Raw genomic sequence first — 893,052 nt, 5'->3', positions numbered from 1 at the left:
CGGTGATGGCGAGCCTTGCCGAACGCGAAGGCCTCCGCGGGCAGGTGCAATGCATCTATTTCGATCCGCCCTATGGCATCAAGTTCAACTCGAATTTCCAGTGGAGCACGACCTCGCGCGACGTGAAGGACGGCGCGAAGGACCAGATCACCCGAGAACCCGAACAGGTGCGCGCCTTTCGCGATACGTGGCGTGATGGCATCCACTCCTACCTTACCTATCTGCGCGACCGGCTGACGGTTGCGCGCGATCTTCTCCATGAGAGCGGCAGTATTTTTGTTCAGATCGGCGACGAGAACGTTCACCGCGTCCGGAGCGTCTTGGACGAGATTTTTGGGGAAGCAAATATCGTAAGTGAGATCGTTATTCAAAAGACGTATGGATTTTCCGCCGACGCAATCTCGAACGTTTCAGATTTCGTTCTTTGGTATTCGAAAAACCGAGAAAAGCTAAAGAGCCGACCACTTTACAGAGAAAAACCATATGAACTTGGAAAAGGTAACGCGACTTGGTTGATGAACTCGGATTTCACATATCGCGGAGTGAATGCCACGGAGAAGGATGGTCGGTCTGATATCCCGACCGGGGCAAAACCTTACAATCCTGACAACCTCATTTCGCAAGGTCGATCAACCGAACCGCAACCGTTCGAATATAGGGGAGTTCGCCAAGACCCTTTTGCAAAGAATTCGCATTGGAAGCCAAATTTCCCAGTTGGACTGGGGCGGCTTCTGAAATCAGAGCGGGTTCACGTTGCTGAGAATAGCTTCCGCTATCGCCGATATCATACTGATTTTGCGGCTTTGCCATATGCAAACATTTGGACCGATACGGGCACCGGAAACTTTACTGACGAGAAAATATATGTCGTTCAGACGGGATCGAAGACGGTCGAGCGCTGCGTGCTTATGGCGACTGATCCTGGCGATCTCGTGCTTGATCCGACCTGCGGCTCCGGCACAACCGCCTATGTAGCCGAGCAATGGGGACGCCGCTGGATTACCATCGACACCAGTCGTGTCGCTATTGCACTTGCCCGCTCACGATTGATGGGCGCGCGCTATCCATACTTCCTTTTGGCGGACAGCCCCGAAGGCCAGCGCAAGGAAGCCGAGTTGACGCGCCGTTCTCCGAAAACCACGCCAACACGTGGCGATTTGCGCCACGGCTTCGTCTACGACCGCGTGCCACACATCACACTCAAGGCCATCGCGAACAATAAGGAGATCGATACGATCTGGGACACTTGGCACGCATCTCTGGAGCCTTTGCGGGCTAAGCTCAATGTTGCGCTCGGCAAAGCATGGGAAGAATGGGAGATGCCGCGAGAGGTCGCGGCGGGATGGTCCGCCGACGCAAGATCTACTCATGCCAACTGGTGGGAGGCACGAATCGCGCGTCAGAAAGAGATCGACGCTTCCATCGCGGCCAAGGCGGAGTCCGAATTTCTTTACGACAAGCCCTATCCGGACAATAGCCGCGTCCGCGTAGCCGGTCCCTTTACGGTCGAAAGCCTCTCGCCTCATCGGACACTGGTGGTCGATTGGAACGACGAACTAGTCGATGTGCTCGAAGCGGCCGAAGGCAAGCGCAAGGCGGCGGAGCGTGGCGATGCAGTCACCGACTTTGCCCATATGATCCTCGAAAACCTGAAAGCCGCCGGGGTTCAACAGGCGCACAAGGAAGACCGGATCACCTTCACTGCGCTGACCGGGTGGCCGGGCCGCTTTATCTGCGCCGAGGGCGCCTTCATGGAAGGCGAGCACCAAAAGCGCGCAGGCATCTTTATCGGCCCGGAATTCGGCACGGTCTCGCGGCCCGATCTCGTCGCCGCCGCGCGCGAGGCGGGCGATGCAGGCTTCGACGTGCTGATAGCCTGCGCTTTCAACTATGACGCCCATTCCGCCGAATTCGACAAGCTCGGCCGCGTGCCGGTGCTCAAAGCCCGCATGAACCCCGATCTGCACATGGGCGCGGACCTCAAGGCGACCGGTGCCGGCAATCTGTTTGTGATCTTCGGCGAGCCCGACATCAAGATCGAGGACGCCGGAGGCGACCTGATCCGTGTGAAGGTCTTCGGCGTCGATGTGTTTAAGCCGCAAACCGGCGAAGTGATTTCCGAAGGCACCGACGGCATAGCGCTCTGGATGCTCGACACGGACTACAACGAGGAGAGCTTCTTCGTCCGCCACGCCTATTTTCTTGGCGCGAACGATCCCTACAAGGCGCTCAAGACGACACTGAAGGCTGAGATCGATAAGGAGGCCTGGGACAGCCTCTATTCCGATACATCGCGCCCGTTCCCAAAACCGGAATCCGGCCGCATCGCGGTGAAGGTCATCAACCACCTTGGTGATGAGGTGATGAAGGTGTTTGCGGTGGAGTGAGGGGCAACATGAAGCGGGACCATTTCAGGCACGGTTTTTCAGAGACCAATTGGGAAAAGGCGAAGGCGGAAGCAAAGCAGGCGATGATTTCGCGGGCGCGGATTCCGAAGACAATTTCCTATTCCGAACTCGTGTCGGCTATTCGCGCAATCAGCCTTGAACCTCACGATCCCCGGCTTTCTCATTTTCTCGGCGAGATCGCGGCGGAAGAGGACGCGGCCGGTCGCGGAATGTTGACGGTCGTTGTTGTTCACAAACATGGCGACCAGAAGCCTGGCCCAGGCTTTTACGAAATGGCGCGGGGGCTTGGTCGCGAAACGTCAGACCAAGAGGCATTCTGGGTTTCCGAGTTGGATTTCGTCCATCGCGCTTGGTCGAAACGCGTTGCGAAATAACGAAACTTGTTGGGGGACTAGAATGAAAATCGAGGATGCCGCGAAGATTCTGGCACAAATGTATTCAACCGCACCCGATAAAGAGAAGGCGGTTCATGTGCATCTTTTCGGGATCAGATATGCTGATGAACTCGATGGAATGCCATTGCAGGAAATTGCGGTGCGCGCGGGCATTTCGAAAAATTATGGTACAGAAATCCGCAAGGGGATCAATCTAGCTCGATATGTCGCCTTGAAATCATGATGTCCGCAGGAGACAACTGCGCACCGTAAAATGGCTGGTGTCATCGATCACATTCCTAAGATGACCATGCGCGAAACGGTAGCCCTTTGGCGCAATGCGATCCGCGCCCTCAGTGACCCGAAGCACGGCCGGATCTCGTCGGCATTTCAACCTCGGGCAGCAGCCCCAACATTCACCCCATCCAGCAATGCCAGCAGCCCTTTCAAAATCTCCACCGGTGGCGGCGGGCAGCCTGGGATGTGCAGGTCGACCGGCAGCACTTCCGAGACGCCGCCCGTGACGGCGTAGCTGCCGGCGAAACAGCCGCCGTCCCTGGCGCAGTCGCCGAGGGCGACCACCCATTTGGGGTTGGGTGTCGCGTCCCAGGTTCGCTTCAGCGCCTCGCGCATGTTCTTGGTGACCGGCCCGGTGACGAGCAGCACGTCGGCATGGCGCGGCGAGGCGACGAAGCGGATGCCGAAACGCTCGATGTCATAGAAGGCGTTGCCCAGCGCATGCATCTCGAGCTCGCAGCCGTTGCAGGAACCGGCGTCGACCGCCCGGATCGACAGGCTTCGGCCCAGCCGTTTGCGGGCCGCGCCGTCGACGGCGCGGGCGAGCTCGTCGACCGCACTTCCGCTCACCGCCGGCGGACGCTCGGTGAGCGGGGGGCGTATCAGGCTTTCGAAGAGAAGCTTGCGCATGGCTGCGTGCCTTCTTGTTTGACCATGATTCTTTTTGCTTTCGCCGACCTTCGGTTCGGGATCATGGTCTAGAGATCGTGGCCGGAATAGGAGCAGTTGAACGACTTGTTGCAGAGCGGAAAGTCGGCGACGATGTTGCCCTCGATCGTCGCTTCAAGCAACGGCCATTGAAACCATGACGGGTCGCGCAGGTGGCAGCGCTCGACCATGCCGCCGGCGCCGATGCGCAGCCAGGCCAGGATGTCGCCGCGGAAGCCCTCGACCAGCGCCATACCCTCTAGCGCCATGCCTCCACGTGGCCCATCCGGCTCGGGGATGCCGACGCGGATCGGGCCGCCGGGCAGTTTTTGCAGGATCTGTTCGACCAGCGACAGGCTCTGCTCGACCTCGCGGATGCGGATCCAGACGCGCGCATTCACGTCGCCCTCCTGGAGGACAGGGACGTCGAAGGCGAGTTCGTCATAGGGCGCATAGCCCGGGCTGCGGCGCGCATCGAAGGCCCGGCCGGAGGCGCGGCCGACATAGCCGCCCGCTGCGTATTGCCGGGCGAGTTCCGGCTTGAGCCGGCCGGTGGCGACGGTGCGGTCCTGCAGCGATGCCGTGTTGTCGTAGAGTTCGACCAGATGCGGAAAGCGCTGCCTGATCTCGGTGATCGCGGACAGAATCGCGGCCGTCCCCGCTTCGCCCAGGTCGCTTGCCACCCCGCCGGGCACGATGCGGTCGCGCATCAGGCGGTGGCCGAAGGCCGCATCGCCGGCGCGCAAGACGCGTTCGCGCAGTACGCCGCAATGGGCAAGCATGAGCGCGAAGGCAGCGTCGTTGCAGATGGCGCCGATATCGCCGAGGTGGTTGGCAAGGCGCTCCAGCTCGGCCATCAGCGCCCGCAGCCAGACCGCGCGCGGCGGAGCCTCGACACCGAGTGCCGCCTCGGCCGCGCGGGCAAAGGCAAGCGAATAGGCGACGGTGCTGTCGCCGGACGTCCGGCCCGCCAGTTGGGCCGCGCGCTCGACAGGCGAACCCGCCATCAGGCCTTCGATGCCCTTGTGCACGTAGCCGAGACGCTCTTCCAGCCGGACAACCGTTTCGCCGCTTGCCGTGAAGCGAAAATGCCCGGGCTCGATGATGCCGGCATGCACCGGCCCGACCGGGATCTGGTGCAGGCTGTCGCCTTCGGCGGGAAGGAAGCGGTAGGAGGATGCCGTGGCCGGCGCCTGAGCCGGCATTCCCAGCGGATTGCCGATGCCCCATTGGCCGTGATCGAGCCAGCGGCGTGTATCGGGAAGTCCTTGCGGCGAGAGCCCGAACAGGTCCGCGGCGGCGCGCTCGAGGCGCAGGGCCGGCGGATGAAGCTGGCCGACCGACGGGTAGCGGCCGCCGGGGCATTTCAGGCTGATGACGCCGATATCGGCCGCGTCGAGAAGCGCCATGTGGACGGTGTCCGGCTCGCCCCAAAGACCGAGCAGGCTCCAGCGGCCCTCGGCAAGCTGCTCGACGGCAAGGTTCCAGGCTTTCGGCGCCACCATGGCGCGCCGCCACGGGGCGTGGTGCTCGACAGGGCGGCCGGCCTCGATGAGGCCGGTCAGCGCGGGCATCTTTCTCTTGCTCATCCGCTTCATCCCAGGATGGTCGCGACGTGCTGGAACCAGGTGACCAGAGGTGCCGGCAGGTAGATGCCGGCGCCAGCCACCAGCGCCAGGTGGGAATACATCGGCACGTAGGATGCCTCGACGGGTGCTGTGCTGCCGCGCGGCTCGCCGAAGGCGACGCCGGTCAGCCGCAGCAGCAGCGCGCCGAAGGCGATGAGAAGCCCGAACACCAAAGGGATCGCCAGCAGCGGCTGTCTTGCGAAGGTCGAGCTCACGACCAGGAATTCGCTCATGAAGATGCCGAGCGGCGGCAGGCCGGCAATGGCAACGACGCCGATGACCAGCGCCCAGCCAAGCCCGGGATGGGTTTCCGTCAGCCCCCTTATGTCGGCGATCTTTTGCGTTCCCTTGACCTGCGCGATGTGGCCGACGGCGAAGAAGATCGCCGACTTGGTCAGGCTGTGCATGACCATGTGCAGCAGGCCGGCGAAGTTCGCCAGCGGGCCGCCCATGCCGAACGCGAAGACGATGATGCCCATGTGCTCGATCGAGGAGTAGGCGAACAGGCGTTTGATGTCGCGCCGGCGGTAGAGCATGAAGGCCGCGAAGATGAGCGAGGTGAGCCCCATCGCAACCATCAGTGGTCCAGGCGCTATCGCCTCCGGGCTCGCGGCGAGCAGCAGCTTGAAGCGCAGCACGGCATAGAGCGCGACATTCAGCAGCAGGCCCGACAGCACCGCCGAGATCGGCGTCGGGCCTTCGGCATGCGCATCGGGCAGCCAGGCGTGCAAGGGGGCAAGACCGACCTTGGTGCCGTAGCCGAGCAGCAGGAAGACGAAGGCGACGTTGAGCAAGGCCGGGTCGAAACGCGCCGCCTGTTCGATAAGCACCGTCCAGACCATGGCATCGGTGCCCTCGCCGACGACCGGCTGCGCGGCCATGTAGACGAGGATGGTGCCGAACAGCGCAAGCGCGATGCCGACGCTTCCCAGGATGAAGTATTTCCAGGCGGCCTCCAGCGCCTCATGCGTGCGGTAGATGCCGACCATGAGCACGGTGGTCAGCGTGGCAAGCTCCACCGCCACCCACATCAGACCGATATTGTTCGACACGAAGGCGAGGTTCATGCCGAACATCATGATCTGGTACATCGCATGATAGAAGCGCAGGTTCGGCGCGGTCAGCCGGCCGGTCTCCAGCTCGTGCGCAATGTAGGAGGCGCTGAACACGCTGGTGGTGAAGCCGACGAATGTGTTGAGCACGATGAAAACGATGTTGAGATCGTCGACAAGCAGGTACTGGCCGGGTTGCGGCCGGTCGGTGACGAACAGTGACAGCGCGGCGAGCAAGGTCAGGAAGCTCGCCGCGACGTTCAGGCCCGCCGACATCTTGTAGTTCGGCAGCGCCGCCAGAAGCGCTGCCGCGCCGACGGGGATCAGCAGGATGGCGGCCACCGCATCGAAGGGAGCGGTCAACGGCGTTCTCCCCTGTAGTCGTCGAGTGCACCGACATCGACCGAATCGAACCTTTCGCGGATGCGGAACAGGAAGACGCCGATGACGATGAAGGCGATCAGGATCGAGAAGGCGACGCTGATCTCGACGACCAGCGGCATGCCCTTGGCGCCGGTGGCGGCCAGCACCAGGCCGTTCTCCAGCGACATGAAGCCGACAACCTGGCTGACGGCGTTGCGGCGGGTGACCATCACCAGCAGGCCTAGCAATATTATCGACAGCGCGAAGGCCAGATCCTCGCGCGCCAGCGGATCGGCTTCAGGCGTGACCCGCAGCATCAGCACCATCGACAGGGCCACCAGGCCGATGCCGGCCAGCATGGTCGGACCGATGCCGACGGCGGTCTCGATGTCGCGATGGATGCCGAGCCGCTGGATGATGCGATGAAGCCCGACGGGAATGACGATCGCCTTGAAGATGAGGGCGATCGCCGCGGTGACATAAAGGTGATGGGCGTCCTGGACGTAGGCCTGCCAGGCCACCGACAAAGCCAGCACGATCGCATGAAGCGCAAAGACGTTGATCAGCGCAAACAGGCGATCCTGGTACAGCATCATGAAACTGACCAGAACCAGGCCGCCGGCGAGCAGATGAGCGATATCGAAGGTGAGACCGTTCATCAAAGGCTCCGTGAGACGAACAGCAAGAGCGTGCCGAGCAGCGCCAGCATGAGGGCGGCGCCGAGGAAATCCGGGACGCGGAAAACGCGCATCTTGGCGATGGCGGTCTCGAACACCGCAAGCAGAATGCCGCTCACGGCAAGCTTGCCGATGTAGACAGCGACGCCCAGGGCATAAGCTCCCAGCCCGGACCGGGCGGTCACCAGCCCCCACGGAATGAAGACGCAGGAAATCAGCGACACGTAGAGCAGCAGCTTGAGGAAGGCGGCGAACTCGATCATCGCCAGGTGGCGGCCGGAATATTCCAGCACCATCGCCTCGTGAACCATGGTGAGTTCCAGGTGGGTGGATGGATTGTCCACGGGTATGCGGGCGTTTTCGGCGAGCGCCACCATGACGAGAGCGATCAGCGACATGCCGAGCGATACCCGCAGGCCGACCTCCGGCGAGCCCATGACGGCGGCAACGGTGGAGAGTTGCGTCGCGCCGGCGACGAGCGCCAGGCTGAACACGATCAAAAGCATGGCGGGCTCGGCCAATGAAGCGATCATCACCTCGCGGCTTGCGCCGATGCCGCCAAAGCTCGTGCCGGCATCCATGCCCGCCAGAGCCAGGAAGAAACGCGCGCTGCCAAGCAGCGCGACGATGGCGATGAGATCGGCGGTCCAGCTGAAGGTGAGGCCGGTGGCGAATGTCGGGATGAGCGCGGCGGCGACCCATGTGGCGGCAAAGATCAGATAGGGTATGACGCGAAACAGCCAGGATGCGTTGTCGGCCAGGACGACCTCCTTGCGCATCAGCCGCAGGAGATCGCGGTAGGGCTGGATCAGCGAAGGTCCCCGGCGACGCAGCAGTCTCGCCTTCACCTTGCGCACGAAGCCGGTCAGCAGCGGCGCCAGCAAAAGCACCAGCACCATTTGCGCGCCCTGGACGGCCAGTTCAAGGATCAGGGCCATAGCGCGAGCACCAGAAGCAAGGTGACGAGGTAGAGGAAGACCAGGGTCAGATAGCGCCGGATGGTCAGGAATTGCAGATGGTTCAGCTTTTCGGTCGCATAGCCGACAGCGCCGGCGATCGGCTGGTAGAAAGTCTCCCAGACCACATCGTGGATTTCCACCGTGAGACGTGCCGGAGCGGTGGCGCCCGGCGGCGGCATTTCCACCTTTTCCCGGGCACGGAATGCGAATGTGCCGAAGACGCGGCGAATGGGCTGCGCGAAACTGACGGCCGTGTATTGCGCGGCCGGCGTGACGTCGGGAAAGCCGCAACCCCAAGCGGGACCGCGCCGCAGCGCATGGGAGGCGAAGCGGTGGATGACGAACGCCGCAAGCGATGCGGAGATTGCAATGAACACAAACACCAGCAGGCCGTTGTAGGAGCTGCGGCTCTCGGCGATCGGCACGATCGACAGCCAGGGCTGCGCCATCTGCACCGGCATGCGGTTGCCGATGAGCGAAAGCGTCACCGGTGAAAGACCGTCTATGACCAAGCCCGGCAGAATGCCGGCAAGCAGACAAAGGGCAGCGAGAACGAACATCGCCGCCAGCGCGTAGCGATCGACCTCTTGCGCCTGCTCCACCGCCGCGGAGCGCGGCCGGCCGAGAAACGTGATGCCGAACGCCTTGACGAAACAGGCGGCGGCCAGCGCCGCCGACAGCGCCAGCAGGCCACCGACAGCGGGCACCATCACCTTCAGTCCCCATTGCGGCAGATCGGGGCTCTGCAATATGGCCTGGAAGGCCAGCCATTCGGAGACGAAGCCGTTGAAGGGCGGAAGTGCCGAGATCGAAACGCAGCCGACGAGAAAGACAAAGCTGGTCAGCGGCATGCGATGGATAAGACCGCCCAGCTTCTCCATATTGCGCTCGCCGGTCACCGTGAGTACGGCGCCCGCGCCGAAAAACAGCAGGCTCTTGAAAAGGGAATGGTTGAGAACGTGGAAGAGTGCTGCGGTGAGCGCCAGTGCCGCGGCCGACGGCATCGCGTTGGCCTTGAAGGCGAGCGCGAGACCGAGGCTGACGAAGATGACGCCGATGTTTTCGATGGTGCTGTAGGCAAGGAGCCGCTTGAGGTCCTTTTCCATCAAGGCGTAGAGGATGCCGAGGACCGCCGTCAGGCCGCCGAGGAAAAGCACGACGACGCCGGACCACCATGCCGGCTGACCGAGCAGGTCGAAAATGACGCGTATGAAGCCATAGACAGCGACCTTCGTCATGACGCCGCTCATCAGGGCCGAGACATGGCTTGGCGCCGCCGGATGAGCGAGCGGCAGCCAGACGTGGAGCGGGACAAGGCCTGCCTTGGAGCCGGCGCCGAGCAGCATGAGAACCAGGACGGCGGCGGCGGCGAACCGGCTTGGCTCGGCGGCTCGCATCGCGTCGAATGTGTAGGTTCCGTCCGGTCCGGCCAGCAGGCCGAAAGCGAGCAGCAGCGCCAGTGTGCCGAAGCTCGCCATCACCAGATAGATGTAGCCCGCCCGTGTATTGTCCTGTTCGCGATGATGCGCCATGACGAGCGCCCACGAAGCGAGCGACATGAATTCCCAGGACAGCAGGAAGGCGAAGGCGTCGTCGGCCAGCACGACAAGATTCATGCCGGCAAGGAAGGCCGGGAAGAACGGCAGCACCCGGTGCGGCGCAGGTTCGTGATGGCCGTAGCCAAGCCCATAGAGGCTGGCCACGGCGCCGCCCAGATCGACGACGACCAGAAAGAATGCCGACAGCGCGTCGAGACGGAAATGAGCGCCGATCCACGGCAGCCCGAGCGGCAGCGTAACAGTGGACACGCCGGCAGGGTTGCCTGTCAGCCCCGCTGCGGCGATCGCGAACATGACGGCCGAGACGCCGAGGGTTGCGCCATAGACCAGATGTGTTGCCGAACCGCGCCGACTGACGGCGACAGCCAATATGGCGGTTCCCAAGAATGCGGCGACACCCCACAAGAGAAGAGCAACGATCGACGTCACGGCAGGCTCCCGCCGACCTCGGCTTCCGCATCGTCGGCGCCGGAAATCCTGGCTGGATTGAGGCCCGCCTTCAGCCGCACGCCACGTCCGCCAGCCTGGCTGGTCGCGCCTTCCCCGATCAACTCGATGCCGGCAGCCTCAAGTGCCGCAATCAGTTTCATCAAGGAATCGACATTGCCCCGGATCATCGCCTCGCTGGCTTCCATGCGCTGAATTGTCGGAACCGAAAGGCCGGACAACTCGGCAAGCCTGCGCTGGTCTATACCGAGAAGCGCCCTGGCGGCGCGCAATTGTGGAGCAGTTATCACCGGAGACCCTACGGCTCAGCTTTGAGATATGATGTCTCAGTGCTGCAGCATACATTGAAATGTTCTAACGTCAATTACTGATGTGTGAGACATCGATGCAGATGGCGAGCACGCGGCGGCGGTGACCGGGATGGTTGACGGGCGAACATCCGGGCAATCCCGGGATTTCCTGCGTGCCGGCCAGCATCGCTACGACGCGATTGTGTTCGATGGCCTATTCCGGAAGGCGTATCCCGGGTTGTTTGCAATATTGTGCAACGGCTAAAGGAATAATCCCCCAAATGGAGAGAATATCTTAGCTTGTTAGAAATTTCTAATTTAAAGTTTAATCATCTGTATGAATCTAAACTTGCCTTATGTTCCACTTCCGTGCAATCTTCCAGCACGCTGTGCCTTTGGTCAGCAACAAAACCGGATCATGAAGGACTTTACGCGGCCGACAGGAGCGGGATGGTCGCCTGTAACAGCCTTCGGATGGAGGGACAGATATGCCGGATCTGGCAGCTATCGCCGTTGGCATTGTCGCCGTCGTGGCGATCCTGTCCGCTCTCCTCCCACGGCTCTGGAACATCACCATCCCGGACGGTTCCGGCCTGGTGACCATAAGGTTCGGGCAGACCCTAAAGCGGCCCTTTATCGCCGGGATCTGGTTCGGATCACCATCGGCTATCGACTATCGATCTGACGAACGAGCGGTCGCCGCCAGCCAGCCAGGGGTATAATCATGAAATACATACTCTATGCGACCCTGATCACCGCGTTGCTGGCCTTCGCGGGCTGTACAACCGATGATGGCTATGATGGCTGTCGCGGGACAGGTTGCCTGGTGGATAGGCCCCAAAAACAGGATCGAAGGATTGACGACCGGCCGCAGTTCGACCGGAACGGCAATCCCAACTTCGATACGCGAGGCCGCTACATCGGATGCCGTGGGCTCGGGTGCAAGGTCGACGATCCCGACGACGGGGATCAAAGCATCGACGACAGACCGCAGTACGACAAAGAGGGCAATCCCAACTTCGATACGCACGGCAATTATCAAGGTTGCAGGGGCATCGGCTGCCAGGTCGATACGCCGGACGACGACAGCTCATCGGACGACGATGATGACGATTAGTGGACCTCATAGCAAAGAAGAAGGACGCCATTCATGTCTGAATTCAGCGACCGGATCCGACGACATGCAAAGATCGTCATGATCGGCCTCACGGGGCTGGGAATGACGCTGACGTCCGCTTTCGCCGCGATCAACGCCTGCGACGGCGTAAAGGTCGAAGCGACGAAGGCGCGCAAGCAGGAATATGCCCATCTCGTCGTCTCGGCGATGGACAACAAGTTCAAGCCCGCTCAGGCGAAGTTCATCACGATCATGGAGAGCGGCAACTGGAGCGCCGCCTACGTCTCCACGCCCGTCAGCGATGACGGCGTGATGTTCTTCCAGGCAGTCAACGGAAACAAGCAGTTTCGCGACGTATGGGGCGGCTATGCCGAGCCGTCGGAAAAGCCTGAACTGGTATCCTGGGCGAAGAAGCTCGGAGCCCCGCAAGATCTGGCAAAGTGTTTTGCCGAGACGGTTACGGAATGACGGTGGTGACGACGAAGCAGCACCGACACTGAAGACGACAGCACCGACGACGACGCGTCGGATGACAAGTACCGACGATGCTGATGGATCGGACGACGACGACTCCCATTAACGGCCGACCGTGCCGGACACCGTTGGCGTGAGAACGCGCCCCCGTCAACAAGATGGATTTCTAAACGGAGACGACCGATGAAAACCGCGATACTGACCGCTGCCATGGTTCTGGCCATGCCGGCTTTGGCATTTGCCCAGGACAAGTGCTACGATGCCGCCCAGGATCAGGCCGCCCTGAACGCGTGCGCCGACGCCGCGTTCAAGAAATCCGACAAGAAGCTCAATGAGCTTTACAAGCAGATCGAAGCTCGCCTGAAGGACGACGCGGATAGCAAGAAGCTTCTCATTCAAGCACAGCGGGATTGGGTCAAATTTCGCGACGCGGAGTGCAGCTTCCAGGCTGCGGGAGCGGCCGGAGGAAGCATGATGCCAATGCTCGTCGCGCAGTGCATGGACGGCCTGGCGCAATCCCGTGTCAAGGACTTCGAGGGTTACCTGAAATGCGAGGAAGGGGACATGAGCTGCCCTGTTCCAACCGCGAATTGACATAATCGCAATCAAGCGGCGGCGAGCACGATGTCGGCGCCAGGCATGAAAGGGCGCGTGGCATCATCATCGCGCGAGGAGTTGAAGGAGGGCGGATTGTGAAACGCCATGGATCGTCGCTCGCAATGACGATTGCGGCATCTGCGCTGTTGGCATGTGCCGTGCCGGCAACGGCCCAGGGCGACATGAGCTTCGACGTTAACGTCACGCTTTCCAAAAAGGCAGCTGCCAAGCTCGCGGCCGAAAAGGAGGGGATCGTTGTCTTTGTCGACTATTACGGCGATCCGAAGCGGAGCGCCGAGAGGCACGCCAACGAGATCGGCCAAATCGATCTTGAGCAGCAAAACGACGAGGTGGCGATACCGGGCACAGGTGGCCACGCCCATATCAGCGGCGCAAAGATCGATACCAAGCGTCTCGACTGGCTCGCCGGCCCTCCCAAGGTCAACGTCAACGTTGCATCGGCCCGCAAGAGCAGTTCGGACAATCTGCTCGGCTGCGATTTCATCGACGGTCAACTCAGCGCTGTCCAAAGGAAGCCCGTGACGCTTCATTGCGCATTGATCGAAGAAAATTACGACACGGAGTTGAAGCCATAAGACCCACAAGGGAGGAGACGGTTTTTCATGCGCCTGCCGTTCGCCATCTGTTTCTGCCTGGCCATGGCTCTACCCGCGGCCTCCTATGCCGAGCGCCGTTGTGGCTGGTACTCCAGCCCGACACCCGGCAACCTCATCCTGACAGACAGAGACGGGGGTTGGTGGATCCAGATGCAGGGGCGACAGGATCCCAAAGGCATCGACAATGTGCCGGCTTTTGACGACCGGCAATTCGTCGAGACCAATGTGCCTGGGTCGGGCTACGGCTACGGATGTGCATGCATGACCGTGGTGACCAACGCCAGCCAACAAAGGATCACCAGAGTGATCTCGGGCGAAATCCTGCCCCTGGCGCAATGTCGTAACGACAAATCGCTGCAAAAACCGGGCTGATGGACCATTGTCCGACTTAAGCTGACAACACCCGAAAAATGCCGGGAGCGCGCACTACGACGGCCGCTCCGACCGCGCTTTCACATCGTCGCTCAGCTGCCGCACGATCTCGGTGGTCTTGCGGATATCCGCTTCGCCGAGAGCAACGCCCATGGTCGAGGCGGTCGCCATGAGCTGGGCGTTCAGCTCGCCGTAGCGCGCGTCGCCCTTGCGCGTCAGCTGCACAAGCTTAGAGCGCCGGTGCTTCGGATTGTCGATGAATTCGACGAGCCCCTCGGCCGCAAGCTCATCAGCAAGCCGCTGCATGCGCTGACGGCTGGTGGGCCGCATCTGGGCGATCTGCGGCACGGTGAGCGGGCCAAGCAGCGCGAGGCTTCGCATGAAGCCGAAGGCACCACCGCCCCAACTGGTGATCAGCCCTGTCTTCTGGCCGAGAGCCCGTATTCTGAAGAAGCACTGGGCCACTTCGAGCATCAGCTCGGCGATCGCCTCGGCCTTGCCGTCACCGATCAGGCCCGCCCCCGCCCCGGTCCTTTGTCGTGCCGACGCCATCGCTTCGTTCCCTCTGTCTGTGTCAATTTCTGCGATTGACACCATTGTTGTCAAGTTCTAGAATGACACCTTAGTTGTCGTTTCTAGGCGACGTCGTTGCAGGCGTCTGTGGGCTTCGTAGCCTCCAGCATCTGCGGGAGCAGACATGGAAAAGGACCCTGCTGCTGGGCAACAAGTGACCGACACCGGAACGGCAGGCGTCGTTGGGCGACCGATCCTTTTCTTTCCTGCCGCTGTTCTGGTCGGTCTCGTCTTGGATCGCCTGCTGCCTTTGCCGTTCGCAATTCCGGAGGCCGACGGGGTGCCCTGGATCGTCGCCGGGTCCCTGATCCTCATCGGTCTTGCGCTTTTTGCCGCGGGAGTCCGCAACTTCTCCCGCGCTGCGACGCCTTTGCCCACGAACCAGCCCGCCCGTGTGCTCGTGACCACCGGCATTTACCGCTGGACCCGCAATCCCATCTATCTCGGCTTTTTTCTCATCTACGGCGGCATCGGCGTAGCCGCGCAAAGTCCGTGGGTCCTGATCCTTACGCTGCCGCTCGCCATCACGGTCCGCTACGGTGTCGTCGCCCGCGAGGAGGCCTACCTCGAGCGGCGTTTCGGCGATGCGTATCTCGACTACAAGCAACGCGTGCGAAGGTGGCTCTGAACGTCGCGACATGCCTGACGTGTGATGCCTGATCCCAAAGTCTCGCCGAGCTGGTACTATTTGTCGGCTGACGACGATCCAGAACCAACGCTACAGGACATCCAATGAAACTCGGCTTCATCGGCACAGGCGCGCTGACATCCGCGATTGTCACCGGACTTAAATCCGCCGCGGACAATTCCGTGTCGGTTCTCCTATCGCCTCGTAATGAGGAAATCGCTGCTGGCTTGGCTCTTCGCTATCCGGATGTCCGCGTTGCACCCGATAATCAGGCAGTCCTCGACAGTTGCGATACGATCATGCTCGCGGTTCGGCCGCAGATTGCGCATGACGTGCTTGCAGAATTGCAGTTTCGTCGGGACCATCGCGTCGTCAGCTTGATCGCCACCCTATCCCGCAAGGAGGTAGCCGCCTTGATCGCGCCTGTGGAGCACGTGACGAAAGCACTTCCTATGCCGATGATCGCTCACAGGCAGGGAACGACAATCATTTGCCCGCCCGATCGACACATGGCGGCATTGTTCGGCAGGTTGGGAAAGGTGATCGAGGTCGAGGATTCGAGCGAGTTCGACGCGCTGAGCGTCGTTACCGCGACATTTGCCACCTATTTCAAATATCTCGATACAATCCATGGATGGCTGAAAGGGCATGGCGTCGCGGACGCGCGGGCGCGCGACTATATCGTCACCCTGTACAAGGCGCTGGCAAACGCACCGGAAACAACGCCGGATACGGGCTTCATGCATCTGGCCGAAGACTATGCAACACGCGGCGGGATCAACGAACAGATTTTCCGCGAGCTCACGGCCCGGAACGTGTTTGATATCTTCGCAGAAAGTCTGGACGGCGTGTATCGGCGTATCTCGCCAGGAGCAGCGCCGCGCATTGGCCCTTTATCGTGACGACGACAGTTGGCCCTGGCGTAATCCTCCACACCAACGCGCCGGCTGTGGCGATGAGGGTTTTGCGGGAAACGCATCCAGGGTTGCCGGTTTATCCTTGTGACAGCTACGCTGGTCTGGAAGCCTTGATAGAAGCGACAAAAGCCGAGATCGTCTACTCGGTGCGTTTCGATGGCACAGCGCGCTTTCCGCGAGCCGCTCTCCTCGAAAGCCCGACGGTGAAATGGGTGTCGGTCGGCGGGTCGGGAACGGATCATCTGGGTTCCTGGAATCCCGAAGAGGTGACGGTGACGAACGCCGCCGGTGTCGCGGCCGACATGATGGCCGAATACGCGCTGGGAGCGATGCTGTCCTTCTCGCTGGGTCTTCGAAATTTCGCCAGGCATCAGCGCACCCGGACATGGATCGCCGGCACGGTCGAGCCGATCCAGGGCAAGACGCTGCTGCTGCTCGGCCTCGGCAGGACCGGGCAAGCGTTGGCCCGGCGCGCGAAGGCCATGGGGCTGACGACGCTCGGCGTGCGTGCGCGTCCCAGGCCAACCGCCGATATCGACGAGGTTCACGGCATCGAGGCATTGCCGGGGCTTTGGGGTCGGGCCGACTTCATCGCCTGTTGCGTGCCGTTGCTGGAGGCGACGCGCGGGTTGATCGGCCCTGCGGCGTTTGCCGCGATGAAGCCGTCGGCGGTGGTCATCGACGTATCGCGCGGCGGCGTCGTCGATGAGGCAGCGCTGCTGTCGGCGCTCGACGGCTGCCGCATCAAAGGCGCCGCGCTCGACGTCTTTTCGACCGAGCCACTGCCAACGGATCACCCGATCTGGAGCTATGAGAACGTGATCGTCACACCGCATTGTTCGTCGGTTTATGACGGCTGGGAGAAGGAAGCCCTGCGCATGTTTGCCGACAATCTCAGCCGTTTTCTGCGGGGTGAACCGCTCGAAAACGTTGTCGATCCCGTTCGCGGATACTGACGATGAAATCTCCCGACGGCGCCTCGATACAAGAAGCCGATATCGCGATCATCGGCGGCGGCATTGCCGGAGCGAGCGCGGCCTATGAACTGGCGGCCGTCTCCTCGGTCATCCTGCTCGAGCGGGAGACCCATTGCGGCTACCACTCCACCGGCCGGTCGGCCGCGAGCTTTACGGAGAATTACGGCAACGCCATCATCCGACGGCTGGCGATCGCCAGCCGGTCTTTTCTCGAAGCGCCGCCAGAGGGTTTTTGCGAACATCCCTTGATGCTTCCGCGTGGCATGCTGACTATCGCGCGCCAGGATCAGCTTAGCCGGCTTGAAGAGGAACTCGAAAAAGCCCGCCAACTTGTTCCGTCGATCCATCGGATCAGCCCCGAGGAGGCGTTGGCGCGCGTGCCCGCGCTGCGATCCGATTATGTCGCCGGTGCGTTTGTCGAACCGAACTCTCGCGAGATCGACGTCAACGAGCTTCATCAGGGTTTCCTGCGCAATACGCGCAGGCGTGGCGGCCGGATCGTCACTGATGCAGGCGTCGATGCGGTCGAGCGGCATAAGGATCGCTGGATCCTGCGGACGAGCCAGGGACTGTTCGCCGCGCCGATCCTCGTCAACGCGGCCGGCGCGTGGGCGGACAGGATCGCCGCTTTGGCCGGCGTTGCTCCGGTCGGGCTGGTGCCGAAGCGGCGTACCGCGTTCCATGTCGCAGCGCCAGATGGCGTCTCCATCGCCGGCTGGCCGCTCGTCAACGATGTCGGCGAGGAGTTCTACTTCAAGCCGGACGCCGGCCGGATTTTCGTCTCGCCGGCCGATGCGACCCCGAGCGAGCCGATGGACGCCTATCCAGATGATTTCGACGTCGCCGTCGGGATCGATCGCCTGCAGCGCGCGACGATAATCGACGTGCGCCGGATAGAACATCGATGGGCGGGCCTGCGCAGTTTTGTCGGCGACGCCTCGCCAGTGGTGGGCTTCGACGCCAAGGCCGAAGGCTTCTTCTGGCTGGCGGGCCAGGGCGGCTACGGCATCAAGACGTCGCCGGCGCTGGCCAGGGCATGCCGTGACCTGATCCGCACCGGACGATTGCCGGATGATCTGTTGCGTCAAGGCATCGAGCCGGGCGATCTTGCGCCTAGCCGGATCAGGGCGACATCCACGCCGGCACCAAAAGCACAGTGATAGGGATAACCGCATGACAATCGAACGCTTCGAGAATGGACCCCGCTTCTGCCGCGTGCTCAGCCACAATGGAATTATCTATCTGGCCGGCATGACGGCCGACGATCTGTCGGGCGATACGACGCAGCAGACGCGTGACGTGCTCGCCAAGATCGATACCTATCTGGCGAAGGCCGGCAGCGACAAGACCAGGATCCTGAGTGCCACGGTATGGCTGCGCGACGTTGCCGACTTCGACAAGATGAACACCGCCTGGGACGCCTGGATCGACAAAAGCGCCATGCCGGTGCGGGCCACGGTCGAGGCCCGGCTCGCCGGCGACGGCTATCGCGTCGAGATCATGGTGACCGCTGCAGCCTGAGGAGACGACGATGGCTCGAGACCTGACCATCGCGGTCTGCCAGACCGGCCCGATACAGAAAAGCGCGCAACGGGCCGAAACGGTGGACCGGCTCGTCGCTCTTCTGGAAAGAGCGGCCGCCGCCGGCGCTGAAATCGCGGTGTTTCCCGAACTCGCGCTCACGACCTTCTTTCCGCGTTGGCGGATCGACGACCAGGCCGAGATCGAGGCGTTCTTCGAGCCGGCTATGCCAGGCCCGCAGACGCAGCGCCTTTACGACGCCGCGGCGCGCCTCAAGATAGGCTTCGCGCTCGGATATGCCGAGCTGACGCACGCGAACGGGGTAACGCGCCGCTTCAACACGATGGATCTGGTCGGGCAGGACGGCACGCTTGCCGGGCGCTACCGCAAGATCCATGTGCCCGGATCGAGCGAGCCGGAACCGGGCACGACCGTACATCTCGAACGCCGTTATTTCGAGCCCGGCAATCTCGGCTTTCCGGTCTTCGCCTATCGCGGCGTGCGCGTCGGCATGGCGATCTGCAACGACCGGCGCTGGCCGGAGACCTACCGCATGCTCTGTCTCAACGGCGCCGAAATTGTCCTTATCGGCTACAACACGCCGCTGCTGCTCGATGAGGCACCGGCGCTGGCGCATCTGCGCATGTTCCACAACCATCTGCCAATGCAGGCCGGCGCCTATCAGAACACGGTCTGGGTCGCGGCAGCGGCCAAGGCCGGCGTCGAGGACGGCCAGGCCTTGATCGGCGGCTCCTGCATCATCGCCCCGACCGGCGAAATCGCGGCGCAGGCAATGTCGCTCGACGATGAGGTGATCGTCCATCGTGCCGATCTCGACCTCATTGCCGTTTGCCGCAAGGTGAATTTCGACTTCGCCAGATATCGCCGGCCCGACCAATATCGACTGATCGCGGATCAGGTTTGAGGCGACGGCTTCGCTGGCGTCAGGAAACAGCAACGAGATGACCGTTGCCAAGATCCTTCAGGGCCAGTTTCGGCGGGTCGTCGCCGATTTTTCGAGTCGGGCTCGGGATCTCCTGATCGAGACGCGCGAAACGCGGCCGCCGCTTTGCCGGATCGGGCACCGGCACGGCCTCGATCAAGCGCTTCGTGTAGGGGTGGCGCGGGTTTGAAAAGACCTGGTCGCGGGTGCCCATTTCGACGATCTGGCCGAGATACATCACGGCGACACGATCGGAAATGTTCTCGACCACCGCCATGTCGTGCGAGATGAACAGATAGGCGATGCCGAACTCGCGCTGCAGTTCCTTCAACAGGTCGAGCACGCGGGCCTGCACCGACACGTCGAGCGCTGAAACGCTTTCGTCAGCGATGATGAGTTTGGGCCTGAGCGCCAGAGCGCGCGCGATGCAGATGCGCTGGCGCTGGCCACCCGAGAATTCGTGCGGATAAAGCTCCATTTGGTCGGCCGACAGGCCGACGCGTTCGAACAGCGCCGCCACACGCTGGCTGCGCTCTTCCTTCGAGGCGATGCCATGGATCAACAACGGCTCGGCGACGAGGTCGCCAACGCGCATGCGCGGGTCGAGCGAGGCATAGGGATCCTGGAAAATCATCTGCACGTCGCGGCGAACCGCCTTGCGCTCGTCACGGCCAAGGCCCGCCAGATTGCGTCCGCCGATCGCGATATCGCCCTGGTAAGGCACAAGCCCGGCCAGCGCCTTGGCGGTGGTCGACTTGCCGCAGCCGGATTCGCCGACCAGCGCCAGCGTCTCGCGCGGCGCGATCGAAAAGCTGATGCCTTCGACGGCGTGGACACGGCGGTTCACCCTGCCGAAGAAGCCGCCGTGCAGGTCGAAGCGGACATGCAGATCGTTGACGACAGCGACGCTCCCGCGCATTTCCGCTTCGACGGATTTCCGGCGGCCGACGCCGGTTCCGATGCGCGGCACGGCAGCGAGCAGCTCACGCGTATAGTCGGCTTGCGGGCGGGCAAAAATGTCGGCGGCTGTCCCCTGCTCGACCATGCGGCCGTGCCGCATGATGATGACGCGATCGGCCATTTCGGCGACCACGCCCATGTCGTGGGTGATGAGGATGATGCTGGTGCCGTGTTCGCGCTGCAGATCGCGCAGGAGTTCCAGCACCTCGCCTTGCACGGTGACGTCGAGCGCCGTCGTCGGCTCGTCGGCGATCAGCACATCCGGTTTCAGCGCCAGCGCCATGGCGATCATCACGCGCTGGCGCATGCCGCCGGACAGCTCGTGCGGATACTGTTTCAGCCGGCTTTCGGCTTCCGGGATGCGGACGGCCTTCAGCGCCTCGATGGCGCGCCGGCGCGCCTCGGCGCGGTTGAGGCCGGTATGGGCCTCGATGGACTCGGTGAGTTGCCGGCCGATCGACAGCACGGGATTGAGCGAGGTCATCGGCTCCTGGAAGATCATCGCGATGCGGTCGCCGCGAATGCGGCGCATCCGGCGTTCATCGAGCACGGCCAAATCGATGTCACCCCGATCGATATCGCGAAGCCGGATAGTGCCGGAGTCTATGCGTGCGGCCGGCTGCGGCAGCAACTGCATGATCGCCAGTGCGGTCATCGATTTGCCGGAACCGGATTCACCGGCAATGCAGAGCGTCTCGCCGCGCGCAAGCGTCAGCGACAAGTCTGATACCACCGGCCGTTCGCCATCTTCGCCACGTACGCTGACGGTCAGGCCGGAGATTTCCAGCACCGGTCCGGCCGTGGTCGAAACGGCCGGGGCAAAAACCCCGGTCCGCTTGCTGGTTACGCCTTTGCTCATTCGAAGACGCAGCGCGGGAAGTAGAACGACACCACCCAGTTCGGCATGTCGACGATCTCGCTGATCCGGAGATCGCCGCAGACCGAAACCAGCATGTAGGCCTCGACCGGGTCCATTCCGTAGCGGCCGGCAAGCAGGTCGACCATCTGGGAGACCGCTTCCCTGGCGCCTGTCATCAGGTCCGGTCCGATGCCGGTCGTCACCTCATAGCCCTTGGCGTCGAGATGGCGCGCCACCGGGCCCGGCGTGGTGAAGCGCGGCGTCTTCAACCTGATATCCTTGACCAGGTCGAGCGTGAGCACGACGTCCATCGGGCTCTCGATCGCCGTGCCGCACACTTCCCCGTCGCCCTGCGCGGCATGCGTATCGCCGACCGAAAACAGCGCACCGGCCACCTCCACCGGCAGATAGAGCGTGGTGCCGGCCGCGAGATCGCGGATGTCGAGATTGCCGCCGACGCGCCTTGGCGGCACCACCGAGTGGAGGCCCATTTCAGCCGGCGCATTGCCGATAGTGCCGGCAAAGGGTTTCAGCGGCACGCGGGCCTGTCTGCCGAACAACGCCGGCTCGAGCGAGGCGGCGTCGTATGTCCAGATGTTCAGCGCCGGCTGCGGAAAATCGTCGGCGAGCAGGCCGAACCCCGGAATGTTCGCCGTCCAGCCGAAGCCGGACGGCTTGAACATCTCGATCGTCACCTTCAGCGCGTCGCCCGGCTCGGCACCTTCGACGAAGATCGGCCCGGTTACCGGGTTGATCCTGCTGAAGTCGAGCTTGGCGATATCGGCAACGGTGCTGTCAGCTTGCAGCTGACCGCCCGACGAATCGAGGCATTGAAACTCGATCGTCGAACCGGGCGCCACCCGCTCGGCCGGGGCAAAGGAATTGTCCCAGCCGAAATGATGGTGGCGCCCGTGGATGGTGTAGTCGCAGTTATTGCACATCGGTCACATACACATTGTCATAGTTGATCGGGATATGGACGGGGTCGACATAGAGGTTGTCGGCGCCGCTCATCCGGGCCGATTTCATGGTGAAGCGCTGCTCGTTGAAGACCGGCGCCCAGGGCGCGTCTTCCATGATCTTGCCGTAGATCGCGCTCCACATCTTGGCACGTTCGCCTGACTTGGCCGGGTCGACGACCGAGTCGGCCTCCGCCGCCTTGGCGTCGAGATCCTTGTTGCAGTACCACGACCAGTTCCAGCCGCCCGGAACCGCGCCGGCGCAGCCGAGGATCGGCCCGTAGAAGTTCGACGGATCGGGGAAATCGGCGATCCAGGCCATGCCGCCGGACCAGATCATCGGCGCGCCGGCCTTGTCGCCGCCGGCTGCTATGACGTTGGCTTGCGCCAGCGACTGGATGCTGGCCTTGATGCCGACCGCCGCCAGATCCTGCTGGATCGCCTGCGCGATGCGCGGGTTGGGATCGGTGTTCATGGCAAACAACTGCGTCTCGAAGCCGTCGGGATGACCGGCCTCGGCAAGCAAAGCCTTGGCCCTGGCCACGTCATAGGGATAGCCCTTGAATTCCTTGTCGTAGCCGGGCATCGACGGCGGCAGCGGCTGGTTGGCCGGCACCGCACGGTTGTTGATCAGCTGGACGATACGGCCCTTGTTGATCGACATGTTGACCGCCTGCCGCACCTTCACGTTGTCGAAGGGCGCCATGGTGGTGTTCATGGTGATGTAGCCGGTGTGCAGCTGGCCGCCCTCGACGACGCGGGCCTTCTGCTCGGGATCGGCCATCACCTCCTGGAACTTGGCCGGCGGAATGCCGTCGCCGGGAACGTCGATCTCGCCCTTCTGCAGGCGCAGCAAGGCCACGATCGGCTCCTGGCCGATCTCGAAGGTGATCCTGTCGAGATGCGGCAGGCCCTTGTGCCAGTAATCCGGGTTGCGCTCGAAGACGACGCGCTGGCCGAGCGTCCATTCGGCGAGCTTGAAAGCCCCGGTGCCGACCGGGTGCTTGCCGAAATCCGCGCCATATTTCTCGACCTCCTCCTTCGGCACGACATGCGAGAAGTTGATGGCCATGACATGCAGGAAGGTGGCGTCGGGCCGGGTCAGTTCGAACTTGATCGTGTAGGGATCGACGACGGTGACGCCCGCCAGGCTTTCCGCCTTGCCGGCAGTGACATCGTCAAACCCCTTGATCGAGCCGAAGAAGCCGGCGCCCGGGCTCTGCGTCTTCGGATTGGTGACGCGGTCGAGCGAATATTTCACATCGTCGGCGGTCATCTCGCGGCCATTGTGGAACTTCACCCCTTGGCGCAGCTTGAAGGTGAAGGTCTTGCCGTCAGGCGCGATCTCGTAGCTCTCGGCGAGGTCGGGCCGCAGGTTGGTGGTGCCCGGCTCGTAGTCCATCAGCCCGTCGAACAGGCTCTTGATCATCGACCAGTTTTGCCAGTCGTAGCCGATGGCCGGATCGAGTGTGGCGACGTCGTCCTTGTAGGTGATGGTGATCGCGCCGCCCTGCTTGGCGTTCGGATCGACGGCGTCCTCGGTGCGGGCGCTTGTCATGCCGAGCATCAGCGCGAGCGCCGACGCCGCTACGGTGGAGGTCAAGAATTTCTTCATCTCGTGTTCCCTTTCTCTGGTTGTTATCGGTCTCTTTTTTGGTTTTCATCTGAGCTTGATGCGCGGGTCGATGAACGGTGCGACGGTGTCGGCCAGGAGGTTGCCGAGCACGATGGCGAAGGCCGAAACCAGGGTGACGCCCATGATGATGGGAATGTCGACGCGCTGGATGGCCTGCCAGGCGAGCTGGCCGATGCCGGGCCAGCCGAACACGCTTTCGACCACGACGATGCCGCCCATGAAGATGCCGATGTCGATGCCGATCATGGCGATGACCGGCAGGATGGCGTTGGGGAGTGCGTGGCGGAAGATGATGGCGCCGCGCGCAAGGCCCTTGGCGCGGGCGGTCCGCATATAGTCCTGGCGCAGCACGTCGATCATCGACGAGCGCATCATGCGGGCGTACCAGCCGGCGCCGAGTATCCCCATGGTCAGCGAGGGCAGCACCAAATGGCGCCAGGTGCCGTAGCCGCCGATCGGAAACCAGCCGAGCCGCACGGCGAATACATAGAGGAGCAGCAGGCCGACGACGAATTGCGGTGCCGAGACGCCGACAAAGGACGCGACCATCAGCGTCTGGTCGGTGGCGGTGCCGCGCCTGACGGCGGCAAGCAGGCCCATCGTCAGGCCGATCGCCAGCTCGCAAAGGATGGCGCCGACCATCAAAAGCAGGCTTGCCGGCAGCCGCGAGACGATGAGCTCCGTGACTTCGGAACGCTGGATGTAGGAGCGTCCGAGATCGCCGCTGAGCAGGCTGGCCAGATAGTGCCAGTACTGGATGACAAAGGGCTGATCGAGGCCGAGCTGCCGGCGGATGTTCTCGACCGTCTCGGGCGTGGCGCTGCGGCCGGCGATCTGGCGAACGGGATCGGCGGGCAGAAGATAGAGCAGTGCAAAGGTGATCAGCGAGACGCCGAGCAGGATGAGCGCGGACTGGATGACGCGACGGCCGAGATAGGCGATCATGCCCGGCCCCTTTGCGTCGGATCGAGGATGTCGCGCAGCGCATCGCCGACCAGGTTGAAGGCCAGCGCCAGCGCCAGGATCGCCGCACCCGGAAAGAAGACCAGCCAGGGCGCCGCCTGGAAATAGGTCTGGTTCTCGAAAATGATGTTGCCCCAGGAGGCGGTCGGCGGCTGCACGCCGATGCCGAGATAGCTGAGCGTTGCTTCGAGCAGCACCGTGGTCGAGATGCCGAGCGTGCCCCAGACGATGATCGTCGGCAGCAGATGCGGCAGGATATGCCGAGACAGGATGCGTGGCGCGCTTGCGCCGATGGTGCGCTCGGCGTCGATGAACTCGCGCTCGGCGAGCGAGCTGGTCTCGGTGTAGATGACCCGGGCGGTCTGCACCCAGTTGACCAGCGCGATCACCATGGCGACGATCCACAGGCTCGGCTGGAGCACCGCCGCCAGGCAGATGGCAAGCAGCAGCGCCGGAAAGGCCATCATCAGATCGGTGAAGCGCATCAGCGCGCTGCCGATCCAGCCGCGGAAATAGCCCGCGGTGACGCCGACCAGCGTGCCGATCAAAAGCGCCACGCCGTTGGCGACGATGCCGATGATCAGCGAGGTGCGCGCGCCGAAAAGAATGCGGGTCAAGAGATCGCGGCCGAGCAGATCCGTGCCCAGCCAGAAGCTGGCATTCGGCGGCAAGGGGGCGCCTTCAAGCGTCAGCCCGTCGAACATCTGCTCGTTCGGATCGTAGCCCGTCAGCCACGGTGCCAGGACGGCGCTGGCCACGACGACGGCAACGATCACCAGGCCGAGCAGAGCCAGAGGGCGTTTTACCAACCGCCGCCAGACACCGGCGCGTGGCTTGACCGGCATGCGCCCTGCTGCCGGAAGGTCAGGCGCGATGGGATTGGTCATCGCCGCCTTCTTCCGTCATCGCCACGATCCGGCGCGCGGCCTCCTCGACGCTGATCTGCCAGCTCATCGCCAGCGACCGGAGCTGCGCATAGGCGCGGCCGTCCCCGGCGCCTTTCGACAAGGCCTCCACCGCGCGCACGATGGTCTGGCGCTCCGCGACGCGCAGGCGAAGCGACGATATCTCGCTTGCCAAGAGCTTGCGCGCCTCGAAACTCTGCCGCGCGATCAACAGGGCGCTGTAGACGCCGGCGTTGCCGACCGGCTTCAGCAACTGGGCGTCGGCCTTGTGCGACAGCGCCCACTCGATGCGGCCTGGCGCTTCGGAGCCGATCAGCGCCACCAGCGGCATCGGCGCCTCACCTGGCGCCCATGGGAATTGTTCGTCGAAGCCGAGATCGGCATCGAAGAAGACGAAGTCCGCCGCCAGCGCCTTGGCCGGCAGTTCCGGCCAGCAGCCGACCGTCTCGAGGCCGATGGCCGACAATTGCCGGGTGATCGCCTGCACCGTCGGATGCGGACGATGTAGGACAAAGGCCCTGGCGCCGCCGAGATTCGGGATGCGCGGGACCTTGCTCACGACACCACCCTCAAGCGTGAGCGGCCGAACGTCTCGGTCCGATCATAGCGTGACAGATAGGGATCGGGCACGACGCCCTTCGTCAGCGTGACGGTCTTGAACGCGGTGCCCTCGATGCGCCCGATCTGCACCGGCAAGGTGGCGTGCTGGGTCTGCGGATCGATGGAGATGTCGCCGAGCGGGGTTCGAAACGAGGTTCCAGCAAAAGCCTGGGGAAGGTCCGGCCATTGTGCGCGGGGATTGCGGGCGAGAATTTCGGCAAGCGTCCGCACCGAGGCATAGGCCGCCGCCTCGAAGGACGAGGCAGGCATGATGGAGGGCGCGGAATCGCCCTGGCGATCCGCTGCCGAGACATCGTGAAAGTACGGCCCGACGGAAAGATGGCCATTACCCGCATCATTGAGCGCCGGCAACTCGCATTCGGTGAGATTGCAGGACAGGATCGGGCAGCGCTCCGGCCTGAAATGCGGGTCGCGTACGGCGAGTTCGGCATAGGCCGCGATGAAGGCATAGGACGACGAGCCGATCAGATTGTTCAGGATGAAATCCGGCCGGGTCGCCTGGATCTCGGCGATCAGCCTCGAGACATCGACCTCGCCGAGCGGCAGATAGCGCTCGCCCAAAACCTTGCCGCCGGCGTCGGCGATCAGGTCGCGGGCAACACGGTTGGTCTCCCAGCCCCAGATATAGTTCGAGCCGAGCAGGAAGCCGTCGGCGCCGAAGCGCGGCACGACATGGGCCAGCAGCGGGACGAGATGCTGGTTTGGGCAAGCGTGCATATAGACGACATGCTCGTTGGCTTCGAAACCCTCATAGGGACAGGCGTACCAGAGCGTGCCGCCGGCGCGCTCAAGGATCGGAATGACCTCCTTGCGGCTCCACGACGTGATGCAGCCAATGATGTGGCGTGCGCCGCTGTTGGCGAGAATGTCGGCGCAGCCCGCGGCGTAGCCGTCGATGTTGCCTTGCGGGTCGCGCTCCACCGGAACGAATTCGATCGGGATGGCGGGATCGGCGTTGACATCGGCGATAGCCGTCATCGCACCCGAACGGCAGGATTCGGACAGCAAGCGGTAGTTGCCCGACCGCGAGTAAAGGATGCCGATTTCGATACGCCGTCCCAAGCAAATCCCCAAAATAACAATGCCCCGCAGCCGCCGCCGCGGAAGGCGAGGCATACGAGGCATTTTTGCCGCCCGGCGGTCAGAGCCGGTATTTTCCCCATTAGCGTATTCGGTACGCCTGATCAGTCAAGCGGGAAAAGCGAGGGCCGGGAAAGTGACCGCGTCGCGCCTAGTTGCGCGAGGGGTCTCGCACGGAACTATCTCAGGGTGGTCCGGCGGCACGCTTCTTGTCTGTCGCCGCGCGGTCGATCGCCAGCCCATCCGCCGACAGGGTGACACCAAATTCTCTGCCGGCGTCCTCGGGCGTGTAGTAGCCCAGGGCGACATCCCTCAGCACCAGTTCCGGATCGCGCTGCAACGGATCGCCATAGCCGCCGCCGCCAGGCGTGCCGACGCGCACGCGGTCGCCGGCCTTCAGCGCGATGTCCTGCTCCTTGGAGAGGTGCGGCGGCACGTGTTCCTTGCCGTCGCGGAACACGGTCACCGTGTTGACCGCGCCGTCCTTGCCGCCGAGCGCGCCCTGCGGGCCGAAACGGCCATGGTCCATGACGAAGGAGGCGCGAGCGTCACCGCGCAGGATCTCGACCTCATAGGCGAGGCCGAAACCGCCGCGATGCTTGCCGGCGCCGCCCGAGCCTTCGCGCAGGGCGTAGTGGCGGTAGAGCACCGGGAAGGCCTGTTCCATGATCTCGACCGGCGGCGACTTGGAAATGCCGATGGTCGAGCAGCCATTGGTGAGGCCGTCGTGGGCCGCATTGCCGCCATAGCCACCGCCGGAGATCTGGTACATGACATAGTCGCGGCCGCGCGCCGGATCGTTGCCGCCGAGCGCGAAATTGCCGCTGGAGCCGGCGGGAGCCGCCGTCACTCTGTCCGGCAGCGCCTGCACCATCGCTGCGAATACCGCTTCGGCGATGCGCTGCGAAACCTCGGCGGCGCAGCCCGATACCGGGCGTGGATATTTTGCGTCGAGGAAGGTGCCTTCCGGCCGCTTGACGTCAAGCGGCTCGAAGGCGCCGGCGCTGATCGGCACGTCCGGGAAAATGTGGCGCATGGCGAGATAGACCGAGGACAAGGTCGTCGCCAGCACGCTGTTCATCGGCCCGGCGCAGGGCTTCGACGAGCCGGCGAAATCGAAGCTGAGCGTATCGCCCCGTTTCTCGACCGCAAGCGCGATGGTCAGCGGCTCGTTCACCACCCCGTCGGAATCGACGAAGGCCTGCGAGCGGTAAATGCCGTCGGGAATTGCTGATATATCGGCGCGCATCTGCTCGGCTGCGCGGCGGCGCAATTCGGCGATCGCCTCGACAACTGTTTCGTCTCCGTAACGATCCAGGATTCCGTTGAGTCGATCCTGACCGATCAGCAGTGCCGCCGCCTGCGCGCGGATATCGCCGATACGCTGGTCGGCAACCCTGATGTTCGAGCAGATGATGGCGTATATCTCGGGATCGAGCACGCCCTTCTTGAACAGTTTCACCGGCGGCAGCCGCAAGCCCTCCTGTTCGACCGCGGTCGCGGAAGCCGAGAAGCCGCCGGGCACCGAGCCGCCAATGTCCGGCCAATGGCCGGTGTTCGACAGCCAGCAGAAGATTTTTTCTCCCCGGTAGACCGGCATGGCGAAGCGCACGTCCATAAGATGCGTACCGCCGAGATAGGGATCGTTGACGATGTAGATGTCGCCAGGCTCAGGCGGCAGGCAGCGGCCGTCGGCGATCATCTCGATCACGGTCCTAGTCGAATATTGCATGACGCCGACGAACACCGGCAGGCCCTGGCTGCCTTGCGCAATCAGCGAACCGTCGACCGCCGAATAGATGCCGTCTGAGCGGTCATTGGCCTCGGCGATCACAGGCGAGAAGGCGGCGCGCGAGAAGGTCAGGTCCATCTCGTCGCAGACCTGCTGCAGCGCCGCTTGGAGGACCGAAAGCGTAATGGTGTCGAGCTTTTCCATGTCAGGCCCCACTAACCCACTCAATGCCGATGTCGATGATGATGTTGCCGTCGGCGTCCGAGCGTGCCCGGTCGCCGGGCTCGAGCACAGTGGTGGCATCCATCTGTTCGAGGATCGCCGGGCCTTCGATGACGGCGTCGAGCGGTAGCTTTTCCCTGCTGTAGACCGGCGTGTCGTGCCAGCCTCCGCCATACCAGACGGGCCGGATCTCGCGCCGCGCCTCATCGAGCGTTTTGGCGCGCCCTGCCGGATCGATCAGCCGGGAAAGATCGATCGCCGGCCTGACACCAGTCACCGAAGTGTTGAGGTTGACCAGATTGGCGCGGATCTCCGGCAGCTCAACCTTGAAGCGGGCGAAATAGGCCTTTTCGAAGAGCTGCTGCAACACCTCGCGCGTCACCGATGACGACGGCAGCGGCACGTTGATGATGTGGGTCTGGCCGACGAACTGCATGTCGGCGGAATGCGTGACGCGGATCGTCTCCGGCTTCACCGCTTCCTTGCCGATCAGCTCTTCACCTTCGTTTCGGTGCCGTTCTAATACCGAGTGAAGCTGGGCTTCATCGAGCCCCATCACCGGCTGGTTGACCGTGTTGACGAAGTCGTGGCGCAGATCGGCGACGACGCAGCCGAGCGCATTGGTGATGCCCGGCCGCGCCGGCACCAGCACCCGGGGCAGGCCGAGCTCGCGCGCCAGTGCGGTCGCATGCAGCGGCCCGGCGCCGCCAAAGGCGAACAGCGCGAAATCGCGCGGGTCGTGGCCGCGTGACACCGACACCATGCGGATGGCGCCGGCCATTTTCATGTTGCCCAGCCGCAGCACTGCTCCCGCCGCCTCTACGCCGGACAGGCCGGTGGCACGGCCGATCCTGTCCTCGAAAATGCCGGTGACGCGTTCGACGGTGACCGGATTTTCGACCGCCAGCAGCTTCTTCGGCGCCAGTCGCCCAAGCACCAGATTGGCGTCGGTGACGGTCGGCTCGCTGCCGCCGCGCCCGTAGCAGATCGGGCCGGGATTGGCGCCGGCACTTTCCGGGCCGATCTGGATCAGCCCGGCCGCATCGACGCGGGCGATCGAACCGCCGCCGGCGCCGACCGTGTGCACCGCCACCATCGGCACATGGATCGGCATGGCATATTCGATCTCGATCTCGTTCGATACCGCTGGTTCCGCGTTGCGGATCAGCGCCACGTCGGTCGAGGTGCCGCCCATATCGTAGGTGACGAGGTTTTCGTAGCCGGCGCGTTTTCCCGTATAGGCTGCCGCAATGACGCCAGAAGCCGGCCCCGACATGACGGTCTTGGCCGACTCGCGCGTGACGAAGCGCGCCGAGATCATGCCGCCATTGCCGTTCATGATCAGGAAATCGCGGGCGTAGCCTTGCGATCCCAATTCCTTGCGCAGCCGTTCGACGTAGCGCTCGAGGATTGGTTGCACCGAGGCGTTGACCGAAGCGGTGACGCCGCGCTCGAATTCGCGCGCTTCCGACAGCAGCGTGTGGCCTGACGTGATGTAGCCGTTCGGCCAAAGCTCCGCGGCGATCTCGGCCGCACGCCGCTCATGCGCCGGATTGGCGTAAGAGTGCAGGAAATGGATGACGAGGGATTCGCAGCCGGCTTTGATCAATTGTGAAACCGCTGCCCGCATCTCAGCCTCGTCGAGCGGAATGCGCACCGCGCCTGAAGCCTCGACCCTCTCCGACACTTCGAGCCGCAGATTGCGCGGAATGATCGGCACGAAGACGCCCGTCATGCCATAGGGCTGCGGCCGTGTCCGCCGGCCGAGCTCGATCACGTCGCGAAAGCCGCGCGTGGTGATCATGCCGGTTTTCGCCAGCCGGCGTTCCAGAACGGCGTTGGTGGTGGTGGTCGTGCCGTGGACGATGAGGTCGATGCCGCCGACCGGAAAGCCGGTGGCACTGAGCGCTGAAACGACGCCGAAGGCCTGGTTGTCGACAGTGGTCGGGGTCTTGGCGATATGCACCTTGCCACCGCTGCGGCCGTCGATCAGAATGAGGTCGGTAAAGGTTCCGCCGACATCGATGCCGGCGACGACGCGGCCCAGGGAATCCAGCGCCTGCGCCGAAAAATTCTCTTTCATTGTCGAAACCCGAAATGCCCGGACTACTTATATGTCGCAGTTTGGAAAGGCGTTTTACGCTTGCGTCTTGACGCAAATATCATTTGTATACTAATAAATTCCGGACACAAGAGCTTACCGCTTCGCAGTGTGCAAACGGCACGCCGGAACCTGACCGGTTCGGGCGCGCAGGAAAGGGCTTGGCGTCAGCACCTCGGGGTTGGGCCAGAAGGTTAGGTTTGATGAACACCACATCCGCGCTCAACACCGCCGGCGCCCGGCCTTTGCAGTTCCCCATTCCGGCCAATGTGTATGCCGAAACCGTCGTCTCGGTGAAGCATTATACCGACCGGCTGTTTTCGTTCCGCATCACCCGGCCACAGTCGCTGCGTTTCCGCTCCGGCGAGTTCATCATGATCGGCCTGCCCAACGCCGAGAAGCCGGTGTTCCGAGCCTATTCGATCGCCAGCCCGTCCTGGGACGACGAACTGGAATTCTTCTCGATCAAGGTGCCGGACGGCCCGCTGACCTCGGAACTGCAGAAGATCCAGGTCGGCGATACCATCATCATGCGGCAGAAGTCGACCGGCACGCTGGTGCTCGATGCACTGACGCCGGCCAAGCGCCTGTTCATGATCTCGACCGGCACCGGCATCGCGCCCTTCGCCAGCCTGCTGCGCGATCCTGACACCTATGGGAAGTTTGAGCAGGTGATCCTGACCCACACCTGCCGCGACAAGGCCGAACTCATTTACGGCCAGGAACTGGTGGCTGAACTCGAGAACGATCCGCTGATCGGCGAACTGACCGGTGGCCGTGTCACCCTCTACAATTCGACGACGCGCGAGACTTCCGAGCGTATGGGCCGCATCACCGCGCTGATCGCCTCGGGAAAATTCTATGCCGATCTCGGCATCGAAAAGCTCAATCCGGAAACCGACCGCATCATGATCTGCGGCTCGATGCATATGCTCAAGGACGTCAAGGAACTCGCCGAAAGCCTTGGCTTCCAGGAAGGCTCGCTGTCCCACCCGGCAAGCTTCGTCGTCGAGCGCGCCTTCGTCGGCTGAGGGCCGGGACGCTTCGGCATCCCGCCTCGTTGAAACCGGCTTTTGACCATACGGTCAAAATCGGGTGCGTTCACGGCCTTTTTCGTCTATGACCGCCTGAAAGACTCGTGAAGCGCTGCTTCACGGGCTATCTTCGGCACAGGTTGCCGAACGAAAGGGCAGGAGATGAGCAGCACAATCCGCGAAGCCGATCTCGGTGCCGGGACTTCCAAGATCACGCCGCTGCCGGCGCGCACCGCCGCCAACGCGCCAGCGTCGCAAGCGCACGGCATTGCCCGCAATCCAGGCATGAAGCTCGATCTCGGCTTCATGGAATCGGTGCGCAGCGTTAACCGCTCGGCGCTGGAACGCCGCGTCGCCAGCCTGACCAAGCGACGCTCGATCAAGGCCGATAACCAGGCGGCCTGGCTGCTGCGCGCCGTCGCTTGCATGGACCTGACCACGCTGAACTCCAACGATACCGACGAGCGCGTGCGCCGGCTCTGCGCCAAGGCGATCAATCCTTTCCGCCGCGACATCGTCGAAGGCCTCGGCATTGCAGGCGAAAAGATCCGCCCGGCGGCGGTCTGCGTCTATCATCCCTTCGTTGCCACCGCTGTCGATGCGCTGCGCGGTACCGGCATCCATGTCGCCGCCGTATCCACCGCTTTCCCACACGGCCTCACCCCGCTTTCGACGCGTCTGCAGGAGATCGAAGCGTCGGTAAGTGACGGCGCCGACGAGATCGACGTCGTCATTCCGCGCGGGCTGGTTTTCGCTGCGAAATGGCAGGAACTCTATAACGAGATCGTCTCAATGCGCGCCGCCTGCGGCGAAGCGCATCTCAAGGTCATCCTCGGCACCGGCGATCTCGCCACGCTGCGCAACGTCATGCTGGCGTCGATGGTGGCAATGATGGCGGGCGCGGACTTCATCAAGACCTCAACCGGCAAGGAAAGCGTCAATGCGACGCTGCCGGTCGGCCTCGCCATGGTGCGCGCCATCCGCGCCTATTTCGAGGAGACCGGCTATCTCATCGGCTTCAAGCCGGCCGGCGGCATTTCGACCGCCAAGGCGTCGCTCGACTGGCTGGTGCTGATGAAGGAGGAGCTTGGCCGGCGGTGGCTGGAGCCAGATTTGTTCCGCTTCGGCGCGTCGAGCCTGTTGACCGACATCGAGCGCCAGCTCGAACATCATCTGACCGGCCATTATTCGGCCAATCATCGCCACGCGATGGCGTAAGGCTGGGCAAAGCTTTGAACGTGGAGTTCCGTCACGCCCCCCTCTGTCCTGCCGGACATCTCCCCCACTTGTGGGGAGATTGGCTGTCATCGACGATTTCGCCAATCGCCAACGTTGTAGGACTGCCGCAGACGAACGCGAAGTCCGATCTCCCCCCTCGTGGGGGAGATGTCCGGCAGGACAGAGGGGGCGTGACGGAGCGCCTTCCAGACGAAAATTCTCCTTCCAAAGGAGCGCCCCATGAACATTCTCGAACGCTATCACGCCATGGACTACGGCCCGGCGCCGGAAGCCCGCAACGAGGCCGATGCCTGGCTTGCCGCGCGCGATTTTTCCAAAGCCCTGTTCATCGGCGGCGACTGGAAGGCAGCCGCAGGCGGCAAGACCTTCGACACCAGCGAACCGTCTTCGGGAAAATTGCTGGCCAAGGTCTCGGATGCCGGGGCTGCCGATATCGACGCAGCGGTTTCGGCCGCCGCCAAGGCGCTGCCGAAATGGTCCGCGTCCTCCGGCTATCAACGCGCGAAAGTGCTCTACGCCATCGGCCGCGCCATGCAGCGCCACCAGCGTCTGTTCGCGGTGCTGGAATCGATCGACAACGGCAAGCCGATCCGCGAAAGCCGCGACATCGACGTGCCGCTGGCCATCCGCCATTTCATCCACCATGCCGGCTGGGCGCAGGTGCTGGACAAGGATTTTCCTGATCACAAGGGCGTCGGCGTCGTCGGCCAGATCATCCCGTGGAACTTCCCGCTCCTGATGCTGGCCTGGAAGATCGCGCCGGCGCTGGCCGCCGGCTGCACGGTCGTGCTGAAACCGGCCGAGTTCACGCCGCTCACCGCCATTCTGTTCGCCGATATCTGCGAACGCGCCGGCCTGCCGAAGGGGGTCGTGAACATCGTCCAGGGCGGGCCGGAGGCGGGTGCGGCCATCGTCAACCATCCCGGCGTCCAGAAGATCGCCTTCACCGGTTCGTCCGAAGTCGGCAAGATCATCCGCAAAGCCACTGCTGGGTCGGGCAAGAAACTGTCGCTGGAGCTTGGCGGCAAATCGGCCTTCGTCGTCTTCGAGGACGCCGATCTCGACAGCGCCGTCGAAGGCCTCGTCGACGGCATCTGGTTCAACCAGGGCCAGGTCTGCTGCGCCGGTTCGCGCCTGCTGGTGCAGGAAGGCATCGCCGAAGCCTTCATCGCCAAGGTCAAGACGCGCATGAGCCGGCTTCGCGTCGGCAGCCCGCTCGACAAGAACACCGATATCGGCCCGCTGGTCGACGTGACCCAGCTCGATCGCGTCAAGGGTCTGGTCGCTGAAGGCGCCAGGCAGGGCGCCGTCTGCTGGCAGCCGGATGTGGCGCTGCCCTCCTCCGGCTATTACCATCTGCCGACGCTGGCGACGGGTGTTTCCCCGGCTAACATCCTGGCGCAGGAAGAGGTGTTCGGGCCGGTGCTGGCGACCATGACCTTCCGCAACACCGACGAGGCAATCGAGCTCGCCAACAACACACGCTATGGGCTGGCCGCCTCGGTGTGGAGCGAGAACGTCAACCTTGCGCTGCACGTCGCGCCGCAATTGAAGGCCGGCATCGTCTGGGTCAACGGTACCAACATGTTCGACGCCGCCTGCGGCTTCGGCGGCTATCGCGAGAGCGGCTTCGGCCGCGAAGGCGGGCGCGAGGGCATGTTCGAATATCTCTCGGCAAAACTGCCGCTCGGCCCCGTCATCAAGCCGGCAACGGCTACGGCCCAGCCTGTCGAGCAGACGGAAGGCGACGCCATCGATCGCACGGCAAAGCTGTTCATCGGCGGCAAGCAGGTCAGACCGGACGGCAATTATTCGATTGCCGTCGCCACCGCCAAAGGCAAGCTCGCCGGCGAGGTCGGTCTCGGCAACCGCAAGGATATTCGCGACGCCGTCGCCGCTGCCCGTGCCTGCAAGGGCTGGCCGGCGGCGACCGCCTACAACCGCAGCCAGGTGCTCTACTATTTGGCCGAAAACCTTTCTGGCCGTGCCGATGAATTTGCGGCGCGTCTCACCCAGCTTACCGGCGCCACCGCCAAGGCGGCGCAGGAGGAGGTCGAGCTGTCGATCGAGCGGCTGTTCCTCTATGCCGGGCTGGCCGACAAGTTCGAAGGCCGCGTCCACCAGCCGCCGGCCCGCGCAGTCACGCTGGCGCTGCATGAGCCGGTCGGCGTCGTCGGCATCGTGGCATCCGACAATGCCCCCTTGCTCGGGCTGATCTCGCTGGTGGCGCCGGCGCTCGCCATGGGCAACACAGTGGTCGCGGTGCCTTCGGAAAAATATCCGCTGCTTGCCACCGACCTCTACCAGGTCATCGAATATTCCGACGTTCCGGCCGGCGCCATCAACATCGTCACCGGCCGCACCGCCGAACTCGCCGGCGTCTTGGCCAAGCATGACGACGTCGATGGGCTCTGGGTGTTCGCCGATGCCGAGACCTGCGCTAAGGCGGAAGCCGAGTCCATCGGCAATCTCAAGCGCGTCTGGACCGGCGATGGTTGCAGCCTTGACTGGGCGTCGGCCGAGGCCGCCGGCGATGCCTTCCTGCGCCGTGCCGTTGAGGTCAAGAACGTCTGGGTGCCCTACGGCGACTGAGCTTCAGCCGGACGCTCGCGGAGGACGTCCGGGCTTGACGGCAGGAAGGATGCTCTTTACCGAGAAAAAACATTTGCCCCAGAGCGAACGGCGACGCAGGCGGCACAAGAGTGCCTGTCTGGCACATTGCGCCTTGGTCGCGTGCCGGTAAAAACCGGGCGGCCACAGAGGAGAAAAGAATGGCGGATCTGACAGGCAAGGTCGTTGTCGTCACGGCAGCGGCGCAAGGCATCGGCCGGGCGAGCGCGCTGGCTTTCGCCAAGGCGGGCGCCGTCATCCATGCCACCGACATCAACGAGGTGATGCTCGCCGAACTCGGCAAGACGCCCGGGATCAAGACGCGCAAGCTCGATGTGCTGAACGACGAGGCGGTGACGTCGGCCTTCGCCGAGATCGGTCCCGTCGACGTGCTGTTCAACTGCGCCGGCTTCGTCCATTCGGGCTCGATCCTCGAGATGAAGGAAGGCGATCTCGACTTCGCCTATGACCTCAATGTCCGCTCGATGATCCGCACCATCCGCGCAGTGCTGCCCGGCATGCTGGAACGCGGCGACGGCTCGATCATCAACATGTCGTCACTGGCCGGCTCGACCAAGGGCGTACCCAACCGCTTCGTCTATGGACTGACCAAGGCGGCCGTCATCGGCCTGACCAAATCGATCGCCGCCGACTATGTCGGCAAGGGCATACGCTGCAACGCCATCTGCCCGGGCACGGTCGAAAGCCCGTCGCTGGAGGACCGCATGCATGCGCAGGGCGACTACGAGGCGGCCCGCGCCGCCTTCATCGCCCGCCAGCCCATGGGCCGGCTTGGCACGCCGGAGGAAATCGCCGATCTCGCCGTCTATCTGGCCGGCGCCACCTATACGTCGGGACAGGCTTATAATATCGACGGTGGCTGGTCGATCTGAGCTTATCTGAATCAAGGAGAGGAATTCTATGAAACTGCTGCGCTATGGCGAGGCCGGGAGCGAACGCCCCGGCCTGCTCGATGCGGATGGGACAATCCGCGACCTCTCCGCCCATGTCACCGACATTGCCGGCAAGGCGCTCGACCCGGTATCCCTCGAGACATTATCGAAGCTCGATCCGAAATCGCTGCCGGCGGTTTCCGGCAAGCCCCGCATCGGCGCCTGCGTCGCCGGCACCGGCAAATTCATCTGCATCGGCCTCAACTATTCCGACCATGCCGCCGAAACCGGCGCCACCGTGCCGCCGGAACCGATCATCTTCATGAAGGCAAGCTCGGCCATCGTCGGGCCTGATGACGACGTGCTGATCCCGCGCGGCTCGGTGAAGACCGACTGGGAAGTTGAGCTTGGCGTGGTCATCGGCAGGACCGCCAAATACGTCACAGAGGCCGAGGCGTTGGACTATGTCGCCGGCTACTGCGTCGCGCATGACGTTTCCGAACGTGCCTTTCAGGCCGAGCGGCAGGGCCAGTGGACCAAGGGCAAGAGCTGCGACACGTTCGGGCCGATCGGCCCGTGGCTGGTGACCAAGGACGAGGTGAAGGACCCGCAGAACATTCCGATGTGGCTGAAGGTCAACGGCAAGACGATGCAGAACGGCTCGACCAAGACCATGGTCTATGGCGTTGCCTACCTGGTGTCCTATCTCAGCCAGTTCATGTCGCTGCATCCGGGCGACATCATCTCAACCGGCACGCCGCCCGGCGTCGGGCTGGGTATGAAGCCGCCGGTGTTCCTCAAGGCGGGCGACGTGGTCGAGCTTGGCATTGAAGGGCTTGGCATGCAGAAGCAGACGTTTAGGGCGGACGTGTAGGCGCTCCACCTTCTCCCACAGGGGGAGAAGGAAGAGGGCGCTACTTCAGCACCTTCCCATCAGTCCCGAACCGATAGGTCTTTGCCGGATCCGGCGTCGCATAAAGCGTCGCGCCCGGTTCGGCATTGTAGACGCCGAAGATGCGCACGGTGATCAGCCCGGCCTTCTCGCAGTCGAGATAGAGGTTGGTGTCGGCGCCGAGGTGCTCGGCATGGACCACCGTGCCCTTCCACGCGCCGGATTTCGCATCGACCGTCAGATGTTCGGGACGCACGCCGATCGTCTTGGCCGTCTCACCGAGCCTGGCGCCGTCGACGAAGTTCATCTTCGGTGAGCCGATGAAGCCTGCGACGAATTCGTTAGCCGGCGAATTGTAAAGCTCCATCGGGCCGCCGATCTGCTCGATCTTTCCCGCGTTGAGCACGACGATCTTGTCGGCCAGCGTCATCGCCTCGACCTGGTCGTGGGTGACATAGATCATGGTCGCCTTCAGCCGGCGATGCAGCTGCGCAATCTCCAGCCGCGTGTTGACGCGCAATGCCGCATCGAGGTTCGACAGCGGTTCGTCGAAGAGAAAAAGCTGGGGCTCACGCACCACGGCGCGGCCGATGGCGACGCGCTGCCGCTGGCCTCCGGAGAGCTCGGCCGGCCGCCTCGAGAGATAAGGTTCCAGCGACAGCATCGACGAGGCGATGCCGATGCGGCGGTCGATCTCGGCCGCCGGCGTGCCCGCCTGCTTGAGGCCGAGGCCCATATTGTTCCTCACCGTCAGATGCGGGTAGAGCGCGTAGGTCTGGAACACCATGGCGATGCCGCGTTTGGCCGGCGGGGTGGCGGAGACATCCGCGCCGTCGATGACGACGCGGCCCGAGGTCGAATCCTCCAGCCCGGCGATGACCCTGAGCAGCGTCGACTTGCCGCAGCCGGAGGGCCCGACGAAGACGACGAACTCGCCGTCGGCCACTTCGAGATTGATGCCCTTCAGCACCTCGACCGGCCCAAAGGCCTTTTTCACATTCTCGATGTTCAGCGAGCCCACGGCTTCGTCCCTGTTCTAGAGTTTGACGGCGACGCCGCTGCGCACGCTCTCGTCGGCGGCTAGGCAGACGGCGAGCGATTTCACCGCGTCGTCCATGTGGCGGGTGAGATCGAGACCCTCGCGGATCGCCTTCAGCACGAACGCCTGTTCGAGATCGCACAGATCCTGATGGCCGGGTTCGCCTTCCATCGACAGCATCTCGTCCACTTTGACGAACTTGCCGTCCGCCCCGGTCGCCGCGCTGTGCAGGCGGATGGTCGACGTCTTGGTATGGGTGTCGATGTCGTCGGATTTGACACCTTCCTTCATGACGATCGACACGCAGCCATTCGGCGAGATCACGTCCTTCACGAAAAAGGCCGTCTCCGAGATCATCGGGCCCCAGCCCGCCTCGTACCAGCCGACCGAACCGTCGTCGAACAGCACTTGCAGGTGGCCGTAATTGTACATCGAGGGCGCGATCTGGTTGGTCAGCCGCAATCCCATGCCGCGCACCTCGACCGGCCTGGCGTCGGTGATCTGCAGCATCACGTCGAGATAGTGCACGCCGCAATCGACGATCGGCGAGGTCGTCTGCATCAGCTGCTTGTGTGTCTCCCAGCTATGGCCTGAGGATTGCTGGTTGAGGTTCATGCGGAACACGTAAGGGCCGCCCAGCTTGCGCGCCTCGGCGATCAGCCTGATCCAGGACGGGTGATGGCGCAGGATATAGCCGATCACCAGCTTTTTGCCGTTAGTCTTGGCGGCGGCGACGACGCGTTTGGCTTCCGCCACCGTCGTTGCCAGCGGCTTTTCGACGAAGACATGGCAGCCGGCCTCGAACGCCTTGACTGCATAGTCGGCATGGCTGTCGGAATAGGTAGCGATGCAGGCGACATCGGGTTTCTCGTCGCGCAAAGCTTCCTCGAAGGAGCGCCTGATGCCATAACCGGAAAGCCCGGCCGGCAGCGGCACATCCGAACGGTTGACCAGCGCCGCGATCTCGAAGCCTGGATTGGTGTGATAGGCCAGCGCGTGGCTGCGGCCCATATTGCCCAAACCGGCGACGACGACGCGAAGGGGTTTTTGCGAACTCACTTGACCGCTCCGGAAGTGATGCCGCGGATCAGCTGCCGCGAGAAGATGACATAGAGGATCAGCACCGGCATGATCGCCAGCGACAATGCGGCTAGGATCGCGTTCCAATTGGTGACGAACTGGCCGAGGAATAGCTGCGCGCCCAGCGTCACCGTCTTGGTCTCTTCCGACGGCGCCAGGATCAGCGGGAACCACAGATCGTTCCAGATTGGGATCATGGTGAAGACGGCAACCGTCGCCATGGATGGCCTGACCAGCGGCAGCACCAGGCGGAAGAAGATGGTGTATTCGGACAGGCCGTCGATCCTGCCGGCATTCTTCAAATCGTCGGACACCTGCTTCATGAATTCCGACAGGATGAAGACGGCAAGCGGCAGGCCTTGTGCCGTGTAGACGAGGATCAGCGCCGTCAGTGTGTTGACCAGCCCGCTTGCCACCATCAGCTGCAGGATGGCGACAGTGGCGAGGCGGATCGGGATCATGATGCCGAGCGCGAGATAAAGCCCCATCAGCGAATTGCCGCGGAAGCGGTATTCCGACAGCGCGAAGGCGGCCATGGCGCCAAACAAAAGCACGAAGAACAGCGAGGCCACGGTGACGACGAGGCTGTTCTGGAAATAGTGGATGAAGTCGCCCTGGCCGATCACCGTGGTGTAGCCGATCAGGTCGAAAGTCGCAGGCGTCGGCGGCGTCAGCGGCGCACCGAAGATGCCCGCGCGGGATTTAAACGAATTCATCACCACGAGGATCACCGGGAACAGTGCGATCGCCGTGTAGGTCAACAGGATCGCATGGGCGCCGATGGTGCGGGGCAGGGAGCGGGTTGCTGTGCTCATCTCGGGCCTCAGAACTGATACCGACGCAAGCGCGTCTGGATGAGGAACAGATAGACGCAGACGCCGCCAAGGATGATCAGGAACATCATCGTGGCGATCGCCGAGCCCATGTTGGGATCGCCAACCTGCAGCTGGAAGCCGAAGAAGGCGCGGTAGAGAAAGGTGCCGAGGATGTCGGTCGAATAGTTCGGGCCGGCCAGCGCGCCTTGCGCGGTGTAGATCAGGTCGAAGGCGTTGAAATTGCCGACGAAGGTGAGGATTGAGATGATGCCTATCGACGGCAGGATCAGCGGCAGCTTGATCTTCCAGAACTGCGACATGCCGGTGATGCCGTCGCATTCGGCCGCTTCGATCACCTCGTCGGGGATCGACAGCAGCGCAGCATAGATCAGCATCATCGGGATGCCGACGAACTGCCACACCGAGATCAGGCTGAGCGCGGTCAGCGCATATTGCTCCTTGCCCAACCATGGCGTGAACAGGCTTTTGAGGCCGACGAGATCCATTAGGTTCGGCGCCACACCCCACAGCGGCGACAGGATCAACTTCCAGGCGAAGCCGACGATGACGAACGACAGGATCGTCGGAACGAAGATCGCCGTGCGGTAGAAAGCCGAGAATCTCAGCCTCGGGCTGGACAGCAGCGCCGCCAAAAGCACGCCGATCGGGTTCTGCACCAGCATGTGGATGATGAAGAACCAGACATTGTTCCGGAGAGCGTTCCAGAAACCCACGGACCAGTTGGGATCGCCGAACAGCGTGCGGAAGTTTGCCAGTCCCACGAAGACCTGGGACTGGTCTATGTTGCGGAACAAGGAGAGCTGCAGCGTGCCGGCCAGCGGCAGAATCATGATTGCCGTATAGACCAGCACCGCCGGCGCCAGGAAGACGCCGATATGCCAGCGGAACGGTCGTTTCGGTGCTGCGGCCATGAGTTCGGTCCCCGACGTCTCTCGGTTCCAAATGGTGTGATGCTAGATGATGCCTCGATGCATTGCCCGAATGTCCTCCCTATGCGGGAAGGACCAAGGCTTGCGACAGGTCAGCCAGCCTTTCCCCACAAAGGGAGGGTAAGGCCGAGAGGCAGTGCCGACAATCGCAATCTCAAAACCGGTGCAATCTGAATACCGGCCGGGCATGTGCCCGGCCGGTCCGTTGCCTGAGCTCTTACTTCGCCGGCTTGTACCAGCTGTCGAGACCGTCCTGCAGTTTCTTGGCGGCAGCTTCCGGCGTATCGGTGCCGTTGATGACGTTGGCCGATTCAACCCATGTCTCGTTTTCGAGGTTCGGCGTACCGCGGCCCAGGATCTGGTAAGTCGAGCGGATCGTCGACTTGCACTTGTCGCGCCAGGAGACGAATTCCTGGGCCAGCGGGTCTTCCATCTTCACCGGCGTGTTGTTCAGGCTGAAGAAGCCCGGCAGCGCGTTGGCATAGATGGTGGCAAAATCAGGCGAGGCGACCCAGGACAGGAAGGTCTTGGCCGCGTCGGCGTTCTTGGACGCCGCATTGAGGCCCATGCCGATGTCGGTGTGGTCGGAGATGTAGCAGGTGTCGCCGGCCTTCTGCACCGGCGGCGGGAACGCGCCCATCTTGAACTGCGCCTGGGTTTTGAACAGCGCGATCTCCCACGATCCGGCCGGGTAGATGGCGGCGCGACCAAGCGTGAACAGGTTCTGGCTGTCCGGATAGGTCTGTGCCTCGAAGCCGTCGCCGAGATAGGGCTTCCACTTGGCCAGCTCTTCATACGGCGCGACCCAGTCCTTGTCGGTCAGCTTCTGCTCGCCCTTGATCAGGGCTGCGCGGCCTTCCTCGCCTTTCCAGTAGTTCGGGCCGATGTTCTGGTAGCCCATGGTCGCGGCTTCCCAGAGATCCTTGGTGCCCATCGCCATCGGGATGTAGGTGCCGTCGGCCTTGATCTTGTCGAGCGCGGCGAAGAACTCGTCGCGAGTCTCCGGCACCTTAATGCCGAGCTGGTCGAAGGCGTCCTTGTTGTAGATGAAGCCGTGGATGACCGAGGCCATCGGCACGCAGAAGCTCGCCTTGCCGTCGTCGGTCTGCCAGGCGGCCTTGGCGACATCGGAGAAGTTCTCCATGCCGGGCAGCGCCGAGAGGTCGGCGAGGTTGCCCTTCTTGTAGAGTTCGAGCGACTTGTCGAAGGGGCGGCAAGTGATCAGGTCGCCGGCCGAGCCGGCGGCGAGCTTGGCGCCGAGCGCGGCGTCGTACTCCGTCGGCGCCGACGGCGCGAACACCACTTTGATGCCCGGGTTCTTGGCTTCGAAGGCCGGGATCAGCTTGTCTTTCCAGATGGCAAGGTCGTCGCCGCGCCAGCTTTCGATGTTGAGCGTTACGTCGGCGGCACAGGCCATTCCGGCGGAGCCGAGAATGCTGGTGCCGAGAAGCAGTGCCGTCAGTAGTTTCGTTGTCATGCTCAGTCTCCCTGTTGACCTTTTTCAGGTTCGGTTTTGAGAACAGGGGCTTTCTGCCCCATGCTCCCCTCGATCGCGGAAAGGGCCGGGCGCAGCTTCTGGCCGGTCCCCTCCAGTATCTTCTCGGCTGCATCGGCGCTGGCAGCACCTGCGGCGAGCAGAATGGCGGCCTTGACGGCGCCGCCGCTCTTTTCGAGCAGGCGCGCCGCATCGTGCTTGTCGCGCCCGCTTATGGCGGCGACGATGCGCGCCGCGCGGTCGCGCAGCTTGATGTTGTCGGCCATGAGGTTGACCATGTAGCCGTCGTGCACATGGCCAAGATGAATGGCGGTCAGCGTCGACAGCATGTTGAGCGCGATCTTCTGGGCAGTGCCGGCGCCCATGCGCGTCGAGCCGGCGATCAGTTCCGGCGGCGTTTCGAGCAGGATGGCGACGTCGGCCAACCGAAGCAGCGACGCATCCTTGTTGTTGGCGATGGCGATGGTTGCCGCACCCCGGCGCCTGGCATCCTCGATCGCCCTGACAGCATAGGGTGTCGAGCCGCTGGCCGAGATCGCAATCAGGCAGTCGCCCTCGCCGATGCCGGCAGCGGCAACCGATGCCGAGGCTTCGTCGGTGTCGTCCTCCGGCCCGCCGGCCAGTGTCCTGAGGGCGTCGTCGCCGCCGGCGATCAGGATGGCGATGCGGTCGCGCTGAATGCCAAAGGTGCCCGGCAGCTCCAGCGCATCGGCCAGTGCCATCAAGCCCGAGCTGCCGGCGGCAGCATAGGCGAGCTTGCCCCCGCTCTTCAGTTGGCTGGCGATGATTTCGGCTGCTTTGGCGATGGCAGGAATGGCGCCGCGCACGGCCTGGGCGGCCTCGATCTGGGCATTAGCCAAAAAGGAAAGGATGGCGTCGGGGGCCTGGATGTCCAGCCCCTCGGCATTCTGGTGAAGCGCTTCGGTGCGCGTTTCGGCCATCCGCTTTCCTCCAATCCAGAAAACAATACCAAAAAAATACCACTTGTCCACACGCATTAACGAATTCGTTGTGTCGGAAGCGACCGATTGGCAAAATGCGCAGGTTTTTCAATAAAATACGGCTTAATCTTTTTGAAACTGAAATTAACCCTTGGCTATTGGTATTTTATTGGTATTATCCGCCCGGAGGAGAAATCGCGTGAATTTCGTGCTTGGCATCGATGGCGGCGGCACCAGTTGCAGGGCAGCCCTTGCAGCAGCGGACGGCACCATTGTCGGCCGCGCCAAGAGCGGCGCCGCCAACATCCGCACCGATCTCACCGGCGCCAGGGCCAACATCGTCGATGCAGCGCGACAGGCCTTTGTCGCCGCCGCGCAGGATCCCGAACTGATCCCGCAGACGCCCGCCATCCTTGGCCTTGCCGGCGCCAATGTCGGCACCTACAGGCAGCAGCTCGAAGCGATCCTGCCGTTCAGCCAAAGCCGCGTCGAAACCGACGCCGAGATCGCGCTGGAAGGCGCGGTCGGCTCCGGCGACGGCGCCATGGTCATTCTCGGCACCGGCACCGCCTATATGGCGCGCAGGAACGGCAAATCGCGCGCCATCGGAGGCTGGGGCTTCCAGGTCGGAGACCAAGGCAGCGGCGCCCGCATCGGCCGCGACCTGCTGGAGCAGACGCTGCTTGCCTATGACGGCATCCGCGAAGCTTCGCCGCTGACTGAGGCCATGCTGGCCATCTTCCGCAACAATCCCGAGGATTTGGTCGAATTCACCACCAGCGCCAAGCCCGGCGATTTCGGCGGCTTCGCGCCAAAAGTCTTCGAGCATGCCGAGAAGGGCGACGTTGTCGCCAACTGGATACTGGACAGGGCGGTCGCCGATGTCGAGGCAGCGCTTGGCGTGCTCGATCCTCGCGACGGCGATCCGCTGTGCCTGCTCGGCGGGCTGGCGCCGCTCTACGCGCCGCGCCTGTCGGCGCGCTACCGGGCGCTGCTGAAACCGCCGCTCGACGACGCGCTGGGCGGCGCGGTGCAGATGGCGGTTCGCATTTTTGCCAGATCGGCGGAGGCGGCGCGATGAGCGAGGACGCCGACCAGATCTTCGCCACGCTGAAACAGTCGTCGCAAAGCGGCGCGCCGCTCTATTTGCAGCTGAGGAAGAGCATCGAGGACGCGGTCAATCGCGGCCTGATCGGACCGGGCGATGCACTGCCTTCCGAGCGTGACATCGCCATCAAGGCCGACATTTCGCGCGTCACCGTGCGCAAGGCGGTGCAGGATCTGGTCAAGGGCGGCATCCTCGTCCAGCGCCACGGCTCCGGCACCTTCGTCGCGCCGCGCATGGAGCGTGTCGAGCAGTCGCTGTCGCGGCTCACATCCTTCACCGAGGACATGGCGCGGCGCGGCATGGTCGTGCGTTCGGCCTGGCTCGACCGCGGCCTCTATGCACCCTCGCCCGACGAGATGATGGTGCTCGGCCTGTCGTCGAACGAATTGGTGGCGCGCGTGGCGCGCCTGCGCATCGCCAACGACACGCCGCTGGCGATCGAGCGCGCGGCGCTGTCGGCAAGCGTGCTGCCCGATCCGGCAGGAATAGGATCCTCGCTCTACGCTGCGCTGGAAACCACTGGCCTGCGGCCGGTTCGGGCGGTGCAGCGCATCTCCGCAGCCAATCTCGGCGACAGCGATGCGCGCCTGCTCGAAGTGCCGCCCGGCATTGCCGGACTTCACATCGAGCGTATTTCCTATCTGGCGAGCGGCAAGGTGATCGAGTTCACCCGCTCCATCTACAGGGGCGACGCCTATGATTTCGTTGCCGAACTCCGGCTGAGCGGGCCGGGTGAAGAGGGCCGGCCATGAGCGCGACCAAAACCCATATGCGGCGCGAGATCGAGGAGATCCCGGAAGCCACCGCCCGCCTGCTCGACGGCTCGGCGGCGGTGCTGACCGAAGCTGGGCGCGGTATTCGCGAGCGCGATCCGCATTTCATCGTAACCGTAGCGCGCGGGTCCTCCGACCATGCCGCCACCTTCATGAAATATGCCGTGGAACTAACCGCCGGCCTCGCCGTCGCTTCGGTCGGTCCGTCGATCGCTTCGATCTATGGCGCCAGGCTCAGGCTCGACGGTTCCGCCTGCCTGGCCATCTCGCAGTCGGGCAAGAGCCCGGACATCGTCGCCATGGCACAAGCGGCAAGGGCCGGCGGTTCGCTGACCGTCGCCATCACCAACACCGCCGATTCGCCGCTGGCGCGGGCTTCGGACTATGCGATCGACATTCTGGCCGGGCCGGAGCGCAGCGTCGCGGCGACAAAAACCTTCGTCAATTCGGCGGTCGCCGGCCTCGCCTTGATGGCGCATTGCACAGGGGACGACAAGCTTTTGGCAGCGCTTGCCCGCTTGCCGGAGCATTTTCGCAAGGCGATCGGCTGCGACTGGATGGCGCTGGCCGGCACGCTGGAGACGCAGAAATCGCTGTTCATCCTCGGCCGCGGCCCGTCCGCGGCGATCGCCAATGAGGCGGCGCTTAAGTTCAAGGAAACCTGCGCCATGCACGCCGAGGCCTATAGTGCCGCCGAAGTCATGCATGGCCCGCTGGCGCTGGTCGGGCCGGGCTTCCCGGTGCTGGCGCTTGCCGCCCGCGATGCTTCCGAGCCGTCGGTTGCCGAGGCTGCCGACAGCCTGGCGGCCAAGGGCGCGGCGGTCTTTGTGACCTCGGACAAGGCAAAAAGTGCTGCGCGCCTGCCGCATGTCGCCACCGGCCATCCGCTGACCGACCCGCTGGCGCTGATCGTGTCCTTCTATGGCTTCGTCGAGGTCTTTGCCCGCCATCGCGGCCTCGACCCCGACGCGCCGCCTAATCTTCGCAAGGTGACGGAAACCACATGAGCGACCGTTTTGCCCTGACTGGCGCCCGGATATTCGACGGCGACGACTGGCACGACGATGCCGCCCTTGTCGTGCACAACGGTCTCGTCGAGGCCATCGTTGCCGCCAGCGCCGTTCCGTCCGGTGCCGCGCGTATCGAGACCGGCGGCGGCATGCTCGTGCCGGGCTTTGTCGACCTGCAAGTCAATGGCGGCGGCGGCGTCATGCTCAACGACCATCCCGATGTCGCTTCGATCGAAACCATCTGCCGGGCGCACGCGCCTTTCGGTACGACAGCGCTGCTGCCGACGCTGATCACCGACACGCCCGAGATTACCGCTGCTGCGGTTGCGGCGGGGACTGAGGCCGCGCGGCAAAAGGTGCCTGGCTTTTTGGGCCTGCATCTCGAAGGCCCGCATCTGTCGGTCGCCCGCAAGGGCGCGCATGATCCGGCATTGATCCGGCCGATGCTGGATGCCGACCAGGCGATGCTGATTGCGACGCGGAAAACCCTGCCGGTGCTGCTGACCACCATCGCGCCTGAATCCGTCGAACTCTCCCGGGTTTCGGCGCTGGTCGAGGCCGGCGTCGTTGTCAGCCTCGGTCATTCCGACACCGGCTACGCCAGGGCGCGCGCGTTCGCCGATGCGGGTGCCACGGTGGTCACCCATCTGTTCAACGCCATGAGCCAGATCGGCAATCGTGAGCCGGGATTGGCGGGTGCCGCCATCGATACGGGCAGATTGTTTGCCGGCATCATCGCAGACGGCATCCATGTCGATCCCGCCACCATGGGCATCGCTTTGCGCGCCAAGCAGGGGCCGGGAAGAATCGTCCTGGTCACCGACGCCATGGCGACGATCGGCACCGACATGACCTCGTTCACACTGAACGGCCGCACCATCCACCGCAAGGACGGCAGCCTGAGGCTGGCCGACGGGACGCTGGCGGGCGCCGATCTCGACATGATCTCCGCCGTGCGCTTCGTCCACCGTATTGTCGGACTGGACCTGTCGGAAGCGCTGCGCATGGCTTCGCTCTATCCGGCGCAGGCGCTCTGCCAGTCGCACCGGCTCGGGCGCTTCGCCAACGGCACCGTCGCCAATATCGTTTCGCTGTCGGACGATATGGACGTCAAAAGCGTCTGGATCGGCGGCGACAGGGTTTTTGGAGCTGGTGTCGCAAAGGGCGCCTGAGGTGCCAGCCGTTCGGCCCACGGCCTGAAGCGGGTGGTTGCTCATATGTCCCTTTTGTCCTCATCCCCTGAGCTTGGGCGGGGCACCGGAAGCCGCGGCGCGGTCGGTCTCGCCGCTTTCGGCAGCAGGCGGCGCACGGCGGGTGCGGCCGCCACATCGTTCCTGGCGGCGAACAGCTCGTGGTTCTTCTCGATATCGTCGAGCTTGTAGCGATAATTAACCATCAGGCCATGCGCCTGACGCAAGGCGCGCGGCGACAGGTCGCCGAGATGGTCGATGCGCTCCAGCCGCGCGCCATTGCCGAGATGGAACCGCGCGACGGGGTCGATCACCTTGCCGGAGGCAGTGCGGGCTTCGAGGAAATATTGTGCAGCAAGAGGAAGCAGAGCCTGACCCGCGCGGTCGCGCACGGCGGCGTCCGCATGCCAGCCCTCGTCGGCGACGAGGTCCAGCACTTCGGCGGCGGAGGGGCCGGCCCGCTCGGCCAGCCAGCGAGCAAAGCCCGGCACCGGGGACAGTGTGACGAAATCGGTCAGGCCTGGAAGGTCGCGGCGCAGATCCTCGACCACCTGCTTGATCAGGAAATTGCCGAAGGAGATGCCGCGCAAACCCTCCTGGCAGTTGGAGATGGAATAGAACACCGCCGTCGTGGCCTGCCGTGGCTGCACAAGCGGCCGCTCATCGGCAAGCAGCTCGGCGATCGTAGTCGGCATCGCCCGGGTGAGCGCGACTTCGACGAAGATCAGCGGCTCGTCGCCGAGCTGCGGATGAAAGAACGCATAGCAAAGCCGGTCGTCGGGCTCGATCCGGCGGCGCAGATCATCCCAGGTGTGGATGGCGTGCACTGCCTCGTAGCGGATGATTTTTTCCAGAATGTTGGCCGGCGTCGACCAGTCGATCCGCCGCAGCACCAGGAAGCCGCGGTTGAACCACGACGAAAGCAAATGGGTGAAGTCGGCATCGACAATGGCGAGATCAGGCGATGTAGTCAGCCGGCTAAGCAGATCCTCACGCATGCGCACCAGGGTCTCGATGCCGCCGGGCGCCAGGTTCAGGCGGCGCAAAAGCTCCTGCCTGGCCGGCTCGGCGGCGTCGTGCAGGGCAAGCGCCGTGCGATCGTCGGGCGCGGCACGATAGGCATCCACCGCTATGGCAAGTCTGGCGTGATCGGTGCCGAAACGATCGCGCAGCACATGCAGGAACGCCAACCTTCCGTCGGCGTCGAGGGTGCGCCAGCGATCGAGTATTTCCCTTGCATAGGCGACACCCGATGCCTCGCCCTGGCTGGAAAGCAGACGGGCGCACAGACGAGCCAGGCTGTCGACTGAAACCGGCTCGTCACCGCGAACGAGGTTCAGCATCATCCGGCCGCGATCGGCTATGGTGTTCAGGAGGTCAGCGAAGAAAGGGCTGCGGTTCATCGATCCCGACCGTCGAAGAGGAGCCTGCGGGAGGGTCCGGAGAGGCATAAGGGTGAGACAGAGAATATGGGACCGCATGTCATGAGCACAAGCGCACCGGCGCTGGCCGACGAATTCCTGACCGACTGAAGAGACAGCGAGTGCTGGTGACATCGCGCCAGCAGCCGCAGCGTCAGCCGGCCACCCGGTCGGCCGCTGTCCTGATCGCCTCGATGTTCGCCCGATAGGCTTCGACGCTGCCGCCCTTGAAGATGGCCGCACCCGCCACCAGCACGCTGGCGCCGGCGGCGGTAACCAAAGGTGCTGTTTGCGGCGAGATGCCGCCGTCGATCTCGATCCGGATCGGCCGGCTGCCGATCAGCGCCTTCACACGCTTCACCTTGTCGACGACCTCCGGAATGAAGGCCTGGCCGCCGAATCCCGGATTGACGGTCATGATCAGGATCAGATCGAGCCGGTCGAGCACATATTCGATTGCCGTTTCCGGCGTCGCCGGATTGAGCGACACGCCGGCCTTCTTGCCGAGATTCCTGATCGTCTGCAGCGAACGGTCGAGATGCGGCCCGGCCTCGGCATGCACCGTCATGCCGTCGCAGCCGGCATCGGCGAAGGCCGTCAGATAGGGATCGGCCGGCGCGATCATCAGATGGCAGTCGAAGAAGGCCTTGGTGCGGTTGCGGATCGCCTTGATCACCGGCGGGCCGAAGGTGATGTTGGGTACGAAATGGCCGTCCATGACATCGAGATGGATCCAATCGGCGCCGGCCGCCGCCACCGCCTCGACCTCGTCGCCGAGCTTCGAGAAATCCGACGCCAGCACCGATGGCGCGATCAGGGTCTTGTGAGCCATGTCCGCTTCCCGTTCTTGAGCCCGCTCCCGCCCTAATCGCCCCGACGCTGCTTGTCGACAGGAATCCGGCGTCAGCGTCTCGTCTGCGCAAAGGAGAGAGGCGGCTCAGGCCGCCTCTCTTTCGAAACAAGCATCGGATTCAGTTCACCGGATGTCGCGGCCTGGCCAGTCGTGGCAGAAAGACCTTGCCTTGCTTCATTTTCTGCACCTTGAGCTCCTTCACGGGTGGCTTGGGCACGCAATGTCCGCGCACCAGTTTTTCGGTTGCCCGACAGGCGGTGATGATCACCGGGTTCTTCACGCATGCCTTGCCGACCAGATGGTAGCCGCGCTTGCAGTCGATAATGATGGGAGGCTTGCGCACACATCTCCCGTTGATGCGCTGTTCGTTGCGCTTGCACCTGTCGGCGATCACCGCATTGCGGACGCATTTCAGGCCCACTTGATGGTAACCGGGCAGGCAGTGGATGCTGACGCCAATGCACCTGCCGTTGACGAGTTTTTCGGTGCTGCGGCAGGCAGCCACGAGCGGCCTGTCGACGCATTTGCCGTGGATCAGCCTCTGGCTCGGCAGGCATGTGCGGCCGGCATCGATGACGACCGGTGGAGGTTGCGGTTTACCGGGATTGGGTCGCGTATCGACCACTAGATCGTCGGCTTTCGGGTCGAAATTGCGCTTGATGCAGGTGAAATCCTCGCCGTCGTTGTCAATGGTGGCGATCGCGCCATTCTGCTTGATCTCCTGCAGGGTGCACTGGATCGAGCGGGTCCTGACGATGTTGAGTTCATGTGCAGCGCTCGCCTTGAACACCCCGCCATTGTTGAAGGCGGCCGTGGTTCCCGTGAAGAACGCGCCGTTCGAGCAGCTGATGCGGTAGTGAAACGCACCCGGCGCATCGCGCTCGACCTCGAACGCCACCTGGCCCTTGCGCGGGCAGAGTTTTTTGAACCCAGCGCTGTCGGACACAGTGACCTCGCCCTGCCAGTCCGAATGTGCCGGCGGGATGTCGGGGTTGTCCTGAGGGCGTCGGTGAAGCCGCCACCGCCTGCACCGGTGCAGTGGACAGTGATGTCCTTCCAGCCGTCAAAGGGCTCGAACGGACCATTGCCGATGATCCCGGTCTTGTACTGGAAATAGGCGGTGGCGCCGACATCCTCCCATTTATCGTAGGTGGCGAAATAGCCATTCTTGGTCGCGTCGTATGACGCCCACGCCTGCTGCACCTCGGACGTGATCGGCCCAGCGTTCTTCTGCCGCCAGATGCGCATCGAAACCGGTCCGGCCTGGTTGGCTTGCGCCCGGCTCGTGACCTTCAACGAAGGGCAGACAGTGCCGGGCGTCGAGCCGGCCTGGTTCGACTGGTAGGTGGTCAGGAACAGCTTGACGTTCTCCACGTCGAATTCGCCGAAATCGTTGGCGATGTCCTGAACCTTCGGCTTGATCACCGGGTCGCAGACGACCTGGACGTCGAACGAACCGTGTTCGGCATAGTGCGAGTCGTAAAGCGGATGGGGCCAGCTGCCGCCCTGTGCCTCGCTGACAGCATTGTCCATGTCGAGCGCTGTGTCGGTAAGGGCCGAGAAGCTCGCATGGAAGGTATGCGTGAACGAATAAGACTTCGTCGGTCCATCGGCCTGGAGGTGCTGGTTGCACTTGCTGATGATCTGGTCGCCATAAGGCACGACGGCGATGCCGGTGTCCGACGACTGCGGTATGATGGAAGGATCGAAGGAGAAATTCTCCTGGTGATCGTAGTCGCGGCTGACAGGTGACGCGCTCCAGATCGGCGGGAACACGCCGCACTGGCCTGGCCCGCAAACGCCGAGCGATACGCCGACGTCCTGAACATAGCCTGGCCACCGCGTGTTGAGCTTCATGTGGCCCCAGAACTGGACATTGCCGCTTTTCAGCGTGTCCCATTTTTGCTTGTCGCTCGAGCCGACATGGATCGTCGTGTTGGCGCTTTCGGTGTGGAACGACATTGACTTGATGTTGGCCTGCTTGGCGACGGCCGGCGTGGTGGCGAGCGCCGCTGCGATCAGGGCAACAGTCGCCGCCGTGTTGCGGAAAACATGCTTGGCTGAAGACATTTTCTCTCTCCTGAAATGTTCCTTCAGGAGTTTGTCGCCGCTCGCCGCTGTAAGGTTCACGCAGCCGCCGAAACACGTTCCGGCCAATGAAAGACCCCGCCGGATTGCTCCGGCGAGGTCCTGGACGTTGCGGTGCAAAAGATCACGGCTTGTTTCGCGCCGAATCCTCCTACTGGGGAACTCGAGGCCTGCGCCTCGGCATAGGCCTCTGCAAGATGTCCGGGTTCAGCAACAGATTCGGGTTGATCTGCAGCGTCGGCGTCCTGCGGATCGGAATGCAGTCCGGATACTGTCCGACTGTCCCGGCCGGGCAGCGCCGTTTGATGATCGGCTGGCACTGGCCGTTGATCAGCCGTGAGCCGGGCGCGCACGCCACCGGCGGCCGGCGGCATGCGCCTCTGATCACCTCGGTCCCGCGCGGGCACACACAGGCGCCGCGCTTGTTGTGGACCTGGCCGCGAATGGTGCACTGTTCCACATCAGGCTTCTTGGCGGTCGGCACGCAGGCCCTGCCCTTCAGTTCCGTCCCTCTCGGGCAGACGCAGTCGCCGTTCCTGGTGCGGATCTGACCGCGCAGCAGCTTGCACTGCTCCACTACGGGCGGCTTTTTCCGGATCGGCCGGCAGGCGTCGCCCCTCAGCTCCGTTCCTCTCGGGCAGATGCAATCGCCGTCCTGGGTACGGATCTGGCCCTTGAGCAGCACGCAGCGCTGTGGGTCCTTCGGTCTCGGTATGATGACCGTGCCGCCGCCGGACGAGCACTGGCCATTGCGGAAATTTGTGCCTGGCGGGCAGACGCAATTGCCGGCGTCGTTCATGACAAAGCCCCGCGAGCATTCCTTCTCCATCTCACGCTTGATGGTGAAGGGATGGCAGGCGTAGGCCTTGCCGCGATCGCCCTGCACGTCGGTCAGGTCGCGGGAGAGCACGTCGCCCGCGCCTCGCACCGGCGTGTCGGGAGACAGCACGCCGACGCAGTTCTGGCCACTGACGGTGTCCTGCAGATTGGCCAGGTGGCCGTCGTCGGGAATGATCACGGTCACACGGTGAACGCGGCTTTCCCCGGCGGCGAGCGTCAGGCTGGCGATGCAGGACGCAGGCAGGGTCGCCGGCTCCGGCGCGCAGCCGAAGGGCGGCTCGATCGAGGTGATCGCAACGCCTTCCAGCCGGCCGAGGCCTTCGACGCCGATCGCATCACCGATGCGAACCGGACCGGAGAAGGCGCTCGTCCCATCGTTCGCGACGGTGATCTCGAACGAGCAGGGTTGGCCGATCCGGCACTCCGCATCGCCGGTCTTCTCGACACGGATGATCGAGGTGCCGCCACCCTTGGCGCAAGCCCGGCCGATCGGATAGACGATATCGTCTCCAGGCGCCGGGCCGTAAGAACCGCGTGCGCAGTTCTCGAACGCGCCATTGGCGGCAACCGTCACGTCGAAGTGGCGGCTGGTTCCAGGTGTCATGACGGCGCCGGGAATCTGGCACGACAGCGTATTGGCCGGAACCGGTCCGCAAGCCCATTCCGCGCCGTCAGGGGTGACGGTCTGGATCTGGACAGGCGCGCCGCCGGCCACCAGCGTGGCGGCATCGTTGACCCGCACCGGACCGGTGGGAGCAGTGGTGCCGGTGCTGATGACGGTGATGCGGCAGGTAACGGCCGCAGCACCGGCCAGCGAACCGCTGCACACTTTGGTGATGCGCATGGCCGGCTTGCCGCCATCGGGATGACGGATGCGTTGCTTGGCGCAGGCCCGATTGTTGGTGAGGTCGCCCTCACCGGGGATGGCCTTCAGCTCGGCGCAGTTCTCGACCGTGTCCGGCCGGTAGCCGGCCGGCATCACCGCCTTGACGAAGATCGGTGTGGAGGCGCCCGGCAACAGCACGATACCGGCATTGTCGCAGCGGAACTGGCCGGGGCCGTTCGGTCCGCATGTCCAGGGCGGGGTCGGACCGAAGGTCGAGGACGCCGGCGCGCCGCCCGGATAGGTGTCGATGACCGTCAGCGGCCCGTCATGGGGGACGCTGCCGTTGTTGATGATGTCGATCACGAAGGTGCAGACACCATCGGCCGTGCATGCCTCGGTGCGGGCACGCTTCTTCAGGATCAGATCGACCTTCCTTTCCACCGGCGGCCGACAGTCGCGGTCGCCACGACGGCAGATCGGGATCGAGGCGCAGCCGCGGTCGTTTTGCTGGCTGCCGAACAGTGGCTTGCCGCTGGCTCCATAATTATAGGCGACGCAGTTGCGCAAGACGCGGCCTTGCCAGCCTACGGCCGGCTTGAAGCCGAGCTCGAGATCGACGGAGGCACCCGGGTTGAGCGTGGTCACCGGATGGGTGCATGTCATCGGGGTGGCCGCCGGCGCACAGGCCCAGGGCGCATTCGGTCCTGAATCGAGGGTGGAGCCGGCCGGCAAGGTGACTTCGTCAAGAACGATCTTGCCGTGATACGGCCCGTCGCCGACATTGGTGACCCTGATGGTGAAGTCGCAGCCGCCGCCCATCGTGCAACGCCGAACCTCGGCGCGTTTTTCAACCTTGAGATCTGGCTCCCTGTCCCTGGGCGGGCACCTCTGGTCGCGCGGAATGACGATTTCGATCGTCTGCGTGCAGCACAAGCCCCAGCCCTCCTCCGGGCCGGCATAGGTTTCGATGCCGGTGACGACGAGGCGGATGACGTCTCCGGGTGAGGCACCGACGATCTTCCAGTCGAGCACGCCGCCGCCCTCCGGCACCAACTGCGTGTCGGGGATGATGGTGATGCCGGGTGTCGTCGTCGAAAGCTGCACCCACTTGCCGGCCATCTCGGCGCCGACCGGCATGTGGTAGATGAAAGCGCCGCCGCCGGGCACGCAGTCGACCGTGCCGCGTTCCACCTTGAAGCATTCCTTGCCGGGAGGTGGGGGCGGCGGGTCGCATTTGGTGACGTCGATCTTGATCGAGGTCTTTTCGCCGGTGTGGAAATTGTCGTCGTCCGGCTTACCCGGGTCCTGCGACGGGATGATGGTCCCGGTGCCGGGTCCGACTCTGATCTTGATCATGCCCTGATTGTCGACGATCGTCGGCGAGGCGAACGCCGCATGGTCGATCTTGGCCGTGATCTGGAAGGTGATGACGCGCTCGTTGGGAGCGCCGACGCCGTCGAGATCACTGGCGGAAATCCGGAAATCGGAAACCGTCGCCGTATCGTTCGGATTTGCCGACGTGCTGATCGAGGCCCCGGGCAGCGGTCCGCCGGATGCATCCGTGCCGTCGCCGGACACATGCACGCCGACGATCCGCAGGCCATGCGGAAGCTGGTCCTTGAAATCGATCCTGGCTTTTTCCAGCGCGGCCGCGAGGCCCGGGCTGGCAAAAGCTTGCGGGCTGCCGCGCAGGCCGAAGCTCAGGGAATATACGACATAGTCGCAGCCTCGTTGCCTGCCTTTCTTGGTGAAGAAAGGCACGACCCGGCCAGGCCGCGGATTGATGATACGGGGGTTGTCGAGGTCGAGCCTGAAATCCGGATTGACGGTTTCGAGCGAACCGGAATCGGCGGGCTTGTCGAGGTCGGTCTGGCTGGCCTGAGCCGGAACAATATCCTGGGCGAAGCCCGGCACCGGGTTCAGCATGGCGACCGCGATACCGGCCGCCATCAGCCAGCGCGCCCCGCGCCTGGCGAGTGACAGGTGCTTCAGGATCGTCTCCCGGACCGTTGCCTGAATCCGGACCCTTGCCTGAACGTTGACGAATGGCCGATCGCCGGTTGTTTGGTTGCTGGTTGATTGATTGCTCGGGGCGAGCGGGGAACGTGCTGAAATGCTCATCTTCCCGCTCCTCAACGTTCGCAGCTGACGGCTGGGGTTCTGAGCGGCACGGTCATCTTGCAGCAAGGGAAGTAGCCGCCCTTGTCGCGGTCGGACTGCCTGTAGAAGCAGAGCCCGACATCGACCGTCTCGCCAGGATAATGACCGGTGATGCCGATCGTGTGGGGGGAGCCTGGAGCATGCGACAGGGGTGAAGTCACCGCGACGCCTGATGTCCTGGACAGAGCCTTGATCGAATCGCCGCCGAAGCCGGCAGGGTCGTGGAGATAGAGTTCGGCCTCAAGGCCGGAAGGCGTGCAGAAATACCTGACATCCTCGATATCGAGGCAAGGAGGCACGCCACCGGGGGCGGAAAGTAGGGCGGATAGAAAGGTGGCAGGTAACCGCCGCCCGGTATCTGCTCATAGTAGCCGGCACGACCTTCGCAGGGGCGCCAGACCTCGACGTCGCCGACATGGCCTTCAACCTCGGGGTCTTCGAAATAGCCGTCGAAGTCGACGAACCACGAGCCGAAGGGCGGCACGTTGGCCGGCTTGACCAGCGCCGTCGGCGTGATCTGCACACCGTGCACGGCCAGCGGCCCGCCACCGGCGAGCTGTTCGGCAAGTGCTGGATTGTCACGCAATTTGTCGCCTGACTTGACCAGCGTGTCGGTGCAGACACTCGCGTCGAGATTGCCCTCAGCGTCATAGCCATACTGCAGGTCGAGGCCGCCGGCCGACTGCCGGTTGTCCTGGAGGAAGCCGACGGCATATTCCTGCGGCATTTCCACCCAGACCGTGACCGTCGCCGGATCGTCCGGGTTTTCGCGCCAGTAGCGGATGACCTCGCCCTTGCCGGAATCGGCGAACTGGTTGTAGTCATAGCGGTTTTCCACTGAGCCGCGCTGGGCCAGATACATGAAGCCGCTGATATCGAAAGCGATGTCGGTGACGGCGTGGTCCTTGTCGGCCTTGACCGTCAGCTCCCAGCGCGGCTCGCCGGCAAAGCTGCCGTCGCGGGCAACGCCAACCGACCAGATCTCGGCCTTTTCACCGACCGAATAATAGAGGCGGCCGCCATGATAGGCGACGGACCAGACTCGGCGCTCGTCCTGCGTGTAGCCCCAGCTGTCTGGATCTTCGCTGTCGAAGGCCTCGCCCTCTATGTCCATCACCGAGCCATCGTCGGCAAGCGGGGCGAGCCCATGCGCCGGCCGCCCGGCAACGCCGTGGTCGAACGTGTCGACCGGCGCGCCATTGGCGTCGATGCGGTGGATGAGACCGGTGTCGAGGTCACTGGCAAAGAACTGGCGGTGAATATTGTCGAAAGAGATGTCGCCGACGCCGGGACCGCTGTTGGTGTCGATGTCGGCGAACTTGCTCACCTGGCCGGTGATGCCGTCGATCTTCCAGATCGTGCCCGGCCCGCCGCCGTTCTCGGTGCCGAACTGACCGTTCATGAAGGTAGCGCCGGCAGCACCGCGACGCTGGCGCTCTGGGCGACCGTCCGCATCTTCGTCCGATGTGACGATACGGATGCCGTGCAGCGAGGTGGCGCCGGCATAGAGGTTCGGAATGCCTGAGGGAACGCCGTCGCGGACGCCGTCGTCATAGGTGATGCCGAACACCTGGCCGATCTGCCCGGCCGTCACTTCGAAGGGCGGCGGCGTGAAGACGAGCTGGCCGGAGGCCGGCCCACCGAGCCTTGAAATGTCGAAAACGCGCAAGGTTGCGCGCGTCGTGTCGATAAAGGTTTCGTCGACCGGATCGACGCCGGGCGGCAGGCCCTCTTCGAAATTTGGAATGATGGTGCCGGAAAATCCGGTCACCGCCATCGAACCTGGATAGATGATCTGCGTTTCCTGCGCCTGGGCGGCACCACCCAGCCACAGGGTAGTGGCGAGCGCCAGCGTCAGGGAGCCGCCGGTTGCCAGGAAACCACTGGTTAATTGGATCGTACGGCGCAAGCGGTCAGCACGAGAGCGCACGAACGAGCCGTGGTCGCAAGACATGGAATTCCCCCCGTGGCCGACGGGAGAAACATCCGGCGTTGCCGCGCAAATCAGGGCAAGGCGCGACGTACCGGCACGTTTTTCCCTGATCGAATTGTCTGCTTTCCTCATAATCACGATACGCCGGCTCTTACGCAGGGTCAACGGAAGCAGCGGAACGCCTGGCGTATCGACCCCGTCCCGAAAGCGGTAGTCGCGCTGAGCTCCCGCTGTTCCCGGCGACCGTGGAATCTCTGGGTTTCCAGTCATGGGGCTTTCCTTTCCGGGCCGCACCATGCGGCACACCTGGATGTCAGTCGCGAACGGACGCGGAAAGGTTCATGGAAAGAGCCGGACGGCCTGGGCTCACCGTGTCATGGACGGAGAACGCGGCCGGCCAGAGCAAACGTTGTTAGACGCGTTGCGCAGAATGCTTGCGCCCGATGCTGCCTGTTCTTATATACGCGCCAAGCCGTTCGGCGCCGGAATGCCGGTTGCCGGAACGGGATTTCTTGTGAACAGGGGCTTTCGTCGGAACGCCTGTACGGGTCCTGAGAGCCTGCTTAGCGGAGAGACTAGAAAAATGGCAAAAGTAATCGGTATCGATCTGGGGACCACCAACTCCTGCGTCGCCATCATGGACGGCAAGGAGTCGAAGGTCATCGAAAATGCGGAAGGCGCGCGCACGACCCCTTCCATCGTCGCCATCAACAGCGATGGCGAGCGCCTTGTCGGCCAGCCGGCCAAGCGCCAGGCGGTCACCAATCCCGAAAACACCATCTTCGCGGTCAAGCGCCTGATCGGCCGCCGCTATGACGATCCGGTGACGGACAAGGACAAGAAGCTTGTCCCCTACAAGATCGTCAAGGGCGACAATGGCGATGCCTGGGTCGAGGCCGGCGGCAAGAAGCAGTCGCCCAGCCAGATCTCGGCGATGATCCTGCAGAAGATGAAGGAAACGGCGGAAGCCTATCTCGGCGAGAAGGTCGAGAAGGCGGTCATCACCGTTCCGGCCTATTTCAACGACGCCCAGCGTCAGGCCACCAAGGATGCCGGCAAGATCGCCGGCCTCGAAGTGCTGCGCATCATCAACGAGCCGACCGCAGCCGCACTTGCCTACGGCCTCGACAAGAAGGAAGGCAAGACTATTGCCGTCTATGACCTTGGCGGCGGCACGTTCGACATTTCGGTGCTCGAAATCGGCGACGGCGTCTTCGAGGTGAAGTCGACCAATGGCGACACCTTCCTCGGCGGCGAGGATTTCGACATGCGTCTGGTCGAATATCTGGCGGCCGAGTTCAAGAAGGAACAGGGCATCGACCTGAGGAGCGACAAGCTAGCCCTGCAGCGCCTCAAGGAAGCGGCCGAAAAGGCCAAGATCGAACTGTCGTCCACCACGCAGACCGAGATCAACCTGCCCTTCATCACCGCCGATGCCACCGGCCCCAAGCACCTGACGCTGAAGCTGACGCGGGCAAAGTTCGAGAGCCTGGTCGAGGATCTCGTCCAGCGCACCATCGAGCCCTGCAAGGCGGCGCTCAAGGATGCCAGCTTGAAGGCCGGCGAAATCGACGAGGTCGTCCTGGTCGGCGGCATGACCCGCATGCCCAAGATCCAGGAGATCGTAAAGCAGTTCTTCGGCAAGGAGCCGCACAAGGGCGTCAATCCGGATGAGGTCGTCGCATTGGGCGCCGCAATCCAGGCCGGCGTGCTGCAGGGCGACGTCAAGGACGTGCTCTTGCTCGACGTGACGCCGCTGTCGCTCGGCATCGAGACGCTGGGTGGCGTGTTCACGCGCCTGATCGAGCGCAACACGACGATCCCGACCAAGAAGAGCCAGGTGTTCTCGACGGCCGAGGATTCGCAGTCGGCCGTGACCATCCGCGTCTTCCAGGGCGAGCGTGAGATGGCCGCCGACAACAAGGCGCTCGGCCAGTTCGACCTGGTCGGCATTCCGCCGGCGCCGCGTGGCGTGCCGCAGATCGAGGTCACTTTCGACATCGACGCCAACGGCATCGTCAACGTCTCGGCCAAGGACAAGGGCACCGGCAAGGAGCACCAGATCCGCATTCAGGCGTCCGGCGGCCTTTCTGACGCCGATATCGAGAAGATGGTGAAGGATGCCGAGGCCAATGCCGAGACCGACAAGAAGCGGCGCGCGCTGGTCGAGGCCCGCAACCAGGCCGAGGCGCTGGTGCATTCCTCAGAGAAGTCGCTGAAGGAATATGGCGACAAGGTTTCCGAGGCCGACCGCACGGCGATCGCCGATGCGATCGCGGCGCTGAAGACCGCTGCCGAAGGCGATGACGCGACCGAGATCGAGGCCAAGACGCAGGCGCTCGCCGAAACTTCGATGAAGCTCGGCCAGGCCATGTACGAGGCTTCGCAGAAGGAAGCCGCGGAAGCCGACGCCAAGGCGGACGCCGCCAAGGACTCGGACGTGGTCGATGCCGACTTCGAGGAAATCGACGAGGACGACGACAAGAAGAAGTCGGCCTGAGCGGCCTGACGGCAGATAAAGTGGAAAAGCCCGGCGCAAGGCCGGGCTTTTTTGCAACTCTGGACGAAAAAGTGCGGCCTTAGCCGAAAAAATGCGGGCAACCCCGCGTCGACACTGGCATCCCGACCCCATCGCACCTAAATCGGAACTGCGTGCCGGCGAACGACGCAACAGGGCTTCAAGACGTTGAATATCCGGACTGCGGGAAAAAATGAAAGCTGATTTCTACGAAACGCTGGGCGTGCAAAAGGGGGCCGACGAGAAGGAGCTCAAGAGCGCGTTCCGCAAGCTCGCCATGCAATTCCATCCCGACCGCAATCCCGGCGATCATTCCTGCGAGCACAAGTTCAAGGAAATCAACGAAGCCTACGAGACGCTGAAGGACCCGCAGAAGCGCGCGGCCTACGACCGCTTCGGCCACGCTGCCTTCGAACAGGGCGGCATGAATGGCGGTGCGCAAGGTTTCGGCGCCGGCGGTTTCGCCGACATCTTCGAGGATATTTTCGGCGACATGATGGGCGGGCGCCAGCGCCGCTCGTCCAGCGGCCGCGAGCGCGGCGCCGACCTGCGCTACAATATGGAAATCACGTTGGAGGAGGCATTCACCGGCAAGACCGCGCAGATTCGCGTCCCGGCCTCGATCTCTTGCACGGAGTGCTCCGGCAGCGGCGCCAAGCCTGGCACCCAGCCCGTCACCTGCTCGATGTGCAACGGCCACGGCAAGGTGCGCGCCACGCAAGGATTCTTTTCGATAGAGCGCACCTGTCCGCAATGCCAGGGGCGTGGCCAGACCATCAAGGAGCCGTGCCCGAAATGCGCCGGCCAGGGCCGCGTCACCGAGGAGCGCTCGCTGTCGGTCAACATCCCGGCCGGCATCGAGGACGGCACCCGCATCCGCCTTGCCAATGAGGGCGAGGCCGGCCTGCGCGGCGGCCCGTCGGGTGACCTCTATATCTTCCTGGCGGTCAAGCCGCACGAATTCTTCCAGCGTGACGGTGCCGATCTTTACTGCAAGGTGCCGATCTCGATGACGACCGCCGCCCTTGGCGGCTCCTTCGAGGTGACGACGCTGGACGGCACCCAGACGAAAGTGAAGGTGCCGGAAGGCACCCAGAACGGCCGCCAGTTCCGCCTCAAGGGCAAGGGCATGCCGGTGCTGCGCCAGCACAACGTCGGCGACCTCTATATCCAGACCGCGGTCGAGACGCCGCAAAACCTTTCCCGCCGCCAGCGCGAGCTGCTGGAGGAGTTCGAGCAGCTTTCCTCGAAGGATAATTCGCCTCAGTCGAGCGGATTCTTCGCCCGCATGAAGGACTTTTTCGAAACCTTCGGCGAGCGCTGATGCCTATTCTTGCCAATCGGGTATAGAGTACAATTAGCGAAAGCTTCCCAAGCGTCATCAACATCTTATACCGGCTTCCGCCTTGCCTTGGACCCCGTAGCTGCTAAGTAGCCTCTCGGGGGAGCGTTCAGGAGAACTTGCATGGCACATGGTCCCGGATTGCGAAAAGCGCTGGCGGAAAAGTTCGACGACGAACTGAAGTTCTTCAAAGGCTGGATCGACAAGCCGAAGGCGGTCGGTTCGATCGTGCCGACCAGTTCCATCACCGCCCGCAAGATGGCCTCCGTCGTCAACCCGAAATCGGGCCTGCCGGTGCTGGAAGTCGGACCCGGTACCGGCGTCATCACGCGAGCCATCCTCGCCCAGGGCGTAAAGCCTGAAAATCTCTATGCGGTTGAATATTCCACCGATTTCGTGCGCCATCTGCGCCAACTCTATCCTGATATCAACCTCATTGAGGGCGACGCCTTCAATCTCGATGCGACGCTCGGCGACAAGAGCGGCCTGAAGTTCGATTCAGTCGTCTCCGGCGTGCCGCTGCTCAATTTTCCGGTCGCCCAGCGCATCGCCTATATCGAAAGCCTTCTCGACCGCATCCCGACAGGCCGCCCGGTCGTGCAGCTGACCTACGGTCCGCTGTCGCCGATCCCGCCCGGCCGCGGCGACTACACGGTCGAGCATTTCCATTTCGTGATTCGCAACATCCCGCCGACGCAGCTTTGGATCTACCGGCGCGGGGCGCATTGATCAGTATTTGGGATTTGAGGCGTGCCTGGCCTATACCTGTCCGTTGACAAAGGTGGCCCATGGCGGTGATGCCGAAAATTCTCGTCTTCGCGGGCTCGATTCGCACAGGCGCCTACAGCGGCAGGACCGCCGATGTGGCGCAGAAGGAACTTGCCATGCAAGGTGCCGAGGTGACCCGCATCTCGCTTGCCGACTATCCGCTGCCGATCCTGGACGAGGATCTGGAGAAGGAAAACGGCATTCCCGAAAACGCCATCAACCTTGCCCGGCAGATCGCCGCCCATGACGGGCTGCTGATTGCGACGCCCGAATATAACGGCTCCATCCCACCGCTGCTCAAGAACACCATCGACTGGGTGAGCCGGGTGCGCAAGGATGGCGGCCGGTCGCTCAGGCCTTTCACCGGCAAGCCCGCCGGCCTTTGTTCGTCTTCCAAGGGACACTTCGCCGGAGTACGCTGCATCAACCATCTGCGCGCCGTGCTGGTGCGCTGCCAGATGGAGGTGGTGACGCCGGAGTGCTCGGTGCCGGAAGGCGGCAACGCCTTCGACGAGGACGGGAATTTCAGGGACGAGAGACTGCACAGATCGATGGAGAACCTATGCCGCACGCTGATGGAAACCTCGCGCATGCTGTCCACGCGGATCGAGACTTGATCCACGCCGAAGACACTATGCGAGACAGGCTGATCGTCGGCCTCGACGTGCCGACGCTGAAGGAAGCCGAGAAGGCGGTGCGCGAGCTCGACGGGGTCGTCTCCTTCTACAAGATCGGTTATCAGCTCGCCTTCGCCGGCGGCCTCGATTTCGCCCGCGAGCTCGCCAGCGGCGGCACCAGGATCTTCCTCGACATGAAGCTGCTCGACATCGACAACACGGTGGCCAAGGGCGTCGAGGCCATCGTCAGGATGGGCATGACCATGCTGACGCTGCACGCCTATCCGAAGACGATGAAGGCAGCGGTCGAGGCCGCCAGGGGCAGCGATCTCTGCCTGCTTGGCGTCACCGTGCTGACCTCGATGGACGAACAGGACGTGATCGACGCCGGCTATGAATATGACCCGCATACGCTGGTGCTGAGGCGCTCCGAACAGGCCCTGCATGCCGGCATGGGCGGTATCGTCTGCTCGGCCGAGGAGGCCGAAGCGGTGCGCCGGATCGTCGGGCCCAACATGGCAGTCGTCACGCCGGGAATACGGCCCAAGGGCAGCGACCATGGCGACCAGAAACGCGTGGTGACGCCGGCGCAGGCGATCCGCAACGGCTCCAGCCATCTCGTCGTCGGCCGGCCGATCGTCGGCGCCGCCGACAGGCGGGCGGTCGCGGAAGCCATACTTGAGGAAATGCGCTCGGCGTAACGTCCACTTGGACGCACAAAGTACGCTCTAATACTTTTGATCTACGCATCGTGCTTTCCGAAAATCGACCCCGATTTTCGGGCCGATGCTTGGGAGCAATTTCGGAGAAAAAAACATGCCCAAGGGATATTGGATCGCCCGCGTCGATGTACGCGACGCCGAAGGCTACAAGGACTATGTCGCTGCCGCCAAACTGGCCTTCGACCGTTTCGATGTGAAATTCCTGGCGCGTGGCGGCGCGCATGAAAAGGCCGAGGGGCCGGGCCGCGACCGCAACGTGATCATCGAGTTTCCGTCATTGGCTGCGGCGCACGATTGCTACCACTCGCCCGAATACCAGCGCGCCGCCGCGATCCGCCAGAAGGTGGCCGACGGCGAGATCGTGTTGGTCGAGGGGTTTTAGTTCAGCGGCAACCGCCGCTGCGGTCAGACCGAATGCAGGATATAAAGCTTGCGCGTTTTCTCGTGGATGGTCCACTCGCCCTCCCAGCCAAGCGGCAGGACAAGCAATTCGCCGGGTCCGACATCCTTGGCCGCGCCGTCGGGGCCGTGCAGCGTCACGCGGCCGGAGACGATGTGGCAAATTTCGGAATTCGTGTCCCGGCGCGCGGTGAACCGGCCCTGCGAACATTCCCAGACACCGATTTCGATCTTGCCATCATCCGAAGTCCAGAGAGTGTTGGCCGCTTCCCGCTGATCGCCCTCCACCGAGGTGGGTTTCGGCTGGGGCTCACCGAGGTCGATATGCGCAAGGTGCGCGAAGGTCTTGAAGTCGATCATGCTGAAGTCCTCGAGGTGGTGCGGTTCAATGCCCGGTGATGCGATCGGCCAGGGCCGCCAGCCGCGATGTGCGCGGCAGCCCCTTTGCTTCCCGCTCGTCGGCAATTCGATAGAGCTGGTACATGGAATGGACGCCGAGCCAGCGCAGCGGCTCCGGCTCCCATTTGCGCACGGTTCGATTGACCCAGGGAAGCCGCGTCAGGTCGGTGTCGTTGCCCAGCAGCAGATCCCTCAATGTGCGTCCCGAGAGGTTCGAAGTGGAGACGCCCAGGCCCACATAGCCGCCTGCCCACCCTATTCCGGTCTGCCTGTCAAAGCCCACCGTCGTGCACCAGTCGCGCGGCACGCCCAGCGTTCCGCACCACGCATGATCGAGCCTGAGCCCCTTGGTCTGCGGCAGAAGCGTCGTCAGGATCTTGTGCAGCTTGTCGATCGTCGCCTGCTGGGTGACGCCTCGAACGTCGGTCTTCGAGCCGAAACGATACGGCACCCCGCGCCCGCCCATGGCAATGCGTCCTTCCCGGGTGCGCTGCGCGTAGCAGTATGCGTGCGCGGCGTCGCCGAGAATCTCGTAGCCATCCCAGCCGATTTCGCTCCACAGTTTTTCGGACAACGGCTCGGTCACCACGATGGCGCTGTTTAGCGCCAGCCAAAGTCTTTCGTGGCCGGCAATTCCCGCGGTGAAGCCCTCGGTCGCCCGCACGATCTTTTCGGCGCGCACCACGCCTCGGTTGGTTGCGACCTTGCCTTTTTCGATCGATAGCACGGTCGTCTGTTCGTAGATCGGAACATCGAGGCGCTCCACCGCTCTGGCGAGCCCCTGCACCAGCTTTGCCGGCTGAACCCGCGCAACTTTCTTGATGACGAAGGCGCCGCGCGCATTGTGCACCGCTATGCGCCGGCGCATCTCCGCTGCATCGATGTAGCCCACGCGTTCGTCGGTCAGCTCCCAGGATCTGGCATGGGCATACATCGCCCTCGCGCGCTGCTCCTGCGCCTCGTTGGTTGCGACCAGCAGTTCGTCGGTACGGCGAATGTCGGCGTCGATGCCTTCGGTTTCCGTGACCGATATGACCTCGTCGACCGTACCCATCATCGCCGCCTGCATGGCGACGACTCCAGCGCGCGACGATGCCTGCTCATATTTTTCGCGCGACCATGAGAATCCGCCGGACAACCAGCCGCCATTGCGTCCCGAAGCGCCGAACCCGGCGAACTCCTTCTCGACGACGACAATGTTGAGGTGCGGGGCTGCCTGCTTCAGGTAGTAGGCGGTCCAAAGGCCGGTATAGCCGGCCCCGACGATGCAAACGTCGGCCACGATATCGCCCTGCAGCGGCGGCCGATAGCCGGGCACGCCGCCGATATCGGCATACCAGAATGACACGTCGCCGTTCCTCTTCACGTCCATTGTCGCGATTTTCCCAGATAAGATTCAGGTCAGCGTGAAATCGGCGTTTTCGTCGTCCGCCAACAGCTTCGCGTCGCTGGCCGCGAATACGAGGTCGACCTCGTCGCCGATGGCGAAGGTTTCGGCGTCCAGCGTCGAGCGCACGATCGCCTTGGAGGCGTCGGCCAGCACGACCTCGTATTTGGAGCCCGATCCGAGATAGATGGCCTCGCCGATGCGCCCGGGCAGGGTGTTTCGATCCTGTCCGCCCTTCCCCCGTCTGGCAAGGCTCAGCTTCTCCGGCCGCAGCAGCATCACGGGTTTGGCGCCGTCGGCAAGGCGTTTGGCCGTGGCCACTTTCCGTCCGGCTATATCGATGGCGGTATCGTCGCCGGAAGTGGAGGCTGCGCCACGCAGTATCGTCGAGTCGCCGACGAACTTTCCGACGAACAAGGTCTCGGGCTCGTCGTAGAGTTGGCGACCGGTGCCGATCTGCTCGATGCGTCCCTGGTTGAATACGGCGATGCGGTCCGAGAGAACCAGGGCCTCCTCCTGGTCGTGCGTGACGTAAACGAAGGTGGTGCCCAGTTCCCGGTGGATCCGTTTGATCTCGAGCTGCAGCCATTCACGCAACTTCTTGTCGAGCGCGCCGAGCGGCTCGTCCATCAGGAGCAGCGGCGGGTCGAAGACGATGGCGCGGGCCAGCGCGACGCGCTGCTGCTGCCCGCCGGAGAGCTCACTGGGGAAGCGGTGGCCGAAATCCGCCATCTTCACCATGTCCAGGGCCTTGCGGACCCGGGCCTCGCGATCGGGAATGGCGATGCCGCGCAAGGTCAGCGGATATGCGACGTTCCTGCTCACCGTCATATGCGGAAACAGCGCGTAGTGCTGGAAGACCACGCCGATGTTGCGTTTGTGCGCCGGCACGCCGATGACGCTCTTGCCGGCGACGTCAAGCGAACCCGAGCTGACCTCGGTGAAGCCGGCGATGACGTTGAGCGTGGTCGTCTTGCCCGAACCGCTGGGTCCGAGCAGCGTCATGAACTCCCCCGGCTCGATGCGCAGCGAGACCTTGTCGAGAGCAACGAAGCTGCCATAGTGCTTGGCGACGGATCTGAGATCGATGGCTGCGCCGCGTGTCGATGGTGAAGCCATGTCAACGTTTTCCCTGTCTCGAACCGATCAGCAGCCCCGCCCCGATCACCAGCGACGTCGCGATAAAGAGCAGCGTGCCCACCGCCGCAACGGTCGGGTCGGCGTCCCGGGTAATGCTGGAGAAGATCTGGACCGGCAATGTCTTCAGGTAAGGGCTGGTGATGAACAGCGCGACGATGATCTCGTCGAATGAGGTTACGAAAGCAAACAGCAAGCCCGAGAGGATGCCCGGCGCGATCAGCGGCAACGTCACCGTCCTGAACGCCGTCAGCCGGGTCGCGCCGAGGCTCGCCGCAGCAGTCTCCAGCCGTTTGTCGAAGACTTCGAGGCTGGCGGAGACGGCGATGATGACGAAAGGGACGGCGAGCATCGTGTGGGCCAGCACGAAGCCGGTCATGGTGCCGACCAACTGCGTATCGAGATAGACCGCGTAGATTCCGACGGCGAGCACCACTCCCGGCACGACCATTGGTGTGATCAGCAGTGCGCGGAGCACGCCGCTGACGCGGCTTTTCATGCGATCGAGGCCGAATGCCGCCAGCGTGCCGATGACGGTGGCGAACACCGCCGTGACGATGGCAACCTTGAGCGAACCGACCAGGCTCGCCGACCATTCGGGGTTGGTGAAAAAGTTCTGGTACCACTGCCAGGAAAAGCCGGATGGCGGAAAGGCCAGCGACTTCTTGTCGTTGAAAGACATCGGCACGACGACGATTGTCGGTGCGACCAGCCAGACCGCGACGAGCAGGCAGAACAGACCGAGCAGGATTCGACCGGGCTGTTTCATCAGCGTCTCGAGCCCGTCTTGTGCGGTTGGCGCGTCAGCGGCGCCGCCAGCGCGAGCAGGACGAAGGTCGCTATCAACAACACCACACCCATCGCACCGCCGCGCCCCCAGTTGAGCAGGCTGAGCACCTGGTTCTGGATCAGGGTCGAAAGCATGGTCGAACGCGGACCGCCGAGCAGCGCGGGGGTGATGTAGAACCCGAGCGCAAGAATGAACACGATGATGGCGCCCGCGTACACGCCCGGAAGCGAGAGCGGCAGATAGACTTGGGCAAAGGCGCGCGCCGGGCTCGCGCCGAGGCTTCGTGCCGCCTGCATGAGCCGCAGATCTATCGTCTTCATCACCGAATAGAGCGGCAGGATCATGAACGGCAACAGTACCTGCGCCATGCCGATCACCACGCCTGTCTGTGTGCGGATCAGCTTGACCGGACCGAGGCCGGCGGCGCGGATGACGGAGTTGATCACGCCGGAGTCCTGCAAAAGGATGACCCATGCCAGGGTACGCACCACGCCGCTCACCCAGAACGGCACCAGCACGCAGAGGATGAGGATGAGCCGCATCTTGGGTCCGACCGCAGTCATCAGATAGGCATAGGGATAGCCCGCAACGAGACATACCAACGTCACCCAGGCGGAGATCGCGAAGGTCCGCTGAAGTACGGTCAGGTTGACCGGTGTGCCGAAAAACCAGGCATAGTTCTGCAATCCCCATTGCGGCTCGGAAAAGCTGCGCAAGGTCACGATGGCGAGCGGCAGGCCCAAGGAGACAACGAGCAGCAGCAGCGCCGGCGCGACAAGCCAGAAGGCCTGCCCCCGAAACCAGCGCCGCCGGTCGTCTGCCGCGACAGCCGGAACAGCGGTCCGGCTGTCGGTTGCTCTCGCTGTCACGGCGGTGAACCTAGTTGCCCGCCATCAACGCGTTCCATTTTTCGTTCGCCACCTCGAAATTCTCCACCCAGAACTTGATGTTCTGCTGATAGCCAAGCTTCAGTTTGTCCGGCGTGTTGGTCATGAACGCTGCGGTGACCTCGTCCACTTCGGGCTTCGCGTCCTTGTGGATCGGGGTATACGAGGTGGTTTTTGCAAGTGTCTCCTGTGCACTCTTGCCGACATAGGCGTTGATCAGCGCATGCGCCGCGTCGGGGTCCTTGACGCCCATCGGAATGGTCATCTGGTCCATCACGACCAGCCAATCCTGCCACACCGGCGTGTACGTCGCGCCGTTCTTCACCGCGGTCATGGCACGTCCGGTCCACATCGCGATCATGTCGGCTTCGCCGGATTCGGCGAGCTGCTGGGAATCGGCACCGGTCTTCCAGAAGATCGTGTCCGGACCGAGCGACTTCACCTTCTCGATAGCCTTGTCGATATCGGCAATCGTCATCTTTTCCACCGACCCGCCGGCCGCGAGCAGCGCCTGCTCGACCATGCCGCCCGACAGATCGCCGCTGCCCTCCAGGGCGCGCGAGCCCGGGAATTTCTCGATGTCGAAGAAATCCTTCCAGCTCTTGGGCGGGTTATCCTTGTACTTTTCGGTGTTGTACATCAGCACAACGCCATAGTTCATGGCCGGCACACTGCACTCGCTGATCTGGCCCTCTGGAATGTTGGACGTATCGATCTTCGAGAAGTCCAGCTTCTGGAACAGCTTGCCGCAATAGACGTAGGGCGGGAAGTCGCCGGTATCGACAACGTCCCAGGTCACATTCCCGGATTCAACCTGCGCCTGCAGTTTCGAGATTTCGGTCGGCCCGTCGCTGAGCAGCGTCACACCGGACTTGTCGACGAATTCTTTCAGCGCAGCGATCTGACCATCCTGATAAATGCCTCCATACGAGACGAAGGTAAGCGTCTTGTCCTTCAGCGAGCCCTCGGTCACCTCGCCCGCCACGGGCTTGCTCTGTGCTAGCGCTGCGGTCGTGATCATCAGCAGCCCGAGCGCGGTCACCTGTCCGATCTTCTTCATTCTTTATCTCCCATTTACGTGCACCCGCATTACTTCGGTCCACCCGGCTGCGAGCCTTGTCCAGGCGTGTATTGATTGAGTTCCGCCGCGCCGCTGGTCGGGGGCGCGATGATCCAGAGCACCTGCGCCGGCGTCTTGCCGATGTTCACCGTGCGATGCGGCGTCGAGGTTGCATACTCGATGCTGTCGCCCTCGTTCATGACGAAGCGCTCGTCTGCCAGCGTCAGCTCGACCGTTCCCTTCAGGACGACGAACATTTCGTGCTTGCCGCCATGCGTGTAAGCGTCGTTGCCGGTCGAGCCGCCGACGTCGAAATCCCCCGAATAAACCTCGAATTCATGGATCGGCCGCCGCGACAGCAACGTCTTTCGACAACCATGGCTGATCGGCAGCAGGGGACGGTCGGCTCTGGTGAGCACCTTGTGGAACCCACCTTCGGTCTGGTCAAACAAGTCGTTGATGCCGATATCCAACGCAGCCGCGATCCGCATAAGGGTGCTGGCGCTGGCTCCGCTCAGATTGCGCTCGAGCTGGCTGATGAAGCTCGCCGTCGTGCCGATCATGTCGGCCAGCTGGCGAAGCGAAATGCGTCGGGCCGTGCGTATGGCCTTGATCCGCTCGCCGACATGCTTCGCCTTGTCTGCTTCCGTAGGCGCCAGCGTTGTCATTTTCGGGTATATCGCAGGGTCGTGTTCCTCTCTTACTTAACACCCTATTAAGTGAGGCGCCGGAACGCAAGCCATTTGTCGAGACACGGTCCTGGGTCGCCGGCACAGCTGCGTACGCGGGCGCTGCTCATCTCGCTGGCGGACTTGGCTGCATGGCTCCGGGCAGCGTTACGCCGGATTTCTGCTTAAGACGCGGCCATTCGACTAAAACGGCTTGCGGCGGTCTCCGCCATCGCATCGGCGAGGCCCATCTCCCACTGCGTGCGGCAATAGGCGCGGAAATCGAAACAGGGCAGGCCGGTGCAGACCTCGAACTCGATAAGATGGATGCTGTCATCGACCTCGACGCGAAGATCGATGGAAAACACATCCCGCAGGCCAAGCCCGGCCGTCAGGCCTTCTGCGATCCGCCGGATCCTTGCATCGGCTCGCGGCTGGCTGGCGACGACCGGCAGCAGTTCAGGCTCGGCATATGTTCCCGTCGCCTTGGCAGCCGCGCCAGTGTCGCCGTAGAGCGCCAAGCTGTCCTCCATGGTCTGGAAATCACCACCCGAATCGACAAAGGCGATGCCGAGCGCCTCGACGCCGGTGTCCGGCCTCAGGCCCAGAAAACTGGCGCGCGCATTGCGCCCGGTGACATAGGGTCGCACGACGACGTCGTCGCGATAGGCGGCGAAGACACGCCGGCTGAGTTCCAGCGCGTGACCAAGATCACTGCTGCGCGAATCCGGCCAGATGCCGATCTTGGCACCGAGCCGGTTCGGCTTGACGAACCAGCCAGTTGGCGAAGGCGGTGGCTCGACCAGCCAATGACCGTCGCGAGCCAGACCGGCTTGCGGCACCGGCAGGCCGAGCGCACCGAGCACAGCGCCGGCGCGGAACTTGTCCTGGCAGAGCGCAAACAGCGCATCATCGGCGCCGAGCACCTTCAGCCCGTTCAGCCTTGCCAGAGCCGGTGCTGCACCACCGCGGAAATAAGCGACGCCGTCGGTCAGCGTCCAGACAAGCGTGGTCAGCGGGTCTTCGCCGGCAAGCGCGCCTGCGGCATCGTCGAGCGCCACCGGCGCGAAGGACAGGTCCCGCGCCTGGCAGGCTGCGGCAAGCGCGTCGAACTCAGGCGCGATGTCGGTCGACTGCGCCAGATACGAGGCGATTTCGGCAGCACGCTCCGGCACGTGACCATTGGCGACCAGCCGCTCGAAGCAGGCCTTTTGCTGCTCGTAGACAAGGATCAGCTTCGGCTTGCGGCTTGACATGGGATGAACGGGTCCTGGGGATGAACGGTCCTGGCAGTGCGATTGCCCACCATCGCATGTCGAATGTATCAGGCTTTCGCGAAAAACCGACGTCGGCCGGACGCCCGCACGACAGTTGGATATGCTCAGGCAATCAGCACGCGCGGCTCGAAGCGGCCGTTGACCGGAATGTCGAGCAGAAACGTCATGCCGGCTTGCGGGTCCAGCAGGCGCTGTTTCTCGTCCTTGCCCGACCAGGCGGAGGTGACCGCCAGCCGGTCGGCATTCCTGCCGACAAAGGCCGGGCAGGACGGTTGCGTCACCGGCATCGCAACTGACCGGACGAGCTTGCCGTCGGGTCCGTAGGCTTCGATCACGCTGCCGCCCCAGCAGGCGTTCCAAAGAATACCGTCGCGGTCGAGCACCGAACCGTCGACATAGCCCTTGGCCGAGCGGTGATCGACGAAGATCTTCGGCTCTCCGGCAGGCAGGCCGGTCGCCGGATCGCAGCCGACACGCATCAGCAGCCCGGTGCTGGTATCGGTGTAATAGGCGAGCGTTCCATCCTCGGAAAAGCAGATCGAGTTCGACACGGTGATGTCCGAATAGAGCCGGCGCAATTCCCCCCGAAAGAACCAGTAGATCGAGCCGGCGGCCTTTTCCTCGCCCTTGCCCATCGTGCCGACCCAGAAGGCACCACAGGGATGGACGCGCGAATCGTTCGAGCGCGTCACCGGATTGTCGGCCTCGATTGCGGTGTGCAGCGTCATCTTGCCGGTCGCCACGTCGCGAACATGCAGGCCGGTTTCGGTGGCGATCAGCTGTCTGTTATCGTCGATGATGGCGACGGCGCTGGCCATCTGGCCAAGTTTATGGATTCTGGCCGCACCGCCGGAAAGGCATTTTTCCAGAAGCTGGCCGTTGACGATATCGAACCAGTAGAGCGTATCGGTGGCGGGGTCGTAGCTCGGCCCTTCGCCGAGCTGGCAGACATCGTCGGAAAAGACCGAAACGTTGGCTTCACTCATCCTGCCGCTCCAAATGCCGCATCCCAGGCTACTGCGGCAGCACGGGCCCGCGCGGCCACCTCATCGGCGCTCATGCCTGGCTTGAACAGGCTGGAGCCAAGGCCGAAGACGCTGACGCCGGCTGCTTTGTAGCCGGCAAAGTCCTTTTCCGAAACGCCGCCGACCGCGCCGACCAGCGTCTCAGCGGGCAAAACGGCACGCATCGCAGCGATGCCAGCCGCGCCAAGCACGCTGGCCGGGAAGAATTTCAGGGCCGAAGCGCCGAGCCGGATCGCCTGGAACGCCTCGGTTGGCGTGAACACGCCGGGCATCGTCACCATGCCGTAATTCATCGCGCGACCCATGACCTCGGCATCGATGTTGGGGCTGACCAGCAGCCGTCCGCCAGCCTTGTGCAAGCGATCGACATCGGCTGCGGTCAGCACAGTTCCTGCGCCGACCAGTGCCGTCGCCGGAAGCGTCTCCACGATCTTTGCGATCGAGGCAAACGGGTCCGGCGAATTGAGCGGCACTTCGATGGCTTCGATGCCGGCTTCGAAGATCGCCTGGCCGACGGCCACCGCCTCGTCGGGCTTGAGGCCGCGCAAGATGGCAACAAGCCCGCGCCCGAGCTTGGGAAACGGTGCGGTCTCGGTCATGCGGCAACTCCGCTTCCGGCAATCATGCCATTTTCGCGCGCGGCCTCGATCAAGCCGGCACGCACTGCCTCGTCGGCGTCGACGGTCCGGACCGCAAGTCCGGCAAGGCCAAGAGCTTCAGCGTAGAGAGCACCGAGCGCGCCGGAAGCAATCAGCACGACGGACGCCGTGCCTTTCCCGTGGCGGCGACTGGCCGAGGCGATCTCGCCGCCGATCAGCAGGCCGGACAGGCATGCAGCGGCATCGTCGGGCTTCAGGTCCTGCAGCAGGCCCGCGGCGCGAATCGAGAACAGCCTCGACGTGACATCGCCGCCGTCGGCCAGCGCTTGTTCGCACCAGCGCCGGAAAAACGGATTTCCCGATGCAACTGGCTTGGGCTGCTCGCCCAGCGAATGGCGCAGGATCGAGTGCGCGGCCAGCACCGAAAACAGCTCGCCGGTCGGCCAGGTGCCAAAACCGGCAACGGTGCCGTCCTCGACCAAAACCCATTTGGAATGAGTGCCGGGCATGCAGACGAGATGGCGGCCCTTTGCCGGCAAACCAGCGCCGGCAAGTTGCGTTTCCTCGCCGCGCATCACGTCGGGTGCATCGGCCTGGCGCTGGGCAAGGCCCGGCACGATGCGGATGTCGCGGCGCTGGCCGGGAATGCGCGCAGCACCCGCCAGGATGGCGCCAATCGGCGCCGGCACGGTAACATAGGGCGCCTCCAGCCAGCCCTGGCGGGAGCCGGCCATGCCGCAGATGATGACGGGCATCGCCTCCGGCGCACCCATCGCCGTCAGATGTCCTTCGAGGATGGTCGAAAAGCCTGCGGCTTGCGCGGTGATCAGCCCATCGTCCCCGCGACGTTCGGCAAGAACGTTTCCAGCATCATCGATCAGCCAGACCCTGAGACGGGTGGTGCCCCAATCGACGGCCGCGACGGCCGGCGCCTTGCCCGGAAATCCCAAGCTCACAGGAAGCCCCCATCGACGATCAGCATCTGAGCCGTCAGCATGCGCGAAGCGTCCGACGCCAGGAACAGCACCGTACCGACAATGTCTTCCGGCTGCATCACCTGCTTGATGCATTGTTTGGCAACGTGGGCGGCGAGCGCCTGTTCGGTGGCCCAGAGCTCCTTCTGCCGCTCGGTGATCACCCAGCCGGGTGCGATCGCATTGACGCGAATGCCGTCGACGCCAAGCTTGCCGGCAAGCCCCTTGGTCAGGCCGACGATACCGGCCTTGGCCGCGGTATAGGCCGGCATGTCGGGGTGGTTGATCAGAAACGACGTCGAGGTGAAGTTGATGATCGAGCCGCCGCCGGCGCGCTTCATGCCCGGCGCCACCGCCTGTGCGGAGAAGAAATGCGGACGCAGATTGATTGCCTGGTTGTTGTCCCAGAACTCCACCGTGACGTCCTCCACCGCGTGACGGTCGTCAAGTGCAGCATTGTTGACCAGCACGGTTATGTCGCCATGCGCCTCGGCGGCGCTGGCGACTGATGCACGCAGCGCCTCGATGTCGCGTATGTCTGTCTTGAGATAGAGGGGTCGCCGGCCGAGATCCTTCTGGATGCGGTCGGCAAGTGCCGCGCTCGGGCGATCGGCGATGTCGATGAAGGCGACCTTCGCTCCCTGGCGGGAAAAACCTTCCGTCAGCGCCGCGCCGATGCCGGAGCCGCCGCCGGTGATCAGCACCGAAGCGCCTTCAAGGTCGGCAAAGCGCGCCGATGGCATCATTTTTTTCTCCCGATCCGGCCCCTATCTGGCCGGCGCGCATCCTATCCAGCTAGGTCGGAGGAGCAAGGGAGAAAAGCAAGTTCGTGGACTATGTCTGACAAAATGCGACGGCGCGGCGGCCGCGCACCGGTCGTCAGATCGCCTTGCGCGCGAGGCGAGCCTGGTCAACGGATCGGTAAAGGCCAGATCCGCGCTTTCCGTGCTTGCCTACCCGGTGCCAAACGTCGTTTGCATCGGTGTCCCTGTCTTGACGTCGGATCCATGCCGAGACTGGCAGCAAACCGCTTAGAGTCTTTCACGATTTGACGGAAGCGTAGCCTGCGTTTGCGAAGTAGTTGCTGCATTCGTTCGGCTCGATGGTGGTGACGAGGTGGCCGATATGCCGCCAGGTTTCCTCGATCGATCGTTTCTGGGCCTTCCGCATCCAGTGCTTGATCTTGGCGAAGGCTTGCTCGATCGGGTTGAGGTCGGGCGAGTAGGGCGGCAGGTACCAGAGCCTGGCGCCGGCTGCCTGGATCATCTGCCGGACAGCCGTCGACTTGTGGGAGCCGAGATTGTCCATGATGACTATGTCGCCCGGCTCCAGGACCGGCACGAGCTGCTGTTCGACATAGGCGCGGAAGCACTCGCCGTTGATCGGCCCGTCGAAGACGCAAGGTGCGGTGAGCCGGTCGCAGCGCAGTGCGCCGAGGAAGGTCAGCGTGCGCCAGTGACCGTGCGGGGCGAAGCCGCGCAGAGGCTTGCCCCTCAGTCCCCAGCCGCGCAACGGGGTCATGTTGGTCTTGATCCAGGTCTCGTCGATGAAGACCAGCCGGCGTGGATCCAGGCCGGCCTGCCAGGAGCGCCAGCGCTGTCGTCGCCGCGCGATGTCGGCGCGGGCCTGTTCAAGGGCGAACAGCGTTTTTTTTGAACCGCAGCCCTTCGCGCCGCAGGAACAGCCATACCGCGTTGTGCGATACCTTAACCCCGCGCGCCGCCAGTTCCTCCTTCAGCCCATGCAGCGTCAGGTGCGAGGTCTGGTTGATCCGCTCCACGATGAAGGCGCGATGCGGCTCCAGAAGCCGTTTGCGATGCCCGCCCATCTTGGCCGGCGCACCGAACCTGTCGCACGATAGCGCTGCGACCATTTCACCACCGACGAAACCGCAACACCGAACCGTTCGGCAACCGATCGGCAGCTCTCCCCGGCCGCCACCGCCGCCACAACGCGCCCTCGAAGATCATTGGAAAGAGGTCGGGTCATCAGATGCTGGCCTCCAATCCAGCCAGCATCTTGAATCACAATTCCGACCGAACGGGAATCCGTTCCGATTCAGTCAAGCTGTGAACCGCTCTAGGAAACGGATCCCAAATTCGATTTCTTTCACAGGTGAAGAATTGCTTCAGCGATCGAGCCGGACGCGGTACAATTCGAGGGGACCTCTGCTGATTTGCGTGACCGGTTCGAGCCAGTCCGGCACGCTGCCGCGCATCAGCCCGGCAAGAAAACCTTCCGGCGCCTTGGCGGCGAGAAGCTTGCTTTCCACACTGCCCCGACAAAGGACGACGAGGCCGACGTGATGTGTTTGCACGATCGCCCTGGCATCGACAGCCGACCCCAGAAATGCGTCGAGCGCAAGCAGATCTCCGGCGATGTTGCGATGATAGGGCCCAGCGAAGACGCGATGGCCGGAATAGGCGAGGATCGGCGATCCGAGATTGGAAATTGCCAGCACCGTGGTGTCCGGCAAACGGCCAAGCGCTGCAAAGGAGGCCTGGCCGTGGCAACCCATGTCGGCACCGCCGTCATCGACCGGCGTCTTGTCGGCTTCGAACACCACCGAGGTTGCCGCCGCGGCGCCTGTCCAGACGGCATTCACCGAGGCGAGCCAGACAGCGGCCATGCGCAGCGCCACGCTGCGCGAAGGGCTGGCCTCGGCCCGCTGACGCCAGCTGGCGATCCAGGCGGAAAGCGGGATGACCGCCAACGCGACCGAGAATGTCGAGCCGCGCACCTGCCAGGCGCTGACGACGAACGCCATGACAAGCAGCGCACCGACAAGGCTGTCCTGCCGCCGCCAGCCGCCACGGCCAAGGCGAAGCGCCATCAGGGCGAGCGCGACCGCCGGCGTGACATAACGCGCCACCACGCTGGCCGGATCGTGGACGACAAGCTCGAACAGCGACTGGGCTTCGTCGATATGATCTAGCCACAGCTCCTTGAGGCGCGGATCGAGGTTCGCGTAGGGGGTCGCCAGGCATTGCGGGAACAGCACCACGATGACCGTGCCCAGCGCGAGCGCGAGGACGCCAAGCGACACCAGCCGACGCGTCCGCCCGTCGGTGTCGATCAAGGCTATCGCGGCAAGGCCGGTTCCGGCCAGTACCGCGACGACGAACTGCACGGTCGAGAAGGCGTCGCATTGTGCCTGGCCCCAGGCGGAGACGGGAACAGTGGCGACGAAGACGAGAGCGGAAACGCCAGCGAAACCCAGGCCGAAATCCCTGGCAATCCGTCTTTCGCCATCTGCGTCAAAGGCGAACAGGATCGCGACGCAGGCACCGATGGTGGCGACATAGGGGGCTGTTTCCATGCCGACGGCCAGCATCAGCGCGGCGCAAACGCCGGAAAGCAGCGCCGCCGGCCCCCGCCGGGGGGCTTCAAGCAGAAGGCTGAGGCTGGCCATAGTCAGCATGAGCTGGACATTGTGATGATCGAGCGCGCCTGGCGAAAAGATGCCTATGAAATGCAGCGCCGCCGCGCCGACGACGGCGGCGGGCAGCACGGCGCTCTCACCGGCGAAACTGCGTGCCGCGCGGGTGATGAAAAACACCGCCAGGCAGAAGAGCAGCGCCGGCCACAGCACCTGCGCGACGTTCTCGGCCAGACCCATGTCGCCGGTCAGGGCCGACGCGGCAAGGATGATGGCGGCGATCGGCGCATCGACCAGCCGCGACCAATGCATGACGAAGCCGCCTTCGAGCCCCATCCTGTACTGATGCAGATCGAACCAGCCCTGGCCGACCAGCAAGTCGCGCACCTCGACCAGACGCAGCAGACTGTCGTTGTCGCCGTGGGCGTTGGTCAGTTCCGGAAACCCGACCGAGGCATTGATGGCGAGCGCCACCAGCGTGGCAAGCAGCGCCAGGATGAGGTCCGTTCGCCAGGAAATACGAGCAGTCCCTTTGGAAGGCATTACAGCATCGGGCATGGGATGGCTTTCAGCCTGTGTTCAACGGCGTAGGCTAGCGCCGGTCAGTTCAACAAAGCGTAAAACCGGATGCAAAACGTGCCAAAGCGCGTCGCGTCTGAAAGGATTCGTGCGACCCGCTTTAAGCCCTTGTTCTTTATCCATGTCGTTATCCCGAAATCGCCGCGCACCCTCGGGTCAAGTCCGCGGACTTGCTTTCGGGCGACATGCATTAGCCACGCGCCGGAAACACCCATAGGGAGGACAGGACGAAGCTTACAGCGCTCGCTGCGATCGTCATCAACGCGGACATGGAAAGAGGCGACATGCCGAAACGTGTTACCGCCACATGCGACACAAGGCCCGAAAACCCCGCGCACCCAGCCTGCAGCGCAAGATAACGCGGCATGGCGCGGGCATGGTCGTGCTTTCCACCAAATGTCCAGCCGCGCTGCGCCGAATACGCAACAAGGACCGTGATCGCATAGGCGACGACACTGCCGATGAAGGGCGAAAGGCCGAGTGAAACCAGGAGCCACGAAAGAACGAACAGCAGCAGGGCGGCGCCGAGGCCGACCGTCAGGAAGCGGAACAGGCGCGTCTGGACGAAAACTGGCGGCGCTTGGCTCATGCGTCTTCGCGCACCGACGAATTGTCGGATTGGCCGGCGGAGCCAGCTTTCAGCCGCGTAACCGGTATTTCAAGGACCCCGAGCAGAAATGCCGAGAAGAAGGCCTGGAACGAAACGACGATCAGGCTCAATCCCAACACGACGATGCGGGGGATTTCGGAATCATCCAGAGCACCGAAACCGAGATGTGCCCAGCGCAGAACGGCATAGCCGAAGAACAGCACGCCGCCGGCAAAGCAGATGCCGGCGTTGGCGGCGAGACGGTCGGTGCTGATGGTTCTGGTCAACCAGCCGGAATGCCGACTGCGCGGCAGGATGCCGGTTATCTCGGCATAGTAGCGCGAAATGGCGCCGAAGGTGACGAGCTGGACGCCGGTCACCACCATGAAACAGGCGGCGACGAAGGTGTTCAGGTCGAGCGACAGATTGTCGATCACTCTAAGCGGCCCGAACACAAGCAGCGCCGCAAACAGCGTGCCAAGACCGCACAGAACCGTGCCCGGAATGAAGAACATCCAGCGTGGATTGTACACCAGCAGAAACTTCAGGTGCCGCCAGCCGTCGCGCCAGGTCCTGAGATGCGGCGGCCGGCTGCGACCGTCAGGCTTGAGTGTGGTCGGCACTTCCTCGATGCGCAGGCCGGCAAGAGCGCCGCGCACCACCATCTCGCTCGCGAATTCCATGCCAGTCGTCTGCAGGTCGAGCTTCCTGATGCTCTCGGTGTTGAACCCACGCAGGCCACAGTGGAAATCACCTGTCTTGATGCGGAAGAACAGGCGACCGACGAAACTGAGCACCGGATTGCCGAGATAGCGGTGCAGCGGCGGCATGGCGCCGGCCTCGATGCCGCCCTGGAAACGATTGCCCATGACCAGATCGGCGCCGTCGCGCAGGCGCGAGACGAACGCTTCCAGGGCGCCGAAATCATAGCTGTCGTCGGCATCGCCCATGATGATGAAGCGGCCCCTGGCGGCGGCGATACCGCCCAGGATCGCGGCGCCATAACCCTTCCGCGCCACCTGCACGACGCGGGCACCCTTTGCGGCTGCGATCTGCTGCGAGCCGTCGGTGCTGCCGTTGTCGGCGATCAGCACCTCGCCCGAGATCTGCGCCTTGTCGAGAAAGGCCTTGGCCTTGCCGATGCAGATGGCTAGCGTCTCGGCCTCGTTGAGGCATGGCATGAGGATGGTGAGCTCGAGCGGTCTGGTCGAGGCGGCGCGGATGGTGGTGACGGCGTTCATCGTTGTTCCATCGGGAGCTCCCGGTATGGGCGTTAGTCCGGCCGGAGAGCATTTGGTGCCTATCCTTGCACGACAAGGCTTAAGAAAACGATGACGCACAGCCTCGCTTTGTCTCCAACCGACCGACCGGCGCCCGGCCTGCAGCTGGCAATCCTCAAAATGTCGCGATTGGCAGATGACCGGCAAGCCTGTACAGGCAAGCACAGCTGCCCATCCGATCCGCCGGAGATCCGCCATGCCTCTGAAAATCGCCGTCCAGATGGACCACATCTCCACCGTCTCGATTGCCGGCGACACGTCCTTCGCGCTGTCGCTGGAAGCACAGCGTCGTGGCCATCAGCTCTTCCACTACACGCCCGACCGGCTGTCGCTGCGCGACGGCAAGGTGTTTGTCCGCATCGAGGAAATGCAGGTCCGCGACGAGAAGGGCAATCACTATTCGCTGGGCGAACAAGTGCGCACCGACCTGTCGGAGATGGATGTCGTCCTGCTCAGGCAGGATCCGCCGTTCGACATGAACTACATCACCACCACGCACATCCTCGAGCGCATCCATCCCAGGACACTGGTGGTCAACGACCCGGCCTGGGTGCGCAACAGCCCGGAAAAGATCTTCGTCACCGAGTTTTCCGACCTGATGCCGGAAACGCTGATCACCAAGGACAGCCAAGAGGTCGCCGCCTTCCGCAAGGAGTTCGGCGACATCATCGTCAAGCCGCTCTACGGCAATGGCGGCGCTGGCATCTTCCACCTGCACGAGGCCGACCGCAACCTTGCCTCGCTGCTCGAGATGTTCGGCCAGATGTTCCGCGAGCCCTATATCGTGCAGCGCTACCTGATGGACGTGCGCAAGGGCGACAAGCGCATCATCCTGATCGACGGCGAGCCGGTCGGCGCCATCAACCGGGTGCCGGCCGAGCATGATTCACGCTCCAACATGCATGTCGGCGGCCGCGCCGAAAAAACCGAACTGACGAAGCGCGAGCGCGAGATCTGCGCCCGCATCGGCCCGTCGCTGAAAGAGCGCGGTTTTATCCTCGTCGGCATCGACGTGATCGGTGACTACATGACCGAGATCAACGTGACGTCGCCGACCGGCATTCGCGAGGTGCAGCGCTTCGGCGGCGCCGACATCGCCAGCCTGTTCTGGGACGCGGTCGAGGACAAACGCAAGTAACTCCATCGCTCTCGGAACCAGCGTTCCCGACCAACAACGCAACGCAGCCCCGTTGCAGCCGCGGGCTCCCACCTGTTCCCGTAATGTTCTTGCCTTCGCCTGAAATCTGTGGTTGTCTTCTCCTGCCGCCGTTCACGGCATGATCGCACAGGCTTAGGCAAGCCTGCATCCGGGGTGAAAAAATGGTTGCGCGGGTCCGCACGGTCGCTTTCCAGGGCATCGAAGCCGTGCCGGTCGACGTGCAGGTGATGATCGCGCCGGGCAAGGTCAACATGCACATCGTCGGCCTGGCCGACAAGGCGGTGGCCGAAAGCCGCGAGCGGGTGCAGGCGGCACTGCATGCGTCGGGCCTGTCGATGCCGTCGAAGAAGGTCACGGTCAATCTGGCGCCGGCCGACCTGCCCAAGGAAGGCAGCCATTACGACCTGCCGATCGCGCTCGGCCTGATGGCGGCGCTTGGCGCCATTCCGGGCGACATGCTGGCCGGCTATGTCGTGCTTGGCGAATTGTCGCTCGACGGCACCATCGCCGCGGTGGCCGGCGCGCTGCCGGCGGCGATCGGCGCCAATGCCGAAGGCAAGGGGCTGATCTGCCCTTTCGCCTGCGGGCCGGAAGCGGCCTGGGCCGGCAAGGATTTCGACATATTGGCGCCACGCAGCCTGATCGCCATCGCCAATCATTTTCGCGGCACGCAGGTCCTGTCGCGGCCGGAAGCCGGCATCCGTGCCTCGGCGCGCGACCTGCCTGATCTCGCCGACATCAAGGGTCAGGAGACCGCCAAGCGGGCCCTCGAAGTGGCGGCGGCCGGCGGCCACAACCTGCTGATGATCGGACCGCCGGGATCCGGCAAATCGATGCTGGCGCAGCGGCTGCCGTCGATCCTGCCGCCGCTGGCGCCGAAGGAATTGCTCGAAGTCTCGATGATCGCGTCGGTGGCCGGCGAACTGGGCGAAGGAAAACTCACCGACCGGCGGCCGTTCCGCGCCCCGCACCATTCGGCCTCGATGGCGGCGATGGTCGGCGGCGGCCTGCGCGTGCGGCCGGGCGAGGCGTCGCTTGCCCATCACGGCGTGCTGTTCCTCGATGAATTCCCAGAATTCTCGCCGCAGGCGCTCGACGCGCTGCGCCAGCCGCTGGAGACCGGCGACTGCATGATCGCCCGAGCCAACCATCGCGTCACCTATCCGGCGCGCATCCAGCTGGTCGCGGCGATGAACCCGTGCCGCTGCGGCATGGCCGGCGAGCCGGGCTATCGCTGCCTGCGCGGCGAGCGTTGCCGCACCGACTACCAGGCGCGGATATCAGGCCCGCTGCTCGACCGCATCGATCTCCGGATCGAAGTGCCGGCGGTCTCGGCCAGCGATCTGATCCGGCCTGATAGGGCGGAGAAGAGTGCCGATGTCGCGCTGCGTGTGGCACGCGCCCGGACGATCCAGCGCGAACGTTTCGAACGGCTCGGCGCCACCTCCGCTACCACCAACGCGCATTGCTCGCCCTCCGTCATCGAGGAGGTCGCCATGCCGGATGAATCAGGCCTGTCGCTGCTCAAGGATGCCAGCGAAAAACTCGGCTTTTCCGCGCGAGCCTACCACCGGGTGCTGAAGGTGGCACGCACGCTGGCCGATCTCGAAGCCAGCGAGACGGTCGGCCGCATCCATCTGGCCGAGGCGATATCCTACCGCATGAGCTCGGAACGGATGGCGCAGGCAGCGTGACAGGGATCCGCTCCCTCGCCGGCGGGCTGGAAGCGGCCCGGGCCGGCAAGGAACTCGACAGTCTGACGCCACGCCTGATCGCTATCGCCATCCATTTCGCGGCAGCTACTTAACCGGGATCATGAGATGTGCGTAGGGAGTGCCCGCCCACATCACATAGGGACTCGACGTGTCCGGCTTGGGGTCCGTCGGATAGCCCTGCATCATATCCGTTGCATTGACGATCATCACGTGCGGGCCAGTCTCCACCCAATTGTTGCCTTCCTCGGGCTTCGTCGCATAAGGATCGGTGTTGCTCCCGTCGGTGCCGCCGGACAGCATATACATGAAGCCGACCTTGCCCTTGGGCGGTTCCTTTTTTCCGATCCACGCCACCGCCCATTCCATCGCGTTGGCATCGCCACACATTGGATCCGGGCCCGGCGAGGCCGGGTTGTCCGGCATGCACCAGAAGCCGTTTGTGCCCTCGCGCAATGTGCGCATCGCGCCCTTCTCATCCATGGCGTGGATCGTGGCGCCGCTTGCCACAGCGGGGGGCGCGGCGGATTCAGCGCTCTTGATCATCGCAGCGTCATCGGCGGCTGCGCCTTGCATCGCAAACAAACTACCCGCCGCCAAAAGGGCAGCGACCGTCAGAAGCCGTTTCATGGCCGTTCTCCGGTTTGAGTTGATCTTGTGCATGATGTCGGACGCACGGCCTCCCAGAGCCGTTTGTCGGTAATCAAATCCTAGCAGATCGCATGCATCGGGACAATGATGCTTTAGCGATCTCTAATGTCTGTCGGATGATTCAGGCTGCGCATGTCTGCAACGCGCCTTCGGCCTGAGCGCACGGATAGGCGCACAATTTCTACCTCACTGGAAACATCCAGAGCGAGGTCAGGCGTCAGCGACGCATCTCAAACATGCGTCGGACGATTTTCTATTTCGCGCCTCGTATCTTGAGACCGCGCCTTGGCAACGGCGGGCTGCTATCCAGCCCTTTCCTTCGCCTTCAGCTCCAGCCGCCGCGCGTGCAGGACCGGCTCGGTGTAGCCGTTGGGCTGGACCCGGCCCTTGAAGACGAGATCGCAGGCGGCGAGGAAGGCGATGGAACCGTCGAAGTCGGGCGCCATCGGCCGGTAGAGCGGATCGCCTGTGTTCTGGCGGTCGACGATCGCCGCCATGCGCTTCATCGTCTCCATCACCTGGTCTGAGGCGCAGACGCCATGGTGCAGCCAGTTGGCGATGTGCTGCGAGGAGATGCGCAGCGTGGCGCGGTCCTCCATCAGGCCGACGTCATTGATGTCAGGCACTTTCGAGCAGCCGACGCCCTGGTCGATCCAGCGCACGACATAACCCAGAATGCCTTGCGCGTTGTTGTCGAGCTCCTTCTGGATATCCGCCTGCGACCAGTTCGGCCGCACGGCGACCGGCACCGACAGGATGTCGTCGAGCTTGGCCTTGGGCCGGCTCTTCAGCGCTTGCTGCACGGCGTGGACATCGACCTTGTGATAGTGGGTGGCGTGCAGCGTCGCTGCCGTCGGCGACGGCACCCAGGCGGTGTTGGCGCCGGCCTTGGGGTGGGCGATCTTTTCCGCCAGCATCGCCGCCATAAGGTCGGGCATCGCCCACATGCCCTTGCCGATCTGGGCGTGGCCGGCCAGCCCGCATTCCAGCCCGGTGTCGACGTTCCAGGCCTCGTAGGCGGCAATCCAGGCGGCCTGCTTCATGTCGCCCTTGCGGATCATCGGGCCGGCTTCCATCGAGGTGTGAATCTCGTCGCCGGTGCGGTCGAGGAAGCCGGTGTTGATGAAGACGACGCGGTCCTTGGCGGCGCGGATCGCCTCCTTGAGGTTAACGGTGGTGCGCCGCTCCTCGTCCATGATGCCCATCTTGATGGTATTTTTTGCCATCCCCAGCAGCGCCTCGACACGATCGAATATCTCGACGGCGAAGGCGACCTCTTCCGGCCCATGCATCTTGGGTTTGACGACATACATAGAGCCGGCGCGGGAGTTTTGCCGGCGTCCGCCCGGCCCGACGTCATGCAGCGCGATCAGCGCCGTCATCGCCGCATCCATGATGCCTTCCGGCACATCGTTGCCGTCGCGGTCCGCTATCGCCGGATTGGTCATGAGGTGACCGACATTCCTGACCAGCATTAGCGAGCGGCCGGGCAGCGACAGCGCGCCGCCATCGGGCGCGGTATACGACCGGTCTGGATTGAGCTTGCGGGTAAAAGTCTTGCCGCCCTTGGTGATCTCCTCGGCAAGGTCGCCCTTCATCAGCCCGAGCCAGTTGCGGTAGACCACGACCTTGTCCTCAGCATCGACCGCGGCGACCGAATCCTCGCAATCCTGGATGGTGGTCAGCGCCGATTCCAGGATGACATCGGCGATGCCGGCGGGATCGGTCTTGCCGATCTGGTTGCTGCGATCGATTGATATCTCGATGTGCAGGCCGTTCCTGGTGAGCAGGACGGCTTCGGGATTGGCGGCGTCGCCGCGATAGCCGGCAAACTGTCCGGGATCGGCAAGCGTCGTTGCGCCGGCGCCCTCGCCCAGCCGCAACATGCCGTTGGCAACCGAAAGCCCGTTCACCCCTGCCCATTTGCCCGAGGTCAGCGGCACCGACTCGTCGAGAAAACTCTTCGCCCAGGCGATCACCCTGGCGCCGCGCTCGGGATTGAACCTCCCGCCCTTTTCGGCGCCGCCGGTCTCGGGAATGGCGTCGGTGCCGTAGAGCGCGTCGTAGAGCGAGCCCCAGCGCGCATTGGCGGCGTTCAGCGCATAGCGCGCGTTCATCACCGGCACCACCAGCTGCGGCCCGGCGACCACCGAGATCTCCGGGTCGACATTGCCGGTCGCGACCGAGAAGGCCGGCCCTTCCGGCACGAGATAGCCGATCTCCTTCAGGAACCCTTTGTAGGCTTCCATGTCGACCGGCGCGCCATTATCGCGGTACCAGCGGTCGAGCTTGTCCTGCATGGCGTCGCGCTTTTCGAGCAGCGCCCGGTTCTTGGGCGCCAGATCGCTAACGATGGCCGAGAAGCCGGTCCAGAAGGCGTCGGCTGCAATGCCCGTGCCCGGCAGCGCCTCGTTCACGATGAAATCATGAAGCTCGCGGGCAATCTGCAATCCGGCGATCTCGACGCGATCGGTCATCAGGGCTTCTCCAAGATGAAAGGCTTTGGCCGGGCCTTTGGCATGTCAGGGTGGCAGGGTCAATTCAGCTTAGGGTGTAGGGATCATTTCGTCATCCTAGGGCGGAGCGAACGCGAAGCGGAGCGCAGACCCTAGGATCCATGCCGTGACGGGAGTGAGAGTCGCTGCGATCCAGAATGAGGTGACCATCAGTGCCTCACAAGCTTCAGTTCTGCAGGCGTGGCGAAGCTCGAAGGTATCGGCATGGATCCTAGGGTCTCCGCGACGTCGCTTCGCTCCTGCTTCGCCCTAGGATGACGAAGGCGCAGGGTACTCACACCGCAATCCTTGGCCTGCCGGACGCCACCGCCACCACATGCGCCTCGATGAACATGCGCTGGCCTTCTACGGTGGAGACGCGGAATTCGCTGGCGACCTCGATCTCGGCGCTGTCGGTGCCGGCGTCCTTCGCCCGTCCGGCGGCAATGGCGCGGACATCGGTTTGCGCCGCCTCGATCGCCGCCGCCTCGCTAAGGAAATCGCGCACATTCTCGCCCGAGGCGACGCGAAACAGCCCCTCCTTGGGTTGGCTGACTCGCGCCTCCGCCGAGACCCTGACCTGGCCGACGACGGCGCCGAGCGCGTTGGCGACATCGGTATCCTCCGGCACGACGCAGCCATTGCCGACTAGCGGCGGCAGCCCCGCATAGTGCAGCGGTGCCGAGGCGCCGAGGCCGATGACCGGACGGTCGAGCGCGACGCTGAGCCGGGCGATGCCGGGGTGCGCGTCAACGGCGCGCTGCACCAGCGCATGGGCGACAGTCGCCGCGCCATCGAGCCCATCCTCGGCGAAGGCGGTTTCAAGGATGCATTCGGCCGACCAGCGGGTCAGCGTCAGCAGCACGCGTTCCGACAGCGCCTCCGGCGTGGCGGCGATGAACTGGCCGCGGCCGTCGCGCTTGCGGGCGAACAATTCGGCGCCGAGGCGGGCCGTCGCCGCATCCCAGTTGGCCTGCTTGCCCAGCACATGGGCGGCATCGGACGGGGTGAAGCCGCAGATGTGCACCAGCCCGCGCGCGACCAGCCGGTTCAAGGTGGCGTTCTGGGCGTTCGAGGTGAGCAGCCTGTCGAGGGCGAGCGGCACAGCACCTATCAACTCGTAGAGTTTTGCTTCGGCGCCGGTCAAGCCGGCGGCGAGCCGCTCCGGCACGCCGGTGCGGACGGCGAAGCGGCCGTCCATGCGGCCGGGATTTGGCGCGCGCAGCTGACGTTCCAGCTCTGATGTGACGGCCTCGCCATGCACCATGCCGGCCAGCGCCAGCGGCACCAGGCGGCGCGGCCCGAGCAGGATTCTTGGATTGAGCGCGCCATCCTCCAGCGCCACTTCGGAATCGCCGCCGAGGCCGAAGGTGCGCATGGCGACGGCCTCGACCATGGTGCGGAAGCCGCCGACGGTGGCGCCTTCCGGATCGAGCCTGGGACGGCCCCCGTCGAGCACGGCGACGTCGGTGGTGGTGCCGCCGATGTCGGAGACCACCGCATCGTCGAGGCCGGTCATGTGGCGGGCGCCGACGAGGCTGGCGGCCGGGCCTGAAAGAATCGTCTCGATCGGCCGCTGGCGGGCAAACGCCGCCGAGACCAGCGCGCCATCGCCGCGCACCACCATCAGCGGTGCGGCAATGCCGCGCTGGCCAAGAAAGCCTTCGGTCGCCGCCACCAGCCGGTCGATCATCGAGATCAGCCGGGCGTTGAGCAGCGTCGTCAGCGCCCGGCGCGGACCGCCGAGCTTGGCCGACAGCTCGTGGCTGGCGGTGACCGGCAGGCCGGTCCTTTCGCGGATCAGGTCACGAGCCGCGATCTCATGCGCCGGGTTGCGAGTAGCAAAGTAGGCGCAGACGGCAAAGCCGGACACCGAGGCGCCGAGTTCCGGCATCGCCGCCTCCAGTCCGGACAGGTCGAGCTTGGCCGCATTGCCGTGGACATCGTGGCCGCCGGGGCAGAACACCACCGGGTCGGTGCCGAGCGCGGCCTTCAGCCCGTCGCGCGCCAGATCACCTTCGGAAAAGCCGATCATCACCAGCGCCACGCGCCCGCCCTGGCCCTCGACCAGCGCGTTGGTGGCGAGCGTCGTCGACATCGAGACAAGTTTTATCGCCGCAGGATCGGTGCCGGCTTTTTGCAGCACCGCATCGACCGCGCCCGAGATGCCGACCGCAAGGTCATGGCGGGTGGTGAGCGCCTTGGCCTTGGCCAGCACTTTGCCTTGGGGGCCACCGGCTTCCGACCACAGCACGGCGTCGGTGTAGGTGCCGCCGGTGTCGATGCCGAGGAAGAGAGGTTTTGGCTTGGCGGTCATTTCTTGGCGCGGTCCGGAGATTTTGTTCTCCGCCCTTAGCCGATACGGACCGGCCGATAAAGCCGCGAGCGTCTGTCGCGCGCTATTTCGCCGTGACAGTGCCCTTCATTGACGCGTGGATCGAGCATTTGAAGGGGTGAGCGCCAGCGGCTGATATCTTGACCTTGGCGCTCTTGCCCTTGGCGAGCTGGCCGGTGTCGAAGGAACCGTCCAGCGCGGTGGCGGTGTGCGTCTTGGGACCGGCATTGGTGAAGGTGATGGTGTCGCCGACGGCGACACTGATTTTCGCCGGGTTGAATTTCATGCCCTTGATCTGGACCGCATGGTTGGCGGCGTAGGCGGGCATGGCGAAAACAAGCAAAGCAAGGACGAGTGCGGTACGCATGGTGGATTTCCTCCTAAGCGCGAGAAGGCTCATGCTACACTAACGTCGGCACACGGCCGTTCATGCCACGAACCCCACCCTTTTATGCGAGCCATCGCAGAACGGCTTGTTGGCCGAATGGCCGCAGCGGCAGAGGAAGGTTCGCGTCGTCCGGTCGACCGTATGCCCGGTGCCGGTGACGATCTCGAGATTGCCCTCGAGCTTGAGCGGGCCGTTGGTCGTCGGGGTTACCTTCAACGGCCCGTCCCGCGTCTCCAGCGCCGGCGTGTCCTTCAGCGGCGGCTCGCCGGTGGCGGCAAAACCTGATTTAGCGTGACTGCCGTCGCAGAACGGCTTGTTCTCCGAAGCGCCGCAGCGGCAGAGCGTGGCGCGGAAGAACGTCTCGCCGTCCAGCACGATTTCGGCGTGCAGCGCCAGCGGGCCGTTTTCCCGCAGGCGCACGGTGTTGACCACCGGCGGCTGTTCCTGCGGGCCGCCATCCTTCCTGACATAGGTGATGGCGCCCGACGGGCAGCTTTCGGCGATCGCCACGATCTTCTCGACGCTGGCCGCCTCGGGATGGATCCACTGGCCGGGCGCGTTGGGCTCAAAGACATGCGGATCGCCCAGCACGCAATTGCGCGAATGGATGCAGCGCCGGCCGGAAAAGCCAACATCGATTTTCTCGCCTTGGACCATGCCTGCCATGCTGTGCTCCTTGCTCAAGCCTCACGCTATGGCGGTGGCCGGGACGGCGTCAAGCCGGCGTCCGCGATACCCTTCTCCCCTTGTTTGTGGGAAAAGGCTGGGCGCTCAGCCGTCGACCGCCACATGCGGCGCGAGCCGCCGGATCGCCGCGATCATGTCGGCGCCGGTGATGTCGAGCGAGGAGATCTCCATGTGGACGATGTTCTTGCCGAAGGGCAGCAAGAGGGCAAGCGCGTTGGCCGGCGCGTATTTGATCGCATCGGGAGGCGGCTCGGTCAGCTCGAAGCTGATCATCGCCGCGCCCTTGCCGGAGGTGAGGCGCACGCTGCGCACCCTCTGCCACGGCACCAGCACGTCGCCGCCGCGCCGGTCGCGAAAACCGCTGGCGTCGAGCACCACCTGGACGCCGGTGTCGAACGCCCCGCGCGCCAGGAACAGACCAAGCCCCAGGCAGCCAAGCGCAAGCACCGCCACCACGAACAGCCCTTGGCCCGCAGCACCTGACGCAAGCCCCTTCAGCGCGAAGAAGCCGAAGATCGCCGCGATCAGCAACGGCCCGATCGCGGGAAAGAGCTTTCCGGTGGGGCTGTTGCGGATTTCGACGCGCGAAGACACGGGCGGAAGTGAAGCGGAAAGAGAGGCGCAAGTCGAGGGGGCCTGCTGCCTCGGGTGCTGCGTGGCGGCGCCTCAGACAAGAGTCAGGGCGCAGTCTCCCAGAGTCATTGACTCGGTCGCTCCACGCGCCACAAGATGCGTGGTCTTAGGATGGGGGAGAGGCGATGTTTCGCGTAGCTGTTATTGCTTTCTTAGTTTCAATCATTTCTGCTTCAATTGTTAGAGCGCAGGAAAACGGCCCGATCGTTATTCCAGAGCGCCTTCAGAGGATAGCTTCTAGCTCCCAGCTGGCAGAACGATTGGGGGTGAACTGGGGATCTGTCTCGCCCGAAGAAATTGGGCGTTACATGGGCCTTCTGGCGGCCGCGAACGAAGTAGCCCGTGTCGTTGCGCTTAAGAATGGTCGCGAGACTCCTTCTGACGAGGACTATGAGGCGGGACTCGCTGCATGGTGCCTGTGGCCAAATAAGCCGCCGATCGCAGAGCCATACTGGCCGAAAGCATATGCTGCTTTCGGCAACGAAAGCGTCCGAGACGAAATTCGCGCTGCTGTTGGACCTTTGGTGACGCAGTTCCCCGCCTTTATCGAAGACGGCCAAGCCCAACAGGTGATTGAAACCCAGTGGCCGAAAGACCCAAAAACCTATTTCAGTAATGTTCTAAATCTTGAAAGTTTGAGCGATGTCAAATGACCTCCCAGTGCCTGACATCGGTATTGCTGCTATTTGGCTGCTTATTTCTCTCAATTATTGGGTAGGCTACAAGCTAGAAAACAAACTGGAAGCACCCGACGAGCGAGCTTTAGGAGCATCTGTGATTATGGGGCAACTGAGCTCGGTTATCACCGGCTCGTCAGTTATCCTGGCTGGCATCGGGGCATTTGTTGCACTAGAAAATAGACCTATCGATGGCCCCGAAAAATATCACATACTCTATGCTGCTGTTTGGGCGGTTGTGGCGCTAGGACTGGCTATTTTTACGATGGGCATTCTTCCTCCCCATGCTCCCAAGACAAATTTCGTTAGGCTTCGAAGCATTGGGATTCTGTGCTCGATATCATTGTTTTTCTGCCTGGCGGCGGGCGTTCGGTTTCTCTTCGCCGTAGCGTCAATATTATTTTCCTAACCTTTTACGCCAGCTCATGAGGGGTCGCCTTTTGCAGCAATTGACACGTCAAGGCAGAATGAAAGAATTTGCCTCCCAAATTTACCAAGCTGTGCGCTCGGGCCGTCTCTCTGAGCCCTTCAACGCTGCCGATGTGAAAAGGGCCTGTCCTGGCTGGGCAGATCGCACCTATTCAAATTTCCTGTCCAAGCACAGGGTTGGCAATCCGAGCGGAACCACGGAACTTTTTGAACAGGTCGCTTCCGGAAGATTCCGCACTACCCAATTGCACGGACCGCCGAACCCTTCATAAGTGGAGATGAGCGCGAGGCGCTTTTCTATCCCCAGTCTTCACATTTCAGACGCCCAAGACGTTGGGACATAAAAGCTACAAACGAATCCTTGACGGGCGAAAACGAGTCGCCCTTTATAGGCTATGCGTTTCTGTTGAGAGCGCGACCGGAGTTCTGAGCCCGGTCTTTTTCCCGGATTATGTGCGTTTTGCCCCGCATTTCCGCCACTTGGGCGGTGGCGGAAGCGCGCGTGGATTGTTGGAGTCTGGCAGGAAAGGGAAAATTGTCGGACTGGGAATAAATTGTCTGTTAACGCTATATTTAGTGTTTGCAGGTATGATTAGCGCTAAATAAGGTTGCCATCCAGAGCAACCGAGGCGTCTACAGGATTTACAAGGTCGTTTGAAAGAATCGTCTGGCAATTCGTTTGAAGAGCCCGACGGTCGGAATGTGGACCGTGGTCTTGATCTCGCCTTGATAGCGAGCCCAGCCCAAGGATTTGATGCGCTCTTTAGCCTCTTCCGGCGAACGGGCGACTATCTCGACACCCCATTCCGCTCCACCGTGCCGGTACTCGAACAGGTACCGGTTAAACTCAACGTCTGAACCCGAGAAGGAAACATCAGACATGCACTTCCACCTCTATACGGATATTGCAGGTTATTGGCGCTGGACGCTGTACGCCGCCAATTCCAAAAAGATCGCCAATTCCGGCGAAGGCTACTTCAACAGGACTGATTGCATCTCCGCAATCACTCTTGTGAAGGGTTCAGGGTCAGCTCCCATCAAAGAGTAAGCTGACCCTGATTTGGTTAACAGCGAGTAAACCAACTTGGCCCCGTTAGCGCGGGGCCATTTTTCATAACAGATTGATTCACAACATGGAATCGGCATGTGAATCACGAATTGTTGCAGTACGGGAAAGCTCATCTCTTGTTTCGAACGACCGGTTTTGGGCGCGGCCTTCTTAGGCTTTCGTCCTTTAGATGGGTCGCCCCTGCCACCCTTTTTCAAGATGCGGCCATTGTGGCCTCATATATCGGATGTATCTGGATGAAGTAGGCGCCTCCTGGAGAGTAATCTCCACCGTGCAGTGTCAGCGCCGCGCTGGCGAGGGCCCGCTGCCTCCGGCAGTTCCCCCGCTTTCGAAGCCTGACATCGATCCACCGGATCGATGTCTCGGCTCCGCGCTGCGCGCGAACGCCGACCGGCTTCTCAATCCCCCATCTTCAGCGCCTGGATAAACGCCTCCTGCGGGATATCCACTTTGCCGAACTGCCTCATCCGCTTCTTGCCCTCTTTCTGCTTGTCGAGCAGCTTGCGCTTGCGCCAGACGTCGCCGCCGTGACGTCCTTGCGCAGGGCCGAGATGGTTTCGCGGGCGATGACCTTGCCGCAAATCGCGGCCTGGATCGGGATCTTGAACAGATGATGCGGGATCAGCTTCTTCAGCTTTTCGCACATCTGGCGGCCGCGCTTTTCCGCCGCGGTGCGGTGGACCAGCATCGACAGCGCGAAGTGCCGGCAAAGCCCAAGGCGCCGCCGATGGCGAGGCGCCTGTTTGACTTGCCGACGCGGCTCCGGCGTCAGCTCGAAATTGACAAGGGAGTGAAGGAGAAAAAAAGCGAGGACTATCGAGAGAACGGTCCGCAACGCCCACAGTCGACCAAGTTAGCCTTGCCCGAGAACCGATATCGGCGCATCGCGGCGACAGTAAGTACCTTTACGCTTGCCTCGAAGGCATCCTATTTTGGAGGGCAGTAGCCGCTCGTGGGCATAGAATGTCGGTACTACCTTTAAGAATTTACGCGCCGCTCAACACGCTGCTGGCTGCCATTGGGCTTGTGGCGGTGGCTACGCTCACGATGCCGAACATGTCCGGACGAAGCAGACTGGCTCTGACTGCCGTGCTCGCTGTCATTTGGGGCGCCTATCTTCTGCAGATGGCCGAGACGCTGCTCAAGCGCCGGGCGGGAGACCTTCGGGACAGGACGCCGGCAATCGCCATTGATGTGCTCGCGGTTTTGGTTCCACTCGCCGCATTTCTGCTCGACGGCACGCCCGACCGGAGCCTCTACTGTGCTGTCTGGCTGCTGAAGCCGCTGCGCGACTCGACCTTCTTCCCGGTGCTGGGCAGGGTGCTGGCCAACGAAGCGCGCAACCTGATCGGCGTCACCACGCTCTTCGGCGTCGTTCTGTTCGGTGTCGCGCTCGCGGCCTATGTCATCGAGCGCGACATCCAACCGGAAAAGTTCGGCAGCATCCCCCAGGCAATGTGGTGGGCGGTGGTCACGCTGTCCACCACCGGCTATGGCGACGCTATTCCGCAAAGCTTCGACGGCCGCGTCCTTGCCGGGGCGGTCATGATGTGTGGCATCGGCATCTTCGCGCTCTGGGCTGGCATTCTTGCCTCCGGCTTCTATCAAGAAATCCGTCGCGAGGATTTCGTCCGCAATTGGCAATTGGTTGCCGGCGTGCCGTTGTTTCAGAAGCTTGGCCCGGCTGCGCTGGTCGAGATCGTGCGAGCGTTAAGACCTCGTAATTTGCCGGCGGGCGCCGTGATCTGCCGCAGTGGCGAGACCGGTGATCGGATGTTCTTCGTCGTGGAGGGGCGCGTCAGCGTCGTGATGCCGAACCCGGTGGAGCTTGGCCCTGGCGCCTTCTTCGGTGAGATGGCGCTGATCAGCGGCGAACCGCGTATGGCGACCGTCAGCGCCGCAACAGCGGTCTCACTCCTGTCGCTGCACGCGGCGGATTTCCAGATGCTGTGCAGCAGCAGCCCGGAGATCGCGGAAATCATCCGCAAGACCGCGCTTGAGCGGCGTGGCGCGGCACCGACGGCTTGATCGTGCAGCTTCAGCGTCGCGGTGGTGGGGCCGGCTGCCTCCGGCAGCTCCCCCGCTTTCGAAGGCTGCCATCGATCCACCGGATCGATGTCTCGGCGCCGCGCTGCGCGCGGACGCCCGACCGGCTTCTCAATCGCCCATCTTCAGCGCCTGGATAAACGCCTCCTGCGGGATATCCACCTTGCCGAACTGGCGCATCCGCTTCTTGCCCTCTTTCTGCTTGTCGAGCAGCTTGCGCTTGCGCGAGACGTCGCCGCCGTAGCATTTGGCGGTGACGTCCTTGCGCAGCGCCGAGATGGTCTCGCGGGCGATGACCTTGCCGCCGATGGCGGCCTGGATGGGGATCTTGAACAGATGGTGGGGTATCAGCTCCTTCAGCTTCTCGCACATCTGGCGGCCGCGCTTTTCCGCAGCCGTGCGGTGGACCAGCATCGACAGCGCGTCGACCGGCTCCTCATTGACCAGGATCGACATCTTGACCAGGTCGCCCTCGCGATAGTCGGTCAAATGATAGTCGAAGGAGGCGTAGCCCTTGGAGATCGATTTTAGGCGGTCATAAAAATCGAAGACGACTTCGTTGAGCGGCAAATCGTAGGTCAGCATGGCGCGCTTGCCGACATAGGAGAGATCGGCCTGGATGCCGCGCCGGTCCTGGCAGAGTTTGAGGATGCCGCCGAGATAATCGTCGGGGGTGAGGATGGTGGCGCGGATCCATGGCTCCTCGATGGCCGCGATCTTGACCACGTCGGGCATGTCGGCCGGGTTGTGCAATTCCTTGACCGTGCCGTCGGTCAGAGCCAGGCGGTAGACGACGCTGGGTGCGGTGGCGATGAGGTCGAGGTTGAACTCGCGCTCCAGCCGCTCCTGGATGATTTCCAGATGCAGCAGGCCAAGGAAGCCGCAGCGATAGCCGAAGCCGAGCGCGGCGCTGGTTTCCATTTCGAAGGAGAAGGAAGCGTCGTTGAGGCGCAGCTTGCCGACTGCGGCGCGCAGATCCTCGAAATCGGCGGCATCGACCGGGAACAGGCCGCAGAACACCACCGGCTGCGCCGGCTTGAAGCCGGGCAGCGCGTGTGCCGTCTGGCGCTTGTCCTCGGTGATGGTGTCGCCGACGCGGGTGTCGGCGACTTCCTTGATCGAGCCGGTGAAGAAGCCGAACTCGCCGGGGCCGAGCTCGTCGACATTGATGCGGGCAGGCGTGAAGACGCCGGTGCGCTCGACCAGGTATTTTGCGCCGGTGCCCATCATGCGGATGGTCTGGCCCTTCTTCAGCACGCCGTCGATGATGCGGACCAGCACGATGACGCCGAGATAGGCGTCGTACCAGCTGTCGACCAGCATCGCCTTCAGCGGGGCCGTGATGTCGCCCTCGCGCGGCGGCGGCAGGTCGTTGACGATGGCCTCCAGCACGTCGGGAATGCCGAGGCCCGTCTTGGCCGAGATCAGCACGGCGTTGGAGGCGTCAATGCCGATCACCTCCTCGACCTGCTCGCGGATGCGCTCGGGCTCGGCCGCCGGCAGGTCGACCTTGTTCAGCACCACGACAATCTCATGGTTGTTGTCGATGGCCTGATAGACATTGGCCAGCGTCTGCGCCTCGACGCCTTGCGAGGCGTCGACGACCAGCAGCGAGCCCTCGCAGGCGGCCAGCGAACGCGACACTTCATAGGCGAAGTCGACATGGCCGGGCGTGTCGATCAGGTTGAGGATATAGTCCTCGCCATTTTTAGCGCGGTATTTCAGCCTGACGGTCTGCGCCTTGATGGTGATGCCGCGCTCGCGCTCGATGTCCATCGAGTCCAGCACCTGCTCCTTCATGTCGCGCAGCTCCAGCCCGCCGGTCAGCTGGATCAGCCGGTCGGCAAGCGTGGATTTGCCATGGTCGATATGGGCGACGATGGAGAAATTGCGGATGTTCTTGATCGGCGTGGTCATGCCGCGCGCTTTAGCAGGGGCAGCTTGCCCGGGCAAGCGGCGGGCGGCTGGGCAACCGCTTGAGGTTTGCGCTGCCCAGCCAGCTGTGTTCCGGCGTTGGTGATTGGCGAAAGCCGAAGCGACATCCGATCTCCCTCCATGCGGGGAGATCGGCAGTTTCGCCGACGGCGCCTGCTTGCGGGGGCTCGAACGTCGTTAAACTTTAATCCATCAGATTAGAGCATAATTCGCGCCCTGCGTGATAGGCCGCACCTGTCACCGTTTGGGGGTTTCAAGGAATGTCACTGTCTGGAGGCCATTTCCTCAGTTCCGAGGACGGCTCGCTTGCGCCGATACTCGCCATCATGCTTATCCCGATGTGTGCCGCTCTGGGCATTTCGGTCGACTATAACGCGGCTATCGAGACTAGGGCATCGATGCAGAATGCGCTCGATGCCGCGGCTCTGTCGATCACGACGCTGCCAACCAGCACGTCGTTGGCGGACCGTCAGGTGAAGCTGCAGGAGTCGTTTGCGGCCAATAGCGGGCAAGGCACCGCCAAGCTCGACAGCTTCGTCGTCGCCGCCGACGGCACCGCCAGCATCGATGCCTCAGCCAGGTTTGCCATGCCGACGAACTTCTTGCAGATCGCTCGCATCGACACGGTGAAGATCGGCGTGAAGTCGGCGGCGCGCAAGAGGCCGGCGCTGGTGCAGACCACGTTCAAGGTCGACCTGGTTTCGGGCCATTGGGACAAGACGATGACGCTCTACGGCACGAAGTTCGGCGAAACGGCGGTCAACCCGCTGATGAAGATCACCTATGCGTACAACGATTTCGGTGACCCGAAAGGCTACGGCACGTCGACAGTGTATACGGTCAATGGATCGACGAACACCAAGGTCCAGGAACAAAAATGCACAACCAAGACTGTGAAGAATTTCAACAGCCTGCCTACCGGGGCGATTACACAGGTTAGCGGCAGCAAGAGATACCTGACCACCTGCACCAACACCATGTACCCCGCGAACGGCGCCGGCGCGGTGGTCGACGTCAGCCTGATGGACACGCTGTATTTGCAGATGGACGTGCCATCGGCCCAGCTGACCAGACTCAAGTCGAATGACCCGAACACATCGAACCGGCTGTACATCGACGACGTTGAAGTCGCGAACGGCGAAAAGGTGGACATCTTCACCGCGGTGCCGTGCGGCCAACCCAGCCAGCAGGCCTGGGAAGACGGCGGAAACGCCGTACCGGCTCCGGTGTCCAACGCCGATTTCTTCTATACCGTGACCGGCAGGTGCGATTTCAATCAGCGGCCTTCGGAAACTGTGCTTACACAGTAAGGGCAGGCGCCTGAGCTGCCAACCTCCTCCCTCGTGGGGAGATGGCCGGCAGGCCAGAGGGTGGCATTGTCCCGCCGGCTTTGCCAGGATCCATGATCTCCGCCTCCGATACCCGGAGGCCCTGATTATCTGAGCATCATTCCAGCGTTGCACGACGAAACTCGTGGAGCCGGGGCTCTGTTGGTGCTCTACGACGCCCCCTCTGTCCTGCCGGACATCTCCCCCTCGTGGGGGAGATCGGCTGTCGTGACGGCCTTCGCCAATCTCCAACCTCGCAAAGATAGCCAGCCTTCCGATCACGAAGCGGTGAAGGCTGTAACGAAGCCCGTGGCGGCGGCGAATTGTGGACATGGCCGGCAACCGGCCGCCGCAACGGAGACCCTAGATGACCGGATCGAAAGCAAAACCCGGCAAGGCGTGGCTGGCCGGCGCCGGCGCCGCCCTGATCGCTCTCGCCGCGACCGGTGCTGCCTTGGCCCAGCCGCTCACCGTGGTCGAGCTGTTCACCAGCCAGGGCTGCTCGTCGTGCCCGCCGGCCAACGCCAATCTGATCAAGGTCAAGGACCGGCCTGACGTGCTGGCGCTCTCCTTCAACGTCACCTACTGGGACTATCTCGGCTGGAAGGACACTTTCGGCAGGGAGGAATTCACCCAGCGCCAGGTCCGCTACGAGCCGTCGCTCGGACGTTCGGGTCCGTTCACGCCGCAAGTGGTGGTCAATGGCAATGCCGACGCGGTCGGCGCCCGGCCCGGTGAGATCGAGCAGCTGATTTCGAGCAGCAGCCATGCAAAAGGGCCGTCGCTGTCGCTCGACGGCGGCAAGATCGCCATCGGCGCCGGCGCGGTGCCGGGCGGCAAGGCCGATGTGTGGCTGGTGCGTTACCACCGGGGCGTCGTCGAGGTGCCGGTGGCGCGCGGCGAAAACACCGGCCGCACGCTGCCGCACGCCAATGTCGTGCGCTCGCTGAAAAAACTCGGCAGCTGGACCGGCGACGCCACGACACTGCGGCTGCCCGCCGCGTCCGGCGGTCTGAGCACCGCGGTGCTGGTGCAGGTGCCGGATGGCGGGCCGATCCTGGCCGCCGCCACCAACTAGACTCTCGAGATTTGCGCAACGCCGCATGAGCGGCGCCGCACATGCCGGCCGCATCAGCGCGCCATCAACCCCAGAGGAGACCACCATGACCAACCGCCTAACGCTGCCGGCGCTTGCCTTCGCGCTTTGCTCGACGGCGCTTTTTGCCGGCGGCATCGCCCGCGCCGAGGATGCGATGAAGCCCGCGGACCCGATGGCCACGGATGCCATGAAGCCCGCCGATGCGATGGCCACCGAGGCGATGAAGCCGGCCGACCCGATGGCCGCCGAAAAGGTGAAGGACTGCATGGACAAGGCAGCCATGGAGACCGACGCGATGAAGAAGGACGAGGCGACAAAGGCCTGCGACGCGATGGCCAAGTAGGTCTGGTCCGGCTCCGGCAGTCCCTGTCCAGGCCAAGGACCCTTGTGGCACCGGCGCGGCGGCTCAACCCTGCGCCGGAGCACCGTTCCGGCCTGAGCGGCGCACGGCAATGTGAGACGCTGGCGGACCTATATGTTCTATAGTCACAACACCTTCATGGGAGATCAGACATGACCGGTATACGAGTATCCATTGCAAGGCCGTCGACGAGCTTCGCCAGGGGCGTGCTTGCGGCGCTGATCCTCGCGGCGGCCGGCGCCGCCTTGTGGCAGACGCCGGCGGTCTCGGCCGAGGACGCGGTGGTGATCCCGCCGCCGGCGATGGACGAGAAAGCCGCCGGCGGCACCGCGAAGGCGGTCTTCGCCGGCGGCTGCTTCTGGGGCGTGCAAGGCGTGTTCCAGCACGTCAAGGGCGTGACCAGCGCCGTCTCCGGCTATGCCGGCGGGACCGAGGACACGGCTGTCTACGAGACGGTCGGCACCGGCCGGACCGGGCACGCCGAAGCCGTCGAGATCACCTATGAACCGTCAGAGGTGACCTACGGCCAGCTGCTGCAGGTGTATTTCTCGGTCGCGCACAACCCGACGCAGCTGAACTATCAGGGCCCGGACCGCGGCCCGCAGTACCGTTCGACGATCTTTGCCGAAAGCGACGCCCAGAAGAAGATCGCCGAGAGCTACATCGCCCAACTCGACAAGGCCAAGGTCTTTCCGGAGCCGATCGTGACCACGCTGGAGACCGAAAAACCCTTCTATCGCGCCGAGGACTATCACCAGGATTTCCTGACGCTGAACCCGACCTATCCCTATATCGTCTACAACGACCTGCCCAAGGTCGAGAATCTAAAGACGCTATTCCCCAGCCTTTACAGCGACAAGCCGGTGCTGGTGCTGGCCGCCAACAAGAGCTGATTTTTCGCTGGGCCAGGCGGGCGGCGACGCCCGCCTATTGCACGCCAAGAAACTGCCTGAGCTCCGGCGTCCTGGGGTTGGCGAAGACGTCCTCGGGGGCGCCGATCTCGTGGACGCGGCCCTGATGCATGAAGACGACGCGCGAGCAGACGTCACGGGCGAAGCGCATCTCGTGCGTGACCATCACCAGCGTCATGCCTTCCGCGGCCAGCTCCTTGACGACAGCCAGCACTTCGGCGACGAGTTCGGGATCGAGCGCCGAGGTGATCTCGTCGCATAGGAGCGCGATAGGCTGCATGGCGAGCGCCCGCGCGATCGCCACGCGCTGCTGCTGGCCGCCGGACAGTTCATCCGGCAATGCGTCGAACTTGTGGGCGAGACCGACCCGGTCGAGCATTTTTCGCGCCACCGCTTCGGCGTCCTTTTTCGGCGTCTTCTTCACCACCATCTGCGACAGCATGACATTGCCGCCAGCCGTGAGATGCGGGAACAGGTTGAATTGCTGGAAGATCATGCCGACCTTCAGCCGCAAGGCCTTGAGATGAACCTCGTCGGGCAGGAACTGGGCGCCGGCGACGACGATCGAGCCTTCATCGATGGTCTCCAGCCCGTTGATGCAGCGCAGCAGCGTCGACTTGCCCGAACCGCTCTTGCCGATGATGGCGACGACCTCGCCCGGCGCGACGTCGATGGAAATTCCCTTCAGCACCTCGTTGTCGCCGAAGCGCTTCTTCACCTCAGTGATTGCGATGAGCGACATTGAGCTTCCTTTCCAGGAGCTGGCTCGATTTCGACAGCGGCCAGCACAAAGCAAAGTAGATGAGCGCGACCAGGCCATAGACGGTGAACGGCTGGAACGTCGCGTTGGTGACGATCGAACCGGCCTTCGACAGTTCGACGAAGCCGATGATGGAGGTGAGCGCGGTGCCCTTCACCACCTGCACCGAGAAGCCGACCGTCGGCGGCACCGCCACTTTCAGCGCCTGCGGCAGGATGACGTAACGCATCTGCTGGAGATAACCCATTCCAAGGCTGGCGGACGCTTCCCATTGCCCCTTGGCGATGCTCTCGACGCAGCCGCGCCAGATCTCGGCGAGGAAGGCGGCGGTCCACAGGATGAGGGCGACACAAGCGGCAAGCCAGGCGGGAACGTCGATGCCGAACAGGCCAAGGCCGAAGAAAGCGAGAAAGAGCTGCATCAAGAGCGGCGTGCCCTGGAACAGTTGGATGTAGCCGCGCGACAGAAGCCGCATCCAACGCCGGCCGCCGATGCGCAGGAAAAGCAGCGCCGCGCCGACGACGCCGCCACCGACAAAGGAGACAAGCGAGAGCAGGACGGTCCAGCGCGCGGCCAAGAGCAGGTTGCGCAGGATGTCCCAGAAGCTGAACTCGGTCATGGCGCGTGCCTCATCGCGACGCCTTCCTTGGAAACAGCATCCAGCCCAGGCCGGCCAGCAGCTGGCGCAGGAGGATCGCGAGGGCCAGATAGATCAAGGTGGAGACGATGTAGGTCTCGAAGGCCCTGAAATTGCGCGACTGGATAAAGTTGGCGGCGAAGGTCAGGTCCTCGGCGGCAATCTGCGAAACGACGGCCGACCCCAGCATGACGATGACGATCTGCGACGACAGAGCAGGCCAGATGCGCTGGAGCGCCGGGACCAGAACCACGTACCAGAAGGCCTGGAACGGGGTCATGGCGAGGCTCGCGCCGGCCTCGAACTGGCCGCGTGGCGTGGCCTGGATGCCGGCGCGGATGATCTCGCAGCTGTAGGCGCCGAGGTTCACGATCATGGCGAGGTTGGCGGCGGTCAATTCCGACATCTTGATGCCAAGCGACGGCAGGCCGAAGAAGATGAAGAACAGCTGGATGAGAAAGGGCGTGTTGCGGATCAGCTCGACATAGGTCGCGACGACGGGCTTCAGCCATCTCGGACCGAGCGCGCGCACCCAGGCGCAGGCAATGCCCAATGCCACGCCGAACACCGCGCCGATCAGGCTGAGCTGCATGGTGATGCGGATGCCCTTGAGCAGCACCGGCACATAGTCGATCAGCCAACCGAAATCGAAATGATAGGTCACAGTCTGCTACCCGGCGTGCTGCACGCGACGGGCGCTCACAAATCCGCCGGCAGGTCCACCTTCAGCCATTTTTGCGAAATCGCGTTGAGGGCGCCGTCGGACCTGGCAGCGGCGATAATCCCGTTGATCTTGGCCATCAACGCCGGCTCCTCCTTGTTCATGCCGATGTAGCAGGGCGAGTTCTTGATCAGGAATTTGAGCTCGGGCCGCTTAGGCGGGTTCTTTTCGAGGATGGCGGCGGCGACGACATTCCCGGTCGCGATCACTTCGACCTGGCCCGAAAGGAAAGCGGAGATAGTGCCGTTGTTGTCCTCGTAGCGCTTGATCTCGACGCTCGCGGGCGCGACTTTGGTCAGTTCGAGGTCTTCGATCGCGCCGCGGGTGACGCCAACGGTCTTGCCGGCGAGGTCTTCCGCCTTCGCGACCGCAATGTCGGCCGGAGCGAACACGCCGTTGTAGAAGGGGGCGTAGGCTTCGGAAAAGTCGATGACCTTCTCGCGATCGGGGTTCTTGCCGAGGCTCGATATGACCAGGTCGACCTTGTTGGTCTGAAGATAGGGAATGCGGTTGGCGCTGGTGACCGGGACGATCTCAACCTTGGCGCCCAGCTTTTCGCCAATGAGGTTGGCCATGTCGATGTCGTAGCCCTGCGGCGTCATGTCGGCGCCGACACTGCCGAAGGGTGGGAAATCCTGTGGAACGGCGATGCGGACGGTGCCTCGCGCCCCGATGTCGCTCAGGGCGTCAGCCCGCGCCTGCGGAGACGGAGCCATGGCCATTCCAGCCACGGCGGCGAAGGCCAGCATGCACGCATTGCGACGATTCATCATTTTCCCCTTTGACTGAACAAAACCGATTGGTCGTCAGGGCAAAGCAACAGACATGCCAAACCATCGAAACCATGCTGAATCGAAGCCTTATGGCGCAGCCCGAAAGCCGCCGTAACGACCTTGATGCCGCCCATATGGCAGATGTGCCTAAAATATATGCAGATAATTGATGTGCTGGAATCGCTGTGAGCGAAGCCACAACCCCAGCGCGTTGCAGCGCTTGTCGGTCAGTCGTAGGTCAGATCCGTCGCCTTGCCGCCGAAGACGCGGTAGGCGTAGAACGAATAGAAGATGATGATCGGCAGCACGACCACTGTGCCGGCCAGGATGATGGCGAGGCTTTCGGGTGCGGACGCCGCCTGCCAGATGGTCAGCCTGTCGGGCACCACGAAGGGATAGAACGACCAGGCCAAGCCGGCAAAGCCCAGCGTGAAGATGGCGGCCAGTGTCAGGAACGGCGTCAGCGCATGGCGGTCGTCCGCCGTGGGCAGATGGAATGTTTGCCGCCACAGCCACAGGAACAGCACCGCCGACAGGATCGGCAGCGGCGACAGATAGAGCATGGCGGGCCAGACGAACCATTTGTCGAAAATGCGCGGACTGGCGAGCGGCGTGGCCAGCGAGACGGCGACCATGCCGAGCGCGGTCAGCACCAGCGCCCGGCGCAGCCAGAGCACCGCCTTCCTCTGCAATTCGCCTTCCGTCTTGTAGATGACCCAGGCTGCGCCCATCGCCGCATAGGCGGCGGCAAGGCAGAGTGCCACCAGCGCGCCGAAGGTGATACCGCCGAAGCCGACATCCAGGCCGAGCACATAAATCCCCAGCATGTAGCCCTGCGCCAGCGAGGCGATGACCGAGCCCAGGAAGAAGATACGGTTCCAGCGATGCTTCCTGCCGGCCGGCACCTTGGCACGAAAATCGAAGGCGACGCCGCGCAAGATCAGACCGACAAGGAGCAGGAAGACCGGAATGTAGAGCGCGGTGAGGATGGTGCCGTGTGCCAGCGGGAAGGCGACCAGCAGCAGGCCGACGGCCAGCACCAGCCAGGTCTCGTTGGCGTCCCAGAATGGGCCTATTGCCGCGATCATCGTGTCCTGCTCGGCGTCTTCGGCGACCGCGAACAGGATGCCGATGCCGAGATCGAAGCCGTCGAGGATGACGTAGATCAGGATGGCAAGGCCCATCAGGCCGGCGAAGATGAGGGGGAGCAATGTCGGCCAGGGAAGCGTCATCACCGTTCTCCTACTTCGCCGCCGGCTGCGACAGCGCCGCGTTCATGACGCCCGGCAGCGGCGAGGCATCGCCGTCCTTCGCCGCCTTCAGCGCCAGATGCACCAGCACGCCGAGATAGGCGATCAAGAGCAGCGCGTAGAGGATGAGATAGACCGCAAGCGACAGCGCGACCTGGCTGCCGGCGACCGGGCCGACTGCGTCGGCGGTCTTGAGCACGCCGGTGACCAGCCAGGGCTGGCGGCCGATCTCGGTGGTGTACCAGCCGGCCAGCGTCGCCAGCCAGCCGGACAGCGCCATCGGCACCATCACCAGCGCCAGCGGCTTCGGCAGGCTGTGACGGCGCTTCAAGAAAAAGGCGGCCGACCAGGAGACGACGAGCATAAGAACCCCGACACCAACCATGATGCGAAAACCCCAGAACACCGGAAAGACCGGCGGGTGGTCGCCGGCATAGTCGTTCAGCCCCGGCACGACGCCGCTGGCGCTGTGCCTGAGGATGAGGCTGGCGCCGTCGGGGATGGTGACTTCGAATCTGTTCTCCCTTGCCGCTTCGTCCGGGAGCGCGAAAAGGATCAGCGGCACGTTGGGACCGGTGTTCCAGTTGGCCTCCATGGCGGCGATCTTCTGCGGCTGATGCTCCAGCGTGTTGAGGCCATGCTGGTCACCGGCGAAGATCTGGATGGGGATCAGGATTGCCGCGGTGAAGACACCGGTGCGTAATGCCTTCCACATCGATTCCGAGCGGTCGCCATAGAGATAGCGCAGCGCCGACAGGCCGCCGACCAGGAACGAAACCGTCAAGCCCGAGGCAAGCAGCATGTGGACGAGCCGGTAGGGCATGGACGGGTTGAAGACGATCGCCCACCAGTCGGTGGCGTGCGCTACGCCATCGCGCATCTCGAAGCCGACCGGCGTCTGCATCCACGAATTGAGCGCGATGATCCAGAAGGCGGACAAAGTGGTGCCGCCAGCCACCAGCACGGTTGCCAGCGTGTGGATGCGATTGGAGACGCGGCGAAAGCCGAACAGCATGATTCCAAGGAACGCTGCCTCGAGGAAGAAGGCGGTGAGGACCTCATAGGCGAGCAGTGGGCCGGCGATGTTGCCGACAGTCTCCATGTAACCGGGCCAGTTGGTGCCGAACTGGAAGCTCATGGTGACGCCCGAAACCACGCCCATGGCGAATGACAACGCGAACACCTTCACCCAGGTGAAATAGGCGCGCATCCAGGCGGAATCGCCGGTGGCGTTGTAGCGAAGCTTGAAGAACAGCAGCACCCAGCCAAGCGCGATGGTGATGGCCGGAAACAGGATGTGGAACGAGATGTTCGCGCCGAACTGAATGCGCGACAACATGAGCGGGTCCATGGCGGGCTCCGGCTGCGGTTATATCAAGGAAGATATGCCGGATGCGTCAAACGTCAAAGCGGCGTGGCGTCACGCGAGGCGGAACGCCGCAGGGTCATGGGGATCTTGGGGTCAAAGGATATGGAAATGCAAATTTACATCTTCCGATCAGTCTCTTGCGCCGCCAATGTCCAGAACTGTCAGGAGTGCCATTGACTTCCGGCTGCGCGCACCGACATTCAGCGGACCAAAATCAACAGTTCTTCTTTCAAGCAGCCGTTTTTCAGTCATGCCATCCATCATTTCCATTTCCGGGGTCACCAAGACCTACGCGACCGGTTTCAAGGCGCTGAAGGAGATCAACCTCGATATCGAGCGCGGCGAGATCTTTGCGCTGCTCGGGCCGAACGGCGCCGGCAAGACGACGCTGATCTCGATCGTCTGCGGTATCGTCAACCGCTCGTCGGGCACGGTCACCGTGGACGGCAGCGACATCAGCCGGGATTATCGCACCGCGCGCAGCCTGATCGGGCTGGTGCCGCAGGAACTGACCATCGACGCATTCGAGAGCGTGTGGGCGACGGTCAACTACAGCCGCGGCCTGTTCGGCAAGCCGGCTGACCATGCCTTCGTCGAGAAAGTGCTGCGCGACCTGTCGTTGTGGGACAAGAAGGACGCCAAGGCGATCACGCTGTCCGGCGGCATGAAGCGGCGGCTGATGATCGCCAAGGCGCTGTCGCACGAACCGAGGGTGCTGTTCCTCGACGAGCCGACGGCCGGCGTCGACGTCGAGCTGCGCCAGGATATGTGGGCGATGGTGCGCCGGCTGCGCGAGGATGGCGTCACCATCATTCTGACCACGCACTATATCGAGGAGGCCGAGGCGATGGCCGACCGGGTCGGCGTCATCAATCGCGGCGAGATCGTGTTGGTCGAGGACAAGGCCGAACTGATGCGCACGCTCGGCCGCAAGCGGCTGTTGCTGGAACTGCGGAGCCCGCTCGCCACCATACCCGAGACGTTTTCGCGCTATGCGCTGGAGCTTTCGCCGGACGGTGATCGGCTGACATACACCTATGACAACCAGAGCGAACGGCCGGGCGTCGCCTCGCTGCTCCGCGACATCGAAGCGGCCGGCATCCAGTTCCGCGATATCGACACGCAAAACAGCTCGCTCGAGGAGATCTTCGTCAACCTGGTGAGGAAGGACGCATGAACCTGCGAGCAGTCTGGGCGATCTACAAGATGGAGATGGCGCGCGCCTTTCGGACCGTGCTGCAGAGCATCGTCTCGCCCGTCATCTCGACATCGCTCTATTTCGTCGTCTTCGGCTCGGCCATCGGCTCGCGTATTACCGAGATCGACGGCGTCAGCTACGGCGCCTTCATCGTGCCGGGGCTGATCATGCTGTCGCTGCTGACGCAGTCGATCTCCAATGCGTCCTTCGCCATCTATTTCCCGAAATTCGTCGGCTCGATCTACGAGCTGCTGTCGGCGCCGGTGTCCTATCTGGAGATCATCCTTGCCTATGTCGGGGGTGCGGCGACCAAGTCGATCATACTCGGCCTGATCATCCTGGCGACCGCAGGGTTGTTCGTGCCGCTGACCATCGAGCATCCGGTCTGGATGCTCGCCTTCCTGGTGCTGACGGCGGTGACCTTCAGCCTGTTCGGTTTCATCATCGGCATCTGGGCGAAGAGCTTCGAGCAGCTGCAGCTAGTGCCGCTGTTGATCATCACGCCGCTGACCTTCCTTGGCGGCAGCTTCTATTCGATCGACATGCTGCCCGGCATCTGGCGCACGGTGACGTTGTTCAACCCTGTCCTCTATCTGGTCAGCGGCTTTCGCTGGAGTTTCTACGGCAAGTCCGACGTCTCGATCGGCATCAGCCTCGGCATGACGGTCGTCTTCCTGCTGGCCTGCATAGCGATCGTCGCGTGGATCTTCAGGACCGGCTACCGGTTGCGGAACTAAAAACGTTCAAATTGCCTTGACCAGGCGGAGCAATCCCAGCATCTCGATGGGGGTCCCCTTGCGGAAGGCGACGTAGGTCGGCTCCTCGATGCCGTGGAAGCGGCGCTTGAAGGCAGCCTGCCCCTGCAGGTTGAACTTGCGGCGATTGATCCATGGCGAGTCATAGGCGCGCCGGAAGGTGGCGCGCCAGAAGTCGCTTTCGGTAAATCCGCTGGGTCCGATGTCGACAAGCGGCGACAGGCCGAGCGTGACGATGGAGACGCCTTGCTCGCGGAAGCGGTCGACCGCGAATTTGGTCAAGCCGATCTCGGCATGCGACGTGGCATCGACATGCTTGCGCTTGAACGAGGTGGTGTAGCCGATCACCTTGCCGCCGCTGAACAGGGGATCGAAGTCGAGCAAGGCAACGAGCTCGCCATCCGGGCCATGCAGGACGAAGCGGCGCATATCGACGCCAAAATGATCGTCAAAGGGGCGGTTGAGGAAGGCCATCTCCCATCGTTTGACGATGCGGTCGGCCCGCCAATTCTGCGAGAGCCGCCGGATCTCGTCGGGAAAGATGGTGCGCTTGTCCTCGGCAAAGGAAAACCCTTTCTTCAAGAGCCAGCGCTCGGAGTAGCGCACGGTTTCGTTGCGCTTTCCGGAAAAGTCGTGGGCGGGCAGGAGCAGCCGCGTATCGACACCGAGACGATTGACCCGGTATCCGAGTCCAGCCAGAACGCGCGCCGTCTGCTCGCCGATCTGCACGAACCAGGGGTTGCCGGCACTTTCGACGAAACGCCTGATGTAGCCGGGCCTGTCGGGCGGGCGAACCACCGGATCGCCGAGCGCGAAATGCTGCTTCATCTTGGTGCCGAAGGCGATGTAGCCATCGGCATCGCCGAAATAGGATAGGCTGCGCTGGACGGCGGTCGAATAGGCGAGCGAAAAATCGCCGTGCCGGCGGACCAGCGCCAAGCGCTCGATATGCGTCAGCTCCTGCCGGGGGACCTTGGGCGCGGCGCCTTCGAGCAGGCGATCGAAATGGATGCGCAAGGAGGGCATGATCGAGATTCCGCGTGCCGCGCTTCGGTATTAAGAATACCCGCCAGCCCGCGGGCTCCGAATCAATCGCTTTGGGCGGTCTGATTGTCGATCATATCGCGCATGTGCCCAACAGAACGCAACCGGCGCGGTGAACACCGATGAATTGGCGGCAGCGATACTTGAGCGGGAGCATAAAACCTGACAATTGGGCATAAAAAAGGAGGGGCTTCGGTCGAGCCGAACCCCTCCTTCACGATTATCGGCGTGCGCCTTAGAGCGACATGGACTCTAGACCGCGATCTTGCCGCCGCCCTGTTTGGTGATGGCGACGACCGACGGCCGCACCGGCATATCGGGTTTGAAGTCGGGCCAGCGGGTCGACAAGTCCTCATAATAGGAGGGACGGCCAAAAGCCTCCCAGTCTTCGCCGCCGTCGGCCGGATGCTGGACGGCGACGAAGGCGGTCTGGTCGTCCGGCGCGAACAGCGGACCGCACATTTCGGCGCCGATCGGTACGCGGAAGAACAGCTTCGAGGTGGCTCGCGCCGGTCCTTCCGTATCGACCGCCCACAGGCCGTCGGTGCGGCCGGTGGCTTTCGGACCCTGGCCGTCGGTGGCGACCCAGAGACGGCCGGCCGAATCGACGGCGCAATTGTCCGGCATGCCGAACCAGCCGTTGGCGCTGGTTGCCGTCGAGAAGGTGGCGCCGACCTCAGCCACCGAAGGATCGCCGCATTTCAGGAGCACTTCCCACTTGCCCTTGGTGGCGGTGAAATCGCCACCGTCCTCAACGATCTCGATGATGTGGCCGAAGGCGTTTTCGGCGCGCGGGTTGGCGGCGTCGACCTGGTCGGCCTTGCGCTTCGAATTGTTGGTCAGCATGACATAGACCTTGCCATTGGCGGCATTGGGCTGGATGTCCTCGGGGCGGTCCATCTTGGTGGCGCCAAGCAGATCGGCGGCACGGCGCGTTTCGATCAACACGTCGGCTTGGCTGGCAAAGCCGTTTTCGGCGGTCAACGGGCCCTGGCCGTGAGCCAGCGGTAGCCATTCAAGCGTACCGTCCTCGGCGAATTTGGCGACGTAGAGCGTGCCGTCGTCGAGAAGATCCATGTTGGCGGTGCGATCATCGGGGTTGAACGTGCCTGTAGTGACGAACTTGTAGACATAGTCGAAGCGCTCGTCGTCGCCGAGATAGAAGACGACCCGGCCATCCCCGGCGACGATCGATTCGGCGCCCTCGTGCTTGAAGCGGCCCATAGCGGTGCGCTTCTTTGGCATCGAGGTCGGATCGTCGACGTCGACCTCGACGATCCAGCCGAAGCGGTTGGGCTCGTTCGGTTCTTTGCCGATGTCGAAACGGTCGTAATGCGCCGCCCATTCATAGGAGCCTTCAGGAATGCCCAGGCGCTTGTTATTGGCCGCTTCCTTGTGGCCTTCCGGCAGCTCGCCCGAGAAATAGCCATGGATGTTTTCCTCGGCCATGACATAGGTGCCCCACGGCGTGACGCCGCCGGCGCAATTATTGACGGTGCCGATGACTTTCGTCCCTGTCGGGTCCGCACTGGTCTTGACGCGGTCGTGGCCGGCGACCGGGCCGGACAGCGCCATCTCGGTATTGGAGGTGATGCGGCGGTTGAGCTTGCCGTCGCGCACCACTTGCCATTTGCCTGATACCTTGCGGATCTCGACGATGGTGCCGCCATGCGCGGCCATCTCGACATCGACCTGTTCCTTGCTCAGCGGCGCCTGCTTGGCCTCGCCCTCGACGATGGTGACGAGGCCCGGGAACATCAGATGCGGGTTGGTGTATTCGTGGTTGACCACCAGCAGGCCATGCTCGGCCGATCCGTCGAGCGGAATATAGCCGACATAGTCGTTGTTGTAGCCGAATTGTTTGGCCTGGGCGTCCGACGACTGTTTTGTCGGATCGAATTCCGGCGAATCGGCAAACAGCGGATCGCCCCAGCGCAACAGCACGTCGGCGTCGTACCCGGCGGCGACATGGTGCTTGTCATCGATGCCCGCCTCGACCTCGTCGAAGGTGAAGGCCGAGCCGCCGCCGGCGCGGGCATCGTCGGCGAGGATCAGCGCGAGCGGGCTGACGGTAACGGCGATGGCGGTTGCCGCGAGCGATCCCTGCAGGAAGCCACGGCGCGAGAAACGCGCGGCGATGATCTCACCCATCGTGCGGTTGTCGGTACGATTGGCTCCTGGCCCATCGTTTTCCTCAAGCAGGCTGGTGCGGAAATGGGCGTTTGGGGAAAGATGTCCGGTCATGGGCTTGCCTCTGGCTTCTTCGGGATGGCTGGAGCGTGCTGCCTATCCGACCGCGTATCGCCAGCAGATCACAGTTTGATGACGTTGCCGGCCAATTTCCACCTCCGATTCGTGTCCTTGATCAGCCCGCTTGACCGCGACCGACGCTTCGGAAACAAGATCTGCGGCAGGCGCGGCAAAGGCCGCATCAGGAGGGGTGAAAAGTGAGTTTCTGGGGACTGTGCAGCTCGGCATTTCGACAGTGATCTTCCTGCTGGCGGCGACGGCGGCGAAGCAATGGGGACTGGCGCCAAGCTTCGGCAAGATCGCGCTCACGCTGGTGCTCTATTCGCTGGGCAATCTGGTCATGCTGAGGCTGATCCGGGAATTCGGCATGTCGGTGTCGTTCAGCCTGTCGGCGGTGATTCAGCTGGTGTCGGTGAACGCGGTGGCACTGGCTTTCTTCGGCGAGCGCGTCAACGCCTTGCAGGCGACCGGCATTGTGCTCGCTGTCGCGGCAGTAGCGCTGATCACGCTCGGTCCCTATCTGCAAAGACTGTAGTTGCGCATGATCCCAAGATCGAAATCGATTTTCTTGGGGTCATGGCACAAGAATCAAAGCGCTACAGCGTCCTTTTGCATGTCCAAAAAGGATGCGCGGCGTTAGGGGACGATCGGCTCGATGAAGAACCCGCTGCTCAACTGGATCGAATTCCCGGTGTTGCTGGCCGGGCTGGTCATTGCCGGCGGGTTGTGGGGGTTCGAGGAGCTGATGGAGGCGGCGCTAGCCACCACCCCGCACGCCTTCGATACCGAAATCCTGCTCGCCTTCCGCGAAGCCGGCCAGCCCGACAATCCGGTCGGCCCGGCGTGGCTGGAAGGGGCGATGCGCGACATCACCAGTCTCGGCAGCGTCAGCGTGCTCGGGCTAATCACAGTGGCAGTGACCGTCTATCTGCTCCTGATCCGCAGGCAGGGAACAGCGCTTCTCATCTTCGTGGCGGTGGCGGGTGGTCAGGCTCTGTCGAGCCTGCTGAAAGCCGGTATCGACCGGCCGCGCCCGGAGCTCGTCTCGCATCTCGCCGACGTGGCGTCGCTCTCCTTCCCGAGCGGCCATGCCATGCTGTCGGCGGTGACCTATCTCACGCTGGGCAGCATGGCGGCGCGCTTCCTGCCTGGGCGGACGACGAAGATCTATGTGCTGGCACTTGCCGTGCTTACGACAGTGCTGGTCGGCATCAGCCGCATCTATCTCGGCGTTCATTGGCCGTCCGACGTGCTGGCCGGGTGGTGCGCCGGCTTCGCCTGGGCGATGCTGTGCTGGCTCGCCGCACGGACGCTACAGCGACGGCGCGGGCAGGGAGATGACGCCTGAACCGACGGGAGAGCTTCGGCTCAGAACAGCGATCCGTCCGCGATCTGATCGCCGGCCGTGGGGCAGGCTAGCGATCAGGCATTTCTCAGTCGAGCGTCAGCGCCGCCACCTCGCCCTCGCTCATCAACGGCACGAAGATCCTTTCGCCGTCGGTGCCGATGTCGGCGCTGCCCGGCTTGAGATGCGCAACCACCTCGGGCGTGCCGCCGTCCTTGTAGCGATAGAGCGTGCCGGTCATGTAGGCGGTGGCGTAGATGCTGTCGCCGTTGGCGATGACGCCGTCGAGGTCGGCAAATTTTTGCGCGCCGGGCAGCGGCGTGACCGCCTTCGTGGCGAGATCGACTGCAAGCAGGCCGCCCGGCTCGGCGGTGCTGAAGTCTGATTTGATGCCCTTGCCCCAGGACGCGACGATCAACCGGCCGCCATCGGCGAAAATGCCATTGGGCGAAGCAAGTGTCGCATCTCTGACGAACAGTTCCGGCTTGTCGCCATCGATGCGGTAGATCGCATCGGCCAGCATGTCGGTGACATAGACTTTGCCGGAAGCGTCTGCGGTCACGTCGTTGAGGAAGACGGCATTCGGTACGTCGATGGTCGAGACGAGCTTGCCGCTGGCGAGATCGACGACGCGGATTTTCGTGATGTCTGCGACATAAAGCTTGCCGCCGGAGATCGCCATGCCTTTGGGCGCATCCATACGCCCGGTCCAGTGCCGGGTGATCGTCTTGCCATCCGGGGACAGCACCGACAAATAGCCGTTGCCGTCGGCCTCGAGAGGATTGCCGATGATGTTGGAGACGATGATGCGGTTGTTGGCTGCGTCGAAGAGCGCCGATTCAGGCTGTTCGAGACCGGAGGCGCGCCAGATTTCGCCGGCCTGGGCAGCGGGCAGCGACACGGCACCGACGATGGCGAGGAATGTCGAGGTGATGAAAGTCTTCATGGCTATAGTCTCCTGCGTGGTGGCGAAGAGCTAGGCAATTCGATACTTTTCTGGAAGGTCGATTGCATCTAGTATCGAATATCGATACCAAATCGCGCGAACGAGGTGCATCCCATGAACGGCCTGATCTTCGAGGCGCTGAAGCGGACGCTGAAGGCCAAAGGCGTCAGCTATCGTGTGCTTGCCGAGCGCATGGGCGTTTCCGAGCCGACGGTGAAGCGTATGTTTCACGAACGCAACTGCAAACTCGACCGGCTGATGGAGATCTGCACCGCTGCCGGCGTCGAGCTGGAAAACGTGCTCGGCTCGATGAACAGGGGGCCTGGCCCCGTCAATCACATCGCGCCGGAGATCGAACGCAAGCTCGCCGGTCGGCCGGCGCTGCTCTTCATCTTCGTCATGCTTTCCGAAAAATTCACGCCCGAAGGCATCATGCGCTCACAAGGGTTGAGCGAGGCTTCGATGTTCCTCTATCTGCGTGACCTGGAGGAACTGGGCCTAGTCGCGCTCGGCCGTGGCCTGTCGGCCCGGCTACTGGTCGAGACGCCCATCCAGTGGAATTTCGAAGGGCCGCTCAGGCCGCTTTTCGAGATGACCAACAAGAATTTCGTCGGCTGGGCGATCACGCATCTGGAGCGTGAGGCGACGTTCGTCAGCTTCTCCAGGCGGATGCGGCCGGAGACGGCGGAAATGGTGAGGCGCGAGGCGGAGGAACTGGCGGACCGCGCCAAGCTGCTTGCCCATCACGACCAGCACACGACGCCCGAAGACGGGCTGGTCGGTTACAAATGGACTTTTGCTTTTGGTGCAACGCCGTTCCCAGTGATCATGCCGATCGGGCCGCATCCACGCGATGCCGGCGCGCAAGCGAATGACCGGTCCGCTGCCGCCGCGAAGGGACGACACCCGCTGCTAGCATAGACGAGCTACTATTCGGTGACCTTGGTCTCCGCACCGGCAGCCTTGTCGCCCCAAATCATCTGCCGGTAGTCGAACCCGTATTCCAGCGTCGGCTTGACGATGCGGAAGTAGGGCGACAGGTCGAAATCGCGCGGCGTGTAGAGCGAGTGGTGGCGGATGTGCAGGATTTCCTTGCGCGAATAGTTCGACTGGGCCGAGGCGCGGCCGGGCGCCTGGGTGATCTCGGGCAGGATGGGATAGCGGATCTGGCCATAGGCCTCGGCAATCAGTGACGAGCAGATGGCCCGTGTCGGATCGCCGGAGCCGAAAGCCAGCATGCGGCGGCGCCAGCGCACCGGTACCGGCGGCGTTGGCAAGAAATAACGCAGCATGTCGAAGATGTTCTTGAGGTCGTATCTGAGGCCAAGCTTGCCGATCATGAAGGCAACGACCTTGTCGCGATCTTCCGGCGCCAGGCCGCTCGCCCGGCAGATGCGCGTGTTGTAGGTGCGGTAGCGCGACAGCGGCACAGCGATGCAGCCCTCGCCAAGCGTGACCTCGATCAGGCGCCGTCGTTCCGATCCGTCCGCCGGTTCGGGCAAGGCATCGCCGACATAGAAGGCCGCATGCGACCAGGTCGACTGGGTCAGGTATTTGATCGCCGCCGAGATCTTCTGGTTGCCCTCGATGAGCAGGATGTCGCCGGGCTCGAGCGTTCGGCGCAGCGTTTCGGCATCGGACGGCGTGTAAGGCTCGTAGCCGGACGATTCCTCCTGCAGCCGGCCGGCAAGCCAGCGCCCAAGTCGGTCCAGAAGCGTGTCACCGGTCTCGATCATGCCAGACGGCGATTACCACAAGCCGGCGGTCTAGACCATGATCCCGAACCGGAGGAACGCGTCAGCCAGCGGTGCCGGGCGCGCTGGCGTCTTCGCACGGCGCGGCGGCCAGATCGTCGCGCGCCTTGCGCGCAAGTTTCCTTGTCGAGCGCTTGGGGCTGTCGCCGAACAGATCAGCTGCCGCGGCGAGACAGGCCTTTTTCAGGCTTTTCTCCGAACGTTTCAAAAGCTTGCCCAGGAGCCGCGTTTCTTGAGGAGAGCCGAGCGGCCGGTCGTCGGCATCGAGAAGTGCACGCATGACGAACACATCATGCAGTTCGCCCAGTTTTTCGCCGAGTTCGTCAACCGCCTTGCGCCGCGCCTTGATCGGCGTCGGCCATAGCCTTCCGAGCAGCGACAGGTGCATGCCGTGGGTCTTTGCCGCCTTACGCAGATCGTGGAAATCGTCGGCCTCGCCGCGGGAGCCGGCCTTGTCCAGCGCCTTTTTGGCACGACGCAAGGTGATGCGGGCGCCTTCGGCAAGCACATCGGCGGCCTGTTCGGGCTGGTCGGGCAAGGCCAACCTGTCGGTCCGGCTGATGCCCTCCTCGCAAGCGGCGATCGCGGCGTTTATCGCAGCGTCGAGGCCGGCACCGCTATGCAATTCGTGCTGGCGCGCGACGACCGTCTCGCGAACGGCATCGAGACCGCCGCCGGCGCTCTGTTCGGGAAAGCTTGCCGCCAGCCGGTCGATTGTTTCAACCAGCGCAGTCGCCTCGCGCGGACCGGCAAGCAGAGCCGCCACCTGTCGGTAGCACTGGTTTTCGGTCACGCAGAATGTTTCGTCTCCGGAACGGACCAGGCGCAGCAGGGCGCGGACGTTCTTCAGCCGCTTACGGCACTTGTGCAGCCCTTGTTCCGGCCTGTCGCGCGCCGCGTCCAGATGAACAAGCGCCTTGCCGATCTCCTCGGCGAGAATGCGCCTGACTTCCCCGGTCAACGGCAGGCGTGGATCGATGCGATAGCTCATGCGGCGATCTCCGGAATCCCCCCAAGGGCGAGCGACGCGTTGTAGAATCTCTGCTCGCCGGTGACTTCGCGGCCGAGCCAATCTGGCAGCAGTTCGTCCGGCACGTCCTCGGACGTCTCGAGCTCGGCGACCACCAGACCGCTAAGCATCCCGCCGAAAACATCGACTTCATAGAGATAGCCGCGATGCCTAACATGGTGGCGTGTCTTCTCGATGACACGCCCGATCGCGAAGGCCAGCATCTCTTGCGCCTCCGCCAGAGGGATCGGATATTCGAATTCGTCGCGTTCGCGGGGTCCGCTGCCGAATTTGAGCGTCAGCTTGGCCAAGGCGCCGTCGCTGATGCGCACGCGCACCGAGCGGCCGGGCGCGGCAGCGAGATAGAACTGGCGAATGCGGATGTCCGCCTCGACCAGATCCCGCCACTCATTGCCGGAGACCAGGAACTTGCGCTCTATTTCCTTGACCATGGCCAGCACTAAAGCGCGTGCGGCTGGAGATGGCAAGGTGGAGATAGGCTAGGGTTGACGTTAATCATTCGATTGATTAAATTGCTCACCATGAGCAAGTCAACAAACGCCAAAATTCCGCGTCGCGAGGTATCTCCCGCCGACAAGACGCGCGCGGCACTTGTCCGCGCGGCGCTGAAGCTGTTCGGACGGCAAGGGTTCGACGGCACCTCGACGCGCGAGATCGCGGCTGAGGCCAAGGCCAATATCGGCTCGATTGCCTATCACTTCGGCAGCAAGGAAGGACTTCGCGCTGCAGCGGCCGATTATATCGTCGACACCATCCAGACCATTGCCGGCCAGGCGATCGGCAATCTGCAGGCGCCAAGCGACCCCGAAGCGGCGCGGGCACAACTCTTCACCGCGCTGGAGCGGATGGTGATGTTTGTCGTGGCAAGGCCGGAGGCCGGCGAGATCGTGCAATTCGTCCTGCGCGAGCTTTCGCATCCTACGGCGGCCCTCGACCGCATCTATGACGGCGTGTTCGAGCCAACGCATCGCCGGCTCTGCCTGATCTGGGAACAGGCTACGGGCGAAGCGGCAGAAAGCGAGGCTACCCGGCTCACCGTGTTCACGCTGATCGGCCAGGTCATCTATTTCCGCATCGGCCGCGAAGCGGTGATGCGCCGCATGGGCTGGCGCGGGATCGGCAATGACGAGGCCGCCAAGGTGGTGACTGTGGTGACGGATAACCTTGGGGCCATATTGGCCGCCCGGAAGGATCGTAGATCATGAGTTTTCTTTGCTCCCTACCGCTCGCCGCCCTGCTTTTCAGCGCCTGCGCACCGGCGGCGCCGCTCGCCGTCGGCTATGTCGAGGGCGACTATGTGCTGCTCGCGCCGATCGAGGTGGCGCAGGTCGAGACGGTCGCGGTCAAGCGCGGCGACCGCGTCGAACCAGGCACGCCGGTGGTGACGCTGGAAAGCGCCGACGCAAGAATAGCTGTCGCGCAAGCCGAGGCGGCCCTTGCCCAGGCGCAGGCGCAACTCGCCGATCTGCAGGTCGGCAAGCGGCCGGAAGAGATCGAGGTGCTCAAGGCGCAGGTCGACATGGCCAAGGCGCAGGCCGCCGATGCCAAACGCAGATACAGCCGCGCCAGCGACCTGTTCAAACGGGGCACCGGCACGCAGGCCGATTACGACACGGCTTCCGCCACGCTGGAAACGGCCAACGCGCAGGTCGGCCAGGCGGAGGCCAATCTCGCCGTCGGCGGCCTGCCGGCACGGCCGGAGACGATCAAGGCCGCCGAGAATCAGGTCAATCAAGCGCAATCGGCGCTGGAGCAAGCGCGATGGCGGCTGTCGAAGCGCGTACTGGCGGCGCCGTCGCCCGGCCGTGTCAACGACGTGATCCGCAATCCGGGCGACACGGCCGGCCCGACCGCGCCGGTCATTTCGATGTTGCCGGACGGTGCCATGAAGCTCAGCGTCTATGTGCCGGAAAATGCGTTCTCGTCGATAAGGGTCGGAGCGCTGCTTAATGTCCGTTGCGACGGCTGCGGACCTGACGTGAAGGCACGGGTCAGCTACGTGTCGCCGGACCCGGAATTCACGCCGCCGGTGATTTACTCGCTCGAGACCCGGCAGAAGCTGGTCTATCTCGTCGAGGCGCGGCCGGAAGGCGAGGCCAGCGTGCTGCAGCCGGGGCAGATCGTCGATGTCGATCTTGCGGATACCAGCAAATGAACGCCATCGATGTCCATGGCCTGGTCAAGCGCTTTGGCGACAAGACCGTCGTCGACCATGTGACGATGACGGTGGCCGAAGGCGAGATCGTCGGCTTCCTCGGCCCGAACGGTTCGGGCAAGACGACGACCATCCGCATCATGTGTGGCCTGCTGACGCCGGATGAGGGCGAGGGCACGGTGCTCGGCTTCAACATCCGCACCGACAGTTTGAAGATCAAGCGCGAAGTCGGCTACATGACGCAGAAGTTCTCGTTCTACGAGGATCTGACCATCGCCGAGAATCTCGAATTCGTGGCGCGGCTCTACGGGTTGAAGCCGCTCGACGGACACGTCGGCAGGACGCTGGAGGAGCTCGGCCTCGCCTCGCGCAAGGACCAGCTGGCCGGCACGCTGTCCGGCGGATGGAAGCAGCGGCTGGCGCTGGCCGCCTGCATCATGCACCAGCCGAAATTGCTGCTGCTCGATGAGCCGACGGCGGGCGTCGATCCGAAGGCGCGGCGCGAATTCTGGGATGAGATCCATCGGCTGGCCAGCGGCGGACTGACCGTGCTGGTCTCCACCCATTACATGGACGAGGCCGAGCGCTGCCACCGCATCAGCTATATCTCCTATGGCAAGCTGCTGGCCACCGGCACGGTCGACGAGGTGGTCAGGAATGCCGGTCTGACGACATTCGTCGTGCAAGGCCCGCGCCTCGATAAGGTTGCGGCCGCGCTCGAAGGCCGCCCCGGCGTCGACCAGGTAGCGCCGTTCGGCGCCACTCTGCATGTCGTCGGCTCCGACAAGGAGGCGCTTCAGGCCGCGCTTGCCGATGTTGAAAAACAGCACAAGAGCGTGACGGTGACGCCGGGCGAGACCAGTCTGGAGGATGTGTTCATCCAGTTCATGTCCGGCTCGAAGGACAACATGGGATGAAAAACGGGATAAACAGCGTCTTCTCCTTCGCTCGGCTCGGCGCGCTGCTGATCAAGGAGTTCATCCAGATGCGGCGCGACCGCATCACCTTCGCCATGATGCTGGGCGTGCCGCTGATGCAGCTGGTGCTGTTCGGATTTGCCATCAACAGCGATCCCAAGAGCCTGCCGACAGCGCTCGTGGCGATGAGCAACGACCAGTATACGCGCGCCATGGCCTCCGCCCTGCAGATGACAGGCTACTACCGTTTCGACCATGTGGCGCAGAGCGCCGCCGAGGCCGAAGCGCTGATGGCCAAGGGCGCCGTCTCTTTCGTCGTCACCATCCCCGCCGACTTCGCCCGACGGGTCGAGCGCGGCGACAGCCCGCAAATCCTGATCGAGGCCGATGCAACCGATCCATCGGCGGCGAGCGGCGCCGTTTCGACACTGAGCAAGGTGGCGAGCCAGGCACTGCTGCGTGCGCAGGGCATGCAAGCGACCGCCGCTGAAAACGCCAAGGAGCAGCTGCAGGTGGTGGTGCACCAGCGTTACAATCCGGAAGGCATCTCGCAATACAACATCGTGCCCGGCCTGCTCGGCGTCATCTTGCAGATGACCATGGTGATGATGACGGCAATAGCGCTTACCCGTGAAACCGAACGCGGCACGATGGAGAATCTTCTGGCGATGCCGTCCAGCCCAGCCGAAATCATGTTGGGCAAGGTGCTGCCTTTCCTTGTCGTCGGCGCGGTGCAAGTCGCGGTGGTGCTGGTGGCGGCGAAGCTGCTGTTCAGCATTCCGTTCGTCGGCTCCCTGACGCTTCTTCTGTCGACCGTGCTTGTTTTCGTGCTTTCGCTGGTGCTGCTCGGCTACACGATCTCGACCATGGCGCGTTCGCAAATGCAGGCGATGCAGCTTACGTTTTTCTTCTTCCTGCCATCGTTGCTGCTGTCCGGCTTTATGTTTCCCTATCGCGGCATGCCGGGCTGGGCACAGGTCCTGGGCGAGATTTTCCCGCTGACGCATTTCCTGCGCATTACCCGGGCAGTGATGCTGAAAGGCGCCGACTTCAGTGCGATAGGGGCCGAGGTTGGCTGGCTGCTGTTGTTCGTGGTGGTATTTGCGGGCACGGCACTGCTGCGGTTCCGACGGACGCTGGACTAGGATCAAAAAATCAAACAGCTAGCGCAGATGGGCGGATGTCCAACGCGAACGCGCGGAACAGCGGCTTGTGGACGAAGCGGACATCGCCATTGGCGCGACTTCCGCGTGGCAGGTCGTGCTTGCGGTATCCGCGACAGGCAGATCCAATGTTTCGCATGATCATTCGGATCGAGATTCATGCGGGCTTCCCGGGACCGGCGGCAATTCAGGCGCATCCAGTCCTTTGAAGGGATCGCGCCAGGCGTCGATTTCTTCAAGCTGGCGATACCAGCGACTGACGGAAGGATAATCTTCGAGCGGCAATCTGGCGACATCGTTGAAGGGCAGAAACGTCGCCATTCGAAAGTCGGCATAGGAAACCGAATTTTCAACCAGCCATTCTCGCTCGGAAAGCGCGGCCTCAAGTGTTGCAGCGGCAGTGCGGAAGTCTCTCAGCCCCTCCTCAACGCGGTCCTGATCAATCGGGCCGAGCCCATACCGCTGTTTGGTCCCGCGTTCGAAATGCACGACGTCGCAAGCTCTTGCGAAGTTCTCTTTGCCCCAACTGAGCCATCGGATCATCTCGGGTTCGTCCTCGCCGGTGCGCCAGAGATCCGAATGCGCGTCGCGCGAAAGCCGGCACGCTATGGCGTCGGCCTCCCAGAGGCTCTTTCCCGAGCCTACAAGTATGGGCAATGAAAGATTTGGATTTAGCGGGCGAAATCGCTCAGCCTGCCCCGAAGCGAAGGGGGAGGCGAATTCAAACTCGACCTTCGCGTTGAGATAACGCGCCACCGCGACCGCGAGGCGAGGATTGGGATTACGGCTGAAGAACAGTTTCATTCCATGTCAGCCTTTGAATGGTACCGGTGTCGACTGGGCGCTGGGCGCGCTTTGACACTTTTGAATCGGCGCGTGACCCGGAACTGATCGCCACCTAAGCCGCCGCCATGATCGCGGCATAGGTGTTGAAATCGACATTGCCGCCGGAGAGCACCACGGCGACGCACTTGCCTGATAGCTCGATCTCGCCTGATGACAGCGCAGCCAGCCCGACGCAGCCGCCGGGCTCGACCACCAGCTTGAGATGGGCCATGGCGTCGCGCATCGCCTGTGCCGCGGCGCTGTCGGAGACGGCAATGCCGCCGGCGAGGTTCCGGCGGTTGATCTCGAAGGTGATCGCGCCCGGTTCGGCGGTGAGGAGCGCGTCGCAGATCGAAGTGTGGCCGGGTTCGATCGAAACCCGGGTGCCGTTGGCCAGGGAACGACAAGTGTCGTCGAAATGCTCGGGTTCCACCGCCCAGACGGCCGTGCCTGGCGAGGCATCCTTGACGGCGATGGAAATGCCGCTGCTCAAGCCGCCGCCGCCGCAGGGGATGACGACCGCATCGAGCGTCGCGCCGAGCGCTTTCGCCTGCACCATCAGTTCGAGGCCGATCGTGCCCTGGCCGGCGATGATGGCCGGATCGTCGAAAGGCGGAACCAGAACCATGCCCCTTTCGATGTAAGGGCGAACGACCGTCATGCGGTCATCGCGGAAACGGTCGAACGGAACCACTTCCGCTCCCATTTTCCTGACATTGCCTACCTTCATCGCCGGCGCGTCAGTCGGCATGGCGATGACCGCCTTGACGCCGAACATCGCCGCCGACGCGGCGACACCTTGCGCATGGTTGCCCGACGAAAAGGCGACGACACCGCGGCTGCGCTCCTCGGCGCTGAGCGAAGACAGCTTGTTGTAGGCGCCGCGGAACTTGAACGAGCCGGTGCGCTGCAGCGTTTCCGGCTTGAACAGGATCCTGGCGCCGAAGCGCTTGTTCAACTCCGGCGATTCGATCAGCGGCGTTTCGACGATCAGGCCGGAAAGCCGCGTTGCAGCGTGGCGGATATCGGCGATGCCGGGAGGCGTGGTCATGGCGAGGCCCTGCAGAAATGAGATCGCCCATGGTGCACGGAAAATCGGGCCGCGCACCACTGGAAAAATGTGACCGTTACAAATTCGCCTTTTGAGCAGGAGACGGGCGTGCCTGTCACCTGCCCGTCCCGGGCCGGGGCCTGCTGCCTGCGGCCAGCCGTTCAGCCGAGCAATGTCCGTTGCCGTTTGGCGCCGCCCATCTTGCGCCAGGTGTTGAAGCGATGGGTGGCGGCGGCGAAGGAAATCTTCATCTGCTGGGCAACCGAATAGCGCGATTTGCCCTCGTCGAACATACGGTAGCAGCATTCGACGCCCTCCTGCGTCAGCTTGCCGTCGGGGGCCTTATTGTGCGGATTGGCCGGATCGAATTTCTCGACCTGCTGCTCGACCAGGCCTTTGAGGCGCTGCAGATCGGCCTCGATGCTGGCGATGAGGTCGAGAACGGGCTTCGGGTCAAATGCATGTGTGGGCTGTTTTGCCGGCATTTACGGATTCCTTTCTCTTCACTTAGGTTCAGTTATATAGGCGAACATTCACCAATAATGAAGAGTGGAAGGAGGATTCCCGGAGCCAATAAATTTCGACGTCCGGCGACGGGCGCGATTGACCAATGGCACACCAAACCCTAGTTTAGAACTATTCTAAACTAGGGTGATTTTCTCATGCTTTCCCGTGTTTTCGGTTTCGGCCGCCGTCCCTTCGAATCGCTCTCGGAGCAAGAGATCCTGGCGCTCGCCATCTCGTCCGAGGAAGATGACGGGCGTATCTACCGTGCCTATGCCGACGGGCTGGCGGATAGCTTTCCGCATTCGGCCAAGGTGTTCGAGAAGATGGCAGAGGAGGAGGACGGCCATCGCGACTCGCTGATCGAGCTTCACCGCAAGCGTTTCGGCGAACGCATTCCGCTGATCCGGCGCGAGCACGTGAAAGGCTACTACGAGCGCAAGCCAGACTGGCTGGTCAGACCGCTCGGCATCGAGCATGTGCGCAGCCAAGCCGAGGCGATGGAGCGGCAGGCCTATCTGTTCTACGTCGAGGCGGCGAAACGCACCAGCGATGCCTCGACACGAAAGCTGCTCGACGATCTGGCGGTGGCCGAACAGGGCCACGAGACGCTGGCGCAGCGGCTGGAGCAAAAGCATGTGCCGGGCACCGTGAAGGACGAGGAAGCCGCGGCCGAGCAGCGCCAGTTCATCCTGACCTATGTGCAACCGGGGCTGGCCGGGCTGATGGACGGATCGGTGTCGACGCTGGCGCCGATCTTTGCCGCAGCCTTTGCCACGCACGACACTTTCCAGACCTTTCTGGTTGGACTTGCCGCCTCGATCGGCGCCGGCATCTCGATGGGCTTCACCGAAGTCGCCTCCGACGACGGCAAGCTGTCAGGCCGCGGCTCACCGGTGAAACGCGGCATCACCACAGGCGTCATGACGGCGCTGGGCGGCCTCGGCCATGCGCTGCCTTACCTCATCCCGTATTTCTGGACGGCGACGATTATCGCCGCGGTGGTGGTGTTCTTCGAACTGTGGGCAATCGCCTTCGTGCAGAACCGCTACATGCAGACGCCATTCTGGCGCGCCGCCTTCCAGGTGGTGCTGGGCGGTGCGCTGGTGTTTGCGGCGGGGGTGCTGATCGGCAACGCTTAGCTGTTTTATCCATTCACCGCCCGGCTGTCCGCCGGTGCCTCAACGCGTTCGGTGAGGCCATAGTCGCGTATGACATGGGCGATGCGCAAACGGTAGCCGGCAAAGATGCCGCGGCGACCGGCCTTCTGCGCCTGCCGGTGTTCCTCCGTGTTGCGCCAGACTTGCACCGCTTCCTCGTCGCGCCAGAACGACAGCGACAAGATGCGGTTCGGGTCGGCGAGGCTCTGAAAGCGCTCGATTGAGAGAAACCCATCGATGCCGTCGAGCAACGGGCGGAGGTCGGCGGCGATGCCGAGATAGGCATCGCGCCTGCCTGCCGCCGGCTCGACCTCGAAGATGACGGCGATCATGGCTTAACCAACTTCGCGTGTGGCCCGGAGGCCCGTTTCAGGAACATGCGATCCTCCTTAAGGATGAATTTTTCGCGCCGGGCGAATTCGTAGTTCGCCTTGCCGGCCGGATCGGCGGCGAGCCTGATACGGTAGGCTTCGTAGGCCGCAAGGCTGTCGATGTTGTAGGCGGCATAGGCAGTGGTCGCCGAGCCTTCATGCGGCGCGAAATAGCCGATTAGATCGGCGCCACAGCGCGGGATGGCCTGGCCCCAGTTGCGGGCATATTCCTCGAACGCCGCCTTGCCGAACGGATCGATCTCGTAGCGGATGAAACATGTGATGGTCATTCTTTTCTCCTGACAATTGAATATTTCCCTGACGTCGAAGCTTCGATCAAGGTCGAAGCGTCGCGTCGATCGATCTGCTAAGCAGTTGCCGGAATGGTCATGCTTGCCAGAACGATTTCGCGCACTCCCGGCGCACGTCTTCGGGCGTCAAGCCAAGATCGCGCAAGAGATGATCGTCGATCGCGGCGAGGTCGAGGCGCTGCAGATGGCGGTCGTACCACCGCGCCAGGAGCCGCGGATGGAGCCGGCGCAGGATCACGAACGGGAAGGGCAGGCGGCCAGCGGGACCGACAGGCACGGCGTTGGAAGCGGTTCTTGAGGTCATCGTCATCTCCTTGATCCGATCGGAGAATAGTGGTTATCTGACAAGAATGCTTCGATGAGGAACGAACTATGCGTGAAGGACCCGACATAGCCCGCATCGCCAGTCTTGTCGGCGATCCGGCGCGGGCAAACATGCTGAGCGCGCTGATGGGCGGTACCGCGCTGACCGCGAGCGAACTGGCGCTGGAAGCCGGCGTGTCGCTGCCGACCGCCAGTTCGCATCTATCGAAACTAATGGAGGGCGGATTGCTGACGCTGGCAAGCCAGGGGCGGCACCGCTATTACGGTCTCGCCGGGCCGCAGGTGGCCGGCATGATCGAGGCCATCACCGGCGTCGCCGCTTCGGTCGGGCCGCAGCGGGTGCGGCCAGGCCCCCGCGACGCGGCGATGCGCGTGGCGCGGGTCTGCTACGACCACCTCGCCGGCGAACAGGCGGTGGCGATGCTGGATCGCCTTGTCGACAAAAAAGTCCTTTTGCGCGACGACAAGGAGATCCGGCTTGGGCAGTCGGCCGCCTCGCACTTTGCCGCGCTCGGCATCGACATCGACAGCAAGGCGCGGCGACCGGTGTGCCGGGCCTGCCTCGACTGGAGCGTGCGGCGCTCGCATCTTGCCGGCACGCTGGGGGCCGCCATCCTCGACAAGATCCTTCTGGAGAAATGGGCGCGACGCGACAAGGACAGCCGCGCGGTGATCTTTTCGCCACCAGGCAGGCAGGAATTCGAGAAGGTGTTTCTGGCGTGATGGTTTGCCGGTGACTTCGTAGCTAGCCGTGCTTGAGCGGCTTGCCTTGCTTGAAGAAGTCTTTCCAAGGATCGGCCTCGGCCAGGCGCTTCAGCGTCGTCCTGTCGCCGATCGGAAAGGCGTTCGGCGCCAGCCCGCCCTCGATCTCCGCCCAGGTCACCGGCATCGAGACGGTCGCGCCCTTCTTGGCCCGTGACGAGTACGGCGCGACCGTGGTCGAGCCGCGGCCATTGCGCAGATAGTCGACGAAAATCTTGCCGGTGCGCGCTTTCTTCGACAGCGTCGCAGTGTAGCGCTCGGGTGCCGCCTGTTCGAGGGCACGGGCGAAATCATGGGCGAAGCCTTTCACCTCATCCCAATCCGCCGACGGCTTCAGCGGCACGACGACATGATAGCCCTTGCCGCCTGACGTCTTGACGAAATTCGGCAAGGACAGCTCATCGAGCTGGCCGCGAATTTCGAGCGCCGCCGCGCGCACCGCTTTCACATCGACACCCTCATCGGGATCGAGATCGAAGATGATCTGGTCGGGTTTCTCCAGTTCGTCTGCGGTGCAGCCCCAGATGTGGATCTCGACCACACCGAGCTGCACCAACGCAGCGATGCCGTCGAAATCGCGAACGAACAAAATCTCCTCGCCGTCGGTCGGATCTTTCATCATGGCGATTTTGTAATGCATGCCTGCCGAGGCATGCTTCTGGAAGAAGCGCTGGCCGCCGATGCCGTCCGGCGCCCGCACAAGGCTGAGCGGCCGGTTGACGACGAACTGCTTCATGCGTGGCCAGACGAGCGCATAGTGATCGAGCAGATCCTGCTTCGATATCTTCTCCTGAGGCCACAGAAGCTTGTCGTGGTTGGAGAGCTTTACGTCGGTTTTTGCCACGCCCATGGATTTGACAGAGGTGGATTTCTCCCCCTTGCCGTCGGCAGGCTTTGCCTTGCCTGCGGGTGCCTTCGGCTTTTCCTGCATGACCTCCTCCGCCGGCTTGTCCTCGCGCAATCCCTGGAACGAGGCGTGACGTATTATACGGTCGGACGTCCAGCTGCGGAACTCCACCTCGCCGACAAGTTCGGGCTTCACCCAGACCAGCCCCTTGCCCCTCGGCACCGCCCTGTCGAAGGGCGAGGTTTTCGCCTTCAGCGCATCGAGCTTTTTCTTCAGCTCGTTGGTGCTCTTGGTCGTGAACCCGGTTCCGACGCGGCCGGCATAACGCAGCTTGCCGCCCTCGTAATAGCCGACCAGCAGCGAGCGCAGCCCACGCCCGGTTTTGTCCGACGGCATATAGCCGCCAATGACGAATTCCTGGCGCAGCGTGCATTTCGACTTCACCCAAGACAAGCCGCGGCCGCTGCGATAGGGCGCGTCGGCGCGCTTGGAGACGAGGCCTTCCAGCCCCATGCGGCAGGCGTGCTCCAGCATGACCTTGCCGGGTTCGGCAAAATGGTCGCTGAAGCGGACTGCCGGGTTGCCCGGCTGTTTGCCAAGCAAGTCCTGCAAAGCCTGCTTGCGCTCGACCAGCGGCTCTGTGCGCAGGTCTTCGCCGTCGAGTCGCATCAGGTCAAAGACGTAATAGAGAAAACGGTCCGTTCGGCCCGCCGACAGGTCAGCCTGCAGCAGTGCGAAGGACGAGACGCCGCTATCCGCCAGCACGACGATCTCACCGTCGATGATGGCATCGGTGCATTTCAGACGCCTGAGCTCTGCAACAATCTCGCCGCCGAATTTCTCGGTCCAGTCGAGACCGGTGCGCGTCAACAGCCGCACTTCGGTGCCGGCAAGCTGCGCCTGCATGCGATAGCCGTCGAACTTCACCTCGTGCAGCCATTCCTTGCCGGGAGGGGCATCTCTCTGCAGGGTGGCGAGACACGGTTCGATGAATTCAAGCCGTTTCCCCGTCCTGGCCTTCGCCTTGCCGGCGGCCGGTCTGTTGGAATGCCAGACCTTCGCCTTCTTGCCATCGGCGGTCTTACCTTCGCCGACCTCCTCGATCGTCAGGCCGGACTTCACCGATTCCGGCGCTTCCTGCAATATATCCTCGCCGGGCCGGGCGGCAGCATCGTCGGACTTGATCAGCAGCCAGTTGTCGCGCTTTTCGCGGGGACGCGGCTTCAGCCGGACTAGATGCCAAAGGCCGTGCAATTTGTGGCCGTTGAGCTCGAAGCTGATATGGCCTTTCTTCATCGCCTTGGCCGGATCGGTCGCCGGTGTCCATGTCCCCTCGTCCCAGACGATGACCGAGCCGCCGCCATATTCGCCCTTGGGAATGATGCCTTCGAACGGAGCATAGTCGATCGGATGGTCCTCGACGTGGACGGCAAGCCGCTTCTCGTGCGGGTCGAGGCTAGGACCTCGCGTCACCGCCCAGCTCCAGAGCACGCCGCCATGCTCAAGGCGGAGGTCATAATGCAGCCTTGTGGCGGCATGCTTGTGGATGACGAAGATGCCGCCGGCATGGCCCTTCTTGCCACGTGAAACCTTGCCAACCGGCTCGTCGGTCTTCTTGAAATCTCGCTTTGCGTGATATTGTTCGAGACTGGCCATCGCACGCGATCCTATGCCGATTGATATGGCGTCGAGGACTCCGCGGCGCCGGCGCACTTGAACGGATAGAAACAGTTTCAGTTCCGGGCACCGCAAAGCACGGCAAAGCCGGATTTGTCCGACGTTGCCCTGATCGAGAGTCTTTTATTCGGCGGCCTGGAGGTTGACCTTGGCTTCCGCGATCTCGGTAAGCTTGCGATCGGTCGCCTGCTCTTCCTTGATGTTGTTGGCCAGGACATTGGCGCAGTCGCTGCGGCCAAGCTGCTTGGCCCAGGCGATCAACGTGCCGTAACGGGTTATCTCATAGTGCTCGACCGCTTGCGCGGATGCGATCAGGGCGGCGTCGAGAACGTCCTTGTCGTCGATGTCGCCGCTGACTTCATCGGCCTCCTCGAGAATGCCGTCGATGGCCGGACAGTTGACCGTTTTGGCCTTCACGCCATGCAGTTCGAACACCTTCTCGACGCGCTCGATATGGCCCTTGGTCTGACCGAGATGCTTCTCCAGGCCGGCTTTCAATTGCGGATCGGTCGCCTTGTCGATCATCTTCGGCAGCGACTTCTCGATCTGTTTTTCGGCGTAATAGATGTCGCGCAGCGTGTGGACGAAGAGGTCGTCCAGCGTCTTGATGTCTTTCGAAAAGAAACCCATGGCTTTTGCCTTTCCATTGTTCTTGCTGTGTCGGGGTTGCGGCGGCGGTTCCCACGGAAGCCGCCTGCCTGCTGGGCGGGGTTGGTCCCGGCTCCTGCGGTCAACGTGCTTGTGCCGGGAGGGGTTCCTGACTTTCCCGCGGCAAGTACGGAAATTTCGCGGCGCCGGCCAAGGCTGAAACAGAAGCGCGCCGCAGCGACATCCAAACGAAACATATGTGATGCAAAAGTCACATCGACCGATATGTCGACGAACTGCATGGAAAGACCCCGAATCAGCCGCATTGCGGCCACGAACCAAGGCATTTTCGACCAGATATTAACATCGTGTTCACCGACTATTCACGCCTCGACGCTATGATCCTCGCAATTCGGAAGGGACATCCGAAATCGGGACAGGGACAGGTAAAATGCACTTCTGGAATCACATCGCCGGCTATGCTGCCGCCATCCGCGAATTCGTCGCGCCGACCTATCGGCCGGAGCGCTATTACATGCGCGGCCCGGGTCCCGCTTGCGCCCGCCGCGGCAACACGCTCGGCATCAGCGCACACTGATGACGGCCATGGAAAGCCGTCACGACAGCCGGATCTGCAGGCCGGCCACAAATCATCGCGCAACCACCTACCGTGCGGAGCGTCCTGCGCTGGCCGACAGGCGGCGTACGACAACACTGGGACTTTGATCCCGCCGCCGGCAGGCTTAGTGTCCCAGGACATAAGCTGCCGGGCGCCACGTGACCATCAAGCTGAACCATCCTCCTGAAAAGCCCGCCTTCGACGGCGCCTTCACCCGCCTGGACAGTTTCGTTGCCGTCATGGCCGAGCTGGGCTGGCCGTGGCGGGCGGCGAGATTGCTGCTGCTCTTGCCGCGGCCTGTTCGCGACTGGCTCTACGACCGCTTCGCGAAGAACCGCTACGCCTTGTTCGGCAGGAAGGAGAGCTGCGAGATCCCTTCCGCCGAATTGAAGGCGAGGCTGATTGGCTAGACGCCGGCCGCTGGAAAACTTCTCTTCTGTCCGATATCGCGGGCGCGTCGGCACCACCTTGCCGATCGTCCGCTACCGCGGCTGGCTCGAACCTTCCGGCCCGCACGGCTCCAGCAAGATCGTGTCGCCTGCCGCCTTGCCCAATTCGCGGCAGCCCTGAACCGTGCATAGCGTCCACCCTTCACCCGTCGCGCCAGAGGCCGCGAGCACAAGGTGCGGCTGAGGGCCGATCCGGGGTGTATAGGCCCACCAGCCGTCTCTCAGCACTGAGCCTTCCGGCGGCTCCATGCCGGCGCCCGAACCCTTGATCCGTGCCTCGACGACTTGCAAGCCAGAGGGCATCACCTTCCAGTCTTCCTGCCAATGCATCTTTTCCACCGAATGGGTCCAGGAAAGTGTGAAAGCGGTGACTGCGATCGTCACCGTCTTGCCGGCGGCAAGGATGCAAAGGCTCATGCGGTAGCGGACGCCTGCCGCGCGCGCCAGCAGTGCCAGCCGATCCAGGCGACAGAGAGCGCCCAGCCGGCTTCGTCGGTGACAGGCAGCGCGGCAACCAGCAGCACGCCGGCGGCGAAGGCGCCGACACGTTCCCACCAGGCCATGCGCCGGGCGAGGAAACCGACAGCGGCCGCGCCCCACAGGACTATGGCCATGCAAGCCTTGCCGACGATATAGGCGACCTCGACGGGATAGCCGAACTGGGCGGCGATCGGACCGGCGTCCTGCAACATCAGTGCCGGCGTGTAGACCGCCATGAACGGCACGACGAAGCCGGCGACGGCAAGCTTGGTGGCCTGGATACCGATCTTGAGGCCGCTCTCCTTGGCCATGGGCGCGGCGGCGAAGGCGGCCAGCGCCACCGGCGGTGTGAGATCGGCCATGATGCCGAAATAGAAGACGAACATATGGCTGACCACCAGCGGCACGCCGAGCGACAGCAGTGCGGGCCCGGCCAACGACGAGGTGATGATGTAATTGGGGATCGTCGGTATGCCCATGCCAAGCACCAGGCAGGTGAGCATCGTCAGCACCAGCGACAGGAACAGATTGTTCTCGCCGATGGAGATGATCCAGCCGATGAAGGTGGAGGCGATGCCGGTGAGCGTCAACGTGCCGATGACGATGCCGACGATGGCGCAGGCGATGCCGACCGGCAGCGCGTTCTTTGCTCCCTCGGCAAGCGAGTCCACGCATATACGCAGCGTCTCCCGGCCGCCCTTGAAGGCGACGCAGGCGACAATTAGCCCAGCGATCACAAGGCCGAGGATGTTGACGCCGAACTCTAGGAAAGAGGCGGCGGCAAGTCCCAGCGCCAGCCAGAAGACGATGCGGAAGGCAAGCGGCCCGATCAACGCCGCCAGCGGCGTGCCGAGGATGAGCACAATGGTCAGCGCCAGGCCCATGGTGCCGGCGAAGATCGGCGTATAGCCGGCAAACAGCAGATAGATGAGAGCGGCCAGCGGCAGCACCAGCGGCCAATGTCTTCTCACCGCCTCCCACGGATTGGGCAGGTCCGCCTTGGCCATTCCCCGCAGGCCGGCCTTGCCGGCTTCCAGGTAGACCTGCCAGAAGCAGGCGCCGAAATAGAGCAGCGCCGGGATGATCGCCGCCTTGACCACCTCGGCATAGGGGATGTTCAGCGTCTCGGCCATAATGAAGGCGACCGCGCCCATCACCGGCGGCATGATCTGGCCGCCCATCGAAGAGGTCGCCTCGACGGCGCCGGCGAAGGCCGAACGGAAGCCGAAGCGCTTCATCAGCGGAATGGTGAACTGGCCGGAGGCCACCACATTGGCGACGCCGGAGCCGGAAATGGTACCCATCAGCGCCGAGGACAGAACGCAGACCTGGGCCGGGCCACCGCGCCATGTGCCGACCAGGCCAAGGGCGAAATCGTTGAACAGCGCGATCATGCCGGCGCGTTCGAGAAAGGCGGCGAAGACGACAAAGATGAAGATGTAAGCGGCCGAGACGTAGACCGGTGTGCCGTATATGCCTTCAGTGCCAAAGGCGAAGGTCTCGACGAGCTGGGCGAAATCATAGCCGCGATGGATGAAGGGCGGCGGCAGGCGATTGCCGAAGAATGCGTAGGCGAGGAAGATCAAGGCGATCAGGGCAAGCGGCAGCCCCATCAGCCGTCTAGCGGCCTCGAAGACCAGCACGACCAGCACCGCGCCGATGATCAGGTCCGGCGTGGTGAGGAAGCCGGACCGGCGGATGAGGTCGGCATAAAACACCCAATTGTAGAGGCCGGTGGCGAAGCCGAGCACACCGAGCGTCCAGAACACTGCTTTCGCCGGGACGCTTTTGGCGTGCAGATTGGCGATCAGGGCAAAGCCGAGCAGCAGCAAGAAACCGACATGCATGGCACGCACCACCTGGCTCGGCAGGCTGCCATAAGCGGCGATGTAGATCTGGAAAATGGAGAAGGCGATGGCGATGAGAAAGGCGGCCTTGCCGGCGAGCCCTTCGCCGAAACCCGGCGGCAGGCCTTCGACCGGGGCTTCGGCGGTGGGGGAAAGAATGGTCGGGGTTTCGCGATGGGCGTCGGTCATTGGCGGTTCCTGGCGGGCGCCCCTTCCCCTCGAGGGGAGGGTGCCGAGCGAAGCGAGGCGGGTGGGGTCGGTTCAGGCCGCGCACTGCCGCAGCGACCCCACCCGTCCATCCACCTCCGGCGGCTGTCCACCCTCCCCTCAAGAGGGAGGGAGCGGCCCTACTTCACCAGCCCCTTCTCCTTGTAATACCGCTCGGCGCCTGGATGCAGCGGCACCGGCATGCCGTCGAGCGCCTTGGCCGGATCGATCGCCTTGGCGGCGGCGTGGGCAGCAGTGAGCTGGTCGAGATTTTCGAACAGTAGCTTGGTCATCTGATAGGCGGCCTCGTCGGAGACATCGGCGCTGGTGATGAGGAAATTGCCGACGGCGGCGGTAGCGACATCCTCGGCCTGGCCCTCATAGGTGCCCTTGGGAATGGTCACCGAAAGATAGGGCGAGCCGATCTTCGCGACGTCCTGCGCCGGCACGGCAACGACGTTGATGGGCACCGATGTGGCGAGATCGCGGATCGAGGCGACGCCGAGGCCGGCCGATTGCAGCGTGGCGTCGAGCTGGCGGTTCTTGATCAACTCGACCGATTCGGCGAAGGGCAGGTACTCGACCCGTCCGAGATCCTCGTATTTCAGCCCGGCGGCGGCGAAGATGGCGCGGGCGTTGATCTCAGTGCCGGAGGCCGGCGCGCCGACCGACAGGCTCTTGCCCTTGAGGTCTGCGAGCGTCTTGATGCCGGACTCCTTGCTGGCAACGATCTGGATGTAGTTGGGATAGATGGCGGCGATGCCGCGCAGCTTGTCGAGCTTGCCTGGGTAGCCGGCTTCGGTGTTGCCCTCGGCGGCCAGCTTGACGGAATCGCCGAGCGCGAAGGCGATCTCGCCCTTGCCCTGCTGAAGCAAATTGAGGTTCTCGACCGAAGCTTTCGTCGCCTGCACCTGGGTGCGGGCGCCTTCGATGCCCTTACCGTAGATTTCCGACAGCGCGACGCCGAGCGGATAATAGACGCCCGAAGTGCCGCCGGTCAGCACGTTGATGAATTCCTGCGCCTTGGCCGACACCGCGCCAAGGCCAAGCGACAGCGCGAGCGCGCCGGCAACAAACTTCGTCCTGAAATTAAACATGTGATTTCCTCCCTGAAATGTCAGCGCCCGTACCGCCCTCCCCAGCACGAGCCAAGGCGAGTTTAGACAGCGGGCGGGAAATGCCAACCCGCAATTGCCGCCATTAGACGAACGGTTGAGTGGGTGCGAAACATATGCCCGCTTGCACAAGACGCCACCGCAGACGAAAGATTTTCACAACGCCTGTCGAAATCGAACGAGGCCGCACGACATACGTCCGGCTCGCAACGATGCGGCCTTCGAAAATATGGGAGAAGACCATGCGATACATGCTTTTGATCTACGGAAACGAAGCCGGGATGGCGGCAGCGCCGGCGGACGCGGTGACACAAATGTCGAGCGCCTACGTCGCCTATACGGAAGCGTTGAAGAAATCCGGCGCCTGGCTCGCAGGCGACCGGTTGAAGCCGACGCAATCCGCCACCTCGGTGCGGATAACCGATGGCAAGACCAACGTGCTCGACGGCCCTTATGCCGACACCAAGGAACAGCTTGCCGGTTTCTATATGATCGAGGCGGAGGATGTCGACGCTGCGATTGCCTGGGCAGCGCGCTGCCCGGGTGCCAGCACCGGCACGGTCGAGGTTCGGCCGATTTGGGAATTGACCATGTGACGGGGCAAGAGCCCGACAACGCGCGGGCGGCGGCGGAAGCGGCTGCCCGGCAAAGCTACGGCAAGCTGGTCGCTTATCTCGCGGCCCGCACGCGCGACGTCGCCGGCGCCGAGGATGCGCTGGCCGATGCCTTTGCGGCAGCGCTGGAGCGTTGGCCGCAGGCCGGCGTGCCGCACAAGCCGGAAGCCTGGCTGCTTGCGGTGGCGCGCAGACGCCGCGTCGACGCGATCCGGCGGCGGCTGACCAGCGAGGCCAGCCGCGACCATCTCAGGCTGATCGCCGAGGAGATGGAGGCACGCATGACCGACGAAGACCTGCCCGACGAGCGGCTCAGGCTGATGTTTGCCTGCGCCCATCCGGCAATCGAAGCCGGCGTGCGCGCGCCGCTGATTCTGCAGACCATCCTCGGCTTCGACGCGGCAACGATCGCCTCCGCCTTCCTGGTGTCGCCGACAACGATGGGCCAGCGCCTGGTGCGCGCCAAGGCCCGTATCCGCGAGACCGGCATCCCGTTCCGCGTGTCTGAAAGAGCCGAGCTCGGCGAGCGGTTGGACGCGGTGCTGGAAGCGATCTACGCCGCATTCGCCGAGGGTTGGTCCGACCCGGCCGGCACCGAAACCCGACGCCGCAATCTCGCGACCGAAGGCATCTGGCTCGGCCGGCTCGTGGCCTCGCTGATGCCGGACGAGCCGGAAGCGCTTGGTCTGCTGGCGCTGATGCTGTTTGCCGAGGCGCGGCGAGCGGCGCGGCGCAATGCCGCAGGAGACTATGTGCCCTTGGCCGAGCAGGAGCTTGCGCTGTGGGACGGCGCCTTGATCGACGAAGCGGAGACGCTGCTGAGGCGCGCCGCGACCAAGGGCGTTGTCGGCCGCTATCAGCTCGAGGCAGCCGTGCAATCCGCCCATACGACAAGGCGGCTGACCGGCCGGACCGACTGGGTTGCGATCAAACATCTCTACGACGCGCTGTCGGTGATTGCCGGCTCGCCGGTGGTGTCGATCAATCGCGCGGTGGCCATTGCCGAGGCCGAGAGTGCTGCGGCGGGATTGAGCGCACTTGATGAGCTTGGCGACGACAAGCGGCTTGCAGACTACCAGCCCTATTGGGCGGCGCGCGCCGATCTTCTGGCCAAGCTCGGCAAAACCCGGGAAGCAACTGAGGCCTATGACCGGGCGATCGGCCTTGAACGCGACCCGACCGTGCGCCGGTTCCTGCAGGAACGACGGGCGGGGCTCGGCCGCACGAAAAATGCCTGAGACGAGGCGATCGATTCAGGCCGGCCACATGGCGTGGGAAGTGTTCAGCTTCCTCATCACCTGATGCTCCCGTAACTTGGCCCACAGGCGTTCGATGTTCGGCCAGGCGCTGGGGACCTTTTCAATCTCGGGATGCCAGGCCACCAGCATGACGAGATAGATGTCGGCCAGCGAGAGCCGGTCGCCGACCAGCCAGTCTCGGCTTTCGAGGGCAGCATCGAGAATGGCGAAGCCGCGGTCCATTTCGGCAACCGCGGCCTCCTTCACCGCGTCCATGCCGCTGGGATCGGCGGTGTAGCGATGGGCGTAATAGAACCGCAGGTCGGCCGGATAGACGACCGACGACATGAAGGTCATCCAGCGCAGGAAATCGGCACGGGCGGGCGAACCCACCGCCGGCGCCAGAGCTGCTTCCGGGTGGCGTTCGGCAAGCAGGATGCAGATCGCCGCCGATTCGGTCATCGAGCTTCCGTCCGGCAAGACCAGGACCGGCACCTGGTTCAAGGGGCTGATGTCGAGGAAGGCCGGGGCGGGTGAGGTCGACTTCGGAACGTCGATCTGGTCGAAAGGCACGCCCGCCAAAGCGAGCGCCGCCTCGACGACAAAGCCGCCGGTGTTGGGACGCGTATAGAGCTTGTACATGAAATCCTCCGCCAGCCTGCATAGGGCCGGTGGCGATTTGAACCAGAAGCACCGCCCTGCTCAAGCGGGCGTCCGCTGTCACAGGACTTTTTCCAGCGGTCCAGGCCGTCGATGCTTTTGATGCCGGGCGACAGCCCCCTTGCCGATCGCAATACCTGTGTCGAGGACCTAAGCCCCCAGCCCCTCGAACAGGATCGTAGACAGATAGCGCTCGGCGAAGGACGGGATGATCACGACGAGGTTCTTGCCCTTGTTCTCCGGCCGCGAGCCGACGACGATCGCCGCCTGCAGGGCAGCGCCCGACGAGATTCCGACCGGCACGCCTTCGAGGCGGGCGACGAGCCGCGCATTGGCGACCGAATCCTCGTTGGAGACCTTGACGATCTCGTCATAGATCGTCGTGTCTAGGATTTTCGGCGCGAAGCCGGCGCCAATGCCCTGGATCTTGTGCGGACCGGGCTGGCCGCCCGACAGGACCGGCGAGGCTTCCGGCTCGACGGCGACGACATGCACGGAGGGTTTGCGCTGCTTCAGCACCTGGCCGACGCCGGTGATGGTGCCACCGGTGCCGATGCCGGCGACGAAGATGTCGACTTCGCCATGGGTGTCGTTCCAGATTTCCTCGGCGGTGGTGCGGCGGTGGATTTCCGGATTGGCGGGATTCTCGAACTGTTGCGGAATGATGGCATCGGGCAGCGTCGCGGCCAGCTCGTCGGCCTTGGCGATGGCGCCCTTCATGCCTTTCGGCCCTTCGGTCAGCACCAGTTCGGCGCCGAGCAGCGCCAGCATTTTCCTGCGTTCGACAGACATGGTTTCGGGCATGGTCAGGATCAGCTTGTAACCCTTGGCGGCGGCTGCGAAAGCGAGCGCGATGCCGGTATTGCCCGAGGTCGGCTCGATCAGCGTGGTCCTGCCGGGTGCAATCCTGCCCGATGCCTCCAGTGCCTCGATCATCGAGACGCCGATGCGATCCTTGACCGAGGCGATCGGGTTGAAGAATTCGAGCTTGGCCAGGAGATTGGCAACGACGCCCTTTTCCCCGGCGAACTTGTCGAGCCGCACCAGCGGCGTGTCGCCGATCGTCTCGGTGATCGAATTGTAGATTCGGCCGCGGCCGGGCGTGTGCGCGGTGGTGGCGGGCTTGTTCATTGGTTTCGCTCCCCAGAATGAGATGGGCCAGAGTCAGTCAAGCAAGAGTCAGTCAAGCAAGAGTCAGCCGGGCAAAGTCAGGCGGGCATAAGATAGGGCCATCCGCCGCGCAAGATAGTCTGTCGATTGAAATTATCGAGTGGGGCGCATGCTGAAAACATGCTTCGCCCCGGAAAAGCATTTCAGGCCTGTCTTAGGAACGGCTTGGCTGCGAAATGCCTATTGCCGGGCGGCGATGGCAGCTGCCGCTCCGACCATGAAACCGGCGGCGGTGCGGTTCAGCGCCCTCAGCGCGCGCGGCGACTTCAGGAGCCCGCGCGCCTTGGCCGCCAGCGCCAGATAGGGCACCAGCACGACCAGGAGCACGACGAGCGTGAGCGCGACGAGGATGCCATAGTCGGCGAGCGTTATGGTCTTCAGATCGACGATGGTCGGCGTGATGGCGAGATAGAAGAGCATCGTCTTCGGATTGCCGAGCGTGACGGCGAGGCCGGCAATAAAGCTCGAAATCAGCCCGCCCTTGCCTTTCTTCGCCTCGACCGTTTCCGGCGTGATGCCGCTGGTCCAGAAACGCCAGCCAAGGAAGGCGAGATAGGCGACGCCCAGCCATTTGATGGCTAGGAAGGCCATGCCGAAGGTCTGCGCGACGAAGGCGAGGCCGAGCACCACGGCTGTGAGATAGGTGAGATCGCCGAGCATCAGCCCGAAGGACATCGCGAGCGCCGAGCGAAAGCCGGACCCAAGTGCGCGAGCAATAAGCGCGGTGAGCCCTGGGCCAGGGATCGCCGCGGCGATGGCGAGGGCCGCGCTATAGGCGAGGAATCCGGTGAGAGTCATGGTTTCGGCCTCAGCGCATGACCCCGAAAATCGGAATCGACTTTTTAAGACTGCGCCTTGTCGCACGAGGGCGGGCAGGCGTGTACCCCCTGAGGCCGGATTCGATTGCACCAGCGCCGCCGGCCGGGCGAACCCGCCGGTCGGCACGGGCTGCCACCGCAGGTGACGCGCCAGATGATGCCGTCCTCGGTGACGATCAGCGCGCCGTCCTTGGCCACCGCAGATTTGAAGGGATCTCGGCTCCGTTTCGAAGCTCAGTTCCCGGCCGCGTAAAAATCGTCGTCGAGGCGCTTTTCCAGTTCGACGAGATCGGCCGGCAGCGGCAGGCCCATGGCGCGCATTTCCCTCAGCTTTTCGCGCAGCTGTTCCTGCACTTCATGCTGATCCTCGGGCTGGTTGATCATCTGCTCGAGCAACAGGCTGATCTGGGCTTTGAATGATTCCAGCGCCATTTCTTTCTCCTTGAGGTCCGCCCTGAGCGCTTCGCGTTCGAAGGGAACCTGCGACGCGCTTTAGTTCCTTGTTTTATGCATATCGTTATCGCAGCATGCGGGAAATAAGCTGCGCGGTATAGTCGACCATCGGCACGATGCGAGCGTAGTTCAGCCGGGTCGGGCCGATGACGCCGAGCGCGCCGATGACCCGGGCATCCTTATCGCGATAAGGCGCCACGACCAGCGACGAGCCCGACAGCGAAAACAGCTTGTTTTCCGAGCCGATGAAGATGCGCACGCCGGACCCTTCCTCGGCAAGGTCGAGAAGCTGGATCAGCCCGTCCTGCGTCTCCAGATCCTCGAACAAATGCCGTAACAGCTCGATGTCGGCCTGGGCGGTGACGTTTTCCAGCAGATTGGCGCGGCCGCGCACGATGAGACGCGCCGGCAGGCCGCTTTCGGCGCCGGCCCAGACCGCAAGGCCCTTCTCGACCAGGTCCTGCGACAGCGTGTCGAGGGCGGCCCTGGTCTCTTCCTTGATGCGGGCGATCTCGATCCGCGCCTCGGCCAGCGTGCGGCCGCGGATGTGGGCATTGAGGAAGTTCGAGGCTTCGTGCAATTGCGAGATGGTGATGCCGGCGGGCAGGTCGACGACGCGATTTTCGACGTCGCCGTTCTGCGACACCAGCACGGCCAGCGCCTTGGTCGGCTCAAGCTGGATGAATTCGATGTGCTTGAGCGCCACCTCGTTCTTGGCGGCAAGCACGAGACCGGCACCGCGCGACATGCCGGATAGCATCTGGCTGGCTTCGGTGAGCATATGCTCCAGCGTCGCGCCAGAGCCGGAGGCGCGCACCTGCGCCTCGATGATGCGGCGCTCGTCGTCGGAGAGGTCGCCAAGCTCCATGAAGGCATCGACGAAGAAGCGCAGGCCGGCCTGGGTCGGCAGCCGGCCGGCCGAGATATGCGGTGCATAGATCAGGCCGAGATGCTCGAGATCGCTCATCACGTTGCGGATGGTGGCCGGCGACAGCGACGACGGCAGGATCCGCGACAGGCTGCGAGAGCCGACCGGCTCGCCGTCCTTCAGATAGGAATCGACGATGCGCCGAAAGATGTCGCGCGAACGCATGTCAAGCGATTGAAGTGCGGGCGACTGGAGCACGGGCGACTGCGAACCGGGATCGACTGCTTTGGTCATTCGGGCCAAAAACCTCCGGCCCAAGGATATAGACTTCGGCCGCGCCCGCGCAACCGGCCATTTTCCTTTGCGCCATGCGCCCCATGCGGCTACAAGCCGGCCACGATTCCGAAAAATGACAAGAAAGAAGCCTGAATGCGCCCTTCCAAACGCCAATTCGACGAAATGCGCGCCATCTCCTTCGAGCGTGGCGTCTCCAAGCACGCGGAAGGCTCGTGCCTGGTGAAGTTCGGCGACACGCATGTGCTGTGCACGGCCAGCCTGGAAGAGAAAGTGCCGGGCTGGATGCGCAATTCCGGCAAGGGCTGGGTGACGGCGGAATACGGCATGCTGCCGCGCTCGACCGGCGAGCGCATGCGCCGCGAGGCTTCGGCAGGCAAGCAAGGCGGCCGCACGCTGGAAATCCAGCGGCTGATCGGCCGCTCCCTGCGTGCCGTGGTCGATCTGCAGGCGCTCGGCGAGCAGCAGATCACCGTCGACTGCGACGTGATCCAGGCCGATGGCGGCACGCGCACCGCCTCGATCACCGGCGGCTGGGTGGCGCTTTACGATTGCCTGCGCTGGATGGAGGCCCGGCAGATGGCCAGCGTCGCCAAGGTGCTGAAGGATCATGTCGCAGCGATTTCCTGCGGCATCCATGACGGCCAGCCGGTCATCGACCTCGACTACATCGAGGATTCCTCGGCCGGCACCGACGCCAATTTCGTCATGACAGGCAAGGGCGGCATCGTCGAGATCCAGGGCACGGCCGAGGGCGAGCCTTTCTCGGAAGAGCAGTTCACGGCGCTGATGGAATTGGCCAAGAAAGGCATTCAGCGACTGGTCAGCCTGCAGCAGATGGCTGTAGGTTAGCCTGCGGTTCGCCATGACACCCTCAGCCATCCTCGAATCAGCCCTCTACGTGACCGACCTCGATGCTGCGGAAGACTTCTATTCCGGCGTGCTTGGGCTCGATCTGCTGGGCAAGGTCGGCGGCAGGCACCTTTTCTTCCGCTGCGGCGACGGCGTGCTGCTCATCTTCAACGCCGAGGCAACCAAAGTGCCGCCGGCACCCGATGCCAGGCTGAAAGTGCCGCCGCACGGCGCTGTCGGCGACGGCCATCTCTGCTTTGCGGCAAGCACCGACGAGATCGTGCGCTGGAAAGCGCATCTGGAAGCGAAGAAGATCGCCATCGAAAGCGAGTTCGAATGGCCGCAAGGCGGCCGCTCGATCTATATTCGCGATCCCTCCGGCAATTCGATCGAATTCGCCGAACCAAGAATCTGGGGCATCTGATGCATTCGCTTGATGGGCACAGAATTGTCGTCGCCAGCCACAATGCCGGCAAATTGCGTGAATTCGCCGACCTGATGGCGCCATTCGGCATCGAAGCGAAGTCGGCCAGGGAATACGGGCTGCCGGAGCCGGACGAGACCGGCACAACCTTCGAGGAGAACGCCTATATCAAGGCTGTTGCCGCCGCCAAGGCGACAGGCCTGCCGGCATTGTCGGACGATTCCGGCCTCTGTGTCGATGCGCTGGGCGGAGCGCCCGGCGTCTACACCGCCAATTGGGCCGAGGCGCTGGACGGTTCCCGCGACTTCGGCATGGCGATGCAGCGAGCGGAAATGGCGTTGCAGGATGTCGGCGCGGTCGCGCCTGCCCAGCGCAAGGGCCGTTTCGTCGCCGTCATCTGCCTTGCCTTTCCCGACGGCGCGGCCGAATACTTTCGTGGCGAGGTCGAGGGCACGCTGGTGTGGCCGCCGCGCGGCGAACTGGGCTTCGGCTACGACCCGGTGTTCGTGCCGGGCGGTTTCGAAAAGACCTTCGGCGAGATGACCGCAGAGGAAAAACATGGCTGGAAGCCCGGCCAGCCGACGGCATTGTCGCACCGCGCCCGCGCCTTCCAGAAGTTCGCGCAGGCCAGACTGGATTTGGCACGATCGGGCTCGGCATGACCATGCTGCTCGACCGCAGCCCCGGCTTCGGCGTCTACATCCACTGGCCGTTCTGCGCGGCCAAATGCCCCTATTGCGACTTCAACAGCCATGTCCGCCACCAGCCGGTCGACCAGGAGCGTTTCGCGCGCGCCTTCGAGACCGAGCTTGCGACGATGCGCGACCGCACCGGGCCGCGCGAGGTGACCAGCATTTTTCTCGGCGGCGGCACACCGTCGCTGATGAAGCCGCAAACCGTGGCGACGGTGCTGGACGCGGTGGCGAAGAACTGGGCAGTGCCCGCGGGCATCGAGGTGACGTTGGAAGCCAACCCCTCCTCGGTCGAGGCCGAGCGCTTTCGCGGCTACCGGGCAGCGGGCGTCAACCGGGTGTCGCTCGGCGTGCAGGCGCTGAACGACAAGGATCTGCGCTTCCTCGGCCGCTTGCATAATGTCGATGAAGCACTGCATGCGATTGGCCTGGCGCGCGAGATCTTTCCGCGGCTGTCCTTCGACCTGATCTACGCGCGGCCCGGCCAGACACTGGACGCCTGGCAGGCCGAGCTCGTGCAGGCGATTGGCCACGCCGCCGACCATCTGTCGCTCTATCAGCTCACCATCGAGGAAGGCACGCCGTTCCATGCACTGCATGCGGCCAAGAAATTCGCCATTCCCGACAACGACCATGCCGCCGATCTCTACGCGCTGACGCAGGAGATCACCGCCGCCCATGGGCTTCCGGCCTACGAGATTTCCAACCACGCGAAGCCTGGCGCCGAAAGCCGGCACAATCTGACCTACTGGCGCTATGGCGAATATGTCGGCGTCGGTCCCGGCGCGCATGGCCGTTTCGTCGAGAATGGCCGCCGCGTGGTAACGATCGCGGAGAAAATGCCGGAAACCTGGGCCAATCTGGTCGAGGCAAAGGGCCATGGCATCACCGGCGGCGAAACCCTGACGCGCTCGGAAGAGGCCGACGAGTTTCTGCTGATGGGGCTGAGGCTGGCCGAAGGCATCGACCTCTCACGCTACGAAGCGTTTTCCGGGCGCGGCCTGTCCAGCGTCAGGCTGTCGATGCTGCAGGGCGAGGGGCTGGTGGCGCCGATCGGCAATGCCCGCCTGCGCGCCACGCCGGCCGGCATGATCGTGCTCGACGCCGTGGTGGCGGATCTGGCGCGGTAGCCGGTGAAGAACGTCCTCTTCGTCTGCAGCCAGAACCGCTTGCGGAGCCCTACGGCCGAGCAAGTATTTTCCGGCCGCAGGAACATCGAAGTCGCATCGGCCGGCACCAATCATGATGCCGACAATCCGCTGACGCAAGAACTCGTAGCCTGGGCCGACATCATCTTCGTGATGGAGAAGGCGCACCGCGCCAAGCTGCAGAAGAAATTCAAGGCCAGCCTGAAGAGGGCTCGCGTGATCTGCCTCGATATTTCGGACGATTATGAATTCATGGACCCGGAGCTGGTTCGGCTTCTGGAAACACGCGTTCCGAAGTATCTGGCTTGAACGATGTGGCCGAGCGTTCGCAACCGCGCCTTCGGGAGAAGCACCTCTGCCAATCGCGTAGATTGCGGTAGTTAGGCGTCGTGCTTGTGGCGGCGCTTGGAGTGGTCTTTCTCGGCGATCGCCCCATCGGAGCGAGCCGGCTTGGCATCGCCCTTGGCGCGGCGGACGCGGTGCTGATCGCTTGTAGGATATGATGGTACGCCATTGCGGGCACTTTTCGTTTCGAGACGGGTGATGAAAATATCGAAGCGATTGGGCATCGTCTGGTCAGTGCTCCATCGTGCTGCCGGTGTCGGTCGAGGGGTCGATTTCCAGGTTGGTCGCCTTTGAAGGGTGACGCTTTCGCGGCTTCTTAGCCGAGCTGACGTCGGCCCTTGCAGGCAGGCTCTTGTCCTTCCGCGCGGCGAAGCGCTTGCGGCCGGCATAGTACGGTTCGAAAACGTCCTGGATCTTAAGGCTGTCCATCCTGCTCCTCCCGAGATCAGGGATAAAACCCGCCGGGCATGGTTTCGTTCCGTACTGTGGCAAAGGCATGGCGGCCGCCTCACTTCGGCTGGGTTTTGCAACCCGGCGTGAGCCGTGCCAAACAGGGCTGAATGGAGGGGCACCTGTGACCGGCGAGTTGGCAAAACGCAGCTATCTGATCGGCCAGACCGAGGTATCGGCGCGGCCGCTCGAGCCGGCGCTCTATCTGGTGGCGACGCCGATCGGCAATCTCGCCGACATCACGTTACGCGCGCTGGAAACGCTGGCCGCCGCCGACATCGTCGCCTGCGAGGACACGCGTGTCAGCCGCGTGCTGCTCGACCGCTATGGCATCCGCCGGCGCACCACGGCCTATCATGAGCACAATGCCGGCGACGCCGGGCCGAAACTGATCGCAGCCTTGCTGGCCGGGCAGAGCGTGGCGCTGATCTCGGACGCCGGCACGCCGCTGATCTCAGATCCCGGCTACCGATTGGTCGGCGAGGCGCTCGATCAGGGCATTCGCGTCGTGCCGATCCCCGGCCCATCGGCGCCGCTTGCAGCGCTGACGGCGTCCGGCCTGCCTTCCGACGCCTTCCTATTCGCCGGCTTCCTGCCAGTGAAGACCGGGCAGCGGCTGGCGCGGCTGGAAGCGCTAAAAGCCGTGCCAGCGACGCTGATCTTCTTCGAATCGCCGCGGCGGCTGGCCGAGACGCTTGGCGCCATGGTCGAGGCGCTGGGTGGCGCCCGCAAGGCGGCGATCGGCCGCGAACTGACCAAGACCTTCGAGGAGATACGGACCGGTACCTTGCGGTCGCTCGCCGAACACTATCAGGCGGCCGACACGCCGAAGGGCGAAATCGTCATCTGCGTCGGCCCGTCGGAGGCAACGGCCGACGAGCCGGCTGATATCGACCGGCTCCTGCTTTCGCTCGCCGCCGAGATGCCGGCCTCCAAGGCGGCGGCGGAAGCCGCCAAGATGACCGGCGGACAGAAGCAGGCGCTTTACCGGCGATTGCTCGAACTCAGGGACGCTGCGAGGGACCAGGACGCCGGGAAAGACGGCGATGGCTGAGCGCCCGGTCGCCAGCCGCCAGCAGGCCTATCGGCGCGGCCATCGCAGCGAGTGGCTGGCGGCTGCGGCATTGATGGTGAAAGGCTACCGGATCCTGGCGCGCCGCCACCGAACGCGGTTCGGCGAGATCGATTTGATCGCACGGCGCGGCGATCTGGTGCTGTTCGTCGAGGTGAAGGCGCGCCGTACGCTGATGGAAGCCATGGAGGCTGTTCGCTACGAATCGGAACGCCGTATCGAAAGCGCCGCCGATCTGTGGCTATCGCGCCAGTCCGACTATGGAAGATTGTCGGTGCGCTTCGACATGGTCGCGGTGCTGCCGTGGCGCTGGCCGGTGCATGTCGAGAATGTTTTCTACGGGCGGAACTGAACGGCAAACGTAGACCCTTGCCGCCTTACCCCCAGACGAACAGCGCCGCGAGCCCGACGGTGCCGATGACCAGCCGCCACCAGCCGAACAGCGAATAGCCGTGCCGCGAGACGTAGTTGAGCAGGAAGCGCACGACGATAAGCGCCGCGACGAAGGCGGCGATGAAACCGGCGGCGATGATCGGCAGATCGGCGCTGGTCAGCACATCGCGGTTCTTGAAGAGGTCGAAGGCGAAGGCACCGATCATCGTCGGCATGGCGAGGAAGAAGGAGAATTCCGCGGCCGCCCGTTTGTCGACGCCCAGAAGCAGCGCGCCGACGATCGTCGAGCCGGAGCGCGACGTGCCGGGGATCAACGAAAGGCACTGGAACAGTCCGATCTGCAGATAGAGCCTGAGCGGAAACCGCTCGACGTCGTGGTAGAGCGGCTTCGGCTTGAGACGATCCACCCACAGAAGGACAACGCCGCCGATGATCAGCATGATGCAGATCAGCCTCGGCGATTCAAACAAAACCGTCTTGATGAAGCCATGCGCCAACGCGCCGATGACGGCCGCCGGCAGAAAGGCGATGAGGATGCCGAGGACGAAATGCCGCGTCACCCGATCACGCGGCAGATCGATCAGCATCTGCCACAGACGATGGAAATAGACGCTGAGGATCGCCAGTATGGCGCCGAGTTGGATCAGGATCTCGAAGGCCTTGCCGGTCGAGTGGAAACCGAGAAAATGGCCGGCAAGCAGAATATGGCCGGTCGACGAGACCGGAATGAACTCGGTCAGGCCCTCGATCATGCCGAGCAGCAGCGCTTCGACGATGGTCTGGCTTTCCATGGCAACCTCGGCGTTCGAGTTAGGGCTTGAAGAACGGCTTGCTTGTCATGGCGCGGAACTCCTCCTATAGGTCGCAGCACCCTGACGGCCCTCTGAATCGGGGCGGCCAAGACTTACCGGCGCAGCCGGCGATTTGCCAGTGCGCTCTATTATCGCGGGACCATGCTGACGCTTTTCCACCACCCGATGTTCGCCTCCTGCCGGTTCGTGCGCCTCGCTTTCGGCGAATATGGCGAGGAGCTGGCACTGATCGAGGAAAAGCCGTGGATGCGGCGCAAGGAGTTTCTGGCCCTGAACCCGGCCGGCACGCTGCCGATCCTGCTCGCCGAGGGGGACGTACCGATCGTCGGCGCCATGGTCATCGCCGAATATCTCGACGAGACGCGCGGCGTGCTCAAGCGCGACAAGCGGCTGTTCGCCGAGGACCCGATGGGGCGCGCCGAAATCCGCCGGTTGACCGACTGGTATCTCAACAAGGCCGACAGCGAGGTGACACGGCACCTCGTGCGCGAGCGCGTGCTGAAGCCGGTGATGCCGGAAACGGCGGGCGGTGGTTCGCCCGATTCGGCGGCGATCCGCGCCGCGCGCGCCAATATCCGTCAGCACATGAAATACACCAATTGGCTGGCCGGCACCCGCCATTGGCTGGCCGGCAACAAGGTCACCTATGCCGACCTCGCGGCCGCGGCCGCTCTGTCTGTGCTCGATTATCTCGGCGAGATCGACTGGCGCGAACACGCTGCCGCGCGCGAATGGTATGCACGGGTGAAATCACGGCCATCGTTCCGGCCGCTTTTATCCGACCGGGTGCGCGGCCTGTCGCCGGTGTCACATTATGCGGACCTCGATTTCTAGAGCGGAAAACCTGCGCGCGCTGATCGACCGCGAGGCGCGGCGCGCCGGTTTCGATGCCGTTGCCGTCACCACGCCCGATGCCATCCCGCAGGCGCCGGCCCGGCTTGCCGAATTTGTCGCCGACGGCTTCCATGGCTCGATGGGCTGGATCGCCGATACGCTCGAACGCCGGGGCGAGCCGGCGGCACTTTGGCCTGAGGTTCGCTCCGTCATCGTGCTGGCCATGAACTACGGCCCCGACCACGACCCGCGCGCGGTGCTGGCGAAGCGCGACCGCGGCGCGATCTCCGTCTACGCGCAGAACCGCGATTACCATGACGTGATGAAAGGCCGGCTGAAAGAGATCGCCGGCAAGATCGTGGCGCGATCGGGGAGCGACGTAAAAGTGTTCGTCGATACCGCTCCGGTGATGGAAAAGCCGCTGGCCGAAGCCGCCGGCCTCGGCTGGCAAGGCAAGCACACCAATCTGGTCAGCCGCGAGCACGGCTCCTGGCTGTTCCTCGGCACCATCTTCACGACGGCCGAGCTTGCACCCGATACGCCCGAGGACGACCATTGCGGTTCGTGCCGCGCCTGTCTCGACGTTTGCCCGACCGATGCATTTCCTGCTCCCTACCGGCTCGATGCGCGGCGCTGCATCTCCTATCTCACCATTGAGAACAAGGGGCCGATCCCGCATGAGTTCCGGGAAAAAATCGGCAACCGAATCTATGGCTGCGACGACTGCCTCGCCGCCTGCCCTTGGAACAAGTTTGCCCAGGCTGCGTCCGAGGTGAAACTTGCAGCACGCGACGATTTGCGCCAGCCGCCGCTCGCCGATCTCTTGGCGCTCGACGACGCCGCTTTCCGATCTTTCTTTACCGGCTCGCCGATCAAGCGCATCGGTCGCGACCGCTTTGTCCGCAATGTGCTGATCGCCGCCGGCAATTCCGGTGATTGCTCGCTCGGCAACGCCGTGCGCGCGCTGCTCGGCGACGCTTCGCCCTTAGTGCGCGGCGCGGCGGTGTGGGCGCTGTCGCGGCTTGTGCCAGCTTCGGAATTTACCAAACGGGCCACCGCCGCGGTGAAAGCAGAAAGCGACGAGGCCGTGCAGCGCGAATGGCGCCTGGCGCTGGCAAATCAAATCGAGGCGCATGCATGAGCAGCAGGCAGATCTTCATTTTCGGCGCCGGCTATTCGGGCAAGGCGTTTGCCCACGCCAATAAGGATACCGGCACGATCCTTGGCACGACACGCGCGCCGGAGAAATTCGAAGCGCTGCGGCAGGCCGGACTCCAGCCGCTGCTGTTCGATGGCGCGCTGACAACCGAAATCGGCGACGCGCTCGAGAAAACAACCCATCTCGTCGTTTCGGTGGCGCCGGACGAGGCCGGCGACCCGGTGCTGAATGCGGCGCGCGAGACAATCACGACGGAGATGCCAGCGCTGAAATGGATCGCCTATCTCTCCACCGTCGGCGTCTATGGCGACCATGGCGGGGGCTGGGTGGACGAGACCGCCGAATGCCGGCCGGTGTCGAAGCGCTCGATGATGCGTGTCGCAGCCGAGCAAGACTGGCTGAAACTGGGTCAGGACATCGGCCGGCCGGTGGCGATCCTGCGGCTTTCCGGCATTTACGGGCCGGGCCGCAATGCCTTGGTCAATCTGGAAAACGGCACCGCCCGGCGGCTGGTCAAGCCGGGCCAGGTGTTCAACCGCATCCATTGCGACGACATTGCGGGGGTGCTCTGGCATCTGGCCGGAGCCAATCGCGGCGGCATCTTCAACGTCACCGACGACCTGCCGGCGCCACCCCAGGACGTCGTCGCCTATGCCGCAGGGCTGATGGGCGTCACACCGCCGCCTGAAATTCCGTTCGAGGCCGCCCAACTTTCGCCCATGGCGCGGTCCTTCTATGGTGAGAATAAGCGTGTCGCCAACACAGCGATCAAGGCGGCCGGCTATCGCTTTCGCTTTCCCGACTACCGGTCGGCCTTCGACCATATGTGGGCTGATGGCAACTGGCGCGACGGCGAGGCGCGCAGTCCGATGAAGCGGTCGTGATCGAAACGTCGCGCCGGGCGTGGTATGATTCGCTTAAATTCGCAGAGGGGTTCTGCTTCATGAAGACGTTGAACCGATCATTGCCCGGCAGGACGCTGCCGCTGACGGCAGCATTCGCCTTTCTCGCCCTGGCAGGCCTTGCAGCGCGACCTGCAGCGGCCGAAGACTTGGCGAAAGACCTGTTCGGCGCCAAAAAGCTGCCGGCCGTGGCTGCGCCGCAATCCGTCGGCTTTTATTCCAAGGGCTGCTTTGCCGGCGGCGTCGCCATTCCCTTGGATGGCCCGAAATGGGAGGTGATGCGGCCTTCGCGCAACCGCCGCTGGGGCCATCCGACGATGATCGCGCTGATCGAGAAACTGTCGCGCGACGCCGCGGCCGATGGCTGGCCAGGGCTGTTGGTCGGCGACATTTCACAGCCGCGCGGCGGGCCGATGCTGACCGGCCATGCCTCGCACCAGATCGGCCTCGACGCCGACATCTGGCTGACGCCGATGCCCGACCGCAAGCTTTCGATCAACCAGCGCGAAAACATGAGCGCCACCCTGCTTGTCGACGAAAAGACCCATCTGGTGAAGGATGCACTCTGGGTACCGGCACATATGCGGCTCCTGAAGCGCGCGGCAAGTTACCCTGAAGTCGAGCGCATCCTGGTCAATCCCGGCATCAAGAAGAAGCTTTGCGACACGGTGACAGGCGACCGCGCATGGCTGCGCAAGGTCAGGCCGTTCTGGGGCCACGACTATCATTTTCATATCCGCATCGGCTGTCAGCCCGGCTCGCCTAACTGCAAGCGACAGGAAGCCACGGCGCCAGGAGAGAGCTGCGACAAATCACTGGCCTGGTGGTTCACCGAGGAACCATGGCGCCCCAACAAGAACCCGGACAGGCCGAAGGCGCGCGACGTGATGACGATGGCAAGTCTGCCCGCGGAATGCCAGGCGGTGCTTGACGGGCCAGATCCGGCTTCGGCAGAAGCGGTCACCTATTACGGTGACGGCGTGCCGGTCGCGGCCGCCACCACTGCACCCATTCTCGCGGCGGCTCCGCCGCCGGCACGGGCATCCGTAAGCGGCACGGAGGCGCTTCCGGCCTCGGTGAACGCCTTCGCGGCAACGCCCGAGATCGGCATTCCGCTGCCACGACCCCGACCGGGGAACTGACGCGATATTTGAGGCGTTTGTGCTACCTTCCTCCCGCAGGCCGGAATCTGATCGTTCTGCCGGGATGGTTTGGGCCAATCTTACCTTTCTCTTGCTCTGCTCTGTATATCGCGTCACTTCGAAAACCGATTTCCCTTTCCAAGGTCATGCGCTAGTCAACAAAAGAACGGCGGAACGCCACTGGGAACCGGGACGGACAAAAGCATGCCAGGCGACGACGACACTGTGTTGCGGTTTCCGATCCTGATCGGCGACATTGGCGGCACCAATGCGCGCTTCTCGGTCGTGCTCGACGCGAACTCGGAACCAACCGAACCGCAGATCGTCCAGACAGCCAATTTCAACACCATCGACGAGGCGATCCAGGCGGCGGTGCTCGACCGCTCGTCGGCCCGGCCCAACTCCGCCGTGCTGGCGGTGGCCGGCCCGGTCGACAGCGACGAGATCCCGCTCACCAACTGCCCGTGGATCGTCAAGCCGAAAAAGATGTTTGCGAGCCTCGGCCTCAGCGACGTCGTAGTGCTCAATGATTTCGAGGCGCAGGCGCTGGCCGTCGTGGCGCTCGGCGAAGAACATATGGAAAAGATCGGCGGCGATGCGCCGGAGCCCAATGCGGGACGGGTGGTGCTCGGTCCCGGAACCGGGCTTGGCGTCGCCGGCCTGGTCCACGCGCTGAACCATTGGATACCGGTGCCCGGCGAGGGAGGACATATGGACATCGGGCCGCGCTCGCCGCGCGATTTCCAGGTCTTTCCGCATATCGAGAGGCTCGAGGGCAGAATCTCCGGCGAACAGATCCTGTCCGGACGCGGCCTCGTCAATGCCTACCGGGCGGTGGCCAAGGCGGACGGCAGGCCGGCGCCCTTGACCACGCCGGCCGAGATCACCGCCGCTGCCTTGGCGAAAACCGATCCGGTGGCCGAGGAAGCGTTGTCGATATTCGTCACCTGCCTCGGGCGCACCGCCGGCGACCTCGCGCTGGTGTTCATGAGCCGTGGCGGCGTCTTCCTGACCGGCGGCATCGCGCAGAAAATCCTGCCGGCCCTGAAAGCCGGCAATTTCCGCGCCGCCTTCGAGGACAAGGCGCCGCATAGCGACCTGATGCGCAGCATGCCCGTCTATGTGATCACCCATCCGCTGGCGGCGCTTTCCGGTCTTGCCGCCTATGCCAGAAATCCTTCGCTGTTCGGCGTCCAGACGGCAGGACGGCGCTGGCGAGTTTGATCCGCAATGAAGTTTCGCGGCCTCGGCCATAGGCAAGCCGCCACCGGGGCGCTAAGAGGATTGCCCAATTGCAGCCCGGCCGCGAAGCCGAACCGACATCACGGAACGATCCCGACTTGAACCAGTCGCCCAACCACCAAGCCAAAGCCCGGCCCGGCGAGATCGTGGCGGTGGTCCGCCGCATCATCGCCGAGAACAGCCGCGACTATCGCTGGTATTATGCTCTGGCCGTTCTGTGCCTGGTGACGGTTGCGGCCACGACCGCCTTCACCGCCTGGATCATGAAGGATGTCGTCGACCAGATCTTCTACGAGCAGCGCGGCGATCTCATCGCGCTGATCTGCGTGTCGATCCTGGGCGCCTTCATGCTGCGCGGGCTGGCTACCTACGGCCAGGCGGTGACGCTGGCCAGGATCGGCAACAATTTGGTGGCGCGCTACCAGCGCCGCATCTTCGCTCATCTGATGAAGCTCGGCGTCGGCTTCTTCAACGACACGCGCTCGGGGCGGCTGGCCGCGCAGATCAACGAGAACGTCAACGGCATCCGCGACCTGCTCTCGATGACGCTGACATCATTGGCACGCGACGCCGTATCGCTGGCCGCGCTGATCGGCGTCATGATCTGGCAGGATCCGATGCTCTCCTTGATGTCGCTGCTGATCGGGCCGCCGCTGATCTACACGGTCGTCTATCTGACCCGCAGAATAAGGCGCGCCACGCGCGAAGCGGTGCAGATCAACTCGCGCCTGATCGGCGCCATGCAGGAAGCAACGCAAGGCATCGCCATCGTCAAAGCCTTCACGCTGGAAGACGAGCTGTCGCGCCGCATCAGCGGTCTTGTCGCCGGCGCGGAGCAGCGGGCAAACCGCATCGCCCGCGTGTCGGAACGATTGACGCCGATCTCCGAAATGCTGGCCGGCTTCGCCGTCGCCGGCGTCATCGCCTATTCCGGCTACCGGTCAACCGTTGGCGGCCAGCCGCCTGGCGCCGTCTTTGCGTTCATCACTGCGCTGCTGCTCGCCTACGATCCGGCCCGGCGGCTGGCGCGCATGCAGGTCGGCATGGAACGCGCGCTGGTCAATGCGCGCATGATCTACGAGCTGCTCGACCTCGAGCCGCAACAGGGCGACGCACCCGGAGCGGTCGAAGCGACGATCACCAAGGGCGAGGTGCGCTTCAACAATGTGTCGTTCGGCTATGTCGCCAACGCTCCGGTCCTGCAGGACCTCAGCTTCGTTGCCGCCGCCGGCAAGATGACGGCCATCGTCGGCGCCTCGGGCGCCGGCAAGTCGACGCTGGTGGCGCTCCTGCAGCGTTTCCATGACGTCGAGGCGGGCAGCATCGAGGTCGACGGCCAGGACATTTCGAAGATCACCAAGCGGTCGCTGCGCAGTTCGATCGCCTATGTCTCGCAGCAGCCCTATCTGTTCGAAGGCACCATCCGCGACAACATCCGCTACGGGCGGCTGAGCGCCAGTGACGCCGAGATCGAACTGGCCGCGCAGCAGGCCGAGGCCGACAGCTTCATCCGCCAGCAGCCGCAAGGCTATGACACCCCTGTCGGCGAAGGCGGCGTGACGCTGTCGGGCGGGCAGCGCCAGCGCGTGTCGATCGCCCGCGCCATCGTTCGGCAGGCACCGATCCTGCTGCTCGACGAGGCGACCTCGGCGCTCGACAACGAGGCGGAAGCGCGTGTCCAGCAAGCGCTGACCCATGTGATGGAAGGACGCACGACCATCGTCATCGCGCACCGGCTGTCGACGGTGGTCAACGCCGACCACATCGTCGTGTTGGAACAGGGCCGGCTTGTCGAACAAGGCACGCATGCCTCGCTGATGGCCGACCCGCAGAGCGTCTATGCCCGTTTCCATCGGGTGCAGGGCAACAAGGGGCTGGGACTTGTCGACGACGGCAAGCCAATCCAAACTCCGGTGCGGCGCGCAAAAAAAGCGATCGGGAGAACTTTATGAACGGTACGGCCACAAACGACCCCCCCGTCAATGAAATGGGCCTGGTGGTGGTGGGTGCGGCCGGCCGCATGGGCCAGGCGCTGATCCGCGCCATCCACACGATACGGGGCGCACGCGTCGCCGGTGCGATCGAGCGGGCCGGTTCACCCCATCTCGGCAAGGACGCCGGCGAGCTTGCCGGTATAGGCAATATAGACGTGGCGATCGGCGACGACCCGCTGCCGGCCTTCGCCAAGGCCGACGGCGTGCTTGATTTCACGAGCCCGGCAGCGACAGTCGAATTCGCCGGCTATGCCGCGCAGGCGCGCATCGCCCATGTCATCGGCACCACCGGCTGCTCGACGGACGACAATGCGAAGATCCTGGCTGCTGCGCGCCACGCGACGGTGGTCAAGTCAGGCAATATGAGCCTCGGCGTCAATCTGCTGGCGGTGCTGGTGGAACAGGCGGCGCGCGCGCTCGATGCCGACGATTTCGACATCGAAATCCTGGAAATGCATCACCGGCACAAGGTCGACGCACCGTCGGGGACGGCGCTGCTGCTCGGCGAAGCCGCCGCCGTCGGGCGTGGCATCGATCTTAACGGGAACAGCGTGCGGGTGCGCGACGGCCACACCGGCGTGCGAAAAACCGGCTCGATCGGTTTCGCCACCCTGCGCGGTGGCTCGGTGGTCGGTGACCACAGTGTGGTGCTGGCCGGCACCGGTGAGCGCATCACGCTCGCCCACCATGCCGAGGACCGGGCGATTTTCGCCCGCGGCGCTGTCAAGGCCGCCCTTTGGGCGCGCGGCAGGAAGCCGGGGCTGTATTCGATGCGGGACGTGCTCGGATTGAACTGAGGCGACCCTATCCACAATGCTGAAGGAGCGAAAATGTCGGGAACTCTCGTGCTCGTGCGCCATGGCCAGAGCGAATGGAACCTGAAGAACCTTTTCACCGGCTGGCGCGACGTCGACCTGACCGAGCTGGGCCACGCCGAGGCCAAGGAGGCGGGCGCGAAGCTGAAGGCGCGCGGCATGAAATTCGACATCGCCTTCACTTCGTCGCTGATCAGGGCGCAGAAGACCTGCCAGCATATTCTCGACGCGGTCGGCCAGAGCGATCTCGAGACTATCCGCGACCAGGCGCTGAACGAGCGCGACTATGGCGACCTCTCCGGCCTCAACAAGGATGACGCGCGCAAGAAATGGGGCGAGGAGCAGGTGCATATCTGGCGCCGCTCCTACGACGTGCCGCCGCCTGGCGGCGAAAGTCTGAAAGACACCGGCGCGCGCGTCTGGCCCTACTACCTGCACGACATGCAGCCGCATGTGCTGCGCGGCGGCACCGTGCTAGTAGCGGCGCACGGCAACTCGCTGCGCGCGCTGATCATGGCGCTGGATGGGAAGTCGGGCGAGGAGATCGTCAGGCTTGAGCTCGGCACCGGCGTGCCGGTCATCTACAAGCTCAACGCCGATTCGACCGTGGCATCCAAGGAAGTGCTGGAGAACTGAACCGGCGAGCGGAATGTGTTCCTTGATTGAGCATGATCTTTTCCGAACCGCAGGTCAGAGAAAGCAAAAACCGGTTCCCACGTTTCGATGACGAGGACCTTCGGTTCGGGATCATGCTCTAAAAAGCGCGTTGACACTCACCCTTTGCCCGCCTAAAGAGCCCGCACCAGCCCAGATGGCGGAATTGGTAGACGCGCACGGTTCAGGTCCGTGTTCCGCAAGGAGTGGAGGTTCGAGTCCTCTTCTGGGCACCAAATTGCTGTTTCGGACCGTTCGACAAGGTCTGGCAGCCTCAAGGAAAGCCCGGTTCGCCGGGCTTTTTCGTTATCGTACCTCACGCTGGGCTACGGTCACGCCGTCCGTGACCCTGTCACTCGGGTGCAGCACCACGCGATCGCCCGCGGCAAGGCCCGACCGAACCTCTGCCGTCCGGTTGTTTCGCTGACCGACCGTTACGATCGTTGCCCGTGCACGACCATCCGTGACCGCGAAGACCGCCCAGTCCTCCCCCTTTCGGAACAGAGCCGCCACCGGCACCGTCAGCACGTCTTCCGCATTCCAGATCGTGACATGCACGATCACGCGGTAATCGTGACCGAGCGACGGCCACGCTTCGGGAGAATCGACGAAATCGATGATCGTGCGGACCCTTTGTTCCTCGATACCGAGTGCGGAGACCTTGACGAACCCCGCCGGGTCCACCCGTGTCACCTGGCCACGGATGGGTGATCCGCCCCAGCCATCGATCCGGACCGGTGCGCCGGGCTTGATCCGGACAGCGTCGGTCGACAGAAGGTCGGCGACGATCTCGAGGTCGCGCGGATCGCCGATCTCGATCAACGGGGCGCCTGCTTGCACTACGCCCTCGCTCTCCTGAATGATCTTCAGGATGCTGCCGTTCATTGGGGCGCGTAGCTGGATACAGCAGGCGGGATTCGATTGCGGGATGGCGCCCGACGGTTCGCTGAGCCGGGCCGCAACGCTTGAGCGCTCGTTGCGCCGTACCTCGACTTGCGCTTTGGCGCTTGCCAACGCAGCTTCATTGGTTTCGACGTCGAATCTCGCCCTGTCCAAAACTTTGACCGAGATCGCGTCGGTGCGGGCGAGCGCCTCCGCCCGCTGAAGCTCCGTGCGCGAAAATTTGAGCGCCGCCTCGATCCGGCGAGCTTCGGCTTCCGAAAGCGTCATTGCCGCTTCGGTGGCCGCCAGCGCCGCCTGCAGCTCCTCGTGCGTGCGGGCATCGTGGAAGCTCGGTACGGTCGGCTGCATCACCGCCACCGTCTCGTCCACGGCAACCTGATCCCCGACATGGCGAGGCGGGGAGATTCGCAGGACTTTTCCCAGGGTTGGCGCGGATACCGTATAGACGTGGCGGACGCGCGTCTTGGCCTCGTCGTCGATCGTGACCTCCATGGGACCTTCTGTCGCCGTCGCCAGATCCACCACGATCGGCCGTGGCCATGCGAACCAGACCGCGGCAGCTGCCAAAGCACCCAAGGCCATGGCCCCCACCGTTCGCTTCATCCAGATCGTGCGCATGGTTCAATCTCGCGTCTTGAGAACGGTGACAAGGTCGAGCTGGTTGATCCGCCGACGTACGACGAGCGCGGAGAACAGTGCCGCGGCAATCACCATCGCGCTGGCAAGTACATAGGTGGAATGCTCCACGACCAAACGAGTCCGCATCAACTCGCCGGCCATTTTTGTTTGCAATGTCCAGGCGAGGCCGTAGCCGACGGCCCATCCCGGCGGCTGCGCAAGCAACGTCAACACGGCCAGTTCGAGGAGCAGAATTCGCAACACTTCTCCCCGGGTGAAGCCGAGGACACGCAGGCTGGCCAACTCGCGCGCGCGTTCGGAAAGTGAGATTCTTGCGCTGTTGTAAACGACACCGAAGGCGATAACGGCCGCGAGCCCCGTGTATATGTTTGCCATCGTGGTCACCAACACCGCCAATGCATCACGGAAGTTCGCAAGCGATACGCGTTGCAAGGCCATGCCACTGACCATCGGCATGCTCTTGATAGCGTCGTAAAGTCGGTCACGCTCGTTCGCATCGAGGCTTACGCTCACGCTGTTGACGGCCGGCGCCTCCCGCATTAAGCGAGCCAGGGCATCAAAATGCATCATTCCCTGAATGCCGAAATAGTCCTCGACCAACGCGGTCACGGGAAGCGAGACGGTCCGTCGCTGCCCTTCTAGCAAATCGATTTCGACGAAATCGCCGACCTGTGTCCCGAGAATCTGCGCGAGCCAACTCGAAATCGCCAAGCCAGTCTCGGGAAGCACGGGATGCAGGTCAGTGTCGATGATCCTGTTGAGGTCAGCATCGCGCGGTCTTCCGCTGATCATGATCCGACGCTCGATGTTTCCATTCCGTATGCGAACGGGAACTTCCCGAAAAGGCTCCGCCGCGAGAATACCGGGCAGCCGCGCGATTTGATTGACTGCTTTCAGCGGGCGCCGTTCGACAAAGCTGACAGTGGCGTCCTGGCGGTCGGACATGAAATAAGTCACATCGATCAACGCCTCCATGGTGCCGTTGAGGAAAAGCGAGGCGATCAGGATTCCCGTCGCCAGCGACATGCCCGCTATCGTAAACATCGCCCTGATCGGATGGCCGCTGATGTTGCGCACCATCATCACAGCCGGTTGTGAAAGGACGTTGCGGATAGCAAAGGTCGCGGGCAGGAGACGGCGGAAGCGAGGCGGAGCGGGCGCCTGCATCGCAACGGCGGGCGGCAACCTCACGATATCGCGCAACACACGCACCGCACCGATGATCGCGGCTCCAAAGCTCAGCACCGCGGCCGCGACGTAGACATCCGGGCTCTGGACGAAAACCAGGAATGGGAACCGATAAAAGTCGCCATACATCTCTGTTACGAAAGTGCCCAGCCACGTTCCAGCCGCACTGCCGATGACGACGCCGATCATGACAATCACGATGATGAGTTTGATGTAATGCCAGGCGACGGCGGCGTTCCGATAGCCAAGCGCCTTCAGCAGCCCGATTTGTTCGCGTTCGAGCGCGACGATCCGGCTAAGCGTCACGTTGATCAGGAATGCTGCCACCAAAAGAAAGATCGGTGGCAGCGTGCGGCTCATATTCCTGAGCATGTCGAGCCCGTGTTCCAGAAAGGCGTGTGAGGTCTGATCCTTGCGCCCATATGCCGCTTGTCCGCCGTAGCGGTCGAGCAACGCGTCGAGGCGCGTGATGACCTCGCCTTCCGAGGCGTCCCGCATCAGCTTGAGAGTGACCGAAGAAAATGCGCCGTTCAGGTCGTAGACGCTGGCGAGCGCCTTTTCAGACATCCAGACGATGGCAAAGCGGCGCTCGTCCGGCATTCGGTCGCCCGGCCCTATGGCGTAGATATATTCCGGCGAGAGCGCGATACCCACGACGACGAGGTCGCGCTTGCGGCCGTTGAGAATGGCGGCGAAGTGCGACCCCGGCTTGAAAGCATGTGCCTTGGCAAAGCCCTCGGTGACGACAACCTCATCGCCTCGCCCAGGCTCGGGCATCCGGCCTGCCCGCATGTACAGCCGGTTGAGCGCGGGCTGACCGTCCTCAGTCAGCGAAATGAATTGTCCCGTTGCAGGCTCGCGAAACTGAGGAATATCGAGCAGGGCCAATTTGGCGATGCGCCCTTGCACGGCAGCAACTCCGGGGATTTCCGCAATTTGAGTGAGCAGCGTCTTCGGCGCACGCCTGACCAACGCAAAGACATCGGCGAATTGGTGCCTCTCGTAATAAGCAATTCGGGTTTCCTCCAGAGACCGCAGGGAGCCGACAGCAAGAACCACTGTGGACACCCCGCCGGCAATGACGAGAGCGATCGCAAGCGCCTGGGCCCACAGCCGTACAAGATCGCGAAAGAGCTTGACATCCAGCGCGCGCATCAGGATCACCAGACAAGCTCGGCGGCAGCCCGGCGCGCCTCGTTCCTGTGAATTCTCGAGATTTGACCGTCGGCGAAGAACAGCACGCGGTCGGCGACGTCCTGGATGCTGGCGTTGTGCGTTATGATGAGGACCGTGGTGCCAAGCTGCGCATTGATGCCCAGCAGTGCCTCGATCACGCGAATGCCTGTCTTGGAATCCAGGGCGCCGGTAGGCTCATCGCAGAGCAGCACCTCAGGCCGTTTGGCTATCGCCCGGGCAATAGCCACGCGTTGCTGTTCGCCGCCCGAGAGCTGTGCCGGGAAGTGGTGCATCCGCGCCTCAAGCCCGACGAGCGCGAGAGCTTCGTCGGGACGCATCGGATGATCGGAGATCTCGGTAACCAGTAAGACGTTTTCATAGGCTGTCAGGCTGGGGATCAGATTGTAGAACTGGAACACGAAGCCGACATGCTGTCGTCGATAGGCGGTCAACTCCCGATCGTCGAGGTTGCTCAACTCCTGATCCCTGAAGAACAGCTGACCGCTCGTAGCATGGTCGAGCCCGCCCATGATATTGAGCAGGGTCGACTTGCCGCTGCCTGACGGGCCGAGCAGAACGACCACTTCTCCAGCGAATATTTCCAGGTCCAGCGCGCGCAGGGCAAGCACCTGTGTCTCACCCGAGGTGTAAGTTTTGGTCAGCGCTATAGCGCTAAAGACGGGGTCAGCCATGACCTTTGGAGATCGCATGTTCGAGGCATTTGTCGCGCCGGCTCCAGGATAAATCCGCGAGGGAGTGGGGCTGGGAAAATGCGTCCTGGCCAGCTCAACCCCTTCCGCGCCACAGTCTTCCCTGTGGATGAAGGTCACATTGACGCAAATCAAAACGAGGAGTCCGAAGGCCATCAGGCGTCCTAATGCGGAAGCCACTTACAGTTCGTAGGGCGTGTGCCCGCCGACATTTTGAAAGTTGGGCGCGGCGGCCGCGTTGTGAGCGTCTTCCCAGACGGTGTGTCATCGGGTAGCGTGCAGGGGCGGCACGTGACGGCGCTCTCTTTGGCGAATGCACTGCCGCACCTTCAGCAGTTGCCGTCAGAAGATGGCACTGGTGTCACAACCCGGTGCTTGCCGCGACAGATTGTTCCCGTCCCGATTCATTTCAGCACCGAAGCGAGGGGAAAGAAAATGCACAACCGATTTCGGCAGTGCCTGCGGAAAATGTCGCTGGCGGCTTTGACGTGGCTGGCGGTAAACATCCCGGTCCACGCGGCCGATCTCGTCATTGCAATGCCGAACTGGCCGTCGGGCCAGGCGACGGCAAACATTCTCAAGGTCAGCCTGAAGGAACAGTTCGGGCTCGATGCTGATGTGCGCGAGATGGGAACGCTTATTGCCTTTGCCGGCCTCGATTCGGGCGAGGTGGATATTCATCCCGAAATCTGGCTGCCCAACCTGGACAACCTGGTGAAGAAGTATGTCGACGGTGCCGGCACGGTAGCCATCAGTCCCATCGGGGTGCCGGCATGGCAAGGCATATGCGCTACCCGCGAAACTGCCGACAAATTTGGGATTCGTGACATTTCGGATCTCACCGACCCGCGCAAGACTACCGCGTTGGACACTGATCGGGACGGACGTGGGGAACTCTGGATTGGCGCTGAGGGTTGGTCCTCAACGGCTATCGAGCGCGTCCGCGCCAACAGCTATGGCTATGCCAAGACAATGACATTGCTGGAGACGCCGGAAGATGCCGGAATGGCGGCTGTCGATGCCGCTGTCGCCACGGATCATCCAATGGTGTTCGCCTGCTACGCGCCGCATCACGTGTTTAAACTGCACGACATTGTCCGGCTTACCGAGCCGCCTTTTGACCCGGCAAAGTGGAAGATCGTGCTGCCTTCCGAGGACCCGCTCTGGGTCTCGAAGTCCAGCGCGCCAGTGTCATGGAATACCGCACATTTCCATGTCGCTTACGCCACCTCACTGCGCAAAAAATATCCTAAGGTGGTAGAGTTCCTGGAACAGGTCGACCTCAAGCCCGAGGACGTCACGAAGATGAGTTACGCGCTCCAGGTGGAGCGTCAGGACCCTTACGAATACGCCAAACAATGGGTTGCCGCGCAAGGCGCTCGGGTGCACGGGTGGGCAAATCCATGACCGGAAAGCTGATGATTGTGAAACACGCCGCTCTCCAGCGGAGCTCCCTCACGGCAATTGTCGCGGTAGCGTTCGGTCTTGTCGCGGTGGCGGCGCTGGCTGCGGGAACACAGGTTTTCGATCCGAAAACCCACAAATGGGTGGACTACGACCGTACCAAGGCGCGCAAATACTATGCCGCGCATAACGAAGTGCCCGAAGCGTTTCGCCCGCAGATGGTCAAGTTCCGCACTGCGGAAGTGCCCGGTACGATCATCATCGATGGCAACCAGCATTTTCTCTACCTTGTGCAGCCGGGTCAGCAGGCCATGCGCTACGGTATCGGCGTGGGCCGGGAAGGGTTTGGATGGGCCGGCATCGTGCGCGTCGGCCGCATGGCGGAATGGCCGACCTGGACGCCTCCGGCCGAAATGGTCGCTCGTGATCCGAATGCGGTCAAACATGCGGGAGGCATGCCGGGAGGGCCTGACAATCCGCTCGGCGCCAGGGCGCTCTATCTGTATGAGCGCGACCAGGACACGATCTACCGGATACACGGCACGCCGGAGCCCTGGACGATCGGGCTCGACGTGTCATCAGGGTGTATCCGGATGAGGAACGACGACATCACCGATCTCGCATCCCGCGTCAAGGTTGGAGCCAAGGTCATCGTTCTCATGCAGGGGGCGGCCCTTTACAAGGGTGTATGAAGCGGCATTCGGAGAGGGACCAAGCAATGTCGGTAAAACGTGCAGTGAGAACTTCGATCCGGGCAACAGCAATTGGATTCTTGGTTGGGGCCCTGGGCGCTTGCGTCAGCGCGCCGCCGCCGCCTCCTCAGGACCAGATGTCCAGGACCCAGGTCGAGACCGCCCCGGCGGACCTTCAGCTTCTTTGCGCCAACGCGGTCGCCAAGGCGAGCGGCGCCGACAGCACGAAGATCCTTCCGGTTTCATCGAGCAAGCTCGATTCCAAAACCTATCAGGTCGAACTCGATGCCAGCGGCAAGAAGACAAGCTGCCTTGTGGATACCGAAGGCAATGTCAAATCCGTTGAGCCCACGTGACCCGTTCTGGTCGAGGAATTTTGCGGCCGGTCTGACGATTGCCGCGAACCTGGCGTCGGCTTTTGGGCGTGACGATATTGGTGGCGACCAGCCGTGATGAAAGTTCAGAAACCCCGAGAAAAAGCTCGGCCGACCACAGCTTGCGTCAACCCAGCGGCATCATCGTGATTGGCACGCCCAAGCATTAGCTGTACCATTCCCACGCCGGTCGTCGACGCGGCGCGTTCCGCGAGCCGGCAAGGGAGAAACATCCATGTTACGATCAATTTCGCTTGCGGTTTTCCTGGCGGTCGTTCCTGCGACAGCCTTTGCAAATTCATGCCCGACCATCATGGCCGCGATCGATGCGGCGTTGCCGACCGCGACCCTCTCCGAGGCCGATATGACCAAGGTCAAAGAACTCCGCGCCCAAGGCGAGAAATTGCACGCGGCCGGCGATCATGCAGGGTCGGAGGCTGCGCTCAACGAAGCCAAGACGATGCTCGGCATATAGTGCGACGAACGCGGCCTTCCTGGCCGATTGCGCGGCTTTCTGTTCGGTTGTCGGCGAGGGTCGCGGACCTGGTGAATAGGGTCAGGCTGGCGTGGGTTGGATCACCCCAGCCCAATCCGTTTGGCGCCTTGTCGGAACAGAGCCGCGGCGTCCGGCTCGAACCGGAAGGTGCCGATGAAATCATCGGCTGAATAGTTCGGCAGCGTCTTGCGGATTGTGGCCGCGAAAGTGCGGGCCTCGTCAACACGTCCCGCCAACGCAAGGCAATGCGCGGCGATCGCCAGGATGATGGCATGGGCGTTGGGGCGAGCCGCGGCTTTCAGCGCCCATTCGGCCGCCTCGTCAAACTGGCCGAGGCGGACATGCGCCATGGCGCGGGCGCCCAGCATGCCGAACAGCAGCGGATCGAAGGGGCTCAGATGCCGCGAATGGTCGGAGCAACCGATCGCGGCTTTCGGGTCACCCGACTGCGAGTGTACAAACGACAGCGCGTAGTGGCCGAGCGCGAAGTTCGGACTGAGGTCCACGGCCCGCTCCAGCTCGATGAGGGACCCGTCCTGCTCGCCGCGCAGCCATAGCGCCCGGCCCATGGCCCAGTGCGCGGCCGGATTGTGATCATCGACCAAAAGACTCTGGCCGGCGGTCTCGAAGGCAAGCGCGCTTTCCCTGTCACGGTCTCCCCAGCGCTGAAAGGCGTTTTGCCAATGGGTGAATGACAGGCCGGCATAGGCACGGGCGAAGGTCGGATCCAGCTTCAGCGCTATCCCGAAGAAATGCCGGGCCAGTTCGTTTTCCGTGCGGGTGAAGCGATACATGTGCCAGAGGCCACGATGATAGGCCTCCCAAGCATTCAGCGAGTTGGGCGCTTTCAGCATGGCGCGGTTGCGCTCGACCATCTCGATCTCGGTCGAGATCGACGAGACGATGCTGTTGCCGATATCGTCGAGGACGGCAAAGATGTCGTCGGGCCTGCGTTCGAACGTCTCGGCCCACACGATCCTGGCCGTGCGCACCTCGACAAGCTCCACGCTGACGACGACGCGGCCTGTCTGGCTGCGCACGGTCCCGGTGGCGACATAATCGACGTTCAGCCGCCGGCCGGCATCCTCCGGCGCGATGTTTTTTTCCGCCAGCGCAAAGACGGAGCCGCGGGCGATGACGAAGAAGTCCCTGAGCTTGGCCAGGCGGGTGATGATGTCGTGGGTGAGGCCGTCGGCCAATCCACCGCGAGGGCCGCCGCGAACGCCGCCGATGCCGACTTCCTCGACAAACGGCATCACAGCAAGCGAAGCCTTCTGCGATGCCGCAGCATCGGAATAGGGAAGCACAATAGCTGCTTGCGGGGCGGCGGGCACGAGCGCTGGTCGCGTCCAGAGCGTCGCGCCCGGCCGTTCGCCGCGGATCGTCCGCCATGCCTCACGAACGGGTCCGAAATCCAGGTCCTCCGAAGCAAACAGCTCCGCCGCGGAGGCGAGATGTTCCTCGCACTCGCCGATCTGGCCGCGCCGTGCAAGCCCTGCCAGAAGAGCCGCATGCGCGCGTCCGTCGAACGGAGCAAGTTCCACCCACTTTTCCAGATGCGGAGACGTCTCGTCAGCACCTGCCGGGAGATTGTTGACGAGATGTTCCAGAATGGCGGCATGGCATGATCTGAAGCGGCGGCGCTGCGCGGTCAGCCAGCTGTTGAAGTGCGGGCTGCGATCGATCTCCAGCCCGTCGAGGAAATCGCCGACGAACAGTCCGGATAGAGCCTGCAACCGCTCCAGACCGAGCGTCTCGATTCCTGTAACAGCAGCCGAGGCGATGTCGATCGCGTCGACGAAACTGTCGTTCAGATCAAGCGCGATCGTGTCACCAGGCGTCTCGATCCTGCGGCGATCCGGTTCGTCGAGAATGCCCCTAAGCTTGCTGAGGCACCAGCGGAGCTCGCCCCGCGGATCGTTCGGCACATCCCACAAAAGCTCGCACAGACGGCTGCGGCCCACGGCATGCGGCGCAAGCGCCAGATAGGCGACGAGCGCGCGCAGCTTGCGCGATGCCGGCAGCTGCACCGTGGCGCCGTCGCGGATGACCGTCAGCGGCCCGAGCAGCCGCACGGAAAGCCCGGCCGTTGCGCCGTCCAGACTCGATCGAGTGGATTCCACGTGCGTTCCCACGCTTGCTCCCACGCTGGCCAGTCGCCCTCTGTTTTATCATTGAAAGCAATAGAGTGCATCCGGCAACGAATTTCCGCGCCGGCTACTGGCATTTGCCACCTTCCGGGCCGCATTGCCGGCAAGGCAACGGTATCGCGACAAGGTCTCGAAACCTCGCCGCCCAAGCCGCCGGTTTGTAACCGGTTCGTGACGACAACAACAAAAGGAGGAGAACAGACATGTTGCAGCAACAGAAAATGAGGACCACGGCCGGCCGAGGCCGCCTGTTCGACAGCATTCTCGACACGGTCGGCGATACGCCGGTGATCAGGATCAACAATCTCGGCCCCGATCATGTGACGATCTATGTGAAGGCCGAGTTCTTCAATCCGGCGGCGTCGGTAAAGGACCGGCTGGCGCTCAACATCATCGAGGAGGGCGAGCGCAGCGGCGCCTTGAAGCCGGGCCAGACTGTCGTCGAGGCAACCAGCGGCAACACCGGCATCGGGCTGGCCATGGTCTGCGCGCAGAAGGGTTATCCGCTGGTGGTGACGATGGCCGACAGTTTCTCCATCGAGCGCCGCAAGCTGATGCGCATGCTGGGCGCCAAGGTGGTGCTGACGCCGCGTGCCCAGAAGGGCTTCGGCATGTACAACAAGGCGGTCGAACTCGCCGAAGCCAATGGCTGGTTCCTGGCCCGCCAGTTCGAGACCAAGGCCAATGCCGCCATTCACGAAGCGACGACGGCGCGCGAGATCATCAACGATTTCGCGGGCTCGCGGCTCGACTGCTTCGTTACCGGCTACGGAACCGGCGGCACCGTCGTCGGTGTCGGGCGTGTGCTGCGCCGGGAGCGCCCCGAGACCAGGATCGTGCTGGCCGAACCCGCCAATGCCCAACTCATCGGCAGCGGCAAGGCGCAGGAGCGCGGCGCCGACGGCGCGCCGACCGCCAGCCATCCGGCCTTCGAGCCGCATCCGATCCAGGGCTGGACCCCGGATTTCATTCCCAACGTGCTGCAGGAGGCGGTCGACGCCAGTCTCTATGACGAGGTCGTGCCTGTTCCCGGGCCGGAGGGCATCAAATGGGCCAAGGCGCTGGCGCAAAAGGAAGGGATTTTCACCGGCATCTCCGGCGGGGCTACCTTCGCTGTGGCGCGCCAGATCGCCGAAAAAGCTTCACCCGGCTCGGTGATCCTGTGCATGCTTCCCGATACCGGCGAACGCTACATGACGACGCCGTTGTTTGACGGCATCGAAGCCGAGATGGACGCGGAGGAAACAGCCCTTTCGCGCTCGACGCCCGGCTGCCAGTTCCCGGCTGAGTAATCGGGGAGCAACGCGGATGGACGCAATGCTGAAAGCCGTCGGCATGGCCGGCGAAGAAACGCTCGATCCGGTCGACTGGGCCGATGTCCAGGCGCTGTCGCACCGGATCGTCAACGATGCCGTCGACTATCTGCGCGATATCCGGGACCGCCCGGTGTGGCAGGACATGCCCGCGGAGGTGAAAGCCTTCTTCGCCGCACCGCTGCCACGCTCGCCTCAACTGCTTGCCGACGTCTATGGCGAGGTTGCGCGCAACGTGATGGCCTATCCGATGGGCAACATCCATCCGCGCTTCTGGTCCTGGTATATGGGGTCGAGCAATTTCACCGGCGCGCTCGGCGATTTCCTAGCGGCGATCCAGGGTTCCAATCTTGGCGGCGGCAACCATGCCGCCGCGCTTCTGGACAGCCAGGTCGTCGACTGGTGCAAGCAGATGATGGGCTTCCCCCAATCGGCCAGCGGCACACTGGTCAGCGGCGGCTCGATGGCCAACATCATCGGCCTGACCGTGGCGCGCAACGTCAAGGCAGGCGTCGACGTGCGCGAACATGGCGTTGCCGCCATCGAGAAGCCGTTGCGCTTCTATGGCTCGGATCAGCTTCACTCGTGTCATCGCAAGGCGATGGAAGCGCTCGGCCTGGGCAACCAGGCGCTGCGACGCATCCCGACCGATGCCGGATTGCGGATGGACATCGACGCCTTGCGGGCGGTGATCGCCGACGACCGCAAGGCAGGTTTTCAGCCGGCCTGCGTGATCGGCACAGCAGGCACCGTCAACACCGGAGCGATCGACGATCTGCAGGCACTTGCAAGACTGGCGGCGCAAGAGGACCTCTGGTTCCATGTCGACGGCTGCATCGGCGCCCTGATCGCCATCGCGCCGGAAAATTCGCATCGCGTCGCCGGCATCGAACACGCCCATTCCATCGCGCTCGATCCGCACAAATGGCTGCACGCCCCGTTCGAGGTCGGCTGCGCGCTGATCAGGAACGCTGCATCGCATCGCAATACGTTTGCGGTCACGCCGGAATATCTGGAGTCGACGCCGCGCGGCCTCGCCTCCGGACAATGGCTGCATGATTATAGCCTGCAGACGTCACGCGGTTTCAGGGCGCTCAAGGTGTGGATGGCGCTGAAGGAGCACGGCATCGAGAAGTTCGGCCGCCTGATCGACCAGAACATCGCACAGGGCCACACGCTCGGCAGGCTGATCGAGGTCGAGCCGCTGCTGGAACTGATCGCGCCACCGAACATCAACATCGTCTGCTTTCGCTACCGCGGCGACGGGCTGACGGGCGAGCAGCAGAAGGCGCTCAACACCGAGATCATGCTGCGGCTGCAGGAAGAAGGCATCGCCGCCCTTTCGGACACGACCGTGCATGGCCAGCATTGCCTCAGGGTGGCGGTCAACAACCACCGCACCCGGCGCGAGGACCTGGACCTGCTGGTGCGGGAAACAGTGCGCCTCGGGCAGGAGATTTCAGGGCCTGGCGTTGCCGGCTGACGCCGGCATTCCGTTGCGTTGGCCGCTGGCGTTCCGATCCGGCGGCAAGGCTACGCCTCGAGCCAGACCTTGTCGAAATGCTGCTCCAGCGACTGGTGCTGCTCGCAGCCGTGCACACCCTTGCGGAACGTGCGGTAGACCGAGCGCCAATAGGGTTGGATGATGATGCCGGAGTCGCGCAGATTCTGTTCGATCTTGGCCATGATCTCCTTACGGGCGCTGGCATCCGGTGTCGCCATCGCCTGGTCGAGCAACGCATCGAATTCCGGATTGGCGTAGGCGCTCTCGTTCCAGGCGGCGCTGGACTTGTAGGCCAGCGCCAGCACCTGGACGCCCAGCGGTCGGCCGAGCCATTCGGTGCAGGAGAAAGGATATTTGCTCCAGTCGTTCCAGAACGTCGCCGCCGGCAGCACGGTGCGTTTGACCTTCAGCCCGGCGTCGCGCATCTGCGCGGCGATGGCGTCGCCGGTGTTCTTCTGCCAGTCGACGTCGACGGAGATGAGATCGTATTCGTGGTCGGACTTGCCGGCCTCGGCAAGCAGGGCCTTGGCTTCGTCGACCTTGCGCGTGGCCGGCCCGATATCGGCGTATTCGGCATGCATCGGGCCGACATGATGGTTCTCGGCCGGCTTGCCCCGATCGTTCATGCCGATCTTCAGGATCGCGCCGTTGTCGACCGCGAGCTGGGCGGCGCGCCGTACTCTGACGTCGTCATAGGGCGGATTGCCGACGTTGAATCGCGCAACGATCGTCGAGCCGGTGGCGAGCTCCGAATTGCTCAGATCCATGGCGTCCGTTTGCGAAACCGCATCGGCGGCGGTTTCATGGTTGGTGTCGATCTCGCCCGATTCAAAAGCCGAAAACATGGCATTGGGATCGGAGCCGTAGTCGATCCATTGGATGCCGTCGAGGTAGAAGTCGCCTTTCCACCACGGTCTGTCCTTGCGGCGAACCTCGGCGCCGACCTCGGCGTCCCATGCCACCAGTTCGCAAGGTCCTGACGTGATCGCCAGCGCCGCCATCGTAGCTGCGGTGCATGATCAGCGCCGGATAGTCGGTCATGCCGGCGATCAGCGAAATGTCGGGCTTCGGCAAATTGAGCCGGACGGTAAAGTCATCGACACGCTCGATGCCGCCATCGACCGGTTTCTTGGTGGCGGCGTCGACCAGCACACCCATGCGCTCGGCGACCGAATTGCCGGCGACGCCGGCATCGCACCAGCGCGTGAGATTGTGGACGACATCGTCGGCGTTGAAGGTGTCGCCGTTCGACCAGGCGATGCCCTTGCGAACGTGCAGCGTGAGCACGCGAGCGTCGTCGCTGGTCTCCCAGCTCTCGAGCAGCCACGGCTCAAAGGTGAAATCGCGGTTCCAGCGCACCAGATATTCGTTGCACTGGCGAGCGATGTTGGACATCTCGACGCCGTCGAAAGTGCGCGGATCCTTCCAGCCCTTCACGTTCATGGCGACGCGCAACACGCCGCCGCGCCTCGGTTCCTCGGCCGCCCTGGCCGGGGCGGGCGCAAGGCCGCCGAGCGCCAGCGCGCCGGCGGCGCTGACGCCGAGCGCCGCCATGGTGGCGAGATATTCACGCCGGTTCATCCGGCCCTTCTTGAAGCCGTCGGCGACGGGCTCAGCCTGTGGATGCAACGCTCTGTCGGTCAACATGAACTTCATCGTCGATCCCTCCTTGTCGGTGCATGTCGCCCAAAGTGCGCAGCGGTTTTGGGACAACGACATGCACGAAAGACCAATACGCGCTCCGGCCGATCGCCAACGCGAGGGCGGATGCGATTGCCGGAGCGCCATTGCCTCAGGGATGATAGGGCGGGTGGCTGCAGGGGAGTGTTCGGACTTCCGCAGTTCTTGTGCGCTGTTCCGCGAGCGGAAGGTCCCCTTACTACGGCCAATCGCCGTTGCCGAGCGTGGCGATGGCGGCGACGATGCGGGTGAACGCTTCGCCGGCCCGGGGCACGGTTTTGCGGGCGCGCAGGAAACTGTGCACGAGGCGCGGCTCCTCGTGCCACCAGGCGCGGCCGCCGGCGGCAAGGATGCGGTCGCGATAGGCCTCGCCGTCCGATGACAGCGGATCGCATTGCGCGGTGACGACGACCGTCGGCGGCAGGCTGGAGAAATCGGTGTCGCGCAGCGGTGAGAAGGTCGGGTCGTCTGGCGACTGTGCCTTGCCGGAGCGGACCTGGCGGTAGAATTCGATGTCGGGTAACGTCAGCAGCGGTGCTTCGGCGTGCTCGACATAGGAACCGGCGCACTTGTCGCCGCCCAGCTCGGGATAGATCAGCACCTGGCCGACCGCGTGGCGAGGATGATGACGTGCCGCTTGCGCGACCGCGGCGGCAAGATTGCCGCCGGCGCTTTCGCCGCACAGCACGATCGGCAGCCCGCTTGACGCCGCCGCCCATTCGAACACCGCCAGTGCATCGTCGAAGGCGGCCGGATGCAGATGTTCGGGCGCCAGCCGGTAGTCGGCGGACAGCACTGCAAAGCCAGTGCCGGCGCAGATCTCGGCGCAGATGTCGTCATGGCTGTCGAGCCCGCCAAGCACGAAGCCGCCGCCGTGATAGTAGACGACCGTCGCTTGCGGCGCCTTGCCCGCCAGCTGGTAGTGTCGGATCGGGATCGCATGGCCGCCGGCGGCGACCGTGCCGTCGCTGGCTTCGACACCCGCGGGAGTGCCCTCGTGGAACGCCCGGCACATCGCGTCATAGATCGCCCGCTGCTTGTCGACCGGCAGGCCCATTTCGGGCGGAAACCATGCATTGACCCGGTCGATATAGGCCCAGAGCGCCGGCTCGATCAGCCTCGCGTATTTTGCCCGCTTCGTTGTCGCGGGCTGATCGACGTCAGTGGCCATCGCAATCCGGTTCCCCAAATCCCCTCTTGCGAGCGTCAGAGCTCGCCGTAGAGGCGGGCCGCGTTTTCATAGGTGAAACGCAAAGGCGCCGAGCCCACGACCTGCCATGCATCGACCGTCTCGCCTGCCATCAATCGGCACGCGCCGTCGGTGGTGGTCACGGCGCCGCCATAGAGCCGGTTGGCAAGGTTGAGGATGGCGGTCTGGTGCATCGCCGTGCTGCCGCTGCCGCACGCATCCTTGACCAGCAGCACCCGGAAACCGAGCGAGACCGCATCCCTGACGGTGGCGTCGATACAGGCCTCGGTCCACACGCCGGCAACGACCAGCCACTCGATCCCCTTGGCCTTGAGCCAGCCGGCAGCAGGGCCCGCACCGAAGGCGCTGGCCTGCGTCTTGACCAGCATCATCTCGCCGGCGACCGGCGCCACTTCCGGACAGATCGCCGTCAGCGGATCGTCCTTGTCGCTGAAGGCCGACCTGCCACTCGCATCGACCGGATGGAAGCGCCGCGCCTCCCTGGTGAGATCGACGATATAGGCCGAGTGGTAGAGCGGTACATCGTTGGCCCGCGCCGTTGCCTGCAGGCGCTGGGCGTTGGTGAGAATGTCGCCAAAACCCTCGACCAGATAGCGCTTGTCATGCCGATGCTCCTCCTGGAGGTCGACGAAGACCGCAGCCGCCGTGCCTCGCTCGATAGAGACCGGGCTCTTCATTCAAACCTGCCTGTCAAGGAAGTCGTCCTCATAGGGAAAACGCGACAGCAGCTCGGTGCCGGTCTCGGTGACCAGGATCTCGTCCTCGAGCTTGACACCCTCGCGTCCGCCTTTCTCGCCGATATAGCTCTCGACGCTGACCACCATGCCTGGCACGATATGGCCGTCGCGGCCATAGGTCTCGTAGTCCATGGCGTGCGCGATGAACGGCGTCTCGCCATGCATGCCGACGCCATGCATCACCGACGTATAGCGCTGGTCGACGAAGCGATCCGGGATCTTCCAAGCCTTCTCGGCAATCTCGCGAAACGCCATGCCGGGCTTCACGATCGAGATGTTGTGCTGAACCTGGTCGTGGGCCATGCGGTAGAGCGATTTCTGATAATCCGTCGGCTTGCCCGGCCCGCAGCGGAAGGTGCGGGAAAAATCCGAGTAATAGCCGTAGCAGCCGATCGTATCGGTATCCAGCGCCAAAAGTTCGCCCGGCCTGATCTTGCGGCCGCTCGCTTCGTTGAACCACGGGTTGGTGCGCTGGCCCGAGGTCAGCAGGCGGGTTTCGATGAACTCACCGCCCTGCCGGATCACCTCGTGATACATGATGGCGAAGAGATCGTTTTCGGACACGCCGGGCTTGATCGCCTCGCGCACCGCATAGACGGCCGCTTCGGCGCCGGCCATCGACACCTGCAGGCATTTGACTTCTTCCGGCGTCTTGACCGCGCGCACCGCCAGTATCTCGCCCTGGCAATCCCTGACCTCGCAGCCGCGCTTCTCCAGCGCCAGCGCCTGCAAATGGCCGCAGCGGTCGAGGCCGAGCTTCATCGAGCCGCCGCCATGCGCCTTGAGCAATTCGGCGATCTCGTCGGCGAAGGGGCCTGCGGTCTCGTCGTCGCGGCCCGACACCGAAGACCACACCAGCTTGGACGGACGCGCTTCGTCGATCGTGTCGAGCACCATCGAGACATGGTAGCTCTGCGGATATTCGAACAGCACAATCGGCCCCGATGCCGGGATGAAGAGATAGCGCGTCGAGTTGCGCAGGAAATAGCCGAACATGTTGCGCGAGCCGGTGGCATAGCGCTGGTTGTAGGGGTCGAACAAAACGACGCCGCCATAGCCGGCCTCGCGCATCCAGGCGCGCAGCTTGGCCAGCCGGCCTTTGCGCAGCGCATCCGCGTCGAGGAAGGACGGCTCGGTGTCGGACAGCCACATGCCGCCGGCCGGATCGGACGCGGCCGGGTGGCGCATACGGTCCTTGAAGTCGACATCCTCGGTGCTGTCGGGGTCAAAAACGACGATGCTCATGGGTACCTCCTGGAAGCCCGGAAGATGAGCCATGCCGTGCGCAGAGGCTGTGCGGAATGCCGCATATGTTGTGCTGGATGCCGCTGAGCGCTGTCCCGCCGACGTCTTGATAAGTTAAATTCCCTGCGCCGAAAATCTAATGCCTGCGCATCACCTTCGGCGCATGCCCATGCTCCTCGCGAAACGCCCGGGCAAAGCTCGACATCGAGGCAAAACCGCAGGCCAGCGCCACGTCGCGCACCATCAGCGTCGAATGCGCCAGGAGATCGGCGGCGCGCTGCAGCCTGAGGCGGCGGTAATAGCCGTTGGGCGAGATGCTGAGCTCGGAGCGGAAGTTTCGTTCGAGCTTGTCGGAGGAGACACCGAGCTTTTCCGCCAGCTCCGCCATGCCGAGCCGCTCCTCCACCGCATCCTCCATGATGGCGATGGCCGACAGCACCAGCTCGTTCTGGACGCCGGTGCGCAAGCGCAGCGGCATCAGCTTGCGGTCGACGCTGGAGCGCAGCGGGCTGTGCACGAACCATTCGGCGACGCCGGCGGCAAGCTCGGCGCCGAAATCGTTGGTGATGATCTCCAGCATCATGTCGAGGCTGCCGACGCCGCCGGCCGAGGTGAAGCGCTTGCGGTCGATGACGTAGAGATCGCGCCTGAGCTCGATGTCCGGAAACGCCTCGGCGAAGGCCGCCTGGCTGGTCCAGTGCAAGGTGCAGGCATGGCCGTCGAGCAGGCCGGCCCGCGCCAGGAAGAAGGCGGCATCCGCAACCGCGCCGATATGGGCGCCGCCGCGCAGGCTCTTGCGGATCCAGCTCACCGCGTCCTCGGCGACAAGATGATCGGCATTGCCGCCCGAACAGACGACGATGCGGTCGACCTTCGGCGCATCGCCGGCGAAAAAGCCCGGCTGGATGACGACACCGTTCGAGGCTTCGACCGGCCCTTCGGCGGCGCCGACGATGATCCAGCGATAGCACTCCCGTTTCGCCAGCACGTTGGCTGCGCGCAACGGCTCGATGACCGAACTGAACGCCATCATCGGAAAGCCGGGGAAGACCAGGATGGCGAAGGTGAGAGAGGTGTCGGCGTGGGTCGGTTGTGCGCGCTCGCGAATGGTCATGCTTTGACCGTGCCTGTCGGCAATTTCAGGGAGGGCTACAATTCCGTCAGATACGGCGCAGGTCAACGGCTATCGCCGACGTAATTCAAGTTTGCGCCACCACAGGCCCTCTCAACTGGCCAACGCCTGATCCAAATCCGCGATCAGATCATCGCCGTCCTCGATCCCGGCCGACAGGCGCACCAGCGAATCGGAAATGCCGATTTCGGCGCGCTTTTGCACAGGGATCGAGCCGTGCGTCATCAGCGCCGGGTGCTCGATCAGGCTTTCGACGCCGCCGAGGCTTTCGGCCAGCGTGAACAGTTGCGTGTGTTCGAGGAAACGCTTGGTGCCGGCAAGGTCGCGGTCGAGCTCGACCGTGATCATGCCGCCGAAGGCATGCATCTGCCGCCTGGCGATGGCGTGCTGCGGGTGGCTGGCGAGACCGGGATAGATGACGCGGCGGATGTCGGGACGGCGTTCCAGCCAGTGCGCGATCTTCTGGCCGTTCGACGAATGGCGCTCCATCCTGAGAGCAAGCGTCTTGAGGCCGCGCAGCGCCAGGAAACTGTCGAACGGCCCGGAAATGGCGCCGACAGCGTTCTGCAGGAATTTGAGCCGGTCGGCCAGATCCTTGTTGTCGCCGACCACGGCGACGCCGCCGACCATGTCGGAATGGCCATTGAGGTATTTCGTCGTCGAGTGGACTGATATGTCGATGCCGAGCTCCAGCGGCCGCTGCAGATAGGGACTGCAGAAGGTGTTGTCGGCCACCGAGATCACGCCTTTGCGCTTTGCCAGTGCCGCGACCGCTTCGAGATCGACGACACGTAGCAGCGGGTTGGTCGGCGTCTCGACCCAGAGCAGTTTGGTTTCCGGGCGGATCGCCGCCTCGACCGTGGCAAGATCGGTGAAGTCGACGAAGTCGACCTGGAGGTTGGCCGAGCGCTTGCGCACCCGCTCGAGCAGGCGGAAGGTGCCGCCATAGATGTCGTCGGTGGCGACAACATGCGCGCCGGAATCGAGCAGTTCGAAAATGGTGGCGATCGCCGCCAGCCCAGAAGCGAAGGCGAAGGCGGCTGCGCCGCTTTCGAGATCGGCCACCGCCCGCTCGAAGGCAAAGCGGGTCGGGTTCTGGCTGCGCGCATATTCGAAGCCCTTGTGCACGCCCGGGCTCTGCTGCCCGTAGGTCGAAGTGGCATAGATCGGCACCATCACCGCGCCGGTCGTCGGGTCGTGGCTCTGGCCGCCATGGATGGTGCGCGTCGAGAAGGCCAGACGGTTCCTGCCCGATACGGTTGCTTTGATGGTCATCGTGCGCGGCGCCTCAGATGGTTGATCAGGTCGATGCGGGTTATCAGGCCGATGAATTCCTCGCCGTCGAAGACGATGGCGACCTCGTTGCGGTCGAACACTGGCAGCAGCGCATCCAGCGTCTGGCTGGCCTGCAGCGTGTGCAGGGTGGAGGTCATCGCCGTGCGCACGGGGGCCTTGAAGCGGTCCCAGCGGCTGTCATAGGGGCCTTCGACATGGGCGAGGATATCGCTTTCGTCGACGATGCCGACCAGTCTGCCCTCATCCAGCACCGGCAGTTGCGAAACGTCCGAACGGCGCATGCGGCCATAGGCGTTGAGCAGGCTTTCGTCGGGGCCGACAAACACGGTGTCGCCGGTGCGGTGCGAGCGCATCACCAGATCGCGCAGATCGCCATGCTGCTCCTGCTCGGCCAAGCCTTGCTCGGCCAACCAGAAGTCGTCGAACACTTTCGACAGGTATTTGTTGCCGCTGTCGCAGACGAAGGTGACGACCCGTTTCGGCACGGTCTGCTCGCGGCAAAAGCGTAGGGCTGTCGAAAGCAGCGTGCCGGACGACGAGCCGGCGAGGATGCCTTCCCTCGACAGCAGGTCGCGCACCGCCAACATGCTCTGCTTGTCGGGGATGGAGTAGGCCTTCTTGACCAGCGACAGATCGGCATTGGGTGGGACGAAATCCTCGCCGATGCCTTCCACGGTCCAGCTTCCGGCCTCTATCATCTTGCCGGTCTTGATCAGCGGCGCGAGCACCGAGCCGACCGGATCGGCGAGAATCATCTCGGTCTTCGGCGAGACTTTGGCGAAGTAGCGGCCAAGCCCGGTCAGCGTGCCGCCGGAGCCGACACCGACGACCACCGCATCGACGTCGCCTTCGAGCTGTTGAAAGATTTCCGGCCCGGTCGTGGTTTCGTGGGCCAGCGGATTGGCCGGATTGGCGAACTGGTTGGCGTAGAAGGCGCCAGGCAATTCGGCGGCGATCTTTTCGGCCATGTCCTGATAGTATTCCGCGTGACCCTTGCCGACGTCGGAACGGGTCATGCGGACTTCCGCGCCAAGCGCGCGCAGATGCTGGATTTTTTCGCGCGACATCTTGTCGGGCACGACAAGGATGATGCGGTAGCCCTTGGGGATGCCGACCTGGGCGAGGCCGAGACCGGTGTTGCCGGCGGTCGCCTCGACGATGGTGCCGCCGCGCTTCAGCTTGCCCTGTTTTTCGGCGGCGGCGATCATCGACAGCGCGATGCGGTCCTTGATCGAACCGCCGGGATTCTGGCTTTCGAGCTTGATGAACAGCCGGCACTTGCCGATATCGAATTTGGTCAGCTCGACGACCGGCGTCTGCCCGATCAGGTCGAGGACCGATGCATAGGGCGGACGCAAGCGGGACATTGCGCTGTCCGAGGGGCCCTATCCGAGGGGGCACTGTCGGGTGCGGCGGTCTTGTGCTCGCTCATATCAGATGCTCCATGGTCAAAAGGCGAGCAACCGTCCGTGGGTGGCCAGCCTATCGTCTTTTCCAGCCGTTTGCAGTCTGAAAGAAGATAGATCGTCCCAATCCAATGGCCAGACGAGGAAAGCGATTCCAGATTGTGGCCGCCCAGGGCGTTAACCCAGCAATTGCTTGCTCAGCCTGGCGCACTGGACGCGAATGTCGGGAATGGCGTCGATCTCGAAGAAGGTGCCCCGCGTCAGCGGCCCGACCGCGAGGATCTTGGCTGATACGGTGCCGTCGCTGGCGATGAGCTCGCAGTTCGCGGTGACGTCGAGGCCAAGGCGCAGCGGATCCGGCCGGGCCAGCCCGCGATCGACCAGCGACCTCACCACACTGTTCGAGGTTGTCGAGATGTCCCTGACGATGCCGGTGCAATCGTAGATGCGGGCGATGTCGAAGGTTTCGAGACGCTGAGTGTGGCGCGACTGGACCTCAACCACGAATTTGTCGCCCGCGGCAATGTTGACGACACGCCCGGCTACAAGGCGGATACGACCGGATCGGACGGCCTCGGTGACGCGGCCATAGACCTGTGGCGCCATGCGATGGCGGTGGATATCCCACCACGCCTTGGTGTGCTCGACAAAGCGGCGCTTGGCGGAAGACGGCCAGTTTTGCCAGATCTTCTGGTTGAACGGCCGGAGACCGTCGACGACGTCGCGCCAGTCGATGCCGGCCCTCTGGTTTTCCCGGATCAGGTCGCGGAACCAGCCGACAAAATAGGAAAGCTGGGTGCCAAGCGGAATGTCGGCGACGTCAAGCTTGATCGGGTTGCCCTTGCGATGCGGCGAAGGCAACAGGCCGCGCCGCGACAAGGCGACAATCTCGCCGCGATGACCGCGCTGTTCGAGCGACAGGAAGGCATCGACCATGCTCAAGCCGGTGCCCAGGACCAGGACTCGGGCTTCGGGGTCCAGCGCGGTGTCGGCCTCCGATCCCATCCTGATCGTATGGCCCTGGCCGGCGCCCGGTTCCTCGTCATGTCCGGTCGCCAGCACGGCAAGATGGGCGACGATGCTGGTGCCGTTCGCCAGCGCCACCTCTACCCCGGACGCGGTCGGCGAGATCGACAGGCTCTCCTCGCGGATCAGACGCAGGCGTCCTGTTTCGCGGGCCTCGAGTTCGTCCAGCAGTTCCTTCAGGTAACGGGCATAGACGCTGCGCGGCGCGTAGACGGGCGCCTGCTCGGGGGGTGCCAGACCGCGTTCAAGCAGCCAGCGCCAGAAATTGCCGGGGTCGTCGGCATAAGCGCTCATACCGGCCGCGCTGACATTCAGCACATGCGCCGACAGCAGCGTAGAATAGGCGATGCCCTGTCCGAAATGCGGACGCTTCTCGATCAGCGTGACGCGGAGATCGGGATTGGGCGATTTCAACAGATGCGCGGCAAGGACGACACCGCTGGCGCCGCCGCCGACAATGATGATCGAATTCGGGATGATCGAATTTGCGCGTCCGGTCATGTGCGCACCCGCTGCCTTGGCCGCTTCGCCGACCGTTGCCGGCTCAGGGGTTGTTGGCTCAGGCCTGGATCTTCAACGCAACTGAAAAGTCGTCGCCGCTGACGATATCGCGCATCTCGGCAAGGCTGCGCTGATCCAGCACCTCGGCGATCGCTTGCCGGACCTCCAGCATCAGATGTCGGACTTGGCATGTCGCCTCGTTGCAGTCTTCGCAGCGCTGATACCGGGTGCGGCTGGCGCAGGGAATGGGGGCGAGCGGCCCGTCGAGCACGCGCACGACGTGGCCGACCTTGATCTCGTCGGCCGGCCGCGCCAAGCGATAGCCGCCCTCCTTGCCCTTGCGGCTCTGGACGAAACCCGCGTTGCGCAATTCGCCCAGAATGGCATCCAGGAATTTCTTCGGAATGTTGTTTCCAGTGGCGATATCGCCAACGAAGGCGAGCTGTCCAACCGGCAGCCGGGCGAGATGTACAAGCGCCTTGAGGCCGTATTTGCCCTTTTTCGTGAGCATAGACCGAACGTTTCTCTGTCATGCGATGGTGCAGGGGCACCGGTTGCGAAACGCCTGGCATGCGTCCCCACCGCGTCCAAGCTTACATAACACATAAATTCTAGTGACATGATATACAAGCCGGGTATCGTTGATTTTGCTTCGTTTTCAAGCCGCTGCGGCCCTTTTGACGGACGCCCTTGAGGGACATCCGAGCAGCCAGCGCGCTCGATATTGAAGGCCGATGGATGCTGCGGGCGATCGCCGCGATATGGAGCGCTCATCGTCCTCTCCAATTTCTGTAATGTCGATAAGACTACTATACTTAACTTCGAATACAGGGACCAATTTTCAAATCCTCGGCCATCCGCAGCATGATTTTGCCGAAGAAGGACGCAAAACGAGAAATGCTTGTCGGCAGCCGGCCTGCGCATTCGCCGGCCGCCCGAAAATGCGGTGAAGCACCGGCGCGGTACCCGCCGGATCAGCGCTTTATTGCAATGTGAATGTCAGTGCGCGCGGTTCGCCCAGACCAGTCCCGCCAGGCCGACCAGCGCGGTGACGATACCGATATAGAGCCATTGCGGCTGGCCGGTCATGAAGCTGCCACCGACAAGGCCGACGCCTTGCAGCGACCAGAGTGCACCGATGGCGAGCACAATCAACGCCAGCAGATTCTTGATCAATCGCATCGTCGGAATTCCTCCCCAAGTCGATCGTCAGTTGCGCCATGGCCGCGATGACAAAGCGCAAGGAAGCGTATCGAGCGCCCTCGCATCTACTTGGATAGTAAGGCCAGATCTTGCCGGAAACACCCGATGTTGGTGCGAAGGCCACCACAGATACCTCGGCATGGTCCCAACATTCCTGACAAACTGTTTCCCGCCGACTCCAAACGTGTACTGTAGTCATGGAACCGCCCGATGGTTGCCGCATTTCGTGCCACATTCGGTCCGTAACGGCTGGGGTCTGTCAAACGGAGCCATTTCCCCGCAGATGAAGAAACCAAACCAGACCGCGCTTGTCGCGGTGGCGATCGCGGCTGGCCTGATGGTCGGCGCATCCGCCTCCCCTGCCGCCGCTCAATGCGGCCGGGCCTCCTGGTACGCGCTGCACTCGAAGACCGCTTCCGGCGAGCGCATGAACCCGTCGGCATTGACCGCAGCGCACCGCACCTTGCCTTTCGGCACCAAGTTGAAGGTGACCAACCGCAACAACGGCCGCAGCGTCGTCGTGCGCATCAACGACCGCGGCCCGTTCATCAGGGGGCGCGTGATCGACCTGTCGAAGGGCGCCGCCAGGCGGCTCGGCTTCATCAGCTCGGGCCATACTTCGGTGTGCACGGCCCGCATCTGACCTGTCTCGTGTCCGGCTGTGGCCGGACACGACCTGTCTTCACATGGCAATCGCTTCAGACCGAAGCGATTGCCCGCCCGTCCCGGCACCATTCGCAGCTGCACACTGAGCCGGCTCGCGCTGTTCAAAGCGAATTTTCAACGCCTTGGACGAAAGGATAAGCATAAATCAGTTTACTTGACGTATTGCATCGCAGCAATTTGTTGTTAACGTTTCCGCGTGACATCCAGGGCACGGCGCTGCCCGTCGTCCCTTCGGTCGCAGCAGCGGGGTTCTCGATGTTCTACCAATTCTACGAATTGAACCACGCCGCCTTGCAGCCGGCACGGCTCTATGCCGACGCGACGCGGATGTTTTACAACAATCCGCTCAATCCGTTTGCGCACACGCCCTGGGGCCGCTCCGTCGCGGCAACGGCCGAATTGTTCGAGCGCATGACGCGCCGCTACAGCAAGCCGCCATTCGGCCTGACGAAGACCGTGGTCGACTGGAAAAGCGTCGATGTCACCGAAAAGACGGTGTGGTCGCGGCCCTTCTGCAATCTGCTCCGTTTCGAGCGGGCCGTTCCCGCCGGCCGCCGGCCTGATCCGAAGCTGCTGATCGTGGCGCCGATGTCCGGCCACTACGCGACGCTGTTGCGCGGCACGGTCGAGGCGATGCTGCCCCATGCCGATGTGCACATCACCGACTGGGTCGATGCCCGCATGGTGCCGCTCAGCGAGGGCAGCTTCGACCTCGACGACTATATCGACTACATTGTCGATATGCTGCATGCGCTAGGCCCCGACACCCATGTCATGGCGGTGTGCCAGCCCTCGGTGCCGGTGCTGGCGGCGGTGGCGCTGATGGAAACGCGAGGCGATCCGTTCGTTCCCTCGACGATGACGCTGATGGGCGGGCCGATCGACACCCGCCGCAATCCGACTGCGGTCAATCTTCTGGCCGAGGAAAAGGGCATCGACTGGTTCCGCGACAACGTCATCATGCAGGCGCCCTGGCCGGTGCCGGGTTTCGGCCGCGAGGTCTATCCCGGCTTCCTGCAGCTTTCCGGTTTCATGAGCATGAATCTCGACCGCCACATCATCGCCCACAAGGACTTCTTCATGCATCTGGTGAAGCATGATGGCGACAGTGCCGAGAAGCACCGCGACTTCTACGACGAATATCTGGCGGTGATGGATCTGACGGCGGAGTTTTACCTGCAGACGGTCGACACCGTGTTTGTCCGCCACGCCTTGCCCAAGGGCGAGATGATGCATCGCGGCGTACTCATCGACCCCTCGGCGATCCGCAATGTTGCCCTGTTCACGGTCGAGGGCGAGAACGACGACATTTCCGGCCTCGGCCAGACCCAGGCCGCACACGATTTGTGCGTCAATATCCCCGCGGACAGGCACGCCCACTATATGCAGCCTGCGGTCGGCCATTACGGCGTCTTCAACGGCTCGCGCTTCCGCTCCGAAATCGTGCCGCGCATCGTCGACTTCATCACCAGCTATGGCCGCCTGACCCGCGTTGCGGTGAAGCCCAAGCTGGTCCGCACCGCCAAAAAGTAGGGGGTTTGTGCCCGTCCAGTCGATCTGTTGCACAATAGCCGCTTTCCCGGCCGTCCGGGTAACCATGTCGCAAATCTGGCCCTTTGCATAATTGACACGGGCTGCAGATCGCCTTTAACCTTTCGTTAATAAAAAACAAGGGTGAGCGGGGACAATGATTTCCTCAATGTTGGCGCGAAAGCTGCGCGTGTGCGGGGTAGCCGGGCTGGTGATTTCGGGAGGCTGGGCGACGGCGGCTTCGGCGGCCGGACCAATGGCAACCGGCGGCCCGACATCGCAGCCGATCGGCCATTACGATTTCTGCAAGACCAACCCGGCCGAATGCTCGATCCACCCGGGCAATCTCGCCCCCGCCACCATGACCGGCGCGCTGTGGCGCAAGTTGCTCAGTGTCAACGCCAAGGTCAATGCCACGGTCAAGGCGATGAGCGACTATGACATTTACGGCAGGGACGAGGTCTGGGCCTATCCCGTCAAGGGCATTGGCGACTGTGAGGATTATGTCCTGGAAAAGCGCCGCGAATTGAACCGCATGGGCGTGTCCTACGCCAATCTTCTGATGACCGTCGTGCGCAAGCCCGACGGCGAGGGCCATGCAGTGCTGACGGTGCGCACAAGCAGAGGCGACTACGTCCTCGACAATCTGAACGAAAAGGTCCGCTCATGGGACCGGACCGGATACCGCTTCCTCAAGCGGCAGGCGACCGACAATACCGGCCGGTGGGTCTCGATCCGCGACGGCCAGCAGGTTCTGGTCGGCGCGGTCCAGTAGAGTTTCTGGCGAGCAGGGCAGAGGGGAACTGTCCCGCCGGCGCCCCGCTATTTGCCGAGCGCAGCGCGGATCGATGCGGTGATGCGGCGAAGCTCCGTTTCGTCGAGTTTTTCGATGTTTTCGGCCAGAAGATTGGCGAGCTCGGTGGCGGCTGGGGTGAGGCCCGACGTGTCGAGCTTTACCCTCGGGTGCGAGGCCTCGGCTAGCCGCGCGAGCTCTTCCGCATCGTCCCATATGACGTTGAAATAGCCGATGATCTTCTGGATCAACGTCCAGGTCGGCGCGCCACGGCGGCCATGCTCCAGCGCCGATAGGTAGGCGGCGCTGACGCCGATCGCCTCGGCCATGGCTTTCTGACTGACGCCACGTTCACTTCGCAGTGCGCGAAGTTTTTCACCGAACGGGGTCACAAGCGCATCCTCATGGGCGCATCCTTATGGGCGCGCGCGCCGCAGGCGGACGTAGAGCGCGCCCGAGCCGCCATGGTTGCGAGCGGCATGGTCGTGGCTGGAGACGAGCGGCCTGAATGCGGGTGTCGACAGCCAGGCCGGCACGGCGCGCCGCAAGACGCCGTCGCCGCCCGACGACGAGCCCTTGCCAGTGATGACCAGCACGTAGCGGATGCCGCCGGCATGCGCCCGGTGCAGGAAGGAAAACAGCAGCGAATAGGCTTCGTCCTGGGTCAGGCCGTGCAGGTCGACGCGGCCTTCTATCGGCAGCCGGCCCTTCGACAGCTTTTCCAGCGTCGGTTCGTCAAGCGCATGCGAAACATGTTGCGTCTTTGCCTTTGCCGCCGCAGCAGGAGCCATAGCCTGGACACGCGGCGGTGGCTTGGTCTCGTCACCGACATCCGGGCCGATGTCCCGACTACCAATGGCGGTCCTGCCCTTCAGCGGCTTGGCCGTGCGCGCCACCAGGTTCCACAGGACCCGGTCGTCCTCACTCAGCCTGTCGATGCGCCGGGTCATCGCCCCGCTCCCGAAACAAGCGGACGCGGTATCAGCGCATAGAAATCGGCGGGGTTGCGGACGACCCCGGCGATCTCGCCGGCCGCGTTTCCCGTTCCGGCGAACAGGTCGCCGCGGGCCGGCCCGGTGATGGCCGAGCCGGTATCCTGTGCGATCATCAGCCGACGGAATGGCTTTCTGTCGAAAGCGGTCAGCGACGGCCCATCGATGTAGAGCGGCGTGCCGAATGTATGGAGCAGACGATCGACAGCGATGGAGCGGCCCGGCGTCAGCGGCACCTTGGCGGCAGCGATCGGGCCAAGTTCCGGATCGTCGACCACCACCTCACGGAAGAAAATATACGAGCGGTTGCGCCATAGGATCTCGTCGATGCGATCCGGATGCGCCTTGAACCAGGCGCGAATCGACTGCATGGTCACCTTCTCTAGCGGGATCTCGCCTGTTTCACTCAGGATCCGGCCCGGCCCAGTGAAACGCTGGCCGGATTTGGCGGCATAGGTGACGCGGCAAAGCCGGCCGTCGGTCATGGTGAGCCTAGCTGCACCCTGGACGTGGATGAAGAAGGCGTCGACCTTGTCGGCGAGCCAGGCGATTTCCAGGCGCTTGCCGGCTACAGTCTTGCCAGCGAGCGCGCCGCGCTCGATCTCGCCACGGTCGAAATACTCGACCGGTCCGCCCGGTGTTTCCCGGCCGAAGGCGAGATAGGGATCCAGGCCGGGCGGCCGATTGGCGTCGTCGATGTCGACGAGATCGGCCGGGCGCGACAGCAGCGGCACTGTAAATCGTTCGGTTCGCACCGGTGAAGCATCGACCACGGGTTCATAGAAGCCGGTGACGAGGCCGGCGCCTCCGTTTTCCGGCCTTATGTGTGCCGGGACGAAATGACGCTCGAAGAAGGCGCGGGCTTGCGCCCGGTCCGTTGGCGAAACGGTGCGGGCTGCAGCGTAAGCCTCGGTGAAGGCGTTGAAGTCGATACCGAGCCCGCCGGAACGATAGGGCTTGGTCAGCACATAAAGGGCCGAGCGGCGAAAGGCGGCGAAGGCAGGGAGATGGTCATCCTCATCCCAACCGGGCAGATCGCCAAAGGACTTTTCACTGAACGCCTGAGAAAGCGACACGACAGGCCTCGCCGCCGTCCAGTTCAGTCTTCTTCTTCGGTGGCGACGAGCTTCCAGTTCGGGTCGCGCGAGCGCGTGTCGCGGGCAAAGGTCCAGACGTCCTTGACCTCGGCGACGGTTTCAGGATCGCCGTCAATGACGGCGCCGGCCTTGTCGCGCGTCGCCGAAATCAGTTCGCTGACGATGCGCAGCGTGATATGCGCCTCGCCGCCCTTCATCTCGGCGGAAACGATGTCGGCCTTGTCGATGCCGACGAAGGAAGACTGGATCTTTTCCGATTTCGCCTCGCGGTCGCCAATGGCCGCGACAAAGCCGTCATAGACCTCGCGCGACAACAGGTTCTTCAGCGTCTTGCGGTCGCCATCGGCATAGGCCATGACGATCATCTCATAGGCCATCTTGGCGCCGTCGACGAAGGTCTTCGGGTCGAATGCCGGATCATTGTCCTTGATCGTGCGCAGGCCCTTGTTGAGATCCGTGTCAGGCTTGGCGAAGGCGTCGATCGCCGCGTAGGCGTCAACTGCCGGCTCTCCCGGCGCTCGCTTGCGCGGCAGCGAGACGACGTTCTCGGATTTCTGGGCAGCGTCCTCGCGCGTCCGGCCCGCCGTATAGGGATCGAAGGGCGGACGTTCGCTGCCGGTGCGGCGGCCGAGCACATTGCGCAGCTGGAAAAAGATCACAACCGCCGCAACCAGAAAGAAAATCGTGCCGAAGTCGAAGAATCCCATATCTTCCGCCAATCAATCCCTACTCCGGCCGGACCGCCCTGCTGGCAAATAGCCGCGGTCGCATAGCGTTCAACATTCAAAGCATATAGAACGCAAGCTGCAATCATTCAAATCAAAGGCAGGCATACCTATCTAAAAGGTCCAGTGCCAGCGGCGATTGCTCGCCGGCCGGCAAAACATGGAAACGATCGGTCAAGATTTGCGTATTTCGCTGCTTCCCCTGTTCATCATCGCGCTTCCGCTTCTGGAGATCGCCGGTTTCGTCATTGTCGGCCGCCAGGTCGGCGCACTGGCGACGGTTGGCTTGGTGCTGGCTTCGAGCATAGCCGGTGCGCTATTGTTGCGGCACCAGGGTTTCGGCGTCATGACCCGGGTGCGTGCCGAAATGGACGCCGGACGCGATCCTAGCCGCCAGCTCGCGCATGGCGCCATGATCGTGCTGGCAGCGATCCTGCTCATCATTCCGGGCTTCATAACAGATATTTTCGGCATTCTGCTGTTCCTGCCGCCGGTCCGCGACCTTGCCTGGCGCCTGTTGAAAGGCCGCATCGTGCTGGCGACCGATTTCAGCACTGGCGGGTTCCGGGCGAGGCCGCGCGACAAGATCATCGATCTCGACGACGGCGACTATTCGCGCGACGACGATTACCGGCGCGGACCGGATCACAATTCTCCCTGGCGCCGCCTCAAGGACGAGTAGGTCGGAAAACGCCTCGGGAACGAGTAGGTCGGCAAACCTTGTCTTGTCATGCCGACCATGGTAGCGAACGCCCGATTTCAATCCGGTCAGCAACGCTGCCCAGGCAAAAGGACACGGCTTATGGCCAGCAAAGACGACGCGCCGACCGGCGCAGCCAGTGGCAACGGCAACGCGGCGCAGCCTTCGCTCAACGTGCTCGCCCAATATGTGAAGGACCTTTCCTTCGAAAGCCCCGGGGCGCCGAACTCGCTGCGCGGCCGCGACAAGGCCCCCGGCATCGCCATCAACGTCAATGTCAACGCCAACCCGCTTTCGGACAAGCAGTTCGACGTCAATTTGACGCTGAACGCCAAGGCGTCCTTTGATCAGGAAGTGCTGTTCAACGTCGAGCTGGTCTATGGCGGCGTGTTCGCCATCAGCGGCTTCCCGCAGGAGCACATGCTGCCGCTCCTGTTCATCGAATGCCCGCGGCTGCTGTTCCCGTTCGCCAGGCAGATCATTGCCGAAGCAACGCGCAATGGGGGCTTCCCGCCCCTGATGCTCGACCCGATCGATTTCGCTCAGATGTTCCAGCAAAAGTTGGCCGAGGACCAGGCCGCCGGCAAGGTCAAGGCGAGCTGAGAAAGTTATCTCGGTAGCGTTTGAGAAGCCCGGCCTCGCGCCGGGCTTTTTTGTTGAGAAGTCGGCGGGACAGTCAAAATCACTGTGCCACAGAGCTCGCTTCCGGGGCGACGCGTAGCCAGAGCGCCTTTTCGCCGAGCGTGCCGACCATGCTCGCGTGAGCTATACGATCTGCATCGGTCAGACGAGTTGATAGCGCTATCGGCCGGATGCCGATGATGATGTCGATATCGTCGACGTTTCTCCTTCCGGCGGCCGGCGCTGTGGCACTGTCGAGAACAAGCGCCGCCTGCTTGCCGCCGATAAGCTCGATATAGACCTCGGCCAGCAATTCCGAATCGAGCAGCGCGCCGTGCTTGGTGCGACGGGCATTGTCGATACCGTAGCGCCGGCACAGCGCATCCAGCGAATTGGGACCCATCGGGTGCCTGCGGCGTGCCAGCGCTAGTGTGTCGACGACACGCCCGGGGTCGACAATAGGATGGCCAAGCCGGCTGAATTCGACATTGAGGAAGCCGATATCGAAAGTGGCATTATGGGCGACCAGCTTCGCGCCGTCGATGAAGGCGAGAAACTCCTCGGCGATGTCGCTGAAGGTCGGCTTGCCCGCGAGATCGGCAGCGCTGATGCCATGAACGGCCTGCGCCTCAGCATGAATCGGACGTCCTTGCGGATTGATGTAGTGGTGGAAGGTACGGCCGGTCGGGAAACGATTGACTAGCTCGATGCAGCCAAGCTCGATAACGCGGTCCTCGCGGGAATCGAGACCGGTGGTTTCCGTATCGAAGATGATCTCGCGCATCGAATCAGTCCATTTGGTTTCGGCTTTATTCTAACCGAAACCGTTCTCATTTCGGGAATCATACTCGTGAACAAAATGGCAACATATTACGCCTGACGCAAGCGTCGTTAAGCAGGCCCGCCTGCTTTATCCCCGACCAGTTCGGCGACGATCGCATCGACCGCCGCGCGGGCGGCTTCAAAACCTTGTCCGGTGTCGATGACGAAATCGGCGGCCTCGCGCTTTTTGGCGTCGGGAACCTGCCTGGCCAGGATCGACGCCAGCTTCTTTTCCGTCATACCCTGCCGCGCCAGCACGCGGGCGCGCTGGATTTCGGCCGAGGCTGTGACGACCACGACCTTGTCGACGCGGCCGCGGCCGCCGGTTTCGAACAGCAGCGGGATGTCGAGAACGACAAGCGGTGCGCCGGCGGCACGCTTCCTCGCCAGGAAGGCATCGGCGTCGGCACGGACGAGCGGGTGGATGATGGCTTCCAGCCTTTTCAGCGCGGCGGCATCGCCGAGCACCCGCTCGGCCAGCTTTTTGCGGTCGACCGCCCCGGAAAGGGTGGTTCCGGGAAAAGCCGCTTCCACCAGCGGAGCCGCCTTGCCGGCGTAGAGGCGGTGCACCGTCTCGTCTGAATCGTGGACGGGCACGCCGGCCTCGGCAAACATCTTTGCCGTGGTCGACTTGCCCATGCCGATCGATCCGGTGAGGCCGAGCACGATCATGTTTTCATTCCTTGGTCATTCCTTGGGCACCGAGATCGGCGACGATCATCCGCCGCAATTCGGCGGTGACCTGCGGCCTGATGCCGAACCAGCGCTCGAAGCCGGGCACCGCCTGGTGCAGCAGCATGCCGAGCCCGTCGACTGTCTTCAGGCCCCGCGCTTTGGCTGCGGCCAGCAACGGCGTTTCCAGCGGTACATAAACAATGTCGGTGACGATGGCATGGTCCGGCAGCCTGGCCGGATCGGCGGACAGGCCCTCATTGCCATGCATGCCGAGCGCCGTGGTGTTGACCAGCAGGCCGGCATCGGCAAGCAATTCGCCGGTCGCGGCCGTGCCGTGGGCCGAGATCCCGGCGCCGAAGCGGTCGCGCAGCTCCACGGCGCGAGCGAGCGTCCGGTTGACGATGCGGATGTCGCCAACCCCGCGCTCAATCAGCGCATGGATGACCGCGCGGGAGGCGCCGCCGGCGCCGAGCACCACGGCCGGGCCGTTTGCGGCCCAGCCCGGCGCATGCTCGTCGAGATTGGCGGCAAAGCCATGAGCGTCGGTGTTGCCGCCCCACAAATCGCCGCCTTCGAACCACAGCGTGTTGACCGCGCCGATTTGCTCGGCAGCATCGTCACGGCGCGCCGCCAACGCGAAGGCGGCCTCCTTGTGTGGGATGGTGACGTTGCCGCCACGGTAGCCGTTCGCCTCGAGCGTCCTAACGAAATCGGCAAAATCGTCCGGCGCAACGTCGATAGCCCGGTAGCTACCGTCGATGCCGTATGTCGCCAGCCAGTAGCCATGGATATTCGGCGACCGCGAATGGGCGACCGGGTGGCCGGCGACGAAGGCCTTTTTCGCGGTCTCAGCCATCGATGGCTCCGAGGTCGCGCAGCTTGGCCAGGACGGGCAGAAGCGGCAGTCCGACGATGGTGAAATAGTCGCCCTCGATCTTTTCGAACAGCTGGATGCCCTCGCCCTCGATCTGATAGGCGCCGACGCTGGATAGCGCCTTGGCGCCGACGCGCGCCAGATGGCGGCCGATGAAGGCCGGATCCAGCTTTCGCATGGTCAGGCTGGCGACGTTGACATGCCGCCACAGAACAGCGCCGTCGCGGGCGAGCACCACGGCACTGTTGAGCTGATGGGTCTTGCCAGACAGCGCCAGCAGATGGCGGCGCGCGCCTTCCATGTCGGCCGGTTTGTGAAACACTTCGTCGCCGAGCGACAGCGTCTGGTCGCAGCCGAGCACCAGGGCGCCGGGCTTTCGCTCGCTGACCTCGGTGGCCTTGGCCTCGGCAAGCACCAGGGCGACATCCTCCGGCGAAACACCGCTGTCTTTTAGTGGCGCCTCAAGCGCGCGCTCATTGACTTCCGCCGGGACCGCCTCGATGGCAACGCCGGCATTGACGAGCATCGCCTTGCGGAACGGACTTCCCGAAGCAAGGATGATTTTTTCGGTCATGATTTTTTCGCGCCCGATTTTGGCACTCGCCGAGGGTGTGTTGAGATTCAGGTCAGGCCGCGCCGAGAATGGTGGGTTCCGAGAACCGGAACGGAGCGGACATTTGGGTCCCTGAGTACCGGAATCGCAGGAAACCGCCGTTCGCAGGCCGGCATCACCTGAATATCGACATGCCCTAGCGTGTCTTGCCGCGCAGGGCAACGATCGCCGCCGCCGTCTCTTCGATCGAGCGGCGGCTGACGTCGATCATCGGCCAGCCATGCCGGGTGCAGATCTGGCGGGCATAGGCGAGTTCCTCGGTGATCGCGGCGCGATCAACATAGTCGGTCGGTTCATAGGCGCTGGTGTTACCGAGGATGCGGTTCTGGCGGACCTGCGAGATGCGCTCGGCGGTGGCGATCAGCCCGACGATCAGCGGCGTCCTGGCATTGACCAGGCTTTCCGGCACCGGCACGCCGAGCACGATCGGGATGTTGGCTGTCTTGATGCCGCGATTGGCGAGATAGATGCTGGTCGGCGTCTTCGAGGTGCGCGAGATGCCGATGAGCACGATGTCGGCGTCATCCATATTGGCCGGCAGTTGGCCGTCATCATGCTCCATAGTGAAGTTGAGCGCGTCAATGCGACGAAAATATTCGGCATCGAGGACATGCTGGGCGCCGACGCGGCGACCGGCCGGCGTGCCGAGATAGGACTGGAACACAGCCAGCACCGGTTCCAGCACGGAAACGCAAGGCAGGCCCATGGCCGCGCAGCGTTCGTCGATGCCGCGGGCAAGGTTCTGATCTACGACCGTATAAAGGATGATGCCCGGCTCCTCCTCGATGTCCTCGAACACTTTCGTCACCTGCTTTTCGGTGCGGATGAGCGGATAGATATGCTCGATGGCGCGCGCATCCTTGTATTGCGCGGAAGCCGCGCGGCCGGCCGCCAGCAGCGTTTCACCGGTGGCATCGGAAATCAGGTGAAGGTGAAAGAAGCTCTGGGGTTTGTTCACAGGGGTTCGTTCCAAGCTGTGGGCCGATGTGGATAAGGTCGATCGGAAAGAGCGGCCGGTTTGGAACGACTGTATCAGATGGCGGCTTGTCCACAATTCGATGCGCTGTCGGCTTCGTCGGGCGACTGGGGACAAGTCAGTGGACGGGCTTTTTTGCCCCGGCTCCATCCACAGGGTCATTTTCTTTGGGCCGGCGATAACTCATTGACTCCAGCCGGAGATTCCCGGTCTTCCACAAAGTCCTACAATCCCTTCGGGGAAGCACGCGACAATATGCTGGCTGGTCTTTGTCGGGGCAAAGCGGGACAGGTGACAACCACCACAACCAACAGACTCTTAGAATCAGAAGATTCTTAGAAATAGAATATTTGATTATAGAGAAGCCTGGAGAGGCAGAGGATTTGACTCTTTGACCAGGCCTAAAAGAGATGATGAACGGTCGCTGCGGATCGGCCTTTCGTTGCCGATCGCCAACGTTCGCGATTGGCTGCATGCCACCAAGTTCACTACACCGGAGAGGCGAGCGCCGAATGCCTGAAAACCGCATCATGCTGGACGTGCTGAAAGGCAAGACGGTATCTCCCCCGCCGCTCTGGATGATGCGGCAAGCCGGTCGCTATCTGCCGGAATATCGGGAGACACGCAGGCGGGCCGGATCGTTCCTCGATCTTTGCTACGATCCCGATCTTGCCGTGGAAGTGTCGCTGCAACCGATCGAGCGCTTCGGCTTCGATGCATCGATCCTGTTTTCCGATATCCTTGTCGTGCCGCATGCGCTGGGCCGCGACGTGCGCTTCGAGGAAGGACGTGGGCCGTTGTTGACGCCGATCTCGGCCACGGAAATCGCGGCTCTGGATGGTGAAACGTTTCACGTGAATCTCGAACCGGTCTACGAGACGGTTAGGCGATTGCGCACAAAACTGCCCGATGAAACGACGCTGATCGGCTTCTGCGGCGCGCCTTGGACGGTGGCGACCTACATGATCGCTGGCCACGGTACGCCCGACCAGGCGCCGGCGCGACTGTTCGCCTATCGCGAGCCGGTAGCTTTTTCGCAGCTGCTGAAGGTGCTCGCCGATCATTCGGCGGCTTATCTCATCCGCCAGATCGAAGCCGGCGCCGATGTGGTGCAGATATTTGACTCGTGGTCCGGCGTTCTCGATGAAGTTTCCTTCGAGGCCTTTTGCGTCAGGCCGGTGGCGGAGATCGTCAGGCAGGTTCGGGCCGTGCACCCCAACGTTCCGATCATTGGCTTTCCCAAAGGTGCCGGTGGCCACTACCGGAGTTACCGCCAGAAGACCGGCGTGACGGGGCTGGGCCTCGACTGGACCGTGCCGTTGACGACAGCGCGGGAGCTGCAGCGCAATGGTGCCGTGCAGGGCAATCTCGATCCGTTGCGGCTGGTGGCCGGCGGCAAGGCGCTTGCCGACGGCGTCGAGGCGATCCTCGGGGCGTTAAGCGGTGGGCCGCTGATCTTCAATCTAGGCCATGGCATCACGCCTGAGACGCCCATCGCGCATGTCGAGGCCATGATGAAAATGGTGCGGGGCGCGTCATGACGATGATGGGCGGCACCAATAGCGGTGGGGAGGCGATGCGTCGCGCGGCAATTACGATTGCCGTTTTCCTCGTGCTTGCCGGGCTTTTGTTCCTCTTCGGGCCGGATGATTTCTATCCCTGGGCGAAAGCGATCCATGTCATCGCCGTCATCTCCTGGATGGCCGGCATGCTCTATCTGCCGCGATTACTGGTCTATCATGTCGAAGCGGAAAAAGGTTCCGTCCAGTCGGAAACCTTCAAGGTGATGGAGCGGCGCCTGCTGCGCGGCATAATCAATCCGGCCATGACCGTCACCTGGGTATTCGGCCTTTGGCTTGCCTGGAAAGGCTTTGGTTTTCAGGGCGGTTGGCTGCATGCCAAGATCGCCGCGGTGCTTGGGCTTTCCGCCGTTCATGGCTACCTGGCAGGCGCGGTGCGCAAATTCGCCGAGGACCGCAATGAAAAACCGGCGAGGCACTGGCGGATCGTCAACGAGATCCCCACATTGCTGATGATCGTCATCGTCGTTCTGGTCATCGTGAAGCCGTTTTAAGGCTTCGGTGACCTGCAAAAGGCGGCTTGCTCTTTCAATCGACCGACGATAAAAGACGGGTCTTCCTTCCCGTCATGCGCCGCCGCCCATTATCGCTTTCGGCCGCGCCCGGCATTTATCGCATCCCGCCGATATTTTCCCCAAAGCTCATTCAGAGTCCGTCTATGCAAGAAATGAAACTCACAGAGTTCAAGAACAAGAAACCACCAGAGCTGATCGCCTATGCCGAATCGCTCGAGGTCGAGAACGCCAGCGTCATGCGCAAGCAAGAACTGATGTTCGCGATCCTGAAGAAGCTGGCGACGCAGGATATCGAGATCATCGGCGACGGCGTCGTCGAAGTGCTGCAGGACGGCTTCGGTTTCCTGCGCTCAGCCAATGCCAATTATCTGCCGGGTCCCGACGATATCTATATTTCGCCATCGCAGATCCGTCGGTTCTCGCTGAAGACCGGCGATACCGTCGAAGGTCCGATCCGCAGCCCGAAGGAAGGCGAGCGCTATTTCGCCCTGCTCAAGGTCAACACGATCAATTTCGACGACCCGGAAAAGATCCGCCACAAGATCCATTTCGACAATCTGACGCCGCTTTATCCGACCTCGCGGCTCAGGATGGAGATCGACAATCCGACCAGCAAGGACATCTCGGCGCGCGTCATCGATCTGGTGGCGCCGATCGGCAAGGGCCAGCGCGCGTTGATCAACGCGCAGCCGCGTACCGGCAAGACGGTGCTGATGCAGAACATCGCGCACTCGATAACGGCCAACCATCCGGAATGCTACCTCATCGTGCTTCTGATCGACGAGCGACCGGAAGAAGTAACCGACATGCAGCGCTCGGTGAAAGGCGAGGTGATTTCCTCGACCTTCGACGAGCCGGCGGTGCGCCACGTCCAGGTCGCCGAAATGGTGATCGAGAAGGCCAAACGCCTGGTCGAACATGGCCGCGACGTCGTTATCCTGCTCGATTCGATCACTCGCCTTGGCCGCGCCTACAACACCGTGGTGCCGTCCTCCGGCAAGGTGCTGACCGGCGGTGTCGACGCCAACGCGCTGCAGCGGCCGAAGCGCTTCTTCGGCGCCGCCCGCAACATCGAAGAAGGCGGCTCGCTGACCATCATCGCCACCGCGCTGATCGATACCGGCAGCCGCATGGATGAAGTCATCTTCGAAGAGTTCAAGGGCACTGGTAACTGCGAAATCCAGCTCGACCGCAAGGTGGCCGATAAGCGCATCTATCCGGCCATGGACATTTTGAAATCCGGTACCCGTAAGGAAGACCTGCTGGTTCCGCGCGCCGACCTGCAGAAGATCTTCGTGCTGCGCCGCATTCTGGCGCCGATGGGAACGACCGATGCGATCGAGTTCCTGATTGATAAGCTCAAGCAGACCAAGACCAACGCGGACTTCTTCGATTCGATGAATACGTAGGTTCTTGGCGAGGAGTACCCTCGCCTTCGTCTTCCTCGGGCTTGATCCGAGGATCCATGCCGCGACACCAGTCGGCGGACGCGGCGAAGCAGAACCTGGATCGTTGCGACGCTCGGAAGGAACGGCATGGATCCCAGGGTCTTCGCCGCGTCGCTTCGCTCCTTGTTTCACCCTGGGATGACGAATTCGAACTTCGCTACCGCCGGCGCAAGAGGCGCTCCAGATCCTCGGGATTAGTGATCACCGGCAGGCAGGCCTGCCCGGTGCAGAGCCAGGCACCCGGCTTGTCGGTTGGCGGCAGGATACCGCCAGGTAGCGTCGGTCGATTCGCTTCCGCGCCGACCGGCACGACGATTTCGACCCGGCGCGGGTCCGGATTTCGATTCGCGACCGGAACGAGCTGTGGATTCTCCGAACTGTCCACGATGACCAGTTTCAACGGCTCGATCGCCAGGGCACAGGCGTTGACGATGCCCGCCTGGCCGTAGGCCTGATGCGCCGCACGACCGGCCGCATGTTCAGCGGCCCTCCAGGCCTTTTCCTGCAGATCAAGATCGCCGGTAAGGGAAGACAGCCGGACCAGGGCCTCGATGATCTGGCCGGTGGCTGAAGGAACGGCTTCGTCGACATCACCTCTTATGCGGATCGGCACATCCGTGCTGTCCGACGCGGTCAGATAGTAACCTGTGTTGTCGTCGTCGCGATGCCATTGGTCGAGCTGCGCGATGAATTGGCCGGCCAGATCGGCGTAGTTCGATGTGCCCGTCGCTTCGAACAACGAGATCGCAGCGTTGGTCATGGCGGCGTAGTCGCTCGACAGCGCCGGGAAAAGCTTTTTTGCGCCAAGCATCGAATGCGGCAAGCGGCCGTCCCGGCCGGCGCTAGCAGTGGCAGCAAAGGCCTGTTCGGCCGCCTCGATCCAGTCGATCCGTTTCAGGGCGCGCCCGGCCTCGGCGAGGGCCGCGATCACCAAGCCATTCCAATCGGTCAGGACTTTGCCGTCACGCCCCGGTCCGACGCGTTGGTCCCTGGCTGCCAGCAATTTTTCCTTGAGCGGGATGAGCCGGTCACGATCCACTACGCTTTGCGTTTGCTGCTCGTCGGTTTGGTGGATGATCGGTTTGCCCTCCCAGCCATGCGGGCTGGAGAGCGTGAAGTGTTTGAAAAACAAGGATGATTCGTAGCCGAGAGCGGTTTCTATTTCATCCCTGCCCCAGGTGTAGAACAGCCCCTCCTCGCCCTCGCTGTCGGCGTCGAGGCTGGCGGCGAACGCACCGCCATCGACGCGCATCTCGCGCAGAAGCCAACGAACAGTCTCTTCGATTCGCACCCGGAACAAATTGTTGCCGCTCGCCGCATAGGCCCAATTGCACAGCCGAATGAGCTGCGCGTTGTCGTAGAGCATTTTTTCGAAATGCGGCACCAGCCATTCGGCGTCGGTCGAATAGCGACTAAGCCCGCCGCCGATATGGTCGTAGATCCCGCCCGCCAGCATCTTTTCGAGGCTGAGCAGGACGGCGTCGCGATGGACTGTGGTCCCGTCGCGCAGCCAGGACAGCCAGAGCGTGTGCATGAAGGGCGCGTTGGGGAATTTGGGCGCGCCGCGCAGGCCGCCCAATTCCCTGTCGATCATGCCGTCGATGCCGTTGGCGAGTGTCGCGAGCGTCTCGCGGTCGAGTACCGCCTTGGGATGAGCGCTCGCCAGCCGCGCCTCGACATGTGTGGTCAGGCCGTCAGCGCTTTGGTTAACGCTTTCTTTCTTCTCGCGCCACGCCTTGTCAACCGCCTCCAGCACCTGGACGAAGCCTGGGCGACCATAACGGGCCTCACGCGGAAAATAGGTACCACCCCAGAAGGGCTTTCCGTCTGGCGTCAGGAACATGGTCAGTGGCCACCCGCCCTGCTCTCCCATTGAGGACAGCGCCGCCATGTATATCTGGTCGATGTCCGGTCGCTCTTCGCGATCCACCTTGATATTGACGAAGAGACGGTTCATGACGGCGGCGACGTCGTTGTTCTCGAAGCTCTCATGCGCCATGACGTGGCACCAGTGGCAGGCGGCGTAGCCGACCGAGAGCAGGATTGGCCGCTCCAGCGCCCTTGCTTCGGCGAGCGAAGCCGGGGACCACGCCCGCCAGTGCACAGGGTTGCCGCTATGCTGTTGCAGATAGGGGCTGGCCTCTTCGGCAAGCAGATTTTGTGCGGGCAATGTCACGGTTGTTAGGCGCTCGGCGTGTTTCAATGAGTAAGCGAAGCTAGGGCGGTTGTGCTGGGTCGGCAAATGATTTCAGGTGATTCCATTGTTGCCTTGTCGAGCGGCCGCCTGCCCGCGGGCGTGGCCGTGGTCCGCATCTCCGGTCCACAAAGTCGATTCGTGGTCGAAACGATTGCCGGTTCGACGGTCAAGAACCGCGTGGCAGCCTATCGCAAGTTGAGGGCGCCCGATGGATCGGTGCTCGACAGTGGCCTGGTCGTTTTCTTTGCCGGCCCGAACAGCTTCACTGGTGAAGACATCGCCGAGTTCCATATCCATGGCGGGCGCGCGGTCGTGGCAAAGATATTGGAGACGATCGCCGGCTTTGACGGTGTCAGGCATGCCGAGCCGGGCGAGTTCACCCGCCGCGGCTTTCTCAACGGCAAGATCGATCTGGTCGAGACAGAGGCGCTGGCCGATCTCGTCAACGCCGAAACCGAGGCACAGCGGCGCTTTGCCGTGCAGAATGCCGAAGGTGTGCAGAGCGAGCTCTATCTGGGTTGGCGCCGGCGGCTTATCCACGCGCGGGCGATGATCGAGGCCGAGATCGATTTTGCCGACGAAGACGACGTGCCCGGTTCCGTTGCGGAGACGGTCTGGGCGGACGTCCGGGCGATGATCGGCGAGATCGAACGTCATGTCGATGGCTTCCGGGCCGCCGAAATCATCCGCGACGGGTTCGAAGCCGTCATTCTTGGCGCGCCGAATGCCGGGAAATCAAGCCTGTTTAATGCGCTGGCACGACGTGAGGCGGCGATCGTTACGGAAGTGCCCGGCACGACCCGCGATCTGCTCGAAGTGGTGCTGGATCTGGAGGGCATGCGCGTCAGAGTGACCGATACGGCCGGCCTGCGCGAGGCTCCCGGCAGGATCGAAGCCATCGGCATCGAAAAGGCAAGGAGCAAGGCTGGGACTGCCGATCTGTTGCTCGTGCTGGAGGATATGGTGGACCCGGTCCCGATCGGCTCAATACCAGCCGATATTCCGACACTGAGGATCGGGACGAAGGCCGATTTGCTGCAGGATAGATCATCGACGTCGGCGACGCATTACGACGCGGCTATCTCGACCAAGGACGGCACCGGGCTGGCGGAATTGCTGGCGGAGATCGGCCGTCGCGCCGCGGCGCAGGTTGGCCAGGCCGGCGATATCCTGCCGTCGCGGCTGCGGCACGTCGAACTCCTCAATGAGACGAAACGCTTTCTGCTTGCGGCGGTGGCAGGGGATGAACGTGTGCAGGAGCTGCGGGCTGAGGAATTGCGCCTGGCGGCGGATCGGCTTGGCCGGATCGTCGGAGCTGTCGATGTCGAGGATATGTTGGACGTCATCTTCGCGCAGTTCTGCATCGGCAAATGACTCACGTGAAACATTTTTGGATCGGGAAGAACGCGGCGATGCAGATGGAGCGGCGGCGATCCTTCGTTCCCCCTCTGTCCCGCCGGCGTTTCGCTTGCTTCCGGGGAATCAGCGCTGTGATTCACGTGAAACACCGCGCGATCAACGGAGACGGCATTGTTTCACGTGAAACGATTCGTCGAGCATCCTTGACAGCGCAGGCTCTCGGGGACATGTGTCGGCGACTTCTGAATCTGGAACACTGAAATGACCGATCACTTTGATGTGGTTGTGGTGGGCGGCGGCCATGCTGGTTGCGAGGCGGCCAGCGTTGCCGCGCGCGCCGGTGCCAGGACGGCGCTGGTGACGCTGCGCTTCGACACGATCGGCGTCATGTCTTGCAATCCGGCGATCGGCGGCCTTGGCAAGGGGCACCTGGTGCGCGAGATCGACGCCATGGACGGGCTGATGGGCCGCGTCGCCGACGCGGCCGGCATCCAGTTCCGTCTGCTCAACCGCCGCAAGGGACCCGCGGTTCGCGGGCCGCGTACGCAAGCGGATCGCAAGCTCTATCGCCTTGCCATGCAAGCGGCGATTCGGGAGCAGAACGATCTCGACGTCGTCGAGGGCGAGGTACTGGATTTCGAAATCTCCAATGGGCGTATCGCGGCGGTCCTGCTGGCAGGAGGCCGCAGGCTTGCTTGCGGCGCGGTGGTGCTGACGACCGGTACCTTCCTGCGCGGGCTGATCCATATTGGCGAGAAGAAGATCGTCGCCGGCCGGATGAACGAACAGGCCAGCCTCGGTCTGTCTGCCACAATGGCGCACGCGGGCTTCAAGCTCGGGCGGCTGAAGACGGGCACGCCGCCGCGGCTCGATAGCAGGACCGTCGACTGGGCGTCGCTGGAGAGCCAGGCGGCGGATGAGTATCCCTCGCCGTTCTCGCTGTTGACCGACCGCATCGAGAACCCGCAGATCCATTGCGGCATCACGCGCACAACCGCGGCGACGCATGAGCTGATCCGCGGCAATCTGAGCCGCTCCGCCATGTATTCCGGCTCGATCGAAGGGGTGGGGCCGCGCTACTGCCCGTCCATCGAGGACAAGATCGTCAAGTTCGGCGACCGCGAAGGCCACCAGATTTTCCTGGAGCCAGAAGGCTTGGACGATGACACCGTGTACCCAAACGGCATTTCGACATCGCTGCCCGAGGACGTGCAGCTGGACATTCTCAAGACCATCCCTGGCCTTGAACGGGCGACTATGCTGCAGCCGGGTTACGCCATCGAGTATGACCATGTCGATCCGCGCGAACTGCAGCCGACGCTCGAGACCAAGCGAATCTCCGGTCTTTTCCTCGCCGGGCAGATCAATGGCACGACCGGCTACGAGGAGGCGGGCGCGCAAGGGCTGCTCGCCGGCCTCAACGCCGCGCGGCAGGCATCCGCAAGCGACGAGATCGTGCTCAGCCGCACCGAGGCCTATATCGGGGTGATGGTCGACGATCTGACCAGCCGCGGCATCGCCGAACCCTACCGCATGTTCACCTCGCGGGCCGAGTTCCGGCTGTCGCTGCGGGCGGACAATGCCGATGAGCGGTTGACGCCGCTGGCCATGAGGCTCGGCATCGCCTCGCCGGAACGGATGCAACGGTTCAATGACGTCGTGCAGGACCTTGAAAAGGCGCGCAAGCTTGCGCTTGGCACGACCATGACCCCCAACGAGGCCGCGCGCCATGGACTTGAAGTCAACAGGGACGGGGTGCGCCGCTCCGCCTATGAGTTGCTAGCCTATCCGGGTGTCGATGTGGCCTGGCTGGCCCGAGTCGCCCCTGAGTTTGGCGCCATCGACGCCAAAACAGCAGAACGCCTCGAAACGGAGGCGAAATATTCAGTCTATCTCGACCGCCAGCAGGCCGACGTCACACAAATCAGGCATGAGGAGAGCCGGCTGATCCCGGATTCACTGGACTTTGCATCCGTTCCCGGCCTGTCCAACGAGCTGAAGCAGAAGATGTTGGTGCGCCAGCCGCGGTCCATCGCCGACGCCCAGCGCATGGAAGGCATGACGCCGGCGGCGCTGGCAATCATTGTCGCGCATGTCCGCAACGCCGAGGCTGCCTCGCGAAGGGATGTTGCGTGAGCGCTGCCTCATGGTCGAGCCTGAAAGAGGCCGCGGGCCCGGTTTCACGTGAAACATTCGACCGGCTGGTCGAGTTTGAGACGGTCTTCCAGAAATGGAACCGCCGGATAAACCTGGCGGCGCCATCGACGATGGACGATGTCTGGCGACGGCACATCCTCGACAGCGCGCAGCTTGCGCGAATCAAGCCAGACGCGAAGCGCTGGGTCGATCTGGGCTCGGGCGGCGGTTTTCCCGGCCTTGTGCTTGCCTTCCTGCTCGCCGAGCGTGACGGCGCCAGCATCGATCTGGTTGAAAGCAATCGGAAAAAGGCATCGTTCCTGCAAGCGGTCGTCGGCCAATTCAACCTCCCCGCCCGCATTGTCGCGCGGCGCATCGCCGACACCTATCCGCTTGTTTCGGCGCCACAAATCGTCACGGCCAGGGCGCTGGCGTCGCTTCCGGTCCTGCTCGACCTGTCGGCGCCGTGGCTGACGAAAGGCGCGTGCGGGTTGTTCCACAAAGGCCGGGATTACCGCGCCGAAGTGGCAGAAAGCGCTCAACGATGGTCATTCGATCTGGTAGAACATGCCAGCATGACCGACGCTCATGGCGTCATCCTTGAGCTGTCTAACTTGCGACTTGTCTGATCTGCTTATGGCGACCTCGGAATGAATTTCTGGCATAGACCCATGATGAAGAATGGCCCCCGAATCATCACCGTAGCCAACCAGAAGGGCGGCGTCGGCAAGACGACGACGGCCATCAACCTGGCCACGGCGCTGGCGGCGATCGGCGAAAAGGTGCTGATCGTCGACCTCGACCCGCAAGGCAATGCCAGCACGGGGCTGGGGATCGACCGGCGCGATCGCACGGTTTCGTCCTACGACGTGCTGACCGGCGAACTGGATCTGGAGGCGGCGGCGATACCCACGGCGGTGCCGGGCCTGTCGATCGTGCCGTCGACGCTTGATCTGCTCGGCATTGAAATGGAGATTGCGTCGGCGCCGGACCGCGTGCTGCGGCTGCGCAATGCCTTGCGTGCCTCGGCCGAGCGCTCCGCGAATTTTGGCTATGTGCTCATCGATTGCCCGCCGTCGCTCAATCTTCTGACGCTGAACTCGATGGCCGCGGCCGATTCGGTGCTGGTGCCGCTGCAATGCGAGTTCTTTGCGCTTGAAGGCTTGAGCCAGCTGCTGGAGACGGTCGAGCAGGTCCGCCGTTCAATCAATCCCGAGCTGACGATCCAGGGCATCGTGCTGACCATGTTCGACGGGCGCAACAACCTTGCGAACCAGGTGGTGCAGGATGTGCGGGCGCATATGGGCGACAAGGTCTACGAAACCGTCATCCCGCGCAATGTGCGTGTCTCTGAGGCGCCGTCCTACGGCAAGCCGGCGATCCTCTACGACCTCAAATGCTCGGGCAGTCAGGCCTATCTGCAGCTTGCCTCCGAGGTGATCCGCCGCGAGCGCAAATTGCGCGCCGCCTAATGCATGTCGCCCTAAAGTGGGAACTGGTATCGGATAGCGGCATGCAAAAGCTGATTCGATACCGAAACGATCTGGACAGACGATGAGCGAAGACCTTTCGAGAAAAAGACTGGGGCGGGGACTGGCCGCGCTGATCGGCGAAATTGATCGTCCGGCAGCAGTGGAAAAGCAGAGCATGAATGCCGACGGCAAGGTACCGATCGAGTTTCTGAGCCCGAACCCGAAAAACCCGCGCCGGCACTTTGGCGATGCCGACCTGACCGATCTCGCCCAGTCGATCCGCGAACATGGCGTGGTGCAGCCGGTGGTGGCGCGGCCGTCGGCGACGCAGCCCGGCCGCTATGAGATCATTGCCGGCGAGCGGCGCTGGCGCGCGGCGCAGCGCGCCGGGCTGAGCGATATCCCGATCATTGTCCGCGACGTCAACGATCGCACGGCGCTGGAACTCGCGATCATCGAAAATGTCCAGCGCACCGACCTCAACCCAGTCGAGGAGGCGCTCGGCTATCAGCAGCTGATCGACGACCACGGCTACACCCAGGCCGATCTCGGCCAGGTGATCGGCAAGAGCCGCAGCCATGTCGCCAACACGCTGAGGCTACTGAAGCTGCCCGACGTGATCCGCGACATGCTGGTCGACGGCGCCCTGTCGGCCGGTCACGCCCGCACATTGGTGACATCAGAGGACCCGGCCGGACTGGCCAAGCGGATCGTCGAGGAAGGGCTTTCGGTGCGCCAGGCCGAAGCGCTGGCGCAGATGCCGGCTGGCGGAACGGCAAAAGCTGCGCGGCCACCGGTGAGCGCGCCAGAAAAAAAAGACGCCGACACGCTGGCGCTGGAAAAACTGATGACCGACACGATCGGCATGATTGTCACGATCGAGCACAAGGAGCGCGGCGGCGTGCTTCGCGTCGCATATCGGACACTGGACCAGCTCGACGAGCTCTGCCGGCGTTTGAAGCAAGAGCGGTAGGCGTTTGAGGCAACGCGATATTTAGCCGGCAAATAAAGTTCTGGCTTAGGATTACGCATCGCGTCGATGGATAAGGAAAAAGGGTGGCCACTGCGCCGGCCCCTTTCTTCTGCGATGCTTGCGATTGGCGAAATCGTCGGAGCAATCAATCTCCCCCGCAAGGGATCACGCTCTCTGCCCCAGCCGGGCGCTTTCGACGGCGATGCCGAGCAACGCCTGCCGTGCCAGCGCGACCGAGAGATCCGGGCGCCGCCGCGTCTGCAGGACCGCCGTCTGCAAGCGGGTCAAGGCGCGGCCCAGCGCCTCGCTGTTCCAGCGTTCGAGAGCCCTCTCCACCAGCTTTCGCCTAGCGAAAAACACCGGTGGGCGCGCCGCTGCAACGACCGCCGCCGCATTTCGGCCGCCGGCATCCATCAGGCCGCGCATGGCCTGGATCGCCTGCAACTGCCGCATCGCGGCTGAAAGCACCAGAAAGGCCTGACCGCCGGACTGGCAGTGGCGGGTGAAGGCTATGTCGAAGTCGCTGACTTTGCCTTCGAGCAAGGCATCGACGGCATCGTCGAAGGAGAGGCCGGAGACGTCGCCCGATGTCGCCTTGACATCGTCGAGGCCGATTTCGGTCTGGCCATGGGCGTAGAGCACCAGTTTTTCGATTTCGCCGCGCGAGGCCAGCCGGTCACCACCGAGGTTCCGGCGCAGCGCCTGGCGGGCCTCCAGCGTCATCGACATGCCGGCCTTGCGCAATTCATCATCGATAACCGTGTCTATGTCCCGGGCCTCGTCGGCATAGCAGGGCAAGGCCATCGCGTTGTCGGCTGCCTCGACAATGGCGCGCAGGCCGACGTTCTTCTTCAGGTCACCGGCCTCGATCAGGATGATGGCGTCACGCGGCGGCTCCGCGGTCAGCGCCTTGATGTCGTCGGCAAGCGCCTTCTGACCGGAGGCATTGCGCACCCAGAGCAGGCGCCGGTCCGAAAACATCGGCACGGTGCGCGCCTCGTCGAGCAGGCGGCCCTCGTCGCGGTCCACTTCCGAACCGTCCAGCCTGACCACCGAGAACGGATCGTCTAACGGCAGGCCGGTTTTGCCGGCAAAGGCTTTTGCCCGCTCGGCGACGAGCCCGCGATCGGGACCATAGAGCAGAACGATCAAGATACGCGGATCGGGCCGCGCCAACCACGAATCGACCTCATAACCTTTCTTTTGTGCCATGGGTTCTGGTTAGCATGATGCTGGCGCGGGGTGAACGGCGCTGCTCCTCCTTCCTTCTCTCCTTTTGGATTGGCGCGCAGCGCCGAGACGGAAGAGGGGTGCGGGACGGAGTGCCGTCCTTGCCAAGCTGGAACACCCCTCATCCGTCGCCTTCGGCGACACCTTCTCCCACAAGGGGAGAAGGAAAGGGGCGCCGCGCGAGGCCTCAATCCGACGTGTTGTCTTATCTGGCGAGAAACCCGGCGCAATCATGCGCCAAATTGCGCGTGGCGGCGGAAGATCGACAAGAAATTTCGCCGACATATCTGCATCTTGACGAGTGCTGGCCGGCGCGGTTGTTGGCCCGAAGCCTTGCCCGACGAATTGGCACTGGTCTGGCGGTGTGCAAATATCGGGCCGGGCAACATTGGAGGACGAAGGTCATGGCCGATTCTGGAATGTTGCGCTTCCATGTGCCTGAACCCGAGGTGCGGCCAGGCGGGACGCCGGATTTTTCCAACGTGACCATCCCCAAGGCCGGCTCGGTGCCGCGCCCGGAGATCGATGTCGATCCCCGCACCATCCGCGACATGGCGTTCTCGATCATCCGCGTGCTGAACCGCGCCGGCGGGGCCGTAGGACCCTGGGCCGGCCTGCTTTCCGACGACGAATTGCTGGAAGGCCTGCGCCACATGATGACGCTGCGCAGCTTCGACGCGCGCATGCAGATGGCGCAGCGCCAGGGCAAGACCTCCTTCTACATGCAGCATCTGGGCGAAGAGGCGGTGAGCTGCGCCTTCCGCAAGGCGTTGGCGCCGGGTGACATGAATTTTCCGACCTATCGGCAGGCAGGGCTGCTCATCGCCGACGGCTATCCGATGGTCACGATGATGAACCAGATCTATTCGAACGAGGCCGATCCACTGAAAGGACGGCAGCTGCCGATCATGTATTCGTCGAAGGAGCATGGCTTCTTCTCGATCTCCGGCAATCTGGCGACGCAGTATGTCCAGGCGGTCGGCTGGGCGATGGCTTCGGCGATCAGCAACGATTCGAAGATTGCCGCGGCCTGGATCGGCGACGGTTCGACGGCCGAGTCCGACTTCCATTCGGCGCTGGTTTTCGCCTCGACCTACAAGGCGCCGGTCGTGCTCAACGTCGTCAACAACCAGTGGGCGATCTCGACCTTCCAGGGTATTGCCCGCGGCGGCTCCGGCACCTTCGCCGCGCGTGGCCTCGGCTTCGGCATTCCGTCGCTGCGGGTTGACGGCAACGACTATCTCGCCGTCCACGCGGTCGCTAAATGGGCCGCCGAGCGCGCGCGGAGCAATCTCGGGCCGACGCTGGTCGAATATGTCACCTACCGGGTCGGCGCGCATTCGAGCTCGGACGATCCCTCCGCTTACCGACCGAAGGCCGAGTCCGACGCATGGCCGCTCGGCGACCCCATCATCAGGCTGAAGAACCATCTCATCCAGCGCGGCGTCTGGTCGGACGAGCGCCACACCCAGGCTGAAGCGGAGATCCTCGAAACGGTGATCGCGGCGCAAAGGGAGGCCGAGCGCCACGGCACGCTGCATGCCGGCGGCAAGCCATCGGCACGGGACATGTTCGAGGGCGTCTATGCTGAGATGCCACCGCATCTCAGGCGCCAGCGCCAGCAGGCGGGGGTCTGATCATGCCAAGACGGACAATGATCGAGGCGATCCGCGACGCCATGGACGTGTCGATGGCGCGCGACGAACGCGTCATCGTCTATGGCGAGGATGTCGGTTTCTTCGGCGGCGTCTTCCGCTGCACGCAGGGCCTGCAGGCGAAGTACGGCAAAAGCCGCTGCTTCGATGCGCCGATAAGCGAATCCGGCATCGTCGGCTCGGCCATCGGCATGGCCGCCTACGGCCTGAAGCCTTGCGTCGAGGTGCAGTTCGCCGACTATGTCTATCCGGCCTATGATCAGATCGTCTCGGAGGCGGCGCGGCTGCGCTACCGCTCGAACGGCGACTTCACCTGCCCGATCGTGGTCAGGATGCCGACCGGCGGCGGCATCTTCGGCGGCCAGACCCACAGCCAAAGCCCGGAGGCGCTGTTCACCCACGTCTCCGGCCTTAAGGTCGTCGTGCCGTCCAACCCGCATGACGCCAAGGGCCTGCTGATCGCGGCGATCGAGGACCCAGACCCGGTGATCTTCCTCGAGCCGAAGCGGCTCTACAACGGCCCGTTCGACGGCCATCACGACCGCCCGGTGACGCCGTGGTCGAAACATGAGCTCGGCGAGGTCGCAGACGGCCACTACACGGTCCCGCTCGGTAAGGCGGTGGCCCGTCGGCTGGGTGCTGATGTCACCGTGCTTGCCTATGGCACCATGGTCTATGTCGCCGAGGCGGCCGCCGAGGAGGCCAGCATCGATGCCGAGATCATCGATCTGAGGACGCTGCTGCCGCTCGATCTCGAGACGATCGTCGCCTCGGTGAAGAAAACCGGGCGCTGCGTGGTCGTGCACGAGGCGACGCTGACTTCCGGCTTCGGCGCCGAGCTGTCGGCGCTGGTGCAGGAGAATTGTTTCTATCACCTCGAAGCGCCCGTCGCTCGCGTTGCCGGCTGGGACACACCCTATCCGCATGCGCAGGAGTGGGACTATTTCCCCGGGCCCGCCCGGGTCGGCCGCGCGCTCGTCGAAACGATGGAGGCCTGACTGATGGGTGAATATGTGATCAAGCTGCCCGATGTCGGCGAAGGCGTCGCCGAGGCCGAGCTGGTCGAATGGCAGGTCAAGGTCGGCGATCTCGTGCGCGAGGACGCGGTGCTTGCTGCCGTGATGACCGACAAGGCGACGGTTGAAATCCCCTCGCCCGTCGATGGCGAAATCCTCTGGCTGGGTGCGGAGATCGGCGACACTGTGGCGATCGGCTCGCCCATCGTCCGTTTGAAAGTGGCTGGCGACGGCAATGTGAAGGCAGGCGCGCCGCAGGACGTTGAGGCGAGCGCCAAGAGTACCCCCACCCCTAACCCCTCCCCACAAGGGGGAGGGGGACGAGCCAGGGCCGCCGAAGCCAGTGGCAAATCGGCCCCGCACCCGCCCGAAAAAGTCTCTGAGCGTGAAGGTTCACCGGCGACGGAATCCCCCTCCCCCTTGTGGGGAGGAGTTAGGGGTGGCGGTCCTGCGCCCTCGGGAGCCCCGCGCCCCGAAGGCGAAAAGCCGCTGGCCTCGCCTGCCATCCGCCTGAGAGCAAAAGAGGCCGGCATCGACCTTCGACAGGTCACGGGAAGCGGCCCGGCCGGCCGTATCCAGCATGAGGACATCGAGGCGTTTCTGGCGCGTGGACCGCAGCTTGCGAAACTCGCCGGCCTCGCCCGCAACGATGCCGTCGAAGACATCAAAATAGTCGGGCTCAGGCGAAAGATCGCCGAGAAGATGAAGCTGGCCAAGTCGCGCATCCCGCACATCACCTATGTCGAGGAGATCGACGTTACCGCGCTCGAGGAATTGCGTGCCGCGCTCAACAAGGAAAAGCGCACCGGCGCGGAGAGACCGAAGCTGACGCTGCTGCCGTTCCTGATGCGGGCGATGGTCAGGGCCATCGCCGACCAGCCCAATGTCAACGCGCTGTTCGACGACGAAGCCGGCATCATCCACCAACATGGCGGCGTCCATGTCGGCATCGCCGCGCAGACGCCTTCGGGGCTGGTGGTGCCGGTGGTCAAACACGCCGAGGCGCGCGACATTTGGGACTGCGCCGCCGAGCTCAACCGGCTCGCCGAGGCGGCCAGATCGGGCACGGCGACGCGCGACGAGCTCTCGGGCTCGACCATCACCATCACCTCGCTCGGCGCTATGGGCGGCGTGGCGACGACGCCGGTGATCAATCACCCGGAAGTGGCAATCCTCGGCGTCAACAAGATGATGGTGCGGCCGGTGTGGGACGGCACGCAGTTCATTCCGCGCAAGATGATGAACCTGTCCTCCAGCTTCGACCACCGCGTCATCGACGGCTGGAATGCCGCGGTGTTCATTCAACGGATCAAGACGCTGCTGGAGACCCCGGCGCTGATTTTTGTGGATTAGGGTCATGAATCGAGAATCCAGCGTTTGCGGTTGGCCACAGATCCCCATCGCTTCGTCATCCCAGGGCGGAGCGAACGCGAAGCGGAGCGCAGACCCCGGGGTCCATGCCGTGACGTTGGCCGAAGAATGCAGCGGCGCAGAAACGCCGCTCCTTTCCGCGACGCCATCTCGACTATTTTTCAGGCACACCATCGTCATCCGTTGCGGCGACCCGGCGCGTAAGGTTGCCGGTTTTGGTCCGGTTTCGCCTGCCGCGTATGGCACGGCATGGCAACTGTGTTCATGCGAATGCGGTTTTATCGCGGATGATGGCGTTGAGGACGACCAGGAGCTTCCTTGCGACGGCGATGATGGCCAGTTTCTTGGAGCCTGAGCGGGCTGCAAGGTCGGTGTAGAAAGCTCTGAAGCGGTCACAGGCTCGGATGGCGCTCAGCGCCGCCATATAGAGAGCCCGACGCACACGCGATCGACCGCCCTGGATCTGGCTCCTGCGTTGGAGCTTACCGCTCTTATTATCGAACGGGGCAAGGCCGGCGAGTGCCGCGATCGACTTAGGCGAGCGCTGGCCGAGCTCGGGCAGGTGCGCTAGGAGCGAGAGCGCGCTGATCTTGGAGACACCGGGCACGGAGATCATCAGCGTATAATCGCGGGCGGTGTCCTCGGATTGACGAATGACTTTGGCGATCCGGCTCTCGAGCGCTTTGATGCGTGTGTCGAAGCCGGCAATCATGTCTTCCAGCTCGGCAACGACAGTCTCCTCGAAGGCCTCACCGAGGAGCTTCTTCAGCCTTGCCCGCATATCGACCAGTTGGTCACGGTGACGGGCAAGCGATTGAAGTCGCTCGTTTTCTTCGCACGGCCCCGGCTCGGGTGCAGGCTGATAGCGGCGGCCATAGCCGCTCAGCATCCTGGCATCGAGACGATCCGTCTTGGCTCGCCGTCTCGTCGACTTGGCATAGGGGTGAGTGTGCGCCGGGTTGTGCCGGGAGAATGGAACGCCTGCCTTGGCCAGCGCGTGGCGCAGCAGCCGGTCATGGACGCCTGTCGCCTCCATGACGATGAAGTCTCGACTGGGGTCGAGGCCCGCCACATAGGCAGCGATCGCATCGGCCTGGTTGGCGATGCGCTGATATCGGTTGCTTGTCTCATCAAAAAAATCGAGCCACTGCTTGGAGATGTCGCAGCCGACATAGTTCTGCACTATCATGTCCATGCCTCTTCCTGTGGTGCGGGGTCTGCTTGGAACAGCCCCGTGCAACTGTTCAGGTTGATGGTTCACCGGTGGGAAGGGACCGGGCCATGCCACGGCCTGTCCGAAAGGACGACCAGGATCCACTCGGCCTCCTTCCCACTTCAAACCATACACCTGAACCAACACACAGGATCCTGGGTCTTCGCGACGTCGCTTCGCTCCTGCTTCGCCCCAGGATGACGAAGGGAGGGACGTATCCGCCAATCCATGGTCGGCGATTTGCCTGGCGGCAAGGAATTGGAGTGATGCCATGAAGGAAATCTCCTGCAAGTTGCTCGTTATCGGCGCCGGCCCCGGTGGCTATATCTCAGCCATCCGCGCCGGCCAGCTCGGCATTGACACGGTCATCGTCGAGTTCGGCAAACCAGGCGGCACTTGTCTGAATGTCGGCTGCATTCCGTCCAAGGCGCTGATCCATGCGGCCGAGGAGTTCGAAAAGGTGTCGCACATGGCCGGCGGCAAAAGCCCGCTCGGCATCACGACCGGGGCGCCAGCCCTTGACCTCGCCACGACCATCGCCTGGAAGGACGGCATTGTTAGCCGGCTGAACAGCGGCGTCGCCGGTCTGCTCAAGAAGGCCGGGGTCAAGACCGTGCATGGCTGGGCGAAATTCCGTGACGGCAAGACCGTCGAGGTCCAGACCGAGATCGGGATGCAGGTGGTCCGCGCCGAGACGGTGGTGATCGCGACCGGCTCGGCGCCGGTCGAGCTGCCATTCCTGCCGTTCGGTGGGCCGGTGATCTCGTCCACCGAAGCACTGGCGCTGAGCGAAGTACCGGAAAGGCTTGCCGTCGTCGGCGGCGGCTATATCGGTCTCGAGCTCGGCATTGCCTTCGCCAAGATGGGCGCCAGGGTGACCGTGGTCGAGGCTTTGCCGCGCGTGCTGGCGCAGTATGATGCAGAGCTGACCCGGCCAGTCGTGAAGCGGCTCGCTGAGCTCGGTATCGAGGTACTTGTGGGCGCCAAGGCCAAGGGGTTGTCGACCAAGGGCGATGCGCTGCTGGTCGAGACGAAGGACGGCAAGAATGCCAAGATCGCTGCCGACAGGATTCTGGTCACCGTCGGGCGCAAGCCGGTGATCGAAGACTGGGGGCTCGAGCAGATCGATCTCGACAGGGCGGGGACATTCATCCGCATCGACGACCAGTGCCGCACCTCGATGCGCGGCATCTTTGCCATTGGCGACGTCACCGGCGAGCCGATGCTGGCACACCGGGCGATGGCGCAGGGCGAAATGGTCGCCGAGATCGTCGCCGGCCACAAGCGCAGCTGGGACAAGCGCTGCATCCCGGCCATCTGCTTCACCGATCCGGAGCTGGTCACCGCAGGGCTGTCACCGGAGGAGGCCAAGGCTCAGGGCGAGGTCAAGGTCGGGCTGTTTCCCTTCGCCGCCAACGGCCGGGCGATGACGAAAATGGGCGAGGAGGGCTTTGTCCGGGTCGTCGCGCGCGCGGACAACCATCTGGTGCTCGGCATCCAGGCGGTCGGCCAGGGCGTGTCGGAACTGTCGACGGCCTTCGGCCTGGCGCTCGAAATGGGCGCCCGGCTGGAGGACATTGCCGGCACCATTCATGCTCATCCGACGCAAGGCGAGGGTTTTCAGGAAGCCGCGCTGAAGGCGCTCGGGCACGCGCTGCATATTTGAGTGCGGTGGGCTCCCCCTTCTCCCCTTGTGGGCCTGTTGCGCAGTTAGCGAGGACAGGCTGCGGAACGGTTTCACCGTTAGCATTCCGCTTTGCTTGGGTGATTTGGCGTCTGGTTTGGAGTTTGAGGGGTATTGGTGCGGCGTTTGGCCGGTCACCGGCGCACCTATCCCGTGATGGCGGCCCATCGGCGCATGTTGAAGGCGATCGCCGCCATCGTCACCTGGGCAGCTGCCTTGGCTAGCCCAACGTAACGGATCGTGGTCAGCTTCATGCGGTTCTTGAGCGTGGCGAAGGTGGTCTCCACCGTCGCCCGCCGTCTGGCGATCAGGCGATTGTAGTGCTTGAGCCGCGACGGCAGCGGATGGTGTTTGTTGGGGCGGCGCGCAATGCGCGGCTTCTTGCCTTCGGCCTTGAGCCGCGCGCGGCGGGCATGGGTGTCATAGGCGGCGTCCGCCCACACCGTCCTCTCGTCGCCGCGGATCAAACCATCGGCCACCACCGTGTCGTTGACGTTGGCTGGCGTCGTGAGCAGCGTGCGGATCAGGCCGGAACCCTCGTCCACGCCGACATGGGCCTTGTAGCCGAAGGTGAGCCCTTCTTGCCCTGTCTTACGCCACGTGCCTCGGCATCCTTCGACGGCCGCTCGCTTGTCGGCGGTGCTGAGACCGCATCGATCAGCGTCGCATCCAGCATCGTGCCGCGCTTCAGGATCACACCGGCCTTCTCCAATTGCCGGTCCAGTTCGCCAAACAGCTTCTCCAAGAGACCTTCGCCAACAAGCAGATTGCGAAAGCGCGACAGCACCGTGTGATCGGGAATGCTCTCCTCCAGGCCAAGCCCAACGAAGCGCCGGAACGACAGCCGGTCACCCAGCGCTTCCTCCAGCGCGCGATCCGACAGCCCATAGAGCGACTGCAGCAACAGCGCCTTGAACAGCAGCAGCGGCGGCCAGGCCGCGCGTCCCGGCCCACCATCACGCAGCGGGGTCAGCAGCTTCTCGAAGCGGTACCACTTCACCAAGTCAACCAACCGGTCGAGCGGCGAAGACCCGCCCGCCTGCTTGTCCCCCAGAAATGCCTCCGCAAGGCTCAACTGACCCGTCCGCTTCACCGCCATCGCGATTCTCCTCGGCTTTCGCCTCAGAGAATCACAACCAGTGAATTACGCAACAGGCCCACAAGGGGAGAAGGGAAGGATGCGCAGTTCAACTCGCCAACCGGCTCACCATCTCGTGCTGAGCATAGGCGCGGCCGAAGCGGTTGGCGAGAAAGGCGTCGAGCGCGATGTCCTCCTGCCTGACGAAGCCCTTCGCCGGCAAGGTGCCGTCGGCCAGCATGTCGAGCACCGCGCAGATGGCGGAGGCCGTGGTGATCTGGATGGCGCTGCGCACCCTATCGCCAATGCGCTCGGCGTAGATCTTGTTGGCATAAGTCTCCTGCAGCAGGCGGCCGTTCTTCAAGCCGCTGACGGTGACGAAGACGATGACCACATCCTGCAGCGTCGCCGGCAGGGCACTTTCAAAAATGTCCTTCAGCACGTCGCGGCGGTGTCGCAGGCCGAGATCGTTGAGCAGCGCCTTCATGATTGCGGCATGGCCGGGATAGCGGATGGTGCGGTAGTTCAGCGTGCGCACCTTGCCCTTCAGCGTCTCGGCCAAAGTGCCGAGCCCTCCGGAGGTATTGAACGCTTCGTAGGTGACGCCGTCGAGCGAGAACTCCTCGCGCTCCTCGAGCGGCGGCACCTCGACCAGTGCGCCCTCTACGATCGCTTCGCAGGGCTCGCAATATTCGTTGATGACACCGTCGGTGCTCCAGGTCAGGTTGTAGTTCAGCGCGTTCGACGGGTATTGCGGCAGCGCGCCGACCCGCATGCGCACGCTTTCCAGCGTGTCGAAGCGGCTGGCGAGATCATGGGCGACGATCGAGATGAAGCCCGGCGCCAAGCCGCATTGCGGGATGAAGGCGCTGTTGCCGGAGCGCGCCAGTTGCTTGACCCGCCTGGTGCTGACGACGTCCTCGGTCAGGTCGAGATAGTGCACGCCGGCACTGGCAGCCGCTTCGGCGATGCGCGTGGTCAGATGGAACGGCGCTGCGCTGAGCACGGCGAACGTGCCGGCCAGCGCCGCTTCAAGAATGCCGGGGGCTTCGATGTCGAGCTCCAGCGTTGCAACCGCGGCCGGCAGTTCAGCCGTGCCGAGCTGCGCCGCCGAGCGGTCGACGAGGGTGACATGATAGTCGCCAGTGGACGCCAGCATATCGGCGATGGTCGAGCCGATCTTGCCGGCGCCGACAACGATGATTTTCTTCATGACCGGTTCCCTCGCCCAAAAATTGATTCCGACGACATGATCGCAGCTTGCCTGTCGAAAGGAAGCGTGGAATTGTGCGAAACGAAGTCTGTTTTTGAACAACATGCCGAAGGTTTTCATCGCAATGCTCAGTGACGCCGAGCAGGCCCTGCTCTCGCTGCTGCGGGCGAATGCGCGCGCCTCGACCGCCGAGCTGGCGCGGCGGCTTGGCGTGTCTCGGACAACCGTGCAGAGCCGGATCGAGCGGCTGGAACAGCGCGGCGTCATCACCGGCTATGGGGTGAGGCTTTCTCCGGATTACGAACAGGGACTGGTGCGTGCGCATGTCCTGCTCACAGTCACGCCCAAGCTAGCCGACAAAGTGGTGCGCAGCCTGCAGGCGCTGGCGCCGGTCCGGACGCTGCATTCCGTCAGCGGCAATTTCGATATGATCGTCATCGTCGACGCGCCGTCGATCAGGGACCTCGACACGCTCCTTGACCAGATCGGCGCGATGGACGGGGTCGAACGAACGTCGTCCTCGATCATCCTGTCGACGCGGATCGACCGCTGACCGGCAGAACTAGCTGCCGAGCGGATGCGGCATGTAGCCGACGAAACCTGATATCTTCCAGCTTCCCTCCACCTTGGTACAGAAATAGAGGGTTTGCCATTTCAGCGTCTCGGCGCTGCCGTCGGGCCTGGCGACCGAGCCGTTGAACTTCTTGTGCAGCACGGCGCGGTCGCCGTCGACATCGATGTCGCGCATGTTGGTGATGCGAAACAGCGCCTCACGCAACGGTTCGGCAAATGCCGTCGCCGCAGTTTCCTTGGCCTGGCGCAGCCACTCGTCGCGATAGCTGCCAAGCGTCGGGAACTGCAGCCGCCAGGCGTCCGCATCGCTGAGAAAATGGGCGTGCATGCCGAAGAAGCTCGAGGCCACGAAATCATCCTCGACCATCGACCAGTCTTGGCCGAGGAAAGCGTCGATGTCGCGGCGCACCAGCATCTCCCAGAGTGCATGGCGGTCGGCGTCGCCGGGCGGAAACGGGTTCTTGTCGAAGGTCACTTCTTGCTCCCCTGTCTTGCGATATTTTCGATCGGCTGGAGGCTCGACCTCATCCGGTCAACTGCCGATCTGGTCCAGAAACGGCAGATTGCCGGCCATCAGGCCGGCGTCGACATTCAAAGTCGTGCCGGTGATGCCGCTGGCAAAAGGCGACGCCAGGAATACCGCGGCGCGGGCAACCTCGACCGGCTCGACCAGCCTGCCGAGCGGATAGAGCTTGCCGACGGCTGCAAGGATTTCCGGCTTGTGGGCAAGGCGATGTTCCCAGGCGCCGGTCCGGATCGAGCCGGGAATGACGGCATTCGCCCGGATGCCGTTGCCGCCTTCCTCGGTGGCGATGGCGCGCATCCAGGCGTTGAGCGCCGCCTTGGCGGCGGCGTAGGCGGGGTTGCCGAAATGGGCCTGCGCGTTGACCGAGGAGATGAACACCAAGGCCGCGCCCTGCGGCTGGTTGCGCATGACGGGAAGCAGTGCCTGCGACAGCAGCGCGGCGCTGCGAAAGTTCAGATCCATCTCGTGGTCGAGGGCAGCCGTCGAGACGTCGGCGAGCGTTTCCGCTCGCGTCCAACCGGCATTCGAGATGACCGCCGCCGGGGCCGCCTTTTCACTGATGCGCTTGGCAAATGCCGCCACGGCGTCGTCATCGAGAAGGTCGAAATGGTGCGCTTCTTCTATCCCGGCGCCGGTCAGGTCGGCGCCTTCGCGATCGCAGGCGACCACCGTTGCGCCGCAGGCGGACAAAACGGCGACCAGCGCGCTGCCGACGCCGCCTGCCGCGCCTGTGACGACCACGCTGCGACCACCGAAATCGATCATGCGGCTCCTCGCCTGTCCCTCGTCCAATCCTCGCCTGCCGGATAAGCCGAAGCAATCATTCTTCGCGCAGGATGCTGATGCTCTTGTAATAAAGCAACATGAAATCCAAAAAATGTTGCTTTCCAACACAGCCTGTATGAGAATCGCGCGGACCGGCGTAGACCTTCCGGCAGGAAACGGGCAAACCGGTGCAGCGAGAAAGCCCGAACCGCGTTGACTTGCGGCGATTGCCGGACAGCACGGCAAGGCGCCAGTGTTTTTGAACAGGAGATTTTTTCCTTGCCCAAGCAGTGTTTTGGAACATCCCATGTGCCGCTGTCGCCAGCGGTCCGGGCCGGCGATATGGTCTATGTCTCCGGCCAGGTCCCGGTCGGCAGCGACGGCGTGGTGGTCAAGGGCGGCATCACTGAGCAGACGGAGCAGGTGCTTTCGAACGTTAAGGCAGCCCTGGCACTGGCCGGCTGCACCATGGACGACGTGGTCAAGACGACCGTCTGGCTCGAGGACGCGCGCGATTTCGGCGCCTTCAATGCCGTCTATGCCAGGCATTTCCCAAAGGATCCGCCGGCGCGCACCACCGTCGAGTCGCGGCTGATGATCGACATCAGGATCGAGGTCGAGGCCGTCGCCTACAGACCGGTCTGAAGACGGAACGGAGGCGGACGCCGATGCAATTTGATCTCCTGCTGAAGGGCGGCCGCCTCATCGATCCGTCGTCCGGCCTCGACGCGCAACGCGACGTCGCCATCGCCGACGGCCGCATCGCTGCGATCGACGCCGACATCCCCTTCGAGCGCGCCGGGCACGTCATCGATGCGACGGGCTCCATCGTCGCGCCCGGCCTCATCGACCTGCACAGCCACGTCTATTGGGGCGGCACGTCGCTCGGCGTCGACGCTGACCGCCTCGCCGCAAAAAGCGGAACCACGACGTTCATCGACGCTGGAAGCGCCGGCGCCGGCAATTTCCTTGGCTTTCGCCGCCACGTCATCGAGCGTTCGAAGGTCCGCATCCTGGCCTATGTCAATATTTCCTTTGCCGGCATTTTCGGCTTCTCGCAGACGGTCTCGGTCGGCGAGTGCAGCGACCTCGGACTGTGTAATCCGCGCGAGGTCGTCGCCGCGGCGCGCGAGCATCGCGATGTGGTCGTCGGCGTCAAGGTCCGCTCAGGTCGCCATGCCGGCGGCACCAGCGGCATCGCCCCGGTCGATCTGGCACTCGAGGCCGCCGATCAGGCCGGCCTGCCGCTGATGGCGCATATCGACGAGCCGCCGCCGGGCCGCTCGGAAGTGCTGCCACGGCTGCGCAAGGGCGACGTTCTCACCCATTGCTTCCGGCCGTTCCCCAACGCGCCGATCTTTGCATCGGGCGCGGTGCGGCCGGACATGCGGCTGGCGCGCGAACGCGGCGTCATCTTCGACATCGGCCACGGCATGGGCTCGTTCGACTTCGCGGTCGCCAAGGCGATGCTCAGCGAGGGGCTGGCGCCGGACGTGATCAGCAGCGACGTGCATCTTTACTGCGTTGACGGTCCAGCCTTCGACATTCTGGTCTGCATGTCAAAGCTACTGGCGCTCGGCATGCCGCTTGTCGAGGTCCTGCGCGCCGCAACACAACGGCCGGCGGAAGCGATCGCAAGGCTCGATCTCGGCAAGCTCACGGTTGGTGCCGTCGGCGACATCGCGGTGCTGCGGCTGCGTCCGGGGCGCTTCACCTTTGTCGATGCGGTCGGTGCCTCGCTGGTCGCCGAGCAGAGGCTGGTCTCGGACGGTATCGTGATTGGCGGCACCTGGTGGCCGAACGAGGCGGTGGACGATCTTAGCGATACCGAGCGTTTCGAAGCGCATGGCCACGAGACGCATGTCGATGTCGTGAGCCGGCATTTCGGGCACAGCCGCGACTAGAGTCTTTCACGATTTGACGGAAGCGTAGCCTGCGTTTGCGAAGTAGTTGCTGCATTCGTTCGGCTCGATGGTGGTGACGAGGTGGCCGATATGCCGCCAGGTTTCCTCGATCGATCGTTTCTGGGCCTTCCGCATCCAGTGCTTGATCTTGGCGAAGGCTTGCTCGATCGGGTTGAGGTCGGGCGAGTAGGGCGGCAGGTACCAGAGCCTGGCGCCGGCTGCCTGGATCATCTGCCGGACAGCCGTCGACTTGTGGGAGCCGAGATTGTCCATGATGACTATGTCGCCCGGCTCCAGGACCGGCACGAGCTGCTGTTCGACATAGGCGCGGAAGCACTCGCCGTTGATCGGCCCGTCGAAGACGCAAGGTGCGGTGAGCCGGTCGCAGCGCAGTGCGCCGAGGAAGGTCAGCGTGCGCCAGTGACCGTGCGGGGCGAAGCCGCGCAGAGGCTTGCCCCTCAGTCCCCAGCCGCGCAACGGGGTCATGTTGGTCTTGATCCAGGTCTCGTCGATGAAGACCAGCCGGCGTGGATCCAGGCCGGCCTGCCAGGAGCGCCAGCGCTGTCGTCGCCGCGCGATGTCGGCGCGGGCCTGTTCAAGGGCGAACAGCGTTTTTTTTGAACCGCAGCCCTTCGCGCCGCAGGAACAGCCATACCGCGTTGTGCGATACCTTAACCCCGCGCGCCGCCAGTTCCTCCTTCAGCCCATGCAGCGTCAGGTGCGAGGTCTGGTTGATCCGCTCCACGATGAAGGCGCGATGCGGCTCCAGAAGCCGTTTGCGATGCCCGCCCATCTTGGCCGGCGCACCGAACCTGTCGCACGATAGCGCTGCGACCATTTCACCACCGACGAAACCGCAACACCGAACCGTTCGGCAACCGATCGGCAGCTCTCCCCGGCCGCCACCGCCGCCACAACGCGCCCTCGAAGATCATTGGAAAGAGGTCGGGTCATCAGATGCTGGCCTCCAATCCAGCCAGCATCTTGAATCACAATTCCGACCGAACGGGAATCCGTTCCGATTCAGTCAAGCTGTGAACCGCTCTAACCGTTCAGTCCCGTCGTTACGGGATGGGTGGCCTGATCAGGGTCGAAGCTCGAGAAAGCAGGCAACGCGGTTGTCTGCTTCACCCTACGCGCCGGTGCGTTGTCCGCTGCGCCACTTGGCGGCATATGGCAGCACGAACATGTACAGACCGGTGAACAACTGCAGGAAGAGCGGCGGCAGCGGCGAGTAGACCACCCAGGCCGGAGGTTCCCCCATACCCATGACGACGAAGTTGGCGATGACGGTCACTGTAAAGACGATCGACGTCCACCGGTGAATCTGCCGAACCCACATGTTCCAATTCATCAGGACCGCCCTACCAGCGCGCCAGCTGGGTGATCTGAATGAGGTTGCCGCAGGTATCGCTCAGCTGGGCGATGGTCGAGCCGGTTACCTCGGCCGGCGGCATGGTGAACTCGGCGCCGCGCGCTTTGATGCGATCGTAGTCGCCCTTGACGTCGTCGGTGAAGAACATGACCGCGGGCTGGCCCTGCTGAAATATGGCTTGCTGGTAGGCCTTGGCCGCCGGGTTGTCGTCGGCCGCGAGTTGCAGCTCGGTTCCGTCCGGCTCATCGGGTGAGACCACGGTCAGCCAGCGGAACGGCCCATTGCTGAAATCGGCCTTCTTGGTAAAGCCCAGCACGTCGGTGTAGAAGCGCAGCGCCTTTTCCTGGTCGGTCACGTAAACACTGGTCAACTTGATCTTCATTGGTGTTCCTCCATCGTCACGTTCGCGGCGTGCCGCTCCGTAAACAGGGTCTGTCTGTGAATTGTGCCGGCAGATTTCAGTCTATCCGCGCCAAGAGCTGCTCCAGGTTTTCAAAGAACCTCGGCCATCCAACCTTGGCGCCCCGGAAGTAAGGCTGCTGATCCAGTCGGAAGCCCGACTGTTCCATACGCAAATGGGCCCCCGTGCTCGTAGGGGTGAGAGTCCAGGTGACCACGCTCTTGAGATCCTTGGTATCCCACGTGTAAGTCAGCGTTCTGTTCGGCACGACCGTCTGGACCTGGCACTCTACAGCGCCCCAGTCCGCGCGAAGACTGAAACGGTGGTTCGCCACCGGCTTGAAGTCGTTCTTCATGAGCCACTCCTCGATCAGGTGTGGTTGCGTGAGCGCGCGCCAGATCTTCTCCGGCGGATAAGCGATCTCCCGTTCGACAACGACGGAGAGCGTTTCGGTCGACGTTTCGTTCACTGGTCCATCCTTTTGAGCAGGTCTTCGAGGTCGTCGAAGCGGCTCTGCCAGAATCCGGCCATCTGGCTTGTCCAGTCGATCAGCGGAGCCAGCGCGCCGAGTTGCGCACTATAGTGCGTCTGGCGACCTTCATGGCGATCGCGTACCAGTCCGGCCTGCCGCAGAACGCCGAGATGCTTCGACACGGCCGGTTGTGAGACCCCGGACTGAGCCGTGAGGGCGCCGACCGTCTGTTCTCCTTCGCGGCACAGCCGTTCGAAGAGAGCCCGCCGAGTCGGATCGGCGAGCGTTCTGAAGAGCACATCATGAGCATTCGGCATTCGGGATCGATAACTTACGGGCTATTGATTGACGTATAACCACCTGGATATGTGTTGGTCAAGTGCGAGCGTGATTGCCATGGCGCTTGTCGCTCATAGCAGCATAGCTCTCGATCAGACGTCACTGGATTTAGCATATCCAGCTGGTTATGCATCGACAGGCGATAGTCCTTGCCCTAGAGCTGGGCCTCGATAGCCGCCTTGTCTATGACAGACCACACTTGGACGATCTTTCCGCCGCGAAACTCATAGATCACATTCTCGGCAAAGGAGACTCTCTTCCCGTTTACGTCGAGGCCAAGGAACGCTCCCTTTGGCGTGCAGTCGAAGCCCAGCCGGCTAGCGATGTAAGGCGGATCGGAAATCAGCATCTGGACGTCGAAGTAAAGGTCCGGAATTTCATCGAAGTCTCTGCGCAGCATTTCGAGATAACCTGATAACCCGACCCGCCGACCATTGTGGATCGCTTCATCATGGACGAACTGTCCCAGCTTCGCCCAGTCCTGCTTGTTCAGGCAGGCTATGTAGTCTCGGTAGATGGCGGAGAGGTTGCTTTTGATCACCGGCTACTGCCCTGGCGCTCTGTAAACCGGCGTCGCAATGCCTTCCATGCGCGCCTTGATCTGCAGCGCCACGAACTTCGAATAGAAACGCGACAGTGCGAGATTCCCGCCGTGGAACCACAGCGCTTCCTGCGCCGTCGGCTTCCACATGTTGCGCAATTCGCCCTGCCACGGACCCGGGTCGCCCCTGGCGCCCGAGCCCAGCCCCCAGCACGGGCCGACCCTGTCGGCGACCTCGCGCGAGACGATCGCCGCCACCGTCTCGTTCATGGATTGATAGCCGGTGCAGGAGATGATGGCATCGGCCGCCAGTTCGGTGCCGTCGTCGAACAGGATCCCGGCCGGCGTCAGCGATTTGATCTCGACGCCGCTGCGGACGCCGATCTCACCATCGATGATCAGGTCCGATGCTCCGACGTCGATGTAATAGCCCGAGCCGGTGCGGTAGGCCTTCATCAGCAGCCCGGTCTCGTCGTCGCCGAAATCGAGGGCGAAACCTGAGCCGCGCAAGCGGTCGTAGAATGCCGCGTCGCGCGCCTTGATGATGTCATAGAGCGCCCGCTGGCTTTGCGGCAGCAGCGCGAACGGCGTCGAGGCGACGATCATGTCGGCCTTCTCGGTGGTGATGCCGCGGGCCAGCGCTTTCTCCGAAAAGATCTCGAACCCGACCTCCATCAGCGTGTCGGACTTGACGACCGTCGTCGGTGAGCGCTGGATCATGGTCACCTCAGCGCCGCTCTCCCACAGGTCGACGCTGACATCGTGTCCCGAACTTGCCGCGCCGATGACCGCGACGCGCCTGCCCCGGAACTTCTCGCCGTTGGAATACTGGCTGGAGTGCAGGATCTCGCCCCGGAACGTCTCGACGCCCGGCAGGTCGGTCTGCCTGGGCGGCCCGTAGGCGCCGGTGGCGAAGACGATATGCTTCGGCTTCAGCGTGATGCGCTCGCCGGCGCGATCGACCTCGACCGACCAGACCTTTTCGGCTTCGTCGTAGGACGCGCTGACGCATCTCGTGGAGGTCCAGTAATTGAGCTCCATGACGCGCGTGTACATTTCCAGCCAATCGCCCATCTTGTCCTTGGGCGTGAACACCGGCCAGTTTTCGGGAAACGGGATGTAGGGCAGATGGTCGTACCAGACCGGGTCGTGCAGCACGAGCGAGCGATAACGGTTGCGCCAGGAATCGCCGGCTTGAGCATTCTTTTCGATGACGATGGCCGGCACGCCGAGTTGCCGCAGCCGCGCGCCCAGCATGATGCCGCCCTGGCCGCCGCCGATGACCAGGCAGTAGGGCTGCTGGCCTGCGCCGAGATTACGCGTCTCGCGCGCCCTCGCCTCTGCCCAGGTCTCTCGATCCGGATCGGCCTTGTGGCGGACGCCCAGAGGCCGCGCGGGCCCCTTGCGTTCTTCAAAGCCCTTGAGATCACTCATCGCCGTGAACAGCGTCCGGCACCGGCCCTCTGCCAGGCGCAGGACGCCCTGGCCCCATGCGGATGACGTCTCGAAGGTGAACCAGGCCTCCACGATGCCTTCGTCCGAGCTTGCCTCGCTGCTTAGCTGCCAGGAAGTCGGCTTTGTCGTCGCCAGCGTGGCTTCCAGCATGTCATGGATCGCCGCGCGGCCTTCCATGGTTTTGATGTTCCAGGTGAAGGTCAGCAGGTCGCGCCAGTAGCAGTCCTCGACGAACAGATTGGTCGCTGCCGTTACGTCGCCCGCCTCGAGGGCGCGGGCGAGGGAGGAAAGCCAGGTGGCCGCCTGTTTCGATGGTGCCAAGTCGAGCATGTTGTCCCTCTTCCTTTTCAAGTCGGCGCCGCCCGGTCTTTCCTTCTCCCCTTGTGGGAGAAGGTGGCCGAGCGAAGCTCGGTCGGATGAGCGGTGCTCCAGCTTGGCACCGACCGCGCTCCGTCCAGCACCCCCCAACCGTCTTGGCGCTGCGCGCCAATCCACCTTCTCCCACAAGGGGAGAAGGAAAGAGATCCTCAATCGCCCAGCGGTTCCATTTCCTTGCCCGTCCTGTGGATCTGGGCGTTGTATTTGATGCGGCGAACCGTTTCGCGGGCCGAGCCGTCGAGCTTGTAGGCGGCCGCCACCGCCATCAGGTCGATGACGGCCAGGAAGGCGAAGCGGGAAGCCGTCGGCTTCAGCGTGTCGGGATATTCGGGCACCGCGACTGTCAGCCTGACGTCGCAGGCGCGGGCCAGGTCGGTGTCGGGCGCGGTCACGCAGATCGCGTTGGCGCGGTAGTGCTTGGCAAGCTCGACGGCCTCGATCACCTCGCGCGTGCGTCCCGTCGCCGAAATAGCGATCACCAGATCGCTGGGCCTCAAGGTCGAGGCGGTCATCCGCATTAGATACGGGTCGCACTGGGCGCTCACTGTAATGCCGTAGCGGAACAGCCGGTACTGGGTTTCCTGCGCCAGCGCCGAGGAGCTGCCGCCGAGGCCGAACACCGTGACCTGACGCGCCTTGGCGATGAGCTCGGCCGCCTTCACCAGCTGTGCTGGATCAAGCTGCCGCTCGGCCTCCTGCAGCGCCCGGCGGGCCTCGCTGAACACAGCATTCCAGAACGGCATCCCGTTGTCGCTGCTGGTGGGCGGCGGCTTGCTCAAATAGAGCGCGCCGACGACAAGGCTCTGCGCCAGCTTCAGCTTGAAGTCGCGCACGCCCTCGCAGCCGATGGCGCGACAGAACCGGGTCACGGTGGGTTCGCTGACCTGAGCTTTCTGGGCAAGCGCCGCATTGGAAGCGTCGACCGCGAACCTGACGTCGTCGAGCACGACATCGGCGACGCGCCGCTCCGCCGGGCGCAAGTCGCCATAGGAATCCTTCACCAGTGAGATGATGTCGGGTATGCGCCTGACATGATCGCGTCCATCCGGATCGCGCCCATCGGGGTCGCCGTCGGAGGTCGGCGGCCCCTGGCGGTCAGCTTCGATCATCGGTCATCCCCTGCCGTTCGTGGAACTCGACCTCTACCATGTTTGCGCATCGCTTGCCTGCTCCGCCTCGTGCGGCTTGTTTGCGAAGTATGTAGGAAAGCAACAAGCATTTCAAGAAATAGAAAAGCTAATCCAAACAACGATATAGGCGTGGCATAAACGATCTCGCAGACTAGAGGCGCGGTCGCCGCTTGACAGTAAAGTAGGATAGTTACAGACTGATTTTTGCGGACGGATGACCTATTGGATCATCGCGCAATCTCCGAGGGGCGCATGAACGCGGGCAATGCAAAAACCCCGAAGCTTGGCGTGCAGGATGCGACCAAGATCTATCATACGGCCTCCGGCGACCTTTTGGCGCTGGACCGCTGCAGCCTCGACGTCCATGCCAATGAGATCGTCTCGATCGTCGGGCCCTCCGGCTGCGGCAAGACGACGCTTTTATGGTCGATGTCCGGGCTGCATCGCCTGACCAGTGGCGCAATCCGGCTCGACGGCAAGGAGATCGCCGGCCCGCATCCGGATATCGGCATTGTCTTCCAGGAGGCAAATCTCCTGCCCTGGCGCAATCTCGACGCCAACATCCATTTTCCCTTCGAGATCAAGGGCGAGAAGCCGGACCGCGCCTGGATCGCGCATCTCATCCACCGCGTCGGGCTTGACGGCTTCGGCGGCAAGTTTCCGCGCGAGCTTTCGGGCGGCATGCAGCAGCGCGCCGCGATCGTGCGGGCGCTGGCGCTGAAGCCGTCCGTCCTTCTGATGGACGAGCCGTTCGGCGCTCTCGACAGTTTTACCCGCGAAGAGATGAACCGTCTCGTCGAGGAGATCTGGCTCGATACCAAAACCACCATCGTCTTCATCACCCACAGCATTGAGGAGGCGATCTTCCTGTCCGACAGGGTGGTGGTGCTGAGCGCGCGGCCGGGGCGCGTGGCCAAGGAATATCGCGTGCCGTTCCCGCGCCCGCGCTCGCTGGAGATCATGGCGACGAAGGAGGTCTTCGACCTCACCAACACGATCAAGATGGACATCGTCGGCGAACGCGTACGGCCGAAGGCGTGGGAGCGCACCACCGCCGAAATTGTGAGGATCAGGCCGTGAGCGGAGACGACGCCATCCCGGAATTCTCCAAAATCAAGGCGGGCGCCAAGGCCGGCGATGGGCATGACGTCAGCCTGACCAATCTTTCGGCCTTCGCCAGCGGTCCCGGCATCAGGTCGGGTGCGGAAGTCGCCGCTATTGTCGCCGTTGCGGTGGTTATCATCGGCGGCATCGAGCTGGCGCTGCGGCTGTTCAACGTGCCGCACTACATCATGCCGGGGCCAAGCGCGATCGCCTACGCGCTGTTCGACGAGTTCCCGCTGATTGCGCCGCATCTCGGCTACACGCTGGTCGAGCTTATCTCCGGCTTCTCGATCGGCGCCATCATCGGCCTGGTGATGGCCGCGGTGATCACGCAATTCCCTTTCGCCGAGAAGATCGTAGCACCCTACATCCTGCTCCTGGTCACCACGCCGATGCTGGCGCTGGTGCCGCTTTTGATCCTGCGCTTCGGCTTCGGCTATACGCCGCGCATCATCGCGGTGGCGCTGGCCGCCGGGCCGATGGTGATGATCAATGCGGCGACCGGCTTTCGCCGGGTCGACAGCGCCAAGATCGCATTGGCGCGGTCCTACGGCGCCAGCACCTTGCAGATATTCTGGAAGATCCGGGCGCCGATGGCGCTGCCGATGATCCTTGTCGGCCTGATGATCGGCGCGATCTTTGGGCTTTTGACCGCCGTCGGCGCCGAGATGGTCGGCGGCGGCTTCGGCCTCGGCAACCGGCTGACCACCTATTCGTCGATGATCCAGATGCCGCAATTCTTCGCGGTGGTTCTGATCCTCTCGATCCTCGGCATCCTCATCTACGTGCTGTTCTTCCTGATCGGCAAGAAATGGGCGAACTGGGAGGCATGAGCGCGGTGCAATGATGGCGCCCGGGAGGCGGGGACAGGGCAAGAATCTATCAACCAAAAAGGGGAATGCCATGACCAACGAAAGTCACATCGGTTCAAAAGCGGGCATCAGCCGCCGCACTTTCCTGCAAGTCACCGGCGCAGGCCTGGTGACGGCCACGGCGCTCGGCGGCTCGAGCTTCAGGGCGCAGGCCGAGCCCTACGGCAAATTCACCTGGATTTCGCCGCGCGGCACGCTCGAAGTGCTCGATGACTATCCCTATTGGGCCGCCAAGAAAGCCGGCTATTTCGGCGACCTTGACACCGACATGCAGCCGGGCCCGTCGGACGGCACCGCGACGGTGAAGTTCGTCGATGTCGGCCAGGCCGACATGGGCTTCCCTTCCCCCGGCGTCTTTTCCTTCGCCATCCAGAACGGCATGAAGCTCAAATCCGTGTTCCACATGGGCGCGCGCGACACGTTCAGCTTTGCCTTCCGCAAGGGTGAGGGAACGAACGACCTGAAGACGCTCGAGGGCAAGACGATCCTGCTCGGCTCCGCCGCGTGGCAGTCGATCACCGATCCGCTGCTGGCGGCGCAAGGCGTCGACATCAAGAAAGTGAAGTATGTCGAGGCCGGCTGGCCGACCTGGGGCACCGCACTTGCCGGCGGCCAGGGCGACGCCGCGCTGTCGTGGGAAGGCTTACGCGCCGAATGGATCGCCAAAAACCTTGACTTCGAATACTGGCTCGGCGTGCAGAATTCGAAGCTGCCGGCAAACACCTTCGTAGTGCGGGCGGCCGATCTCGAGGATCCCGACCGCAAGGCGTTCCTGGAAAAGTACCTGCGCGGCTGGGCGATGGGGCTGGAGTTCGGCTACCAGAATCCACGCGCCGCCGTCGAAGCGGTGTTCGAGCAGTTCCCGACGCTGGCCAAGAATCTCGGGCCCGAACTCGGCACCACCTCGATCCTGCAGCAGATCAACGTCTTCCGCGGCGATATGGACAAGCGCGAAGGCTGGGGCTCGCATGACATGGCGAGCTGGCAGGGCTTCTTCGACGAGATCCACAAGATCGGCCAGATAACCAGTCCGGTGAAGGCCGAGGACGTCTGCACCAACGAGCTGATCGGCCCGGCCAATGATTTCGACAAGGCCAAGGTCAAGGCCGATGCGGATGGGTATAAGCTGTCGGAGGGTTTTGCGGCGCTCGATGTCGACAACATCGAGGCACATCTGTTCGACTCGGCGGTCAAGTAAGGCGCTCGGTAAACCATAGGGCGGCGACTGGGTCGCCGCCCCGAGCAAATCAAGAAAAGGGAGGTGGCCTTGACCGACAAGGTGAAAGTGCTGGTGGTGGGTCTCGGCAATATGGGCGCGTCGCATGCCAGCGCCTATCACGGGCTCGACGGGTTCGTGATCGTCGGAATCATGAGCCGCACGATCAAGAGTAACAAGAATATCCCGACTGAATTAGCCGGCTATCCGCTCTACGAGGATTTCGACCAGGCACTGAAGGAGACGAAACCGGACGCCGTTTCCATCAACAGCTGGCCCAATACCCGTGCCGAATATGCGCTGAAGGCGATCGCCGCCAATTGCCATGTGTTCATGGAAAAGCCGCTCGCCACCAATATCGAGGATGCCGAAAAGATCGTCGCCGCGGCACGTGCCAAGAACCGCAAGCTGGTGCTCGGCTACATCCTGCGGGTCCACCCGTCCTGGATCAAGTTCATCGAGGTCGGCAAGACGCTCGGCAAGCCGCTGGTCATGCGGCTCAACCTCAACCAGCAGAGCAGCGGCAGCGCCTGGCATTGGCACAAGAACCTGATCGACTCGCTGATCCCGATCGTCGATTGCGGCGTCCACTATGTCGACGTCATGTGCCAGCTGACCGGCGCCAAGCCGGTCCGTGTCCACGGCATCGGCGCCAAATTGTGGGCGGATGCCGCCAAGCAGAACTATGGTCACCTGCATGTCACCTTCGATGACGGTTCGGTCGGCTGGTACGAGGCGGGCTGGGGGCCGATGATGAGCGAAACTGCCTATTTCGTGAAGGACGTGGTCGGCCCCAAGGGCGCGGTCTCGATCGTCGCCGGTCAGCAGGCGAGCAGTGCAGCCGAACTGGCCGAGGTGTCCGACTCCGCCGATATCGACCGGCACACAAAGACAGATGCGCTCAAGATCCACTACGCAGAAGTCGACGGCGACAAGAACTTCAGCAAGCCGGACGAGATCGTCAGCATGGAGGATGAGCCCGGACACCAGGAGCTTTGCGATCGCGAGCAGGCGTTCTTCCTGCGCGCCATCCGCGAGGATCTCGATTTGACCGAGCAGATGAATGCGGCGGTCAACAGCCTGCGCATCGTGCTTGCCGCCGAGCAGAGCATCGAGGAGGGGCGGACTGTCGAGCTAGCCTGAGGTGATCATAGTCTTCGCCTATGAGGAATTTCCCTTATCCGGCCGCCTCACGGCCATCTTCTCCCCGCTGGGGAGAGGAGGCTGGCGCCAGCGCTGGGGAGCTCTTCTTCCCTCGGGGGGAGGTCAGCCGAGTGAGGCTGGGTAAGGGGGCGATGACGGTCGCCGCACGAAGGGAGAGAGAGACATGGCTGAGATCACCGACAGCTTTCTGGAAACCTACGCCGAGTCCGACGCGCTGGATCTGGCCGGGCTGGTTCAGCGCGGCGAGGTTGCGCCGGCCGAGCTCGTCGAGGCGGCCGTCATTACGATCGAGCGGCTCAACCCGGCGCTGAACGCGGTGGTCCACCGCCTCTACGACATGGCGCGCGCCTCGGCTGAAACGGTCGACAGAAGCGTGCCCTTTGCCGGCGTACCGTTCCTGCTCAAGGAACTGGCCTCGTCCTGGACCGGGGCGCCGAACACCAACGCCTGCTTCTTTCTCAAAGACGTTGTCGCCGACTTCGACACCGAGGTCGTGCGCCGCATGAAGGCGGCGGGCCTGGTGCTTGTCGGCAAATCCAACGCGCCCGAAAACGGGTGGTCGATCACCACCGAACCAAAGCTTTACGGCGCGACGAAAAATCCGTGGAAGGACGGCATCACGCCCGGTGGCTCAAGTGGCGGCGCTGCGGCGGCCATCGCCGCGCGCATGGTGCCGATCGCCGAGGCCAGCGATGGCGCCGGCTCGATCCGCGTCCCGGCGTCCTGCTGCGGCATCGTCGGCCTGAAACCGTCGCGCGGGCGCGTCAGCCTGGCGCCCTTCGGCGACTATTGGTACGGCGGCGCCTATTTCCTGTGCTGTTCGCGGACGGTGCGCGACACATCAGCCTATCTCGATGCGGTGGCTGGCGCGCTGCCGGGCGATCCCTATACGCCGCCGGTTCCGGACGACAGCTGGCCCAGCCTTTCGGCGCGTGCGCCGAAGAAGCTGCGCATCGGCTTTACCGTCACGCCGCCCAACGGCACGGCGATCGATCCCGAGGTCAAGGCCACGATGCTGGCGACAGTGGCTGCGCTCGAGCGCCTCGGCCACGATGTCGAGGAGCACGACATGCCGCTCGACGCCAACGCGGTCTGGAAGACCTACACCAACATGACCTGCGTGCAGACGGCGGCAACCTTCGGTTACCATGAAACGGTCATCGGCAGGCCGGTGACACAGGCCGACGTCGAGCCGGTGACCTGGGCGATCATCGAGCGCGGCCGCGCGACAAGCGGCATCCGGCACATCTGCGATGTCGAGACGATACGTCAGGTCGGCCGCGACATTGTCGGCGACCTCGCGCCCTATGATCTGTTCATCACCCCGACGCTCACTCAGCTGCCGAGACCTTTGGGCTACTACGATATGTCGGAGCCGGACATCGACCGCTACAATGCCAAATGGACGGACGCCGTCTTCGCTTTCCCCTTCAACATCTCCGGGCAACCGGCGATTTCACTGCCGCTCGGCTGGTCCGCCGGCGGCGTGCCGATCGGCGTGCAGCTGGTCGGCCGCTATGGCGACGAAGCGACCGTGCTCGCCGTCTCGACGCAGCTGGAACGGGAGATGCCGTGGAAGCACCGCCGACCGAAGGTGAGCGGATAGGGTGGGGGCTGGCCGGGTGTCGGCCCCAGGGGCACCGGAGTAGGCGCCGTCGGCGACGCTGCCGATCTCCTCCGCAAGGGGGGAGATCGGATGGCGCTTCCGTTTTCGCCAACCACTAACGCTGGACGCAGGCGGGGCAGCGCAGGCCAATGCGATTGCCCTGCTGTCACCTCGCACTTCGCGCGAACTTCCGATCCGAACCGCCATCCAGCCACGCCAGATCGTCCGGCGAAAGCGCAATGTCGAGCGCCTGCAGACTGTCCTCCAATTCGTCAAGCGTGCGCGGTCCAATCAGCGGAACGGACGGGTATGGCTGCGCCAGGACATAGGCGAGCGCGACATGGATCGGGCTCTTGCCCAGCCTGTTCGCGAGCTCGATCGCCCGGTCGCGGCGGCCGAAATTCCTTTCCGAATACCAGACACGCACCAGCTCTTCATTGTCGCGCTGATCACGCCCGGCGCGGCCGGTGAAGAAACCCCGCCCCTGGCTCGACCAGGCGAAATTCGGCATCTGCCGGGCGGTCAGCCAGGCCTTCCATTCATCGCTTGACGATGTGACGCAGCCTGCCCAGATCGGCTCCAGCATTTCGGCCAGCGAAAAATTGTTCGAAAGCGCGCCGGGCTTTTGCTTGCCGGTTCGCTCGGCATAGGCAATAGCCTCGTCCATGCGTTCCCTTGTCCAGTTCGAGCCACCGAACGGACCGCGAATGCGGCCGGCCCTAACCTCTTGGTCCATCGCGTCGACGAATTCGCCGACCGGCACATCCGGATTGTCGCGATGCATGAAATAGACATCGACATGATCGGTCTGCAGCCGGTCGAGCGACTGGGTGAGCTGTTTGCCGATCACATCGGGATAGCAGAGCGGAGTGTGTGCGCCCTTGCCGATGACCACCGATTGCTCACGCACCCCACGATTCTTCAACCATTGGCCGAGCAGCGTCTCGGTGTAGCCCGAGCCGTAGATGTACGCCGTGTCGAAGACGTTGCCGCCGGCCTCGAAATAAGCATCGAGCAGGATCGTGCCCGAGGAGAAGGTGCGGAAATCCTCGAAGCCGAGCGCGAGACACGAGGCCGGCCGCGGCAGACCCGGAATTTCGCGCTTCGGGATCGCGGTGCCGCCGGAACGCAGCCGCCGGCCGGAGATCGTGTTGAGACGCTTTGCCGGCTTCTCGATATCATATTCGAGCCCGACCGCAGCGCGCCATTTGTCGAGCACGCGCAGATTGCCGGTGCTGTCGGCCCAACCCATGCCCGGCCAGGCAAATTCCTGCTTTCCGGCAAGAATGGCCTCGCCGGCGGCGTCGACCTCGAAAGCGTAAAGCCAGCGGTCCTCCTTGATCCTGATAATCTCCTCGCCGTCCAGTCGGATGATGCGAATCTCGCCGGTGCCGCCTTCCTTGCCGCTCGCATACCAGAAATCCGCGACCTCGATGCGGCCCTTGGTGCCGAGGATGCGCAGGACATTGTCCTGCGCCAGCGAGATGCCGCAGGAGACTTCAGCGACGATGCCACCCGGAAAATGCAGCAGCGCCGAAGCCCATTCGTCGACGCCGGATTGGCCGAGATGCGCAGCACCAGCCACCTTATCCGGCTCGACGAAAGGTTCTCCCGCTGCTGCCCCGGCAATCAGCCGCGCCATCGAAACGGGATAGCCGCCGACATCCAGAATGCCGCCGCCGGCGAGATCGTTCGCATAGAGCCGGTGCTCCGGCATGAAACTAGGCATGGCGAAGCCGAAGCTCGACTTGATCATGCGCACCTCGCCGATCGCGCCGGACCTGACCAGCTCGATCAGCTTTGCGGTCTGCGAATGCAGCCGGTACATGAAGGCCTCGCCGAGAAAGGTGCCGGCCCTGCGCGCCGCATGGATCATCGCGTCGGCCTCGAAGGCGCTCAGCCCCATCGGTTTTTCGCAAAGCACATGCTTTCCGGCCTCTGCCGCCTTGATCGCCCATTCGGCGTGGCTGGGATGCGGCGTCGAAATGTAGACCGCGTCGACGTCCGGGTCCGCAAGCAAAGCCTCGTAGCCGTCGAGGATGCGAGCACCGGGAAAGTTTTCGGCGAGGCCTGATTTGCCGGGATTGCGCGCGCCGATAGCGGCCAATGTGCCGGTGCGCGAATGAGCCACGCCGCCGGCAAAGGCCTTGGCGATGGTGCCGGGCCCGAGAATGCCCCAGCGGATCTTTCTTGGTTCGGACGTCATTTCAATCTCCTTAGGGTCGCCGCGATGCATCGCGACCGGGCAAAAGAAAAATCGGGGTGTCTTTGCTCGTATGGGTGTTTGGGCGCCATGCATCAGCGAATGCGATCACCTGCCGTGTCGAAGAGAAGCGACCGGCCGGCCTTGATCGACACCATCATGTGGTCGCCATTCGCCCGCTGCCGCGACGCCTCACGCTCGATGATCAGTTCCTCTCGTCCGGCATTGGCACCTGCACTGGCATAGACATAGCTCACCGATCCGAGGTGCTCGGCGACGTCGGCCTTGATGGTGATGTCGCAGTCGCCTTCGCCGGCCTCGAAGAAATGCTCAGGCCGGACGCCGAGGACGACATCGCTGCCGACCGCTGGCGCGGCGTTCGAAAGCGGCTTCCGCAATTTGGCGCCGCCATGGTTGGCCAGTTCGATGACCGTTGCATCGTCGTCGTTCCCCACCACTTTCGCCGCCATGAAATTCATCTTCGGCGAGCCGACGAAACCGGCGACGAAGCGGTTCGCCGGGTCGTCATAGAGATCGAGCGGCGCGCCGATCTGCTCGATATGGCCGGCGTTGAGCACGACGATTCTGTCGGCCAGCGTCATCGCTTCGGTCTGGTCGTGCGTCACATAGATCATGGTGACGCCGAGCTCCTTGTGAAGGCGCGAGATCTCGACCCGCATCTGCACCCTGAGCTCGGCGTCGAGATTGCTGAGCGGTTCGTCGAACAGGAACACCTGCGGCTCGCGAACGATGGCGCGGCCGATGGCGACGCGCTGGCGCTGGCCGCCCGACAATTGCCGCGGGCGGCGCTTCATCAGTTCGGCGATGCGAAGTATTTCGGAGGCCCGCTTCACCCGCCGCTCGGTGTCGGCTTTCGGGTTGCCGTTCATCCGGAGCCCAAAGCTCAGATTCTGCTCGACGCTCATATGCGGATAGAGCGCGTACGACTGGAACACCATAGCGATGCCGCGCTCGGCCGGTTCGACATCGTTCACGACTTTGCCGCCGATGGCGATCTCGCCGCCGCTGATGTCCTCGAGCCCGGCGATCATCCTCAGCAGCGTGGACTTGCCGCAGCCGGAAGGGCCGACAAAGACGACGAATTCACTGTCATTGACGTCGATATTCGCGCCGTGAATGATCTCATAGGCACCGAAGCGCTTGACGACATTCTTGAGTGTGACCGCTGCCATTGCCGATCCTACTTGATGGCGCCGGCGGCAATGCCGGCGACGAAATGGCGCTGCAAGAGCACGAAGACGACGAGCATCGGCGCTGTAAGCATCACAGCGCCTGCCATGATGCCGCCCCACGACACTTTGGTGAGGCCGATCAGCGTGCCGAGCGCCACCGGCGCCGTCATCGCGCCGGGCTTGGAATTGATCAGCAGCGGCCAGAGATAGTTGTTCCAGGAGGCAAGGAACAGGATGATGGAGAGCGCCGCCAACATCGGCCGCGCCAGCGGTAGTGCTACGAACAGGAAGATCCGCCATTCCTTGACCCCCTCGACCCGAGCGGCGTCGAACAGATCGGCCGGCATCATCGAGAAGCTCTGCCGCATGAACAGTACGCCGAGCGAATTGAAGAGCGGCGGCACAATCAGCGCCACCCAGGTGTTGGCGAGCTTGAAGTCGCGCGCCACCATGATGAATTGCGGGATCAGCACCACAGCATAGGGAAGCGTGATGGTGCCGAGGATGATGGCGACGACCATGCCCTTGCCGAAGAACTGGTAGCGCGCCAGCGCCCAGCCGGCCATCGAGGTGAGCAGCACCGACAGGAACGTATAGGTCACCGCCACCGAAACAGAGATGCCGATGGCGCCGATGAAATTCGTATCGCGCTGCAAATTGCTGACATTGTCGAGGAAATTGCCGTGCGGCAGCAGTTCGATGCTGGGGCTGAAGATGCCTCTGTCGGGCATGGTCGAAAAGATCACCATCATCCACAGCGGAAACAGCCAGATCAGCGCCAGCGGCGTCAGTAAGAGATGCAGCGCGATGCTGCGTCCCAGTTTGGAAGAGGAACGCGAGCTCATTTCGGTTCCCTCGTCAGCCATAGCTGGACGAGCGAGATCGCGATCGCCAGCCCGGCCATGGTGTAGGCAATGGCCGAGGCGTAGCCGAAATTGAGCGACCTGAAGCCCTGGCGGTACAGCAGCAGGCCGAGCGTTTCGGTGCCGCCGCCCGGTCCGCCGCGCTCGGTGATCAGGAACGGCTCGGTGAACAGCTGCATGGTCCCGATGATCGATAGCACTGCGCAGAACACGATGATCGGCTTGAGCAGCGGCAGGGTGATGTAGAAGAACTGCTTGAGCTTGCTGACGCGGTCCAGCGTCGCCGCCTCGTAGACGTCCTGAGGGATGGACTGCAGGCCGGCGAGCAGGATGATGGCGTTGTATCCGGCCCAGCGCCAGGTCACCGCGATCATGATGACCGCCATCGCCGGCGTGACGTTGGAAAACCAGTCGATACTGGGCAGGCCGACGCTGTTCAGCAGCTTGTTGATGATGCCGTAATCGAGATTGAACATCAGCCGGAAGACTGCCGAATAGGCGACTTCGCCGACAACGACAGGGGCGAAGAAGGCAAAGCGGAACAGGCCACGCGCCTTGAGCAGCGGCGAATTGAGCAGCACGGCCATCACGATCGCCAAAGTGATCATCACCGGCACCTGGATGACGAGGATGAGCAGTGTGTTTCTCAACGCATTGAAGAAAGCCGGGTCGCCGATCAGCCGGCCCCAGTTGAAGGTCGGCGCGAACCGCCACGGCACGGTGCGCGTCGCCTGGAAAGAGATCAGGAACGAGCTGATGATTGGCCACAGCCAGAAGATCGAGAAGATCAGCAGATAGGGTGCGAGGAAACGATACGCCGTGGCGTTCTGATAGCGCATCGTTGCCTCCTTCGCTTCCCAGGGTTTCGCTAGATTGTCATCGACCGCGCCAGCTGAGCACCCGGGCAGCCCGAATGCCGCCCCGGATCCATCTCGCTCAGATTACTCTTCGATCGGCAGGCCGGTAGCCGAGGCGATCTGGCTTGCGGCATCGTCGAGCGCCGCCTTGGCGTCCGGATAACCGCCACCCAGATACTTGGTCTGAACCGAACGGACGATGATTTCCGCGTCGCTCTGGAACGGCGTGCCGCGGCTCGGGACGACCTTGGGCAAGGTGCCGAGGATGTCCTTCCACACTGCCTGGCCGCCCCAATAAGGCAGACCTTCGGAGACATAGGGGTCATCAAGCGCCGAGATCAGCGACGGCACGAGGCCGAATCCCTTCAGCATCGCTATCTGGCCCTCGTTGGTCGCGAGCGAGTATTTCAGGTAGGCGTAGGCGGCCTCCTTGTTGTCGGATACCGAGGTGATGGCGAGCGAGGAGCCGCCGAGATTGGCGGCGCGCGGGCCGTCGGCAGTGAGGCTCGGCATCAGGTAGACGCCCCATTTGCCGCTGCCGTCGGGCGATTCGGTGCGTATGGTGCCCTCGAACCAGCCGCCATACATCTGGCTGGCGACCTTGCCGGCGGTGTTGTTGGTGATCTTGGTGCTCCAGTCGGCGGAGGAAATGATGCCGGCGTCCTTCATCTCCTTGATCTTGGTCATCGACGCCACGCAGGCCGGCTGGTTGACGATGATCGACTGCCCGTCGGCGGCGAAATAGGCGCAGCCCTGCTCGTTGGCGATCATCCGGAAGAATTCGGAATCGCCGTTGAAATCGGCATTGGTCATCGTCACGCCGGGATTGGCGTCCTGGATCTTCTTGCCGGCGCCGATGAAATCATCCCAGGTCTTGATCGAGGTGGGGTCGACGCCGGCCTTTTCGTAGAAGTCGCGGCGGTAGAACATCGCCACCGGGCCGGAATCCCACGGCATCGCATAGGCCTTGTCTTCCACTTCGAGCTCGGTGCGCTTGAAATCGGGGAATTTTGCCTGGTCTTCGGCTGTATAGCCCAGCGTGTGAAGGTCGACGAAGCAGTCCGGGAACTGGCTCCAGTAGTTCTCGGCTTCGCCGTTCTCGACCGTCACGATATCAGGCAGCCCCTCGCCGCCGGCGGCGCAGCCGGCGATCGACTTGTCGTAGGTCGGTTGGTTGCCGAGATCCTGGACCGTGACCTTGACGTTCGGGAATTGCTTGTTGAAGCCTTCTATGGTGGCCTTCAGCGACGAAGCGGCGACGTTCCAGCTCCAGATCGTGATTTCGCCGGATTGCGCAAAGGCCGGGGCTGAGCCCAGGGCAAGCACGAACGCGGCGCAAGTCAATATGGTGCGCATCGAAATCCTCCCATTTTCATTTGCTCTCTCTTCGCGAGCGTGCCTAGACTAGGCAGTGGGGAAGGCTTGTCCGCGACAAAGGGAATAAGAAATTGGCGGAAAGTAAGATGCCGCAAAGGCCGTTTTACCAGCCTGGCGCCAGCAGCGTGGAGGGCCTGCCGCTGCTCCTGCAGACGTTTCACAATCATCCCCTGGTGATGCTCAAGCCGCATTGGCATGCCCAGGTCGAAGTGAACTTCATCATGTGCGGCGCCGTGCACTACCGCATGAACGATCACGAGATCGCCCTTTCGGCCGGCGACATGTGCCTGTTCTGGGGTGGCCTGCCGCATCAGATGGACGACGCGTCGGATGATGCCGTCTTTGCCGGTGCGCATCTGCCGCTGGTGCATTTCTTCCGGCTGCACCTACCCGCAGACGTTCGCAACCGGCTGATGACGGGCGCGACATTGGTGACCAATACCACCAACCGGTCCGACAACGACAATTTCGAGCGCTGGAACCGCTACGTCCGGTCAGGCGATCCAGCCAAGGCCGAGCACGCCGTCAACGAGTTGCTGCTGCGGCTGGAGCGGGTTCGGTTCGAGCCCTACCGACTCGCCCCCGAAACGTCGATCGAACAGGAAGCAGACAGTCCCTTCGATCAGCAATCCCTGCGCAATGTCGGGCGCATGTGCGACTTTATCGCGGAGAATTTCCTCTACGACATCGACTGCGTGGACATCGCGGCGGCGGCCGACATCCATCCCAAATACGCCATGAGTATTTTCAAGAAATCGACCGGCATGACGCTCAACGAATATGTCAACCTGTTGCGGCTCAGCTACGCGCAGGCACTGCTAATGCACCAGGACGCCAATGTGCTGCGCGTGGCCATGGACTCCGGCTTCGGCTCGCTCAGCGCCTTCAACAAGTCGTTCCGCAAGCTGGCCGGCATGTCGCCGTCGGACTTTCGCAGGGGCGCGGGCGTCCGATAGTAGTCCCAGTCAAATAGAGCCATTCCCACCAATGCCGGTACTACAGCCGAGCGCGCGGCTTGAAATGCCGGAATGATTTGAGCTATCAGCAAAGGATGAAGCTCAAGGTTTTTTTATTTGCTTGGGTTGAAGCCAAGAACACGTGCTTGCGGCCACTCAATACAGGTCATTGATCTTCCGAAAGACAAGAAAATCGAGTTCGCTTGCTGGATAAACTCGCGTGGGGCAGATCTCGAGGCAATCGCGGTGCCGGGTGCCAGATCAGCATCCTACCGAGTGGCTCGCCGCGCGAAGCCGGCGTCGGCATCAAAGCGGCCACGGCTTAGCGTCAGTTGAATGTTCGCGCAAAAACGCACCACCGGCCGAAGCCGGTGGTGCTTTCTGGACAGTCTGTAGGGGCAGGACCGTCCAGCGACCGAGAGGATCGAGCTCAATGTCGACCCCTCCTTGACGCAGGGCATCGGCCGAACAGATGAGGGAGCCCGAGAGTCGGGCAGAATCTCGATCGTGCGGTGCGCCGCCCCGCAGCGCACGATTGGCAACTTTTATTCGGCTGCGTCAGGAATCTCGCCAGAGGCGTCGTCGGAAGGCGCTGCCGAGTCATCCGCGGCCTGTCTTGCCAGGAATTTGTCCAAGGCTGCCTGCAGGGACAGGGTGGCCTGCGGCGAGGCCGGCGTCGTCGCAACGACGGCCATTGCATGAGCAATTCCGGTCGTGGTCTTGTCCTTGGCCGCCGCAGAAGTGGCGGCTCCGTGTCCCTGCGATCCGGCTCCGGCCGAATTTCCGCCGTTGCCGTTGCTTCCGCCGTTACCGTTCCCACCGCCATTGCCGCCGGGACCGGCGAGGACCGGAGAAGCGACAAAGGCGAGGACGGCTACCGTTGCGAGCAGACAGGTTCGGGTTTTCATAGTTCCTCCTTCGAGCCGCCCTCCGCCAGGATGGTCTAGACTATGAACATGAGGACCTTCTAAAGGAAGTCCGCTATCAGCCAGTTTCGTCTAAATGCACCTGTCCGCAAGACGGACCTTGGTCCGAGATTTGGAGGCAAAGGTCCTAAACTCTATCGGGGCGTATTCCACCCAGCGAACAAAGCGCTTGCTGGCCAGAAGACAGTGGCAAACGACAAGCGCGCTCCGTCTGCCGGGTGATGTCGTGCAAAAACGAAAAAAGGCCGGAAAGGAATCCGGCCTGCTTCGCAATTTGCTTGATTCCCCCTTGAGGAAAACTGGAGCGGGTGAAGCGATTCGAACGCTCGACCCCAACCTTGGCAAGGTTGTGCTCTACCCCTGAGCTACACCCGCTCGCGCGGCTTTTGGGCCGCAAGCCGCGCCTATATGGCTGAAGAGCGCGGCGATTGCAACAGGGAAATCGCAGGCTTTTTGGCCGCACCTGACGGCGCCTGGAAGCTCCCTTGCGGCATATGGCGGACGGGAATCACTGCTTCGCTGCTCGACGGTCTTGTCTCGACCTGCCCATTGGCCGTAAACGGCATGATCCAAACCGCGACAACAAGAAGCCCCACAAGAAACAGCATGCCGAAAACCGAAGCCGAGCTTTTCGCCTTTCTCGCCGATCTCGGGATCGAGGTCTCGACCCTGCGTCATCCGCCGCTGTTCACGGTCGCCGATTCGCAGGCGCTGCGGGGAGAAATTGCCGGCGGGCATACCAAGAACCTGTTCCTCAAGGACAAGAAGGACAATTTCTTCCTGGTCAGCGTCGGCGAGGAGGCCGTGGTCGATCTCAAGCAGATCCATCATGTGATCGGCGCCGCTGGGCGCGTTTCCTTCGGCAAGCCGGAGATGCTGATGGAACTTCTTGGCGTCGTTCCGGGCGCAGTCACGGTGTTCGGCGTGATCAACGATACGGAGCGGCGGGTCAAGGTCGTTCTCGACCAGGAGTTGATGGGCCATACCATCATCAACGCCCATCCGCTGACCAACGAGGCAACGACATCGATCGCCGCCGCCGATCTCGTCAGATTCGTCGACGCAACCGGGCATGATGCTGTTATCTTGAAAGTCACGGCATGATCGCCACATGGATGGCGATAAACCGACTTCTGAGTGAGGATAAGGGCGTTGTGCCGGGGCGGTGGCCGGCGGCGCGACCGAAAGGGTGACGAGATGAGCGAGAACAATCCATTTGGCGGCAATGGCGGACAGTATGCCACGTCAGTGCAGTATGGCGGCACTGAGGCTGCCTCGGCGAAAGTCGCGCTTGGCGAAGCGCCTGTCGCCGTCGATGTCATTAAGGACACGACGACCGCCGCATTTGCCGCCGACGTCATCCAGGAATCGCGCCGCCAGCCGGTGCTGGTCGATTTCTGGGCGCCATGGTGCGGGCCCTGCAAGCAATTGACGCCGTTGCTGGAGAAGGCGGTCACGGCCGCTGGCGGCAAGGTCAAGCTGGTCAAGATGAATATCGACGACCATCCTTCGATCGCCGGCCAGCTCGGCATCCAGTCGATACCGGCGGTCATCGCCTTCAAGGACGGCCAGCCGGTCGACGGCTTCATGGGCGCCATTCCCGAGAGCCAGATCGCCGAGTTCATACGGAAGGTCGGCGGCAAGGCCAATGGTGCGCCGCAGGTGGCCGAGGCGCTTGCCGCGGCCACGGAGGCGCGCGACGCCGGCGACGTGCAGACGGCGGCCGACATCTACGACGCGATCCTTGAACAGGCGCCGGAGACGATCGAGGCGATTGCCGGATTGGGCGATCTGCTGTTCGAGGCCGGCGATGCCGAGGGCGCCGAAGCCGTGCTGGCGCGGGCGCCGGAAGCGAAGAAGGATGCGCCGCCGCTCGCCGCGGTGCGCGCCAAGATGGCGCTTGCCGCGCAGGCATCCGCGCTTGGCAATCCGGCCGAGTTCGAGCGGCGCCTGGCTGAGAACCCCGGTGACCACCAGGCACGGTTCGATCTTGCCATGATCCAGAACGCCAATGGCGAGCGCATGGCGGCGGCCGACAATCTGCTGGCGATCGTCAAGGCTGATCGCTCGTGGAATGACGACGGCGCCAAGACGCAATTGCTGCAGTTCTTCGAGGCATGGGGCATGACCGACGAAGCAACGCTGGCGGCGCGGCGCAAATTGTCGTCGCTGCTGTTTTCCTGAGCGCGGCATAAGCTGTTTTTGCTTGATGGCCTTGCGGTCGGCGGCTGCTGCGCCAGATTAGGGGGCCAGTCCGTTTTTCGCTTTGTGACGACCTACGCGTCAGGTTGTGAAGGGTGGGCGGATTTGATGCGCTTCTCGAGAAAGCGAGCGGAGGATTGAAGTGCAGGCGGGAAACGCGCATTATCGGCTCGATACGGATTTGCCGTCGACGGTGCCGATCTTCCCGCTTGAAGGCGCATTGCTGCTGCCGGGAGGCCGCATGCCGCTCAACATCTTCGAGCCGCGCTATCTGGAGATGGTGGATGAGGCGATCGCCGGATCACGGCTGATCGGCATCATTCAGCCCAGCCTCGACGGCGCGCGGCGTGCCGATGGCGAGCCGGAGCTTTGCAATGTCGGCTGCGCCGGACGTATCATCGCGCTTTCCGAGAGCGGCGACGGCCGTTACCTGATTTCGCTGCAAGGCGTGTGCCGGTTTCGCATCGTGCAGGAACTCACGGTCAAGACGCCCTTCCGCCAGTGCCGATTTGCGCCCTTTCTCACCGATCTCGACGAGGATCAGGCGGAGGCCGGGATCGACCGGCCAGCGCTGCTCAAGGCGTTTCGCGCCTATTTGCAGGCCAACGATCTTGAAGCCGATTGGGAAAGCGTCAGTCGCGCCGAAAATGCCATGCTGGTCAATGCACTGTCGATGATGGCTCCCTACGGGCCGGCTGAGAAACAAGCGTTGCTCGAAGCCGCGGACCTGAAGACACGCGCCGAAACGTTGATCGCCATCACCGAAATGGCGCTGGCGCGCGAAAACGAGGATTTCGGTTCGAGTCTGCAATAGGCTGGATGGAAGGACGCTGTCTTGCCTTCTCCCCTTGTGGGGGAGAAGGTGGATTGGCGCGTAGCGCAAAGACGGTTGAGGGTTGCTGGACGGAGTGCCGTCGGTGCCAGGCTGGAACACCCCTCATCCGCCACCTTCTCCCACAAGGGGAGAAGGCGAGAGCTGCGCGAGACCAAACGCCGCGAGACACGCAACTCGCCCGGTATGGGTAAGGGACGAACGCGAACCTGAAGCGATTGCCCAGAGAAGGACGGATCGAAAATGGCGGATGGGCGTGAGGCAAAAAGCAATGTCGATCCCAGGCTGCTGGAATTGCTGGCCTGCCCGCTGACCAAGGGTCCGCTTACCTGGGATCCGGAGCGGGGCGAGCTCATCTCAAGGGTCGCACGGCTTGCCTATCCGGTGCGTGACGGCATCCCGATCATGCTGCCTTCGGAAGCGCGTGCGATCCCTTTCGAGGATGGATTGCCCCCGCCGCGCCTGGCCGGACCGTCCTGAACACGTTGGGGTCGGCGCTGTTCCGCGGCCTCGTTTAGGCGGTTTGCTTTCGTCCACCCGTACCGTGCCTATTGAAAATTGCGCCCCTTGGGCATGACCTCTTCCGCCTTTCCCGATAGCCGCGCAAGATCCTGTTGGACAGGGAGGGCTTGCGTCCCGTGCCCATTTAGGCGGGCCGGATCGATCTTGCTACCTTTCGAGCCGGCGGCCGAAGGCGCGGGCGCATTGGCAAGATCAGGCCTGCCTGCCTCCTCCAAAAGCACGGACAGCCAGGGCGTCAAATCCTCGACCTTCTCGGCGACGATATGGATGACGTCCGATTCCGACTGCAGTTTGCCGGTGACACGGACGAACCGCGCGCCCATGACAATGGGCCGGTAGCGGTTGAAGGTTCTTTCCCAGAAAATGACGTTGGCGACGGCCTGCTCGTCCTCCAGCGTCAGGAAAATGGCATTACCCTTGCCCGGCCGCTGCCGCACGAGCACCAGGCCGGCGACCGAAACGCGCTTGCCGTCCCGAACCTGGCCGAGGCGCGCATTGGGCGTGACGCCGGAGCGATCCAGCCGCTGGCGCAGAAAGGCAAGCGGATGCGCCTTCAGCGACAGGCCGAGCGAACGGTAGTCGTGGATGACGTGTTCGCCGAGCGGCATTGTGGGGAGCTTGGTCTCGGGCTCCAGGTCTCGCAAACGGATCGCGGGCTGGTCGAACAGCGGCAGGGTCTCGGTGGCACTCCTGCCGTCGAGCGCGCGAACCGCCCACAGGCCTGCACGGCGGTCGAGGCCGAGCGAACGGAACGCGTCGGCTTGCGCCAGCTTTTCGATCTCATCGACGTTGAGGCCAGAGCGCAGCCAGACATCCCTGACGGATTCGTAACCGTCGCCGCGTCTGGCGACAAACGCCTCCATGCGCTCCTTCGACAGACCCTTGACCTGGCGGAAACCCAGCCGGACGGCATGATTGGCCCGGATGACGCCGCGCATCTGGGCATGACGTTCGAGGATGCGGGTAGGATAGAGGGGCGCTTCCTCCAATGCGCAGTCCCAATCGGAAAAATTGACGTCGACCTCGCGGATTTCGACACCATGGTCGCGCGCGTCGCGGACGAGCTGAGCCGGCTGATAAAATCCCATCGGCTGGGAATTCAGGATCGCCGCGCAGAACACGTCGGGATAGAAGGTCTTGAACCAGCAGGAGGCATAGACCAGCAGGGCGAAGGAGGCGGCATGGCTTTCGGGAAAGCCGTATTCGCCGAACCCTTCGATCTGCTTGAAACAACGCTCGGCGAAGTCCTTTTCGTAACCCCGCGAAACCATACCGTCGACCATCCTCTTGCGATAATTGCCGATCGTGCCGGTGCGCTTGAAAGTGGCCATGGCGCGGCGCAGTTCATCGGCCTCGCCCGGCCTGAAACCGCCGGCGACGATGGCGATCTTCATCGCCTGTTCCTGGAACAGCGGCACGCCAAGCGTCTTGCCGAGAATTTTTTCCAGTTCCGGCTTTGGATATTCGGCTATCTCCTTGCCCTGCCGGCGGCGCAGATAGGGGTGGACCATGTCGCCCTGGATCGGGCCGGGCCGCACGATCGCCACCTCGATGACGAGATCATAGAAGGTGCGCGGCCTGAGCCTGGGCAGCATGGACATCTGGGCACGGGATTCGATCTGGAAGACGCCGAGCGTATCGGCGCGGCAGATCATGTCGTAGACATCCTTGTCCTCAGGCGGGAGGGTGGCCAGCACATAGGGCCGGCCATAGTCATCCCGTGCATCATAATGGTCCTGCAGAAGCTTGAAGGCGCGCTGCAGGCACGTCAGCATGCCGAGCGCCAGGACATCGACCTTGAGGATCTTCACCGCATCGAGATCGTCCTTGTCCCACTCGACCATCTTGCGCTCGTCCATCGCCGTCTTGACGATGGGGACGATCTCGTCGAGCCGGTCCCTGGTGATGACGAAGCCGCCGACATGCTGCGATAGATGGCGGGGAAAGCCCATGATCTCGTTGGCGCGTTCGATCACCTGCCTTGCCAGCGGGTCGGTGCGGTCGATGCCGCCGGCGCTTGCCTCCTTTTCGCCGAGCTCGGAGGTCGACCAGCCCCAGATCGAGCTGGACAATGCGCTGCGGACATCCTCGGACAGGCCCATCGCCTTGGCCACCTCGCGCAGCGCCGAGCGACCGCGATAACTGATGACGGCAGCGGCAAGCGCGGTGCGCTTGGCGCTGTATTTGTCGTAGATATACTGGATGACCACTTCGCGTTTTTCATGCTCGAAATCGACATCGATGTCGGGCGGCTCGTTTCTTTCTTCGGAAATGAAGCGCTCGAACAGCGTGTCGATCCTGTCGGGTCCGACTTCGGTGATGCCGATGCAATAGCAGACCACCGAGTTAGCCGCGGAGCCGCGCCCCTGGCACAGTATGTCCTGGCTGCGGGCGAATTTGACGATATCGTAGACAGTCAGAAAATAGCGCGCGTAGTTCAGGCGCTCGATCAAGGCGAGCTCTTCCTGGATGCGCTTCGTCACATCAGCGGGAACGCCTGAGGGATATCGTATCGCCGCTCCCTGTCGAGCCAGCCTTTCCAGTTCGGCCTGTGGGCCGAGGCCCGATTCCGTCGGTTCGTCGGGATAATTGTACTGGAGGTCACTGAGAGAGAAGGTCAATTCCCCGGCAAAGCGCAGCGTTTCCGCCAGCGCTTGCGGATGCCTGCGGAAAAGCCGCGCCATCTCCATTGGCGGCTTCAAATGGCGCTCGGCATTGGCCCCCAGTTCCAGCCCTACCTCGGCGATGGGCACGTTGAGGCGGATCGCTGTCAGCACGTCCTGCAGCGGACGCCGCTCGGCTGTGTGGTAGAGAACGTCGTTGGTAGCCATCAGCGGAATGCCTGATGCTTCAGCCATGGCGGTCGCCTGCTCGATGCGGAAGCGGTCGTTGCCGTGATAATCCGGCGAGACGGCAAGCCACAAAGCCTTGCCAAAGCGATCTTTGAGCCGGCTAATCAGTTCAAGATCATCTTCCGCCGACGCTGACAGATCCGGCAGAATCGCCAGCGACATGAGATCGCCCCATTCGAAAAGGTCGTCGCGATAAAGAAGCGGTGCGCCCTTTTCGCTTTCGTCGCGCATATTGGCTTGCGTCAGCATGCGGCACAGATGGCCCCAGCCCTTGCGGTCCTGCGGGTAGGCGAGAACATCCGGCGTGCCGTCGGCAAAGACCAGGCGGCAGCCGGGATGATAGGAAAGGCCTTCCACCTTGGCCTGCTGCCAGGCGCGCACGACGCCGGCCACCGTGTTGCGGTCGGCAAGCCCGATCGACGAAAAGCCCAGGAACTTGGCCGCGACCACCAGCTCCTCCGGTTTCGAGGCGCCGCGCAGGAACGAGAAATTCGACTGGATACCGAATTCGGCATAGGGAGCGACCGTCAGCGCATTCATGCGAAGATCCCATGCATGAACCAGCGCGGCGCAGCCTGCGAGGCGCCGTAGAGGCCCTGGCGGTAGAGCCAGTAACGGCGGCCGTCACTATCCTCGATGCGGAAATAATCCCGGGTCGGTGCGTCTTCCTGCCCCGGTGCCTCCCGCCACCATTCAGGCGCAATGCGTTCCGGCCCTTCGGCGCGCGCGACCCGGTAGAGCGCGCGCCGCCAGCGGAAGTTCATGGGCGGTCCCTCCGGCATTTCGGTGGCCGGCACCTCGATCGGTTCGGGCGAACAGAACAGCCGGATCGGCCGTTCTGCCCGGAAGACAGGCTTGGTGTCTTGTATCTTGTCCGGCTTCTTCGGGGGAGAGATCCTTTGCGGTGCTTCCGCAAAGGGAAGCATGGCGACGGCGCGCTCGGGCAGATGGCTCTCAACGGTGACCGGTTTCAAAACCGCGCTTTCGCCGAGCCGGGCGCGGATGCGGTCGGCGAAAAGGGCGATGTCGGCGCCGTCATCGCTCGTCTCGCCGGCGAGATCCGCCTGCTGCATGTCGAAGGCCGCGATCGACAGGACAGAGAGGCGCACGAGATCGAAGCCATAGCCGGCATCGATGTCCTGTTCGAGCGCGGTAAGCCTTTCGTGGAACAATTTTTGGATCAGCAGCGGCTCGCGCAAGGGCCGCGAGGTGCCGACGGCGATGCGGCTGACGGCGCCATCGACGCGGAAAAGCAGCAGCGCCAGCATCCTTGCGCCCTCGCCGCGGCGCTCGAGATCCGCTTTCAGCGTCGTCGCCAGCAATCGCACCAGCCGCTCTATGTCGTCGGTCAGCATGATGGGTTCTGCGAGATGGCGTTCGACCGAAAGCGGCGCAACCGGCAGGCGCGGCGACACGGCCTCCTCGAGGCGTCCGAGCGCCTGGTCGAGACGCAAAAGCAGGGATACGCCGAAGCGGCGGGCGAGCGGGGCGCGGGGTGCTGCCATGACGGCGCCCGCCGTGCGCAGGCCAACGCTTTCCAGGCTGGCGCGGATATCAGGCTCGATGCGCAGCGCCGCCAGCGGCAAGGGCGCGAGAAGCACCTCCTCCTCGCCGCCGGGGACGATGCGGTCACTGGCAAACCGCGCCGCCGCCCAGGCAGCACCAGGTGTGGCGGCAAGTCCGGCGCGGACATCGAAACCCTGATGGAAAAAGCGCGACAGGATGTCGTCCAGCATCGACCGTTCGCCGCCGAAAAGATGAGTGCAGCCAGTGACGTCGAGGAACAGGCCGTCGGCTGCGTCGAGCGCCACCAGCGGGGTGTAGCGGTCGCACCAGTCGGCAAGGCTTTCGAGCAGGCGGTGGTCGGCCTCGGGATCGGCTTCCAGTACGTCGATCGAGGGATGCATGGCGCGCGCGTCGGCTATGCCCATGCCGCGCTTCAGGTGAAGCGCCTCAGCCCGCTCGTCGAGGGCGGCGATGCGCTGCGCGTTCCCTTGGCGATGGCTGATCACCAGGGGCAGATGATGCGACGGCCGGGAACGCCAGGACCGCCCCAGACGCTGCCGCAGGATCCTTTCCGCGGCGAGGTGCGGAAACCACAGGGACAGGATTCTCCGTCCGTCTTTCCTCGAAGCTGCGTTCATCGGGGTTCCACTCCAGTGTGAATTGTCCTGGCAAGGCCGTGCGGCTCTTGCCGATGTTGACGGTGAAGGCGGGGCGGCCGATCGAGCCGGCGAGCGGCCCGGCGATCGTCACGCGCGCTGCCGCCGGCGCCGTCGACAGGACGAGGCGGACGGGTGCCGCTGTCGGTTCGGCCTCGCCGGCCTGCCGCAGCAGGAACACCGGCCGGCCGGCATTCTGTGCCCGGGCGTGCAGCCGCCGCGTCGCGGTGAGATCCAGCCGTTGCGGACTGCCGCGGATTTCGAGGATGACGGCGGCGAGCGCGGTCATCCGGGCGGCCTCCTCGGCGGTCCACAGCGCGTCGAGGAGCCTTGGCGCCTCGGAAAACAGCAATTGCTCCGGCTCGATGCCGAACACGGCGTGAAGCCCTCTGGCATAGGGAAAGCCCGCCTCCCGGAAGATTTCCGCGGTGCCGATCCACAGGACCGGTAGTCGCGGCCCCTGTTTGAGGATCAGGCTGACGAGCGACAAGGCGAAGCCGGCGACGGCCCCGGCATCGCGGGTCGCGGCGCCGTGGATTTCGCTCAGTGCCGCCTTCGGCAAGCCGCCGCTGAGTGCGGCATCGAGACCTTCGGCGCCGGTGCGCAGAAACGCATCGGGCGGCGCCACGGCGAGGCCACGCCGGACGATTGTTAGATTCTGGGGCGTGACATCCGCATCAACGAGGGCTGCGCCGGCCGGGGCCTCCAGGCGCTCGGGCAGCGTTCCCTCGATCTTCGCGATCTGGCGGCGCAGGGCGAAAACAGTCTCCCGCGCCACGGCGCTTGTCGCCATGACGGTCAGCTTTCACTCACAATTGTTCCCGTTATGTTCCTATTGATTCCAGAGGGCGCTGAAAGAGTCAAGCGGAGTCATGGGGAATTTATTCCTGTCCTCGCGTGGCGGCAAGCCGGTCATTTGCCGACTCCGGCTCGAAAGCCTATATGCCGGGATCAAAGGACAAAGCATGGCCCGCATCTACAAGACCCGCACCTGGCACGACCAGCTTTCGCCATCGATGGAGGAAATGGAGTTCCTGGCGCTGGAGGCTTACGCCCATCTGCCGGAGGATTTCCGCAAGCTGACCGGCGAGATCGTCATCCAGATCGCCGAATTTCCGACCGACGAGATCATGGACGATCTGTCGCTGGAAACGCCTTTCGACCTGCTCGGACTGTTCGAGGGGCGCGGCATCGCCGAGCGCTGGAATCCGCAGACCGGCGAGGGGCCGAACCGCGTCACGCTCTACCGCCGCGCCATCCTCGACTACTGGGCCGAGAACGAAGAGACGCTGGGCGACATCGTCACCCATGTGCTGATCCACGAGATCGGCCACCATTTCGGCCTGTCGGACGACGATATGGAGCGGATCGAAGAGGCGGCGGAGTAGGCTTGTGCTGATATTCAGGTGATGCCGGCCTGACCTGAATCTCGACACACCCTGTGTCGGAGCTATGCAAGCCCTACCAGTCGCTGAGCTTGGTGTCGGGCCTGTATTCCTGGCCCTCGACATCCTTCACCACGGCCTGGCCGCAGCGCATGCTCTTGGTCTGCTTGTCGTAGGCGTAGGTCGGCGAGCCGAACAGGTGCCAGCCCTTATTCAGCGCCGCCGTCACCTTGTGGCAGAAGCTGGAATCGTCCGGACCGGACAGAAAGCGGTAGAGTTTCATTTTTCATTCCTGTGGTGAGTTGCCGATCATGCCCCGATGGCGGCCGCCTTCGCCAGCAGTTTTTCGGCCTGCGCCAGATGCAGCCGCTCGACCATTTTTCCATTCAGCGCAATGACGCCCTTCCCGGCATTTTCAGCAAGCGCGAAGGCATCTCTTACCGATCGTGCCTCGGCCACCGCCTCGGGCGAAGGCGCAAAGGCCCAGTTCGCGGCCTCGATCTGGGCCGGATGGATCAGCGACTTGCCGTCAAACCCCATGGCGGCCGCTTGCGTGCATTCGCGCGCAAAAGCGTCCAGATCGCGAAAGTCATTGGAGACGCCATCGAGCATGTCGAGACCGCCGGCGCGCGCGGCCAACACCATCTGCATCAGCCAGGGTATGAGATAGCGCCGGTCGGGCGTGGCGAGAATGCCGGTCTCCTTGACCAGATCGTTCGTTCCGGCGACGAAACAAATAAGCCGCGAGGCCGGATCGCGGCCCAGCTCGGCAATCGGTCCAATGTTGAGCAAGGCCTTGGGCGTCTCGATCATCGCCCATAGCTTCACCGCGTCCGGTGCGAAATTGTCGTCAAGCAGGTCGCCGGCGTCGAGAATGTCGCGCGGCGTGTCGACCTTGGGCAGCAGGATGGCGTCGGGCTCGCAGCTCGTCGCGGCCAGCAGGTCGGCGGCGCCCCATTCGCTAGAGAGCGCATTGATGCGCACGATCATCTCGCAGCGCCGGCCACTATGGTTGGCAACCGGGCGATTGGCGAAAATACCAGCCAGTTTTTCCCGTGCGGGGCCCTTGTCGGCAGGGAGGACGGCATCTTCGAGGTCGATGATGACGGCATCGCAGGTCAGCGAGGCCAGCTTAGCCAGCGCCTTGTCGTTCGAGGCCGGAACGTAAAGCACCGAGCGGCGCGGGCGGTAGGTTTCGGTCGTCATGCCTGATCTATGCCGCCTGCGGCCGGATGAGGCAAGCCATGTTCGCTTGCGCAAAAATTGCACAAAGCTCCGGAAAATCTCCTCGGATCCGCCCCGCCGCCTGCATACCGATCGGCGAAAAGGGCGGCATGCAAGAGCGAAAGAACCCCGTTTGCATCCTGCCGTACCGGCTTCGTAACGAAGGCTGGTGGCTCGCCGATCCGCCTGGGAGGCGCCCGTCAGCGACCCTCCTCCCCTTCATATGCAAATCACCGCCCAGGTATCCCGGCCGGGCCGAGGCGAACAGGAAAATCCGACCATGACGACGCTCCTCACGGCCGCGCCGAGCTATTGCGCGCGATTCGGCGTTGCCGTCCTGCTTGCCGCGCTGGCCGATTTCCTCTTCTACGGGCAGGCCGTCGGCATCACGCTTTTCCTGTTCGGCATTACGCTTGCCGCCGCAGCCGCGGCCATCCATCCTTCGGCGCTCAGCGGCCGCGGCCTGCGGCTCGGACTCGCCGCCTTGTCTGTCGGGCTGCTGCCGCTCATTGAAAATGTCAGTGCGCTTTCCGTGGCGATCGGACTTGCGGCCATGGCCGTCTTCGCGGTTTCGCTGGTCGGACGGCTGCGACGCGGACTTGCCCGCATTGCCGGCCAAGTCGCGCTCTTCCTGCTCGCAGCGCCCCTTCGGTTCGTTCACGACTTCTTCCGCTGGCGCAAGGCGGCGCGGCGGCTTGGCCGGCGGCGCATTCACCTCGCGGCGATCGCCGTCTGGATCATGCCGCTGAGCCTGGGTGCGGTATTCCTCACGCTGTTCGGCACCGCCAATCCGGTCATCGAATACTGGCTGTCGTTGATCGATCTCCTCGCCTTGCTCGACCTTATCCAGCTGCCGCGGCTGGGCTTCTGGCTGTTCGTGCTTGTCGGCATCTGGGCCTTCCTGCGCCCGCGCCTGCCGCGTGTTTTCCGCCGCACTGCGCGTGGGACGTCGCCAGGCCCTGTCGTCGGCGACGTGCCAACCACAAAACCCGCCACGGCGATCGAGGACATCATCTTCGGCAAGGCCGCGATTCTTCGCGCGCTAATCGTCTTCAACACCCTGTTCGCGGTGCAGACCGCGCTCGACGCCACCTATCTGTGGGGCGGTATCGCCCTTCCCGACGGATTGACCTATGCCGCCTATGCGCATCGCGGCGCCTATCCGCTCATCGTCACGGCGCTGCTCGCCGCCGGCTTCGTCCTGGCGGCGATGCGGCCGGGAAGTGCCACCTCCAGCGATCCGCTCATCCGCCGGCTGGTCTATGTCTGGGTAGCGCAGAACATCGTGCTGGTCATCTCGTCGATCCTGCGGCTCGACCTCTATATCGGCATCTATGCGCTGACCTACTGGCGTGTCGCCGCCTTCGTCTGGATGGGGCTGGTGGCAGCGGGCCTCGCCCTGATCATCGCCCGCATCGCACTCGAAAAACCCAACGAATGGCTGCTTTCCGCCAATCTTCTGACGCTATCAGCGACGCTCTATACCTGTTCCTTCATCAACTTCGCGGCGCTGATCGCCAACTACAATGTCGAACATTCCTTCGAAATGACCGGCCAGGGCACCCAGATCGATTTCTGGTACCTGCGTTCGCTCGGCCCCGACGCCTTGCCGGCTCTCGACCGTTTCTTCGAGCACCAGAGCAGGACGGTTGCCGCCAACGATCCCCGCTGGCGCGAACTCGCCGGCATGCACGTGCGGGACAAGGCCAGTTACCACGCCAGACAGGAAAACTGGCGCGCCTGGAGCTTTCGCGATTGGCGCCTCCTTCGCACTCTCGACACACATATCCCGTTCGTGGTTCCTCAGGGCTCCGAACCCTTCGTGCGGGCCGCTGATCCATGCCGCATAATATCCTGGTCGCCGACGATGATCCGCACATTCGCGAAATCATCTGCTTCGCGCTCGAAAAGGCCGGCATGAAAACGGTTGCCGTATCCGACGGCGCCGCCGCGTTGCAGGCGATCGAGCGCCGCGCGCCCGACCTCGTCGTGCTCGATATCGGCATGCCTGAGATGGATGGGCTGGAGGTCTGCCGGCGGCTGCGGCACACATCCGATGTGCCGGTGCTGTTCTTGTCCGCGCGAGATGAAGAAATCGACCGTATCCTAGGGCTCGAAATGGGTGGCGACGACTATTTGACCAAGCCTTTCAGCCCGCGCGAGCTGGTCGCCCGCGTCAACGTCATCCTGCGGCGCGCCCGCCGGGCAGCGCCGGAGACCGACGACAGGCAATTCTCGCATGGCAGACTGGCCTTGATGCCGGCCAGCCACGCCGCCAGCTTCGACGGCAAGCCGCTGGCGCTGACCTCGATCGAGTTCTCGATCCTCAAAGGGTTTCTGGCGCGTCCGGCGCATGTGCTCGGTCGCGACACGGTGATGGCCAATGCCTATGCCGCCAACATCCATGTCGCCGACCGCACCGTCGACAGCCATATCCGCAACATCCGCGCCAAGCTGGCGGCGGTCGGCTGCACGGACGGGATCGAGACCGTGCATGGCGTCGGCTTCCGGCTGGGCCGGTGCGGCACGTGACCGCGCAGAAATGGCGACCGCGGCTGGCGACAATCGTTGTTGCCATCCTGATCATGGTGATGGCGCTGCCGCTGGTCGGCCTGTTCTTCTTTAGGCTCTATGAGAACCAGCTGATCCGCCAGACCGAGGCCGAACTGATCGCGCAAGGTGCGGCCCTTGCCGCCATCTACTCACAAGAGGTCCGCGACGCCGGCATCGCTACCGAAAAGCTTGGCGTGCCCGTGCCTGCCGACAGGGACAATCCGGACTCTCCCTACCGGCCGATCGAGCCAAGCCTCGATCTCGCCTCCGACACCGTTCTTCCGACCCGGCCTGCGGCGGCGGCCGCCGCCATCGATCCTGCCTTCGCGGCGATCGGCGCGCGGCTGTCGGGCATCCTCGCCGACACCCAGAAGACCACGCTTGCCGGCTTCCGGCTGCTCGACCCCAGGGGCGTCGTCATCGCCGGGCGCGAAGAGGTCGGGCTGTCGCTCGGCGCCGTCGGCGAAGTTCGCGAGGCATTGGCCGGCCGCTTTGCCAGCGCGCTCAGGCTGAGGATCTCGGACGAGCCGCCGCCGCCGCTCTATTCGGTCAGCCGCGGCACGAAAGTTCGCGTCTTCGTCGCCATGCCGGTTGCCGTCGACAGCAAGGTCGCCGGTGTGGTCTATCTGTCGCGGACGCCGAACAACATCGTCAAGCATCTCTACGGCGAGCGCGGCAAGGTGGTGCTGGCGGCGATCGCCATCCTCGGCGGCACGTTGCTTATCGCCCTTGTCTTCCTGCGCACCGTCAGCCGGCCGATCTACGCGCTGATGGAACGCACGAAACGCATCGCCGCGGGTGACCGCGAAGCCATCAGGCCGCTCGACCATCATGGCACGCGCGAGATGGCCGCACTTTCCAACGCTTTTCTCGACATGGCCGAAAAGCTGCATGCGCGATCGGACAGTATCCAGACCTTCGCCACCCATGTCTCGCACGAGCTCAAATCTCCGCTGACGGCGATCCAGGGGGCGGCCGAACTGCTGCGCGATTCGGGCAGCGGAATGGACGAGGCCGAGCGGCGGCGGTTTTCCAACAATATCGTCACCGACGCAGGGCGGCTCAATTTGCTGGTTCGCCGTCTGCTCGACCTGGCGCGCGCCGAAAATCTCGCGCCCAGCGGCGAAAGCACGTCGTTTGGCGCCGCGCTGGCGCTGCTTCCGGCCGACGACAGGCTGGCGGTTCGCGTCGAGGCGGGCGGCGATGTCAGTCTGCGCATGTCGGCCGAGAATGCGGCCATCGTGCTGGCCAATCTCATCGACAATTCGGCTAGACATGGTGCGACGCTCGTTTCGATCACGACGGCGAGCGCCGACGGAAAGGCGTCGATCCTGATGAGCGACAACGGCGCCGGTATTTCGCCCAGCAACCGGGCGCGAATTTTCGAGCCGTTTTTCACCACGCGCCGCGATTCAGGCGGCACCGGCATGGGTCTCGGCATCGTGCTGGCCCTCCTGAAAGCGCACGATGGCACGATCAGGCTGGTTGACTCCGACAGCGGCACGCGCTTCGAGATCATCCTGCCGGCTGCGTGATCGACACGGGCGGTTCGAACGGAAGGGCGACAAAAGTGCGTTACGACATCGTCATCATCGGCGGAGCCATCGTCGGCTCCTCGATCGCCTATTATCTGCGCGAGGAAGGATTTTCCGGCTCAATTGCACTGGTCGAGCGCGATCCGCAATTCGCCCATGCGGCGACGACGCTGTCCTGCGCTTCGATCCGCCAGCAATTCTCGATCCCCGAGAACATCCGCCTGTCGCAGTTCACGCTGAAATTGTTCCGGCGGCTTACGGAAGAATTCGGGGCCGACGCCGATATCGGCTTTCGCGAAGGCGGCTATCTCATCCTGGCCGGCGAGAACGGGCTGCCGATCCTCAAGGCCAACCACGAGGCGCAGATGGCCGAGGGCGCCGACATCGTGCTTGAGGACGCGGAGGCGCTCGTCCGCCGGTTTCCGTGGCTGTCGGCCGAGGGCATCACCGCCGGCGCCTATGGCCGCAGCGGCGAGGGCTGGTTCGACGCGCATGCGATGCTGATGCTGTTTCGCAAGGCGTTGCGGGGCAAAAACATCGATTTCGTCACCGCAGCGGTGACCGGTATCGAGCGGCAGGGCGACCGTGTCACTAGTGTCAGCCTCGACAATGGCGAGCGGCTCGAGGCCGGCATCGTCGTCAACGCCGCCGGGCCGAATGCCGGCAAGGTTTCCGCCATGGCCGGACTGGTGCTGCCGGTGGAACCGCGCAAGCGCAACGTCTTCATCTTCGAGGCGCACGAGAAATATGCCGACATGCCGCTGCTGGTCGATCCCTCAGGCATCTATGTCCGACCGGAGGGCTCGGTCTACATCACCGGCGGCGCCGAGCCGGAAGAGGGCGACGGCCCCGCCGATCCCGGCGATTTCGAGCCCGACTGGCCGCTGTTCGAAGAGGTGATCTGGCCGGCGCTGGCGACTCGCATTCCCGCCTTCGAGGCGATCAAGCCGACACGCGCCTGGGCCGGCCATTACGACTACAACACGCTCGACCAGAACGCAGTGATCGGTCCGCATCCGCAGATGCAGAATTTCCTCTTCGCCAATGGTTTTTCCGGACACGGCCTGCAGCAGGCGCCGGCTGTCGGCAAGGCGCTGGCCGAGCTTGTGGTGCATGGCGGCTACCGCACGGTGGACTGCTCGGCGTTTGGGTACAGCCGTGTCGCTGAAGGGCGGGCGTTCAGGGAATTGAATGTGATCTAACAGCAACGGCGCCGCGACGGTCCTATTTGGTGCCGGCGGGACAGTGGGGGCACGAAGGATCGCGACAGTCGATGCTGCGGTACAAAGGCCTGGGCAGCCGTCAGCGCTCGCGGCCGAACCAGAACGCGTCGGCCATGCGCGCCATGCCGATCCGTTCGTAGAAGCCGACGGCGTCGGGCATAGAAATAAGAGCGATGGCGACGGACGGTCCTAGTTGTCGGCGGGCTTCGTCGAGCAGGCCCTTGCCGATGCCGAGCCCTTGCGCCGATTGGGAAACGGCGAGTTCGGAAATGTAGCAGACCCACGAAAAGTCGGTGATGCCGCGCGCGACACCGACCAGCGGCTTGTCGGGCGCATCGAGGCGCGCGGTCAATACCAGATCGGCACGGGCAAAACGGGCCTCGTCATCGATGGGGCGGTTGGCGCCGAGGCCGGATTCCACCAGCACGCGGCGGAACTCGGCTGCGTCGAGGGCCGGTTCGCCAGCGTAGAGGATTTTGGATCGTGTTTTCATCCCGGCCAAGGTGCACCATAGGCCGCCGGTTTTGAAGCCGCTCTATGCCGATCTCGTGTGCCATGGACCAAAACAGCCGCCTTTTATTTGCCCGCAGCTTTGTGTAAACCGGGCGCCAACACATCCCCCGCAGCAAGAAGAAGACGGGCAAGGACCATGGAAAAATTCACCAAGCTCACCGGCGTCGCCGCGCCGATGCCGATCGTCAATGTCGACACCGACATGATCATCCCCAAGGACTATCTCAAGACGATCAAGCGCACCGGGCTCGGCAGCGGGCTGTTCGCCGAAATGCGCTACAAGGATGACGGCTCGGAAAACCCGGACTTCGTGCTCAACAAGCCGGCCTATCGCAAGGCGCAGATCCTGGTGGCCGGCGACAATTTCGGCTGCGGCTCCTCGCGCGAACACGCGCCATGGGCGCTGCTCGATTTCGGCATACGCTGCGTCATCTCGACGTCGTTCGCCGACATTTTCTACAACAACTGCTTCAAGAACGGCATCCTGCCGATCACTGTCAGCCCCGAGGATCTGGAGAAGCTGATGGACGACGCCTCGCGCGGCTCCAACGCGACGCTGACGGTCGACCTCGAGGCCAAGGAAATCCGGGGACCGGACGGCGGCGTGGTCACGTTCGACCTCGACGACTTCAAGCGGCACTGCCTGCTCAACGGGCTCGACGATATCGGGCTGACCATGGAGAAGGCCGGAGCCATCGCCTCGTTTGAGGAGCGGAACGCGCAATCGCGTCCCTGGGCCTGAAGCTCTGAACAGATAAGCCCGGCCGCGAGCGGCCGGGTTCGTGGCGGCTGAATGGAGGGACAGTCATGACACGTTTGCTTCTGGCCAGCGCCTGCGCTTCGGCTGTGATCCTTCTGCCGATGGCGGGCGCGCATGCGCAGACCGATACGGTGCTCGTGCCGGCTGACGATGCGTCCGGCGGCGCCACTGACCAGGGCGCGTCAAGCACGAGCAACGCGGCGCTGGCCGAGGATGACAAACAGGCGCCGATCCCGTTCGAAGGCGGCCAGCTCACCATTACGCAGCAGGAAGAGGACGGCGAAAGGGTACTCGCCTTCGACGGCAAGCAGCTGGCAAGCAACTATGATGTCTTCTTCGACAGAATAGTCGAGGTCGGCGGCGTCAAAGTGGCGCTGGTCGATGTCGGCGACGGCGGCAACCAATGCGGCCCGGCCAAGGTGATCGTGTGGAAGCCGGAAGGCGGCACGATCCAGAGCACCACGGTCGAGCAGGACGAATGCGGCGCGCCGCCTGCTGCGGTATCCGACGCGGCCATCTACTTCGTGCCCTATCTGCTGCCGGGAGCTTCAAAGCCGGCGCTGCAGTGGTCGCCGACGGGCGGGTTGTCGACCTCGGGCAGTCTCACCTACATGCCGGAGCCGGGTACGGACTGGAAGGACGTCGATCCCTCGAAATACGACAATATCATCGATGCCTTCCACAACGAGGCTGTCTACTGGCAAGCCGAAACGCTGCTCGGCAAGGACATGCCCGACATGGCGACCAGCCTGCTGGTCGGCGGCGGCACGGAAAAGACCGCGTCGGGCGCCTTCTATGCCAGCGGCTGCGTGCCGCATGATTGCGGTGGCAATGATGGGTTCATGGCGGTCGACCCGGCCAGCCACAAACTCTATTTCGCCCGGCGCGGCGACAATGGCGAGCCGAATACCTGGCCGCCGGTGAAGACCTGGCCTACCGATGTCAAGGAGGCGATGGACAAGGCGCAGGGGACGGCGAATTAGGATCTCGGCACGGTGGCGACCATCGCGGCTTCGTCATCCTCGAGCTTGACCAGCTTGACCCGAGGATCCATGCCGTAACATCGGCCGAAGAACGCGGCGGACTAGAATTCTACATGTCGAAGCGGTGGAGAAAAAATGAAAAAGGGAAAGCCGTTTGAGGTTGCGGTCATATCGGATAATTCCTACGAAAATCTCGTAGCCGAAGTGAAATTCACGTCAAAGGACGTCGGGCTGATACTCAGCCAGGAAAAGTCATTCGAGAAAATTGATATCTCTGTATTTTCTTTCATTTCGGACGGCGAGAATAAATTCCTCGATACTGATAACATACCTGAAATCAGCATTGATCTAAACGTTTTTCTTGCTGCGATCGACGAAGCTGTTCAAAGATTGAGGCTTCTTGACGTGCCAAGATAATGTTTTGGTCCAACGACCACGAGGCACCCGGAGCCATCGCGGCGACAATGGCGAGCCGAATACCTGGCCGCTGGTGAAGACCTGGCCTGCCGATGTCAAGGAGGTGATGGACAAGGCGCAGGGAACGGCGAACTAGTCTTAGCCTAGCGGCGTTCCCCGCTCGGAGCATGCCATTGGGCAGGCCGGCCGGAACTGTTCGCAATCCCAGCCGGACAGCTTTAGTTCGCTCCGAGGCTAAGCGCTTTCTTGCGGTCGGCCTCGGCACGCTTGTAGTTGCCCTTGGCTTCCCAAGCTTGGCTTCGGGCTTTGTAAGCTGTGGCGAAATCAGGTTTGAGTGCTATCGCTTGGCTCAAATCGTCGATGGCTCCGTTATAGTCCGCCCTGCTGGTGCGGATCACGCCTCGACCCAGAAAGGCAAAATGGCTTTTGCGATCGAGGCTGAGCGCCGTTTCGAAATCGCGCAGTGCTGCGGCGTCCTCATGTCTGCCCATCCATATGAGACCCCGATCGGCGTAGACCCTTGCGTCCTTGGTATTGAGAGTGATGGCCTTCTCGTAATCCGCAAGCGCCCCGTCGTAATCTCCCTGGAAACCGCGGGTCTGGCCGCGGTCATAGTAGGTATCGGCAAAATTCGGGTTGAGCGCGATTGCCTGGCTGTAATCAGCCACGGCATGAGCGTAATCGCCTTTGGCCTCCCAGGCCAAGGCGCGAGCCAGATAGGCGTCGTGGAATTGCGGAAAGAGCGCAATCGCCTTGTCGTAAAGGGCTATGGCGCCGTCATAGTCGTCCCTCTCATGCAGCGCCCAGCCCTTGCTGAACGCCAGCGCGGCTGGTGAAGCGCTGCTCGGCTTGGTCGTCCCGTCGCCAGCCTGACCGGCCAACTTGCCCGACATCCTTGAGGCGCTCGCCTTCTTTTTTTCCGCCACTGCCAGCTTGCGGCCTTTGCGGGCAGGAGCCAGCTTTGGATCGAGCTTCAGCGCCCGATCGTAATCGGCGATGGCTTGATCGTAGTCGCCCTTGGCGAGCCAGGCGCCGGCACGCCCGAAATAGACGGGCGCGTAGCTGCCGTCGAGTTCGATCGCGCGACTGAAGTCGGCGATGGCGCGATCCGGTTCCTTCTTCTTGATCCACGCGACACCGCGACCGATATAGGCGTCCAGATGGGCGGGATAGAGTTCGATGACCTTGCCGTAGTCGTCGATGGCAGCGTCGTATTCACCCTTTTCGACAAGCGACATGCCCCGCCCGACATAGGCTGCGGCCTTTCTCGGATCGAGCGCGATCGCGCGGCTGTATTCGGCAATGGCGCGATCATATCTGCCTTTTTTGTAGAAGGCATCGCCGCGATCGATGAAAGCCTTGAGGTTTTTCGGGTCCGAGCCGACGGCGTCCCGCGCGCCACCACCTTTTGCCAGCGCAGCCACCGTCGCCTTGCGGGCGACCGTAACATCCGGGTTGTTCGGGTTGAGCCTTATGGCCTGATCGAAGTCGGCAATGGCGTTCGCATAGTCCTTGCTGTCGGCCCGCGCCATGCCGCGCCCATAATAGCTGGCAGCATCGTTCGGGTCGATCTCGATCGCCGCCGAATAGGCCTCGGCCGCGCGCTTGGTGTCGCCCTTGGCAAGCAAGGCCGAGCCCTTGCAAAAAAATGCATCGCGCGCTTTCGGGTCGAGCGCGCTGGCCCGGCCGCAATCGGCAAGGGCGCCTTCGGCATCGCCGGCCGCAACCTTGGCCAGGCCACGTCGGATTTGCGCCGACACCAGATCCGGGATGAGCTCGATGACCCGGTCGTAGTCGGCAATGGCGCGGTCATAGGCATGTTTGGCGTCCCAGGCTTTGCCACGGCCGAAATATGCGAGGGGGCTATGGGGGTCGAGCGCGATTGCCTGTTCATAAGCAGCGATGGCTTCGTCGTATCTGCCTGCTTTCGCCAGGTAGTCGCCGCGATATAACGCGATCAGAACCTGCGGATCGGTCGCCTGAATCAGCTCCGCCAACTTTGAGCCGGAGAACTTGCCATCCGGTTGGGTGTTGTCGCCCGCGTCCGGTGCAGTCGCGGCTTCGGTGCCGGTCGCGGCGGCCGCCGCGCCGCCTTCGCTTCTTGCCGCCACTGCTGCCCTGCGACCGACTGAATAGTCGGCATTGCCGGGGTCAAGTTTGATCGCCGCATCGAAGTCGGCGATGGCGCCGTCATAGTCCTTCTGGTCGGCCCGCGCCATGCCGCGCGCGTAATAGCTGGCGTCATCCTTCGCATCGATCCCGATTGCTACCGAATAGGCGGCGATTGCGCGCCCTGCGTCGCCCTTGGCGTGCCACGCCACGCCCCGGCAATAGTGAGCGTCGCGCACCTTCGGTTCGAGCGTTGCGGCCCGGTCGCAATCGGCGAGAGCGCCATCGGCGTCGCCGGAAGTCACCTTGGCGAGACCGCGGCGAAAATAGGCTTCGGCGAAATTGGGAGCGAGCTGGATGGCCTTGTCGTAATCGGCGATCCCTCTGCCGTAGTCGCGTTTGGCGGTCCAGGCCCTGCCGCGGCCGAAATAGCCGAAGCGGTTGTTGGGATCGAGCGCGATCACCTGATCATATGCGCCGATCGCCTCGTCATATTTTCCCATGTCCAGGAAGGCATCACCGCCAAGCACCGCTTCCAGCGCGCGCAGGTCCTTCGCCTCCAAGGCCTTTGCCGCCAGCGTGTCGTCCGTGGCCATGATATCTGGAGTGGGCGCTTGTGACTTCGCCTGTTGCCTGTCCGGCTGCGGGGGCAGTCCGCGCTCACCGCCGGCAACCTGTTCGCCGCAGGCTCCCGCCCGCTTCGGATCGAGTTCGGTGGCGCGCCGGCAATCCGCTGCGGCCCCGGCCTCGTCGCCGTTCAACGCCCTCGCGCGGCTGCGGACGAGATAGGCGTCGGCATTGTCCGGGTCGAGGCTGATGGCCTTTGCCAGATCGAGAAGCGCGCCGCCGTCGCTATATTCTGCAAGTCGCGCCTCGGCGCGCTCGATCAGGACCTTTGCAGCCGCCGGGTCCCTTGTCTTCCCGACGGCCGACTGGGCTGGTTCGTCCGGCCTGCGTTCGTTGCAGGAGCCCGCCCGCTTCGGGTCGAGGTCGACGGCGCGCCTGCAGTCGGTGGCGGCAAGGGCGTCGTTGCCTTGCGACGCTTCGGCAAGCGCCCGATTGTAAAATGCTTCGGCGTTGTAGGGGTCGAGCTGGATCGCAAAGCTGAAGCTATCGATTGCGCCGCCGACATCCCCCTGGACCTGTTGCTCCAACCCTCGTTTCAGATTCCAGGCAACGAGTTCGGAATGATCCGCCTTCTTGGGGTAGAGTTGCAGCGGCTCGTATGCGGGAGGTGAGGCTGGCTTGGCCGCTTGTGGCGCGGCCGGCGCGTCGGCGGCTCCGCCTGCACCATAAGTATGGCTGGCCGCGGGGTCGGTTGCTTGCGCGGTTTTCGGACTTACCCCGCGCTTGTCGAGTTGCACGCTTAGCCTTTCCCTGCGGTACTTCGCGTTGGTTGGATCGAGCGCGATGGCCTGGTCCAGATCGGCGATTGCCTTGTCCGGATCGCTCGCCTTCCAGACAAGGGCCCGGATAAAATACGACTTTGGATCGGTCGGCTTCAAAGAGATGGCTTTGTCGAGATCGGCAAACGCCTCCTTTGAATTGCCGATCCGGGCCATCGTCATGCCGCGTACTCGGTAAGCCTGGGCGTCGGCCGGGTCGAGGCGGACGACTTCATCCAGATCGGCAAGAGCGCGCGCATAGTCTTTCTTTAAGCCCCAGCTCTTGGCGCGGTTGAAGTAGAAAGTGGAATTTGCCGGGTCAAGCCGGATCGCCTCGTCGAACGCGGCAATGGCGCGGGTATGGTCACCCTTATCCTGCCATTCCACTCCGCCCGCATTTTGGGCGGAAGCGGCGCTTGAGCCGCCACCGCGGATGTCGCCGTTCGGTTTACCCAAAACCTCGACAATCAGACGCGCGCAATCGCGCCCCTTGTCTACGTCGACCCCGGCAATATGTTCGCAGTCGGCTTCGGCGCGCTTGCGCTCGCCCCTGGCGATCCATGACAGGGCGCGGTCATGGTAAGGTGTGACAGGGTCCGTTCGCACACTCTGTGCCTTGTCGTAATCGGCCTGGGCTCGCGCCGCGTCGCCCATGTCTTCCCAGGCAATGCCGCGCACGCCATAGGCCATTTCGTTGGCGGGGTCGATGTCGATCGCCCTGTCGCAATCGGCAATGGCGCGATCGTGCTCGCCGTTCTTGCCGAGTGCCCTGGCGCGATCGACATAGAGGCTGGCATCGTCCGGCGTGAGCGCGATCGCGCGCGTATAGTCGGCAACGGCCTGATCGAAGTCGCCTTTGCTCTGCCAGGCAATGGCGCGATTGGTAAAAGCGCGCGTGTAAGTCGGATCGAGCGCGACCACCTCGGTCATATCGGCGATGACATGATCGATATCGTTCTTCTGGGTGTAGGCCAGGCCGCGCACGAAATAGGCGTTCACGCGCAAATCGGGGATCTCGTTTTTGTCCTCGGCAATAGCGGTGCAAGCGGCGATCTGCTCGTCGGCGCCCACCTTGCCGTCGCTGAAACAGGCAGCATAGTCCTTGCCGGCGGCGTGCGCCGAACTGCTCATTCCGCCAGGCACGACAATCCCCGCGAGGACCAGCGCCAACAGCGGCACGCGCAAAAGCCCCGCAACAAATGCGCGCGCCAGCGCGTCGGTGTGGCATGACATGGTTCTGATCCTCCCCCCGGAGTTACTGCGACTACCCTCGCGGATACTTATATAGTTCTGTTTTTGTTCCTTAATGCAAGCAGAAATTGCAGTGGCCCTCGAAATTGCCGCCCTCCCCTTGCGGGCTAAGGAATGGTCCGCGTGGCGCAGGGGAAGTCAATTGCCTGGCTTTCCGAACGGCGAACGCCCGGCAGAGGGGCCGTCCGCCGACATGAGAGATTGCACCGCCTATCCATCTGTTTTGGCCTATGGCGGGATCGGCGTCTTCCCTGCAAAATAGTCGCAACCACCGCGAGGAACCCATGCGCACACTCATCTCCACCGGTTCGCCCTTCGAAAAGACCGCCGGCTATTCGCGCGCGGTGGTGCAGGGCGACTGGTGCTTCGTCTCCGGAACGACCGGCTACAACTATGCCACCATGACCATGCCGGAGACGGTCGAGGCGCAGACGCGCAATTGCCTGGCGACGATCGCCAAGGCACTCGGAGATGGCGGCTTCGAGATGGCCGATGTGGTGCGGGCGCATTACTACATCACCGATCGGTCTTTCGTGGATATCGTCTTTCCGATCCTCGGCGAGGCCTTCGGCGAGATCAGGCCGGCGGCGACGATGATCGTCTGCCAGCTCAACAGACCGGAGATGAAGATCGAGATCGAAGTCACGGCGCTGCGGCGGACGGCCTGAGCACGGTCGTGGAAGTAAAGCGCATCGTAGCCAACATCGAAACGCAGGACGTCGCGGCGGCTAAGCGCTTCTACCAGGATGTGCTCGGCCTCGATCTCAAGATGGATCTTGGCTGGATCGCCACCTATGGCTCGCAAGAGACGATGACGGTGCAGGTCAGCTTCATGGCCCAGGGTGGCTCCGGAACGCCGGTGCCGGACCTGTCGATCGAGGTCGACGATGTCGATGCCGCACTCGACGCCATGAAGACCGCCGGCTTCGCCATCGAATATGGCCCGGCCGACGAGCCCTGGGGCGTGCGGCGCTTCTATGTGCGCGATCCCCTGGGCAGGCTGGTCAACATTCTCTCGCATCGGTAGGCGGCTTCTCACGGGACGTTATTCCAGCTTGGGTTCCTCGCCCCCGCCTCTGGCGGGGGCGAGGAACTCCAAGTCCCGCAAGGCCGGCAGGTCAGAAGGGCGTCGCAGCGTTCTTCATCCTCTTGCGCACAGCCCGCTTGCCGTTTAGCAAGGCCGCGGTTTCTCCAAACAGCATTGGGACGGCTCTGATGGCTTCGAAAAATCTTCTCCTGCTTGCCGGCGATGGCATCGGTCCCGAGGCCATGGCTGAAGTGAAGAAGCTGATATCAGCCATGAACGACAAGCTCGGCAGTGGCTTCGTCACCGACGAGGGTCTGGTCGGCGGATGCGCCTATGACGCGCATGGCGCGGCGATTTCCGATGCCGACATGGCCAAGGCGATGGCCGCCGACGCGGTGCTGTTCGGCGCCGTCGGCGGGCCGAAATGGGATGCAGTGCCTTACGAGGTGCGCCCGGAAGCCGGGCTGCTGCGGCTGCGCAAGGACATGGAGCTGTTCGCCAATCTCAGACCCGCCATTTGCTATCCGGCGCTGGCGGCCTCCTCCTCGCTCAAGCAGGAGGTGGTCGAGGGGCTCGACATTCTGATCGTGCGCGAGCTCACCGGCGGCGTCTATTTCGGCGAGCCGAAGCAGATCATCGATCTCGGCAATGGCCAGAAGCGCGGCATCGACACCCAGGTCTACGACACGTTCGAGATCGAGCGCATTTCGGGCGTCGCCTTCGAGCTCGCGCGGACCCGTCGCAACCATGTGACCTCGATGGAAAAGCGCAACGTCATGAAGTCCGGCGTGTTGTGGAACGAGGTCGTCACCCAGACCCACAAGGCCAGATATGCCGACGTCAAGCTCGACCATATGCTGGCCGATGCCGGCGGCATGCAGCTGGTGCGCTGGCCCAAGCAGTTCGACGTCATCGTCACCGACAATCTGTTCGGCGACATGCTGTCCGACATCGCCGCCATGCTGACCGGCTCGATCGGCATGCTGCCTTCTGCCTCGCTCGGCGCGCCTGATGTCAAGACCAAGAAGCGCAAGGCGCTCTACGAGCCGGTGCATGGCTCGGCGCCCGACATATCAGGCAAAGGCATCGCCAACCCGATCGCCATGATCGCCTCCTTCGCCATGTGCCTGCGCTATTCCTTCGGAATGGTGGCGGAAGCCGACAAGCTTGAAGGCGCGATTGCCGCCGTGCTCGACGATGGGCTGCGGACCAAGGACATCATGTCCGAAGGCATGACCGAGGTTGGCACCGTCCAGATGGGCGACGCGATCATCGCCAAGTTCCTGGGGTGACAGATGTATGGGTGAGGTGCAGCGCGCCATTGAAAGGGATATTCTTGGCGAACACGAACGCCAGGCTGGCTTTCGCGCCGATCAACACCTCGCGCCATTGCTACAGTTCATCTGCGAACGATATCAGGTCGAAAAGAGCGATCTCTATCTGCTACAGACCATTCCTGATCAAGGCGAGTTGTGTCTCTCGATCTGGCTTTGGCCGGATAGGGTGGTCGACTGCGAAATCGCCTATGAGGAGTCAACATTCGATATTGTCGGGACCGAAATGATCCAAACCCACAAGAAGACGCTTCGCGGTCATTCCGCGAAGGGCTTCAAGATCATCGAACGCATCGCTTTGAGCGAACACAATCAGCTCTAGCAGAACCAACTCAGGTGGGATTAAGCGGTCTTGACCCCCGCCGGCACCGGACCCCACTGGTTTTCACGGGCCTGCGTCGGGACCAGCGCGAAGACCAGGATGATCAGCCAGCCGATGGTCGGGATGAACACCACCAGAAAAAGCCAGCCGGTCAAGCCGATGTCGTGCAGGCGACGTACGTTCAGTCCGATCCATGGCGGGATTGTCGCCAGCACAAACGTGCCGCAAAGGCCGACCGTCACTGCCGGCAACTCGTCAAAATTGCCCATGGCGTCGTCGATGAAGAGGCCGATGCCGACGACCGCGATCAGCGCGACCGTCCAGAACAGGCAATAGCCCCAATATTCCTTGCGGCGAGCCCGGCCAGCGAAGTTGAAGTAGTTTTCGATCAGGGCTCGCCAAAAATAATCCCACAACCCGGTAGCCGCGGTGGGACTGCTTTCTGCGGATCGGCCGAAATGTTGCTGCTGACGTGCCCCGGGCGCATTGACGGTGTGAGAAGGGGCGGCGGTTGCGGCGGGCGAACTGGCGGTCTGGGCGCGGATCGGAAAAACGTCGCGGGCCCGTCCGCCAGCCGGTTGGAACTCGACGGCCGTGCCCCTGGCCATCGACGCCTCTCGGCGCAGATTTTCGCGCGCGAACGTGTAGCGGTTGCCGTCGGCTCCGGCGATGAAACCAAAACCCTGGTCCTCGTCGTAGTGAAGAACTTCGCCTTGCATCCGCCACCCCTCTCGCCACGTCCCGGCCAAGGTGTGGCACAGGGGCGAACCCGTGGGCAAGATCGCGCAACTGGCTACCGTCTTCGAAGCAAATGAAGGATAAGGCATAAGGAGCCACCGCCTTCGCCGGAAGCAGACAATGACAATCGAGCGATCTGATGCCGGGACCGAGGATGGTGAGGTCACAAGGCCCCCCGACACTGCCCCGCCGACACTGGCTATCGACGCCACCGGCCTTATGTTCTGGCCACCCGGCAAGGGGCTGGCGGGCGTCCCGCGGGTAGAAAGCTTTCTCGTCAACGCGGCGTTGGCGGATCCCGATCCTTGCGTGGAGGTGGTGGCGTTCAGATCCGGCCGGTTTCGCCCCCTTGCTCCGTTTGAACAGAAGCATGTCGCGGTGGGTGAAGTACCACCTCATCGCGCCAAGCGATGGCCGGGAAGAAGCACGGCGCTGGCTCAGGCTTTCGAGGCGGTGAGGCAACATCCGTGGGGCAAGCGCGACGCCGACCGCCACCTTGCCAGGACCGTGACCAACGGCAGAGGCGGGCTCAATTTTCATGCGGTCAGGCTGCTGATCCGCGCCTATCGTCTGTCCCAGCGGGTACGGGCTTGGTTGGGCTTGCGCCAGGCTGTTCCGAGCCAAGCTGCTGAGGCTGAACGGAGCCTTGTGTTGATCAGCCAGCGCATCCTCACGCAGGAAGATCGGCTCGCAGTCTCGGGAGTCGCCGGTTCGCTCGCCTTCCTCTGCCACGATCTCATCCCGGTATTGCGTCCCGACCTCCTCGGTGTGGACGCCGGCGAGGGCCGCTACGGGTCCTATCTCGAGCAGCTCGTACGCTCCGGTGCGCCAGCTATTTGCGCCTCCGATGAGGTCGGTGCCACGCTCGTCCATCACATGCGTGAGGCCGACATCGCCCCGCCGGTGGTGCATCGGTTTCCGATGCCCTCCATCTTGCACGAGACGGCTTCCCGAATGGGCGCGACCTCTCGCATCGAGGCTGGCGAGCCGTTCGTGCTCTATTGCTCGACCATCGAGGTTCGCAAGAATCACATCATGCTGGCACGAATCTGGCAGCAGGCACTCGAAGAAGGCGTTAAGCTGCCGAAACTTGTCTGCGCCGGGCGCTGGGGCTGGATGATCGAGCCGTTGCGCGCTTATCTCAAGGCCCACCCAGGTCTGCTCCAGTCGATCACGTTCACCGGGCTGGTCAGCGATGAGGAACTCGTCCAATACTATCGCAGCGCTTCCTTCGGCGTCTTCCCGTCGCATATCGAGGGATGGGGCTACGGAGCCTCGGAATGTCTCGATTTCGACATTCCGGTCATCGTCTCGACAACGCCTTCCCTGATCGAGGCGACCGGAGGTCTGATGCCGGCGATCGATTCCAATGATCAGGCGGGTTGGTACGCCGCCATCCGCAGGATGGCGGAAGACAAGGCGTGGCGTTCCTCGCTGGTGGACCGTATCGCGGAGCAACATCGGCCGACGCCGGCTTCGGCAAGCTGGGCCGCCATCAAGGCCGGCCTGCAGGCCAGCGCGGCGGGCGACCGCTCCGAAAATCGGGCGCCCTAACCGCAAGGCTGCGGTGACAGTCCAGGTGCTACGAAGGCCGTCTATTCGCCTTCCTGTGCTTCGGCGCGCCGGTTTCGAATTTCGGCTTGCCCGGCTTTTTCGCCCAGGGTTTTGCTTCGGATGCCCCGGCGGGACGCTGGTCGCCTGAGGACAGTGCGCGCTTCTGGAATTTCGGCTTGGGCGCGTTCTGGTCGAACGTCCGCTTGCCACGATGCGGCTTCTTATCCGGCCGCGGCTCCTGATAGCCGGCCCGCGACAGGTCGGGGGTGCCGTCCAGCCGCTTCACCGCGATGTTGTTCTGCAGCTTGCGGTCCGGGCCGATCGCCTGGAGAAATCGATCAGCCCAATCGGCCGCGATCTGCACGAAGGTTTCTTCCGGCTGCATCTTGATGGCGCCGATCTCACGCTTGCTGATGCCGCCTGTACGGCACAGCATCGGGATCAGCCAGCGCGGCTCGGCATTCTGCCGGCGCCCCACCGACAGCGAGAACCAGACGCTGTCGCCGAAATCGTCGCGGCGGCCCGGCTGCTCGTCGCGACGGGCGGGTTTGCCGCCCGTCGGTGTGAACGGTGCGACCTCGAGAAGATCCTCGGGCGCCGAGCGGCTGGCGCGGCACAGTCGCACGAACGCCGCCGCCACCAGTTCGGCGCCACGTTGGTCGAGAAGCGTGCTGACGAAGCCGCGCTCATCGTCCGTCACAGGTTCGCTGAAGACCGGGTCGGCGAGAATACGCTCATCGTCGCGCCGCAGGACGTCGTCGGCCGAAGGCGGGCTTGCCCATGTCGCCGAAAGGCCGGCGCTTTGCAGCAGCCGTTCGGTGCGCCTGCGGGCATTGTTGGGCACGATCAGCGCGCTGACGCCTTTGCGTCCCGCCCGTCCCGTTCGCCCGCTTCGGTGCAGAAGCGTCTCCGGATTGGTCGGCAGGTCGGCGTGGATCACCAGTTCGAGGTTGGGCAAATCGATGCCGCGGGCCGCCACGTCGGTGGCGATGCAGACTTTGGCACGGCCGTCGCGCATCGCCTGCAGCGCGTGGCTGCGCTCGTTCTGGCTCAGCTCGCCCGAAAGCGCCACGACGGAAAAGTTGCGGTTGTTGAAGCGCGCGGTCAGGTGATTGACGGCGGCGCGCGTGTTGCAGAATACCAGCGCGTTCTTGGCCTCGTAATAGCGCAGCACATTGATGATGGCGTTTTCCCGGTCGACCTGGGCAACGCTCAGCGCCCGGTACTCGATGTCGAGATGCTGCCTTTCCTCGCCGGCGGCGGAGATGCGTACCGCGTCGCGCTGGTAGCCCTTGGCCAGCGTGGCGATGGAGCGCGGCACGGTGGCGGAGAACATCAGGGTACGGCGCCCGGCGGGCGCGGCGTCGAGGATGAACTCCAGATCCTCGCGAAAGCCGAGATCGAGCATCTCGTCGGCCTCGTCGAGCACGAGTGCCTTCAGTTCAGACATGTTGAGCGAATTGCGGGTGATGTGGTCGCGCAGGCGCCCGGGCGTGCCGACGACGATATGGGCGCCGCGCTCCAGCGCGCGCCGCTCGGTGCGCATATCCATGCCGCCGACGCAGGAGGCCACGGTTGCACCGGCCAGTTCGTAGAGCCATTCCAGCTCCCGCGTCACCTGCAGGGCCAGTTCCCGCGTCGGCGCCACGGCTAGCGCCAGCGGAGCGGCGGCGTGAGAAAAGCGCTCCGCGCCATCGAGAAGGGTCGGTGCCAAGGCAAGGCCGAAGGCGACGGTCTTGCCGGAGCCGGTCTGCGCCGAAACCAGCGCATCGGCCTGGCCGAGCTCGGGGGCCAGAACCGCCTTCTGCACCGGCGTCAGATCGACATAGCCGCGTTTTTCCAGCGCCTTTGCCAGCGCAGGAACGATACGTTCGAAGTTGGACATCTCACTCTTTCGGAATTCGCAGTCCGCGCTCGTCTTGGAGCACGCGCCAGGGCCGTACCGCGCCGGCCAAACAATGTTGGCCGTTCGTACTTCGTGCGGCCGTCGTTGTACAGGGTGCGCGAGTAAGCTTCGCCACGATTGACTCTTCACGCAAAGCGCGTAAAAGCCGGCACCGAACAGGACAGCTTCGATGCACGGCCTTCCAATGGCGCTTTATGCATTCGACTTCCCCGGCCATGGCAGCATGGTTCCCGGGCGGGCGAAGCGCGCGTTCCTGCGTTCGACCAAAATCACGGCCAAAACGACCACTAAAATGGTCTGATCTCCCTTGGCCTGCTCGCCCTCTCCTCGGGTCCGGCCCGGGGCGAGACCCGCACCGGCCGGCGGGTTCTCCAAAACGAGCGGAGAGGGAAGAGGAGATTTTTCGATGAGTTTCAAAGTTGCAATCGTCGGGGCCACGGGCAATGTGGGCCGGGAAATGCTCAATATACTGGAAGAGCGCGGCTTTCCGGTGAGCGAGGTGGTAGCGCTGGCCTCGCGGCGCAGCCAGGGCACGGAAGTGTCGTTCGGCGACCGCACTCTGAAGGTCAGGGCGCTCGACCAATATGATTTTTCCGACACCGACATCTGCATCATGTCGGCCGGCGGCAACGTCTCGAAGGAATGGTCGCCGAAGATCGGCAAGCACGGCTGCGTCGTCATCGATAATTCGTCGGCCTTCCGCTACGACCAGGACGTGCCGCTGATCGTGCCGGAAGTGAACCCGGACGCGATTTCGCTGTTCACGCGCAAGAACATCATCGCCAATCCGAACTGCTCGACGGCGCAACTGGTCGTGGCGCTGAAGCCGCTGCACGACTTCGCCACCATCAAGCGTGTCGTCGTCGCCACCTATCAATCGGTCTCCGGCGCCGGCAAGGAAGGCATGGACGAGCTGTTCACGCAGACGCGGGCCGTGTTCGTCGCCGATCAGGTCGACGTCAAGAAGTTCACCAAGCGCATCGCCTTCAACGTCATCCCGCATATCGACGTCTTCCTCGACGACGGCTTCACCAAGGAAGAGTGGAAGATGGTCGCCGAGACCAAGAAGATGCTCGACCCCAAGATCAAGCTGACGGCGACCTGCGTGCGCGTGCCGGTGTTCATCGGCCATTCGGAAGCGGTCAATATCGAGTTCGAAAAGCCGATCACCGCCGACGAGGCGCGCGATATCCTGCACGATGCGCCGGGCTGCCAGGTCTTGGACAAGCGCGAGGACGGCGGCTACATCACGCCGCTGGACTCGGCCGGCGAGGACGCCACCTTCATCTCGCGCATCCGCGAGGATTCGACCATCGACAACGGCCTGTCGATGTGGATCGTCTCCGACAATCTACGCAAGGGCGCGGCGCTCAATGCCATCCAGATCGCGGAGCTGCTGATCGAGCGCGGGCTGATCCAGCCGAAGAAGAAGGCGGCTTAGTTTTCGCTCAGCGTACTGTTCGCTCACGGGCCCGTATCGCTGCTGACGCGGCTGGCCCTCGGCGGGGCGCCGGACGACCGGCGGCCCGCAGTCGCGGGCCTATAGTATGAGCATTGCCGCCAAAGTCGTGCTGCGTCCGGCTACGAGTTCGGATGCAGGCGTCATTGCGAAGATCATGCGGGCGGCGCTTGCGTCGTTCGACTGGATGCCGGTCATGCACACGCCGGACGAGGACCTGGCCTTCGTTGCCGGCACCGTGCTGGCGCGGCAGCGCGCGACAGTCGCCGAAGCCGACGGGGCCATAGTCGGCTTCATCGCCGTTAGCGGTGAATGGATCGAGCAGCTCTATCTCGATCCTGGCTGGACCGGCCGAGGCATTGGCAGCCGGCTGCTGACGCAGGCGATCGCCAGCTTGCCGGTCGTGAAACTATATTGCTTTCAATCGAATACCGGCGCCCGGCGCTTCTATGAGCGCCATGGCTTTCGTGTGGAAGCTCTCCGCGGCGGCTCGAACGATGAAGAGGGCCTGCCGGATATTTTTTATGTCCGAAGGCGCTGACCTTCAGCCTGTGCTCTCCACCGCGAGTTTCCGCAGCATATCCATCGCCTCCTCCGCCCGGTCGGCGGGGACGAACAGATGGTCGTGATAGAAGGCCGAGACCGGATTGACGCCCATGCCGGCCGCGGCCAGACGCGTGGTGATGGTTGCGAGGAAGCCCACCGCCTCCAGCGACGAATGGATGTCCAGCGTCACCATCCGGCAAGAAAACACGGCTTCCAGGCCAGCCGCCCTGGCCTTCTCTTCACGCACGATCAGCGTCGTGCCCTCGCGCTCGCGAAACAGCATCACCGGATCGAGAGAGTCAGGCGCCGGCGCGTCTGGCGGCAGCGTGACGAAGACATGGACGCCGGGACGCAATTCCGGCGTCATCGTTGCCAGAAGTTTCTTCAGATCGGTCTCGCCGGCCATCGATTTGCTCCCGAATGTCTCGCGGATTTTTCGATAGCGCGCTCTGCCCCAAGCCGGCAAGACGACATTGCCATGTCGCTGGCGGCTGGGCTTGTGCGTGTATTGCATGCACAATGGAACCGATCGGGATCATTGCCGGTTCGTGAAAGGGGTTTCGATGATCGTTCGCCCGCGCCCGGGATTCTTGCATCTGTTCTTCATCATGCGCGGCTCGGTGGTGCCACGCATCCTGCCGCAGATCTTCGGCTTCGGCGTCTATGGCGCACTGGTGGTGCTGGCGGTCAGGGCGCTGAGGCTCGATTTCGGCAATGCCGGCCCGGCGCCGTTCGCCTTGCTTGGTGTGGCGCTGTCGATCTATCTCGGCTTCCGCAACAATGCCGCCTATGACCGCTGGTGGGAGGCGCGCAAGCTATGGGGCCAGCTTGTCTTCGACATTCGCAATCTGGCGCGCGCCAGCACCGGGCTGATCGAAAACCGGGTCGAATTGCGCGGCCTGTTGATGGAGGCGATCGCCTTCTGCCACTTCTTGCGCGGTCTGCTCAGGCGGGTGGACGCAACATCCGACGCGCGCGCGTTCATCGGCGACGAAGCCGAAAGTGCCGCCAAGCTAGCCAACCCACCCGACGCCATGGTGCGACGGATGGGCGAGCGAGCCGCGGCGCTGTACAAGGCCGGCGCAATCGATGTCATGGGCTACCGCATCCTCGACGAGCGCCTGTCGAAAATCGCTGCAGCGCAGGCCGGTTGCGAGCGCATCATGGGAACACCGCTCCCGTTTGCCTACACGCTGCTCCTGCAGCGCACCGCCTATATCTTCTGCCTGCTGCTGCCGTTTGGGCTCGCCTCCACTGCCGGCTGGGTGACGCCGCTGTTCACGGCGCTGATCGCCTACACCTTCTTCGGCCTCGACGCGCTTTCGGAAGAACTCGAGGACCCGTTCGGCACCGAGGCCAACGATCTCGCCCTCGACGGCCTGTGCCGCGTCTGTGAAATCTCGGTGTTCGAGGCGCTCGGCGAGGCGCCGCCCAAAATGATTCCTGCCGAAAAATTCTATTTTTCTTAAAGCGCGTCGCAGTTTTGGGCGATATCCATCAGGATTTGCCCCTGTGTGCGACGCTCACCGCAGCACCGTGCGCCCAAAAAATCGCAGGGGTGTCGGATCGTCGCCTCACGCCGCGTCCTTGGGTTCGGGTCCCGGCGAAGAGAGCCAGTGCTCGAAACAGCGGAAGGGAACATCAATGACCATTTCTCAAGCATCCGTCACGCCGGGCGCGCTGTGGGCAGGTCGTGGGCTCAGCGCCCTCATCGTGCTGTTCATGATCCTCGACGGCGTCATCAAGCTGCCGCCGCTCGATATCGTTACCCAGACCATGGTGCAGCTCGGCTGGCCGGCCGATCCCATCGTCTCGCGCATGCTCGGTATCATCGGGCTGGTCTCGACCGCGCTCTATGCGGTGCCGCGCACCTCGGTGCTCGGCGCCATCCTGCTCACCTTCTATCTCGGTGGCGCCATCGCGACCCACGCGCGCCTCGGCAGCCCGCTGTTCTCGCATACACTGTTCGGTGTCTATCTCGGCATCATTCTGTGGGGTGGCCTTTTCCTGCGCGATCGCAGGGTGCGCGCGCTGATCCCCTTCACCTGATAGGCGATCCGTTCAAGCGGAAAACGGCTGGAGGCCGCCGTTATTCCGCAAAACGGATCAAATTCCGCATCCGCGCGTTATCGATGCACGGCGGGTAGGAGGCGTTTCCCGTGCGGGAGGAACGACAAATGAGAAAGACGATGCTTTTGATGGCCCTGCTGGTGCCGCTCGGCGCCTGCTCGCAAACGGAAAAGGGCGCGGCGGTCGGTGGCCTAGGTGGCGCGGCTGTCGGCGCTGCCGTGGCAGGCGATCCGGTGGAAGGCGCTGTCATTGGTGGCGCTGTCGGCGCCGTGGCTGGCGCGCTGATCGGTCGTGCCAGTGAAAGCGGCCAGTGCCGCTATCGCGATCGCTACGGACGCGTCTACGTCGCCCGCTGCCCGCAAGGTTACTGATCGGGCCGCGTCATTAGTCGGACGGAATAGCAAAACGGCGGGCAAGGCGCCCGCCGTTTCGCGTAGGGGACAGAAAGCGAATTATTCGGCGGTCGCGGCTTCCGCCTCGGCCGGCGCGGCTGCCGCAGCGGCGACAGCGGCGGCTGCATCTTCCTGCGCCTTCTTCAGGAGGGCGGCGCGTTCCTGCGCCTTCTTGCCGGGCTCGGCCTTCTTTGGGTTGGAGCGAGCCTCGCGCTTGGCGATGCCGGCCTCGTCGAGGAAGCGCAGCACGCGGTCGGTCGGCTGGGCGCCGTGCGAGAGCCAATGCTTGACGCGGTCGGCGTCGACCTTGACGCGCTCACCGTCCTTGGGCAGCAGCGGGTTCCACGAGCCGAGCGACTCGATGAAACGGCCGTCGCGCGGCGAACGGGCGTCGGCGACGACGACGTGGTAATAGGGACGCTTTTTCGAGCCCGCACGGGCCAGTCGGATTTTCAGTGGCATTTCTTTTCTCCTAAAACTCTGATTTTCGTTGATCGGGATTACGGCTTGTCTCAGCCGGTTTTCGTTGCGCCGTTGGATGCGGCGATGTGCTCGTGATGCCGGATCACTTCGCGGACGACGAAATTCAGGAATTTCTCCGCGAAATCCGGGTCGAGATGCGCGTCCCTCGCCAGTTGGCGAAGGCGGGCGATCTGCTGCTGCTCGCGCGCCGGGTCCGCCGGCGGCAGGCCGTGCGTCGCCTTCAGCACGCCGACCGCCTTGGTGCAGCGGAAACGCTCGGCCAGCATGTGGATGAGCGCTGCGTCGATGTTGTCGATCGAGGCGCGGTAGTCGGCCAGCGCCGCATGGGCGTCGGCCATGTCCTTTTCTTCGTTCATCGCGCCCTCACTTCTTCTTGCCGAGTCCGGGCAAACTACCGCCAGATCCCGGCAAACCAGGAAGCTTCATGCCGCCGGGCAGCCCAGGCAGGCCGCCACCTCCGGGTAGGCCGCCGGGAAGGCCCTTCATGCCGCCGAGACCGGCCGCCTGCGCCTGCTTCTGCAAGGCTTCGAGCTGCTTGGGGTCCATCTTGGACAGGTCCGGCATGCCGCCGCCCATCATGCCGCCCGGACCGCCCATGCCGGGCATCATGCCGCCCAGCCCCATCTTCTGGGCCAGGCCGCCCATCATGCCGCGCATCAGGCCGCCGCCTTTGCCTTTGCCGCCCATCGCCTTCATCATGTCGGCCATGCCGCGGTGCATCTTCAGGAGCTTGTTGATCTCGGCCGCATCGGTGCCGGAGCCGGCGGCGATACGTTTCTTGCGCGAGTGCTTCAGAATATCGGGGTTGGCGCGCTCGGCCTTGGTCATCGACGAGATGATGGCGAGCTGGCGACCGAACATCTTGTCGTCGAGACCGGCGGCGGCCATCTGGTCCTTCATCTTGCCCATGCCCGGCATCATGCCCATGATGCCGCCCATGCCGCCCATCTTCGACATCTGCTGGAGCTGGCCGGCAAGGTCGTTGAGGTCGAACTTGCCCGACTGCATCTTCTTGGCCATCGCCGCCGCCTGTTCGGCGTCGATGTTTTCGGCGGCTTTTTCGACGAGGCTGATGATGTCGCCCATGCCGAGGATGCGGTCGGCGATGCGCTTGGGATGGAATTCCTCCAGCCCGTCCATCTTCTCGCCCGTACCGATCAGCTTGATCGGTTTGCCGGTGACGGCGCGCATGGAGAGTGCCGCACCACCACGGCCGTCGCCATCCATGCGGGTCAGCACCAGGCCGGTGATGCCGACGCGCTCATCGAAGCTTTTCGCCAGGTTGACGGCGTCCTGGCCGGTCAGCGAATCGGCGACCAAAAGGATTTCGTGCGGCGACGACACCTTCTTGATGTCGGCCATTTCGACCATCAGCGGCTCGTCGATGTGAGTGCGGCCAGCGGTGTCGAGGATGACGACGTCATGGCCGCCGAGCTTTGCCGCCTGCACGGCACGGCGGGCGATGTCGACCGGCGTCTGGCCGGCGACGATCGGCAGCGTGGCGACCTTGACCTGCTCGCCGAGTTGCCGGAGCTGCTCCTGCGCGGCGGGACGCCGCGTGTCGAGCGAGGCCATCAGGACCTTCTTGTTCTGACGCTCGGTGAGGCGCTTGGCGATCTTGGCGGACGTCGTCGTCTTGCCCGAGCCCTGCAGACCGACCATCATGACGACCACCGGGGCCGGTGCATTGAGGTCGATGGCGACGCCCTCGGCGCCCAACATCTCGACCAGTTCGTCATGGACGATCTTGACGACCATCTGGCCGGGCTTGATCGACTTCACCACGGCGGCGCCAACGGCCTTCTCGCGCACCTTGTCAGTGAAGGAACGCACCACTTCCAGCGCCACGTCGGCCTCGAGCAGCGCACGGCGCACCTCGCGCAGCGCCGCCGAGACGTCGGCCTCGGACAGAGCACCGCGGCCGGTCAGGCCATTCAGGATCGAACCAAGGCGCTCCTGCAGGGACTCAAACATTGGTCAAACCGCCGTGCGAGAGCGCCTTGGATTCATGCCGATCCCCGTCGGGCCTGCGGCCCTCCACGCCTCTTGTGCGTTCTTGCAGCGATTCAAACATTCTTTTTCCTTTTCCCTGGCACCCGGATGGTGCCCGAGAGGTAATGTGTTCGCGCCCAGTGTCCAAGCAAAAGCCAAAAAGCACCCGGGGGCGCACAGCGCTGCCGGATGTTGGCCTCCAGGATCGATTTACAGCACGTCACCTCAAAAGAGGCTTCGGCGTCCTGGTCGGCTTGCTCAGAGGGATACTCGTCGCGGAATTTCGCGGCGTGTAGACAGGAAATCGGCCGAGGAGTCAAGGTGCGGGCCGAATACGGTCGCTGCAACACAGCTTAATCGGCCGGCAAGCTTGATCCGCTGGGGTGTGAAATATCCGGCTCGACCTTCAGCGGCGAGCGCGGATGAAGCAGAAGCAGGATCGTCAACAGGCTGCAGACGATGCCGATCGCCGCGATGAGGACGGCGTCAAGCGTCGTCCAGCCGGGGCCTTCGAGCGGCTTGGCATTGAACAGGGCGAACGAATTATAGCTTTGCTGATGCGAAATCAGCAGGAAACCGGTCAGGTTGTTGCCGAGATGGGCGCCAAAGGCAGCACCGAGATTGCCCGTGGCGTAGACCACAAGCGTCAGCAGCAGCGCAAAGGCGGCGATCGAGGCCAGCACGCAGGCGTTGATGGCAGCAGTCGAGCCGGGGGTCCAATGCATTGAAGTGAACAAAAGTCCTGGCAGCAGCGCCCAGATGAGGGGATTTTGTAACCGATTGGCTAGGCCCCTCAAGAGATAGCCGCGGAACAGCACTTCCTCGGACGAGGTCTGCAGCAGGGTCAGCGCAACGATCGGGATAAGAAACAGCAGCCAGGACGACAGGGCGATCGCACCGCGCGCAATGTCGGGCTGCAAGAGATAGAGCAGGATCTCGGAGAGCAGCGATGTGAGCAGCACCGCAGCCAGTCCCTTAAGGAATCCCGAGCGCGAAACCCGGCCGCTGGTGCCGATCAGCGCCATCAGCGGCTCGCGATGGACCCAGCGCATGGCAGTCCACAGGCCGATCCAGATGCCGGCGAAGGAGGCGAGCGCGGCAAGAATCCCGGCTGGCGACGCCATGAAGTCCTGCACCGTACCCGATGATGCCTGCCACAGCGCGAAAAGATAGCCGCCGCCGAGCAGCACGACCATGGTCGTCGCGACCCAGAACAGGGTGACAATCGCCGTTCCGAGCAACAAGCGCGGCAAGGTCGTCTTGGCGTTGGGAGAGCGGCGGTAACGCTCGAAGGCATCTGGATCGATCGTCACGCGGGTTCACAGGCTGGTGCTTCGGTTTGGATGATCTATGTGATCGGCATCTTGCGCGCAATCTCCCCGTCCGAGCAACGATGCCGGACCACTCGGGTTATGACAATGTTCGATGACGGCGGCCGCCGGTGGCACGTGCCCGGCGGCCGCCCTGTTGGTTGGTGGTGTCAGCGCTCGACGTACATGATGCGTCGGGTGCCCGGATCGACCAGCGCCGGTTGGTCGTTCACATAGACATAGCGGTAGTCGTAGTCCGGAATCTCCCGCAGCTCGACGGTATCGGGCAAGATCGCGCCCGGAACCACTTCGCCCTCGAGATAGACCGGGTCGAGCCGGTTCGTGTCGATATAGGTGCGAACTTCGGCCGGCGGCCGCCTAATGGGCTCGATCGGCTCGGCGGAAACGATTGTTCCGGTATAGGTGTCGGAATACTCGCTGTCGGCGGGCGCTTCGACGATGGAAATCTCGGCGTCGGCCGGGCGACGGGTCAGAACGACCTCGTTGCCGCCGAAATCGGCCGTCACGTAATCGGAATAGATCCAGCCCTGGCCATTGGCCTCGGCAATGGTGCACCATTTGCTGTTTTCGATGCAGCCCTCGAGCGTTGCCGACTGACCGGCGGCAAGCGTGCCGATGACCGGGTATTGCGGGCCGGGGCCGGCGCGCACGTTGAGATCGGCAACGGCCGAGACGGCGGTTTCGGCCAAGGCTGCACCCGACATGGCGACTAGCGCTCCAGCGACGGCAGGAAGCAGTATGCGGTTCATGATTTCGCTCCGTTTTCGTAATCCCTCGCGAACGAAAACGAAACAAGACCTCATGCGTTCCGGCTAAAATGCCTCGGCCGGCTCACGTTTTATTCCAGTTTCTTTCGCTACGCCGTTCAGGAGTTCGTGGACGAAAGCCAGCTTTTGCGCGGTCACCTCCGAGATGACGAAAGGATAGAGGTCGGGTAGGCCCATGCAGCGGTTGATCGAGTTGGACGCTTCTGACAGCACCAGCCAGCGGGCGAGGATCTTTTCGAACGGCTCCGGTACGGCGACAGGTTCCGACGGCGCCGGCTGTAGCTCACCGCCGGTATCGCTGCGCGGCAGGCCGTTGGCCTCCACGGTTTCCAGCCGGCCGAGCGGAAAATTCAGCGCATGCACCATCTCCAGCGTGTCGGTGATGTGCAGATAGTGTGCCCATGTCTCGGCCCAATCCTCCCAGGGATGGGACGTGGCATAGGCCGAAATGTGGCCCTGCTGCCAGTCGGGCGGCGCGCCATTGGTATGGTAGGTCTTCAGCGCCTGCTCGTAATCGGCGCGCTCGTCGCCGAACAGTGCGCGGAAGGCGACAAGCCTTTGCGGGTCGTCGCGGATCAGGCGGTCCCAATAGTAGTGGCCGAGCTCGTGGCGGAAATGGCCGAGCAAGGTGCGGTAGTTCTCGCCCATCTCGACGCGCCGCTTTTCGCGCTCGGCCGAGTCCGCCTCGGCGACGTTGAGCGTGATCAGGCCGTTGTCATGGCCGGTCAGGATACGCTCGCCACCCGGACCGCCGATCGGATCGGCGAGGAAGTCGAAGGCGAGGCCGGCCTCGTCGCCGGCGTTCTGCTTGGGTGCGACCGGCAATCCTGTGGCGAGCAGCGAATAGATGGCCCGCTTCTTTGCCGCTTCGACGCGGATCCAGCGACGGCGGTTGCCATCGACCGAAAGGTCTGGGATCAACTGGTTCAGCATGCAGGCGCGGCAGAAGGCATGGCCCGGTTCCGCCTTCCAGTTGCAGGCGCACTCGTCGGCGTTGGTGCATTGGAAAACGCCGTCGGCGCCGGATAACGCGAAGCGCCCATGCCCGGGATCGTAGAGCACGGAGCTGGCGCAGTTCAGGCACTGGGCGTTCTCGAAATAGAGGCGGTGGCCGCAATGCGGGCAATCGAAGAGCTTCATGTCAGTCTCAAATTATCAGGCCCGGATATAGTGCGGAGCGGCATATCGCCCAAACGCCCGTGAGCAACCAGCGTTCCTGCCGATGCTATTTTGCCGCAAGCTGGGCGGCGACCGTCCTCGCCACCGCCTCGCCCGACAGCCTGGCGCCGCCGCAGGTCTGCATCAGCGGACCGGCCAGATGCTCCCCGGCGAAGAAGATCTTTTCCGCCACCGGCTGCATCAGCGCGGCGCGCGCGCCCGAACGGCCGGGGCGGGCCGCCGCATAGGCGCCGCGCACGAACCGCTCGCCGCCCCAATTGGTCATCATGGCGCGTCCGACATGTTTTCGAATGTCGCCGCCGAAGATGCTGCATAGCCGGTCGACGACGAAGTCGATGCCTGCCGCCTCGCCTGCCGCCGACATCTCCCAGGCGAAATCGCCGCCGACGAAACCGACCATCAGGTCGAGATCGAAGGGAAAGCAAAGAAAGTAGATGTCGTGCCTGGCCAGCCGCTCGATCAGCAGGTCGTCGAATGGCTCAAGCCCCAGCCTTGTGCCCCTGATTTCGACCGGCAGCTTGGTCAGCATGCCCATCGGCAGGTCGAAGAAGGCAGCGAAATGCGCGTCGGGCAGCGCCGGCGAGAATTCGATCTCCTCGAAAGCGAGCACCGCCGGCGAAGCGGTGACGATGGCTGCCTTGGCGCGAATGGTGCCACGATCGGTTACGCAGGCGACGCCAGGCACGTCCCAGAGGATTTTCCGCACCGGTGTCGACAGCTCGACCGGCACGTCGGCACCGAAACGGGCGACCAAGGCGCCAAATCCCTCCTTGGTGAAATAGTTCGGGTCGAGATCGGCGGCGGCCTGAAAATCGCGGATCGATATCTCGTCCTCGTCGGCACCGAAATCCATCGGCCCGGCGAAGGTGGCGGCGGCGCGCGGTGCATGGCCTCTGGCGAGCAACACCGAAAGGCGGTCGTCGTCACCATCCTTCACCTCATGCGCGGCCAGCATTTCGAACAGCCTGATATCGGCCACCTTCATCGCGGCCTCTTCGTCCTCGCTCGCCTTTCGGTTGCGATAATAGAGATGGTCGACATTCATGTCGTGATGGTGCAGCGTCCAGCGGGCGGCTTGCGCCTCGGGAAAGTAGGGATTGCGGTCGGCCGCGTGCAGCCAGGCGCAGCCGATGTCGAAAGGAACGCCGAAATGCCGATCGCTGGTCCAGGCGCGGCCGCCAATGCGGCTCATCGCTTCGAACAGCTTGAAGGAAACGCCGGCTGCGCGCAGGGTCTTGGCGGCGGAAAGTCCCGCCGAGCCGGCGCCAATGACCACGACATCAACGTCTTCCATGAATATTCTGGCCCCGCCACAATAATTACTTGATCGTAAGCAAGTTCTCCGGCATTCGCCAGCGCTGCTGTGGGAACGCGTAAACGACTTCTTAGCGCGTCGGCTCGAAAATCGGTTCCGATTTTCGGAAAGCACGATGCGCAGGTTCTAACCCTGGGAGCGACCTGCGTCCAAGCGGACGCAGGTCGCTCCAACGGTGACAAGCGGGCGTTTCGCTGGCAAATTCGTATTTGGGACGTGATTGAGGCAACCAGGAGAGCAACATGGCATTTCTTGCCAAGGGAAAGATTTTCGCGGCGGCGGCATCGATGATGCTTGCGGCGGCGACAGGCGCACAGGCCGCCCAGTGCGGCAACACCGGTGCGGGTTTCGAAGCGTGGAAGGCTGAGTTCGCCGCAGAGGCGAAGGCCAACGGTGTGGGCTCGAAGGGTCTAGCCGCTCTGGCGAACGCGCGCTACGCAACGAAGACGATCTCCGCCGACCGCGCTATCCATAAGGCTTTCAGTGGCTCGGTGGACGCTTTCATGAAGCGCCGTGGCGCTTCCGCGATCATTTCCAAGGGCCGTTCGCTGAGGAAGTCGAACGCGGCGCTGTTCGACAAGATCGAACGGACCTACGGCGTGCCGCCGGGTGTGTTGCTCGCCATCTGGGGTATGGAGACTGGCTTCGGTTCCTACTTGGGCAAACAGAATACGGTCTCCGCCATTTTAACCCTTACCTATGATTGCCGCCGCCCGGAGTTCTTTTACCCGCATGGCGTTGCGGCCCTGAAGCTGGTTGATCGCGGAGCGTTGAGCGCCTCGTCGGTCGGCGCCATGCATGGCGAGATTGGCCACACGCAGTTCCTGCCGGGAAATGTTCTGAAGTATGGGGTCGGCAACAGAAATCTGCGCGACAAGAGCACGGCATTGGCTTCCACTGCCAACTTCCTCAAGGGCCATGGCTGGCGGGCCGGCGCGAGTTATGAGGCGAATATGGGCGCAATTGCCGGCTGGAATTCCGCGAGCGTCTACCAGCAGGCCATCGCCCGCATGGCCACGGCGATCGATGCCGACTGATAGAAATCTCTAATCAATGCAAAGCCCCGGTCCCGATGAACTGACCCCCGAAGGTTAGACACAACCTTCGGGGTCAGTTCATCTCTCGGCCGGGTTTCCTGAGCCGTTTCAGCGTTGATGGGGGTCGGCCCCCCGCTGTTCGGATATCAACCCTTGCGGTTGCGCGCGGCAAGCGTCCTGAGCCTCAGCGCGTTGAGGCGGATGAACCCTTCGGCGTCCTTCTGATCGTAGGCGCCGCGGTCGTCCTCGAAGGTGACCAGCGCGTCGGAATAGAGCGTCTTCTTCGACTTGCGGCCGGTGACGATGACGTTGCCCTTGTAGAGCTTCAGCCGCACCGTGCCTTCGACATCTTCCTGGCTCTTGTCGATCATCGCCTGCAGCATCAGGCGCTCGGGCGCGAACCAGAAGCCGTTGTAGATCAGCTCGGCGTAGCGCGGCATGAACTCGTCCTTGAGGTGGGCAGCACCTCGGTCGAGCGTAATCGATTCGATCGCCCGGTGGGCTGATAGCAGGATGGTGCCGCCGGGAGTTTCGTAGACGCCGCGCGATTTCATGCCGACGAAACGGTTCTCGACAAGGTCGAGCCGGCCGATGCCGTTGTCGCGGCCGAGATCGTTAAGTGCGGCCAGCATCGTCGCCGGTGACAGCTTCTTGCCATCGAGCGCGATCGGATCGCCCTTCAGGAACTCGATTTCGATCTCGGTGACCTTGTCCGGTGCGTCCATCGGCGAAATGGTGCGCTGGTGGACAAATTCCGGCGGCTCGCTCCACGGGTCTTCCAGCACTTTGCCCTCGGAAGACGAGTGCAACAGGTTGGCGTCGACCGAAAACGGCGCCTCGCCCTTCTTGTCCTTCGGCACCGGAATCTGGTGCTGCTCGGCGAAGTTGATCAGATCGGTGCGCGACTTGAAGGACCAATCGCGCCATGGCGCGATGACCTTAATGTCGGGGTTCAGCGCATAGGCCGAAAGCTCGAAACGGACCTGGTCGTTGCCCTTGCCGGTCGCGCCGTGGGCGATGGCATCGGCGCCGGTCTCCCTGGCGATCTCGACCAGATGCTTCGAGATCAGCGGGCGGGCGATCGAGGTGCCTAGCAGATAGGTGCCTTCATAGACGGCGTTGGCGCGGAACATCGGGAAGACGAAGTCGGATACGAATTCCTCACGAACGTCCATGATGCGGATGTCCCTGATGCCCATCATCTCGGCCTTGCGCCGCGCCGGCTCCAGCTCGCCGCCCTGGCCGAGATCGGCGGTGAAGGTGACGACCTCGGCGCCGAGTTCGGTCTGCAGCCATTTCAGGATGATGGAGGTGTCGAGGCCGCCGGAATAGGCGAGCACGACTTTCTTGACGTTTTTTGGTTTCGACATGCTGGGGGACATCTTGACGGTTCCGCGACAGGGGTTCTCGCCGGGCGAGGTATCACGGCGTTTCCGGACTGCGCAAGAGACGAAGGGTACGACAGGCACACTGGATCAGTTATTGCGCGAGCCAGTCGCTGGCACAGGCACCGTGCTTGCGCTATAGGCTGCGCTGTCTTACGCCTCCTTGGGGCCGCCCATGTCCTTCATTCCCGATACCACCACGCTGATCCAGTTCGCCATCGCCACCGTGATCCTGGCGATCACGCCGGGGCCTGACATGACGCTGTTCGTGTCGCGCACGCTGAGCCATGGCCGCGCCACCGGCTTTGCCTCGATGGCCGGCGCTCTGTGCGGCACGCTGATCCACACCACACTGGTGGTGGTCGGCATCTCGGCGCTGATCGTCGCCTCGCCGGCGGCCTTTTTTGTCCTGAAGATTTTCGGCGCCGCCTACCTCGTCTTCCTGGCATGGCAAGCGATCACCAGGGGATCGGCCTTTTCACCGGAGAAGAAGACCGGGCCGCGGAAGATCTCGCTGTTTCGCAGCTGGGCGGCGGGGCTCGGCGTCAATCTGCTCAATCCGAAGATCATCCTGTTCTTCATGACCTTCCTGCCGCAGTTCGTCTCGGCGCACGACCCGAACGCGCCCGGAAAGCTGTTCTTTCTCGGCGCGATGTTCGTCGTGCTGTCGATCCCGGTAACGGCGCCGATGGTGCTGGCGGCGGAAAAATTCTCGGCGGCGATGAAGGCCAGCCCGCGCGTCACGCGCGTCGTCGACTATCTGTTCGCTGGCGTGTTCTCGGCCTTCGCGCTCAAGATCCTGACGGCTCAGGCGAAGTAGGGCTTAGCCGATCTGCCGCCAGGTTCCGGCCCAGCGTCCGGCGCTCAGCCAGTAAAAAATTCCGCCGATCATGCCGCAACCGATTACGGCGGCAACGGCGCGGGGGTCGGTGACCTCGAAATTGGCATCGGTCGTCTGATAGGCGAAGCCGAGGAAAACCACCGCGACCGCCGCGCCCGCCAGCGCGTAGAACAGCCAGTCGCGCCGGCCGAGGATTTCGGAGACGAGGATGACGATCGCTGCCGGCATGAAGGCGAAATAGGCGACGAACAGCGCGACGAATGGAACCGAAAAATACAGCGAAGCAGTCGCCGTAGGGTGCGCGTGCTCCGGCGTGTAGCCTAGCGACGCCAGGAACATGATGTTGAGGAAAGCGCTGGCCGCCAGCGAGGCGACGCTATAGCCGATCAGGATGACGGCGAAGCGGATGAGATAGGCAACGAGTCGGTTCACGCCTCGCCGTGCCCCGCGATCATCATAGCTTCCAGCGCCAGCCGGTCGGCCTTGCGCATGCGCTCCGACTCCGACTTGAGCTGGCCGCAGGCAGCCAGGATATCACGGCCGCGCGGCGTGCGGATCGGCGAGGCATAGCCGGCATTGTTGATATAGTCGGCGAATTTCTCGATCGTCTCCCAGTCCGAGCACTGGTAGTTGGTCCCCGGCCACGGGTTGAACGGGATCAGATTGATCTTGGCCGGAATGCCCTTGAGCAGCTTGATCAGGCCCTTGGCGTCCTCGAGCGAATCGTTGACGTCCTTCAGCATCACATATTCGAAGGTGATGCGCTTGGCGTTCGACAGGCCGGGATAGGCGCGGCAGGCGGCGATCAACTCCTTCAATGGGTACTTCTTGTTGATCGGCACCAGCAGGTCACGCAGATCGTCATTGGTGGCGTGCAGCGAGATCGCCAGCATGACGCCGATCTCCTCGCCGGTGCGGAAGATCTCCGGCACGACGCCGGAGGTCGACAGCGTGATGCGCCTTTTCGATAGGGAAAGCCCGTCGCCGTCGGACGCGATCAGCAGCGCCTTCTTCACCGCTTCGAAATTGTAGAGCGGCTCGCCCATGCCCATCATGACGATGTTGGACACTTTCCGGCCCTCGGCCGGCACGATGGCGCCGTCTGGCGTGTCGCGGTTAGGGAAATCGCCGAGCCGGTCGCGGGCGGTCAAAAGCTGGGCGAGGATTTCCTCTGACGTCAGGTTGCGCACCAGCTTCTGCGTGCCGGTATGGCAGAAGGAGCAGGTCAGTGTGCAGCCGACCTGCGAGGAGATGCAGAGCGTGCCGCGTCCTTCTTCGGGAATGTAGACGGTCTCGATCTCAACCGGCCGGCCGGCGCCGCGCGGCGGAAAGCGGAAAAGCCATTTGCGCGTGCCGTCGGAGGAAATCTGCTCCTCGACGATCTCGGGTCTAGCGACGGTGAAATGCTTATCCAGCTCGGTGCGCAAATCTTTGGAGATGTTGAGCATGCCGGCGAAGTCGGAGACGCCGCGCACATACATCCAATGCCAGAGCTGCTGGGCGCGCATCTTGGCCTGGCGCTCCGGCACGATGCCTGATGCAACGAGGGCAGCGCCAAGCTCGACGCGCGTCAAGCCGATCAGCGACGGCTTTTCAGGCGGCGTGGCGCGGGCGCGCAACGGGTCACGGGCGCCTTCGGCGGTGAGATCGAACGACAGGGTCATTGTTGGGCCAATATAAGTGGTTTGCGGCCGATTTCAGCATCGTGCTGGAAATGAAGCGCGGCGCATAGCACAGGTTGACGGCGGAGTCATGCGGTGACGAGGTCGGCACGCAACCAGAAGCGGTGGGCGGAAACGGCGCAGACATCCGTGCAGGAGTAAGCGGAACAGTAAAAAAAAGCCGGGCTTGCGACCCGGCTTTTCATTCAAACTCTGTTTGGGCTAGGCGGCATGCTCTAGTTGCACTTGGCGATGGACGACAGCGCCGCCGAAATGCCCTTCAGCGAAAAGACATAGGTGGTGGTGTTGCCGCGGCCGGATTTCGCCTGCACCTTCATGTCGCTGCCGGATTTCATCGCGGCGATCAGCACCGGCTCCTCGGCGGCGTTCTCGACCCAGGCCGACTTGCCGCGCGTGAACATCGAAAAGCTCTTGCCGTCGATGGTGACGGTGGCCTTGGAACCTTCCTGGAAATTGTAGCCGGCGATGAATTGCGGCTCGTAAGACACCTGCTGTCCCGGCCGCTGGCTGACGAAGAAGAACATGTCGCCGTGGTCAAGCGTTGGCGGCTGCTTGTCGGTCGGCACGGTCAGCACATAGCAAACCTTGCCGGCCGACGCCTGGTAGCTGTAGGTGCCCCAGGCATTATGCTGGCCGATCTTGGTTGCCGACTGCGCCAGTGCAGGCGCTGTCATGGCCACCAGGACCAGGCTCGAAATTGTAGCAATCAATCCGCGCATCGCTTTTCCTGTATTCCAAATGGTGCGGAGGCAGGCCGGCTCGGCGTCCTGCCCGTCGCTTCATTTTGATTTAATCTGGGTTACCAAACGGTGAATTTCCTTCAGGAAAAGGACATCCACCCCAGGGAACCCGCCGCCATTTCCGCGCCGCCTCCCAAAAAGCGGCAATCGCAATGTCCCTTTGGCGACTTGGAGGCCACGAAAGCGGCGAGAGTTTGACTTTTGCGCCTCAGCTCCTATCGGCGAGCGCCTGCTTGGCGGCGAGCCGGTGCGCGGGCGTAATATGGGCTTTGACGGTTGTGATCGCGGCGGTCAGCACAGCGATGTCGTCGGTAAAGCCCAGTCCGAAGACGAAGTCTGGAATGACGTCCGTCGGCAGCACGAAATAGCCAAGCGCCGCCACCAGGATGCCCTTGGCGCGCAGCGGCGTGTTCTTGTCCATGGCACAGTAGTAGGCAGCGACCAGCTCTTCCATGAACGGAATCTGCCTGGCAGCCTTCTTGGCCGTGCTCCAGAATATCTCGCGCACGTCGCTCTCGTCGCCGAGCTTGTCGCCAAAGCCGAAGAAATCAAAACCGGATTTTTGCGCCATCAGGTTCTCCTAACGAGGCTGTGCGTATCGTTCCACACGCGCCTGCCAGCGGAAAATGTGGTGAAAGCGCTGCCCCTCTGCAAGAGTTCAATTGAGTCGGCCCGAAAATCGGTTCCGTTTTCTTGCTCCGCTGACCTTCGGCTCGGAAAAGCGCGACGCATGGATTCAAAGCGTCAAAGCGTCCTTTGCGCGTCCAAAAGGACGCGCGCCCTAATCGAAATAGCGATCCATCTCCTTGGCCAGTTCGAAATCGAGCGCGGTCAGGCCGCCGGCATCGTGGGTGTTGAGCGTCACGTTCACCGTCTTGTAGATATTCGACCAGTCTGGGTGATGGTCCATCTTCTCCGCCGCCAAGGCGACGCGGGTCATGAAGGCGAAGGCTTCAGAGAAATCCTTGAAGATGAAGGTGCGCGTGATCGAGCCGCCATCCCTGCCCAGCGACCAGCCGTCGAGGCGGGCCAACGCCTCAGCTGCCGCCTCCTTGCTCAGTTTCTCTCTCGCCATGCTCGCTTCCCGTGCTATCTGGATTCGCAGTCCTCAGCATAGTGCCGGATCGATGAGCGCAAAGCCGATAAAATCCATTCTTTTTGTCTGTCTTGGCAATATTTGCCGCTCGCCATTGGCGGAGGGCGTGTTGCGCGCCGTCCTGGCGGAGCGCGGCCTCGATCAGCATATCCTGCTCGATTCGGCCGGAACCAGCGACTGGGAAGCCGGCTCAGCACCAGACCCGCGCTCGATGTCGATCGCAGAGCGGCACGGTATCGATATTTCCAGACAGAGGGCGCGCAAGCTGACGCCAGACGATTTTTCCCGTTTCGACCTTATTCTAGGCATGGACCGATCGAATCTCCGGGATCTGAAAGCGCTAGCGCCCGCCGCCATGCGCCACCGTGTCCATCTGTTCCTGGAGTTCGCGGTCGGAAGGGTGAGCGACGTGCCGGACCCCTATCACGACGGGCCGGACGCGTTTGCCTCGGTCTACCGCATGATCCGCGAAGCGTCGGAGGCGTTGGCGATGCGGATCGAGGCGCGGCTGTCGGCACCCGATAATGGCCAGGCCTCCTCGACGATGTAGGGACCGCCACCCACGGAATCGCGCGACGACATCAGGACAAAGCGACCGACACGGAAGGGCAGCGTCGAAAAATTGCCGCGTGCCGACAGGTATTGGGCGACGTCGAGCGGGCTCGAATTGCGTAAGCGTGCCAGCGTCACATGCGGCATGAACTTGCGGGGGTCGGCAGGGATACCGAGGCGCTGGCAGATGCGCTCGATCTCGCTTTGCAGCGCCGAAAGATCAGGCGAGGCGGAAACGCCGGCCCACACCGCATGCGGTTTTTTCTGGCCGAAGGCGCCGACGCCGGACAGCGTCAACGAGAAGGACGGGCGATGGACGCGGTCGAGTGCGTTGGCGATCTCGTCGGCGACATGGCCCTCGACATCGCCGATGAAGCGTAGCGTCAGATGGTAGTTCTCGACGTCGATCCAGCGGGCTCCGGGCAGGCCGCCCCGGAGCAGGGACAGCGAAAGGGCGGCGTCACGGGGTATTTCGAGGGCGGTAAAAAGACGCGGCATGGCAAGCCTCCTGTCCTCGAATCGAACTCTTGTCCCTAGCGAATCATCGATAATCGAGCGGGGCAAGTGGTTTGTTGGTCGCAGCCCCACCTAAATCTTCTCCCCAACCCATCAGCCCGAAAGAAACCGATTTGCCTGCGCTGATCTTCGGATTGGAAAGCACGATGCGTATTTTTGTGCGTCCAGGTGTTTGCACGTTGCTCCGACGGAACGCATGCTGCCACCGAACTCTTCTTCCTCAGGAATTGTCTTGCACTGCTGTGATGGCCTTTTCGACGGCCGGCAGGATGCGCTCGACCATAAGGTCGACGCCCCGCGCATTCGGGTGCAGGCCATCTAGCTGCAAGGCGGGCTTGCCGGCGACGCCGTCGAGAAAGAACGGATAGAGCGGGACGCCGTATTTTTCCGCCAGTTCCGGGAAGATCGCGTCAAAGCCATTCTGGTAGTCGGCGCCGAGATTGGGTGCGGCGCGCATGCCGGCCAGCAGCACGGCGATCTTGCGCTGCTTCAGCTTCGCCAGCATGGCGTCCAGATTCTTTCGCGTGATGTCGGGAGAAACGCCACGCAGCATGTCGTTGGCGCCGAGCTCGAGAATGACGAGTTGCGTGCTGTCCGGCACCGACCAGTCGAGCCGCGACAGGCCGCCACTCGATGTATCGCCGGAAACGCCTGCATTGGCGACCGTCACATCGTGGCCCTTGGCGCGAAGTGCTGCCTCAAGTTTTTGGGTGAAGCCTTCGTCCGGCCCGAGGCCAAAGCCCGCCATCAGGCTGTCGCCGAAGCCGACGATCTTGAAGGGTTCGGCGCGCGCCGACGAAATGGCGCCGCAAATTCCGAGAAAAAGGATGAAGGCTGCGGCAAGAGTGTGTTTGAAAGCCATGCGGCAGGCCCCATATGACCAAGGACATCTTGTTGGCGGCAGGCCGAATTCCGGCCTCCCCTCATCCCATATAGGACGATTTCATTTTGACAGAAGCCGTCATCGCGCTGAAAGACGTATCGCTGACGCTCGGTGAAGGAGCGTCTTCCGTCCATGTGCTGAAAGGCGTCAGCCTCGACATGGCGAGCGGCGAGGCAACCGGTATCGTTGGGCCGTCGGGCTCGGGAAAGTCAACGCTGCTGATGGTTCTTGCCGGCTTGGAAAGGGTCGATTCGGGTACGGTACGAATTGCCGGCGAATTGTTGAATGACAAGAGCGAAGACCAGGTCGCATCGTTTCGTGGCCGAAACATCGGCATCGTCTTCCAGTCCTTCCATCTCATACCCAACATGACGGCGCTTGAAAATGTCGCAGTGCCGCTGGAACTTGCCGGCCATGCCGATCCGTTTGGAGTGGCGGCGCGCGAGCTGCAGGCGGTGGGCCTGACTGACCGCGTCACCCATTATCCCGGCGAATTGTCCGGCGGCGAACAGCAGCGTGTGGCGATCGCCCGGGCGCTGGCGCCTTCGCCGCGCATCCTGATCGCCGACGAGCCGACCGGCAATCTCGATCAGACGACGGGGCGGCAGGTCGCCGATCTTTTGTTCGCCAAGGCGGCCGAGCGCGGCATGACGTTGGTGCTTGTAACTCACGATCCGGCGCTCGCCGCACGCTGCTCAAGGCAGGTTTCGATGCGGTCGGGCCGGATCGAGGACGCGCCGTTGCTCAAAGTGACAGCGTAGCGTGATGGCGGACAAGGCCTCCTCATCCGGCCCTTCGGCCCACCTTCTCCCCGAGGGGAGAAGAGATCGCCAACGCCGGCGTCAGCCTCTTCTCCCCAGTGGGGAGAAGGTGGCCGCGCAGCGGCCGGATGAGGGGGTTGCCTGGTCGCGCACGCTGAAGCTCGCCATCCGCTTCTCGCTGCGCGAAATGCGCGGCGGGCTGTCCGGCTTCCTGATCTTCCTTGCCTGCATCGCGCTTGGTGTCGCGGCGATCGGCGGCGTCAATTCGGTGGCCCGGGCGATTACCGCCGGTGTGGCCAACGAAGGTCAGTCGCTGCTCGGCGGCGATCTTCGTTTCCAGCTCAATCAGCGCGCCGCGACGGAAGCGGAACATGTCTTTCTCGACGGGTTGGGCGGGGTTTCGCACAGCGCCAACATGCGCTCGATGGCGCGGCTCGAGGATGGCTCCGACCAGGCGCTGGTCGAGGCCAAGGCGGTCGATGGAGCCTATCCGCTCTATGGCGCGCTGGAGACCGAGCCGGCGCTGTCGAAGCAGGAATTGTTCAGCGAAAAATCCGGTGTCTTCGGCGCTGCCGCACCCGACCTCTTGTTCGAGCGGCTGAATCTTGGGATTGGCGACCGGCTAAAGCTCGGCAGCGCCACATTCGAACTGCGCGCCAGGCTCGTCAACGAGCCGGACGCGGTGTCCGACGGTTTCGGCTTTGCGCCGCGGCTGATGATCTCGACGGAAGGGCTTGCCGCTTCCGGCCTGATCCAGCCCGGCAGCCTGGTCGAAAATGCCTACAAGATCCGCCTGCCCAGCGGCACCAGCGAAGCGCGCATCAAGGCGATCCAGGATCAGGCCACGGAGGATTTTCCCGAGGCCGGCTGGTCGATCCGCACGCGCAGCAACGCGGCGCCGGCGTTGTCCTCCAACATCGAACGGTTCTCGCAGTTCCTGACTCTGGTCGGGCTGACAGCGCTGGTGGTTGGCGGCGTCGGCGTGGCCAATGCGGTGCGCGCCTATCTCGACGGCAAGCGCGGCGTCATCGCCACCTTCAAGAGCCTGGGCGCTTCGGGCGGTTTCGTCTTTGCCGTCTATCTCGTGCAGATCCTGATGATCGCCGCCCTCGGCATCGCGCTCGGGCTTGTGCTTGGCGCGCTGATGCCGTTCGCGGCCAGCGCGGCACTCCAGTCCGTCATTCCGGTGCCGGCGGAAGGCGGGTTCTATCCCGGCGCGCTGGGCATGGCGGCGCTGTTCGGTCTGCTGGTGACGCTGGCTTTCGCCTTGCTGCCACTTGGCCGTGCGCGCGACGTGCCGGCGACGGCACTGTTTCGCGAAATGGGTTTTGAGGGCCGCGGTTTTCCGCGTCCGCTCTACATGGCGGCGGCGGTCGGCATCGCGCTGTTCCTGGCGGCGCTGGCCATCCTGTTTTCCGGCGACCGCCGCATCGCTTCGATCTTCGTCGGCGCCACCATTCTTGCCTTCCTGGTGCTGCGCATCGTCGGCGCTCTGGTTCAGTGGGCCGCCAAAAAAAGCCCGCACGTTCGCTCGACGGTGCTCAGGCTCGCCATCGGCAACATCCATCGGCCGGGTGCCTTGACGCCATCGGTGGTGCTGTCGCTGGGACTGGGGCTGACGCTTCTGGTGACGCTGGCGCTGATTGACGGCAATCTCAGGCGGCAGATCTCCGGCAGCCTGCCGGAACGGGCGCCGAACTTCTTCTTCGTCGACATCCAGAGCAGCGATGTCGACGCGTTCTCCGCGCTGGTCGGCAAGCAAGCGCCGCGGGGCACGCTGGTCAAGGTGCCAATGCTGCGCGGCCGGGTGATGGCGCTGAACGGCGTCGACGTCGACAAGGTCAAGGTCCCGGCGGAAGGGGCCTGGGTGCTGCGCGGCGATCGCGGGCTGACCTACGAAGCCAGGTTGCCGCAGAATGCGACGCTGACCGAAGGCGCATGGTGGCCGGACAATTATGCTGGCGAGCCGCTGGTGTCGTTTTCGGCCGAGGAAGGTGCGGAGATCGGGCTGAAGCTCGGCGACACCGTCACCGTCAACGTGCTTGGCCGCAACGTGACGGCGAAGATCGCCAATTTCCGCCAGGTCGAGTGGGAGACGATGGGCATCAACTTCGTCATGGTGTTCTCGCCCAACACATTTGCCGGCGCGCCGCATAGCTGGCTGGCGACGCTGACCGAAAAGGGCGCGTCAGGGGCGGACGATGCCCGTGTTCTCAACGCCGTCACCCGTGCCTTTCCCGCAGTGACGACGGTCAGGGTCAAGGACGCCCTCGACATCGTCAACCGGCTGGTGGCGCAACTCGGCACCGCGATCAGAGCCGCGGCCGGCGTGGCGCTGATCGCCTCGGTACTGGTGCTGGCTGGCGCGCTCGCCGCTGGCAACCGCGCCCGCATCCACGATGCGGTGGTGCTGAAGACGCTGGGCGCCACCAGGAAGACGCTGATCGCGGCCTTTTCGCTGGAATATTTGCTGATCGGCCTCGCCACCGCGATCTTCGCGCTGGCGGCAGGCGGCGTCGCGGCATGGTTCGTTGTCGCACGCGTCATGACGCTGCCATCGCATTTCATGCCTGATGTGGCGGTGGCAACCATTGTCTTTGCGCTGGTGGTCACGGTCGGCATTGGCCTCGCCGGCACTTGGCGGGTGCTGGGCCACAAGGCGGCGCCGGTGCTGCGCAATCTCTGATCCGCAAGGATTTGCGGGTCCAACGCGACCGCAGCGCCAAGTGTTCCTGGACGTGCAAAGAACGCCAGCACTTTGATTTTCGCGCATGATGCCTGTCGAAAATCGGTAGATTCTCGCGGTCATGCGACCGGGTTTTGATTAAATCTGGTTAATGTTGCGCTTGAAGGGCCAATAAAACCGGATTTCCGGCACTTCACGAAGCATTACGTCCGGTTACGCTCTTGTTCTTGACGCCAAGAACCATCATATTTCGCCGCAGGCATGCTGGAGCCCCGCCAGCGGCGCCTGGGTTCAAAATGGACCTGACACCGGACGGGGCAGAAGCAATATGAGGATTTCCATGGCTGAACCCCTTCGCAATTATCAGACGCGCGCCGTGCCCGGCGCCGGCGTCGATGCCGCCATCGACCAGGGTCTGCGCGCCTACATGATCAAGGTCTACAATCTGATGGGGCTTGGCCTCCTCATCACCGGCCTTGCAGCGGTCGGCACGGTCATGCTGGCCACCACCACCGATCCGGCTTCGGCGGTCGCCACGCTGCCGAACGGCGATATGCTGACCTCCTTCGGCTACGCGATCTTCGGCTCACCGCTGAAATGGCTGGTGATCTTTGCCCCGCTGGCAGCGGTGATGTTCCTGTCGTTCCGTGTCCAGTCGATGAGCGTTTCGGCCGCCCAGACGACGTTCTGGGTCTATGCCGGCCTCGTCGGCCTGTCGCTGTCGTCGATCTTCCTGGTCTACACCACCGCCAGCATCTCGCAGACCTTCTTCGCCACGGCCGCCGCCTTTGGCGGACTGTCGCTCTACGGCTACACGACCAAGCGCGACCTTTCCGCGTTCGGTTCGTTTCTGGTCATGGGCCTGATCGGCCTGATCATCGCGATGGTGATCAACATCTTCCTGCAGTCGTCGGCGCTTTCCTTCGCCGTTTCGGCGATCGGTGTGCTGATCTTCGCAGGTCTTACCGCCTACGACACGCAGAACATCAAGGAGATGTATTTCGAGGGCGACGAGACTGACGTCGCCGGCCGCAAGGCGATCATGGGCGCACTAAGACTCTATCTCGACTTCATCAACCTGTTCATGTTCCTGCTGCAGTTCATGGGCGATCGTCGCTAAGACGATCCCTGTTTCTCTGGACCAGCGAGTTTGGAAAGGGCGGCCCAACGGCCGCCCTTTTCTTTTGCCGCGGTCTTTGATGAAATGGCCGGCAGATGATTGACGTGCATAAATTATGAGCAGCATCACGATACGCGCCGCGACTTCGGCCGATCTCGACAGGATCACGGACATCTATGCCGATGCGGTGACCCATGGCACGGCGAGTTACGAACTGGAGCCGCCTGATCGTGCCGAAATGGGCCGGCGCTTCGACACTTTGATAGCGGGCGGCTTTCCCTATCTGGTGGCAGAAAAAGACGGCATCGTGCTCGGCTATGCCTATGCCGGCGCCTTTCGACCGCGCCCCGCGTACCGCTTTGTCGTCGAGGATTCTGTCTATATCGCACCCGAGGCCAAGGGCCAAGGCGTCGGGCTCAAGCTGATGCAAGGGCTGATCGAGGCGGCCGAGGCGGCGGGCTTCCGCCAGATCATCGCGGTGATCGGCGACGGCCGGCCGGACAGTGCCTCGGTGCGGCTGCATGAGAAGCTCGGCTTTCGCCATTCGGGTCGCCTGGAAGGTTCCGGCTATAAGCATGGACGCTGGCTGGACACGGTGTTCATGCAACTTTCGATCAATGACGGGGCTCTGGCTCCGCCCGATCCCCGCTCCTTGCCGGAACGGAAATTCCGTCAATAAATTTAGCGCACGACCCCGGAAACCGAATTCGGTTTCCGAAAAGGATCATGCGCAGATTCAAAGTGTTAGAGCGTCCTTTGCGCGTCCAATTGGATGCGCGGCGCTCTGATGAGTTAGGCCTCGACCAGCTTCAATCTGCGGTCGAAGACGCCAAGCACGCGGCCAAGTTCCTGGCCGCGCTTGAGGATGCGGCCGCCGGCGGCGATGACGGTGAATGCGCCTTGCCGGCGCGCCAGTTTCGGATCCTTGACGATCTGGAACAGCGGCACCTCGCTGGTGCGGCGGAACACGGAAAAGACGGCGCGATCGGTGAGATGGTCGATGGCGTAGTCGCGCCATTCATTGGCGGCGACCATTCGCCCGTAAAGCCTCAAGATCTGGTCCAGTTCGCGTCGGTCGAACCGCACCGGCTGGTCGAGGCGTTCGCGTCTTGCCTCGTGCAGCGGGATCAGTATTGCGGATGCGTCTCCATCCTCCGTCCCACTGCCGTGATCAGTCATGCCTCGATCCCTTCGAATGAATCTTATGCCGACCAAAATTGGCGCTTTCGCCGTGGAATTGCAAGCCCAAGCGGGGCAAGGCGGCGCCCTACAGTTTCCGCAGTGTCCAGTCACGTTTATGAAACGTCCGTTGAAATTGGTGATGCGCCGCCACAATTCTGCCATCTTTTATCCGCGCTCATGCCCCAATGTCCGACGAGTTTACGGGTGTTGCCTGAGACGGTTCGGTCCGGCACTGGCTCGTAAACCCCAAGCCCCCCGCCCACGGGTCTGCGTCGGATCGAACCAACCTCGGTTTTTCCTTGGAAAAATCGGGTGCGACGATCCCAAAAACCTAAATAACCGGTGTCAGAAGCAAGCTGACGCCGGTTTTTTAATCTGGATGGAAAGTGGGCGCCTAAAGCGCGTCCCGTTTGAACGGATCCATGCGAGGCGCTTTAGGTTCTTGTTTTATGCATGTCGTTATCGCAAAACCGCTGCACATTTTTGCGCGACATGCATTGGAGCGGAATGCGCAGCCGGTTACCGCTGGTGGATGAAGGCGGCGCCCAGAATCGGCCCCGGCAGGCCATCTTCGCCAACCGACTGCAACAGCACGGCGCAGCCGCCCTTCTTGGATTTCTTGGAAATCTCGCTCATCGGCAGTTCGTAGCGCTGCGCCTTGCCGTGCCACATGCCGGCCGTCTGGATGCCGGTGACGGCGTTCCAGTAGGTCATGCTGCGGCCGGAGTTTTCGCCCTTGGCGATCTTGATCGTCTGCGGCGGATCGAAATAGACGATGACGAGATGGGCATCGCTAGGCCCGCTCCCAGCATCGCCGGCGTCGATCATGACGCGATCGCTGGTTCGGCTGACCTTGATGCTGACCCGCATGCCATCGCCTGATCTCTCCATGCGGCCGAGCGCGCCGTCGACTTCCTTGCGGCTGGCGCCGTTGACATGGCTGCGGCCATTGATGACGGCCTGCGGCGTGTAGACCGAACGGCTGCCGAAGGCGCGCATATACTCATATTGCCGCTCGGTGTTCTCCTTGCGGCTCAGCGTGTCCTTCCAACCGAGGTAATCCCAATAGTCGACATGATAGGCGAGCGCGACGATGTTCTCCTTGGCGGCAAGCTCGGCGAAGAATTCATCGGCCGGCAGGCAGGAATTGCAGCCCTGGCTGGTGAAGAGCTCGACTACGCCCAAAGGTTTGTCGGTCAAGGATTTGTCAGCCTGGGATTTGTCAGCCTGGAGGCTGTCGCCGGCAAGCGCATTGCCAGCAAGTCCAGCGCCGGCAAACACCGAGAGGGCCAGCGCAAATGCCGCAAGCCGCAATGGTCTTCGAGATGTCATAGCCGTTTCGACTCCCGCCGGTGACGCCGGCCTTATTCTGATTGGCGAAATATTTGGCAGAAGCGGCAGTCAACGGGAAGTCACGTTGCGGTGAAACTTTGCCATTGCAACCAACTGCAAGGGCGCAATAGGAAGGGCTACACTTCACGGTAGAAGCCGATTCGGGCAACAATCAACATGTGGCAAACCCTCCTGACGCCGATCGACCTTTACTGCGAGCGGCTCGGGCCGGAGCTCTGGGCCGAGCCGGTCAACGCACTGACCAATCTGGCTTTTCTTGCCGCAGGCCTGTGGGGTGTCCGGGAGGTGCGTCGGCGCGGCACCGGCATCTTCGCCGAAGTGCTGGCCTGGTGGGTGGTGGCGATCGGCATCGGCTCGACGCTGTTCCACACTTTTGCCACGTGGGGCACGGTCTGGGCCGACGTCCTGCCGATCGCCGGGTTCACGCTGGCCTACACGTTGTTCAACCTGCGCCGCTTCCTGGGCATGAAATGGGGCGCGGCGATAGCCATCTTCTTAGCCTTCTATGCCGTTGCCGGGTTGTTGACCTGGGCCGTGCCTGACTGGCTGCGCCAGGCGTCGAACGGCACGACCGGCTATCTGCCGCCCTTCCTGGCGCTCGCCTTCTTCGGCGTCGTCGTGGCGGCGAGCGGCAACCGTGCCGGCTGGTATAACCTGGTGGGCGCGGCAATCTTCGTCGTGTCGGTCATCTGCCGGATGGTCGATCCGCTGGTCTGCAGCGGCTTTCCGCTCGGCACGCATTTCCTGTGGCATATCCTCAACGGGCTGATGCTCGGCGTGCTGCTGGCGGCGACGGCGCGCTTCGGGGCGCCGAAATTAGGGGAATAGGGGCTCTGTTCCCTATTCCCTCACTGCCCTACTCCCTTACTCCCCTACCTATGCGGCTAGATCGCGCAGCACATATTGCAGGATGCCGCCGTTCTTGAAGTAGTCGAGCTCGTCCAGCGTATCGATGCGGCAGATGATCGGAACGTTCTTCACCGTGCCGTCGCCAAAGGTGATCTTCGCGATCATCTTCTGGCGCGGCTTGATGGCGCTCAGTCCGTCGATCTCGACCTGTTCGTCGCCCTTGAGGTTGAGCGAGGCCCATGAGGTGCCTTCCTCGAAGACGAAAGGGATGACGCCCATGCCGACCAGGTTCGAGCGGTGGATGCGCTCGAAGGACTGGGCGATGACGGCGCGAACGCCCAAGAGGTTGGTGCCCTTGGCCGCCCAGTCGCGCGACGAGCCGTTGCCGTATTCGACACCGGCGAAGATGACCAGCGGCACGCCTTCCTTCTTGTACTCCATGGCGGCGTCGTAGATGGATGTCTCTTCCTTCGACGGATAGTGGATGGTGTAGCCGCCTTCGCGACCGTTCTCGCCCAGCATGTGGTTGCGGATGCGGATGTTGGCGAAGGTGCCGCGCATCATCACCTCATGGTTGCCGCGCCGCGTGCCGTACTGATTGAAGTCGGCGACGCCGACGCCATGGTCGGTGAGGTATTTGCCGGCCGGCGAAGCCGCCTTGATGGAGCCGGCCGGCGAGATGTGGTCGGTGGTGATCTTGTCGCCGAACAGGCCGAGCACGCGTGCGCCCTTGATGTCGCCGATTGTGCCGAAGCCTGATTTCATGCCGGCGAAATAGGGCGGGTTCTGCACGTAGGTCGAATTGTCGTCCCAGGCGTAGGTCTGGCCTTCCGGAGCCTTGACGTTCTGCCAGTACTCGTCGCCCTTGAAGACGTCGGCATATTTGCGGGCGAACAGTTCGCGCGTCACATTCTTCTCGATGAACTCCTGGATCTCGACCGAGCTCGGCCAGATATCCCTGAGATAGACCGGGTTGCCGTCACGGTCCTCGCCGAGCGGCTCGGTGGTCAGATCCTTGGTCACGGTCCCGGCCAGCGCGTGGGCGACGACCAGCGGCGGTGAAGCGAGGTAGTTCGCCTGCACGTCGGGCGAGACGCGGCCTTCGAAATTGCGGTTGCCGGAGAGCACTGCGGCAGCAATCAAGCCTTTGTCATTGATGGTCTTGGAGATAGGCGCCGGCAACGGGCCGGAATTGCCGATGCAAGTGGTGCAGCCGAAGCCGACCAGGTTGAAGCCGATCTGGTCGAGTTCCTTCTGCAGGCCGGATTTCTCCAGATATTCGGCGACGACCTGGCTGCCCGGCGCCAGCGATGTCTTGACCCAGGGCTTCTGCCTGAGCCCGAGCCGGTTGGCGTTGCGCGCCAACAACCCGGCGCCGATCAGTACGCTCGGGTTCGAGGTGTTGGTGCAGGAGGTGATGGCGGCGATGACGACGTCACCATGGCCGAGATCATGATCGGTGCCTTCGACGGCGTAGCGCTTGTCGATTTCGGCGGCCTTCCGGTATTCCGTCTCCATGGCCTTGGCAAAGCCGTCCGGGATGCCTTCAAGGGCTACGCGTCCTTCCGGACGCTTGGGGCCGGCCATCGACGGTACGACATCGCCGAGATCGAGCTCGAGCAGATCGGTGAAGACCGGGTCGGCGGAGCCGGCATCGCGCCACATGCCTTGCGCCTTCGCGTATGCCTCGACCAGGGCGATGCGGTTTTCCTCGCGGCCGGACATGGTGAGGTAGCGGATGGTTTCGCCATCGACCGGGAAGAAGCCGCAGGTGGCGCCATATTCGGGCGCCATGTTGCCGATGGTGGCGCGGTCGGCCAGCGTCATGTTGGAGAGGCCCGGACCGAAAAATTCGACGAACTTGCCGACGACGCCTTTCTTGCGCAGCATCTGCGTGACGGTGAGCACGAGGTCGGTGGCGGTGACGCCTTCCTTCAGCTTGCCGGTGAGCCGGAAGCCGATGACTTCGGGCAACAGCATGGAGACGGGCTGGCCGAGCATGGCGGCCTCGGCCTCGATGCCGCCGACGCCCCAGCCGAGCACGCCAAGGCCGTTGATCATGGTGGTGTGCGAATCGGTGCCAACGCAGGTGTCGGGATAGGCTGATGTTTCGCCATCTTCGGTGTTGGTCCACACGACCTGGCCGAGATATTCGAGATTGACCTGATGGCAGATGCCGGTGCCGGGGGGCACGACGCGGAAATTGCGGAAGGCCTGCTGGCCCCATTTCAGGAATTTGTAGCGCTCCTCGTTGCGCTCGTATTCAAGCTCGACATTGCGGGCGAAAGCCAACGGCGTGCCGAATTCGTCGACGATGACCGAGTGGTCGATGACCAGATCGACCGGCACCAGCGGATTGATCTTTTGCGGGTCGCCGCCGAGCGAGGCCATGGCGTCGCGCATGGCAGCCAGGTCGACCACGGCCGGAACGCCGGTGAAATCCTGCATCAGCACGCGGGCCGGGCGATAGGCGATCTCGACGCCGGCGGTGCCCCTGTCGGTCAGCCAGCCGGCGACCGCCTGGATGCTCTCCTTGGTGACGGAACGGCCGTCCTCGTTGCGAAGCAGGTTCTCCAGCAGCACCTTCATCGAATAGGGCAACTGGGCGATGCCGGTGAGGCCGTTCTTCTCGGCCTCGACAAGGTCGTAATAGACATAGTCGGCGCCGCCTGCGGTGAGCGTGCGGCGGCAATTGAAACTGTCGAGGGATTTTGACACGTGCGGTCCGTCCTTGTCTGTTCAGCCTGAAAGGGAACGGACGCCGATGGCATGCAATCACGCGCAAAGGTGCGGGTACGGCCATTTCCGCTGTCCGTTCCCAGCCAACCCGAGCCGTTCAAGGCGGCGCGTGCGCTGGTTCGGCGCTAATTCTGTTCCCGTGCCGACCGCTGGCACGGATGACCCGCATATAGAGAATTTCCTGGAATAGTTCTAGACACGGAATCGCCATTTTTGTTGCGGCGCACCGAAGCCGCGCTTGGACTTTCGGCGAAGGGGAACGAATGCGGCTGATCGCCGAAAATCTGGGCGGTGAACGCGGCGGCGAGACGGTCTTTTCCGGCATCGGCTTTGCCCTCGAAAAAGGCCAGGCGCTGATTGTCACCGGGCCGAATGGCGTGGGGAAATCGACGCTGCTCAGGGTCGTCGCCGGGCTGCTGCCGGTGGCGGCAGGCCGTTTGCTTATCGAAAGCGGGCTCGCGGATTTTCCGTCGGTTGCCTCAGCCTGCCATTATCTCGGCCACCAGAACGCGATGAAGATGGCGCTGAGCGTGGTGGAAAATCTGCGCTTCTGGCGCGATTTTGCGGGCGCGGATTTCTTGAGCGCTGAAGAGGCGCTGGAAACGGTCGGGCTTGATGGTATCGGTCATCTGCCGTTCGGTTATCTCTCCACCGGGCAACGCCGCCGCGCGGCGATCGCAAAACTGCTGGTCAGCCGGCGGCCGTTGTGGCTGCTCGACGAGCCGACGGCAGGGCTGGACAAGGCTTCGGAAGGGCGATTTGGCGAACTGATGCGCAAGCATTGCGGGGAAGGTGGGATCATCATTGCGGCAACGCATTTGCCACTGGGGCTCGAGGGGGCGAAGGGGCTGGCGATGGGGAGGGTTGAATAATGCAAGTCTCATTTCTTCGCGCCCCCCTCTGTCCTTCCGGACATCTCCTCCATTTAGGGGGAGATCGGCTGTCGCCTCCGCTTTCGCCAATTTTCAACGTTGCAAATTGGGCCGTGTCGCTGAAGCGGCCAATCTACCCCCTCGTGGGGGAGATGTCCGGCAGGACAGAGGGGGGCGCGAAGGAACTCCACATTTTGCTTTGCCACCAACAAGGGGCCGCATCGTAATGTGGTCACTCTTCCTGCGCGACATCCGCCTGAGTATCCGCGCCGGCGGCGGGGCGCTGACCGGCGTGATCTTCTTTCTCGCGGTAATCGCGACGATCCCCTTCGGCGTCGGACCGGACCTCAATCTGCTCGCCCGCATCGGCCCGGCGATCCTGTGGATCGGCGCCTTGCTCGCTTGCCTGCTCGGCCTCGACCGACTGTTCCAGGCCGACCGGGAAGACGGCTCGCTCGACCTTCTGGTGCTCGGCGACGAACGGCACATGCTGGCGCTGACCGTGCTGATGAAATGCCTGGCGCATTGGGCGGGAAGCGTGCTGCCGCTGGTCATCGCGGCACCCTTACTCGGCCTGTTCATGAACATGGAGCCGGTCGGCATCGGCGCCACGGCGCTGACCCTCTTGGTCGGCACGCCGGCGATCACCTTCATCGGCGCTGCCGGTGCGGCGGTGGCGGTGGCGCTGCCGCGCGGCGGGCTGCTGATCTCGGTGCTGGTGCTGCCGCTGACCATTCCCGTGCTGATCTTCGGGGTCTCGGCAAGCTATGGCGCGGTAGCGGACCCCGATCCGTTCCTGCAGCCTCTCCTCATTCTCGCCGCGCTGACCTTGTTTCTTGCCGTGCTGGGGCCGGTTGCGGCGGCGCTGGCGTTGCGCCATGGGGCGGATTGAATTAGACGGCCGCCTGACGTCAAAGGCTGCGGCGCTGCTGTCGATTGCGAAGCCGTTGGCGCAAGGTTAAGGGAAGGCATGTTCGAACGAAGCGGAATGGTCCGGTTGAAAGGTTTTGCGCCGGCGGAGCGACCCTAATGAGCGTACACGCCCTTTATGTCGCCGCTGCCTATGCCATCACGGCCGTGGCTCTGGCCGGGCTGATCGGCTGGATCCTTCTCGACCAACGGGCACGCAGACGAGACCTCGCCGAGCTGGAAGCGTCCGGCGTGCGGCGGCGCTCCGACAAGGCGGGGAAATCATGAACACGCAAATGGAAACGCCGGTGCGCGGGCGGCGCCTGATCGTGCTTTTGCCGCTGCTGATTTTCATCGGGCTGGCGGGACTGTTCCTGACGCAGCTGCTGTCCGGTCGCGACACTTCGGAAGTGCCATCGGCGCTGATCGGCCTGCCGGCGCCGCAGACCAATCTGCCGGCGCTGGAGGGCATGAATTTGCCGGGTCTCGATTCCAGGCAGTTCGCCGGCAAGGTCACGCTGGTCAACGTCTTCGCGTCCTGGTGCGGGCCATGCCGGGACGAACATCCGGTGCTGCTGGCGCTGTCGCAGGACAAGCGCTTCGTCATCGCCGCGCTCAACTACAAGGACAAGCCGGAAAACGCCCGCCGGTTCCTCGGCGATCTCGGCAATCCGTTCCAGGCGATCGGGGTCGATGCGGCGGGGCGCGCGGCGATCGACTGGGGCGTCTACGGCGTGCCGGAAACCTTCGTCGTCGGCAAGGACGGCAAGATCGCCTACAAGCATGTCGGCCCGCTGACGCCAGGCTCGGCGCAGGCGCTGCTCTTACCGGAAATCGAGAAAGCGTTGGCGGCGCCGGGTTGAGGCACCGGAAACTCGATGGACGAACGCGAGATCTGCGATCATTTTCTGGCGCAGGCAAAAGCCTGCGACGGACTTGGCTCGCCCTTCACCGCGAATCTATGCCGTGCGCTGGCCAAGGTTCTCGACGCCAACACCGGGACCGGGCGGGCGGTGCTCGGCTGGTCGGGCGACGCGCGCGCCGATGCCCTGGCATTGCGGCTCTGCGGTGCGCTGCATGCGTTGGTCCTGACGGGTGCCGGTGAGCGACTGGCACGAATCTATCCACCTAACAAGGCTAGAAAATCGGAGATCGCGGCGGTGCTGCCGGAGGCAATTGCGCGATCCGACGAGCGGATCGTCGCCGGCCTCGCCGGCGCGCCGCAGACCAATGAAATCGCCCGGTCGGCGATGCTGCTGCCTGGATTTCTGACGGTCGCGCGCGAAACTGGCCTGCCGCTGGACCTGTGCGAGATCGGCGCCAGCGCCGGGCTCAATCTCCTGTTCGACAGCTTTCACTACCGCTACGGCGATGCCGAGTGGGGCGACCCTGCTTCCCCCGTCCGGTTGGCGCCGGAGGCGCGCGGCCTCGCTCTTCCACTTGATGGAGAGATCCACGTCCGCTATCGCGCCGGCTGCGACATCGCGCCGATCGATGTCGCCGACGCGACCGCGCGGCTACGGCTTCGGTCTTACGTCTGGGCCGATCAGGCAGCGCGGCTGGCTCGGCTCGACGCCGCGCTGTCGCTGGCCGAAAAGTTTCCACCGCTGCTTGTCAAAGCGGACGCGGCGGATTTTGTCGAGAAGGCACTGGCCACACGGCAGCCGGGCGGCGCCTTCGTGCTCTATCATTCGATCATGTGGCAATATCTACCGCGAGCGACCAAGGATGCCATCACGGCCATGCTGGAGCAGGCGGGTAGACAGGCCACCGCCGCTGCGCCTATCGCAAGGTTGAGGATGGAGCCGCGCGATCCCGCAAACAACTGGGCGGTACTCAGCCTCACGCTATGGCCGAGCGGCGAGACGCGCCGCCTGGCCCATTGCGATTACCACGGCCGCTGGATCGAATGGATGGGCTAGGCCCGATCGAGCTGTTCTATTTACGCATGATCTTGTCCGAAAAGTCTGCAACCTTTTGCTGCGCTGACCTTCGGTTCGGGATCATGTGCTGAACTCAGCCGTAGATCTGCTTGCGGACCTGATAGAGCATTTCGCTGCGGTCGGCGCGCATATCGGCCAGATCGCGGCTGGAGAAACTGTCGATTTCGGCGACGAGGCGGTTGTATTGCCGGCGCTTGGCGATGCTGGCGCGAGCACGGCTCATGAGGCTGTCGAGGATCATAGCGAGGTTCCTTGTGCGCCGCATTGTTGCGGCAGGTTGTTCCTCCCTTGATCGATACGCAGCATGACATAGTTATGGTGCGTTGCAAAAAGAAGATGTTGCAACGCACCATTGCGCTGGGCGCATAGCCGGTTAACGCGCATGACCTGGTCATTCTTGGCAAGGCGGCGTTTGCCGCGGGTCGCCTCGATGCCTCAAGATGCGGTGAGAGTGATATCAACGATCTTGCCATATCGTCCGGCGGCTGGCTTGATCGCGTCGGCACCAGCGATTTGCATGACCGGGAGGAAACCATGGCCGCCGAAGACTACTACGAGGTTCTCGATCCGCGTTTTGCGCGGCTGTTCAACAGCAACGCGCAGGTGGAAAAGCTGTTCACCGGATGCCGGTGGGCGGAAGGGTCGGCCTGGTTCGCGGCCGGCCGCTATGTGATCTGGTCCGACATCCCCAACAACCGCATGCTGCGCTACGACGAGACCGACGGCAGCGTCAGCGTGTTCCGGCAGCCGTCAGGCAACTCCAACGGCAACACCGTCGATCGGCAGGGCCGGCTGGTCAGCTGCGAGCATTCGGGCCGCCGCGTCAGCCGCACCGAGCATGACGGCTCGATCACCACCATCGCCGACAGATGGCGCGGCAAGCGGCTGAACTCGCCCAATGACGCGGTGGTGAAGTCCGACGGGTCGATCTGGTTCACCGACCCGACCTACGGCATCGATACGGATTACGAGGGCGACAAGGCCGAAAGCGAGATCGGCGCCTGCCATGTCTACCGGGTCGATCCCGGCACCGGCGAGATCGAAGCCGTGATCACCGACATGGTCAGGCCTAACGGGCTTGCCTTTTCGCTAGACGAGAGCAAGCTCTACGTCGTCGACACCGGCCGTACGCATGGCGCTGAGAATCCGGCGCATATGCGGGTGTTCAATGTCGGCGAGGGCGGCAAGAAGGTCTCCGGCGAAAAGGTCTTCGCCGACTGCACGGCCGGCCTGTTCGACGGTTTCAGGCTCGACGACCAGGGGCGCATCTGGACCAGTGCCGCCGACGGCATCCATTGCTACGATCCGGACGGAACGCTGATCGGCAAGATCAAGGTGCCGGAAGTCGTCGCCAATTGCGTGTTCGGCGGCAATAAGCTGAACTGCCTCTACATCGCCGGCACGACCTCGCTCTACATGGTCCGGCTGATGGTCAACGGCGCAAAGACCTACTGAGCGGTCGCCAGGCAATATCCAAGGGAGGACGCCATGCCGTTCGTGAACATCCGCATCGTCAAGGAGGTAATCGCCGCCGACCCGGCCGGCAAGAAAGCCGCCATCGCTGCCCAGGTGACGGCGGCCATCACCGGCGCCACCGGCCTGACCAGCAACGACGTCTGGGTGGTTTTCGAGGAGGTCAATGCGCGCGACTGGTTCGTCGGCGAGACCGATGTCGAGACGCGGCGCAGCAAGGGCTGAAAGAGGCTTCCGCCGCGTCCTTTAAATGGTTGCGGCGCGGCCGCTCAGCGGACACTGATGAACTCGGCGAAAGCCGAGGGATTTCGACGAACATGTCCGAAAAAGCTACCACATGGTGTGCTTGTATTCTTCGTCCAGCCAGCGGTCGGTCGCCTCGGCCGAATCGGCGAGCGCCAACTGATCGCGCAGGATCTGGCCGAGCGTCGGCAGCGTCGCGCGGTCGTGCCAGGTTTCGGGCTTCCACAAATCGGAGCGCATGAAAGCCTTGGCGCAATGCATGTAGGCGGCCTTGACCGTCACCAGGACGACGCTTTGCGGTTCCTTACCGTCGACGGCAAGCCGCTCGCGCAAAGCCGCATCGACGGTAATGCGGGCGTCGCCGTTGACACGCAGCGTCTCGTTCATGCCCGGAATGAGGAAGAGCAGCCCGACCGAGGGGTTGAGAAGGATGTTCTCCAGCGTATCGAGCCGGTTGTTGCCGGGCCGGTCGGGGATGGCGATGGTCCTCTCATCGAGTACTGCGGCAAAACCCGATTTGTCGCCCTTTGGCGTCACATCGGCATTGCCGGCGCCGTCGGAGGAGCCGATCAGCACGAAGGGGCTTTTGCCGATGAAGGAACGGCAGTGGCCATCCAGCGCTTTCAGCTCCTTGCGGATCGAGCCGTCGGTGGGCCGAGGCGTCTTGTAGATCGTTCTCAGCTCTTCGCGCGTGGTGACGAATTCCATGCCCTCTCCCTAACGGTTACTTGCCGGCCTTCTCTTCTTTTCCGGTCTTGCCTTCAAGCGAATGGCGCATGATCAGCGGCATCTGGCTGAAGGTGAAAAGAAGCGTGATCGGCATGATGCCCCAGACCTTGAAGGTAACCCAGGTGTCGGTGGAAAAATTCCGCCAGACCACCTCGTTGACAAGGGCCAGAAACAGGAAAAACAGACCCCAGCGGAGGGTGAGTTTCTTCCAGCCCTCGGCATCGAGGCTGAACGCCGAATCGAAGACGTAGCCGAGCAGCGACTTGCCGAAGAACAGACCGCCGAGCAGCACGCCGCCGAACAGCGTGTTGACGATGGTCGGCTTCATCTTGATGAAGATGTCGTCCTGCAGATAGAGCGTCAGCGCGCCGAAGACGAAGACGACGACGCCCGATACCATCGGCATGATCGGCAAGGTGCGGGTGAGCAGCCAGGAAGCGACCAGCGCGATCGCAGTCGCGGCCATGAACAGGCCGGTGGCGACGAAGATCGGCCCGCCGAATTCGGCCAGCGCCGGAAATTTCTGCGCCAGCCATTCGCCACGCGCGTTGGCAAAGAAGAACACCAACAGCGGGCCGAGCTCCAGTATCAGCTTGAGCAGCGGATTGACGCCTTCCTTTTTCTGCTTCTGCGGATCGGACGGGTCGCGTTCGAGGATGGGCGGGTTCATAGGCTTCCTTCTTGCACATGATCCTATTCAAAGAGTTGCAACTCTTGGGGATCACGCTTGTTACGCCACTCCAGCGATCGCCTTGGCGAATTCGCTCGCGGAGAATGGTTCGAGGTCGTCGACCTGCTCGCCGACGCCGATGAAATAGACCGGCAGTTTGTGCTTTGCCGCGATCGCCACCAGAATACCGCCCCGCGCCGTGCCGTCCAGCTTGGTCATCACCAGGCCGTTGACGCCGGCGACATTGCGGAAGATCTCGACCTGGTTGAGCGCGTTCTGGCCGGTGGTAGCGTCGACCGTCTGCAGCACGGTGTGCGGCGCCTCCGGATCGAGCTTGCCCAGAACCCGGACGATCTTTTCCAGTTCCGCCATCAGCTCGGTCTTGTTCTGCAGCCGCCCGGCGGTGTCGATGATCAGCACGTCGGAACCGACTTGTTTGGCCTGCTCGAAGGCGTCGAAGGCGAGGCCTGCCGCATCGGCGCCGAGCTTGGTGGCGATGACCGGCGATTTCGTCCGCTCGCCCCAGATCTTGAGCTGCTCGATCGCGGCGGCGCGGAACGTGTCGCCGGCGGCCAACATCACTGACAGCCCGCCATCGGTGAGCTTTGCCGCCAGCTTGCCGATGGTCGTGGTTTTGCCGGTGCCGTTGACGCCGACGACAAGGATGACATGCGGCTTGTGGCTGAGGTCGAGCTCCAGCGGCAAGGCGACATGGGTCAGCACCTTCTCCACCTCGGTCGCCATGATGGCGCGCACTTCCGTCTCGGAGACGTCCTTGCCGTAGCGGCTGGCGGCCAGCGAATCGGTAATGCGCAATGCCGTCTCCATGCCGAGATCGGCGCGGATCAGCACGTCCTCCAGATCCTGCAGCGTGTCCTCGTCGAGCTTGCGCTTGGTGAAGACGCCGGCGATGTTGCCGGACAGTTCCCGGGAAGAGCGGGCGAGCCCCTCCTTCATGCGCTGGAACCAGCGTTTCGGTGCCGGTTCCGGCGCCTTCCGCGGTTCGGCTTTCTGCTCGACTTTCTTGGCGACTGTCACCTTGCCGGGGGCGGGAGCAGATTTTGGCTCCGGTTGCGGTACGGCCTGCGGTTCGGGCGCGATCTCGTCGAGGATCGGCTGCGTTTCGACCGGCGCGGGCTGGCGAATGGGGGGCGCTATTTCGGCCGGCGGCGCTTCAGGCGCAGGTGCTGCTGGCGCAACCTGAGCGGGTGGCGCGGTATCTTGCGCAGGTTCGCGCTGCCCCTGACCCTTACCCTCCCCCCGTAAGGGACGGGGAGAGGGAGGCGTCAGCGTCGGAGCTTTTTCTTTGCCGCTTTCAAAAAGAGGTTCGGCGTAACGGTCAGCCCCCTTCTCCCCGTCCCTATACGGGGAGAAGGCGCCGGCAGGCGGATGAGGGGCGGCGCCAGGCTCTGATGACGGAAGCTGGGTGGACGGTGCCGGCACTTCGACAGGCGCAGGTTCCGGTTGTTTCTCCGGGGCGATTTCCGGCTGCTCGGGCTCAGGAACGTCCTGCGGTTCCGGCTCTGGCTCGGGAATGACGGGAGCAGCCGGAGTTTCCTCAGGCGCCGGCTCCTCAGCAGATGTTTCCGGCTCCGGCGGCAGCGGCTCTTCGATCGGAGCGGGTTCCGGCTGTATCTCCGGCTCGGGCGCAATGGTCGGCGCAGGCTCCTCGACAGGCGCCGGTTGCGGCGCGGCCTCGGGTTCGATCGCCGGGGCGATTTCCACTTCGGGCCGGGGCTCCTCGCGCTTCAGGGATTCCGGAACGACCTGCTCGGCGGCTGGCTTCAGCGCCTCCAGCGCATCCCATTTGATCGGTGGCAGCGGCGCGGTCTCATCGATACGCTCCTCGACCACTTCCTTCTTGCCGAACGAAAATATCTTCTTGAAAAAACCAGCCATGTTCTTGCGTCTCAGGCGGCGCAGGCGGCAAACGGCGCCGCGATCAGGCGGGCGCCGTCATGGCCGGCGATATCAGCCTCGACGATTTCGCCCGGCGCGCCCGCGAAGACCGCGGCAAGCGTGAAGCCTTCGGTACGGCCGAGCCCCTCGCGCTCGACCAGGATCGACTGGCGCGACCCGGTGAGCGAGGAAAGGTGGCTACGATAGGCGGCGTCGCCGGCGGCGCGCAGCCGTGCCGCACGCTGCTTGACCGCCTCGCGGCGAAGCTGCGGCATGCGCGCGGCGGGGGTGCCTTCGCGCGGCGAAAACGGGAAGACGTGGAGATGCGTCAGCCCGCATTCCTCGACGATCTTCAGCGAATTCTCGAACATGGCGTCCGTCTCGGTCGGGAAGCCGGCGATGATGTCGGCGCCAAAGACGATGCCGGGGCGCAATTTGCGCACATCCTCGCAAAAACGGATCGACTGATCCCGGTTGTGCCGGCGTTTCATCCGCTTCAGGATCATGTCGTCACCCGCCTGCAGCGAGAGATGCAGATGCGGCATCAGCCTGGGCTCGGTGGCGATGGCATCGAGCAATTCGTCATCGGCTTCGATCGAATCAATGGAGGAGAGGCGCAGGCGTTTTACGTCGGGCACCTGCTTCAGGATTGTCTTGACCAATTTGCCGAGTTTCGGGCTGCCAGGCAGGTCGGCGCCGAAACTGGTCATGTCGACGCCGGTCAGCACGATCTCGGCATAGCCATTGCCGCTCAGCCGCTTGACCTGCTCGACCACGGCGCCCATCGGCACCGAGCGCGAATTGCCGCGGCCGTAGGGGATGATGCAGAAGGTGCAGCGGTGGTCGCAGCCGTTCTGCACCTGGACGAAGGCCCGCGCCCGACCCTCGATGGCGTCGACCATATGGCCGGCCGTCTCGCGTACCGAAAAGATATCGTTGACGCGGGCCTTTTCGGTGTCGTTGACGCCGAAATCCGGCAGCGCGCGATAGGAATGTGCCCTCAGCTTCTCCTCATTGCCGAGCACGAGATCGACTTCGTCCATAGCGACGAAATTCTCCGGCTCGATCTGCGCGGCGCAGCCGGTGACGATGATACGGGCGGTCGGATTCTCGCGGCGAGCCTTCCTGATCGACTGCTTTGCCTGGCGAACCGCCTCGCCGGTGACGGCGCAGGTGTTGAAGATGATGGCGCCGCCTGCCAGCGCGCCAAGGCCGGCACTTTCCGCCTCGCTGCGCATCACCTCGGATTCGTAGGTGTTCAGCCGGCAGCCGAAGGTGACGACGTCAACACCCCGGGGAAGAACGGGACCCTTCTTGGGAAGAGCAGGCATCAAGCGACGCTTTCATTGTCGCGGGCCCACACGCCGGTCGACGGATCGAAGCTGCCGGAAAATTCCCATTCGGCGGCACCGGTGAGGATGACGTGGTCGTCGCCGCGCCATTCGACATGCAAGGAGCCGCCGCCGGGCGTCACCAGAGAGACGCTGCGTCCGGTCCGCCTGGTGCGAGCGGCAGCAACGACAGCGGCACAAGCGGCCGAGCCGCAGGCCTTGGTCAGGCCGGCGCCGCGCTCCCAGGTGCGGATGACCATCGTCTCGGGCGAGGTCACCCGCGCGATGGTGATATTGGCGCGCTCGGGGAAGATCGGGTGGTTTTCGAGCAGCGGGCCGAAACGGTCGAGCTCGTAGGACCAGACGTCGCGGTCGACCCAAAAGATGGCATGCGGATTGCCCATCGAGACGACCGACGGCGAATGCAGTTCCGGTGCGTCGATCGGGCCGACCTGCAGCTCAATCATGCGGGTATCGCGGAATTCCTCGGCCAGCGGAATGTCCTGCCAGCCGAAACGCGGTTTGCCCATGTCGACCGAGATCAGCCCGTCGGCATGTTCTTCGGCGTTGAGGATGCCGGCGACGGTCTCGAAGGCGAATGCCTTCTGGCCGGTCTCGGCGGCAAGCGCCTGCACAACGCAGCGCATGCCGTTGCCGCAGGCCTGCGCACCGGTTCCGTCGGAATTCAGGATGTCGATGAAAAAGGCGGTCCCCGGCGTCCTGGCGTCGTGGATCGCCATGATCTGATCGAATTTCGTCGCGGCATCGGCATTGAGCGCGAGGGCGGCTGCCGGCGCCACCCGGTCGGCGCGACCGCGCATGTCGGCAACGATGATCTCGTTGCCGATGCCGTTCATCTTGGCGAAGGGGGCAGTACTTGCCATCGATCGAAAGGTCTCATGCCGGTTTGGCGCCTATATGGCGGATACCGGCCGAAATTACCAGTGCGGCCGCATTAGAGCGACGTGCGTCCACCTGAACGCACAAAGTACGCTCTAACACTTTCTGGCCGATGCGCTACGTCACCGCGAAGACGCCGAGCACGATCAGCAGGAAGATGATCAGCACGATGCCGATGAGGATACGGGCGCCGGTGGCGGCGGCTCCGGCCAATGCCGGCATGCCGAGCAGGCTCGCCGCAGCGGCAACGATGAGAAGAATGATGATCCACTTGATCATGGAAATACCTCGCAGCCGACAAATCTGGGCCTCTGTGCAAAACGCATCGGCTATGCCTGGGTTCCGCTGACCCGTGGCCGGTCGTCCGTCTGGACCGCCGGCACGTCCCAGACCTCGCCGGGATGCAGGGCGCGAAAGCGTTCCCGCGCGACGTTCTGGTCGTCGAGGGCTTCGCCCAGCTTTCTGGCCGGCTCGTCGATCGGCTCGTTGGTGAGCCGGAACGTGCCCCAATGGCAGCCGGCGGCGTGGGCGGCGTTACACAAAAGCATGCCTTGCACCGCCTCCTCCGGATTCTGGTGGTGCGGCGCCATGAACCAGCGCGGCTCGTAGGCGCCGATCGGCAGGATGGCGAGGCGGAAGCCGCCGTGCCTTTCGGCCATCAGCCGGTAATTGATGCCGCCGTGGAAACCGGTGTCACCGGCGAAGTAGACCTTTCCGCCCGGCGTCTCGACCGCAAAACCCGCCCACAGCGCCATGCGCCGGTCGCGGGTGCCGCGCGCCGACCAGTGATGCACCGGCTCGACATGGACGGCGACGCCGTCGCCGACGTCGACCCGGTCGCCCCAGTCATGCACGGAGAGCCGCATGCCAGGAACGACATCGTCGATGACGGCGTCGTTGCCGAGCGGCGTCAGCACCAGCGGGTCGTGCTTTGCCTTCAGCCGCTTCAGCGTGGCGAGGTCGAGATGGTCGTAGTGGTTGTGGCTGACCAATACGAGGTCGATCGGCGGCAGGTTGGAAAAGGCGATGCCCGGCGGGTTGACCCGTTTGGGCCCGGCAAAGGAGAGCGGCGAAACGCGCCGCGACCAGACCGGGTCGGTGAGGATGTTCAAGCCGGCTGTCTGGATGAGCAGCGACGAGTGGCCGACCATGGTGAGCCTCAGTCCGGAGCCGTCGATCCGCTCAGCCGGTTTCGCCTGCGGAAACGGGCTCGGATTCGCAGCCGGCCATTTCGCGCGTTCACCGGCCAACTGCCACTTCAAGAGATCGGAAAAACGACCAGGCGGCTTGCCGTCGGGATTGAAGAACAAGGTGCCGTCGAAATGGTCGCTGGGCGGGCCGTTGTAGTAGCGATTGGCGGCTCTTTTTCTCGCAGCCAAGGTCTCGCCTCCGGCAGGGTCCCGTTTCATCAGAGATAGGGCCGAAGCCGGCCGGCGCAAGCATTTGGCGACCGGAATGCCAAGGGCAACTGTCCAGGCGAACCGTTGCGCAGCCTCGGGTCAGGCCCGACGGGCGGGCTTTGGGCAGCATGCATTTGTGATAAAGTTGCAACAGATGCTGCCGCAAATAGTATTTTAACCATATCGGGTTGAAATTCCGCCACCTTCTCCATCTTGGTGAGGGAGGGATTGTGTGGACCGCAGCCCCAGCCGGATTCCACGGAGGTTTGAAATGAATTTTTCGATGACCGGTCTGCTGGCCGTATCGCTTGCCGCGCTCGTTGCGAGCGGCTGCTCAACCTCACGGTTCTCGTCGATGGACCAGGAGCAGCCGGCGCCGCTGCAAGCCGCGCCCTCCGGCAAGGTGACGGGAAATCAGTTGCCGCCGCCGGCGGCGCCCGGCACGGCCGACCCATCGAAATTCCCGACGGCGCCGCAAGGCACGCTGGACCCCCAGGTCGCCGCGCTGCCGCCGGACGGGACGGCTCCGGCCGGAGCCCCGGATCTTACCGCAGGCAGCGTCGCCGGCGTGTGGAAGGCCAGCGTGTCCGGCCAGAGCTGCCAGGTGGCGACACCGCAGACCAAATTCGGCGCCGGCTATCGGGCCGGACCGCTGCATTGCCCGGCGCCGATCGACGGCATCAAATCCTGGAACGTCGCTGGCAAGCAGTTGACGCTGTACGACGAGAATGGCGGCACGCTGGCACGGCTCTATTCCTCGGGCGGAGAGAAATTCGACGGCCAGACTTCCAACGGCCTGCCAATCTCGCTTACAAGGTAGGCTGACCCGCCCCTTAGAGCGGTTTCGGCGTTTGATAGAATCGCCGAAACCGCTTTATGTATTTGTTTTACGCAATTCCGGACGGAAAGCCGTTACACAGTTTTTCCTGGAATTGCTTTAGAACGACGTGACCGATGCATCTGCGTGACGGCCTTCAGACCCATGCGACCGTCCGGCAGCGCTACGACCATTTGGTCGAGACGGGCCTGATCGGCCGCGATCCGGCACAGGAGCGGATCACTGCTGGCCTGGACCGGCTGATCGATGAGATTTCGGCAAAGCGGCTGGCGCACAAATCGAGCGCGCTGGGGTGGCTGTTCGCGCGCAAGCGCGAGACCCGCGAGGCGGTCAAGGGCCTCTACATCCATGGCGGCGTCGGCCGCGGCAAGACCATGCTGATGGACATGTTCTTCGAGCTGGTGCCGGTCAGGCGCAAGCGCCGTGTGCATTTCAATGACTTCATGGCCGATGTGCAGGATCGCATCCAGAAGCACCGGCAGGCGCGTAAAGAGGGCACGGTCAGGGAAGACGACCCTATCGGGCCAGTGGCCCGCGCGCTGGCCGAGGAAGCTTGGGTGCTGTGCTTCGACGAGTTTTCCGTCACCGACATCGCCGACGCGATGATCCTGTCCCGGCTGTTCTCGGCGCTGTTTGCCAACGGCGTGGTGCTGGTCGCCACCTCCAATGTGGCGCCGGAGGATCTCTACCGCGACGGGTTGAACCGCAAGCTTTTCCTACCCTTCATCGGCATCCTGGAGCGGCATGCGCAGGTGCTCGCGCTGGACGCCGACAAGGACTACCGGCTGGACAAGCTCAGCCGCCTGCCGGTCTATGTCACCCCCGCCGATGCCGCGGCCGATGCCGCCCTCGACGAGGCGTGGGACGTGATGACGCATGGCAGGCCGACGGCCGAGGCAGCGCTGACGGTAAAGGGCCGACAGGTCGTCGTGCCGCGCGCCGCCGGCGACGCGGCGCGGTTTTCCTTTGCCGATCTTTGCGAAAACCCGCTCGGCGCTCGCGATTTCCTGGCGATTGCCAGCCGCTTCTCGACCATCGTCATCGATCATGTGCCGGTGCTCGGCGAAGGCACGCGCAACGAGGCCAAGCGCTTCATCCTCTTGATCGACACGCTCTACGACCATCACGTGCGGCTGGTGGTGAGCGCCGATGCTTCGCCGCCCGGGCTCTATACGGCCAAACGCGGCAACGAGGTCTTCGAGTTCGAGCGCACGGCGTCACGCCTGATCGAGATGCAGAGCCACGAATGGCTGGAAGACTGGGTGGGGAGGCATGAGGTGCAGGCGTCGCCGGCGGAAGCGAAGCAGGCGTAAGTGTCTACTTCAAAAGAACCGATCTGTAGCATTCCGTCACACTCCCCTCTGTCCCGCCGGCGTCAAAAATCTACAGCCGATACACATACATCACAAAATCTTCCGCCAATCCATGCGGCTCCTTCCGCGCCTCGTAAAGCGCGCGCGCCGCAACATTGCCCGGTTCGGTGCCGACCCAGGCGTCCTTGCATCCGTGCTCGCGGCCGAGCCCAAACATGGCGTCGAGCATTCTTGTGGCGATGCCCTGGCGCTGAAAGGCTGGCGCCACGCCGACTTCATCGATGTAGAGTTCGCTCACCTTGTCCGGATGGCGGTGGATGACGGCCGCGCACTGCCCGACGACCATGTCGTCAAAAAGCGCCACGATCATGAAATGACCTGGTGAGGCGAGGTAGGCGGCAAGGCGATCGGGCCTCACCGGCTCGTCGAACACGTCCTCGGCGACCCGCGTCACAAAGGCGTCATCGCCAGGAAATAGCCTTCTTATTTCCACCTTCATTATGTAAAATCTCCCAAGTCAGCTTAATTCTTTTTGACGCTTACGTAACTCCCGTTGTTTCTAACCGATTGAAATTATTCACTCCAAAATAATCGTTTGAATTTCTTTTGCGCCGGGGCTATTGGGTGCGGCGAAATCTCGCGGCTTTCCCGCAGCATTCCGGCCTCCTTCCTCGACGCCGCCATCCCAAGTCGTTAAAGATTGGGGCGGTCGTCACAGTCTAAAGGGAAAACATCCTGACATGGCACGTAACAAGATAGCGCTCATCGGCTCGGGCATGATCGGCGGCACGCTTGCCCACATGATCGGCCTCAAGGATCTCGGCGACGTTGTGCTGTTCGACATCGCCGAGGGTATCCCGCAAGGCAAGGGGCTGGATATCGCGCAGTCGTCGCCGGTCGACGGGTTCGACTCCAGGCTGACCGGCGTCAACGATTATGCCGGCATCGAGGGCGCCGACGTCTGCATCGTCACCGCCGGCGTGCCGCGCAAGCCCGGCATGAGCCGCGACGACCTTCTCGGCATCAACCTGAAGGTCATGGAGCAGGTTGGCGCGGGTCTCAAGAAATACGCGCCGAAAGCCTTCGTCATCTGCATCACCAACCCGCTCGACGCCATGGTCTGGGCGCTGCAGAAGTTTTCCGGACTGCCGAAGAGCCATGTCGTCGGCATGGCCGGCGTGCTGGACAGCTCGCGCTTCCGCTATTTCCTGGCAGAGGAATTCAAGGTGTCGGTCGAGGATGTCACCGCCTTCGTGCTCGGCGGCCATGGCGATTCCATGGTGCCGATGATCCGCTATTCGACGGTCGCCGGCATCCCGCTGCCCGACCTCATCAAGATGGGCTGGACCTCGAAGGAAAAGCTCGACCAGATCGTGCAGCGCACCCGCGACGGCGGCGCCGAGATCGTCGGGCTGCTCAAGACCGGCTCGGCCTTCTACGCACCGGCCGCCTCGGCGATCTCGATGGCCGAAGCCTATCTCAAGGACAAGAAGCGCGTACTCCCCTGCGCCGCGCATCTCTCCGGCCAGTATGGCGTCAAGAACACCTATGTCGGCGTGCCGGTGGTGATCGGCGCCGGCGGCGTCGAGCGCGTCATCGAGATCGACCTCGGCAAGGCCGAGCAGAAGATGTTCGACAATTCGGTGGCGGCGGTGCAGGGCCTGTGCGAGGCCTGCGTCAAGATCGCTCCGCATCTCGCCGCCAAGTGACCCCCGGCAATTGATCTGGAGACATCGCGCATGAACATCCATGAATATCAGGGCAAGGCGCTGCTGAAGGGCTTTGGCGCACCGGTGGCCGAAGGCGTGCCGGTGTTCGAGGCAAGCGGGGCGGAAGCCGCCGCCAAGGCGCTGCCTGGCCCGCTCTATGTGGTGAAGAGCCAGATCCATGCCGGCGGCCGCGGCAAGGGCAAATTCAAGGAGCTCGGCCCCGACGCCAAGGGTGGCGTGCGGCTGGCGAAGTCGGTCGCCGACGTCGTCGCCAACGCCAAGGAGATGCTCGGCCACACGCTGGTCACCAAGCAGACCGGCCCGGCGGGCAAGCAGGTCAACCGCCTCTATATCGAGGACGGCGCCGACATCGAGCGCGAGCTCTATCTGTCGATCCTGGTCGACCGCTCGGTCGGGCGCATCGCCTTCGTCGTTTCGACCGAGGGCGGCATGGACATCGAGGCGGTCGCCCATGACACGCCGGAAAAGATCATCACCGTCGCCATCGACCCGGAAAAGGGCGTGACGGCGGATGATTTGAAAGAACTCAACGGCGCGCTGAAGCTCGACGGCGACGCTGCCAAGGACGGCGAGACGCTGTTCCCGATCCTCTACAAGGCCTTCGTCGAGAAGGATATGAGCCTGCTCGAGGTCAACCCGCTGATCGTCATGAAGAACGGCCGGCTGCGCGTGCTCGACGCCAAGGTGTCGTTCGACAACAACGCGCTGTTTCGCCATCCCGACGTGATGGAACTGCGCGACATCACCGAAGAGGACGAGAAGGAGATCGAGGCGTCGAAATACGACCTCGCCTATGTCGCGCTCGATGGCAATATCGGCTGCATGGTCAACGGCGCCGGCCTCGCGATGGCGACGATGGACATCATCAAGCTCTATGGCGCCGAGCCCGCCAACTTCCTCGATGTCGGCGGCGGCGCGTCGAAGGAGAAGGTAACGGCGGCGTTCAAGATCATCACCAAGGATCCAGCGGTCAAGGGCATCCTGATCAACATCTTCGGCGGCATCATGAAGTGCGACATCATCGCCGAGGGCGTGATCGCCGCAGTGAAGGAAGTCGGGCTGCAGGTGCCGCTGGTGGTGCGGCTGGAAGGCACCAATGCCGAGCTCGGCAAGAAGATCATCAACGACAGCGGTCTCAACGTCGTTTCTGCCGACGACCTCGATGACGCGGCCAAAAAGATCGTGGCGGCGGTGAAGGGCTGATCTGGTGCCTCCGCACAAGATCAATCTGGTCGAGGCGGCGGATCGGAAGATCAACAAGGTCTTCGATCCGCATATCGCCGGCGACGTCAACGATGCCCAGGTCAAGATCGCCAAGTTCGGCGACGTCTTCGACTGGCACGCGCATGACAATGAGGACGAGGCGTTCCTGGTGCTGCGCGGCCGCATCGCCATCGATTTCCGCGACGGCACGGTGGAGCTTTCGAGCGGCGAGTTCATCGTCGTGCCGCGGTCCGTCGAGCACCGGCCGCGCTCTCTGAGCGAGGAGCCGGTGGTGCTGATGTTCGAGCCGGCGACGACGCTCAACACCGGCAATGCCAAGAGCGATCTCACCGTCGCCGACCTCAAGCGGCTATGACGGCGAATAGTGGAGTTTGGTTGAACTTTTACACATAATTACACATATTCTCTATGTGCGATTATGTGGAGATCGGCGATGAAGAACGTAACATTGGCCATGGACGAGATGCTCCTCAAGAAGGCGAGAGAATTGGCGGAACGCCGCAAGACCACGCTCAATGCTATGGTGCGGTCTTTGCTTGCCTCGGAAGTCGAGCAAGAAGACCGTATCGTCTGGGCGCGGGAAGGTATGCGTAGGCTGATGGACGAAGCGCCGCTCGATCTGGCGTCCGACTTCAAATGGAACCGGGACGAGATCTATGCCGAACGCGAGGATAGAATGCTTTCTCGACTCGAACGTCCTCCTGTACGCGGCTTCGGAGAGGACTCGTGACCCCCACCGCCACGACATCGCGCAGGGGCTTGTCCTCGGGACGGTCTTTGGCGTCTCCGGTCAGACCCTTGCGGAGTTCGCGAATGTCGCGAGACGGAAATCAGTCTCTGCCTATGCCGTCATCGACCAGTGGCTGGTGTTTCTCGGCGCGCTTCCGTTTGTTCCAGTCGATCAGGCTTATGTCGTTGCAGGGCTTCGTCTCGCGCGGCGCTATCAACTCAAATACTACGACGCAGCGCTGCTCGCCGCCGCCGAGCGGCTGGGCGCGCCCGTCTTCTACACGGAAGACCTTAACCACAATCAGCTCTATGGCTCCGTTCGGGCCATCAATCCTTTCCTTTGATCGCTAAGCGCGGGGGGCACATGTCCATTCTCATCGACAAGAACACCAAGGTGCTGGTCCAGGGCCTGACCGGCAAGACCGGCACGTTCCATACGGAACAGGCACTGGCCTATCACGGCACGAAAATGGTCGGCGGTATCCACCCCAAGAAGGGCGGCGAGACGTGGACCGGCGCCAAGGGCGAGAGACTGCCGATCTTCGCGACGGTGGCCGAAGGCAAGGCGCAGACCGGCGCCAATGCTTCCGTCGTCTATGTGCCGCCGGCGGGCGCCGCGGAGGCGATCCTGGAAGCGATCGAAGCCGAGATCCCGCTGATCATCTGCATCACCGAGGGCATACCGGTGATTGACATGATCAGGGTCAAGGCGAGGCTCGACCGCTCGACATCGCGGCTCATCGGCCCCAACTGCCCCGGCGTCCTGACCCCAAACGAATGCAAGATCGGCATCATGCCCGGCAACATCTTCCGCAAGGGCTCGGTCGGCGTTGTTTCCCGCTCGGGAACGCTTACCTATGAGGCAGTGTTCCAGACCACCAATGTCGGCCTCGGCCAGACCACCGCCGTCGGCATCGGTGGCGACCCGGTCAAAGGCACGGAGTTCATCGACGTACTGGAGATGTTCCTCGCCGACGACGAGACCAAGTCGATCATCATGATCGGCGAGATCGGCGGCTCGGCCGAGGAAGACGCCGCGCAGTTCCTCAAGGACGAAGCCAAGCGTGGCCGCAAGAAGCCGATGGCCGGTTTCATCGCCGGGCGCACGGCGCCGGCCGGTCGTACCATGGGCCATGCAGGCGCGGTCATCTCCGGCGGCAAGGGCGGCGCCGAGGACAAGATCGCGGCGATGGAATCGGCCGGAATAAGGGTGTCGCCGTCGCCGGCCCGGCTCGGCACGACACTGGTCGAGGCGATAAAGGGTTAGGTTTGTAAGGGAGTAGGGCAGTAGGGGAGTAAGGCAGTAGGGAATCATCGAGGGCACCAAAATGCCCTATTCCCCTACTCCCTTACTGCCCTACTCCCCTCCAGAAAAGGAGACGGAGCAGGCGCTCCGCGGAAAAAATGGCAAGACAAGATCAGGCCAACGACCAGTTTTCGCTTACCTCTTTCCTCTATGGCGGCAATGCCGATTATATCGATGCGCTCTATGCAGCCTATGAGGACGATCCCTCTTCGGTCGACCCCGAATGGCAGGATTTCTTCGCGGCGCTGAAAGACGACGCCGGCGATGTCCGCAAGAATGCCACGGGCGCCTCATGGGCGAGGCCGTCCTGGCCGCTGCAGGCCAATGGCGAACTGGTGTCGGCGCTCGACGGCGATTGGGGCATCGTCGAAAAGCACGTCGAGAAAAAGGTCAAGGACAGAGCGGTCGTCAACGGCATCGCCCTTTCCGACGCCGACGTGCACCAGGCGACGCGCGATTCGGTCCGCGCCATCATGATGATCCGCGCCTACCGCATGCGCGGCCATCTGCATGCCAATCTCGACCCGCTCGGCATCGCCAAGCCGCTCGAGGACTACAACGAGCTGTCGCCGGAAAATTACGGCTTTACCGCCGCCGACTACGACCGCCCGATCTTCCTCGACAATGTGCTCGGGCTCGAATTCGGCACCATCCGGCAGATGCTCGATATATTGACCCGCACCTATTGTTCGACGCTCGGCGTCGAGTTCATGCATATTTCCGACCCCGAGGAGAAGGCCTGGATCCAGGCGCGCATCGAGGGGGCCGACAAGGAGATCACCTTCACCGCCCCCGGCAAGAAGGCGATCCTGCAGAAGTTGGTCGAGGCCGAAGGCTTCGAGCAGTTCATCGACGTCAAATACAAGGGCACCAAGCGCTTCGGCCTCGACGGCGCAGAGGCGCTGATCCCGGCGCTGGAGCAGATCGTCAAGCGCGGCGGCCAGCTCGGCATGAAGGAGATCGTGCTCGGCATGGCGCATCGCGGCCGGCTGAACGTTCTCTCCCAGGTGATGGCCAAGCCGCACCGCGCCATCTTCCACGAATTCAAGGGCGGCTCGGCCGCACCCGACGAGGTCGAGGGCTCGGGCGACGTGAAGTACCATCTCGGGGCTTCGTCGGACCGCGAGTTCGACGGCAACAAGGTGCATCTGTCGCTGACCGCCAATCCCTCGCATCTGGAAATCGTCGATCCGGTGGTGATGGGCAAGGCGCGGGCCAAGCAGGACTCTCTGTTCGGCCGCAGCCGCGAGGAGATCGTGCCGCTGGAAGAGCGCGCCAAGGTGCTGCCGCTGCTCCTGCATGGCGACGCCGCCTTTGCCGGCCAGGGCGTGATTGCCGAAATCCTCGGCCTGTCGGGCCTGCGCGGCCACCGCGTCGCCGGCACGCTGCATTTCATTATCAACAACCAGATAGGCTTCACCACCAATCCGCGCTTCTCGCGCTCGTCGCCCTATCCGTCGGATGTGGCCAAGATGATCGAGGCGCCGATCTTCCACGTCAATGGCGACGATCCGGAAGCCGTGGTCCATGCCGCCAAGGTGGCGATCGAATTCCGCATGAGGTTCCACAAGCCGGTGGTGGTGGACATGTTCTGCTACCGCCGCTTCGGCCACAATGAGGGCGACGAGCCGGCCTTTACCCAGCCGATCATGTACAGCAGCATCCGCCGCCACAAGACGACGGTGCAGATCTATGCCGACCGGCTGATCGCCGAGGGCCACATCGCCCAAGCCGAATTCGACAAGCTCAAGGCCGACTGGCGGGCGCATCTCGAGCAGGAATTTGAGGTTGGCCAGCACTACAAGCCCAACAAGGCCGACTGGCTGGACGGCGCCTGGTCGGGCCTGCGCACGGCGGACAACCAGGACGAACAGCGGCGCGGCAAGACCGCCGTGCCGGTCAAGACGCTGAAGGAGATCGGCAAGAAGCTGACCGAGGTGCCGAAGGATTTCGCGGCGCACAAGACGATCCTGCGGTTTCTCGAGAACCGCCGCCAGGCGATCGAGTCAGGCGAAGGCATCGACTGGTCGACGGCCGAGGCGCTGGCCTTCGGCGCCATTCTGCTCGACGGCAATCCGGTCCGGCTGTCCGGGCAGGATTCGGAGCGCGGCACGTTTTCGCAACGTCACTCCGTGCTTTACGACCAGCGCGACGAAACACGCTACATCCCGCTCAACAATCTGTCGGCGGCGCAGGCCGGCTTCGAGGTCATCAACTCGATGCTGTCGGAAGAGGCCGTGCTCGGCTTCGAATATGGCTACAGCCTGGCTGAGCCGAAAGCGCTGACGCTCTGGGAGGCGCAGTTCGGCGATTTCGCTAACGGCGCCCAGGTGGTGTTCGACCAGTTCATCTCGTCGGGCGAGCGCAAGTGGCTCAGGATGTCGGGCCTCGTCTGCCTGTTGCCGCATGGCTATGAGGGCCAGGGGCCGGAGCACTCGTCGGCGAGGCTGGAGCGCTTCCTGCAGCTATGCGCCGAAGACAACATGCAGGTGGCCTATTGCACAACGCCGGCTAACTACTTCCACATCTTGCGCCGGCAGCTGAAGCGGGATTTCCGCAAGCCGCTGATCCTGATGACGCCGAAGTCGCTGCTGCGTCACAAGCGGGCGGTGTCGACGCTGCCGGAAATGTCGGGCGAAAGCGCGTTCCACCGGCTGTTGTGGGACGATGCCCAGCAGCTCCCCGGCCAGGCGATCAAGCTCACCAAGGATTCGAAGATCCGCCGAGTCGTGCTCTGCTCGGGCAAGGTCTATTACGACCTCTACGAGGAGCGCGAGAAGCGCGGCATCAACGACATCTATCTGCTGCGCGTCGAACAGCTCTATCCGTTCCCGGCAAAGGCGCTGATCAACGAGCTGTCACGCTTCCGCAACGCGGAAATGGTGTGGTGCCAGGAGGAGCCCAAGAACATGGGCGCCTGGTCGTTCATCGATCCGTATCTGGAATGGGTGCTGGCGCATATCGACGCCAAGCATCAGCGGGTGCGCTATACCGGCCGGCCGGCAGCCGCCTCGCCGGCAACCGGATTGATGTCGAAGCATCTCGCCCAGCTTGCCGCCTTGCTCGAAGACGCGCTCGGCGAATAGAACAGAGCTCGGCAAATAGAACAGAACCGACAGAAAAACGGACAGGCACAATGGCTACCGAAATCCGCGTCCCCACTCTTGGCGAATCCGTCACCGAGGCGACCATCGGCAAATGGTTCAAGAAGGTCGGCGACGCGATCGCCACCGACGAGCCGCTGGTCGAGCTCGAAACCGACAAGGTGACTGTGGAAGTGCCGGCCGCGGCCGCAGGAACGCTCAGCGAGATCGCAGCTGGGGAAGGTGAAACGGTCGAGGTCGGCGCTTTGCTCGGCATGATTGCGGCGGGCGGCGGGGCAAAAGCGGCGGCACCTGAACCTGCGAAGGCGCCGCCTTCCGAACCGAAGCAGGACGCGGTGTCGCAGGCCTCGGCGCCGACCGCCGCATCGACCGTCAGGCAAGCCGCGGCCGAGACCGCCAGGATCGCCGGCGACGCCGGGCCGATCGAGGCGCGCGCGATGCCGCCAGCGCCGGCAGCGGCGAAGCTGCTGGCCGAGAGCAATCTCGCGGTCGACCAGATCTCGGGTTCCGGCAAACGCGGCCAGGTGCTGAAGGGCGACGTGCTCGACGCGATCGCCAGGGGCGCGCCGTCGCAGCCGGCCGAGACGCCGAAGGCAGCCCCGGTCGCTGCCCGCGCGCCGTCCTCGGCCGATGACTTGTCGCGCGAAGAACGCGTGCGCATGACCAAGCTGCGGCAGACCATCGCGCGCCGCCTCAAGGAAGCGCAGTCGACCGCCGCCATGCTGACCACCTTCAACGAGGTGGACATGAGCGCGGTGATGGCGCTCCGGACCAAATACAAGGATGTGTTCGAGAAGAAGCACGGCGTGAAGCTGGGCTTCATGGGCTTCTTCACCAAGGCCGTCACCCATGCGCTGAAGGAGATTCCTTCCGTCAATGCAGAGATCGACGGCACCGACATCATCTTCAAGAACTACGCCCATATCGGCGTCGCCGTCGGCACCGAAAAGGGGCTCGTCGTGCCGGTGGTGCGCGACGCCGACCAGATGTCGATCGCCGAGATCGAGAAGGAAATCGGCAGGCTGGGTCTTGCGGCACGTGACGGCAAGCTGTCGGTGGCGGATATGCAAGGAGGCACGTTTACGATTTCTAACGGCGGCGTTTACGGGTCGCTGATGTCGACGCCGATCCTCAACGCGCCGCAGTCGGGCATTCTGGGCATGCACAAGATCCAAGAGCGGCCGATGGTGGTCGGCGGCCAGATCGTGATCAGGCCGATGATGTATCTGGCGCTCTCCTACGATCATCGCATCGTCGACGGCAAGGAAGCGGTGACCTTCCTGGTGCGGGTCAAGGAAAGCCTGGAGGATCCGGAGCGGCTGGTGCTCGATCTGTGATCGGGCCGGTCGCGTCGTGAGCGGCTGGCTGGAAAGGTTCGGGCTCGGGCGGGTGGCTGGTCGCGTGCTTCGGATTTTTCGATCCTCTACCTCCACCGCCATCTCTCGTCTGGCGACTCCGACCGAAGAGGATTCAATGAGCAGCAATCTCGGCGTCTTCGCTCTCAGCGATGCCGAGATGGAGGAACGGGAGATCACCGTCACCACGATCGGTGACCTTGAGCTGCCGACGGGCGAAATCGTCGCATGCGATCCACTCATTACCGGGCTAGGACGGCCTGCGTTCAGCCGCAAGGTGAAGCCGGGACGCTATCCGCTCATGCTGCTTCAGGCTCAGGGCCGCATTGCCGCGGCGGTCCTGCGGTTCAGTCCCGGCTTGCCGGTACACTGGGAGTTGGCCACCTTCGATCGCGACCGCCCACAGGCCTATAAGTCTCAATTTTTTGAATTCATCGTTGATAACGCGGTTGCAACGTTCATGGACAAGTCGGTCTTGGCACTCATGACCGACCAGGAAGAACTCGACGGCTATCTTGCTGACGTTGCTTGGTCTATCGACGGGTTTGGCATGGATAATCCGATTGACGGGAATCCGCTCAACGTCGCCATGTTCGACACTGGCTTCGGCGATGGCGCTTACCGCTCTTTCTGGGGATTGGACGCAGCCGGCGAGCCACTGCTCTTGATGACCGACTTCGAAGTGCTCGAAAACGCGGATGGCCGCGAAAGCAACCAGGCCAACTGATGGTAAACATCACCTCACCCTTGATCAGACATATGGTTGGGTTGCTGGCTTTCCTCGCGACTAGCTCCGCCGCGCTCGCCGCCTGCCCGCTCGAGCTTGCCGTCTATGGCGATGCCGAAAGCGCGGCCGAGATCGATTTCAGGCCGACCATGGAATCGGCTGTCGTCACCAACACGTTCAAGATGATGCTCGACAAGGGTGTCGTGCTCGACGGCATCGTCATGTGGACGGAAGGGGTGGCGCGGCCGCACGGTTCGCTGATGTACAAATGCCCGACCGGCGACGTCACCGGCGACGAACTCGCCGCCTGCACGGTGTGGGAGGGTGTCATCTACAGTTCCGACGACCAGGGCAACATCGCATTGTTGCCGGCCGAGGGCGTCGATGCGCCGAAGAGCCTGATCTTTCCCGACCTCGGGCCGTCGCTCGAAATGTCGGCCGCCTATGGCGCCAACGGGTTTTCGAAAGTGCCCTGGGATGTTTTTTCGTTGAAGGGTTGCCAGGAATGAGCCCGCCCAGAAAAGTGCTGCTGGTGACCGGCGGCAGCCGCGGCATCGGCGCCGCCACGTCCAGGCTTGCCGCCAGGGCCGGATACCGTGTCGCGATCAACTATGCCTCGAATGAGGCTGCTGCCACGGCGCTTGTCGAGGCGATCGAGCAGGATGGCGGCGAAGCGCTGGCCATCAAGGGCGACGTCGGCAGCGAGGCCGATATTCAGACGATGTTCGAGAGGATCGATCGTGCCTTCGGCCCGCTCGATGCGCTCGTCAACAACGCTGGCGTCGTCGACCAGAGGGCGCGTGTCGACGAAATGAGCGGAGCAAGGCTGGAGCGCATGATGCGCATTAATGTCATTGGCTCCATGCTGTGTGCCCGCGAAGCAGTGAAACGCATGTCGACCAGCCATGGCGGCAAGGGCGGCGCCATCGTGAATATCTCCTCGATTGCTGCAAGCATTGGCGGATCGGGCGAGTATGTCGACTACGCCGCTTCGAAGGGCGCGATCGATTCCTTCACTATTGGCCTGGCGCGCGAAGTGGCCGGCGAAGGCATTCGCGTCAACGCGGTCAGTCCAGGCATCATCGACACCGAAATTCATGCTTCCGGCGGGCAACCGGATCGCGTCGAGAGGATGCGTCACCTCGTGCCCCTGCAAAGGGCGGGGACCACCGAAGAAATCGCCGCGGCAATTCTCTGGCTCCTGTCGGACGAGGCGTCCTATACGACAGGCGCGAATTTGAAAGTGGGCGGCGGCCGCTAATGCCAGCCAAGGCTGAGTGCCAGACCAGAAGGACAGTATCATGGCTTATGACGTCGTTATCATCGGATCGGGACCAGGCGGCTATGTCTGCGCCATCAAGGCGGCACAGCTCGGCCTGAAGACGGCGGTGATCGAGAAGAACCCGACCTTCGGCGGCACCTGCCTCAATATCGGCTGCATCCCGTCCAAGGCGCTGCTGCATGCCTCCGAAATGTTCGCCGAGGCCGGCCATTCCTTGGACACGCTGGGCGTCGAGATCGGCACGCCGAAGCTGAACCTGAAGAAGATGATGGCGCACAAGGACGCGACGGTGGCGTCCAACGTCAACGGCGTCGCCTTCCTGTTCAAGAAGAACAAGATCGACTCGTTTCGCGGCACCGGCAAGGTCCTGTCCGCCGGCAAGGTGTCGGTGACCGGCGAGGAAGGCAAGGTCGAGGAGATCGAGACCAAGAACATCGTCATCGCCACCGGCTCCGACGTGTCAGGCATTCCGGGTGTCAAGGTCGACATCGACGAGAAGGTGATCGCGTCCTCGACCGGCGCGTTGTCGCTGGACAAGGTGCCGGGCCACCTGGTGGTGGTCGGCGGCGGCGTCATCGGGCTGGAACTCGGCTCGGTATGGGCGCGGCTCGGCGCCAAGGTGACCGTGGTCGAGTTCCTCGACACTATCCTGGGCGGCATGGACGGCGAGGTCGCCAAACAGTTCCAGCGCATGCTGTCCAAGCAAGGGTTCGAATTCAGGCTCGGCGCCAAGGTGACCGGCGTCGCCAAGGCCAAGAAGGGTGCCACCGTAACCTTCGAGCCGGTCAAGGGCGGCGCGGCCGAGACGATCGAGGCGGACGCGGTGCTGATCGCGACGGGCCGCCGGGCCTATTCGGACAGTCTTGGGCTGAAGGAGGCCGGCGTCGAGGTCGACGAGCGCGGCCGGGTCAAGACGGACGGCCACCTCAAGACCAATGTACCCGGCATCTACGCCATCGGCGACGTCATCGCCGGGCCGATGCTCGCCCACAAGGCCGAGGACGAGGGCGTGGCGGTGGCCGAGACCATCGCCGGCCAGGCCGGGCATGTGAACTACGAGGTGATCCCGAGCGTCGTCTACACCACTCCGGAAATCGCCTCGGTCGGCAAGACCGAGGAAGAGCTGAAGGCGGCCGGCATCGACTACAAGGCCGGCAAGTTTCCGTTCAGCGCCAATGGCCGGGCGCGCGCCATGCTGCATACCGACGGCTTCGTGAAGATCCTGGCGGACAAGCAGAGCGACCGGGTGCTCGGCGTCCACATTGTCGGCTTTGGCGCCGGCGAGATGATCCACGAGGCGGCGGTGCTGATGGAGTTCGGCGGCTCGTCGGAAGATCTTGCCCGCACCTGCCACGCCCACCCGACGATGTCGGAAGCGGTGAAGGAAGCGGCACTGGCGACCTTCTTCAAGCCGATCCATATGTAATTCAGCGGCATATCGCAGACCTTAAAGCAAACGGCCCGCTCTTCAGCGGGCCGTTCGTATTTTGAAATCAGCAGCCGATCACTGCGCCGGGGCTGGTGCGGGTGCTGGTTCTGTGGGCGCTGGTGCAGGCGCCGGCTCTGCAGGTGCCGGGGCAGGCTCTGCCGGTGCGGGTGCCGGAGCAGGTTCGGCAGGCGCAGGCGCGGGCTCTGCAGGTGCCGGGGCTGGCGCAGGCTCTGCCGGGGCCGGTGCAGGCGCCGGTTCAGCGGGCGCCGGGGCCGGTGTGCTGGCGGCCGGCGGTTCGGCAGGCGCAGGCGCTTCACCGCTTCTGCCAAAAATATAGTAAGCGACAATGGCCAGGATAACGACAACCAGGGCAATCAGCCAGCCGCTGCCGCCGCCACCCGACTTGGGAGGGGGTGTCGGAGTGGTGAACGGGTCGTTTGGATTCGCCATAAAAGTGTCCTCCGTGGATGAAAAGTATCAATCAACACCAATCAACGCGCAATCGTTGAACAGGTTTCACGTTAGGGATCGAAAACGCCGAAAACAGGGCAATTCGCGGCTGGGATCGTTTGTTTGCACGCATTTTCCTCGCAAACCTGGCAGCGAACGAGCCAAAATAGCCTTTTCGATCTTCCTGCATCGCGACGAGGCCGCTGCCCTCGCGCCGTGATTCGGGACGGCATCGACCGGAATCACACCTCCTTGTAGGGCTCGCAACTCAACCGTGCAACTCAGTCGACGGCAGTGACGGTGTAGCCGGCCTTGCGGAAATCCTCGACCAGGCCTTCCGCACCCAGAAGGTGCAGGGCGCCTACCGCCATGAACGCGTTGCCCTTGGCGAGGATCGGCCCGGCATGATCCACCATCACCTTGTTGCGGCTGGTGATCATGGTTTCCTCGAAGGCGGCATAGTCCGCCGGATCGTCTTCCTCGCCTGGAAGGGCGGCACGGAACAGCGGCCAGAGCATGCCGGTGTCGCCGCGCTGATAAAGCACGATCATGGTTTCGTTGACGTCGTTCATCCTGTCGCCGAGCTTCAGTGTGTCGACGAGACCCTTCATGTGAAAGGCGAGCGGCAGCGAGGCCATGGCGCGAAGCTGGTCGGCGATGGTCTCCAACCCCTCGACAACCTTGCCTGAGGCCTTGGCGTCCTCCGCGAGCTTGATGTCGAGCACTGGCGCGCCGCCGGCCCTCCGGGCCAGTTCGCAAGCCGGGAGCGCCACCATGGCCGACAGCATCCACGGCTTCATCTTGGCAACGCTCGCCAGCGGGATGCCGCGCGCGTCGAGCGCCTTGTTCACCACCGCCGCGTCGGCCGGCGACAGCAGCGAGGACAGCGTCGTGCTGTCGGTGAACATCATCAGCTCCGGCTCTTTGAAAAGCGCCGCCATCATCTTCTGCTGATCGAGCACTTCCGTGGTCTCGATGACGACGGTGTCGGCAGCGTCAAAGGCCCTTTGCGCGGCGGGCGGCAGCGTGGTCACGCGCGGGTCGGTCATGTGCATGGTGCCGAACAGGAAGGATGGTCTTTCACCAGCCTTTTCCAGTTTCCACAACAGGCCTTTGCCGTTCGGTGTCGCAGCCGCTTCGGTCTCGATCTTGCGATAAGCCGCTGGGTCGTTCTTCTGCAAGGCCGACAGCATGTCGGTGCCGGCACAGTCCGGGATTTCGGCGCGCGCCTTGCCGGCGGCGAGCAGCGCGATGATGAGGAAAGAGAGAAAAAACAGGACGTTGAGCGCCACGAGCAGCTTCAGCGACGCAAGGGCCGCGCGGTCGGCGATGGTGATGACGCGTTTCATGGCTCGCTTTCTAGATACAAAGGACGGCAAAACGGTTAACCGGTGCGGCAAAATTGTCTCGGATGAGGCTTCATTGCGCATGACCCCGTCCGAATGTCCGCAGCCTCGGGATGATGCGGCCGGTCATGCTCTCGGGTGCGCCGACTGATAAATTTCGAGCAGCCTCGCAGTGTCGACGCCGGTGTAGATCTGCGTCGTCGACAGGCTGGCGTGGCCCAGCAATTCCTGGATGGTGCGCAGGTCGCCGCCCCGTCCAAGCAGATGCGTGGCGAAGGAATGGCGCAAGGCATGCGGCGTGGCGGTATCGGGCAGGTTGAGCGCCGAGCGCAGTTTCGCCATGTCGCGCTGGACGATGGCCGGGTTGAGCGGGCCGCCACGGGCGCCGCGAAACAACAGGCCTTTTGGATCGAGATGCCAGGGGCAGAGCCGGCGGTATTCGGCGATCGCCCGCAGCGCCACCGGCAGCACCGGCACCAGCCGCGTCTTGCCGCCCTTGCCGGTAACGCGCAGCACCTTATCGCTAGGCGCCGACAGATCGGCGCCGGACAGGCCGAGCGCCTCGGAAATGCGCAGGCCCGAGCCATAGAGCAGCGTCAGCACTGCGGCGTTTCGGGCGGCGATCCACGGCTCCTCCGCCAGCTGGCCTTCTACCGAAACGACACGTTTCGCATCGCTTGCCGTCAGCGGCTTGGGCAGCGACTTCGGCTGCCGTGGCGCGCGCAGTGCCGCAGCACCCGCCGCATTGACGAGGCCGCGCCGCTCCAGAAAGCTCAGCAGCGAGCGGATGCCAGCCAGCCCCCGCCCGAGCGTGCGGGCGCCGGCGCCCCCGGCGCGGCGGGTGGCGAGAAAGCCGCGCAGATCGGCGGGGCGCAGGTCGGCGATGTCCGAAATGCCGGGCGAGCCGCCGCAATGGCCGGTCAGGAAGTGCAGGAACTGGCGCGTGTCGCGCTCATAGGCTTCCACAGTTTCCGGCGACAGCCGGCGTTCGCGCGCCAGCATCTTCAGCCAGCTTTCGCGCGCCGCCTGAAGGTCTGGTTTGGCCGGGATGAGGAATTCCTGCATTGGGCTCTTCCGGTATTCCGTTCTTCCTATTCCGGGTCATCTTCGGGCAGCCGGGTTAGGAAGCGGTGAAGAGCGCGTCATTGAAATGACAAGCGGGTGGAGCTAGAGCAAGGCAAAGGATTTTTCCACCGATGACCAAACCGCAAAACCCCGTCCAGATGGCCGTGATCGGCGCCGCCCACGGCATCAAGGGCGAATTGCGCGTGAAAACCTTCACCGGCGATCCCCTGGCGCTGGCCGACTACGGGCCGCTCTACGCCAGGGATGGCCGCGCTTTCCAGATCGTCGACATCAGGCCGGCCAACACCGTCGTCGTGGTGCGCTTCAAGGGCATCAGCGACCGCAACGCCGCCGAGGCGCTCGCCGGCACGGAATTGTTCGTCGACCGCTCGACGCTTCCGGACGATGGCGAAGAGGATGAATTCTACCATGCCGATCTCGTCGGGCTGGCGGTCCGGGACGACACCGGTGCCGATATCGGCAAGGTCGTCGCCGTGCATAATTTCGGCGGCGGCGACATCCTCGACGTGACGCTTGGCGAGCGCAAAGGCGTGCTGATCCCGTTCACGCAAGCCGCCGTGCCTGACGTATCGATTGCCGAAGGCTTCCTCCGCGTCGATCCGGCGGCGGCGGGCTTGATCGACGACGAGGACAGCGAGGCTCCCGGCCGCGATGGCTTCGACCCGAAGGGCAGACCGCGCGGGCCAAAGGACGCCGGGGGCAACCGGTGAGTTTTTCCGCCTCGGTGCTGACGCTCTATCCGGAGATGTTTCCCGGCGCGCTTGGCCTGTCGCTGGCCGGCCGAGCGCTGGCATCGGGCACATGGTCGCTGGAAGCAATCCAGATCCGCGATTTCGCCGGCGACCGCCACCGCACCGTCGACGACACGCCGGCCGGCGGCGGCGCCGGCATGGTGATGCGCGCCGACGTGCTGGCGAACGCCATCGACCATGCTTCGCCGGCAGGCGATCCGCGCCCGCGCTTGCTCATGAGCCCGCGCGGCAGGCCGTTGACACAGGCCCGCGTGCGCGAACTCGCCGCTGGACCTGGCGCGGTGATCGTCTGCGGGCGCTTCGAAGGCGTCGACCAGCGGGTCATCGAGGCGCGGGGGCTCGAGGAGGTCTCGGTCGGCGACTTCATCCTCTCCGGCGGCGAACCGGCAGCGCTCGTGCTGCTCGATGCCGTGGTGCGGCTGCTGCCCGGCGTGATGGGCAATGCGGTGTCGGGTGACGAAGAGAGCTTTGAAAATGGCCTGCTCGAACATCCGCACTACACGCGGCCGCAGGAATTCGAGGGCCGGCAAATCCCCGAGATTCTCACCTCGGGCAATCACAAGAAGATCGCCGCATGGCGGCGCGGCGAAGCGGAAAGGCTGACCAGGGAAAGACGGCCGGACCTGTTAGCCGCTCACCCCCTGGTGAAATAGTAAAAGGCCAGGAACACGCCGACCCCGACGACGAAGCCGCGTACGGCAATTTGCGGCACGCGCTTGGCGATCCAGACGCCGGCATAACCGCCGAGCGCCCCGCCCGGTATCATGATGATTGCCTGCGGCCAGGCGATGACGCCGCCGGAAACGAAGACCAGGATGGCTATCGAGGCGATGACCACGGCCAGCATGTTCTTCAGCGCGTTCAGGCGGTGATAGTCGCCGGCCTGGGTGAGGCCGAGCGTCGCCAGCATCATGACGCCCATGCCGGCGCCGAAGAAGCCGCCATAGACGGCGGTGGCAAACTGCGCCAGGGAGCCGGTCAGCGAACCCACCGCAGCCTCATGCCCCGGCTTGGGCGCCGGCCTCAGCCACGGCCCGGCGGCGAACAGCGCGGTTGCCGCCAGCAGCAGCCATGGCACCAGGACCCGGAACGACGGATTGTCGAGCGCCAAAAGGATGAGCGCACCAGCCAGTGCACCGAAAGCCGATATGAGGCTGAGCAGCAATGCGCCGCGCCAGAAATGCTTGATATCGGCCCAGTAGGCGAGCGTCGAGGTGATGTAGCCGGGAAACTGCGTCACCGACGATGTGGCGTTGGCGACGATCGGTGGCAAGCCGACCAGCGACATGGCGCCGAAGGTTATGAACGTGCCGCCGCCGGCTATCGCGTTGACGGCACCTGAGAGAAAGCCCGCGACAAAGAGCAGGGCCGCGTCGAGAACTGACATGAGGGGTATTGCCGCCGGAGGAAAAGTCGCGTTTTACCCGCCTTAGAAAGCTTGGGCGCTCGACGCAACCCCTATGCCGGAAGATCGCAACGCTGGCCAACGACCAAAAAAGAACGCGGCAAAGGCGTGACAAAGCATCGAAATAGCTGTATGTGCCCGCCCGTACTGGCAAGGACAATCTGCCGGACCCGTCAACAATGACGGTGTAGTCGCCCCTGCCCGATGTTCTCGAACCCAGATGTTCCAGAACAAAAGGCATAGCCGAGCGGTCCATGGACTGCGAGGCGAGTGTCGGACGCTCTGACTGTCGGAAGAACAAGAAGTGGATTTTAAGATGGATATCCTCCGTCAGCTCGAGGCCGAACAAGCCGCCAAGATCGAAGCCAAGCGCAAGCTTCCCGAATTCCAGCCCGGCGATACCGTGCGCGTCCAGGTCCGCGTGACCGAAGGCACCCGCACCCGCGTCCAGGCCTATGAGGGCGTCGTCATCGCCCGCGCCGGGGCCGGCTTCCAGGAGAATTTCACGGTTCGCAAGATTTCCTACGGCGAAGGCGTGGAGCGCGTGTTCCCGGTCTTTTCGCCGATGGTCGAGGGCGTCGAGATCGTGCGCCGTGGCAAGGTGCGTCGCGCCAAGCTCTACTACCTGCGCGATCGCCGCGGCAAATCGGCCCGTATTTCGGAAAACACCGGCGTGCGCGCCCGCAAGCTGAACGACGACGAGCGCAATGCGCTGAACGCCGAGAAGGCCCGCATCGAGGCCGAGAAGGTGGCCGCCGCCCAGGCGCTCGCTGCCGAGAAGGCCGCGCAGGACGCCGCCGAGAAGAAGGCCGCCGACGAGGCCGCCAAGGCTGCGGAAACGGCTGTCGCCGAATAAGATTTTTCCAAAACCATGCTTCGGAAAGGCGGCTTCGGCCGCCTTTTTTCTTTCCCGGGGAGAAGACCTTCGGGGCTTCGATTTGCCGACCGTGACTGATCCGCGGCAGGCACGAATCGCTCCGTAATCGACCGGTCCAGGCATGGGAATCCGCTTTCGCGCAAAGCAGCGCATCGGACCGGCTTGCAAGCCGCTTGCGGAAAGCTAAAGTCGGCGCCGGAGTTTCCTGCAAGCCTCGACCATGTCGAGGTCGCTCAAGTTATCGGGGTGTACCATGACCAAATCGAAACTGCTGTTGGCCAGCCTGTTCGCGCTTATTCTTGCGCCAGTCGCTGCCCTGGCGCAGACGCTGCCCGACCTCGGCGGCAAAAAGGTGGTGGTGGTGACGGAAAACGCCTATCCGCCGCTGCAGTTCATCGACGCCAAGACGGGAAAACAGATCGGCTGGGAATATGACGCGATGAACGAGATCGCCAAGCGGCTGAATTTCCAGGTCGAGTACCAGAACACCTCCTGGGACGCGATGATCCAGGCGGTTTCCGACAACCAGTACAACATCGGCATGACCGGCATCACCATCAAGGACGACCGCAAGCAGAAGGTCGATTTCTCCGACCCCTATATGCGTTCGGAACAGTTCATGCTGGTGCGTGGCGACGAAAGCCGCTTTACCGACGCCAAGACCTTCGGCGCCTTCAAGGACGGGTTGGTCGGGGCGCAGGCCGGCACCACGCCCTTCTACACCGCCGTTTACAGCGTGCTCGACGGCAACGAGCAGAACCCGCGCATCAAACTGTTCGAGACGTTTGGCGCGACGGTGCAGGCGCTGAAGGCGGGCGACGTCGATGTCGTTCTGACCGACGGCACCGCCGGCAAGGGCTATGTCGACGCCTCCAATGGCGGGCTGAAGCTGATCGGCGGGCCGCTCGGCACCGAGGATTTCGGCTTCATCTTCCCCAAGGGCTCGGACCTGGTGAAGCCGGTCAACGCGGCGATCGCCGCACTGAAGGCCGACGGCACGCTCGACGCGCTCAACAAGAAGTGGTTCCTTGATTACAAGATGGGGCAGTAGTTCGTCTTGGTGCGAGTGATGCGCGATGGGTACGGGCAGAAATTCGCACAGGCTTCGTTTCTTCCCACCCCCCTCTGTCCTGCCGGACATCTCCCCCACTTGGGGGGAGATTGGCGGTTCTTACGAAGGCGCTCCCTTTTCAACGTTGCAGATTGGCGGAAGCAGTCGCAACAAGCGATCTCCCCCCTCGCGGGGGAGATGTCCGGCAGGACAGAGGGGGGCGACGTAGAGCGCCGTCTCCGCGATATGTGCTTTGTAGGCGTCGCCTGATGGCAACGACCGCATCCTCCACCTCCAAACCCGACTTCCCCTGGTGGCTTGCCGTGGCTGCGGCGCTCGCCGTGGCAGCCGCTATCTACATCGCCGCAAGCGACCTCTATGCCCAGGTTTTCGCGACCGTCGCCAAGGGCATCGGCATCACCGTCTTCGTCACAGTCGTCGCCTTCTCGCTGGCCTCGGCCATCGGGCTCGGCATCGCCTTGATGGGGCTGTCGGGGTCACGCTGGCCGCGCCAGATCGCCCGCTTCTATGTCGAGATCATCCGCGGCGTGCCGATCCTGGTGCTGCTATTCTGGATCGCCTTTGCCGGCGCGCCGGCCTTCGTCGCGGCGTGGAACGCGCTGACCGCGCCGTTGCAAGGCGCGGGGTTCTTCGGCGAGCTTTTGGTGCGCGACGTGTCGCTGCTGTGGCGCGCCATCATGGCGCTGACCATCGGCTACTCGGCCTTCATCTCGGAGGTCTTCCGCGCCGGCATCCAGGCGGTCGAGAAGGGCCAGATCGAGGCGGCAAAGGCGCTGGGGCTGACGCGCGTACAGCGCTTCCGGCTGATCGTGTTTCCGCAGGCGATCCGCACCATCCTACCGCCGCTCGGCAACGATTTCGTCGCCATGGTCAAGGATTCCTCTTTGGTCTCGGTGCTCGGCGTCGCCGACATCACCCAGATGGGCAAGATCTACGCCGCCGGCTCGTTCCGCTTCTTCGAGACCTATTCGATCGTCGCCTATATCTATCTCATCCTGACGGTCGGCCTGTCGCTGGCTTTGCGGGCTCTGGAGAAGCGGCTGCGCCGCCAGCATGAGGAATAGTTTTTGGGCGAAGACGGCGCTACGATCATCGGTACAGCTCGTTTTCGAAGGACAGGTCCGATGATCGTCGACAAAGCCAACGCGGCGCTGGAGTCCGTCTACACGGCCGATACGCCCGAAGCGCTGGCGCAGGCCTATGCCGCATGGGCTGCGACCTACGACAGCGAAACCGCATCGCTCGGTTATCTCCTGCCGTTCCTCATCGCCGCCTGGGTGGCGCGCCATGTGCCGGCGGGCGAAGGGCCGCTGCTCGACGCCGGCTGCGGCACCGGCCTGTCGGGGCCGTCGCTGAAAGCCCTTGGCTATCCCGACATTGCCGGTCTCGACCTGTCGGACGACATGCTGAAGATTGCCGGCAGCCGGCAGGCCTATGGCGAGCTGAAACGGGCGATGCTCGGCGGACCGCTGCCCTGGCCGGACGGGCATTTCCGCGCCTTCTTCTCGACCGGCGTGTTCACCGTCAGCCATGCGCCGGCTTCCGGCCTGCATGAGCTGGTGCGCATCACCAAGAAGGGTGGCCACGCCATCTTCACCGTTCGCGACCAGGTGTTCGAGCGCGGCGGGTTCCGGGCCGTGTTCAATGATCTGGCGCAGGCGCAAAAATGGCGACCGGTCGAGGAAAGCCCGTGGTTCCGCTGCTATGCGATCGCCGAGCCCGAGGCGCTGGTGAAGACGTTCGTGTTTGAGGTGCTTTGAGTAAGCCTGGCGGCAGTTCCTCTCCCCGCTCAGCGGGGGCGAGGAACGCAGGTTCTGCGAAGGCAGCCGCCAATTGCCGAAAAGCCAAAACATTGGTATGAGCCACGCCATGGAAGAGCTTTTTGGCGATCCGGCCTACAAGGGTTTCGTGCTGCAGGACAGAAAACGCCTGCCGTCGCGATTCTCCGCGCGCGTTTCCGGCGCTTTGACCAGCCGACTTCGCTAGGTGTTCGCCGGCTAGCCGGCGCTTGTCTTCCCATTTCATATCGACGGATTTACGCACATGAGCGCACCGCGCACCCTCTACGACAAGATATTCGACGACCATGTCGTCGACCGCCAGGACGACGGCACCTGTCTGCTCTACATCGACCGTCACCTCGTCCATGAGGTGACCAGTCCGCAAGCCTTCGAAGGCCTGCGCATGAGCGGCAGAAAAGTCCGTCATCCGGAAAAGACGCTGGCCGTGGTCGACCACAATGTGTCGACCTCGCCTGAGCGCAAGTTCGGCATCAAGAACGAGGAAAGCCGCATCCAGGTCGAGGCGCTGGCCAAGAACGCCAAGGATTTCGGCGTCGAATATTATTCGGAGAACGATGTCCGGCAGGGCATCGTCCACATCATAGGTCCGGAGCAGGGTTTTACGCTGCCCGGCATGACCATCGTCTGTGGCGACAGTCACACCTCGACGCACGGCGCTTTCGGCGCACTGGCGCATGGCATCGGCACCTCGGAAGTCGAGCATGTGCTGGCCACGCAGACGCTGATCCAGCGCAAGGCCAAGAACATGCTGGTGCGCGTCGATGGCGCGCTGCCGGAAGGCGTCACGGCCAAGGACATCATTTTGGCGATCATCGGCGAGATCGGCACCGCCGGCGGCACCGGCTACGTCATCGAGTATGCCGGCGAAGCGATCCGCGCGCTGTCCATGGAAGGCCGCATGACCATCTGCAACATGTCGATCGAGGGCGGCGCCCGCGCCGGCCTGATCGCGCCCGACGAGACGACCTTCGCCTATGTCAAGGGAAAGCCGCGCGCTCCCAAGGGCGAGGCGTGGGATGCAGCACTTGCCTATTGGAAGACGCTGCAGTCCGACGAAGGCGCGCATTTCGACAAGGTGGTCGTGCTCGACGCGGCGAAATTGCCGCCGATCGTCTCCTGGGGTTCCTCGCCCGAGGACGTCGTCTCGGTCCAGGGCATCGTGCCGAACCCAGACGATATCACTGATGAGAATAAGCGCACGTCCAAGCAGCGCGCGCTCGACTATATGGGCCTGACGCCGGGCACCAAGATCACCGATATCGCGCTCGACCGCGTCTTCATCGGCTCCTGCACCAACGGCCGCATCGAGGATCTGCGCGCCGTCGCCAAGGTGGTCGAGGGCAGACGAGTCAGCCCGCATGTCGATGCGATGATCGTGCCGGGTTCCGGTCTGGTCAAGGAGCAGGCGGAGGCCGAAGGTCTCGACAAGATCTTTGTCGCGGCCGGCTTCGACTGGCGCGAGCCGGGCTGCTCGATGTGCCTTGCCATGAACGACGACCGCCTGAAGCCGCACGAGCGTTGCGCCTCCACCTCGAACCGCAATTTCGAGGGCCGGCAAGGCTTCAAGGGCCGCACCCATCTGGTGTCGCCGGCCATGGCGGCGGCAGCGGCGATCGCCGGCCACTTCGTCGATATCCGTGAATGGAAGTAACCCGGAGCTGTCACAGTCCGTATATGCGTATATGAGTGCATGCCAGAGCCCGAACCGCGATGCGGTTCGGGCTTTCTTCACGCCGGGCGCCTTACGAACTCATGGAATTGCTCACGCCGGCCGGGTTGCTCCGCAGCGACCACCAGCGCCAGCTGGCGTTCGTCGAAGAGCTTGAACCACTCGTCCCACTCGACCAGTTCGTAGCCGCCGGCGTTGGCCGGGCGTTCGGCCTGGTCCTGGTCCTGATAGGCGTGCTGGCCGAAGACCAGCCTCAGCAAGGCTTGCGTTCCCGTTTCAGGCGACACGTCGACGATTGCCGGAAATCCAGCACGCGCCGCGGCCCATGAGCGAATTGCCTCATGATCGGTCAGCATGATCGTATCGGCCATGAAAGCGTCTCCCATCGATTGCTGCTGGAAAACGCCGGCCGCGGTTTCAAGTTCCGTGCAGCAGTTTTAACGGCGATATTCCGCATATTCGACTTTGCTTAACCGCTTGTTTGGGCTTCCGGCCTAAGGGTCTTCCTTGACGGAAGCGTGGGGTCACGGTCCTTGGACACCGGTCTGCTGATAGGGTTGCTCAACCCGACGATCGCGCTTGCGCTCGGCGCGGTGTTTCTCGTGCTTTGGTTCTATCAACGTCACCGCCCCTATCTGGCCGTGCTGGCCACCAGCTACTGGCTTTCGGCGGCCGGTTTCCTGTTGCAGCATTTCACCCTGCCCATCGGCATGGCGCCGACCAAGCTGCTGTCCGTCATATGCTTCACCATCGCCGCCTGTGGTCTCGCCGGCGCGATCGTGGCGCGTTATGGGCGGCGCGTGCCCCTTGTTGCGATCGGCGTTCTGGCGGGCGGCGGCCTGGCCGCTTTCTGCTGGTTCATGTTCATCCGGCCCGATCTCACCTGGCGTGTCCTGGTGATGAATTTCGCTTTCGGCGGCCTCAGCCTGGTTGTCGCAGCCGAACTGCGCGTGGTGCGCGACAGAGGTCCGACGGAAATGATCCTGTTCGTGCTGTCGCTGCTTTCCGGGCTGAACTTCTTCGTGCGTACGCTCGTCGTCGTCATCGCGCACGGGCCGTATCAAAGCTATGACGGGTTCTATGCCTCCTCCTACTGGACGACGGCGTTGCTGTCGCATGCGCTGCTGTCGTTGCTCATCGCGCTTTGCCTGTTCTGCGCGGCTGCACTCGACGTGATGAAAGCGCTGAAGGCCGAGGCGTATACCGATCCGCTGTCGGGCCTGCTCAATCGCCGCGGCTTCGAGGAGCGCGCCACGCTTCTCCTGCAGCACTGTGCCACAGCCAAGCTACCCGTCGCGCTGGTGCTCGCCGACCTCGATCATTTCAAGGCGCTCAACGATCTGCACGGGCATGCGGCGGGCGATCGCGTGATCGCCGACTTCGCCGCCAAGCTTCGATCGGCTGCCGGCACCAGCGGCGTTGCCGGGCGCATTGGTGGAGAGGAGTTCGCCGTGCTTTTGCCGCTGAGCGACCTTGGGGCGGCAAGGCTGTTTGCCGAAGCCATCCGCACGCTCTATTCGGCGGGCAGCGTCGACGGGCTTCCACCGGGCACAAGGGTGACGGCGAGCTTCGGCGTGGCGGGCCGCACCGGCGAGGAGGGGCTGGAGCCGCTGATGCGCCGCGCCGACGATGCTCTTTACAGAGCCAAAAGGAACGGCCGCGACAGCGTGCACCTGTCCTACGAACGGTCGGAAACGGTGTTCGTTCTGGGACCGTTCAAAGCCGGCTGACCTTCCACGCGTGAGCTCACGTTAACGTCTTTTTCGCCCGTCCGTGATTTGTTGTCGCAAGGAGTGCGAAAACCACATGGGCGGCGCAGAATTCATCCTGGCAATCAACCTGCTCGTCGCCGGCCTGCTGGCGGCAGCGTTCATGACTGTCTCGTTCTACGATGTGGGGCGCGTGTCGGCTCGCTGGCTGGTCATCGCCTATCTGCTCGGAATGGTCTATTTCGCCATCGAGTTCGCCATTCCGGTCTTCGACAATGCGCGGCCCGCGGTCGTCGCGGGCTTCGCCGTTTTCCTCGGCGCCACCGTCGCCTTCAATGGCGGGCTTGCCCATAAATACGGTGTGGCGCCGCCCTGGGCGCCGATGCTCGTCTTTCTGTTTGCGGCCAGCGCGGCCGTGTATTTCGTGCAGGATCTGCCGCGCGAGTCGCTTGCCCGGATGATGGCCTACCAGCTTCCCTATGCCGCCATGCAGTTCGTCGGCGTCGCCATCGTCTGGTCGTCCAGGCAAAGACGCGACCGGCTCGACCATCTGCTGATGGCCGTTCTGGCGGCCAGCGCCCTGCAGTTCGTGAGCAAGCCGTTCATCGCCCATGCGTTGGGTGGCTGGGGCGTCAATCCGCAGGCCTACCTGCAGAGCAACTACGCTCTGGTGTCGCAATCGCTCGGCACTGTCTTCGGCATGGCAATCGCGCTTCTTATGCTGATCATCCTGGTCCGTGACGTGCTCGCCGAGGCGACGTCGAAGTCGGAGACGGACACGCTATCAAGGCTGCTCAACCGAGGCGGCTTCGAACGTCACGCCGAGCTCGCGATGCTTGACGCCGTGCGCAAGGGTATTCCGGTCGCCCTGGTCATCGCCGACCTCGATCATTTCAAGAGCATCAACGACAGTTTCGGCCACGCATCCGGCGACCGGGTCATCGAGACCTTTGCCGGCTTCCTGCGTGATGCGGCCGCCGACCATCACGTCGCCGGCCGCATCGGCGGTGAGGAGTTCGCCATCATCCTGCCGGGAACCAACCTCGCCGCAGCGCGGCTCTTCGCCGAAGGCGCGCGCAGCGCTTTCGGAGCCTTGCCGATAGACTGTCTGCCGGCGGAGCATCGTTGTACCGCCAGCTTCGGCGTTGCCGAGCTTCACCCGGCCGAAGGTTTCGCCGATCTGATGCGGCGTGCGGACGAGGCGCTCTACCAGGCTAAGGGCAGCGGACGCGATCGCGTGCGCATCTCCATGGGGTCGATCACCGTGGGGCAGGCGGGAGTGGCATTGCCGGATCGAATCAGCGGCAGGGGCTGAGTTCGGGCATCTCGCCGTCGGAAAGGCCGTACATATAGCTGCGGCCCTTTACGAAAACCGGTGGCCTGTAGCAGTCGCGGCCGCTGACATCGTCCGTTTCGTTTTCATAGATGATTTTGGGTTGGTCGGCGCCGACGTAGTCGGACAATTCCTTGGCCAATTTGCCCTCGCCGACGAGAATGCGCTTGTAGCCGGCGGCGCTCTCTATGACGAGATTGCCGAAGGAATCGGCGTAGACGCGGTCGCGTGTCCCGGTGCGTGCCGGTGCCGCCAAGCCGATGACCGCCGCCACCAGGACGAGCGCCGCCAATATGAGCGCCGGGAGGCGCGATCTGCCTGAATTCGAACGCATGGCGTCCTCCATTGTCAGAGGCGAACCTCGTCGAATCAGAAATTAACCTTTTCTTAACCTTTGTTAAGAGGCTTGCCTTGCAGGTCGCCAGGTCTCGGCAAACATGGTTAATATCCGTCGCCCCGGAAGGCCGTGGCCATCATTCGGCCATGCTTGCCCGCACCATCGCGGCCGGGGGTCGAGCGCGGCGTCGGGTGAACTTGGCAAACACTGCGGCTGGATTAATGCACAGGGAGACTGCTTATGGCGTTACGCCGGACGTTTCGGGTGACGCTTGCCCTTTTGCCATTGCTGATCACGGCTGCCTGCGTGTCGCAGACCAACGCGCCGAAGGCCGGAAATACGGCCGCGGCCGCCACGACCGATTTGACGGCACCGCAGCCGCGCACCGCGACCTACAATTGCGCCGATGGCGGCAGGATGACCATCGAAAATCTCGGCACGTCCGTGCGCGTGCTTGGTCCCGACGGCGTCAGCCAGGATCTGCCGGCTTCGCCCGCCAATCAGAACAGTCGCTTCGGCGAGGCGCATGACGCAATCGTGATCGACGGCCGCGACGCGCTGGTGATGAAGGGTGGGAAGACGCCGCTGACCTGCACCCGCTAATTTGGGTGTGTCGATATTCAGGTGAGGCCGGCCAGACCTGAAAGCTCAACACATAAGGCCCGGGCCAGGCTGATATCCCGCACTGCAGCGACGATGCGCCGGCTTTGAGCCGACCCCTAATCGATTGAAGCTCGAAGCGTCTCTTTATTCAGACTAAATTACGTTTCCAAAACGGTTTTCTGGCTTTGACGCGGTGCAAAAAGAGCATTAGAAACCGGCTGTCCGAAGTCGCATCCGGAAGCGGTCACGCCGCATTTCCACCTGGGGCTCCAGAGACGCCGAACTGGGGGAGCCATGAGCAAATCACCAGCCACCCGCGAATTTGCCAGACGTGAACGGCCGCTTTCGCCGCATCTGACCGTCTATCGACCGCCGATCACGATGACGATGTCGATCATCCATCGCATCACCGGTGGGGCGCTCTATTTCGGCACGCTGCTGGTCGCCCTGTGGCTGATGGCGGCAGCGAGCTCCGAGGTCACCTTCGATGCCGTCAACTGGGCCTTCGGCTCGTGGCTGGGGCGGCTGGTGCTGTTCGGCTACACCTGGGCGCTGATGCACCATATGCTCGGCGGTGTGCGCCATCTAATCTGGGACACCGGGGCAGGCCTTGAAAAGAACACCGCCTCGAGGATCGCCTGGGCGACGCTGGCCGGCTCGATTGTGCTGACGCTGCTGATCTGGATCGCCGGCTACATGGCGCGGGGAGCCTGACATGAGCGCCAACAAGACCGACATGCGCACGCCGCTGGCGAAGGTCCGCGGCCTCGGCTCGGCCCGCGAGGGCACGGAGCATTTCTGGCGCCAGCGCCTGACGGCAATCGCCAACATCCCGCTGATCCTGTTCTTCGTCGGCTTCCTGATTGCGCTCAACGGCGCCGGCTATGCGGAGGTGCGCGCCGCACTTGCCAACCCGTTCGTGGCTGTGGTGCTGGCGCTGGTGCTCTTGTCCGGGCTTTACCACATGCGGCTCGGCATGCAGGCGATCATCGAGGACTATGTGCATAGCGAGGGTGCGAGGCTGGCGTTGCTCGCCCTCAACACATTCTTTTCCGTAGTGGTCGGCGTTGCCTCGATCTTCGCCCTGCTCAAACTGGCATTTGGAGGCTGACGTTTTGGCCAAGGACGCGAAAAACGCCAACACGGCTTCCGCCTACACCTATGTCGACCACAAATTCGACGTGGTGGTCGTCGGCGCTGGCGGCGCCGGCCTGCGCGCCACGCTCGGCATGGCCGAACAGGGCCTGCGCACCGCCTGCATCACCAAGGTTTTCCCGACGCGCTCGCATACGGTGGCGGCGCAGGGCGGCATTGCCGCCTCGCTCGCCAATATGGGCCCCGACAACTGGCAGTGGCATCTCTTCGACACGGTCAAGGGTTCGGATTGGCTCGGTGACACCGACGCGCAAGAGTACATGGTGCGCGAGGCGCCGGCGGCGGTCTACGAGCTTGAGCATTACGGCGTTCCCTTCAGCCGCACCGAGGACGGGAAAATCTATCAGCGGCCGTTCGGCGGCATGATGATGAATTTCGGCGAGGGGCCGCCGGTGCAGCGCACCTGTGCCGCCGCCGACCGCACCGGCCACGCCATGCTGCACACGCTCTACGGCCAGTCGCTGAAGCATAATGCGCAGTTCTTCATCGAGTATTTTGCGCTCGACCTGATCATGGAGCCGGACGGAACCTGCACCGGCGTCGTCGCCTGGAACCTCGACGACGGCACCATCCATCGTTTTTCGGCCAAGATGGTGGTGCTGGCGACCGGCGGCTATGGCCGCGCCTATTTCTCGGCGACCTCGGCGCACACCTGCACCGGCGACGGGGGCGGCATGGCCGCTCGTGCCGGGCTGGCGCTGCAGGACATGGAGTTCGTGCAGTTCCACCCGACCGGCATCTACGGCGCCGGCTGCCTGATCACCGAAGGCGCGCGCGGCGAGGGCGGCTATCTCGTCAATTCCGAGGGCGAGCGTTTCATGGAGCGCTACGCGCCATCGGCCAAGGACCTTGCCTCGCGCGACGTGGTTTCGCGCTGCATGACGCTGGAAATCCGCGAAGGCCGTGGCGTCGGGCCGAAGAAGGACCACATTTTTCTCCACCTCGACCACCTTGATCCGGCCGTTTTGCACGAAAGGCTGCCGGGGATTTCAGAGTCGGCAAAAATCTTCGCCGGCGTCGACCTGACCAAGGAGCCGATCCCGGTGCTGCCGACGGTCCACTACAATATGGGCGGCGTGCCGACCAATTACTGGGGCGAGGTGCTCAACCCGACCGCCTTGAACCCGGACCAGGTGTCGCCCGGGCTGATGGCGGTCGGCGAAGCCGGCTGCGCCTCCGTCCATGGCGCCAACCGGCTGGGCTCGAACTCGCTGATCGATCTGGTGGTGTTCGGCCGCGCGGCGGCGATCAGGGCCGGCCAGGTGATCGACCGCAACGCCGCGATCGCGTCGCCCAACGAAGCCTCGGTCGAAAAGATCATGGATCGCTTCGACCGGCTGCGTCATGCCAACGGCTCGACGCCGACCGCTGTGCTGCGTGAGAAGATGCAGAAGGCGATGCAGGACGATGCGGCGGTGTTCCGCACCCAGGAATCGCTGGAAAGCGGCTGCAAGCGCGTTTCGCAGATATGGGGCGAGCTCAAGGATGTCAAAGTGTTCGACCGCTCGATGATCTGGAACTCCGACCTGGTCGAGACGCTGGAGCTGGAAAACCTGATGGCCAACGCCATCACCACCGTCCACGGCGCCGAGGCGCGCAAGGAGAGCCGCGGCGCGCATGCGCGGGAGGACTTTTCGGCACGCGACGACGCGACCTGGCGCAAGCATACGCTGGCCCGCCTCAGCGAGGCCGGCGAGGTGACGCTGACCTACCGGCCGGTGCATACCGAGCCGCTGCTCAAGGAAGCAGACGGCGGCATCAACCCGGCCAAGATCGCGCCAAAGGCCAGGGTGTATTGACGATGGCGCTGGCGGCTTCTGGATATTCCGGCACGCCCCTTCCGGCCAAGCTCGGCCTGAAGGACGGGATGACGGCCGCCTTCATCGCTTTGCCGGCGGAACTGGACGACCTGACTGACGCCGTCGACTTCGCCCATGTCGACCGGCTGCCAGACTGGTCGAAGATTTCCGGCGTTCGCGAAAAATACGATGCCGTCCACGCCTTTACCAAACACCGCGCCGAAATCGAGGATCGCCTCGCCGGCATCGAGGCGGCGATCAAGCGTGACGGCATGGTCTGGGTGTCCTGGCCGAAGAAGGCATCGAAGGTGCCAACCGACGTCACCGAGGACGTTATCCGGGCGGAGGCGCTGAAGCTCGACCTGGTCGACGTGAAGGTCGCGGCTGTGAGCGGGATCTGGTCCGGGCTGAAGCTCGTCATCCGAAAGGACCTGAGGTAATGGTCGAACTCACGCTTCCGAAAAATTCGAAGATCAAGGTCGGCAAAACCTGGCCGAAGCCGGAGGGTGCGACGAATCTGCGGGAGTATCGCATCTACCGCTGGTCGCCGGACGATGACGAGAACCCGCGCATGGACACCTATTTCGTCGACATGGACGATTGCGGGCCGATGGTGCTCGACGCGCTGCTCTGGATCAAGAACAAGATCGACCCGACACTGACGCTGCGCCGCTCCTGCCGCGAGGGTATTTGCGGCTCTTGCGCCATGAACATCGACGGGTCCAACACGCTGGCCTGTACCAAGGGCTGCGACGACATTTCCGGCGCGATCAAGGTCTATCCGCTACCGCACATGCCGGTGGTCAAGGATCTGGTGCCCGACCTCACCAATTTCTACGCCCAGCACGCCTCGATCGAGCCGTGGCTGAAGACGGTGTCGCCAGAGCCGGCCAAGGAATGGCTGCAGAGCCACGAGGACCGCGAGAAACTCGACGGGCTCTATGAATGCATCTTGTGCGCCTGCTGCTCGACCTCGTGCCCGAGCTACTGGTGGAACGGCGACCGTTATCTCGGCCCGGCAACGCTGCTGCAGGCCTATCGCTGGCTGATCGATTCTAGGGACGAGGCCAAGGGCGAACGGCTCGACAATCTCGAAGACCCGTTCAGGCTCTATCGCTGCCACACCATCATGAACTGCGCCCAAACCTGCCCCAAGGGGCTCAACCCGGCCAAGGCGATCGCCGAGATCAAGAAGATGATGGTGGAGAGAAGGGTTTAGGCTGAGGCGGTTTCCGGCTCGCCCGCTGCGATCCTTCGCGCCCCCCTTCTGGCCTGACGGACATCTCCCCCACGAGGGGGAGATCGGCAACTCCGCTGATGGCGCCTTTGTTGCGGCGTTGGCGATTGGCGAAAGCCGTTGCGACAATCAATCTCCCCCCAAGTGGGGGAGATGTCCGGCAGGACAGAGGGGGGCGCTGTCCCGCCGGCTTCAAAAAAGTTCTGCTCTGTCGTGGCGCTCTGATGTCTGTCAAAATCACAGTACCAAGGAACCACTAGCGATCAAATCAAACAGCCAATCCGATGACTGATTCCGAATTGCCCATCCTCTCCCCCATCGAAGCGCGTGTGCTCGGTTGCCTGATCGAAAAGAAGGAACTGACACCCGATATCTACCCGCTGACGCTCAATGCAGCACTTGCCGCAGCGAACCAGAAGACGGCGCGCGAGCCGGTGATGTCGGTCGAGCTTGCTGAGGTAAGACGAGCGCTTGGTCAGTTGGAGCATAAGGGCCTGGTCAGGCAGGTCTTTGCCTCGCGCGTCGAGCGCTATGAGCATCTGATGGCGCAGCGCTTTTCGCTGACGACGCCGCAGATCACATTGATTGGCCTGCTGCTTCTGCGCGGCCCGCAGACCGGCCATGAACTGCTGGCACGGGCCGAACGCATGGCACGGTTTTCCTCCATCGACGATGCAACCGCCGAACTCGACCTTTTGAGCAGCCGCAGGCCGCCGCTGGTGCGGTTGCTCGAACGCGCACCCGGCCAGCGCGAGGAGCGCTATGTCCATCTGCTCAGCGGCCCGGTGGGAGTGGTTGCGGCAGCGGCGCCATGGCAGCCGCCGGCGCCATCATCGGCGCGCGATCTCGAAGCGCGGGTGAAAGCGCTGGAAGAAGAAGTTGCGGCGTTGCGTGCGAAGATCGAGGCGCTGGGCGGCGAAGGCCGGCAATAATCGCTTGAGAGTTGGCGGGACAGCGCCCCCCTCTGGCCGGCAGGCCAGAGGAGGGCGCGAAGGATCGCCGCAGGGCAAATAGAAACGCCTGTCAGCCAAGTTTGGCGTCGAGCGACACATTGATGGCGCCAAGCGCCTTCGAGACCGGGCATTCGGCCTTGGCCTTCTCGGCCAACTCCTTGAACTTGGCTGCGTCGATGCCAGGCACCTTGCCGACGACGGTCAGCGCGCTGCCGGTGATCCCCGTGCCGGGAACAAGCGTCACCACCGCCTTGGCGTCGAGTTGATCGGCGGGCGTGCCGTTCTCGGCCAGGAAGTGGGAGAACTGCATGGCAAAGCAGCCGGCATGCGCCGCCGCGATCAGCTCTTCCGGATTGGTTCCGGACTTGCCGCTCTCGTCCTCGAAGCGTGCCTTGAACGAATAGGGCGTGCCGTTCAGGGTCCCGCTCTGGGTGTCGAGCGTGCCCTTGCCTTCCTTCAGATTGCCTTTCCAGACGGCGTTCGCGGTGCGGTCCATAAAGTCCTCCTTGATTGTCGTGGTTGCGCCGGCGGAACACAGGCGTTCTCCCCAACTATAGCGCGGGCGCGCGGGAAGACCACCGCGCTCTTCGAGCGGCCACGCGATGTTGGCGGCGGCAGGCCAAAAAATCTCAAAAAATGTGCGTGCAAAAATGTCGACTTCCATCTGGCCCGGCCGTCCTGCGGGCGGCCACGGGTTTTGCGGCCGGATGGAGGTTCACATGGACGGTTTGTTCTTCGCAGTATGGAAAAGTCCTGACCGCAAGCCCAAACGGCAGGAAGACTACTGGTTGCATGTGCCACCTTCCGGCTTCGGCCGGCTGCTGGCGGCGATCGCCATCATCGGAGTCGCGGCATGCGTTCTCGATCACGCGGCGGCAGTCAAAGGCGGCGCTGACACCATCACCGTTGCATCCTATGGTTCGTCACAACAAGGGAGCTGGAAATGAAATATGTTTGTCTGGTCTACGGCGAAGAAAACGATCTTCTCGCAATGACGCCGGAGAGGTTGGCCAAGCTCGACGCGGATTCGCTGGCCCATGACCGGTCATTGGACCAACGCGGGATGTTGATCATCGCGCAGGCGCTGCAATCGGTGAAGACGTCGAAATCGGTACGCCGGCGCAAGGGCAAGCGGTTGATCACCGACGGCCCGTTCGCCGAAACCAAGGAGCAATTGCTCGGCTTCGTCATGATCGAGGCCGGGGACCTCGACGAGGCGCTGGAGATCGCCGGCGAGATTCCGCTGGCCGAAATCGGCACGGTCGAGGTCCGGGCGATCTATAACGTGCCGGGGTCTTAGAGATCCGTCCCGTTTTGCGCAGGACCTTCGGCGGAATCAAATTTTCTTCGGCGGACGCAACTTTTGCGCGTTGAAACAAGGCAATACTTCTTCTATCGTCGCTGCGGTTGGGGGTTTCGGGCATGCATATACTGATTGCTGCAATTGGCCTGCTGGGAGCGGCAGCGTTCTGGTGGTACCGGCTGAAGATCATGAACGACGCAGCGCGTGAGGTTGCGGATGTCTTCGGTCGCGTCCAGGGCAATGTGCGCCGCAAGAAATTGCGCAAGCAGGCGGCGCTCTCACCGCTGACGGCGATCGACGATCCGGTCGTGGCAGCCGCGACGCTGATCACCGCCATTGTTTCCGAGAATGGTCCTGTCCTGCCGCAGCGCGAGGCCGCTATTCGGTTGGTGATTTCGGAGATTGCCGACGAGAAGAAGACGGATGAGGCGGTGGTCTATGCCAAATGGGCGGCGTCGCAGATCGACGATGCCGCGATCGTCGTCGACAAGCTGGCGCCGTTCCTGCGCGAACGCCTTGACGTGACCGAGCGAAACGATTTGCTGCAGATGGTGAAACGCGCAGCGCAGGCTGGTGAGCAACCCCTGAAGATATCCGACCAGCGAATGCTGCGGCTGCGGCAAAAACTCGGCTTCGAGGTCAACTGAACGAATTGCCTGACGCTCAGTACTGGCTACCCTACGGGGTTAGATCGCCTCGCCCTTGAGCAGTTTCGGCGTGTCGCCGGACAGTCCGGACGCCTGGCGGATGAAAAAATCCTTCAGCCGCGGCATGCGTTCGACAAGGCCGAGGCCGACGTCGCGGACGGCGCGCAACGGGCCGATGTCGTTGGAAAACAGCCGGTTCAGGACATCGGTGGCGACGCCCATCTGCAGCGTGTCGAAGCGCCGCCACTGCTGGTAGCGTTCGAGCACGTCGAGCGCGCCGATATCCTGGCCGAGCCGGTCGGCCTCGACCACCACTTCGGCCAATGCCGCCACATCCTTGAAGCCGAGATTGAGGCCCTGGCCTGCGATCGGATGGATGCCGTGGGCGGCGTCGCCGGCGAGCGCGATGCGCGGCGCGACGAAGGCGCGGGCAAGCGTCAGGCCGAGCGGCCAGGCACGTGGCCTGTCGGCGACGTGGATCTCGCCGAGCTTCAGGCCAAAGCGCTGTTCCAGCTCATGCTCGAAGACGAGGTCGTCGCCGTCGACCAGTTTTTCGGCATCCGCCGTCCGCTCGGTCCAGACGATCGACGAGCGGTTGGTCCCGTCCTTGTCCGGCTTGAGCGGCAGCGTGGCGAAGGGGCCGGCGGGGAGAAAATGCTCTTCGGCGCGGCCATTGTGCGGCCGTTCATGCGCCACCGTGCAGACGATGCCGGACTGGCCATATTCCCATTTTACCGTCTTGATGCCGGCCATGTCGCGCAGCTTCGAATTGACGCCGTCGGCGGCGACCAGCAGCCGCGCTTTCAGTGTCGCGCCGTCGGCAAGATGCACGGTGATGCCGGCGCCGTTCACGTCGAAGGCGTTGACCGCAACGCCTTCGATGATGTCGATGCCGAGTTTTTCAGCGCGCCGGCGCAAGGCGCCGTTCAGATCCTTGTTGGCGACCATATGCGCAAAGGGTTCGCCGGGCGCGACTTCGCCGTCGAAGGTAAGAAACACCGGGCGCACCGGGTCGGACGTGCGCGAATCGGTGATGATCATTTCGGTGATCGCCTGCGCCTCCGGCGCAATTTCGGCCCAGACGCCGAGTTGGTCGAGCATGCGGCAAGCGGCAGCGGCGATGGCCGAGGCGCGGCCGTCCTTTTGCCAGACGCCGGCGGGCGCGGCGTCGACGACAGCGACCGCCAAGCTCGGTCGCGCCTGTTTCAGCGATACGGCGCTGGCCAGACCAACATAGCCGGCGCCGGCGACCAGAATATCGAGCGAGGTTCGGTTTTTTGCATTCGCCTTGCGGTCCACCATGGCAAATTCCTTTCCGGCCAAATCCCTTCCGGCCTTGACTGCCCGTCTTTCCTGTCGGAAACCGCCATAACACTTCTTTGGCTAGTGTCCCGATTCTGAAATTCGCCTGAGTTGGATATCGAGGGCAGTACGAATTTCAGAATCGTAAGGACACTAGCAAACTAAGGGTTTCTAGTGTTGTTTGGATTTCGAAGTTCGCGCCGAGCGCGATATCGAAATCAGGCGAACTTCGAAATCCAAACAACACTGGGGCGCGAAACATGACGGCGGCCATGGACGAGCTTCTCGGCATTCTCGACCTCGAGCAGCTGGAACACAACCTGTACCGTGGTCGCAGCCCCAAACTCGACTGGCAGCGTATCTTCGGCGGCCAGACCATCGCCCAGGCGCTGGTCGCCGCCCAGCGCACGGTCGAGCCCGAACGCCACGTGCATTCGCTGCACGGCTATTTCATGCGGCCCGGCGACACCAAGGTGCCGATCATCTATGAGGTCGACCGCATCCGCGATGGCGGCTCCTTCACCACGCGCCGCGTGGTGGCGATCCAGCACGGCCATGCGATCTTTTCGCTGGAAGCCTCGTTCCAGCAGGACGAGGTCGGTCTCGAGCACCAGGTGCCGATGCCGCAGGACGTGCCGGCGCCCGACACGTTGCTGTCGCAGCGCGAATTGATTGGCAAGTTCGGCGAGGCCGTGCCCGACGGCATCCGGCGCTACTGGGAGCGTGACCGGCCGATCGAGATGAAACCGGTGATGCTGGAGCATTACACCAGCCGGGAAAAGCTGGAGCCGAAGCAGAACATCTGGATCCGCACGACCGGCCCGGTTCCGGCCGATCGCGCCACGCAGGCGGCCGTGCTTGCCTATCTTTCCGACATGACGCTGCTCGATACGTCGACCTTTGCGCATGGCCGCGCCATTTTCGATAGCGACATCCAGGCGGCGAGCCTCGATCACGCCATGTGGTTCCACCGCAGCCATCCGCTCGACGACTGGATGCTCTACACGCAAGACAGCCCGTCGACGCAAGGGTCGCGGGGGTTTACCCGCGGGTCGCTGTTCGCCCGCGACGGCACGTTGATCGCCTCGGTTGCCCAGGAAGGGCTGATCCGCCTGAAGCGGCCGCCCGCCGAATAGGCATTTTTCAAAAATTGCCTATTTTTAATCACGCGCATTGCCGCGACAGTGAACAGCCGGCTGCTGAACACCCCTCAACTTCTTTGTTTACAACAGGTTAATGAGCTGCTTCGGCAACTGGCACGGAGCTTGAATCCTAGCTGGCACTCTCCGGCTCTCTTGGGGATCGGCGAAGTCGTGCAAACGCGGGGGACCCGCAACAGCAAAGGGTGAAACCTTATGAAAATCGTGATGGCAATCATCAAGCCGTTCAAGCTCGACGAGGTGCGCGAAGCGCTCACCGCAGTCGGCATCCAGGGCCTGACCGTCACCGAAGTCAAAGGCTACGGGCGTCAGAAGGGACACACGGAAATTTATCGCGGGGCGGAATACGCGGTCAGCTTCCTGCCGAAGATCAAGATCGAAGTCGCGGTCGGCCTGGACATGGTCGACAAGGCTGTCGAAGCCATCACCGCAGCGGCCAAGACCGGTCAGATCGGCGACGGCAAGATCTTCGTTTTCGGCATCGACCAGGCGGTGCGCATCCGCACCGGCGAAACAGACACCGACGCGCTTTGAGCTGCGGACACGTATTCCAATGGAGAGTTCAATGAATATTCCTTCTACTTTGAAGTCAGCGGCGCGCACCGCGCTGCTGGGCGCGTTCACGCTTGGAGCGTTGGGCACGATTGCCGCTTTCGCACAGGAAGCAGCTCCTGCCGCCGAAGCGGCAGCGCCAGCAGCGCCGGCCTTCACCGTCGACAAGGGCGACACGACGTGGATGATGGTTTCCACCGTGCTGGTGCTGTTGATGACCATTCCCGGCCTTGCCCTTTTCTACGGCGGCCTGGTTCGCGCCAAGAATATGCTGTCGGTGCTGATGCAGGTCTTCACCATCACCAGCGTGGTCATGATCGTCTGGGTTTTCTACGGCTACAGCCTTGCCTTCACCCCCGGCAACGCCTTCGTCGGCGGCCTTTCCAAGATGTTTCTGGCCGGCGTCGACGTGACGACGCTGTCGGAAACCTTCACCAAGGGCGTTGCCATTCCCGAACTGGTGTTCGTCATCTTCCAGATGACCTTCGCCTGCATCACCCCCGCCCTGATCGTCGGCGCCTTCGCCGAACGCATCAAGTTCTCCGCTGTGATCCTTTTCACCATCCTGTGGGTGACGTTCGTCTACTTCCCGATCGCGCACATGGTCTGGTTCTGGGGCGGCCCGAGCGCTTATGGCGACCCGTCCGGACTCATCTTCGGCTTCGGTGCCGTCGACTTCGCCGGCGGCACGGTCGTTCACATCAATGCGGGTATCGCCGGCATCGTCGGTGCGCTCATGATCGGCAAGCGCATCGGCTACAATAAGGACATCATGGCGCCGCACTCGATGACGCTGACCATGGTCGGCGCTTCGCTGCTGTGGGTCGGCTGGTTCGGCTTCAACGCCGGTTCGAACCTCGAAGCCAACGCTTACGCAGTGCTGGCGATGATCAACACCTTCGTCGCCACAGCGGCGGCGGCAGTGACCTGGATCGTGCTTGAAACGCTGCTGCGCGGCAAAGCGTCCATGCTTGGCGCGGTTTCGGGCGCTGTTACCGGCCTTGTCGCCGTCACGCCCGCTGCCGGCTTTGCCGGGCCGATGGGCGCCATCGTGCTCGGCATCGTCGCCACCTGTGGCTGCTACTTCTTCGTCTCGGTCGTGAAGAACAAGTTCGGCTACGACGACAGTCTCGATGTCTTCGGCATCCACTGCATCGGCGGCATCATCGGCGCGCTCGGCACCGGCATCCTGGTCAATCCCGCTCTCGGCGGCGCTGGCATCGTCGATTATTCGACGGCCGACTTCGCCGCCGGCTATGCCGGAACGGCCACCCAGCTGTGGTCGCAGTTCAAGGGTGTCCTGGTAACCGTCCTGTGGTCGGGTATCGGCAGCGCCATCCTCTACAAGATCGTCGATATGATCGTGGGCCTGCGTCCGACAGCCGATGCAGAGCGTGAAGGGCTCGACCTCACCTCGCATGGTGAAGCGGCCTATCACCCATAAGCCCTGTGCAGGGCGGCCTTGGCTGCCCCGCATCCTCCCATCCCGTCGTGACGCCCCGAAAAGGGGCTCGCGCCCTGAGGCCCGGACATGCTCCGGGCCTCTTTTTTGTCGTGCGACCCCGTGCCGGTCGCGGTTCAGGCTCGATCACAATCGTTTGATCAGGCGGTCGATCGACCGCTGGTGTGAAACATCGGCCGTACCGGTTCCGAACTGTGGTGGCGATCGCCGTTTAGGCGCTCGTGAAAACAACAGGGAAGGAACCTATGTCATGAACATCAAGAACATCTGCCTCGGAGCGCTTGCTCTTTCCATGATCAGCGGAGCGGCATTTGCCGGCGCTCTCGATTCACCCGATAACATGGCGCCGTTCTACACCGACTCCAGCATGAAGACCATGAAGCCGAAGGATGAGTTCAAGACTACGTTCATGTCGATGCCGATGGAAAAGCAGGAAGCAATGAAGAAAGAATGCAATGACGCGGCGATGAGCAAGCCGTATGCCGAGTTCTGCGCGAACGTGCAGGCGCTCGGCGGCGCGAATTAGCAACCGCAGTCAGGTTTTGGCCGGATCGTTGATGGCGGGCCAGCGTGCCCGCCATTGTCGTTGAGGAGGTTGGTTGCGAAGCAAGGTCGATTCCACCGGGTTGAACGAAATCGGCAAGCTACTTGTCTGGTACAGCCTTCCGGCCGGGACTTTTCCTAAAGCGCGTCGCGCTGAAACGGATTCATGCGACGCGCTTTAGGTTTTTTGTTTTTATGCATGTCGTTGTCCCAAAACCGAGATCACTTTTGGGCGACATGCATTAGGCCTTGTCGACGTAACTGTGTTAGTCGCGGAACCAATGTCCGATATCGTTACCTCGTCTCACCGTTCCGTCCATCGCCGCCGCGCCTGGTTTCTTCGAGGCGCGCGGGGAGCGTTCTCGCTTCCGGGGTTGATCTTGGTCAGTTCTTTCGTCGGATTCGCCGCGCTGGCCGAGGACGCCGGCGTGACCGTCGCGCAGGCCGTCTTCATGACCGGAACCGTCTGGGCGCTGCCGTCGAAGGTCGTTTTCGTCGGCGCGATTCTTGCCGGGGCCTCGTTGCCGGCGGTGGCGATGGCGGTGACCCTTTCGGCGATCCGCCTGATGCCGATGGTGATGGCGCTGGTGCCGGAAATGCGCGACGAGCGCACACCCCGCTGGGTGCTCTATGTCTTGTCGCATTGCGTCGCCGTAACCTCTTGGGTACTGGCGATGGAGCAGCTGAAGCACGTGCCGCGCGCCATGCGCACGACCTGGTATGCCGGGCTCGGCATCACGCTGATCGCGGCCAACATGGTTGTGGTCGCGGTCGTCTACGCGCTGGCCGACTCGCTGCCGTCGGCCGTCTCGGCGGCGCTGCTGATGCTGACGCCGATGTACTTCCTCACGTCCCTGTGGGGCTCGGCGCGCGAGCGGGCAGGGCACGTGGCGATGGTTCTCGGTCTCGTCCTTGGGCCGCTGTTCCATCTTCTGTTGCCCGAAGCCGATCTGCTGGCGGCGGGGCTTGTCGGCGGCGCGGTCGCCTATGCCTGGCACCGGATGCGTCAGAACGTAGCCGCATGACCTATTTCTCGTCCGATCACTGGTGGTGGCCGTTTCTGTTCATCCTGCTCGCGGGCTGGCTGGCGACGGACTTCTGGCGATTCCTCGGCGTTGCGCTCGGTGGGCGCATGGAGGAAGGATCGGATCTTCTGGTCCTCGTGCGGGCCGTTGCGACTGCGCTCGTCGCGGCGGTGGTTGGTAATTTGATTGTCTTTCCCGGAGGCGCCCTGGCGGCGACGCCACTGGCGCTGCGGGTCGGGGCCGCAGCACTTGGATTTGCCGCCTATCTCGGCGGCGGCAGGCGCATGATCGTCGGCATCGTCACGGCCGAGGCGATTCTGTGCCTGGGGCTCTGGCTGGGGGTCTAGATCGTTCCGGGCCCTTTTTTGCGCGCCGGTGGCCCGCTATTACCGTTGTATGAACGACGTCTCCCCCAGGGGCTGCGCCGGACGTATCGCGACAATGCAAGATGCTCACCGCAAGAAGTCACCCCAAGGGCCTTATAGTTAATGCGGCCTTAACCTTCCCGCCGATAGTCTGGTGCCCGAATCCGCCGCGTTGCGCGCACGCGTCCGGCCGGGCAACGACAGACGGGGAAGAGCATGCGTTCAGGGGCTTCAGCACCGCTCGCGCTGGCCGATACGGGGCACGGCATCCGGGCGTTCGCGCGGCGTCAGGTCGGCCGACTGGTCGGCGCCGGGCTGTTTGCGCTGGTCGCCTTCGGTGTCGCCAGCCTCGCCACCTGGAACGTCGCCGACCCAAGCTTCTCCCACGCCACCGGCAACATCGTCACCAACGCCATGGGCTATGCCGGCGCTGTCTTTTCCGACCTTGCCATGCAGTTCTTCGGCCTCGCCGCCGTCGCGGCGCTGGTGCCAGCGGTGATCTGGGGATTTCTGCTGTTTTCGGCGCGCGGCGTCGACAGGCTGCCGAAGCGCGGGCTCGCCTGGTTCGGCTACGCGGTGCTTGCCGCGGCCATCGCCGGCTGCGTGGTGCCGCCCCAGACCTGGCCGCTGCCGACCGGCCTCGGCGGCGTGTTCGGCGACATGGTGCTCAAGATTCCCGGTCTCGTCGTCGGCGGCTATCCGACCGGTCTCATCGCCAGCGTGCTTGCCGTGCTTCTGGCGGCGCCGGCCCTGTGGCTGTTTGCCTATGGTTCGGCGCTGATTGCACGCAAGAACGGCTTCGCCGTCCTGGAGCAGCCGGCCGAACCCGATCCCCGGGATCAGGACGACCTGCTTTTCGACAATGACGAGGACGAAGGCGACGAGGGCATTCTGGCGCTTGGCGCGATCACGCATTGGTGGCTGTCGTTGCGCGCCTATCTGCGCCGCCGTGCCGCGCGCCGCCAGGAGCGCGACGATTTCGAACCGGAGATGGAACCGCGCGCCAGCGCCTGGCGGCGCGCTGCCGAAAGGGTCGAATCGGCCGAATACGCCGAAGCGCGGATGAGTGCCGATGGCCGCGCCCGCGTGGAGCCGGAATTCTTCGCCGCCATGGTCAACGACCGCAGCGCCTCGCTCGATCCCGATGACGCCGATGTCTTCGACGATGACGAAGACATCGATTTTGCGCCGGAGCCCGCAGGCCAGCATCGCGCCACGCCCAACGCCGCGACGCGCGTGGCGGCGCCGGCACCCCGGCCCGTGCCGGGCGCCCGCGTCCAGCGCGAGGCGCAGACCTCGCTGATTAGCTCCGAAAAATTCGAAATGCCGTCGCTGCATTTCCTGTCCGAACCGAAGAACGTCGTGCGCGACGCCAGCCTGTCCAAGGATGCGCTGGAGCAGAATGCCCGCCTGCTCGAGGGTGTGCTGGAGGATTTCGGCGTCAAGGGCGAGATCATCCATGTCCGCCCCGGCCCGGTCGTCACGCTCTATGAGCTGGAACCGGCGCCCGGCATCAAATCGTCGCGGGTCATCGGCCTGTCCGACGACATCGCGCGCTCGATGAGCGCGATCGCCTGCCGCGTCGCCGTGGTGCCCGGCCGCAACGCCATCGGCATCGAGCTGCCGAACGCCAAGCGCGAGACCGTCTATCTCAGGGAGATCATGGCCAGCCGCGATTTCGAGACCACCAAGGCCAAGCTGGCGCTGGCGCTGGGCAAGACCATCAATGGCGAGGCGGTTATCGTCGACATCGCCAAGATGCCGCATGTGCTGGTCGCAGGCACCACCGGTTCGGGCAAATCGGTCGCCATCAACACCATGATCCTGTCGCTGCTCTACCGGCTGACGCCGCAGGACTGCCGGCTGATCATGATCGACCCGAAAATGCTGGAGCTCTCGGTCTATGACGGCATCCCGCATCTGCTGACGCCTGTCGTCACCGACCCGAAGAAGGCGGTGGTGGCGCTGAAATGGACCGTGCGCGAGATGGAGGACCGCTACCGCAAGATGTCGAAGGTGGGCGTGCGCAACATCGACGGTTTCAACGCGCGCGTGCAACAGGCGGAGAAGAAAGGCGAGAAAATCTCGCGCACCGTGCAGACCGGCTTCGACCGCCAGACCGGCGAGGCGATCTACGAGACCGAAAACCTCGATCTCGAGCCGATGCCCTACATTGTCGTCATCATCGACGAGATGGCCGACCTGATGATGGTCGCCGGCAAGGACATCGAAGGCGCCGTGCAACGCCTGGCGCAAATGGCGCGCGCCGCCGGCATCCACGTGATCATGGCGACGCAGCGGCCGTCGGTCGATGTCATCACCGGCACGATCAAGGCCAATTTCCCGACGCGCATCTCCTTCCAGGTGACGTCGAAGATCGACAGCCGCACCATCCTGGGCGAGCAGGGCGCCGAGCAACTGCTCGGCATGGGCGACATGCTCTACATGGCCGGCGGCGGCCGCATCCAGCGCGTGCACGGTCCCTTCGTCTCCGACGACGAGGTCGAGAGGATCGTCGCGCATCTGAAGCTGCAGGGCGTGCCGGAATATCTCGACGCCATCACCGAGGATGAAGGCGAGGACGACGACGAGCCGTCGGGCAAGGGTGGGGCAAGTGGTGGCGGCGGCAATTTCGAGGATTCCGACGATCCCTACGACCAGGCGGTTGCCGTGGTGCTGCGCGACGGCAAGGCCTCGACCAGCTACATCCAGCGCCGGCTCGGCATCGGCTACAACCGCGCCGCTTCGATCATCGAGAAGATGGAGAAGGAAGGCATTGTCGGCCCGGCCAACCACGCCGGAAAACGCGAGATCCTGGTGCCGACGGAGGAGGACAAGTTCTGATCCGATCCGGGAAGAACCGCCAGGGTCTGCCCGGGGCTGCAACCTTGGTGGCGGCAACTTTGAACCTTTTGGCGCGTTGCTGCGACTGAGCACTGTCAGGTCCGCCAAACTTAAGCCCAACTGGGCGGCCAAGGGACTGCGACGATATAGGAACCAGATGAGAGTGACCGGTATGAAAAACTCTTCCTTTGCCTCGATCAGCGATTTTGCCCCGACCCGCCGCCAGGTGCTTGGCCTCGGCCTGGTCCTTGCCGGCGCGGCGGCCATCAATGTCGTCCCCGGCGTCCAGTTGCTGGCGTCGGCGCAAGCAGCGGTGCCGCCGGCGGCGCAGAAAATCGCCGACCATTTCTCCTCAGTCAAATCGATGACCGGCGAGTTCGTGCAGTTTGGACCCAAGGGCGAGCAGACCGGCGGCAAGTTCTTTCTGGAACGGCCGGGCAAGATCCGCTTCAACTATGACGGAGCGTCGAATTTCAGGGTGATTTCCGACGGCAGGTCGGTGGTCATCCTCAACAAGAGGCTGAAAACGTCCGATCTCTACCCGCTGTCGAAGACGCCGCTGAAGCTGCTGCTCGACACCAGGATCGACCTCTCCGGCGGCCGCGTCAGAAGCGTCAAGGAGGAGAACGACCTCACCACCATCCAGCTTGCCGACAAATCGGTGTTCGGCAATTCGAGGATCACGATGATGTTCGATCCGAAATCCTACGAATTGCGCCAGTGGACCATCACCGACGCGCAAGGCAAGGACACGACGGTGATGATCTTCAACGTCAGGGAAGGCGTGCGTTTCTCCCCCGACACCTTTGCCATCGACTATACGGCGAACCGCGAGCTCAACACCAAGTCGCGGTAACTCCGCCGCTATGGGAAGCTGTCCGGACGTTGGCGCTGCCCCTCACCTGCCTGCCGGCATCCTCTCCCCGTAAACGGGGCGAGGGCGCTCTCGTCGATCATTTCGCCAATCGCCAGCGTTGAAATAAAGACGCCAAGGCCACGGCCAGCTTCTTTCTCCCCGTTTACGGGGAGAAATGCCCGGCAGGGCAATGAGGGGCGGCGCCGAGATCAACAATTGGCGCCCGGCTTGTCTTTACATCGTGCCGCTGGCAGTTTCCGGATCTGACTCTTCAAAAAGGCGTCAACCTGTCAGGCCTTCCAGGCTGTGGCGGGCCACGCGCTGCCCCGGATCCTGTGCATGCCCTTCTCCATCGCCACCTGGAACATCAATTCCGTCCGCTTGCGCATGCCTATCGTCGAGCGCCTGCTTGTGGAACAGGCACCGGACGTGCTCTGCCTGCAGGAAACCAAAGTCCCGGACGAGCTGTTTCCGGAAAAGGCCTTCCGCAAGCTCGGTTACGAGCACATCGCCTTCCACGGCCAGAAGGGTTATCACGGCGTGGCGACAGTGGCGCGCCGACCGATCAAGATTGTCGAAAAGCGCCGCTTCTGCGAGATCGAGGACTGCCGGCATCTGTCGGTCACCGTCCGGGCCGGCGGCAAGGCGATCCTGCTGCACAATTTCTATGTTCCGGCCGGCGGCGACGAGCCCGATCCCCTCATCAACCGCAAGTTCAAGCACAAGCTGGATTTCGTCGCCGAGATGAACGCCATCCGCGCCGAGCACGACGAGGTGTCCGGTTCGATCCTGGTCGGCGACCTCAACATCGCGCCGCTCGAGCATGATGTCTGGTCGCACAAGCAGCTCTTGAACGTGGTCAGCCATACGCCGGTCGAGACGGAAAGTTTCGAGGCGATGCGGCTCGCCGGCGACTGGGTCGACCTGATGCGGCTCAACGTGCCTTATGAGCAGAAGATCTACACGTGGTGGAGCTATCGCGCCCAGGATTGGCAGGCGTCGGATCGCGGCCGGCGGCTCGACCATGTCTGGTCATCGCCGAACCTGGTGCCGAGCTTTGCCGGCTACGAGATCCTGCGGCCCGCGCGTGGCTGGGAACGGCCCTCGGACCACGTGCCGGTGATTGCGCGGTTCGACCTGGAATAGGTATGTCGATATTCAGGTGATGCCGGCCTGCAAATGGCGGCTTCCTGCGCTTCCGGTGCTCACGTACCCAAAAGTACGCTCCGCTCCGGTTCTCGGAATCCGTCATTTTCGACTCGGCCTGACCTGAATCTCAACATACCTTGGGCGCAGCGAGGGCTTTGCGCGAGAGTGCTCGAATTTTTGTGCCGATTCCACTCACTCGTCGAAGCGCGGCGCCAGCTTCTCGATGCGGCGGATCATCGCCTGAAAATCCTCGGAGATGCGCTGGTGCAGATGGGCCGCGATATCGGGATATTCCTCCAGGATGCGGCGAAACATCTTGCGGCTGAGCCGCAGCACTTCCGAATCGATCTCCGCGGATGCGCTGGTCAGCCGGTTGGTGTCGGCGATCAGCGCCAGCTCGCTGAGCATCGTTCCGGGGCCGGCCGTGCCTATCGGGACGCGGTCGCCGTCCTGCTCGCGATAGAGCACGATGCGCCCGCTGACCACGATATAGGCGCAATCGGCCTCGTCGTCCTCGCGGTAAAGCTTGTGGTCGGCCTGCAGTTTGGTGGTTTCCGCGCCGAAGGCGAGCAAACGCAGCTGTTCCTGCGTGAAGCCCTCGAAGAGCCTCACGGTGGACAGGATGCGGATGTCGTCATCCAGCGCCATCTAGCTATGTCCCCGAACGGTCAGTCCAATCCCTCCCTTAGAGCGCCGCGCGTCTGGATGCGCAAAGGACACTCTAACACTTTGAATCGACGCATCGCGCTTTCCAAAAATCGAGTCCGATCTTTGGGCCGATGCGTCAGTTCGATCCAGAACCACCTCCAGTCTCAGGACCGCACCCGAAAGCGGTCCCGCCCCGACCGCTTATTGGATAATGAAATGTTTAAGGAACCAGCTTGTAGCCGCCGCTTTCTGTCACAAGAATTTCCGCATTGGAAGGATCGCGCTCGATCTTCTGGCGTAGCCGGTAGACATGGGTTTCCAGCGTGTGCGTAGTGACGCCGGAATTGTAGCCCCACACTTCCTCGAGCAGCACGTCGCGCGTCACCACCTTCTGGTCGGCGCGGTAGAGATATTTGATGATCGAGGCTTCCTTCTCGGTCAGCCGCACCTTGGCGCCGCGCTGGTCGATCAGAAGCTTCTGGCTGGGCTTGAACGTGTAGGGGCCTACCGAAAAGGTGGCGTCCTCGCTCTGCTCATGCTGGCGAAGTTGCGCACGGATGCGGGCCAAGAGTACCGCGAAACGGAACGGCTTGGTTACATAGTCGTTGGCGCCGGCTTCGAGGCCGAGAATCGTGTCCGAATCGGTGTCGTGTCCAGTCAGCATGATGATGGGCGACTTGTAGCCGCCCTTGCGCAGGATCTTGACCGCCTCCCGGCCGTCCATGTCAGGCAGGCCGACATCCATAATGAGCAGATCGACGAGGCCGCCGCGTGCCGCGGCGACGCCTTTGGCGGCGTTTGATTCCTGCAGGACGTCAAATTCCTCGTAGAGAGACAATTGCTCGACGAGCGTGCCGCGCAGGTCGTCATCGTCATCGACGATCAGAATGGTGCGTGAAGTCATGGATCAATCCGTTGTTTTGAAAAGAAAATTCAGTTGACCGCCACCTGTTTATGCGGAAGCTGACCGGCACAACAGCCGATCACAGTGTTTTGTTCCGTGGCACGATCATACAAGAAAAAACGCGGGCGCAATGAGGCGAGCGCATTTTTGCGAAAAGGGCTTCGTGTGCTCACGGTGCGCGCCAGGCCCGGCCACGCCAGCCAGGGGCTGCTGCAGGTCGGCGGACTGGTGTTTTCATGTGCGCTGGGACGCGGCGGCATTTCGGCCGGCAAACGCGAAGGCGACGGTGCCACGCCGCTTGGTTCGATGCGGATCCTGTCGGGCTATTTCCGGAGCGATCATTTTTCCGGCGCCCGCAGAACCCGGCTGGCGATGGCGCCGATCGGTCCCGATCTCGGCTGGTGCGAAGTGCCTGCGGACCGCAACTACAACCGTCCGGTCAGGATTCCCTATGGCGCCAGCCACGAGCGGATGCTGCGCGCCGACCGGCTCTATGATGCCTGCCTGGTGCTCGACTGGAACATTGCGCCACGTCGCCGCGGGCGCGGCAGCGCCATCTTCTTTCACCTCGCGCGTCCCGGCTTCACGCCGACGCAAGGCTGCGTGGCTGTGACGGCACGTACGATGGCCCGGCTGTTGCCACTGCTGTCGGATCGGACGGTGGTGAGGGTGGTGAGGTAGGGGAATAGGGGAATAGGGGAATAGGGGAATAGGGGAATAGGGGAATAGGGGAATAGGGGAATAAGAAGTGTCAGTAGATAGCGCGGGCGCGCCGCTTAGCTTGCCCTACTGCCCTACTGCCCTACTCCCCTACTTCGGCCGCTGCCAGCCGATGTCGAGCAGACCGAGCCGGCCAAGCTCCCGGTCCATGGCGCGGGCGACATCCTTCCGTTCGGCGCCGATGTCGCGCAATTGGCGATCCGAAAGATCCTCGACGTTTTCGCACGGGAGCTCATGCGGGAGGTTGACCGCGATTTTCGCGTGTCGGAACCACTCGATTGCCGCCCGCAGCCAGATTGGCCCGGCGGCCGGAGACTTCAAGACGATGTGGGACATGACGTGACCCCTTCTCTCCGGATATCAAATCCGATTTGATGGTTTATCGATGGTCCCATCATGCCGGATTGAAATTTAAGAGGGAAACGAGTAGTTTTTGCCAGATCATCAAGTTTTATTTGTGGATCAAGAGCGATGATCCTGCCAAAAATCATCCCGCGCTGATGGCCCGCCTGCTGCCCGGAACCCGTGCCTTGAGGACGCTGGAAGCAGCCGCCCGGCACCTCAATTTCACCCGCGCCGCCGACGAGCTCGGCCTGACGCCGGCCGCGGTCAGCCACCAGATCAAGGAAATCGAGGATCAGCTCGGCATCGTGCTGTTCACGCGCACCAGCCGCACCATCCGGCTGACGGAGGCGGGCGCGGTGCTGTTCGAGGCCGCGACCGACGCGCTCGACCTGCTCGGCCGGGCGGTTTCGCGGGCGCACAAGATGGCACGCGGAACGGCGCTGCTGAAAGTGACCCTCGACGCGCAGTTCGCGACAAAATGGCTGATGCGGCGCGTCGAGGATTTTCGCAAGCAGCGGCCCGACATCGAGCTGCGGTTCGACATTGCCTCGGAATTACGCGATTTCGACCTGGACGACGTCGATGCCGGCATCCGTTTCGGCGCCGGAAAATATCCGGGCCTTTGCGCCCACCGGCTGTTCGACAACGTCATCATTCCTGTCTGCAGTCCGGCGTTACTGCGGGCGGGGCCGCCGCTGAAGGAGCCGCGCGACCTGTTCCATCACACGCTCGCCCATATCGAGTGGGCGCGACAGGGCGTGACGTGGCCGAACTGGCGCATGTGGATGGCGGCGGCCGGCGTCGACGATTTCGACGACAGCCGAACGCTCGTCTTCGGCACGTCCTCGGATGTCGTTCAGGCTGCGCTCGACGGCAATGCCGTCGCGCTCGCCGATTTCGCTATGGTGGCAAACGACCTGTCCGAGGGCAGGCTGGTGCGCCCCTTTGAACTGGGCATGAAGGTGGCGCCCGACTTCGCCTATCATCTGGTTTATCCGCAGGAAGCCGCCGATGACGTCAGGATCGTGGCGTTCAAGGACTGGCTCCTGAACGAGGTCCACAACCCGCAGCCGGACCCGACACGCCCAAGCTGGGATGAGCTTTAAACAGCCGACATCAGCGGGCGTCGCCGCAGTGCTCAGCCGGCGACTTCCGCCACGCCGAACCAGCCGATCACGGCGCCGACGAGGAGCAGCACGCCAAGCCAGTGGCCGCTGTCGATGAGGGTAAGGTCCCAGCCGAAACCTTCGTAGCGATGATTGACGGATAGCGTCGTGGCGACAAATCCCAACCAGAGGACGAAACCGAAGACGAGCCCGGCGACGAGGCTCGGTTCGCCGCCGGTCACTGCGCCGAGGACCAGCGCCATGACCAACGCCATCACCAGTTCCGCGATGAAGGAGATGACGAAGGGCAGCGGCGATTTACTCATGGTCGCGGGATCAAGCTTGGCGGCCTTCAGCCATGGCTTGCTCAAGGCCATGTACCAGGCGGCGCCGAACAGCCACGCCACCACGGCGGCGACAATCACTGCCAGCCAGTTCACCGCTGAAAAATCCATGAACGTCCCTCCCGGATGACGCGCGATGGAACGCCTGTTCGGCGCTGTCGTCAAGCAAGGCGCCAGACGGTCGTACGCTTGACTTCGGCGTCCTCCAGCGCCCGCGTCACCGTCACCTCGTAGACCGCAAGCGGATCCAATCCTGTCTTCGGCATATAGGAACGGCCGGGATCGCCAACGAGGATGTCGGCGCCGCGCGCTTTCAGCATCGCGAACCACGGCATCAGCCTGTCGGCGAAGGACCTGTCGTAGTAGACGTCGCCGGCCAAAACCACATCCCAGCCGGCATCGGTTCCGATGCAGTCGGTACCCAGGAACTCTATCTCGACACCATTGGCCTCGGCATTGAGGCGGATCGCGGTCGCGCAGAACGGGTCGATGTCGGCGGCGATCACCTCTGCCGCGCCGGCCTTCACTGCCGCGATGGCGACAAGGCCGGAACCGGAGGCGAAGTCGAGCACGCGCTTGCCGTGCACGTCAGACGAATTGTCGAGGATGTAGCGGGCAAGACCCTGGCCGCCGGCCCAGGCAAAGGCCCAGAAGGGCGGCGGCAGGCCGATATCAGCCAGTTCGTCCTCGGTCCGCTGCCACAAATCATGCGCTTCGTCGGCCAGATGCAGCAGGATCTCCGGCACATGCGGCGGCGCCATCAGCGCCGTGTTGTCGAGGATGAATTTCTTCGCGCTGTTTGGCGTGAGCACCGTCACGGAGCCGGCGTCAGGCCGCCCATGCGGCAGACCTCTTTCCATTCGGCCGACGTCACCGGCTGCACGGAAAGCCGTCCGAGCCGGACCAGCGCCATTTCGGCGAGCTTGGGATTGGCCTTGACCTGTTCCAGCGTCACCGGCTTCGGCACATCCTTGACGGCGCGGATGTCGACGCATTCCCAGCGTGGATCGTCAGTGGTGGTATCGGGATGGGCCAGCGCGCAGACCTCGGCGATGCCGACCACGTCGAGCCCGTCGTTGGAATGGTAAAAGAAGCCGAGATCGCCGATCTGCATCGCCTTCATGTTGTTGCGTGCCGCATAGTTGCGCACGCCGTCCCACTGCGTGCCGGCCTTGCCCTTCGCCTTCAGCGCCGCGAAGGAGAAGACCGAGGGTTCCGATTTGAACAGCCAGTAGTTCATTGTTTTGCTCCTCCTGGCGCCTGGAGATCAGGCAGCCGACGGCTTGTTGAACACCCAGTTCCACTGCCGGATTTCGACGCTCTCGAACAGCCCTGCCTTGGCATAGGGATCGGCAGCCGACAGGGCTTCTGCCGCTGCCATGTCCGGTGCCTCGATTACAGCGAGCGTGCCGTTGGGTTTGCCCTCGGCGTCGAGAAACGGCCCAGCGAACGCGAGCTTCCCCTCGCCGTTCAGGCCTTCCAGGAAGATGACATGGGCAGGCCTTGTATCGACGCGCACCTGCAGGCTGCCCGGCTTGTCCTTGCAAATCAACGCAAACAGCATTCTTCCATCTCCGGATTGTTCGAAATCATACGTCGGTTTCGGTCTTCAGCGGTCGTGTCATCAGCGCCGACACAGCCTGGTTTATGGTGATGGTGCCGTCCAGTATGGCTGACACGGCTGTGATGATCGGTGCGTCGATCTTGCGTTCGGTGGCGATGCGGGCGGCGATCGCCGCCGTCGGCACGCCTTCCGCCAATGGCAGGCCGGCAAGTGGCTTGCCTTGCCCCATCGCCAGCCCATAGGCGAAATTGCGCGACTGGGCGGACGAGCAGGTGAGCAAAAGATCGCCGAGGCCTGAAAGCCCCATCAGCGTCTCCGGTTTCGCGCCGAAGGCAGCGCCGATGCGGCGCAATTCGACGAAGCCGCGCGTCACCATGGCGGCCTGGGCGCTGGCCCCGAGCCGGGCGCCGGTGACAGCGCCTGAGGCGATGGCGAAGACGTTCTTCAGCGCGCCGCCGATCTCGACGCCGATGAGGTCGTCGCTCGAATAGCAGCGCAGATTCTCAGCCGAAAAGCGGGCGGCAAGGTCGGCAGCCAGATCCGGACGACGAGCGGCGACCACTACGGCCGTCGGCAGGCCCCTTGCGACGTCGGTGGCGAAACTCGGGCCGGAGAGAGCGGCGACCGGATTTCCGGGCAGGATGTCCCCAGCGATCGCCGACAGCAATGCGCCGGTGTCGCGCTCGATGCCCTTGGCGCAGAGAACCAGCGGGACGCCTTTCGGCACATGGTCTTTCGCGGTTGCCAGCATGGCGCGCAGCGATTGCGCCGGCGTCACCGCCAGCACGCAGTCGGCGCCGTCGAGCGCGGCCTCGACGTCGCTCGTCGCCACGATACCGGCCTGGAGCGCGATGCCGGGCAGATAGCGCGGGTTCTCGCCACGGTCGATCGCGGCGACGGTCTCCGGGTCGCGCGCATAGAGACGGACGAAATGACCGGCGCGCAACATGGCCAGCGCCAGCGCCGTGCCCCAGGCGCCACCGCCAAGCACGGCGACGCGCCAGCCGCTTGGGCGCCGACCATCTACGCCTTTGGCATTCACGCCCCTGACATTCACGCTCTTGGCATTCATGCCTTGGCCCCACGCCGGCCCGAACCGACCATCGGGGCAGAGATGCTGTCCAGCGGCCAGCGCGAGCGCGGCACGAAATCGGCGGTGTTCTCACCTGATATACCGGCGCGCAGCCTTTCGATGCCGGCCCAGGCGATCATCGCCGCATTGTCGGTGCAGAGTTTGAGCGGCGGCGCGACAAAGGCAAAACCGGCCTGCTCGCACAGGGCTTCCAGTGTCGCCTTGATCGTGCGGTTGGCGGCGACGCCGCCAGCAACGACCAGCGCCGGATTTTGCATGTCGGGAAACGCCTCGCGAAAACGCACCAGCGCCCGCGAAACACGGTCGTCCAGCGCATCCGCCACTGCCGCCTGGAACGAGGCGCAGATGTCGGCCACGTCCTGGTCGCTCAACGGGGCGATGGCCGTCGCCGCCTGGCGCACGGCGGTCTTCAATCCGGAAAAGGAGAAATCGGGCTGTGCCGAGCCCTTCATCGGGCGGGGAAAGGCGAAGCGCGCGGCATCGCCGTCTGCTGCCGTCTTCTCGACATTGGGTCCACCGGGATAGGGCAGGCCGAGCATCTTGGCCGTCTTGTCGAAGGCTTCGCCGAGCGCATCGTCGATCGTCGTCGCCCAGCGCTGGTAGTCGCCGACGCCGCGCACCGCGACGATCTGCGTGTGGCCGCCGGATACCAGCAGCAGGAGGTAGGGAAAATCGAGCCCATCGGTCAGCCGCGCGGTCAGCGCATGGCCTTCGAGGTGGTTGATGGCGATCAGCGGCTTGTTTGCTGCCGCCGCGATCGCCTTCGCCGTCATCAGCCCGACGATCAGCCCGCCGACGAGGCCGGGGCCGGCGGTCGCGGCAATCGCGTCGATGTCGGCGAGATCGACGCCCGAATCGGCCAGCGCCGCCCCGATGATGTCGTCCAGTGCCTCGACATGGGCGCGCGCGGCGATCTCCGGCACGACTCCGCCGAAGGCGGCATGCTCCTCGATCTGGCTGAGCACGATATCGGACAGGATCCTGGGCGTTGAATCACCATCCAGCGCTACCACGCTGGCGGCTGTCTCGTCGCAACTCGTCTCAATGCCCAGAACGCGGATCAATTCGTCGCTGCCTCTAGAGATTGTACAACCGGCCTTTCCCCGCTAGGAGAAAGCCCGGAAAACGGTCTCAATCTGCCGGGGGTTATCACGGACTGCGCGCCATGCAAACAACCTTGAAAATCGGAACACGCGGCAGCCCGCTGGCACTGGCGCAGGCGCATGAAACGCAGGCGCGGCTGATGGCCGCGCATGGCATGCCGGTCGAGGCATTCGAAATCATCGTCATCTCGACCAGCGGCGACCGCATCCAGGACCGGCCGCTGTCGGAAGCCGGCGGCAAGGGGCTGTTCACCAAGGAGATCGAGGAAGCGCTGCTTGAGCGCCGCATCGACATCGCCGTGCATTCGTCGAAGGACATGCCGACTGTGTTGCCCGACGGGCTGGAACTTGCCGCTTTCCTGCCGCGCGAGGACGCACGCGACGCTTTCGTCGGCAAGGCGGCGAAAGCAATCGCCGAGCTGCCGCAGGGCGCGAAGGTCGGTTCGTCGTCGCTCAGGCGTCAGGCGCTGATCCGGCGCATGCGGCCGGACCTCGATGTGGTGATGTTCCGCGGCAATGTGCAGACGCGGCTGCGCAAGCTGGACGAGGGCGTCGCCGACGGCACCATCCTCGCTTATGCCGGGCTGAAGCGGCTCGGGCTCGAAGATGTCATTACCGACCTGATGCCACTCGACATCTTTCCGCCAGCACCGGGGCAAGGCGCGATCTGCATCGAAAGCCGCATCGGCGATCGCGATGTGGAAAGGATGCTGAGGCCGATCCATGACGTGCCCACCGGGCAGGCGCTGGCCTGCGAACGCGCCTTCCTGGCCGCGCTCGACGGGTCGTGCCGCACGCCGATCGCCGGCCATGCGACGATCGCCGACGGCACCCTATCCTTCGCCGGGCTGATCATCTCGCCGGATGGCGCCGAATCGCATGAAGTCAAGGCGCAAGGCCCGGCGCAAGATGCCGCCCGCATCGGCGAGGACGCCGCCAGGACCGTGCGGGCCAGGGCCGGCGAAAAATTCTTCGACGGCTGGGCCTGACATGGTTCGCGTCCTGGTGACGAGGCCGGAGCCGGGCGCCTCGCGCACAATGCGGCGGCTCGAGGACCAGGGTTTCCAGCCGGTCCTGTTGCCGTTGACCGAAACGGTGGCTCTGCCGGTCGATGCCGATGCCGTCGCCGACAATGCCGCGGCCGTCGCGGTCACCAGTGCCAATGCCGTGCGCCATGCGCCGAAGGAAATCATCGCGGCGCTCGCCGCCTTGCCCTGTCACGCCGTCGGCAAAAGGACGGCGGAAGCAGCCCGCGCGGCGGGATTCCCGTCCGTCAGCGAAGGCCTGGGCGATGCCGAGGCGCTGGCCGATGCGCTTGCCGGCGGCTTCGCGGCTGGTACGGTCGTCTATCTGTGCGGACGCGTGCGGTTTCCGGCGTTCGAGGCGCGGCTGAAGGCCGCGTGTATCCACGTCCGCGCCATCGAGACCTACGACACCGTTGCGCCAGGCTATTCGGACGCCGCAATCCTTGCGCGCCTGTCCGGCCAGCCGGTTGAAGCGGTGCTGCTCTATTCGGCCAAGGCGGCGGCAGCGATGCAGGCCCTGACCGAGCGGCCGGCGCTGTGTGCGCTTTTTGAAAACACATGTTTCTTCGCCCTGTCCGGACGTATCGCCGCAGCCCTGGGCGACGTCGCCGACAAAGAAATCCGCATTGCGCCGGAACCCAGCGAAGACGCGCTGCTGGAACTTTTGCAGGTACGCCGCTGACCGGCATCCGCCGCTGCTCCGTCCGGGCAGAAGGTGCCGGCAGGTCGATGAGGGGCTGGGCGATTGCCTGAGGTATAGCGTATTTGTTCTTGCTTTGTGCCGGCAATTATGTTAGTAATTTTTGTATGGTGTTGATTGCGCCAACGACCCGCCCGCCGAGGCGGGTTTTTTATTTCCGGAGTCGACGCTATCCTTCGAAGCCCCGTGTCATCACGCCGCCCCTTTTCACCGCTTGGTGATGTGCTAGACCCTTTCTGAACCATCCCGAAGCGAATTTTTGCGGAGCCAAAGCATGGTCAAGACGCCGAAAATGCGGCATTCGAAAAGCCGTCGCGAGCCGGTGACCATCGAGCTCGAGCCCGGCGCCGTCTCGCGCGTTGCCGACGAGGATGCCGCCAAGCCACGGACTGAGGGGGCACGGACCGAGGAAGACCAGGCCGAGGGAGCCCAGACCGAGGAGGCGAAGGTGGAAGAAGCCGCCTCGCAGCCGGAGGTCCCTGACGAACCGGTGCATGCCGACCAGACCGATCTCGAGCCGTGGGAACATGCCGACGCGGCGCCGCAGGCCGGCTCGGAAGAGCCAGCAGAGGTCGGCACCAAGCGTCCAGAAGAATCAAAATCCACTTATCCGGCCGGCTCGGAGGCATCGGCGAATCGGGCCTTCGACTACAGTTTCGACGACGCATCGGCCAAAGCCAGCCGGATGGGGGCCAGCCGGATGGGGGCCAGCGGGATGGGGGCCAGCGGGACGGGGGCCAGCGGGACGGGGGCCAGCGGAAGCGAAGAAGCGCCGAAAGAAGCCCAAACGAGGAATGACGACATGGCAGCGCAGCCGAAGCGTGGCGGCATCAACGGCATCGCTGCCGGCATTATCGGCGGCGTCATCGCGCTGGCCGCCGCCGGAGGGCTGCAGTTTGCCGGCCTCATTGGCGCGCCAGGCGCGGGCAGCGTATCGCTCGATGGCATCAATGGCGAAATCGCTTCGCTGAAGAGCGAGATCGCCGGGCTCAAGGACTCGGCCGGCAACAGCGATGTGACGGCCAAGGTGGATGGGCTGTCGTCGGCGCTGGATCAGGTCAAGGCGGATGTCGCGGCGCTGAAATCGGCGGTCGAGCAGGCTGGCGACACCGCCGGGCTTGCGGCACTTGGCGACAAGGTCAGGCAGATCGAGACGGCGGTCGCGGCCCTCGGCGAGGCCGGCAACACGGCGCCGGCCGATCTCGGGCCGCTCAACGAAAAGCTGGCCGGGTTCGACGCGGCGGTGAAATCCGCCGGCGAGGCGACGAAGGCGCAGGAAAGTCGGCTTGCGGCGCTGGAACAGTCGGTGTCGCAGCTTTCCGGCAAGGTCGAGGCACAGGCGGGGCAGCCGAAGATCGCGCTAGCCATCGCCGCGTCGGCGCTGAAGGCGGCACTCGACCGCGGCGCGCCCTTCGCGGCCGAACTCGAAACTCTTGCGGCGATTTCACCGGACGCACCGCAGATTGCGAAGCTGCGTCCCCACGCCGAAAAGGGCGTTCCGACCCGCGCCGAAATCGCGGCGGAGGCAGACGCCGCGGCCAGTGCCATGGTCGCCGCCGCCGCGCCAGTCGATGAGAATGCCGGCTTCCTGCAGAACCTTTTGTCGAGCGCCGAATCGCTGGTCAAGGTCAGGCCGATCGGTGCCGTCGAAGGCGCCGGCGCGCCGGAAACCGTCGCGCGCATGGAGGTGGCGGTCAACCAGGGCGACTACGCCAAGGCGCTCAGCGAATACGATGCGCTGCCAGAGGCCGTGAAGGCCGCCGGCGCCGACTTTGCCGGCAAACTGAAAGCGCGAATCGAGGTCGAGACTGAGGTCGACGCGTTGATATCAGGCGCGATGAAGGCGTGATGAGGAAAACCCGATGATTCGCATTCTCCTCTTCCTCGCCGTCGTTTTCGCGCTCGGGCTGGGTTTCGCCTGGCTGGCAGACCGGCCGGGCGAGATGGTCGTCACCTTCAGCGGCTATCAATACCAGGTCAGCCTGATGGTGGCGGCGGTGGCGGTCGTCGCCGTCGTTGCCGCGGTGATGATCGTCTGGTGGCTGATCAAATCGCTATGGAACAGTCCCTACACCATCTCGCGCTATTTCCGCGTGCGCCGCCGCGATCGTGGTTATCAGGCGCTGTCGACCGGCATGATCGCCGCCGGCGCCGGTGACGGGGCACTCGCCCGCAAGAAGACCAAGGAAGCGGCAAAGCTGATCCGCTCCGACCAGGAGCCGCTGATCCAGTTGCTGGAGGCGCAGGCCTCGCTGCTCGAAGGCGACCATGAGGGCGCGCGCGAGAAGTTCGAAACCATGCTCGACGATCCGGAAATGCGGCTGCTTGGCCTGCGCGGGCTCTATCTCGAGGCCGAGCGCCTCGGCGATCGCAACGCGGCGCGGCACTATGCCGGGCGCGCCGCGGTGATGGCGCCGCAACTGGCCTGGGCCGCCGAATCGACGCTGGAAGACCTGACCGGGCGCGGCGACTGGGACGGCGCGCTGAAACTGGTCGAGGCGCAGAAATCGACGCGGCAGATCGAACGCGACGCCGCCAACCGGCGCCGCGCCGTGCTGCTCACCGCCAAGGCGCAGGCGCTGATCGACAGTGACCCCAATGCCGCCAGAACCGCCGCCCTCGAGGCCAACCGGCTGCGGCCGGATTTCGCGCCGGCGGCGGTCGTCGCCGCCAAAATGCTGTTTCGTGAGAACGATGTGCGCAAGGGCTCGAAGATACTGGAAGCGGCGTGGAAGGCCGAGCCGCATCCGGAGATCGCCGAGCTTTACACCCACGCCCGGCCTGCGGACGCCGTGCTCGACCGGCTGAACCGGGCGAGGAAGCTGCAGGAGATGAAGAAGAACCACGCCGAATCCTCGCTGGCGGTGGCGCGCGCCGCGCTCGACGCGCAGGATTTTTCAACCGCCCGCCGGGAGGCCGAGGCAGCCATTCGCATGGACCGTCGCGAAGGCGCCTATCTGCTGCTGGCCGACATCGAGGAGGCCGAGACCGGCGATCAGGGCAAGGTGCGGCAGCTGTTGTCCAAGGCAGTGCGTGCACCGCGCGATCCGGCCTGGGTTGCCGACGGCGTCGCCTCCGAACGCTGGGCGCCGGTGTCGCCGATCACCGGCAAGCTCGACGCCTTCGAATGGCGGGCGCCGTTGGAGCGGCTCGGCCAGCTCATCGACAGTGATGAGGACGCGCCGGGCGCCGCGGTGCCGACCATTGCGGCGCCAATCAAGCCGGCAAAGGAAAATGTGCCGGCAAAGGAAAACGTGATCGAGCTGAACCCCGCTGTTTCGGCCGAAAGACCGATCACGGCTGCGGCATCGGAAGGTAGCGAAGACCATGTCACGCCGGTCACCGCTTCGGCCTTTGCCTCGGTGCCACCGGATGCCGAAGCTGTCGAGCCGGCGGAGGAACTGGCCCGGCTGCCCGACGACCCCGGCGTCGACCCGGACGACGAGAACGAAAAATCACCACGCAGGTTTCGCTTGTTCTGATTTGGCCGAGCTTGGTAGTCTTGGCCCTATGGGAAGTAATCGCATGTTCGAACGCGTTCTGTCGTTTCTGAAGGAGCTGCCGGCAGGTGGCGGCGCCCGCAATGACGCCGATGATCCGCGCGTTGCCGCATCCGCCCTTCTCTACCATGTGATGAACGCCGACGGCGTGCGTCAGGATGCCGAATGGGAGCGGTTCAAGGCGGTGCTGGCGGAAAGCTATTCGATCGGCGGCGACGAGCTCGACGCGCTGGCCGCCGCCGGCGAGCGGGCCGACAATGAGGCGGTCGACCTCTACGCCTTCACCAGCGTGTTGAAGCGCCAGCTCGATCCAGATGCGCGAAAAGCCTTCATCGGCCTGATGTGGGAGATCGTCTATGCCGATGGCGAGTTGCACGAACTCGAGGACAATATCGTCTGGCGAGTCGCCGAGCTGATAGGCGTCGAACGCCGCGACCGGGTCGAGGCGCGGCGCAAGGCGGCGGCCGAGGCGCCGGGCGCCACCGGAACGTCGAGCGACGAATAGACAGGATCCCCATGCCTAGCCCGCAATTCTCACACTCGATGTGGCCTGCGCCGGTTCAAGAAGCCGGCAGGGTAGGAGCCGCGCGCAGAGCGATGCGGTCCCATCGGGCAAGCGCGGCGACGCAGCCTGCCGGCTTCTTCAACCGGCCCTTCGGGTTGCCTTTCGGCGGGCACCTACGGTGTCGGGCTGCTCAACCGTATGTCTCTATACGCTTTTCGCAGCCCGACACCGTATCTGCCGCGCCGAAAGAGCAACGCAGGCTACATGGAGTGTGAGAATTGCGGGCCAGGCCGAGACCAAAAATCCTGATCGTGCTGCATCAGGAGAGTTCGAGCCCCGGTCGCGTCGGCCATATGCTTATCGAAGAAGGCTTCGACCTCGATCTCCGCTGCCCGCCGCTCGGCGACGCCTTGCCGGAGACGCTGGACGGTCATGCCGGAGCCGTGGTGTTCGGCGGACCGATGAGCGCCAACGACGAGGACGACTTCGTCCGCCGCGAGACCGACTGGCTGAAAGTTCCGCTCAGGGAGAACCGGCCGTTGCTCGGCATCTGCCTCGGCGCGCAGATGCTGGTCAACCATCTTGGCGGCAAGGTCGAGGGTCATGGCGAGGGGCTGGTCGAGATCGGCTGGTATCCGTTGAAGGCGACCGAGGATGGCCGGAAGTTGATGCACTGGCCTGACATGGTCTACCAGTTTCACCGCGAGGGCTTTTCGCTGCCGAGGGACGCGACGCTGCTGGCGACGGCCGAGACCTATCCCAACCAGGCCTTTCGTTATGGCGACAATGCCTGGGGCATCCAGTTCCATGGCGAATTGACCCGGGTGATGATGCAGCGCTGGGTCGTTCGCGGCGCGCATCGCTTCGAGTTGCCCGGCGCGCAGCCAGGCCGCGATCATCTCGGCGGCCGGCTGATCTGGGACATGCACCTCAAGCGCTGGCTCGGCGAATTCCTGCAGACGATCTTTGGCAGCCCCGCTGTTTGATGAGAATCAGTTTCGCCCGTCGAGGTGGCGCACCTTGCGCAGCTGCGGAAACAGCACTGCCCACAGGCCGGCGACAGCAATGGCGCCGACGCCGCCGACCACCACCGCCGGCACGGTGCCGATCAGTGCGGCAAAAGTGCCTGCACGGAATTCGCCCAGCTCATTGGAAGCGCCGACGAAAACCTGATTGACGGCATTGACGCGGCCGCGCACCTGATCAGGCGTCCACAGCTGGATCAGCGTCTCACGGATATAGACGCTGAACATATCGGTGGCGCCGAGCAAGGCGAGTGCCGCGATCGACAGCCAGGGGATGGTCGAAAGGCCGAACAGCACGGTGAAGGCGCCGAACAGCGCGACGAAGCCGAGCATCACCACGCCGGCATGGTTGCGGATCGGATGTCCGGCCAGCCAGATGGCAACGCAGATGGCACCGATGCCGGGTGCCGAGCGCAACAGTCCCAGGCCCCATGGGCCGAGTTCGAGGATGTCGCGCGCGTAGATCGGCAGCAGTGCCGTGGCGCCGGACAAAAGCACGGCGAACAAATCGAGCGAGATGGCGCCGAGCACGATCTTCTCGCCCCAGATATAGCCGAAGCCGGCAAACAGCGTCTGCATCGTCGGCTTGTCGGTCTCGCTGCGCTGGGCAGGCTTGGGGATGGTGAAGATCAGCACCGCGGCGACAAGCATCAGAACGGCTGCGGTTCCGTATGCCGCTTCCGCCGAAAGCCCGTAGAGCAGGCCGCCGGCGACCGGCCCGATGATGGTCGCCGTCTGCCAGGCTGACGAATTCCAGGCGATCGCGTTGCCGAAATCCTCCGGTGGCACGAGGTTGGCGAACAGCGACGCCGAGGCCGGCCCGAAGAAGGCGCGCGCGATGCCGAACATGGCAAGCACGACGAAGATCAACCCCGGTCCGCCAAGGCCGCGCAGTGTCAACAGCAAAAGGGCCAGCGCGCAGATCGCCTCCAGCAGGACCGTCAGCGCCATGATCAGACGGCGTCCGAAACGGTCGGCGACCACCCCGGTGACCAGCACCAGCAGCAGCGAAGGCAGGAACTGGACAATGCCGACAAGGCCGAGATCGAACGGATCGCGGGTCAGGTCGTAGACCTGCCAGCCGACGGCGACGGATACGATCTGGGTGGCGAATGTGGAGAGGAAGCGCGCCGCCCAATAGCTCAGGAAGGGTCTATGCCGGAAGGCGGCATAGCGCTGGTCGGGCGATGTTTGTTCGGCTGTCATTTGTGAATGGCCCCGGCGAGATTGTTATCGGCCGGCGGGGCCATTCACGATGGTCGCTGGTCCGACCACAGCGCTTTTAGCGCAGTTCGGTGCGGGGCGCGCGCAAAAATCGGCTCTGGATCGAGGATTTCCGGGTCGCCATGCTAATTGCATATGGCAACCGCGCTCGGCGCCGGGCTTCGAACGACGTGTCAGGCCTTCGACGCGTCAGGCCTTGGCCTTGGGCTTTCTCGCCTTCTTGGCCGGCGCCGGCGGGGCGGCCTTGCGGCCAAGGCCTATCGCCTTCGCCAGCTGCGAGCGCGAGGCGGCATAATTGGGGGCGACCATCGGATAGTCGGCCGGCAAACCCCATTTGGCGCGATAGGCGTCCGGCGTCAGCCCGAAATGAACGCCGATATGGCGCTTCAGGGATTTGAACTTCTTGCCGTCTTCGAGGCAGACGATGAAATCCGGCGTCACCGATTTCTTTGGGTTGACCGCGGGGACCAACGGCGCTGCCGCTGGGACGGCGGGTTGTCCGAGCCCGCTTATCGAAGCGCTGACGCTTGCGATGAGGTCGCCGAGGCCGGAAGCCGGCAGGCGATTCTTCTCGACGTAGGCGGACACGATGTGAGCGGTCAGCTCAAGCAGATCGATGTCCTTGCGAGCGTTGTTGCTATCGTCGGTCAATCTATTTTCTCCATCCTGGGGGCTAGCAGAACTCCTAGTCGGCAAATCTGCGTAACGCAATGACGCTGCACATTATTTTGAACACAATACTAACGGCAGCACTTAGATCAACAGGTCTGCCCCCAAACGATCAGAATATCAGACGATCAGTGAGTTGTCGCGCACAGTCGAAATCCACCATCGCAGGCGCGGGTGTTGTCGCCGCGCCTGCAATCGGCAGTCGAGTTTGTCGACATTGCCGCCGCCGATGAGCGCATAGTCAGGGCTGCATGGCGCCATTGCGTCGCTTCTCGGGATCACTTCGCCGGATTGATCCAGCCGTTCGGCGGTCCGAACCCGGCCATCGCGTCGGCAGGGCCCCATGTGCCCGGCTCATAAAGCGGAGGCGGCGTGTTGTCGCCAAGCACCGGGCCGACGATCCGCCAGGCAAGCTCGCTGGCGTCCTGGCGGGTGAACAGCTGGCGGTTGCCGTTCATGGCGTCGCCGATCAGCCGCTCATAGGGCGGCATGTCGCCCTTCGAGTCGTCAAGGGCCGTCAGCTCGACCTGCTCGCCGAGCATGTCGTCGCCGGGGGCTTTGCGCTGGGCGCCGATCGAGATCGCCACCTGCGGATTGATGCGGAAGCGCACATGGTTGGCGTCGTCGGGCTTGATCGGGTCGAAGACGTCGAGCGGCGGCCGCTTCAGCCGGACAATGACCTCGGTGGCATGCACGGGCAGGGATTTGCCGGCGCGGATGAAGAAGGGCACATCCTGCCATCGCCAGGTGTCGACGAAAAACCGCACCGCCGCGAAGGTCTCGACCGGCGAGTTCGGCGCCACGCCGGGCTCGGCGAGATAGCCATCGAATTGGCCGCGCACGACATCGTCCTTGGTCAGCGTCCGGATCGCCCTCAGCACCTGCACCTTCTCGTCGATCAGATCGTCGGCCGAGCGGCCGACGGGCGGCTCCATGGCGAGCAGCAGCAGGATGTTGAGCAGATGGTTCTCGATGACGTCGCGGATGCAGCCGACCTCGTCGTAGAAGCGGCCGCGGCCCTCGACGCCGAAATCCTCGGCCATGGTGATCTGCACGCTCTCGACGAAATTGCGGTTCCAGATCGGCTCGAGAAAGGAATTGGCGAAGCGGAAATAGAGCAGGTTCTGGATCGCTTCCTTGCCGAGATAATGGTCGATGCGAAAGATCGACTGCTCGTCGAATACCAGGTGCAGAACCCGGTTCAGCCAACGCGCCGATTGCAGGTCGTGACCGAAAGGCTTTTCCACCATCAGCCGCGCGCCCTGGGCCGCGCCCGACTGCTCCAGCCCCTGGATGACCGTCTCGAACATGGTCGGCGGCACCGCCAGATAGTGCAGCGGATGCTGTGCGGTCCCCAGCACGTTTTTCAGCTGCTCGAACGTCGCGGCGCTACGATAGTCGCCGCTGACATAACGAAGCAGCGCGGCAAGTTTCGCGAAGATCTTTTCGTCGACCTTGCCGATGGCCTTGGCGATGCCGTCGCGGGCGCGCGCCTGCAACTGTTTCAGGTCCCAGGCGTCGAAAGCGACGCCGATCACCGGCTCGGTCAGCGTTCCCTTGGCGACCATGGTATAAAGTGCGGGGAAGATCTTCTTGTGGGCGAGATCGCCGGTTGCCCCGAAGAGCACCAGCGTGTCGGATCGTTCCTGGTTCATGAGTGTCTCCCCGGTCACGAGCCGGTCTTCGACTTTTCGACATGGCCGCCGAAAGCGTAGCGCATGGCGGACAGGAGCTTGTCGGCGAATTCGGATTCGCCTTGCGAGGAGAACCGGTCGAACAGCGCCGAGGACAGAACCGGCGCCGGCACGCCGGTGTCGATCGCCGCCTTCAGCGTCCAGCGGCCTTCGCCGGAATCCGAAACCCGTCCGCCGAACTGGGTCAGCGCCGAGTCGGCCTTCAAGGCGCCGGCCGTCAGGTCGAGCAGCCAGGAGCCGATGACACTGCCATGCCGCCAGACCTCGGCCACCTCGGCAACGTCGATGTCGAACTGGTAATATTGCGGGTTTTCCAACGGGCTGGTTTCGGCGTCCGCCGTCCGCTGCTTCTTGCCCGCATTCGCCGATTTCAGGATGTTCATGCCCTCGGCATAGGCGGCCATGACGCCGTACTCGATGCCGTTGTGGACCATCTTGACGAAATGGCCGGCGCCGCTCGGTCCGCAATGGAGATAGCCGAAGGGCGCGGTTCCTGCATCCTTCCCGGGGGCAGGCACCCCGGCATCGGCGCCGGGCGCCAGCGTCGCGAAGACCGGGTCGAGATGCCGGACCGCGCCGTCGGGGCCGCCGATCATCAGGCAATAGCCGCGCTCGAGGCCCCAGACGCCGCCGCTGGTGCCGACATCGACATAGTTAAGGCCCCTGGAGGCGAGATGTGCGGCCTGGTCGACAGCGTCGTGGTAATATGAATTGCCGCCGTCGATGATGATGTCGCCTGGCTCCATCAGTGCGGCCACCTGCTCGACGATCTTGCCGGTGATCGCCGCCGGCAGCATCAGCCAGGCGCTGCGCGGCTTGGTCAGCTTGCCGACGAACTCCTCCATCGAAGCCGTCCCGATCGCGCCGTCCTTGACCAGTGCGGCGACGCTGGCCGGGTTGATATCGTAGACGACGCATTCATGGCCATCGCGCAGCAGGCGCCGAACCATGTTGGCGCCCATCCTGCCCAGTCCCATCATTCCAATCTGCATGTTCTCGTCCTGGTTCTTGAGGGATAGAGTCTAGTGGCCGTCCGACCCATCGATGCCGACGGAAAAATCGACATTCTCCCAACGACCGGTATCGGACCAGAAAAAAGTAAAGACGATCGTATTGCCCGGCGGAACATCCAGACGCTTCCCTAGACCATGAACCGAAGGCTTTTCAATCATTGCACCGCAAGTTGATCGCCAACTCCGCGCGGATTGCAGTTGACAGCTTGCGAGCCGTCTGCATTTGTCTGACAATAGATAAAAAACAGGGACGTGAATTTTAACAGCCATCAGACCAGCAACTCAGGGAGGAGTATGACATGAAGAAACTGCTCGTTTTGGGCACATTCGCGGCGATGCTCGCGTCAGGCACGGCGCTTGCCGATACCAGCGACAAGAAGATCGCCTTTTCCAACAATTATGCCGGCAATTCGTGGCGCCAGGCGATGCTCGACAGCTACGCCATCGTCACCAAGAAGGCCGTCGCCGACGGGGTGGTCGCGGCCGCGGATATCTTCACGACGGCCGATAAGGAAGTGCCGACCCAGGCAGCCCAGGTGCAGAACCTGATCCTGCAAGGCTATGACGCGATCGTCATCAACGCCGCCTCGCCGGACGCGCTCAACGGCGCCATCAAGCAGGCTTGCGACGCTGGCATCGTCGTCGTCTCCTTCGACGGCATCGTCACCGAGCCCTGCGCCTATCGCGTGGTCGTTGACTTCAAGGACATGGGCAAGCAGGAAGTAGAGCAGATGGCCAAGTTCCAGCCCAAGGGCGGCAATCTCTTGGAAATCCGCGGTCTCGCCGGCACCTCGATCGACGACGCCATCCACGCCGGCATCCTGGAGGGCGTCGCCGCCCATCCCGAATTCAAGATCGTCGGCTCGGTGACCGGCGATTGGGATCAGACCACGGCGCAGAAGGCGGTCGCGACGATCCTGCCGTCGCTGCCGGAAATCGTCGGCGTCGTCGATCAGGGCGGCGACGGCTATGGCGCGGCACAGGCCTTCGCCGCTGCCGGCAAGCCGCGCCCGACCATCATCATGGGCAACCGCCAGGACGAATTGCAATGGTGGAAGGAACAGAAGGACAAGGACGGCTACCAGACCTGGTCGGCGTCGATCGCGCCGGGCGTGTCGTCGCTGGCCTTCTGGGTGGCGCAGCAGGTGCTCGATGGCCGTACCGACATACCGCATGATCTGCTGGTGCCATACCTCGCCTTCACCCAGGACGATTTCGAGGCCGCACTGCCGAAAATCCCCAAAGGTGGCGTGGCCAGCCACGAATACACGCAGGAAGACGCTATCGCGGCCATCAAAGCCAACATCAAGTGAGCGTGACACGATCGTTGCTTCCGGCATCGCCAAACGGCTATTGCTGAGGGATGCCCGAAGCTAGCGCAGACATCGTCAGGCTGGACGGCGCCGAAAAACATTTCGGCGCCGTCCGTGCGCTCGCCGGCGTCGATTTCCACGTCCGCGCGGGCGAATGCGTCGGCCTCGTCGGCCACAATGGCGCGGGAAAGTCGACGCTCATGCACATGGTGGCGGGCACGCTTGTGCCCGACAGCGGGCGGATCGCGGTGCGTGGCGGCATCGAGGACAATTATTCGGTGCCGCGCGCCCAGCAGCTCGGCATACGCTGCGTGTTCCAGGAACTCTCGCTCTGCCCGAACCTCAGCGTTGCCGAGAACACGCGTATCAACCATCCGGCGCTCAGCGGCTTCGGCTGGCGGAGCAGGGCGGCCGATCTCATCGCCGCCAAGCTCGACGAGATCTTCCCGGGCCACAGCATCTCCGCCTCCGATATCGCCAGCGACCTTTCCATCGGCAGGCGGCAGATGGTCGAAGTGGCGCGTGCCTTCACGGTGACGCAGGATCCGCTCGAACTGGTCATCCTCGACGAGCCGACATCCTCGCTCGACGCCCATACGGCCGGCCAGTTGCTGGCCTTCGTCCGGCGCTTCGTCGCCGCTGGCCGGAGCTGCATCCTGATCTCGCATCTTCTGGGCGAGGTGCTCAGGAATGCCGACCGCATCGTGGTGATGCGCGACGGCAAGGTCGTTGCGTCGGACGCGGCGAAGGCTTTCGATCGCGACAGGCTGGTGACGACCATGGGTGGGGCAGAAGCGCGTGAGAAGATCGCGGCCGAAATCGCGACCCAAAAGCCGGAGGCCGGTCCGTTGCGGGTCCGGGCCCGCCCGGCGCGGCAAGAGGACGGCAACGAACTTGTGGCGCATGCCGGCGAGATCATTGGCCTTGCCGGGCTGGCCGGCCATGGACAGACGGATCTGCTGCTGGCGATCTTCGCCGCCGCGGCCCGCTCCAAAACCGGCATTGAGGTCACCGCGCCGGTGGCGCTGGTGGCCGGCGACCGGCAGTCGGACGGGATCTTCCCGCAATGGTCGATCGCGCAAAACATCGGCATCCGCTCGCTGGCGCGATTGCGCAACGGTCTCTTGATCTCGCCGCAACGTGAAGCCGAACTCGCCGACTTCTGGCAAGGGAAAATCGGCATCCGCACCCCGGACATGAACAACAACATCTTCTCGCTGTCCGGCGGCAACCAGCAGAAGGCTTTGTTTGCCCGGGCGCTCGGTTCCGACGCGAAGATCGTGCTGATGGACGACCCGATGCGCGGCGTCGACATCGGAACCAAGCTGGAGGTCTACGACCTCGTGCGCGAAGAGGCTGGCCGCGGCCGCACCTTCCTCTGGTACACCACGGAAACCGAAGAGCTCGACAATTGCCACCACATCTATGTTTTCAAGAACGGCCGGATCGTCGCCAACCTTCGTCGCGACGAACTGACGGAGCAAAAAATCATCCAGTCCTCGTTCGGCGACGCGGCCTGAGATGACGGCAGCACCCGCCGAGACCAGCCCCAAGGGCCCCTCCGAGCGCGGCAAGCTGGCGCGGGCGCGCCTGTTGCGCAGCTTGCTGCCGGCGCTGTCGCTGGTGCTGGTGCTGCTGGCGATCGCCTGGCTCAACCCGCGCGCCATCAGCTATTTCGGCTTCAGCCTGATGCTGAACCTTGCGATCCCGATCGCGCTGGCGACGATCGCGCAGATGTTCGTCATCGCCGGCAACGAGCTGGACCTGTCGATCGGCACCTTCGTCGGGTTCGTCGGCTGCGTCACGGCGACGTGGCTGAAGGACGCGCCGCTGGTCGGCGTGGTGATCCTGCTCGGGTCGATCGGTGTCTATGCGCTGCTCGGCGCGCTGATCCACCTGCGCAACCTGCCTTCGATCGTGGTGACGCTCGGCATGAGCTTCGTCTGGCAGGGCCTCGCCATCCTCACCCTGCCGAAGCCCGGCGGCAAGGCGCCGGACTGGTTGCTGTCGCTCATGGCCTTCAAGCCGCCCTTCATTCCTTTCCCGATCATCGCGGCGCTGCTAATCGCGGCGATCGTCTATTTCGGGCTGATGCGCACCTCCTATGGTGTGATCCTGCGCGGATCGGGCGGCAATGCCGCCGCGCTCGAACGCGCCGGCTGGTCGCTGCTCAAGACCAAGATCGTGCTGTTTGCGCTGGCCGGTCTGTTCGGCGTGCTGTCCGGCATGGCCTTGATCGGCATCACCACCTCGGCCGATGCCAATATCGGCAATGGCTACACGCTGCTGTCGATCGCCGGCGTCATCCTCGGTGGCGGCGAATTCGTCGGCGGCCGGGTGTCGCCGATCGGCGCGGTGATCGGCGCGCTGACCTTGGCGCTCGCCGCGTCGCCGCTTTTGACCTTCATGCACATTCCGCCCGACTGGCAGGTCGCCGCCAATGGCGCGATCCTGATCATCGTGCTGGCGGCCCGGGTGCTGATCAGCCGCAGGGAGAGGTGAGCGATGGCATCGTTGCGCACGCTGCTCGCCAAACCCTGGATCTGGTCCTTCATCGGCGCGCTGCTGGTGTGGCTGGCGACAGTCACTTTCACAGGCGGTTATGGTGGAGGCGGCATGATCACCGCGGCTTTGTCGCTCGCGGTCTTCACCGTCATCGTTGGTGTCGGCCAGATGTTCGTCATCACGCTCGGGCCGGGCAATGTCGACCTGTCATTGCCGGCGAATATCGGCCTCGCCAGCGCGGTCGCCATGAAAGTGATGGACGGCAATGACCAGATGATCGCCGTTGGGCTGCTGGCGGCGCTGGCCTGCGGCATGGCGATCGGCGCCGCCAACTATCTCTTGATCTGGGCGCTGCGCATTCCGCCGATCATCGCCACGCTGTCGGCCAGCTTCATCATCCAGTCGGTCGACATCAGCTACGGGCGCGGCTTGCAGATCAAGCCGCCGCCGGGCTTCGCCGATTTCGCCAACCGGCAGATCCTTGGCATTCCGGTGCTGGCGATCCTCACCGTGCTGTTCACCATCGGCGCTGCAATCGCGCTGCAGCGCATGATCTATGGTCGTTCCGTGCTGGCGATCGGCCAGAACATCCGCGCCGCGTGGCTGGCCGGCGTCAATGTCGGCCGCATCCGTTTCCTCACCTACACGCTGTCGGGCACGCTCGGCGGCCTCGACGGGGCGCTGCTTGCCGGCTACTTCCGCGGCGCCAATGTCGACATCGGCAATGAGTATCTGCTGGCCTCGATCGCCGTGGTCGTCATTGGCGGCACGTCGGTGGCGGGCGGCAAGGCCAATGTGCCAGGCGTCTGGGGCGCGGCGCTGTTCCTGGTGCTGCTTTTGACCATGCTCAACACGTTCGGCGTCAGTGCCGGCGTCCGTCTGCTGCTGACCGGGCTGATCATCGTCGGCGTCATCACCGCCGCCGGCGGCCAGAAGGCGCTGCGCTAGGTTCCCATCTTCGTCATCCTCGGGCTTGACCCGAGGATCCATGCCGTGACCTTCGTCGAAGAATGCGGCGAAAACGGAATTCTGCACCGCGGCGGCACGCCAACTCACGGCATGGGTCCTGCGTCGCTTCGCTCCAGTATGACGAAGGGGGCGATGTCGGCGAACATGCCGGTTCCCTTCCGCGCATCGGCCCTGTAAACCCGGTCGGCCACATTACTGCAAGAGGTTTACGTGCCCAATTTCGTCAGCGTTACAAGGGATGGCGGCGTCGCGGTCGTGATCATCGACAATCCGCCGGTCAACGCGCTGAGCTTCCATGTCCGCGAGCCGCTGATGCAGGCGCTTGTTTCCTTGCGGGACGAGCCTGATGTCGCCGTCATCGTCATCGCCTGCGCCGGGCGGACCTTCGTCGCCGGCGCCGATATCACCGAGTTCGGCAAGCCGGTGCGGCAGCCGGATCTGCGCGCCATCGTGGCCGTGCTGGAGACCATCGCCAAGCCGACAATTGCCGCGATCCACGGCACCGCGCTCGGCGGCGGGCTGGAACTGACGCTCGGCTGCCACTTTCGCGTTGCCGATCCAGGCGCCAGGCTTGGCCTGCCGGAAGTCAAGCTCGGCCTGCTGCCCGGCGGCGGCGGCACGGTTCGGCTACCGCGCCTCGTCGGCGCGGAGAAGGCGCTCGGCATGATCGTCTCGGGTACGCCGATCGGCGCCACTGAGGCGCTCGCCACCGGCCTCGTCGACGCCGTCTTCGACGGCGATCTCATCGCGCAGGCGGTTCGTTTCGCTAGCGAAATGACCACTGGCGACGGGCTATTCACGCCCGTGCGCGACCGCAACGATCGTCTTGCCGGAACCGACCTCGTGGCCTTCGACAAGCAAGTGGCGGAGCTGGCAAGGAAGGCGCGCGGCCTCGAAGCGCCGGTCGCCTGCGCTGAGGCGGTCCGCAACGCCATCACGCTGCCGTTCGACGAAGCGCTGGCGGCGGAACGCGAACTGTTCGTCAAACTCGTTGCAGGCGACCAGTCGCGCGCGCAGCGTCATCTGTTCTTCGCCGAGCGCGAGGCGCCGAAGGTTGCGGCCAAGGATATCGTCAGGCGCAAGATTGCCCGCATTGGCGTCATCGGCGCCGGCACCATGGGCGGCGGCATCGCCATGGCGTTCGTCAATGGCGGCTACCCCGTGACCTTGCTGGAAACCAGCCGCGAGGCGCTGGAGCGCGGGCTGGCGACGATCGAGAAGACCTATGCCGTCTCCGTCGCGCGCGGTTCCCTGAACGAAGATGCCAAGCGCCAGCGGCTCGACCTGTTCAAGGGCTCCATCGACTATGCCGACCTCGCCGAATGCGACCTCATCATCGAGGCGGTATTCGAGGAGATGGCGGTCAAGAAAGAGGTGTTCGGCAGGCTCGACGCGGTGGCCAAATCAGGCGCGATCCTCGCCACCAACACTTCCTATCTCGACGTCAACGCTATCGCAGCCTCGACGTCGCGACCGCAGGATGTCGTCGGCATGCATTTCTTTTCGCCGGCCAATGTCATGAAGCTGCTGGAAATCGTCCGCGCCGAGAAGACTGCGCCCGATGCGCTGGCGACAATCGTCGAGCTGGCACGTAGGATCGGCAAGGTGCCGGTCGTCGTCGGCGTCTGCCATGGCTTTGTCGGCAACCGCATGCTGGCCGCGCGGGGCTCGGAATCCGAGGCGCTTTTGCTGGAAGGTGCAACACCGCAGCAGGTCGACCGGGCGTTCACCGATTTCGGCTGGCCGATGGGGCCGTTCCAGATGAGCGATCTCGCCGGCCTCGATATTGGCTGGCGCAACCGCAAGGCACGCGGCCAGACGGCAATAATCGCCGACACGCTGTGCGAACAGGGGCATTTCGGCCAGAAGACCGGCAGCGGCTTCTATCTCTACGAGAACGGCTCGCGCACTCCGACTCCCAACCCCGAGGTCGAAGCGCTGGTCCGCGACAAGGCGGCCGAAAAGGACATCGCGCCGCGGGCGATCGGCGCCGACGAGATCATCGAGCGCACGCTCTATCCGATGATCAATGAGGGGGCGAAGATACTCGAGGATAAAATCGCTGCCCGCGCCTCCGACATCGATGTCGTCTGGGTCAACGGCTATGGCTTTCCGGTGGGCAAGGGTGGGCCGATGTTCTGGGCCGGCCTCGAAGGGGGCGACAAGATCATCGGACGGCTCGACCACTGGCACGAGCGGACCGGCAGGCAAATCTTTCGGGTGGCGCCCCTGCTCAGGCGGATGGCTGAAACCGGCTCCTGGGAGGACGTCGCCAGCTAACCGCCCGAGCGAGGTTATTGCGAAATCGCGGACGAAGCAGACTTCGCCTGCTTCGTCTGCTTAAGACTTTGCTTGTCGCAGGTTCTTATCGCAAAACCGTGGAACACTTTTGCGGAACCTGCTTAGCGAATCCGCGCGTCGATGATCTCGACGAAACGCGCGAAGAGACCAGCTTGCGACTTGATCTTGAGCTTGCGGTAAATGTTGCGGCGATGAACCTTCACGGTTCCCGGTACGATGCGCATCGCCCTGGCGATCGATTCCGTGGAATGCCCCTGAAGCACCAGATCGACCACCTGCTTTTCGCGCGGCGTCAGCGAAAGGCTCTTCCAGATATGAGCACGTTCGAATTCGGCGACCGGGGCAATCGCCTCGTCCTGTTTCGTCTCGGCCGGTTCGTCAGCCGGAAGGTCCGGCCAGCGCAGCCTGACGAAGCTGATCACCGCCGGCGCCATGTCGCGCAGCAGCCTGGCATCGGCGGTTCCGAAAGGGCCCGAAAAGTGCAGTCGCATCAGCGAGACCACCAGCGCGTCCTTTCCTGGCAGCGGCACGAAGAAACCGACCTCCTCGGCCAGCTTGGTCTGACTATAGTAGGAGCGGTAATACTCGCTGGCGTAAAAGCGGTCCGGCGCCAGTTCGCGCATTCGCCAAAAACCTTCCTTACGCTCGACCGCCGCGTGGTGGAACGGGTCGAGCAGATACGGCCCTTCCTGATAGAGCGCGACGAAGACGTGGCTTTCGGTCGGCGAGAACGTCTCGAACAGCAGCGGAGGGCGCGATGCGCCGCGATAGCCGAAGATCACACAGTGGTCGAAGCTGACATGCTGCCGGAGCCAGGCGACCATCGCCTTGCCGAAGAGCTCGCCGCTCGTCTCCCGTGTCGCGGCGATGAGCGTGGCGAGCTGGTTGTATTCATCGGCACGCGACACGCTCAATTTATACCCCTTTAAACGAGAAAATACACCGAATATACCACCTGCGAGGTATATACTAGTCACCGTTGGCTCTGATAGCGTTTCAAAATTGCCTTATCGCTGGAGCCGCAGCTTTGACCGCAGTGCCAGACATCGAGTTTCGCGGGGTTACCAAACGCTACGGCAGCGTAACCGCGGTCAGCGGCATCGACCTTGCCGTCCCGCCGTCTGCCTTTGTCGCCTTGCTCGGGCCGTCCGGCTGCGGCAAGACGACCTGCCTGCGCATGATCGGCGGCTTCGAACAGCCGAGTGAAGGCGCAGTCTTCATCCGTGGCCGTGACATGGCCGGCACGCCGCCCTATCGGCGGCCGGTCAACATGGTGTTCCAGCAATACGCGCTGTTTCCGCATCTGGATGTCGAGGACAACATCGCTTACGGTCTGCGCCAGGCACGGCCGCGGCTGTCGTCGCGGGAGATCAGCCTGAGGGCAGGCGAGGCGCTCGCCATGGTGCGGCTTGCCGGCTACGGCCGCCGCAAGATCCACGAGCTTTCCGGCGGCCAGCAGCAGCGTGTCGCCCTGGCGCGCGCGCTGGTCAACAAGCCGGCGGTGCTGCTGCTCGACGAACCGCTGGCGGCGCTCGACAAGAAGTTGCGCACCGACATGCAGATAGAGTTGCAGAACCTGCAGCGCGAGATCGGCATCACCTTCGTGCTTGTCACGCACGACCAGGAAGAAGCGCTGTCGATGAGCGATTTCGTCTGCGTCATGAATGGCGGGCGCATCGTCCAGCTCGGGCAGCCGAGCGAGATCTATGACGAACCCGCCGATCTCTTCGTCGCGGACTTCGTCGGCAAGACCAATCTCTTGAGCGGCAAGGTCGACGGGCACTCGGGCAATCTCGTCGAGGTGGCGCTTGCCGACGGCACCGTCATCGTCGCGCGCGAGCGGACTTCGCTGCAAAAGGGCGAGACCGTTTCGGTCAGCCTGCGTCCTGAATCCTTAAACCTCAGCGCACCGGGAAACGGCCGGCTGAACGGCGTTGTCCGCAACCGGATCTTTCTGGGCTCGACCGCGGAATATGCGATCGAGGTCGGGGGTATCGGAACGCTGCTCGCCAAGGCCGATCACCTGATCGGCAGTGGAAATCTCTTCAAGCCGGGTGAACCCGTCGCCATCGGCTTCACCGCCGGAACGCCGCTCGCGTTTCCGGACCCCAAGAACAACGGGACCAACCAGAGGGAAAACAAACATGTCGAAATCATATCGTGACGGACTGCCGATAAACCCTGAGAAATTCGTCGACCAGTTGATGCGGCTGAAGCGCGGTTCCATCGGCCGCCGCGAGTTCCTTGGCCTTACCGGCCTTGGCATCGCAACTGCCGTGATGGCCCGCGAGCTTGGCATCATGCCGTCGCCGGCCTTCGCCCAGGAGGGGCTTGGCGACCGCATGTCGATCGCCACCTGGCCCAATTATCACGACCCGGCGACGTTCGAGAATTTCCAGGCCGAGACCGGCGTCGCCGTCGAGGTCAATGTGTTCGGGTCAAACGAGGAGATGCTGGCCAAGCTGCAGGCCGGCGCCTCGGGCTGGAGCCTTTTCGTTCCGACCAATTATACGATTTCCACCTACAAGAAGCTCGACATCATCGAAGCGCTCGACATGGCCAAGCTTGCGAATTTCGACGGCTCGCAGCAGGACGCGCGCTTCACCTCGGAAGGCACGATCGACGGCGTGACCTACGCGGTGCCGAAAAACTGGGGCACCACCGGATTTGCCGTCAACACCAGCAAGCTCGCCAAGCCGATGACGAATTGGAAGGAATTCTGGGACACGGCCATGGCCGAGGGCGACGGCCGGACCATGGTTCATGACTACCAGCTCACCACGATCGGCAATGCGCTGAAATATTTCGGCTTCTCGTTCAACTCGCTGAAGCAGGACGAGCTCGCCAAGGCGGAGGAACTGCTGCTGAAGGTCAAGCCGCATCTGTTCGCGGTTTCCAGCGACTATCAGCCGTCGATGCGCGCCGGCGACGCCTGGATGACGATGTGCTGGACCAATGACGGAGCGCAGCTCCACCGCGACATCCCCGAGATCGCCTATGTGCTCGGCAAGGAGGGCGGCGAGATCTGGACCGACTTCTACGCCATTCCGAAGGATGCGCCCAACAAGCCCGCCGGCTATGCCCTGCTCAACTATCTGATGGACCCGAAAGTCGCGGTCAAGGAGCACCTGGCCAACGGTGCGCCTTCCACCGATGCGCGGGTCAATGCGCTGCTGCCCAAGGAGGTGATGGACAATCCGATCCTCTATCCGGCGGCGGATCTGTTGACTCCGCTGGAATTCGGTGCTGCCGCGACGCTGACCGATCCGGGCCGGGCCGAATTGATGGCACGCTTCAAGTCGGCTTGAACCGGCCGGGCCATGGTCCGATGCAGGCAACCACCGGCGGGCAGATGTCCGCCGGCAGCGGGCGGTTTTCAATGCGCAGCAATGTCCTTCGTCATAATCTCCTGACCGCCCTGCTGCTCGGTCCAGCAACCGCGTGGCTGGTGATCTTTCTGGTCTTGCCGTTCGTCGCGATCGCCGTTTTCAGCGTCGGCGAGCGGGCACCGGAAGGCGGCTACCAAGCCGCTTTCACCCTGGCGCAATATGCCAATCTTCCGGCGCGGGCGACTGCCTTCTGGAACACGATGGTGCTGGCGCCGGCGGGCGCATTGGCCTGTCTCGTCGTCGCCTATCCGGTTGCCTATTACCTTGCCTTGCGCGCGCCGGAGCGGTGGCGGCTGATCCTGCTAGCACTCGTCGTCATCCCGTTCTGGACCAGCCTTCTGATGCGAACCTACGCCTGGATGTATGTCCTTGGCGGGCGCGGCATCCCGGCATTGCTGGCCTATGTCGGATTCGAAGATGTGCGGCTGATCAACACGCCGGGCGCGGTCTTGCTCGGCATCGTCTATGGCTATCTGCCGCTGATGATCCTGCCGATCTATGTCAGCCTCGAACGTCTCGACCGCCGGCTGCTGGAGGCCTCCGCCGATCTCGGCGCGACGCCCGTCTCGACATTCCTGGGCGTGACGCTGCGGCTGTCGCTGCCGGGTGTGATGACCGGCTTCTCGCTGGTCATGATCCTGCTGCTTGGCGAATACCTGATCCCGACGCTGCTCGGCGGCGGCAAGGTCTTCTTCATTGGCAACGCGCTGGTCGATCTGTTCCTGCAATCGCGCAACTGGCCGTTCGGATCGGCAATCGCCATCACGCTGGTTCTGGTTTCGGTGGTGGTGCTGATCGCCGCCAACCGCATTTCGACCAGGCTCTCGGGCGCCCGCCGGGTGGATCTGATCTGATGCGCGCCTTCGTCGTAGCGGTCTTTGCCTTCCTGTACCTGCCGATCGCGCTGGTGGTGCTGTTCTCCTTCAATGCGGGCCGCCACGCCAGCGAGCTCACCGGCTTCTCGGTGCAGTGGTACGGCAAGGCGCTGTCGAACCCGTTCCTGGTCGAGGCGCTGAAGAACAGCCTGTTCATCGCCACCACCAGCGCCCTGCTCGCCGCACTCTGCGGCACCGCGGCAGCGCTTGGTCTGGCGCGCGTCGGCGTGCGCACGCGAGCCGTTTTCGATGTGCTTTTCGGGGCTGCGATCGTCGTTCCGGGCGTCGTCATCGGTATCTCGACGCTGGTCGCGCTCGTCCAGTTGTTTGGCGTCGTCAATCCGTTTCTCGCTTCGCTGTGGCCGAACGACCAGCCGCCACGCCTGACGCTCGGCTACGGGTCGATCGTCGCCGCGCACGGCCTGTTTTCGATGGCGCTGGTGGCGATGATCGTCGGCACCCGCCTCGGCAGCCTCGACCGCAATCTGGTCGAGGCGTCGAGCGATCTCTATGCCACTCCCCTGACGACGTTCCGCTCGATCGTGTTGCCGCAGATCATGCCGGCGGTAATCGCCGGCTTCCTGCTCGCATTCACCTTCTCCTTCGACGATTTCATCGTCGCCTTCTTCGTCGCCGGCGCGCAGACGACATTGCCGATCTATGTCTTTGCCTCGATCCGGCGTGGAGTCACGCCGGAAATCAACGCCATCGCGACGATCGTCCTCGTCGCCTCGGTGCTGCTCGTCGTGCTTGCCCAATGGCAGCTGCGCCAACGCAAACCATCAAGCTGAAAGTCGCACGCATGATTCTGAAAGACCGCATCGCCGTGGTGACAGGCGCCGGTTCCGGCATCGGGCGCGCCGGCGCCATCATCATGGCCAGGGAAGGGGCGGTGGTGGTGATCGCCGACAGGGATCAGGCTGCCGGCGAAGCGACGGCTTTTGACATCCGTGCGGCAGGCGGCCGGGCCGAGGCGATCGCCACCGATGTCGGCGACGACGCGGCGGTCGAGCAGCTCGTTACGAGCACACTGGGCAAACATGGCCGGATCGACATCCTGCACAATCACGCCGGCGTTCAGGTCGGCGGCACGCTGACCGAAGTCGGTACCGACGGCATGGATGCCTCCTGGCGGATCAATGTGCGGGCGCAGTTCCTCGCGGCCAGGCTCGTCATGCCATCGATGATCGAACAGGGCGGCGGCGTCATCCTGAATACCGCCTCGAATTCGGGTGTGTTCTACGACCGCGAGATGATCGCCTATGCAACCTCGAAGCACGCCGTGGTGGCGATGACCCGGCAGATGTCGCTCGACTATGCCCGACACAATGTCCGCGTCAACGCGCTTTGTCCGGGCTGGGTCGACACGCCCTTCAACGAGCCGTTCATCGCCCAGATGGGCGGGCGGGACGCGATCGAACGCTACGTCCGCACCAAGATCCCCATGCAGCGCTGGGCCGCCGCGGAAGAAATAGCCGAGGCAATCCTGTTTCTCGTCTCCGACCGCTCGTCCTTCATGACCGGCCAGGCGCTGGTGATCGATGGCGGCGAAAGCATCGGCTGACGCTCCGCTTCTGCCATGCTGCGTCAGACATGCTTGCGGCCCCCGGCCTCGCGGAACCAGCTGTCGGGATAGGGATACCACCAGTCCTGGATCGCTGGCTTGTGGTCGATGATGACCATCTTCGAGCGGCGAAAGGCATCGAGCCCCTGGCGGCCGAGCTCACGGCCGAGGCCAGACGCCTTCCAGCCGCCGAAGGGCAGCGCGTCATTGTCGATCAGCGGATTGTTGACCCAGACCATGCCGGCCTCGAGCCGTTCAGCGGCCTCGTGCGCTTCGGCAAGATCGGTGGTGAAGACCGAGGCGCCGAGCCCGAACGGGCTGTCATTGGCGAGCTCTATCGCCTCGTCAAAATTTTTCACCCGGCAGATCGCGGCGACCGGCCCGAAACACTCCTCGCGCACGATCGCCATGTCTGGGGTGACGCCGGTCAGGATCGTCGGCTCGTAGAACCAGCCGATAGTATGCGCCGGCGGAATACGCCCGCCGGTGACCGCCTTGGCGCCGTTGCGCACCGCGTCGTCGACCAGCCGCATGACCTTTGCCCGCGCCGCCTCGCTGACCAGCGGCCCGATCTCGGTCTTGTCCAGCCCATTGCCGATGCGCAGCGCGCGCGTCTTTTCGGCAAACAGCTCGATAAAGCGGTCGTGAACGGCATCGACGACGAAGAACCGTTCGGCCGAGGTGCAGACCTGGCCAGTGAGGTGGAACGCTGCGGTGACGCTGCCGGCGGCTGCCACATCGAGCGGGGCATGTTTGCTGATGATCAGGGGATCGCTGCCGCCTGCTTCGATGACGCAGGGCTTCATGCGTTCGGCGCAGGCGACGGCGACGGCCTTGCCGGCAGCGACCGAGCCGGTGAAGGCGACGGCATGGGTGCGGTCGGAGGCGATCAGCGCCTGCGCCGTAGCCGCGCCGCCGGGCAGGCAGGAAACCAGGCCCTCGGGCAGCGAGCGGAACACCTTGACATAATCCAGCGTCGACAGCGTCGTCGCCTCGGCCGGCTTGATCACGCAGGCATTGCCGGCGGCGAGCGAGGCGGCGATGGTCCAGCACATCAACAGGATCGGGAAGTTGTAGGGCATGATGTGGACGGACGTGCCGTAGGGCTCGTAGCGCGCATATTGGAACGAGCCCGCCTGCGTCGTGCCGGCGATCTTGCCGGCATCGTCTCGAGCCATTTCGGCATAGTAGCGAAAGATCGGCGCGCAATTGGCGATCTCGCCGATCGCTTCCGGATAGGGCTTGCCCATCTCGCGCACCATCAGCTCGGCGCAGCGTGTGAAGTCGGCCGCCTCGATGGCGTTGGCGACGGCGTGCAGATACCTGGCCCGGCTCTTGGCGTCGAGTTTTTTCCACACCGCCTGCGCCTTGGCCGCTGCGGCGAGCACGGCGTCGATCTCTCCGTCGGCGGCGGCCGCGATGGCGCCGACGGTTTCGAGCGTCGCCGGATCGACCACCGGTTTTTCCGCGCCGGCCATCGGCCGATAATCCGGATTGATGAAGTAGGTCGGCCGGTCAGGTGAAAAGTCCATGGAAATCCTCTTAGGCCCGCTCAGCGGATCATGTAGACCTTCTTGATGGTCTCGTGGACGGTGCAGACGCCCTTCCAGTCCTGCGGGAAGAACGCCGCGGTGTCCGGTTCGATCTCGATCACCTCGCCGGATTCGTGGACATAGGTGCAGCGGCCCTCGAGGAAATGGCAGAACTCGTCGCGGGTGACGTGGCAGTGCCATTTGCCTGGCGTGCACACCCACACCCCGCATTCGGATCGGCCGTCCGGCCCCTTGTGCAGCAATTTGCCCGAGGTGCGGGATTCGCCCTCGATCATGGTGGGGATGACACCCCAATCGACCAGGTCGGTAATGGCGAGCGGGGATTTCATGATGGGTGTGGTCATGTCAGGAGCTCCGGTGGCTGGCTTCAAGCCAGCATGTAGATATTGCGAATGGTCTCGTGGACGGTGCATTCACCCGCCCAGCCGGCCGGAAACATGACAGCCGTGGCGGCGGAGACCTCGATCACCTCGCCGTCGTCTGATCTGTAGGTCGCGCGGCCGGCAACGAAATGGCACAATTCGTCCCGCGGAATCGCCAGCCGCCAGCGGCCGGGCGTGCAGACCCAGATGCCGGATTCCGGCTGGTTGTTCGGCCCCTTGTGGACGAGCCTGCCGGTGGAGTGCGAGGCGCCCTCCAGCGCATCCGGCTGCGCGCCCCAGTCGACGAGGTCAGTGCGGGTGGAGGCTTGGTGGAGGTGCGGTGCGGAGGAGGTCACAGCAGTCTCTCCAGCAGCCCCGCCGCCTTCTCCGGGCCGTTCTGCGACTGCATCTGCGCCGATGTCTTCGCCAGCTTGGCCTTGATCGCCGGATCGGTCAGGCAGGCTTCGATCCTGGCGATCAGCTCGGCGTCGCTCCAATCGTAGCGCGGCATGCCGAAACCGTGGCCGGTTTCCTCGACGCGGGTGGCATTGTCGTGGCCGTCCCAGACATAGGGCATGATGATCGCCGGCTTGCCGAAATACAGGCACTCGGTGAACGAGTTGTTGCCGCCATGGTGGATCACCGCATCGACCTGCGGGATGACCGAGGGCTGCGGGAACCAGCTCTCGACGATGACGTTGCCAGGCACATCCGTGTACTGGTCCTTGTAGCCGCCGACATTGACCAGCGCCCGATAGCGCGTCTTGCCGAGCGTCGCGATGATGCGTTTCAGCAGGTCGACGTCGCCGGCACCGAGGCTGCCGAAGGAGACGTAGAGCAGCGGCCCGTCATTGTTCTTCGCGAAGGTCGGCACGGCGTAGGGCTTCTCCTGCCGCACGCAGCCTTCCAGATATTGGAATTGTGCCGGGTCGAGCGGATGGCGGCGCTTGAATTTTGCTGCCTCGGGGTAGAGCAGCAGGTTGAGATAGGGAGATGCTTCGAAGAACTGGCCGATCGGATAAGGCGCCTCGTTGTTCGCTCTTAGGAATGCGTTGAAGTCGTCGTGGATCGGCTTGATGACCGCGTTGAAATGGTTGCGATAGCGCTGATGGCAGGCGTGGTCGTTCTCGCCGCAACCGGACAGATGCGGCGGGATGCCCTCGTCCTCGATCTCGTTTTCCGAGCAGGAGATCACGCGCACCCACGGCTTGCCATACTGCTTAATCGCCGGGAACAGGATGACGTTGTCGACGCAGATGACGTCAGGCTTGATCGCCTCGAGCACGCCAGGCAGATCCTTCTCAGCCCATTTGGCGCTGTCGACGATCGCCGTCCAGCAGTCCTTCACGTAATTGTCGACCTGGTCGTAGGGCGATTTGCGGAAGTTCGGGATGTGGCCGTTGATGAAGTCCTCCCAGAACTTGGCCATCTGCTCGGGCGGCATCGGCTCGGACAGGTTCACCGGATGGGCCTCGAAACCGTAGCCCTTGTAGACGTCGACGAAGCCGGGATCCGACAGAAATACCGCCTTGTGGCCGCGCGCCTCGACCGCCTGGGCGATGCCGACCGAATTGAGCGCCGGGCCATAGGCCGCTTCCGGGAAAAACGCGATCGTCTTCTGAGCCATGAAAGTTCTCCTTCAATCAATCCGCGAAAATTCTGACGTCGGCAGCATCCCAGCCAAGTTCGACCGCATCGCCTGAGGTGACCGGCCGCCGGTCGGCTGCGTCGGCGGTGACGCGCACCAGGAACGGCTTCGGCGACAGAGCGGTGCCGACATGCAGCTGCAGGTCGAGGCCCTGATAGGCGAGTGCCTCGACCGTGCCGGCAATGCGGTTGGCCGTTTCTGGCGACGGGAACAGCCGGATGCGTTCGGGCCGCACTGATGCGACCGCGGCCGCGCCGGGGATGAGTGTTGCGGGAACCGTGCCCGATATCCGCGCACCATTGGCAGCGAGCACCCCATCGGCGGTGGCCTTGCCGGGCACGAAATTCATCACGCCGATGAAGTCGGCGACGAAGCGGTCCGCCGGATACTCGTATACCGCATGCGGCGTGTCGCATTGCAGCAGCTTGCCGTCCCTGAGCACCGCCATACGGTCGGCCATGACAAGCGATTCCTCCTGGTCATGGGTGACGATGACGAAGGTGATGCCGACCTCGTGCTGCAGGCGCTTCAGCTCCAGCTGCATGGCGCCGCGCAATTTCTTGTCGAGCGCGCCGAGCGGCTCGTCGAGCAGCAGCAGCCGCGGCCGCTTAACCAACGCCCGGGCAAGCGCGACACGCTGCTTCTGGCCGCCCGACAATTGCTCCGGCTTGCGGTCGGCGAAGGAAACGAGCTCGGTCGTTGCCAGAATGGCATCGACGCGGGAGCGAATTTCGTTTGCCGGCAAACGTTCCATTTCGAGGCCGTAGGAAACATTGGCCCTGACGCTCATATGCGGAAACAGCGCGTAGGACTGGAACATCAGATTGACCGGCCGCTTGTTGGGCGGGGTCCTGGCGATGTCGCGACCGTCGAGCAGGATGCGGCCATCGCTGGGCGTCTCGAAGCCGGCCAGCATGCGCAGCAGCGTGGTCTTGCCGCAGCCCGAAGGGCCGAGCAAGGCGAAGAACTCGTTCTCGCGGATATCGAGCGAAATGCCGTCGACGGCCGTCACCCGGCCGAAGCTCTTCGACACCTTGTCGATCGCCAGCAACGTGCGGAGCTCGCTCATTGGCCGATGACCCCACGATTGAGCCGCTGCGACAGGGTCAGCGCGGTGATCGAGACCGCCATGACGATGGTCGCCAATGCGTTGATCTCCGGCGTGATGCCGAAGCGGATCATCGCATAGATCTGCATCGGCAGCGTGGTCGACGCGCGCCCGGCGCCGGCGGTGAAGAAGGCGATGATGAACTCGTCCACCGAAAGCGTGAAGGCAAGCAGCGCGCCGGCGACGACTGCCGGCAGGATGACCGGCAATGTCACTCGCCTGAAGGTGGTGAGCGCGGAAGCGCCGAGATCGGCGGAAGCCTCGACGATCGACCAGTCGAAGCTTTTCAGCCGCGCACGCACCACCGAGCAGACGAAGGCGAGGTTGAAGACCACATGGGCGAGGATGATGGTGTGCAGGCCCAGGGTGAAGTCGAGCAAGGAGAAGAAGCTGAGCAGCGCAATTGCCAGCACGATATCGGGAATGATCATCGGCGCAAAGATCAGCGCCTCGAGGCCTCTCCCATACTGCCGGCGCATTTCGACGCCGATCGCCAGCAGCGTGCCGAGCAGCGTGGCGATCGCGGTCGAGACCAGCGCCACGACCAGCGTGTTGAGGGCGGCGGAAAGGATCGCGGCGTTGCCGGCGAGCGAGGCATACCATTTCAACGAGAAGCCCGACCAGACGGTGGGCAGCCCGCCCTGGTTGAAGGACAGCGCCACCAGCACGGCGATCGGGATGTAGAGGAAGGCGAAGACCAGCAAAAGCACGAGCCAGAACGTGCGCTGCGTGCCTGACGAGCGCTCAGCCATCGGCGGCTCCTTTCGCTTCGGCAATACGGCCCGAGGCGCGATCGGCGGCTAGCGCCTGCGCCGTCAGCACCAGCAGCATGATGGCGATCAGCGCCATCGCCAGTGCCGCGCCGAACGGCCAGTCATTGGCGGTCAGGAACTGGTCGTAGACGAGATTGCCGATCATCTGGAAGCGGCCGCCGCCAAGCAGCGCCGGCGTGACGAAATTGCCGATCGACAGCACAAAGACGAACACTGCCCCAGCGGCGATGCCGGGCACGGTCAACGGCAGGATGACCCGGCGAAATGTCGTCATGGCGGACGCGCCGAGGTCGCGCGATGCTTCCGCGAGTTCCGGATTGAGGCGCGACAGCGGCGCGTAGCAAGCCAGGATGACGAAGGGCAGGTAGTTGTAGACCAGACCGGCAATGACCGCGCCTTCGGTGTAGAGCATCGACGGCGGCTCGCCGGTGTAGCCGAACCAGCGCAAGAGCTGGGTGATCAGGCCCTCGCGGTTGAGCAGCACGATCCAGGCATAGGTGCGGATCAGGTAGTTGGACCAGAACGGCAGCACGGCGAAAAACAGGAACACCGGCTGCCACCGGCGCGGTGCTGCCGCGATCGCATACGCGGCGGCATAGCCGATCACCACCGCAATCAGCGTTGCCGTGCCGGCGATGCGTGCAGAATTGAGGAAGATGCCGGCATAGAGCGGGTCGAACACCAGCCCGAAATTCTCCAGCGTGAAGATGTATTCGATGCCGCCATAGATGCCGCGCCGGAAGAAGGCGAGCGCCAGCACCAGCGCGCATGGCACCACCATCAGGGCGGTGAGCCACGCCAGCGCCGGCGCCATCAGCAAGGAGGGGGCCTGAAGGAACGCAAGCCTGATTCCAGATGCCAGAACTGCCGGCTACTGCGCGGCTTTGATCTCGCTGACGATCTTCGAATAGTCGCGCTGGGCGTCGCCGACGTCGCGCAATTGCTCGAACTTGACCAACTCGGCCACCGGCATGCCCATATTGGGGAACTTGGCGAGGAAATCCTCCGGCAGGCTTTCCATCGCCGGCTTGTTCGGCACCTTGTAGTCGATGTTCTGGGCCGCCCAGGCGTGGTTCTTGGCGTCCAGCATGAAATTGATGAACTGGAAGGCGGCGTCCTTGTTGGCCGAGGCCTTCATCACCACCATCGTGTCGACCCACAGGTCCGAGCCCTCCTTCGGGATGACGTATTTGATCTCAGGCTTCTCGGCGATGCCGTAGGTTGCACCAGCCGTCCCATGCCTGCACCAGCAGCGCCTCACCCGAGACCAGCTTGGAATAGAAGGTGGTGTCGTCATAGGCGAGCAAGGTCTTCTTGGCCGAGATCAGCAGGTCCTTGACCTCGGCGAGCTTGACCTGATCGGTCTCGTTGACCGAATAACCCTTGGCGAGCTGGCCGGCGGCAAGCAGCCAGCGATCGGTCGCCAGCATGGTGGTCTTGCCCTTGAGGTCGTCGGACGGGGCCAGAAGATCGTTCCAGCTTGCCGGCTCGGCCTTGACTAGGTCGGAGCGGTAGCAGAGGCCTGTGGTGCCCCAGGTGTAAGGCACGGAAAAATTGTTGCCGGCATCGTGCGGCAGCTTCGCCGCCTCGGGATAGAGATTGGCGAGGTTGGGGATCTTGGCGTGGTCGATCGTCTCGATCAGGCCAAGCTTGTTCAGCACCTCGGCGAAGGGCGAGGAGACGAAGACCACGTCATAGCCCTTGCCGCCCGAGGCGACGAGCTTGCCCATGATCTCCTCATTGGTGGCGTGAACCACGAGCTCTCCGGAAACAGCGGTCGCGGCCTTGAAGGCGTCCATGGCATCCGGCGCCATGTAGCCGTCCCAGTTGGAGATGACGAGGTCGGCGGCGGCTGCCGGCGCTGACAGCGCCAGGGCGAGGCCGAGTGCGATCGAAGATATCTTTAACGGACGGCGCAGGCAGGTTGAGGCGGTCATGACAGACTCCCATTCCGGTTGATCGTCGAATTTCATTCGTCGGACCAGCGCTTGCGACCGTGCCGCCGCTTCGATCCCGTTCCCCGGTCTTTTTATTGCCGATTGATCTGACAGTACTATTGCAGAAAAAAATACGTCAATCCATAATTTGACAAATCGCCTAAGGAATCTGGCCGATTGCGTCTGCAAGGGCGATCGGTCAAACCGTATCGGTCAAGTCCGTTCACGAGAATTGCCATGCAAGCTGCAGCCAGACGACCGCGCACCAATCATCTCGATCTTGCGCAGCGCATTCTGGATGTGGCCCGGCAGCGCGGATTCGAAGCCGGCGCCCACCTCCCCGAACAGCAGATCGCCTCGCTCTGCAACGTCTCGCGAACCCCCGTGCGGGCTGCACTGCGCCTGCTCACCGAAAAAGGCGTGGTGCGATGGGAAGCTGACTCCGGCTATCGACTGGCTGTGGACCTCTCCAACCAGGCGACCGTCGCCGCCGACCTGCCGAGCGCCGAGGAGGACGAACTCGCGGAGATGATCCTGCGGGATCGGTCGGCGCGCCGGCTGGACCAGGCCGTGACCATCGGCGCGCTGATGCGACGGTATGGCTCGGAGCGAAAGACGGTACTAAAGGCGCTAAAGAAACTGACAGATGAGAACCTTCTTGATCGCGCGCCGGGACAGTCCTGGCTGTTCAGGCGGGCGCCTGACGATCCGGAGGCACAAGGGGAAAGCTATGAGTTCCGCCTGCTTTTGGAACCCGCCGCCGTTCTGGCGCCTGGCTTCAGGCTGGATGGAACACGTGCGGCAGCATTGCGCCAGGGCATGGAGGCACTGCTGGCGCTACCCGACGCCGCATTCGATATCAGGGAGTTCCAGCGACTGGACATCGACTTTCACGGTATGATCGCCGACGGCGCCGCCAACCGGTTCGTCACCGATGCGCTGTCGGACCATCTCAGGTTGCGCCGGCTGCCGGGAACCTATGCCGGCGTCAACGTCTTCCGGCTGAAGCAGTCGCTGCGCGAGCACCTGACCATACTCGACCAGTTGGAAAGCCGGCAGTATGAGGTTGCAGCCGATCTGCTTCGCGTTCATCTGCGGCTCTCCCGCAGCCAGCGACCGCAGGCGGCCAGTCGCGGGGCCCCCGCATTGTTCGGCACCATCAGCCGGCCGGATTGACGAGGACCTTGAGGATTGCAGCGTAGAGCCAGCCCCACCATCGCGCTGTTTCCCGAAGCAAGCTTCGGCGCCGCGCTCAATTGCGTCGGCATCGCGCAGGCGCTGCGCGCAAGGGGCGCACGGCCGGTGTTCATCTGCCATGCCGGCTTTTCCGGCGTGTTCGCCGACTATGGTTTTCAGGAATACCAGCTGCCGACCGACGAGCCGCTGACCGACAGCGAACGCCAGAGCTACTGGCAGGCTTTCGTGCGCCGCCATCTGCCGCATTTCAGGTTGAGCCCGATCGACCAGCTTCAAACCTATGTCGCCCCGACCTGGGAAGCGATCGTCGACACCGCGGTCAATGCCGAGGCGCCGCTGCGCCAATTGCTGGCGCGGCTGAAGCCGGATGCCGTCGTGCTCGACAATGTCATCATGTTTCCGGCGCTGGCGGGCGCCGGTTGCCCATGGGTGCGCGTCATCTCTTGCGCCGAAACCGAGCTTCCCGACGCCAATGTACCACCCTATCTGTCCGGTCTCGCCGCCAACGACCCGAGCCGCGCGGCCTTCGAGGCGCGCTACCTGGCAGCCGTTGCGCCGGCGCACGACCGGTTTAACCGGCTTCGGGCGGATGCCGGTCTTGCGCCCTTGCCGAAGGGGCTATTCCTGGAGGCCTCGCCTGACCTCAATCTGCTGCTGACCCCGACGATCGTGCGCCGCGAGCGCGCAGAGCCGCTCGACCCGGCCCGCTTCGTCTATCTCGAAGGCTGTGTCCGTTCGGAAGGGCCGTTCGACGTACCGGTCTTTCCGCGCAATGACGGGCCGCTGGTCTATCTCAGCTTCGGCAGCCTCGGCGCCATGGATGTCGGCCTGATCGAGCGCATGCTCGCCGTGTTCGACAGGCTGCCGGCCCGCTTCATCGTCAATGCCGGCGGTCTGCGCGACAGCTACCGCGCGGTTCCTGACAATGTCTATCTCGACGCCTGGTTTCCGCAGCCGTCGGTTGTTGCGAAATCCGATCTCTTCATTCATCACGGAGGCAACAACAGCTTTTGCGAAGCGCTGCGTTTTGGCGTGCCGTCGCTGATCATGCCCTATTGCTGGGACGGGCACGACAATGCTCGACGCGCCGAAGAAACCGGAGTCGGCCGCCACATCAGCCGCGACTGCTGGAGCGATGATGAACTGAAACAGGCCATCCTTGGCCTAATGGCCGACGGCGAGATGCGCTTTCGCCTCAAGGAGAATGCGGCCACCATGGCACGGGCGCCGGGAACGGACGCCGCCGCCGAAGCCATTCTCGCCCTCGTAAGGACGTGACCTGATGCTCAACACCGCAACAACGGATGCACCGCAAATGACCCCAACGGACGATCCGAAGCAATGGCTGGAGCAGCAGGGGATCAGGGAAGTTGAGTGCCTGGTGCCGGACGTGAATGGCGTGTTGCGCGGCAAGACCTTGCCGACGGCGAAGTTCCTGAAGTCGCTCGAGGATCGCGCGCTTTATCTGCCGAGCAGCGCCTTCCTGGTCTGCATCGACGGCCGCTATTCCGGTTCCAACGACGAGGGGTTCGGCTACCAGGACCCCGACATGCGGATGGTGCCGGACGTTGCGACGCTCTGCCTGGCGCCGGGTGCCGGAGCGGGCAAAGCCTATATCTTCGCCGATGCGTTTCATATGGACGATAGGCCGTGGATGGCCTCGCCACGTCATGTCCTGCGGGCCGTGCTCGATCTCTATCGCCAGCGCGGCTGGCGGGCAGTGGTGGCGCCGGAGCTCGAATTCTACCTGACCGCGCCCAATCCCGATCCCGATCGGCCGTTGACCGCGCCGGTCGGGCGCAACGGCCGCTCCGAAACCGTGCAGCATCCCTATGACATGGCGGCGCTGGAGGAATTCGAGCCGGTGATCCGGCGCCTCTACGATTACGCAGCCACGGCCGGGCTGCCGCTCGACACGCTGATCCATGAGTCGGGCACGGCACAGCTCGAAATCAATTTCCTGCATGGCGACGCGCTGCCGCTGGCCGACAAGGTTTCGCTGTTCAAGCGGATGACGCGCCAGGCCGCGCAGGAAGGCGGCATGCACGCGACCTTCATGGCCAAGCCGATCGCCGCACAAGCCGGCAGCTCCATGCATCTCCACATGTCGGTCGTCGACGAGGCGGGGAACACGCTGTTTGCCGGGCGCGACGATGCCGACACCGAGATGTTCGGGCATTTCATCGGCGGGCTGCAGAAATACATTCCCGAAATCATGCCGCTGTTTGCGCCGAACGTGAACTCGTTCCGCCGCATCCGGCCGAACCATAGCGCGCCGGCCAACATCGAGTGGTCGCGCGACAACCGCTCCTGCGGCCTGCGCGTGCCGGCCGGCGGGCGGGCCGCGCGGCGGGTGGAAAACCGGCTGCCCGGCGCCGACGCCAATCCCTATCTGGCGATGGCCGGCTCGCTGCTCTGCGGCTATCTCGGCGTCGAGGAAAAGCTCTCGCGTTCGCCCGAGGCGACCGGCAATGCCTATCGCAGCAAGAGCACGCTGCCGAAAACCATGGAGGAGGCGCTCGATCGTTTCGCCGCTTGCAGCCCGGTTCGGGCGCTGCTCGGCGAGGATTTCTTCCAGACCTATCTGCGTGTCAAGAGCGTCGAGCTCGACCTGTTCCAAAGCGTCGTCACGTCCTGGGAACGCGACCATCTGCTGCTCAAGGTATGATCATGGGTTTCAATTCTGGGGGCTTCAATTCCGGCCTGGATATCGGCAAATCCTATTATGTCGCGACCGCCAACCCGGCTCCGGGCCATCCGGCGCTGCAGGGCGATATCGATGCCGATCTGGTGGTGGTCGGCGGCGGCTGCACCGGTCTGTCCGCGGCTCTTCACGCGGCCGAGCGCGGCTTGAAGGTGGTGCTGCTCGAAGGCGGCAAGATCGGCTGGGGCGCGTCAGGGCGCAATGGCGGCCAAATCATCCCCGGCCTGCGCAAGGGCGCCAAGGGTCTGGTCAAGCTCTATGGGCCGGAACGGGCAAAGGCGCTTTTCGATCTCGCCTTCGAGGCGCGCGGACTGGTTCTCGACCTGATCGAGCGCCACGCCATCGATTGCGATCTCCGGCTGACCGGCCATCTGGCCGGTGCGGTCAACAGCTCCGACCTGCGCGACCTCGAGGAAGAGGCCGAGTGTCTTGCCAGCGTGATGCACTTTCATGATGTCGAGATGCTGTCATCGGCGCAGGCGCGCGCAATGGTGAACACGCCCTATCATGGCGCGATGTACGAGAAGCTCGGCGGCCACATGCATCCGCTGAACTACACGTTGGGCCTCGCCCGCGCGGCGGCAGCGGCGGGCGTCACCATCCACGAAAATTCGGTGGCGCTACGGCTGGAGCGCGAGCCTTCCCTCCGGGTTTCGACGGCCAAGGGCTCGGTCCGGGCCAAGCATGTCGTGCTGGCCGGCGACGCGCTGCTTCAGGGGCTCGAGCCGCGCGTCAACAGCCGTATCATGCCGGTCGGCAACTACATCATCGCCACCGAGCCGCTGGGCGACAAGAGCGACGTCATCCCGAGCAATGTGGCCGTCTCCGACACGCGGTTCGTGGTCAACTATTTCAGGATGTCGGCGGATGGGCGCCTGCTGTTCGGCGGCGGCGAGCGCTACACGCCGTCGCCGCCCGCCGACATTGCCGGTTTCGTGCGGCCGCACATGGAAAAGACCTTTCCGCAACTCAGCGGCCGCCGCATCGATCATGCCTGGGGCGGGCTCGTCTCGGTGACGACATCGCGCCTGCCGCATGTCGGGCACTATGGCGAGGTGTATTTCGCGCATGGCTACTCCGGCAAGGGCGTCATCCTGTCGACGCTGTCGGGAAAGCTGCTCGCCGAGGCGATCACCGGCGATGCTTCGCGGTTGGATCTGTTTTCGACGCTCAGCCCGCTGCCGTTTCCCGGCGGCACGGCGCTGCGCGGCCCGCTTTATGTGCTCGGCATGCTCTGGTACGCCATGCGCGACCGCATCAAGCATTGAGCGCAAGCGAGCGGGCCGCACCAGGGAAACGCAAAAGAGAAAGCTGCATAGATGGCCGAGGCCTATATCTGCGACTACATTCGCACGCCGATTGGACGCTTCGGCGGGCAGTTGGCGTCGGTGCGCGCCGACGATCTTGGTGCGATACCTCTAAGGGCTTTGATCGAACGCAATCCCGGCATCGACTGGGCCGCGATCGACGACGTCGTCTATGGCTGCGCCAACCAGGCAGGCGAGGACAACCGCAATGTGGCGCGCATGGCGCTGCTGCTGGCCGGCCTGCCCAAAGAGGTTTCCGGCTCGACCGTCAACCGCCTGTGCGGTTCCGGCATGGACGCCGTCATCATCGCCGCGCGCGCGATCAAGACTGGCGAAGCGGAGCTGATGATATCAGGCGGCGTCGAATCCATGAGCCGCGCCCCTTTCGTCATGCCCAAGGCGGAAGCCGCCTTTTCGCGCAATGCCGAAATCCACGACACCACCATCGGCTGGCGCTTCGTCAACCCGCTGATGAAGACGCAGTACGGCATTGATTCGATGCCGGAGACCGGAGAGAACGTCGCCGAGGATTTTTCGGTCTCACGTGCCGACCAGGATGCATTTGCCGTGCGCAGCCAGGACAAGGCGGTCGCCGCGCAAGCCAATGGCCGGCTGGCTAAGGAAATTACCCCGGTGATGATCGCGCAGCGCAAGGGCGATCCGGTGGTTGTCAGCAAGGATGAGCATCCGCGCGCCGGCACGACGGTCGAGGCGCTCGCGAAATTGCCGACGCCGTTCCGGCAAGGCGGCACGGTCACCGCCGGCAACGCGTCGGGCGTCAATGACGGTGCGGCGGCGCTGATCGTCGCCTCGGAAGCCGCCGTGAAGAAATACGGCCTGACGCCGATCGCCCGCATTCTCGGCGGTGCGGCCGCCGGCGTGGCGCCGCGCATCATGGGCATCGGCCCGGTGCCGGCGACGCAGAAGCTGTGTGCCCGGCTTGGTCTGAAGCCGGCGGACTTCGACGTCATCGAGCTCAACGAAGCCTTTGCCTCCCAGGGCATTGCCGTGCTTCGTCAACTCGGCATTGCCGAGGACGCGGAGCATGTCAACCCGAATGGCGGCGCCATTGCGCTCGGCCACCCGCTCGGCATGTCGGGCGCGCGCATATCCGGCACTGCGGCGCTGGAACTTCGCGAACGCGGCGGCCGCTATGCGCTCGCCACCATGTGCATCGGCGTCGGCCAGGGCATCGCGGTGGCGCTGGAAAGGCAATAGACAGATTTGGGGTGAGTGCCGGATTCAAGCCGCAGTACTTGAACCGGGCAGGCTTTGCTAAGCTTCTGGCTGCACTCTCGTCACTAAATTTGACCATGTGGACAAAAGTCAGGCGCCGTTCCATAGTTCTCCTCGCTGACATTTCTTCAAGAACAAAGCCGGCTCGACACGGCGTCAATCAGAGGGGCATGCAATGGAAAACCGGAAGAGCAAAATCCAATCGAAACGCGAAGGGCTTTCGCGACGCAACGTTCTGGAACTGGGCGCGCTCGGCCTAGCTGCAGCCATGCTGCCGGGCCAGGCCTTGGCACAGGACAAGAAGCTGAAGGTGGCGGCGATCTTCGCCACGCCGATCGAGGAGCCATGGGATCACCAGATCCATGTCGCCCTGCAGAAGGCCGAGAAGGAACTCGGCATCGAATACAAATGGTCGGAAAAGGTGCAGACGGCGGATTTCAGCCGTGTCATGCGCGAATATGCGCAAGGCGGCTATGAGCTGGTGCTGGGCGATGCTTTCGCCGCCGAACGGGAATCCCGCCGGACGGCCAAGCAGTTTCCGAAGGTCGCCTTCCTGTTCGGCTCCGGCGCCGGGCCGGCCGAACCGAATTTCGGCGTCTTCGACAATTGGATCCACGAGCCGGCCTATCTCTCTGGCCTGATCGCCGGAAAGATGTCGAAATCAGGCACGATCGGCGCCGTCGCGGCGATGGGCATTCCGGAAGTGAACCGGCTGGTCAACGCTTTCTTTGCCGGTGCCAGGGAGGTCAATCCGGACATCAAGAAGAAGGTCGCGTTCATCGGCTCTTTCTTCGACCCGCCGAAGGCGAAGGAAGCGGCGATCGCCCAGATCGACGCCGGCGTCGACGTGATCTATGCCGAGCGCTTCGGCGTCATCGAAGCGGCGGCGGAGAGGAAGATCCTCGCCATCTCCAACATGTCCGACCAGTCGAGCCTCGCCCCCGACACGGTGATCACCGGACCGGTCTGGGACATGTATCCGACGGTCGAGCAGGCGATCAAGCTGGTCAAGGCGGGGGTGTTCACCGCGCAGGATTACGGCGATTTCTCGCGCATGACTAAGGGCGGCTCCTCGCTGGCGCCCTACCACAAATTCGACAAGACGCTGCCCGCCGACGTCAAGGAGTTGGTCGAGAAGAAGAAGGCCGAAATTCTCGACGGCAATTTCCGTGTCGACGTCGACGAAAACACGCCGGTTTCGGATTGAGTTTTTTTACCCTCCCCCTGTTGGGAGGGTCGATCCGCGAAGCGGAGCGGGTGGGGGTCGGCGCCGTTCCCCCACCCCGTCTCGCGATCTTCGCTTCGCTACGATCGTAAGCCGACCCTCCCCACAAGGGGGAGGGTGAAGAGTCGCGCGATCTCCCCATAGGAGCATCCTTGCCAACACCCGTCCCTCTCATCGAAATGCGCGGCATCTCCAAGAGCTTCGGCGCCGTCAAGGCAAATGAAGCCGTCGATCTCAGCGTCGCGCCGGGCGAAATCCTCGGGCTGCTCGGCGAGAACGGCGCCGGCAAGACGACGCTGATGAACGTGCTGTTCGGCGCTTATGCGCCGGACGTCGGCGAGATCCTGGTCCAGGGCCGGCAGGTTACGATCAACAGTTCGGCCGATGCGCTGGCCGCCGGCATCGGCATGGTGCACCAGCATTTCCATCTCGCGCCGCGATTGTCAGTGCTGGAAAACCTGCTGATCGGCATTCCGGGCAAGTCGGGCCGGATCGACCGCGCCGGTGGGCTGGCGCGGCTCGACGAGATCGGCCGGCAGCACGGGCTCACGCTCGATCCGGACCTTCCCGTCTCGGCATTGTCGGTCGGCGAGCAGCAGCGGCTCGAAATCGTCAAGGCGCTGTTTCGCGGCGCAAGGTTGCTGATCCTCGACGAGCCGACGGCGGTGCTGGCGCCGAGCGAGGTCGAGGGGCTGTTTTCGGCGCTGCGGTCGATGGCGGCCCAGGGTCTCGGCATCATCTTCATCTCGCACAAGCTCAACGAGGTGCGGGCGCTGACCCATCGCTGCCTGGTGTTGCGGCACGGCCGCGTTGCCGGCCGCGTCGACACGCCTGCCAGCACGAACTCGTCGGAGATGGCGCGGCTGATGTGCGGCCACGAGATCGTTCCGCCGGCCAGGGGGGCATCGACGCCGGGTGCCGCAGTGCTGACCCTGGACGGCATCTCGACGTCGCGCCATTCCGGTATGCCGCTGCGCGACGTGTCGCTCTTTGTCCGCGCCGGCGAGATCCTCGGCATTGCCGGCGTCTCGGGCAATGGCCAACGGGCGCTGGCCGAGGTGATCTCCGGCGTGCTCGCGCCCGATGCCGGCCAGATGACGATAGCCGGCAAAGTTGTCTCGCGCTTTTCGCCGCGCGAGGTGCAGGCGCTTGGTCTCGGGCGCATCCCGGAAGACCGGATGACGACTGGGCTCGTCACCAATCTGCCGCTCGCCGATTCGATGGTGCTGCCGCGGATCGGCACGGCGGCGTTCAGCCGCAACGGTTTGCTCAGGCCTGACGCGATCCGCGCCTTTGCCGAGGAACAGATCAAGGCCTACGACATACGCTGCCCCGGGCCGATGACGCGGGCGGGCGCCCTGTCCGGCGGCAATCTGCAAAAGGCGCTGCTGGCGCGTGAACTTGCCTTCGACCCAAAGGTGCTGATCGTGTCGCAGCCGACACGCGGTCTCGACATCGGCGCCGCCCGCTTCATCCATGAAAAGTTCCTCGACATGCGGGCCAAGGGCTGCGGCATCATCGTCATCGGCGAGGACCTCGAAGAACTGCTGATGCTCTGCGACCGCATCGCGGTGATGTATGAGGGACACATCGCCGGCATGCTCGACAGCGCCGTGGCAACGATCGCGCGGCTGGGCCTGATGATGACCGGGGCGGAGGGCAAAGCCTGATGTTCCGTCTGGAAGCCCGCACCAGCACGCCTACCTGGTTCAACCTGGCACTACCGCTACTGGCGATCGCAGCAACGCTGGTGCTGTGCAGCGGTCTGGTCGCACTGGCCGGCGCCGGCGTGGTCGAGGCCTATGGGGTGATGTTTTCGGCGTCTCTCGGCGACAGCTACGCGATCACGGAAACGCTGGTGCGCGCGACACCGATGATCTTCACCGGGCTTGCCGTCGCTGTCGCCTTCCGCGCCAAATTCTGGAACATCGGCGCCGAGGGGCAGTTGCTTGCCGGCGCGGTAGCGAGCTGCGCGGTCGGCGCCATCCCGATGCCGGGGCCGCTCGCTATGCTGCTGATGGCCCTGGCGGGTGCGGCTGCCGGCGCGGCGGTCGCCTTGGTGCCGGCGACGCTGCGGGTAAAATTCAGGGTTGATGACGTGGTCAGCTCGCTGCTGCTCAACTCGGTCATCTTCTACGCCCTGATGGCGCTGATCGAAGGCCCGTGGAAAGACAGTTTCAGCGGTTACCCGATCTCGCCGCCGATCGAGGATTCGGCGAATTTCCCGGTGCTGCTCGAAGGCACACGGCTGCATCTCGGCGTCGTGGCGGCGTTCCTCGCCGCGCCGGTCATCTGGTTCCTGATCGTGCGCACGACGCTCGGCTTCCGGATCAGGGTCATTGGCGAGAATCCCGAAGCCGCGCGCTATGGCGGCATCCATGTCGAGCGCGTGCTGGTCTCGACGGCGCTGCTGTCCGGCGCGCTGGCCGGCCTTGCCGGCGTCGGCGAGGTCGGCGGCGTGCATTTCCAGGTGATGAGCGACATCTCGCCGGGCTATGGCTATTCCGGCATCGTCGTCGCCATGCTGGCGCGACTCAATCCGCTCGGCGTGGTGCCGGCGGCGATCTTCCTTGCTGCCGTCATGACCGGCGCCGAGGCGATGTCGCGGGCCACCGGTGTCCCGGCCTTCCTTAGCGACGTCATCCAGGGCACAGCGCTACTCGCCATGCTGGTGGCGCTGCTGTTCACCGCCTATCGCATCCGCCGCGTGGGGACAGCCAAATGAACGTGGTGCTCGAACAGATATTCCAGGTCGGTTTCCTTGCCGCGATCATCCGGATTGCCACGCCGCTGGCGTTCGCGACACTGGGCGAAATGTTCTCAGAGCGGGCCGGCGTGCTCAATCTCGGCATCGAGGGCATCATGCTGTTGTCGGCGATGACCGGTTTCACGGCGACCAGCCTCAGCGGCAGCCTCTGGCTCGGCGTTCTTGCGGCGGTGCTGACCGGTGCGCTGATGGGTGCCCTGCATGCGCTGTTCACAGTGGCGCTCGGCCTCAGCCAGCATGTCTGCGGCATCGGCGTCACGTTGTTCTCCTCGGGGCTAGCCTATTTCCTCTATCGGCTGATCTTCGGCCAGCAATCGGTCCCGCCCAACATCAAGGGATTCGAGACGCTGCCGATCCCTGTTCTTTCCGATATCCCGGTGCTCGGACCGGCGGTGTTCAATCAGTTTTCGCTGGTCTACATGGCGATGCTGGCCGTTCCGCTGGCCGCCTTCGTGCTCTACCGGACGCCGTGGGGCCTGTCGGTGCGCATGGTCGGCGAAAATCCGCGCGCCGCCGATTCGGCGGGCGTAAGCGTCATCGCAACGCGCTTCCAGGCCGTGATCCTCGGCGGCGCGCTGATGGGGCTGGCCGGCGCCTTCCTGTCGATGGTGCAGTTCAACGCCTTTACCTTCGGCCTCGTCTCAGGGCGTGGCTGGGTGGCGATCGCGCTCGTCGTCTTCGGCCGCTGGGATCCCTGGCGTTCGGCGGGAGCAGCGCTGCTGTTCGCCTTCGTCGATGCCTTGCAGTTGCGCATGCAGGCGAGTGGGCTCGGCCACATCCCTTACGAGGCGTTCCTGATGCTGCCCTTCATCTTCACCATCGTCGCCATGGCGGTGATGTCGCGCAATGCCGTCGCGCCCTCGGCGCTGCTCAAGCCGTTTCGCCGGGAAGAACGCTGACTAAAGCGCGTCGCGTTTGAACGGATTCATGCGACGCGCTTTAAGTTCTTGTTTTATGCATGTCGTTGTCCCAAAACCGCTGCGCACCCTCGGTTCAAGACCGAGGGCATGCTTTTGGGCGACATGCATTAGCTGAGGATCGCAGGCCTCAATATGTCCTCGCACCATTCGCGGAAGCTGGTGGGGGTGGTGGACTGCGGCGTGCGCGGCTCGGCCTTGTCGAGGCCCTCGTTCTTGGCCATCATCATGTCGAGCATGCCCTGCGCGAACGCCTTGGAGGCGCCACGTTCGATGAAACCCGCTTTGAATGCCTCGAAGGAGATCTGCTGAAAGCGGACCCGCTTGCCCAGCACTTCGGACATGATTTGCGCCATGTCGTTGAAGGACAGGTCCTCGGGGCCGAGGATTGGGACACTGTCGTGTCCGCTCCACGAGGGGTCGAGCAGCAGCTTCGCGGCGACGGCAGCGATGTCCCGGGTGGCGCAGGTCGGAAGCTTGCGGTCCATCGAGATCGGCGAAAAGAAAATGCCCTGACTCTTGATCGGTTCTACCTGGCGCAGGACGTTGTCCATGAACGAAGGCATGGTCAGCGCTCGGTAGCTCACGCCAGTGCTCGCGATCAGGTCGTCCATCTTCAGCGACGCCGACACATGCCCGGCCTTCCCGGCCACCGCCGTCCCGCGGCCAAGGGCCGACACTGCGACCACCCGTTTCACTCCCTGGCTCTTGATTGAGTCGCAGGCCGGCCGGCTGAAGTCCACATAGGCGGTGTCGATACTCTCGGCGTGAGGGTCTGGAGCCACCAGCCAGAACACGGTGTCAGCACCCGCGAACGCCTGGTTGACGACGTCGATGTCGCCATGCGATCCCTGCACGACCTCGACGCGCTCGCGTGTGCGCGATGAGAGACGGGAGGGGTCGCGCGCGATCACACGGATGGGTTCGCCACTGTCGAGGAGATTCTCGAGGACCTGGTGGCCGATGCCGCCTGTGGGTGTGGTGACGACGATCATATGAATCCCTGACTTGGTGTCGTGACCGCATTTTCGCGATCGACGGTAGATAACGCGTTGCCCAGCCGATGGCGGTCGCCTGAGTCACTCAGATGACCGCCATGGCCGCATCTCCAAATTCAGGCGTTGAGCGCCTCCAGCACCCGCTCCGGCAGGAACGGATAGTGCCGGAGCCGCACGCCACCGGTGAGCCGCGCCACCGCGTTGGCAATCGCGGGACCGATCGGCGGCAGGCCGACCTGGCCGATGCCCCCGATCGGATTTCCGGGTGTTGGAATCACGGTGACCTTGATATCGGGCGCCTCGGACATGCGTATCACTCGATAGGTGTCGAAATTCGATTCCTGCACCTCACCATTGAGGATGTTGATCTGCTCGAACAACGCATGGCTGGCACCGCCTGTGATCCCGGTAATCATCAGTGCCTCGATGTTGCGCGGCTGTACCGCTGTTCCCGGATCGACAGCGCACCACACGGTGTGGACGCGGATCTCACCGGTCTCCCGGTCAAGCGACACCTCGGCGATCTCAGCGCAATGGGAGCCAAAGGCATCGGAATAGGCGACGCCCAGCGCCCGCCCGTCGCGTTGGCGGTTCCATTCCGCCATTTGGGCGACGGTCTCGACGACCTTGCGGGCTCGCGGCTGGTCCTTCAGGAGCTCCAGCCGAAGCGCCAGGGGATCGACGCCCTTGGCGGTGGCGATTTCGTCGATGACACATTCGATGCCGAACCTGGTATAGCCAACCCCGACCCCGAACCAGAAGCCTATGTCCAGGCCGTTATCCTGGCGGATGTACTCGATCTGATGCGCCGGGACGGCATAGTTGAAATGCGCGCCCTCGGTCACCACGCTGTCGTGGCCACCTTCGCTCTCGAACAGCTGAGGCATCGTGCGGGCGAAAATGGAATCCGCCACGATGCGGTGCCGCCAGCCGACGATGTTGCCGGCGGCATCGAGCCCGACCTGCACATGTTGCGCCTCGAGCGGCCGGTACTTGCCATGCTGGACGTCGTCTTCGCGGCTCCAGATGACCTTGACCGGGCGGCCTGGCACTGCCTTGGCGAGCGACACCGCATCGATGATAAAGTCGGCCTCGGCTTTGCGACCAAAACCGCCGCCGAGCAAGGTGGTATTCACCTTGACCTTGTCAGGGCTGGTGCCGGCCACCTCCGCGGCAAAGCCCTGGGTACCTGTCGGGCCCTGCGTCGGCGCCCAGACTTCAACCCTGTCGCCCGTCACGAGCGCCGTGGCGTTCATCGGCTCCATGGTCGCGTGGTGAACATGGTCGCTCATGTAATCGACCTCGATGACCGTTGCGGCCTTCGAGATCGCGGTCTGCGCGTCGCCTTCCGTGGCAGCGCTGACGCCGGTTTGGGCGAGGTCGCGGCCAACGCCGCGATATGTTTCCAACAGACGGTCGCTGCTATAGTTGCGAATCCGCGATGACGTGGACCATGTGACGTCGAGCAGATCCTTGGCCCGCTTCGTCGCCTCGACTGTTTCGCCGATGATGCCGACGCCGTAGGGCAGCGGGACGATGTGCGTGATGCCCGGCACGGCCCTGGCTTCGGCATCGTCGATGGTTTCCAGCTGCTCGCCCTGTACGGGCGCCCGCAGCACCGCTCCGTAGAGCATGTCCGGAAGTTGCACGTCGATGCCAAAGATCGCGGTGCCGTCGACCTTCGAGGGCACGTCGACACGCGGTACCGTCAGATTTCCGATATAGCGCCATTGATCGCTCGGCTTCAGATCGGCATCGGTCGCCTGCGGCAACGGATCGGGAAGCGCGCCGGCCGCGGCGACCTCGCCGTAGTCGAGCGAGCGGCCCGACCGCGCGTGCACGACCCGGTTGGGCTCCGTGGTGAGTTCGCCCACCGGAACGTTGAGCATGGCGGCGGCACTTGCCAGGATCACCTTGCGGGTCTGGGCGCCGACCAGGCGCAGCATATTGTAGTAACCCCGCGTGGATTCGCTGCCGCCGGTAAGCTGTACGCCGTAAAAGCCTGGGTTGCCGTACTTCTCCGCGTCGGACGGAGCCTGGACGACGCGAACCTTGTCCCAATCGGCGTCCATATCCTCGGCGATCAGCAGCGGCAGCGTCGTCATGATGCCTTGCCCCATCTCGGAGGCGGGTGACATGATCGTCACCGTGCCGTCGGCCGCGATGGTCAGCCAGGCGTTCGGCCGGTAGCTGCCCTCGACCGCCGGCGCCACGCTGGCGCCCGAGGCATCCTGGGGCAAGCCGCCGAACGCAACCGCGATGCCGCTGGCGCCGACCGTGATGAGGAAACTACGCCGCGAGAGCGCTCTGGTGTGAAGCTGCAACGTCCCGGTCATGGCTCAGGCCTCCCGTGCGGCGCGCTGAATGGCGCTGATGATTCGCACATAGGTCCCGCAGCGGCAGATGTTGCCGTCCATGTGTTCGACGATCTGGTCGCGGGTGGGGTTGGGGTTGCTGTTGAAGATCGCCGCCGCCTGCATGATCTGACCGGACTGGCAATAGCCGCATTGCGGCACCTGCTCGGCGATCCAGGCCTGCTGCAGCGGATGGCTGGCATCCGGCGACAGACCTTCGATCGTCGTCACCTCCTTGCCGGCCACGTCCTGAAGCAGGGTTATGCAGGAGCGCGTCGGCTCGCCGTCGACGTGAACGGTGCAGGCGCCACATTGGGCGATGCCGCAGCCGAATTTGGTGCCGGTGAGTTTCAGATGCTCTCGTATCACCCACAAGAGCGGCGTATCCGGCTCGGCGGCGAGATCCACCGCCCGTCCATTGATCCTGAACGCTGTCATGACTGCTGTTCCTTATCTGGCGCAATAACCTGGTATATCATCTCAGTGGTGGTGACTATTTTATCTACGTTATCCATAGAACTTTTCTCAGTTACTCACGGCGTAGCATCGTAATATTCCAAAGACTCTGATTATTACTTCGCAATTTGCCGCATGACGGAGACGTTGTTATTAAATACCCAATTGAGGAAATGCCGTCTATGCTGTAGGGTCCGTATTATCTTCGCAATCGTCCGGAACGCCCATGGATCCGCTCTCAGATGTGCTGTCGCTGCTGAAGCCACGCAGTTATGTGTCCGCTGGCTTCGACGCGGGTGGAAACTGGTCAATCCAGTTCTCCGACCAGCACGAACGCATCAAATGCTACGCTGTGGTTTCCGGCGGGTGCTGGCTGTCCGTGGAGGGCGTTCCCGATGCGGTGCGCCTGGAGAAGGGGGACTGTTTCGTGCTGCCGAGTGGGCGGCCTTTCCGCCTGGCAAGCGACATGGCTTTGACGCCTGTCGACGCCGGCTCGATTTTTCCCCCGGCGCGCGCTGGCGGCGTCGTGACGTACAATGGCGGCGGTGATTTCTTTCTTGTCGGCAGCCGCTTCGCCGTTAGCGGCACTCATGCCGGCATCCTGTTGGGAATGCTGCCGCCCATCGTGCATATCCGGAAAGAAACGGATCAGGCGGCGCTGCGCTGGTCAGTGGAGCGGATGATGCAGGAGCTGCACGAGCCGCAGCCGGGTGGTTCTCTGGTCGCGCAACATCTCGCCCACATGATGTTGGTTCAGGCCCTGCGCCTGTATCTGGCGGAAGGGCTGGGTGGCGTCGGATGGTTTTTCGCCCTTGCGGACAAGCAGATGAGCGCTGCGATCAACGCCATGCACGACGATCCGGCGCATCGCTGGACATTACAGGAACTGGCGGAGCGTGCCGGCATGTCGCGCTCGACCTTTGCCCTGAAATTCAAAGAGATGGTTGGGACGTCACCGATGGAGTACCTGACGAACTGGCGAATGCTGCTGGCAGGCGACAGGCTGGCGAATTCCAGCGATCCAATCTCCATTATTGCCCTGTCGCTCGGCTACGAATCCGAAAGTGCCTTCAGCACGGCCTTCAAGAGGGTCATGGACTGTACGCCACGGCAATATGGCCGTGGTCGAAATCCCGCTTCCTCTTCAAATGGCGAGGGGAAAGCCGCTCGCCCCGGTCGGCTCGAATCCATCGCAGGCTGATATGCGCGGGTGGCGGCGCTGCGAAGTCGATCCAGCCCGAGCCGAAGGGAATTCTCAGCCGCCGCTGAGCGCCCGCATCACATTCGGCAGCGCCGGCAGCGTCAACAAAACCGTGCCGGCAAGCCAGATAGACGAGACGACGATGCTCCTGGGATGCGCTGACCAGCGCTCATAAAGCGCGGCCGGCACGCCAGCGAGCATAATGGTCACCGTCGACAGGATCAGCGCACTTGCCATGTAAACGATCTGACTTAGGGGAGGCGCCCAGCCCGGATACCAGACCGGATAGAACAGGAACACCATCAGCACCCACGGCGAAAAGATACCGTTGATGATGGCAACCGCCATGACAGGCACAAGAGCGTTTCTGTCCATTGCCTCAACCCCCTTGTGAAGCCATCGGCGCAATGCCGAAATTGATCAGCAAAGCGAGATAGCCCACGCGCAAGGCCATAAGCCAGAGCACGCTGAAGACGATCACCACCGGCTGGGTCAGAATCGACGGCGTGATCGTCCGCACGATCCGCAGGAACGGGTCCGTGACGGCCTTGAAGAAGCGCCAGATGTAGTTGTCCCAGCTTTCGGGCACGAAGAGACCGAGCAGGAGACGCCCCATCAGCGTGTACATCATGGCGGCAAGGATGAAATTCGGTATGTGGAAATACCAGTAGGACCAGAAATTGTTCATGGGGATTTTTCCAAGGAGCGGGGCGCCGCGTTATGACAGCGGTGCCCCCGAAATGAAAGCGGGGTCCGTCGCCGGACCCCGCTTCGAGCGCCGGTCCCTATGCGGGATCAGGCGGTCTTTTCTTCCATCATCTGCTTGCCGCGAGGTATGCGCAGTTCCTCGATGAACTCCTGCATTGCCAAGGATGGTTCCCTTGTCAGCCTGGAGACAACGATCATGACCAGGAAGCCGACGGGCAGGCCGAACGCGGCTGCTGACAGGTTCTTGACACCCCACCAGTTGGCGATGGTCTGGGCGTGCTTGTCGAGCGCCACCCATGCAGCGGCCTGCGCGTCCGGAGCCGCAGAAGCCCAAGCCGTCTTCAGCTCGGCATATTTTGCAATGGCGTCAGCCGGTGCCGCGGACAAGCCACTCCACATTTCGTAGAATCCCACTGCGCCGTAGCGGGTACCGAGCAAATAATAGAGGCAGATGCCGAAGCCGGCGATCATGCCCGCGACGGCGCCGGCAGAGTTCGTGCGCTTCCACCAAACACCGAGCACCAGCGCGGGGAACAAACCCGCGGCGGCGAGCGAGAATGCCCAAGACACCATAGCGAGGATGTCGCCCGGCTTGGTCGACGCCACGTAGGCGGCGGCGATGGCCACGAGCACGAGCAAAACACGCGACACCACCAGACGGCGGGCGGTCGGGGCATTCTGGTCGATCATCTTGTAGTAGATGTCGTGGCTGAGCGCGTTGGCGATGGCCAGCAGCAGGCCGTCCGCCGTCGAGAGCGCGGCGGCAAGACCGCCGGCGGCGACGAGGCCCGAGATGACGTAAGGCATACCGGCCATTTCAGGCGTGGCCAGCACGATCATGTCTGCGTTGAGGTTGATGTCGGCGAAGGAAAGTGCCGTCACACCCTTTTCGGCGCAGGCCGCTGCGATCGCTGCGGCGTCGGTGGCAGCCTTGCCGCAGATCTGAACGAGCGTGCCGTCGGCTGCCGCCCAGCGCATCATCCATCCGGCTTTCTCACCGATGTTTTCGGGCGTCAGGCCCGACGCCACCAGGTCGAGCATCGTCCACTTGGCGAACGCCGCATAGGCAGGCGCCGTGAAGTAGAGGATGAAAATGAACAGCAGCGACCAGGCGACCGAGACACGCGCTTCACGTACCGACGGAGTGGTGAAATATCGCATCAGGACGTGCGGCAGGGATGCGGTTCCGACCATCAGGCAAAGAATAAGCAAGAAGTAGTTGAGCGCATTGTAGCCGCCATGCACGAACGGCGTGATGTGATGCACCGCGATGTCCTGCGCCATTTCAAGCGCGGTGATGCTCGCGAGTGCCTGGCCCTGCATCAATTGCGGGATAGGCACGCCGGTTTTCACGGTGGACATCCAGATGGCGGGGATCAGGTAGGCGATGATGAGCACGATGTACTGCGCGACCTGCGTCCACGTGACGGCGCGCATGCCACCGAGCATCGAGCAGACCAGGATGCCCGCAAGGCCGACATAGACTGCGACGTTGAAGTCGAGGCCGAGGAAGCGTGCCGAGATGATGCCGGTCGCGTAGATCTGCGCTACCACATAAGTGAAAGAGCAGGAGAACAGCACGATCACGCCGATGAAGCGCGCCAGATTGCCGCCATAGCGCGCCGACAGGAAGTCTGGAACCGTGTAGGCGCCGAATTTGCGCAGATAGGGGGCAACGAGAATGGCCACGAGCACGTAGCCGCCGGTCCAGCCCAGCACGAAGGCGAGGCCGTCATAGCCGAGCAGATAGAGCGTGCCAGCCATGCCGACGAAGGATGCGCCGGACATCCAGTCAGCGCCGGTCGCCATGCCATTATAGATCGCCGGGACCCGGCGCCCCGCCACGTAGTACTCGCCGACCTGCATGGTGCGGCTGAGAATGCCGATGACTGCGTAGATTGTGATCGTGAACGCCACGAACAGATAGCCGATGATTCTGTTCGGGACGCCCATCGCGCTCAGGATAGCCATCAGGATGATGAAGGCGATGAAGCCGCCGGTGTAGATGCCGTAGATTCGGCCGAGATTGGAGGTGAAGTCGCCTCCACCTGCCGTGGTCGCTGTCGTGTTAGCCATTGACGTTCCCCCGATCAATCTTCATGGACGCCATGCTCTTCGTCGATCGCGTTCTGGCGCCGTGCGAACCAGAACAGCATGACGACGAAGGCGATGAGCGAACCCTGAGCGGCCATGTAGAAGCCGAGTGGAAAGCCAAAAATGACGATGTTGTTGAGTTGCACCGCGAACAGGTGGATGAAGTAGCCGAAGAACACCCACAGGCCCAACATGACGAACATGAGGCTCCTGGTCTTGTTCCAATAACTTACGCGGTCTGGCGTCGCCATAGCGTTGAACCCTCCCTTGGTTGGGCAGCCTGCGAACCGTCTCGACCGCAGGCGCCGTTTAAAGCTTGCCTCTTCCGCTAACGCGGAAGTCCTCCGGCACGTATTGCGGCCAGGTATAGAATCAGCCGACCGTAACTTTGTAGAGGTAACACTTCTTGTCGCTGCTGTTCATACGACTTTAGAATCGGTGAGAGTTGACTGGCGGCGCGGGGTCGCGAAGGCTAAACGGTCGATATCGGTTGGAAACAAAACCGAAGGGAGAGCGCCATGGGCCTGCTAAACAACCTGTTGCCCGAGTTCCTGCGCAAGCCGCAGCCGATCGGCAGCGCCGGCGAACTGGCTGACTTCATGGATTCGCGCGCCGCCTTCCTGGCGCAGAAAAGCATCGTCGAGTTCTGTCGCGTCAGGGCAGGGGTCTATTGGCAGAAGCTGTTCAGCGAGAAGGAGTTCCAGGTGGCGCTGAACCATTCGCGCTGGCGCGCATACCCTGCGTGCTACGCCATTGTGGCGGAAATGGTAGAGGGTGCGCTGCGCGAACCCGCCGGGTCGCGCCAGCGCGGCCTCCCAGCCGCGCTGGAAAAGGTGGCCCTGGCAAGCTTCTCCAAATATGCCGTTCCGGAGGGTTCGCCGCCCGCCTTCTGGGAGGACGCCGCCGAGCTGACACGACGGCGCCTCGCCGCCACGCAGACCGGGCCGTCGCGGCCGGTGCGTGAAATCCCCGAGCCGCTGGCGCGAACGGTCTTCGAGGCGGTCCCGATCCACCCCAATCTCCTGACCAACGACTACGACTACATTTTCAACTTCCTGAGAATGAACCTGCTGCGCGCACATGAGGATTTCCTTGCGCAGGCTGACCGCAGCGCCCTGGTCGATGAGCTACTTGGCCCAGCGCGCTGAATTTGTTCCACCACCCCGATACTCCAAGGTTTCCCTTTGACCTAAAGCGCGTCGCGTTTGAACGGATTCACGCGACACGCTTTAGGCTCTTGTTTTTATTCATGTCGTTATCGCAAAACCGCTGCACACTTTTGCGCGACATGCATTAGCACCGTCCGAGCGTCGCCGGCTATGCGAACATCAGGTCCCGCACCAGGTCGGGTGCTGACTGAAGGCGCTTGATGAGGCGCTTGAGCTCTACCTGCTGCTCGCGCGTCAGAGTATTGATCTCGATTCGATTGGATACGGGTATACCGGCGTAGATGTCATGCGTCTGCTGAGCGAGCAGCAAGCCGATCAGCATGGCATGGCCAGCCAGCATTGCCTTCATGTCGCGCTCGCCGCCAATGTCCAGCGCGATCAGTTTCTCGAACCGGGCACGTGTGCTCCGCTCGCGGATGCCGTGGCGGATTGCCAGAGTGCGTGCGGTCGCGACGATCGGAAAAAGGCCGTGCTTCTTGAGGTCCAGCCGGCCATTCTCAAGCTGAAAGCCACCAAAAAGCGTGAAGGGATTACCGGCTGTTATCTGCTCGCCGAGAAGCTTGGCGAATACCGGCTCGGCGTGGCCGCGGTCATATGCATGTTCTATGAACTGCGCGGCCAGCGTCATGTCGCCGTGAACCGGCCTCAGGTCGTAAACGATATCGACGTTGAGGAGATCCTCCGGCCGGTGGCGGCGAACCCAATCTTCGACGCGCCCCTTCCAGGTGTCGAGACTTCCGCGGAATGCCGCGTTCGCGGCCATTACCCCGCCTTTGCAGTACGGCACGCCGGAGATGTCGAGCATGTCGGCGAGCTTGGCGCCGAGATTCTTGAACCAGGCGTCTTCTGGCCCGTCCGGCTCGCCATGTGCAAAGACGATCGCGTTGTCCTGGTCGGGGGCCATCAGGCTTTCGCCACGGCCGCCGGAGCCGAGCACGAGCACGGCATAGGCACAGGGCGGCGGGCCGTGGCCTTCGGTCTGCATCTGTTGTTCCGCAAGCACAGCGGCGCGGCGCGTAAGCGAGCAAAGTTCCTCGCTGATGATTTCCGCCACAACGCGCGGGTCGATCTCCTCGCCGAGGAGCGAACGCATCACGCCCGGCAGCATCGACCAGGCGGCCGCCAATTCGGCGACGTCCTTGGCATGCTCGATCGTGTCGTCGAGATTGATGGCCGCGGTGGCGCGGAGCCTCAGCAGGTCGCGCGCCGAAAGCATGCCGACCAGCATGCCCCCATCGTCGCGGACGGCGAGGTGGCGAACTTTCAGCCGATCCATGCGCCCGATCGCTCGATAAGCGAATGCGGCGGCGCGGATGCTTATCAGCGGTCGCGTAGCAATGCTTCCGATCGGCAGGTCAAAAACGCGCTCGGCGTCGGATGATATGCGGCGCATCAGATCGCGCTCGGTAACGATGCCATACTCCACAACCGGTTGATCTGGCGTTCCTCGGTCGGACACGAGGACCGAGCTGATCTTGCGCTCGACCATAAGGTCGATGACCTGCCTTGTCGGTTTGGTCGACTTCACCACGACTGGCGGGTCGCTCATAAGGCTGCCGACGCGATGGCGATAGGCATATGGATCTACCGGCTGAAACGCGGGAACCTGGGGTCGCGACACCGGCTCAACCCAGCCGGCGCGATGGCCGGCATCGAGAGTGTGCGAAAGGGCAAGGCAGGCGACTTCGGCCTCTCCGAGTGTTCGGATGTTGCGCTTGCGCAACTCCGGAATCAACGCGGCAAAGATGTCTCCCGCCGCGATCGCATCGCCCAGAGCCGAATGGCGGCCAGCTATCTCCACGCGAAGCCAGGCGGCGATCATTTCCAGCGAATGGTCTGCCAGATCGGGATTTGCTATGGTTGCAAGAAGCCGGACGCACAGCGACCGAGGCTTTTTCCATGGCAAATGGGCGCGTCGGCATTCGCGTTTCAACACGGCCAAGTCGAAGCCGATCGAGTGGCCGACGAGGATGCGGTCTCCAGCGAACTCCTGGAATTGCGCCCATGCATCCAAGAAGCTCCCGGCTCCGTCAACATCGGCATCCGTGATGCCGTGGACGAGCGAGGCCTCGGGCGGGATCGCTTCACCAGGATCGATGAGGAGATTGAACTGAGGTTCCCGGACGACCTTGCCATGCGCGATGCCGATTGCGCCAATCTGGACCGCGCGTGCCTTTGTGGCGTCGAGCCCAGTTGTTTCGGTGTCGACGGCCACAGCCGCTATGGCTATCAGTGGGGTCGCGCCGGTCGCCCGCTTCATTCCCGTCCCCTTCGACATAGCCGAAAGCCTCCCCTGCCGGATGTCCTGCAGCATAAGGCGCGCCGGCAGGTGGCGTCGACGGCTGAATTTCAGGCTATGGCGTTCGCAACGGTGCGCCGGGTCATCCGGAGCTGCGCCTACGCCCATTCGCCTTAAAGTGATTTGATATGGTCGAAGCGCTCGCACATTCTTGGCCAGTTTGTTGCCGAGGCAGCCGATGAACGAGATCAGGCGGGTTGCTGTGGAGTGCATCGGGCGCGCCGTAATGTTCGGATCGCTTGCCATCGGCTGTGTCATGATCGGCTTCTCCTTCAACCCGGTATCTGCCTTTCGCTCCGGCGCGTTCCTTACGCTGACCATGGCACTGGCACTGATGTGGAAAGCCATGACCGCAGGCATCAAGAACCCCAAACACACCGAAGTCTGGCTCTATCTCGACGAGAAATCGCGCCCAGTCGATGGCGCGGCGCGACGGGTGTTCGGCACCGTCTTGAGCGACGTTTACAAACTCTATGCCCGGATTGCGCTCGGCGTGGCTGTTGGCTTCTTCCTGGTGTCGCTCGCCCTGATGCTGTTCGGTCTGGAAGGTTACATGCCGCCCAGCAAATAGGAGATCGCTTCGCCAGCCCGTGACGTCGCATTCCCGCTTACGCGGCGATGCCATGCCTCATGCACCGGCCGGCCAAACGAACCGCCGGACACGGCGAACTCTTTTCCGGCGACAGCATCAGGCGACGGCGGCGACAGGGGCGAAGTTGGCAAGGCGGATTCGCAACGGCCGGCCCAGTGCAACGAGATTCAGTAAGAAAAACCAATTTCTTGAAGATTTTGAGTGGTTCATTCTAAAGATGGCGCAAAAATAGCACTCGACAAAGTCTACTGATTTTATAGATTAAATGCCGAGACGGAGGTCGATATGTCCTATATTCAGAACGCCCAGACTGCCCGCAAAGGCCAGAGGCTGGGTTCCGACCAGACTTGGCGTCCGGCCTATGCAGGCGCCTTTGCCTATCTCGTCTTTGCCCTTGCGTTCGTGTTCACCGGGGCAGTCGTTCTGGGCCTTATTCCCTGATCATGGGGCCCCGAGCCATCGGGTCCTGACTTACAGGGATAGCGACCTGCCGCTTTTCAGAATGCCGGAGTTGAATGAACCGAATGCCGGTGCGCTTTTGCGCGCCCAGTGATCCCAACGTGATGGAGGAGATGGCAATGCCGATCGAGTTCACGCATGTTCCCGGTAAAACTCAGCCTGCCGATTCAACCGTGCCGTTTTTCTACGATTTCGCGGAAACCGCGACAAAGCTGTCGCTGATCGAGGACATCGGTTTCCAGAGGATCGTCGTCGATGATCCGGCCGGGCTGCTAACCAATATGGATATTGCCGCCCGGGCGCTGGATCGCACTTCATCCCTTGAGGTCGTTCTCACGCATTGGGCGGGTGTGATCGAGCCGACGGTGGCGGCACGGCAATTGGCGGCCCTTGATGCGAGAAGCGGCGGGCGGCTGTCGCTCAGGATGCTCAGCGAGCCGCTGAGCGACGACGATGCCGAAACACGTCCGGTCGGCCATACGGTCGTCTGGCAGCGGATTGACGAATATCTGGTGCTGCTGAAGCGGTTGTGGTCGAACGACAGGCCGTTCGATCATGAAGGAGCCTTCTACAGCGTCAAAGGCGGCTATGTTCCTCGCAAGGCACCGCATGGCGCTGACATGACCATCCGCATGGGCGGACAGTCCGGAACGGCGCTCAGGGTCGCCGGACGGCATGCCGATGTCTTCGAATTGACGCCGGGTTCGCCGGTCGAGATCCGGCAGCTGATGGAACGGGTGCGCAGTGCGGCCGCCGAACACGGCCGGGCCGGCAAGCTGCGTTTCGCGCTTCCCGTCCGGATCCGTTCGGAGGACATCGCTGCCGTCTCCTGCCAAAAAGCGGTCGAAATCGCCGGGCGGCCGGCGCAGATTGCATTGTCGCTGCTTCCTTATGCGGCCTTGGGAATCCAGGAATTCATGATCGTCGGCATCGAACGGCCGCGCGAGATCGGGACGGCCGGCCGCGAAACGATCGCGCTGCTGCGCAATACCCTGACGCGCCGCGGGGCTCCGCAGCCCGGGGCGTTTACATCCCGCGTGATCCGGGATGCACGCGCCGCAGGATGAGCTACCGTGCGGAATGAAAGCCTTTCCGTCCCGCGGGGCCGGTTGGCTTGGCAGGATCAATGCGATGCAAGGTGCTGGGCGTCATGCAGCCGCCGGTAAGTGCCGCCCGCGCGGATCAATTCGCTGTGCGAACCCTGCTCGACAATGCCCCTATCAGACACGACGACGATACGGTCGGCGCCACGGATCGTCGCCAGCCGGTGGGCGATGATCAGCGTGGTGCGGCCGTCGGCAAGTTCGGACAGCGCCTTCTGGATCTCCCGCTCCGTCTCTGTGTCGAGCGCCGACGTCGCCTCGTCGAGGATGAGGATCGGCGGGATCTTCAGGAACATGCGCGCGATCGCCAGCCGCTGCTTCGGCCGCCGGAGAGCTTGACGCCGCGCTCGCCGATGATGGTGCCGTAGCCGGCCGGCAGCCCTGATATCATGCCGTCGAGCTGGGCCCGCCGCGCCGCGTCGGCGATGGCTTCGTCGGTCGCATCGAGCCGGCCATAGGCGATGTTCTCGCGGACCGTGCCGCCAAACAGGAACACGTCCTGCTGGACGATGCCGATCTGGCCGCGCAGCGAGGCGAGCGTCATGTCTCTGATATCGATGCCGTCGATGCTGATCGCGCCGGAATCGACCTCGTAGAAGCGCGGCAACAGCGAGCAGATGGTGGTCTTGCCGGCGCCGGACGGGCCAACGAAGGCAATGGTCTCGCCGGCCCGGATCGACAGGTCGATGCCGTTCAGCACCGGCTTGCCGCCACCATAGCCGAAGCTGACGCCGCGGTAGTCAATGTCGCCGATGAGGCTGCTGACGGCCCTGGCACCGGGGCGGTCGGCGATGTCGGGTTCGGTGTCGAGAAGTTCCGTGTAGCGGCGGAAGCCGGCAATGCCTTTCGGGTAGGTCTCGATGACCGAGTTGATCTTCTCGATCGGCCGCACGAAGACGCCGACGAGCAAAAGGAAGCCGACGAAACCACCATTGCTGAGGCTGCCTGATATAACGAGATAGCTGCCGGCGATCATGACCACGAGCTGGATCAGCCTGATACCCATATAGCTCAGCGAATTGCTGGCCGCCATGATGCGGTAGGCATCGAGCTTGGTCTGGCGATAACGCCGGTTGTCATGCGCGAACAGCGTCCGCTCATGCTCCTCGTTGGCGAAGGCCTGAACCACGCGCATGCCGCCGACATTCTCCTCGATGCGCACGTTGAAGTCGCCGACGCGGCCATACAGCGCCTGCCAGTTGCGCTCCATACGGTCGCCATAGCGGATGGTCACCCAGGCGATGACGGGCACGATCGCCGCTGTGACCAGCGCCAGGGGAACGTTGACCACGAACATCAGCGCGAAGGCGCCGACGAAGGTCATGACGGCGATGAACAGGTCCTCCGGACCGTGATGCGCGACCTCGCCGATTTCCTCGAGATCCTTGGTGACGCGGCCGACGAGATGGCCGGTCTTGTGGTTGTCGTAGAAGCGGAAGGACAGTTTCTGGAGATGGTCGAAGCTCTTTCGCCGCATCTCGGTCTCGATGTTGATGCCAAGCATGTGACCCCAATAGGTGACCACCGCCATCAGCACCGTATTGAGCAGATAGATGAGGAGCAGGCCGGCCGCCGCCGCAATGATCAGCGTCCAGTCCTGCCGTGGCAAAAGCTCGTCGACGAAGGAGCGCACCGCCATCGGAAAGCCGAGCTCGAGCAGGCCGGCAAGCACCGCGCAGGAGAAGTCGAGCGCGAACAACCCCTTCCAGGGCGCATAGTAGGAAAGGAAGCGTCTAATCATTCTGCCGAACCGAACCTGTCATGATTGCGCGGCGGGGACATTTGAGCCGCTCGCCGCCAGCGTCGGTCGCTTACAGCCGCAACAGCGCAAGCGGCAATATGCCAAAGCCCCGCTCATTGTCGGCCCTTCCACATCAGCGCCATGAAATAGGGACCGCCGACCAGGGCAGCTAGCAAACCCGCCGGAATCTGCCACGGGAAAATGAGCGTCCGGCCGGCCCAGTCGGCCGAAACAAGGATCATGCCACCAAGGATCGCGGATGCGAAAAGCGGCGGCAAGGCGCGTTGGAAGCCGAGCATGCGGGCCAGGTGCGGCGCCATCAAACCGACGAAGCTCAGCGGCCCGATGACAAGTGTCGCTATTGTCGTCGGCACCGAAACAAGCACCAGGAGTATAAGCCGCACACGAAGGAGGCTAAGCCCGAGCCCGCGTGAGGCGGCCTCTCCAAGCGGCAGGATTTCCAGCCAGCGGATTGTGAGGGGCACGATGGCCAGCAGCGCGATCGTCGTCACAACTGCGATCGTGGCGTCGACGGCGGTGGCCCGGTAGGTGGAGCCGGACAGCCAGGCGATGAGTGTATCGAGCCGAGGATCGCCGCTGGCGAGCATCACCGCCGAGAATGCCGACGCCATCGTCGCCACGGCGACACCGGAAAGCAGCAACCGATCATTCGCGACGGGCTGCCGGCGGCCGGTCTGCGAAATCATCGCCAGGCTGGCCAGAGCTCCGACGAGACCGGCAGCGATCATTGCCGGGCGACTGACTGTCGAAGTCGCGACGAAGAGCAGCAGGATGCCTAGCGAGGCGCCGCCGGAAACACCCAGCACCTCTGGCGCCGCCATCGGATTGCCGGTCATCCTCTGCATCAGCGTGCCGACCACGCCCAGCATCATACCAGCGGAAACCGCGACGGCGATGCGAGGCGCCCTGAGCGGCAGGAGGTCGGCAAGTTCGGCGGCCGAGGCCACGTGCCAGCCGGCCGCGCCTCGCCCGACAGCAAGCGCGACGCAGAGAAGAAGCGCCATCGCGAGGAGTCCGGCCAGGAGATAGACCGATCCGCTTCGCCTGCGCACGGAAGACAGCATGGCGCCGTCCCGATCCGGGTTGGTGCGCAATTTCGGCAGGAGAAGAAACAGCAGCGGCGCACCGAGGAATGCAGTCGCCACGCCTGCCGGGATTTCGGAGGCAAACGGCAGGACTTGCACCAGCCGGTCGGTCAGCCACAACAGCGTGGCGCCGGCGAGGGGCGCCCAGATCATGCGCTGGCGCAAGGTCCGTGCTCCGGCGAGCCTGACCAGCGCCGGCGCCGCAAGCGCCACGAAGCCGATGACGCCGACGGCTGCGACCACCATGCTGCTCAGCGCGACGGCGACAGTCATTCCCGCCAGCCGTGTTACCACGGGTTTCGTCCCGAGGCTTTCCGCTCCCTCGTCGCTCAGGTCCAGAAGCCGCAGCGGCCGAAGCAAAAGGAAGGCAGCAATGCCAGCCACCGCGAGCCATGGCGCGAACCCGAGCACCACGGCGTCGCCGTTCTGGAACAGCGAACCGCTCTGCCAGATGAAAAGTTCCTCGGAATACTCGCGATTGGCCGCCATCAGCAGGGCGCTCGCCGAACTGCATGTGAGGCTGACCACCAGGCCGGATATGATGAGCGCGACCGGCGAAAAACTCCGGCCCTGGGCCAAAGTCAGAACCGCCAGCGTAGACAAGGCGCCGCCGGCGAGCGCGACCCATTCGCGACCTTGCTCCAGCATCCACGGCGCGTAGAGCGTGGCGATCGTCAGGGCGACGGTCGCGCCTGCATTCGTGCCTATGGTCGTCGGCTCGGCGAGCGGATTGCGCAGCACCTGCTGGAGCAGCGTGCCGGTCAGGCCGAGCGCCGCGCCGGCCAGCAGACTGATCGCCAGACGCGGCAGAAAGGCATGGCGGTAAAGCAGCTGCCGCGGATCGGCAACGTCCGTCGCCCCGAGCGATTGCCACCACATGTCGGCGGGTAATAGGCGCAAAAGCCCGGCAGCGGTGAGATACGCCGCCAGTACCGCCGGCACGCCCACGAGGGCGACGAGCATCCAGCCGCCTCTCATGAAACGAGCACGATGGCCGGCCGGGAACTGCATGACGGTCATGCCCGGGCCACAAACGTTGCGAAGCGGGCAGCGGCGGCAAGTCCGCCAAAAGGCCATATCGGCGGGATTGTCCTGGCGTTGCCGGCTTTGACGCAAGGAAGGTTCGCCCAGAGGCTGCTCTGGCCAATCCTTATCTTCACATGCGGGGGGATCGGATCGAGAGAAATCAGGCGGGCTTCGCCGATCGCGACCAACTGTTCGATGCCCACTGTGGAAAAGCCCCAGCTATCGGTCGGCGCCGTCCAGGCATTGGCGAGGCTCAACCGGTCGAGCACGTCCTCGAACAGACTACCTTTGCCATAGACGCGGACGTGACGGTCGTCGAACAGGCTGACCACCGCGAGCGGTTCGTCTGCCCGTCCCGAAAATTGCGCCCTGAGATCGGCGATTGTCGCCGCGGTGTTCTGGATCAGGCGCTGAGCCTCAACCTCCCGGCCGAGCTGCGAGCCAAGTTTCAGCGTTTCAATTTCGGCTTGGCGATAAGGCGCTTCGGTACCATCGTAGAAGGGCACGCTGTGCAGCGGCGCGATCCGCTTGAACGGAGCTTCGTCCAAGCCATAGCCATAGGCGCCGACGATGAGGTCGGGCCGCAATTCCGTCAGCAGTTCGAGATTGGGCTCGCCGCGCGAGCCGAGATCGAGGCAGCCGGCGGGAAGAGCCGGATCCACGACCCAGTCACGGTAACCCTTGGTGTCGGCGACCGCCATCGGCCCGATCCCGAGCGAGATAACCATCTCGGCCGAGGTCCATTCGAGACAGGCGATCCGCGGCGGCCGTGCCGCACGCGCCGGCAATGCCGCCATGCCACACCACGCCGCAGCAAATGCCCCGATGCACTCACGCCTGGTGAGCGAGCCAGCGGCGATCTCGACATGGCGCCGCGATTCGGTATTGCTCACCACCGATACTTCATCGAACCGGCGATCTTGCGGCCCTCTCCGGGATAGCAGCCGAAATCCGCAGTCGAGCAGGAGGCGATGTACTCCTTGTTGAATAGGTTGGTTGCATTGAGCTGGAACTTTACGTTCTGCCACTCGTAGTGGACCGCGGCATCGAACAAGGTGACCGACGGCACCTTGAAGGAATTGGCGTCGTCGCCGTAGGTCTCGCCAATGTAGCGGATGCCGCCGCCCAGCCCCAGTCCATCCAGCACGCCGCTCTGGATCGTGTAGTCCGCCCAAAGCGAGACCCTATGCTGCGGTACGCCATAAGGCGTATTGCCCTCGGTCCCGTCGCCGTCGTCGGTGATCTCGGTGTCGAGGTAGGCGTAGGCAGCCTTTATGTCGAGTCCGTTGTCGAGGCTCGCGACTCCTTCGACCTCTATGCCGCGCGAGCGGATCTCGCCGGTCTGGAAGGCATCATTGCCGATATGGCGAACCACGTTCTGCTTGGTGAGGTCGAAGGCGGCGACGGTGATGAACGAATTCCAACCGACCGGCTGATATTTGATGCCGACTTCGTACTGCTCGCCGGTCTCCGGCTCGAAAGGCGCCCCGGCGGGATTATGCTCTAGCTCCGGCAGGTAGGAAGTCGAATAGCTGACATAAGGCGCGAGGCCGATGTCGGAGAGATAAACGAGACCGGCGCGCCATGTGGTGGCGCTGTCGGATTGCTCGCTGGCGGCGCCGTCGGCGAGATGGTCGACCGTCTCTGTCCGCGTCCAGTCGTGACGAGCGCCGACAGTGAGCGCCCAATTGTCGAGCTTGATCTGGTCCTGCACATAGATGCCGGTCTGGCTGTGCGTGGTGTCCCTGTCCAGATAGGGCGTGAACTCCGAGATCGGCGAGCCGTAGACCGGGTCGAATATGTCGATCGGGCCGATCTCGGCCGAGGCACCATAGTCGCTATAGTCCGTGTATTGGTAGTCGAGCCCGGCAAGCACCAGATGGGCTAGCGGGCCCGTGTCGAACTCCGCCTGCACCTGGTTGTCGATCGCGAAATTGCCGAAGGTCGACATGCCGAGATCGGCGTAGCGATTGTAGGTGCGGTCGTCGGGCTCGAGGCCCGCGCCGAACACGCCGAACTGCTCGTCATTGTCGAGATAGGAGTAGCGGGCGTTCTGGCGGACCATGAAAGTGTCGTTGATGCGGTGCTCGAACTCGTAGCCGATCATGGCCATCAGCGGGTTGTATTCGTCGAAATCGGGCTCACCGACAAAGCGGTTCAGGGGTATCGAGCCGTTCCCATTGGGCAGCACCGTGCCGTTCGCCGGCAGGAACTGGATGCCCCAGCCGACTTTGTCTTTCTGGATCGCCGCGAGCAGCGTCAGGCTGGTGTCGGCATCCGGCTGCCATTTGAGCGCGGGGGCGATGAACAGGCGATCGTTGTCGACATGGTCGGTATAGGACTCGCCCTCGCGGGCAAGGCCAGTCAGGCGATAGCTCCATACGCCCGCTTCGTCGAGCTTGCCGCCCATGTCGAATTGGCCCTGATAGGTGTCGAAGCTGCCGGCGCTGACCTCGATCTCGCGGAAAGTCTCATCCGTCGGTCGCTTGCTGACATAGTTGATGATGCCGCCGGGGCTGTTCTGGCCGTACAGCACCGAGCTCGGGCCGCGCAGGATTTCAATGCGCTCGGCGCCATAGGGTTCAAGCGAGAGGAAGGAGGAAAAGTCCGACCCCTTCATCCTGAGGCCGTTCACGTAGAAGACTTCGTCCCAGACGTTGAAGCCGCGGATCTGCAGGCCAGAACCGCGCAAGTCGGTGCCCCACAGCTCGCCGGTGACGCCGGCCGTGTAGCGCAACGCGCCGCCAAGGGTCTCGGCGCCTTGCGCTGCGATCTGATCCGCCGTCACCACGGAGACCGACTGCGGCGTCTCGATTAGCGGCGTGTCGGTCTTGGTGCCGGTGGCGCTGCGACCAGCGACATAACCTTCGACCGGCCCCCAAGCGTCTTCGATGCGTTCCTCGACGTTGATCGGGTCGAGGGTGGTGGTCGCTTCCTGCGCGACGGCGTGGCCGCTGCCAAGCAGTGCCGGCAGCGATATCGCCGCGATCAGCAGGTACCGGCGCGTGGCCATTTCATCTCGAATTGTTCCGCGACCTGAACCAGCCACCATCTCGGCACGCCCCACTTTTTTCGAATTTCGACGCAAATACGGCGCGTCACGACATTTTGTTGACTCAAAAAGTCATCTTCATTGTTGACTAGTAAACTCATGTTTCATAGTCAACCGGGCATCGGTGCCGAAACCGGATTACCCAAACCGGATTTCGAAATGCGCGCGCGAAGCTGGAGAGAGGCCAAGACCGTGGCTGGAATTCATGCCCAGACTGCCTTCCGCGTCGAAGCGGTGCGGTTCGCTGTCGGCGAGCGGACGCTGCTCGGTCCTGTTACACTCGAGCTGCAACGCGCGCGCGTCTACGGGCTGATCGGGCACAACGGCTCGGGCAAGTCGACGCTGATCAAGCTCTTGGCGCGTCAGCAGCCGGCAAGCTCGGGCGGCATCACCTTCGCGCAGCGTCCGCTGGTGCAGTGGGGCGCCCGAGAACTCGCCCGCGCGCTTGCCTATCTGCCGCAGACGACGCCGGCGGCGACCGGCCTGACCGTGCGCGAACTGGCGACGCTCGGCCGCTATCCCTGGCATGGCGCGCTCGGCCGTTTCGGGCATGAGGACAGGCGCCATGTCGACGAGGCGCTTGCCCTGACCGACATGGCGGATTTTACCGACCGGCTGGTGGACGAATTGTCCGGCGGCGAGCGGCAGCGCGCATGGCTGGCCATGCTGGTGGCGCAGAATGCCGGCGTCATGCTGCTCGACGAGCCGATCTCGGCGCTCGACATCGCCCATCAGGTCGAGGTGCTGGGGCTGGTCAGGGACCTCAGCCGCAAACGCGACCTATGCGTCGTGGTCGTGCTGCACGATCCCAACATGGCGGCGCGCTACTGCGACGAATTGATCGCACTGAAGGACGGCAGGCTGCTGACGCGCGGCACGCCCGACCAGATCATGCAGGGCGACGTGCTCAAAGGTATTTTCGGCGTGGAGATGGGCGTTTTCGCGCACCCCGTCACCGGCCAGCCCATCGGCTATGTGCAGTGAGGCCACTCATGAGAATAAGGAAGATGCCCTTGTCCAGACATGGTTTGCCCAGACATGGTTTGTTCGCCGCGTTGATCGCATCCGTCATCCTGTCGGCCGGTAGCACCGCCGCCCAGGAGCAACCGGCAGGCGCGGCCCCGGTGATCGAGGCACCCGCTCCCGCGCCTGGGGAGGCTGCGCCGGACGCGGCCGTGCCACTGGCAACGCAGCCCGGCGTGACCACGCCCACCGAGACCACGCCTGTCGAGATTGGTCCTTCGACGGCAACGTCCCTGCCGCATGACCTGTCGCCATGGGGCATGTTCATGGCGGCCGACATCGTCGTGAAAGCGGTGATGATCGGGCTGGCCTTTGCGTCCTTCGTCACCTGGACGATATGGCTGGCCAAGTCGCTGGAGATCCTTGGCGGCAAGCTGCGCGCCCGCCGTGCGGCACAGGCGATCGGCAATGCCGCGACGCTGAACCAGGCCGGGCGCGCGCTTGGCCACAATAACGGCCCCGGCGCCTTGCTGGTGCGGGCGGCGGAGGAAGAGACGGCGCTTTCGGCCGGCTCGCTCGATCATGTCTCCGGCGAGGGGTTGAAGGAACGGGTCACCTCGCGCCTGTCGCGCATCGAGGCGGCGGCGGCGCGGCGCATGTCGCGCGGCACCGGCGTGCTGGCGACGATCGGCTCGACCGCGCCCTTCGTCGGCCTTTTCGGCACGGTCTGGGGCATCATGAACGCCTTCATCGGCATCTCGCAGGCGCAGACCACCAATCTCGCCGTCGTTGCCCCGGGCATTGCGGAAGCCTTGCTGGCCACCGCGATGGGCCTTGTCGCGGCGATCCCGGCGGTGGTCATCTACAACGTCTTCGCGCGATCGATAGCCGGCTACAGACAGATCCTCGCCGACGCTTCGACTGGGGTCGAACGGCTGGTCAGCCGGGATCTGGATTTCCGCACGGTCGCGCCGGCAAAGCCTATGGCCGCGGAATGAGCACGGATTAGCGGAGCGACACCATGGCGGCCAGAATTCGAGAGAACATCGACGGCGATCTCGAGGAAAACCACGAGATCAACGTCACGCCGTTCATCGACGTCATCCTGGTCCTGCTGATCATCTTCATGGTCGCGGCGCCACTGGCGACGGTGGACGTCAATGTCGATCTGCCGGGCTCGACCGCGACGCCGGCTCCGCGGCCGGAGACGCCGCTGTTCCTGACGCTGAAAAACGATCTCAGCCTGGCGATCGGCAACGACACCGTGCCGCGCGAAACCTTCGCCGCCACGCTCGTCGGCAGGACAAAGGGCGACAAGCAGACGCGCATCTTCCTGCGCGCCGACAAGGCGGTCGGCTATGGCGAGCTGATGCAGGTGATGAACCTGTTGCGGGGTGCCGGCTATCTGAAGATCGCGCTGGTCGGCCTCGAGACCGCGCCCGGGGATGCCGCAGTCCCAGCGCCGCAAGACGGAACGGGCCAATAATGTCGCCGGCCGCCGCCCTGCCCATGGTCGATCAGCCGCGCTTCGGCGTGCGCGAGATTGCCTGGTGGGCGGCCGCCGCTGCGCTGGTTCTGGTGGCGCATGCCGCGATTGCCTATGCGATGCAGAGCTGGCGCCCGGCCGAGCCCGACGGGGGGCCGCCGCAGGCGCAGGTGATCGAGCTGTCGCCGATGGCGGTCACGCCGGCGATGCCGGCGCCAATGCCAGACCAGGTGGCGCCCGATCAGCCAGAGCCGGTCGAGGAGCCCGAGACAGCCGAAGCGGAGCCTGCGCCCGAACCGCCCGTCGAACGGGCGGAGCCGGTCACAGAGCCGTCGGAAACCGCTCCGGCCGACGCAGTCGAGCCCACCCCACCGACCGTGGCGGAACGGGTCGACCAGCCGCCGCTCGAGGAGGTTGTGCCTGATGTTGCCGAGGCCGTCACGCCGGAAGTGGTCATTCCGCTGCCGCAGCCGAGACCGGTCGACGCACCCGTCGAGACCAAGAAGCAGGCCAAGGTGAAGGAGCCGGCTGAGGTCAAGGCGAAGAAGCCGGTCAGAGAGGCCAGACAGCGTCCGAAAAAAGAGAAAGCCGCATCTTCTCGCCCGAAGACGGCAGCCGCCCCGAGCGCGGCTGCGAAATCCGCAGCCCGGGCGGCCGCACCGAAATCGGCCAAAGCAGCAGCCTCGGCGTCACGCGGGAACTCCAAGAAGTGGAACTCGCAACTGACAAGGTGGATCAATCGGCACAAGCGCTATCCGAAGGCCGCGAAAGCCCGCCATTCGGAAGGAACCGTGAGGGTCTCCTTCACGGTCGCGACCTCCGGCCGAGTGACGTCCGTTCGCATCACTGGTTCCTCCGGCGACTCTGATCTCGACCGCAGTGTACTCGACATGCTGCAGGGCGCCACTGTGCCGGCGCCGCCGGAAGGAGCTAACTCGCGTGTCGATGTGCCCTTGACGTTCAGCCTGCGGTAATCAGGCGACACGGCGATGCCGTGCGTCGAGAATGGCGCCAAACGGCTGAATCAGGAAACCGCATTGAAAACCACTTTCTGTGAAAGGCCGCCGCCCGGGCGGTTCTCCAGTGTGATGGCGCCGCCGTGGCGTTCGATGATTTCCTTGGCGATGGCGAGGCCGAGGCCGGCGCCTGGAATGGACTGCCTGCGGCCGGGATCGACGCGAAAGAAGGGCTCGAACGCCTTGCCGAGCAGCTCGGGCGGAATGCCGGGTCCGCGATCGGCGATGGTGAGGGTGGCGCGGTTGTCGGCTGCGGACAGGGAGATGCCGCAGCCCTTGCCATGCGTGGCGGCGTTGACGATCAGGTTGCGCAGCGCGCGGCGAAGGCCGAGCGCGCCTGCCCTGACCGAGACCTTGTCGAGATGGCCGACCGACACGGCATGGCCGAGTGAAACCATCTCGGCCTCGATGTCGCGGACCAGCCGGTCCAACTCGACCGGCTCGACGGCATCCTGGTCAACCTCCTCGCGCACCAGTCGGATGGCGCTGTCGGCGATGCGATCGAGCTCATCGAGGTCGTGCAGCCATTTCTCGCGTTCTTCGTTGCCAGCCAGGAATTCGGCGCGCAGCCGCATGCGCGTCATCGGCGTTCTCAAATCATGCCCGGCGGCGGCGACCAGGCGCATGCGGCTTTCCATAGCGGTCTTCAGTCGCGACGAAAGCTGGTTCAGCGCGTGCGCCGTCGCCTTGACCTCGGCCGAACCCACCTCTGGCACCGCCGCCAGCACGCCATCCGACCCGATCTTGGAAACGGCGGCCTCCAGCATCTCGACCGGCCGGATCAGCACGGAGGTGAAATAAACCGAGACGGCCGTGGCGCCGGCCACAATCAGCGAGATCCAGCCGGCGAGAACCAGCCACTCACGCTTTGGCGGCGTGATGTGGGGAACTTCGATGATCGCCCAGCGATTGTCGTGCAGGCGCACCGACGCAAGCTGACCGGGCTCTCCAGCTTTGTCGTTGACGACGGCCAGGACGTCGAGACCCCGGCGGCGCAGGATGTCGTTGAGCATCGCCGTTTCGTCCCGGTCCACCCTGCCGCCGGCCGGATGGTCGCTCAGTTGCACCGGCAGCACATCTGGAATCTGGCTGGGCAGAAGCCGCACTACGAGTTCCATCTGTTGGGCAACCCAGGGCATGATCAGTTCCGGTGGTGGCCCCCCGCCACGCACGCTGATGACGGCGGCCGTCGCCAGGCCGACCACACCGACGATCGAAGCGACCAGCAGCAGGATGAGGCGGCGGCGCAGTGAGTTCACGCGTGGTTCTCCACCGTCTCGACCCTCGCGGTGAGCTGGTAGCCCCCATTGCGCACCGTCTTGAACAGCGGCCCATCGCCGGCGTCGGCGAATTTACGCCGCAGCCGGCTCATCAACACGTCGACCGAGCGTTCGAGCGGGTCGCGCTCGCGGCCCTGCGTCAGGTCGAGCAGCTGGTCGCGCGTCAACAGCCGGCCGGGACGGTCAAGAAACACTTGCAAAAGATCGAACTCGGCGCCGGTGAGGTCGATGGCCACGCCTTGCGGATCCGTCACCTTGCGGGTGTCCGGCTCCAGCCTGTAGCTGGCGAAGCGGTAGATGCGCGGGCGCTGCGCAGCCAGCGGCTCCTCGGGCGCTGAGCGCCGCAGCACGGCGCGGATGCGGGCGATGAGCTCGCGCGGATTGAACGGCTTGCCGAGATAGTCGTCGGCGCCGAGTTCAAGGCCGATGATGCGGTCGACATCCTCCTTCAGCGCGGTCAGCAGGATGACCGGAATGTGTGGTTTGCGGTCACGCAGGCTGCGGCAGATATCGAGCCCCGAACCGTCGGGCAGCATGACGTCGAGCACGATCAGGTCGAACTGGCCGGTGGCCAGCCTGTGCTCGCATTCGCGCCGATCCGCCGCGACCGAGACGCGAAATCCCTGGCCGTCCAGGTAGCGCTGGAGAAGCGTCCTGATCTCGCGATCGTCGTCGACGACGAGAATATGGGGTTGTGACTGCATTGCCGTGCCCTTGCTTGCCCCTTGATATAGCGAGAGCCACGCCCGAGCGGCATGGAAAATTGCAACCGAGTGTTTCCGGCCCGGGCGCGGAAACATTCGGAAACAAATCTCCTTCTTCCGGAAACCTTCGGCAATACGCCGAAGCGAAGCGGAAAAAGATGCTCCCTATCCTCCTGCCGTCCGAAGCATGAGAGAAAGGAACACCATCATGCAAAGCAGATTTCTTGCGCTCGGCCTGTTCTCGCTTGCCGCCATCCATCCCGTGCTGGCGGCGCAGCCCGACCCCGCCGCGGCGCCCGGCAACGAACCGCCGGCGATGGCCCGGCAGGACGATGCGGACCATGGCCCGATGCCCTGGCCCGGCCGGCGCGGGCCGCTGCGGCATGGACCGGACGGTTTTGGTCCCGGCCGCATGGGGCCGCCGCCGGAGATGCTCGCCGCCCGGCTTTCCGCGCTCGAGACGCGCATCGGCATCAGGACGGAGCAGCTCGACGCCTGGCGCGACTACACCAGCGCGCTGCAGGCGATGCTGGCGCGGCCCGATCGTGGCCCGGGTGGTGCCGACGCGGAAGCGCCCGGCGCCAAGGCTCCGCGCGCCTTCGCTTTCCAGGAAGGACTGGCAGACGATCTGACCCAACGCGCCGCCTCGGCTGCAAAGCTGAAGGAGGCGATTGCCGCGCTTCGCGTCAAGCTGACGCCCGAACAGCTCGAAATCCTTGCTTCGGCGGACAGACCTCATGGACCACCCCAAGGGCCATGGGACAATCCGCCGGATGATGCAGCCGGCCCCGGAGGCCTGCCCGATTCTGGCAGGCCGCTTCCGCCACCCCTACCCCGGACGGGCGGGCAACTCTGACCGGCTGCACCGGCCGGCCCGTTTGGCCTACCCCGCGATCGGGCCGGCCGGCCTTTTTGTGAAGGAGACTTCCATGTGGGAGATGTTCCTGATGCTGCGGCTGCTGATGGCGGCCGCGCCGGAGCAGCATCGCCGCGGTTCGGCGGCGACGCTGCGGTCGCTGCAGGCCTTCACCGGCGCCACCAGGCTCGTCTTCGGCACCTGGCGGCTTTCGCTCGGCGCTCCCCTTATCGAGAATTCAGTTGACGGTGAAAAGACCCATGGCCGCTAGTTCATCGCGCAAGAAATACCTGCTGCTTTGCGCCGTCATTCTTGCCATTGCGGTCGCCGCCATACTCAAGGCCTATGGCCGTGGCAATGCCGATGCGGGCGAGGCCGGCGCGGCAGCGAACCGTGTGGCGGCGGTCGCGCAGGCCTCGCTGACGGTTTCGGTCGAAACGGTGCGCAAGGATGAAATCGCCGCGGCGATCACCGCCACCGGCACGGCCCAGGCATGGCAGGAAGCCGCGATCGGCGCGCAGACCAGCGGCCTGCAACTGACCGAGGTCCTCGTTGCCGAAGGCGACCATGTCAGCAAGGGCGAGGTGATCGCGCGCCTCGACGATACGGTGCTGCGGGCCCAGCTTGCCGAGCAGAAGGCAGCCACCGAGCAGGCGCGCGCCACGCTGGAGGCGGCCGAGACGGCGGCGGCCCGTGCCAGGAAGCTCATCGCCAGCAATGCGATCAGCGCCGAGACGGCCGAGGAAAAAGCAACCACGGTCAAGACCAGCCAGGCGCAGCTCGCGCAGGCCGAGGCGGCGGCGGACAATATCGCCGCGCAACTCGCGCGCACAGAAATCCATGCTCCCTTCGACGGCACGGTTTCCACCAGGCCGGCGGTTGCCGGGTCCATCGTTCAATCCGGCACGGAACTGATGAGAATCGTGCGCGACGGCAAGGTCGAGGTCGCCGTGCAAGTGCCCGAGAAAAACCTGGCCTCGATCACGACCGGCCAGGCGGCGACCATCACCGACGCTTCCGGCAAGGTGTCTTCCGGCAAGGTCGGCTCGATCGCCGAGAATGTCGACGGCACCACAAGGCTGGGCACGGTCTATGTCGCGCCGCAGGACAATTCCGGGCTCAAGCCCGGCATGTTTGCCCGCGTCTCGATCGCCACGTCCACGGCGGAGGTGCTGAACGTTGCCGAAAGCGCCATGACCTGGCGCGACGGCAGACCGGGAGTCTTTGTCGTCGGCAAGGATGGCAAGGTCGCGGCGCGTAGCGTCGAGACCGGCAGCCACTGGGATGGCCGCGTCGCCATTGTGTCCGGGCTGAGCGAGGGCGAGAGCGTCGTCGTCTCTGGCGCCGGCCTGCTCAATGACGGCAATCTCGTTCGCGTTGCAGCGGGCGACAGCGACCAGGCCGTGTCGAGCGCGGAGACGGCGCGATGAACGCCATTTCCTCCTGGTCGATCCGCAATCCGGTTCCGACCATCGTCCTGTTCCTGTCGCTGACGATTGCCGGCCTCTACGGCTTCATGCAACTGCGCACCAACAACATGCCTGACATCGACCTGCCGACGGTCACCGTCACGGTGACGCAGGCGGGTGCGGCGCCGAGCGAGATGGAAGTGCAGGTCGCGCAGGTCATCGAGAACGCCGTGGCCAGCCTGGACGGCGTCGACGACGTCTCGACCTCGCTCAGCGAAGGCTCCTCGGTCACCACGGTCGAGTTCACGCTCGACACCGATCCCGAGACCGCCGCCAACGATGTGCGCAATGCGGTTTCCGGCGTGCAGTCCAGCCTGCCGGCGGCCGCCCAGGCGCCGGTGGTGGCGAAGGTCAATGCGACGGGCAATTCGGTGCTGACCTATGTGGTCGAGGCGCCAGCGATGTCGCCCGACGCGCTGAGCTGGTACATCGACAATGACGTCGCCAAGGCGATGCTCGGCGTCGACGGCGTGTCCAAGATCACCCGTTCGGGCGGCGTCGACCGGGTCATCCGCGTCGAACTCGATCCCGACCGGCTTGCAGCACTTGGGATCAGCGCCGGCGATGTCAGCCAGACGCTCGCGTCCATCAACGTCAACCAGCCGGGCGGCCGCACCACCATCGGCAGCCAGGAGCAGTCGGTGCGCACGCTGGGCAGCGTCACCACCGTCGAGGCGCTGGCCGATACGCGCGTTGCGTTCTCGAAAGCCGGCGACGTCAAACTCTCCGACCTCGGCAAGGTGGTCGACAGCTGGGAAAAGCCGCGCCAGTCCGCCTATCTCGACGGCAGGGAGGTCGTCGCCTTCAACATCTACAGGTCCGTCGGCTCGAGCGAGATCGACGTGGTCAAGGCCGCGCGCGCCGCGATCGCCGAGATGGGTTCGAAGACGAGCGCGGCAAAGTTCACCGAGGTCACCTCGTCTTCCGGCTTCGTAAGGGAAAGCTACGATGCGGCGTTCGAGGCGCTGTGGCTCGGCGCGCTGCTTGCCATCGGCGTCGTCTGGCTGTTCCTGCGTGACATCAGGGCGACGCTGGTGTCGGCGGTCGCCATGCCGCTGTCGCTGATCCCGACCTTCGCGGTGATGGCGGCGTTCGACATCTCGCTCAACAACATCACGCTGCTGGCCCTGTCGCTGGTGGTGGGCATCCTCGTCGACGACGCCATCGTCGAGATCGAGAACATCGTGCGCCACATGCGCCAGGCCGGCGTCAGCGCCTATCAGGCGGCGATCGAGGCCGCCGACGAGATCGGGCTCGCCGTGGTGGCGACCACCGCCACGATCGTCGCCGTCTTCCTGCCGGTGGCCTTCATGCCCGGCATTCCCGGAAAGTTCTTCTTCAGCTTCGCGGTCGCGGTCTGCGTGTCGGTGCTGTTTTCGCTGCTGGTGGCGCGCATGCTGACCCCGTTGATGGGCGCCTACCTGGTGCGCGCCGGCGGCCACAGCGAAGACGACACGCCGGCCTGGGTGCCAACCTATCTGTGGCTGCTGCGCAAGGCGCTCGACCATCGCTGGGTCACGCTTTTTGCCGGCATCGCTTTCTTCGCCGGTTCGATGGCGCTGGCGACGCAACTGCCGACCGAATTCATGGCGGCGACCGATCGCGGCCGCTCGATGATCTCGGTCGAGCTGCAGCCGGGATCGACGATCGAGCAGACAACGGCCGTGGTCAAGGACATCACCAAACGCCTGGAAGCTGATCCGGCGGTCGACGGCATCTTCGCCACGATCGGCACGGCGGCCGAGTCGGGTGGCGGACCGAACCGTGGGTCGAGCTCGGCCGAAGTGCGCAGCGCTAATGTCACCGTCAATCTGAAGCCGCGCGACGAGCGGACGGTCAGCCAGCAGGAATTCGAGGCCGCGGCCTCACCGAAGCTCAACGACATTGCGGGAGCCCGCGTTCAGTTCGGCGCCGATGGTTTTTCCGGCGCCAAGGTGTCGATTACACTGGTGGGCGACAATGGTGATGCGCTGCAGCAGACCAGCGATGCGCTGATCGACCAGATGAAGTCGATTCCCGGCCTCAGCAATCCGACCTCAACGGCCGCGACCACCAAGCCGGAGCTGATCGTGCGCCCCGACAGCGCCAAGGCGGCCGAGCTCGGCATCACCCCGACCGAGATCGCCCAGACCGTGAAAGTCGCTACCGTCGGCGACACCGACACCAGCCTGCCGAAATTCAATCTCGGCGATCGCCAGGTCTCGATCGTCGTGACCTTGCCCGATGGCGCCATCGACGATCCCGCGAAGCTCGCCATCCTGCCGCTGACCGGCAGCAAGGGCACGGCGCCGCTTGCCGCCATCGCCGACATCAGCTTCAGCGCCGGCCCGAACAGCATTGCGCGGGTGGACCGCAGCCGCAGCGCCACCGTCGAGGCGGACCTTTCGGGCATCACGCTCGGCGAGGCGACCACGGCGATCCGCGCTCTACCGGCCATGCGGAACTTGCCGGCGGGCTTGCATGAACTGGCGCGCGGCGACGCCGCCCGCATGCAGGAACTGTTCTCAGGCTTTGCCACGGCGATCGCCGCCGGTATCCTGCTGATGTACCTGACGCTGGTCCTGCTTTTCCGCGGCTTCGTGCAGCCGGTGACGATCCTGGTGGCGCTGCCACTGTCGGTCGGCGGTGCTCTGGGTTTCTTGCTGATCACCGGCAAGGCGCTTGGCATATCGCCGCTGATCGGCATTTTGATGCTGATTGGCATCGCGGCCAAAAACTCGATCCTGCTCGTAGAGTACGCTCTGATGGCGGAGAAGGAGCGCGGCATGAGTCGCTTCGAGGCACTGCTCGACGCCGCGCGCAAGCGGGCGCGGCCGATCGTCATGACGTCGATCGCCATGGGCGCCGGCATGCTGCCGATCGCGCTTGGCATCGGCGCCGACGCCGAGACGCGCGCGCCGATGGCGATCGCAGTGATCGGCGGACTCATCTCCTCGACCCTGCTCAGTCTCGTCTACGTGCCGGTGGTCTACACCTTCATGGATGACATCCAGCGCTTCCTCGGCCGGCATCTCAGCCGGCTCCTGGTGGAACCATCCGATGCCGGCAGCCAGGCGGCTTCAGTAATTTCAGGGAAAGATCCAGGCCATGCGCATCCAGTCTAGTCAGTCTCCGTTGCCGGTACGCCGGCTCCCGCCCTGGGCCGGAATGCTGTGCGCGGCGCTTCTTCTGGTTGCCTGCTCGCAGGAGCAGAGCAACGCCCCTGCAGGCATGGGGGGTGCCGGCAGGCCCGAGGTCGGCGTCGTGACGCTGCATCCGCAGTCGGTTGCGATCACCGCCGAACTGCCGGGCCGCACCGCCGCCTCCCTCATCGCCGAGGTGCGTCCGCAGGTCGATGGCATCATCCAGCAGCGCCTGTTTCAGGAGGGTGCCGAGGTGGTGGCGGGGCAGCCGCTCTACCTCATCGACCCGGCGAGCTATCAGGCCGCCTATGACAGCGCCGTCGCGGCCCGGCAGAAGGCTGAAGCCGCGGTGCCCACCGCCCAGGCCAAGTTCGACCGCTATGCCGGGCTGCTGAAGCAGAACGTCGTCTCGAAGCAGGATTATGACGATGCCGCGGCGACGCTGGCGCAGGCGCAGGCCGACGTCGCGTCGGCCAAGGCCAGCGTCGAAACCGCGAAGATCAGCCTCAATCGCACCTCGATCACCGCGCCGATCGCCGGAAGGATCGACAAATCGACATTGACGCCGGGAGCCTTGGTCACCGCCAACCAGGAAACGGTGCTGACCACCATTCGCTCGCTCGATCCGATCAATGTCGACGTCACGCAGTCGAGCACCAACCTGCTCAATCTGCGCCAGGCGATCAACGAAGGCCGGCTGAAATTCAGCGGGACCAATGTGAGCGTCAAGCTGAAGCTCGACAACGGCACCATCTACGCGCAGAACGGCAAGCTGGAATTCGCCGGCGCCAATGTCGACCAGTCGACCGGCACCTTCGCACTCAGAGCCCAGTTCCCCAATCCCGACCGGCTGCTCTTGCCCGGCATGTATGTGCGCGCCATCGTCGAGGAAGGCGTCGCCCAAAACAGCTTCCTAGTGCCGCAGCGCGGCGTCACCCGCGACCCCAAGGGCCAGGCGACGGCCATGGTCGTCAATGCCCAGGGCAAGGTCGAGCAGCGTGTGCTCAGCGTGCGCAACAGCGTCGGCAACAACTGGCTGGTGGATTCCGGCGTCGGCGACGGTGACCGCGTCATCGTCGAGGGCCTGCAGCTGGTGCGCGCCGGAGGCGACGCGACCGCGGTCGAAGTGACGATCGACGAGACGACCGGCGAGATCAAGGACCGCGAGCAGAATTCCGCCTCGGCGACCGCCGCCGGCGGCAATGCCGCCGGTGCCGCCAAGCAGCCGGCCTCCGGCGCAACCGGGAACTGAAGCGATGTCGGGATTCTTCATCAACCGGCCGATCTTCGCCTGGGTGATCGCCATCGTGATCATGCTGGGCGGCCTCTTGGCGCTGCAATCGCTGCCGATCTCGCAATACCCGCAGATCGCTCCAACCACGGTCAACATCAGCGCCAGCTATCCCGGCGCCGACGCCCAGACCGTCGAGAACTCGGTGACCAAGGTCATCGAGCAAGGCATGACCGGCATCGACAATCTCGACTATATGACGGCGACGTCGACCTCGACCGGAGAGGCCTCGATCACGCTGACCTTCACCAGCGGCGCCAACGCGGACACCGCCCAGGTTCAGACGCAGAACAAGCTGCAGCTCGTGCAGTCGCAGCTGCCGCAGGTGGTCCAGAACAACGGCATCACCGTCTCCAAATCCTCGACCGGCTTCCTGATGGTCGTCGGCTTCGTCTCCAGCGATGGCAAGATGAACTCGACCGACCTCGCGGACTATGTTGACTCAACCGTCAACGACACGCTGAAGCGCGTCGAAGGCGTCGGCTCGACGCAGCTTTTCGGCTCCGGCTATGCCATGCGCATCTGGCTCGACCCGGACAAACTAGCGCAATATTCGCTGATGCCGAGCGATGTCGCCACGGCCGTCGAGGCGCAGAACACGCAGGTTTCGGCCGGCCAGCTCGGCGGCCTCCCGGCGCGCAAGGGCCAACAGCTCAACGCCACGGTGACGGCGAAGAGCCGGCTGCAGACCGCCGAGCAGTTCCGCAACATCATCCTGAAGAGCAATACCGACGGCTCGCTGGTGCGGCTGAACGATGTCGCCAAGGTCGAGATCGGCGCCGAAAGCTACACCACCCAAGCCCATTACAACGGCAACCCGGCCGCCGGCGTCGCCGTCAGCCTGGCGACCGGCGCCAACGCGATCAACACGGCGGAAGCGGTACGCACGACGATCAATCGCCTGAGTTCGACCTTCCCGCAAGGCGTCGAGGTCGTCTACCCGTACGACACCTCGCCCTTCGTGCGCCTGTCGATCGAGGAAGTGGTGAAGACGCTCGCCGAAGCGATCGTGCTCGTGTTCCTGGTGATGTTCGTCTTCCTGCAGAATTTCCGCGCGACCATCATTCCGACGATTGCCGTGCCGGTGGTGCTGCTCGGCACGTTCGGCGTGCTCTCCTTCTTCGGCTATTCGATCAACACGCTCACCATGTTCGCCATGGTTCTGGCCATCGGCCTGCTTGTCGACGACGCCATCGTCGTGGTCGAGAATGTCGAGCGCGTCATGCAGGAGGAAGGCCTGCCGCCGAAGGAGGCGACGCGCAAATCGATGAACGAGATCACCGGCGCGCTGATCGGCATCGCCACCGTGCTGTCGGCCGTGTTCGTGCCGATGGCCTTCTTCGGCGGCTCCACCGGCATCATCTACCGGCAATTCTCCGTCACCATCGTCTCGGCGATGGTGCTCTCGGTGCTGGTGGCACTGGTGCTGACGCCGGCGCTCTGCGCCACCATCCTGCGCCCTGCCAAGGACCATGCGACGCAAAGGGGTCCGTTCGGCTGGTTCAACCGCATGTTCGATCGCGGCACCATCGCCTACCGCGACGGCTCGCACGGCATCATCAACCGTTCCTGGCGCTTCCTCGCCGTGTTCCTCGCCATCGTCATCGCCATGGGCTGGATGTTTGCCCGGCTGCCGAGCTCGTTCCTGCCGGATGAGGATCAGGGCATCCTGATCACCAGCGCATCGCTGCCGGTCGGCGCGACGCAGGACCGTACCGAGCGCGTGCTGGCTGAGGTGACCAACCACTATCTGAACGAAGAGAAGGACGCGGTCGAAGGCGTGTTCACGGCTTCCGGCTTCGGCTTCGGCGGCGCCGGGCAGAATGTCGGCATCGCCTTCGTGCGGATGAAGGATTTCGACCAGCGCAAGACCTCGGCCCTTTCCGTGTCTGCGGTCGCCGGCCGCGCCATGGGCGCCTTCTCCAAGATCAGGGATGCCCAGGTCTTCGCCCTCGCCCCACCCGCCATCCAGGGTTTCGGCAACACCAACGGCTTCGATTTCTACCTGCAGGATGTCAATGGCGCCGGCCATGAGGCGTTGATCCAGACGCGCAACCAGCTTCTCGGCTTGGCCGCGAAGAGCACGCTGCTCGCCAACACACGCCCCAACGGCCAGGAGGACCAGCCGCAATTTTCGGTCGATATCGACCAGGAAAAGGCCAGCGCGCTCGGCATCAGCCTCGCCGACATCAACAACACGCTGTCGACCGCCTGGGGCAGCGACTACGTCAACGACTTCATCGATCGCGGCCGGGTGAAGCCTGTCTATCTGCAGTCTGATCCGGACTTCCGCATGCAGCCGGAAGATCTCGACAAATGGCAAGTCCGCAACTCCGGCGACGCCATGGTGCCGTTCTCGGCCTTCGCCTCCAGCCACTGGACATTCGGCTCGCCCAGGCTCGAACGCTATAACGGGTCGGCGGCGGTCGAGATCCAGGGCGCGGCGGCCACGGGCGTCAGTTCGGGTGCGGCGATGGACGAGATCGACAGGCTGGTGGCGCAGCTGCCCGCCGGATATTCCCACGAATGGACCGGACTGTCGCATCAGGAGAAGCTTTCAGGCAACCAGGCGCTGTCGCTGTATGCGATTTCGGCGCTGGTCGTGTTCCTGTGCCTGGCCGCGCTTTACGAAAGCTGGTCGATCCCGTTCGCGGTCATGCTGTCGGTGCCGATCGGCATCTTCGGCGCGTTGCTGGCGGCGACCCTGTTCGGCCAGACCAACGACGTCTATTTCAAGGTCGGGTTGCTGACCACGATAGGGCTTGCCGCCAAGAACGCCATCCTCATCGTCGAGTTCGCCATCGAGCGGCAGACCGCCGGCATGGGTCTTGTCGAGGCGACGCTGGACGCGGCGCGACAAAGGCTGCGACCGATCCTGATGACGTCGCTGGCCTTCATCCTCGGCGTGACGCCGCTGGCGATCGCCAGTGGCGCCGGCTCGGGGGCGCAGAACTCCGTCGGCATCGGCGTCATGGGCGGCATGATCGCTGCGACCGTGATCGGCGTGTTCCTCGTGCCGCTGCTGTTCGTCACGGTGCGACGCATCTTCAAGGGCAGGGCGGCCAAACAGGACACTGGGCAGGATACGGGCGAGACGCCGACAATAGCCAAACAGCAATAAGGGTTCTTCATATGACAGGTTTTGAACGTGGCTCGGTGGCCGCGAGGCGGACGATTGTGCCTATTCTCACCGCCGTCCTGCTCGCGGGATGCGTTGTCGGCCCGGATTATCAGACGCCGATCCTGCCGGTGCCGGCGAACTGGAGCGGTCAGAACCCGGCAAAGGTCATCAGGCCGGCGCAACTGTCGAAATGGTGGCAGAACCTGCGCGATCCGGAGCTGAATACGCTTGTCGAGCAAGCGGTTGCCGGCAATCTCGATGTGGCAACCGCAAAAGCCAGGATCCGCGAGGCGCGCGCCAGCTACCGCCAGAGCGTCGGTACATTGTTCCCGTCCGCCGACGGCTCCGGTTCCGCCACGCGCAACAAGACGGCTGCGACCACATCGGACGGAACTGCCAGCGATGCCTACAGTCAATACCAGGCCGGCTTTGACGCCAGTTGGGAACTCGACCTGTTCGGCGCCAACCGCAGAAGCGTCGAGGCCGCGCGCTATGGGCTGGACGCCTCCGAGGAGGAGCTGCGCTCGACGCTGCTGACGCTCGTCGGCGACGTGGCGTCCAGCTATGCGCAGGCGCGCGGCTATCAGGCTCGCATTCAGCTCGCCCGGCGCGCAGCCGCCTCGCAGAAGCAAACGGCGGTGCTCACCCGCGCCATGGCGCAAGCCGGCACGGCGACAGCGGCCGATGTCGCCAAGGCGATGGGACAGGCAAGCAACACCGAGGCAGACGTTCCGTCGTTGGAAGCAGGCTACGCCGAAGCGGTGCATCGCCTTGCGGTGCTCACCGGCCGTCCGCCTTCCGCCTTGAACGAGCGGCTGAGGCGCAGCGCGCCGATTCCCACGCCGCGCCTGCCGATCCCGGCCGGGATTCCGGCCGACATTCTGCTAGCCCGCCCCGACGTGCGCATGGCCGAGCGGCAATATGCGCAATATACCGCCAAGATCGGCCAGGCCGAGGCGGCGCGCTATCCCTCGGTCAGCCTGACGGGAGACATCGACACGTCAGCCTTCAAGCTCGGCGATCTCGGCAAGAACTCCTCGATCGGCTGGTCGTTCGGGCCGACGCTCAGCGTGCCGCTGTTCAATGCCGGTCAGCTGAAGGCGGCCGTCGAGGTCGCCAAAGCCCAGCGCGATCAATATTTCATCGCCTACCAGGCCTCCGTGCTGACGGCGCTCGAGGATGTGGAAAACGCGCTCGTTGGGCTACGCCAGGAGCGCATCAGGAACAGCAAGCTCGCTGCTTCCGCGAAATCCTACGCGGACGCGGCACGCCTTGAAGGCACGCTTTACAAGGCCGGGGAGACAAGCCTTCTCGAGGTGCTGGACGCGGAGCGCTCGCTCTACGAGGCCGAGGACGATCTGCTGCAAAGCCGCATCGCCATCGCCACCGACTACATCGCGCTCAACAAGGCGCTCGGCGGCGGCTGGGACGGTGCGATCGATGCTGGCAAGCCGGAGGTGGTCGACGTCAAGACCGGTGCGCGGCTGGCATCGAAACCCTGAGGCCAAGCCGAGAATCGCCCCTCCGTCCAGACAGAACATCGGCGAAATCTGGATATCGGGGCTCTTGCCTGCCGTCACCCAGCTGTCATATGTTGGCGCTAAATATCCTTAACTCTGGATTTATAGATACATGGACAAGAAAGCCGCCCTCCTTGCATTGGCAGCGCTCGGCCAGGACACCAGGCTGGAAGTCTTTCGCCTGCTTGTCCGGGCGGGCGCGGACGGCATGCCGGCCGGCGAGATCGCCTCGCGCCTCGATACGGTGCAGAACACCATGTCGGCGCATTTGAAGGTCCTCGGCCATGCCGGCCTCGTGCGCGCCGAGCGCGAGGGCCGAACGATCCGCTATGTCGCCGACATGACCGGCTTTCGCGATCTGCTGGCCTATCTCATGGAGGATTGCTGCAACGGCGCGCCGGAGCTGTGCCGGCCCGTCATTCAAGCTGTCACTTGCGAATGTTGAAGGAGGATGTGTGATGAGCGAGCCATATAATGTTCTTTTTCTCTGCACCGGCAATTCGGCACGGTCGATCCTCGCCGAGGCGATCCTGAACCGTGTCGGCGCCGGCAAGTTCAAGGCATATTCGGCCGGATCGCACCCGAAGGGAGAGGTCCATCCGTTCGCGCTTCAGCTCTTGAAGACCCTCAACCACGACACGTCTTTCGCCCGATCGAAAGACTGGGAGGAATTCGCGGTTCCCGGCGCTCATGAAATGAACTTCGTTTTCACCGTCTGCGACAACGCGGCCAATGAATCCTGCCCGGTCTGGCCAGGACAGCCGATCACGGCGCATTGGGGCGTGCCTGATCCGGCGGCCGTGGAAGGCACCGACGCCGAAAAGCATCTGGCCTTCGCCGAAGCCTATCGCATGCTCAACAATCGAATCTCGATCTTCGTCAGCCTGCCGATGAACACGATCGACAAGCTCGCCCTGCAGAAACGGCTGAATGACATCGGCCGCGATCTACCGAAAGCCGGCTAACATGATGGCGGCAGACATCCCCCGGCGTCTCGTCGCGGAAGCGCTCGGCACCGCGATGCTCGTCGCTACGGTTGTCGGGTCCGGGATCATGGCGGACAGGCTGACGGATGATGTGGGTCTCTCCTTGCTTGGCAACACCTTGCCGACTGGAGCAATTTTGGTCGTGCTGATCACCATACTCGGACCGATTTCCGGGGCGCATTTCAATCCAGCGGTGACGCTGGTCTTCGCTCTCAGGCGCGAAATCGATGCGATCGCAGCCTTGGCCTACGTCGTCGCCCAGATTGCGGGCGGCGTCGCCGGGACGTTGCTGGCGCACGCCATGTTCGAACTGCCAATTCTACAGATCTCCCAAACCGCGCGGACCGGAAACGGACAATGGCTTGCGGAGTTGGTGGCTGCCTTCGGCCTGGTCTTCACCATTCTTGCAGGCCTTCGCTTCCGTTCGGATGCGATTCCATGGCTGGTTGGGCTCTACATCACGGCGGCCTACTGGTTTACGGCATCGACCTCGTTTGCCAATCCGGCCGTTGCCATCGCGCGAGCGGTTTCCAACACGTTCGCGGGCATCCGTCCGATAGATCTGCCGGGGTTCATCCTCGCCGAGCTACTGGGCGCGCTGCTTGCCATGGCCTTGGCGGGATGGCTGCTCACTGAACCTAAGCCAATTAGACAGATGAAGGCCGCACAATGACCATCACCATCTATCATAACCCCAACTGCGGCACCTCGCGCAACACGCTCGCCATCATCCGGCAGTCCGGCGAAGAGCCGGAGGTGATCGAGTATCTGAAAAACCCGCCGTCGCGAGAGCGGCTGGTCGAGCTCATCGCGGCGATGGGGATGACGCCGCGCGAATTGCTGCGCGAGAAGGGTACGCCCTATGCCGCGCTCAACCTCGGCGATCCCAAATGGACCGACGACGAGATCGTCGACTTCATGCTGGCGCATCCGATCCTGATCAACCGGCCGATTGTGGTGAGCCCGCTCGGCACCTTGCTGGCCCGGCCTTCGGAAGTCGTTCTCGATATCTTGCCCAATGCGGATATCGGTCCGTTCACCAAGGAAGACGGCGAAGTCGTCATCGATGCGCAGGGCCAGCGCGTTGCCTGACCGGATGCCCGAAGATAGTCTGCCGAATGTGGACGAAGACCAGTTCCGGCCGATCGACCTGGAGGTACTGCTGGATGCGCCGCGCTCGACCCACAAGGCTCGCGTGCTGATGCTCTACGGCTCGCTGCGCGAGCGGTCCTACTCCCGGTTCGCCACGGAGGAGGCCGCCCGCATTTTGCGTCGCCTGGGCGCCGAGGTGCGCATCTACGATCCCTCTGGCCTGCCTCTTCCGGATTCGACATCGGCCGACCACCCCAAAGTACAGGAGCTGCGAAACCTGTCGATCTGGTCCGAGGCCCAGGTCTGGTGCTCGCCCGAGCGGCACGGTTCCATGACGGGCGTGATGAAAATGCAGATCGACTGGCTGCCGCTCTCGGCTGGCGGCGTCAGGACGACGCAAGGCCGTACACTCGCGGTGATGCAGGTTTCCGGAGGCTCGCAGAGTTTCAACGCGGTCAACCAGCTTCGCATCCTCGGCCGCTGGATGCGGATGGTCACCATCCCCAACCGTTATTCTGAGCGCGTCGAAAGCGCCGAAGACGTCGCCAAGCGAATCAACCAGCGGTCGATTTGAAGCGCCAAACCGCTGCCGCTGCGGATAGGCAGCGTCACGAACAGCACGATCGGTCCGAAGATACCGCCGCGGCGTCCAACTGTGCGCAACACCGAGCGGCCGGCCATGCGCGCTCGACGGGCTGCGATCGGGTTGATAAGCCCTCTCTCGCCAAGGAGAGTCGAGACATGACCGTTGCGATCGAGATGGGCCACACGACGGCGGGCGCCCCGGCGGCACTGGATCTTGAGGAGCTGCTGGCGACCCGCCTGCTGGTGCAGGGCAATTCGGGCTCCGGCAAATCGCATCTGCTGCGCCGGCTGCTGGAGCAGAGCGCCCCTTGGGTGCAGCAGACCATTATCGACCCCGAAGGCGACTTCGTGTCGCTGGGCGAGCGTTTCGGCCATTTGGTGATCGATGCCGAGGAGCATACCGAGCGCGGCCTGCAGAGCGCCGGCGAGCGGGCGCGCATCCATCGCGTCTCCACGGTGCTCAATCTCGAGGGGCTCGACGCCGAGAACCAGATGCGGCGCGCCGCCGCCTTCCTCGGCGGGCTGTTCGAGGTCGCCCGCGACCACTGGTACCCGATGCTGGTGGTGGTGGACGAGGCGCAGCTGTTCGCGCCGGCGGTTGCAGGCGAGGTTTCGGACGAGGCGCGCAAGCTCTCGCTCGGCGCCATGACCAATTTGATGTGCCGTGGCCGTAAACGCGGGCTGGCCGGCATCATCGCCACCCAGCGGCTGGCCAAGCTCGCCAAGAACGTCGCCGCCGAGGCTTCCAATTTCCTCATGGGCCGAACCTTTCTCGACATCGACATGGCCCGCGCCGCCGATCTTCTCGGCATGGAGCGGCGGCAGGCCGAGGCTTTTCGCGATCTGGAGCGCGGGCAGTTCATGGCGCTGGGCCCGGCGCTGTCGCGCCGTCCGCTGGGTTTGCGCATCGGCCCGACGGAGACAAGTCCGCGCAACGGCACCCCGCGCCTGATGCCGCTGCCGGACGCCGCACTGGAGGACGCCCGCGCGATCATCCTGGCAGCCCCGCCGCCGGAAACTGTCCGGCCGCAGCGCCGGTCGTCGCCGGATCTGCTCGATCAGCTGATGGCGGCGAAGTCGGCGGCGCTGGAAATCCGCCCCGACCCGGTGGAGCCGCCGATCAGCGCCGAGGATCTGGCGGAGCGGCGTGAACGGGTGGATCGCGTCCTGCGCGCCGTGCTGGCGCAGCCCGATGCGGGTTTTCGCGTGATCGGCGTGCTTTATCAGGAATTCGTGGTCCGCTGCCGCATAGAAGGCCTCGCCTCGGTCGTGCCGGACTTGGCCGACTTCCGCCGCATGCTGACGCGGGCGCGGGCCGGCCTTGGCTCCGACATGGCAGGCGACGACGCGTGGCAGGATGTCTCGGTGCGCGCCTCGCTTCTGCCCGAGGATATGCAGGGCGTGTTCATGATGATCGCCCGTGCGGCGAAGGAGGGCTGGCCCTGCCCGAGCGACGCGGCGATCGCCCGCGCCTACGGCTCGCACTCGCTGCGCCGCGCCCGGCGCCTGCTGACCTATATCGAGGAGCAGGGGCTGATCGTATGCCAGCTTGACGGGGCTGGCCGGCGGACGGTGACGCTCGTCGAACTGGCCTGGGCGACGGCACCGGCGGATCCGAATGCGGAGGAGGCGGAGCGAGGGAGTTTGGCGGTGTGAGGGGGCGGATGGGGCGCTCGGGCTCAGCCAGAAGATGACGTCAGCCCAGAAGATTGCGCGCCGCGCGCATGAATATTTTCGACCCGATCGGGATCAGGTCGTCCGGAAAGTCATAGTCCGGATTATGCAACGCAGGGTGCTGCTCGCCGGCACCGAGGAAGAACATCGCCGACGACGCGCTGTGGCCGAACAGGCCGAAATCTTCCGAAGCGCGCATCGGCAGACCTTCCTCTTCCTGCACGATGCCCTCTTCGTGGAGAGCTTGCCGCAAATGTTCCACCGCATCCGGCGCGTTGACGCTGGCAACAAATATCTCGTGATAGTCCCACCGGGCAGAAAGGCCATGCTGGCCAGCGATCTGTGTGACCAGCGATTCAGCGGTGGCGCATAGGTTTGCCATACGATCGTCGCGCCGGGTGCGCAGCGTCGCCCAGACCTCTGCATTGCCGGGCGCGATGCCGAACACGGCTTCGCCCATCGCGGCGTGTGTGACGGTCAGCATGCCGAAGTCGTCGTCGGCGAAGGTTCCGCGCCCGAGCGTGGGCAGAGCCGGCATCAACTGGCTGATTGCCATCATGGGTGAGATGCCGGTCTCGGGCATGGACGAATGCGCGGTCTTGCCCTCCAGCACGATGCGCATGCCGCGTGAAGCACAGTTGACCACACCGGGTTTGAGCCGCACTTCACCGAACGGCACACCGGGCAGATTGTGCAATGAGAAAGCGAAATCCGGCGCGATTTCGCCGAAGCGCGGATCGGCGACGACGCCGGCCGCGCCATTGCCGGTTTCTTCCGCCGGCTGGAACATCAGCACGACGCGGCCGCTGGCGGGTTTTTCGCGCCCCAACTGGCGGCCAAGTGCCGCCAGGATCGCGGTATGTCCGTCATGGCCGCACATATGCGACTTGCCCGGCACGAGTGATGAATGCGGCACGCCTGAAAGTTCTTCAATCGGCAAGGCATCGAGTTCCGAACGGAACATGACCGTCGGCCCCTCTTTGCCACTTTCGTAGATCGCCGCCACGCCGTGTCCGCCTAACCCGGTCAGCACTTTGTCCGGCCTTGTATCGGTGAGGAAGGCGACGACCTCTTTAGCGGTCTTCTCCTCTTCATTCGAGATTTCCGGTTGCTGGTGCAGCTTGCGCCGCCACGCCGTAAGTTCGACAATGTCTCGATTGGTAAGGGTCACGTTTTTCCGGCTCCGTTTGCGCCCATACTCCACAAAATCAGCCATTGCTCCAGGGTCAAGGAGTTTCGAAATGGAAGACCGGGAGATCAGAGCGGCCCATCCGGCTAGAGTGCATCCGGTAGCGGCAAGTCAAGAAAATCCGCTAGCTCCGGCTACCGATCCTCAATAATCCTCAGATACGCCGCCGTCACGAACAGCACGATCAACCCAACAGAATCCGCCGCGCGCCCTCCGGCATCTGGAGAATGGTCAGCAGTGTCGTCAGCACGGTGAGGATCAGCGCCCCAATGATGGTGCCGGTGTAGCCGCCGCGGCCGCCGAAGATCGAGGTTCCGCCGACGACGGCGGCTGCCACCGAAGGCAGCGGTTCGGCGGGCGACAGCGAGGGCGCCTCTATCAGGCCGATATAGAAGAAGCCGCCGGCGAGCACGCTCGAGATGACGTAGAGCGCCGTGATGGCCTGCCAGTTAGCGGACGCCCGGTGTGCCGCCCTTCATTGTCGCCGACATCGTAAAGAAGAAACCCGGTGCGACGCAAGGTGAAGACGATGAGGACGGCACGAACAGCAGCAGCGCATTGGGCACGCCATAGGTGAGGCCGGTGCCCAGCCAGGCCAGGAAGGGCGCAATCTCAAATCGCATCTTTGGAAATTCCGCTGGTGGAGCTGAGGAGGATCGAACTCCTGACCTCGTCATTGCGAACGACGCGCTCTCCCAGCTGAGCTACAGCCCCGTCCAGCGGATGGGCGCATTTATCGGGCGCGGCGGTTTCCTGTCAAGGCTGCGTTTGGCCCAAAAGCCGCGCGGCCTGCGATCGAGCCGGCGTGCCGCGGCAGCTGGCTCTTGCCGCCTTCGCCCGCAATGGCTACATGTCGGCAACAATTGGAGACCGGCATGATAGCCCTCATTCAGACCATTGTCCTGGCGCTTGACATTTATTGGTGGATCATCATCGCTTCGGCGATTTTCTCCTGGCTCTACGCCTTCAACGTCGTCAACTCGCGCAACCAGTTCGTCGATAGCGTCAGCAACATGCTCTTCCGGCTGACCGAGCCGGCGCTGCGGCCGATCCGCCGCTTCTTGCCCGACCTCGGCGGTATCGACATTTCGCCGATCATCCTGCTTCTGATCCTGTTCTTCCTCCGGCAGTTCCTGCTCACCACCGTGGCGCCGCTGGTCGTCTGAGCCATCCATGAGCGCGCCGTTCCGCTTGCGCGACGACGGCGTCGACCTGTTCGTCTGGCTGACGCCGAAAGCGGCGATGGACAGGCTCGAAGGCATCGAGACGTCTGCCGACGGGCGAAGCCATCTCAAAGCCCGCGTCCGCGCCGTGCCGGAAAACGGCGCCGCCAATCAAGCGCTCGAACGGCTGGTCGCCAAGGCGCTTGGAGTGCCGCGATCGGCCGTCTCGGTCGTTGCCGGCGGCACCGCCCGGCTGAAGACGCTGCGCGTGCTGGGCGATCCGGTGGTGCTGGCGAAAGGCATCGAGGCGCTCGGTGGCGCTTGAGAGGCGCCACCAAGCAATCCGGGGCCAGTTCCGTGACACAGTAATTTTGACTTGTCGGGAGCCGATCGGCGGCGAATGTCGATCGTTCCTGTCAGTCGCAATCTCGGCGGCAAATCGCAAACCTCGGAGATTGGCCGAATCCTCCCCTCCCTTCGTCATCCCAGGGCGAAGCAAGGAGCGAAGCGACGCGGCGCAGACCCTGGGATCCATACCGTGACCTCGCGGCAGTGCTCCGGCGGACCAGAACCGAACGCTACCAACCCGTTCCGCGAAAAAGCTCGAACCACTCTGGATTGGTCCTCTCGATCAGTTCGATCTTCCACTGACGCGGCCAGCGCTTCAGCGACCTCTCGCGCTGGATGGCATCGCGAATGTCGAAATGCTCCTCGTACCAGACCAGACGCTGCACACCGTAGCGGCTGGTGAAGCGCGAGCCTTGGCCGGATTTGTGCTCCGGCATGCCGCGACCGAGATCGTTGGTGACGCCGATATAGATCGTGCCGCGCTTCTGGCTCGCGGTCATATAGGCATAGCCGGTCATGGTGGAAGGGTAGCTGTCGCCGTTGCGGATGCAAGCGCCGTTCTGGGCCGCTGCATTCTTCGGCGGAGGTTACGGCATGGATCCCAGGGTCTGCGCGACGTCGCTTCGCTCCTGCTCCGCCCTGGGATGACGAAAGCTTGGTGGCTGCTGCCAATCCTAGAGGTTTGCGACCTGCCATTGAAATTGGCCGCTGACAGGAACTATCGACGTTCACTGCCGATCGGCATCCAACCTGTCAAAATCACTGTGTCGCGGAACCAAACTTAGCCTCTACACCAGCCCGCGCTTGACCATCATCGCCTCGGGCGAGGGCATCTTGCCGCGGAAGGCGGTGTAGAGCTCTTCCGGGTCCTTCGAGCCGCCGGCGGCATAGATATTCTCCCTGAGCCGCTCGGCCAGCGCCGGATTGAACGGATCGCCCGTCTCCTCGAAGGCGGCGAAGGCGTCGGCATCGAGCACCTCCGACCACATGTAGGAATAGTAGCCGGCCGAATAGCCGTCGCCGGAAAATATGTGGCCGAAATGCGGGGTGCGATGGCGCATGGCGATGGTGTCGGGCATGTTGAGCTTTTCGAGCGTTTCGGCCTCGAAACGAAGCGGCTCTTCCGGGCCATCCGGCCGCGCATGGTAGGCCATGTCGACCAGCGCCGACGCGGTGAACTCGACCGTGGCGAAGCCGGCGCCGAAGGTGCGCGCCGCCAGCATCTTGTCGACCAGCGCCTTCGGCATCGGCCTGCCGGTCTTGACATGCAGCGCATGCTTTTCCAGCACCGCCGGCACGGTCAGCCAGTGCTCGTAGAGCTGCGAGGGCAGCTCGACGAAATCGCGGCTGACCGAGGTGCCCGCGACCGATGGCCAGGTGACGTCGGTCAGCATGCCATGCAGGGCATGACCGAATTCGTGGAACAAGGTCTTGGCCTCGTCGACCGACAACAGTGCGGCCTCGCCTTCCGGCGGCTTGGCGAAGTTCATGATGTTGTAGATGACCGGCCTGGAGCCATAGCCTAGCTTATAGCCGGATTTCAGCGCGCTCATCCAGGCGCCGGAACGCTTCGAGGGCCGCGCGAAATAGTCGGCCAGGAAAAGCCCGCGCTCGCTGCCGTCGGCATTTTTCACGACGAAAACGCGTGCATCCGGATGCCAGGTGGCAATGCCCTTCTTTTCCTCGAAGGTGATGCCGAACAATCGTGTCGCCACGTCGAAGCAGGCATCGATGACGCGGTCGAGCTGCAGATATGGCTTCAGCTCGGCCTCGTCGAAGGCGAACTTCTCGGCGCGCAGCTTCTCCTGGTAGAAGCGCCAGTCCCAGGCCGCGAATTTTTCGTTGCTGCCGGCCTCGGCCGCCAACCGCTGCAACTCGGTCTGGTCGCTTGCGGCCTTTTCCAGGGCTTTTTCCCAGACCGGGTCGAGCAGCATATGCACCGCCACCGGCGTCTTCGCCATGGTGTCGTCGAGCTTCAGGGCGGCGAAGGAAGCGTAGCCGAGCAGCTTCGCTTTTTCGGCGCGCAGCTTCAGCATGTCGCGCACCACTTCGGTGTTGTCGGTGGCGCCGCCATTCTGGCCGCGCATGGTGAAGGCGCGGAAAGCGGTCTCGCGCAGGTCGCGGCGCTCAGAGAAGGTCGAGAACGGCTCGTAGATCGAGCGCGACAGGGTGACGGCATAGCGGCCCTTCTGGCCGCGCATCTCGGCGGCTTCGGCCATCGCGCTTTTCAGGAACTCCGGCAGGCCGGCAAGGTCGGCCTCGTCGAGGAACAGCGCCCAGTCGCGCTCGTCGGCAAGCAGGTTCTGGCTGAAGGTGGTGCCGAGCGACGACAGTTCTTCGTTGATCGCCGCCAGCCGCTTCTTGCCTTCGGCGTCGAGCTTGGCGCCGGAGCGGACAAAGCTCTTCCAGGTCTTTTCCAGCACCCGCAGCGTCTCGGCATCGAGCTTCAGGGCTTCGCGGCGCTGATAGAGATCGTCGATGCGGGCAAACAGCCTCTCGTTCATCGAGATCGCCGAGAAATGCCTGGACATTTTTGGCGAGATGTCGCGCTCCAGCGCCTGGATCGCCTCGTTGGTGTGGGCGCCGGCCCGGCACCAGAAGATCGACGAGACATGGTCGAGTGCCTCGCCGCCGAGTTCCAGCGCCGCAAGCGTATTGTCGATGGTCGGCGTCTCGGCATTGCCTGATATCGCCTCGATCTCGGCCTCATGCGCCTTCAATGCTGCGTCGAAAACCCCGGAAAAATCGCCGTCGCCGATGCGGGCGAAGTCGGGCAGGCCGAGCGGCCCTTGCCAGGTGGTCAGCGGATGGGCGGCGAGGTCGACGGCTTTCGTGGACGGCATGGGCATCTTTCGCTGGGGGTTTTCGCTGAATGGCTGTGGAGGCGGGACCGTCACCGATGTAGGGCGCTGGAGTCCCGCACGCAATATCGCGGCTGGTCAAGTTCCGCTCAGTAGGCGTCGCAGGTTTCCGCGACCGCCGCCTGCGAACTGGCGGTGATGCGGTTGTCGGTAATCGCGAAGGTTTCCTGCATCAGCATGTCGTTGTTGGGGAAATCATAGCAGGCGATCACCGTGGTGACGCCGTCCTCGGTCTTCTCGATCCGATGCCGGATCGCGGCACCCGCGACTGCACCTTGCCATTCGTCGATGGCGGCGATGAACTCCTGCTTGCTCTGCACCACACCGAGGTCGTCGAGTTTTATCCGGACGTCGTCGGCCAGCAGGTCCGACAATTCCGTGCGATCGGCGACCAGCAGCGCCGCATACCAGCGGCCGATGATCGCACCATCGTCGGCATGGGCGGACATCACTGAAAGCAGCAGCGTTACCACGGCGAATGCGATCGAACGGCAATCCTGCATCATGCGCCGTCTCCTGGAGACTGTTCCATCCCGATGGAACGGGACGGCTCTAGCTTCCTTCTCGTCTGACCATGATCTCATCTGAACCCAAAGGTTCGAGATCAGGGTCTATACCATTTCCGGCCGCTCGAAGTCACCGGTGTCCTTGTTCATCACCCAGAGTTCGCCACTCGAGATGTCGAACCAGGCGCCATGCAGCGACAGACGCCCCTTGCCTTCCAGGATCGAGACGCAGGGAAAGGTTCTGAGATTGGCGATCGAATAGCGGATCGAGATGCGTTCCAATGCGGTCTGGCGCTCCGCCGCCGTCATGAAGGTGCTGGAGGACACGGTCTCGGCAGCCGGCGCGATCAGGCTCATCCATTTGCCGATGAAGTCACCGGACGAGAGGGGCGCGGCCGTGGTGTCAAGTGCTGCGCGGATGCCGCCGCAGCGGCCATGGCCCATCACCACGATGTTCTTCACCTTGAGGCTCTGCACGGCGAATTCGAGCGCCGCCGAGGTCGAGTGGAACTCACCGTCGGGCGCATAGGGGGCACCAGATTACCGACATTGCGCAGCACGAAGAGTTCGCCCGGCCCGGCGTCGAAGATCGCTTCCGGAGCCGCCCGCGAATCACAGCAGGCGACGATCATCGTTTCCGGCGCCTGGCCATCTTGGGCGAGCGCGCGGTAGCGTCCGCTTTCGGCGAGATAGCGGCCGCTCATGAAATTGCGGTAGCCGGCGAGAAGGTGATCGGGAAGATTGGACATCGGCGGCGTCTGGAGCCTTTCCGGGCTGGAGGCGGCAGCTCGTTTCAGTTTGGAAAGGCTCTAACGGCAAAAGCCGGTCGCGAGCAATGCCGAATCGCAAAGGACTGCAATTGCCATGCTGGAAGAGGGGGCCTTCGCCCAATGCGAATGGCTCGCCGATAGATGCGGAATTCACGCCCAGATGGCGACGGGAATGCCGAAACGGTCGGTGAGCGGCGGATCCGGAAACGGCCTTGCCTCGCCATTGGCGATGCGACCGGCGATCAGCATCATCGCCGCGGCGTCGAGGAAGTCGTCGGCGGCCGCACCGCGCGGCGGCGTTTGGTCGAGAAAGCCCCTGAGATAACCGTGCCGGCCGAGCAGCGCCTTGCGTTCCGCCATGCCGGCGGGGTTGACGGCGCCCTTGATCTTCTTCGGCAAGCGCATCGCCTGATCGCCATTCAGGCGGCAGAAAGCGACTTCCGGGTGCGATTCGAAGACGCGGCTGCGCAGTTCGGGACGCGCGATCAGCACGGCGTCGATCTCGCGGATCTTGGCAAAGATGCCGAAGGCCTGGATCGAGACGCCGCGCGGCGGATCGGAGGTCGCCTTCGCCACTTCGCTTGCCTGGCGATGCGCGGCATACCAGGCCTCGATCGTGGTGAAGCCGTCTGTTTGCGCGTAAAGCGCCGCACGCGAGGGGATGGCGAAGACGCTGGATTGCCTGTTACCAAGCAGCGGCCGCACCAGCGCCTCCGGCCCGCGCCCGCCTTTTTGCGAAAGATCGGGCAGGCCGATCGGCATGTCGACGGCCACCGTCGCATTGGCCGGCAATGCGTCGAGCAGTGCTGCGAAGCTTGGAAAAACACCTGCCGAGGGTGCTGCTCCCGGATCGCGGTAAACGGCGATCCAGCCGGCCTTGCAGCCGTCGACGCCGACAAGCGCGCTGGTCTGGGCCGTCACGCTCGTTTGTCCCGCCCCGGATGCAGGAGTTGGCGAAGCTGCACCATCGCCATCGGGTGCGACAGGCTCTGCGCGTCGGTTTCGAGCTGCAATTCGTCGCCGCCCCGTTTGGCGGTGCGTGCCAGGATCTCGTAGACCGCCGCCGTGGTCGACTGCAGTGCCTTGATCGCCGGCTGGCCGGACAGGATGCGGGCCAGATAGACGGCCGCCGTCAGGTCGCCGAGCCCGTTGGGCGGCTCGTCGATGAGGCGATGTTCGGCCAGCAGCGCCTGGTTGCCGTTGAGCAGCAGATTGCCGGTGCCGCCGGCCATCATCGCCGGCGCCGAGGTGACCAGCATGGTCGGCGGCCCGGCATGAAGGGCGGCCGCCATCACCGATTTCAGGTCAGGCAGCGGCGCTCCCGCCATCCATTCCAGCTCGTAGCGGTTGGGGGTGGCGATGTCGGCGATCGGCATCAGCCGGTCGCGCATGGCGATGGCGGTGGTCTCCGGCACATAGAGTCCGCCCGAATCGCCCATCACCGGATCGCAGATATAAAGGGCATCCGGCGTCTTCGCCTTGACCGCGCCGACCAGCGAGGCGACGGCGTCCGCCTGGCCGCCTTCGCCGAGATAGCCCGACAGCACCGCGCCGACCTCGCCCAGCCACGGCGCGCGCTCGAGATCGGCCATCAGCGCCTTGAACTGGTCGAGCGGCGGCACGATGCGCGTCGCCCGTCCATGACCTGGATGCCAGGGCAGGATGACGGTCGGCACCGCCCATACCGGAAAGCCCAGCGTCTCCAGCGCAAAGACGGCGGCGCGGTTGCCGACCGAGCCGCGCGCGACATGGCTGGAAATGACGATGACCGCGCGCGGCGCGTCGTGTTCTTCGGTGCTCACGGGGGTCCTAACTCTGGATGACGAAAAGCACGAGCCAGATCAACAGGCCGATGGCGATAATGAGCCCCAGCGCCCGGCCGATGCGAGTGCCCCAATATTCGATCGGGTCCGACTGGTCGGCATCCGCCGCTGCGACGTGATCGCGCGCGCCCTTCGCGGTCCGCGCCATGAACGAGGTGCCGCCCGGGTCGGTCTCGCGTGCCACACGCTCGATGATGCGGCGCGATTCGCTGTGGTTGTCCTGGCGTCCCGCCATGGCGATGTCCTGTTTTCGCGGCGACTTTAACCCGTTCGCCCAGTCAATCACAGGGCCTGGCAGTGAATGATGGAGAACCAGTAACGCTCCCGGGCGGAGGTCATGTTCTTGCGTGCGGATTGTGGTAATGCTTCGCCTGCCAGTCATACCGAGGGACCTTACCATGCTTGCCCAGCGCCTTTCCTCCCCTTTCGCCTTCCGTAACCTGCCGGCCTTGCTGATGATGGCCATACTGTTGCCGCTGCTTGCCGGCTGCGGCTACAACACCATCCCGACAGCGGAGGAGAACGCCAAGGCGGCATGGAGCCAGGTGCTGAACCAGTACCAGCGCCGCGCCGATCTCATCCCCAACCTGGTCGAGACGGTCAAGGGCTATGCTGCGCACGAGAAGGATACGCTCGATGCCGTGGTCGAGGCGCGCGCCAAGGCGACGCAGGTCACGGTGACGCCGGAAACGCTGAGCGATCCGGAAGCCTTCAAGAAATTCCAGGACAGCCAAGCCGGCCTGACCAGCGCGCTGTCGCGGCTGCTGGCCGTGGTGGAGAATTACCCCGACCTCAAGGCCAACCAGAATTTTCTGGCGCTGCAGGCGCAGCTCGAAGGCACCGAGAACCGCATCGCGGTCGCCCGCCGCGACTACATCGAGGCGGTGAGGGAGTATAATTTGACGCTGAGGACCTTCCCGTCGGTGATTTGGGCGACCTTGTGGTTCCGCGGCAATCAGCCGTTCGCGAACTTCACCATCGAGGAAGACAAGATGCAGACGCCGAAGGTCGATTTCGGCGCCAAGCAGGGCGGATGAAGAACAGCTGGTGAGCGTGGTCCCTTTTGGCCTTGCACTCCGTCGCGCCCCCCTCTGCCCTACCGGGCATCTCCCCCACAAGGGGGAGATTGGCAGCTTTGGCCTCACCGCCCATCCTGCAACGTTGGAGATTGGCGAAAACAGTCGTGACAGCCGTTCTCCCCCCAAGTGGGGGAGATGTCCGGCAGGGCAGAGGGGGGCGCGACGGAACGCCAGCCTAGCATTTCTGTACGTCATTTTATGCCTTCTTTTCCTCTCCCTCACCGCTCTTGCCGCCGAACTGCCTGTCCTGACCGGGCGGGTCGTCGACAATGCCGGCGTCATCGATGCCGCGACCAAGGCGGCGCTGACCCAGAAGCTCGCCGATTTCGAGGCCAAGAGCTCCGACCAGATCGTCGTCGCGACGGTTTCCAGCCTCGACGGCGAGGAGATCGAACCCTACGCCAACCGTCTGTTCCGCGCCTGGAAGCTTGGCCAGGCTGGCGAGGACAATGGCGTGCTTTTGCTGGTCGCCAAAAACGACCGCAAGATGCGCATCGAGGTCGGTTACGGGCTGGAAGGCACGCTGACCGACCTGCACACCAAGCTGATCATCGAAAACGACATGGTGCCGGCCTTCCGCGCCGGCGATTTCCCGGGCGGCATAGCCAAGGCCGTCGACGACATGGTCATGGTGCTGGAAGGCAATCCGGAAGAGCTGGAAGCGCGCGGCGAACGCAACCAGCAGCCGCCGTTCAACACCGACGACCTGTTCTTTGCGATCTTCATAAGCATCTGGGCAATCATCTTCTTCGGCAGCATCGCCGCCTCCATCCTGCCGCCGATCTTCGGCAAGAAGATCGGTCCTGGCCGCTATCGCTGGCTGGGCATGACCTTCGAGCCGAGCCGGCGCTCATCCGGTGGCGGAGGCTGGTCTTCGGGTGGGGGAGGCTGGTCCTCAGGCGGTGGCGGCTTTTCCGGCGGCGGAGGCTCGTCCGGCGGCGGCGGCTCATCGGGAAGCTGGTGACGAGATGACAAGACGCGCCATCCGTCCACCGAGTTCCGGCCGCTTCACCACGGCGATCGGCGCTGCCTTGGTGGCCATGGCGGTGCTGCTGCTTGTCGGCTTCACCGCTCTCGCCGCCGAACTGCCTGCTCTGACCGGACGGGTCGTCGACAATGCCGGCATCATCGATGCCGCGACCAAGGCGGCATTGACCCAGAAGCTCGCGGATTTCGAGGCCAAGGGCTCGGACCAGATCGTCGTCGCGACGGTTTCCAGCCTCGATGGCGAGGCGATCGAACCCTATGCCAACCGGCTGTTCCGCGCCTGGAAGCTCGGCCAGGCCGGCGAGGACAATGGCGTGCTTTTGCTGGTCGCCAAGAACGACCGCAAGATGCGCATCGAGGTCGGCTACGGGCTGGAAGGCACGCTGACCGACTTGCACACCAAGCTGATCATCGAAAACGACATGGTGCCGGCCTTCCGCGCCGGCGATTTCTCCGGCGGTATAGCCAAGGCCGTCGACGACATGGTCATGGTGCTGGAAGGCAATCCGGAGGAGCTGGAAGCGCGCGGCGAACGCAACTCGGCCGACAGCAATTCCGTCGATCCCATCGTCGTGCTGTTCATCATCGTGTGGGCGACGCTGTTTTTGGGCGGCCTGGCGATGGCGTTCCTGCCGCCGATCTTCGGCACAAAGCTGTCGCCGGGCGTGTATAAATGGCTGGGCATGACATTCCGTTATGGCCAAGGGCGTTCCTCGTCCTCGGGCGGCGCCTGGACAACCGGTACTGGCAGCGGCTGGTCATCGGGCCGTTCCGGCGGCGGGTTTTCGGGTGGCGGCGGCTCGTCCGGTGGTGGCGGTTCTTCAGGAAGCTGGTGAGACACGACATGGCAACACGACCGATCACCGCCGAGGATCATGACCGCATCGCCGAAGCGATCCGCGCCGCCGAATCAAGGACCGACGGCGAAATCTACTGCGTGGTGGCGCATGCCAGCGACGGCTATTTCTTCCCGGCCGCCTTCATGGCGACGCTGGCCATGTTTTTCGTCAGCCTTGCCGTCGCCTATGGGCTGGAAGCCTGGTGGCTGTCGATCCGCGTGCCGCATTTCGTCATCGCCCAGCTTCTGGCGCTGGTCAGCGTGCTTGTCCTGTTGTGGGCACTGCCCGGCTTGCGCATCCATCTGGTGCCGAGGCGGCTGCGCTACCAGGCCGCGCACGCCAATGCGATAAAGCAGTTCCTCGCCCGCAACGTCCACCGCACCACGGCACGCACCGGCGTGCTGGTCTTCGTCTCGATCGCCGAGCGCTACGCCGAGGTGGTCGCCGACAGCGGCATCGACGCCCAAGTTGGCCAGGATGTCTGGGACGGCGTCGTCCGCGACCTGACCGCCCATGCCGGTGACGATCGTCTCGCCGACGGCTTCGTCAAGGCGATCGAAGCGACGGGCGCGGTGCTGGCCGAACACTTCCCGGTCTCTTCCGGCGACAGCAACGAGCTCGACGATCATCTGGTCGAGATTTGAGTCGATTCCAAACGTGCCCTGACAGCATCTCTGCGGGCCTGTCGATCGCCTGTGCGAAAGCATCGCACCGGCTGACCGGACTCTTGCATTCGGGCGGTGCCGGTTTATGGTTAACCAATTATGAACACGCTGAGCATCGACATCAGGAAAGCCGAGCCGCGCGACGCGGATGCAATAGCCGACGTGCACCAGCAGGCCTGGCGCGGCGCCTATGCCGGCATCATTCCGCATCGCACGCTGACGTCGATGATCAACCGCCGCGGCGCCGCCTGGTGGGCGAATGCCATCCGCCGCGCCGCCACCGTCCTGGTCGTCGAGATCGGCGGCAAGATCGCCGGCTATGCCACGATCGGCAAGAACCGCGCCCGAGAACTCAGGCAGCAGGGCGAGATCTACGAACTTTACCTCAGCCCGGAATATCAGGGCATCGGGCTCGGCAGCCGGCTATTCTCAGCCGCACGGGCGCGACTGGCGGATCACGGCCTGAAAGGCATGGTGGTGTGGGCGCTGGAGGACAACCAGGGCGCGCTCGCCTTCTATGCCGGCGCCGGCGGCCGCGATGTCGCCGAGGGCGTCGAGATCTTCGAGCAGAAGGCGCTGAAGAAGGTCGCTTTCGTCTGGGAATGACGGCCCGGTATTCCTCTCCATAGGCTTTCAGTCTGCCTCAGCACCATTCGCCGCATTGCACCATGCGCCGCCGCCCGCTATCGGTCTCCAATCGAAAGAGGGACAAAGCCATGCGTATCCAAGCCATAGCCACCGGAAAGAACCCGCCGGAGGACGTCAACGTCATCATCGAGGTGCCGATCGGCGGCGAGCCGATCAAATACGAGATGGACAAGGAGGCCGGCACGCTGTTCGTCGACCGCTTTCTGCACACCTCGATGCGCTATCCCGGCAATTACGGCTTCGTGCCGCACACGCTGTCTGGTGACGGCGACCCGATCGACGTGCTGGTCTGCAACACGCGCGCGCTGGTGCCGGGCTGCGTCATCAATGTGCGGCCGATCGGTGTGCTGATCATGGAAGACAATGCCGGCCTGGACGAGAAGATCATCGCGGTGCCTTCGCCCAAGCTGACGCTACGCTACGAGAACGTCACCGAATACACGCAGCTGCCGGATATCACGCGCGACCAGGTGCAGCATTTCTTCGAACACTACAAGGATCTCGAACCCGGCAAATGGGTCAAGATCGAGGGCTGGCACGGTGCCGCTCACGCCAAGAAGATGATCGTCGAGGCGATCGAGCGGGCCAAGGCGGCGAAGTAGCGATCCATTGGGCTCCGCGGATTGGACCCGGTACGGCCCAAGTGGGTTCGGTGACGCCCCTTAGCTTCGTCATACCAGGGCGGAGCAGCCGCAAAGCGGCGTCGCGGAGACCCTGGTATCCATGCCGTGACGCCGAGATATGCGCGGCGGAACAGAATTCTGCACCGCTGCGCTCTTCGGACTTCGTTACGGCATGGATCCTCGGGTCTCCGCGACGTCGCTTCGCTCCTGCTACGCCCGAGGATGACGAAAGCGTACGGTGACCGAAGCAATGTACGTTGGGTCTCAATTGTCGACGCGCCCAAAAGCGGGCACCGCGCCCATCGTTATCCGCATATCCTTGCCGCAGGCAAAGGTCCGCGCCTTCTCGTCGGCGAGCTTGCGTGCCTGGTCGTTGGCACTGGGGTCGCCTGTGGCCAGCACCAGGCCGACTGTGCAGCCCTCATAGGTCTCCGGCTGGGCCACCTTGGCAACGACCAGCACTTCGGTCGGTTTGTTCTCGTCTTCGGGATTGCTGATCGACCGACGGTGGATGACCGCGAAAGGAACGGCGCGATCGCCATTCGTCTCGATGCGCCACTCGATCCTGGGTCCAGCCGAATTGAAGCCGATAAAGCTTTCCCAGACCTCGGTCATGTCGCTGGACGGAAACCCGTAGAACAGCGATTCGCGAGCATCGTCGTAAGCGATCAGCACCGGGTAGCCGCGATAGCCCGAACAGGCGAGATTGGCCCAGTCGCCGTCGCCTTCCTCAGCCTGCGCATAGGTGACGCAGTCTTTCTTCCCGTCGAGATCGGTGTAGGCGCTGGAAACGTCGCCGGCCTGGGCAGCCTGACAGAGACCGGCGAGAGCAAGCGGGATCAGAATGGCACGCATGCGGACAACTCCGTTTCGGGCTGCCGTAGCGTATCGTCAAACGCTATTTCTTCAAGCTCGCTTCGATCAGCAGGTCGGCGTTGCGGGCCACCGATTGCGCCGGCCCGCCGAGCCCGAACAGTTGCCCGCTGATATAGGCGCCCTCGATCAGGAGCAGCAGCCCGTCGCCCAGCGTGTCGGCGTCGGCGGCGCCCATCGCGGCGGCCATGGTGCGCAGGCGGCGGCGCAATTCCTGCTTGTTGGCCTCGCTCACCACGCGGGCCGGATGGCCGCGTTCGGGATATTCGACGGCCGCATTGGTCATGCCGCAGCCGCGATAGTCGGGTTTTTGCGTGCGCTTGCCAACGCGGGTCAGGAAGGCGGCGATCTGCGCGCGCGGATCGCCGGGATGTGCAGCCACCGCCTCTTCGAAGCGGCCCCAGAACTCGAGGTCGTATTGCCGGAGATAGGAAGCGGCCAGCTCGTCCTTGGACGGAAAACTGCGGTAGAGGCTGGGCTTGGTGACGCCGGCACGCCGCACGATCTCGTCGACGCCGATCGCCCTGATGCCTTGCCGGTAGAACAGGTCACGCGCCACGCTAAGAATCTTCTGAGCGGCCCGGGGTGGTGGCGCCGCATCATCCGCGTTGATCGTCGGTTCAATGCTTTTCATTCTCGACATGGCGTTGCCCGGTTGACAATGTTACCGATCGGTACGTATACCTCTGACCCATCTGCAACGTACCGGTCAGTAACATGATAGTCCAATCCCGTCCGTTTGGCCAGCGCTACGCTTTCGTCGTGGTCGCCGTCATTTTCCTCTGCCTGCTGATCGCGGCGGGCCTGCGATCGGCGCCCGCCGTCATGATGCTGCCGCTGGAGGACAGTTTCGGCTGGCGGCGCGACGTCGTCTCGCTCGCCGCGGCCATAGGCATCTTCCTCTACGGTCTGACCGGACCGTTTGCCGCGGCCTTGATGGAACGGGTCGGGCTGCGCCGCACGCTGCTGGCGGCGCTGTTGCTGATGTCGGGCTCGACCGCGCTCAGCCTGTTGATGACCGAGCCGTGGCACCTGCTTCTCACCTGGGGCGTGTTTTCCGGCGTCGGTTCGGGCGCAGTCGCCACGGTGCTTGGCGCCACCATCGTCAACCGCTGGTTCAAGACCAATCGCGGCCTGGTGATGGGACTGATGTCGGCCTCCGCCGCCACCGGCCTGCTGGTGTTCCTGCCGCTGCTTGCCGCGCTCGCCCAGTCGGGCGGCTGGAAGCCGGTCGCCATTGCCATTGCGGTTGCCACCGCTTGCCTGGTGCCGCTGGTCTATCTGCTGGTGCCGGAGCGTCCGGCCTCGATCGGCATGGTACGCTACGGCGCCGAGGCCGACGACGTGCCACCGGTTCCGCCGGCCTTGCAGGGCAATTTCCTGATGCACACGCTCAACACGCTGCGCCGCGCCGCCGGCACACGCGTGTTCTGGTATCTGTTCGCCACCTTCTTCATCTGCGGCTTCACCACCAATGGACTGGTCGGCACGCACCTGATCGCGTTCTGTGGCGACATGGGTATCGGCGAAGTGCAAGCCGCCGGTCTGTTGTCGCTGATGGGCATCTTCGACCTGATCGGCACGACGTTGTCGGGCTGGCTCACCGACCGCTTCGACCCGCGCAAGCTGCTCGGCGTCTATTATGCGATCCGCGGCCTGTCGCTGATCTATCTGCCTTATTCCGGTTTCTCGTCGACCAGCCTGATCATCTTCGCCGTGCTCTATGGATTGGACTGGATCGCCACCGTGCCGCCGACGCTCAGGCTGTCGAATGAGGCGTTCGGCGACCGCAGCGGGCCGATCGTCTTCGGCTGGATCGTCGCCGGTCATCAGGTGGGCGCTGCGACCGCCGCCCTCTTCGGCGGCACCATGCGCGAGTTGCAGGGTAATTACGAACTTGCCTTCCTCATCGCCGGCATGACGGCAATAGCCGCAGCCTGCATCTCGCTGTTGATCAACACCAGCCGGCCAGCCTTCGAGCCGGAACCGCAGGCGGCTTAAGGCGTGCTGATATTCAGGTGAGGCCGGCCTGACCTGAATCTCAACACACCTTCGCGGCCGAAACTTCAAAAAGGGCGGCCTGACGATCAGGCTGCCCCGTTCGCCATGACGTTTTCTGCCTGTTGGTTGTAACAAAACCTTCATGATTTCGAGATGCGCCTGAAACATTGACGCTGGAGCTTGGCGGCGGACGTTCAACGCCATCCAGGAGACAGCCATGAACACAATTTCGATGACGCGGCGCGCTTTCGTCGCTTCGGCAAGCGCCGTTGGCCTCGTCGGCGCCTCGGGCCTCGCGCTTCCCTACTATTCCCGCGCCAATCAGCGGCCGGCCTTCACCCATGGTGTCCAATCCGGCGACGTCGACGCCACCAGCGGCATGGTCTGGACGCGCACCGATCGCCCGTCGCGCGTGATGTTCGAAGTGTCGTCGACCGAAAATTTCGCCAACGCCGTTCGTCTTGCGCCGCTCGATACGTCGCCTGCCAGCGATTACACGGTGAAGCGGCTGCTCACCGACCTCGCCTCCGATCAGGACATCTTCTACCGCATGGTCGCTGCCGATCTCGCCGACATCAACGCTGTCTCCGAGCCGATCGTCGGCCGCTTCCGTACGGCGCCAGCTTCGAAACGCGACATCCGGTTCGCCTGGTCAGGCGACACCGCCGGCCAGGGCTGGGGCATCGATGAGACCGGCATGAAGACCTACGCCACGATCGGCAAGCATACGCCCGATTTCTTCCTGCACTCCGGCGACACCATCTATGCCGACGGCGCGATGAAGGACGAGGTCGATCTTCCCGGCGGTGGCAAGTGGAAAAACACCGTCCTCATCGATGAAAAGCGCAAGGTTGCCGAGACGCTGGACGAGTACCGGGGTCAGTGGAAGTACAACATGATGGACAGGAACGTGCTGGGGCTCAACGCCATCTGCCCGACCTTCTACCAGTGGGACGACCACGAGGTGGTGAACAACTGGTCGGATTCGAAGGATTTGAGCGCTGACGACCGCTATTCGGAAAAGTCCATCCATATGCTGGCGGCACGCGCGGCGCGCGCCTTCCACGAAATGACGACGATCCGCTACGAGCCATCAGAACCTGGCCGCGTCTATCGCAGAATAGCCTACGGGCCGCTGCTCGACGTGTTCTTCCTCGATATGCGTTCCTATCGCGGCCCCAATGGCCCGGGCATGCAGGATACGGTGACGCCGCAATCGCGCATTCTCGGCGAACATCAGACGAGGTGGCTGAAGCGCGAACTGGCAAATTCCAACGCGACCTGGAAAATCATTGCCGCCGACATGCCGCTGGGTCTCATCGTCTGGAACGACGCCACCGGGAAGGCTGGGGCCGAGGCGGTCAGCAATGGCGACAATGGCCCGGCCAAGGGCCGCGAGCTGGAAATTGCCGACCTCCTTCGCTACATAAAGAACGCTGGTATCAGCAACACCGTCTGGCTGACCGCCGACGTGCATTACACGGCGGCGCACTACTACAATCCGGACAAGGCGCAGTTCCAGGATTTCAACCCGTTCTGGGAATTCGTCTCGGGTCCGCTCCATGCCGGCACGTTCGGCCCCAACGATTTCGACATGACCTTCGGCCCGGAGCTGAGATTCATCAAGGCGCCGACCGCAGAGCAAGGACAGAACGTGCCGCCTTCAGCCGGGCTGCAGTTCTTCGGCCTCGTCGATATCGACGGCGCCACCGAACAGATGACGGTGCGGCTGATGGATCGCGATGACAACGAACTCTACAAAGTCACGCTCGATCCGGTGCAGTCGGCCTGAGGTGGATGCGCCGGCTGAGGGGGTGAAGGATCGCAGACGAACTGATTTTGCGTATTTGCAAGGACGACCGCAGTCGCTATCGTCAGTCCGGATAGCAAACCGTCGGAATCTTCGGCCACACCGCGCTGTCGCAGCCGGCGTCTTGCTGGCGCTGCTTGAAGGCGGCGCTTACCGGACCGGTCACGATCGGGTCGACGCCGTCAGGTGCGTCGGCAAAAAGCTGCTCTGCCGCCGGCGCGTCGGATTGCAAGGCAGGCCGCGCCTCCCTGAGCGTTGCGGCCGACTGTGCCGCGCCGGCTGCGAGGAGGACCGCAAGGACCGCCCACAGGATCGGCCGGAATCTGATGACTGGATCGGTCATGACGCTCGAACTGCCCGGACCTCGAAAAGGTTCCGCCTTGGTTAACGAAATCATTTCACACCCAGATGCTTAAGATTTGATGAGTATTTGGTGACACGCCTCCTCTTTCGCAATTGCGAAAAACCCTGTATGAGCCGCGCAACCGAAAGAGGCGGCGCCATTTGGCCTGCTGCCTGCAACGCTCCCGAGACCAGAACATGAAACTCCGTAATATCGCGATCATCGCGCACGTCGACCATGGAAAAACCACCCTGGTCGACCAGCTTTTGAAGCAGTCCGGCTCCTTCCGCGACAATCAGCGCGTCGCCGAGCGTGCCATGGATTCGAACGATCTCGAAAAGGAACGCGGCATCACCATCCTGGCCAAGGCGACCTCGGTCGACTGGAAGGACACCCGCATCAACATCGTCGACACCCCTGGCCACGCCGATTTCGGCGGTGAAGTCGAGCGCATCCTGTCGATGGTGGATTCGGCCATCGTGCTGGTCGACGCCGCCGAAGGGCCGATGCCACAGACCAAATTCGTCGTCGGCAAGGCGCTCAAGGTCGGATTGAAGCCGATCGTCGTGATCAACAAGATCGACCGGCCGGACGCCCGCCATGTCGAGGTGGTCAACGAGGTGTTCGACCTGTTTGCAGCACTCGACGCCACCGACGAGCAGCTCGACTTCCCTATACTTTACGGTTCCGGCCGCGACGGCTGGGTCTCGGAGAACCCCGAAGGCCCTAAGGACCAGGGTTTGTCGCCGCTGTTCGATCTGGTCATCAAGCATGTGCCGGCGCCGACCGTCCACCCCGGCCCGTTCCGCATGATCGGCACCATCCTGGAGGCCAATCCGTTCCTCGGCCGCATCATCACCGGCCGCATCGAATCCGGCACGTTGAAATCCAACCAGGCGGTCAAGGTGCTGCACCATGACGGCACCCAGGTCGAAACCGGCCGCATCTCGAAGATCCTGGCTTTCCGCGGGCTCGAGCGCCAGCCGATCGACGAAGCACAGGCGGGCGACATCGTCGCCATTGCCGGCCTGTCGAAGGGCACCGTCGCCGACACGTTCTGCGACCCGTCGGTGACCGAACCGCTGCATGCGCAGCCGATCGATCCGCCGACGGTCACAATGTCGTTCCTCGTCAACGATTCGCCGCTGGCCGGCACCGAGGGCGACAAGGTGACCAGCCGCGTCATCCGCGACCGCCTGCTGCGCGAGGCCGAGGGCAATGTCGCGCTGAAGATCGAGGAATCGCCGGACAAGGATTCGTTCTTCGTCTCCGGACGCGGCGAGTTGCAGCTTGCCGTGCTGATCGAGACGATGCGCCGCGAAGGTTTTGAGATCGCCGTATCGCGGCCGCGCGTCGTCATGCAGCAGGGCGACAATGGCGAATTGCTCGAGCCGGTCGAGGAAGTCGTTATCGACGTCGACGAGGAGCATGCCGGCGTCGTCGTGCAGAAGATGTCGGAGCGCAAGGCCGAGATGGTCGAATTGCGCCCCTCAGGCGGCAACCGCCAGCGCATCGTCTTCCATGCGCCGACGCGCGGCCTGATCGGCTACCAGTCGGAACTGTTGACCGATACGCGCGGCACTGCTGTCATGAACCGGCTGTTCCATGCCTATCAGCCCTACAAGGGCGAGCTGCCGGGCCGTACCAACGGCGTGCTGATCTCCAACGAACAGGGTGAATCGGTGGCCTATGCCATGTGGAACCTGGAAGACCGCGGCCCGATGGTCATCGACCCGGGCGTCAAGGTTTATCAAGGCATGATCATCGGCATCCATTCCCGCGACAACGACCTTGAGGTCAATGTCCTCAAGGGGAAAAAACTGACCAACATCCGCGCCGCCGGCAAGGATGAGGCGGTGAAGCTGACGCCGCCGATTCGCATGACGCTGGAACGCGCGCTGGCCTGGATTCAGGACGACGAGCTGGTCGAGGTGACGCCGAAGACCATCCGGCTGCGCAAGCTTTATCTCGACCCGAACGAGCGCAAGCGCTTCGAGAAGTCGGCGAAAGTGGTCGGCGCAGCGTAAGCCACTTTTCCTTAGCGAATATGAGGGAGGGAGCACGCGCGTGCTTCCTCCCTTTTTACTTCATCCGCCGGCAGCCGAGATAATGGCTTCCAGATCGGATTCGCCGGCCAGATCGATGCGGATCACCGTTCCCGTCCGGGCCGGCTTGCGCAGGGCTTTGGCATCGTGCGGATCGACGACCAGCCGCCGCTTCCCTTCCCAAGCCTGAAGCCGCGATCGTGAGATACCGAGTTCGCTGGCGAGCAGCCGGTCGAGCCGTAGCGCTGTCGGCAATTCGAGCCCGAGCTGGAGTTCGAGAGCCGTGATGCTTTCCGGAATGTCGCCGAGCACCTCCTTATGGACGGCGGCTTCGGGAAATTCCTCGACGCGCCCGATCCTGTTGCGCAGCGCCACGGTATCGAAAGCATGGCAACGCGCTAGCGCCGGGTCGTTGCTTTCGAGCGCCCGCAGCAGCGCAGGCTCGATGTCGTGGCGATTGCACCGCTCCAGAATGCCGAAATTCCAGGAATTGTCGCAATCGACGCAGCGGTAGATCAGCCACGCATCGATGCGTTTGCCGTTGGCGTTGACGCGGAATTTCCCGCTGCAGAGATAAGCCTTGAAGGCGCCGCAGCGATTGCAGTTGATCAGAGGTCGAGGCGCGGTTTTGGGCACGATCGCCCAGCGGATACGCAGTATCGTAGACATGCAGAAAGCCCTTCCCGTCGGGAAGTTCGTCAGATCGGCGATGTCGAGATGCCCATGCGGGCACGGCGTGGCGAGAGGCTGCGGTGGTCGGAAATCAGGCGTCGCGGGTGAGTGTGCGCGACAGCGGTTCAGCAGTGCCAAACCGGTCTCGAACCGCCACCCTGAGGAACACGTGAAATGAGACAGACGTCGCGACAGCGGCGCCATGCATTGCGTCGGGGGAGTTGACGAGACCGGCGGTTACGTAGGCAAAGTAAGGCTCGAAATTGTGTCGGGGTGAAACTTCTAGCCGCGAGATGCCGGGCCGACAAGCCCCTTCCATTATCGATGCTACCGCTGCGGGGACAGTTGGGCTAACATCGAGCGATCAACGTCCCAAGCAAAGATCCTGGTCATGCACTTCACGTCGCTTCTGATCTTCGCCGCAGCCCTTTTCGTCGCCGCTGGCTCGCCCGGCCCGTCGATTGCCGCTCTGGTGGCGCGGGTCATCGCAAAGGGCTTTCGCGACGTGTTCCCGTTCCTGCTCGCCATGTGGATCGGCGAAGGCATCTGGCTGTCGCTGGCAGTGTTCGGGCTGGCCGTGGTGGCCCAGACCTTTCATCTCGCTTTCGTCGTGTTGAAATGGATCGGCGTCGCCTATCTTGCCTATCTCGCCTGGAAGATGTGGACGGCGCCGGTCGAAGCGCGCGAGGGCGAGATGCCGCGCGAGGAGTCGGCCGTCAAACTGTTCTTTGCCGGCATGGCGGTGACGCTCGGCAATCCCAAGATCATGATGTTCTACCTGGCGCTGCTGCCGACCATCATCGACCTCGCTTCGGTGACGGTCGTCGGCTGGGCCGAGCTGACGGCGACCATGGCCGTGGTTCTGGTCGCCATCGATCTGGCCTGGGTGCTCGCCGCAGCGCAGGCGCGAAAACTGCTCAGGAGCAAGCGGGCGATGAAGATCGCCAACCGCGTCAGCGCCAGCACCATGGCCGGTGCCGCGGCAGCGATCGCGGCTCGATCCTGAGCCGGTGCGTCACCCCATTTCGATGATCGGCGCGATCTCGATGCTGAACGCCGGGTTCTTCAGGATAGGGCAATCCTTGGCCTTGCTGACGGCATCGTCGATATCCTTTGCCTCGATGATCGTATAACCGGCGGTCGGATTGCTGCCGCCATTGTTCTCGATCTTGCCGTCGGGCAGGACCGTCTTCGACATGCCGACCGGGTTGCCGCCGTCGACCACGGCCGAGCCAAGCTCGCCGTACCAGCCGTTCCAGGCATCCATCGCCGCTTTCCGTTCGGCCTCCTCGGTCGGCATCTTGCCAGAGCCGTGATAGACATAGAGAAACTTCGCCATGTTCTCCTCCCTTGATCCGCGGCATCGAACCGGCATGCGGCCACGCCGCACACCGATCATCGGACCAAACCGGCAAACAAGCAACGAAAATGCGAAGCAGCTAATATAAGGCGCGGTTGGTTCGCAACCGCGATGGCTGCGATCGCATTGCGGGACCACGGTCCAGCTAGGGTCAGGACTCATTGATCCAAAAGATGAATGCTGCGGCGAAGGCAATGGCTGACAGGAAGGTGTGAGCGCATCGGTCGTAGCGGGTGTGGATGCGACGCCAGTCCTTGAGCCGGGCGAACATGTTCTCGATCTTGTGGCGCTGTCGGTAGAGGATTGGATCGTATACGTGCTTTGTGCGGTGTTTGGCATGAGGAGGAATGCACGGCGTGATGCCTCGATCTGCCAGCGCCTGCCGGAAGGCAGCGGAACTGTAGGCCCTGTCGGCGAGCAGGAAGCTGGCGTGCGGTAGCTGCTCGAGAACTGCGGCAGCAGTCTTGTGATCGTTGGCCTGTCCCTCGCTCAGATAGAGTAGCAGCGGCCGCCCCTTGCCGTCGCAAACCACCTGCAGTTTGGTGGTCAGCCCGCCCCGGCTGCGTCCGATACATCGGGGTAGAGCCCCTTTTTGAGCAGGCTCGCCGCCGTTCGATGCGCCTTGAGATGAGTGGCATCGATCATCAGCCTCTCGGTACCGCCACCTTGCGCGGCTAGCTCGGCCAAGATGCGGTTGAACACGCCCAGCCGGCTCCAGCGGATGAAGCGGTTGTAGATGGTCTTGTGCGGACCGTAGCCGGCAGGGGCATCTCGCCAGCGCAATCCATTGCGGATCACAAACAGGATGCCGCTCAGCACCCGCCGGTCGTCCACGCGTGGAACCCCATGCGAAAGCGGGAAATAGGGCTCAATCCGGCGCATCTGCTCCGGGGTCAACATCAGCAAATCAGTCAAGGTGGCATCCTCCTGCCACCTTGAATCATCACCCAGCCGACAACTCAACCAATTAATGGGTCCTGAGCCTAATTGGGCAGCACGCCTGCCGTCGGCGCTGTTGCACTCTTCGGCGCCTGCGGTCCGCCCGGATAGAAATTCGCGGCCGGATTGTCTTGCATAAAGTCATAGGCGACCATGCCGAGCGGGCGCTTGGGCCGCTCCGCCGCCGGCTGATGCCAGGGGATCACCTTGCGGAGCGCTGCCAGCGCGGCAGTCGGCGCCTCGCCGAATTTTCGCTCCGGCTTTTGCGCCTTGCGAAGCTCCATCCAGTAGCTCGCCGTCAACAGGTCCTGCGCCAACAGATGAAACGACAGGTCGACCGCCTCGCGGGCGCGTTCCGTCTTGATGCGTGTCTGCGCCTCCAGGTCCTCGACCGTCGCGACGATGGCCTGGCCGGCCGGCGTCACCGGCGTGCCCATGCCGGCCAGTTCCTGCCACAGATCGGTCGGCAGATAGCCGTCGAACGTGGGAATGTCCTTGCGTTCGTCGGCGCTCAGCACATCGGCCGGCTTGATCACGGTGAAGAAGGGATTGCGGAAGCGCTCGATGCGCTGGGCGACGGCAACGCCCATATTGGTCAAGGCAATGGTGAAGGCCTCGACCTGATTGGCCAAAGGGTACGGATCCCAATTGGCGTTGGAGAAGATGTAGCCGGACTTGCCTTTACTCAGCGGCCCGCCCTTGATGTAGTATTGCATGAACTGCGGCGTGCTCAGTTCCCACGAGCTCTGCGGCGTCAGTCCGGGCAGGATGGCCGGATTGTGGTCCGAAGAATTGATGGAGAGCAGCACGGAGTGGCGCAGTTCGGCCCAGAATTGCCATGCCGAGCCCTGACGCTGGCTGGACGCCCGCATGCTTTCGGGATCCTGGATGATACGCGCCGGGTCTTCGTCGAACAGATAGCTGCCCTTGATCATGTCCATGATTCGGGCGGCGTCCCAGGTCAGCCATTCGTAAGGCCGCATCGACTGCACCGGCACGGAGATCGGCGTGACGCTCGAATTCATGCCGGTAAGGCCCATGGCGTAGCTCAGATCCGTCCACTCCAGGAGCTTTCGTGCATCCTCGACCAGCAGGGCTGCCTGCGCCTGCGCATAGGCGTTGGTGCTGATCAGCGCCGCCTGGTCGGCGGCGAATGGTTCGAGCGGCTTCAGCCCGGCCTCGGCAAGCGCCTGCGCCGCCGGCATGCGGACACCGCGGAAATAGGCCTCGCCCTCGCCGACCATGGCGGCGCCGATATTGCCCAGTGTCGCAAGGTCGCCTTCGCCCAGCGTCCCGCGTGATTGCACGACCGGCGTCAAGCGCTTGTTCAGCATGTCGACGAGGCTGCGGGTCAGTTGCGGGCTTGCTGCCTCGTAGGACATCGTATTGGCCCGGATTGCCATGATGGCGCGTACCAGTGCTTCGTCATCCATCTCCGGCCCATAACCGCGCGTCACGCCGCCCTTGAAGCGGGCCAGCTGCTGGTCCTTGAGAAGCTTGGTGTTTTCCGACGTGGTCGGATCGCCGGAGAAGATCACCGTTTCGCGCTGGTCGCCGGCGCCGCGGTTGAACCAGTAGATCGTCACCCCTTCCGCCGCGCCCTGCAAAAGCAGGCCGTATGCATCGGCTGAACGCTGCAACGCTTCGGCGCTGAGTTCGACCTTCGCGCCATTGCGCGCGATATCGACAACCTGTTCGACGGTCAGGTCGTGGCCGGTCAGTGTTATCGTCTTGCCGGCGGCGGTTTCGGTGATCGGCTGGTAGGTGGTGGTCGCCTCGAAGGCGAGGGCGGGGGCTGCGAAGAGCGCCAATGTCACGGCCAGGGCGCGGAAGAAAATCTTGGGCTTACGAGCGGCAATTCGGTCCAGCATAACGGCTCCCATCTAAAGCTAGGTTTCAGGCACGAAGTTTCACCTCCCGGAAATTTTGTTTCCTGAAAAACTAGCTGGCAGCGCCTGCCTGTCAAACGATTGTTGGCCCCAGGACCGATAGTGGGACGGATGTGGCCCTATCGCGCCATCGCGTGGTATTCGGCGTTCGGCCGCATGTCGATTGCGGCCGCCACCCGGTTCGACATGTTGAAGAAGGCGGCGGTCGAGGCGATGTCCCAGATGTTGCGGTCGGAAAAGCCGGCCTCACGCAGCGCTGCCCGGTCGGCCTCGACGATCTTCGCCGGCTCTTCGGTCAGCTTCACCGCGAATTCAAGCATCGCCTTTTGTCTGTCGGACAGGTCGGCGGCACGAAAATTCATCACCATCATCTCGCCGAAGGCGGGGTCGCCGGACAACTGGCGCACCGCCGCGCCATGCGCGGTCAGGCAATAATAGCAATGGTTGACGGAGGAGACGGCCACCGCGATCATCTCGCGCTCCAGCTTGGACAGGCCGGACTCTCCGAGCATCAGATCATTGTACATGTCGGTGAAGGCACGCAGCTTCTTCTCGTCGAAGGCATAGGCCAAAAGCACATTGGGAACGAGGCCGAGCTTCTCCTCGCATTTGGCGAAATAGGCCTTCGTCGCTTCGCTCAGCTCCGCGGGTGCAAGATCGAGTGCGGTGATTTTTCCGGCCATGGGCTGTTTTTCCTCGTTCGTCGGTGATTTGCTGCCGAATTCCGACATTTCGTCGCTACCGTCAAACCTTTGTCGCCAAATAGCGGTCATCTGCTACCATAGTTGCAAAAGCATGTGACGGGAGGGAATTAGCGCCATGGCCAGCCTGAAATCAGCAAGCCAGTTGAAAAAGATGAGCACGGCCAAGGGCAGCGAAAAGCCCGGCAGGCTTGCGGATTACCTGCTTGCCCGGGCGCCGGCCGAAGATGTCGCCGCCTATGATGTCGCCGACCTCGAACGCGCCGCCGATCTCGCCGGACGCGCCGTCGCCCGGCACAGGAAGGGCGATTGCGTCGTCGCCATAGACGTCGATTCCGGCGTTGTCCGCCAGGGCAGGCCGATGACCGTGATCACCGTCGTCAACGACAACATGCCGTTCCTGTTCGATTCCATCCTTGGCGAGATCACCGAGAGCGCCGGCGAACCGCTGCTCGTCACCCATCCGGTCATCGTCGTCAGGCACGGCAAGAGCGGCGTCGACGAAATCCTCGGCGATGGCGGTTTTGCCAAGGGCGATCACAATCATGAACGGCTGAGCGTCATTCACGTCCATATCGGCCGCCTTTCGGCCGAGCAGGCCGAGGCCTTGGCCGGGCGGCTGAAGAAGATATTGGGCCAGGTTCGCGCCGCCGTCACCGACTGGAAGCCGATGCTGGCCCGCCTCGACCAGGCGATCTCGGAGTTCCGCTACGCTCCGGTGCCGCTCGACAAGGCCCACGTCACCGAGGCGATTGCCTTCCTCGAATGGCTGCGCGACGACAATTTCACCTTCCTCGGCATGCGCGAGTTCAAATACACCGGCGGCGAGAAGAGCGGCACCCTGGAGCGCACCGAAAAACCCGGCCTCGGCATCCTCTCCGATCCCGATGTGCTGGTGCTGCGGCGCGGCACCGAAGCCGTGACGACGACGCCGGAGATTCGTGCCTTCCTATACGGGCCGGAACCGCTGATCGTCACCAAGGCCAATGCCAAGTCGGCGGTGCACCGCCGCATCTATCTCGACTACATCGGCGTCAAGACCTACACAGCCAAGGGTGCGCTTGCGGGTGAGCTGCGCATCGTCGGCCTGTTCACCTCGACCGCCTATACGCGCTCGGTGATGAAGATTCCTTACCTCAGGTCGAAGGCCGAAACCATCATCGCCAAGTCCGGTTTCAACCCTGAAGATCATTCCGGCAAGGCGCTGATCAACGTGCTGGAGAGCTACCCGCGCGACGAGCTGTTCCAGGTTCCGGTGCCAATCCTGCGCAAGCACGCCGAAGCCATTCTAGGGCTTGTCGAACGGCCGCGTGTCAGGGCATTGGTGCGTGCCGATCAGTTCGACCGCTTCGTCTCGATCCTCGTCTTCGTCCCGCGCGACCGTTACGACAGCGTGGTGCGCGAGAAGATCGGCGCCTATCTGAAGACTGTGTTCGAAGGTCGGCTGTCGGCCTACTACCCGGCCTTCCCGGAAGGCGGGCTGGCCCGTGTCCACTTCATCATCGGCCGTTCCGGCGGCAAGACGCCGAAGATCGACCAGGCGACGATCGAGGCAGCGATCCGCGCCATCGTGCGGACCTGGGACGACGCGCTGCGCGAGACCGCGGCCGAGACCGGCGCCGATGCAGCGCTCACGGCGATCGCCGCGCGCTTCTCGGAAAGCTACCGCGACAGCTTCTCGCCGGCCGTCGCGCTGGCCGATGCCGGGCGTATCGCCAAGATCAATGCGGCCAACCCGATCGCCATCGACTACTACCGTCATGCCGACCAGGAACCGCATCAGGCGGCGCTGAAAATCTATCACCATGGCAGCCCGGTGGCGCTGTCGCGACGGGTGCCGGTACTGGAGAACATCGGTTTCCGCGTTATCAGCGAGCGCACCTTCGAGGTCGGCGACGAGGCCTCCGGCATGGTCTTCATCCACGACATGGAGCTCGAAAACAGCTACGGCCAGCCGATCGACCTTGGCAATGGCGGCGCGCTGTTCGAGGACGCATTCCTGTGCGTCTGGCGCGGCGACATCGACAATGACGGCTATAATTGCCTTGCCCAGACCGCCGGCCTGTGGTCGCACGAGGTCACCATCCTGCGCGCCTATGGCCGCTATCTGCAGCAGGCTGGTATCCCGCAGAGTCAGGATTTCATTGCCGCCGCGCTCAACCGCTATCCGGAGATCGCGCGCGGCCTGCATGCGCTGTTCGTTGCCCGCCTCGGACCGACGGCCGAGACGGAGGGCGTGGTCGCGGCCAAGCATCTCAAGGCCAAGATCAAGGATGCCTTGGAAGAGGTTCCCAACATCGACGACGACACCATCATCCGCCGCTACCTCAATTTGATCGAAGCCTCGCTGCGCACCAATCATTTCGTTGCCGATACGAAGGAGAAGGGCCAGTCGCTGGCGATCAAGCTCGATTCGCAGGCGATCGACGGCCTGCCGGCGCCCAGGCCGTGGCGGGAGATCTTCGTCTACGGTTCCGAGGTCGAAGGCGTGCATCTGCGCTTCGGCCCGGTCGCGCGCGGCGGGTTGCGCTGGTCGGATCGCGCCCAGGACTACCGCACCGAGGTGCTCGGCCTGGTCAAGGCGCAGCAGGTCAAGAATGCGGTGATCGTGCCGGTTGGCGCCAAGGGCGGTTTCTATCCGAAGAAGCTGCCGATGGGTGCCAGCCGCGATGCCATCTTCGAAGCCGGCACGTCCGCCTACAAGAACTACGTCTCCAGCCTGTTGTCGATCACCGACAATATCGGCCTGGACGGCGTCATTCCGCCGGCCGGCGTGACCAGGCGCGACCACGACGACCCCTATTTCGTCGTCGCCGCCGACAAGGGCACGGCGACCTTCTCCGACACCGCCAATGCCATCAGCGAGAAGCATGGATTCTGGCTCGACGACGCCTTCGCCAGCGGCGGCTCGGCCGGCTACGACCATAAGAAGATGGGCATCACCGCCAAGGGTGCCTGGGAAGCGGTCAAGCGGCATTTCCGCGAGATGAACCGCGACATCCAGACCACGCCCTTCACCGTCGTCGGCGTTGGCGACATGTCGGGAGACGTGTTCGGCAACGGGATGCTGTTGTCCGAGCAGACCCGGCTGATCGCCGCCTTCGACCATCGCGACATCTTCATCGATCCCGACCCTGACATGGCTGCTTCGATGGCCGAGCGCAAGCGCATGTTCGCGCTGCCGCGTTCGAGCTGGCAGGACTACGACAAGACAAAACTGTCGGAAGGCGGCGTCATCGTTTCACGCAGCCAGAAGTCGATCACGCTGCCGCCGGCCGCGGCCGCTGCGATCGGCCTTGGCAAGACCACCGCCTCGCCGGTCGAGATCATGAACGCCATCCTCAAGGCGTCGGTCGACCTTTTGTGGTTCGGTGGCATCGGCACGTATCTGAGGGCGTCGACAGAAACCAATCAGGATGTCGGCGATCGCGCCAACGATGCCATTCGGGTGACCGCGCTCGACGTGCGCGCCAAGGTCATCGGCGAGGGCGCCAATCTCGGCGTGACGCAGCGGGCGCGCATCGAGTTCGGGCTGAATGGCGGGCGCTGCAATTCCGATGCCATCGACAATTCGGGCGGCGTCAACTGCTCCGACGTCGAGGTCAACATCAAGATCGCGCTGGCTTCCGCCATGCGCAAGGGGGCGCTGAGCCGGCCAACGCGCAACAAACTTCTTGCCGAGATGACCGACGAGGTCGGTGCCCTGGTGCTGTCCAACAATTACGAGCAGACGCTGGCGCTTTCCTTGGCCCGCAAGCGTGGGCTTGCCGACATTGCCCACCAGAGCCGCTTCATGACGGCGCTGGAAGCGCGCGGGCTGCTCGACCGCGCGGTGGAGACGCTGCCGTCGCCGGCAGCCCTTGCCGAGCGCGAGGCGCGCGGCGAGCCGCTGACCAGGGCCGAGCTCGGCGTGCTGCTCGCCTATGCCAAGATCGTGCTGTTTTCCGACATCGTCGCCAGCGACGTGCCGGACGATCCGCATTTCGACCGCGACCTGATGGGCTATTTCCCGGATCGCATGGCCAAGAAATACGCGGCCGAGATCCATGGCCATCGCCTGCGCCGCGAAATCATCGCCCGTGTCGTCGCCAACGATCTGGTCAATCGCGGCGGCCCATCCTTCGTCGACCGGCTGCAGGAAGCGACCGGCCGCAGCGCCGCCGACGTGGTTCGGACCTTTGCTCTGGTGCGGGACGGCTTCGGTTTGCCGGTACTCTATCGCGAGATCGACGCACTCGATAACCAGATAGACGGGCAGGTTCAGCTCGACCTCTATCAGGCTGTTAGCCGGCTTATCTATGTGACCAGCGGCTGGTATCTCAAGAACGATGCCAGCACCGCACCGCTCGGCCAACGGATCGCCGAGTTGCAGGACGCGCGCAAGGCACTGGAGCCGAAGCTCGTTTCGCTGCTGCCGGCCTTCTCGCGCGAACGGATCGAGGAGCGGCGGCATGGCCTGTTCAAGGACGGCGCGCCCGAAGGGCTGGCCGAACAGCTGGCGCTGACCGATGTGGCGGGGCTCGTTCCCGACATCGCACTGACGGCCCGGACCGCGAATGCCGATATCATCGCGGCCGCGAAGGCGTTTTTCGCGGTCAGCGATGCCTTCCGCATTCCGCGCGTCGAGGACGCTGCGCGCTCGATCACGCCCTCGGATTACTACGATCAGTTGGCACTTTCCCGCGCTACCGACACGATCGGCGCGGCCAGGCGCGGCATCGTTGTGGCGGCGCTGACCGGCCATGCCCAGGCGGCGGATCCGGTGACGGCATGGCTGGAGGCTGGTGGCGATCGTGTTGGCCGCATCCGCGAGCGGCTGCAGGCGCTGACCGAGGGCGGCGACATCACCGTGTCGCGGCTGTCGGTGGCATCCGGGCTGATGAGCGATTTGACGGGGATGTGAAACTTCAAAAGCTTGGGTTCCTCGCCCCCGCCAGAGCGGGCGAGAGGTGGCCGCGAAACAGCCGGAGAGGGGATTTTCGCAGGGCGGAGACCTTTCTTGAACGATCAACTTGAGCGTAGGCTGGCGCATTTCCCCTTCTCCCGTCTCGGCTTCGCCGAGCCACCTCTTCCCCACTCCGTGGGGGCGAGGAACCCAAGGGCATGAACGGCGGCGCCATGCTTGCTCATTTGCGTGAGTGTGGGAAACATGCAGACATGGCGCTGGTCGCGAGCGGAGCAGGAGGAGCCATGGCCGACATAGCAGTGCAGCGAGCGTCGGGACGCGGCATCTGGGGGTGGATGCTATTCGACTGGGCAGCGCAGCCGTTCTTCACGGTCATCACCACCTTTATCTTCGGCCCCTATTTCGTCTCGCGCATGGCGAGCGATCCGGAGACGGGCCAGGCGGCATGGGGTTACGGCATCGCCGCGGCGGGGCTGGCCATTGCCGTGCTGTCGCCGATCCTCGGCTCGATCGCCGACCAGACCGGCCCGCGAAAACCGTGGATCGCGTTCTTCGCCGCGATCAAGATCACCTGTCTTTGCCTGCTGTGGTTCGCGGCTCCCGGTTCGAACCTTTTCCTGGTCGTGCTGTTTTTCTCGCTGGCCTCGGTCGCGGCGGAATTCTCGACCGTGTTCAACGATTCGATGATGCCGCGCCTGGTGCCCAAGAGCGAAATCGGCCGAATCTCGAACATCGCCTGGGGCCTTGGCTATCTCGGCGGCATGATCGCGCTGATCTTCGTCGTGAGCGTCATGGCTGGTTCGCCAGAGACCGGTAAGACGATCGTCGGCCTTGACCCTATCCTCGGACTCGACCCGAAACTCGGCGAGGACGCGCGGGCGACCGGGCCCCTGTCGGCGGCCTGGTATTTCCTGTTCATCCTGCCAATGTTCTTTTTCACACCGGATGCGGTGAAGGGCATTCCCTTTGGTCCGGCGGTGCGCGAAGGGCTGTCGGAACTGAAATCGACGCTGGCTGAAATACGCAAACGCAGCGGCATCTTCCGCTTTCTCGTCGCCCGCATGATCTATCAGGATGGCGTCAATGCGCTGCTTGCGCTGGGCGGTGCCTTTGCGGCGGCAATGTTCCACTGGTCGATCACCGAGATCGGCCTGTTCGGCATCATCCTCAACGTCGTCGCCATCGTCGGCTGCCTGGTTGCCGCACGCCTCGACATGGCGCTCGGCTCCAAGACGATAGTAATGATTTCGCTTGTCCTGCTCAGCATCGCGACGATCGGCATCGTCTCGACCGGGCCAGGCTATACGCTGTTCGGTGCCTGGATGATGCCCGGAACGGATAGCGGCGGGTTGTTCGGTACACCGGCGGAAAAAGCCTACATCTTCTTCGGTCTGCTGGTCGGACTTGCCTTCGGGCCGGTGCAGGCATCGTCGCGCTCCTACATGGCGCGCAGTGTCACCGCCGCCGAATCGGGCCGCTATTTCGGCATCTATGCGCTGGCCGGACGGGCGACCAGTTTTGCCGCACCATTCATGGTGGCGACGATCACCCTGGCCAGCGGCTCGTCGCGGCTCGGCATGGCGACAATCGTGCTGTTCCTCGGCGTTGGCCTGGCGATCCTGATCCGCACGCCGTATCCAGCGGACAGGCCGGAGGAGTGAGCTGCTCTTACCTTCTCCCCTTTGTGGGAGAAGGTGGATCGGCGCGATAGCGCCGAGACGGATGAGGGGTGTTGGAAGAAGCGAGACGTTGATGATCCTGCTGCCGTGCAGAGGATGCAGATGAAGGTCCGCGCCAAGCTGGAACACCCTCATCCGTCGCCTTTGGCGACACCTTCTCCCACAAGGGGAGAAGGAAGAAGCGCTCAATGCCGGAAGTGCCTCACACCGGTAAACACCATGGCGATGCCGTGGGCGTCGGCGGCGGCGATGACGTCGTCGTCGCGCATCGAGCCGCCCGGCTGGATGACGGCGGTGGCGCCGGCTTCAATGGCTGACAGCAGCCCGTCGGCGAAGGGAAAGAAAGCATCCGAGGCGACGACGGAACCTTTGGTCAGCGGCTCGGCCAGGCCGGCAGCCTCGGCCGCGTCGAGCGCCTTGCGCGCGGCGATGCGCGAGGAATCGACCCGGCTCATCTGGCCGGCGCCAATGCCGACGGTGGCGCCATCCCTGACATAGACGATGGCGTTCGACTTGACGTGCTTTGCGACCCGGAAGGCGAATTTGAGATCGGCCATTTCGGCCGGCGTCGGCGCGCGCCTGGTCACCACTTTCAGGTCGAGGTCGTCGACGACTGCATTGTCGCGGCCCTGGACGAGCAACCCGCCGGAAACGGATTTCACGGTGACGCCGGCGGCGCGCGGGTCGGGCAGGCCGCCGGTGACAAGCAGACGCAGATTCTTCTTGGCGGCGACGATGCGGATCGCTTCCTCCGAGGCGTCCGGCGCGATGATGACCTCGGTGAAAGTCTTGACGATCTCTTCGGCGGCCTCGGCATCGAGGACACGGTTCATCGCGACAATGCCGCCAAAGGCCGAGACCGGATCGCAGGCCAGCGCCTTGGCATAGGCCGCCTTCAGCGAAGCGCCTTCGGCGACGCCGCACGGATTGGCATGCTTGATGATGGCCACTGTGGCGGAGCGGGCGGGATCGAACTCGCCGACCAGCTCGAAGGCGGCGTCGGTGTCGTTGATGTTGTTGTAGGAAAGCTGCTTACCCTGAAGCTGGCGCGCCGTCGCGACGCCAGGCCGCTTGTCGCCATCGACGTAGAAGCCGGCGCTCTGATGCGGGTTCTCGCCGTAGCGCATCACCTGATCCAGCCTGCCGCCGAAGGCGCGCCAGGTAGGATGCTCGATCTCCAGCGCGTCGGTGAACCAGCCGGAGATCGCCGCATCATAGGTGGCGGTGCGGGCGAAGGCCTTGGCTGCCAGCTTCTTGCGGAAATCCAGCGAGAGCGAGCCGAAATTCATCTCCAGTGCGTTGAGCACTGGGGCATAGTCCTCGGGGTCGGTGACGATGGCGACATAGGCATGGTTCTTGGCCGAGGCGCGGATCATCGCCGGACCGCCTATGTCGATGTTCTCGACGATCGAGGCGTAAGCGGCGCCGGAGCGGCGGACATCCTCGAAAGGGTAGAGATTGGAGACGACGAGATCGATCGGCTCGATGCCATGATCGTGCATCGCCGCGGCGTGTTCGGGATCGTCGCGCACGCCAAGCAGCGCGCCATGCACGGACGGATGCAGCGTCTTGACGCGGCCGTCCATGATCTCTGGAAAGCCGGTAAGGTCGGAAACGTCGCGCACGGCCATGCCTGCCTCGGCGATCGCCTTTGCCGTGCCGCCAGTGGAGACCAATTCGACGCCGGCTGCAGCCAGCGCCCTGGCGAAATCGATGAGGCCGGTCTTGTCGAAAACGGAAAGCAGCGCGCGACGGACGGGAACGAGGTCGGGCGCGGGAATGTTCTTGGCGGCGACGGCCATGGGCTGGCGGCCTTTCACGGCTGGTTGGAAAGCGTTTGCGCGCCGTAGCACATGAGGCCCGGAAATCAAGCTGCAAGGCCAGCCGCAGTCTCAGCTTTTTTCCGGATGACCGGCGAGGACCGTTCGCGTCAGTTGCCAATGGACTTCGGAAACCTCCGATGCCTTGAAGGCAAGCACGATCTGCCGGCTGCGGCGCGGGCCGCCAAGACCGGCGAAGTAGATGGATTCCTCGACCTCGGGCGCCACCTCGGCGCAGGTGAACACCCAGGTGTCGGCCTGGTCGGCGGTCAGCAGCAGGCGATCGTGCTCGTCCTGAAGCAGGCTTATGTCGGGATGGATGTGGAAGCGCACCGCGACGAAATCGCGGCCGTTGTTGCGGATCGCAGCATTGCCGGGCCGCTGGAAACGGTCCCTGCCGGCGAGCACGTTGCCGTTCGTCGACAATTTCAGCTCGCGCTCATGCAGCAAGCCGAAGCGCGCGACATAGCCGTCGTGACGGGCCAGAAAACCCTGGCTGCCCTGCTGGTCGGTGCGCTTGCAGGGCACATGCTGCGGGCCGGCGATCAACGGCGTGCCGAGGAGATCGTTGACGCGCAGCGAATGGCTGAAACGCGCCGACGAGGTGTCGTTGATGGTGGCGGTCGAGTGGGCGGCCGTGGCGCGGGCAAGCGGCCGGAATTCGGCGGCGCCATAGGTGTCGACGCCAGTGTTGACGATGTAGTGCTGGCGGCCGGAGGACAGTTCGAAGGCCAGGCATCCGGCATGCGCCGCGTTGGAAACTTCGACGGGCGGCGGCGGGCCGGTATCGGCGATCACGGTGACGCCGCCCATGGAGAGGCGCTCATAGCCCGAATGCGGCGCGTGCAGCAATGGCGCGCCGGCGGTGTCGTCGTGGCGCAGAATCGTGGCGATGCGGTCGTGGATGGTCGCGCCCATGCCGTTGAAGCGGGCCAGGCTGCCGTCCTGGTGGCGAAAGAAGCGCAGCGCCGGCAGCATGCGGTCGATGGCGCCCATCAGCGCTGCTGGCGGCGTCTCCGCCTGGTTGGCATAGGTCTGGCGCAGCGGCAGAAGGTCGGCGAGGATTTCGAGAACGGTCATCGGATTGCGGGAAATATGGCCGCCATCCGGCAGAATCTGACGGTCGAGTTCCTCGGCGAGGTTGCGGGTCGCACCGCGCAACGCCGATGCCGGCGCCGGCAGCGACAAGGCGGCGAAGGCGAGCGCGATGCGGGCACGCAGCCTGTCCTTGCCGTTCGGCATCTCGCGCGCCATCGCCCTGAGATAGCGGATCTGCATGGCAAGCGATTTCAGGAAGGCCCGGTAGAAGGGAAATTCAGCACCCTGCAGCACCACCGAGGAATGTTGCAGCCAGGCAATGACACGCTTGGCCGTCGTGCCGGGCTCCCAGGCGACGCCGGAAATGTGGTTGCCATGCATGGCGATCCAGTCGGAGACCAGCGCGCGGGCATTGGCGGCGGCGAGCTCGGTGCCGGCAGCGCGCATATGGCGCAGCCAGCGAAAGCCGTGAAGGGTCTTCTGCCAGCCGGGATTGGGCACGGCGATCTGGAAGGGCGACTTGCCGCCGGTCTCGACCAGATGCCCCGACAGCGGATAGCGGCCATAGTAGATCTCGAGCGCGATCTGCGGGTCGGCCAGGCGCAGGTCCGGCGGAGCGATCAAAACGCGTTCCGGAGTACGGCCGGAATAGCGCCAGCGATAGACAGGCCCGGCACGCAGGCGCCGGCGTGTCTTGCGCCAGAACTCCTTCGCGACAAGCGTCCACAGACGCGTCGTGCTGCCGGCAGCGATCGCCAAAACCCCTCCTCATCGCCCTCAACCCTAAGACAAGTTTATATGATTCAAGAACTTATGCGAAGGCGAATTCCCCGGAAGCCCTGGAGTTCAGCCTGTTTTCCGCAGGATTCTCCCTAAAATAGTCGACAAATTTTCAGCGTTAGCCGGCTCTGCGCATGCGGGCGGCGAAGAAGCCGTCCAGGCCGGACCGTTCCGGCGTGCCGAGATCGAGATCGGCCGGCGTTGTGCGCAGGGTGCCTTGCGGCGTCAGGAAGGGATCGATGCCGGTGATCTCGCCTGGGCGGAGCGGATCGTCGACGATATCAGCCGTCACCGCGAGGAAGGCGCGGTGAAGCGCTTCGCCTTCGATCGGGTCGAGCGAACAGTTGGAAAAGACGATGCGCCCCCCGGGCCTGACCAGCGTGACGGCGCGGGCGAGCAGCCTTGCCTGCAGATCGGCGAGTTTTTCGACGTCGGCCGCCGTCTTTGTCCAGGGCACGTCGGGATGCCGCCGCACCGTGCCGGTCGAAGAGCAGGGGGCATCGAGGAGAACGGCGTCGAACAGGTCTTGCGGCTCGTATTTGAGCAGATCGGCTTGGACGATCTCCGCGGACAGACCGAGGCGCTCGAGATTCTGCGAGAGCCGCGCCAACCGGTTCTTCGAGGTATCGACGGCGGTGACCTCGGCGCCGCCAAGAATCAACTGCGCAGTCTTGCCGCCGGGGGCGGCGCAGAGATCGGCGATACGCAAATCCCTTATGTCCCCGAAGAGCCGGGCCGGAAGGCTGGCGGCGGCATCCTGAACCCACCAGGCGCCGTCTTCGAAACCGGGCAGTTCGGTGACGGAGGCGCTGAGTTTCTCCACGCGCACGGTGCCGGTCGGCAGCACCATGCCGCCGAGCCGCTCGGCCCACAGCGCGGGGTCGGACTTGACGGTGAAATCGACCGGCGCCTCGTGCCGGTGGGCGGCGAGAATCTGCCTGGCCTTGTCGACGCCATAGGCGGCTTTCAGCCGGTCGGAAAACCACTTCGGCGCTTCGTCGGTGGCGGCAAGCGCTGCAGCCAGCTCGGCCTGCTTGGACCGCGCCAGCGTGCGCAGCACGCCGTTGACGAGACCGGAGAAGCGCAGCGTGCGCGGGTCGGACTTGGCGTGGGTCACCGCAAGGTCGACGGCGGCGCTGTCGGGAATGTCGAGGAACAGGATCTGCGCCGCCGCCACGTGCAGAATATGCGAAAGCGCGGTGGCGTTGGGCGGAAGCGGCTTTTCCAGGCGGCGGGCCAGCAACCCTGATATGGTCATGCGGAAGCGCAGCGCGGTGACCAGTATGGCGCGCACCAGCGCCCGGTCGCGCAGGTCGAGCGCTTTGTATTGCGGATGGCCGTTCTCATGGTCGGTCAGCCCGTCCAGCGGCGTCCTCGCGTCGATGACGGCGGCAAGCAGCCGTGCTGCGACCTTGCGCGCGGCAAGCCCGGCAACGGGCTCGCCGGGGCTTACGGCATTGTTTTCATGATCGCCTGAAACTCGGTGCCGGCTTTTCGCTCCGCTCACGACCATGGACCCTTGGGTCCGGTCGGATTGCGGCCCCAGGGATTGGATTTCGGCCGGGCCGGTTCAGCCGGCGGCTGCTCAGACTGCTGGGCTGCCTTCTCCCACGGACCGGATGGCAACTGTTCGTCGGCCTGCCGTGGGCGCGACGCTGGGGTCACGTCGGATAAGCCGCCGCCGGCCATGCCGCGCGCCATCGCCTGCAGGGCCGCGATGCGGTTGTCGGTGTTCGGGTGGGTGGAAAACAGACTGTCCATGCGCTCGCCGGAAAGAGGATTGATGATGAAGAGGTGGGCGGTCGCCGGATTGCGCTCTGCATCCGGGTTGCGGATGCGTTCGGCGCCACGGGCGATCTTGTGAAGGGCCGAGGCAAGCCAAAGCGGGTTTCCGGCTATTTCGGCGCCGCGCCGGTCGGCTTCATATTCGCGGGTCCGGCTGACCGCCATCTGCACGATCATGGCGGCGAAGGGCGCCACGATCATCGCTACCAGTACGCCGACAAAGCCGAACGGATTGTTGCTGTCGCGGTTGCCGCCGAAAAAGAAGGCGAAATTGCCGAGCATCGAGATCGCGCCGGCAAGCGTGGCGACGATCGTCATGGTCAGCGTGTCGCGGTGCTGCACATGGGCGAGCTCGTGCGCCATGACCGCCGCGACTTCTTCGTGCGACAGTCGTTGCAGCAGGCCGGTGGTGGCGGCGACCGCGGCGTTCTGCGGGTTGCGGCCGGTGGCGAAAGCGTTGGGCTGTGGGTTGTCGATCAGGTAGGTTTTCGGCATCGGCAGGCCGGCCCTTTTGGCGAGGCTCTGCACGATGGCGTAATATTCCGGCGCGTTCCTTTCGTCGACCTCGACGGCGCGGTTCATCGACAGCACCATCTTGTCGGCGTTCCAATAGCTGAACAGGTTCATGCCGGCGGCAATCAGCAAGGCGATCACCATGCCGCCCGATCCGCCGATCAGATAGCCGACGCCCATGAACAGCGCGGTCATCGCGGCCAGAAGCATGGCGGTGCGAAGTGTGTTCATTTCCTGCTCCGTTTCTGCCAGCTCTGCGTAAAAGGGGTCGATCCTTGTCGGCTCATCGCTATATGATGGGAAAGGCTTGGCCCTGTTTCAATTGGGGCCTGTTTCAATCGGGCGGGAATATCGCATGATCGACGAAACCAGCAAAACAGGCGAAACCAGCAAAACAAATGCTGGCATGGGCCACAGCGCGCTGCAAAAAACGCTGACGCAGGCGGCCCGCCGCGCTTTGGCGGAAGCGGAAGAACGGCGCGAACACTATCGCCAACAGGAGGCCGCGCTGCCCCGGGAGATCGGCGGCCGCGGCGGCAAGGAACCCGGCCGCTATGGCGACTGGGAGGTCAAGGGCCTGACCAGCGATTTTTAATCCAGGCAGGCTGTCGCGATGCGCTCCGCTTCGAGCGCGATCCAGCCACGATCGTCAATAGTGATGCCGATCGCGTCGTAGCCGGCGATCGCGGCGTGCGGTGTTTGCAAGGGATGCCGGTGCGTGGCGCTGATCACCACGACTGCGGCCCCTGCCGCCTCGGCCGCCAATATGCCGGCGGGCGCGTCCTCGAAAACGAGGCAGTCGCGCGCATCGACGCCCAGCCGTTCGGCCGCAAGCCGGAAGCAATCGGGCGCCGGCTTGCCTCGGGAAACATCCTCCGCCGCGACAAGGATGGCGGGATGCGGGATGCCGGCGGCGGCGATGCGCAGGAGAGCCAGCTCGCGCGGGGCCGAGGTGACGATGGCCCAGCGCTCGGGCGGCAGCGACGCCAAAAACGCCGCCGCGCCTGCGATCGGCAGGATACCGTCGATATCGGCCGCCTCCGCCTGCAAAAGCGCATCGGCTTCGTGCATCGGATCGACGCCGGGAAGCGCCAGCCGAGCGATGGTCTCGATCGCCCGCACACCATGGATCGTCGGCAGGAATGCGGCAACGTCGAGACCTTGCCGCTGTGCCCAATTCGCCCAGACCCTTTCTGCCGCGGCAATCGAATTGACCACCGTGCCGTCCATGTCGAATAGGAAGGCCGCGAATTTTTTGCCTGCGAACATCTGATATCCTGGGGGTTGTTTCGGAGGGCTCAAAGCCCGTGGATCGACCGTAGCGTCGCGTCGGCTGCATGGGAAGGCGCGGGATCGCCTTTTCGACTATCCCAGGGAACCACGGTCTGCCTTCTCGCGTTGATCAAATTGTCTTCCACGATGCCTAAATAAGGGGGGAACCGCGATGCTGATTCGGCTCGGCTACGAAATTGCCATCGACTGTGTTGAAGCCACCCCGGTGATTTCGCTGCTCGAGATCCACAAGGATCGGCAGGCCGACATCAAGCGGCAGACGCGCGTGCTGACCTCGCCTTCCGTCCCGACCAGGCTCTATCACGATCTCTATGGCAATACCTGCCGCCGCTTCACGGCGCCCGGCGGCGGCTTTCGCATCCTCTACGACGCCGTCGTGGAGGACAGCGGCGAGACCGACGAGGTCAACCCGCTGGCAAGGGAAGTGCCGGTGGCGGAGTTGCCGGACGACGTTCTCGGCTATCTGCTCGGCAGCCGCTATTGCGAGACCGACCACCTCGGCGGATTGGCCTGGCAGCTTTTCGGCCCTGTCCCACCCGGCTGGGCGCGGGTGCAGGCGATCGTCGACTATGTCCACAACCGCCTGTCCTTCGGTTACGGCTATGCGCGCCCGACCCGCACGGCGGCGCAGGCGCATGAAGAGCGCGTCGGCGTCTGCCGCGACTTCGCTCATCTGGCGATCACGCTTTGCCGCTGCATGAACATCCCCGCCCGCTACGTGAACGGCTATCTCGGCGACATCGGCGTGCCGGTCGACCCGGCACCGATGGATTTTTCGGCGTGGCTGGAAGTGTTCCTCGACGGCAAATGGTACACATTCGACCCCCGCCACAACATGCCGAGGATCGGTCGCGTCGTCATCGCGCGCGGCCGCGACGCGACAGACGTGCCGCTGCTGCACAGTTTCGGCCAGCACCGGCTCGGCTTGTTCAAGGTCTGGACCTACGAGCAGGAAAGCAATCTGTTCAACCCGCCCCATCGCGGCGTCGACAGGACCGTCAGCGCGCAGATGCTGGCATAGGGCGCCAAGCGCGAACGGCGTGCGTTCCGTTGTGATGGGGCCCCGCTTCGGTACAGCGCGGCTGTGCCGAAGCGGGACCGAGTGCTTGTGCTCCATGGCGGACGGCGCGATCGTGGTAAGCGCTTCGTAAACGAAATTGTCGCAGCGGCTTTTCGTTTACCGGTTGTTCACCCTACCGCATTTCGAAACCAAGCAGAAACAACGGTTTGACAATGAGCCGCCGGCTTTTGGCCGCTTGGCGGCGCCATCCGGCCGGAATCCTGCACTGCGCTTTCACACGGCCTCGAGGTCGTGGCGAATGGAGGCGGAAGCATGCGGCATTTTGGGGGTCTTGTTCACGCGGTCAGCGGCCTTGCCGGGGATCGCAGCGGAAACTTCGCGGTTCTGCTCGGCATGGTCGCGTCGGTTCTGGCACTGGGCGTCGGCCTTGCCGTCAACGTCTCCCAGCTCTACAACGCCAAGTCGAGCCTGCAAGGCGTGGTCGACGCGGCGGTGACCTCGACGGCGCGCGACCTGACGACCGGCGTCATCAAGGAGGCCGATGCCAACACATCGGTGCAGGCATTCCTCAAAGCGAACAGCCAAGCAGGCATCCTGAGCGCCGACCAGATCGTCCTCGACAAATTGACCGTCGACAGGACTGCCAACACGGTTCAGGCGGACGTCCATGTCGATGTTGGGTTTTATTTCCCGCTTTTCAGCATGGGCGATATGCAGCGTATCACGGCATCGACAACGGCACTCTATTCGGACAAGACGGTCGAAGTGGCGATGATGCTAGACGTGACCGGATCGATGGCCGGCCAGAAAATCAAGGATCTTAGAACCGCTGCGGCGAACGCGGTCGACAGCTTTCTGAACGGTCAGGACCCGGCCAATCCCCGGGTGCGTGTCGCCATCGTGCCATATGCCAATTCGGTGAACGCCGGCGGTCTTGCCGCCAGCAGCGTCTATGTCGAAACCTCGACCAGCCAGCGCAAGCAGGCGCCCGGCAATGGCGCCGTACAGTATGTCTCCGGCTTTACGCGTCCGGACAATTGTGCCACCGAGCGCAAGGGGGCCTATCAATATTCGGATGCAGGTCCCGGCTCCAGCATGGTCAATCGCGACTACCTGCTGTCGTCCTTCGCTTGGATGAAAAACACGGCCACTTGCCCGACTGCCGCGTTGAAGCCGCTGACAGCGGATGCCGCGGCACTCAAGAACGTCATCAAGAATTTTGTCGCATCGGGCGGCACTGCGGGCCATATTGGCGTGCAGTGGACCTGGTACATGCTTTCGGAAAACTGGGGCAGCGTGATGAAAGCTTCGGAGCGGCCGGCCAGGATGGATCCAAAGAGGGTAGCCAAAATCGCGATCCTGATGACCGACGGCGAGTTCAATCTGTCCTATTTCGACGCGAGCACCGTCGATGGCGTTTACAATGGCACGGGTAAGGAGCCGCCCCGAACGGCGGCCAAGAAACTTTGCGCTGCCATGCGAGACAAGGGTATCGAAATCTTCACCGTTGGCTTCGACCTCAACGAGACGAATGCCAAGGCGACGCTCCAGGATTGCGCAAGCCCGGACACTGCCAAGATCAAGCACTTCTACCAGGCGGCCAATGGGATGGAACTTGATCAGGCTTTCCAGGACATAGCACGCAACATCGAAAACCTGACGGTGACCAAGTAGGGACGAATAGGGCACCAGCAGGGAACCAAGAAAGGAAAAGGCCGCCGCTTCTTTCGAAGCCGGCGGCCTTCCGTGTTTCCGTCCATGGCGCGGCTCATGGCGGCGACCTTCAGGTCACCTGCCGCGCATCTCGCGCCTTAACGGGAAGACTGCTTCCCGAAAGTGCAATCCGCTGAGGCCACGTTCTGGAAAACGAAATCACTCGACATCGGATCACCTCCTTTCGATTTGTTGAACACGCCCTCATGATGGGGTGCCGATCCGCAAATGGCAAGGCGGTGCGCTGAAAATCTCTCGCGCGGCGCCTGCTTCCGTATCGGAGTGGGTTGCGACCGGCCCCTCCGACGGGCAAACTCCTGTCGGACCATGCCAGCATTCGGAGCATGGGAGGAGGGGCATGGGAGGAGGGCATGGAGGCAGCCGAAAGAGCCGCACGAATTGTTCGAACGGTCATCGAAACGCTGAAGCCGGGTTTTGCGGTCAAGCTCTGGACCGGCGAGCGGATCGGGCCTGCCACCGGCCCGGTGGTCACCATCAACGACCAGGACATCGTCTGGCAGGTGATCCGCCGGCCTTCCCTCTCGACGCTGATCGAGATGTGGATTTCCAAGACCATCGACGTGGAAGACGGATCGCTGTTCGATTTCTATTCCCTGCCTTCGAATGGCAAGCTCAGGACGAAGCTCAAGTCGTTGCCGAAGCTGGCGATCCTGCGCGACCTGCCGACCGTGCTGTTTTCGAGAAAACGGATGGCGGCGCGGACCGACCTTTCCGGGCGCAACCCCTTCGTCAGCGGGTCGAACAGGCAAGCGATCCAGCATCACTACGACATTTCGAACGCCTTCTATCGGCTCTTCCTCGATGAACGCATGGTCTATAGCTGCGGCTATTTCACCGATTTCGCCAACGGCATCGACCAGGCGCAGAAAGACAAGCTCGATCACATCTGCCGCAAGCTCCGGCTGAAGCCCGGCGAAAGGCTGCTCGACATCGGCTGCGGCTGGGGAGCGATGCTGATCCATGCCGCGAAGAATTACGGCGTTACCGGCCACGGCGTCTCATTGTCGGAAGCCCAGACCGCGCTTGCGCGCGAGCGCATCCGCGCCGAGGGGCTGGAGGATCGCATCACCATCGAGATAAAATCCTATGCCGAACTCACCGGCTCCTTCGACAAGATATCCTCGATCGGCATGTTCGAGCATCTGGGGCTCGCCAACCACGCCGCCTATTTCTCGGCCATCAATCGCCTGCTCGAACCGGGCGGCATCTATCTGCACCACGCCATCACCCGACGCGACAAGGGCAGCCTGAAGAAGACCTTGCGCAAGGGCCCGGAATTCAAGGCACTGCTCAAATACATCTTTCCGGGCGGTGAACTCGACACGATCGGCATGACGCTCGGAAATCTCGAGGCGCACGGCTTTCTCATCTACGATGTCGAGAATTTGCGCGAGCATTACGCCCGCACCTGCCGTCTGTGGGCCGAGCGCCTCCACGCACGCTTCGACGAAGCGATCGCCGAGGTCGGTGAAGCCAAGGCGCGCCTCTGGCTGCTTTATCTCACCGGCTGTTCGATCACGTTCGAACGCGCCTCGGCACAGATCTTCCAGACCGTCGTCACCAAGCGCGCGCGTGGGCCGAGCGGCCTGCCGCCGACGCGGGCGGACCTATACCGGTAACGCCGGCCCCGCGTCAGTCCACGAACCGCATCGTCGCTCCAACCTCGACGCGAGCCGGCCGGTCGACCGAGCAGTAGACGCCGAGATTATGGGCGTTGTGACGGACCAGACTGCGCAGAATTGCCGGGTCGTGGTCGAAACCGTCCTGGGCGATGATGGTGAAGCCGCATCGGCGGCACGGCTCGGAGATGGTCAGGAGAAGGTCGCCGATCGCCAGCTTGCGGCCGATCCATCCCGTCTCCGGGAACGATCCTTCGACAGCCGCCATGTCGACGACGATGTTGGGGCGGAAGCGGCGCGGGTCGGCAGCGCCGTCGGGATGCAGAGCCTTCAGGCGCGCCAACGAAGCGGTGGTCAGGAGGTGGACCGGAGCCTTGCGGTAGCGCTCCGCGGTCAGGGGACCGGCGTAGTCTGGCGCAGCATCTTGGCGAAACGGACGGATCGAGGCCTCGAAGCCGATAAAGGCGGAAACAGCGCGGTCGCTTTCGACGCCCGGCGCCGTCAGCCACTCGCCGCCGGGAATGGCGATCTCAAGCTCGCGGTCAACGGTCAGCCGTGTACGAATGAACGGCACCTTGTGCCATTTCGCCTCGCGGTCAGGCCGCGCGATCTCACCGTCAGAGGCATCGACAAGGCCGAACAGGCGGTCGCCATCGATGCTTTCCAGACCGACCGAGATCGCCTCACGGCCTTCGCCGGCGAGTGAACTCGCCGGATAGCGCCAGAGCTCGGCGATGGAGCCCACCGCGGCCATGAACTGCGTCAGCCTCTCTTGTTCTGCCGGTTGGCGATGAGGTCGTCGACCACCGCCGGATCGGCCAGCGTCGAGGTATCGCCGAGCGCTGAAAAATCGTCCTCGGCGATCTTGCGCAGGATGCGCCGCATGATCTTGCCCGAACGGGTTTTCGGCAGGCCCGGCGCGAACTGGATCTTGTCGGGTGTGGCGATGGCGCCGATGTCCTTGCGGACATGGGCGACGAGTTCCTTGCGCAACTCCTCGCCCGGCTGCTCACCGGCCATCAACGTGACGTAACAGTAGATGCCCTGGCCCTTGATGTCGTGTGGATAGCCGACGACGGCGGCTTCCGAGACTTTCTCGTGCGAAACCAGCGCGGATTCGACCTCGGCCGTGCCCATGCGGTGGCCGGAGACGTTGAGGACGTCATCGACGCGGCCGGTGATCCAGTAGTAGCCATCGACGTCGCGGCGGCAGCCGTCGCCGGTGAAGTACTTGCCCTTATAGGTGGAAAAATAGGTCTGCACGAAGCGCTCGTGGTCGCCGTAGACGGTGCGCATCTGGCCCGGCCATGAGTCGGTGATACAGAGATTGCCGTCGGTAGCCCCTTCCAGCACCTTGCCGTCGCCGTCAACCAGCTGCGGCTTGACGCCGAAGAAGGGCCGCGTCGCGGAGCCTGCCTTCAGGTCGGTGGCGCCGGGCAGCGGCGTGATCAGGATGCCGCCGGTCTCGGTCTGCCACCATGTGTCGACGATCGGCACCTTGCCGTTGCCGACGAGGTTGAAATACCATTCCCAGGCTTCCGGATTGATCGGCTCGCCGACCGTGCCGAGCACACGCAGCGATTTGCGCGACGTCTTGGTGACATGGGCGTCGCCGGCGCCCATCAGGGCGCGCAACGCCGTCGGCGCCGTATAGAAGATGTTGACCTTGTGCTTGTCGATGACCTCCCAGAAGCGGGACTGTGACGGATAGTTCGGCACGCCTTCGAACATCAGCGTGGTGCCGCCGTTGGCGAGTGGCCCGTAGACGATGTAGCTGTGGCCGGTGACCCAGCCGACATCGGCTGTGCACCAGTAGATATCGCCGTCATGGTAGTCGAAGACATATTGGTGCGTCATCGAGACATAGACAAGGTAGCCGGCGGTGGTGTGCAGCACGCCCTTCGGCTTGCCGGTCGAGCCCGATGTGTAGAGGATGAACAAAGGATCCTCGGCCTTCATTTTCTCCGGCTTGCATTCCGCCTTCACCGAAGCGATCTCGTCGTGGTACCAGACGTCGCGCCCGGGAGCCCAGCCGACCTTGCCGCCGGTGCGGCGCACGACCACGACCTTGTTGACCATCACGAAATTCTTCGCGGCGATGTCGATCGCCTTGTCGGTGTTTTCCTTCAAGGGGATGGACTTGCCGCCGCGCAGGCCTTCATCGGCGGTGATGACGAAAGTCGATTCGCAGTCGACGATGCGGCCGGCCAATGCATCCGGCGAAAAGCCGCCAAAGACCACCGAATGGATGGCGCCGATGCGCGTGCAGGCAAGCATCGCGTAGGCCGCTTCAGGGATCATCGGCATGTAGATGGTAACGCGGTCGCCCTTCTTGACGCCGTGCTTCTTCATCACATTGGCAAGCCGGCAGACATGCCCGTGGAGCTCGTTATAGGTGATCTTCTTGTCGTCGTAGGGATTGTCGCCTTCCCAGATGATGGCGGTCTGGTCGCCACGCTTCTTGAGGTGCCGGTCGATGCAGTTCCAGGAAACGTTGGTCTGACCATCCTCGAACCATTTGATCGAGGCCCTACCGTTGAAGGAGGTGTTCTTGACCTTGCTGTAGGGCTTGAACCAGTCGATGCGCTTGCCATGCTTGCCCCAGAACTTATCCGGGTTCTTCACGCTTTCGGCGTACCATTTCAAATAGGTGTCATCGTCGATCAGCGCGTTCTTCTTCCACGCCGGCTGGACGCGATGGACATGAACCTCGGACATTTTTCACCTCCTCCCAAAACCAGGCCGCCCGGCTTGACCGCCGGCGGCATCGCGGCGAAGCGGCCGCGAATTCGCGCGCATTATTAACAGTTCCGCGGTGACGGCAACATTAGACGTTGGATTTGCGCGGCGGGATGCCGCAGAGGCTTTCCTTGGTGCTGTCAGCACTCGGCCAGGATCGCTGCTAACTACATGTTTTTGCGTCTTAAACCCGGCATCGATCACGAAATATCAATAGACGATTAAGCAAATAGCGCGCACAATTTCACATTGGGAGGAAAGGAGAATCAACCCAGAGGACCGCAATGCGCGACCAATCCGAGATGGACCTGATGCTCAAGGGCTATGGCTTGACCACGGCCAAGATCCTTTATCATTTTCCCGATCATCCGCATCTGCTGCAGAGCTTCATCTGGCAGGATTACGATATCGCTCCGAAATTTCCGGTGCTGATCCGGTTCATCGAGTTCTGGCAGACCAGGCTCGACGGCCCGCTGCATTCGGTGAGCTATACGCACCAGAAGCTGATCGCGCCCAATGAATGGCACAAGGTGGACGGCGAGTTCGTGCTGCATTAGGGCGTGTCGATATTCAGGTGAGGCCTGCCTGCGAATGGCGGTTTCCTGCGCTTCCGGTGCTCACGTACTTAAGTACGCTCCGTTCTCGGAAGCCACCATTCTCGACGCGGCCTGACCTGAATCTCAACGCGCCCTGTCCCCGGACGTTTGACGTATCGAGCGGGCTCAGACCGCGGGCGGACTGAGCCTGGCGAAGGCTTCCTGCCGACGATAGGGAAAATACGGATAGGGCGCGGTGACTTCGCTTGCCGTGTCGAGCTTCTTCATCTGGTCTGATGTCAATGACCAACCGACGGCGCCGAGGTTCTGGCGCAGTTGTTGCTCGTTGCGCGCGCCGATGATAACGGAGGCGACGGTCGGCCGCTGCAGCAACCAGTTGATGGCGATCTGCGGCACGGTCTTGCCGGTTTCCTCAGCCACGGTCTCGAGCGCGTCGACAACTCTGTAGAGCTGCTCGTCCTCGACCGGTGGCCCGAAGCTCGCCGTGTCGTGCAACCGGCTTTTTTCCGGCAGCGGTTCGCCGCGGCGGATCTTGCCGGTCAGGCGGCCCCAGCCGAGCGGGCTCCACACCAGCGCACTGACACCCTGGTCGAGGCCGAGCGGCATCAGTTCCCATTCATAGTCGCGCCCGACCAGCGAATAATAGACCTGATGGGCGACGTAGCGCGGATAACCATACTTGTCCGCCAGGCCGAGCGATTTCATCACTTGCCAGCCGGAGAAGTTGGAGACGCCGACATAGCGCAGCTTGCCGGCGCGAACGAGACTGTCCAGCGTCGACAGCACCTCCTCGATCGGCGTTGCGGCGTCGAAAGCGTGCAATTGCAGCAGGTCGATGTAATCGGTGCCGAGACGCTTTAGGGCGTCCTCGACGGCCTTGATAAGGCGCGAACGGGAGGAGCCGGCATCGTTGGGTCCGTCACCCATCGGCAGTGAGGTCTTGGTCGAGATCAGCACGGCATCGCGGCGCCCCTTGATCGCCGCGCCGAGCACCTCTTCGGAGGCGCCGTTCGAATAGACGTCGGCGGTGTCGAACAGGTTGACGCCGGCCTCCAGGCAGATGTCGACCAGCCGCCGCGCTTCCGTCGCATCGCTGTTGCCCCAGGCGCCGAACAGCGGGCCTGAACCGCCGAAGGTTCCGGCGCCGAACGAGAGCGCCGGAACCTTCAGGCCCGAGGCGCCAAGACGTCGATAGTCCATTGGTTTGTCTCCTTGTGATGTCGAAAATCTGGGTGATGTTGAAAGGTGGCCGGATTTGCCAGGGTTCGTTACGACCGGGCGGATGCCGGCGCGGCGAGCGCCGGGCTGCGGTCAAGACGCAGCGCCAGCGCCGCCACGGCTAGTGCCGAGAGCGGCAGCAGCGCCGCGACCCAGGTGACGGCGCCGAGGCCGGGACCATGGGCGATGACCACGCCGCCGAGCCAGGCGCCGGCGGCATTGCCGAGATTGAAGGCGGCGATGTTGAAGGACGAGGCCAGGCTCTGGCCGGCCCCTTGCGCCTTGTCCAGCACCCACATCTGCAGCGGCGCCACGGTGGCGAAGGCGGCGGCGCCGAGCAGGCCGACATAGATGACGGCCATTGCCTGGCTGTGCAGGGCGAAGGTCATCGTGCCGAGCACCAGCGCCAGCACGACGAGGCTGCCGAGAACCGAAGGCACCAGCCAGCGGTCGGCGAACTTGCCGCCGAGCAGGTTGCCGGCGATGAGGCCGCCGCCGAAGACGAGCAGGATCGGCGATACGGCTGCTTCCTCTAAACCGGTGATCTCGGTCAGCAGAGGGGCGATATAGGTGAAGACGGCGAAGACGCCGGCATAGCCAAGCACTGTGGTGGCGAAGCCAAGCAGGACCGGCGCGCGGCCGAGCACGGCGAGATCGGCGCTGAGGTCGCTCTTTTCCAGTGCCGCCTGGCTGCGTGGCACCAAGAACAGAATGATGGCGAAGGCGATGATGCCGACCAGGGTTACCGCCCAGAAGGTCGCCCGCCAGCCGAAGGCCTGACCGAGCCAGGTGCCGAAGGGCACGCCGAGGATATTGGCGATGGTCAGGCCGGTGAACATCAGGGCGATCGCCGAGGCCTTCTTGTTGGGCGTGACCAGTCCGGTCGCGACGACCGAGCCGACGCCGAAGAAAGTGCCGTGGGCAAAGGCGGTGAGCACGCGTGCACCCATCAGCGTCCAGTAGTCGGGGGCCAGCGCACAGGCGAGGTTGCCAAGCGTGAAGATCGCCATCAGCGCCAGGAGCACGGTCTTGCGCGGCCAGCTTCCGGTGGCGATCGTCAGCAGCGGCGCGCCGATGACGACGCCCAGCGCATAGCCCGAGATCAACTGGCCGGCGGCCGAGATCGAGACGCCGAGATCGGTGCTGACGTCGAGCAGCAGGCCCATGATGACGAATTCGGTGACGCCGATGCCGAAGGCACCGGCGGCGAGAGCATAAAGAGCAAGAGGCATGGCGATCTTCCAGTTCGATAGCGGCCGGTTTGTCGAGGCGCGTCGTGTCTCTGCCACGCCCAGACCTGGAAGATCGTGTCGCGATGTGCTGTGAACCAGCCTTGCGTCGGGCACATCGTCTGTGAAATAGATTCACGAATGGCAAGACCAGACATCAACCGCTCCGGCGAGATCGAAGTGTTCGTCCGCGTCGTCGAAGCCGGCAGCTTTTCGGCTGCCGCACGCGCGTTGCGGATGACGCCATCGGCGGTGAGCAAGCTGATCGCACGGCTGGAAGCACGTCTCGGCGCACGGCTGGTCAGCCGTTCGACGCGAAAGCTGCAACTGACACCGGAGGGGGCGGCCTTCTTCGACAGCGGCGTGCGCATCCTGGCCGACATGGCGGCAGCCGAGCGCGAGGCGGCGGCGGGCGCAGCACCCCGCGGACGGCTGCGCGTCAATAGCTACGTACCCTTCGGGCAGCACCGGCTGATCCCGCTTCTGCCGCGTTTCCTCGAACGCTATCCGGAAATCGCCATCGATCTGGTCTTGACCGACGATGTCATCGACCTGATGGAGCAGCGCGCCGATGTCGCCATCCGCGCCGGGCCGCTCGGCGAATCACGGTTGGTGGCGCGCAAGCTCGGGCAAAGCCCGGCGGTCGTCGTCGCCGCGCCGTCTTACCTCAGGACGCATGGCACGCCCCGAACGCCGGCCGATCTCGAACGCCACAATCGGATGGGCTTCTGCTTCGTGCGACATATCGACGGCTGGCTTTTCCTCGACGGAACCGGCGGAAATGTCGTTGTTCCGTCGACTGGGAACGCGCTGGTCAGCGATGGCGAAGCGATGCGGCTGATGGCGCTCTCCGGGACGGGTATCGCCCGGCTGGCGCGCTGGCATGTGGAACCCGACATCGACGCCGGCCGGCTGGTAACGCTGCTGGAGGACTTCAACCCCGGCGACGAGGAGCTTACCCACGCCGTCTATGTCGGGCAGGGAAAGCATTTGCCGGCTCGGGTGCGGGCCTTTCTCGACTTTTTGGTCGAGACTGTCCGGTTGGGTTGAATCGGAAAACATTCGGGAGCCGGCCGGCTCCCGAAACATCAAGTCGAAATGGCAATGAAGTACGGTTTCGGGGGCTATTTTTTCGGCGCAAAGGGTGCCGGGCGGCGGCCCGCCGCCTGGCGCTCGAGCATCCAGCCGGGATATTCGGCCGGCAAGGCGCTGACCTCGTCGAGGCGAACAAGATCGTCGGTATCGAGCTTCAATTCGGTGGCGGCAAGATTCTGTTCGAGCTGCTCCATGCGGCTGGCGCCGATGATCACGCTCATCACGAAGGGTTTTGCCAGCACATAGCCGAGTGCTACCGTGGCGACGCTGACGCCGTACTTCTCGGCGATCTCGCGCATGACTGCAACCGCCGCCCAGGCACGCTCTTCATTGACCGGCGGGAAATTGAAACTGGCGCGGCGGCCTTCGCCATTGCCGGGGGCGCCGGGTCCGTATTTGCCGGAGAGCAGACCGCCGGCCATCGGCGACCAGACCATCAGCCCAAGTCTCTCCTCGTTGAGCAGCGGCATGATCTCACGCTCCAGGTCGCGGCCGGCGATCGAGTAGTAGGACTGGACGGTCTCAAATCGAGCAAGACCCTTGCGTTCGGCGATGCCGAGTGCCTTGGCGATGCGCCAGGCTGCCCAGTTGGAGACGCCGACGTAGCGGACCTTGCCGCTGGCCACCAGATCGTCCAGTGCCCGCAGCGTCTCGTCGATCGGCGTCACCGTGTCGGTGCCGTGAAGCTGATAAAGATCGATATGATCCAGCTGCAGCCGCTCGAGACTGCTCTCGACCGAATCCATGATGTGGCCGCGCGAGGAACCGCGCTGGTTCGGGCCATCGCCCATGGCGCCATGGACCTTGGTGGCGATAACCACGTCTTGGCGCTTGATGCCGAGATTCCTCAGCGACTGGCCGAGAAGCCGTTCCGATGCGCCGAAGGAATAGACATCGGCCGTGTCGAAGAAATTGACGCCGGCGGCAAGCGAGCGCTCGACGATCCTGTCGACGCCATCCTGGTCGAGGCTGGCGATCAGGCCCCATTGAGCGTTTTCGCCGGCGGCGCCGAAGGTCATGGTGCCGAGGCAAAGTTCGGAGACGAACATCCCGGTGTTTCCAAGTTGATTGTAGCGCATGGTGCAGCTCCGGAAGATTTGGTGATGACATCTGGCAAATAGGAACGGTACGTTTCGTTTCAACTCTCTGGCACAACGAATTCCTGCCTGGCCGAAAGGCCGGTGCCGCTGCGAACACCAACGGCACGCCTCAACCAGCCAGGCGCGCCACGATCGCGAAAGCCGTCATGCCGAAGGCGACGGCGGCGAGCGGCAGGAGGAGTTCGATCAGCGCTGTCTTGGCGCTTACGCGGCCTTGCCCGGTTTCGAATTCGCCGGCCATCCAGTCCTCGAAGCTGCGGGCGGTTGCGGGCGTCCGGCGATGGTGTTGAAGCCAGACGCGCGCGGCAATGGCCGGCAATGCTACCGAGATGATGATGAATCCGGTCATGACGACGAGAAGATAATCGGTATAGCCGCCGTCGCCGAATCCGGCCCACGCCGACAGCGCGTACCACGCGGCAAGCCCGACCATCGCCAGATAGACGTGCGGGTGCAGTCCGTCGGAGACATATCGGTTATGGGAAATGCGTTCGCTCATGATGCCCTCCTTCGACAGTGCAAAGGAACGGCCGTGATTGGTCGCTCATGGTCACCATCCGGAGTTAGGGGGCGACCCGGGCTTCGCAATGCGGTGCTATGACGCGGCCGCTTTGTCCCTGCCGCCGAAGATCGCCGAGCCGACCCTGACGCTTGTCGCGCCAAAGGCGATCGCCGTTTCGTAGTCGCCGGACATGCCCATCGACAGCCTGTCGACGCCGGCTTCCTGCGCGAGCTTTTCCAGCAGCGCGAAATGCGGGCCGGGATTCTCGTCGGCTGGCGGAATGCACATCAGGCCCTTGACGACGAGGCCGTGGACCGAGCGGCAGCGGGCGACGAAGGTGACGGCCTCGCGCGGTTCGATGCCGGCCTTTTGCGGCTCCGAGCCGGTGTTGACCTGGACGTAGAGGCCTGGTGACCGGCCTTGTCTGGCGATTTCCTTGGCGAGTTCGGCCGCGATCTTCTCGCGATCGACGGTCTCGATGACGTCGAAGAGTGCTACCGCTTCCTTCGCCTTGTTCGATTGCAGCGGACCGATCAGATGCAGCTCGATGTCGGGAAAGGCTTGCTTCAGCGCCGGCCATTTGGCTTGTCCTTCCTGCACGCGGTTCTCGCCGAACACGCGCTGGCCGGCCTCGATGACCGGGCGGATATCGGCGGCGTCGAATGTCTTCGAGACCGCGACCAGCGTCACCGCGCCGGCTTTGCGTCCCGCCTCGCGCTCGGCGGCGGCGATCTTCGCCTTGACCGTGAAAAACTGTTCGACGGCGCTCGCCATGCCTATATCCTGACTCCAGTTTTTGTTCTGGCCGGGGCGCCGCAGTTGACGGGTCCGGCAATCCATGGTGAACACCGCAACGACATTTTCCCTGAGCCGCCGGGCATGTCCGGCTGTTCGCGCATGCTTTTAAGTGAAAAACACCCGATGGCAACCGAACGATACAATCCGCGCGCGTCAGAGCCCAAATGGCAGAAGGCCTGGGACGCCAAGAAGCTGTTCGAGGCTGATAACGACGACCCGCGTCAGAAATACTACGTGCTGGAGATGTTCCCCTATCCGTCGGGGCGCATACATATCGGCCATACCCGCAATTACACGATGGGCGACGTGGTGGCGCGCTACAAGCGAGCCAAGGGCTTCAACGTACTGCACCCGATGGGCTGGGACGCCTTCGGCATGCCGGCCGAGAACGCGGCGATGCAGAACAAGGTCCATCCCAAGGACTGGACCTACCAGAACATCGCCGCCATGCGCGAGCAGCTCAAGGTCATGGGCCTGTCGCTCGACTGGGCGCGCGAATTCGCCACCTGCGATGTCGACTACTACCACCGCCAGCAGATGCTGTTCCTCGATTTCGTCGAAAAGGGGCTGGTGACGCGCAAATCCTCCAAGGTCAACTGGGATCCGGAGGACATGACGGTGCTCGCCAACGAGCAGGTCATCGACGGACGCGGCTGGCGCTCGGGCGCACTGGTCGAACAGCGCGAGCTGACGCAGTGGTTCTTCAAGATCACCGACTATGCGCAGGACCTGCTGGATTCGCTCGACCAACTCGGCGAATGGCCGGAAAAAGTGAAGCTGATGCAGCAGAACTGGATCGGCCGCTCGGAAGGGCTGCTGATCCGCTGGCCACTGGCGGCCCCAAATCTTGGCAAGACGGTCGCGGGCGAGCACGAGCTGGAAGTCTATACGACGCGGCCGGACACCATCTTCGGCGCCTCCTTCATGGCGGTCGCCGCCGACCACCCGCTGGCCAAAAAGGCCGCCGAGGACAATCCGGCGCTGGCAAAGTTCATCGACGAGGTCCATCACATGGGCACTTCGGTGGCAGCGCTCGAGACGGCCGAGAAGAAGGGCTTCGACACCGGTATCCGCGTCGTCCATCCCTTTGACGACAAATGGACGCTGCCCGTCTATGTCGCCAATTTCGTGCTGATGGATTATGGCACCGGCGCCATCTTCGGCTGCCCGTCCGGCGACCAGCGCGACCTCGACTTCGCCAACAGATACGGCCTGCCGGTCATTCCGGTGGTGATGCCGGAAGGCGAGAATCAAGGAAGCTTCCAGATCATCGACGAGGCCTATACCGGCGACGGCGTGATGATCAATTCGCGCTTCCTCGACGGCATGAAGCCGGATCAGGCTTTCGACGAGGTGGCGAAGCTGCTGGAACAAAAGACCATCGGCAACCGGCCGATGGCCGAGCGCAAGGTGAACTTCCGCCTGCGCGACTGGGGCATTTCGCGCCAGCGCTACTGGGGCTGCCCGATCCCGATGATCCATTGCGAGGATTGCGGCGTGGTGCCGGTGCCGAAGGCGGACCTGCCGGTCAGGCTGCCCGATGACATCGAGTTCGACCGGCCGGGCAATCCGCTCGACCGCCATCCGACATGGCGGCATGTCAAATGCCCGCAATGCGGCAAGGATGCACGCCGCGAAACCGACACGATGGACACGTTCGTCGATTCGTCCTGGTATTTCGCGCGCTTCACCGCGCCCTGGGCCAACGATCCGACCGATCCCAAGGCCGCGACTGAATGGCTGCCGGTCGACCAGTATATCGGCGGCATCGAGCACGCCATTCTGCACCTGCTCTATTCGCGCTTCTTCACCCGCGCCATGCGCGAGACCGGCCATGTCGATCTCGCCGAGCCGTTCAAGGGCCTGTTCACGCAAGGCATGGTGGTGCACGAGACCTATCGGGTCGGCAGTGCCTCGAATGGCCGCTGGCTTGCGCCCAGCGAGGTGCGGCTGGAGGACGTCGACGGCAAGCGCCGCGCCATCGAAATCGCGACCGGTGACGAGGCGGTGATCGGCCCGCTCGAAAAGATGTCGAAGTCGAAGAAGAACACGGTGAGCCCGGAAGAGATCACCGACGGCTACGGCGCCGACACCGCGCGCTGGTTCATGCTGTCGGACTCGCCGCCCGAGCGTGACGTCGAATGGACCGACGAAGGTGCGGCCGGCGCGCATCGCTTCATCCAGCGCATCTGGCGTCTGGTGTCGACGGCCGCCGAATCGCTCGCCGGCGCCCGGCCGGCGGCGGCAAAGGAGGGCGAGGCGGGGGTCGTTTCCAAGGCCGCGCACAAGGCATTGAAATCGGTCGGCGAGGATATTGAAAAGCTCGCCTTCAACCGCGCCATCGCCCGCATCTACGAGCTCGCCAACGCTCTTGCCACGCCGCTCAACGAGGTGGCTGAAGGCAAGGCCGATCCGGCGCTCAAGGCCGCTTGTCGGCAAGGCGTTGAGATCCTCGTCCATCTGATCGCGCCGGTCATGCCGCATCTGGCGGAAGAATGCTGGCATACGCTCGGTGGCAGCGATCTGGTGGCCGAACGGCCCTGGCCGGCCTATGACCCGTCGCTTGTCGTCGACAGCGAGATCGTGCTGCCGGTCCAGGTCAACGGCAAGAAGCGCGGGGATTTGACAATCGCCCGTGACGCAGACCAAGGTGCGGTCGAAAAAGCGGTTCTGGCCCTCGACTTCGTGCAGAAAGCGCTCGAAGGTAAGGCGCCGCGCAAGGTGATCATCGTCCCGCAGAGGATCGTCAATGTCGTTGCCTGATCCGAGGAAGACCGAAGTGGCGCATTTGCTGCGCCGTGCAGCGCTTTGCGGCCTGATCGCTTCCGTTGCGCTGGTTTCGGCCTGCACGGTGCGCCCGCTCTATTCGAGCGCGCCGCTGTCCGCCGGCTCGCAGGCCGGGGCTGCCGCTGAGCTCCGATCCATCTCGATCAAGCCGGTCGAGACCCGCTACGCCCAGCAGGTCCGCAACAATCTGATCTTCGCGCTCGGTCAAGGTGCGGGCGAGCCGGATTCGCCGGCCTATTCGCTCGATCTCGGCGTCTCCGAACTTGTCGAGTCCGCGGCATTTGTGCGAACCCAGACCGATGAAAACGAGCCGACGGCGGGCACGGTGACACTGACCGCGTCCTATGCGCTGAGCGACGCTAAGACCGGCACGACCATCGCGACCGGCAGGCGCTCGATAACGTCGTCCTTCGACAAGCCGCGTCAGGAGTTCGCTTCCTACAGGGCGCAGATCGATGCCGAGAACCGCGCGGCGCGCGAACTGGCGGACCTGCTGCGCCTGTCGATCGCCCAGGATCTGGTCAAGCACGGCAAGACAGCGGCGGGCTAGCCGCCGTTGCGCACTTTTGGCCGGCATGCATTGGCTGCACGGCGCAAAAAAAGGCTGATTGCTCGGCCTTCTCTCGCAATATCTTGATTTCAGCCGATCTTCTGGCCGGTCTTGGCCCAGTCGGCAAGGAACTGCTCCAGGCCCTTGTCGGTCAGCGGGTGCTTGACCAGCGCCTTCAGCGTCGCCGGCGGCGCGGTGATGACGTCGGCGCCGATGAGGGCGGCCTGCTTGACATGGTTCACCGTGCGCACCGAAGCGGTCAGGATCTCGGTCTGGAAATCATAATTGTCGTAGATGGTGCGGATGTCCGAAATCAGCTCCATGCCGTCCCAGCCGGTGTCGTCGATGCGGCCGACGAAGGGCGAGATGAAGGAGGCGCCGGCCTTGGCGGCGAGCAGCGCCTGGGTCGCCGAGAAGCAGAGCGTGACGTTGACCATGCGGCCTTCCGACCGGATATCCTTGCAGGCTCTGAGGCCGTCGAGCGTCAGCGGCACCTTGATACAGACATTGTCGGCGATCCTGGCCAGGATCTTGGCCTCCGCCATCATGTCCTTGTATTCGGTGGCGACGACTTCGGCTGAGACCGGGCCCTTGACGATGTCGCAGATCTCTCTGGTGACGTCGGCGATCTTGCCGCCGGACTTCAGGATCAGCGAAGGATTGGTGGTAACGCCGTCGAGCAGCCCCAGATCGTTCAGCTCACGGATTTCCTTGACATCGGCGGTGTCGACAAAAAATTTCATGGCGAGTCTCCTGAAGATTTCGTGCAGGCAAGGCACATTCGGCGTTGGACTTTGCTCTAGACGAAAGTCGGGGCAAGGTCACGCCTCATGATCGAAGATTCGCCCTTTGTCGCAGCCGCGCCGGTGCTGGTGCCGATGCCCGCCGAACGCCCCTATACCTATGCCGTGCCAGCCGGCATGTGTGTGGTGCCGGGCTCGATCGTGCGTGTGCCTCTCGGTCCGCGCCAGGTTGCCGGCATCGTCTGGGACGGCGCCGTCGAAAAGGTCGATGCCAAAAAATTGCGCCCGATCGAGCAGGTCTTCGACTGCCCGCCGATCGACCGCGCCATGCGCCGCTTCGTCGACTGGATCGCGCAATACACGCTGTCGCCGCCCGGCATGGTGGCGCGCATGCTGCTGCGGGCACCCGAGGCCTTCGACCCGGAACCGTGGATCGAAGGGCTGCAACGCACTTTCGCCAAACCCGACCGGATGACGGGTGCGAGGATGCGCGTGCTGGAAACAGCCGAAGGCGGGCTCGCCTGGACGCGATCCGGGCTGGCGCATGCGGCCGGCGTGTCGTCGACCGTCATCGACGGGCTGAAAGCGCAAGGCGTGTTCGAGACCGTCATGATCCCGCCGCGGCCGGTGGTCGCAGCACCCGATCCGGGCTACGCCCAGCCTTCGCTGATGCCGGACCAGAACGATGCCGCCGAGATGCTGCGCACCGGTATCGCGGCCGGCGCATTCGGTGTCACTCTGCTCGATGGGGTGACCGGATCGGGCAAAACGGAGGTCTATTTCGAGGCGGTGGCGGCGGCGCTCGACCGGGGTAGCCAAGTGCTGATCCTGCTGCCGGAGATCGCGCTGACCCACGCCTTCCTCGAGCGCTTCCAGGAACGGTTCGGCGCCAAGCCGGCGGAATGGCACTCGGACCTGCCGCCAAGGATGCGCGAGCGTGTCTGGCGGCAAGTGGCGGAAGGCGGGGTGCGCGTCGTCGCCGGCGCGCGCTCGGCGCTGTTCCTTCCGTTCAGGGAGCTCGGGCTGATCATCGTCGACGAGGAACACGACCCCGCCTACAAGCAGGAGGACCGCGTCTTCTACAATGCCCGCGACATGGCGGTGGTACGCGGCCATATCGGCGGCTTTCCGGTCGTGCTCGCCTCGGCGACGCCGTCGGTCGAAAGTCGGGTCAATGCGAGCCAAGGCCGCTACAACAGGGCGGTGCTATCGGCGCGCTTCGCCGAGGCCGCACTTCCCGACCTGAGGACGATCGACATGCGCCGCGCCCCGCCGGCGCGCGGCGGCTTCCTGTCGCCGGTGCTGCTTGGCCATATGCGGCAGACGCTGGAGAGACACGAACAGTCGCTGCTGTTCCTCAACCGGCGCGGCTATGCGCCGCTGACGCTGTGCCGGGTCTGCGGCCACCGCTTCGGTTGCCCGGTCTGCTCGGCCTGGCTGGTCGAGCACCGCTTCCGCGGCCAGCTCGTCTGCCACCATTGCGGACACAATGAGCGCCGCCCCGAGGCCTGCCCTGAATGCGGTACGCTCGACCATCTGGTCGCCTGTGGGCCGGGCGTCGAGCGCATCGCCGAAGAGGTCGTCGCCCATTTTCCCGACGCTCGAACCATCGTGCTTTCGTCCGACCTGATGGGCGGCGTGCGGCGGCTGAGGCTGGAGCTCGAAGCCATCGCCAATGGCGAGGCCGACATCGTCATCGGCACGCAGCTCGTCGCCAAGGGCCACAATTTCCCTGACATGACGCTGGTCGGCGTGGTCGACGCCGATCTCGGCCTTGCCAATGGCGATCCGCGAGCCGCCGAGCGCACCTTCCAGCTGCTCAGCCAGGTGACCGGCCGCGCCGGCCGAACCGGCAAGAAGAGCCTCGGGCTGCTGCAGACCTTCCAGCCCGACCACCCGGTGATGCGGGCGATCGTCTCCGGCGACGCCGAGGCTTTTTATGAGCGCGAGATCGCCGAGCGCGAGCGGGCGGCGTTGCCGCCTTTCGGCCGCCTCGCCGGCGTCATCGTCAGTGCTGCGACGCGCGCGGAAGCCGAAGCGCATGCGCGCGGCTTGCGTCGAGCAGCACCCCAGGCCGCCGACCTGTTCGTGCTCGGCCCGGCCGAGGCGCCGCTGTCGCTGATCGGCGGGCGTCATCGCTTCCGCCTGCTGATCCAGGGCGAGCGGCGCGCCGACATGCAAGGCTTCATTCGCGCCATGCTGGCCGAGGGACCGAAGATACGGGGCTCGGTCAGGGTGCAGGTCGACATCGACCCGCAGAGCTTTTTGTGAGCTTGGAGCTAGAGCACGTCCGGGGATCGATGAATCGATTGTGATGTGACGCGTTGGCTTTGTGCTGATTCAACGTCCACCTTAATGGAGGTGGATGATGGCGAGAGCACTCGGTGAGGATCTTCGGTCACGTGTTTTGAAAGCGTCGGATGAGGGCATGTCGGCGCGGCAAGCAGCAGCACGGTTTGGGGTTGGGGTATCGAGCGCGATCCGCTGGATCGCACGGGCGAAGATCGGCGAACTGGCGCCGCGGCCGCAGGGGCGCCGGCGCGGCTCGCGCCTCGACGGGCATGGAGCGTTCATCGTCGGGATGATCGAAGAGCGCAAGGACATCACGCTGGACGAAATGGTGGAACGGCTGGCGGCCGAGCGCTCGATGCGCATCGGCCGGAGCGCCTTGAGCGACTGGCTTCGCGGGCACGGCTGGACGTTCAAAAAAGTCCGCACATGCACTGGAGCAGGATCGCCCCGACATCCTGAGACGTCGCCGCGCCTGGTTCGACAGCCAGCTCGATCTCGATCCGGCGAAGCTGGTCTTCATCGATGAGACCGGCTTGTCGACCAAGATGGCTCGGCTGCGGGGCCGTGCTCCTTGCGGCGAACGCTGCCGGTCCGGCGTGCCGCATGGCCATTGGAAGACCACCACCTTCACCGGCGCGCTCAGGCTGTCCGGCATGACCGCGCCCTTCGTCTATGATGGCGCCATGAACGGCAACGTGTTCCTTGCCTATATCGAGCAGGTGCTGGCCCCGACGCTGACGCCCGGCGACATCGTCATCATGGACAACTTGCCCGCCCACAAGGCGGCCGGTGTCCGCGACGCGATCGAGAGGGCCGGCGCGAAGCTCATGTTCCTCCCGCCCTACAGTCCCGACTTCAACCCCATCGAGAACGCTTTCGCCAAGCTCAAGGCGCTGCTGCGGGCAAGGGCCGAGCGGACCATCGCCGCCCTGTGGAACACCGTCGGCTCCCTCGTCGAGCTCTTCACGCCCGCCGAATGCGCAAACTACTTCAAGGCAGCAGGATATGACCCGGATTAAACCGGATGCGCTCTAGGCTTCGGGTTCTGTACCAAATGGGTTGAGGTTTGCGACCTTGAGGGCCTCGAAATGACGGTTGTTGGCAGTCAAGATCGTAAGGTCGTGCTCAAGAGCAGTTGCGGCGATCAAAATGTCCGGTAGGCCAGGGCTACGCCCACGAGCGATCGCCGCGTCTTCCATTTCTCCTGCTCGTCGGGCGATGGCGGAGCCTATTGACAAGACTCGCTCATCGAATTCAGCCAGTAGGCCGTCAAGCCATCGCTCAAGGCGCTCGGCTCGCTGGGCGCCGCCGGCGCGCCTCAACTTGGCAACGCCTTTCTGGACTTCAGCAGCGGCTATAGCCGGAATATACCAAGTTTGGCGTCTGCCGGTCCGTGACAGCCAAGCCTGAAAGGTAGGCGAAAGCCCTGCACGATCAGGCGCGAGTACCGACAGCACAGAAGTGTCGAGCAGGTACCCGTTCAAAAGTCATATTCCCGGAGCGTCGATTGATTTCGTTCAAGCTCGATGCCGCCTGGGTAAGTAAGAAGGAAGTCAATAAAATCATCGTTACGATCTGGGTAGAGCTTTCGCGCCTCTGCGATCGGCACGACCGCCGCGGCAGGTTTGCCATGCTTGGTAATAATCGTAGGCTGGCCATTCTCCGCCGCCTCCACAAGCGCAGAAAAGCTCGCCTTTGCCTCTCGTACCTGCATTGTCTTCATGCGCGAACTCCTTGTGGTCTCATGTGGTCATAATATAGGAACTATGCCGGAAAGGAACAGCCCTCATGAAAACCCTTGGCCTGCTCGGCGGCATGAGTTGGGAATCAACGGCGATCTACTATCGCCTGCTCAACGAGATCGTGCGCGAGCGGCATGGCGGCCTGCATTCGGCAAAGCTGCTGCTGTGGTCGTTCGATTTTGCCGAGATCGCCGAGCGGCAGCATGGAGGTGACTGGGAAGGCGCGAGTGCGCTTCTGGTGGGGGCCGCGCGCAAGCTTGAGGCGGGCGGCGCGGAAGGGCTGGTGATCTGCACCAACACCATGCACAGGCTGGCCGACACAGTGCAGGCGGCGGTATCGATTCCGCTGATCCATATCGCCGACGCCACCGCCGTCGCGGTCAGCCGGGCCGGCGTCAAACGCCCTGGGCTGCTGGCAACGCGCTTCACCATGGAGCAGGATTTTTATAAGGGCCGGTTCATCGAGAAGTACGGACTTCAACCGGTGGTGCCGAATCAGGCCGGGCGCGACATGGTGCACCGGGTGATCTACGACGAGCTCTGCCAGGGCATCGTCGCCGAGGCATCGAAGTCGGCATACATCGATGAAATCGCCCGCATGCGGCGCGACGACAAGATCGACGGCGTCATCATGGGCTGCACCGAGATCACCATGCTGATCGGCCAGCAGGTTTTCGACATTCCGGTGTTCGACACGACGCGCATCCATGCCGAGGCGGCGGTCGCATTCGCGCTTGGTTGATACGCTCTTCCTAAAGTGCCGACCGCCATCTGGCGCATGTCTCTTCCTTCGCTAGAATGCCTGAAATTTCGAAACAGCCATTTACGAGGGGACAGAATGGAATTTGCGTTTCCATGGCCGATGAGCCAGGGCGAGTGGCTGGCATGGTCGAGCGCCGTCGTGACCTTGCTGTTCGGCCTGCTGCTGTTCCTGGCGCCGGGGCTGGCCTTCCGGATCCTGCGGCTGCAGGTCAAGCCCGAGAAGACGGCGGCGATCGCCGAAGGGCGCGGCAGGATGTCGGGCTTCTATCTCGGTGTCGGCCTGTGCTGCATCCTTCTGGCGCAGCCGCTGCTCTACATGGCGCTCGGCTTTTCCTGGCTGTTCACCGCCTTCGGCCGGCTGCTGTCGATGATGTCGGATGGCGCCAACACGCCTTTCAACTGGGCCTTCATCGTGGTGGAACTGGTGCTGGCCGCCTTGCCGCTCGCCTTCGTCTTCGGCTTTGTGGCTTGAATCGAAGGCTAATTCGCATCCAGCGGTCGAACCGCACCGCCGGATGCGACAATAGTGCCTAAAACCATGCAGGACGACGCATTGCGGTCTTAAAATGCCTGTGCTAGACGGCAATCGACTTTCGGCCGGGGATAGCGGAAGCCGCGCCTCCGTGCTTGGAAAAATGCAGTAAGGTCAAAGATTTAGCCAGAGTTTTCGCTCGCGCCAACAATCTGCGGCCTGTCAGACAAGAGAAAAGACGGTCCGTGGCCCAATCGTCATCGCCAATCTCAGGTGTCGCAGAACGCTATGCGGGTTCTCTGTTCGAACTCGCGCTGCAGGCAAATTCGGTCGCCAAGGTCGAGGCCGACCTCAACAGTTTTGCGGCGATGCTCGAAGGCAGTGCCGACCTTACCCGTCTGATCAATAGCCCGGTGTTCTCCAGCGAGGACCAGGCCAAGGCCATCGCGGCGATCGCCGACAAGGCGGGGATCACCGGCCTCACTGGCAATTTCCTGCGCGTCGTCGCCCAGAACCGCCGGCTGTTCGCCATCCCTGGCATGATCAAGGCGTTCCGCCAGATCGCCGCCGAGCATCGTGGCGAGACCGCCGCCGAGGTCACCTCGGCGCATGCGCTGACGGCGGCTCAGCAGACCGAGCTGAAGGCGGCGCTGAAAAGCGTTGCCGGCAAGGATGTGGGGATCACCGTGACCGTCGATCCGTCGCTGCTCGGCGGGCTGGTGGTCAAGATGGGCTCGCGCCAGATCGATACGTCGCTCAAAACCAAACTCAATTCGCTCAAGCTTGCACTGAAAGAGGTCGGCTGATGGACATCCGCGCCGCGGAAATTTCCGCAATTCTGAAAGACCAGATCAAGAATTTCGGCAAGGAGGCCGAGGTCTCCGAAGTCGGCCAGGTTCTGTCCGTCGGTGACGGCATCGCCCGCGTCTACGGCCTCGACAATGTCCAGGCCGGCGAGATGGTCGAGTTCCCCGGCGGCATCCGCGGCATGGCGCTCAACCTCGAAGCCGACAATGTCGGCGTCGTCATCTTCGGCGCCGACCGCGACATCAAGGAAGGCGACATCGTCAAGCGCACCGGCGCCATCGTCGATACGCCCGTCGGCATGGGCCTGCTCGGCCGCGTCGTCGACGCGCTCGGCAATCCGATCGACGGCAAGGGCCCGATCAAGGCGACCGAGCGCAAGCGCGTCGACGTCAAGGCACCCGGCATCATTCCGCGCAAATCGGTGAACGAGCCGATGTCGACCGGCCTCAAGGCCATCGATGCGCTGATCCCGGTCGGCCGCGGCCAGCGCGAGCTGGTCATCGGCGACCGCCAGACCGGCAAGACCGCGATCATCCTCGACACGATGCTCAACCAGAAATCGGTGCACGACAACGGGCCGGAGACGGAAAAGCTCTACTGCGTCTACGTCGCCGTCGGCCAGAAGCGCTCGACCGTCGCGCAGTTCGTGAAAGTCCTCGAAGAGCGTGGCGCGCTCGATTATTCGATCATCATCGCCGCCACCGCTTCCGATCCGGCGCCAATGCAGTTCCTGGCGCCGTTCACCGCCTGCACGATGGGCGAATATTTCCGCGACAACGGCATGCATGCGCTGATCAGCTACGACGATCTGTCGAAGCAAGCCGTCGCCTACCGCCAGATGTCGCTGCTCTTGCGTCGCCCGCCCGGCCGCGAAGCCTATCCGGGCGACGTCTTCTATCTGCATTCGCGCCTGCTGGAGCGGGCCGCCAAGCTCAATGACGACAACGGCAACGGTTCGCTGACCGCGCTGCCGGTCATCGAGACCCAGGCCAACGACGTGTCGGCCTACATCCCGACCAACGTTATCTCGATCACCGACGGCCAGATCTTCCTGGAAACCAATCTGTTCTTCCAGGGTGTCCGTCCGGCGGTCAATGTCGGCCTGTCGGTGTCGCGCGTCGGCTCTTCGGCGCAGATCAAGGCGATGAAGCAGGTCGCCGGCTCGATCAAGGGCGAGCTCGCGCAGTACCGCGAAATGGCGGCCTTCGCCCAGTTCGGCTCCGACCTCGACGCCGCCACGCAGCGCCTGCTCAACCGCGGTGCGCGCCTGACCGAGCTCCTGAAGCAGCCGCAATTCTCGCCGCTGAAGGTCGAGGAGCAGGTCGCTGTGATCTTCGCCGGCGTCAACGGCTATCTCGACAAGCTGGCGATCGACCAGGTCGGCAAGTTTGAGCATGGCTTGCTCAGCCACATGCGCTCGGCCGGCAAGGACGTGCTCGACGGCATCCGCAAGGAGAAGGCGCTGTCGGACGACCTTCGCGCCAAGCTGAAGGCGGAGATCGACACCTTCGCCAAGACCTTCGCTTGAACGAAGCCGGACGGGATCAGGTTTGAAGCATGGCTTCGTTAAAAGACCTTCGTAACCGTATCGCCTCGGTCAAGGCGACGCAGAAGATCACCAAGGCGATGCAGATGGTCGCCGCGGCGAAGCTGCGCCGCGCGCAGGAGGCGGCGGAAGCGGCGCGCCCCTATTCGGAACGCATGGGCGCGGTGCTGGCCAACATCACCCAGGCGATCGGCGACGGCGGCGATGCCCCCGCGCTGATGACTGGCACCGGCAAGGACGACGTGCATCTGCTCGTCGTCTGCACCGCCGAGCGTGGCCTGTGCGGCGGCTTCAATTCGCAGATCGCACGCCTTGCCCGCGACCACATCCGCAAGCTGCTGGCCGCCGGCAAGAAGGTCAAGATCATCTGCGTCGGCAAGAAGGGGTTCGACATCCTGCGCCGCGACCATGCGGAGCTGATCATCGACCGCGTCGACCTGCGTGAAGTGAAGACGCTGGGCTTCGTCAATGCCGATGCCATTGCCAAGAAGGTCATCCAGCTCTTCAACGAGGGCGGCTTCGACATCTGCACGCTGTTCTATTCTCAGTTCAAGTCGGTGATCAGCCAGATCCCGACGACGCAGCAGATCATTCCGGCAGGCGTGGCTTCGGCTCCCGCCGAGGCGTCGAACGGCGGCAACGCCGTCTATGAATACGAGCCGGAGCCGGGCGAAATCCTCTCCGACCTCATTCCGCGCAACATCTCCGTACAGGTCTTCCGTGCGCTGCTCGAAAACGCGGCCGGCGAGATGGGCGCCAAGATGAGCGCCATGGACAATGCGACGCGCAACGCCGGCGACATGATCAACAAATTGTCGATCACCTACAACCGCCAGCGGCAGGCGCAGATCACCAAGGAATTGATCGAGATCATTTCGGGCGCCGAGGCGCTCTAGGCGCGCTCCCAAGAAGGTCGCCGACCTTCAGCGGATTGCGTGAGAAACAAAGAGACGAGAAGGGTAAAGACGATGGCGAAAGCAGCGACCCCGAAGACGGCGGCCCCGAAGACCGCCGCGAAGGCGGCGGCACCGGCAAAGGCTCCGGCAGCGGCAGCAAAGGCCGCTCCGGCCAAGAAGGCGGCCGCGCCCGCCAAGGCCGCCGCGGCGAAGGCGCCGACCGTCGCCATCAAGAAGACTGGCTTGGCGGGCAAGGTTCGCCAGGTCATCGGCGCCGTTGTCGACGTGCAATTCGGTGAACATCTGCCGGCCATCCTGAACGCGTTGGAGACGTCCAATGTCGGCAATCGCCTCGTACTCGAGGTGGCCCAGCATCTCGGCGAGAACACCGTGCGCTGCATCGCCATGGACTCGACCGAAGGTCTCGTTCGCGGCCAGGAGGTCTATGACACCGGCGCGCCGATCACCGTGCCGGTCGGCCCGGGCATGCTCGGCCGCATCATCAACGTCATCGGCGAACCGGTCGACGAGGCAGGCCCGGTCGACGGCATCGAGATGCGCTCCATCCACCAGCCGGCTCCGACCTATGTCGAGCAGTCGACGGAAGCGCAGATCCTGGTCACCGGCATCAAGGTTCTCGACCTGCTCGCGCCCTATGCCCGCGGCGGCAAGATCGGCCTGTTCGGCGGCGCCGGCGTCGGCAAGACCGTGCTGATCCAGGAACTGATCAACAACGTCGCCAAGGCGCATGGCGGCTTCTCGGTGTTCGCCGGCGTCGGTGAGCGCACCCGCGAGGGCAACGACCTCTATCACGAATTCATCGAGTCCGGCGTCAACAAGAAGGGCGGCGGCGAAGGATCCAAGGCGGCGCTCGTCTATGGCCAGATGAACGAGCCGCCGGGTGCGCGCGCCCGCGTCGGCCTGACCGGCCTGACGGTTGCCGAATATTTCCGCGACCAGGGCCAGGACGTGCTGTTCTTCGTCGACAACATCTTCCGCTTCACGCAAGCCGGCTCCGAAGTGTCGGCGCTGCTCGGCCGCATTCCCTCGGCCGTGGGCTACCAGCCGACGCTGGCCACCGACATGGGCGCGCTGCAGGAGCGCATCACGACGACGACCAAGGGCTCGATCACCTCGGTGCAGGCGATCTACGTGCCGGCCGACGATCTGACCGACCCGGCGCCGGCAACCTCGTTCGCCCACCTCGACGCGACGACCGTGCTCAACCGCGCGATCTCGGAAAAAGGCATCTACCCGGCCGTCGACCCGCTCGATTCGACCTCGCGCATGCTCGACCCGATGGTCGTTGGTGAGGAGCACTACCAGGTCGCCCGCCAGGTGCAGTCGATCCTGCAGCGCTACAAGTCGCTGCAGGACATCATCGCCATCCTGGGCATGGACGAGCTGTCCGAAGAGGACAAGCAGACGGTGGCCCGCGCCCGCAAGATCGAGCGCTTCCTGTCGCAGCCCTTCTTCGTCGCCGAAGTGTTCACCGGCGCGCCGGGCAAGCTGGTCGACCTCGCCGACACCATCAAGGGTTTCAAGGGCCTCTGCAACGGCGACTACGATCACCTGCCGGAAGCCGCCTTCTACATGGTCGGCGGCATCGAAGAGGCGGTCGAGAAGGCACAGCGCCTGGCGGCCGAAGCGGCTTGATGGTGAATGGTCAATAGTGAATTGTGAATGGGGAGTAGCGGACAGGAAATCGGGACTAGGTGAAGGTCATTTTTGATCATTCACCATTCACCATTCACCATTCGCTAGATCGATCATGGCAGAAGCTTTCAAATTCGAACTGGTCTCGCCGGAGCGGCTGCTGGTTTCCGAGCAGGTCGAATCCGTCGTCATTCCGGGCGCCGAAGGCGAGATGACCGTCATGGCCTACCACGCGCCGGTCATGACCACGATCAAGCCGGGCGTCGTCACGGTGAAGACCGCGCAAGGCAAGGAAGAGCGTTATGTCGTGTTCGGCGGCTTCGCCGACATCGTTCCGGCCGGGTGCACGCTGCTTGCCGAATCGGCGGTAGCCGTCGGCGACATCGACCGCGCCGACCTTGCCCGCCGCATCCAGGAAGCCAAGGAAGACGTCGCCGACGCCAAGGACGACCAGACCCGCAGCAGGGCCGAGCAATTCCTTAGCCAGCTTACCACGCTCGAAGGCGCAATATTGCCGGCCTGACAACGGCCTTCAACAATGGATTGAAGAAGCGGGGCTTGCCTCGCTTTTTGTTTGTTGAACAGTCTGGGTTCTCTTGCTTGGGGTGGCGGATGACAAATGAATTAAAATCGCGGTCGAAATGGTCGACGGCGCTTGTGTCTTTATTTGGCGGGCCGTTTGCCGGATTTCTCTGGATTGGCAGCGGCAAATGGGCGGTCATCAGCCTCGTTGCGATCGGCGTCGCTGGCTTCGCTATATGCTACATCGGATTTCCGGTGTTGCCGGGCATCGATCTTTCCGGATTAGCCAATCTTTCAAGTATCGGCATAGCGATCTTGTCGGCGGTGCTCGTTGTTCCCTTCGCGCATCGATTCAAGCCGGACAAGTGGTACTCACATGGGCTTTCGGTTCTGGTGCTGGCGTTTCTGGCCTCATCTCTGGCTGCTTTTGCGATCCGGTCGTTCCTGTTTCAGCCATTCTCAATACCAGCCAGCAGTATGGTGCCAACGCTTGAGGTCGGCGACTATCTCTTCGCCTCCAAATTTGCTTACGGCTACAGCCGCTACAGCGTCCCCTTTGGCTTGCTGCCGATCGAAGGGCGGACGTTCGGCACGGCGCCAGCGCTGGGCGATGTTGCAGTTTTCAGGCGGCCGTCCGATCCCGGCACCGACTACATCAAGCGCATCGTCGGCCTTCCTGGCGACAAGGTCCAGATGATCGACGGCGTCCTTCACCTCAACGATCAGGCGGTGAAGCTTGAAGAAACCGGTTCTTACTCCTCCGATGAGATCCGGTCGGCCAAAGTGCAGCGCGAAACATTACCGAACGGCGTCTCTTATTCGGTCCTCGACATGATCGACGGATCGATGGGCGACAACACGCAGCCTGTTGTCGTCCCGGCCGGCCGCTACTTCATGCTTGGCGACAATCGCGACAGTTCCGCCGACAGCCGTTTTGATATGGGTACCATTCCGTATGAGAATCTAGTCGGCAAGGGCGCTCGCCTGTTCTGGAACTCCAGAGGTATCGACTATTTTTCACGGCAAACGCTGGATGGTCAGAGCAAATAGGCTCACGCCGTCAGCGCTTCCATCGCACGCATGACGCCGAGCAGTTCTGCCTCATGGCTTTTCATTCCCAATGCCAAGGGCTGCGAAAGCAGCAGCCACTCCGCCCCGCCGCAGGCGTTCGAGATGGGCGGCCGCGAGGTCGACCAGCGTCAGGCGCTCGGCGCCACCCTTGGCGAAGCCGGCCAGGTCGAACACCGCCGTTGCGCTTTCCTTAGCCGACAGGTGCCGGGTGTCCAGCGCGGCCAGCGCTGAGTCGAGCGGGTCTGTGAAATGGTGTTCCGGCAAGGCTTCGCCTCGCGCCTCGCAGGCTGCGATCCAGGCGGCGACCACCAGCATGAGATGTTCCGGCGCGGCGCCGGCCTCGACACACTCGATCGCCGAGGCAACGATGCGCTGCGGCAGTTTCTGGCTGCCGTCATTGGCGATCTGCGCCGTGCGGTGGGCCAATGCGGTGTTCGAATAGCGCTTAGCGAGCTGGGCCGTGTAGTCGGCCGTGTCGAGCCCGGCGTCCTGCGGCAGCGTCGGGATGGCCTCGGCCCACAATCCGTCGACGAATTGCCGGATCGCCGGATCGGCGAAGGCGCGGTCGACCGTCTCGTGGCCGCTGAGCAGGCCGAGATAGGCGATGGCCGAGTGCGAGCCGTTGAGCAGGCGCAGCTTCATGTCCTCGAACGGTCCGACGTCACCGACCATGGTGACGCCGAACTTTTCCCAGGCCGGCCTGCCCGCAGGGAAATCGTCTTCGACCACCCATTGGCAGAACGGTTCGGTCATGACCGGCCAGGCGTCCTCGACGCCAAGCTGGCCGGCGATCCGCGCCCGGTCGGCATCGATGGTCGCCGGCACGATGCGATCGACCATGCTCGACGGAAACGCCACCTCATCGGCGATATGGCGGGCGAGATCGGGATTGCGCAGCGCCGCAAATTCGACCAGCAGCCGGTGCAGCGTGGCGCCGTTGGCCGGGAGATTGTCGCAGCAGAGCACGGTGAATGGCTGGATACCGGCAGCGTGGCGGCGCGCAAGCGATTCGGCCAGAAAACCATGCGCCGTTCGCGGCATTTGCGGGTTCGCCAAGTCATGGACGATGTCGGGATGGGTTTTGTCCAGTCCGCCACCCGCTGCCCTGAGATAGGCCTTTTCGGTGATCGTCAGCGTAACAATACGGGTGCGTGGATCGGTCAGCGCAGCCAGCACCGCGCCCGGATCTTCCGGAGCCACCAGCATCGACAGGATCGAGCCGACGACGCGCAGGCTTTCGCTGCCGCTCTCCCTGACCGCCAGCGTGTAGAGCCCGTCCTGCGGCGCCAGCGCGTCGCGTGTGTCGCCACTGCGCAGCGAGACGCCGACAATGCCCCAATCCGTCTCTCCAGCCGCCAGGCAGTCGTCGATATAGGCTGCCTGATGGGCGCGGTGGAACGCGCCGACGCCGAGATGGGCGATGCCGGGCACGACGCGGTCGCGGGCGTATCCGGGGATCGCTACCGAAGCCGGCAATGCCTGCCGCGTGCTGTTGGAAAGGCGTCTGTTGGTCATTGTGCAGCGTGTCTGATCGAGATCGCCGAAGGGAGGGCTGGCTGGCGGCGTAACATTCGATACCCTTTCGCACAATGGGATCGTCGCGTAAAGTCATCATACAACAATCTAGTTTTTGTATGTTGACATTACTTATTTCCGATCCTACCGATGGTCGGGTTGGGAGGAACGACGTGGCCGCATTGACCGATCCGGATTTGCTGTTTTCGTCGGAGGCGCGTCCGCTTTCGCTTGCCCGCGATCTCTATGCATCTGTCAAGGATCTGCCGATCGTCAGCCCGCACGGTCACACCGATCCGCGTTGGTATGCGCTCAACGAGGCGTTTCCCGGTCCGGCGCAATTGCTTGTTGTGCCGGACCACTACATCTTCCGCATGCTGTTCAGCCAGGGTGTCCGCCTTGAGGATCTTGGTGTTTCGACCCGGGACGGCTCACCGGTGGAGAGCGACGGCAGGACGATCTGGCGGCGCTTCGCCGAGCACTATTATCTGTTCCGCGGCACGCCGACGCGGCTGTGGCTCGACCATGTTCTTGCCCATCTGTTCGGCATCGACGAGCCACTGAGCGCCGAGACGGCGGACCGGCACTACGATACGATCGCGGCGCTGCTGCAGCGTGAGGATTATCGTCCCCGCGCTTTGTTCGAGCGCTTCAACATCGAGGTCATCGCGACGACGGAGGGCGCGCTCGACGATCTCGATTGGCACAAGGCGATCCGCGACAGCGGCTGGCAGGGCCGTGTCGTCACCGCCTACCGGCCGGATGCGGTCGTCGATCCAGACTTCGAAGGCTTTTCGGCCAATCTCGATCGGCTCGGCGACATCACCGGCTGCGACACCGGCACCTGGACCGGCTATCTCGATGCGCATCGCCAGAGACGAGCCTTCTTCAAGAGCTTTGGCGCAACCGCGTCCGATCACGGCCATCCGACAGCGGAGACCGCCAATCTGTCGGATGCCGCCGCGCAGGAGCTGTTCAACCGCGTCCGCCAGGGCTCGGATGACGAGCGCGAGCGAAGACTGTTTCGCGCCCAGATGCTGACCGAAATGGCCAAGATGAGCCGCGACGATGGCCTGGTCCTGCAAATCCATCCCGGCTCCTGGCGCAATCATTCGTCTTCCGTCTTTCAGAGGTTCGGCAGGGACAAGGGTTTCGATATCCCGACCAGAACGGATTATGCGACGGCGTTGAAGCCGCTGCTCGACAGCGTCGGGTTGGAGCGCGACCTTACAATCATCCTCTTCACGCTCGACGAGACCAGCTATGCGCGCGAGCTGGCGCCGCTCGCGGGCGTCTACCCGGCGCTGAAACTCGGGCCGGCCTGGTGGTTCCACGACAGCCCGGAGGGCATGCGCCGGTTCCGCGAGATGACCACCGAGACGGCCGGCTTCTACAACACCGTCGGCTTCAACGACGACACCCGCGCCTTTCCATCCATTCCGGCTCGCCACGATGTGGCGCGCCGGGTCGATTGCGCATTTCTTGCGCGTCTCGTCGCCGAGCACCGGCTCCGCGAAGACGAGGCGCATGAGTTGGCGCAGGAACTTGCCTACACGCTTGCGAAAAAGGCGTATCGGCTCTGAGCCGGGCGTCAGGTCTTAAAAGGGAGGAAGTCATGTTGCATTTTTCAAAACTGGCGGGAGCTACGCTGCTTGCCGCCGCACTGATGGCCGGAACGGCAAGCGCCCAGACGGTCCTGCGCTCGTCCGACACGCACCCGGACGGCTATCCGACAGTCGAGGCGGTCAAATATTTCGGCGAGCTTGTCAAGGAACGCACGGCCGGCCGCTATGCGGTCGACCTCTATCATTCCGCGCAGCTCGGCGAGGAAAAGGACACGATCGAGCAGGTGCGCTCCGGCGTGATCGACCTCAACCGCATCTCGATGGCGCCGTTCAACGGGCTCATCCCCGAAACCACCGTGCCCTCGCTGCCCTACATCTTCCGCTCGGAGGACCATATGCACAAGGTCATGGACGGAGCGGTCGGCGACCAGATCGCGGCGGCGTTCGAACAGGTCGGGCTGGTGCTGCTCGCCTTTTATGACGGCGGCGCGCGCTCCTTCTACAATTCGAAGAAGCCGATCAACTCCGTAGCCGATCTGGCCGGCATGAAGTTCCGCGTCATCCAGTCCGACATCTTCGTCGACATGGTGGCGGCGCTCGGCGCCAACGCGACGCCGATGCCGTATGGCGAGGTGTATTCGGCGATCGAGACCGGGGTCATCGACGGCGCCGAGAACAATTTTCCGAGCTACGACACCGCCAAGCATGCGGAAGTCGCCAAGTTCTATTCGCTCGACGAGCACACGATGGTGCCGGAAGCCTTCGTCATGGCGAAGTCGAGCTGGGACAAGCTGACGCCGGAAGACCAGGCGGTCTTCAAGGCGGCCGCCAAGGAAAGCGTCGCCAAGCAGCGTGAACTGTGGGCCGCCAAGGTCAAGGAATCGCGCGCCAAGGTCGAGGCCGCCGGTTCGCAGATCACAACGCCTGACAAGCAGCCCTTCATCGACGCGATGGGTCCGGTCTACGAGAAGCACGTCAAGGACGACAAGCTGAAGGCCATGGTCGAGGCCATCAAGGCCGTGCAGTGATCAAGCGGCGGCGCGGGCACCCCGCGCCGCCATCCTCTTGCGGAGAGAACCGGTGACCTCCAGCCCAGAACAGAGATCGCCCCTGTCCGGCGTCGCGCGCGTGATGTCACGCGTCAGCACGGCGGCGCTATGGATCGCCGGCATCGGGCTGGTGCTGATGACCGCCTTCGTCGCCTGGCAGGTGTTTGGCCGCTATGTTCTGAACCGCTCGCCGAGCTGGACCGAGCAGGGCTCGGTTATGCTGATGAGCTGGTTCATTTTCCTCGGCGCTGCCGTCGGGGTGCGCGAGAACTATCACCTCGGCTTCGACGTCCTGCTCTACGTGCTGCCGAAGGGCGGCAAGCGCTGGCTGAGGATGATCTCGGATCTCGTCGCGCTCGCCTTCGGCATCGGCATGATTTGGTATGGCAGCCAGCTGGTCGCACTGACCTGGGGCGCCACCTTGCCGTCGCTCGGCATATCGGGGGCCTGGGACTACGTCCCCCTTGTCGCGGGCGGCGCGCTCATCGTGCTCTTCACGCTGGAGCGCATCGTGCTTCGCCTCTCCGGCGCGCCGGTCGACGATGCGCTCGATGAACTGCCGCCGGCGGAAGCCGCAGCCGAACTCGATACGGCGAACGTGAAGGTCTGACCATGGAACTCTGGATACTCTTCGGCGTCTTCACCCTTCTGATGCTTATTGGCACGCCGATCGCTTTCTGCCTCGGCGTCGCCAGCTTTGCCACCGTCCTCTACATGGGCCTGCCGCCGCTCATCGTGTTCCAACGCCTGAATTCCGGCATGAGCGTCTTTTCGCTGCTGGCGATTCCCTTTTTCATCTACGCCGGCGACTTGATGGTGCGCGGCGGCATCGCCAGCAAGATCGTTGCCTTCGCCGGCTCGCTCGTCGGTCACATGCGCGGCGGCCTCGGCCAGGTCAACATCGCGACCGCTACATTGTTCGGCGGCATTTCGGGCTCCGCGGTGGCGGAAGCAGCGGCGGTAGGCGGCCTGATGATCCCGCAGATGAAGGAGCGTGGATATGGAGCGGATTACGCGGTCAACGTCACCTCGATGGCGGCGCTGATCGCGTTGCTCCTGCCGCCGTCGCACAACATGATCATCTACTCGATCTCGGCGGGCGGAAAGATCTCCATCGCCGACCTGTTCACGGCCGGCGTCATCCCGGGCCTGCTCCTGGCCCTGGCACTGATGACAACCGCCTATTTCGTGGCGCGCTCCCGCGGCTACCCGACCGAGCCGTTTCCGGGCTTCACCGCCGTCGCGCATCTCTTCGCCGTCGCGGTGCCCGGCCTGCTGCTGATCGCGATCATCTTCGGCGGCGTGCGATCGGGCGTCTTCACGGCCACCGAGAGTTCCTGCATCGCCGTGATCTATGCGTTGCTCGTTACCGTCTTCGTCTACCGGCAGATGACTTGGGAAGGTTTCGTCCATGCCACCCATGGCGCCGTGCGCACCACGGCCATGGTGCTGCTCATTATCGGCATGGCGGCGGCGTTCTCGTGGTTGATGGCCTTCCTGAAAGTGCCGGCAGCGCTGATAGCCTCCATGAACGCGATCTCGGAGGATCCGCTGGTCGTGCTTTTGATACTCAACCTCCTGATGCTGTTCCTCGGCACCTTCATGGACATGGGGCCGACGATCATTATCTGCACGCCGATCTTCCTGCCCGTGGCGCAGGCCTACGGCGTCGATCCGGTGCATTTCGGCGTCATCATGATCCTCAATTTCGGTATCGGGCTGAACACGCCGCCGGTGGGCGCAGTGCAGTTCGTGGCGTGCGCGGTGGGCAAGATATCCGTCTGGGAAGCGATGCGCTCGATCTGGCCGTTCTATGGGGCAGGCCTCGTGGTGCTGGGGCTCGTCACATACATCCCGGCCATCTCGCTATGGCTGCCGAATGTGTTCAAATAGGGGTTGGCAATGGCATCGGATACGGCGACCAGCCTGAAGGTCGAACGCAAGCCCAAGCTGTCGGAGACCGTGGTCGCGGCGATCCGCAAGCAGTTGCAGGCGGGCGAAATCCAGCCGGGTCAAAAGCTGCCGACGGAGGGTCAGCTGACCGAAACCTTCGGGGTCAGCCGCACCGTCATCCGCGAAGCGCTGGCCAAGCTTGCCGCCGACGGGCTGGTCGAGCCGCGCCAGGGCGCCGGCGTCTTCGTCACCGAGCATATCTCGACGATGTTCGGCGCGCTTGCCGCGGATATGGGCAGCAAGGATTCGATCGCGCTCAACGTGCTCGAAGTGCGCCTGGCGATCGAGATCGAATCCGCCGGGCTGGCCGCCGTCCGTCGCAACGCCGCGCAGGAAGCGGAAATCCAGGAAGCTTTCTTCGAATTCGAACGGCTGCTCTTGAACAGCGAGCCGACGGGTCCAGCCGACCTTGCCTTCCACCGCGCGATCGCCAGCGCCACCAACAACCCGTTCTATGTCGAGATGCTCGACGTGCTCGGCCGGCGCGCCATTCCTTGCGACGTGACGTCACCCTGGTCCACCGAACTCGCCCAATCCGACGTCTATCAGCGCGGGCTGCAACGCGAGCATCTGGTGATCCTGAACGCCATTACATCAGGCGATGCCGAGGCCGCTCGCGAGGCCATGCGCGCGCATCTCACCGCCAGCCAGCAGCGCTATCGCGAGCGCTTGCACGCACGCCAGGTTTTTTACGCCGACTCGGTCAAGGCCGCGGCAACCGAATGATCAATGAGGCAGTAATGAACCAGACCGACAATCACACGGATTTCACCTCGCGTTTCGCCATCGACCCCGTTACCGCTGCGGCGATGGGAACGGACGAACTCCGTCACAACTTCCTGATCGAAGGCCTGTTCCAGCCAGGCCGCGTCGGCCTGACCTATACCCACTACGACCGCATGATCGTCGGCGGCGCCATGCCAGCCGGGACACCGCTTTCGCTGGAGGCGATCAAGCCGACAGGGACCAGCAACTTTCTCGATCGCCGCGAATTGATCGCCGTCAACATCGGCGGCGCCGGCATGGTGAAGGCGAGCGGCCAGTCCTACGAGATGCAGGCGCGCGACATGCTGTATCTCGGCATGGGCGCCAGTGAGGTGTCGTTCGCCTCGGTCGATCCGGCCGAGCCGGCCAAGTTCTATCTGCTCAGCGCGCCGGCGCATCAGAGCTATCCCAGCCGGCTGATCCGCATCGGCGATGCCAAGCGGCTCGACCTCGGCAGCCAGGCGACCTGCAACGAGCGCTCGATCTTCCAGTTCATCCATGCCGAAGGCGTGAAAACCTGCCAGCTCGTCGTCGGCATGACCCAGCTTGCCTCTGGCTCGGTCTGGAACACCATGCCGTGCCATGTGCATGACCGGCGCATGGAGGCTTATCTCTATTTCGACCTGCCGGAGGCGGCGCGCGTGTTTCATTTCATGGGCGAGCCGGACGAGACCCGCCATCTTGTCATGCGCAATGAAGAAGCGGTGCTGTCGCCGGGATGGTCGATCCATTCGGGCTCCGGTACCTCCAACTATGCCTTTATCTGGGCAATGGCCGGCGACAATGTCGATTATACCGATGTCGATCCGGTAGCGATGGAGGACCTGCGGTGAGCGATCTCTCGGCTTTCAGCCTGGCCGGCAAGCGCATCCTCGTCACCGGCGCCAACACCGGCATCGGCCAGGGCATCGCCCTGTCGATCGCGCGCGCCGGTGGCGCGGTGGTCGGCGTCGGCCGTTCGGCCATGGACGACACGGCGCAGAAGGTCGCGGCGGTGGGCGGAGATTTCGAGGCTGCATACTGCGACCTTGCCGATTCTGGGGAAGCCAGGGCCATGTTCAACCGGGTTTGGGACGAAGTGGGGCCGATCGACGGGTTGGTCAACAATGCCGGCATCATCCGGCGCGCCAACGCTGTCGATCTGACGCAAGCCGATTGGAACGACGTCATGGACGTCAACCTGAACACGGTTTTCTTCCTTAGCCAGGCCTTCGCCAGACGCGTGTTCGCCGATCCCGGACGGCGCGGCAAGATCGTCAATATCGCTTCCGTGCTGAGTTTCCAGGGCGGCATCCGCGTCGCCTCCTACACCGCCTCGAAACATGGCGCGCTCGGCATCACGCGGTTGCTCGCCTGCGAATGGGCGCCGAAAGGCATCAACGTCAACGGCATTGCGCCCGGCTATATCGAAACCAACAACACCGAGGCGCTGCGTGTCGATTCAGAGCGCAGCGCCGCCATCCTGGCACGCACTCCGGCCGGGCGCTGGGGTAGGCCGGACGACATCGGCGACGCGGCCGTCTTCCTGTTGGCGCCGGCGTCCAACTACATGCATGGTGCCGTGGTGCCGGTGGACGGCGGCTGGCTGGCGCGATGAGGCGCAAGGCGTGATGAGGATTTGGCGATGACCGGAACGAAGATCTTTTCGCATGCCGGCGAGGGCGCATGGACGCCGACCCCGGATGGCAATCGCAGGCGCGTGCTGCTGCACACGGACGAGCTGATGATGGTCGAGTTCGGTTTCGACAAGGGCGGTGTCGGTGCGCTGCATTCGCACCCGCATGTCCAGGCGAGCTACGTCGCCGAAGGCCGCTTCGAGGTCACCATCGACGGCAGGACCGAAATCCTGGAAGCGGGAAGCAGCTTCATTGTCCCTTCCAACCTGGTCCACGGCGTCAAGGCGCTCGAGGCGGGCCGCCTGGTCGACAGTTTTACGCCGCATCGCGCCGATTTTATCGACTGAGGGTGCGCGAACGCAGGTCATTGCGCCGCGGCGTGTGCCCGGCCCAAAGGGCCGGACCACCTGTTTGCGCCGCTTCCTTCCAGCACATCCCGCAAACGAAAAGCCCGCGCCTCCGGAGAGACGCGGGCGTGTTGCCTGGGCGCTTGTGGCGCCGCGGTACGCAAAACATCACCGCAGGACCTGAACCTGCCGAATCATGATGAAGATAGGATTAACCGCCTCGAGCCGACGCGATATTCACAGCCAAAGCGAATAGGGGCTGGAAACACGGTACCACATCCGCCAATGAGGGAGATGTTCCTTCAGGTGGTGCTGGGGAGACAGGACTTGAGGGGAGTACAAATGCTCGAATCTGCGGTTCAGGCAATCACCTGGCGATTCGCCAGGGAACTTCGGCAGGTCATGTCGCCGCTGCCCTCGGTCGTTCCCACGCTGCCTTTTCGGGCGGCGGCGATCATAGAAATTCCCTGATGCAGGCATCGACGGCGAGCGTCCCGGTAGAGGATCCCAAGCGGCGCGTCTTGAAGGACGTGTTCGGCTTCGATGATTTCCGTCCAGGCCAGGCCGCTGTGATGGAGGCGCTGCTGGCTAGGCGTCATGTGCTGGCAGTCATGCCGACCGGCGCCGGCAAATCGCTCTGCTACCAAGTCCCGGCGCTGGTCCTGGGCGGGCTCACCATTGTCGTTTCGCCGCTGGTCGCCCTGATGCAGGACCAGGTCGCCGCATTGCGCCTTGCCGGCGTGGCCGCCGATACGATCAATTCCTCGCTCGACCGCGATGCCAATGTCGCCGCATGGCGACGCGTGGCCTCGGGCCAGACACGCCTGCTCTATCTCGCGCCGGAGCGGCTGATGACCGAACGGATGCTTGAGGCGCTCGCCAGGCTCGATATCCGGCTGATCGCTATCGACGAGGCGCATTGCATCTCGCAATGGGGGCCGGCGTTCCGGCGCGACTATGAAGACCTGTCGCGGCTCAGCGGCATCTTCCCCGACGTGCCGATCATCGCGCTGACGGCAACTGCGGACGAGGCGACGCGCACCGACATTGCCGCGCGGCTGTTCGCCGGGCGCGTCGAGAGCCTGGTGCTGGGTTTCGACCGGCCGAACATCAAGCTTGGCATCGAGGCCAAACAGAACAGCAAGCGCCAGTTGCTGGATTTCGTGCAGCGTCATGCCGGCCGCAGCGGCATCGTCTACTGCCTGTCGCGCAAGAAGACGGAAGAGACGGCAGCGTTCCTCGAACAGAACGGCGTGCGCGCGCTGGCCTATCATGCCGGCATGAGCAAGGACGCGCGTGAAGGGAATCAAAACGCTTTCATGACCTTGTCCGGCGTCGTGATGGTGGCGACCATCGCCTTCGGCATGGGCATCGATAAGCCTGACGTCGCCTATGTCTTCCACACCGATCTGCCGGGCAGCCTCGAAGCCTACTATCAGGAAATCGGGCGCGCGGGTCGCGACGGGCGGCCTGCGGAGGCGCATATGCTGTTCGGCCTCGGCGATATCCGCATGCGCCGGCTCTTCATCGAGGACGAAGATGCATCGGCCGAGCACAAGCGGCGCTCGCATGGCCGGCTCGACACCTTAATCGGCTATTGCGAGACGGCTGAATGCCGCCGCCGGGTTCTGCTCGGCTATTTCGGTGAAGACGCGCCGTCCTGCGGCAATTGCGACAACTGCCTTGACCAGACGCCGCGTGCGGATGGCGAGGCGGAGGCACGGATCATCCTCGCCGCCATCACGCAGACCGGCGAGCGCTTTGGTGCTGCCCATGTCGTCGATGTTCTGCTCGGCCATGAAACCGAGAAGGTCCTGGCCAGAAACCACCACAGGCCCGCCTGCTTCGGGACCGGTGTGGCGCACAAGAAGGACATGTGGTTGTCGCTGATCCGCCAACTCGTCGCTGGAGGGTTTCTGATGCCGGATCCAGGTGGCCATGGTGGCCTCGCCATCGCCGAAAAGGGTCATGCGCTCAGCCGTGGCGAGATCCCGTTCCGGTATCGTGTCGAGACGCGGAGCCGCACCTCGCGCGCCAAGTTGCGTCTTGCTCAGGGTGCCGCCGCGGGCACGCAAGACCTGGATACCGCGCTGTTGGCCACGCTCAAGGCGGTACGGCTGCGTCTCGCCCGGGAGCGCCAGGTGCCGGCCTTCGTGATCTTCTCCGATCGCACACTGATCGATATGGCCGAACGCTGCCCGCGCGACCTGGACGCCTTCGCCGCGGTCAATGGCGTCGGCGCCGCGAAGCTCAGGGAATTCGGCCAGATCTTTCTGAGCGCAATCGCCGCGCACCAATCCGGGGCGTCGGTCTGAGGTCTCCATTGCGCGACGATGGACCGCAGGCCATTTATCCGCCGGATGATCGGCAAACTGGCGATGCGACCGCAACACAGCAGCGTGGCAAACGGCTTGTCAGACGAAGTGCAGATCGGCAACAGTGCTCAGCACTTCCTCGCGAAGCCACCACGCGCAAAGGCCTAGGAAATACGGATCACGCGATGACCCGAAAGAAGCAGTGGATCAGGACGGCTCGGGCTGCACGGCCAGCAGCGATCGATGAATTGGAGAAGCAAGCGATCGTCACGGCTTGCGAGGCCTTCATTCGAGACATCTTGAAGCCGCGCTTCCTGCCGGAAATCAGGCCGAATGAATGGAACCATGTCATTGACATCCGTGGCGCATGGATGGCGGGACGATATCGCTTTGTCCAGCGCTACAGGTCGGGCATGGAACACAATCGCGGCGAGGAGTTCGACGCACCTTTCGCCCGCATCGACCGCATGGGGCCAGACAATTTCGATATCTACTGGATGCGGCATACGGGAAAATGGTGGCGGCTTTACGCCGGCAAGACGCTCGTCGAGGCGCTTCGCATTCTCGAAACGGATGGTATTCTGCATCCGGTCTGAATCACGGTCGCCGGCTTGCCGGTGGGGTCGTTATTATCAAAATCACGCGAACGCAGTCATGAGCGAATACCAGTATTACGAGTTTCGGGCGATAGACCGTCCACTCGGCGAAGCGGATCGGCAGGCGCTGCGGGCGCTTTGGAAGCCTCCGCGGCCCGGATCCGCCATCGCTCCACGCTCGGCCGGCGAACTGCGTGCCCGCGCCGACGCGATCCGTGAGACCCGAGAGCGCAAGCAGAGCGAGCGGCAGGAGGCCGAAAGGAAACGGCGGGGAGCGAAACAGGAGCGCGCCCGCCGCGCTCGGCTCGATGTGATCATGCAGCGCGGCGAGGCCGCGTGGCACGAGGTGGAGACCGAAATCGAACGCCGCAATGCTTACGGCTACGACACCGCCGCCGCTCTTCTTCTCGATCTCAAGGCGATCGCCAAGCGGCTGAAGGCAATAGGATAACATGGCACGCAATAGCCGCGAGTCACGGCCGGCGATGACCGGCACTATATGCAGCTGCAGTCGTAGCCCCGGCGAGAGCTTTCCAGCGAAGGGACTGGTCAAAGCACGCCCTCCGCAATAGGTTACATGTAACCGTCCAAGGAGAATCGTCATGGCCTCGGCATCGAAGCCTAAGTCCTCAGGTATGAAGGTGCGGGAACATCGTGAGCGTCTGCGCCGGCAAGGTCTGCGCCCGATACAGATTTGGGTGCCGGACGTGCGTGCGCCGGCCTTCCGTTCGGAAGCGCATCGCCAGTCGCTGGCGGTCGCGGCAAGCGCCCATGCAAGCGACGATCAGGCTTTCATCGATGCGATATCGGATTGGGGCGATGAATGAAGCGTGGCGATATCTGGATGGTCGCCGGCGGCAAGGATTACGCCGGCAAACCGCGTCCCGCCGTCATCATCCAGGATGACAGTTTCGACGCGACGGATTCGATTACCATCTGCGGCTTCACGACCGACGAGACGGATGCGCCATTGTTCCGCCTGGCCGTCGAACCAAATGAGCGCAATGGGCTGCTCGCCGTCTGCCGACTGATGGTGGACAAAATCACCACTGTCCCGAAATCCAAGGTCGGCGCTCATATCGGGCGGTTGGACGACGCGGACATCCTGCGCCTCAATCAGGCCGTCCTCGTTTTCCTCGGCTTGGCCGTGTCGCCAAGAAAGCCGGGACGATGATGACCGCGTTCATGGAGCGGACATAATTCCGCAATCAGCACTTGCTTCGTCTCACCGCTGCGATCGCAGCCTCCTGCTGCCGCAACTGCTCGATTTTCGCACTCTGGCGGGCAGTGACGGTAGAGGCGACACGCCGGCCTCCCCATAGCCAGCCCGGAATTTTGGTCTGAGCGACCTTGCCCCGGGTGATCGCGGTCGCCGACATCTCCTTGGCGACTTCGCCCATGGCGACGTTGAGTTCGACGCAGCTCATCTTGTCGTATTTCGCGGCATCAACGGATGCGTGGAAGGGCGATGCGCAACCCCCGACAAATACGAGGCTGCATATCAGAGGCCTGGCCGTGGAGATCGTCTTCATTTTTTACCGAGCATGTTTGACCCCGGATGGGCGAATACCGGAGATAACCCGGTCGCGGATCGCCGAGCGTATCCCGAGATCCCGTGCAACTTGCGCCCCCACACTATCCACACTCTGTCCCGCGCGTCATTCCCCTATTTGTCCCCCCTATTGCTCTCCCCCTACTTCGCCTTCGAAGGATCTTGAGAGAGCTGCTGCGGTCTGGTGAGGGTACTCTTCTGGAAAGAAGTGTCCGCCCGGGACCGGACTTCCTTCAACTCTGTCGGCCCATTTTCTCCAAATAGCCAGCGGCCCGCCTTCCTCCGCATACCAGTTCTCCAGGCTGCCTCCGCCGCTCCATAGTGCCAGCAGCGGACACTCGATGCGACGACCGTTTGCCTGGTCCAACGCGTCATGTTCACGATCGATCGTGGCGGCGGCTCGATACTCCTCGCAAATCGCATGAACATGAGCGGGATCGCGAAGTGCATCGACATAGGCGCCCCTGACGTTCGCAGAGAACATTTCTGCGGACGATCCCCACTGGGCAATCGCATTGTCGACGATGGCATCGGGCGCCGCGCCTATCAGTCGCTCCGGCAGAGGCTCCGGTTGCGCAAGAAGGCTCCACGGCCAGAAGCCGAGAGCCAGTCTGGCGTCCGCCCTGTCCCACGCGGCGGCGGTGGGGATGACGTCGAGGACCGCGACTTTGGAGATTTCATGAGGGTGATCGAGCGCCAGACGATAGGCGACCCGTCCGCCACGATCATGCCCAGCAACCATGAACCGCTCAAACCCTAGCCGCTTCATGACTTGAACCATGTCGCCGGCCATGGTGCGTTTGGTGTATGGGCTATGATCGGCAGAGGAGACCGGGCACCCGCTTTGCCCATAGCCTCGCAGGTCGGCGGCGACCACGGTGAAGCGGGGCGCCAATGCTGCGGCGATATCCCTCCACATCAGATGCGTTTCTGGAAAACCATGAAGAAGCAGCAGCGGCGGACCTGTCCCGCCGACCCTTGCGAAAATGGTCGTGTCGTCCAGTTGCAAGCTGGTGGCTCTGAAATCTGCAAACACCGTTCGTCTCCTCGGCGCACCAAGCAACAACGCACAATTTGGCAGAAGGATCACGGCCATCTGCCTCGTCTGGAGTCGAGGCGCGGTTGCGGAGCCAGCCACCGTTCGCCGGACGACAGGGACCACTACCCCTGGAAATCGAGCACGATGCGTCCTTGAATGTCGCCGTGGTGCATCCGGGTGAAGACGTCGTTGATGTTTTCGAGCCTGTCCGTCGCGACGGTCGCCTTGACCTTGCCTTCCCCCGCGAAGTTCAGGGCTTCCTGCAGGTCGAGGCGGGTTCCTACGATCGAGCCGCGCACCGTCACACCGTTGAGCACCGTGTCGAAGATCGACAGGGGGAAATCGCCCGGCGGCAGGCCGTTGAGCGACACCGTCCCGCCGCGACCGACCATGCCGAGCGCCTGCTCGAAGGCCTTGGGCGAGACGGCGGTGACCAGCACGCCCTGGGCGCCGCCTACTTCCTTCTTCACAAAGGCAATCGGATCGGCCTTGCGGGCGTTCACGGTCAGCGCGGCGCCGAGTCGTCTGGCGAGGTCAAGCTTGTCATCATCGATGTCGACCGCGACCACATTGAGACCCATGGCCTTGGCGTACTGGACCGCCAGATGGCCGAGGCCGCCGATACCGGAGATAACCACCCAATCATCCGGTTTGGTGTCCGTGACCTTGAGCCCCTTGTAGACCGTGACGCCGGCGCAGAGGATCGGCGCGACGTCGACGAAGCTCACATTGTCGGGGAGGTGTCCGACATAGTCGGGGTCGGCGAGCACATATTCGGCGAAGCTGCCGTTTACGGAATAGCCCGTGTTCTGCTGCTCCTGGCAGAGCGTTTCCCAACCGCCGAGGCAGTGCTTGCAATGGCCGCATGCGGTGTAGAGCCAAGGTACGCCGACGCGGTCGCCCTCCCTGACGTGCCGGACGCCCGCGCCGACCGCGACGACGTGCCCTACACCCTCGTGACCCGGGATAAAGGGAGGCTTCGGCTTGACCGGCCAGTCGCCGTCAACGGCATGGAGGTCCGTGTGGCAGACGCCCGTTGCGGCGATCTTGACGAGAATCTGCCCCGGACCGACCGTCGGCACCGAGACCTCTTCGATTATCAGTGGTTGGCCGAACTCGCGGACGACCGCCGCCTTCATTGTCTTCGCCATTGAAACCTCCTGGGTTGGCTGAATTGTGCTGGAGAATCGCTTGAAAACCCGGCGGGCGTTCCGCTCAGCGGCGACCATGCCGCCATCGGTCAGGATCGCCTGTCCGGTGATGCAGTTAGAACGGGGCGTCGATATCGACGACGTCGATGAGCTTGTGGTTGACGAACTCCTTGATGCCGAGACCAAGCAGTTCGCGGCCGTAGCCGGAGCGCCGGACGCCGCCAAAGGGAAGATCCGCCTTGACCATGGTCGGGTGGTTCACAAACACCATGCCGGTGGAGATCTTCTTGGCTACTTCTGCACCATGCGCGGGATTCGAGGTGAAGACCGAGCCGCCAAGCCCGAAGGGGAATCGTTGGCAATGCGCACAGCGTCGTCCTCGTCCTTTGCCCGGAACACCATCGAGACAGGCCCGAAGAACTCCCAATGACGAGCCGGATTGTCCTCGCCGACCTCCGTCAGGATCGTCGGCTGGACGAAGGCGCCTTGGTTCGGGACGCTGGGGCCGATCTCCTGCGCCTTGGCGCCGAGGGAGACGGCCTGGCGGATCTTGTCCTTGATCTCGTCGGCCGCGCCCTGCGAGGAGAGCGGGGCAAGGGTCGTCTTCGGATCGAAGGGATCCCCGGCAACCAGGCCTGCAACGCCCTCCCGGTAGCGGTCCAGGAACTCGTCGTAGACCTCGTCGACAATGATCATGCGTTTGGACGACACGCAGACCTGTCCGCCGTTCCAGTGGCGCCCGAAGACGGCCCAGTCGACCGTCTTTTGCATGTCCGCGTCGGCCAGCACGACGAAGGCGTCGGCGCCGCCGAGTTCCATCGTCGACTTCTTCAGCGCCTTGCCGGCCTGCGACGCGATGATCGACCCGGCGCCCTCCGAGCCGGTCAGCGCCACGCCGTGGACACGCGGATCGTTGAGGATGAGCTCGATCTGCGAGCGCGTGGCGTAGAGGTTCTTGAAAGCGCCATCGGGAAGGCCGGCTTCCTTCATCAGCGTTTCGAAGGCAGCCGCGCTCTGCGGCACGTTCGAGGCATGCTTGAGCAGCATCGTGTTGCCGGCGGAAAGCTGCGGCGCGATGATGCGGGCGATCTGGTAGTAAGGAAAGTTCCAGGGTTCGATGCAAAGCAGCACGCCGAGCGGTTCGTGCACCAGGAGCGCCGTTCCCTCGGCCGCGTGCGCAACAGGCAAGGCTTCAGGCGCGAGCAGCCTCTCGGCATTGGCGACGTAATACTCAAAAATCTCCGCCGAAAGCTCGACTTCGGCTTTGGCCTCGGAGAGAAGCTTGCCCATCTCGGTGGTCAGGATGCTGGCATAGGACTCCGCATCCTTCCGCAGCAGGTCGGCAGCCTTTTGCATCACCTTGGCGCGCTCGGTGAAGGAGGTTTCGCGCCAGGACAGGAACGCCTTGTGCGCGCTCTCGATCGCTTGCGTCACCTCCGCGTCCGCGGCGTCCGGGAAGGTTCTCAGCACTTCGCCTGTATAGGGATTTGTCGTTGCATAGGCCATGATTGGCTCCTTTGTCGATGGCAGTTCGTCTTGGTCCGCGAGGATCCGGCCACGGCTTCGCCGGCATGATCACGGACCGCATCGCACCTTTCAGCGCTTTTTGAGAGTCGATATCTTGATGGTTTTGACTTTGGAGCGCCCTTCCGTGGTGTCGGCGTCGAGGCGCTCACCATTAAGGCCCGCACGGCGATCCGCTTTGATTCAAATCATGCCGTGCTTCCACGCGGACGATCATCCGCTTGAAGCTGGACGTCTGCCGACCGGCATGACCTTGGTATTGCACGAGATTGCGTCAGCGCCCGATCGTTTTAGGCCGACGTATGGAGAAGCGTCGGCCCGGCATAGCGCGGCTCCCAGTCCTCAAGAAGGATACCGATGCGGCCGGCCCATCGAGCATGCCGCACGGCGTCATTCAGCCGGTGCGGTCCTATCGCGGAACTGCTGCGCCACCCAGTCGATGAACACCCGCAAACGCGGCGACAGTTGGTGCTTGTGCGAATAAAGCGCGTGAACCGGCAGCGGTGTCGGTGGAAAGTCGGACAGGACTTCGACAAGGGAACCATTCGCCAGTTCCGAGACGACACGATATCGCGGCACCTGGATCAGCCCAAGGCCGAGGCACGCGGCGGCGACGTTCGTCTCCGGGCCGGTCACCGTCATCATGGCAGGCAGCGTGATGCGATGCACTTTCCCTTTGATCTGGAATGCCAGAGGAATGACCTCGGTGGTGTCGGGGGCGAGCAGCCCGATCATTTCGTGGCCGTCGAGATCCTCGGGTGTTTCCGGGGTGCCAAGCCGCCGGAGGTAGTCCGGGCTGGCAAAGGTGCCGCGCTCCAGCGTCGCCAGCCGTCGCTTGATCAGCGAACTGTCGGCTAGCTCGCCCGCTCTCAAAATACAATCGAACCCCTCCCGGATCAGATCGACGGGCTGGTGCGCTTCGCTGAAATGCAGGCGGATGCCGGGGTACATTTCGCGAAAGCGTGGCAGGCCGGGCAAAAGGAAGTGCCGCGCTTGCGTGCCGTGCACGTCGACGCGGATGAGGCCTGACGGTTTGGCGCCGACGAAGGCGCCTTCGGCATCCTCCATATCGGCGATCAGGCTGACGCATCGTTGGTAATAGGCCTCGCCATCCAGTGTCGGGCTGACCTGACGGGTGGTCCGCTGCAGTAGCCGGACACCAAGCCGCGCCTCCAATCCCTGCACGGCGTCCGTCACGGATGAACGCGGCAGGCCGAGGTCATCGGCGGCTCTGGTAAAGCTCCTGCGCTCGACGATGCGGGTGAAGACGCGCATGGCGTCGAATCGATCCATTATACGACCTGTCGGACAGTGATGCCGAATTATGCATGATTATCTTATCAGGCGGAAGATGCATTTTGCCTTCATCGGCAGCCACAACGGCGCCGGCGAGATGAAGGAGACAGACAATGGCCAATCAGACACAGAAAGTCGCTATCGTGACGGGCGCCTCCGGCGGTATCGGCGCAGCTGTTGCCGAACGCCTCGGCAAGGACGGTCTCACCGTTGTGGTGAACTATGCCGGCAACGCCGCTTCGGCCGAGGCGGTGGTGGCCAAGATCGAGGCAGTCGGCGGGCGAGCCGTCGCCGCGCAGGCCGACATCTCCGATGTGCAGGCCGTACGCCGCATGTTCGACTCTGCCGAGACCGCCTTTGGCGGCGTCGACGTGCTGATCAACAATGCCGGCATCATGACGCTCGCGACGATCGCCGACAGCGACGATACGCTGTTCGACCGCCAGATCGCGATCAACCTGAAGGGCACGTTCAACACCTTGCGCGAGGCGGCCAAGCGTCTCCGCGACGGCGGCCGGATCGTGAACTTCTCGTCCAGCGTCGTCGGGCTGCTTCAGCCGACCTATGGCGTCTATGCCGGCACCAAAGCCGCGGTCGAGGCGATGACCCCCATTCTTGCCAGGGAACTGCGCGGCCGCAACATCACCGTCAACGCGATAGCCCCCGGACCGACGGCTACCAAGCTCTTCCTCGACGGCAAGCCGCAGGAGGTGATCGACCGCCTTGCGAAACTGGCGCCGCTGGAGCGTCTCGGCCAGCCCGACGACATCGCCGACGCCGTCGCCTTCCTGGTCGGGCCAGACGGTTCCTGGATCAACGGCCAGACGCTGCGCGCCAATGGCGGGATCGTCTGATCTGCGGCGGGACCAGCACACCGAAACCTTTCCATCCAGCGTTCAAACCTTTCGAAGGATCGTTACCATGTCCAAGCAGATCATCCTCGTCACCGGCGCCTCGTCAGGCTTCGGCCTCATGACCGCCCGCGCATTGGCCGAAGCCGGCCACACCGTCTATGCCTCCATGCGCGAAACCGAGGGCCGCAATGCGCCTCGCGTCGCCGAAGTCACCGTCTGGTCGAAGGAGCATGGCCTGGATCTGCGCGCCGTCGAACTGGATATCCAGTCCGACGCTTCCGCCGAGAGCGGTATCGCTCATGTTCTGAAGGATGCTGGCCGCCTCGACGTCATCGTCCACAATGCCGGGCATATGGTGTTCGGCCCCGCCGAGGCCTTCACCCCGGATCAGTTCATTCAGCAATATGACGTCAACGTGCTTGGCGCGCAGCGCGTGAACCGCTCCGCGCTGCCGCATATGCGCGGGCAGGGCAAGGGCCTCCTGGTCTGGGTAGGGTCGTCTTCGACGCGCGGCGGCACGCCGCCGTTTCTCGCGCCCTATTTTGCAGCCAAGGCCGCGATGGATGCGCTCGCTGTGTCGTATTCGACCGAACTCGCCCGCTGGGGCATTGAGACCACCATCATGGTCCCCGGTGCCTTTACCAAGGGCACCAACCACTTCGCCCATTCGGGCAAGCCGTTCGACGAAGCGCGCGTGGCGGAATATGAGGCCGGTCCCTATGCGGGCGTCGCCGACCAGGCGCTCAAAGGGCTAGCCGGCCTTGAACCGACCGATGCCGATCCCGCCGAGGTGGCTCGCGAGATCGTCCGTGTGGTGGACGCGCCGTTCGGCAAGCGCCCGTTCCGCGTCCATGTCGACCCGTCGCAGGACGGCGCCGAGATCGTCAATGGCGTCGCTGACCGCATGCGCCGCGAGATGTACCGGAACATCGGCCTGGACGATCTGCTTCACCCGCGCGTCAACGCTTGAGCGGCTCAGGGGAGTGGCCGAGCCTCGATGCTCCGGCCGCTCCGCCCATTCGGAGCAGAGATCAAGACCAACATCACTCCGGTGGCATCGGGCTGGAAGCCATCTTCCTCGACTTTGGCGCCATTGCCGCGGCGGTCGCGTCGACCGCCGCCTTGGGCCATGTTTATCGGCTGGGTTGCCAGCTTCACGCGTGTCTGAAGTCGAGATAGTTCCTGGAAATTCTCCTCGATGGTTGAATGCGCAAGGTGCGTGCCACTGATATTTCGATCGGCGTACCCCATATGAGCGGGAAGAGTGTCGCTTAAGGGTTTGCCATGATGATTTCGCGTTCGAGCCGGTTCGCAGTTTTGTTTGCAGGACTGTTCCTGGCATTTTCCATGGTCGCGGCCGATCACGCCGAGGCGCGTCGTGGCGGCAGTTTTGGCAGCCGCGGCACGCGCACTTTCCAGTCGGTCCCGCCGACCAGGACGGCGCCACAGCCGGCGGCGCCGGTCGAGCGCTCGATGACGCCCAATACCGTAACGAACAACGCGGCCCGCCAGACGCAGACAACCCAACGACCGGGGCTCTTCAACGGCCTCGGCGGTTCGATGATGCGCGGCCTGCTGCTCGGCGGTCTGATCGGACTTCTTTTGGGCCAAGGGTTCGGCGGCTTGGCTGGCATGTTGGGCTTGCTGCTTCAAGCGCTGCTGATCGGCGGCGCGATCATGCTGATCATCCGCTTTTTCCGGTCGCAATCGGCACGCAACCAAGCGCCCGCCATGGCCGGTGTTCCGCGGAGCATGGGGAACTTCGGGCGAAACGCGGCAACCCGGACCGACGCGAACAATGTCTCATCCTTCCCCATTCCAGGCATCGGGTCTGGATCTGGCGGGTCAGGACTTGGCGGGTCTGGACTTGGCGGATCTGGGTTTGGCCGGGCGGCTCCAGCCTCCGATGAAATCACGATGACGCCGACCGATCTCGACACATTCCAGCAACGGTTGACGGAGGTTCAGGAAGCCTTCGGGCGCGAAGATCATGCCGGCTTGCGCCGGCTGGCGACCCCCGAGATGGTGTCCTATCTGTCCGAGGAACTTGCCGACAATGCGAAAAAGGGCATCAGGAATGATGTGTCTGATATCAGCCTGCTGGAGGCCGATATTGCGGAGAGCTGGCGGGAAGATGATCGCGACTACGCGACGGCCGCCTTGCGCTACGAGTCTCGCGACGTGATGCGCGATCGCGCCAGCGGCAAGATCGTGGCGGGTGAAGCCGATCGACCGACGGAAACAACCGAGCTGTGGACCTTCACGCGCCAGAACGGTGGCGACTGGAAGCTCGCAGCAATACAGCAGCCCTGACTGACAACAGCGCAGATCTGTCCGCTCAACAGTGCACAGGATCGATGCTGGCCGGACTTGTGAGCTCTAGATGCGCCGTGCGTACGGCTCTCTGACGCTCCCCTGCAGCCAAGAACTCCGGTCAGCACGCCTCACATGGATTTCGACCGCCGATAGCCGGCTAGGACTGACAGAATGATTGTAGGTAGAAACGTGGATCGAAACCCACTATCGCCATTTTATGAAACGATTTCAAATGCATGGCGGAGAGGGAGGGATTCGAACCCCCGATGGGCTTGCACCCATGCCGCATTTCGAGTGCGGTGCATTCGACCACTCTGCCACCTCTCCGCGGTCATGGTCCGCCGTTGCCGGCGCGGCGCACTAGATAACGGCTGGACGGGCAGGTTACAAGGCCAAATCTATCGTCGATCCAGCTTCCTGACTTGTCTGCCGTTCGGCCGCGATGTTGTCGCGCACCAGTCCTGAACGCCTTCGTGGCTCGCCTGCCGACCTGCTGCCGGCCGCTCGCCTTGACTTCGACCCAACCTTCGGTTAGGGACAGCGCGCAATCGGCGTGGAGGGTTCTTCCGCGCCGCTTGTTTTTTGAACCCGCAGACTGACAAAAAGACGGCCGAACCGCCAGACGCGGTTCATCGAGGCCGACCGAACAGCGAAAGGCAAAAAATGTTCGCAGTCATCAAAACGGGCGGCAAGCAGTATCGCGTCGCCGCCAACGATCTCCTGAAGATCGAAAAAGTCGAAGGCCAGGTCGGCGATATCGTCGAGATCGGCCATGTGCTCGCGCATGGCGAGGGTGAGAATGTGACGTTCGGCGCGCCGTTCGTCGATGGGGCGATGGTTACCGCCGAAGTCGTCGAACAGGGCAAGAATCGCACTGTCATCGCCTTCAAGAAGCGCCGCCGGCAGAATTCGCGCCGCAAGATCGGCCATCGCCAGCTTTTGACCACCGTCAGGATCGCCGAGATCCTGCTGGGTGGCGCCAAGCCGACGAAGAAGGTAGCGGCCAAGACCGAAGCGAAGGCCGAGCCTGCTGCAAAGACCGAAGCGAAGGCTGAAGCCGCGCCGAAGACCGAGGCTGCGCCGAAGAAGGAAGCCAAGGCAACCGAAACCGCCGCTCCGCTGTTCAAGGCGCCGAAGGGCGAGCCGGACGATCTGACCGTGATCAAGGGCATCGGCCCGGTCGCGGCCGGCCAGTTGAACGAACAGGGCATCACGACCTTCGCCCAGATCGCCAAGCTCACCGACAAGGATATCGCCAAGATCGACGAGCATATGCCGTTCAGCGCCGACCAGATCACGGACTGGCGCGAGCAGGCCAAGGAACTGGCGAAGAAGTAGAATTTCCGGCGAAACAGTCGCCGGATCGGACTTGAAACGGAACGCGAACGCGTTCATAAGGCCTTTTAGGCGCCTCGCGGCGCAACGGAGTTAGTTAGATGGCACACAAGAAAGCTGGCGGCTCGTCGCGCAACGGTCGCGATTCGCATTCCAAGCGTCTGGGCGTGAAGAAGTTCGGCGGCGAAGCCGTCATTCCCGGCAACATCATCATTCGTCAACGCGGTACCTCGTGGCATCCCGGCGTCAATGTCGGCATGGGCACGGATCACACCCTTTTTGCGCTCGAAGCTGGCGCAGTCACCTTCAACAAAAAAGCCAACGGCCGAACCTACGTATCGGTCAACCCGATTACCAAAGCAGCGGAGTAGCCGGTTCCGCACCACAACACCGGCACCCATCTCGGGACCGGTGTCTGGCCAAGCCAGGAAAAGGATCAGGGGAGATGGGTTTCCATCTCCCCTTTTCTTTGTGCCTGGAGGACTGACATGGTTGCCGAAGCGGAAGACACAGACGGTGAAAGTTACGCGATAGATTGCCCGGTGCTCGCGACCGAGCGGCTGGTCCTGCGGGCGCCGCGCGAAAGCGATATCGAGCAACTTGTGGTGCTCGCCGACAACCGCCATGTCGCCGAAATGCTGGCCCGCATGCCGCATCCCTATGGCGAGGCCGAGGCACGCGCCTTCCTTACGATGACGGCATCGCGCCGGGCCGGGATCGCTTATGCCTTGACGCTGGCCGGCACCGAGACCTTCGTCGGCTGCGCCGGCCTCAACACCACCGATCGCGGTCTCGAGCTCGGCTACTGGATCGGTGAGCCCTACTGGAAGCGCGGCTATGCGACGGAGGCCGCGCATGCGCTGGTCGATCTCGCCTTCCAGAGAACCACGATCCAGGTGCTGCATGCCTCGACGCGGGTCATCAATCCGGCCTCGCGCCGGGTCATCCACAAATGCGGCTTCCAGTATGCCGGCCAGGGCATGCTGAATTCGATCGTCGCCGGCCAGGTGCCGGTCGAGCGCTACCGTCTCGACCGCAAGACCTGGACCAGCCTCAGGAACTGGGTGCACTTCTAAGAGACCGTTTTGGAAACTCTACTCTGGCGGTCATCTGATGGCGTTTTCTGCGCTTCCGGTGCTCACGGACCCAATGTCCGCTGCGCTCCGGCCTTCGCCGGCCGTAGCCCTCATAAGCGCCTCCGCCCTATGAAGGCTAGGGCCGGCGTAGGCCGGTTCTCGAAACCACCACCATATGGCTCGCCAGAGCGAATTTCGAAACGGTCTCTGAGGCGTATTGATCTTCAATGATATCGGCCTGCCAGTGCACTCAGGCGATTTCGATCCAGACCGGCAAGTGGTCCGAACCGACTGCTTGTCGGTCGACCCAGATGCGCTTCAGCGATTTGGCGAGCGAGGCACTGGTGAAGACATAGTCGATGCGCTTGTGGCGGCTGGCGTCGTCGGGCCGCTTGGGGTCGACCCAGGTGACGAGATCGGCGCCTGTGGCGGCAAGGCGCAGGGCGGCATCGACGGCAAGATCGGCGGTCACAGGCATGCCGAATTCGTGATCCGGGCGGCCGGCGAGTTCGACATATTCGGGCGATCCGGCCAGCATATTGAAATCGCCCATGACGACGAAGGCTTCGGCAGGCAGGCAGGCCGACCTCGGCGACGCCGGACAGCGCGCCGCCCTCGATCGCATAGTTCAACAGGCGCCGGCGCAGAAATCGGATCTGACCGGTGCGTTCGACCGGGCTGCGATGATCGAGATGAGTGGAATAGAAGCGGATGAAACCAAGCGGCGTCTCGATCAGCGCCTCCAGCGCGCCGCGCTGGAAATTCATCACTTCGAGACTGCGGCTGCGCGGCAAGAGGAGATTGCGCGACAGATGAACGGGCGTTTTCGAGAGCACCATGTTGCCGAGCTGGAAGGTGGTCGTGATGGCGCGGCCGTTTTCCAGACGCGAGCCGATATTGGCCTCGAAATTGCTGCCGTAGACGGCGAAGTATTCGGGCAGCGCCTCGCCGAGCTCGGCCACCATGTCGCGGCCGCCATTGTTGGGGTTGTTGCGCGAGACCTCCTGCAGCGCGATCGCGTCGGCGCCGCGCACGGCATCGGCGATGCGGCCGACATCGTAGCGGCCGTCGAGGCCGACGCCGTAGTGGATGTTGTAGGTTACGAACTGCATTCCGACATGCCTCCGGATCTAGTGCGGCGAATCCGAAATTCGCATCCTTATGCATCCAAAAGGGACGCAAGGCGCCGCGGTCGCAAAACGGCCTCGCCCTTTGCCCCACCTTGGTTTAGAGCAATTCCCCAAAGCCATAGCAGAAACTCAACAATCCGATGAAATTTCTCGATCAAGCCAAGGTCTACATCCGCTCCGGCGACGGCGGCGCCGGTTCGGTGTCGTTCCGGCGCGAAAAGTTCATCGAGTTCGGCGGTCCCGACGGCGGCGACGGCGGTCGCGGCGGCGATGTCTGGGTGGAGGCGGTCGACGGGCTGAACACGCTGATCGACTATCGATATCAGCAGCATTTCAAGGCCAAGACCGGCACGCACGGCATGGGCCGCAACATGACTGGCGCCAAGGGCGCCGACGTGACGCTGAAGGTGCCGGTGGGAACGCAGGTCTTTGCCGAGGACAACGAGACGCTTATCTGCGACCTGACCGTGGTCGGCCAACGCTTCCTTTTGGCCAAGGGCGGCAATGGCGGCTTCGGCAACCAGCATTTCAAGACCTCGACCAACCAGGCGCCGCGCCGCGCCAATCCGGGCCTGCCGGGCGAAGAGCTCAACATCTGGCTCAGGCTCAAGCTGATCGCCGATGCTGGCCTGGTCGGCCTGCCCAATGCCGGCAAGTCGACTTTTCTGGCCGCCGTGACCGCAGCCAAGCCGAAGATCGCCGATTATCCCTTCACCACGCTGCATCCGGGTCTCGGCGTGGCCCGCATCGACGGGCGCGAGTTCGTCATCGCCGACATCCCCGGCCTGATCGAGGGCGCGCATGAAGGCGTCGGCATCGGCGACCGTTTCCTCGGCCATGTCGAACGCACGCGTGTCCTTCTGCACCTCGTCTCCGCGCAAGAGGAAAATCCGGGCAAGGCCTACAAAACAGTACGCGCCGAACTGGACGCCTATGGCCATGGGCTGATCGAGAAGGTCGAGATCGTTGCGCTTTGCCAGGTCGACACGCTCGACGCCGATGCGCGCAAGAAAAAGGTCGCTTCGCTCAAACGTGCCGCCGGTCGCGCGCCGATGCTTTTGTCCGCGGTCACCGGTGAAGGCGTCGAGGCGGTTCTGCGCGCGCTGATGGCAGTTGTGACCGAGGCGCGAGAAGCCGTCGCCACTCCGGTCGAGACGCGCTGGAGATAGAGATGGCCGCGCAGTCGCTGAGAAAATACCGGCGCATCACCGTCAAGATCGGCTCGGCGCTGCTTGTCGACCGCACGGCGGGCCTGAAGCGGGACTGGCTGGCCTCGCTTGCCGACGACATCGCCGTGCTGGCCGAAGGCGGCGCCGAGATCCTTGTCGTGTCGTCCGGCGCCATCGCGCTTGGCCGCACCATTCTCGGCCTCGGCAAGCGGGCGCTGAAGCTCGAGGACAGCCAGGCGGCGGCTGCCGTCGGGCAGATCGCGCTGGCCGGCGCCTGGTCGGATGCGCTCGGCAAGGGCGGCCTGAAATCGGGCCAGATCCTGCTGACGCTCGGCGACACCGAGGAGCGCCGCCGCTATCTCAATGCGCGGGCTACGATCTCGACGCTGCTCAAGATGAAAGCGGTGCCGGTCATCAACGAGAACGACACGGTGGCGACCTCCGAAATCCGCTATGGCGACAACGACCGGCTGGCGGCGCGCGTCGCCACCATGATGGGCGCCGACCTGCTGGTGCTGCTCTCCGACATTGACGGGCTCTACACGGCGCCGCCGGCGCGCGACCCGCAAGCCCGGTTCATTCCGATCGTCGACCGCATCACCCCCGACATCGAGGCGATGGCGGGCGCGGCCGCTTCGGAGTTTTCGCGCGGCGGCATGCGCACCAAGCTCGATGCCGGCAAGATCGCCACCGCCGCCGGCACCGCCATGATCATAACCGCCGGCACGCGGCTGTCGCCGCTGATGGCGATCGAGCGTGGCGAACGGGCGACGTTCTTCCGGCCGAGCGCCAATCCGGTCAAAGGCTACAAGACCTGGATCGCCGGGCAGCTCGAACCAGCCGGCCGGCTGACCGTCGACGCGGGCGCCATCAACGCGCTGCTGTCGGGCAAGTCGCTGCTGCCGGCCGGCGTCAAGCTGGTCAGCGGCAATTTCTCGCGCGGCGACACGGTGGCGATCCTGTCGCCCGAGGGTCGCGAGGTCGCGCGCGGACTGGTTGCCTATGATGCCGCCGATGCCGTAAGGATCGCTGGCTTGAAGACTGCCGAGATCGAAACGGTGCTCGGCTACGAAGCGCGATCGGCAATGATCCACCGCGACGACCTTGTGGTGAGCCATGCCAGTGACCAAGTACGGGCCAGTGACCAAGTACGGGCCAGTGACCAAGTACGGGCCAGTGACCAAGTACGAGCTGGTGACCAAGTAATCGGTGACCGGGCACAGAGCGGAGGGTGAGCCATGCTGAAGCTGCATGAAAAATCCCGGGACGACACCGCAGCAACGATGGCCGACATCGGCCGCCGCGCGCGGGCCGCCGCGCGACCGCTGGCCATAGCTGCGGCCGAGCGCAAGCACGCCGCATTGATCGCCATGGCGCAGGCGATCCTCCATCACGAGCGTGACATTCTCGACGCCAACGCCATCGACATCAGGAATGGCGGGGAGTCCGGGCTTTCAGCCTCCTTCATGGATCGGCTGAGGCTTGATCCTGCCCGCATCCGCGCTATGGCCGACGGCATCCGCGAAATCGCCGATTTGCGCGATCCGGTCGGCGACGTCATCGCCGCATGGGACCGTCCGAACGGCCTGCATATCGAGCGGGTGCGCACGCCGCTCGGCGTCGTCGGCGTCATCTATGAGAGCCGGCCGAACGTGACGGCGGATGCCGGCGCGCTCTGCCTCAAGGCCGGCAATCCGGTGATCCTGCGCGGCGGTTCGGATTCGCTCAATTCCTCCGCCGCCATCCATGCCTGTCTGGTCGAGGGGCTGAAGGCGGCCGGTCTACCACAGGACGCCATCCAACTCGTGCCGACCACCGACCGCGCTGCTGTCGGCGAGATGCTGAAAGGCCTCGGCGGCAATATCGACGTGATCATTCCGCGCGGCGGCAAGAACCTGGTCGAACGCGTCCAGAACGAGGCGCGGGTGCCGGTCTTCGCTCATCTCGAAGGCATCTGTCATCTCTATATCGACCACTCCGCTGATCTCGACATGGCGGTCAGTATCGCGGTCAACGCCAAGATGCGGCGCACCGGCGTCTGCGGCGCGGCCGAGACGCTGCTGGTCGACCGCGCTGTTGCCTCCACCCATCTCGTGCCAATCCTTGAGGCGTTGCACGCGGCAGGGTGCGCTATCCACGCCGACGCCGAGGTGCTGAAGGTGTTTGCAGAGGCCAAGCCCGCGACCGATGCCGACTGGGTGAGCGAATATCTCGATGCCATCATCGCGGTGAAGCTGGTCGATGGCGTTGCCGGTGCAATCGAGCATATCGAGAATTTTTCCTCGCATCACACCGAGGCTATCGTTGCCGAGGATGCGAATGCCGTCGAACGGTTCTTCAACGAGATCGATTCGGCGATCCTTCTGCACAATGCCTCGACCCAATTCGCCGATGGCGGCGAATTCGGGATGGGCGCCGAGATCGGCATCGCCACCGGCAAAATGCATGCGCGCGGCCCGGTCGGCGTCGAGCAACTGACCTCGTTCAAGTATCGCGTGCGCGGGACGGGACAGGTGAGGCCTTGAAGCTATTCGCCGTTAGAGCCTGAGGCGTTGCGCGCGCCGACCCCCCTCTGTCCTGCCGGACATCTTCCCCTCAAGGGGGGAGATCGGCTGTCATTTCTGATTTCGCCAGTCGCCGGCGCTGCAAGATTTGCGCCTGCGACGAAGCCACCGATCTCCCCCCTTGAGGGGAAGATGCCAAGTCCTGGCAAAGAGGGCAGGGCTGAGGGGGGCGCCTGACGCATGCTTTCCTCTTCCGAACATCCCGTCCCCTCCCGATACCTTCACATGCCGCATGCCGGAAAAGGCCTGGCCGTCGGCCTGTTCGGCGGCTCGTTTAATCCCGCCCATGCCGGTCATGCGCTGGTCGCGGAGATTGCGCTCAGACGTCTGGCGCTCGATCAGTTGTGGTGGATGGTGACACCGGGCAATCCGCTCAAGAGCGCGCGGGAGCTGGCGCCGCTGGCTGAGCGGCTGCGCCTGTCGGAGCGGATCGCCAGGAACCCGAAGGTCAAGGTCACTGCCTTCGAGGCGACCCATCATGTCCGCTTCACCGCCGACACGTTGGCCCTGGTCAAGGCGCGCAACCCGGGCGTCGACTTCGTCTGGATCATGGGCGCCGACTCGTTGCGCGACTTCCACCGCTGGCAGCGCTGGCGCCAGATCGTGATGACGTTCCCGATCGCGGTGATCGATCGTCCAGGTGCTACGCTGTCGTTTCTGTCGTCGGTCGTCGCCAAGACCTTCGATTACGCGCGCGTCGACGAGGGCGACGCGCCGCGGCTCGCCCGCATGAAGGCGCCGGCCTGGACCTTCATCCACGGTCCGCGTTCGTCGCTGTCGTCGAGCGCGATCCGTAAAATGGCGAACGGCTAGGCACGGGCTCCCAAGCGTAGAAGGCAAGCCCAGCCATGTCGCATTTGCGGCGGCTTTTCTCCGATCCGTGGGCGATCCTGTGCTGGCATGACGATTCTCGAGCGAAACCAGACCAGACGCGATCCGGTACAGGGCAGCCCGCCAGCCCCGGCGATCGCGATTGCCAGCGTCGTCCTGTCGATGGCGCTGGTCGCGGTCGGCAACGGGCTGATGTTTGCCTATATCCCGGTCCGGCTCGGCGCCGAGGGTTTCGATCCGACCTGGGCCGGGCTGATCGTCACAGGCCTTTCGGCCGGCGGCCTGGCAGGCTGCATCCTGACCGGACCGCTGGTGCGGCGCGTCGGCCATGCTCGCGCGTTCATGGTGCTGTCGGCGCTGATCGTACTGTCCAACGCCGCCGTCGGGGCCGGGCCGCACCCGCTGTCGTGGATCGCGGCACGTGCGCTCTATGGCTTTGCCATATGCGGCCTGTTCATCGTCGCGCAAAGCTGGCTGAACGACGTCGTCGCCAACGCCATACGCGGCAGGGTCATGGCCTTCTTCTATGTCGCCTATGTCGCCGGGCTGGGCGTCGGCTACTCCACATTGGCGCTGATCGATATAAGGGCCGCGGACGCGCCGCTGATCGGCATCGCCTTCACCGCGCTGTCGATCCTGCCCGTGGGACTGACGCGGCTCGCCCAGCCGCCGCCGCCGCAGGCGGCGTCCGTCGCGCTTGGCCGGGCCTGGCGGATTTCGCCGGTGGGCGTCGCCGGCATGGTTGCCGTTGGCGGCCTGTCGATGACGATTTCGGGCTTCGCGCCGATCCATGCCACGGCCAAGGGCTACAGCCAGGCGGATGTGGCGCTGCTGCTGTCGGCGATGCCGGTCGGCACATTGATCCTGCAGATACCGCTCGGCTGGATTTCCGACCGCACCGACCGGCGCTTCGTGCTGGTCGCCGCTTCGGCGCTTGCCACGGTGGCGGGCCTGTTCGCCCTCGGCTTCGACGGTGGTGCGTTGGCGGCGCTGGTCGTCATCTATGTGGTCTGGGACGGCGCGTCGGAATCGATCTATTCGCTGGCCAGCGCGCATGCCGCCGACCGCGCCGGCAAAGACGACATGGTGGCGCTGTCCAGTTCGCTTCTGTTTGCGTGGTCGCTGTCCGGCTTCATCGTTCCCGGCATTGTGACCGGGCTTTCCGCTGTCTATGGAACGCAGGCCTTCATCTATGTGGCCATCGTCATTGCCACCGTCTTTTGCCTGTTCGTGCTGTGGCGTGTGGTGGCGATGTCGCCTGTTCCCGCCGCCGAGACCGGCAATTTCGCGCCGATGACGGCGCAGGCGCCGCTGCCGGTCGATCTTGCCTTTCGGTCGGAAGAGCAGCGCCGCGCGGACAACTAGATTAGATCCAGCGCCCGGGAATTGGTCATCCCGGCTATTGCCTTGTAACGGGCGCTTCCGGCCGTGGTGCTTCCGGCGGCGGCGCGGGAATCGAAATGCCTTCGCTGTCGAAAGCCTGCTTGGCGCGTTTGGTGAGATCGATCTGGGTGGCGAAGAAATCCGCAGCCGAGGTCCAGTAGCGCAATGTGATGGCGACGTTGCTGTCGCCGACGGTCGCCACAAATGCAATCGGCGCCGGCTCCCGCCTGATGCGCCGCTCGGTGGCGGCGACGCCAAGCATCGTCTTTTGCGCGAGATCGATATCGTTCCACGAGCCGATGGTCAGCGTGATGTCGCCGCGGCGGGCACCGTTGCGCGTATAGTTGCGGACAGGCTGGTTCCACAGCGTCGAATTGGGGGCGAGGATGTAGACGCCGTCAACCGTTCTCAGCGTGGTGGCGAACAGCCCGATTTCCTCGATGGTCCCGGCGATGGCGCCGACCTCGACATGTTCGCCGATGCGGAATGGCCTCAGCGCCAGCAGCATGATGCCGGCGGCGATGTTCTGCAGCGTACCCTGCAGTGCGAGGCCGATGGCCAGGCCGATGGCGCCGATGGCGGCAATGATCGAGGCCGTCTGCACGCCGAATTGGCCGAGCACCATGATGACGACTAGGATCAGGATGGCGTAGCGGGCGATCCTCGAGAAGAAGTGGCGCAGCGTCACGTCGAAGCCATGGATATGGCCGAGGCCGGCATAGATCGAGCGCTGGGCGAGGCCGGCGACGATGTAGCCGACGACCAGCAGGATGACGGCACCGACGGCCGAGAACGAATAGGAGACGATCAGGGTACTGAGCTGCGCAAGGCCGGACTGCACGGTGAGAAGAGCGTTTTGAGGGTCGCTAGGCATGGGGGAGATCCAATGGGGTCGCTGAGCCGATAACCATGCGAAGTGCGAAGAGTTCCGATTTTTCTCCGGCGGCGGAACCGGGCGATCGGCCAGTCTTTCGGCGATAGCAAGGGCTGCCGTCTTGAAACTGCAACGCAACTCTGCCTATCTAAGGGTGTCACCTGCTTTAAAGGGTGATTTGGTTGTTCTTGCTGCGAAAGGAAATACACTGAGAACAGCACTGCGGAAGAAGGCCGATATCGTGCCTTCGCCGGCCGGGATCAGCGTAAATGACGCCGTGTCCCGCGCCATCAAGACAGTCCTTGCCAGTCTGGAAGACTCCAAGGCCGAAAACATCGTCTCAATCGACATTCAGGGAAAATCGAGCCTCGGTGACTATATGGTCGTCGCGTCCGGCCGATCGCACCGTCATGTCTCGGCTGTCGCCGATCATCTCCTCAAGGCGCTCAAGGATGCCGGGCTCGGCACGGCGCGCGTCGAGGGGCTGGCTGGCGCCGACTGGGTCCTGATCGATTCGGGCGACATCATCGTCCATGTCTTCCGTCCCGAAGTCCGCGACTTCTACAATCTCGAAAAGATGTGGCAAGCGCCGGACCTCGAGGAAGAGACCCTGCACTGAGCCGAATTGTTTTGATGCATGTCGTTGTCCCAAAACCGGTGATCACCCTCGGGGTCAGGCCCGAGGGTAGGCTTTGGGCAACATGCATTAGCGGCTCTTTGAGGTAGGATGAAGATTACCGTTTATGCCGTGGGCCGAATGAAAACCGGCCCCGAGAAGCAGCTCGCCGACCGCTATTTCGAGCGCTTCGCCAAGAGCGGCCCGGCAGTGGGGCTTGAATTCGCCGGCATTGCCGAGACTGCGGAAGGCCGCGCCCAGAGCGCCAGCGAGCGCCGGCGCGAGGAAGGCCAGAAACTGCAGACGCATTTGCAGCCGGGCACCGCGCTGATGCTGCTCGACGAGCGCGGCAAGAACCTTTCCTCCGAGGAATTCGCCGGCCGCATCGGTCTCTGGCGCGACGGCGGGCGCAAGGCGCTGGTCATCGCCATCGGCGGCGCCGACGGCCACGACCAGCCGCTGCGCGATCAGGCCGATCTGATGGTGTCGTTCGGCGCGCTGACATGGCCGCACCAGTTGGTCCGTGTCATGTTGGGCGAGCAGCTTTACCGGACGGCCACGATCCTGTCCGGTCATCCCTATCATCGCTCGTGAGTCCCTGCTCGTAAGTCCATGGGCAGGCTTCAACCGAAACCGGTGGATTGGCGCGAGCCGCCCGGATTTTCGCCTCAATGCGTCACGAGGTTGCTTGCGGTCGGTGGGCTCTCGAACATGGTTGATGATTCGTTAACGAAGCCACGCATAGAGTCGGGCTTCAATGTCTGAAGGTTGGAAATCGCGAACGGGCTTTTGGCGCGCATGCTGCGGCTTGGCAGTGGCGGCGCTCGTGCTGTCGCTCGGTGTCTCGCGAGCCGAGAACAGGCTCGACATGGCGCCTGACCCGGACCAGAGCCGCGCCGAATACGAACGGGTATCGAAGGAGATCACGCTGTCGTCGGAGCGGCTGGCCAAGCTCGCCGCCGATATAGCGACGGTCAAGAAGGACCATGCCTCGATCACCGCGGCGCTGATCCAGTCGGCGATGACCGAGCAGAAGCTCGGCCAGGACATCGAGGATATTGGCGCCAGGCTGGAAGGGCTGAAGGGCGAGGAGCAGAAGATCCGCGCCTCGCTGGCCGCTAGACGCGACGTTCTGGCAGAGGTGCTGGCTGCGCTGCAGCGCATGGGGTTCAATCCGCCGCCGGCCATCCTGGTCAAGCCGGAGGACGCGCTGTCGTCGGTGCGCAGTGCCATCCTGCTCGGCGCTGTGGTGCCGGAACTGCGCCAGCAGACCGGCATATTGCTGGCGGATCTCAAGGAGCAGTCGCGGGTGACGGCCTCGATCGAGGCGGAGCGGGCGCGGCTGACAGAGGCGGTCGGCGAGCAGACGGCGGAAAAGAAGCGGCTCAGCATGCTGCTCGAAGCCAAGCAGAAGCTCGAGGCCGAGACGGAAGCGGCGCTGGCCGCGGAAAAGCAGCGATCCGCAGCACTTGCGGCCAAGGCCGGCAGCCTGAAGGAACTGATCGCCTCGCTCGAGGCCGACAAGGCCCGCAAGGCAGCGGATGCGGCGAAGGCAGCCGAGCAGAAGACCGCGGACGCCGACAAGGCCCCGGCACAAGACAAGGCCTCGGCACAGGAGAGGGCCCCGGCACAGACGGAACTGGCGGCCCTGCCGGTGCCGGAAGCCAACCGGCTCACCGCCGCCGCGCCGTTTTCGGCACTTCAGGGGCAGATCGCGCTGCCGGTCACCGGCAAGATCAAGCGGCGGTTCGGGGCCAACAACGGTAACGGCGCAGTGATGCTCGGCGACATGGTTGCGACACAATCGGGAGCCATCGTCACGGCGCCAGCGGACGGAAATGTGCTTTATGCCGGACCTTTTCGCTCCTATGGTCAACTCTTGATCCTGAACGCGGGTGACGGCTATCATGTCGTTCTGGCGGGGATGAGCAGAATCAGCGTCGCGTCTGGTCAGTCGGTGCTCGCAGGAGAGCCGATCGGCGCGATGGGAGAGGCCCGGGTGGCGAGCACCTCGGCATCGAAGAATGGAAATGCCACGCCGGAACTCTATGTTGAGTTCCGCAAGGATGGAAAACCCGTCGATCCGGCCCCATGGTGGGCGGACCGTTTCTCTGGAAGGACGTGAGATGATGCGGAAATTGTCGCTTCTGTTTGCCGGTGCGCTGATGGGCGCATCTGCGATGAGCCTGGTCTATGGTGCACCCGGCTCGACGGCGAACGCTGCGGGCTCCGAGACCTACAAGCAACTGGCGATCTTCGGCGACATCTTCGAGCGGGTCCGGGCGCAATATGTGACGCCGCCCGACGACAAGTCGCTGGTCGAAAACGCCATCAACGGCATGCTTACCTCGCTCGACCCGCACTCCTCCTACATGAACGCCGAAGAGGCGCAGGACATGCGCGTGCAGACCAAGGGCGAGTTCGGCGGCCTTGGCATCGAGGTCACCATGGAGAACGACCTGGTCAAGGTGATCACGCCAATCGACGATACGCCGGCCGCCAAGGCGGGCGTGCTTGCCGGCGACTATATTGCCAAGATCGACGGCGAGGAGGTCCGCGGCCTGAGCCTCAACGACGCGGTCGAGAAGATGCGCGGGCTGGTAAACACGCCGATCAAGCTCACTATCCTGCGCGAGGGCGCCGACAAGCCGATCGAGCTGACGGTGGTGCGCGCCATCATCAAGGTCAAGGCGGTCAAGGTCCGGGTCGATGACGACATCGGCTACATGAAGATCACCTCCTTCACCGAAAAGACCCTTGACGACCTCGAGAACGCCATCGACACCATCAAGAAGCAGGTGCCGAACGACAAGCTCAAAGGCTACGTGCTCGATCTGCGCCTCAATCCGGGCGGGCTGCTCGACCAGGCGGTGAGCGTATCCGACGCCTTCCTCAACCGTGGCGAGATCGTCTCGACGCGCGGCCGCGATCCGAAGGACGTCACCCGCTTCGACGCACGGCCCGGCGACGACATCGACGGCAAGCCGCTGGTCGTACTCGTCAATGGCGGCTCGGCCAGTGCGTCCGAAATCGTCGCCGGCGCGCTGCAGGATTTGCGCCGCGCCACGGTGGTCGGCACGCAGTCCTTCGGCAAGGGTTCGGTGCAGACCATCGTCCCGCTCGGCGAGAACGGTGCGCTGCGCCTGACGACGGCGCTCTATTACACGCCGTCCGGCAAGTCGATCCAGGGCAAGGGCATCACGCCCGACATCAAGGTCGACCAGCCGTTGCCGGCGGAACTGCAGGGCAGGGACCTGACGCGCGGTGAGTCGGACCTCAAGGGTCACATCAAGGGCAGCGATGAGGGCGATACCGGTTCGGGCTCGGCAGCCTATGTGCCGCCGGAGCCAAAGGACGACCTGCAACTCATCTTTGCCGAGCAGCTGCTGCGCGGCGAGAAGACCGATCCGGCGTTCCCGCCGAATCCGGACAAAGCGGTCTTGAATCAGTAAGGGCGTCTTGAACCAGTAAGTTGATCGGCCGGGCCCTTGTTTTGATGCATGTCGTTGTCCCAAAACCGGGACCACTTTTGGGCGACATGCATTGGAGGTCTGGCCGCCTGATCGAAGCGATGCGATGCTGCCGGGGCCGCGAGGTTCCGGCAGTTTGATTCGGGGGAGCCGCGGCTGGGGTGCCGTGCATCCCCAGGGAACGTGCCAACAGTTTTGGATCGCGCATGAATCTGTGTGAAAAGTGGTCGCACTTTTCGGCGGTCATGCGCCCGGGGATGCGGCTTGGCTGATATCGGCAAGGACATCGAACGCCCGCTCGGACAGGCCGTCCGGCCGCCGCGCGCGGCCCGCACGATCAGCGCCGGCGCGGTCGCGGCCACTCTCCTGGTGCTGGCTGTGATCGGCGTCTCCGGCGCGATTGCGCTGCGCGAAAAGCCGTTTCGAAAGCTGGAAGAAGTCGCCATTTCGACGCCGAAGGCGACAACAGTGGTTGAACCCGCAGCCGCGCCGGTTGCTGAGCCAGTGCCAAAGACGGAAGCGGTGCCTAAGAGGAGTGGACCGCAGATCATCCATATGCAGACCGACGAGGGCGATGGTCCGCCCAGGGCGGCCATCGTCATCCACGACCCTTCGACGATCGGCCAGAACCTGAGGATCGCGCACATTCCCGACAGGGCGCTGGTCGAGACCAGCGAGGCCGGCCCGTTGCCGGTTCGCGCCGCCGACGGAAGGCGGCCGTTCGATGTCTACGCGCGGCCGTGGTCCGGCGCGCGCGGCGCGCGCGTGGCGATCGTCATCGGCGGACTTGCCGTGTCGCAGACCGGCACCCAGGCGGCCATTGCCAAGCTGCCGGCCGAAGTGACGCTGGGCTTCGCGCCGCAAGGCAACAGCATCGGCCGCTGGATGCAGGCGGCGCGGCAGGAAGGCCATGAGATCGTCATGCAGGTGCCGCTCGAACCGTTCGACTATCCGAACGTCAATCCCGGCCGCAACACATTGACGGTCGCGGCGACGCCGGACGAGAATTTGAAGAATTTGCGCTGGGCGCTATCGCGGACGACCAATTACACCGGCATCATGAACTATATGGGCGCACGTTTTTCGGCAGATGCGGCGGTGATGGGGCCGCTGATGGCCGAGCTCGGCAGGCGTGGCCTGGCCTATGTCGACGACGGCTCGTCGGCGCGCAGCCTCGCGTCCGACCTGGCGCTCAAGGACGGCGTGCCCTTCGTTGCCGGCGACACGTCGATCGACGCCGTACGGGACCGCGGTGCCATTTTGAAGAAGCTGGACGAGCTGGAGGCCACCGCGCGGACGAAGGGCTTTGCCGTCGGCATCGGCTCGGCCTTCGACCTGACGGTCGACACCGTGTCGTCCTGGGTGATCGAGGCCAAGAAGCGCGGTGTCGAGATCGTGCCGATCTCGGCGGTGGCGACGGATCCGGAAAAAAGTTGAGCATGGCGAAGAAAAAACCGGTCGATCCCGAAACGCTGCCTTACCGCCCCTGCGTCGGCCTGATGATCCTCAACGCAGAAGGGCTGGTCTGGGTCGGGCATCGCATTGCCGAGCCGGACAGCGAATTCGCCGGCGCGACCCAGCTCTGGCAGATGCCGCAAGGCGGCATCGACAAGGGCGAGGAGCCGCTGCGGGCGGCGGAGCGGGAGCTGTACGAAGAGACCGGCATGCGCTCGGTCTCGCTTTTGGCCGAAGCGCCGTACTGGATCAATTACGACCTGCCGGCCGACCTGGTCGGCGTCGCCTTCAAGGGCAGGTATCGCGGCCAGACGCAGAAATGGTTTGCCTACCGCTTTCACGGCGACACGAGCGAGATCGAGATCAATCCGCCGCCGGGCGGCCACACCGCCGAGTTCGACAAATGGGCCTGGCGGCCGATGCAGGAATTGCCCGATCTGATCGTGCCGTTCAAACGTCGAGTCTATGAGGACGTGGTTGCGGCGTTCCGGCATCTGGTTGCGTAGCCTGGCGCAAGCCGCGGTCGCACCGATCACGGTTGCCGCGCCGGCGCGGTGGCCCTATTGATGGCCAATCATTGCAGAAGGGGTCGGCATGAACGACGCCTCCAAAAAATCTCTTTCTGAAAGCGTCGCCGCCAAGGGCGCGCCGATCAGCGAAGCGGCGGCCGGCGCCATATTGACCGTCGATCTCGGCGCCGTCCGTGAAAATTACCGGCGGCTCAAGGCGCGGCTGGGCGGCGTCAACTGCGCGGGTGTCGTCAAGGCCGACGGCTACGGGCTCGGCGGGGCCCAAGTGGCGGCGGCGCTGGCGGCCGAAGGCTGCGCCATTTTTTTCGTCGCGCATCTGGCCGAGGGTATGTTGCTGCGCCAGGCGCTCGGCTCACGGCCGGCGATCTATGTGCTGAACGGCATTAACCCGGGCGGGGAAGGCGAAGCCTTCGAAGCGCAGCTGGGCGCGGTTATCAACAGCGCCGGCCAACTCGCCGCCTGGCGCGCGGCGGCGCTGCGGGCCGGCCACAAGCTCAAGGCTGCAATCCAGGTCGACAGCGGCATGTCGCGGCTCGGCATGGCGGCGGCGGAGGTGGAAGCCGTCACTGCCGATCCGCAGGGTTTCGACGGGATCGATGTCACCTTCGTGATGAGCCATCTGGCTCGCGCCGACGAGCCTGAGCATCCGGCCAACGAGCAGCAGCGGCTGGAATTCGAGCGGCTCCGCGAGATGCTGCCGAAGGCGCCGGCCTCGCTTGCCAATTCGTCCGGCATCTTTCTCGGGCAGCCCTTTCATTACGACCTCGCCCGTCCCGGTGCGGCGCTCTACGGCATCAATCCAACGCCGGCCGAACCGAACCCGATGCTGCCGGTGGTGCGGCTTCAGTCCAAGGTCATCCAGACGCGGATGCTCGAGGCCGGTGCCGGTGTCGGCTATGGCCATATCTTCCGCACGGCGGCTCCGCTGGCTGCCGCGACGATTTCGCTCGGCTATGGCGATGGCTGGCATCGGCGCGCCTCGGCGGCGGCGTTTTTCGACGGCGTGCGTCTGCCGTTCCTCGGTCGCGTGTCGATGGACTCGATCGTTCTCGACATTTCGGCGCTGCCGCCAGACAGGCTGAAGGCAGGCGATCTCGTCGAACTGATCGGGCCGTCGCAGACGGTGGACCAGGTCGCCGGCCAAGCCGGCACCATCGGCTACGAAATCCTGACCAGCCTCGGTCATCGTTTCCACCGGCGCTATGTGAGTGGATAAAGCACGGGCTTTTTGTTTTTATGCATGTCGTTATCCCAAAACCGCTGCGCACCTTCGGGTCAAGCCCGAGGGCATGCTTTGGGCGACATGCATCGGGCACTTGGCGGGCGCCGTAAAATCCGGCAGACAGGAAGCCACGATGCCCCGGCCCTCAAACCCCTGACAAGACGCCATTGTGGAGAGCTATGCGATGAAGATCTTCGTGCTGGGCGGCGGCGTCATCGGGGTCACCACCGCTTATTATCTTGCCGAGGCCGGCCATCAAGTGACGGTGATCGACCGCCAGAAGGGTCCGGCGCTGGAAACCAGCTTTGCCAATGCCGGCGAGATCTCGCCCGGTTACGCCTCGCCCTGGGCCGGTCCCGGCGTTCCGCTGAAGGCGATCAAATGGCTGTTGATGAAGCATGGTCCGCTGGCGCTGCGACCGACTCTCGACCCGCATATGTGGATATGGCTGGTCAAGATGCTGCGCAACTGCACGGCCGAGCGCTATGCGGTGAACAAGGCGCGCATGGTGCCCTTGGCCGAATACAGCCGCGAGATGCTGAAGGCGCTGCGAGAGGCGACCGGCATCGCCTATGACGAGCGCACCAAGGGGACGCTGCAGCTTTTTCGCACGCAACAGCAGCTCGACGGCACAGCCGGCGATGTCGAGGTGCTGAAGACATATGGCGTTCCCTACGAGATCCTCGATCCCGACGGCTGCATCGCGGCCGAGCCGGGACTGGCAGGGGTGCGCGAGAAATTCGTCGGCGGCCTGCGGCTGCCGGGCGACGAAACCGGCGACTGCAAGATGTTCACCGACCGTCTGGCGGAACTTTGCGTGGCGCGCGGCGTCACCTTCGAATACGACATGTCGATCAGGCGCATCATGCGCAAGCGCAACAGTATCGCCAGCATCAATACGAGCAAGGGTTGGAAGGCTGCCGACGCCTATGTGATGGCGATGGGCAGCTATTCGGCCAAGTTCATGCGCATGCTGAAACGGTCCATACCGGTCTACCCGGTCAAGGGCTATTCGATCACCGTGCCGATCAAGGATGCTGCCGCAGCACCGGTGTCGACGGTAATGGACGAGACCTACAAGGTGGCGATCACCAGGCTCGGCGACCGCATCCGGGTCGGTGGCACGGCGGAGATCTCCGGCTTCGACTTGAGACTGCATGAATCGCGGCGCCGCACGCTCGAACATTCGGTCGGCGACCTTTTTCCAGGCAGCGGCGACATGCGGTCGGCGACCTTCTGGTGCGGGTTGCGGCCGATGACGCCGGACGGGCCGCCGCTGATCGGCCGCACCGAGTTCTCCAATCTCTATCTCAACACTGGCCATGGCACGCTCGGCTGGACCATGGCCTGCGGCTCGGCCAAGGTCCTGGCCGACATCATCTCCAGCCGGGTGCCGGATATCGATGTCCGCGACCTCGGGCCGGAGCGATACCAGCGGTAGGATCAGAAGGCTTCCTTCGCCCAGCCCTGCTTTTGAGCGCGGTGAGGAACTTGCCGCGCGACTTGGGATCTAGCTCCGACACACTTCGCTCAAAACTGCGCAGCGGTTTTGAGGACAGACAATTCAAGCGCGCCGGATGGATCTCGTCAGACGAACAATCCCCGTTCCCGCTCCACCGCCTTGGTGATGAAGCTCGCGACGATCTGGACGCGGCGCAGCGGCCTGACCGATTCGTGATAGACCAGCCAGTAGGCGCGGCGGATAGGCGCGACGATGTCGACAGCCACCAGTTCCGGCATCGAACGGGCGACGAAGGTGTGCAGGATGCCGATGCCGGCGCCGGAGCGCACCGCTTCGGCCTGGCCGAGTGCCGAGGAGATGGCGAAGCTCGTGCGCCAGTCGGCGCTGAACTCGGCCGCATAGTCGAGCGAGGAGCTGACGATGAGGTCCGGCACATAGCCGATCAGCGTGTGCCGGCCAAGCTCGGCGGGCGTCTGGGGCAGGCCATGCGCTTCGGCATAGGCGCGGGACGCGAACAGGCCGAGCGTGTAGTCGACCAGCTTTCCCGCCACCAGCCTGCCTTCGGTCGGCCGCTCCACGGTGATGGCGATGTCGGCCTCGCGCCTGGACAGCGAGAAGGAACGCGGCACCGGCACCAGCTGGATGGTGAGCTCGCGGTGAAGCGCCGTCAGTGCGCCGAGGCGTTTGGCCAGGAAGGCGACGCCAAAGCCGTCCGGCGCGCCGATGCGCACGGTGCCGGAGACATCGTCGCCTTCGCCCGCCACCGTCGAGCGCGCGGCGATCATGTCGCCTTCCATGCGCTCGGCGATGTCGAGGAAGCGCTCGCCGGCCGGCGTCAGCTCACTGCCGGTGGTCAGCCGGCGAAAGAGTTTTGTGCGCAGCGCATCCTCGAGTGCGGCGATGCGGCGCGAGACGGTGGCGTGGTTGAGCTCCAGCCGCCTGGCCGCGCCGAGGATCTGACCGGCACGCGCTACGGCGAGGAAGATGCGGACGTCATCCCAGTTCATGGGAACGGTCCGTCTTAGTAACGAGCGCCGCGTTCCCGCCCACCCCCCTCTGTCCTGCCGGACATCTCCCCCGCAAGGGGGGAGATCGGATGTCGCTTCGGCCTTCGCCAATCACTAATGTCGCAAAGGGAGAGCCGGCGGCGAAGCTGCTAATCTCCCCTCTTGCAGGGGAGATGTCCGGCAGGACAGAGGGGGGCGTGAAGGAACTCAATCTCTCAATCCGTGTGGCGATAGCCACATCCCTATCATTTGCGAGAATTGATGCACAGGCACTCACCGCTATCTATTCTCCGCACAACGGTTGCGTTTTCGCTCGCGTTGCCATCGGCCGCGCAAAGGCGGACAATGTCTCATCACCAATACAGGGCCTCATCACAAACTCAGGGAGAGAAACCATGATCGAATACGGTCATTTCATCGGCGGCAAGCGTGTCGCTGGGACCAGCGGCCGCAAGCAGGATGTCATGCAGCCGATGGACGGCACGGTGCGCGGCACGGTGGCGCTGGCTTCGCAGGCGGAACTGCGTGCGGCGGTGGAAAACGCCAAAGCGGCGCAGCCCGGCTGGGCGGCGACCAATCCGCAGCGACGCGTGCGTGTGTTGATGAAGTTTCTCGAACTGGTTGCCAGGGACTATGACGTGCTGGCCGACATTCTGGCGCGCGAACACGGCAAGACCATCGCCGACGCCAAGGGCGACATCCAGCGCGGCCTGGAAGTGGTCGAAGTCTGCATCGGCGCGCCGCATATGATGAAGGGCGAGTTCACCGACGGCGCCGGCCCCGGCATCGACGTCTATTCGATGCGCCAGCCGCTCGGCGTGGTCGCCGGCATCACGCCGTTCAACTTCCCGGCGATGATCCCTCTGTGGAAGATCGCGCCGGCCATCGCTTGCGGCAATGCCTTCATCCTCAAGCCTTCGGAGCGCGACCCGGGCGTACCGCTGCGCATCGCCGAACTGTTCATCGAGGCCGGCCTGCCGGCCGGCATCCTCAATGTCGTCAACGGCGACAAGGAGGTGGTCGACGCCATCCTCGACGATCCCGACATCAAGGCCATCGGCTTCGTCGGCTCGACGCCGATCGCCCACTACATCTATTCGCGCGGTACGGCGTCGGGCAAGCGCGTGCAGTGCTTCGGCGGCGCCAAGAACCACATGATCATCATGCCCGACGCCGACATGGACCAGACCGTCGATGCGCTGATCGGCGCCGGCTACGGCTCGGCCGGTGAGCGCTGCATGGCGATCTCGGTTGCCGTCCCGGTCGGCAACGACACAGCCAACCGGCTGATGGAAAAGTTGGTGCCGCGTGTGGAAAGCCTGAAGGTCGGCCCGTCGACGGATTCGTCCGCCGATTTCGGCCCGCTGGTGACGGCGCAGGCACTGGAGCGGGTCAAGGGCTATGTCGACACCGGCGTTAAGGAAGGCGCCAAGCTGGTCGTCGATGGCCGCGGCTTTTCCATGCAGGGCTACGAGAACGGCTACTATATGGGCGGCTGCCTGTTCGACAACGTGACCGCCGACATGCGCATCTACAAGGAAGAGATCTTTGGGCCGGTGCTCTCGGTGGTGCGTGCGCCGACTTACGAGAACGCGATCAAGCTCGCCAACGATCACGAGATGGGTAACGGCGTCGCCATCTTCACCCGCGACGGCGATGCCGCCCGCGACTTCGCCTCGAGGGTCCAGGTCGGCATGGTCGGCGTCAACGTGCCGATCCCGGTGCCGATCGCCTACTACACCTTCGGCGGCTGGAAAGCGTCTTCCTTCGGCGACCTCAACCAGCACGGACCGGACGCGTTCCGCTTCTATACCAAGACCAAGACGGTGACCTCGCGTTGGCCGTCCGGCATCAAGGACGGCGCCGAATTCGTCATCCCGACGATGAACTAGCCGGACGGTTCCTTGTTTGCGCGTCCTCGCCTTTGGCTGCGGGCGCGCGGGCCGGCGTCAAGGACGGCGCCGAATTCGTCATCCCGACGATGAACTAGCCGGACGGTTCCTTGTTTGCGCGTCCTCGCCTTTGGCTGCGGCGCGCGGGCCGACGTCAAGGACGGCGCCGAATTCGTCATCCCGACGATGAATTAGCCGGACGGTTCCTTTTTGCGCGCCCTCGCCTTTGGCTGCGGCGCGCGGGCAGGCATCAAAGACGGCGCCGAGTTCGTCATCCCGACGATGAATTAGCCGATTACGAATCCGGATTGAAATATGGAAGAAAGAAAGGGCCCGGGCCGGAGACGCCGGGCCTTTTTCTTGTCGGGTCGCGGCCCGTATCTGAGTGAACGGTAATGTGATGGAACCAGGCGGGCAACAGAAGCCTTAAATTGCAATTCCGCCGCGAGATGCGTGGCAGATCAACCAACGGCGCTGGTGACAGCTTCGGGGACATTGTCTGGCGCAAGGAGGTGTCAGATGACACGTCTAGTGGCAACGATACTTTGCGCAGTGGCAGCGGCGTTTTTCGTCGCCCCGGCAACGGCGGCCGAACAATGCGCGGCACGAGCCGACATGATCAAGGCGCTCGGCGACAAGTTCAAGGAAAATCCGACCGCGCTCGGCGTCGTCAATCCGAATGTGATTGTTGAAGTCTTCGTTTCCGACCAGGGCACCTGGACCATCCTCGCCAGCGACACACGCGGTCAAAGCTGCGTGGTTTCAGTTGGTGAAGGCTGGGAGAGCGCACTGAAGACAGCGGCACTGCCAGGCACCTGAGCGTGCCCTTTTTTTTTAGCTGCCAGGCCGCGGTTCCCGGCGACAACTTTGAAACGGATCCACAGGCGCCCGTAACGGGCGCCTGCTTGCGCTTTTTCGTTGCCGACACCATATATGGAACATAGTGGGAACATCTGGAATCGTCCCCGCTGAAGACAGACCGGAACACAGAAAGGAACGACGCGATGATGATGACGTCGGAACCGGCCTGGATCGCTCCGGCAAAATGAGGCGTCCCCCTTTGCCGGAACGTGATGGCAAAGGAGGTGCCTATGGCACGCAAATCGCTGTTGGGTTGGGTGAAAATCTTGGCTCTTGCTGGCGCATTGGCGCTGGTTACGAACGCCGCAAGCGCCCAGTATCAATACTGCGTTGAACATGGCGATCTCGTCGCTCACCTGAGCGAGAAGTTCCAGGAAAAACAGTTTGCTTTCGGGCTGATCGGTCACATGGCGATTATGGAAGTCTTTGTCGCCGAGACCGGAACCTGGACGATCATCGTCACCGATGTCGCCGGCAGAAGCTGCATCGTCGCGGCCGGCGAACATTGGGAAAACGTGGTGATCCCGGCCGACCATGACGCATGACGGTCAGGACGCATTGATCAGATGGGCGGTCTCAGCGCGTGGCGGCCGCCTCGGCATGGCCGCGCAGCAGCGCCATCAGGCGCTTGGCGTCCTTGCCGGCGGCGTCTTCATCGCCGGCGAGAATCGAGCGGATCAGCGCGACGTGGTGCTCGGCCGATTCGGCGAGCCCGGTATCGGCTTTGTAGCGGAACCAGAAGCGGCGGCTGTGGGTCTGCAGGGGAGCCGCCAGCCGCGCGGCGAAGGGGTTGTCGGCAGCCAGCGCCAGCGCTTCGTCGAGCGCCTTGTCGGCCTGAATGAAGGCCAGCACATTGCCTGATATCACCGCCTTCTGCATGGCCAGCGCCGCATCGTGAAACAGGTCGGCGGCCTCACGGGTGACGAAGCGGGCGGCCGAGCGGGCAAGAACCACCTCGACGCCACGCCGTGCATCGAGAACGCGCAGCCAGTCGCCGGGATGGAGCGGGGCAATGGCGATGCCGGCGCGCGGCCGGACATCGAGCAGCCCCTCCCACGCCAGCCGCTGGATCGCCTCGCGCACCGGCGTGCGGCCGAGCCCGAGCCTGTCGATCAGCGCGCTCTCCGTGACGAAGCTCGCGGGCGCCAGCTTGAGCGTCACGATCATGTGCTCGAGCGTGCGATAGGCTTTCGCCGCCACTGGCTCGAATACGGGGCTTGTTTCATTGAATATCAAAGGCGAGCTCCTGATATATTTTTGATATATCATAGTGAAATCCGTGTTGACAGTCCGTTTCTTAATAAATATACGACTGATATATCAGATGGAGCAATGACCATGTGGACCGGAGTTTTTCCCGCCGTCACGACCAAATTCACCGAGGACGACCGCCTCGACCATGCCGAGATGGAGCGCTGCTTTGCGCTGCAGATGGACGCCGGCTGCGACGGCATCATCGTCTGCGGCTCGCTTGGCGAAGGGCCGATGCTGTCGCATGACGAGAAGATCGAGGTGCTGAAGACCGCGCAGAAGATCGCCGGCAAGAAGCCGGTTCTGCTGACGGTCAATGAGCCCGGCACACGCGAGGCGGCGGCGATCGCGCGCCGCGCCGCCACGGAGGGCGCCAACGGGCTGATGGTGGTGCCGAGCCCGATCTACCACACCAATGCGGAGGAGACGGTCGCTGCGCTGCGTGCCGTCGCCGAGGCCGGCGACCTGCCGGTGATGATCTACTCCAACCGGCTCGCCTATCGCGTCGACGTCACCGTCGACCAGATGGAGGAACTGGCGAAGGACAAGCGTTTTGTCGCCATCAAGGAATCCTCCGACGACATCCGCCGCTCGACCGAGATCATCAACCGCTTCGGCGACCGCTACGATTTGTTCACCGGCGTCGACAATCTGGCGTTCGAGGCGCTGTCGGTCGGCGCCATCGGCTGGGTGGCCGGATTGGTCACCGCATTCCCGCGCGAGACGGTCGCCATCTACCAATTGATGAAGCAGGGCCGCCGCGAGGAGGCGCTGAAAATCTACCGCTGGTTCCGGCCGCTGCTCGACCTCGACGTCTCGACCTACCTGGTGCAGAACATCAAGCTCGCCGAAGTCTTGGCGATCGACACCAACGACCGCGTGCGCATGCCGCGCCAGCCGCTGTCCGGCGAGCGCCGCAGGACGGTCGAGAAGATCGTCAGGGATGCGCTGGCGGTGCGGCCAGAGCTGCCGACGTTCTGAGGTTGTAAGTTTCGCATTCGCAGGCTTCGTTTCAGATGCCCTCTTACCCGGCCATGAACAACGATGCGACGCTCGACATCGCCATTATCGGCGGCGGCATCATCGGCATCTGTGTCGCTGCCTATCTGGCCGAGGCGGGGCGCAGCGTCACCGTCTTTGACCGCACCGGGATTTGCGAAGAAACGAGCTCCGGCAATGCCGCGGCCCTGGCCTTTTCCGATGTGCTGCCGCTGGCCCACAAGGGCATGATCAGGCATCTGCCGAAATGGCTTGCCGACCCGCTCGGCCCGCTCAGCATCCCGCCCGCCTATCTGCCGAAGCTGCTGCCCTGGCTCGTCCGTTTCTGGCGCGCCGGCCGAAGCGACCGTTACGAGGCCAGCCTTGTGGCGCAGGCCGGAATGATGCGGCTCGCCGAGGCCGAATGGGCCGGGCTGATGGCGCGCTCGGGCACCGGAAACATGTTGCGCGAGGATGGCTCGCTTGAACTTTACGAGAGCGAGGCCGAGTTCAAGGCGTCGCTGCCCGGCTGGGCGGCCAGGCAGCGGTTCGGCATTGGCTTCAGCCATGTCGAGGGCGATGCCCTCGCCGCCTTGCAGCCGGGCCTGTCGCCGCTTTTCGTCAAGGGCACCTTCGTACCCGGCTGGAAGACCGTCGCCGATCCGAAATCATTGGGCAAGGCGATCTGGGCCTATGCCGAGACCAAGGGCGCGCGTTTCGAAAGAGCGCGGATCGACCGCGTCGAAGCGAGGCAGGATGGCGCGACACTGACGCTGGCCGACGGCACGGTGCGGCAGGCAAAACGCCTCGTCATCGCTGCCGGCGCGTGGTCGCATCTCCTGGCGAAACATCTCGGCGACCGTATCCCGCTCGAAACCGAGCGCGGCTACAACACGACCCTGCCGAAGGCCGCCTTCGACGTGAAGCGGCAACTGATCTTCTCCGGCCATGGCTTCGTCATCACTCCGCTTGAAACCGGTGTGCGCGTTGGCGGCGCGGTCGAGCTTGGCGGCATCGAGCGGCCGCCCAACTATTACAGATCGAAAGCGCTGCTCGAAAAGGCCAAAAGCTTCCTGCCGGGGCTTGATCCGGCCGGCGGCCGCGAATGGATGGGGTTCCGGCCGTCGCTGCCGGATTCGTTGCCCGTGATCGGTGGCGGCAAGCAGGCCGGCACGATAGTCTATGCCTTCGGCCACGGCCATCTTGGCCTGACCCAGGCGGCTGCCACCGGATGCTTGATCCGCGATCTCATTCTCGGCCAAAATCCGGTGTTTGATCTTTCTGCGTTTTCTCCGAACCGCTTCTGACGGGATCTCTAGAAATGGCGCGCCACTCCTTCTTCTGCATCGACGGCCACACCTGCGGCAATCCGGTGCGGCTCGTCGCCGGCGGCGGACCGCTGCTCCAAGGGGCGACGATGATGGAGCGGCGCGCGCATTTCCTGGCCGAATATGATTGGATCCGCACTGGGCTGATGTTCGAGCCGCGCGGCCATGACGTGATGTCCGGCTCGATCCTCTATCCGCCGACGAGGCCCGATTGCGACATCGCCATTCTGTTCATCGAAACCTCGGGCTGCCTGCCGATGTGCGGCCACGGCACCATCGGCACGGTGACGATGGCCATCGAGCACGGGCTGATCAAGCCGAAGACGCCGGGTTTGCTCAGGCTGGACACGCCGGCCGGCCTGGTCATCGCCGAGTACAAGCAGGTCGGTGAATATGTCGAGGAGGTGCGCATCACCAACGTGCCGTCCTTCCTTCATGCCGAGGGTCTGACGGTCGAATGTCCGCAGCTCGGCGAGATCAGCGTCGATGTCGCCTATGGCGGCAATTTCTATGCCATCGTCGAGCCGCAAAAGAACTATCGCGACATGGCCGACCATTCCGCCGGAGATTTAATCGCCTGGAGCCCGGTGGTGCGGCAGCGACTCAACGAGAAGTACTCCTTCGTGCACCCCGAGAATCCCGGCATCGACCGGCTGTCGCATATGCTGTGGACGGGCGCGCCGACCAACAGCCAAGCGGATGCGCGCAACGCGGTCTTCTACGGCGACAAGGCGATCGACCGTTCGCCTTGCGGCACCGGCACCTCGGCGCGAATGGCGCAGCTTCACGCCAAGGGCAGGCTCAGCGCCGGCGACGACTTCATTCATGAATCGATCATCGGCTCGCTGTTCAAGGGCAGGGTCGAAAAGGAAGTCACGGTGGCGGGCAATCCGGCGATCATTCCCTCGATCGGCGGCTGGGCGCGCATGACCGGATTGAACACGATCTTCATCGACGACCGCGATCCGTTCGCGCACGGATTCGTCGTCAAATAGCGGGGATCCTGACCCTAGGGAAACGAAGGGAACGCAAAGATCGATCGCTTTGGCGACGCAACGATCCTGCTCATCAACTTATTTTGACGGCGATTCCTTCGAAAGGAGGTGCATGTTGACGCCGAATCGTCAAAGACATTGCGTTATGCCAATGATAGGGTCCGCGATAGTCCAGAGGCCCGAAGGGAAAGAACGGGCAATTCGATTGCGTGCTTCAAAATCACGCATGACGATTGAAAAATCACGTTGCAATCCGGGCTCGAAACTTTACGACTAGGGGAAATACGAAAAGGAATGCGTCTGCATGGGCGACATTCCAGGGGAGCCACGACAGCATGCAGTATTTTGTCCAGCAGCTTATCAACGGGCTGACACTGGGATCAATCTATGGGCTGATAGCGATCGGCTACACGATGGTCTACGGCATCATCGGCATGATCAATTTCGCCCATGGCGACATCTTCATGATCGGCGCCTTTACCGCCCTCATCGTTTTCCTCATCCTCGGTGCGTTGTTCTATTCGGTGCCGGTGGTGATCGCGCTCCTGGTCATGATGATCGTCGCGATGCTGTTGACCAGCCTGTATAACTGGACGATCGAGAAGGTGGCCTACCGGCCCTTGCGTGGTTCGTTCCGGCTGGCGCCGCTGATCACCGCGATCGGCATGTCGATCGCGCTGTCCAACTTCGTCCAAGTGACGCAGGGGCCGCGCAACAAGCCGATCCCGCCGATGGTGTCCAAGGTCTACAATATCGAGGGCATCAGCGTGTCGCTGAAGCAGATCATCATCGTCGTCGTCACCGCGCTGCTGCTGGCGCTGTTCTGGTACCTGGTCAACAGGACGTCGCTTGGTCGAGCGCAAAGAGCCTGCGAGCAGGACCGCAAGATGGCGGCATTGCTAGGCATCGACGTCGACCGTACCATCTCGATCACCTTCGTCATGGGCGCGGCCCTTGCGGCCGTCGCCGGTACGCTGTTCCTGATGTATTACGGCGTCATCGCCTTCTCCGACGGTTTCACACCCGGCGTGAAGGCATTCACGGCGGCGGTGCTCGGCGGCATCGGCTCGCTGCCCGGCGCCGTGCTCGGTGGGCTGATGATCGGCTTCATCGAGAGCATGTGGTCGGCCTATTTCTCGATCGACTACAAGGACGTCGCCGCCTTCTCCATCCTGGCGATCGTGCTGATCTTCCTGCCTTCCGGCATTCTGGGCCGGCCAGAAGTCGAAAAGGTCTGAGGTCATGGCCGTCACCGCATCTCCGGAGCGCGACATCGTCGCCACCCCAGTGCAACGCGCCACGCGCGAGGCGTTTTATGCCGGCGCCATCGTGCTCGGCCTGTTCGTGCTGTTCATCGGGCTGAAGACCGATCAGAACATCTCGAACGAACTGATCCTTGTCCAGCGCTGGTGGCTTCTCTTTGCCGTGGTTGTGCTGACCATGGTCGGACGCTTTGTCTATATCGCCTATGGCCAGCCCTTCCTGGCTAAACAGAAGATCGCCGATATCGCCACCGGCCTGTTGCCGGACACCGTGGCCACGCGGTTCTTCCGGTTGCCGTATTTCATCGCAGCCATCGCCATAGTGGTCGTTCTGGCTCTCCTGGCCGGCTCCCTTGATGCCTTGCTGGGGCCGGGCCTTGCCGGTTATGCGCGGTTCGCACGAGCGCTGGCGATCATCTACGCCCTGGCCTCGGTGCTGTTTTATTTCCGCAGCTTCATCCATGCGCACTTCTCGGCATTGGGCATCGCCACACTGGCGACCTATCCTGTCATCGTTGTGCTGGTGCTTGCGCTGTACAGCGGATCGATGGCGGGCGGCTTCCAGGGCTCGCTGAAATGGATCGACAATTTCGGCATCCAGATCCTGATCTATGTGATGCTGGCGTGGGGGCTGAATATCGTCGTTGGCCTCGCCGGTCTGCTCGACCTCGGATATGTCGCCTTCTACGCCGTCGGCGCCTATGCCTATGCACTGCTCGGCACGCAATACGGCCTGTCGTTCTGGATCCTGCTGCCGGCCGCCGGCGCCATGGCCGCGTTCTGGGGCGTGATGCTCGGCTTTCCGGTGCTGCGCCTGCGCGGCGACTATCTGGCGATCGTGACGCTGGCCTTCGGCGAGATCATAAGGCTGGTGATCATCAACTGGCGCGAGGTGACCAACGGATCGGCCGGTATTTCAGGCATCCCAAAGGTCTCTTTCTTCGGTCTGATGTCGTTCAACGTCTCGGACGAGAACTATATCGCCAAGGTGCTCGACATCGCCCAGTCAGGCGCCTACTACAAGATCTTCCTCTACTACCTGATCCTCGGGCTCTGCCTGCTCACCGCCTTCGTCACCATAAGGCTCAGGCGCATGCCCGTCGGCCGCGCCTGGGAAGCGCTGCGCGAGGACGAGATCGCCTGCCGCTCGCTCGGCATCAACACCACCACCACCAAGCTCACCGCTTTTGCCACCGGCGCCATGTTCGGCGGCTTCGCCGGCTCGTTCTTCGCCGCGCGGCAAGGTTTCGTCAGCCCCGAATCCTTCATCTTCCTGGAATCAGCGATCATCCTGGCCATCGTCGTGCTTGGCGGCATGGGCTCGCTGGTCGGCATTGCCGTCGCAGCCATGGTGATGATCGGCGGCACCGAGGCGCTGCGCGAACTCGATTTCCTGAAGCAGGTCTTCGGTCCAGATTTCACTCCGGAACTCTACCGCATGCTGCTGTTCGGCATGGCCATGGTCATCGTCATGGTTTGGAAGCCGCGCGGCTTCGTCGGCAGTCGTGAACCGACAGCCTTTCTCAAGGAGCGCAGGGCCGTATCCGGTTCCTTCACCAAGGAGGGCCACGGCTGATGAGTGATGCGAGCTCGATTCAGAAAGCCAACCCGGGCATGAACGATGCCATACTGCAGGTCGAGCATCTGTCGATGAAGTTCGGCGGTCTCGTTGCCATCGGCGACCTGTCCTTCCAGGCCAGGCGCGGCGAGATTACCGCCCTGATCGGACCGAACGGCGCCGGCAAGACCACCGTGTTCAACTGCATCACCGGTTTCTACAAACCGTCGGAAGGCATGCTTACGCTCAATCGGCGCGACGGCTCGAGCTATCTGCTCGAACGATTGCCCAATCATGAGATTCCGGCGCGTGCCAAGGTGGCGCGCACCTTCCAGAACATTCGTCTGTTCTCGGGCATGACGCTGCTGGAGAACCTGCTGGTGGCACAGCACAACAAGCTGATGAAGGCGTCCGGCTACACCGTCCTCGGCCTGTTCGGCTTCAGCGGCTACCGGACAGCGTCGGCCGAGTCGATCGACCTGGCCAGGCACTGGCTGGAGAAGGCCAACCTCGTCGACCGAGCCGACGATCCGGCCGGCGACCTGCCCTACGGCGCACAACGGCGCCTGGAGATCGCGCGGGCCATGTGCACGGGTCCGGAACTGCTCTGCCTCGACGAACCGGCCGCCGGGCTCAATCCAAAGGAATCAATGGCGCTCAACGAGCTCCTGATGGACATCAAGGACAATACCGGCACCTCGATCCTGCTGATCGAGCACGACATGGCGGTGGTCATGCAGATTTCCGACCACGTCGTGGTGCTCGAATATGGCCGCAAGATTTCGGACGGCAGCCCGCAGGCGGTACGCACCGACCCGCGGGTCATCGCCGCCTATCTCGGGGTCGAAGACGAGGAGGTCGAGACGGTGCTGACCGAGGTCGGCGACGAAGACGTCATCGAGCAACTGGATACGGGTCCGGATTCGGCGCACGGCCCGGGCACGTCATCTTCGTATCTCGCCGGACCGGTGACCGACACGGTCGGCCATAGCGAGGGCGAACGCGTCACGGTGTCGAGGGGCGCCTCGAAGGCCGGGCAGGTCGATGCAAGGTCGAGTGCCGCATCTAAGCCCGCATCGCCGACCAAAGCCAAACCGAAGGCGAAACCTGCTGCCGCGAAATCTTCCGCAGCAAAGCCGACCACCAAGGCTGCGACGAAGTCGACACCGGGCGTCACCAACCGGCGCGGAGGGCGTAAATAATGGCTGGCACAACGCTGCTCGATATCAAGGGCGTCCAGACCTACTACGGCAACATCAGGGCGTTGAACGGCGTCGATGTCACCGTCAAGCAGGGCGAGATCGTGGCGCTGATCGGCGCCAATGGCGCCGGCAAGTCGACGCTGATGATGACCATTTTTGGTGCTCCACGGGCGCGGGCGGGCACCATCACCTTCGCCGGCACCGACATCACTCAATTGCCGACCCATGAGATCGCGCGCATGCGCATCGCCCAGTCGCCGGAGGGCCGGCGCATCTTCCCGCGCATGACGGTGATGGAAAACCTGCAGATGGGCGCTAGCCTCGACAACCTCCAGCATTACGACGAGGACGTCGAGAAGGTGTTCACTCTGTTTCCGCGCCTGAAGGAGCGCATTGCCCAGCGCGGCGGCACGCTGTCGGGCGGCGAGCAGCAGATGCTGTCGATCGGCCGGGCGCTGATGGCGCGGCCGAAGCTGCTCCTGCTCGACGAGCCGTCGCTGGGCCTGGCGCCGCTGATCGTCAAGCAGATCTTCGACGCCATTCGCGAGTTGAACCGCACGCAGGGGCTGACCGTGTTCCTGGTCGAGCAGAACGCCTTCGGCGCGCTGAAGCTCGCCACGCGCGGCTATGTCTTGGTCAACGGCAATGTGACGATGAGCGGCACCGGCAAGGAGCTGCTCGCCGATCCGGACGTGCGCGCCGCCTATCTCGAAGGCGGCCATCACTGAGTTCAGGAGTCTTCATCATGCAGGGCATTCTCTACGAGGAACCCTCGGTCTGGCAGTTCTTCTTCGTCACCTGCCTGCTTGGCGGCTGGGCGGCATGGATGACGGGCAAGGCCTGCGCCCAGACATGGCGCAGTTTCCTCCAGCTGTTCGCCTATATGCTCGGCCTCGGCATCGCCGTAAGGTTCATCCATCACGCGCTGTTCGGCGGCACGATGTTCTCGCTGCAGTACTACATCGTCGACACCATAGTCCTGATGATATTGGGCTTCATCGGCTATCAATACACGCGCACCAACCAGATGGTGACGCAGTATAACTGGCTCTACGAAAGAGCATCGCTTTTGAGCTGGAAACCAAAAGGTTGACGTTCACCATTAACGCCGTTTCAAGAATGAATCGGCGTGACAAGCGCCTGAAAATCGGCAAAGTACCCTTTCTGCGAGTAAAAGTGGGCATCGCATGAAAGCATCATTCACGCCCACTCCGTAAATGGGAGCGTTTTACATGAGAAAATCACTTTTGTCCGCCGTCGCCCTGACCGCGCTCGTCGCGTTCAGCGGCAGCGCGTGGGCTGACATCCTGGTCGGCGTTGCCGGTCCGATCACCGGTCCGAACGCCGCCTTCGGCGCGCAACTGCAGAAGGGCGCCGAGGCGGCCGTCGCCGACATCAATGCGGCCGGCGGCATCAACGGCGAGCAGATCAAGCTCACGGTCGGCGACGACGTCTCCGATCCGAAGCAGGGCATTTCGGTCGCCAACAAGTTCGTCGGCGACGGCGTCAAGTTCGTGGTCGGCCACTTCAACTCGGGCGTTTCGATCCCGGCATCGGAAGTCTACGCTGAAAACGGTATCCTCGAGATCACGCCGGCCGCGACCAACCCGCAATTCACCGAGCGCGGCCTGTGGAACACGTTCCGTACCTGCGGACGTGACGACCAGCAGGGTAGCATCGCCGGCGCCTATCTCGCGTCGAACTTCAAGGATGCCAAGATCGCGGTGATCCACGACAAGACGACCTATGGTCAGGGTCTTGCCGACGAGACCAAGAAGGCGATGAACGCTGCCGGCGTGACGGAAGTCATGTACGAAGGCGTCAATGTCGGCGACAAGGACTTCTCGGCGTTGATCGCCAAGATGAAGGAAGCCGGCGTTTCCATCATCTATTGGGGTGGTCTGCACACCGAAGCCGGCCTGATCATCCGCCAGGTGGCTGACCAGGGCCTCGAGGCCACGCTGGTTTCCGGCGACGGCATCGTATCGAACGAGCTGGCCTCGATCGCTGGCGACGCGGTCGCGGGCACGCTGAACACGTTCGGGCCGGATCCGCGCCTGATCCCGGCGAACAAGGAACTCGTCGAGAAGTTCCGCGCGCAGGGCTTCGAGCCGGAGGCCTACACGCTCTACTCCTACGCCGCCATGCAGGCCATCGCGGCAGCCGCGACGGCCGCCAAGTCGAACGATCCGCAGGAAGTCGCCAAGGCTCTCAAGGCCAACGGCCCGTTCAAGACCGTGCTGGGCGACCTTTCCTATGACGAGAAGGGCGATCCGACGCTGCCTGGCTACGTCATGTACGAATGGAAGAAGGGCGACGACGGCAAGTACACCTACGTTCAGAAGATGTAAGCCTGTCGACGACGACAATTCCGGAATGCCCGGCGCCTTGCGCCGGGCATTTTTCGTTTGATGTATTGCCTGTTGTCAGAGCGTCCCTTGCGCATTCGAGGGGACGCGCGGCGCTCTAACGCAAAGAATCGATTTAAATCGGTTTAACCGCCGCCCGATTTTGTTTGCGCTGCAGCATTTTCGCGTTAATCATGGCGCCAGTTCCTTCCCGTCAGCGTCCGGAGCCTTGTCCTTGGCAATCACGAAGATCCTTGTCGCCAACCGGTCCGAAATCGCTATCCGCGTCTTCCGCGCGGCCAACGAACTCGGCCTCAAAACCGTTGCGATCTGGGCCGAGGAGGACAAATACTCGCTGCACCGCTTCAAGGCCGATGAAAGCTACCAGGTCGGGCGCGGGCCGCATCTCGCCAAGGATATGGGGCCGATCGAAAGCTATCTGTCGATCGAGGAGGTGATCCGCGTCGCCAGGCTTTCGGGCGCCGATGCCATCCATCCGGGCTACGGACTGTTGTCGGAAAGTCCTGAATTCGCCGAAGCCTGCGCCAAGGCCGGCATCATTTTCATCGGACCCAGGCCGGATACGATGCGCAGGCTCGGCAACAAGGTCGCCGCACGCAACCTGGCGATCGAGGTTGGCGTGCCGGTGGTTCCCGCCACCGAGCCGTTGCCGGACGACATGGAGGCGGTGAAGGCACTCGCCAAGACGATCGGCTATCCGGTGATGCTGAAGGCATCATGGGGCGGCGGCGGCCGCGGCATGCGCGCCATCCGCTCGGAAGCCGATCTCGCCCGCGAGGTGACGGAGGGCAAGCGTGAGGCGAAAGCCGCCTTCGGCAAGGACGAGGTCTATCTCGAAAAGTTGATCGAGCGTGCCCGCCATGTCGAGGTGCAGGTACTTGGCGACCGCCAAGGCAATGCCGTGCATCTGTTCGAGCGCGACTGCTCCATCCAGCGCCGCAACCAGAAGGTCGTCGAGCGCGCACCGGCGCCGTATCTCGAAATGTCGCTGCGCGAGGAACTTTGCGGTTATGCGCTGAAGATCGCCCGCGAGACGAGCTATATCGGCGCCGGCACGGTGGAGTTCCTGCAGGATGCCGACACCGGTAAATTCTACTTCATCGAGGTCAACCCGCGCATCCAGGTCGAGCACACCGTCACCGAGCAGGTGACCGGCATCGACATCGTCAAGGCGCAGATCCACATCCTCGATGGTTTCGCGATCGGCACGCCGGAATCTGGCGTGCCGGCGCAGAAGGATATCAGGCTGAACGGCCACGCGCTGCAGTGCCGCATCACCACGGAAGATCCCGAGCAAAACTTCATTCCCGACTATGGCCGCATCACCGCCTATCGCGGCGCCACCGGTTTCGGCATCCGCCTCGACGGAGGCACCGCCTATTCGGGCGCGGTGATCACCCGTTTCTACGATCCGCTGCTGGAGAAGATTACCGCCTGGGCGCCAACGCCGGGCGAGGCGATCGCGCGCATGAACCGCGCGCTGCGCGAGTTCCGCATCCGCGGCGTGGCGACCAACCTCACCTTCCTCGAGGCGATCATCAACCACCCGAGTTTCGCCGACAATTCCTACACGACCAAGTTTATCGATACGACGCCGGAACTGTTCGCGAGCGTGAAGCGGCAGGACCGCGCGACCAAGCTGCTCAACTATTTGGCCGATGTCAGCGTCAACGGCCATCCCGAGACACGCGGCCGGCCGCAGCCGAAGGCCGATGCGGCGGCACCCATGGTGCCCTATCTCAACGGCAACGTGCCTGCCGGCGGCAAGCAGAAGCTCGACGCGCTGGGGCCGGAGAAGTTCGCGGCCTGGATGCGCGCACAAAAAGAGGTGCTCGTCACCGACACGACGATGCGTGACGGACATCAATCCTTGCTCGCGACGCGCGTGCGCACATATGACATCGCCGGCATTGCCGGCACCTATGCGCGCGCGCTGCCGCAGCTTTTATCGCTCGAATGCTGGGGCGGCGCGACCTTCGACGTCGCCATGCGCTTCCTTACCGAAGACCCGTGGGAGCGGCTGTCGCTGGTGCGCGAGGCGGCGCCCAATTTGTTGCTGCAAATGCTTTTGCGCGGCGCCAACGGCGTTGGCTACACCAACTATCCCGACAATGTCGTCCAGCACTTCGTCAAGCAGGCAGCAAGCGGCGGCATCGATCTGTTCCGCGTCTTCGACTGTCTGAACTGGGTCGACAATATGCGCGTCGCGATGGATGCGGTTGGCGCCGAGGGCAAGCTGATCGAGGCGGCGATCTGCTACACCGGCGACATACTCGACCCGGCCCGAGCCAAGTACGACCTCAAATACTATGTCGCGCTGGCCAAGGAGTTGCAGGTGGCCGGCGCCCATATCATCGCGGTAAAGGACATGGCCGGGCTCTTGAAGCCGAATGCTGCCCGCGCACTGTTCAAGGCGCTGCGCGAGGCGACCGATCTGCCGATCCACTTCCACACGCACGACACGTCAGGCCTGTCGGCGGCGACGGTGCTGGCGGCGGTGGACAGCGGCGTCGACGCCATCGACGCGGCGATGGACTCCTTGTCGGGCAACACCTCGCAGCCTTGCCTGGGCTCGATCGTCGAGGCGCTGAGGGGCACCGAACGGGATCCGGGGCTCGACCCGCAATGGATCAGGAACATTTCGTTCTACTGGGAGGCGGTGCGCAACCAGTATGCCGCCTTCGAGAGCGATCTGAAAGGGCCGGCCTCGGAAGTCTATCTGCACGAAATGCCGGGTGGGCAGTTCACCAACCTCAAGGAACAGGCGCGCTCACTCGGGCTGGAGACGCGCTGGCACGAAGTGGCGCAGACCTATCACGACGTCAATCTGATGTTCGGCGACATCGTCAAGGTGACGCCGTCGTCCAAGGTTGTCGGCGACATGGCTTTGATGATGGTGAGTCAGGATCTGACGGTTGCCGATGTCGAAAATCCGGCCAAGGACATCGCCTTCCCGGACTCGGTCGTGTCGATGCTGCGCGGCGATCTCGGCCAGTCGCCCGGCGGTTGGCCGGAGGCACTGCAGAAGAAGGTGCTTAAGGGCGACAGGCCAATCACGGACCGGCCTGGCTCCCTGCTGAAAGCGGCCAATCTCAAGGCCAGCCGCAAGGAGGTCGAGGACAGGCTGGAGCGCAAGCTCAGCGAATTCGAATTCGCCTCGTGGTTGATGTACCCGAAAGTGTTTTCCGACTTTACCGCAGCGCAGGAAACCTACGGACCGGTCAGCGTGCTGCCGACGCCGACCTATTTCTACGGCATGAAGCCGGAAGACGAGATCTTTGTCGACATCGAGAAGGGCAAGACGCTGGTGGTGCGCTGCCTGGCCATCGGCGATGTCGACGAGAAGGGCATGGTCACCGTGTTCTTCGAGCTCAACGGCCAGCCGCGCCGGGTCAAGGTGCCGGACCGCGCGCATGGCGCTTCCGCAGCCAAGGCGCGGCGCAAGGCCGAGCCGGGCAACGAGGCGCATGTCGGCGCGCCGATGCCGGGCGTGGTCTCGGCGCTCGCCGTTGCTGCCGGCCAGGCGGTCAAGGCCGGCGACGTGCTGCTGTCGATCGAGGCGATGAAGATGGAAACGGCGCTGCATGCCGAGCGTGATGGTACAATCGCCGAAGTGCTGGTCAAGGCCGGCGATCAGATCGACGCAAAGGATCTGCTGGTCGCCTTCGGTTAGGCTTGCTCAACCCTTCATGCCGCATCGATAACAGCTTGACCCGCCGCCCTTGGTCGGGCATCGAACCGCTGCAAATTCGCCGCGACAGATCGCCTGAGTCGCGGCGCGAAAACGACGCGGAGAAAAAAATGGCCGACGACATCACCGAGACCAGCCAGACCGTTGCCGCCGGCCAGCTGCGAGCCTTCATCGAGCGCATCGAGCGGCTCGAGGAAGAGAAGAAGACGATCGCCGACGACATCAAGGAAGTGTTCGCCGAGGCCAAGGGCACCGGCTTCGACACCAAGGCGATGCGGTCGATCATCCGGCTGCGCAAGAAGGATCAGGCCGAACGGCAGGAGGAGGAATCCATCCTCGACCTCTACAAGGCCGCGCTCGGTATGGTGTAAGGGGACAAGCCACCGTCTGGCTTGTCCGTGTGATGCCGACATGAGCATCGAACCATGAGCGAATTCGACTTTGGCGCCCGCCGCGCCTCTGAATTCCGCCAACGCGGCTTCTGGACGCTGTTCGCGGAACGGCATCCGGAAGAAAGAGCTCTGATGGCGCGGCGCGGCCCCTGGTTCTGGCAGCGCGGGCTGCCTGACTTCGCATTGGTCCTTTCCATGTATGTCGCGCCGGCGCAGAACCATGTCGGCGTCTTCTTCGGCCGCAACGAGAAGTTCGGTGCCACGGACGCCTGGTCGCGGTTGAAGCCTTTCCAACTGGCGATCGAAGACAGGTTGAAGCTCAGGCCGGAACAGAGTTGCGAGGGCCTCGGCATCAATTCGATGTGGCGGGTGAACTGCTTTGCCGAGGACAACTGGCCGGCCATGGCCGACTGGCTGGTGACGGAGGCATCGCGCATCGAACGCGCGGTCGTCGAGGTTTTGCGAGACGACGTCCGATCGTGAGTTCGATCGCCCGCCATATGCCGATCGCAAAGCAATCGAAATGCATCGCCCCTCAGTTCAGCTTCGGCGTGTCGCGGCCGATCTCGTCGAGATGGTGTTGCAGCGCCAGATGGTCGAGCGCATCCATCGGCAGATTGACGAACAGCGAGATGCGGTTGTTGAGCATGCGATAGGCATCGGCAAAGGCAAGATGCAGTTCGGCTTCGGTGCCGTCCGCCTTGGATGGGTCGGGTATCGACCAGAGTGCGGTCATCGGATGACCCGGCCAGATCGGACAGGATTCATTCGCGGTGCTGTCGCAAAGCGTGAAGACGAAGTTCATTTCCGGCGCGTCGGGCTCGGCGAACTCGTCCCAGCCTTTCGAACGGGCGAAGCTCGTATCGTAGCTGAGACTTTGAAGCAGTTGCAGTGCGTAGGGGTTGACCTCGCCCTTCGGCTGGGAACCGGCGGAAAAGGCCTTGAACCTGCCGGCGCCGATCCGATTTAGTATCGCTTCCCCCATGATGGATCGCGCCGAATTGGCGTTGCAAAGAAACAGCACGTTGTAGACATTATCGCTCATCTCAATATCTCCCTGGCAGGCGACTGGATGATGGGCGGCAGATTCCGGCGAAGATATCTTCGCCGAGACGCCGACAATGGGGTCGACGTAGAAAGGTTTCACGACCGTTTGATGACGATCTGTCAGATCATACGCTTGCGTGCCGATGATCGGCTTGTGTTGACAGGCTTGCGGCGTTGGACATTTCTGCGGCGGTCGAATGAGAGAAGGCTGCATAGATGAGTGCGCCAAACACCTTCGAAGGCGAAGACGGCAAGGCAGACCGTGCGTCGGGCTTCTTGCGCTCGCGCTGGCGGGGCACAGCGCCGCTCGATCGGCTGTTCTGGCGCGATCTGGTCCTTGTCGGCACGGCGATCAACATCGCGTCGTCGGTGCTGGCGCTCATCCTGCTCGGGCTGAAACTGCCGCTCGCTCTCGTTCTGGCGATGCATTTCGCGCCGGTGCCGTACAACTTCTTCCTGACTTTCGCGGTGTGGCGGACCGCCGAGAAATCCGGCGGCGTCAAGGCTTCGCTGATGACGCTCGGGGCTGTGCTGTGGCTGATGCTGGTGGTGGTGGTCTGACAGGACAGTGCTGCCGGCAAAGGGCGGCCGAAGCCGTCCTTTGCCAACGTCGAATTCCAGTCAGGCGGCCGGCTCGAATTTCAGCGCGACGCCGTTGATGCAATAGCGAAGGCCGGTCGGCGGCGGGCCGTCCTCGAAGACGTGGCCGAGATGGCTGCCACAGCGGGCGCAGTGGCATTCGGTGCGAACCATGCCGTAGCTGCGGTCGATGGTCGTCTCAACGGAACCTGGCACCGGGTCGTTGAAGCTCGGCCAGCCGGTGCCGCTCTCGAATTTCAGCTTCGATTCGAACAAAGGCTGGTCGCAGCCGACACAGGAAAAGGTGCCGGCGCGCTTCTCGTGGAGCAAGGCGCAGCTGCCCGGCCGCTCGGTGCCGTGGTTGCGCATCACCGCATATTGCTCCGGCGTCAGCCGGGCGCGCCATTCGGCATCGGTGCGGGTGACGGGGTAGGTGTGGCTATCCATTTTTTTGCCTCTTAGTCTATGCCGGTACTTGGGTTGCCTTTCCAAGTTCGCCTAAAATAGGCATTCGTTACGATTTTTGCCCGTGTTTTCCGATCCTGCCGCGAAGAACCCCTCAGGCGATCGCCGCGAGATACCGCGCGACAGAAGCTGCAAATGCCGCCTTTGCATCTCCGATGACATTCTGGTTCCACCATGCGCCATAGATATGGTCGAACGCGAAAGGCCCCAGCGCGGCCTTGATGCCGAGCACTTTCGCCGCATTGAGCGGAATGTAGTTCGGGTAGCTGTACATGAAGCTGACATGGCGGCGAGTCGGCGTCACCTGCAAGATGTCGCCGGCCAGGATGGCGTCGCCGCCGTCGCGTTTCCAGTGCAGCACCTGGCCACCGGCAAAATGACCGCCGCAACGGATAAGAGTCAGCGAGGGGTTCAGGGCGCGCGTCTCGCCCTCCCAACTGATAACAGCCGGATGCGGCCGCATGATCCACTGACGATCGTCGGCGTGGAGGTAGATCGGCACGCCGCCAAACGCCTCGCTCCACTCGATCATCGCCGAATAATAATGGCAGTGCGATATGGCGATCGCGGCAAGGCCGCCCCGTCGGTTGATTTCGGCCACCGCCTCGTCGCTGACCATCGAGATACAGTCCCACAGCACATTGCCGTGCGGCGTTTGCGCCAGCAGCGCCCGTTGACCGATGGCGAAGCGCGGCTCGATGCCGAAGGCTAGCACACCGGCGTCTTCTTTCATCACGATCCGATGCCCGGCGGCGAGCTCTTCCGGCGTGATCCAGGCCTGGCCCTCCCAGCGCACATATTGCCGCTCGTCCTCGCAGATCGGGCAATGGTCCGGCGGCGTTGCTGCCGCCGCGAACTGGACGCCACACTGCAGGCAGAGGAAACAGGTCATCGGCCTTCCTGTCTTGCGTGTCGTAAAGCCATTCAGTGCTTCCTTGAAAGCTGCTTCGTCGCGGCTTCGAGCCCGGCGAACGTCAGCGGAAACATGCGGCCGCCGAAGATGTCGCGGATCATGGCGATCGAATGGGTAAACCCCCAGTTCTTCTGGTTTTCCGGGTTGAGCCATACCGCGTTCGGCCATTGCTGCAGCAGCCGGCCCAGCCAGACGGCGCCGGCCTCAGGGTTCCAATGCTCGACCGAGCCGCCGGGATGCGCGATCTCGTAAGGGCTCATCGAGGCGTCGCCGACGACAATCACCTTGTAGTCCGGACCGTATTTGTGGAGGAGGTCGAAGGTCGGAATCACCTCGGCATGGCGGCGGCGGTTGTCCTTCCACACGCCCTCGTAGAGGCAGTTGTGGAAGTAGAAATACTCGAGTTGGCGGAATTCTGCGCGAGCGGCCGAAAACAGCTCCTCGACGCCTCTGATGTGGTCGTCCATCGAGCCGCCGACATCGAAGAACATCAGCAGCTTCACGGCATTGCGCCGCTCAGGCCGCGTCTGCACGTCGAGGTAGCCGTGCTCGGCGGTGGCGTGGATGGTGCCGGGCAGGTCGAACTCCTCCTCGGCGCCTTCACGCACCCAGCGGCGCAAGCGCTTCAGCGCGATCTTGATGTTGCGGGTGCCGAGCTCGACCGCATCGTCGAAATTCCTGAACTCGCGCCTGTCCCAGACTTTCACCGCACGGCGGTTGCGGCTCTCATGCTGGCCGATGCGCACCCCTTCGGGATTGTAGCCATAGGCGCCAAAGGGGGAAGTGCCGCCGGTGCCGATCCATTTCGAGCCGCCCTGATGGCGGCCTTTTTGCTCCTCCAACCGCTTTTTCAGCGTCTCCATCAGCTTGTCGAAACCGCCGAGCGCCTCGACCAGCTTTTTCTCCTCATCGGTCAGGTGCTTTTCGGCGAGCCGGCGCAGCCATTCTTCCGGGATGTTGGCGACATCGACCGCGTTTTCGCCAGCCAGTGCTTCGGCGCCTTTGAAGATGTGCGAAAAGACCTGGTCGAAGTGGTCGATGTGGCGCTCGTCCTTCACCAGCGCCGATCGGGCGAGATAGTAAAAACCCTCGACATCATAGTCGACCAGCCCCGCCTCCAATCCTTCCAGCAGCGACAGATACTCCCGGAGCGAGACCGGAACCCGCGCGGCTTTCAGTTCGAGGAAGAAAGGGATGAACATCGCACCGTCTATAGCAGATCATACTCTATGAAGCCGGTCCGTCGCGCCACATAGTCGTAGAGCTTGCGTGCGGTGGTATTGGTTTCGTGGGTCATCCAGTAGACGTTCTTGACGCCGATCTTGCCGGCTTCCTGCTTTACCGCCTCGATCAGCGCGGCGCCGACGCCCTTGCCGCGCACGTCAGGGTCGGCGAACAGATCCTGGAGATAGCAGTTGTTTATCTGCGACCAGCAGGAGCGATGGTAGAGATAATGCGTCAGGCCAACCGCCTTGCCGTCGAGAGTGGCGATGAAGCCTTTCGGCTCGAACTCACCCGCCGTGAACAGGCGTTTCCAGGTGATGGTGTAGACGTCCTCCGGCAGCTTGGTTTCGTAGAAGGTGAGGTAGGCGGTCCACAGTCGCTGCCAATCGGCGTGGTCGGATTGCGCAAGTGGGCGAACAGTGATCTCGGTCATTTCATTTCCCTCTGAAGTTCTGGCCCGAAGCTGCCTCGGTGCCCGGCTGGTGGCAACGGTCCAGCAAGGGGAAAGCGCTGTCCGTTCTGCCGCTTTATCCCTGCCTTCTCGCCATGAAGGCCAGGCGCTCGAACAGATGCACGTCTTGTTCGCTCTTCAGCAGCGCACCATGCAATTTCGGCAGTGCGTTTTTCGGGTCAGCGCGCAGATCCTCCGGCGCGATGTCGTCGGCGACGAGCAGGCGGATCCAGTCCAGCGCCTCGGAGGTCGACGGCTTCTTCTTCAGGCCCGGCACGTCGCGGATCTCGTAGAACTGGGTCAGTGCGGCGCGCACCAGGTTCTGCTTGATGCCGGGATAGTGCACGTCGACGATCCTGTGCAGGGTTTCGGCATCGGGAAAGCGGATGTAGTGGAAGAAGCAGCGGCGCAGGAAGGCGTCCGGCAGCTCCTTCTCGTTGTTGGAGGTGATGATGACGATCGGGCGCACAGCGGCGCGGATCGTCTCGCCGGTCTCGTAGACGAAGAACTCCATCCTATCGAGTTCCTGCAACAGATCGTTGGGGAATTCGATATCGGCCTTGTCGATCTCGTCGATCAGAAGCACGACCTTCTTGGCCGCGGCGAAGGCGTCCCACAGCTTGCCGCGCTTGATGTAGTTCCTGATGTCGTTGAAGCGCGCGTCGCCGAGCTGGCTGTCGCGCAGCCGCGAGACGGCGTCATACTCGTAGAGACCCTGCTGCGCCCTTGTCGTCGACTTGACGTGCCATTCGATCAACTCGAGGCCGAGCGCCGCCGACACTTGCCTCGCCAGTTCGGTCTTGCCGGTGCCGGGCTCGCCCTTGACCAGCAACGGCCGCTCCAGCGCGATTGCCGCATTGACCGCGACCATCAGATCCTTGTCGGCGACATAGGCCGCTGTGCCTTCGAAACGCATTTCTTCTCCTTGGTTCATCTGGAAAACCCTAAGGAGGCGGCCTGGCCTGCGCAAGGGCAGGTCAAGCGCGAATAAAGCCGCCGAACATGGCTGTCTCTCTGGCGCTTGGTTGGCCATCGGCCTATATTGGGTGTGACGGTCTGCGCTTCCCGGCAGGAGAACATTTTCCCCGGGGCCTTAATGATCCCTAGGGAGCTGTCCCTGGGAAGACCCGTGGGTTTTCTCATACGGCGCCCACCTACTTTGTAGGTTCCCGGGATCGCTCTCTCCACCGGTTGTGTGGATCGTCGCTCGATGCAAGGGGTCCGCCCGCGCTTCGGGGGATCATGCGGTGGAAAACGTCGCTCCCAAAGCTCCAATCAGATCCGACCTTTTCTACCCTGGCCATATGACCTCTCCCAAGGACCTGAAGAAAAATTTGCGCCGCGAAGCGCTCGGCCGCCGCGACGCGCTCGATCCGTTCTGGCGGGTGGAGGCGGCGCTTGAAATGGCCGAAACGGCGCGCGACCGGGTCGCGGTCGAGCCGGGCCAGATCGTCTCCGGCTTCTGGCCGATGCGCTCGGAGGTCGACGTCCGGCCGCTAATGTTCGCCTTGCGCGAAAATGGAGCGAGGCTTTGCCTGCCGGCCATTCTCGACAAGACCACCATCGTCTTTCGCGAACTGGTGCGCGGCGCACCAATGGTCGACATGGGGTTCGGCACTATCGGGCCGCATGAGGAGGCGGCGGTGCTCGATCCGGCGGTGATGCTGGTGCCGCTCGCCGCTTTCGACGCGCGCGGCCACCGCATCGGCTACGGCGCCGGCCACTATGACCGTGCAATCGCCAGGCTGATCGAGAAAGGGCAGGCGCCGCGGCTGATCGGCATTGCCTTCGACTGCCAGGAGGTGGCTCTGGTGCCGGACGAGCCGCATGACGTGATCATCCCGGAAATACTCACCGAGAGCGGGTTGCGCCGCTTCGCGCCACAATTGTAGATAGTTTTCTGGACGCATGATCTTTTGCGAAAATCATGCAGCTTCTTGCTTCGCTGACCTTCGGTTCGGAATTATATTCAGATGAGACTCCTCTTCCTCGGCGACATGGTCGGCAAAACGGGCCGCACGGCGGTGTGGGAACAACTGCCCGGCCTGATCTCGGATTTCAAACTCGACTTCGTCATCGTCAATGGCGAGAACGCTGCCGGCGGATTCGGCATCACCGAAGAGATATTTCGCGAGACGATTTCGGCGGGTGCCGACGTCGTCACCACCGGCAACCATGTCTGGGACCAGCGCGACGCGCTGGTTTTCGCACCACGCGAGGAGCGGTTCCTGCGTCCGTCCAATTTCCCCAAGGGCACGCCGGGGCGAGGCTCCGGGATCTACATCGCCAGGAATGGCGCGCGCGTTCTGGTCGCCAACATCATGGGCCGGGTGTTCATGCATCCCGAGCTCGACGATCCGTTCCAGGCCGGCGAGCGCGAACTTGCCGCCTGTCCACTCGGCGAGCAGGCCGATGCGGTGATCGTCGATTTCCATGCCGAGGCGACCTCTGAAAAAATGTGTTTTGCGCATTTCGTCGACGGCCGCGCCAGCCTCGTCGTCGGCACCCACACGCATCAGCCGACCGGCGACCACCAGATCCTCAACGGCGGCACCGGCTATATTTCCGACGCCGGCATGTGCGGCGACTATGATTCCTCGCTCGGCATGGACAAGGAGGAGCCGCTCAACCGGTTCCTGTCGAAAGTGCCGAAAGGACGCTTCGAGGCGTCGACCGGCCCTGCAACATTGTGCGGCGTCGGCGCCGAGATTTCCGACCGCACCGGCCTGACCGAGAAGATCGCGCCGTTTCGCCGCGGACCGCGGCTGGAGGAAACCGCGCCATCCTTCTGGTCGTGACATTGATATAAACGCCTGCGATACCTAACTGCCGGCGAAACCTGCTTCAGATCGTTAAAGAGGGGACGACCTCCATGCAGCTCATCGAATTCCTGGCGCCGCATTTCGCCTTCGTTTCCGACCCGACCGCCTGGGTTGCGCTGCTGACGCTGGTGGTGCTGGAGGTCGTGCTCGGCATCGACAACCTGATCTTCATCTCGATCCTGACCAACAAATTGCCGGAAGCACAAAGGGCCCGCGCGCGTCGGCTCGGCATTTCCGCCGCGCTGATCATGCGGCTGGTGCTGCTTGCCACCATCTCGATCATCGTCCAGTTGACGACGCCGGTGTTCACGGCTTTCGACCATGGTTTTTCCTGGCGCGACCTGATCCTGATCGCCGGTGGCTTGTTCCTGGTCTGGAAGGCGACCAAGGAGATCCACCACACGGTCGATCTCGAGGATCACCAGGACACGATGATGGGGGACACGCTGCAGCTTTCGCTGGCCGGCGCCATCTTCCAGATCCTGCTGCTCGACCTCGTCTTCTCGATCGATTCGATCATCACCGCGGTCGGAATGACCGATGAGATCGCCATCATGTACATCGCAGTGATCGTGGCGGTCAGCGTGATGATGCTGGCGGCCGGGCCACTCGCCGATTTCATCGCCAAGAACCCCAGCATCGTCATGCTGGCGCTGAGCTTCCTGCTGATGATCGGCATGACGCTGATCGCCGACGGCATGGGCTTCCATGTGCCCAAGGGCTACATCTATGCCGCCATGGGTTTTTCGGCATTGGTCGAGGGCCTCAACATGCTGGCAAGGCGCCGGAGGAAGGCAAAGTCCGGCGCTGGACATTGAGTCCAACACGCTTGTTCAGAGTAAGCCGGATCGCTTTCTAATTCGCCGGCACACCCTTCGGATGCCGGTCGCCGATCAGGCCAAGCGTGAGGCCTTGTTCCAGCCATGCCTTGGCGCCGGCGAGCACGAGCGCGAAGCCGTCGGTCGAGCCGACCGCCTCCTTCACCTGTTCGTCGCCGCTGCCGGCAAAGCCGAAATTGCGGACCTCGATAAAGGTGGCATTCCCCGGCATTTCGGTGAAGGTCCAGACCACGGTGGTCGGTGGATCGCTCCATTGCATGACGATCTTCTTGTTTGTGACGATCTCGCTGACTTCGACCGTCGTCGAGACGCCATACATGCGCCACTCCCACTGAACCGGCTTGCCACTGTCCAGCCGACCGCTGGAATGAGTGAACCAGAATTTGGTGGTGATTGCCGGGTCGACAATGGCCTCGAATACCTCCGATACCGGCCGCCGGATCAGCATGCCGGCTTCCGCGGTCGGTGTTTTAGCGACTTCCATATCGTCCTCCTTTCCGACTACGCTTTCACCAGGCGTCGGGTTCCCGCACCAGGTGAACGATGCTGGCCGGGCTGATGATCCAGCCACCGCGAAAACCCTCGCCCAACTCTTCGATCGCGTCGCATCGCACCACGCCGGCCTTGGCGAGATGATCGGCGGCGCTCGGAAAATCGTCGGTGAAAAGTTCCAGCCAAATCTCGGCCTGGCTCAACATCGGCGCCTCGTCGATCCACAGGCGGTTGGGTCCGAGCTCGAAACCGATCGCCGGCGCCTTGGCGGTGAATGGCGTCAGGCCGACGACGTCGCGGTAGAACGCGACCGTCGCCCGGTACTGGTGCGGCGGCACCTTCATGGCGATGTTGACACCGCCGGTGATTTTCGCGGTCATTACTGGCTCCATTTGTGATGTTCAGGTGTTTTTGGTCGGATCGGCTATGGCAGATTGATCTGCCAGGAGACTCCGAACCTATCGTTGATCCATGCGAAGCGGCGGCTGAAGCCATAATTGTCGGGCGGCATCAGAAACTCGCCGTCCTCTGCCATGGCCTCGATTATACGCTCCAGCTCCTCTTCGGAGGAACAGTCGACAAAGAGCGAGGCCGATGGTGTGAAGGTGAAGGCGTGGTGGACCGGGCTGTCGCTGACCATCACCTCCAGGCCGCCGATGGAAATGCGCGCCACCTTGACCGTTCCTTGCGGGCCGTTTTCGCCAGCTCCGTATCGAACGACGTCGAGAACGCGGCTATCCGGGATGGTTTCGCAGTAGAAGGTCATGGCCTCCTCGGCCCTGCCTTCGAACATCAAGAATGGTTTCACACTCTTCACGACTGGTCTCCCTCTCTCATATGTTGGTCTCGTTAGCCGGCTCGCCCTTCATCTCGCTGCGGTAATAGCCGTCGCGCAGGTTGATGCCGTATTCGACATAGGCCTTCATGCAGGCCAGCATCTGTGACCAGCCCTCGCAATTGAGATAGGACTTCTTCAGGCCGACCGCGTCCTCGTGCCAGCCGGTCTCGGCGATGGTGACGAAGGTGCCGCCGTCGTCCAGCGGCTCGAAGTTCATCTCGATGCGCGTCTTGTAGGCCGGCTTGCCGTCGGCGTCGGTGGCGTCCCAGCGCAGCACGATGCGGCTGTCTTTCTCCACCTCGTCGACCTCGACCGGGACCTTGCCCCACCAGACGACGCCGGCGCCCGGCGCCAGCGGCGCGCTGGCGCCGCCGATGGTGGTGAAATAACCGCTGAGCTTCCTGGGATTGACGACCGCGTCGAAGACTTCGGCGACTGGTTTGCCGATGCGGCCCGAAACTCTGAATCCAAGAGACATATCCACAGCTCCTTCCTTGATTGGGCCGACAATATGTTATAAAAACATAACATGTCAAGCCGATCGCAAGACGACAATGTTTTCAAGGCGCTGGCGCATCCGCGCCGGCGCGCCCTGCTGGATGAACTGAAGGATGCACCGCGCACCACCGGCATGCTGTGCGACGCCTTTCCCGACATGGACCGCTGCACCGTCATGCTGCATCTCAAGGTGCTGGAGGAGGCCGACCTGGTCGTCGCGCGGCGCGAGGGGCGCGAACGCTGGAACCATGTCAATGCGCTGCCGATCAAGCAGATCCACGACCGCTGGATCAACGAATACGCCACGCATGCGATCAGCATTCTCGACCGGCTGAAATCCGATCTGGAGGGGTGAACGGCCGCAAGAATGCAGATGGCGGGCTTGTTGCGCACCACCCTTACCGCGCGGCTGGACGAATTGAGCCGATTTATCTATAAGCCGGCCATTCCGAGATAGAGCGCCGTACGTCCATCCGGACGCATCAGGGACGTTCTGAAATTTTGAATTCGAGCATTTTGGCAAAAGGCGAGGTGACCACCTCGCTGCAGGATGCTCTAGCCGAGAAGACGACAGGGGTGCCATGGCTGGCCATTCACAGTTCAAGAACATCATGCACCGCAAGGGCCGGCAGGACGCGGTGCGGTCGAAAATGTTTTCCAAGCTGGCGCGCGAAATAACCGTCGCCGCCAAGAGCGGCACGCCGGATCCGTCAATGAACCCGCGCCTGCGCTTGGCCGTGCAGAACGCCAAGGCGGTGTCGATGCCGAAGGACAACATCCAGCGCGCCATCAACAAGGCATCGATGGGTGACGCCGAGACTTACGAAGCCGTGCGCTACGAAGGCTACGGGCCGGGTGGCGTTGCGCTGATCGTCGAGGCGCTGACCGACAACCGCAACCGCTCGGCGTCCAATGTGCGAGCCGCCTTCACGAAGGCCGGCGGGGCGATGGGCGAAACCGGCTCGGTGTCGTTCATGTGGGACCGTGTCGGCGAAATCTTCTATCCCGCCTCAGTCGGCAGCGCCGAGAAGGTCATGGACGCGGCCATCGAAGCCGGCGCCGACGACGTCCAGGCGGACGAGGACGGCCATACGATCTTTTGCGCCTTCGAGAATTTGGGCGAGGTGTCGAAGGCACTGGAAGATGCGCTCGGCGAGGCAGAGTCAGTGAAGCCGATCTGGAAGCCGCAGACCAGTATCGCGGTCGACGAGGAGCGGGCACAGTCGCTGATGAAGCTGGTCGCCACGCTCGAGGATGACGACGACGTGCAGAGCGTCTACGCCAATTTCGAGGTCGACGACGAAACCATGGCAAAGCTCAGCGCGGCATGAGCAAAGCTCAGCCCGGCATGAGCAAAGCTCAACCCAGCGTGAGCCCGACCTAGGCAGAACCGACATGACGGAAAAGCCGCTGCCCACCATCCGCATCACCTATTGCACGCAGTGCCTGTGGCTGCTCAGGGCGGCCTGGATGGCGCAGGAGCTGCTGTCCACCTTCGGGACGGATCTCGGTGAAGTGACGCTGGTGCCCGGCACCGGCGGCATCTTCACGATTTCCTGCAATGACCAACTCATCTGGGACCGCAAACGCGATGATGGCTTTCCCGACGCGGCGAAGCTCAAGCAACTGGTCCGTGACGTCGTTGATCCCGGCCGCGACCTAGGCCATGCCGACCGCAAGGCGAAGGGCTGAACTTTCTCTCGCAACGCGAAAAGACCACTTTCCACGCCGCTGTCCGAAAAGCGCACCGATGCCGACACCGATGGCAATGCCCATGCCGATGCCGGTCGGTATATCGTCCATTGCAACACCAAAGGCGGTCCCGAGACCGACTCCGATCGCCATGCCGACGGCCATGCTCGAATACTGATCCTTCAAGATTCTTCTCCGCACGATGCTGTCAACGCCGGGCGCAGCGGCCTGAGACACGTCAACGTGCGGCGAACCAGAAGGATGCCAGCGCGGCGATGGCGGTGACAGTGCGGACGTGGTTCCACATCACCCAGTCCCTGAGATAGGTCGCCCACACGGTGGCGCCGTTGGTGCTGGCCGGATCAACAGCGGCCAGCGCGTTGTTGAGCGGCACGTTGAAGACCATCGTCACGATCGGGTTGCCGATGACATAGATCAGTGCGCCGGCAAGAAGCCAGAACGAACCCGGTTGGCTCCAGCCGATGACAGCGCCGGCGGCAAGCACAAGGCAGATCAGCCCGGTGCCGAAAAGCGCGGTCATGAACATCGGCGTCACCGCAGTGACGTTGATCGAATTCATGGCGGCGATGCCGCCCGCGGCAGGCATGCGGGCGAGGCCCGGCATGACGAAGCTGGAAAAGGCGAAGAAGACACCAGCGACGACGCCTGAGCCGATCGCGGCGATGAAGGTGAGGATGGGAAGCAGTTTCATGATCATGTCAGTTGCTCCAGATGCTCGTAGCGGCGGTTTCGGTTGCGTAGGTGGAAAAGTCCTTTGGGGCGCGGCCGAGCACGCGCTCGACGCCGTCGGTCAGCGACTCGTTGCGGCCGTCTAGCACCTCGGTGAACAGCTCGTTGAGGAGCCAGGCGAACTGGGCCGGCAGTTCGTACCCGGCTACAGCCGCGGTGAATTCGGCATGCGAAATCCTGATAAAGCGGATGTCGCGACCGGCGGCCTTGCCGATCTCGGCGACCGCCTCGGCGAAGCTCAGCAGCCGTGGCCCGGTCAGCTCGTAAAGCTGGCCGACATGGCCTTGCCGGGTAAGCACCGTCACGGCGGCGTCGGCAATGTCGTCGGCGTCGACGAACGGTTCGCCGACAGTGCCGACCGGCAAAGCCACCTCGCCAGCGAGCAGCGGATCGAGCAAAAAACTCTCGTTGAAGTTCTGGGCGAACCAGGCACAGCGCAGGATCGTCCAGTCGGCGCCTGAGGCTTTCAGCATCTCTTCGGCGCGCTGCGCTTCGGTTTCGCCACGCCCCGACAACAGCACCAGCCGGCGCACGCCGCGCTCCACGGCAAGATTGGCAAAGGCGCCGACCGCTTCGGCCGCGCCGGGCACCGCAAGATCGGGATAGTAGCTGATGTAGACGGCGCCGACGCCGTGCAGTGCCGGCGCCCAGGTCGCGTTGTTCTCCCAGTCGAAGGGCGGCGTGCCCGAGCGCGAGCCGATCCTCACCGGCAGGTCCTGCGCCGTCAGCCTGTCAGCGAGACGGCGACCGGTCTTGCCGGTGCCGCCGAGGATCAAAGTCGGTTTCCTTGCGGTGTCGTCCATGGTTGTTCTCCTTCATTTAAAAACATGAGCAATCCTCACATTTGCAAAACGTGATAAACCCTCGTATTTTGCGAGTCAAGCCAGTTTGTCGATCAATTCGCCAGGAGGACAGTGATGGAAGGCTCGACCGTATCGGCTTCACAGGACGGCCAGATCGCATCGCCGCGCCGGGCGCCGAGCCAGCAGCGCAGCCGCGAGCGGGTCGAGCGGATGCTGGCCGCCGCCTCCGCGTTGATCGCCGAGCAAGGCAGCGATGCCATGCGCATGGGCGAAGTGGCGGAACGGGCAGGGGTGTCGATCGGTTCGCTCTACCAATTCTTTCCGGACAAACGGTCGATCATCTGGGCGCTGGCGGAGCGCTATACCGCCGAGAGCCAGGCCTGCATCGCGGCTGCACTTGCACAGGTCAGTGACGCCGAAGGCCTGCGGCGGGCGTTTTCGGAGCTTGTGGATATCTACTACGGACTGTTCCTGGCGGAACCGGTGATGCGCGACATCTGGTCGGGCACGCAGGCCGACAAGGCGCTGCGCGAGCTCGAGCTCGCCGACAGCCGGGCCAACGCCGAATTCCTCACCGCGGTGCTGAAGCGGCTTCGGCCCACCGCCGACCCGGCGGTGCTGGAAACGACGGCATTTCTCATCTGGCAGATGGGCGAGGCCACCATGCGGCTGTCGATCTCGGTCGGGCGGCATGAAGGCGACGACCTGGTCGCCGCTTATAAGCGGATGGCGCTGCGAGAGTTGGTCGGCGAATAGTCTGCCGCATTCCAGTCAACAAAAAACCCGCCACGAGGGCGGGTTCTTGATCTGCGAAAAGCCGATGTGGCTTAGAGCCCGAAGCCTTCGAAACGCTTCTTGAACTTCGACAGGCGGCCGCCGCGGTCGAGCAAGGTCTGCTGGCCGCCGGTCCAGGCCGGGTGGGTGGTCGGGTCGATGTCGAGGTTCATCGTGTCGCCTTCCTTGCCCCAGGTCGAACGGGTCATGTATTCGGTGCCGTCGGTCATGACGACCTTGATCGTGTGGTAGTCGGGGTGGATGTCGGTCTTCATTGTGCTATTCCTGGTTCGCTGGCGCTGCTGACGGGCACAAAGCCTGCGTCGATGCGCCCCTTTTTAAAACTCGAAGCCGCAGCTATTGAGGAGCCACGGCTTCTAAAACGGTCGGCGAGCCTATACATCAGCCGGAATTGAATCACAAGGCCGCGGCAAGCGCATATTGAGGCGCATGCCCAGAAGAGCCAGGGGAAACGGTCATGGCGCACACCAGCGGCGATGCAGACGAGCGCAGGCGCTCGCTCAGGCCGCTGCGGCGCCTGTTCCCCTACATCACCCGTTACCGGAAAATGGTCATTGGCGCGGTCGTCTCGCTGACCGTCGCGGCGGCGACGACGCTGGCTCTGCCGCTCGCCGTGCGGCGGATGATCGACCACGGCTTTTCCGCTTCCGATTCCAGCTTCATCGCCGAGTATTTCGCCATGCTGGTGGTGATGGCTGCCTTGCTCGCCGCGGCGTCGGCCAGCCGCTACTATTTCGTCATCACGCTGGGCGAGCGCGTCGTCGCCGACATCCGCAGCGATGTGTTCCGCCATGTCACGACGCTGTCACCGTCCTTCTTCGACACCGCCCAGTCGGGCGAGATCGTGTCGCGGCTCGCCGCCGACACAACGCAGGTGAAGTCGGCAGTCGGCGCCACCGCATCGGTGGCGCTGCGCAACGTCATCCTGGGCCTCGGCGCCGTAGCGATGATGGTTTTCACCAGCCCGAAACTGTCCGGCCTCGTCATCGCCGCCATCCCGGTGATCGTGCTGCCGCTGGTCGCTTTCGGCCGCTCGGTGCGGCGCAAATCACGGCTGGCGCAGGACACGCTGGCGGACGCCACCGCCTATGCCAGCGAGCAGATCGGCGCGGTGCGCACGCTGCAGGCCTTCACCAACGAGAAGCTGGTCACCGGGCATTTTTCATCCGCGGTGGAAGCCGCGTTCGAGGCGGCGCGGTCCTCGATCTTTGCCCGCTCCTTCCTCACCTTCTTCGCCATCTTCATGATCTTTTCCTCGGTGGTGGCGGTGCTGTGGTTCGGTTCGCGCGACGTGCTCGACGGCACGCTGTCGCCAGGCACGCTCGGCCAGTTCCTGCTCTATTCGGTGTTCGCCGCCGGCGCGCTCGGCGCGCTGTCGGAAGTGTGGGGCGAGCTTTCCCAGGCGGCGGGCGCCGCCGAACGGCTGACCGAGATCCTGGCCGAGAAGCCCGCGATCCAGGCTCCCGCGCATCCGAAACCGCTGCCGGCGACGGCCAAGGGCGCGATAAGTTTCGACAACGTATCCTTCTCCTATCCGGCTGGGCCAGACCGCGCCGCCGTCCACGGCCTGAGTTTCCAGGTCAAGCCAGGCGAGACGGTAGCGATCGTCGGCCCGTCGGGCGCTGGCAAGAGCACCGTTTTTTCGCTGCTTCTGCGCTTCTACGATCCCGAGACAGGCAAGATCGCGATCGACGGCGTCGACGTCCGCGAGGCCGACCCCGTTGCCATACGAGAGCGCATCGCCATCGTGCCGCAGGACGTCACCATCTTCGCGGCCAGTGCGCGCGACAATATCGGCTTCGGCCGGCCTGGCGCCAGCGACGCCGAGATCGAGGCTGCGGCCAAGGATGCGCTTGCCGACGAATTCATCCTGAAGCTCGAAAGCGGCTATGACAGCCAGGTCGGCGAGCGCGGCGTGACGCTGTCCGGCGGCCAGCGCCAGCGTGTGGCGATTGCCCGCGCGATTCTGCGCGACGCGCCGATCCTTCTGCTCGACGAGGCGACCTCGGCATTGGACGCGCAAAGCGAGACGCTGGTGCAGACGGCGCTGGAACGGCTGATGCAGGACCGCACCACGATCGTTATCGCCCACCGGCTGGCGACGGTGCTGAAGGCCGACCGGATCCTTGTCATGGATGGCGGCAGCATCGTCGAGGAAGGCACGCACCAGAGCCTCGTCACCAAGGGCGGCATCTATGCAAGGTTGGCCAAGCTGCAGTTCGAAACCGGGGCGAATGCTTTCAGGGGTGCGGCTGAGTAGCCTTTCCGCTGGCGTCAGTTCGCTTCGGCGTCCGAATAGGCGAAATTGTAGTTCCAAGCCGCGTTGTCGTTTATCTTCCTGAGGGACTTTAAATAGGAGCCGATGCTCTTGGCGGGAACCTGGTCATTGATGGTCTTGAGAAACCAGTCGACCTGAAATTCGGTGGAGGTGCTCGTCCACCGAGCCTTGAAGGCGACGTAGGGCGTGACGACGTCGTCATTGTCCTCGGGGCCTACGAAGCGGGCCTTCAGATTTCTGACGGTGCACCGGTGTCGTCGGAAGATCGGGCTGCCCAGCCAGATTGGCGCGCTCCTTTCGATCAGTTCGGGCTCCGGCAGATACCTGATGCCGACATCCGATTTCAGAGCAAATTCCTTAGAAAGGTTATCGGCGTCGAGATCGTCTGCCGACAATTCGTAGAATTCGATTACCGAAACCAGATTCTTGTCGCGGCTGTCGTTCGTCACCAACGGCCCCAGGCTTTTCATTCCGGGATACTGGCGATTGTAATATTTGAGATAGTCGTCCGCGATCTTTGTCGTCGATTGCGAGACAAGCTTATAGCGCATGCTATCGGCATCTGCGCCCAAATAGGTGGTGGTAACCGTCAGCTTGAGCGGCTCGCCTTTACGTTTGGGAAAGTCGAATTCCTCGCTCACAAAGGCGGTCGGCTGGTAGAGCTCCTTCCGGTCTATCTTTTCCATCCCCACATGATCGGCGACAATGGGCAACGCAAAGCCGTAGTCGGGCGGCACAAGATTGTCTGCTCTGCCCCCCTGCAGATAGTTGGTCGCGTCGATCCAGTACGTCTTGCTGTCGATGACGACCTTTACGATGACGTGATCAAACGCCCTGATCGTCGGAAGAATCGTGGCGAGGGCAAACCCTTCATCAAGGTCCGTGAGAGCCACGTCCGCATGAATTCCCAGTCGCCGCAGGCCGGAGGCGAGAAGCAGCGCCTTGTCCTTGCAATCTCCGAAGCCGCTTGCCACCACTGTCGTCGGGCTACGCGGGATATAGGAACCGCGGCCTATCGACAGGCTGACATAGCGGATGTCGTCCTGGACCAACCGCATTGCCTCGATCATCCTGTCTTCGGGCGCATCGTATTCCGCGGCAATGGCATCGAGTTTCGATGCGAAATCTGCCGGCAGTTCCTGGTCGAGCCGATAATGCGGAAGAACCGTGTCGACGATATCTTGCCATTTCGACGTCGAGGAGATTTCGATGGACGGATATGTGAGAAAGTCCGGCGGCAGATTTTCCTGGGATTTCACCGGGATCGGGTTGGCGCTTTGCCAAAGATAGGTCGTCGTTTCTCCGGTAGACTGGACATCCGGGCGTATGTCTGTCCTGACCTGTCGGAAATTCAGGGGCTGCACCGTTGGCCACGTCACTCTTTCGCGGATGAGTGCGATCGGTTCGTCCCAAGCCACGGCAAAGGAATGGAAAAGAAGATCCGTGCCGATGATCGGAGTTCTGACCGTGGTCTTGCCATAGTCGACGATGTCTCCGACCCGGACATCGTTGATGTTCACGTAAGCCGTTAGCCAACCATCGAAGAGGCCCTTCTCCGCATCCTTCTCGCGCCGGAACACGTCGAAATCAGCATCGGAAAGGTGCTGGATCACCACACCTTCACGAATGACGTCGATCCAGTTCACGGTGACGTCGGACGTCGCAGGATCGAATTCAAAACTTATGCTGGCGCCGCGTTCCAGGCCCGTGCGGTCGACGATCTTGTAGGCGTAGCGGTCAAAGATCTCCAATCCGCCCGGGCGCTTCCGGATCTGATAATCCGACAGCAGGTTGGATATGCCGTTCTTGATCTGGCTGTCGAATTGCGGATCGGCCTTTGGCAGTGCGACCCGCTCGATCCAACTGCCAAGGCTGCCCTTGTGCACGTTCGTATCGGCCGTGGCCGGCCAGCAAACCGTGCAGATGACAATCAATACAGCAAGTCTTGCGACCACTGTCGTCGCGGCCTGAAAGTGTCTTGCCCGCCCCATGCCCTGTACGTCCCGCCAGATACAGTCGAATGCCACTAGTGATAGAAAAGTAAATTGCGTCCTGCAAGGCAGAGTGGCTCCGCCGGGATCGAGAATGGTGGACCCATACGATATCTTCGAGAACACCAATGATCGGTCAGGCGGATGGTTGGGAGCGGTGCGCCCTAGGCGCCATAGCGCTTCTTTAGATGCTGGGTGAAATGCGTGGCGTTGAGTTTTTCGCCGGTGGCGCGTTCGAGCAGGCCTGGCGTCGACCAGCGCGAGCCCTGCGACCAGATCTTTTGCCGGCGCCAGTCGTTGATCGCGGCGAAATCTCCCTTGGCGAGGTCTTCGTCGGCGGCAGGATGGTCTCTGGTCAGCGCCGCCCACTGCTGCGCCGCCATCATGGCGCCCAGCGTGTAGGACGGGAAATAGCCGAAGGCGGCACCCGGCCAGTGCACGTCCTGCATCGGCCCGTCGGCCGGATTGTCCGATGTCGACAGGCCGAGATAGTCGCGCATCTTGGCGTCCCAGGCCTCGGGCAGGTCGGCTGCCTCCAGCCGCCCTGATACCAGCTCCTGCTCCAGTTCGTAGCGCAGGATGACGTGCAGCGGATAGGTCACTTCGTCGGCGTCGACGCGGATCAGGCCGCGCTCGACCCGGTGCACATGCGGCAGGATGTCGTCGATCGACCAGGTCTCGCCGAGGTGCCTTTCGACCACCGGCAGCGCCCATCGCCAGAATTGCGGGTTGCGGCCGATCTGCTTTTCTACGAACAGGCTCTGGCTTTCATGTACGGCCATGCCGCGCGCCTTGCCGAGCGGCCAGTGCGCCCACGCCTTCGGCAGGTTCTGTTCGTAAAGCGCGTGGCCGGTCTCGTGCAGCACGCCCATCAGCGCCGACAGGAAGTCGGAGGTCTTGTAGCGGGTGGTGATGCGCACGTCGCTCGGCACGCCGCCGCAGAATGGATGATGCGACACCGAAAGCGAGCCGTGGGTGAGGTCGAAGCCGACCGCCGCCATCATGGCGAGGCCAAGCTCGCGCTGCTTGTCGATCGCATAGCTGCCCGAAAGCGGCTTCAGCGGGTGTTTTGCCAGCCGCTCTTCCTGCACAGCCAGCGCCTCCGGCACGAAATTCCTGAGGAAGGCCTTCAGCTCGGCGAAGACCGGCGTGATGCCGGCGGCGCGGTTGCCGGGATCATATTGTTCCATCAGCGCGTCGTAGGGATCGAGGCCGAGCACGTCGGCGCGAAGTGCTGCCTCCTCGCGCACCAGCGCCACGACGCCTTCGAGCGCCGGCAAAAAACCGGCCCAATCGTTTTTCGCGCGCAGGTCGCGCCAGAGCTGCTCGGAGCGCATGCGCGCGGTCGTTTGGCGTTCGACGAACTCGACCGGCAGGCAGGTCAGGTTGGTGTATTGCCGCCGGAATTCCTTGAGCGCCGCCTGTTGTTCTTCGTTCAGCGTTTCCTGTTCGGCCGCCGCGATCCAGTCGGCGATCTCCGGCGCGGTCGCTCGGGCGTGATGCATGCCGGCCAGCGCCGACATTGCCTCGGCCCGCTTCTCGCCGCCGCCAACGGCCATATGGGTCGCCTCGTCGGCGCCGAGAATGGCGAGCGCATGCTCCAGCGCTTCGAGCTTGTGGCCGAGGTCGTCGAGTTTTTGAAAGGACATGGGTGGGTTCCGCTGAATTCGAACGGCGGGAAAAGATACCAATGCGCAGGCATTGGCAACCCTGCAGTCCGCGATGGGCACTTCGACCGCTAGCCGGGATGCGCGACGCAATGCATCTTGCGCGATAGGCATCTTGCGGGAGCGGCGGTGGGCGTGATCAATACCGGTTGGCGGCGCAAGGCCGCGGCGGGAGACGAGGCATGATCGCCGACGTGCTGGTCGGGTTGGTGGCGCTGATCCACCTCTACATCGTTTACCTGGAGATGGTGCTGTGGGACACGCCGCGCGGCCACAAAGCGTTCAAGCTGACGCCGGAATTCGCCAGCGCATCCAAGGTGCTCGCCGCCAACCAGGGGCTCTACAACGGTTTTCTCGCCGCCGGCCTGATCTGGGGGCTTTACCTCGGCGAGGCCGGTTTCCAGATCAAGATCTTCTTCTTGGTCTGCGTCGCCATAGCCGGCCTCTACGGCGCGGCGACGGTCGGCAGGAAGATACTGTTCATCCAGACCGTGCCGGCAGTGCTGGCGCTGATCGCGCTCGCGTTGAGCTAAAGCGCGTCGCGTTTGAACGGATTCATGCGACACGCTTTAGGTTCTTGTTTTTATGCATGTCGTTATCGCAAAACCGCTGCACACTTTTGCGCGACATGCATTAGCTTTTTGAGCATCGTTTTGGGTCCGATGCTTCGGCGCATGACCCCGAACCGAAGGTCTCCGGAAGGGGCCATGCCAAAAATGCTCCAGCGGCCTCGCGCGTCGACAGGACGCGCTGTAATGAATGATTTTCAGCGGTTTGGGTGATTTGGGCCGTAACCGTTTGGATAATACCCGCCATCGCCGCCGCTGCCGATGAGGAAGGCGCTGCCGGTGGTAGCCCGCAGCTTTTGGCTCACATCATCGAGCTGCTGCAGCAGCTGCCGATATTGCGTGGCCGGTATCGTTCCATTTCGCGCGGCCCTGTGGGCGGCCTGGTCGAGTTGAGCGATCTGCGTGTGCAAATCACGCGCCTCGTCCGGCTGGACCACGGTTGCCTGCATCGCGACCCGTATACCCGTATCCACACTCTCTATCTGGTGGATCAAGCCTGTCTCACGCGGGCCGTAGACGGAGGTCGATGCGGCGTAGGCGCCAGCAAACGGAACGGTGACGAGAAGTGCGGCGAGCGTTGCAGTCCTGAAGGCCTTGGGCTTGAGGATCTGGGGCCTGAGGGTTTTGGAAGTGAAAGAGCGCATGGCTGCGTCTCCTTTTGCTGGAGAAGGCAGCGATTGGGACGCCCACCTTCCGGCCGCGGGCCGTCCGGTTCCGTCGCGTCGCGATGGACGAATCCACCGCCGGCGGTCCTCGGCCCGGTGACACAGCCTAGGAGCGCTTCTCGGCAAAGTGTAATCAAAAAAAGGTAATCTTTTCAGGCCTTGCCAGCCTGTACCGGCGCCCTACATGCGGGCCGCCGCTTCGAGCCGGCCGATCAGCGCTCGGTCAGCTTCAGCTCGATACGGCGGTTCTTGTTGCGTGCGTCTTCGGTGTCGGTGGGGTCGAGCGGCTGGAATTCGCCGAAGCCGGCCGCAACCAGCCGGTTGGCCGGCACGCCGTTCTCGATCAGGAACTTCACCACCGAGGTCGAACGCGCCGTCGACAATTCCCAATTGTCGCGGTAGCGGCCGGTGCCCGACAGCGGCTTGTCGTCGGTGTGGCCGTCGACGCGCAGCACCCAGTTGATCTCCGGCGGGATCTCCTTCTGCAGGTCGATGATGGCGTCGGCGAGCTTCTTCATCTCGACCTTGCCGGCGTCGTTAATCACTTCGGAGCCAGTCGGGAAAAGCACTTCCGACTGGAAGACGAAGCGGTCGCCGACGATGCGGATGTTCTCGCGGTCGGCGAGGATTTCGCGTAAGCGCCCGAAGAAGTCGGACCGATAGCGGTTCAGTTCCTGCACGCGTTGCGCCAGCGCGACGTTCAAGCGGCGGCCGAGATCGGCGATCTTGGTGTTGGACTCGCGATCGCGCGCTTCGGACACGTTGAGCGCTTCTTCGAGCGCTCCGATCTGCCTGCGCAGCGCCGCGATCTGCTGGTTGAGGATTTCGACCTGGCTCAGCGCCTGCTGGCTGATCTGGCGCTGGTTGTCGAGTTCGCCCGAAAGTGCCGTGGCGCGCTGGTTGGCCGCGTCGCCGGCACCGGCGCCTTGCGCCAGCAATTGCTCGAGCCGGCTCTTTTCCGCCTCTGACGCCGACAGCGACGCCTGTAAATTGGCGAGCGAATCTTCCCTGTCCTGCGTCGTCGAGCGTTCCAGCGCCAGAAGCTGGGTCAGTTCGTTGATCTGCAGGTTGAGGCGATTGAGCACCGTGTCCTTGCCGGAGATTTCGCGGCCGAGCAGGAACTGCGCCAGAACGAAGACCGTGAGCAGGAACATGATCGCGAGCAGCAGCGTCGACAGCGCGTCGACGAAGCCCGGCCAGTAGTCGATGCGGCGATCGGCACGCCGGCTCCTGGCAAGAGCCATGCTAATGAACTCCAGGCTTCTTCAGGGCGTCGGCGATCTTCTCCAGCGTGCTGCGCATCGCCTTCTGCTCGTCCGATTGGGCCTCGACCCAGTCGCGCATGATCTGCTGCTCCGAGCGCATGTTCTTGACCAGGCCCGAAATGCCGTCGGCAAGATTGGCCATGGCGGTGGCGACGCGCGGATTGGCGCCGCCGCCATTCTCCTGCAAGCTGCGCAGCCTTTCCGACAGGACGCGGATCTCGTCGGAGGATTCGGCCTTGACCGGTTCGGCGACGACGATGTCGGACGACAGGTCGGTGACCGAGGACAGCCAGTTTTCGAGCTCGGTGTAGAAACGTGTCTGGGCGCGGCCAGCCTGCAGGTCGAGGAACCCGAGCACCAGGGAACCGGACAGGCCGAACAGCGAGGACGAGAAGGCGGTGCCCATGCCGGCCAGCGGCGCGGAAAGCCCCTGCTTCAGGGATTCGAGCACGGCCGCGGCATCGCCGGTGCCGGGATCGAGCGACGCGATGGTTTCGCGGATCGAGCCGATTGTGTTGAGCAGACCCCAAAAAGTGCCGAGCAGGCCAAGGAAAACCAGCAGCCCGACAAGGTATCGCGAGGTATCGCGGGTTTCGTCGAGGCGGGTGGCGATCGAATCGAGCATGGTGCGCATCGAGCTGGTCGAGAAGGCGATCGTCGGCGAGCGGCCGATCATCGCCTTCATCGGTGCCAGCAGCACCGGCTCGGTGGTTTCGGAGCCGGCCCGAAAGGAGTTGACCCAGCGCACTTCGCGAAACAGCCGGCCGACCTGCACGAAGGCCAGCAGGATACCGACCACAAGCACGCCGATGATCAGGCCGTTGAGACCGGGATTGGTGGCGAAGGCGCTCGAGATCTGACGGGTCAGGATGGCGGCGATGAAGGCGACGATCATCAGGAAGATGACCATGGTCAGGAGAAAGACCTGCGGGCTCGACAATTTGTGCGGATCGTACATCAGAACGTCGGAACGTCTGTCCATGCCGAAGGATTTGAAAAAAGCCATCCGTGCCCCGTTTCCGATGCCGCTGCCGCCAAATCACCGTTTGACGGCGACTCTAAACGCAATTGTGACGAAATTGAATGGCGTGTGGCAATATTGCCAGGGCAATCGGGTGAACCCGATTGCCCTTCCTTTCTTGCTGCCTCAAACGCCGGCGGTCGCATCCGCGACCTTGGCTTCACGCGCCAAAAGGCGCGACGGCCGGTCGGCCTTGCCATTTTCGCCTTGCGAAAATGGTTTCCGCCGCCGGTGCCGGGCAGGAAGCAGGACATTTTTCCTTCGCCCGATAGCCCTGGCAATATTGCCAACTGGATCATTGGCGTCAGAGCCGGTTGATGACCAGGCAGTCGACCATGGCGGCCAGGTGCAGGCCGGCGCCGGTGACGACAAAGCCGTGCCATAGCGCATTGTGGAAGCGCAGGCCCTTCCAGGCGAAGAAGATGACGCCGCAGGAATAGACGATGCCGCCGGCAACGATCAGCGCGATCGATGTCGTCGGCAATGTCTGGACGAGAGGCTCGACCAGGACGATGCCGCTCCAGCCGATGGCGAGATAGAAGACGATCGCCAGCCGGTCGAAGCGGCCGGGAAGCAGCACCTTGATGGCGATGCCGATCGCTGCGGCAACCCAGACCAGAACGATCATCGAGAGGGCCAGCGGCGAGCCGTCGAGCTGGGCCAGGAAAGGCGTGTAGGTCGCGGCGATCAGCAGATAGATCGCGGCATGGTCGAAGCGGCGCAAAATCCACTTGGCCGGCGATACCGGCCACAGATTGTAGGCCAGCGACACCGACAGCACGGTGAGCAGCGAAACCACGTAGAAGGCAGCGGCGACATATTCGCCAGGGCCGGCATGGGAGGCGGCCAGCGCCAGCAGGGCCGAGCCGGCGGCAATGGCGAGCACGATGCCCACCGCATGGACGACGCCGTCGGCGATCATTTCGGCGCGCGAATAGTGCCAGCGTCCTATGAAGGGGATCTCGATCTGGGATTCGGGCCCGGTGTTCGTCATGAATGATCCTGCATCCCCCTTATCTGGGCGGATGCCGGACAGTATTTCAAGCTTTGGTTGCGGTTTTGCGACTGCGGCGGTTCAGCGCGCCAAGTTGATCAGCGCGCCAAGTTGATCAACGCGGGGGCACCGGCTTTTTCACCGTCTTCAGCAGCGCGCGCTGGATGATCTCGTTGCCGGCGACGACCGAGCCGCCATCGAGCATGTTCTGCCCGCCAGCGAAGTCGGAGACGAAACCGCCCGCCTCGCGGATCAGCAGGATGCCGGCGGCGATGTCCCAGGCCGACAGGCCGGTTTCCCAGAACCCGTCCATGCGGCCAGCAGCGACATAGGCGAGATCGAGCGAAGCAGAGCCGAGGCGTCGCACGCCCGAGACCTCGGCCATCACATTGCGCAGCTCGACAAGGAAGTTGCCGTGCTGGCCACGCCCGAGATGCGGCACACCGCAGCCGATCACCGCATCGATCAGCTTGGTGCGGCCGGCGACACGCAGCCGGCGGTCGTTCATGAAGGCGCCGCCGCCGCGCTCGGCGGTGTAGAGCTCGTCCATCGCCGGGTTGTAGATGACGCCGGCGACGATCTGGCCCTGGCGCTCCAGCGCGATCGAGATGGCGAAGAGCGGGATGCCGTGCAGGAAATTGGTGGTGCCGTCGAGCGGATCGACGATCCAGCGGTGCTGGCCGTCGTCGCCTTCGATCACGCCGCGCTCCTCCATCAGGAAGGCATAGCCCGGCCGCGCCTTCGACAGTTCGGTGAAGAGGATGTCCTCGGCCTTGCGGTCTGCCTGGCTGACATAGTCGCCCGGTCCCTTCATCGAGACCTGCAGGTTCTGCACTTCGCCGAAATCGCGCGACAGCGAGCGGCCGGCCTTCATGGCGGCCTGGACCATGACATTGAGAAGTGCTGAACGCGCCATTGTGCTTCTTCCTGCTGCTGCGCGTCAGTCCGCGCGGCGCACGTAGGTGATTTCGTTGGTGTCGACGACGATGCGCTCGCCCGAACCGATGAAGGGCGGCACCAGCACGCGGACGCCGTTCTCCAGTATCGCCGGCTTGTAGGACGAGGCTGCGGTCTGGCCCTTCACCACCGGGTCGGCCTCGGTGATGGTCAGCGTCACCTGGTCGGGCAGCGAAATGCCGATCGGCCTTTCGTCATAAAGCTGGACCGTCACCATCATGCCGTCCTGCAGGAAGGCGGCGCGGTCGCCGACGAAATCCTTTTGCAATTCAAGCTGCTCGTAGCTTTCGGTATCCATGAACACCAGCGCTTCGCCCTGCTCGTAGAGGAAGGAGAAATCCTTCATCTCCAGCCGGATCTGTTCGACGGTCTCGGCGGAACGGAAACGCTCATTGAGCTTAGTGCCGTTGATCAGGTTCTTCAGCTCGACCTGGTTGTAGGCGCCGCCCTTGCCGGGCTTGACGGTGTTGGTCCTGACCGCCACCCACAGGCCGCCATCATGCTCGATGACGTTGCCGGGACGGATTTCGTTGCCATTGATCTTGGCCATGATGTGTAATCCGGAATGAGATTTTCGCGATGAAAGCGATTTGGCGCCTCCAAGACCACAAATCGCCAGGAGAGGCAAGGGAGTGGGCAGGAGGGGAAGTGTGCTCGGGGCATCCCCTCGTCAGCGTCTTACCTGCACCACTGCCAGTTATTCACCGTCCGCGGCGCGTTACGGCAGGCGGTTGGCCCGCTGCAGCGCCTGTTTGATCTGTTCCTCGGTCAGACCCTGCAGAAAATCGTCCATTTGCGGATCGATAAGCCCGGCGCGGCGGGCGACAGTGTACCAGGCGCCGGCAAGGATCGGATCCGGATCGGTGCCGATGCCGCCCATGTAAAGCTTGGCGAGGCGGTTCTGGGCGGCGACATTGCCGCCCTCGGCGGCTTGCTTCATCCAGCCGAAGCCAGACTTCAGATCGCGGGCGCCACCACGTCCCTCGATCATCCAGGCGGCGAGATCGATCTGTGCCGTGTCGTAATTCTGCCGTGCTGCCTGCGCCAGCAAGCCTCGGGCCTGGGCATCGTCACGCGGCGTGCCGCCGACGCCATTGGCATAGATCTGCGCCATTGCATATTGCGCGTCGGCAAGGCCGGTCGCGGCGGCGCGCTGATAGTAGGACACGGCCTTTGCGATGCCGGCATCGCCCGGATCCTGTTTGACCAGCAGCTGCGCGAAGTTGAATTGCGCCAGACGGTTGCCGGCCTCGGCGGCGGCCTGCATCAGCGCGTAGGCCGCCTTTTCGTCCTTCTTGACGTAGCGGCCGTCGAGCAGCATCAGCGCATATTGGAACTGCGATTCCGGTATGCCCTGCTCGGCGGCTAGCGCGTACCATTTCGCCGCCTCCGCCGCGTTGACCGGCGTGCCAAGGCCGCGCGACAAGATCTCGGCGACCAGTGTCTGTGCCGCCGGATCGCCGTTCTGGGCGCGGACCAAAGCGAGGTTGTAGGCCGTCTTGTAAAGGCCGCGCTGGAAGGCGCCATAGGCGGAATCCGACGGCTTTGCGCCGAAGCGGTCGGGATTGATGGCGTCGGCCGACGGCGGGGCAGTGGTGGCGGGCTGCGGCAGCGGCGTGGCGATCGGCTTGTCCGTCTGTGTGGCGGTGTCGGGCTTGGGTTGCGGCAGCGGGACGGTTTCCGCGCCAGCGGCATTCACCGTGAGCACCGCTAGAAAAACACCGAAAAGGATTGTCCGCGCCGGCACGTCAGTCCTCGAAACGCGGCGCGGTTTCGTCGAGCAACGCATTGGCGCTGGCGACTGCCATCTTTGGGTCGACGCCGTCGGCGAAGACGGCGCTGGACAGCGCCACGAATTCGGCGCCGGTGGCAGCCACCGCTTCCACCGAGGCGAGGTCGGATCCGGCCATCACGATGCAAGGGATCTGGATCACATCCGCCCACCATTGGCCCAGCGACAGGTTGCGTGGGTGCGGCTCCGGCTTGTTGTCGAAGCCGAAGCGGCCGAAGAAGATGTAATCGGGCCTGACCTCGCCGAGTTCCAGCGCATCGTCGCGGGTCTTGGCGCCACCGGTGCCGACCATGATCTTTTCCTGGAAGCGCTCGATCGTCTCGGCGAGTTCGGCCTTGCCGACCTCGACGTGGATGCCGTCGGCCTGGACGCGGCCGGCTATGCGGGTGTCGCCGGCAATGACGACAGCGACGCCTGCCGCCTGCGCCGCCGGCACGATCTGCTCGGCGAAGGCCTGGAAGGAGGCTTCGTCCATGCTGTTCTCGGGCAGGATGAGCGAGGCGACGTCGCCGCCCTCGAACGCCGCGCCGATGCGCTCAGCCGACACGCCGGGCGGCGCGATCAGCACGATACGGCAGCGATTTGGAGGCGTAGCGTCGTTCATTGGTTTTCGATCCCGGTTTTCGCCTATGCCGGGCGAAGATGGTTGCATTGCGGCATAGAGCAAAGTGCCTGCCTTGAACAGGCGGGGCGGTCAGGATCATTGGCGCATGATTGTCGTCCGGCGACGTTCTTCCCTCACTTGATTGCCTGAGTGCTCTCGGCTGGAGGCTTCGATTTCCACAGCGTCCAGCCGAGATTCATGCCGGCGGCCGCGATCAGGATGGCGGCGGCGCCAACGATCTGGGCCGGATGCAGCCGATGGCCGAAAGCGACGACATCGACCAGGATCGCCACCACGGGGTAGATGAAGGACAGCGACCCCTGCAGATGCGTCGGCAGTTTCTGGATGGCGCCGTACATCAGGATGTACATCAGACCGGTATGGACGACGCCAAGCGTCGCCAGCATGCTCCAGCTCCACGCATCGGCGGGAAGGTGGGAAAGGTTGGCGAAGGGTGCCAGCATGACTACACCGACGCAGACCTGGATCAGGGCGATAAGGTGTGGTGGCGTACCTCTGAGCTTCCTGGTGACGATGGCAGCGACGGCCCAGAAGAAAGCCGCACCGAGCGCCATCGCGATCCCGGTAAAATAATCCGTGCCGACATTGCCTGTATTGGGGCCTGTATTGGGGCCTGTATTGGGGCCTGCATCGAGGCCTAAATCAGGCGACGCCTGCACGATCAGCAGCATGCCGGCGAAGGCGAGCCCAAGCCAGGTCAGCTTTGTCATGGTCAGCCGCTCTGAGAATAAGAGCGCGCCAAAGCCGACCAGCATGAAGGGCTGCGTGTTGTAGACCGCCGTGGCGATCGAGATCGAGGCGCGGGAAAACGAGCTGAATAGCAGCAGCCAGTTGATGACGATGGCCGCACCGCCGAGAGCCGCGATCGCCACGACGCGAAGCGACAGCCTGCCGCGCAGCAGTCCCAAGGCAGCGCAGATGATCAGCAGCGTTACCGCGCCGAAGGCGCAGCGCCAGAACACCACGTCCATGATGGGCTGGCCCGAAAGGACGACGAACCAGCCGATCGTGCCGAGGATCGCCATCGCGGCCGTCATTTCGATCGTGCCGCGTGCCGTGTTGTCCATGAGATACCCCTGTGATCCGTTGAGGCTTGACAATCTCATGTGGTTCCGATGCTTTCCATGATTTGCGGAAGGTGCTATCAGTGTTTCACCTAATTAAGTGAGGGAAATCTCGTTTTTTCTTGAAGATCGTAAAATGCTGGACGAGCTGGATAAAAAGCTTCTCGATATACTGATCCGGGACTCACGAACCTCGCTGAAGGAGTTGGCCCAAAAGGTGGGGCTATCGTCGCCAAGTGTTTCGGAACGGCTTCGACGTCTCGAGGATCGCGGCGTTATCAGGGCCTTCACCATCGAGATCGATCCCCAGGCGCTCGGCTACACCTTGCAAGCGATCGTTCGCATCCGGCCTTTGCCGGGCAAGCTGCATATCGTCCAGAAGCTGATCGAGGAGACCCCGGAGTTTGGCGAATGCGACAAGGTGACGGGCGACGACTGCTTTGTTGCCCGGTTGTTCGTGCGCTCGATCGGCGATCTCGACAAGCTTCTCGACCGTATCGCCGACAAGGCCGAAACCAGCACCGCCATCATCAAGGCGCAACCGATCCAGAGGCGCCCGCCACCGCTCAACATGCCAAGCATGTGACCGGTGGCATCGGGTACATATTTTTGCGGTCGCGGCGAGATCATTTCTGGTCTATTCCAGAATCCGACCTTCCCTCCAGCCTCCTTTCCCCATGTCAGGTCTTCTCCTCGATCCGTGGTTCTATGCCGCCGCCATTCCAGCCGTCATCCTGGTCGGTCTGTCCAAGGGCGGCTTTGGCGGTGCGGTCGGCTTCGTCGGCGTGCCGCTGATGGCGCTGATTATGCCGCCGGTGCAGGCCGCCGCCATCCTGCTGCCTATACTGTGCCTGATGGATATCGTCTCGGTGTGGGCATGGTGGGGTGTCTACGACCGCAAGATGCTTACGGACATGATGCCGGGGGCGGTGATCGGCATCGGCCTCGGCTGGCTGACCGCGGCGGCGGTGACAGCGGAAATGGTGCGGCTGATCGTCGGCGCCGTCGCTATTATCTTCGTGCTTCGCTGGGTCTATCTACAGATGCGGCACGGCGCGGACCACTCTGCCGCGCCCAACCGCGCGGCCGGCGCCTTCTGGGGGACGGTCGCCGGCTTCACCAGCTTCGTCGCTCATGTCGGCGGCCCGCCCTTTCAGGTCTATGCGCTGCCGATCCGGCTTGATCCGAAAGTGCTGTCGGGCACAGCCGCAATCTTTTTTGCCGCCACCAACGCATTGAAGCTCATCCCCTATTTTGCGTTGGGACAGTTCGATACCACCAATCTGACCGCGTCGGCGGTTCTGCTACCGCTGGCGCCGCTCTCGACCCTTGCCGGCGCGTGGCTGGTGCGGCGGATGCGGCCGGAACTGTTCTATCCATTCACCTACGCGACCGTGGCGGTCGTCGCGGTCAAGCTTCTGTGGGACGGGATCGCCGGCCTCCTGTAGATCGCTGTCCATTGAAGCTGCCGGCGGTCAGCCGGCAGCTTCACCGCGGATTTCAGGCGGCGCTCGGCACCAACCGGCGCGTCCCGCCGAGGGCGAGAGCAATTCCAGTGGTCAGGACCAGCGCCATGCAGCCCAGGATGGTAACATCGTTCAGCGTCGGCTTCAGCACCATGTCGGCGATAATCACGAGCATCACCGAATAGTCCACGCGCGCAGCGCTGAGGATGCGCTGGCCCTGGGCGAGGGCCGCCGGCGTCACGCCGTCCTTGGCGATCATCCCCGCCATGCGGTCGGCGGTCGGCTTGAAGACGAACATGCCGATGCAGAAGGTCGTCGTATAGCCGACGAGGCCGATCAGAATCCACAGGTCGGAGAAACCGACCCAGAACCAGCACATGATCAAGCCGAAGGCGAGCGTCAGCATCGACATCGGCGCGAAGAACCTGTTGCCCAGCTCGCCGGTGGCGCGCATGGCCTGCAGCATGCCTTCGATGTTTCCGGCGCGGTCGGCGCGCACGGCAAGCACCATCAGCGTGAAGCCGCCGCCAACCCAGAGGATGGCCGAAACGACATGCAGAAATTTGACGATCGGATACCAGTCCATGGTCCCCCCTTTGGAAGCTTTGATGATAGTGAGCGGAGCACATTTGCTCCGTCTCGCTGCGAGGAGCGGGCGTTTAGCGCGGCGCCTGTTTCGGAACGATGTCGCGTGGGAGACGGCTTTGTTTCGGCGTCCTATGAAACACGGCCGGAATGGCACCGTTCAGCGATTGCGCAAGCGCGCCGCGCTGTTTCCGCTATTTTGACAGAGCCGGGAAGGGTCGGGGCGACGCGGCATCGTCCAGAAACATTGCCGATGCTAATGCGCCGATGCGGGGGGCCCGGTGGCGGGTCAACCGCCTGAACTCAACCCATTCCGAATACGGAAAAGGCAAATCGGGGGATACTATGCAAAAGGTAGCACGAAATTTCTTCACGCTGGCCGTCATCTACGCACTGTTCGGGATGGCGCTCGGCCTTCAGATGGCGATCAGCAAGGACCATGCGCAGATGCCGACCCACGCCCATATCATGGTGGCCGGATGGCTGATGTCGGCGGTGTTCGCCTTTTTCTACCATTTGTTTCCGGCAATCGGCCAAAAGACGCTCGCCACCGTCCATTTCTGGTTGACGGCAATCAGTGGTATCGGCCTGTTGATCGGCCTTTACATCATGCTTGCCGGCAACCCGGCGATCGAGCCGTTGGTGGCAACGTCCTCCATGGGCTTTTACGCGGGATTGCTGCTGTTCGCCTACATCGCGCTGCCGGTGGTGTGGAAAGCCGAGCCGCTTGCTGATGCCCATAAGGCCCGAGCCCCCGAAAGAGCTTGAGCATTGTGCTGTTACGGCACAAGCGGGAGACACTCGATCAAAAAATATCCGCGCCGTTAAGGTTTCATTAAGCTTTACAGGCGTTTACTATGTGCATCCAGTGATCTGGATTCTTACCGAGTGGTTGGAGCCACTTTGTTTGACGCCTCCCTGTTAAACTCCTGAGAGCCGCCTTATCCGCGGCTCTTTTTTTGTTCGTAATCCGGATCGCCCCGATTTCGGCGCCGCCGTTAACCGTTCGTTAAACATGTGCTTGCCTTCACCCGCTCCGAAGCGCATTTTCTAGTCTTGGTCATATAGGGTGCAGGGCGTGACGGCGTGACGCCGAATCGACCAGCTTAGGGCAAGTGCAGGGCGTATCGATGAACGACTCTTCTTCGAGGGGAAGCGCGAAAACCATCAAGCTGGCGGAGCGCCGGGTTTTCTCCCAATCCTTCAAGCCGCTCTACCAGGAAGGCATGGGCCTGGTCGAACAGGCGGCCGAATATCTGGACGGCAAGGGCCGGGTCGAGGCGAAGAAACTGTCCAGGCTGGCAGCGACGCTTTATGCGGCTGAGTCGATGCGGCTGACCACGAGGCTGATGCAGGTCGCCTCCTGGCTGCTTTTGCAGCGCGCGGCGAATTCCGGCGAGATGACCCGCGATCAGGTTGCTTCCGAAAAGTCCAAGGTGCGTCTCGACACCGCGTCCGCCAACAACGATGCCGCAGGCTGGGTCGAACTGCCCAAGGATTTTCTCGACCTCGTCGACCGCTCGCTGCGCCTGCAGGCGCTGGTGCGCCGCATGGACGAGGAAATCTATGGCAGCGCCGTGGCCGACGTGCCGCCATCCGGCCGCCGCGTCAATCCGGTTTCCGACCAGATCACGCTGCTGAACACGGCTTTCGCCCGCGGCTGACAGGCTGCTCGATAATTCGTAGCGGGGACCTGTTTCTGGTTTGTTCACATTTCGCTGGCATCGCTGCCCGCCAAGGGTAGACTTGGCGAATGGGGGAAGCGATTCGCATCATCGGCATCGATCCGGGGCTAAGGCGCACCGGCTGGGGCATCGTTGAGAGCCTCGGCAATTCGCTGCGCTTCGTTGCCTCCGGCACTGTGCGTTCCGACGACAAGGCGGCGCTGGCGATGCGCTTGTGCCAGTTGCACGACGGGCTCAGTGATATCCTGCATGCCGCCATGCCGCATGAGGCGGCGGTCGAGCAGACTTTCGTCAACAAGGATGCGGCAGCGACGCTGAAGCTTGGCCAGGCGCGCGGCATCGCCATGCTGGTGCCGGCGCGGGCAGGTCTGGTCGTTGCCGAATATGCGCCCAACGCCGTCAAGAAGGCGGTGATCGGTGTCGGCCATGGCGACAAGAAACAGATCCACATGATGGTCAAGGTGCTGATGCCGAAGGCGACTTTCGACACCGACGATGCCGCCGACGCGCTGGCCATAGCCATCTGCCACGCGCATCACCGGCAAAGTGTCGCGTATCGGATGGCGGCGCTGGCATGAGGCATCACGCATGATCGGCAAGCTCACATGATTGGCAAGCTCAGGGGCACGCTGGACGAGATCGACGAGGATTTCTGCATCGTCGACGTCCACGGCGTCGGCTATGTCACCCACTGCTCGGCGCGCACGCTTGCCGCTTTGCCGGCACCCGGCGAGGCGGTGGTGCTGTTCATCGAGACCTACGTGCGCGAGGACATGCTGCGGCTCTACGGTTTCCAGTCGGTGCTGGAGCGCGAGTGGTTCAGGCTGCTGATGAACAATGTGCAGGGCGTTGGCGCCAAGGTGGCGCTGGCCATCCTTTCGACGCTGGCGCCGGCCGATCTCGCCAATGCCATCGCGCTACGTGATATCGCCATGGTCAGTCGCGCGCCGGGCGTCGGCAAGAAGGTGGCCGAGCGCATCGTCACCGAATTGAAGAACAAGGCGCCGGCCTATGCTGGCGCTGCCTCCGGCACCATCGGCCTGAAGCAGGAACTCGGCGAGGGCGTCGCGCCGGCGCCGATCACCGACGCCGTCTCGGCGCTGGTCAATCTCGGTTATTCGCGCGACATCGCCGCCAATGCGGTGGCGGCGGCGCTGAAGAGCGCCGGCGAGGATGCGGATGCGTCGAAGCTGATCCGCTTCGGACTGAAGGAACTGGCGCGGTGAGGCGGTTGTTGGAAAAGAGAATTCCGATTACAATATAAGTTGTAAGGAATTTCCTAGGAAGTAAGAAAATGGGCGCGTACGCCAGTCTCACCTCGAAGGGCCAGCTTACAATTCCAAAGGACGTCCGGGACGCACTGTCGCTCAAGGCAGGCGATATGATCGCCTGGACGGTCGTGGATGGCTATTTGGTCGGGACGCCGCGCAATCTCGACTTCGCCGACCTCGCCGGATTTCTGGGCGATCCGCCCGGAGGTCCCGCTTCGCTGGAAGAGATCGACGCCGCGGTGCGAGATGCCGTAGGCCGGCATGTCGTCGGGGACAAATCGCAGGGCGGACAAGAGGATGGCGCGTGACGTCGATAGGCATCGATACCAACGTTCTGCTTCGAATGGTGCTGAACGACGATGCCGAGCAAAGGGCAAAAGCCCTCGCCTTCGGTAAGGGTCTCAGCCAGGACAGCCCCGGCTTCGTGAGCTTGATCGTGCTGGTCGAGTTCAGTTGGGCGCTGATTTCGCGCTACAGGCTGCCGAAGGAGCAGGTGCAGACAGCAATCCAGAGGTTGCTGAAGATCAGGACACTGATGTTCGAGGATTTCGATGCCATCGTGATCGCGCTCGAACGATCGAATTCGCCGCAGGTCGACTTTGCCGATGCGCTGATCGCCGAGCACAATCGAAATCTTGGTTGCTCGCATACGGTCACGTTCGATCAGCGGGCGGCCAGATCCATCACCGGTATGGAACTGCTTGCATGAGCCTTTCGCCACGCCTCATTGCTCCCGACAAGCGCGGCGAGGATGCCGAGCAGACCTTGCGGCCGCAGACGCTCGGCGACTTCGTCGGCCAGGCGGCGGTGCGGGCCAACCTCAAAGTGTTCATCGAGGCCGCCAAGGGCCGCAGCGAGGCGCTCGACCATGTGCTGTTCGTCGGGCCGCCCGGCCTCGGCAAGACGACGCTGGCGCAGATCATGGCGCGCGAGCTCGGCGTCAATTTCCGTTCGACCTCAGGCCCGGTCATCGCCAAGGCCGGCGATCTCGCGGCGCTGCTCACCAATCTCGAAGACCGCGACGTGCTGTTCATCGACGAGATCCACAGGCTCAACCCGGCGGTCGAGGAAATCCTCTATCCGGCGATGGAGGATTTCCAGCTCGACCTGATCATCGGCGAAGGGCCGGCGGCGCGCTCGGTCAAGATCGACCTTGCCCGTTTCACCCTCGTCGCCGCCACCACCCGGCTCGGCCTTTTGACCAATCCGCTGCGCGACCGTTTCGGCATTCCGGTTCGTCTCAATTTCTACTCCGTCGAGGAGCTCGAGCAGATCGTGCGACGCGGCGCCCGCATTCTTGCCATGCCGCTCGGCGACGATGGCGCGCTGGAGATCGCGCGGCGGGCGCGCGGCACGCCGCGCATCGCCGGACGCCTGCTGCGCCGCGTGCGCGATTTCGCCTCCGTCGCCGGCAACGGTCATGTCGACCACCGGATCGCCGACGAAGCGCTGACGCGGCTCGAGGTCGACGCGCTCGGCCTCGATGCGCTCGATCGCCGGTATCTGTCGATGATCGCGCGGAATTTTGGCGGCGGGCCGGTCGGCATCGAGACCATCGCTGCGGGGCTCTCCGAGCCGCGCGACGCCATCGAGGACATTATCGAACCCTATCTGATCCAGCAGGGTTTTATTCAGCGCACGCCGCGCGGCCGCGTGCTGACCGCCAATGCCTGGCGGCATCTCGGCCTCGACGCACCCAAGGACCTGGCGCAGCAGCAGATCAGCCTGTTCCAGGAAGAGCCGTAAGCCCCCGGCTTTCACGGCTTGGTTGCCGGCAACGTCCTGATCATTTCCATCACGCCCGGGTCGGCCTTGTCGCCGTTGAAGCCGTCGACGATGCCGAAGGCGCCGCCATAGCTCCAGACCGACCATGCGAAGCCATGGGCTTCGGCGCGCGCGATCATATCGCTGACATAGGCGGCACGGTATTCGGCCGGCATCACATAGGCATTGCCGTATTCCTGGCGGATCATGCCGAACTCGCCCAGCGTGATGTTCTCCGGTTTTATTCCATTGGTCTTCGCCCAGGCTTCCACCGTCTTGAACGGCGTATCCATTATCGCGAGCAGCTTTTCGTCCGTGTCCATGCTGGCGACCTGCTCGTCGAGATAGGCGAGCAGGCCGCTCCGCCGCGCCCATGGCGCCTCGGCCTTGATCTTGGCGCGGATCGCATCGAGCGTAACATCCAGTTGCGCGCGCGGGACAGCGCCGAGCGGATAGGGCAGGCCGGTAACATAGGGGATGAAATCGCCGACCCAGGTCGCGCCCTGATGGGTGAGCAGGAACGGGTCGTAGGAGTGAAAGGTCCAGATGACGTTGTCGTCCGGGATCGCCTTCGGATCGATCCTTGCCAGCGATGCGGCATTGGAATAGCAGGCGCCGGTCAGGATCAGGGTGAGCTTGATGGCCGACGAACGCGCCGCCGCGAACAGTCTCTGCTGGCGCTCCGGCCAGAGGCTGGTGCTATCGGTATCGCAGTCGACGACCGGCTCGTTCATCGGCTCGAAAGCGACTTGGCGCGGGTCCTCATCGGCCAGCGTGCGCGCCATCTTGCGCACCACCTCGGCATAGGCTTCGAACATTTTCGGGTCGTCCATCACCTCGCCCATGCCGATCTTGCGGCTGCCGCCGCTGGGGATCAGGTGCATGTCGACGACCACTTTCAGTCCGGCACGATTGATCATGCGCACCGAGTCCAGCACGCTGGCATAGAGGTTGCCGCGCAGCGTCAGCGTCTCGCCGGACAGGAACGGCGATGGGTCGACCGGCATGCGCAGGAAATCGAAGCCGGCGCTCTTCAGCGCCTTGAGGTCGTCGTCGTTGAGGAACTTGCGCCATTCGGGATAGGGCAGGATTGCCTGCGGGTCGCCCCATTTGTCCTCGCCCGGCCATGTCGTCCATTGGTCGAGATTGAGGCCCCGCTTCATCGAAAAGCTCGCCGCCTGGCCCGGCAGCGCCAGCGCGGCCAGCACAAGCAGCGCCGCCATCAAGGTCTTGATCATCGCCGTCAACAGTGCCATCGGGTTCGTGCGCCAAGCTGATGCGTGCCGCCCAAAAGCGTGTAGCGGTTCTGGGACAACGACACGCACGGAAACAACTGCCTCAAGCGCGTCGCGCTTTAGGTGCCCGGTCAGGCCGAAAAAGGAAAGCGCAATGGACGATCATGGTGAATCGGCGATGCTCTGCGCCGGGCTTTCCGGCGCGCTGACGGAATTCGGCCATCGGCTGATGGCGCGGGTCTATTATGCCGACACCGATTTCTCCGGCGTCGTCTATCACGCGCGCTATCTCGAATTCTTCGAGCGCGGCCGTTCCGACTATCTGCGGCTTGCCGGCGTCCATCACACCGAGTTGGCCGAGGGCAAGCATGGCGAAAGAATAGTCTGGGTGGTGCGGCGCATGGAGATCGACTTCCGCGGATCGGCCCGCATGGATGACATCCTCACCATCGAGACGCGAACCGAGGACATTTCCGGTGCGCGCATCTTCATGGCGCAGCAGTTGAAGCGTGGCAGCGAGGTGCTGGTCGAGGCGCGGGTTGAGGCGGCCATCATCGGCGAGAACGGCCGGCCGAGACGTTTTCCGAAGGAATGGGTTGCGGCCTTCATCCCCAAGGCAAGTGGGTAACGTCTCCCAGCGTCGCTGACCCGGTGCTGTCCGCTCCGATCGCGGGTGACGATTTGCCGGGCGGCTCGCCTGGGGCGCGGCAATGCGTCGCGCTGTACGTCCTAACGCATCCTTAACCATAACAGTTCATGAAGAGATCGGTGAAGATTGGAGGAATCCAAGCGCCTTCCTTTCACCAATATTTGCTCCGAAAAGGCCGCCAACGGTGCATTTTGGGGTTATTCTGCAAGCTTTGCGCGACCACAAGGTATGCCCATGGGCCAACCGCCAGCCATGCCCCGGAAAATCTTAAGGACGTAACCATGGAAAACATCGCACTCGCCGAACCGGGCGCGCATTTGTCGATTTGGGCACTGTTCATGCAGGCCGGCTGGGTGGTCAAGCTGGTCATGATCGGGCTGCTTTGTGCCTCGATCTGGACCTGGGCGATCATCGTCGACAAGCTCGTCGCCTATGGCCGCATGCGGCTTGCGCTCAATCGCTTCGAACAGGTGTTCTGGTCGGGACAGTCGCTGGAAGAGCTCTACCGCACGCTCGCCGACCGCAAGACGTCAGGCATGGGCGCCATCTTCGTCGCCGCCATGCGCGAATGGAAAAAGAGCTTCGAGAAGGGCGCGAAATCGCCGCTCGGCCTGCAGACCCGCATCGACAAGGCGATGGACCTGGCGCTGACCCGCGAAATGGAACGGCTGGAAGGACGGCTCGGCTTCCTCGCCACCACCGGCTCGGCGGCGCCCTTCATCGGCCTGTTCGGCACCGTGATCGGCATCATGACCTCGTTCCAGGCGATCGCCGCCTCCAAGAACACCAGCCTGTCGGTGGTGGCACCCGGCATTGCCGAAGCGCTGCTGGCGACGGCTATCGGCCTGCTCGCGGCCATCCCCGCCGTCATCGCCTACAACAAGCTGTCATCGGACGCGAACAAGATCGCCGTGCGCATGGAGGGCTTTGCCGACGAGTTCTCCGCCATACTCTCGCGCCAAATCGATGAAAAAGTAGCGCCTAAGGCCTGAGGAGCAACTAGATGGGTATGTCCGTAGGCATGGCGGGACGCGGCGGGCGCGGCCACAGGCGGCGTGGCCGCCATCACGCGATGATATCGGAAATCAACGTCACGCCGATGGTCGACGTGATGCTGGTGCTGTTGATCATCTTTATGGTCGCGGCGCCATTGTTGACGGTCGGCGTGCCGATCGACCTGCCGGACACGCAGGCCAAGGCGATGAATGTCGATACGCAACCGATCACCGTTTCGATCAACTCCACCGGCCAGATCTATCTCCAGGAAACCGAGATCCCGATCGAGGAGCTGGTCGCGAAGCTGCAGGCGATTTCGAAGACCGGCTACGATGAGCGTATCTTCATCCGCGGCGACAGATCGACGGACTACGGCACGGCGATGAAGGTGATGGCCCGCATCTCGGCCGCCGGCTACAAGAACATCGGCCTCGTTTCACTACAGGAACAGGATCAATAGACGCAAGATGAGGACCGGCCTCACCACATCGGTGATCTTGCATACGGTGGCGATTGCCTTCGGGCTGTTCACGCTGTCCTCGCCGCCTGCCATGCCTGCGTCCGACGCTGAATCGGTGTCGGTCGATATCGTGCCCATGGAGGCGATGGCGCAGGTTCTGCAGGGCGACAAGAAAGCCGTGGTGCATGAAAAGCCGGCGCCGACGCCGACCAGGCGACCGGATATCGTTCCCGATGCCCAGAAGGTCGGCGAGAACAGTGTCGATACGGAAAAGCCGATAACGCCGGAAGCCAAGCCGAAGCCGGTCGATCTGGCAGAGGCGCCGCCACCCGCGCCAACCCCGGTCGAAAAGCCGAAGCCCGAGGACGTGCCGAAGCCGAAGGAGCAACCCAAGCCTGTTCCGGCGACGGAGGTCGCACCGGTCCCGCAGCCGAAGGAAGAGGTGAAGCCCGAACCGGTCAAGCAGGCGGAGCCAAAACCGACACCGGCCAAGGAGCCGGCGCCGGCCCCACCGCAGGACAAGACCGCCGCCATCGACCCGCAGCCGGAGGTCAAACCCGACGCCGTCGCCGAGGCCATTGCCCAGGAGCCGCCAACCGAGGAGACGCAGCTTCCGGATTCGGCGCCGGCGCCGCAGGCGCGACCGAAGCCGCAACCGGCCCAGGCCGAAAGCGCCAAGGCGCCGGAGCGCAAGAACGCCGACAAGCCGGTCAAGGAAGCCTCGTCCAAGCCGAAGTCGGATGACAAGCAATTCAACGCCGACGAGATTTCCGCACTTCTCAACAAGCAGAAGCCATCCGGCGGCGGCGCCAAGCGCTCGACCCAGCAGGCGTCGCTCGGTGGCAACAAGGATCAGGGCCAGAAGCTTTCGAGATCGGAACAGGGGGCATTGGAGGCCCAGCTTGGCGGTTGCTGGACACTGCCGGTAGGGCTCGAGGGTTCCGAGAATTTCATAGTCGTAGTCCGGTTCAACCTGGACGCTTCCGGCAAGCTCGACGGACGGCCATCCGTCGAAAAGTCCAGCGGAAATCGTCCGTTTGACGAAAGTGCAGTTCGCGCGGTTCAGAAATGCGATGTCGCCGGCCTGCAAGTTCCCGCCGGCAAACAAGACATCTGGGCCGACGTTCGGGTCACTTTCGATCCGAGGGAGATGCTCGGCCTCTAGGCCTGGCGCCCATTGAATCATTGAAGAGAAGCGAGAAGACATGAAATCCATCCTCAAGCCGCTCCTGATGATCGCAGCGATGGCGCTGGGCATGACTGCCGCCGCTACCTTGCCGGCGCGGGCGCTCGTTGAGCTCAACGTCAACAAAGGCAATGTCGAGCCGCTGCCGATCGCCATCACCGATTTCCAGGGCGGCGATGCGCTGGGCGCGGAGATTTCCGGCATCGTCAGCGCAGACCTGAAGCGCTCCGGCCTGTTCGCGCCGATCGACAAGAGCGCCTTCATCGAGAAGATCTCGAACCCGGACGCGACGCCGCGCTTCGAAGACTGGAAGGTGATCAATGCGCAAGCATTGGTGACCGGCAGCGTCAGCAAGGAGGCCGACGGCCGCGTCCGCGCCCAGTACAGGCTGTGGGACACCTTTGCCGGCCAGCAGATGTCCGGTGAGCAGTTCTTCGCCAACGACGCCAATACGAGGCGCGTCGCCCATATCATCGCCGACGCCATCTATGAGCGGCTGACCGGCGAGAAGGGTTATTTCGACACGCGCGTCGTCTTCATCGACGAATCGGGCGCCAAGAATGCGCGCAAGAAGCGGCTCGCCATCATGGACCAGGATGGCGCCAACGTCCGCTACCTGTCGGATGGCAGGTCGATCGTGCTGACCCCGCGTTTCTCGCCGAACCGGCAGGAAATCACCTACATGTCCTATGAAAGCGGCCAGCCGCGGGTTTATCTCTTGCAGATCGAAACCGGACAGCGCGAACTGGTCGGCAATTTTCCCGGCATGACCTTTGCGCCGCGCTTTTCGCCCGACGGCCAGAAGGTGATCATGAGCCTGCTGCGCGAGGACGGCAATTCCAACATCTTCGCCATGGACCTGAGAAGCCGCTCGACGACCAGGCTCACCAATTCGACGGCGATCGACACCTCGCCGTCCTATTCGCCGGATGGCAGCAAGGTGGTGTTCACCTCCGACCGCGGCGGCCGCGCGCAGATCTACGTGATGGGCGCCGACGGTTCGGGCCAGACCCGCATCTCCTTCGGTGACGGTGTCTATTCGACGCCGGTGTGGTCGCCGCGCGGCGATCTCATCGCCTTCACCAAGCAGACCGCCGGCGAATTCCAGATCGGCGTCATGCGCATCGACGGTTCGGGCGAGCGCATCCTTTCGACAGGCTTCCAGCAGGAGGGGCCGACCTGGGCGCCCAACGGCCGGGTGCTGATGTTCTTCCGCGATTCAGCCGGCGGGCCGAAGCTCGTTTCGGTCGATCTCACCGGTCGCAACGAACAGCCGATCCCGACCACGAATTTCGCATCGGACCCGGCATGGTCGCCGCTCTTGGAATAAGAGAGGAATTGAAGAATTGAAGAATTGAAGAGATGGAGAAGGCAGGGGGCTATATTAAGCGAGCGAAGGATCTCGAGGTCTATAAGCGTGCTTATTCGGTTTCTCTTGAGGTGCACAAAGCCACGCTTGCCTTCCCCAAAATGGAGCAATACGCGCTAGCCGATCAATTGCGCCGTTCCAGCAAGGGGATCTGCGCCAATTTGGCTGAGGGATTTGCCAAACAGACCCACTCTAAGCTTGAATTCGCGCGTTTCATTTCGATGGCTATGGGGTCATGCAGTGAAGTGGAGACATGGATTTCGTACGCGTTCGACCTTGGATACACCACGCAAGCGCAACGCGACGAATGGCTGCAATCCTACGCCCATATCTACGGTATGCTGGTGAATCTGAGAGAGAAGCTAAAGTGATCTCTCTCTTCAGTTTCTTCGATTCCTCAATTCTTCAATTCTTCAATTCGCTCCTTTCCACGCCTTGGTCGCGTTTTGGCCGTATTTCCGCCTACGGTCCGCGCGCATTGTGACCCCTGTTGTCCCTTGGGGCAAAACGGCTGCGGACGGCAGCCGCAACCAATTTTTAACCGTGTTTCTTGAATGCCGGTTAACCCAAACGTGGTTACTGGAGGATCAATGAAATCACTCGAATTGCGAAGGAGAGGCGGCATGGGCCGTATCGCAGCACTTACCAGAAGCCCGGTGATGATTGCACTGGTGGCGTCACTCGCCATCGCCGGTTGCGCTTCGAAGAAGACCCCGAACAGCGCCGCCGATCTCGGCCTCAGCGGTGCCGGCGCGGCAACGCCCGGATCGGCCCAGGACTTCACCGTCAACATCGGCGACCGCATCTTCTTCGACACGGATTCGTCCTCGATCCGCGCCGACGCGCAGACGACGCTTTCGCGCCAGGCGCAGTGGCTGAACCAATACGGGCAGTACGCCATCGTCATCGAGGGCCATGCCGACGAGCGCGGCACACGCGAATACAACCTGGCGCTCGGCGCCCGCCGTGCGGCCGCCACCCGCGACTTCCTCGTCGCCAGGGGTGTTGCCGCCCAGCGCCTGAAGACCATTTCCTACGGCAAGGAGCGTCCGGTCGCGGTCTGCGACGACATCTCCTGCTGGTCGCAGAACCGTCGCGCCGTCACCACGCTCAGCGGCGCCGGTTCTTGATCGGCAGAAATGCAACACATATGTGCGAAAGGCGGCTGCGGCCGCCTTTTTCATGTCCGGAGCCCGGATATGAGCCTTGAAACAAAATTTGGCCGAAGTCCTGCGGCCTGCTAAGAGCCGAGAAGCCTGACGGTCCATCCTGATCGGAAGGCGCGCAACAGGCCAACAATTTCACGGCGAGAGGCACATGCATTTCAGATCGGTCTTGAGCGGCACGCTTGCGCTGCTGCTCCTAACAAGCGTCGCCGCCCCGGCAAGCGGCACCGAGCAGCCGTCGAAAGGCGGTCTTTCCTTCCATTTGCCCAAGATCAACCTGCCCGGCGTTTTCGGTGAAAAGCCCAGCGAGAAGCCGGATCAGGTTCAATTCGCGCAGGACGGCACCAGCGCTACGGCGCTTCAGGAACAGCTCCGGCAGATGAACGGCAGGATCGAGGAGCTCAACTTCCAGGTCCTGCAAATGCAGGAGCAGATCCGCAAGCAGCAGGAAGACAACGAGTTCCGCTTCCAGCAGCTGGAAGGCGGTTCGCAAGGCGCGCAGCAACCAGGCGAGCAGAAGAAGTCGGACGCCACCACCGAGACCGACGGCAGCGTCGCCGAGGCCCCGGCGACGCACGCGCCGGCCGATGCGGGCACACCGCCCGATGGCGGCCAGGAGGTCATCGTCGAATCGCCGACAGGCGAACCCGGCACGGTCATCCAGGGCGCGCCGCCGAAGACGTTCGGCACCATCACCGTCGACAAGAACGGCAACGTTGTCGACTCCGACGGCAAACCGCAAGCGCATGCACCGGCGCAGAGCACCGACCCCATCCCCGGCGACCAAGCCGCCGGCGGCCAAGCCACTGGGACGCAGACCGGCAAGCCCGACGACACGGTGGTCGCGGCGCTGCCCGCCACCGACGACCCGGAGGAGCTTTACCGCAACTCCTACCAGTTCATTCTGTCGGGCGACTACAATACCGCCGAACAGGGTTTTCGCGACCATATCGCCCGCTTCCCCAGGGACGCCAAGGCGGCGGACGCGCATTACTGGCTGGGTGAGTCGCTGCTCGGCCAGCAGAAATACCGCGACGCGGCCGAGACTTTCCTGGCGGCCAGCAAGGACTATCCGAAGGCCAAGAAGGCTCCCGACATGCTGCTGAAGCTCGGTGTGTCGCTGGTCGGATTGAACCAGCGCGACGTGGCCTGCGCCACTTTCGGCGAGATCGGCAAACGCTATCCCAACGTTTCCGGCGCGCTCAAGGAACGCGTCAAGCAGGAAAGGGCGCTCGCGGCGTGCTGACGCTCGAAACCGAGCCTAAGGTTTCGGATTTTTCGCAGATCGACTTTACCAACGGCGTTCTTGCAGCCGTGTCCGGCGGCAGCGACTCGACCGCCCTCCTCCTTCTCCTCAAAGATCACCTCGACCGTACCGCGCCGGCAACGAAATTGCTGGCTGTGACGATCGATCACGGTTTGCGGCCGGGCGCGGCGGCGGAAGCGCAAGCCGTGGCCAGGCTTTGCGCCGGGCGCGGCATTGCCCACCGCATCCTGGTCTGGTCCGGACGCAAGCCGTCGACAGGCCTGCCGGCTGCCGCGCGGGAGGCACGCTACCGGCTGCTGGCCGAGGCGGCGCGGGCGGAAGGCATCGGCCTGATCCTGACCGGCCACACTGCCGACGATCAGGCCGAGACTGTGCTGATGCGGCAAGTCCGCGACGATGGCGCCCGCGACGGGGGGCGAGGCCTTGCCGGCATGGCGCCCGCAACCCTTTACGACTGGCGGATCTGGATCGCACGGCCGCTCCTCGGCACACGGCGTGCGACGCTGCGCGACGTCCTGCGGCGCGCAAATGTCGGCTGGGCCGAAGATCCGACCAATGAAGACGAGGCTTTCGAGCGGCCGCGCATCCGCGCAGCACTTGCCGATGGCAATGGTGCGCAGCGCATGGGAGACGCGATAGCGCTGGCCGCGCGGGCTGCCGTGGAGCGCGAACAGCTTGGCCATCGCGCGGCGGCGCTGATCCGTGGCTTCGCCAGTAAGCCCGCCGACGGCCTTATCCGTCTCGATCCGGGCTTTGCCGCGGCCGGAGACGAGCCGGCGGCCGTTTATGCGCTGCGCATCCTGCTGGCAACTGTCGGCGGCGTTGCCTTTCTGCCCGACCAGGCTCGCAGCGAGGCGCTGCTCGACCGGCTGAGGGCGGGGCCGTTTGGCTCAATCCCATTTTGCGCCACCCCATTTTGCGCCACATTGTCGCGGACGGTGGTCGATGCGCGGCGTACCGGCATCTTCCTGCGTCGCGAAACCCGCAACCTGCCGCCCGCGGCTCCGGCCGCGGACAATGCCCTCTGGGACGGTCGCCGGAGGATCACATTGGGCGACAAGCCAGGTGCATTTTTGATCGCGCCGCCCCTGATCGCGCCATTGGGCGCGGCTCGTGCCGCAAAACGGGCAATTGCCGACGACGGCACGCCGCCAAGCCTTGTGCGAGCCGCCCTGGCGGCCGAGCCGGCGCTGTGGCGCTCAAGCGAATACCTTAGCGAATATCCTGGCGAATGCCTCGGTCTGGTGCAGGACAGCCGGGTCTCGTCACGAATGGCGGCATGTCCGGTTGTTGCGCCCTTCGCCCGCTTCCTGCCGTCCTTCGATCTGGCGCCGGCCAGGACTGTCGCCGCGCTGATCGGTGCGCCGCTCGTTCCAGCCGTGCCTTTCAGCGGCCACACTGCCGGTTGATCATGGGCGAAAGCTTAACCGCGACATGCTGTTCTGCTTGGCAAGGGAGGGCGCCATCCCTATGTTAGACCCAAGTTTCCTCTCACGACGCGTGTCCGCCAGCGGACGCCAACGGGACAATTGATGAATCCGAATTATCGTAATCTCGCGCTCTGGGCGATCATAGCGGTTCTGCTCATCGCTCTCTTCAACCTGTTCCAGACGCCGCAGACGCGCGGAGCAGCGAGCGATGTCCCCTATTCGCAGTTCCTGCAGGACGTCGCGGCCGGCCGAGTGAAGACGGTCACTATCGCGGGTTCCCGCATCTCCGGTACCTATACCGACAGCGCGACCGGCTTCCAGACCTATTCGCCGGGAGATCCCTCGCTGGTTTCGAGGCTGCAGGACAAGAACGTCACCATTAACGCGCGTCCTGAATCCGATGGTTCCAATTCGCTGTTCGGCTATCTCATCTCCTGGCTGCCGATGATCCTGATCCTTGGCGTCTGGATATTCTTCATGCGCCAGATGCAGTCCGGCTCCGGCCGCGCCATGGGCTTCGGCAAGTCGAAGGCCAAGCTGCTCACCGAGGCGCATGGCCGCGTCACCTTCCAGGATGTCGCCGGTGTCGACGAAGCCAAGCAAGATCTGGAAGAAATCGTCGAGTTCCTGCGTGATCCGCAGAAGTTCCAGCGGCTTGGCGGCAAGATTCCGCGCGGCGTGCTGCTCGTCGGCCCTCCCGGAACCGGCAAGACGCTGCTTGCCCGTTCGGTCGCCGGTGAAGCCAACGTGCCGTTCTTCACCATTTCCGGCTCGGACTTCGTCGAGATGTTCGTCGGCGTCGGCGCCAGCCGCGTCCGCGATATGTTCGACCAGGCCAAGAAGAATGCGCCCTGCATCATCTTCATCGACGAAATCGACGCGGTCGGCCGCCATCGTGGCGCCGGTCTCGGCGGCGGCAACGACGAGCGCGAGCAGACGCTGAACCAGTTGCTGGTCGAAATGGATGGTTTCGAATCCAACGAAAGCATCATCCTGATCGCCGCCACCAACAGGCCGGACGTGCTCGATCCGGCGCTGCTGAGGCCCGGCCGCTTCGACCGCCAGGTGGTGGTGCCGAACCCGGATATCATCGGCCGCGAGAAGATCCTGAAGGTGCATGTGCGCAACGTGCCGCTGGCGCCCAATGTCGATCTCAAGGTCGTTGCCCGCGGCACGCCGGGATTTTCCGGCGCCGATCTGATGAACCTCGTCAACGAGGCGGCGTTGATGGCGGCGCGGCGCAACAAGCGTCTCGTCACCATGGCCGAATTCGAAGACGCCAAGGACAAGATCATGATGGGCGCCGAGCGACGTTCGTCGGCCATGACCCAGGCCGAGAAGGAACTCACCGCCTATCACGAGGCCGGCCACGCCATCCTGGCGCTGAACGTGCCGTCGGCCGATCCGCTGCACAAGGCGACCATCATCCCGCGTGGCCGGGCGCTTGGCATGGTCATGCAGTTGCCGGAAGGCGACCGCTATTCGATGAGCTACAAATACATGATCTCGCGGCTCGCCATCATGATGGGCGGCCGCGTCGCCGAGGAGTTCAAGTTCGGCAAGGAGAACATCACCTCGGGCGCCTCCTCGGACATCGAGCAGGCGACCAAACTGGCGCGAGCCATGGTCACGCGCTGGGGCTTCTCCGACAAGCTCGGCCACGTCGCCTATGGCGAAAATCAGGAGGAAGTGTTCCTCGGCCATTCGGTGGCGCGCACCCAGAACGTCTCGGAAGAGACGGCGCAGATCATCGACGCTGAAGTGCGCCGGCTGATCGACGAGGCCTATTCGACGGCGAAATCCATCCTGACGAAGAAGAAGAAGGAATGGATCGCGCTGGCGCAGGGCCTTTTGGAATATGAGACCCTGTCCGGCGAGGAGATCAAGCAACTGATCGCCGGCCATAAGCCCGCCCGCGATCTCGGCGACGACACGCCGCCGAGCCGTGGTTCGGCCGTGCCGAAGTCCGGCAGCCGCCGCAAGAAGGGTCCCGAGCCCGAAGGCGGCATGGAGCCTCAGCCGTCAAGCTAGGGGCCGGCCCAGCAGGTTGATTTCGAAAACGCCGCGGCTCTGACCGCGGCGTTTCTTCTTTGGAGGGTAGCTGCCGATCGGCGTGGCTTGAAGTCTTGCAGAATGACGAGGAACGGTTCGCGAAGCGAATCCACCGTGACGGTGGCACGAGCGTCAATAGTTCCTTTCAGGGGCAAAATCGCAGACCACGAGATTGGCCGAAACATTTCTCCCTTCGTCACATCCCAGGGTCTGCGCCGCTTCGCTCCTTGCTCCGCCCTGGGATCGACGAGGGCGTGGTGGGGATTGGGCTAATGCATGTCGCCCAAAAGTGCGCAGCGGTTTTGGGATAACGACATGCATAAAAACAACGACTTAAAGCGCGTCGCATGAATCCCTTCAGACGCGACGCGCTTTAGTCGCAGCTGTTGGAGATGGCGGGTGGAGGTGGGGCCGGCAGTGACCTGCCCATAAGCCTCTTTCAGTTTGGTCAGTCAACGAGCGACCATCTGCCAAAAGAGAACCCCGCGGCCCGGAAAGGCCACGGGGTTCCTGATCAGGATCGAAGTTCGCTAAATCAGCTCTTCAGCCTGGCATTGCACAAGCTGTAGAAGCCGCCGCCCTTCTGGATCCACTTGAGGCCGCCCAGCGCGTTGGCGTCCTTGTTGGCGTAGTACTGGTCGAGGCAGGTGTGCAACCGCGCCTTGCCCGGGGTTTCGCTGCTGTACTTGTTGGAGATCGCCTTCGGAAACGTCACACCCTGGGGGGCGGTGACGGTGGGTGCTTGAGGGTCGCTGGTGTAGCTTGCCTCATCGGCTGCCGGCACGGTGTCGTCGTCGGATGCACCGGCGCCGCACTGACTCTTGCGGAAGTCGTTCCATTTCATGCCGTTCAGCATGTTGCCGGCCTTGGCCGCCTGATACTTGGCGCTGCAGTCCGCCATGCTGAGGCCTTTGCCGGTGTCGGCGGTTGCTGCCTTGGTCGTTGGCTCGGCGGGTTCCGCCGCCACGCTGGCGCCGGCGGCGCATTCGGCCTTGCGGAAGTCGTTCCACTTCATGCCGTTCAGCGTGCCGGCGGCTTTCGCGGCCTGATATTTGGTGCTGCATTCCTTCGCCGTCAGGCCCGGTGCCGCATCGTCGCCAGTAGCCGCTGTCGCTTTGGGCGTCTCGGCGGGTTCTGCCGCCGCGCTGGCGCCGGCGGCGCATTCGGCCTTGCGGAAGTCGTTCCACTTCATGCCGTTCAGCGTGCCGGCGGCTTTCGCGGCCTGATATTTGGTGCTGCATTCCTTCGCCGTCAGGCCCGGTGCCGCATCGTCGCCAGTAGCCGCTGTCGCTTTGGGCGTCTCGGCGGGTTCTGCCGCCGCGCTGGCGCCGGCGGCGCATTCGCTCTTGCGGAAGTCGTTCCACTTCATGCCATTCAGCGTGCCGGCGGCTTTCGCGGCCTGATATTTGGCGCTGCATTCCTTCGCCGTCAGGCCCGGTGCCGCATCGTCGGTGGTGGCAGCGTCGGTGGTGGTGTCTGCCTTGGCCGGCGTGGTGTCGGTTGCGGTGGCGTCGGTGCCGCATTGTGCCTTGCGGAACTGGTTCCAGTTCTGCCCGCCAAGTGTTCCGGCGTCCTTGGCCGCGTTATACTTGGTGCTGCATTCGGCCATGGTCAGCGCATTGGCTGGCGCCGCCAGGAACAAGGTCACGACGACAAGACCCGTCAAAGTGGCAATTCGATGGATGAGCATGCGTTTTCTCCCTTACAGAGTTCATGATATGTCCCTCAGCAAGCAATAGCGCTCAACGACTGGTTGCGCCAGATGCTAAGTAGCGTAAAAGACCGTTTGGAAAGCGAATTCCTTCCAATAAGGTGATGAAATCGTTGCGGGCTACGGGTCTCCCAGGTGAATCTTTCCGACTGCATTGCACGGAGAGCGCGTATATGGCGGCCCACGCCCAGGAAATCGCTTCACATGACAGGTCAATCGAGTTGGCCAGCGCGGCGGACCTGAATGCGGCTCGGCACGGAGCCGCACAGCGCGCGAATTCTGGGTTGAAGCCACGCAGACACATCACCCGGACTCCAGTGCGGTTTGAGTTGAAGTTCCTGAACGCTGCTGCCGCATACAGGGCAGGAACTTGAGATCACCACATCAGCGTGACACAAATCACACAAAACAACGATTTTCTAAGGAATGGTGACGTATAATCATGCATTGTGATGATAGGGCTCGGGCCAATTTGTGGCATGACGTGCCGGGAAAGAACCATCGGGAAGCTGACTAGCATGGCGGGAAGTTATTTCGGTACGGACGGCATTCGCGGGCGCGCCAACAGGTTTCCAATGACGGCGGAGGTCGCCATGAGGGTCGGCATGGCCGCCGGCCTTTCATTCCAGCGCGGCAACCACCGCCACCGCGTCGTGCTCGGCAAGGACACCAGACTTTCCGGCTACATGATCGAAAATGCTATGGTGTCGGGCCTGTGCGCCGCCGGCATGGACGTGTTCCTGCTCGGCCCGATTCCGACGCCTGCCGTCGCCATGCTGGTGCGCTCGTTGCGCGCCGACATCGGCGTGATGATCTCAGCCTCGCACAATCCCTACTACGACAACGGCATCAAGCTGTTCGGCCCGGATGGCTACAAGCTTTCCGACGAGATCGAGGAGCGCATCGAGGGAATGCTCGACAAGGATATCGACCTTGCGCTCGCCGATTCGGACGGACTTGGCCGCGCCAAGCGCGTCGACGGCGTCCATGACCGCTATATCGAGTTCGCCAAGCGCACGCTGCCGCGGTCGATGTCGCTTTCGGGGCTTCGCATCGTCGTCGATTGCGCCAACGGCGCCGCCTACAAGGTGGCGCCCGAAGCACTGTGGGAACTCGGCGCCGAAGTCGTCGCCATCAATGTCGAGCCCAATGGCTTCAACATCAACAAGGAGTGCGGCTCGACCCATCCGGCCGGCCTGCAGAAGAAGGTACACGAAGTGCGCGCCGACATCGGCATCGCGCTCGACGGCGATGCCGACCGCGTCGTCATCGTCGACGAGAATGGCGCGATCGTCGACGGCGACCAGATCATGGCGCTGATTGCCGAGTCCTGGCATCAGAGTGGACGGCTGGCCGGCGGCGGCGTCGTCTCGACGGTGATGTCCAATCTCGGCCTCGAACGTTTCCTCGGCGACATGAACCTGCAGTTGCACCGCACCAAGGTCGGCGACCGCTATGTCGTCGAACACATGCGCGCGCACGGCCTGAATGTCGGCGGCGAACAGTCGGGCCACATCGTGCTGTCCGATTTTTCCACGACCGGCGACGGCCTCGTCTCGGCGCTCCAGGTGCTCGCCTGCATCAAACGGCAGAACCGGCCGGTCAGCGAACTGTCGAAGAAGTTCGCGCCGGTGCCGCAGCTTCTGAAGAACGTCCATATTTCCGGCGGCAAGCCGCTCGAGGAAGCCCCGGTCAAGGCGGCGATCGAGGATGCGCGCCACCGCCTGGGCAAGTCCGGGCGCCTGGTCATCCGGCCATCCGGCACGGAGCCGCTCATCCGCGTCATGGCGGAAGGCGACGACCAGCAACTGGTCGAGGCCGTCGTCAACGACATCGTCGAGGTCATTTCGGAAACGCGCAGCGCCGCCTGATCCTGCGCTTTTGGCAGTTTGAAAGCCCGCCTTCCCGGCGGGCTTTTTTCATTGGTTGCACATCAATCCTGCCCGTAGATATGGCCGCGAGTTTCCCCGAATCCTAGAGATTCATGGTTAAGCGATAAGGTTAAACGCCTTTTAACTTTTCCAATTCATTATCCACGACTGAAGCCAATCATATTCGGACGCGTTCGCTGTGCCGAGGGTTCTCAGGGGTGACAAGCATGTTCAATACAGCAAGAATGGCCCTCTTTGCGGCGCTGTTCGCGGGCGTAGCCGGGCCAGTGTTCGCAGCCGACTTCGTGGAGCCGCCCGTGATCGAGCAGGCTCCGCCGCCGGCCGTCTACGAGCAGCCAGTCGAGTATGGTGGCTGGTACATTCGCGGCGACATCGACTATCACTGGTCGAAGTTTCGCGGCGCCGACTACATCACCTATGGTGATCCGCCGGGAACGGGCAAGTTCGACAGCGGCAAGCTGAAGAGCGCTTTCTCGGCCGGTGCCGGCGTCGGCTATCAGATCAACCAGCATTTCCGCACCGATCTCACCGCGGATTGGATGAGCAAATCCAAATTCCGCGGCTCAACCAGCGGGTTTTGCGGCATTGATCAAACGCCGTGCACCTCGGTCGACACCTCGTCCTATACGGCGCTGCTGCTTCTCGCCAACGCCTATGTCGACATCGGCACTTGGCACGGCATCACCCCCTATGTCGGCGCCGGCATCGGCGGTGCCTGGGTCAAGTGGGATACACTGCATAACAGCGATGCCGACGGCGACTTCGAGCATGGTGGCGGCAAGGGCTGGCGCTTTGCCTATGCTGCCATGGCCGGCGCGTCCTACTGCCTGACCGACCGGGTCAAGCTCGACGTCGGCTACCGCTTCAGCCACATCAATGGCGGGAAGATGTTCAACTACGCGTCGGACAGCAATGTCGGTCCGGGCTATGACAAGGGCATCAACGTGCACGAAGTGCGCGGCGGCTTGCGCTACCAGTTCGGCAAATCGGACTGCGCCCAGCCGGAGCCGATCGCCTACGAACCCGAACCGATCTACACCAAGTAATCGCTTCGAGAGCAGGTTTGCGGACCGCCCGGCCAAAGCCGGGCGGTCTTCGTTTGCGTCGGGTCGGTCTAAAGCGCGTCGCGTTTGAACGGATTCATGCGACGCGCTTTAGGTTATTGTTTTTATGCATGTCGTTATCGCAAAACCGCTGCATACTTTTGCGCGGCATGCATTAAAGCGCATCGGAATCAATTCGCTAACGCTCTGTTATCCTTAACCGCCACTTAACCACTATGGTTAACAATGCCTCTTGAAACGGCGCTCGCAATCGCGAATGGCGCCACCTTCGGGAGCCGGGGACATGACAGTCAAATCGCGCATAGCGCTGACGCTTGCAGCAATCGCCCTGATGCCGCTGCCGGAGGCGCTTGGCGCCGACTACGATCCGCCGATCTATGTCGATCAGGCGCCGGACTACGTGCCGGTCGAGGTCGGTTCGGGATGGTATCTGCGCGGCGATGTTTCCTATCTGCCGCAGAAGAGCTACGAAAATGAGGATTTCGCCTTCACGCCGGCGAGCTTCAGCAACCAAGAAGATCCCATCTTTGCCAGCATCGGCTTCGGCTACCATTTCAACGACTATCTGCGCGCCGATCTTAATTTCGGCTATCTGCCAGGCAACAAGATCGGCGTCGGCTATAATGATTCAGCGACTGCGGATCCGGCGACCGTGGCGTCCGGATCTCTGAAAAACTACGCGTTCTCAGGCATGCTCAATGGCTATGTCGATCTTGGCACCTATGTTGGGATCACGCCCTATCTCGGCGCGGGTATTGGCATCGTCCAGAGCAAGCGCAAGCTGTCGGCGAGCTATTTCACCGACAACGATGACCCCACCGACGATTTCGCTCTGCAGGACAACAAGACCCAATACTCCTTCGCCTATACGCTGAATGCGGGCCTTGCCTATCAAGTGTCCAAGAATGTTTCCGTCGATCTGGGCTATCAATATTTTTCCGCGCCCGATGCTGAATATGCCACCGCAGAGGACCTGGATTCGTATCCGATCCGCAAAGGGATCAGCAATCACCAAGTCAAGGTCGGGTTGCGTTACGACCTCTGGTAGGCACGGCGAAAGCCTAGGAATGGCAGCGGCGGGCTTCGGCCCGTCGTTCTGTTTTCGGCTGGTGCGCTATAGTGTCCTGCCAGCGACAAAAACTTTCCCCTTGACGCCTGAACCCTGAAAGCATATCGCCGTCCGTGGGTCACCCCTCCCCAACGAGGGGCCACTATCTGGAAGGATAGACCACGATGACGACGCATACGAAGCCCGGACTCCGTCCGGCAAATCCCAATTTTTCCTCAGGTCCCTGTGCAAAACGCCCCGGCTGGTCGGTGGAGGCGTTGACCAATGCCGCGCTCGGACGTTCGCACCGCGCCAAGATCGGCAAGACCAAGCTCGAACAGGCGATCGAGCTGACGCGGGAGATCCTTCAGGTTCCGGCAGACTATCGCATCGGCATCGTACCGGCGTCGGACACCGGCGCGGTCGAGATGGCGCTGTGGTCGCTGCTCGGCGAGCGCGGCGTCGACATGGTCGCCTGGGAGAGTTTCGGTTCCGGCTGGGTCACCGATGTGGTCAAGCAGCTGAAGCTCGCCGACGTGCGCAGGATCGAAGCCGGCTACGGCGCATTGCCAGATCTGACAAAAATCGACTTCGACCGCGATGTGGTCTTCACATGGAACGGCACGACATCAGGCGTGCGCGTGCCGAACGGCGATTTCATCCCGGCTGCTCGCAGGGGCCTGACCATCTGCGACGCCACTTCTGCTGCCTTTGCACAAAGCCTCGATTTCCAGAAGCTCGATGTCGTCACCTTTTCCTGGCAGAAGGTGCTGGGCGGCGAAGGTGCGCACGGCATGCTGATCCTCAGCCCGCGCGCCGTGGAGCGGCTGGAAAGCTACAAGCCGGCCTGGCCGCTGCCGAAAATCTTCCGCCTGACGTCGGGCGGCAAACTCATCGAAGGCATCTTCAAGGGCGAGACCATCAACACGCCGTCGATGCTGTGCGTCGAGGACTATCTCGATGCGCTGCGTTGGGCGAAGTCGATCGGCGGGCTCAACGCGCTGATTGCCCGCGCTGACGCCAATGCCGCCGTTCTCGACGGTTTCGTCCGCAGATCCTCGTGGCTCGGTCATCTGGCCACCGATCCGGCGACGCGGTCGAACACGTCGGTCTGCCTTTCCTTCACCGACCCGGATGTCGCGGCGCTCGATGCCGACGGACAAGCGACGTTCGCCAAGGGCATTGTCTCGGCGCTCGACAAGGAAGGCGTCGCCTACGACATCGGCGCCTATCGCGACGCGCCGCCCGGCCTGCGCATCTGGTGCGGGGCGACGGTCGAGACTTCCGACCTCGAAGCGCTGCTGCCCTGGCTCGACTGGGCCTTTGCCGCGCAAAAGGCGTCGCTCAAGGCGGCCGCCTGACCCCTCCCCTTGAGGGGAGGGTGGCCCGAAAGGCTGGGTGGGGTCGCCTCCACCCAGCCCAACGACCCACCATCCAGAAAGATTCGGCCGCGTCCGGCCGCAACGACCCCACCCCGGCGCTTCGCGCCGCCCCCCTCAAGGGGGGCCAATCGCAAAGGTTCAAGCCCATGCCCCGTGTTCTCGTCTCAGACAAACTTTCTCCTACCGCCGTGCAGATCTTCAGGGATCGCGGCGTCGAGGTCGATTACTTGCCCGATCTTGGCAAGGACAAGGAAAAGCTCCTTGAGGTGATCGGCCAGTATGACGGCCTCGCCATCCGTTCGGCGACGAAAGTCACCGAAAAGCTGATCAACGCCGCCACCAGATTGAAGGTGGTCGGCCGCGCCGGCATCGGCGTCGACAATGTCGACATCCCGGCGGCGAGCCGCAAGGGCATCATCGTGATGAACACGCCCTTCGGCAATTCGATCACCACCGCCGAGCATGCCGTCGCGATGATCTTCGCGCTGGCCCGCCAGATACCTGAAGCCAATGCCTCGACCCATGCCGGCAAATGGGAAAAGAACCGCTTCATGGGCATCGAGATCACCGGCAAGACGCTGGGCATCATCGGCTGCGGCAATATCGGCTCGATCGTGGCCACGCGCGGCGTCGGCCTGAAGATGCACGTCATCGCGTTCGACCCATTCCTGTCGGACAGCCGCGCCGAGGAGCTCGGGGTCGAGAAGGTCGAACTCGACGAACTGTTCGCCCGCGCCGATTTCATCACCCTGCACACGCCGCTGACCGACAAGACGCGCAACATCATCGACGCCGCCGCGATCGCCAAAATGAAGACCGGCGTGCGCATCATCAACTGCGCCCGTGGCGGATTGATTGTCGAGGCCGACCTGATCGCAGCGCTGAAGAGCGGCAAGGTGGCGGGCGCCGGCATCGATGTGTTCGAGGTCGAACCGGCGGAGCACAGTGAGCTGTTCGGCATGGAGAATGTGGTGGCGACGCCGCATCTCGGCGCGTCGACCACCGAGGCGCAGGAGAATGTCGCCCTGCAGGTCGCCGAGCAGATGGCCGACTATCTGATCAAGGGCGCCGTTACCAATGCCATCAACATGCCGTCGATCACCGCGGAGGAGGCACCGCGCCTGAAGCCTTTCGTCAAGCTCGCCGAAGTGCTCGGCGCCTTTGTCGGCCAGGTCACCGAGGATCCGATCAAAGAGGTCGAGATCCTTTTCGACGGCTCGACCGCGACGATGAACACGCGCGCGCTGATCAGTGCCACACTTGCCGGGCTGATCCGGCCGCAGGTCTCCGATGTCAACATGGTGTCGGCGCCGATCATGGTTAAGGAGCGCGGCATCATCGTAGCCGAGGTCAAGCGCGACAAATCTGGCGTGTTCGACGGCTATATCAAGCTCACGGTCAAGACCGAGCACAAGACGCGTTCGATCGCCGGCACTTGCTTCTCGGACCACAAGCCGCGCTTCATCCAGATCAAGGGCATCAACCTCGACGCCGAGGTCGGCCAGCACATGCTTTACACGACCAACGCCGACGCGCCCGGCATCATCGGCCTGCTCGGCACGGTCTGTGGCGAGAACGGCGTCAACATCGCCAACTTCCAGCTCGGCCGCAACCGGCCTGGCGGCGACGCTATCGCGCTGCTCTATCTCGATGCGCCGTTTCCGGACAATGTGCTGGAACAGGTGCGGGCGCACAAGTCGATCGACTCCGCCAAGAGGCTGCATTTCGATGTAGGCGGCGCCTGATCTGAGATTTCCGAAAAGGGCAAATGAAAGGCGCGGCCTGGCCCGCGCCTTTTTGGTCTTGGCTATATCGCCACCTTCCTTCCGCTGTATTCTGCGAGGCCGATGCCGCCAAGCACCAGCACGAGAGCAAGGCCTTGAAAGAGCTGGAATGTCTCACCGACGATCAGCACCGAAAGCAGCGTTCCGAAGATCGGCACCAGGTTGATGAACAGGCCGGCCCGGTTGGCGCCGATCAGCTCGTTGCCCCTGATGTAGAAGAGCTGCGAGATGACAGAGGCGCCGATCGCGGTGTAGAACGCGATCGCCCAGCCGCGTGTATCGGGGACGATGACCTTGCCGGCGGCCACTTCCCACAGGAAGAAAGGTACAGAGGTGGCAAACGCTGCAATCGACAGCGCCAGCATCAGGCTCTGCCAGCGCATGGCCGGTTTCAGCCGCAGCCCGACCGAGTAGAGGCTGTAGCAAAGCACTGCGATCAGCATGATGGCGTCGCCGAAGTTGAGATCCAGCTTGAGAAGCTGGCGCAGATCGCCATGGCTGGCGGTCAGGGCGACGCCGATGATCGTCAGCACGACGCCGGCAATCTGCACCCGGTTCACACGCAGGCGAAACAGCACGAAATTGGCGAGGATGATCACGATCGGCATCGCCGCCTGCTCGATCGAGACGTTGATCGCCGTCGTGTAGTTGAGCGCCGTATAGAAGATCGCGTTGAAGAAGGTGAAGCCGCAAGCGCCGAGCCCGCCAAGCAGCAACCAATGCCTGCGCACCACCGGCCAGTCCTCGCGCAGCGTTCGCCAGCCGATCGGCAGCATGATCAGAACGGCCAGAAGCCAGCGCAGGAAGACCAGCGTCATCGGCGAAATGTGATCGACCGCCAGCTTGCCCGCCACGGAGTTGCCGCCCACAGCAAGGTGGTGAGCAGCAGGAACAGATAGGCGGTCCGATGCATGGCGACTTTCCAGCCGGGGAGGGCAGGCGAAGGGTATTTGCCGACCTATTGTGGTGACTTGCCCAAGTAAATGACGTCAAAGGCGAAAATTGTTGTGCCTGAGGGCGCTTTCGGCGGCAAAGAATGGTCGCGCTCGCCGGGTCTTGACGTTATAGAGCGACGTGCGTCCACTTGGACACGCAAAGTACGCGTCTCAAGACTTTGAAACTTCGTATCGTGTTTCCGAAAATCGATTCCGATTTTCGAGCCGATGCGATAGAAGCCTGTCGTTTCGAACCATTTCAAGCCGCCCTCGAGCGGCGCCTCAAGGGAAAAGAAACATGGCCAATGTGGTGGTCGTCGGCTCGCAATGGGGCGACGAGGGCAAAGGCAAGATCGTCGACTGGCTGTCGGAGCGCGCCGACGTCGTCGTGCGTTTTCAGGGCGGCCACAATGCCGGTCATACGCTGGTCGTCGACGGCAAGGTCTACAAGCTGTCGCTGCTGCCGTCCGGCGTGGTGCGGCAAGGCAAGCTGTCCATCATCGGCAATGGCGTCGTCTTCGATCCGCACGCCTTCGTCGCGGAAGTGGCGAAGTTAAAGGCGCAGGGTGTCGAGGTGACGCCGGAGCGCCTGAAAATAGCCGAAAACACCGCGCTTATCCTGTCGTTGCACCGGGAGCTGGACGGATTCCGCGAGGATGCCGCCTCCAATTCCGGAACGAAGATTGGCACGACCCGTCGTGGCATCGGTCCCGCTTACGAGGACAAGGTGGGCCGGCGCGCGGTCAGGGTGATGGATTTGGCGGATTTGGAGACGCTGCCCCTGAAGGTCGACAGGCTGCTCACGCATCACAATGCGCTGCGCCGCGGGCTCGGCCACGCCGAAGTCACGCATGAGGCGATCATGAATGAGCTGATTTCGGTCGCCGACGAGATCCTGCCTTATATGGACCGCGTCTGGAAGATCCTCGACGACAAGCGCCGCGCCGGCGAGCGCATCCTGTTCGAGGGCGCGCAAGGCACGCTGCTCGACATCGACCACGGCACCTATCCGTTCGTCACCTCGTCCAATACGGTCGCTGGCCAGGCCTCCGCCGGTTCCGGCGTCGGCCCGGGCGCCATCGGCTATGTGCTCGGCATCACCAAGGCGTACACGACGCGTGTCGGCGAAGGTCCGTTCCCGACCGAACAGAACAACGAGATCGGCGAGTTCCTGGGCACGCGGGGCCACGAGTTTGGCGTCGTCACCGGCCGCAAGCGCCGCTGCGGCTGGTTCGATGCCGTGCTGGTTCGCCAGGCCGTCGCCGTCAACGGCATCAAGGGCATCGCGCTGACCAAGCTCGACGTGCTCGACGGGCTGGACGAGATCAAGGTCTGCACCGGCTATCGGCTCGACGGCGAGACGATCGACTACCTGCCGGCCAGCCAGGGTGCGCAGGCGCGCGTCGAACCGGTCTACGAGACGCTGGAGGGCTGGAAAGGGACTACAGCCGGCGCCAGGAGCTGGAACGACCTGCCGGCCCAGGCCGTCAAATATGTCCGTCACATCGAGGAACTGATCGGCGCGCCGGTCGCACTCCTTTCCACCAGCCCGGAACGGGACGACACAATACTTGTGACCGATCCGTTTCAAGACTAGATTCTCAGCCGTTCCGGGCATCGCCGCCGATTTGCGGAGGCCGGCCCAGAAACGAAATGCAGGTCGACTGAAGCATGGTAGATTTTGTTGGTCCTCTGAAAAAGAAGCTCGGCGGGCTCAGCAACCCGACGCCGGAGGTGCGCGCGAGGGTCTATGACAAGGCTCGCTCCACCATCGCGGACAAGCTTGCCGAGCGTACGCCGCCGCTGACGCCTTCGGCCATTGCTCAGCATAAGCGTACCCTGGAAGACGCCATCGAAACCATCGAGCGGGAGTATGCCAAGCCTGCGCCGGCCTCCGATCCGCTGGCGGAGCTGGAGGACATCTTCTCCTCCATCGACCGCAACAAGAACCAGTCCAGCCATGTCCGGCAGCCGGTGAAGCCCGAGCCGGCATGGCAGCCGGCGCCAGCCGCCAAGGCGACGCCGAATTGGCAAAAACCGTCGTCCGTTGCTTCTCCTCCAGAGCGCGCCGATCCCGTGCCTTCGGAAGCGGATATTCCAGCGGCGGACGATAAGGGCGATGTCCTCAGGGGCGATGCTTTCAGCGACGATGTCTTTTCCAGCGACGGGCCAGCGCCGTCCGGTACCTTTCAGCGTCCGCGTCCGGCCGAGCGCAAGCGCAGCTATGGCGGACTGATCGCCGCTGTGGTCGCTTTGCTCGTTGTTGCCGGCGGCGGCTACGGCATCTGGCTGAACAAGGACGCGTTCAGCAGTATGCTGGGTCTCAACAGCACCGAGGTCGCAACGACCAAACCACTGGTGAAGCCGGCGGCCCCCGCCGACCCGGCTGCCGATGCCGACCCGGCTGCCGATGCCGCGGCAAGGCCCCCGGCTGAACCGGCTGCACCGGACACTGAGGGCACAAAGTTCACCCAGCGCCTGACGCCCGAAGGCGGTGAGGTCGATCCCGGCCCCGCTTCAGGACAAAGCAGCATCGGAGAGGGCGAATCCGTCGCAGCGCTGACCACGCCGCCGCCGGCCACTCCCGCGCCTGAAGCGCCGCCAGCCGGCGATGCGCAAGCCACGGACGAGCCCACCGCGCCGGGCGCGGCCCCGGCGGCAACACCGCCAGCCGAAGCAGCCCCGCCGGATACCGCGGGCCCGGCTGCGCCGACCCCGGGTGCCACACCGGCCGCGCCTGCGGAAACCGCGCTGGCGGTCGGCCAGAAGGCGATCTTCTATGAGGAGCGCACCAGCACCGCTCAGGGCTCGGCCGAGCCCGGCAGCATCGTCTGGTCGCTTGTGCAGGAATCGCCCGGCGGCAATCTGCCGCCCGAGCCGGCGATCCGCGCCGAGGCGAGCATCCCCGGCAAGGACGTGCAATTGCGCATGACCATCCGCCGCAACACCGACCAGACGCTGCCGGCCAGCCACATCATCGAGATGATCTTCCTGACGCCCGACGGCTTCGACGGTGGTGGCGTCGACAACATCCTGCGCGTCGCCATGAAGGGCTCTGAACAGGATGCAGGCAGTCCGCTGATCGGCATCCCGGCCAAGATCGCCGACGGCTTCTTCCTGGTCGCGCTCAACGACACCAAGGCGGACGAAAACGCCAACCTGACCCTGCTCCGGGGCCAGAACTGGATCGACGTGCCGGTCGTCTACAAGACCGGACGGCGGGCGCTGCTCACCATGGAAAAGGGCATTCCCGGCGAGAAGGTGTTCGATGAGGCGCTGAAGGCCTGGCAAGCGAAAACGGCGGGCTGAGGCTCGGCCCACCAGCCCAACGCTCCGCTCTCTTTGGCTCAGAAGCCCTGGAACAGCATGTCGAGTGCGGCCACGATGTCGTCGTGGTGCTTCGACAGATTGCCATCGGCCTGGCGTAGTTCGGTATCTGTTACGGCCGATATGAACTGGGTGACCATTAGATAGTCCTTCCCATCGATGACGAAGATCGGGTTCAGGCGGCGCCCCGGTACGGGCGCGCTATTGGGCGGCAACAGCGGTACGACGACGCGTGTGTTGAGATGTCCAAGAAGATCGCACTGAACGTCGAGTAGATAAGCATCGCCTTCGGCATTGTGGTAGAGATCGTAGCGCGCCATCAAAACAGCCGATATTTGGCCAATGGCAGTCCGTTGCGCCTTACATACTCATTTGAGCTTTCGATCGCTTCCCTGTTTTCCAGTAGCCAGCGCCGCGATTTCTCATCCGAAATCGCCTTTGCAATTCCCTGTTCGGCGGCGCGCGACATATTTATGCCGAGCGCTTTTGCCTCCTCGATCAGCTTTGAATCGATCGAGGTGTTGACGGACTTTCGCTGCGATTTCGGGATGGAATGAAGCATTGGATTCGCCCTGGATTATGCGCATAATATATGCCCATAGGGCTCAAATCGCAACGTTTTTCAGTCCTTTGCCATGGCCGCCGTGGGCCGAACGCTCCTTACCCTCCATCTCCTCGCGCAGCATCTCCAGTTCCAGCCACTCCTCCTCGAGCGCTGCCAGCGTGGCGCGCTCCTTGTCGAGGGCGGCGATGGTCTTCTGGAACGAGGCCGGGTCGCGCTCGTAATAGGCCGGGTCGGCGATGTTGTTCTCCAGCCGCGAAATCGAGACCGTCACCGCCTCGATCTTCTTCGGCAGCGATTCCAGCGCGAATTTCTGCTTGAACGACAGTTTCTTCGCCGGTCCTTTCGGCGCAGCCGCTTCGGTCCTGCCCGCCGCTGTCGCCTCGCCAGTCTCGGCCTTCGGCCGCGCCTTGCGATCATCGAGCCTGGTGCCGCCGCGCTGCGCCAGCATGTCGGAATAGCCGCCAGCATATTCGATCCAGCGGCCGCCGCCGTCCGGCGCGATCAGGCTGGTCACGGTGCGATCGAGGAAATCGCGGTCATGGCTGACCAGGATGACCGTGCCGGCAAAACCTGCGACCAATTCCTGCAGCAGTTCCAGCGTCTCCATGTCGAGGTCGTTGGTCGGCTCGTCGAGCACCAGCAGGTTTGCCGGCCGCGCCAGCACGCGGGCCAGCAGCAGCCGCGCTCGCTCGCCGCCCGAAAGCTCGCGCACCGGCGTGCGCGCCTGTTCCGGTTTGAACAGGAAGTCCTTCATGTAGGAGACGACGTGGCGCTGCTCGCCGTTGATGACAAGGTTCTCGCCGCGCCCATCGGTGAGATATTGTGTCAGCGTCTCTTGCGGATCGACCGCCTCGCGCTTCTGATCGAGCGTGGCGATCTCCAGATTGATGCCGAGCCGCACCGTGCCTGAGTCCGGCTTCAATTCGCCGGTCAGCATCTTCAGCAGCGTCGTCTTGCCGGCGCCGTTCGGCCCGACCAGGCCGACGCGGTCGCCGCGCTGGATGCGGGTCGAGAAGCCCTTGACCACCGTGAGGTCGCCAAAGCTCTTCTCGATGTTCTTGGCCTCGATGACGAGTTTGCCGGATTCGGCCGCGTCGCTGGCCACCATGGTCGCCGCGCCCTCGGCGCCCCGATGGCCACGAAAACGTTGGCGCATGGTCTGCAATTCGCCGAGCCGGCGCATGTTGCGCTTGCGTCGTGCCGTCACGCCGTAGCGCAGCCAGTGCTCCTCGCGCACGATCTGGCGGCCAAGCTTGTGCTGCTCGCGCTCCTCTTCCTCCAGCACCGTGTCGCGCCATTCCTCGAAATGGCCGAAGCCCTTGTCCAGCCTGCGGGTCTGGCCGCGATCGAGCCAGACGGTGGCGCGCGACACGCGTTCGAGGAAGCGGCGGTCGTGCGAGATGACGATCAGCGCGGAAGAGGTGCGGACAAGCTCCTCCTCCAGCCATTCGATGACCGAAAGGTCGAGATGGTTGGTCGGCTCATCGAGGAGGAGAATGTCGGGCTCCGGCGCCATGACGCGGGCAAGGGCGGCGCGGCGCGCCTCGCCGCCGGACAAGTCGTCCGGCCGGTCCTCGCCGGACAGGCCGAGATGTTCCATCAGATAGGTGGCGCGGTAGGGATCGTCGGCAGGTCCGAGTCCCGCCTCGACATAGGCGCGGACGCTGGCGAAACCGTCCATGTCGGGCATTTGCGGCAGGTAGCGCACCGTCGCAGAGGGCTGGCGGAACACCTCGCCGTCCTGCGGCTCGATCAATCCCGCTGCGATCTTGAGCAATGTCGACTTGCCCGAGCCGTTGCGGCCGACCAGGGCGATCTTGTCGCCGGCCGACGCTGTCAGTTCCGCTCCGTCGAGCAGCGGCGTGCCACCGAAGGTCAGTTTTATCCCGTCGAGATTGAGAAGCGGCGGCGCCATGTCAGCTTTCGGGTAAGGGAAAAGGATGGGCGAGCAACAGCGCGCGGCCGCTGTCCAGCGCGATTTCGAGCCGGCCCTTGACCTCGTTGGAAAGGGTCAGCGACGAGCCGAACGCCACCTCGACATGGTTCAGCGGCCATTTGGCGCCGGAGACGGTCAGGCCGGTAAGATCGGAGAAGTCGAGGATCGAAAACAGCGTGCCGTCGGCGTAGTCGAAGCCGGCCTTTCCGGGAAGCAAGGGGATGCCTTCCTGCGCCCCGCTGGTCAAAAGCACGTCCGTCCCGCTTTCCGCCAGTCGCAGGCTGAGCGCCAGATGCAGGAATGCGTGGTCGATGCGCCTGCCGCCGAACGCACCTGCGAGCACGAGGCTGGTCGCACCGCGTTCGAGCGCGGCGGCGATGGCCAGTTCGCCGTCGGTGCTGTCCTTTTCTGCCGGAAACACATGGCGGGGAACGGCGGTCAGATCGTCCGGCAAATCCGCCGGGACGGAATCGAAGTCGCCGACCCAGAGTTCCGGCGTCACGCCCAAAGTCCGGGCATGGCCGATGCCGGCATCGGCGGCGATGACGCGTGTGCCGGCGACCTGGCGGTCGAGCAGTGGTGTGCGGATAAGATCGCCGCCAAGCAGGATGGTGAATGCGCTCATATGCGTGGCCCTTACCAGCCCCGCTTGCGAAACGGAAGGCCGCGCCCGCGTGCCCGGCAAACTTCCGCTTGCGTCGCACTTGGGCCGGCCCTATGTGTCGAAACGCTCTAACGGGGTGCTGGACGCGATCTTCGCGGACCGGCTGAGAGGCAACGACGCCAACCCGCTGAACCTGATCCGGTTTGTACCGGCGGAGGGATTAGACGTTTCGGAAAACCCGACGCCTCAATTCCTTTCAATGCGAACGAAGGAGGCGCCGATGCGCACGCTTTTTTACTCTCTTGTCTCAGCAGTGCTCCTTGCGGCGTCCGTTCTCGCCGGCGGGCCGGCATCCGCGCAGGAGAAGCTCACCGTCTACACGTATGAGAGCTTTACCGCCGACTGGGGTCCTGGCCCCGCGGTGAAGAAGGCCTTCGAGGCGGAATGCGGCTGTACTCTCGATTTTGTCGCGGTCGCTGACGGTGTAGCGCTGCTCAACCGCGTCAAGCTGGAAGGGGCCGCCACCAAGGCCGATATCGTGCTCGGCCTCGACACCAATCTGACGGCCGAAGCCAAGGCCACCGGCCTGTTTTCGCCGCATGGTGCGGTGACCGACGTCAATGTGCCGGGCGGCTGGAGCGACGATGTTTTCGTGCCGTTCGACTACGGTTATTTCGCCGTCGTCTACGACACCGAAAAGCTGAAAACCCCGCCGAAGAGCCTGAAGGAATTGGTCGAGGGCAATGCCGATGAGAAGATCGTCATCCAGGATCCGCGCACCTCGACGCCTGGTCTCGGCCTGCTGCTGTGGGTGAGGTCGGTCTATGGCGACAAGGCGCCGGAAGCCTGGGCCAAGCTCAAGGCGAAGGTGCTCACAGTGACGCCGGGCTGGAGCGAGGCCTACGGCCTATTCACCAAGGGCGAGGCGCCAATGGTGCTGTCCTACACCACATCGCCGGCCTATCACATGGTCGCCGAAAACACCGGGCGCTACCAGGCGGCGCCCTTCGAGGAGGGCGAGTATCTGCAGATCGAGGTGGCCGGCATCACCACCACGGGTGCCAAAAACCCGCTGGCAGAACAGTTCCTGACTTTCATGACCGGGCCGAAATTCCAGGATGTCATCCCCGAGACCAACTGGATGTTCCCGGCCGGCAAGACCGACAAGCCGCTCAATCCGGCCTTCGACAAGCTCGTCAAGCCGACCAGGACGTTGATGTTCAGCCCCGAAGAGGTCGCCGCCAACCGCAAGGCCTGGGTCGACGAATGGTTGTCGGTGATGAGCAAGTAGTCTTTGCAGGCAAATCTCGTGAGATGACCGCTCTACGGCGCCCCCCTCTGTCCTGCCGGACATCTCCCGCCAATCTCCCCCCTTGTGGGGGAGATGTCCGGCAGGACAGAGGGGGGCGCGAAGGAACGCGACGTTCGTTAGACACCAGTCAAAGAACGGTCCCGTGTCAGGTGGTCCAGAGTGCCGCACGCACCCCCTCCTGACTCTCGCGTCATCGCCGGCATCATCGCGCTTGACGCTATTGCGCTGCTGATCGGCGGAGCGTTCGCCGGGCTCATCCTTGAAGGCACACGCGACCCGTCCGGCGCCGCTTCGGCCTTCGATTCCTACCTCTTGCGCGTCGCTCGTTTCACGCTGTGGCAGGCTTTGCTGTCGACGCTGCTTTCCGTCGTGCCGGCGCTGTTGGTTGCTCGGGCGCTGTCGCGGCATCCGCGCTTCTTTGGCCGCGACCTGATCCTGCAGCTCTTCGCCGTGCCGCTGGCGCTGCCGGCCATCGTCGCGGCGCTCGGCATTCTGGCCCTTTATGGCCGTGCCGGCTATTTCGCCGGCGTGCTCACCGCGATTGGAGGTCAGGGCTGGCCGGGCATATACGGCCTGTCCGGCATCCTCGTCGCCCATGTCTTCTTCAATCTGCCGCTGGCTACGCGATTGTTCCTTGAAGCACTGGGGACAGTGCCGGCCGACCAGTGGCGATTGGCGAGCCAGCTCGGCATGGGCGCCAGGCCTGCCTTCCGGCTGATCGAATGGCCGACGCTGCGCGCGGCACTGCCGGGGGTCGCCGGGCTTGTCTTCATGCTCTGCATCACGTCCTTCACCATCGTGCTGACGCTGGGCGGCGGGCCGCGCGCGACGACACTGGAGGTCGCCATCTACCAGGCGCTGCGTTTCGATTTCGATCCTGCCCGCGCGGTGACGCTGACGCTGTTGCAGATCGTGCTGACCTTCGTCGTGGTGCTGGCATTGATGCGGCTCGGCGCCAACACTGTCGGCGACGCCAACCTGCCGGTGGCGCCGCGCCGATATCTTTCGCCAGGCATCGCCGAGACCGTGCTGAACGCCGCATTGATCGTTCTGGCATTGCTGTTCGTCGCCGGGCCGATGGCGGCCACGGTGACGTCAGGCCTTGGCGCCGATCTCGGCCGGCTGGCGGGCGAGAGCGTGGTGCGGCAAGCGACGCTGACCAGCGCCGTGCTCGCCTTGCTGGCGGCGCTGCTTTCGGTGGCGCTGTCGCTGTCGCTCGTCATGGCACGGCGGGCGCTGGCCTTGAACCGTCGCGTCGGCGCCAGGACGCTACTCGAACACGCCACCGATACCGGCGCCGGCTTCGTGCTCGTCGTGCCGCCCATCGTCATCGGCGCCGGCTGGTTTCTGCTCCTGCGCACTGTCAGCGACGTCTTTGCCATCGCCCCTGTCATGGTCGTCACCGTCAACGCGGTGATGGCGATGCCGTTTGCCATCCGCGCCATCCGCCCCGGCTATGATGCGGCGAGCGAACGCCACGAACGGCTCTGTCTGCTGCTTGGCATTACGGGGTGGAACCGGTTCCGGCTGGTCGACTGGCCGCCGCTGCGGCGGCCGCTCGCCACCGGTTTCGCCTTTGCCATGGCGCTGTCGCTCGGCGATCTCGGCGTTATTGCCCTGTTCGGCAGCGATTCCCTGCAGACATTGCCTTATCTCCTGCTGGCGCGCATGGGCAGCTATCGCACGATGGACGCCGCAGGGCTGGCGTTGCTGCTCGGTCTGGTCTGTCTCGCGCTAGTCCTGGCCACGAACTGGCTGGGACGGGGAGAAAAACCATGACGCACGACAGCTCGGAAAACGGTACGGCCGTACGGCTGGAAAAGGTCTCGTTCAGTTATGGCGAAGCGCCGTTCTTATTCGATGTCGAGTTCGCCGCTTCGAAGATCACCGCCATCATGGGGCCGAGCGGCTCGGGAAAATCGACGCTGCTCAATCTGGTCGCCGGCTTCGAGACGCCGCGATCGGGCCGCGTGCTGATCAGCGGCGCCGATGTCGGCGCCAGACCACCTTCGGCGCGGCCGGTGTCGATGGTGTTCCAGGAGAACAATCTCTTTGCCCATCTTTCGGTCGAACGAAATGTCGGGCTAGGCCGCTCGCCGTCGCTCAGGCTGACCGAGACCGACCATGCTGCAGTCGCCGTGGCGCTCAAGCGCGTCGGCCTTGCCGGCAAGGAACAGCGCCTGCCGCGCGAATTGTCCGGCGGCGAGCGGCAGCGTGTCGCGCTCGCCCGCGTCCTGGTGCGCGACCGGCCGGTGCTCTTGCTCGATGAGCCCTTCGCCTCGCTCGGACCGGCCCTGCGCGACGACATGCTCGACCTGGTGGCTGGCGTCCATGCGGAGCGGCGCATGACGGTGCTGTTCGTCACGCACCAACCGGAAGATGCGCGCCGTATCGGCCAGGATATGGTGTTCCTGGACAATGGCACGGTTGTCGCGACGGGTGCCGCGGCCGATTTTTTCACCAAGGCTGGACCGGAAGCCTTCCGGCGCTATATCGGCGCAGGTTCGTTTGGCGGCGGATCACGAGATATTGCCCGGAAGCGGACATAATTTACGGTCAAACCGGCTACAGGCGATGTGGCGTTTGCTTGCCATGGTCAAAGTAGTGTGGCTAGGTCCTCCGATACTGGTCCGGCATAGGGTGTGATTTGCCACTACTTTGCCACGCATGCTGGTGGCGCGAAGGACGCTGTGGCAGTTTGATTTTGCGCATGATCTTTCTGAAAATCGATACCCGATTTTCGTGTCGTGTGCCGAGACCCGAAAGGAAGCTATTCTGCCGACCGGCACCGACAGAGTGAGAAGGAATCCGCTAGCGCGCTTCCTCGCGCTGGCCGGCTTTGCCGTGGCGCTGGCAAGCTGCCAGATGTTCACGCCTCCGGACGTTCAGGAATCCGGCTTCCAGCCTTCCAGCAAACCGATCACGGTCGACAACGTCGCCGCCAACAGCAGGCTCGCCGAAATGGCGAAGGCGCAGCATCCGCGCATCCTCGCCACCTATGGCGGCGAATATTCCGACCCCAAGCTCGAGCGGATGGTCGCCAAGGTCGTCGGCCGCCTGACCGTGGTGTCGGCCAACCCGACCCAAACCTACCGCATCACGATCCTCAATTCGCCCAACGTCAACGCTTTCGCATTGCCGGGCGGCTATCTCTACATCACGCGCGGCCTGTTAGCGCTGGCCAACGATTCGGCCGAGCTCGCCGCTGTCATCGCGCATGAGATGGGTCACGTCACTGCAAATCACGGGCTGCAACGCCAGCAATTGGAGGCCGAGGAAGGGCTGGCGACCAAGGTCGTCTCCGACGTGCTCGGCGACAACCCGACCGCCAAGGCGGCGCTGATCCGCGGCAAGCTGCGGCTTGCCCAGTTCTCGCGCAATCAGGAACTGGAGGCCGACGGCATCGGCATCAAGTCGATCGGCGAGGCGGGCTTCGATCCCTTTGCCGCCGGCCGCTTCCTGCAGTCAATGTCGGCCTATACCGACTTCCGCTCGATCAGCGGCGCCACCGACGCCAGCCTCGACTTCCTGGCGACGCACCCCAACACGCCGCAGCGCATCGATTTGGCGCAGCGCCATGCCCGCCAGTTCGGCGCGCCTGGGGTCGGCACGCGTGACCGTGACCCCTTTCTTGCCGGCATAGACGGGCTGCTTTACGGCGACACGCCGGATGAAGGCTATGTGCGCGGCGAAACCTTCCTGCATCCGGGCCTCGGCGTGTCGTTTTCGGTGCCTGACGGTTTCATCATCGACAACTCGGCCGCGGCGGTGACGGCGACCGGGCCGGGTGATATGGCGATTCGCTTCGATGGCGTTTCGATCGACAAGAGCCGCTCGCTGACCGACTATATCCGCAGCGGCTGGGTGGCCGGTCTCGACGAGAGCAGCGTGCGTCAGGAGACGATCAACGGCAACGAGGCGGCGACGGCGCATGCCAGCGCCGAGGGCTGGCAGTTCGACATCGCGGTGATCCGCGCCGGCGGCCAGGTCTACCGGCTGTTGACGGCGGCCCCTTCCGCCGCCACCTCGCTGGACGCGGTGGCCCGCTCGGTCAGCGGCTCCTTCCGCATCTTGAGCGCGGCCGAGAAAGCTGCACTGAAGCCGCTGCATATCCGCGTCGTCACGGTGCAGCCCGGCCAGACCATGGGTTCACTCGCCGCGCAGATGGTCGGCGTCGACAGCAAGCTCGACCTGTTCCGGGTGCTCAATGCGCTGTCGCCCGGCGCTGCCGTTTCGGCCGGCGACAAGGTCAAGATCATCACCGACAGATAAGGGTCTTTGTTCTTACGCAATTCCCTAGGGAAAGCGCTACGCGCTTTTCCCGGGAAAACCGGTTCCCACTTTTCCTGGAATTGCTCTAGGCGGCTGCCGCCAGAAACTCGGGGTTCTGCTTCACCAGCGCTATCTTGAGCTTTTCCATGGCGCGTGCCTCGATCTGGCGGACACGCTCCTTCGATATGCCGAGCGCCTCGCCGAGCGCTTCGAGCGTCGCGCCCTCGTCGCTCAGCCGGCGCTCCTCGATGATCCTGAGCTCGCGGGCATTGAGCGCGCCGAGCGCCGCTTTCAGCCAGAGAGAACGGCGTTCGACATCGATCGTGTCACCCACGACTTCGTCCGGCAAAGGATCGTCTGAAATGAGGAAATCCATCCGCTCGGTGGTGCCCGCATCGTCGGCGAGCGGCTGGTTGAGAGAGCTGTCTGGAGCCGAGAGGCGGGAATCCATCATCGCCACGTCGGCCTCGGAGACACCGAGCGCCGCCGACACCTCGCGGTAGAGCGAGGCATTCGAGATCGGCTCGGCGCCGTTCGCCAAGCGGGCGCGCAGGCGCCGCAAATTGAAGAACAGCGCCTTTTGCGCCGAGCTGGTGCCGCCGCGGACGATCGACCAGTTGCGCAGGATGTAATCCTGCATCGAGGCACGAATCCACCACGTCGCATAGGTCGAAAACCGGACCTCGCGCTCCGGTTCGAAACGGGCCGCCGCCTCAAGCAGGCCGACATGGCCCTCCTGGACCAGGTCGCCAAGGGGCAGGCCGTAGTGGCGGAACTTCGAGGCCATGGAAATGACCAGCCGCATATGCGCCATGGCGATTTGGTGCAGCGCCTGCTGGTCGTTGTCCTTCTTCCAGCGCAGCGCGAGAAGATGCTCCTCGTCGCGCTCGAGATAGGGGGCTTTCATCGCCGCACGGATCATGGTTCGCCCTGCCGTATCTTCCATCATGCCGCGCTCCTGTTCCGGGCGTTGTGGTGCGGTCGCTCGACCCTGAGCTGGCATCGTGGTTGAATTGGCGACGCCGCGCCCTACAACAGCCAAGAACGTGCCACGCGGGCGAATGGTTCCGCCGCCGATGTGGTGTGGATTGCACCCGCCCGAACGCTTGCCGCGGCGGCCGCTACGCGGTCGGGAGGTGTAAATCGGTGTGGTTTTGAGAATTGGATTTCAAAAAGGTGTCATTTTTGAAATCTGGTTTCTTATTTTGCTGACCTGCATCTGTCAGTTTCCGGCGCTCACAAATGCGCCGTACACCGGCCAAGGACGGGATCACAGAAAAATGAAATGGCTCAAATCGCTTATCGTCGCCGGAACACTGCAGGTTCTGGCCGTCACATCAGGCCATGCCGGCGCCAATCTCGATCAGATCAAGCAGACCGGCGTCTTCAAGATCGGCACGGAAGGCACCTATGCCCCCTTCACCTATCACGATGCCTCGGGCGCATTGGTCGGCTTCGATGTCGAGATCGCCCAGGCGATCGCCAAGCGCCTCGGCGTCGAGGCCGAATTCCTCGAAGGCAAATGGGATGGGCTGATCGCAGGCCTCGATGCCAAGCGCTATGACGCCGTCATCAACCAGGTCGGCATCACCGAGGCGCGCAAGGCCAAATACGATTTCTCCGATCCCTACATCGCTTCCAAGGCGGTGCTGATCGTGCGCGGCGACAATACCGACATCAAGGGCTTTGCCGACCTGAAGGGCAAGAAGGCGGCGCAGTCGCTGACCTCGAATTTCGGCAAGCTCGCCGAAACGAACGGCGCCGAGCTCGTCGGTACCGATGGTTTCGACCAGTCGATCCAGCTGCTTCTTACCGGCCGCGCCGACGCCACCATCAACGACAGCCTGTCCTTCCTCGACTTCAAGAAGCACAAGCCCGACGCCAATGTGAAGATCGCCGCGCAGGAAGAGAACGCCGATTATTCCGGCGTCATCGTGCGCAAGGGCGATCCGGAACTGGTCGCCGCCATCAACCAGGCGCTGGCCGACATCAAGGCCGACGGCACCTACAAGAAGATTGCCGACATCAATTTCGGCCAGGACGTTTCGAAGTAGGCGCATTTCACGGGACGGGCCGGTTGCCGGCCCGCATGGCAAGTATATCCGCATGGCAAGTATAGCGGCGAGCCGCCTTTGACGGCCGCCGCTTTTCGCGTGATATGACGACTGTATGGTAGCGCCTCGGTGCTGCCGAGGGCCGGTTTGGACGGCAATTTCGCAAGGGGGTTTTTCGTGCCGCACTGGCTGCAATTGATGTTGGACTCGTTGCCCACGCTGCTATGGGCGGCGCTGATCTTCACCGTGCCGCTGACGCTGCTGTCGTTCACATTGGGCCTCTTGGTCGGACTGGTCGCGGCGCTTGTCCGGCTGTTCGGCCCGAAGCCGTTGGTCGCCGTGGTCCGCTTCTATGTCTGGATCTTCCGCGGCACGCCGCTTCTGGTGCAGCTCTTCCTGATCTTCTACGGCCTACCCTCGGTCGGCATCCTGCTCGACGCTTTTTCAGCAGCGTTGATCGGTTTCACGCTCAACATCGGCGCCTATACATCGGAAATCATCCGCGCCGTCATCGGCTCGGTGCCGAAGGGGCAATGGGAGGCGGCCTATTCGATCGGCATGACCTGGAGCCAGGCGATGCGGCGCACCATATTGCCGCAGGCCGGCCGCGTCGCGGTGCCGCCGCTGTCCAACACCTTCATCTCGCTGGTCAAGGACACGTCGCTGGCCGCCGCCATCACCGTGCCGGAAATGTTCCAGGCGGCGCAGCGCATCGTGCCACCACCTATGAGCCGCTGATCCTCTATGTCGAGGCGGCTGTTCTCTACCTGGCGCTGAGCTCCGAGCTGTCGGCGTTGCAGACGCGGCTCGAAACGCGGCTCAACCGCTATGGCGGCTTCCTGGAGGCACGCTCATGATCGGCCTCACCGACATCGAGAAGCGTTTCGGCGACAATCTTGTGCTGAAGGGCGTGACGATCACCATCGAGGAGGGCAGCGTCACCGCCCTTGTCGGTCCCTCGGGCGGCGGAAAAAGCACGCTTCTGCGCTGCATCAACCTGCTCGAGATCCCGAGTTCGGGCACGGTGCGCATCGGCGACGACGCACTCGAATTCCACCCCGGCGGCAAGGTTTCCGCCAGGGCCATCCAGCGCCTGCGGCTGCAGACCGGCATGGTGTTCCAGAATTTCCAGCTGTTTCCGCATCGCACCGCGATCGAAAATGTCATGGAGGGGCTGGTGACGGTGCTGAAATGGCCGGGTGGGCGGGCGCACGAGCGGGCGCTTGCTCTGCTCGAAAAGGTCGGCATGGCGCACAAGGCCGATGCCTGGCCGGCGACGCTGTCAGGCGGCCAGCAGCAACGCGTGGCGATCGCGCGGGCGCTGGCGCCATCGCCGAAAGTGCTGCTGTGCGACGAGCCGACCTCGGCGCTCGACCCGGAACTGGCGCAGGAGGTGGTCGACGTTCTAGGCCAGCTCGCCAGCGAGGGCACCACCATGGTGATGGCGACGCATGACCTGCGCCTCGCCTCCAAGATCGCACAGGAAGTGGTGTTCCTCGACGCCGGCAGCATTGTCGAGAAAGGCCCGGCGGCGGTTCTGTTCAGCAATCCGGAGCGTCAGCGGACCAGGCGGTTCATCGCGACGCTGAAGCAAGAGGCGGAGAAGGAGGGCGGCGGCGAAGGGTAAGATATCCGCCTGTTCTGCCCGTCATGCACTTCATCGGATGATCGGCCCTAAAACAAAAAACCCGGCGCAAGGCCGGGTTTTCCAAATTCGGAGGCGAGAAGCGCTCAGGCAGCTTCTTCCTGCTCGGCTTCCTCGTTGTCGGCCTTGGCGCCGCGCTTCGGACCCTTGTTGAGGTTCATCTCGATGAGGCGCACCGCTTCGGTTTCCGACATGCGGTTGACGGCCGCGATCTCGCGCGCCATGCGGTCGAGGGCCGCCTCGTAAAGCTGGCGCTCGGAATAGGACTGTTCCGGCTGGTTGTCGGCGCGGTAGAGGTCGCGCACAACTTCCGAGATCGAGATCAGGTCACCGGAATTGATCTTCGCATCATATTCCTGGGCGCGACGCGACCACATGGTGCGCTTGACGCGGGCGCGGCCCTGCACGACCTTCAGTGCGCGTTCCACATAATCCTCTTCCGACAGCTTGCGCATGCCGATGGAGGTCGCCTTGGCGACCGGGACTTTCAGGCGCATCTTGTCTTTCTGGAAATCGATGACGAACAGCTCCAGCTTGTGGCCCGCAACTTCCTGCTCGTCGATCGAAACGATCTGGCCGACGCCATGCGCCGGATAGACGATGTACTCGCCGGTCTTGAAACCGTGACGTGCTGCGGTGGACTTCTTCTGCGGGGTGATCGTTGCCATTACGCGCTGAACTCCTTGTTGTGATGCCGGCATGGCGGCGCCGGCTGAACTCGTGCGGCCAGTATACCGACCGTTAGCCGTACAACAGACGAACCCACCCGGAAAAGCCGGGACCGGCAAACCGCAATATGCGACTGCCTGCCCCAGATCGCTCTGGTCCGGATTGAGAAGTTCACCTTTCAGTGATTTGGGGCGTTTGCGCCATAAATCGACGTTGTGTCACCGGCATGTTTCCATCGTGTAGCACAAAAAGTCGGAAGAATCAAGGTTTTGCTGCATACGCGAAGGCCGAACGCAGCCGCTGCCCGTCAAGGCAGTTAATGTATCATGGCTGTTACGCAACGTTATGCCGGGTGGACAGGCATTGCCATCAATCGCCTTCGCCTGGCTCGGCCGAGAAATATTTCTCGAACTTGCCGGCCTCGCCATCGAAGGATTTGGCGTCGGCCGGAGGCTCCTTCTTGGCAGTGATGTTGGGCCATTTGTCAGCGTATTCGGTGTTGATCTGCAGCCATTTGTCGAGGCCCGGCTCGGTGTCCGGCTTGATCGCGTCGGCCGGGCATTCCGGTTCGCAAACGCCGCAGTCGATGCATTCGTCGGGATGAATGACGAGCATGTTCTCGCCCTCGTAGAAACAGTCGACCGGACAGACCTCGATGCAGTCCATGTATTTGCATTTTATGCAATTGTCGGTCACGACATAGGTCATCAGTCGGCTCCGGGGCATCCCGTTTTTGCTGGGCTTTTTTGGTGAGGTAACGTCTTTGCCCGCTGCTTGCAAGGGCGGCCATTGCGCGCGATGCCGGTGTTTCCGGAATGGAATTCCAGAGGCGCGATGCAGCGATAGCCGGTTATGGCTCAGTCGTCGCCGAGCAGCCGGTCGGTATCCCGGCGTTCCTTCTTGGTCGGGCGGCCGCTGCCGACATCGCGCAGCGCGGGAATCGCATCGGGAACGGCCTCGCCCTTTGGCACCGGCGGCGGCGACATGTCCTCGTAGAGCAGGCGCGCTTCCTCGGCGGGGCCGCGCCGGGTTCCCGTGCCGAGCACCTTCCAGACAAAGATGCGCCGCTCGAGAGTGATGGTCAGGACGTCGCCGGCCCGGACCATATCCGAGGCCTGCGCTGCTTTGTCGCGATTGATGCGGACGCGTCCGGCCACCACCAGCTTCGCTGCCAGCGAGCGTGATTTCACCGCACGCGAAAAGAACAGCCATTTGTCGATGCGTTGGCGGCCTTCAGCAACCATCGGACCGGGCTGAGCTATTTCTTCAGCTGGTCGCGCAGCGCGGCGAGCTTGGCGAAGGGCGAATCCGGGTCGAAACGTGCCGGGCGCTCCTCGCGCGGCTTCGGCTGGAAGGCGGGCTTCCCGCCTTGCGCGCCACTTTTACCGTCTTGCCGGCCGCCCTTCCAGTCGGGCCGGTTTTCGCGACGATTGGGACGCTCGCCCCCGGGCTTGCCGTCGCGCCGCTCTCCTGCCTCCCCCTGGGGCTTGGGCTTGAATTTGCTGCGGTCGAAGCGCGGCTTGCCGGCACCGTCGCGGCGCCCTTCGTGGGTGGGCCGGCTGCCCGGAGCACCGGCCGGCTGTCCACCGGCGGCATCTGCCGGCGCGTCGCTGCGGTCATCGCGCGCGGCTTGCCCGTGGCGCGGGCGATTGTCGCGATTATTGTCACGGGGCCGATTGTCATGGTGGCGGTGGCGCGGACGCTGGTCGAAGCGGCCCTGCCGCCACAACAGGATCGGTTTTGGCTCCTCGGCCTCTTCCTCAGCCTCTGGAGCAGCCTCGCCGGTGGCGGCGTCCGCCACCGCGGTAGGTTCGACCGATATCGCTTCCGTTGCTGGCGAAGTTTCGGAAGCCGGCTCTGCCGGTGCGACCTCAATCTCTGCTGCTTCGGGTTCTGCCTCTGGCTGTGCCGCTGGTAACGCAGGCATTTCAGCTTCGGCTGCAGGCGGCTCGTCTTCCGTGACCTCAGCCGGAGTTTCCAGCCGAGCTTCCGCGACATGCTCCGCTTCACCTTCGGTGGTGGTTTCCGCGGGAACTTCGGCTGTGGCCTCTGCCACGGCGGCCGCGTCCGACCCCGAACTCTCGGCCGGCGCCTCGGCGGCTGCGTCCGCAACCGCGGCTTCCGCCGCCTTGGCCTGCTCTGCTTGTTCCTCCGCCGCCAGCTTGGCCGCGGCGGCTTCACGCGCGGCATGGTCCTGTGCCTCAAGCCGCGCCTTCACTTCGATCGCCGGCTTCGGCTCGGCCCGGTAGCCGAGGCCTTTCAAAATCTCTTCCATGTCGTCGGCCGTGGCGCCGAGGATCGACATCATCGGCGGCGTCACCATGAAGGACTGACCGTCATAGGCGCCATCGGGGCGCTGGCCGAGACCCGGCTTCCAGTTGGTCGCCGGCCGGATCAGGTCGGCCAGTCGTTCAAGAATGTCGACGCGCACCGCGCGACGGCCGAGATTGCGGTAGCCGGCCAGTTTGTAGAAGGTCTTGTCGAAAGCCGGATCGACGACCACCGAGGTGCGGCCGGAGGCCAGCGCGTGAACCACGTCGCCGAACCCCGGTCTGTCCTTGCCGTCGTTCTTCAGCGCCCACAACAGTGTCACCAGCCCGGCCGGCGCCGGCTTGATCAGCGTGGGCACGAAGATGTGGTAGGCGCCGAAGCGCACGCCGAGCCGGCGAAGGGCGGCGCGGCCTTCCTGGTCGAGCGACCTCATCGCCTCGGCGATGTCGCGGCGGTTGATAAGGCCGAAATGCTCGACGAGTTGAAAGGCGATGCCGCGGCCAATGCCGGTGATCTGCTCGGCGTTCTTGAGGTCGACCAGCGGCTTCAGCAGGGACTCGATCTGGAAATTGACGAAGCGTTCGGCGCGCGCCGCGACCTTGTCGCGGGCGGGACCGGTGAGTTGCTCGTCGGCCAACAGCACAAGGCGCGGCTTCAACGCCTCGTCGCCTGCGACCAGCGTGCCGATCGGCGCGCCGATCCAACGCAGCGTGCCGTCTGAGCCGAGCGCGATATCGCTGTTGGCTGAGGCGCCGAAGCGTTCGGCCCGCGCCTCGAATTCCGTGCTGAGCGCCTTCTGGGCTGCCGTGCGCACTGCCTTGGCGTCCTCGCCGCCAGCGCTCTGGTCGGCGGTGAAGCGGAACCCCTGCAACTCGCCGACATGGTGGCCTTCGACGAGGACGGTTCCGGTTGGGCTGATTTCGGCTTCGGGCATGGTATTTTCTCTAAGGCGCCGCATGAGGACGGAAGTCCTGCGGTCTACGAAGCGTTTCGTCAACCGCTCATGCAGCGCATCCGACAGTCTGTCTTCGATTTCGCGCGTCTTTTCCTGCCAGTGTGCCTGATCGGCCAGCCAGCCGGGTCGGTTGGAAACGAAAGTCCAGGTGCGGATCTGGGCGATCCGGTGCGACAGCGTGTCGATGTCGCCTTCGGTGGTGTCGGCACGGCGCACCTGCTCGGCCATGTAATTTTCATCGACATGGCCATGCCTGGCAAGGTCCATATAAATCGAGGCGATCAGGTCGGCATGCTGGGCCGGCGCGATCTTCCTGTAGTCGGGCAGGGCGCAAGCCTCCCACAACAGCGCCACGCGCCTTGCGTCGGTGGCAAGCGCCCGGATGTCCTCGTCGCGGGACAAATGCTCGAGCGCCTGCGCATCGACCGCCGGCAGCGCACGGGTCAGGCCTTCGACCGGCGCGTTGGTCTCGATGGAGCGCTTCAGCGCATCCAGGCTGGCGAAATCGAAATGCGCCGTGCGCCATTGCAGCACCTTCACCGGGTCGAACTCATGCCCTTCGATCTTCTTGACCAGATCTTCGTCCAGCGGATCGACCTGGCCGGTGACGCCGAAGGTGCCATCGCGCAAGTGCCGGCCGGCGCGGCCGGCGATCTGGCCGAGCTCGGCCGCCGTCAGGTTGCGATATTGGTAACCGTCGAATTTGCGGTTCTGGGCGAAGGCGACATGGTCGAGGTCGAGGTTCAGGCCCATGCCGATCGCATCGGTGGCGACCAGGTAATCGACATCACCCGATTGGAACAGCGCCACCTGCGCGTTGCGCGTGCGGGGCGATAGCGCGCCGAGCACGACGGCCGCACCGCCCTGCTGGCGGCGGATCAGTTCGGCGATGGCATAGACCTCGTCGGCGGAAAAGGCGACGATCGCCGTGCGTCGCGGCAGGCGGGTCAGCTTCTTCGAGCCGGCATAGGCCAGATGCGACAGCCGTGGCCGCGTCACCACCGACACCCCCTTCAGCAAGCGCTGGAGGATTCCGTGCATGGTGGCTGCGCCGAGCAGCAATGTCTCCTGGCGCCCGCGCAGATGCAGGATGCGGTCGGTGAAGATGTGGCCGCGTTCGAGATCGCTGGCAAGCTGCACTTCGTCGATGGCAACGAAGGCGGCATCGGTCTCGCGCGGCATGGCTTCCACCGTGCAGACAGAGTATTTCGCGCCTGCGGGCTGGATCTTTTCCTCGCCGGTGATGAGCGCCACCTTGTGAGCGCCGACCTTCTCGCAGACGCGTGAATAAACCTCGCGGGCGAGCAGTCTGAGCGGCAGGCCGATAATGCCGCTTTCATGCGCCACCATGCGCTCGATGGCGAGATGGGTCTTACCGGTGTTGGTCGGCCCGAGCACGGCAGTCACGTCGCGGCCCGACAGAATCAGCGGCTCAGAAGTGTGTTTCGGCGGGATGTTCATCGACCTGGAAATAAGGCTCTCTGCCTCGCATTGTCGGGAGCGCGCCCGTGGAGGCGCGTGTGACAGGCGACACATAGGGATTTAGCGCGCGAAGCGAAAGCGGAATGTTCCGCCGGCAGGTCGAAGCCCCTCGCTCGGTGCTGTCAACAGGCTCTGATTAACAGTTGGAACGAGTCTGGAACGAATCGGCTACGAATCACTGACTCGCGCGGATTCAGGTTTTGTTCACGGCTACATCTGGTTTTTTTGCCGGCGAGTCTCACCACATGCTGAATCGCCGAACTGGCCTGATTTATGCTAGGCGCGCGTCGCCGTTAACCTTTGCCGGTGAACGATCGGCGCAGGCCGGCGGGTGTCGTCCAACATTATGAAATTATTGATATTTCCTAACGCGCCTTAACGATTTGACTGATGGTTTCACCCATTGTTGTTAACCTTCTGGTCAAAGCCGGAACGAAACGGCGACGAATCAGCGTTAGCGGATGTTTCCCGGTTTGTTCACCCCAATATGTTGTGCTGTGAACAGGTTTTCCACCGAGAATCCACAGGCAACGAACAGGGTTTCGCACAGGCGGCACGGCCGCCGTTAACCTTTGCGTGCCGGATTGGGGCAAGGTCTTGCATCGAGACCTCGCGACGGCTGAGCCGCTAATGGAAACGGGCCGTTTTCATGGCCCGTTTGTTTCGGGCTTTTCTGTCCAGCTTCAGGTAATGTACTGGCCGCCATTGGCGGTGATGGTCGATCCGGTGATGAAACCGGCATCGTCGGAAGCAAGGAACACGACGCAGCGTGCGATCTCTTCCGGTTCGCCGAGGCGGCCGACCGGAATTTGCGGAATGACGCGCTCGTTCAGCACCTTTTCGTCCATCGCCCTGACCATCTCTGTCGCGATGTAGCCGGGGCAGATGACATTGACGGTGATGCCGGCCCGCGCCCCTTCCTGGGCGAGCGCCTTGGTGAAGCCGATGTCGCCGGCCTTCGAGGCCGAATAGTTGACTTGGCCGGTCTGGCCCTTCTGGCCGTTGATCGAGGAGATGGTGATGATGCGGCCAAACTTGCGGTCGCGCATGCCGCCCCACAGCGGATGCGTCATGTTGAAGACGCCCGATAGGTTGGTGTCGAGAACCTCTTTCCACTGCTCGCGCGTCATCTTGTGGAACATGGCGTCGCGGGTGATGCCGGCATTGTTGACCAGCACGGAGACCGGGCCGAGGTCGGCCTCGATCTGTCTGATGCCTGCAGCGCAGGCATCGTAGTCGGCGACCGACCATTTGTAGACCGGAATGCCGGTCTCTGCCTTGAATTTCTGCGCGGCTTCGTCATTGCCGGCGTAATTCGCGGCGACCTTGTAGCCGGCGTTTTTCAAGCCGATCGAAATCGCGGCGCCAATACCGCGCGACCCACCGGTGACCAGTGCTACCTTTGTCATATCATCCTCCCCTTTAGTTCTCATGAGCGGCGGGCGGGGGACGCTCTACGGCGGTTGAGCCCCGTTGCCACCGACTATTTCATGGCTTGCTCATCCTGTCTTCCCTGTCTTCATAGCGCTTCCACGCACATGGCAACGCCCATGCCGCCGCCGATGCACAGCGTGGCGAGGCCCTTCCTGGCGCCGCGGCGGCGCAGTTCGTAGACCAGCGTGTTGAAGATGCGGGCGCCGGATGCGCCGATCGGATGGCCGATGGCGATGGCGCCGCCATTGACATTGACGATGGACGGATCCCAGCCCATGTCCTTGTTGACGGCACAGGCTTGGGCGGCGAAGGCCTCGTTGGCCTCGACCAGGTCGAGATCGCCGACCGACCAGCCGGCCTTGGCCAGCGCCTTGCGCGAGGCGGGAATGGGTCCGGTGCCCATGATCTGCGGATCGACGCCCGCGGTCGCCCAGGACACGATGCGCGCCAGCGGCGTGATGCCGCGCCTTGAGGCCTCGGCTTCAGTCATCAGCACCGCGACAGCGGAGCCATCGTTAATGCCGGAGGCGTTGGCGGCGGTCACCGTGCCGTCCTTGTCGAAGGCCGGTCTTAGCTTGGTCATGGCGTCGATCGTGGCGCCGTGGCGGATGTACTCGTCCTGGTCGACAATGGTGTCGCCCTTCTTGCCCTTGACGGTGAAGGCCACGATCTCGTCCTTGAACTTGCCGGCCTTCTGCGCGGCCTCGGCCTTGTTCTGGGAGGCCAATGCGAGTCGGTCCTGGTCCTCGCGGGTAATCTGGAACTGGCGAGCGACGTTTTCGGCCGTGTTGCCCATGTGGTAGCCATTGAAGGCATCCCACAGCCCGTCCTTGATCATGGTGTCGATCATCTTGTAGTCGCCCATCTTGACGCCGGCACGCAGGTGTTGGGCATGCGGGGCCAGCGACATCGATTCCTGCCCGCCGGCGACGATCACCTTGGCATCGCCGGTGACGATCTGCTGCATACCAAGCGCGATGGCGCGCAGGCCTGAGCCGCAAACCTGATTGAGGCCCCAGGCGGTGGTTTCCTTTGGCAGGCCGGCATTGATGGATGCCTGGCGGGCGGGGTTCTGGCCCTGAGCCGCGGTCAGCACCTGGCCGAGGATCACCTCGTCGACCTCCTTGCCGTCAACGCTGGCACGGGCGAGCGCTTCCTTGATGGCGACGGCGCCCAATTCGTGGGCCGGTGTGTTGGCGAAGGCGCCGTTGAAGGAACCGACAGGCGTGCGCGCCGCACTGGCGACGACAATGGCATTGGAAGCGGACATGTTGTTCTCCAGACTTCTAAGGGTCGAATTTGGGCTATGTCTAGCGACTTTTCTTGCCCTTTCCATGACCCAAGTCAAACCGGAAATGGGCATTCCGGCCAGGCGCGGCAAGCAGGTTCATCATCATCACGGGGACAGCCTGCCCGTTGCTGCGCAGCATATTCAGACCGCTCCGCAGCATTAATTGATCCCGCACTGCACAAACCACTTGGAATTGTGACGCTTTTGCGCATATCCTTGAAAAAGGCGCAATCGTTACCGGCTGCTTACTCAAGTGCGCCGGTGTCCCGGGAGGATACTGATGGCCGCGAAAGACGAACCGATTATCATCAAGAAGTATGCCAATCGCCGCCTCTACAATACCGGCACCAGCACCTATGTGACGCTCGAGGATCTTGCCGAAATGGTCAAGAAGGGCGAGGACTTCACCGTCCAGGATGCCAAGACCGGTGACGACATCACGCATCCGGTGCTGACCCAGATCATCTTCGAACTTGAGAACAAGGATGGGCAGAACATGCTGCCGATCCCGTTCCTGCGCCAGTTGATCGCCTTTTACGGCGATCAGATGCAGATGATCGTGCCGAGCTTCCTCGAACAGTCGATGATTGCCTTCTCGAAAGAACAGGAACGCTTTCGCGAGCAGATGAAGGGCGCCTTGGGCAAGTCGCCGCTGGACATGATGAAGATGGCCACGCCGATCAAGGCGTTGGAGGAGCAGACGCGCCGCAACATGGAGATGTTCCAGAATGCCATGCGCCTGTTCACGCCTTTTCCACCCGCAGGCTCGAATGGCGCTTCCGCAGCGCCGGCAGAGCCGGCCAGGAAAGAGACACCGGAAAAACCCGATGACCTTCAGGAGTTGAAGGAACAGATCGCCGCCATGCAGCGCAAGCTCGACACCATGTCGTGATCACCGGCTGGACAAGGTCCGGCCGAAACCTCCCTCAGCAGCCCGTGTCAGAACATCTCCGCCTCGAATGAGGCAGAGATGCATCGGGGCCACGCTATTTCGTCGTCACCGTCACCAGAGCGGTAACGGGTTTGCCGTCCACTAGGATAGGCTTGTGATGATCATCGGCAACGAGGACGCCGATCACGTGCTTGCCGACGACAACCGGACAATGGCCGAAACGAGCCTTTATGAGGTTGCCGCCAAAGTCGCTGTTCATGCTGTTGTACGGCTTGCCGGGGATGTTGCAGGTGTCTGCGTCGGGATCGATCTTCATATGCACGTGGCCGCATTGGCTGTTGTCGCCGCACTCACCCGCAGAGAGCAGCGTGAAGTTGCTCCTGACGACGACGCCTATCGCCTTCTCGGGATCGTTGCCGAGTGCGATGACCGAACCGGCCGCCGGCCAGGCGATTTCCAGGGTGGGCAGCGGCCTGTCACGGCCAAGCCAGCGCCCGACGGCCGTGTCTAGTCCCAGCCTTTCCGGCACCTCCGCGAGTAACATGGCTGCTTCCCCGGCGTCGCTGCGGCGCGTCCCGAAAGCATAGCGAGACGGGCAAGCGGCCAAAAATTTCATGACATAGCCAATCCGCGCGGCTGTTCTTGCGCCGCAGGAGACATATATGCTGCACTGCAATATGTTCCCGTTAGCACCATGTTCCCGTTAGCACCGCACTGAAGGATTTCGCCTTGCCCACCAGAAAAACCGCCATCGTCACCGGTTCCACCTCAGGCATCGGTCTGGCCACCGCCCATGCGCTCGCGGCGGAAGGCTGCAACATCGTCGTCAATTCCTTTTCCGACACCGCCGACGACCAGGCCATTGCCGATGCGATCGCCAAGCATCACAACGTGAAGACAGCTTACATCAAGGCAGACATGTCGAAGCCGGCCGAATGCCGGGCTTTGGTCGCGAAGGCAGCCGATGCATTCGGTTCGGTCGACATACTGGTCAACAATGCCGGCATCCAGCATGTCGCGCCGGTGGAAGAATTTCCGATCGAAAAGTGGGATGCGATCATCGCCATCAATTTGTCGTCGGCCTTCCACACCATTGCCGCCGCCATCCCGCTGATGAGAGAAGCCGGCGGCGGCAGGATCGTCAACATCGCCTCGGCCCACGGCCTGGTCGCCTCGCCGTTCAAGTCGGCCTATGTCTCGGCCAAGCACGGCATCATGGGGCTGACCAAGACGGTCGCTTTGGAGCTGGCGCGCGACAGGATCACCTGCAACGCCATCTGTCCCGGTTATGTGCTGACGCCGCTGGTCGAGGCCCAGATTCCCGATCAGATGAAGGCCAACAAGATGGATCGCGAGACGGTCATCCGCGAAGTCATGCTGGAAAAGCAGCCGACCAAGGAATTCGTCACGGTCGAGCAAATTGCCGCCGCCGCGGTGTTCTTGTGCTCGGATGCGGCGGCGCAGATCAACGGCACGCACATCTCGGTCGATGGCGGCTGGACCGCGCAGTGAATTCGGGCGAGCGAAACAAATTTCTCGACAAAACAAGGGCAACGCCATGACGACAAACGGCAAGGCGGAGGAGCCAAAGAAGATCAATGTCGCGCTGCAGGGCGGCGGCTCGCACGGCGCCTTTTCCTGGGGTGTGCTCGACCAGCTGCTGGAGGACGGACGGCTCGACATCGCAGCGGTTTCGGGCACCAGCGCCGGCGCCATGAACGCGGTGGCGCTGGCCGACGGCTTCGTCCGCGGCGGGGTCGAGGGCGCGCGGCGGAAGCTCGACGATTTCTGGCGCGCAGTGGCGCGGAAGGGCCGGTTCAGCCCGGTGCAGCGCATGCCCTGGGATGTGGCCTGGGGCAACTGGTCGATCGAGAACACGCCTGGATATCTGTTTTTCGACACCATGTCGCGTGTGTTTTCGCCCTACGTCGCCAACCCGCTCGGCCTCAACCCGCTGCGCGATGTGATCGAGCAGGAGATCGATTTCGGCAATGTGCGCGCCTGCAAGTCGATGGAGCTGTTCATCTCCGCGACCAATGTCGAGACGGGGCAATTGCGTGTCTTTTCCGATGGCGAGATCGACCTCGACACGGTGATGGCGTCGGCTTGCCTGCCGCAGCTGTTCCGCGCCGTCGAGATCAAGGGCGTGCCCTACTGGGACGGCGGCTATGGCGGCAATCCGGCGCTGTTCCCGTTCTTCAAGTCGACTGCCACCGAGGATGTGCTTCTGGTGCAGATCAACCCGGTGGTCCGCGAGGGGACGCCGAAGAGTGCCAACGAAATCCAGAACCGCATCGACGAGATCACCTTCAACGCCGGGCTGCTGCGTGAATTCCGCTCGATCGCCTTCGTCAAGGAACTGATCGCCGCCGGCCGGCTGCCGCATGGCGAATACCGCGACATCCGCATGCACCGCATCGATGCCGACGAGGCGTTCAAGGATCTGTCTGCGTCGTCCAAGGTCAATGCCGAATGGGCGTTCCTGACCTATCTGCGCGACCTTGGCCGTACCGCTGCCAGCGACTGGCTGGAGGAGAATTACGACGCCGTCAGCATACGGCCGACGCTCGATCTCTCAGGCGAGCTCGACGACGGGTTCAAGCCCGTGCGTGGCCCGGCGCCGGGCCGGCGGGTCAAGGAGTTCCTGGCAGCGCGCAAGAAGCCCGAGGCCACGCGCCGTCAGATCTAACCTCACCCAGCTTTCAGCGCGAGGTCGATCACCTTGATCAGCGCGGCCGCCGCCTGCCGCTGCTCGTCCGGGTGGCTGATGCGCGTCTTCATGCCTTCCAGCCCGTCGAGCAGCATGTCGGCGAGCAGTCGCGCCGACAAGCCCTTGGCCGCCAGATCGACGCCATTGCGGGCGGCCTCGCTCTGAACAGCCTTGGCGATGTGCTCGACAAGGCGGCCGCGCCAGCAGCCGACCAGGTCGGCGAGGCTCGATTTCATATCGAGGAGTTCGGCGCCGTGCGGCGAGGCGTGGACGGTACGCATCATCGAGATCAGCGCCTCGTCGATGGCCCGCATCATGCGCTCGGCAAAGGGCCCTTCGCCGGCGAGTGCCGTTTTCGCCTGCTCGAGCGAGCGGGAAAGCAGCATCAGCGCGATGGCGCGATAGATGTCGGTCTTGTTCTTGAACTGGAGATAGAGCGCCGGTCGCGACATGTCGGCGGCACGCGCAATGTCGTCCATGGTGGTGCGAGCGTAGCCATAGGCCAGAAACACCTTCATCGCGCCGTCCAGAATGCGGACGCGCTTGGGGTCGGTGGCGATGTCCTCGATCTCGATCATGGCGCAACTTTATCCTGCAGAAAGCTCTGTTGACAAAATAACGAAATTTGTCAAGATGTATGAGGACGAAATGGCCAACCGGCCATTCGCCTCGGGCTGTGGACGACAACGAAGGGTATCCCCATGCGCCTCACCGTCGACGGGCAGTCATTCGACATCGATGCCGATCCCGAAATGCCGCTGTTGTGGGCGCTGCGCGATCTCATGGGCAAGACCGGGCCGAAGTTCGGCTGCGGCATCGCCGCCTGCGGCGCCTGCACGGTGCATGTCGACGGCCAGCCCGTCCGTTCCTGCTCGCTGCCGGTCGGCCAGGTCACCGGCGTCGTCACTACGATCGAAAGCATCGGCAGCGACGGCAAATTGCATCCGGTGCAGCAGGCATGGCTGGAGGAGCAGGTCGCGCAATGCGGCTACTGCCAGGCCGGCCAGATCATGAGCGCGGTGGCGCTGCTCGACGAAATTGCCGACCCGACCGATGCCGACATCGACAACGCCATGGGCGGCAATCTCTGCCGCTGTGGCACCTATCCGAAGATACGCGCGGCGATCAAACGAGCGGCCGTCCTCAAGACAGCGGGGATCTGACTATGGCCAGCGTCGGAAAGATCGCCCGCCGCACGTTTCTCATCGGCGCGGCTGCCATCGCGGGCGGTGTCGCCGTCGGCTATTATTACTACCGCAAACCCTATCCGAATCCGTTGGAAGGCGATCTCGCCGCTGACGAGGCGACCTTCAACCCCTATGTGAAGATCGGCGCCGACAACACCATCACCATCGTCGCGCCGCGCGCCGAGATGGGACAAGGCATCTCAACGACGCTCGCCGCCATGGTCGCCGAAGAGCTCGATGTCGGCCTCGACCGGATCAAGGTCGAGCACGGCCCGGCCTCCTACGCCTATTACAACGCGACGATCCTGGAAGAGGGCGGTCCCTTCGCCTTCTTCGACGAGAGCATGGCCGCTCAAGCGATGGCGCCCGGCATGGGCGTGGTCGGAAAGCTCCTCGCCTTCCAGGCCACCGGTGGCTCGACCTCGACGCGCGACGGTTTAGACAAGATGCGGCAAGCAGGCGCCGCCGCGCGACAAATGCTGGTTGCCGCGGCAGCGCAAAGGCTCGGTATAGCTGCCGCTGAGCTGGAAACGGCCAATGGCAGGGTCCTGCACAAGGCATCGGGCAAGTCGGTGACCTATGGCGCGGTCGCCGCCGCTGCTGCGGCGATGGCGCCGCCCGCGGATATCAGGCTCAAGGACAAAGCCGACTGGAAATTGCTCGGCAAGCCACAGAAGCGCATCGACATGCTGGCCAAGGTCACCGGGGCGCCGATCTTCGGCATCGACGTAACGCTGCCGGACATGCTGTACGGCACGGTGAAGATGAGCCCGCGCTTCTGGGCCAAGCCGGTCAAGGCGGACCTCTCCAAGGCCGAGAAAATGCCTGGCGTGATCAGGATCGTGCCGATCGAAACGAATTACGGCCACGGCTTCGGCATCGTCGCGGAAAACACCTGGGCGGCGTTCAAGGCAGCGGAGGCGATCGACGCCGAATGGGCTGATCCCGAATATCCGCTGGACAGCGCCGCCATTTCCGACGTGCTGAAGCAGGCGCTTGGCACCAAAGGGTCGGAAATGCGCGACGATGGCGACGTCGACACCGCCTTCGCCGACGCGCCGCGCGAAAGAATAGTCGAGGCCGACTATGCAGTGCCTTACTTGGCACATGCGACGATGGAGCCGATGAACGCTACGGCGCGGCTGAAGGACGGCGTCCTCGACATCTGGTGCGGCAACCAGGCGCCGACCTTGGTGCGGCAGCTTTGCGCCAATGCCGTCGGCATCGAGCAGGACAAGGTCAGCGTCCACACCACCTTCATGGGTGGCGGGTTCGGCCGGCGTGTCGAGGTGGATTATGCGCTCTGTGCCGCGCTGATGGCGAAAGAGACAGCCGGCCGGCCGATCAAGGTGGTGTGGACGCGCGAGGAGGACATGCGCCACGACGCCTACCGGCCGGCTTCCGTCGGCAGATTCCAGGCACGGCTTGGCGACGACGGCATGCCGGTAGCCGTCGACATGGCAATCGCCTCGCCATCGATGATAGCCAGCACCTTGCGCCGGCTGTTTCCCTCGATATCGCCGCTCGGCCCAGACAAGTCCATCGTCGACGGAGCCCACAACCAGCCCTATACGATCCCGAACTACCGGGTGACCGGCGTCGCCGCACCCGTCTCCATCCCCGTCGGCTCCTGGCGGTCGGTCGGCAGTTCGATCAACGGTTTCTTCCATGAAGGATTTCTGGACGAGATCGCCGTCGCCGGGAAAACCGACCCTGTCGAATTGCGCAAGAAACTGATGGCTGCCTATCCCGCAGCGGTGAAGGTGGTCGAAAAGGTCGCCGAAATGGCGAAATGGGGCGAGGCGCTGCCCGCCGGCAAGGCGAAGGGCATGGCGTTCACGCTGTCGTTCGGCAGTTGGGTCGGCGAGGTCGTCCAGGTCGCCGACACGCCAGCCGGACTCCTTATCGAGAAGGTGTGGATCGCCGCCGATGTCGGCACCGCGCTCGATCCCGGCATCATCGAGGCGCAGCTCATCTCCGCCGCCATTTACGGCCTGTCGGCGGCGATAGGTCAGGAGATTACTTTCGCCGACGGCATGGTCGAACAGTCGAATTTTCACGACTACGATGCCATGCGCATCTTCCAGTGTCCGGCGTTCGAAGTCGCGATACTGGAGAATTTTCACAAGATGGGCGGCGTCGGCGAGGTCGGCACGCCGCCGGCTGCACCCGCTCTTGCCAACGCCATCTTCGCACTGACCGGCAAGCGCATCCGCACGCTGCCCTTGTCGAAAGAGGTGGCCTTCGCATGAAACTATTTCCCACCATGCTGACGCCTGCTGCCATGCTGTTTGCGGCCATGCCTTTCGCAACCGCACAAGAAGGGCAGACAACGCCGGCTGCCGTGGCCGATACGGCCACGGGGCCGGCCAAAATGGAGCAAGACACATGCTGTGTTCTCGCATCCGCGCTGCGCCGACCGCCATGTCGCGGATGATCACCGGCGCTGGTACGGCGCGCATCATGGCGGGTCGCGCGTTCATGCCTTCAATGTCCAGCGGCGCCGACGGCTCTGGCTTCGGTGATCCGCGCCTGCCCTGCGCGACCTGCCATTTCTCCAGCAATTCCAATGCATTGCATGGACCGCCCAGCGCTGAGAACTGGCGCCTGACGCTGGGTGAGACGGCATGGCTTGGTAAATCTTCGGCCAAAATCTGGGTCCAGATCAAGGATCCAGTGCGCGACGGCGGCCGCAGCCTGCAGCATGTCGCGCTGCATGTCCGCAACGACAGGTTGGTCGGCTGGGGCTGGGCGCCGAGGTCAGATCGTGGGCCGGCGCCGGCCCGACCGAAGCGACCTATCAGACGATTGAAAACTGGATGGTGGCGGGCGCATCTTGTCCAAGCCTGTAATGATCCCGCAACTTTTCTGACTATATTGCGGTGCAACTTTGATGTAGAAGCGCGTTTCGCTGATCACGGCAAATTGAACGCGGCCTTGCGCGCACCCATATCGGCGACGCGCCCGAGTTAGAAGACGCGGCAGTTTTAGAAAACACGGTCTGGCCGAACCCCGCACTGGAAAACGACGATGCCGAAATTCAGGTTTCACAAGCTTGCAGCTATTGTTGTGCTTGCCGTATTCGCTGCCTGGATGACGACGGGCGAGTTCTCGTCCGTCGGCAGCGCCTCCGCCGACAACGAACCCAAGGCGGGAGACGTCGAGCAGCCAAAAGCGGCGGACACCGGCAAACCCCAGGCCGCTGAACCCAAATCCACCGAGGCAGAACAGCCCAAGGCGCCCTCGCGCACCGTCGCGGTGGTGACCCCGCCGCGGCGCACCTATGCGCGCGCCATCCGCATTTCCGGGCTGACCGAAGCCGACAAGCGCGCGGTCCTGGCGACACGCGTCGCCGGCGTCATCGACAAGCTGCCGGTCAAGCAGGGACAGCGTGTCAGGACCGGTGACCTCGTGCTGATGTTTGCAGCCGAGGAAAAAATCTCGGCGGTCGACAATGCCAAGCAGCTCGTCGTGCAGCGTCAGGCCGAGCTCGATGCAGCCTTGCGGCTGGCGAAAACCGGCAATCTGCCCAAGCTGCAGCTCGACACGGCCCGCTCCAATCTGACGCTGGCCCGGTCGCAACTGGAAGCCGCGCAAGCCGAGCTCGACCGCAACGAGGTGAAGGCGCCCTTCGACGGCGTCATCGACCGGGTGCCGGTGGAGCTTGGCAGTTCCGTGATGCAGGGCGGCGAGGTGGCGACCATTCTCAAGCTCGATCCCATCATCGCCCGCGGCGAGGTCAGCGAGCGCGATCTCGGCTATCTGAAGATCGGCGACAAGGCGAATGTACGATTGGTCGGCAGCCGGACCGTCGAGGGCACCGTGCGCTACATCAGCCGCGACGCGTCGTCGGCCACCCGCACCTTCCGTGTCGAGATCGCAATCCCGAACCCTGAGGGCACGATTCCCGCCGGAATGACGGCCGAGATCGCGCTGAGCGCGCAGCCGACCGACGCCGTCATGCTGCCGCGCTCGGTGGTGACGCTCGGCGACAAGGGCGACCTCGGCATTCGCGCCGTCGACAAGGACAGCAAGGTTGTGTTCTTCCCGATCGACCTGGTCGACGACACGCCAACCGGCCTGGTGCTCGGCGGTATCCCGGCCGATGCGCGCATCATCGTCGCCGGCCAGGAACTGGTGACGGAAGGCGAAGTGGTCAAGCCGGTCGAGGCCGACCAGGCGACCATCCAGAAGCTCTTGGGCGAAGCGACGGCCGGGACGCAGTAATCATGGATATCGTCAAACTTGCCATCAACAATGCCCGGCTGACCATTTCGGTCCTGGTCTTCCTCATCCTTGCAGGTGCGGTCGCCTATCAGTCGACGCCGAAGGAAGCGGAGCCCGATGTTCCGATTCCGATGATGTATGTCAGCCTGATCTATCAGGGCATCTCGCCGGAGGACTCGGAACGCCTGCTGCTGCGGCCGATGGAAGCCAAGCTGAAAAGCCTCAAGGGCCTCAAGGAGATGCGCTCGGCCGCCTTCCAGGGCGGCGGTTATGTGTTAGTCGAATTCCACCCGCAGACAGATCTGGCGACGGCATTGCAGGACACGCGCAGCAAGGTCCAGGATGGCAAGGCCGACCTGCCGCAGGCGGCCGAGGAGCCTGTCGTCACCGAAGTCAATATCTCCGAGTTTCCCGTCCTGGTCGTGACGCTGTCGGGCGAGGTGCCGGAACGCCTGCTGACCGCGGCGGCGCGCGAATTGCGCGATCGCATCGAGGAAGTGCCGGGCGTGCTGGAAGGTGCGCTGCAAGGTGCCCGTGACGATCTCGTCGAAGTCGTCATCGATCCGATGAAACTGTCTTCCTACGGGCTGCAGCTCGACCAGTTGATCGGTGCGGTCGGCGAATCCAACAGTCTTGTGGCCGCCGGCAACATCGAAGGGTCCAAGGGGAAATACGCAGTCAAGGTTCCCTCGCTGATCGAGACGCCGGAAGACGTTGCAAACCTGCCGGTCGTGGCCACACCCAGCGCCGTGGTGCAGGCCAAGGACATCGCCACCGTCCGCTCCACCTTCAAGGACGCCGAGACGGTGACCCGCCTCGACGGCAGGCCGGCGATCGCCATCGAGGTGAAAAAGCGCATCGGCTCCAACCTGATCGATACGATCGCCCAGGTGATGGCGGTGTCCGATGCCTATATCAAGTCGATGCCGGAAGGCATGCACGTCACCTACACGCAGGACAAATCGGTCTTCGTCAACCAGTTGCTCGGCGATCTGCAGAACCACGTCATGATCGCCGTGATCCTGGTGTTCATCGTCATTCTCTACGCGCTGTCGGGCCGTGCGTCGGTGCTGATCGGCCTTGCCATTCCGTCGTCCTTCCTGATCGGCATCCTGCTGTTGGCCATGATGGGTTACACGATCAACATGATCGTGCTGTTCAGTCTCATCCTGGCGGTCGGCATGCTGGTCGACGACGCCATCATCGTCACCGAATTCGCCGAGCGGCGCATGAGCGAAGGCATGCCGAAGGCGGACGCTTTCGCGCTTGCCGCCAAGCGCATGGCCGGTCCGGTCATCGCGGCGACGATGACGCGCATCGCCGCCTTCTCGCCGCTGCTGTTCTGGCCGGGCATCATCGGCGACTTCATGAAATACATGCCGATCACGCTGATCGTCACGCTCTCGGCCTCGATGCTCTATGCGCTGGTCTTCGCGCCGGCGCTGGGCGCCCTATTCGCCAAGGCGCCGCCGCATCACGAGGACGACAATCGCGACGGCTGGTACATGGCCGTGGTCAAGCAGGCGGTGCGCTTTCCGGTCACCGTGCTTGTGCTCACCGCCGCCCTTCTGTTCGGTGTCGGCTTTGCCTATTCGAAGTTTGGCGCCGGCGTCGAGTTCTTCCCGAGTGTCGAGCCTGACTACGGCCTGCTCTATGTGCATGCACGCGGCAATCTTTCGCTCGCCGAAATGGATGCCGCCACAAAGATCGCCGAGGACCGGCTTCTCGGCTGGCCAGGCGTGAAGTCGGTCTATACCCGGGTCGGCAAGACGCAAGGCGGCGGTCAGGACATTCCTGAAGACGTGGTCGGCGTGATCCAGTACGAGTTCGTCGACTGGCGCGAGCGTAAATCGGCGAACTCGATCCTGGACGAACTGCGCGGCGTCATGGCCGGCATTCCCGGCGTCGACGTCGAGGTTCGCGTGCCCGAGGCCGGCCCACCCACCGGCAAGCCGATCCAGATCAGGCTTTCGGCCGTCGACCCGGAAGGTCTCGACGACAAGGCCCGTGCTGTTGCCGCGCGCATCGCCAAGGTGCCCGGCGTCATCGATATTTCCGATGGCCTGCCGCCGCCCGCCGTCGACTGGGCGCTCGAGGTCGATCGCGCCAAGGCGGCGCAATATGGTATCAGCCCGACCTCCGTCGGAACCGTGGTGCAACTGGTGACGAACGGGCTGAAGCTCAGTGAGTACCGGCCAGCCGGTGCGGACGACGCCGTCGACATCAGGCTACGTCTGCCCGAGGATCGGCGCACGCTGTCGACACTCGACGAACTCAGGGTGCAGACCGCGCAAGGGTCGGTGCCGATCTCGAATTTCGTCGTGCGCAAGCCCGAGCCGACCGTCGGTATCCTCAACCGCATCGACGGCGCGCGCACGGTGGTCGTCCAGGCCAATGTCGCCGCCGGCGAGCAAGTGGCTTCTGTCCAGCAGCAGGTCACCCAGGCGGTCGCCGATATGGATCTCGGCAGCGGCATACGCTGGAAGCTTGCCGGCTCGAACGAGGACAGCGCGGAGGCCAGCGCCTTCCTCAGCAAGGCCTTCGGTGCCGCGATCTTCCTGATCTTCCTCGTGCTTCTGATGCAGTTCAACAAGTTCACCAGCGTCTGGCTGGTGTTGTCCTGCGTGGTCATGGCGACAGTCGGCGTGTTTCTCGGGCTTCTGCTGACAGGTGAGGCATTCGGTATTGTCATGTCGGGCATCGGTGTCATTGCGCTGGCCGGCGTGGTGGTGAACAACAACATCGTGCTGATCGATACCTATGACCGATTGCGTGAAGAAGGCTGGGACAAGACGGACGCGGTGCTGCAGACCTGCCGCGAACGTGCCCGCCCGGTCGTGCTGACGGCGGTCTCGGCGATCCTCGGCGTGCTGCCGATCGCTTTCGGCCTCGGTCTCGAAATCTTCCATCACGAGACGACGATCAACGCGCCGTCGACGCAATGGTGGATATCGCTGTCCTCGGCGATCGTCTTCGGCCTGTCCTTCGCCACCGTGCTGACGCTGGTGGTGACACCGTCGATGCTGATGGTGTTCACGCGTAGTAAGAACAGCCGCTTCTATGCATTTTTCCGTCGGGTTTTCCGGCGCGGCAAGTCAGTCAGTGCGACTGTCGAGACCTCCGCAAGACCGGACTCGCTTGACGAGCCGGCGATCGCCTTCCCGAAGGCCGCCGAATAGGCCAACTTTGCTTGGAGCGACGAGCGTATTCTGAACGCGCAAAGAAAAGGCCGCCGGGAACAACCTGGCGGCCTTTTGCATTATTTTGTCATGCAACACCTCAAAGCGAGGGGTTTCTCATGACGCTCAGTACCATTCTCGTCATCATTTTAATCCTCATTCTGATCGGCGCGGTGCCGGCATGGCCGCATTCGCGTTCCTGGGGTTATGGCCCCTCCGGCATCGTCGGCGTCATCCTGATAATACTGCTGGTGTTGCTGCTGATGGGCAGGATTTGACCCGGCATTTGGTGCGCACGGCAAAGCATGACGCCGCGCGTCGCAAAGGACGCGCGGCGTTATGTGTTTTTGGTCTGCGCATGCTCCTTTCCGGCCGCTTGCTGTTCAGGCCGCTTTCGAAACGCCTTTCATCGTGGCTGCGCCGATATCATCGAGCGCTTCCGCCACCGCCTTGTCCAGCGGCGTATGCGGTATCGTGCCGATGATGCCTTCCAACCTTGCCGAGGCCAGCCGGTGGGGCTCGAAGCGCAGATAAGACATCGAGACGATCTCGCGCCACATCGCCACGAACGGGCTGCCGGCGCGCAGCACCCACCACGGCATCGACGTCAGTTTCAGCGTACGCCCGAGCGCTTTCTCCGCAGCCGCCTTGATCTGCAGATCGGTGACAGCGTGGCCGGGAAGGTTCAGCGCCTCGTAGGAACCGAGCTTGTCGAGGTTTTGCGCCAGTCCGACGAAGGCCTTGGCCAGGTCAGGCATGTAGGTCCATTCATGTACGAGTTCGACCGGCCCGGGGGCGGTATAGATACCCTTGCTGATCTTGGCGGCGACGACGAGGTCAAACCACGATCCGCTGCCGGTGCCGCCGAAGAAATCGCCGGCGCGCAGCAGAATGGTGCGCACGCGACCGGCATCGGCCTCGCGGCGAAAGAGGTCTTCCATAGCGACGCGGATGCGGCCCTTTTCCGTCGTCGGATGAAAGGGTGTCTCTTCAGTGATCACCTCGGGCGTCGGCGAACCGTAATTGTAGATGGTTCCTGGGAAGAGATGCAGCGCGCCGTTCGCCCGGCAGGCGGCCATGACGTTTTCGGCCATCGGCAGGCACTTGCTCCAGTCGGTGTAGAGCGGGCTGAGGCCATTGAAGATGATGTCGACACCTTCCGTGGCGTGGATCAGCGCTTCGCGATCGAGCGCGTCGCCGGCGATGGCCGTGGCGCCTGTGAGCTCCGCCGGTATCTTGCCGCTGCGGGTGACGGCGCGGACGTCGTAGCCGGCGTCGACGAAGGCCTTGGCCACCACACGGCCGAGCCGGCCATTGGCACCCAGAATTGCAATCTTGGTCATTTTTCGTCTCCGTGTTTGCGATTCTTCCCGAATATGGTCTTCTCGAAAACGAATGGAAATTGACTGAACTTGGCGATTTGATATTCATTTTTGAATGGATATCGACTGGAACCTGATCAAGAGCTTCGTCACCGTGGCGGAAACCGGCAGCCTGTCCGCTGCCGCGCGCAAACTGGCCGCAAGCCAGCCGACGCTCGGCCGTCATATCGCCGAGCTGGAGCAGGCGCTCGGTGTCACGCTGTTCCGGCGCGGGCGGCGCGGCTATGCGCTGACCGAAGCCGGCAGCACGCTCTATGAGCGCGGTCGGGCGGTGAGCGAGCAGGCGAGCGCTTTTTCGCTATTGGCGTTGGGATCGGTCGAGGCGATCGGGGGCATGGTGCGCATTGCTGCCAGCGAGGTGGTGGCGGCCTATGTCCTGCCCGAGATGATGGCGCGGCTGGGCGTCGAGGAACCCGGCATCGAGGTCGAGATCGTCGCGTCGAACCAGGTCGAGAACCTTTTGCGCCGCGATGCCGATATCGCCATCCGCATGGTCAAGCCGGCGCAGAACGAATTGGTGGCGCGCAAGGTGAGCGACATTCCGCTCCGCGCCTGCGCGGCAAGGTCCTATCTCGACCGGCGTGGCCGTCCGCGCGAGCCCGGCGATCTTGCCGCCCACGACCTGATCGGCTTCGATCGCAGCGATGAGATCATTCGCGGCTTTGCCCAGTTCGGTGTCCCGCTGACCCGCAACGCCTTCCGCTTCAGGACCGACAACCAGATCGTGCTGTGGGAGGCGGTGCGGGCGGGAAACGGCATCGGCTTTGGCCAGGAGCCGCTGGCCGACCGCGATCCGCTGGTGGAGACAGTGCTGCCGGGCCTCGCGCTGCCGACGCTGCCGGTATGGCTGGCCATGCACCGCGACGTGCGCACCAGCGTGCGCATCCGCCGTGTCGCGGACTTTCTCTACGAGGAGCTGAAGCGCTATTCGGCTGGTGCGGCGTCGGGGGCGAATTCGGCGCGATGAGCGAGCCCGGCCATCAACAGGACGATGACCAGCAGCGCCGACAAAGCGACGAAGATCGGGCCGAAGCTCGAGTGCTCGGCGATGAAGCCGATTGCCGACGGCGCCACCAGAATACCGGAATAGCCCATTGTGGTGACGACGCTCATGCCGGTGCCGGACGACATGCCTTCCTGGTTACCGCCGGCGGAAAACAGGATCGGCACCATGTTGGCGATACCGAAGCCGCAAAAGGCAAAAGCCGCGATGGCGATGAAGGGCGAGGGCGCCAGTCCCGCCACCAGCATGCCGGCGGCGGCGACAAGGGCCGAGACGCGCAGCGTCGTCACCGCGCCGAAGCGGTTGCGGACCCCGTCGCCAAGGAAGCGCATGACGGCCATGACGCCGGAAAAGGCGGCGTAGGCAAGGCCCGCTATGGCAAGGTCGGCGCCGAGTTCCTGCCGCAGATACAGCGCCGCCCAGTCGAGCACCGCGCCTTCGGAGATCATCGTCAGCAGTGCCATCAGCCCGACCAGATAGACCAGCGGATTTCCCGGCAGTGCGAATTTGCGCTGCCCGGCGCTCCCTGTTGATCCTTGGAGCGGCTTGTCTTCGGCGATCAGGTAGCGGAATGCCACTGCGATCACTGCGAAAGCGAGGGCCGTCACTACCACCGCATGGGCGAGATGACCGTAGTTCTGGATGGCAAAGCCGCCGAGAGCGCCGCCGGCGAAACCGCCAAGGCTCCAGAAGCCGTGCGAGGACGACATAATGGCGCGGGACAACCGCCGTTCCACCGTGACCGCATTGGCATTCATGGCGACATCCATGCCGCCGATCGAGCCGCCGAAGATGAACATGGCGATCGCCGCCAGCGGCACGTTGGGGGCCAGCGCCACGACCAGCAGGCCGAAGCTGCCGACGAGACCGAACCAGCGCAATACGGTGCGTGACCCATGCCTGGAGATCAGGTGGCCGCACCAGGTCATCGCCGTGACCGCGCCGGCGCCGAACAGCAGGATCAGCAGGCCGAGCGTGAACTTCGAGATGTCGAGCCGGGTCAGGAACACCGGGATCTGCGGCGCCCAGGCACCGGTAAGGAAGCCATTGGCGAGGAAGATGGCCGCCACGGCCCATCGTCCACGGATGGCGGCCTGCATGACGTTTTGCGCGTGCATCGTATAGAATCCGGTCTGAAATGGCCTCGCGCGGCAAATTAGATCGATTCAATCGTCAGTCAAGCGCTCTCGGCCGAAAGTGCTTGGGCCAAGCGAGCCACCTGGGACCGATCGATGAAATCCAATCGAATGGATTTAACCATGATCTTATCCGAACCGCAGGTCAGCGTAGCAAAAACCGGATTTCCACTTTTCGCATTCGCGGCCCTTCGGTCCGGGATCAGGCCCTAATGATCCCTGGGGCGTTTTGCCTCGAATTCCGCCTTCTTGGCGTCGGAGGCCTCGGTCTGGTTGAGCGCCTGCCATTCGGCATAGGGCATGCCGTAGATGATTTCGCGCGACTGGTCCTTGCTGAGATCGACGCCCTCGGCCTCCGCGGCATCGCGATACCAGTTGGACAGGCAATTGCGGCAGAAGCCGGCAAGGTTCATCAGGTCGATGTTCTGCACGTCCGTGCGCTCGCGCAGATGCGCGACCAGCCGGCGGAAGGCGGCGGCTTCGAAATCGCGTTTCTGCTCGTCGCTGAGATCAGTCATTGCTTCCTGGCCTCCTTGGGCCTTCGTCATAGCGGCCCGGTGCGCGAGCCGAACAGCTTCACCGCATGTATATCGGGACGGCGGTTGACCGCGTCAACGATCGGCGCCAGCCGTTCGGCCCATGCGACCGCATTCTTCCGATCGGCGATCAGGTCCTGGCGGATTTCGATCAGCGCATGGGCAAAGCCGTTGACGATGGCATGCCTGAACATGGTGTCGCCGCGCAATGCGCCATCATAAGGCTCGTTATCACCAACGACGAGGCCTTTGTCGGCGGCCAGCATGTCGATCAACGGCCGCGCCACCCGGTCGTCGCGATCCCACAGGATACCGACATGCCACGGGCGCACGAGCCCCTGCATCACCGGCGTGAAGGAATGTACCGAGAAGATGAAGGGTGCGCTTGCGGAGGTCTGCGCCACCGAGGCGATCATGGCGCCGACCGCGTCGTGATAGGGCCGGTAGAAGCGGTCGAGCCGCCTTTCGCGCTCTTCCGCTGATATAGGGTAGTTTCCCGGCACGACCGTGCCGTCATAGAGTTGGCGGATCAGCGTCGGATCGTCCTCGCCGCGATTGGGGTCGATCAGAAGTCGCGAAAAATTGGCGAACACCGCCGGCACGCCGAGCAAAGCGGCCAGTTCGCGTGTCACCGTCTCGACTCCGATGTCGTAGGCGATATGGCGGTCGAATTCCGCCGCCGGCAGGCCGAGGCTGCCATAGTCCTCCGGCAGGTCGCGGCGGGCGTGATCGGCCAGGAGCACGATGCCTCGCTTGCGGTCGCCTTCAACGATGTCGAAAGGCGCGAAAACTGTGGATCGGGTCATTGGTGGGAAATGGTCTGTTCGCTGGCTTCCGGGGAGGATGGTATCGTCATTCCACGAAGAGGACGCTTGCGCAATGCCGTTGTTTGGCCACGGTTTCTGCCGAAATCTGGCACAGGGCGGCAGACCGTGCGCCAGGGCCTTCCTAAATCGATTGGAATTGGGCAAATGGGCGCGTTGACATGCGCCCGGACTTTTCCGAAAAGGGGCGTTGAGAGATGCAAATGTGGTTCTTGAGGGGTTTCAGGATGGGTTCCGCCGGCAGGCCGCGCGTGCGCTATGCCTTCGCCATGCCGCTCCTGAGCCTTGCTGTGGGCCTCGCCGCGATGGTTGCTGCCTCGCCCGCGCGCGCCGATTTCCGTGTCTGCAACGCCACGCAGAACCTGGTCGGCGTCGGCATCGGCTATCGCGCCAAGGCCGGCTGGATCACCGAAGGCTGGTGGCACATCGAAGGATCGAGCTGCAAGACGTTGATCGAAGGGCCGCTGTCATCAAGGTTTTACTATCTCTATGCAGAAGACGCGGAGCGCGGCGGGCGCTGGGATGGCCCGATCAACATGTGCGTGGCCGAAAAAGAGTTCAAGATCGCCGGCGTTGCCGATTGCGTCGCCCGGGGCTTCCAGCGCGCCGGATTCCAGGAATATGACACGGGCGAGCAGGCAAGCTGGATGGTCCAGCTGACCGACGACCCCGCAACGGGGGGCGCTCCAGCCGCCCCGGGAACAAACAGTCAATGAGACGCAGCCGCAAGGTCAAGATACTCGCCACCATCGGTCCGGCCTCCTCCTCCGAGGACATGTTGAAGAAGCTCTTCGAAGCCGGCGCCGACGTGTTTCGCATCAATATGAGCCACACCGATCATGAATTGATGCGCACGCTTGTCGCTCGCATCCGCGCGGTCGAGAAAGCGGTCGGCCGGCCGATCGGCATTCTCGCCGACCTGCAGGGCCCCAAGCTGCGGGTCGGCAAATTCGCCAGCGGCAAGGAGGCTCTGACACTCGGCCAGACGTTCACGCTCGACGACAATCCCGAGCCTGGCAATTCGACCAGGGTTTATCTGCCCCATCCCGAAATCCTGAGATCGGTCGAGGTTGGACACCGCCTTCTGATCGACGACGGCAAGCTCGAGCTAAAGGCGGTGAAAAGCGACGGCAAGGCGATCGTCTGCACCGTCGTCGCCGGCACCACCATCTCCGACAGGAAAGGCGTCAGCCTGCCCGACACCGACCTGCCGGTCGGCGCGCTGACCGAAAAGGACCGCAGGGACCTCGATGCGGTGCTTGCCACCGGCGTCGACTGGGTGGCGCTGTCGTTCGTGCAGCGGCCGGAGGATCTGGCGGAAGCGCGCAAGATCGCGCGTGGCCGGGCGCTCATCATGGCCAAGATCGAAAAGCCGCAAGCCGTTGCCCGGCTGGCCGAGATCATCGAACTTTCGGACGCACTGATGGTCGCCCGCGGCGATCTCGGCGTCGAAATGCCGCTCGAAGCCGTGCCCGGCATCCAGAAGCAGATCACCCGCGCCGCGCGCCGCGCCGGCAAGCCGGTGGTGATCGCCACGCAGATGCTGGAATCGATGATCGCAGCACCCGTGCCGACCCGCGCCGAGGTGTCGGACGTCTCGATCGCCGTGTTCGAAGGCGCCGACGCCATCATGCTCTCGGCGGAGTCCGCGGCCGGCGCCTACCCGGTCGAGGCGGTGGCGATGATGGACCGTATCGCCACCAAGGTCGAAACCGACCCGACCTATGCCGGCATCATCAATGCGCAGCGCTCGCAGCCGGAAGCGACCGGCGCCGACGCCATCTCGCTGGCCGCCCGCGAAATCGCCGAGACGCTGAAACTGTCGGCGATCATCAGCTATACGGCGTCCGGCACGACCGGCCTGCGCGCTGCGCGCGAGCGGCCGCAGGTGCCGATCGTCGCGCTGTCGCCGATTGTCAACACGGCGCGGCGGCTGTCGCTTTTGTGGGGCACGCATTGCGTCGTCTCGCCCGATGCAATCGACCTCGACGACATGGTCGACCGCGCCTGCCGCATTGCTTTGGACGAGGGATTCGGCAAGCCGGGCGACCGGGTCATCATCACGGCCGGCGTGCCGCTGAGGACGCCGGGCTCCACCAACATGCTGCGCATCGCCTATGTCGGATCGGAGATGCAGGCCAGCCGCTAAAGCGCGTCGCGTTTGAACTGATTCATGCGACACGCTTTTAGGCCGCCCACAGGCGAATTCACCAAGCTGAAGCCTCGCCTCGATGCGGAGCGCAGCAACCTGTTGCCTGCAACCGGATCAAGAAGGTGAGGCGACGGCGAGTACGATCGAGATTATCAGCAAGAGCGGCCCCATCCATTTGAAATGGCTGGGAAGGCGTGCCAACCAGGCCTGTTGTCCGGCTTGGGATTGGTTTGGCATCTGGAGGAACCCGTAGCCGACGCCCGACATCCATAGACCGGCGCAAAACATTATGAACTCGTCGATGTAAGCTGCAATCATGATTGCCCAACCACTCTAACCCTATACAGAAACCACACATCGCGCTCACCGACAAGCAGCGCCGAGATAGGCAAAAGCGACGAAATTGCTCTTTTCACTGACTGGAAAGGTGGTTATGGCCAGCGCGAGATCGACGGCAATGTTGAAATTGCCGTGGGAACGTCGCAGCCTGGGGCACTGACCCTCCGGTATCAAATCCCTTCGCCGGCGAGCTCTTCCGAAAGCGCGCCGACCTGATCCTGGGCGCTGCGCAACATCGGATAGATGCCGAGCACGCGCTGCCATGCTTCCAGCGCCGACTCCTTGTGGCCGGTTACGGTCATGATCTGCGCCAGGCCGGAAAGCGCGCCGAAATGGCGAGGTTCGAGCTGCAGCGTGCGGTCGATGTCCGACATCGATTTTCCAAAGTTCTTCATCATGAAATGCGCGGTGGCGCGCCGGTTCCATCCTTCCGCAAACGCCGGTTGCAAGGTCACCACCTGATCGAGGAAATCGAGCGCTACGTCGAACTTCTGGTCTTCGATCGCCTTTTGCGACCATTGCAACATCAGGTCGATCGAGGCGCTGCCGGATTGCGCCCACTCGTTCGAGATGCGCGCGGCGATGCGCTCGGCGGCTTTTTCGTTGCGCTCGCGCTTCAGGTCGGCGAACAACTGGTCGAGCCTTGCCTCTCTGGTCGTGGCGACCGGAGGTGCGACCGGGTCGTCCGCTTGAGCCGGAAGCGAGGCGGAACCGAAAAGAAAAAGCGCCGCGAGGAATGCAAAAAGAATCCGCATAGCCGGAATCTAGCTCCGGACAGCGGATCGTCAAACTGAATTTAGCGTGAGAAGGCCGGCATGACGGCAATAAACATCATGTGGACGGAGACAAACAGCCTCCGGCCTAAAACTCAGCCCTGGCGCGCCTTGTAGCGCGGAGCGGTCTTGTTGATGATGTAGATACGGCCCTTGCGGCGAACCAGTTGGTTGTCGCGGTGACGCGCCTTCAGCGCCTTGAGCGAATTCTTGATCTTCATGGTCTTGCCCGTCGGTCTGGGCCCGGTCCCGGGCCGAATTATTAAGGCGCGCCCGGAAAGCGCGCCTTTCAACTTGTGCGTGGCTCATAAACGAGGAGCCTTGCCCGTGTCAACCGCAAGCATGCTTCCTAGATGAGCCGATGACGGCTCATTCGCGTAAAATGGCCCATCTTGCGGCCGGGCCGGGCCTCGGCCTTGCCGTAAAGATGCAGCATCAGATCAGGCTCGGCGAGCAGGGCTGGGACGCGCAGGATGTCGTCGCCGATCAGGTTTTCCATGACGCAGTCGAAATGGCGGCCGGGATTTCCCAGCGGCAGGCCGGCGACGGCGCGAATGTGCTGCTCGAATTGCGAGACGATGCAGGCGGCTTCCGTCCAGTGGCCGGAATTGTGAACGCGCGGGGCGATCTCATTGGCCAGCAGCGAGCCGTCGGCCAGGACAAAGAACTCGATGCCGATGACGCCGACATAGTCGAGCGCCGCAAGTATTTCTGCCGCTGCCGCCTGCGCCGAAACCGCTGTTTCGGATGTTATTCCAGCTGGCAGGGTCGAACTGTGCAGGATGCCGTCGCGGTGGACGTTTTCTGCCGGATCGTAGGCGGCGAGCGAACCGTCTATGCCGCGCGCCGCGATCACCGAAATCTCGCGTTCGAAGTCGACAAAGGATTCGAGGATCAACGGCACGTTGCCCATCGACTCGCAGGTGCCGGCAAAGCCGCCGGTTTCCATGTTGCGGAAGACACGCTGGCCCTTGCCGTCATAGCCCATGCGCCTGGTCTTCAATATGCCGCTGCCACCAAACTTTCTCAGCGCCGCCGTCAGTTCGTCGTCATTGTCGACGGGGCAGAAATCCGCGGTGGGGACGCCGATGCCGTTGAGGAATTTCTTCTCCGCCACCCGGTCCTGCGCCACTTCCAGCGCGCGCGCCGGCGGATGGACCGGGACCGTGACGGCAAGCGCGCTGGCGGCTGCCACCGGCACGTTCTCGAACTCGTAGGTGACGACGGCGCTGACTGCCGCCAGTTCGGCGAGCGCGGCCGTATCGTCGTAGGCAGCGGCGATCTGCCGATTGGCGACTTGTGCCGCTGGGCAGTCCGGCTGCGGTTCCAGCACTACCGTGCGGTAACCGAGGCGGGCCGCGGCCATGGCCAGCATGCGGCCGAGTTGGCCGCCGCCGATGATGCCGATGGTCGAGCCGGCGGGCAGGCTCATGGCGTGTCCGTGGGCTCGGCGGCGACCTTGGCGGTTTGGGCGGCGCGCCAGGCATCGAGCCGGGCAGCGAGCTTTTCGTCAGTCAGCGCCAGCACGGCCGCAGCCAGAAGGGCGGCGTTGGTGGCGCCTGCCTTGCCGATGGCCAGCGTGCCGACCGGAATGCCGGCCGGCATCTGAACGATGGAGAGCAACGAATCCTGTCCGGAAAGTGCCTTCGATTCCACCGGCACGCCGAAAACGGGGAGCGGGGTCATCGCCGCCGTCATGCCGGGCAGGTGCGCCGCACCGCCGGCGCCGGCGATGATCACCCGAAAACCAGCCGCCTTGGCGCCCTTGGCGAAGTCATAGAGCCTGTCGGGAGTGCGATGGGCCGAGACGATCAGCCGCCTGTGTGGGATGCCCAGCGCCTCCAGCGTTTCGGCGGCGTGGCGCATCGTCGCCCAGTCGGACTGGCTGCCCATGATGATGGCGACGTCGGCGCGTTGATCGTCCAAGCTTCTGCTCCCCGGCGACAAAGGCGCGCATTAGCGGAATTCGGCAGCGACGGCAAGGATGCGGTGCCTCTGCGCAGCATTCGGGCAGCTGTGCCCTCGCTGCCTAATCCGGCCAGCGCAAGGCGCCGGCGGACTCCTTGCGAGCCGCCTTCATCGCATCCGCAGGACGCTCCTTCGCGGTCAGCACGGCGCGAAGCTGCTCGGCGACGATTGCCGCCTCACCCGGATGAAGATTGCACGGGTCGAGGAAGAAGTGGCCACGCTCGACCTCGTGATTGCGCACGATGATGGGAGGCGAGCCCGCCGCCAGCGCCGAGGCAAGGCCGGCAGCGGTGAATCTGCTCTCAGGCGTAACAAACACCTGCAAGCGGTCGAGCGGATTGGCGGTCGGATCGGGGATGACATGCGCGGCGATGCCGGGCAGGCCTTGCAATGCGTCTTTCCACAGATGCAAAGCCGCTTCCTCCCGCTTGCGGATGCCGGCATGGTCGCGCCGCTCCCAGGCCTCGAGCGCGGCCATGGTGCCGGCGATGCTTTCCTTGCCGACCTTCATCGCCCGCGCGACGCCGCGATTCTGGAGATAGGCGGCCCGCACCAGATCTTTGCGCCCCGTCACGATGCCGCTGGTCGGCCCACTGAGGAATTTGTGGCCGCTATAGACGACGATGTCGGCGCCGCGCGCGAGAAAGCCGCGCAGGTCGTATTCGGAGGCGGCGTCGACGATCACCGGGACGCCCCTGGCGTGGCAGATCTCGCAGAACTCCTCGAGCGAGAGCATGCCGTATTGCACCGTGTGATGCGCAACAACATAGAGGCCGGCCGCCGTGCGGTCGCGGATTGCGTCGCGGACGTGATAGTCCTGCGTCACGCTGACCGTGCCGGCCGGTACGGTCCTGGCCCCCGCCAGCCGGATCGACTGGTCGATCGGCGCGCCGTAGTTGACGATATGGCCGAGCTGGACGATGACCTCCGACTTGAGGCCCTCGGTGTCGTCCGGCAGCCGCTCGATCGCGAGAAGGTTGGTGCCGGTCATCGCGCCGGCAATCGCCATGGTGATGCCGCTGGCGCAGCAAGCCGTGATGAAACCGGCCTCGCCGCCGGTGAGGCGCGCGACGATCGCGCTTGCGGCGCGTTGCAGATCGTCCATCTCCACCCATTGCGAAGCGATCTCCGACATCGCGGCGATCGCTTCCGGGACGATGATCGAGGCGCCGAGCGCCGTCATCGTGCCGGAAACGTTGATGATCTGGCGAAGGCCGAGCCGTTCGCGAATTGTGGTGTTGGAGCCGTTTGCGGAATAGGTTTTCATCGCTGCATATCCATGGGTGAAAATTCAGGCGGCGATCTCGACGACCGCCTCGATTTCGACTGTGATGTTCCCAGGCAAGGAGCCGACACCGATCGCCGAACGGGCGTGGCCGCCGATCCTATCAAAGACAGCGGCGAAAAGATCGGAGCAGCCGTTGACCACTTTCGGGTGGTCGCTGAACGTCGGAATCGCATTGACGAAGCCAAGCAGCTTGACGACGCGCACGATGCGGCCGAGGTCGCCTGCCGCGGCATGCATGACGGCGAGCAGGTTCAAACCGGTGAGGCGGGCATGCTCATAGGCTTCCTCCACCGTAATGTCCTCGCCCACCTTGCCGGTGCAAAGCGTGCCATCGGCGCGCAACGGTCCCTGTCCGGAAAGGAAGATCAGCCGTCCGCTCTCGGCATGGGTGACGAAATTGGCGATGGGCGTCGGCGGCTCGGGCAGCGTCAGGCCCAATTCGGCGAGCCGGATGTAAGGCGTCATGAAAAAGCTCCTTGCGACAGCTTTCGCCGTCTGATGTCAGAAATGCGAGGCGCGAAACCGCGCCAGGAAGCTGCGAAGACGCTCGTTGTCGATCTCCGCGCCCAGAATCTCGGCAGGCGGCCCTGCGGCGCTGACGCCGCCATCCGCCATGAAGACGATTCGGCTCGAAGCGTCGCGCGCAAAGGCCATCTCATGCGTGACCATCACCATCGTCATGCCGTCTTCAGCCAGGCTGCGCACGACCTCGAGCACCTCGCCGACGAGTTCTGGATCGAGCGCCGACGTTATTTCGTCGAGAAGCAGGATTTTCGGCTCCATCGCCACCGCGCGGGCGATACCGACGCGCTGCTGCTGACCGCCGGAAAGCTCGGCCGGCAGGCTGTCCGCCTTATGGGCGAGGCCGACCCGGCCGAGCCAGTGCTCGGCAATCTGGCGAGCCTCGGCGCTGCTCTTGCCGCGCACCTTGCGCAGGCCAAGCATGATGTTGCCGGCCGCTGTCAGATGCGGGAACAGGTTGAAACTCTGGAACACCATTCCGGTCTCTGCCCGCATCGCAGCCAGGTCGCGCTCGCTGCGACGCTGGCGTGTTCCGGTCTCGCGGAAGCCGACCTCCTTGCCGTCGATGCGGATGGAGCCGCTGTCGTAGCTCTCCAGGAAGTTGACGCAGCGCAGCAGCGTGGTCTTGCCGCTGCCGGAAGGTCCAATGACCGTCACCACCTCGCCGCGCTCTACCTGCAAGCTGACGGAACGCAAGACCTCGACGGATCCAAAGGATTTGGAGACGTTGGAGACATCGAGAAGTACCGGATTGGCATGTGTGGACATCTTGCTATTCCCGGATGAAGGAGAAGCGCCGCTCCAGCCGCCGGCTGGCGAGCGAAAGGGCGTAATTGACGGTGAAGTAGATGACCGCGCCAAGGATGTAGAGCGGCATCGCCTCGTAGGTGCGGCCGATGACCTGGTTGATGGCATGCATCAGGTCAGTGATGCCGAGCAGCGAGACCAGCGCGCTGCCCTTTACCGCATCGGTGACGCCATTGATCCATGGCGGCAGGAAGCGCCTGAATGCTTGCGGGAAGACGACGTAGGCCAGTCGCTGGCGAAAGGTCAGCCCGATCGCCATCGCCGCTTCGGACTGCCCCTTCGGTATGGAACCGACCGCGCCCCTGAGGTATTCGACGACCTGCGCGGTCTTGAACAAAGTGAGCGCCAGCACGGCTGCCCAGAAGGATTCCAGATGGATGCCGACAGCAGGCAGGCCGTAGTAGACGAAGAAGATGAGCACCAGGATCGGGATGCCGCGTATGGTGTCGCTGAAAATGCGCACCACCCAGCGCAGCGGAGCCGGGCCATAGACAAGGCCGACGCCCATCAATACGCCGGCGATGAGCGACAGCACCACGACCAGCAGCGACACCCACAGGGTCACGGCAAAACCCTGGGCCAGGAAGGGCAAGGCGTAGAGGATCTGGCCGAGCATCCTAGTGCGCCACCTTGAACCAGCGCTCGACAAGCCGAAGCGCATAGAGAAGGGCGTAGCCCGTGAAGAGGTACATCGCCGTCACCACAAGGTAGACCTCCACGATCCGGAACGTGTTGAAGTTGATCCATTGGGCGCCATAGGTGAGCTCGGGCACCGAAATGACCGAGGCGACGGACGTGTCCTTGAAGAGCGATATGAACGTGTTGGAAAGCGCGGGCAGCGTTATCCGCAGCATTGTTGGCAGGCGCACATGGAGCAGACGCTGCCAGGGCGTCAGGCCGATCGCCTTGCCGGCGTCGATCTGGCCGCGCGGAACGGCCTCGAGCCCCGAACGAAACACCTCGACGAGATAAGCGCCGCTATAGAGGGACAGTGTGGCAACGAACGAGGTCTGCGCCGAGTAGGCGATGTCGACCACCGTCGGCAGGCCATAGAAGACCAGATAGACGAGCAGGATCAGGGGCACGTTGCGGATGAACTCGACATAGGCGGCGATGATGGCCCGCACCACGCGCCCGGCCGAAACGTACCAGACCGCTAGAACGAGCCCGATGACGATGCCGATGGCGATCGAGATCACGGCGAGTTCGAGACTGAGCAGCAGGCCACCCCACAGCTTGTCGAAATGCCGCCAGATCAGGTTGAAGTTGAGAGTATAGCCCATGCGTCCGCCTCAGTGCCAGGGGGCCATCGAGGAGAAAAGAGGCGGAAGGGCGATGAATGCTGCCCTTCCGCCAGCTATATCAGATGACCGGAAAACCGGGATGGCGCGCCGGCGGCTCCAACCCGAAATAGTCCTTGAACGCCGCGTCGTAGAGCGCCGTTTCATGACCGAACATTGCAGTCGCGAAGCTTGTGTTGACGAAGGCCAGCCAGTCAGGATCGCCTTGTCGCAGCGCCGCACCGTAAAGCATCGAGAACCAGCTCTTGCCGGCATCGAAATATTTGTCCGGATTGCGCGAGGCGAGCCAGCGCACCGTCGACAGATCGACCGCGGCGGCGTCGACCCGCTTGGACTCCAGCGCCTGCAGCACGTTGGCCTGGGTGTCGATCTGCATCACCTGCGACTCCGGCAGGACAATATGCACATTTGCCTCGGCATCGACATTCTGCAGGATGGAAATACGCGTTGCCGAGCCGCCGGCTAGCAGCTTGTCGAAGGTCTTGTTTTCGGCGGTCGGAAGGGTCAGCAGAGCGACGCCTTCGACGTAATACGGCCTGGAGAAGTTGATCAGCTGCGAGCGCTGGGCGGTCATGGTCATGAACTGGATGGTGATGTCGACCTTGTTGGTGGTCACGTTCGGAATGCGCTGCGCCGGATCCTGCATGACGAATTCGACCAAGGTCGGATCGTCGAAAAGTCCCTTGGCAAGAATTCGCCCCATCGTGATGTCCATGCCGACGAGTTCGCCGGCATCGTTCTCGAAGTGCCAGGGCGCGTTGGTGCTGCCGGTGCCGACGATCAGCTTGCCGCGATCGAGAACAGTGCGCAGCAGACTGTCCGCCGCCGCCTGCGCCGCCGCCTTCTGGACATCGACCGTTGCTGCCGCGCCCACCACTCCGGCCGTTGCAAGCCCGGCCATTCCCAGTTTTAGAAATTCACGTCTCTTGGATGTGTCGTTCACGGCGACCTCCTTTTCGCGTTGTGTTCCCCTTTGCCGATACGTGTGCCAGGGATTTCCCAGATTGTCTCTTACAAAAGACACATGTATCCTGTACAAGACAGATACTAACATCGGGAATCGACAATGCAAGATGGCAATGCGTTGGCAGTCCGGACCGACGCCGGCCCGGACGAAGACAAGACTTCGGGCTCTCGCGAGAAGGGTCTCAATCGTGTGCTCCAGATCCTGGAGTTTCTTCACGCGACCCAGCGTGCGATCGGGATCGGCGATCTCGCCAAGGGCGTGAATGCGCCCCGCTCGACGACCTACACGCTCGTGCGCTCGCTCGTCGATGCGGGCCTGCTGGAAATGGCCGGCGACGGCAATCGCGTCTATTTCGGCAAGAAGCTTTATCTCTACGGAATGGACTATGTGCGCGGCAACGACCTGCTCAGGAGAGGGCGTCAGGAAGTCGACAATCTGTCGCGCGAGACAGGCGAAACCTCTGAATTGTGCATGCTGCAAAGCGGCCGCTACACAATTGTCCATTCAAGTCCGGGCACCAGGCCGTTCCGGATCAGCTCGGCCACAGGTCTGCAGATCCCGCTTCCCTGGACCGCTTCCGGGCGGCTGCTTCTCGCCGGTTTCGAAAGGAGGCTGATCGAGGACATGGTGTCTGAAGACGATCTCGTCCTGCCGGATGGCCGCAGATTGCTGCTCGACGACTTCATAGCCGATATCGCCTTGGCCGGGACCGCCGGCTATTGTGTGACCTCGGGCCTTGTTGACGCCTATACGAAATGCCTTGCTGCGCCGGTCTTTTCGGCACCGGGCAAGGTCGAGGCGACGATGTGCCTAGTGGTTCCCATCGACACCTCAGAGGAGAAGACCGCCGACCTCATCGCCCTGCTGCGCGAACGCGCCGCAAGGCTTTCGATCACGGGATGAGCCGTTTTTGCCGAGACGGCAAGCGGGATTTGCTCACGCGATGATGTCGGGAATGATCCGGTCTTCCAGCGCCATCAGCCGGTCTTTCAGGAAAAGCTTCTTCTTCTTCATGCGCTGGATCTGCAGAGGGTCGCAGTTCATGGCGATCATCGCGTTGATGGCCGCGTCGAAATCGGCGTGCTCCTGCTTCAGCCGAGAATATTCAAGGCGGATATCAGCCTGTTCCTGTTCGGACATTATCTACCGTCTGCACGTCTGCGGCGCCCAAAAATGGGCCTGATTGGGCGGCGCCGGCATTTTTTTTGCGGCCGGCGCGCAGCCCTTACCACATTTCACATTGTCGTGGAATGCTACCATGCAGCATTCGACATCGATGCCCGATGGTGGCAGACTGTCATTGTGCCGTCACAGAAGCGAGCCTGCGGTGGACGCACCTTGACGGCTGCAATCGAGGAAACCATGAAAGGGAGAACCAATCATGTCTCTTGCATCCCATCTTGATGAGCTGCAGCGGAAACACGGCGACATCGAACGCGAAATCGATGATGCGATGAATCATCCATCCGTCGACGATCTCGAAATCGTGAATCTCAAGCGGCGCAAGCTGGCACTCAAGGACGAGATTGAAAAACTGAAGGCGAAACCGACCACGCACTGACGCTCTTCTACAGCGCCGCGCGTCCTTTGGGCGCGCAAAGGATGCTGTAGTGCTTCTGATTTGGCGCATGACCTTTTCCGAAAATCGATGCCGATTTTCGGGGTTATGCGCAGGATGGCGCCGCTTTCGGCGCGATCCTCTTTCCGGTAGCAACCATGCCGCCGGAAGGTTCGTTATTTTGCTCCATCGAGATGGACGGGATAGATGGTTTGCCGCCGTCTTCCTGTCATTGATTTGATAGGCTACCTGCCTGTCACCATTGACAAGCCATCTTTGCTCCTCCACCTCATGCCCGGACCTGCTACAGCGCCCTTTCGGACGCGCAAAAGACGCTGTAGCATTTTGATTTTGCGCATGATCCCTTGCGAAGGCCGATTCCGGCCTAGGCCTATGCGCTAACAAAAGGCAGCCGGCATGACCGGATATTTTTCCTCTCCCTTCCCGCGCCGCACGTCGGTCGGCGTCGATGTCGGCGGCGTGACGGTCGGCGGGGGTGCCCCTGTCGTCGTCCAGTCGATGACCAACACCGACACCGCCGATATCGACCAGACGGTCGCTCAAGTTGCGGCGCTGCATCGCGCCGGCTCCGAGATCGTGCGCATCACCGTCGACCGCGACGAGAGCGCTGCCGCCGTGCCCGCCATCCGGGAGCGGCTCGAACGGCTCGGCATCAACGTGCCGCTGGTCGGCGATTTCCACTATATCGGCCACAAGCTGCTCGCCGATCATCCAGCCTGCGCACAGGCGCTGGCCAAATATCGCATCAATCCCGGCAATGTCGGCTTCAAGGACAAGAAGGACCGGCAGTTCGCGGCGATCGTCGAGATGGCGGTCCGGTATGACAAACCGGTACGCATCGGCGTCAACTGGGGTTCGCTGGACCAGGAGCTTCTGACCCGGCTGATGGACGACAACCAGCGCCAAGGCTTTCCGCTGACCGCACAGGAAGTGACCCGCGAGGCGATCGTGCAATCGGCGATCCTTTCGGCTGAAATGGCGGAGGAGATCGGCCTTAACCGCGAGAAGATCATCCTGTCGGCCAAGGTCAGCGGCGTGCAGGACCTGATCGCGGTCTATACCGAGCTTGCCACCCGCTCCAACCACGCGCTGCATCTTGGTCTCACCGAGGCCGGCATGGGTTCGAAAGGCATCGTCGCCTCGTCCGCGGCGATGGGCATCCTGCTCCAGCAAGGCATTGGCGACACGATCCGCATCTCGTTGACACCGGAGCCGAATGGCGACCGCACCCGTGAGGTGCAAGTGTCGCAAGAACTCCTGCAGACCATGGGGTTCCGGCAATTCGTGCCGATCGTCGCCGCCTGCCCCGGCTGCGGCCGAACGACCTCGACGGTGTTCCAGGAACTCGCCCAGAACATCCAGGCGGATCTCAGGAAGAACATGCCGGTGTGGCGTGAAAAATATCCCGGCGTCGAGAACCTCAAGGTCGCGGTGATGGGCTGCATCGTCAATGGCCCGGGTGAATCCAAGCACGCCGATATCGGCATTTCGCTGCCCGGCACCGGCGAGATGCCGACGGCGCCGGTGTTCGTCGACGGCAAGAAGGCGGCGACGCTGCGCGGCCCTTCGATCGCCGCCGACTTCGAGAAGATGGTCGCCGACTATATCGAGCAGCGGTTTGGGCAACAAGGCAGGGCCGCAGCGGAGTAGATCAATGCGGCGCTTCCTCTGGGCGACGCTGGTTCTGTTTTGCGGGCTGGGCTGGACGACCACCATCCAGGCCGATCCGCCGCGCCCCGCCAAGCAGAGGCTGCTCGACCGGGTTTGCAACCTGATCGAGGCCCATGCAGATCAGAACGGCCTGCCCAAGGATTTTTTTGCCAGGCTGATCTGGAAGGAAAGCCGCTTCGATCCCAATGCGGTCAGTCCGGTCGGCGCCGAAGGCATAGCCCAGTTCATGCCGGGCACAGCCAAGATGCGCGGTCTCGCCAATTCCTTCGATATCGAGCAGGCCATCCCGGCCTCGGCAAAATATCTCGCCGAAATGAAAACCGGCTTCGGCAATCTCGGCCTGGCCGCCGCCGCCTACAATGCCGGCGAAAGCCGGGTGTCGCGCTGGCTGAGTTCCGGTGGCTTCCTGCCGATGGAGACCGAAAACTACGTTCTGGACATCATGGGAGAGCCGGCCGACAGGTTTACAGACGCCGCCTATGCCGGCATCATCCAGCCGCTCGACAAGAAAGCGAACTTCGCAGTCTCCTGCCGCAAGCTGCCAACGATCATGTCCAGAACCGTGGCCATGGCGTCGATCAACATCAAGCCGTGGGGCGTGCAGGTGGCCGGCAATTTCCGCCGCGCTGCCGCGATCAATCAATGGAACGGTGTAAAGCGCCGGTTCCCGGTCTTGCTTAACGGCCATGATCCGGTGGTCAGCCGGGTGCGCACGCCGATCGGCAGGCGTGGCATCTATGCGGTCCGGATCGGCGCCGACTCCAAAGCCAAGGCCGACAACATCTGCCAGAAACTGCAAAGCGTCGGCGGCGCATGCATTGTGGTGCGGAATCGGTGATGGGTGCCGACCGGTTTGCCGACAAATCATTGAAGCGCTGCTTCGATTCCACGAATTCGGCTGCTCCATGGCTCCAGCTATAGGCCCAACAATGACCGACCGTCTCTACAGCGATCCCAACCTCGTCCAGTTCTACGATATCGAGAACGAGGCCGGCGTGGACTTCGACTATTGCGTCGGCCTCGCCAAGGGTGCCGGCTCGGTTCTCGATCTCGGCTGCGGCACGGGCCAATTGGCCGCCGCGCTCGCCGGTCGGCGCAGCGTGACCGGCGTCGATCCGGCGCCGGCGATGCTCGATATCGCGCGCCGCAGAGCCGGTGGCGAGAGCGTCGACTGGGTCGAGGCGGATGCGTGCAGCGTCAGGCTTGGGCGGCGCTTCGACCTTGTGCTTTTGACCGGACATGCCTTCCAGGTGTTTCTGACGCCGGAAGATCGAGAGGCGGTGCTTGCCACGATCGCCGCGCATCTGGCTGCCAACGGACGTTTCATCTTCGACACGCGAAATCCAGCCACGGAGGAATGGCTCGAGTGGACGCCGGAACGGTCGCAACGGGAACTGAGTCATCCCGGATTGGGCACGGTAAGAGCATGGAACGATTTCCGACGCGATCCCGCCACGGGCGTCGTCACCTACTCGACCCATTATGAAATCCCCGACAGCGGGCGGGTCCTCAGCGCCGAATCGAAAATAGCCTTCCCGACAAAGGAAAGCGTCGCGCAGATGCTGGACGAGGCCGGGCTGGTCGTCGAAGAATGGCTCGGCAGTTGGCAGGGCGAGCCATATCTCGAGACATCGCCGGAAATCATTCCGATTGGCCGACTGCGCTAGCCCGGACGTTGCTTCGCCTCGAGCGGTTCCCCATCCTTTGATGTGATCGATTGATCGCGCGGACAAGCCGAAGGCACCACCGCCCAATTGCGGCGCTGCGCTGGCGGCGTGCCCACCGATGCAGCTCGTGAGCGTCTCGCAGGTCTGGCTGTTCGGAACGCATCGCACTCTCCTCGCCAGCATTTCGCATGCTGAGGAGGACTTCATATTATATATCGCCCTTGCCGATAATCGGTGATAATTTCCGTTCATCTGTGACGAATTGGAATAGATATGGACCGGCAAGAAGCGATGGGCGTGTTCCTGTCAGTTGTCGAGGAAGGCGACTTCTCGGCTGCTGCACGCCGGCTCCGGATGACCCCATCGGCCGTCAGCAAAATCATCGGTCGTCTTGAGTCCCGCCTTGGCGTGCGCTTGCTGCAACGCTCGACGCGGCGCATCGGCTTGACGGCGGAAGGCAGCACCTATGCCGATAGCGCTCGCCGTATCCTGAACGACATCAAAGAGGCTGAAATCGCGATTCAACCCGGCGCAGAACCACGCGGCCGGCTGCGCGTCAGTCTTCCGAGCGCCTTCGGCCATCGTTTGATCGTGCCGATGTTACCGGCTTTCATCGATCGCTACCCGGCCATCGAGCTCGAGCTGACGTTTACAGATGCGATTATCGACCTATTGGCCGAGGAAACGGACGTCGCCGTGCGCGTTGCCGCCCAGAGCGATTCCAGGCTGGTGATGCGGCGGCTGGCGCCCAATCACCGTGTGATTTGCGCGTCCGCACAGTATATCAAGAAAAACGGTACACCGATGACGCCGGGCGACCTTCAACATCATACATGTCTTGGCATTACATCACGCGGCGGCCTCAACATCTGGGAATTCGATGGCCCGAACGGTCCGCAAAGCATGCGTATCCGCAGCCCGATAGAGGCCAACAGCACGGAAGCCCTGCGCCGGCTGGCTCTTGCGGGTGTCGGCATCATCCGCATGTCGGAGATATTGGTCGGACCGGACATCAGGATAGGCAGACTGACCGCACTGCTCACCGGATACAATCATCACGACGGACCGCCAATATGCGCTGTCTATCCGCCCGGCCGAATTCTGTCGCCGCGTGTGCGGGTGTTCGTGGACTTCCTGGCCGAACAGTTCACCAACCCTCCTTGGCTGCTCAGCCCGCCTTAGAGAGCAGCGTCAGCTGCTGCGGGCCGCCACGAATTTCGCCGCTTCCTTCAGAAGTGCGGCGGCTTCGCCGTAGGGATCGAGCAGCGCGTGGGCCTGGCCGACGAGGCCTTGAAGCTGGTCCCGCGCCCAGTTCGCGCCGTGCAGCGCCACCAGCGTCGCCTTGCCGGCGGCTGCATCCTTGCCCGTCGCCTTCCCCATCTGATGCGCGTCCGCCGTCAGGTCGAGCAGGTCGTCGGCAAGTTGAAAGGCAAGCCCGATCGCCGAGCCGAACTCGGCCAGTCTTTCACGATCGGCCGCTGGCGCGCCGGCAAGGATTGCGCCCGCCTCGCAGGCGAAGCGGATCAGCGCGCCGGTCTTCATCGCCTGAAGCCGGATGATGCCGGCTTCGTCCGGCCTGATACGCTCGGCTTCGAGGTCGAGCGTCTGGCCGCCGACCATGCCGCCGGCTCCTGCGGCGCGGGCCAGCGCCAGCATCAGCGCCGCCCGTCGCTCGCCCGGCAGCATCGTCGCTTCGTCGGCTATGATGTCGAAGGCAAGCGCCAGCAAGGCGTCGCCGGCGAGGATGGCGGTCGCCTCGTCGAAGGCCTTGTGCACGGTCGGCTGGCCACGGCGCAAATCATCGTCGTCCATGGCCGGCAGATCGTCATGGATCAGCGAATAGCAATGCACGCATTCGAGCGCCGCCGCCACGCGCAGCGCCGCCTCGCCGTCGGCGGAAAAGAGTGCTGCGCTTTCCATGACCAGGAAGGGGCGCAGGCGCTTGCCGCCGTTCAGCACGCCATGGCGCATCGCCGCCATCAGGCGTTGCGGCCGCGCGATCTCGCCTGAAAGCGGGCGGTCGTCGAGGAGCCGCCTGAGCAACGCCTCGAGCGGACCTGCGCGCTGGACAAGCGCTGCCTCAAACGGCATTTGATCGTCTTTCATCATGCCCGGGACGGGTAGCCGACACTCAGACGTTGCGCAAGAAGCCAAGCGCCATTATGCCGGGGCAGGGAGCAGCATGGATTGGGCGGCTTGGCGGAACCGATCGTCGATCACGAAACCGAAGGGCTGGATATGGTGAGGCCGAAACGCGGCAACCGCATCGGTCTCAAACGCCGGCCCCCGCGCTGGATCCGGCGCGGCATCACCGTCGCCATCGTGCTGGCGCTGATACCGGCGGTGCTGACCTTCCTGTATCTGCCGCCATTCGTGCATCCGGTATCGACACTGATGCTGAAGGATCTGGCGACGTTTTCCGGCTACGACCGGCGCTGGGTTTCGATCGACGATGTGGCGCCGGCGCTGGCGCATTCGGTCATCATGTCGGAGGATGGGCAGTTCTGTTTCCACCGCGGCATCGATCTTGGCGAGTTGAGGGGCGTCGTCGACGACGCACTGGCCGGCGAGATGACGCGCGGCGCCTCGACCATCACCATGCAGACAGTGAAGAACCTCTATCTCTGGTCGCGGCCGCTGGGTTCGGTCCGGAAAGTCGTCGAGCTGCCGCTGGCGGTCTATTTCGACGCGATGATGTCGAAACGGCGCATCATGGAGATCTATCTCAACATTGCCGAATGGGGCCCGGGCATCTATGGCATCGAGGCCGCCGCCCAGCACCATTTCGGGGTTTCGGCAAAGCGGCTGTCGCGACGCCAGGCGGCGCTGCTTGCCGTCACCTTGCCGAACCCGATCGCCCGCAATCCGGCGAAGCCCGGGCCGGGGCTGAGACGTCTGGCCGCGCTGATCGAGCGGCGCGCAGGTCGGTCCGGCGCCTATGTCGGCTGTCTGCGGTAGCTTAAAAAAATTCGCGACGGCGCTGGCCAAAACGGCGCAGGGCGTGTATAGGCACCCGACTTTCTCAGATTCCGGCCCCTGACGCGGCCCTTTCACGAGGGCGGCCGGGGCATTTTGACCATCTAGTGGAGCATATCCATGGCCGTTCCGAAACGAAAAACCTCTCCGTCGAAGCGCGGCATGCGCCGCTCGGCCGACGCGCTCAAGGCCCCGACCTATGTCGAGGACAAGAATTCCGGCGAGATGCGCCGCCCGCACCATATCGACCTGAAGACCGGCATGTATGGCGGTCGCCAGGTTCTGGAGCCGAAGGAAAGCTGAGAAACGCTTTTGACGGTTTTGTGACTCCCGAAGGACCGGCCATTGCGCCGGTCCTTTTGCATGTGCGATCCCCCCTCGAACCAATTTCAGACATCCCAGTTGCGGTATCGGATGGCAGCCGGGCCGGCTGACATAGTTATTTCGCACAGTCTTTGTCCGTGTTCGCGGTCACGTACGAAAATTCTTGACGGCGAACGCCGGGCGCATACTAGAGAAGGCTATCCAACCGGAGACGTCAGATGTTCGGTGCCATTCCGCTGCTGATCGTGCCTTTCGTCCTCTACAATCTCGGGCTTCTGGGAATATTCGGCAGTGGCGACGATCCCTGGGCAAACCAGATGTTATCGATCCGCATGATGTCGGGTGGGGTGTTCTCGATGACGCTCGGCGATCTGATCGTGCTGATCGCGCTGCTCCTCTTCTTCGTCGAAATCGTGAAATCGACACGCACGACGAACGCCTCGATCATGGACCACCTGTTGTCGACCTTCGTCTTCGTGGCGTTCCTGGTCGAGTTTCTGCTGGTGAAGGGCGCGGCGCACTCGGTCTTCTTCACGCTGATGGTCATCGCACTGGTCGATGTCCTGGCGGGCTTCTCGGTTTCGATGCGGGCGGCCAGTCGGGACATCAACATGAACTAGAGGTCCGGGCCTCAGCCCGGATCGGCGGTGAAGCCAGCCGCCTCGATGCCGGCGATGGCGGCTGCCTCATCATTGTCCGATGTATCGCCGGAAATGCCGACGGCGCCGATGATGGCGCCGGCCTTGTCGCGGATCAGCACACCGCCAACGACGGGCAGGATGCGTCCGCCCGACACGTCGGAGACGCCGGCGATCAGATGCGGACGCTCCTTGGCGAAGGCTTCGACGCGGCGCGAACCCATGCCGATGGCAAGCGCGCCGTAGGCTTTGCCGGCCGACATCTGCGGACGCAGCAACGAGGCGCCGTCCTGGCGCTGGAAAGCGACCAGATGAGCGCCGGCATCGAGGACCGAGACGCCAAGCGGCCTGAGCTCGAGCTCGGCGCCTTTGGCGAAAGCGGCGCCGATGATCTCAATAGCTTTGTCGAGCGTCAGTGCGGTCATGGCAGTCTCCTGTTGAAACGTGATTCACTGATCCGGGACGACAGATACAAAATCCCGGTTCCGGTTGAAATCGCTTCGCGTGAATGGCGAAATGGAAGCGCCGCTGACCGGCACTGTCCTGATATGGCGCTGCCGTCCGGTCGCTTCCAGACCCGTTGTCGAGGATCAGAGTGCCGCGCGTCCCGTTGGACGCGCAAGGGACGCTCTACAGTCTGAAGCAGCGCATGATCCTTTCCGGACACCGATTCCGGGTTTCCAGCGTCATGCGCAACGAACCGGCCCTATTTTTCTTGGCCCGCGCCGGCTTTTTCGCCGGGACAGCCGGTGCATTGGCGAGGTCTTCCGCTTCCTTGGCAAGGCGCAGCGCCCTCAGCTTGTTGGTCTTTATCTGGCGGGCGTCGCTCTCGGCGACATATTCCGCCATCGCCTTCTGACGAACCGTGGCTGCTTCCTCCTGCTTCTTGAAACGCAAATCGGCCCGCGCGCGGGCAGCATCCTTAGAGTTCTCAACCAAGGGTTTTTCCAATCCCGTAAATTATAGTTTTCAATCCCTTTAATAGCAGAGCCGGCCTGCAATGGGGAAAATAAGTTGGTCAGGCACCCGGATCGCACCCGGCACCCGGCGCCTTTCGGGCGACAACCGCCTCGTATCCGGCCTGCAAGGTCGCACGGACGGTGGCATCCGGCGGCGTGTCGGAAGGCATGCCCAGATGTTCGTGGCGCAGTTCGTCCATGAACTGGTTCCACATCGGCGGACCGCCCTTTTCCAGAAGCTCGGCGCGGATCGAGAGTTCCTCGCTGACCGGCAGCCAGATGCGACCCCAGGCGCCAAGATGCGCCAGGATCGGCACCAGCGTTATGGCCATTTCGGTCAGGCTGTAGATCGCCTTCTGCTTGTGGGAGGGATCGTCGGCCCTGGTCAGCATGCCCAATTCCATCAGCCGCTTCAGCCGGTCGGCAAGGATGTTGGAAGCGATGCCCTCGATCGAACCGTTGAGCAATTCGCGAAAATGGCGTTTGCCGCCGAAAATCATGTCGCGAAGGATGATCAGGCTCCACCGGTCGCCAAATACCTCAAGCGAAAGGTTGATCGGGCAGCCAGAGCGGTGATCGGTGTGCATGCGATTCTCCAGATAAAACTGGTTGCACTATCGTATCAGTCTTATTATGATGCAACTGATTGCAAAATGCAATTAGTTTGCAGAGGAGGAGATCGCGACAATGGTCAAGACCGCGGAACCCGAAATCGCATCCCAGACGTTTGGCGACCCCGCGCATCCATCGATGCTGCTGATCATGGGCGCCATGGCTTCGATGCTCTGGTGGCCGGAGGCGTTCTGCCGGAAACTGGCCGGCAAGGGTCTGTTCGTGATCCGCTACGACAATCGCGATACCGGCCGTTCGACCAAATATGCGCCGGGCGAACCGCCTTACACATTCGACGACATGGCGGACGACGCCATCCGCGTGCTCGACGACCACGGCATCGCGAAAGCGCATGTGGTCGGCATGTCGATGGGCGGCATGATCGCGCAGCTTGTGGCGCTGAAACACCCGTCGCTGGTCATCTCGCTTACGGCGATCAGCACTTCTCCGATGGGAACCGACACGTCGCATCTGCCAGGGATGACCGAGGCGTATATGAAGCATTCGGCTGAAGGCGCGAAGGTCGACTGGTCCGACCGTGACCAGATGGTCGATTTCATCGTCAAGGACGCGCAAGCAATCGCCGGTACCGCCCATCCCTTCGACAAGAAGCGGACGAGGGCGTTCGTCGAACAGGATTACGACCGATCCGGCGGCTTCTTGAGCGCGACCAATCATTTCCAGCTCAAGAGCGGCGAAGATCGGGGCAACGTGCACGAATTGAAGGTTCCGCTCCTTGTTATCCACGGTACCGAGGATCCGATCTTTCCGGTCGAGCATGGCGCCGCTCTCGCAGAAGCCGTCGCCGGCGCGAGGCTTGTCCGCATCGAAGGCGGCGGCCACGAACTGCATCCCGACGATTGGGCCGTCATCGTCGACGCAATCGTGGCGCATAGCCAAGCCAGGTAAGTGGCGGGCCGAATGTCCGCGAGGCGAAGCACCAGAGGAACAAACAAAACAATGTCCCTGACGATGCATATTCATCCACTGGCATCCTTCTGCTGGAAGCCGCTGATCGCGCTCTATGAGAACGGCACGCCATTCACATCGGTTGTCGTCGATCTCGGCAATGAGGAGTCGCGCGCGGCGTTCCTGAAATTGTCGCCGGCCGGCAAGATGCCTGTGCTGCGCGATGAGGCGCTGGACCAGACCGTGCCGGAATCGACGATCGTCATCGAATATCTCAACGCGCATTATCCCGGACCGGTCGAACTGATCCCTGCCGATGTCGATCTTGCCCGCCAGACCCGCCTCGCCGACCGCATCTATGACTTCTACGTGCAGCACGCGATGCAGAAGATCGTCGGCGACCGCCTGCGGCCGGAAGGCAAGACCGATCCGTTCGGCGTCGAAGAGGCGCGCGCCCAGCTGCGCAGCGCCTACGCCATCATCGACCAGGACATGCGGTCGAGCACATGGGTGATGGGCGAGGCCTTCACCATGGCCGACTGCGCCGCGGCGCCTGCGCTGTTCTACGCCAACAAGGTCGAGCCGTTCGGCGACGACTATCCGGCGTTGAGGCGCTACCACGACCGGTTGCTGCGGCGGCCGTCAGTCGCCCGCGTGCTCGAGGAAGCGCAGCCTTATTTTAAGCTCTTCCCCTACAATAACGGTCAGGCCTGATGCCGCATGATCCGGCACAACTCGGGCTTCTTGTTCCAGGCGCTCACCGACCCGGAAGGCAAGAGCACGCGGCTGGCCGCGCTTGGTGCGTCACTGCCGAGGCGTGGCGGCGCATCTCAGCTACCACGGTCAACCAGGCTGCTCTGCCTCCCAGAACTGGTCGAGCCAGATGTTGAGCTTCAGGAAGCCGGCACTGCTGACCGTATAGACGCGCCTTGTCCCTTCCGGCTTGGCGTTGACCAGCCCGGCTTCGAGCAGCACCTTCAGATGCTGCGATACAGCCGGGCGCGAAACCGGTAACCCGGCGGCCAGTTCGTTGACGGTCTTGGGGCCGCGCCGGAGCTCTTCCAAGAGATAGCGCCGGTTGGGATCGGCAATCGCCATGAAGGCGTCGGAGAACATCATACCTTATTTGTGGGGCAAAGTTCTCCAAATCTCAACCGTTGGTTTCAGGCTTTCTGCGCGGATCGAGCCGCAAGGCTTCCGGCGTGATCGAGCGCTCGGCCGGTTGCGTCTTGAAAGCGTCGCGATCTTCGATCGGCACCGGAGCTCGACGGTTGATACGCAGCAGCGTGTAGCCCGCCAGGCAAAGATGCGCGAAGGCAGTCGCAAGGAACAGGCCTTCCGGCCGCATCCAGCCCATCAGGGCGGCGGCCAGCAATGGCCCGATCATCGTGCCGAAACCATAAAGCAGCAGCAGGCCGCCCGACACTTTGACGAAATCCTCCGCGCGGGCGTGGTCGTTGGCATGGGCCACGGCGATCGAATACAGCGTGTAGGCAAAGGCGCCGTAAGCGGCGGTGAAGACAATGACGAAGACGCCGGAGCGCGGCTCGAACAGGAAGACCGCAACGGCGAACAGCGCCGCGCCAAAGGCCAGGCCCGCCAGCACGAAGCGGCGGTCGGTCTTGTCGGAGAGGCGCCCGGCCGGAAGCTGCATGGCGGCGCCGGCGACGACCACCAGGCTCATCATCAGCGCGATCTCGGCCGTGGAAATGCCGATGCGGGCGCCATAGACCGCGCCGAGCGTGCCCCAGGCGCCGTTGGCGATGCCGATCAAAACGCAGGCGATCGCCGACACCGGCGAATTGACATAGAGCCCCTTGACGTCGAGCGAGACGTCCTGGAGCGGCTTGGGGTGCGAAGCCGTCGAGACCGCGGTCGGAATGAGCGACAGGCAGAACAGGATGCCGGTGATCATGAACAGCGAGGCCGACTTCACGTCGCCGCCGGCAACGATCATCTGGCCGCCCATGATCGAGGCATAGGTGACCATCATGTAAAGGCCGAAGACGGCGCCGCGGTTCTCGTTGGTGGACTTCTCGTTCAGCCAGCTTTCGATCACCATGAAGCGCCGGCCATGGTGAAGCCGGGAAGGCGTCGATGATCAGGCCGGTGAGCAGTGCGACGATGGCTCCCGATGCCGCAAAGGCGCCGAAAGCGCGTACGTGACCGGCACGGCGCACGATGCGCGGTGCAAAGAAGCAGCCGGTGACGAAGCCGCCGGCCCAGGCCGTGCCCATCAGGCCGAGCGATGCGGTCGAGAAACCTTCCACCTGGCCGCGAAGCGGCAACAGCAGCCCGTGCAGTCCGGTCGCCGCCAGCAGGAAAGCGGTGCCGCGAAGCAGCGAGAGGATCGGTCGGTAGCTTGCAAACATTTAGCTGATCCGGCTGGAATTTAGGGAGGGATCTGAAGACAGTCGCATTCGGGCTTTTCGGCGGCGGACACTTTGGCCCTGGAATTATCCGCGGCGGAACAGCGCCTCGGCCGCCGACTTGGTGGTGCCCTTGGTCTTGAGTTCGGCTTCCAGCCGGGCGATCTCGTCACGCAAGATGCCGATCCGCTCGGACAGTTCATCGACGGAAAGCAGCGACAGATCCTGCCCGATCTCATGCGGGCGCGCTTTCTTTTTGGGTTCGTCGTCGAAGATCGCCATCGTCGCTCCTCGCTCATGCGCGAAAATTAAACTGCTGCAGCGTCCTTTGGGCGTCCAATCGGATGCCCGGCGCTGTCGTGGCCATTTGCCTGATTTGGCAATCAGCATACATAGGGCAGGGGCATGGATGCAAATAGTCGGCAAGAAACTGGCAGCTGGCAGGAAACTGGCGAAGCGAGACGGGAAAATTCATGGCGAATGGACAGAATAAGATTCCGGCGAAGATGACGGCCATTGCGATCTCGGAACCCGGCGGACCGCGGGTGCTGAAACCGGAAACGCGCGACGTGCCCATGCCCGGTCCCGGCGAAATCCTGATCCGGGTGCGCGCCGCCGGTATCAACCGGCCGGATGTGCAGCAGCGCAAGGGCGCCTATCCGCCGCCGCCCGGCGCGTCGGATCTGCCCGGCCTCGAAGCCGCCGGCGAAGTCGCAGCCCTTGGCGATGAGATATCGCGCTGGCGCGTCGGCGACCGGGTCTGCGCGCTGACGCCCGGCGGCGGCTATGCCGAATATGTCAAGGTTCATGCCGGCAGCGTGCTGCCGCTGCCCGCCGGCTTTACCCACACCGAAGCTGCGGCGGTGCCGGAAAACTACTTCACCGTCTGGCACAATGTCTTCGAGCGCGGGGCCTTGAAGAGCGGCGAGACGCTGCTCGTGCATGGCGGCTCGTCCGGGATCGGCACCACGGCGATCCAGCTCGCCTCGGCCTTCGGCGCTTACGTCATCACCACTGCCGGCAGCCAGGAGAAATGCGACGCCTGTCTGAAGCTCGGCGCTGACCGGGCGATCACCTACCGCGAGGAGGATTTCGTCGCGGCGGTCAAGGAGGCGACCGACGGCCGCGGCGCCAACGTCATCCTCGACATGGTCGGCGGCGACTATGTGGCGCGAAACTACGAGGCTGCGGCGATGGAAGGCCGCATCGTCCAGATCGCCACGCAGGGCGGGGCGGTGGCGAGCGCCGATTTCTCGAAGATCATGGTCAAGCGGCTCACCCACACCGGCTCGACGCTGCGGCCGCGCACCGTCGAATTCAAGGCGGCGATCGCCGCGGCACTGGAGGCGCAGGTGTGGCCGCTGCTCGGCACCCGCAAGGTGGCCCCCGTCATGGACATGATCTTCCCGCTCAAGGAAGCATGGCGGGCGCATGAGCGGATGGAGGACGGCGAGCATATCGGCAAGATCGTGCTCGATGTCGGCTGACACATCGCCCAAGACGTGCGCTCCGACAAGCTGAACAAAAGCTTAATGGTGCAATGCAACAATTGCATTGCGGCCATGCAAAAGCGTCTGTTCAATTCCTGGGCAGCGATGCCTATTTACGCGTCATCGAAACGAATGATCCAACAAATGGAGGACCACCATGAACCCGATCCGTGCTTTCCGCAACTGGCGCATGTACAACGAGACAGTGCGCGAACTGAACAAGCTCAACGCCCGTCAGCTCAACGATCTCGGCATCAACCGTGCTGACATCGAGAGGATCGCCCGTCAGGCGCGTTGATTTCGAGCGTGATCCCGCCCGAAAGCATCAGGCCGCTTTTCGCGGCGCCTAGGCCCGAGATCATGCTTTAGAAGCCAGAGCCGCAGCAGACGGATTTCCGTCGCCGGTTCCGAGCCCGCTGGATCCTGTCCGGCGGGTTTTGTCTTTTGGACGTCGGTACAGCAGTGACGGTTTTGGAGCCCCATGCCAGTCTCTTCAGGGCGAGCTTCGGCAATTGACCGCCGTTGAAGCCGTGTGCGCGATCAGTCAGCCGAAGCCGGCTGGCGAATAAAGCGAGTGGCACGGTCCCCGATCGCCAAGGCTACTTGACGGGGTCTGACCGTCCTTGCCGCCTGGCCTCCCAAAAACATTGCGAAATGGCGAGAGAGCGGTTATACAGACCGCGAATTTCCCATTTTGGTGGCTCTAAACCACCGCCCGCGCGGGAACGCGGGCGAACGAGAAGGATTTTTCAAATGGCCAATACGCTGCTGATGCCCAAGGCGACCGCCGTCTGGCTGGTCGACAATACCGCGCTCTCCTTCGAGCAGATCGCGCAGTTCTGCTCGCTGCATCCGCTCGAGGTCAAGGCGATCGCCGACGGCGAGTCGGCGCAAGGCATCAAGGGCATGGACCCGATCATGACCGGCCAGCTGACCCGCGACGAGATCGCGCGCGCCGAGAAGGACCCGAACCATCGGCTGAAACTGTCCGACCCCAAGGTGCGGGTGCCCGAATCCAAGCGCAAGGGTCCGCGCTACACGCCGCTGTCGAAGCGCCAGGACCGGCCCAACGCCATTCTCTGGCTGGTGCGCAACCATCCCGAGCTGAAGGACGCGCAGATTGCGCGCCTCGTCGGTACCACCAAGTCGACGATCGACCAGATCCGCGACAGAAAGCATTGGAACTCGGCCAATCTGCAGCCAATGGACCCGGTGACGCTGGGTCTTGCCTCGCAGATCGACCTCGACATGGAAGTTAACCGCGCCTCGCGCGGCCGCGAGCAGGCACAGCCGGCCGGCGACACGCTGCTGCCGGCGGCATTGACCGAGCGGCTGGTGCCGACGCCGGAGAAGCCGAAGGACGAGGATGCGGAACTCGACGCCAACGCCGTCTTCGCCAAGCTTTCGGCGCTGAAGTCGAAGGACGAGGATTCGGACGACGAGGAGTAGGATACCGGCGAGGCATCAAGCCGGGCCGCCCATCTCGTTCAGCTTGGCGCGGCGGTTCCGTAGCATTGGCCGCGAATCCAGTGGCGGCGCCGCCATTGTCGGGCTTCTGTCGCACCGGTTTTGTCCAGGGCGAGATATGGCGGCTATCCGTCTGTCAAAGTAGCCACGTCTTCGGCAATGACTGCCTCATTCACCGAGGCGCTGTGTATCCTGGCGTTCATTGTCCGCAGCCCTGCGACGCTCTCGCCATTTTTCGAACTCCATGCCCACCAGCAGGGTTGCGGCGAGGAGAAGCAACATCCCCCATTCGCGCAGCGAAACCGGCGTGATCTGCAGCGTGTCGCTCAGTCCTGGAATATACATCGCGCCGATGTGCAGCGCCTGCGCGCCGAGCACGCCGAGGACGAGGAGCGGATTGGCGAACAGTCTTTGACGGAAGACCGAGAGGTGTTCGGAGCGGCTGTTAAAGGTCTGGAAATTCTCGAAGAGGACGAAGAGAAGGAGCAGAAGGTTGCGCGCCTGCTCCTCGGGATAACCCTGCTGGAGCAGCCAGTAGAAGACGGCGAAGCCTCCGACGCCCATGACCAGAACGGAATGCCAGATGCGGCGGATCATCAGGCGATCCAGGATCGGCTCGTTCGGACGGCGGGGCGGATAGCGAAGTTCGTCGCCCTCAGCCGCCTCGGCGGCAAGTGCCACGTCCTGTATCCCATTGGTGACCAGGTTGAGCCAAAGGAGCTGGACGGCCAGCAAAGGCATGGGCAGCCCCATCGGCATTGCCAGCAGGAACAGCACCACCTCCGCCGCGCCGGTCGATACCAGCATGAAGACCACCTTGCGGATGTTGGCGTAGGCGACGCGCCCCTCCAGGATACCGTTGACGATCGAGGCGAAATTGTCGTCGGTGACGACGATATCGGCGCTCTCCTTGGCCACATCCGTGCCGGCTCGTCCCATCGCCACGCCGACATGGGCATGCTTCAGCGCCGGCGCGTCGTTGACGCCGTCGCCGGTGACGGCGACAAAATGTCCGTTGCGTGAGAGGGACAAAACGATCGAGAGCTTCTGTGCCGGATCGACGCGGGCAAAAATACGGGCGTTACGCGTCAACTTGTCGAGTGCCGCTTCCCCCTCCTGCTCGGCGCGGCGCACCGTCTCGCCCGTCACCACCTGGTCGGGTTTGAACACGAAACCGGCCTGCTCGGCGATCACGCTTGCCGTTCGCGGATCATCGCCCGTCACCATCGCCACCTCGATGCCGGCACGATAGCAGTCGCGGATGGCGTTCGGCACTTCGGGGCGCACCGGATCCTGCATTCCCGCCATGCCGAGAAAGGTGAGATCCACCAGATGGTGATGCGCATACCCGTCATCCGGTGTCGTGTCGATCTCCGCCTGGGCGAATGCCAGGACGCGCAGCCCCATTCCGGCAAGCTCCTCTTTCTGGCGCAGCAGAAACTCAGCGTCGATCGGCAATGGTCGGCCATCGGCATCCATCTGGCTGGCCATCGCTATCAGCGTTTCGGGCGCGCCCTTGACGAAGATACGGACACGGCCCTTGCGGCGGTGAAAGGAGGCGGCGTATTTGAGGTCCGGCTCGTAGGGGATGCGGGTGATGAGCGGGTAGTGCGCGGCGATTTCCTCCTGCGCGATACCACCCTTGCGGGCTGCCGCCAGCAGGGCGACATCGACGGGGTCGCCGTGCCGGCTCCAGCTTTCCCGCTCCTTGAACAGACGCCCCTCATTGGGCAAGGAAGCCGCTTTCAGAAGGGCGGATGCGCGCAACGAGGCCTGCGCATTGTCGCCGTGTGGCGATACGATTGAACACGCGTCCAGATCCTGGCCCGCCTCGCATTTCAGTCGTGTTCCGTCCGGCAGCAGGATGTCCGTGACGGTGAGCTCGTTCATCGTCAGCGTGCCCGTCTTGTCTGTCGCGATCATGGTGCAGGAGCCAAGCGATTCCATTGCCGGCATCTTGCGCACGATGACATTTGCCCTGGCCATCCGTCGCATGCCGATGGCCAGAGCGACGGAGATTGCGACGGGCAGCCCTTCGGGAATTGCGCTGACCGCAAGACCGACCGCAAGCATGAACAGGTCACGATAGGGGACGTCCCGCAGAAGCCCGACCGCGACCAGCAGAAGAATTGCCAGGCAGACAGCGATCGCGATCATCCGCGAAAAGCGCTCCAGGCGTATGAGGAGTGGCGGCTTGGATATCGAGCGCTTGCCGATCTCCTGCGCGATCTTGCCGATTTCCGTTGCGCCGCCGGTCGAAACGACGACACCTCGTCCGCGTCCCCGCGTGATCATGGAACCGGCATAGGCAATGTTCCGCCCCAATTCCGCACTCGACAATGAGGCTCTCTTCTTCACCGGTCTGGATTCGCCGGTCAGCAGCGACTCGTCGCATTGAAGGTCCTTGCTGAGCAGAAGCTGAATATCGGCCGGAACCCTTGAACCGGCTTCCAGGAGCACCAAGTCGCCGGGAACGAGTTCGCGGGCGTCGATCCTGCACTGCGCTCCATCGCGGATCACCGACGCATGCGGTTCTTCCAGATTTCGGAGCGCTGCCGCAGCCCGCCCGGCCGAATATTCCTGTGCGGCTCCTATGATGCCGTTGATCACCAGGACAACGCCGATGAACAGCGCATCCTTAGCGTCTCCCAATGCCAGCGAGACCACGGCTGCGAAGACAAGGATGTAGATCAGCGGGCTGAGGAACTGCCGCAAGAATACGGCGGCGAGGGATGGCGCATACGGTTGGGGGAGGGCATTCGGGCCGTATTGTTCGAACCTGGAGCGCGTTTCGGCATTGGTCAGCCCCAAAACAGGAGGATCATCCGGTATTGGCACACCGTGCGTTTGCGTGAGGCCCAGATCGTTCATCTCTTTCCGTTGGCACGGTTCCAAGAAATAATGGGCGGCTTTGCCTGGTCCGTTGCCCCTTCGGGTTATTGTTGCCGCCGCCAATTTGTTTGACACACGGCCAAGTTAAATTGTTTGTCTTGAATCAAGCCGGCGCATTTCCTCGTCTCCATGGTAGACGCGGCGGCGATCGAAGACTTGGGTGATTTAGGCCTGGCGGCGGCACCATCATGGAGAGGCGGGAAGGAGAGCTGTTGACCGTCGCGGGCCGCCGGTTTTGACGCAAGTCAAGGAGCGAAGGCCGTTCTTGGCTATCTTGCGGTACTTTCCCGAGAAGGGTGTTCACATGCTTAAAAGTATTCTCGTTGCCTTGGATGGTTCAAGCTCGAGCATCGCCGGTGCCAGTTTTGCGCTTCGCCTGGCCGGCCGTCTGTGCGCAAATGTGGAGGGACTGGGCTTTGTGAATTCCGACTGGATCCAGCGCCCGCAGCCAGTCCCGGTAGGCGGACTTGCCTACAAAAGAGAATTTGACCTCAAACTACTGAAGAGCGCTGACGAACGCATCGATGCCGTTCTGCATGCGTTCAGTTCGGATGCGCGGCGGGCGAGCATAACATTTTCGACCAAGCGGATCGATGCCGATGCGCTTTCAAGCATCGGCATCGAATCCATCGAGCACGATCTGGTGGTCGTGGGACGGAACAGCCTTTTCGACATTGAAGGAGAGCTCGACAGGATTCCCCTCTGCCTAGATCGCATCGTCCGCAGCGGGCTAAGACCCGTTGTGGTGGTTCCGGATGCTGATGAGGGCGGTGGGGCGGAGAGTGACACCGCCCCTTGTTGGTTGCCTTCGACGGAAGCGCCGCGGCTTCCCGCACTCTACATATGCTGGCGCTGCTTGGCATCGCCGCGGAGCGGGAAGTACATATTCTAACCCAGAACAACAGGTCGGAACAGCAGGCTGCCGTGGAGGCCGAGCGCGCCTGCGCGCTGCTTCGTCGGCACGGAGTCGTGCGGGTAAAAGGAGTGGGGCTTGGCGACAGACAGGCCGGCACGCCGGCGGAAGCAATCCTCGGGACGGCGAAGGTATTGGGCGCCGGCATGATTGTCATGGGTGCCTACGGCCATAGCGGCATTCGCGAGATATTCGGCTCATGCACGCGCGCGGTGCTGACGGAGGCCCGGCAGCCGCTCTTCCTGTACCATTAACGCATGTCGCCCAAGGTGCGCCGCTGTTTGAACGCGCATCGCACAATCCCTTCGCGATGCCGCGGGCCTTCGACGTCTTCACACGGCCCGCGTCAAGCGTGCCTTGCGCCCTTACGGTGTCAGGGTCGCGCGGCCCGGTCCGGTCTCATGCCATAGTCCTCGCTTCGTTCCACAGCACGATAGAAATCAGCGAGTTGCTTGCCGCGCTCCGGCTTGAAGACGCGGCCGGCAATGACCACCGAAGCAATGCGATCGATACGGAAAGCGCGGAAATCGTCGCGCATCTCGCACCAGGCGACCAGCGTCCACACCTTGCCCCAGAACCACAGGCCCAATGGCCTGATGTCGCGCGCGGTGCCGCGGCCTGCTTCGTCGGAGTAGTCGATGGTCAGCACCTGGCGTTTCTCCACCGCGCGCTCGATCAAGTCGATTGCCTCGCGGGCGGCATCGCTCACTACCCACATCGGCGTATGGATCTCGGTGCGGGCGATGCGGTCCTTTTCGGCATCGGGCAACACGGCGCCGATCTTGACCAGCGCCTCGTCGGCGGCCCGCGCCATGGCAGCACCGCCAAAGGCGCGCACCATGCGGGCGCCGGCGACCAGCGCGACGATCTCGTCACGCGTGAACATCAGCGGCGGAAGGTCGAAACCCTCCCTCATCATGTAGCCGACGCCGGCCTCGCCGTCGATCGGCACGCCGGTCGACTGCAGGTCGGCGATGTCGCGGTAGATGGTTCGCTCGGAAACCTCGAGCCACGTGCCCAGCTTCTGGGCGGTGACCAGACGGCCACCGCGCAGATGCTGCACGATCTGGAAGAGCCTGTCGGCGCGGCGCATCGTTTGGTCCCTCGATGTTGCTCTTATGCATGTCGCCGCCCCAAAACCAGTTTCCACTTTTGGGCGACATGCATTATGGCTCAAGTCCTTCGCGCTTGCGTTGCGCGGCGACGAATGCCGCGCCGAAGGACAATTTCCCTGTTGTCGGCGTCTTTGCGTCCAGCACTCGCCAGAACGGCGCAATGTCGCTCAGCGTCATGCCGCGCTCCATGTCCTCGTTGGCGGCCTCGGCGACGGTTCGCAGATGATAGCCGATGGTGACCGGGCATGTCACTTCGGCACCGTGCTCGGTGGCGAGCGCGGTGCGCAATGCGCGGATGTCCATGTCCACGCCCTTTGGGATAGAGCGGATGAAATCATCGACCTGCCGGGCCGTCGGCACCAGCATCGACTGGCCCTCGACGACATCGCCAACAGTGCGCGGCGACGGCTTGATGCCGTTGGTGCCCGATGTGTTCAGCCTGTCGTTCCAGCTCTTTACCATGCGGCACCTAGACGAAAAGCCCGAAGCTGTTGCCGTCCGGGTCGAGGCAATAGGCGAATGTGCCGGCCGGAATGGAGATCGCCGGCGAGACGACCTGGCCGCCGCTCTGCCTCACCCGTTCCATGGCGTCCTCGATCGGTGCGGCAACCGACAGATGGATTGTCGGGCCGGTTCCCGGTGCCGCGGGTTTTCCGGGGTAGACGTGCCCGGAGGCCGTTCGGTCCTGCGCGGCGAACATGGCCATCGGGTTCGGGCCGCTCTCCTCCAGAGCGAGATCGTTCTGAAGCACCGATGCATAGAAGGCGCGCGCCCGATCCATGTCGGTGACGGGAATCTCGAACCAAGCCGAGGCTTTTGCAGGGATGAAGGCCATGTCTATCTCCTGATACTGTCGCACTATCGCACGCCGTTCCTGACACCATACTGTCAGGAGGCTCCAGCATATTCCCCTTCAGCATACTCCTTGGCGAACAGGGTGCGCATCTGCGCGAGGTCGCTGCTTCTCTGGGGATAGAGCGTCTTCAAATAGGCAAGAGCGAAGGTGCCGGGAGCCGAACCCGGCGCGGACACGATGCGACCGTCGGCGACGGCATGGGGCACGTCCTGATAGTTCTGGGCGCCGGAGTAACCCGGTTCCTTTTCATTGATCCAGTCGCGACCGTTGCTGGTGTGCCTGGCCTTTTCGAAGAGGCCGGCACGCGCCAGCGCCAGCGTGCCGGCGCAGATGCCGCCGACCACGCCGCCGCGTGCCGCAATTGCTGTCAGCAGTCCGGAGATATCAGGCGGCGCATCGACCCACTGGTCGGAACCGATGACGGCGACGGCGTCGAGATCGATATTTTCCTCGACCTCAGCGGAGCGGTCGGGCGTCAGCAGAAATCCGCTGGCCGATGTCACAGGCTTGCCGTCCGGGGTCAGCGACACCGCTCGTGCGCCGAACCATTCGACCGCCGAAGCCGCCAGCAGACCGTATTCCCAGTCGGCGAAGCGATCGATGAAAAGGACGCCGATGGTCTTCTGTTCGGACATTTCCTGCTCCGTCTTTCGGCCTGGCCTATTTATCTGGGCGTTGTGGCGCCCGCATCCAACCGTTGCCGTGAAAAATCATCCGCGGTTGTGGCGGCCTTCATAATTGTCCGGCCAACCGATGTCCTTGCGGATGCTCTGCGGCAACGCATTCATGAAACGCTGGGTACGGATTTCGTTGCGCATCGTCCGGATCTTGCCGACATAGTGCCGCACGCTGTGCAGAATGGTAAAACCGTTCATGGCTGGTCTCCTCTCTTTCGATGGAGACACTATCGCACACCCCTCCTGACAGCAGTCTGTCAGGAGGCTGAGCGGCCGTTGGCGAGCGCGCCAGGTTTGCCGGTTCCGCAGACCAGCAAGCGCCTGTCAGCTTCGATCCCGTCGCGAATGGCGACTAGGGAAGAGCGCAAGGAGCGCTTTGACAGTTGGCCGCGATGCTGGTCAAAGGCAGCATGTCGAAATTCCTCGCGCTCGTCATCGTCGCCATGATGGTTATCCAATTGATCAGGCCACTCGGCTGGCCGGGGCTGAAACGGCGCAGCGATTTCTGGAAGCTGGCGGTGCTGGCCATGGCGGCGATTTCCTTAACAGCGGCACTGGGGCATTGGACGTAGATCGGAGGCCGCCCCCCGCCATGCCTCCGGGCCGTTCACGTTATTCGAAACGGGACGTTTCGTTTCGCCTGAATGCGGACCGCACTTTCACCGTTCGCAACTCGAACAAGCCAAATCGCTGGCTTTTCGCCCGTTACGCCGGACGTTGCTCACCCAGCACCAAGCCGACCAGATGTTCCGCCCAGGCCCGGTAGCCGGCTTCCGAGGCGTGAAATCCGTCGGACGCAAAACCGGCTTCGGCATCGGTGATCGGCAGGCGCGGCGCCGGCACCGCGCCGCGTTCGAGGCAAAGGCGTTTGCCCATCCGGTTCATCTCGGCGGCGCGGATTTCCAGGATATTTCCGAGCAGGGGCGGCATTGCCGGCGCACGCGTGAATTCCAGCACCGGCGACCACACCACGCGCGCCTCCGGCCATTTGGCGCGCAGCGCGTAGAGCAGGCCGCCAAACTCCTTCTTGAAGCGTGGCACCGAGTGAAAGTTCTTGGTGTCGTTGGTGCCGATGGCGACCACGATGTGCGTCCACGGATCGGCCGACAGATTGGGCAGCACGTGGTCGCGGATCTGGCCTGAGGTTGCCGAGTTGAAGCCGGCTGCCCGCCAGCGCACCGCACGGCCGGTGCGTTTCGAGATCAGATCGGCCAGTTGCGCCGCCAGGCCGTTCTCGGAATTGCCGATGCCGACCGAGGCGGCGGAGGAATCGCCCAGCACCAGAAGCGAGATCGTTGGCGCCTGGCCCGATATCTCGTGCATGACCGGACCTTGCGCCGGCAGCATACGGGTGGTGCGGCGGCGCACGCCGAGTCCCTGCCAGACATAGACCGGAAAGGCGAACCAGGTGAGGAGGGCAAGAAAGCGCTGCATCGCAAACCGTTAATGGGGCAAGTCCGTTAATGGGATAGCGAGCAGCACTTAGCGCATGTCGGGCCGAAGGCGAAAGACCTTGCGTCGACGGCCCGTCGTCAATGGCAACAGGCGTCCTGCATCTCGGGCGTGTCCGCATATTCATCGTGCAGCCGCACCCAGTCCATCAGGCTGTGGTAGGGACCGGTTTCGTTGCGGCCCTTCGGCGTCAGGTCGAGATAGTGATAGGCGCCGATCAGCGGGTCACCGCCCCTGGAGCGCGACATGAAGGTCAGGAAGATGTCGCCTTTCTCGTCCCTGTAGAACACGCTGGTGCCGGGAAGGTCCTTCGATTTCCGCGCGCGCTGCTCGAAATTGTAGATCGTGGCGCCGTCCGCGATCTGCTTGTCGGTGAAGGAAACCTGCATGTCGAAGTTGAAGTCCGAGGCGTAGGACGACACCCAGTCGAATTTCCAGCCCATCCGCTGTTTGTAAGGCAGAAATTCAGCCAACGGCGCCCGCGAGATCACGACCAGCGACACATCGTGATGCTTGAGGTGCTGGTTGGCGCCGTCGATGTGGTCGACAAGGAAGGAACAGCCTTCGCAACGGTAGTCGGCACCCGGCCCGAACATGAAGTGGTAGACAATCAGCTGGCTTGCGCCTCCGAACAGGTCGGCCAGTTTCTTCGGGCCCTGTTCGGTCTCGAAGACATAGTCCTTCCTGATCTTCAGCCAGGGTAAATCGCGTCGCTCGGCCGCGATGCGGTCGCGAAAGCGCGTCAATTCCTTCTCGCGGGCCAGATGCGCCTTGTGCGCCTGGAACCAGTCTTCCCGTGAAACGATCCTGTTGTTTGGCATGAGCCTGCTCCTCGTTGAGCCCCAAGGACGTTTGGGCTCAACGCAAGCCGACACAGCCCTCGCGTTTTTTGGGGTATTTTGTAGCAGATGGAACCTGGGCCATATAGCCCAGGTTCGGACGAGGAAAAAACCGGTCAGGCGGCCTGTTCCAGTTCAGGCTGCCATTTTCCAAGCGCGGCCAGATGGTTCATGTGGGCGCGGTGGGCGAAGGCGGCCTGGGCGGCGGCGACGTTGGCGGCCTTGCCGCTCCATGCCTTCTGTGGCGCCGCCTGCAAGGCGCGGCCGTAGGAGAAGGTCAACTTCCACGGATGCGGGCCGATGGCGTTGATGGCGTTGAGGTTGGCGGTCGCTTCCTCGTCCGATTGTCCGCCGGAGAGAAAGGCGATGCCCCCCACCGCCGCCGGCACCGTCTCGCGGAACAGTTTTATGGTCTTTTCGGCGACCTCCTCGGGACTGCTGACCTTGCCCGACTTCCTGCCGGCGAGAACCATGTTCGGCTTCAGGATGGTGCCTTCGAGGACGACGCGCGCCGCGTAGAGCTCGGTGTAGAGTTTCGTCAGCGTTGCCTTGCTGATCTCGCAGCAGGTGCCGATGTCGTGGGCGCCGTCCATCAGCACCTCCGGCTCGACGATCGGCACGATGCCGGCCTCCTGGCAGAGCGCCGCATAGCGCGCCAGCGCATGGGCATTCGAGCCGATCGACGTGGCGGACGGCACGCCCTTGGCGATGTCGATGTCGATCACCGCACGCCATTTGGCGAAACGGGCGCCGAGCTTGTAGTAGTCGGCGAGGCGCTCGCGCAAGCCGTCGAGGCCCTCGGTGATCGTGTCGCCGGGGAACCCGGCCAATGGCTTGGCGCCGGCATCGACCTTGATGCCGGGGATGGCGCCGGTCGCCTTGATGATGTCGACCAGCGGCGTGCCGTCGGCGGCCTTCTGGTGGATGGTCTCGTCATAGAGGATGACGCCGGAAATGTATCGGGTCATCGCGTCGGTGGCGCGGAACATCATCTCGCGATAGTCGCGGCGGCTGTCGGCTGTCGATTCGACGCCGATCACGTCGAAACGCTTCTTGATGGTGCCGGAGCTTTCGTCGGCGGCCAAAAGGCCCTTGCCGTCAGCCACCATCGCGGCGGCAATGTCCTCGAGACGTTCGCTCATCGTGCTTCTCCTGGAACGGTTTGTCCGTATCCAGCAGACCACCAGAGCAAGGCAGGTTCAAGTCGAACCGTTCCGAGCGGAAAGCTCGAATCGATTGAAACGCGCAAACGCGCTCGTTCGCTTTAGAGATTGTTTCGAAATTCGCTCTGGCGAGTCATATGGTGGTGGTTTCGAGAACCGGAGCGCAGCGGACATTTGGTCCGTGAGCACCGGAAGCGCAGAAAACGCCATCAGATGACCGCCAGAGTAGAATTTCCAAACGGTCTCTCAGTGCTTCAGCACATCGACACCCGGCAGCGGTTTGCCCTCCATCCATTCCAGGAAGGCGCCGCCGGCGGTCGAGACATAGGTGAAGTCGTCGGCGACGCCAGCGTGGTTGAGGGCGGCCACCGTGTCGCCGCCGCCGGCCACCGAGATCAACTTGCCGGCCTTGGTGCGGGCCGCGGCGTGCTTGGCCGCCGCCACCGTCGCGTGGTCGAACGGCTCGATCTCGAAGGCGCCGAGCGGACCGTTCCAGACCAGCGTCGCGGCGCGGTCGATCCAGTCGGCAACGGCCTTCACGGTCTTTTCGCCGACATCGAGGATCATGCCGTCGGCCGGCACCTCGGCGATGGCCACGGTTTCGCTGGCGGCGCCGGCCTTGAATTCCCTGGCGACGACACCGTCGACCGGCAGGATGATGGCGCAGCCGGCTTCGGCCGCCTCGATCATGATTTGCTTGGCGGTCTCGGCGAGATCATGTTCGCACAGCGATTTTCCGACGTCGGTGCCGCGCGCGGCGAGGAAGGTGTTGGCCATGCCGCCGCCGATGACCAGCGCGTCGACCTTCTTCACCAGGTTCATCAGCAGGTCGATCTTGGTCGAGACCTTGGCGCCGCCGACGATGGCGACGACCGGGCGGACGGGGTTGCCGAGGCCCTTTTCCAGTGCGTCGAGCTCGGCCTGCATGGTGCGGCCGGCGAAGGCCGGCAGCAGGTGCGCAAGCCCCTCCGTCGACGAATGCGCGCGGTGGGCGGCGGAAAAGGCGTCGTTGACGAAAATGTCGCCATTGGCGGCGAGCTTTTCGGTGAAGGCCGGGTCGTTCTTCTCCTCGGCCTTGTAGAAGCGGGTGTTCTCGAGCAGCAGCACGTCGCCGTTGTCCATGGCGGCGACGGCGCTCGCGGCCTTGTCGCCGACGCAGTTCGGCGCAAAGCCGACAGGGCGGCCGAGCACGTCCGCGGTCGCCTTGGCGATCGGCTCGAGCGAGAATTCGGGCGACGGCCCGTCTTTTGGCCGGCCGAAATGGGCAAGCAGGATGACCTTGGCGCCCTTGCCGGAAAGCTCTGCGATGGTCGGCGCGATGCGCTCGATACGGGTGGCGTCGGTGACCTTGCCCTCAGTGACGGGAACGTTGAGGTCGACGCGCACCAGCAAGCGCTTGCCATCGATGTTGCCGATGTCGTCCAGTGTCTTGAAGCCGGCCATGCTGATCCCTTTCGCAAAAAACGCCGGGACCTTAACCCGCACCAACGACGATGCAAGACCTGCATTGGTGCTACGCGGAAAATATGACCACGGCCCGTGTCGTGAGCCGTCAGCCCTCGCCGGTCGACTTTTCCACCACTGGCTGTGGAGCCGGTTCCGTGTCCGCCGGCGTTTCGGCACTCTGCTTCTTGGTCCGCTTGCGCCAATTGCGCGCAAAGGCAACGATGCGGTCGGCGATCTCGCCGGCACTCAGGAACACCGGCACCCGTGCCACCGGCGCCGTCGGCTCGAGGGAAAGACCAAGGCCAGTAATTTTGCCCTTGTCGTCGACGTCGCGGACGATCAGCTCGATCGGGCCAAGCAGTACGCGGTCGGCATATTCGGCATGGCCGCCGAGCCGCTCCGTCACCAGGTCGCCGACGGTCAGCTTGCGTTCCTCCTCTGTCAGGCCCGGCGCGTAAGCTGCTTCCAGCTCCGCGGCGGAGCGCGCCGGATCGACGGCGAAGGCGCCGAAGAAGTCCGCATCTTCGGGATCGACCACGGCGCGGCTGGCGAACAGCTTGTCGAGCAGGCCTGGATAGCGGTCCGGCACGAAGATGTAGACATGGTCGCCGGCGGCGAGCCTGCCCATGTCCTGGAAGCGCATCGAGCGCCCGTCGCGCAGCACCAGCGAGGGCCGCGCCCAGCGCGGAATGCGCTCACCGCGCGCCACCGGGCTGCCAGGCGCTACGCGGTAGGCGAGAAGCTCGTGATGGGCGGAGCCCGGCAATTCGAGTTCGACCTTGTCCAGCGGGCCCAGGCGGGCAGGTACGATCAGGCCGAGGCGGCGCGCCAGCGGTCCGACGGTCCATCCCTGAACGATCAGCGATACCAACACGACAATGAAGGCAGTGTTGAAGATGAGGCGGCCGTTCTCAAGGCCGCCAAGCAGCGGCGTGATGGCGAGCAGGATCGACACGGCGCCACGCAGGCCCACCCATGAGACGAAGGCGACTTCCGGGCGCGGCAGACGGAACGGGACCAGGCAGAGCCAGACAGCGATTGGCCGCGCCACGAATATCAGGAACAGGCCCAGCAGCACCGCCGGCAGCAGGATCGCCGGAAATTGCGATGGCGTCGCGAACAGGCCGAGGATCAGGAACATGATGATCTGTGCCAGCCACGACATGCCGTCCTGGAAGCGCTTGAGGATGGTGACGGCGCGGATGTCGGAATTGCCTGATATCAGGCCGGCGAGATAGACCGCCAGAAAGCCCGAGCCGCCAATGGCGCCAGCGGCGGCGAACACCATCAGCGACAGCGTCAGCACGAAGATCGGCAGCAATCCGTGGTCGAGATTGAGCCGGTCGACGAGGCGCACGATGGCGAGGCCGCCGAAAATGCCGACGATGGCGCCAAGCCCCATGTTGAGAAGGAAGCCGAGGGCGAGGTCGGTGACCAGCATCCTGGCCTCGGGATTGGCGTTGATGGCGATGATCTCGACCAGGGTGATGGTCAGGAAGATGGCGATCGGGTCATTGGTGCCGGATTCCACTTCGAGCGTGGAACGCACGCGCTCGCGCAAATTGATCTCGCCGGCGCGCAACAGGAAGAACACCGCCGCTGCGTCGGTCGAGGCGACCGCGGCACCGAGCAGGAAGGATTCCAGCCAGCTGAGATCGAGCAGGTAATATGCGACGGCGCCGAACAGGCCAGTGGTCAAAAGGACGCCGATGGTCGCCAGCGACAGCGCCGGTCCGGCCGCCTGGCGCAAGGCGTTGAGCGGCGTGCCGAAACCGGAATCGAACAGGATGACTGCCAGTGCTAGTGAGCCGGCAAAATAAGCCAGCCGCGCATTGTCGAACTGGATGCCGAGGCCGTCGCTTCCCGTGGCCAGGCCGATGCAGAGGAACAATAGCAAGAGAGGGGCGCCGAAGCGGAAGGCGATCAGGCTCGAAAACGCGGCGGCAACGATCAGTGCGGCGCCGACCAGCGTCACGAGATAGATCGTATGCTCCATCCGCCAATTGCCCCCTCGAATTCGTCTGTCTCTCGCTTTACGGGAGAGTGAGGCGAAGACATGACCAGTGCAAGGCGGGAGGGTGATTTTTGCGCTATGCCGCTGATCTCTGGGCGGTTTGGCGCTCAAGGCGCGGTCTTGCCAACCAAAGTGTTAGAGCGTCCTTTGCGCGTCCAAAAGGACGCGCGGCGCTCTCATGAAAAACGCCCGGACAGAGCCGGGCGTTTTCAGGTCGCGAGAAGATGGTTCCGCGATCAGGCGATGGTCTTGCCGAAGGCGACGGCGGTGTCGCCCATGCGGTTGGAAAAACCCCATTCGTTGTCGTACCAGGACAGCACCGAAACGAAGTTGCCGTCCATGACCTTGGTCTGGTCGAGCGCCATGATCGAGGAATGCGGATCGTGGTTGAAGTCGATCGACACGTTCGGATGATGGGTGACGGCGAGAATGCCCTTCAGCTTGCCGTTGGAGGCGGCGATCACCGCCTCGTTGATCTCCTGCACCGTGGTCGCGCGCTTGGCGATGAACTTGAAATCGACGACCGAGACGTTCGGGGTCGGCACGCGGATGGAGATGCCGTCGAGCTTGCCCTTGAGGTCGGGCAGCACCAGGCCGATCGCCTTGGCCGCACCGGTCGAGGTCGGGATCTGCGACAGCGCCGCGGCGCGGGCGCGGTAGAGATCCTTGTGCATGGTGTCCAGCGTCGGCTGGTCGCCGGTGTAGGAGTGGATCGTCGTCATCATGCCCTTCTCGATGCCGACGGCCTCATGCAGAACGGCTGCCAGCGGTGCCAGGCAGTTGGTGGTGCAGGAGGCGTTGGAGATGACGACGTGGTCCTTGGTCAGCTTGTCGTGGTTGATGCCGTAGACGACGGTGAGGTCGGCGCCCTCGGCAGGCGCCGAGACGAGGACTCGCTTGGCGCCGGCAGTCAGGTGCGCGGCGGCCTTGTCGCGGGCGGTGAAGATGCCGGTGCATTCGAGCGCGATGTCGATGCCGAGTTCCTTCCACGGCAGCTGCGTCGGGTCCTTGATCGCGGTGACCTTGAACGTCTCCTTGCCGACGGTGATCTGGTCGCCGTCAACCGTCACTTCATGCGGGAAGCGGCCATGCACGCTGTCGTAGCGCAAGAGATGCGCATTGGTCTCGACCGGGCCGAGGTCGTTGACGGCGACGACATCGATATCCTTGCGGCCGGATTCGTGGATGGCGCGCAGGATGTTGCGGCCGATGCGGCCGAATCCGTTGATGGCAACTCTGACGGTCATGTGTCTCTCCCTGGGAGTTGGTGCCCGCAGTTTCATAGCGGCGGACACGAAAAGAATCCAGCCATCGGCGACTGGAGTTAAATCGATTAAGCCCGGACTAGCCCCGCGACATCATGTCCGCGGTTTCGCCGCCCGAGCAAAGGGTTCATTCGCCGTGCAGGCGGGCTTCCGCCGCCTTTACCGTCGCTTCGGCGGTGATGCCAAAATGCGGATAGAGCTGTTCGATCGTACCGGAGGCGCCAAAGCCGGTCATGCCGATGAAGATGCCGTCGGTGCCGATGAAATGATCCCAGCCCTGGCGGATGCCGGCTTCGACGGCGATCTTGACCGGCGCGTTGCCGATCGTCTTCTTGCGATAGTCGGCGCTCTGCTTGTCGAACAATTCGAAGCACGGCACAGAGACGACGCGGGTCGGATGACCGTGCTTCTCCAGCGCCTCGCGCGCCGCCAGCGCGATCTCGACCTCGGAGCCGGAAGCGAAGATCGTCACCGCCACATCGCCATTGGCGGCGGCCAGCTCATAGGCGCCCTGGCGGCTGAGGTTTTCCGCAACGAAGTCGTTGCGCACCATCGGCAGGTTCTGCCGGGTCAGCGCCAGCGTCGAAGGCGTCTTTTCCTGCTCGATGGCCAGCTGCCAGCATTCGGCGGTTTCGATCGCGTCGGCCGGGCGGAAGACATTGTGGTTCGGAATGGCGCGCAATGCGGCCAGATGCTCCACCGGCTGATGGGTCGGGCCGTCTTCGCCGAGACCAATGGAATCATGGGTCATGACGAAGATCGAGCGGATGCCCATCAGCGAGGCAAGCCGCATCGACGGACGGGCGTAGTCGGAAAAGCACATGAACGTGCCGCCATAGGCGATGACGCCGCCATGCAGCGTCAGTCCGTTGAGCGCGGCCGCCATGCCGTGCTCGCGGATGCCGTAATGGACGTAGCGCTGGCCGTAGTCGTCCGACGTGATGTTCTTGGTCTGGCTGGTCTTGGTGTTGTTGGAGCCGGTCAGGTCGGCCGAGCCGCCGACGGTTTCCGGCACCGCGCCGTTGATGATTTCGAGCGCCATTTCCGACGATTTGCGGGTGGCGACCTTCGGCTTGTCCTGGCTGAGCTTCTTCTTGTAGTCGGTGATGACGGCGTCGAAATTCGCCGGCAGCTCGCCAGCGATACGGCGTTCGAACTCAGCCTTCAAATTGGCGTCGGCCTCGGCCAGACGCCCCTCCCAGTCCGTGCGCGCCTTGACGCCGGTTTTGCCAGCGTCGCGCCAGGCATCGAGAATATCGGCAGGGACCTCGAACGGAGGATAGTCCCAGCCGAAGAATTTTCTCGCCCCGGCGATCTCCTCGGCGCCGAGCGGGGAACCGTGCGCCTTGTTGGTGCCGGCCTTGGTCGGCGCGCCGAAGCCGATGGTGGTCTTGCAGGCAATCATCGTCGGCTTGTCCGAATGGCGGGCAGCCTCGATGGCGTAGGCGATCGCTTCCGGATCCTGGCCGTCTATGTGGCTGGCGTTCCAGCCGGACGCCTGGAAGCGGGCGACCTGATCGGTATTGTCGGCCAGCGACACCGGGCCGTCGATCGAGATGTTGTTGTTGTCCCAGAAGACGATCAGCTTGTTCAGCTTGAGATGTCCCGCAAGTGCAATCGCTTCCTGGGAAACACCTTCCATCAGGCAGCCGTCACCGGCCAGCACATAGGTGTAATGGTCGACGAGGTCGTTGCCGAAGGCGGCGTTCATAATGCGCTCGCCGAGCGCGAAGCCGACCGAATTGGCCAGCCCCTGGCCGAGCGGGCCGGTCGTCGTCTCGATGCCGGCAGCATGGCCGTATTCGGGATGGCCCGCCGTCCTTGATCCCAACTGGCGGAAATGCTTGATCTGGTCGAGGTCGATGTCCTCGTAGCCGGTCAGATAGAGCAGCGAATAGAGCAGCATCGAGCCGTGGCCGGCCGACAGGATAAAACGGTCGCGATCGGGCCAGTGCGGGTGCTTCGGATCGTATTTCAGGAAACGCGTGAACAGCACCGTGGCGATGTCGGCGCAGCCCATGGGCAGGCCGGGGTGGCCGGACTGGGCCTTCTCGACGGCGTCCATGGAAAGAAAACGGATCGCGTTGGCCATCCGGTCATGTTGTTCACGCGAGGTCATGCTTCCTCCAGTGTGGGGGTTTGGGGCCTTGGGAGAGCCCTTGAAAAGGGTGCGCGACACATAGCAGGCGCGGCTTTTTAGTCAATAAACCGGCGCGCTTTTGCCGGTCTTGTGATGGCGCCTGAACGGGCTTGAAGGCCCTACATTAGCGTTAGCAGGGGACAGTCGCGAGAGCTTTGTTGACGTTGGCTTCACACGGCGCGTAATGTTTCACGAATAACGCGTTATGAACGTGGATGATTCGGTGATGGGCAGGGCGCAGGACGAAAGCCATGACCGGGGAGACGACACTCAGGGAAGTCATCGCCAGGCTGGGTAAGGCCATCGATGGGCTGGAAAATGCCGTCGCCGCCAAGCTCGAGCACGAGCGGGACTATACCGAAGCCGAGGCGGAGGTGCAGCGCATGAACGCCGACCGCTCGCGGCTGGCGCAGGAACTCGACAATTCCGAAGCGCGCGCCGAACGGCTGGAAGACGCCAACAAGGAAGTCTCGCGCCGGCTGGTGACCGCCATGGAAACCATCCGCGCCGTGTTGGACAGATAGGGGCTGGCCCAATGGCACAAGTCACGGTTTCCATCGACGGCAAGCAGTATCGCATGGCTTGCGACGAGGGCCAGGAAGAGCATCTGATCGACCTTGCCGAGCGCTTCGACCGCTATGTCTCGCATCTGAAGGATTCCTTCGGCGAGATCGGCGACCAGCGGCTGACCGTGATGGCCGGCATCATGGTCATGGACGAGCTTTCGGAACTGCAAAAACGCGTCAAAGGTATGGAAAGTGAAGTGCTGACACTGCGCAAGACGCGTGATGACGCGCTGACCAAGGCCGACAAGAACGATTCCGTGCTGACCAGTGCGCTTGGCGCGCTCGCCCAGCGCATGGAGGATCTGGCGACGACGCTGGCGGTGAACAAGGCCTGAGCGATCGCAATCTCATTAAGGTCTGTTGAGATTCAGCCGGCCTGCGAACGGCGGCTTCCTGCGCTTTCCGGTACTGGCGTACCTGAACAGAACGTTCCGTTCTGGCCTTCGCCGCCGTAGTGCCCCCACTTTGGACTCTTCGCATAGTGCTTTCCGAAAATTCTGAGGCCGATGCGATAGCGGCGTAATTCCTGCTCCATTTGCCAAGAAGAAACGAAAATATTTCGCGGCCGACGCCACCGTCGGCGGCAACAGGCGTTTGAAGGATGACGCCGGAGTGGTAGAAAGGCAAAAGCAGCGCCGGTCAATGCCGGCTGCAATCAAAGGGTAGGGACACGCCATGAGCCTTCGTATCAATGATATCGCGCCGGATTTCACGGCTGAAACCACGCAAGGGACGATCAGCTTCCACGAATGGATCGGTGACGGCTGGGCGGTGCTTTTCAGCCATCCGAAGAATTTCACGCCGGTCTGCACGACCGAGCTCGGCACGATGGCCGGGCTGGAAGGCGAGTTCAACAAGCGCAACGTCAAGATCATCGGCATTTCCGTCGATCCGGTCGAAAGCCACGGCAAATGGCAGGACGACATCAAGACGGCGACCGGCCATTCGGTGAAATATCCGCTGATCGGCGACAAGGACCTCAAGGTCGCCAAGCTTTACGAGATGCTGCCGGCCGGTGCCGGCGAAACCTCGGAAGGCCGCACGCCCGCCGACAATGCGACGGTGCGTTCGGTTTACGTCATCGGCCCTGACAAGAAGATCAAGCTGGTTCTCACCTATCCGATGACGACCGGCCGCAACTTCGATGAGATCCTGCGCGCGGTCGATTCCATGCAACTGACCGCAAAGCACCAGGTGGCGACGCCGGCGAACTGGAAGCAGGGCGAGGATGTCATCATCACCGCCGCGGTTTCCAACGAGGATGCGATCAAGCGTTTCGGCGCCTACGAGACGATCCTGCCCTACCTCAGGAAGACCAAGCAGCCCTCCGCCTGACCGGTAGGGTCAGTCACATAGGAGAATTTTCGGTTCTCGTGCCTGCGCGAGCATGCGGTGCTTGACGGTGCCGCATGAGCGGACGATCATGCTCTTCTTTCGTCACGGCAGAGAAAAACATTCCTGCCTCAATGCGAGTTGAGGAGCCCGGGATTGGACGCATCATCGGTCAAGCCGCAGGTCACAGGCTTTTACGACGCGCCGAGCGGGTCCATCCAATATGTGGTTGCCGATCCGCAGACGCGGCGATGCGCGATCATCGACCCGATCCTTGATTTCGACGAGAAGTCCGGCGCAACGGCAACGAAAAATGCCGACGCGGTGCTGGCCTTCATCGGGGAAAGCGGGTTCGAGGTCGAGTGGATCCTCGACACGCATCCCCATGCCGACCATTTCTCGGCGGCGCACCATCTCAGCGAAAGGACAGGAGCGCCCACGGCGATCGGAGAGAAGGTCGTCGACGTCCAGAAATTATGGAAGGTGATCTACAACTGGCCGGATTTTCCCGCTGACGGTTCGCAATGGGACAGGCTGTTCGCCGATGGCGAGAGCTTTTCGGTCGGCAACATTCCGGCGAGGGTGCTGTTTTCGCCTGGCCATACGCTGGCTTCGGTCACCTATGTGATCGGCGATGCGGCCTTCGTCCACGATACGCTGTTCATGCCGGACAGCGGCACGGCGAGAGCGGACTTTCCCGGCGGCAGTGCCGCGCGGCTCTGGCGCTCGATCCAGAATATCCTCGCGCTACCGGACGAGACCCGTCTTTTCGTCGGCCATGACTACCAGGCGGAAGGGCGCGAACCCTTGTGGGAGAGCACGGTCGCGGAACAGAAATCCAAAAACATCGATGTTGCCGCCTGCCGGACAGAGGCCGATTTCGTGGCGTTGCGCGAGGCGCGCGACAGGACGCTGCCGATGCCCAGGCTGATCCTGCACGCGCTGCAGGTCAACATGAATGGCGGGCGCCTGCCGGAGCCGGAATCCAACGGGCGAAGGTATCTGAAGTTCCCGCTTGATTGCCTTTGAGGGATCGTCAGCAGAAAGGCACTCCACGCCTTCCGAGAAGTCAGCGCCGCCCCTCATTGTCCTGCCGGACATTTCTCCCCGTATAGTGACGGGGAGAAAGACGCTTTCGCCGAAGATTTCGCCAACTCCCAGCGGTGTAGAAAGGGGCGCCAAGCTTGCGGCCAGCCCCTTCTCCCCGTTTACGGGGAGAAGATGCCGGCAGGCAGATGAGGGGCAGCGCCGACGCTGGTGGAGCCCGCAAAAAACGGCGGCGCCAGTTTCCTGACGCCGCCGTTTTTGTTTCTGCCGGAAGGCTTTACGCCGCCGGCTGCGCCTCGATGGTGCGCAGGGCCTGCATCTGGCGCTTGGCCGCGGCCTTGACCGCGTCCTGCACCTTCTCGAAGGCGCGCACCTCGATCTGGCGCACGCGCTCGCGGCTGATGTCGAACTCGGCCGACAGCTCTTCCAGCGTCAGCGGCTCATCGGCCAGGCGGCGCGCCTCGAAGATGCGCCGCTCGCGCTCGTTGAGCACGGCAAGAGCGCCGGACAGCATGCCGCGCCGGTTTTCCAGCTCGTCCTGCTCGATCAGCATCTCTTCCTGGCTTTCGTGGTCGTCGACCAGCCAGTCCTGCCATTCGCCGGACTCGCCTTCGCTCGCCCGGATCGGTGCGTTGAGCGAAGCATCGCCCGACAGGCGGCGGTTCATCGACACCACTTCGGCTTCGGAGACGTTCAGCCGGGTGGCGATCTCGGCGATCTGGTCGGGCTTCAAGTCGCCGTCATCGAGCGCCTGGATCTTGCCCTTCACCTTGCGCAGGTTGAAGAACAGGCGCTTCTGGTTGGCGGTCGTGCCCATCTTGACCAGGCTCCACGAGCGCAGGATGTACTCCTGGATCGAGGCCTTGATCCACCACATGGCGTAGGTGGCGAGCCGGAAGCCGCGCTCCGGTTCGAATTTCTTGACGGCCTGCATCAGGCCGACATTGCCTTCCGAGATCACCTCGCCGATCGGCAGGCCGTAGCCGCGATAGCCCATGGCGATCTTGGCGACGAGCCGAAGGTGGCTGGTGACGAGCTTGTGCGCGGCCGTGGTGTCCTCATGCTCGGCGTAACGCTTGGCGAGCATGTACTCTTCCTGCGGCTGAAGCATCGGAAAGCGGCGGATTTCTTCCAGGTAGCGGCTGAGGCCGCCTTCGCCGGAAACGATACTGGGTAATGACTGGGCCATGATAGCGCCCCCTCTCTCTTGGAGTGGTGCCCCCGAAACGCGGCGGGCATATGACGCGAACGCCAAAAGGCTCGTCCGCGACAACCGGTTTATATAGGAACAAAACCAGAAAGGACAGCATTGGTTCAACACGAAACAGTGTGTCACGCCAAAGTGAACAACGCCGGTCAGGTTTTTGCCGATCTGGTTTTGAATGGATGGAAGGCGGTTCAGAGTTTGCGAAAGCCGTCGACGAGTTCCTCCATATCACTCGGTATCGCTGCCTCGAACCTCATCGTTAGATGGGTGGTCGGATGCCGAAATTCAAGGAGGCGAGCATGCAGTGCCTGTCGCGGAAATGCCTTCGTCAGGCCTTTCAGCGGCTCGGGCAGCCGGTTCGCCTTGGTGCGAAAGGCCTGGCCGTAATCGGGGTCGCCGACGACCGGGTGGCCGATATGAGCCATGTGGACGCGGATCTGATGGGTGCGGCCGGTCTCGAGCCGGCATTCGACCAGGCTGGCCGTGGCAAAGTCCTTTTGCTGCTCGCCAAAGCGCTCGATCACGGTGAAATGGGTGACGGCGTGGCGGGCATCGTCGCGGCCCTGAGGCACCACGGCACGGCGCACGCGGTCGGCGGCGCGGCCAAGCGGCTCGTCGACCGTGCCTGTCGGTCTCGTCGGTATGCCCCAGACCAGGGCCAGATAGGCGCGTTTGAGATCGCCGGTCAGGCCATGGTCGGCAAAGGCCTCCGACAGTGATTTGTGGGCGCGGTCGGTCTTGGCGACGACCATGACACCGCTGGTCTCCTTGTCCAGGCGATGGACGATGCCCGGCCGCCGCACACCGCCGATGCCGGAAAGACTGTCGCCGCAATGGTGGATCAGCGCGTTGACCAGCGTGCCGGTCCAGTTGCCGGCGCCGGGATGAACGACAAGCCCCGGCGGCTTGTTGATGACGATCAATTCATTGTCCTCATAGAGGACTTCGAGCGGGATGTTCTCGCCTTGCGGCTCCGCCGGCTCCGGCTCCGGCATGTCGACCGACACGCGCTCACCGGCCGTCATCTTGCGCTTGGTCTCGTTGACCAGCTGGCCGCCGACCTTGACGGCGCCCTGCCTGATCAGCATCTGCACCCGGCTGCGCGACATGTCCGGACCGAGCTTGCCGGCCAGCCATTGGTCTAGGCGCTGGCCGGCCGCATCGGGACCCGCTTCCAGCATGAGCGATCCACCCTCCGCCAATCCATCCTCTATCAATATGGGGGCCTCTTCGTTATGAGCGCTCATCGAAAAAAGTTCCGGAATGTTTTGCCATGGCTGTTGCCGATGAAGACGAGGAAAAGCCGCTCGACCCCGAAGTCGAAAAGGTGCGCAGGAAGCTTGTCCGCTTCGTCGCCATCAATCTGGGCCTGCTGTTCCTCGCCCTTATGGTGGTGATCGCAGCCCTTGTCTACAAAACGCGCACCGCGCCGCCGCCTGCCAACCCATCACTTGCCGGCGACATACAGGTGCCATCAGGCGAGCCGCTGACCGGCGACATCGTGCTGCCGATCGGCGCCAAGGTCGTGAGCCAGTCGCTGTCCGGCAACCGCGTGTCCATCGATGCCGAGCTTGCCGACGGCAGCCGCGCGATCTTTGTCTACGACATCACCGAGCGCCGTATCGTCGGGCGCTTCGCAATTCGGAACAAATGACTTCGCAGCAATAAATCGGGGCCGCAACAAATGACCGGATTCGCGGAAGGCCGCCGTATAGCCACCGTCGCGGTCGTCGTCAGAAATTATGACGAGGCGATCTCCTGGTATGTCGGCAAGCTGGGCTTCGTCCTCACCGAGGATGTCGATCTTGGCGGCGGCAAGCGCTGGGTCACGGTGGCGCCGGCGAACAGACAAGGCGCGCGGCTGCTGCTGGCCGAAGCGTCGGATGAGGTGCAAGCAGGCCGCATCGGCAACCAGACCGGCGGCCGCGTCTTTTTGTTTCTTGAAACCGATGATTTTGCCCGCGACCACGCGGCAATGCTCGAAAAGGGCGTCGAGTTCCGCGAGGCGCCACGCCACGAGCCCTATGGCACTGTGGCGGTTTTCGCCGATCTCCATGGAAATCTCTGGGACCTGATCGAGCCAAAACGATAGACTTGTGACGGAAATTTTCCCGCCGTCATCGACTGTCCGAAGCCCGGTTGCTTTTTCCCGGCCGTCAGCCTATATCGCCGGTTCTTGAACGCGCCCATCGTCTAGCGGTCAGGACACCGCCCTCTCACGGCGGGAACAGGGGTTCGATTCCCCTTGGGCGTACCAAGCTTCCTACAAGCACTTAGCCAATCTGTAAGCAAAGAGGCGCACATTCAGCGGACCGAATTTATTGTGCGCGACGGCAGTTGTGATCGACCTCCTCGGAGGACTTCGAGCCGTGAATAGTGCTATCTGGATAGTTTGATATGAGCGACTCTTCCGGTCGCAGTAGGGGCGCGACGCCTGTGCAGGAAATATTTCAGGTCAAAAAGGCTTTTCTCAAGAGACTTAACGATGAGCAAGCTCGTGAACTCGTTGCTCGCCTCTGCAAGGCAGAATGCAGAACCCTTGGGCTGCCGGAATCAGCCGTTACGTGGGGTGGGGATCAGCGCGCAAAGGATGGCGGGGTAGATGTTCGCGTTAAATTAATCGGCAATCAAAGGGGTCTCGATTTCATTCCCAAACCGAGTGCGGCGTTTCAAGTGAAGGCTGAGGCATTTCCTCCATCCAAGATTTCGGACGAGGTTGCTCCGACTGGAAAGCCCCGAGATATATATGGCGAGCTTGCAAAGGAAGATGGCGCCTACATCATCGTTTCCACACGCGACGATTGCTCAGACAGCGCTTTGTTAGAGAGAACATCGAAGATCAAGGACACTTTGGCGGCGCTAGGATTTGGGTCGTCCTTTTCTACCGACTTCTATTGTTTGAGGCGCTTAGCTGATTGGGTCGAAAAGTATCCTGCCGTCGTAACCTGGGTCAGAAATGTTCTGGGGGAACCTCTCGTCGGTTGGAGTCCCTATGGTGCGTGGGCATATAAGGAACATGACGTAAATGCGGAGTATCTTGTTGATGACCGGGTGAGGGTTTTTGTTCCAGGTGCCGAACAAGGAAGAGACGTTCCAGGTGCTCTTGATTTGATCCGGTTCGACCTTCAACGGCCGGGTTCAATAAGAATCGTTGGCCTTTCTGGTGTCGGAAAAACGCGGCTAGTTCAGGCGATTTTCGACAAGCGGGTACAGACGGCACAGCCTGTACCCAGCGCCGAGAACGTCATCTACTGCGATCTTGCAGGTGAGACCAACCCGCGACCGGGCGCCATCATAGAAGCCCTAGCAAGCAAAAGCTCTGACGCGATACTCGTTGTCGACAATTGCAGCGCTGCCGAGCACGCTCGACTTACGGAAAGAGCGCTCATGCGTGGTCGGAAACTCAAGTTGATTACCATCGAATACGACATTCGAGATGATGTGCCAGAGAGAACATCGGCTTTCAGGTTAGAGGGGTCGTCAAAGGACATTATTTTCCAGTTGCTCAAACGGCACTATCCTATTCTCTCCGTAGCTGATGCTGAGCGCATAGCCGAGTACTCGGATGGGAATGCCCGTGTCGCATTCGCTTTGGCAGAAACTGCGGAAAACGCTGGCGACTTCGCGAGGCTTAGAAATCACGATCTTTTTGCGCGGCTGTTTCACCAGAAAAGGCCAGAGGACGACGGGCTGTTGCGAAGTGCAGAGGTCGCAAGTTTGCTCTTCTCGTTTGACGGAGAAGACAATTCATCCGGTTCAGAAGTTGCTGTTTTAGCGGCGATTGCAGATTGCTCTGTCCCAACTTTCATAAGGCATATGGCCGAACTGAGCCGAAGGGGACTTTTACAAAAACGGGGTGTATGGCGCGCGGTGTTGCCACATGCCATTGCGAACCAACTAGCGACCAGCGCACTCGATAACATGAACACGCCTGCGCTAGTGCAGACACTTTTTGTAGCGGCCACTCCGAGGGTTGCTCGATCCTTCTCCAAGCGGCTCGGCTATTTGCACGACTGCCGTCAGGCAGTGGATATTGCCCGAGCCGTTCTTTCTGAAAATGGTCAACTAGGAGACATACGGGCAAACGATGAGTTTCAAAGTCAAATGTTCGCCAACTTTACGTCGCTTTGCCCTAAATGCGCGCTGGCATCCATAGAACGCGCTCAAGCGGATCCCGAATTCGTCTCCTCTGATAATTTTGAACGCACGGATATTATTAGGCTTGTGCGCGCCATCGCCTACGATTCCGAATTTTTTGAAAAAACAGCAGAACTCCTAGTCGCGTTTTCAGTGGTGGAACCCCAAGGATACAATCGCGATCCCGCGACCGATGCATTGGTCTCGCTCTTTTATATCCTTTACTCCGGTACGCAGGCTCCTCTTGAAGAACGATTGAAGGTTGCAAGAGTGCTTCTGCATAGTAGCGAGGTAAAGAAACGACAGCTGGGATTTAAGATATTGAGCGCTGGCTTGAAGACCTCTCAATTCATGTTTCACTATAGCCCCGAGTTTGGCTCTCGCCATCGCGACTATGGGTGGTCGCCAACTTCGGAGGGTGAATCGACTGCCTGGTTTATGGCGTGGTTGGATCTAGCGCTCGATGTACTTCATTCAGGTGACGAAGCATCCTTACGTGTCAGATCAGTCCTTGGAGAGACGTTCAGGGGCTTGTGGGGAATAGTTCCCTTGCAGGACCGGCTGATGGAACTGGCGGATCAGCTAACAATGACTGAAAGTTGGCCGGAGGGTTGGCTGGCTACCAAACGAATTTTGCGCCGAGACAGCGAGAAGCAGAGAAAGACTTCTTTAGCCAAGCTTCGCAGACTCGAAAGGGCCCTTCGACCGAAGGATCTCTTATCCGAAATTCGGGCACGTGTGCTTGCTCGAGGTGCGTTCGTCGACGACTCAATCGGCGTTGGCCGCAGTTCCAACTCGGCGTCGTCCATATACCAACAGGCACGCGACCACGCCGAAAAGCTTGGCGAAGCGGCTGCAACTGACGACGTAGTCCTGAAGGCTACCGTGCCGGAACTTCTGAGATCAAATTCCAGCGACAAAACCTACTCGTTTGGACGTGGTGTAGGGAAGGCAATTGATGATCCGCTAAAACTGATGAATCAGATTAGGGCACAAATTGCAAACTCCGAAAACGATCAAATATCAACAATATCAATTCGTGGAATTATAGCCGGCTGGAACGAGGCTGATCCGAAGGCCGTCGGAGATTTTCTGGATACTGCGCTCGAAGATGAAATTTGGTCGCGTTGGTTCGTCGAGTTACAGGTTCAGGGGTCGATGGACGATCGCGCCTTTGACCGACTCCTGAGCGCCATTGCCGACGGAAAGAGTCCGGTCTGGCAATTTCGATATTTAGCAGGCGGTCGGGCGACGGATCCATTTTCTGCGGAGCAAGTTGGGAAGTTAGTGAGAGCCATCAACGACCAGGAGAAGGATGGATGCTTTGTTGCGTTCGACCTTCTTTCGATGGTTATTCATTGCGCGTCAGAAAAAGATGAAAACTACCGCAACGATCTGCTGCACGTTTGTATGGAATTCCTTCGTATTACTGATTGGAATCTTGCAAATAGTGAAAATGGTGGAATGGATTACGACGTTGATGTAGTTTTGCGATTCGTACTCTCACACACGAATTCTGAAAGCGAAGTTGGCGATATACTGGATAGTATTGTTGTCAGTAGGCGAAATAAAAAACGATATAGTAGTTTTGATGGAGCTAAGTTGCTTCGCCCGTTCTTTGAATTCTTTCCAACGATGGCGCTCAACGCCGTATATAGGCCTGACGATGAAGGAAGCTATTCTCTCGCCTACGAAATGGTTGCGGATCCCTCTTCTGAAGAACAGGATTCGGCTGTGGCAATGGTTCCTTTAGAAAATCTGATCGAATGGTGTAATATTTCTCCAAGTGACCGGTTCCCGTATGCGGCTTCCACATGCAAACTATTTGATGTGGCTGACGATCAAAACAGAGCTATTTCGATATCACGGACGGTAGTTGAATTGTTGCGCTCTGCTCCCAACAAGCAAGCCGTTGTGAGTGAGGTTGTCCCTCGCCTTGTGCCTAGTTCTTGGAGCGGCTCGCGTGCCAGCATTATAGAGGAGCGCCTACCGTTGCTGCGATCACTTAATCCAGCTGATGATCAAGAGATTGAAAGGGCCGTAGACGCAGCTGACGCTAGGCTTCGCGAGTTGATAGATGCAGAGCGACGGCGCGAAATGGTAGAAGAGCGGGCCGATTCTGAGAGCTTCGAATAGCACTTTTCCAGAAGCCAAGTCCTATCGGGAACGCATCCCGGGTTCGGCGGTTCATGGCTTCTGGCGCTACATCGCCGATTGAATTAGCATCTGTTCAAGAAGCCTTGGACCGCACTTACCCGGTGGGGAGCATGGGGCCGGGAAAGCCCGGGGCATGTGAGGCGCTGACAAATCGCGACCCTGGCCTCCGAAACGCATCCAGCAGCGAGACTAGGCATCCTTGGGAGGAGAGGACCAATGCAGAAACTGCAATCGCAAGGCGTCCATCACATCACGCTGGTCGGCGCCGGGCGCCAGACCTCCATCGATTTCTGGGAAGGCGTGCTTGGCATGCCTTTCATCTTCGAGCAGCCCAATCTCGACAAGGCCAGCGAAAGCCATCTCTATTTCGATCCGGGCGACGGAAGGCTGATCACCGTCTTCACCGATGAGAGCCGCAGGCCGGAGAAACGGCGCACGCCGACCGACATCGGCTGCGTCCACCACATCGCGTTTGCGGTGTCGCGCGTCACCTTCCTGCAGGCGGTCGCCCGGCTCGACGAGCGCGCCATCAAGCACAGCGGCGTCAAGGATCGCGGCTTCATGGATTCGATCTATTTCGAGGATCCGCTCGGCCTGCTGATCGAGCTCGCCTCCTACCGTTTCGAGCCGCCGGCGGGGTTCAGCCATGCCGACGTGCTGATGCAGGCGCACAAGGTCCGCGTTGCGCGCGGCGACTATGCAATCGCCGAGGTGCATCTTGCCGACGCGATCCAGGCGCTTGTCGAGCGCTCCCGCGCGACCTTGTCGGACGATCGGGCGCCCAAGAATCCATACTGACGACAGCCAAACAAAGGGAGGAACACAATGGCAAAGACAGCGACGACGAAGAGACCCGCGGCCAAGGCAGCCAAGCCGGCAGCGAAACCGGCAGCCAAGGCTGCCGCCAAGCCAGCGGCGAAAGCCGCAATGCCGGCGGCCAAGGTTTCGGCCAAAAAACCCGCGGCCAAGGCCAAGGCGAAATCAGCGAAGAAAGCCGGCCTGACGCTCAGCATGCTGAAGCCGAGCGTCAACAACATGACCGTCCGGGTGTTTGCCCGCGCGGCCGGGCTCGACCATTCAGAGACCGACGTATGGGGCCACACGCGCTCGCCCGAATACATGGCGCGAAACCCGGCCCATCTGACGCCGATGATCGAGGACAAGGGCTTGCCGAGAGGCGTGTTGTGGGAGAGCTGCGCCATCATGCAGTATCTCGCCAACAAGCACGGGCTGGAGAAACTATATCCCAAGGCGCCGGCCAAACGGGCGATGATCGACAGCGCCATGTTCTACCTGATCGGCACGCTCTACCCCTATGTGGCGCGCGCCACCTATCCGGCGCTGAATTTTCCGCAATATGCCGGCGAGGTCGGCCATAGCGACGCTCACCCCGACAAGAAATCGGAAGCCCAGAAGGCCGCGGCGGCCGCAATCGCCGAGCCGCTGGAGGTCTTTCACTCCTTCTTCCGGAACGGCAAGCCGTTCATCGGCGGCAAGAACCCGTCGATCGCCGACATCCGGCTGGCGGCGACGCTCGAGTTCCTGGCCGTCATCGACTACGCGCTGCCCAATTGGGCGAAGGAGTACATGGCGGCCATGGAGAAGAAGCTCGGCAAGGCCTATGCCGAGCCGGCGAGCGACGTGCGCGGCTATATCGCCTATGTGAAATCGCAGGCCGGGGCGTGAGGCGTTTCGCTCCAACGGTGCTTCCCTTAGGCCGATCTAGACCCGAGCCAGAGTCTCGTGGGAGGGATGCATCTACTTGTCGTCCCGCAGGAAACTGGCGATACTCCGCGGCATTTCGGGGAGACTTCAGATGAATGTATCCAGATTCGTACGTATCGCCTTGCTGGGAGCCGCCTGGTCAGTGCCGTCGATCGCTTTGGCGCAGGAATCGTCCCTTTGGTCGGTTTATGAGAACACGCTCAAATCGGCCAAGTACATCGATCTGACCCATGCCTTCGAGCCGGTGCAGCCTGTTTGGCCGGGCTTCGCCAATGCCAAGTTCAAACCGACTGTCGCCGGTCAGGACATCGAGGGCTACGTCAAGGCCGGCGAAGAGTTCACCTACGACAAGCATGGGTTCGTCGCGACCGCCTACGAGCTGACGACGGATCAATATGGCACGCAGCTCGATCCGCCCTCCCACTGGAACCCGCTCGGCGCAACGATCAGCGACCTGCCGGCCACCTATGCCGTGCGGCCGCTCGTCGTGATCGACATCAGCGGCAAGGTCCGGACCGACGAAGGCTATCACCTCCAGGTCGCCGACATCGAAGAGTGGGAAAGGGAGCACGGCCGCATACCGGAGGGTTCGGTCGTCTTCGTGCGTTCGGATTGGTACAAGAAATGGTCCGACACCGCCCGCTTCAACCAGAAGCCGTTTCCAGGCGTCAGTCTGGACGCGCTGAAGTTCCTGCATCTGGAGCGGAAGATTCTGTTCCACGGTCATGAGCCGCTAGACACCGACACCACGCCCAATCTCGAAGGCGAACATTGGCTGCTTCATAACGATTTCACGCAGGCGGAAGGCGTTGCAAATCTCGACAAGGTGCCAGAGGCCGGAGCGTTGGTCACAATCGGCTTTGCCAAGCCGCTCGGCGGGTCAGGCGGATATGCGCGTTACATCGCTATCGCACCCGCCGACTGGACGGAGGGCGTTTCGGTCACCGAAGCGCCCGGTGTGCCGCTTTCCCGGCAAAACGCGCCGCTCAAGCGCGACGAGAACGGCGTCTTCCGTCCGACGCCCTGATCGCTGGCGATATCAATCGCGGGGCCGGGTCATGGCGCGTATTTATCGCGCAAGCCGGGACAAAAGGTCCAGACGATAGCCGCTCCGGCGCTCGCGAAAACGTGACCGTCCCGGCGATGGCCATCATGATCGCCGGCGCTATCGTGGCATGAGCGCGCCGCCACGGGAGACAGCCATGCTCCGCCTATCCGCCGCCGTTCTGCTGACCCTGGCTTTCTGGCCGCTCGCCGCTTCGGCCCAGGGCGAGCCGCCGCCGTCGAGATGCGTTGCGATCGCCGAAGCGCTGCCGTCGGCCACCTATGCCAGCTTCACGGCGCCAACAGCGCAGACGCCTCTGCTGGCTGAGGCCCTCGTCGACGGCGACGTTACCATCACCTATGCCGGCCATTCGACCTACATCATCGAGACGCCCGCCGGCGTCAGGATCGCCACCGACTTTTCCGGCGTCTACGGCACTGACCCGCTGCCGCGCGTGGTGACCATGAACAAGGCCCACAGCACCCATTATTCGGACCTTCCGGATCCCGGCATCGAATATGTGCTGCGCGGCTGGAATCCGGACGGCGGTCCGGCGCGCCACGCCCTTGTCGTCGACGACGTCTACATCCGCAACGTGCCGACGGATATCCGCAATGGCGGCGATCTCGGCAAGGACGGCAATTCCATCTTCATCTTCGAAGTGGCGGGCCTCTGCATCGGCCATCTCGGCCATCTGCATCACCGGCTGGAGGACGCGCATTACGGCGCCATCGGCCGGCTCGACATCCTCATGGTGCCCATCGACGGCGGCATGACGCTGTCGCTCGACCGGATGACCGAAATCACCGCGCGGCTCTATTCCTCGATGATCCTGCCGATGCATCGCCATTCGACCCCGATCAGCGAATTCACAGGCAGGATGGGCGACGATTTCGCGGTGGAATTCCTCTCCGGCCGGTCGCTGACGGTTTCGCTGAAGACCCTGCCCGACCGGCCGACGATCATCATCCTCGACGGGGTCTGACCGCTTCGTCCCGATCGTTCCGCGGTGCGCAAACTCTTCGTTCCACCTGACCGCGATTAGGCATTTTCAGGAGGAGTATTATGCCAATGGCCGGAGACGATTTTGAAATCAAATGCAAATTCTCGAATTAGCTGCGTAGCTACCCGCTGGTGTCGCCGACAAGCTATTCTCATAATCAACTGCAAGCGACAGCCTCGACCGGCCGACTGCCTTTTTACTGGACGTAAGAATGTTTGATGTGTCGACGAAGAAGCGACGGTTGACCTGTCGGGCACCGGTCCCGATGATGACGCCTGCGCGGGTGGCGTCCATGGAAGGGACTGTATATGACCCGCAAACTATCCTTATTCGCCGCGTTCGGCCTGGCGCTTGCTGCCCTGGCGGCGTGTAGCCAAACTGAAACAGCAGGAACACAGGCGACGACCGCCAGCCAACTGCCGCCGCCTCCAGGCGAAACGACGATGACGCCGGCGCCCACAACCCCGCCGCCGGCTCAGGCCGCTCCCGTTCAGTAGCAGGTCGTAGTTCCAAAAATGGAACCCTCGCCCAAGGCGGGGGTTCGCTTGATATTGCGCCTTCATTCAAGGACCGAATAGCACAAGCTCGGTGAACGTCAGATCCCCGGGCGAGGGTGGTCTGGGACCCTTGAAGTATTTCAGCCCCCTGTTGGGACGGTACCACCCGTACAGACCCGCTATCGGCTCCTTGGCGTCGACGACACAAAGCAGGATCCCGCGTCGCAAGAGAAAGCGCCCCAGAGCGCCGGCGCACCGGGCCAAATCCGTGAGAGAGCGGCAATAGACGATCTGGAAGCATGGGATAAGGCCGCGCAATGTTCGGCGCGGCATCAACACCAAGGGAAACGCCTCTCCGTTGCAAATGCAAATCAACGACAGGCAGCCCAACGCGGCGTGTTCCGAGAGGATGTATCTCTCACTGTCGGACAGCATCGCCATTTCCGCGAGATCGGGACGAACTTCGAGCACGCGAGATGACCGCGGCGCCGAATTCAAAGCCGGCAAGAAGGCAAATTGTCCGGTGGAGAAGGGGCGAAAGCCGAGCGCCCAGTTGGCCTTCAATGTCGCGGGCGCCGGCGAAATGTTCGTGTAGGTCACATCCCTTCGCCTGAGAACCTTCGCAACCAACATCGCGGCATAGGGACGGAATTCCGCGTCGACGGACCAGCTTGAAAGGTTGCAGCGGATTTCGTCGCCGTCCTGCCCCCGGTAACGGCTATAAAGGGTCAGCACAACGCCGACGATCCGGTCAGCCTTCTCCAAGGCAAGGCCATATCGTTGGGATTCGGCGACGGCAGGCCGCTGCGACAAACGGGTCAGCGCCTGTATCCAGTAATTCCGATTACGCTCCGGAAAGCCCCTGCACAGGCAGTCGACCACTCCTTCCCAATCAGCTTCGCAAATTGGTCGACAGCGAAGATCGGAAGGGAGAGCGCCGAGTACGGCCATAATCAACTCTAGGATACGACAAAATCTATTTGGATATGCTTCACGCGCCAACATATTGGTCGGCAACGATTAATAATCTGTACCGCTTTTGAAGACGACTTTCCGCAGTCATCGGATTGCAGGATGCGTCGATGATCTGCTCCCCGTCGGCTAAGGATTCGTTAACCAAAACCCTATCTACTGATCGGCAATTCACCTCCAACTGGCGACCACGGATGTACTGGCGCGGGTGTCGAGGTGGAACGAAAGGTCGGCCGTGTGCCGGCCTTTTTGCTTCAAGGGCCATTATGCCCGGGAAATCGCGGCCTGACTTCGCGTTGTCGTTGGGCATCGGCCTTTGCAAAACATATTGTCATCGCCGCCATTGTCCGTACCATATCGCTGTGCGGGCAAGGCGGAAGGACGAGGATCTGCAATGAAACGCGCTGCGGGGCTGTCGGCGATCGCGGGCGCGATGTTGGCAGGCGCCATCTGTCAATCGAATGCCGCGACGCTCAACACCATGGACGACGTCGGGTCTGCGATCCAGGCGTGCTGGACTCCGCCGGCGGATGCCGGGAATTCCACAGTCACGTTAAGCTTCAGCTTCAAGCGCGACGGCACGCTGATCGGCCCGCCCAGGCCGACTGCCATCAATGTGACCGGCGACGCGAAGGCACGGCAATCCTTTGTCGATGCCGCGATCGCCGCCCTGGAAGACTGCTTGCCGCTGAGCTTTTCGCCGGCGCTCGCCCAAGGGATTGCAGGCAACGTCTTCACCCTGCAATTCGACTCGCCCAAACGATAGCTGGGCGCTATCCCCGCCCGTTCCCGGATGAGCCGACGGCAAAGCCGCGTCATCTCAAGCGATCGGGCCGAATCCCGGCGCACGAGATGTCAGCGGTGCCTGCGCCTCGCATCGACATGGCGTGCTAGTTCCGGCGTCTCGAAGACGTAATCGCTCCAGGCCGATTCCGGAATCTGGCCGGCCAGATAGCATTCCAGCAGAAGACCTTGCTCAGGACTGAGAGGTCTCGGCGCGCGCTCATGGTCCAGTCCAAGTGAATGAAACAGATTTCTGGTCAGGTCCGAGACATTGAAGTGGATCGACATTTGCGGTGTCCTTTGACCATCCAGCGCATGGCCCGAAAATCGGGATCGATCTCTGCTAGGCTGTCCTTCGGCTCGTAAAGGATCATGCGCCACATCAAAACGTTACAGCGTCCTTTGTGCATCCAGGGGACGCGCGGCGCTGTAATGGCCGTTTAACGCCGAAGGCAGGATAAGGTTTCAGCGTGGAGCTGGCGGTAACGCCGGATTGATCGAGAGGCCGAAACCCGTCAGCCAGGTCATGCTTTTCAGCGATCGCGGGCGCGCCGGCGTTGTTTTTGGGTTCGTCTCAATCTTGAAACAAAAGTGCAATATTGAATTTATGAAAGTACATATACTACACTAGTATAAAAGCCTCTGGAAGCCGTGTTTTTTGATATTATTAGGTAAACCTCATTAAGTAAATACTTATTAATAACCAGCAAGGAATGCGGTTCCAGGTTCTCGGCGAAAACAGGGACAATAGTCGCTCCAATGACACGCTTCTGGTCTGACGTGATTCTTGTGCTGGTATTGATGACGGCATTTGCGCTCGGCACTTCCTCTTCATATGCGGATAGCTGCAGCGCGATCAGAAACCAAATGCGTTCGGCCGATCGCGGTGGCGGGTCGAGCCCGCAGCTTGCCCAGTTGCGCCGGCAGCTTGTTGCGATCCAAAGGCTGGAGAAACAGCGCCAATGTTCGGCGAAAAGTTCGATGGTCGGGTTCTTCTTCAACCCCTGCGCCGATCTCGTCAGGAGTAAGGCGGAGGTGCACCGCCGGATCGCGAGCGCGTCGAATTCGAGCAGGGATACGTCCGGCCTGCAGGCCAGGTTCGTCGCCCTGGGCTGCACACCTGCGGCCAGGAAGCGGGAACGGCAAGCGCAACAGCGTTCGGCGGCCCAGTTCGCCGGCGTGACGCCTGGCGGTTCGATGCTGTTTTGTGTGCGCCTTTCGGACGGATATTTCTTCCCCGCGCCAAAATCGCAGTTCGCCAAAAGGGATGATCTGAAGGACACTGTCGATCAGTGCCGCTACATTTGCGACGATGCCGGCGTCGACCTCTACACGCTGGAAGATGCCCGCCGCGAGACCGAAGAAATGGTCGCTCTCGAGACGCGAAAACCCTATACGGAGCTTCCGGCCGCCTTCAGGTACCGCGACGACGCGAATTTCAAGGCGTGCAATGTCAAGCGGTATTTCCGGCGGGTTGCTGAACTCAGGGCACGGACGGTAACGCCAGCCAACATGGCCAATGCCATCATTCCATTGCCGACGGCAAGGCCGGATCTTGGAGCCGTTGCGGAAATTCCCGGACCCGATGTCAAAGCCTTGGGCGTCAAAGCATCCGGGGTCGAGGCCAAAGGCGCCGCCCAGCATCAGTCGATCGAAAAAATGACCGACGCGCGGCCGGTAAGGGTGGTCGGCCCGGCTTTTTTCCCTGAAGACTGAGGGGAGTAAGGCAGTAGGGCAGTAGGGAACAGCAGCCAATCGGATCGCGCATTCCCCTATTCCCTTACTGCCCTATTCCCCTACTCCCTTAATTATTCACAGACCATCCGGACCCGTTTTCCGGGTTGGCTGACGTTCTTGCAGGTGAGTGGTTTTGCCGGTTCGGACGACACAGGCGAATTGTTGGACGACCTCGTGATTCGTCTTCTCGGCGTGACAGGCGTTGTCGTTGCGCGGGTCGCCGCTCCCTTCGGGACTTCGGGCGCCACCGGAAAGACATCGATCCCCAACTGCGGCTGCGCCTGCGCCGGCCTGTCCCAGAACCGCCGGACATCGAGCGGCCTTGGAATGATGACGGTGCCGTCGTAGCTGCGCGAGCAACCGCTCCCGAACAGCAGCATCGGGCACAGGAAAAAAGGCAGGATCCGTCCCAACATCAGCAGCACCTTGCAGGATCTATAACGCGGCTTCGGTTCTGCCGACAACCGGCGGAACGCCGCGGGCAAGGCTAGCGCATGACCCCGAAAATCGGAATCGATTTTCGCTGGGGATCATGCGCAAGCGCGCCGACGGTGAAACCCAGCGCAACGCGGGATAGGGTTTTCCCGTCGGGGCTGTGGCGTTCAGCCGAGATTCGGCAACGCGCTGCGGACAAGACTATGGCGCGATCGCACCATACCAAAGCGTGCAACCGGTTGGGACAATGAGCGCATTCGAGTTCCGCTCCTCCAGTTACGGGCGGGAGCAGCGACCGCCGGCAAGAAACAGGGTCAGATTTACCCCAACGGGCCTGTTTCGGCGATGGCGCGGCCTTGACATGATCCGGCCGCATGCAACGCGCTCCCGCCCGGATTTTCTTTTCGACGCCGACTGTCGAGGGGAAATGCCGGCCGGAAGCCGTGCAAGCCACTGATTCCGGCGACAAACCACGGCTATGCCGGCGGGACCAGCGGCCATCCCTTTTCGCCATGGCTGTGCGGCGTTACCGGGGTGACATGAAACTGTCATGTGACTGTAATAATCGGGGGCTATGGCCTCACCGGGCGCCAACAGACAATGGCGCCGAGAGACCATCTTCCGAACAGGAGCAGGCCACATGAACAAATTCATCCTTACGGCGTCGGCCGCGGCGCTCGCGCTCGCCGCGTCGGCTGGTTACGCCGCCGCGCGCGACCAAATTCAAATCGTCGGTTCGTCCACAGTGTTCCCCTTTACGACGGCTGTTGCTGAAAAGCTCGGCCAGAGCGGAAAGATCAAGACCCCGGTCGTCGAATCGACTGGCACCGGCGGCGGCATGAAGCTGTTTTGCCAGGGCGTCGGCGAAAATACCGCCGACTTCACCAACGCCTCGCGCGCCATCAAGGACAGCGAACTTGAAACCTGCAAGGCAAACGGCGTGACGCCGGTCGAGATCAAGGTCGGCTTCGACGGCATCGTGCTTGCCAACTCGAAGGCAGGGACTGTCGTTGATCTGACCAAGGAACAGGTTTTCAAGGCACTCGCCAAGAACGTCGCCGTTGACGGAAAGGTCGTCGCCAATCCCTACAAGAACTGGTCGGATGTCGACGCATCGCTTCCCGCGACAAAGATCGAGGTGCTTGGCCCGCCGCCCACGTCCGGCACGCGCGATGCGTTCGTTGAACTCGTCATGGATGCGGCCTGCCAGGAAGAAGTGAAGGCGGCTAATGAAAAGGGCTGCGGCGAAATCCGCGAAGACGGCGCTTTTGTCGAGGCCGGCGAAAACGACAATCTGATCGTCCAGAAGCTGGAAGCCAACACCAATGCCTTCGGCATCTTTGGTTTCTCGTTCCTTGACCAGAACGCCGACAAGCTGCAGGGCCACAAGATCGACGGCGTCGAGCCGACCTTCGAGAACATCGCATCCGGCGATTACGGCGTTTCCCGCTCGCTCTATATCTATGCCAAGAAAGAGCATGTCGGCGTCATCCCCGGCATGCAAGAGTTCATCGCCGAGTACACTTCGGAAGGTGCCTGGGGGCCTGATGGCTATCTGGCCGACAAGGGCCTGATCCCGCTGCCGGACGCCGAGCGCGCCACGTGGGCCGAAAACGCCAAGGCCCTGAAGGGCATGGGCTCCTGATGTTTCGGGGTCCGGGCGAATATCCGCTCTGACCCTCATGATCTAAAGCACAAAGCGCGGGACCAACGTCCCGTGCTTTGAGCCGGTGAATGACCGGCGGTCGAGGGGACGTCCTGAATCATGGTCGGTTATCTCGTTGTTCTTCTCTTGGTTCTGGCCGCTGCGGCCTATTGGATCGGCCGGACACGCGCTGTTGCCAGTGTCAATGGCGACGTCGCGCGGCTGCATTCGCTGCCTGGCCAGCATGGCATGTTTCTGGCGCTTTTTGCTGCCGGTCCCGCGCTGCTTGCCATCGTGGTGTGGTCGATGGTGACGCCGGGAATTGAATCGTCGATTGTTGCCGACCGCTTCTCCGCCGAGTTGTCGGGAATGGGCATTCCGCAGGTCGAAGCTTTCATCCGCGACGCTCGCGCGATGGCCTTTGGCGGGCTTGTCGGCTTCGCCGATCCCACGAAAGAGGCGGCCGCTGCCGTCTACAAATCAATCCATGCGACCAGCAGCTGGATCATCTGGGCGGTCGCGCTCATGCTTTCCGCGTCCGGATTTTACTGGGCCTATTCGCGCATCGCACAGGCCTACCGGGCGCGCCATGTGGTCGAGCGCGTTCTTCGCGCATTCTTGATCGCCTGTTCGGTGGTCGCGATCCTCACGACGATCGGCATCGTCCTGTCGCTTATCTTCGAGTCCTTGCGGTTCTTCCAGCAGGTGCCGTTCTACAAGTTCCTGTTCGGCACGCATTGGTCGCCGCAGAGCGCCTTCACCGGTGCGGGAACGGAAGCCGGCGCCGTCAACCAGGACATTTTTGGCGCGGTGCCGCTCTTTGCCGGCACGTTGCTCATCACCTTCATCGCCATGCTGGTGGCTGCGCCTATCGGGCTGATGGCTGCGATCTATCTTTCGGATTACGCGTCCAAAAGCGTCCGCGCGGTCGCAAAGCCGGTGCTGGAAATCCTCGCCGGCATTCCGACCGTCGTCTACGGCTTCTTCGCCGCGCTGACGGTTGCGCCCTACTTCCGCGGTATGGGCGAAAGTCTGGGCCTAAGCGTTGCGTCCGAATCCGCGCTCGCCGCAGGCGTGGTCATGGGTATCATGATCATTCCCTTCGTTTCCTCGCTTTCCGATGACGTGATCAACGCCGTTCCGCAATCCCTCAGAGACGGTTCGGCCGGCCTCGGCGCGACCAAATCGGAAACCATCCGCAAGGTGATCCTTCCCGCCGCCCTTCCGGGCATCGTTTCGGCGATGCTGCTCGCCGTCAGCCGCGCGATCGGCGAAACAATGATCGTGGTCATGGCGGCGGGGCTGGCGGCAAACCTCACGGCCAACCCGCTCGAAGCGGTCACCACCGTGACGGTGCAGATCGTGACGCTGCTTGTGGGCGACCAGGAATTCGACAGCGCCAAGACGCTTGCAGCCTTCGCACTCGGCCTGGTGCTGTTCTGCATCACGCTTACCCTCAACATCGTCGCTTTGCGCGTCGTCCAGAAATACCGAGAGCAATATGACTGATGCGATCGCGTCATTCGGCGCCGGCGGACGGCCGGTCAGCATTCATACCGACGATGCCGCGAAGGCGCGGCTGAAGGGTCGTTACCGCGCGGAAGCGTGGTTCAAGTGGCTCGGCGCCGGAGCCGTCGCGTTGGCCGGCTTCTTCCTTGTGCTGCTCCTGTCGACGGTCGTCACGCAGGCGATCCCGGCGCTGCGGCTGAACTATCTGACGCTGCCGATCGATCTTTCGGCGGCCAAGGTCGACCCGGCGAATCTCGATGCCGTGAACTACGACTCCATCGCCCAGGGAGCGCTTACGGCAAAATTTCCGGATGTGACGAGCCGTCAGGATAAGCGCCTGCTGCGCGGGCTGATTTCCACCGGCACGGGCGTCTTCCTGCGCAAGGATATTGCGGCTGATCCGGGGATGCTCGGAGGAACGGTGGACTATGCGGTTCCACTTGACGATTTTGCCGACCTCTATCTCAAGGGTTTGCTTGCCGACGTCGGTTCGGACGAAGCGATTTCGACAAGCGTCACGCCTTCGGGAACCAGCGGCGACATCGACCTGACCTTCGGCGACGATGGCATGCTGGCGCTGGCGCGCGGCCATGGTGCGACCGAGGGCGAAAACGGCATGCTTACGCTGACGAGCGGCGCATCGTCGCTGCTGGTCGTGTTCAACGGCGGTACGGTCAAGCTGACCGCGCTGTCGCCTGGGGCCAACGGGACGGCGATCGCAAAGGGCACGGTGATCGAGGCGCTGGACAGCACGGCGCCCGCCGCGAACGGCCAGGCGGTCCTGCGTGTCATCGGTACGCCGGAAGCATCGCGAAAGATTTCGGACAAGGAAATCGTCTGGCTCGACACGCTGAAGAGCGCCGGCCTGATCGAAAGCCGGTTCAACTCGATCTTCTTCTTTAGCGGCGCCAGCCGCGAGCCGGAACTGGCCGGTGTCTGGGGCGCAGTCGTCGGATCGTTCCTGACCATGATCGTAACGCTCGCCATCGCCTTCCCGATCGGTGTTTCGGCGGCGATCTATCTTGAGGAATTTGCGCCCAAGAACCGGCTGACGACGATCATCGAAGTGAACATCAACAATCTGGCGGCGGTGCCTTCGATCGTCTTCGGCCTGCTTGGACTTGCCGTATTCCTGAATTTCTTTGGCCTGCCGCGCTCGGCCCCGGTGGTCGGCGGCATGGTGCTGGCGCTGATGACCCTGCCGATCATCATTATCGCCTCACGCGCTTCGCTGCGCGCCGTGCCGCCGTCGATCCGCGAGGCGGCGCTTGGCATCGGAGCGTCCAAGGTCCAAACCGTATTCCATCACGTCCTGCCGCTGGCGATGCCGGGTATCATGACCGGCACCATCCTCGGAATGGCGCATGCCCTGGGCGAGACCGCGCCGTTGCTGATGATCGGCATGGTCGCCTTCATCGTCGACATTCCCGGCGGCTTCACCGATCCGGCGACGATTCTGCCGGTGCAGATATTCATGTGGGCCGATTTCCCGGAAGCCGGATTCCAGCAGAAGACTTCGGCGGCGATTTTGATTTTGCTGCTGTTTTTGGTCATCATGAATGCCATTGCGGTGATACTGCGCAGGCGCTTCGAGCGGCGCTGGTAAGGAGTAGAGGAAATGAACATCATGACGGAAGCCAGCGTCGAACAGAAACTGAGTAGCGGGGCCAACGAACTTTCGATCAAGATGAAGGGCGAAAAGGTCTCCGTTCATTACGGTGAGAAGCGAGCCCTGTTCGACGTGGATCTCGATGTCCGCGAGAACCAGGTGACGGCGTTGATCGGCCCATCGGGCTGCGGCAAGTCGACCTTCCTGCGTTGCCTGAACAGAATGAACGACACGATCGACATCGCGCGGGTGAGCGGCAAGATTACGCTTGACAGCGAGGATATCTACGACCCGAAAATCGATGTCGTCGAGCTCAGAGCTCGCGTCGGCATGGTGTTCCAGAAGCCGAACCCGTTTCCGAAGTCGATCTACGAAAACGTCGCCTACGGTCCACGCATTCACGGCCTGGCCAGGGGCAAGGCGGAGTTGGACGGCATCGTCGAATCGAGCCTGAAGAAGGCCGGCCTGTTCAACGAGGTCAAGGATCGCCTGCTCGAGTCGGGCACTGGTCTCTCCGGCGGACAGCAGCAGCGCCTGTGCATCGCGCGCGCCATTGCGGTGTCGCCGGAGGTGATCCTGATGGACGAGCCCTGTTCAGCGCTCGACCCGATCGCCACCGCCCGCGTCGAGGAACTGATCGACGAACTGCGCCAGAACTACACGATCGTCATCGTCACCCATTCGATGCAGCAGGCAGCGCGCGTGTCGCAGCGCACGGCTATGTTCCACCTCGGCTATCTGGTCGAGGAGGGCGCGACCGACAAGATGTTCACCAACCCCGACGACAAACGCACCCAGGACTACATCACCGGCCGGTTCGGTTGAGCGGTCCGGCAGCGAATTTCGAACACGAGGACAGTATCATGGGTGAACACACCGTCGCATCTTTCGACGAGGAATTGGAGCACATCGACCGGCTGCTCCGCGACATGGACGAGCTCGCCGCTTCGATGGTCGCGGCGTCGATCCGCGCGTTGCTTGCGTCAGACAATGCGATGGCGCAGCGCGTCGTCTCGGACGACACGATCATGGATGCGCGGCAGCGCGAACTCGACGATAGTGCGATCACGCTGATCGCCAAGCGGCAGCCGATGGCGCAGGATCTGCGCGCCGTGGTCGGTGCAATCCGCATGGCGGGCGATCTCGAGCGCATCGGCGACCTGGCCAAGAACATAGCCAAGCGGGTCAGCGCCGTCGGGCAGAGCGCCACGCCACGCAATCTCTCGCACGGTATCGACGCCATGGCGGATCTCGTTCTCGATCAGCTCCGCGGCGTGGTCGAGCACTATGTGTCGCGCAACGCCGATGCGTTGAAAGAACTGCGCGCCGCCGACGAGAGGATCGACGTGAAATACACAGCGGTTTTTCGCGAACTCCTGACCTACATGATGGAGGATCCGCGCAACATAACCGCCTGCACGCATCTTCTGTTCTGCGCCAAAAATCTCGAGCGTATCGGCGATCATGTCACCAACATTGCCGAAAACGCCTACTATGTCGTGACCGGGAAGCAATTGCCGGCGGACCGCCCGAAGCTCGACGAGACGACAATGTCGGCGCCGGCGACATGACAGGGGTAACCGGCCGATGATCGCGCCGCGCATCATGGTGGTGGAGGATGAAGAGCCTCTGGGCGTCCTCCTCCGCTACAATCTGGAATCCGAAGGCTACCAGGTCGAGGTCGTGACACGCGGCGACGAGGCCGAGATCCGGCTGCAGGAGAACGTGCCGGACCTTCTGGTGCTGGATTGGATGGTGCCGGCGATTTCCGGCATCGAGCTTTGCCGGCGTCTTCGGGTGCGTCCGGAAACCGAGCGGCTGCCGATCATCATGCTGACGGCGCGCGGCGAGGAGAGCGACCGGGTGCGCGGCCTTTCCACCGGAGCGGACGACTATCTGGTCAAGCCGTTCTCGACACCGGAATTCATGGCCAGGGTCAAGGCGCTGCTGCGTCGCGCCAAGCCGGAAGTGCTGTCCAGCGTTCTCAAGGTCGGCGACATCGTGCTCGATCGCGAATCGCACCGGGTCTATCGCAAGAAGAGCGAGATCCGGCTCGGGCCGACCGAGTTCCGGCTGCTCGAATTCATGATGCGGCACCCGGGGCGGGTGTTCTCGCGAAGCCAGTTGCTCGACAATGTCTGGGGCGAGACGATCTACATCGACGAACGCACGGTGGACGTCCATGTCGGCCGGCTGCGCAAGGCGGTCAACAATGGTCGCATGCCCGATGTCATCCGCACCATCCGCGGCGCCGGCTATGCGATCAGGGAAGACTAGAGCAATTCCAGGAAAAGTGCGTAGCGGTTTTCCGTCCGGAATTGCGTAAAAACAAATACTTAGAGCGGACCAGCGATTCTATCAAAAAGTTGAACCGCTCTAGGGATGTGCTGATATTCAGGTGATGCCGGCCTGCGAACGGCGACTTCCCGCGCTTCCGATACTAACGTACCTGAACGGAACGTTCCGTTCTCGGAACCCACCCAGTCTGGTCGCTTCGAGCCCGTCTTCGACTCCGGCGCGGCCTGGCCTGAATCCCAACACATCCCCAAGTCGCAATCCGCCTTTGTTCCTTGCCTTTCGAACTCAGGCCACGTCCTTCCTGATCGTGCCGGACTTCCCGTTCGCGCCCGGCGCGAAAATCTCCTGGTCGACGAAGTTCAGCGCCCGCATGGCGCAGCCTTCGCGGATCAGCGGCAGCTCGTTCGGCTCGGTATCGAAGGAAATCGAACCCGAATGCTGGCCGCCGGCGGTCTGGGCGATGGCTTCGCGCAGGGCCGGCTCGATCAGGTCGAAGGCGGCGGCGCTGGCGCCGACCATGGCGACCGGCGCCGGATCGATCAGCGCGAACAGGCTGCCAAGCCCGAAGCCGAGCGCTTCGCCGGCCTTGCGGTAGGCTTCGCGCTCCGGCCCGTCCGTCTCGCGCGCCCGGGCCGCCAGCGCCCGCATGTCGGCGTCGCTGACATCGGCGACCGGCTCGGCGTTCTCGCTCAACTGCCTTGCGTTGCGCCAGATGGCGTAGTTGCCGGCATAGGCCTCGACGCAGCCGCGCCGCCCGCAGCGGCAGAGCGCACCGCCCGGGCGATGGATCATGTGGCCGAATTCGCCGCCCGAGGAATGGGTGCCGGTGAACAGTTCGCCTTTCAGCACCAGCCCCATACCGATGCCGTGCGAGAGCAGGATGGCGATGAAATCGTCACGGTAACGATCCGGGTCGCGCCAGCGCAGCGCCACGGCCATCATGTTGCAGTCGTTCTCCATGGTGGCCGGGATGCCGAACTCGTCTTCCAGAATGTCGGCGAAGGCGATGTTCGTCTGCGGTGTGATCGGCGACCACAGCATGGCGCGCGCATGGGAATCGGTGATGCCCTGAATCGCCAGCGCGATGCGGGCGACGCTTTGGACATCGAGGTCGGGGTCCTCGAGCCGGCGGCGGACGATGGCGACACATTCGCCGATCAACTCGTCGCGCGACATGGTCAGCGTGTCCAGCCGGCGCTGTTCCTCGGCGACCACTTGCCCGGCATAATCGATGACGGCGACCGAAAGGAAATTCAGCGACAGCACGACGGTCAGCACCGCAGCCGCTTCCGGATTGAGGCTGAGGCCGACCTGCGGCCGGCCGCGTTTCAGTGAAACGGTCTCGCTTGCCCTGCTCTCGGCCAGGATGCCCTCCTGGATCAGGTCGGAAGAGATCGCCGATATGGTCGAATGGCTGAGGCCGGTGGTCGCCGCGATCTCGGTCCGCGACGGATGACCGGCCCGGCGCACGGCCGAAATCACCATCGCCCGGTTGCGCCGGCGCAAATCGTCGTGGCGGATTCCGACCGACATTCTTTTGCTTCCTCCCTATCGCCGCGGCAGCTCGTGGATCGGAAGCCGTCGGCAATGTCCGACAAATACTGGCAGAAGCCGACAGCCCTGTCATTATTTATTCCGAGTCTCGAAAAAACGCCGGTGGGACATCAAAATCCATCAGAATTGATGTTGACAGCGCTTCGGCGTTGGATCAGTATTTTTTCGAGGCCCGAAAAAATAGAGCCTTTTGTGCCGGCCTTCGGGCCAGTTTGGTCGCGCCGCACGTGGTGCAGGGAGGAATATCATGAAGAGATTCGCAGCCGCCATCCTGGCGGGGGCCGCCATGTCGCTGACGCTCACGTCGGCCGCACAGGCGAAGGACAAAGTCATTGGCGTTTCGTGGTCGAACTTCCAGGAAGAGCGTTGGAAGACCGACGAAGCCGCCATGAAGACGGCGATCGAGGCCGCCGGCGACAAGTATATTTCCGCCGATGCGCAATCCAATCCCGGCAAGCAGTTGACCGATGTCGAGAGCCTGATCTCGCAGGGCGCCAACGCGCTGATCATCCTTGCGCAGGATGCCTCGGCCATTGGGCCAGCGGTGCAGAAGGCGCTGGACGAAGGCATTCCGGTCGTCGGCTATGACCGGCTGATCGAGAACAAGGATGTCTTCTATCTGACCTTCGACAATCAGGAAGTCGGCCGTATGCAGGCCCGCGAAGTGTTCAAGGCAGCGCCGGAAGGCAATTACGTCTTCATCAAGGGCTCGGGGGCCGATCCGAATGCCGATTTTCTGTTCGCCGGCTCTATGGAAGTGCTCAAGGATGCCATCGACAGCGGCAAGATCAAGAATGTCGGCGAGGCCTATACGGACGGCTGGCTTCCCGCCAACGCCCAGAAGAACATGGAACAGTTCCTGACCGCCAACGACAACAAGGTCGATGCGGTGGTTGCCGCCAATGACGGCACCGCCGGTGGCGTCGTCGCCGCGCTGACGGCGCAGGGCCTGGCCGGATCCGTCCCGGTGTCGGGCCAGGACGGCGACCATGCAGCGCTGAACCGCATCGCGCTCGGCACACAGACCGTATCGGTGTGGAAGGACGCGCGCGAACTCGGCAAGAACGCTGCCGAGATCGCCTCGCAGCTTGCCGACGGCAAGCAGATGACCGACATTGCGGGCGTGACGGACTTCACCACTCCGGGCGGCAATGCCGTCAAGTCGCTGTTCCTGACGCCGATTGCCATCACCAAGGACAATCTCAACGTGGTCATCGACGCCGGCTGGATCACGAAGGACGCGGTCTGCGCGGGCGTCGCCGCCGGCAGCGTTGCGGCCTGCAACTGATCTCGACCACTTCGCAAGCAAACGAACGCCGCGGCTGTCAGGTCGCGGCGTTTTTTCAAGAGGCTTTCCGCTTCAAATGACTTCCGCTTCAAATGATTGGGGAAAGCCGATAGCATCGTGTTCCGGCATCCGCGCCAGACGGCAACCCGGTGGGAGGACTTCATGACCGACACGGCATCCAACCCACCGGCCGCCAAAACGGCCGAAGACCGGGCGCGAGAATCCGAACTCAGCGCCGTCGGACGGTTCCTCAAGGCAACCGAACTCGATGTACGCATGCTCGGCATGGTCGGCGCGCTGCTGGTCATCTGGGTTGGGATCCACTTCCTGTCGGGCGGGCTTTTCCTCACGCCGCGCAATCTCTGGAACCTGTCGGTGCAGACCTCCTCGGTCGCGATCATGGCGACCGGGATGGTGCTGGTCATCGTGATGCGCAACATCGATCTTTCAGTCGGCTCCGTCGAAGGCGTGATCGGCATGGTGATGGGCGTGGCGCAGGCCGAATTCCTCGTCCGCGTCATGGGATTCCAGCTTGGAAGTCCCTGGATATGGATCATCGCACTGGCTGCCGGTGTGGCGCTCGGCCTCATGATCGGCGCGCTCCAGGGCTTCATCATCGCCTATCTCGAGGTTCCTGCCTTCATCGTGACGCTGGGCGGGCTGCTGATCTGGCGTGGCATGGCGTGGCTGATGACGAGCGGGCGCACCGTCGCGCCGCTGGACGCCACCTTCCAGCTCATGGGTGGCGGGCCGCGCGGCTCGATCGGGGCAACCGCGAGCTGGATCGTCGGCGTCCTCGCCTGTGTGGCCGTCGCCTTCACGCTGCTCAACGGCCGGACGCAGCGCAAACGGTTCAAATTTCCACTGCGCCCCGTCTGGGCGGAAATCTTTCTCGGCGTGGTTGCTTGCGCCGCCATCCTTGGCGCCGTCCGGATCGCCAATTCCTATCCCTGGCCGGTCGGCATCGTGCGCCGGTACGCCCAGCAGAACGGCATCACCGTCCCCGAAGGTGGCCTGTTCATCGCCCATGGCATCGCCATACCGGTGCTGATGGCGGTCGCTGTGGGCATCGTCATGACCTTCATCACCAGGCGCACCCGTTTCGGCCGCTATGTCTTTGCCATCGGCGGCAACCCGGAAGCGGCGGAACTCGCCGGCATCAACACGCGCTGGGTGACCATGAAGGTGTTCATGATCATGGGCGTGCTGGCCGCGATCAGCGCGGCGATTGCGTCGGCCCGCCTCAATGCGTCGACCAATGCGCTGGGTACGCTGGACGAGTTGCTGGTCATCGCCGCAGCCGTTATCGGCGGTACGTCGCTTGCCGGCGGCTCCGGCACGGTGCTCGGCGCCATGCTGGGCGCACTCCTGATGCAGTCGTTGCAATCCGGCATGGTGTTGCTCGGCATCGATTCACCGCTTCAGAGCGTCGTCGTCGGTGCCGTCCTGGTGATCGCCGTCTGGCTCGACACCGTCTACCGCAAGCGGGTCTGAGCATGATTCCGAACCGAAGGTCCGCGTCCGCGGAAAGTGGATACCGGTATACGGACAAGATCATGCTCAAGCAAAAACCATAGGGAGGAACGATCATGGCTGACACAACTGCTCCCACGCCACTGATCGATATGCGCAACATTTCGATTGCCTTCGGTGGCATTCGCGCCGTCGACGATGCGTCGATCGACCTTTTCCCGGGCGAGGTGGTGGCGTTGCTCGGCCACAACGGCGCCGGCAAGTCGACGCTGATCAAGATCCTGTCCGGCGCCTACAAGCGCGATGCGGGCCAGATCTTCGTCAATGGTGAAGAGGCTTCGATCTCCAATCCGCGCGACGCCAAGAAATACGGCATCGAGACGATCTACCAGACGCTGGCGCTCGCCGACAATGTCGACGCCGCCGCCAACCTCTTCCTCGGCCGCGAGCTGATGACCGGCTGGGGCACGCTCGACGATGGCGCCATGGAGGCCGAGGCACGCAAGGTTATGGGCAGGCTCAATCCCCGTTTCCAGCGCTTCAAGGATCCGGTGATCAAGCTTTCAGGCGGCCAGCGGCAGTCGGTGGCGATCGCGCGCGCCATCCTGTTCAACGCCCGCATCCTGATCATGGACGAGCCGACGGCGGCACTGGGGCCGCAGGAAACGGCGCAGGTCGGCGAACTGGTCATGCAGCTCAAGGCCGACGGCATCGGCATTTTCCTGATCAGCCACGATATCCATGATGTGTTCGAGCTTGCCGACCGCGTCTGCGTGATGAAGAACGGTCAGGTTGTCGGCACGGCGCGCACGAGCGACGTGACCCAGGACGAGGTGCTCGGCATGATCATTCTGGGCAAGTGTCCGCCTGGCGCCATTCCGGGACCTGGTGCACTGAAGATCGCCGCCTGAAGCTTAAAATAAGCCGGCTAAATACTGCCTATGTGGCCGGCCACATGATGTGCCAGCCATCACGATGGTTTGGCCGCGCCATTGTGTTGGCGCGGGGACTTGCGCATAAAGGTCTGGAAACCGTTCATGGGCCGCGGCAGCAATTGAAGAAGTTCTTTCCGATCGTCGCTTTCATCGCCGTCGCGCTGATCAGCCTGACGATGGCGGGATTCGCCTATTTCGCCACGCAGGAAGCGGCGCGCATCAAGTTCGCGGCGACTGCGGACGACGCACTCAACCGGATCGATAGCCGAATCGACCTGCATCTGTCGCTGCTGCGATCGACGCAGGCGCTGTTCAACGCCCGCAATGGCGGCATTTCGCGGGGCGAGTTCAAGGCATTCTTCAGCGCGCTCGATATTGGCGGCAATTTCGCCGGCCTGCGCGGCATCGGCTTTCTCCGTTTGGTGAGAACCGGCGACGAGGCAACGGTCGAGCGTGCCATCCTGCACGACTATGGCGCCAGCCATGTGATCTATCCGGCTACGACGACGCTGCCGTGGCGCACGCCCATCGTACAGTTCGAGCCGTTCGACGCGTCCAGCCAATCCAGCATCGGCTACGACATGTTCACCGAACCGGTGCGGCGCGAGGCGATCGAAAAGGCGATGGCCGACGACCAGCAGCATGCAAGCGGGCGCGTGCAGCTTGGCCAGGAAACGGGTGCTGCGCAGACCTTCACCGGCTTCCTGGTCTTCGTGCGGCTCAACGTCGAAACCGCGCCGGACGGCATCAATGCATCCACATCCTCGACATCGGGCTTTCTCTATGCGGCCTTCCGCGCCCGCGACCTGTTCCAGACCGCGCTCAGCCGGACGCCGCTGCTGCCGGTCAACATCGAGATCTATGACGGCAAGGTGGACGCCGACAATCTTCTGTTCCAGTCGGAGACGCCACCGGTGTCGACCTTCGGCGAAAAGCTGCTGGTTACCCGCGAGATCACCGTCGCCGGCCGTCCGTGGACCGTCCTGTTCAGGCCGACAAGCGCCTTCTCGCAACCCTCGTCGCGCGCCATTCCGGTGATGCTCGGCCTGTTCGGGCTGCTGCTCGCGGGCACCATCGCGCTGGTGGCACGCTATCAGGAGCGGGCTTATGACGCGGTCTCCCTGCTTCACGAGACGACGGAAAAGAGCCTGCTCGAAAAAGACCTGATGCTGCAGGAGATGAAGCATCGTATCAAGAATTCGATCACGCGAGTGTTGGCGATCGCGCGCCAGACGGCGTCGCACGCCACCGACGTCCACGAGTTCTCGTCCTCTTTTTCGGCCCGGCTGCAAGCGATGGCGGCTTCCCAGGACATGCTGACGCGCTCGCGCTGGCAGAAGGCCGATCTCGGCGATCTCCTGCGCATCGAGCTTGGCCAGGTGTTCGGCAAGGAGCTTCCCGAGGGGATAATGTCGGGGCCAGAGGTGCTGCTCGACGAGACGACGACGCAAGCGCTCGGCCTGACCTTTCACGAACTGGCGACGAACGCGCTGAAATATGGCGAAGCCGGCAATTCGGCCAATAACCGAAAGGGCGACTGGGCGCTCAAGGTCGACTGGTCGGTCGAAGGCCGCAGGCGCGACAGGACGCTGGTTCTCAACTGGCGCGAAGCGGGCCAGACGAAGCTCGAAGCACCTGTCAAAACTGGGTTTGGCACCAAGCTGATCGATTTGAACGTCACGCGCGAATTGCGCGGTACGATCAATCGCGATTTTTACGGTGGCGGGTTGAACGTGGAAATCAGGATTCCACTGTCGGACTGATGTCGGGCTGAAACGGGCAATCGCTGCCGCGGACGAACCCGTTCCGGCACAAAGAAGCGGAGAACCGGACGAGCCGGTCTCCGCTTCTGTTTATGTGTCTTTGAAGCGGATCAGCAGCGGGCCGTATAGAGGCGGCCACGGTTGTCGCGGTACTGGCAATAGCCATTGCGCAGGTTGCGCACCAGCAGGCCGGAACCGGCACCGACGGCTGCACCGACGAGCGCACCCCTGCCGCCGCCAATCAGGCCGCCGGCAAGAGCGCCGACACCGGCGCCGACGCCGACGTCCTGCTCGGTGGTGCTGCAACCGCTGACCGCGACCACGGCAACCATCGCAATAATCATCTTCCGCATAAAGTTACTCCTCGCTTTTGTCCTCGCTTGTAGTCCGATCCGTCATTTATCATGCGAAAAAGGTTTTGCCTGCTCGATTTCACTGTTGGCTAAGAGAATCTTTTTCAGGGCGCGCGCCGTTCGAGGCAACCACAAGGTTGGAAATCTCCACGGAAGCGTCGAGCGTGCCGTCCGGACGCACATTCCAGACGATCTGGTCGTAATCATCCTCCAGCGCCGGATCGACGGAAAGGCATTTGGCAATTATACGCGGAGCCTGACCCTCCACGTCGACCAAGGCGAACGGGCGCTCGGCGGTGCATTCCCGAGCGGTTTCGAAAACGCTCACTGATATGGGCAGTTCACGGCACTCGGTCATCGTGTTCGAACAGCCGATGACCAGCAGCACGGCAGCGATGTGTTCCATGGCGACGGTCCTTTCGCCATAGGAACGGGCCACATCCGCCAAAGTTCCTGCGAGGCAGACTGTCGCGCGATCAATTGGAGAAACACGCCGCCGGCCATTTTGGGTGCTCTAGATTAATTGGTGCGCGACGATCAGGGCTGTCAGCACGACCAGCGCAAAGGCGGCAAAGCGGAGGAACGGCTGAGAAGCAATATGCGACGGCATGGCGGATGCTTCGAGGTCCTGAAACCCGCCCATCGAAACGCGTGCGGCCTGTTCCAGCCTGTTGATGTCGGCAACCGTCAAAGCCATCTCTCCTGTGCTGCGCAGCGAACTGCGACCGAAAACGTCATGCGGAGTGGTCTGGGAAAACAGCATCGGACTTTATGGTGAACAGGTGGTTAAAGCCAGCGCGGTCAGTATCGATCCCGGCCCCCTTTGGCTCGGCTGTTGTCCGTTCAATCCGTCTCGAAATTGCCGCGAGGAACGACAAGGCGATACTCGAGGCGGCCCTCGGTGATTTCAAGTGTCGCCGTCCCGTTCAACGACGCAGGCACGACGCGCTCGAGCGCGACGCTGCCAAAACGCTTCTCGCTGGGCTGATTGTCGTTGGTTCCGATGGCTTCGGCCCATACCAGTGACAGGGCGGTTTCGCCAGCGGAAGCGGCCGTGAGATCGGCCGTCACCTCGACGAATCCGTCGGCTCGCGACAGAGCGCCGTAGCTGACCGAATTGACGGCAAGCTCGTGCATGGCCAAGCCGATATGCAGGGCGGCATTGGGGTTGAGGTATGGATTTGCACCCCGGAAACGCAGGCTGCGCAGGGGATCGGCCCCATAGCGGCCGACCTGGCCGGACACCAGTTCGCGCAGTGCCGCTCCGCGCCAGTTGGACGAAGTCACCAGATCCTGGGACGAGGCAAGCGACTGCAGCCGGCCACGAAAGCGTGTCAGGAAATCAGTGAGCGTGCCCGAATAACGGCTGGTCTGGGTGGCGATGCTCTGGATGATGGCCAAAAGGTTCTTCGAACGGTGGCTGACCTCGCGCAGCAGCGTCTTCAGGGTCTGCTCGCGACGTTTCTGTTCGGTCGTTTCGACCATGGTGGTGACGACGCCCTGCACGGCGCCGCCGTCGTCGTGATCCGCATCTACCCATACCTGGAACCAGCGAACGCCATCGTCGGCGGGAATGCTGAGCTCAAGATGCTCCGGATTGCCGGATGCGACGACGTTGCGTTTGGCCGCACCGATGCGCTCCGCCTGTGCCGGCGGCAAGATGCCGCTGTCGACCGCATCGGAAGCCCATGGCGGACGCATATTGCGGGCCCAGACGGTTTTCATCTCGCGATCCTGATAGAGAACCGAAATGCCTGCATTGCGCAGCGCATGGAGAAGGGCCCGGCCAAGCTGCATTCCGGCCTCGGCAGGACGCAGAGCGATGATCTCATCACTCCGTCCGCGATCTTTCATGTCTCCGGTTCTGGATTGCATCAGCATTTCATCCGCCCAATTCAGGCTGAACGGCTGACGGAAAAATGGGTTCCCAAAAGAGGTCCGCCGAGCGACGTCCCGTTGAAGGACACCGCCCGGCGGTAGCTGGAAACCGCTTGAGGGGTGCGGTTCCCAGTGTTCGATCGCACCTGGCCTTCACGAAGCCCGTTTGAACAAGCCAGCGATAAGGGAAATGACCAGGAAAGCGAGAAAAACGAAAAACAATATCTGCGCTATGCCGGCCGAGGTGCCGGCAATGCCGCCGAAACCGAGAGCGCCGGCAATGATCGCTACGACGAGAAATACGAGCGCCCAGTAAAGCATGATCCATCTCCTTCGAATGGTACGGCAAAAACGCCGTTCGTTGCCGTTTGTTCCACCATTTGCCGAAAAAGACGATCCCTGGAAAGCTTTCCGTTCGAGGCGCAGGAGACGGGCCGGCCGCAACGGCCAGCGTCATTTTCGATCTTTGGAAAATGGGGCAATCCGTGGAAAACGGGCGATCTGTGGAAAGCGAGCGGCCTGCGGAAAACGGGGCGGCCCGGCGAGGTTGGGCCTACCCCGGTTTGCTATGCAGCGGCTTTCGCATGCCGGTCAAAGAACAGCGCCTGGCTGATCAGGGCCTTGACCATGTCCGGATTGAACGGCTTGGTGACGAGGAAAGCCGGCTCCGGCCGCTCGCCGGTCAGAAGGCGCTCGGGAAAGGCAGTGATGAAGATCACCGGCACCGGCGTGGACGACAGGATCTCGTTCACTGCTTCGATGCCCGAGCTGCCGTCGGCAAGCTGGATGTCGGCCAGCACCATCCTTGGTCGCGTCTTTTTGAACATCATCACCGCCTCGGCGTGGGTACGCGCAGTCCCGACGACGCGATGGCCCAGGCTTTCGACCATCTGTTCGATGTCCATGGCGATCAGCGGCTCGTCCTCGATGATCAGCACATCGGTTGCCACCTGGCGGGAAATCTCGTTGCTGGCCTCGGCGAGAAGTTCGGAGAACTCCTGATCGTCTACGTCGAGGATTTCCGCCGCCTCGTCTTCGCTGAAACCTTCGACGGCGACCAGCAGGAAGGCCTGGCGGGGGCGGGGTGAGATCGCGTTCAGGTTGGCGGCGGCGCGCTGTTCCCACGCCGACTGCGGTTGCTCTTGCGGAACGCGGATGGCGACCGAGGTGAACAGCCTGGCGAAGACCTTGTAGAGCGCGATGCGGTCGTTCGAGGCGTCCGGAAAGATGTCGACGTCGGCGATGATGGCTTCGAGCATCGCGGCGACCAGCGCGTCGCCACTCTCCTGCGATCCGGAAACGGCCCGCGAGAAGCGGCGCAGGAACGGCAGGTGCGGGGCGATGGTTGCGGATAGGCTCATGGTGGACGTCTCCCTCTGACGTGATTGCATGTATTGCTGACCAAGCCGATTGCTAGCCCTGAGAATAAACCCTGGAGACAAAAACGCTGGCTTTCCGAAAAAGTTCCGGTGTCGTGGAACTAATATAAGGGGACGGCGTTTGAGGTCGGGATGGGCAACCAGACGGGGGTGTCGCTTGCTTTGCGTCGTATTGAAGGCGGCAGGGTGCTGGGAACATAAGGGCGAAATGAAGACATGACGAAAGATACCATGGCTGGCGCTGCAAAAAGGCGCCGGGCTGCTTCCGGCGACCCGCTCGGGCCAAACTCGGAAATCGGCCGCAAACTCAAACAATATTACGACGAGCTGGTCTCCGACAATGTGCCGGATCGCTTCGCCCAATTGCTCAGCCAGTTGGAACGGGCCCAACCTGCACGGAAAAAGGACTGAGGCATGGCGGCCGTCTCCCAGAGCTTCAAGACCGATCTGCTCGCCTCGATTCCGAGCCTGCGGGCCTTTGCCGTGTCGTTGACGCAAAACGCCGACAAGGCCGACGATCTTGTGCAGGAAACGCTGGTCAAGGCCTGGGATAAGCATGAAAGTTTCGAGCCGGGCACCAATCTGAAGGCATGGCTGTTCACCATCCTGCGCAATGAATTCTATTCGCAGATGCGCAAGCGCGGCCGCGAGGTGCAGGACAGCGACGGCATCATGACGGCCAGGCTAGCCGTCCATCCGGCCCAGCACGGCCAGCTCGACCTCAAGGATTTTCGTGGCGCGCTCGAGCAATTGCCCGAGGACCAGCGCGAGGCCATCATCCTCATCGGCGCTTCGGGCTTTTCCTACGAGGAAGCCGCCGAGATCTGCGGCTGCGCGGTCGGAACGATCAAGAGCCGCGTCAGCCGTGCCCGCACCCGGCTGCAGGAAATCCTGAAGATTTCCGGCGAAGACGAGTTTGGCCCGGATGCGATCTCGGCTCAGGTGACGGGGTCGAACGCCGCCTGAATACGGACCCGTTTCCGGACCTCAAACAAGAGGTCCGCGCCCGCACGCCGCCGCCACCGCCTCCACGAGATCGTCTCCCGAATAGGGCTTGGCAACCAATCTGATATCCGGAAAGGACACCTTGATTTCATCCATGTCCGAATAGCCCGAGGCGAAGACGAAAGGCACGCCCGATTCGCGCAGCCGTGAAGCGAAATCGAGCGTCGAAGCGCCGCCCAGCATGAGGTCGACGATGGCCGCATCGAATAGCGAGGCAACGCTCTTGCGGTCGATCTCAGCCAGATCGCGGGCGATGACCACATCGCCGGCGCCATAGTCGCGGCAAAGCTGCTCGACATCCATGGCGATCAGGAATTCATCCTCCAGAACAAGAATCCGCAGTCCGTCAAGCAGTCGGGGCACGTGGCAATGTCTCCTTGAAGCGCAGGGAATAGGGGAGTCATGATCTCTATTTGGCGTCCTGTCATTTAAAGTTATTTGGCATCCTGTCATTTAAAAATGACATGCCCGTCGCGGACGGCGGAACCTCGATCCTTCAACGAGGCGACCCGCAAGCTGATCCCCTGGCGGGACGGCGGCTGCGAGGTGGTCGACAGCGAAGGGCTCAAGGAACTCGCCCGCTGGGAGGGGTTGAGCGAAGATCGCCGACCACTGATTTGAAGGCCCGGCCAAATACGTTCGCGCCGGGCTGGACTCGCCTGCGGAAACGCCCTTTCATGGGCTCTTGTTCCGATCTAGGAACCTTGGCGTGTATCGGGCGTTTGAAATCAAGCGAACGCAAGGAGTTAAGCAATGGCGACTGCCGCAGGAAAGACCGCAAACGAAAGCCGGGCGAATTCGGACCTCGAGGCTGACATCAGGCAATTGAAAGCCGATATCGAAAAACTCACCAAGCAATTGGCCAAGACCGGCGAACATGGCTATGGGACGGCCCGCCGGGCTGCCGTTGAAGGTGTCGAGCAATTGCGCGCCCAGGGCGAAGCAGCCTTCGACACCGTGCGCAGCAACGCCAAGGACATCGAGGCGCAAATAACGGCGAGCGTGCGCGAAAAGCCGGTGACGTCGCTGGCGATCGCGGCGGGCGTCGGCTTTCTGTTCGCGCTTCTCGCACGCCGCTAGCCCTAACCCAGATGGCAATGCTGGCATCGCTGATTTCGGGCCTGGCCTCGGGTGAAATTGCTGCAGCCGTGCGCCGCGCGCGCACGGCTGCAATCGTCTATGCGCTCGCAGCACTTGCGGCACTGTGCGGCCTCGGTTTCCTCGTCGGAGCGTCCTATGTCTGGGTAGCGGGCCGCTATGGGCCGATGGCAGCCTGCATCGGTTTCGGGGTCGGCTTCCTTGTGATCGCAGGGCTCCTCCTGCTCATCCATCAGCTGTCGGCCGGTGCCCGCAACCGACGCCGGGCGCAGAGGCGCAATGCCGACATGAAGGCAATCGGCATCACGGCCGCGCTCGCCGTGCTGCCGATACTGCTCAAGGGGAGAGGCGGCCTGGGCACCATTCTCGGCCCGGCGATTGCACTCGCCGCCTATGCCATCTACCGCGAGAACGTGAAGCCCGACGCCGACAATTCGGATGCCGGCGAAGCGAAATAACCCGAAACTGTTCTTGTTCCTGTTTGACCATGTTCTCGCCCGAAATCCGGGCGCCACTTTTCGCTGCGCCTGAAGGCGTCGTGCGATTGCGCTTTAGGTTCTTGTCTTAATGCATGCCCAAACCGCTGCGCCGTTACTTCGACAGGTCCTCCAGCGGCATCGATATTTCGGCGAACACGCCTTCCGGCCGGAATTCATGGGTCACTTCGCTGGAGATGACCTTGGCCAGGCTTCGGCGGATCAGGATCGAGCCGAAGCCATGGCGTTCGGGCGAGGCAACTTCAGGGCCGCCGCTTTCGCGCCAGGTCAGCACCAGACGCCGTGCGCCTTTCCGGCCCTGTGCCTTCCAGTCGAGATCGACCTTGCCCGCGGCCGCCGACAGCGATCCGTATTGCAGCGCGTTGCTGGCAAGTTCATGCAGGATCAGGCCAAGCCCGACAGCCTGGTCGGGTGAAAGCAGGAGGTCGGCGCCCGAGATCGTCATGCGCGGCTGTTCGGCGGTGTCGAACGGTTTGACCTCGACCTGCACGAGTTCGCGAATGCCGATGCCGCGCCACTCGCGGTCGGACAGCAGGCTGTGAGCGGCGCCCAGCGCCTGAAGCCTGGCGCTGAAGGCTTCGAGGAACTCGCTCGGCCGGCGGGCATGGCGAACGGTTTGCGTCGCCAGCGCCTGCACGGTCGCCAGCGTATTCTTGACGCGATGGTTCAGCTCGCGCAGCAAGAGCCGTTGCCGCTCGTCGCCGAGCTTGCGTTCGGTGACGTCGTAATTGACGCCGAAGATCAGCGTCGGCTTGCCGTCGCCGTCACGCTCGATGACACGGCCGCGCGTAGCAACCCAGCGCGGCGGGCTGAAACCCTTGACGCGGTATTCGCCAAAATAGTCGTCGCCGCTGGCCAGCGCGTCGCGAAAGTGCGTCTCGGTCTGGTAGACGTCGCGCGGGTCGATGGCGGCAACGATGTCTCGCGCCCTCAGCCGGTTCGAGCGCGGCAAGCCGAACAGCTCGGACAGCCGGACATCGCATTCGATCATATCGGTGTGGATATCCCATGCCCAGCTGGCGAGCGAGGCGGCATCGAGCGCGATGGCGCGCCGCTTTTCCTCGCGCGCCAGCGCCGCTGCGGCGCTGGCGCCGTTGCGGGTGGCGTCCTTCAATGCGAACAGGCTGGCGGCGAGACTGGCGAGCGCCGTCAACTGTCCGAGTTCGGCGGCAGACGGGGACGCGCGCGGCTTCCGGTCGAAGACGCAGAGCGTGCCGATCCGGGCGCCGGCCACCACAATCGCCGCACCGGCATAGAAACGGACATGGTGCTTGCCGGTGACCAGAGGGCTGGCGCTGAAACGTGTGTCCGCGGTCGCATCGGTCACCACCATCGGCTCGTCGCCGGCGGCAATGGCATGGGCGCAGAAAGATGTATCGGTGGCGGCCTCGGTCTCATCCAGGCCGACACAGGATTTGTACCATTGCCGCTCGACGTCGAGCAGTGTCACCAGCGCGATAGGCACCTGCATGGCCGCGGCGGCGAGCCCACTGATATGGTCGAAGTCAGGATCGGCCGCCGTGTCGAGTGCATCGAGACCGTGGAGTACGGCAAGTCGATCCTGCGCCCTTAGCACGCTAAGGACATCGACCGGCAGATTTGGCTTTTTCTCTACCCGGCTATCCACAAGCCCCCCAAATTCATCGGCTTGCAGCCAATCGCGCCAGGCCGGCTGCCTGGCTCTGAAACCGGAACCTTCGCCTTGAGGAACCGTTACCCAAGCACGTTTTGCCAGCCGCGCCCGCTGGCGCCAAACGACATGGAGGCCCATCATGCCCAAGATCGTTCCTGAAGACAAAGCCCGCCAGGGACGCTGGGGGTGGCACACTCTCCGTATCTTGATCGCCGCGCTGCTTTTGGCGTTTATCGCCTGGGGCATCGCGGAGATTTACGGCAACATGATAGACAAGACGCCGCCTACCGAACAGGGCGAGCTCCCCAGGAACGAACAGGGCGAGATTCCCCAAGGCTGAAGCCCGACGATCGACCGTGGCGGGCCGCATCACGCGGCCTTCGCTTGGGCAGCGCGCGCCGGGACGAGAACATTTAGCGCGCCGGGATGGATTTCGAGCGTCGTTTCGCGGTCAAGCCTGATCAGTTCACCATCCAAGACGGCGCGGAATCGCTTGGCTGCCGAGTGGATTTTCAAAACGACCCGGTTGGCCTGGTGGATTTCGACATGCCCGCTGTCGCGCCATTTGCCGCGCGCCATATCGAAGAGGAACCGGACCAGTTCGCCACGCTGCCGCGCCACTGTGATATAAATGCCGAGCACGCCGCCGGCGGGATTGTCGGCATAGGGCAGGTGACCCTCACCGAACAGATTGTTGGTGACGCCGATGCCGGTGGTGCGCGTCATAATTTCGGTTTCGCCGATTGTCAGCGTCACTTTCATTGCCGACGGGTTCTTGATCGTCGCCCAGGCAGCCCGTACCGAGGCCCGCATCTTCCCCAGCCGCGAGCCAAACTCCATGTTTTGGCGAAGCTGGACCATCCTGGCATGCATGCCGATCGAGAACTGATGTACGAAAGGTCGGCCGTTGGCGGTTGCCATATCAACTGCGATGACCTCGCCGTCGGCAAAGGACTTCACCGCCGCGTCAAGGGTCTGCGGGATGCCGAGCCCGCGCGCGAACAGGTTCATCGTGCCGGCCGGCAATATGGCAAGCGCCGTTTTCCTGCCCATCAACCTGGCCGCTGCGGCCGAAATGGTGCCGTCGCCACCGCCGGCCAGCACGATGTCGATGCCGGGCTTCGAAGCGACGCTGTCCAGCGTTGCGACGATATCCTTGCCGGCAACGACGTCGATGTCGATGCAATGACCTGCTGCCTCCAACGTCCGGCGCATCTGGTCCGAGAAGGCGAAAAGATCAATCGTTCGCAAGGTGCCGCCCTCCTGGTTCAGCACCGCCGCAAATCGCATACCCCTCTCCGTTTTTTCTTGGCAACCATGGGCAACCATTGGCCGGGACAAACCCAGCCACAGGCTGAAACGGGGCGGTTAAAAAAAGGTTCCGTAAGCTCTGACGAAAATACAGGAGCGCGGTTTTGCCGGTGGAATGCATGCATAAGCGCGATTTAGACGGATTTTTGCGGCGTTCGCCATGGTGTTTCGGAACAACGGCGTGGTCACAACGTTGTGACATGTGAAGACGCTGCGCCCGATCTTTCCATGGCTCAATTGGGCGCGGCGCACATGAAATCACGAGGAGAGATGATCATGGTACGCACCCTTTTAGCCACGACCGCACTCACAATGCTGATCGCAACAGGCGCTTATGCGCAATCGGAGACAACTCCGGCCCCAGCGCCGCCTGCCACTCAGGAAGCTGCACCGGTCGTGCAGCGCGCCGAGGGCAGCCTTGTCACCAACATCATTGGTGAATCGGTCTATAACGGCACAGGCGACGACGCCGAGAACATCGGCATGGTGAGCGATGTCGTCTTCGATGAAAACGGCCAGGCAAAATCCATCGTCATCGGCGTTGGCGGCTTCCTTGGCGTCGGCGCCAAGAACGTCGCTTTCGACTACGACAAGCTGGAATGGGCCGAACGGAACGGCGATCGTTGGCTGATCGCCAAAACGACAAAGGATGAGTTGACGGCTCAGCCGGACTTCGACCGCAAGCCCTATGATCCGGCTCCTGCGGCCACCGACACCACGGCCACGGCTCCTGCCGCCCCTGCTGGCTCAACCGATACTACCGCACAGAACGCTCCGGCGGCTCCGGCCGAACCCCCGGCGGCTCCGGCCGAGCCCGTGAAGCGCGCCGACGGCAATCTTGCCACCAACATCGTCGGCGAAACCGTTTACAACGGCACCGGCGACGACGCTCAGAACATCGGCGACGTGAACGACATCGTCCTGGCCAAGGATGGCAAGGCCGAGTCGCTGATCATTGGCGTCGGCGGCTTCCTTGGCATCGGCGAAAAGAACGCAGCCTATCAGTTCGACAAGGCCCAGTGGGCCGAGAAGAACGGCGATCGCTGGCTCGTTGCCCAGACCACGAAGGAGGAACTGGAGGCGTTGCCGGATTTCGACCGCAAGCCTTATGATCCCGCCCCGGCGACCACCGCATCCAATGACGCGGCGGCGCCTCAGCCGGTGACGACCACCCCTGCCGTCACCCCGGCGGACCAGACGGCCGAGGCTCCGGCTCCAGCGCCGGCGGATCAGACGGCGGAGGCTCCGGCGGCAACGCCTGATACCGCTGCTCCCGCCCCGGCGGACAAGACAGCCGAGGCTCCGGCTGCTGCAACGCCTGACGCCCCCGATCAGACGCAGACCGCGGCGATCGACAAGTCGGCACTGACCGAAATGCCGGTCGACGAGATCCGGTCCGAGGACCTGGTTGGAACCACCGTTTATGGCGCCAATGATGTCAATGTCGGCGAGATTGGCGACATCGTGCTGACGGGCGACAAGAAGGTCGATGCCGTCATTATCGACGTCGGCGGCTTCCTCGGCGTTGGCGAGAAGGAAGTGGCGGTCGGCATGGACAACCTCAAATTCATGACGGACAAGGACGGCAAGACGTACTTGTACACGACCTTCACCAAGGAGCAGCTCGAGGCGCAGGTCGCCTACGACAAGGGCAGCTATGCCGAGAAGCGCGACGAGCAGCGCATGATCATGCGCTAGTTCGCTCCACCGACGAAGAAAGGCCCGCGCCGGCAACGGCGCGGGCCTTCTTCATGGCTGGAAAGGTAGCAGGCCTGCGACGTGGCCGGCGACGCCATCCTCGGTCAGTTCGGCAAGCGCCAGCGACTGGTCGAGATGTTCGGCCCGCCAGGCAAGCAGCCTTTCGGCAAGCTCCAGCCGGGCGCGCAGATAGGCCGGGTCGGCGGCGATATTGGTCAGTTCGTCTCGATCCCTCTCGAGGTCGAAAAGCAGCGGCGGCAGGCCGCCGCCGAAATGGACATATTTGAATTCTTTCGTGCGGATGACGGCCAGATTGCACTGGCGCGGACCGATGCCGAAATGGCGCTCGGCGTGACCGTCGGCAATCGAGCGGAAATCGAACTCCCAATGCGCGGCCTCGCGCCAGTTGTCCGGCTCCCTGGCATCCAGGAACGGCTTCAGCGATTGTCCGTCGAGATGCGGCGGCGTTTCCTCGCCAAGCAGATCGAGCAATGTCGGCGCTATGTCCACCGCCTCGGTGAAGCGGTCGACGCCGGCGCCGGCCGCTTTGCGGCGGCGCGGGTCGCGGATGATCAGCGGGATATGAAAACTGCCGTCGAAGAAGCCGCCCTTGCCCAGCATGAAATGGTCGCCCATCATCTCGGCATGGTCGGAGGTCAGTACGATGATGGTGTCGTCCCAGGCATCCGCTGCCTTGACCGCTTGCCAGATGCGGCCAAGCTGCGCATCGACCTCCGAGATCATGCCGTAATAGAGCGCGCGGATGCGGCGAAAATCGTCGTCGCTCCAGCCGCGCACCTTGCCTTCGTCGCCGGGGCGGAATTTTGCCCGCTCCTGCTGGTCAAGATCATAGGCAAGGTAGGGGTGACTTTCCGCCTCGGCCTGCCAGCTCGCGGCGCGGCGAAAGGCTGTACCGTCGGCCGGATCATACATCGTGTTGTAAGGCTCCGGCACGATGAAGGGCGGATGCGGGCTGATGAAGGAAAGATGCGCGAACCATGGCGTGTCACGCTCCTGTTCGCCAAGCCAGCGAACGAATTCGCCGGTCAGGAAAGCGGCAGGGGTTTCGTCCTTCGAGTAGACGGGCGGCGCGTCGGTCACCGCGCCTTCCATCCCGCCGCCATGGATCTCGTTCGCCGGGCGATGGATGTCGGGAAAGCCGGTGCCGGTATCGACGCCGCGCGCCTTGAGCCAGGACAGCCATGGTTTCTGGTGCTCCGGCAGGAGTTGGCGCACGGTGAAGCCGGGCAGCACGCCTTCGTAGCTTTTCAGCCGCGGGTCGCCTGGCGCCAGAGCGCGCGGATCGGGCGACACGTCGGTGTAGCCGAACAGCGTCGGATCATAGCCGAGGCCGCGCAACGAAAGCGCGATGTTGCCGTGGCGGGCGTCGAGCGGCGTGCCATTGCGGCAAACGCGGTTGTTCATCTGGTAAAGGCCGGTGTAGAGGCAGGCGCGCGCCGGCGAGCAGGGCGCCGCCCCGCCATAGTGTTTTCTGAACAGTACGCCCTCGGCAGCGAGCGCGTCGACGTTCGGAGTCCGCACCACCGGATGATCGACAGCCGACAGGCAGTCGCCGCGCCACTGGTCGCAGGTGATCAGGAGAATGTTCGGGCGCCTGCCTTTTCCGGCCAATCGCTGTATCCTTCCCGATCGTTGTATCTTCATTGAAGCGTGCCGCTCATGGAGCCGAATTTTTGCGGCGACGCAAGCAGAAGGTTTCGCCAAATAGTGAACGACAGCCGTTTTATTGTTCACTCCTAGAGCACAGTCCATTCTGTGTTTGCGGCCTTTGCCGCCGGCTGGCGGGTCCTCATATTGGCGTGGACAGCGGCATGGGCCGCACAGGACAAGGAAGGAGCAGAAAGATGCTCAACCAGATCAAAGGCCTGCATCACGTCACCTCGATGGCGAAGGATGCACGCCAGAACAATGAATTCTTCACCAGGAAGCTCGGCCTGCGCCGGGTCAAGAAAACCGTCAATTTCGACGCGCCGGATGTCTACCATCTCTACTATGCTGACGAGATCGGCACGCCCGGTTCGGTGATGACCTATTTTCCGTTCCCCAACATCGGCAAGGGCCGCCATGGCGTCGGCGAAGTCGGTACCACGGTCTATTCGGTACCCGAAGGCACGCTCGCCTATTGGGAAAAGCGTTTTGCCGATGAAGGCGTGACGGGCCTTTCGCGCGAAGAGGCCTTCGGGGAGAAGCGTCTCGCCTTCGCCGGCCCCGACGGCGATGGTTTTGCGCTGGTCGAGAACAAGGCGGACACCAGAGCGCCGTGGGCGAAGGGCAGAGTGCCCTCCGACGAGGCGATCCGCGGCTTTCATTCGGTTTCGCTCAGATTGAGGGATGGCGGCGCCACGGAAGAGCTGCTGAAATTCATGGGCTATGAGGAAGTCGACACATCCGGCAATGTAAAACGGCTGGCGGTGAAGAACGGCAATGGCGCCAATGTCGTCGACATCGAATCGCTGCCGGGCGCTGCTTTTGCCGATCTCGGCGCTGGCTCCGTCCACCACGTCGCCTTCGCCGTCGAAAATCGAGCCAAGCAGCTCGAAGTGCGCAAGGCGCTGACGGACACGGGTTATCAGGTGACGCCAGTGATCGACCGCGACTACTTCTGGGCGATCTATTTCCGCACGCCGGGCGGCGTGCTGTTCGAAGTCGCCACCAACGAACCGGGCTTCGACCGAGACGAGGACACCGCCCATCTCGGCGAGGCGCTGAAGCTGCCGTCGCAGCACCAGCATCTCAGGCCCTATCTCGAACAGCATCTGCAGAAGCTGGAAGACTAAAAGCGCATCGCGTTCGATGAGATTGGGCGACGCCGCTTTTAGCATGTCGTTATCGCAAAACCGCTGCGCACTTTTGCGCGGCATGCATCAAGGATCAGGTCATGAGTAAAGACGCTTACATCCACAAGGTGCTGCCCGGTTCGCCGGGCGGACCACTGCTCTTCGTCTTCCACGGCACCGGGGCCGACGAGAGCCAGCTTCCGTCGCTCGGGCGCGATCTCGCGCCGCAAGCGACCATCGTCTCGCCGCGCGGCGATGTCTCGGAACAAGGTGCTGCGCGCTTCTTCCGCCGCACCGGCGAGGGCGTCTACGATATGGGCGACCTGGCGCGTGCGACGAACAAGATGGTTGGCTTCGTCACGTCGCATGTCGAGGCGGCAAAGCCTTCGTCGGTGCTTGGTCTCGGCTATTCCAACGGCGCCAACATCCTGGCCTCGGTGGTGTTCGCGGCGCCCTCGCTGTTCGACGCGGCGGTGCTGATGCACCCGCTGATCCCGTTCGAGCCGGAGATCGAGGGAAGCCTCGCCGGCCGCCGCATCCTGGTCACGGCAGGCAAGCGTGATCCGATCTGCCCGCCCAACCTGACGTCGCGGCTGGAGGCCTATTTGCGTGCCGATGGCGCCGATGTCACAGTGGAGTGGCACGACGGCGGCCATGAGGTGCGGTCGAACGAGATCGAGGCGGCGCGGCGATTCCTGTCCGCTACGCCGGTAGAAGGAGCGTAAGCAATGCCTGACCAATTGCCGGAGATCGAACTGGAGGATCGCGGTTCCAAGGGCCGTTATCTCTTGCGTGGACCCGATGGCGCCGAGGCGGAGATGACTTTCACCAAGATCGGCGAGCACCAGATCATCATCGATCATACCGACGTGCCGGATGCGTTTCGCGGCCAGGGTGCGGGGCTTCGCCTCGTCACCCGCGCCGTTGAGGACGCGCGCGCGGCGGGCAAGAAGATCATCCCACTCTGCCCGTTCGCCAACGCCCAGTTCCGTCGTCACCAGGAATGGGCAGACGTGCTGAAGCAATAGGATCCTACCCCACGTGTCTTGGCGTGCGATCACGGTTGAGGTCGGGCAGCCGCCAGAGCATCGGCATGGCATTTGCGCAGATCGCCTGTCTTTGCCTAGTGGGTAGGTGTCTTGCCTAGTGGGTAGTGTCTTGCCTAAGTAGGTATCTTGCCCGCAGCTGGCTTGCCGCCGCCTGCCCGACCAATCGAACCGAATGACCCCCTGATGACCGAAACCGATCGCGTTCCCGTCTTCGACGGCCACAACGACACGCTGCTCAGGCTCTATCAGTCGAAAGACGCGGATGTCGAAAAGCTGTTCATCGAGGGAACACCGGGTGGTCACATCGACCTGCCGCGGGCGAAAAAGGGCGGCTTTGCCGGCGGCATGTTCGCGATTTTCCCGCCGCCGGTCGAGAAATCCAGGCGCAGCGCGGTGCCACCGGCGCCAAGCGACAACGAGCCCTTGCCGTCCGAACTTACCCGCGCCGACGCGCTTCCCTCCACCATCGCCATGGCCTCGATCCTGTTCAGGCTGGAGCGGGCGTCGGCACTCACCGTCTGCCGGAGCGCCGGCGACGTGCGAAACGCGATGGCACAAGGGTCGATCGCGGCAGTGTTCCACATCGAAGGCGTCGAGGCGATCGATCCAGAGCTGACGATGCTCGACGTGCTGCACGCTGCGGGCCTGCGCTCGCTGGGCATCGTCTGGAGCCGTCCGAACGCCTTCGGCCACGGCGTGCCGTTTCGCTTTCCGTCGACGCCCGACACTGGGCCGGGCCTGACCGATGCCGGCAAGGCGCTGGTCAAGGCCTGCAACCAACTCGGCATCATGGTCGATCTTTCGCACCTCAACGAAAAGGGGTTTCGTGACGTCGCCGCAATCAGCGACGCGCCACTGGTCGCGACCCATTCCAATGTCCACGCGATCTGCGGGCATTCCCGCAATCTCACCGAATGGCAGCTCGGCGCGATCCGCGAGTCGGGTGGCATGGTCGGCTTGAATTTCGCCACCGGGTTCCTGCGCGAAGATGGCAGGATGAATGCCGATACCAGTCTCGACATCATGGTTCGGCATGTCGATTCCTTGCTGCAGGCACTGGGCGAAGACGGCGTCGGCCTCGGGTCCGATTTCGACGGCGCCATGATCCCGGCTGTGATCGGCGATGTCACCGGCCTGCCGAAGCTGCTCGATGCGTTCGCCGCGCGCGGCTTCGGGCGCGCGCTGATCGAGAAGATCGCCTACCGCAACTGGATCAGCGTATTGGAAAAGACCATAGGGTAGGGGCAACCGCCTGTTCGGTTATTCGAAACCCATACGCCTCAGCCAGTCCTGGCCGACGCCGCGGTCACGGATGATCGGCAGCGGATTTTCCGAATCCAACCGGGCGCAGATTCGGTAGACTTCCAGTGCTTCGGCACTCATCTCGCCGTGCTTGTAGAAGAACATGGCGGCTGCGTAGCGCGTGCGGCCCGACCATTTTTCGCCGAGCGGCGTGTTGATCAGTTCCCACTGTTCGGTGGTCTCGCCATCGACGTCGGGCTTGTCTGTCTCGTCGGTCATGGTCAGAAATCCGCCGGTGGATCGGCGGTGCGGCGGTCGAGCCGGATGAAGGGTCGCGGCACCACCTTGGCCCGCTTCATCAGCTTCTGGTACTGCAACTCGCGCATGGCGTAGATTTCGACCCAGAGGTCGTCGACGATCGTATCGCCGAACGGTCGCGTTAGCGAGGCGATGGCGATGTTGCGCTTGGCCATCGGCGACCACATGGCGGCGCTGATCAGCCCGACCTCCCGGCTTTTCCTGTAGTAGACGATGGCATGCTCGGCCGGAATGTTGCCTTCGATTTCCAGCCCGACCAGCACATGCCGCAGCCTGCGTCTGGCGCGAGCTTCGAGGATGGCGCGGCGGCCGTTGAAATGGCCTTTCTCGAGGTCGACCATGAAACCGAGACCGATTTCGTCCGGCATGCGCAAGCGGTCGGCGCGGATGGCGTGCTCGGAGGTGACGAAGTCGGAATTGGCGACGATCAAGCCGGCTTCGAGCCGGGCGCGGTTGAGCGCCGTGTAGCCGATGGCACGGATACCGCGTAATTCGCCAGCCGCCATCAGCCGGTCCCAAAGGCTGAGTGCCTGCTCAGGCGGCACGAACAGTTCGTAGCCGAGATCGCCGGTGAAACCGGTGCGCGAGATGGTGACTTGGCTGTTTCCCTGGGGGCTGCCGTCATGTGGGAAGTCGGCGAGGTCGAAGACCTTCAGATTTTCGATGCCGGCGAAACCGGCATCGCGCAGCACGGCGAAGGCGGTCGGTCCTTGCAATGCCAGACCGGCGACGGCTTCGGTTTCTTCTTCGACCGTCACATCGAAACCTATGGCGCTGTCGAGCAACCAGGGCAGATGCCGTTCTTGCGAGCACAGCCGGAACCGCGTCGGCGACAGGCGGAACAACGTGCCGTCGTCGAGGACGAAACCCTCGTCGTCGCACCAGGCGGTGTAGTGGACGCGGCCCGACTTCAGCTTGGTTACGTCGCGCAACGTGACGCGATTGAGGAAGGCCTCGGCGTCCGGCCCGGCGATGCGGTATTTCGTCATCGGCGAGATGTCGAACAAGGCCGCCTGGCTGCGGATGGCGAAATATTCGAGCTCCTCGTCCCACAGCGAATGCGGGGCACGGTAGCCGGCCCAATTGTACCAGTCGTTGGTCCTGGCCAGCGCATCGATGCGCGGTTGGAACGGCGTGCCGCGCCGCAAGGTGCGGAAATGGGATTGGGCAATATTACGGGCCGAAGGGTTGATGTTGAGCTGGCGGGTCATGACGACGTTCCTTCGCCGCAGAGCGCGGCCTTGTCGAAATGAACAATCATGACCTACCCCTTCATCGCGATGATGCGCCGCGCGGCATTCAAGCCGGGCGCGCCGGAAACGCCGCCGCCAGGATGCGAGCCGGCGCCGGCGAGGAACAGCCCTTCGACCGGCGTGTCATAGCCTGACCAGCCTGAGACGGGACGCGACATCAGCATCTGGTCGGCCTGCAGTTCGCCGTGGTGCCAGTGACCGCCCGGCATCCGGTAGCGTGCCTCGATGTCGGCCGGTGTCAGCAACTCGGCATGGCGCACTGTCTTGCCGATCCCGGGCGCATAGGTTTCGAGCTGGGCCATGATCGCCTTGAGGAACTTCGGCCTGCCGTCGCCCCAGCCTTCCTTGAGTGCATAGGGCGCGTATTGCACCACGGCCGACAGCACACAGGCATCGGGCGTCAGCGACGGATCGGCAAGGCTGGGCAGCGTGATCTCCATTACCGGTTCGGGCGAGAACTCGCCGTATTTCGATGGGTTGAAGGCGCGCTCGACATGATCGGGCGAGGGCGCGATGACCAGACGACCTTTGTGGCCCGCGGCATCGACGCCGGTGAATTCAGGCTGCCGGTCGAGTGCCAGATGAAGCTTTGCCGCATCGCCCTTCATGCGGATGTTTTTCACCTTGCGGACAAAGCCGGTGTCGATCTCGTGTGGCCCGACAAGGTCGAGGACAGTGGTCGCCGGATTGATGGCGGAGACGATCGTTCTGGCTCGAATTTCCTCGCCATTGTCGAGTGCAATGCCGACGGCGCGGCCCTTTTCGACAATGATCTTCGCCACGGGTGCCGCTGTTCGGATCACAGCGCCGGTCCTTTCCGCCGCTGCACGGATAGCGGCGGCGACCGCGCCCATGCCGCCCTTCGGCAGCGTCTGGGCGCCAGCGACACCACCAGTTTCCCCGGCCAGCCGATAGTAGAGACCAAGCAGCGAGGTCGGCGAGCGTGGGCCGAGATGACTGCCGAGCGTGGCATCGAAGGCGAGCAGGCCCTTCAGCCTGATGTCGGCAAGCTGCTCGTCGAGAAGGTCGGCGACGTTCATCAGCAGCACACGCAGGAAATCGCGCATGTCCTCCTTGCCGAGCTTCTTCAATGCCAGCCCGGTCTGACCGAGCGATGCCGCCTCAAGCAGCGACATGCCGCTGAGATCGGGTGGCCGTCGCGCAAGGAACGGCTTCAGGATGCCGGCATAGCGCAACAGTTGCGCACGCAGTTCCCTCCAGGCGATCTGCTCGGTGGAAGTGGCGCCGGTCAGCATCTCGCCATAGGCGCCGTGCAGGACAAGTGGCGGGCCGTCCTTCGACAGCGCCACGGACGGCACGAAGCCGCTGCGCGCAATGTCCAGCCCGTGCCTTTCCAGTTCCAGCGTCTTCACCACATCGGGATGCAGGCGGTTCAGCAGATGAGCGATGGATGAGACGCGAAAGCCCGGCGCGAATGCCTCGGTGCGCGCCGCGCCGCCGACATCGTCGGCGGCTTCCAGCACCAGCACCTTGCGGCCGCTCTTAGCCAGAACGGCGGCCGAGACGAGGCCATTGTGGCCACCACCAATGACGATTGCGTCAAATGATATCATGGGCCGGGCTCATATGCTGCTTTGGCCTGGCGAGGTCGCGCAGGATTTCGGCTGCCGCATTGCGGCCGGGTGCCCCCATGACGCCGCCGCCGGGATGGGTCGAGGAGCCGCACATATAAAGCCCGCCGACCGGCGAACGATATTGCGCGTAGCCCGGCACCGGGCGGTTGAACAGAAGCTGGTCGAAGGTCAGTTCGCCCTGGAAGATATTGCCTTCGGTGAGGCCGACCTCGGCCTCGATCTCACGCGGCGTGCGCACCTCCATATGGACGATGCGATCGCGGAAGCCGGGCGAATAAGCTGATATCTGGGCAATCACGCTTTCGGCGAAACCATCGCGGTCGGCATCGGTCCACTCGCGGCCGTTCACGTTGGGTGGCGCATATTGAACGAAGCAGCTCATGAAATGCTTGCCGGGCGAGGCCATGGTCGGGTCGAGCGTCGTCGGGATCATCATGTCCAGGAAAGGGTCGGCCGACCAGCGCCCGGCCTTCCAGTCGTCATAGGCGCGCTCCATGCGTTCCACCGAGTCGGTGAAATGCATATCGCCGCGATAGACCGGCGAATCCTTCGGCAGCGCCGGGAATTCGGGCAGCGAATCCAGCGCGATATTGACCTTGCCCGACGAGCCGCGGATCTTGAAGTTCCTGACCCGGCGCAGGAAGATGTCGGGCAATTCCTTTTCCTCGACCAGTTTGAGGAAGGTGCGTTTCACGTCGGCATTGGAAACGACGAGCTTGCCATAAATCTCCTCGCCGCCGGCCAGCACCACACCCCTGGCCTTGCCGCGCCGGACCAGCACATGATCAACCTCGGCGCCGGTGCGGATGGTTCCGCCGGAGGCCTGGAAGCTCGCCGCGAGCGCCTTGGTGACCGCGCCCATGCCGCCGCGCGCATAACCCCAGGCGCCGACGGAGCCATCGACCTCGCCCATATAATGATGCAGCAGCACATAGGCGGTGCCCGGCGACATCGGGCCCAGCGCGGTGCCGATGATGCCGGACAGCGCGAAATTCGCCTTGATGACATCGGTCTCGAAATACTCGTCGAGGAAGTCCGAGATCGACATGGTCCAGAAGCGCAGCGTCAGCGCCATTTCCTCCGCGGATAGCCCGGCGAACTTTCTGCCGAGATAGAGGAGTTCGCCAAGGTCGCGTGGCCGAAAACTGGTCGGGTCGGGTGCTGTGCGCATCAAGAGCGGCTGGATGAAGCGGCATTGCCGCGTCACGTCGCGGGCGTAGCGGTCATAAGCCTCGGCGTCACGCCTGGAAAAGCGTGCGAATTCGCGCCGGTGGGCATCGTGATCGCGGTAGTTGGCGAGATAGTCGCCGTCGCGGGTGAACACCGCGCCGCCTTCATAGGAGATCACCTGCAGCCCGAAACGCGGCAGTTCGAGGTCTCGCATGATCTCGGGACGGAACAAGGAGCAGACATAGGAGCAGTTGGAATACAGGAAACCCGGCGTCAATTCCCTGCTGGTGGCAGCGCCGCCGACCCAACCGTTCTTTTCTACGACCAGCACGTCGAGCCCGGCGCGCTGCAGGTAGCAGGCATTGACCAGACCGTTATGCCCGCCGCCGATGACGATCGCATCCCAGGCTTTCATCGTGGCCCAACCCTCATTTCTGCCCGACCCTGATTTCGCGCGATCTGCTGCGAGGTGCGTGAAATTTCGCATGGCAGCGGCCACTATGTCCAGCCATATTGAATGAATGTTCAACAAACAGTGTTGCGTTTTCGCTGACATGCGCTAGGCTTTGCCGACATTCGGTATGGGCTTGGGACTGAGGTCTGATGGTCGAAACAGCGGACGCCGAGCCGGAATATGACGATACCGCCATCCGCTTCCTCGAGGCGCTGTGGGGTGACGGCTATCTGTCGCCCGGCGGGCCGGATGAGGTCGACCGGGTGGTCGAAGGGCTCAAGCTCAACGGTAGGGCGATCCTCGACATAGGCTGCGGCTCCGGCGGCATCACGCTGCATCTGGTCGAGCGTCACGGTGCTGCCCACGCCACTGGCTGCGATGTCGAGCGACCGGTGATCGAGATGGCCAGGCAAAGGGCTGTAACACGCGGGCTTTCCGATCGCGCCAACTTCGTTCAGACGCCGCCGGGACCGTTGCCCTTCGCCGACAGCTCCTTCGATGTCGTGTTCTCCAAGGATGCGCTGCTGCATATATCCGACAAGGATGCCTTGTTTGCCGAGATCTTCCGTGTGCTGAAGCCGGGCGGTGTCTTCGCGGCATCGAACTGGATGATCTCGCATGATGGCGAGCCTTCACCTGACATGAAGGCCTATATCGCCGCCGAGGGCCTTTCCTTCGCCATGGCGTCACCGGCGCGCTATACGCAAGCGATGCGCCGGGCAGGCTTTGCCGACATCACCGTGCGCGACCGCAATCCCTGGTATCGCGACGTCGCGCGAGAGGAATTGAGGCGCCTCAAGGGACCGCTCTACCCGACGGTCGCGGCTGCGGTCGGGCCGGCCTATGTCGACAAGAACATACGAACCTGGAAAGCCATGCAGAAGGTTCTTGACAGTGGCGAGCACCGTCCCACTCATCTTCGCGGTCGAAAGCCGGTTGGATAGCCGGCGATGCTGGAGACCATCACGCCCATGAAAGCTGAAGCCAGGGACGCCCTCCTTGAATCAACGCGGAAAAACGAGCCCGAAAAACGCGGCCGCAAGGCGTCGAAGGAAGTCAGGCAGCTTCAGCTGATCGAGGCGACAATCGATTCGCTGGCCAAGCGCGGCTATTCGGAGACGACGATGGCCGATGTCGCCGATGGCGCCGGCCTGTCGCGCGGGATCGTCAATTTTCACTTCGAGAGCAAGGAGAAGCTGCTCGTCGCCACGCTGCAATATATGGCCGATGAATATGCCGCACACTGGCGCGCTGCGCTCACCAAGGCTGGCGATGATCCCGCCCGCCAACTGCGGGCTCTGGTCGCCGCCGATTTCGACCGTTCAATCTGCAACAAGCGCAAGCTGGCCGCCTGGTGCGCCTTCTGGGGCGAGGCCAAGTCGCGCCCGACCTATCAGGCGCTGTGCGGCGCGCGCGACGCGGCCTATCAGAACGTCTTCATCGACCTTTGCGCGACGCTCAAGCAAAGCGGCGGCTATGCCTTCGAGCCGCACGTCATGGCGCTGGCGCTCTGTGCCTTGCTGGAGGGGCTGTGGCTGCGCCTGATGATGGGCACCGAGGACACCACCCGCGAGACAGCGTTGCAGTCGGCCAACGAATTCCTGTCGGCTGCATTTCCAAGGCATTATCCATGGGCCAGCGGCCCCAAGACGGCATGAAACAATCAAAAAAAGAGGATGGAACAGCAATGAAGACCATGACCCGACGCCTGACATTGACATTGGCGCTGGCAGGAACGCTGGCGGCCTCAGTCGCAGCGCTTGCGGTTGCCGCGGACAAGGACCTGATCGTGTTCGACTGGTCCGGCTACGAGGACCCCGGTTTCCACCAGAAATACGTCGAGAAGAATGGCGACTCGCCGACCTTCACCTTCTTTGGCGACGAGGACGAGGCATTCGAAAAGGCCCGCTCCGGCTTCAAGGCCGATCTCGGCCATCCCTGTTCGCAAAGCGTGGTGAAATGGCGCGAGGCGGGTCTGCTGCAACCGCTCGACACCTCGAAGATATCCGGTTGGAGCGACCTCAATCCCGGCATCATGGCGATGAAGGATCTCGCCACCACCGCTGACGGCAAGGCCTGGTTCATGCCCTGGGACTGGGGCAACACGCAGCTCACCTACAATTCCGACAAGGTGGACGAAAAGGATGTCCGTTCGCTGAAGGCCTTCGCCGATCCCAAGTTCGAGGGCAGGGTCTCTATCGGCGACAATGTCGACGACGCCTATGCGCTGGCCTCGCTGGCGATCGGCCTCAAGGACTGGACCAAGATGACGGATGACCAGTTCAAGCAGGCGTCCGACTTCCTGCGCCAGGTGCACAAGAATGTCCGCGCCTACTGGACCGACAGCACCGACATCGTCCAGCAATTGGGCGGCGGCGAGGTTGACCTTGCCTGGGCGTGGAACGACGCGACGGTGCAGTCGGTCGCCGCCGGCGTGCCGATCAAGGCCAAGAAGGACACGGACGAAGGCATTTCGACCTGGGTCTGCGGCTACGTGCTGTTCAAGGACGCGCCGGGCAACACCGACAAGGCCTATGACTATCTGAACGCAATCAACGATCCCGAAGTCGCCAAGGTCCTTGTCACGGACTGGGGTTACGGCCAGGCCAACGCCAAGGGCATGGCCGGTGTCGATCAGGCTATGCTGAGGGAAAAGGGCTACGACGACGTGCAGAAATTCGTCGACAAGACGCTGTTCCAGTCGCCGGTGCCCTCGGAGCTCAAGCAGCGGATGATCGAGGAGTTCGAGAAGATCAAGGCCGGCTATTGAAGAGCGGGATCGAAAGAACCGACGTCGTCATCGTCGGCGCCGGCTTCACCGGCCTGTCGGCTGCGCATGAACTGAAGAAGGCCGGTATCGATTTCGTGCTGCTCGAAGCGCGCGATCGTGTCGGCGGGCGCGTGGAGTCCGGGCGAAACGGGCTCGGCCAACGGTTCGACAGCGGCGGCCAGTTCCTGTGCGAGGATATGCCGGAACTGATGGCGCTGCTGCAGGCGAGCGGCAAGACACTGGTCGAGACCTATGTCGAGGGGGAATTCGTCACCCAGCCGCGGATGAGCGCGCGGCAAGCCGAGCGAACCTACGAGGCCTCCATGGCGATCCGCGACCGCATGAACGCGGTTGCGCCGGACGATCCGGCCATTGCCGGATTGACCGTCGCCGCCTGGCTCGATCGCCAGACCGATCCTGACGAGGCCAAGGCTGCTTTCCGTTCGATGATCGAAGGGCTGTGGTGCCAAGGGCTCGAAAAACTGCCGCTGTGGCACCTGATCGACAATGATCGCCGCATCACCAACGAGGGGTCGGAGCTGCAATATTTCGTGCGCGAAACCATGCAGTCGCTGGCGGACGATCTGGCCAGCGATCTTGGCGATCGTGTGCGGCTGAGCACGCCGGTTGAGACCATCGAGCACCGGCCGGAAGGGGTTAGCCTGGTCACGGCGACGGGCTCGATCGAAGCACGGATGGCACTGGTCGCCGTGCCGCCGATGACGGCCTCGAAACTGGACTTTGCACCGCCACTGCCGGCTGGCCTGGGAAGGGCGCTCGGCGTTTGGCAAAGCGGCGCGGTGATCAAGGTGCTGGCGCGTTATTCCAGCGCCTTCTGGCGCGACAAGGGCTTGAGCGGCGTGGTGATGTGGCGCGATCTGCCAGGGCTGTTTGCCTGCGACGTCAGCAAGGACAGCGACCATGCCGCGCTGGTCGTCTTCGTCGGCGGGCCGCTGGCCCTGAGCTGGCGTGAGCTCGGCGACGCGGCGTTGCGCGCTGAGGTGACGACGAGGCTGGAGGAGGCGCTCGGCGCCGAGGCCGCCAACATGCTCGATCTCAGCTATCGCGACTGGACGGACGATCGCTGGAGCGGCGGCGGCTACAGCGATCTTATCGTCGATGCGACGGCAACCGATGCCGAACGGATAGTCCTGGCCGGCGCACCACCGGTGCATTTTGCCTCGTCGGAACTGTCGCCGTCATTCCCGGGCTACATCGAAGGTGCTGTTGTTGCGGGGCGCATTGCTGCAGGAAAGATCATCCGGGGATTTCAATCCGCCATCGCCACCAGCGCATCGGGGTCGTAGGCGAGGCGGACCGAGGTGCCGACGGGGATGTCATCGGCGCCGAAATCGTTGGTTTCGGTTACCGACAGCGGCTTTTCCAATCCCGGTATCTCGACGATCAGATGGGTGATCTCGCCGAAGTAATGGCGCTCGACGACCTTACCAGACACCTCGAACTTCGCCGTGGCGTTGTCCCACAACACGCGCAGACGCTCAGGACGGATGCCGAGCGTGGCGGCCCGGCCATCGCGGACGAAAGCCTTCGGCTTGTCGGTCTTGACGCGGCCGAAGCCCAGCGTGTCGACAACGAGCGAAGCGCCGTTCTCCTCGACGATCTCGGCCTTGACGAAATTCATGCCGCCGAGGAAGTCGGCGACCTGGCGGTTGACCGGCCGCTGGTAGATCTCCTTGGGCGATGCAACCTGCGCGATCCTGCCGCCGAACATCACGGCGATGCGATCCGACATCGCCAGCGCCTCATACTGGTCATGCGTGACCAGGACGAAGGTGATGCCGACCGCCTGCTGCAGGCGACGCAGTTCGACCTGCATCTGCTCGCGCAGCTTCTTGTCGAGCGCCGACAGCGGCTCGTCGAGCAGAAGCACCTTGGGGCGCATCACCAGCGCACGGGCCAGTGCCACGCGCTGCCGCTGGCCGCCGGAAAGCTCGGTGGCGAGGCGTTTGCCAAGGCCGGTCAGCGAGACCTGGGCCAGCGCCTCCTCGACGCGGCGTTTTTCTTCCGATCCTGCCAGCTTCAGCCGCTTCAACCCATAGGCCACGTTCTGCTCGACATTGAGATGCGGGAAGATCGCATAGCTCTGGAATACCATGTTGGTCGGCCGGCGATTGGCGGGGATGCCCTGCATCGACTGGCCGTCGACCGAGATCAAACCGCTGGTCGGATTGTCGAAGCCGGCGATCATGCGCAACAGCGTGGTCTTGCCGCAGCCGGACGGGCCGAGCAGCGAAAAGAATTCGCCCTCCTTGATAACCAGCGAGGCGTCGTCCAGCGCCTTGAACGAACCATAGCTGCGGGTGACGTTGCGGATCTCGATCATTGGCCGTTCGAGTTGGGGTCGTTCGAGTTGGGGTCGTTCGGCTTGGGGCCGCTCAGGCATGGAGGCCTCCCTCGTTCCGGGTGCGTCTGGCCGCGCTGCGGCGCAGGATTTCGGCGATGGTCAACAGCAGGAAGGAGGCAACCAGCAAGAGCGTGCCCAGCGCCAGCACGCCGGGCAGCTTCGATGCAAAGCGCAATTGGCCCCAGATGTAGATCGGCAGCGTCGCGTCGGTGCCGGTCAGGAAGAAAGCGATGATGAACTCATCGAGCGAAATGGTGAAGCAGACGAGCAGGCTGGAGATGATCGCCGGCGCCACCATCGGCAGCGTCACCCGCCGAAACGTGCCGAAGGCGCTCTCGCCGAGATCGGCGGAGGCCTCCTCCAGGCTGCGGTCGAAGCCCTCGAAGCCGGCGGTCAGCACGGTGATCGAATAGGGGATGCAGACCAGGACATGGCCAAGCACGATGGTGAACAGCGACAGGCTCAAACCCAGTTGCAGTATCACCAAGAGCAGGGAGATGGCGACGATGATTTCGGGCAGCACCAGCGGCGCCATGATCAGGCCGTTGATGGCGCGGCGACCGGGGTAGCGGTAGCGCGTGATCGAGCGGGCGGCGAGGATGCCAAGCACGGTGGACAGGATGGAGGCCGACACGCCGACGACCAGGCTGTTCCAGGTGGCGTCAAGCAGTGCCGGCGTGCGCGGCAGGTCCTCGTACCATTTGAGCGTGAAGCCGGAGAGCGGGAATTTCGGCGTCGCGGCGGTGTTGACCGAAAAGATCGGCAGGAAGACGACTGGCAGATAGAGGAACACGACATAGAGGAACGCATAGGCCGACAGCCAGCCGCTGGCCAGGAAGCGCCGCATTGTCGTCATCGCGTCAGCCTCATCGCGCCAGCCTCTGGGCCGCGCGGATGACCACCACGGTGGCGCCAGCCATCAGCGTCACGATCAGCATGGTGGTGACGGAGAGTGCTGCACCCAGCGGCCAGTTCGAGGCCTTGCCGAACTGTGCCTGGATGGCGTTGGCGATCATGACGCCGTCCTTGCCGCCGACAAGTTTCGGCGTGACATAGTCGCCGACCGTCGGGATCATGACGATCAGCGCCGCCGAGATTATGCCGGGCGCCGACAGCGGCAGCGTCACGCGCAGGAAGGAACGGATGGGACCGTCGCCGAGGTCCGTGGCCGCCTCGACCAGCGTGCGGTCGACCTTTTCCAGCGACACGAAGATCGGCAGGATGGCGAAGGCCGCCCAGGCATGAGTCAGGGTGATGATGACGGCGCTCGAGTTGTAGAGCAGCGCCGTCGACGGCTCGTCGATGACGCCAAGGCCCATCAGGCCGGAATTGAGCACGCCATTGTAGCCGAGAATGACCTTCCATGACATGACGCGCAGCAGGTAGCTGGTCCAGAACGGGATGGTGATCAGGAACAGCCACAGACTCTTGTGGCGGCCGCCATGGAACGAAATGAAGTAGGCGATCGGGTAGGCGAGGGCCACGGTGAAGAAGCTCACCATCAGCGCGATGTAGAGCGAGCGCCAGAGCAGGTCGCGATAGATTGGCTCGGTCAGCGCGGCGCGGTAGTTTTCCAGCGTGAAGGTGCGATCGATGGTGAGGTAGTTCTGCGTCCAGAAGGAATGCGCGATGACCACCAGGATCGGCAGGACCAGAAGTATGAGCGCGTAGAGAAAGGTCGGGCTGATCAGGGCGAAGCCCTGGACGGGTTCGGACTGCAGAAGGGCGTTTCGCTTAGCCCGCGTCATGCCGAACGCGGGCGACCCTTCCGCAGCCGCCGTCATTGCAAGGCCGCTATCATTTGCAGGGCCCCGGCCGTGATCTCGGTTGCTGGCGCGGATTGTCCTGCCATGCGGCGTCCCATTGGCTAGCGCATCGGCCCGAAAAGCACGATGCGTAGATTCAAAGTGCCAGAGCCTACTTTGTGCGTCCAATTGGACGCACGTTGCTCCAGTGCCGGCGCTTGTTCCCAATTTTATGCTTGGAGCGCGATCGAACGCAAAGCCAATGGTACTTTGCCGATCGCTCTCCCAGCTTGCCAGCTTTCTTTCATCATGCGCGCATCCGCGGATTGAAATCAAGCGCTATTTCTGCAATATTGATTGAACGGACATTCAAAATGACGCAAAAGAAAGCCGATTTTTCCGGTGTTTGGCGCCGCGCTTCGTGTCCGATGAAATTTGCGACGAAACGATGCGAGGCGACGATGGCGGCTGCAAGAGATCTAAGGGCGACTGAAACGGCTGGGACTGACAACGCCGATGCGGTCGAACTGGCCAAGCGCCACCTTGTCCAGCCCTGGCCGTTCGCCGGCTCAGTCGGCAACGAGGCGCGCACCCTGATCGGCCAAGGCGATGGCATCTACATCATGGACGGCGCTGGCAAAAGGCTAATCGACGGGCCGGCCGGCATGTGGTGCATCAATATCGGCCACCGCCGCGAGGAGCTGGCGCGGGTGATGTACGACCAGGCGATGGCGCTGTCCTACAACACGCCGTGGTATACGATGAACGCGCCTTCCGCGGAACTCGCCATGCGCATCGCCGGTCATGCGCCTGGTGATCTCAGCCATGTCTTCTTCACCACGGGCGGCTCCTCGGCCGTGGAGACGGCGCTTCGCTTCATGCAGTTCTACAACAATGTGCGCGGCCGTCCGGAGAAGAAGCTGATTGTGAGCAGGGGCGGCGCCTATCATGGCTCGACCTATCTGTCGGCCTCGCTCAACGGGCGTCCGCGGGATCGCGACTGGATGGACGGCGCCGACGATCTGGTGGTCAAGCTGTCGTCGCCCGATCCGTTCCGCCGCCCGAAAGGCACGAGTATTGCCGCTTTCACCGATGCCCTGGTCGATGAGTTCCGCGATACGGTCGCCCGCGTCGGCACTGAGCGGATCGGTGCTTTCGTCGGTGAGCCGGTGCAGGCATCGGGAGGCGTCGTCGTGCCCCCGGACGGCTATCTCAAGCGGATCCGCGAAGTCTGCCGCGACAACGACATTCTCTATATTTCCGACGAGGTGGTGACCGCCTTCGGCCGGCTCGGCCATGTCTTTGCTTCCGGCGATATGTTCGGCATCGACCCGGACATGATCACCTTCGCCAAGGGCGTCACGTCGGGCTATTTCCCGCTTGGCGGCGTCATCATCTCGGAACGGCTGCTCGAGGAACTGCGCCGCTCAAACCATCCGGACGCCATGTTCGGCCATGGGCTGACCTACACCAGCCATCCGGTCGGCTGCGCCGTGGCGCTGAAGAACCTCGATATCCTGGAAGAAAGCGTGCTCGCCCACACGCGCGACGTCGCGCCCTATTTTCAGGCACAACTGAAGACGCTCGAGCAACTGCCGCTGATCGGCGAGGTGCGCGGCCTGGGACTGATGGGCTGCGTCGAATGCGTCGCCGATCGCGAAAGCAAAGATCCGCTGCAGCTCGACAAGGATGTCGGCAAGCGCATCGATGCGCATTGCCATGAGCTTGGCCTGCTGGTCCGGCCGCTGATCAACATGTGCGTGATGTCGCCGCCGCTGATTATCACGCGCGACCAGATCGACGACATGGTGTCGATCCTGCGCGAGGGCATTTCGCGGACGATGGACGACTTGCGGAAAGAGGGCGTGTGGCGGGGATGAGGCGGGCGAATCTCCCCGCTTGAGGGGGAGATTGGCAGCTGCGCAGTCTCGCTTCCTACCCCCGCGACCGCAGCGCCTCGTTCAGGGCCCACATATCCTTTTCCTCGGGTGTCGTCTCCAGCCCGAGCACGGGGATTTGCTTGCGCAAATGATCGTGGTGGGTACGTACGCCATATTCGAGGTCCGAGAGATAAAAACCCTCGAAGGCCTCGGACAGCATGGATTCGTTCGACCACACGGAAAGCTGCACGTCCTCCTTCATGGTGTCGCGATCGATACGGTAGGAGAGATAACGTGCCGCCGCCTGCTCCCTGGTTTCGTCGCGATAGCGGTAGATGGCGCCGCGCAACAGCGTCTCGCCGGTCGACAGCGGGAATTCCTGATAGAACTGCACAGATTCCGGCATGACCGACAGGACATTGTTCGGGAAGATGCCGTAGTAGATCCAAGCCTTGCGCAGGTGCTCCGGCAGATGCGTCGCTTCGGGTGCGATCTTGATGTACTGCCCGACGCTCCAGCGCCGACCGGCGTGCGGGTTGTAGGTGGCGAAGGAGCGTGACACGCCGTTGATGAACGGCTCATCGAAATAGGTCGCGCCGTAAAGATCCTGCAACGCGGGATGCGCCATGGCGACGTGGTAGCCTTCGTTGTCGACGTCGCGCACCGACTTCCAATTGACCGGGCTCTTCTGGGTCCAGACGCCCCAGGACGGCAGCATCTCGGCGACACCATAGTGGGCGATCTCGGCCTCGATCGGCTTCAAGAGCTCGGCCACCGACGGCTGCGGGCCGCCCTTGCGGAAGCGGATGAAGATGAAGCCCATCCAGATTTCGAGATCGAGCGGCGTCAGGCCGAATTCGGTCTTGTCGAGATCGGGGAAGGAGCGTGGACGGGCAGCACCGCGAAGCGTGCCGTCGAGGTTGTAGACCCAGCCATGGAAAGGACAGACCAGAGCGTTCCTGCAGGTGCCCTGGCTGCCGGCGACGACGCGGCTGCCGCGATGGCGGCACATGTTGTTGAAGGCGCGCACGACGCCGTCCTTGCCGCGCACGATCAGTGCCCGCTCGCCGACCACATCCATGGTCAGATAGTCGCCGGTATTCGGCAGGTCGGAGGCATGGCCGGCGATCTGCCAGTGGTTGCGGAAGACGTATTCTTTCTCGAGTTCGAGCAGGGCGTCGGAATGATAACTCCAGCCCGGCAGACCCCGCCGGTCCCATTCGTTGGGGATCGCCACGTCACGGAAGTGCGGGTTCATGAGTGGCTCTTCTCTTGTTGAACGATTATTCAATAAGATCATATTTATCATTTAAATGCAATGGCTTGTGTGAATATGAATGATTTCTGATGCAAAATCGCCCAGCGTTCTTGGTTGGAGTTTCAAATGCTCAGGGCTTGAGAAATCCCGAAAATTCCGTGTGTTAGCCCAAGGTTCGCATCGGCATCCCATCTCGGCTTGAGCGATGGAAGGCTGCGTGGAAACAGGACTCTCCAGGTAGACAGATAGGCGCCCTGCACCGCCCTGTTTCGGAGACCTACCGATGATGCGCGGGTTGGCTCGCCTTTTCTCGCCGCGGTCGGCAAGCACGAAGCGACCTTCTTGCCCGATTTGTGACCGATTTTGACCGAGAGCGCCCAAGAGACGTTGGTTTCCTGCCTGTTACATGGCCGGATACGCAGCATCGCTGGCCGGTTACAAGGTGCGACTAAGTTCGTTTCAAGTGCAAAGGAAAACTAACGAAGGGGACGGTGATGCATATGAAAATCCAGACTGCTTATAACGACCGCCGCCTGCAGGCGCCTGAGCGCAACGACCGGCGGCCGAGGCTGGCGCTGCGCCGGCGCGCAAACGACCATCCGATGGCGTTGTTCGTGATGCTGGGCGCCGCCGCATTCGTCGGCATGGCGTTCGCGCCGACGGTTGGTCCAGCCTTCGTTTCATTGAACCCGCCAGCAAACATCGTCGACGGCGCGCCGACCACGACTAAGACCGCGCGCCTGCCGATGCCGGAGATCGATTTTGCCTGCAAAGGGCAAGCCTGGGGCGCCGAGAGCGCGGACTGTCTGCGCGTCATCGCCGAGCAAGCCGGCATTCACAAGGCTCGCGTGGTCCGCACCATTGCCAACGCCGCACCGCTGACCAATACGCCGAACGTTTTTTGACAGCTCCCTGAGCGTCCTCCAGCGCTCAGTCAGGCTCCCGCCGCATCGTCGGTCGGGAGCTTTTTCTTTGGGCTCTACCTGCCCAACGCGACCTGATCGGCAATGGCCGAGAGCACGCCGCGCACATCCAGCGTGCTGAACGGCTTTTCCAGGATCTGCGGCCGCTGTGGTGCGGGCAATGCCTCGATCTCGGCTTTCGCGCCGATCAGATCGCCGGTGACCAGTACGAAGCGCCGCGCCAGATCCGGCTTTTCGGCGAGCAGTTCGCTATAAATGGCGATGCCGCTGGTGCCGGGCATGCGCAGATCGGAAAAGACGATGTCCGGCGGAATGTAGCCGGTCAAGGTCGCGGCGGCCGATGTCCAGGCGGGCACGATCCGCGACTTGATGCCCATCAATTCCAGAATGTCGGAGAGCGAGGCGGCAACATCCGGCTCGTCGTCGATGATCAGCGCGTGACGCAATCCGCTCGAGCGCGCCGGGCTGTCGCCGGCGGTGGCGGCGCCGGCGGCGATCGCCGGCAACTGGACGACGAAACGCGCCCCCCTCGGCAGAACCTCCTCGAACCAGACATTGCCCTTGTGCCGTTCGATGATCGATTTCGAGATCGACAGGCCGATGCCGGTGCCGACGCCGACCGGCTTGGTGGTAAAGTAGGACTCGAAGATGCGGGAGCGTATCGCTTCCGGCACGCCTGGCCCGTTGTCCTCGACCGAGAATCCGGGATTGCCGCGGTCGCCGCGAAACGTACGGACCTTGATCAGCCGGTCGCCGGCAACGCCTGCCAAAGCGTGCTGGCTGTTGATGAGGAAATTGGCGGCCACCTGCGTCACATGGTCGGCATCGGCCAAGGCCAGAAGCGGACCGTTGGCGAAATCGGTGTCGATGATGATGCCGCTTGACCTGGCGCCGTAGGCGGTCACTTCGAGTGCCGCGCGGACCACCTGGTTGAGGTCGGTCTCGGCCTGCGTCTCGGGATGCAGGCGGACCATCGAGAGGAAGCTCTTGACGATACGGCCGCAGCGCTCGGCGGCAGCTCGCACCTTTTCGGCGCGCACCTTGGTCTGCGGGTCGGAAGCGAATTCATGCAACAGTGTCGATTGGGCGACGACCACCGCAAGCGGGTTGTTGAGTTCATGCGACACGCCGGCGAGCAGCGAGCCCATGGCGGCCATCTTCTCGTTCTGATGCAGCTTTTCGCGCTGGCGGCCGATCTCCTCCTCGGCGCGGAGCTTGTCGCGCAAGTCGCGGATCGAGCCGAAGATCAGGCGGCGGTCGGCGACCCGCATCTCGGTCGCCGTCAGTTCGATCGGAAAGACCTCGCCAGCCGCGTTCTGGGTGACAGTCTCCAGCCGCTGGCCAACCATCGGCGCGCCGCGGCCCGACATGTATTCAGCACCGGACACGTAGCCCTTGCGATAATACTCCGGAACGACGGTGTCGAGCAGGTCCTTGCCGAGGATGTCGCTGCGCCGGTAGCCGAACATCTTTTCGGCGGCCGGATTGAATTCGATGATCGAGCCGGTTTCATCGATGACGATGATCGCATCGAGAGAGGCCTGCAGCATGGTGCGGCGGATCACTTCGCTGGCATGGGCGTCGGAAAGCGATCTCTCGATGGCGTCGCCGATGGCCAGCGCTACGATGTGCAGGGTCGCCTCTTCCTCCTCGGTCCATTCGCGCTCGTTCACGCAGTCGTTGACCGCCAGCGTGCCCCACAGATGGCCATGCGCAAAGACCGACACCGACAGAAACGACTTGATGTGCTGCTTTTCGAAATCGGTTCTGAGAAAGCCTTCGAGGTCGCGCGTGTGTCCGGCGAAGATCTTGCCTTGCCGCTCATCCTCCGCCAACCGTTCCAGCAGCGGGTCCGAATTGACGACCGACTGCATGATGACCGTCGGCGCTGCCAACTCGCCGCCAAATCTGGGGTCGATCCAGTGGGCCGCGACCGACTGGGCAAAGCCCTGGCCGGGCAGTTCGCGCAGCCGAAACAGGATGCCGCGCTGGCAATCCATGGCCCCGCAGAGCGTTTCAAGGATGCTGTCCATTTCGCGCTGCCAGTCGCCAGCTTCCCGGAGCTGGCGAACGACACGGACGGCCGCCATCGCCGCGCCCTGCCTGACGCTCTGCATATCGGTGCGTGCTGCTTCAGCCGTCATGGTCAGCCGTTATTTCAGAGTCGTACCAAGCCAGAGTGACACCCTGGCTGGACGGATACCAGTCGGTCGCCCGGCTCAGTTACTTTCGCCGGTGGGCAGCGAGAAGATATAGCCCTCGCCGCGCACCGTGCGCAGGAATTTCGGATTGGCCGGGTCCGCCTCGATCTTCTTTCTCAGCCGCATGATGCGGATGTCGACGGCGCGTGACGATTCGGAGTCTTCCACGAAGCCGATCGCCTCGGAGATCGCCGTACGCGTCAACAGCCGGTTGGCGCGTGTCAGGAAAACCTCCAGCACGTCGAATTCGCTCTTGGCCAGGTCGACGACCGTTCCGTCGGCGCCGGTCACGAACCTGCCGTCGAGATCGGCATGGAAGGAGCCGAAGCTCATGAAACGGCGCTTGGCAGTCGTTTCGGCCTTGGCACCCTGCGGCTCGGTCGGCTGCGGAACGCGGCGCAACACGCTGCGGACCCTCGCCAGCACCTCGCGCAACTCATAAGGCTTGACGACGTAGTCGTCGGCGCCAAGCTCCAGCCCGACGATACGGTCGAGCGCGGTTCCGGCGGCGGTGGCATAGATGATGCCGATCGGCATTTTCGAGCGCAGCCAGCGGCCGAGCGACAGGCCGTCCTCGCCGGGCATCGCGATGTCGAGGATGGCCAAATGAAACGACTGCGTTTCCAGCACGGTTCGCGCGGCGGCGGCACTTTCGGCTGTAGCGACATCGTAGCCGCTGGCGCCGAGATACTCGGCGACCGCGTCCCTCAGATCGGGCTCGTCCTCGACGACGATAATTCGTGCCTGCACTATGCTCTCGCTCCCGCTTTCAGCGGAAAGTAGATTGGGTATAAACATCATGTCCAGCACTCATCTTGGGTTGCCGGTTGCAGGGGATGGGAAAAGATGGCTGCACGATCCATCATCGCGCTTATTTCGGTCGCCGAAGTGGTCGCGGCCGATCTCGCCGACCATCTCGAACGGCGCGGTCATGACGTGCGCGCGGTGCGGCAGCCGTGGGAAGCCGAATCCTTGCTTTCCGAAAAGGGCATCGATGTCGTCGTCGTTGGCGACAGCCTCAGTCAGGCGGAAGGGCGTGATCTGCTCAGGCGCCATGGCGGCGAGGACGGGCCGGATTTCATCCTGATCTGCCGGCCGGCCGATCTCGTCGACAAGGTGCTGGCGCTTGAACTCGGCGCCGCCGACGTTGTCGAGAGCCCGCTCAACGTCAGGGAACTCGCAGCCCGTATCGGCGGCCTGCTGACACGGCGCGGCAGGAGTGCCGGGGAATTGGTGGTGCTGGAGAACGCGACGGTCGACCTGCGGTCGGCCATGGTCATGCATCGCTCCGGCACCGAAGAACAATTGTCGCCGGGTCAGGTGGCGCTGCTCAGATTGTTCCTGGCCAGTCCGCGAAAGGTCTTGACGCGCGACGACATCATTGCCGCCGCGCCCGCCGAGAATGCCGATGCCTTCGATCGCTCGATCGATTCGCGCATTGTGCGGCTGCGCCGCAAGCTCGACACCGAAACCATCACCACCATACGTGGTGCGGGCTACCGGTTCGATCCGCCGACGCAGTTCGGCGATTGAGGGTAGTTCATCGCGGATTGAGAGCAGGGTGGCCACCTGCTGTCCACAGGCCGTGGCGCTCAACGCACCACGAACGGACCTGACGGCACTTCGCTGGGTCCCATCTCGCTGGCAATGACGAATTCGGTCGCCTGGGCGCGATCCTTCAGAAGCACGGTGACAAGGCCGGCAAAGCCGAGCAGGCCCTGCGCATAGAGCAGTGCGGAAAGCACCGAAGCTGCAAATTTCGTGTTCATCTTATCCACTCCCCAAATTCAGATATACGTCCATGCTTCGGGATACCTCCCGAAGTGCCCGCGCCGCCAGCGGAGCCCCCCGTCGCGGCGCGGGCCTTCGGTCCTCTCGGCTGCAAGTTGCCGGAGGGGCCGCGCATCTGCTTCAGCCCAAAACCGACCCGCCAGAGGGCCTTGAGCCGGTTGACGCGCAGGCTGGAAAAGATCCAGACCGTGGCGGGAAACAGGACCGCTTTCAATTTCGTGCCATCTTTCGTTTGGCGCCAGCTGTTTCCGTTGGGTCAAATCTGCGGCTGGCCTGTATCCGTGTCATGCCGCCCCACGCCGCGCTTTGTTGCAGGTTGGTTTCGAGCGAGGTCGATTTCTTTTCATATGAGGGAAAAAGCGAGTTTTCGCTTAAAGTTAGCTGGCATCTTCCGTTTGCCAGCCCAACGGCAGCCAGCGCTGTTTGCTTCGGGTGCCACTTCGAAAGATCTGTACCAAGCGGGCCGCTTGCGTTAACCATAGGAAACAGATTCGAAACAGAAACGCATATCCTGCGAAATCGGTTCGAAACACGCGCCAACGATAAGCCGGTCATCGAATTGGAACCGGCCATGTCCGGCAAACAGGGGGACATCATGCGCACTACCATTTCCGCCAAGCTCATCCATATCACCGCGGCCGCCCTGACGGGTGCGGCCCTTCTCCTCGGCGCCGGCAATGGCGCTGCGCAAGCTGCCAACAAGATCGTGGCGCGGGTCTCGCTTTCGCAGCAGACCATGGAAGTCCTGGTCGACGGCCGGCCGACCTTCGCCTGGAAGGTCTCGACCGGCGCTAGGGGGTATGTCACGCCGACCGGTTCGTTCAGGCCGACCCGCATGCACCAGATGTGGTATTCGAAGAAATACGACAACGCGCCGATGCCGCATTCGGTCTTCTTCAAGGGCGGCTACGCCGTGCATGCGACCAATGCCGTCAAGCGCCTGGGACAGCCGGCCTCACATGGCTGCGTGCGGCTGCATCCGGACAATGCCGCCGATTTCTACCAGCTTGTCGAGGTCTTCGGCCCGGCCAACACCCGGATCGTCATCGTCAAGTAAGCGGTGTTTTGAAGTGGTCGTGACCGACATCGGCGGAATGCTGTGCTTCAACATTATGAAAAAGGCCGGAATTTCCGGCCTTTTTGCTATCAGTCCTGCACCACCGGCATCAGCTTCGGGTCCGGCTTCTCGGCGTGATGCGGCAGGTCCTTGCTGGCGATGAAGGTGTAGAACATCGGCACCACGAACAGGGTGAACATAGTTCCCACCAGAATGCCGGTGAAGATCACCAGGCCCATCGAATAGCGCGCCGCGGCGCCGGCGCCGCTGGAGATGATCAGCGGCACCACGCCGAGCGCCATCGCCGCCGTCGTCATCAGGATCGGCCGCAGCCGCACCTTGGCCGAGGCGATGATCGCATCGCGTCGGCGCATCCCGTGGAGCTCGCGCTGCTGGTTGGCGAACTCGACCAGAAGAATGCCGTGCTTGGTGATCAGGCCGATCAGCGTGATCAGACCGACCTGTGTGTAGATGTTGAGCGTTCCCAGCCCCAGATTGAGCGGCACGATCGCGCCGAAGATCGACAGCGGCACCGACATCATGATGATAAACGGATCGCGGAAGCTTTCGAACTGCGCCGCCAGCACCAGATAGATGACGAGGACGGCCGCAGCGAAGGCGATGAGGATCGTGTTGCCCTGCTCCTTCTCCTGCCTGGACTGGCCGGTATAGTCGATGAAGAACGTCTCGGGCAGGCTCTCCCTGGCGAGATCCTCGATGGTCTTCAGCCCCTCGCCGGTGGTGACGGTGGGCAATGGCAGAGCGGAAATCGTGGCTGAGTTCAACTGGTTGAACTGCTCGATTGCGGCCGGCGAGGCATTGGTCGAAATCTTTACCACCGCCGAGAGCGGCACCATCTCGCCCGACGCGCTGCGCACGAAATACTCGGCCAGCTTTTCGGGGTTGTCGCGGAAGTTCTGCGGCACCTGCGGGATGATGTCGTAGCTGTTGGATTCACGATCGAATTGCGCCACCTTGTTGCCGCCGACCAAGAGGGTCAGCGTCCGGCCGATGTCGGCGATCGGCAGGTTGAGCGCCGCCGCGCGGTCGCGGTCGATCGTCACCGTCACTTGCGGCGCGTCGAAGGTCATCGAATTCTGCACGACCAAGAAGCGGCCGGAGGCCTGCGCCTTGTTCTTGATCTCCTCGGCCGCCTCATACACCTGGGAGGCGTCGCCGGTGGAGCGCACGACCATCGTTATCGGCAAGCCGCCGCCGGAGCCGGGCAGCGTCGGGGGTGCGAAGACGAAAGCCTCGACGCCCGCCACCTTGGCAAGGCGACCCGTGATGTCCTCCTGAAGTTGCTTCGAACTGCGCGTACGCTCGGCCCAGTCCTTGAACGCGAAGCCGACGAAAGCACTGTTCGTCTGGCCGCCGCCGAAGGCGACCGCCGAGAACCGTGCCCTGGTTTCGGGGATATCGTTCACCAGCCCGAGAATCTGGTTCACATAGGTCTCGGTATAGTCCGACGTCGCGTAGCGCGGCGCGGTCACCAGCGAAAGCAGGAAACCCTGGTCCTCTTCCGGCGCCAGTTCACTTGAGGTCTTGGTGAACATGAAGCCGGTGGTGGCGACCAGTGCGATGACGATCATCAGCGTCACCGGGCGATATTTCAACGAGCCGCTGACCAGCCGCTCATAGACGTTTTCGACGCGCCCGAACGTGTTGTCGACAATGCGCTGGAAGCGGCTGTGCGAACCGGCCTTCAGGATGCGCGCCGACATCATCGGCGTGATTGTGAGGGCGACGACACCCGAAAGCACAACCGAGCCGGCAAGCGTCATCGCGAATTCGCGAAACAATGCGCCGGTCAGGCCGCCGGTGAAGGCCAGCGGCGCGAACACGGCGGCCAGCGTTATCGTCATGGCGACGACGGCGGACGAGATCTCGCGCATGCCGTTGAACGCCGCCTGCATCGCCGACATGCCTTCTTCTTCCATGTGGCGGTGAATGTTCTCCACCACCACGATGGCGTCGTCGACGACGAGGCCGATCGCCAGCACCATGGCCAGCAACGACAAAAGGTTGATCGAATAGCCCACCGAAAACAGCAGGAAGCAGACGCCGATCAGCGACAGCGGAATGGTCACGATCGGCATCAGCACCGAGCGGAAAGAGCCGAGGAAGAGCAGGATGACGACGATGACGATGGCGACCGCCTCGCCGATGGTCTTGAACACCTCCTCGATCGACGCGCTGATCTGCTCGGTCGAATCGTAGACGATCTCGATCGTCATGCCGAGCGGCAGCGTCTCCTGGATCGTCGGCACGATGTCGTGGATCGCCTGCGCTGTCGACAGTGGATTGGCGGCCGGCGTCGGGAAGATGGCGAGAAAGATGCCGGGCTTGCCGTTGAAAGTGACCCTGGTGTCGGTGTTCGCCGCGCCGAGTTCGACGCGCGCCACGTCGCGCAGTCTCACTACATTACCGTCGTTCGAGCGGAGCGGAAGGGCGGCGAAAGCCTCCGGCGTCTGCAGCGTCGAGCGCACGGTGATCGAGGAAACCACATATTCGTTTTCGGTGTTGCCGGGGGCGGAGAGGAAATTCGACTCATTGATGGCGGTCAGCACTTCCGCCGCCGTCACGCCGCGCGCCGCCAGTTTGATCGGGTCGATCCAGACGCGCATCGAATATTCGGCGGCGCCGAAGATCTGCACATCGGCGACACCCTCGACCGTCGACATGCGCGGCCGCACGACGCGCTCGATATATTCGGTGAGCTGTTCCGGCGTCATGTTCGGATTCTGCATCGAGATATACATCATCGCGAACTGATCGCCGGTGCCCTTGACGATCACCGGGTCCTCGGCCTCGTCCGGCAGATCGCCGCGTACGCCTTGTACCTTCGACAAGACCTCGTTCAGCGCGATGTCGGGGTCGGAGCCGAGTTTCATCTGCACCGTCACGGTGCTGGAGGACGGCCGGCTCGCCGACGTGACATAATCGATGTTTTCGGTCGAAGCGACGGCACGGGCGATCGGCGCGGAAATGAACCCCTGGATCAGGTCGGCGCTGGCGCCGGGATAGGCCGTGGTGATCGTGATGGCCGTTTCTTCAACCTCCGGATACTGCCGGATCGAAAGGTTGAAGATGCCCTGGAAACCCAGAAGCAGGATCATCAAGGCGAGCACGGTCGAAAGGACCGGACGGCGGATGAAGATGTCGGAAAAGCTCATTGCTGGGCCGCCTGCTGGTTCGCCGGCTTGGTCGGGTCGATCGTGTTGTCGACAGCAACGGACATACCGTTGGAGAGCCGGTTCTGGCCGGCGGTGACGACTTCGTCGCCGGGCGCGATGCCTTCCAGGATCTCAACCAGGCCGGCGTTGCGGCGGCCGGGCTTGACGAACACCTGGGCGAGCACGAGCTGCGGTTTCTGTTCTTCCGCTGCCGGTTCGGCGGCGGCGGCAGCTGGCTTTTCCTCGGGTTTTGCCGCGGGCGCTTCCGCTGCGGGTTTCACGGCATCCGTGGCGGGCTTTTCTTCCGGCGTCGCCGCAGCAGCAGGGGCGGCGCCATTGGCTGCGGCCGGCTTCGCCGGGCGCACCACGAAGACGAAATCGCCATAGAGGCTGGAGGTCAGCGCGGTCTGCGGCACCGTCAGTACGTTGTTTTCCTCGGGCAATTCGACGCGCACCTGCACGAACTGGCCAGGGGTCAGCTTGCCTTCGGGATTGGCGACCTCGGCCCTGATCGTCACCAGCCGGCTGGTTGGGTCGATCTTGGGGTCGATACCGCGGATGGCGCCGGCGAACGGCATCTCGCCGTCGCCGATGCCCAGCCGCACCGTCTGGTCGATCTTCAGCAGCGGAAGCTGCTGTTCGGGGATCGAGAAATCGACCCGCATCGTCTCCAGATCCTGCAGGGTTACCACGGAAGTGCCGGGTGTGAGATACTGGCCGAGATCGATCCTGGGAATGCCCACTGTGCCGCCAAAGGGCGCTGTCAACTGCTTCTGGTCGAGCACCGCTTGCAATTTTGTCACCTGCGAGGCGGAGGCCGTGGCCGTCGCCCGCGCCGTGTCAAGCGTCACATCCGAGCCGACGCCGCGTCGCTGCAGTTCGATGGCGCGCGCCTGCGCCGTCTGGTCGAGCGCGGCTTGCGCCCTCGCCGCCTCGAGGTCGGCGCGTTCGACGGCATCGTCGAGCTGAAGGAGAACCGCGTCGGCTCCAACCTTCTGATTGGCATGAAACAGGATGTCCTTGACGATGCCGGCGGTTTCGACGGTCAGATCGACGCCGCTGACCGCGCTGACCGTGCCGATCGCCTCGACGCCCGGCGTCCAGTCCGTTGGCTTGACGATTGTCGTCGACACGGTCGCAGCCGGCGGCTTCATCGTAGCGAAGAATTGCTGGATCGCATTGTCGCGGAACAGATTGAAACCGATGATGCCGCCGCACACCAGTACGAGCAGAATGAAGGCGATGATGAAGCGCTTGATCACAAACAATCCCCTCGGCCGGCGACCGGTGTAACGGTCGGGTATCGGAACACATATCCATGCCAGGTCCCGATTTCAAATGATGGCGGTCTTACTGTACCGTCTGGACGGTCTTGTCAATTGGGTCTAGGCTAATGTATTGAGAGGGATTGATGAAAGCTCGCAGAGCAAATTCGCGCGAAAGGATACTCGCCGCCGCCGCCGATGTGGCACGCGAGACAGGACCAGGCAGCCTGTCGCTGGACGCCATCGCCAGCCGTGCTGGCGTGTCGAAAGGCGGCTTGTTGTACAATTTCCCGACCAAGGCGAAACTGATGCAGGCGCTGGTGGAGGACTACCTGCGCGCCTTCGAGCAGGCGCTGGAGTCCGCCCGCACAGCCGGCGTCAGCAGCGAAAGCCCGCTTGCGACCTATATCAAGCTTTCGGCCGAACATGCCGAGGAATCGAAACCGTCGGCCTCCTGGATATTTTCGGCGATCGCCGAGGATCCCGATTTCCTGACGCCGATAAAATCGTTCAGGCGGCAGGTTTTCGAGCGGCTCAAGGAAGAGACGCCGGACCTCAAGGCGCTGCTGATCTGCTATCTCGCCATCGAAGGGCTTCGCAGTATGAACCTTTTCGACTCGGATGTCCTTTCACAGGACGAACGTCGGCTGCTGGTATCCTCCTTGCTGGAGATTGCGGGATAAGCATGCCCTCGGGCTTGACCGCGGGTGGATGCGGCCAGCAAGTTCGCTACTTTGTGCCGAACAAAGCCAACAGGTACTTCTTCGCCCGTTCAGCGCGTAGAACAATTGCTGCGTCGTCAGGTTCGGAAATCGCGCCGATCGCACGGCGTATCTGCAGATCGCCGATCAGCAGTCCAATGTAGGTTTCCGTCACGACACCCACGTCGTCGAAAGCAAGGACACCGTTTTCCCGGCCCTTCTCCAAAATGGCCGTCAGCAAGGATACAATCGCGTCCCGCCCCGCGTGAGCCAAGGCCTTGCCGATGAGCCCTGTCTTGGCTGCGTCTTCTGCCGCCGCCCGGTTGATCAGAATGGCTTTTTCGCCGGTTACCATACGCAAAAGAACGTGGCCAAATCGCTCCAGGGTCACGCCAAGATCGGCGTCATCTTGCAGCGACGCCCGAAGGAGCTGGGCTGCCCCGCTTGCATTCTCCTCGACCATCGCCGCAAAGAGGCCCTCCTTGGAGCCGAACCATGCGTAGAGGGTGCCGTTTGAGGTGCCGGCCTGCTTTGCAATGGACAGCATGGACGTTGCTTTGAAGCCGCTCGTCGAAAGCAGCGTATAGGCGACTTCCATAATCTCGCGTTTTCTCCGTTCTCGTCTTTCCGCCTTCACCTGCCACTCCCGGATGCATTGACAAAAGTGTACATACATGTACTGTTCGATCAAATCGTACATTCGTGTATCAAGAGGACGATGACATGAAAACAGTCGGTGCGAAACGCTATGGCTCGGCCGCTTTGATTATTTTGATCGTGTTGCAACTCCTCATGCTGTGTTCGCTGTTCACGCGAACAGAACCTCATCCGCCGCTCTCGATCCCGCTGTTTGGCCTCGCCCCATTTTTGTCGGCAGCGATTGCCGTCGCCTGTGCGGCGTTGTTTCTCAGAAGCGGTGCGGTGAAGCGTGAGGGGATGTTCTTATCAATCCTTGCCGCCATCCTGGCGTTGATTTCATTTGGGCCGCAGAAGTGGATCGATCCCGCGATCGACAAGATTTGGCCGGCCGTTGCGCTTGGGCAGATCGCCGCCCTGGCCGTGTTCTGGGCGGCCTACCAGATGGCGGGTGACAAGGGGCTGTAAACGACCGGCAATAATGGCAGCTCTCATAACCGGCGTTAAAGGATCAGTCCCGCCAAACTGCGCGGCCAAGAGGGCAGGACTTTGTGGCGTCTCAAATGTTTGGAGGCCGCTCAGGGAACTTTTGCCCGGCTGGCGATTTTGGATGTATTGTGAGAGTTGAACGGCAGAAGGGGATTGCCGATGACGACAAAACGCTTTGCGATCCGCGCGCTCGCTCTCGCGATAGGCTGCAGCATATCGGCCTCGGCCTTCGCGGGCGACAAGCACCGCGACAACCGGCACCGCGACCCCCGGGTTCAATCCGAACGCTATGTTCCCGCCGATGGCGATATCATCGACGTCCTGTTCGGCGGCCCGCGCTACTATGACCAGCAATTGGTCACGACGGCCGCCGGAGCCTGCTCCTATCATCGGACAGGGCCGGACGCGAATGCGCTGAACAAGATCAACGATCACCATTGCGGGAAGTAGCTAAGCAGGTTCCGCAAAAGTGTCCCACGGTTTTGCGATGAGAACCTGCGACAAACAAAGGAATCTAAGCGGGCATTCGTGGGGCAACCCGCGAATGCCGGCTTAGCCTCAGCGGCCGTCAGTCTCCTTCATCCGCTCGATGATCTCGGCCATCAGCGCCAGGTCGCGGCGCGAATCGGCCAGGTCCGTCAGCGGCCTGGTGCCGTCCGTGATGTGGCGGTGGAAGGTTTCAAGTTCATTCGAGAAGGCATCGCCATAGAGCGGCCCGAAGGTCCTGGTCACCGGGCCAAGCGGTCCGGCTTCCGTCACTTCGAGCTGCGTCGGCAGGCTGCGGATATAGGGCGTGTCGTAGATGATGCGGATCCTTTTGGTGCTCGAGCGCACCTCGATCATGGCGTCGAACAGGCCGAGATCGTCGACGACCGCGTCGTAGCAGCAGGCGAAATGTCCATAGTCGAAGGTTACGCTGGTGTTGACGCCGCCATTGGTACGGTGCGCAGCGAGCACGCGAACCGGTTCGCCGAGCAGTCCCCGCATGGCGGAGATGTGGTGGGAGGAGAGGGCCGTCAGCCCGCGATAGGCGCGCACCAGATCGGCCGGTGCATCGGTGCCCACCACTTCACGTATAAGCATGTCGCGCTCCTTGGCGCCACGCTCCAGCAGCGCCGGGTCGATATCCCTGGGATAAAGGATGTTCTGGCTCTTTTTCAGGAAATGCCGGCCTTCGGAAATCAGATCGAAGATGCGGACATGGGTGATGTCGGCGAAATCAGGCAGTTCCTCTATCGCCGCCAGATAGGCAGGAGCATAGCGGCGCATATAACCGACGAAGATCGTCTTGGCGTAGTTCGGCGTCAGCGCCAGAAGCTCGTCGATCTCGCGCACCGTCAAGCAAGCGGGTTTCTCCAGCAGCACATGCTTGTTCGCATGGACGGCGGCACGCACGAAGCGGCTGTGGGTCTCGTCGGATGAGAGGATGAAAACCGCGTCGATATCCGGCGAATTGATCAGCGCCTCGGCTGAATCGAAGGCTGCGGCAGTTGGATATTCGGAGCGGCACAAAGCCACGAGGCTCGGCGAAACGTCATAGACGCCAGCGATCAGCCAGCGGTCACGCTGATCGCTCAGCACCGGCAGATGGATCGACTGAGCGACCTCTCCAAGTCCCACAAGTCCGACACGGATCACCGCCACTGCAACTCCCTTTCCAATCGTTCAATCGAAACGAGCCGTATCGTTTCTATGCCGCGCCGGTGACGAGCGCGACGAGTTCGTTGCCTGATGTCTGCGACGAACGCACCGTCGCCACCATCCGACCCGCCCGCATCACCCAGATCTGGTCGGACAGCCGCCGCACCTGATCGAAATTGTGGCTGACCAGGATGACGCTCACCTCCTGCTCGCGCAGGCGCCGGATCAGGGCTTCGACATTGGCCGTCTCCTGCACGCCGAGCGCTGCCGTCGGCTCGTCCATCACCACCAGCTTGGCGCCGGAACCTGCCGCGCGGCAGATCGAGATCGCCTGCCGCTGCCCGCCTGACAGGCGCCGCACGCGCTGGTTGACCGAAGGCATATTGATCGACAGGCGTGACAACATGGCGCGAGCCTGCTGCTTCATGGCGGCCCGATCGAGCAGAGCGAAGGGGCCGATCCGGCGCACGATCTCGCGGTTGAGGAACAGGTTCTGGGCAACGGTCAATTCGTCGATCAGCGCCAGGTTCTGGTGCACCGTTTCGATGCCGGCCTTGCGTGCCTCGTCGGGATTGGCGAAGGGGTGCGGCCGGCCGTCGAAGAAGATCTCTCCGGCATCCGGCACATGCACGCCGACCAGGCAGCGTATCAGCGTCGACTTGCCGGCGCCGTTGTCGCCGATCACCGCGGTGACTTCGCCGCGGCGGGCCTGGAAGGCGACGTCGGTGAAGGCCCGGATGCCGCCGAAATGCTTGCTCAGTCCTTCGCAGGCGAGGATCGCGTCGGACGACGGGATGCGATCGACGGCGCTCATTTCTGGTACCGCATGATCAGGGCGGCCAGCACCACGATGGCGCCCACGGCGAGCGGTTGGTAGAAGGCCGAAACGCTGAGCAGGGTCAGTCCATTGACGAGCGCGGTGAGCATCAGCGCCCCGATTGCCGGCCCAAGAATGCTGGCGCGTCCGCCAAACAGGCTGACGCCTCCCAAGACGACTGCCGCCACCGAATTGAGCAGCAGGCTGGTGTTGATCTGCGGTTCGGCCGAGCCGATGCGCGCCACCAGAAGCAGCGCGGCGATGCCGGCGCAGAATCCTGATATCGTGTAGGCGGCGATCTTGACCCGGTTGGTGCGGATGCCGAGCGCGCCGGCGCTTTCGACCTGGCCGCCGGTGGCCAGCAGATGCACGCCGAAGCGGGTGTGGTAGAGCGCGATATGCGCGACGATGACCGCTGCGATCGCGACCCAGACGGGATAGCCGAACGGTCCGAAGGAGCCGGAGGCTAGCTTGAGCAGGAAGGTGGAGCCGACCATCGTCGGCTCGCCGCCCGACAGGATGAGGCCGAGCCCGGTGATGCCCGAGAGCGTGCCGAGCGTCACCACGAAGTCTGGAATTTTGCCGGCGGTAATCAGGACGCCGTTGAGGAAACCCACCGCGCTGGTGGCAAGAACAGCCAGCATACAGGCGAGGAAGATGCCCCAGCCGGCGGCGTTGACGAGGCCGAGGATGATGGCGCCAAACATGACCGCGGCAGCCAGCGAGAGGTCGATGCCGGCGGTCGCCACGACGAAGGTCTGGCCGATCGACAGCACGACCAGGATCGCTGCTGCCAAGAGCAGGGCCTGCAAATTGGCGATGCTGAGAAAGACCGGCTGGGCGATGCCGAAGACGATGACGAGGCCGACAAGGCCGACGACCGATGCCCAGTCGGCCCAGAAGGAAGGATCCAGGAGGAGAGCCGACAGGGAGGGGCGGCTCTCCTCCGCCGCGCCCGCGGCAGGCACGGGCGCGTTTTGACTGGGAATGCTCACTTCAGCATCTCGCGGAAGGGATCGGGATAGTCGCCGCCCGGGCGCGGGAAGTTCTTCAGCGAGGCTTCGGCATTGTCCTTGTTGATCAGGAGCACCGGCGCCGGCACATTGGCGGGCAGCTCCTTGCCTATGGCCGCCGCCTTGCAGGCCTCCACGCCCATGGCGCCGACGACATAGGGATACTGGGCGACGGTGGCGGAGAGTTCGCCGGCCGCGACCGATTTCAGCGCATCGACGATGCCGTCGAGGCCAATCACCTTGACGTCCTTGCCCGAGGTTTGCACTGCGCGCCCGACGCCGAGCGCCATGATGTCGTTGGCGGCGAAGAAGCCGGCGAGATCGGGATGCGCGGCCAGGATATCGGTGGCCGCGGTGAGCGCCTTCTCACGGTCCCAGTCGGCACTGACCATCACCACGACTTCGAGCTTGCCTTCGACGGCCTGCTTGAAGCCTTTGATACGGGCGTTGCTGCCGACGTCGCCGACGATACCGGCCACCAGGGCGACCTTGGAGCCGTTCGGAACCAGCTTCAGCATCTCCTCGCCGGCCAGCGCGCCGGCGGCGACGTTGTCGGTACCGATATAGGTCGAGATGGCGAAGCCCGCGGCCTTGGCCTGCTCGGCGTCGATGGTGCTGTCGATGTTGACGATCGGCTTGTTCTTCTGGGCGACGGGAACAAGCGCCTGGACGAGGTTGGAGACGCTGATCGGATTGACCAGATAGCAATCGAAATCCTGCATGGCCATGGCGGTCAGGCGATCGGCCTGTCCGGTTGCGTCGCCCATGTTGGCGGCAGCCTGGACAGTGACGCCGACACCGTCGGCCTTGGCCTGCTCTTCGATGCCCTTCTGCATGTACTGGAAGAACGGATTGTCGAGGCCCTTGACGATGGCAGCGACCTTCGCCGCGTCTTCGGCATGGGCCGGCATTGAAATCACGGTTGCAAGCAGACCTGCGCCCAGCGTCAGGCCATTGAACATGCGCATGTTTCGTCCTCCTCCTAATTGTCGGTTGCGTCGTATCTGCTCGTTTCTCGACGAACGGAATGCCTGTGCGGCCCGGCCAACCCGACGCTTGCGACCGCAGACAGATCGTCGACCGCCGTGCGGCTTGCAGATTCAGGACCCGGTTGGGGCCGTTTTTCGTGTCAGGCATTTCTCCTCCCAGAGCGCTGACCGATGCCTGTCAGCTTTTGCGCATGTTTTAGAAAAATTTGACACGCGTCAAGAATTAAAATGGTGTGCAGCGGCTTTTGATGTGCTGCGGTGCGGCATGGATTGGGGGCACAGCGCCGTTTTCTTCGTCCTCGGGAGCGGGAGGAAGCGGACGCGCAGACCCGAGGATCCTGCCGTTCCCTCCAAACGCTTCAGCGATACAGAACCTTGCGGGACATCGGCGGCAGACACGCCGGCATTCATTCCGCGCCGCCGTGACGCTTCGATGTCACGGCATGGATTCTAGGGTCTTCGCGACGTCGCTTCCTCCTGCTCCGCCCTGGAATGACGAAGGAAGGGCGTTTCTGCCGTGCTACGGAAACTCAGGCCGGGTGCAGCGGCGCCAATGCCGGGCCATCCGGGTGAAACAGGTGGCAAACCGAGGGAGAAATGTCGAGCGCGATCGGGCTGTGCAGCGGCGTCCTGTCGCCGCCTTCGGCCTGGACGACCAGCGTGATGTCGGGTGCAATCTCGACATGCAGGATGGTCAGGCTGCCCAGCCGCTCCGCCAGCACGGCTTGCCCCTTGAACCGTCCGTTGGCCGAGATGCGGAGATGCTCCGGTCGCATGCCGAGCAGTAGCCCGTCACCCGGTTTGGTTGCGCCCGCTGCGACCGGCACGGTAAGCGCCTGACCGTCCGGCAAGGTTACAGTGACGCCTTCGGGGCCGGTCGAGGCCAACTTCAGCGTCAGCAGGTTCATCTTCGGTGAACCGATGAAGCCGGCGACGAAAATGTTTGCCGGCCTGTTGTAGAGTTCGAGCGGCGAGCCGACCTGCTCGATCGAGCCGCCGTTCAGCACCACGATCTTGTCGGCCATAGTCATGGCCTCGGTCTGGTCGTGGGTGACATAGATCATGGTTGCGGCCAGATGTTCGTGCAGGCGCATCAGCTCGAGCCGCATGCTGACCCGCAAGGCTGCGTCGAGATTGGACAACGGCTCGTCGAACAGGAACACTTTGGGATTGCGCACGATGGCGCGGCCGATGGCGACACGCTGGCGCTGGCCGCCCGAAAGCGCCTTCGGCCGCCGGTCGAGAAGATGCGAAAGCTGCAGCACCTCGGCGGCCTCTCGCACCTTGCGTTCCTTTTCCGCGGTGGAAATGCCGGCGATCTTCAGCGCAAAGCCCATGTTCTCGGCCACCGTCATATGCGGATAGAGCGCGTAGGACTGGAACACCATGGCAAGCCCGCGCTCGGACGGATCGATGTCGTTGGCGCGCACGCCATCGATGAGAAGGTCGCCGGCGGTGATCTTCTCCAGGCCGGCGATCATGCGCAGCAGTGTGGACTTGCCGCAGCCGGACGGGCCGACGAAGACCACGAATTCGCGGTCCTCGACGTCGAGATCGATCCCCTTGATGATCTCGACAGATCCGTAGGACTTGCGCGCACCGCGCAGCTTGAGCTCAGCCATGGCCTGCCTCCCTGGCATCGGCGCGTTCCGTCGCGCCATGTTTGTTGTCCTCGTCTTGCGCCATGGCCAGCGGCGCGCCCGGTTCGCCTTCCCAGAGAATGAGGCTGGCCGCGCCGATCAGCCCGGCGCGGTCGCCGAGCCGTGCCGGCACGATCGGTACGTCGCGGTAGGCCGGCATGGCTCGCTGCTCGACGGTTGCCCTGATGGCTGGAGCCAGCAGATCGAAACCATTGGCCAAGCCGCCGCCCATGACGATCAGGTCCGGCGAATAGAGATGAAGCAGGTTGGTGAAGCCGATTCCGAGCCACCTGGCTTCCGCCTCGATCAGTCCGAGCGCGCTGACATCGCCGGCGCGTGCGGCCTCGACGACGTGCCTCGCCGAAACGTCGCCGTCGGCCGAGAGGCGCCTGAGCAGCGAGCCATCGCCCGGCGCTGTCAGCGCCGTGGCACGCCGCCCGAGCGCGGTTCCGGAGGCGACCGCTTCGAAGCAGCCGACGGCGCCGCAGAAGCAGCGGTCGCCTTCGCCGGTGATGGTCATATGGCCGATCTCGGCGGCAAGCCCGCGTCTGCCGTGATAGATGTGGCCGTCGGCGACGACCCCGCCGCCAATGCCGGTCGACACGGTGACGAAGACCAGCGATCCGGCGCCTTGACCGGCGCCGAAGCGCCATTCACCGAGAGCGGCCGCGTTGGCGTCGTTTTCCAGCCGCACCGGCAGGCCGAAATGCCGGCCGAGAATGTCGATCAGCGGCACGTCGTGCCAGCCGGCCAGCGTCGGCGGGCCGATGACGATCCCCGCTTTGGGATCGAGCGGCCCCGGCGCACACATGCCGATACCGGCGACCTTTGCCTGCGGGTGCTCCGCCAGCAGGGTTCGGGCCAAGGTAATAATCTGGCCGATCACCGCTTCCGATCCCGCGCCGGACAGCGTCGGCGCCGAAACGCGCGCGGCGACGCGGCCGCCGCGCTCGACCAGCGCGCCGCGCAGCTCCGTGCCGCCAAGATCGAAGGCAAGCGCAATCTTGCTCATCAGGCGGCGACCTTCAGCCCATGCAGCCAGGCCATGCGTTGCGCAAGGTCGGGGTCGCCGAATGCCAGCGATCCGAGCACCACCGTCTCGGCCCCGGCGGCGCGCAAGCGCGGCACCGTCTCGTGACGGATGCCGCCATCGGCAGCCAGGATGATGCCGGCCTCGCGACCGGCTTTTCTCATCAGTGCGCGTGCCTCGATCAGGCGAGGGCAGGCCTGATCCGACAAGCTCTGGCCCTTGACGCCGATGGATGTGCCCAGAAGCGTCACGAATGCCACTTCGGGCAGAAAGGGGGTGACTGCGACGACGGGCGTCTCCAGCCTGAGCACCACGCCGGCCTCGGCGCCTAGCTCATGCGCCAGCCGCACGGCGCGCAGGCCGGCTTCGCCGTTTTCGGCATGGACGCTGATGAGATCGGCGCCGGCCTCGATGAACTGGCGCGTCTGCTCCTCGACGATCTCCGCCTCGACCATCAGGTGCACATGGATCGGCTGTGCCGTCAGTTTGGCGATCCGCGCCACCAGATCCGGAAAGAACAGGAAGCCGGGGGTGAAACGGGCGTCCGCGACGTCGATGTGATGCAGGTCGACGTGAGCGTCGATGCGCTGCAGGTCGCGCTCCATATTGGCGAGATCGGCCGACCACAGGGAAAACTCGCCGAGCAGCCGGTTGCGCGGTAAGGCGGCGATGGCAGCGGGGCCGGACAGGGATTTGGTCGTCATGACGGAACAAGGCTCCGAATGTTGAAGTTGGCGTGAAGGAAGGTCGCAATCTCAACCCGCAGCTCGGCGAAATGCCCGTCGCTATCGAGCGCCTTGGGAGTGATTTCGGCAAAGGCCGCGCCAGGGATGGCCGCGGCAAGTGTGTGGGCGATCGTTAGCGGATGCACCGCATCCATGGCGTTGCCGATGACCAGAGTGGGAATGCCAAGGGCAGCGGCATCGCTCTTGGAAACGCCCGGTCCGTCGGCGGCAATGTCGGCGAGGATCTGCGCGAACGCTGCTGCATCCGGCCGGTCGAAATAGCCGAACAGCGAGGCAAGGTTGTCGGGTGCTTCACGCCTCAGGCGCGCGGCCGTTTCCGATTGCTCGAAGATCGCCCTGGCCTTGCCGGGGCCGTGATCGAGGATGAGATCGGCGACCTCGGCGATGGGCCGCATGTTGTCAGGCGCGCTTTCGAACATCCAGGCCGGCCGCACCAGCAGCAGGCCAGCGACGCGATCCGGCTGACGGCAGGCGAGGCGCAATGCGATCGCAGCGCCCATGGAAATGCCGCCGGCGACGAACCGATCGAGGCCGGCCCGGTCGGTGGCTGCTAGAACATCGTCGGCGAACATGCCCAGGGAGAACGGACGGCTGCTGCCCAGCCCGGAGGCGCCGTGCCCGCGGCATTCCAGCGTGATGCGTCGAAAGGCTGCGTCGACAGGGAAAGCCTGGGCGACCTGCGCCTCACCACCGCCCAGCCCGTGCTGAAAGACGATGGGAAGCCCGTCGCCGTCGTCGGAAATTTGAAGCGCGGCGTCATGGCGAAGCAAAGTGGCCAGCCGCGCCATCAGACCAGCCCCTTCAGGAAACGGGCAACCCCGGGCGCTTCCTCGGCCGAAAGCCCGTGCGTGATCAGCGGCCCGTCAAAGCCTGATACCTTGAGGCGGGCGACAAAATCCGCAAAGTCGACAACGCCCCGGCCGGCCGTAGTGAAGCGGCCATCGGCTAAACGGTCCTTGGCATGGGCCATGGCGACATGGCCGGCTATGTGCTCGACCGCAGCGGCCACGATGGCGCGTGCTTCGGCGGGGCTCGCCCGCTCGAACAGGTTGGCCGGATCGAGCACGATGCGCAGCCGTTTCGAGCCCATCTCGGCGATGAGGCGCATCGCGTCCGACGCCGAGGTGACGATGTTGGCCTGTTCGGGTTCGATGCCGAGATCGACGCCGTGACGCTCTGCGAGTTGGAGCGCCTTTTCCATCTCGTCCGCCATGTCGGCCCATGCTTCAGGGTCGGCATTGTCGGGGTGATACGCCCACTGGTCGTCCGCGTTGCGTGTTCCCGTGCACAGGGTGACCAACGGAACGGAAAGGGCTGCCGCTGCCTCGATGACCACGCCAAGCCGGCGCAGGCCGTCATTGCGCACCGCTTTGTTGGGATGGGCCATGTTGTAGGTGCCGGACAGCACCACCAGGGCGACGCCGGAGGCATCGGACGCGGCCGCGATGGCGCTGATGGCGTCGTCCGGCACCGCATCCGGCATCGACGGCAGGCCGGCGCAGGCCAGGTTGAACTGGGTGACGGCAAATCCGGCGTCGCGGACCGCTGCCAGCACGCTGGCCGGTTCGCTTCCCGGGAAGGTCTTGGCGAACACCCCGACCTGCATCAGACCGCTCCCGTGACAGTGGCGATCTCGACGCGCTGGCCGGTTTCCACCGAGCGGGCAATCGCCACCATGGCGCGGATCGAGGCGAGACCGTCCTCGACATTGGCGCCGCGTAGCGGCGCACCATCGAGGACCGTGTCGGCGAGACCTTCGAGCTGGCGCCTGAAGAAATGGCCGTCGGCGCCCAGCGGTTTTCGCGATGTGGCATCCTTCTCGTGGAAGATGTCGACCTCGCTCGCCCGGAAATACCAGGGATTGAAGGTCTTCGCGACCACAGAGCCGTTCTCGCCATAGAGCTGAAAACCCTCGTGCCAGTCCATGCGCACAGCCACGGTGAGGTCGAGATGGCCAAGCGCTCCGTTGGCGAATTCGGTTTCGACGAACCAGCAATAGGCGCCGAAACGCTCGTTGAGGCGGGCACGCACGGCTGAGATTTCGCCGCACAGGAAGCGCGCAGTGTCGACGAGGTGTGAGCCGTGCGCCAGCATGAAGTACTGCCGGAGATCGGCCTTCGGATTGCCGCCAGGTTTCCTTGCCAGCTTGCTGGTGACCGGCAGCGGCTGGACCGCGTCGGTGTTGGTATAGCGGTGGGTAGAGTCGCAATACCAGGCCTTCAGTGCCAGAATCTCGCCCATCTCGTCGCGGACGAAATCGCGCGCCGCTTCCAGCGCCGGGTCGAAGCGCTTCATATGGCCGACCTGCAGCATCTTGCCGGAGCGTTTGACCGCGTCGGCGAGCATCTCGCCCTCTTCGACCGAGACGCCGATCGGCTTCTCACACAGCACATGCTTGCCGGCCTCCAGCGCCTTGACCGACATCGGCACGTGATAGGCGTCCGAGGTCGCGACGATCACTGCCTCCAGTTGCGGGTCGGCGAGCATCTCGTCGTAGTCGGCATACATCTTCTCGGGCTCATAGGTCGCGCCCATGCGCGCCAAGAGGTCTGGAGCGGCATCGCAGATCGCATAAAGGTCGGCATTTCTCGCCTTCACGCAGGATTCAAGATGGGCGAACTGCGCGATCGGCCCGCAGCCGAGCACGCCGACACGAAGGCGACGGTCTTGCTTCCGGATCATGGTCTCTTCCTCACGCGCCGTAGCCGCGCATGGTCTGGCGGTTGATCTTGACCGCGGCGGCTGGATCGGCGGCAGCGGTCTCGGATTCCTCTTCCAGCACCAGCCAGCCGTTGAAGTTGGGCGCGGCACTCGCGATCTCGATCACCTTTGCCGTATCGCAGACACCCTTGCCGAGCATGGCCCATGTGCCGCCGGCATCGACGTCCTTCAGGTGGATGTAGCGGATGCGGTCCCGGTATGTGGTGAGCGTGTCGATCATGTCTTCATGGCCGCGCAGGATGTGACCGGTGTCGGGCACCCAGCCGACGAGCGACGGATCGATCAGCCCAAAAATCCGGTCGTAGTCGGCACGATCGAACAGCAGCGTGTTGTGGTGGGAGCTCGGATGGACGGCGATGTCGACGCCGGCCTTGTGGCCGAGTTCGCCGGCCCTGTTATAGAACTCGGCTGCAATGGCGAACTTGTCGTCGCGCGGGCCGTCGGAGACGACGGTGGCCGAGCCGAAGGAGACGAGCGCGCCGGGAAACGCGGCGGCGAAATCGATCCAGCGTTGCGCGGTTTCCAGATCGGCGCCGATCCTGTCCTGCAGTGTGAAGCCGCTCTTCGAGCCGAAGGCGAAGGAGACGAGGGTAAGGCCGGCCGACTTCAACGCCGTGGCGAATTCCGCCGGCCTGCCGGCGTAGCGGCCGATCATCGTGTCGGTGATCTCGATGCCGGCATAGCCGCCATCGGCGATCGCCTTCAACAGGTCGTCGGGGCCGCCGGCAAACCGGTCTCCCAGCATTTCCCAGGTAAAGGTCTGGCAGCCGACTTTCAGGTCTTTCACGGTCATCCTTTCATTCCTTGATGCCACCTTGGGTCAGCCCTTCGATGATGTGGCGCTGGAAGAACAGCACCAGCACGATCAAGGGGACGGTGACAACCGCCGAGGCTGCGGCGATGTCGCCCCAGGGCACGTAATATTGGTTGGTGAAGTTGGCGATGCCGACGGGGATCGTCTGGCGATCGATGTTGGAGGTGAAGGCGAGGGCGAACAGGAATTCGTTCCAGGCGGTGATGAAGGCGAGCAGGCCCGTGGTCACCAGGCTCGGCAGCGACATTGGCAGGATGATGTGCCAGAGCAGGCCGGGAATGCTGACGCCGTCCATGCGCGCTGCCTCGTCGATCTCGCGCGGCAGCGTCTCGAAATAGCCGAACAGCACCCAGGTGACGAGCGGCAGACCGAGCGCCAGGTAGGTGATGATCAGCGCGGTGTAGGTATCGAGCAGGCCGAGATTGGTTGCCACCAGATAGAGCGGCCCGACCAGCGCGATCTGAGGGAACATCGACACCGAAAGGATGACCATCAGAATGCCGAAGCGGCCCTTCACGTTGAGCCGCGACAAAGCAAACGCGGCCAGCGATCCGACGAACAGGCACAGGAATGTCGTCGCCAGCGAGACCACGAGCGAGTTCCAGACATAGCGGTGTAGCTCTTTCTCGATAAAGGCATTGTAGTAGTGCTCGAGCGTGAAAGGGGCGGGGATCAGCGACGGCGAGCCTGACGTCAGCGCCTTGTCGAGCTGGAACGATGTCGAGAACTGCCAGATGAACGGGCCGCCGGACCAGACCAGGATCAGCAAGGCGCCAAGATAGATGGCGATGGTCTGCAGCGGCGAGCGCGTGTCCTTCATTGCGCCCTCCTGATCTGCCGCACGAGATAGAGGCAGAAGACAATAGCGATGATGCCTTCGGTGACGAACATCGCCGTCGATACGGCCGAGCCATAGCCGAATTGCAGCGTCGAGAAGAGCACCTTGTAGGACAGCGTCGACAGCGTCTCGGTCGAATCGGCGGGGCCGCCGCCGGTCAGCACATAGACGAGGTCGAAGACGCGAAAGGCGTCGAGCGCGCGAAACAGGCCGGCAATCAGCAAGGTCGGCATGAGCAGCGGCAGGCGGATGTGCCAGAAGGTGATCCAGCCCTTGGCGCCGTCCATGCGCGCCGCCTCGATCAGAGAATTGGGCACTGTCTGCAGCCCAGTCAAAAGCAAAAGCGCCATGAACGGCGTGGTCTTCCAGACGTCGGCGATGATGATGGTGGTCATCGCCGTGTCGGGGGAGCCGTACCAGTTGATGTTCTGGTCGATCAGTCCGGCATGCAGGAGGATGTAGTTGATGATGCCGTTCTGGCCGTCGAACAGCCAGCCGAACATCTTGGAGGTGACGACGGTGGGCATCGCCCAGGGGACCAGCATGGCGGCGCGAACCAGGCCGCGTCCCTTGAACGCCTCGCACAGGATGAGCGCCATGCCGAGCCCGATGACCGTCTCCAGTATCGTGGATGCCGCAGTGAACCACATCGTGTGCCACCACGCATTCCAGAACTGCGCGTCGCCCCACAGCTGCACATAGTTGGCGAAGCCCGAGAACTCGTTCTCCTGGGTGATCAGCGAGGTATTGGTGAGCGACAGATACAGCCCGTTGACGATCGGATAAAAGGAAACCGACGCCAGCGACACGAAGGCCGGCGTCAGCAGGAGAAAGGCCCAGATGGCACCCGGAAGCGCCTTGCCAAGCCGCGGCCGGCCAATGCCAGAAACAGTGGCCGCCGCGATCATGGTTCAGCCGACGATCTGGTCGATTTGCGCAGCCAGCGTGTCCATCTCGGCCTGGACGTTGCCCGACACCAGCGCCTTGGAGATGCCCGACTGCAAGGCCAGCGTCACCTTCGCATATTCGGGCGTAATCGGCCGGGCGGTGGCGCCGGTGAACACCGTTTCGAGGCTCGCCATGAACGGTTGTTCGGTCTTGATCTTCTCATCCTGGAACAATGCCGGACGGGTCGGTGCGAGACCAAAGTTCAAGGCGATGCGGTGCTGCGTTTCGGTCGACGACAGCCAGGTCAGCAACTCGATCGCGGCTTCGCGCTGCTTCGAATTGGCATTGACGCCGAGCTGGTAGCCGCCGAGACAGGCCGAGCTCTTGCCGCCGGGGAAGGCCGGAAGCGGCGCGACGCCGACCTTGTCCACCACCTGGGAGGCCTTGGCGTCCTGGGCGATCGGATAGACATAGGACCAATTGCGCATGAACATCGCCTTGCCCGAGGTGAAGGGCTGACGCGACGGCTCCTCGTCCCAGGACAGGACGTCCTGCGGGCTGATCTTGGTCGCGTTGACGGTGTCGTGCAGGAACTGGATCGCATCGACCGCCGCCTTCTGGTTGATCAGCGACGACTTGCCGTCGGGCGCGAGGATCGCGCCGTTGTTGGAGGTGATGATCTCGACCGCGTCGCAGACCAGAACCTCGGCCTGCTTGCCTTGCCAGAGATAGCCGAAATCCGCATCGCCGGCCTTCTGCGCGGCGGCGGCGACGGTCGCCATGTCGGCCCAATTTTCCGGCACCTTGCCGCCATGCTTTTCCAGCACGTCCTTGCGGTAATAGAACATGCCCGAATCCATGAACCAGGGAAGGGCGGTCAGCTTGCCTTCATAGGTGCAGGCGTTGAGGGTTCCGGAGAAGTAGGCGCTGCGCTTGTCCGCCGGAAAATACTCGTCGAGCGGCAGCGCCCAGCCGGCAGCGGCAAAGCCGGCGATCCAGATCACATCCTGGCTGAAAACGTCAGGCGTGCCGGTGCGGCGGGCGAGCTGCTGGACAAGGCCCTGGTAGACCTCCGTCGAGGAACTCGGCGGCGGCAGCTCGATGTTCTTAACCAGGACGCGGTCCTGCGATTCGTTGAAGGCCTTAATCAGGTCGCCGAAGGTCTCCTTGCCGAAGAAGGCGGCGCTGGCGAAGCTGATCTCGGCCCGCGACTGCGCGCGTGCCCGGCGAACGCCCAGTCCTGTGCCCATGCCAAGTGTCGCCGCACCCAGCAGGCCGGCGCTGCCGATGAGAAATTGCCTGCGGTCAGCGATCGTCACATGCGCAACAGGCTTCGAGCCGGAGACCGGCCCTTTTTTGATGTCGGTCATTTTCTCCTCCTTGGGCCGGCAGCCTCCCGATGTTGCGCCAGCATTTCCGCATGTTCCATAAAAATTTTACGCGCGTCAAGATTTAAAATCCTGTATAGCGGCTTTCGAATGTGATCCGTTGCTGGTGCAAGGGTTCAGCCAGGATGTTGCGGCGTTGGGAGGTGGAATAGAAAATGCAAGGGAAAACAGCGGCTAAGCTCGGCATCGGCGTTATCGGATGCGGCAACATCTCGATGACCTATTTGCGCAACGCGGCTCTGTTCGGAGAGGTGGAACTGCGCGCCTGCGCCGACATTTCGCCCGACATGGCGGTGCTGCGCGCCAGCGAATACGGCATCCGGGCGGTCAGCGTTGATGCGCTTCTGGCCGATCCAGAGATCGACCTCGTCCTCAACCTGACCATCCCGGCGGCGCATTTCGACATTTCGCTTTCAGCGCTTTCGGCGGGAAAGCACGTCTTCACCGAAAAGCCGCTGGCGACCTCGGCCAAGGACGGCCGGCGCCTCGTCGCAGAGGCTGCGGAGCGGGGACTGCTGCTCGGCTCGGCCCCGGATACGTTCCTCGGTGCCGCCGGACGGCGGGCGCGCCGCTTGATGGACGAGGGCGCTATCGGCCGCGCGGTGACCGGCACCGCCTTCATGATGGGACGCGGCATGGAGCATTGGCATCCCAATCCGCAATTCTACTATCAGCCCGGTGGTGGTCCGGTCTTCGACATGGGCCCCTACTACCTGACGATGCTGGCCAATTTGCTCGGGCCGGTGGCTCGCGTGATGGCGATGGCGACACGGGGCCAGGAAGAGCGGCTGATCACCGCCGAAGGTCCCTACAGGAACACCAGTTTCAAGGTCGGCACGCCGACCAATATCCTGTCGCTGCTGGAGTTCCGCTCGGGCGCCACCGTCACCTTCGGTGCCTCGTGGGACGTCTTCAGGCACTCCAACCACCCGATCGAGCTGCATGGGACCGAAGGCTCGCTCAGGCTGCCCGATCCGGACACGTTCGGCGGCACTGTCTCGCTTTCGGAACGTGGGGCCGAGTGGGCCGACTTCCCCAGTGAGGGCGAACTCTACGGCGCGCGCAATTGGCCCTTTGCCACACCCGACCGCGCCAACTACCGCATGCTCGGGGTCGCCGATCTTTCGCGCGCGCTGACGGCTGGAAGAAAGCCGCGTGCCTCCGGCGACCTTGCGCTTCATGTGCTGGAGATCATGGAGGCGATCCTCGCTTCGGGAGAGAGCCGCGAGTCCGTCGCCGTCAACGGGACGGTCGACCAGCCGCCGCTCCTCCAGGAGGACGAAGCGGCCAGCCTGCTTGCCTGATCGGAGGGCTTATGATGACGACATCACTTTCGCCCTTGCTCGACCCGGAAGCCCGGCATGTGCTCGACCTTGGCCGGGAAGCTGCAACCCCACCGTTCGAGGCCGGCACGCCAGAAGAGGCGCGCCGCGCCTATGAAGAAGACTTTCCGGCACTTCAGGGCGAGCGCGAGCCGATCGCTTCGCTGACCGAGCGCACCATCGCCGGCCCGGGCGGCCCGTTGACGCTCAGGATCTATCGCGGGCACGACGCGCCAGCGATCGATGCTCCCGCGCTGCTCTATTTGCATGGCGGCGGCTGGGTGATCGGCAATCTCGAGTCGCATGATGAGATCTGCCGATGGCTCGCCAACATGACGGCCTGCGTCGTCGTCTGTCCCGACTACCGGCTGGCGCCGGAGCACAAATTTCCGGCGGCGATCGAGGACTGCGTTGCTGTGCTTTCCTTCATGCAGGACGGTGAGAGCGATCTCGGGATCGACGCGAGGCGGATCGCCGTTGCCGGCGACAGCGCCGGCGGCAATCTTGCTACCGTCCTTTGCCTGCTTGCGCGCGGCGACAAGAGCCCGCCGACCGCGCAGCTTCTGTTCTATCCAAACACCGACGCCTCGCAGGCGGCGGACAGCTATCGCTGCTTTGCCGACGGCTATGGTCTGACATCGGCGACCATGGCCTGGTTTCGCGATCATTACGTCAGCGATGCCGGGGACATCGGCGACTGGCGCGTGTCGCCGCTCAAGGCCGAGAGCCTTGCTGGTGTAGCGCCGGCCTTTGTCGCGATTGCCGGTCATGACATTCTCGCCGACGAAGGCGAGGCTTATGCCAAGCGTCTGGTGGATGACGGCGTGCCGGTCGTGTTGCGGCGCTGGCCCGGCCAGATCCACGGCTTCGTTTCGATGGGACGCCATGGCCCGGCGGCGCGGCAAGCGGTCGGCGCGGCGGTTGCCGCATGGCGCGGCTTCGATCCTGCCTTTGGTGATGCTCAGGCCGATTGACGCATGACGAGCGTAGCGTCGAGATAGACCTTGGGGGCAACCGCTGCGTCGTCTTCGTCCAGCAAGGCCAGCAGCGTCTCGACGCTGCGGCCCGCCATCGAAGCGAAGTCCTGCGCCATGGTGGTGAGGGCAGGGCAGGTGTAGCGGCTCAACGGATGGTCGTCATGGGCCGCGACACGCAGGTCGCTATCGCCCTTGCGGCCGACCTTGCGGCCTCGCGAGTAGGCGGCCGCCATCACGCCGAAGGCGAGACGGTCGTTGGCGCACAGAATGGTCTTGCCCGGCAGGTCACCATTGCCGAGCATTTTTTCCATCTGCTCATAGCCAATCCGTTCGAAATCCCACGTATAATCTTCGGTGTTGCCGATGATGACAGGCTCATGGCCGAGCCGCTGCATGGTGGCGACATAGCTGTTCAGTCGTTCTGGCGAGTTGTGGTTGACGTGCGGGATGTCGAAATAGACCGGGGCGTCGCCGGACCGGCAGAGATAGTCGACGATGGTCGAGACGCTCTGGCTGTTGTTGTTGCCGACGAATGGCGTGCCGCCTTCGAGATAGGTGTCGAAATAGACGACTGGCATGACCTGCGTCAGCTTCTCCAGCGTTCGATGGTCCGAGCGCAGGCCGAGCGGCGCGATCATCGCGCCGGAGACTTTCAGTGAAAGAATGGTCCGCGTCGCTTCCACTTCGAGTTCGCGCGAGCCGTGCGAGGAGATCACGATCGGCCAGTAGCCCTCGTCGCGCAGCCTGAGTTCGATGCGGCTGACCATCTCGGAATAGAAGGGATCGGCGACCGTCGGCACCACGATGCCGATGCTGCGGGTCCGCTTGCGGTTCAGGTTGCGCGCAAAGAGATTGGGCTGGTAGTCGGACGAGCGCAGCGCCACCTCGATCCGCTGTCGTGTCGCCGGCTTGACGCTGGTCGGATCGTCGAAATATTTCGACAGTGTCGGCCTGGAGACGCCGCAAGAGCGGGCGAAATCCTCCATCGTCTTGTGCGTCATCGGCATTGAATCCCTCGCGCTAGTCCTTAGCGCTGCCCGGTCCCTACATACGGTGCGCCAGCGTGCGACTGCAAGGCGAAATTTTACAGACAATTTCAACAGTTTCCATGCGTAAATTTATTAATTGACGCGAAAAAGCACAAGCCGTATTCACTTCCAGTGGGCGAATTCGAAATTCGTATCACTCGGAAAGTGCTCGTGCGGTTCATCCGACGCGAGGCCGGGCGAAACGCCGGGAGGGATTGCGCAAGATGAAGAAGCTGGTCAGTGCCGGCGAGATTCTGGTCGAGATCATGGCCGAACGGATCGGTCAGAGTTTTCTTGAGCCTGGTCCGCTGCTTGGGCCTTATCCTTCCGGCGCGCCCGCCATCTTCATCGGCCAGGCGGCGGCGCTCGGCCAGCCGGCCGGCCTCATCGGCGCCGTCGGCGACGACGATTTCGGCAGGCTGAACATCGAGCGGCTGCGGGCGCTGGGCGCCGACGTGTCGGCGATCGCGGTTCACGAGGGCCATGCGACGGGCACGGCTTTCGTCACCTACCGGGCCGACGCCAGCCGGCACTTCGTCTTCAACATCCGCAACAGCGCCTCCGGCCTGATCGAGACCGACGCGGCGGCGACAACGCTGCTGGCCGGTGCCGATCACGTCCATGTCATGGGCTCGTCGCTGTTTTCCGACCGTGCCGTCGCGGTGGCGCTGTCGGCGATCGAGACTATCAAGGCCAAAGGAGGAACAGTTTCCTTCGATCCGAACATCCGCCGGGAGATCATGGCAGCGTCCGGCATGCGCGGGGCGCTCGATCGCGTGCTTTCGCGAGCCGACATCTTCCTGCCGAGTGGCGAGGAACTCTTCCTGTTCTCATCCGCGAAGGACGAGAAGGGCGCGATCGATGAATTGCTGGCCCGTGGCCTGTCCTGCATCGTCCTGAAGAAAGGCGCCGCCGGCGCCGTCTATCATGACCGCCACGGTGCGGTCGCCTCGCCCGGCTTTGCCGTCGACGAGGTCGATCCGACAGGCGCGGGTGATTGCTTCGGTGCTGCCTTCGTCTCGTTCTGGCTGCGCGGGGCGGCTCCCGTAGAGGCGCTGTGGATCGCCAATGCCTGCGGTGCGCTCGCCGTCACCCGCAAGGGGCCTATGGAAGGCATTTTCCCGCTTGCCGCGGTCGAGGCCTTCATCGCCACAGGGAAGACCGCGCAGTGAGTGCCGCGACGCGGAGGCTTGCAAACATTGCGGCCAGGCGCGCCGCAGGCGAGAGAAGCGGCATCACTTCGGTCTGCTCGGCGCATCCGCTGGTCATCGAGGCCGCCCTGCGTCACGGCGTGGCGCGGAACGCGGATGTGCTGATCGAAGCCACCTGCAATCAGGTGAACCACGAGGGCGGCTATACCGGGATGACGCCGGCAGGCTTCCGCGGCTTCGTCGAGGCGCGTGCGCAGAAAGTCGGCTTCCCCGTCGATCGCCTGATTTTTGGCGGCGACCATCTTGGACCCAATCCGTGGAAGCACATGGCGGCTACCGCCGCCATGAAGAACGCTGCGGCGATGATCGACGCCTATGCGAGCGCCGGCTTCACCAAGATGCATTTGGATACGAGCATGGCCTGCGCCGACGATCCTCCCGTGCTTGCCGACGAAACGATTGCCGCACGCGCGGCCGAACTTGCGGCTATTGCCGAGGCGGCAGTCGAGCGGGCAGGCGGCGAAAAACCCGTCTATGTCATAGGCACCGAAGTGCCGGTGCCGGGCGGCGCGCTGGAGGCGCTCGACCACCTGCATGTGACCGCGCCCGACGATGCTTCGCGCACCGTGGAGATACACGCCCGAGCGTTTTCCCGCGCCGGCCTCGACGACGCTTTTGCCCGTTCGGTCGGCGTCGTCGTCCAGCCCGGCGTCGAGTTCGGCAACACCGAGATCGTGCCCTATGCGCCGGCCAAGGCGACCGAACTGGTGGCTGTGCTCGACCGCATGCCGCAATTCGTTTTTGAAGCGCATTCGACCGACTACCAGTCGGCCGAAGCGCTTAACGCTCTCGTTCGCGACGGTTTTGCCATCCTTAAGGTCGGCCCCTGGCTGACCTTCGCACTTCGCGAAGCGCTGTATGGGCTCAGCCACATCGCCGATGTGCTCGCGCCGGACCCTTCGCGCGAAGGCCTGCCTGTCGCGATGGAGCGCATCATGCTGGCGTCGCCGGACAACTGGCAGAAATACTATCCGGGCACGCCGGACGAGCAGCGCGTGCAGCGGCATTTCTCCTTCAGCGACCGCATCCGCTACTACTGGCCGACGCCAGACGCGCAGCACGCAACACGCAAGCTGCTGAACGTGCTGGGCGACAAGGACATTCCCCGGCCTCTGATCAGCCAGCATCTGGGGCTGCTCGATGCCGATGTTGCGGCAGGCCGGGTCAGGCCCGTCGCGCACGACCTTCTGATCGGCAGCATCACCGGTGTTCTCGACATCTACGCGGACGCGACGGGGCAGTAGGGGTTGCGCTGCCGGAAGGACCGCACTCGCCCAAATCCGCCTTGCGTATGTCCGATGTGACGAAAAAGGGCGCCGCTTCGATTTACAACTAACATGTTAGCGTGATAGTACTGCGCGCAGATTGATATTTTGGAGAGCATGGCAGTGGCTTCGCGCTTTGGTCTTTCGGTTGCCCTCACCACGCCTTTTGATGCGTCCGGGCAAATCGCCATCTCTCCCATGGTTGCGCACGCCCAGGCTTGCCTTGGCGCCGGCTGCAGCAGCGCAACGCTCTTCGGCACCACCGGGGAAGGCGCCTCCGTGGGCACCCGAGAGCGGCGGATCGTCACCGAGGCCATGCTGGCCGCCGGCATTCCGGCACATCAGCTCGTCGCCGGCGTGCTGGTCGATGCGGCCGAAGACGCCGCCGAACAGGCGCGACACGCCTTGCAGTGCGGCGTCCGCAACATCCTGCTGGCTCCACCGAGCTACTTCAAGAATGTCGGCGAGGACGGGCTGTTCGGATGGTTTTCCGCCGTCTTCGCCGGGCTCGGCCCACTGGCTCGCGGCGTCCTCCTTTATAACATCCCTTCCGTCACCATGGTGCCGCTCCCGCTTGCCCTGATCGGCAGGCTGCGTGCGGCCTTCCCCGGCGTGGTCGCTGGTGTCAAGGATTCGGGGGGCGACTGGAGCTACAGCGAGGCGCTGCTAAGCGCTCATGGCGACCTGGTGATCCTGATCGGCGACGAGCGGCACCTGGCCAGAAGCGTGCGCCAGGGCGGGCAGGGCGCCATTTCCGGCATGGCCAATTTCGTCACCGGCGAAATCCGCGCCATGGCCGAGGACGGGCGCGACGATGCCCGCGTCGAGAGCTTCGTGCTCGAATTGCTCAAATATCCGGTCATCCCGGCGGTGAAGGTCATGGTGGCGCGCAAGACCGGCGACGAGGGCTGGCTGGCGGTCCGTCCGCCGCTGGAGCCGATCGCTTCGCAGGGGCGGCAACAGCTTGCTGCCGCCTATGATCGGCTGTTTGCGACAGAGCCGGCCTGACCGGCAAGGAAGAAGCGCGCTGAAATGGACGACAGCAGCGAACCGGCCACCCTCAGGGAAAAAGCTTATGCCAGCTTCACGCGGCATCTGCTGGCCCGCGATCTGCGGCCGGGACAGTTCGTGTCGCAGCGCGAACTGGTCGCCTTTACCGGGCTGCCGCTTGGCGCCATCCGCGAGATCGTGCCGCGCCTCGAGGCCGAGGGGCTTTTGACGACCATCCCGCAGCGCGGCATGCAGATCGCCCATATCGACATCAACCTGATCCGTGAGGCCTTCCAGTTTCGATTGTTCATGGAGCGCGAAGCGGTGGCGCTGTTCACCGTCAACGCTTCCGACTCCGAGCTCGCCCGCCTGCGGCGCGAACATGAGGACATGCTGGCTCAGGCGTTGTCGCAGGCGCCGACGCCGGAAATGGAGGCCAAGGCCCAGAACATCGACTGGGCTATGCACGACACCTTCATCGATGCGCTGGGCAACGAGATCATCGCCAAGGCCTATCTGGTCAATTCGGTAAAGATCCGCCTGATCCACCAGGAGCGTTTCCGCATCGACGGGCGCGTCGTGCCGGTGATGCACGAGCACCTGACAGTGATCGAAGCGCTTGAGAGCCGCGACCCGCAAAAGGCGGTCGAGGCGATCAGCCGGCATATCGACAATGCGCGCCGGTTGGCGCTCCAGATCTGAGGACGTATGGTTCGCGGCCGCCGCGATGCAAAGCACAACGACAGCAACCAAAGGGAGGAAGAAATGTCGTCCAATCCGTTCAAGCCAACAAGAAGGCAAGTCCTTGCAGGAACCACGGCGATCGCCGCCGCAGGCCTGGCGGGCCTTCGCCCGAGCTTTTCCGCCGGCGTCGACTGGAAGCGCTTTGCCGGCACGACTCTCGACGTCAATCTGGTGAAAAGCCCGCGCAGCGACACCATCATGCAATATCTCGCCGAGTTCGAGGAGCTGACCGGCATCAAGGTCAGTGCCGAAGCGACGCCGGAACAGCAGCAGCGGCAAAAGACGGTGATCGAGCTCAGCTCCGGCAAGCCGAGCTTCGATGTCGTGCATCTGAGCTACCACGTGCAGAAGCGCCAGTTCGAAAAGGGCGGCTGGCTGGCCGACATATCAGGCTATCTCGCCGACCCGACGCTCACCGATCCCGGGCTGGTCGAAAGCGATTTCGCCGAGGCCGGCATGCTTTTCGCCAAGGACGGCCAGGGCGTGCTGCGTTCGCTGCCTTTCTCGGTGGACTACTGGATCGTCTATTGGAACAAGGAGCTGTTCGAGGCCAAGGGCCTCAAATACCCTGAAACGTTCGAGCAATTGGTGGCCGCCGCTGAGGCGCTGACCGATCCGTCGACCAACACGTTCGGTTTTGTCGCCCGCGGCCTCAAGAATGCCAACACGCCGGTGTGGACATCGCTGATGCTCGGCTACGACATGACGCCGCTCGACGACCAGGGGAAGCTGCGCACCGAAACGCCCGAGGCGATCGAGGCCGCCGCTCTCTATCAGAGGCTGATGACCAAGTCCGCTCCTCCGGGCGTCACTGGCTTCAACTGGGCCGAAGCGCAGTCCGCCTTCCTGCAAGGCAAGATCGGAATGTGGTTCGATGGCGTCGGTTTTGCTCCGCCGATGGAAAATCCCGAGAAGTCGCGCGTGGTCGGCAAGGTCGGCTACGGCGTCATGCCCAAGGGGCCCAAGGCGCATGCCTCCGGGACGTTCGGCGACGGCCTCGGTGTGACCGCCTCCAGCGAAAAGAAGGAAGCTGCCTATCTCTTCTGTCAGTGGGCGGTGTCCCCGGCCATGGGCGCGCGCCTGCTTCAGGCCGGCGCCGGCGTACCCTTCCGCAAGTCGGTGCTGGAAGATCCCAAGGTGCGCGAAGGCGTCACCATGCCGGCAAGCTGGCTCGATGCCGTGGTTCAGTCCGGCAATATCAGCAGGCTGGCGCTGCCGGTGATCATCCCGGTCACCGAGTTCCGTGACGTCTACGGCGTGGCGTTGACCAACATGATTGCCGGCGCCGATCCCGCCGACGAGCTGAAGAAGGCGACCGCGCAGTTCCAGCCGGTTCTCGACAGGAGCGAGCAGGGCTGATGTCGGCCATCGCCCCAGAACGCACCGCGGATCGCACCGAGGTGACGACGGATCGCACCGGGGCGACGACGCAGGCCATCGAGGAGAGTCAGTCGGTCCGGCTGGCTCCCAACTACTGGCCCTTCGTCGTTCCGGCGCTCGTCGTCGTCGGCGCCGTGATCATCTTTCCCTGGGCGTTCACGCTCTGGATGAGTGTCAACCGTTGGACGCTCGGCCAGTCGCGAAGCTTCGCCGGGATGGAAAACTATCTCCGTTTGGCCAGCGACCCGCGATTCTGGGAATCCCTTGTTCATACATTGACCTACACCTCCCTGTCGGTGGCAGCGCCGATGCTCTTCGGCACTGTCGCCGCCCTGATCTTCGACGCCAGGTTTCCGCTGCGCGGCGTGCTGCGCGGCGTCTTCGTGATGCCGATGATGGCAACGCCCGTGGCCGTGGCGCTGGTCTGGACCATGATGTTCCATCCCCAGCTCGGCGTGCTCAACTACCTCTTGTCGCTGGTCGGCATCCCGGCGCAGGAATGGATATTCAACGCCAAAACGGTCATCCCTTCGCTGGTTGCGGTCGAGACCTGGCAGTGGACGCCGCTGGTGATGCTGATCGTGCTGGGCGGGCTGGCCTCGGTACCGCGCGAGCCGTTCGAGAGCGCGGAGATCGACGGGGCCAATGCCTGGCAGCAATTCCGCTACCTTACTCTGCCGATGATCGCGCCGTTCCTGATGATCGCGTTGATCATCCGCACCATCGATGCGCTGAAGAGCTTCGACATCATCTATGCGATGACCCAAGGCGGGCCGGGCACGGCGTCGGAAACCATCAACATCTATCTCTACAACACCGCCTTCTCCTACTACGACATCGGCTACGGCTCGGCCATGGCGGTGGTGTTCTTCATCGTTATCGTGGCGCTGTCCTTCATCCTCCTGATGCTGCGCCAGCGCTCGCTGTGGATCGACGCGGAGGGCAAATAGATGCGGTCACGTCTGCTCAACCAGATCGGCCTGTTTTTCGCGGCTCTGGTCATCGTCTCGCCGGCGATCCTGTTCTTCCTCTGGATGATCTCGCTTTCGCTGAAATTCGAGATCGACAACGGCGCCTATCCGCCGATCCTGATCCCCGAACGTTTCGCCTGGTCGAACTATGTAAAGGTGTTCGAAGAGAACAATTTCCTGCTCTATCTCTGGAATTCGGTTCTGGTGACCGGCACGGCGACGTTGCTGGCGCTGCTGATCGGCGTGCCGGCCGGCTACGGCATAGCCCGGCTCAAGGCCGAAAGGTCGGCGGTCGTCATCATGATCGCCCGCATGACGCCGGGGCTATCCTATCTCATCCCGCTGTTTTTGCTGTTCCAATGGATCGGGATTCTCGGCACGCTCTGGCCGCAGATCATCATCCATCTGGTGGTGACGGTGCCGATCGTGGTCTGGGTGATGATCGGCTATTTCGAGACCACGCCGATGGAGCTGGAAGAGGCGGCCAACATCGACGGCGCCAGCTCCTGGCAGGTGTTCCGGCTGGTCGCCCTGCCCATCGCCAGGCCGGGCATCGTTGTCGCCTTCATCCTGTCCGTTATCTTTTCGTGGAACAATTTCGTCTTCGGCGTGGTGCTCGCCAGCCGCGAGACGCGCACGCTGCCGGTCGCCGTCTACAACATGCTCTCCTACGAGCAGGTGAGCTGGGGGCCGCTCGCTGCCGCGGCGCTGGTGGTGACGCTGCCGGTGCTGGTCCTGACCATGTTCGCGCAAAAGCAGATCGTCGCGGGATTGACCGCCGGCGCGGTCAAGGGCGGCTGAAGCCGCAGTCTAGCTGGAACCCTTTCTCCCGGAGAAATCCAATGGCATCGGTAACAATCAACAACGTGCAGAAGGCTTTCGGAGCCACCAAGATCATTCACGACGTCAGCGTCGATATCGCCGACGGCGAGTTCGTCATCCTGGTCGGCCCGTCGGGATGCGGAAAATCGACGCTGCTGCGCATGATCGCGGGACTCGAAACGATCTCGGGCGGGAAGATCGCCATCGGCGAACGTATGGTCAACAATCTGCGGGCGCGGGATCGAAACATCGCCATGGTGTTCCAGAACTACGCGCTCTATCCGCACATGACGGTGGCCGACAATATGGGCTTTGCCCTGAAGATCAAGAAAGCCGATCCAGCCGATACCGCGGGCCGCGTCAGGAATGCCGCCAGCATCCTTGGCCTGGAAAAGCTGCTTGAGCGCTATCCGCGTCAGCTCTCCGGCGGGCAGCGCCAGCGCGTCGCCATGGGCCGCGCCATCGTGCGCGACCCGCAGGTCTTCCTGTTCGACGAGCCGCTTTCCAATCTCGACGCCAAGCTGCGCGTCCAGATGCGCGGCGAGATCAAGGCGCTGCACCAGCGGCTGGGCACCACCACCATCTACGTCACGCATGACCAGATCGAGGCCATGACCATGGCCGACAAGATCGTCGTGCTGCATGACGGCCTAGTCGAGCAGATCGGCGCGCCGCTCGACCTCTACGATCATCCGGCCAACCTGTTCGTTGCCGGCTTCATCGGCTCGCCCGCCATGAATTTCATTGCCGGCCGCATCGAGGAAGGCGTGTTCCGCAGCGCCGGTGGGCTGATCCTGCCGCTGCCGGAAGGCACCCGCCCGGCTGACGCTGCAGGACGCGAACTTGTCTACGGCATCCGCCCCGAACATATCCGCGCAACTGCCCAGGGCTTGCCCGGCACGGTCACACTCCTGGAAGCCACAGGTTCGGAAATCTTCGCCAAGGTCGACTGCGCCGGCGAGGAAATTTCCTGCCTTTTCCGGGAGCGGTTGCCGCTCAGGCAGGGCGCCCAGGTGCGGATCGAGATCGATCGCGCCTGCGCCCATTTGTTCGACGCGAAAACCGGCCGGCGTATCTGATCGGGCGCGGCCGCAACCGCGCAAGAGCGGTTGCAAGGTCCCTCACGCGCTACAATGACCGTGGCCTGGAAGAACTGGCGAGCCGGTTCGCGCCGACCCTGTCGCCATTGCCTAGCGCGCAGCCAGCGCCAGGAGGTCGGCGCCTGGGGCATCAGGACATGCAAGACGGTAAGTTCATGCGCCTGCCACGAAGGATACTTCTCCTATGCGCACGCCTCCACCGATATTGCCCCGTCGGCCATTTCCGCCCGCGGCTTTGCGGCGTGTACTGATGAAGTGGACCACGGCAATGGGGGCACCAAAGACGGAACATTGACTGCCGGCGGCACTGCGCGCTGGTCGGCCGATCGGCTCCACACGTCGTATGGTTGCATTTCGGCCAGCTGCTGCGGCCTTATCGCCAACCAATCTTCAATCGCGCAATTTTCGGGTCATCTCCACGCCCAATTAACCCCTCCAATAGCTCAATCACCATTTTGGTGATTTACCCTTGAATTCTCTGCAATCACTATTTAAGTGATTAGGTAGGAGGAACAAAATGAAGAAAGCGCGTTACAAGCTGATCCTGGACCAAGCCGGCGAGCGCGACGTCGAGGCGACATTCGCCGCCTATGCCGCCATGCACGACGTTCTGGATCGCACTGGCTCGGCCCACCGCACCAATACTTTCGAACTGCAGAAACTCGCCTATGAGGCGATCCGGGCGGAGACTGGCCTGCCGGCGCGGCTCGTCACCAACGGCATCCGTGAATACGCCTCCGGCGCCTGGTCGTTCGACCGTCTGCCACTCGACGATAAGCTCATGTCCTTCAAAGGGGTCGACAAGGTGTCGATTTCCACCGTCGAGGGGCGGGTGATCGCCGGCTTTCTGGCCACCGGCTATTCCGACAGCCAAGAGAAGGCGCAACTGTCCCATCTCGTGCGCGAGAGCGGATACTATTCACTCACCGTTCCGCTTTCGGCGGACATGCAACATAGGGAGATCGAAGCGATGCAGACCGAATCCATTTCTGGGCGCGTTTCGCGCCTTGCCGCTGGCCTGGTCACGACCGTGATCGACGGTCTGGAGAAGAAGGCTCCCGAGGCGGTGGCCGAGCAGGCGATCCGCGAGATCGACAAGGCCGCCGACGAGTTGAAGTCCAACCTTGCCGCGCTGATCGCCGAGCGCAAGCGCTACACGCTGCAAAAGGGCGACCTCACCGCCGAGCGCGAGGGCCTGGATCAGAACATTCGCATCGCGCTGCAAGACGGCCGCGAGGATCTCGCCCGCGCCGGCATCGGCCGACAGGACGACATCGACGCGCAGGTTACCTCCATCGACAAGTTGATCTACGACGTGGATGTACGCATCGATGAAGCGCGTGGGGCCTTGAATGCAGCGAGCGCAGCGCGTCGCGACGCTGAGGAGCGGGTGAAGATCGCGCGGCGCGCCCGCGAGGCGCAGGCGCCCGGCGCGACCGCCGCCACGGGTCGCTTTCGCAAGCCGGCGCCGGAAGATCGCATAGCGGCGGCCCTGTCCAGCGTGGCGCGGCTGACCGACCTGCCCGCCGGCACGGCGCGCGACAATGATCTGGCCGAGCTCGAAGAATTTGGCCGCCAGCGGCGGATTGACGACCGGCTGGCCGCGCTTCGCAGTGAACTCAAGGGCGAGAAGTAACGCCGATGGCAGACCTCCTCAACGCACCTGCGCTCTATCTCTACCCGTTGCTGGCGGGGCTGTTGCTGGGCATCCTGCAAATCGTCCTGTACTTCGTCGGGGCCGGTAATTTCGACCATGGCGGCGGTGAGGGCGCCTTCGATCACTTTCTTGACGCTACGCATCTCGGCGAATTGTTCGACTGGCTGAACTTCGGTCGCGTTCCCTTCTCGATCCTGATGATGTTGCTTTCGGTGACCTTCGGAATGGTCGGGATCATGCTGTGGCAAATCTTCCCCGTTTTGCCGGTGTGGAGCTTCGCCATCGGCGCGGTGCCTGCGGCGGTGATGGTGACCAAAATCACCGCCGGCTGGATCGCGCATCTGCTGCCGCAGGACGAAACCTATGTGGTCAACCATGATCGCCTGGTCGGGCGGCGCGGCATAGTTTCGCTCGGGCCGCTGGACGACGGCCCGCCCGGCTCGATTCGGGTGCGCGACGAATATGGCGAATTGCACACGCTGCGGGCGCGTCCTGCCGATGCGGGAATGAAAATCGAGAAAGGCGCAGAGGTCGTCGTGGTGGAAGCCGCCGAGGGACCAGGTCGCGTCTGGCTCGTCATGCCGTTCGAGGAGGGCGAGTAGTCAGAGAGGACTCTGAGCAGGGCGGAATCTCAACCTCTTTCAAAACTTGGGGCATATTATGGACAATATCGTACAATTTCTGATCTGGGCCGGCATCGTCATCTTCGTGCTGGCGGTTATCGGCTTTGTGCTCGGACGGCTCTACCAGCGCGCCGAACGCGACGAAGCCTTTGTGCGCACCGGCGTTGGCGGCCGCAGGGTGGTCAAGGATGGCGGCGCGCTGATCCTGCCCATCGTGCACGCGCTGGCCAAGGTGAAGCTGAATACCGTCAAGCTGGTGGTCGACCGCCGCCGCGAAGACGCCTTCATCACCTCCGACCGCATGCGCGTTGACATCCGCGCTGAGTTCTATGTGCGCGTTGACGGTACGGATGACGGCATCGGCTTAGCTGCACAGACGCTGGGCGACCGCGTCAACGACCCGAAGGCGATCCAAGATCTGGTGGAAGCCAAGCTGGTCGACGCGCTGCGCTCGGTCGCCGCCCGTAACACGCTGGACCAGTTGCACGAAAACCGCTCCGACTTCGTGAAGGCGGTGCAGGACGCGGTGGAGACCGACCTGCGCTCCAACGGCCTTGAACTGGAATCGGTGTCGCTCACCGGCCTCGACCAGACTCCGCGGGAGTTTTTCAACGAAACCAACGCCTTCGACGCTGTCGGCTTGGCGAAGCTGACGACCATTACCGAGCAGCGCCGTAAGGAGCGCAACGAGGTTACGCGAAAGACCGAAGTCGCCATCGCCGAGCAGGACCTGAACGCGTCGCGCGAAAAGTTCGCGCTGAAGCGGCAGGAGGAAGAGGCGCGTCTTGAGCAGGAGCGCGACGTCGTCTCCAAGCAGGCTGCGACCCGCTCCGAAATGGCCAAGGCCGAGGAAGCCGCCAAGCTGGCCGAACAGGCGGCGCAGATTGCCCGCGAACGCGAGATCGCCGAACATGCGGCGGAAGCGCAGCGCGCAAAGGAGGAAGCTCGCATCAATTCCGAGCGCGAGGTCGAGCTGTCCCGCCAGAACATGGCGGTGGCCATCGCCAAGAAGAGCCAGGAAACCAGCCAGGCAGAAGCCAAGGCCCGCGAGGCCGAGGCGCTGACGGTTGCGGCGGAGGAAAAGGTGCAGACGGCGCGCGAACGCGAAATCGCCGACCGCGCTCGCCAGATCGCCGTTCTTCAGGCGCAGGAAGCCGCTGAATCGGAAGCCGTCTCGGTCACCGTCGGCGCCAGCGCGGAAAGGGCGGCGGCGGAAGACCGTGCCCAGGCTGTGCTGGTGGAAGCCCGCGCTGAGGCGGAGGCGATGAAGGTGCGCGCCAATGGCGTGGTTGCGGAAGGCGAGGCGCAGGCCGCGACCATCCGCGCCACCAACGAGGCGCGCAACCTGCTTTCCGACCGTCTGATCCAGCTTGAGCTGACGCAGGCGCGCATCACCATGCTGCCGGAGTCGCTGAAGGCGCTGATGGAGCCCGCGAGCCGCATCGACTCGATCCGTGTGTTCGACACGGCTGGCTTTTCGGGCGGACGGTCAAGCGGAGAAGGCGAACGCTCCGGCCCTGGCGACCTCGCCGACCAACTGCTGAAGTTCACCGGCAACAAGCCGCTGATCGACGCGCTGCTGAAGGAGGCCGGAATCGCCGGTGCCGGCGGCACGCTGAAGGATCTCGTCGCAGCGCGGCCGGAGGCTCAGAAATCGAAAGCTGAAGACGATCAGGCGGAGGTGTTTGACGATCCAGACGGCGAGGACGACGGGTTGGTCGCCACCCCTCCAGCGCCAGCGGCGGAGGCGCCAAAGGCCTGAATTGCCTGAACGGAACCAGTAGTCGGGCGCGCATTGCTTCGCGCCCGATCTGTTTGGCGCCCGGTTTTTTGGCCGCCGATGAGGAGGGCTTCGCTCGGTCGAAGACGCCGGCACGGGCACCGGATCTGAGGCGTTTGTCTCCTTGGGGATGTGTGCCGAAACACCATAACGCATGAACAACGCGTAGCAGTTTCCAAAAAAGTACGGCAGCACTTTCCTAAGTAATTGAAAAAGCATGGTGATCCCGACAGGAATCGAACCTGTGACCTACAGATTAGGAATCTGCCGCTCTATCCTACTGAGCTACGGGACCACGCTGCCCGACACATAACCGCTTCGGATCGTTTCGCCAAGAGGCCGCGGGCGATGATGATCCGTTTGATGCCGGCGCCGCATGTCCACCTCGGCGACTTGCCAATGATCTCTGCAAGGCTAGTTGACTCCAGTTATAAAATGCTCATTCTAGAATGAGCATTTTATAACGAGCCGCCAGATGACCAGACCACGATTGTTTGACGAAGCCACTGTGCTGCAAGACGCGATGGGCGCGTTTCGGCGAGCCGGTTTCGCGGGTGCTTCGATCAAGGATCTGGCCGATGCCACGGGCCTGACATCGGGCTCGATCTACAATGCCTTTGGCGACAAGGAAGGGCTCTATCGGGCGGCTTTCAGCCACTATATCGACGCCGTCATCCGCCACCGGATTGAGACCTATGTCGGTGAGGCAGGCGATCTGGATGGCTTGGAACAGTTGTTCCTGTCATTGCTGCGGGCCCCAGAATGCGACGAGCATGGCTGTCTATTGACGAATGCCGCCGTCGAGTTCGGCGCTCGGCCGTCGGTCGCCTCGGAAGGCCTGGCGCAGGGCTTCGCCGTGCTCGAAGCCGCCATCAGGGGGGGCATCGAGCGCCAGATCGGGGGCGGGCAGGTCGAGCTTCTGGTCGTCAGGCTTCTGCTTCTCTACCAGGGCATCCTTGTCCTGATCCGCGCCGGCCGCAACGTCTCTGCCTGCCAGGCAGTCATTCGATCGGAATTCGAGCAGCTACGGAAACTTCTGCCATGATCAATCTTTCCCGCAGGGCGGTGCTGTTCGGCACCGCCGCCAGTCTCGTTGCGCCTTCTATGCCGGCTTTCGGCGCGGCGCCGGCTATGCCGCCGGTCCGATACGTTCGCACCAACGGCATCGATATGGCCGTTTATGAAGCCGGCAAGGGACCGGCGATGGTCTTGCTGCACGGCTTTCCCGAGCTCGCTTTTTCCTGGCGCCACCAAATCGCGCCGCTGGCCGCCGCCGGCTACCGCGTCATCGTTCCCGACCAGCGCGGCTATGGTCTGACCGAGCGGCCGTCGAAGGTCGAGGATTACGACATGGTGCATCTGACGGGTGACCTCATCGGTCTCCTCGATGCGCTCGGCGTCGAAAAGGCCGTGTTCGCGGGCCATGACTGGGGCGGTCTGATCGCGTGGCAAATGCCGCTTTTCCACCAAAACCGGGTCGCCGGCGTCATCGGCCTCAACACGCCGTTCATTCCCCACGAGATGCTGTGGCTGCAACCGAGCCTTGTCAATGGCCTGACGGCCCCCGGCAAGCCGTTCGTGGCCGACGCGACCAAAGACCCGATCACCCAGATGCGCGAAGTCTACAGCCCCGACATGTATGTGCTGATGTTCGAGGACGGCGATCTCGCCGACCGACTGATGGCGCGTGACGTGGCGCGGGTGTTCAGGGATAATATGCGCAAGGGCGTCATTACCGCCGCGCAATATGCCAGGCTGCCGCCGCAGGCCCGGCAGATGGCCTTTATCAAGGCGCTCGAGCAGCCGGAACCGAAGACGCTGCCCGGCTCTTCGATCCTGACGTCGGACGAGCTTGCATTCTATGTCGACAGCTTCGGGCGCACCGGTTTCACGCCAGGCATCAACTGGTATCGCAACTTGTCGCGCAACTGGAAAGCCGGCTTGAACGTCGACCAGACGATAAAGGTGCCGTCGCTGATGATCGGTGCCGAGGACGATGTCGTGCTGGCCCCGGCGCTGATGGATGGAATGGACGTTCACATAGCCGATCTTGAAAAACATGTGATCACTGGTTGCGGGCATTGGTCGCAACAAGAGAAGCCGGAGGAGGTCACCGCGCTCATGGCCGATTGGCTGAAGCGGCGCTTTCCCGCGTAGCCGATATGCGAGAGGCGCAAAGATAGAATGGGAGAGCGGAACTTCGGACCAGCGCCGCGCTTTAGTGTGCCGAAGGAGATACCGCATGAGCGCCACGAAAGAGTTCTTTGAAAGCTGGCTCCAGGAGAACGTCGGCGAGCTGCCCGCTGAAAGCGAAGTGAGCGTGGCCGTCCTGGCTCAGCAATTCGAGCAAGATGCCGATGCGGCCGGCTATGGTCGCGAGGTACGCGAAGATGAGATCGGCAACATTGAAGAGGCCATTGCGGAAGCCCTGAGCAAGGCGAGGGCAGGCGAAAGGCCGCAAGCTGCCGTTACGGCCGAAGAGGGTGATCCGGCGCCCGTCATGGAGGCGCTGGAGGTCGACGACTCGAAGAGCGGGCCGTAGCGATCGGCGAACATCGACCGATTAGCCGGATAGCTTGCTTGGAGGTCGCCTCGAACCGCTGCGTACCCTCGGGTCTGCCTGAGGGCACGCTTTGGGGCGATAATGCATCAGGCGGCCAGCGCCGTCTCCGCCAGCTTCACCCAGTAGCTCATGCCGTGCGGGATGACCTCGTCGTTGAAGTCGTAGGCAGGGTTGTGGAGACCGGCGGTGTCGCCATTGCCGATGAAGATGAAGGCGCCCGGCCGTGCCTCCAGCATATAGGAGAAATCCTCGCCGCCCATCACCGGCTGGATGGCGCGGTGCACATGGGCGTCGCCGGCGATATTGGCCGCGACGTCGCTGGCAAAGACCGTCTCTTCCGCGTGGTTGAAGGTGACGGGATAATTGGCATTGTAATCGACCTCGATCGTTGCGCCGAAGGCCGAGGCCAACCCCGCGCAGATGGCGCGCACGCGCTCCTCCGCCTTCTTGGCGACCTCCTTCTTCAGCGTGCGCACCGTGCCGGCGATCTCGGCGCTCTCGGGAATGACGTTGTAGGCGTCGCCGGCATGGAATTTCGTCACCGACACCACGACGGCCTCGACCGGATCGGTGCTGCGCGAGGCGATCGTCTGCAGCGCGCCGACGAGCTGGCTGGTGATGACGATCGGATCGATCGTGCCGTGCGGCATCGCCGCATGCCCGCCCCGGCCCTTGACGGTGATGGTGAATTCGGCGGTCGCCGCCATGATCGGGCCCGGCCTGATGGCGAACTGCCCGACCGGCAGGCCCGGCATATTGTGCATGCCGAACACCTTGGAGATGCCGAAGCGCTCCATCATGCCGTCCTTGACCATCTCGTTGCCGCCGCCGCCGCCTTCTTCGGCCGGCTGGAAGATCACTGCGACAGAGCCGGCAAAATTGCGCGTTTCGGCGAGATATTTGGCCGCACCCAGCAGCATCGCGGTGTGGCCGTCATGGCCGCAGGCATGCATCTTGCCTGGAACGGTCGAGGCGTAGGGTTTGCCGGTGATCTCATTGAGCGGCAGCGCGTCCATGTCGGCGCGCAGGCCGATGGTCGTGCCTTCGCCCTGGCGGCCGCGGATGATGCCGACGACGCCGGTCTTGCCGAGCCCGGTCACCAATTCGTCGCAGCCGAAGGCCCTGAGCTTCTCGGTGACGAAGGCGGCGGTCTTGAAGACGTCGAAATTCAGCTCTGGAGTCTGGTGCAGATGACGGCGCCAGCCGGCGACCTCGTCTTGCATTTCGGCGGCGCGGTTCAGGATTGGCATGATGGTTCCATCTCGCTGTTGGAGCAGACGGTCTTGGCCTGCTGTTTTGCGATTGTGCCTGCTGCTTTGCAATTGTGATTGTCAGGCACTTTGCCATCTTGACGTCACATAGGCTAAATAGCACCGCAACTATGGTCCGGGCAGAGGGTCGGATCCACTTTGCTGGCGATCGCGTAACGAAATCTTACGGAGCCAGGGGCGACTACGGCAAGAGGCGATTTCGGATTCCACCATGCGATACAGGCATTTCCCTAGACTTTTGCTGGCGGGCGCCGTGGCGCTTCCGGTGCTGGCCGGGCCGGCTCTCGCCAATCCGACGATCGTGTTCGACCTGGAAAATGGCAGGATCCTCCAGCATCAGGAGGCTTTCAAGCGCTGGTATCCTGCCTCGCTGACCAAGCTGATGACCGCCTATGTGACGTTCCGCGCGATCGCGGCCGGCGAGGTTCAGCTCGATTCGCCGATCAAGGTCACGAAACGGTCCGCTGGCGAGCCGCCGAGCAAGATGGGCTTCAAACCGGGTTCCGTCATGCGGCTCGACAATGCGCTGAAGATGATGCTGGTCAAATCGGCCAACGACGTCGCCATGGCAGTCGGCGAGAACATCGGCGGTTCGCAAGCCGCTTTCGCCGAACGCATGAACACCGAGGCACGCCGGCTCGGCATGACCGGATCGCATTTCGTCAACCCGAACGGACTCTTTTCGCCGGACCAGTACACGACGGCGCGCGACCTCGGCTTGCTGGTGATGGCGATCCGCACGGAATTTCCGCAATATGCCCCCTGGTTTTCGATCGAGGGCCTCGCCGTCGGCAAGAAGCAGATCCCGAACTACAATCTTCTGATCGGCCGCTATCCGGGCGCCGACGGCATGAAAACGGGCTTCGTCTGCCCCTCGGGCTTCAACATGATCGGCTCGGCAACGCGCGACGGCCGCACGCTGGTCGCCGTGGTGCTCGGCGAACAGTCGACCATTACACGTGCCGAGACCACGGCGAGATTGCTTGACCAGGGTTTTGCGGCGCCTGTGTCGAGCTGGACCACGGTCGCGGCGCTGCCCGCCTATGGCGACACGACGTCCGTCAACGATCTGCGTGACGAGCTTTGCAAGAAAAAGCCGGCTAAGGAGCAGTCGGAAGCTGCCGTCCCGGTCGGCGACAAGGCGCCAAAATCCCCTTATCGGGAAAAGCTCGACCATGTGCCGACATTGGTCGCCGTCGGCCTTGGCGGCGCCACCGGGCCGAAGCCGAAGGCGATGCTCGATGCATCGGGCCAGGAATATGCCGACGTGCCACTGCCGACGTGGCGGCCCGACCTGCCGCAGCCACCCGGTGCCGAACCAATAGTGATGGGTTCCGCCGCCGCGACCCAGGACGGCCAGCCCGCCAAGGCCTTGAACTAGCCTGATGAGCAGCGGCTTTCCCATCCCCGTCTCGGTGCTGACCGGTTTTCTCGGCGCTGGCAAGACGACGCTGCTCAACCGGCTGCTCAGGGATCCTGCGCTAGCCGACACCGCGGTCATCATCAACGAGTTCGGCGAGGTCGCAATCGATCATCTCCTGGTCGAACAAGCCTCCGATGGCATCATCCAGCTTTCAGACGGCTGTCTCTGCTGCACGGTGCGCGGCGAACTGGTCGACACGCTGGCCGATCTCGTCGACCGGTTGCAGACCGGCCGCATCGCCCGGCTGGCCCGCGTCGTCATCGAAACCACCGGCCTCGCCGATCCGGCGCCGGTGCTGCAGTCGATCATGGGGCATCCGGCGCTGGTCCAGGCCTTCCGGCTCGACGGCGTCATCACGCTGGTCGACGCGGTCAACGGCAGTGCGACGCTCGACGCCCATGTCGAGGCGGTGAAGCAGGTGGCTGTCGCCGACCGCATTGTGCTGGCGAAAGCCGACCTGGCCACCGATCCGCGTGACGTGGAGGCCTTGCGGACCCGGCTGCGGCAGATCAATCCGGGTGCCGGGCTGCTCGATGCCGGTGACAGTAGGACCGATGTAGCGGCGCTGTTCGATTGCGGCCTCTACAACCCAGCCACCAAGTCCGCCGACGTGCGGCGCTGGCTGGGCGAGGAAGCCGCCCATGATCATCACCACCATGGTGACCATGACCACGGCGACCATGACCACGACCATCGGCACGATTCCCGTGTGCGCTCCCACGCGCTCGTCCATGATGGGCCGGTGCCGTTTTCGGCGATCGAGATGTTCCTGGACCTGCTGCGATCGGCGCATGGCGAGCGCCTGCTGCGCATGAAGGGCATCATCGAACTGCTGGAAGACCCGTCGCGGCCGCTGGTCGTCCACGGCGTACAGAAGATTCTGCATCCGCCGGCGCGGCTGCCGTCCTGGCCGGACGGCCAACGCGGCACGAGGCTGGTGCTGATCACGCTCGACATGCCGGAAGATTACGTCCGCCGGCTGTTTGCCGCCTTCACCAACCGGCCGTCGATCGACACACCCGACCGCGCAGCGCTGGAAAACAACCCGCTGGCCATCGCCGGGCGGTAGGATTTTCGCCTACCTGTAATTCGCAAGCGCCGAACCGGCAGAATGGCGAGATCGCAGAGTTTACGCGGCCCCGCCGCGCTCGACCAGAAAGCGATGGCCGCCGGAAACCGCTGTCGTTTCGACCAGATGATGACCGCTCTCGGCGCAGAAGGAGGGAATGTCGATGACGGCGAGCGGGTCGGTGGTCTCTAACCAAAGCTGGCTGCCCGGCTGCATCGCCGCCAGCCGTTTCTTCGCCTTGAGCACCGGCAAGGGGCAGTTCAGCCCCTTCAGATCGTAAACAGCAGCGTGCTTGGTCAAGGTGGGGAAACCTCAGCCGCCAAACATGCCGAGCAGCTTCCTCTTCAGCTTTGCCGCTGTGCTGCCCTCAGCGCTCGCCGCCTGCGTTTCGGTCACCGGGGCGGCCTCGGCGGGCGCGATGGTTGCAGTGGCGACAGGCGCTTCGGCCGCGGCCCTGACCGCTTCCTCTTCAGCCAGGGACTGAATCCTGGCCGCCTCTTTCTCGGCCTTGGCTGCTTCCATCGCTGCAAGCCTTTGCTCCTCGGCCTTCTGCTTGGCGGCCTTCTCCGCGTCGAGCGCGGCCATCTTGCGGCCCGCCGGCGAATCGATACGGCCCATGCGCGCCGTCTCGGTCATCGAGCCGTCGGCGTTGAGCGACGGCGGCTCGATCGTCACGCGTTCGCCGCGGGCGCGGCGCTTGGACCAGTCGGAAACGATGCTGGCTTCCTTGATGCCGGCGATGGTCGGCTTGGGTGCCGGCACGCTGGCCTTGACCGCGCCGTTGAAAGCCGCTTCGTAAGTGCTCTGGTAGGCATTGAAGGCGCTCTTCAGCGAATCCGGCTGTGTGGTCGTGGGGCAGGCGCCGGCCGGATCGAAGGTCGCGCCGTCCGCCGCGACCTGGTTGAAGACATAGCGCCTCTCGCAGACGTCGACCTTCGGCGGCACCTTGGTGATCTCGAAATTGTCGTAGCCGACCTTCAGCATCTTCCAGAATTCGTAGTTCGGATCCTTGCGATAGCGCGCCATGTTGGCGGCGGTCATGCGGAACGGAAAAGCCTGGATCTGGAACTCGGTCTGGCCGCCCTGGAAGGCATCGCGGCCGAAGGCGTAGATTTGCTCGATCTGCGCGTCGGTCATCGAATAGCAGCCCGACGACGAGCAGGCGCCATGGACCATCAGATGGGAACCGGTGCGGCCATTGGCGCGGTCATAGGTGTTGGGATAGCCGATGTTGAAGGCAAGGTGGTAGCTCGACCGCGGATTCATCTGCGACGGACGGACCGTATAGAAGCCTTCCGGCGCCTGACGGTCGCCTTCGGTGAATTTGGGGCCTAGCTTGCCCGACCATTTGCAGATGTCATAGCTGGCGACGATGTCGTAGCGGCCGTTGGTCTTGGCCTTCCAGATTTCGAGCTTGCCCTCTTCCTTGAAGATGCGGGCCATCACCGGCGAGGTGCGGGTCATACCCTTGGCCTTCATGCTGGCCAGGATCTTGTCGGGCAGCGGCTTGTTGGCCTGGGGGGAAAATCCTTCATCGAAGAATCGGTGCAGCCGGCGACCCCTATCGCGGCAATCAGAAGTCCGGTGCGGGCTAGCTTGGCAAACATGCGTATGGCTATGTCTTTTTTCTTTCGGACTGCAGGCATCAGCGCCGTCAGCCCCAACCCTAAACCCGTTAACCTTGAAAATTCCTTACCGCAAGCGCCGGGCGCATCCCTCACGGCAATCTGATTGAACCGAATGCAGCGGCATTTTTGTGGCGAAAGTGCTCAATCTCGCCACATTGCGACACCGAAATCGTCTGGCAGTCCATCCGATTGAAATCGGACGGACTGAATCTTTTTGTTTGACCATGATCTTTTCCGAAAACCGGTTCCCACTTTTCGGGATCCTGGTCTAAAGGTTCCGGCCCATGGCCAGGTATTTCTCGCGGCGCTGCTCGCGAAAATCGGTGTTGGCGCCGGAGAATTCCTTCATCGTCTTCGCGATGAGGTCGCCAGTGGCGGCGATCACCGTTTCCGGGCCACGATGGGCGCCGCCGAGCGGCTCGGGAACGATGGCGTCGATGATCTTCAGCTCGAGCAGGTCCTGAGCCGTGATCTTCATGTTGGTCGCCGCATCCTTCGAGCGGGTGGTGTCGCGCCACAGGATCGAGGCGGCGCCCTCCGGCGAGATCACCGAATAGATGGCGTGCTCGAGCATGTAGACGCGGTTGGCGGTGGCGATCGCAATGGCACCGCCCGAGCCGCCTTCGCCGATGACCACCGAGATCGACGGCACCCTCAGGCCGAGACAGGCCGAGGTCGAACGGGCGATGGCCTCAGCCTGGCCGCGCTCCTCGGCATTGACGCCGGGATATGCGCCGGCCGTGTCCACCAATGTCAGCAACGGGATATTGAAGCGGTCGGCGAGTTCCATCAGCCGCACCGCCTTGCGGTAACCCTCCGGTCGCACCGAGCCGAAATTATGCTTCAAGCGGCTCGCCGTATCCGAGCCCTTTTCCTGGCCGATGATCGCCACCGGTTCACCGCGGAAGCGGGCGAAGCCGCCGACGATCGCCTGATCCTCGCCGAAATTGCGATCGCCGGCGAGCGGCGTGAAATCGCTGAACAGACCCTTGATGTAGTCGACGCAATGCGGTCTGTCCGGATGGCGCGCCACCTGCACTTTCTGCCATGGCGTCAGCGCCTTATAGATGTCGCGCAGCGCATCGCGGACGCGTTTCTCGAGACGGCCGATCTCATCGCCGACATCGACCGCCTCGCCATTCTCAGCAAGCTTCTTCAGCTCGAGGATCTTGCCTTCGAGATCGGCGATCGGCTTTTCGAAATCGAGGTAATTGTACATTCTTGAGCGGACCGGTAAGTCGGAAGGCAATGACTGGCGGAGCCCCAGGAAACAGAGGCTCCGAGCGGCGGAACGTCGCCTCACATAGCGATATGACGCCTAGTCGGCAAGCGGATGATGATCGTTGACCAGTCGCACAAGCCGCTCCTCCAGCACATGCGTGTAGATCTGCGTGGTCGAGATGTCGGCATGGCCGAGCAACTGCTGCACGGCCCTGAGATCGGCGCCGTTCTGCAGGAGATGGCTGGCGAAAGCATGGCGCAGCACATGCGGCGATATTTTCGCCGAGGCGATGCCGGCCCGCGCGGCAAGGCCCTTCAGGTCGCGGGCGAAGACCTGCCTGGAGAGATAGCCGCTGTCGCTTGCTGCCGGAAACAAGAACGGACTGTCTGCGAAAGCCGGCACCGTTGCCCGCGCAGTGAGCCAGGCTCGCATCGCCATGCGCGCCTTTGCCGACAGCGGCACCATGCGTTCCTTGTCGCCCTTGCCGCGCACCATGAAGAAACGATCGTCGCGCAACGCCACCGTCACCGGCAGGCCGACCAGCTCGGAAACGCGCAGGCCGGTGGCGTAGAGCACCTCGACCAGCGCATGCAGGCGCAGCGCCGCCAGGCTGTCGCCGTCGTTCAGTGAGGTGTCGCCTGCCTCTTGCGCCGCGCGGTCGATCAGCCGGCCGGTATCGGCCTCGCTCATCGTCTTCGGCAGCGGCCTGCCCTTTTTCGGACTGTCCAGGGTTCCGGTCGGATCGTCGCCGCGCAGGCCCTCGGCGTAAAGGAATTTGAAGAATTGGCGCATCGCCGACAGTTTGCGTGCCTGCGAGGTGGCGGCAAAACCGCGCGCGGCGATATCGTCGAGATAGGCGCGGATGGCGGCGGCGGCGGCACCCGCAAGTCCGCCATCGATCCCGGCCGAAGCGTCTTCGAGGTCGCGGCGATAGCTGGAAAGCGTATTCTCGGCAGCGCCCCGCTCGGCGCTCATCATTTCCAGAAAGGCTTCGATGCGGGCCGCGCTGCTCATTTTTTGGGTTCAGCTTTTCCGGAGGAATGCGTACGCTCATTTCGGCCTTTCTCGGCTCGACGAACATCGCCAGAGCGAACATCGCGCCATAGACAATGCCGGCCAGAATCGTGAGTGTCACGACAAAGCGAAACAGTGTCGGCATTAATTTTCGCCCGTCTTCTTGTTCTGCGTTTCCAAACCCTGTGCCCTTATGAGACGCCAATCCGGCCAATTCAAGGACGAAGCTTAAGCGGACGCGCGGCGCGCGCACGCTTGACGCAAACAGGCTTTTGATGTCGATACCCGGCAAAGAGGGCTCTAAGCAGGCATTCGTGGGCCAGCCCACGAATGCCTGCTTAGATTCTTTGGTTTGTCGCAGGTTCTTATCGCAAAACCGTGGGACACTTTTGCGGAACCTGCTTAGAAACATCATGGTGTCATGAACGCGCTGCCAGCAAATCCTTCTGATGAAAGCCATGCCGCGCTGCTCGGCCGGCTGGGTGACCGTTCCGTCGTCTTCGTCGGCCTAATGGGCGCAGGCAAGACTGCGATCGGCCGCAAGGTCGCGGGGATGCTGGGGCTGCCTTTCATCGACAGCGATCAGGAGATCGAAAGCGTGTCGCGCATGACCGTCCCGGACCTGTTCGAACGCTATGGCGAGACCGAGTTCCGGGCGCTGGAGCAGCGCGTCATCCTGCGCGTGCTGGAACACGGCCCGCAGGTGCTGTCGACCGGCGGTGGCGCCTTCATGAGTGCGCAGACGCGGGAGGCCATTCAAGGCCATGGCGTGTCGGTATGGCTGAAAGCCGAGATCGACCTCCTGATGGACCGCGTTTCCAAGAAGCAGAACCGGCCGCTCCTGAAAAGCGCCGATCCCCGCGCCGTGATCGAGCGGTTGATGGTCGAGCGCTATCCGGTCTACGCAACCGCCGATGTCACTGTGCCGACCCGCGACGATCGCAAGGAGGTCATTGCGGCCGAGGTGGTGAGCGCGCTTTGCAGGCATTTCGGCGTTGCAGCCGAGACAGGCGAGGTGCGGTCGTGAGCGCCAATGCGACAGTCACCGTCGAAGTCGGGCTTGGCGATCGCGCCTACGACATATTGATCGGCCCCGGCTTGCTTTCCCGCGCAGGTACCGAGATTTCGCGCCGCTTGCCCGGCACGCGCGCCGCGGTGGTCACCGACGACAATGTCGCGACAGCACACCTCGAAACGTTGAAGGCCGGCCTCGAACAGGGCGGCACCCAGCCTGCCGTCATCACGCTGCCGGCTGGGGAAAAGACCAAGAGTTTCGCGCATCTCGAGGAGGTGGTGGACGGCGTGCTCGCCGCAAGGCTCGAGCGCGGCGATGTCGTGATCGCGCTCGGCGGCGGCGTCATCGGCGATCTGGCCGGCTTTGCCGCCGGCATTGTGCGCCGCGGCATGAATTTCGTGCAGATCCCGACCTCGCTCCTCGCCCAGGTCGATTCCTCGGTCGGCGGCAAGACCGGCATCAACAGTGCGCGCGGCAAGAACCTCGTCGGCGTCTTCCATCAGCCGAAGCTCGTGCTGGCCGACACCGAAGTGCTCGATACGCTGCCGATCCGGGAATTCAGGGCAGGTTACGCCGAGCTCGCCAAATACGGGCTCATCGACCGCCCGGACTTCTTCGCCTGGCTGGAGGAGAACTGGGGCCAAGTGTTTGCCGGCGGCCCGGAGCGGGCGCAGGCCATCGCCGAAGCCTGTCGCGCCAAGGCCGACGTCGTCGCCCGCGACGAGTTCGAGACCGGCGACCGCGCGCTGCTCAATCTCGGCCACACGTTCGGCCATGCGCTGGAGGCCGCCACCCGCTATGACGGCGCCCGTCTCGTCCATGGCGAGGGGGTCGCCATCGGCATGGCGTTGGCTTATCGCTTCTCGTCACGTCTCAATCTGGCAAGCCCCGACGATGCGGCGCGCATCGAGGCGCATCTTCGCGCCGTTGGCCTGCCCTGGCGCATGGCCGATATTCCGGGCGAATTGCCTGACGCCGAGGCGCTGCTTGCCTTCATCACCCAGGACAAGAAAGTGTCGCGCGGCGCGCTGACCTTCATCCTGACACATGGCATCGGCCAGGCCTTCATCGCCAGGGATGTGCCGGCGTCGGAAGTGTTGTCGTTTCTAAAGGAGAACCATCCGGGTCAGCAGGAAAGCCGCCCGGGTCGGCGGAAAAGCCGCCCGGGTCAGCAGAGCAGCCCGGGATGAACGAGACCGGCTGGATCGCCGCTGCTGTCCTTGCCGGGCTCGGCCTGCTCGCTTTCGCCTTTCGTGCGCGCCTGCTCGCTGCCTTCGGCTACAAACTGCTGCGGATCGAGCCGCAGCGTTCGAGCCATGACGAATTGCGCGGCGGCGTTGACGATTTTCGGCGCGATGGCCAGGTGGTGCGCGAGGATCGCGCCCGTATCGGCCGCCTCGCCGATCTCGACGAGCTCGAAGTGTCCGATGTCATGGTCCATCGCACCAACATGCGCTCGGTCAATGCCGACAATCCGCCGGAAGCGGTGGTGCGCGAGATCCTGCAGAGCCCGCACACCCGCATGCCCTTGTGGAAGGGCTCGCTCGACAACATCGTCGGGGTGCTGCACGCCAAGGACCTGCTGCGCGCGCTGAACGATGTCGGCAACGACTTTTCCAGGATCGACGTGATGAAGATCGCTTCGAAACCGTGGTTCGTGCCCGATACCACGACGCTGCAGGAACAGCTCAACGCCTTCCTGCGTCGCAAGGCGCATTTCGCCGTCGTCGTCGACGAGTATGGCGAGGTCGAGGGGCTGGTGACGCTGGAGGACATCATCGAGGAGATCGTCGGCGAGATCGCCGACGAGCACGATATCGACATGCAGGGCGTCAAGCAGGAAGCCGACGGCTCTGTCGTCGTCGACGGCACGGTGCCGATCCGCGACCTGAACCGGGCGCTCGGCTGGGACCTGCCGGACGAAGAAGCCACCACCATTGCCGGCCTCGTCATCCATGAGACGCAATTGATCCCGGACGAGAAGCAGGCTTTCACCTTTCACGGCAAGCGCTTCGTCGTCATGAAGCGCGACAAGAACCGGATCGCAAAGCTGAGGATCAGGCCGGCCGGCGAGGTTTAGGGTCTGGTCCGGCTTACCAATGCTTGACTGGACGCTCGCCGCGCCGGCATGCACTTTCGACTGGGCTGTCTGGAACTGGGCTGTCTGGAGATGACGGTGATCGATCGGCGAACCCTGCTCTTGATGTCAATGGCTTTGTTGCCGGCCAGCGCTTCAGCGGCATCGCGCCGGCGTTCGCCGTCTCCGCAAACCTTCGACTACGGACCGGCCAGGCTCGACATCTACTCGCGCGATGGCGCACGCAACCTGCCTGTGGTCTTTTACATCCATGGCGGTGCCTGGCGCGCCGGCAATCGCAACAATGTGGATTCCAAGCCGGCCTTCCTGCTCGACAACGGCTTCTGCTTCGTCTCCATCGACTATCGGCTGCTGCCCAAGGCCGATGTCGCCACCCAGGCCGACGATGTCGAGCAGGCATATCGCTACGTGCGCGCCAACATCGCCAAACACGGCGGCGATCCGGACCGGATGGCGGTGATGGGTCATTCGGCCGGTTGCCATCTGGCTGCATTGACCGGCCTGCGCGGCGGCCTGCCCGGCGTCGCGGCGCTCGTCCTTGGCGATACCAAGGCCTATGACCTGGAGGCGCTTGCCAGGAGCGGCGGCATGACACGAGCCTATGCCAGGGCCTTTCCAGACCCCGCGCAGTGGCGCGCGCTGTCGCCTGCCGCCCATGTCGGCGGGCGCAAATATCCGCCGACCTTCATTGCCTATTCGCGCGCATCCGGTCGCGCGACAGTTTCACGGGCCTTCGCCGAGCGCCTGCGGGCGACCGGAACGGTGGTGACACTATTCGACGGCAGCGCCTATTCGCACATGTCGATCGATCGCGCTTTCGGTGATGAGGGCGACGCCTTGACCTCTGCGGTGATGATCTTCCTCAAGTCGGCGCTCGGCTGATCCTACCATCTGGTGTTTTCGCCAGGTGCTGCCGGCTCGATGGCCAGCGCATGGACACCGGCCTTCAACTCGTCGGCCAGCAATTCGTTGACCGCGCGGTGGCGGTCGATGCGGCTCATGCCGGCAAAGACGGGGGAGACGATGCGGACGCGGAAATGTGTCTCGCCGGTGCCGTCATAGGTGCCGTGATGGTCGGAGTCCTGATGGTGATGGCCGGCATGGAGATGGCTTTCGTTGATGATGACCAGCCGCTCCGGCGAGAACGCCGTCTTCAACTTGCCTTCCATCGTCGACTGTATGGACATTCGCACTTCCCTTCACCACATATGGCCGGCGCATGACCCCCGAAAATCGGTACTCATGGTGCGTCCTAGAGGACGCGCGATGCCGTCGCCGCGAGAAAATCCGCCAATCGCCCGCTTTATGCCGCGATTCACCGGTTAGGGCGATCATCGCGAAAATGTCAATTCTTGTTTCGCAACAGCGAACAGCCCATAAATGGGTGAGATGAAACCGTACCCCAAATATTTCGAGAAGATTCGTATCCGACCGGAGAAGGATGCGGAGTTGAAGTCGCGCTCGCCGATCTGCCAATGGGACGGTTGCAAGGAGGCTGGCACCCATCGCGCGCCGGTCGGACGCATGAAGGAGGGCGAGTATTTCCAGTTCTGCTTCGATCATGTGCGCGAGTACAACAAGGGCTTCAATTATTTCTCCGGCGTTCCCGACACCGAGATCGCCCGCTTCCAGAAGGAAGCGATGACCGGCCACCGGCCGACCTGGAAGATGGGCATCAATGGCGCCTCGACGCGCTCTTCTCCCGACTTCGCCCAGCAGCGTTCCGGCCGCGCCGGTTATTACAACCGCATGCGCGACCCGTTCAACCTGTTCAACGATCCGCAGGCGCCGCGCGAGCGCAAGGCCAAGCCGCTTGAGGCCAAGGCGCTGGAAACGCTTGGTCTTGATACAAAGGCGACTGGCAAGGATATCAAGGCGCGCTATAAGGAACTGGTGAAACGCCACCATCCGGATGCGAATGGCGGCGACAGAGGTTCGGAAGACCGGTTCCGCGATGTGCTTCATGCCTATCGCGTGCTCAAGCAGGCAGGATTGTGCTGAGCGACCTTACGGTCCGTGTCGTTTTCCAACTTTCATAAGGTTGGAAAAGGCTCTAAGACCGCCCCCGGACAAAATCGATTGCCGGCGAAATCAGGCGTTTCGCCCGTGGAGACGTTGATAGTGATGAACAAGGTCGATCGCGACATCGCCAACCTGCCCGACACCACCGTGTCGGTGAAGGAGAAATTCGGCTTCGACTCCAAGATGGTGGTGCCGGCCTATTCGGTGACGAGCGAGCATGTGCCCGACATCGATCCGGACTATCTGTTCGACAAGAACACGACGATGGCGATCCTCGCCGGCTTCGCCTACAACCGCCGCGTCATGGTGTCGGGCTATCACGGCACCGGCAAGTCGACGCATATCGAGCAGGTCGCCGCCCGCCTCAACTGGCCCATGGTGCGCGTCAACCTCGACAGCCATGTCAGCCGTATCGATCTCGTCGGCAAGGACGCGATCGTCGTCAAGGAAGGGCTGCAGATCACCGAATTCCGCGACGGCATCCTGCCCTGGGCCTACCAGCACAATGTCGCGCTGTGCTTCGACGAATACGATGCCGGCCGTCCGGACGTGATGTTCGTCATCCAGCGCGTGTTGGAATCGTCGGGCCGGCTGACGCTGCTCGACCAGAGCCGGGTCATCCGCCCGCATCCGGCGTTCCGGCTGTTTTCCACCGCCAACACGGTCGGCCTCGGCGATACCACAGGCCTCTATCACGGCACCCAGCAGATCAACCAGGCGCAGATGGACCGCTGGTCGATCGTCACCACGCTGAACTATCTGCCGCACGACAATGAGGTGAACATCGTGCTGGCCAAGGCCAAGCACTATCGCGACGGCAAGGGCAAGGAGATCGTCAACAAGATGGTGCGCGTCGCCGACATGACGCGTTCGGCCTTCATAAACGGCGACCTTTCGACCGTCATGAGCCCGCGCACGGTCATCACCTGGGCCGAGAATGCCGAGATTTTCGGCGACATCGGCATGGCGTTCCGGCTGACCTTCCTCAACAAGTGCGACGAGCTGGAACGCTCGCTCGTGGCCGAGTTCTACCAGCGCGCCTTTGGCGAAGACCTGCCCGAATCGGCGGCGAACGTGGTGCTGGGCTAAGCATGGTTCTGAAAAGTCGCACGGCTTTTCGGACAAGATCGTGCTGCAAGGAATGATCAATGGCGGGTCCGGGCGACAACACGCGCAACAAGTCGAAGACGGGTTCTGAAGCCGACAGCTTCAAGCGCGCCGTCACCGTCTGCATGCGCGCGATCGCCGGCGACAAGGATCTCGAAGTCGGCTTCGCCAAGGATCGGCCGGCGCTCGCCGGCAGCCGCGCCCGGCTGCCCGAACTGCCGAAGAAGGCGTCGAAAGCCGACATCGCCATCACCCGCGGCCTCGGCGATTCCATGGCGCTGAAGCGCGCCTGCCACGACGCGCGCATCCACACCAGGCTGGCGCCGGAGGGCAAGCAGGCCCGCGCCGTCTATGATGCGGTCGAGCAGGCCCGGGTCGAGGCGATCGGCTCTCGCGCCATGCAAGGTGTGGCCGACAATATCGGCTCAATGCTCGAGGACAAATACGCCAAGGCGAATCTCGTCGACATCAAAGACAAGGCCGACGCGCCGATCGAGGAGGCGTTGGCCCTGATGGTGCGCGAAAAGCTGACCGGCCGCACTGTCCCGAAGAGCGGCGAGCGGCTGGTCGACCTCTGGCGCCCTTGGGTCGAGGAGAAAGCCGGCGCCGATCTCGACGGGCTGTCGGCAAAGCTCGACGACCAGCAAGCCTTCGCCCGTGTCGTACGCGAGATGCTGGCTTCCATGGAAATGGCCGAGGAACTCGGCGACGACCAGGAGACCGAAGACTCGGAGGACAACGACGACAACCAGCCGCAAGGCGAGGAGCAGAGCGAGGAGGGCGGTGAGGAGGATTCCGGCTCCGAGCAGTCGCAGTCCGACGACACCGAAGCATCATCAGACGACGAGCAATCGGCGGAGACGGAGGCGTCAGATGCCACCGCCGACGACCTGTCCGACGATGACGACGCCGATGCGGAAACGCCCGGCGAGGCGCGCCGCAACGACAATCCCTTCACCAATCTGTCGAAGGAGATCGACTACAAGGTCTTCACCACCGCCTTCGACGAGACGGTGGGCGCGGAGGATCTGTGCGAAGAGGAAGAGCTGGATCGGTTGCGCGCCTTCCTCGACAAGCAGCTTGCCAATTTGTCCGGCGTCGTCGGCCGGCTGGCCAACCGGCTGCAGCGCCGCCTGATGGCGCAGCAGAACCGCTCCTGGGATTTCGATCTCGAAGAGGGTTATCTCGATCCGGCCCGGCTGGTGCGCGTCGTCATCGACCCGATGCAGCCGCTGTCCTTCAAGCAGGAACGCGACACCAAATTCCGCGACACGGTGGTGACGCTGGTGCTCGACAATTCGGGCTCGATGCGCGGCCGGCCGATCACGGTCGCCGCCACCTGCGCTGACATTCTGGCGCGCACGCTGGAGCGCTGCGGCGTCTCGGTCGAGATCCTCGGCTTCACCACCCGCGCCTGGAAGGGCGGGCAGGCACGCGAGAAATGGCTGAAGGAAGGCAAGCCGCCGAATCCCGGGCGACTCAACGATTTGCGCCACATCATCTATAAATCCGCCGACCATCCGTGGCGGCGGGCGCGCCGCAATCTCGGCCTGATGATGCGCGAGGGCCTGCTCAAGGAAAACATCGACGGCGAGGCGCTGCTGTGGGCGCATAACCGCCTGATCGCCCGGCCGGAGCAGCGCAAGATCCTGATGATGATCTCGGACGGCGCGCCGGTCGACGATTCGACGCTGTCGGTCAATCCGGGTAACTATCTCGAACGGCATCTGCGCGCCGTGATCGAGCTGATCGAGACGCGCTCGCCGGTCGAGCTCCTGGCCATCGGTATCGGCCACGACGTTACCCGCTACTATCGCCGCGCCGTCACCATCGTCGATGCCGAGGAACTGGCCGGCGCCATGACCGAGCAGCTCGCTTCGCTGTTTGGCGAGGAAAGCGTGCGCGATACGCGGCGCGGCAGCATGCGGCGCGCCGGATGAGTTTTTCGCGGGGCGGCTTTCGGCAGACGTTTTTCGCCGCCACAGCACTGTTCGTTGCCGGCATCGCCTTGTCGCCTTCCACCACTGCCGCCCCGGTTTCGGTCGAGCCGATCGAAGTCTCGGTACGGCGGATAGCCCGGTTTCATATCGGCCGTGACGAAGAACGGTTCGGCCCGCTCGAATTCGCCGGCGGGCTGGAGATGACCTCGCCGTCACGCGATTTGGGCGGGCTGTCGGCGTTTCGCTTTCTCAAGCCCGGCAGCGATTTCATCGGCGTCGCCGACACCGGTTTCTGGTTCTTCGGCACGATTATCCACGATGCCGACAGGCGCCCCGCGGGCATTCAGAATTTCCGCATGCAAGAGATGGTCGACGTATCAGGCCAGCCGGTCGAGGAGAAATGGGAGGTCGACGCCGAAGGCCTCGCGGTCAAGGACGGCATCGCCACAGCCGGCTTCGAGCGCCAGCAGCGCGTCGCCCAGTTCAGCATCGAGCCGGACAATATGAAAGCGCCGTTCAAGCAGCTTGATTTCCTGGTTCCGGCCTGGGAGCTTCGCCTGAATCGCGGCTTCGAGACCGTCACCCATGCCAATCCAAACGGCCAGCATCAGGGCGGATTGGTCGTGGTGTCGGAGAAGAGCCTCGACAAGGCAGGCAACATCTTTGCCGCCATCATCGAAGGGCCGCACAAGGGCGTCTTCACCGTCAAGCGCAACGGCGATTTCGACATCACCGACGGCGCCTTCCTGCCCGACGGCGACCTCCTGCTGCTGGAGCGCAGTTTTTCGATGGCCGGCGGCGTCAAGATGCGGCTGAGGCGTATTTATGGCGAAAGCGTCGAGAAGGGCGCCGTTGCCGACGGGCCGGTATTGATGGAGGCCGACATGGGCTACCAGATCGACAATATGGAAGGGCTGGATGTCTGGACCCGAGACGACGGCGCGCTGATGGTGTCGCTGATCTCGGACGACAACCACTCGATCCTGCAGCGCAATCTTTACCTGGAATTTGTTCTGCACGAGGATTGAGGCAGTCGGCGGGAACGACCGATGCAGGTCTACAGTTTCGTGCCAGCTGCCGCGGGCCGGGGTCCGTTGGTCGCGATCCAGATGACGTGGCGGGCGCCGCGTTTGCCGTTGGCGCGGACCTTGATTTCCTCGACCGCGAAGCCTGCTTGTTTGAGCCGCCGTGTAAAACCTGCGTCTGGCCCCTGTGACCACACCGCCAGCACGCCGCCGGGTTTGAGCGCTGCTCTCGCGCTGTTCAGCCCGGCGATGCTGTAAAGAGCATCATTGGCCTTGTGGACGATCCCTTCCGGCCCGTTGTCGACGTCGAGCAGGATGGCATCCCAGGCCGAGGTCTCCGACCGTATGAGTTGTCCAACATCCGCTTCGCGAACAGTTACGCGCGGTTCGTCGAGACAGCCGCCGAACACCGGGGCCATCGGGCCGCGTGCCCACGCCACGACGGCGGGCACCAATTCGGCGACAACGATACCGGCATCCGCGCCAAGCTCGGCAAGGGCCGCGCGCAGCGTAAAACCCATGCCCAGCCCGCCGATCAGGATTTTCGGTTGCCGGCGGCCGGCGATCCTCTGGCAGGACAATCTCGCCAGCGCTTCCTCGGAGCCGCTGAGACGGCTGTTCATCAGCTCGTTGGTGCCGAGCATGATCGAGAATTCGGCGCCGCGCCGTTTCAGGCGAAGCTCGTGGTCGCCGTCAGGCGTTTTCGCGGTATCGAGCTGGACCCATGGGATCACTGCCTATGCCGCCAGCGCCGGCTGGCTCCAGCGGGCGGCAAGCAGCCGGTAGGGGATCAGCGCCACCACCGCGATGATCAGCTTCACCGCTAGATCACCGAGCGCCCATGACACCCAGCGCATGGCCTCGATCGGCAGCACGCCCATCAGTGGCGCCGTCTCCAGCGCGAAGCTATCGCTCGGGCCAGCAAAGGCGAAGGCCGCCGAAAAGGCGACGGTAAAGAATACGGCGGTGTCGAACACCGAGCCGACCAGCGTGCCGACGATCGGCGCCCGCCACCAGCTCTGCCGGCGCAGCCGGTTGAACACGGCCACGTCGAGCAATTGTGCGATCAGGAACGCGGTACCGGAAGCCGCGGCAATGCGCACCAGCCGGTCGGCGGCGGTCTCGAACTCGATCAGGCCGTAGCGGAACAGCAAGGGCGGAATGAGGATCGAGCAGATCACCGCCGTCATGAAGCCGACAAAAACGATCCTGCGCGCCACGGCCGGGCCGTAGCGGCGATTGGCAAGGTCGGTGACCAGGAAGGAGAACGGGTAGGTGAAGGCGCCCCAGGTCAGAATGTCGGCCAGCGACAAGTCGCCGACCGCACCTTGCATCGGGAACTGCACGAGGATGTTCGACGCGACGACGACAAGCGCCATAGCGGCCACGAAGGGCAGGTATCGGGAGAAAAAAGTCATTTTTTTATCCTGGGTAATGGAACCAGCGAAATGTCATGCCGAGTTCGGACGACACTCCTTGGAAGGCGGCCGCCTGAAAATCAGGCCGCCGGCTGTTCGGCCAGCTTCTTGGCGATCTGCTTCTTCAACAGACGAGCGCGCTGCGACAGTTCCTTGACGTCGGCCTTGGCGAGGAAGGCGTCGAGACCGCCGCGATGCTCGACCGAACGCAGCGCGTTGGCCGAAATGCGCAGGCGCACATTCTGGTTCAGCGCTTCCGAGATCAGCGTCACATTGACGAGATTCGGCAGGAAGCGACGCTTGGTCTTGTTGTTGGCGTGGCTCACATTGTTGCCGGACATGACTGCCTTGGCAGTGAGTTCGCAGGTGCGGGACATGGTTCTAAACCTTCAGTTCTCGGTCGGGCCAAACATTCGACCCGCGCCGGGTGGCGCGCGGTTTCGGTCAGGCGGCCTTATGGAAAAAGTTGGCGTTCCATAGTTGCATTTCGCCGATGCGTCAAGCTCCGGCTTGCGCGCGGTGTGACGGCGCCTTTCACATAAAGGCCGGAATTCCGCCTATAAGCGGTCGCACAGGGACATGCCAGGCCGGAGTTGCCCATCTCTGGTTGAAAAATCGAGGACCGATCGCCGCCATGCTTCGTTCGTCTCACGCTCTTTTAGCCTTGCTCGCCGTTGCGCTGCCGACGACAATGTCCGCCGCCACGCCACAATCCTTCAAGGGCGAGTATACGGTGTCGTTCCTCGGCCTCTCTGTGGCGAAGGCAACTTTTTCCAGCAGCTACGAAGGCGATACCTATTCGATCGACGGCAGCGTCTCCAGCGCCGGCCTCGCCACAATCTTCGACGACACGCGTGGCACGATCTCGTCAAAAGGGCGCATTTCGGGCACGCAATTGCAGCCGCAGGCGTTCCGTGCCGACTACAAGTCGGGCAAGAAGACGTCGATGATCGATATCCAGTTCGCCAATGGCGCTGTTACCGCGACAAAGGTCGTGCCTGCACCGAGGAAGCGCAATCCCAGGAATTGGATACCGCTGGGCGCCAGCGATCTCGCGTCGGTGCTCGATCCGATGGCCGCCACCGTCATCCATGCCGATAGCCTCGACAAGGTCTGCGGGCGCACGGTGAAACTCTATGACGGCGAGATGCGCGCCAACCTGACGCTGACCTACGATTCGAAGGGCTCGATATCGGTGCGCGGCTACAAGGGCGAGACCGTCACTTGCAAGATGGGTTTTGAGCCGGTGGCGGGTTACCGCAAGAATCGCAAAGCCTTGAATTACTTGAAGAATCGCAGCCGTATCATGGTAACGTTTGCACCCGTTGGCCAAACCGGCGTATATGCGCCGATCTACGCCACGGTCAGCACGCAAATCGGCACTCTCACCGTCAGTGCGGGGCGGTTCGAAGCTACAGAATAGGCGTGATCGCGCGCCGCCAGAAATAGGCATGAGGCCGACGGATATGGGGCGCGCAACACTGATCGGCTTCTCGGCGATCGCCATGTGGGCGCTGCTGGCGCTGCTTACGGATGCTTCGGGTGCGGTGCCGCCGTTCCTGCTTTCGGCGATCACCTTCACGATCGGCACCGGCGTCGGGCTCGTCGCGCGGCTGTTCATGCCGGCCGCCGACAGGAGCGAGAAGGTACCGCGCCAAGTGTGGGTGATCGGCATTGCCGGCCTGTTCGGCTACCACTTCTTCTACTTCACCGCGCTGCGCAATGCGCCGGCGGTGGAGGCGAGCCTCATCGCTTATCTGTGGCCGCTGCTGATCGTGCTCGGATCGGCGCTGATGCCGGGCGAGCGGCTGGCCTGGAACCATGTCGCCGGAGCACTGCTCGGCCTCGCCGGCACTTTCCTGATCGTCACCAAGGGCGGCGGGCTAGCCTTCGACGCGCGCTACGCCTTCGGCTATGCGATGGCCGGCGTCTGCGCGGTGCTGTGGTCGTCCTATTCGCTGCTGTCACGGCGCTTCCCGTCGGTGCCGACCAGCATCGTCACCTGGTTTTGTGCTGCTACGGCCGCGCTTTCGCTTATCTGCCATCTCGTGCTGGAAGAGACGGTGCTGCCTGACGGCGCCGGCCAGTGGCTGGCCGTGCTCGGCCTCGGGCTGATGCCGGTGGGCGCGGCCTTCTACGCCTGGGACATCGGCGTCAAGCGCGGCAACATACAGGTGCTGGGCGCGGCGAGCTATGCCGCGCCGCTGCTGTCGACGCTGGTGCTGATTGCCGCCGGCTTCGCCGAGCCGTCCTTGCGCATCCTCGCCGCCTGCGTGCTGATCACCGGCGGGGCAGCCCTTGCGGCGAAATCGCTGTTGTTGCGCAAGCAGGCAACGAGCGAGGCAGGGGCGTGATGCCATTTCCCGGCGGCATCGACGCCAACGCCAATGCGACGCTGCTGTTTTCGCTGGTGGCGGCGGTGATCTACGCCTTCACCCTCGATATGCCACCGAGCCTCGCACGCTTGGCGGTCAAGACACTGGCCGTGGCATTGCTTGCCGTGCTGGTCCTGCTGCAGGGCGGTCCTGGGCTGCTCGTCGCGGCGCTGGCGCTCAGCGCCATCGGTGATGCCTTGCTGTCGCGCGACGGCGAAAAGGCCTTTCTCGGCGCGCTGGCCAGCTTTCTCGTTGCGCATGTGCTGTATGTCGCGCTGTTCCTGCGCTCCGGCGATGGGGTCGGGCTGCTGTCGGCCGAACCGTGGCGCGGGGCGATTGCCGTGGCGATGGTTGTCTTCGCGTTCGCTATGCTTTTTGCACTCGGGCGCCGTGTCGGCCCCGCCTTACGGCTTCCGGTCGGCGTCTATATCGTGGCAATCCTCGCCATGGGCATTTCCGCGCTCACCCTGAACAGCCTTTGGGTTATTGGCGGTGCGGTTTTGTTCATGGCATCCGACGGCCTGCTGGCCGCGGAAAAGTTCCTGCTGCCCGCCATCTCGCTGCACCGCGTCTGGATGCGCTACGCGGTCTGGATGCTGTATTACGCCGCCCAGTTGGCAATCACGCTGGGCTTCCTGCTGGGTTAGGGCTCCAGCCCGGTGCGGCCAGCTCGAAGGCCGCGAAATCGAAGCCCGGTGCCACGGTGCAGCCGACCAGCGTCCACTCGCCCAGGCTGCGTGCCGACTGCCACCAGCCTGCCGGCACGACGATCTGCGGCCGCTCGCCGGCGGCCAGTGCCGTGCCGAGCACTTGCTCGATCACCGGCCCGCCTTCCTGATGCATCGACAGCGCCAGCGGGGCGCCGGCATAGAAATGCCAGACCTCGGCCGCGTCCTTGACGCGGTGCCAGGCCGACAATTGCTCCTGCTCCAAAAGGAAATAGATCGCGGTCGAATGGCCGCGCGCACCCTCCGCGCCATCGCGGAAGGTCTCGGCATACCAGCCGCCTTCCGGATGCGGTTTCAGGCCGAGCGTGGCGATGATTTCGGCGGAACTGGTCATTGCCTCCAGAACTTCATGGTTTCCAGATCATCAAATGTCAGAAATTGTCCTTGCGCTTGCGGATCTCGGCGAACACTTCGGCGTCGGAGGCTTTCTCCATGCCGAGATGCTTGCGGATTGCCGGATCGTGCCAGCGCAGGAACGGATTGGTCGACAGTTCCTCGCCGATCGTGGTCGGCAGCGTCGGCTTGCCATCGGCACGCAGCGCCTCGATTTTCGCGGCGCGCTCCTTCAACGCCGAATTGGTCGGGTCGACGGTCAGCGCGAAGCGGGCGTTGGCGAGCGTGTATTCATGGCCGCAATAGACGACCGTCTCGGCCGGAAGTGCGGCGAGCTTTTTCAACGAATCGTACATCACCGGCGGCTTGCATTCGAACAGCCGGCCGCAGCCGAGCGCAAACAGCGTATCGGCGGTGAACGCCACTTTCGACGTCGGCAGATGATAGGAGACATGGCCTGCCGTGTGGCCGGGCGTGGCGATCACGTCGATCCTCTCGTCGCCGAGGTGGATGACCGAACCTTGCTCGACGGTTTCGTCGATGCCGGGGATCTTCGCCTTTTCCGCCTCCGGTCCGACGATGCGCAGCTTGAAGCGTTCCTTCAGCGCCAGATTGGCCTCGACATGGTCGACATGGTGATGGGTGGTCAGGATCATGGTCGGCGTCCAGCCGGTACGCTCGATCGCGGCCAGGATCGGCGCCTCCTCGGGCGCGTCGATGATCGCGGTCTGGCCGCTCTTCGGGTCATGCACCAGCACGCCGAAATTGTCGCTGCGGCACATGAATTGTTCGATTTCAACCGGCATCGCGTCTCTCTCTCCTTCGTCGGCCCCTTGTCGCCGCAGACATAGGGCGCTTGCCCGCGGATGTCATCCGCCTTTGTTGAACTTGAGCAGCATCGAAGATACCGTCGCGCGCATGTATTCCGATATCGTCGATCTCCGTTCCTTCTATTCGACCACGCTCGGGCGATTGGCCGAACGCTCGATCACCATGGCGTTGTCCTCGATATGGGCTGTCGTGCCCAATGAGCGGCTGGTCGGCCTCGGTTACACCTTGCCGTGGCTGGAGCGGTTCGGCGCAGACGCGGAGCGCGTCTTTGCCTTCATGCCGGCGACGCAAGGCGCGGTGGTCTGGCCGGCCACGGGGCCGACCGCGACCGCGCTGGTCTTCGACGAGGAATTGCCGCTGGTCGATGCCTCCATCGACCGCATGCTGCTCGTCCATTCGCTCGAACATGCCGAGAACCCGCGCGAGACGCTAAACGAAATCTGGCGGGTGCTGTCGCCCGCCGGCCGCGTCGTCATCGTCGTGCCCAACCGGCGCGGTGTCTGGGCCCGTTTCGAGCATACGCCTTTCGGCAGCGGCCGACCGTTCTCGCGCGGCCAGCTCACCGAACTGCTGCGCGAAGCAAACTTCACGCCCGCGGCCTGGTCCGATGCCCTGTTCTTCCCGCCATCGCGGCGACGCTTCATGATGCGGTTCCACAATGTGCTGGAGCGCGCCGGCCGCAGGTTCTGGCCGATCTTTTCCGGCGTCATCGTGGTCGAGGCGCAGAAGCGGCTCTATCAGGGCGTGCCGGTCGCCCAGCGCGCCTCCCGCCGCGTCTTCGTGCCGGTGCTCTCGCCGCATGGCGCCACGAGACTCAGTCGGACGTCTTAAGCAAGACGATCGCCTTGGCCGCCGGAGTGACGCGTTCGTGAAGGCAATTGCGCTCTTTCTCACCTATCTGTCGAAGACAGGGTTCGGGTGTGCCCGTCGAAACCTGTGACCGGGGTTAGCACCACTTTCGAATGCAAGGATCTCGCTCATGGCTGATCATCCGGACGACAAGGCCAACGCACGGCCAGGTGCCGCGTCGGTCGAGGCCAGCAGCCTGCGCGATCAGCTGGCGACAATCCGGCTGGCGCTGACCACCTCGCCGGCTCGCAAGACGCTGCTGTGGATGTCGATAGGCATCATGGCCGTCATTGTGGCAACCTCGATCGGACAGATTCTGCTCAACCGTTGGAATCAGCCTTTCTATGACGCGATCGCACGCCGCGACATGCAGGGCTTCCTGCATCAGCTTGTTGTCTTTGCGGCAATAGCCGGCGGGCTTGTGGTGCTCAATATCGGCCAGACCTGGCTCGACCAGATGATCCGGCTGAAGCTGCGTGAGGCGCTGACGCTCGACCTGATCGACGAATGGATGCGGCCGAGCCGCGCCTTCCGGCTCGCCAACGCCGGCGCCATCGGCGTCAACCCCGACCAGCGCATGCAGCAGGATTCCGGGCATCTCTCCGATCTTTCCACCGGTCTCGGCATCGGCCTGCTGCAGTCGCTCATTCTGCTTGTTTCCTTCGTCGGCGTCTTGTGGTCGCTGTCTTCGGGCTTCGTTTTCCATATCGGCGGCTATTCTCTGGCCATTCCAGGCTACATGGTGTGGGCCGCGATCCTTTATGCCGGCACCGCCTCCTGGCTGAGCTGGCTGGTCGGACGGCCGCTCATCCGCTTCAACAACGACCGCTATACGCGTGAAGCGGAGCTGCGGTCCTCGGTGGTCCGCGTCAACGAGAATGTCGATGCCATCGCGCTTGCGCATGGCGAGGCTGACGCTAAGCGACGGCTTGAGCTCGACCTTGGCACCCTGCTCGGTGCCATGCGGCGCATCTACAGCGCCCAGATCAATCTCTCCTGGGTGACCGATACCTATGGCTGGATCACTGTCGTTGCGCCGATTCTGGTCGCGGCGCCGGTCTATTTCGCCGGCGATATCAGCTTCGGCGGGCTGATGATGGCGGTCGGGGCCTTCAACCAGGTCCACTCGTCGCTGCGCTGGTTCATCAACAATATCGGCGGCATCGCCGATTGGCGGGCCACGCTGATGCGGGTCGCCGACTTCCGCATTGCGCTTGGCGAAACCGACGTGCTTCACCACACAGAAAGGCGCATCGCGTTCGGCGAGAACCCAAACGGTAGCCTGACATTCGAGGCACTCGAGGTTGCGTCGCCGGATGGATGCACGAAACTCGCCGAGCCGCATGTCGAAATCCGCGCCGGCGAGCGCATCATGATCACGGGAGAGCCGCGCGCCGGCAAGACGCTGCTCTTTCGCGCCATTGCCGGTCTGTGGCCGTGGGGAAGCGGGCGTATCGGCATGCCGGCCGGAGCAGTGCCCGCCTTCGTTCCGCGCACTCCCTATTTCCCGCTCGGCACGCTGCGCGAGGTGCTCAACCATGCCGACGGCGCGACCACGGCGGACGATGCCGAGATCTCGGCGGTGCTTGCCGAGGTCGGTCTCGAGCGCCTGTCGTCCTCGCTCGACCGCTCCGCGCGCTGGGAGCGTGAACTGGGCGAAGACGAGCAACGCCTGCTCGCCTTTGCTCGGCTCGCCTTGCGACAGCCAAAATGGGTGATCATCGACGAGGCTCTGGATACGTTCGACGGTGCGACGCTGAGGCGGGTGCTGTCGATGCTGAAGGCGCGTCTTGCCGGCGCTGCGATCCTCAATATCGGCCGTGGCCAGCACAACATTGAATTCTTTCCGCGCTCATTGACGATCGTGAAAGACGTCGACCGGCCGGCCCTCAAGCCAGTCCGCGTCAAGGCCGGCGCGATCGAGCCACCCCCAGCCATCGTCCCAGCCTATCAAGAGGAATAGCCGGTCATACGCAGCCAAGCTTTATTTCGCCGTGATCGCAGCGAAATATTGCCGGCGTCGTTCGGAAGTCCGCGGCGTTAGACCGGTGCTTGACGCGCTTAAAGCGCGTCCCATTGAAGGGAGCCATGCGACGCGCTTTAGGCCTTTGTTTCTATCCATGTCGGCATCCCAAAACCGCTGCACACTTTTGGGCGACATGCATTAGCCTGCTTGCCTGCCTTGCCTGCGCTCAGGCAGCACCACTGGCCGCGCCCGCCGATACCATTGCCGTGGATGTCGAACTGGTGCTGGCGGTCGACATTTCGCACTCGATGGACGAAAGGGAATTCGCCCTGCAGCGCGCCGGTTACGTCGAGGCGCTGCGCCACCCCGACTTCATCAAGGCAGTGCGTTTGGGTGCGACCGGCCGCATTGCGCTCGCCTATTTCGAATGGGCGGGCACCGTCCGCGACGATGCGGTCATTGCCTGGCAGGTTGTCGACGGTGCAGAGAGCGCCGACGCTTTCGCCGACAAGATCGAGGCCCGCCCTTTCAGGAGCTTTCGCGGCACCTCGATTTCCGGTGCGCTCGCCTTCGGCGCGGAGCTTTTCGATGGAACCGCTTTTGAGAGCGAACGCCGCGTCATAGACATCTCTGGCGATGGCCCCAACAATATCGGGATGCCCGTCACCACGACGCGCGACGCCGCGTTGGCAAACGGCATCGTCATCAACGGCCTGCCGATCCTGATCAGCCCGTCGCCCAGCTTCAGCCATCTCGACCAATATTATGCCCAGTGCGTTACCGGCGGGCCCGGCTCCTTCGTGCTGCCGGTCTATGCCGCCTCCGAATTCGTGACCGCCATACGCCGCAAGCTGGTCCTCGAGGTCAGCGGTGTTGCCGGTCCTTGGGCCGATCCCGGGCCGATCCGGATCGAAGCGGCGGCACCGGTCGACTGTTTGCAAGGCGAGCGCGACCGTCGGTTTTTCTCCGATCCGTATTTCCCGGAGCTTGATCGCTAAGATTTTGCTGGGAAGGGGGCGGTTCCTGTATTCGGTATCATTACCTCAGGAGTAATCGACCAGTGCGCAACATCTCGGCAAACTGCTTCCATCAAGCCGGTAGTCCGGCTTCGAACCACCAGGGAGTACAGTCATGACTGCCTATGCCGTCGCCCATATGCGCCAGGTCACGCCGGGGCCGCAAATCGTCAAATACCTGCAGAAGATCGATGCGACACTGGAGCCGTTTGGCGGTCGCTTCATTGTGCATGGTAGCGAGGTGGAGCTGGTTGAGAACACCTGGCCGGGGCACCTTGTCATCATCGAGTTTCCAGACATGCGGCAGGCGCGCGGATGGTACCGCTCGCCCGCCTATCAAGAGATATTGCCGCTGCGCACCGAGAATTCCCAGTCCGATGTGTTCTTCGTCGACGGCGTCAGGCATCCACACAAGGCCACCGACGTTCTTGAATAGGATCGGCCGCGAGCAGATCCTAACGCCTCAGCAGGAACACCGCTTGCTGGCCAAAGAAATTCCAGAACCACCATGGCATCGACAGGCCGATCTTCTGGCCATTGGCGTCGAGCGCGGTTGCCTTTTCCACCGTTGCGCCGAGCTCGTCGCAGAGATTGACGAAGTCGCGGATGGTGCAGAAATGGATGTTGGGCGTGTCGTACCAGGAATAGGGCAGGTCCTTGGTCACCGGCATCCGACCGTCGAGGAACAGCGAGAGGCGCACCCGCCAGTGGCCGAAATTGGGGAAGGAGACGATGGCGTGCTTGCCGATCCTGAGCAATTCGTCGAGCACCAGCTTCGGGTTGCGGGTCGCCTGCAAGGTCTGCGACAGGACGACGAAATCAAAACCCTTGTCGGGATAGAATTCGAGGTCCTTGTCGGCGTCGCCCTGGATGACCGACAGGCCGCGCGCCACGCATTCGTTGACGCCGCGCTGCGACAGTTCCATCCCGCGGCCGTCGACCTGCTTCGTTGCCTGCAGCAATTCGAGCAGCAGCCCGTCACCGGAGCCGACGTCCAGCACCCGCGACTGCGCCGGGATGAGGTCGGCGACGACTTCGAGGTCGACGCGCTGGGCATGGTTGACACTCATGGTCTCGCCTCTTGCGTGACGCATGATCCCGATCCGAAAAGTCTGCAACTCTTCGGGGTCATGCGGCGATGCTTGGCGCATGATCCTGATCCGAAAAGTCCGCAACTTTTAGGGGTCATGCGGCGATGCCTGGCGCATGATCCTGATCCGAAAAGTCCGCTACTGGTCATGCGCTGAGCCCCCTGGCGCGCGCCGCCGAGGCGATGAAGCCGTTGATGGCGGCAAACAGCTCCGGCTCGTCGAGCAGGAAGGCGTCGTGGCCGCGATCGGTCTCGATCTCGACGAAGGACACCGAGGCGCCGGCCGCGTTCAGTGCGTGAACGACCGAGCGGCTCTCCTCGGTCGGGAACAGCCAGTCGCTTGTGAAGGAGACCAGGCAAAAACGGGTCTTGTTGCCGGCGAAGGCGTCGGCCAGCCGGCCGCCATGGTCGGCGGCGAGGTCGAAATAGTCCATCGCCCTGGTCATGTAGAGGTAGGAGTTGGCGTCGAAGCGGTCGACGAAGGTCATGCCCTGATGGCGCAGATAGCTCTCGATCTGGAAGTCGGCGTCGAAACCGAAGGTGAGCGCTTCACGGTCCTGCAGGTTGCGGCCGAATTTCCGGTGCAGGGCCGCCTCCGACAGATAGGTGATGTGAGCGGCCATGCGCGCCACCGCCAGCCCTTTTTCCGGGCGCTTGCCGTGCTCGAAATATTTGCCGCCATGCCAGTCCGGATCGGCCATCACCGCTTGCCGGCCGACCTCATGGAAGGCGATGTTCTGCGAGGAATGGCGCGCGCCGGTGGCGATCGGCAGCGCCGAGAAAACGCGCTCCGGATAGCTCGACGCCCATTGCAGCACCTGCATGCCGCCCATCGAGCCGCCGAGCACCGAGAACAGTTTTTCGATGCCGAAATGGTCGACCAGCATCAACTGCGCCCGCACCATGTCGCGGATGGTGATGATCGGCAGGTCGAGCCCGTAGGGCTTGCCGGTGGCGGGATTGGTCGAGGCGGGACCGGTGGAGCCGAGGCAGCCGCCGATGACGTTGGAACAGATGACGAAGAAGCGGCTGGTGTCGATGATCCTGCCGGGCCCGATCAGCACTTCCCACCAGCCAGGCTTGCCGGTTACTGGATTGGTGCTGGCGACATGCTGGTCGCCGGTCAGCGCATGGCAGACGAGGATGGCGTTGGAGCGGGCCTCGTTGAGCGTGCCGTAGGTCTTGTAGGCGATCTGGAACGGCGACAGCAGCGTGCCGGCGTCGAGCTTGAGCGGCTTGTCGGCACCGAAACGCAACACCGGGCTCGACGGCTCGTCGGCCTCGTTGTTGGTTCTTTTAGCGCGCAGCGCGACCATCGCGTCCCTCTTACACTAACCCATCGCGCTTTCCGAAAATCAGAACCGATTTTCGGGCCGATGCGTTTGTCCGGCCGGCAACGGACAACAAAAAACCGGCGTTGCCTTCGCAAAGCCGGTTACAGGATGCAAACGGCCCTTTAGCGAGTTGTTTAACGTGGCTGCAAGCCGACCGGCCAAATCACCACGGGATTTCGCCTCTCTTCTAGGACCGGCGCGCCCCGGCGTCAACGGCCAGCCGACACGACCAGTCGTTCACCCATGATTGCCGCCTCTCGACATTCCAGGCCACGGCTTGTATTTCCGCTGCGGCTTCCGAGCGGAAGCGTTCTCGACGGATTTTTGCAATATGAACCAGGCATCGGATCAGGCACGTCCAACGCCCCGCGCGGGGATCATGGACATCGAGGCCTATGTGCCGGGCAAAAGCACGGCGCCGGCCGGTGTCGCCAAGGTCCACAAATTGTCGTCGAACGAAAACCCGCTCGGCCCCTCGCCGAAGGCGATAGAGGCCGCACGCGACGTCGCGGCAAGACTCGACGTATATCCCGACGGCACCGCCAGGCGCCTGCGCGAGGCGATCGCCGAGGTGCATGGCCTCAATCCGGCGAACATCATCTGTTCCAACGGTTCCGACGAAATTCTGGGCCTGCTTGCGCAGACCTATCTCGCGCCCGGCGATGAAGCTGTCATCACCGAGCACGGCTTCATGGTCTACAAGATCTACATCCAGTCGGCAGGTGCTGTCCCGGTGTCGGTCAAGGAAACCGACGAACGCGCCGACGTCGATGCGGTCCTCGCTGCTGTGACGCCGCGTACCAGGATCATTTTCCTTGCCAATCCCAACAACCCGACCGGCACCTATCTGCCGTTCCAGGAGGTGCGCCGCCTGCATGCCGGCCTGCCCCGAAACGTGCTTCTGGTGCTGGATGCCGCCTATGCCGAATATGTTCGCCGCAACGACTATGAAGCCGGCGTCGAACTTGTGGCCGGCGCGGAAAACGTGGTCATGACCCGCACCTTCTCCAAGCTCGGCCTTGGCGGCGCGCGGATCGGCTGGATGTACGCGCCGATGCATATCATTGACGCGATCAACCGGGTGCGGGGTCCCTTCAACGTCAACGCGACGGCGATCGAGGCCGGCATTGCCGCGATCCGCGACCGTGCCCATGTCGAGCGCAGCGTGGCGCATAACGAGACCTGGCTATCATGGGTGAGCGAGGAATTGACCAGGCTCGGGCTGCGGGTGACGCCGAGTGTCGGCAATTTCGTCCTCATCCACTTTCCCGAGGACAAAAAGCATTCGGCTGAAGCTGCGGACAATTACCTCTCCGCGCGCGGCTACATATTGCGGCGCGTTTCCGGCTACGGCTTCCCCAATGCACTGCGCATGAGCATCGGCACCGAAGAGGCCAATCGCGGCGTTGTCGCCGCCCTCACGACATTTTTGAAAAGCTGAACCAATGACATCACCGATGTTCGAAAAGATCGCGCTTGTCGGCATTGGCCTGATCGGCTCGTCGCTGGCCCGCGTCATCCGCCGCGAAGGCCTTGCCCGCCACGTTGCCATCTCGACGCGCAGCGAAGCGACGCTGGCGCGGGCAAGCGAACTGGACCTCGGCACCTCCTACACGATGGATGCGAAAGAGGCGGTCCGCGATGCCGACCTGGTCATCGTCTCGGTGCCGGTCGGCGCTTCGGGCGAGGTCGCCGAGGAAATCGCACCGGCGCTGAAGCAGGGCGCCATCCTCACCGATGTCGGCTCGACCAAGGCGTCGGTCATTGCGCAGATTGAGCCGCATGTGCCTGATGGCGTGCATTTCATTCCCGGCCATCCGCTGGCCGGCACTGAAAAATCGGGTCCGGATGCCGGCTTTGCCGAGCTGTTCGAAAACCGCTGGTGCATCTTCACGCCATTGCCCGGCACCGATCCGGCGGCGCTGGAAAAGCTCTCGGAATTCTGGCGCCGCTGCGGCTCCAACATCGACACGATGGATCCCCAACATCACGACATGACGCTGGCCATCGTCTCGCATCTGCCGCACATCATCGCCTACAACATCGTCGGCACCGCCGACGATCTGCAGTCGGTGACCAAGTCCGAGGTCATCAAATATTCGGCCTCCGGCTTTCGTGACTTCACCCGCCTTGCCGCTTCCGACCCGACCATGTGGCGGGACGTCTGCCTGCACAACAAGGACGCCATCCTCGAAATGCTGGCGCGGTTCTCGGAAGATCTGGCCTCGCTGCAGCGGGCGATCCGCTGGGGCGACGGCGAAAAGCTGTTCGACCTGTTCACCCGCACCCGCGCCGTCCGCCGCTCGATCATCGAGGCCGGCCAGGACATCGACGTGCCGGATTTCGGCCGGCAGGCGGTCGAGCACCCGGCCAAGGGATAGGCTCTCTCAGGCCGGCCAGTGAGCCGCCATCATTGCCAACGTCTCGGCCCTGTCCGGTGCGCCCAGCCTGCCGCCGAAGCGCAGGCATTTGAGCGCGGCGGCGGCGCTGGCAAACCGCAATGCCCGTTCGATCGGCATGGCTTCCGCCAGTCCGACGGCGAAGGCGCCGTGAAACACGTCGCCGGCGGCAAGCGTATCCACGGCCTTGATCCTCGGCGCCGCGACATGGCGCACGGAGCCCACCGAGCGGTCGAACCACCAGCTTCCTGCCGCGCCGCCCGTCACGGCGACGAAAGCATCGGTGCGCCTGGCCAGCGCTTCACAGGCCTTTTGCGGACCTCGCTCCTCGCCGCAGAGGATGAACGCCGCCGGCTCCGATGCGACGATGTGCGAGGCCAGCGGAAACAGGCGTTCCAGCACGTCCCGTGGCGCGGTGTCGGCGTCCAGTATGGCCGGACGGCCGATTGCGCGCGCCGCCGCCAGGGCCAAAGCCGCTGCACCTGGCCAACGCACGTCGACCAGGACGGCGTCGAATGCCGAGAGGTCTTGGGTTGGGAGCGCCCCGGGGGCGGCCTGGGCGAGCTTGTCATAGAAAGGAACGATGATGCGCTCGCCATGCGTGTCGATCAGGATGGCCGACAGCGCCGACCGCGCACCGGTGACGCGCCGGACAAGGCTGCAATCCACGCCTTCGGCCTCGATCCCGGCGACCAGTTGATCGCCGACGGCGTCATCCCCTGCGCTTGCCCACAGCGACACTTCGGCGCCGAGGCGGCGTGCGGCGCAGGCCGCGCTCGAAGCCATGCCCGAGGCGATCTGGAGGCCGTCGGACGCGATGAACTTGCCCTGATGTGTCGGAAGCGTGTCGACGCGAAGGATCGTATCGAGCGTCAGCGCGCCAACACTGAGGAGCTTCACCGGGCTGTTCATCTATCTTCCTGTTTGACCATGATCTTTTCCGAACCGAACGTTCGGGATCATGGTTTAATCGACCGGCTTGATCTTGCCCAGCGGGATGAAACCGAGCGAGGCCTTGCCCTTGACGATCTTGAGGGGCATCGACGGTTCGTTGCCAAGCAGCGCCAATCCGGAAAAGCCCGTTTTGATCTGGCTCTTCTGCTCGGGGATGGCCTTGCCGAGAATTGCCGCAACGGCCTTCGGGTCGCTGAGCTTGATCATCAGATCAGCGTCGATCAGCCCGTCGGCATCGACCGACACCGGGCCGGAAACGGTGATGCGCGCGGTTCCCGACGACAGATCGAGCTTGCCGATGTCGACAGCCTGGCCGCGCAGGCTCCTTGGCTGGGTCTTGATCAGCGCCACGCCGTTCTTCAGCGTCACATCGCCGCCGCCGTCGAGCGGCGGCAACACGCGGCCATCGATCGCCTGCGGGTCGATTTCGAGATCGGTAAAACTCCCGGCATAGTCGATGTCCTGGCCATTCGGATGCAGCTGTCCGGCCGCCGTCCCGGCGCTGAACAGCTCGACCGGGTCTGTGCCGTCCGCCGGATCGGTCTGGGCGGACAGGCCCTCGGCCTCCAGTGAAACGCGCCGGGGCAGCGGCCAGGACAGTTTCACGTTCGCTCGCAGCGTGTCCCAGTCGATCCACAGCGGCGCCATCCCCGGAACGGAGGTCCTGAGCGGCCCCCGCAGGTCGGCGCCAGGCGACAGGATCTGGGTGACGTGCGTGACTGCGTTGAGGCTGCCGAGCGAGGCGGCGACGTTCCTGGTGTCGTCCTGATAAGCCAGACTGTCGCAGGAGACGGCGAAGCTCAGCGGATAGCCGCTGATCGTGAGATTGGCGCAGTCCGCCTCGATGCCATTGCCGTTGAGCTCGGCCACTGCTTTGTCGGCTTCGCTCTTGACCTTGTCTGCCAGGTAGAACCAGCCGGCGCTGTAGAGGCCGAACAGCACCACGATGAAAGCGCCAAGCCAGAGGAGGCGGCGGCGAAAATTCGGCGGGCGCTCGTCACTTGACGTCATGCTGCAGCTTTCGTTAACGCGAGTGTTGCGGGCGGGCTGTCGTTTCCGGCAACAACAGATAGACGGAGGCGGGTCGAAGAAAACACCGATTCCGGTGCGGTGCTGCAATCAGGCTTGGCGATATGGGCGATTTTTGGGTTTTTGGCTACGGTTCGCTGATCTGGCGGCCGGGATTCGCGCATGTCGAGACGCGCCGCGCCCGCCTTCACGGCTACCGCCGGTCGCTGTGCGTTTACTCGTTCGTGCATCGCGGCACGCGCGAACGGCCCGGCCTGGTGCTCGGCCTCGATCGTGGCGGCTCCTGCATCGGGCTGGCTTTCCGCGTTCCCGGCGATCTGCGCAACGAGGTCATCACCTATCTGCGCGAGCGCGAGCTGGTCACCAATGTCTATGTCGAGCGCATGCTTAGCATTCGCCTCGACGGTGACGATAAGGGTGGGTGCGAGATGGCCTTGGCGGTCGCCTATGTCGTCGACCGTAGCCACGAGCAATATGCCGGCGCGCTCGATGCGGCCGATGCGGCGACCGTCGTTCGCGGCGCCGTCGGCCTGTCGGGAAAGAACGAGGACTACGTGTCCAGCACGCTGGAGCACCTCGAGGCGCTGGGGATCCGCGATCACTGGCTGGAAGAGGTGGCGAAACGGATCGGATCGTGATCTCTTGTTGCCCAGCTACATCCTGAAAATCTGCTTTCCGAGATCCGCGCGATCCAGACTGTTTGTCACAGCGAGCTCGAACTCCGCCAGCGGATGGATGCCGCCGACAGGGACATGGAAATCGGATTGGCCGAAGATGTCGACAATCTCGTGCAACACTGGTCGGTCGGCTTCGACAGGCGGCGAAAAGAAGTAGCGGTAGATATTTGCCCTGATCTCGACGCCGCTCAGCAGCACGTCGAAATTGTGCAGTTCGAAACGCTCGGTGCTCATACCGCCATTGATGATCATCTGACCGCCCATCGCGAGGGTGCGGATCAATTCGCCACTGGCGGGGCCGCCGACATTATCGATGATCCCGTTCAGCTCGGCGCCGTCGGTCATGTCCATGACCGCTTCCCTTATGCCGACCGTCAAACCCGACAGATCGAGGATGGCTGTGGCACCAAGCGCCTTCAGGTCCAGCCTGTTGTAAGCGCGTCGCACCAGCGCGATCACGTTGATGCCGCGCCGTTGGGCGAATTGCATTACCATCGTCGAAACCGACGAATAGCCGGCCGTGACGGCCAGCCACTGTCCGGGCTGCACACGGGAATCCGCCAGCAGGTCCCAGGCGGTGATGGGGTTCACCATCTGCCCGGCACGTTCGACCGGATAGTCGGCGGGCAGCGGGATCAGCCATTCGGCCGGAACGGCCGCATATTCGGCCCAGCTGTTGTAGTAGCTGAATGCGACGAGCGTGCCCGGGTTCAAGGCGACGTTCGCGCCCACGGCCTCGACAATGCCGGCGCCATGGTTTCCGGCGATCTGCCGGGGAAAATGCGGCTTCTTCGGTTCGGGATAGAGGTTCTGGATGAACAGAAAGTCGCCAGGATTGACCGAGGCGGAGACCATCCTGACCAGCACCTCGCCGTCGCCAATTCGCGGAACGGGAACGTCGTCCAGATAGAGCACGTCCCGCGGGGAGCCGATTGCGTCGAACACGATTGCTTTCATGGCGGTCTCCAATAACGGGCGATCTGGGGCAAGCAGCCTGGACGTGACCAGATTGCTTGCACCGACGTTTTCATCGGCATCGCGGAACCTAAGGCCGCCGGCACAAATCGGAATTGGCAGATTTGACAATCTATATGCTAAAATTGCCATATTGCCTGTTCGAAGGATGTGATCTTGGACAACCGCCCCCTCCACGCCGTGATCTGGCTGCCGTCGACCTTCTATTCGGCCGTTGCCGCGACGCTTGTCGAAATGTTCGAGCTGGTGAACATCATTCGCGGCGCGCCGGCGATTTCCTTCGAATTCGTGGCGCGGCAGGCCGACGCCACGACGACGCCTGGAATTTCCTTTCACACCAGACACGAACCCTCGCAGCGCATGGACCTGCTGATCCTCCTGGCCATGCCCGGCATGCAAATCCCGGAGCTTGTTGCCGCGCTGGAGGAAGAGAGCCGCCACGCCGCGCCGCTTATCGCAAGCGCGCAACGCGACGGCGCCATCGTCGCCGCGCATTGCGGGGCCGGTTATTTCTTGGCTGATGCCGGTCTTCTTGACCGAAAACGCGCGACGATCTCCTGGTGGCTGAAGGCGGATGCTCAGCGCCGCTTTCCGAAAGTGCGTTGGGACGCTTCACGTGTCCTGATCGGGGACGGGCGGATCTACACTTGCGGCGGTGGTTTTTCAGGCCTGGAGCTTGGCAAGGCGCTGCTCAGGGATCTCGGCTTCGCTAAAGAGGAGCGCCTGGTTCGCAAACTGCTGGTGCTGCCGCCGTCGCGGCAGATCCAGACGCCCTACGAGTTCCCGCTCACCGATCTGCTGCCTTCGCAAGAGCCGTTCCGCGACAGGCTCGAAGCCCTGTCCAGAAAACAGCTCGGAGCGCTTGACCTTGCCTTCCTTGGAGCGCAGCTCGGCCTGTCGCCGCGAACGTTGGCGCGCCGGTTTTCCGATGAATTGCACACCACTCCCGGCCGATGGATTCAAGACCGGCGCCTCGAGGTCGCGAAAACACTTCTTGAAAGCACCAAGCTCGGCATCGCGGAGATATGTTACCAGGTCGGATACCGGGATACGGCGTCATTCAGCCGGCTTTTCAACCGCATGGTCGGACTGCCGCCTGGCGAATACCGGCGCCAGAGCCAGTAGACATCGGCTGGAACGCGGAGCGCGGCGCGTCGCGGCCTTGTGAAGCACTGGTCCGCCCGAAAGGACGGCCAGGCCTTTGACCTCGGCGCGGTAAGACCTAGGTTAGGCGAGGGCTTTTCGCCCGTTCCTTCCATTCCCCACGGAGATCAGTCTTGCAGAAACGTCGTCTCGGTCAAACCGACCTGTCCATCGCGCCGCTGGTTTTGGGCGGCAACGTCTTCGGCTGGACGGCCGACGAGAAAACTTCTTTCGACCTGCTCGACCGGTTCGTCGGCGCGGGCCTCAACGCCATCGACACTGCCGATTCCTATTCGCGCTGGGTGCCCGGCAACGAGGGCGGCGAATCCGAAATCATCATCGGCAAATGGATGAAGAGCCGTGGCAACCGCGACGAAGTCGTGGTTGTCACCAAGGTCGGGTCGGATATGGGGCAGGGCAGGAAAGACCTCTCCGCCGCCTATATCGAAAAGGCCATCGATGCGTCGCTGAGGCGGCTGCAGACCGATGTCGTCGATCTCTATCTGTCGCACTGGCCGGATCCGACCATCCCCTACGAGGAAACGCTTGGTGCCTACCAGATGCTGCTCGCCAAAGGCAAGATCCGCCACGTCGGCGCCTCCAATCTCGATGCCGGCCAGTTGCGCGCCGCGCTCGATGTGGCAAGCCTGCGCGGCCTGCCGCGCTATGCGGTGCTGCAGCCGGAATACAATCTCTACGATCGCGCCTCCTTCGACGGGCCGCTCCGCGATCTGTGCATGGCCGAGGATATCGGCGTCATCACCTATTTCAGCCTCGCCAAGGGGTTTTTGAGCGGCAAGTACCGCAGCGATGCCGATCTCGGCAAAAGCGCGCGTGGCGACGACGCGAAGGACTACCTCAATGCGCGCGGCATGCGCATCCTGGCAGCACTCGACGCCGTGTCGGCGCGCCACTTGGCCAAGCAGGCGGAAGTGGCGCTTGCCTGGGTGATCGCGCGGCCCGGCGCCACGGCGCCGATCGCCAGCGCCACGACGCTGGACCAGGTCGACAGCCTCGTCCGCGCCGCATCGCTGAAGCTCAGTGCGGACGACATCGCCGAACTCGACAGCGCGAGTGTGTAGAAGCTGTGCGAAGCGGTTGGCTGCTCAGACAGCAGCCAACCGCGTGCGCGGTCTGCGCCGGAGGGCTTCCCGCACAATCGTTCAAGACCCCCTGATCTGCCTACCCTACCATCGGACCCATCGCGGTAGGATACTGGTATCCAATGGCCGGACAGGTTTTTTCCCATCCGTACCTATGGCAGCAATTGCTCTCGCTTGTCCTGGCATCGGCGGTCGTCATGGGCAGTCCGGGGCCGGCGACGATAAGCGTCACCGCGGTTGGTGCCGCCTTTGGTCTGCGCGATTCGCTCCGCTACGCCTCAGGCATTGTTCTTGGCACGGTCGCCGTGCTTCTGGTCGTGGCGACGGGCATCACGGCCATGCTTGCTTCCGTGCCGAACCTCGCACCGCTCCTGGCTGTGGCATCCGCAGCCTACATCCTCTACCTCGCATTCAAGATAGCAACGGCTCCGCCTGTGGCGGCGCGTGCCGGCGGGGCGGCACTTCCCACGTTCCTGGGCGGGTTTCTTCTGGCTGTCGCGAACCCAAAAGCCTATGTGGCGATTGCCGCCGTATTCGCCGGCACGTCATCCGCCAGTGAGCTCGACGCAGGGCTCAAGCTGGCGGTCCTTGCCGTGATGATCGTCGCCATCCATGCTCTGTGGCTTCTCGCCGGGGCAGCGTTTGCGCGCTTCCTGCGCAAGCCGCTGGCTTCGCGAATCATCAATCTGACGTTCGCAGCGACACTGGTTTTGGCCACGGTGCTGGCCGTGGTTCGGTAAGCATCTTTGCCGGTCAGGCCGGGGGTATCGGAAGCCAGACCGCTCGGCCGAGCAGGACTTCCTGAGGTTCTGGCCTCAGTCGCCGTTGCGGCGGGACCAGATTAGGTTGTGATCTTCGCCATCCTCGGCCTCGATCAGGCTGGTGTAGCTTCCGGCTTCCCGGCGTTGACAGCACCGTTCCGTCAGAAGTTGGCCGCAACGGTCCCAACTCATGGTCCTGCCCCTTCCTCGACGTCAGAAATGTCGTTTTCCTCGAAGAAGCGCTTGCGGCGGGCAACCTCGCCCAGTCTTCGGGATCCGGTGTTGTGCATCGCGACGATCTCGCGCTGGAGTGTGCCGATCTGTTGATCGAGCGCATCGGCGTGGCGTTTTCGTGTTCGCGGCTTCGGTCCTTGCACGCAGGCCCCGGATGTAAAAACCGGCCCCGAAGCCGATCAGCAGCAATAGGATCGTGGTTTCCATCGTCAAAACGCGGCCCTCAGTGTCCGGGCTTCCAAGGGTCAATCACCGGGACGCCTGCCGCAATGAAGGCACTGGCGTCGCGGGTCGCAACCGCGAAGCCGTGGGCCGTCGCGATGGCCGCGATATATCCGTTGGGCGTGGGAAAACCCTTGCCCGCGTTGTGGGCTGCGACGGCCAGGTCGGCATAATGACGGGCGGCATCTGTATCGAAAGGGAGGATTCTGCCGTCGAAGAGGCCGAGAAGCCCGTCTAGCGTCGTCGCGAGCTTCTGCTTGCGTCGCCCATCAGGTAGCGCACCGGTGCCGAACAGCAGTTCGGCGATGGTCACGCTGGAGAGATAGAGGGTTTCAGCAGCCTGCTCGTCCAGCCAGCCGCGAACGATGGGGGCCGGCTCTGGCTTCATCGCCTCGGAGACGACATTCGTGTCCAGAACGATCATTCGAAGCTCATCGGCGTGGCGGGCGTCCTGTCGCAGCCCTCTTCCAGCGCCTCGAAATCGGCATTGGTCAGCCCGGCGTCGCGGCTCAACGCCGACAAGGCGGAGCCGATACGAATGCGGTTGGCGGGGCGAACCGCCGCTTCCAGAATGTCGCGTATTTCGGCCTCGGTGCTACGACCATGATGGGCCGCGCGCACCTTGAGGGCGCGGTGTGCTTCCTCGGACAGGTTACGAATGGTGACGGCGGGCATCTGATAGCTTTTCCGGGTAATTGATGGCGATGCTATCAACATAGTAAAATTGCCATCGTGCGACAAGGGCCGCCGCTATCCAGATGCGCAGCCAGCTATCTGGCAGCCTAGCCGACGCCTGCCATCAACCTCATCGATGCCGATATAAAACAGCGGCATTTTCGGATTGCCGAGATTGAGGGCAACGCCGGTCGCGAAGATCGTTGGCAGGCTGCGCCGTCGCTATCCATGCTCTGTGGCTTCTCGCCGGGGCAGCGTTTGCGCGCTTCCTGCGCAAACCGCTGGTCTCGCGGATCATCAATCTGACGTTCGCGGCGACGCTGGTTTTGGCCACGGTGCTGGCCGTGGTTCCCTAGGGGGACCTATCGATCAGGCAAGGGGTTCAGGCCGGGGTATCGGAGGTCAGTTCCCTCAGCCGCTTCACCGCCGTCGGCGGCATGGGCGGCGGGTTCGGCGCACGGGACGCCTCGACAAGCAACTGGTCGCAGGCGGCTTCCGTCTCGCCGATTAGCCGTTCCATGAATTCCTCCTTGCCGAGGCCCGGCGGAATCGCCGGCAGGAAGCGGGCCTTGATCGTGCCGGGATAACGCAGGAATTTCCGGCGCGGCCAGTAGAGGCCGGCGACATGGGCGACCGGCACCACCGGGACGCCAAGCTGCGCATAGATTTCGACGATGCCGTATTTATAGGCCGGCTCGTCACCCGGCGCCCGGCGCGTGCCCTCGGGATAGATGATCAGCTGGCGGGGATTGCGCGCCAGTTCCTGCCTGGTCGCGGCGACGACTGCCTTCAGTGCTTTCGAGCGGCTGCCGCGGTCGACCGGGATCATCCGCATTTTCAAGATGTACCAGCCGAAGAACGGGATCCAGGTCAGTTCCCGCTTCAGGATGTAGAGCGGATCCTGCAGGAAGGGGAAGAAGGCGATCGCATCCCAGAAGGACTGGTGCTTCGGCGCCAGGATAAAGGATCCCTCGGGCAGGTTTTCCTGGCCGGTGATCTCGCTTTTGGTGCCGGCGATCTTGTCGTAGAGCCACATGCATGTGCGCGACCAGAATTTCGGCACGAACCAGGCCCAGTGGCGCGGCGACAGGAAATAGTACGGGGTCCAGAGGATCATCTGGGCGATCAGATTGACGTAGAAGACGAGATTGAACGCCAGCGAGCGGATTTGGAGCATGTGGGAAGCGCCCGGTGAGGAGGTGTGCGTTGGTTACACCAAGCGCGGGCAAAAAGGAAACGGTGCGAGGACGGATATCGATCCGATTTGATGAGCGCTATCCGCTCGTCAGGCCTGCCACGTCGCTTGCACCAGCCGCTTCTTCAGGCGTGGGGCGGCGAAATCGAGGAACGCACGCAGTTTCACCGGCAGCAGACCCTGGCCGGCATGCACGAGACTGACCGGCCATGGCTGCGGCTCGAATGCCTGCAGCACGGCGCGGAGTGTGCCCGCCCGCACCGCAGCTGTGATCTGGTAGGAAAGCACCCTCGTCATCCCGGCGCCGGCAACCGCGGCATCGACCGCCGCTTCCGCGGTGTTGACCCGAAGCCGTGAGCGGATCGGAACAGCGAGCTCGGTCTTGCCGGTGGCAAAAGTCCATGCCGCGGGAGCGGTGAGCCCCTCGAAGGTGATGCAGCTATGTGCCGCGAGGTCTCTCGGGGTCTCCGGCATGCCGTGCTCGGCCAGATAGGCCGGGCTCGCGCAAACAACGCGCCGGATCGAGCCGATGCGGGTGGCCACCAGACTCGAGTCGGGAAGCTCGCCTATGCGGACGGCGAGATCGATGTGCTCCTCGCTCAACTGGGTTATCCGGTCTGCGAGCATCAGGCGGATAGCCACGTCGGGGTAGGCGGCGAGGAAGCCGGTGACGACCGGCAGCACATGCAGGCGGCCAAAGACGATCGGTGCGGTGATGATCAGTTCGCCCGTCGGGGCGATGTATTCGCCGGCGGCGGTCCGCTCGGCCTCGCCGACCTCGTCGAGAATGCGACGGCAGGCAGCGAGGTAGGCGTAACCCGCGTCGGTCAGCGTCAGCTGCCGCGTCGAGCGGTTCAGGAGACGCGTCTTCAGATGCCGCTCCAGGTCGGAGACCTTGCGGCTGACCGTTGCAAGTGGGATGTCGAAACGGCGTCCGGCGGCCGAAAGGCTGCCGGCCTCCACCGCGGCGACGAAAAGCGACATGGCCTCGAGGCGATCCATGGTTCTCCCGAAAAATGGAAGGATCAATTGCAAATATGACACCTACATCCGAAACATGGAAGGGGGCATGTTTGGTGGCGAAGCTGATCGATGAGAAGGAAATGCCCATGCCCCGTATCTCTACACCTGCGTCCATAGAGGCCGCGCCTGCTGCGTCGCAGCCGATGTTGCATGCCGTCGAGAAGCAACTCGGCGTTGTCCCAAATCTCTTCAGGCTCATTTCCAATAGCCCGGCTGCGCTGGAAGGCTATCTCAGTCTGTCCGGAGCGCTTGCCAAGGGCCGCCTTCCCGCGCCGACGCGCGAGCGCATCGCTCTGGCGGTCGCCGAGATCAATGGCTGCAGCTACTGCCTTTCCGCCCACACCTATCTCGGCAAGAACCTCGCCAAGCTTGACGATGCCGAGATGGTCGCCAATCGCGGCGGTGGGTCCAACGACCCCAAGGCCGCCGCAGCGGTGCGTTTCGCCGCTAAGATTGCGCGCGACCGTGGACATATCGATGACGAGGATCTCAGCGCCGTCAGGCTCGCAGGCTACGACGATGCGCAGATTATCGAGATCGTCCAGCATGTCGCTCTCAATGTCTGGACCAATTATATCAATGAGGTTGCCAGGACGGAGATCGACTTTCCGGTCGTTTCTGCCCGCAGGGCAGCTTGAATTCAGCAACCGTGAGCCCATCGCAAGGAGTTCCCATGGCTGAAAGCCGCCCGCCGCTCCCGCCATTCACCGCCGAGACCGCCGCACAGAAGGCACGCATGGCGGAGGATGCCTGGAACTCCCGTGATCCGGCACGGGTCGCGCTTGCGTACACAATCGACAGTCGCTGGCGCAACCGGGCCGAGTTCCTGCAAGGGCGCGATGCCATCCAGACCTTCCTCACACGCAAATGGGGTCGCGAACGCGACTACCGGCTCATCAAGGAGGTCTGGGCCTTCCGCGACAATCGTATCGCCGTGCGTTTCGCTTATGAATGGCACGACGACAGCGGCTCGTGGTTTCGCAGCTACGGCAACGAGAACTGGGAGTTCGACGAACATGGATTGATGCGCTTGCGCATCGCCAGCATCAACGACCTGCCGATCCGCGAGGCCGACCGCAAATATCATTGGCCGCTCGGCCGCCGGCCGGACGACCATCCGTCTCTGACGGAACTCGGCCTTTGAAGGAGGCTTTCCATGAACGCTCACGTCTTCACCAGCGATGTCGCCTTTACGCCAACCGTCAAGGCGATCCAGGCCCGCAAAGGCTCACGTGATGCCTATGCCCGTGTTGAGGAGCGTGGCGGCTGGCAAGCTGATATCACGCCCGATCTCGCCGCCTTCATCGAGGCGCAGACCAGCGTCTTCCTGTCGACGGCCAATGGTGACGGCCAGCCCTACATCCAGCATCGCGGCGGGCCGGCCGGCTTCCTCAAGGTGCTCGACGAGCGGACGATCGGCTTCACGGATTTCTCCGGCAACAGGCAATTCATCACCCAGGGCAATCTCGACGACAACCCCCGCGCTTTCCTGTTCCTGATCGACTATGCCCACCGGCAGCGCATCAAGATCTGGGGCAGCGCGCGTGTCGTCGAGGACGACCCTGAACTGATGGCGAAGCTGATGCCGGAAGGCTACAAGGCGCGCCCCGAGCAAATCATCCTGTTTACGGTTTCGGCCTGGGATTCCAATTGCCCGCAGCACATTCCGCAGCGTTTCGAAGCCGCTGATGTGGCGGCGGCGCTGGCCGAGCGGGACAAGCGTATCGAATGGCTCGAACAGGAGATCGCGCGCCTGCGTGGATGAGGCACGATGCGCAGACTGCTCAGTCTTCTGCTGTCGAAATTTCTGCGAGCGCGATGCCGGTTGGCGTTGGCTTCACCGGCACGATGCCGCGCGCCAGCGCCAGCAGATATTTGTTGTATTCGGTGAACAGCACGCGCAAGGCTCTGGGCTTGATCAGCCAGCCGCCATTGCCAAGATTGCTGTTGACCACCGGATAGGGCTCGAGCTTGGCGTTGCGCAGCAGCCGGCCCATTTCCAGCAGGCTGCGCGGCATGTGATAGTTGTTGGTGACGAGGATCACGGTGCCATAGGCATGGTCCTCCACCCATTTGGCGCTTTCCTCGGCATTGCCGATCGTGTCGAGCGCGGCGCGGTCGATGTCGACGCAGCAGGAAAACAATCTCTTGTCGCCGCGGGTTGCGACCTGAAGCTGGCGGCGGCTGGCGGAAGGATGCACGCCGCTGATCAGCAGCCGCTCGCCCTTCCCGGAGGCAAGCAGGCCCATAGCGGCGTCGAGACGCGAGTGGCCGCCGGTCAGCACGATGATGGCATCGGCCTTTGCCGGATTGGCGGGCGTCGTGAGATGGCTGACGGTGCTGGCGAACCAGCCGAAACCGCCGGCAAACAGCGTTGCCAGCAGGAGCAGAAAAAGAGCGGAGATGCGTAACGCGCCGACCAATCGGCTGGACTTGGCGCGCTCACGGGAACGCGTAATCACCAAGGGCAACTGTCCAGCGGTTCCGGTCGAGTCGCGCGCGTCCATCATCTTATCGTTAACCCCGAAATACGGCGTTTAGTAGGTGAAAAAGCACACATTACGTTACGCTAATTCTCTATCCGTGATCACCCCGCGTCCGGTTGGCGGACATCGATGTCGTTGAGATAGGTGACGACGGTGACATGAGAGGTTGCCGCCGTCAGCACGCCGATGACCAGCACCATCAGGGCGACGCCGAGATAGCCTGCTGAACCGATGGCGAAATTGCCGAACAGGGCGGTCGCCTGATCGGCCTGAGGCGTCGCCATATTGCGCGACGACCACCATGAAAAGACGATGAAGACGAGCACCGCCGCCGCACCTCCGGCGGCTGCTCCCTTCATGCCGGTGACCAGAAAATGCTGGCGGAATTCGCGCGCGATGAAGCGCGCTTCGGCGCCGACGAAATGCAGCACCTCGATGATGTGGCCGTTTCCGGCCATGGCGCCGCGCGTTGCGAACACCACGGTCAGCACGGTTGCCGACAGCATCAGCGCCAGCACGGCGACGCCGATGGTCACCGTGGTACGGGCCATGGCCACCAGCCGGTCGACCCAGGTGCGATGGTCGTCAAGTGCGGCACTCGGCAGCTTTGGCGTGATCGCGGCGCGCATCGCCGTAAAATCGGGCGGGTTGTTCTCGTCTATGGTGACGATGATCAGACGCGGCACCGGCAGGTCGTCGATGTTGAGGCCCGAACCCAGCCAAGGCTCCAAAAGCCGCGCCGTGGCATCGCGGTCGACGATCCGGGTAGCCTTCACGCCGGGAAATTCGCTGGCGATCTGCGAGGCCTGGGCAAGTGCCGCCTCCATGTCGAGGCCGTCGACGGGCTTGATCTGGATCGTCGCCTCGCGCGAGATCTGGTTCTCCCAGACCGAGGCGGTGTCGCGCACCAGCGTCACCGCACCGAAAGTCAGACAGGAGAGGAACGTCATGATGGCGATGACCAGGACCAGCGCCCGGCCGGCGATGTTCTGCGCCGGCACGATCGGTGCCATCTTGCGCTGAATGCGCGGCGTCGTCCGAGCCCGCTCGGCGTGTTGGTCTTCGACGTGGTCGCCGGAAAGGTCAGTCATAGATGTCCAGCCTTCCGCCAGCCAGGATCATGCGTCGCGCGTCGACCTGTTCCATCAGGCCGAGGTCGTGCGTTGCGATCACCACCGCGGTGCCTAGCCGGTTGAGTTCGATGAACAGCCGCAACAGGCGCCGCGCCAGCGGCGGATCGACATTGCCGGTCGGCTCGTCGGCGAGCAGGATCTCGGGCTGCTCGATCAGCGCCCTGGCGATCGCGGCGCGCTGCTTCTCACCACCCGACAGCACCGGCGGCAGCACATGCATGCGCTCGCCGAGGCCGACCCATTTCAGCAACTCGGTCACGTCGGTGCGGTAGCTCGCCTCCTCACGCCCGCGCACGCGCAGCGGCAAGGCCACATTCTCATAGGTCGTCATGTGGTCGAGCAGGCGAAAGTCCTGGAACACCACGCCGATGCGCCGCCTCAGATGCGGCAGCTCCGTGCGCGAGATGCGCGAGCGGTCCTTGCCGAAGATGGTGATCAGCCCGCGCGTCGGTTTGAGCGACATGAACAAAAGCCTAAGCAGCGTCGTCTTGCCGGCGCCCGAAGGGCCGCTCAGGAACTGGAAGGAGCGCTCCGGTATGTGCAAGGAAATGTCGCGGAGGATTTCCGGACCCATGCCATAGCGGAGGCCGACATTTTCGAAGCGGATCACGTTCGACGACCTGAAACTTGCGGTGGCGACGAGCCAGCCTTCTCTGAGAAAAGACCATCGGCCGGCATGGTTAACCGGCGGTTAATTCCGGAGTTTTTTGGGCGCGTCACAAGGGACTCCGGTGGGGGAAGCGTTAACCATTTCCGTTTACGCAAAAGAAACGAAGAGCGAACAGGTGCTGTAGTGCTGGGGCCGTATGGCTGAGGATCGAACCGCGCGCCCGATTTCCGGCGAAATCATGACCGCGGCTGCCGCACCGGAACGCATCATGCGTGGCCCAGCCGATGACATTGTCGATGCCGACTACCAGGTGCTGCCGCGCCTCACCGCCGGTATCGACCTTTCACCGCCGCTTTCTCGCCTGATCGCCGCGCCATCGATCGAAGGCATGGACATGCTGCGCAAACCCGAAGCCGCGATGGAACGGCCGCGAGCGTCGCGCGGCGGGCCGATCTTCTGGATCGCCGGCCTCAGTGTCGCGTTTGCAGCCTTCTGGGTTTCGGGCGGGCACGCGCTGGTGCGCCAGGCGCCGCTTCTTCTCGCTGCACCGGAAACGGGCGATGCATTCAGCATTTCAGGCGTCACTTCGCGTGTCGATGCGTCCGGACTGAGACCTGTCCTGTTCGTCGACGGCGAGGCCGCGAACGACGGCGCTGGCCCGTCGCCACTGCCGCCGCTGGAGATCCGGGTCACCGGCAAGGATGGGCACATCACCCGCTACACGCTGTCAACTTCCAGCCGTTCGCTGGCGCCCGGTGAAAGATTTGGCTTTTCCAGCCGGCTCGACGTGCCTAGAAACGGAGTGAGGGCCGTTTCGGTCGCTTTCGCCAACTAGGCGAATATTTCTTGGAAAGGCTGCCAATGCCAGTCGTGCGCGGCAAGGATATCGAGGTTCTGTTTTCGGCGTCGGCGATTGCCCGCCGCAACCTGGAACTCGCCAAGGAGATCGCCGGGCACGATTTTCAGGACCTTCTGGTGATTTCGGTGCTGAAAGGATCGTTTATCTTCGCCGCCGATCTCATCCGCGCCATGCACGATGTCGGCTTGTCGCCCGAGGTCGAGTTCATCTTCATCTCCAGCTATGGCGCCGGCACCACAAGCGGCGAGGTGAGGGTGCTGCGCGACATCGACAATGAGGTCGCCGGCCGCGACGTGCTGTTGATCGACGACATTCTCGAATCCGGCAAGACGCTGTCCTTCACCCGCGACCTGATGCTGTCGCGCGGCGCCAAAAGCTGCGCCATCGCCGTGCTGCTCGACAAGCGCATGCGCCGCCAGACCGCACTCAATGCCGACTATGTCGGCTTCGACTGCCCCGATTATTTCGTCGTCGGCTACGGCATGGATGTCGCCCACGCTTTTCGCGAACTACCCTTTGTCGGCGTCGTCAAGGGCGACGCCTGAGGTGTGTTGATATTCAGGTGATGCCGGCCTGCAAACAGCTCACGTACCCAAAAATACGCTCCGCTCCGGCCTACGTCGGCCATAGCCCCTTATGAGCGCCTCCGCCCTATGAAGGTTACGGCCGGCGTAGGCCGGTTCTCGGAACCCGCTGTTTTCGACTCGGCCTGACCTGAATCTCAACACACCCTGGAACTCGATCCCGAAAGATGCAACTCTTCGATGCGGCGCTTTGGATTTCTCCCTGACCGCGCTTGCGGTTCAGGAAAAGTCAACTTTTCCCCGCCAAACATTTCTCCATGGCAAAGCTCCTGATCGTCGAGGACGATGAGTCCGTCCGCACCCTCGCCGCCCGTGCGCTCGAACGCGCCGGGCATATGATCGACATCGCCGCCGACGGCGCGCAGGGGCTTGCCCTGATCCGCGCGGCGCGAGGCGGCTACGACCTTGTCGTCTCCGATATCCGCATGCCGGAAATGGACGGCATCGAGATGGCCAAGGCGGCGGTGAGGCTTTTCCCGGCGACGAAGATCTTGCTGATGACCGGCTACGCCGACCAGCGCGAGCGCGCCGAGGAATTGAACGGCGTCATTCTGGACGTCGTGCAGAAGCCGTTCACGCTGGCCGAAATCCGTGCGCGTGTCGAACGGGCGCTCGCCTGTTTCGCGTGAAGAAGGCCTGACTGCGGTCAGGCGGGATCGCAGGTCGGTTGGATTGCCGGACCGCTGCTCCGGCGTCGGCTGGCGTTGAGCGCGAACAGGCCGGCGCCGATGATAAGAGCCGCACCGATGACGGTGGTCGATCGCGGCACTTCGGCAAAGAACAGGAAGCCCCAAAGCGGCGACCAGATGATGCCGGTGTATTCGAAGGTGGCGACGCTGTTGGCGGGCGCCAGCCGATAGGCCTGCGACAACAGGACCATCCCGGCCGAAGCGACGAAGCCGCAGGCCGCCATCTTCAGGAAGTCGATCGGCGTCGGCCAGATCCACGGCCTGACCAGGAATTCGAGGCTCGGATGCGTGGCGTGGCCTATTCCCGCCATCCAGAAGAGCCCGGCGACCACTGCCGCGCCCAAGAGGTAGACGCCGTTTTGATAGAACGCCATGACCGTGGATGATTCGGTGTCACCGATCTTGCGGGCCATCAATTGCGAAAAACCGTAAAGCACCGCCGAGGCCAGCGACAGCAGTGCCGCCCAGTCGAACAGCCCGGCACCGGGCCGCAGCATAACCAGCACGCCGAGCATCCCGACCACGACGGTTACCAACGTCTGCCACGCCACCCGTTCGCCGAGATAAGGACCGGCAAGCGCCATGATGAACAGCGGCGCCATGAAATAGAGCGCCACCGCGTCGGCAAGCGGCAGGGCGGCGATCGCCAGATAGTAGACCGTGTAGGAGGTGAACAGGATGAAGGCGCGCATCGTCAGCATGCGAAATCGCTTCGAAAAGATCGCCCTGAGCCCGACATCGGCATGAACGAGCACGAGAAGAATGGGCAGGGCAACGATGGAGCGAACGGCCATCACCTCGGTCACCGGATAAGTGCCCGATACGGCCTTGATTAGCGGGTCCTGGAGCGAGAACACCAGAACGCCGAGGCAAAGGCTTGCCATGCCGAGGACGATCCGGTTCTGCATGGCGTTCAACGGCTCCTGTCGTGTGCGGCCCGAACGGTCGTTGTCCCAAAACCGCCGCGGACCCCCGGTTCCAGCCCGAGGGCATGCTTGGGCGACATGCATTAAAAAGAACCCGCCACCGTTTCGGGCAGCGGGTACGAGTGAGGACTTTTGATTGGTCCGCAGCCGATTTCGCAGCCGCATATCCAATGGGTGAAGCGACTATTATCCGCCGTTTGACATGTTGCAAACGAATTGGAATGATGCCAGCAATAAGATTTTCTTATGGCGGATTACATGAAGCCCACGCTCGACAGCGATCTGCTGCGCACCTTCGTCGCGGTTGCCGACACCGGCAATTTCACCAAGGCCGCGGTGCAGGCCGGCCGGACCCAGTCGGCGGTTTCGATGCAGATGAAGAGGCTCGAAGATGTGGTCGGCGACAGCCTGTTCGAGCGCGGCTCGCGCGGTGTGGCGCTGACGCGCCGCGGCGGCGAACTCATCGTCAACGCCCGCCGGATCGTGTCGCTGCTGGACGAGACGGCGGCATCGATGGTCGCGGCGCCGCTTGGCGGGCCGGTGCGCATCGGCATCCCGGAGGAATACGGCCACGCGATCCTGTCGCGCGCGCTCGGCGCCTTTGCCAAGCGCCATCCTCAGGTCGATATCACCGTCCGCTACGCGCATTCCGGTGCGCAGATCGCTGCGCTCGCCGCTGGCGAGCTCGACCTGGCGGTGGTGTTCGAATGGCAGGACCTTTTCGGCGGCGAAGTGCTGATGCACGATCCGACCGTATGGGTGACCTCGGAGCTGCATCACATGCATGAGGAGCGGCCGGTGCCGATCGCGCTCTACAACCGTGCCGGCTGGTGCAAGGATTTCGCGATCAAGTCGCTGGAACAGCGCGGTCTCGCCTATCGCGTCGCCTATACCAGCGATACCAATGGCGGCCTGCGGCTTGCCGTCACCTCCGGGCTGGCGATCGCGCCGATCTCGCGCAGCAACATCCCGGCCGGCTGCCGCGAACTTACGGCCGCCGACGGGTTCGGCGACATCGATTCCTCGAACGTGGTGCTGCGCCGCAATCCGAAGGCTTCCGGCGAGGCCATCGACGGCATGGAAGAGGCGATCCGCGAGGCGTTCATCAACCGGTAGAGCATGTCATCCAAAATTGCGCAGCCCGGCGATAGTGGCCACCTTGGTGCGCGCATGGCGATCTTCCGACCGTAAAAAGAGCGGCTTTACTTCAGCTCCAGCAGCCGTTCCAGATAGCTACGTTCGATTTCGGGGCTGAGCGCGTTGCCGAGCCGCTTGCGGATCGCATCGAGTATCTGGCGCGCGCGCTGTACGTCGATTTCGTCCGGGACCTTCACCGAACTTCCATCATCGGGACCCTCGCTGGCGCGCGGCCGGCCGAGGGGATCGCGGTCGGCGTTCTGCTGGCGGCCACCCTGCTCGCTGCCGCCCTCGTCGCCCTGCATGGCCTGCAACTGCTTCATCATGTCCTTGGCGCCCTTGCGCAACGCCTCCAGCGCGCGACCCTGATGACCGACGGCCTGGTCGCCGTCGCTCTCGCCAAGCGCCTGTTCGGCATTGCCCATGGATTTGCCGGCGTCGCCAAATCCCTCATTGGGCTCGAGCCCCATGCCTTCGAGACCTTTCCTCAGTTGGTCGAGGTCGCCCTGCAGCTTGCCCTGACCTTCCTGCAGCTGTTTCAGCGCATCGGCGAATTCCTGTGGCGTCATCGGCTTCTGCCGGCCGAGCGGATCGCGGTCTTCACCGGGGCCGGGCCTGCCTTGTTCGTCCATTGGGCCCGGCTCGCCGTTCTCGCCGAGCTGCTCGTCGCGATTCTCTCCACGCTGACGCTGGCCGCGCTGCATCTGATCCATGCGGAAGGTTTCGTTCATCATCTCCTGCTGGCGACGCATGATCTCGCCAAGCTTGTCCATCTGCTGGCGCATCTCGCTGTTCTGCTGGCCGCCCTGCTGCTGACGTCCGGCCTGCAGATTGTTCATCATGTCCTGCAGTTGCGAAAGCAATTGCTGCGCGCTGTCGCGATCGCCTGACTTCGCCAGATTCTCGATCTGGTCCATCATGCGTTCGATGTCGCTCTGGCGCAGTTCCTGGCCGTTCTGCTGCATCTGCGGCGCGTTCGGATTCTGCTGCGCACGTTGGGCGAATTCCTGCAGGAACTGGTTCATCGCCTCGCGCAGTTCCTTCATCGCCTTGTCGATTTCCTCGTCGCTGGCGCCGTTCTTGATCGCGTCCTGCAGCGCCTGCTGCGCTTGGCGCAGCCGCCTCTCGGCCGCCGAAAGATTGCCTTCCTCGATGCCGAGCGCGATCTCCCACAGATAGGCGACCTCGTCGCGCAACTGGTCGTCGCTGTCTGCCATCTTCAACCGGCTGCGGGCGCTCATGATGGCGAGGTAGTGCGCCATGTTGTCGAACGTGTCTTCGGGCCTGAGCGTGATCGCGTCCATCAGGTCGAGCACGCGGCTCTTGGCGTTGGTGTCGAGCGCCAGCAGGCGGCGCTGCTCGATCACGGCCCTCGCCAGCGGGTTGGAGAAAGGCCGCTCCGGCATCACCAGGGTCTTGGTTTCGCTGGTTGCCGCATGTCCGGCATCGTCGGTGGCGACAAGCGCGAGCTTGATGTTGCCGCCGGCCCAGACATGCTCGGTCAGGTCCTTCGTGGTTTTGGCGGCATTCCCCTTTGCGCCGCGGCGCGGCAGCGACAGCGGCATTTCGGGCGGGCCATAGAGCGGATGCGCATTCGGCGCCGGTGGGTCGACCAATGCGAAATCCGCCTTGGCGGAGGCCGCGCCATAGTCGTCGTCGATCTGGTAGTTGAGTTCGAATGTGCCGTTGGCGGCGCGTTTCGGCTCGCCGACGAAGCGGATCTGCGGCGGCTTGTCCGGGATCACCGCGAAGGCCCATTGGCCGAGCTCGTCACCGCCCGATTCCAGCGTCAGCGTGCCGTTGGCCGTCAGCTTTCCGGTGAACTGGCGCACTGTGGAGGGTATTGCCGGGGAGGGCGTTGCCGGGGTTGCCGCCGGCTTGGTCGTGTCGGCCTGCGGCCCGGCAGGCTCGATGGTGCGGGCGTTGCCGCCGGCGTCCGTGTAGCTCAGTGTTTCCTCGCCCGAACCGCCGGTGACGCGCAGCGATACATCGCTGCCTTCCGGAACGGTAAAGGCGGACGCTGCCTGATTACCATTGTTGGCGAGGGCTGGGTTGGCGAGAGCTGGGTTGGCGAGGGCTGGGGCGGTGAGGAAGACCGGCGGCCGGCCGGTGTAAGCCGGCGGCGTCACCCAGGCGTCGATGCGCGGCGGCACGGCGTCACGCGCCGCCTGGGCACTGAACCCGTCTGCGATGCGGCCGCCCGACGGTCCGAAGGAGAAGGCAAAGGCGGTGACCAACAGAAGCGCCGCCACCGCGCGCAGCCCCCACGGGTCGCGCTCCGGGACCCGCGTGCGCGGCAGGTCGCCACCGAGATTGCCGAGTTTCTCGGCCATGCGTTTCTGGTGCTCGCGCCACAGCGCTTGCGAAAAAATGCTTTCCCTGCCGCTCGGCCGGTCGGTCTGCACCAGCACCGGGCTGTGCAGCAATTGGTTGGCCGCCTCGATGCGCCGGTCGATCTCGGCGCTGGACGGCACTCGGAAGAAACGCAGGGGATAGAGCGCGCCAAGGGCTGCGATGGCGAACGCTGCCAGAAGGCCGATGCGCGCCGTATCGGGCAGCAGAAGGAAGAGGCCGAGCCACGAGACGCTGAGGAACAGGCTGGCAACAATGACCAGCGGAAGCAGCAACGGCCAGCCACGCTCGACCGTCATCGAAACCCGCGTTGCCAACCGGCTCAGGGCAAGGCGCCCGGCCAGGCTGCGATCGCTGGTGAGAGTGGGTCGTTGCGTCATCGGCCCTTCCTGGTCGAGCGGATAGCCCGAACCTCACGACTCTTCGCATCGACCCGAAAACCGGAATCGATTTTCGGCAAGTACGATGCGAAGACTCAAAGTCTTGAGACACGTACTTTGCGCATCCAAGCGGATGCACGTTGCTCCAAGCATACCAACAAACACGGCGAAGGCGAGGCGGTTCCCTAAAACGTGAACAGGATTGCTCCCTATTATCGTCAGAACTTAGCCGGATCGGCGTTTGCACCGCAGACCAGCACGGCGACACGCTCGCCCGCAGCCGGCGCGTAGCGGCCGGACAGGATCGCCGCGAAGGCCGCGGCGCCGCCCGGCTCGGAGATGATTCGCGCCCGGTCCCAAAGCCCCGCCTGCGCGGCGATGATCTCGTCGTCACTGACCAGTATGGAGCGCTCCACGAAGGCCTCGGCGATCGGAAACATCAATTCGCCGACACGCTTGGGCGCCAGCGAATCGGCGGCGATGCCCTCGGCCGGCGCGTCGACGGGCCTGCCGGCCTCGAAGGCGCGATAAAGCGTCGGCGCGCCCTCGGGCTCGACCGCGATGATCCTGATGCGGCCAGCAAACCAGGCGGCGATGCCGCCGATCAGGCCGCCGCCACCGACGGCGACCAGCAGCGTGTCGAGCTCAGGCAGGTCGGCCTCGATCTCGAGGCCAAGCGTGCCTTGCCCGACCAGCGTTTCCTCCTGGTTGAAGGCGTGGATCTGCAGCGCTCCGGATTCTTGCGCGAAGCTCTCGCTGGCGGCCAACGCCTCGGCATAGCGCGCGCCGCCGACAATCAACTCGGCGCCGTAGCCACGGATTCGTTCCAGCTTGGCCGGTGGGCTCACTTCGGGAACGAAGATGGTCGCCTTGTGGCCAAGCCGCATAGCGGCATAGGCGACCGCGGCACCATGGTTGCCGCCCGATGCCGCGACGACGCCGGCCTTGGGAACCGGCCGCTCGAGAAGATTGGTGAACGCGCCGCGCGCCTTGAACGAGCCGGAATGCTGCAGGCATTCGAGCTTCAGGTCGACGCTGAGAGGCGGACGGCCGAAATCGGCCATGTCGACACGCAGCACCGGCGTGTGGCGCACGAATGGCCGGATGCGCGGTTCCATCGAAGCGATGCGTTCGCGTGTGATCATATTGCCGTTCAGCATGGCCTGCTCCCTAGGGTTGACATTAATTAGTAACTTAGCAAAATGGCTAAATGCAAGAGGTAGATGTCTTCAAGGCGATCGCCAACGAGCGCAGGCTGCAAATCCTCGATTGGCTGAAGGACCCGCGCGCGCATTTTCCGCCCCAGGCGGATGGCGATCTGGTCGAGGACGGCGTCTGCGCGCTGCTGATCGCGGAAAAGCTGGGGATCACCCAGGCGACGCTCAGCGAGCATATGCGGGTGCTCACCCAGGCGGGCCTCCTGCGCAGCAAACGCATCAAGCAGTGGACGTTCTATCGCCGCGACGAGGAGGAAATCGCCGAGACCCTGGAGCGCATTCGGCACCGGCTTTAACGCCGGGTCCGGCGATTACGTTACGGGGCCGAAACGATCACCTATTTCAACCAATCAGGCACCGAATCCAGCCCGATCAGCTCGTCATAGGCCTGGCGCGGGCGCACGACATGGAAACGGTCGCCGTCGACCAGAACTTCGGGCACCAGCGGCCTGGTGTTGTAGGTGCCGGCCTGCACCGCGCCATAGGCGCCGGCGGTGGCGACAGCGATCAGGTCGCCGGCCTTCAGCCGCGGCAGGTCGCGGTCGAGGCCGAGATAGTCGCCGGTCTCGCAGACCGGACCGACGACGTCGACCGTCATGCGCGACGCCGCTGCCGGCTGCTGCACCACCGGCTTGATGTCATGGAAGGCGTCGTAGAGCGTCGGCCGGATCAGATCGTTCATCGCGGCGTCGACGACCAGGAAATTCCTGGCATCGCCCTCCTTTACGAAGATCACTTGCGAGACGAGGATGCCGGCATTGCCGACGATCAGCCGGCCCGGTTCGAACATCACCTTCAATCCAAGCCTGGCGACGTGCTTCCTGACGATCTGCGCGTAAGCGTCCGGCAGGGGAGGCGGGCTGTTGTCGATGCGGTAGGGAATGCCGAGGCCGCCGCCGAGATCGACATGCTCGATGGCGTGCCCGTCGGCGCGCAGCGCGCCGACAAGTTCCACCAAAAGGGCAAAGGCATCATCGAAGGGCTGCAACTCGGTGATCTGGCTGCCGATATGGGTGTCGATGCCGGTCACCTTGATGCCCGGCAGTTCAGCCGCGCGGGCATAGACCTGGCGCGCCTTCTGCCAGGGAATGCCGAACTTGTTCTCGGCCTTGCCGGTGGAGATCTTCTTGTGGGTCTTGGCATCCACATCCGGGTTGATGCGCAGCGAGATCGACGCCACCTTGCCCAGTGCCGTGGCGCGGGCCGACAGCATTTCCAGTTCCGGCTCGGATTCGACATTGAAACAGAGAATGCCGGCCGAGAGCGCGAAATCCATTTCGCGCGCGGTCTTGCCGACGCCCGAAAACAGGATCTTGTTGGCCGGAATGCCGGCCGCCAGCGCACGGCGCAATTCGCCTTCGGAAACCACGTCGGCGCCGGCACCGAGCTTGGCCAGGATCTTCAGCACCGCCTGGTTGGAATTCGCCTTCATGGCGTAGCAGACCAGCGCGTCGAGCCCGGCAAAGGCCTGCGCAAACACGCGGAAATGCCTGGTCAGCGTCGCCGTCGAATAGCAATAGAACGGCGTGCCGACGCTTGCAGCGATATCCGGTATCGCCACGTCCTCGGCATGCAGTACGCCGTCGCGGTAATCGAAATGGTTCACAAGAGTGGTTCCGGAAGTTGGAGCACGATGAGATCGGGCGATCTCATCGGCTCTAGATCAGCGGGTCGAGAACGAACTTCTTGTCCTCGACCGGTTTTTCCGGCTCCGGCGGCACGGGCTGCTTGGCCTTCTCGGCGTCCTTGCGTGCCTGCACGGCTGCCTCATAGGGCGTGTCGAGCCCGGACTTCCTGCCGCAGGCTGTAACGGCTGCCATCGCCGCCAGCAGCGTCAGTGTCACCAAAATCCTGCTTGCGGTCATCCGTGCCATCCGTCCGAAACTTTTGCCCGCCGCTTCTAGCCGAGTTTTGCTGGCATTGCACCTAGTGTGGTGGATTTGAAGTTCCTGTCATTGATGGCATTCGCGTTGAGGAACTTCAAATCCAAAACCACACTAGAATCCATCAATTAACTCGTGCGGCTTTTGAATCCGAAATTCGCTCGCCGCGCTGCTCCAACGTGATGCGAATTTCCGATTCGCCGCACGAGCATCACGCCTTGGCGATGTGCTTTTTCCAATAGCGTATCTGCTTCCTCACTTCCGACGGCGCGGTGCCGCCGAAGCTCGTGCGGCTCTTCACCGAATTCTGCACGGCAAGCACCGAAAACACGTCCGCCGTGATGCCGGGGTGAATGGACTGCAAGTCTTCCAGCGGCAGCCTGTCGAGCCCGATCTTCTTCTCTTCGGCCAGCGCCACCGCGCGGCCGGTGACATGGTGCGCTTCGCGAAACGGCAGGCCGAGCGTGCGCACGAGCCAGTCGGCGAGGTCGGTCGCGGTCGAATGGCCGGCGCCGGCGGCCTTCTTCATGGCGGCGGTGTTCACCGTCATGTCGCGCACCATGCCGGTCATCGCCGCCAGCATCAGGTCGAGCGTCTCGGCGGCGTCGAATACGGATTCCTTGTCTTCCTGCATGTCCTTGCCGTAGGTGAGCGGCATGCCCTTCATCACCGTCAGCAGGCCGACCAGATGGCCGGTGACGCGGCCGGTCTTGCCGCGCACCAGCTCGGCGGCGTCGGGGTTCTTCTTCTGCGGCATGATCGAGGAGCCGGTGGAAAAGCTATCCGACAGCCTGACGAAGCCGAATTGCGGCGTCGACCAGATGATGATCTCCTCGGCCAGCCGCGACAGATGCGTCGCGCAGATCGCCGCCAGCCCCAAAAACTCCATCGCGAAATCGCGGTCCGAAACGCTGTCCAGGGAGTTGCGCATCGGCGCGCGGAAGCCGAGCGCCTTGGCCGTCTGGTGCCGGTCGATCGGGAAGCTGGTGCCGGCAAGGGCGGCAGCACCGAGCGGGCTTTCGTCCATCCGCTCGATGGCGTCGCGAACACGCGACAGGTCGCGCGAAAACATCTCGACATAGGCCATGCAGTGGTGGCCGAAGGTCACCGGCTGCGCCGCCTGCATGTGGGTGAAACCCGGCATCACCGTTGCCGCATGCTCTTCGGCGCGTTCCAGGAGCGCCGTGATCAGGCCTTTCAGCGCTTCGGCGACGCGAAAGCACTCGTCCTTGACCCAGAGCCTGAGGTCGACCGCCACCTGATCGTTGCGCGAGCGGGCGGTGTGCAGGCGGCCGGCGGCCGGGCCGATCAGCTCGGCAAGGCGGGCCTCGACATTCATGTGGATGTCTTCCAGCCTGGTCGAGAACTCGAAACCGCCGGCTTCGATCTCTGCCAGGATCGTGTTCAGCCCGTGAGCGATTTTTTCTTGATCGGCCGCCGAAATAATGCCCGTTTGCGCCAGCATCTCGCTGTGGGCGATCGAGCCTCTGATGTCCTGCGCGTAGAGTTTGCGGTCGAACGAGATCGACGCGTTGATCGCTTCCATGATCGCGGCCGGACCCGAGGCAAAACGTCCGCCCCACATCTGGTTGCTGGCCTTCTTGTCGCTCATCGCTATAACCCGTGCTCCGGAGCAGTTTTAAAAAATGGCAGACGGCAATCGATTTTTCCCGGCCCCGCGCCTCATCCTCGCCGCCTTGGTGGCGGGCGTGCTGGCCGGCGCGGTCGCGGTATATGTCAGCGAGAGCGGTTCTGGCAACAACTTGACCAAGCCAGTCGCGGTTGGCGACAGCAAGGACGATGCCGCCTGCGCCGCCAAGGCCGATCGCGCCAAGACGGTCGCGGCGGCTGCCACCGGGCAGGTTGCCGCACTTTTGCCGGCTGACCCGCCGCAATCGCTGAAGGGCCTTGCCTTCAACGACCCTGACGGCAAGCCGATGACGCTCGCCGACCATGCCGGCAAGACGGTGCTGCTCAATCTGTGGGCGACATGGTGCGCGCCCTGCCGCGCCGAAATGCCGGCGCTGGACGCGCTGCAAAAAGAAATGGGCAGCGACGCCTTCGAGGTCGTTGCGGTCAATGTCGATGCCGGCGACGATACCAAGCCGAAGAAGTTCCTCGAGGAAACCGGCGTCGAGGCGCTCGGCTACTACCGCGATTCGACGATGGCGCTGTTCAACGATCTCAAGACGCGCGGCCTGGCGCTCGGCCTGCCGGTTACTATGCTGATCGACGGTGAAGGCTGCCTGATCGCCCATATGAACGGCCCGGCCGAATGGTCGGGACCGGACGCCAAGCGGCTGGTCGAGACGGCGCTCGGCGGGGCCGACTGAGCGCGTGCGATTGTGCCGGTGTTCGTCGCCGCTGTTCGAATGGTAAGCCGGCTTGGCAATTCTTTTCCACCGGCCTCGTGCACCACTTTAAGTGGAGATGAAGTTCTTCGATCCGCAACAAAACCGTTGTCCAATTGTCACGAGCGGAACATATTGCCTTTGCGAGAGTGCCCTTTCGCCAATGACAAACGGGAGATGAAACATGAAGTTGTTCGGCTTCGCGGCCGGTGTTGCCGCCACCTTGACCCTGCTTTCCACAACCTCCGCCTTTGCAGTCACGCAGATCAGCTGGTGGCACGCCATGACCGGCGCCAACGCTGAGGTTGTCGACAAGATCTCCAAGGATTTCAATGCCAGCCAGAGCGATTATGAGCTCGTTCCGGTGTTCAAGGGCACCTATCCCGAGACGCTGAATGCCGGCATCGCTGCCTTCCGTGCCGGACAGGCGCCCGACATCCTGCAGGTGTTCGACGTCGGTACCGGCGTGATGATGGCGGCCGAGGGTGCGATCAAGCCGGTGGCCGATGTGATGACCGGTGCTGGCATGACCTTCGACAAGAGCCAATACCTGCCCGGCATCGTCGGTTATTATTCGAAGCCGGACGGCACCATGCTGTCCTTCCCCTACAACTCTTCCTCGCCGATCCTCTACTACAACAAGGACATCTTCCAGAAGGCAGGGCTCGATGTAGACAATCCACCCAAGACCTGGAACGAGGTGTGGGACGCCGCCAAGAAGATCAAGGCTAGCGGCGCCGCCTCTTGCGGTTATACCTCTACCTGGCTGACCTGGATCCATCTGGAGAATTTCGCGGCATGGAATGATGTGTCGTGGGCTTCCCAGCAGAACGGTCTGGCCGGCGGCGATGTCGAACTCAAGATCAACGCGCCGATTTTCGTCAACCACTTCCAGGCGCTCGCAGACCTCGCCAAGGACGGTACCTTCAAATATGGCGGGCGCACCTCCGAAGCCAAGCAGATCTTCCTTGCCGGCGAATGCGGCATCTTCACCGAATCGTCGGGCGGCCTCGGCGACATCGTCAAGTCCGGCATGAACTACGGCATCGGCCAGCTTCCCTACGACACCGACGCCAAGGGCGCGCCGCAGAACACCACGCCGGGCGGTGCCAGCCTGTGGGTGTTCGGCAGCAAGTCGGACGAGCAATACAAGGGCGTCGCCGCCTTCTTCGCCTATCTGTCCAAGACCGACGTGCAGGAATATCTGCACCAGAAGTCGGGATACCTGCCAGTGACGCTCGCCGCGTACGAGGCGACCAAGAAATCAGGCTTCTATGACAAGAACCCCGGCCGCGAGACACCCATCCTGCAGATGACGGGCAAGGCGCCGACCGACAACTCGAAGGGCGTGCGCCTGCCTAACCTGCCGCAGGTGCGCGATATCCAGAACGAGGAATTGGAAAAGATGCTGGCCGGCCAGCAAACCGCTCAGCAGGCGCTTGACAATGCGGTCACGCGCGGCAACGCCGCGATCAAGGAAGCGCTGGAGAACTGACGGGGATTATCTCGGTTAGTGTCGGTTTGAACATCGCCCACGCAAGCTCGCGTGGGCGACTCCTGAGATAGCGAGGGAAATCAGCCTGTCTCCACGCGTCGTCTTTCCCAACAAGATCCTGCCGTACCTGCTGGTGGCGCCACAACTCGCCATAACACTGGTTTTCTTCTATTGGCCGGCCGGTCAGGCGCTTTACCAGTCGATGCTCAGGCAGGACCCGTTCGGGCTGAGGACCAAGTTCGTCTGGTTCGCCAATTTCCGGAAGGTGCTGGCCGATCCGGCCTACCTCAATTCGATCAAGGTCACCGTGGTGTTTTCGCTTGCAACCGCGATCGTCGCCATGGGCGTGGCGCTTTTGCTTGCGGTCATGGCCGAGAAGGCGGTGCGCGGCAAAGGCCTCTACCGCACACTGTTGATATGGCCTTATGCCGTGGCGCCGGCGATTGCCGGCATGCTGTGGCTGTTTCTGTTCAATCCTTCGATCGGCTCGCTGGCCTATTTGCTGAGAAGCCTCGGCATCGCATGGGACCCGCTGCTCAACGGCAACCACGCCATGATCCTGCTGGTGTCGGCGGCTGCCTGGAAGCAGATCAGCTACAATTTCCTGTTCTTCGTCGCCGGTCTGCAGGCGGTGCCGAAAACGCTGATCGAGGCGGCGGCCATGGACGGCGCCGGCGAGACCAAACGCTTCTGGACCGTCGTCTTCCCGCTGCTTGCCCCGACGACCTTTTTCCTGCTGGTCGTCAATACCGTCTATGCCCTGTTCGACACGTTCGGCATCGTTCATGCCGTCACCGGCGGCGGGCCGGGCAAGACGACCGAGACGCTGGTCTACAAGGTCTATAATGACGGCTTCGTCAATCTGATCCTGGGCGACTCGGCGGCGCAGTCGGTCATCCTGATGGCCATCGTCATTGCGCTTACAGCCATCCAGTTCCGCTACGTGGAACGCAAAGTCCACTACGGTTGAGGGCAGCGATGATCGGCCAGTCCCCGCTCCGCACCTTCATCGCCCACGCCGTGCTCATCCTTGGCATATTGATCGTGGCTTTTCCGATCTACTACACGCTCGTTGCCTCCACACACACGCTGCAAACGATCCTCAAGCCGCCGCTGCCGCTGTTGCCCGGCGGCCAGCTCTGGGACAACTACAACGAGGCACTGTTCGGCGGCATTGGCCGCATCGGCGGCGTCAGCGTCGGCAGACTGCTCCTCAACACCACGATCATGGCGCTCGGCGTTGCGGTGGGAAAGATCTTCATCTCGATCCTGTCGGCTTACGCGATCGTGTTCTTCCGCTTTCCCCTGCGCATGACCTTCTTCTGGCTGATCTTCATCACCTTGATGCTTCCCGTGGAAGTGCGCATCCTGCCGACCTACAAGGTGATGGTCGATCTCGGCATGATCGACACCTATGCCGGCCTGATCATCCCGCTGATCGCGTCGGCCACCGCGACGCTGCTGTTCCGCCAGTTCTTCATGACCATACCGGGCGAATTGGTCGAGGCGGCGCGTGTCGACGGTGCCGGGCCGTGGCGCTTCTTCTTCGATATCCTGTTGCCGCTGTCGCGCACCAACATCGCGGCGCTGTTCGTGATCCTCTTCATCTATGGCTGGACGCAGTATCTTTGGCCATTGCTCGTCACCAACAGCAACGACATGAACACCATCGTCATCGCGCTGAGAAAGATGGTCTCTTTCGCCGATGCCGACACCGAATGGCACCTGGTCATGGTCACCGCGATGCTGGCCATCGTGCCGCCGATCCTGGTGGTCGTGCTGATGCAACGCTGGTTCGTGCGCGGCCTGGTCGAATCCGAAAAGTGAGAAGCCGATGGCGACCGTCGATCTGAAGGACGTGAAGAAGGTCTATCCCGGCGGCGTCGAAGCCGTGAAGGGGGTTTCCATCGCCATTCCCGACAAGGCGCTTTGCGTGCTGGTCGGCCCCTCCGGCTGCGGCAAGTCCACGCTGCTGAGGATGATCGCCGGGTTGGAGACCATTTCTGCCGGTACGGTCGCCATCGACGGCAAGGTGGTCAACGCCATCGGCCCGACCGAGCGCGACATCGCCATGGTGTTCCAGAACTACGCGCTTTATCCGCATATGAAGGTCTACGACAACATGGCCTACGGACTGCGCAATCGCGGCATGCCGAAGGACGAGATCGACAGCAGGGTGCGCTCGACCGCCAAGGTGCTGGAGCTGTCGGCGCTGCTCGACCGGCGCCCGCGCGAGCTTTCCGGCGGCCAGCGCCAGCGCGTCGCCATGGGCCGCGCCATCGTGCGCAATCCGAAAGTCTTCCTGTTCGATGAGCCGCTCAGCAATCTCGACGCCAAACTGCGCGGCCAGATGCGGGTCGAGATCAAGAATTTGCAGCGCACGCTCGGGGTCACCTCGGTCTATGTCACCCACGACCAGCTCGAGGCGATGACGCTGGCCGACATCCTCGTCGTCATGAATGCCGGACTGGTCGAGCAAACGGGCGCGCCGCTCGACATCTATGAGAAGCCGGCCTCGACCTTCGTTGCTTCCTTCATCGGCGCGCCGCCGATGAACCTTCTGGCGCTGACCGGAAGTTCCTCAGGCATGACACTGGCCGATGGCACGGCGATCGGCTTCGTACCTCCCGAAACACAAGCCGCGACACTCGGTTTTCGCCCGGAAGATGCCGACGTCACCTTCAATGCGGAGGCGCCGTCCGGCGCCCTCGTTCTGCCGGCGACGGTTGAAGCGGTCGAACCGGTCGGTGCCGAAAGCTTTCTTCACTGCGCGGCAGGCGGCAGCCGTATCGTCGTGCGCGTCTCAGGTCGCGCCACCGCCAAGCCCGGCGACCGGTTGCGCGTCGTGGCCAAGGCCGAAAAGCTGCATTGGTTCGATCAGGCGGGAAAGCGGGTTGGCTAATCCGGCATATCGTCCAGCGAGCTGCGAGAGATGCAGTGGCTTTCAGGCAAACACATGCGCCTTTCCCGATACGGTCAGCCGCACGATCTCGCCAACCACCGGCGTGTCCATGCCCGGCTTGCGCAGGATCAATGGCGTGTTGCCGATCGCGGCGGCGTCCGGCGGATCGGGACTGTTCAAGAGCCGCACCGCAATGGTGCACATCGAGCCGGCGAATTCGGATTCCGTCACCTCGCCGAACAGCATGTCCGGCGTGCCCGACATGCCTTCGCGCGACGTCCGTTTCAGCAGCACCTGTTCCGGCCGCAGCATGATGCGGACGACATCGCGCCGCTCGGTGCTGTCGACGGCGATGCGGCCGAGCGGCGAGCTGGCGAAGCCGTCTGATATCTTTGCCGGCAGGATGATGGCGTCGCCGAGGAATTCGGCGACCATCCTGTCCTTCGGCTTGAGATAGAGCTCGCGCGGCGTGCCGACCTGCGAGAATTTGCCGTCGCGCATCACCGCGACCTGGCCGGCGAAGGACAGCGCCTCGGCCTGGTCGTGCGTCACCAGGATCGTGGTGATGCCGGCCGCTTCCAGAAGCTCGGCCAC

Annotated in this window: 874 protein-coding genes, 6 tRNA genes, 1 other RNA gene, 20 pseudogenes and 2 riboswitches (2 of these 903 cut by a window edge); of the genes and pseudogenes, 483 read left to right on the top strand and 418 right to left on the bottom strand. The window is 63.3% G+C overall.

Annotated features, from left to right (window positions below):
• The 3 genes in view from EJ066_RS08125 to EJ066_RS08115 are tightly spaced (at most 22 nt apart) and all read left to right on the top strand, a layout consistent with a single transcriptional unit that may run on beyond the window.
• A protein-coding gene (locus EJ066_RS08125; protein WP_126036576.1) for a site-specific DNA-methyltransferase crosses the window boundary here: on the top strand, window positions 1-2,387 show its 3' portion. 415 nt of this gene lie to the left of the window's left edge; 2,387 of the gene's 2,802 nt are visible here — the last part of the coding sequence; the start codon falls outside the window, past its left edge; its stop codon occupies window positions 2,385-2,387.
• A gap of 8 nt (window positions 2,388-2,395) precedes the next feature.
• A complete protein-coding gene (locus EJ066_RS08120) occupies window positions 2,396-2,782 on the top strand; it encodes a hypothetical protein (protein WP_126036575.1) in 387 nt (128 codons plus the stop codon).
• A gap of 22 nt (window positions 2,783-2,804) precedes the next feature.
• The gene (locus EJ066_RS08115; RefSeq protein WP_126036572.1) at window positions 2,805-3,026 is read left to right on the top strand and encodes a hypothetical protein; all 222 of its coding nucleotides are present in this window, start codon (window positions 2,805-2,807) and stop codon (window positions 3,024-3,026) included.
• Between the two features lie 146 nt (window positions 3,027-3,172).
• Here the strand turns inward: EJ066_RS08115 and EJ066_RS08110 are convergent, their stop codons facing one another.
• The 7 genes from EJ066_RS08110 to EJ066_RS08080 form a co-directional block, all read right to left on the bottom strand.
• Window positions 3,173-3,709, bottom strand: a complete 537-nt coding sequence (locus tag EJ066_RS08110) for an NADH-quinone oxidoreductase subunit B family protein (RefSeq protein WP_126036570.1) — start codon at window positions 3,707-3,709, stop codon at window positions 3,173-3,175.
• Between the two features lie 68 nt (window positions 3,710-3,777).
• Window positions 3,778-5,301, bottom strand: coding sequence for an NADH-quinone oxidoreductase subunit C (locus EJ066_RS08105; RefSeq protein ID WP_126043786.1), 1,524 nt, complete (start codon window positions 5,299-5,301; stop codon window positions 3,778-3,780).
• A 20-nt stretch (window positions 5,302-5,321) separates the two neighbouring features.
• Window positions 5,322-6,770, bottom strand: a complete 1,449-nt coding sequence (locus EJ066_RS08100) for a hydrogenase 4 subunit F (protein ID WP_126036568.1) — start codon at window positions 6,768-6,770, stop codon at window positions 5,322-5,324.
• Window positions 6,767-7,429 carry a hydrogenase-4 component E gene (locus tag EJ066_RS08095; protein ID WP_126036566.1) on the bottom strand — a complete coding sequence of 221 codons (663 nt, stop codon included), beginning with the start codon at window positions 7,427-7,429 and terminating at the stop codon, window positions 6,767-6,769. The genes EJ066_RS08100 and EJ066_RS08095 overlap by 4 nt, the downstream gene beginning before the upstream one ends.
• Window positions 7,429-8,385: an NADH-quinone oxidoreductase subunit H gene (locus EJ066_RS08090; protein WP_126036564.1), complete on the bottom strand. Its 957-nt coding sequence runs from the start codon at window positions 8,383-8,385 to the stop codon at window positions 7,429-7,431. Before EJ066_RS08090 ends, EJ066_RS08095 begins: the two co-directional genes overlap by 1 nt.
• Window positions 8,376-10,394 (bottom strand): hydrogenase 4 subunit B, encoded by a 2,019-nt coding sequence (hyfB, locus tag EJ066_RS08085; RefSeq protein WP_189644451.1) that lies wholly within the window; start codon window positions 10,392-10,394, stop codon window positions 8,376-8,378. Before hyfB ends, EJ066_RS08090 begins: the two co-directional genes overlap by 10 nt.
• A complete protein-coding gene (locus EJ066_RS08080; protein ID WP_126036562.1) occupies window positions 10,391-10,702 on the bottom strand; it encodes a helix-turn-helix transcriptional regulator in 312 nt (103 codons plus the stop codon). The genes hyfB and EJ066_RS08080 overlap by 4 nt, the downstream gene beginning before the upstream one ends.
• A gap of 488 nt (window positions 10,703-11,190) precedes the next feature.
• Between EJ066_RS08080 and EJ066_RS08075 the strand changes: the two genes are divergently transcribed.
• The 6 genes from EJ066_RS08075 to EJ066_RS08050 all read left to right on the top strand — a co-directional run bounded on the left by EJ066_RS08075 (window position 11,191) and on the right by EJ066_RS08050 (window position 13,879).
• On the top strand, window positions 11,191-11,424 hold the full coding sequence (locus tag EJ066_RS08075) for a hypothetical protein (RefSeq protein WP_126036560.1): 234 nt from the start codon (window positions 11,191-11,193) through the stop codon (window positions 11,422-11,424).
• 2 nt (window positions 11,425-11,426) lie between these two features.
• Window positions 11,427-11,819, top strand: a complete 393-nt coding sequence (locus EJ066_RS08070) for a hypothetical protein (RefSeq protein WP_126036558.1) — start codon at window positions 11,427-11,429, stop codon at window positions 11,817-11,819.
• 33 nt (window positions 11,820-11,852) lie between these two features.
• The gene (locus EJ066_RS08065; protein ID WP_126036556.1) at window positions 11,853-12,287 is read left to right on the top strand and encodes a hypothetical protein; all 435 of its coding nucleotides are present in this window, start codon (window positions 11,853-11,855) and stop codon (window positions 12,285-12,287) included.
• A gap of 189 nt (window positions 12,288-12,476) precedes the next feature.
• Window positions 12,477-12,887, top strand: coding sequence for a lysozyme inhibitor LprI family protein (locus EJ066_RS08060; protein WP_126036554.1), 411 nt, complete (start codon window positions 12,477-12,479; stop codon window positions 12,885-12,887).
• 98 nt (window positions 12,888-12,985) lie between these two features.
• Complete coding sequence (locus EJ066_RS08055; RefSeq protein WP_126036552.1) at window positions 12,986-13,486, top strand: hypothetical protein; 501 nt, start codon at window positions 12,986-12,988, stop codon at window positions 13,484-13,486.
• 27 nt (window positions 13,487-13,513) lie between these two features.
• Window positions 13,514-13,879, top strand: coding sequence for a DUF4087 domain-containing protein (locus EJ066_RS08050; RefSeq protein ID WP_126036550.1), 366 nt, complete (start codon window positions 13,514-13,516; stop codon window positions 13,877-13,879).
• Window positions 13,880-13,933: 54 nt separating this feature from the next.
• On the opposite strand, the gene EJ066_RS08045 is transcribed toward EJ066_RS08050, so the two are convergent.
• Complete coding sequence (locus EJ066_RS08045) at window positions 13,934-14,431, bottom strand: MarR family transcriptional regulator (RefSeq protein WP_189644450.1); 498 nt, start codon at window positions 14,429-14,431, stop codon at window positions 13,934-13,936.
• A 145-nt stretch (window positions 14,432-14,576) separates the two neighbouring features.
• Here EJ066_RS08045 and EJ066_RS08040 point away from each other — a divergent pair, with 145 nt between their 5' ends.
• From EJ066_RS08040 to EJ066_RS08015, 6 genes are all read left to right on the top strand, one after another.
• Complete coding sequence (locus EJ066_RS08040; RefSeq protein WP_126036546.1) at window positions 14,577-15,080, top strand: isoprenylcysteine carboxylmethyltransferase family protein; 504 nt, start codon at window positions 14,577-14,579, stop codon at window positions 15,078-15,080.
• A gap of 104 nt (window positions 15,081-15,184) precedes the next feature.
• Window positions 15,185-15,982, top strand: a complete 798-nt coding sequence (locus EJ066_RS08035) for a pyrroline-5-carboxylate reductase (protein ID WP_126036544.1) — start codon at window positions 15,185-15,187, stop codon at window positions 15,980-15,982.
• Between the two features lie 125 nt (window positions 15,983-16,107).
• A complete protein-coding gene (locus tag EJ066_RS08030; protein WP_245455099.1) occupies window positions 16,108-16,953 on the top strand; it encodes a D-2-hydroxyacid dehydrogenase in 846 nt (281 codons plus the stop codon).
• A 2-nt stretch (window positions 16,954-16,955) separates the two neighbouring features.
• A complete protein-coding gene (locus tag EJ066_RS08025; protein ID WP_126036540.1) occupies window positions 16,956-18,134 on the top strand; it encodes an FAD-binding oxidoreductase in 1,179 nt (392 codons plus the stop codon).
• Between the two features lie 13 nt (window positions 18,135-18,147).
• Window positions 18,148-18,495, top strand: a complete 348-nt coding sequence (locus EJ066_RS08020) for a RidA family protein (protein ID WP_126036538.1) — start codon at window positions 18,148-18,150, stop codon at window positions 18,493-18,495.
• 10 nt (window positions 18,496-18,505) lie between these two features.
• Window positions 18,506-19,420 carry a nitrilase-related carbon-nitrogen hydrolase gene (locus tag EJ066_RS08015; RefSeq protein WP_126036536.1) on the top strand — a complete coding sequence of 305 codons (915 nt, stop codon included), beginning with the start codon at window positions 18,506-18,508 and terminating at the stop codon, window positions 19,418-19,420.
• A gap of 19 nt (window positions 19,421-19,439) precedes the next feature.
• Here EJ066_RS08015 and EJ066_RS08010 read toward each other — a convergent pair whose 3' ends face one another.
• From EJ066_RS08010 to EJ066_RS07970, 9 genes are all read right to left on the bottom strand, one after another.
• Entirely contained in the window at window positions 19,440-21,257 is a 1,818-nt protein-coding gene (locus tag EJ066_RS08010) for an ABC transporter ATP-binding protein (RefSeq protein WP_189644449.1), read from the bottom strand.
• Window positions 21,254-22,198 carry an acetamidase/formamidase family protein gene (locus EJ066_RS08005; RefSeq protein WP_126036534.1) on the bottom strand — a complete coding sequence of 315 codons (945 nt, stop codon included), beginning with the start codon at window positions 22,196-22,198 and terminating at the stop codon, window positions 21,254-21,256. The genes EJ066_RS08010 and EJ066_RS08005 overlap by 4 nt, the downstream gene beginning before the upstream one ends.
• Window positions 22,188-23,831 carry an ABC transporter substrate-binding protein gene (locus EJ066_RS08000; protein WP_126036532.1) on the bottom strand — a complete coding sequence of 548 codons (1,644 nt, stop codon included), beginning with the start codon at window positions 23,829-23,831 and terminating at the stop codon, window positions 22,188-22,190. Before EJ066_RS08000 ends, EJ066_RS08005 begins: the two co-directional genes overlap by 11 nt.
• A 45-nt stretch (window positions 23,832-23,876) precedes the next feature.
• Entirely contained in the window at window positions 23,877-24,797 is a 921-nt protein-coding gene (locus tag EJ066_RS07995) for an ABC transporter permease (RefSeq protein ID WP_126036530.1), read from the bottom strand.
• Window positions 24,794-25,660 (bottom strand): ABC transporter permease, encoded by an 867-nt coding sequence (locus EJ066_RS07990; protein ID WP_210211065.1) that lies wholly within the window; start codon window positions 25,658-25,660, stop codon window positions 24,794-24,796. Before EJ066_RS07990 ends, EJ066_RS07995 begins: the two co-directional genes overlap by 4 nt.
• 19 nt (window positions 25,661-25,679) lie before the next feature.
• The gene (locus EJ066_RS07985; RefSeq protein ID WP_126036526.1) at window positions 25,680-26,279 is read right to left on the bottom strand and encodes a transcriptional antiterminator; all 600 of its coding nucleotides are present in this window, start codon (window positions 26,277-26,279) and stop codon (window positions 25,680-25,682) included.
• The gene (locus tag EJ066_RS07980) at window positions 26,276-27,403 is read right to left on the bottom strand and encodes a transporter substrate-binding protein (RefSeq protein WP_126036524.1); all 1,128 of its coding nucleotides are present in this window, start codon (window positions 27,401-27,403) and stop codon (window positions 26,276-26,278) included. The genes EJ066_RS07985 and EJ066_RS07980 overlap by 4 nt, the downstream gene beginning before the upstream one ends.
• 202 nt (window positions 27,404-27,605) lie before the next feature.
• Window positions 27,606-29,357, bottom strand: coding sequence for a hydantoinase B/oxoprolinase family protein (locus EJ066_RS07975; protein ID WP_126036522.1), 1,752 nt, complete (start codon window positions 29,355-29,357; stop codon window positions 27,606-27,608).
• Between the two features lies 1 nt (window position 29,358).
• Window positions 29,359-31,458, bottom strand: coding sequence for a hydantoinase/oxoprolinase family protein (locus EJ066_RS07970; RefSeq protein WP_126036520.1), 2,100 nt, complete (start codon window positions 31,456-31,458; stop codon window positions 29,359-29,361).
• Between the two features lie 221 nt (window positions 31,459-31,679).
• Between EJ066_RS07970 and EJ066_RS07965 the strand changes: the two genes are divergently transcribed.
• The 5 genes from EJ066_RS07965 to EJ066_RS07945 all read left to right on the top strand — a co-directional run bounded on the left by EJ066_RS07965 (window position 31,680) and on the right by EJ066_RS07945 (window position 38,126).
• Entirely contained in the window at window positions 31,680-32,507 is an 828-nt protein-coding gene (locus EJ066_RS07965; protein ID WP_126036517.1) for a ferredoxin--NADP reductase, read from the top strand.
• Between the two features lie 165 nt (window positions 32,508-32,672).
• Window positions 32,673-33,728 carry a deoxyribose-phosphate aldolase gene (gene deoC, locus EJ066_RS07960; RefSeq protein ID WP_126036514.1) on the top strand — a complete coding sequence of 352 codons (1,056 nt, stop codon included), beginning with the start codon at window positions 32,673-32,675 and terminating at the stop codon, window positions 33,726-33,728.
• Between the two features lie 240 nt (window positions 33,729-33,968).
• Entirely contained in the window at window positions 33,969-36,341 is a 2,373-nt protein-coding gene (locus EJ066_RS07955; protein ID WP_126036511.1) for an aldehyde dehydrogenase family protein, read from the top strand.
• 179 nt (window positions 36,342-36,520) lie between these two features.
• Window positions 36,521-37,252: an SDR family oxidoreductase gene (locus EJ066_RS07950; RefSeq protein WP_126036509.1), complete on the top strand. Its 732-nt coding sequence runs from the start codon at window positions 36,521-36,523 to the stop codon at window positions 37,250-37,252.
• Between the two features lie 28 nt (window positions 37,253-37,280).
• Window positions 37,281-38,126 carry a fumarylacetoacetate hydrolase family protein gene (locus EJ066_RS07945; protein WP_126036507.1) on the top strand — a complete coding sequence of 282 codons (846 nt, stop codon included), beginning with the start codon at window positions 37,281-37,283 and terminating at the stop codon, window positions 38,124-38,126.
• Between the two features lie 40 nt (window positions 38,127-38,166).
• On the opposite strand, the gene EJ066_RS07940 is transcribed toward EJ066_RS07945, so the two are convergent.
• The 6 genes from EJ066_RS07940 to EJ066_RS07915 form a co-directional block, all read right to left on the bottom strand.
• Entirely contained in the window at window positions 38,167-39,165 is a 999-nt protein-coding gene (locus tag EJ066_RS07940; RefSeq protein WP_126036505.1) for an ABC transporter ATP-binding protein, read from the bottom strand.
• 15 nt (window positions 39,166-39,180) lie between these two features.
• Window positions 39,181-40,242 carry a Gfo/Idh/MocA family oxidoreductase gene (locus tag EJ066_RS07935; RefSeq protein WP_126036504.1) on the bottom strand — a complete coding sequence of 354 codons (1,062 nt, stop codon included), beginning with the start codon at window positions 40,240-40,242 and terminating at the stop codon, window positions 39,181-39,183.
• Window positions 40,239-41,078: a carbohydrate ABC transporter permease gene (locus tag EJ066_RS07930; protein ID WP_126036502.1), complete on the bottom strand. Its 840-nt coding sequence runs from the start codon at window positions 41,076-41,078 to the stop codon at window positions 40,239-40,241. The genes EJ066_RS07935 and EJ066_RS07930 overlap by 4 nt, the downstream gene beginning before the upstream one ends.
• Before the next feature lie 8 nt (window positions 41,079-41,086).
• A complete protein-coding gene (locus EJ066_RS07925; protein WP_126036500.1) occupies window positions 41,087-42,010 on the bottom strand; it encodes a sugar ABC transporter permease in 924 nt (307 codons plus the stop codon).
• A gap of 235 nt (window positions 42,011-42,245) precedes the next feature.
• The gene (locus EJ066_RS07920) at window positions 42,246-43,505 is read right to left on the bottom strand and encodes an ABC transporter substrate-binding protein (protein ID WP_126036499.1); all 1,260 of its coding nucleotides are present in this window, start codon (window positions 43,503-43,505) and stop codon (window positions 42,246-42,248) included.
• 2 nt (window positions 43,506-43,507) lie between these two features.
• Complete coding sequence (locus EJ066_RS07915; RefSeq protein ID WP_126036497.1) at window positions 43,508-44,464, bottom strand: N-acetylmuramic acid 6-phosphate etherase; 957 nt, start codon at window positions 44,462-44,464, stop codon at window positions 43,508-43,510.
• 199 nt (window positions 44,465-44,663) lie between these two features.
• On the opposite strand from EJ066_RS07915, the gene EJ066_RS07910 reads away from it, so the two are divergent.
• From EJ066_RS07910 to nagA, 4 genes are read left to right on the top strand one after another with little or no spacing between them, the layout of a single operon-like run.
• On the top strand, window positions 44,664-45,545 hold the full coding sequence (locus tag EJ066_RS07910; RefSeq protein ID WP_126036495.1) for an N-acetylglucosamine kinase: 882 nt from the start codon (window positions 44,664-44,666) through the stop codon (window positions 45,543-45,545).
• Entirely contained in the window at window positions 45,542-46,324 is a 783-nt protein-coding gene (locus EJ066_RS07905) for a GntR family transcriptional regulator (RefSeq protein ID WP_126036493.1), read from the top strand. Before EJ066_RS07910 ends, EJ066_RS07905 begins: the two co-directional genes overlap by 4 nt.
• Window positions 46,321-47,352, top strand: a complete 1,032-nt coding sequence (locus EJ066_RS07900; RefSeq protein WP_126036491.1) for an SIS domain-containing protein — start codon at window positions 46,321-46,323, stop codon at window positions 47,350-47,352. Before EJ066_RS07905 ends, EJ066_RS07900 begins: the two co-directional genes overlap by 4 nt.
• A complete protein-coding gene (gene nagA, locus EJ066_RS07895) occupies window positions 47,349-48,527 on the top strand; it encodes an N-acetylglucosamine-6-phosphate deacetylase (RefSeq protein ID WP_126036489.1) in 1,179 nt (392 codons plus the stop codon). Before EJ066_RS07900 ends, nagA begins: the two co-directional genes overlap by 4 nt.
• Window positions 48,528-48,568: 41 nt before the next feature.
• On the opposite strand, the gene EJ066_RS07890 is transcribed toward nagA, so the two are convergent.
• From EJ066_RS07890 to EJ066_RS07870, 6 genes and pseudogenes are all read right to left on the bottom strand, one after another.
• The gene (locus tag EJ066_RS07890) at window positions 48,569-49,948 is read right to left on the bottom strand and encodes a malonyl-CoA decarboxylase (protein WP_126036487.1); all 1,380 of its coding nucleotides are present in this window, start codon (window positions 49,946-49,948) and stop codon (window positions 48,569-48,571) included.
• 172 nt (window positions 49,949-50,120) lie between these two features.
• Window positions 50,121-50,798 (bottom strand): ribulose-phosphate 3-epimerase, encoded by a 678-nt coding sequence (gene rpe, locus EJ066_RS07885; RefSeq protein ID WP_126036486.1) that lies wholly within the window; start codon window positions 50,796-50,798, stop codon window positions 50,121-50,123.
• A gap of 139 nt (window positions 50,799-50,937) precedes the next feature.
• Complete coding sequence (locus EJ066_RS31775) at window positions 50,938-51,324, bottom strand: hypothetical protein (RefSeq protein WP_245455098.1); 387 nt, start codon at window positions 51,322-51,324, stop codon at window positions 50,938-50,940.
• 119 nt (window positions 51,325-51,443) lie between these two features.
• Window positions 51,444-52,889, bottom strand: coding sequence for a hypothetical protein (locus EJ066_RS07880; RefSeq protein ID WP_245455097.1), 1,446 nt, complete (start codon window positions 52,887-52,889; stop codon window positions 51,444-51,446).
• Window positions 52,890-53,058: 169 nt separating this feature from the next.
• Window positions 53,059-56,523, bottom strand: coding sequence for a DUF11 domain-containing protein (locus EJ066_RS07875; RefSeq protein WP_245455189.1), 3,465 nt, complete (start codon window positions 56,521-56,523; stop codon window positions 53,059-53,061).
• A gap of 182 nt (window positions 56,524-56,705) precedes the next feature.
• Window positions 56,706-58,963: pseudogene (locus EJ066_RS07870) on the bottom strand (hypothetical protein).
• Between the two features lie 286 nt (window positions 58,964-59,249).
• On the opposite strand from EJ066_RS07870, the gene dnaK reads away from it, so the two are divergent.
• From dnaK to EJ066_RS07840, 6 genes are all read left to right on the top strand, one after another.
• Window positions 59,250-61,166 carry a molecular chaperone DnaK gene (dnaK, locus tag EJ066_RS07865; protein WP_126036484.1) on the top strand — a complete coding sequence of 639 codons (1,917 nt, stop codon included), beginning with the start codon at window positions 59,250-59,252 and terminating at the stop codon, window positions 61,164-61,166.
• 211 nt (window positions 61,167-61,377) lie between these two features.
• Window positions 61,378-62,508, top strand: coding sequence for a molecular chaperone DnaJ (gene dnaJ / locus EJ066_RS07860; RefSeq protein WP_126036482.1), 1,131 nt, complete (start codon window positions 61,378-61,380; stop codon window positions 62,506-62,508).
• A gap of 141 nt (window positions 62,509-62,649) precedes the next feature.
• Window positions 62,650-63,255 (top strand): phospholipid N-methyltransferase PmtA, encoded by a 606-nt coding sequence (gene pmtA, locus EJ066_RS07855; protein WP_126036480.1) that lies wholly within the window; start codon window positions 62,650-62,652, stop codon window positions 63,253-63,255.
• Window positions 63,256-63,314: 59 nt separating this feature from the next.
• On the top strand, window positions 63,315-63,911 hold the full coding sequence (locus EJ066_RS07850) for an NADPH-dependent FMN reductase (protein WP_126036478.1): 597 nt from the start codon (window positions 63,315-63,317) through the stop codon (window positions 63,909-63,911).
• 17 nt (window positions 63,912-63,928) lie between these two features.
• Window positions 63,929-64,612, top strand: a complete 684-nt coding sequence (gene pyrF, locus EJ066_RS07845) for an orotidine-5'-phosphate decarboxylase (RefSeq protein ID WP_126043782.1) — start codon at window positions 63,929-63,931, stop codon at window positions 64,610-64,612.
• 115 nt (window positions 64,613-64,727) lie between these two features.
• Complete coding sequence (locus EJ066_RS07840) at window positions 64,728-65,015, top strand: DUF1330 domain-containing protein (protein WP_126036476.1); 288 nt, start codon at window positions 64,728-64,730, stop codon at window positions 65,013-65,015.
• Window positions 65,016-65,038: 23 nt separating this feature from the next.
• Here EJ066_RS07840 and EJ066_RS07835 read toward each other — a convergent pair whose 3' ends face one another.
• The 18 genes and pseudogenes from EJ066_RS07835 to EJ066_RS07760 form a co-directional block, all read right to left on the bottom strand.
• A complete protein-coding gene (locus tag EJ066_RS07835) occupies window positions 65,039-65,392 on the bottom strand; it encodes a cupin domain-containing protein (RefSeq protein WP_126036474.1) in 354 nt (117 codons plus the stop codon).
• A gap of 25 nt (window positions 65,393-65,417) precedes the next feature.
• Window positions 65,418-66,803 (bottom strand): FAD-binding oxidoreductase, encoded by a 1,386-nt coding sequence (locus EJ066_RS07830; protein ID WP_126036472.1) that lies wholly within the window; start codon window positions 66,801-66,803, stop codon window positions 65,418-65,420.
• Window positions 66,804-66,827: 24 nt separating this feature from the next.
• On the bottom strand, window positions 66,828-67,937 hold the full coding sequence (locus EJ066_RS07825; protein ID WP_126036470.1) for an ABC transporter ATP-binding protein: 1,110 nt from the start codon (window positions 67,935-67,937) through the stop codon (window positions 66,828-66,830).
• Window position 67,938: 1 nt separating this feature from the next.
• Window positions 67,939-68,724, bottom strand: coding sequence for an ABC transporter permease (locus tag EJ066_RS07820; RefSeq protein WP_126036468.1), 786 nt, complete (start codon window positions 68,722-68,724; stop codon window positions 67,939-67,941).
• Window positions 68,724-69,614 carry an ABC transporter permease gene (locus EJ066_RS07815; RefSeq protein WP_126036466.1) on the bottom strand — a complete coding sequence of 297 codons (891 nt, stop codon included), beginning with the start codon at window positions 69,612-69,614 and terminating at the stop codon, window positions 68,724-68,726. Before EJ066_RS07815 ends, EJ066_RS07820 begins: the two co-directional genes overlap by 1 nt.
• 10 nt (window positions 69,615-69,624) lie before the next feature.
• Window positions 69,625-70,692, bottom strand: coding sequence for an extracellular solute-binding protein (locus tag EJ066_RS07810; protein ID WP_126036464.1), 1,068 nt, complete (start codon window positions 70,690-70,692; stop codon window positions 69,625-69,627).
• Between the two features lie 29 nt (window positions 70,693-70,721).
• Window positions 70,722-71,360 carry an XRE family transcriptional regulator gene (locus EJ066_RS07805; RefSeq protein WP_126036462.1) on the bottom strand — a complete coding sequence of 213 codons (639 nt, stop codon included), beginning with the start codon at window positions 71,358-71,360 and terminating at the stop codon, window positions 70,722-70,724.
• Window positions 71,361-71,545: 185 nt separating this feature from the next.
• On the bottom strand, window positions 71,546-72,616 hold the full coding sequence (locus EJ066_RS07800; protein WP_126036460.1) for a D-alanine:D-lactate ligase-like protein: 1,071 nt from the start codon (window positions 72,614-72,616) through the stop codon (window positions 71,546-71,548).
• Between the two features lie 125 nt (window positions 72,617-72,741).
• Window positions 72,742-73,623, bottom strand: coding sequence for an SMP-30/gluconolactonase/LRE family protein (locus tag EJ066_RS07795; RefSeq protein WP_126036457.1), 882 nt, complete (start codon window positions 73,621-73,623; stop codon window positions 72,742-72,744).
• Window positions 73,620-74,261 (bottom strand): 2-dehydro-3-deoxy-6-phosphogalactonate aldolase, encoded by a 642-nt coding sequence (locus tag EJ066_RS07790; protein ID WP_126036455.1) that lies wholly within the window; start codon window positions 74,259-74,261, stop codon window positions 73,620-73,622. Before EJ066_RS07790 ends, EJ066_RS07795 begins: the two co-directional genes overlap by 4 nt.
• Window positions 74,258-75,217: a 2-dehydro-3-deoxygalactonokinase gene (locus EJ066_RS07785; RefSeq protein ID WP_245455096.1), complete on the bottom strand. Its 960-nt coding sequence runs from the start codon at window positions 75,215-75,217 to the stop codon at window positions 74,258-74,260. Before EJ066_RS07785 ends, EJ066_RS07790 begins: the two co-directional genes overlap by 4 nt.
• Complete coding sequence (locus EJ066_RS07780) at window positions 75,214-75,981, bottom strand: SDR family oxidoreductase (RefSeq protein WP_126036451.1); 768 nt, start codon at window positions 75,979-75,981, stop codon at window positions 75,214-75,216. Before EJ066_RS07780 ends, EJ066_RS07785 begins: the two co-directional genes overlap by 4 nt.
• A gap of 295 nt (window positions 75,982-76,276) precedes the next feature.
• A pseudogene (locus tag EJ066_RS07775) lies at window positions 76,277-76,909 on the bottom strand (IS630 family transposase); the annotation flags it as partial.
• Complete coding sequence (locus tag EJ066_RS31770) at window positions 76,866-77,063, bottom strand: hypothetical protein (RefSeq protein WP_245455258.1); 198 nt, start codon at window positions 77,061-77,063, stop codon at window positions 76,866-76,868. The pseudogene EJ066_RS07775 and the gene EJ066_RS31770, both read right to left, overlap by 44 nt.
• On the bottom strand, window positions 76,985-77,224 hold the full coding sequence (locus EJ066_RS31765; protein WP_245455091.1) for a helix-turn-helix domain-containing protein: 240 nt from the start codon (window positions 77,222-77,224) through the stop codon (window positions 76,985-76,987). Before EJ066_RS31765 ends, EJ066_RS31770 begins: the two co-directional genes overlap by 79 nt.
• 139 nt (window positions 77,225-77,363) lie before the next feature.
• Window positions 77,364-79,172 carry a GtrA family protein gene (locus tag EJ066_RS07770; protein ID WP_126036449.1) on the bottom strand — a complete coding sequence of 603 codons (1,809 nt, stop codon included), beginning with the start codon at window positions 79,170-79,172 and terminating at the stop codon, window positions 77,364-77,366.
• Between the two features lie 211 nt (window positions 79,173-79,383).
• Window positions 79,384-79,782 (bottom strand): GtrA family protein, encoded by a 399-nt coding sequence (locus tag EJ066_RS07765; RefSeq protein WP_126036447.1) that lies wholly within the window; start codon window positions 79,780-79,782, stop codon window positions 79,384-79,386.
• A complete protein-coding gene (locus EJ066_RS07760; protein ID WP_126036445.1) occupies window positions 79,779-81,023 on the bottom strand; it encodes a glycosyltransferase family 2 protein in 1,245 nt (414 codons plus the stop codon). The genes EJ066_RS07765 and EJ066_RS07760 overlap by 4 nt, the downstream gene beginning before the upstream one ends.
• A gap of 235 nt (window positions 81,024-81,258) precedes the next feature.
• On the opposite strand from EJ066_RS07760, the gene gshB reads away from it, so the two are divergent.
• Together gshB and EJ066_RS07750 are read left to right on the top strand one after the other, a co-directional pair.
• Window positions 81,259-82,200 carry a glutathione synthase gene (gene gshB, locus EJ066_RS07755; RefSeq protein WP_126036443.1) on the top strand — a complete coding sequence of 314 codons (942 nt, stop codon included), beginning with the start codon at window positions 81,259-81,261 and terminating at the stop codon, window positions 82,198-82,200.
• Between the two features lie 182 nt (window positions 82,201-82,382).
• Window positions 82,383-83,915: a YifB family Mg chelatase-like AAA ATPase gene (locus EJ066_RS07750; RefSeq protein WP_126036442.1), complete on the top strand. Its 1,533-nt coding sequence runs from the start codon at window positions 82,383-82,385 to the stop codon at window positions 83,913-83,915.
• A gap of 105 nt (window positions 83,916-84,020) precedes the next feature.
• Here EJ066_RS07750 and EJ066_RS07745 read toward each other — a convergent pair whose 3' ends face one another.
• From EJ066_RS07745 to EJ066_RS07720, 6 genes are all read right to left on the bottom strand, one after another.
• Complete coding sequence (locus EJ066_RS07745; protein WP_126036440.1) at window positions 84,021-84,563, bottom strand: hypothetical protein; 543 nt, start codon at window positions 84,561-84,563, stop codon at window positions 84,021-84,023.
• A 323-nt stretch (window positions 84,564-84,886) separates the two neighbouring features.
• Window positions 84,887-87,061, bottom strand: a complete 2,175-nt coding sequence (locus EJ066_RS07740) for a malate synthase G (protein ID WP_126036438.1) — start codon at window positions 87,059-87,061, stop codon at window positions 84,887-84,889.
• Window positions 87,062-87,374: 313 nt separating this feature from the next.
• Window positions 87,375-89,396, bottom strand: a complete 2,022-nt coding sequence (locus EJ066_RS07735) for a hydantoinase/oxoprolinase family protein (protein WP_126036436.1) — start codon at window positions 89,394-89,396, stop codon at window positions 87,375-87,377.
• 82 nt (window positions 89,397-89,478) lie between these two features.
• Window positions 89,479-89,781: a cupredoxin family copper-binding protein gene (locus EJ066_RS07730; RefSeq protein WP_126036434.1), complete on the bottom strand. Its 303-nt coding sequence runs from the start codon at window positions 89,779-89,781 to the stop codon at window positions 89,479-89,481.
• Window positions 89,782-89,841: 60 nt separating this feature from the next.
• Entirely contained in the window at window positions 89,842-90,468 is a 627-nt protein-coding gene (locus tag EJ066_RS07725; protein ID WP_126036432.1) for a CDGSH iron-sulfur domain-containing protein, read from the bottom strand.
• 105 nt (window positions 90,469-90,573) lie between these two features.
• Entirely contained in the window at window positions 90,574-91,083 is a 510-nt protein-coding gene (locus tag EJ066_RS07720) for a hypothetical protein (RefSeq protein ID WP_126036430.1), read from the bottom strand.
• A gap of 164 nt (window positions 91,084-91,247) precedes the next feature.
• Between EJ066_RS07720 and EJ066_RS07715 the strand changes: the two genes are divergently transcribed.
• Together EJ066_RS07715 and EJ066_RS07710 are read left to right on the top strand one after the other, a co-directional pair.
• Window positions 91,248-91,775 (top strand): hypothetical protein, encoded by a 528-nt coding sequence (locus EJ066_RS07715; RefSeq protein ID WP_126036428.1) that lies wholly within the window; start codon window positions 91,248-91,250, stop codon window positions 91,773-91,775.
• Window positions 91,765-92,208, top strand: a complete 444-nt coding sequence (locus tag EJ066_RS07710; RefSeq protein ID WP_145964711.1) for a hypothetical protein — start codon at window positions 91,765-91,767, stop codon at window positions 92,206-92,208. Before EJ066_RS07715 ends, EJ066_RS07710 begins: the two co-directional genes overlap by 11 nt.
• 662 nt (window positions 92,209-92,870) lie before the next feature.
• On the opposite strand, the gene EJ066_RS07705 is transcribed toward EJ066_RS07710, so the two are convergent.
• Window positions 92,871-93,110, bottom strand: a complete 240-nt coding sequence (locus EJ066_RS07705; protein WP_126036423.1) for a hypothetical protein — start codon at window positions 93,108-93,110, stop codon at window positions 92,871-92,873.
• Here EJ066_RS07705 and EJ066_RS07700 point away from each other — a divergent pair.
• On the top strand, window positions 93,109-93,276 hold the full coding sequence (locus EJ066_RS07700) for a DUF1508 domain-containing protein (protein WP_126036421.1): 168 nt from the start codon (window positions 93,109-93,111) through the stop codon (window positions 93,274-93,276). The two genes, EJ066_RS07705 and EJ066_RS07700, sit on opposite strands and share 2 nt — an antisense overlap.
• Window positions 93,277-93,695: 419 nt before the next feature.
• Here the strand turns inward: EJ066_RS07700 and EJ066_RS07695 are convergent.
• Window positions 93,696-93,994 (bottom strand): annotated as a pseudogene (locus EJ066_RS07695) (elongation factor 4); the annotation flags it as partial.
• Between the two features lie 266 nt (window positions 93,995-94,260).
• On the opposite strand from EJ066_RS07695, the gene EJ066_RS07690 reads away from it, so the two are divergent.
• Window positions 94,261-95,325, top strand: coding sequence for a cyclic nucleotide-gated potassium channel (locus EJ066_RS07690; RefSeq protein ID WP_126036419.1), 1,065 nt, complete (start codon window positions 94,261-94,263; stop codon window positions 95,323-95,325).
• A gap of 129 nt (window positions 95,326-95,454) precedes the next feature.
• Here the strand turns inward: EJ066_RS07690 and lepA are convergent, their stop codons facing one another.
• Window positions 95,455-97,260 carry a translation elongation factor 4 gene (gene lepA / locus EJ066_RS07685; protein ID WP_126036418.1) on the bottom strand — a complete coding sequence of 602 codons (1,806 nt, stop codon included), beginning with the start codon at window positions 97,258-97,260 and terminating at the stop codon, window positions 95,455-95,457.
• A gap of 278 nt (window positions 97,261-97,538) precedes the next feature.
• Here lepA and EJ066_RS07680 point away from each other — a divergent pair, with 278 nt between their 5' ends.
• The 4 genes from EJ066_RS07680 (at window position 97,539) to msrA (ending at window position 100,959) form a co-directional block, all read left to right on the top strand.
• Window positions 97,539-98,588, top strand: coding sequence for a TadE/TadG family type IV pilus assembly protein (locus EJ066_RS07680; RefSeq protein WP_126036416.1), 1,050 nt, complete (start codon window positions 97,539-97,541; stop codon window positions 98,586-98,588).
• Between the two features lie 385 nt (window positions 98,589-98,973).
• Window positions 98,974-99,684: a DUF1223 domain-containing protein gene (locus tag EJ066_RS07675; RefSeq protein ID WP_126036414.1), complete on the top strand. Its 711-nt coding sequence runs from the start codon at window positions 98,974-98,976 to the stop codon at window positions 99,682-99,684.
• Window positions 99,685-99,769: 85 nt separating this feature from the next.
• Window positions 99,770-100,048, top strand: coding sequence for a pentapeptide MXKDX repeat protein (locus EJ066_RS07670; protein WP_126036412.1), 279 nt, complete (start codon window positions 99,770-99,772; stop codon window positions 100,046-100,048).
• Window positions 100,049-100,218: 170 nt separating this feature from the next.
• Window positions 100,219-100,959, top strand: coding sequence for a peptide-methionine (S)-S-oxide reductase MsrA (msrA, locus tag EJ066_RS07665; protein ID WP_126036410.1), 741 nt, complete (start codon window positions 100,219-100,221; stop codon window positions 100,957-100,959).
• Between the two features lie 34 nt (window positions 100,960-100,993).
• On the opposite strand, the gene EJ066_RS07660 is transcribed toward msrA, so the two are convergent.
• From EJ066_RS07660 to EJ066_RS32345, 7 genes are all read right to left on the bottom strand, one after another.
• Complete coding sequence (locus EJ066_RS07660; protein ID WP_095495884.1) at window positions 100,994-101,719, bottom strand: amino acid ABC transporter ATP-binding protein; 726 nt, start codon at window positions 101,717-101,719, stop codon at window positions 100,994-100,996.
• On the bottom strand, window positions 101,697-102,356 hold the full coding sequence (locus tag EJ066_RS07655) for an amino acid ABC transporter permease (protein ID WP_126036408.1): 660 nt from the start codon (window positions 102,354-102,356) through the stop codon (window positions 101,697-101,699). Before EJ066_RS07655 ends, EJ066_RS07660 begins: the two co-directional genes overlap by 23 nt.
• A gap of 10 nt (window positions 102,357-102,366) precedes the next feature.
• Window positions 102,367-103,038, bottom strand: a complete 672-nt coding sequence (locus EJ066_RS07650) for an amino acid ABC transporter permease (protein WP_126036406.1) — start codon at window positions 103,036-103,038, stop codon at window positions 102,367-102,369.
• A 35-nt stretch (window positions 103,039-103,073) separates the two neighbouring features.
• The gene (locus tag EJ066_RS07645) at window positions 103,074-103,844 is read right to left on the bottom strand and encodes a transporter substrate-binding domain-containing protein (RefSeq protein WP_245455188.1); all 771 of its coding nucleotides are present in this window, start codon (window positions 103,842-103,844) and stop codon (window positions 103,074-103,076) included.
• Window positions 103,845-104,095: 251 nt separating this feature from the next.
• Window positions 104,096-105,100 (bottom strand): cytochrome d ubiquinol oxidase subunit II, encoded by a 1,005-nt coding sequence (locus EJ066_RS07640; protein WP_126036402.1) that lies wholly within the window; start codon window positions 105,098-105,100, stop codon window positions 104,096-104,098.
• A 10-nt stretch (window positions 105,101-105,110) separates the two neighbouring features.
• The gene (locus tag EJ066_RS07635; RefSeq protein WP_126036400.1) at window positions 105,111-106,469 is read right to left on the bottom strand and encodes a cytochrome ubiquinol oxidase subunit I; all 1,359 of its coding nucleotides are present in this window, start codon (window positions 106,467-106,469) and stop codon (window positions 105,111-105,113) included.
• Window positions 106,470-106,616: 147 nt separating this feature from the next.
• Window positions 106,617-106,751 (bottom strand): hypothetical protein, encoded by a 135-nt coding sequence (locus EJ066_RS32345; protein WP_281035455.1) that lies wholly within the window; start codon window positions 106,749-106,751, stop codon window positions 106,617-106,619.
• Between EJ066_RS32345 and EJ066_RS07630 the strand changes: the two genes are divergently transcribed.
• A complete protein-coding gene (locus EJ066_RS07630; protein WP_126036398.1) occupies window positions 106,738-107,664 on the top strand; it encodes an ABC transporter ATP-binding protein in 927 nt (308 codons plus the stop codon). The genes EJ066_RS32345 and EJ066_RS07630 overlap by 14 nt on opposite strands.
• Window positions 107,661-108,422 carry an ABC transporter permease gene (locus tag EJ066_RS07625; protein ID WP_126036396.1) on the top strand — a complete coding sequence of 254 codons (762 nt, stop codon included), beginning with the start codon at window positions 107,661-107,663 and terminating at the stop codon, window positions 108,420-108,422. The genes EJ066_RS07630 and EJ066_RS07625 overlap by 4 nt, the downstream gene beginning before the upstream one ends.
• 6 nt (window positions 108,423-108,428) lie before the next feature.
• Here EJ066_RS07625 and EJ066_RS07620 read toward each other — a convergent pair whose 3' ends face one another.
• Together EJ066_RS07620 and EJ066_RS07615 are read right to left on the bottom strand one after the other, a co-directional pair.
• Window positions 108,429-109,466, bottom strand: coding sequence for a phosphatidylglycerol lysyltransferase domain-containing protein (locus EJ066_RS07620; protein WP_126036394.1), 1,038 nt, complete (start codon window positions 109,464-109,466; stop codon window positions 108,429-108,431).
• A gap of 270 nt (window positions 109,467-109,736) precedes the next feature.
• On the bottom strand, window positions 109,737-111,728 hold the full coding sequence (locus EJ066_RS07615) for a PhoX family phosphatase (protein ID WP_126036392.1): 1,992 nt from the start codon (window positions 111,726-111,728) through the stop codon (window positions 109,737-109,739).
• Between the two features lie 196 nt (window positions 111,729-111,924).
• On the opposite strand from EJ066_RS07615, the gene EJ066_RS07610 reads away from it, so the two are divergent.
• Together EJ066_RS07610 and EJ066_RS07605 are read left to right on the top strand one after the other, a co-directional pair.
• Window positions 111,925-112,269, top strand: coding sequence for a hypothetical protein (locus tag EJ066_RS07610; RefSeq protein WP_245455095.1), 345 nt, complete (start codon window positions 111,925-111,927; stop codon window positions 112,267-112,269).
• A 120-nt stretch (window positions 112,270-112,389) separates the two neighbouring features.
• Entirely contained in the window at window positions 112,390-113,082 is a 693-nt protein-coding gene (locus tag EJ066_RS07605; protein ID WP_126036389.1) for a phosphatase PAP2 family protein, read from the top strand.
• Window positions 113,083-113,167: 85 nt separating this feature from the next.
• Here the strand turns inward: EJ066_RS07605 and EJ066_RS07600 are convergent, their stop codons facing one another.
• Window positions 113,168-114,025 (bottom strand): SMP-30/gluconolactonase/LRE family protein, encoded by an 858-nt coding sequence (locus EJ066_RS07600; protein WP_126036387.1) that lies wholly within the window; start codon window positions 114,023-114,025, stop codon window positions 113,168-113,170.
• A 114-nt stretch (window positions 114,026-114,139) separates the two neighbouring features.
• On the opposite strand from EJ066_RS07600, the gene EJ066_RS07595 reads away from it, so the two are divergent.
• Window positions 114,140-114,946: a helix-turn-helix transcriptional regulator gene (locus EJ066_RS07595; protein ID WP_245455094.1), complete on the top strand. Its 807-nt coding sequence runs from the start codon at window positions 114,140-114,142 to the stop codon at window positions 114,944-114,946.
• An 8-nt stretch (window positions 114,947-114,954) separates the two neighbouring features.
• Here the strand turns inward: EJ066_RS07595 and EJ066_RS07590 are convergent, their stop codons facing one another.
• The 3 genes from EJ066_RS07590 to EJ066_RS07580 all read right to left on the bottom strand — a co-directional run bounded on the left by EJ066_RS07590 (window position 114,955) and on the right by EJ066_RS07580 (window position 117,240).
• A complete protein-coding gene (locus EJ066_RS07590; RefSeq protein WP_126036383.1) occupies window positions 114,955-115,761 on the bottom strand; it encodes a YiiX/YebB-like N1pC/P60 family cysteine hydrolase in 807 nt (268 codons plus the stop codon).
• A gap of 61 nt (window positions 115,762-115,822) precedes the next feature.
• Window positions 115,823-116,770, bottom strand: coding sequence for a CHAD domain-containing protein (locus EJ066_RS07585; protein ID WP_126036381.1), 948 nt, complete (start codon window positions 116,768-116,770; stop codon window positions 115,823-115,825).
• Complete coding sequence (locus EJ066_RS07580; RefSeq protein ID WP_126036379.1) at window positions 116,767-117,240, bottom strand: CYTH domain-containing protein; 474 nt, start codon at window positions 117,238-117,240, stop codon at window positions 116,767-116,769. The genes EJ066_RS07585 and EJ066_RS07580 overlap by 4 nt, the downstream gene beginning before the upstream one ends.
• A 90-nt stretch (window positions 117,241-117,330) precedes the next feature.
• Between EJ066_RS07580 and EJ066_RS07575 the strand changes: the two genes are divergently transcribed.
• Genes EJ066_RS07575 through EJ066_RS07560 form a run of 4 tightly spaced genes read left to right on the top strand, consistent with a single transcriptional unit; the run spans window position 117,331 to window position 121,026 of the window.
• On the top strand, window positions 117,331-118,014 hold the full coding sequence (locus tag EJ066_RS07575; protein WP_126036377.1) for a CerR family C-terminal domain-containing protein: 684 nt from the start codon (window positions 117,331-117,333) through the stop codon (window positions 118,012-118,014).
• Entirely contained in the window at window positions 118,011-118,964 is a 954-nt protein-coding gene (locus EJ066_RS07570) for an HlyD family efflux transporter periplasmic adaptor subunit (RefSeq protein WP_126036375.1), read from the top strand. The genes EJ066_RS07575 and EJ066_RS07570 overlap by 4 nt, the downstream gene beginning before the upstream one ends.
• Window positions 118,961-119,881, top strand: coding sequence for an ABC transporter ATP-binding protein (locus tag EJ066_RS07565; protein WP_126036373.1), 921 nt, complete (start codon window positions 118,961-118,963; stop codon window positions 119,879-119,881). Before EJ066_RS07570 ends, EJ066_RS07565 begins: the two co-directional genes overlap by 4 nt.
• Window positions 119,878-121,026 (top strand): ABC transporter permease, encoded by a 1,149-nt coding sequence (locus tag EJ066_RS07560; protein WP_348629295.1) that lies wholly within the window; start codon window positions 119,878-119,880, stop codon window positions 121,024-121,026. The genes EJ066_RS07565 and EJ066_RS07560 overlap by 4 nt, the downstream gene beginning before the upstream one ends.
• 159 nt (window positions 121,027-121,185) lie before the next feature.
• Here EJ066_RS07560 and EJ066_RS07555 read toward each other — a convergent pair whose 3' ends face one another.
• From EJ066_RS07555 to EJ066_RS07545, 3 genes are all read right to left on the bottom strand, one after another.
• On the bottom strand, window positions 121,186-121,848 hold the full coding sequence (locus EJ066_RS07555; protein ID WP_126036371.1) for a glutathione S-transferase family protein: 663 nt from the start codon (window positions 121,846-121,848) through the stop codon (window positions 121,186-121,188).
• 94 nt (window positions 121,849-121,942) lie between these two features.
• The gene (locus EJ066_RS07550; protein WP_126036369.1) at window positions 121,943-122,920 is read right to left on the bottom strand and encodes a threonine/serine dehydratase; all 978 of its coding nucleotides are present in this window, start codon (window positions 122,918-122,920) and stop codon (window positions 121,943-121,945) included.
• A gap of 161 nt (window positions 122,921-123,081) precedes the next feature.
• Window positions 123,082-123,405: a hypothetical protein gene (locus EJ066_RS07545; protein ID WP_126036366.1), complete on the bottom strand. Its 324-nt coding sequence runs from the start codon at window positions 123,403-123,405 to the stop codon at window positions 123,082-123,084.
• A gap of 177 nt (window positions 123,406-123,582) precedes the next feature.
• Between EJ066_RS07545 and mbfA the strand changes: the two genes are divergently transcribed.
• A complete protein-coding gene (gene mbfA / locus EJ066_RS07540; protein ID WP_126036364.1) occupies window positions 123,583-124,566 on the top strand; it encodes an iron exporter MbfA in 984 nt (327 codons plus the stop codon).
• A 5-nt stretch (window positions 124,567-124,571) separates the two neighbouring features.
• On the opposite strand, the gene EJ066_RS07535 is transcribed toward mbfA, so the two are convergent.
• The 3 genes from EJ066_RS07535 to EJ066_RS07525 all read right to left on the bottom strand — a co-directional run bounded on the left by EJ066_RS07535 (window position 124,572) and on the right by EJ066_RS07525 (window position 125,570).
• Complete coding sequence (locus EJ066_RS07535; RefSeq protein WP_126036362.1) at window positions 124,572-124,916, bottom strand: antibiotic biosynthesis monooxygenase; 345 nt, start codon at window positions 124,914-124,916, stop codon at window positions 124,572-124,574.
• Window positions 124,913-125,245: an NIPSNAP family protein gene (locus tag EJ066_RS07530; RefSeq protein WP_126036360.1), complete on the bottom strand. Its 333-nt coding sequence runs from the start codon at window positions 125,243-125,245 to the stop codon at window positions 124,913-124,915. Before EJ066_RS07530 ends, EJ066_RS07535 begins: the two co-directional genes overlap by 4 nt.
• A 97-nt stretch (window positions 125,246-125,342) precedes the next feature.
• Window positions 125,343-125,570, bottom strand: a complete 228-nt coding sequence (locus tag EJ066_RS07525; protein WP_126036358.1) for a DUF1127 domain-containing protein — start codon at window positions 125,568-125,570, stop codon at window positions 125,343-125,345.
• Between the two features lie 68 nt (window positions 125,571-125,638).
• Here EJ066_RS07525 and EJ066_RS07520 point away from each other — a divergent pair, with 68 nt between their 5' ends.
• Complete coding sequence (locus tag EJ066_RS07520; RefSeq protein ID WP_126036356.1) at window positions 125,639-126,313, top strand: winged helix-turn-helix domain-containing protein; 675 nt, start codon at window positions 125,639-125,641, stop codon at window positions 126,311-126,313.
• A gap of 22 nt (window positions 126,314-126,335) precedes the next feature.
• Here the strand turns inward: EJ066_RS07520 and ligD are convergent, their stop codons facing one another.
• Window positions 126,336-128,855, bottom strand: coding sequence for a DNA ligase D (gene ligD / locus EJ066_RS07515; protein ID WP_126036353.1), 2,520 nt, complete (start codon window positions 128,853-128,855; stop codon window positions 126,336-126,338).
• A gap of 144 nt (window positions 128,856-128,999) precedes the next feature.
• Window positions 129,000-129,506 carry a ferritin-like domain-containing protein gene (locus EJ066_RS07510; RefSeq protein WP_126036350.1) on the bottom strand — a complete coding sequence of 169 codons (507 nt, stop codon included), beginning with the start codon at window positions 129,504-129,506 and terminating at the stop codon, window positions 129,000-129,002.
• 409 nt (window positions 129,507-129,915) lie between these two features.
• Here EJ066_RS07510 and EJ066_RS07505 point away from each other — a divergent pair, with 409 nt between their 5' ends.
• Both EJ066_RS07505 and EJ066_RS07500 read left to right on the top strand, forming a co-directional pair.
• Complete coding sequence (locus tag EJ066_RS07505; RefSeq protein ID WP_126036348.1) at window positions 129,916-130,062, top strand: hypothetical protein; 147 nt, start codon at window positions 129,916-129,918, stop codon at window positions 130,060-130,062.
• 179 nt (window positions 130,063-130,241) lie between these two features.
• Complete coding sequence (locus tag EJ066_RS07500) at window positions 130,242-130,493, top strand: DCC1-like thiol-disulfide oxidoreductase family protein (protein ID WP_245455093.1); 252 nt, start codon at window positions 130,242-130,244, stop codon at window positions 130,491-130,493.
• A 72-nt stretch (window positions 130,494-130,565) separates the two neighbouring features.
• Here the strand turns inward: EJ066_RS07500 and EJ066_RS07495 are convergent, their stop codons facing one another.
• From EJ066_RS07495 to EJ066_RS07485, 3 genes are all read right to left on the bottom strand, one after another.
• Window positions 130,566-130,949: a DUF1850 domain-containing protein gene (locus EJ066_RS07495; RefSeq protein ID WP_126036346.1), complete on the bottom strand. Its 384-nt coding sequence runs from the start codon at window positions 130,947-130,949 to the stop codon at window positions 130,566-130,568.
• Complete coding sequence (locus tag EJ066_RS07490; protein ID WP_126036344.1) at window positions 130,946-133,048, bottom strand: TRAP transporter permease; 2,103 nt, start codon at window positions 133,046-133,048, stop codon at window positions 130,946-130,948. The genes EJ066_RS07495 and EJ066_RS07490 overlap by 4 nt, the downstream gene beginning before the upstream one ends.
• A 158-nt stretch (window positions 133,049-133,206) precedes the next feature.
• Complete coding sequence (locus EJ066_RS07485) at window positions 133,207-134,163, bottom strand: TAXI family TRAP transporter solute-binding subunit (RefSeq protein ID WP_126036342.1); 957 nt, start codon at window positions 134,161-134,163, stop codon at window positions 133,207-133,209.
• A 260-nt stretch (window positions 134,164-134,423) separates the two neighbouring features.
• Between EJ066_RS07485 and EJ066_RS07480 the strand changes: the two genes are divergently transcribed.
• The gene (locus tag EJ066_RS07480) at window positions 134,424-134,777 is read left to right on the top strand and encodes a YciI family protein (RefSeq protein ID WP_126036340.1); all 354 of its coding nucleotides are present in this window, start codon (window positions 134,424-134,426) and stop codon (window positions 134,775-134,777) included.
• Window positions 134,774-136,033, top strand: coding sequence for a DUF6596 domain-containing protein (locus EJ066_RS07475; protein WP_126036338.1), 1,260 nt, complete (start codon window positions 134,774-134,776; stop codon window positions 136,031-136,033). Before EJ066_RS07480 ends, EJ066_RS07475 begins: the two co-directional genes overlap by 4 nt.
• Window positions 136,034-136,048: 15 nt before the next feature.
• Here EJ066_RS07475 and EJ066_RS07470 read toward each other — a convergent pair whose 3' ends face one another.
• From EJ066_RS07470 to hrcA, 5 genes are all read right to left on the bottom strand, one after another.
• Window positions 136,049-136,675: a glutathione S-transferase family protein gene (locus tag EJ066_RS07470; RefSeq protein WP_126036336.1), complete on the bottom strand. Its 627-nt coding sequence runs from the start codon at window positions 136,673-136,675 to the stop codon at window positions 136,049-136,051.
• 168 nt (window positions 136,676-136,843) lie between these two features.
• Window positions 136,844-137,824, bottom strand: coding sequence for a cysteine synthase A (cysK, locus tag EJ066_RS07465; RefSeq protein WP_126036334.1), 981 nt, complete (start codon window positions 137,822-137,824; stop codon window positions 136,844-136,846).
• 219 nt (window positions 137,825-138,043) lie between these two features.
• Complete coding sequence (locus EJ066_RS07460) at window positions 138,044-138,661, bottom strand: LysE family translocator (RefSeq protein ID WP_126036332.1); 618 nt, start codon at window positions 138,659-138,661, stop codon at window positions 138,044-138,046.
• A 254-nt stretch (window positions 138,662-138,915) separates the two neighbouring features.
• Entirely contained in the window at window positions 138,916-139,113 is a 198-nt protein-coding gene (locus EJ066_RS07455; RefSeq protein WP_126036330.1) for a hypothetical protein, read from the bottom strand.
• 85 nt (window positions 139,114-139,198) lie between these two features.
• Entirely contained in the window at window positions 139,199-140,296 is a 1,098-nt protein-coding gene (gene hrcA, locus EJ066_RS07450; protein ID WP_126036328.1) for a heat-inducible transcriptional repressor HrcA, read from the bottom strand.
• Between the two features lie 135 nt (window positions 140,297-140,431).
• Between hrcA and rph the strand changes: the two genes are divergently transcribed.
• Genes rph through EJ066_RS07425 form a run of 5 tightly spaced genes read left to right on the top strand, consistent with a single transcriptional unit; the run spans window position 140,432 to window position 143,721 of the window.
• Window positions 140,432-141,148 (top strand): ribonuclease PH, encoded by a 717-nt coding sequence (rph, locus tag EJ066_RS07445; RefSeq protein ID WP_126036325.1) that lies wholly within the window; start codon window positions 140,432-140,434, stop codon window positions 141,146-141,148.
• Window positions 141,149-141,161: 13 nt separating this feature from the next.
• On the top strand, window positions 141,162-141,572 hold the full coding sequence (locus tag EJ066_RS07440; protein WP_126036323.1) for a VOC family protein: 411 nt from the start codon (window positions 141,162-141,164) through the stop codon (window positions 141,570-141,572).
• Window positions 141,572-142,234 carry an RdgB/HAM1 family non-canonical purine NTP pyrophosphatase gene (gene rdgB / locus EJ066_RS07435; RefSeq protein ID WP_126036321.1) on the top strand — a complete coding sequence of 221 codons (663 nt, stop codon included), beginning with the start codon at window positions 141,572-141,574 and terminating at the stop codon, window positions 142,232-142,234. Before EJ066_RS07440 ends, rdgB begins: the two co-directional genes overlap by 1 nt.
• Complete coding sequence (gene hemW / locus EJ066_RS07430) at window positions 142,231-143,394, top strand: radical SAM family heme chaperone HemW (RefSeq protein ID WP_126036319.1); 1,164 nt, start codon at window positions 142,231-142,233, stop codon at window positions 143,392-143,394. Before rdgB ends, hemW begins: the two co-directional genes overlap by 4 nt.
• A 3-nt stretch (window positions 143,395-143,397) precedes the next feature.
• Window positions 143,398-143,721, top strand: a complete 324-nt coding sequence (locus tag EJ066_RS07425; protein WP_126036317.1) for a low molecular weight protein tyrosine phosphatase family protein — start codon at window positions 143,398-143,400, stop codon at window positions 143,719-143,721.
• 71 nt (window positions 143,722-143,792) lie between these two features.
• Here EJ066_RS07425 and EJ066_RS07420 read toward each other — a convergent pair whose 3' ends face one another.
• Complete coding sequence (locus EJ066_RS07420; RefSeq protein ID WP_126036315.1) at window positions 143,793-143,981, bottom strand: hypothetical protein; 189 nt, start codon at window positions 143,979-143,981, stop codon at window positions 143,793-143,795.
• 7 nt (window positions 143,982-143,988) lie between these two features.
• Window positions 143,989-144,186, bottom strand: coding sequence for a hypothetical protein (locus tag EJ066_RS07415; RefSeq protein WP_126036313.1), 198 nt, complete (start codon window positions 144,184-144,186; stop codon window positions 143,989-143,991).
• 145 nt (window positions 144,187-144,331) lie between these two features.
• Between EJ066_RS07415 and rsmI the strand changes: the two genes are divergently transcribed.
• Both rsmI and EJ066_RS07405 read left to right on the top strand, forming a co-directional pair.
• On the top strand, window positions 144,332-145,261 hold the full coding sequence (rsmI, locus tag EJ066_RS07410; RefSeq protein WP_126036311.1) for a 16S rRNA (cytidine(1402)-2'-O)-methyltransferase: 930 nt from the start codon (window positions 144,332-144,334) through the stop codon (window positions 145,259-145,261).
• A complete protein-coding gene (locus tag EJ066_RS07405; protein WP_126036309.1) occupies window positions 145,254-145,631 on the top strand; it encodes a YraN family protein in 378 nt (125 codons plus the stop codon). The genes rsmI and EJ066_RS07405 overlap by 8 nt, the downstream gene beginning before the upstream one ends.
• A gap of 25 nt (window positions 145,632-145,656) precedes the next feature.
• On the opposite strand, the gene EJ066_RS07400 is transcribed toward EJ066_RS07405, so the two are convergent.
• Window positions 145,657-146,463, bottom strand: coding sequence for an undecaprenyl-diphosphate phosphatase (locus EJ066_RS07400; RefSeq protein WP_126036308.1), 807 nt, complete (start codon window positions 146,461-146,463; stop codon window positions 145,657-145,659).
• Between the two features lie 162 nt (window positions 146,464-146,625).
• Between EJ066_RS07400 and EJ066_RS07395 the strand changes: the two genes are divergently transcribed.
• The 9 genes from EJ066_RS07395 to EJ066_RS07355 all read left to right on the top strand — a co-directional run bounded on the left by EJ066_RS07395 (window position 146,626) and on the right by EJ066_RS07355 (window position 155,462).
• On the top strand, window positions 146,626-147,318 hold the full coding sequence (locus tag EJ066_RS07395; protein WP_126036306.1) for a glutathione S-transferase family protein: 693 nt from the start codon (window positions 146,626-146,628) through the stop codon (window positions 147,316-147,318).
• The gene (gene queG, locus EJ066_RS07390; RefSeq protein WP_126036304.1) at window positions 147,299-148,459 is read left to right on the top strand and encodes a tRNA epoxyqueuosine(34) reductase QueG; all 1,161 of its coding nucleotides are present in this window, start codon (window positions 147,299-147,301) and stop codon (window positions 148,457-148,459) included. Before EJ066_RS07395 ends, queG begins: the two co-directional genes overlap by 20 nt.
• The gene (locus EJ066_RS07385; protein WP_126036302.1) at window positions 148,456-149,361 is read left to right on the top strand and encodes an SDR family oxidoreductase; all 906 of its coding nucleotides are present in this window, start codon (window positions 148,456-148,458) and stop codon (window positions 149,359-149,361) included. Before queG ends, EJ066_RS07385 begins: the two co-directional genes overlap by 4 nt.
• 59 nt (window positions 149,362-149,420) lie before the next feature.
• The gene (mepA, locus tag EJ066_RS07380; RefSeq protein WP_126036300.1) at window positions 149,421-150,521 is read left to right on the top strand and encodes a penicillin-insensitive murein endopeptidase; all 1,101 of its coding nucleotides are present in this window, start codon (window positions 149,421-149,423) and stop codon (window positions 150,519-150,521) included.
• Window positions 150,522-150,725: 204 nt separating this feature from the next.
• Window positions 150,726-151,745 (top strand): glucokinase, encoded by a 1,020-nt coding sequence (locus tag EJ066_RS07375; protein ID WP_126036298.1) that lies wholly within the window; start codon window positions 150,726-150,728, stop codon window positions 151,743-151,745.
• Between the two features lie 116 nt (window positions 151,746-151,861).
• Entirely contained in the window at window positions 151,862-153,715 is a 1,854-nt protein-coding gene (locus EJ066_RS07370; RefSeq protein WP_126043779.1) for an ABC transporter ATP-binding protein, read from the top strand.
• Window positions 153,712-154,554 (top strand): 4-hydroxy-tetrahydrodipicolinate reductase, encoded by an 843-nt coding sequence (gene dapB, locus EJ066_RS07365; protein WP_126036296.1) that lies wholly within the window; start codon window positions 153,712-153,714, stop codon window positions 154,552-154,554. Before EJ066_RS07370 ends, dapB begins: the two co-directional genes overlap by 4 nt.
• Before the next feature lie 33 nt (window positions 154,555-154,587).
• Entirely contained in the window at window positions 154,588-155,208 is a 621-nt protein-coding gene (locus EJ066_RS07360) for a 2,3-bisphosphoglycerate-dependent phosphoglycerate mutase (protein WP_126036294.1), read from the top strand.
• Between the two features lie 169 nt (window positions 155,209-155,377).
• Window positions 155,378-155,462, top strand: a tRNA-Leu gene (locus EJ066_RS07355).
• 70 nt (window positions 155,463-155,532) lie between these two features.
• On the opposite strand, the gene EJ066_RS07350 is transcribed toward EJ066_RS07355, so the two are convergent.
• The 3 genes from EJ066_RS07350 to EJ066_RS07340 are packed head-to-tail and all read right to left on the bottom strand — an operon-like array spanning window position 155,533 to window position 159,824.
• Window positions 155,533-156,747, bottom strand: coding sequence for an HlyD family efflux transporter periplasmic adaptor subunit (locus EJ066_RS07350; RefSeq protein WP_126036292.1), 1,215 nt, complete (start codon window positions 156,745-156,747; stop codon window positions 155,533-155,535).
• A 3-nt stretch (window positions 156,748-156,750) separates the two neighbouring features.
• A complete protein-coding gene (locus tag EJ066_RS07345; RefSeq protein WP_126043778.1) occupies window positions 156,751-159,111 on the bottom strand; it encodes an ABC transporter permease in 2,361 nt (786 codons plus the stop codon).
• A gap of 5 nt (window positions 159,112-159,116) precedes the next feature.
• Window positions 159,117-159,824, bottom strand: a complete 708-nt coding sequence (locus tag EJ066_RS07340; RefSeq protein ID WP_126043777.1) for an ABC transporter ATP-binding protein — start codon at window positions 159,822-159,824, stop codon at window positions 159,117-159,119.
• Window positions 159,825-160,310: 486 nt separating this feature from the next.
• Between EJ066_RS07340 and EJ066_RS07335 the strand changes: the two genes are divergently transcribed.
• From EJ066_RS07335 to EJ066_RS07320, 4 genes are all read left to right on the top strand, one after another.
• Window positions 160,311-161,249 carry a glycine betaine ABC transporter substrate-binding protein gene (locus EJ066_RS07335; protein WP_245455187.1) on the top strand — a complete coding sequence of 313 codons (939 nt, stop codon included), beginning with the start codon at window positions 160,311-160,313 and terminating at the stop codon, window positions 161,247-161,249.
• An 11-nt stretch (window positions 161,250-161,260) separates the two neighbouring features.
• Window positions 161,261-161,938 (top strand): L,D-transpeptidase, encoded by a 678-nt coding sequence (locus EJ066_RS07330; protein WP_245455092.1) that lies wholly within the window; start codon window positions 161,261-161,263, stop codon window positions 161,936-161,938.
• Between the two features lie 137 nt (window positions 161,939-162,075).
• Window positions 162,076-162,294, top strand: a complete 219-nt coding sequence (locus EJ066_RS07325; protein WP_348629293.1) for a hypothetical protein — start codon at window positions 162,076-162,078, stop codon at window positions 162,292-162,294.
• A 253-nt stretch (window positions 162,295-162,547) separates the two neighbouring features.
• Window positions 162,548-162,787 (top strand): hypothetical protein, encoded by a 240-nt coding sequence (locus EJ066_RS07320; protein ID WP_126036288.1) that lies wholly within the window; start codon window positions 162,548-162,550, stop codon window positions 162,785-162,787.
• Window positions 162,788-162,888: 101 nt separating this feature from the next.
• Here the strand turns inward: EJ066_RS07320 and EJ066_RS07315 are convergent, their stop codons facing one another.
• The gene (locus tag EJ066_RS07315; protein WP_189644448.1) at window positions 162,889-164,931 is read right to left on the bottom strand and encodes a BTAD domain-containing putative transcriptional regulator; all 2,043 of its coding nucleotides are present in this window, start codon (window positions 164,929-164,931) and stop codon (window positions 162,889-162,891) included.
• A gap of 230 nt (window positions 164,932-165,161) precedes the next feature.
• Here EJ066_RS07315 and EJ066_RS07310 point away from each other — a divergent pair, with 230 nt between their 5' ends.
• Together EJ066_RS07310 and EJ066_RS07305 are read left to right on the top strand one after the other, a co-directional pair.
• Complete coding sequence (locus EJ066_RS07310; protein ID WP_126036286.1) at window positions 165,162-166,250, top strand: pyridoxal-phosphate dependent enzyme; 1,089 nt, start codon at window positions 165,162-165,164, stop codon at window positions 166,248-166,250.
• 16 nt (window positions 166,251-166,266) lie between these two features.
• Window positions 166,267-167,754: an aspartate aminotransferase family protein gene (locus EJ066_RS07305; RefSeq protein ID WP_126036283.1), complete on the top strand. Its 1,488-nt coding sequence runs from the start codon at window positions 166,267-166,269 to the stop codon at window positions 167,752-167,754.
• Between the two features lie 50 nt (window positions 167,755-167,804).
• Here the strand turns inward: EJ066_RS07305 and EJ066_RS07300 are convergent.
• From EJ066_RS07300 to EJ066_RS07255, 10 genes and pseudogenes are all read right to left on the bottom strand, one after another.
• Window positions 167,805-169,431 (bottom strand): annotated as a pseudogene (locus EJ066_RS07300) (ABC transporter substrate-binding protein).
• 223 nt (window positions 169,432-169,654) lie between these two features.
• Window positions 169,655-170,626, bottom strand: a complete 972-nt coding sequence (locus tag EJ066_RS07295) for an alpha/beta hydrolase (RefSeq protein WP_126036281.1) — start codon at window positions 170,624-170,626, stop codon at window positions 169,655-169,657.
• Window positions 170,627-170,661: 35 nt separating this feature from the next.
• Complete coding sequence (locus tag EJ066_RS07290) at window positions 170,662-171,342, bottom strand: isochorismatase family protein (RefSeq protein ID WP_126036279.1); 681 nt, start codon at window positions 171,340-171,342, stop codon at window positions 170,662-170,664.
• The gene (locus tag EJ066_RS07285; RefSeq protein ID WP_126036277.1) at window positions 171,343-172,647 is read right to left on the bottom strand and encodes a Xaa-Pro peptidase family protein; all 1,305 of its coding nucleotides are present in this window, start codon (window positions 172,645-172,647) and stop codon (window positions 171,343-171,345) included.
• A 136-nt stretch (window positions 172,648-172,783) separates the two neighbouring features.
• A complete protein-coding gene (locus EJ066_RS07280; RefSeq protein WP_126036275.1) occupies window positions 172,784-173,761 on the bottom strand; it encodes a GlxA family transcriptional regulator in 978 nt (325 codons plus the stop codon).
• A 111-nt stretch (window positions 173,762-173,872) separates the two neighbouring features.
• Window positions 173,873-175,054: a PLP-dependent aspartate aminotransferase family protein gene (locus EJ066_RS07275; protein WP_126036273.1), complete on the bottom strand. Its 1,182-nt coding sequence runs from the start codon at window positions 175,052-175,054 to the stop codon at window positions 173,873-173,875.
• A pseudogene (locus EJ066_RS07270) lies at window positions 175,051-176,507 on the bottom strand (pyridoxal-phosphate dependent enzyme). Before EJ066_RS07270 ends, EJ066_RS07275 begins: the two are co-directional and overlap by 4 nt.
• A gap of 151 nt (window positions 176,508-176,658) precedes the next feature.
• Window positions 176,659-178,008, bottom strand: a complete 1,350-nt coding sequence (locus EJ066_RS07265) for an FAD/NAD(P)-binding protein (protein WP_126036268.1) — start codon at window positions 178,006-178,008, stop codon at window positions 176,659-176,661.
• Window positions 178,009-178,066: 58 nt separating this feature from the next.
• The gene (locus EJ066_RS07260) at window positions 178,067-178,519 is read right to left on the bottom strand and encodes an Rrf2 family transcriptional regulator (RefSeq protein ID WP_126036266.1); all 453 of its coding nucleotides are present in this window, start codon (window positions 178,517-178,519) and stop codon (window positions 178,067-178,069) included.
• Between the two features lie 488 nt (window positions 178,520-179,007).
• A complete protein-coding gene (locus tag EJ066_RS07255) occupies window positions 179,008-179,190 on the bottom strand; it encodes a hypothetical protein (RefSeq protein WP_126036264.1) in 183 nt (60 codons plus the stop codon).
• A gap of 304 nt (window positions 179,191-179,494) precedes the next feature.
• On the opposite strand from EJ066_RS07255, the gene EJ066_RS07250 reads away from it, so the two are divergent.
• The 3 genes from EJ066_RS07250 (at window position 179,495) to EJ066_RS07240 (ending at window position 182,182) form a co-directional block, all read left to right on the top strand.
• Window positions 179,495-179,854, top strand: a complete 360-nt coding sequence (locus EJ066_RS07250) for a septal ring lytic transglycosylase RlpA family protein (RefSeq protein WP_126036262.1) — start codon at window positions 179,495-179,497, stop codon at window positions 179,852-179,854.
• Between the two features lie 278 nt (window positions 179,855-180,132).
• Window positions 180,133-181,410 (top strand): polyhydroxyalkanoate depolymerase, encoded by a 1,278-nt coding sequence (locus EJ066_RS07245; protein ID WP_126036260.1) that lies wholly within the window; start codon window positions 180,133-180,135, stop codon window positions 181,408-181,410.
• Between the two features lie 154 nt (window positions 181,411-181,564).
• Window positions 181,565-182,182, top strand: coding sequence for a transglutaminase-like cysteine peptidase (locus tag EJ066_RS07240; protein WP_126036258.1), 618 nt, complete (start codon window positions 181,565-181,567; stop codon window positions 182,180-182,182).
• A 47-nt stretch (window positions 182,183-182,229) separates the two neighbouring features.
• Here EJ066_RS07240 and EJ066_RS07235 read toward each other — a convergent pair whose 3' ends face one another.
• Genes EJ066_RS07235 through EJ066_RS07220 form a run of 4 tightly spaced genes read right to left on the bottom strand, consistent with a single transcriptional unit; the run spans window position 182,230 to window position 184,996 of the window.
• Entirely contained in the window at window positions 182,230-182,592 is a 363-nt protein-coding gene (locus EJ066_RS07235; RefSeq protein WP_126036256.1) for a helix-turn-helix transcriptional regulator, read from the bottom strand.
• 24 nt (window positions 182,593-182,616) lie between these two features.
• The gene (locus tag EJ066_RS07230; RefSeq protein WP_126036254.1) at window positions 182,617-183,150 is read right to left on the bottom strand and encodes a Smr/MutS family protein; all 534 of its coding nucleotides are present in this window, start codon (window positions 183,148-183,150) and stop codon (window positions 182,617-182,619) included.
• The gene (locus EJ066_RS07225; RefSeq protein ID WP_126036252.1) at window positions 183,147-184,268 is read right to left on the bottom strand and encodes a murein transglycosylase A; all 1,122 of its coding nucleotides are present in this window, start codon (window positions 184,266-184,268) and stop codon (window positions 183,147-183,149) included. The genes EJ066_RS07230 and EJ066_RS07225 overlap by 4 nt, the downstream gene beginning before the upstream one ends.
• 23 nt (window positions 184,269-184,291) lie before the next feature.
• On the bottom strand, window positions 184,292-184,996 hold the full coding sequence (locus EJ066_RS07220; RefSeq protein WP_126036250.1) for a Tim44/TimA family putative adaptor protein: 705 nt from the start codon (window positions 184,994-184,996) through the stop codon (window positions 184,292-184,294).
• A 199-nt stretch (window positions 184,997-185,195) separates the two neighbouring features.
• Between EJ066_RS07220 and EJ066_RS07215 the strand changes: the two genes are divergently transcribed.
• Complete coding sequence (locus EJ066_RS07215) at window positions 185,196-185,696, top strand: FxsA family protein (protein WP_126043773.1); 501 nt, start codon at window positions 185,196-185,198, stop codon at window positions 185,694-185,696.
• A gap of 120 nt (window positions 185,697-185,816) precedes the next feature.
• Window positions 185,817-186,317, top strand: coding sequence for a protein-export chaperone SecB (gene secB / locus EJ066_RS07210; RefSeq protein ID WP_126036247.1), 501 nt, complete (start codon window positions 185,817-185,819; stop codon window positions 186,315-186,317).
• A 79-nt stretch (window positions 186,318-186,396) separates the two neighbouring features.
• Here the strand turns inward: secB and dnaQ are convergent, their stop codons facing one another.
• The 5 genes from dnaQ to EJ066_RS07185 form a co-directional block, all read right to left on the bottom strand.
• Complete coding sequence (dnaQ, locus tag EJ066_RS07205; RefSeq protein WP_126036245.1) at window positions 186,397-187,119, bottom strand: DNA polymerase III subunit epsilon; 723 nt, start codon at window positions 187,117-187,119, stop codon at window positions 186,397-186,399.
• A gap of 107 nt (window positions 187,120-187,226) precedes the next feature.
• Entirely contained in the window at window positions 187,227-187,829 is a 603-nt protein-coding gene (gene coaE / locus EJ066_RS07200; protein WP_126036243.1) for a dephospho-CoA kinase, read from the bottom strand.
• 4 nt (window positions 187,830-187,833) lie between these two features.
• Complete coding sequence (locus EJ066_RS07195; RefSeq protein ID WP_126036242.1) at window positions 187,834-188,688, bottom strand: shikimate dehydrogenase; 855 nt, start codon at window positions 188,686-188,688, stop codon at window positions 187,834-187,836.
• On the bottom strand, window positions 188,681-189,280 hold the full coding sequence (locus EJ066_RS07190; RefSeq protein ID WP_126036240.1) for a Maf-like protein: 600 nt from the start codon (window positions 189,278-189,280) through the stop codon (window positions 188,681-188,683). The genes EJ066_RS07195 and EJ066_RS07190 overlap by 8 nt, the downstream gene beginning before the upstream one ends.
• Window positions 189,281-189,455: 175 nt before the next feature.
• Window positions 189,456-190,277, bottom strand: coding sequence for a pyruvate, water dikinase regulatory protein (locus tag EJ066_RS07185; RefSeq protein WP_126036238.1), 822 nt, complete (start codon window positions 190,275-190,277; stop codon window positions 189,456-189,458).
• 530 nt (window positions 190,278-190,807) lie between these two features.
• On the opposite strand from EJ066_RS07185, the gene hemE reads away from it, so the two are divergent.
• The 3 genes from hemE (at window position 190,808) to rho (ending at window position 193,799) form a co-directional block, all read left to right on the top strand.
• Window positions 190,808-191,836 carry a uroporphyrinogen decarboxylase gene (gene hemE, locus EJ066_RS07180; RefSeq protein WP_126036237.1) on the top strand — a complete coding sequence of 343 codons (1,029 nt, stop codon included), beginning with the start codon at window positions 190,808-190,810 and terminating at the stop codon, window positions 191,834-191,836.
• Window positions 191,833-192,369, top strand: a complete 537-nt coding sequence (gene hemJ / locus EJ066_RS07175; protein ID WP_126036235.1) for a protoporphyrinogen oxidase HemJ — start codon at window positions 191,833-191,835, stop codon at window positions 192,367-192,369. The genes hemE and hemJ overlap by 4 nt, the downstream gene beginning before the upstream one ends.
• Window positions 192,370-192,533: 164 nt before the next feature.
• Window positions 192,534-193,799 (top strand): transcription termination factor Rho, encoded by a 1,266-nt coding sequence (gene rho, locus EJ066_RS07170; protein WP_126036233.1) that lies wholly within the window; start codon window positions 192,534-192,536, stop codon window positions 193,797-193,799.
• 196 nt (window positions 193,800-193,995) lie between these two features.
• On the opposite strand, the gene EJ066_RS07165 is transcribed toward rho, so the two are convergent.
• On the bottom strand, window positions 193,996-196,014 hold the full coding sequence (locus tag EJ066_RS07165; protein ID WP_126036232.1) for a thioredoxin domain-containing protein: 2,019 nt from the start codon (window positions 196,012-196,014) through the stop codon (window positions 193,996-193,998).
• Between the two features lie 66 nt (window positions 196,015-196,080).
• Here EJ066_RS07165 and mnmE point away from each other — a divergent pair, with 66 nt between their 5' ends.
• The 5 genes from mnmE to EJ066_RS07140 all read left to right on the top strand — a co-directional run bounded on the left by mnmE (window position 196,081) and on the right by EJ066_RS07140 (window position 201,975).
• Window positions 196,081-197,409 carry a tRNA uridine-5-carboxymethylaminomethyl(34) synthesis GTPase MnmE gene (mnmE, locus tag EJ066_RS07160; RefSeq protein WP_126036230.1) on the top strand — a complete coding sequence of 443 codons (1,329 nt, stop codon included), beginning with the start codon at window positions 196,081-196,083 and terminating at the stop codon, window positions 197,407-197,409.
• Between the two features lie 246 nt (window positions 197,410-197,655).
• Window positions 197,656-199,530 carry a tRNA uridine-5-carboxymethylaminomethyl(34) synthesis enzyme MnmG gene (gene mnmG, locus EJ066_RS07155; RefSeq protein ID WP_126036228.1) on the top strand — a complete coding sequence of 625 codons (1,875 nt, stop codon included), beginning with the start codon at window positions 197,656-197,658 and terminating at the stop codon, window positions 199,528-199,530.
• Window positions 199,527-200,159: a 16S rRNA (guanine(527)-N(7))-methyltransferase RsmG gene (rsmG, locus tag EJ066_RS07150; RefSeq protein WP_126036227.1), complete on the top strand. Its 633-nt coding sequence runs from the start codon at window positions 199,527-199,529 to the stop codon at window positions 200,157-200,159. Before mnmG ends, rsmG begins: the two co-directional genes overlap by 4 nt.
• Window positions 200,160-200,201: 42 nt before the next feature.
• The gene (locus EJ066_RS07145) at window positions 200,202-201,002 is read left to right on the top strand and encodes a ParA family protein (protein ID WP_126036225.1); all 801 of its coding nucleotides are present in this window, start codon (window positions 200,202-200,204) and stop codon (window positions 201,000-201,002) included.
• 82 nt (window positions 201,003-201,084) lie between these two features.
• Window positions 201,085-201,975 carry a ParB/RepB/Spo0J family partition protein gene (locus EJ066_RS07140; protein ID WP_126036223.1) on the top strand — a complete coding sequence of 297 codons (891 nt, stop codon included), beginning with the start codon at window positions 201,085-201,087 and terminating at the stop codon, window positions 201,973-201,975.
• Between the two features lie 165 nt (window positions 201,976-202,140).
• Here EJ066_RS07140 and holA read toward each other — a convergent pair whose 3' ends face one another.
• On the bottom strand, window positions 202,141-203,187 hold the full coding sequence (holA, locus tag EJ066_RS07135; protein ID WP_126036221.1) for a DNA polymerase III subunit delta: 1,047 nt from the start codon (window positions 203,185-203,187) through the stop codon (window positions 202,141-202,143).
• 422 nt (window positions 203,188-203,609) lie between these two features.
• On the opposite strand from holA, the gene EJ066_RS07130 reads away from it, so the two are divergent.
• From EJ066_RS07130 to EJ066_RS07120, 3 genes are read left to right on the top strand one after another with little or no spacing between them, the layout of a single operon-like run.
• Complete coding sequence (locus tag EJ066_RS07130; RefSeq protein ID WP_126036219.1) at window positions 203,610-204,842, top strand: 3-methyl-2-oxobutanoate dehydrogenase (2-methylpropanoyl-transferring) subunit alpha; 1,233 nt, start codon at window positions 203,610-203,612, stop codon at window positions 204,840-204,842.
• A gap of 2 nt (window positions 204,843-204,844) precedes the next feature.
• On the top strand, window positions 204,845-205,858 hold the full coding sequence (locus EJ066_RS07125) for an alpha-ketoacid dehydrogenase subunit beta (protein ID WP_126036217.1): 1,014 nt from the start codon (window positions 204,845-204,847) through the stop codon (window positions 205,856-205,858).
• A gap of 3 nt (window positions 205,859-205,861) precedes the next feature.
• Window positions 205,862-207,229 carry a dihydrolipoamide acetyltransferase family protein gene (locus EJ066_RS07120; protein ID WP_126036215.1) on the top strand — a complete coding sequence of 456 codons (1,368 nt, stop codon included), beginning with the start codon at window positions 205,862-205,864 and terminating at the stop codon, window positions 207,227-207,229.
• A gap of 280 nt (window positions 207,230-207,509) precedes the next feature.
• On the opposite strand, the gene EJ066_RS07115 is transcribed toward EJ066_RS07120, so the two are convergent.
• On the bottom strand, window positions 207,510-208,442 hold the full coding sequence (locus EJ066_RS07115) for an IS110 family transposase (protein WP_126034559.1): 933 nt from the start codon (window positions 208,440-208,442) through the stop codon (window positions 207,510-207,512).
• Window positions 208,443-208,731: 289 nt separating this feature from the next.
• Here EJ066_RS07115 and lpdA (EJ066_RS07110) point away from each other — a divergent pair, with 289 nt between their 5' ends.
• On the top strand, window positions 208,732-210,126 hold the full coding sequence (lpdA, locus tag EJ066_RS07110; protein WP_126036211.1) for a dihydrolipoyl dehydrogenase: 1,395 nt from the start codon (window positions 208,732-208,734) through the stop codon (window positions 210,124-210,126).
• Window positions 210,127-210,290: 164 nt separating this feature from the next.
• Here the strand turns inward: lpdA (EJ066_RS07110) and EJ066_RS07105 are convergent.
• Both EJ066_RS07105 and EJ066_RS07100 read right to left on the bottom strand, forming a co-directional pair.
• A pseudogene (locus EJ066_RS07105) lies at window positions 210,291-211,243 on the bottom strand (IS5 family transposase).
• An 88-nt stretch (window positions 211,244-211,331) separates the two neighbouring features.
• On the bottom strand, window positions 211,332-212,435 hold the full coding sequence (locus EJ066_RS07100; protein WP_126036208.1) for a saccharopine dehydrogenase family protein: 1,104 nt from the start codon (window positions 212,433-212,435) through the stop codon (window positions 211,332-211,334).
• Between the two features lie 124 nt (window positions 212,436-212,559).
• On the opposite strand from EJ066_RS07100, the gene EJ066_RS07095 reads away from it, so the two are divergent.
• Window positions 212,560-212,988 (top strand): Lrp/AsnC family transcriptional regulator, encoded by a 429-nt coding sequence (locus tag EJ066_RS07095; RefSeq protein ID WP_126043772.1) that lies wholly within the window; start codon window positions 212,560-212,562, stop codon window positions 212,986-212,988.
• A gap of 9 nt (window positions 212,989-212,997) precedes the next feature.
• Here the strand turns inward: EJ066_RS07095 and EJ066_RS07090 are convergent, their stop codons facing one another.
• Genes EJ066_RS07090 through EJ066_RS31265 form a run of 3 tightly spaced genes read right to left on the bottom strand, consistent with a single transcriptional unit; the run spans window position 212,998 to window position 214,603 of the window.
• Window positions 212,998-213,483 (bottom strand): hypothetical protein, encoded by a 486-nt coding sequence (locus EJ066_RS07090; protein ID WP_126036206.1) that lies wholly within the window; start codon window positions 213,481-213,483, stop codon window positions 212,998-213,000.
• Between the two features lie 57 nt (window positions 213,484-213,540).
• Window positions 213,541-214,299 carry an SDR family oxidoreductase gene (locus tag EJ066_RS07085; protein ID WP_126036203.1) on the bottom strand — a complete coding sequence of 253 codons (759 nt, stop codon included), beginning with the start codon at window positions 214,297-214,299 and terminating at the stop codon, window positions 213,541-213,543.
• A 55-nt stretch (window positions 214,300-214,354) separates the two neighbouring features.
• Complete coding sequence (locus EJ066_RS31265) at window positions 214,355-214,603, bottom strand: hypothetical protein (RefSeq protein ID WP_126036200.1); 249 nt, start codon at window positions 214,601-214,603, stop codon at window positions 214,355-214,357.
• 38 nt (window positions 214,604-214,641) lie between these two features.
• On the opposite strand from EJ066_RS31265, the gene EJ066_RS07075 reads away from it, so the two are divergent.
• The gene (locus EJ066_RS07075) at window positions 214,642-214,944 is read left to right on the top strand and encodes a RidA family protein (protein WP_245455186.1); all 303 of its coding nucleotides are present in this window, start codon (window positions 214,642-214,644) and stop codon (window positions 214,942-214,944) included.
• A 23-nt stretch (window positions 214,945-214,967) separates the two neighbouring features.
• Complete coding sequence (locus tag EJ066_RS07070) at window positions 214,968-216,203, top strand: amidohydrolase/deacetylase family metallohydrolase (RefSeq protein WP_126036196.1); 1,236 nt, start codon at window positions 214,968-214,970, stop codon at window positions 216,201-216,203.
• Window positions 216,204-216,209: 6 nt separating this feature from the next.
• Here the strand turns inward: EJ066_RS07070 and EJ066_RS07065 are convergent.
• The 10 genes and pseudogenes from EJ066_RS07065 to EJ066_RS07030 all read right to left on the bottom strand — a co-directional run.
• Window positions 216,210-216,842, bottom strand: a pseudogene (locus EJ066_RS07065) (IS630 family transposase); the annotation flags it as partial.
• Window positions 216,799-216,996: a hypothetical protein gene (locus tag EJ066_RS31760; protein WP_245455258.1), complete on the bottom strand. Its 198-nt coding sequence runs from the start codon at window positions 216,994-216,996 to the stop codon at window positions 216,799-216,801. The pseudogene EJ066_RS07065 and the gene EJ066_RS31760, both read right to left, overlap by 44 nt.
• Window positions 216,918-217,157 (bottom strand): helix-turn-helix domain-containing protein, encoded by a 240-nt coding sequence (locus EJ066_RS31755; protein WP_245455091.1) that lies wholly within the window; start codon window positions 217,155-217,157, stop codon window positions 216,918-216,920. The genes EJ066_RS31760 and EJ066_RS31755 overlap by 79 nt, the downstream gene beginning before the upstream one ends.
• A 178-nt stretch (window positions 217,158-217,335) precedes the next feature.
• The gene (locus EJ066_RS07060; RefSeq protein ID WP_126036194.1) at window positions 217,336-217,557 is read right to left on the bottom strand and encodes a hypothetical protein; all 222 of its coding nucleotides are present in this window, start codon (window positions 217,555-217,557) and stop codon (window positions 217,336-217,338) included.
• Between the two features lie 10 nt (window positions 217,558-217,567).
• The gene (locus EJ066_RS07055; protein ID WP_126036192.1) at window positions 217,568-217,960 is read right to left on the bottom strand and encodes a VOC family protein; all 393 of its coding nucleotides are present in this window, start codon (window positions 217,958-217,960) and stop codon (window positions 217,568-217,570) included.
• 76 nt (window positions 217,961-218,036) lie between these two features.
• A complete protein-coding gene (locus tag EJ066_RS07050; protein ID WP_126036190.1) occupies window positions 218,037-218,447 on the bottom strand; it encodes an SRPBCC domain-containing protein in 411 nt (136 codons plus the stop codon).
• Window positions 218,444-218,767 (bottom strand): metalloregulator ArsR/SmtB family transcription factor, encoded by a 324-nt coding sequence (locus tag EJ066_RS07045; RefSeq protein WP_126036188.1) that lies wholly within the window; start codon window positions 218,765-218,767, stop codon window positions 218,444-218,446. Before EJ066_RS07045 ends, EJ066_RS07050 begins: the two co-directional genes overlap by 4 nt.
• A 176-nt stretch (window positions 218,768-218,943) precedes the next feature.
• Complete coding sequence (locus EJ066_RS07040; protein WP_126036186.1) at window positions 218,944-219,330, bottom strand: ester cyclase; 387 nt, start codon at window positions 219,328-219,330, stop codon at window positions 218,944-218,946.
• 3 nt (window positions 219,331-219,333) lie between these two features.
• Complete coding sequence (locus EJ066_RS07035; RefSeq protein WP_126036184.1) at window positions 219,334-221,115, bottom strand: NAD(P)/FAD-dependent oxidoreductase; 1,782 nt, start codon at window positions 221,113-221,115, stop codon at window positions 219,334-219,336.
• 197 nt (window positions 221,116-221,312) lie between these two features.
• Complete coding sequence (locus EJ066_RS07030; RefSeq protein ID WP_126036182.1) at window positions 221,313-222,272, bottom strand: MurR/RpiR family transcriptional regulator; 960 nt, start codon at window positions 222,270-222,272, stop codon at window positions 221,313-221,315.
• 273 nt (window positions 222,273-222,545) lie between these two features.
• Between EJ066_RS07030 and EJ066_RS07025 the strand changes: the two genes are divergently transcribed.
• From EJ066_RS07025 to EJ066_RS07005, 5 genes are all read left to right on the top strand, one after another.
• Window positions 222,546-223,373, top strand: a complete 828-nt coding sequence (locus EJ066_RS07025; RefSeq protein ID WP_126036180.1) for an ABC transporter ATP-binding protein — start codon at window positions 222,546-222,548, stop codon at window positions 223,371-223,373.
• Window positions 223,370-224,230, top strand: coding sequence for an ABC transporter permease (locus tag EJ066_RS07020; RefSeq protein ID WP_126036178.1), 861 nt, complete (start codon window positions 223,370-223,372; stop codon window positions 224,228-224,230). Before EJ066_RS07025 ends, EJ066_RS07020 begins: the two co-directional genes overlap by 4 nt.
• Before the next feature lie 70 nt (window positions 224,231-224,300).
• Window positions 224,301-225,467 (top strand): ABC transporter substrate-binding protein, encoded by a 1,167-nt coding sequence (locus EJ066_RS07015; protein WP_126036176.1) that lies wholly within the window; start codon window positions 224,301-224,303, stop codon window positions 225,465-225,467.
• A 69-nt stretch (window positions 225,468-225,536) separates the two neighbouring features.
• Complete coding sequence (locus EJ066_RS07010) at window positions 225,537-226,628, top strand: Gfo/Idh/MocA family oxidoreductase (protein WP_126036174.1); 1,092 nt, start codon at window positions 225,537-225,539, stop codon at window positions 226,626-226,628.
• 184 nt (window positions 226,629-226,812) lie between these two features.
• Window positions 226,813-228,255: an amidase gene (locus tag EJ066_RS07005; RefSeq protein WP_126036172.1), complete on the top strand. Its 1,443-nt coding sequence runs from the start codon at window positions 226,813-226,815 to the stop codon at window positions 228,253-228,255.
• A 166-nt stretch (window positions 228,256-228,421) separates the two neighbouring features.
• Here EJ066_RS07005 and EJ066_RS07000 read toward each other — a convergent pair whose 3' ends face one another.
• From EJ066_RS07000 to EJ066_RS06980, 5 genes are all read right to left on the bottom strand, one after another.
• Entirely contained in the window at window positions 228,422-230,461 is a 2,040-nt protein-coding gene (locus tag EJ066_RS07000; protein WP_126036170.1) for an aldo/keto reductase, read from the bottom strand.
• A 92-nt stretch (window positions 230,462-230,553) separates the two neighbouring features.
• Window positions 230,554-231,651, bottom strand: a complete 1,098-nt coding sequence (gene ugpC, locus EJ066_RS06995) for a sn-glycerol-3-phosphate ABC transporter ATP-binding protein UgpC (RefSeq protein ID WP_126036168.1) — start codon at window positions 231,649-231,651, stop codon at window positions 230,554-230,556.
• An 8-nt stretch (window positions 231,652-231,659) separates the two neighbouring features.
• Window positions 231,660-232,496 carry a carbohydrate ABC transporter permease gene (locus EJ066_RS06990; RefSeq protein ID WP_126036166.1) on the bottom strand — a complete coding sequence of 279 codons (837 nt, stop codon included), beginning with the start codon at window positions 232,494-232,496 and terminating at the stop codon, window positions 231,660-231,662.
• Window positions 232,493-233,353, bottom strand: a complete 861-nt coding sequence (locus EJ066_RS06985) for a sugar ABC transporter permease (protein WP_126036164.1) — start codon at window positions 233,351-233,353, stop codon at window positions 232,493-232,495. The genes EJ066_RS06990 and EJ066_RS06985 overlap by 4 nt, the downstream gene beginning before the upstream one ends.
• Window positions 233,354-233,455: 102 nt before the next feature.
• Window positions 233,456-234,727, bottom strand: coding sequence for an ABC transporter substrate-binding protein (locus EJ066_RS06980; protein ID WP_126036162.1), 1,272 nt, complete (start codon window positions 234,725-234,727; stop codon window positions 233,456-233,458).
• A gap of 107 nt (window positions 234,728-234,834) precedes the next feature.
• Here EJ066_RS06980 and EJ066_RS06975 point away from each other — a divergent pair, with 107 nt between their 5' ends.
• The gene (locus tag EJ066_RS06975; RefSeq protein WP_126036160.1) at window positions 234,835-235,704 is read left to right on the top strand and encodes a helix-turn-helix domain-containing protein; all 870 of its coding nucleotides are present in this window, start codon (window positions 234,835-234,837) and stop codon (window positions 235,702-235,704) included.
• Window positions 235,705-236,249: 545 nt separating this feature from the next.
• On the opposite strand, the gene EJ066_RS06970 is transcribed toward EJ066_RS06975, so the two are convergent.
• Together EJ066_RS06970 and EJ066_RS06965 are read right to left on the bottom strand one after the other, a co-directional pair.
• Window positions 236,250-236,612: a hypothetical protein gene (locus EJ066_RS06970; RefSeq protein ID WP_126036158.1), complete on the bottom strand. Its 363-nt coding sequence runs from the start codon at window positions 236,610-236,612 to the stop codon at window positions 236,250-236,252.
• Between the two features lie 318 nt (window positions 236,613-236,930).
• Window positions 236,931-237,005, bottom strand: a tRNA-Gly gene (locus EJ066_RS06965).
• Between the two features lie 231 nt (window positions 237,006-237,236).
• Between EJ066_RS06965 and EJ066_RS06960 the strand changes: the two genes are divergently transcribed.
• The 4 genes from EJ066_RS06960 (at window position 237,237) to EJ066_RS06945 (ending at window position 240,144) form a co-directional block, all read left to right on the top strand.
• Window positions 237,237-237,734, top strand: coding sequence for a prolyl-tRNA synthetase associated domain-containing protein (locus tag EJ066_RS06960; protein ID WP_126036156.1), 498 nt, complete (start codon window positions 237,237-237,239; stop codon window positions 237,732-237,734).
• 93 nt (window positions 237,735-237,827) lie between these two features.
• Entirely contained in the window at window positions 237,828-238,814 is a 987-nt protein-coding gene (trxA, locus tag EJ066_RS06955) for a thioredoxin (protein WP_126036154.1), read from the top strand.
• A 160-nt stretch (window positions 238,815-238,974) separates the two neighbouring features.
• Window positions 238,975-239,646, top strand: a complete 672-nt coding sequence (locus EJ066_RS06950) for an LON peptidase substrate-binding domain-containing protein (RefSeq protein WP_126036152.1) — start codon at window positions 238,975-238,977, stop codon at window positions 239,644-239,646.
• Between the two features lie 261 nt (window positions 239,647-239,907).
• Window positions 239,908-240,144, top strand: a complete 237-nt coding sequence (locus EJ066_RS06945) for a Trm112 family protein (RefSeq protein WP_126036150.1) — start codon at window positions 239,908-239,910, stop codon at window positions 240,142-240,144.
• Window positions 240,145-240,212: 68 nt separating this feature from the next.
• Here the strand turns inward: EJ066_RS06945 and EJ066_RS06940 are convergent, their stop codons facing one another.
• The 3 genes from EJ066_RS06940 to EJ066_RS31750 are packed head-to-tail and all read right to left on the bottom strand — an operon-like array spanning window position 240,213 to window position 245,993.
• Window positions 240,213-243,578 (bottom strand): error-prone DNA polymerase, encoded by a 3,366-nt coding sequence (locus tag EJ066_RS06940; protein ID WP_126036148.1) that lies wholly within the window; start codon window positions 243,576-243,578, stop codon window positions 240,213-240,215.
• Window positions 243,575-245,050, bottom strand: a complete 1,476-nt coding sequence (locus tag EJ066_RS06935; RefSeq protein ID WP_126036146.1) for a DUF6504 family protein — start codon at window positions 245,048-245,050, stop codon at window positions 243,575-243,577. The genes EJ066_RS06940 and EJ066_RS06935 overlap by 4 nt, the downstream gene beginning before the upstream one ends.
• Window positions 244,992-245,993: a hypothetical protein gene (locus EJ066_RS31750; RefSeq protein ID WP_126036144.1), complete on the bottom strand. Its 1,002-nt coding sequence runs from the start codon at window positions 245,991-245,993 to the stop codon at window positions 244,992-244,994. Before EJ066_RS31750 ends, EJ066_RS06935 begins: the two co-directional genes overlap by 59 nt.
• Before the next feature lie 172 nt (window positions 245,994-246,165).
• Here EJ066_RS31750 and EJ066_RS06925 point away from each other — a divergent pair, with 172 nt between their 5' ends.
• Window positions 246,166-246,588 carry a metallopeptidase family protein gene (locus EJ066_RS06925; RefSeq protein WP_126036142.1) on the top strand — a complete coding sequence of 141 codons (423 nt, stop codon included), beginning with the start codon at window positions 246,166-246,168 and terminating at the stop codon, window positions 246,586-246,588.
• Window positions 246,589-246,661: 73 nt separating this feature from the next.
• Here the strand turns inward: EJ066_RS06925 and EJ066_RS06920 are convergent, their stop codons facing one another.
• Window positions 246,662-246,868, bottom strand: a complete 207-nt coding sequence (locus EJ066_RS06920; protein WP_126036140.1) for a DUF1737 domain-containing protein — start codon at window positions 246,866-246,868, stop codon at window positions 246,662-246,664.
• Between the two features lie 26 nt (window positions 246,869-246,894).
• Window positions 246,895-247,791: a CoA ester lyase gene (locus EJ066_RS06915; protein ID WP_126036138.1), complete on the bottom strand. Its 897-nt coding sequence runs from the start codon at window positions 247,789-247,791 to the stop codon at window positions 246,895-246,897.
• Between the two features lie 298 nt (window positions 247,792-248,089).
• Here EJ066_RS06915 and EJ066_RS06905 point away from each other — a divergent pair, with 298 nt between their 5' ends.
• From EJ066_RS06905 to EJ066_RS06890, 4 genes are read left to right on the top strand one after another with little or no spacing between them, the layout of a single operon-like run.
• Window positions 248,090-249,730, top strand: coding sequence for a DUF4173 domain-containing protein (locus EJ066_RS06905; protein ID WP_126036134.1), 1,641 nt, complete (start codon window positions 248,090-248,092; stop codon window positions 249,728-249,730).
• A complete protein-coding gene (locus tag EJ066_RS06900; RefSeq protein WP_126036132.1) occupies window positions 249,649-250,341 on the top strand; it encodes a response regulator transcription factor in 693 nt (230 codons plus the stop codon). The genes EJ066_RS06905 and EJ066_RS06900 overlap by 82 nt, the downstream gene beginning before the upstream one ends.
• A 59-nt stretch (window positions 250,342-250,400) precedes the next feature.
• Complete coding sequence (locus EJ066_RS06895; protein WP_189644516.1) at window positions 250,401-251,897, top strand: HAMP domain-containing sensor histidine kinase; 1,497 nt, start codon at window positions 250,401-250,403, stop codon at window positions 251,895-251,897.
• A 35-nt stretch (window positions 251,898-251,932) separates the two neighbouring features.
• A complete protein-coding gene (locus EJ066_RS06890; RefSeq protein ID WP_126036129.1) occupies window positions 251,933-253,099 on the top strand; it encodes an FAD-binding oxidoreductase in 1,167 nt (388 codons plus the stop codon).
• 100 nt (window positions 253,100-253,199) lie between these two features.
• On the opposite strand, the gene EJ066_RS06885 is transcribed toward EJ066_RS06890, so the two are convergent.
• A complete protein-coding gene (locus tag EJ066_RS06885; protein WP_126036128.1) occupies window positions 253,200-253,613 on the bottom strand; it encodes a GNAT family N-acetyltransferase in 414 nt (137 codons plus the stop codon).
• Window positions 253,614-253,769: 156 nt separating this feature from the next.
• On the opposite strand from EJ066_RS06885, the gene leuD reads away from it, so the two are divergent.
• From leuD to EJ066_RS06870, 3 genes are all read left to right on the top strand, one after another.
• Complete coding sequence (leuD, locus tag EJ066_RS06880) at window positions 253,770-254,375, top strand: 3-isopropylmalate dehydratase small subunit (RefSeq protein WP_126036126.1); 606 nt, start codon at window positions 253,770-253,772, stop codon at window positions 254,373-254,375.
• A 65-nt stretch (window positions 254,376-254,440) separates the two neighbouring features.
• Window positions 254,441-255,376 carry a hypothetical protein gene (locus EJ066_RS06875; RefSeq protein ID WP_126036123.1) on the top strand — a complete coding sequence of 312 codons (936 nt, stop codon included), beginning with the start codon at window positions 254,441-254,443 and terminating at the stop codon, window positions 255,374-255,376.
• 135 nt (window positions 255,377-255,511) lie between these two features.
• The gene (locus EJ066_RS06870; RefSeq protein WP_126036121.1) at window positions 255,512-255,793 is read left to right on the top strand and encodes a hypothetical protein; all 282 of its coding nucleotides are present in this window, start codon (window positions 255,512-255,514) and stop codon (window positions 255,791-255,793) included.
• Window positions 255,794-256,011: 218 nt separating this feature from the next.
• Here EJ066_RS06870 and EJ066_RS06865 read toward each other — a convergent pair whose 3' ends face one another.
• Window positions 256,012-260,520: a tetratricopeptide repeat protein gene (locus EJ066_RS06865; RefSeq protein ID WP_126036119.1), complete on the bottom strand. Its 4,509-nt coding sequence runs from the start codon at window positions 260,518-260,520 to the stop codon at window positions 256,012-256,014.
• 302 nt (window positions 260,521-260,822) lie between these two features.
• Here EJ066_RS06865 and EJ066_RS06860 point away from each other — a divergent pair, with 302 nt between their 5' ends.
• The 4 genes from EJ066_RS06860 to EJ066_RS06845 all read left to right on the top strand — a co-directional run bounded on the left by EJ066_RS06860 (window position 260,823) and on the right by EJ066_RS06845 (window position 263,221).
• Window positions 260,823-261,206 carry a RidA family protein gene (locus tag EJ066_RS06860; protein WP_126036117.1) on the top strand — a complete coding sequence of 128 codons (384 nt, stop codon included), beginning with the start codon at window positions 260,823-260,825 and terminating at the stop codon, window positions 261,204-261,206.
• A gap of 8 nt (window positions 261,207-261,214) precedes the next feature.
• Entirely contained in the window at window positions 261,215-261,565 is a 351-nt protein-coding gene (locus tag EJ066_RS06855; RefSeq protein WP_126036115.1) for a VOC family protein, read from the top strand.
• Window positions 261,566-261,753: 188 nt separating this feature from the next.
• Window positions 261,754-262,857, top strand: a complete 1,104-nt coding sequence (leuB, locus tag EJ066_RS06850) for a 3-isopropylmalate dehydrogenase (protein ID WP_126036113.1) — start codon at window positions 261,754-261,756, stop codon at window positions 262,855-262,857.
• Between the two features lie 7 nt (window positions 262,858-262,864).
• The gene (locus EJ066_RS06845; protein ID WP_126036111.1) at window positions 262,865-263,221 is read left to right on the top strand and encodes a hypothetical protein; all 357 of its coding nucleotides are present in this window, start codon (window positions 262,865-262,867) and stop codon (window positions 263,219-263,221) included.
• A 20-nt stretch (window positions 263,222-263,241) separates the two neighbouring features.
• Here EJ066_RS06845 and EJ066_RS06840 read toward each other — a convergent pair whose 3' ends face one another.
• Window positions 263,242-263,940, bottom strand: coding sequence for a DUF805 domain-containing protein (locus EJ066_RS06840; protein ID WP_126043770.1), 699 nt, complete (start codon window positions 263,938-263,940; stop codon window positions 263,242-263,244).
• Window positions 263,941-264,079: 139 nt separating this feature from the next.
• Here EJ066_RS06840 and EJ066_RS06835 point away from each other — a divergent pair, with 139 nt between their 5' ends.
• Entirely contained in the window at window positions 264,080-265,513 is a 1,434-nt protein-coding gene (locus tag EJ066_RS06835; RefSeq protein WP_126036110.1) for a glycosyltransferase, read from the top strand.
• A 28-nt stretch (window positions 265,514-265,541) separates the two neighbouring features.
• Here EJ066_RS06835 and EJ066_RS06830 read toward each other — a convergent pair whose 3' ends face one another.
• Window positions 265,542-267,398, bottom strand: a complete 1,857-nt coding sequence (locus EJ066_RS06830) for a DEAD/DEAH box helicase (RefSeq protein WP_126036108.1) — start codon at window positions 267,396-267,398, stop codon at window positions 265,542-265,544.
• 427 nt (window positions 267,399-267,825) lie between these two features.
• On the opposite strand from EJ066_RS06830, the gene EJ066_RS06825 reads away from it, so the two are divergent.
• Complete coding sequence (locus tag EJ066_RS06825; RefSeq protein WP_126036106.1) at window positions 267,826-268,860, top strand: aspartate-semialdehyde dehydrogenase; 1,035 nt, start codon at window positions 267,826-267,828, stop codon at window positions 268,858-268,860.
• Window positions 268,861-268,966: 106 nt separating this feature from the next.
• On the top strand, window positions 268,967-269,419 hold the full coding sequence (locus EJ066_RS06820) for a GNAT family N-acetyltransferase (RefSeq protein WP_126036104.1): 453 nt from the start codon (window positions 268,967-268,969) through the stop codon (window positions 269,417-269,419).
• 3 nt (window positions 269,420-269,422) lie between these two features.
• On the opposite strand, the gene EJ066_RS06815 is transcribed toward EJ066_RS06820, so the two are convergent.
• A complete protein-coding gene (locus tag EJ066_RS06815) occupies window positions 269,423-269,830 on the bottom strand; it encodes an ACT domain-containing protein (protein WP_126036103.1) in 408 nt (135 codons plus the stop codon).
• Window positions 269,831-269,987: 157 nt separating this feature from the next.
• On the opposite strand from EJ066_RS06815, the gene EJ066_RS06810 reads away from it, so the two are divergent.
• The 3 genes from EJ066_RS06810 to EJ066_RS06800 all read left to right on the top strand — a co-directional run bounded on the left by EJ066_RS06810 (window position 269,988) and on the right by EJ066_RS06800 (window position 271,865).
• Window positions 269,988-270,893, top strand: a complete 906-nt coding sequence (locus EJ066_RS06810; protein WP_126036101.1) for a bestrophin family ion channel — start codon at window positions 269,988-269,990, stop codon at window positions 270,891-270,893.
• A gap of 175 nt (window positions 270,894-271,068) precedes the next feature.
• The gene (locus EJ066_RS06805) at window positions 271,069-271,473 is read left to right on the top strand and encodes a DoxX family protein (RefSeq protein WP_126036098.1); all 405 of its coding nucleotides are present in this window, start codon (window positions 271,069-271,071) and stop codon (window positions 271,471-271,473) included.
• Window positions 271,474-271,601: 128 nt separating this feature from the next.
• On the top strand, window positions 271,602-271,865 hold the full coding sequence (locus EJ066_RS06800) for a YMGG-like glycine zipper-containing protein (RefSeq protein WP_126036096.1): 264 nt from the start codon (window positions 271,602-271,604) through the stop codon (window positions 271,863-271,865).
• A gap of 81 nt (window positions 271,866-271,946) precedes the next feature.
• Here the strand turns inward: EJ066_RS06800 and rpsP are convergent, their stop codons facing one another.
• From rpsP to EJ066_RS06760, 7 genes are all read right to left on the bottom strand, one after another.
• Window positions 271,947-272,348 (bottom strand): 30S ribosomal protein S16, encoded by a 402-nt coding sequence (gene rpsP / locus EJ066_RS06795; RefSeq protein WP_126036094.1) that lies wholly within the window; start codon window positions 272,346-272,348, stop codon window positions 271,947-271,949.
• A 50-nt stretch (window positions 272,349-272,398) separates the two neighbouring features.
• A complete protein-coding gene (locus EJ066_RS06790; protein ID WP_126036092.1) occupies window positions 272,399-272,725 on the bottom strand; it encodes a chorismate mutase in 327 nt (108 codons plus the stop codon).
• 7 nt (window positions 272,726-272,732) lie between these two features.
• Entirely contained in the window at window positions 272,733-274,343 is a 1,611-nt protein-coding gene (gene ffh / locus EJ066_RS06785) for a signal recognition particle protein (protein WP_126036090.1), read from the bottom strand.
• Between the two features lie 371 nt (window positions 274,344-274,714).
• Window positions 274,715-275,674: a type II CAAX endopeptidase family protein gene (locus tag EJ066_RS06775; RefSeq protein WP_126036088.1), complete on the bottom strand. Its 960-nt coding sequence runs from the start codon at window positions 275,672-275,674 to the stop codon at window positions 274,715-274,717.
• A gap of 167 nt (window positions 275,675-275,841) precedes the next feature.
• A complete protein-coding gene (locus EJ066_RS06770) occupies window positions 275,842-276,441 on the bottom strand; it encodes a DUF1236 domain-containing protein (protein WP_126036085.1) in 600 nt (199 codons plus the stop codon).
• Window positions 276,442-276,504: 63 nt separating this feature from the next.
• Complete coding sequence (locus EJ066_RS06765; protein ID WP_126036083.1) at window positions 276,505-277,599, bottom strand: putative zinc-binding metallopeptidase; 1,095 nt, start codon at window positions 277,597-277,599, stop codon at window positions 276,505-276,507.
• Between the two features lie 85 nt (window positions 277,600-277,684).
• Window positions 277,685-278,932 (bottom strand): NAD(P)/FAD-dependent oxidoreductase, encoded by a 1,248-nt coding sequence (locus EJ066_RS06760; protein WP_126036081.1) that lies wholly within the window; start codon window positions 278,930-278,932, stop codon window positions 277,685-277,687.
• Between the two features lie 263 nt (window positions 278,933-279,195).
• Between EJ066_RS06760 and EJ066_RS06755 the strand changes: the two genes are divergently transcribed.
• A complete protein-coding gene (locus tag EJ066_RS06755; RefSeq protein WP_126036079.1) occupies window positions 279,196-279,990 on the top strand; it encodes a lytic transglycosylase domain-containing protein in 795 nt (264 codons plus the stop codon).
• A 146-nt stretch (window positions 279,991-280,136) separates the two neighbouring features.
• Here the strand turns inward: EJ066_RS06755 and EJ066_RS06750 are convergent, their stop codons facing one another.
• Window positions 280,137-281,360 carry an argininosuccinate synthase gene (locus EJ066_RS06750; RefSeq protein ID WP_126036077.1) on the bottom strand — a complete coding sequence of 408 codons (1,224 nt, stop codon included), beginning with the start codon at window positions 281,358-281,360 and terminating at the stop codon, window positions 280,137-280,139.
• A 190-nt stretch (window positions 281,361-281,550) separates the two neighbouring features.
• On the opposite strand from EJ066_RS06750, the gene EJ066_RS06745 reads away from it, so the two are divergent.
• Window positions 281,551-282,195 carry a LysE family translocator gene (locus EJ066_RS06745; RefSeq protein ID WP_126036074.1) on the top strand — a complete coding sequence of 215 codons (645 nt, stop codon included), beginning with the start codon at window positions 281,551-281,553 and terminating at the stop codon, window positions 282,193-282,195.
• Here the strand turns inward: EJ066_RS06745 and EJ066_RS06740 are convergent.
• The 5 genes and pseudogenes from EJ066_RS06740 to EJ066_RS06720 form a co-directional block, all read right to left on the bottom strand.
• Window positions 282,167-282,648, bottom strand: a pseudogene (locus EJ066_RS06740) (hypothetical protein). The gene EJ066_RS06745 and the pseudogene EJ066_RS06740 sit on opposite strands and share 29 nt — an antisense overlap.
• Window positions 282,645-283,880, bottom strand: a complete 1,236-nt coding sequence (gene rlmN, locus EJ066_RS06735; protein WP_126036070.1) for a 23S rRNA (adenine(2503)-C(2))-methyltransferase RlmN — start codon at window positions 283,878-283,880, stop codon at window positions 282,645-282,647. The pseudogene EJ066_RS06740 and the gene rlmN overlap by 4 nt, the downstream one beginning before the upstream one ends.
• Before the next feature lie 233 nt (window positions 283,881-284,113).
• Window positions 284,114-284,617 carry an invasion associated locus B family protein gene (locus tag EJ066_RS06730; protein ID WP_126036068.1) on the bottom strand — a complete coding sequence of 168 codons (504 nt, stop codon included), beginning with the start codon at window positions 284,615-284,617 and terminating at the stop codon, window positions 284,114-284,116.
• Window positions 284,618-284,846: 229 nt separating this feature from the next.
• Window positions 284,847-285,209 (bottom strand): YkvA family protein, encoded by a 363-nt coding sequence (locus EJ066_RS06725; RefSeq protein WP_126036066.1) that lies wholly within the window; start codon window positions 285,207-285,209, stop codon window positions 284,847-284,849.
• A gap of 210 nt (window positions 285,210-285,419) precedes the next feature.
• The gene (locus EJ066_RS06720; RefSeq protein ID WP_126036064.1) at window positions 285,420-285,713 is read right to left on the bottom strand and encodes a 4a-hydroxytetrahydrobiopterin dehydratase; all 294 of its coding nucleotides are present in this window, start codon (window positions 285,711-285,713) and stop codon (window positions 285,420-285,422) included.
• Between the two features lie 52 nt (window positions 285,714-285,765).
• Here EJ066_RS06720 and EJ066_RS06715 point away from each other — a divergent pair, with 52 nt between their 5' ends.
• The gene (locus tag EJ066_RS06715) at window positions 285,766-286,284 is read left to right on the top strand and encodes a low molecular weight protein-tyrosine-phosphatase (protein WP_126036062.1); all 519 of its coding nucleotides are present in this window, start codon (window positions 285,766-285,768) and stop codon (window positions 286,282-286,284) included.
• Here EJ066_RS06715 and thpR read toward each other — a convergent pair.
• Together thpR and EJ066_RS06705 are read right to left on the bottom strand one after the other, a co-directional pair.
• A complete protein-coding gene (gene thpR / locus EJ066_RS06710) occupies window positions 286,188-286,784 on the bottom strand; it encodes an RNA 2',3'-cyclic phosphodiesterase (RefSeq protein ID WP_126036060.1) in 597 nt (198 codons plus the stop codon). The two genes, EJ066_RS06715 and thpR, sit on opposite strands and share 97 nt — an antisense overlap.
• Window positions 286,785-287,022: 238 nt before the next feature.
• A complete protein-coding gene (locus tag EJ066_RS06705) occupies window positions 287,023-287,664 on the bottom strand; it encodes an arylesterase (protein ID WP_126036058.1) in 642 nt (213 codons plus the stop codon).
• 86 nt (window positions 287,665-287,750) lie between these two features.
• Here EJ066_RS06705 and EJ066_RS06700 point away from each other — a divergent pair, with 86 nt between their 5' ends.
• The 4 genes from EJ066_RS06700 to EJ066_RS06685 all read left to right on the top strand — a co-directional run bounded on the left by EJ066_RS06700 (window position 287,751) and on the right by EJ066_RS06685 (window position 292,931).
• Window positions 287,751-288,446, top strand: a complete 696-nt coding sequence (locus EJ066_RS06700; RefSeq protein ID WP_126036056.1) for an ABC transporter ATP-binding protein — start codon at window positions 287,751-287,753, stop codon at window positions 288,444-288,446.
• 187 nt (window positions 288,447-288,633) lie between these two features.
• Window positions 288,634-291,132, top strand: a complete 2,499-nt coding sequence (locus tag EJ066_RS06695) for an ABC transporter permease (protein ID WP_126043769.1) — start codon at window positions 288,634-288,636, stop codon at window positions 291,130-291,132.
• A 340-nt stretch (window positions 291,133-291,472) separates the two neighbouring features.
• Window positions 291,473-292,252 carry a Bax inhibitor-1/YccA family protein gene (locus EJ066_RS06690; RefSeq protein ID WP_126036054.1) on the top strand — a complete coding sequence of 260 codons (780 nt, stop codon included), beginning with the start codon at window positions 291,473-291,475 and terminating at the stop codon, window positions 292,250-292,252.
• A 115-nt stretch (window positions 292,253-292,367) separates the two neighbouring features.
• On the top strand, window positions 292,368-292,931 hold the full coding sequence (locus tag EJ066_RS06685; RefSeq protein ID WP_126036051.1) for a GNAT family N-acetyltransferase: 564 nt from the start codon (window positions 292,368-292,370) through the stop codon (window positions 292,929-292,931).
• A 113-nt stretch (window positions 292,932-293,044) separates the two neighbouring features.
• On the opposite strand, the gene EJ066_RS06680 is transcribed toward EJ066_RS06685, so the two are convergent.
• Both EJ066_RS06680 and EJ066_RS06675 read right to left on the bottom strand, forming a co-directional pair.
• Complete coding sequence (locus EJ066_RS06680; protein WP_126036049.1) at window positions 293,045-293,431, bottom strand: DUF2794 domain-containing protein; 387 nt, start codon at window positions 293,429-293,431, stop codon at window positions 293,045-293,047.
• Between the two features lie 522 nt (window positions 293,432-293,953).
• Window positions 293,954-294,766, bottom strand: a complete 813-nt coding sequence (locus EJ066_RS06675) for a thioredoxin family protein (protein WP_126036047.1) — start codon at window positions 294,764-294,766, stop codon at window positions 293,954-293,956.
• Between the two features lie 177 nt (window positions 294,767-294,943).
• Between EJ066_RS06675 and EJ066_RS06670 the strand changes: the two genes are divergently transcribed.
• Window positions 294,944-295,615 carry a ceramidase domain-containing protein gene (locus tag EJ066_RS06670; protein ID WP_126036045.1) on the top strand — a complete coding sequence of 224 codons (672 nt, stop codon included), beginning with the start codon at window positions 294,944-294,946 and terminating at the stop codon, window positions 295,613-295,615.
• 48 nt (window positions 295,616-295,663) lie between these two features.
• Here the strand turns inward: EJ066_RS06670 and acnA are convergent, their stop codons facing one another.
• Entirely contained in the window at window positions 295,664-298,354 is a 2,691-nt protein-coding gene (gene acnA / locus EJ066_RS06665) for an aconitate hydratase AcnA (RefSeq protein WP_126036043.1), read from the bottom strand.
• Window positions 298,355-298,638: 284 nt separating this feature from the next.
• Here acnA and ccmA point away from each other — a divergent pair, with 284 nt between their 5' ends.
• From ccmA to EJ066_RS06635, 5 genes are all read left to right on the top strand, one after another.
• Window positions 298,639-299,247 carry a heme ABC exporter ATP-binding protein CcmA gene (ccmA, locus tag EJ066_RS06660; protein ID WP_126036040.1) on the top strand — a complete coding sequence of 203 codons (609 nt, stop codon included), beginning with the start codon at window positions 298,639-298,641 and terminating at the stop codon, window positions 299,245-299,247.
• A 226-nt stretch (window positions 299,248-299,473) separates the two neighbouring features.
• On the top strand, window positions 299,474-300,139 hold the full coding sequence (gene ccmB / locus EJ066_RS06650; protein WP_126036036.1) for a heme exporter protein CcmB: 666 nt from the start codon (window positions 299,474-299,476) through the stop codon (window positions 300,137-300,139).
• Window positions 300,140-300,276: 137 nt separating this feature from the next.
• Window positions 300,277-300,444, top strand: a complete 168-nt coding sequence (ccmD, locus tag EJ066_RS06645) for a heme exporter protein CcmD (RefSeq protein ID WP_126036034.1) — start codon at window positions 300,277-300,279, stop codon at window positions 300,442-300,444.
• Window positions 300,441-301,019: a DsbE family thiol:disulfide interchange protein gene (locus EJ066_RS06640; protein ID WP_126036032.1), complete on the top strand. Its 579-nt coding sequence runs from the start codon at window positions 300,441-300,443 to the stop codon at window positions 301,017-301,019. The genes ccmD and EJ066_RS06640 overlap by 4 nt, the downstream gene beginning before the upstream one ends.
• A 15-nt stretch (window positions 301,020-301,034) precedes the next feature.
• Window positions 301,035-302,078, top strand: coding sequence for a DUF2332 family protein (locus EJ066_RS06635; protein WP_126036030.1), 1,044 nt, complete (start codon window positions 301,035-301,037; stop codon window positions 302,076-302,078).
• A gap of 94 nt (window positions 302,079-302,172) precedes the next feature.
• On the opposite strand, the gene EJ066_RS06630 is transcribed toward EJ066_RS06635, so the two are convergent.
• Window positions 302,173-302,340 (bottom strand): hypothetical protein, encoded by a 168-nt coding sequence (locus EJ066_RS06630; RefSeq protein ID WP_126036028.1) that lies wholly within the window; start codon window positions 302,338-302,340, stop codon window positions 302,173-302,175.
• Window positions 302,341-302,633: 293 nt separating this feature from the next.
• Between EJ066_RS06630 and EJ066_RS06625 the strand changes: the two genes are divergently transcribed.
• A complete protein-coding gene (locus EJ066_RS06625; protein WP_126036026.1) occupies window positions 302,634-303,554 on the top strand; it encodes an SMP-30/gluconolactonase/LRE family protein in 921 nt (306 codons plus the stop codon).
• A gap of 33 nt (window positions 303,555-303,587) precedes the next feature.
• Entirely contained in the window at window positions 303,588-303,797 is a 210-nt protein-coding gene (locus EJ066_RS06620; RefSeq protein WP_126036025.1) for a tautomerase family protein, read from the top strand.
• A gap of 105 nt (window positions 303,798-303,902) precedes the next feature.
• Here EJ066_RS06620 and EJ066_RS06615 read toward each other — a convergent pair whose 3' ends face one another.
• The 7 genes from EJ066_RS06615 to EJ066_RS06585 all read right to left on the bottom strand — a co-directional run bounded on the left by EJ066_RS06615 (window position 303,903) and on the right by EJ066_RS06585 (window position 310,753).
• Window positions 303,903-304,523 carry a pyridoxamine 5'-phosphate oxidase family protein gene (locus tag EJ066_RS06615; RefSeq protein WP_126036023.1) on the bottom strand — a complete coding sequence of 207 codons (621 nt, stop codon included), beginning with the start codon at window positions 304,521-304,523 and terminating at the stop codon, window positions 303,903-303,905.
• Between the two features lie 16 nt (window positions 304,524-304,539).
• Window positions 304,540-305,214: a septation protein A gene (locus tag EJ066_RS06610; protein WP_126036021.1), complete on the bottom strand. Its 675-nt coding sequence runs from the start codon at window positions 305,212-305,214 to the stop codon at window positions 304,540-304,542.
• A gap of 60 nt (window positions 305,215-305,274) precedes the next feature.
• A complete protein-coding gene (gene ftsY, locus EJ066_RS06605) occupies window positions 305,275-307,113 on the bottom strand; it encodes a signal recognition particle-docking protein FtsY (RefSeq protein WP_126036019.1) in 1,839 nt (612 codons plus the stop codon).
• Between the two features lie 11 nt (window positions 307,114-307,124).
• A complete protein-coding gene (mtaB, locus tag EJ066_RS06600) occupies window positions 307,125-308,444 on the bottom strand; it encodes a tRNA (N(6)-L-threonylcarbamoyladenosine(37)-C(2))-methylthiotransferase MtaB (RefSeq protein WP_126036017.1) in 1,320 nt (439 codons plus the stop codon).
• Window positions 308,444-309,328 (bottom strand): diaminopimelate epimerase, encoded by an 885-nt coding sequence (gene dapF, locus EJ066_RS06595; protein WP_126036016.1) that lies wholly within the window; start codon window positions 309,326-309,328, stop codon window positions 308,444-308,446. The genes mtaB and dapF overlap by 1 nt, the downstream gene beginning before the upstream one ends.
• A gap of 133 nt (window positions 309,329-309,461) precedes the next feature.
• Window positions 309,462-309,623 carry a DUF1328 family protein gene (locus EJ066_RS06590; RefSeq protein WP_066991727.1) on the bottom strand — a complete coding sequence of 54 codons (162 nt, stop codon included), beginning with the start codon at window positions 309,621-309,623 and terminating at the stop codon, window positions 309,462-309,464.
• Between the two features lie 50 nt (window positions 309,624-309,673).
• Window positions 309,674-310,753, bottom strand: coding sequence for an MBL fold metallo-hydrolase (locus EJ066_RS06585; RefSeq protein ID WP_189644445.1), 1,080 nt, complete (start codon window positions 310,751-310,753; stop codon window positions 309,674-309,676).
• Between the two features lie 262 nt (window positions 310,754-311,015).
• Between EJ066_RS06585 and EJ066_RS06580 the strand changes: the two genes are divergently transcribed.
• Window positions 311,016-311,564 (top strand): AprI/Inh family metalloprotease inhibitor, encoded by a 549-nt coding sequence (locus EJ066_RS06580; RefSeq protein WP_126036011.1) that lies wholly within the window; start codon window positions 311,016-311,018, stop codon window positions 311,562-311,564.
• A 134-nt stretch (window positions 311,565-311,698) separates the two neighbouring features.
• Complete coding sequence (gene zapE / locus EJ066_RS06575) at window positions 311,699-312,895, top strand: cell division protein ZapE (protein WP_126036009.1); 1,197 nt, start codon at window positions 311,699-311,701, stop codon at window positions 312,893-312,895.
• A 70-nt stretch (window positions 312,896-312,965) separates the two neighbouring features.
• Here zapE and EJ066_RS06570 read toward each other — a convergent pair whose 3' ends face one another.
• A complete protein-coding gene (locus EJ066_RS06570; protein WP_126036007.1) occupies window positions 312,966-313,394 on the bottom strand; it encodes a GNAT family N-acetyltransferase in 429 nt (142 codons plus the stop codon).
• 241 nt (window positions 313,395-313,635) lie between these two features.
• Here EJ066_RS06570 and mdh point away from each other — a divergent pair, with 241 nt between their 5' ends.
• From mdh to lpdA (EJ066_RS06515), 12 genes are all read left to right on the top strand, one after another.
• Window positions 313,636-314,604, top strand: coding sequence for a malate dehydrogenase (mdh, locus tag EJ066_RS06565; protein ID WP_126036004.1), 969 nt, complete (start codon window positions 313,636-313,638; stop codon window positions 314,602-314,604).
• Window positions 314,605-314,634: 30 nt separating this feature from the next.
• Window positions 314,635-315,828: an ADP-forming succinate--CoA ligase subunit beta gene (gene sucC, locus EJ066_RS06560; RefSeq protein WP_126036002.1), complete on the top strand. Its 1,194-nt coding sequence runs from the start codon at window positions 314,635-314,637 to the stop codon at window positions 315,826-315,828.
• A 4-nt stretch (window positions 315,829-315,832) separates the two neighbouring features.
• Window positions 315,833-316,204 carry a cupin domain-containing protein gene (locus EJ066_RS06555; RefSeq protein WP_126036000.1) on the top strand — a complete coding sequence of 124 codons (372 nt, stop codon included), beginning with the start codon at window positions 315,833-315,835 and terminating at the stop codon, window positions 316,202-316,204.
• 78 nt (window positions 316,205-316,282) lie between these two features.
• A complete protein-coding gene (locus EJ066_RS31260; RefSeq protein WP_189644444.1) occupies window positions 316,283-316,579 on the top strand; it encodes a hypothetical protein in 297 nt (98 codons plus the stop codon).
• Window positions 316,506-316,922 (top strand): PIN domain-containing protein, encoded by a 417-nt coding sequence (locus EJ066_RS06550; RefSeq protein WP_126035998.1) that lies wholly within the window; start codon window positions 316,506-316,508, stop codon window positions 316,920-316,922. Before EJ066_RS31260 ends, EJ066_RS06550 begins: the two co-directional genes overlap by 74 nt.
• A gap of 20 nt (window positions 316,923-316,942) precedes the next feature.
• Window positions 316,943-317,845, top strand: a complete 903-nt coding sequence (gene sucD / locus EJ066_RS06545; RefSeq protein WP_126035996.1) for a succinate--CoA ligase subunit alpha — start codon at window positions 316,943-316,945, stop codon at window positions 317,843-317,845.
• Window positions 317,846-317,982: 137 nt separating this feature from the next.
• A complete protein-coding gene (locus EJ066_RS06540; RefSeq protein ID WP_126035994.1) occupies window positions 317,983-320,970 on the top strand; it encodes a 2-oxoglutarate dehydrogenase E1 component in 2,988 nt (995 codons plus the stop codon).
• Window positions 320,971-321,020: 50 nt separating this feature from the next.
• Complete coding sequence (gene odhB, locus EJ066_RS06535) at window positions 321,021-322,325, top strand: 2-oxoglutarate dehydrogenase complex dihydrolipoyllysine-residue succinyltransferase (protein ID WP_126035993.1); 1,305 nt, start codon at window positions 321,021-321,023, stop codon at window positions 322,323-322,325.
• Window positions 322,326-322,461: 136 nt separating this feature from the next.
• Window positions 322,462-323,070, top strand: a complete 609-nt coding sequence (locus EJ066_RS06530; RefSeq protein ID WP_126035991.1) for a DUF4241 domain-containing protein — start codon at window positions 322,462-322,464, stop codon at window positions 323,068-323,070.
• Between the two features lie 32 nt (window positions 323,071-323,102).
• The gene (locus tag EJ066_RS06525) at window positions 323,103-323,579 is read left to right on the top strand and encodes a hypothetical protein (RefSeq protein WP_189644443.1); all 477 of its coding nucleotides are present in this window, start codon (window positions 323,103-323,105) and stop codon (window positions 323,577-323,579) included.
• Window positions 323,576-324,331, top strand: a complete 756-nt coding sequence (locus tag EJ066_RS06520) for an SDR family oxidoreductase (RefSeq protein ID WP_126035987.1) — start codon at window positions 323,576-323,578, stop codon at window positions 324,329-324,331. Before EJ066_RS06525 ends, EJ066_RS06520 begins: the two co-directional genes overlap by 4 nt.
• A 40-nt stretch (window positions 324,332-324,371) precedes the next feature.
• The gene (lpdA, locus tag EJ066_RS06515; RefSeq protein WP_126035985.1) at window positions 324,372-325,778 is read left to right on the top strand and encodes a dihydrolipoyl dehydrogenase; all 1,407 of its coding nucleotides are present in this window, start codon (window positions 324,372-324,374) and stop codon (window positions 325,776-325,778) included.
• A 734-nt stretch (window positions 325,779-326,512) separates the two neighbouring features.
• Here the strand turns inward: lpdA (EJ066_RS06515) and EJ066_RS06505 are convergent.
• Complete coding sequence (locus EJ066_RS06505; protein WP_126035983.1) at window positions 326,513-327,580, bottom strand: TraB/GumN family protein; 1,068 nt, start codon at window positions 327,578-327,580, stop codon at window positions 326,513-326,515.
• Between the two features lie 123 nt (window positions 327,581-327,703).
• On the bottom strand, window positions 327,704-328,642 hold the full coding sequence (locus EJ066_RS06500) for a tyrosine recombinase XerC (RefSeq protein WP_126035981.1): 939 nt from the start codon (window positions 328,640-328,642) through the stop codon (window positions 327,704-327,706).
• Between the two features lie 131 nt (window positions 328,643-328,773).
• Here EJ066_RS06500 and rimM point away from each other — a divergent pair, with 131 nt between their 5' ends.
• A complete protein-coding gene (gene rimM / locus EJ066_RS06495; RefSeq protein ID WP_126035979.1) occupies window positions 328,774-329,373 on the top strand; it encodes a ribosome maturation factor RimM in 600 nt (199 codons plus the stop codon).
• On the top strand, window positions 329,370-330,068 hold the full coding sequence (gene trmD / locus EJ066_RS06490; protein WP_126035977.1) for a tRNA (guanosine(37)-N1)-methyltransferase TrmD: 699 nt from the start codon (window positions 329,370-329,372) through the stop codon (window positions 330,066-330,068). Before rimM ends, trmD begins: the two co-directional genes overlap by 4 nt.
• Here trmD and EJ066_RS06485 read toward each other — a convergent pair.
• Entirely contained in the window at window positions 330,050-330,802 is a 753-nt protein-coding gene (locus tag EJ066_RS06485) for a sulfite exporter TauE/SafE family protein (RefSeq protein WP_126035975.1), read from the bottom strand. The genes trmD and EJ066_RS06485 overlap by 19 nt on opposite strands.
• Window positions 330,803-331,136: 334 nt before the next feature.
• On the opposite strand from EJ066_RS06485, the gene rplS reads away from it, so the two are divergent.
• The 5 genes from rplS to leuC all read left to right on the top strand — a co-directional run bounded on the left by rplS (window position 331,137) and on the right by leuC (window position 336,222).
• Window positions 331,137-331,676, top strand: coding sequence for a 50S ribosomal protein L19 (rplS, locus tag EJ066_RS06480; RefSeq protein WP_126035973.1), 540 nt, complete (start codon window positions 331,137-331,139; stop codon window positions 331,674-331,676).
• Between the two features lie 274 nt (window positions 331,677-331,950).
• Window positions 331,951-332,748, top strand: a complete 798-nt coding sequence (locus EJ066_RS06475) for a transporter substrate-binding domain-containing protein (RefSeq protein WP_126035971.1) — start codon at window positions 331,951-331,953, stop codon at window positions 332,746-332,748.
• 269 nt (window positions 332,749-333,017) lie between these two features.
• On the top strand, window positions 333,018-333,833 hold the full coding sequence (locus tag EJ066_RS06465; protein WP_126035967.1) for an amino acid ABC transporter permease: 816 nt from the start codon (window positions 333,018-333,020) through the stop codon (window positions 333,831-333,833).
• A 60-nt stretch (window positions 333,834-333,893) separates the two neighbouring features.
• Window positions 333,894-334,529, top strand: coding sequence for a class I SAM-dependent methyltransferase (locus tag EJ066_RS06460; protein ID WP_126035964.1), 636 nt, complete (start codon window positions 333,894-333,896; stop codon window positions 334,527-334,529).
• Between the two features lie 283 nt (window positions 334,530-334,812).
• Window positions 334,813-336,222 (top strand): 3-isopropylmalate dehydratase large subunit, encoded by a 1,410-nt coding sequence (leuC, locus tag EJ066_RS06450; RefSeq protein ID WP_126035962.1) that lies wholly within the window; start codon window positions 334,813-334,815, stop codon window positions 336,220-336,222.
• A 77-nt stretch (window positions 336,223-336,299) separates the two neighbouring features.
• Here leuC and EJ066_RS06445 read toward each other — a convergent pair whose 3' ends face one another.
• Window positions 336,300-336,611: a hypothetical protein gene (locus tag EJ066_RS06445; protein WP_126035960.1), complete on the bottom strand. Its 312-nt coding sequence runs from the start codon at window positions 336,609-336,611 to the stop codon at window positions 336,300-336,302.
• Window positions 336,612-336,773: 162 nt separating this feature from the next.
• Here EJ066_RS06445 and EJ066_RS06440 point away from each other — a divergent pair, with 162 nt between their 5' ends.
• Window positions 336,774-337,970, top strand: a complete 1,197-nt coding sequence (locus EJ066_RS06440; protein ID WP_126035958.1) for a GGDEF domain-containing protein — start codon at window positions 336,774-336,776, stop codon at window positions 337,968-337,970.
• A gap of 76 nt (window positions 337,971-338,046) precedes the next feature.
• A complete protein-coding gene (locus EJ066_RS06435) occupies window positions 338,047-339,264 on the top strand; it encodes a GGDEF domain-containing protein (RefSeq protein ID WP_126035956.1) in 1,218 nt (405 codons plus the stop codon).
• Here EJ066_RS06435 and EJ066_RS06430 read toward each other — a convergent pair.
• Window positions 339,248-339,616, bottom strand: a complete 369-nt coding sequence (locus EJ066_RS06430; RefSeq protein ID WP_126035954.1) for a hypothetical protein — start codon at window positions 339,614-339,616, stop codon at window positions 339,248-339,250. The two genes, EJ066_RS06435 and EJ066_RS06430, sit on opposite strands and share 17 nt — an antisense overlap.
• A 243-nt stretch (window positions 339,617-339,859) precedes the next feature.
• On the opposite strand from EJ066_RS06430, the gene EJ066_RS06425 reads away from it, so the two are divergent.
• From EJ066_RS06425 to EJ066_RS06390, 7 genes are all read left to right on the top strand, one after another.
• Window positions 339,860-340,222, top strand: a complete 363-nt coding sequence (locus tag EJ066_RS06425; RefSeq protein ID WP_126035952.1) for a hypothetical protein — start codon at window positions 339,860-339,862, stop codon at window positions 340,220-340,222.
• Between the two features lie 294 nt (window positions 340,223-340,516).
• Complete coding sequence (gene sdhC / locus EJ066_RS06420) at window positions 340,517-340,936, top strand: succinate dehydrogenase, cytochrome b556 subunit (protein WP_126035950.1); 420 nt, start codon at window positions 340,517-340,519, stop codon at window positions 340,934-340,936.
• Window position 340,937: 1 nt separating this feature from the next.
• Entirely contained in the window at window positions 340,938-341,333 is a 396-nt protein-coding gene (gene sdhD, locus EJ066_RS06415; protein ID WP_126035948.1) for a succinate dehydrogenase, hydrophobic membrane anchor protein, read from the top strand.
• 4 nt (window positions 341,334-341,337) lie between these two features.
• Window positions 341,338-343,176, top strand: coding sequence for a succinate dehydrogenase flavoprotein subunit (gene sdhA, locus EJ066_RS06410; RefSeq protein ID WP_126035946.1), 1,839 nt, complete (start codon window positions 341,338-341,340; stop codon window positions 343,174-343,176).
• A gap of 2 nt (window positions 343,177-343,178) precedes the next feature.
• A complete protein-coding gene (locus EJ066_RS06405; RefSeq protein ID WP_126035944.1) occupies window positions 343,179-343,616 on the top strand; it encodes a DUF3052 family protein in 438 nt (145 codons plus the stop codon).
• Window positions 343,616-344,395, top strand: a complete 780-nt coding sequence (locus EJ066_RS06400) for a succinate dehydrogenase iron-sulfur subunit (protein WP_126035942.1) — start codon at window positions 343,616-343,618, stop codon at window positions 344,393-344,395. The genes EJ066_RS06405 and EJ066_RS06400 overlap by 1 nt, the downstream gene beginning before the upstream one ends.
• 302 nt (window positions 344,396-344,697) lie before the next feature.
• Entirely contained in the window at window positions 344,698-345,345 is a 648-nt protein-coding gene (locus EJ066_RS06390; RefSeq protein WP_126035940.1) for a DUF480 domain-containing protein, read from the top strand.
• A 91-nt stretch (window positions 345,346-345,436) separates the two neighbouring features.
• On the opposite strand, the gene EJ066_RS06385 is transcribed toward EJ066_RS06390, so the two are convergent.
• Entirely contained in the window at window positions 345,437-345,862 is a 426-nt protein-coding gene (locus EJ066_RS06385) for an OsmC family protein (protein WP_126035938.1), read from the bottom strand.
• A 223-nt stretch (window positions 345,863-346,085) separates the two neighbouring features.
• Between EJ066_RS06385 and EJ066_RS06380 the strand changes: the two genes are divergently transcribed.
• The 3 genes from EJ066_RS06380 to EJ066_RS06370 all read left to right on the top strand — a co-directional run bounded on the left by EJ066_RS06380 (window position 346,086) and on the right by EJ066_RS06370 (window position 347,316).
• On the top strand, window positions 346,086-346,313 hold the full coding sequence (locus EJ066_RS06380; RefSeq protein ID WP_126035936.1) for a hypothetical protein: 228 nt from the start codon (window positions 346,086-346,088) through the stop codon (window positions 346,311-346,313).
• Window positions 346,310-346,666, top strand: a complete 357-nt coding sequence (locus EJ066_RS06375; protein WP_126035935.1) for a YciI family protein — start codon at window positions 346,310-346,312, stop codon at window positions 346,664-346,666. The genes EJ066_RS06380 and EJ066_RS06375 overlap by 4 nt, the downstream gene beginning before the upstream one ends.
• 122 nt (window positions 346,667-346,788) lie before the next feature.
• Window positions 346,789-347,316 (top strand): hypothetical protein, encoded by a 528-nt coding sequence (locus tag EJ066_RS06370; RefSeq protein ID WP_126035932.1) that lies wholly within the window; start codon window positions 346,789-346,791, stop codon window positions 347,314-347,316.
• A 39-nt stretch (window positions 347,317-347,355) separates the two neighbouring features.
• Here the strand turns inward: EJ066_RS06370 and EJ066_RS06365 are convergent, their stop codons facing one another.
• Window positions 347,356-348,618, bottom strand: a complete 1,263-nt coding sequence (locus EJ066_RS06365; RefSeq protein WP_126035930.1) for a ubiquinone biosynthesis hydroxylase — start codon at window positions 348,616-348,618, stop codon at window positions 347,356-347,358.
• Between the two features lie 260 nt (window positions 348,619-348,878).
• Between EJ066_RS06365 and tesB the strand changes: the two genes are divergently transcribed.
• The 9 genes from tesB to EJ066_RS06320 all read left to right on the top strand — a co-directional run bounded on the left by tesB (window position 348,879) and on the right by EJ066_RS06320 (window position 358,571).
• Window positions 348,879-349,754, top strand: a complete 876-nt coding sequence (gene tesB, locus EJ066_RS06360; protein WP_126035927.1) for an acyl-CoA thioesterase II — start codon at window positions 348,879-348,881, stop codon at window positions 349,752-349,754.
• Window positions 349,755-349,973: 219 nt separating this feature from the next.
• Window positions 349,974-350,312 (top strand): P-II family nitrogen regulator, encoded by a 339-nt coding sequence (locus EJ066_RS06355; RefSeq protein WP_023800571.1) that lies wholly within the window; start codon window positions 349,974-349,976, stop codon window positions 350,310-350,312.
• 31 nt (window positions 350,313-350,343) lie between these two features.
• Window positions 350,344-351,774, top strand: a complete 1,431-nt coding sequence (locus tag EJ066_RS06350; RefSeq protein WP_126035925.1) for an ammonium transporter — start codon at window positions 350,344-350,346, stop codon at window positions 351,772-351,774.
• A 268-nt stretch (window positions 351,775-352,042) separates the two neighbouring features.
• Window positions 352,043-352,318 (top strand): hypothetical protein, encoded by a 276-nt coding sequence (locus EJ066_RS06345; RefSeq protein WP_126035923.1) that lies wholly within the window; start codon window positions 352,043-352,045, stop codon window positions 352,316-352,318.
• Between the two features lie 397 nt (window positions 352,319-352,715).
• The gene (locus EJ066_RS06340; protein WP_348629290.1) at window positions 352,716-353,360 is read left to right on the top strand and encodes an AzlC family ABC transporter permease; all 645 of its coding nucleotides are present in this window, start codon (window positions 352,716-352,718) and stop codon (window positions 353,358-353,360) included.
• On the top strand, window positions 353,357-353,707 hold the full coding sequence (locus EJ066_RS06335; RefSeq protein ID WP_126035919.1) for an AzlD domain-containing protein: 351 nt from the start codon (window positions 353,357-353,359) through the stop codon (window positions 353,705-353,707). The genes EJ066_RS06340 and EJ066_RS06335 overlap by 4 nt, the downstream gene beginning before the upstream one ends.
• 234 nt (window positions 353,708-353,941) lie before the next feature.
• Window positions 353,942-356,569 carry a DNA translocase FtsK gene (locus tag EJ066_RS06330; protein ID WP_126035917.1) on the top strand — a complete coding sequence of 876 codons (2,628 nt, stop codon included), beginning with the start codon at window positions 353,942-353,944 and terminating at the stop codon, window positions 356,567-356,569.
• Between the two features lie 172 nt (window positions 356,570-356,741).
• Window positions 356,742-357,425, top strand: coding sequence for an outer membrane lipoprotein carrier protein LolA (locus EJ066_RS06325; protein WP_126043768.1), 684 nt, complete (start codon window positions 356,742-356,744; stop codon window positions 357,423-357,425).
• A 339-nt stretch (window positions 357,426-357,764) separates the two neighbouring features.
• Window positions 357,765-358,571: an exodeoxyribonuclease III gene (locus tag EJ066_RS06320; RefSeq protein ID WP_126035915.1), complete on the top strand. Its 807-nt coding sequence runs from the start codon at window positions 357,765-357,767 to the stop codon at window positions 358,569-358,571.
• Window positions 358,572-358,766: 195 nt separating this feature from the next.
• On the opposite strand, the gene EJ066_RS06315 is transcribed toward EJ066_RS06320, so the two are convergent.
• Window positions 358,767-359,222 carry a cyclic nucleotide-binding domain-containing protein gene (locus tag EJ066_RS06315; protein WP_126035913.1) on the bottom strand — a complete coding sequence of 152 codons (456 nt, stop codon included), beginning with the start codon at window positions 359,220-359,222 and terminating at the stop codon, window positions 358,767-358,769.
• Window positions 359,223-359,442: 220 nt separating this feature from the next.
• Window positions 359,443-360,126 (bottom strand): response regulator transcription factor, encoded by a 684-nt coding sequence (locus EJ066_RS06310; protein WP_126035911.1) that lies wholly within the window; start codon window positions 360,124-360,126, stop codon window positions 359,443-359,445.
• Between the two features lie 147 nt (window positions 360,127-360,273).
• Here EJ066_RS06310 and EJ066_RS06305 point away from each other — a divergent pair, with 147 nt between their 5' ends.
• Window positions 360,274-360,807, top strand: coding sequence for a L,D-transpeptidase (locus EJ066_RS06305; protein WP_189644442.1), 534 nt, complete (start codon window positions 360,274-360,276; stop codon window positions 360,805-360,807).
• A 129-nt stretch (window positions 360,808-360,936) separates the two neighbouring features.
• Here EJ066_RS06305 and EJ066_RS06300 read toward each other — a convergent pair whose 3' ends face one another.
• Complete coding sequence (locus EJ066_RS06300) at window positions 360,937-361,182, bottom strand: hypothetical protein (RefSeq protein WP_126035906.1); 246 nt, start codon at window positions 361,180-361,182, stop codon at window positions 360,937-360,939.
• A 164-nt stretch (window positions 361,183-361,346) separates the two neighbouring features.
• Between EJ066_RS06300 and gcvA the strand changes: the two genes are divergently transcribed.
• Complete coding sequence (gene gcvA / locus EJ066_RS06295; protein ID WP_126035904.1) at window positions 361,347-362,297, top strand: transcriptional regulator GcvA; 951 nt, start codon at window positions 361,347-361,349, stop codon at window positions 362,295-362,297.
• Between the two features lie 32 nt (window positions 362,298-362,329).
• On the opposite strand, the gene EJ066_RS06290 is transcribed toward gcvA, so the two are convergent.
• The 6 genes from EJ066_RS06290 to tsaD are packed head-to-tail and all read right to left on the bottom strand — an operon-like array spanning window position 362,330 to window position 366,359.
• Window positions 362,330-362,752: a DUF1761 domain-containing protein gene (locus tag EJ066_RS06290; protein WP_126035902.1), complete on the bottom strand. Its 423-nt coding sequence runs from the start codon at window positions 362,750-362,752 to the stop codon at window positions 362,330-362,332.
• 50 nt (window positions 362,753-362,802) lie between these two features.
• Complete coding sequence (locus tag EJ066_RS06285; protein WP_189644441.1) at window positions 362,803-363,501, bottom strand: methyltransferase; 699 nt, start codon at window positions 363,499-363,501, stop codon at window positions 362,803-362,805.
• Entirely contained in the window at window positions 363,456-363,881 is a 426-nt protein-coding gene (locus EJ066_RS06280; protein WP_126035900.1) for an EVE domain-containing protein, read from the bottom strand. Before EJ066_RS06280 ends, EJ066_RS06285 begins: the two co-directional genes overlap by 46 nt.
• A gap of 27 nt (window positions 363,882-363,908) precedes the next feature.
• Window positions 363,909-364,205 carry a YciI-like protein gene (locus tag EJ066_RS06275; protein ID WP_126035898.1) on the bottom strand — a complete coding sequence of 99 codons (297 nt, stop codon included), beginning with the start codon at window positions 364,203-364,205 and terminating at the stop codon, window positions 363,909-363,911.
• A gap of 25 nt (window positions 364,206-364,230) precedes the next feature.
• Window positions 364,231-365,277: an NAD(P)H-dependent glycerol-3-phosphate dehydrogenase gene (locus EJ066_RS06270; protein WP_126035896.1), complete on the bottom strand. Its 1,047-nt coding sequence runs from the start codon at window positions 365,275-365,277 to the stop codon at window positions 364,231-364,233.
• A complete protein-coding gene (tsaD, locus tag EJ066_RS06265) occupies window positions 365,274-366,359 on the bottom strand; it encodes a tRNA (adenosine(37)-N6)-threonylcarbamoyltransferase complex transferase subunit TsaD (RefSeq protein ID WP_189644514.1) in 1,086 nt (361 codons plus the stop codon). Before tsaD ends, EJ066_RS06270 begins: the two co-directional genes overlap by 4 nt.
• A gap of 104 nt (window positions 366,360-366,463) precedes the next feature.
• Here tsaD and hemC point away from each other — a divergent pair, with 104 nt between their 5' ends.
• From hemC to EJ066_RS06235, 6 genes are all read left to right on the top strand, one after another.
• On the top strand, window positions 366,464-367,390 hold the full coding sequence (gene hemC / locus EJ066_RS06260) for a hydroxymethylbilane synthase (protein ID WP_126035892.1): 927 nt from the start codon (window positions 366,464-366,466) through the stop codon (window positions 367,388-367,390).
• A 1-nt stretch (window position 367,391) separates the two neighbouring features.
• Window positions 367,392-368,108 carry a uroporphyrinogen-III synthase gene (locus tag EJ066_RS06255; protein WP_126035890.1) on the top strand — a complete coding sequence of 239 codons (717 nt, stop codon included), beginning with the start codon at window positions 367,392-367,394 and terminating at the stop codon, window positions 368,106-368,108.
• Window positions 368,109-368,400: 292 nt separating this feature from the next.
• Window positions 368,401-369,975 carry a COG4223 family protein gene (locus EJ066_RS06250; protein ID WP_126035888.1) on the top strand — a complete coding sequence of 525 codons (1,575 nt, stop codon included), beginning with the start codon at window positions 368,401-368,403 and terminating at the stop codon, window positions 369,973-369,975.
• Window positions 369,976-369,988: 13 nt separating this feature from the next.
• The gene (locus EJ066_RS06245) at window positions 369,989-371,608 is read left to right on the top strand and encodes a heme biosynthesis protein HemY (RefSeq protein WP_126035886.1); all 1,620 of its coding nucleotides are present in this window, start codon (window positions 369,989-369,991) and stop codon (window positions 371,606-371,608) included.
• 43 nt (window positions 371,609-371,651) lie between these two features.
• Window positions 371,652-372,131: a TerB family tellurite resistance protein gene (locus EJ066_RS06240; RefSeq protein WP_126035884.1), complete on the top strand. Its 480-nt coding sequence runs from the start codon at window positions 371,652-371,654 to the stop codon at window positions 372,129-372,131.
• A gap of 278 nt (window positions 372,132-372,409) precedes the next feature.
• Window positions 372,410-373,117, top strand: a complete 708-nt coding sequence (locus EJ066_RS06235) for a glutamine amidotransferase (RefSeq protein WP_126035882.1) — start codon at window positions 372,410-372,412, stop codon at window positions 373,115-373,117.
• Between the two features lie 6 nt (window positions 373,118-373,123).
• On the opposite strand, the gene EJ066_RS06230 is transcribed toward EJ066_RS06235, so the two are convergent.
• The 4 genes from EJ066_RS06230 to gnd all read right to left on the bottom strand — a co-directional run bounded on the left by EJ066_RS06230 (window position 373,124) and on the right by gnd (window position 377,735).
• The gene (locus EJ066_RS06230; protein ID WP_126035880.1) at window positions 373,124-374,362 is read right to left on the bottom strand and encodes an MFS transporter; all 1,239 of its coding nucleotides are present in this window, start codon (window positions 374,360-374,362) and stop codon (window positions 373,124-373,126) included.
• Window positions 374,363-374,569: 207 nt separating this feature from the next.
• Window positions 374,570-375,031, bottom strand: coding sequence for a MucR family transcriptional regulator (locus EJ066_RS06225; protein ID WP_126035878.1), 462 nt, complete (start codon window positions 375,029-375,031; stop codon window positions 374,570-374,572).
• 296 nt (window positions 375,032-375,327) lie between these two features.
• Window positions 375,328-376,704: a glucose-6-phosphate dehydrogenase gene (gene zwf, locus EJ066_RS06220; protein ID WP_126035876.1), complete on the bottom strand. Its 1,377-nt coding sequence runs from the start codon at window positions 376,702-376,704 to the stop codon at window positions 375,328-375,330.
• Window positions 376,705-376,718: 14 nt separating this feature from the next.
• Window positions 376,719-377,735, bottom strand: a complete 1,017-nt coding sequence (gene gnd, locus EJ066_RS06215) for a phosphogluconate dehydrogenase (NAD(+)-dependent, decarboxylating) (RefSeq protein ID WP_126035874.1) — start codon at window positions 377,733-377,735, stop codon at window positions 376,719-376,721.
• A gap of 320 nt (window positions 377,736-378,055) precedes the next feature.
• Here gnd and EJ066_RS06210 point away from each other — a divergent pair, with 320 nt between their 5' ends.
• Genes EJ066_RS06210 through EJ066_RS06190 form a run of 6 tightly spaced genes read left to right on the top strand, consistent with a single transcriptional unit; the run spans window position 378,056 to window position 384,823 of the window.
• Complete coding sequence (locus EJ066_RS06210) at window positions 378,056-379,069, top strand: substrate-binding domain-containing protein (RefSeq protein ID WP_126035872.1); 1,014 nt, start codon at window positions 378,056-378,058, stop codon at window positions 379,067-379,069.
• 50 nt (window positions 379,070-379,119) lie between these two features.
• Window positions 379,120-380,589 carry a sugar ABC transporter ATP-binding protein gene (locus tag EJ066_RS06205; protein WP_126035870.1) on the top strand — a complete coding sequence of 490 codons (1,470 nt, stop codon included), beginning with the start codon at window positions 379,120-379,122 and terminating at the stop codon, window positions 380,587-380,589.
• A gap of 1 nt (window position 380,590) precedes the next feature.
• Window positions 380,591-381,571 carry an ABC transporter permease gene (locus EJ066_RS06200; protein ID WP_126035868.1) on the top strand — a complete coding sequence of 327 codons (981 nt, stop codon included), beginning with the start codon at window positions 380,591-380,593 and terminating at the stop codon, window positions 381,569-381,571.
• Window positions 381,572-381,574: 3 nt separating this feature from the next.
• Window positions 381,575-382,522 (top strand): ABC transporter permease, encoded by a 948-nt coding sequence (locus tag EJ066_RS06195; RefSeq protein ID WP_126035866.1) that lies wholly within the window; start codon window positions 381,575-381,577, stop codon window positions 382,520-382,522.
• Window positions 382,523-382,567: 45 nt separating this feature from the next.
• Window positions 382,568-382,720 carry a hypothetical protein gene (locus tag EJ066_RS31255; RefSeq protein WP_189644440.1) on the top strand — a complete coding sequence of 51 codons (153 nt, stop codon included), beginning with the start codon at window positions 382,568-382,570 and terminating at the stop codon, window positions 382,718-382,720.
• 33 nt (window positions 382,721-382,753) lie between these two features.
• Window positions 382,754-384,823: a 3-hydroxyacyl-CoA dehydrogenase NAD-binding domain-containing protein gene (locus EJ066_RS06190; RefSeq protein ID WP_126035864.1), complete on the top strand. Its 2,070-nt coding sequence runs from the start codon at window positions 382,754-382,756 to the stop codon at window positions 384,821-384,823.
• Window positions 384,824-384,945: 122 nt separating this feature from the next.
• Here EJ066_RS06190 and EJ066_RS06185 read toward each other — a convergent pair whose 3' ends face one another.
• Complete coding sequence (locus EJ066_RS06185) at window positions 384,946-385,752, bottom strand: LuxR C-terminal-related transcriptional regulator (RefSeq protein ID WP_126043766.1); 807 nt, start codon at window positions 385,750-385,752, stop codon at window positions 384,946-384,948.
• Between the two features lie 119 nt (window positions 385,753-385,871).
• Between EJ066_RS06185 and EJ066_RS06180 the strand changes: the two genes are divergently transcribed.
• The 5 genes from EJ066_RS06180 to EJ066_RS06160 all read left to right on the top strand — a co-directional run bounded on the left by EJ066_RS06180 (window position 385,872) and on the right by EJ066_RS06160 (window position 390,672).
• Window positions 385,872-387,008, top strand: a complete 1,137-nt coding sequence (locus tag EJ066_RS06180) for an ABC transporter ATP-binding protein (RefSeq protein WP_126035861.1) — start codon at window positions 385,872-385,874, stop codon at window positions 387,006-387,008.
• Complete coding sequence (locus EJ066_RS06175) at window positions 386,989-388,152, top strand: spermidine/putrescine ABC transporter substrate-binding protein (RefSeq protein ID WP_126035859.1); 1,164 nt, start codon at window positions 386,989-386,991, stop codon at window positions 388,150-388,152. Before EJ066_RS06180 ends, EJ066_RS06175 begins: the two co-directional genes overlap by 20 nt.
• A 71-nt stretch (window positions 388,153-388,223) precedes the next feature.
• Window positions 388,224-389,087, top strand: coding sequence for an ABC transporter permease (locus EJ066_RS06170; RefSeq protein WP_126035857.1), 864 nt, complete (start codon window positions 388,224-388,226; stop codon window positions 389,085-389,087).
• Window positions 389,087-389,899, top strand: coding sequence for an ABC transporter permease (locus tag EJ066_RS06165; RefSeq protein ID WP_126035855.1), 813 nt, complete (start codon window positions 389,087-389,089; stop codon window positions 389,897-389,899). Before EJ066_RS06170 ends, EJ066_RS06165 begins: the two co-directional genes overlap by 1 nt.
• A gap of 11 nt (window positions 389,900-389,910) precedes the next feature.
• On the top strand, window positions 389,911-390,672 hold the full coding sequence (locus EJ066_RS06160; RefSeq protein ID WP_126035853.1) for a glucose 1-dehydrogenase: 762 nt from the start codon (window positions 389,911-389,913) through the stop codon (window positions 390,670-390,672).
• Between the two features lie 23 nt (window positions 390,673-390,695).
• Here the strand turns inward: EJ066_RS06160 and EJ066_RS06155 are convergent, their stop codons facing one another.
• Genes EJ066_RS06155 through EJ066_RS32335 form a run of 9 tightly spaced genes read right to left on the bottom strand, consistent with a single transcriptional unit; the run spans window position 390,696 to window position 398,053 of the window.
• Window positions 390,696-392,204: an aldehyde dehydrogenase family protein gene (locus EJ066_RS06155; RefSeq protein WP_126035851.1), complete on the bottom strand. Its 1,509-nt coding sequence runs from the start codon at window positions 392,202-392,204 to the stop codon at window positions 390,696-390,698.
• Between the two features lie 20 nt (window positions 392,205-392,224).
• Window positions 392,225-392,569, bottom strand: coding sequence for a cupin domain-containing protein (locus EJ066_RS06150; protein ID WP_126035849.1), 345 nt, complete (start codon window positions 392,567-392,569; stop codon window positions 392,225-392,227).
• A 23-nt stretch (window positions 392,570-392,592) separates the two neighbouring features.
• Entirely contained in the window at window positions 392,593-392,943 is a 351-nt protein-coding gene (locus EJ066_RS06145) for a cupin domain-containing protein (RefSeq protein ID WP_126035847.1), read from the bottom strand.
• Window positions 392,940-394,214: a glycosyltransferase gene (locus tag EJ066_RS06140; protein WP_126035845.1), complete on the bottom strand. Its 1,275-nt coding sequence runs from the start codon at window positions 394,212-394,214 to the stop codon at window positions 392,940-392,942. Before EJ066_RS06140 ends, EJ066_RS06145 begins: the two co-directional genes overlap by 4 nt.
• Window positions 394,215-394,230: 16 nt before the next feature.
• Window positions 394,231-395,304 (bottom strand): ABC transporter ATP-binding protein, encoded by a 1,074-nt coding sequence (locus tag EJ066_RS06135; RefSeq protein ID WP_126035842.1) that lies wholly within the window; start codon window positions 395,302-395,304, stop codon window positions 394,231-394,233.
• Window positions 395,301-396,095 (bottom strand): ABC transporter permease, encoded by a 795-nt coding sequence (locus tag EJ066_RS06130; protein WP_126035840.1) that lies wholly within the window; start codon window positions 396,093-396,095, stop codon window positions 395,301-395,303. The genes EJ066_RS06135 and EJ066_RS06130 overlap by 4 nt, the downstream gene beginning before the upstream one ends.
• Window positions 396,088-396,930, bottom strand: coding sequence for an ABC transporter permease (locus tag EJ066_RS06125; protein WP_126043765.1), 843 nt, complete (start codon window positions 396,928-396,930; stop codon window positions 396,088-396,090). Before EJ066_RS06125 ends, EJ066_RS06130 begins: the two co-directional genes overlap by 8 nt.
• A 57-nt stretch (window positions 396,931-396,987) precedes the next feature.
• Entirely contained in the window at window positions 396,988-397,413 is a 426-nt protein-coding gene (locus EJ066_RS32340) for an extracellular solute-binding protein (protein WP_281035454.1), read from the bottom strand.
• Window positions 397,313-398,053, bottom strand: a complete 741-nt coding sequence (locus EJ066_RS32335; protein ID WP_281035453.1) for a spermidine/putrescine ABC transporter substrate-binding protein — start codon at window positions 398,051-398,053, stop codon at window positions 397,313-397,315. Before EJ066_RS32335 ends, EJ066_RS32340 begins: the two co-directional genes overlap by 101 nt.
• Before the next feature lie 237 nt (window positions 398,054-398,290).
• On the opposite strand from EJ066_RS32335, the gene EJ066_RS06115 reads away from it, so the two are divergent.
• The 9 genes from EJ066_RS06115 to EJ066_RS06075 all read left to right on the top strand — a co-directional run bounded on the left by EJ066_RS06115 (window position 398,291) and on the right by EJ066_RS06075 (window position 409,388).
• Window positions 398,291-399,229, top strand: coding sequence for a GntR family transcriptional regulator (locus tag EJ066_RS06115; RefSeq protein ID WP_126035838.1), 939 nt, complete (start codon window positions 398,291-398,293; stop codon window positions 399,227-399,229).
• Window positions 399,230-399,244: 15 nt separating this feature from the next.
• On the top strand, window positions 399,245-400,528 hold the full coding sequence (locus EJ066_RS06110; protein WP_126035837.1) for a glycosyltransferase: 1,284 nt from the start codon (window positions 399,245-399,247) through the stop codon (window positions 400,526-400,528).
• Between the two features lie 37 nt (window positions 400,529-400,565).
• Window positions 400,566-401,918 carry a glutamine synthetase family protein gene (locus tag EJ066_RS06105; protein WP_126035835.1) on the top strand — a complete coding sequence of 451 codons (1,353 nt, stop codon included), beginning with the start codon at window positions 400,566-400,568 and terminating at the stop codon, window positions 401,916-401,918.
• A 2-nt stretch (window positions 401,919-401,920) separates the two neighbouring features.
• Window positions 401,921-403,222, top strand: a complete 1,302-nt coding sequence (locus tag EJ066_RS06100) for an FAD-binding oxidoreductase (protein WP_126035834.1) — start codon at window positions 401,921-401,923, stop codon at window positions 403,220-403,222.
• 51 nt (window positions 403,223-403,273) lie between these two features.
• Complete coding sequence (gene pcaF / locus EJ066_RS06095; RefSeq protein WP_126035832.1) at window positions 403,274-404,479, top strand: 3-oxoadipyl-CoA thiolase; 1,206 nt, start codon at window positions 403,274-403,276, stop codon at window positions 404,477-404,479.
• A 193-nt stretch (window positions 404,480-404,672) separates the two neighbouring features.
• A complete protein-coding gene (locus EJ066_RS06090; RefSeq protein ID WP_126035830.1) occupies window positions 404,673-405,704 on the top strand; it encodes a BMP family protein in 1,032 nt (343 codons plus the stop codon).
• A 197-nt stretch (window positions 405,705-405,901) separates the two neighbouring features.
• Window positions 405,902-407,392 carry an ABC transporter ATP-binding protein gene (locus EJ066_RS06085; protein ID WP_126043764.1) on the top strand — a complete coding sequence of 497 codons (1,491 nt, stop codon included), beginning with the start codon at window positions 405,902-405,904 and terminating at the stop codon, window positions 407,390-407,392.
• The gene (locus EJ066_RS06080) at window positions 407,392-408,447 is read left to right on the top strand and encodes an ABC transporter permease (RefSeq protein ID WP_126035828.1); all 1,056 of its coding nucleotides are present in this window, start codon (window positions 407,392-407,394) and stop codon (window positions 408,445-408,447) included. The genes EJ066_RS06085 and EJ066_RS06080 overlap by 1 nt, the downstream gene beginning before the upstream one ends.
• Window positions 408,444-409,388 carry an ABC transporter permease gene (locus EJ066_RS06075; protein WP_126035826.1) on the top strand — a complete coding sequence of 315 codons (945 nt, stop codon included), beginning with the start codon at window positions 408,444-408,446 and terminating at the stop codon, window positions 409,386-409,388. Before EJ066_RS06080 ends, EJ066_RS06075 begins: the two co-directional genes overlap by 4 nt.
• A 128-nt stretch (window positions 409,389-409,516) precedes the next feature.
• Here the strand turns inward: EJ066_RS06075 and EJ066_RS06070 are convergent, their stop codons facing one another.
• From EJ066_RS06070 to EJ066_RS06060, 3 genes are all read right to left on the bottom strand, one after another.
• Complete coding sequence (locus EJ066_RS06070; protein ID WP_126035824.1) at window positions 409,517-410,401, bottom strand: NAD(P)H-binding protein; 885 nt, start codon at window positions 410,399-410,401, stop codon at window positions 409,517-409,519.
• A gap of 119 nt (window positions 410,402-410,520) precedes the next feature.
• Window positions 410,521-412,740: a molybdopterin cofactor-binding domain-containing protein gene (locus EJ066_RS06065; RefSeq protein WP_126035822.1), complete on the bottom strand. Its 2,220-nt coding sequence runs from the start codon at window positions 412,738-412,740 to the stop codon at window positions 410,521-410,523.
• A 3-nt stretch (window positions 412,741-412,743) separates the two neighbouring features.
• Complete coding sequence (locus EJ066_RS06060; RefSeq protein ID WP_126035820.1) at window positions 412,744-413,196, bottom strand: (2Fe-2S)-binding protein; 453 nt, start codon at window positions 413,194-413,196, stop codon at window positions 412,744-412,746.
• A 244-nt stretch (window positions 413,197-413,440) separates the two neighbouring features.
• Between EJ066_RS06060 and EJ066_RS06055 the strand changes: the two genes are divergently transcribed.
• Complete coding sequence (locus tag EJ066_RS06055) at window positions 413,441-414,415, top strand: AraC family transcriptional regulator (protein ID WP_126035818.1); 975 nt, start codon at window positions 413,441-413,443, stop codon at window positions 414,413-414,415.
• 54 nt (window positions 414,416-414,469) lie between these two features.
• Here the strand turns inward: EJ066_RS06055 and EJ066_RS06050 are convergent, their stop codons facing one another.
• The 4 genes from EJ066_RS06050 to EJ066_RS06035 all read right to left on the bottom strand — a co-directional run bounded on the left by EJ066_RS06050 (window position 414,470) and on the right by EJ066_RS06035 (window position 417,420).
• Window positions 414,470-414,790: a hypothetical protein gene (locus EJ066_RS06050; RefSeq protein ID WP_126035816.1), complete on the bottom strand. Its 321-nt coding sequence runs from the start codon at window positions 414,788-414,790 to the stop codon at window positions 414,470-414,472.
• A gap of 4 nt (window positions 414,791-414,794) precedes the next feature.
• Window positions 414,795-415,103 (bottom strand): YggT family protein, encoded by a 309-nt coding sequence (locus tag EJ066_RS06045; RefSeq protein WP_126035813.1) that lies wholly within the window; start codon window positions 415,101-415,103, stop codon window positions 414,795-414,797.
• 107 nt (window positions 415,104-415,210) lie between these two features.
• A complete protein-coding gene (locus tag EJ066_RS06040; protein ID WP_126035811.1) occupies window positions 415,211-417,199 on the bottom strand; it encodes a sodium:solute symporter family protein in 1,989 nt (662 codons plus the stop codon).
• A gap of 14 nt (window positions 417,200-417,213) precedes the next feature.
• On the bottom strand, window positions 417,214-417,420 hold the full coding sequence (locus EJ066_RS06035; protein ID WP_245455090.1) for a DUF4212 domain-containing protein: 207 nt from the start codon (window positions 417,418-417,420) through the stop codon (window positions 417,214-417,216).
• A gap of 315 nt (window positions 417,421-417,735) precedes the next feature.
• Between EJ066_RS06035 and EJ066_RS06030 the strand changes: the two genes are divergently transcribed.
• Complete coding sequence (locus EJ066_RS06030; protein ID WP_126035807.1) at window positions 417,736-418,365, top strand: hypothetical protein; 630 nt, start codon at window positions 417,736-417,738, stop codon at window positions 418,363-418,365.
• Window positions 418,366-418,534: 169 nt separating this feature from the next.
• Here the strand turns inward: EJ066_RS06030 and EJ066_RS06025 are convergent, their stop codons facing one another.
• Window positions 418,535-420,646, bottom strand: a complete 2,112-nt coding sequence (locus tag EJ066_RS06025) for a DUF294 nucleotidyltransferase-like domain-containing protein (RefSeq protein WP_126035805.1) — start codon at window positions 420,644-420,646, stop codon at window positions 418,535-418,537.
• A 217-nt stretch (window positions 420,647-420,863) separates the two neighbouring features.
• On the opposite strand from EJ066_RS06025, the gene EJ066_RS06020 reads away from it, so the two are divergent.
• The 3 genes from EJ066_RS06020 (at window position 420,864) to EJ066_RS06010 (ending at window position 422,803) form a co-directional block, all read left to right on the top strand.
• Entirely contained in the window at window positions 420,864-421,256 is a 393-nt protein-coding gene (locus EJ066_RS06020) for a hypothetical protein (protein ID WP_126035803.1), read from the top strand.
• Window positions 421,257-421,562: 306 nt separating this feature from the next.
• Complete coding sequence (locus EJ066_RS06015) at window positions 421,563-421,718, top strand: hypothetical protein (RefSeq protein WP_126035801.1); 156 nt, start codon at window positions 421,563-421,565, stop codon at window positions 421,716-421,718.
• A gap of 137 nt (window positions 421,719-421,855) precedes the next feature.
• Complete coding sequence (locus EJ066_RS06010) at window positions 421,856-422,803, top strand: LLM class flavin-dependent oxidoreductase (protein ID WP_126035799.1); 948 nt, start codon at window positions 421,856-421,858, stop codon at window positions 422,801-422,803.
• A 56-nt stretch (window positions 422,804-422,859) separates the two neighbouring features.
• Here EJ066_RS06010 and EJ066_RS06005 read toward each other — a convergent pair.
• The 4 genes and pseudogenes from EJ066_RS06005 to EJ066_RS05990 all read right to left on the bottom strand — a co-directional run bounded on the left by EJ066_RS06005 (window position 422,860) and on the right by EJ066_RS05990 (window position 429,725).
• Window positions 422,860-424,580 (bottom strand): annotated as a pseudogene (locus EJ066_RS06005) (ABC transporter ATP-binding protein).
• 113 nt (window positions 424,581-424,693) lie between these two features.
• Window positions 424,694-426,649, bottom strand: coding sequence for a Fe(3+)-hydroxamate ABC transporter permease FhuB (gene fhuB / locus EJ066_RS06000; protein ID WP_245455089.1), 1,956 nt, complete (start codon window positions 426,647-426,649; stop codon window positions 424,694-424,696).
• Window positions 426,650-426,702: 53 nt separating this feature from the next.
• The gene (locus EJ066_RS05995; protein ID WP_245455088.1) at window positions 426,703-427,605 is read right to left on the bottom strand and encodes an ABC transporter substrate-binding protein; all 903 of its coding nucleotides are present in this window, start codon (window positions 427,603-427,605) and stop codon (window positions 426,703-426,705) included.
• On the bottom strand, window positions 427,602-429,725 hold the full coding sequence (locus tag EJ066_RS05990) for a TonB-dependent siderophore receptor (protein WP_245455087.1): 2,124 nt from the start codon (window positions 429,723-429,725) through the stop codon (window positions 427,602-427,604). The genes EJ066_RS05995 and EJ066_RS05990 overlap by 4 nt, the downstream gene beginning before the upstream one ends.
• Window positions 429,726-429,923: 198 nt before the next feature.
• On the opposite strand from EJ066_RS05990, the gene EJ066_RS05985 reads away from it, so the two are divergent.
• The 4 genes from EJ066_RS05985 to EJ066_RS05970 are packed head-to-tail and all read left to right on the top strand — an operon-like array spanning window position 429,924 to window position 433,187.
• Complete coding sequence (locus EJ066_RS05985) at window positions 429,924-430,748, top strand: ATP-binding cassette domain-containing protein (protein ID WP_126035795.1); 825 nt, start codon at window positions 429,924-429,926, stop codon at window positions 430,746-430,748.
• 44 nt (window positions 430,749-430,792) lie between these two features.
• Complete coding sequence (gene exbB / locus EJ066_RS05980; RefSeq protein ID WP_126043761.1) at window positions 430,793-431,725, top strand: tonB-system energizer ExbB; 933 nt, start codon at window positions 430,793-430,795, stop codon at window positions 431,723-431,725.
• 23 nt (window positions 431,726-431,748) lie between these two features.
• On the top strand, window positions 431,749-432,213 hold the full coding sequence (gene exbD / locus EJ066_RS05975; protein ID WP_126035793.1) for a TonB system transport protein ExbD: 465 nt from the start codon (window positions 431,749-431,751) through the stop codon (window positions 432,211-432,213).
• Entirely contained in the window at window positions 432,213-433,187 is a 975-nt protein-coding gene (locus EJ066_RS05970) for a TonB family protein (RefSeq protein ID WP_126035791.1), read from the top strand. Before exbD ends, EJ066_RS05970 begins: the two co-directional genes overlap by 1 nt.
• 50 nt (window positions 433,188-433,237) lie before the next feature.
• Here the strand turns inward: EJ066_RS05970 and EJ066_RS05965 are convergent, their stop codons facing one another.
• Together EJ066_RS05965 and EJ066_RS05960 are read right to left on the bottom strand one after the other, a co-directional pair.
• On the bottom strand, window positions 433,238-434,488 hold the full coding sequence (locus EJ066_RS05965) for an ATP-binding protein (RefSeq protein WP_126035789.1): 1,251 nt from the start codon (window positions 434,486-434,488) through the stop codon (window positions 433,238-433,240).
• On the bottom strand, window positions 434,485-435,213 hold the full coding sequence (locus EJ066_RS05960; protein WP_126035787.1) for a response regulator: 729 nt from the start codon (window positions 435,211-435,213) through the stop codon (window positions 434,485-434,487). Before EJ066_RS05960 ends, EJ066_RS05965 begins: the two co-directional genes overlap by 4 nt.
• A gap of 208 nt (window positions 435,214-435,421) precedes the next feature.
• On the opposite strand from EJ066_RS05960, the gene EJ066_RS05955 reads away from it, so the two are divergent.
• From EJ066_RS05955 to EJ066_RS05895, 13 genes are all read left to right on the top strand, one after another.
• The gene (locus EJ066_RS05955) at window positions 435,422-436,069 is read left to right on the top strand and encodes a hypothetical protein (RefSeq protein WP_126035785.1); all 648 of its coding nucleotides are present in this window, start codon (window positions 435,422-435,424) and stop codon (window positions 436,067-436,069) included.
• A gap of 73 nt (window positions 436,070-436,142) precedes the next feature.
• The gene (locus tag EJ066_RS05950; protein WP_126035782.1) at window positions 436,143-436,340 is read left to right on the top strand and encodes a hypothetical protein; all 198 of its coding nucleotides are present in this window, start codon (window positions 436,143-436,145) and stop codon (window positions 436,338-436,340) included.
• The gene (locus EJ066_RS05945; protein ID WP_126035780.1) at window positions 436,330-437,499 is read left to right on the top strand and encodes an efflux RND transporter periplasmic adaptor subunit; all 1,170 of its coding nucleotides are present in this window, start codon (window positions 436,330-436,332) and stop codon (window positions 437,497-437,499) included. Before EJ066_RS05950 ends, EJ066_RS05945 begins: the two co-directional genes overlap by 11 nt.
• Window positions 437,496-440,642, top strand: a complete 3,147-nt coding sequence (locus tag EJ066_RS05940; protein WP_126035778.1) for an efflux RND transporter permease subunit — start codon at window positions 437,496-437,498, stop codon at window positions 440,640-440,642. Before EJ066_RS05945 ends, EJ066_RS05940 begins: the two co-directional genes overlap by 4 nt.
• Entirely contained in the window at window positions 440,626-441,912 is a 1,287-nt protein-coding gene (locus tag EJ066_RS05935) for an efflux RND transporter periplasmic adaptor subunit (RefSeq protein ID WP_126035776.1), read from the top strand. Before EJ066_RS05940 ends, EJ066_RS05935 begins: the two co-directional genes overlap by 17 nt.
• 4 nt (window positions 441,913-441,916) lie before the next feature.
• Entirely contained in the window at window positions 441,917-445,072 is a 3,156-nt protein-coding gene (locus EJ066_RS05930) for an efflux RND transporter permease subunit (RefSeq protein WP_126035774.1), read from the top strand.
• A gap of 11 nt (window positions 445,073-445,083) precedes the next feature.
• Complete coding sequence (locus tag EJ066_RS05925) at window positions 445,084-446,574, top strand: efflux transporter outer membrane subunit (RefSeq protein ID WP_126035772.1); 1,491 nt, start codon at window positions 445,084-445,086, stop codon at window positions 446,572-446,574.
• Between the two features lie 130 nt (window positions 446,575-446,704).
• The gene (locus EJ066_RS05920; protein WP_126035771.1) at window positions 446,705-447,037 is read left to right on the top strand and encodes a metalloregulator ArsR/SmtB family transcription factor; all 333 of its coding nucleotides are present in this window, start codon (window positions 446,705-446,707) and stop codon (window positions 447,035-447,037) included.
• A gap of 13 nt (window positions 447,038-447,050) precedes the next feature.
• Entirely contained in the window at window positions 447,051-447,557 is a 507-nt protein-coding gene (locus EJ066_RS05915; RefSeq protein ID WP_126035769.1) for an arsenate reductase ArsC, read from the top strand.
• Between the two features lie 4 nt (window positions 447,558-447,561).
• The gene (locus EJ066_RS05910; protein ID WP_126043760.1) at window positions 447,562-448,251 is read left to right on the top strand and encodes an MIP/aquaporin family protein; all 690 of its coding nucleotides are present in this window, start codon (window positions 447,562-447,564) and stop codon (window positions 448,249-448,251) included.
• A complete protein-coding gene (arsC, locus tag EJ066_RS05905) occupies window positions 448,248-448,670 on the top strand; it encodes an arsenate reductase (glutaredoxin) (protein ID WP_126035767.1) in 423 nt (140 codons plus the stop codon). Before EJ066_RS05910 ends, arsC begins: the two co-directional genes overlap by 4 nt.
• Window positions 448,645-449,244 (top strand): NAD(P)H-dependent oxidoreductase, encoded by a 600-nt coding sequence (locus tag EJ066_RS05900; RefSeq protein WP_245455086.1) that lies wholly within the window; start codon window positions 448,645-448,647, stop codon window positions 449,242-449,244. The genes arsC and EJ066_RS05900 overlap by 26 nt, the downstream gene beginning before the upstream one ends.
• A gap of 167 nt (window positions 449,245-449,411) precedes the next feature.
• Window positions 449,412-450,911 (top strand): ATP-binding protein, encoded by a 1,500-nt coding sequence (locus EJ066_RS05895; protein WP_126035765.1) that lies wholly within the window; start codon window positions 449,412-449,414, stop codon window positions 450,909-450,911.
• Between the two features lie 40 nt (window positions 450,912-450,951).
• On the opposite strand, the gene EJ066_RS05890 is transcribed toward EJ066_RS05895, so the two are convergent.
• The 3 genes and pseudogenes from EJ066_RS05890 to EJ066_RS05880 all read right to left on the bottom strand — a co-directional run bounded on the left by EJ066_RS05890 (window position 450,952) and on the right by EJ066_RS05880 (window position 452,832).
• Window positions 450,952-452,100, bottom strand: a complete 1,149-nt coding sequence (locus EJ066_RS05890; protein WP_126035763.1) for an amidohydrolase — start codon at window positions 452,098-452,100, stop codon at window positions 450,952-450,954.
• A gap of 152 nt (window positions 452,101-452,252) precedes the next feature.
• Window positions 452,253-452,732, bottom strand: a pseudogene (locus tag EJ066_RS05885) (ABC transporter permease); the annotation flags it as partial.
• Window positions 452,733-452,756: 24 nt separating this feature from the next.
• Window positions 452,757-452,832, bottom strand: a tRNA-Ala gene (locus EJ066_RS05880).
• A 161-nt stretch (window positions 452,833-452,993) separates the two neighbouring features.
• On the opposite strand from EJ066_RS05880, the gene EJ066_RS05875 reads away from it, so the two are divergent.
• On the top strand, window positions 452,994-453,284 hold the full coding sequence (locus EJ066_RS05875; protein WP_023800489.1) for a YggT family protein: 291 nt from the start codon (window positions 452,994-452,996) through the stop codon (window positions 453,282-453,284).
• Between the two features lie 7 nt (window positions 453,285-453,291).
• Window positions 453,292-453,606, top strand: coding sequence for a DUF167 family protein (locus tag EJ066_RS05870; protein ID WP_126035762.1), 315 nt, complete (start codon window positions 453,292-453,294; stop codon window positions 453,604-453,606).
• Between the two features lie 253 nt (window positions 453,607-453,859).
• Here the strand turns inward: EJ066_RS05870 and EJ066_RS05860 are convergent, their stop codons facing one another.
• From EJ066_RS05860 to EJ066_RS05830, 7 genes and pseudogenes are all read right to left on the bottom strand, one after another.
• Window positions 453,860-454,147 carry a GIY-YIG nuclease family protein gene (locus EJ066_RS05860; RefSeq protein ID WP_126035758.1) on the bottom strand — a complete coding sequence of 96 codons (288 nt, stop codon included), beginning with the start codon at window positions 454,145-454,147 and terminating at the stop codon, window positions 453,860-453,862.
• Between the two features lie 270 nt (window positions 454,148-454,417).
• Entirely contained in the window at window positions 454,418-456,472 is a 2,055-nt protein-coding gene (locus EJ066_RS05855) for a M3 family metallopeptidase (protein ID WP_126035756.1), read from the bottom strand.
• Between the two features lie 107 nt (window positions 456,473-456,579).
• Window positions 456,580-456,996, bottom strand: coding sequence for a nuclear transport factor 2 family protein (locus tag EJ066_RS05850; protein ID WP_126035755.1), 417 nt, complete (start codon window positions 456,994-456,996; stop codon window positions 456,580-456,582).
• Window positions 456,997-457,101: 105 nt separating this feature from the next.
• A pseudogene (locus tag EJ066_RS05845) lies at window positions 457,102-457,745 on the bottom strand (carbonic anhydrase).
• Window positions 457,746-457,916: 171 nt separating this feature from the next.
• A complete protein-coding gene (locus EJ066_RS05840; RefSeq protein ID WP_126035753.1) occupies window positions 457,917-458,687 on the bottom strand; it encodes a DUF429 domain-containing protein in 771 nt (256 codons plus the stop codon).
• On the bottom strand, window positions 458,684-459,568 hold the full coding sequence (gene pdxY / locus EJ066_RS05835) for a pyridoxal kinase PdxY (protein ID WP_126035751.1): 885 nt from the start codon (window positions 459,566-459,568) through the stop codon (window positions 458,684-458,686). Before pdxY ends, EJ066_RS05840 begins: the two co-directional genes overlap by 4 nt.
• A gap of 7 nt (window positions 459,569-459,575) precedes the next feature.
• The gene (locus EJ066_RS05830; protein ID WP_126035749.1) at window positions 459,576-459,824 is read right to left on the bottom strand and encodes a hypothetical protein; all 249 of its coding nucleotides are present in this window, start codon (window positions 459,822-459,824) and stop codon (window positions 459,576-459,578) included.
• A gap of 163 nt (window positions 459,825-459,987) precedes the next feature.
• Between EJ066_RS05830 and EJ066_RS05825 the strand changes: the two genes are divergently transcribed.
• From EJ066_RS05825 to ppa, 6 genes are all read left to right on the top strand, one after another.
• Window positions 459,988-460,626: a LemA family protein gene (locus EJ066_RS05825; RefSeq protein ID WP_126043758.1), complete on the top strand. Its 639-nt coding sequence runs from the start codon at window positions 459,988-459,990 to the stop codon at window positions 460,624-460,626.
• A gap of 226 nt (window positions 460,627-460,852) precedes the next feature.
• On the top strand, window positions 460,853-461,632 hold the full coding sequence (locus EJ066_RS05820; RefSeq protein WP_189644511.1) for a YgcG family protein: 780 nt from the start codon (window positions 460,853-460,855) through the stop codon (window positions 461,630-461,632).
• Window positions 461,633-461,636: 4 nt separating this feature from the next.
• Window positions 461,637-462,491, top strand: a complete 855-nt coding sequence (locus tag EJ066_RS05815; RefSeq protein ID WP_126035747.1) for a YgcG family protein — start codon at window positions 461,637-461,639, stop codon at window positions 462,489-462,491.
• Window positions 462,492-462,499: 8 nt separating this feature from the next.
• A complete protein-coding gene (locus tag EJ066_RS05810) occupies window positions 462,500-463,138 on the top strand; it encodes a TPM domain-containing protein (RefSeq protein ID WP_126035745.1) in 639 nt (212 codons plus the stop codon).
• Between the two features lie 120 nt (window positions 463,139-463,258).
• Window positions 463,259-463,765, top strand: a complete 507-nt coding sequence (locus tag EJ066_RS05805) for a GNAT family N-acetyltransferase (protein WP_126035744.1) — start codon at window positions 463,259-463,261, stop codon at window positions 463,763-463,765.
• Between the two features lie 110 nt (window positions 463,766-463,875).
• Window positions 463,876-464,409 carry an inorganic diphosphatase gene (gene ppa, locus EJ066_RS05800; RefSeq protein WP_126035742.1) on the top strand — a complete coding sequence of 178 codons (534 nt, stop codon included), beginning with the start codon at window positions 463,876-463,878 and terminating at the stop codon, window positions 464,407-464,409.
• Between the two features lie 285 nt (window positions 464,410-464,694).
• Here ppa and EJ066_RS05795 read toward each other — a convergent pair whose 3' ends face one another.
• On the bottom strand, window positions 464,695-465,285 hold the full coding sequence (locus EJ066_RS05795) for a hypothetical protein (RefSeq protein ID WP_126035740.1): 591 nt from the start codon (window positions 465,283-465,285) through the stop codon (window positions 464,695-464,697).
• A gap of 43 nt (window positions 465,286-465,328) precedes the next feature.
• Window positions 465,329-465,946 carry a TetR/AcrR family transcriptional regulator gene (locus EJ066_RS05790; RefSeq protein ID WP_126035738.1) on the bottom strand — a complete coding sequence of 206 codons (618 nt, stop codon included), beginning with the start codon at window positions 465,944-465,946 and terminating at the stop codon, window positions 465,329-465,331.
• A gap of 74 nt (window positions 465,947-466,020) precedes the next feature.
• Between EJ066_RS05790 and EJ066_RS05785 the strand changes: the two genes are divergently transcribed.
• Window positions 466,021-467,304: an MFS transporter gene (locus tag EJ066_RS05785; RefSeq protein ID WP_126035736.1), complete on the top strand. Its 1,284-nt coding sequence runs from the start codon at window positions 466,021-466,023 to the stop codon at window positions 467,302-467,304.
• A gap of 217 nt (window positions 467,305-467,521) precedes the next feature.
• Window positions 467,522-469,096 (top strand): alkaline phosphatase, encoded by a 1,575-nt coding sequence (locus tag EJ066_RS05780; RefSeq protein WP_126035734.1) that lies wholly within the window; start codon window positions 467,522-467,524, stop codon window positions 469,094-469,096.
• Between the two features lie 82 nt (window positions 469,097-469,178).
• Here EJ066_RS05780 and EJ066_RS05775 read toward each other — a convergent pair whose 3' ends face one another.
• Entirely contained in the window at window positions 469,179-469,457 is a 279-nt protein-coding gene (locus EJ066_RS05775) for a hypothetical protein (protein WP_126035732.1), read from the bottom strand.
• 197 nt (window positions 469,458-469,654) lie between these two features.
• On the opposite strand from EJ066_RS05775, the gene typA reads away from it, so the two are divergent.
• Complete coding sequence (gene typA, locus EJ066_RS05770; RefSeq protein ID WP_126035730.1) at window positions 469,655-471,484, top strand: translational GTPase TypA; 1,830 nt, start codon at window positions 469,655-469,657, stop codon at window positions 471,482-471,484.
• 60 nt (window positions 471,485-471,544) lie between these two features.
• Here the strand turns inward: typA and EJ066_RS05765 are convergent, their stop codons facing one another.
• A complete protein-coding gene (locus EJ066_RS05765; RefSeq protein WP_126035728.1) occupies window positions 471,545-472,171 on the bottom strand; it encodes a DUF1062 domain-containing protein in 627 nt (208 codons plus the stop codon).
• Window positions 472,172-472,565: 394 nt separating this feature from the next.
• Between EJ066_RS05765 and EJ066_RS05760 the strand changes: the two genes are divergently transcribed.
• On the top strand, window positions 472,566-473,180 hold the full coding sequence (locus EJ066_RS05760; RefSeq protein WP_126035726.1) for a LysE family translocator: 615 nt from the start codon (window positions 472,566-472,568) through the stop codon (window positions 473,178-473,180).
• 9 nt (window positions 473,181-473,189) lie between these two features.
• Here EJ066_RS05760 and EJ066_RS05755 read toward each other — a convergent pair whose 3' ends face one another.
• The 4 genes from EJ066_RS05755 to EJ066_RS05740 all read right to left on the bottom strand — a co-directional run bounded on the left by EJ066_RS05755 (window position 473,190) and on the right by EJ066_RS05740 (window position 477,045).
• On the bottom strand, window positions 473,190-473,513 hold the full coding sequence (locus EJ066_RS05755) for a YciI family protein (RefSeq protein ID WP_126035724.1): 324 nt from the start codon (window positions 473,511-473,513) through the stop codon (window positions 473,190-473,192).
• Window positions 473,514-473,685: 172 nt separating this feature from the next.
• Window positions 473,686-474,449 (bottom strand): IS5 family transposase gene (locus tag EJ066_RS05750; protein WP_126034609.1). Its coding sequence is split into 2 segments (ribosomal slippage): window positions 473,686-474,116 and window positions 474,116-474,449, totalling 765 coding nucleotides; the frame shifts between segments, so codons are not numbered across the junction.
• Between the two features lie 68 nt (window positions 474,450-474,517).
• Entirely contained in the window at window positions 474,518-476,344 is a 1,827-nt protein-coding gene (locus EJ066_RS05745) for an aromatic amino acid ammonia-lyase (RefSeq protein WP_126035722.1), read from the bottom strand.
• A gap of 137 nt (window positions 476,345-476,481) precedes the next feature.
• Window positions 476,482-477,045: a peroxidase-related enzyme gene (locus tag EJ066_RS05740; RefSeq protein ID WP_126035720.1), complete on the bottom strand. Its 564-nt coding sequence runs from the start codon at window positions 477,043-477,045 to the stop codon at window positions 476,482-476,484.
• Window positions 477,046-477,181: 136 nt separating this feature from the next.
• On the opposite strand from EJ066_RS05740, the gene EJ066_RS05735 reads away from it, so the two are divergent.
• Window positions 477,182-481,966, top strand: a complete 4,785-nt coding sequence (locus EJ066_RS05735) for an NAD-glutamate dehydrogenase (RefSeq protein ID WP_126035718.1) — start codon at window positions 477,182-477,184, stop codon at window positions 481,964-481,966.
• Window positions 481,967-482,253: 287 nt separating this feature from the next.
• Window positions 482,254-483,630 (top strand): MFS transporter, encoded by a 1,377-nt coding sequence (locus EJ066_RS05730; protein WP_126035716.1) that lies wholly within the window; start codon window positions 482,254-482,256, stop codon window positions 483,628-483,630.
• 203 nt (window positions 483,631-483,833) lie between these two features.
• On the opposite strand, the gene purH is transcribed toward EJ066_RS05730, so the two are convergent.
• From purH to htpX, 4 genes are all read right to left on the bottom strand, one after another.
• On the bottom strand, window positions 483,834-485,450 hold the full coding sequence (purH, locus tag EJ066_RS05725) for a bifunctional phosphoribosylaminoimidazolecarboxamide formyltransferase/IMP cyclohydrolase (RefSeq protein WP_126035713.1): 1,617 nt from the start codon (window positions 485,448-485,450) through the stop codon (window positions 483,834-483,836).
• 90 nt (window positions 485,451-485,540) lie between these two features.
• On the bottom strand, window positions 485,541-487,265 hold the full coding sequence (locus tag EJ066_RS05720; RefSeq protein WP_126035711.1) for a heparinase II/III family protein: 1,725 nt from the start codon (window positions 487,263-487,265) through the stop codon (window positions 485,541-485,543).
• 139 nt (window positions 487,266-487,404) lie between these two features.
• Complete coding sequence (locus EJ066_RS05715) at window positions 487,405-488,799, bottom strand: RsmB/NOP family class I SAM-dependent RNA methyltransferase (RefSeq protein ID WP_189644435.1); 1,395 nt, start codon at window positions 488,797-488,799, stop codon at window positions 487,405-487,407.
• The gene (gene htpX, locus EJ066_RS05710) at window positions 488,790-489,815 is read right to left on the bottom strand and encodes a zinc metalloprotease HtpX (RefSeq protein WP_126035706.1); all 1,026 of its coding nucleotides are present in this window, start codon (window positions 489,813-489,815) and stop codon (window positions 488,790-488,792) included. Before htpX ends, EJ066_RS05715 begins: the two co-directional genes overlap by 10 nt.
• A gap of 175 nt (window positions 489,816-489,990) precedes the next feature.
• Here htpX and EJ066_RS05705 point away from each other — a divergent pair, with 175 nt between their 5' ends.
• A complete protein-coding gene (locus EJ066_RS05705; RefSeq protein ID WP_126043756.1) occupies window positions 489,991-490,179 on the top strand; it encodes a DUF1674 domain-containing protein in 189 nt (62 codons plus the stop codon).
• On the opposite strand, the gene EJ066_RS05700 is transcribed toward EJ066_RS05705, so the two are convergent.
• A complete protein-coding gene (locus EJ066_RS05700; RefSeq protein ID WP_126035704.1) occupies window positions 490,176-490,853 on the bottom strand; it encodes an HAD-IA family hydrolase in 678 nt (225 codons plus the stop codon). The two genes, EJ066_RS05705 and EJ066_RS05700, sit on opposite strands and share 4 nt — an antisense overlap.
• A 175-nt stretch (window positions 490,854-491,028) precedes the next feature.
• Between EJ066_RS05700 and EJ066_RS05695 the strand changes: the two genes are divergently transcribed.
• From EJ066_RS05695 to EJ066_RS05685, 3 genes are all read left to right on the top strand, one after another.
• Window positions 491,029-491,898 carry a transglutaminase family protein gene (locus EJ066_RS05695; RefSeq protein ID WP_126035702.1) on the top strand — a complete coding sequence of 290 codons (870 nt, stop codon included), beginning with the start codon at window positions 491,029-491,031 and terminating at the stop codon, window positions 491,896-491,898.
• Window positions 491,899-492,210: 312 nt separating this feature from the next.
• Entirely contained in the window at window positions 492,211-493,572 is a 1,362-nt protein-coding gene (locus EJ066_RS05690; RefSeq protein ID WP_126035700.1) for a pilus assembly protein, read from the top strand.
• Window positions 493,573-493,982: 410 nt separating this feature from the next.
• Window positions 493,983-495,251 (top strand): cyclopropane-fatty-acyl-phospholipid synthase family protein, encoded by a 1,269-nt coding sequence (locus EJ066_RS05685; RefSeq protein ID WP_126035698.1) that lies wholly within the window; start codon window positions 493,983-493,985, stop codon window positions 495,249-495,251.
• Window positions 495,252-495,264: 13 nt separating this feature from the next.
• Here the strand turns inward: EJ066_RS05685 and EJ066_RS05680 are convergent, their stop codons facing one another.
• Together EJ066_RS05680 and acs are read right to left on the bottom strand one after the other, a co-directional pair.
• On the bottom strand, window positions 495,265-496,005 hold the full coding sequence (locus EJ066_RS05680; protein WP_126035696.1) for an MOSC domain-containing protein: 741 nt from the start codon (window positions 496,003-496,005) through the stop codon (window positions 495,265-495,267).
• A gap of 8 nt (window positions 496,006-496,013) precedes the next feature.
• Window positions 496,014-497,969: an acetate--CoA ligase gene (gene acs / locus EJ066_RS05675; RefSeq protein ID WP_126035694.1), complete on the bottom strand. Its 1,956-nt coding sequence runs from the start codon at window positions 497,967-497,969 to the stop codon at window positions 496,014-496,016.
• Between the two features lie 305 nt (window positions 497,970-498,274).
• Here acs and EJ066_RS05670 point away from each other — a divergent pair, with 305 nt between their 5' ends.
• Window positions 498,275-498,547, top strand: a complete 273-nt coding sequence (locus tag EJ066_RS05670; RefSeq protein WP_126035692.1) for an usg protein — start codon at window positions 498,275-498,277, stop codon at window positions 498,545-498,547.
• A 165-nt stretch (window positions 498,548-498,712) separates the two neighbouring features.
• Here EJ066_RS05670 and EJ066_RS05665 read toward each other — a convergent pair whose 3' ends face one another.
• Window positions 498,713-499,747 (bottom strand): aldo/keto reductase, encoded by a 1,035-nt coding sequence (locus EJ066_RS05665; RefSeq protein WP_126035690.1) that lies wholly within the window; start codon window positions 499,745-499,747, stop codon window positions 498,713-498,715.
• A gap of 68 nt (window positions 499,748-499,815) precedes the next feature.
• On the bottom strand, window positions 499,816-500,997 hold the full coding sequence (locus EJ066_RS05660; protein ID WP_126035688.1) for an MFS transporter: 1,182 nt from the start codon (window positions 500,995-500,997) through the stop codon (window positions 499,816-499,818).
• Between the two features lie 138 nt (window positions 500,998-501,135).
• Between EJ066_RS05660 and EJ066_RS05655 the strand changes: the two genes are divergently transcribed.
• Entirely contained in the window at window positions 501,136-502,044 is a 909-nt protein-coding gene (locus tag EJ066_RS05655) for a LysR family transcriptional regulator (protein ID WP_126035686.1), read from the top strand.
• A gap of 74 nt (window positions 502,045-502,118) precedes the next feature.
• Here EJ066_RS05655 and EJ066_RS05650 read toward each other — a convergent pair whose 3' ends face one another.
• The 3 genes from EJ066_RS05650 to EJ066_RS05640 all read right to left on the bottom strand — a co-directional run bounded on the left by EJ066_RS05650 (window position 502,119) and on the right by EJ066_RS05640 (window position 504,465).
• Window positions 502,119-503,168 (bottom strand): aldo/keto reductase, encoded by a 1,050-nt coding sequence (locus EJ066_RS05650; RefSeq protein ID WP_126035684.1) that lies wholly within the window; start codon window positions 503,166-503,168, stop codon window positions 502,119-502,121.
• 130 nt (window positions 503,169-503,298) lie between these two features.
• The gene (locus EJ066_RS05645; protein WP_126035682.1) at window positions 503,299-503,688 is read right to left on the bottom strand and encodes a hypothetical protein; all 390 of its coding nucleotides are present in this window, start codon (window positions 503,686-503,688) and stop codon (window positions 503,299-503,301) included.
• 96 nt (window positions 503,689-503,784) lie between these two features.
• Window positions 503,785-504,465: a YggS family pyridoxal phosphate-dependent enzyme gene (locus EJ066_RS05640; protein WP_126035680.1), complete on the bottom strand. Its 681-nt coding sequence runs from the start codon at window positions 504,463-504,465 to the stop codon at window positions 503,785-503,787.
• 147 nt (window positions 504,466-504,612) lie between these two features.
• Here EJ066_RS05640 and leuS point away from each other — a divergent pair, with 147 nt between their 5' ends.
• Window positions 504,613-507,252: a leucine--tRNA ligase gene (leuS, locus tag EJ066_RS05635; protein ID WP_126035678.1), complete on the top strand. Its 2,640-nt coding sequence runs from the start codon at window positions 504,613-504,615 to the stop codon at window positions 507,250-507,252.
• A complete protein-coding gene (gene lptE / locus EJ066_RS05630; RefSeq protein WP_126035676.1) occupies window positions 507,239-507,826 on the top strand; it encodes an LPS assembly lipoprotein LptE in 588 nt (195 codons plus the stop codon). Before leuS ends, lptE begins: the two co-directional genes overlap by 14 nt.
• 89 nt (window positions 507,827-507,915) lie before the next feature.
• Here lptE and fsa read toward each other — a convergent pair whose 3' ends face one another.
• On the bottom strand, window positions 507,916-508,569 hold the full coding sequence (fsa, locus tag EJ066_RS05625; RefSeq protein WP_126035674.1) for a fructose-6-phosphate aldolase: 654 nt from the start codon (window positions 508,567-508,569) through the stop codon (window positions 507,916-507,918).
• 87 nt (window positions 508,570-508,656) lie between these two features.
• On the opposite strand from fsa, the gene EJ066_RS05620 reads away from it, so the two are divergent.
• Together EJ066_RS05620 and EJ066_RS05615 are read left to right on the top strand one after the other, a co-directional pair.
• Complete coding sequence (locus EJ066_RS05620; RefSeq protein WP_126035672.1) at window positions 508,657-510,840, top strand: primosomal protein N'; 2,184 nt, start codon at window positions 508,657-508,659, stop codon at window positions 510,838-510,840.
• Window positions 510,841-510,937: 97 nt separating this feature from the next.
• Window positions 510,938-511,880 (top strand): IS630 family transposase gene (locus EJ066_RS05615; protein WP_245455085.1). Its coding sequence is split into 2 segments (ribosomal slippage): window positions 510,938-511,275 and window positions 511,274-511,880, totalling 945 coding nucleotides; the frame shifts between segments, so codons are not numbered across the junction.
• A gap of 12 nt (window positions 511,881-511,892) precedes the next feature.
• Here the strand turns inward: EJ066_RS05615 and EJ066_RS05610 are convergent.
• Window positions 511,893-512,345 (bottom strand): type II toxin-antitoxin system VapC family toxin, encoded by a 453-nt coding sequence (locus EJ066_RS05610; protein ID WP_126035670.1) that lies wholly within the window; start codon window positions 512,343-512,345, stop codon window positions 511,893-511,895.
• Window positions 512,342-512,584: a type II toxin-antitoxin system Phd/YefM family antitoxin gene (locus EJ066_RS05605; protein ID WP_126035668.1), complete on the bottom strand. Its 243-nt coding sequence runs from the start codon at window positions 512,582-512,584 to the stop codon at window positions 512,342-512,344. The genes EJ066_RS05610 and EJ066_RS05605 overlap by 4 nt, the downstream gene beginning before the upstream one ends.
• A 65-nt stretch (window positions 512,585-512,649) precedes the next feature.
• Between EJ066_RS05605 and EJ066_RS05600 the strand changes: the two genes are divergently transcribed.
• From EJ066_RS05600 to lepB, 8 genes are all read left to right on the top strand, one after another.
• Window positions 512,650-513,345 carry an aspartate/glutamate racemase family protein gene (locus tag EJ066_RS05600; RefSeq protein ID WP_126035666.1) on the top strand — a complete coding sequence of 232 codons (696 nt, stop codon included), beginning with the start codon at window positions 512,650-512,652 and terminating at the stop codon, window positions 513,343-513,345.
• A gap of 96 nt (window positions 513,346-513,441) precedes the next feature.
• On the top strand, window positions 513,442-513,837 hold the full coding sequence (locus tag EJ066_RS05595) for a DUF4345 family protein (protein WP_126035661.1): 396 nt from the start codon (window positions 513,442-513,444) through the stop codon (window positions 513,835-513,837).
• A gap of 245 nt (window positions 513,838-514,082) precedes the next feature.
• Complete coding sequence (locus tag EJ066_RS05590; protein ID WP_126035659.1) at window positions 514,083-514,643, top strand: F0F1 ATP synthase subunit delta; 561 nt, start codon at window positions 514,083-514,085, stop codon at window positions 514,641-514,643.
• The gene (atpA, locus tag EJ066_RS05585; protein ID WP_126035656.1) at window positions 514,643-516,172 is read left to right on the top strand and encodes a F0F1 ATP synthase subunit alpha; all 1,530 of its coding nucleotides are present in this window, start codon (window positions 514,643-514,645) and stop codon (window positions 516,170-516,172) included. Before EJ066_RS05590 ends, atpA begins: the two co-directional genes overlap by 1 nt.
• Window positions 516,173-516,201: 29 nt before the next feature.
• The gene (locus EJ066_RS05580) at window positions 516,202-517,086 is read left to right on the top strand and encodes a F0F1 ATP synthase subunit gamma (RefSeq protein ID WP_126035655.1); all 885 of its coding nucleotides are present in this window, start codon (window positions 516,202-516,204) and stop codon (window positions 517,084-517,086) included.
• A gap of 72 nt (window positions 517,087-517,158) precedes the next feature.
• Complete coding sequence (atpD, locus tag EJ066_RS05575; RefSeq protein ID WP_189644434.1) at window positions 517,159-518,742, top strand: F0F1 ATP synthase subunit beta; 1,584 nt, start codon at window positions 517,159-517,161, stop codon at window positions 518,740-518,742.
• A 115-nt stretch (window positions 518,743-518,857) separates the two neighbouring features.
• The gene (locus EJ066_RS05570; protein WP_126035652.1) at window positions 518,858-519,265 is read left to right on the top strand and encodes a F0F1 ATP synthase subunit epsilon; all 408 of its coding nucleotides are present in this window, start codon (window positions 518,858-518,860) and stop codon (window positions 519,263-519,265) included.
• Window positions 519,266-519,354: 89 nt separating this feature from the next.
• Window positions 519,355-520,314: a signal peptidase I gene (lepB, locus tag EJ066_RS05565; RefSeq protein ID WP_126035650.1), complete on the top strand. Its 960-nt coding sequence runs from the start codon at window positions 519,355-519,357 to the stop codon at window positions 520,312-520,314.
• Window positions 520,315-520,365: 51 nt separating this feature from the next.
• Here lepB and EJ066_RS05560 read toward each other — a convergent pair whose 3' ends face one another.
• Window positions 520,366-521,850, bottom strand: coding sequence for a mannitol dehydrogenase family protein (locus EJ066_RS05560; RefSeq protein ID WP_126035648.1), 1,485 nt, complete (start codon window positions 521,848-521,850; stop codon window positions 520,366-520,368).
• A 173-nt stretch (window positions 521,851-522,023) separates the two neighbouring features.
• On the opposite strand from EJ066_RS05560, the gene uxaC reads away from it, so the two are divergent.
• The 13 genes from uxaC to EJ066_RS05490 all read left to right on the top strand — a co-directional run bounded on the left by uxaC (window position 522,024) and on the right by EJ066_RS05490 (window position 533,230).
• Window positions 522,024-523,433, top strand: a complete 1,410-nt coding sequence (gene uxaC / locus EJ066_RS05555; protein ID WP_126035646.1) for a glucuronate isomerase — start codon at window positions 522,024-522,026, stop codon at window positions 523,431-523,433.
• Window positions 523,434-523,465: 32 nt separating this feature from the next.
• Entirely contained in the window at window positions 523,466-524,443 is a 978-nt protein-coding gene (locus EJ066_RS05550; RefSeq protein ID WP_126035644.1) for a TRAP transporter substrate-binding protein, read from the top strand.
• 103 nt (window positions 524,444-524,546) lie between these two features.
• Entirely contained in the window at window positions 524,547-525,074 is a 528-nt protein-coding gene (locus EJ066_RS05545) for a TRAP transporter small permease (RefSeq protein ID WP_126043754.1), read from the top strand.
• Window positions 525,075-525,076: 2 nt separating this feature from the next.
• A complete protein-coding gene (locus EJ066_RS05540; RefSeq protein WP_126035642.1) occupies window positions 525,077-526,357 on the top strand; it encodes a TRAP transporter large permease in 1,281 nt (426 codons plus the stop codon).
• 9 nt (window positions 526,358-526,366) lie between these two features.
• Window positions 526,367-527,143, top strand: a complete 777-nt coding sequence (locus tag EJ066_RS05535; RefSeq protein ID WP_126035641.1) for a FadR/GntR family transcriptional regulator — start codon at window positions 526,367-526,369, stop codon at window positions 527,141-527,143.
• A 14-nt stretch (window positions 527,144-527,157) separates the two neighbouring features.
• Window positions 527,158-528,015, top strand: a complete 858-nt coding sequence (gene kduI / locus EJ066_RS05530; protein ID WP_126035639.1) for a 5-dehydro-4-deoxy-D-glucuronate isomerase — start codon at window positions 527,158-527,160, stop codon at window positions 528,013-528,015.
• On the top strand, window positions 528,012-528,779 hold the full coding sequence (gene kduD, locus EJ066_RS05525; RefSeq protein ID WP_126035637.1) for a 2-dehydro-3-deoxy-D-gluconate 5-dehydrogenase KduD: 768 nt from the start codon (window positions 528,012-528,014) through the stop codon (window positions 528,777-528,779). The genes kduI and kduD overlap by 4 nt, the downstream gene beginning before the upstream one ends.
• 27 nt (window positions 528,780-528,806) lie before the next feature.
• The gene (locus tag EJ066_RS05520; RefSeq protein WP_126035635.1) at window positions 528,807-529,145 is read left to right on the top strand and encodes a cupin domain-containing protein; all 339 of its coding nucleotides are present in this window, start codon (window positions 528,807-528,809) and stop codon (window positions 529,143-529,145) included.
• A gap of 470 nt (window positions 529,146-529,615) precedes the next feature.
• Entirely contained in the window at window positions 529,616-531,460 is a 1,845-nt protein-coding gene (recQ, locus tag EJ066_RS05510) for a DNA helicase RecQ (protein WP_126035633.1), read from the top strand.
• Window positions 531,461-531,468: 8 nt separating this feature from the next.
• Entirely contained in the window at window positions 531,469-532,056 is a 588-nt protein-coding gene (locus EJ066_RS05505; RefSeq protein ID WP_245455084.1) for a hypothetical protein, read from the top strand.
• Window positions 532,057-532,114: 58 nt separating this feature from the next.
• Window positions 532,115-532,507: a hypothetical protein gene (locus EJ066_RS05500; RefSeq protein ID WP_126035631.1), complete on the top strand. Its 393-nt coding sequence runs from the start codon at window positions 532,115-532,117 to the stop codon at window positions 532,505-532,507.
• Window positions 532,508-532,658: 151 nt separating this feature from the next.
• Window positions 532,659-532,883, top strand: coding sequence for an antitoxin MazE family protein (locus EJ066_RS05495; RefSeq protein WP_126035629.1), 225 nt, complete (start codon window positions 532,659-532,661; stop codon window positions 532,881-532,883).
• A complete protein-coding gene (locus EJ066_RS05490) occupies window positions 532,880-533,230 on the top strand; it encodes a type II toxin-antitoxin system PemK/MazF family toxin (RefSeq protein ID WP_126035627.1) in 351 nt (116 codons plus the stop codon). The genes EJ066_RS05495 and EJ066_RS05490 overlap by 4 nt, the downstream gene beginning before the upstream one ends.
• 34 nt (window positions 533,231-533,264) lie before the next feature.
• Here the strand turns inward: EJ066_RS05490 and EJ066_RS05485 are convergent, their stop codons facing one another.
• From EJ066_RS05485 to EJ066_RS05465, 5 genes and pseudogenes are all read right to left on the bottom strand, one after another.
• A complete protein-coding gene (locus tag EJ066_RS05485) occupies window positions 533,265-533,588 on the bottom strand; it encodes a hypothetical protein (RefSeq protein ID WP_126035625.1) in 324 nt (107 codons plus the stop codon).
• A gap of 147 nt (window positions 533,589-533,735) precedes the next feature.
• Window positions 533,736-534,704 carry an alpha/beta hydrolase gene (locus EJ066_RS05480; RefSeq protein WP_126035623.1) on the bottom strand — a complete coding sequence of 323 codons (969 nt, stop codon included), beginning with the start codon at window positions 534,702-534,704 and terminating at the stop codon, window positions 533,736-533,738.
• A 65-nt stretch (window positions 534,705-534,769) separates the two neighbouring features.
• Window positions 534,770-535,798: an alcohol dehydrogenase AdhP gene (gene adhP / locus EJ066_RS05475; protein WP_126035621.1), complete on the bottom strand. Its 1,029-nt coding sequence runs from the start codon at window positions 535,796-535,798 to the stop codon at window positions 534,770-534,772.
• Window positions 535,799-535,913: 115 nt separating this feature from the next.
• A pseudogene (locus EJ066_RS05470) lies at window positions 535,914-537,304 on the bottom strand (NAD-dependent succinate-semialdehyde dehydrogenase).
• A gap of 408 nt (window positions 537,305-537,712) precedes the next feature.
• Window positions 537,713-538,615, bottom strand: coding sequence for a LysR family transcriptional regulator (locus EJ066_RS05465; RefSeq protein WP_126035619.1), 903 nt, complete (start codon window positions 538,613-538,615; stop codon window positions 537,713-537,715).
• 116 nt (window positions 538,616-538,731) lie between these two features.
• On the opposite strand from EJ066_RS05465, the gene EJ066_RS05460 reads away from it, so the two are divergent.
• The 3 genes from EJ066_RS05460 (at window position 538,732) to EJ066_RS05450 (ending at window position 541,785) form a co-directional block, all read left to right on the top strand.
• Window positions 538,732-539,472: an SDR family oxidoreductase gene (locus EJ066_RS05460; protein WP_126035617.1), complete on the top strand. Its 741-nt coding sequence runs from the start codon at window positions 538,732-538,734 to the stop codon at window positions 539,470-539,472.
• Window positions 539,473-539,539: 67 nt separating this feature from the next.
• A complete protein-coding gene (locus EJ066_RS05455; RefSeq protein ID WP_126035615.1) occupies window positions 539,540-540,442 on the top strand; it encodes an SDR family oxidoreductase in 903 nt (300 codons plus the stop codon).
• 317 nt (window positions 540,443-540,759) lie between these two features.
• Window positions 540,760-541,785 carry a Tim44 domain-containing protein gene (locus EJ066_RS05450; RefSeq protein ID WP_126043752.1) on the top strand — a complete coding sequence of 342 codons (1,026 nt, stop codon included), beginning with the start codon at window positions 540,760-540,762 and terminating at the stop codon, window positions 541,783-541,785.
• A gap of 240 nt (window positions 541,786-542,025) precedes the next feature.
• On the opposite strand, the gene EJ066_RS05445 is transcribed toward EJ066_RS05450, so the two are convergent.
• Window positions 542,026-542,115: transfer RNA gene (locus EJ066_RS05445), tRNA-Ser, on the bottom strand.
• Between the two features lie 336 nt (window positions 542,116-542,451).
• Between EJ066_RS05445 and EJ066_RS05440 the strand changes: the two genes are divergently transcribed.
• The 3 genes from EJ066_RS05440 to EJ066_RS05430 all read left to right on the top strand — a co-directional run bounded on the left by EJ066_RS05440 (window position 542,452) and on the right by EJ066_RS05430 (window position 544,199).
• Window positions 542,452-543,126 (top strand): 50S ribosomal protein L21, encoded by a 675-nt coding sequence (locus EJ066_RS05440; RefSeq protein ID WP_126035614.1) that lies wholly within the window; start codon window positions 542,452-542,454, stop codon window positions 543,124-543,126.
• Window positions 543,127-543,224: 98 nt separating this feature from the next.
• A complete protein-coding gene (gene rpmA / locus EJ066_RS05435; RefSeq protein ID WP_006327539.1) occupies window positions 543,225-543,494 on the top strand; it encodes a 50S ribosomal protein L27 in 270 nt (89 codons plus the stop codon).
• Between the two features lie 117 nt (window positions 543,495-543,611).
• The gene (locus EJ066_RS05430) at window positions 543,612-544,199 is read left to right on the top strand and encodes a GNAT family protein (RefSeq protein ID WP_126035612.1); all 588 of its coding nucleotides are present in this window, start codon (window positions 543,612-543,614) and stop codon (window positions 544,197-544,199) included.
• Between the two features lie 250 nt (window positions 544,200-544,449).
• On the opposite strand, the pseudogene EJ066_RS05425 reads toward EJ066_RS05430, so the two are convergent.
• Window positions 544,450-545,311 (bottom strand): annotated as a pseudogene (locus EJ066_RS05425) (endonuclease/exonuclease/phosphatase family protein).
• 158 nt (window positions 545,312-545,469) lie between these two features.
• On the opposite strand from EJ066_RS05425, the gene obgE reads away from it, so the two are divergent.
• The 5 genes from obgE to EJ066_RS05400 all read left to right on the top strand — a co-directional run bounded on the left by obgE (window position 545,470) and on the right by EJ066_RS05400 (window position 551,258).
• A complete protein-coding gene (obgE, locus tag EJ066_RS05420; protein ID WP_126035610.1) occupies window positions 545,470-546,498 on the top strand; it encodes a GTPase ObgE in 1,029 nt (342 codons plus the stop codon).
• 2 nt (window positions 546,499-546,500) lie between these two features.
• Window positions 546,501-547,733, top strand: coding sequence for a glutamate 5-kinase (gene proB / locus EJ066_RS05415; protein WP_245455083.1), 1,233 nt, complete (start codon window positions 546,501-546,503; stop codon window positions 547,731-547,733).
• Window positions 547,734-547,736: 3 nt separating this feature from the next.
• Window positions 547,737-549,023 carry a glutamate-5-semialdehyde dehydrogenase gene (locus tag EJ066_RS05410; protein WP_126035608.1) on the top strand — a complete coding sequence of 429 codons (1,287 nt, stop codon included), beginning with the start codon at window positions 547,737-547,739 and terminating at the stop codon, window positions 549,021-549,023.
• Window positions 549,024-549,287: 264 nt separating this feature from the next.
• On the top strand, window positions 549,288-549,875 hold the full coding sequence (locus EJ066_RS05405) for a nicotinate-nucleotide adenylyltransferase (protein WP_126035606.1): 588 nt from the start codon (window positions 549,288-549,290) through the stop codon (window positions 549,873-549,875).
• Between the two features lie 87 nt (window positions 549,876-549,962).
• Window positions 549,963-551,258 (top strand): MFS transporter, encoded by a 1,296-nt coding sequence (locus EJ066_RS05400; RefSeq protein WP_126035604.1) that lies wholly within the window; start codon window positions 549,963-549,965, stop codon window positions 551,256-551,258.
• 34 nt (window positions 551,259-551,292) lie between these two features.
• On the opposite strand, the gene EJ066_RS05395 is transcribed toward EJ066_RS05400, so the two are convergent.
• On the bottom strand, window positions 551,293-552,150 hold the full coding sequence (locus EJ066_RS05395; RefSeq protein WP_126035602.1) for a mechanosensitive ion channel family protein: 858 nt from the start codon (window positions 552,148-552,150) through the stop codon (window positions 551,293-551,295).
• Window positions 552,151-552,391: 241 nt separating this feature from the next.
• On the opposite strand from EJ066_RS05395, the gene rsfS reads away from it, so the two are divergent.
• From rsfS to EJ066_RS05355, 8 genes are all read left to right on the top strand, one after another.
• Entirely contained in the window at window positions 552,392-552,769 is a 378-nt protein-coding gene (rsfS, locus tag EJ066_RS05390; protein WP_023678068.1) for a ribosome silencing factor, read from the top strand.
• Between the two features lie 108 nt (window positions 552,770-552,877).
• On the top strand, window positions 552,878-553,360 hold the full coding sequence (gene rlmH, locus EJ066_RS05385) for a 23S rRNA (pseudouridine(1915)-N(3))-methyltransferase RlmH (protein WP_126035600.1): 483 nt from the start codon (window positions 552,878-552,880) through the stop codon (window positions 553,358-553,360).
• Between the two features lie 163 nt (window positions 553,361-553,523).
• Window positions 553,524-554,891, top strand: a complete 1,368-nt coding sequence (locus tag EJ066_RS05380; RefSeq protein WP_126035598.1) for a murein hydrolase activator EnvC — start codon at window positions 553,524-553,526, stop codon at window positions 554,889-554,891.
• A gap of 1 nt (window position 554,892) precedes the next feature.
• Window positions 554,893-556,218: a S41 family peptidase gene (locus EJ066_RS05375; RefSeq protein ID WP_126035596.1), complete on the top strand. Its 1,326-nt coding sequence runs from the start codon at window positions 554,893-554,895 to the stop codon at window positions 556,216-556,218.
• Window positions 556,219-556,500: 282 nt separating this feature from the next.
• The gene (locus tag EJ066_RS05370) at window positions 556,501-557,673 is read left to right on the top strand and encodes a divergent polysaccharide deacetylase family protein (RefSeq protein WP_126035594.1); all 1,173 of its coding nucleotides are present in this window, start codon (window positions 556,501-556,503) and stop codon (window positions 557,671-557,673) included.
• A 2-nt stretch (window positions 557,674-557,675) separates the two neighbouring features.
• On the top strand, window positions 557,676-558,197 hold the full coding sequence (locus EJ066_RS05365; RefSeq protein ID WP_126035592.1) for an RNA pyrophosphohydrolase: 522 nt from the start codon (window positions 557,676-557,678) through the stop codon (window positions 558,195-558,197).
• 88 nt (window positions 558,198-558,285) lie between these two features.
• A complete protein-coding gene (gene alr, locus EJ066_RS05360; protein ID WP_126035590.1) occupies window positions 558,286-559,437 on the top strand; it encodes an alanine racemase in 1,152 nt (383 codons plus the stop codon).
• A 190-nt stretch (window positions 559,438-559,627) separates the two neighbouring features.
• The gene (locus EJ066_RS05355; protein WP_126035589.1) at window positions 559,628-560,884 is read left to right on the top strand and encodes a D-amino acid dehydrogenase; all 1,257 of its coding nucleotides are present in this window, start codon (window positions 559,628-559,630) and stop codon (window positions 560,882-560,884) included.
• Window positions 560,885-561,030: 146 nt separating this feature from the next.
• Here EJ066_RS05355 and EJ066_RS05350 read toward each other — a convergent pair whose 3' ends face one another.
• Complete coding sequence (locus EJ066_RS05350) at window positions 561,031-561,912, bottom strand: LysR family transcriptional regulator (RefSeq protein ID WP_126035587.1); 882 nt, start codon at window positions 561,910-561,912, stop codon at window positions 561,031-561,033.
• Window positions 561,913-562,307: 395 nt separating this feature from the next.
• Between EJ066_RS05350 and EJ066_RS05340 the strand changes: the two genes are divergently transcribed.
• The 3 genes from EJ066_RS05340 (at window position 562,308) to EJ066_RS05330 (ending at window position 565,210) form a co-directional block, all read left to right on the top strand.
• A complete protein-coding gene (locus EJ066_RS05340; protein ID WP_126035584.1) occupies window positions 562,308-563,804 on the top strand; it encodes a CoA-acylating methylmalonate-semialdehyde dehydrogenase in 1,497 nt (498 codons plus the stop codon).
• 519 nt (window positions 563,805-564,323) lie between these two features.
• Entirely contained in the window at window positions 564,324-564,623 is a 300-nt protein-coding gene (locus EJ066_RS05335) for a hypothetical protein (RefSeq protein WP_126035583.1), read from the top strand.
• A 272-nt stretch (window positions 564,624-564,895) separates the two neighbouring features.
• Window positions 564,896-565,210, top strand: coding sequence for a hypothetical protein (locus EJ066_RS05330; RefSeq protein WP_126035581.1), 315 nt, complete (start codon window positions 564,896-564,898; stop codon window positions 565,208-565,210).
• A gap of 31 nt (window positions 565,211-565,241) precedes the next feature.
• Here EJ066_RS05330 and EJ066_RS05325 read toward each other — a convergent pair whose 3' ends face one another.
• Window positions 565,242-565,934: a GntR family transcriptional regulator gene (locus tag EJ066_RS05325; RefSeq protein ID WP_245455082.1), complete on the bottom strand. Its 693-nt coding sequence runs from the start codon at window positions 565,932-565,934 to the stop codon at window positions 565,242-565,244.
• Between the two features lie 69 nt (window positions 565,935-566,003).
• Here EJ066_RS05325 and EJ066_RS05320 point away from each other — a divergent pair, with 69 nt between their 5' ends.
• The 12 genes from EJ066_RS05320 (at window position 566,004) to EJ066_RS05265 (ending at window position 580,174) form a co-directional block, all read left to right on the top strand.
• The gene (locus tag EJ066_RS05320) at window positions 566,004-566,897 is read left to right on the top strand and encodes a dihydrodipicolinate synthase family protein (RefSeq protein ID WP_126035578.1); all 894 of its coding nucleotides are present in this window, start codon (window positions 566,004-566,006) and stop codon (window positions 566,895-566,897) included.
• 53 nt (window positions 566,898-566,950) lie between these two features.
• Window positions 566,951-568,201, top strand: coding sequence for an FAD-binding oxidoreductase (locus tag EJ066_RS05315; protein ID WP_126043751.1), 1,251 nt, complete (start codon window positions 566,951-566,953; stop codon window positions 568,199-568,201).
• Between the two features lie 14 nt (window positions 568,202-568,215).
• Window positions 568,216-569,217 carry a 4-hydroxyproline epimerase gene (locus EJ066_RS05310; RefSeq protein WP_126035576.1) on the top strand — a complete coding sequence of 334 codons (1,002 nt, stop codon included), beginning with the start codon at window positions 568,216-568,218 and terminating at the stop codon, window positions 569,215-569,217.
• Between the two features lie 335 nt (window positions 569,218-569,552).
• On the top strand, window positions 569,553-570,455 hold the full coding sequence (locus tag EJ066_RS05305; protein WP_126035574.1) for a branched-chain amino acid ABC transporter permease LivH: 903 nt from the start codon (window positions 569,553-569,555) through the stop codon (window positions 570,453-570,455).
• A 4-nt stretch (window positions 570,456-570,459) separates the two neighbouring features.
• Entirely contained in the window at window positions 570,460-572,055 is a 1,596-nt protein-coding gene (livM, locus tag EJ066_RS05300; protein ID WP_126035572.1) for a high-affinity branched-chain amino acid ABC transporter permease LivM, read from the top strand.
• Window positions 572,055-573,239 (top strand): ABC transporter ATP-binding protein, encoded by a 1,185-nt coding sequence (locus tag EJ066_RS05295; protein WP_281035452.1) that lies wholly within the window; start codon window positions 572,055-572,057, stop codon window positions 573,237-573,239. Before livM ends, EJ066_RS05295 begins: the two co-directional genes overlap by 1 nt.
• Window positions 573,239-573,967: an ABC transporter ATP-binding protein gene (locus EJ066_RS05290; protein ID WP_126035570.1), complete on the top strand. Its 729-nt coding sequence runs from the start codon at window positions 573,239-573,241 to the stop codon at window positions 573,965-573,967. Before EJ066_RS05295 ends, EJ066_RS05290 begins: the two co-directional genes overlap by 1 nt.
• 17 nt (window positions 573,968-573,984) lie before the next feature.
• A complete protein-coding gene (locus EJ066_RS05285; protein ID WP_126035568.1) occupies window positions 573,985-574,332 on the top strand; it encodes a DUF6867 family protein in 348 nt (115 codons plus the stop codon).
• 139 nt (window positions 574,333-574,471) lie between these two features.
• Window positions 574,472-575,590 (top strand): branched-chain amino acid ABC transporter substrate-binding protein, encoded by a 1,119-nt coding sequence (locus EJ066_RS05280; protein ID WP_126035566.1) that lies wholly within the window; start codon window positions 574,472-574,474, stop codon window positions 575,588-575,590.
• Between the two features lie 232 nt (window positions 575,591-575,822).
• Window positions 575,823-579,281 carry a pyruvate carboxylase gene (gene pyc, locus EJ066_RS05275; RefSeq protein ID WP_126035564.1) on the top strand — a complete coding sequence of 1,153 codons (3,459 nt, stop codon included), beginning with the start codon at window positions 575,823-575,825 and terminating at the stop codon, window positions 579,279-579,281.
• Between the two features lie 128 nt (window positions 579,282-579,409).
• Window positions 579,410-579,670, top strand: a complete 261-nt coding sequence (locus EJ066_RS05270; protein WP_023719653.1) for a DUF2312 domain-containing protein — start codon at window positions 579,410-579,412, stop codon at window positions 579,668-579,670.
• A gap of 54 nt (window positions 579,671-579,724) precedes the next feature.
• Complete coding sequence (locus EJ066_RS05265; protein ID WP_126035562.1) at window positions 579,725-580,174, top strand: hypothetical protein; 450 nt, start codon at window positions 579,725-579,727, stop codon at window positions 580,172-580,174.
• A 52-nt stretch (window positions 580,175-580,226) separates the two neighbouring features.
• Here the strand turns inward: EJ066_RS05265 and EJ066_RS05260 are convergent, their stop codons facing one another.
• Window positions 580,227-580,736 (bottom strand): arsenate reductase ArsC, encoded by a 510-nt coding sequence (locus EJ066_RS05260; protein WP_126035560.1) that lies wholly within the window; start codon window positions 580,734-580,736, stop codon window positions 580,227-580,229.
• A gap of 218 nt (window positions 580,737-580,954) precedes the next feature.
• Here EJ066_RS05260 and EJ066_RS05255 point away from each other — a divergent pair, with 218 nt between their 5' ends.
• Entirely contained in the window at window positions 580,955-581,299 is a 345-nt protein-coding gene (locus EJ066_RS05255) for a hypothetical protein (protein ID WP_189644432.1), read from the top strand.
• 60 nt (window positions 581,300-581,359) lie between these two features.
• Here EJ066_RS05255 and msrB read toward each other — a convergent pair whose 3' ends face one another.
• From msrB to EJ066_RS05230, 5 genes are all read right to left on the bottom strand, one after another.
• Window positions 581,360-581,764 carry a peptide-methionine (R)-S-oxide reductase MsrB gene (gene msrB, locus EJ066_RS05250; RefSeq protein ID WP_126035557.1) on the bottom strand — a complete coding sequence of 135 codons (405 nt, stop codon included), beginning with the start codon at window positions 581,762-581,764 and terminating at the stop codon, window positions 581,360-581,362.
• A gap of 112 nt (window positions 581,765-581,876) precedes the next feature.
• Complete coding sequence (locus EJ066_RS05245) at window positions 581,877-582,674, bottom strand: MBL fold metallo-hydrolase (protein WP_126035556.1); 798 nt, start codon at window positions 582,672-582,674, stop codon at window positions 581,877-581,879.
• Window positions 582,675-582,706: 32 nt separating this feature from the next.
• A complete protein-coding gene (locus EJ066_RS05240) occupies window positions 582,707-583,897 on the bottom strand; it encodes a VWA domain-containing protein (RefSeq protein WP_126035554.1) in 1,191 nt (396 codons plus the stop codon).
• Between the two features lie 8 nt (window positions 583,898-583,905).
• Window positions 583,906-584,352, bottom strand: a complete 447-nt coding sequence (locus EJ066_RS05235; protein ID WP_126035552.1) for a GNAT family N-acetyltransferase — start codon at window positions 584,350-584,352, stop codon at window positions 583,906-583,908.
• Window positions 584,353-584,446: 94 nt separating this feature from the next.
• Complete coding sequence (locus EJ066_RS05230) at window positions 584,447-585,286, bottom strand: MoxR family ATPase (RefSeq protein WP_126035550.1); 840 nt, start codon at window positions 585,284-585,286, stop codon at window positions 584,447-584,449.
• Between the two features lie 134 nt (window positions 585,287-585,420).
• Between EJ066_RS05230 and ssrS the strand changes: the two genes are divergently transcribed.
• The 4 genes from ssrS (at window position 585,421) to EJ066_RS05210 (ending at window position 588,010) form a co-directional block, all read left to right on the top strand.
• Window positions 585,421-585,576, top strand: a non-coding RNA gene (ssrS, locus tag EJ066_RS05225) — 6S RNA.
• 98 nt (window positions 585,577-585,674) lie between these two features.
• A complete protein-coding gene (locus EJ066_RS05220; RefSeq protein WP_126035548.1) occupies window positions 585,675-586,262 on the top strand; it encodes a 5-formyltetrahydrofolate cyclo-ligase in 588 nt (195 codons plus the stop codon).
• 81 nt (window positions 586,263-586,343) lie between these two features.
• Complete coding sequence (locus EJ066_RS05215) at window positions 586,344-587,168, top strand: YmdB family metallophosphoesterase (RefSeq protein WP_126035546.1); 825 nt, start codon at window positions 586,344-586,346, stop codon at window positions 587,166-587,168.
• A gap of 74 nt (window positions 587,169-587,242) precedes the next feature.
• The gene (locus tag EJ066_RS05210) at window positions 587,243-588,010 is read left to right on the top strand and encodes a TerC family protein (protein WP_126035544.1); all 768 of its coding nucleotides are present in this window, start codon (window positions 587,243-587,245) and stop codon (window positions 588,008-588,010) included.
• Window positions 588,011-588,047: 37 nt separating this feature from the next.
• Here EJ066_RS05210 and EJ066_RS05205 read toward each other — a convergent pair whose 3' ends face one another.
• The 4 genes from EJ066_RS05205 to EJ066_RS05190 are packed head-to-tail and all read right to left on the bottom strand — an operon-like array spanning window position 588,048 to window position 589,839.
• Window positions 588,048-588,515 (bottom strand): SRPBCC family protein, encoded by a 468-nt coding sequence (locus tag EJ066_RS05205; RefSeq protein WP_126035541.1) that lies wholly within the window; start codon window positions 588,513-588,515, stop codon window positions 588,048-588,050.
• Between the two features lie 25 nt (window positions 588,516-588,540).
• Window positions 588,541-588,903, bottom strand: coding sequence for a hypothetical protein (locus EJ066_RS05200; RefSeq protein ID WP_126035539.1), 363 nt, complete (start codon window positions 588,901-588,903; stop codon window positions 588,541-588,543).
• Window positions 588,904-588,947: 44 nt separating this feature from the next.
• A complete protein-coding gene (locus EJ066_RS05195) occupies window positions 588,948-589,340 on the bottom strand; it encodes a VOC family protein (RefSeq protein ID WP_126035537.1) in 393 nt (130 codons plus the stop codon).
• Window positions 589,341-589,356: 16 nt separating this feature from the next.
• Window positions 589,357-589,839, bottom strand: coding sequence for an SRPBCC domain-containing protein (locus EJ066_RS05190; RefSeq protein ID WP_126035535.1), 483 nt, complete (start codon window positions 589,837-589,839; stop codon window positions 589,357-589,359).
• Between the two features lie 51 nt (window positions 589,840-589,890).
• Between EJ066_RS05190 and EJ066_RS05185 the strand changes: the two genes are divergently transcribed.
• The 3 genes from EJ066_RS05185 to EJ066_RS05175 all read left to right on the top strand — a co-directional run bounded on the left by EJ066_RS05185 (window position 589,891) and on the right by EJ066_RS05175 (window position 591,551).
• On the top strand, window positions 589,891-590,214 hold the full coding sequence (locus tag EJ066_RS05185) for a metalloregulator ArsR/SmtB family transcription factor (RefSeq protein ID WP_126035533.1): 324 nt from the start codon (window positions 589,891-589,893) through the stop codon (window positions 590,212-590,214).
• Window positions 590,215-590,440: 226 nt separating this feature from the next.
• Complete coding sequence (locus tag EJ066_RS05180; protein ID WP_126035531.1) at window positions 590,441-591,190, top strand: YebC/PmpR family DNA-binding transcriptional regulator; 750 nt, start codon at window positions 590,441-590,443, stop codon at window positions 591,188-591,190.
• A 64-nt stretch (window positions 591,191-591,254) separates the two neighbouring features.
• On the top strand, window positions 591,255-591,551 hold the full coding sequence (locus tag EJ066_RS05175; RefSeq protein ID WP_126035529.1) for a SelT/SelW/SelH family protein: 297 nt from the start codon (window positions 591,255-591,257) through the stop codon (window positions 591,549-591,551).
• A gap of 238 nt (window positions 591,552-591,789) precedes the next feature.
• Here EJ066_RS05175 and EJ066_RS05165 read toward each other — a convergent pair whose 3' ends face one another.
• On the bottom strand, window positions 591,790-592,269 hold the full coding sequence (locus EJ066_RS05165) for an anthrone oxygenase family protein (protein WP_126035524.1): 480 nt from the start codon (window positions 592,267-592,269) through the stop codon (window positions 591,790-591,792).
• Between the two features lies 1 nt (window position 592,270).
• Window positions 592,271-593,104: an NAD(P)H-binding protein gene (locus tag EJ066_RS05160; RefSeq protein WP_126035522.1), complete on the bottom strand. Its 834-nt coding sequence runs from the start codon at window positions 593,102-593,104 to the stop codon at window positions 592,271-592,273.
• Between the two features lie 114 nt (window positions 593,105-593,218).
• On the opposite strand from EJ066_RS05160, the gene EJ066_RS05155 reads away from it, so the two are divergent.
• Entirely contained in the window at window positions 593,219-593,860 is a 642-nt protein-coding gene (locus tag EJ066_RS05155) for a TetR/AcrR family transcriptional regulator (protein WP_126035520.1), read from the top strand.
• Window positions 593,861-593,931: 71 nt separating this feature from the next.
• On the opposite strand, the gene rpmE is transcribed toward EJ066_RS05155, so the two are convergent.
• On the bottom strand, window positions 593,932-594,153 hold the full coding sequence (gene rpmE / locus EJ066_RS05150) for a 50S ribosomal protein L31 (protein WP_006327661.1): 222 nt from the start codon (window positions 594,151-594,153) through the stop codon (window positions 593,932-593,934).
• 203 nt (window positions 594,154-594,356) lie between these two features.
• Here rpmE and EJ066_RS05145 point away from each other — a divergent pair, with 203 nt between their 5' ends.
• Window positions 594,357-596,159, top strand: a complete 1,803-nt coding sequence (locus EJ066_RS05145) for an ABC transporter transmembrane domain-containing protein (RefSeq protein WP_126035518.1) — start codon at window positions 594,357-594,359, stop codon at window positions 596,157-596,159.
• Window positions 596,160-596,173: 14 nt separating this feature from the next.
• Here the strand turns inward: EJ066_RS05145 and EJ066_RS05140 are convergent, their stop codons facing one another.
• Window positions 596,174-598,294 (bottom strand): DUF3857 domain-containing transglutaminase family protein, encoded by a 2,121-nt coding sequence (locus tag EJ066_RS05140; protein ID WP_245455081.1) that lies wholly within the window; start codon window positions 598,292-598,294, stop codon window positions 596,174-596,176.
• Window positions 598,295-598,332: 38 nt separating this feature from the next.
• Window positions 598,333-599,817 (bottom strand): carboxypeptidase M32, encoded by a 1,485-nt coding sequence (locus EJ066_RS05135; RefSeq protein ID WP_126035516.1) that lies wholly within the window; start codon window positions 599,815-599,817, stop codon window positions 598,333-598,335.
• Window positions 599,818-600,017: 200 nt separating this feature from the next.
• Here EJ066_RS05135 and EJ066_RS05130 point away from each other — a divergent pair, with 200 nt between their 5' ends.
• Window positions 600,018-600,368 carry a DUF1304 domain-containing protein gene (locus EJ066_RS05130; protein ID WP_126035514.1) on the top strand — a complete coding sequence of 117 codons (351 nt, stop codon included), beginning with the start codon at window positions 600,018-600,020 and terminating at the stop codon, window positions 600,366-600,368.
• Window positions 600,369-600,601: 233 nt separating this feature from the next.
• Here EJ066_RS05130 and EJ066_RS05125 read toward each other — a convergent pair whose 3' ends face one another.
• From EJ066_RS05125 to EJ066_RS05085, 9 genes are all read right to left on the bottom strand, one after another.
• A complete protein-coding gene (locus tag EJ066_RS05125) occupies window positions 600,602-601,048 on the bottom strand; it encodes a hypothetical protein (RefSeq protein ID WP_126035512.1) in 447 nt (148 codons plus the stop codon).
• Between the two features lie 233 nt (window positions 601,049-601,281).
• Entirely contained in the window at window positions 601,282-602,313 is a 1,032-nt protein-coding gene (locus EJ066_RS05120; protein ID WP_126035510.1) for a peptidoglycan -binding protein, read from the bottom strand.
• 1 nt (window position 602,314) lies between these two features.
• A complete protein-coding gene (locus EJ066_RS05115) occupies window positions 602,315-603,340 on the bottom strand; it encodes a MotA/TolQ/ExbB proton channel family protein (RefSeq protein ID WP_126035509.1) in 1,026 nt (341 codons plus the stop codon).
• Between the two features lie 319 nt (window positions 603,341-603,659).
• Window positions 603,660-604,349: a hemolysin III family protein gene (locus tag EJ066_RS05110; protein WP_126035507.1), complete on the bottom strand. Its 690-nt coding sequence runs from the start codon at window positions 604,347-604,349 to the stop codon at window positions 603,660-603,662.
• Window positions 604,350-604,464: 115 nt separating this feature from the next.
• A complete protein-coding gene (locus tag EJ066_RS05105) occupies window positions 604,465-605,265 on the bottom strand; it encodes an inositol monophosphatase family protein (protein WP_126035505.1) in 801 nt (266 codons plus the stop codon).
• 24 nt (window positions 605,266-605,289) lie between these two features.
• A complete protein-coding gene (gene efp / locus EJ066_RS05100; protein ID WP_126035504.1) occupies window positions 605,290-605,856 on the bottom strand; it encodes an elongation factor P in 567 nt (188 codons plus the stop codon).
• Window positions 605,857-606,024: 168 nt separating this feature from the next.
• On the bottom strand, window positions 606,025-607,053 hold the full coding sequence (locus EJ066_RS05095) for a tetratricopeptide repeat protein (RefSeq protein ID WP_245455080.1): 1,029 nt from the start codon (window positions 607,051-607,053) through the stop codon (window positions 606,025-606,027).
• 1 nt (window position 607,054) lies between these two features.
• Window positions 607,055-607,702, bottom strand: a complete 648-nt coding sequence (locus tag EJ066_RS05090) for a thiamine phosphate synthase (RefSeq protein WP_126035500.1) — start codon at window positions 607,700-607,702, stop codon at window positions 607,055-607,057.
• Between the two features lie 134 nt (window positions 607,703-607,836).
• Window positions 607,837-608,790, bottom strand: a complete 954-nt coding sequence (locus EJ066_RS05085) for a DMT family transporter (protein WP_126035499.1) — start codon at window positions 608,788-608,790, stop codon at window positions 607,837-607,839.
• A gap of 133 nt (window positions 608,791-608,923) precedes the next feature.
• Between EJ066_RS05085 and EJ066_RS05080 the strand changes: the two genes are divergently transcribed.
• Together EJ066_RS05080 and EJ066_RS05075 are read left to right on the top strand one after the other, a co-directional pair.
• Window positions 608,924-609,373: an Lrp/AsnC family transcriptional regulator gene (locus EJ066_RS05080; RefSeq protein WP_126035497.1), complete on the top strand. Its 450-nt coding sequence runs from the start codon at window positions 608,924-608,926 to the stop codon at window positions 609,371-609,373.
• A gap of 91 nt (window positions 609,374-609,464) precedes the next feature.
• Window positions 609,465-610,235, top strand: a complete 771-nt coding sequence (locus tag EJ066_RS05075; protein WP_126035495.1) for a sulfite exporter TauE/SafE family protein — start codon at window positions 609,465-609,467, stop codon at window positions 610,233-610,235.
• A 52-nt stretch (window positions 610,236-610,287) separates the two neighbouring features.
• On the opposite strand, the gene EJ066_RS05070 is transcribed toward EJ066_RS05075, so the two are convergent.
• Window positions 610,288-610,839 (bottom strand): DUF2269 family protein, encoded by a 552-nt coding sequence (locus EJ066_RS05070; protein WP_126035493.1) that lies wholly within the window; start codon window positions 610,837-610,839, stop codon window positions 610,288-610,290.
• 344 nt (window positions 610,840-611,183) lie between these two features.
• On the opposite strand from EJ066_RS05070, the gene EJ066_RS05065 reads away from it, so the two are divergent.
• From EJ066_RS05065 to ruvB, 7 genes are all read left to right on the top strand, one after another.
• Entirely contained in the window at window positions 611,184-611,606 is a 423-nt protein-coding gene (locus tag EJ066_RS05065) for a hypothetical protein (protein ID WP_126043748.1), read from the top strand.
• 362 nt (window positions 611,607-611,968) lie between these two features.
• Entirely contained in the window at window positions 611,969-612,502 is a 534-nt protein-coding gene (locus EJ066_RS05060; protein WP_126035491.1) for a DUF1465 family protein, read from the top strand.
• 89 nt (window positions 612,503-612,591) lie between these two features.
• Window positions 612,592-613,101, top strand: coding sequence for a crossover junction endodeoxyribonuclease RuvC (gene ruvC, locus EJ066_RS05055; protein ID WP_126035490.1), 510 nt, complete (start codon window positions 612,592-612,594; stop codon window positions 613,099-613,101).
• Window positions 613,102-613,128: 27 nt separating this feature from the next.
• Window positions 613,129-613,749, top strand: coding sequence for a Holliday junction branch migration protein RuvA (gene ruvA, locus EJ066_RS05050; RefSeq protein WP_126035488.1), 621 nt, complete (start codon window positions 613,129-613,131; stop codon window positions 613,747-613,749).
• Between the two features lie 68 nt (window positions 613,750-613,817).
• Window positions 613,818-614,102, top strand: coding sequence for an AbrB/MazE/SpoVT family DNA-binding domain-containing protein (locus EJ066_RS05045; RefSeq protein WP_126035486.1), 285 nt, complete (start codon window positions 613,818-613,820; stop codon window positions 614,100-614,102).
• Window positions 614,099-614,503 carry a type II toxin-antitoxin system VapC family toxin gene (locus EJ066_RS05040; RefSeq protein WP_126035485.1) on the top strand — a complete coding sequence of 135 codons (405 nt, stop codon included), beginning with the start codon at window positions 614,099-614,101 and terminating at the stop codon, window positions 614,501-614,503. The genes EJ066_RS05045 and EJ066_RS05040 overlap by 4 nt, the downstream gene beginning before the upstream one ends.
• Complete coding sequence (gene ruvB / locus EJ066_RS05035) at window positions 614,500-615,540, top strand: Holliday junction branch migration DNA helicase RuvB (protein WP_126035483.1); 1,041 nt, start codon at window positions 614,500-614,502, stop codon at window positions 615,538-615,540. The genes EJ066_RS05040 and ruvB overlap by 4 nt, the downstream gene beginning before the upstream one ends.
• An 11-nt stretch (window positions 615,541-615,551) precedes the next feature.
• On the opposite strand, the gene EJ066_RS05030 is transcribed toward ruvB, so the two are convergent.
• The gene (locus tag EJ066_RS05030; protein WP_126035481.1) at window positions 615,552-616,814 is read right to left on the bottom strand and encodes a cellulase family glycosylhydrolase; all 1,263 of its coding nucleotides are present in this window, start codon (window positions 616,812-616,814) and stop codon (window positions 615,552-615,554) included.
• Window positions 616,815-616,947: 133 nt separating this feature from the next.
• On the opposite strand from EJ066_RS05030, the gene ybgC reads away from it, so the two are divergent.
• The 10 genes from ybgC to ftsH all read left to right on the top strand — a co-directional run bounded on the left by ybgC (window position 616,948) and on the right by ftsH (window position 627,347).
• Window positions 616,948-617,421 (top strand): tol-pal system-associated acyl-CoA thioesterase, encoded by a 474-nt coding sequence (gene ybgC, locus EJ066_RS05025; RefSeq protein WP_126035480.1) that lies wholly within the window; start codon window positions 616,948-616,950, stop codon window positions 617,419-617,421.
• Between the two features lie 302 nt (window positions 617,422-617,723).
• Window positions 617,724-618,434 (top strand): protein TolQ, encoded by a 711-nt coding sequence (gene tolQ / locus EJ066_RS05020; protein WP_126035478.1) that lies wholly within the window; start codon window positions 617,724-617,726, stop codon window positions 618,432-618,434.
• A gap of 11 nt (window positions 618,435-618,445) precedes the next feature.
• Complete coding sequence (tolR, locus tag EJ066_RS05015; protein ID WP_126035476.1) at window positions 618,446-618,898, top strand: protein TolR; 453 nt, start codon at window positions 618,446-618,448, stop codon at window positions 618,896-618,898.
• 7 nt (window positions 618,899-618,905) lie between these two features.
• Window positions 618,906-620,063, top strand: coding sequence for a TonB family protein (locus EJ066_RS05010; protein ID WP_126035474.1), 1,158 nt, complete (start codon window positions 618,906-618,908; stop codon window positions 620,061-620,063).
• 40 nt (window positions 620,064-620,103) lie between these two features.
• A complete protein-coding gene (gene tolB, locus EJ066_RS05005) occupies window positions 620,104-621,414 on the top strand; it encodes a Tol-Pal system beta propeller repeat protein TolB (RefSeq protein WP_126035472.1) in 1,311 nt (436 codons plus the stop codon).
• A 32-nt stretch (window positions 621,415-621,446) separates the two neighbouring features.
• Window positions 621,447-621,824: a four helix bundle protein gene (locus EJ066_RS05000; RefSeq protein WP_126035470.1), complete on the top strand. Its 378-nt coding sequence runs from the start codon at window positions 621,447-621,449 to the stop codon at window positions 621,822-621,824.
• Window positions 621,825-622,076: 252 nt separating this feature from the next.
• Window positions 622,077-622,583 carry a peptidoglycan-associated lipoprotein Pal gene (gene pal / locus EJ066_RS04995; RefSeq protein WP_126035468.1) on the top strand — a complete coding sequence of 169 codons (507 nt, stop codon included), beginning with the start codon at window positions 622,077-622,079 and terminating at the stop codon, window positions 622,581-622,583.
• A gap of 187 nt (window positions 622,584-622,770) precedes the next feature.
• On the top strand, window positions 622,771-623,865 hold the full coding sequence (gene ybgF, locus EJ066_RS04990) for a tol-pal system protein YbgF (RefSeq protein WP_126035466.1): 1,095 nt from the start codon (window positions 622,771-622,773) through the stop codon (window positions 623,863-623,865).
• Window positions 623,859-625,295 (top strand): tRNA lysidine(34) synthetase TilS, encoded by a 1,437-nt coding sequence (tilS, locus tag EJ066_RS04985; protein WP_126035463.1) that lies wholly within the window; start codon window positions 623,859-623,861, stop codon window positions 625,293-625,295. The genes ybgF and tilS overlap by 7 nt, the downstream gene beginning before the upstream one ends.
• A 123-nt stretch (window positions 625,296-625,418) precedes the next feature.
• Entirely contained in the window at window positions 625,419-627,347 is a 1,929-nt protein-coding gene (gene ftsH, locus EJ066_RS04980) for an ATP-dependent zinc metalloprotease FtsH (RefSeq protein WP_126035461.1), read from the top strand.
• 556 nt (window positions 627,348-627,903) lie between these two features.
• Here ftsH and EJ066_RS31745 read toward each other — a convergent pair.
• On the bottom strand, window positions 627,904-628,560 hold the full coding sequence (locus EJ066_RS31745; protein WP_245455184.1) for a hypothetical protein: 657 nt from the start codon (window positions 628,558-628,560) through the stop codon (window positions 627,904-627,906).
• Window positions 628,561-629,597: 1,037 nt separating this feature from the next.
• On the opposite strand from EJ066_RS31745, the gene glmM reads away from it, so the two are divergent.
• The 5 genes from glmM to serA all read left to right on the top strand — a co-directional run bounded on the left by glmM (window position 629,598) and on the right by serA (window position 636,210).
• Window positions 629,598-630,950: a phosphoglucosamine mutase gene (gene glmM, locus EJ066_RS04970; protein ID WP_126035458.1), complete on the top strand. Its 1,353-nt coding sequence runs from the start codon at window positions 629,598-629,600 to the stop codon at window positions 630,948-630,950.
• 227 nt (window positions 630,951-631,177) lie between these two features.
• On the top strand, window positions 631,178-632,017 hold the full coding sequence (locus tag EJ066_RS04965; RefSeq protein WP_126035456.1) for an outer membrane protein: 840 nt from the start codon (window positions 631,178-631,180) through the stop codon (window positions 632,015-632,017).
• Window positions 632,018-632,318: 301 nt separating this feature from the next.
• On the top strand, window positions 632,319-633,083 hold the full coding sequence (locus EJ066_RS04960; RefSeq protein ID WP_126035454.1) for an outer membrane protein: 765 nt from the start codon (window positions 632,319-632,321) through the stop codon (window positions 633,081-633,083).
• A gap of 185 nt (window positions 633,084-633,268) precedes the next feature.
• Entirely contained in the window at window positions 633,269-634,444 is a 1,176-nt protein-coding gene (locus EJ066_RS04955; RefSeq protein WP_126035452.1) for a phosphoserine transaminase, read from the top strand.
• A gap of 167 nt (window positions 634,445-634,611) precedes the next feature.
• Entirely contained in the window at window positions 634,612-636,210 is a 1,599-nt protein-coding gene (gene serA / locus EJ066_RS04950; RefSeq protein ID WP_126035450.1) for a phosphoglycerate dehydrogenase, read from the top strand.
• A 62-nt stretch (window positions 636,211-636,272) separates the two neighbouring features.
• Here the strand turns inward: serA and EJ066_RS04945 are convergent.
• Window positions 636,273-637,162: pseudogene (locus EJ066_RS04945) on the bottom strand (DMT family transporter).
• Between the two features lie 320 nt (window positions 637,163-637,482).
• Between EJ066_RS04945 and EJ066_RS04940 the strand changes: the two are divergent.
• Both EJ066_RS04940 and EJ066_RS04935 read left to right on the top strand, forming a co-directional pair.
• A complete protein-coding gene (locus EJ066_RS04940) occupies window positions 637,483-638,781 on the top strand; it encodes an adenylosuccinate synthase (RefSeq protein WP_126035448.1) in 1,299 nt (432 codons plus the stop codon).
• A 74-nt stretch (window positions 638,782-638,855) separates the two neighbouring features.
• A complete protein-coding gene (locus tag EJ066_RS04935; RefSeq protein ID WP_126035446.1) occupies window positions 638,856-640,493 on the top strand; it encodes a hypothetical protein in 1,638 nt (545 codons plus the stop codon).
• 38 nt (window positions 640,494-640,531) lie between these two features.
• Here EJ066_RS04935 and EJ066_RS04930 read toward each other — a convergent pair whose 3' ends face one another.
• Genes EJ066_RS04930 through EJ066_RS04915 form a run of 4 tightly spaced genes read right to left on the bottom strand, consistent with a single transcriptional unit; the run spans window position 640,532 to window position 643,637 of the window.
• A complete protein-coding gene (locus EJ066_RS04930) occupies window positions 640,532-640,831 on the bottom strand; it encodes a CcdB family protein (protein WP_126035444.1) in 300 nt (99 codons plus the stop codon).
• The gene (locus EJ066_RS04925) at window positions 640,831-641,073 is read right to left on the bottom strand and encodes a type II toxin-antitoxin system CcdA family antitoxin (protein WP_126035442.1); all 243 of its coding nucleotides are present in this window, start codon (window positions 641,071-641,073) and stop codon (window positions 640,831-640,833) included. The genes EJ066_RS04930 and EJ066_RS04925 overlap by 1 nt, the downstream gene beginning before the upstream one ends.
• A gap of 43 nt (window positions 641,074-641,116) precedes the next feature.
• A complete protein-coding gene (locus tag EJ066_RS04920; RefSeq protein WP_126035441.1) occupies window positions 641,117-642,991 on the bottom strand; it encodes an ABC-F family ATP-binding cassette domain-containing protein in 1,875 nt (624 codons plus the stop codon).
• A 1-nt stretch (window position 642,992) separates the two neighbouring features.
• Window positions 642,993-643,637 carry a thiamine diphosphokinase gene (locus tag EJ066_RS04915; RefSeq protein WP_126035439.1) on the bottom strand — a complete coding sequence of 215 codons (645 nt, stop codon included), beginning with the start codon at window positions 643,635-643,637 and terminating at the stop codon, window positions 642,993-642,995.
• A 101-nt stretch (window positions 643,638-643,738) separates the two neighbouring features.
• Window positions 643,739-643,853, top strand: a riboswitch (TPP riboswitch).
• A 43-nt stretch (window positions 643,854-643,896) separates the two neighbouring features.
• On the opposite strand from EJ066_RS04915, the gene thiB reads away from it, so the two are divergent.
• From thiB to EJ066_RS04895, 4 genes are all read left to right on the top strand, one after another.
• A complete protein-coding gene (thiB, locus tag EJ066_RS04910) occupies window positions 643,897-644,907 on the top strand; it encodes a thiamine ABC transporter substrate binding subunit (RefSeq protein WP_126035437.1) in 1,011 nt (336 codons plus the stop codon).
• Between the two features lie 180 nt (window positions 644,908-645,087).
• Window positions 645,088-646,707 (top strand): thiamine/thiamine pyrophosphate ABC transporter permease, encoded by a 1,620-nt coding sequence (gene thiP / locus EJ066_RS04905; protein WP_126035435.1) that lies wholly within the window; start codon window positions 645,088-645,090, stop codon window positions 646,705-646,707.
• Entirely contained in the window at window positions 646,704-647,477 is a 774-nt protein-coding gene (gene thiQ, locus EJ066_RS04900; RefSeq protein ID WP_126035433.1) for a thiamine ABC transporter ATP-binding protein, read from the top strand. The genes thiP and thiQ overlap by 4 nt, the downstream gene beginning before the upstream one ends.
• Window positions 647,478-647,793: 316 nt before the next feature.
• Complete coding sequence (locus EJ066_RS04895) at window positions 647,794-649,200, top strand: M48 family metalloprotease (RefSeq protein WP_245455183.1); 1,407 nt, start codon at window positions 647,794-647,796, stop codon at window positions 649,198-649,200.
• Window positions 649,201-649,285: 85 nt separating this feature from the next.
• On the opposite strand, the gene EJ066_RS04885 is transcribed toward EJ066_RS04895, so the two are convergent.
• Window positions 649,286-650,149, bottom strand: a complete 864-nt coding sequence (locus EJ066_RS04885) for an RNA polymerase factor sigma-32 (protein WP_126035428.1) — start codon at window positions 650,147-650,149, stop codon at window positions 649,286-649,288.
• Window positions 650,150-650,480: 331 nt separating this feature from the next.
• On the opposite strand from EJ066_RS04885, the gene EJ066_RS04880 reads away from it, so the two are divergent.
• From EJ066_RS04880 to EJ066_RS04870, 3 genes and pseudogenes are all read left to right on the top strand, one after another.
• Window positions 650,481-651,254: an amino acid ABC transporter substrate-binding protein gene (locus EJ066_RS04880; protein WP_126035426.1), complete on the top strand. Its 774-nt coding sequence runs from the start codon at window positions 650,481-650,483 to the stop codon at window positions 651,252-651,254.
• Between the two features lie 177 nt (window positions 651,255-651,431).
• Window positions 651,432-652,111 (top strand): annotated as a pseudogene (locus tag EJ066_RS04875) (amino acid ABC transporter permease).
• Entirely contained in the window at window positions 652,108-652,881 is a 774-nt protein-coding gene (locus EJ066_RS04870; RefSeq protein ID WP_126035424.1) for an amino acid ABC transporter ATP-binding protein, read from the top strand. The pseudogene EJ066_RS04875 and the gene EJ066_RS04870 overlap by 4 nt, the downstream one beginning before the upstream one ends.
• Before the next feature lie 104 nt (window positions 652,882-652,985).
• Here the strand turns inward: EJ066_RS04870 and EJ066_RS04865 are convergent, their stop codons facing one another.
• From EJ066_RS04865 to EJ066_RS04840, 6 genes are all read right to left on the bottom strand, one after another.
• Complete coding sequence (locus tag EJ066_RS04865) at window positions 652,986-653,567, bottom strand: CarD family transcriptional regulator (protein ID WP_126035422.1); 582 nt, start codon at window positions 653,565-653,567, stop codon at window positions 652,986-652,988.
• Window positions 653,568-653,937: 370 nt separating this feature from the next.
• A complete protein-coding gene (fdxA, locus tag EJ066_RS04860; RefSeq protein ID WP_095487362.1) occupies window positions 653,938-654,276 on the bottom strand; it encodes a ferredoxin FdxA in 339 nt (112 codons plus the stop codon).
• A 149-nt stretch (window positions 654,277-654,425) separates the two neighbouring features.
• A complete protein-coding gene (locus tag EJ066_RS04855; protein ID WP_126035420.1) occupies window positions 654,426-654,812 on the bottom strand; it encodes an RNA-binding S4 domain-containing protein in 387 nt (128 codons plus the stop codon).
• A 14-nt stretch (window positions 654,813-654,826) separates the two neighbouring features.
• Window positions 654,827-658,255, bottom strand: coding sequence for a helicase-related protein (locus EJ066_RS04850; RefSeq protein WP_126035418.1), 3,429 nt, complete (start codon window positions 658,253-658,255; stop codon window positions 654,827-654,829).
• 704 nt (window positions 658,256-658,959) lie between these two features.
• Window positions 658,960-659,685, bottom strand: coding sequence for an acetoacetyl-CoA reductase (gene phbB, locus EJ066_RS04845; RefSeq protein WP_126035416.1), 726 nt, complete (start codon window positions 659,683-659,685; stop codon window positions 658,960-658,962).
• A 110-nt stretch (window positions 659,686-659,795) separates the two neighbouring features.
• Window positions 659,796-660,980, bottom strand: a complete 1,185-nt coding sequence (locus tag EJ066_RS04840; RefSeq protein WP_126035414.1) for an acetyl-CoA C-acetyltransferase — start codon at window positions 660,978-660,980, stop codon at window positions 659,796-659,798.
• A 301-nt stretch (window positions 660,981-661,281) separates the two neighbouring features.
• Here EJ066_RS04840 and phaR point away from each other — a divergent pair, with 301 nt between their 5' ends.
• Window positions 661,282-661,893: a polyhydroxyalkanoate synthesis repressor PhaR gene (phaR, locus tag EJ066_RS04835; RefSeq protein WP_126035412.1), complete on the top strand. Its 612-nt coding sequence runs from the start codon at window positions 661,282-661,284 to the stop codon at window positions 661,891-661,893.
• Window positions 661,894-661,987: 94 nt separating this feature from the next.
• Here phaR and EJ066_RS04830 read toward each other — a convergent pair whose 3' ends face one another.
• Window positions 661,988-662,437 (bottom strand): hypothetical protein, encoded by a 450-nt coding sequence (locus EJ066_RS04830; protein ID WP_245455079.1) that lies wholly within the window; start codon window positions 662,435-662,437, stop codon window positions 661,988-661,990.
• Between the two features lie 185 nt (window positions 662,438-662,622).
• Here EJ066_RS04830 and EJ066_RS04825 point away from each other — a divergent pair, with 185 nt between their 5' ends.
• Together EJ066_RS04825 and EJ066_RS04820 are read left to right on the top strand one after the other, a co-directional pair.
• Entirely contained in the window at window positions 662,623-663,405 is a 783-nt protein-coding gene (locus EJ066_RS04825) for a 3-hydroxybutyrate dehydrogenase (protein WP_126035410.1), read from the top strand.
• Window positions 663,406-663,451: 46 nt separating this feature from the next.
• Window positions 663,452-664,582: a patatin-like phospholipase family protein gene (locus EJ066_RS04820; RefSeq protein WP_126035408.1), complete on the top strand. Its 1,131-nt coding sequence runs from the start codon at window positions 663,452-663,454 to the stop codon at window positions 664,580-664,582.
• Between the two features lie 2 nt (window positions 664,583-664,584).
• Here the strand turns inward: EJ066_RS04820 and EJ066_RS04815 are convergent, their stop codons facing one another.
• Window positions 664,585-665,181: a TetR/AcrR family transcriptional regulator gene (locus tag EJ066_RS04815; RefSeq protein WP_126035406.1), complete on the bottom strand. Its 597-nt coding sequence runs from the start codon at window positions 665,179-665,181 to the stop codon at window positions 664,585-664,587.
• A gap of 123 nt (window positions 665,182-665,304) precedes the next feature.
• Here EJ066_RS04815 and EJ066_RS04810 point away from each other — a divergent pair, with 123 nt between their 5' ends.
• The 6 genes from EJ066_RS04810 (at window position 665,305) to EJ066_RS04785 (ending at window position 673,474) form a co-directional block, all read left to right on the top strand.
• Complete coding sequence (locus EJ066_RS04810) at window positions 665,305-665,766, top strand: (2Fe-2S)-binding protein (protein WP_126035404.1); 462 nt, start codon at window positions 665,305-665,307, stop codon at window positions 665,764-665,766.
• A gap of 2 nt (window positions 665,767-665,768) precedes the next feature.
• Window positions 665,769-668,042, top strand: coding sequence for a xanthine dehydrogenase family protein molybdopterin-binding subunit (locus EJ066_RS04805; RefSeq protein ID WP_126035402.1), 2,274 nt, complete (start codon window positions 665,769-665,771; stop codon window positions 668,040-668,042).
• Between the two features lie 136 nt (window positions 668,043-668,178).
• A complete protein-coding gene (locus tag EJ066_RS04800; RefSeq protein WP_245455078.1) occupies window positions 668,179-668,763 on the top strand; it encodes a hypothetical protein in 585 nt (194 codons plus the stop codon).
• A 57-nt stretch (window positions 668,764-668,820) separates the two neighbouring features.
• Window positions 668,821-670,017 (top strand): efflux RND transporter periplasmic adaptor subunit, encoded by a 1,197-nt coding sequence (locus EJ066_RS04795; protein ID WP_126035400.1) that lies wholly within the window; start codon window positions 668,821-668,823, stop codon window positions 670,015-670,017.
• Window positions 670,018-670,019: 2 nt separating this feature from the next.
• The gene (locus EJ066_RS04790) at window positions 670,020-673,196 is read left to right on the top strand and encodes an efflux RND transporter permease subunit (RefSeq protein WP_126035398.1); all 3,177 of its coding nucleotides are present in this window, start codon (window positions 670,020-670,022) and stop codon (window positions 673,194-673,196) included.
• Window positions 673,197-673,315: 119 nt separating this feature from the next.
• The gene (locus EJ066_RS04785) at window positions 673,316-673,474 is read left to right on the top strand and encodes a DUF3309 family protein (RefSeq protein ID WP_126035396.1); all 159 of its coding nucleotides are present in this window, start codon (window positions 673,316-673,318) and stop codon (window positions 673,472-673,474) included.
• Between the two features lie 105 nt (window positions 673,475-673,579).
• Here the strand turns inward: EJ066_RS04785 and EJ066_RS04780 are convergent, their stop codons facing one another.
• Window positions 673,580-674,539: an SDR family oxidoreductase gene (locus EJ066_RS04780; protein WP_126035394.1), complete on the bottom strand. Its 960-nt coding sequence runs from the start codon at window positions 674,537-674,539 to the stop codon at window positions 673,580-673,582.
• Window positions 674,540-674,633: 94 nt separating this feature from the next.
• On the opposite strand from EJ066_RS04780, the gene EJ066_RS04775 reads away from it, so the two are divergent.
• Window positions 674,634-675,545 (top strand): LysR family transcriptional regulator, encoded by a 912-nt coding sequence (locus tag EJ066_RS04775; RefSeq protein ID WP_126035392.1) that lies wholly within the window; start codon window positions 674,634-674,636, stop codon window positions 675,543-675,545.
• Here EJ066_RS04775 and EJ066_RS04770 read toward each other — a convergent pair.
• The 3 genes from EJ066_RS04770 to EJ066_RS04760 all read right to left on the bottom strand — a co-directional run bounded on the left by EJ066_RS04770 (window position 675,503) and on the right by EJ066_RS04760 (window position 678,059).
• Window positions 675,503-676,699, bottom strand: coding sequence for an MFS transporter (locus EJ066_RS04770; protein ID WP_126035390.1), 1,197 nt, complete (start codon window positions 676,697-676,699; stop codon window positions 675,503-675,505). The two genes, EJ066_RS04775 and EJ066_RS04770, sit on opposite strands and share 43 nt — an antisense overlap.
• Before the next feature lie 227 nt (window positions 676,700-676,926).
• On the bottom strand, window positions 676,927-677,235 hold the full coding sequence (locus tag EJ066_RS04765; RefSeq protein WP_126035388.1) for a DUF1244 domain-containing protein: 309 nt from the start codon (window positions 677,233-677,235) through the stop codon (window positions 676,927-676,929).
• A 26-nt stretch (window positions 677,236-677,261) separates the two neighbouring features.
• A complete protein-coding gene (locus EJ066_RS04760) occupies window positions 677,262-678,059 on the bottom strand; it encodes an N-formylglutamate amidohydrolase (RefSeq protein WP_126035386.1) in 798 nt (265 codons plus the stop codon).
• 287 nt (window positions 678,060-678,346) lie between these two features.
• Here EJ066_RS04760 and EJ066_RS04755 point away from each other — a divergent pair, with 287 nt between their 5' ends.
• Window positions 678,347-678,793 carry a DUF1036 domain-containing protein gene (locus tag EJ066_RS04755; protein ID WP_245455182.1) on the top strand — a complete coding sequence of 149 codons (447 nt, stop codon included), beginning with the start codon at window positions 678,347-678,349 and terminating at the stop codon, window positions 678,791-678,793.
• Entirely contained in the window at window positions 678,790-680,226 is a 1,437-nt protein-coding gene (pyk, locus tag EJ066_RS04750) for a pyruvate kinase (protein ID WP_126035382.1), read from the top strand. The genes EJ066_RS04755 and pyk overlap by 4 nt, the downstream gene beginning before the upstream one ends.
• A 117-nt stretch (window positions 680,227-680,343) precedes the next feature.
• Here pyk and EJ066_RS31740 read toward each other — a convergent pair whose 3' ends face one another.
• From EJ066_RS31740 to EJ066_RS04695, 11 genes are all read right to left on the bottom strand, one after another.
• Window positions 680,344-680,547 carry a hypothetical protein gene (locus tag EJ066_RS31740; protein ID WP_126035380.1) on the bottom strand — a complete coding sequence of 68 codons (204 nt, stop codon included), beginning with the start codon at window positions 680,545-680,547 and terminating at the stop codon, window positions 680,344-680,346.
• 191 nt (window positions 680,548-680,738) lie between these two features.
• The gene (locus tag EJ066_RS04740; RefSeq protein ID WP_126035378.1) at window positions 680,739-681,323 is read right to left on the bottom strand and encodes a hypothetical protein; all 585 of its coding nucleotides are present in this window, start codon (window positions 681,321-681,323) and stop codon (window positions 680,739-680,741) included.
• A 113-nt stretch (window positions 681,324-681,436) separates the two neighbouring features.
• Window positions 681,437-681,562: a type B 50S ribosomal protein L36 gene (gene ykgO / locus EJ066_RS04735; protein WP_006203764.1), complete on the bottom strand. Its 126-nt coding sequence runs from the start codon at window positions 681,560-681,562 to the stop codon at window positions 681,437-681,439.
• Between the two features lie 128 nt (window positions 681,563-681,690).
• On the bottom strand, window positions 681,691-682,773 hold the full coding sequence (locus tag EJ066_RS04730) for a 5-(carboxyamino)imidazole ribonucleotide synthase (protein WP_126035376.1): 1,083 nt from the start codon (window positions 682,771-682,773) through the stop codon (window positions 681,691-681,693).
• Entirely contained in the window at window positions 682,770-683,267 is a 498-nt protein-coding gene (gene purE, locus EJ066_RS04725; protein WP_126035374.1) for a 5-(carboxyamino)imidazole ribonucleotide mutase, read from the bottom strand. Before purE ends, EJ066_RS04730 begins: the two co-directional genes overlap by 4 nt.
• A 103-nt stretch (window positions 683,268-683,370) precedes the next feature.
• Complete coding sequence (locus tag EJ066_RS04720; protein ID WP_126035372.1) at window positions 683,371-684,576, bottom strand: aminotransferase class V-fold PLP-dependent enzyme; 1,206 nt, start codon at window positions 684,574-684,576, stop codon at window positions 683,371-683,373.
• 24 nt (window positions 684,577-684,600) lie between these two features.
• Window positions 684,601-685,062, bottom strand: coding sequence for a RidA family protein (locus tag EJ066_RS04715; RefSeq protein WP_126035370.1), 462 nt, complete (start codon window positions 685,060-685,062; stop codon window positions 684,601-684,603).
• Between the two features lie 36 nt (window positions 685,063-685,098).
• A complete protein-coding gene (locus tag EJ066_RS04710; protein ID WP_126035368.1) occupies window positions 685,099-685,887 on the bottom strand; it encodes an amino acid ABC transporter ATP-binding protein in 789 nt (262 codons plus the stop codon).
• Window positions 685,888-685,891: 4 nt separating this feature from the next.
• On the bottom strand, window positions 685,892-686,542 hold the full coding sequence (locus EJ066_RS04705; protein WP_126035366.1) for an amino acid ABC transporter permease: 651 nt from the start codon (window positions 686,540-686,542) through the stop codon (window positions 685,892-685,894).
• A 1-nt stretch (window position 686,543) separates the two neighbouring features.
• Window positions 686,544-687,209, bottom strand: a complete 666-nt coding sequence (locus tag EJ066_RS04700) for an amino acid ABC transporter permease (protein ID WP_126035364.1) — start codon at window positions 687,207-687,209, stop codon at window positions 686,544-686,546.
• Between the two features lie 79 nt (window positions 687,210-687,288).
• The gene (locus EJ066_RS04695; RefSeq protein ID WP_210211063.1) at window positions 687,289-688,128 is read right to left on the bottom strand and encodes a transporter substrate-binding domain-containing protein; all 840 of its coding nucleotides are present in this window, start codon (window positions 688,126-688,128) and stop codon (window positions 687,289-687,291) included.
• A gap of 165 nt (window positions 688,129-688,293) precedes the next feature.
• Here EJ066_RS04695 and EJ066_RS04690 point away from each other — a divergent pair, with 165 nt between their 5' ends.
• Window positions 688,294-689,097 carry an IclR family transcriptional regulator gene (locus EJ066_RS04690; RefSeq protein WP_126035359.1) on the top strand — a complete coding sequence of 268 codons (804 nt, stop codon included), beginning with the start codon at window positions 688,294-688,296 and terminating at the stop codon, window positions 689,095-689,097.
• A 33-nt stretch (window positions 689,098-689,130) separates the two neighbouring features.
• Here the strand turns inward: EJ066_RS04690 and EJ066_RS04685 are convergent, their stop codons facing one another.
• Window positions 689,131-689,334 (bottom strand): YdcH family protein, encoded by a 204-nt coding sequence (locus EJ066_RS04685; protein WP_077380473.1) that lies wholly within the window; start codon window positions 689,332-689,334, stop codon window positions 689,131-689,133.
• A 241-nt stretch (window positions 689,335-689,575) separates the two neighbouring features.
• Here EJ066_RS04685 and EJ066_RS04680 point away from each other — a divergent pair, with 241 nt between their 5' ends.
• The 5 genes from EJ066_RS04680 (at window position 689,576) to EJ066_RS04660 (ending at window position 694,293) form a co-directional block, all read left to right on the top strand.
• Window positions 689,576-689,755, top strand: coding sequence for a YdcH family protein (locus EJ066_RS04680; protein WP_095487303.1), 180 nt, complete (start codon window positions 689,576-689,578; stop codon window positions 689,753-689,755).
• Window positions 689,756-690,169: 414 nt separating this feature from the next.
• A complete protein-coding gene (gene ispG / locus EJ066_RS04675; RefSeq protein WP_126035357.1) occupies window positions 690,170-691,423 on the top strand; it encodes a flavodoxin-dependent (E)-4-hydroxy-3-methylbut-2-enyl-diphosphate synthase in 1,254 nt (417 codons plus the stop codon).
• Window positions 691,424-691,427: 4 nt separating this feature from the next.
• On the top strand, window positions 691,428-692,282 hold the full coding sequence (locus EJ066_RS04670; RefSeq protein ID WP_126035354.1) for a lytic transglycosylase domain-containing protein: 855 nt from the start codon (window positions 691,428-691,430) through the stop codon (window positions 692,280-692,282).
• Window positions 692,283-692,373: 91 nt separating this feature from the next.
• Complete coding sequence (locus tag EJ066_RS04665) at window positions 692,374-693,111, top strand: class I SAM-dependent methyltransferase (RefSeq protein WP_126035352.1); 738 nt, start codon at window positions 692,374-692,376, stop codon at window positions 693,109-693,111.
• Between the two features lie 273 nt (window positions 693,112-693,384).
• A complete protein-coding gene (locus EJ066_RS04660) occupies window positions 693,385-694,293 on the top strand; it encodes a LysR family transcriptional regulator (RefSeq protein WP_126035350.1) in 909 nt (302 codons plus the stop codon).
• Window positions 694,294-694,302: 9 nt separating this feature from the next.
• Here EJ066_RS04660 and EJ066_RS04655 read toward each other — a convergent pair whose 3' ends face one another.
• Complete coding sequence (locus tag EJ066_RS04655; protein ID WP_126035348.1) at window positions 694,303-695,220, bottom strand: polyprenyl synthetase family protein; 918 nt, start codon at window positions 695,218-695,220, stop codon at window positions 694,303-694,305.
• A gap of 78 nt (window positions 695,221-695,298) precedes the next feature.
• Between EJ066_RS04655 and EJ066_RS04650 the strand changes: the two genes are divergently transcribed.
• From EJ066_RS04650 to EJ066_RS04640, 3 genes are all read left to right on the top strand, one after another.
• On the top strand, window positions 695,299-696,069 hold the full coding sequence (locus EJ066_RS04650) for a transglycosylase domain-containing protein (protein WP_126035346.1): 771 nt from the start codon (window positions 695,299-695,301) through the stop codon (window positions 696,067-696,069).
• 138 nt (window positions 696,070-696,207) lie between these two features.
• Window positions 696,208-696,390, top strand: a complete 183-nt coding sequence (gene rpmF / locus EJ066_RS04645) for a 50S ribosomal protein L32 (RefSeq protein ID WP_126035344.1) — start codon at window positions 696,208-696,210, stop codon at window positions 696,388-696,390.
• 239 nt (window positions 696,391-696,629) lie between these two features.
• Window positions 696,630-697,031: a hypothetical protein gene (locus EJ066_RS04640; protein WP_126035342.1), complete on the top strand. Its 402-nt coding sequence runs from the start codon at window positions 696,630-696,632 to the stop codon at window positions 697,029-697,031.
• A gap of 11 nt (window positions 697,032-697,042) precedes the next feature.
• Here the strand turns inward: EJ066_RS04640 and EJ066_RS04635 are convergent, their stop codons facing one another.
• From EJ066_RS04635 to EJ066_RS04625, 3 genes are all read right to left on the bottom strand, one after another.
• A complete protein-coding gene (locus tag EJ066_RS04635) occupies window positions 697,043-697,474 on the bottom strand; it encodes a heme-binding protein (protein WP_126035340.1) in 432 nt (143 codons plus the stop codon).
• 205 nt (window positions 697,475-697,679) lie between these two features.
• Window positions 697,680-697,988 (bottom strand): hypothetical protein, encoded by a 309-nt coding sequence (locus EJ066_RS04630; RefSeq protein WP_245455077.1) that lies wholly within the window; start codon window positions 697,986-697,988, stop codon window positions 697,680-697,682.
• A 79-nt stretch (window positions 697,989-698,067) separates the two neighbouring features.
• Window positions 698,068-698,595 (bottom strand): helix-turn-helix domain-containing protein, encoded by a 528-nt coding sequence (locus tag EJ066_RS04625; RefSeq protein ID WP_126035338.1) that lies wholly within the window; start codon window positions 698,593-698,595, stop codon window positions 698,068-698,070.
• 100 nt (window positions 698,596-698,695) lie between these two features.
• On the opposite strand from EJ066_RS04625, the gene EJ066_RS04620 reads away from it, so the two are divergent.
• Complete coding sequence (locus tag EJ066_RS04620) at window positions 698,696-699,529, top strand: alpha/beta hydrolase (protein ID WP_126035336.1); 834 nt, start codon at window positions 698,696-698,698, stop codon at window positions 699,527-699,529.
• Between the two features lie 51 nt (window positions 699,530-699,580).
• The gene (locus EJ066_RS04615; protein WP_126035334.1) at window positions 699,581-700,243 is read left to right on the top strand and encodes a glutathione S-transferase family protein; all 663 of its coding nucleotides are present in this window, start codon (window positions 699,581-699,583) and stop codon (window positions 700,241-700,243) included.
• A gap of 129 nt (window positions 700,244-700,372) precedes the next feature.
• Here the strand turns inward: EJ066_RS04615 and EJ066_RS04610 are convergent, their stop codons facing one another.
• From EJ066_RS04610 to EJ066_RS04600, 3 genes and pseudogenes are all read right to left on the bottom strand, one after another.
• Window positions 700,373-700,648, bottom strand: coding sequence for a metalloregulator ArsR/SmtB family transcription factor (locus EJ066_RS04610; protein ID WP_126035332.1), 276 nt, complete (start codon window positions 700,646-700,648; stop codon window positions 700,373-700,375).
• A 31-nt stretch (window positions 700,649-700,679) separates the two neighbouring features.
• A pseudogene (locus tag EJ066_RS04605) lies at window positions 700,680-701,901 on the bottom strand (MFS transporter).
• 84 nt (window positions 701,902-701,985) lie between these two features.
• On the bottom strand, window positions 701,986-702,180 hold the full coding sequence (locus EJ066_RS04600) for a DUF1192 domain-containing protein (protein ID WP_126035330.1): 195 nt from the start codon (window positions 702,178-702,180) through the stop codon (window positions 701,986-701,988).
• Between the two features lie 191 nt (window positions 702,181-702,371).
• Between EJ066_RS04600 and EJ066_RS04595 the strand changes: the two genes are divergently transcribed.
• From EJ066_RS04595 to EJ066_RS04585, 3 genes are all read left to right on the top strand, one after another.
• Window positions 702,372-703,385: an NAD(P)H-quinone oxidoreductase gene (locus EJ066_RS04595; protein WP_126035328.1), complete on the top strand. Its 1,014-nt coding sequence runs from the start codon at window positions 702,372-702,374 to the stop codon at window positions 703,383-703,385.
• 160 nt (window positions 703,386-703,545) lie between these two features.
• Window positions 703,546-703,686, top strand: coding sequence for a DUF1127 domain-containing protein (locus tag EJ066_RS04590; protein ID WP_126035326.1), 141 nt, complete (start codon window positions 703,546-703,548; stop codon window positions 703,684-703,686).
• Between the two features lie 455 nt (window positions 703,687-704,141).
• Complete coding sequence (locus EJ066_RS04585; protein WP_126035324.1) at window positions 704,142-704,837, top strand: DUF1013 domain-containing protein; 696 nt, start codon at window positions 704,142-704,144, stop codon at window positions 704,835-704,837.
• A 186-nt stretch (window positions 704,838-705,023) separates the two neighbouring features.
• On the opposite strand, the gene EJ066_RS04580 is transcribed toward EJ066_RS04585, so the two are convergent.
• Window positions 705,024-707,726 (bottom strand): HAD-IC family P-type ATPase, encoded by a 2,703-nt coding sequence (locus EJ066_RS04580; RefSeq protein ID WP_126035322.1) that lies wholly within the window; start codon window positions 707,724-707,726, stop codon window positions 705,024-705,026.
• Window positions 707,727-708,051: 325 nt separating this feature from the next.
• Here EJ066_RS04580 and EJ066_RS04575 point away from each other — a divergent pair, with 325 nt between their 5' ends.
• Together EJ066_RS04575 and EJ066_RS31735 are read left to right on the top strand one after the other, a co-directional pair.
• Complete coding sequence (locus tag EJ066_RS04575) at window positions 708,052-708,639, top strand: hypothetical protein (RefSeq protein WP_126035320.1); 588 nt, start codon at window positions 708,052-708,054, stop codon at window positions 708,637-708,639.
• Entirely contained in the window at window positions 708,591-708,914 is a 324-nt protein-coding gene (locus tag EJ066_RS31735) for a universal stress protein (protein WP_245455076.1), read from the top strand. Before EJ066_RS04575 ends, EJ066_RS31735 begins: the two co-directional genes overlap by 49 nt.
• A gap of 119 nt (window positions 708,915-709,033) precedes the next feature.
• Here the strand turns inward: EJ066_RS31735 and EJ066_RS04565 are convergent, their stop codons facing one another.
• The 5 genes from EJ066_RS04565 to EJ066_RS04545 all read right to left on the bottom strand — a co-directional run bounded on the left by EJ066_RS04565 (window position 709,034) and on the right by EJ066_RS04545 (window position 711,506).
• Entirely contained in the window at window positions 709,034-709,753 is a 720-nt protein-coding gene (locus EJ066_RS04565) for a YafY family protein (protein ID WP_126035317.1), read from the bottom strand.
• Window positions 709,754-709,826: 73 nt separating this feature from the next.
• Window positions 709,827-710,237, bottom strand: coding sequence for a hypothetical protein (locus tag EJ066_RS04560; RefSeq protein ID WP_126035315.1), 411 nt, complete (start codon window positions 710,235-710,237; stop codon window positions 709,827-709,829).
• Between the two features lie 7 nt (window positions 710,238-710,244).
• Window positions 710,245-710,610 carry a VOC family protein gene (locus tag EJ066_RS04555; RefSeq protein ID WP_126035313.1) on the bottom strand — a complete coding sequence of 122 codons (366 nt, stop codon included), beginning with the start codon at window positions 710,608-710,610 and terminating at the stop codon, window positions 710,245-710,247.
• A gap of 53 nt (window positions 710,611-710,663) precedes the next feature.
• Window positions 710,664-711,266 (bottom strand): DJ-1/PfpI family protein, encoded by a 603-nt coding sequence (locus tag EJ066_RS04550; protein ID WP_126035312.1) that lies wholly within the window; start codon window positions 711,264-711,266, stop codon window positions 710,664-710,666.
• A 75-nt stretch (window positions 711,267-711,341) separates the two neighbouring features.
• Window positions 711,342-711,506, bottom strand: a complete 165-nt coding sequence (locus tag EJ066_RS04545) for a hypothetical protein (RefSeq protein ID WP_126035310.1) — start codon at window positions 711,504-711,506, stop codon at window positions 711,342-711,344.
• Window positions 711,507-711,691: 185 nt separating this feature from the next.
• Between EJ066_RS04545 and EJ066_RS04540 the strand changes: the two genes are divergently transcribed.
• A complete protein-coding gene (locus EJ066_RS04540; protein ID WP_189644587.1) occupies window positions 711,692-711,880 on the top strand; it encodes a hypothetical protein in 189 nt (62 codons plus the stop codon).
• Between the two features lie 133 nt (window positions 711,881-712,013).
• On the opposite strand, the gene EJ066_RS04535 is transcribed toward EJ066_RS04540, so the two are convergent.
• The 7 genes from EJ066_RS04535 to tkt all read right to left on the bottom strand — a co-directional run bounded on the left by EJ066_RS04535 (window position 712,014) and on the right by tkt (window position 721,606).
• Window positions 712,014-712,742 (bottom strand): SGNH/GDSL hydrolase family protein, encoded by a 729-nt coding sequence (locus tag EJ066_RS04535; RefSeq protein ID WP_126035308.1) that lies wholly within the window; start codon window positions 712,740-712,742, stop codon window positions 712,014-712,016.
• Between the two features lie 98 nt (window positions 712,743-712,840).
• Entirely contained in the window at window positions 712,841-713,581 is a 741-nt protein-coding gene (locus EJ066_RS04530; protein ID WP_126035306.1) for a thioredoxin family protein, read from the bottom strand.
• 134 nt (window positions 713,582-713,715) lie between these two features.
• On the bottom strand, window positions 713,716-714,741 hold the full coding sequence (locus tag EJ066_RS04525; protein ID WP_126035304.1) for a class I fructose-bisphosphate aldolase: 1,026 nt from the start codon (window positions 714,739-714,741) through the stop codon (window positions 713,716-713,718).
• Between the two features lie 267 nt (window positions 714,742-715,008).
• Entirely contained in the window at window positions 715,009-716,205 is a 1,197-nt protein-coding gene (locus tag EJ066_RS04520) for a phosphoglycerate kinase (protein ID WP_126035302.1), read from the bottom strand.
• 109 nt (window positions 716,206-716,314) lie between these two features.
• Window positions 716,315-718,204: a potassium/proton antiporter gene (locus EJ066_RS04515; RefSeq protein WP_126035300.1), complete on the bottom strand. Its 1,890-nt coding sequence runs from the start codon at window positions 718,202-718,204 to the stop codon at window positions 716,315-716,317.
• A 254-nt stretch (window positions 718,205-718,458) separates the two neighbouring features.
• On the bottom strand, window positions 718,459-719,469 hold the full coding sequence (gene gap / locus EJ066_RS04510; RefSeq protein ID WP_126035298.1) for a type I glyceraldehyde-3-phosphate dehydrogenase: 1,011 nt from the start codon (window positions 719,467-719,469) through the stop codon (window positions 718,459-718,461).
• A gap of 145 nt (window positions 719,470-719,614) precedes the next feature.
• On the bottom strand, window positions 719,615-721,606 hold the full coding sequence (gene tkt, locus EJ066_RS04505) for a transketolase (RefSeq protein WP_126035296.1): 1,992 nt from the start codon (window positions 721,604-721,606) through the stop codon (window positions 719,615-719,617).
• Between the two features lie 272 nt (window positions 721,607-721,878).
• Between tkt and EJ066_RS04500 the strand changes: the two genes are divergently transcribed.
• The 4 genes from EJ066_RS04500 to EJ066_RS04485 all read left to right on the top strand — a co-directional run bounded on the left by EJ066_RS04500 (window position 721,879) and on the right by EJ066_RS04485 (window position 724,554).
• Complete coding sequence (locus tag EJ066_RS04500; protein WP_126035294.1) at window positions 721,879-722,151, top strand: DUF4164 domain-containing protein; 273 nt, start codon at window positions 721,879-721,881, stop codon at window positions 722,149-722,151.
• Between the two features lie 11 nt (window positions 722,152-722,162).
• Window positions 722,163-722,528, top strand: a complete 366-nt coding sequence (locus EJ066_RS04495; RefSeq protein WP_126035292.1) for a cell division protein ZapA — start codon at window positions 722,163-722,165, stop codon at window positions 722,526-722,528.
• Between the two features lie 340 nt (window positions 722,529-722,868).
• Window positions 722,869-723,528 carry a peroxiredoxin gene (locus tag EJ066_RS04490; protein ID WP_126035289.1) on the top strand — a complete coding sequence of 220 codons (660 nt, stop codon included), beginning with the start codon at window positions 722,869-722,871 and terminating at the stop codon, window positions 723,526-723,528.
• A gap of 153 nt (window positions 723,529-723,681) precedes the next feature.
• Complete coding sequence (locus EJ066_RS04485; RefSeq protein WP_126035287.1) at window positions 723,682-724,554, top strand: MBL fold metallo-hydrolase; 873 nt, start codon at window positions 723,682-723,684, stop codon at window positions 724,552-724,554.
• A gap of 295 nt (window positions 724,555-724,849) precedes the next feature.
• Here EJ066_RS04485 and rpoH read toward each other — a convergent pair whose 3' ends face one another.
• Both rpoH and EJ066_RS04470 read right to left on the bottom strand, forming a co-directional pair.
• On the bottom strand, window positions 724,850-725,761 hold the full coding sequence (gene rpoH / locus EJ066_RS04475; RefSeq protein ID WP_126035283.1) for an RNA polymerase sigma factor RpoH: 912 nt from the start codon (window positions 725,759-725,761) through the stop codon (window positions 724,850-724,852).
• Window positions 725,762-725,970: 209 nt separating this feature from the next.
• Window positions 725,971-727,026 carry an RluA family pseudouridine synthase gene (locus tag EJ066_RS04470; protein WP_126035281.1) on the bottom strand — a complete coding sequence of 352 codons (1,056 nt, stop codon included), beginning with the start codon at window positions 727,024-727,026 and terminating at the stop codon, window positions 725,971-725,973.
• A 26-nt stretch (window positions 727,027-727,052) separates the two neighbouring features.
• Between EJ066_RS04470 and EJ066_RS04465 the strand changes: the two genes are divergently transcribed.
• The 8 genes from EJ066_RS04465 (at window position 727,053) to EJ066_RS04430 (ending at window position 735,828) form a co-directional block, all read left to right on the top strand.
• Window positions 727,053-727,433 (top strand): fimbrial protein, encoded by a 381-nt coding sequence (locus EJ066_RS04465; RefSeq protein ID WP_126035279.1) that lies wholly within the window; start codon window positions 727,053-727,055, stop codon window positions 727,431-727,433.
• Between the two features lie 30 nt (window positions 727,434-727,463).
• Window positions 727,464-727,871 carry a VOC family protein gene (locus EJ066_RS04460; protein WP_126035277.1) on the top strand — a complete coding sequence of 136 codons (408 nt, stop codon included), beginning with the start codon at window positions 727,464-727,466 and terminating at the stop codon, window positions 727,869-727,871.
• Between the two features lie 90 nt (window positions 727,872-727,961).
• A tRNA-Glu gene (locus tag EJ066_RS04455) sits at window positions 727,962-728,036 on the top strand.
• A gap of 140 nt (window positions 728,037-728,176) precedes the next feature.
• Entirely contained in the window at window positions 728,177-732,052 is a 3,876-nt protein-coding gene (locus tag EJ066_RS04450; RefSeq protein ID WP_126035275.1) for a hypothetical protein, read from the top strand.
• A 237-nt stretch (window positions 732,053-732,289) separates the two neighbouring features.
• Window positions 732,290-732,871 carry a VOC family protein gene (locus tag EJ066_RS04445; RefSeq protein ID WP_126035273.1) on the top strand — a complete coding sequence of 194 codons (582 nt, stop codon included), beginning with the start codon at window positions 732,290-732,292 and terminating at the stop codon, window positions 732,869-732,871.
• Window positions 732,872-732,898: 27 nt separating this feature from the next.
• On the top strand, window positions 732,899-733,759 hold the full coding sequence (locus tag EJ066_RS04440; RefSeq protein WP_126035271.1) for a glutathione S-transferase family protein: 861 nt from the start codon (window positions 732,899-732,901) through the stop codon (window positions 733,757-733,759).
• A 130-nt stretch (window positions 733,760-733,889) separates the two neighbouring features.
• Window positions 733,890-734,825, top strand: coding sequence for a cyclase family protein (locus EJ066_RS04435; protein WP_126035269.1), 936 nt, complete (start codon window positions 733,890-733,892; stop codon window positions 734,823-734,825).
• A 175-nt stretch (window positions 734,826-735,000) separates the two neighbouring features.
• A complete protein-coding gene (locus EJ066_RS04430; protein ID WP_126035267.1) occupies window positions 735,001-735,828 on the top strand; it encodes an MBL fold metallo-hydrolase in 828 nt (275 codons plus the stop codon).
• Between the two features lie 581 nt (window positions 735,829-736,409).
• Here EJ066_RS04430 and EJ066_RS04425 read toward each other — a convergent pair.
• Window positions 736,410-737,294: a hypothetical protein gene (locus tag EJ066_RS04425; RefSeq protein WP_245455075.1), complete on the bottom strand. Its 885-nt coding sequence runs from the start codon at window positions 737,292-737,294 to the stop codon at window positions 736,410-736,412.
• A 415-nt stretch (window positions 737,295-737,709) separates the two neighbouring features.
• Here EJ066_RS04425 and EJ066_RS04420 point away from each other — a divergent pair, with 415 nt between their 5' ends.
• A complete protein-coding gene (locus tag EJ066_RS04420) occupies window positions 737,710-738,081 on the top strand; it encodes a hypothetical protein (protein ID WP_126035265.1) in 372 nt (123 codons plus the stop codon).
• 89 nt (window positions 738,082-738,170) lie between these two features.
• On the opposite strand, the gene EJ066_RS04415 is transcribed toward EJ066_RS04420, so the two are convergent.
• Window positions 738,171-738,386, bottom strand: coding sequence for a hypothetical protein (locus tag EJ066_RS04415; RefSeq protein WP_126035263.1), 216 nt, complete (start codon window positions 738,384-738,386; stop codon window positions 738,171-738,173).
• A 579-nt stretch (window positions 738,387-738,965) separates the two neighbouring features.
• On the opposite strand from EJ066_RS04415, the gene EJ066_RS04410 reads away from it, so the two are divergent.
• The gene (locus EJ066_RS04410) at window positions 738,966-739,814 is read left to right on the top strand and encodes a DUF2865 domain-containing protein (RefSeq protein ID WP_245455074.1); all 849 of its coding nucleotides are present in this window, start codon (window positions 738,966-738,968) and stop codon (window positions 739,812-739,814) included.
• A 92-nt stretch (window positions 739,815-739,906) separates the two neighbouring features.
• Here the strand turns inward: EJ066_RS04410 and EJ066_RS04405 are convergent, their stop codons facing one another.
• Window positions 739,907-740,320 (bottom strand): hypothetical protein, encoded by a 414-nt coding sequence (locus tag EJ066_RS04405; RefSeq protein WP_245455073.1) that lies wholly within the window; start codon window positions 740,318-740,320, stop codon window positions 739,907-739,909.
• 590 nt (window positions 740,321-740,910) lie between these two features.
• Between EJ066_RS04405 and EJ066_RS04400 the strand changes: the two genes are divergently transcribed.
• The 6 genes from EJ066_RS04400 to phoB all read left to right on the top strand — a co-directional run bounded on the left by EJ066_RS04400 (window position 740,911) and on the right by phoB (window position 747,310).
• Window positions 740,911-741,915: a PstS family phosphate ABC transporter substrate-binding protein gene (locus EJ066_RS04400; protein ID WP_126035260.1), complete on the top strand. Its 1,005-nt coding sequence runs from the start codon at window positions 740,911-740,913 to the stop codon at window positions 741,913-741,915.
• 120 nt (window positions 741,916-742,035) lie between these two features.
• On the top strand, window positions 742,036-743,424 hold the full coding sequence (gene pstC / locus EJ066_RS04395; RefSeq protein ID WP_126035258.1) for a phosphate ABC transporter permease subunit PstC: 1,389 nt from the start codon (window positions 742,036-742,038) through the stop codon (window positions 743,422-743,424).
• Window positions 743,417-745,030: a phosphate ABC transporter permease PstA gene (gene pstA / locus EJ066_RS04390; protein WP_126035257.1), complete on the top strand. Its 1,614-nt coding sequence runs from the start codon at window positions 743,417-743,419 to the stop codon at window positions 745,028-745,030. Before pstC ends, pstA begins: the two co-directional genes overlap by 8 nt.
• Before the next feature lie 12 nt (window positions 745,031-745,042).
• Window positions 745,043-745,858, top strand: coding sequence for a phosphate ABC transporter ATP-binding protein PstB (gene pstB, locus EJ066_RS04385; protein ID WP_126035255.1), 816 nt, complete (start codon window positions 745,043-745,045; stop codon window positions 745,856-745,858).
• Between the two features lie 38 nt (window positions 745,859-745,896).
• Window positions 745,897-746,604, top strand: coding sequence for a phosphate signaling complex protein PhoU (phoU, locus tag EJ066_RS04380; RefSeq protein WP_126035253.1), 708 nt, complete (start codon window positions 745,897-745,899; stop codon window positions 746,602-746,604).
• A gap of 16 nt (window positions 746,605-746,620) precedes the next feature.
• Window positions 746,621-747,310: a phosphate regulon transcriptional regulator PhoB gene (gene phoB / locus EJ066_RS04375; RefSeq protein WP_126035251.1), complete on the top strand. Its 690-nt coding sequence runs from the start codon at window positions 746,621-746,623 to the stop codon at window positions 747,308-747,310.
• Window positions 747,311-747,616: 306 nt separating this feature from the next.
• On the opposite strand, the gene EJ066_RS04370 is transcribed toward phoB, so the two are convergent.
• Entirely contained in the window at window positions 747,617-748,864 is a 1,248-nt protein-coding gene (locus EJ066_RS04370) for an ROK family protein (protein ID WP_126035249.1), read from the bottom strand.
• A 268-nt stretch (window positions 748,865-749,132) separates the two neighbouring features.
• Here EJ066_RS04370 and xylF point away from each other — a divergent pair, with 268 nt between their 5' ends.
• From xylF to EJ066_RS04350, 4 genes are all read left to right on the top strand, one after another.
• Window positions 749,133-750,173: a D-xylose ABC transporter substrate-binding protein gene (gene xylF / locus EJ066_RS04365; RefSeq protein ID WP_126035248.1), complete on the top strand. Its 1,041-nt coding sequence runs from the start codon at window positions 749,133-749,135 to the stop codon at window positions 750,171-750,173.
• Between the two features lie 162 nt (window positions 750,174-750,335).
• Window positions 750,336-751,667 (top strand): sugar ABC transporter permease, encoded by a 1,332-nt coding sequence (locus EJ066_RS04360; protein WP_126035246.1) that lies wholly within the window; start codon window positions 750,336-750,338, stop codon window positions 751,665-751,667.
• A gap of 95 nt (window positions 751,668-751,762) precedes the next feature.
• Window positions 751,763-752,557, top strand: a complete 795-nt coding sequence (locus EJ066_RS04355) for an ATP-binding cassette domain-containing protein (protein ID WP_126035245.1) — start codon at window positions 751,763-751,765, stop codon at window positions 752,555-752,557.
• 143 nt (window positions 752,558-752,700) lie between these two features.
• Window positions 752,701-754,344 (top strand): CHASE domain-containing protein, encoded by a 1,644-nt coding sequence (locus tag EJ066_RS04350; RefSeq protein WP_126035243.1) that lies wholly within the window; start codon window positions 752,701-752,703, stop codon window positions 754,342-754,344.
• A gap of 110 nt (window positions 754,345-754,454) precedes the next feature.
• Here the strand turns inward: EJ066_RS04350 and EJ066_RS04345 are convergent, their stop codons facing one another.
• From EJ066_RS04345 to EJ066_RS04320, 6 genes are all read right to left on the bottom strand, one after another.
• The gene (locus tag EJ066_RS04345; RefSeq protein WP_126035241.1) at window positions 754,455-754,697 is read right to left on the bottom strand and encodes a YMGG-like glycine zipper-containing protein; all 243 of its coding nucleotides are present in this window, start codon (window positions 754,695-754,697) and stop codon (window positions 754,455-754,457) included.
• A gap of 79 nt (window positions 754,698-754,776) precedes the next feature.
• Window positions 754,777-755,103 (bottom strand): hypothetical protein, encoded by a 327-nt coding sequence (locus EJ066_RS04340; protein ID WP_126035240.1) that lies wholly within the window; start codon window positions 755,101-755,103, stop codon window positions 754,777-754,779.
• Window positions 755,104-755,211: 108 nt separating this feature from the next.
• Window positions 755,212-755,394, bottom strand: coding sequence for a hypothetical protein (locus tag EJ066_RS04335; protein ID WP_126043743.1), 183 nt, complete (start codon window positions 755,392-755,394; stop codon window positions 755,212-755,214).
• 146 nt (window positions 755,395-755,540) lie between these two features.
• Window positions 755,541-756,572 (bottom strand): PAS domain-containing sensor histidine kinase, encoded by a 1,032-nt coding sequence (locus EJ066_RS04330; RefSeq protein ID WP_126035238.1) that lies wholly within the window; start codon window positions 756,570-756,572, stop codon window positions 755,541-755,543.
• 156 nt (window positions 756,573-756,728) lie between these two features.
• Window positions 756,729-756,896, bottom strand: a complete 168-nt coding sequence (locus EJ066_RS04325; protein ID WP_126035236.1) for a DUF1328 domain-containing protein — start codon at window positions 756,894-756,896, stop codon at window positions 756,729-756,731.
• A gap of 245 nt (window positions 756,897-757,141) precedes the next feature.
• Complete coding sequence (locus EJ066_RS04320; RefSeq protein ID WP_126035234.1) at window positions 757,142-757,936, bottom strand: response regulator; 795 nt, start codon at window positions 757,934-757,936, stop codon at window positions 757,142-757,144.
• A gap of 234 nt (window positions 757,937-758,170) precedes the next feature.
• On the opposite strand from EJ066_RS04320, the gene EJ066_RS04315 reads away from it, so the two are divergent.
• Complete coding sequence (locus tag EJ066_RS04315; RefSeq protein ID WP_126035232.1) at window positions 758,171-758,365, top strand: NepR family anti-sigma factor; 195 nt, start codon at window positions 758,171-758,173, stop codon at window positions 758,363-758,365.
• Window positions 758,366-758,368: 3 nt separating this feature from the next.
• Complete coding sequence (locus tag EJ066_RS04310) at window positions 758,369-758,920, top strand: RNA polymerase sigma factor (protein ID WP_126035230.1); 552 nt, start codon at window positions 758,369-758,371, stop codon at window positions 758,918-758,920.
• 21 nt (window positions 758,921-758,941) lie between these two features.
• Here EJ066_RS04310 and EJ066_RS04305 read toward each other — a convergent pair whose 3' ends face one another.
• Window positions 758,942-759,322 carry a response regulator gene (locus EJ066_RS04305; RefSeq protein ID WP_126035228.1) on the bottom strand — a complete coding sequence of 127 codons (381 nt, stop codon included), beginning with the start codon at window positions 759,320-759,322 and terminating at the stop codon, window positions 758,942-758,944.
• A 147-nt stretch (window positions 759,323-759,469) separates the two neighbouring features.
• On the opposite strand from EJ066_RS04305, the pseudogene EJ066_RS31730 reads away from it, so the two are divergent.
• From EJ066_RS31730 to EJ066_RS04290, 3 genes and pseudogenes are all read left to right on the top strand, one after another.
• A pseudogene (locus EJ066_RS31730) lies at window positions 759,470-759,580 on the top strand (Crp/Fnr family transcriptional regulator); the annotation flags it as partial.
• Between the two features lie 132 nt (window positions 759,581-759,712).
• Complete coding sequence (locus EJ066_RS04295; RefSeq protein WP_126035226.1) at window positions 759,713-760,039, top strand: DUF883 family protein; 327 nt, start codon at window positions 759,713-759,715, stop codon at window positions 760,037-760,039.
• Window positions 760,040-760,050: 11 nt separating this feature from the next.
• Window positions 760,051-760,515, top strand: coding sequence for a hypothetical protein (locus EJ066_RS04290; RefSeq protein ID WP_126035224.1), 465 nt, complete (start codon window positions 760,051-760,053; stop codon window positions 760,513-760,515).
• Between the two features lie 133 nt (window positions 760,516-760,648).
• On the opposite strand, the gene EJ066_RS04285 is transcribed toward EJ066_RS04290, so the two are convergent.
• Complete coding sequence (locus tag EJ066_RS04285) at window positions 760,649-762,181, bottom strand: HWE histidine kinase domain-containing protein (RefSeq protein ID WP_126035222.1); 1,533 nt, start codon at window positions 762,179-762,181, stop codon at window positions 760,649-760,651.
• Window positions 762,182-762,326: 145 nt separating this feature from the next.
• Between EJ066_RS04285 and EJ066_RS04280 the strand changes: the two genes are divergently transcribed.
• A complete protein-coding gene (locus tag EJ066_RS04280; RefSeq protein ID WP_126035220.1) occupies window positions 762,327-762,527 on the top strand; it encodes a hypothetical protein in 201 nt (66 codons plus the stop codon).
• Between the two features lie 29 nt (window positions 762,528-762,556).
• Here EJ066_RS04280 and EJ066_RS04275 read toward each other — a convergent pair whose 3' ends face one another.
• The gene (locus tag EJ066_RS04275) at window positions 762,557-763,477 is read right to left on the bottom strand and encodes a diacylglycerol kinase family protein (RefSeq protein ID WP_126035218.1); all 921 of its coding nucleotides are present in this window, start codon (window positions 763,475-763,477) and stop codon (window positions 762,557-762,559) included.
• A gap of 297 nt (window positions 763,478-763,774) precedes the next feature.
• On the opposite strand from EJ066_RS04275, the gene EJ066_RS04270 reads away from it, so the two are divergent.
• Entirely contained in the window at window positions 763,775-765,196 is a 1,422-nt protein-coding gene (locus EJ066_RS04270) for a PRC-barrel domain-containing protein (RefSeq protein ID WP_126035216.1), read from the top strand.
• 51 nt (window positions 765,197-765,247) lie between these two features.
• Here the strand turns inward: EJ066_RS04270 and EJ066_RS04265 are convergent, their stop codons facing one another.
• Window positions 765,248-766,828 (bottom strand): alkaline phosphatase family protein, encoded by a 1,581-nt coding sequence (locus tag EJ066_RS04265; RefSeq protein ID WP_126035214.1) that lies wholly within the window; start codon window positions 766,826-766,828, stop codon window positions 765,248-765,250.
• A gap of 233 nt (window positions 766,829-767,061) precedes the next feature.
• Between EJ066_RS04265 and EJ066_RS04260 the strand changes: the two genes are divergently transcribed.
• The 4 genes from EJ066_RS04260 to EJ066_RS04245 all read left to right on the top strand — a co-directional run bounded on the left by EJ066_RS04260 (window position 767,062) and on the right by EJ066_RS04245 (window position 770,285).
• Window positions 767,062-767,994 carry a VOC family protein gene (locus tag EJ066_RS04260; RefSeq protein ID WP_126035212.1) on the top strand — a complete coding sequence of 311 codons (933 nt, stop codon included), beginning with the start codon at window positions 767,062-767,064 and terminating at the stop codon, window positions 767,992-767,994.
• A 101-nt stretch (window positions 767,995-768,095) separates the two neighbouring features.
• Window positions 768,096-768,719, top strand: coding sequence for an alpha/beta hydrolase (locus tag EJ066_RS04255; protein ID WP_126035210.1), 624 nt, complete (start codon window positions 768,096-768,098; stop codon window positions 768,717-768,719).
• 3 nt (window positions 768,720-768,722) lie between these two features.
• Complete coding sequence (locus EJ066_RS04250) at window positions 768,723-769,022, top strand: GNAT family N-acetyltransferase (protein ID WP_126035208.1); 300 nt, start codon at window positions 768,723-768,725, stop codon at window positions 769,020-769,022.
• 204 nt (window positions 769,023-769,226) lie between these two features.
• A complete protein-coding gene (locus EJ066_RS04245; protein ID WP_126035206.1) occupies window positions 769,227-770,285 on the top strand; it encodes a dipeptidase in 1,059 nt (352 codons plus the stop codon).
• An 18-nt stretch (window positions 770,286-770,303) separates the two neighbouring features.
• On the opposite strand, the gene EJ066_RS04240 is transcribed toward EJ066_RS04245, so the two are convergent.
• Genes EJ066_RS04240 through EJ066_RS04225 form a run of 4 tightly spaced genes read right to left on the bottom strand, consistent with a single transcriptional unit; the run spans window position 770,304 to window position 775,036 of the window.
• On the bottom strand, window positions 770,304-770,564 hold the full coding sequence (locus tag EJ066_RS04240) for a hypothetical protein (RefSeq protein ID WP_126035204.1): 261 nt from the start codon (window positions 770,562-770,564) through the stop codon (window positions 770,304-770,306).
• Between the two features lie 2 nt (window positions 770,565-770,566).
• Window positions 770,567-771,814 (bottom strand): aminomethyltransferase family protein, encoded by a 1,248-nt coding sequence (locus EJ066_RS04235; RefSeq protein ID WP_126035202.1) that lies wholly within the window; start codon window positions 771,812-771,814, stop codon window positions 770,567-770,569.
• A gap of 53 nt (window positions 771,815-771,867) precedes the next feature.
• Window positions 771,868-773,430 (bottom strand): NAD(P)/FAD-dependent oxidoreductase, encoded by a 1,563-nt coding sequence (locus EJ066_RS04230; RefSeq protein ID WP_126035200.1) that lies wholly within the window; start codon window positions 773,428-773,430, stop codon window positions 771,868-771,870.
• Window positions 773,417-775,036: an NAD(P)/FAD-dependent oxidoreductase gene (locus EJ066_RS04225; protein ID WP_126035198.1), complete on the bottom strand. Its 1,620-nt coding sequence runs from the start codon at window positions 775,034-775,036 to the stop codon at window positions 773,417-773,419. Before EJ066_RS04225 ends, EJ066_RS04230 begins: the two co-directional genes overlap by 14 nt.
• A gap of 188 nt (window positions 775,037-775,224) precedes the next feature.
• Between EJ066_RS04225 and EJ066_RS04220 the strand changes: the two genes are divergently transcribed.
• The 4 genes from EJ066_RS04220 to EJ066_RS04205 are packed head-to-tail and all read left to right on the top strand — an operon-like array spanning window position 775,225 to window position 779,152.
• A complete protein-coding gene (locus EJ066_RS04220) occupies window positions 775,225-776,019 on the top strand; it encodes a methyltransferase domain-containing protein (RefSeq protein ID WP_126035196.1) in 795 nt (264 codons plus the stop codon).
• A 6-nt stretch (window positions 776,020-776,025) separates the two neighbouring features.
• Entirely contained in the window at window positions 776,026-776,733 is a 708-nt protein-coding gene (gene betI / locus EJ066_RS04215) for a transcriptional regulator BetI (protein WP_126035194.1), read from the top strand.
• A 29-nt stretch (window positions 776,734-776,762) separates the two neighbouring features.
• Window positions 776,763-777,845, top strand: coding sequence for an ABC transporter substrate-binding protein (locus EJ066_RS04210; protein WP_126035192.1), 1,083 nt, complete (start codon window positions 776,763-776,765; stop codon window positions 777,843-777,845).
• Window positions 777,842-779,152, top strand: coding sequence for a flavin monoamine oxidase family protein (locus EJ066_RS04205; protein WP_126035190.1), 1,311 nt, complete (start codon window positions 777,842-777,844; stop codon window positions 779,150-779,152). Before EJ066_RS04210 ends, EJ066_RS04205 begins: the two co-directional genes overlap by 4 nt.
• Here EJ066_RS04205 and EJ066_RS04200 read toward each other — a convergent pair.
• Genes EJ066_RS04200 through EJ066_RS04190 form a run of 3 tightly spaced genes read right to left on the bottom strand, consistent with a single transcriptional unit; the run spans window position 779,116 to window position 781,994 of the window.
• The gene (locus tag EJ066_RS04200) at window positions 779,116-780,189 is read right to left on the bottom strand and encodes an ABC transporter ATP-binding protein (protein WP_126035188.1); all 1,074 of its coding nucleotides are present in this window, start codon (window positions 780,187-780,189) and stop codon (window positions 779,116-779,118) included. The two genes, EJ066_RS04205 and EJ066_RS04200, sit on opposite strands and share 37 nt — an antisense overlap.
• A 52-nt stretch (window positions 780,190-780,241) precedes the next feature.
• Window positions 780,242-781,066 (bottom strand): ABC transporter permease, encoded by an 825-nt coding sequence (locus EJ066_RS04195; protein WP_126035185.1) that lies wholly within the window; start codon window positions 781,064-781,066, stop codon window positions 780,242-780,244.
• A 10-nt stretch (window positions 781,067-781,076) separates the two neighbouring features.
• Window positions 781,077-781,994, bottom strand: a complete 918-nt coding sequence (locus EJ066_RS04190; protein WP_126035183.1) for an ABC transporter permease — start codon at window positions 781,992-781,994, stop codon at window positions 781,077-781,079.
• Between the two features lie 422 nt (window positions 781,995-782,416).
• Between EJ066_RS04190 and EJ066_RS04185 the strand changes: the two genes are divergently transcribed.
• Entirely contained in the window at window positions 782,417-783,835 is a 1,419-nt protein-coding gene (locus tag EJ066_RS04185; RefSeq protein ID WP_126035181.1) for an aminotransferase, read from the top strand.
• Window positions 783,836-783,890: 55 nt separating this feature from the next.
• On the opposite strand, the gene EJ066_RS04180 is transcribed toward EJ066_RS04185, so the two are convergent.
• Entirely contained in the window at window positions 783,891-785,093 is a 1,203-nt protein-coding gene (locus tag EJ066_RS04180; protein WP_126035179.1) for an aromatic ring-hydroxylating dioxygenase subunit alpha, read from the bottom strand.
• Window positions 785,094-785,695: 602 nt separating this feature from the next.
• Between EJ066_RS04180 and EJ066_RS04175 the strand changes: the two genes are divergently transcribed.
• Window positions 785,696-785,998: a hypothetical protein gene (locus EJ066_RS04175; RefSeq protein WP_245455072.1), complete on the top strand. Its 303-nt coding sequence runs from the start codon at window positions 785,696-785,698 to the stop codon at window positions 785,996-785,998.
• 74 nt (window positions 785,999-786,072) lie between these two features.
• Here the strand turns inward: EJ066_RS04175 and EJ066_RS04170 are convergent, their stop codons facing one another.
• Window positions 786,073-788,160: a PAS domain S-box protein gene (locus EJ066_RS04170; RefSeq protein WP_189644429.1), complete on the bottom strand. Its 2,088-nt coding sequence runs from the start codon at window positions 788,158-788,160 to the stop codon at window positions 786,073-786,075.
• Window positions 788,161-788,235: 75 nt separating this feature from the next.
• Window positions 788,236-788,967: a response regulator transcription factor gene (locus tag EJ066_RS04165; RefSeq protein WP_245455071.1), complete on the bottom strand. Its 732-nt coding sequence runs from the start codon at window positions 788,965-788,967 to the stop codon at window positions 788,236-788,238.
• Between the two features lie 96 nt (window positions 788,968-789,063).
• Between EJ066_RS04165 and EJ066_RS04160 the strand changes: the two genes are divergently transcribed.
• Window positions 789,064-789,750, top strand: a complete 687-nt coding sequence (locus EJ066_RS04160) for a response regulator transcription factor (RefSeq protein WP_126035173.1) — start codon at window positions 789,064-789,066, stop codon at window positions 789,748-789,750.
• Window positions 789,751-789,809: 59 nt separating this feature from the next.
• On the opposite strand, the gene EJ066_RS31250 is transcribed toward EJ066_RS04160, so the two are convergent.
• A complete protein-coding gene (locus EJ066_RS31250) occupies window positions 789,810-789,986 on the bottom strand; it encodes a hypothetical protein (RefSeq protein ID WP_189644428.1) in 177 nt (58 codons plus the stop codon).
• A 232-nt stretch (window positions 789,987-790,218) separates the two neighbouring features.
• Window positions 790,219-790,611 carry a hypothetical protein gene (locus EJ066_RS04150; protein ID WP_126035169.1) on the bottom strand — a complete coding sequence of 131 codons (393 nt, stop codon included), beginning with the start codon at window positions 790,609-790,611 and terminating at the stop codon, window positions 790,219-790,221.
• On the opposite strand from EJ066_RS04150, the gene EJ066_RS04145 reads away from it, so the two are divergent.
• Window positions 790,604-791,065, top strand: a complete 462-nt coding sequence (locus EJ066_RS04145; protein WP_126035167.1) for a L,D-transpeptidase — start codon at window positions 790,604-790,606, stop codon at window positions 791,063-791,065. The two genes, EJ066_RS04150 and EJ066_RS04145, sit on opposite strands and share 8 nt — an antisense overlap.
• An 89-nt stretch (window positions 791,066-791,154) precedes the next feature.
• Here EJ066_RS04145 and EJ066_RS04140 read toward each other — a convergent pair whose 3' ends face one another.
• Both EJ066_RS04140 and EJ066_RS04135 read right to left on the bottom strand, forming a co-directional pair.
• Window positions 791,155-794,241 (bottom strand): efflux RND transporter permease subunit, encoded by a 3,087-nt coding sequence (locus EJ066_RS04140; RefSeq protein ID WP_126035165.1) that lies wholly within the window; start codon window positions 794,239-794,241, stop codon window positions 791,155-791,157.
• The gene (locus tag EJ066_RS04135) at window positions 794,238-795,509 is read right to left on the bottom strand and encodes an efflux RND transporter periplasmic adaptor subunit (RefSeq protein WP_126035164.1); all 1,272 of its coding nucleotides are present in this window, start codon (window positions 795,507-795,509) and stop codon (window positions 794,238-794,240) included. Before EJ066_RS04135 ends, EJ066_RS04140 begins: the two co-directional genes overlap by 4 nt.
• Before the next feature lie 143 nt (window positions 795,510-795,652).
• On the opposite strand from EJ066_RS04135, the gene EJ066_RS04130 reads away from it, so the two are divergent.
• A complete protein-coding gene (locus EJ066_RS04130) occupies window positions 795,653-796,189 on the top strand; it encodes a TetR/AcrR family transcriptional regulator (RefSeq protein WP_126035162.1) in 537 nt (178 codons plus the stop codon).
• Window positions 796,190-796,235: 46 nt separating this feature from the next.
• Here EJ066_RS04130 and EJ066_RS04125 read toward each other — a convergent pair whose 3' ends face one another.
• Window positions 796,236-796,907, bottom strand: a complete 672-nt coding sequence (locus EJ066_RS04125; protein WP_126035160.1) for a TetR/AcrR family transcriptional regulator — start codon at window positions 796,905-796,907, stop codon at window positions 796,236-796,238.
• A 23-nt stretch (window positions 796,908-796,930) separates the two neighbouring features.
• Here EJ066_RS04125 and EJ066_RS04120 point away from each other — a divergent pair, with 23 nt between their 5' ends.
• Entirely contained in the window at window positions 796,931-797,311 is a 381-nt protein-coding gene (locus EJ066_RS04120; RefSeq protein ID WP_126035158.1) for a hypothetical protein, read from the top strand.
• 180 nt (window positions 797,312-797,491) lie between these two features.
• Window positions 797,492-797,782 (top strand): hypothetical protein, encoded by a 291-nt coding sequence (locus EJ066_RS04115; RefSeq protein WP_126035156.1) that lies wholly within the window; start codon window positions 797,492-797,494, stop codon window positions 797,780-797,782.
• A 108-nt stretch (window positions 797,783-797,890) separates the two neighbouring features.
• On the opposite strand, the gene EJ066_RS04110 is transcribed toward EJ066_RS04115, so the two are convergent.
• The 14 genes from EJ066_RS04110 to EJ066_RS04045 form a co-directional block, all read right to left on the bottom strand.
• Window positions 797,891-798,976: a Gfo/Idh/MocA family oxidoreductase gene (locus EJ066_RS04110; protein ID WP_126035154.1), complete on the bottom strand. Its 1,086-nt coding sequence runs from the start codon at window positions 798,974-798,976 to the stop codon at window positions 797,891-797,893.
• A gap of 46 nt (window positions 798,977-799,022) precedes the next feature.
• Window positions 799,023-799,787 carry an ATP-binding cassette domain-containing protein gene (locus EJ066_RS04105; RefSeq protein ID WP_126035152.1) on the bottom strand — a complete coding sequence of 255 codons (765 nt, stop codon included), beginning with the start codon at window positions 799,785-799,787 and terminating at the stop codon, window positions 799,023-799,025.
• The gene (locus EJ066_RS04100; RefSeq protein WP_126035150.1) at window positions 799,784-800,785 is read right to left on the bottom strand and encodes an ABC transporter permease; all 1,002 of its coding nucleotides are present in this window, start codon (window positions 800,783-800,785) and stop codon (window positions 799,784-799,786) included. The genes EJ066_RS04105 and EJ066_RS04100 overlap by 4 nt, the downstream gene beginning before the upstream one ends.
• Window positions 800,782-801,771, bottom strand: a complete 990-nt coding sequence (locus tag EJ066_RS04095; RefSeq protein WP_126035147.1) for a substrate-binding domain-containing protein — start codon at window positions 801,769-801,771, stop codon at window positions 800,782-800,784. Before EJ066_RS04095 ends, EJ066_RS04100 begins: the two co-directional genes overlap by 4 nt.
• 551 nt (window positions 801,772-802,322) lie before the next feature.
• Window positions 802,323-803,414 carry a sn-glycerol-3-phosphate ABC transporter ATP-binding protein UgpC gene (gene ugpC, locus EJ066_RS04090; RefSeq protein WP_126035145.1) on the bottom strand — a complete coding sequence of 364 codons (1,092 nt, stop codon included), beginning with the start codon at window positions 803,412-803,414 and terminating at the stop codon, window positions 802,323-802,325.
• Window positions 803,407-804,444 (bottom strand): ROK family protein, encoded by a 1,038-nt coding sequence (locus tag EJ066_RS04085; RefSeq protein ID WP_126035142.1) that lies wholly within the window; start codon window positions 804,442-804,444, stop codon window positions 803,407-803,409. The genes ugpC (EJ066_RS04090) and EJ066_RS04085 overlap by 8 nt, the downstream gene beginning before the upstream one ends.
• The gene (locus tag EJ066_RS04080; protein ID WP_126035140.1) at window positions 804,444-805,166 is read right to left on the bottom strand and encodes a ribulose-phosphate 3-epimerase; all 723 of its coding nucleotides are present in this window, start codon (window positions 805,164-805,166) and stop codon (window positions 804,444-804,446) included. The genes EJ066_RS04085 and EJ066_RS04080 overlap by 1 nt, the downstream gene beginning before the upstream one ends.
• A complete protein-coding gene (locus EJ066_RS04075; protein WP_126035138.1) occupies window positions 805,163-805,996 on the bottom strand; it encodes an alpha/beta hydrolase in 834 nt (277 codons plus the stop codon). The genes EJ066_RS04080 and EJ066_RS04075 overlap by 4 nt, the downstream gene beginning before the upstream one ends.
• Window positions 805,996-806,814 (bottom strand): sugar phosphate isomerase/epimerase, encoded by an 819-nt coding sequence (locus tag EJ066_RS04070; RefSeq protein WP_126035136.1) that lies wholly within the window; start codon window positions 806,812-806,814, stop codon window positions 805,996-805,998. Before EJ066_RS04070 ends, EJ066_RS04075 begins: the two co-directional genes overlap by 1 nt.
• Complete coding sequence (locus EJ066_RS04065) at window positions 806,814-807,890, bottom strand: Gfo/Idh/MocA family oxidoreductase (RefSeq protein WP_126035134.1); 1,077 nt, start codon at window positions 807,888-807,890, stop codon at window positions 806,814-806,816. The genes EJ066_RS04070 and EJ066_RS04065 overlap by 1 nt, the downstream gene beginning before the upstream one ends.
• A gap of 10 nt (window positions 807,891-807,900) precedes the next feature.
• Window positions 807,901-808,722 (bottom strand): sugar phosphate isomerase/epimerase, encoded by an 822-nt coding sequence (locus EJ066_RS04060; protein ID WP_126035131.1) that lies wholly within the window; start codon window positions 808,720-808,722, stop codon window positions 807,901-807,903.
• 4 nt (window positions 808,723-808,726) lie between these two features.
• Entirely contained in the window at window positions 808,727-809,563 is an 837-nt protein-coding gene (locus EJ066_RS04055) for a carbohydrate ABC transporter permease (protein WP_126035129.1), read from the bottom strand.
• Complete coding sequence (locus EJ066_RS04050) at window positions 809,560-810,489, bottom strand: sugar ABC transporter permease (RefSeq protein ID WP_126035127.1); 930 nt, start codon at window positions 810,487-810,489, stop codon at window positions 809,560-809,562. The genes EJ066_RS04055 and EJ066_RS04050 overlap by 4 nt, the downstream gene beginning before the upstream one ends.
• Before the next feature lie 3 nt (window positions 810,490-810,492).
• Window positions 810,493-811,839 carry an ABC transporter substrate-binding protein gene (locus tag EJ066_RS04045; protein WP_126035125.1) on the bottom strand — a complete coding sequence of 449 codons (1,347 nt, stop codon included), beginning with the start codon at window positions 811,837-811,839 and terminating at the stop codon, window positions 810,493-810,495.
• Window positions 811,840-812,012: 173 nt separating this feature from the next.
• On the opposite strand from EJ066_RS04045, the gene EJ066_RS04040 reads away from it, so the two are divergent.
• Together EJ066_RS04040 and EJ066_RS04035 are read left to right on the top strand one after the other, a co-directional pair.
• On the top strand, window positions 812,013-813,161 hold the full coding sequence (locus EJ066_RS04040) for a Gfo/Idh/MocA family oxidoreductase (protein ID WP_126035123.1): 1,149 nt from the start codon (window positions 812,013-812,015) through the stop codon (window positions 813,159-813,161).
• Between the two features lie 14 nt (window positions 813,162-813,175).
• Complete coding sequence (locus EJ066_RS04035; protein WP_126035121.1) at window positions 813,176-814,153, top strand: alpha/beta hydrolase; 978 nt, start codon at window positions 813,176-813,178, stop codon at window positions 814,151-814,153.
• Here EJ066_RS04035 and EJ066_RS04030 read toward each other — a convergent pair.
• Entirely contained in the window at window positions 814,141-815,163 is a 1,023-nt protein-coding gene (locus tag EJ066_RS04030) for a LacI family DNA-binding transcriptional regulator (protein WP_126035119.1), read from the bottom strand. The genes EJ066_RS04035 and EJ066_RS04030 overlap by 13 nt on opposite strands.
• Window positions 815,164-815,408: 245 nt before the next feature.
• Between EJ066_RS04030 and EJ066_RS04025 the strand changes: the two genes are divergently transcribed.
• From EJ066_RS04025 to EJ066_RS03975, 11 genes are all read left to right on the top strand, one after another.
• Window positions 815,409-816,356: a sugar kinase gene (locus tag EJ066_RS04025; RefSeq protein WP_126035118.1), complete on the top strand. Its 948-nt coding sequence runs from the start codon at window positions 815,409-815,411 to the stop codon at window positions 816,354-816,356.
• Window positions 816,353-817,639, top strand: a complete 1,287-nt coding sequence (locus EJ066_RS04020) for a D-tagatose-bisphosphate aldolase, class II, non-catalytic subunit (protein ID WP_126035115.1) — start codon at window positions 816,353-816,355, stop codon at window positions 817,637-817,639. Before EJ066_RS04025 ends, EJ066_RS04020 begins: the two co-directional genes overlap by 4 nt.
• 144 nt (window positions 817,640-817,783) lie before the next feature.
• Entirely contained in the window at window positions 817,784-818,668 is an 885-nt protein-coding gene (locus EJ066_RS04015) for a dihydrodipicolinate synthase family protein (RefSeq protein WP_126043741.1), read from the top strand.
• Between the two features lie 24 nt (window positions 818,669-818,692).
• Complete coding sequence (locus EJ066_RS04010) at window positions 818,693-819,352, top strand: GntR family transcriptional regulator (protein ID WP_126035113.1); 660 nt, start codon at window positions 818,693-818,695, stop codon at window positions 819,350-819,352.
• Window positions 819,353-819,415: 63 nt separating this feature from the next.
• Window positions 819,416-820,753, top strand: a complete 1,338-nt coding sequence (locus EJ066_RS04005) for a sugar ABC transporter substrate-binding protein (protein ID WP_126035111.1) — start codon at window positions 819,416-819,418, stop codon at window positions 820,751-820,753.
• Window positions 820,753-821,724, top strand: a complete 972-nt coding sequence (locus EJ066_RS04000) for a sugar ABC transporter permease (protein WP_126035109.1) — start codon at window positions 820,753-820,755, stop codon at window positions 821,722-821,724. The genes EJ066_RS04005 and EJ066_RS04000 overlap by 1 nt, the downstream gene beginning before the upstream one ends.
• Complete coding sequence (locus tag EJ066_RS03995; protein ID WP_126035107.1) at window positions 821,725-822,546, top strand: carbohydrate ABC transporter permease; 822 nt, start codon at window positions 821,725-821,727, stop codon at window positions 822,544-822,546. It begins immediately after the preceding gene.
• 41 nt (window positions 822,547-822,587) lie between these two features.
• Window positions 822,588-823,646: a sn-glycerol-3-phosphate ABC transporter ATP-binding protein UgpC gene (gene ugpC, locus EJ066_RS03990; protein WP_126035105.1), complete on the top strand. Its 1,059-nt coding sequence runs from the start codon at window positions 822,588-822,590 to the stop codon at window positions 823,644-823,646.
• A gap of 538 nt (window positions 823,647-824,184) precedes the next feature.
• Window positions 824,185-825,303 carry a PspA/IM30 family protein gene (locus EJ066_RS03985; protein ID WP_126035103.1) on the top strand — a complete coding sequence of 373 codons (1,119 nt, stop codon included), beginning with the start codon at window positions 824,185-824,187 and terminating at the stop codon, window positions 825,301-825,303.
• 5 nt (window positions 825,304-825,308) lie between these two features.
• Window positions 825,309-825,926, top strand: a complete 618-nt coding sequence (locus EJ066_RS03980; protein WP_126035101.1) for an OB-fold-containig protein — start codon at window positions 825,309-825,311, stop codon at window positions 825,924-825,926.
• Window positions 825,927-825,984: 58 nt separating this feature from the next.
• Window positions 825,985-827,709 (top strand): flotillin domain-containing protein, encoded by a 1,725-nt coding sequence (locus EJ066_RS03975; protein WP_126035099.1) that lies wholly within the window; start codon window positions 825,985-825,987, stop codon window positions 827,707-827,709.
• Between the two features lie 236 nt (window positions 827,710-827,945).
• On the opposite strand, the gene EJ066_RS03970 is transcribed toward EJ066_RS03975, so the two are convergent.
• A tRNA-Arg gene (locus EJ066_RS03970) sits at window positions 827,946-828,022 on the bottom strand.
• A 180-nt stretch (window positions 828,023-828,202) separates the two neighbouring features.
• Here EJ066_RS03970 and EJ066_RS03965 point away from each other — a divergent pair.
• The 3 genes from EJ066_RS03965 (at window position 828,203) to EJ066_RS03955 (ending at window position 830,269) form a co-directional block, all read left to right on the top strand.
• Complete coding sequence (locus tag EJ066_RS03965) at window positions 828,203-828,772, top strand: TetR/AcrR family transcriptional regulator (protein WP_126035097.1); 570 nt, start codon at window positions 828,203-828,205, stop codon at window positions 828,770-828,772.
• 86 nt (window positions 828,773-828,858) lie between these two features.
• Window positions 828,859-829,884, top strand: a complete 1,026-nt coding sequence (locus EJ066_RS03960; RefSeq protein WP_210211062.1) for an alpha/beta hydrolase — start codon at window positions 828,859-828,861, stop codon at window positions 829,882-829,884.
• 85 nt (window positions 829,885-829,969) lie between these two features.
• Window positions 829,970-830,269 carry a DUF768 domain-containing protein gene (locus EJ066_RS03955; RefSeq protein WP_126035095.1) on the top strand — a complete coding sequence of 100 codons (300 nt, stop codon included), beginning with the start codon at window positions 829,970-829,972 and terminating at the stop codon, window positions 830,267-830,269.
• A 107-nt stretch (window positions 830,270-830,376) separates the two neighbouring features.
• Here EJ066_RS03955 and EJ066_RS03950 read toward each other — a convergent pair whose 3' ends face one another.
• Window positions 830,377-831,540 (bottom strand): M20 aminoacylase family protein, encoded by a 1,164-nt coding sequence (locus tag EJ066_RS03950; RefSeq protein WP_126035093.1) that lies wholly within the window; start codon window positions 831,538-831,540, stop codon window positions 830,377-830,379.
• Between the two features lie 232 nt (window positions 831,541-831,772).
• Here EJ066_RS03950 and EJ066_RS03945 point away from each other — a divergent pair, with 232 nt between their 5' ends.
• Both EJ066_RS03945 and EJ066_RS03940 read left to right on the top strand, forming a co-directional pair.
• The gene (locus tag EJ066_RS03945; RefSeq protein WP_126035091.1) at window positions 831,773-832,942 is read left to right on the top strand and encodes a D-alanyl-D-alanine carboxypeptidase family protein; all 1,170 of its coding nucleotides are present in this window, start codon (window positions 831,773-831,775) and stop codon (window positions 832,940-832,942) included.
• A 4-nt stretch (window positions 832,943-832,946) separates the two neighbouring features.
• Window positions 832,947-834,053: a GTP-binding protein gene (locus tag EJ066_RS03940; protein WP_126035089.1), complete on the top strand. Its 1,107-nt coding sequence runs from the start codon at window positions 832,947-832,949 to the stop codon at window positions 834,051-834,053.
• Between the two features lie 60 nt (window positions 834,054-834,113).
• Here EJ066_RS03940 and EJ066_RS03935 read toward each other — a convergent pair whose 3' ends face one another.
• From EJ066_RS03935 to EJ066_RS31725, 5 genes and pseudogenes are all read right to left on the bottom strand, one after another.
• Complete coding sequence (locus EJ066_RS03935; protein ID WP_126035087.1) at window positions 834,114-834,353, bottom strand: sulfurtransferase TusA family protein; 240 nt, start codon at window positions 834,351-834,353, stop codon at window positions 834,114-834,116.
• A 12-nt stretch (window positions 834,354-834,365) separates the two neighbouring features.
• Window positions 834,366-835,660 (bottom strand): annotated as a pseudogene (locus EJ066_RS03930) (murein L,D-transpeptidase family protein).
• 289 nt (window positions 835,661-835,949) lie between these two features.
• The gene (locus EJ066_RS03925; protein ID WP_126035085.1) at window positions 835,950-836,900 is read right to left on the bottom strand and encodes an acetyl-CoA carboxylase carboxyltransferase subunit alpha; all 951 of its coding nucleotides are present in this window, start codon (window positions 836,898-836,900) and stop codon (window positions 835,950-835,952) included.
• Between the two features lie 99 nt (window positions 836,901-836,999).
• Window positions 837,000-837,917, bottom strand: a complete 918-nt coding sequence (locus EJ066_RS03920) for a site-specific tyrosine recombinase XerD (RefSeq protein WP_126035083.1) — start codon at window positions 837,915-837,917, stop codon at window positions 837,000-837,002.
• A 1-nt stretch (window position 837,918) separates the two neighbouring features.
• Window positions 837,919-838,062: pseudogene (locus EJ066_RS31725) on the bottom strand (histidine kinase); the annotation flags it as partial.
• A gap of 276 nt (window positions 838,063-838,338) precedes the next feature.
• Between EJ066_RS31725 and EJ066_RS03910 the strand changes: the two are divergent.
• The 4 genes from EJ066_RS03910 to EJ066_RS03895 all read left to right on the top strand — a co-directional run bounded on the left by EJ066_RS03910 (window position 838,339) and on the right by EJ066_RS03895 (window position 841,912).
• Window positions 838,339-838,944 carry a shikimate kinase gene (locus EJ066_RS03910; protein ID WP_126035081.1) on the top strand — a complete coding sequence of 202 codons (606 nt, stop codon included), beginning with the start codon at window positions 838,339-838,341 and terminating at the stop codon, window positions 838,942-838,944.
• Entirely contained in the window at window positions 838,941-840,122 is a 1,182-nt protein-coding gene (gene aroB / locus EJ066_RS03905; RefSeq protein WP_126035079.1) for a 3-dehydroquinate synthase, read from the top strand. Before EJ066_RS03910 ends, aroB begins: the two co-directional genes overlap by 4 nt.
• A complete protein-coding gene (locus EJ066_RS03900; RefSeq protein WP_126035077.1) occupies window positions 840,119-841,012 on the top strand; it encodes a transporter associated domain-containing protein in 894 nt (297 codons plus the stop codon). Before aroB ends, EJ066_RS03900 begins: the two co-directional genes overlap by 4 nt.
• Window positions 841,013-841,108: 96 nt before the next feature.
• A complete protein-coding gene (locus tag EJ066_RS03895; protein WP_126035075.1) occupies window positions 841,109-841,912 on the top strand; it encodes an alpha/beta hydrolase in 804 nt (267 codons plus the stop codon).
• A gap of 2 nt (window positions 841,913-841,914) precedes the next feature.
• Here EJ066_RS03895 and EJ066_RS03890 read toward each other — a convergent pair whose 3' ends face one another.
• On the bottom strand, window positions 841,915-842,217 hold the full coding sequence (locus tag EJ066_RS03890; protein WP_126035073.1) for a BolA family protein: 303 nt from the start codon (window positions 842,215-842,217) through the stop codon (window positions 841,915-841,917).
• 193 nt (window positions 842,218-842,410) lie between these two features.
• Here EJ066_RS03890 and EJ066_RS03885 point away from each other — a divergent pair, with 193 nt between their 5' ends.
• The 4 genes from EJ066_RS03885 to EJ066_RS03870 all read left to right on the top strand — a co-directional run bounded on the left by EJ066_RS03885 (window position 842,411) and on the right by EJ066_RS03870 (window position 847,127).
• Window positions 842,411-843,031 carry a J domain-containing protein gene (locus EJ066_RS03885; RefSeq protein WP_126035070.1) on the top strand — a complete coding sequence of 207 codons (621 nt, stop codon included), beginning with the start codon at window positions 842,411-842,413 and terminating at the stop codon, window positions 843,029-843,031.
• 123 nt (window positions 843,032-843,154) lie between these two features.
• Window positions 843,155-844,141: a cobaltochelatase subunit CobS gene (gene cobS, locus EJ066_RS03880; protein ID WP_126035068.1), complete on the top strand. Its 987-nt coding sequence runs from the start codon at window positions 843,155-843,157 to the stop codon at window positions 844,139-844,141.
• Between the two features lie 59 nt (window positions 844,142-844,200).
• Entirely contained in the window at window positions 844,201-846,099 is a 1,899-nt protein-coding gene (gene cobT, locus EJ066_RS03875; RefSeq protein ID WP_126035066.1) for a cobaltochelatase subunit CobT, read from the top strand.
• Complete coding sequence (locus EJ066_RS03870; RefSeq protein ID WP_126035064.1) at window positions 846,096-847,127, top strand: esterase-like activity of phytase family protein; 1,032 nt, start codon at window positions 846,096-846,098, stop codon at window positions 847,125-847,127. The genes cobT and EJ066_RS03870 overlap by 4 nt, the downstream gene beginning before the upstream one ends.
• Before the next feature lie 29 nt (window positions 847,128-847,156).
• Here the strand turns inward: EJ066_RS03870 and EJ066_RS03865 are convergent, their stop codons facing one another.
• From EJ066_RS03865 to rpmB, 3 genes are all read right to left on the bottom strand, one after another.
• Window positions 847,157-847,858 (bottom strand): hypothetical protein, encoded by a 702-nt coding sequence (locus tag EJ066_RS03865; RefSeq protein ID WP_126035062.1) that lies wholly within the window; start codon window positions 847,856-847,858, stop codon window positions 847,157-847,159.
• Between the two features lie 3 nt (window positions 847,859-847,861).
• On the bottom strand, window positions 847,862-848,542 hold the full coding sequence (locus tag EJ066_RS03860; protein ID WP_126035059.1) for a queuosine precursor transporter: 681 nt from the start codon (window positions 848,540-848,542) through the stop codon (window positions 847,862-847,864).
• Window positions 848,543-848,622: 80 nt separating this feature from the next.
• The gene (rpmB, locus tag EJ066_RS03855; protein ID WP_126035056.1) at window positions 848,623-848,919 is read right to left on the bottom strand and encodes a 50S ribosomal protein L28; all 297 of its coding nucleotides are present in this window, start codon (window positions 848,917-848,919) and stop codon (window positions 848,623-848,625) included.
• A 257-nt stretch (window positions 848,920-849,176) separates the two neighbouring features.
• Between rpmB and EJ066_RS03850 the strand changes: the two genes are divergently transcribed.
• Genes EJ066_RS03850 through EJ066_RS03840 form a run of 3 tightly spaced genes read left to right on the top strand, consistent with a single transcriptional unit; the run spans window position 849,177 to window position 851,564 of the window.
• The gene (locus EJ066_RS03850) at window positions 849,177-849,965 is read left to right on the top strand and encodes a DUF3108 domain-containing protein (RefSeq protein WP_126035054.1); all 789 of its coding nucleotides are present in this window, start codon (window positions 849,177-849,179) and stop codon (window positions 849,963-849,965) included.
• 43 nt (window positions 849,966-850,008) lie between these two features.
• Window positions 850,009-850,896 (top strand): EamA family transporter, encoded by an 888-nt coding sequence (locus tag EJ066_RS03845; protein ID WP_126043739.1) that lies wholly within the window; start codon window positions 850,009-850,011, stop codon window positions 850,894-850,896.
• Window positions 850,896-851,564, top strand: coding sequence for a lysoplasmalogenase family protein (locus EJ066_RS03840; RefSeq protein WP_126043738.1), 669 nt, complete (start codon window positions 850,896-850,898; stop codon window positions 851,562-851,564). Before EJ066_RS03845 ends, EJ066_RS03840 begins: the two co-directional genes overlap by 1 nt.
• On the opposite strand, the gene EJ066_RS03835 is transcribed toward EJ066_RS03840, so the two are convergent.
• Window positions 851,539-851,979: a cupin domain-containing protein gene (locus EJ066_RS03835; RefSeq protein ID WP_126035052.1), complete on the bottom strand. Its 441-nt coding sequence runs from the start codon at window positions 851,977-851,979 to the stop codon at window positions 851,539-851,541. The genes EJ066_RS03840 and EJ066_RS03835 overlap by 26 nt on opposite strands.
• 37 nt (window positions 851,980-852,016) lie before the next feature.
• Window positions 852,017-852,784 carry a hydroxyacylglutathione hydrolase gene (gene gloB / locus EJ066_RS03830; RefSeq protein ID WP_126035050.1) on the bottom strand — a complete coding sequence of 256 codons (768 nt, stop codon included), beginning with the start codon at window positions 852,782-852,784 and terminating at the stop codon, window positions 852,017-852,019.
• Between the two features lie 112 nt (window positions 852,785-852,896).
• On the opposite strand from gloB, the gene EJ066_RS03825 reads away from it, so the two are divergent.
• The 4 genes from EJ066_RS03825 (at window position 852,897) to EJ066_RS03810 (ending at window position 857,076) form a co-directional block, all read left to right on the top strand.
• Window positions 852,897-853,640 carry a class I SAM-dependent methyltransferase gene (locus EJ066_RS03825; protein WP_126043737.1) on the top strand — a complete coding sequence of 248 codons (744 nt, stop codon included), beginning with the start codon at window positions 852,897-852,899 and terminating at the stop codon, window positions 853,638-853,640.
• A 148-nt stretch (window positions 853,641-853,788) separates the two neighbouring features.
• A complete protein-coding gene (locus EJ066_RS03820; protein WP_126035048.1) occupies window positions 853,789-855,621 on the top strand; it encodes an ABC transporter ATP-binding protein/permease in 1,833 nt (610 codons plus the stop codon).
• Window positions 855,622-855,890: 269 nt separating this feature from the next.
• Complete coding sequence (locus EJ066_RS03815) at window positions 855,891-856,622, top strand: DUF1194 domain-containing protein (RefSeq protein ID WP_245455070.1); 732 nt, start codon at window positions 855,891-855,893, stop codon at window positions 856,620-856,622.
• 133 nt (window positions 856,623-856,755) lie between these two features.
• Window positions 856,756-857,076: a DUF1330 domain-containing protein gene (locus tag EJ066_RS03810; protein ID WP_126035044.1), complete on the top strand. Its 321-nt coding sequence runs from the start codon at window positions 856,756-856,758 to the stop codon at window positions 857,074-857,076.
• A 19-nt stretch (window positions 857,077-857,095) separates the two neighbouring features.
• Here the strand turns inward: EJ066_RS03810 and metW are convergent, their stop codons facing one another.
• Complete coding sequence (gene metW / locus EJ066_RS03805) at window positions 857,096-857,710, bottom strand: methionine biosynthesis protein MetW (protein WP_126043736.1); 615 nt, start codon at window positions 857,708-857,710, stop codon at window positions 857,096-857,098.
• A gap of 166 nt (window positions 857,711-857,876) precedes the next feature.
• Entirely contained in the window at window positions 857,877-859,046 is a 1,170-nt protein-coding gene (locus tag EJ066_RS03800; RefSeq protein ID WP_126035042.1) for a homoserine O-acetyltransferase, read from the bottom strand.
• Window positions 859,047-859,166: 120 nt separating this feature from the next.
• Window positions 859,167-859,244: riboswitch (SAM riboswitch) on the bottom strand.
• A gap of 151 nt (window positions 859,245-859,395) precedes the next feature.
• On the opposite strand from EJ066_RS03800, the gene hisC reads away from it, so the two are divergent.
• On the top strand, window positions 859,396-860,505 hold the full coding sequence (gene hisC / locus EJ066_RS03795) for a histidinol-phosphate transaminase (protein ID WP_126035040.1): 1,110 nt from the start codon (window positions 859,396-859,398) through the stop codon (window positions 860,503-860,505).
• A gap of 4 nt (window positions 860,506-860,509) precedes the next feature.
• The gene (locus tag EJ066_RS03790; RefSeq protein WP_189644427.1) at window positions 860,510-861,445 is read left to right on the top strand and encodes a prephenate/arogenate dehydrogenase family protein; all 936 of its coding nucleotides are present in this window, start codon (window positions 860,510-860,512) and stop codon (window positions 861,443-861,445) included.
• A 6-nt stretch (window positions 861,446-861,451) separates the two neighbouring features.
• On the opposite strand, the gene EJ066_RS03785 is transcribed toward EJ066_RS03790, so the two are convergent.
• Both EJ066_RS03785 and EJ066_RS03780 read right to left on the bottom strand, forming a co-directional pair.
• The gene (locus EJ066_RS03785) at window positions 861,452-862,375 is read right to left on the bottom strand and encodes a PfkB family carbohydrate kinase (RefSeq protein ID WP_126035036.1); all 924 of its coding nucleotides are present in this window, start codon (window positions 862,373-862,375) and stop codon (window positions 861,452-861,454) included.
• Window positions 862,376-862,429: 54 nt separating this feature from the next.
• The gene (locus EJ066_RS03780) at window positions 862,430-863,428 is read right to left on the bottom strand and encodes a DUF2125 domain-containing protein (protein ID WP_126035034.1); all 999 of its coding nucleotides are present in this window, start codon (window positions 863,426-863,428) and stop codon (window positions 862,430-862,432) included.
• Window positions 863,429-863,550: 122 nt separating this feature from the next.
• Between EJ066_RS03780 and EJ066_RS03775 the strand changes: the two genes are divergently transcribed.
• Window positions 863,551-864,084, top strand: a complete 534-nt coding sequence (locus EJ066_RS03775) for a gamma-glutamylcyclotransferase (RefSeq protein WP_126035033.1) — start codon at window positions 863,551-863,553, stop codon at window positions 864,082-864,084.
• Between the two features lie 15 nt (window positions 864,085-864,099).
• Here EJ066_RS03775 and EJ066_RS03770 read toward each other — a convergent pair whose 3' ends face one another.
• Complete coding sequence (locus tag EJ066_RS03770; RefSeq protein WP_189644426.1) at window positions 864,100-865,080, bottom strand: zinc-binding dehydrogenase; 981 nt, start codon at window positions 865,078-865,080, stop codon at window positions 864,100-864,102.
• Between the two features lie 174 nt (window positions 865,081-865,254).
• On the opposite strand from EJ066_RS03770, the gene EJ066_RS03765 reads away from it, so the two are divergent.
• The 3 genes from EJ066_RS03765 (at window position 865,255) to EJ066_RS03755 (ending at window position 868,084) form a co-directional block, all read left to right on the top strand.
• Window positions 865,255-866,223 carry a helix-turn-helix domain-containing protein gene (locus tag EJ066_RS03765; protein WP_189644425.1) on the top strand — a complete coding sequence of 323 codons (969 nt, stop codon included), beginning with the start codon at window positions 865,255-865,257 and terminating at the stop codon, window positions 866,221-866,223.
• Between the two features lie 152 nt (window positions 866,224-866,375).
• Window positions 866,376-867,323: an aldo/keto reductase gene (locus EJ066_RS03760; RefSeq protein WP_126035027.1), complete on the top strand. Its 948-nt coding sequence runs from the start codon at window positions 866,376-866,378 to the stop codon at window positions 867,321-867,323.
• 143 nt (window positions 867,324-867,466) lie between these two features.
• Window positions 867,467-868,084, top strand: coding sequence for a LysE family translocator (locus EJ066_RS03755; protein WP_126035025.1), 618 nt, complete (start codon window positions 867,467-867,469; stop codon window positions 868,082-868,084).
• 209 nt (window positions 868,085-868,293) lie between these two features.
• Here the strand turns inward: EJ066_RS03755 and EJ066_RS03750 are convergent, their stop codons facing one another.
• The 4 genes and pseudogenes from EJ066_RS03750 to EJ066_RS32520 all read right to left on the bottom strand — a co-directional run.
• Entirely contained in the window at window positions 868,294-868,482 is a 189-nt protein-coding gene (locus tag EJ066_RS03750; protein ID WP_126035023.1) for a hypothetical protein, read from the bottom strand.
• An 80-nt stretch (window positions 868,483-868,562) separates the two neighbouring features.
• Entirely contained in the window at window positions 868,563-868,985 is a 423-nt protein-coding gene (locus tag EJ066_RS03745; RefSeq protein ID WP_126035021.1) for a type II toxin-antitoxin system VapC family toxin, read from the bottom strand.
• Window positions 868,982-869,236 carry a plasmid stabilization protein gene (locus EJ066_RS03740; protein ID WP_126035019.1) on the bottom strand — a complete coding sequence of 85 codons (255 nt, stop codon included), beginning with the start codon at window positions 869,234-869,236 and terminating at the stop codon, window positions 868,982-868,984. Before EJ066_RS03740 ends, EJ066_RS03745 begins: the two co-directional genes overlap by 4 nt.
• 141 nt (window positions 869,237-869,377) lie before the next feature.
• A pseudogene (locus EJ066_RS32520) lies at window positions 869,378-869,455 on the bottom strand (LysE family translocator); the annotation flags it as partial.
• Between EJ066_RS32520 and EJ066_RS03730 the strand changes: the two are divergent.
• Window positions 869,440-869,592 carry a hypothetical protein gene (locus EJ066_RS03730; protein WP_245455069.1) on the top strand — a complete coding sequence of 51 codons (153 nt, stop codon included), beginning with the start codon at window positions 869,440-869,442 and terminating at the stop codon, window positions 869,590-869,592. The pseudogene EJ066_RS32520 and the gene EJ066_RS03730 sit on opposite strands and share 16 nt — an antisense overlap.
• 26 nt (window positions 869,593-869,618) lie before the next feature.
• Here EJ066_RS03730 and EJ066_RS03725 read toward each other — a convergent pair whose 3' ends face one another.
• On the bottom strand, window positions 869,619-870,413 hold the full coding sequence (locus tag EJ066_RS03725; RefSeq protein ID WP_126035017.1) for a 1-acyl-sn-glycerol-3-phosphate acyltransferase: 795 nt from the start codon (window positions 870,411-870,413) through the stop codon (window positions 869,619-869,621).
• 108 nt (window positions 870,414-870,521) lie between these two features.
• Window positions 870,522-871,433 (bottom strand): LysR family transcriptional regulator, encoded by a 912-nt coding sequence (locus EJ066_RS03720; protein ID WP_126035015.1) that lies wholly within the window; start codon window positions 871,431-871,433, stop codon window positions 870,522-870,524.
• A 107-nt stretch (window positions 871,434-871,540) separates the two neighbouring features.
• Here EJ066_RS03720 and EJ066_RS03715 point away from each other — a divergent pair, with 107 nt between their 5' ends.
• Genes EJ066_RS03715 through EJ066_RS03705 form a run of 3 tightly spaced genes read left to right on the top strand, consistent with a single transcriptional unit; the run spans window position 871,541 to window position 873,219 of the window.
• Entirely contained in the window at window positions 871,541-872,092 is a 552-nt protein-coding gene (locus tag EJ066_RS03715) for a carboxymuconolactone decarboxylase family protein (protein ID WP_126035013.1), read from the top strand.
• A gap of 35 nt (window positions 872,093-872,127) precedes the next feature.
• Window positions 872,128-872,598: a DUF1348 family protein gene (locus tag EJ066_RS03710; RefSeq protein ID WP_065009936.1), complete on the top strand. Its 471-nt coding sequence runs from the start codon at window positions 872,128-872,130 to the stop codon at window positions 872,596-872,598.
• A gap of 12 nt (window positions 872,599-872,610) precedes the next feature.
• Window positions 872,611-873,219, top strand: a complete 609-nt coding sequence (locus tag EJ066_RS03705) for a pyridoxamine 5'-phosphate oxidase family protein (protein WP_126035011.1) — start codon at window positions 872,611-872,613, stop codon at window positions 873,217-873,219.
• 19 nt (window positions 873,220-873,238) lie between these two features.
• On the opposite strand, the gene EJ066_RS03700 is transcribed toward EJ066_RS03705, so the two are convergent.
• The 3 genes from EJ066_RS03700 to ftsE form a co-directional block, all read right to left on the bottom strand.
• The gene (locus tag EJ066_RS03700) at window positions 873,239-873,964 is read right to left on the bottom strand and encodes a YdcF family protein (protein WP_126035010.1); all 726 of its coding nucleotides are present in this window, start codon (window positions 873,962-873,964) and stop codon (window positions 873,239-873,241) included.
• A 77-nt stretch (window positions 873,965-874,041) separates the two neighbouring features.
• Window positions 874,042-875,031 carry an ABC transporter permease gene (locus EJ066_RS03695; protein WP_126035008.1) on the bottom strand — a complete coding sequence of 330 codons (990 nt, stop codon included), beginning with the start codon at window positions 875,029-875,031 and terminating at the stop codon, window positions 874,042-874,044.
• Entirely contained in the window at window positions 875,024-875,683 is a 660-nt protein-coding gene (ftsE, locus tag EJ066_RS03690) for a cell division ATP-binding protein FtsE (RefSeq protein WP_010911739.1), read from the bottom strand. Before ftsE ends, EJ066_RS03695 begins: the two co-directional genes overlap by 8 nt.
• Window positions 875,684-875,921: 238 nt before the next feature.
• Between ftsE and EJ066_RS03685 the strand changes: the two genes are divergently transcribed.
• From EJ066_RS03685 to EJ066_RS03675, 3 genes are all read left to right on the top strand, one after another.
• Window positions 875,922-876,518 carry a hypothetical protein gene (locus tag EJ066_RS03685; RefSeq protein ID WP_245455068.1) on the top strand — a complete coding sequence of 199 codons (597 nt, stop codon included), beginning with the start codon at window positions 875,922-875,924 and terminating at the stop codon, window positions 876,516-876,518.
• A 26-nt stretch (window positions 876,519-876,544) separates the two neighbouring features.
• Window positions 876,545-877,087 carry a hypoxanthine phosphoribosyltransferase gene (gene hpt / locus EJ066_RS03680; protein WP_126035004.1) on the top strand — a complete coding sequence of 181 codons (543 nt, stop codon included), beginning with the start codon at window positions 876,545-876,547 and terminating at the stop codon, window positions 877,085-877,087.
• 296 nt (window positions 877,088-877,383) lie between these two features.
• Entirely contained in the window at window positions 877,384-877,755 is a 372-nt protein-coding gene (locus tag EJ066_RS03675) for a response regulator (RefSeq protein WP_126035002.1), read from the top strand.
• 17 nt (window positions 877,756-877,772) lie between these two features.
• Here EJ066_RS03675 and EJ066_RS03670 read toward each other — a convergent pair whose 3' ends face one another.
• Window positions 877,773-878,723 (bottom strand): DMT family transporter, encoded by a 951-nt coding sequence (locus EJ066_RS03670; RefSeq protein ID WP_126035000.1) that lies wholly within the window; start codon window positions 878,721-878,723, stop codon window positions 877,773-877,775.
• 276 nt (window positions 878,724-878,999) lie between these two features.
• Here EJ066_RS03670 and EJ066_RS03665 point away from each other — a divergent pair, with 276 nt between their 5' ends.
• On the top strand, window positions 879,000-879,857 hold the full coding sequence (locus EJ066_RS03665; protein ID WP_126034997.1) for a LysR substrate-binding domain-containing protein: 858 nt from the start codon (window positions 879,000-879,002) through the stop codon (window positions 879,855-879,857).
• Between the two features lie 86 nt (window positions 879,858-879,943).
• Here the strand turns inward: EJ066_RS03665 and EJ066_RS03660 are convergent, their stop codons facing one another.
• Window positions 879,944-882,610, bottom strand: coding sequence for a TIGR02302 family protein (locus tag EJ066_RS03660; RefSeq protein ID WP_126034995.1), 2,667 nt, complete (start codon window positions 882,608-882,610; stop codon window positions 879,944-879,946).
• 218 nt (window positions 882,611-882,828) lie between these two features.
• Entirely contained in the window at window positions 882,829-883,770 is a 942-nt protein-coding gene (locus EJ066_RS03655) for a threonine/serine dehydratase (protein ID WP_126034992.1), read from the bottom strand.
• Window positions 883,771-883,820: 50 nt separating this feature from the next.
• Here EJ066_RS03655 and EJ066_RS03650 point away from each other — a divergent pair, with 50 nt between their 5' ends.
• Window positions 883,821-884,123 (top strand): metalloregulator ArsR/SmtB family transcription factor, encoded by a 303-nt coding sequence (locus EJ066_RS03650; protein WP_126034990.1) that lies wholly within the window; start codon window positions 883,821-883,823, stop codon window positions 884,121-884,123.
• Between the two features lie 41 nt (window positions 884,124-884,164).
• Here EJ066_RS03650 and lysA read toward each other — a convergent pair whose 3' ends face one another.
• The 3 genes from lysA to argH form a co-directional block, all read right to left on the bottom strand.
• Window positions 884,165-885,433, bottom strand: coding sequence for a diaminopimelate decarboxylase (gene lysA / locus EJ066_RS03645; RefSeq protein ID WP_126034988.1), 1,269 nt, complete (start codon window positions 885,431-885,433; stop codon window positions 884,165-884,167).
• A 52-nt stretch (window positions 885,434-885,485) separates the two neighbouring features.
• Entirely contained in the window at window positions 885,486-885,692 is a 207-nt protein-coding gene (locus tag EJ066_RS03640) for a hypothetical protein (protein WP_126034986.1), read from the bottom strand.
• Window positions 885,693-885,921: 229 nt separating this feature from the next.
• On the bottom strand, window positions 885,922-887,322 hold the full coding sequence (gene argH / locus EJ066_RS03635; RefSeq protein WP_126034985.1) for an argininosuccinate lyase: 1,401 nt from the start codon (window positions 887,320-887,322) through the stop codon (window positions 885,922-885,924).
• Window positions 887,323-887,356: 34 nt separating this feature from the next.
• Here argH and EJ066_RS03630 point away from each other — a divergent pair, with 34 nt between their 5' ends.
• From EJ066_RS03630 to EJ066_RS03610, 5 genes are all read left to right on the top strand, one after another.
• A complete protein-coding gene (locus tag EJ066_RS03630) occupies window positions 887,357-888,043 on the top strand; it encodes a TlpA disulfide reductase family protein (protein ID WP_126034983.1) in 687 nt (228 codons plus the stop codon).
• Between the two features lie 202 nt (window positions 888,044-888,245).
• Window positions 888,246-889,556, top strand: coding sequence for a sn-glycerol-3-phosphate ABC transporter substrate-binding protein UgpB (gene ugpB, locus EJ066_RS03625; RefSeq protein WP_126034981.1), 1,311 nt, complete (start codon window positions 888,246-888,248; stop codon window positions 889,554-889,556).
• Between the two features lie 85 nt (window positions 889,557-889,641).
• A complete protein-coding gene (gene ugpA / locus EJ066_RS03620) occupies window positions 889,642-890,526 on the top strand; it encodes a sn-glycerol-3-phosphate ABC transporter permease UgpA (protein ID WP_126034979.1) in 885 nt (294 codons plus the stop codon).
• A gap of 8 nt (window positions 890,527-890,534) precedes the next feature.
• The gene (ugpE, locus tag EJ066_RS03615; RefSeq protein WP_126034977.1) at window positions 890,535-891,383 is read left to right on the top strand and encodes a sn-glycerol-3-phosphate ABC transporter permease UgpE; all 849 of its coding nucleotides are present in this window, start codon (window positions 890,535-890,537) and stop codon (window positions 891,381-891,383) included.
• Between the two features lie 7 nt (window positions 891,384-891,390).
• A complete protein-coding gene (locus tag EJ066_RS03610) occupies window positions 891,391-892,458 on the top strand; it encodes a sn-glycerol-3-phosphate import ATP-binding protein UgpC (protein WP_126034975.1) in 1,068 nt (355 codons plus the stop codon).
• 42 nt (window positions 892,459-892,500) lie between these two features.
• Here EJ066_RS03610 and EJ066_RS03605 read toward each other — a convergent pair whose 3' ends face one another.
• Window positions 892,501-893,052 carry the 3' portion of an ABC transporter ATP-binding protein gene (locus EJ066_RS03605; protein ID WP_126034973.1) on the bottom strand. The gene runs 531 nt beyond the window's last position, so the window shows 552 of its 1,083 coding nt (coding positions 532-1,083); its start codon lies off the right edge, out of view — the gene reads right to left on this strand; the stop codon is at window positions 892,501-892,503.

It is taken from the genome of Mesorhizobium sp. M9A.F.Ca.ET.002.03.1.2 (genome assembly GCF_003952365.1).
GTDB lineage: Bacteria > Pseudomonadota > Alphaproteobacteria > Rhizobiales > Rhizobiaceae > Mesorhizobium.
Note: the sequence above shows the minus strand (reverse complement) of the source record. Positions and strands in the feature narration are given on the sequence as shown.

Bases quoted from the DNA above. Each gene is read 5' to 3' on its own strand.
- EJ066_RS08120 (WP_126036575.1), top strand. From the start codon at position 2,396: ATGAAGCGGGACCATTTCAGGCACGGTTTTTCAGAGACCAATTGGGAA.
- EJ066_RS08115 (WP_126036572.1), top strand. From the start codon at position 2,805: ATGAAAATCGAGGATGCCGCGAAGATTCTGGCACAAATGTATTCAACC.
- EJ066_RS08110 (WP_126036570.1), bottom strand. From the start codon at position 3,709: ATGCGCAAGCTTCTCTTCGAAAGCCTGATACGCCCCCCGCTCACCGAG.
- EJ066_RS08105 (WP_126043786.1), bottom strand. From the start codon at position 5,301: ATGCCCGCGCTGACCGGCCTCATCGAGGCCGGCCGCCCTGTCGAGCAC.
- EJ066_RS08095 (WP_126036566.1), bottom strand. From the start codon at position 7,429: ATGAACGGTCTCACCTTCGATATCGCTCATCTGCTCGCCGGCGGCCTG.
- EJ066_RS08090 (WP_126036564.1), bottom strand. From the start codon at position 8,385: ATGGCCCTGATCCTTGAACTGGCCGTCCAGGGCGCGCAAATGGTGCTG.
- EJ066_RS08075 (WP_126036560.1), top strand. From the start codon at position 11,191: ATGCCGGATCTGGCAGCTATCGCCGTTGGCATTGTCGCCGTCGTGGCG.
- EJ066_RS08070 (WP_126036558.1), top strand. From the start codon at position 11,427: ATGAAATACATACTCTATGCGACCCTGATCACCGCGTTGCTGGCCTTC.
- EJ066_RS08065 (WP_126036556.1), top strand. From the start codon at position 11,853: ATGTCTGAATTCAGCGACCGGATCCGACGACATGCAAAGATCGTCATG.
- EJ066_RS08060 (WP_126036554.1), top strand. From the start codon at position 12,477: ATGAAAACCGCGATACTGACCGCTGCCATGGTTCTGGCCATGCCGGCT.
- EJ066_RS08050 (WP_126036550.1), top strand. From the start codon at position 13,514: ATGCGCCTGCCGTTCGCCATCTGTTTCTGCCTGGCCATGGCTCTACCC.
- EJ066_RS08045 (WP_189644450.1), bottom strand. From the start codon at position 14,431: ATGGCGTCGGCACGACAAAGGACCGGGGCGGGGGCGGGCCTGATCGGT.
- EJ066_RS08040 (WP_126036546.1), top strand. From the start codon at position 14,577: ATGGAAAAGGACCCTGCTGCTGGGCAACAAGTGACCGACACCGGAACG.
- EJ066_RS08035 (WP_126036544.1), top strand. From the start codon at position 15,185: ATGAAACTCGGCTTCATCGGCACAGGCGCGCTGACATCCGCGATTGTC.
- EJ066_RS08025 (WP_126036540.1), top strand. From the start codon at position 16,956: ATGAAATCTCCCGACGGCGCCTCGATACAAGAAGCCGATATCGCGATC.
- EJ066_RS08020 (WP_126036538.1), top strand. From the start codon at position 18,148: ATGACAATCGAACGCTTCGAGAATGGACCCCGCTTCTGCCGCGTGCTC.
- EJ066_RS08015 (WP_126036536.1), top strand. From the start codon at position 18,506: ATGGCTCGAGACCTGACCATCGCGGTCTGCCAGACCGGCCCGATACAG.
- EJ066_RS08010 (WP_189644449.1), bottom strand. From the start codon at position 21,257: ATGAGCAAAGGCGTAACCAGCAAGCGGACCGGGGTTTTTGCCCCGGCC.
- EJ066_RS08005 (WP_126036534.1), bottom strand. From the start codon at position 22,198: ATGTGCAATAACTGCGACTACACCATCCACGGGCGCCACCATCATTTC.
- EJ066_RS08000 (WP_126036532.1), bottom strand. From the start codon at position 23,831: ATGAAGAAATTCTTGACCTCCACCGTAGCGGCGTCGGCGCTCGCGCTG.
- EJ066_RS07995 (WP_126036530.1), bottom strand. From the start codon at position 24,797: ATGATCGCCTATCTCGGCCGTCGCGTCATCCAGTCCGCGCTCATCCTG.
- EJ066_RS07990 (WP_210211065.1), bottom strand. From the start codon at position 25,660: ATGCCGGTCAAGCCACGCGCCGGTGTCTGGCGGCGGTTGGTAAAACGC.
- EJ066_RS07975 (WP_126036522.1), bottom strand. From the start codon at position 29,357: ATGGAAAAGCTCGACACCATTACGCTTTCGGTCCTCCAAGCGGCGCTG.
- EJ066_RS07970 (WP_126036520.1), bottom strand. From the start codon at position 31,458: ATGAAAGAGAATTTTTCGGCGCAGGCGCTGGATTCCCTGGGCCGCGTC.
- EJ066_RS07965 (WP_126036517.1), top strand. From the start codon at position 31,680: ATGAACACCACATCCGCGCTCAACACCGCCGGCGCCCGGCCTTTGCAG.
- deoC (WP_126036514.1), top strand. From the start codon at position 32,673: ATGAGCAGCACAATCCGCGAAGCCGATCTCGGTGCCGGGACTTCCAAG.
- EJ066_RS07955 (WP_126036511.1), top strand. From the start codon at position 33,969: ATGAACATTCTCGAACGCTATCACGCCATGGACTACGGCCCGGCGCCG.
- EJ066_RS07950 (WP_126036509.1), top strand. From the start codon at position 36,521: ATGGCGGATCTGACAGGCAAGGTCGTTGTCGTCACGGCAGCGGCGCAA.
- EJ066_RS07945 (WP_126036507.1), top strand. From the start codon at position 37,281: ATGAAACTGCTGCGCTATGGCGAGGCCGGGAGCGAACGCCCCGGCCTG.
- EJ066_RS07930 (WP_126036502.1), bottom strand. From the start codon at position 41,078: ATGAGCACAGCAACCCGCTCCCTGCCCCGCACCATCGGCGCCCATGCG.
- EJ066_RS07925 (WP_126036500.1), bottom strand. From the start codon at position 42,010: ATGGCCGCAGCACCGAAACGACCGTTCCGCTGGCATATCGGCGTCTTC.
- EJ066_RS07920 (WP_126036499.1), bottom strand. From the start codon at position 43,505: ATGACAACGAAACTACTGACGGCACTGCTTCTCGGCACCAGCATTCTC.
- EJ066_RS07915 (WP_126036497.1), bottom strand. From the start codon at position 44,464: ATGGCCGAAACGCGCACCGAAGCGCTTCACCAGAATGCCGAGGGGCTG.
- EJ066_RS07905 (WP_126036493.1), top strand. From the start codon at position 45,542: ATGAGCGAGGACGCCGACCAGATCTTCGCCACGCTGAAACAGTCGTCG.
- EJ066_RS07900 (WP_126036491.1), top strand. From the start codon at position 46,321: ATGAGCGCGACCAAAACCCATATGCGGCGCGAGATCGAGGAGATCCCG.
- nagA (WP_126036489.1), top strand. From the start codon at position 47,349: ATGAGCGACCGTTTTGCCCTGACTGGCGCCCGGATATTCGACGGCGAC.
- EJ066_RS07890 (WP_126036487.1), bottom strand. From the start codon at position 49,948: ATGAACCGCAGCCCTTTCTTCGCTGACCTCCTGAACACCATAGCCGAT.
- rpe (WP_126036486.1), bottom strand. From the start codon at position 50,798: ATGGCTCACAAGACCCTGATCGCGCCATCGGTGCTGGCGTCGGATTTC.
- EJ066_RS07880 (WP_245455097.1), bottom strand. From the start codon at position 52,889: ATGTCTTCAGCCAAGCATGTTTTCCGCAACACGGCGGCGACTGTTGCC.
- EJ066_RS07875 (WP_245455189.1), bottom strand. From the start codon at position 56,523: ATGGCGGCCGGTATCGCGGTCGCCATGCTGAACCCGGTGCCGGGCTTC.
- dnaK (WP_126036484.1), top strand. From the start codon at position 59,250: ATGGCAAAAGTAATCGGTATCGATCTGGGGACCACCAACTCCTGCGTC.
- dnaJ (WP_126036482.1), top strand. From the start codon at position 61,378: ATGAAAGCTGATTTCTACGAAACGCTGGGCGTGCAAAAGGGGGCCGAC.
- pmtA (WP_126036480.1), top strand. From the start codon at position 62,650: ATGGCACATGGTCCCGGATTGCGAAAAGCGCTGGCGGAAAAGTTCGAC.
- EJ066_RS07850 (WP_126036478.1), top strand. From the start codon at position 63,315: ATGGCGGTGATGCCGAAAATTCTCGTCTTCGCGGGCTCGATTCGCACA.
- pyrF (WP_126043782.1), top strand. From the start codon at position 63,929: ATGCGAGACAGGCTGATCGTCGGCCTCGACGTGCCGACGCTGAAGGAA.
- EJ066_RS07840 (WP_126036476.1), top strand. From the start codon at position 64,728: ATGCCCAAGGGATATTGGATCGCCCGCGTCGATGTACGCGACGCCGAA.
- EJ066_RS07835 (WP_126036474.1), bottom strand. From the start codon at position 65,392: ATGATCGACTTCAAGACCTTCGCGCACCTTGCGCATATCGACCTCGGT.
- EJ066_RS07830 (WP_126036472.1), bottom strand. From the start codon at position 66,803: ATGGACGTGAAGAGGAACGGCGACGTGTCATTCTGGTATGCCGATATC.
- EJ066_RS07825 (WP_126036470.1), bottom strand. From the start codon at position 67,937: ATGGCTTCACCATCGACACGCGGCGCAGCCATCGATCTCAGATCCGTC.
- EJ066_RS07820 (WP_126036468.1), bottom strand. From the start codon at position 68,724: ATGAAACAGCCCGGTCGAATCCTGCTCGGTCTGTTCTGCCTGCTCGTC.
- EJ066_RS07810 (WP_126036464.1), bottom strand. From the start codon at position 70,692: ATGAAGAAGATCGGACAGGTGACCGCGCTCGGGCTGCTGATGATCACG.
- EJ066_RS07805 (WP_126036462.1), bottom strand. From the start codon at position 71,360: ATGACAACGCTGGCGCCTACGGAAGCAGACAAGGCGAAGCATGTCGGC.
- EJ066_RS07800 (WP_126036460.1), bottom strand. From the start codon at position 72,616: ATGTCAAGCCGCAAGCCGAAGCTGATCCTTGTCTACGAGCAGCAAAAG.
- EJ066_RS07795 (WP_126036457.1), bottom strand. From the start codon at position 73,623: ATGAGTGAAGCCAACGTTTCGGTCTTTTCCGACGATGTCTGCCAGCTC.
- EJ066_RS07790 (WP_126036455.1), bottom strand. From the start codon at position 74,261: ATGACCGAGACCGCACCGTTTCCCAAGCTCGGGCGCGGGCTTGTTGCC.
- EJ066_RS07780 (WP_126036451.1), bottom strand. From the start codon at position 75,981: ATGATGCCATCGGCGCGCTTTGCCGACCTTGAAGGCGCTTCGGTGCTG.
- EJ066_RS31770 (WP_245455258.1), bottom strand. From the start codon at position 77,063: ATGGGCGGGCATCGCAAACGGCTTCTGGAGCCGCATCGCGCCTTCATC.
- EJ066_RS31765 (WP_245455091.1), bottom strand. From the start codon at position 77,224: ATGACCCGACCTCTTTCCAATGATCTTCGAGGGCGCGTTGTGGCGGCG.
- EJ066_RS07770 (WP_126036449.1), bottom strand. From the start codon at position 79,172: ATGCCCGATGCTGTAATGCCTTCCAAAGGGACTGCTCGTATTTCCTGG.
- EJ066_RS07765 (WP_126036447.1), bottom strand. From the start codon at position 79,782: ATGAGCCAAGCGCCGCCAGTTTTCGTCCAGACGCGCCTGTTCCGCTTC.
- EJ066_RS07760 (WP_126036445.1), bottom strand. From the start codon at position 81,023: ATGAACGCCGTCACCACCATCCGCGCCGCCTCGACCAGACCGCTCGAG.
- gshB (WP_126036443.1), top strand. From the start codon at position 81,259: ATGCCTCTGAAAATCGCCGTCCAGATGGACCACATCTCCACCGTCTCG.
- EJ066_RS07750 (WP_126036442.1), top strand. From the start codon at position 82,383: ATGGTTGCGCGGGTCCGCACGGTCGCTTTCCAGGGCATCGAAGCCGTG.
- EJ066_RS07745 (WP_126036440.1), bottom strand. From the start codon at position 84,563: ATGAAACGGCTTCTGACGGTCGCTGCCCTTTTGGCGGCGGGTAGTTTG.
- EJ066_RS07740 (WP_126036438.1), bottom strand. From the start codon at position 87,061: ATGACCGATCGCGTCGAGATCGCCGGATTGCAGATTGCCCGCGAGCTT.
- EJ066_RS07735 (WP_126036436.1), bottom strand. From the start codon at position 89,396: ATGACCGCCAAGCCAAAACCTCTCTTCCTCGGCATCGACACCGGCGGC.
- EJ066_RS07730 (WP_126036434.1), bottom strand. From the start codon at position 89,781: ATGCGTACCGCACTCGTCCTTGCTTTGCTTGTTTTCGCCATGCCCGCC.
- EJ066_RS07725 (WP_126036432.1), bottom strand. From the start codon at position 90,468: ATGGCAGGCATGGTCCAAGGCGAGAAAATCGATGTTGGCTTTTCCGGC.
- EJ066_RS07715 (WP_126036428.1), top strand. From the start codon at position 91,248: ATGTTTCGCGTAGCTGTTATTGCTTTCTTAGTTTCAATCATTTCTGCT.
- EJ066_RS07710 (WP_145964711.1), top strand. From the start codon at position 91,765: ATGTCAAATGACCTCCCAGTGCCTGACATCGGTATTGCTGCTATTTGG.
- EJ066_RS07700 (WP_126036421.1), top strand. From the start codon at position 93,109: ATGCACTTCCACCTCTATACGGATATTGCAGGTTATTGGCGCTGGACG.
- EJ066_RS07705 (WP_126036423.1), bottom strand. From the start codon at position 93,110: ATGTCTGATGTTTCCTTCTCGGGTTCAGACGTTGAGTTTAACCGGTAC.
- EJ066_RS07690 (WP_126036419.1), top strand. From the start codon at position 94,261: ATGTCGGTACTACCTTTAAGAATTTACGCGCCGCTCAACACGCTGCTG.
- lepA (WP_126036418.1), bottom strand. From the start codon at position 97,260: ATGACCACGCCGATCAAGAACATCCGCAATTTCTCCATCGTCGCCCAT.
- EJ066_RS07680 (WP_126036416.1), top strand. From the start codon at position 97,539: ATGTCACTGTCTGGAGGCCATTTCCTCAGTTCCGAGGACGGCTCGCTT.
- EJ066_RS07675 (WP_126036414.1), top strand. From the start codon at position 98,974: ATGACCGGATCGAAAGCAAAACCCGGCAAGGCGTGGCTGGCCGGCGCC.
- EJ066_RS07670 (WP_126036412.1), top strand. From the start codon at position 99,770: ATGACCAACCGCCTAACGCTGCCGGCGCTTGCCTTCGCGCTTTGCTCG.
- msrA (WP_126036410.1), top strand. From the start codon at position 100,219: ATGACCGGTATACGAGTATCCATTGCAAGGCCGTCGACGAGCTTCGCC.
- EJ066_RS07660 (WP_095495884.1), bottom strand. From the start codon at position 101,719: ATGTCGCTCATCGCAATCACTGAGGTGAAGAAGCGCTTCGGCGACAAC.
- EJ066_RS07655 (WP_126036408.1), bottom strand. From the start codon at position 102,356: ATGACCGAGTTCAGCTTCTGGGACATCCTGCGCAACCTGCTCTTGGCC.
- EJ066_RS07645 (WP_245455188.1), bottom strand. From the start codon at position 103,844: ATGCTGGCCTTCGCCGCCGTGGCTGGAATGGCCATGGCTCCGTCTCCG.
- EJ066_RS07640 (WP_126036402.1), bottom strand. From the start codon at position 105,100: ATGACGCTTCCCTGGCCGACATTGCTCCCCCTCATCTTCGCCGGCCTG.
- EJ066_RS07635 (WP_126036400.1), bottom strand. From the start codon at position 106,469: ATGGACCCGCTCATGTTGTCGCGCATTCAGTTCGGCGCGAACATCTCG.
- EJ066_RS07630 (WP_126036398.1), top strand. From the start codon at position 106,738: ATGCCATCCATCATTTCCATTTCCGGGGTCACCAAGACCTACGCGACC.
- EJ066_RS32345 (WP_281035455.1), bottom strand. From the start codon at position 106,751: ATGATGGATGGCATGACTGAAAAACGGCTGCTTGAAAGAAGAACTGTT.
- EJ066_RS07625 (WP_126036396.1), top strand. From the start codon at position 107,661: ATGAACCTGCGAGCAGTCTGGGCGATCTACAAGATGGAGATGGCGCGC.
- EJ066_RS07620 (WP_126036394.1), bottom strand. From the start codon at position 109,466: ATGCCCTCCTTGCGCATCCATTTCGATCGCCTGCTCGAAGGCGCCGCG.
- EJ066_RS07615 (WP_126036392.1), bottom strand. From the start codon at position 111,728: ATGACCGGACATCTTTCCCCAAACGCCCATTTCCGCACCAGCCTGCTT.
- EJ066_RS07605 (WP_126036389.1), top strand. From the start codon at position 112,390: ATGAAGAACCCGCTGCTCAACTGGATCGAATTCCCGGTGTTGCTGGCC.
- EJ066_RS07600 (WP_126036387.1), bottom strand. From the start codon at position 114,025: ATGAAGACTTTCATCACCTCGACATTCCTCGCCATCGTCGGTGCCGTG.
- EJ066_RS07595 (WP_245455094.1), top strand. From the start codon at position 114,140: ATGAACGGCCTGATCTTCGAGGCGCTGAAGCGGACGCTGAAGGCCAAA.
- EJ066_RS07590 (WP_126036383.1), bottom strand. From the start codon at position 115,761: ATGATCGAGACCGGTGACACGCTTCTGGACCGACTTGGGCGCTGGCTT.
- EJ066_RS07585 (WP_126036381.1), bottom strand. From the start codon at position 116,770: ATGAGCTATCGCATCGATCCACGCCTGCCGTTGACCGGGGAAGTCAGG.
- EJ066_RS07580 (WP_126036379.1), bottom strand. From the start codon at position 117,240: ATGGTCAAGGAAATAGAGCGCAAGTTCCTGGTCTCCGGCAATGAGTGG.
- EJ066_RS07575 (WP_126036377.1), top strand. From the start codon at position 117,331: ATGAGCAAGTCAACAAACGCCAAAATTCCGCGTCGCGAGGTATCTCCC.
- EJ066_RS07570 (WP_126036375.1), top strand. From the start codon at position 118,011: ATGAGTTTTCTTTGCTCCCTACCGCTCGCCGCCCTGCTTTTCAGCGCC.
- EJ066_RS07565 (WP_126036373.1), top strand. From the start codon at position 118,961: ATGAACGCCATCGATGTCCATGGCCTGGTCAAGCGCTTTGGCGACAAG.
- EJ066_RS07560 (WP_348629295.1), top strand. From the start codon at position 119,878: ATGAAAAACGGGATAAACAGCGTCTTCTCCTTCGCTCGGCTCGGCGCG.
- EJ066_RS07555 (WP_126036371.1), bottom strand. From the start codon at position 121,848: ATGAAACTGTTCTTCAGCCGTAATCCCAATCCTCGCCTCGCGGTCGCG.
- EJ066_RS07550 (WP_126036369.1), bottom strand. From the start codon at position 122,920: ATGACCACGCCTCCCGGCATCGCCGATATCCGCCACGCTGCAACGCGG.
- EJ066_RS07545 (WP_126036366.1), bottom strand. From the start codon at position 123,405: ATGCCGGCAAAACAGCCCACACATGCATTTGACCCGAAGCCCGTTCTC.
- mbfA (WP_126036364.1), top strand. From the start codon at position 123,583: ATGCTTTCCCGTGTTTTCGGTTTCGGCCGCCGTCCCTTCGAATCGCTC.
- EJ066_RS07535 (WP_126036362.1), bottom strand. From the start codon at position 124,916: ATGATCGCCGTCATCTTCGAGGTCGAGCCGGCGGCAGGCAGGCGCGAT.
- EJ066_RS07530 (WP_126036360.1), bottom strand. From the start codon at position 125,245: ATGACCATCACATGTTTCATCCGCTACGAGATCGATCCGTTCGGCAAG.
- EJ066_RS07525 (WP_126036358.1), bottom strand. From the start codon at position 125,570: ATGACCTCAAGAACCGCTTCCAACGCCGTGCCTGTCGGTCCCGCTGGC.
- EJ066_RS07520 (WP_126036356.1), top strand. From the start codon at position 125,639: ATGCGTGAAGGACCCGACATAGCCCGCATCGCCAGTCTTGTCGGCGAT.
- ligD (WP_126036353.1), bottom strand. From the start codon at position 128,855: ATGGCCAGTCTCGAACAATATCACGCAAAGCGAGATTTCAAGAAGACC.
- EJ066_RS07510 (WP_126036350.1), bottom strand. From the start codon at position 129,506: ATGGGTTTCTTTTCGAAAGACATCAAGACGCTGGACGACCTCTTCGTC.
- EJ066_RS07505 (WP_126036348.1), top strand. From the start codon at position 129,916: ATGCACTTCTGGAATCACATCGCCGGCTATGCTGCCGCCATCCGCGAA.
- EJ066_RS07495 (WP_126036346.1), bottom strand. From the start codon at position 130,949: ATGAGCCTTTGCATCCTTGCCGCCGGCAAGACGGTGACGATCGCAGTC.
- EJ066_RS07490 (WP_126036344.1), bottom strand. From the start codon at position 133,048: ATGACCGACGCCCATCGCGAAACCCCGACCATTCTTTCCCCCACCGCC.
- EJ066_RS07485 (WP_126036342.1), bottom strand. From the start codon at position 134,163: ATGTTTAATTTCAGGACGAAGTTTGTTGCCGGCGCGCTCGCGCTGTCG.
- EJ066_RS07480 (WP_126036340.1), top strand. From the start codon at position 134,424: ATGCGATACATGCTTTTGATCTACGGAAACGAAGCCGGGATGGCGGCA.
- EJ066_RS07470 (WP_126036336.1), bottom strand. From the start codon at position 136,675: ATGTACAAGCTCTATACGCGTCCCAACACCGGCGGCTTTGTCGTCGAG.
- cysK (WP_126036334.1), bottom strand. From the start codon at position 137,824: ATGAACAAGCCCGCCACCACCGCGCACACGCCCGGCCGCGGCCGAATC.
- EJ066_RS07460 (WP_126036332.1), bottom strand. From the start codon at position 138,661: ATGACTCTCACCGGATTCCTCGCCTATAGCGCGGCCCTCGCCATCGCC.
- EJ066_RS07455 (WP_126036330.1), bottom strand. From the start codon at position 139,113: ATGGCGCTGGAATCATTCAAAGCCCAGATCAGCCTGTTGCTCGAGCAG.
- hrcA (WP_126036328.1), bottom strand. From the start codon at position 140,296: ATGACCAAAGCAGTCGATCCCGGTTCGCAGTCGCCCGTGCTCCAGTCG.
- rph (WP_126036325.1), top strand. From the start codon at position 140,432: ATGCGCCCTTCCAAACGCCAATTCGACGAAATGCGCGCCATCTCCTTC.
- EJ066_RS07440 (WP_126036323.1), top strand. From the start codon at position 141,162: ATGACACCCTCAGCCATCCTCGAATCAGCCCTCTACGTGACCGACCTC.
- rdgB (WP_126036321.1), top strand. From the start codon at position 141,572: ATGCATTCGCTTGATGGGCACAGAATTGTCGTCGCCAGCCACAATGCC.
- hemW (WP_126036319.1), top strand. From the start codon at position 142,231: ATGACCATGCTGCTCGACCGCAGCCCCGGCTTCGGCGTCTACATCCAC.
- EJ066_RS07420 (WP_126036315.1), bottom strand. From the start codon at position 143,981: ATGCCCAATCGCTTCGATATTTTCATCACCCGTCTCGAAACGAAAAGT.
- EJ066_RS07415 (WP_126036313.1), bottom strand. From the start codon at position 144,186: ATGGACAGCCTTAAGATCCAGGACGTTTTCGAACCGTACTATGCCGGC.
- EJ066_RS07405 (WP_126036309.1), top strand. From the start codon at position 145,254: ATGGCTGAGCGCCCGGTCGCCAGCCGCCAGCAGGCCTATCGGCGCGGC.
- EJ066_RS07400 (WP_126036308.1), bottom strand. From the start codon at position 146,463: ATGGAAAGCCAGACCATCGTCGAAGCGCTGCTGCTCGGCATGATCGAG.
- EJ066_RS07395 (WP_126036306.1), top strand. From the start codon at position 146,626: ATGCTGACGCTTTTCCACCACCCGATGTTCGCCTCCTGCCGGTTCGTG.
- queG (WP_126036304.1), top strand. From the start codon at position 147,299: ATGCGGACCTCGATTTCTAGAGCGGAAAACCTGCGCGCGCTGATCGAC.
- EJ066_RS07385 (WP_126036302.1), top strand. From the start codon at position 148,456: ATGAGCAGCAGGCAGATCTTCATTTTCGGCGCCGGCTATTCGGGCAAG.
- mepA (WP_126036300.1), top strand. From the start codon at position 149,421: ATGAAGACGTTGAACCGATCATTGCCCGGCAGGACGCTGCCGCTGACG.
- EJ066_RS07375 (WP_126036298.1), top strand. From the start codon at position 150,726: ATGCCAGGCGACGACGACACTGTGTTGCGGTTTCCGATCCTGATCGGC.
- dapB (WP_126036296.1), top strand. From the start codon at position 153,712: ATGAACGGTACGGCCACAAACGACCCCCCCGTCAATGAAATGGGCCTG.
- EJ066_RS07360 (WP_126036294.1), top strand. From the start codon at position 154,588: ATGTCGGGAACTCTCGTGCTCGTGCGCCATGGCCAGAGCGAATGGAAC.
- EJ066_RS07350 (WP_126036292.1), bottom strand. From the start codon at position 156,747: ATGCGCACGATCTGGATGAAGCGAACGGTGGGGGCCATGGCCTTGGGT.
- EJ066_RS07345 (WP_126043778.1), bottom strand. From the start codon at position 159,111: ATGCGCGCGCTGGATGTCAAGCTCTTTCGCGATCTTGTACGGCTGTGG.
- EJ066_RS07340 (WP_126043777.1), bottom strand. From the start codon at position 159,824: ATGGCTGACCCCGTCTTTAGCGCTATAGCGCTGACCAAAACTTACACC.
- EJ066_RS07335 (WP_245455187.1), top strand. From the start codon at position 160,311: ATGTCGCTGGCGGCTTTGACGTGGCTGGCGGTAAACATCCCGGTCCAC.
- EJ066_RS07330 (WP_245455092.1), top strand. From the start codon at position 161,261: ATGATTGTGAAACACGCCGCTCTCCAGCGGAGCTCCCTCACGGCAATT.
- EJ066_RS07325 (WP_348629293.1), top strand. From the start codon at position 162,076: ATGTCCAGGACCCAGGTCGAGACCGCCCCGGCGGACCTTCAGCTTCTT.
- EJ066_RS07320 (WP_126036288.1), top strand. From the start codon at position 162,548: ATGTTACGATCAATTTCGCTTGCGGTTTTCCTGGCGGTCGTTCCTGCG.
- EJ066_RS07310 (WP_126036286.1), top strand. From the start codon at position 165,162: ATGTTGCAGCAACAGAAAATGAGGACCACGGCCGGCCGAGGCCGCCTG.
- EJ066_RS07305 (WP_126036283.1), top strand. From the start codon at position 166,267: ATGGACGCAATGCTGAAAGCCGTCGGCATGGCCGGCGAAGAAACGCTC.
- EJ066_RS07295 (WP_126036281.1), bottom strand. From the start codon at position 170,626: ATGGCCACTGACGTCGATCAGCCCGCGACAACGAAGCGGGCAAAATAC.
- EJ066_RS07290 (WP_126036279.1), bottom strand. From the start codon at position 171,342: ATGAAGAGCCCGGTCTCTATCGAGCGAGGCACGGCGGCTGCGGTCTTC.
- EJ066_RS07285 (WP_126036277.1), bottom strand. From the start codon at position 172,647: ATGAGCATCGTCGTTTTTGACCCCGACAGCACCGAGGATGTCGACTTC.
- EJ066_RS07280 (WP_126036275.1), bottom strand. From the start codon at position 173,761: ATGACCATTCGCGAGCGCGCACAACCGACCCACGCCGACACCTCTCTC.
- EJ066_RS07275 (WP_126036273.1), bottom strand. From the start codon at position 175,054: ATGACCATCAAAGCAACCGTATCGGGCAGGAACCGTCTGGCCTTCTCG.
- EJ066_RS07265 (WP_126036268.1), bottom strand. From the start codon at position 178,008: ATGACCGGACGCGCAAATTCGATCATCCCGAATTCGATCATCATTGTC.
- EJ066_RS07260 (WP_126036266.1), bottom strand. From the start codon at position 178,519: ATGCTCACGAAAAAGGGCAAATACGGCCTCAAGGCGCTTGTACATCTC.
- EJ066_RS07255 (WP_126036264.1), bottom strand. From the start codon at position 179,190: ATGCGATTGATCAAGAATCTGCTGGCGTTGATTGTGCTCGCCATCGGT.
- EJ066_RS07250 (WP_126036262.1), top strand. From the start codon at position 179,495: ATGAAGAAACCAAACCAGACCGCGCTTGTCGCGGTGGCGATCGCGGCT.
- EJ066_RS07245 (WP_126036260.1), top strand. From the start codon at position 180,133: ATGTTCTACCAATTCTACGAATTGAACCACGCCGCCTTGCAGCCGGCA.
- EJ066_RS07240 (WP_126036258.1), top strand. From the start codon at position 181,565: ATGATTTCCTCAATGTTGGCGCGAAAGCTGCGCGTGTGCGGGGTAGCC.
- EJ066_RS07230 (WP_126036254.1), bottom strand. From the start codon at position 183,150: ATGACCCGGCGCATCGACAGGCTGAGTGAGGACGACCGGGTCCTGTGG.
- EJ066_RS07220 (WP_126036250.1), bottom strand. From the start codon at position 184,996: ATGGGATTCTTCGACTTCGGCACGATTTTCTTTCTGGTTGCGGCGGTT.
- secB (WP_126036247.1), top strand. From the start codon at position 185,817: ATGGCCAGCAAAGACGACGCGCCGACCGGCGCAGCCAGTGGCAACGGC.
- dnaQ (WP_126036245.1), bottom strand. From the start codon at position 187,119: ATGCGCGAGATCATCTTCGATACGGAAACCACCGGTCTCGATTCCCGC.
- coaE (WP_126036243.1), bottom strand. From the start codon at position 187,829: ATGATCGTGCTCGGCCTCACCGGATCGATCGGCATGGGCAAGTCGACC.
- EJ066_RS07195 (WP_126036242.1), bottom strand. From the start codon at position 188,688: ATGGCTGAGACCGCGAAAAAGGCCTTCGTCGCCGGCCACCCGGTCGCC.
- EJ066_RS07190 (WP_126036240.1), bottom strand. From the start codon at position 189,280: ATGACCGAAAAAATCATCCTTGCTTCGGGAAGTCCGTTCCGCAAGGCG.
- hemE (WP_126036237.1), top strand. From the start codon at position 190,808: ATGCCTGAAAACCGCATCATGCTGGACGTGCTGAAAGGCAAGACGGTA.
- hemJ (WP_126036235.1), top strand. From the start codon at position 191,833: ATGACGATGATGGGCGGCACCAATAGCGGTGGGGAGGCGATGCGTCGC.
- rho (WP_126036233.1), top strand. From the start codon at position 192,534: ATGCAAGAAATGAAACTCACAGAGTTCAAGAACAAGAAACCACCAGAG.
- mnmE (WP_126036230.1), top strand. From the start codon at position 196,081: ATGATTTCAGGTGATTCCATTGTTGCCTTGTCGAGCGGCCGCCTGCCC.
- mnmG (WP_126036228.1), top strand. From the start codon at position 197,656: ATGACCGATCACTTTGATGTGGTTGTGGTGGGCGGCGGCCATGCTGGT.
- EJ066_RS07145 (WP_126036225.1), top strand. From the start codon at position 200,202: ATGATGAAGAATGGCCCCCGAATCATCACCGTAGCCAACCAGAAGGGC.
- EJ066_RS07140 (WP_126036223.1), top strand. From the start codon at position 201,085: ATGAGCGAAGACCTTTCGAGAAAAAGACTGGGGCGGGGACTGGCCGCG.
- holA (WP_126036221.1), bottom strand. From the start codon at position 203,187: ATGGCACAAAAGAAAGGTTATGAGGTCGATTCGTGGTTGGCGCGGCCC.
- EJ066_RS07130 (WP_126036219.1), top strand. From the start codon at position 203,610: ATGGCCGATTCTGGAATGTTGCGCTTCCATGTGCCTGAACCCGAGGTG.
- EJ066_RS07125 (WP_126036217.1), top strand. From the start codon at position 204,845: ATGCCAAGACGGACAATGATCGAGGCGATCCGCGACGCCATGGACGTG.
- EJ066_RS07120 (WP_126036215.1), top strand. From the start codon at position 205,862: ATGGGTGAATATGTGATCAAGCTGCCCGATGTCGGCGAAGGCGTCGCC.
- EJ066_RS07115 (WP_126034559.1), bottom strand. From the start codon at position 208,442: ATGGACATGATAGTGCAGAACTATGTCGGCTGCGACATCTCCAAGCAG.
- lpdA (WP_126036211.1), top strand. From the start codon at position 208,732: ATGAAGGAAATCTCCTGCAAGTTGCTCGTTATCGGCGCCGGCCCCGGT.
- EJ066_RS07100 (WP_126036208.1), bottom strand. From the start codon at position 212,435: ATGAAGAAAATCATCGTTGTCGGCGCCGGCAAGATCGGCTCGACCATC.
- EJ066_RS07095 (WP_126043772.1), top strand. From the start codon at position 212,560: ATGCTCAGTGACGCCGAGCAGGCCCTGCTCTCGCTGCTGCGGGCGAAT.
- EJ066_RS07085 (WP_126036203.1), bottom strand. From the start codon at position 214,299: ATGATCGATTTCGGTGGTCGCAGCGTGGTCGTCACAGGCGCGGCAGGC.
- EJ066_RS31265 (WP_126036200.1), bottom strand. From the start codon at position 214,603: ATGTTCCAAAACACTGCTTGGGCAAGGAAAAAATCTCCTGTTCAAAAA.
- EJ066_RS07075 (WP_245455186.1), top strand. From the start codon at position 214,642: ATGGTCTATGTCTCCGGCCAGGTCCCGGTCGGCAGCGACGGCGTGGTG.
- EJ066_RS07070 (WP_126036196.1), top strand. From the start codon at position 214,968: ATGCAATTTGATCTCCTGCTGAAGGGCGGCCGCCTCATCGATCCGTCG.
- EJ066_RS31760 (WP_245455258.1), bottom strand. From the start codon at position 216,996: ATGGGCGGGCATCGCAAACGGCTTCTGGAGCCGCATCGCGCCTTCATC.
- EJ066_RS31755 (WP_245455091.1), bottom strand. From the start codon at position 217,157: ATGACCCGACCTCTTTCCAATGATCTTCGAGGGCGCGTTGTGGCGGCG.
- EJ066_RS07060 (WP_126036194.1), bottom strand. From the start codon at position 217,557: ATGAATTGGAACATGTGGGTTCGGCAGATTCACCGGTGGACGTCGATC.
- EJ066_RS07055 (WP_126036192.1), bottom strand. From the start codon at position 217,960: ATGAAGATCAAGTTGACCAGTGTTTACGTGACCGACCAGGAAAAGGCG.
- EJ066_RS07045 (WP_126036188.1), bottom strand. From the start codon at position 218,767: ATGCCGAATGCTCATGATGTGCTCTTCAGAACGCTCGCCGATCCGACT.
- EJ066_RS07035 (WP_126036184.1), bottom strand. From the start codon at position 221,115: ATGCTCGACTTGGCACCATCGAAACAGGCGGCCACCTGGCTTTCCTCC.
- EJ066_RS07030 (WP_126036182.1), bottom strand. From the start codon at position 222,272: ATGATCGAAGCTGACCGCCAGGGGCCGCCGACCTCCGACGGCGACCCC.
- EJ066_RS07025 (WP_126036180.1), top strand. From the start codon at position 222,546: ATGAACGCGGGCAATGCAAAAACCCCGAAGCTTGGCGTGCAGGATGCG.
- EJ066_RS07015 (WP_126036176.1), top strand. From the start codon at position 224,301: ATGACCAACGAAAGTCACATCGGTTCAAAAGCGGGCATCAGCCGCCGC.
- EJ066_RS07005 (WP_126036172.1), top strand. From the start codon at position 226,813: ATGGCTGAGATCACCGACAGCTTTCTGGAAACCTACGCCGAGTCCGAC.
- EJ066_RS07000 (WP_126036170.1), bottom strand. From the start codon at position 230,461: ATGACGTCCGAACCAAGAAAGATCCGCTGGGGCATTCTCGGGCCCGGC.
- ugpC (WP_126036168.1), bottom strand. From the start codon at position 231,651: ATGGCAGCGGTCACACTCAAGAATGTCGTCAAGCGCTTCGGTGCCTAT.
- EJ066_RS06990 (WP_126036166.1), bottom strand. From the start codon at position 232,496: ATGAGCTCGCGTTCCTCTTCCAAACTGGGACGCAGCATCGCGCTGCAT.
- EJ066_RS06985 (WP_126036164.1), bottom strand. From the start codon at position 233,353: ATGCGCTATCAGAACGCCACGGCGTATCGTTTCCTCGCACCCTATCTG.
- EJ066_RS06980 (WP_126036162.1), bottom strand. From the start codon at position 234,727: ATGCGCACCATATTGACTTGCGCCGCGTTCGTGCTTGCCCTGGGCTCA.
- EJ066_RS06975 (WP_126036160.1), top strand. From the start codon at position 234,835: ATGCCGCAAAGGCCGTTTTACCAGCCTGGCGCCAGCAGCGTGGAGGGC.
- EJ066_RS06970 (WP_126036158.1), bottom strand. From the start codon at position 236,612: ATGAAAACCCGAACCTGTCTGCTCGCAACGGTAGCCGTCCTCGCCTTT.
- EJ066_RS06960 (WP_126036156.1), top strand. From the start codon at position 237,237: ATGCCGAAAACCGAAGCCGAGCTTTTCGCCTTTCTCGCCGATCTCGGG.
- trxA (WP_126036154.1), top strand. From the start codon at position 237,828: ATGAGCGAGAACAATCCATTTGGCGGCAATGGCGGACAGTATGCCACG.
- EJ066_RS06945 (WP_126036150.1), top strand. From the start codon at position 239,908: ATGGCGGATGGGCGTGAGGCAAAAAGCAATGTCGATCCCAGGCTGCTG.
- EJ066_RS06940 (WP_126036148.1), bottom strand. From the start codon at position 243,578: ATGAATGCGCTGACGGTCGCTCCCTATGCCGAATTCGGTATCCAGTCG.
- EJ066_RS31750 (WP_126036144.1), bottom strand. From the start codon at position 245,993: ATGGCGACAAGCGCCGTGGCGCGGGAGACTGTTTTCGCCCTGCGCCGC.
- EJ066_RS06925 (WP_126036142.1), top strand. From the start codon at position 246,166: ATGGCCCGCATCTACAAGACCCGCACCTGGCACGACCAGCTTTCGCCA.
- EJ066_RS06920 (WP_126036140.1), bottom strand. From the start codon at position 246,868: ATGAAACTCTACCGCTTTCTGTCCGGTCCGGACGATTCCAGCTTCTGC.
- EJ066_RS06915 (WP_126036138.1), bottom strand. From the start codon at position 247,791: ATGACGACCGAAACCTACCGCCCGCGCCGCTCGGTGCTTTACGTTCCG.
- EJ066_RS06905 (WP_126036134.1), top strand. From the start codon at position 248,090: ATGACGACGCTCCTCACGGCCGCGCCGAGCTATTGCGCGCGATTCGGC.
- EJ066_RS06900 (WP_126036132.1), top strand. From the start codon at position 249,649: ATGCCGCATAATATCCTGGTCGCCGACGATGATCCGCACATTCGCGAA.
- EJ066_RS06895 (WP_189644516.1), top strand. From the start codon at position 250,401: ATGGCGCTGCCGCTGGTCGGCCTGTTCTTCTTTAGGCTCTATGAGAAC.
- EJ066_RS06885 (WP_126036128.1), bottom strand. From the start codon at position 253,613: ATGAAAACACGATCCAAAATCCTCTACGCTGGCGAACCGGCCCTCGAC.
- leuD (WP_126036126.1), top strand. From the start codon at position 253,770: ATGGAAAAATTCACCAAGCTCACCGGCGTCGCCGCGCCGATGCCGATC.
- EJ066_RS06875 (WP_126036123.1), top strand. From the start codon at position 254,441: ATGACACGTTTGCTTCTGGCCAGCGCCTGCGCTTCGGCTGTGATCCTT.
- EJ066_RS06870 (WP_126036121.1), top strand. From the start codon at position 255,512: ATGAAAAAGGGAAAGCCGTTTGAGGTTGCGGTCATATCGGATAATTCC.
- EJ066_RS06865 (WP_126036119.1), bottom strand. From the start codon at position 260,520: ATGTCATGCCACACCGACGCGCTGGCGCGCGCATTTGTTGCGGGGCTT.
- EJ066_RS06860 (WP_126036117.1), top strand. From the start codon at position 260,823: ATGCGCACACTCATCTCCACCGGTTCGCCCTTCGAAAAGACCGCCGGC.
- leuB (WP_126036113.1), top strand. From the start codon at position 261,754: ATGGCTTCGAAAAATCTTCTCCTGCTTGCCGGCGATGGCATCGGTCCC.
- EJ066_RS06845 (WP_126036111.1), top strand. From the start codon at position 262,865: ATGGGTGAGGTGCAGCGCGCCATTGAAAGGGATATTCTTGGCGAACAC.
- EJ066_RS06840 (WP_126043770.1), bottom strand. From the start codon at position 263,940: ATGCAAGGCGAAGTTCTTCACTACGACGAGGACCAGGGTTTTGGTTTC.
- EJ066_RS06835 (WP_126036110.1), top strand. From the start codon at position 264,080: ATGACAATCGAGCGATCTGATGCCGGGACCGAGGATGGTGAGGTCACA.
- EJ066_RS06830 (WP_126036108.1), bottom strand. From the start codon at position 267,398: ATGTCCAACTTCGAACGTATCGTTCCTGCGCTGGCAAAGGCGCTGGAA.
- EJ066_RS06825 (WP_126036106.1), top strand. From the start codon at position 267,826: ATGAGTTTCAAAGTTGCAATCGTCGGGGCCACGGGCAATGTGGGCCGG.
- EJ066_RS06820 (WP_126036104.1), top strand. From the start codon at position 268,967: ATGAGCATTGCCGCCAAAGTCGTGCTGCGTCCGGCTACGAGTTCGGAT.
- EJ066_RS06815 (WP_126036103.1), bottom strand. From the start codon at position 269,830: ATGGCCGGCGAGACCGATCTGAAGAAACTTCTGGCAACGATGACGCCG.
- EJ066_RS06810 (WP_126036101.1), top strand. From the start codon at position 269,988: ATGATCGTTCGCCCGCGCCCGGGATTCTTGCATCTGTTCTTCATCATG.
- EJ066_RS06805 (WP_126036098.1), top strand. From the start codon at position 271,069: ATGACCATTTCTCAAGCATCCGTCACGCCGGGCGCGCTGTGGGCAGGT.
- EJ066_RS06800 (WP_126036096.1), top strand. From the start codon at position 271,602: ATGAGAAAGACGATGCTTTTGATGGCCCTGCTGGTGCCGCTCGGCGCC.
- rpsP (WP_126036094.1), bottom strand. From the start codon at position 272,348: ATGCCACTGAAAATCCGACTGGCCCGTGCGGGCTCGAAAAAGCGTCCC.
- EJ066_RS06790 (WP_126036092.1), bottom strand. From the start codon at position 272,725: ATGAACGAAGAAAAGGACATGGCCGACGCCCATGCGGCGCTGGCCGAC.
- ffh (WP_126036090.1), bottom strand. From the start codon at position 274,343: ATGTTTGAGTCCCTGCAGGAGCGCCTTGGTTCGATCCTGAATGGCCTG.
- EJ066_RS06770 (WP_126036085.1), bottom strand. From the start codon at position 276,441: ATGAACCGCATACTGCTTCCTGCCGTCGCTGGAGCGCTAGTCGCCATG.
- EJ066_RS06765 (WP_126036083.1), bottom strand. From the start codon at position 277,599: ATGAAGCTCTTCGATTGCCCGCATTGCGGCCACCGCCTCTATTTCGAG.
- EJ066_RS06760 (WP_126036081.1), bottom strand. From the start codon at position 278,932: ATGGAAGACGTTGATGTCGTGGTCATTGGCGCCGGCTCGGCGGGACTT.
- EJ066_RS06755 (WP_126036079.1), top strand. From the start codon at position 279,196: ATGGCATTTCTTGCCAAGGGAAAGATTTTCGCGGCGGCGGCATCGATG.
- EJ066_RS06750 (WP_126036077.1), bottom strand. From the start codon at position 281,360: ATGTCGAAACCAAAAAACGTCAAGAAAGTCGTGCTCGCCTATTCCGGC.
- EJ066_RS06745 (WP_126036074.1), top strand. From the start codon at position 281,551: ATGTCCTTCATTCCCGATACCACCACGCTGATCCAGTTCGCCATCGCC.
- rlmN (WP_126036070.1), bottom strand. From the start codon at position 283,880: ATGACCCTGTCGTTCGATCTCACCGCCGAAGGCGCCCGTGACCCGTTG.
- EJ066_RS06730 (WP_126036068.1), bottom strand. From the start codon at position 284,617: ATGCGCGGATTGATTGCTACAATTTCGAGCCTGGTCCTGGTGGCCATG.
- EJ066_RS06725 (WP_126036066.1), bottom strand. From the start codon at position 285,209: ATGGCGCAAAAATCCGGTTTTGATTTCTTCGGCTTTGGCGACAAGCTC.
- EJ066_RS06720 (WP_126036064.1), bottom strand. From the start codon at position 285,713: ATGGCGAGAGAGAAACTGAGCAAGGAGGCGGCAGCTGAGGCGTTGGCC.
- EJ066_RS06715 (WP_126036062.1), top strand. From the start codon at position 285,766: ATGAGCGCAAAGCCGATAAAATCCATTCTTTTTGTCTGTCTTGGCAAT.
- thpR (WP_126036060.1), bottom strand. From the start codon at position 286,784: ATGCCGCGTCTTTTTACCGCCCTCGAAATACCCCGTGACGCCGCCCTT.
- EJ066_RS06705 (WP_126036058.1), bottom strand. From the start codon at position 287,664: ATGGCTTTCAAACACACTCTTGCCGCAGCCTTCATCCTTTTTCTCGGA.
- EJ066_RS06695 (WP_126043769.1), top strand. From the start codon at position 288,634: ATGCGCGGCGGGCTGTCCGGCTTCCTGATCTTCCTTGCCTGCATCGCG.
- EJ066_RS06690 (WP_126036054.1), top strand. From the start codon at position 291,473: ATGGCTGAACCCCTTCGCAATTATCAGACGCGCGCCGTGCCCGGCGCC.
- EJ066_RS06685 (WP_126036051.1), top strand. From the start codon at position 292,368: ATGAGCAGCATCACGATACGCGCCGCGACTTCGGCCGATCTCGACAGG.
- EJ066_RS06680 (WP_126036049.1), bottom strand. From the start codon at position 293,431: ATGACTGATCACGGCAGTGGGACGGAGGATGGAGACGCATCCGCAATA.
- EJ066_RS06675 (WP_126036047.1), bottom strand. From the start codon at position 294,766: ATGACATCTCGAAGACCATTGCGGCTTGCGGCATTTGCGCTGGCCCTC.
- EJ066_RS06670 (WP_126036045.1), top strand. From the start codon at position 294,944: ATGTGGCAAACCCTCCTGACGCCGATCGACCTTTACTGCGAGCGGCTC.
- ccmA (WP_126036040.1), top strand. From the start codon at position 298,639: ATGCGGCTGATCGCCGAAAATCTGGGCGGTGAACGCGGCGGCGAGACG.
- ccmB (WP_126036036.1), top strand. From the start codon at position 299,474: ATGTGGTCACTCTTCCTGCGCGACATCCGCCTGAGTATCCGCGCCGGC.
- ccmD (WP_126036034.1), top strand. From the start codon at position 300,277: ATGAGCGTACACGCCCTTTATGTCGCCGCTGCCTATGCCATCACGGCC.
- EJ066_RS06640 (WP_126036032.1), top strand. From the start codon at position 300,441: ATGAACACGCAAATGGAAACGCCGGTGCGCGGGCGGCGCCTGATCGTG.
- EJ066_RS06635 (WP_126036030.1), top strand. From the start codon at position 301,035: ATGGACGAACGCGAGATCTGCGATCATTTTCTGGCGCAGGCAAAAGCC.
- EJ066_RS06630 (WP_126036028.1), bottom strand. From the start codon at position 302,340: ATGATCCTCGACAGCCTCATGAGCCGTGCTCGCGCCAGCATCGCCAAG.
- EJ066_RS06625 (WP_126036026.1), top strand. From the start codon at position 302,634: ATGGCCGCCGAAGACTACTACGAGGTTCTCGATCCGCGTTTTGCGCGG.
- EJ066_RS06620 (WP_126036025.1), top strand. From the start codon at position 303,588: ATGCCGTTCGTGAACATCCGCATCGTCAAGGAGGTAATCGCCGCCGAC.
- EJ066_RS06615 (WP_126036023.1), bottom strand. From the start codon at position 304,523: ATGGAATTCGTCACCACGCGCGAAGAGCTGAGAACGATCTACAAGACG.
- EJ066_RS06610 (WP_126036021.1), bottom strand. From the start codon at position 305,214: ATGAACCCGCCCATCCTCGAACGCGACCCGTCCGATCCGCAGAAGCAG.
- ftsY (WP_126036019.1), bottom strand. From the start codon at position 307,113: ATGGCTGGTTTTTTCAAGAAGATATTTTCGTTCGGCAAGAAGGAAGTG.
- mtaB (WP_126036017.1), bottom strand. From the start codon at position 308,444: ATGCCTGCTCTTCCCAAGAAGGGTCCCGTTCTTCCCCGGGGTGTTGAC.
- dapF (WP_126036016.1), bottom strand. From the start codon at position 309,328: ATGGCAAGTACTGCCCCCTTCGCCAAGATGAACGGCATCGGCAACGAG.
- EJ066_RS06590 (WP_066991727.1), bottom strand. From the start codon at position 309,623: ATGATCAAGTGGATCATCATTCTTCTCATCGTTGCCGCTGCGGCGAGC.
- EJ066_RS06585 (WP_189644445.1), bottom strand. From the start codon at position 310,753: ATGAAACGGGACCCTGCCGGAGGCGAGACCTTGGCTGCGAGAAAAAGA.
- EJ066_RS06580 (WP_126036011.1), top strand. From the start codon at position 311,016: ATGAATTTTTCGATGACCGGTCTGCTGGCCGTATCGCTTGCCGCGCTC.
- zapE (WP_126036009.1), top strand. From the start codon at position 311,699: ATGCATCTGCGTGACGGCCTTCAGACCCATGCGACCGTCCGGCAGCGC.
- EJ066_RS06570 (WP_126036007.1), bottom strand. From the start codon at position 313,394: ATGAAGGTGGAAATAAGAAGGCTATTTCCTGGCGATGACGCCTTTGTG.
- mdh (WP_126036004.1), top strand. From the start codon at position 313,636: ATGGCACGTAACAAGATAGCGCTCATCGGCTCGGGCATGATCGGCGGC.
- sucC (WP_126036002.1), top strand. From the start codon at position 314,635: ATGAACATCCATGAATATCAGGGCAAGGCGCTGCTGAAGGGCTTTGGC.
- EJ066_RS31260 (WP_189644444.1), top strand. From the start codon at position 316,283: ATGAAGAACGTAACATTGGCCATGGACGAGATGCTCCTCAAGAAGGCG.
- EJ066_RS06550 (WP_126035998.1), top strand. From the start codon at position 316,506: ATGCCGAACGCGAGGATAGAATGCTTTCTCGACTCGAACGTCCTCCTG.
- sucD (WP_126035996.1), top strand. From the start codon at position 316,943: ATGTCCATTCTCATCGACAAGAACACCAAGGTGCTGGTCCAGGGCCTG.
- EJ066_RS06540 (WP_126035994.1), top strand. From the start codon at position 317,983: ATGGCAAGACAAGATCAGGCCAACGACCAGTTTTCGCTTACCTCTTTC.
- odhB (WP_126035993.1), top strand. From the start codon at position 321,021: ATGGCTACCGAAATCCGCGTCCCCACTCTTGGCGAATCCGTCACCGAG.
- EJ066_RS06530 (WP_126035991.1), top strand. From the start codon at position 322,462: ATGAGCAGCAATCTCGGCGTCTTCGCTCTCAGCGATGCCGAGATGGAG.
- EJ066_RS06525 (WP_189644443.1), top strand. From the start codon at position 323,103: ATGGTTGGGTTGCTGGCTTTCCTCGCGACTAGCTCCGCCGCGCTCGCC.
- EJ066_RS06520 (WP_126035987.1), top strand. From the start codon at position 323,576: ATGAGCCCGCCCAGAAAAGTGCTGCTGGTGACCGGCGGCAGCCGCGGC.
- lpdA (WP_126035985.1), top strand. From the start codon at position 324,372: ATGGCTTATGACGTCGTTATCATCGGATCGGGACCAGGCGGCTATGTC.
- EJ066_RS06505 (WP_126035983.1), bottom strand. From the start codon at position 327,580: ATGAAACGCGTCATCACCATCGCCGACCGCGCGGCCCTTGCGTCGCTG.
- EJ066_RS06500 (WP_126035981.1), bottom strand. From the start codon at position 328,642: ATGCAGGAATTCCTCATCCCGGCCAAACCAGACCTTCAGGCGGCGCGC.
- rimM (WP_126035979.1), top strand. From the start codon at position 328,774: ATGACCAAACCGCAAAACCCCGTCCAGATGGCCGTGATCGGCGCCGCC.
- EJ066_RS06485 (WP_126035975.1), bottom strand. From the start codon at position 330,802: ATGTCAGTTCTCGACGCGGCCCTGCTCTTTGTCGCGGGCTTTCTCTCA.
- rplS (WP_126035973.1), top strand. From the start codon at position 331,137: ATGGATATCCTCCGTCAGCTCGAGGCCGAACAAGCCGCCAAGATCGAA.
- EJ066_RS06475 (WP_126035971.1), top strand. From the start codon at position 331,951: ATGACCAAATCGAAACTGCTGTTGGCCAGCCTGTTCGCGCTTATTCTT.
- EJ066_RS06465 (WP_126035967.1), top strand. From the start codon at position 333,018: ATGGCAACGACCGCATCCTCCACCTCCAAACCCGACTTCCCCTGGTGG.
- EJ066_RS06460 (WP_126035964.1), top strand. From the start codon at position 333,894: ATGATCGTCGACAAAGCCAACGCGGCGCTGGAGTCCGTCTACACGGCC.
- leuC (WP_126035962.1), top strand. From the start codon at position 334,813: ATGAGCGCACCGCGCACCCTCTACGACAAGATATTCGACGACCATGTC.
- EJ066_RS06445 (WP_126035960.1), bottom strand. From the start codon at position 336,611: ATGGCCGATACGATCATGCTGACCGATCATGAGGCAATTCGCTCATGG.
- EJ066_RS06435 (WP_126035956.1), top strand. From the start codon at position 338,047: ATGGGCGGCGCAGAATTCATCCTGGCAATCAACCTGCTCGTCGCCGGC.
- EJ066_RS06430 (WP_126035954.1), bottom strand. From the start codon at position 339,616: ATGCGTTCGAATTCAGGCAGATCGCGCCTCCCGGCGCTCATATTGGCG.
- EJ066_RS06425 (WP_126035952.1), top strand. From the start codon at position 339,860: ATGGCGTTACGCCGGACGTTTCGGGTGACGCTTGCCCTTTTGCCATTG.
- sdhC (WP_126035950.1), top strand. From the start codon at position 340,517: ATGAGCAAATCACCAGCCACCCGCGAATTTGCCAGACGTGAACGGCCG.
- sdhD (WP_126035948.1), top strand. From the start codon at position 340,938: ATGAGCGCCAACAAGACCGACATGCGCACGCCGCTGGCGAAGGTCCGC.
- EJ066_RS06405 (WP_126035944.1), top strand. From the start codon at position 343,179: ATGGCGCTGGCGGCTTCTGGATATTCCGGCACGCCCCTTCCGGCCAAG.
- EJ066_RS06400 (WP_126035942.1), top strand. From the start codon at position 343,616: ATGGTCGAACTCACGCTTCCGAAAAATTCGAAGATCAAGGTCGGCAAA.
- EJ066_RS06390 (WP_126035940.1), top strand. From the start codon at position 344,698: ATGACTGATTCCGAATTGCCCATCCTCTCCCCCATCGAAGCGCGTGTG.
- EJ066_RS06385 (WP_126035938.1), bottom strand. From the start codon at position 345,862: ATGGACCGCACCGCGAACGCCGTCTGGAAAGGCAATCTGAAGGAAGGC.
- EJ066_RS06380 (WP_126035936.1), top strand. From the start codon at position 346,086: ATGGACGGTTTGTTCTTCGCAGTATGGAAAAGTCCTGACCGCAAGCCC.
- EJ066_RS06375 (WP_126035935.1), top strand. From the start codon at position 346,310: ATGAAATATGTTTGTCTGGTCTACGGCGAAGAAAACGATCTTCTCGCA.
- EJ066_RS06370 (WP_126035932.1), top strand. From the start codon at position 346,789: ATGCATATACTGATTGCTGCAATTGGCCTGCTGGGAGCGGCAGCGTTC.
- EJ066_RS06365 (WP_126035930.1), bottom strand. From the start codon at position 348,618: ATGGTGGACCGCAAGGCGAATGCAAAAAACCGAACCTCGCTCGATATT.
- tesB (WP_126035927.1), top strand. From the start codon at position 348,879: ATGACGGCGGCCATGGACGAGCTTCTCGGCATTCTCGACCTCGAGCAG.
- EJ066_RS06355 (WP_023800571.1), top strand. From the start codon at position 349,974: ATGAAAATCGTGATGGCAATCATCAAGCCGTTCAAGCTCGACGAGGTG.
- EJ066_RS06350 (WP_126035925.1), top strand. From the start codon at position 350,344: ATGAATATTCCTTCTACTTTGAAGTCAGCGGCGCGCACCGCGCTGCTG.
- EJ066_RS06345 (WP_126035923.1), top strand. From the start codon at position 352,043: ATGAACATCAAGAACATCTGCCTCGGAGCGCTTGCTCTTTCCATGATC.
- EJ066_RS06335 (WP_126035919.1), top strand. From the start codon at position 353,357: ATGACCTATTTCTCGTCCGATCACTGGTGGTGGCCGTTTCTGTTCATC.
- EJ066_RS06330 (WP_126035917.1), top strand. From the start codon at position 353,942: ATGCGTTCAGGGGCTTCAGCACCGCTCGCGCTGGCCGATACGGGGCAC.
- EJ066_RS06325 (WP_126043768.1), top strand. From the start codon at position 356,742: ATGAAAAACTCTTCCTTTGCCTCGATCAGCGATTTTGCCCCGACCCGC.
- EJ066_RS06320 (WP_126035915.1), top strand. From the start codon at position 357,765: ATGCCCTTCTCCATCGCCACCTGGAACATCAATTCCGTCCGCTTGCGC.
- EJ066_RS06315 (WP_126035913.1), bottom strand. From the start codon at position 359,222: ATGGCGCTGGATGACGACATCCGCATCCTGTCCACCGTGAGGCTCTTC.
- EJ066_RS06310 (WP_126035911.1), bottom strand. From the start codon at position 360,126: ATGACTTCACGCACCATTCTGATCGTCGATGACGATGACGACCTGCGC.
- EJ066_RS06300 (WP_126035906.1), bottom strand. From the start codon at position 361,182: ATGTCCCACATCGTCTTGAAGTCTCCGGCCGCCGGGCCAATCTGGCTG.
- gcvA (WP_126035904.1), top strand. From the start codon at position 361,347: ATGGCCCGCCTGCTGCCCGGAACCCGTGCCTTGAGGACGCTGGAAGCA.
- EJ066_RS06290 (WP_126035902.1), bottom strand. From the start codon at position 362,752: ATGGATTTTTCAGCGGTGAACTGGCTGGCAGTGATTGTCGCCGCCGTG.
- EJ066_RS06285 (WP_189644441.1), bottom strand. From the start codon at position 363,501: ATGGAAAGAGGTCTGCCGCATGGGCGGCCTGACGCCGGCTCCGTGACG.
- EJ066_RS06280 (WP_126035900.1), bottom strand. From the start codon at position 363,881: ATGAACTACTGGCTGTTCAAATCGGAACCCTCGGTCTTCTCCTTCGCG.
- EJ066_RS06275 (WP_126035898.1), bottom strand. From the start codon at position 364,205: ATGCTGTTTGCGTTGATTTGCAAGGACAAGCCGGGCAGCCTGCAGGTG.
- EJ066_RS06270 (WP_126035896.1), bottom strand. From the start codon at position 365,277: ATGAATGCCAAGAGCGTGAATGTCAGGGGCGTGAATGCCAAAGGCGTA.
- hemC (WP_126035892.1), top strand. From the start codon at position 366,464: ATGCAAACAACCTTGAAAATCGGAACACGCGGCAGCCCGCTGGCACTG.
- EJ066_RS06255 (WP_126035890.1), top strand. From the start codon at position 367,392: ATGGTTCGCGTCCTGGTGACGAGGCCGGAGCCGGGCGCCTCGCGCACA.
- EJ066_RS06250 (WP_126035888.1), top strand. From the start codon at position 368,401: ATGGTCAAGACGCCGAAAATGCGGCATTCGAAAAGCCGTCGCGAGCCG.
- EJ066_RS06245 (WP_126035886.1), top strand. From the start codon at position 369,989: ATGATTCGCATTCTCCTCTTCCTCGCCGTCGTTTTCGCGCTCGGGCTG.
- EJ066_RS06240 (WP_126035884.1), top strand. From the start codon at position 371,652: ATGTTCGAACGCGTTCTGTCGTTTCTGAAGGAGCTGCCGGCAGGTGGC.
- EJ066_RS06230 (WP_126035880.1), bottom strand. From the start codon at position 374,362: ATGACAGCCGAACAAACATCGCCCGACCAGCGCTATGCCGCCTTCCGG.
- zwf (WP_126035876.1), bottom strand. From the start codon at position 376,704: ATGAACCAGGAACGATCCGACACGCTGGTGCTCTTCGGGGCAACCGGC.
- gnd (WP_126035874.1), bottom strand. From the start codon at position 377,735: ATGCAGATTGGAATGATGGGACTGGGCAGGATGGGCGCCAACATGGTT.
- EJ066_RS06210 (WP_126035872.1), top strand. From the start codon at position 378,056: ATGAAGAAACTGCTCGTTTTGGGCACATTCGCGGCGATGCTCGCGTCA.
- EJ066_RS06205 (WP_126035870.1), top strand. From the start codon at position 379,120: ATGCCCGAAGCTAGCGCAGACATCGTCAGGCTGGACGGCGCCGAAAAA.
- EJ066_RS06200 (WP_126035868.1), top strand. From the start codon at position 380,591: ATGACGGCAGCACCCGCCGAGACCAGCCCCAAGGGCCCCTCCGAGCGC.
- EJ066_RS06195 (WP_126035866.1), top strand. From the start codon at position 381,575: ATGGCATCGTTGCGCACGCTGCTCGCCAAACCCTGGATCTGGTCCTTC.
- EJ066_RS06175 (WP_126035859.1), top strand. From the start codon at position 386,989: ATGTCGAAATCATATCGTGACGGACTGCCGATAAACCCTGAGAAATTC.
- EJ066_RS06170 (WP_126035857.1), top strand. From the start codon at position 388,224: ATGCGCAGCAATGTCCTTCGTCATAATCTCCTGACCGCCCTGCTGCTC.
- EJ066_RS06165 (WP_126035855.1), top strand. From the start codon at position 389,087: ATGCGCGCCTTCGTCGTAGCGGTCTTTGCCTTCCTGTACCTGCCGATC.
- EJ066_RS06160 (WP_126035853.1), top strand. From the start codon at position 389,911: ATGATTCTGAAAGACCGCATCGCCGTGGTGACAGGCGCCGGTTCCGGC.
- EJ066_RS06155 (WP_126035851.1), bottom strand. From the start codon at position 392,204: ATGGACTTTTCACCTGACCGGCCGACCTACTTCATCAATCCGGATTAT.
- EJ066_RS06150 (WP_126035849.1), bottom strand. From the start codon at position 392,569: ATGACCACACCCATCATGAAATCCCCGCTCGCCATTACCGACCTGGTC.
- EJ066_RS06140 (WP_126035845.1), bottom strand. From the start codon at position 394,214: ATGGCTCAGAAGACGATCGCGTTTTTCCCGGAAGCGGCCTATGGCCCG.
- EJ066_RS06135 (WP_126035842.1), bottom strand. From the start codon at position 395,304: ATGAGCGAGCTCCGCACGTTGCTGGCGATCGACAAGGTGTCGAAGAGC.
- EJ066_RS06130 (WP_126035840.1), bottom strand. From the start codon at position 396,095: ATGGCTGAGCGCTCGTCAGGCACGCAGCGCACGTTCTGGCTCGTGCTT.
- EJ066_RS06125 (WP_126043765.1), bottom strand. From the start codon at position 396,930: ATGGCGCCGGCGCTGGCGTGGCTCACCGCCCTGATGGTGGTGCCATGC.
- EJ066_RS32340 (WP_281035454.1), bottom strand. From the start codon at position 397,413: ATGACGACACCACCTTCTATTCCAAGCTGGTCTCGGGTGAGGCGCTGC.
- EJ066_RS32335 (WP_281035453.1), bottom strand. From the start codon at position 398,053: ATGACCGCCTCAACCTGCCTGCGCCGTCCGTTAAAGATATCTTCGATC.
- EJ066_RS06115 (WP_126035838.1), top strand. From the start codon at position 398,291: ATGCAAGCTGCAGCCAGACGACCGCGCACCAATCATCTCGATCTTGCG.
- EJ066_RS06105 (WP_126035835.1), top strand. From the start codon at position 400,566: ATGACCCCAACGGACGATCCGAAGCAATGGCTGGAGCAGCAGGGGATC.
- EJ066_RS06100 (WP_126035834.1), top strand. From the start codon at position 401,921: ATGGGTTTCAATTCTGGGGGCTTCAATTCCGGCCTGGATATCGGCAAA.
- pcaF (WP_126035832.1), top strand. From the start codon at position 403,274: ATGGCCGAGGCCTATATCTGCGACTACATTCGCACGCCGATTGGACGC.
- EJ066_RS06090 (WP_126035830.1), top strand. From the start codon at position 404,673: ATGGAAAACCGGAAGAGCAAAATCCAATCGAAACGCGAAGGGCTTTCG.
- EJ066_RS06085 (WP_126043764.1), top strand. From the start codon at position 405,902: ATGCGCGGCATCTCCAAGAGCTTCGGCGCCGTCAAGGCAAATGAAGCC.
- EJ066_RS06080 (WP_126035828.1), top strand. From the start codon at position 407,392: ATGTTCCGTCTGGAAGCCCGCACCAGCACGCCTACCTGGTTCAACCTG.
- EJ066_RS06075 (WP_126035826.1), top strand. From the start codon at position 408,444: ATGAACGTGGTGCTCGAACAGATATTCCAGGTCGGTTTCCTTGCCGCG.
- EJ066_RS06070 (WP_126035824.1), bottom strand. From the start codon at position 410,401: ATGATCGTCGTCACCACACCCACAGGCGGCATCGGCCACCAGGTCCTC.
- EJ066_RS06065 (WP_126035822.1), bottom strand. From the start codon at position 412,740: ATGACCGGGACGTTGCAGCTTCACACCAGAGCGCTCTCGCGGCGTAGT.
- EJ066_RS06060 (WP_126035820.1), bottom strand. From the start codon at position 413,196: ATGACAGCGTTCAGGATCAATGGACGGGCGGTGGATCTCGCCGCCGAG.
- EJ066_RS06055 (WP_126035818.1), top strand. From the start codon at position 413,441: ATGGATCCGCTCTCAGATGTGCTGTCGCTGCTGAAGCCACGCAGTTAT.
- EJ066_RS06050 (WP_126035816.1), bottom strand. From the start codon at position 414,790: ATGGACAGAAACGCTCTTGTGCCTGTCATGGCGGTTGCCATCATCAAC.
- EJ066_RS06045 (WP_126035813.1), bottom strand. From the start codon at position 415,103: ATGAACAATTTCTGGTCCTACTGGTATTTCCACATACCGAATTTCATC.
- EJ066_RS06040 (WP_126035811.1), bottom strand. From the start codon at position 417,199: ATGGCTAACACGACAGCGACCACGGCAGGTGGAGGCGACTTCACCTCC.
- EJ066_RS06035 (WP_245455090.1), bottom strand. From the start codon at position 417,420: ATGTTCGTCATGTTGGGCCTGTGGGTGTTCTTCGGCTACTTCATCCAC.
- EJ066_RS06030 (WP_126035807.1), top strand. From the start codon at position 417,736: ATGGGCCTGCTAAACAACCTGTTGCCCGAGTTCCTGCGCAAGCCGCAG.
- EJ066_RS06025 (WP_126035805.1), bottom strand. From the start codon at position 420,646: ATGAAGCGGGCGACCGGCGCGACCCCACTGATAGCCATAGCGGCTGTG.
- EJ066_RS06020 (WP_126035803.1), top strand. From the start codon at position 420,864: ATGAACGAGATCAGGCGGGTTGCTGTGGAGTGCATCGGGCGCGCCGTA.
- EJ066_RS06015 (WP_126035801.1), top strand. From the start codon at position 421,563: ATGTCCTATATTCAGAACGCCCAGACTGCCCGCAAAGGCCAGAGGCTG.
- EJ066_RS06010 (WP_126035799.1), top strand. From the start codon at position 421,856: ATGCCGATCGAGTTCACGCATGTTCCCGGTAAAACTCAGCCTGCCGAT.
- fhuB (WP_245455089.1), bottom strand. From the start codon at position 426,649: ATGCTCGTCGCCCTCGTGGGCGTGCCGGCGGTACTGGCGGCGTATCTC.
- EJ066_RS05990 (WP_245455087.1), bottom strand. From the start codon at position 429,725: ATGGCCACGCGCCGGTACCTGCTGATCGCGGCGATATCGCTGCCGGCA.
- EJ066_RS05985 (WP_126035795.1), top strand. From the start codon at position 429,924: ATGCGCGCGCGAAGCTGGAGAGAGGCCAAGACCGTGGCTGGAATTCAT.
- exbD (WP_126035793.1), top strand. From the start codon at position 431,749: ATGGCGGCCAGAATTCGAGAGAACATCGACGGCGATCTCGAGGAAAAC.
- EJ066_RS05970 (WP_126035791.1), top strand. From the start codon at position 432,213: ATGTCGCCGGCCGCCGCCCTGCCCATGGTCGATCAGCCGCGCTTCGGC.
- EJ066_RS05960 (WP_126035787.1), bottom strand. From the start codon at position 435,213: ATGCAGTCACAACCCCATATTCTCGTCGTCGACGACGATCGCGAGATC.
- EJ066_RS05955 (WP_126035785.1), top strand. From the start codon at position 435,422: ATGCAAAGCAGATTTCTTGCGCTCGGCCTGTTCTCGCTTGCCGCCATC.
- EJ066_RS05950 (WP_126035782.1), top strand. From the start codon at position 436,143: ATGTGGGAGATGTTCCTGATGCTGCGGCTGCTGATGGCGGCCGCGCCG.
- EJ066_RS05945 (WP_126035780.1), top strand. From the start codon at position 436,330: ATGGCCGCTAGTTCATCGCGCAAGAAATACCTGCTGCTTTGCGCCGTC.
- EJ066_RS05940 (WP_126035778.1), top strand. From the start codon at position 437,496: ATGAACGCCATTTCCTCCTGGTCGATCCGCAATCCGGTTCCGACCATC.
- EJ066_RS05935 (WP_126035776.1), top strand. From the start codon at position 440,626: ATGCGCATCCAGTCTAGTCAGTCTCCGTTGCCGGTACGCCGGCTCCCG.
- EJ066_RS05930 (WP_126035774.1), top strand. From the start codon at position 441,917: ATGTCGGGATTCTTCATCAACCGGCCGATCTTCGCCTGGGTGATCGCC.
- EJ066_RS05925 (WP_126035772.1), top strand. From the start codon at position 445,084: ATGACAGGTTTTGAACGTGGCTCGGTGGCCGCGAGGCGGACGATTGTG.
- EJ066_RS05920 (WP_126035771.1), top strand. From the start codon at position 446,705: ATGGACAAGAAAGCCGCCCTCCTTGCATTGGCAGCGCTCGGCCAGGAC.
- EJ066_RS05915 (WP_126035769.1), top strand. From the start codon at position 447,051: ATGAGCGAGCCATATAATGTTCTTTTTCTCTGCACCGGCAATTCGGCA.
- EJ066_RS05910 (WP_126043760.1), top strand. From the start codon at position 447,562: ATGGCGGCAGACATCCCCCGGCGTCTCGTCGCGGAAGCGCTCGGCACC.
- arsC (WP_126035767.1), top strand. From the start codon at position 448,248: ATGACCATCACCATCTATCATAACCCCAACTGCGGCACCTCGCGCAAC.
- EJ066_RS05900 (WP_245455086.1), top strand. From the start codon at position 448,645: ATGCGCAGGGCCAGCGCGTTGCCTGACCGGATGCCCGAAGATAGTCTG.
- EJ066_RS05895 (WP_126035765.1), top strand. From the start codon at position 449,412: ATGACCGTTGCGATCGAGATGGGCCACACGACGGCGGGCGCCCCGGCG.
- EJ066_RS05875 (WP_023800489.1), top strand. From the start codon at position 452,994: ATGATAGCCCTCATTCAGACCATTGTCCTGGCGCTTGACATTTATTGG.
- EJ066_RS05870 (WP_126035762.1), top strand. From the start codon at position 453,292: ATGAGCGCGCCGTTCCGCTTGCGCGACGACGGCGTCGACCTGTTCGTC.
- EJ066_RS05860 (WP_126035758.1), bottom strand. From the start codon at position 454,147: ATGACCGGCTATGCCTATATGACCGCGAGCCAGAAGCGCGGCACGATC.
- EJ066_RS05855 (WP_126035756.1), bottom strand. From the start codon at position 456,472: ATGCCGTCCACGAAAGCCGTCGACCTCGCCGCCCATCCGCTGACCACC.
- EJ066_RS05850 (WP_126035755.1), bottom strand. From the start codon at position 456,996: ATGATGCAGGATTGCCGTTCGATCGCATTCGCCGTGGTAACGCTGCTG.
- EJ066_RS05830 (WP_126035749.1), bottom strand. From the start codon at position 459,824: ATGGCGGGACGCCAGGACAACCACAGCGAATCGCGCCGCATCATCGAG.
- EJ066_RS05825 (WP_126043758.1), top strand. From the start codon at position 459,988: ATGCTTGCCCAGCGCCTTTCCTCCCCTTTCGCCTTCCGTAACCTGCCG.
- EJ066_RS05815 (WP_126035747.1), top strand. From the start codon at position 461,637: ATGACAAGACGCGCCATCCGTCCACCGAGTTCCGGCCGCTTCACCACG.
- EJ066_RS05810 (WP_126035745.1), top strand. From the start codon at position 462,500: ATGGCAACACGACCGATCACCGCCGAGGATCATGACCGCATCGCCGAA.
- EJ066_RS05805 (WP_126035744.1), top strand. From the start codon at position 463,259: ATGAACACGCTGAGCATCGACATCAGGAAAGCCGAGCCGCGCGACGCG.
- ppa (WP_126035742.1), top strand. From the start codon at position 463,876: ATGCGTATCCAAGCCATAGCCACCGGAAAGAACCCGCCGGAGGACGTC.
- EJ066_RS05795 (WP_126035740.1), bottom strand. From the start codon at position 465,285: ATGCGTGCCATTCTGATCCCGCTTGCTCTCGCCGGTCTCTGTCAGGCT.
- EJ066_RS05790 (WP_126035738.1), bottom strand. From the start codon at position 465,946: ATGTCGAGAATGAAAAGCATTGAACCGACGATCAACGCGGATGATGCG.
- EJ066_RS05785 (WP_126035736.1), top strand. From the start codon at position 466,021: ATGATAGTCCAATCCCGTCCGTTTGGCCAGCGCTACGCTTTCGTCGTG.
- EJ066_RS05780 (WP_126035734.1), top strand. From the start codon at position 467,522: ATGAACACAATTTCGATGACGCGGCGCGCTTTCGTCGCTTCGGCAAGC.
- EJ066_RS05775 (WP_126035732.1), bottom strand. From the start codon at position 469,457: ATGACCGATCCAGTCATCAGATTCCGGCCGATCCTGTGGGCGGTCCTT.
- typA (WP_126035730.1), top strand. From the start codon at position 469,655: ATGAAACTCCGTAATATCGCGATCATCGCGCACGTCGACCATGGAAAA.
- EJ066_RS05765 (WP_126035728.1), bottom strand. From the start codon at position 472,171: ATGTCTACGATACTGCGTATCCGCTGGGCGATCGTGCCCAAAACCGCG.
- EJ066_RS05760 (WP_126035726.1), top strand. From the start codon at position 472,566: ATGCACTTCACGTCGCTTCTGATCTTCGCCGCAGCCCTTTTCGTCGCC.
- EJ066_RS05755 (WP_126035724.1), bottom strand. From the start codon at position 473,513: ATGGCGAAGTTTCTCTATGTCTATCACGGCTCTGGCAAGATGCCGACC.
- EJ066_RS05745 (WP_126035722.1), bottom strand. From the start codon at position 476,344: ATGCTGGACCGAATTGCCGCTCGTAAGCCCAAGATTTTCTTCCGCGCC.
- EJ066_RS05740 (WP_126035720.1), bottom strand. From the start codon at position 477,045: ATGGCCGGAAAAATCACCGCACTCGATCTTGCACCCGCGGAGCTGAGC.
- EJ066_RS05735 (WP_126035718.1), top strand. From the start codon at position 477,182: ATGGCCAGCCTGAAATCAGCAAGCCAGTTGAAAAAGATGAGCACGGCC.
- EJ066_RS05730 (WP_126035716.1), top strand. From the start codon at position 482,254: ATGGCCGACATAGCAGTGCAGCGAGCGTCGGGACGCGGCATCTGGGGG.
- purH (WP_126035713.1), bottom strand. From the start codon at position 485,450: ATGGCCGTCGCCGCCAAGAACATTCCCGCGCCCGACCTCGTTCCCGTC.
- EJ066_RS05715 (WP_189644435.1), bottom strand. From the start codon at position 488,799: ATGGTCGTGAGCGGAGCGAAAAGCCGGCACCGAGTTTCAGGCGATCAT.
- htpX (WP_126035706.1), bottom strand. From the start codon at position 489,815: ATGAACACACTTCGCACCGCCATGCTTCTGGCCGCGATGACCGCGCTG.
- EJ066_RS05705 (WP_126043756.1), top strand. From the start codon at position 489,991: ATGGGCCACAGCGCGCTGCAAAAAACGCTGACGCAGGCGGCCCGCCGC.
- EJ066_RS05700 (WP_126035704.1), bottom strand. From the start codon at position 490,853: ATGTTCGCAGGCAAAAAATTCGCGGCCTTCCTATTCGACATGGACGGC.
- EJ066_RS05695 (WP_126035702.1), top strand. From the start codon at position 491,029: ATGCTGATTCGGCTCGGCTACGAAATTGCCATCGACTGTGTTGAAGCC.
- EJ066_RS05690 (WP_126035700.1), top strand. From the start codon at position 492,211: ATGCGGCATTTTGGGGGTCTTGTTCACGCGGTCAGCGGCCTTGCCGGG.
- EJ066_RS05685 (WP_126035698.1), top strand. From the start codon at position 493,983: ATGGAGGCAGCCGAAAGAGCCGCACGAATTGTTCGAACGGTCATCGAA.
- EJ066_RS05680 (WP_126035696.1), bottom strand. From the start codon at position 496,005: ATGGCCGCGGTGGGCTCCATCGCCGAGCTCTGGCGCTATCCGGCGAGT.
- acs (WP_126035694.1), bottom strand. From the start codon at position 497,969: ATGTCCGAGGTTCATGTCCATCGCGTCCAGCCGGCGTGGAAGAAGAAC.
- EJ066_RS05670 (WP_126035692.1), top strand. From the start codon at position 498,275: ATGCGCGACCAATCCGAGATGGACCTGATGCTCAAGGGCTATGGCTTG.
- EJ066_RS05665 (WP_126035690.1), bottom strand. From the start codon at position 499,747: ATGGACTATCGACGTCTTGGCGCCTCGGGCCTGAAGGTTCCGGCGCTC.
- EJ066_RS05660 (WP_126035688.1), bottom strand. From the start codon at position 500,997: ATGCCTCTTGCTCTTTATGCTCTCGCCGCCGGTGCCTTCGGCATCGGC.
- EJ066_RS05655 (WP_126035686.1), top strand. From the start codon at position 501,136: ATGGCAAGACCAGACATCAACCGCTCCGGCGAGATCGAAGTGTTCGTC.
- EJ066_RS05650 (WP_126035684.1), bottom strand. From the start codon at position 503,168: ATGCGCTACAATCAACTTGGAAACACCGGGATGTTCGTCTCCGAACTT.
- EJ066_RS05645 (WP_126035682.1), bottom strand. From the start codon at position 503,688: ATGAGCGAACGCATTTCCCATAACCGATATGTCTCCGACGGACTGCAC.
- EJ066_RS05640 (WP_126035680.1), bottom strand. From the start codon at position 504,465: ATGGCGAGCGCCGTCGAACAGTTTTTCACGGTCAAGGCGAAGATCGCC.
- leuS (WP_126035678.1), top strand. From the start codon at position 504,613: ATGGCAACCGAACGATACAATCCGCGCGCGTCAGAGCCCAAATGGCAG.
- lptE (WP_126035676.1), top strand. From the start codon at position 507,239: ATGTCGTTGCCTGATCCGAGGAAGACCGAAGTGGCGCATTTGCTGCGC.
- fsa (WP_126035674.1), bottom strand. From the start codon at position 508,569: ATGAAATTTTTTGTCGACACCGCCGATGTCAAGGAAATCCGTGAGCTG.
- EJ066_RS05620 (WP_126035672.1), top strand. From the start codon at position 508,657: ATGATCGAAGATTCGCCCTTTGTCGCAGCCGCGCCGGTGCTGGTGCCG.
- EJ066_RS05605 (WP_126035668.1), bottom strand. From the start codon at position 512,584: ATGAAGACAATGCAGGTACGAGAGGCAAAGGCGAGCTTTTCTGCGCTT.
- EJ066_RS05600 (WP_126035666.1), top strand. From the start codon at position 512,650: ATGAAAACCCTTGGCCTGCTCGGCGGCATGAGTTGGGAATCAACGGCG.
- EJ066_RS05595 (WP_126035661.1), top strand. From the start codon at position 513,442: ATGGAATTTGCGTTTCCATGGCCGATGAGCCAGGGCGAGTGGCTGGCA.
- atpA (WP_126035656.1), top strand. From the start codon at position 514,643: ATGGACATCCGCGCCGCGGAAATTTCCGCAATTCTGAAAGACCAGATC.
- EJ066_RS05580 (WP_126035655.1), top strand. From the start codon at position 516,202: ATGGCTTCGTTAAAAGACCTTCGTAACCGTATCGCCTCGGTCAAGGCG.
- atpD (WP_189644434.1), top strand. From the start codon at position 517,159: ATGGCGAAAGCAGCGACCCCGAAGACGGCGGCCCCGAAGACCGCCGCG.
- EJ066_RS05570 (WP_126035652.1), top strand. From the start codon at position 518,858: ATGGCAGAAGCTTTCAAATTCGAACTGGTCTCGCCGGAGCGGCTGCTG.
- lepB (WP_126035650.1), top strand. From the start codon at position 519,355: ATGACAAATGAATTAAAATCGCGGTCGAAATGGTCGACGGCGCTTGTG.
- EJ066_RS05560 (WP_126035648.1), bottom strand. From the start codon at position 521,850: ATGACCAACAGACGCCTTTCCAACAGCACGCGGCAGGCATTGCCGGCT.
- EJ066_RS05550 (WP_126035644.1), top strand. From the start codon at position 523,466: ATGTTGCATTTTTCAAAACTGGCGGGAGCTACGCTGCTTGCCGCCGCA.
- EJ066_RS05545 (WP_126043754.1), top strand. From the start codon at position 524,547: ATGTCACGCGTCAGCACGGCGGCGCTATGGATCGCCGGCATCGGGCTG.
- EJ066_RS05540 (WP_126035642.1), top strand. From the start codon at position 525,077: ATGGAACTCTGGATACTCTTCGGCGTCTTCACCCTTCTGATGCTTATT.
- EJ066_RS05535 (WP_126035641.1), top strand. From the start codon at position 526,367: ATGGCATCGGATACGGCGACCAGCCTGAAGGTCGAACGCAAGCCCAAG.
- kduI (WP_126035639.1), top strand. From the start codon at position 527,158: ATGAACCAGACCGACAATCACACGGATTTCACCTCGCGTTTCGCCATC.
- EJ066_RS05520 (WP_126035635.1), top strand. From the start codon at position 528,807: ATGACCGGAACGAAGATCTTTTCGCATGCCGGCGAGGGCGCATGGACG.
- recQ (WP_126035633.1), top strand. From the start codon at position 529,616: ATGCAGGCATCGACGGCGAGCGTCCCGGTAGAGGATCCCAAGCGGCGC.
- EJ066_RS05500 (WP_126035631.1), top strand. From the start codon at position 532,115: ATGAGCGAATACCAGTATTACGAGTTTCGGGCGATAGACCGTCCACTC.
- EJ066_RS05495 (WP_126035629.1), top strand. From the start codon at position 532,659: ATGGCCTCGGCATCGAAGCCTAAGTCCTCAGGTATGAAGGTGCGGGAA.
- EJ066_RS05490 (WP_126035627.1), top strand. From the start codon at position 532,880: ATGAAGCGTGGCGATATCTGGATGGTCGCCGGCGGCAAGGATTACGCC.
- EJ066_RS05485 (WP_126035625.1), bottom strand. From the start codon at position 533,588: ATGAAGACGATCTCCACGGCCAGGCCTCTGATATGCAGCCTCGTATTT.
- EJ066_RS05480 (WP_126035623.1), bottom strand. From the start codon at position 534,704: ATGGCCGTGATCCTTCTGCCAAATTGTGCGTTGTTGCTTGGTGCGCCG.
- adhP (WP_126035621.1), bottom strand. From the start codon at position 535,798: ATGGCGAAGACAATGAAGGCGGCGGTCGTCCGCGAGTTCGGCCAACCA.
- EJ066_RS05465 (WP_126035619.1), bottom strand. From the start codon at position 538,615: ATGGATCGATTCGACGCCATGCGCGTCTTCACCCGCATCGTCGAGCGC.
- EJ066_RS05460 (WP_126035617.1), top strand. From the start codon at position 538,732: ATGGCCAATCAGACACAGAAAGTCGCTATCGTGACGGGCGCCTCCGGC.
- EJ066_RS05455 (WP_126035615.1), top strand. From the start codon at position 539,540: ATGTCCAAGCAGATCATCCTCGTCACCGGCGCCTCGTCAGGCTTCGGC.
- EJ066_RS05450 (WP_126043752.1), top strand. From the start codon at position 540,760: ATGATTTCGCGTTCGAGCCGGTTCGCAGTTTTGTTTGCAGGACTGTTC.
- EJ066_RS05440 (WP_126035614.1), top strand. From the start codon at position 542,452: ATGTTCGCAGTCATCAAAACGGGCGGCAAGCAGTATCGCGTCGCCGCC.
- rpmA (WP_006327539.1), top strand. From the start codon at position 543,225: ATGGCACACAAGAAAGCTGGCGGCTCGTCGCGCAACGGTCGCGATTCG.
- EJ066_RS05430 (WP_126035612.1), top strand. From the start codon at position 543,612: ATGGTTGCCGAAGCGGAAGACACAGACGGTGAAAGTTACGCGATAGAT.
- obgE (WP_126035610.1), top strand. From the start codon at position 545,470: ATGAAATTTCTCGATCAAGCCAAGGTCTACATCCGCTCCGGCGACGGC.
- proB (WP_245455083.1), top strand. From the start codon at position 546,501: ATGGCCGCGCAGTCGCTGAGAAAATACCGGCGCATCACCGTCAAGATC.
- EJ066_RS05410 (WP_126035608.1), top strand. From the start codon at position 547,737: ATGCTGAAGCTGCATGAAAAATCCCGGGACGACACCGCAGCAACGATG.
- EJ066_RS05405 (WP_126035606.1), top strand. From the start codon at position 549,288: ATGCCGCATGCCGGAAAAGGCCTGGCCGTCGGCCTGTTCGGCGGCTCG.
- EJ066_RS05400 (WP_126035604.1), top strand. From the start codon at position 549,963: ATGACGATTCTCGAGCGAAACCAGACCAGACGCGATCCGGTACAGGGC.
- EJ066_RS05395 (WP_126035602.1), bottom strand. From the start codon at position 552,150: ATGCCTAGCGACCCTCAAAACGCTCTTCTCACCGTGCAGTCCGGCCTT.
- rlmH (WP_126035600.1), top strand. From the start codon at position 552,878: ATGAAGATTACCGTTTATGCCGTGGGCCGAATGAAAACCGGCCCCGAG.
- EJ066_RS05380 (WP_126035598.1), top strand. From the start codon at position 553,524: ATGTCTGAAGGTTGGAAATCGCGAACGGGCTTTTGGCGCGCATGCTGC.
- EJ066_RS05375 (WP_126035596.1), top strand. From the start codon at position 554,893: ATGATGCGGAAATTGTCGCTTCTGTTTGCCGGTGCGCTGATGGGCGCA.
- EJ066_RS05365 (WP_126035592.1), top strand. From the start codon at position 557,676: ATGGCGAAGAAAAAACCGGTCGATCCCGAAACGCTGCCTTACCGCCCC.
- alr (WP_126035590.1), top strand. From the start codon at position 558,286: ATGAACGACGCCTCCAAAAAATCTCTTTCTGAAAGCGTCGCCGCCAAG.
- EJ066_RS05355 (WP_126035589.1), top strand. From the start codon at position 559,628: ATGAAGATCTTCGTGCTGGGCGGCGGCGTCATCGGGGTCACCACCGCT.
- EJ066_RS05350 (WP_126035587.1), bottom strand. From the start codon at position 561,912: ATGAACTGGGATGACGTCCGCATCTTCCTCGCCGTAGCGCGTGCCGGT.
- EJ066_RS05340 (WP_126035584.1), top strand. From the start codon at position 562,308: ATGATCGAATACGGTCATTTCATCGGCGGCAAGCGTGTCGCTGGGACC.
- EJ066_RS05335 (WP_126035583.1), top strand. From the start codon at position 564,324: ATGACACGTCTAGTGGCAACGATACTTTGCGCAGTGGCAGCGGCGTTT.
- EJ066_RS05330 (WP_126035581.1), top strand. From the start codon at position 564,896: ATGGCACGCAAATCGCTGTTGGGTTGGGTGAAAATCTTGGCTCTTGCT.
- EJ066_RS05325 (WP_245455082.1), bottom strand. From the start codon at position 565,934: ATGATATATCAAAAATATATCAGGAGCTCGCCTTTGATATTCAATGAA.
- EJ066_RS05320 (WP_126035578.1), top strand. From the start codon at position 566,004: ATGTGGACCGGAGTTTTTCCCGCCGTCACGACCAAATTCACCGAGGAC.
- EJ066_RS05315 (WP_126043751.1), top strand. From the start codon at position 566,951: ATGAACAACGATGCGACGCTCGACATCGCCATTATCGGCGGCGGCATC.
- EJ066_RS05310 (WP_126035576.1), top strand. From the start codon at position 568,216: ATGGCGCGCCACTCCTTCTTCTGCATCGACGGCCACACCTGCGGCAAT.
- EJ066_RS05305 (WP_126035574.1), top strand. From the start codon at position 569,553: ATGCAGTATTTTGTCCAGCAGCTTATCAACGGGCTGACACTGGGATCA.
- livM (WP_126035572.1), top strand. From the start codon at position 570,460: ATGGCCGTCACCGCATCTCCGGAGCGCGACATCGTCGCCACCCCAGTG.
- EJ066_RS05295 (WP_281035452.1), top strand. From the start codon at position 572,055: ATGAGTGATGCGAGCTCGATTCAGAAAGCCAACCCGGGCATGAACGAT.
- EJ066_RS05290 (WP_126035570.1), top strand. From the start codon at position 573,239: ATGGCTGGCACAACGCTGCTCGATATCAAGGGCGTCCAGACCTACTAC.
- EJ066_RS05285 (WP_126035568.1), top strand. From the start codon at position 573,985: ATGCAGGGCATTCTCTACGAGGAACCCTCGGTCTGGCAGTTCTTCTTC.
- EJ066_RS05280 (WP_126035566.1), top strand. From the start codon at position 574,472: ATGAGAAAATCACTTTTGTCCGCCGTCGCCCTGACCGCGCTCGTCGCG.
- EJ066_RS05270 (WP_023719653.1), top strand. From the start codon at position 579,410: ATGGCCGACGACATCACCGAGACCAGCCAGACCGTTGCCGCCGGCCAG.
- EJ066_RS05265 (WP_126035562.1), top strand. From the start codon at position 579,725: ATGAGCGAATTCGACTTTGGCGCCCGCCGCGCCTCTGAATTCCGCCAA.
- EJ066_RS05260 (WP_126035560.1), bottom strand. From the start codon at position 580,736: ATGAGCGATAATGTCTACAACGTGCTGTTTCTTTGCAACGCCAATTCG.
- EJ066_RS05255 (WP_189644432.1), top strand. From the start codon at position 580,955: ATGAGTGCGCCAAACACCTTCGAAGGCGAAGACGGCAAGGCAGACCGT.
- msrB (WP_126035557.1), bottom strand. From the start codon at position 581,764: ATGGATAGCCACACCTACCCCGTCACCCGCACCGATGCCGAATGGCGC.
- EJ066_RS05245 (WP_126035556.1), bottom strand. From the start codon at position 582,674: ATGACCTGTTTCCTCTGCCTGCAGTGTGGCGTCCAGTTCGCGGCGGCA.
- EJ066_RS05240 (WP_126035554.1), bottom strand. From the start codon at position 583,897: ATGTTCATCCCTTTCTTCCTCGAACTGAAAGCCGCGCGGGTTCCGGTC.
- EJ066_RS05235 (WP_126035552.1), bottom strand. From the start codon at position 584,352: ATGACCGAGATCACTGTTCGCCCACTTGCGCAATCCGACCACGCCGAT.
- EJ066_RS05230 (WP_126035550.1), bottom strand. From the start codon at position 585,286: ATGCGTTTCGAAGGCACAGCGGCCTATGTCGCCGACAAGGATCTGATG.
- EJ066_RS05220 (WP_126035548.1), top strand. From the start codon at position 585,675: ATGACCTCTCCCAAGGACCTGAAGAAAAATTTGCGCCGCGAAGCGCTC.
- EJ066_RS05215 (WP_126035546.1), top strand. From the start codon at position 586,344: ATGAGACTCCTCTTCCTCGGCGACATGGTCGGCAAAACGGGCCGCACG.
- EJ066_RS05210 (WP_126035544.1), top strand. From the start codon at position 587,243: ATGCAGCTCATCGAATTCCTGGCGCCGCATTTCGCCTTCGTTTCCGAC.
- EJ066_RS05205 (WP_126035541.1), bottom strand. From the start codon at position 588,515: ATGGAAGTCGCTAAAACACCGACCGCGGAAGCCGGCATGCTGATCCGG.
- EJ066_RS05200 (WP_126035539.1), bottom strand. From the start codon at position 588,903: ATGACCGCGAAAATCACCGGCGGTGTCAACATCGCCATGAAGGTGCCG.
- EJ066_RS05190 (WP_126035535.1), bottom strand. From the start codon at position 589,839: ATGTCTCTTGGATTCAGAGTTTCGGGCCGCATCGGCAAACCAGTCGCC.
- EJ066_RS05185 (WP_126035533.1), top strand. From the start codon at position 589,891: ATGTCAAGCCGATCGCAAGACGACAATGTTTTCAAGGCGCTGGCGCAT.
- EJ066_RS05180 (WP_126035531.1), top strand. From the start codon at position 590,441: ATGGCTGGCCATTCACAGTTCAAGAACATCATGCACCGCAAGGGCCGG.
- EJ066_RS05175 (WP_126035529.1), top strand. From the start codon at position 591,255: ATGACGGAAAAGCCGCTGCCCACCATCCGCATCACCTATTGCACGCAG.
- EJ066_RS05165 (WP_126035524.1), bottom strand. From the start codon at position 592,269: ATGATCATGAAACTGCTTCCCATCCTCACCTTCATCGCCGCGATCGGC.
- EJ066_RS05160 (WP_126035522.1), bottom strand. From the start codon at position 593,104: ATGGACGACACCGCAAGGAAACCGACTTTGATCCTCGGCGGCACCGGC.
- EJ066_RS05155 (WP_126035520.1), top strand. From the start codon at position 593,219: ATGGAAGGCTCGACCGTATCGGCTTCACAGGACGGCCAGATCGCATCG.
- rpmE (WP_006327661.1), bottom strand. From the start codon at position 594,153: ATGAAGACCGACATCCACCCCGACTACCACACGATCAAGGTCGTCATG.
- EJ066_RS05145 (WP_126035518.1), top strand. From the start codon at position 594,357: ATGGCGCACACCAGCGGCGATGCAGACGAGCGCAGGCGCTCGCTCAGG.
- EJ066_RS05135 (WP_126035516.1), bottom strand. From the start codon at position 599,817: ATGTCCTTTCAAAAACTCGACGACCTCGGCCACAAGCTCGAAGCGCTG.
- EJ066_RS05130 (WP_126035514.1), top strand. From the start codon at position 600,018: ATGATCGCCGACGTGCTGGTCGGGTTGGTGGCGCTGATCCACCTCTAC.
- EJ066_RS05125 (WP_126035512.1), bottom strand. From the start codon at position 601,048: ATGCGCTCTTTCACTTCCAAAACCCTCAGGCCCCAGATCCTCAAGCCC.
- EJ066_RS05120 (WP_126035510.1), bottom strand. From the start codon at position 602,313: ATGGCTCTTGCCAGGAGCCGGCGTGCCGATCGCCGCATCGACTACTGG.
- EJ066_RS05115 (WP_126035509.1), bottom strand. From the start codon at position 603,340: ATGGCTTTTTTCAAATCCTTCGGCATGGACAGACGTTCCGACGTTCTG.
- EJ066_RS05110 (WP_126035507.1), bottom strand. From the start codon at position 604,349: ATGACGAACACCGGGCCCGAATCCCAGATCGAGATCCCCTTCATAGGA.
- EJ066_RS05105 (WP_126035505.1), bottom strand. From the start codon at position 605,265: ATGGCGCGTTCAGCACTTCTCAATGTCATGGTCCAGGCCGCCATGAAG.
- efp (WP_126035504.1), bottom strand. From the start codon at position 605,856: ATGGCCAAGATCAATGGCAACGAAATCCGTCCCGGCAACGTCATCGAG.
- EJ066_RS05090 (WP_126035500.1), bottom strand. From the start codon at position 607,702: ATGAACGACGCTACGCCTCCAAATCGCTGCCGTATCGTGCTGATCGCG.
- EJ066_RS05085 (WP_126035499.1), bottom strand. From the start codon at position 608,790: ATGGACAACACGGCACGCGGCACGATCGAAATGACGGCCGCGATGGCG.
- EJ066_RS05080 (WP_126035497.1), top strand. From the start codon at position 608,924: ATGCTGGACGAGCTGGATAAAAAGCTTCTCGATATACTGATCCGGGAC.
- EJ066_RS05075 (WP_126035495.1), top strand. From the start codon at position 609,465: ATGTCAGGTCTTCTCCTCGATCCGTGGTTCTATGCCGCCGCCATTCCA.
- EJ066_RS05070 (WP_126035493.1), bottom strand. From the start codon at position 610,839: ATGGACTGGTATCCGATCGTCAAATTTCTGCATGTCGTTTCGGCCATC.
- EJ066_RS05065 (WP_126043748.1), top strand. From the start codon at position 611,184: ATGCAAAAGGTAGCACGAAATTTCTTCACGCTGGCCGTCATCTACGCA.
- EJ066_RS05060 (WP_126035491.1), top strand. From the start codon at position 611,969: ATGAACGACTCTTCTTCGAGGGGAAGCGCGAAAACCATCAAGCTGGCG.
- ruvC (WP_126035490.1), top strand. From the start codon at position 612,592: ATGGGGGAAGCGATTCGCATCATCGGCATCGATCCGGGGCTAAGGCGC.
- ruvA (WP_126035488.1), top strand. From the start codon at position 613,129: ATGATTGGCAAGCTCAGGGGCACGCTGGACGAGATCGACGAGGATTTC.
- EJ066_RS05045 (WP_126035486.1), top strand. From the start codon at position 613,818: ATGGGCGCGTACGCCAGTCTCACCTCGAAGGGCCAGCTTACAATTCCA.
- ruvB (WP_126035483.1), top strand. From the start codon at position 614,500: ATGAGCCTTTCGCCACGCCTCATTGCTCCCGACAAGCGCGGCGAGGAT.
- EJ066_RS05030 (WP_126035481.1), bottom strand. From the start codon at position 616,814: ATGGCACTGTTGACGGCGATGATCAAGACCTTGATGGCGGCGCTGCTT.
- ybgC (WP_126035480.1), top strand. From the start codon at position 616,948: ATGGACGATCATGGTGAATCGGCGATGCTCTGCGCCGGGCTTTCCGGC.
- tolQ (WP_126035478.1), top strand. From the start codon at position 617,724: ATGGAAAACATCGCACTCGCCGAACCGGGCGCGCATTTGTCGATTTGG.
- tolR (WP_126035476.1), top strand. From the start codon at position 618,446: ATGGGTATGTCCGTAGGCATGGCGGGACGCGGCGGGCGCGGCCACAGG.
- EJ066_RS05010 (WP_126035474.1), top strand. From the start codon at position 618,906: ATGAGGACCGGCCTCACCACATCGGTGATCTTGCATACGGTGGCGATT.
- tolB (WP_126035472.1), top strand. From the start codon at position 620,104: ATGAAATCCATCCTCAAGCCGCTCCTGATGATCGCAGCGATGGCGCTG.
- EJ066_RS05000 (WP_126035470.1), top strand. From the start codon at position 621,447: ATGGAGAAGGCAGGGGGCTATATTAAGCGAGCGAAGGATCTCGAGGTC.
- pal (WP_126035468.1), top strand. From the start codon at position 622,077: ATGGGCCGTATCGCAGCACTTACCAGAAGCCCGGTGATGATTGCACTG.
- ybgF (WP_126035466.1), top strand. From the start codon at position 622,771: ATGCATTTCAGATCGGTCTTGAGCGGCACGCTTGCGCTGCTGCTCCTA.
- ftsH (WP_126035461.1), top strand. From the start codon at position 625,419: ATGAATCCGAATTATCGTAATCTCGCGCTCTGGGCGATCATAGCGGTT.
- EJ066_RS31745 (WP_245455184.1), bottom strand. From the start codon at position 628,560: ATGAAGTGGAACGACTTCCGCAAGGCCGAATGCGCCGCCGGCGCCAGC.
- glmM (WP_126035458.1), top strand. From the start codon at position 629,598: ATGGCGGGAAGTTATTTCGGTACGGACGGCATTCGCGGGCGCGCCAAC.
- EJ066_RS04965 (WP_126035456.1), top strand. From the start codon at position 631,178: ATGTTCAATACAGCAAGAATGGCCCTCTTTGCGGCGCTGTTCGCGGGC.
- EJ066_RS04960 (WP_126035454.1), top strand. From the start codon at position 632,319: ATGACAGTCAAATCGCGCATAGCGCTGACGCTTGCAGCAATCGCCCTG.
- EJ066_RS04955 (WP_126035452.1), top strand. From the start codon at position 633,269: ATGACGACGCATACGAAGCCCGGACTCCGTCCGGCAAATCCCAATTTT.
- serA (WP_126035450.1), top strand. From the start codon at position 634,612: ATGCCCCGTGTTCTCGTCTCAGACAAACTTTCTCCTACCGCCGTGCAG.
- EJ066_RS04940 (WP_126035448.1), top strand. From the start codon at position 637,483: ATGGCCAATGTGGTGGTCGTCGGCTCGCAATGGGGCGACGAGGGCAAA.
- EJ066_RS04935 (WP_126035446.1), top strand. From the start codon at position 638,856: ATGGTAGATTTTGTTGGTCCTCTGAAAAAGAAGCTCGGCGGGCTCAGC.
- EJ066_RS04930 (WP_126035444.1), bottom strand. From the start codon at position 640,831: ATGGCGCGCTACGATCTCTACCACAATGCCGAAGGCGATGCTTATCTA.
- EJ066_RS04925 (WP_126035442.1), bottom strand. From the start codon at position 641,073: ATGCTTCATTCCATCCCGAAATCGCAGCGAAAGTCCGTCAACACCTCG.
- EJ066_RS04920 (WP_126035441.1), bottom strand. From the start codon at position 642,991: ATGGCGCCGCCGCTTCTCAATCTCGACGGGATAAAACTGACCTTCGGT.
- EJ066_RS04915 (WP_126035439.1), bottom strand. From the start codon at position 643,637: ATGAGCGCATTCACCATCCTGCTTGGCGGCGATCTTATCCGCACACCA.
- thiB (WP_126035437.1), top strand. From the start codon at position 643,897: ATGCGCACGCTTTTTTACTCTCTTGTCTCAGCAGTGCTCCTTGCGGCG.
- thiQ (WP_126035433.1), top strand. From the start codon at position 646,704: ATGACGCACGACAGCTCGGAAAACGGTACGGCCGTACGGCTGGAAAAG.
- EJ066_RS04895 (WP_245455183.1), top strand. From the start codon at position 647,794: ATGTTCACGCCTCCGGACGTTCAGGAATCCGGCTTCCAGCCTTCCAGC.
- EJ066_RS04885 (WP_126035428.1), bottom strand. From the start codon at position 650,149: ATGATGGAAGATACGGCAGGGCGAACCATGATCCGTGCGGCGATGAAA.
- EJ066_RS04880 (WP_126035426.1), top strand. From the start codon at position 650,481: ATGAAATGGCTCAAATCGCTTATCGTCGCCGGAACACTGCAGGTTCTG.
- EJ066_RS04870 (WP_126035424.1), top strand. From the start codon at position 652,108: ATGATCGGCCTCACCGACATCGAGAAGCGTTTCGGCGACAATCTTGTG.
- EJ066_RS04865 (WP_126035422.1), bottom strand. From the start codon at position 653,567: ATGGCAACGATCACCCCGCAGAAGAAGTCCACCGCAGCACGTCACGGT.
- fdxA (WP_095487362.1), bottom strand. From the start codon at position 654,276: ATGACCTATGTCGTGACCGACAATTGCATAAAATGCAAATACATGGAC.
- EJ066_RS04855 (WP_126035420.1), bottom strand. From the start codon at position 654,812: ATGGTTGCTGAAGGCCGCCAACGCATCGACAAATGGCTGTTCTTTTCG.
- EJ066_RS04850 (WP_126035418.1), bottom strand. From the start codon at position 658,255: ATGAACATCCCGCCGAAACACACTTCTGAGCCGCTGATTCTGTCGGGC.
- phbB (WP_126035416.1), bottom strand. From the start codon at position 659,685: ATGACAAAGGTAGCACTGGTCACCGGTGGGTCGCGCGGTATTGGCGCC.
- EJ066_RS04840 (WP_126035414.1), bottom strand. From the start codon at position 660,980: ATGTCCGCTTCCAATGCCATTGTCGTCGCCAGTGCGGCGCGCACGCCT.
- phaR (WP_126035412.1), top strand. From the start codon at position 661,282: ATGGCCGCGAAAGACGAACCGATTATCATCAAGAAGTATGCCAATCGC.
- EJ066_RS04830 (WP_245455079.1), bottom strand. From the start codon at position 662,437: ATGTTACTCGCGGAGGTGCCGGAAAGGCTGGGACTAGACACGGCCGTC.
- EJ066_RS04820 (WP_126035408.1), top strand. From the start codon at position 663,452: ATGACGACAAACGGCAAGGCGGAGGAGCCAAAGAAGATCAATGTCGCG.
- EJ066_RS04815 (WP_126035406.1), bottom strand. From the start codon at position 665,181: ATGATCGAGATCGAGGACATCGCCACCGACCCCAAGCGCGTCCGCATT.
- EJ066_RS04810 (WP_126035404.1), top strand. From the start codon at position 665,305: ATGCGCCTCACCGTCGACGGGCAGTCATTCGACATCGATGCCGATCCC.
- EJ066_RS04805 (WP_126035402.1), top strand. From the start codon at position 665,769: ATGGCCAGCGTCGGAAAGATCGCCCGCCGCACGTTTCTCATCGGCGCG.
- EJ066_RS04800 (WP_245455078.1), top strand. From the start codon at position 668,179: ATGCTGTGTTCTCGCATCCGCGCTGCGCCGACCGCCATGTCGCGGATG.
- EJ066_RS04795 (WP_126035400.1), top strand. From the start codon at position 668,821: ATGCCGAAATTCAGGTTTCACAAGCTTGCAGCTATTGTTGTGCTTGCC.
- EJ066_RS04790 (WP_126035398.1), top strand. From the start codon at position 670,020: ATGGATATCGTCAAACTTGCCATCAACAATGCCCGGCTGACCATTTCG.
- EJ066_RS04785 (WP_126035396.1), top strand. From the start codon at position 673,316: ATGACGCTCAGTACCATTCTCGTCATCATTTTAATCCTCATTCTGATC.
- EJ066_RS04780 (WP_126035394.1), bottom strand. From the start codon at position 674,539: ATGACCAAGATTGCAATTCTGGGTGCCAATGGCCGGCTCGGCCGTGTG.
- EJ066_RS04775 (WP_126035392.1), top strand. From the start codon at position 674,634: ATGGATATCGACTGGAACCTGATCAAGAGCTTCGTCACCGTGGCGGAA.
- EJ066_RS04770 (WP_126035390.1), bottom strand. From the start codon at position 676,699: ATGCACGCGCAAAACGTCATGCAGGCCGCCATCCGTGGACGATGGGCC.
- EJ066_RS04765 (WP_126035388.1), bottom strand. From the start codon at position 677,235: ATGACTGATCTCAGCGACGAGCAGAAACGCGATTTCGAAGCCGCCGCC.
- EJ066_RS04760 (WP_126035386.1), bottom strand. From the start codon at position 678,059: ATGACCCGATCCACAGTTTTCGCGCCTTTCGACATCGTTGAAGGCGAC.
- EJ066_RS04755 (WP_245455182.1), top strand. From the start codon at position 678,347: ATGCCGCTCCTGAGCCTTGCTGTGGGCCTCGCCGCGATGGTTGCTGCC.
- pyk (WP_126035382.1), top strand. From the start codon at position 678,790: ATGAGACGCAGCCGCAAGGTCAAGATACTCGCCACCATCGGTCCGGCC.
- EJ066_RS31740 (WP_126035380.1), bottom strand. From the start codon at position 680,547: ATGATTGCAGCTTACATCGACGAGTTCATAATGTTTTGCGCCGGTCTA.
- EJ066_RS04740 (WP_126035378.1), bottom strand. From the start codon at position 681,323: ATGCGGATTCTTTTTGCATTCCTCGCGGCGCTTTTTCTTTTCGGTTCC.
- ykgO (WP_006203764.1), bottom strand. From the start codon at position 681,562: ATGAAGATCAAGAATTCGCTCAAGGCGCTGAAGGCGCGTCACCGCGAC.
- EJ066_RS04730 (WP_126035376.1), bottom strand. From the start codon at position 682,773: ATGAGCCTGCCCGCCGGCTCGACCATCGGCATCATCGGCGGCGGCCAA.
- EJ066_RS04720 (WP_126035372.1), bottom strand. From the start codon at position 684,576: ATGAAAACCTATTCCGCAAACGGCTCCAACACCACAATTCGCGAACGG.
- EJ066_RS04715 (WP_126035370.1), bottom strand. From the start codon at position 685,062: ATGACGCCTTACATCCGGCTCGCCGAATTGGGCCTGACGCTGCCCGAG.
- EJ066_RS04710 (WP_126035368.1), bottom strand. From the start codon at position 685,887: ATGTCCACACATGCCAATCCGGTACTTCTCGATGTCTCCAACGTCTCC.
- EJ066_RS04705 (WP_126035366.1), bottom strand. From the start codon at position 686,542: ATGCTCGGCCAGATCCTCTACGCCTTGCCCTTCCTGGCCCAGGGTTTT.
- EJ066_RS04700 (WP_126035364.1), bottom strand. From the start codon at position 687,209: ATGGGCTATACTCTCAACTTCAACCTGATCTGGCGGCATTTCGACAAG.
- EJ066_RS04695 (WP_210211063.1), bottom strand. From the start codon at position 688,128: ATGGCCGGGCTTGCAACGGCCGGAGTGGTGGGCGCGGCAGCAACGGTC.
- EJ066_RS04690 (WP_126035359.1), top strand. From the start codon at position 688,294: ATGCAAGATGGCAATGCGTTGGCAGTCCGGACCGACGCCGGCCCGGAC.
- EJ066_RS04685 (WP_077380473.1), bottom strand. From the start codon at position 689,334: ATGTCCGAACAGGAACAGGCTGATATCCGCCTTGAATATTCTCGGCTG.
- EJ066_RS04680 (WP_095487303.1), top strand. From the start codon at position 689,576: ATGTCTCTTGCATCCCATCTTGATGAGCTGCAGCGGAAACACGGCGAC.
- ispG (WP_126035357.1), top strand. From the start codon at position 690,170: ATGACCGGATATTTTTCCTCTCCCTTCCCGCGCCGCACGTCGGTCGGC.
- EJ066_RS04670 (WP_126035354.1), top strand. From the start codon at position 691,428: ATGCGGCGCTTCCTCTGGGCGACGCTGGTTCTGTTTTGCGGGCTGGGC.
- EJ066_RS04665 (WP_126035352.1), top strand. From the start codon at position 692,374: ATGACCGACCGTCTCTACAGCGATCCCAACCTCGTCCAGTTCTACGAT.
- EJ066_RS04660 (WP_126035350.1), top strand. From the start codon at position 693,385: ATGGACCGGCAAGAAGCGATGGGCGTGTTCCTGTCAGTTGTCGAGGAA.
- EJ066_RS04655 (WP_126035348.1), bottom strand. From the start codon at position 695,220: ATGATGAAAGACGATCAAATGCCGTTTGAGGCAGCGCTTGTCCAGCGC.
- rpmF (WP_126035344.1), top strand. From the start codon at position 696,208: ATGGCCGTTCCGAAACGAAAAACCTCTCCGTCGAAGCGCGGCATGCGC.
- EJ066_RS04640 (WP_126035342.1), top strand. From the start codon at position 696,630: ATGTTCGGTGCCATTCCGCTGCTGATCGTGCCTTTCGTCCTCTACAAT.
- EJ066_RS04635 (WP_126035340.1), bottom strand. From the start codon at position 697,474: ATGACCGCACTGACGCTCGACAAAGCTATTGAGATCATCGGCGCCGCT.
- EJ066_RS04625 (WP_126035338.1), bottom strand. From the start codon at position 698,595: ATGCACACCGATCACCGCTCTGGCTGCCCGATCAACCTTTCGCTTGAG.
- EJ066_RS04620 (WP_126035336.1), top strand. From the start codon at position 698,696: ATGGTCAAGACCGCGGAACCCGAAATCGCATCCCAGACGTTTGGCGAC.
- EJ066_RS04615 (WP_126035334.1), top strand. From the start codon at position 699,581: ATGTCCCTGACGATGCATATTCATCCACTGGCATCCTTCTGCTGGAAG.
- EJ066_RS04610 (WP_126035332.1), bottom strand. From the start codon at position 700,648: ATGATGTTCTCCGACGCCTTCATGGCGATTGCCGATCCCAACCGGCGC.
- EJ066_RS04600 (WP_126035330.1), bottom strand. From the start codon at position 702,180: ATGGCGATCTTCGACGACGAACCCAAAAAGAAAGCGCGCCCGCATGAG.
- EJ066_RS04595 (WP_126035328.1), top strand. From the start codon at position 702,372: ATGGCGAATGGACAGAATAAGATTCCGGCGAAGATGACGGCCATTGCG.
- EJ066_RS04590 (WP_126035326.1), top strand. From the start codon at position 703,546: ATGAACCCGATCCGTGCTTTCCGCAACTGGCGCATGTACAACGAGACA.
- EJ066_RS04585 (WP_126035324.1), top strand. From the start codon at position 704,142: ATGGCCAATACGCTGCTGATGCCCAAGGCGACCGCCGTCTGGCTGGTC.
- EJ066_RS04580 (WP_126035322.1), bottom strand. From the start codon at position 707,726: ATGAACGATCTGGGCCTCACGCAAACGCACGGTGTGCCAATACCGGAT.
- EJ066_RS04575 (WP_126035320.1), top strand. From the start codon at position 708,052: ATGCTTAAAAGTATTCTCGTTGCCTTGGATGGTTCAAGCTCGAGCATC.
- EJ066_RS31735 (WP_245455076.1), top strand. From the start codon at position 708,591: ATGCTGGCGCTGCTTGGCATCGCCGCGGAGCGGGAAGTACATATTCTA.
- EJ066_RS04565 (WP_126035317.1), bottom strand. From the start codon at position 709,753: ATGCGCCGCGCCGACAGGCTCTTCCAGATCGTGCAGCATCTGCGCGGT.
- EJ066_RS04560 (WP_126035315.1), bottom strand. From the start codon at position 710,237: ATGGTAAAGAGCTGGAACGACAGGCTGAACACATCGGGCACCAACGGC.
- EJ066_RS04555 (WP_126035313.1), bottom strand. From the start codon at position 710,610: ATGGCCTTCATCCCTGCAAAAGCCTCGGCTTGGTTCGAGATTCCCGTC.
- EJ066_RS04550 (WP_126035312.1), bottom strand. From the start codon at position 711,266: ATGTCCGAACAGAAGACCATCGGCGTCCTTTTCATCGATCGCTTCGCC.
- EJ066_RS04545 (WP_126035310.1), bottom strand. From the start codon at position 711,506: ATGAACGGTTTTACCATTCTGCACAGCGTGCGGCACTATGTCGGCAAG.
- EJ066_RS04535 (WP_126035308.1), bottom strand. From the start codon at position 712,742: ATGCAGCGCTTTCTTGCCCTCCTCACCTGGTTCGCCTTTCCGGTCTAT.
- EJ066_RS04530 (WP_126035306.1), bottom strand. From the start codon at position 713,581: ATGCCAAACAACAGGATCGTTTCACGGGAAGACTGGTTCCAGGCGCAC.
- EJ066_RS04525 (WP_126035304.1), bottom strand. From the start codon at position 714,741: ATGAGCGAACGTCTCGAGGACATTGCCGCCGCGATGGTGGCTGACGGC.
- EJ066_RS04520 (WP_126035302.1), bottom strand. From the start codon at position 716,205: ATGGCCGGCTTCAAGACACTGGACGACATCGGCAACATCGATGGCAAG.
- EJ066_RS04515 (WP_126035300.1), bottom strand. From the start codon at position 718,204: ATGGAGCATACGATCTATCTCGTGACGCTGGTCGGCGCCGCACTGATC.
- gap (WP_126035298.1), bottom strand. From the start codon at position 719,469: ATGACCGTCAGAGTTGCCATCAACGGATTCGGCCGCATCGGCCGCAAC.
- tkt (WP_126035296.1), bottom strand. From the start codon at position 721,606: ATGACCTCGCGTGAACAACATGACCGGATGGCCAACGCGATCCGTTTT.
- EJ066_RS04500 (WP_126035294.1), top strand. From the start codon at position 721,879: ATGACCGGGGAGACGACACTCAGGGAAGTCATCGCCAGGCTGGGTAAG.
- EJ066_RS04495 (WP_126035292.1), top strand. From the start codon at position 722,163: ATGGCACAAGTCACGGTTTCCATCGACGGCAAGCAGTATCGCATGGCT.
- EJ066_RS04490 (WP_126035289.1), top strand. From the start codon at position 722,869: ATGAGCCTTCGTATCAATGATATCGCGCCGGATTTCACGGCTGAAACC.
- rpoH (WP_126035283.1), bottom strand. From the start codon at position 725,761: ATGGCCCAGTCATTACCCAGTATCGTTTCCGGCGAAGGCGGCCTCAGC.
- EJ066_RS04470 (WP_126035281.1), bottom strand. From the start codon at position 727,026: ATGAGCGCTCATAACGAAGAGGCCCCCATATTGATAGAGGATGGATTG.
- EJ066_RS04465 (WP_126035279.1), top strand. From the start codon at position 727,053: ATGGCTGTTGCCGATGAAGACGAGGAAAAGCCGCTCGACCCCGAAGTC.
- EJ066_RS04460 (WP_126035277.1), top strand. From the start codon at position 727,464: ATGACCGGATTCGCGGAAGGCCGCCGTATAGCCACCGTCGCGGTCGTC.
- EJ066_RS04450 (WP_126035275.1), top strand. From the start codon at position 728,177: ATGAGCGACTCTTCCGGTCGCAGTAGGGGCGCGACGCCTGTGCAGGAA.
- EJ066_RS04445 (WP_126035273.1), top strand. From the start codon at position 732,290: ATGCAGAAACTGCAATCGCAAGGCGTCCATCACATCACGCTGGTCGGC.
- EJ066_RS04440 (WP_126035271.1), top strand. From the start codon at position 732,899: ATGGCAAAGACAGCGACGACGAAGAGACCCGCGGCCAAGGCAGCCAAG.
- EJ066_RS04435 (WP_126035269.1), top strand. From the start codon at position 733,890: ATGAATGTATCCAGATTCGTACGTATCGCCTTGCTGGGAGCCGCCTGG.
- EJ066_RS04430 (WP_126035267.1), top strand. From the start codon at position 735,001: ATGCTCCGCCTATCCGCCGCCGTTCTGCTGACCCTGGCTTTCTGGCCG.
- EJ066_RS04425 (WP_245455075.1), bottom strand. From the start codon at position 737,294: ATGGCCGTACTCGGCGCTCTCCCTTCCGATCTTCGCTGTCGACCAATT.
- EJ066_RS04420 (WP_126035265.1), top strand. From the start codon at position 737,710: ATGAAACGCGCTGCGGGGCTGTCGGCGATCGCGGGCGCGATGTTGGCA.
- EJ066_RS04415 (WP_126035263.1), bottom strand. From the start codon at position 738,386: ATGTCGATCCACTTCAATGTCTCGGACCTGACCAGAAATCTGTTTCAT.
- EJ066_RS04410 (WP_245455074.1), top strand. From the start codon at position 738,966: ATGCGTTCGGCCGATCGCGGTGGCGGGTCGAGCCCGCAGCTTGCCCAG.
- EJ066_RS04400 (WP_126035260.1), top strand. From the start codon at position 740,911: ATGAACAAATTCATCCTTACGGCGTCGGCCGCGGCGCTCGCGCTCGCC.
- pstC (WP_126035258.1), top strand. From the start codon at position 742,036: ATGGTCGGTTATCTCGTTGTTCTTCTCTTGGTTCTGGCCGCTGCGGCC.
- pstA (WP_126035257.1), top strand. From the start codon at position 743,417: ATGACTGATGCGATCGCGTCATTCGGCGCCGGCGGACGGCCGGTCAGC.
- pstB (WP_126035255.1), top strand. From the start codon at position 745,043: ATGAACATCATGACGGAAGCCAGCGTCGAACAGAAACTGAGTAGCGGG.
- phoU (WP_126035253.1), top strand. From the start codon at position 745,897: ATGGGTGAACACACCGTCGCATCTTTCGACGAGGAATTGGAGCACATC.
- phoB (WP_126035251.1), top strand. From the start codon at position 746,621: ATGATCGCGCCGCGCATCATGGTGGTGGAGGATGAAGAGCCTCTGGGC.
- EJ066_RS04370 (WP_126035249.1), bottom strand. From the start codon at position 748,864: ATGTCGGTCGGAATCCGCCACGACGATTTGCGCCGGCGCAACCGGGCG.
- xylF (WP_126035248.1), top strand. From the start codon at position 749,133: ATGAAGAGATTCGCAGCCGCCATCCTGGCGGGGGCCGCCATGTCGCTG.
- EJ066_RS04360 (WP_126035246.1), top strand. From the start codon at position 750,336: ATGACCGACACGGCATCCAACCCACCGGCCGCCAAAACGGCCGAAGAC.
- EJ066_RS04355 (WP_126035245.1), top strand. From the start codon at position 751,763: ATGGCTGACACAACTGCTCCCACGCCACTGATCGATATGCGCAACATT.
- EJ066_RS04345 (WP_126035241.1), bottom strand. From the start codon at position 754,697: ATGCGGAAGATGATTATTGCGATGGTTGCCGTGGTCGCGGTCAGCGGT.
- EJ066_RS04340 (WP_126035240.1), bottom strand. From the start codon at position 755,103: ATGGAACACATCGCTGCCGTGCTGCTGGTCATCGGCTGTTCGAACACG.
- EJ066_RS04335 (WP_126043743.1), bottom strand. From the start codon at position 755,394: ATGGCTTTGACGGTTGCCGACATCAACAGGCTGGAACAGGCCGCACGC.
- EJ066_RS04330 (WP_126035238.1), bottom strand. From the start codon at position 756,572: ATGCAATCCAGAACCGGAGACATGAAAGATCGCGGACGGAGTGATGAG.
- EJ066_RS04325 (WP_126035236.1), bottom strand. From the start codon at position 756,896: ATGCTTTACTGGGCGCTCGTATTTCTCGTCGTAGCGATCATTGCCGGC.
- EJ066_RS04320 (WP_126035234.1), bottom strand. From the start codon at position 757,936: ATGAGCCTATCCGCAACCATCGCCCCGCACCTGCCGTTCCTGCGCCGC.
- EJ066_RS04315 (WP_126035232.1), top strand. From the start codon at position 758,171: ATGACGAAAGATACCATGGCTGGCGCTGCAAAAAGGCGCCGGGCTGCT.
- EJ066_RS04310 (WP_126035230.1), top strand. From the start codon at position 758,369: ATGGCGGCCGTCTCCCAGAGCTTCAAGACCGATCTGCTCGCCTCGATT.
- EJ066_RS04295 (WP_126035226.1), top strand. From the start codon at position 759,713: ATGGCGACTGCCGCAGGAAAGACCGCAAACGAAAGCCGGGCGAATTCG.
- EJ066_RS04290 (WP_126035224.1), top strand. From the start codon at position 760,051: ATGGCAATGCTGGCATCGCTGATTTCGGGCCTGGCCTCGGGTGAAATT.
- EJ066_RS04280 (WP_126035220.1), top strand. From the start codon at position 762,327: ATGCCCAAGATCGTTCCTGAAGACAAAGCCCGCCAGGGACGCTGGGGG.
- EJ066_RS04275 (WP_126035218.1), bottom strand. From the start codon at position 763,477: ATGCGATTTGCGGCGGTGCTGAACCAGGAGGGCGGCACCTTGCGAACG.
- EJ066_RS04270 (WP_126035216.1), top strand. From the start codon at position 763,775: ATGGTACGCACCCTTTTAGCCACGACCGCACTCACAATGCTGATCGCA.
- EJ066_RS04260 (WP_126035212.1), top strand. From the start codon at position 767,062: ATGCTCAACCAGATCAAAGGCCTGCATCACGTCACCTCGATGGCGAAG.
- EJ066_RS04255 (WP_126035210.1), top strand. From the start codon at position 768,096: ATGAGTAAAGACGCTTACATCCACAAGGTGCTGCCCGGTTCGCCGGGC.
- EJ066_RS04250 (WP_126035208.1), top strand. From the start codon at position 768,723: ATGCCTGACCAATTGCCGGAGATCGAACTGGAGGATCGCGGTTCCAAG.
- EJ066_RS04245 (WP_126035206.1), top strand. From the start codon at position 769,227: ATGACCGAAACCGATCGCGTTCCCGTCTTCGACGGCCACAACGACACG.
- EJ066_RS04240 (WP_126035204.1), bottom strand. From the start codon at position 770,564: ATGACCGACGAGACAGACAAGCCCGACGTCGATGGCGAGACCACCGAA.
- EJ066_RS04235 (WP_126035202.1), bottom strand. From the start codon at position 771,814: ATGACCCGCCAGCTCAACATCAACCCTTCGGCCCGTAATATTGCCCAA.
- EJ066_RS04230 (WP_126035200.1), bottom strand. From the start codon at position 773,430: ATGATATCATTTGACGCAATCGTCATTGGTGGTGGCCACAATGGCCTC.
- EJ066_RS04225 (WP_126035198.1), bottom strand. From the start codon at position 775,036: ATGAAAGCCTGGGATGCGATCGTCATCGGCGGCGGGCATAACGGTCTG.
- EJ066_RS04220 (WP_126035196.1), top strand. From the start codon at position 775,225: ATGGTCGAAACAGCGGACGCCGAGCCGGAATATGACGATACCGCCATC.
- betI (WP_126035194.1), top strand. From the start codon at position 776,026: ATGCTGGAGACCATCACGCCCATGAAAGCTGAAGCCAGGGACGCCCTC.
- EJ066_RS04210 (WP_126035192.1), top strand. From the start codon at position 776,763: ATGAAGACCATGACCCGACGCCTGACATTGACATTGGCGCTGGCAGGA.
- EJ066_RS04200 (WP_126035188.1), bottom strand. From the start codon at position 780,189: ATGATCGAGATCCGCAACGTCACCCGCAGCTATGGTTCGTTCAAGGCG.
- EJ066_RS04195 (WP_126035185.1), bottom strand. From the start codon at position 781,066: ATGACGACAATGCGGCGCTTCCTGGCCAGCGGCTGGCTGTCGGCCTAT.
- EJ066_RS04190 (WP_126035183.1), bottom strand. From the start codon at position 781,994: ATGACGGCGGCTGCGGAAGGGTCGCCCGCGTTCGGCATGACGCGGGCT.
- EJ066_RS04185 (WP_126035181.1), top strand. From the start codon at position 782,417: ATGGCGGCTGCAAGAGATCTAAGGGCGACTGAAACGGCTGGGACTGAC.
- EJ066_RS04180 (WP_126035179.1), bottom strand. From the start codon at position 785,093: ATGAACCCGCACTTCCGTGACGTGGCGATCCCCAACGAATGGGACCGG.
- EJ066_RS04175 (WP_245455072.1), top strand. From the start codon at position 785,696: ATGGCGTTGTTCGTGATGCTGGGCGCCGCCGCATTCGTCGGCATGGCG.
- EJ066_RS04170 (WP_189644429.1), bottom strand. From the start codon at position 788,160: ATGACGGCTGAAGCAGCACGCACCGATATGCAGAGCGTCAGGCAGGGC.
- EJ066_RS04160 (WP_126035173.1), top strand. From the start codon at position 789,064: ATGGCTGCACGATCCATCATCGCGCTTATTTCGGTCGCCGAAGTGGTC.
- EJ066_RS31250 (WP_189644428.1), bottom strand. From the start codon at position 789,986: ATGAACACGAAATTTGCAGCTTCGGTGCTTTCCGCACTGCTCTATGCG.
- EJ066_RS04145 (WP_126035167.1), top strand. From the start codon at position 790,604: ATGCGCACTACCATTTCCGCCAAGCTCATCCATATCACCGCGGCCGCC.
- EJ066_RS04140 (WP_126035165.1), bottom strand. From the start codon at position 794,241: ATGAGCTTTTCCGACATCTTCATCCGCCGTCCGGTCCTTTCGACCGTG.
- EJ066_RS04130 (WP_126035162.1), top strand. From the start codon at position 795,653: ATGAAAGCTCGCAGAGCAAATTCGCGCGAAAGGATACTCGCCGCCGCC.
- EJ066_RS04125 (WP_126035160.1), bottom strand. From the start codon at position 796,907: ATGTACGATTTGATCGAACAGTACATGTATGTACACTTTTGTCAATGC.
- EJ066_RS04120 (WP_126035158.1), top strand. From the start codon at position 796,931: ATGAAAACAGTCGGTGCGAAACGCTATGGCTCGGCCGCTTTGATTATT.
- EJ066_RS04115 (WP_126035156.1), top strand. From the start codon at position 797,492: ATGACGACAAAACGCTTTGCGATCCGCGCGCTCGCTCTCGCGATAGGC.
- EJ066_RS04105 (WP_126035152.1), bottom strand. From the start codon at position 799,787: ATGAGCGCCGTCGATCGCATCCCGTCGTCCGACGCGATCCTCGCCTGC.
- EJ066_RS04095 (WP_126035147.1), bottom strand. From the start codon at position 801,771: ATGCGCATGTTCAATGGCCTGACGCTGGGCGCAGGTCTGCTTGCAACC.
- ugpC (WP_126035145.1), bottom strand. From the start codon at position 803,414: ATGGCTGAGCTCAAGCTGCGCGGTGCGCGCAAGTCCTACGGATCTGTC.
- EJ066_RS04085 (WP_126035142.1), bottom strand. From the start codon at position 804,444: ATGAGCAAGATTGCGCTTGCCTTCGATCTTGGCGGCACGGAGCTGCGC.
- EJ066_RS04080 (WP_126035140.1), bottom strand. From the start codon at position 805,166: ATGACGACCAAATCCCTGTCCGGCCCCGCTGCCATCGCCGCCTTACCG.
- EJ066_RS04075 (WP_126035138.1), bottom strand. From the start codon at position 805,996: ATGGCGCGGCTGGCCACTTTGCTTCGCCATGACGCCGCGCTTCAAATT.
- EJ066_RS04070 (WP_126035136.1), bottom strand. From the start codon at position 806,814: ATGCAGGTCGGGGTGTTCGCCAAGACCTTCCCGGGAAGCGAACCGGCC.
- EJ066_RS04065 (WP_126035134.1), bottom strand. From the start codon at position 807,890: ATGATCCGGAAGCAAGACCGTCGCCTTCGTGTCGGCGTGCTCGGCTGC.
- EJ066_RS04060 (WP_126035131.1), bottom strand. From the start codon at position 808,722: ATGACCGTGAAAGACCTGAAAGTCGGCTGCCAGACCTTTACCTGGGAA.
- EJ066_RS04055 (WP_126035129.1), bottom strand. From the start codon at position 809,563: ATGAAGGACACGCGCTCGCCGCTGCAGACCATCGCCATCTATCTTGGC.
- EJ066_RS04050 (WP_126035127.1), bottom strand. From the start codon at position 810,489: ATGATCGCGGCGGCCACTGTTTCTGGCATTGGCCGGCCGCGGCTTGGC.
- EJ066_RS04045 (WP_126035125.1), bottom strand. From the start codon at position 811,839: ATGACCGACATCAAAAAAGGGCCGGTCTCCGGCTCGAAGCCTGTTGCG.
- EJ066_RS04040 (WP_126035123.1), top strand. From the start codon at position 812,013: ATGCAAGGGAAAACAGCGGCTAAGCTCGGCATCGGCGTTATCGGATGC.
- EJ066_RS04035 (WP_126035121.1), top strand. From the start codon at position 813,176: ATGACGACATCACTTTCGCCCTTGCTCGACCCGGAAGCCCGGCATGTG.
- EJ066_RS04030 (WP_126035119.1), bottom strand. From the start codon at position 815,163: ATGCCGATGACGCACAAGACGATGGAGGATTTCGCCCGCTCTTGCGGC.
- EJ066_RS04025 (WP_126035118.1), top strand. From the start codon at position 815,409: ATGAAGAAGCTGGTCAGTGCCGGCGAGATTCTGGTCGAGATCATGGCC.
- EJ066_RS04010 (WP_126035113.1), top strand. From the start codon at position 818,693: ATGGACGACAGCAGCGAACCGGCCACCCTCAGGGAAAAAGCTTATGCC.
- EJ066_RS04005 (WP_126035111.1), top strand. From the start codon at position 819,416: ATGTCGTCCAATCCGTTCAAGCCAACAAGAAGGCAAGTCCTTGCAGGA.
- EJ066_RS04000 (WP_126035109.1), top strand. From the start codon at position 820,753: ATGTCGGCCATCGCCCCAGAACGCACCGCGGATCGCACCGAGGTGACG.
- EJ066_RS03995 (WP_126035107.1), top strand. From the start codon at position 821,725: ATGCGGTCACGTCTGCTCAACCAGATCGGCCTGTTTTTCGCGGCTCTG.
- ugpC (WP_126035105.1), top strand. From the start codon at position 822,588: ATGGCATCGGTAACAATCAACAACGTGCAGAAGGCTTTCGGAGCCACC.
- EJ066_RS03985 (WP_126035103.1), top strand. From the start codon at position 824,185: ATGAAGAAAGCGCGTTACAAGCTGATCCTGGACCAAGCCGGCGAGCGC.
- EJ066_RS03980 (WP_126035101.1), top strand. From the start codon at position 825,309: ATGGCAGACCTCCTCAACGCACCTGCGCTCTATCTCTACCCGTTGCTG.
- EJ066_RS03975 (WP_126035099.1), top strand. From the start codon at position 825,985: ATGGACAATATCGTACAATTTCTGATCTGGGCCGGCATCGTCATCTTC.
- EJ066_RS03965 (WP_126035097.1), top strand. From the start codon at position 828,203: ATGACCAGACCACGATTGTTTGACGAAGCCACTGTGCTGCAAGACGCG.
- EJ066_RS03960 (WP_210211062.1), top strand. From the start codon at position 828,859: ATGCCGCCGGTCCGATACGTTCGCACCAACGGCATCGATATGGCCGTT.
- EJ066_RS03955 (WP_126035095.1), top strand. From the start codon at position 829,970: ATGAGCGCCACGAAAGAGTTCTTTGAAAGCTGGCTCCAGGAGAACGTC.
- EJ066_RS03950 (WP_126035093.1), bottom strand. From the start codon at position 831,540: ATGCCAATCCTGAACCGCGCCGCCGAAATGCAAGACGAGGTCGCCGGC.
- EJ066_RS03945 (WP_126035091.1), top strand. From the start codon at position 831,773: ATGCGATACAGGCATTTCCCTAGACTTTTGCTGGCGGGCGCCGTGGCG.
- EJ066_RS03940 (WP_126035089.1), top strand. From the start codon at position 832,947: ATGAGCAGCGGCTTTCCCATCCCCGTCTCGGTGCTGACCGGTTTTCTC.
- EJ066_RS03925 (WP_126035085.1), bottom strand. From the start codon at position 836,900: ATGTACAATTACCTCGATTTCGAAAAGCCGATCGCCGATCTCGAAGGC.
- EJ066_RS03920 (WP_126035083.1), bottom strand. From the start codon at position 837,917: ATGAGCAGCGCGGCCCGCATCGAAGCCTTTCTGGAAATGATGAGCGCC.
- EJ066_RS03910 (WP_126035081.1), top strand. From the start codon at position 838,339: ATGAACGCGCTGCCAGCAAATCCTTCTGATGAAAGCCATGCCGCGCTG.
- EJ066_RS03900 (WP_126035077.1), top strand. From the start codon at position 840,119: ATGAACGAGACCGGCTGGATCGCCGCTGCTGTCCTTGCCGGGCTCGGC.
- EJ066_RS03890 (WP_126035073.1), bottom strand. From the start codon at position 842,217: ATGTCCATACAGTCGACGATGGAAGGCAAGTTGAAGACGGCGTTCTCG.
- EJ066_RS03885 (WP_126035070.1), top strand. From the start codon at position 842,411: ATGGGTGAGATGAAACCGTACCCCAAATATTTCGAGAAGATTCGTATC.
- cobS (WP_126035068.1), top strand. From the start codon at position 843,155: ATGAACAAGGTCGATCGCGACATCGCCAACCTGCCCGACACCACCGTG.
- cobT (WP_126035066.1), top strand. From the start codon at position 844,201: ATGGCGGGTCCGGGCGACAACACGCGCAACAAGTCGAAGACGGGTTCT.
- EJ066_RS03870 (WP_126035064.1), top strand. From the start codon at position 846,096: ATGAGTTTTTCGCGGGGCGGCTTTCGGCAGACGTTTTTCGCCGCCACA.
- EJ066_RS03860 (WP_126035059.1), bottom strand. From the start codon at position 848,542: ATGACTTTTTTCTCCCGATACCTGCCCTTCGTGGCCGCTATGGCGCTT.
- rpmB (WP_126035056.1), bottom strand. From the start codon at position 848,919: ATGTCCCGCACCTGCGAACTCACTGCCAAGGCAGTCATGTCCGGCAAC.
- EJ066_RS03850 (WP_126035054.1), top strand. From the start codon at position 849,177: ATGCTTCGTTCGTCTCACGCTCTTTTAGCCTTGCTCGCCGTTGCGCTG.
- EJ066_RS03845 (WP_126043739.1), top strand. From the start codon at position 850,009: ATGGGGCGCGCAACACTGATCGGCTTCTCGGCGATCGCCATGTGGGCG.
- EJ066_RS03840 (WP_126043738.1), top strand. From the start codon at position 850,896: ATGCCATTTCCCGGCGGCATCGACGCCAACGCCAATGCGACGCTGCTG.
- EJ066_RS03835 (WP_126035052.1), bottom strand. From the start codon at position 851,979: ATGACCAGTTCCGCCGAAATCATCGCCACGCTCGGCCTGAAACCGCAT.
- gloB (WP_126035050.1), bottom strand. From the start codon at position 852,784: ATGCCGGTTGAAATCGAACAATTCATGTGCCGCAGCGACAATTTCGGC.
- EJ066_RS03825 (WP_126043737.1), top strand. From the start codon at position 852,897: ATGTATTCCGATATCGTCGATCTCCGTTCCTTCTATTCGACCACGCTC.
- EJ066_RS03820 (WP_126035048.1), top strand. From the start codon at position 853,789: ATGGCTGATCATCCGGACGACAAGGCCAACGCACGGCCAGGTGCCGCG.
- EJ066_RS03810 (WP_126035044.1), top strand. From the start codon at position 856,756: ATGACTGCCTATGCCGTCGCCCATATGCGCCAGGTCACGCCGGGGCCG.
- metW (WP_126043736.1), bottom strand. From the start codon at position 857,710: ATGAGTGTCAACCATGCCCAGCGCGTCGACCTCGAAGTCGTCGCCGAC.
- EJ066_RS03800 (WP_126035042.1), bottom strand. From the start codon at position 859,046: ATGGTCGCGCTGCGCGCTAAAAGAACCAACAACGAGGCCGACGAGCCG.
- hisC (WP_126035040.1), top strand. From the start codon at position 859,396: ATGAACCAGGCATCGGATCAGGCACGTCCAACGCCCCGCGCGGGGATC.
- EJ066_RS03790 (WP_189644427.1), top strand. From the start codon at position 860,510: ATGACATCACCGATGTTCGAAAAGATCGCGCTTGTCGGCATTGGCCTG.
- EJ066_RS03785 (WP_126035036.1), bottom strand. From the start codon at position 862,375: ATGAACAGCCCGGTGAAGCTCCTCAGTGTTGGCGCGCTGACGCTCGAT.
- EJ066_RS03780 (WP_126035034.1), bottom strand. From the start codon at position 863,428: ATGACGTCAAGTGACGAGCGCCCGCCGAATTTTCGCCGCCGCCTCCTC.
- EJ066_RS03775 (WP_126035033.1), top strand. From the start codon at position 863,551: ATGGGCGATTTTTGGGTTTTTGGCTACGGTTCGCTGATCTGGCGGCCG.
- EJ066_RS03770 (WP_189644426.1), bottom strand. From the start codon at position 865,080: ATGAAAGCAATCGTGTTCGACGCAATCGGCTCCCCGCGGGACGTGCTC.
- EJ066_RS03755 (WP_126035025.1), top strand. From the start codon at position 867,467: ATGGCCGGACAGGTTTTTTCCCATCCGTACCTATGGCAGCAATTGCTC.
- EJ066_RS03745 (WP_126035021.1), bottom strand. From the start codon at position 868,985: ATGATCGTTCTGGACACGAATGTCGTCTCCGAGGCGATGAAGCCAGAG.
- EJ066_RS03740 (WP_126035019.1), bottom strand. From the start codon at position 869,236: ATGCCCGCCGTCACCATTCGTAACCTGTCCGAGGAAGCACACCGCGCC.
- EJ066_RS03725 (WP_126035017.1), bottom strand. From the start codon at position 870,413: ATGCTCCAAATCCGCTCGCTGGCGTTCAATCTCGTCTTCTACGTCAAT.
- EJ066_RS03720 (WP_126035015.1), bottom strand. From the start codon at position 871,433: ATGGATCGCCTCGAGGCCATGTCGCTTTTCGTCGCCGCGGTGGAGGCC.
- EJ066_RS03715 (WP_126035013.1), top strand. From the start codon at position 871,541: ATGCCCCGTATCTCTACACCTGCGTCCATAGAGGCCGCGCCTGCTGCG.
- EJ066_RS03710 (WP_065009936.1), top strand. From the start codon at position 872,128: ATGGCTGAAAGCCGCCCGCCGCTCCCGCCATTCACCGCCGAGACCGCC.
- EJ066_RS03705 (WP_126035011.1), top strand. From the start codon at position 872,611: ATGAACGCTCACGTCTTCACCAGCGATGTCGCCTTTACGCCAACCGTC.
- EJ066_RS03700 (WP_126035010.1), bottom strand. From the start codon at position 873,964: ATGATGGACGCGCGCGACTCGACCGGAACCGCTGGACAGTTGCCCTTG.
- EJ066_RS03695 (WP_126035008.1), bottom strand. From the start codon at position 875,031: ATGACTGACCTTTCCGGCGACCACGTCGAAGACCAACACGCCGAGCGG.
- EJ066_RS03685 (WP_245455068.1), top strand. From the start codon at position 875,922: ATGACCGCGGCTGCCGCACCGGAACGCATCATGCGTGGCCCAGCCGAT.
- hpt (WP_126035004.1), top strand. From the start codon at position 876,545: ATGCCAGTCGTGCGCGGCAAGGATATCGAGGTTCTGTTTTCGGCGTCG.
- EJ066_RS03675 (WP_126035002.1), top strand. From the start codon at position 877,384: ATGGCAAAGCTCCTGATCGTCGAGGACGATGAGTCCGTCCGCACCCTC.
- EJ066_RS03670 (WP_126035000.1), bottom strand. From the start codon at position 878,723: ATGCAGAACCGGATCGTCCTCGGCATGGCAAGCCTTTGCCTCGGCGTT.
- EJ066_RS03665 (WP_126034997.1), top strand. From the start codon at position 879,000: ATGAAGCCCACGCTCGACAGCGATCTGCTGCGCACCTTCGTCGCGGTT.
- EJ066_RS03660 (WP_126034995.1), bottom strand. From the start codon at position 882,610: ATGACGCAACGACCCACTCTCACCAGCGATCGCAGCCTGGCCGGGCGC.
- EJ066_RS03655 (WP_126034992.1), bottom strand. From the start codon at position 883,770: ATGCTGAACGGCAATATGATCACACGCGAACGCATCGCTTCGATGGAA.
- EJ066_RS03650 (WP_126034990.1), top strand. From the start codon at position 883,821: ATGCAAGAGGTAGATGTCTTCAAGGCGATCGCCAACGAGCGCAGGCTG.
- EJ066_RS03640 (WP_126034986.1), bottom strand. From the start codon at position 885,692: ATGACCGCAAGCAGGATTTTGGTGACACTGACGCTGCTGGCGGCGATG.
- argH (WP_126034985.1), bottom strand. From the start codon at position 887,322: ATGAGCGACAAGAAGGCCAGCAACCAGATGTGGGGCGGACGTTTTGCC.
- EJ066_RS03630 (WP_126034983.1), top strand. From the start codon at position 887,357: ATGGCAGACGGCAATCGATTTTTCCCGGCCCCGCGCCTCATCCTCGCC.
- ugpB (WP_126034981.1), top strand. From the start codon at position 888,246: ATGAAGTTGTTCGGCTTCGCGGCCGGTGTTGCCGCCACCTTGACCCTG.
- ugpE (WP_126034977.1), top strand. From the start codon at position 890,535: ATGATCGGCCAGTCCCCGCTCCGCACCTTCATCGCCCACGCCGTGCTC.
- EJ066_RS03610 (WP_126034975.1), top strand. From the start codon at position 891,391: ATGGCGACCGTCGATCTGAAGGACGTGAAGAAGGTCTATCCCGGCGGC.